Consider the following 922,746-nt stretch of genomic DNA (forward strand, 5'->3'; position numbering starts at 1 on the left):
ATGCCCATGCGGATAAAGCCTTCGAAATCTTTGCTTTCCAAAGGTGCTAAAATCGTGTCATCTATGTCCACCATCTTAACCTTGTTTAACAAATCATCGCCAAAGGTATGAGAAAATCCATTGTTGTAGATAGCAAATACGGATTTTGTGTCCTTGAAAAGAGGCTCGTTTTTGTAAGTAGTCTTCAGATACATCGGAATGAGTGAAGTCATCCAATCATTACAGTGTACGATATCTGGAGCCCAACCTAGTTTTTTGACGGTTTCGATCACGCCTTTACAGAAGAAGATCGCACGCTCGTCGTTATCTTCATAAAATTTCTGCTGCTTATCATGAAAGACACTCTTTCGCTGAAAGTAGTCCTCATTGTCGATGAAATAAACCTGCAACTTCGCCTGAGGGATGGAAGCCACCTTGATGACTAGTGGTTTTTCTTCTTCTCCTACGGCAATGTTGATCCCTGAAAGCCTAACTACTTCATGAAGTCGGTTTTTGCGCTCATTGATAAGCCCAAATCGAGGCACCAAAATACGGATCTCCATACCGCGCTCTTGCATGGCTTGAGGGAGTGTTCGTAAGAATTGGGCTACTTCGGAAGTTTGGAGAAAAGGGTTGATTTCACTAGCAACGTAGAGGATACGTAATTTGGACATATTAAGTGTTTTTTTAGTAAAGTGATAAACAACGACGCAAAGATAATAAAAAAAGGGTGAAAAGCCTTGTTTTTCTGAATATTAATCTAGTTTTGCGGCATCTTCCCCAAGCTATTTCCCAAAGCGTGCAGGTATTCTACACTGGAGCCGAATGGTCAGAAATCCGCCTCCGACTTCTTCAGAAAAACTTTCGAATAGGGCTCGTCCCAACAATGGGCGCATTGCACCAAGGCCATCTCGACCTGGTAAAAAGGTCTAAAGAAAATTGCGATGTGACGGTTGTCTCCATTTTCGTCAATCCCACTCAATTCAACAATCCGGAGGACTTTGCCAAGTACCCACAAAGTCTAAATGATGACTTGGATCTTTTGAAAACTGAGGGTGCGGATTATGTTTTTACTCCTTCTGTAGAAACCATGTATCCTCAAAAATCTCAAATGACGCTGGACTTCGGCCCGCTGGAGCGAGTGCTAGAAGGAGCCTTCCGACCTGGGCATTTCAATGGAGTGGGACTGATTGTTTCCAAGCTTTTTCATCTGATTCAACCTCATGTAGCCTTTTTCGGACAAAAAGACTTGCAGCAAGTGGCGATCATCAAGCGGCTCGTGTTGGACCTTTCTTTTCCTATCGAAATCCAAACAGTTCCTACTCGCCGGGAAAACGATGGCTTAGCGATGTCATCCCGCAACCGCCGGCTTGACGCAGTCTCTAGAGAAAAGTCCCTGCTTTTATTTCAATCCTTATCATGGGCTAAAGAGGAACTTTTAAATGGCACAAGTTGGTTGGAAGTTCAACAAAAAGTCAACCGTAATTTTAAGCAAACTGAAGGTGTAAGTTTGGAATATTTTGAATTGGTAGGGACGGAAAGTTTCGAAATTTTGAAGGCTTTTGACCCCAATCAAAAAAGCTCCCTTTGCGTAGCCGCCGAGGTTGGAAAAGTGAGATTGATCGACAACTTACCAGTAAATGCTTAGATTTGCGGCCTAAAAAAACAAAGCCAATGCAAATTCAAATCATGAAGTCTAAAATCCACCGGGTGAAAATTACCCAGGCGGAGCTTCATTATGTAGGGTCCATTACCATCGATGAAGATTTGATGGATGCGGCCAATCTAATCGAAAATGAAAAAGTCCAAATCGTCAACATCAATAATGGTGAGAGATTGGAAACCTACGTGATCAAAGGTGAGCGCGGAAGCGGAAAAATTTGCCTGAATGGTCCTTCTGCTAGAAGAGTTGCCGTGGGAGATATGATCATTATTTTTTCTTACGGGATCATGGATTTTGAAGAAGCAAAAAAATTCAAACCAACCATCATCTTCCCTGATGATCAAAATCAATTGATTTGATGCTTCACCCTAGAATCAAACAGATCCTACAAGTGCTAATTTCTTTGGGATTAGCCGTGTGGATTTTTTGGTTCTTGTATAAAGATATCGAGGTAGAAATACTCTGGAGCCAGGTAAAAACCAGTAATTGGTTTTGGATTAGCTTTTCCTTGATAATATCCCTTTTCGGGTTTTGGCTCCGTGGTTGGAGATGGACCTTGCTGATGGATATGTCTGAGGGAAAGAAGGTCACCTACGGCGAATCTTACCATGCAGTGATGGTTGGCTATCTAGCAAACCTAGTCGTGCCACGGGCTGGTGAGGTCGCTCGCTGTGGGGTTTTGACACGCACCAATGGAATCTCCCTTGGCCAGCTCCTTGGTACCGTCATTATCGAACGATCCATTGATCTTCTTTTTCTAGTCGGGACTATACTCCTGGCATTTCTAATAGAAAATCAACTTTTTATCAGCCTAGCCAACCAATTGGTCAATTTGGAGCAAATCTTCCAAGGAATTTTGGATAATCTTCCATTGATAATTGGTGCTTTTGGAGTATTGGTTCTCTTTGGATATTTAATCTTCCGCCGATTCCGGCAAAGTGGACTAATTCAAAAAATCCAGGGTTTCCTTCGCGATATTTATGGTGGGGTGAAAGGAATCAGTCGATTAAGCAATCCATGGGGCTTTTGGCTGAGTTCATTGCTGATTTGGATTATTTATTTTTCGACCATGTATGCCGTATCCATGGGGATTGCAAGTACTGCCAATTTGTCTCCCGGCGAGGTGCTTTTAGTCATGGTAATGGGTAGTATTGGCATGGTAGCGCCAGTTCAGGGTGGTATTGGTACCTTTCATGCACTCGTGGCCTTTATTTTGATACAGTTGGGAATAGCGGAGCAGGACGGAAAAATCTTTGCGGCAATAATCCACGGAACACAGCTGATTCTTATTCTCATTGCAGGGCTGATTTCTTGGGTTTATATGTTGCAAAAACCCGCTTGGAAAAAACCTGAATCCGCGTAATTTCGTACTCAACCAAAAACTGAATTAGAACATGATATTGTTGATAGTAATTGTCGTTTTCTTCGCCATCATCGGATCGGTGGTGAGCAATCGACTGAAAAGCAAATTTAAAAAGTACTCTCAGACAGCCCTTCAGGCAAATCTATCGGGTGCAGAAATTGCCAAACTTATGCTTGCGGATAATAATATCCACGACGTGCAAGTGGTATCGGTTGAAGGTCAGTTGACAGACCACTACAATCCAATGAACAAAACTGTAAACTTGAGCCCTGATGTATATTATGGTCGAAATGCCGCTGCAGCTGCCGTAGCAGCTCACGAATGTGGTCACGCCGTACAACATGCTACCAAATATGCCTGGCTTAATTTCCGATCTGCCATGGTTCCGCTGCAGAACATTTCGGGCAAGATTTTGAATATTGTGTTGATTGCTTCGCTCTTTGGTGGCTTTGCTTTGGGGCTTCCTTATGAGTTTGTCGGTTACATCGTAGTCGGCTCTTATGGTGTGATGACCCTATTCACTCTGGTGACGCTTCCTGTAGAATTTGATGCTTCCAATCGAGCTTTGGCTTGGGTCCAAAATCGTAATATTGTCACTTCTTCAGAATACGCCATGTCAAAAGACGCGTTGAAGTGGGCAGCCATGACTTATGTAGTCGCTGCATTGGCCTCTTTAGCGACCTTAGCATACTATATATTTATTTTCTTTGGGAATCGAGATTGATTCAAATCAAAATAAAATTCGGAAAGGGGCAACATTTTGCCCCTTTTCTTTTTTTACTATAAATTTCAACACGTAAAATAAACCCGAATTATATAATGAATTTTGAACTGACTGAAGAGCATATTGCAGTAAGAGATGCAGCGAGGGAATTTACTCAAGCAGAACTGCTACCGGGAGTCATCGACAGAGATACCGAAGCCCGATTTCCTAAGGAGCAAATCCAAAAAATGGGCGAATTAGGATTCATGGGAATGATGGTTGACCCTAAGTATAATGGAGGCGGAATGGATACGCTTTCTTACGTATTGGCTATGGAGGAAATCTCCAAAATCGATGCTTCAGCTTCTGTGTCCATGTCTGTCAACAATTCGCTTGTTTGCTGGGGATTGGAAAAATACGGTACCGAAGAACAAAAAGAGAAATATCTGAAGCCATTGGCTACTGGAGAGATTCTTGGTGCGTTTTGCCTTTCTGAGCCTGAAGCAGGGTCGGATGCTACCTCACAACGAACTGAAGCCAAGCTCGAAGGGGATCATTATATTCTAAACGGGACCAAAAACTGGATTACCAATGGGTCCTCAGCAAGCGTTTATTTAGTGATCGCACAGACAGACGCTAGTAAAGGGCATAAAGGAATCTCAGCATTTATCGTAGAAAAAGGCTGGGAAGGATTTATCATTGGTAAAAAAGAAGATAAATTGGGTATCCGAGGAAGTGATACGCACTCCCTGATGTTTAATGATGTAAAAGTCCCAATCGAAAATAGAATCGGTGACGAGGGTTTTGGCTTTACCTTTGCAATGGAAACCCTCAATGGAGGCCGTATCGGTATTGCTGCACAGGCATTAGGCATAGCTGCTGGAGCTTATGAATTAGCACTGGCCTATTCTAAGGAGCGAAAGGCTTTTGGCAAACCCATCAGTCAGCATCAGGCTATTCAGTTTAAACTAGCGGATATGGCTACTCAAATTGAAGCTGCCCGAATGCTGGTATATAAAGCTGCATGCATCAAGGATCAGGGTGAAGACTACGCACATGCATCAGCTATGGCCAAACTCTATGCTTCGGAAGTTGCGATGAATGTGACAGTGGAAGCTGTACAAGTCCATGGAGGATATGGATATGTCAAGGAGTATCATGTGGAGCGCTTGATGCGTGATGCCAAGATCACTCAGATATATGAAGGAACATCAGAAATTCAAAAAATAGTGATATCGAGAAACCTTCTCAAGTAAGTATTACTAACCAGAATATAGGCGCAATTCAAAAAATTGCGCCTTTTTTTATTATTTTTTTTCCTTTTCAATAAATACTCTAATTTTTACAAAAGAAAAGTGCTATTTTTGTAATCAGTATTTAATGAAATATTTTAATGGAATATTACAATAAGTTAATTGAATCGGTAAATATTCGCTTCCTCCGCGGATTCAATTACCAAGTTCAGAAGCCTTTCTCCGTGGCAGACCATAAGGAATTTGATAATATGCTAATTCTTCTCCACAATGGCACTGTCAAATTTGGTGAGGATCAAGAACTATTGAATGAAGGGGAAGTCTTATTTCTCCCGGGTGAAAAAAAGACCCCACTGACCATAGGAGGAGGAAATAAGCACGTGGATATTTCCATGGATAAGTTTCAGGAAAACAAACGAAAGTACCTCCAAAGTGTCAGCTTCAAAGAAATCAGAAACTCTGAAGAAGACTGCATCTCCGTAGTCAGCTTTGAATCAAAGGTATTCGATGTAGTCAACCTCTTCAATAGCTTAGATATTCCTCCCTTTATCATCCGATTCAATGACCGAATCGCTATTTTGATAGAAGATATTATGAAGGAAGTAGAGCAAACTTCCATCGGAAAAGAGCGTTCACTTCGAGCACTCAGTGAAGCATTGGTGATTGAGATTTTGAGACATATTCTGAAAAACAGACTATTTGTCGAAGAGCTTTCGACCAATGTGACCTACTTCAAAGACCCTAGATTGATAGAACTGTTCAAATTCATCAAGACCAATCTCGGAGGAGATCTTTCTAATAAGGTGCTAGCTCAAGTAGCCAATGTCTCTGAAGATTACGTGGGCCAATATTTTAAAATGCTTACGGGCATAAATCCACAAGACTACATTGAGTATCAGCGAATGGAAGCTGCTGTAGACCTTCTTCGAACTACCAAAAAATCTATTCGAGATATCGGAAAAGAGGTAGGCTACAAGGATACTGCCTATTTCTGCAGAAGATTTAAAATGATGTATGGAGTACCAGCCGGGAAAATGCGTCGCCGCGAATCACTCATCAATGTGTAAAGCAGCATTGTAAAACCGCTTATAATCTAAAGCCTCGATCAAAAAATCGGGGTTTTTTTGTGCCTGATTTCCAATCACAATCAAATCAGCATCTGCATCGAAGCAACGCTGAACCTTTTCTAGGCTATCCAAGCCACCTCCAACTATCAAAGGCCTGTTTACAACACTTTTGACTGCTTTGATCACTTCAGGAGATACTGTCGAATCCGATCCGCTTCCAGCATCAAGATAAAAATGACGCATCCCCAAGTACTTTCCAGCAAGCGCTGTATTGACTATCTGATCAATATTTTGATTTAACAAAGGAAAGGTTTCGGATTTTCGATGGACACTGCAGATATCTCCATCATTGACTAGTAAATAGGCCATAGACAATATCTCTAACTGACTTGATCTAAGCTTCTCTACTGCTTTGACTTGTTGCCCGATGAGATATTCGGGGTTTCTACCAGACAACAAGCTCAAAAACAAAAGCGCATCTGCCTGATCACTAATTTGCAGTTCGGAACCTGGGAAAATCACCTTCGGGATTGATGGAAGCTTTTGTTGAAGGGCAGAAATCAACTCATCTACACCTGTCGTAAGTCCCTGACTACCTCCTATAAAAATCAAATCCAACTCAGCTTGAGAAGCCTGCCAAAAAAATTCTTCTTCAAGCTTTCCAAAATCAAACTCATCTGGATCGATCAACCATGCGACCCCTCTTTTACTGGAAAGGCTAAGATCATTCAGTATCTCACTGACCTTTTTCGAACGTCTCTGTTTGATCTGCATTGAATAAATCCTTGAGATATTTCTCTTTTGCCAATGCAAGGCCTGCTATCAGCAATCGCTGACCGATTCCAGGCCAAAACGTAGCTTTTTCGGACTTGGTAATCTTCTTCTCAAGATCCTTGTCCAGCAACCCTTCTCGCTGCAATACCTCTAGTACTTTATCAGTTTTCCGGGAAGACTTTTTCTTTTTAAGCTGAACTACTGCCATAACCAGCAGGGCCCCAGCCAAAACTGCTCCACCGACTTTGGCCCAGTCCTCAGATTCCTTTTTTAGTAACTCAAGCTGCTTTTGAAGCGTTTGCTCTAGCTCTTCAGTTTGACGTTCCAGTTCACTCTTCATCGGACTTAAAATTTTTAGCTGCAGTTCCAATAAAATTCTTCAACCCATTTTGGATATTTTGCTTGAAAGATTTCGAGTCTCGCACCTTGTAAAGAATCAATATCATCAGCAAAAACAGTAGTCCTACGATCAAGAAGCCGCTAAATGGACTTTCGAGATAACTGCTCAGAAAAAAGGCCAAAGCCAAACTCAAAAATAACAAGACCAAAAGCATCAATCCTCCAATCACCACCAGCAAAAAGATTCTGGAAGTCAGTGTCAGGATTTCCTCCTGAATGTCTTGTTTGATCAGATTGATTCGAGTCTCGACCAATTTTTTGATGGTCTGAGTGATTTCAGAAATATTGAGCATACCAAAAATCTAACAATTGTTCGTTGGACGAATATAACTTAATTGAGAAGAGCAAAAAAATCAATAATCCTCAAGCGTCTCAGATTCCTCATAAAACTTATAGCGCAGGACCAGTTCAATCGCTATGCGAATGGCCTGATTGATGGGATAAGTTTCAGTCAGAAAAGCATCAATATCAGCAAGCTTGGAATAGTAAGTGGATGCCATCGGAACCTGCAGCTCATGCTTAATGGCAGCACTTGCTTTCGCAAAAGCTTCCGGCTTTGCTTCTTTGAGAACCTTACATAGGATCAATTCTTTTTCACCCTGCTTATTGCGACGTGCAGAACTTGAAAAAAGCCTACAAATCAGGCCCCTGTGAGTATGTTGGCTACAAAAACCTTTGCTACCATCTTCAGAGGTGGGACGATAAAGCAGACAAAACCCTTCCGATCCCAGAGAATCAAGCATGCGTAAATTTGACTCGATAGCTCCATTTTCATAAAGCTCCAAGGCAAATGGCAAAAACTCCAAAGGACTGGCTGGTACCTTTGGATTAGCACAGCATTTCCCACACCCTACCACACAAGACAAACCTGCTTGCTGGACAAAGTCCCTACTCTCGACTTCAAGCTCCCGGAATACCTCCAGAACTGCTTGAGACTTTTCGCTTAGCTTCAAGAATTCAATGAATAATCCACAAAATTACTACGCAATCTACCGAATTGATTCTCCCTACTGTAAATTTTTTCTAACTTCAATTCAGGAATTGAAATGGCAAATGCCCAAATTTTTAAATAAAAGACAGACTATTTAGGTCCTGAATCGTTTTAGCAGAAAAAGAATTTAGATATGAGCGAAAAAGAACTGATCAAGCAAGATGAAAAAATCAGAAAGGCATTTAAGGAGCGAGACTGGAGTGAGATAAAAAGCGCAGACTCTTGGGCGATTTTTAAAGTGATGTCCGAATTTGTAGAGGGATTCGAAAAACTCGCTAAAATCGGTCCTTGTGTGTCAATTTTTGGATCAGCACGAACACCACGGGACCACAAGCACTATCAAATGGCTGAAGAAATCGCCGCCAAACTCGTCCGCCATGGCTATGGGGTGATTACTGGTGGCGGACCGGGCATTATGGAGGCGGGTAATAAAGGAGCCCATTCGGAGGGAGGTAAATCCGTAGGCCTGAACATAGTCCTACCTTTCGAGCAATTCAATAACATCTACATCGATCGCGATAAGCTTTTGACCTTTGATTACTTTTTCGTCAGAAAAGTAATGTTTGTCAAATACTCCCAAGGCTTTGTGGTTCTTCCGGGAGGATTCGGGACGATGGATGAGTTTTTTGAAGCGCTTACCCTAATCCAAACCAACAAAATCGGCCGTTTCCCTATCGTCTTGGTTGGTAAAAACTACTGGGAAGGCTTAGTGGACTGGATAAAAAGCACCCTTTTAGAAAATAAATACATTAGCCCGGAAGACTTGGACTTATTTTCAGTTGTAGAAAATGCCACAGAAGCGGTGCAAGTAATTGATGACTTCTACAACAAATACCTACTCAGCCCGAATTTCTAATGCCTCGATACCACCTGTTTTTCATTTACGGCATGTTGGCCCTATGTCTAGCTGGCATTGGGGCCATCCTGCTTCAAAAACCCACAAGAGATACCACTGGGCCACAATTTATGGACCGGCAGCAGGGAATGTCACCCATTCCTTTGGACTCAATCCGGATTTTTCCGATTCCCGATACCCTGAGTTTTGCGGGAGAAAGAGTACCGCTGGATAGACAAGATATCTTTGAGCGTCTGGAGCGGGAGATTTATTCCATAGCCTATTGGCAGTCCAATACCGTACTCCTGATGAAGCGCTCCGCAAAATATCTTCCTGAAATCTCCAAAACACTTCAGGAACAAGGAGTACCGGATGATTTCAAATACTTAGCCATGGCCGAATCAGGTTTGGCGAATGTCACCTCACCTGCCGGAGCTAGAGGCTTTTGGCAGTTTATGCAAGGCACAGCCAAAGATTTTGGCCTGGAGGTCAATCGCAATGTCGATGAACGATACCATTGGCAAAAGGCTACCAAAGCAGCAACAGCCTACTTAAATCAAGCCCACAAAAAGTTTGGAAATTGGACAGCAGTAGCGGCTAGTTATAATATGGGTCAGGCTGGTTTCTCCAGAAGGCAATCTGAGCAGCTGGAGGAAGATTATTATCAGCTATTGCTGAATGACGAGACGAGCAGATACATTTTTAGGATTTTGGCTTATAAAGTGATCTTTGAAAATCCTCAAGATTATGGCTTCAATCTACGTCCAAAAGACTACTATCACGATCCAGAGATGGAAATAGTAACCGTAGATAAAGACATCTCCAACTTAGCCGAATGGGCAAAAGGCCAAGGTTATAGCTACAAGGAACTCAAGCTTTATAATCCCTGGATGCGAGAGCGAAATCTAAATGTACGAAGAGGAAGAACTTACCAAATCCTCCTGCCAAAAAAATCATAAAACTTAAATTCCAAGAGCATGAATTCAGCAGAAAATGTTTTTTTGACCGTCAATTCAATCGCCTTTTTCTGCTGGATTTTTTTATTTGTCTTTTACGAAAAGACATGGATTTATAAGGCGCTCTTTTCCTTTGTCATGGTTGGACTTGCCTTGACTTATGCATTTTTCATTACGCAGGCACTGACAGGGGAGAGTCAAGGTGGTTTCGATACATTAGGCAATCTAAAGTTACTTTTCGAGGATGATTTAGCCGTTTTGGCTGGCTGGATCCACTATTTGGTATTTGATTTATTTGTTGGGATGTGGATATGTAGGGATTCCACTAAGCGAAATATTGGAAGATGGTGGATTTTATCTTGCCTTATCTTCACCTTTATGATGGGACCTGTTGGTTTACTACTCTACTTCATCATTCGGGCCAGCAAATCAGGAAAATACCTGCAGGATCCGTTTTCTGCAGGCTGAAAATCCTAAGTAACTTCCATCTGAAGATTTATTTTTCTAATAGGTATTTCCGCATGAGAAATTGTTTGTACCTTTGACGGGCAAATAGGGTTACCTCAAACCAATATTTGCTATGAATCGAAATTCCGATAAATTCCTCTTCGAAGCCCTCACCTATGATGATGTGCTTCTAGTACCAGGATACTCCGAAGTTCTCCCCCGAGAAACCGACACTTCTACCTGGCTCACCAAAAAAATCCGACTGAACATTCCTCTTGTATCCGCAGCGATGGATACCGTAACTGAGGCCGAACTTGCCATTGCTATCGCTTTGGAAGGAGGTTTGGGGTTCATTCACAAAAACATGTCCATCGAGAAGCAAGCAGCTCAAGTCCGAAAGGTAAAACGCTCGCAAGCGGGGATGATTTTGGACCCAATCACTTTGAATATTGATGCTAAGGTCCGTGATGCAGAATCTATCATGCGCGAATACCACATTGGTGGTATTCCGGTCGTTGATCAAAATCGAGTTCTGAAAGGAATCATCACCAACCGTGATCTTCGCTTTATCAAGGACCCAAATCTCCCGATCAAGCAAATCATGACGATCGAGAATCTAATCACCGCCAAATCTGGTGTATCCCTAGAGCAGGCTGAGGAGATTCTCCAGGAGTACAAAATCGAAAAACTACCGATCGTCGATGAAGATAATAAATTGACAGGTTTGATCACCTACAAGGATATTCTGAAGCGAAAGGATAAGCCTCATGCCTGTAAGGATGAATATGGCAGACTACGTGTAGGTGCGGCTGTGGGTGTGACCGCAGACATCGTAAGTAGGGTAGAGGCTTTGGTGCAAGCAGGTGTAGACGTGGTGTCTATCGATACTGCTCATGGACACTCCAAGGGCGTAATCGAAACTTGTAAAAAAATCAAAACAGCATTTCCTGACTTAGAGGTCATCGTTGGAAATATTGCTACTCCCGAAGCGGCAATAGCTTTGGCGGATGCTGGAGCTGATGCAGTAAAGGTCGGAGTAGGTCCAGGTTCGATTTGTACCACACGAATCATTGCCGGAGTTGGAGTGCCTCAGCTTTCAGCAGTATTCGAATGCTCACAAGCTTTAAAGGAAAGAGGAGTACCCGTAATTGCGGATGGGGGTATTCGATATTCAGGCGACTTGGTAAAAGCTGTCGCAGCTGGAGGTAGTTCTATCATGATCGGCTCCCTACTTGCTGGTACCGAAGAAGCACCTGGTGAAATGATCATTTTCGAAGGAAGAAAATTCAAGTCCTATCGTGGAATGGGTTCATTGGAAGCCATGGAGTCTGGCTCCAAAGATCGTTACTTCCAGGATGCAGAAGACAATATCAAAAAGCTAGTGCCTGAGGGCATCGTAGGCCGTGTACCATACAAAGGCTTGGTAGCAGAGGTCCTTTACCAACTCGTAGGTGGACTACAAGCAGGTATGGGATACTGTGGTACCAAAACAATCGAAGACTTACAGAAAAATGGCAAGTTTGTGAAAATCACCGCTGCAGGTGTGAAAGAGTCGCATCCTCACGATGTGAGTGTGACTAGAGAAGCTCCAAACTACAGCTTAAAATCATAATTTTAACAATCCATTATCCTTTTCAAATTTTTGGAAAGGGCATAAAAAAACCCGGCTTAGTGGCCGGGTTTTTTGCATTTATTGGTTATGCTAATTAAGCTACTTTTTTCGCTTCTTTTTCTTTATCCAACTCTTTCTTCATCAAGTCTACTACAATCGGAGTAGCGATGTATACAGAGGAATAAGTACCTACTAGAATACCGATGAACAAGGCGAAAGAGAATCCTCTCAAAACTTCTCCACCGAAGATCAATAGAACTATTACCACGATCAAAGTTGTGAATGAAGTGATCAAAGTTCTACCCAAGGTAAGGTTGATCGCTTCATTGAAGATATTCACCAGTTTACCGGTTCCTCTTAGCTCGATATTTTCACGAATACGGTCAAAAACGATCACCGTATCGTTGATCGAGTAACCGATCACCGTCAATATCGCAGCGATAAATACTTGATCGATCTCAAAGGTCGCTCCCAAGGCAGTAGCAATTGCAAATGCTGCAATCACAAATAGGGTATCGTGAACCAAAGCAGCAATAGATGCCAAGGAGAATTGCCACTTTCGGAATCGTACCAAAATGTAAAGGAAGATAGCAATCAAGGCTACGATCATAGCTTCAGCAGAGGAAGTCTTAATATCGTCTGCTACAGTCGCCCCCACTTTCGAGGATCCAGTAATTGCGAATTGGCCAGTTCCTAGGTTTTCAGCATTATCTGTGAAAGAGAAGCCTGTGACTGTGGCAATTCCTTCTTTTACCTTTTCTTCTACCTGACGGTTGGACTCGTCATCATCCTCGTTGATCAGATAGGAAGTGGTAACTTTCAAGACATTATTTGCACCATACGTTTTAACCTCTACGGAGCCATCAAATTCGCCATCCAGTCCTACTTTCAATTCAGAAGGAACTACCGGCTCTTCAAAAGCAACGATATAAGATCGACCACCGGTAAAGTCAACACCAAACTTCAACCCGTTCACAGCGGCGATAGCCAAACCAACAATGATGATTCCAGATGAAATCAAATATGCGGTCTTTCGCTTGCTTAAGAAATCGAAGTTCAAGCCAGTCAATGCATTTTTGGCAAATGGCGTTGCGAAGCTGATTGAGCTCTTTTCTCCTTTTTTGCTCATCCAGTGAACAATCACTCGAGTGATAAATACCGCCGAGAAGAAGGACGAAGCAATACCGATCATCAATACGATGGCAAAGCCTTTTACTGGACCTTGTCCCAAAGCGTAAAGAATGGCACCAGTCAAGAATGTCGTCACATTGGAGTCCAAGATGGCAGAGAAAGCTTTGTTATAACCTGCGTTGATTGAAGCAAGTAGACCTGCTCCATTTCGAAGTTCCTCCTTGATTCGCTCAAAGATGAGTACGTTCGCATCAATGGACATACCGATAGTCAATACGATACCGGCGATACCAGGCAAGGTCAAAGCTGCTCCCAACTGAGCAAGGATTCCTAGAATGAAGAAGATGTTGAATACCAATGCCGCGATAGCAACCAATCCACCTTTGGAATAGTAGGCCACCATGAAAAGGACAACTAAGACAAGACCTGCCACCATGGAAATGATACCTTGGCCTTGAGCTTCTTTACCCAATGTTGGACCAATGATGCTTTCTTCCACAATTTGAGTTGGCGCAGGAAGTGAACCTGACTTCAGAATATTTGCCAAATCCTGTGCTTCCTGCAGGGTGAAAGATCCTGAAATTTCAGACTGACCTGTAGGAATTTCGCCATTTACTACCGGTGCTGTGTACACATAGTCATCCAAAACTACTGCAATACGACGACCTATATTTGCACCGGTAAGTGATCTCCACTTTCTGGCACCTTCTGCATTCATTTGCATGGACACAGCAGGACGGGAAGTCTGATCAAGCACCTGACGAGCGTCGGTTACCACATCACCTTCTAGAGGCGCTTGGTCTGCTCCTCGAGGAGCTCTGATGGCATAAAGCTCAAGAATCTCCAAATCTGTACCTTCTGGTACAAATGGCTTCACACCCCAAAGCAATTTAATGTCTCTTGGAAGTAGTGATTTGTAATCTGGGTTTTTAAGGATTCGATTGATGATAATAGTATCACGAACCTGATAAGCAAGACCATAATTCGGCTGAATTAGGCTGTAGATCGGAGAAACGTCATTGGAAGGATTCATTGGATCGATCTCCGCCAACTGCTTTTCAAGCGCATTTCGAAGAGAATCTTCCTCTGTCATATTCTCTGTAGATACCGTGTCTTCGTCGCTAGTATCTGCATTTTGATTATCAGCTACCCAAGCAGCGTTGATCGCGTCAAGGGAACCGCCTAGTTCGTTTACTTCAGCTACTTCCCAAAACTGCAATTTCGCTACTCCTTGAAGTAGGTTTCTTACACGCTCCTGGTTATCTACACCTGGAAGCTCTACTTGAATACGACCAGTTCCTTGAATTCGCTGAATGTTTGGCTGAGAAGTACCAAATCGGTCAATTCGCGTACGAAGAATGTTGAAAGATCTTTCGATTGCGTTTTCAACTTCTGTGTCGATGATCTCTAGAATTTCTGCATCAGATGACTCAAGGGAAATACGGCCACGATTGGCAGCAGTCGCAAAAATGCTGCTTAGCTGACGTCCTGGGTTGTTACTTTGCCATGCGGAATAGAATAGATCCACATACTTTTCAGTAGAGGTTTTAGCAACTTCGCGAGCTTCATCAACAGCCTGATTGAATCCAGGATCTTTGGGATTTCCTGCAAGACCCTTTACAATTTCCACTGGGGAAACTTCCAAGGTTACGTGCATTCCTCCTTGAAGGTCTAGACCTAGACCCAATTCAGTTTCTTTGATTTCTTGATAGGTAAAATCTGCCCCTAAGAAGTTGTACACCGGCTCTCTCCAGATAGAGTCTAGGTAGGATCTTCTTTTGGCAAAATCTACGTTGCCATCTGCTTCGACGGCATATTCAGTGGCTTGTTTTTGAATACCACTTGATACAAATGTGAATGACAGATAATACAGACACAAGCCTGTGATCACCACTGTCAAAAACACAATGACTCCTTTGTTTTGCATTGGATTATAGAATTAATTATTGATTTCTTAAATAGAATAAGGATGCATAGACCAATAAGTCATGCATGGAAATTGGCAAGAAAAAGAAGGAAAACTAGGGCCCGAGCGTGGAAATAATCCGCTCAAAAAGTATCTCAACCAGCTGATTGGATGGAGCAAAGGAAGCCAATTCAATCGTAAATGACCTTGGCTCGAAGCTGATAATGTCATAAATAAAGTATAAGGCCGTCTGGGTCAATTGCACCGCAAAAGGGACCACAGCATCTACTGCCATGGAGATGACAGCCTGCTCACTTCCATCCTCTGTGGATTGATGCTCAATCTTATTGATTTCGGGATGAGTGACGTATTCTAATGAGGAGACAAAAAAGCACAGCAATAGTGCCAAGGCCAATGTGAACCTTCGCTGCCATAGAATGTTATTTTGTGCTTTTTGCTTCATGCTGCGCAAATATAGAGAATATTTACAATGTAAAAGCCCTTTCCTGAGAGTTTTAGCTTGATTTCGCTTTGAGGTAAGCCCGAATGACCTCCAAACCCTTATCAAAGTTCAAATTGTTCGGAATGATCAAATCAGCGTCATTTTTGAAAGGCTTGATGTACTTTTCATAGGTTGGCATCACGTGCATTTCATACCGATAAAGGACATCGTCCAGATCATATCCTCGCTCTACTTTGTCACGGATGATTCTGCGCTTGAGCTTGATGTGATCCTTGGCATCGATAAATATTTTCAGATCGAGCAAGTCCGAAAGCTCAGGATAGTACAATACGAATATTCCCTCTACCACGATGACCGGTGCAGGATGAAAGGTGAGCATCGCCGGTTTTTTAGCGGCATTATTAAAAGTGTACTCTTCTCTATGAATTGTCTCTCCTGCTTGAATCCTGCGAATATCAGCCGCATAGGCTTCGAAGTCTATGCTTTGGGGGGTATCAAAATTATGTATCCCTTGGGCATCGATTGGCTGCAAATGCCTTGGTTTATAGTAGTTGTCCTGCGAGATCAAACAAACCTCTCCTGGATCAAAACTTCCTAAAAGTCTTTCCAAAAAAAGTGTCTTACCTGAGGCAGAACCTCCTGTGATTCCTACTATAAATGGCCGTCCCATGTGCTGAATTTTGCCACAAGTTTAAAAATTTTTACTCGTTAAAAATTGAACTAATGCATGAACCTCCTTTCCACGGTGAGAAATGCGGTTTTTTTCTTCCATATCAAGCTCTGCAAAGGTCCGATTCATTCCTTCCGGCACAAAAATAGGATCATACCCGAATCCCTTTTCGCCTCTTCGTTCTTCGATAATCTTCCCCTTAGCTACCCCTTCAAAAGCATATTCATCCTCACCCAAAATCAAAGCGATCACAGTTCGAAACTGAGCTTCTCTATTGCTTATTCCACTAAGATTTTTCAACAAAAGGTCCACATTCCTTTCATCCGATCGAGGCTCACCTGCATAGCGACCGGAGTAGACTCCTGGTTCACCTTGAAGAGCTGCCACTTCCAAACCTGTGTCATCCGCAAAGCAATCTACGCCATACTTCTCCTTGACATATCGAGCTTTTTGGAACGCATTGTGATCAAGCGTATTTCCAGTCTCTGGAAGCTCTTCCTCACAACCAATTTCTTTGAGCGAAACTATCTCTATGGACTTGGGAAGAGCTGCCCTGACCTCTTCTATTTTCTTCGAGTTGTTGGTGGCAAAGCAAATTTTCATGTGTTTATAATTTGTTTTTCAGCGGCCATAACCTGTCCCGAACTGTAGTTCGGGATGGAATGCCCTACCCTGATATATCGGGGTATTCCCCTGTGTTAGGAGCCATTCATATGGGCATTTCATATCCAAAAGTACAGAATATTCCTAAGACGAATTATCGGTTTTTAAGCGGTTTTTTTATTGTCATTACTTTTCGAAGAACTAACTTCGGACAGTTTTTTAAATCTCCTACTTATGAAAAAAATCACGGTCTATTGCGGCTCAAAAAAAGGCAATTCCTCTGTTTTCGAATCAGCTGCAAGAGCACTTGCTCAAGAGATGATCAATCGAGACCTATCCTTGGTCTATGGAGCTGGTCGGGTAGGGCTCATGGGGGTGATTGCAGATGAAATGCTGGCAGGAGGCAAAGAGGTGTTGGGCATTATCCCACAAAAACTGGTAGACCGGGAAGTAGCACACTCAGGATGTACAGAGCTAGTCATCGTCGAGACCATGCGCGACCGAAAATGGCTAATGGCGGAGCGAGGTGATGCTTTTATTGCCATGCCGGGTGGAATCGGGACTTTAGAGGAACTGTTTGAAATTATGACATTGAATCAATTGCACTATATTCAGAAACCCCTCGCACTTTATAATGTCAACGGCTATTATGACATGCTCATCGAATTTCTAAATCATGCAATGAAAGAGGGCTTTTTATACCCCGAGCAGGAAGAACTTTTGATCATTTCTGATGACCCTGTGGAGCTTTTGGATCAAATGCAAGCCTACCAAGCCAGAAGACCGGCTGACTGGTAAAAGACAGTTTTTCAAAAAGAATTATTTTTTGATTTGAAATAATATTTGGATAATTCTCGTTCTGCATCAAAAGAATTTTATCCAGAATTGGATTTTTTCTATTTTTGCCAGAGTTCGAACTGAAAATGATTCAAAAACTTTTCCCATTAGACAAAAATTATATCCTTAGACAAGCGCAATTTGCGCTAGAAGAGGAACTTTTGGATCAAATGGTATACGAACTAAAGCGGTCTTACACTTACCTCTACAATCCACTCAAACTCATGGACAGCACCTATGCCGTGATTTTAGACGGGTTTGAGTTTCCTACCGATCGCATTCGAATGATCTATCGGCAGCTTTGTGGCGTTTATCGCTATCAACAACAAGACAATCAGCTAGAGCTGCTATTTGACGGCAAATCGCATTTTGACAAGTTTAAGGAAGAGTGGGAGGCTGCGTTTATCTCGATGATTCGTCAATTGGGTCAACATGAGCAATACGTCAAAACTATGCTTCGGATGACCCTATTGTTTGATACAGAATCTCGTGCCGAATGGGCCGAAAACCACTGCAAAGCCTTTATCAATCAACACTTTGGAATTCGCGTGGTGAAGAGACATGGCGAATTGGTCCTAAAAGTTAGCTAGGCTGTAAGTCCTTTACTTTTTACTGAAAGCAAACTTTACCAGCACATCCAAGGGTACAAAATCCAAGCTTCGCTCATGGGTTGCCTCCAACACCACTTCCGGAGCTACTCCTGCTTCATAGGCTTCCTTCCAGCGGAGCACACACAAGCACCAGCGATCTCTAGGTTTTAGACCGGGAAAAAGATATTCAGGCCTTGGTGTAATCAGGTCGTTTCCCTGCTTCCTGGAAAAATCTAAAAATTCCTCAGTTACAATCGCGCAGACTGTATGAGTCCCATGATCAGTCTGTCCCGTACTGCAGCAACCATCTCTGAAAAATCCCGTCAAAGGGTCCATGCTGCAGGGGATCAATTTTTCCCCAAAGACATTTTTATCCGCTTCTTTCTGAAAGTTTTCCTGCATGATTTCAATTGTGAATATTAGAATATAACTGCGTTTGAAACAATCAGTTTACTGCTTTTCGCTACTCAATTGATTTTCTGGAATCAATATTAGGAAAAGGCCTGATTTTTATCAGCTAAAACGGAGCTATTCTTTCCTATTTTTAAGTATCAATAACGAGCAAATAGGATGGCAGATTTGATAGTATCATTTCGGGAGATCGGAATGGAAGACGTGGCAACAGTGGGAGGAAAAAATGCCTCTCTCGGTGAGATGTTTCAAAAGTTGATTCCTCTGAAAATCAATATACCAGATGGTTTTGCAGTGACAGCAGATGCCTACCGGCTTTTTGTGCAGCACAATCAAATCGGCGAAGCTATCCAAGACCATCTAAAGCAGTTGGATCTGAAGGACTTTTCCAACCTCAATTCAGTTTCTAGCTCTATCAAAAAGCTTTTTCTCAAAAGCACTTTTCCCTATGAATTGATCGAGGAAATCGAAGGAGCTTACCGGAAGCTTTGCGAAGCAAATGGGCGCGAAGTAGATGTAGCGGTCCGGAGTAGTGCTACAGCGGAGGATCTTCCGGGAGCGAGTTTTGCCGGATTACATGAATCTTTCTTGAATATTCAGGGAGAAAAAAAGCTCTTAGAAACCGTCCGATCCTGTTTTGCTTCGCTCTACAATGCCCGCGCGATCAAGTATCGCCATGACAGGGGCTTTGACAAACACGAAATTGCGCTCTCGGTAGGTGTGCAATTGATGGTGAGGGCTGACTTGGCTTGTAGTGGGGTTACTTTTTCCATTGACCCTGAATCGGGATTTTCTAATGCTGTTTTGATTACAGGCTGCTGGGGTTTGGGAGAAAATATCGTGCAAGGAGCGGTGATTCCCGATGAGTATTTGGTGTTCAAACCTTCTTTGGAAAAGGGTAAAAAGTCTATTATTTCCAAAAGATTGGGTCCCAAGACCAAAACCATGATCTATGAAAAAAAGGGAGGAGTAGTCAATCTGGACACACCCAAGGAAAAGCAGGAAGCTTTTGTACTTGATGAAAAAGAAATCGAAACACTAGGGAAATGGGCGGTGCAGATCGAAAAGCATTACCAAATGCCCATGGATATCGAATGGGCTAAGGATGGAAATTCCGATGAGCTTTTTATCGTGCAAGCGCGACCGGAAACTGTACATGCTGACAAGGACCCATACGTACTGAAAGAGTATTCGTTGACGCAAAAAGGAGAGCTTCTAAGTTCCGGCTATGCCATCGGTAACGGAATCACAGCCGGCAAAGTCAAAATCCTTCACTCTCCCACTGAGGCGGATCTGCTGGAAAAAGGGGATATTCTTCTCACCGAAATCACCAATCCTGATTGGGATCCGGTAATGAAAAAGGCCGGAGCCATTATTACAACCAAGGGCGGTAGAACCAGCCATGCAGCCATTGTGGCGCGGGAAGTGGGGGCGCTGGCAATCGTGGGTGCAGAAGGAGCTCTGGAAAAGCTCAAAAATGGAGACTTGGTCACAGTAGACAATTCCTCCGGAAAAATCGGAAAAGTCTATGCCGGCAAACTGAAGTGGAAAACTCAGGAGCACAATTTCAAAGGCCTTAAACTTCCCAAAACCCAGCCCATGTTTATCCTTGCCGACCCTGAAAAGGCTTTCAACCTCTCCTTTTTCCCAAATCAAGGAGTAGGATTGATGCGAATGGAATTTGTCGTCAACGGAAGCATCAAGGTGCATCCCATGGCTTTGGTGCATTTTGATGAGTTGGAAGATCCAGAAGAAAAAGCCCAAATCGAAACGCTCTGCAAGGGCTATTCTGACAAGCAAGAATATTTTGTGGATAATCTGTCTCAGGCTGTAGGGACGATAGCCGCCGCCTTCTATCCCAAGGATGTGATTTTGCGTATGAGTGATTTCAAAACCAACGAGTATGCCCATCTTTTGGGAGGTGGTCAATTTGAAACTGGGGAAGAAAACCCCATGCTAGGCTTCCGTGGAGCCTCCCGGTACGATCACGAGCGATATAGGGAAGGTTTCGCTTTGGAATGTCAAGCCGTCAAGCGGGTCAGAGAGGACATGGGATTAGAAAATCTCAAAGTGATGATTCCCTTCTGCCGCACACCGGAGGAGGGCAAGAAAGTGATTACTCTAATGAAAAAGCTAGGCTTGGAGCAGGGGAAAAATGGACTCGAGATCTACGTGATGGCCGAAATTCCCTCCAATGTGATCCTGGCTGAAGAGTTTGCCCAAATCTTCGATGGCTTTTCCATCGGTTCCAATGACCTGACCCAACTTACATTAGGCGTGGATCGGGATTCGGAGGTCTTGAGCGATCTGTTTGATGAAAACAACCCTGCCGTAAAATGGATGATTGCAGAGGTGATTCGTAAGGCCAAAGCTGCTGGCAAGAAAATCGGGCTCTGCGGTCAGGCACCGAGCGACAATCCTGCTTTTGCTCAATTCCTGATCGAAGAAGGAATAGATAGTATTTCCTTTAATTCGGATGCATTACTGAAAGGAATTGAGAATATGATTGAGGCGGAAGGAAGAGGGAAATAGGGAAGCTGGAAGACAGCAGCAAGTAAGTCGGGGAGTTAGAAAGTTAATCCAAAACCTTTGAAGCATTAGTCCATGTGATCCAACAATATCCCATCCTTTTCAATGGCACATAAATGAATGGATAGGAAGTCTTTCTTCAAAAAAACTTTAATTTCACAAGTATGAAAACGAGCCTGCCTAAACAGACAGGGTTTCCATCCCGAACTACGGTTCGGGACAGGTTACGACCATTGAAAAACAAAAAATAAACACATGAAATCGAGTATGATGTAGCCAACACTTACATATATGACTATAAAGCATGCGAGATTCAATGTGGCCGTTAAAGAAAAAAATTATAAACACATGAAATCGACACGATTAAAATCATCATTAAACACACAGGGAAATGATGATTTTAATCGTCAAAGATTCCATCTGAACAATAAAAATCAAAAAATAAACAGATGAAACAAACCTTATCTACTTTCCTTCTTTTCTTCCTGCTAGTCACAGGGAGTTTGTTTGCGCAAGTGGCTGACTCCACCTATATCAAAGAAAACTATGATAAAATGGAGGTTCAGATTCCGATGCGTGATGGCGTTAAACTGTTTACTTCCATTTATATCCCAAAGGATAAATCAAAGACCTATCCCTTTTTGATGCAACGTACATGCTACAGCGTGGCTCCTTACGGAGAAAGCAATTACAAGACTAGCCTAGGCCCAAGTAGCTACCTGATGCGAGATGGGTATATTTTTGTTTACCAGGATGTGCGGGGCCGATGGATGTCTGAAGGGGAATTTACTAACATGACTCCCAACATTCCGGGAAATGATGTCAATAACAAGATGGCGGTGGATGAATCATCCGACACTTTTGATACGATAGAATGGCTATTGGAGAATATCGCTGGGCATAATGGAAGAGTCGGTCAATGGGGGATTTCTTATCCAGGATTTTACACGGCAGCAGGGCTACCAGATGCCCACCCGGCCTTAAAAGCTTCTTCACCTCAAGCTCCGATTGCAGACTTTTTCTTTGATGACTTCCATCACAATGGCGCTTTTCTTCAAAGCTACACCGCTGCCATGCCGGTTTTTGGTTACCAGCATGATGGTCCTACGAGCTCTCCATGGTATATGGACAAACTTGCTCGGTTTATGAGTCAGCCGATCAGTGATGGCTATGATTTCAATCTCCGTTTGGGACCTTTGAAAAATATCACCGAGAAATACCAATACGATAATTTCTTTTGGCAGGAAATCACCGAGCATCCCAACTATGATGAATTTTGGCAAAAAAGAGCCATTCTACCACATTTGAATGATATCGACCATGCTGTCATGACTGTGGGTGGATGGTTTGATGCGGAAGATCTTTATGGGCCTTTGAATATTTATAAAACCATCGAAAGAACGAGCCCTTCGGCTGAAAACATGCTTGTCATGGGTCCCTGGGCTCACGGACAATGGTCTCGCCCTGAAACTGGTCAGACCACGCACGGCCATATTTACTTCGGCGATAGCATCAATACTTTCTACCAAAGAGAAGTGGAGCGCAGGTTTTTTAACCACCACTTAAAAGGAGGCGACAATCCGAAACTCCCTGAAGCTCTTATGTACGATACCGGCAAAAAGGAATGGAGAGAATTTGACGCTTGGCCACCAAAAGAAATCGAACCAGCTAAACTTTATTTTGGAGAACGAGGGCAATTATCCGTCAACAAACCCCTAGATGAAGAAGCGGTGTTTGAATATATCAGTGACCCTGCAAAGCCCGTACAATACACTTCCAACACAGAGAGTCTCGTTTTTACACCAAGGCTTTTTATGAGTGATGACCAGCGGGAAGCAGGACGCAGACCCGATGTGCTTACTTTTGAGACAGACGTATTGACCGAAGATGTCACCCTAGCAGGTGAAATCATGGCCCGATTGAAAGTATCCATGACTGGAACTGATGCTGACTTCATCGTAAAACTTATCGATGTCTATCCTCAGGATCATCCAAATTATGATCATAATCCCAAGAATGTAATCATGGGAGGATATCAGCAGCTCGTACGATCAGAAGTGATGCGGGGTCGATTCCGAAATAGTTTCGAGAATCCCGAGCCATTCGAACCAAACAAGCCAACCGATGTGGATTTCCGACTTCAGGATCTGCTTCACACCTTCAAAAAAGGCCACCGAATCATGATCCAAATCCACAGCACTTGGTTCCCTTATATCGATCGCAACCCACAGAAATATGTGGACAATATTTATGAGGCATCGGAAGAAGACTTTATCAAGTCAACCATCCGGGTGTATGGCTCATCGGTAATTGAGATAGGTGGTAATCAAACCTTGGGAACCCAGTTGGAACCCAAAAAGTAAAAAGCTACGAATCGCTTCAGTGATTTTTAAAAAAATGGGGGGAGGATTAATTCTTCCCCCATTCTGTATGGAAAATACCTTCTCGATCGGTGCGTTCGTAGGTATGCGAACCAAAGTGATCGCGTTGCGCCTGAATCAAATTTAGTGGCAACCTACCCGTAGTCAAGGCATCAAAATAACTGATGGAAGTCAACAAGCCAGGCATGGCTATTCCCCTTTCCAGAGCTTGACTTGCCACCCTTCTAACTGCAGGAAGTGCTCCATTCACCTTATCCACAAAACTTGGAGAAAGCAAAAGATTTTCAAGTTTTGGATTTTGGCCGAAGGCTTCTGCAATATCTGCAAGCATCCCTGCACGAATGATGCAGCCGGCACGCCAGATTTTAGCAATTTGAGAAAGATCCAGCTCGTAGCCATATTCCTTGGAGGCCTCTGCAAGCTGATGCAAACCTTGAGCATAAGAAATGACGAAGGAGAAATATAATGCCTTTTCTGCCTGCTCAATTAATTCTTCTTTTGGCAAAGTAGGAAGCTTAGGACGATCGTAAAGTGAATCGGCATCGACTCGCAAGGATTTCAAAGCCGATATCTCCCGCATACTGACAGCCATATCGATCGTAGGAACTGGAATTCCTAGATCCATGGCGTTCTGGGAGGTCCATTTGCCGGTCCCTTTCTGTTTTGCTTTATCCAAAATCATATCCACCAAGCGACCTGAACCCAAATCATCCTCCTGAAGGAAAATCTCAGCAGTAATTTCTACCAAAAAGGACTGTAAACGACCTTTATTCCAGCTATCAAATACTTGATGGAGCTCGTCATTGTTCAAACCAGCAGCTCGATGTAGCAGGTCATAAACCTCAGAAGTCAATTGCATCATGGCGTATTCGATGCCGTTGTGAACCATTTTGACATAGTTACCAGCTGACTTGGGCCCCAAATATGCCACGCAAGGTTCACCCTGATACTTGGCTGCTACCGCTTCAAAGATCGGGCGCACATGTTCGTAGGCTTCCTTATTTCCACCCGGCATGATACTAGGTCCCTTTCTGGCCCCTTTGGCACCACCTGAAACTCCCGAACCAAAGAAATGAATGCCCTTTTGGCTCAAATATGCATCCCGCCGATCTGTATCCGAAAAGAAAGAATTCCCTCCGTCAATGATAATATCACCCTTATCGAGGTGCGGAAGTAAGTCTTCAATGACTTGATCCACAATTTTCCCAGCTGGTACAAGCAGCATGATTTTGCGAGGACTTGTAAGTGATTGGCAAAAAGTAGGAAGATCCTGAGTTGCATCAACACGAGATCGATCACCTCCTTCTTCCCGGAGAGCCTCCACTTTTTCAGCATCAAGATCATAGCCGAAAGCTGAAAAGCCATTGTCTTTTACATTCAAAATAAAATTCCGCCCCATCACCCCGAGGCCGATCAATCCAAAATCATATTGCGTTTCTTGCATGTTTTGCGCTGTTCTAAAATTCAATTAATCCTATCAATCTGCACTCAAGCTCGCTCTTTCTCACCAATTCACTTATTTTTGTGTCAGATTTCAAAATTAACCGATCTGATCAGCTTATTTGGGATTTTGAGAAAAAAACTGAATCACGACTTCTGATATTTCCCCTTTTGCAACAAAGCTCCCCCCTATGAAAAAAACACCCAACCAGATGCTAATCATTTTTGGTGCTTCTGGGGATCTCACTTCAAGGAAGCTCATTCCAGCCATATACAACCTTTTTAAAGGCGGTCATTTATCCAAAAATTTCTGTGTCCTAGGAGTAAGCAGAAGCAATATGACCGACGAGGAGTTTCGGACCAAAGCCATTTTGGAAAGCCCTTTTCTTCAAAAAGAAAATAGCAAAGAAGACCCTCAAACCATGCAGGCCTTTGCTGAACAATTCCACTACCAAGACTTGGGTAGTGACTATGACCACAGCTATGACTTACTGGCCAATCGGATCGCGTCTCTGAATGAACAGCACGGTACTTCGGGTAATTATATTTTTTATCTCTCCACTCCACCGAGTCTCTATGAGGTAATTGCCAAAAACCTATCCGAAGCAGGACTTAGCAAAGAAAAAGATGGTTTTAGACGCTTGATCGTGGAAAAACCTTTCGGCTATGATCTCGAGTCAGCCAAAACTCTAAACGATGCGTTGCATCACTATTTCGATGAAAAGCAGGTTTATCGAATCGATCATTATTTGGGAAAAGAGACAGTTCAAAACCTACTCGTGACCCGATTTTCCAATTCCATATTCGAGCCGCTCTGGAATCGACGCTACATTCATCATGTCGAAATCACCAACGCAGAAACCGTCGGAGTAGAAAAAAGAGGAGGTTATTATGATAAGTCTGGGGCACTTCGGGATATGTTTCAGAGTCATTTGCTGCAAATTGTCTCTCTCCTGGTGATGGAGCCACCGATTTCCTCAGATGCTGAAGAGATTCGAGATGAAAAGGTAAAAGCACTGAAATCCCTTCGAATCATGAAATCGGAGGAAGAAATCGTCAAGAATACGTTGCGAGGTCAGTATGTCAAAACTGAAATTGATGGAAAAACGGTCAAGGGTTACCGGGAAGAAGAAGGGGTAAATCCGGAATCAACCACCGAAACCTATGCCGCCATCAAGTTTTTTGTAGACAACTGGCGATGGAAAGGAGTCCCTTTCTATGTCCGCACCGGCAAGGCTATGCCAACCAAGGTCACTGAAGCCGTCATTCACTTCAAGACTCCTCACCACGAAGTCTTCATGAGCCAAGACGCTTACCGCAAGGACAATAAGCTGATCATTCGAATCCAACCCGATGAGGGAATTTTAATCAAATTCGGAGTGAAAGTTCCGGGCCTAGGCTTTCATGTGGAGCAAGCAAATATGGAATTTTATTATTCCGATCTAGAGTCCGCACAGGTCATGGATGCCTATGAGCGTCTGCTGCTCGATGCCATGCAAGGCGATACCACACTCTACGCCCGTGCCGATGAGGTGGAGGCTGCTTGGAGATTTGTAGATCCCATATTGAAATGCTGGGAAAACAATCCCGCTGTCAATACCTACGGCTATTCGGTAGGTACTTGGGGACCTCGCAATTCGGACGAACTGATCGAAGATAGCTTCGGCTGGCGCAATCCCGGAGATTTGCTGACCGATGAAACAGGATTTTGTATTCTTTGCTAAACGCAATACCCATGGAAACACGAATTTTTGAAAATAAGGAAACTGTGGCCAAAAGCTTTTCTGCGTATTTGTCCGATCTGATAAGCAGCAAGCCGGAGATGCATATTGCACTTTCCGGTGGCAGCACGCCAAAAATCGTTTTTGATGAATTGGCGGCTGAATATGGGGATAAAATCGACTGGAAAAAGGTGCATTTCTATTGGGGAGATGAGCGCTGTGTAGCGCCGAGTGATTCGGAGAGTAATTTTAAAATGACTCAGGATCATCTCCTATCAAAAATTCAGATCCCTGCAGAGAATGTACATCGGATTCAAGGTGAAAATGATCCAGTGCAGGAAGCCAAACGCTATTCCCAAGTATTGGAGATGCAATTGCCATCCCAAAATGGAATGCCTCGCTTTGACTTAGTGATCTTGGGAATGGGAGACGATGGACACACGGCATCGATTTTCCCGGATTCCATTGATCAGTGGGAAGCCAAAGATCTATGTGTGACAGTAGCCCATCCGGTATCAAGACAGATTAGGGTCTCACTGAGTGGCGGAATCATTAACCATGCTGAGACCGTGGCCTTTTTGGTGACTGGAAAAAGCAAAGCAGAAAAGGTGCGGGAAGTGATCCAAAAAGAAGGGAATTTTGATTCCTACCCGGCCAGTTTGGTGAAGCCTGAAAGCGGAAACCTGATCTGGTTTTTGGACGAGGATGCGGCAGCAGATTTAAGATAGCAACTAGTAGCCATGAGAATCAAACTCATGGCTTTTTTGATACCAGCAAGCCTAAACTTTCTAAGAAATGGCCTGCTTTTAGAACATAAACTTTAACCAAAATCAATCTTTTTATGAAAACTGTAAAAGCTTTTGCAGCCGAAAAGGCAGATCAACCTTTAGGCCCTTTTGACCTCCAACGCCGGACCCCAGGGCCTTCCGACGTGGAAATTGAAATTTTATACTGCGGCGTATGTCACTCTGATATCCATACTGCACGAAATGAATGGGGTGGAACAATCTACCCGGTTGTACCAGGTCACGAGATCGTTGGCAAGGTAACAGCTATCGGCTCTGATGTAAAAAACCACAAAGTGGGAGATACAGTGGGTGTAGGATGCATGGTTGATTCCTGTGGTACCTGTGGAAATTGTGAAGAAGATCTGGAGCAATTCTGCGAAAAAGGAATGTCGGGAACCTATAGCTCTTATTTACAGGATAAAAAAACAGTCACTTATGGAGGTTACTCGACTTCAATCGTGGTGACTGAAAAATTTGTACTGAAAGTATCCGACAAACTACCTCTCGAAGGTGTGGCTCCATTGCTTTGTGCGGGCATCACGACCTATTCCCCGCTTCGCCATTGGAAAGTGAAAAAAGGGGACAAGGTTGCCGTAGTAGGACTAGGTGGATTGGGTCACATGGCTGTCAAGTTAGCTTCCGCTATGGGAGCTGAAGTGACAATGCTAAGCCGGTCTCCGGAGAAAGCAAAAGATGCTGATAAACTTGGCGCCCATCACTTCGAACTAACTACTGATCCGGAGAACATGAAACGGCTGAAAGGAACTTACGATCTGATTATTGATACTGTATCGGCATCTCACGACTACTCAGCCTACTTAAATCTTCTTCGCACCGATGGTGTGATGGTTCTTTTAGGTGTTCCTCCAACTCCTGAGCAGATTCATGCTACTTCTTTGATTTTTGGAAGAAAAAGCTTGGCGGGATCTCTTATAGGAGGAATCAAAGAAACCCAAGAAATGCTGGATTTCTGTGCGGAGAATGGCATCGTATCTGATGTGGAGATCATTCCAATGGACAAAATTAACGAAGCTTATGAACGTACGATCGCAGGAGACGTGCACTATCGATTTGTTATTGATATGGCTTCGCTGGAAGGTTAAAAAAATAGGCCTCAGGAAATTCCTGAGGCAGTTTTTAGATATCGAAAAGTCCTCCCATCCCTTGGGTGGGCTTTATTTTTAGATGCTTGTAGGCCAACTCGGTAGCCATTCTTCCCCGAGCTGTACGCTTCATATAGCCTTCCTGAATCAGAAACGGCTCATATACTTCCTCAATGGTCTCGGCTTCCTCTCCACAGGCCGTGGCGATGGTGCCCAGCCCTACGGGACCACCTTTGAACTTCTCAATGATGGTCAGCAAGATACGATTATCCATCTCATCCAGTCCATGCTCATCCACATCCAAGGCATCCAAGGCCATTTTAGCAATATCCAAGGTAATGGTCCCATCCCCCTTCACCTCTGCAAAATCCCGTGTTCGGCGCAAAAGCATATTCGCTATACGTGGCGTACCACGACTTCTTCGGGCGATTTCAAAGGCAGCTATTTCATCGATAGGGGTATCCAAAATTCCCGCAGACCGGGACACGATGTCGGTCAGAAGCTTGGCATCGTAATACTCCAAGCGGGAGTTGATTCCAAATCTTGCCCGAAGTGGTGAGGTCAATAGACCCGAACGGGTAGTCGCTCCGATCAGGGTAAAAGGACTGAGGGAAATCTGCACCGAGCGGGCATTTGGGCCAGAGTCTAGCATGATATCAATCCGAAAGTCCTCCATAGCGGAGTAGAGGTACTCCTCCACGATAGGGTTGAGGCGATGGATCTCATCAATGAAAAGTACATCTCCCTCCTCCAGATTGGTCAGCAAACCCGCCAAATCCGAGGGCTTGTCCAACACAGGTCCTGAAGTGATTTTAATCCCCGCCTGAAGCTCATTGGCGATGATGTGACTAAGGGTAGTTTTTCCCAACCCGGGAGGTCCATGCAAGAGAACGTGATCCAGCGGTTCGCTTCGTTTTTTTGCTGCCAAAACAAAGACCTTGAGATTCTCCACGATCTTGGCCTGACCGGTAAAATCCTCAAAACTCAAGGGTCGTAAAGCCCGCTCAAATTCTTGATCCTTGGGGCTTAAGCTTTCTTCGTCTCCGCTCAGGTAGTCTTCTCTCATGGTTTTGCTTTGACACAAATATAGAAAAATCCCATTCTGACTATTTACAATTTGTCTTTGCCTTGGTTATGAAGCTGAAAATTGAGCTAAATTTGAATCTATTAAGAAAATGGATAGATTTTACAATTAGGAGGAAAATTGGTTAAAAATCCGGATGGAAATTCAGGTTAAGCAAACAACGGACATCGGTCATCCATCATCAGACTTTAAAGACTGATTTGTAATGCACGCCAATTGAAATTACCCCACAATCACATCAATAAATTATGCGATCCAATCAACAAAAAAATATTATTTACTCCCTGGTACTACTCCTGATGGTCTTGGCGGTATATCTCTGGAGAAACCGTGGACAAGAAGAATCCGAGGCAGTAAAAGAAACCATATATGAAGGTCGGATTTCCATTACCGGTCAGACCATGGGAACCAGTTATCAAATCAGCTATTTGGATGCCAAAGGGAGGAACTTGAAGTCTTCCGTGGACTCCCTACTTCTTGTTTTCAACCAAAGTTTGTCCACCTATATCCAAGACTCAGAGATCAGCCGCTTCAATCAGCAAGACAGCCTGGTTTTTGAATTACCCTATTTCCCGGAGGTCCTGACTGCCTCCAAAGCCATCTATGAGCAGACCAATGGAGCCTTTGACCCTACGGTTGGACCTTTAGTGAATGTGTGGGGTTTTGGTCCGGATGGTCCTAGTCTCAAAGACTCTGTAGAGATCCGTGATCTCTTAAACTTAGTTGGCTTTGACAAAGTCATCTTTGATGAAAAACAAGTCAGAAAGACAGTGAATGGCTTGTATCTGGATTTTTCGGCCATTGCCAAAGGTCAGGGAGTGGATGTAGTAGCTGATTTTTTGGTAGAAAAAGGCATCAATGATTTTTTGGTAGAAATCGGAGGAGAATTGGTGGCAAAAGGTGTGAACGACCGAGGTGAAATCTGGAAAGTAGGCATCAATAGACCCGAGGAATCAGCAACGGCATCAGATCTTTATTCTATCATTGCTTTGGATGACCAAGCGATGGCCACCTCAGGCAACTACCGAAACTTCTATGTACAGGACTCGGTGAAAATTTCCCACACCATTGACCCAAAGACAGGCTACCCCGTCCGGCATAACTTGCTTTCAGCTACGGTAATTGCCTCAGACTGTATGATCGCAGATGCCTATGCTACTGCTATGATGGTGATGGGACTGGACAAAGCTATCGCCTTGGATGAAGAGACTGAGGAGATCAAAGTATTTTTGATTTATAGTGACTCAAATGGTGAATATCAATTTCATGTAAGTGAAGGACTTAAGCCATACTTATCCTTTCCTACCAACTGATTAGAGGAAATAAATGCAACATTATTGAATTTTCTTACCTTTGCCATGGTTTTCAAACATGGCCGGATAAAACTGGCCTTGTCCTGACATGGTATTAAACATTATCCTTCTTTTTTTCACAGTACTTTTCGCAGGCTCTTTAGTGTTTTTTGCGCCTAGTTGGAAGGATAAGTATTTCAAACTTTTCCTGGTATTTGCAGGGTCCTATCTTTTTTCGATTACGATTTTGCATATCATTCCAGAGCTGTTTGATAGTGGCTTTGATAGTGCCAAAATGGGCCTCTACATCCTTATTGGCTTTCTTTTGCAGCAGATTTTGGAGTTTCTATCCAGTGGAATCGAGCATGGCCATATCCATTTGCCGCATGGCCCAAAATCCAAAGGGGTCTTGACTGTCATGCTGGGATTATTTATCCATGCCTTCCTGGAAGGCACACTTCTTTCGCATGGTACTTTGATGGGAGATACAACTGCCCACATTGGGCATTCACATAGCGAAAATACGCTTTTATTGGGCATCATTCTTCATAAAGGGCCCGCAGCATTTGCTTTGACAGCTGTACTTTCCCAGGTCTTGTCAAAAAGATGGACTTTGATTTTGTTGGTAATTTTTGCCTTAGCTTCACCACTGGGAATGATTTCGAGCTCGCTTATTTTCCAGTCAGGAATTTTGGAAAAAGAGTGGATTGGAGTACTCTATGGCTTGGTCTCAGGAGGGTTTTTACATATCTCCACTACCATTTTTTTCGAAAGCAGCCCACATCACAAGTTACAACTCAACAAACTTCTGGTCAGCTTTCTAGCTGCGGGATTAGCGATTGTTTCTGAGTTTTTGATTTGAGATTGATAAAAAAATGAATGTCTGCTTTCTTACCAGTAACCAAGTTATTTTAAGTCACCTTGACTTCGCTCGGTGAACGTAACTATGTAAAGTTGGAGAGGTGAGGAAAATGCGGCTGCGCCCCATTTTCCTCACCTCTTAAAATTAACCGCGAATCCGGAGGCCAGTCCCGATATATCGGGATGAGGCCATTTTGAACACCTTTCAGGAGAGCGAATAATCATTTTTTAGAAAGATTCGACTAGATATAAGTCTCAATTACCAAATTTCTTTCTGTTTTGGATTGATTTTTCTATTTGAAATGAATATTTGCTAAATAAATATAGTTTCGCTAATTTTCTATAGTTCATTATGAAAATGAAATATGGAAAAGCCTTTTTGTCCCAAATGCAATCATCCTAAAGTAGTAAAAAGTGGAATTGTAGGCGGTAGACAACGATTCAAATGCAAAAAATGCAATTATCACTTTTCGGTGAATAAAATCGGGAAAGGCATTGATTCCTATTATGTAGTCAAGGCGCTACAGCTATATGTAGAAGGAATCTCTTTTCGGGAAATCGAAAGAATATTAGGTGTAAGCCATGTATCTGTGATGAACTGGGTCAAGCAATACAAGATCAAAGCTCCTGAGCAATATGACTATCGACCCACTTATAAAGTCCTCAGTCATGCTGAATTGGTCAAATTCATGACTAGCAAAGAAAATCTCCAAGGATCAGGAATGCTGCTCACTGAGTTGGGCGATAAGTTTATGATGATCAAATGGGAACGGTTTAAAAACAGCTAACAAAATTTTATTCGTTTAGCTATATTTTTTTAGCAAATATATATGCCTGTTTTTTGATTTGAAATCCAACTCCACATCTTGGGTCACCTCTTTTCTACAGGCCTGGAAAAGAGGCACCTACAACCCAGATAACCATGAAGAACAATCTCACCATGCTTTTGAGCATGTGTGTAGCCCTTTTAATAGGGATACCCACCTATGCCCAAAAACGAACCCAAGAAACCGAAAGGCCTAAGAAAGCAAATCAAGATTTTGTAGACCATACCTACAAACCCCTCACGCTGAAGCTCAATGATGACGGATCAAAATATATCCGCTTCCTACTCTGGAATCAAATGTGGGCGCGAGTTATCCAAAACAATCCCGGAACTCTTGATGTAGCCGGAAACTCACAATCCACTACAGCGGATATCGGAATCCGAAGAGCAAGAGTTCTTGCTTATGCAGAAATTTCTCCTCGATTTCTGATCCTAAGTCATTTCGGAATCAATAATCAGACTTTTACCAATGGGGGAATCCCCGGAGGAGGACTGACAGGTAATCCCGGCAGCAATCCTGTGACAGTGGATCCTGAAACGGGTCTTGGCACTGCCTCAGGCATGTCTGCCAAAAAGCCCCAACTCTTTTTCCATGACGTATGGACAGAATTTAAGGTCACTAATGAGCTCTATCTCGGGATGGGCCTCCACTACTGGAATGGAATCTCCAGAATGACCAGTCATAGTACGCTTAACTTTATGGCTGTCGATGCGCCGATTTTCAATTGGCCCCTAATTGAGCTCACTGATCAATTTGCGAGACAGTTTGGCTTCTATGCGAAAGGAATGCTCGGTAAGCTCAACTACCGAATGGCTCTCAACAAACCATTTTCGGTGGGAGGAGGAGGAAGGTATGATGAGGCCACCGCTAGACCAATCGCTGTCAATGTAATTAATGATCATTGGGCGACACAGGGTTACTTTGATTATCAGTTTTGGGATAAAGAAAATAACAAGCTCCCCTATTTTGTTGGCACTTACTTGGGGACCAAAAGAATCTTCAATTTAGGATTTGGCTGGCACCATCATCGCGATGCGACTAGCTCAAAAAACGCTGCCGGAGATACTCAAAACCACGCTATTTCACTATTTGGGCTGGACGCTTTTTTAGACATGCCTCTCAATAAGGCAACAGGAACTGCGCTCACCCTTTACTCAGTCTATTATCATTATGATTTCGGTCCCAATTATATCCGAAATGTAGGAATCATGAATGTGGGCTATGGACGTGAAAGTAGCCAAAATGGCCCTGGAAATGCTCAACCAATGATTGGAACGGGGCAAATATTCTATACACAGGGAGGCTTCCTTTTACCTGAAAATATCTTAGGTGACAAAGGAAAATTACAGCCTTTCGGAGCGATCACCCACAAGAATTTTGAATACTTTGAGGAAGGGAATTGGCAATATGACCTCGGCATGAATTACTATATCAATGCACATCAAGCCAAAATCACCTTCCAGTACAGCCAGCGCCCTATTTTCGACAATTTCAGAAGATCAGGTTCTGCCGGTGAATTCATTTTGCAGACACAAATATTTCTCTAAACCCAATAACCATGACAGAAAACAAATTCAGTAAAGAAGCCTACTGGAAGAAAAACCTCAAACTTCTGGGGATTCTCCTCCTCATCTGGTTTACCGTTTCATTCGGATTCGGAATCCTACTTGTCGATCAGCTAAACGCCATCAAAATCGGAGGATTCAAACTCGGTTTTTGGTTTGCCCAGCAGGGGTCTATTTATGCCTTTGTGCTTTTGATTTTTGTATATGTGTACAAGATGAATAAGCTCGACAAGGAATTTGATGTAAACGAAGAATAAGCCCCTAAACCCAGAAAACATGGATATTTTAACTTGGACCTATATTCTAGTGGGCTTATCATTTGCCCTCTATATCGGAATCGCCATCTACACGAGAGCAGGTTCCACCAAAGAATTTTATACGGCGGGAGGCGGAGTCTCACCCCTAGCAAACGGTATGGCTACAGCAGCTGATTGGATGTCTGCTGCTTCATTTATTTCGATGGCTGGATTGATTGCATTTTCTGGCTATGATGGATCCGTTTACCTGATGGGTTGGACGGGAGGCTATGTGCTTTTGGCACTATTACTTGCTCCATACCTGAGAAAATTCGGAAAGTTTACCGTGCCTGACTTTGTCGGAGACAGATACTATTCCAACAAAGCGCGAGTAGTCGCAGTCATCTGTGCCCTTTTCATCTCCTTTACCTATGTGGCAGGGCAGATGCGTGGAGTGGGTATTGTTTTCTCCAGATACTTGGAAGTTCCTATCGAATGGGGAGTAGTGATCGGGATGTGTATCGTCTTTTTCTATGCAGTGCTTGGAGGGATGAAAGGAATCACCTACACACAGGTAGCGCAATATTGCGTGTTAATTTTTGCCTTTATGGTTCCTGCCATCTTCGTTTCCATGCAGCTGACAAGCAACCCTATTCCACAATTGGGCCTGGGCAGTACAGTCGCAGACGGTACTTACCTATTGGATAAATTAGACGGGGTCTTGGGTGATTTGGGCTTTGCCGAATACACTTCTGGTAGAAAAAGTACGATAGATATCTTCGCCATCACTTTGGCCCTGATGGTGGGAACGGCTGGCCTTCCTCACGTGATCGTAAGATTCTTCACCGTCCCAAGAGTAAAAGACGCGAGACTCTCAGCAGGCTATGCCTTGGTTTTCATTGCGATTCTATACACCACAGCACCTGCAGTAGCGGCTTTTGGAATATATAATGCTTTGGATTCGGTGGCTGAAAAACCCGTGGACAATCTTCCCGAATGGGTCGGTAATTGGCAAAAAACCAATTTGATTGCGATCGATGATAAAAACCAAGACGGCATCGTCCAATATGCATCTGACCCGGCCAAAAACGAACTCTCCATCGACAAAGACATCATGGTGCTTGCCAGTCCTGAGATTGCTGAGCTACCCAATTGGGTAATCGGACTCGTGGCAGCCGGTGGAATGGCAGCTGCACTGTCGACTGCAGCCGGGCTTCTCCTAGTTATATCTACTTCTGTATCCCGAGATCTTTTCCGCACCTTCAAGCCAGATATGACCGAAAAGCGTGAGCTTTTGATTGCACGTATTTCTGCAGCAGGAGCAGTTGTATTGGCCGGCTATTTTGGAGTGAACCCTCCCGGATTTGTCGCCGAAGTTGTAGCTTTTGCTTTTGGACTTGCGGCCTCATCTTTCTTCCCGGTAATCATCATGGGAATCTTCTCCACCAAAATTAACAAGGAAGGAGCTATTGCAGGTATGGTCTCAGGCTTACTTTTCACCCTGATCTACATCGTTTATTTCAAGTTTGGAGTGACTTTACTTGGACTTAGTCCCGAAGCCGTTTCTGCGGATAATTATCTATTTGGTATTTCTCCTGAAGGAATTGGTACGGTAGGTATGGTTCTCAACTTCCTGATCTGCTATGGTGTATCCAAATTCACACCAGCTCCGCCTCAGGATGTACAGGACATGATTCAGGAAATCCGTATTCCTCGAGGTGCGGGTGAGGCACATGACCATTAATCCTAAAAAAGAGAAAGCCGGAGGAATACCCGTGCTTTCTCTTCTTTTAACCTCCCAAAAGGATTATCTTAAGTGTTTGATTTGACCGAAAAACCATGAAGGAAGAACGGAAAAAGCAGTTTCTCTGGGCTATTTTTATTTTTGGCCTTTTCCTACTGAACTATCCGGTGCTGGCGATTTATGACATCCCCGAGCGCTGGCTGGGCATACCTTTATTGTTTTTGATGGTCTTCGGAATTTGGCTTTTTCTAATCATAGCCATGGTAATCTTCCTTCGAAAGTCGAATTCAAAAACGGATGTTTAGTAATCTGCTGATCATATCGTTCACCTTCGGATACTTGGCACTGTTATTTGCCATTGCATGGTTTTCGGAGAAAAAAGCCAAAACCGGCCGCAAGCTCTCCAATCATCCAGCAATCTATGCCTTGAGTCTGGCCGTATATTGTACAGCATGGACCTACTATGGATCGGTAGGAAGAGCAGCTACTCACGGACTGGATTTTTTGACCATTTACATAGGGCCAAGCCTGGCAGCACCACTTTGGTGGATCGTCTTGAGGAAGATTATCCGCATCTCGAAAGTCCAAAATATTTCTTCCATCGCTGACTTCATCGCCAGTCGCTATGGCAAAAATGTCACTCTTGGCGGAATGGTCACTATTTTGAGTTTGGTGGGGATTTTACCTTATATCGCCATTCAGATCAAGGCGGTTTCCTCTTCCTTTCAGATGCTACAGGATTCACAGAGTTTCGATTTGGCGATGGGAATTCCTTTTTACCAAGACACAGCCTTCTATTTATCCTTGGTCTTGGCGGCCTTTACCATTCTGTTTGGCACTCGGGCAATTGAGGCTACCGCCAAACATGAAGGAATGGTCATGGCAGTAGCTTTTGAGTCTGTCTTTAAACTCATCGCATTCTTGGCAGTAGGGGTTTTTGTTAGCTTTTTCGTTTTTGAAGGTTTTGGGGATCTCTTCAATCAAAGTGCTCAGCAAGGTCTTGATAGCCTTTTCACTCTTCAAGGTGAAAATGGTGCCATGGAGTGGTTTCTGATGGGCCTTCTATCCATGATGGCAGTTCTATTTTTACCGAGACAATTTCAAATGGGGGTCATCGAAAACAGGAGTGAAAAGCATATGGATACTGCAATGTGGCTTTTCCCACTCTACCTCCTTTTAATCAATCTATTTGTACTCCCCATCGCATTCGGTGGCATGGTGTATTTTCCGGAGGGCTTGTTTCAGTCGGATACTTTTGTCCTGGCTTTTCCACTAGCCTTGGGCGAAAAATGGCTAGCCATCCTAGTTTATCTGGGTGGATTCTCAGCTGCAACCGGAATGATTATAGTATCTACCATCGCCCTGAGTACTATGATCAGTAATTACCTGGTGATGCCGATCTTACTTTCTTTTCCTGGATTTCAGAAAAGGAATCAACACCGCTTGGGACAAATCTTACTTTTTTCCAGAAGACTATCCATCCTTCTAGTCATACTTGCCGCCTATTCATATTATCATCAAATCGCAGCACAATTCACTTTGGTCTCCATTGGCCTTATTTCTTTTGTAGCCATAGCCCAATTCGCTCCTGCCCTTATCGGTGGAATCTACTGGAAGCAGGCTAGCAGAAGAGGGGCTCAAGCAGGAATTTTGGTTGGTTTTGCTATTTGGTTTTACACCTTGGTCTTACCAACTATGGTGAATGTGGGATACTTTTCGGAAAGCCTTCTACAGCATGGCCCATTTGGCTTGAGTTTTTTAAGGCCTGAGGCGCTTTTGGGACTTTCGGATCTGAGTTACATTTCTCATGGACTGTTTTTCAGCTTGGCACTGAATATTTTCTGCTTCGTTGGAGTCAGCCTTTTTAATGTTCAGAGCTCAAAAGAGCATAATCAAGCTGTTGTTTTTGTGGATATTTTCCGGCTCAGCAAGTCGATGGATTCATCGGTAGTCTGGAAAGGACAAGCTTATTTACTGGATTTGAAAACCCTCTTGACCAATTTTCTCGGGGAAAAGAAAACCGCCAAAGCCTTGAAGGACTTCACTGCTAACACAGGAAAACAGTTGGATGAAAAGGCCTTGGCCGACCCTGAATTTGTCAATTATTCAGAGCGTCTTCTGAGTGGCGTCATCGGTGCCGCTTCTGCTCGAATCTTGGTAGCCTCTGTGGTCAAAGAGGAGGAAATCCGAATGGAAGAGGTCTTGGATATTCTCAAGGAATCCAGCGAAATCAAGGCTCTCAACAAAGAGCTAGAAGCAAAAAGCCGAGAACTCAAAAAGGCCTCTAAAAAGCTTCAGGAATTGATCCAAAAACTTCAAATCAATGATCTCCTGAAGGACGAATTTATCTCTACCGTGACCCATGAGATGAAAACACCCATCACATCCATCCGGGCATTTTCGGAGATAATAAAAGAAGATGAACTACCTGAAAAAGAGCGTAATCGATTTTTGGAAATCATCATTCAGGAAACTGAGCGAATGAGCCGATTAATCGATCAAGTGCTGGATTTGGAGCGCTTCGACTCAGGAAAGCAGAGGATGAACCTACGGGAAGTTGATCTACTTGAGCTTATTAGAGAATCTGCAGAATCAATTCGGCAGGTAATGGTTGAAAAAGGATTGAAGTTTGAGCTTCAGCTAGCTGAAAATATAAAAAAGCAAAACTTGGACCCAGACCGAATCAAGCAAGTTTTGCTGAATTTACTTTCCAATGCATCAAAATTTGCCCGCTCTGAGGTAAAAATCAAAGCTCAATTTGAAGGCAATTCCTGGACGATTTCGGTTTGGGATGATGGCCCAGGAATTCCCGCAGAGGAGACCCCTTACATCTTTGATAAGTTTTTTCAAGCCAGAAATCAAAACAGTAAGAAGCCGGTGGGAAGTGGGTTGGGGCTGGCTATTTCCAAAAAAATCATTGAATCCCATCAGGGAAAACTAAGTGTTGATCGGAAAAATGAATGGACCTACTTTGAGATCAAGCTGCCGATTTTGATTACTAAACCACAAGAAAAACTGACCCAAACACTATGAGTAAGATACTAATCGTCGATGACGAACCGAATATTCTCCTGTCACTGGAATACCTCTTGAAAAAAGATGGACATCGCGTTTTTATCGCTCGTGATGGAGAAGAGGCCATTGGCATAGTGGACAAGGATTCCCCAAGTCTGGTTATTTTGGATATTATGATGCCCAAAGTAGACGGCTACGAGGTCTGTAAATACATCAAAAATCAGGACCCATCTGTCAAGGTGATCTTTCTTTCTGCAAAAAGTAAGGAACAAGATATTCAGAAGGGACTGGCTATCGGGGCGGATTTATATTTGACCAAACCCTTTGTCAATAAAGACTTGGTAGCAAAAGTAAAAGCAATATTGAACTAATTAAATAAACCTAAAAATAAAAACCCATGAGCGATCGATTGCATACCCTGAGCGGGTACCTCTACGAATATCAAAAAAGTGTGAGCCAGCCTGAGGAATTTTGGGCAAGAATTGCCGATTCATTTTTCTGGAGAAAACGCTGGAACAAAACGCTGGAATGGAACTTTGAAAAGCCAGACGTGAAGTGGTTTGCAGGAGGAAAGTTGAACATCACTGAGAATATTTTCGAGAGACAACTTTTTACCCATGCAGATCAGGCTGCCATCATTTGGGAGCCAAATGATCCCAATGAAGAAACACGGACCCTAACTTATCGGGAATTATATGAAGAAGTGAATCGATTTTCCAATGCTCTCAAGTCCAAGGGTATCCAAAAGGGAGATCGGGTCATTATCTACATGCCCATGGTGCCCGAGGCAGCGGTGGCTATGCTGGCCTGCGCCCGAATTGGTGCCATTCATTCCGTTGTTTTTGCAGGTTTTAGTGCTTCAGCGCTAGCCGATAGAATCATCGATTGTAAAGCAAAGGCTGTTTTGACATCTGATGGAAATTTCCGAGGAGCGAAGAAAATTCCTGTCAAAGCCGTCGTTGACGAAGCCTTGGAAAAAGCCTCCGTCGAAAGTGTCATTGTCTATCAGCGTACCAATCAAGAGGTGACCATGAAAGAAGGTCGAGACTTTTGGTGGCATGAAGTGGTAGCAAACGAATCTACTGAAAACAAAGCCGAAGAGATGGATTCTGAGGACATGCTATTTATCCTTTACACTTCCGGATCGACAGGTAAGCCCAAAGGCGTGGTCCATACGACAGGTGGATACATGGTTTATACCAAATATTCATTTGAAAACGTATTCCAATACTCCCCCGGTGATGTTTATTGGTGTACCGCTGATATTGGTTGGATCACAGGTCACTCTTACATCGTCTACGGTCCATTATTGGCGGGGGCTACTACCTTGATGTTTGAAGGTGTACCGACATTTCCGGATGCGGGACGCTTCTGGCAAGTGGTAGAGAAGCATCAAGTGAATCAGTTTTACACTGCCCCGACTGCAATTCGTGCTTTACAGGCCTACGGAACTGAGCCCATTGAAGGCAATGATCTTAGCTCGCTAAAGGTCCTTGGGTCGGTCGGAGAGCCAATCAATGAAGAAGCTTGGCACTGGTATCACACCCATGTCGGAAAAGGAAAGTGCCCGATCGTAGACACTTGGTGGCAAACAGAGACGGGAGGAATCATGGTGTCTCCACTAGCTGGAATTACCCCAACAAAACCCGCCTATGCCACGCTTCCACTACCAGGAATACAACTCACCATCGTGGATGCCGATGGGAAAGAACTCACCGGAAATGGAGTAGAGGGAAATCTTTGCATCAAATTCCCTTGGCCATCGATGATTCGTACGACCTACGGAGACCATGAGCGATGCAAGCAAACTTACTTCTCTACCTACAAGGGGATGTACTTCACCGGAGACGGCGTAAAACGAGATCATGATGGATATTACCGAATTTTGGGCCGTGTGGATGATGTAATCAATGTCTCCGGACATCGAATGGGTACAGCCGAAGTGGAAAACGCCATCAATGAGCACCCACTTGTCATAGAATCAGCAGTGGTCGGGTATCCGCACGAGGTCAAAGGTCAAGGAATCTATGCCTATGTGATCTGCGATATGAAAAACCGAACCGAAGAAAATTTGGTAGCTGAAATCAAGGATACAGTCTCCAAAATAATCGGACCGATAGCTAAACCGGATAAAATCCAAATCGTCCCTGGCCTTCCAAAAACCCGATCTGGTAAAATTATGCGTAGAATTCTTCGAAAAGTAGCAGAAGGTGTCACCGAAAATATGGGAGATACCAGTACTTTGCTTGACCCGGAAGTAGTCGAGAAAATCATAGAAGGAAGGAAATAAGTCCTCGATCTTGTTTCTTGTGTCTAACTTCTAGCCTCTAGCATGAATGTTATTATCAATCGGGTAGCCGAATTTCTCAGAAAGCATCCTCCTTTTTCATTTTTGGAAGAGGGGGACTTGCTATCTATAGCCCAATCGGTGGAGATTAGCTACCTGTCTAAAGATGAGTGGTTATTTCATCAGGGAGAGCCTGCCAGGCCCCATTTTTTCATCCTCAAAGAAGGCCAAATCATGCTTCAAGAAGCTGGTGAAATCCGGGAATACTGTGATGTGGGCGATGTGTTTGGAATATTGGCTTTGTTGGGAAAAAGACCCTACGTGCTTGACGCCCTTGCAGGAGAGAATTGCCTTATCTATTCGATACCGGTAGCTATTTTTGAAAAGCTTTTGGAGAAAAACCCGAAGGTTTCGCTCTATTTTGCTGCTGGCTTTGCTGCGGGACAGGTGGTATTCAAAGCGGATTTGGAAAAGGGGCAGGAGGCCCGAATGGAATTTAGCCGCAAATCTGAGGACCATTCATTGTTGATTTTTTCAGGGCAGAGTGCCTTCCGAATTTCCAAAAATGTACTGACTTGCCAGCCAGAAAACACCATCCGAGAAGCAGCTCAGCTCATGGATGAGCGTCAAGTCAGTAGTATTATTATCTGCAACGAGCAAGGATATCCGCTTGGAATCATCACTGATAAGGATTTACGAAGTAAAGTGCTTTCAAAAGGTATTTCTCCTGATAAACCCTGTTCGGAGATCATGTCTAGCCCGGTGATTACTAGAAAACCGGATACGGCTTTTGCTGATCTATACCTCAGCATGATCAAAAACCGCCTTCACCACCTCATACTCACTGAAGATGGCACAGCAGAAAGTCCCGTGTCTGGAATTCTTTCCGATCATGATATTTTACTTTCCATGGGCAACTCTCCTGCAGTGCTGATTCATGCCCTCAACAATGCCAGCACCATTGAAGAAATGGCCCAAATCCGAGATCGTGCAGAAACTATGCTCCGCTACTATCTAGAAAATGAGGTGGCCATGGATTTCGTAGCGGGCGTGATGACGGAAATAAATGATGTCATCATTCAGCAAGCCATTGCTTTTGGCAAAAAACACCTAAGCAAAGACTATTCGGAAATGGAAGAGGTGCCATTTGCTTTTCTCTCATTAGGCTCAGAAGGAAGGGAAGAACAGTTGCTTCGCACCGATCAGGATAATGCCATACTTTATGGGAATGTAGAAGCTGACCTTAAAGAAAAAGCACAAGAATACTTTCAGCATTTGGGCAGCTATGTGGTAGAGGCCATGCTTACTTGCGGATTTAGCGCCTGCCCGGCAAATATCATGGCTTCCAATGCAGATTTAGTTTTACCCCTTTCGAAATGGAAAGCCAAATTTTCCGAATGGGTTCTTCATCCGAGCCCGGAAGCCTTACTGAGATCATCCATCTTCTTTGATTTTAGAGTGATTTCTGGCAGTTTGGCTCTCGGTGATGAGTTGAGTTTTCATGTCTTTGAGGAAATTAAAAAGAAGCCAGTCTTTTTAAATTTCTTAGCAAAAAATGCGCTCCAAAACCCTCCACCGTTGGGTTTCTTTCGAAACTTTCTGGTCGAAAAATCAGGTGAGCATCGGGATCAATTTGACATCAAAGCCCGGGCAATGATGCCGCTTACCGATTTGGCCAGGCTTCTTGTGTTGTATCATGGCGTATCGGGTATTAACAATACCTTCAAACGATTCGAAAAACTTGCTGAGATAGAACCCAACTACCAGGAGCTTTTTACCCAAGCAGCCAAAGCCTATGAAATTCTGATGCGCATGCGAGCCATTGAAGGTCTTCAAAATGGCAATAGTGGACGCTATATTGCTCCCGAAAAATTGGGGAAAATACAACGCCAGCTTCTCAAAAATACCTTTGGCCCTATCGGAGAGCTTCAGGATATTATCCAGGTCAGATTCCAACTTGACTTCTTCCGCTCATGAGCTGGTGGCCATTTAGACCGGAGGAAAAAAAAGAGTCATTTGTGGAAGAATATTTGGCTCTTTTTAAATCGTCTATTCCTCCAATCCGAAAAATCAATCAACTGGAGTTCATTGTCTTAGATACTGAGACCACAGGCTTGGATGTCAAAAAAGATCATATCATTTCCTTTGGTGCGGTAAAAATCAAACAGGGAAAAATCCGGGTAGATTCAGCAATTGAACTTTATCCGGAGTCTTCAAAAAGCCTCGCAAATACCGCGAAAATTCATGGCTTGATCAACCGGGAAAACCTGCTCAGTCCAAAGACTTTCAGCCAAAAACTATTGAGCTATCTGGGCTCAGGAATAATCGTTGGGCATCATGTGAATTTTGATCTGGAAATGCTTCAAAAAATATCCTCACCTTTTGGCTTGAAGAGTTTTCCCAATCCACATTTGGATACATTGGACCTTGCTGTCCGACTGGAGTACGGACCACATATCAACTGGAATGAAATACCGATGCGGGAATTCGGGCTAGACCAACTTTGTGAGCGATATCAAATTCAAACTGAAGACCGACACACCGCTGCTGGTGATGCTTTTTTGACAGCCCAGCTTTTAATCAAAATGCTCAAGTCCGCCGAGACAAAAGGAATAGACAGCTTTGGAAAGCTTTTTCGCTAATTACTTCCAGACTATATCAACTTTCCCTTCGATCAGCATGTGAATAAGCAATTCATCGACTAAAGGATAAAATCCTCCGGGTGCTAGACTCAAATCCTCCAAGCGAAGATCTGCAATGGGAGTTTCTAGTTTTAGTTGTCCCTGAAAAGAGTCTAAAGTGCTCTGCAATAATTCATCGATCGGAAACCTTGCCTGTCTTTCTATCCTTCGGATAATCTTTCCCTTTTTGAAAGCTACCGCCCACTTTACTTTGGTACTTTCTGTGACCACTTTGAAGTTAATATCTTGTAGCTCTAACTGCTGCTCCACTTGATCAAAAGAGGGTTTACCTACCACGTAGATCTCTCCATCCAACTGTTCCCCATCTGATCGGATAGCCAAAAAGTCTGCTCGAACCATAAGCAACTCACCAAAAGGACCGGTCTGCAGATTGGATAGCTGCATGGTGGTTTTTTTATCCACTCGGATAGGCGAACTGCCTAAGAAATTACCCAGTTCCTGATCGAGAAATTCATATCCTATGCCGATAGGAACTCGGGCTGAAACAAGGTTTTTTTCCTCTCTTCGCTGAGTCAAATTCGGAAGTGGAAAAGCTCTCGAAGGCTTTGCCTCCACTGGGTGGCTTTGAATTTTTCCCTTCAAACCTAAGAACAAATCCAGCGCATTATTCCCAGAAAACTGCTCATCAAAACCTACTTCTTGAGGCTGAATCGAGAATGCTAGGTTTTGGTTTTCCCAACTCACCTCAAAAGGCTTTCCTACCTGCTGCCAAAGAATATCAATCCAGGGTTTCAATTGAACCAATTCCCGCTCAGGGCCTAGATTCATCGCTGCCCAACGCCGGATTTGACGCTCAAGCGTGCCAGTCAAGTCCAGTTCTATGCCCAAAACTTCCAGAGTCAAATCTCCACCGAGCTCAACCAGTTCAAAATCGTGGACCGATAGAGACCAATTAGGGTTGACCTCAGGATTGATTCGAATCAAAGGCGCAAAATTCTCGTCCAAAGGAACCCTTCTCCTGAAAAGGCTCCCAAGTCCTCCTTGGTTCAAGCCGACTTCCCCCTGTATTTGCAAGGGAATTCTCAATTCTAAATGCTCCTTGCTTAAGGTCTTCCAGGTTACCTTTCCAGCCCGTCTAATCTGCAGATTGCCCTCCAAACCATTTCCCAAGTCTAAATCATCTTCTTCTACCAGGATTTGAGGAAGCTGTGAATTGATCAAGCGGTCGAAAGACGCCCCCGGCATTTGTGCAGGTAGGGATACTTCCGATAGGGCCTCCGGTACAGTCGGAGAAGCTCCTGGACTTGATATATCTAAACTTTTACAGGAAAAGAAGAAAAATAAGGAACTTATTAGAAGCAGACTGTATTTTTGCAAATATGTTGCGTTTTTAATTCGCATGAAGGAGTAGTAAATTTTCAATTGAGATTCAGGTCAAAATTAGGAGAATAACGTATGAATTGGCAAAAACTTACCGATCCCGGACAAATTGATGTAATCAAGCAGCAGAGTAAAGACATGCCAGTCTTGATTTTCAAGCATAGTACGCGATGCTCCATCAGCAGTATGTCACTCGACAGACTAGCACGTAATTGGAAGAAAGAGGATGAGCAGCGTCTGATACCCTATTTTTTAGATCTGATTGCTTTCCGATCTCTTTCCGATCAAGTTGCCATGGACTTTGGAGTTCCACATCAATCTCCTCAGGCCATTCTCATTAAAGATGGGAAGGTCGTATTTGAGGATAGCCATTTTGGGATTTCATACAATAGTATCATGGCTAAAATTTAAGGAAAACCATACCCGTATTTTGCCTTTTATCCCCAAGATTTTCCATTCTTATTTTTTATTCAGATTAGTTTAAACCCTAGGCTTTTTCATTGAGTCAAAGTAGTTGAACTTTGCTCATTATGAAAAAAATTATACCTCTCATTTTATTGGTTGTCAGCTTTTTATCTAGCAACTCTATTTTTGCCCAGCGAAGCCAAACTCAGCCTGAGCGAAAACTGACCGGAATCGTCATTGACGGTACGATCAATCAGCCCATGGTTGGGGCTAATGTCCAAATAAAAACACTGGCCGACTCCCTGCTTCGGGGAGCAGTAACAGACGGACAGGGAAAATTTGAAATTGTACGGCCTGATATCCCTCAGGTGAAAATCGAAATCACCTTCATAGGCTATGAAAAGATATCCAAAGTCCACAATCTGCGAGATGCAAGCGATTTAGGAAGGCTTGTATTGATGGAGGACACCAAAGAATTGGGAGAAGTATTGATCGAAGGACAGGTTCCAGTTGGGGAGCAAAGAGGTGATACGACTTCTTTCAATGCGAATGCATTCAAAACCATGGAGAATGCCCAAGCAGAAGATTTGATTCGCAAAATGCCCGGGATCACGATGCAGGGAGGTCAACTCCAAGCGCAGGGAGAAGCAGTCCAAAAGGTGCTTGTCGATGGCCGGGAGTTTTTTGGTTCGGATCCAAGTATTGCCTTACGAAACCTACCGGCAGATGCTATTGAGCGAGTCGAAGTACTTGATCAGCGATCAGACCAGAGCCGTTTGACAGGTTTTGATGATGGCAACTACTCCAAGACTATCAACATCATTTTGAGAGAGGATCGAAAAAATGGTCAGTTTGGCCGTGTCTATGCGGGATATGGAACCGATGACCGCTACTCAGGAGGAGGAAGCTTAAATTTCTTCAATGGTGATCGGCGCTTCTCCATATTAGGTTTGGCCAATAACATAAATCAGCAGAATTTCTCCTCACAGGATCTGGCCGGCTTGAGCGCTAACTCCGGTGGCGGCGGACGTGGTGGACGCGGAGGAGGCCGATGGGGCGGCGGCGGAAATAATAACTTCTTCGTCGGGAATGACATCGGTATCATTGCTACCAATGCATTAGGTTTAAATTACAGCGATAAATGGGGTAAAAAGGTAAACTTCACCGGTTCTTACTTCTTCAACAACACGAACAATACGCTCCGTCAAATCACAAATGAAGAACGGATTATCAACGAAAGCACGAGTCAGTTTTATCAAGAAAGCCTAATCAACAACGTCGAAAACTTCAATCACCGGGCAAATGCCAGAATTGAAGCTGACCTGAATGATAAAAACAGCATCATCATCACGCCAAGCTTTTCGATTCAAAACAACCGTACTTTCAGTGACCGCGATGCCTTGACACTGGGAAATGAGGGAGATTCTCTTTCCGCACTTCGCTCAGTTTCGGAAGCAGAGACTAAAGCTTTCAACATTTCAAATAATATTACCTATCGGTATAAATTTGATAAACCCAGAAGAACACTTTCTACCGATATCTCTACTACCTGGAGCAATCGTGATCAGTTTTCTGACTTGGAGGCTGCAAGCAGAGATTTTAGGCGAAACCAATTAGACACGACCATTCAAGAAACAGACGCTTTGAATGATGGCTTCAACTACCGGGTAAATCTCACTTTTACCGAGCCTTTAGGCAAAAAAGCTATGGGAACCTTTGGCTACCAAGTTTCCAACAACAAAACCCTTGCTGATCAAAAAACACGAGTTTTCAACGAAGAAAACCTCCCCGTTTTGGATACGGCATTGAGTAATGAGTTTGATAATAAATTTATCACGCAACGCCTGAGAAGTGGCTATGCCTACAACAATAACGGCTACAGCATCAACCTAAACTTGGATTATCAGTTCGCCAGGTTGGATAATGAGGCATTTTTCCCTGAGGTAGGAGTTTTTAGAAGAGACTTTAATAATCTACTGCCCAGTGCAAACATAAACTACAGAAATCGGGAATCAGGTTTTAGCTGGAGAATTCGGTATCGAACAGATACCGACGAGCCAAGCGTGAATCAATTGCAAAACGTGATCAACAACCAAAACCCGCTTAACCTCAGTGTGGGAAATCCAAATCTTGGGCAGAGCTATAATCACAATATTTTCGCGAACATAGCGAAGGTGAATCTGGAAAAATCTCAGACATTCTTCACCTTTATCAACTACTCTGCTACCAGCAATTTTATCGGAAATAGCACCTTTGTAGCAGCGCAGGATACGCTGATCAATGGAGAAGTTTTGCTAAGACCAGGTGGTCAGATTTCTCAGCCGGTCAATTTGGATGGCAATTGGAGATTGCGAGCCTTTGCCACTTATGGAATGCCCATTCCTAAACTGAAACTCCAATTCAATACCAATACACGAATCGGTTTCAACCGAACTCCGGGTATGATCAACGGGGAGAAAAACCTGAATGATAATATCGACCTAAGTCAAGGAATCACGATCAGTTCCAATATCAGTAAGAATGTCGACTTCTCGGTCAGCACTACTGGTACCTACACAATTGTAAACTCTAGCTTGCAGGCCAATCTGGATCAGAACTTCTACGTGCAAGAGTCCAATATTCGCTTGTATTACTCTCCAAACAACGGAAAGCTATTTGTAGGAAATACAGTAAATAACATGCTCTACAGTGGACTTTCGGAAGGTTTTGATCAGTCAGTGTGGCTTTGGAATATCGAGGGAGGCTTCCGCTTTGCCAAGAATAATAAAGCAGAATTGAAGGTGGTGATATTTGATCTGTTAAATCAGAACAACAGCATCAGCCGAACCGTGTCAGATGTAGCCATTACAGACGTATTTACCAATGTATTGACCCGATACGGAATGCTGACCTTCACCTATATCATCGGCAACTTCAAGGAGCCTGAGCCGGATGATAGCCCTTGGAGAAGAGCCCGGCCAAGCGGAGGTAGAACTTGGTAAACACATTACAAAAAAATCCCGACTCTCATCAGAAAGTCGGGATTTTTTATGAATTGGTAAATTGATTATGGCTGAACAGCTCCTTTGATTCTCAAATTATTTGCATCCAAAAACATAATCTTTTGTGTCGTTTCGATGGAATAGTGATCGATCTTTTGGGTTCGTTGATTCATATAAATCTCCCCAAGAATGGTGGAAGTGTAGAAAATATTTTCCTTAGAAATCTTAAAAGTCAACCAAATAGGTCGATCATCAATTATTCGAACTTTTATTTCCTTGACAGGGCTTTTTTCTCCAGGCAAAAGCCTATGGACCAATATATCTCCATCTACCTCTGTAGTAAATGCAGAAACCATAGAAGGCTTGTTGATATCAGCCCTGAAAAAAGCATCTAGCTCTTCCTTCCATTCTTCTTGGCTTAGGGTCACTTCCGTGGATTGCTCCTTACCGTTGATTCGAGTGGTCTTCCGGACGGTCTCATTTCCCAATTTGGAAATTTCACCCTCCACAAAACCGGCTACATCATAGTAGGGTAAAACATCCAATTCTCCTGGCTTAGCAATTCCAGGAGCATTTTCACAGGAATTCAAAAGGGTCAGAACAAACCCAAAAACAACAAATAGGCTAATTCTCATTAGTTGATCAGGATATTTCCGGTCATTTCCTCAGGGACTGCCACACCCATCAATTTCAAGATGCTAGGTGCCAAATCCCCCAATTTTCCATCGGCAAGTTCAAATCGATCATGCTTATCGACTACAATGAAAGGCACCAAATTAGTCGTATGGGCTGTATTTGGTGTGCCATCTTCATTGATCATCATATCCGAGTTTCCATGATCTGCAATCACTATGATCGTGTAGTCATTTTCCAAGGCAGTTTCGATCACGCTTTTTGCGCACTCATCTACTGCTTCACAAGCTTTCACAGCAGCATCAAAATCTCCAGTGTGTCCCACCATATCTGCATTGGCAAAATTGAGGCAGATGAAATTGGCTGATTTTCGCTTCAATTCCGGATTGATTTTCGAAGCAATCTCATAGGCACTCATTTCTGGCTTGAGATCATAAGTGGCCACCTTGGGTGAAGGGCAGAGAATTCGGCTTTCACCTTCAAATTCCTTTTCTCTTCCTCCGGAAAAGAAGAATGTGACGTGAGGATATTTCTCAGTCTCTGCGATTCTTATCTGTTTTTTGCCTGCTCGCTCCAGGACTTCTCCTAAAGTGTTGCTAAGATTGTCTTTTTCAAAAAGCACTTTGATACCCTGAAAAGTATCATCGTAATTGGTGAAAGTGATATAATCTAAATCCAACTTTTTCATATTGAAATCCTCAAAGTCTCGCTGCGTGAGTACCTGAGTGATTTCTCTTCCTCGATCAGTACGGAAATTGAAACAAACCACCACATCGCCATCTGCCATGATGCCAAGCGGTTTGTTATCTGCACCAACATGGATGATGGGTCGAATGAATTCATCCGTCACTCCATTATCGTAGGACTTTTGGATGGCTGCTAGAATATTCTTGGACTTCTCTCCCTCACCATTTACCAGAGCATCATAGGCTAGCTTGACACGCTCCCAGCGATTGTCCCGATCCATCGCATAGTATCTCCCTACCACAGATGCGATTTTCCCGGTTGATTTTTGAAGGTGATTTTCCAAGTTCTGAAGGTATTTGACTCCACCTTTTGGATCTGTATCCCGTCCATCGGTAAAAGCGTGAATAAATACATCTTCCAGCTCATGATGCTTAGCTGCATCACAGAGTCCTTTTAAGTGATCAATATGGGCATGGACTCCTCCATCGGATACCAGTCCCATAAAGTGTACCTTTTTCTTATTCTTTTTGGCACTTTCAAATGCTTCCGTCAAAATCGGATGATCTTTCAATTCTCCATTTTTGACTGCCTGGTTGATTTTTACCAAGTCTTGATAGACCACTCGACCGGCACCAATATTCATATGTCCCACCTCGGAATTACCCATTTGTCCTTCGGGCAATCCCACCGCCAATCCAGAAGCATCCAGTTTGGCATGAGGATAATTTTGATATAGACTATCTACAAAAGGAGTTTTCGCTTTGTCTATGGCAGATACAGCCGGATTACTTGCTATACCCCATCCATCCAGAATCATTAAAAGTACATTCTTTTCCATAGGGGCAAATATATTATTTTTCTCACCATTGTGAGGAGCAGTTCCCAATGCGATTCAAATTCATCTTTTCAAAAAGCAGGAAAGCTTCTTCCTAATACTTTTTTGGCTTAGTATTTGTCTAATTGATTCCCAAATGAATGCCCTCCCGTTTATATTAAGTTTATTCTTGATTTTCATGCCCTTCATGGACAAGGAAGATCTCAATGAATCTATCGATCCAGTGATTTTGGCTATTGATTCTGGGAGCAGCAGTGAACTAGCTCGCTATTTCGAAAATAGTATTTCTCTGAATATCAATGGGCAACAAGGGGATTTCTCCAAAAACCAAGCAGAACAGGTCATCAGAGATTTTTTCAAAAAAAACCCTCCCTTGAGGTTTCAGCTAGTTTACAGAAGTGAAACTAATCCCAAATTGAGTTCCTACATCGGTGAATATCAAAGCGGTCAGGCAAGCTATCGGGTCTTTATAAAAATCAACCAACTCGATACAGATTTGAAAATTTACAGCCTTGGCTTTGTAAAAGCTTAAGGTAATTTTTCCAAAAACAGCGACTAAACCTTTCAATATGCCTATTTTTGTGGCATGAAGCCTGCCTATCTTTCTGATTCAGCCCTAGATCAATTTATACAATCTGCCTTTGCCGAGGACATTGGTCCAGGAGACTATTCTTCACTTTCTGCCTTTCCATCGGATAGACAAGGCAGAGCAAGATTGCTCATCAAAGGCGATGGAATCTTAGCTGGAGTTGAGTTGGCTGAGCGAATTTTCAAAGCTTTTGATCCTCGATTGGAGGTAAAAGTCTTCAAAAAAGACGGAGAGACTGTTTCTTTCGGTGAAATTGGCTTAGAAGTCTCAGGGCCGGCGGCTTCCATTCTTTCTTCTGAAAGGCTAGTCCTCAACTGCATGCAACGAATGAGTGGGATTGCCACCAAGACTCACCGTCTTACCCAAAAAATCCTTCATACCAAAGCTAGGCTGATGGATACCCGGAAGACAACTCCCAATTTCCGATTGATGGAAAAGTGGGCTGTTCACATCGGAGGAGGGGTGAATCACCGCTTTGCCCTTTACGATATGGTTATGCTGAAGGATAATCATGTGGACTTCGCCGGAGGAATCCGACAAGCCATCACTAATACCAAAAACTACCTCAAAGCGAATTCGCTCAATCTAAAAATCGAGGTAGAAACCAGAAACCTGCAAGAGGTAGCTGAGGTCCTGGAAGTAGGAGGCGTAGACTATATCATGTTGGATAATATGGACTACGATACCATGCGAGAGGCAGTTGATTTAGTAGATGGAAAAATGAGTATTGAAGCTTCCGGAGGAATTACGGAAGAAACCCTGGCAGCTGTGGCTGAATGCGGAGTTGATTTTATTTCCATGGGTGCTTTGACTCACTCGGTGAACAGCATGGATATCAGCTTAAAAGCTTTTTAAAAAAGGTTAAAAATCACCATCTCAATTTTTTTGGCCTTTAATCTGCTTTAATCATTAAAAAGACAGATATGAAAGGTCTCACTTATACAATTGCATTTATTTGGTTGATCGCTTGCAGCCCCAAATCCTTCCCGGATAGTAATTGGGAAGGAAAAAAGTGGGTACTTATCGAGCTTAACGGAAACCCTGTACAGGTATCAGGAACAGACAAAGATGCCCACATTCAATTTGATGCCGAGTCAAAGCAAATCAGCGGGAATGGTGGATGTAATCGGATTTTTGGGCCTTACGAAATTGAAAAAAATGAGCAGCTGCAATTTGGCAATTTGGGTTCGACCATGATGGCCTGTCCGGATAGCAGATTTGAAAATGCCTTTTTGGAAGCGATTCGGGCGGTTCGTAGTTACGCTTATGAAGAGGGTCAGCTCATTTTGAAAAATGGAGCTGGTACAGAAATAATCCGGCTGCAATAATCAGAGCCATCGCTTGATTCGAAAGGCTATGAGCATTCCAACCGCGGCAATACCCATTCCTCCTAAAACGTAAAAATATCCATTTCGGGAGCTCAGTTCGGGCATGTATTCGAAATTCATTCCATAGACGCCTGCGACAAAACTAAGAGGAATGAAAATCGTCGAAATGATCGTTAAGACCTTCATTACATTATTCATTCGGTTCGAAAGACTATTCATATACAGGTCCAACACACCGGATGACATATCCCGAAATACTTCCATTGTCTCAATGACTTGAATGGTATTTTCATATAAATCCCGGATGAAAGGCCGGACTTCTGGAGAAATTTTATGCTCGGCATATTTGTCAAAAGCACCAATCACCTCCCGAAGTGGATAGACTGTACGCCGCAAATCCATCATTTCCCTTCGCTGAAGATAGAGGGCATTCAGGGTTTCCTTTCCAGGCTCAAGCATGGCTTGAGATTCCAGATTTTCGATTCGCTCACCGATATTTTCCATCACAGAAAAATAATTGTCAATCACTGCATCAAGCAAAGCATAAAGTAAGTAATCTGTACCTCTATGGCGTATAGGCCTTTTTTGGTCTAGAAGCCGGTCTCTGACAAACTGGAACACATCTCCTGCTTTTTCCTGAAAGGTGATCAGAATATTTTTCTCCATCAAAAAACTGACTTGCTCTTCCGAGATGGGAGACTCAGGCGAATTGCACTGAATCATCTTCAGCGTAGCAAAAATGTACTCGTCAAAAACCTCCATTTTGGGACGTTGCTCTACGCTAAGTATGTCCTCCAATGTCAATTTATGGATTCCAAAGAGCTTTCCGATTTGCTCTAGCAAAGCGATATCATGCAAGCCAACCACATCAATCCAGATTACTTTATTTTGCAAATTGAGGTGATCTTGAAGCTGCGAAAATTCGATTCGTTCTTCTAAAAATTCTGACTCATCATAGGTGATCAGATTGATAAAAACCTCTTCCTGTTTTTTTTCTCCTCCATATACCAAGGATGCAGGAGGAAGCCCCACTTTATGAGAGCGCTTTTTTCTCTTTTTGGTTTTAAAAAGATTTTGAAATTGCTTCAAGGTGGACTGAGGACGAGGCATAGGCTATGAGTTCTTTTCACCTAGAAATTCGATATTTCTTTTGAGTCCTACAAATTTGGTACGCTTCACAGCAGACTTTTTAAAAACTTTCCGGAAAGTTTCTTCTGTCAATTCTATCCAGTCCTTTTTTGTGAAATCTTTTAAATCCGGATGAAGATCAAAGGCGGGCTCTTGATGTGGACGCGAAAAGCGATTCCATGGGCATACGTCTTGGCAGATATCACAGCCAAAAGCCCAGTTTTCCATTTTATCTCTAAACTCATTTGGGATGGAATCCTTCAGTTCAATCGTCAGGTAGGAAATACAACGCGAACCATCCACCACTCCGGGCTGTACAATCGCATCAGTAGGACAGGCATCGATGCAGGCTGTGCAAGTGCCGCAATAATCTTTGGCTATTGGATAATCAGGTTCTACTTCAAGATCGATGATCAATTCTGCCAAAAAGAAAAAACTTCCCATCTCCCGATTGAGAAGCAGGCTGTTTTTTCCAATCCAACCCAAACCTGCCTTTTGTGCCCATTGCCGTTCCATGACAGGGGCTGAATCGACAAAAACTCGCCCCTCGATTTCCCCAATTTCCTCGCGAAGGATTTCCAGAAAAGTTTTCAGCTTATCCTTAATCACAAAATGATAGTCTTGGCCATAGGCATATTTTGCGAGCTTGATATCCTCGGCTTTTTCAGGAAGTTTTTTCTCGGGAAAGTAATTGTAAATTAAAGAGACGACAGTTTTTGCCCCTGGAACGAGTTTGCGGGGATCCAATCGTTTGTCGAAGTGATTGGCTAAGTAAGCCATTTGGCCCTGATAGTTTCGATTGAGCCAATCCTCCAATCGAGGCGCTTCTTCTTCTAAAAATTCTGCCTTCGCAATTCCGCAAAAGTCGAAGCCCAATCGCTTCGCGGTCGATTTGATGGTTTGGGCTTTTTTTTCTAATGAGGTCATGCAGACCCCAATTTATGACTTTATTCCTCTCTCCTCAAATCCGGTCTATCCTGATACCATTGCTCTTCAAAAGTCTCTTCGATCTGAACCGGAGCTACCAATACAGACCATACCATCCAGATGACCAAAAATGGTCCTGCCATAAATAGCAACCATACCAATGGTAGGGCGACATTCAATTGAATCAGCGTCACGAAGATGATCAAAGCTCCCGTCACAAAACCTACCGCAAATTCATAATTCTTCATCTTTTTCGTGTTTTTAGTGGATAATGAAAACTCCATTCCCTTTCAGATTGTTATCCAGACGTGTAACTTATGATTTGATTCGCTTGATTTTTAGCAAGCCCTGTCTTGCTTCTTGAGTCTAGTATCTAAAAATCTGACTATGAAAGGCTTTCGCTTTACTCAATATATCCCACCCCAAGATCCAGAGAAAAATACCTTTGAGAATCTGCTTAATATTTTCCTACAACTCGTAACGATGACCGGAGGAGATGTGGCAGAGGCACTCAACTGGCTTTCTAATCTGGACAAACGATACAATCTCACCAATCCCAATTATGGGATAGGGGACTTCATCGAAGACCTCAAAACCAAAGGGTACCTCACCGAAGAAAATCAAAAAGGGGAGTTCAAAATCACTGGAAAAGCCGAGCAAACGATCCGGAAATCAGCTTTAGAGGAAATTTTTGGCAAACTAAAACGAGGAAAATCAGGACAGCATAAAACCACCCACTCTGGTCCCGGCGATGAGCGGGGTACAGACCGTAGGGCTTATGAATTTGGTGATAATCTAGATCAAATCGCACTGACTGATTCGCTTCGGAATGCACAAGCAAATCACGGATTTTCGGGAGATTACTTGCTGACCGAAGATGATTTGGAGGTAGTCGAACAGGAATACCGCTCCCAAACTTCCACAGTGCTCATGATTGATATTTCCCACTCCATGATTCTATATGGGGAGGATCGCATCACCCCTGCAAAGAAAGTGGCAATGGCCTTGGCTGAATTGATCAAAACTCGCTATCCAAAGGATACCTTGGATGTGATTGTCTTTGGAAATGATGCTTGGCAGATCGAAATCAAAGATTTACCCTATCTACAAGTAGGTCCTTATCACACCAACACGGTGGCAGGACTGGAATTGGCGATGGATTTACTTCGAAGAAGAAAAAATCCGAATAAGCAGATTTTCATGATTACCGACGGAAAACCTACCTGCCTCAAAGTCGGAATTAAGTATTACAAAAATGCCTTCGGAATTGACAGCAAAATATTAAATGAGACCCTCAAACTCGCTGCTCAATGTCGAAAGCTGAAGATACCGGTGACGACCTTTATGATCGCCTCGGATCCCTATCTGAAAGAATTTGTGAAAGAATTTACACAAGTCAATAATGGAAACGCCTATTACAGTTCGCTGAAAGGACTGGGCGATTTGATTTTTGAAGACTATAGAAGAAACCGAACCAAACGCTTTTAAACAAACGCATGGACTACCAAAAACTTACCGGAAAAGAACTCACCCAAATCCGAACTTTAGGCCAATTGAAGGCTGCCGGATATCAACCCAAATCTATTAAAGAAGAACTTCGAGACAATCTAATCGCTAAAATCAAGCAAAAGGAAAATGTCTTTGAAGGAATCTGGGGATATGAGGATACAGTTATTCCTGATATCGAACGGGCTATTTTGTCGCGGCACAACATCAACCTTCTTGGTCTTCGTGGTCAGGCAAAAACCCGAATCGCCCGAATGATGACCCTCCTTCTAGACGAATACGTACCGATTGTGTACGGTTCCGAATTAAACGATGATCCTTTGGCACCATTGACTTCATACGCTAGAAATCTGATCGAAGAGCGGGGAGATGATACACCGATCACTTGGTGGCATAGAAATGATCGTTACACAGAAAAATTAGCGACTCCCGATGTGTCTGTAGCCGATTTGATTGGGGATGTGGACCCTATCAAAGCCGCTACGATGAAACTCAGCTACAATGATGAGCGGGTCATTCACTACGGCCTAGTTCCAAGATCACATCGCTCCATCTTCGTGATCAATGAATTGCCGGATTTGCAGGCAAGAATTCAAGTGGCTCTGTTCAATATTTTACAGGAAGGAGATATTCAGATTCGAGGCTTCAAATTGAGATTGCCGCTAGATATTCAGTTTGTATTCACAGCGAATCCTGAAGATTACACCAACCGCGGAAGTATCGTGACTCCTCTTAAAGACCGGATCGAAAGTCAGATCATCACTCACTATCCGAAGTCCATCGAAATAGGTAAAAAGATCACTGCTCAAGAGGCCAACCTGAAAGGTAAGCCTGTGGATAACATTTACATTCCGGAGCTGATGAAAGACTTGATCGAACAGATTGCAGTCGAAGCAAGAGGTTCAGAGTATGTAGATGAAAAATCAGGAGTTTCTGCCCGATTGACGATTTCTGCTTACGAAAACTTGATTTCAGCAGCAGAAAGGAGGCTTTACCTGAATGGGGAAGAAAATACAACCGTACGAATTGCGGACTTGATTGGTGTGATTCCAGCTATTACGGGGAAGGTAGAATTAGTCTACGAGGGAGAACAAGAAGGCGCAGGTTTGGTTGCATACAATTTGATTGGGAAAGCGATACGTTCTCAGTTTATCAACTATTTCCCATCTCCTGAGTCGAAAAAGAAATCAAAAGAAGGAGACCCTTATGTGATTCCTTTGGCTTGGTTTGGAGAGGGAAATGAATTGGACATTCTTGCTTCCCAATCAGATAAAGAATACAAGCAAGCACTCCATGAGGTTCCGGGGCTTGAAGAAGTAGTGACCGGATTAGTCAAGAATTTACCGGAGAAAGAGAAGGAATTCTTCATGGAATTTGCCCTTCACGGTCTTGCCGAATACTCTCAGCTTAGTAAAAATTTACTAGACACCGGCTTACAGTTCAAGGATCTCTTCAGCTCCATGTTTAATATGGGGCCCGGTGATGATGATGATTTTGACGAGGATGATTTATAAGAAAGGGGCGAAAGCCTCTTTTTTTTGGACCTAAAAATTATTAGAAAACATTTCTTTAATATTTTATGTACATATTTGTGTACAAATTTAATCGCCATGCTCACTACTACATTATCAGATTTTAGAAAAGACATCAAGCGTTATTTTGATCAGATTTCCCAAAACTTTGAGACACTAATTATAAACAGAGGCAAGGATAGCGGAATTGTGATCATGTCATTAGCCGAATACAATTCCCTGAAAGCCACGCATCATGAACTTTCCTCTAAAGCAAATGAAGAGCGTCTCGATTCTGCTATTCAAAAGTTAAAATCCGGAAAATCATTCGAGAAACAACTGCTTGAAGAATGAAATTCGTATTCGTTGAAGAATCTTGGGAGGACTATCTCTATTGGCAAAAAACCGACAAAAAGAAGTTGAAAAGAATCAACGAGCTCTTAAAAGATATTTCTAGGCACCCTTTTGAAGGAATTGGAAAACCAGAACCATTAAAATTCAAATACTCAGGATTTTGGTCAAGAAGAATAGACCAAGAACATCGATTAATCTATCAGGTAAAAGATGATGAAATTCTAATTGCCAAGTGTAGATTTCATTACGATTGATTCTAAAAAAAGGCTAGTAAAGACTTAAATCACTTTTTTTGCTTTCAAACTTTTACTCCATACCTTTGCATCAGATCATAAGGGGTGCCCTAAAATTACGGGCTGAGATCATACCCATATTACCTGATCCGGGTAGTGCCGGCGAAGGGAAATGAGCAAGCAAAGTATACACACTGAAGACAGAACTGGTACCAACTGGCTTTTTTGTCGTCCACTTTTGCAAAACGGGTAAACAAATACGGATGACTTCCCCTAAGTCCTCCCATGTTTCACTCAATCACCCGAAAGGGAAAAAGTATCATGAAAAATTTATGGCTAAGTCTGGTATTTTACCTGACTATATCCGCCGCATTTGCACAGCAGCAAATCAAGGGAAAAGTAGTAGATCAATCCTCCAACGCGCCACTAATTGGAGCAGCCATTTGGGCTGAAGGAACGGGTAGAGGAGCAGTGACAGACTCCGATGGGAATTTTATACTAAGCAAACTCCCTGATGGAAAAGTAACCATCCGCGTATCCTACCTAGGCTATGCATCCCTCACAGAGGAAATTACTTTGCCTTATTCCGAGACGCTTGTTTTTAAGCTTGAAAGCAAAGATTTCCTTTCAGAGGAATTCATTGTATCAGCCACTCGAGCATCAGAAACGACTCCAACGACCTTCAAAACAATCGACAAGGCCGAATTGGCCAAGCGAAACCTAGGTCAGGATATCCCGATTCTACTGAATTTCACTCCTTCTGTGGTCTCTCACTCGGATGCTGGGGCCGGAGTAGGTTATACCGGGATTCGTATTCGGGGTTCGGATCAAACACGAATTAATGCTACCATTAATGGAATTCCCCTGAATGACGCAGAATCACACGGTGTCTTCTGGGTCAATATGCCAGATTTTGCTTCTTCCGTAGAAAATGTGCAGATACAGCGTGGTGTAGGAACCTCCACCAACGGTGCAGCAACCTTTGGTGCCAGCCTCAACTTCCAGACAGATACAAGAAAGGATGATGCCTATGCCGAAATCGACAATGGATTTGGCTCATTTAATACTTGGAGACATACTGTCAAAGCAGGGACAGGACTACTCAACAATCGATTCGCAGTAGATGCAAGACTCTCTCAAATTACCTCCGATGGTTTTGTGGACAGGGCATTTTCTGACCTTAGAAGCTGGTTTGTATCAGGCGGCTACTATGGTGAGAAAAGTGTGATCAAGCTTATTGCTTTCTCTGGAAAAGAACAAACTTATCAATCTTGGTGGGGGCTTCCAGAAGACAAATTGGAGAATGATCGGACGTGGAACTACTACACCTACGACAATGAAACGGACAATTATCAGCAGGATCATTACCAATTAATCTACACCGGACAAGTCGGAAGCAACTGGAAAACAAATTTCGCGCTTCACTACACCTATGGAAGAGGGTACTACGAGCAATTCAGAGAGGATGATGATTTTGCCAGCTACAATCTACCCAACGTAGAGATCGGTGAAGAAATAATCAGCAGCACCGATTTCATCAGAAGAAGATGGCTGGACAATGATTTCTATGGATTTATCGGTTCTGCTAATTATATATCTGACAATGGGAAACTCGACTTTATCATAGGAGGTGGAGCCAATCGCTACGATGGAGGACATTTTGGTGAGATTATTTGGGCAAGAATTGCAGGGAATACCAATATCAGAGATCGATACTACGACAATAATGCAATCAAAGACGATCGGAATATCTATGCTAAAGCCACCTACGAAATCAAGCCGGGATTGAATATTTTCGGAGACCTTCAAGTACGGGGAATTGACTATTCTTTCCAAGGGATCAATGATGATTTACGAATAGTAGATGGTCAGGAGTCTTACACCTTTTTCAATCCTAAATTTGGCTTTTCTTATGAAAAAGGAGAACGAACCTACTATGCAAGTTTTGCAGTGGCAAATCGTGAACCGACCCGGTCTGACTTTACCGACAACCCCATCACAGAAGTGCCTCGACCTGAGCGTCTAAACAACATCGAGGCTGGTGTCAGATCCCGAAGTGGAAATTTCACCTACAATGCCAACTTCTACTACATGGGTTATCAGGATCAACTCATCCTGACTGGACAGATCAATGATGTCGGTGCATACATTCGCGAAAATGTAGCGTCTTCCTATCGTGCTGGAATTGAGTTAGATGGTGCCTATCAGCTTTCGAAGCAGTGGACTTTGGGAGGAAATATTGCCTTTAGTCAAAATAAAATCGCTGAGTTCACAGAATACATCGATGACTATTCCGTAGAGGAGTTTCAGCAAGAGACTTTTACCTACACGGACACCGATATTGCTTTCTCGCCGAATGTGGTCGGGTCGGCTATCATTGAATTTCAGCCAACCAAAAACCTATCAGTCAATTGGTTTAGCAAATATGTTGGCCGACAATTCCTCGACAACACCTCGAATGTGGACCGCTCACTGGACGCCTTCTTTACCAACGACCTTCGAATTAGCTATTCGACTCAACCGCGATATTTCAAAGGGTTGGAGATCAACTTACTCATCAATAATATCTTCAATGAACTCTACGAGCCAAACGGCTACACCTTTAGCTATTTTGTACCAGGAGGAAATGGACGTGAATTGATCACAGAGAACTTCTACTATCCTCAAGCAGGAACCAATTTCTTGCTTGGGTTGAAATTGAAATTCTAAACCTTGTAAAATCAAAGGGTCCTGCAAAATAAAATGCAGGACCCTTTTTCAATAGTTATTGATTCTTCAATAAGATTTTATGCATTCTCTTTTCCTTCGAAAGAAATTACTTCATCACTCAGATAGTGTGGATAAATCTTTAAATGTTGCTTTTTGACTTCTTCTGTCAGGCGTTCTCGGAATAAATCCACGTTTTGTCCAGAACCAGCAGCCATAAATACCGGCTCGATACCGGTTTTCTTCTTATACGCCTCAGCCAAAGCCCCAAAATCCTTAAAGTCTGCATCCTGAAGATCCATCTCGGACATTTCCATGATTTTCTCTTCAGAAGGCATGGTTTCAACAAGATCTATTTTATTGAAAACCAATAGAATGAGTTTATCACCGGCATTTATTTCCCGAAGTGTTTGATTCACCACTGCAATATGATCTTCGTAGTTGGGATGAGAAATATCCACCACATGTACCAAAAGATCAGCCTCACGAATCTCATCCAAGGTAGACTTAAATGACTCGATCAAGTGGGTCGGCAGCTTTCGAATAAAACCAACTGTATCTGAGAGAAGAAATGGAATTTGCTCTAACACTACCTTCCGAACAGTAGAATCTACCGTAGCAAAAAGCTTGTTCTCAGCCAAAATATCCGTTTTGGTGATCAGGTTCATCAGCGTACTTTTCCCCACATTGGTATAACCAACCAAGGCCACCCTGACAATCCCTTTTCTTCCTTTTCGCTGAGTCTCACCCTGCTTTTCTATTTGTCTTAGCTTTTGCTTCAGCAACGTGATCTTATTTCGAATATCCCGCTTATCCGTCTCGATCTCCTTTTCACCGGCACCACCACGGGTCGATGTACCTCCTCGCTGACGCTCCAAGTGTGTCCACATTCGGGTCAGACGAGGAAGCAGATATTGATAGCGAGCTAGCTCAACCTGGGTTTTGGCTTGGGCGGTTTGGGCGCGCTGAAGAAAAATATCCAAAATCAATAAAGAGCGGTCATAGACTTTCACCTTGAGTTCGTTTTCAAGGTTTTTCATCTGTGAAGGACTCAAGTCATCATCAAAAATGACCATATCCACTTCAAAATGCGTGATGTAGGCTAAAATTTCTTCCAGCTTTCCCTTGCCTATAAATGTGCGTATATCGGGTTTTTCCATCCGTTGGGTAAAGCGATAAACCGCTTTTACGCCTAAAGTCTCTGCCAAAAACGACAGCTCTTCCAGATGTTCTTCTACTTCAAAGTCCGACTGCTGCTGACGAATCAGCGAAACCAACACAGCAGTTTCCTGCCTAGGCGCGGTATCAAACAGTTTTTGAAGTTTTCTTGAATATTTACTCATAGTATCTTTTCTTCTTGAATAATGTAGACTTTGCGTCAATAGTTCAGCTTTTCCAAAGTCTTAATCGACAGCAAGTCAAGTTTTAACAACAAATGTCGGGATAATTCCACGATATTGATTAGGATACTCGTCTACGGAATACTTATTTTAAAGCGTCAAACTCTACCCCCATGCTAAATATTATTACCACCAAACTCGACGGCTTGGTCGAGATAAGACCAAAAATCTTTGAGGACCCAAGAGGATACTTCTTTGAATCTTTCCGAAAAGACTGGTTTGATGAAGTGGGAATATCCGTCGATTGGAAACAAGATAATCAATCCTTTTCTCAAAAGGGAACCGTTCGAGGACTTCACTTTCAGAGAGCCCCATACGCACAAGCAAAATTGGTACGAGTTGTACAAGGAAAAGTGTTGGATGTCGCCGTAGATTTAAGAAAGGGCTCTCCAACTTTTGGACAGTCACACACGGTACTGCTGGATGCACAGCTTCACAACTTACTTTACGTTCCCGTTGGCTTTGCTCATGGGTTTTCTGTTTTGGAGGACGCGATTTTTCTGTACAAATGTTCTGAATATTATCACTTTCCAAGTGAAGGAGGAATTCGATGGAATGACCCGGCTTTGGGAATCGATTGGAAAGTGAGTGACCCAATTATTTCCGAAAAAGATCAAAAATGGCCAAGTTTGCAGGAATTCAAAGAACAATCTGGAGGAGGATTATAAGAAGTGGGAATACTTGATTTTCTAAAGCGTAAACCGGTAGAGGTAGAGGAACTTGATTTGAGTTGGTTGAGAGCAGATATGCACTCCCATTTGATCCCGGGCATCGATGATGGCTCAAAGACCATGGAGGAATCCCTGACTCTTATCCGTGAGTTGTCAGATCTAGGACTCAGCAAGCTGATCACGACTCCTCACGTAATGTCCGAATATTATCGAAACACCCCAGAAACTATTCAGATGGGTTTGGAAGATCTGCGAAGAGCCGTGAAAAAAGAGGGTTTGGATATTGAGATCGAAGCTGCCGCGGAGTATTACATGGACGAGATCTTTTTGGAGAAAGTAAAATCCGGAGAAAAATTACTCTCTTTTGGAGACAACTATGTCCTTGTCGAGACAGGCTTTATCAATAAGCCCCAAATGCTTCTCGAATCCTTTTTTCAAATGGAAATGGCCGGTTATAAGCCTGTATTTGCGCACCCTGAGAGATATCAATACCTGATCGCTGATAAAAAACTCCAAGAGGAAATCTTAGAACGCAATATTCTTCTTCAAGTAAACATGCTTTCTTTGACGGGTTTTTATTCTAAGCATGTCAAAGACTTTGCAGAAAGCCTCATCGATACCGGGAATGTTCGGTTTTTAGGCTCAGACTGTCACAATCAGCGATACGTGGATATGCTCAAAACCCTTTCGGCAACCCGGTACTATTCCAAGATCAAAGAATCTTCCTGGCTCAACACCCAACTCTAACTCTTCGATGAATATCCTCATTACAGGAATCACGGGGCTTTTCGGTAGTTTTTTAGCAGCTGAGTTTTCTTCTCTTGGAAAAATTCACGGCATCAAAAGACCCAATTCTTCGACCAGACTGGTGGATGAACTCGATCTATCCATTCAATGGAAAGAAGCGGACTTAAATGATCTTCAGTCTCTAGAGGAAGCATTGGAAGGGATGGACCTAGTCATCCATGCTGCCGGATTGGTGTCTTTTAATCCAAAAGACTCTGATGCTCTGTATCAGACGAATGTCAAAGGAACCCGGAACCTGGTGAATGCCATGATCCAAGTTGGGATTCCTAAGCTGATCCATGTATCCTCCGTGGCAGCAATCGGAAGAAGTCCAGAGATCCCTCGCGTAGATGAAAAATTCAAATGGACCGATTCTCCTCTGAATACCGAATATGCCTGCTCAAAGTATGAGGCAGAACTGGAAGTTTGGCGGGGAGAGCAGGAAGGACTTCAGGTATTAATTGTAAATCCCTCAATCATCCTAGGCAAGACCTCCCATCAGCGAAGTAGCACTGCGATCTATGACTATGTTTTGGAGCAGAAAAGCTACTATCCCAAGGGAAGCGTCAACTATATCGATGTGCGGGATGCGGCTAAGCTCTCCCGGATTCTTTATGAAAAACAGAAATGGGGTCAGCGCTATATTCTCAGTGCAGGATCTATTTCCTACCAATCCTTTTTTGAAGAAATGGCCCATGCCTTTGGGAAAAAAGCTCCCAGCAAAGCCCTGCCAGATAATTTGCTCAGACTGGCCGTTTGGTATGCAGGCTTCAGTCGATTTTTGGGAATTTCCAAGATTCCACTCAATAAAAAAACAGCAATGCTCTCCCGATTAGAAATCCACTATGACAATAAGAAAGTCAAAGCTGAAACGGGCTATTCTTTCAAAAGCCTTGCTGAATCATTTCAATGGGCCAAGTAAACTTATTCTTGATTCTGTTCGTTGCAAAGTCTGCCAGAATCGGATCAGTTTTTTTTCACAAAAATTACCAATCCGAGGTATTGCTGCATCAATTTATTTGGTAACTTATAAAAACCTTAACCTACTCGAATGACAGGAGATCACGATCACGATTGGGAAAGCGACAAAAAGCTTGTTGAGCGATTTGAAAATTCCCTAAAAGCCAATTTGGATCTGTTTTTTGACGAGGAAGAACTCGAAGACATTATCCGATTTTATTTTGATCAGCAGCGATTTATGAAAGCCATGAAAGCAGCCGATCATGCTCTGGAAAAGTTTCCTTTTTCGATAGAAATCAAGCTGCTCAAAGCTCAAAGCCTGATCTTTATGGATGAGGTTGATGAAGGGCTTTCCCTGCTGGAAAATATCAATAATATCTCTCCGAATAACGAGGAAATCATCCTCGCTTTGGCAAATGCCCATATCATTTCTGGAAATCCCCAAGAAGGAATTGAGCTACTGGAGCGGTTTTTACCACTTGCAGAGGATAAAGCGGAGGTTTTTTATTCTTTGGGAAACCTTTTTCGTGCCAAAGGAGACAATAAGCAAGCAAGCCATTATTTCAAAGAGGCGGTGAAGTTGCGAATCAACCACGAGGATGCACTTTTCCAGCTTGCCATGATTACCGAAGAGGAAGGCTCATTTGATGAAATCCTTCATTTTTATCAGGAATTTATCGATCAAGATCCCTATTCTGCTGGAGCTTGGTACAATCTCGGGGTAGTTTATAATCGTCTGGGAAGATTCGAGGAAGCCATCAAGGCTTACGACTATGCCTTGCTAATCGATGAGTCATTTGCTTCTGCGTATTTCAATTTGGGAAATGCCCTGATGAATACCGAGCAATTCGAGCAGGCACGCGAAGCTTATCAAAATACGATCAATTGTGAAGGAGCCAACGCCGAAAACTGCTGCTATCTAGGCGCCGCCTATGAAAAGCTGGGTCAAATCGACGAGGCTTTCAAGTATTTCAAAAAATCGGCTAAGCTAGACGAGGAATATGACGATGCTTGGTTTGGGCTAGGGATGTGCATGCTGAAAAAAGAGAAGTTTTTCGAGGCCATTCATTATTTCAAAAAAGCCCTCAACCTGAGCAAAGAAAATCCGAATTATTGGGTTGGGCTGGCAGATGCGGAATTTAATTTGGGGAATCTTCAGGCAAGCTCCGAGGCCTATGAAGAGGCGATCAATCTTGAGCCGGGTATCATGGAGACCTACGTGAACCTCTCTGTAATTTATTTTGACCAAAACCGCTTCGAAGAAGCCATCGACGTCATCAATGAAGGAATTGAGGAACTTCCGGAGGCTGCAGAGCTCTATTATCGAATGGTCGTCTACCAAATAAAAATGGGTAAATACAAGGAAGCGTTTTCATATTTGGAAAATGCCTTAACTTTGGACTTCGATAGGCATACGATATTGTATGATTTGATGCCCGAACTCCAGAAGCAGAAGGCGATCTACAAGCTCATTGCCCAGTACAAAGAAGAAAACCCCTAGCTTGTTATTTTAAAAATTTCACCTCCATGAATTATGTGCTGAAGAATATCCCGGTACGAACTGAAAAGCCACGTACCTCGGGATTCACCATGGCTATGGACAAAGGCCTTAGCATCAGAGAAGTAGAAGACTTTATGAGTATCTGCTCTGACTATGTTGACATTGTCAAACTCGGATGGGCCACCTCCTATGTAACCAAAAATCTCAAAGAGAAGATTGAAATCTACCGAGAAGCTGGTGTTCCAGTTTATCTGGGTGGTACTTTGTTTGAAGCTTTCATCGTCCGTGGTCAGTTTGATGACTACCGAAAAGTCCTAGACAAGTATAATTTAGAATATTGCGAGGTCTCTGACGGTTCGATTTCCCTCAATCACGATAAAAAGTGTGAATTTATTTCCACCCTTTCAAAGCAGGTTACCGTTCTTTCCGAGGTGGGCTCTAAGGATGCCGCCAAAATCATTCCTCCCTACAAATGGATCGAGCAAATGCAGACAGAGCTTGACGCAGGTGCTTGGAAAGTGATCGGTGAGGCTAGAGAAGGTGGAAATGTCGGGCTTTTCCGTGATTCTGGAGAGGTAAGACAGGGTCTTGTCGAAGAAATTCTCACCAAAATTCCAGAGGAAAAAATCATCTGGGAAGCTCCTATCAAGTCTCAGCAAGTTTGGTTTATCAAACTCCTTGGAGCCAATGTAAACCTTGGAAATATCAGCCCTTCAGAAGTGATTCCCTTGGAAACAATCCGCTTGGGATTGAGAGGCGATACATTCGACCATTTCCTAGGCGATATCAAGCTGTAAAATCTTTATTATTTCCGGGCTGATCGAATCCATCGGTCAGCCTTTATTTTTCTATGAGATCGATCAAAAAGTACCTCATTAACTACCTGAAAGGAATGGCCATGGGTGCCGCAGATATCGTTCCCGGTGTCTCCGGCGGATCCATTGCGCTGATTACAGGTATCTACCAGCAACTGCTCGACAGCATCAATTCCTTCAACAAAGAAAATCTCTCCCTTCTGCTGAAGTTTGAGCTCAAAGACTTTTTCAAGTCGGTAAACGGGAAGTTTTTACTGAGCCTAGTATTGGGGATTTTGACAAGTGCTTTTACACTCTCGAGGCTGATTACCTACTTGATGGATGAGCACCCCATCCCGCTGTGGTCTTTTTTCTGTGGCTTGATCTTAGTCAGCGCCTTTTGGATTCTAAAGGAAATCAAACGCTGGCATCTTGGAGTGGTCCTTGCTGTAATTTTGGGAACAGCTCTAGCTTGGTGGGTGACCGAACTTCCGCCTACGAGCTCCCCTGACGCAACCTGGTTTACCTTTGTTGCCGGGGCGATCGCCATCTGTGCCATGATCTTACCGGGAATCAGCGGAAGTTTCATTTTGCTTATTTTAGGTAAATATGAAAACATTATGACTGCTATTTCCGAGAGAGATCTTTTTACCTTGGGGGTATTTGCAGCTGGCTGCGTAGTTGGAATTTTGTCCTTCAGCCGAGTGATTTCATGGCTGTTGAAAAAATTCTATTCTACCACGATCGGCTTACTTTCCGGATTTATGCTTGGCTCAATCAACAAACTCTGGCCCTGGAAAGTAGTCACCCAATACAGGACTTCATCTTCAGGTGAGCAAAAGCCCTTTTTGACTGAAAACCTCTGGCCTTCTGAATATCTCGAGCAAGTAGGCCTTGAGCCAAATTTGGGATTGGCAATTGCTGGGTTTGTCGGAGGAATTATCCTGGTTTTGGGAATTGATCTAGTTGCTGACTATCTGAAAAAATAATGCGAAAATTTGGCTTAATTGGTTTTCCACTGGGACACTCCTTCTCAAAGAAATATTTTACAGAAAAATTTCAAAAAGAAGGGCTGGACGATTGTCAATTTGAGCTTTTTGAAATCGAAACAGCTGATCAACTCAAGAAAATTATTTCCGAAAACCCTTCTCTAGAAGGTATCTCAGTGACCATTCCCCACAAGCAAGCGGTCATTCCACTTTTGAATGATTTGGATCCGGCATGCGACGCCATCGGTGCAGTGAATTGCATCCAAATCAAAGAGGGAAAACTCACTGGATACAATACCGATTACATCGGGTTCAAGGATTCACTCGAAGCTTGGCTTGAAGGTAAAAACGTCTCTGCCCTCGTTTTGGGGACTGGCGGTGCGTCCAAAGCTGTCTGCAAAGCACTGGAGGATCTTGGGATCGAATACTTGTCTGTATCACGCAAAACCACTGATTCGAGTATCAGCTACGAGGAATTGGCTGGAAAGCCCAAGCTTTTTGAAAAGTACCGGTTGATCATCAACTGCACGCCATTAGGTACTTTTCCAAACACAGATGCAATGCCATCTATCCCAAAAGAGGCTTTTTCCGAAAATACCCTCGTCTACGACCTGGTCTATAATCCGGCAGTTACGAAGCTCATGCAAACTTGTCTGGACAAGGGTGGAAAAGCCAAAAACGGACTGAAGATGCTGGAAGGTCAGGCTGAAGCCGCTTGGAAAATCTGGAATTCCTAATTTGAATTTTTGTATATCCGCATTCTTACCAATAACGAAATTGTACGGGGAAAATTCTGCGAAAATGGTCGATTTTTGAAGCTCCCGTCATCGGACATCGGACATCCGGCTAGATCAGCAAAGAAAATTAGGTTACTGGCATCATTGCGGATAATCATATTTGAATTAATCAATAATTCTGCGTGGAATATCCCGAGGCAATCGGGTGAGCAATTCGTAGTTTACCTGCTGCGTAGACTCCGAAAAGGAAGCTACGGTAATCTCTTTCCCTTTTTGCTTTCCAATCATCACTACCTCATCTGCAATCTGCACATCCTTGAGGTGGGAGACATCAACAGCTATGGCATTCATGGTGACAGTCCCCACTACCTGACAGTGCTTTCCTCCAATCAAAACCAGGCCCGAGTTGGAGAGCAAGCGGCTGTAGCCATGTCCATATCCTACAGGCACGATGGCTAAAAGCATATTTTTCAAGGCCATAAAGCTATTTCCATAGCCAACAAATTCCCCCATTTCAACCTTTTTGACGCTCATCACCTGACTTTTCCAGGTGATCAGTCGCTTTAAAGGGTTCTTATTGGCTTTTGGAAGATCCTTGAGCTTCGCAAAGAAGGTTTCCTTTGTGGGCCAAAAGCCATAGCCCGCTATTCCGATACGCACCATATCCATGATCGTTTCTGGAAAAATCAAAGTTGCTGCTGAGCAAGCAGTGTGGTAGCGGTTGAAAAAGAGATTATTTTCCGAGAGAAAATTCTTGAAATCATAGTAGACAGCAATTTGGTTTTTGACTCGTACATAATTGCTGACACTTTCAGCTCCGGCATAATGTGTACACAAGCCCTCCAAAATGACATGATCCTTTGCCTCTTGAAGAAGCGAAGCGAGCTGAGCTCGATCTTCCCAATCAAAACCCGTACGGTGAAAGCCTGTCTCTAATTCCACGTGGATTTTAGCCGCAATTCCCAAGTCACGGGATACATCGATGGCCTTCTGAAGCCGATCAAAATCAAAAACATAAAACCCTATCCCAGCTTGAATCAGGTCTGGAAGCTCTGAATCATAAAGCATCCCCAAAATCATGATCTCGGACTTTCGCGTGGAATGCCTACGAACGAGCCAAGCCTCATCTGAGCTAAAAGTGCTGAAGTGTCGAATTCCCGCCCGCTCAGCTATCTCGACCATTTGGGCAATACCATGACCATAGGCATTTCCCTTGACCACAGCGGAGATGGTGGGTTTGGGTCCAATTTCAGAGCGGATGTATCGGATATTTTGACGATATGCCTTTGCGCTAATTTCTAAGCGAGAGGTCGGTATGCCATCGGGTAATTCTTGCATGGCTAAAAATTAAGCCTCATTACCTCCAAATCCCAAAGCTTTCCTACTTTTATTCAAAACAAAGGAAATGGAAGAGCAAAAAAATAGAACCCGATGTCCTTGGTGCTTGGGCTTTCCACAATACATAGAATATCATGATAAGGAATGGGGCGTCCCTGTCTATGACGATAAAACCCATTTTGAGTTTTTGATTTTGGAATCTGCACAAGCGGGATTGAGCTGGGCTACCATTTTGAAAAAGCGAGAAGGCTATCGCAAAGCTTTTGCTGATTTCGATTATCAAATAGTTGCCGAATTTCCAGATAGCTATGTGGAAGAATTGCTGCAGGATCCGGGAATCATCCGGAATAAACTTAAGATCAAAGCGGCCATCAACAATGCCCAGCGCTTTATGGAAATACAAAAGGAGTTTGGTTCTTTTAGCGAATATATCTGGTCTTTCGTAGGAGGAAAACCCATCCAAAATCAACTGAAAAGCATGAGAGAAGCTCCGGCTACCTCGCCCAAATCAGACCGTCTAGCCAAAGACCTTAAGAAAAGAGGCTTTAAATTTTTAGGATCTACGACCATCTATGCCCACATGCAAGCGACAGGCTTGGTGAATGATCATTTGGTGGACTGTTTTCGATATAAGGAAGTTTTGGAATTAAACGAAAGCGAAGAAAATTAACCAAACGATAAAGAGAAGCGGAAGCAAAATCGGTAAGGAGAAGCGGATAATATAGCCAAAGAAGGATGGCATTTTGATTCCGCTCTGCTCAGCGATTGATTTTACCATAAAGTTTGGACCATTACCGATATAGGTCATCGCACCAAAGAATACTGAGGCAATGGCAATAGCCATGAGTTCAAAAGCAGAATCATGATAGCCATCGGCAGCAAATTGCCTTACTTCTTCAATATTATTGATGGAGGCTCCTTTGGATGCCATCGCCGCTGCCAGGAAGTTCAGATAAGTTGGGGCATTATCCAAGAACCCGGACAAAACGCCCGTTCCCCAGTATAGGGTATTATGAGTGATCAATGCTGAACCTTCAGGAGACTTTGCGAAGTTGCCTACCAACTCCAAGGCAGGCATCATCGTACCGAAAATCCCAATAAAGATGAATGCCACTTCACGGATGGGTTCGAAGTTAAATTCATTCCCTTTGATCGCCCGCTGATCAGCAAAGCGATAGGATAGAAATGCTACGGATAGCATGATGATTTCCCGCAGGAAGGAGAATTTTTGTCCGTCATACACGATTGCCGGCACCCACTCGATCACATTAGGATCTAAGAAAACCGAACAAATTACGATGAAAAGCCATCCGAAGTTCTTCACTCCGATCAAGGTAAACTTATTGGTGTAGGTAGTTTCTTCCAGTTCACTATCATCTCCGGCACGTCCCAGTTTGCGATCGATAAAATAGAATGCTACAGCAAGCACAGCCAAAGCGAAAATCCAGGCAGGCCAGTTATGCTCGAGGGTCCAGAAGAATGGAATTCCTTTCAAGAAACCCAAGAAAAGTGGTGGGTCACCGATCGGAGTCAAAGAACCACCGACATTGCTGACCATGAAAATAAAGAAGATGATGTGGTAAGCTTGAATATTTCCTTTATTCAATCGGATGAAAGGTCTTATCAAAAGCATGGATGCTCCGGTAGTACCAATCAAATTGGAAATTAAAGCACCGATTAATAGCAAACTGACATTTGCCAGCGGGGTAGCTTTCTTGTCAATTTCTATCAGAATCCCTCCTGAGGCAATGTAAAGTGATGCCAATAAGGCTATAAATTGCACATACTCAGCCAAGGCATGGACAGGACCATGGACATTCTGAAGGATGAATAGGTAATAGGAAACGACCAACAAGGCTAAGGCCACAGCAATCTTTGGATAGTTGTGATGCCAAAAATGCTCATAAAAAAGAGGGCCAGTGGCAATCATTAGCAGCAAGGCAACAAAAGGAATCACCAACCAACCTGGAGGTGCATGATGTGCTTCCTCTCCATGGTCTCCTCCATGATCTTCAGCACTTTGTCCATGCTCAGTATTCGAGGATTCCGTAGACTGATGATCTTGGTCAGCAAGGATTTCTAAGGAAACCGCTTCCTTCGCAAAACTTTTCTGTACTGAGAAAGCCTGAAAAAATAATATTCCGAAAAGTAGGGTAACTACTGGTATAAAATTCCTCATTTTTCTGATAATAGGTGTGCTGCGTTTTATCTGGGGGTAATTTAAGCAAAATTTTAATTGCCCAAATGTGGCTGAGTAGCTTTGCTAAGCTACTGATTTTGCCGGAAATCGCCCAACTCATAAATGGGAAAGCCCAGCAGAATTAATCAAAAATTAATGCTTTCTGGGCTTTCTTAAAGAATAGTTTTACACGAGTTGAGCCAAAGCTATTTTAAAGGAGCTTTCTGCCAGTTTGGTTTTTGTTGGGTTTTCTGCGAAAGTATTCTTCAAAGCTGTTTCGATCGTCTGACTGACATCGGCAAAGATTGCCTCATCCGTAACTTCGACCTCCTGACTCATTAGATAAGCAAATACCCTCGCCATTCCACAATTGGCTATGAAATCAGGAATCACCGAAACCTGCTGATCAGTCCAAGTTCCTATCGGCCCAAAGAAAATCTCAGGGTCTGCAAATGGAACATTGGCTCCACAAGAGATTACTTCCAAGCCCGCTTTGATCATTCGATCGGATTGTTCTTTGGTAATTAATCTCGATGCCGCTGCCGGGATGAAGATTTCACTTTCGAGATCCCAGATTTTTTCATCAATCTCTTCAAATGGTATTAAATCATCTGAAACAAGCGTATTTCCAATTCGATTGAGGAATAGTTCTCTGACCTCATCCAAAGAATAGCCTTCTGTATTGATCAGACCTCCATTCTTATCGATGATTCCTACAATCTTAACACCCTCGACCGCTAGAAAGCATGCAGCCGCAGAGCCTACATTACCCCATCCTTGGATGACTGCTCGCTTTCCTTTTAGGTTACCTCCCCATATTTGGTAGTAATGCCGAACAGCTTCTGCTACCCCAAAACCCGTGATCATATCTGCCACGGTGTACTTTTTTGCACCATTTGGAGTGTATTTAGGGTCTTCCAAGACTTTGGAGACTCCTTGTCTAAGTTGACCGATTTTCCGGATTTTTTCCGGTTCGGTGGCATGAAAATGCCCGTTGACGATTCCTTCTTGAGGATGCCAGATGCCATAGGATTCTGTGATAGGAATGACTTCATGGATTTCGTCCACATTCATATCTCCTCCTGTCCCGTAGTAATTCTTTAAAAGGGGAGTTACGGCCTTGTACCAGCGCTTCAGAACATCCTCCTTGCGTGGGTCTTTTGGATCGAAATTAATACCCGACTTGGCCCCGCCAATCGCCGGACCCGATACCGTAAATTTTACCTCCATGGTTTTAGCCAAGGATTCTACCTCGCGCTTGTCCAGACCTTTTCGCATACGGGTACCGCCGCCAGCCGCTCCTCCACGGAGTGAATTAATCACGACCCAGCCTTCTGCCTCGGATTCGGAATCTGACCATTCAAAAATGATTTCAGGTTTCTTATTTTCAAACCTTTTGAGTAATTCTTGCATCGTTTATTGGGTTTATATCTGCTCTGCAAAAATAGAAAATATTCGAGCCTGACCCAGAAAAAATACATAAGGGGAATCTTTGGCTCCCACGGACTTATCTAGCCATAAATTGTCCCGGAACAGGAATCCCTTGATGCTCCTGTCACATCCGAAAGGACATTGTCGATCCCTAAAATTCTTAAGTAGCCTAAAAAGGCGAAAACAAGCGCCTCCTTGAATTCAATTAATTGATTGGATGCCGCTACCTGTTCCCAGTTTGAATCCAATTTTGAATCCAGCCTTTTTATGAAATATTCATGATAGGCACCGCCGCCGGTAATCAGCACTTTGGGTTTTGGGCTAGAAGCGTTTTTTCGAATGACTGAAGCAATTTGAATGGCATAATGCTCAACCAGTGTAGCGAGAATATCCTTTGGAGAAAGCGCTACTTGGTCGATCAAGGGAAAAAAGTCTCGATCCATGTCTTCTCTTCCAAGTGACTTGGCTCCTGTTTTTTGATAAAAAGAAACTTGATTTAAGCGATTCAATAGCTCATGATCCACCTTTCCTTGAGCGGCCCAGGCACCCTTATCATCGTAAGGTGCGCCAAGTTGCTCGGCGAGGGGATTTAGCAGTAGATTGAAAGGACAGGTGTCAAAGGCCAGTCTCTTTCCAGCATGCTCCATGGAAATATTAGCTATCCCTCCCAAATTGAGGCAAAAGTCCATTTCTGAAAAAAGCATTCGATCACCCACAGGAACCAAGGGTGCGCCCTGACCCCCCAATTGCACATCCAGCATCCGGAAGTCATTTACTACTTTCAATCCGCTGTATTGATGCAGGGACCAACCATTGCCGATTTGAAGGGATAGGCCCTTATCGGGTTGATGAAAGACGGTATGCCCATGGGAGCAAATGGCTAAAGGCTGTAACCCTTTACTCTGACAAAAATCCCGCACCTGCAATCCCATCCAAGCCCCAAAATCCACATCCAACATGGCCAAATGCTCACCTGAAAGCTGATGAGATTTGCTCAACAAACTCGCCAAATCCTCTGGAAAGGGTACCGTCTCCGCATGAAGAATTTCAAAACTCCAATTCCCCTCCTTTTTAAATCGACAATAAGCTATGTCTAGCCCATCACCGGAAGTCCCGGACATCAAGCCAATTAAATCTGCAGCGTACTCCATGGGGTTAATGTTTGTTAAGTGAAAGGAGGAATAAAGATAATTTTAGATTTGAGAAAATGCCCTCTTTTTTGAATTGGCTAATTTGCGAAGCTTATTCCAAATGAAATCGACACGATTAAAATTATCATTTCTATGTGTGTATAATGATGATTTTAATAGTCGAAGATTCCATCTGACCGATAAAAGTCAAAAATAACCAGATGAAAAATCTCATCATCGACATTGGTAATTCCCGAATTAAGTCCGCTCTCTTTTCAGGTGAGGATTTACAATGGGAAAAAAGCTTTCAGGAATTAGCTGAAGCAAAGCAATTTTGGGGATCCCAGTCCTTTGACCATTGCCTGATTTCCTCAGTCAGGTGGAGCAAAGAAGAATTGGAATCGGAATTGGATTTCCCATTCATTTTCCTGACCCATGCTACCCCCATACCAATCAAAAACGGTTATGAAACGCCTCAAACGCTGGGATTGGATCGAATAGCCGCAGCAGTAGGGGCATGGAAGCTATCCGGAGAGAAGCCTTGTCTTAGCGTGGACTTGGGCAGTTGCATGACCTTTGAGCTCGTGGACGAACACAATGTCTACCAAGGAGGAGCTATCAGTCCCGGCCTGCAAATGCGGGCAAAAGCCATGCATGAATTTACCGCTAGGCTCCCTTTGGTTCAGGTAAATGAGAAAATCACTAATCCTTTGGGAAAAAAGACTGTCGATGGAATGAGATCAGGAATTTGGTATGGTATGGCCTATGAGATTGATGGACAAATCAGACATTACCTCCGAGAATATCCCGATTTACAGGTATTTATTTGTGGAGGGGATGCCCAAATTTTTGATTCATTGGCAAAAGCACACATATTTGTAGTCCCAAATTTGGTCCTGCGCGGATTGAATTGCATTCTAAACCACCATGTTGAGCAAAATTAAATGGCAGTTGTTGGGTGTTTGCTGCACCCTTTTATTATTTACTGAGGTAAAGGCACAGTCGAGTGCATCGACTTACTCGGCCCTAGGAATCGGTGAATTCAATTATTCAGGACTCACTCACAATCAAGGAAACGGTGGACTTGGAATAAGCTTCGGTACAGGCTGGAATCCCAACTATGTCAACCCGGCCCTTCAGACCCGAAATACGATTTTCAACTTTCAGGCGGCACTGAATTACAAGCGAATCAATGCTAATAATGGCTCTGAGACAGCAGATGTAGATGGAGGAGGACTTTCTTACATCGCCATGTCGCTTCCATTCAAGCCTACTAAGTTTACCATGGGCATGGGTCTCAATCAACTCACCTCGGTAAACTATGACCTGGAGATTACTAGTCAGGTGGCAGGCACAGATCTCAGCAGCTTCAATACTATTACCGGAGATGGTGGAATCTCGGAAGCTTACCTAAGTGGTGGCTTTTTGGTTGCTAAAAACCTGAGCCTTGGATTCCATGCGTCCTACTTTTTTGGATCTACGATCCGAACCAATCAGCTGTCTATTTTCGACACCTTAGGAACCCAAGTAGGGAACACTTCCGAATTTTATGAAAGATTAACAATTAGTGATGTGGGCTTCAAATTTGGGGCACACTACTTTTTCCCTGTAAGTGAAAATGGAAATCTTCACCTGGGTGCCATTTATCAGAGAATAGGCGATCTCCGTGGAAAAGCTTTTGCCAAACTAGCAGCATTTGGCCAAGCTAGCGACCCCGAAACGCCGGGGGACCTGCTTGCAGACGATTTGAGGGGAAGTATTTCAATACCAAATCGTTACGGATTTGGAGTGAGTTATGAGCGAGCCAATAAATTCATAGTAGGGCTAGAGGGTCAGTATCAAGACTTTGCAGATTTCAGAAGCTTTCTAGGTGATCCGCTGCAACTTCAGCAGGCGATCAAAGTAGGACTGGGATTTGAATATGTTCCCGATTATCTGTCTGTAGACAACCTTGCTAAGCGTTCTACTTACCGGGCAGGATTCGAATTTCAGCAGACTCCTTATGTACTGAACAACACGCAAATAAATGACATTGGCATTAACTTTGGAACTTCATTTCGTGTTAATCAACTGTCCGTAGTGAACTTGGCCATGAAGATTGGTCAAAGAGGAACAGTGGACTCAGGTCTTGTCCGAGAAACCTACGTAAACTTCTCCCTAGGATTCTCTTTGAATGATAACACCTGGTTCTACAAGCGGGTATTTGAATAAGAAAAAAACTATTAAACCGAATAAAAACCAAATAGAAACCATGAAAATTAAATCAACCTTACTGGGGCTTTCAGCCTTACTCCTGGCAGGCATGGTGCAGGCCCAGGACGGATGGAACTGGCCAGCTGATTCTGCAGAAGAAGCCAAGGCTAGAGAATTAAACGCAGCCTACACCGATTACATGAAAGCCGAGCAATTTATAGAGGCGACCGGACCACTCAATTGGCTATTGGTGAATGTACCTGAGCTCAATGAGTCTATCTATATCAACGGTGTGACTATCTATAAAGGTGCTGCTGATGCGACTGCTGATGAGGCACAAAAACGCGTGTACCAAGATTCTGTAATGGCTATCTACGACAAGCGTGAGCAAATCTATGACAATGCACCTAAGTGGATTGAGAATAAAGCCTATTTCGGTTATGGCTTTTACAAAGGCACAAAAGAAAAGCTAGGAGATGTTGTAGCCGACTTTGAGCGTGCTATGGAATTGAATGGAGAACTGTCTTTGGTCGATCTATACTCTGCTTATTTCGATGCAGTCTATCGTCACAATGCCTACAACAAAGCTTACGAGCCAGAAGAGGTATTAGCAATCTATGATAAGATTCAGGTAGATCTTGATAAGATGGCTGCTGAAGGAAAAGATGTTTCTCGTCCAAAAAGCACTACAGAAACAATTCTTGTGGCCATGAAGCTGATTGATTGTGACTTTATCGAAAATACAATGGGTCCTAAGCTAGCTGCTGATCCTACCAATGAGGCACTTGCAAATCAGATCTTCAAGTACTCCGTTCAGTATAAGTGTTTCTCTTCAGATGCTTTCTTGACAGCTTTGGAATTGATTGATTCCAAGAATCCAACTTACTCTACTTCTCAAGTGAGAGCAATGCGATACATGCAGGCTCAAGATTATGAAAAAGCACTTCCTGTAGTGGAAAAAGCTTTGGAGCTGGCAGAAAATGACACACAACGTGGTGAGATGCAGATGGAATTGGCTAAAATCTATGGAAACATGGGAAGAAAGTCTGACGCTAGAAATGCTGCCAAAACTGCCGCTTCTCTAAACGAAGAATTGGTAAAGGATGCTTACACCTTGGTTGCGCAACTGTACATGAACTCGTTCAACGATTGTAGAGGTGGTCAGTCACGTGCTAAAGATTACTCTATCTACATCGCAGCTTACAATGCCTATCAGCGAGCAGGAGACTCTCAAGGTATGGCTAGTGCTCGATCTAGATTCCCTTCCAAGGAAGAGCTCTTCACAGAAGGTCTTCAGGCAGGATCCACCATCAATACAGGATGCTGGATTGGAGAGACCGTCACCTTGGCAACAAGAGACTAATCCAACACAAAACATATTTGAAAGGCAGTCCTTGGGCTGCCTTTTTTTATTGAACCCCATCAAAAAATGTCTCGTATCTTTGCGTGATGAAGCAGTTGTTCGCAGCAATTCTACTATTCTTTAGCATTTCCATCATTTCCTGCCGGGAGGATGTGGATGCATCCGCGCTACAAGTGTATGATGGCCCGATCAATGTCGCCACGAATATTCATATCATAGAATCTGACTCTGCGCTACTGCGATCCGAAATTCGGGCTCCCAAGCAAATGGAATTCTTGGAAGGAGACATGGAATTCCCGGAAGGAATCGAAATACAGTTTTTTGAAAAAGACGGGACACCAAGCACGAAAATTCGGGCAGACAAGGCCTTCTTTGATAAAAAAGAAAATCTTTACCGTGGACAGGGAAATGTCCAAGTAGACAATGAAATTGAAGATCAGCATCTTCAGGCTGAAGAGCTTTTTTGGGATCCGAATAAAAAAATCATTTACACAGAGACCTTTGTGACCGTTCGAGACAAGCAAACGCTATTCAACGGTACAGGTATGGTCGCTGATGAGAGTTTTACCAATTACACCCTGAAGAATGTCCGTGATAGTCGGACCGTACTTCCCGGAGAAAATTTATGAAGTTAGCAGATGTCCTAATCCTTTCCCTCGCTTTGGCTCTGATTATCATTGGAGTACATCAGACCATGACAGTAGGAATCGGTTTTTCATACACGATTTTTATGTTTGCTGTGGCCTTGCTATTTTGGTTTCAGTATCGAAAAACCAAACGTGCTGAAGAACAACAAAATGAGCCCCCTCAGGGAAAAAAGAAAAATAAGCGATAAGCATTCATGGAAACCAGCTATTTGATTTACGTCATCATCACCCTACTTTTTTCGGCTTTCTTTTCGGGGATAGAAATCGCTTACATCTCAGCCAACAAACTTCAGATCGAGCTTCAGAGTAAGCAGGGCGCCTTTGCAGGTAAAGTGCTGAGTGGTTTTGTTCAGCAGCCAGGTCAGTTTATTGGGACCACTTTGATGGGAAATACCATTTCACTTGTCCTTTATGGTATTTTCATGGCTTTTCTTCTGGAGCCTCCTTTGGCGGCATGGCTACCGGAAGGCTTCAATCAGCAGGCAGTCATTTTGATTTTGCAAACAGTGATTTCTACCATCATTGTTTTGGTGACAGCTGAGTTCTTGCCAAAAAGCCTTTTCATGCTCAATCCAAACAGCATGCTAAACGTTTTTGCGTTGCCTTTTTTGATCATTTATTACCTGATGTATCCGGTAGTTTGGGCAGTAGTGGGACTTTCCCGATTTTTTATCACAAAAATCCTAAGGCTCGAATACAGCGAGGACAAGCCGGTTTTTACCGTTACGGACCTTAATAGCTTTATCCAAAACCACTTGCAGCAGGACAAATCTGAAGGTAACCCCGAAATCGACACCAAGATTTTTGACAATGCGGTGGAGTTTAAAACCATCCGAGTCCGGGAGTGTATGATCCCACGCACAGACATCGTAGCAGTGGAAGTAGAAGACGACATTGAAGAACTCAAAGAAGTCTTTGCAGAAAGTGGACACTCGAAAATCATCGTGTATCGGGAAACTATCGACGATGTAATCGGCTACTGTCATCAACTAGAGCTTTTCAAAAAGCCCAAAACAATCGAGGAAATCCTGACGCCAATTATCATCGTACCAGAATCTGCACTAGCCAATGAGCTGCTGATCCAATTTATCCAAGAGCGAAAAAGTCTCGCTTTGGTAGTAGATGAGTTTGGCGGTACGAGTGGGATCGTCTCGATGGAAGATATTATTGAAGAGATTTTTGGAGAGATAGAAGATGAGTATGACAGCGATGATCTGATCGAGCAGAAAATTTCCGAGCACGAATTTCTCCTGAGCGCGCGACATGAAATTGATTATCTAAATGATAAATATGGATGGGAATTGCCTCTTGGAGACTATGAGACCCTATCCGGCTTGATTCTTTCCTACACAGAAAACCTTCCTAAAAAAGGTGAATCCATCATCATCGGGCCCTACACATTCTCTGTTGTATCTAAGCAAGAGCACCGAATCGATTCACTTCGCCTGAAAATCAACCATTCAGCAATTTTATAGATAAGGCTTTGATTCAGAATATATTTTGAAAATCGTTCGCAATGCCGTTATTTTGCGTCTCTTCTAAAAAAGTGTACTAAAACTAATGGCATTAATTAAAGAAATAAGACAGCGGACAGGTCTCGCTATCGGCGTAATCGCAGGCGGGTTGATTCTATTCCTTTTGGGCGGGGATTTACTAAGCCCAAACTCCAGCCTTCTCGGAAACAATAATCCTGTGGTCGGTGAGATCGCCGGCGAAGATGTCACCTACCAAGAGTATGTGGATAAGGTGGAGGAATTTCGAGTAGCTTATCAGCAACGGACAGGAAGAGCCCCTTCTGAGGTAGAAATGTTCTCTGTGCGTGAGCAAGCTTGGCAATCCATGATTGTAGACAAGGTTTTCAAAGAAGAATATGAAAAACTTGGTCTTACCATTTCTCCAGAAGAATTGGTCGATATGGTACAAGGAAAAAACATCGTCCCTGAGCTTCGTCAGCAATTGGTCAATCCACAGACTGGTCAATTTGACAAAACACAGCTAATCAGCTTTCTTCAGTCTCTAGAAACAGCAGATCCTGCTCAGCAAGCTTTCTGGGCACAGCAAGAGCAACTTTTCGCAGACTCTCGTCTTCGTATCAAATACGATAATCTTCTTGGGACTTCAGAATATGCAACTTCAGCAGAAGGCAAAATGGAATACAAAGCAGCAAATACCATTGCTGAGACTTCCATTCTTTTTGTCCCTTACTATGCTGTCCCTGATTCAGCGGTAAGCGTAAGCGAAGCTGAAATGCAAACTTACCTCCGTGAGAACAAGGAGAAGTTTCAGACTGGAAATACAGCCAATATCGAATATGTGAATTTCTCCATCCTTCCAAGTGCTGCTGATTCAGCGGAGGTAATTGAAGAAATCACTCAGTTGACTGAGGAACTTCGCAACAGTGATCAGGATTCTGTTTTTGTAAATAGAAACTCAGATATCCGTCCGGCATTCTACACTTTCCGTCCGGGAGATGAGTTTCCTCAGGATTTCACCAGAAATACAGATGAGTTTGTAGAAGGTGTGACTTATGGTCCTTTTGTAACAGCTAATTCTACTTACATCAGCTTCAAGGTGACCAAGAAGTACGAAGGCACTCCAAGAATGAGAGCTTCTCACATCCTTTTCAGTACAGAAGGAATGGATGATGTGGCCAAAGCTGGTATCAAATCACAAGCGGAAGAAGTTCTTCAGGACTTGAAAGAAGGTGGTGATTTTGCGGCAGCAGCAAGAACATATGGTCAGGATGGTACGGCTCAGCAGGGCGGAGACCTAGGATGGTTTGCCAAAGAGGAGTTTGTGGAAGAATTTGCTAACGCAACCTATGCTAGAAGATCTACCGGCTTATTGCCAAATCTAGTTGAGACAGAATATGGTTTCCACATCATCGAGGTGACTGAATTGCCACAATCTGAATACACATCTATCGCAGTGCTTCAAAAGGAATTGATCGCCTCAGATGCTACCCGCAATGAAGCTTTCAGAAATGCAGATGCCTTTGCAGCAGAGTCTGGAAATAGAAATGAATTTTCTGAAAACGCAATTGATCAGAACTACCGAGTACTTCAGGCAAATAATGTAGATGCTGGTGCAAGAAACCTAAACAACCTACAGAATGCACGCGAGATCATCCGATGGGCTTTCGCAGAAGCTTCAGAAGGTGAAGTATCTCCTGTCTTCGAACTAGACAATGCCTACATCGTAGCTTCCCTAGTAAGCAAGAAAGAGGAAGGCGACGCAGAACTTGCTGATGTGAGAGATCAAGTAGAAGGTCAGGTAAGAAATGACAAAAAAGCAGCTTTGATCAAAGAAGCACTTGCAGGAAAGTCTACTTTAGAAGAAATGAAGGCTGTCTATGGAGATGATGCTTCATTGAATGAAATTCCTGATCTGAAGCTTAGCTCTTCCGTGATTCCGGGAATTGGCTTTGCTCCAAAGGCAGTAGGAGCGATCTTCGGGCTTTCCGAAGGACAGCTTACCCAGCCAATCCAAGAGGATATCGGAGTCTTGGTAGGAAAGCTTAATGCCCTTACCCCGGCTGCCGAAATCGCTGACTACACAGCATATCAATCACAGCTAGCACAAAGCGGAGCACAACGAGTCAGCTATCAAGTGATGATGGCTCTCGAAGAGCTCGCCGATGTGAAAGACTATCGATATAAATTCTTCTAAGAATCAAAACGGGAACCCATGTCGATCGACATGGGTTTCTTTTTGAGTAAAGGTTTAGAAAGGAATACAATGCAAAAGCCATTTAACAAGACCAACTTCAAAGAGAAACTAGAAGCGCATGGGGATTTTCCTATGTTGTATATGTTTAAATTCATCGTGCCCAATGGGCAGGAATCAGAAGTAGCTGCTATTTTTCCAAAAAATGAACTAACAATCAAGCCTAGTTCAGGAGGAAAATACATCAGTACCACCATTCAGATGATGGTTCAAAGCGCTGATGAAGTCATCAGCTACTATGAAAAAGCCTCGAATATAGAGGGAGTAATTTCACTTTAATCCGGATTATGCATTAGAATCTGTAGTAGCCTGTCCCGATGAATATCGGGAAGAGTTCAAACTGCAATAAAATCAAACATTTAGCGAATGAGGCATAGCACCGCTACGGTGATTGAGCTAAATGCAGCAACGCGGTTGATTTTGAAGTGGTTTGGGCTCGTAATAAGAAATCTAATGTATATTTCGGATTTAACCCAAAATCAGATGTGGAAAGAAGAAAATAACCGACTCAAGCGAACATTCAAATTCAATGATTTTCAAGAGGCATTTGCCTTCATGACCCGAGTGGCATTTTTGGCGGAAGCACAACAGCACCATCCCAACTGGAGCAATGTGTACAATACCGTAGAAATCGAGCTGACTACGCATGATGAAGGAAATACGATCACAGAGAAAGATCGAAAATTGGCTAAGGCAATTGATGCTATCCTAGGATGAACGAGTCGAAGACGGTCAGTCTTTATTTAGTACCTACACCTATTGGCAACTTGAAGGATATCACCCTTCGAGCTCTTGAGATTCTCAAGTCCGTAGATGTGATTCTAGCAGAAGACACGCGTACTACCGGGCAGCTTCTCAAGCATTTGGAAATCTCCAACAATCTTCAGTCCTACCACATATTCAACGAGCATAAGGCAGTCGAAAAATTGGTGGAACGGATGAAGAAAGGGGAAATCTTTGCCTTAGTTTCCGATGCAGGTACTCCGGGGATTTCTGATCCGGGCTTTCTATTGGCCCGGGAGGTCATAGCAGCAGGCCTAGAGCTACAAAGCTTACCGGGTGCGACCGCCTTTGTACCTGCCTTGGTCAATTCAGGACTACCCAATGACCGCTTTGTATTTGAAGGATTTCTTCCTCATAAAAAAGGCCGGAAAACCCGAATTGATGCCTTGATGGAAGAAAATCGCACCATGATTTTTTATGAGTCTCCCCATCGATTGATCAAAACTTTGGAGCAGCTTGCAGAAGCTTTTGGTGGGGATCGTCAAGCTTGTGTATCCCGCGAGCTGACCAAAATCCATGAGGAAAATGTCAGAGGTAGCCTCGATGAACTCATCGAATATTATCAGACAAATATCCTCAAAGGGGAAATCGTCCTGACCGTAGCAGGAAAACCCGAGCAGAAGGAAAGCCGCGAAGAAAAGCGAATGGCTAAATACGGAAAAAGTAAAAACAGCAATTAGATATTTTAAGCTTTAGAAAGCCATCAGAGTATGAAAGATTCGGAATTAAAGAGACTCTTGGAACAAACCCAAGAGGTGGCCAAGTCAGTCGGTGCATTTATTCGCAAAGAGCGGCAGCATTTTGATGTCAAAAATGTAGAGCACAAAGGCTTCAATGATTTGGTATCCTATGTCGATAAAGAGGCGGAGCGACAAATCGTGGATCACTTGTCGACAATTTTCCCAGAAGCTGGATTTATTACCGAAGAAGGTACCAACACCACGCGTTCGGAAGTTTTCAATTGGGTGATCGACCCTTTGGATGGCACCACGAATTTCATCCACGGTATTCCGGTATTTTCTGTCAGTATTGCTTTGATGGAGCGGGATGAAGTGATTTTGGGAGTAGTTTATGAGATTAATCTACACGAATGCTTCTATGCCATCAAAGGAGGAGGAGCATTCTGCAATGAAACACCGATTCAGGTGAGTTCGGCTCCAAATTTGGCTGCTTCCCTGATTGCTACAGGCTTTCCCTATTACAACTTTGAGCAAATCGATAAGTACCTGGCTGCACTTAAATCATTGATGCAATCCACCCATGGGCTTCGAAGGTTTGGCTCTGCAGCTGTTGACTTAGCTTATGTCGCATCGGGAAGATTGGAGGGCTTTTTTGAATATAACCTGAATTCCTACGATGTAGCAGCGGGAGCTTTGATCGTCCAGGAAGCTGGAGGAAAAGTGACGGATTTTCTAGGAGGTGGAGATTATATCTTTGGTCGGCAGATAGTTGCGACCAATTCTAAAATTCACGATGAGTTTTTGATTGAATTGAATCGAATCTGGTCAGCCTAAAAACCAATACCAAATCCCAAGGGTAAAAACGGAGATTACCATTCCCAAGCCGGAAAGTAAAGCAGCCAATCTAGGTGCCAGATTATAATTAATGGCAACAATGGAGCCGGTAATCATGGGTGCCATGGCTGATTCCAATACAGTGACCTTGAATGTCATTTCCTGCGGGTCTAGAAAATTCCGATAAATCAGAAAGACAATCACAGGAGCCAAAATCAGTCGATAACTCAATCCTAACCAGAAATAGGGGGATTTCAGGTCTCCTTTAACTATCCGAAATCGGAGACCAATTGCCAACAAAGCAATCGGAGCCATGGTCTTTCCAATCCAGGTCAAAATCGGAATAAGAGCTTCCGGAGTTTTCCATCCCAGCAAACTCATCACAAGTGTACCGATCAAAAAGCCAAAGGGAGGAAATTTGATAATTTTCAAGGGAATAGCACTTAGGTTTCCCTTTTGATGGCTATAAAGTGAGGCGATGACAATAGCCATAGAGGAAACTAGCAAGAAGGATCCACCTTGATCCATTAGCAAAGCCACCGGCAAGCCTGCTTTTCCATACAAGGCCTCAATCACCGGGAATCCCAAAAATGAAGTATTTGCCAAACCAGCAACAATGGCAAGGCAAGCGGTGACTTCCGGCGTCCAACCCAATACTTTTCCCAGTGTACCAAATAGCGCCCAGGAGAGAAAAAAGGTCAACCAAGCTGCCGAAATAGGAATTAGCAAATCCCAACCCGGATCAATTTGCGGAATGTAAAGCAAGGCTAGGGCAGGAAGTACTAGGTTAAATAGATAGCTATTGACCCAAAAAATCGCCCGCTCAACTGGAAAACCCGGCTTTCGCTGGAGATATAAACCTAAAAAGAGACAAGCTAAAGCGATGAAAGGGGCGATCATTAAGGCAATTTATAAATCTCAACTTTTATTAACATAAAAATAATTTGGCATCATTGTAGTAGCTTGATAATCAGACTAGTTTTGTATCAAGATAAAAAACCATGACCAAACTTATACCGATTTTTATCAACGGAACTAACTGGATTCAGCTTTCCCAACTTCAGGGAGATCAAGCCAGAAAACTGAAGTCTTGGATTCCACAAAATTGCCTTAAAAATGTTCGCTATCAAGGATTGCTTTTGAAGGACTGCCTGGATTTTGAGACCTATGATCTTTGGTTTCGAACACAACAGGTTTCAGAGCCTAAGCCTGGCCTTTTGGACTTTTAACCTAGAAAAGCAGAGCCCTTTCTTCATTTTTCGCTTGAATCAAAAGCATAACTGAGTCATTCTAGTCCAAAACTTTTTCGCTTTTCAGCAAAATAAGTTTTCAAATCGGGATAAAAGTCACTACTAGCCTCAGGTATCCCACCCAACACCAATTCCATTTTCCCATCCAGTTCATCCTGATTGACCTGCATCCCCTCGATCAGATAAATCAAATCTTCTAAATTCATCGGCTCTTCCACCTTCGAAGGATATAATAGATACTCATTTCCATAAAAATCAACGACCTCAAGCTGTATCATTCGATCGAGTGCATGGGCGTAAATACTGATCTGCTCTCCCCATTGACTCTCCGGATAGTGAAGCTTCACCAGCAGCACTGAATTGCTGCCTTCTGAGAAATAGGTTTCTGGTCGGAATTTGAAATCAAGCATATAGCGAAATTAGCAAAAATGTGATGGAGACATCCTTCCAAAGCTTTGAGAAAGACCTTCTTTTGGATAAAAAAATCCATCTTCATTTCCCTTGCTTGCTACATTGGATTATCGGGAGTTTCGGGCTATTTTTGAACCTTGTAAGTGTAAAGCCCTCAGGAGCAAATTTCCAGTAGGCAATCAATCCCACAAATTATGCAAAGAGATAAGGTAGTATTTGATCTCATCGACAGAGAAGAAGACAGACAAAAGCGCGGAATCGAATTGATCGCCTCCGAAAACTTCACTTCAAAGCAGGTGATGGAGGCAGCAGGTAGTGTATTGACAAATAAATACGCGGAGGGCCTGCCCAAAAAGCGCTATTATGGAGGATGTGAGGTAGTAGATGAAATTGAGCAAATTGCTATCGATCGTGCCAAAGAGCTTTTCGGAGCCACTTGGGCTAACGTGCAGCCTCACTCAGGGGCTCAGGCCAATGCAGCAGTAATGCTTGCATGCCTAAAGGCTGGCGACGCTATTTTGGGATTTGACCTGGCTCACGGTGGACACCTGACTCACGGTTCTCCTGTCAACTTCTCGGGAAAATTATATGAACCTCACTTTTACGGTGTGGAAGAGGAGACGGGAGTCATCAATTATGACAAAGTAGAAGAGACTGCGCTTGAAGTAAAGCCCAAAATGTTGATTTGCGGGGCTTCTGCCTATTCGAGAGATTGGGATTATGAGCGACTTCGTGACATTGCAGACCAAGTAGGAGCCATCCTATTGGCAGATATTTCCCATCCATCAGGACTGATTGCTAGAGGCCTTTTGAACGATCCATTGGAGTTTTGCCACATTGTAACGACCACCACTCACAAAACTTTGCGTGGTCCTCGAGGTGGTTTGATCTTGATGAGAGATGACTTTGAGAATCCTTGGGGCATCAAAACTCCCAAAGGTGAAATCCGAAAAATGTCTTCCCTTCTAGACATGGGCGTATTCCCAGGTACTCAGGGTGGACCTTTGGAGCACATCATTGCTGCCAAAGCAGTAGCTTTCCAAGAAGCCCTTTCTGACGAATACATGGAATACATTCTTCAGGTGAAGAAAAATGCTGCTGTAATGGCAGAAGAATTTGTGAAATTAGGTTATAAGCTAATTTCTGGAGGCACTGATAACCACCTGATGCTTATTGACCTTCGAAATAAAGACTTGACTGGAAAAATTGCTGAAGAGACACTCGGAAAAGTAGATATCACGATCAATAAAAACATGGTCCCATTCGATACCAAGTCGCCTTTTGTGACATCCGGAATGCGTGTAGGTACTGCTGCCGTGACGACCCGTGGTCTGAAAGAAAAGGACATGACTAAAATCGTCCAATTGATCGACAAAGCGCTCATGAACCATAGTGATGAGGCTATCCTTAATCAAATCCGATCAGAAGTAAACGAATGGATGGTTCAGTTTCCATTGTATTAATTACCCAAATTTAAATCGTGGCATTAGACCAACTACAGGAAGAGGAAGAAGGAATGTCCTTCTTGGATCATTTGGAAGCACTACGATGGCACTTATTGCGATCGGTAGCTGCGATTTTGATCTTCACAGTCATAGCCTTTCTTTCCAAAAGCATCGTATTTGGAATAATCATTTTGGGCCCATCCAAAATTGATTTTCTGACTTACCGAGTCTTGTGTGACATCGCAATGTCACTCAATATCCCGGCGCTTTGTATTGATGAACTTCCCTTCACCATCCAAAGTAGGCAGATGACTGGGCAGTTCTCCATGCACATGACTTCCAGTTTTGTGGTTGGTTTCATAGTGGCCTTTCCCTATGTATTTTGGGAGGTTTGGCGATTTATCAGTCCAGGGCTTTACGATCAAGAAAAAAATGCTGCAAGAGGAGCTGTCTTCTTTGTGAGTTTGCTGTTCTTCCTTGGTGCTGCTTTTGGATATTATATCCTATCTCCACTTTCGATCAATTTCCTTTCCAACTATAGATTGGACCCTTCCATTCTGAATGAATTTGATATCACTTCTTATGTGACGACTTTGACTATGTTGGTGCTTGCATCAGCTATCATGTTTCAGCTTCCGGTAGTGATCTATTTTCTGTCTATGAGTGGTTTGGTGACTTCAGGAATGCTAAGAACTTATCGTCGACATGCCATTGTTGTGATATTGGTATTGGCAGCGGTAATTACCCCTCCTGATGTGATTTCTCAGTTGCTGATTGCGATGCCGATTTTGGTGCTGTATGAGGCAGGGATTACCATTGCGAAGCGTCTGGAAAAGAAACGTGCACTCAAAGAAGCTGAGTACGAAAGACAATTTGACGACGAGTAATTGAATACATATTTTGTATTCTATAGCTAAAACCACCTAATTGATAAATAAAATCTTATCCACTATGTCCAGAAAAATAGCAATTGGCGGCGACCATGCCGGGTTTGAATATAAAACTCAACTAATCCAGAAGCTTGAAAAGTCTGGCTATGAGGTCAAAGATTTTGGCCCATTCTCTGATGCTTCAGTCGATTATCCTGACTATGTACATCCGCTTTGCAGCGCTGTGGAAAGTGGAGAATTTGAAAAAGGCATCGTCATCTGTGGAAGTGGAAATGGGGTAGCCATTACTGCCAATAAACATCAGGGAATTCGAGCTGCTCTCTGCTGGAATGAAGCCATTGCATCACTTGCACGACGTCACAACGACGCAAATGTGATCGCCATTCCCGCCCGTTTTATCCCCTATGAGCAAGCAGAAAACCAAGTGGATATTTTTCTGACGACTGAGTTTGAAGGAGGTCGGCATAGCAAGCGAGTAAACAAAATTGCCTGCAGCTGATCTGAGAAAGAGTTATTCAAAGCCTTTTTGAAAAATATATTCTTCGATGACCCGTTGGAAAGTCTTTGATCTCTCCAATGGGCTGATAGCCATTTTTTAGGTAAAATTCTTCCGCCTGAAAATCAAAAGTATCCAACATCGCTATTTCAGCTCCCTTTTCTCTAGCAACTTCCTCGATGTAGGCTAAAATCTTGCTTCCGTAGCCTTGTCCCCTAAATTGTTCATGAACCCAAAGGGCACGAATCTCCAAACCATTCCAATACCCAATTCCACCAAGTACGCCTCCTATATTCTCTCCTTCCTTTGTTTTTGCCACAAAATCAAGCGGAGTCCAAATAGGCGCTAGCGCTGACACTTTGTTAAGGTTATATTCATTCAATCCGTCAAGAATCGATTTAATGTCCTCTTTGGCGCATGGCTCTATGGATATTCGGGATATCACCATTTCTTTTGAAATAAATTTCCAGAGTTTGATGATTTAATCATTGGCCGCCTTATAGATCGCATCTAGTAATGACCCTTCTTCTTTGGTATCATTTCCCAATTCCCAGAACATGATGCCTCCCAGACCCTTTTCCATGGTATATCGGGTCTTGAGTGCGACTGAAACGGTATCATCATAAGACACAAACAAACTGGCTTGCTGATTGTACATGTATGGAGCTTGCGCTTTTTCATCCCAAAATCGCTCGAAACTAGCATCAGCCTCATATTCATCTCGAATCCGGTGATAGGCCATCCAACCAATATGCAAGCCTCCACTTAGCTGGTACAAACCATTATTGGCTGGAGGAACACCCTTCCAAACTCGGCCATAAAATGCTCCGCCTATGACAATTTGCTCAGGGTTTACACCTTCCTCAATCAGGAAGTCAACAATTTTCTGCGCAGAACGAGGGTGGGGATCCATATTCTGTCCATTCTGATAAAGACTATCCAAGTGAGCCCCAAAAGGTGTTTCCTTCACCTCTTCGCTTGTCATATCACCCAAGGGGGTATGATGCCCTGTATAAATCGATACACCCGATACTTGATCGTAGGTCATCACATTGGTGAAATCGGCGTATTTCATCACCTCTTCCATCTCCACAAAGTCAAAATATCGCTTCCAGCCAGCTGATGCAAAGGTCAATACTTTGGGTGATTCGAAGCTGTCCAGCATCTCCCGAAGTCCTTTCATCAGTGCAGTAAAGTTCTGCTTGTCCTCATCCCGAGCTTTGGTACCGGCTCCTGATATCCCGGGATATTCCCAGTCCATATCCATTCCGTCTAGTTGGTATTCCGCAATGAAATCCCGGGCACTTTGAATGAATTTGGCCCGGCTTTCCTCAGTCAATGCCATATCTGAGAATCCATCAGCACCCCAGCCTCCACAGGCAATCATGACTTTAAGATCTGGGTTTCGATCTTTTTGCTTGACCAAAGCCTCCAATTTTGGACCTGAATTTTCAGGGTTTCTGAATTGCATTTCACCATCTATGACCTGAGTAAAAGAGAAAATAATGTGCGTTAGCTTTTCTACAGGAATCTCCTCAGGCTGAAAATTCCGCTCCGGCACATAGTAGGCCATGATCACCGGGTTAGGGTTGAGTAGCTCGGTATCATTGCCTGCTCCAGAGTCAATTGGGTTTTGAGAATTACAGGCAATAGCCAAAAGGAGAAAAACTAAAAAGAATCTACCTTGGAACATGAAGATTAGAATTTAGACTTAATGTAAATTTTTTATGAAGTTAAAAATACATTTGTCAAAATTTTAACTCCTTGGCGAGAATGATCATTTTTTCATCTGATTATACGCTTTTCTGCCAGTTTGAAAGAAATACGATCCAAAATATGCCTCGAAGTGAAAGTTGCTGATGCTTCGATCTTCATTCTTCGGACTTCCAGCCAGATTAGCATAGAAAATGAGGCTATCGGCATAATTCCGTAATTCTACATTTTTTTATATCAATGGTTCCCCTCTTCAAGGTTTTCAAAAGAATAAATTACATCAAAAAAATAGCCTTCTGAGAGCATAGAAGGCTAATAATTTTGGTTTAGGTTTCTAATGATTTGTTTTATGATTCAACTTCAGCTCTTCGCATCACGGTCAAAATAAAACTAGCTGTAAAGCCACAGATAAGTACCAAAAGGCCAAACAAGGGGGATAACAAGGTGATTTTTAAGCCTCCAGCCAACAAACTTGGTGAAATATCCCCTGCAGCTTCAATGGCATCAAAAGCCCCAATCAATCCCATCAGGGAGTTCATCAAGGAAATCACCAGACCAAGGATTGCGGCATGATTGATTAACTTTTTATTCTTTTGAAATACGGCCTCTGATCCCTTTAATGAGTTGAAAGCCTTGATTGCAAAGAAAATGACAATCAAAAAGCAAATCAAAACCAAGGTCATTCCAGTGGTGCCGCCTTCCTGAAATCGGTCAATGATATTAAAACCGAAAACCACCCCTAGGTCAGTTGATAAGATATTCATGCGAGTTGTTGTTTTGTTGATGGGGCAAGTATAGCCCTTCCCAAGTAGCTAAAAAGACTTTTGCGACCAATGACCTTTTTACCCTCAGTTTTAACCAAAGTAAACTGAAAAACGAGATATCACTTTCTATAAAGTCATCAATCTCGCTAATCTCGTCATCCATCGCAAATTTTTTGGATTCAGGATTTTTTCATTGACCTTGTCCTTTTCAATGAAGAAGTATCTGTCGGTTTGGAAGATAGTAGCAGAGCAACTCGCTATTCAAATAAGCATTGCCTTAGGGGCTCTCTTATTCTTTGCATTCTATTTTGGCATTACTTTATCCAATCTCGGGCCGGCATTTACCTTTGGCCTGTTTCTCCTTCCTGTGACTATGGGCATGGTCAATGTTTTCAGTTTTTATCTGATTCCACAATATCTTTTTAGTCAGCGATACCTTGAGTTTTCTTTGTACACATTTTATACCCTAGTCATTTCTATCTTCCTGATTACGCTTTCCTCCTTTTATGGCTACTTATTCATAAATACCATCGAAACCATTGACAGAGAGTTCATTTTTACAAAAAATCTATACCTGATTATTGTGGCTGTATATATTGTGGTATTGCTTACTTCACTTTTTTCAACGTACAGAGAAAACATCAAAATCCAGCTAAGAAACAAAGAGCTACAGTTTGCTTTGGTAAATGGAAAGTTACAGCTCAAACAAGAGGAGCTTTCCTACTTGAAAATGCAAATCCATCCACACTTTTTGTTCAATACTCTCAATACCATCTATGGGTCCGCTATTGCTCAAAGCAAACAAACTCCTGAATTGATTCTCAAGCTTTCAAACCTACTTGACTACATTCTTTACCAAACCAAAAAACAACTCGTTCCCCTTGACGAGGAAATTGCGCATCTGAAGGACTATTTGGCTCTAGAAAAAATGCGACATGGCTCCAGGGTAAAGGTTATTTGTCATTTCCCGGATCAAACAAATGGAGTCATGATAGCTCCCATGCTTTTACTCCCCTTGGTCGAAAATTGCTTTAAGCATGGAAAATTTGATAAAGGAGACCCAAGCTCGGAATTAAAAATTGAGATCAACAATCAAGGACTTCTATTTACCTCAAAAAACCCTTACCATGAAAATGCTCCATCGGGGAAATTAGATTCCTCTGGCATTGGCCTTCAGAATATCAGAAAACGGCTGGACTTGCTTTACCCCAACTCTTATCTATTCGAGACAAATCAATCCTCAGGTATTTTCGCCGTCAAACTAGAACTCCATTCTTTAACTCCCAAGCTAACTACAACATGAATTGCCTGATCGTAGATGATGAACCTATCGCGCAGGATATTTTGAAAGAATATATATCCAGAGTGGATTTTCTACAGCTTGTAGCCTGCTGCAATGATGCACAGGAAGCCTTTTCCGCTATTGATCAAAATGAACTAGACCTTGTCTTTCTTGACATCAACATGCCGGGAATTGATGGAATCACCTTGGCCAAAATTATTCCTAAGGATGTACAAATAATTTTTACTACTGCCTACCGAGAATATGCAGTGGAAGGGTTTAATCTCGAAGCAACTGATTACCTACTAAAGCCTATTCCGTTTGATCGGTTTCTCAAAGCTGTAAACAGAGTGCGAGAAGCAAAACCCAAAACAGCGCTTAAACAGGATCAGACTGAAATACCTGGCTTCATTTTCGTCCGTCAGGACAGGAAAATGGAAAAAATCGAAATCCAGAAAATTAAATATGTGGAGAGCTATGCAGACTATATCAAAATCCACCTAGAAGACCGAATCTCAATCGTAAGGGAAAGTATCAGCAACTTTGAAAAAAAGCTTCCCAGTTCTCGATTTATCCGCTTCCATCGCGGGTATATTGGAAATATTGCAGCGATTGATTCCTATACCAATGAATACATCGAAATTGATGGGAAAGCACTAACAATAAGCAGGTCCTACAAAAAAGACGTATTGGAGAGGCTTTCTTCTTTTGAATAGAAAATGGCTGTGAATTAGTTCTACATCACTAATTCACAGCCATTTTTAAATTTTCGTGCTTCTTAAAATTTGACTAAAGCCTCTACTCTTTTACCATCCCGCTCGTAAGCCACCTGCGTTTCTTGTCCGGGTTGGAAAGCTCCCAAAGCCCGCATATAACTCATCATATCGACGATGGTAGAATCTCCCAACTGAACAACAATATCACCTTTTTGCAAACCTGCTTTTTGGGCTGGTTTATCTTCGGATACCCCATCAATTCGCATTCCTTGACCATCATATAAATAATCAGGAACTACTCCAAGTGTAACTGTAAATCTTGGAGAATCACCGGAACTGTCTTTCGTTTTAGTAAAAGCTAATTTTGGCTCTGTGTCAAGCTGCGCAATCAATCGATCAATGTATCGAACCACCTGAAGTAAGCCCTCAAAGTTGATCTTCTCGGAGTCATCCGAGGGACGGTGATAGTCTTCATGCTGACCGGTGAAAAAGTGTAAAACCGGCAAATCCTGTAGATAGAAAGACGTATGGTCTGAGGGACCAACCCCAGACTCTGAAGTAACCAACTTGAGACTGTCGCTATTGACCAGATCCAATGCCGGAACAAAGCTAGGACTGGTACCAACTCCATTGATCGCCAAAGTTTTTTCCTCATTAAGACGACCAACCATGTCCATATTGATCATGTAATTGACAGTTTGTAGGTCGATGGTAGGATTTTTTACAAAATAATTGGAACCCCAAAGGCCATTTTCCTCTCCAGAAAAAGCGATAAACAGAAAATTAGACTGGTGCTTTTCATCCACCAATAGCTCAGCCAAAGCTGCTAAGGCAGCCGTGCCGGAAGCATTATCATCCGCACCATTGTGAATAGCAGAATCTCCTCTATGCAGAGAGCCAGATCCTCCATACCCGAGGTGATCAAAATGAGCTCCAATCACGATAGTCTGAGCAGCTTGGTTGTCGATAAAACCTATCACATTTCGGCCTGTGACACCTTCTCCATCTGTTCCAATGACTGCCTCCTCATGAGGATTACTTGGCTTGGAAACGGTAAATTCCTGAAAAAAACCGTCTGTGCCTTTGGGCGAAATCCCAATCTCACTGAAGCGCTCAGCCATATATTCAGCGGCTTTCACTTCACCATCTGTACCAATAGCCCGACCCTCTAATTGGTCAGCAGCTAAGTAGGTCACATCCTTTTTAAGATCATTGATTAAATCTGTATCGCTCGGGGCGGATTGACAGGCAAAAGCCAAAGCTCCAATAAGTCCGATTACTTCGTAATGCTTCATGATTCTATTTTGATTTAGCCCAAAGATAATAATTGGTATCTTCGCGCTGCAATAAATACAAACTGAAGATTTCTATGCGTTTCTATTTCCCGCTTTTATTGATTTTAATCATCGCCTGTGGGCCAAAAAATTCCGAGCAAACTGCAGAAAGCACTCCAACACATACGGCTTTGGATTCTGCGCTTCTTTCGGAAAATGAAATGAAATACCTTCGAAATATCAAGCAGTTGACTTTCGGAGGGAATAATGCTGAGGCTTACTGGTCATTTGATGATGAAATGCTCGTTTTCCAGTCCGATTATTCTGATTGGGGAGCTGAGTGCGATCAAATTTTCTACACCAACTGGAAAACAGACGACCTCAAAAACAATATGCCTCAACGCCTTTCTACCGGACTTGGGCGAACCACCTGCTCTTATTTTCTTCCGGGAAACCAAAGTATCGTCTATGCCTCTACCCATTTGGGAGGAGATGACTGCCCACCTGTACCTGAGCGAAGAGCTGATGGCAAGTACGTTTGGCCGATCTATGATAGCTATGATATTTTCACGGCAGATATGGAGGGCAATATTCTAGAGCAACTCACCAATGATCCTGGCTATGACGGAGAGGCCACGCTATCTCCCCAAGGTGACAAAATCGTCTTCACTTCCATGCGAACCGGTGATTTGGAGCTTTTCACTATGAATATTGATGGATCGGATGTCAAGCAAATCACCTCTGATCTAGGATATGATGGAGGAGCTTTTTTCTCGCCTGACGGCAGCAAGCTTGTATGGCGAGCTTCACGCCCGCAAACAGATGAAGAAAAAGCCGAATATCTTGAGCTTTTGGCTGAAGGCCTGGTAAAGCCTACCGAAATGGAACTCTACGTATCCAATGTCGATGGAAGTGATATTCGGAAAATTACCGATCTAGGCCAGGCTAACTGGGCGCCTTTTTTCCATCCTTCGGGAGAAAAAATCATTTTTGCATCCAATCATCACACAGAGCGGGGCTTCCCCTTTAATCTATACATGATTAATTTAGACGGAACAGGACTAGTGAGAATTACCGAAAATGACACTTTCGATGCCTTCCCTGTATTCTCTAATGATGGAAAACACCTAGTCTTCTCATCCAACCGAAACAACGGCGGTACGCGCGATACCAACTTATTTGTAGCAGAATGGATTGGTGATTAATTGATCCATAAAAATTCCCAAGAGCCCTTCTTGCCTAAAGCAAGGAGGGCTTTTTTTTGATTAGACCTGATCCTTCCTTATTTTACTAATTCGCTCAACCTATTTTTACATGAAAAATTACCGACGACTAATTATTCCCTTTTTGGTCACGCTGGTATTGGTACTGGCAAAAATCTACTTCCGCGAAGAATCTGCAACATGGACCGGCTTATTTTCAGTCTTGCCCCATATCAATACCATCTTGATTATTCTAGGTTTTACCTGGTGTCTCTTGGTCTTGACGGGTATTTTGAAACGAATATTCTTGAAGCAATTTGATATCAGTCAAGAGAATAATCTCCGAGCCAGAAAAGTCTACACCCAGCTTAACATCCTTCAAAAGATTGTCAATTTTATCATTATCATTCTTGGAATTGGATTGATTTTGGTCTCTTTTGAACCCATCCGTAAAATCGGTGTCGGGCTTTTTGCCTCAGCAGGAGTGGCCGGTATCATCATTGGTTTTTCGGCTCAGAAAGCTATTGGTACATTGGTCGCGGGAATTCAGATTGCATTCGCTCAGCCTTTTCGGCTGGATGATGCTGTGGTCGTAGAAGGTGAATGGGGCTGGATCGAAGAGGTCAATCTGACCTATGTCGTGGTGAGGATTTGGGATCAGCGTAGACTGGTGCTGCCGACTACCTATTTTTTGGAAAAACCCTTTCAAAACTGGACTAGAACCTCAGCAGACATCATTGGGTCGGTTTTTATTTATACAGATTATTCGGTGCCTTTTGACGCACTTCGTGAAGAACTGGATCGGATTCTTGAAAACACCCCGCTTTGGGACAAGAAAGTAAAGGTTTTACAAGTGACAGATGCTAAGGAGCGCACCGTAGAGAGTCGAATCTTAGTTTCTGCCAAAAACTCTCCAACTGCCTGGGATTTGCGCGTGCACGTGCGGGAGAAAATGATCGAATTTCTTCAAAAGAACTATCCTGCAGCCCTTCCAAGAACACGCGTGGTTTTAGAAGAAAATAAAAGCTCATGAAGCCATTTTTATCTTTTTGCCTTTTACTTTTTTTCCATTCGACCTTTGCTCAGGAAACTTCAAAAAGCAGCCTTAAATGGAACCTATCCGGATTTTTGGATGTCTACTACGGCTATGATTTTGTGGATCAAATGGGTCAGGAAAACAGGCTTCCATTTTTATACAATCATACCAACCAAAACCGGCTTGGAATCAACCTAGCCTTGGTTACAATCAGTGCACAAACGGATTTCTTTCGGGCTAATTTGGGAATTCAGCAGGGAACCTATGCCCGGGATAATTATGCGAATGAACCCGAACTTTTTCAGTGGATTCACCAGGCAAATATCGGTGTGGCTCTGGACAAGGATAGAAAGTTTTGGATAGATGCGGGAGTACTTCCTTCTCACATTGGCTTTGAAAATGCTGTATCGACAGAAAACCTGTCTTTATCTCGATCGATCATTGCAGAAAACAGTCCCTACTTTGAAACAGGCGTACAGCTAAGCTGGCAAAAAGATGAGCGCTGGTACTTTGCTTTTTTATATCTGAATGGCTGGCAGCGGATCCGAGCCATTCCAGGGAGAAATAGACCTTCTTTTGGCACTCAAGCCACTTATACTCCCACCGAAAACATCAAATTGAATTGGAGCACATTCATAGGAACTGATCAACCCTTGGAAGCTGAAACGATGTTGTACTTCACTAATTTCTATGGGGATTTTAAGCTTGGCGGAGGCTGGCGACTAATCGCCGGTCTGGATGGTGGCAGGAGAACCCTGGCTTTTGATTTTGATCGAAACTGGTGGGGGATGTCTGCGATTCTGCAGCGACGCTTTTCCGAAAAATTTGCCTCTGCTTTTCGGTTCGAATATTACAATGATCCTTTCCAGGCAATCGCGACCAGTCTAATTGATCAAGGTATCCAAACGAGTGGAATTTCTTTGAATGGAGATTGGAGGCTGGGAAAAGTGGCTACTTTCCGGTTGGAAGGTCGCTGGTTGACCGGGCCGGTATTGGGTATTGACAGCGGTAATTCCGATAATTACTTTCTTCTTGGGTCTTTCGCTTTTTCTTTCAATTAACTTAAGCCAATGGTCTATGATATTTTAATGTACCTGCACTTAGCCACCGTAGTTCCATGTGTATTTATGGGTGCTTATTTATTATTCGCCAGGAAAGGTGGACTTTTTCATCGAAAGTTGGGTGCCATTTACATGGTCTTGATGGTTATCACTGCGATTCTGGCTTTGTTTATGGAGGCACGTGTTGGACCCGTTTTTCTAGGACATTTTGGTTGGATTCACCTTTTCTGCTTTCTGGTGCTATGGACTGTACCGACAGCTTTCTTAGCCATTCGAAAAGGAAAAGTAAAAAGCCATCAGCGTAAAATGGTGTTGCTGTACATCGGTGCAATTTTGATCGCTGGAGGGTTTACCTTTTCGCCTGGAAGATTCCTTCACGAGCTCTTTTTCTAAAGCTCATTAATATTGGAAAGATAGCTCTCCGCCTGATCGAGTATTTCCTGCTTGTTTTTGAGTTTATCAAGTGTCCGGTAGGCCATTCCGATTCGAGGATTCTTCTCTAATTTCTCTCGATTTCTTTCATAAAAATGCCAATACAGGCTATTGAATGGACAGGATTTGTCCCCCACTTTTTCTTTGGGACTGTAGGCACAATGATCACAGTAATTGCCTTGTTTTTTAATGTAATTGGCAGAGGAAACATACGGCTTGGTGCCAACGATTCCACCATCTGCAAATTGACTCATGCCCCGAGTATTGGTGATCTCCACCCACTCAATCGCATCGATGTAAATACCCAAATACCACTGATCAATCTCATCGGGATGGATTCCGGCAAGCAGTGCAAAGTTACCAGTAACCATCAAGCGCTGAATATGATGTGCATAGGCCAAATCAAGCGATTGACCGATGGCCTCCGAAAGACACTTCATTTTGGTCTTTCCGGTCCAAAACCAGTCTGGAAGCTTACGATCATGCCCGAAGAAATTCATCTCTGCATAATCGGGCATTTTGGCCCAATAAACCCCACGCATATACTCCCGCCAACCGATGATTTGGCGGATAAAACCCTCTACTTGGGAAATGGAAATCTTATCTCGATGACCCTCCCAATATTCTTCCACTGTTTGCACGACCTCAAGGGGAGAAAGCATTTTGCTGTTCATCGCAAAACTTAACCTGGAATGGAATAAAAAGGCATCCCAGGTTGACAAAGCATCCTGATAATCGCCGAAATGAATCAGTAGTTTTTTGCAGAAATAGTCCAAAACCTCTAGGCATTCCTTTCTGCTCGTGGGCCATGGGAAATTTTCAGCATCTACCTTCCCGATGGTTTTCACACCGGATTTTTCAATCACTTCCAATAGTCCCGAAAGATCCTTTGAATGCGTTTTGGGTTTTTTCAAAAGCTTAGAATCCTTGAGAGCAGAGCGATTTTCGTGGTCAAAGTTCCATTTTCCCTCCACAGGTTCCTTACCATCCATAAGGATGTCATATTTTTTTCGCATCTCCCGATAGAATGACTCCATCAGGTAGGTTTTCTTTCCTTTGAAAAACTCTTCCAAAAATGTCCTTTTGGTGAGAAAATGCTCTGAATCGACCGAATCGGTAGAAATTTTCAGGTTTTCGCAAATTGAGCGCAATTGCTCGTCGAGGCGGTATTCATCAGGCAGTTGGTATTCAAACTTTTCGATCCCTTCATCATCCACAAGCTGTTGAATCAATTTTTCTAGATCCTGAGGATTTTTCGGATCATCTAATTTGAAATAGCGCATTTGATGGCCCTGACTTTCGATTTCGGAAGCAAAATTCCGCATCGAGTCAAAAAAGGCCAAGACTTTTTGAACGTGGTGATTTACATAATCCGTCTCCTGTCGCATCTCGGCCATGAGGTAAATGTGATCATCACTTTTCTTCTCAAACCAAGAATGCGATTGATTCAATTGATCTCCAAGAATTAAGCGTAGCGTTTTTGGCATAAAAAAAGGGCTTTATGATAATTAAAGCCCTTTTAACCAACCATTGTTTATGAGAAACTTAATATTTGAAGCAAGGCATGGAGGACTTTCGACCTGCACCTTTGGCATTACCTGCAAGGAAACTATATCGAATAGAAATTTCGTGAGCACCACCGGTATTTGCATTGCCCAATGATGAAAGTGTAAAGTCATGACTATAACCCACATCCAATCCTCCACCTAGCGAAATACCTACCAATGCGATGACTGCTTCATTATTTGGAAGAGCGCTTTGTCCAACAGGGATTCCTCGATACCAAACTCCAAGAACTAATGGCTGGATATTTACTTGTGTTCCTAGATCAAGCTGCGTGAAGGGTCCTTGATTCTTGTAATTGAAAGCAAAAGTCAACTCTCTCGTTCCTGTTCGCTGATTGAAAAACTGTCGAGAATTTCCTCCTGAAAGATCAAATTTGACTCCACCGTGAGCAGAAAGTTTGAGCGGCAACTCGCTGATTTCTCCCTCGATGAATGAAATGTTTGGCTGGGTTACATGGTGTGCAGAAGCTCCAAACCAAATATTTTCATTGTGGAAAAGCATTCCGAAGCTATAGTCCACAAACTGATGACGCATATCTTCTCCTAGGTTTTCACCCGAAAAATCACCAATTGCACCTGTTTGATCATCTATCTGACTACCAAAAATCATATCGCCGAAATAGGCATCTCGATCTTGGTAGCTTACCTGACCACCTACACGAAGAAAGGAACGGAAGCCTAAGCGAGCACGGTAAGAATAAGCAGCACCAATTTCCGTAATGCTTAAATTGGCCATGCTTTGATCAGACTGGTTGAATATCAAACCCACTCCACTATTTGCTCCAAAAATATAATGATCAATATAGGCAGAATACGAATTGAAGGACTGATCCAATCCTGGCCACTGGTTTCGATAATTGACACCAATCTGAGTCATCTCAGTAGATCCGGCCATAGCTGGATTGAGGTAGAGTGGATTAGCATAGAACTGAGAATACTGCACATCCTGGGCATGAAGGCTCAGGCTGACAATACATAAGGCGATCAACAAATAAAGCCTTCGTAATAATCTTTGCTGATTATGATGAGGCTTGAGGTTTTCTACTTGAAGAGATTCAAATGCAAACTCAGCCAAGCCATCAGATTTGATTACCCCATCCTGAAAAGGAGCGGAAATCGATAATTGATATGGTAGCCGTGTGTTTTTCACTTTTGAAGAATTTCAGGATGGTGTTTTTGATTTATGAATCGAATATTTTGTATTTCATTTTTTAGAATATTATTTTATGTAAATCATATACAGCAAAATGATATTCTATTAATTGCCTTGTTCGATTTAAATATATGTACATTATTCTTTAAAACAAGCATTTTCAATTGGCTCGAAAAAATGAAATGCAGCTAAAAATTGTCTTATTTTTCTTCAAATTATACCATTATCAAAAAAGGTCATAAATGAAACTTTTTTCTGGATATGAAATGAAATTGTCTTGAAAATCAGGCTTAAAAAAAATTTGAATTTTTTTAAAAAAAATAATTTGGAAACAGCCTAACAGTCAGAAAATCATTTGATTTACTGTATATTATAAAATTTTTCGGCCCGTCTGGAATCTTACTTTATAGAAGAAATCACCTCAAAAAATTGTAAGAGCCCCGAATAAATGAGAATCAGTTTTTAATCAGCTGTATCATTTACTTAAATGCTTTCTTCAAAAAAATATCGAAAGCATAAATTGTGTAGGAAAGAGCTAGTAAGTATTTAGGCTTTGACCATCTTGAATGAATAGAACAAGCGCGAAAAAATATTAACCTATTTATCCAGGATGGGAGCCAATAGCTTTGCAATAGCTGGAGGGGATAAAGTTCAAAAGCTATCTAGAGCCTGAGAAATACTCCAACTGAAAATTATCAAAGCAAGAGAAAAGGAAACTCTTCTCTTACTCTGATTTATCGGATTAGGGTGACTCCTCCTGTTTTCTCCTTTTGGTTGGAGTCTTGGTCGGTATAGGTGATTCGATAGAGGTAGTTCCCAGCAGGTAGGAGTTGACCTTTATAGGTACCGTCCCATCCTTTGCTTTCCGGGGAATTGGTGAAGAACATTTTCTCTCCCCAAGTATTGAAAATCTCCAGAGTGAAGGAATTGATATTCTTAATTTTAGGGATGAAGGTATCGTTTAGCCCATCTCCGTTTGGAGTAAAGGCGTTTGGAATCACTACCTGCGCTTCAGCGGTAATTACCTGAACACTGCTCACCTCATTGGTGGAGCAACCAAAGATATCATAACCGGTAAGTTTCACTTCGTATGTCCCTGGGTCTTGGTAAACGTGGATTGGATCTTTTTCTGTGGAAGAAACACCGTCTCCAAAGCTCCATTCCCACGCGATTATCTCTGGACTTATTTGACTCTCAAAAAGGATTTCTTCATCAATAAATACCTCAGGCTCTGTGGTAATTTGAAGCTTTCTGTACTGAAAGTCTAATCTTCCACTTTGATTGATTTGAGAAGGAAAATCAAGAACTGCAGAAACATTTGAACTACAACCCGTGGCGTCAGTTACGGTCACTTCCACGACACCAGCTTGGAAATAGTTGATTTCTCGAGTGTTCTTTTCCCCTGAACTCCAAGAAATCGTGAAAGGCTCCTTGCCTCCTGTGATGGAAACCCAGGCATGACCGGTGACACTTCCTTGCTCACAGTTCACATCTAGTGCAGATTCTATTCGAGCAGTGACAGCTTCAGATTGAGATACACTATAACTTCCGCTAATAGCACATCCCGACTCATCAGTTATGCTTACTTCATAAGTACCGGCAGCTAAACCTGTTCGGTTCAATTCACCAGATACTCCATCTGCCCATGTCACGGTGACTTGGCCCTTGCCTCCTTTATGAGCGATTTTTATTGCTCCGTCTGCTTCGCCGGTACAGCTTTGATTTGTAATCTCAATTAGATCCAGGCTCAAAGCAGATTCAGCTTTCAATTCTACTTGCTGATCTATAAAACAACCAGAAGCATCGACAATTCTAGCAGAATAAATTCCCGCGGGAAGGTTTTTCAATTCCGCTCCACTGGCCCCATTATTCCAAGTAATCGTATAAGGCGCAGTACCACCAATTACATTTAGATCGATTGTACCATTGGAATCAGAAGAGCAACTTGGATTGATTACTTCTGCTTCTACTTCCATGGACTTGGGCTCTTCCACTTTGTAAGAAGCCTGCATGGTACATCCTCCTTGATCCTGAATAAGTACTTCGTATACTCCAGCAGATACATTTGAAAGATCCTTTGACTTTACCCCATTACTCCATGTATAAGTGTATGGTGCTTGTCCGCCAGAAACATTCAAGGTAATAGACCCATCATTTTTACCTGCACAGCTTGCATCAACAACCGATTCAGTAACCTGCATCCCAGCCTCCTTTGAGTTGATTTGAAAACTCATAGACACATCACAATTGTATCTATCGGCTACTGTCACTATATAAGTTCCTGGCTTCAAGTCATTAGCCTCCCAAGAATCCTGAAGACCATGGCTCCAAGTCACTTTATATGGCTCACCACGACCGATTTTGACGGAAATCTTCGCTGAGCCATCAGCAGAAGAACCGCAAGATGCGTCAGTTTTTTCGACTGGATTGAGGATGAAAGGAAATGGAGGCTGTACCACTATATTTTCAATGTGCTTCAATCCTTGAGAATCTGTAATCTCAACTGTGTATGTTCCGGCAAAGAGGTTACCTCTGTTTTGAGTTGTTTCTTTAGTGTTCCATAGGAAAGTATAAGGAGGTACTCCTCCAGTCACGTCCAATATGATAGAACCTTTTTCACTGTGTGAACATAGAGCAAGCTTTCCACTTACATCGACTTGGATTCCGTTAAAACTCAAGATCCGGTCATTCTCGGATTTTGGAATTTCAAAGGCATATTGTCCAAGGGCGGTGGAAACCACGACTAAGCTCAAGAGGAGAGCTAGTGTTAGGAAATGATATGTGGTTTTAAAGCTTTTCAATTAATGTAGATTTCAACAGGTCTATTTTGCCTTATGAATTGATATTTCTGTATTTCAAATTTTAGAATATTATTTTTTGTATATCGAATACAGCAAAATGATATTCTAAATATTCTTCTATTCGATGGAAATTTATATCATTTATTCTTTTGAACAAGTGATTTTTATCATGGCCAGTAAATCAAATCCAGCTAAAAATTGTCTTATTTTTCTTCAAATTGTACCATTATCAAAAAAGGTCATAAATGAAGCTTTTTTCTAGTGATAAAATGTAAAAGCGCTGAAAATCAAGGGTGAAAAAAATTTTAAAATTTTTTCAATTTTTTTTGAAAAATGACACTACTGACTGATAAACAAGGCCTTTCAAAGGAGATTCATAGAAATACATCCCATATCAGAAAAAGTAAAAACCACAAAAAAACCTCTTCCATATGGAAGAGGTTCTTGATAATTTGAAATGCTACATTAAAGTAGGGGTCTGAATTGCCTCAGGAACCTTACATCGTTTTCAGTGAAAAGCCGAAGATCCTTGATTTGATACTTCAACATGGCAATCCGCTCGATTCCCATACCAAAGGCAAAGCCGGTATATTTTTTCGAATCGATTCCGCAGTTTTCCAAAACGTTAGGATCAACCATGCCGGAGCCGCCGATTTCGACCCAACCAGTACCCTTGCAGACATTGCAACCTTTGCCTCCACAAAGCAGACAAGAAATATCAATTTCTGCACTAGGTTCTGTGAAAGGGAAATAGGATGGTCTGAACCGAACTTTTGTCCCTTTTCCAAACATCTCCTTGGCAAAGTGATAAAGCGTGTTTTTCAGATCAGAGAAACCTACATTCTCATCTACGTACAAACCCTCGACTTGATGGAAAATACAATGTGCTCGAGCAGAGATGGCTTCATTGCGATACACTCTCCCCGGAGAAAGCGTACGAATCGGTGGCTTTTGATTTTCCATCACCCGCACCTGCACGGAGGAAGTATGAGTTCGCAGCGCGATATCCGGGTTTTTTTCGATGAAAAAGGTATCCTGCATTTCCCTTGCCGGATGGTTCTCCGGGAAATTCAGCGCGGTGAAGTTATGCCAATCGTCTTCGATTTCAGGACCTTCCGAAAGGTTGAAACCGATACGTTCGAAAATCTCAATTATTCGTTGTCTTGTAGCCGTAAGTGGATGAATTCCCCCTACGGATTGATTAGAGGGCGGCAAGGTAAGATCCAAATCAGCAGACTTAGACTTTTTTGAGGACTCATTGACCCGATCTATAAGCTCCTGAAATTTTGCTTCAGCCGCCTGCTTGACCCCGTTGATCAGCTGCCCATATTCGCGCTTCTTTTCATTAGGGATTTTGCCCATTTCAGCAAAAAGTTCGCCCACGACGCTTTTCTTGGAAATGAATTTCATCCGAAAAGCTTCCAGTTCTTCTTTATTCTTGGCTCTAGCCTGAGCTATCGCTTCTTTGATGGCTACTATTTTGTCCTGATTCATGGAAATTTATTCTAAAGGCACAAAGCTACAATTTTTAGCTTTTTGAGCAGAATTCAAGGTAATTCATTTTTAACATCTTCCGAATTGCGGGAATATTCTTTCGCTTATTTCAAAAAAATCTCCTCCTCATCGATCCAAAAGATTTACGGGCCTCGTAATTCCTTCCAAATCAAAAAAAACATCATCAATTATGAAAAATTTCTTAAAAACAGCGCTTTTAGCATTTGTATTCCTCAGTGCAAACTTGGCTTTTGCTCAAATGGAAAAAACCGTCGAAGTAGGCGGAGCCCCTATGTACCCTTCTAAAAATATCGTGGAAAATGCAGTGAACTCTGCTGATCACACCACGCTTGTGGCAGCCGTAAAAGCTGCCGGACTGGTAGAAACATTACAGGGAAAAGGACCATTCACCGTATTTGCTCCTGAAAATTCAGCTTTTGAAAAGCTACCTTCTGGAACGGTAGAAACCTTACTAAAGCCAGAAAACAAGGGCCAATTGACAGCTGTCTTGACCTATCATGTAGTAGCTGGAAAGATGGGATCAAAAGATATCGCTGCGGCAATCAAAAAAGGAAATGGAAAAGCGGTATTGACTACCGTGCAAGGAGGTACCCTGACTGCTTGGATGAAAGGTAAAGATCTGTACATCACCGATGAAAATGGTGGGCAGTCCAAAGTAACGATCGCAGACGTGTGGCAGTCAAATGGAGTAATCCATTCTGTAGACAGCGTTGTCCTACCAAAAATGTAATAGGTTGTAGTTGATTTGGTTGTAAAGTCCGATTGGGATGTTCTCAGTCGGACTTTTTTATTTGATTGAATCATAAGTTCTTTTTGGGCACTTGCCGGGAAGCGAAGATTTGAACTAACTTTGTCCTGTGCGAAATCTACTGCGTTCGATTATCGGCATTCTAGCCATCTCCTTTTCTTATTCCTGCTCTGACCTTTCCGATGAGCCAAGAGCATTGCTCAATTTGGTCTTGGTAGATGCGCCTCCTGCCTATGATTCTGTTTTTATAGAAATTTTGGGGGTGGATGTCCGCATGAATGTAGAAGGAAGGGATACCGAGGAGCAATCATTTTTTATTCCCTATGAATTGGGAGATAAGCGGGTTCGTGTGTCAGACCTAGTGGGCGGCGAAGTTTTATTGCTTGGACGAGGAACCTTACCTCCCGGTAGAATTATCGAGCTCGAAATGAGATTAGGGACAGATCATTCGCTATGGGAAAATGAAAACGTGTATCCAATTGCACTTCCTACAGACGAAGAGGCACTTGTCAATATTCCTGTCACATTGGATCTGGATGGAGGGCTCTCTTATGATGTGATTTTGGATTTTGATCTTGAAAAATCGATACAGACGACTCGTACGGAGCCTTTTGCCTTTGCACTTACACCCGCTGTGACTGCCATTTTGCCTGGGACATTTGGGGAAATTCAAGGAAGCCTTTCTCCGACTACCCTTCGACCAGCCATCACCGCCATCCAAGCCGGTGATAGCATTAGCACACATGCTAATTCCGCTGGGACATTCCTCTTTAGGTTGGAGCCGGGAATATATGATCTATACCTGGATCCAAAAGATGAAGCCTTTCTGGCAGATACAATCCGCGGTGTTGAAGTAAGACTGCGTCAAACACTGACTTTGGATAGGATAAACTTTCGATCGAATCTCTGATGGAAAATCCGGCCAACTACATGAGAAGGGCCTTGGAGCTCGCCGAATTAGGACTTGGCACAGTCAGTCCCAACCCACTCGTGGGATGTGTGATCGTGCATCATGACCGGATCATCGGAGAAGGCTACCATCAAAAATATGGAGACCCTCACGCAGAGGTCAATGCCATACAATCTGTCAAAAATCAAGACTTACTTTCCGAAGCAACCGTCTATGTCACCTTGGAGCCTTGTGCCCATTACGGTAAAACGCCTCCCTGTGCCAATCTGCTGGTAGAGAAACGAGTAAAAAAAGTCGTGATTGCCGCCATGGATTCTAATCCATTGGTCGGTGGCAAAGGGATAGAAATTCTCAAAAGTGCAGGAATCGAGGTAGAAACCGGACTTTTGGAAGCAGAGGCCCGATGGCAAAATCGACGGTTTTTTACCCAGATCGAAAAAAATCGTCCCTACGTAATCTTGAAATGGGCACAAACTTCTGACGGTTTTGTCGCCAGAAAGGATTTCTCCTCCAAATGGATCTCCAATCCTATCAGCCGGCAATTTGTCCACAGATGGCGGGCTGAAGAAGATGCTATTTTGGTAGGAAAAAATACAGCCTACTATGACAACCCCAGCTTAAATGTTCGTGACTGGAGCGGAAAAGATCCTATCCGGCTTGTCATTGACCCCCAACTCCGCCTAGACCCTCACTTGAAAATTTTTGACCAAAGTATCCCGACCATCTGCTATAACCTGCTTAAAAATGAGCAGGACCAAAACCTCGAGTTTGTAAAGCTTACACCAAATTTTCACCCCAAAGAAATTTTGGCTGACCTACAAAAAAGAAAAATCCAGAGTGTGATCGTAGAAGGTGGAGCTTTTGTATTAAAAAATTTCCTGGATGCCGAACTTTGGGACGAGGCTCGGGTGTTTACAGGATCATCAAGATTTGGGGAAGGAATAGAGGCACCAAAAATGCACCAAAATCCCGACCGGCAAATTTCGATTCAGGAAGACCTTTTGTCCTATTATTTCCATGTCTGAAAATCTATTTATCCCTACCGAAGCCAGCAAGGCCGAAAAATACGAAGCCATTCTTCCACAGATCGAAGCGCTGATTTCGGGAGAGCCTGATCTCTATGCCAACTTGGCCAATATCTCTGCAGTACTCAAGCAGGGCTTCGACTTCTTTTGGGTAGGTTTCTATCTCGTGAAAGAGGAACAGCTTGTATTGGGACCATTCCAAGGACCTATCGCATGTACAAGAATTGCTTTTGGAAAAGGAGTCTGCGGAACTGCCTGGAAAGAAGGAAAAACGCAATTAGTTCCTGATGTGGATGCTTTTCCAGGACATATTGCCTGTAGCTCAGCTAGTCGTTCGGAGATCGTGGTTCCTGTTCTGAAAAGCGGAGAAGTTAAAATGGTCTTAGACGTAGATAGCGATCAGCTGAATGATTTTGATGAAGTGGATCAAGCATATTTGGAACAGCTATGTCAGAAGCTTTCCGACACTCTTTAATTGATCAGACTTCTTCTCCAATCCAAATTAAAGTTGCAGCTGAGAATTCAGTAAATCCCTCAGGCAATTCTATTTGAGTGACAAATTCCAAGGGCAAAATCATATCCATTTCAGAGTTTCTGATTTGAACAGGAAGGCCATTGGGACCAAAGATCTCCACCGTCGTCGCTGGAAACCACTTTTTGAAACTTCCTCCCTGTACGGGATAATATTTCCTTCCCTCATCAAATAGAGTCAAATCCATTATGTCCAGAAATTCATCCAACTGCTTGGAATCCTGTCTGGAAAAACCGATCAAATGAGCCGCTTTGTGATCCGAGGCAAGCAAATAGTGCAATGCTTCCTTCATATGTTCACCTGATTGACTTACCAAAAACCGAAGCGGGTACTGCTCCTCCAATAGCTGAGTATTTTCATTTCGAAAGCGCTCTGAACTGATAATGACATCGATTTTGATGCCCCAGGACAGCACTTGGTCAACCGCCTCCTCAGCTACCAAGACGGTAGGCACCCACTCAAGAAGTCCGGAAAGCCGTTCCCAAGAAAAGTCCTGAAGGTCCAAAATCACCAAGGCGGGTTCCTGTTGCTCTTTGACGAAATGATGTGAAGACATTAGCTGAAGAGGTTTTGATAGAAGTGAAGAACATTTTTGTAGGCGAGTTTTTCCAATTGCTCGGCAGAGAGATTTTCAGCCAAGGCCTCCAAAATTTCAGGATACTTAGAGGCATTTTCGGCAAGGGGAAAGTAGAAAGGATGTCGACTTTTATCCGGAAAATCCTGAGTATAAAAGTAGTCTGCTCCAAAACTCTGCGCATTTTCTCCTCCGATCTGAAAGCCGTGCAAAATGTGCTCAAAAAGCCGCTCTGGAACGTCATTATCTAAGAATGCCCGTAGAAAATTAACCCCAATGATCCCTTTTCGACGAATAATTTCCTGTGCAAATTCATCACTCAGATTCCGTACATGATCCCAAATGGCTCGATAGTTTGAATGGCTAGCAATGATAGGGGACTGTGGCTGATGCTGATCGATATGATTCAAAATCCCCTCTGCCAGGAGGTCAGAACTATGAGAAAGATCGATGGGGATATTTCTCTCGATCAAAAGGTCGAGCAATCTCCGCCCGTCATCTTTTAGGCCGATTCCCTCGGTGTAATTTCCTCCACCAAATCGATTTTCGGTATGGTGAGTCAAACTCACATATGCCAAACGTCCAACTTTGGATAGAATCTCCTCGAGTTGTCGCTCTATGGCTTCCCATGATGAATTTTCCTCCCCCAAGCCAGCTGCATTCTCAATGGAGGCAAGGGCTGCAATTGGACCGGAAGATTTCCAACTTTGCGCTTGAAATGCGGAAAAAGCTTCTTCATCAATTAGCGATTGGAATATTTCTGCTTGCTTTAGCGCCAAATCCATGGAACCCGGTCGCACATCGGTGTAAATTGCTAAAACCTGAAGGTGAACATTGCCTTTGCGCAGCCAAGGTAAAGCACAGGCAATATCACTTTCATTGGAGGGGCTTGCTCCGGGAATCTTCGCCAAGTAGGATAGCAAATCACAATGAAGGTCAAAAATCGGTAGATGCATGGGATTTGGGTTTGAAGCAAAGTAAATCAAAAAAATGCGTGTTTTTTAATACTTTTAGCCCCTTGATGAGTTAGAGTTTCAATGACCTTAAAACAAAACTATGGCACTCTCTTCCCCCTTTAATTTCAAAAAATGGATTGACGACAACCGACACTTGCTTAAGCCGCCCGTGGGAAATCAGCAAGTTTACAAGGGAAATGATGACTTTATCGTTATGGTAGTCGGTGGTCCCAATGCCAGAAAAGACTATCACTATGAGGAAGGGGAGGAATTCTTCTACCAATTGGAAGGTGACATTGTGCTGAAAGTCATCGAAGATGGCAAACCCAAGGATATTTCTATCAAGGAGGGGGACATCTTTCTTTTGCCTCCACGGATTCCTCATTCTCCACAACGACCTGCCAATACGGTCGGTCTTGTCATGGAGCGATATCGCAGACCGGGTGAGAAGGACGGATTCCTATGGTTTTGCGAAAAGTGCAATCACAAACTTCACGAAGAATATGTCGAGCTTACCGACATTGTCAATCAACTACCTCCGATTATGGAGCGCTTTTGGAGTAATGATGAATTAAGGACTTGCAAAAAATGCGGTACTTACATGGAGAAGTAAACCTTTTCCTTTCAAAAACTCTCTAATCCTATCTTCTTTTTCCCATGAAATCGACACGATTAAAATCATCATTAAACAAACAGAGAAATGATGATATTAATCGTCAAAGATTCCATCTGACCAATAAAAATTAAAAATTAACAGATGAAAACACTTTCCTATTCATATACTGAAGCTTTCGCTCAAGAAATGGATCAAAATGATCCACTTCGAAAATTCAGAGAGCACTTTTTCTTTCCGAAAGTCAATGGTCAGGAGGCACTTTATTTCTGTGGTAATTCGTTAGGGCTTCAGCCAAAATCTGTGAAAGATTACCTGAATAAGGAATTGAATAACTGGGCTGAAATGGCAGTAGACGGTCATTTTCACGGAGAAGATGCCTGGTATCACATTCGCAAAAAGTCCAAACCAGCATTGGCAGAAATACTTGGAGCGCAGGAGCATGAGGTAGTGGCGATGAATAATCTCACGGTCAACCTCCACTTATTAATGGTGACTTTTTATCAGCCCACAAAAGAGCGATACAAGATTCTGATTGAGGCTGGAGCATTTCCCTCCGATCAGTACATGCTGGAAAGTCAAGTCAAGTGGCATGGATTAGACCCGGAAACTACCATCATCGAAATTAAACCCAGAGAAGGGGAGCATACGCTGAGAACGGAAGATATTGTGGCGGAGATCAAGCGACACGGAAAAGAACTTGCCTTGGTCAACATGGCGGGACTTCAATACTACTCCGGACAGCTTTTTGACATGAAGGCCATCACCAAAGCAGCTCACGAGGTAGGGGCACTGGCAGGTTTTGACCTGGCGCATGCTGCTGGAAATGCTCCGCTATCCCTTCATGATTGGGAGGTGGATTTCGCTACTTGGTGCAGTTACAAATACCTCAATTCCGGTCCTGGTAATGTCTCAGGCATCTATATTCATGAAAAATATGCCGAGCGGCCTGACCTCCCTCGATTTGCAGGATGGTGGGGCCATGATGAGGCACAACGGTTTTTAATGGAGAAAGGCTTCATTCCCATGTTTGGGGCAGATGGCTGGCAATTGGCCAATTCCAATGTGTTGGCCTTGGCTGCTCATCAGGCTTCCTTGGATATTTTCCATGAAGCAGGAATCAAAAACCTGAGAAAAAAGAGTGAGCTTTTGACTGGATACTTGGAATTTTTGATCCGTGAAATCAGCGGAGAATCAGGGATTTTGGAAATTATAACCCCAGAAAACCCAAGTGAACGCGGCTGTCAGTTATCTTTGCTGATTCATCAAGGCGGGAAAGCCGTCTTCGATGAGTGGTATCAGCATGGTGTAGTGGGAGACTGGCGCAACCCCAATGTCATTCGTCTTGCTCCTACTCCACTGTATAACAGCTTCATGGATGTGTTTCGATTCGCAAAGATTTTGGAACAATCCCTCAATAAATTCGCTTAAAAGAGCGAAGGAAATCTTTCCAAAATGAAAAAAGAAGAAATAACCATCCTGGGTGCCGGACTGATCGGAACCCTGATGAGTATATACCTCCGAAAGCAAGGCCTTCCTGTCAAAATCTATGACAAGAGACCTGATATGCGGAAAAGCAAGCGATACGAAGGTGGTCGCTCCATCAATATGGCGCTAAGCCATCGAGGATGGAAAAGCCTCGAAGAGGTAGGTCTCAAGGATCGGGTAATACCCCTTGCAATTCCCATGTATGGGCGAAGAATTCACGATGAACATGGTGGAACCTCTTTGATCCCTTACGGAAAAGAAGGCCAAGCCATCTACTCTATATCTCGAGGCAAATTCAATCAACTTTTGGTGGAGGAGGCAGAAAATCTGGGAGTTGAGATGCTCTTTGACCATAAGTGTGAGGAAGTGGATTTCAGAGATCAGACTATTCATTTTTCTGGACCTGAAGGAAATTTCAAAAAAGAAGCTCCTGTGATTATTGGGGCTGATGGGGCCTATTCCTCCCTGCGGATGTCAATGCAAAAGCAGATTCGATTCAATTATAGACAAGAATACATTAGCCATGGCTACAAGGAACTGACTATACCTGCTACTGCGGATGGAGAATTTGCCATGGATCCCAACGCGCTTCACATTTGGCCTCGGGGAAAATTCATGCTTATCGCGCTCCCAAATCCGGATAAATCCTTCACTTGCACGCTGTTTTTACCTTTTGAAGGCACTAAGGTTTGCTTTGACAAAATAAACGATGCAGGAGATCTAAAATCCGTTTTTAAAGCTTTCTTCCCTGACGCATACGAATTGATGCCAGACTTGACGGAAGAATATTTTAAAAACCCCACTTCTGCGCTGATCAATGTCGAATGCTATCCATGGGTACAGGGCCATAGCCTTTTGATTGGGGATGCCTCTCACGCCATGGTACCATTTTACGGACAGGGGATGAATTGTGGCTTTGAAGATTGTCGTGTGTTAAATGGCTTGATCAATAAATACGGTCACAACTCTTGGGATTTGGTTTTTGAGAAATTCCAGAAAACCAGAAAGCCTGATACCGACGCCATCTGCCAATTGGCAATGGAAAACTTCGTTGAAATGCGGGACACTGTTGCAGACCCCAAATTTCTGATTCGGAAAAAGATCGAAACAAAGCTGAACGAGCTATATCCGAAGGATTGGGTGCCACTTTATTCCATGGTGACTTTCTCCGATATGAGCTACTCTGAGGCCTATGCTCAGGGTCAATTACAAGATTCAATCATGCGCCAAGTGATGGCAGATCCATTAATTACTGAAAATTGGAACCGATTGGACTACGAGGAGATTATCAACAAAATGGAAACCGCTAAAGCAGTCTAACAAATGGAAAAACCAAATTTCAACGTAGAAGAAGTTAATAAAATCATTCGTGGACGTAGATCCATGTTTGTGGCACAGTTTAAGGAAAATGATCCTGTCGATGATGCCATCATCGAAGAAATGCTCGAAAATGCCAATTGGGCACCTACGCATAAGTTGACCCAGCCTTGGAGATTTATTGTTTACACTGGAGCCGGGCTGAAAAAATTCGCGGATTACCAGGCAGAGCTTTACAAAAAGCGCGCTGAGAAAAATGGTACTCCGTTCATTGAAGCGACTTATAATAAGTTTAAAGAAAATCCAACCAAAGCATCCCACGTTATCGCCATCTTGATGAAGCGAACTGAGAGTTCTGGACTACCACTGATGGAAGAGATTGCTGCTACCGCGATGGCTGTTCAAAACATGTATCTAACTGCCTCAGCGCATGGACTAGCTGCCTATTGGGGTACAGGAGGTCCTACTTTCTGGGAGGAAGCCCGGGAAGATTTTGGATTAGAAGGTGAAGATATGCTGATGGGCTTTTTCTACGTGGCTAAGCCTGCTAGCGATCGCTGGCCCACTGGCAAAAGAGAACCCATTGCCGACAAGGTCGGATGGATTAGAGAATAAAAAATAACCGCTGAAAAACTCAGCGGTTATTTTTTTTAAAATCCTACAAATGCCGGTGGTTGCGCGCCATTTGCCCGAAGATAGGCTATCGCAGAGCCCCTGTGATGGGTGCTGTGATCCATCAGGAGAGCCATCACCTGTCTTCTGCTTACATTATTTCCAAAGACTTCGATGACTTCCCCTGCTTTATCCGCAGGAAGAGCCTGAATCGTAGATGCGCCATAATCATAGCATTTAGCAATGTAATCTGCCAAATCTGCTTTGCTGGCAGTTGCCAAATCAATTGAAAACCCGGGATCCTTTCCCATCAGAAATCCTTGTGAGATTCCAACGATCGCTGTTCCGATGTGATGAATTTGTTCCTTAAAGCTCATCGCCTCAGGGTCGGTTTTGTAATCCATCCCATCGTCTGGCATCGCATTGAGCACATCAATGGTAAACTGCTTACTATTATTCCACTTGGACATGAATTCCTCCATGGTCGTTTGTGCCTGAAGAGAGGAGGAAAATCCTAAAATCAAAAAGGCGGCAAGGGATAAAAACGGAAACTTAAAATGATTTTTCATTTTCGTACTGGCTTGGTTAGATGTTAAAGTTCCATGATTCACCGTGGAAATCAAACACAAAGGGCTAATTTTACCAGATGAGGAAACTGCTGTTCACCCTTATTTTCCCGATTTTCCTGACGGGCTGTGAAAACACCTTCCTGCCGAAACCCAAAGGGTACAACCGGATCGATCTTCCTGAACATCTTTATCAGAAATTGAACGGTGATTATGCTTACACCTTTGATTATTCGGTTCACAGTAAAGTGGAGCCGGATTCTTTCAATCTTCAGGAAAAAAATTGGATCAATCTCAACTATACGGATTTTGATGCCAAGGTACATTTGACCTACAAAAACATCGACGGAAAGGCTGATTTTCGATCCCTTTCGGAAGATGCTTTCAAGCTTACTGCCAAGCACCAAATCAAAGCCTACGGAATAGAAGAGTCTATCCTTCGAACACCAAATGGCTATACTGGCGTCGTCGCTGAACTCAAGGGCGAGGTTCCAACCCAATTCCAGTTTTTTGTCACTGACTCCACTGAGCATTTCCTCAGAGGTGCCTTGTATTTCCAAACAGCGATGAAAAACGACTCACTTTCGCCTTTAATCGAGTACATTAAAATCGATTTAGCGAATTTGATGAATACGGTAAAGTTTGAAGATTAACGCAGGTTTTTCCAAGACAAGAGCACAATACCACCACTTATCACTGAAATTAGGGTTGCGATCATGGCATTTACGGATTCGCCATAAAGCCAAAACCCGGTAGCAAATAGGGCAGAATAAATCATAATCGATCCTATCAGCATCAAACCTATTTCCTTTGGAAGCTGACCCATATCCTGCTTTTCTTCCGGATAGCGATCAAGCACTTTTTTCCAGCCAAAAGCTGCTGGATGCACTTTTCTGTAGAATTTCAGAAGAATCTCATCCTTTTCCGGTTGGGTCAAAAAGGTCACCAACAACCACCCCACAGTCGTGATAGATACGGAGTATACCAACTTCAAATAAGCCTGATTATCTGGAATGTCAATCAAACCTAGATTTGGATTGATCACCTCAAAGAAAATGGCAACCACAAAGGAAATAGCCATAGCTGAAATCTCTGTGTAAGCATTGATTCTCCACCAAAACCACCGAAGAATAAAGATAAGGCCTGTTCCAGCACCTATCTGCAGGAGAATATTAAATGCTCCCAATGCAGAAGAAAGTGCTAGAGCTAGGAAAGCTGATAAAACCATCAAGCTGACGGTAGAAATCCTACCCACGGCTACCAACTCTTTGTCCGAGGCCTCAGGCTTGACAAATCGCAGGTAAAAGTCATTTACGATATAGGAGGAACCCCAATTCAAATGCGTAGACAAAGTGGACATCACCGCCGCAATTAGCGATGCGAGCACAATCCCAATTAAGCCCGTCGGCAGATAGGTCAGCATAGCCGGATAACCTAAGTCATCTCCAAGCTTGTCCACAGCTACATCCGGGAAAGCAGCCTGCATATCGGAGATATTTGGGAAGACGATCAATGAAGAAAGTGCAATAATAATCCAAGGCCAAGGACGAAGTGCGTAATGTGCAATATTGAAAAACAAGGTAGCACCAACTGCATTTTTTTCATCCTTCGCAGAGAGCATTCGCTGAGCGATATATCCCCCTCCACCTGGCTCCGCTCCAGGATACCAAGTCGCCCACCATTGGATGGCAATAGGAAGGATGAAAAGCGGGATATAGACATTGGGATCATCAAAATCAGGCACAAAGTCCAATTTGTCCGAGACATTCGGGTGGCTGAGTAAATTCTGTAGGCCTCCAACCTCAGGAAGGTCCAGGATGAAATAAGCCGCCCCAAAGGAGCCGATAATTGCTATGAAAAACTGGAAAAAGTCTGTCAACAAGACCCCTTTCAACCCACCTAAAGAGCTATAGATTACTGTCACCACAGATGCCATCAAAAGCGTCTGCACAGGAGAAAGACCCAGCATGACTCCCCCGATTTTAATTGCTGCCAGGGAAACCGTAGCCATGATGACCACATTGAAGAAGACTCCTAGGTAAATCGCCCGAAAAGCACGTAGAAAGGCCGCTCCCTTACCTGAATACCGCAATTCGTAAAACTCCAGATCAGTCGTGACCTCAGAACGTCTCCAAAGCTTGGCATAGACGAAAACTGTCAACATACCTGTAAGCAAAAATGCCCACCAGGCCCAGTTACCACTAACACCATTTTTACGAACTATATCCGTGACCAAATTGGGCGTGTCTGCAGAGAAAGTCGTCGCCACCATACTCACCCCCAAAAGCCACCAAGGCATATTTCTACCCGAAAGGAAGAATTCCTTGGCAGAAGAGCCTGCTTTCTTTGAAGTGAAAATTCCGATCAGAAGCGAGATTATGAAAAAGGCTGCGATGATGGCCCAATCAATAGCGGTGATATTCATAGGTTTCTGGGAAAATTTTTTCCAATAAACAAATTTTTACCCAAACAGCTTTAGACTTTTTTAATAAATTTTAAAAACTATTAATTAATCAGGGTTTACTCTTACAGAAATTTCAGATTATAGGAGAATGGACCTTTAAGCAATCATTAACTTTTCATGATATTAAATTTAAAAAAACGAGTAATATTAATTTTTTATTAACCTGAAAATCAGGACTTAACATATTTCCTTGTAGTATTTTTCAAAATGATATTTAAACCATAAACTTTTATTAATCATGAAAAAACTACTTGTACTTGCTGTTGTAATTAGCACAATGGCTTCTTGTTTTGATCGAGGTGGACGAGGTGTTCCTACCCGAATAAATTTTGCTGAAGTATCTCAAATTGATATCGGTGGAGAAGCTGCGGCAGAGATTTCTACTTTTGATCCTTCAACCAATCAGCTTTTTGTGGTAAACAACAGTGGTTCCACAAAAGTAGATATCGTTGACTTCTCCGATCCTTCAAGCCTCTTATTGATTGGATCAATCGATATGTCAATTTATGGAGGGGGCGTTAATTCAGTTGCATCCAAAAATGGCCTTTTGGCTGTAGCTATGGAAGCTTTCACCAAAACAGACAATGGTTCGGTGGTTATTTTTGAAACATCCAACCTTTCAAATCCTATCCAAATTATTCCTGTTGGAGCATTGCCGGATATGGTGACCTTCAGCCCGAATGGACGCTACATTGTAACTGCCAACGAAGGGGAGCCAAATGATGATTATACAGTGGATCCTGAAGGGTCAATATCCATCATTGATGTGGATATGGGGTATTCTGTGCAAACGGCTGGATTTTCAGCTTTTGAAGGACAAAAGGCTTCTTTAATGGCAAAAGGCTATCGTGTATTTGGTCCAAATGCAACTTTGGCACAGGATACTGAGCCGGAATATGTAGCCATCGACTCAAAGTCCCAATTTGCTTATGTAACCTTACAAGAAAACAATGGAGTCGCAAAAGTGGATCTAAACTCCAAAACCATCGTAGATATTTTTCCACTTGGTGTGAAAGATCATTCGAGAAGAGGAAATGAAGTTGACTTAAGTGATAGAGATGGAGGAATCAACCTCCAAAACTGGCCTATGTCAGCCTATTATCATCCGGATGCAATCGTCTCCTACACTGTCGGAAATGCAGAGTTTTTTATCACCGCAAATGAGGGTGATGCGCGGGATTATGATGGTTTTTCTGAAGAAGAAAGATTGAAGGATGTTACTCTTGACCCAACTGCTTTTCCTAATGCGGCTTTCCTCCAGGAAGATGAAAATATGGGTCGATACACCATCACCACCATAGCGGGAGACAAGGATGGAGATGGAGACCTTGATGAAATCTTTGGATTTGGCGGTCGTTCTTTCACCATTTGGAATACTAGCAGAGGAGTTCGTTTGAATGATTACAACAAGCTAGAAAAAGATGTTATTGCCACCAACCCTGCGTTCTATGATGATGGTCGAAGTGACAATAAAGGAGTAGAACCGGAATCCGTAGAGATCGGCGTCGATAGAGGAAGAACTTATCTTTTTGTAGGCCTAGAGCGTGCAGATGCTGTAGCGGTTTACGAACTCCGAGGAATAGGCGGCGTCAATTTGGTGCAAATCCTAGAAACTGGAGATGCTCCAGAGGGTGTATTGTTTATCTCCGCCGGAGATAGTCCAAATGGCAAAGCAACCTTGGTTGTCAGCTCTGAAGGAGATGGTGTTGTAAGAGTATATCAGAATTAACCGGAATTTATCATAGCTTCTTTCTAAGGCTGCTTTAATAGCGATTGACATTTTTCCTATTCATCGCTTTTAAGGCAGTCTTTTTCATTTTCCTCGAAGAAAAAAATCTGCCTACTTTTGGCTATGAACTTAGAGAAACTAAGCCCGGTCTTGAGGCAATATGAATTTTTTGAAGATCTAGATGCATGTCAAATCATGCCTCTGGGGGCAGGGCTTATTCATGAAACATTTTTGATAGAAAGTCCAAATGGCAAATACGTCCTGCAAGGCTTCAATCAGGAAGTTTTCCAATATCCAGACCGGATTGCCTTTAACCTAGAGCAACTTTTTACAAAACAAATTGCAGATAAACTGCCCTATGAATTGCCTCTTCCACTCCTGAATGAAAGCGGAAAACAACTAAGTTCAGTCGATGGGAAAAATTGGCGAGTATTTCCTTTTGTAAAAGGCCAGACATTGGAGCAAATTTCCTCTAAGGATCAAGCACGAATTGCTGCAAGCGCTTTTGCTGAGTTTTCTAAAGCAGGTACAGAATTGAAGGTTGACATATTGAAAGAAACCATCCCGGATTTTCATCGGCTTGACCTTCGCTTTGAGTGCTTTTGTGCGGTTGCTTCCGGAATGGAGCGAAAACTTGATTCCGAGGAGGAAAGCATACTGAGGTTTTACCTAAACCAAAAACCACTTATTGAAAACTATAAGGAAACAACCCAAAAACTACCGCTTCGGCTCACCCACAATGATACCAAAATCAATAATCTAATCTTTTCAGAAAGTCTAGATCGAGTGAAAGCACTTATCGATTTAGATACTGTCATGCCGGGTTACTTACTTTATGATTTTGGAGATCTTGTGCGTACCGTTGCCTGTACTCAAACAGAAATTAGCACGGATTGGGAAAATTTGCGTCTGGACGAATCGGTTTTTGAAGCATTGATGGAGGGCTACTTGTCGGGATTGGGAAATTTGGTTGAGAAAGAGGAAAGGGAATCGCTACTTCTGGGAGGAGAGGTGATGACTTGCATGATGGGGCTTCGCTTTTTCACCGATCACCTTCAAGGAAATATCTACTATCGGGTCAACTATCCCGAGCAAAACCTTCATCGGGCAAAAAATCAATCCATTTTATTACGAGATCTTCAATCCAAGCGAGAGCTTTTAAGAAACCTATGGATTAAGGCTTCGAATCATTCCTCTCTGTAAGACAAATACTGACAAAACTTGCAATTAATTTCCATGCGGGGCTAAATTGCCTAGCCGCAAAAAATATTCATCATTGTCCCGTTTTTTTGATACCAAAATAGAGTTTCTCAAAGGAGTAGGCCCACAAAAGGCCGCTCTGCTCAATCAAGAGTTGGGGATATTCACCTATGGGGATTTGGTGCAGCACTATCCTTTCCGCTACGAGGACAGAAGCAAGTTTTTTAAAATCCGGGACCTGCATCAGGACTTAGAAAATGTCCAGATTATCGCCAAAGTCATGCGAATGGAACTCGTGGGAACAGGGAAAAGGCGGCTTGTGGCGCATGTAGCAGACGAAACCGGCGAGATGGAAATGACCTGGTTTAAGGGAATCCAATGGATTCAGAAAAAACTTCCACCCGGTGCTGTCTATATTTTCTTTGGAAAGCCTGCCCAGTTTGGTCGAAAATGGAGTATAGCCCATCCGGAAATGGAGCCTTTGAGCCAATCAGCCGAGAAGCGAAACAGTTTTCAGCCTGTCTATTCCACTACCGAGAAGTTGCGCGCTCGGTTCTTGGATTCCCGTGGCATCTCAAAAATCATGGAGCAGTTGATCCAAGTATGCTTGCCGCACATTCAGGAGACACTGCCTCAAGATCTTCTCCAGCAATACCAATTGATTGGTAAACAGGATGCGGTCCGGGAAATTCACTTTCCCACAGACCCTGCCCGACTGCAGCGCGCAAGAAAAAGACTGAAATTTGAGGAGTTCTTTTTTCTTCAGCTCCGCCTACTCAAGATGAAAGTGACCCGAACGGAAAAGTATCGTGGTCAGCTTTTGGAAAACACCGAATTACTGAAGGATTTCTACGAAAATCATATCCCTTTTGAACTTACCGGTGCACAGAAAAGAGTAATTCGCGAAGCCTATCAGGACATGAAGTCTGGGAAGCAAATGAATCGCTTGATTCAAGGCGATGTAGGGAGTGGTAAAACAATGGTAGCCTTTATCTGCATGCTGATTGCGATTAGTTCGGGGGCACAAGCATGCTTGATGGCTCCTACGGAGATTTTGGCCAATCAGCACTTCGAGGGCCTGAAAGAGTATGCGGATATGATGGGAATTTCGATTGCCCTACTTACTGGTTCAGTAAAAAAATCCGCTCGAAAAGGAATTCACGAAGGCTTGGAATCTGGTGAGCTCAAAATCCTGATTGGTACACATGCCCTATTGGAAGATGTGGTTCAGTTTCAAAATTTGGGTTTGGCCATAGTCGATGAACAGCATCGTTTTGGAGTAGCGCAGCGTGCCAAACTTTGGGCAAAGAATGAAAATTTCTATCCTCATGTCCTAGTCATGACGGCCACACCTATCCCCAGAACTTTAGCTATGACGCTTTACGGAGACTTGGACGTATCTGTCATCGATGAATTGCCTGCAGGAAGAAAACCAATTCAGACGGTTCATCGCTATGACAAAGACCGGTTAAAAGTCTTTGGTTTTATCAATCAAGAAGTTCAAAAAGGACGGCAAGTTTACATCGTCTATCCGCTGATCGAGGAGTCTGAAAAGCTCAATCTCAAAAACCTGATGGATGGATATGAAAGTATTGCCCGAGCATTCCCCAATTATCCTTTGAGCATTGTGCACGGAGCGATGAAAGCCGATGCAAAGGACTATGAAATGCAGCGTTTTGTCAAAGGGGAAACCAAAATCATGATAGCTACCACAGTCATCGAAGTTGGAGTAAATGTTCCCAATGCATCCGTCATGGTCATTGAAAATGCGGAACGATTTGGCCTATCACAACTTCATCAGCTGCGAGGTCGGGTAGGAAGGGGTGCAGAGCAAAGCTATTGCATTCTGATGAGCAAATATGAACTGAGCAAGGACTCCAGGGTACGGTTGGAGACGATGGTGAGAACCAATGATGGTTTCGAAATCGCGGATGTTGACTTGAAACTACGCGGTCCCGGAGATCTGATGGGCACTCAGCAAAGCGGGATCACAGATTTGTTGATTGCTGACTTGAGTAAGGATGCGCCCATTTTGACTTTGGCCAGAGATGCAGCCCAACAAATTCTGGCAAATGATCCCAATCTTTCTCAACCCGAAAATGCTCCTATCCTAAGACAGGTACGACAACAGAAAAAATCTGCGGTCAATTGGAGCAGAATATCCTGAGAATTGAAAAATTTCAAAATAGGAAGATTGCTTCAATTGGCCTTTCTAGCTAGAAGTGTTGATGCTTTGGCTTAGAGCAATTACTAATTCTTTTCTATGTGGCTATGTGGTCCCTCTTTTTTTAAACCACATAGAAGCATAGTACATATAGCAGAAGACCAATAATTCAAAGGATCTCCCGCATATTTCCACAGATTAGCTGCGCAGATGTTCGCTGATTTTTTGACCAAAAAAATGGCTCTAGAATCTGAATCCACGAAAATCAGCTAATTTTTCTGCGATGATCAGCGGGATAGAAAAGACAAAAAATAGCCTTTTCTATGTGGCTATGTGGTTCCTCTTTTTTTAAACCACATAGAAACATAGTACGCATAGCAGAAGACCAATAATTCAAAGGGTCTCCCGCAGATTTCCACAGATTAGCTGCGCAGATGTTCGCTGATTTTTTGACCAAAAAATTGGCTCCAGAATCTGAATCCACGAAAATCAGCGGGTTTTTCCGCGATGATCAGTGGGATAGAAAAGAGGAAAAATAGCCTATTCTTTCTCCCTGCCCTCTGTGTTAAAAGAAAACCAACAAAGAGCACGAAGTTCACAAAGTTTTTTTCACCCCTCCTTCGTGCCCTTAGCGTCCTTGGTGGTTCAATAACTCCTCTGTGTCTGAGGTAAAATTTTATTTCTTGGCCAGGCCACGAAACACCTCCAAATACTGCTCTGTCACGTAATCCCAATTGTACTTTTGAGTCAATCCCAACCTAGCTGTTTTTCGAAGTATCTCCATTTCTTGCGGTTCTGATTCTGCTTTTTCCACGGTTTCTTTCACCGATTCAGCCCTTTTCTCAAAATACCACCCATGCTTGCCATTCTGTAGCATTTCCTGATTGAAAGGTGTATCCAAAGCCAAAATCGCACAGCCATAACCCAAAGCCTTTAGCATCGCCGGGTTGGTGCCCCCATATTCGTGCCCATGGAAATACACATAGCAGTGTGAGTATAGCGCTGCCAACTCATTTGGATCGGTCACATAGCCTGTAAAAAGTAAGCGAGGGTCCTGTATGTTTTTCAGACGATTTGCCCAAGCATCCGCAAAAGGAACATCACCCACAATGACGAGTGTCCGCTTAGAATTGGACTTCAAAAAACCTTCGACAATCAAGTCCGCATTGTTATCCGGTACTAATCTCCCAACGATCAAAAAATAGCCTTGGCTTTCTAGATTCCACTTTTCCAATGGCTCAGAACCTACGCTTTCCCTAGGGTTTGCACCATAAGCGATGACTTTAGAATCCTTTTGAAAAAGCTCCAAATAAACTCTCCGCATTTCATCAGAGTCATTGATGATTTGATCGTAAAATTTGGTCGCCATCTTGGAGGCCCAATAAAAATACTTTGAACCCAAACCTTTCCACTTGGGTCTTAGCCATTCCAAACCATCTACATTAATAGCGGTAGGCTTGCGGAAAACTCTTGAGATAATTCCAAAAGGACCATTCCCCGAATTCACCACAAAAATCACATCCACATCCGAAAAGCAGGCGTGTATCATGGAAAAGAAGGTATGCGTCAACTGCGTCAAACTTTTGGACTCGATCGCAGGCGTATAAATACATTCGATCCCATTGACGAAGCGAGGTCTTTCCTTAAAAAGTGCCCGGTGATTATAGACGCGTACATGCACTCCTTTCGCTACCAATCGCTCTCCGAGTTCCTTGATCATCGTATCATAGCCCCCATAGACGTAGGGATAGCCCTTGGCTCCCATGATGGCAACCTTCAGATTTTTTTCAGATGCTGCCATAGGTGATTTTTGATTTTTTCTTCGAAAGCTTCCAAGCTAAACTCACTCAACACACGAGCTCTTCCCGCTTGCCCCATCTCTATTCTGAGTTTCTTATTTCTAATCAATTGGTCCAAAGCTGTTGCACCACTTTCCACCTCGCCAATCGGGATAAGAAAACCCGTTTCACCCTCTACGATCATTTCTGAAGCACCACCTGATCGAGTGGCAAGTACCGGCTTTGAAGCAGCCATCGCCTCCAAAATAACCGTGGGAAATGAATCTGGCAAAACCGAAGGAAGCACAAAAATATCCAGGGAATCCATCAGCTCAGGAATATCCTTCCGAAAACCCAAGTAACTCACTCTTGTCTCTAAGCTCTTGTTTCTAATCTCTTCTTTGATTTCTTCCAAAATAGGTTCGTAACCGGGAAAAGGGTCACCTACCAAGACGAAATGAAGATTGGAGTGGGTTTTCAGCAGGTTTTGGGCAATTTCCAGAAAAAACAGCTGTCCTTTTCCGGGATTGATTCTTCCGACCATTCCAATTAGCAGCGTTTCCTGACTCAATCCCAATTCCTCTTTCAACTTTCCTTTCGCTTCCAAAAACTCACCGTAAGGAATTCCATTCGGAATGACTTCAATTTCCGACTTCTTCAACATACTTCCCCAATGATTTCCGACCGCCTGAGATACTGCAATCGGAGCAGGAGTGGTCTGATCCAGTAGATTACTCAGCCATTTGACCAATGGTGCTGGCCCGGGTAAAATTTCATGAATATGCCAGCAATGAGGAAGCTGATTTCGCTTGGCCCAATACGCTCCTACCACCACAGCTAGGGTGTTGGAGTAGACCAATTCAAATTGATACTGCCGATGAAGCTTATTGAGGAATTGGTAGGCCTTTAGGTTTTTAGAAATTCGGTTGGCTAAGCCAATGGGGTTGACATATTTCCTTCTCAAGATGCCCAAATTCTGAATGTGATAGGGAATTTGATCCCTCTTCAAATCCTCCTCAACAGGTCCAGGACCAGTTAAAACAACTACGGGTTGGAAGCCCTCATTTTGGTATACTCGGAGAACCTGCAAGATGATTTTTCCCGAGCCATAGTGCTCCGAAGAACTCTGAAGAAAAAGTACATTTCGGGTCTTAGTCATTCTTTTCGAAGTAAACTCCCACAATTCCGGACTTTCTGAAAGGAATCGAAAATACCTCCAAAATCCATGCAAAAGGCAAAACCAAACCCACAATCAGCATCAATCCAATAGTCTTTTTTCGCTTGAGTCGCAAAATCAGATTTTCTCTAAAACCCAAACGGGATAAAATGGCCTGCAACATCCCCAAAACTCCCAAGTGAATAGAAAAGGAACGTGTAGCAACTTTACGAAAGCCCAATTTTTCCAGATTATCTACCAAAACTGGCTCCGTCCAATGCGTCAAATGCTTAGGAATATCCCAGTGCATCCAATTGGCTCCGGCGATTTGGGACTGCCAGGAATCAGCCCTTGGCACCTCAAGGTAAAGTAGCTTTTGGGCATTCTGATCCAATAGCTCTTTCAGCAATCCAAGCGGGTCTGGCAAGTGTTCCAAAACATGATTTAAACATATCAAATCAAATGAGCCATTCTCGATTTTTCCCCCTTGATAAAATTCAGAAATAACCGAGACGCCATATTTCTCAGCAGCAAATCTAGCTCGTTCTTGGGCTGTTTCGATTCCCAAACCCTTCCACCCTAAATCTTGAGCAACTTTCAGAAACTGCCCTTTTCCAGATCCAAAATCCAAAAGACTTTTTGCCTGCGGGTAAATTCTTCGTGCTTTGCGTAGCACTTTTTTGGCCTCTCTGAAAATGATTTTTTCAAAAATCGACCGCCGATTGTCCACCACCGCATAAACCTCATCTTCATATAGCTTTTCCGCTTCAATATCTTCTGGTAAATAAGTCCAGCGAATCTCACACGAAGCACAGGTATGAATGGAAAGCGGAAGGAGATTGGCAGGAGGGGGAGTTTGACAAAGAGGACAGTGAGTTTGCCGCATGGATTAAGATCCGGATTTCAGAATAATCTGATGAAAAGCTTCTACAAATTTTTGTGGGGAAAAGTCGGCAGAGCGGATTTTCCCTTTTTCGCTAAGACTCTGGCGAAGGGCAGAATCCTGCTCCAAAAGTATCATTTTTTCCAGTAAATCTTGCTGATTTCCGGTTTGGAAAGGAAGTCCAGCACCTCCTGCCACTTCCATCAGTGCCTTTTGATCCGAGTGGATGACCGGAAGTCCAAAGCCCATTGCCTCAGGAATCGGAATCCCAAAACCCTCATTTTCGGAAGGAAACACATAGGCAAAAGCTCCCTCGTACAGGGATTTGATCTCTCCGTCGCTTAAATACCCGGGAAGTAAAACCTGCTCCTCCAAACCTAATTCCTGAATCAGAGCCTCCACCTTAGGAAAGTCATTCATCTGATCACTTTGCCCGGGGCCACCTACCAGAAGCAATTTCTTATGCGAGCCAGTTTGATTGACAAATTCTGCGAAAGCCTTGGTCAACAGCAGCAGCTGTTTGCGCTTATCAAAAGTGCCGATGTGTAGAAAATAACCTTGCTTCTCTAAGTTTAGCTTCGAAAAAACCCCCAGTTCGGAAGGAGATTTGAGGCTTTTTGGGCATTGATAAATGACAGAAATCGGAAAATCATCTCCCAGATTTTCTAATAACGATTTCTTGGAATATTCTGTCGTGGTAATGATTTCTGTTTGCTCTTTCAGGCCTTTTTTAATCAGGCTTAGAAAATACTTTCGCCACCATCGGGGATAGTTTTGAGGCATTTGCCAAAAGAAGGCATCGTGAATGACCGTCAAGCGACGACAGGGCAATGAAGCCGCCGGAGAGACAAAATCCGGACAAATGAGCACATCCGGCTTGTATTTTTTCACCAAATCCGGAAGTTGAAATTCCTTCCAGCGGAAATAGTCCAAGTGGTAGTTCAGTCGCTGAATTTTGCTTTGTGGACCTTTAAAACTCTCGTCTTTTAGTTGCTCATCAGGTTCGTGTGTAAAAATAAACTCAATCTCAGGATGAGGATACTTTCGAAAACCCTTCGCCAATTCCACCATATAGGTTTTGATGCCCGTGCTGGCGACATTAAGGTATTGAAGATCGAAGAGTACTTTCAAAAGAGTGGCTGTTTTAGGGATATGAAGCTATTCTAAAAACACTGGCAATAATGGTTAAAGTTAGGAATAAAAAAACCATCATGGCAATTTTCCATTTTTGATAAGAAGTAGATCACTATGGCAAATTTTTATCGAGCTGAGTTATATTTTTTCATTTATAGCTCACTTTTTGCTAAATTTATGAGTTATAAAAATAAATTTATAACTCATGCCTTGGAATTGGGAATCGAAAAGCTGGCCAAATTTCACCTATAGTTTAGAATCAATTGAGTCCAGATTGAATGACTTTTATTTTCATTCTGGAAAACTATTGGGTATCAACCAATTAATTACCAAGGATACTAGCCAAAACTTAAGGCTCGAAATAATTACCGATGAGGCTTTGAAAACCTCGGAAATTGAAGGAGAATATTTTAATCGAGAAAGCGTTCAATCCTCTATTCAAAAACAATTTGGACTGAAAGCGACTTCCCGAAGGCCTAGTGCTGCCGAATATGGAATTGCCGAGATGATGGTAGACTTATACCAATCTTCACAAGAACCACTAAACCATGAAAAGTTATTCAGCTGGCATCGAATGCTGACCAATGGAAGAAGGGATTTGGAAGATATAGGGCGATACAGAACAAGTCCCGAATCCATGCAGGTTGTGTCAGGTCCTATGGGAAAAGAACGAGTTCACTTTGAAGGGCTTCCTTCGGATCGAGTTTTTTTTGAAATGGAGCGGTTTTTAGAATGGTACAATACGGAGTCTAGAAAGCTTCATCCGGTAGTTCAAGCAGGGATAGCCCATCTATATTTTGTTTGCATTCATCCTTTTGAGGATGGGAACGGACGAATAGGTCGCGCCATTGCCGAGAAAATACTTTCTGAGAGACTTGGGCAGCCCAGTTTGATCGCACTCTCTCATACCATAGAGAAGTATAAAAAACAATACTACGAGGCTTTGGAAAGGAACAATAAATCGATGGAAATCTCGGATTGGTTGGAATATTTCTCAGAAACCATCCTGCTTGCAATCCAGCGGAGCCTAAATCTTGCCAGCTTTATCCTTGCCAAAACCAGGTTTTATGACAGGTTTCGGCAGGAAATGAATGAACGGCAGATGAAAGTTTGTGAGCGAATTTTTCAAGAGGGACCTGATGGGTTTCAGGGTGGTCTTAGCTTAAGTAACTATTTGAGCATTACGAAAACCAGTAGAGCAACGGCGACAAGAGATTTAATGGCTTTGGTAGATTTGGAAGCATTTCGAAAAACGGGGGAGTTGAAAGGAACCCGTTATTTTTTGAATTGGGAAGGGTTGATTGCAGAGAATTAAATGAATTAGAATTTATCTCCTCCCATACTCCCTCACCGAAAAGCCAATCATCCACCAACTTACCCAAGCGACGTAAGTGTACATTTCCGCATTGGCAGTGAAAAGCGGCAAAAGCAAACCCACCTTCGTGGCAGGACCGCCAAAGGCGATCCTGGCCTTTGGCGGTCAAAAGTCAAATTTTATTTTTCAAAATATTAATTTATTTCCTTTTTCTGCAAATAATCCACTGATTCACTTGAAAGGCATTTTGAATAAGCCGACTGGCTTTTCTGGCTAGAGAAATTTTATACCCTATCAGATTACTGAGCTTTTCCCCATAGCTATGAGTATAATGCTGAATAATCTCCAAATCTTGTTCTTCGCATAATTTAGCCAATAAGTCTTTTGGAAAAATAAAAGTATGCTCTAAGCCATCAATTATATCAGGAACATTCAAACTCAAAAGCTTGGCCCATCTATGAAATCTATACAAATTACTGGACATATTAGGCGTTCCGATAGCTATGTAGCCACCTGGCTTCACTATCCTTTTCATTTCAAGAATATATTCCTTTGGGTTAAGCACATGTTCAATTACATGTGAGATATGTATAAAATCAAAATAAGAGTCTGGATACTTTGCATCCCAAACATCTCCTTGAAATGTCTCAACAGGAAAATAAGATTGAACAAAGTCTAAGGCACCTTTATCAAATTCCGTAGCAAACAATTCACAATTCAATTGGTGAGCGTAGGCTATTCCTAGACCAAGACCACAACCAACATCTAAGAACTTAGTCCCCCCCCTAACTGTTTAAGGAATTTAGCCTCTTGCTTTATCTCGTTTTCTCCAAGATTGGAAATTCTATTAAAGTGATTCTGTATAATTTTTTTGTATCCAACCGCTTCGTATAGTTCCTTATCGTAATATTCGTTGTAGTAAATTTTAAGCTCCTCAGCATCAGCCATCGGGTTGGCAAATACCAACTTGCACTTTTTGCATTTTACACGGGATATGTGAGGTCCTTTTCTATAGACATCAATCGCATGCCCTTTCAATTGATCTGATCCACAAATTGGACAAGTTCTATGTAAGATCATTTTTTATTCTTTTTATTTCAGAGTATTCTTTTCCGGCAAATCCTATCATCCACCATGTAATCCAGGATACATAGGTATAGATTTCTACATTCGCAGTAAATAAAGGGAGAAGTAAACCTACCTTAACTGTCCCTCCAACAAATGCAATTCTAGCTAAATTTATTTTTTCAGAATGATAGAATGTAAAGATTGAGTTTTTAATACCTGTGAAAAGTGTTCCAATATATAATAGCATCCCAATCCATCCCAATTGCACCCCGTAGATCAGAAACTGGTTTTCACCGCCAACTCTCAATTCATCCGTGACACTTCCGGCATTTCCGCTCATCGCCAGACCAATTCCAAGCGGATTGGCAATCATGGAATCCAAAGCCAAGAGCCATTCAACTACGTGTCCGATGCTGGAACTGTTTTCAAAAGTAAGCGTGTCCAGCACGAAAAAATAGAAATCCTCCGAAGCAAAAAAGACCACATAAACCCCAAATAGCAACAAGGCTAAAAAGCCCGCTCCGATCAGTTTGTATAGGCGAAACACCAAGGCAATAAAGAAAATCATGACGAAGAAAGCTCCAAATGCAGCTCTTGAGGCCGAGAATACCAAACTTCCCAGCGAACAGGCCATCACCAAAAGGTAAAGCCAATTGTATTCTTTTTTACTGGTCAAAAACCAAATCAATCCTGCTGCAAAACCCATCAAGACCGAACTCGCCATCTCCAAAGGATCAGAAAAAAAGCTGGCCAATCGCTTGGTCACGGCTTGAGTTTCGAAAGTCCAGGTCAATCCGAAGTTTCCGCTAGGTTCTATATCATTGATCGCAAAATTGTAAAGTGCATAACCCGTGAATTGCTGCAGATGGGCATTGAGAATAAAGTTTTCGACCAGATTGACCAGAAACGCTCCGATTGCTACGAAGAAAATAATCCTGAAAACTCGATGAATTTCCAAATCCGAAAAGGAGGTATTTCTACCCAAAAAATAAACAAATCCCGGAATCAACATGCTCTTAAAATAGAGGGCCTTATTCAGGAAAGATGCTTGCCCAAGCGGAAGCAAGAGGTAAAAAAAGGCCAAACTCAAAAAACTCAAGAAAAACCAATCTGTGGAATGCAGGCGAAAAGGGTATTCTGCGATTTTTCGATGGTAGAGTATAAAAACCAGCAGCGCGATCAATACAACCACCTCTTTTAGCACTTGAAAAACTCCTACCACAGCAGCGGACTGCGTAGCCAAATATACCACGCTGAGACTGGTGATGTAGAAAGGAAGAAAGCCCGCCAAAAAGAAAATTGCATAAGTCCATTTTCCCTGAAAAATCATCTTTTCCAGCGTCCAGAGAAAGGCTACTCCCACAGCCAAGGAGACTATAATGAAAAATATCAAAGCCATCTCGCAATGGGTTTAAGGGGAGTAAATAGCCCGTCTTTGATTCCTGTGGCGACAGCTTTTAGCTTTTGAAAGCGACCTCTCAGGAGGAAATAGAAGATCCAAAGCTTAAACCTGCCCAAATGATAGATGAAACCTAAGCGAGTTTTTTGACTTCTAAGCAAGAAAAACTGATTCCGCACATGATAATAAAATACGCTTGCACTTAAGGTTCCTTCAGAGTGAGACTTTTTGGAAGAGGCTCCGGCTTCATGGTAGATTTTTGCATCGGGCACCAACCCAATTTCAAATCCATATTTTCGGATTCTTAAGGACCAATCCACATCTTCGAAATAGGCGAAATACTGCTCGTTGAGCAATCCGGCTTTTAGAATCGCCTCTCGGGATAGCAGCATGCAGCAGCCTGTCGCCCAATCTAATTGGTTCGACTTGGGCTGATAGGATTCGAGTACTTTTCGATCTCCTAGCGTTTTGGCTCGACCTAACCAAGAAACCCATTTGCCTCCTGCCGACCAGATTATCTCGCGCTTGTCCAAAAAGCAAATCATCGGTTGTAGAATTCCCAATTTTGGATTCTTTGAAAAATCAAGCATCATTTCTCCCAAAAAATAAGGCTCCACTTCTGTATCATTATTTAGCAACATGATGTGAGAAAAACCCATTTCCAGGGCTTTTCGGATACCTACATTATTTCCTCCGGCAAAGCCCAGATTTTGCTCATTTTCCAAAAGTAAAATTTGGGGAAAAGCCTCTTTCAAAATCTTCCCTTCCGGATTTTGGGAAGCATTATCCACAAGGAAAACCTGAAAATCGGGATAATCGACTTTTTCCAAAGATGCTAAACAGGCCCGAGTAAACTCCAGCCCATTCCAATTGACCAAAATGATCGCAACCGATGAATCAGGTGTAAAAGCCACGGACCAAGTCTTTTTTGTGCCGATATAGCAAGGTGAGACAAATCAAAAACACAATAATCTCGGTGGAGATTATCCCGATACAAAGTCCAAGTCCTCCCAAATAGCTGGTTAAAATGGCCGAAACCACTATCATGTACAAGCACATCATCCAACTGGCCTTAAAGAGCAATTCCTTCAGATCAGCTACCAAAAGCAAAGTCACATTTCCTACATTCAGGCATGCCAAAAAGGGAACCGCAGCCAGGATTTTCAAATAAAGCACAGACTCCGCCAAATCGGAGCGGGAAAGAACCCGGATAATCCAAGGTGCCGTGAAATGTGCCCCTGCGGAAATCAGCATGCCGGCCAAAAGAACTCTCAAGTAGACATTTTTCAAAAAGCGAAAAAAAGCAGGTCTATCTTCTTTGAGCAGCTTGGAAGCATTGGGGAAAATGGCCTGAATAATCAAAGCAGGAAAGAGTCGTAGCACCATCACCACTCGCTCCGCCAAGCTATACATCCCTAGTGTCTCTGCCGCTGAAAAAAAACTCAGAATAATTAAACCCCCATTGATGGAAATGTGGCTAGCTAGATTAGAGAAGAAAAGGAGAATGTTTTCTTTGAGACTTCGATAGATGGCCGAAAACTCAGGACGATAAAACTTGATTCCCATGAATGCATGGATGTAAAAAAGCAGCATCAGATTGATGGAAAGCCCAAAAAAGCCCAACATAAAATTCACCCATTGACTTTGCTCAGGGCTGTGAATAAAAAGCACAATTCCCATCAAAAAGAGCAACTTCGAGAAAATATTAGCGATTGAAACCAGCTTCATTTTCTCCATTCCCTGAAAAAACCAAAGCGGTAATGTCGCTTCTGAGAATAGCAGCAGCGAGGAAAAAACCAAAATCAACTGATATTCCTGAAAGAGATTAAGGCCAAAAACTCCAATCAAAATCAAAAGTGTGGCAATCGCCGCCAACATGGCCTTTCCAGAAAAGACATTGGATACCAGATGCGAAAGGGCCTCTTTATTCTGCTGGTTGACGGCCACTTGCCGGGGTGCACTGAGATTGTACCCAAAGCCGACCAGAATATTCAGCAAAATGATGACCGATAGTGCCAGATTCACCAAACCAAACTGATCCACCCCAATGCTTTGAATCAACAGAGGCATGGAAATAATGGAAATCAGCACATTGGATGATTGGATGATCGCCAGAAAAAGAAAATTCTGGATCGATTTATTTCGGATAAAATTGCTGAGAGGAAGTAAGGTGAGCTTTTCAAACATGGCAGCTGGGGTTTAGCTTTCCTGCACATGTTTTTGATACAGCCTGCGAAAGTATAAGGCAAATAGTGTCAGCAAACCCACAATGATCGCTCCCAAAACGATACCTTTCACCAAGCGGATTTCTGTTCTTTTCAATGGAAACCTCGGAGAATCAATGATTTGAATCAGGGGAGAATTGTTGCGGTGATTGACCTTGGCAATTTCCAGGTTCTTGACGATTTCCTGATAGACAGCTGCCGTCGCCTGCACGTCGATTTGTCGCTTACGGCTTTCGACCTGAGCGGAATTTAGCAATGGGTTCACATTGGGTACCCGATCCGTTGCAGTCGCATATTCGGCGATGCTTTCATCCAATATGGATCGCACCGAATCAGCCTGCGTTTGAAGAATTCGAAGGTTTTCCCCTGTTTTCTTTGTTTTAGTCTCTAGGTAAAAGGTATTGACCTTATCCACCAAAGTCTCATTGAAGATCTTGGCAAAAGGCTCATCTTTAGAAGAAATACTCACTTGGATGATACTCAATTTCCGGTCGGGTTTGACCACGGATAGCTGCCTCTCGCGAATGAGTTTGGATACTTGCTGAATCACCGAATCCTGCGCTACAGTAAACTGGTCCCGTTCCAAAGAAAAGTCCATCCCGGAAATGTCAACTTTAGAAGCCCATTTTTTATCCAACTCTTCAAATTCCACGAATCGATCAATCAATAGCTTTTCCTGATCAAAAGGACTCAGCAATGTCTCTCCGAGCATTCGGTCAGACTTGTAAAGCTCCATAATATTGTCTCCCTGAAAAAGCCCACTCGTGCTTCCCAGAGAACCCAGATTCACACCTACCAAGGAAGCAAGTCCGGACATCTGACTGATTCCTCCAGTATCTCCCTCTTCCAAAACAAAGGAGGTCTCAGCATGAAAAACCGGTTTTTTGAAAATGGAAACCAAGGCTCCCAAAACCATTCCAATCAGGCCTGCGGCGATCAAAACTTTCCACTGAGAAATAAAAAAGAGCAACCAATCCCGAAGATTTTGAATGACTTCTTTGAGGGTAAACTGGCTATCCGAAAAGTGCTTATTCTCTGTCATGGTTGATTCCAATTGATTTGCGAAAGCACCAAAGCCAATGTTGCCAATCCGGTAGTGATTCCTACCACATCACCTAGGCGAAGCGGAATTTTCGGCCCTTTAGTCGGTACGATCACTTCTGCTCCCGGCTCTACCGGTGGGTAGTTTCGAATTCCCAAAAAGCCCTTAGTGCGCTTCACAGCTCCGTTGGCATAGACCACATAGGTCTGCTTTCGGTTAGCTCTACGCTCAAAGCCACCGGCTCCATTGATGTAATGCTTCAACCCCCGGCCTTTTTCATGTCGAAGCGTAGTAGGGTAGACCACATCACCTCGCATTCGGACGGTCTGAAGAAGCTTGGGAACGGATAGAATATCTCCTTCCTCGAGCAAGAGATCACTTTCAGAACCTGGACTAGCCAAAATTGCTTCCAAGTCAATCGCTACCGCTTCGGTTTCCTTTATTTTGACGGCAAAACCTGGCGTTTCCGCAGCGATTTGATCCAGTGATTCTTTCTTGGAATTAGCAATCAAAGTGTCCACTGGGTTTTCTTCTACATTCAAATTCTCGAAAAGCCGCTGCAAAAGTTCTTCCTGCGCTTCTGAGTTATTCGGATCCTGAAGCAATTGCAATCGGAGGGATTCTAAGTTTCGTTGACGGCGGATTTGCTCCGATTCGGTATTGAAGAATTCTGTTCTTCTGATCAAAGTTGCTCCTTTAGCATAAGCAAATTGATTCAAGCCTCCTGCTCTATTTACCAAATCTGAAATTCGCTCAATCGAGCTTTCAATAGCAAAGATTCCAGGGGAGTTGACTTGACCTTCTACAGCCACCAATTTTTGCATGGTAAAGGCCGCTTTTCTCCGGACTATCACTTGATCGAATGGTTGTAGGATCTCAGGATTTGCGCTTTGCGAAAGATCTGCATTTACCTGAATCGGAATAATGTCAGACAAGGTGCCTAAATCTGAATCTTCTAGGCGGCGAGCAATTTCAATATCGTTAGGATTAGCAGACTCCTGAAAACCTCCTGCCTGAATCAACAAGTCCTCCACGGTCATGGACTCGGAATAGGGATAAACTCCGGGACGCATCACTTCCCCAAGCACCTGTACATAGCGCTCATTTTGAATATCGTAAATACTGGAAATCCGCACGACATCTTCTCGCTGTAAAGGCAGGTCAGAAGCCGTTCCGTTTAGGATTTGCTCCAGGTTCACTTGGATCATTTGAGTGCTGAGGTCGCTCTTTGTCCTCAAAATGCTGGCTTGCTTCAGGTAGGCATCTCCACGGAGACCCTCGGAGTTTTCAATCAACTTCGAAAGGGTCAATCCTTCACTCAAGGCAAATGTGCCTTCACGATAAACCGCACCTTTGATTTGCACCCGATTGCTGTAGCGATCCAAAACCTTTCCTACAGTGAGTTCATCTCCACCTTTGAGGATAAACATCCCAAATTGATTCTCATATACGTCTGAGACCGAGCGTTGATTGTCAGAAATACGCGAAATAGCTAGACGATCACGGAAAGCCAAATCCGTAAAGCCTCCAGCATAATTCAGCAATTCCTCCACTGTATCTCCTTCTTTGATTTCGAAAATCATCGGACGCTTGACCTCTCCATCTATTTCTACTCTTGCTAGGTAAGGGGAAACCAAAACCACATCCTGATCCTGCAACTGCAAATCGAGATTGGCTGTACCATTAATCAGTAAATCATAAATATCGATTTCAGCAACGGGTTTGGAATCACGCATCACTTTGATTTGACGCATACTTCCGTTTTCATTTGGGCCACCTGCTGCGTACAAGGCATTGAATACGGTGGAAAAAGCACTGAGTGTAAAGGTCCCCGGAAGTCGAACTTCTCCCAAAATATGCACTTTTATGGTGCGTACATTCCCTAGAGTCACCTGCAAAAAGGTATTCGGGTTGGCCCCCAACATGCCGGGATAAAAGCGCGCCACTCGGTTTTTGATAATTCCTGTGGCTTCTCGAATACTTTTACCTGAGACTGAAACTGGACCGATATTATCCAAAAGAACAAATCCATCGGGATTGACAGTGGCTTCGTAATACTGTTCGGATTGTCCATAGATATCCACATAAAGCATATCACCTGGTCCCAAAATATAGCTGGAGGGAGTAGCCTGATTCAGACTCGGCTCAAAACTGAGTCGACGGTTTTTCTGATAAAAAAGAGAACTGCCAAAGATTCTAGAATCTTCAAAGTCATTCAAATCGGATTGGGGTTGGTAAAGACCCTTGGTGATTTCACTCAAATCTACCTGTTGCCGCGGATTTCGACGAGAGACATTGGCCTGTCTGCTCGAAGCGCTTCCCATCATATCAAGATCCTGAAGGCGCTTTCTGAGTTTCTCAACTTCCAATGCCGGCATGCCTCGCATTTCAGCCATTTGAAGAAACTCCATGGTCCCGAGACCAGCCTCGTTCGCCCTGCGGAGTAATTCCTGTAATTGATCGTCGGATAGCTCATCCACCTTAATGCTTGTGATATCAGTACTCTGCTGCGCCTGAATCTGCGCAGGAACTGCAATCAGCAGGGAAATCAACAGAAGGAAAAAATGAGTGATTCGTAAAGTTATCTTCATGTGAAAATGCCAACACGGGTGAAATTCAAGCAAATATGCAATATAACCCGCAATATGCATTAGTTTTCCTATTACGAGCCCAAAATGCTTCGAAATCAAACGATTCGCTGCATTTAACTCAATCACCAGAGCGGTGCTATGCCTCAATCGTTAAATGCTTGATTTCATTGCTTTTTGAACTCTTCCCGTATCCCGATCAATCGGGACGGGACAAGCTACTACAGATTCTAATGCATAATCCGGGTTTAAAAATCCGTCAATTTATACTTTAAACCAAAAATAGTTCCAAAAAGCTGCTACTTCAGCGGCTTCTATCCTTCATTCCGTGCAGTTTTTACAGATTTCTATTTGAGTTCGGTCCTGAAGAAGTTGGCTTCTAAAGGATTGGTAAGGGGCTGAATGCCAGATTTCATCCAGTTTTTTTTCCTGAAAACTCCCCATCACATGCTCCGCATCCTTGTCAAAACAACAGGGTACAACCTTTCCGTCCCAAGTTACCACGGCTCCCTGCCACATCCGCCAACATTTATTTTCGATCTTTTTCTTGAGCTTCCACTTTCCGTTCCCATCCGGGATATATCTGGAATAGCCCAAATCCGAAGGAATCAGCTCGGACCCATTTTCGAAATCATAGATTTGGGTGGTCTTGAGCTGAAGCTCATCGACACCAATTTCCTTTGCCCAGCTTTTCAATTCCGGTATCTGATGCTCATTCTGACCAGTCACCAAAAACTGTAGAATCACTCGCGGAAATTTTTTCTTGGCTTTTTTTCGCTTTTCCAAGAGTAATCGAAGCCCCTGATCGACTTTGGAAAGCTTTCCACCAACTCGATACTTTTCATAAACATCCTGAGTCATTCCATCCATTGACACGATCAGCTGTCTCAAGCCAGAATTAATCACTGCATCCACACGGGCTTCGTCTAAGTAATGAGCATTGGTAGAAGTGGAAGTAAAAACACCCTGCCCGTGCGCATAGGAGACCATTTCAAGAAAACGGGGGTTGAGAAAGGGCTCTCCTTGAAAATAAATATGGAGCCAAGAAAGGTGATTTCTCGATTGGCTGATTACTTTTTCAAAAAGCTCAGGCTGAAGCATCCCCGTGGGCCGGGTAAAGGAACGTAAACCTGAAGGACATTCTGGGCAGCGGAGATTGCAACTTGTCGTGGGTTCGATGCTTAGGGATGTGGGCATGCCCCAAATGATAGGTTTTTGTAGAAAACGGCTGATTTGAAAGGAGCATCCAAGCAGAAAAATATTCCAAACCTTTCGCAAGGAGAGGAGTCTCAGGTAGGCCAGACCAGTTTCGAATGTATTTTCCACAAGCTGAAATTACAGCAAAGCCTCCATATCCACTAAAGTCCACAAGGAAAAGTCGAACTTTGCGTTCTAATCTAACGGTTTGAATTCTGTAATTTTGATCCAAAACCCTACAAAATGAAAAACATAGGAGCCCTAGCGGTCATCTTAGCAATTATTTTTTTTCAGTCCTGCGGACAAAAAGAAGATTCCTGCTCCCTGAATTCAGAGATTTTGGACCAAGATCTTGATGTAGAAATTCTACGATTGGAAAAGGAATTTTTCGAGGCTAAAAATGCAGAGGACTTTGAATTCCTGCTGGAAAAGTATCCTGAATTCACCAAAAACTACCTTCAGGCTGATCTTTATCAATCCATGGATTCATTGGTAGCTGACTTGGTTCAGATCCATCAGGATTCTTCCATGCGAGTGCTAAATGATTCAGTTCAAGTCGAATTTGCGGATTTTTCTAAGGTTGAAGAGGAACTAGAAAATGCCCTGAAAGCCATTAAATATTATTTTCCGCAATTTGAGGTTCCAAAAGTGTACACTTTTGTATCTGGGTTCAATTCAGATTTGGTCGTCACTGAAGACCTTATCGTAATTGGCTTGGATTATTTTCTACCGGCTAGCCATAGTTTTCAGCCTGACTTGCCACGCTACATGGCGGATCGGTATGAGAAAGAATACATCGTGCCGATGATTGTGACAGCGATTTCCTCGCGATTTAATCAGACCGACCCAAAAGACAATACCCTTTTGGCAGAAATGATCTACTACGGAAAGGCTTATCACTTCACTAAAGCTATTCTTCCCTGTACTTCGGATCAGTTTATTATCGGATATACTCCAGAACAGATTTCTGAATCCTTTGCCAATGAAGAATTCATCTGGGCTCATTTTGTGGAAAATGAATTACTCTATGAGACCAACCCCTTCGAAATTCGAAAATATATGGGTGAGGCTCCATTTACAGATGCAATCAGTACGGTAGCACCAGGACGATTGGGGAGATGGCTGGGTTGGAATATCGTGGATGATTATGTCTTCAATCAGGAGGTTTCACTCCCTATGCTGATGGCCAATCCGGATGCTGAGCAGATATTTAGGCAGTCAGGATATAGACCTCGTCCTCCTGCATAGGCGGATTTTTATCGGGATCGATGACCGATAAGAGTTTTTTGATGGCTCTTTCTTTCGTAAAGTAGCGCTCAGCCAATTGTCGGCTGTTCGCTTGCATCTTTTGTAAGCGAATGGGCTGGTTTTCCAGCTTTTCGAGCTCCTCAAAGCACTTGCTCATTTTACCGGGCAGACAACTCAGGCCAAGATTATGCTGCTTGACTAATTGATAAACCCAACCTTTGTGATTGACAATGATGCCTTTCCCTGCTGCAAGCGCATCAAAAAACTTATTGGGACTGTTGGTTTTCAGCACAGGAAGATGAGCAAAAGAGATCCAGGCAAAATCTGCTAAAGACAACAGTTCGTTTACTTTTTCCTTGGGTCCAAATGGAATGAAGTGAACATTCTCCAGCTTTTTGGCTTGAGCAGATTCAATCAGGTGCTGTCGATGACTTCCTGCGCCCATAATTAAAAATTGCCATTTTTTATCTTGCTGCCGGGCCATTTCCGCCAAGTCCAGCATTTCCTCCACGCCGTTTACCTGACCCAAGGCTCCTGTGTAAGCAATGGTCAATTCAGACTTCAAATTCCAACGTTCAAGCCTCTTCTCTGATTTTTTTTGAGGGAAAAATCGCTCCAAATCTGAAAAGTTGGGAATGATTTGAATTTTGTTTTTTGAGCTTACATTTCTCAGGTGCTCCGCTATTCCGGGTGAAAGCGCGACCAGTGAAAGCGCCTGCTCGTAGATGTTTTTTTCCAAGCTTTTCAAAGCTCGAATTAACCAGGGGTTTTTGATAGCCCCAACCTGAATGGGTGCCTCCGGCCAAATGTCACGCACCTCAAAAATGTAGGGAATGGCTAATTTCTTTTTTGCCCAAAGCCCAATCAAACCTGTCGTCAATGGGGTAGATGTCACATACAAAAGATCCGCTCTACCCAGTTTTGGAATCAAGTTTTTGGCCTTTCGGACAAAATCTAAAAAGGCCCAAACCCGCTTCACAAAGCCAAACTTTTGGTCGTAGCTGACGGGTAGATAATGAACTTTGACCCCATCTATCCAGCGCTGATCGTAACTCTTGACATTTCCTCCGGTGATCACTTCTACTTGAATCCCTGCATCCGCAAGCCCTTTGGCTAAGTGGTAGGAGCGAACAGCCCCGCCTTCTTCCGGCGTTCTGAAGTATTGATGGATGTAGAAGATTCTCATGGCTTTTGCAATTTCAGCCATTCTGCCAAAAGAAAGAAATTGTAAATCGAAAGAAAATGAGATTTCACATGGTTTTCCGGCTGCTGACAAAAGGCCAAGGTAGCTGGCGGTAGCTCCTTTTGGTAGGTTTTGGAGAAATCTTTCACCGTCGAAAATACCCAATTTGAGAAATCATCTTTTCGACTAAACCATTCCAGCAATGGAAGACCAAAGCCAAGCTTTTTTCGATCCGCGACCCAACCCAATTCACGCTCGCGCAAACTCTGCCGAATCCATTTTTTGCCAAGCAGGTACTCTTCTTTTTGTACTTGCTTCCAAAACTGAAGCATGTTGGAATCCAAATAAGGAGAGCGCCCTTCAACCCCATGTGCCATCAAGGCATTGTCCTGAATCTTCAAAACATCCTGAACCAAATAGACTTGCCGATCAAAATCCAGCGCTTGCTTCAGGGTAGAAAGATTAGATCTGAAGATTCGCTCATAGTCCAAAAACAGGTCCTGAGGAGGGTTTTCTAGCGCAGAAAAATTCCAAAAGGTTCGCTGTGGATCTTGTTGGATGCCTTCAAAAGTTTTCTTCCAGCTTCTCCCAAAAGGCAGTTTGGCTAAAAGCGGGGCTATCGCTAGCGCTAAATCTTTGTTGTTTAGATAGCTTTGAAATGCCTGATGCCGACGATAGCCTCCCCAAAGCTCATCTGCTCCAGCTCCAGAGACTAGCACTTTTACTGATTTTTTGGCCTCTTTTCCGATGAGCCAAGTCAAAAAGCTTGCAGAGTCACCTACGGGATAGTCAAGATTTTTCAAGTATTCCTGCCAATTTTCTTTAAAAATTTGCTGGTTGACCGGTACAAAATTCGCCTCGAATGGCAGCTTTTTCCCGAGCTTTTCTACAGCCCTGGCATCGCTATATTTTCTTTGATATTGTGCATCGTGCTGAATGGTAAATGCCGGCAGGGTAACGCCTGTCTCCTCATACCACAGCGAATAAAGCAGCGTGCTGTCTGCACCCCCACTGAGAAGCATTCCGATTGGGACATCGGCATGAAACTGATTCAAAACGGAGTCCTTTAATCGCTCCAAAAACCCAGATTGGCTTGGCTCTTTATCTTTTGAAACCTTGGTAGAAATATCATCCCAACGAAAAGCTGATTGATCACGAATCAAACTGAATCTGCCAGCTTTCCATTCTTTGACTCCTTTGAAAAAAGTCTTTCCGGGTTGGGGTGTACGAAAATAATGGAAGTACTCGACCTCCTTAAAATCAAAGTCTGACTGGATTAATTTGGCAATTCCCCGGGATTCGGAAGACAAAATCAAGCTCTCGGGAGTCTGATGATAATAAAGTGGCTTTTCCCCATTGGGATCTCTGGCGACTAACACATTTTGGGATGTTAGGTCTACAAAAAATAATGAAAACATTCCCTCCAGCTTCTCCAGGCCAGCACTTCCAAATGTCTTCAACCAGTGCATCAGGACTTCTGTATCGGATTGGGTAAAAAGATCTATACCCATTTTGAGCAAAAGATTTCTTAAATCCTGGAAATTATAGATTTCTCCATTCCAGACTAGCAAGTGATTTCCCTCTGTAGACCAAAAAGGCTGATCTGCTTCAGGACCGGGATGTAAGATTTTGAGCCGATTGACACCAATCCATATTCCCGGCCATGGGCTTACCCGAGCATCCTGATCAGGTCCCCTGTGTTGGGCATCCTTCATCAAAGTGCTTAATGATTCTTCATTGGCACCTTTACCCCAGATTAGATGAATTCCACACATTTATTTTTTGGGTTTTTTGCCGGGAACCAGCCCTTGATTTTTTTCAAAATATCTACAAAAATGAGTGATTTGGCATTCTTCGCATTTCGGCCTTCTGGCCAAACAAGTATAGCGCCCGTGCAGAATCAGCCAATGATGAGCTTGGTGTACAAATTCTTTGGGAATATGACGAATCAGATGTTTTTCGACTTCTAGTGGGGTTTTGGCGGTCATCGGCACTAGACCAAGTCGACGAGAGACCCGAAAAACATGCGTGTCTACCGCCATGTTTGGTTGCTGCCAAACCACTGAGGTAATCACATTGGCGGTCTTCCTACCCACTCCAGGAAGCTTGGTCAATTCAGCTACTGTCTCGGGAACCTCGCTGTTGAATTCTTCTACGAGCATTTTTCCCAAGCCGAGAAGGTGTTTGGTTTTATTGTTTGGGTAGGATACTGTTTTAATGTATGGAAATAACTCATCAAAATTAGAGCTTGCCAAATGCTCAGGGGTGGGAAAATCACGAAAAAGAGCTGGCGTCACCATGTTGATTCGCTTATCGGTACACTGAGCTGAAAGCAAAACCGCAATCAGGAGTTGAAAAGGACTTTCATACTGGAGTTCCGTCTCAGCAATCGGCATATTTTGAGAAAAATAATCTATAAAAGCTTGATAGCGCTCTTTTTTAAGCATTGTTTATTTAATGTTGGATGAAGGGTTTAAGATAGGTAATATTGAAAGAACTTGTCCGTTTTGACGGATTGAAAAATTCAACGTCCATATCTCTTTAGCTATGAAGATTCATTCCTTGCGTTTGCTCAGTCTGATTTTCTTTGTGTCACTCGTTTCTGAATCCTACGGTCAGAGTCGTCCTCGAGATTTGGGGATTCCGTTTGGTGTGCTTCCAAGTGGAAAGCTTAATGCCATCACCGATGTGGAAGGGTTGAAAGTTGGGCATTTGACAAAAATCGAAGGAGAATCCATTCGGACAGGAGTGACTGCGATTTTACCTCACGGCGGAAATATTTTTCAGGAAAAATTACCCGCAGCAATTTATGTAGGCAATGGCTTTGGGAAATTGGCTGGAGTCACTCAGGTGCAGGAGCTGGGATTGATCGAAAGTCCGATTATTCTGACGAATACACTTTCTGTAGCTGCTGGGATTGAAGGGACTGTTCGCTATGTGCTTTCTCAAGATGGAAATGAATCCGTACAATCCGTCAATGCTGTGGTAGGAGAGACCAATGATGGCTTTTTGAATGATATACGTGGGATGCATATTCGGCCGGAAGATGTGATTCAAGCCATTCAATCAGCTGAGCCTGGAGAAATTGAAGAAGGAAATGTTGGTGCTGGAACAGGGACGGTTTGTTTTGGCTGGAAAGGCGGAATCGGTACATCTTCCAGAGTCTTGCCCCATTCGCTAGGCGGATATACTGTAGGGGTATTGGTTCAAAGTAATTTTGGTGGAAACCTTCAAATCGCTGGCATACCGGTAGGAGAGAAGCTGGAAAAATATCCTTTCAGAAGTGCAATCGAAAAAGCAGATGGAAGCTGCATGATTGTAGTGGCCACTGATGCTCCACTTGAATCCAGAAATCTCGAAAGACTTGCAAAAAGAGCCATGATGGGTTTGGCAAAAACCGGTGGGATCGCCTCCAATGGCTCGGGGGATTATGTGATAGCCTTTTCTACTGCAGAAGAAATCAGGTCAAAATACAATGCAGAAAGCGGATCCCTCGAAAATCTTCAAACGATCAGAAATGATGATATGAGTTCCCTTTTCATGGCGGTGATCGAGGCTACTGAAGAAGCCATCATCAATTCACTCTTCGCTGCTGAGAGTATGAGCGGGAAAGAAGGAAGGACTGTAGAAGCACTTCCAAAGGAAAAAATCCTAGAATGGATCAATAGCAACCATCCAAACTAAGTTTGAGGTCAAAATCTAATTTATAATTTGTAAAACGATAATTTTTTTAGATACTTAAGTAAGTGATTGATTTTGAGTATCATTTTGTAGCTCTTTCATTTTTAATAACGGATCAAGCCTTTCAATGGAAAATTTTAATGCGCATTACCATGCCCTTTTTAATCGTCTTTTTGATGGAATCGATGAAACCCTTCTTGACGAAATATTCAAAATTGGTACAAAGAAAACTTTGGAAACAGGAAATTATCTGTTTCATCAAGGGGACAAGGAAAATGTACTTTACATTGTACTTACCGGTAGATTAAGAGCGATCAAAGAAGAACCTAGCGGGACAAGAATTCTAGGAGATATAGGACAGGGTGAGCCGGTAGGAGAATTTGCCTTGTTTACCCGCGAGCCTAGGATGGCGTCAGTACTGGCAATTCGCAAGTCAACTGTTTTGGAATTTACACTGGAAGAATATCAGACGCTTGTATCCAGAAACCCAGCTTTGGCAAGTTCACTGACCAATTTTGTGATTCAGCGACTTCGAAGAAATACCTTTCAGCAAAATAAAACTGCCGCGCCGAAAAACATCGCACTTGTCAACCTGCAGGATAATTTAGACCTGAACCCATGGACGGATGATCTCAAGGCATACTTTGAGGAGCTGAAAGTACCTGTGCAAGTTTATGATTATGAGTCTCAGACAGAGATCCACGATGATGAATTTTTTGACTCTCTAGAGCAACATGAAGGGCTCAATATTCTTGTTTGCAGTGGAGAGCAACCAATTTGGTCTCATCAATGCCTGGTCTATGCCGATTTGGTCATTCTTGCTGCACCTTTTGAGGCAGAAGCGAGAATTCGACCAATCGAAAAAGAATTGAAACTCTATGACCAAAGTATTCTCAATAAAAAGATCTACCTTCTACTCTTGCATGAGGAAAACCCTTCCTTGACGAGGGGAACTGGTAGATGGTTGATGAAGCGACCTATACACATGCATATCCATCTCCGAAAAGGGAATAAAAAAGACAGTGCACGAATCTGTAGAATTCTAACCAATCAAGCTGTAGGACTTGTTTTGGGTGGGGGTGGTGCCAAAGGCTATGCACACATCGGAGTGATGCGAGCTCTGAAAGAAAAAGGCATTGATATCGACTTTCTGGGAGGAACCAGTGCAGGCGCGATCTACGGAATTTGTATGAGTTTCTTTGATTTTGAATTTGAACAAATCGAAGAAACTGTCTCCAAATCAGTAAAAAGCAAACTAACCTCCAATGACTTAACCATTCCTATGGTTTCATTTCTCTCAGGGAAAAAGGTGATTCGGTTTATCCAGGAAACTTTCGGAGAGTATGCGATGGAAGACATTTGGGTAAACTCCTATTGCGTCTCTACCAATTTTTCGAAAGCAACCATGAAAATTCATGATCAAGGTTTGCTTTGGAAGCAACTCGCTGCAAGTATGGCTATTCCGGGAGTTTTTCCTCCGGTAGTCATAGATCATTACTTGCATGTGGATGGAGCCGTCATGGACAACTTGCCGATCGAACCAATGTATCGCTATCCTGTCTCCAAAATCATTGCTATTTCTCTTTCGGGGCTTCCTGAGCGAAAGGTGAATTATCAAGACGCTCCTTCCGGATGGGCAGTTCTATGGGATAAGTTGCGCGGAAAGAAGCATTATAAAATTCCTTCTGTGGGTTCAATTATCATCAATTCGCTTACACTTAATAGTCTGCAAAAGCAGGAAATCACAAAAGATAAAGTGTCGCATTATTTTGAGCTAAACCTCAAAGGAGTAGGCTTTATGGATGATAAAAAGTGGAAACAGATCATGAAAAAGGGCTATGATCAAACGAATGAGTACTTAGAAAACTTAGCAGAATCTGAGCGCTTTTGGGAGAAATATCCTAAGCTTTAAAAAACTGAAACAAAAAGGAGGCTGATTCCTTTGAATCAGCCTCTCTCAATTATTCTAAATATAAATTAGAAAGGGTATTTCCCCTGCTCAATCATATAGTCTGCGATTTGTCTTCTGAGCTCCTTGGTGTTGATCAAGTCGATTTTTGTAAATCGCTTCAATCCCATCAACATTACTTTTTGCTCGTCTCCTTTTGCAAAAGAAGCGATTCCCTCCTTAGCAGCAGCATTGATTTTATCCACAGCTTCAGATAGGTAGACCTGAGACATGGCAATTTGATTTTTGCAAGCCTCTTCACCTTGGATTCCCACAAGTTTTTCTGTTCGCAGAATAGCTGATTCGACAGCATAGATTTCAATCATTACGTCTGCCAAATTCATCATTACTTCCTGCTCATCTTCGATTTTGTCCTGAAGAGCCATTGCTGCTTTACCGCCTACCATCAAGAAGACTTTTTTGAGCTTTTTGAGTACTTCTTTTTCTGCTGCGAAAAGCTCTGAAGTATCTACTGTTTCAAAAGATGGAACAGCCGTCAACTCATTTGCAACTGCCATTGCTGGTTCGAAAAGATTGATTTCGCCTTTCATCGCCCGCTTCAACAGCATTCCAACCATGAGCATACGGTTGATCTCATTCGTTCCCTCATAGATTCGAGCGATACGAGCATCACGATATGCACGCTCCATTGGCGCATCTGCAGAATATCCCATTCCTCCATAGACCTGAACTCCTTGATCCACTACAAAATCAAGTACTTCCGATCCATGTACTTTGGCAATAGCCGCCTCAATAGCAAACTGCTCCAATGCCTTCAACTTTGCATCCGCATCGGACAAACCCTCTGCCTCGAGAGCATCCATTCTATCTTCGATATCCTGACCGGCACGGTAGCAGAGTGATTCAGAAACGTAGGTGCGAACAGCCATTTCTGCCAGCATTCGTTTTACAGCTCCGAATGAGTTGATGCTAGTCCCAAATTGCTTTCGCTCGGTGGAATATTTAACAGCCAAACTGGTAACTGTACGAACTCCGCCCAAAACACCGGCTCCGAGTTTCACACGACCAATGTTGAGAATATTTACTGCAATCTTGAATCCATTTTGACGATCAGAAAGCATATTCTCAACTGGAACAGGACAATCATTGAAGAATACCTGACGAGTAGAAGAACCTTTGATTCCCATCTTCTTTTCTTCCTCGTTCATGGTAATACCTCCAAAGGTCTTCTCCACGATGAAAGCTGTCAGGTTTTTATCATCCTCGATTTTGGCAAAAACGATAAAAATATCTGCAAATCCGGCATTGGAAATCCACATCTTCTGCCCATTGATGAGGTAGTGCTTCCCATCTTCGGAAAGTGTAGCTTTTGTCTTTCCACTATTGGCATCAGAACCTGCATCCGGCTCAGTCAGGCAATAGCATGCAGCCCATTCTCCTGTAGCCAACTTAGGAAGGTATTTCTGTTTTTGCTCCTCATTTCCGTAGTAAAGAATCGGCAGTGTTCCGATCCCAGTATGGGCTCCATAGGTAGTGGAGAAAGACCCTGCTGCACCGATAATATCTGCGATCAACATGGAAGTATTGAAACTCATTCCCAAACCGCCATATTGCTCTGGAACAGATACACCCAAAAGACCCAATTCACCAGCTTTCTTGAAAATAGATGGAACGAGATCTGGGTTTTTCATACTGTCAATCTCCTCGATATTTGGTGTGATTTCCGTATCGATAAAATCCTGACAGGCCTGAGCCATCATTTTTTGCTCTTCGCTAAACTGCTCGGGAATAAAGACATCCTGTGCCTCTGTCTCCCGGATGAGGAACTCTCCTCCTTGAATTGATTTTGAAATAGTAGTCATGTTTTAAAGTTTTAGAGATTAGAAATCAGACAATGAGAAGAATAGCTTAAAGCTTAATTATTGAGTCAAAAGATCTCATCCCTAGTGTCTTGTTTCTTGGTTCTATAAATGTTATTTAAGCAGTTCAAATATCCCAGCTACTCCCTGTCCTCCTCCGACACAGGCTGTAACCATGCCGTGCTTTTTATTTCTTCTTCGGAGTTCGTTGAAAAGCTGTACCGAAAGCTTCGCTCCTGTGCAACCTAGTGGGTGACCCAGTGCTACTGCTCCTCCATTTACGTTCATAATATCCTCGTTCAAATCGAGTGCTTTCACCACTGCCAAAGCCTGGGCAGCAAAGGCTTCATTCAATTCGATCAAGTCAATGTCATTTAGAGAAAGTCCGGCTTGCTTCAATGCTTTCGGAACAGCCTCCTTCGGACCGATACCCATTATTCGCGGATCTACACCTGCCACAGAATAGGACATCATTCGGGCCATCGGATCCAGATTAAGCGATTTCATCAATCGCTCAGACATGACAACCACAAAAGCCGCCCCATCTGAAGTTTGGGATGAGTTTCCTGCAGTTACCTGACCTCCATTTTTAAAGGCAGGCTTCAAATTGGAAAGTACTTCCATGCTTGTTCCAGCACGTGGACCTTCGTCTGTATCTACTACATATTTTCTGGTTTTGCGCTTACCTTTTTCATCCAGGTAAGTCTCTTCCACTTCGACAGGAACAATTTCATCTTTGAATCTGCCTTCTTGAATAGCTGCTAAAGCACGCTCATGGGATCTTACCGAAAAAGCATCAGCGGCTTCTCGTGTGATATCATAGTCTTTAGCCAATTCTTCTGCTGTCAATCCCATACTTAGGTAATAGGAAGGTGTCTCAGAAGCAATTTTCCAGTTGAGCGCTGTTTTGTATCCCATCATAGGAACCAAAGACATAGACTCTGTACCTCCTGCGATGATACAATCGGCCATTCCAGCTTTGATTTTTCCTACAGCCAATGCGATAGCTTCTAGGCCTGATCCGCAGTATCGATTCATGACAAAACCTGGATTATCTATTCCCAAGGCCAAAAGGGAGATCATTCTACCCATTTGCATTCCTTGTTCAGCTTCCGGTATCGCATTTCCAACGATAAGATCATCGACCATTTTGGCTTCCAGACCCGGTGTATTTGCTACCAGGTGTTTGATGACGTCAGCAGCCAAATCATCTGGACGGTAAAAACGAAAACCACCTTTTTTGGCCTTCCCTACCGCCGATCTATATCCATTAATTATATATGCATCCATCGTGTAATTTTATTTTTTGGTTTATTGATATTGAAGAGTCAAGAAGTTAGAAACTAGAATCAAGATTTAGACTCCAATGAATTTTTAAGCATAATGATCATTCTTTGAACCTCTGAAAGATCAGCTTCCAATACTTTTGAAGTTGTGCATAATAAGTGTCATTTATGTCTTGATACTTGATACTATTATCTTGCTACTCAATTTTAATTTCTAAGTGGTTTTCCCTTAAATAGAATACTGTGTATCCTTTCCAGCGTCTTCGGTTCGGCTGTTAGACTCAAGAATGCCTCACGCTCCAAATCCAATAAGTATTGCTCAGAAACTTCCGTTGGAGAGGACAAATCTCCACCAGACATGACCCAAGCTAGCTTTCTGGCGATTTTTGCATCGTGCTCAGAAATATATTTTCCGTAAATCATTCCTGTGATTCCCGCTTCAAATAGCGCTAGGGAAGTTTTTCCCAAGACCTTGATGTTCGTCTGCTCGAGCGGTTGGGTATATCCTGCCCCAGAAAGCGCCAAAACCTTCTCTTTTGCTTCAGCTAACTGTCGCTTTCGATTTAAGGTGATTCCATCTTGAGGACGCAAATATCCTAGGCCTCTTGCCTCTTCGGCAGAAGTCGAAACTTTAGCCATCGCGATATTCATGAAATATTCCTGTAGCTGATTAAGCTCTACATCTCCAGCTACCACACCATTGGCAAATCGACGGGTCATTTCCTTGGTACCGCCGCCGGCTGGGATAAGTCCAACACCAACTTCCACAAGACCCATATACAACTCTGCATGTGCTTGAATATGATCTGCGTGTAAGGATAGTTCACAACCGCCTCCCAGTGCCATATTATGCGGAGCTACGACTACCGGAACTGATGAATATCTTGCTCGCATCATCGTTTTCTGGAACTGTGCGATCATCAAGTTAATCTCATCGTAATCTTGATCTCCGGCGAACATAAATAGCATAGCCAAATTTGCTCCTGCTGAGAAGTTTGCTCCTTCATTTCCTATGACTAGGCCTTTATAGGACTTTTCTGCCATAGAGATAGCAGTATTGATGCCTTCTATGACTTCTGCGCCCATGGAGTTCATCTTGGTATGGAATTCCAAACCAATGACATCATCTCCCATATCGTAAATAGAAGCTCCTGCATTGCCCCAGACTTTCTTGTCTGCTGCTTTGAGTGTATCTAGAATGATGAAATCATCCATTCCCGGTATTTCTACATAGGACTTAGATGGGATATCGTAGTATTTCTTTTTACCTCCCTCTACTTTGTAGAATGACTCATGACCTGCTTCGAGCATTTCATGAACCCAAGCTGCAGCTTTTTCACCTGCCGCTTCCATTTTTTCTACTGTCTCTTTTACTCCTAAAATATCCCAGGTCTCAAATGGTCCCAGCTCCCAACCGAAACCTGCGCAAACGGCCTGATCGATGCGATACAATTCATCGGCGATTTCCGGAATACGGTGTGATACATATTTGAATAGGTCATAAAAAGAAACCCGATAGAATTCTCCGGCCTTGTCATCAAAGTTGACCAAGAACTTGATTCGCTTCTTGAGATCATCTATCTCTTTGGATGCTTCAAGTGCTTTGAATTTTGGCTTTTCTACATCTTTGTATTCAAAAGTGTTGAAATCAAGTTCTTTGAGCTCTTTTCTACCGTCTTTGTGACGGATCATTTTGAAATAGCCTTGACCGGTTTTATCACCAAACCATTTGTTTTCATAAAGAACCTCAACAATTTTTGGCAGTTTGAATTTCTCACGAGATTCATCATGAGGTAAAGCCTTATAAAGATTGTTGGCAACATTGACTGTGGTATCCAGACCAACCACATCCATGGTTCGGAAAGTGGCAGATTTTGCTCTTCCTATGACGGTGCCGGTCAGTTTATCAACTTCAGATACCCCCAATCCCATTTTTTCGATAGCATGCATGCCTGAAATGATTGCGTATACACCGACACGATTGGCAATAAATGCTGGAGTATCCTTACAAAGGACCGTTTCTTTACCCAAGAAGCGATCTCCATAATCCATCAGAAAATCAATGATCTCGGGTTTTGTCTTAGGACCAGGAATGATCTCAAGAAGCTTCAGGTATCGAGGTGGGTTAAAAAAGTGTGTACCTGCAAAGTTTACTTGGAAATCTTCTGATCTTCCTTCACACATCATATGCATAGGAATCCCTGAAGTATTGGACGTAATCAAGGTACCTGGCTTTCGATACTTTTCGACCTTTTCAAACAATTGCTGCTTGATATCCAATCGCTCTACCACTACTTCGATTATCCAATCTACATCTTTGATTTTAGGAAGATCATCATCAAAGTTTCCTGTAGAAATCCTGCTTACCAAGCTCTTTTCATAAATAGGCGAAGGCTTGGATTTCATAGTACTTTGAAGAGCTGTATTCACAATTCGGTTACGAACTGCCGGATGCTCTTTCGTTAGCCCTTTTTTCTGTTCCTCTTCTGTGAGTTCAAATGGTACGATATCCAACAAAAGCACTTCAACGCCAATATTGGCGAAATGGCATGCTATCCTGGAACCCATCACTCCGGAACCTAAAACGGCAACTTTTTTAATGGTTTTGTTCATTTTTTTGGGTTTTTGGTAGTCTGAGGTTTATAATTCAAATATGGGTTTGTTGACAGCCGATCCACTGAATTGATCAATGACAAGTTGGAGCTTTTCAAAAACCTGAAAGAAGTTTTGCAAATCTTCCTCGGGAATTACCTCCCGCACTTGTTCATTAAATTCTTTGATCGTCTGTACCGAAATTTCCTTTTTTCTTCTTCCTTCTTCAGTAAGAAAAATCCGAACGGAACGCTTATCAGAAGGGTCCTGCTTCTTAAAAATCAATCCCTTCTCTTCCATGGTTTTAAGCATTCGGGTGAGACTTCTGGTCTCCAATCCTATCATGGGAGCTATCTTGGTAGCAGGAGTTCCTTCCTTGGAATTAATATTGATCAGCACAAATCCTATAGCCGTGGTGAATCCCTCGGCAGCTGCCTGCTGATTGTACATCCTTGATATTGCGTGCCAAGCACTCTTGATGTGATAGTCTACTGTTTCTTCTCGCTTCATTTACAAGTTTTCGCCTGAATTTAGAGAAGCTCAATTTAGAAATATTTTGTATGCATGCATACTATTTTGATAAAAAAGTTATGCATGCATCACAAATTTTTAATTGATAAATGGGTTATTAATAAAATATTATTAATTAAAAATTCATTATTAAAGTATTAAACAAAATATTCTATAAAAAAGGCTTCAATTTCAGAATTTAATTCTGAGATGAAGCCTAAGGTTAAATTTTGATGAAGAATCGAATTTTTGATTCAAATCAAATGCTTTTACTAAGCATATATTTCTGCGATCTCCTTTTGGAATTTTTCATGGATGACTTTCCGCTTCAATTTCATGGTTGGCGTTAGTTCCCCACTATCCACGCCCCAAGGCTGTGAAAGCAGTTTGAATTTTTTGATTTGCTCCCATTTACCATAATATTTATTGAAACTATCGACCTCACGCTGATACTTTTCGATTATATCCTGTCGGGCAATCATTTCTTCATCAGTCGTGTACGGGATTTCTTTATGCTTGCAGTATTCCCGGAGTCCATCATAACTAGGGACGATCAAAGCTGCAGGGAATTTTTGGCCATCACCGACTACAATCAATTGCTCGATTAGAGTAGACTCTTTAAATTTATTTTCCATCGGTTGAGGAGCAATATATTTTCCACCTGATGTTTTGAACATCTCCTTCTTGCGATCGGTAATCCGTAGGAAATCTCCGTCAAGTTCACCGATGTCTCCGGTATGAAACCAACCGTCTTTTAACACATCTGCGGTCATTTCAGGCTCGCGGTAGTAACCTTGCATGACATTCGGTCCCTTCACCAAGATTTCTCCATCCTGAGCGATTTTTACTTCCACATCTTTCACAATTTTCCCAACCCAACCTATTCGTACCTTTTCAGCTTCTGTCAGAGTGGCCGTAACGACCGGTGAAGTCTCTGTCAAACCATATCCTTCACAAACTTTTATTCCCGCAGCCCAGAATACTCGAGCTAATCTGGGTTGGAGAGCAGATGCTCCGGAATTGATTTGCATAATATTCCCACCAAGCGCTTCTCTCCATTTCGAGAATATCAGCTTATTGGCGATTTTTAATTGGGTATTATACCAGCCACCCATGTCTTTTGCCGGATCATATTTAAGCCCAAGATTAAGTGCCCAGAAAAACAGCTGCTTTTTTATTCCTGTCAGCTCATAGCCCTTGGCCACGATTTTATCATAGACTTTTTCCAATAATCTTGGAACTGTATTGAATAAATGTGGCTGTACCTCTTTTAGGTTATCACCAATTTTTTCGAGATTCTCAGCATAATAAATTGAGAATCCCATATACATAAAACAAAAAGAAGCTGTTCTCTCAAAAATATGACAGAGAGGTAGAAAACTGAGAACTTTTCCCTCTCCTGGAACGGGACTCATGATGTTTGAGACCGAAAGCAGATTTGAAAGTACATTGTGATGGGTAAGCATGACTCCTTTTGGTCTGCCTGTTGTACCTGAGGTATAGATAATGGTGAATAGATCCTCTGATTTTATTTTATCCTTTTCTGTCTCCAGTTGCGCCAAATCACCATCCTCACCCAGTTTCATCACTTCCTCCCAGTGAGAAGCTCCATCTAGTTTGTCGAAGGTAAAAATCTCTTGCCCTTTTGCTGCTTCTTTGGCCTTTTCGAAAATGGTCTGGTCCCCAGCAAAAATCATTTTCACTGATGCATGCCCGAAAATATAAGCGTAATCTTCGCTAGAAATAGTCGGATACATGGGGACTGAGATTGCACCAATTTGCTGTAGCGCCAAATCAATAAAATTCCACTCGGGTCTATTATCTGAAATGATGGCAACCTTATCCTCAGACTTGATTCCCTTGGCAAGAAATCCCAAACTCAGGCTATCTACTATGGATTTTAAATCTCTGGAGGAATAAGTAATCCATTGACCATCCTGTTTTCGGGAAAGAGCTACCTCTTTATTGTATTTGGAAATCTGATAAGGAATGAGATCGAATAAGCGTTTTAGGTCCATTGGGTTATTGTTTTGTCTGAACCAATATAGGCAAAAAAATATTCCATCAGAAGAGGTTTATCCACCGCTTCTTATACTAATTGTAAAAAAGAAAAAGATTTAAAAAATTTCTTATTAAGGTTATTAAGGGTGTTAATAAGTGGATAATTACTGATTACTGATTTTTCCACTTGTTTTCCTATTTCTTCTGTATTTATAAATAGCTTTTCCCCATTTTGTTAACATATAAATATCTAAAAATCAGTTATTTGTTATTTATTGTTTTTACTTGTTGATACTTGGATGTTGAAAGCATGTTATTAATCCTGCTGTTGATAAGATGATTTCTTAAAGTGGAAAGATGATCAGTTTTGCACCGATTTTGGGATCCAATCTTTTTTCATGAATGCTTGTATGGATAAGTAGTTTTTTTCCAGTTAATGGAAGCTTGTTTTCCACTTCCATTTTGCCACTTATCCACAGCATTATCTCGCTCTAGTATCCGGTTGGTTTGCTAGCTTTTATAATTATTCCCTCATTAGTCCATCCGCTTTTGAGAATCACTTCTCCTATTTTTCCTGTATCATCCTTGAAATAGAAGACTCTTTCGGCTAATCTATTTTCATAAAAATTAGCAGGATCCCATCGTTTATTTCCATTGCTATCCTCGATTACTCTTAATTGATAGTTTCCTGGTTGTAGATTTTGAAGAGTGAATTCATTTCCGTCTTCAATTATTTTCTCACGTACTTTTTCTCCCTTGGAATCTAGCAATTGGAGTATAAATGGGCCATTACTCCCTTCAATATTACCTGACAATACATCCGCTAAAGTCTCAGGTTTGATCTGCCTGTAATTAGCTCTTAATGCCTCTCCATTGTAGGTGCCTGTGATATCTAGAAAGGTGGAGTCCATTGCAGTGAGGGTGAATATCTGAATAGGTAAGCTATCCAATACTGGTATGTTAATGGCTAACTCGGTTCTTTTTAAACTATCTGTGAAGAAGAACATCTGTCTTTCTATCTGTATTTGATTCGTGGAATCGATTGGTATAAATAAAGAGTCAGTCTTAATCTCTTTGATAGGTTTGTTGAATTTTAGGATGGCCTTTAGTGTATCTGTGAAATTTAATCCTGAATTGGCTGATACTGTTAAGTCATCTGGTCTTCTCTCATTCTTGGGAAATTTGGCCCAAATAGCTGTATCAATTTTATTTCCTACAGAGTCTTTTAATAAGAGATTAACCTGAATACTGTCTGCTATTTCTTCTGTTGAGAAAAGTTTTAAGGTGCTTTCTTCCTTCGAATAGAATATGGATTCCCCTAGTCCTTCTACTCCAATGTTATCCTCTACCGTCGATTTATTGAGAATTATATCATAGCTGCCATTGGTGAAGCTTGATCTTGAAAATCTTAATTCACTTAAGTCAGCTTGTGACAAATTAAATTGAAGACCTTCAAGATTTGATTCTACTGTTATTGTGTCCTGTAAAAAATCATATGCCTCTGATTTAGATTCTGCCTTAGTGGAGTTGTTTGCGTCATGCCAAGCGTAAGCTCTGTACCTATTAGCTCTAATATTTTCAATGACAAAATTCCCTAGACTATCCGCTCTTGTCAAGTAGTATGGAGCGGCCGTAAATAAATCTGTTGTATCATTTTCTAAATATAGACCGATGATTACATCCCGGTAATCAAACTGTCTCTTTGGCCAATAATGGTTTACAGAACCGGAAACAGTTAGGCTGTCAATAAATGGGCCTGTAGAAAACACAATCTTTAGATTTTCAGCGGGGTTACCTTCTGATAAATCTTGGATTGAATTTTGGAAATTGAATACGTAAGTAGTGCTATCTTCTAATTCTTGATTTAACTCGATTACTACTCGATCCTTGAGAGCTGTAGTTACGATTTCATCCTTTTGGAGTCTTGGAGTTATGATGATGTTTTTGGAAGGATTGTCCAGCTTGATATATTCATCAAATTGCAGTACAATTTCCTCTGGTTTTGTGTTTAGTTCTTGGGTTTCAGGATTAGACTGAAGTAGTTTGGGTGGTTCTTCATCTCTTGGTCCTCCTTGTGGAGAAGACTGTTTCGCACATCTGCTAAAACTGATGGCAGCTAAAAAAAGTATGATAATTCTTAATTTTTTCACTTCTTCTTAAGTATGTAGAGAATGCTAGAATAATTTCCTGATTCCTTTGCTTTCAAATTTGAATTCAGTCCTGAAATAAAAGACTTTGCTAAAGAGGTTAAGTTTTGATTCTCAGGATTTAAATATTTTTCAGATAACAAGGAGACATAATAGCTGTCGAAAGTCATCGGATATCTCTCGACTATTTGGAGATTAAACTTGTTCGCCAAATTATCAAAGCTTTTGGTATCAAAATGATAAAGGTGTCTTGGTACATCCCAACCTGCCCAATATTCTTTGTATTTCGATGCATCTGCAGACTGGTGATTAGGTAGCGCTATTAATATATAACCATCTGATTTTAAGAGGGTTATAATATTTTTTACTGCTTTTCTTAATCCGTGAACATGTTCTAAGACATGAAATAATGTGATGATATCAAATTTTTCCGATGACGGTATATTTTCTAGCTTTTCGTCTATCTGAATCTTTAATTTCTCTTCAGCTAGCTTTCTAGCAGTTTTACTTGGTTCTATTCCTGATACCTTCCAATTTTTACTCTGAAAAAACTTAAGGAGTTCCCCGGTACCACATCCTATGTCGAGTATACTTTTATCTGTACCAAGAGAGCTGATTAGCTTATATTTTTTCTTGATATTTATTTGGCGTACTTGATTGTAAATTTTTGAGATTAAAGAGTTTGAATCATCTGAATGGGAATAGTACTCATCGAACTCGTAGTATTTAGCTATTGACTTTTTCCCTGGTCTTGGATTCGTAAATATAAGGTTGCATTCCTGGCAGTGACAGAGGATAAAATCTTCCTGACTTACCGCAAAATCTTTGATGGTTTGGTAATTAAGAAAATGCCCACTTTTGCAGAGTGGGCATTTATTTTGTCTCTTTAGCATTTTATCTTCCTAAGTATACAGTAAGAATAGAAAGGTCTGCGGGTGATACTCCGCTTATTCTTGAAGCTTGTCCTAAGGTAATTGGCCTAATTTTATTGAGCTTTTGTCTACCTTCTGCGGATAAAGCAGGAACCTGAAGATAATCGAATTTTTGAGGTATTTTGAAATCTTCCATATTCGACAGCTTCTCAACCATTTGCCGTTCTTTTTCGATGTAGCTATCGTACTTGATCTGGATCTCTGCTTGCTCCAATACATCCTGGGCGAAACCTGAAAGATAGCTTTCTAAGTCCTTATCCAGCATTTTCAATTCATTTACACCGATCTGCGGCCTTTTCAATAGCTTTTCTATTGAAATCTTCTCCCGAATTGTAGCCGTTCCTATTTCTTCAAGAATTTCATTGGAAATAGCAGGTTCCAGCTTTTTCTGTTTTAGATCGTTTATCAACCGAGCAGTTTCTTCTTTTTTGCTCTGTACTTTATCGAAGCGTGATTGTTCTGCCAGTCCAATCTGATATCCTCTCTCCGTAAGTCTAATGTCTGCATTATCTTGTCTTAGAAGTAATCGGAACTCAGCTCTGGAAGTAAACATTCGGTAAGGTTCCTCTGTACCTTTATTGATCAAATCATCGATTAGTACTCCGATGTATGCTTCTGATCTTTGAAGGACAAAAGGGTCTTTCTCTTTAACTTTCAAGCTAGCATTAATTCCAGCTATTAATCCTTGTGATCCAGCTTCTTCATATCCCGTGGTGCCGTTTATCTGACCGGCAAAGAATAGATTCTCTACTAGCTTTGTCTCAAGGGTTAGACTCAATTGTGTTGGAGGGAAAAAGTCATATTCAATGGCATATCCTGGACGGAACATTTTCGCATTTTCAAACCCAGGTATCTGCCGCATGGCTTTATATTGAACGTCCTCAGGTAATGAGGTTGAAAAGCCATTTACATAGATTTCAACAGTATTCCAACCTTCTGGTTCTACGAAAATTTGATGTCTTTCGCGTTCTGCAAATCTATTGATTTTGTCCTCAATGGATGGGCAATACCTAGGTCCCAGGCCTTGAATTCGTCCATTAAACATGGGTGAACGATCAAAACCGGTCTCTAACGTCTCATGAACATCTTTATTGGTATATGTAATCCAACAAGTTCTTTGTTCTTTTAAAGGGCTTGTTTCATCAGAATAGCTGAATTTTTCAGGGTTTTCATCTCCATATTGGATCTCCATTTTAGAGTAGTCTAGACTTCGACCATCCACTCTAGGTGGTGTTCCTGTCTTCATTCTTCCAGATTCAAATCCCAATTCAACCAATTGCTCGGTGATTCCTTTTGATGCTGATTCGCCTGTTCTTCCTCCTCCAAATTGCTTTTCGCCTATATGTATGATTCCATTTAGGAACGTTCCATTTGTAAGAACGACAGATTTACCAGCTATTTCTATGCCCATACCAGTTCGTACGCCAACTACTCGTCCGCCTTTCACCACAATACCGGTTACCATTTCCTGCCAGAAATCTACATTTGGGTTTCTTTCTAAGGCTAATCTCCACTCTTCTGCAAAGCGCATTCGGTCATTTTGGGATCTTGGAGACCACATTGCAGGCCCTTTAGATCGGTTGAGCATTCGAAACTGAATCATGGATTTGTCTGAAATTATACCAGACATACCTCCTAGTGCATCAATTTCCCGGACTATCTGTCCTTTTGCTACTCCACCCATTGCAGGATTACAAGACATCTGAGCAATGGTGTTCATATTCATGGTGCATAAAAGCACCTTGGAACCCATCTTTGCTGCAGCATGTGCTGCTTCACAGCCCGCATGGCCTGCCCCTACTACAATGACATCGTATTGATCGAACATGTGTATTTTCTTTACTGTTTCACGTGGAACATGGAAGGGTTATTTTCCTGTTTCACGTGGAACACTTAATTCTTCGAATAATTTAATTCCTTCTGATTCCTTTCTTCTCATGGCTTTTACATCCCCTTCTTCTTTGTCCTTATAACCCATGAGGTGGAATAATCCGTGACCTATGACTCGGCTAAGTTCTTGTTGCAACTCTGATTTATGAGTCTTGGCATTTTCTTTAACTCTTTCTATGCTAATAAAGATGTCTCCTTCTATAACATTCTCCTCTTCCGAATTATCAAATGTGATGATATCAGTTAAGGTGTCATGATCTAGATATTCTAAATTGATTTTATGAAGGTATTCATCTGAGCAGAAGATGTAATTGAGTTCTACGATTTGAAAACCCTCTGAGGCGGCAAGTGAATTAAGCCAACCTTTGCGAACTCTTTTTTGAGCTAAATTGAAGCTTGTGTCTTCAGTAAAGAAATGAATCGCCATTTCAATCCATGTAAAAAGAAAGAATGGTTTTCTTTCCTTGGTTTTCAAATTTTACTTCATCGCTTAGATGCTTGATCAAGAAGATTCCTCTACCCCCTGGTTTCTCAATATTTTCGGGTGCAGTTGGATCCGGAAGATTATCAATTTCAAACCCATTTCCTTCATCTTCGATGACAAAACTTAATTTGTCATCCTCTGCCATTAATTCTAAATGAACCAGTTTTTCCTTATCACTTTGATTTCCGTGTAGAATGGCGTTGCTGATACATTCTGTTACAGAAATCATGATGTTGCCATAGATGTCATCATTAATATCAAACTTTTCCCTTGCATTATCGATGAAGCTTTCAATTATCTTGATATTATCGATTAATGAGGGTATTGAAATTTTTATGGAGTTCATGATAAAATTTTGACTATAGCAACAAATAATTTTATAATTCCTTTATTTCCAAAGAGATAGGACAATGATCTGAGTGGATCACATCTTGGAGAATATTAGCACTTTTCAAACGACTTTCCATGGCTTGAGTTGCCATATGATAATCTATTCGCCATCCTAAGTTTTTGTTTCTGGCATTTGCTCGATAGCTCCACCACGAATATTGATGTGGATCCTGATTGAAGTGACGGAATGTATCGATAAATCCTGATTCAGTGAATTTATCCATCCAAGCTCTTTCTTCTGGAAGGAATCCACTTGAGTTTTTATTAGAAACAGGGTTGTGAATATCTATAGGCTTATGGCAGATGTTATAATCACCACTCAAGATCAAATTTGGATTCTCTTCTCTTAGGTCTTGCATGTAGCCGAAGATATCGTCTAGGAATTCGTATTTGAAGTCCTGTCGAATATCACCGGTGGTACCAGATGGGAAGTAGGCAGACAGAAATGAGAAGTCCTCAAAATCTGCCTGTATTATTCTGCCTTCTTGATCGTACTTTTCCAGACCCATTCCATACTTCACATTTTTTGGAGTGGATTTGGAAAATATAGCCACACCAGAATAGCCTTTTTTCTCAGCTGGAAACCAATACAAATTATAGCCTAAGTCTTTGAAAACCTGGGTTTCTACTTGGTTTTCATGGGCCTTAAGTTCCTGTATACCAATGATATCCGGATTTTCTTTTGCAAGCCAATCAGCAAAGCCTTTGTTCATGGCTGCTCGGATTCCATTGACATTATAGGAGAGAATTTTCATCTTAATCTATTTGCAGTTCGTATTCTTTTTCAAAGTATTCTAATACTTGGATTTTCAACAACTTCTCCTGCTCCAACAAGTCGAAGTGTGGTAACTCTTGTTTTAAATTCCAATGAGGCCAACCATCCTGGTCTACATATTCAAGTTCGTAATAACCGGCATAGCTGAGAACTTTACAAATGGCAATGTGCATCAAGTCCTGCTTTTCTTCTTTAGAGAAATGCTTTGATCCCTTACCAAGTTCCTGTACCCCAATTAAAAACAAGACTCCATTGAGATCCTTGGGTTTCTTACCGATAGTTTCTTCCAATTCTAGAAGCAACTTTCCCCACTTTCTTTCTAAATCAAGATCTCTTTTAAACATTATAAACTATTGATTTTCAAGTGTTTCCCAATACTCTACGGCTCTTCTTAAATGCGGAATGACGATAGATCCACCGATCAAAACAGCAATAGAAAAGACCTCAAATACTTCTTTTCTCGTGACTCCGGACTCAAAGCAAGAGCCCAAATGGTACTTGACGCAGTCGTCGCATCGCATCACCATGGAACAAGCCAAACCAATCATTTCTTTGCTTTTGATATCTAAAGCTCCAGCAGCATAAGCATTGGTGTCGAGGTTGAAGAACCTTTTGATCACCTTGTTGTCCTCAGCGAGAATCCGCTCGTTCATTTTAGCGCGGTAATCGTTGAATTCTTCCAATAAACCCATTAAATTAATGCATTAGTGTTGAATAATCTGCAAATATACAGATATCTGTATGACCCATGAACAACAGCCTTTTAATCCAAAGCGTTTATTCTTCTTCAAAGATTTTTTGGATCTGATTTTTCCGCAAAATTGTGTGTCTTGCGGAAGGAACCTGTTTGATTGGGAATTGAGTCTTTGTGGTATTTGTAAAAACAAACTACCTGTTTCAAGTTACCACCTTCGACCGACAGATAATGACTTAACACAAAAGCTTCAAGGTCTTTGTCCCGTCTCGCGTTGTATCTCTTTTCTGAAGTTTTCCCGAAAGGGTATGAGCCAAAAGCTACTTCATACGCTCAAATACCGAAATAAGCCAGAATTAGGAAGGGTTTTGGGAAATCTTTTTGGTAAAATTTTGATCGAAACCGACTTCGCCGGCACTTGGGATGCTATCGTGCCTGTTCCCTTGCACCCTCAAAAACTCAAACGAAGAGGATATAATCAAAGTGAAGAGTTTGCGAAAGGAATCGCGGAAGTTTTGGCTATTACTGTCGAAAATTGTCTGGAAAGACGCAAATGGACAGAAACGCAAACCAATAAGTCGAGAATAGAACGAATCGAGAACGTTTCTGGAGTATTTGAGATAAAAAATACCGCTCAGATACTAGGCAAAAACCTCCTTTTGGTGGATGATGTGATTACCACGGGCGCTACACTTGCCGCTTCTGCAACTATTTTGTGGGAGAATGGAGCAAAAACAGTAGATTTGGCTACCATCGCTGCAGGCGGAGGGTACTGAAAAATGATAGACATCGAATCACTCAAATATCCCATTGGCAGGTTTTCTATGCCTGAAAAGCCGGATTTGGAAACGGTTATTTCAGAAATCACCCAATTCCCAGAATTGATTGAAGCTGCGACTGCCAAACTTTCAAAGGCTCAGTTGGATAGTCCTTACCGACCGGGCGGATGGTCCGTGAGGCAAGTGGTGCACCATTTGGCTGACAGCCATATGAATGCTTTTATCCGCTTTAAACTCACTTTGACAGAGGACACACCTACCATCAAACCATATTTGGAAGCCTCATGGGCAAATTTGGCAGATAGCTATCTTGACATTGAATCATCCATTATTTTGCTCAAGCAAATCCATTTTAAATGGGCTGTTTTGCTTGAAAGCATGAGTGCTGAGGATTTTGATCGCTGCTATTTCCATCCCGAATCCCAAAAAAAGGTTCCTCTATCGGAAGCTACTCATCTTTATGCTTGGCATGGATTGCATCATTTAGCTCATATTCAGCATTTGGCCCTTCGAGAAAACTGGTAAAATTTAAAAATCATGTACGTTTCCCTTGAAAATCAAAGAATCCTTGTCACCGGAGCTTCACGCGGTATAGGTCGTGCTATCGCAAAACAACTTTCCGACTCAGGAGCAGAAGTGATTATTCATTTTAATTCCAACAGAAAAGAAGCGGAAAGTTTACAGGCTGAATTGAAAAACCCTTCTCATTTGGAGCCTTGTGATTTAGCAGATAGCAATCAGGTAATGGGTTTTATTCCCAAATTGGTAGAGAAATATGGGCCTATTTCCGCTTTGGTCAATAATGCTGGGATATCCCCTTCAGCACCCGATTCTTTGGAGACGGATGAATGGCTGAAAGTTTGGGAAAAAACCATGGCAGTCAATGCCACTGCAGTTGGCATTTTGTGTAAGGAGTTTATCGATCAGGCAAAACCACGGCAAAATGGGCGAATTGTGATGATTTCTTCTCGAGCAGCCTTTCGGGGCGATACGACGGACTATTTGGCCTATGCCGCATCCAAAGGGGCTTTGGTCAGCTTGACCCGATCGATTGCTAGACATTATGGCAAAGAAGGCATCAAGGCATTTTTGATAGCTCCTGGATTCACCAAAACAGACATGGCCAATGAGATTTTGTCAGTGTATGGTGAAGACTTTGCTTTAAAAGATATTGCTCTTAAAGAACTTGCCAGGCCGGAAGATATGGCGCCGATGGTGACTTTGCTTTGCTCCGGTCTTGCAGATCATGCAACAGGCACGTCAATAGACATCAATTCGGGCTCCTATGTGAGATAGATTGAAAATGGATAAACAAGAATTTAGAAAATATGCCCACCAGCTGGTGGATTGGATGGCGGACTACCTGGAAGAAAAGGAAAAATATCCGGTAACTCCTTCGGTCAAGCCTAGAGAAATTTATGATCAATTGCCTTCCACAGCCCCTGATCAGGGAGAGGACTTTGAAAAGATCTTTCAGGATTTTCAGGAAATCATTGTGCCAGGAATGACTCATTGGCAGCATCCGGCTTTTTTTGGATATTTCCCCGCAAATAATTCTGAGCCCTCCATTTTGGCAGAAATGCTTATGTCCACTTTGGGAGCACAATGCATGTCTTGGCTCACTTCTCCTGCCGCTACAGAGCTCGAGGAGTGCGTCTGTGACTGGCTTCGGGATGCAAAAGGAATTGATTCAACATGGAAGGGAGTCATTCACGATACCGCAAGTACGGCCACTTTGAGCGCGATTTTGACTGCTCGAGAGCGAAAGTCTAATTGGGGAATCAATGAGAAGGGTTTTTCAGGTAAAGAACATTACCGAATCTATTCCTCCTCCCACGTGCATTCATCTATTGACAAGGCGATTCGAATCGCAGGTCTGGGTGTGGACAATCTCGTCAGAATTGAAGTAGATGAGGAATTTGCGATGATTCCTGAGGCTTTGGAAGCAGCCATCCAAAAGGATATTGATGCTGGAAAAACGCCTCTTTGTGTAGTCTCTGCTCTGGGCACTACCTCCAGTACAGCAGTAGACCCGATCGGTAAAATCTCGGAAATCACTCAAAAATTTGGCATTTGGCATCACATCGACGCTGCTTTTGCAGGCACTGCTCTGCTTTTACCCGAGTTTCAAAGTCTCATCAAAGGGCATGAAGCTGCGGATTCCTATGTTTTCAACCCACATAAGTGGATGTTCACTAATTTCGATTGCACTGTTTTATTCTTGAAGGATCCCAAGGACCTTGTCCAAACATTTTCACTTACTCCTGAATACCTAAAGACTGATTTGGACAAAGAAGTCAACAATTACCGCGATTGGGGAATTCAATTGGGTCGGAGGTTTCGCGCTTTGAAGCTATGGTTTGTGATCCGGAGCTATGGCCTTAATGGAATTCGAGAAAAGCTGCGTCATCACCTGATGCTTACCCAAAAAGTAGTGCAGTGGATCAACCAAACCGATGATTTGGAAATCTTAGCTCCTGTAAAGTTCAATACCATTTGCTTCCGGCAAAAATTGAGTTCAGGAGATCAAAATGCTGAAAATCAGTTTAATGAAAAGTGGATGGCAGCTGTAAATGAAACCGGCAAAGCTTTTTTTTCCCACACTAAATTGAATGGGAAATATGTAATTCGATGGGTCATCGGGCAAACCGACGTCACGGAGAAACATATCGAATCAGCCTGGGTTTTATTACTTGAAACACGCCAAAAGCTACTTCAAGAAATCTAAAGCATGCCTTCCAAAGATCCCATCCTTACTCCGGAGCTTCTAAAAATCATTAAAATCTTCGGTGCGGCTTCTATCCTTTTGGTGGTGGTTTTTTCTTTTTTTGACTCTTATCGTGCTAATAACTCTGGAGAGGACAGAACTTTCCGGATGACTTCAGCTTCTCGTCTATATTTTCTCAATCTAAAAGCTATCAATTATGTGCGCGAGAATCGAAGCGATGCGGGAATGGTCCTTTATCGCCATAACGGCTTCGGTTTAGAAAGCGAAGAGGAAACCTTGATATTGGTCCTCATTTTAAACAGTCAGAAAGATGAAAGTTATCTTTATTTAGAGCCAAAGAACATAGATTGGCCCATTCGATTGTCTTTTGAGGAAAACGGTCAAACAAGACTGTTGAATTTTGAAAATGGAAATAAGTTTGATCACCTTGAGCAGGTCACTGAGCTCCAAAAACTCCTAGAAGAGGAGGTAAAACTGTTTTTACTAGACGAAGATCAAAAAATTCCACTTTGGAGCTCTGAATCTGAAAAAGACGCTGTCAAATTTACTTTTGAAGACTATTTTCGGATTATCGAAAACTAAATCAAATTATGACCTCACCACAACTTGAGTTTTTTAAATCCCAAATTGGTAAAACCCTCGACCAAACTCCCTCTGCAGCTGGTAATTGGTTGTCGGGCACATTATTGGAAATCGAGCCGGGTTTCGTCAAAGTATCTTATACTATCCGGCCTGACATGTGCAATCCAGCAAAAATCCTTCATGGCGGGATCGCTTCCTTGATGATGGATGATGTCATCGGGATGGCAAACTTTGTCTCCGAATCCGAAGTCCTGATGACAAGCATCAATTTGAATGTGGATTTTTTGTCTTCAGCCAAACTTGGAGAAAAAGTTGAGGTTTCTGCAAAATTAGTTCGCTCCGGATCAAACCTAAATCATTGGGAATCCGTAATTCGAAAGGAGTCCGGTAAGGTGGTAGCTAAAGCGAGCTCCAACATGATCAAAACTCATATCAAAATAAAAGAAATCCTAAACCAATAATTTACACAATTTAATTTTACACAATGAAAAAAACTTTTCTAATTCTCGTTTTTGGCCTTTTTTCTAGTCTAGCCTTTTCCCAAGTTACAGTTTCTTATCATCACGGATCTTTGCCTTTTATTGGGATCAATAATCAATTTGGGGAGCGATTTGTACCCGAATTTCGATTAGGTACCAATGATTTTCTGACTGATTTTGATGTAGAATTAGTAGCAAACTTTTTACTTATGAAAAAGGAGAGTGTGGAAATTTATGGTGGGTTTGGAGGTAGAGTAGGTGACATTGATGGCCTAGTGATACCTATTGGACTGAACGCCTTTCCATTTGCTCGAAAGGATTTCGGTTTTCATTTTGAATTGGCTCCTCTGGTTGGTGATTTTGATTATTTGAGAGGAACCTTCGGAATCCGCTACCGATTCATTGATTGAATTGCCTGAGTTTGACCATCAAATCCCAAAGTGCTATTCCAAGTGTGACCGAAATATTCAAAGAGTGCTTGGTGCCAAGTTGGGGTATTTCAAGTACTTGATCACATTCTTTTAGTACATCGTCTTCTACTCCAAAGACTTCATTTCCAAAAATCAAGGCAAATTTTCTTTCCGGATCAGGTATAAACTCATTTAAATAAGTTGACTGATCTACCTGCTCAAAGGCACAGATTAGATAGCCTTCAGCTTTGAGTTTATGAATAGCTTGGAGCGTATTGAGGCAATATTCCCATTCCACGGATTCAGTAGCTCCGAGCGCAGTTTTTTGAATGTCCCGGTGAGGTGGCTTTCCGGTAATTCCGCATAGGTAGATTTTCTCGACTCGAAAAGCATCCCCGGTTCGGAATGCAGAACCCACATTATTGAGGCTTCGAATATTATCCAAAACCAGACAGATTGGTGATTTCTTGGTCTCTTTGTATTCCTCAACCGACAGCCGATCGAGTTCTTCCATACTTAATTTCTTCATCTTTTTTGATCTACCTTGCTTATGGATTATTTTCAGCTTTATTTCAATCCCCAAATTTAACAGAATTCACCAGCAGGTATGAGTAAGTCCAAAGATGGTAAGGAAACACCCTTGATGAAGCAGTATAATGCGATCAAAGCAAAGCATCCCGGAGCATTGCTGCTTTTTCGGGTGGGGGACTTTTATGAAACCTTTGGTGAAGATGCGGTTACAGCTAGCAAGGTGCTGGATATAGTCCTGACCAAGCGTGCCAATGGGGCGGCTTCACATATTGAGCTTGCTGGTTTTCCTCATCATTCTTTGGATAATTATCTCCCAAAGCTGGTGCGGGCAGGAAATCGCGTCGCCATTTGTGATCAGCTTGAAGACCCCAAGTCAGTCAAGGGTATTGTGAAAAGAGGGGTGACCGAACTGGTAACTCCAGGGCTTTCCTATAATGATCAAGTTCTTGACACGCGGAAGAACAATTATTTGGCCTCTATTCATTTTGGAAAGGAAAAGCATGGGCTGGCTTTCTTGGATGTTTCTACCGGTGAATTTATGTGCGCAGAAGGAAGTAGCTCCTATGTGGAAAAACTGCTCCAAAGCTTTGCCCCCTCGGAGATTATTTTTTCTAAAACGGCAAGAAATCAAGCTTCTGATCTTTTCAAAAACGATTTTATAACCTTTCACTGCGAGGACTGGGTTTTCCAATATGACTTTGCTTATGAAAAGCTGAAAAATCATTTTGGTACTGCAAACCTGAAAGGCTTTGGTATCGAGGAGCTTGAAATGGGAACAGTGGCCGCAGGAGCTGTTTTACATTATCTGGAGGAAACCGAGCATAAGGAAATACAACACATCTCTGCTATTTCAAGAATTGCGGAGGAAAAATATGTCTGGTTGGATAAGTTTACCATCCGTAACCTTGAATTGGTTTTTCCACAGCATGAGGGAGGAGTACCACTGATTCAGGTTTTGGATCAGACAGTCACTCCGATGGGTTCACGCATGATGAAAAAGTGGATGGTTTTGCCTTTGAAAGAAAAGGCTCCCATTGAAGAACGTCAGAATGTAGTCGATTTTTTTGTCCAAAACCCACATTTGATTGAAGAAATCATGGGTCAACTCAAAATGATCGGTGACTTGGAGCGATTGATTTCCAAGGTGGTTGTTGGTAGAGCGAACCCAAGGGAAATGAATCAAATCAAACGGGCACTCAAAGCAACTTTACCCGTAAAGGAGCTTTTGAAATCCCAAAAAAATGCGACGCTCAAGCGTTTGTCAGATCAGATTTACCCTTGCGATTACCTTTTGGAAAAAATCGACAAGGAACTTCAGGAAGACGCTCCCATGCTCATTCATCAAGGAGGAGTCATCAAGGACGGAGTAGATAATGAATTGGATGAATATCGAAGTCTAGCCACCAAGGGAAAGGATTTTCTGGTCCAAATCCAGCAGCGTGAAATTCAGAATACCGGGATTACATCCCTTAAAATTGCTTTCAATAAGGTTTTTGGATATTATCTTGAAGTTACTCATGCTCACAAGGATAAAGTACCTCAGGAGTGGATCCGAAAGCAGACCCTGGTAAATGCGGAGCGTTATATCACTCCCGAACTTAAAGAGTACGAAGAAAAAATCCTTAATGCTGAAGAGCGGATGATTGCTTTGGAGCAGAAGTACTTCACTTTGCTCGTGGAAGAGGCCGCTCAGTTTGTCACGCAAATACAGCAGAATGCAAGAGTAATCGGGACGCTGGATGCCTTGCTGTCATTTGCTCAGGTGGCACTGACCAATAATTATGTCAAGCCAAAAATCGCTGATACGGATACGCTGGAAATCAAGGATGGTAGGCACCCTGTGATCGAGCGACAACTTCCTCCTGGAGAGGATTATATCCCCAACGATATTTATCTAGATCACGATAGCCAGCAGATTTTGATCATTACCGGTCCAAATATGGCGGGTAAGTCTGCCCTGCTCCGTCAGGTAGCATTGGTGGTACTGATGGCTCAGATGGGAAGTTTTGTGCCGGCTTCTTTTGCGCGAATAGGAATCATAGACAAGGTATTTACCCGAGTCGGTGCCTCTGATAATCTATCCAAGGGAGAATCTACCTTTATGGTGGAAATGACCGAAACTGCGAGTATTTTGAATAATCTTTCGGGACGCAGTCTGGTCTTGATGGATGAAATTGGAAGGGGAACTTCCACATACGATGGGATTTCCATAGCCTGGTCTATTGTCGAGTATTTGCATAATCATCCGACCTTTAAGGCCAAGACGCTGTTTGCAACACATTATCATGAGCTCAATCAGCTAACTGAAGACTTTCCAAGAATAAAAAACTTCAACGTGTCGGTGAAAGAGGTAGGAAATAAAGTGATCTTTATGCGTAAATTGAAGCCAGGAGGAAGCGAGCATAGTTTTGGTATCCATGTGGCTCAAATGGCTGGAATGCCAAACCCCATTGTCCTTAGAGCTTCTGAGATTATGGGTCATTTGGAAAAGGACAAAGCGCTTCAGAAAGGCAAGGAAAATCTTAAATCAGTACCGAAAAACAACTATCAACTCAATCTTTTTGAAATGGACCCTAAGTTCAAGGAAGCAAAGGAACTCTTGGACCAAGTGGATATTAATTCCATTTCCCCAATAGAAGCTTTACTCAAACTCCATGAGGTCAAGAAAAAACTCGATTGATTTTTAATAGTTATAATTACATTAATTAAGCCGATTCATATGAAAAGTATGGATAAAGTATTTCTAAAAGACCTTAAGAAACAGGACCAGTATACCAAATTTTTTCAGAACTGGGCTGAGCAGGAGTTTAAAGCCCATCCGAATGAAAAAAGGTTGATGGAAGAGCTTGAAGCCCTCAGTAAAAATATTGGGATTCGAGAAGGTTTGGTTATTGCCTGTTTTGATTATCGAAATTTAAACCTTGCTTTTTTCACGGGTGAAGTAGAAAGAATTACAGGCTATCCTGAATCGATTTTTCGAAAGAAAGGAATGGAAGTATCCTTCACGATGCTTCACCCCGAAGACAGGGAAGAGATGTTTAAATTCCAGAAGATCGTATTTGACCAATTCCATCAATTGTCTTTGGCAGAAAGGCACACCTTTGAGTTTTCTTATACCACCAGATGGGTACATCGTACCACTAGGGAGATAAAGTGGATGATGGCGAAGGTTCGGCCGTACTTTATAGATAAGGCTGGTAACTTTGCGATGGATCTTCATATCATCTTTGAGCTTCATACCCCGCCCAAGGTGAATAGTTATGATTGGACCTATTCTTATACACAGGATGATGGCACCCGGGTATTGGTGACAAAAAGTGCTCCCGAGAAAAAGAAAATTAAGCTTAGCAATAAGGAAAAGGAGGTTGTGCAATTTATTTTGGATGGGCTTTCTTCTAAGCTAATCGCCGATAAATTGAATATTTCAGTCAATACTGTAGCGACCCATCGGAAGAATATCCTTAGAAAGCTAGGGGCAAAAAACGTCGGTGAAATGCTCAAAATCATTGGGTCCTACGAGTTTTAAGGAATCGGAGATTGAATTTTTCGATTTTTCAAAAAAATTTCCACTCTTGAATATTGCAAAAATCGTAAGTAGGCGTACCTTTGCATCCACAATCAGCTAATCGAACGGATTAGCATTCAAAAAGCGAGAGTAGCTCAGTTGGTAGAGCACGACCTTGCCAAGGTCGGGGTCGCGAGTTCGAATCTCGTCTCTCGCTCAAAAGCCCTTGATTCAAGGGCTTTCTTGTTTCAAGACCATGACAATTCTCTATTGCAAGATAGAGCAAGCCGGGATGGTGGAATAGGTAGACACGCAAGACTTAAAATCTTGTGGCCTTTAGGCCGTGCGGGTTCGATTCCCGCTCCTGGTACAATCCCCCGAGAAATCGGGCCATCTGTGATGTATGCGGTGATTTTTGTTTCACACAAAATTTCACCAGCATGCCAAAATCAACTATTAGCGGGGTTTCAAAACCCCGCTTTTCTCCAATTTTTCACACAAAACTTGCCCCGGTCATGAGAGCTTCTGTCTCATGCCGAATCCGTTTTGATCGGGCAAATAAGTCAGGGGAAGCCTCTGTTTATCTTCAGGTAATTATCGAATCCAAGCGTACTACTGTGCCTTTGAAGGTCTCTTGGCCGGTTGGATTTTTTGATAATGCCAGGGGAAAGTTCCTGCCTAGGTTTCGTGGGGATCAGCTCGCCAACGATCTCAACATGGAGGCCGATAAAGAAATGGCCAAGATCAATGAGATATTCATGTTCTATCGACACTCGGATATGAATCTGACCATTGAGCAGTTTCAAAAAGAATATCGCCGCTATGGGGCTAAAAAAGATTTCCTCGTTTGGGCCGAACAGGACGTGAAGGATCGGTATGCTGCCTTCAAAATCGCAAATCAGACCTATAGAAATGATCTCAGTTCGCTTAACAAGATCCGAAAATTCAAGTCTGAAATTCCCTTCAGCTTGATCAACAAAGATTTTCTCGAAAGCCTGCAGGCCTGGCTCACTACCAAAGGGGGAATCAGGATATCATCAGCCTGGAGGGTAATCAAAACGCTGACCACCTATGCAAGGAGGGCTGATCAGGCAGGGATCTCGGTCAACCTGGAGAGTATCTCCAAGTACACCATGCCCAAATATGAAAACCGAAAGACCTATTTGGCACCGGAAGAGCTGCAGGCATTGAAAAAGTACTATTGGAAATCCAGTACACCTGATCATCATGTTAGGATATTAGGCCATTTCCTGTTTTCCTGCATCACAGGACTCCGGTTCTCTGATGTGCAGCGGGTCTCCTGGAAGAATATCCATGGTGACATGCTGGTATTTGTGCCTTTCAAAACCAGAAGAAGGGAAAAGCAGGTCAAGATCCCTTTGCTTGAGGAGCATTTTCGGCTAATCCACAACGATAAAGGAAAGCTTTTCAATACAGTCACAGAGCAAGTAACCAACCGGACCCTGAAGGATATCGCTGAGATCTGTGACATCCGGAAAAACCTAACTACCCATGTCGCCCGACATACATTTGCGACAGAATCGCTGCGAAAAGGAATTGGGGTCGAGGTGGTAAAAGAGCTGATGGGGCATGAGAAGATCCAGACGACTCTGGAATATACCCACGTGGATGAAGCCAGGCTAAGAGATGAGATGAAAAAGTTAAAATAAAAGACCTGATCCGATAAATTAGAAGGATCAGGCTCTTCGATCCCTAGGAAGGTATTTCCTTGCAATCGTCTATAAATTGGACTAACGTGTCCATAAGATGGTAAGTGATCTGGAGATCTTCATGTGGGTGGCATTTACATGCGATCTGAGGAATCATATCTCGAATGCATGAAAGCTCCAGCATCATTGCTTCGGGACATAGATGTGAGTTAAGTTCAAAGAAGTTTTTAACTGCCTTCACCAGTTGCTCATCATTTTTCATAGGGGATGAAATGGTTTAGTTTAACAAAAAAGAACCCCCAAATTTCGACTAAAAAAGACTGTAAAAAATCCCATAAACAGGGTAGTTTTCAGTTAGTTAATAGATTTTTGCTATTCACATTAAAAGAATTGTTTATTATGTATCCATGACTTTGCCAAGGAGATTGACAATCGAAGAAGAGCAGCTAAGGGCAGAGCTAGTGAAGCTTGAAGAGCGGATCCGGATGAAGATTCGAAGGATAGGACTGACCAATCAGAAGCTGCCGTATGAGCGTCTGGCCAAAGGCCGTCAACTAAAAGAACTATGTCTGGCAGCAATTTCGTATCTTGACCAAGGAAATGAAATCAAGGTGCAAGAATGCCTGAGGGCGTTAAGGGAAAGTGGAATAAAAATTTAAAAAATGGATGTTTATTTAACAATTGACGAATATATGGATACATTTTTTGCTTTTTTAACTTTTATGTCAGGAGTATTTAGTTTATGTATCCTTTATAAAGGTTACAGATTAGGGAAAAAGTATTTGCTACAGCATGCACAAAAATTGAAGATTGAAGAATTCTATGAAGTAAGGTCAAAATTGTATTGGGAAATTGATCGGCTTCAAAACCTGGTGCTCAATGTAGTTCGTACCGAGGTCCGGATTCATGAGCTAAGAGGTATTTCAAAATCTCAAGAAGTCCCTTTTTTATCAGATGAGGAGCGCGTTTTATTTATGAACGGATTATTATTCGCTCAACAAGTTCAGGTTACTCATGATAGGATTATTCAGAATAAAAACTCAATAATTAAGTGTGTGGGTGGTATTTTAGAGATTTTATTATTTCTTGATTTAGATTTCTTAAAACAATCTTTTGAAAATATTCGAATTAAATGCGAATATTTAACTCAATTGGTTGATCCTTTCGGGACAGGTCAGCCAAGTTCTATTGAAATTGTCACTTTACAAGGAGGCAGTCAATATGAAGTTCGACATGAAGATGTTAATCCAGAAGAATCAGGGACTGGGTCACCAAACTATTATGATGCTATGTTGATTCTTCATCATCTTCATGGTCCAGGTTTTCGTGAGGATTATGGAGTGGATTTTATTAACAGCCTATTTGAAGATTATAAAAAATTAATTATAAAAACCCCTGAACGAATCGTCTTCGATTATGGAAAAAATCTTAATTAATTATAAGATAAAAAGCGGCCCGAGAGCCGCTTTTTGATTATTTACATGGCCAAACTGACCTGCCCGGAGGCTTTTTCTAGTCTAGCTTTTATTCCTGAATCTGCATCGAACTGTAAAGTAGGATTAGTTTCGGTGAAAGATCCATCAACTACCCAATTACCTGTCACAGTGTAATCATCGTTTCCGAGATAATCACCTGGGAAATGAACCAGATCATCCTGCAGATCTCCTCCGGCAAAAGTTTCATAGGATCTGAATCTTGTCAGAGCCTTGATCTGTAGATCTGCTCCGGGCTTGCTGATAAACAAAGTTACAGTGCCTTCGAAGTAAAGGAATGAGTCTGTTCCAGGGATATTTCCGGATGGAAGTTTTACCTCGATATTGCCCAATTTCAGCCTTACCAAAGGCTGCGTTCCGTTTGGCTTGACATAGTAGTTCAGACTTATTTCCAAGACCATTTGTGCTCCAAAATTAACAGCACCAACAAATTCCTCTCGGATAAATCCAACTTGGGAAATTGTTTCATATCCAGTGCCTGTATGTGTGATTTCTGACTGAACTCCAATAGGAGTTCCTAAAGAAATGGGATTCTGTGTGAATGGAGCTATTAGTTCCATCACTTGCGCCTCGGTGACAAATTGACTTAGATCGACCACCTCCTTGTAAGGAGTATGCAACATATAAATTTCCACCGTTTCATCGGCTTGCAACGTATGAAGGTCGTCTCCGTTAGAGTTTCCGATGTAAGCAACATCGAATTCAACATAATCGCCTTGATCTGAGCCTGAATCGCCTAACCAAAGCATAAAAGATTCTGTGTTTTCATCTGGGAAATCCAAAATCAAAACTCTATCTGGACTAGCAGTTGATCCATAAACATCAGATTCTCCAAGGATCCAATCAAGAATAGCCTGTCCTTCATTTGAAGCTTTGGAAATACAAATCCTTGTTACTTCTTGGAGATTTAGTGAGTCAAAGGCAATATATCCATTTCCTGGATCTGTAGTTGCACCATTTCCCTGAACTGGTTGGAGAGTTCCGCTTACTTGTAGTTCTGCTTTGGACTCCTGTTCAAAAACGGCTAATGAATTGGATTTGGCAGCATTTCCAATAATGAAGGTATCTAAATCATGCACTCCATTGAGGATATCCTCAATATCAAGTAGCGGTAATCCAGGAGCCTGCATTACAGAGCCTTCATTTGAGCTGATGGTTACAGAGTAATTCTTGACTCCTAGACCGCCGGTTGAACCTCCTAATCGAATGATAGCTGCTTTGCTCAAGTCGTTCAAAGCAATAAAAAGATGATCCGATTTAGAATATCTTCCAATCGACTGCTCAAGATCAGTGTCGGAAGAGAAATAGATTTTGATATCTCCTGATTCATCCTGGATACGGACCTGACCTGTAGGTAAGGATACAGATGTACTTACCGAAGATGCCAAGGTGTACTCAGGCATATTGGAAGTATCATCAATTAACCAAGATACTGCTCTAAATTGGCCTTCTGCCGATGCAATGCCAATTAAAACTGTTTCAGTATCTGGCTCAGATAGTCCATCATTTACCATTCTCAGTAGTGCTCCTCCTGCATTTTGTTGCTCGCTGGAGAAATCTCTGATTAGGAATAATTGTCCGTCATTGAAGTTTCCAAATTCCGGATCATCCCAAAGATCACTAGCTGTGTCATAGATAGCGATATTGGTGGAATCACTCGGTTCTCCAGGGTTCAGGATATTTGATAGCTCGCTCCAAGCTGTTTCGCCATCCCCAATTTTTAATTCCCCGGTATCGGTGGACCAAGCTAGTTCGCCTTGTGCTAGTACCGGATCTGCTTGCGCCCAAAAGGCCGCTTTGTCTCTGCGAAGTTGTATTCTGTGACTCATGGTGTGAATGATTGTGCGTTGCCGCCGTCAATGATTTGTGTTGTTAAGTAGATCGAATTTGCAGATCCTCCATCGATATCGAAAGGACAAATGAAGAGGCTAAAAAAATACTGGTCTCCAGGAGGAAGGCTTGGAATAATTGCCTCTCTCCTATAGAATAAATATCTATCAGCTGGACCTAGAGCAAACGGTCTGTAAATAAGGATGGCCTTTGAATCGAGATGCTGATAAAACAGATCGTATTCTGTGGCAGAGACTTTCACTAAAGTAAAAACTGCCGGATCAAGAGATCCAGAAACTTCCAGTACACTACTGACATACTCTCCTGTTCCATCATTGATCAGGGCACAGTAGAGCTCTCCTCGCTGCGTGACATCTCCATCTAGTGTAGCCAGGATATCGAGCTTGAATTGATAATCACGAATCGCAGGACCTCCGGATACCACGGTATTGATCCTAGCCAGCCTGGAGAATCCTACTGCCAAATTTCTAGTAGCAAAGGATCCTATTCGATCCGCTCTTACAATTACTATTTTACCATTGGTATTGACTTGGATCAGATTGGAAGGACTGCCCGGATCTGACAAGCTGGCCAAGGTGATGGATGATAGGATGGTCTGATTGCCTGGAGCTGATTTGGATACAAAGTCAGTCAGATCCTCCGGAGTGACTTCTGGAGTATTGTCACCTGCAGGAGTCCGAATAACCCTAGCAAGCAAGATGGTCCCTACAGGGATGGAAGGATCTATCAGCTGGTCCGGATCCTCTGGTCCAGAGATCCATAAGATGTCCCCATTATTGTCTCCCACTGCATAATCTACTCGATTGAAATTAGAGGGAGTGCCAGTGGTCCCAGTGATATTTTGATCTCCTCCTATGTATTCAAATCCATCGATAATCCATGCCCACCCATTGAGATCTACATCAGTAGGACTATTGAAATTCAATATACCAGTCTGAGATACTCCATCTACTGCAGCTGGATCTTGAAGATCCTTCACCTTCTGCAGCTCCTCAGCGGTTAGGTGAAAGTATTCTCCTTCTGGAGAATCTCCTCCCTGGAGGCCGGCCAACTCGTTGTGATTCCCGGAAGGGATATTCTCCAAAATATCCGCCAGAATGTTTTCCCAGGTTATGAAAAACCAGCCCGGAGTACCGGGCTTTTGCACTGGGAAAAGCAATCCAGAAGGATCGCTTTGCTGGGGGAATTCGCCAATATTCGGAGGCAGGTAAAAATCATCATCCCCCGGCCCGATGATCACTGGATCAATGAGGGGACTTTTTTTTTTAAAAAGACTGAGATAAATCGTCTGTCGGGTATAGCTGAATTTGAAATCCAGACTTGTCAGTGTATTCTCCGGAGCGTTGAACTCAGGATTGAGCAGCCGGATCTCTGTAAAGGCTTCCTCTAAGAGGAAGTACTTTTCTTTAGCTTGGAAGAAATCCATCGTCCAAAGAAGCTCCGCCCGACTGCGAAAAAAGCCTGTGTTTTTCTCAAAGGCTAATCGGGGATTGACCTGGTAGTCCCGCTCATATTCATCATCGAACAGTGCTGCGTCGACTTCGATGGGATTGGTAGACTCACGCTCACCCGTGAGACGGATGGTATCCAAACCGCCGACCGAGTTTTTGAATAGGAAGAAATCATCCCATTCAAAAAACTCATCCGTAAGCACATAGCGCTGCACATAAGTCGAAAAGGCCTCTCCTCCGTCATTTTCCACCCACACGTCGATGTAGATGGGTTGATCCACAAACTCATTCCGAAGATCGGAATAGGTCATGTTGATCGTATAATGCTTACCTGTAGCTAGGTTGTGCAGTGTTTTGGTCTCAGAGGTCCCTCCAGGGAAATACCCCTTGATCTTAACCAAAGCTGCCTGCTGGGTAAAGAAGCTCAGCCATTCGACTTGCACATCTTTGACCTTCTTAATTTGGGGCTGCCAGGTGAGCCAGGATTCCTTCAAGAAGGATGCACAGTCCAAATTCAGCGTAGAGGAACCGCCCTTGATGGCCGTAAAGGTAATTTCCTCGGTGAATTCTCCGGAGATGATCTCCACGGTAAAAGTGTCAAATGAGCGGGTCTGCTCATAGAGATCCACTTCACCAGGAAGATCCAAGTGAAGGTATTCGTCCAAGAATTCACGCAGCAGTACGCGGCTACGCCCCAAATCATCTGCCGTGTAATATTCGGCAAGGATAAGGGTCGCGCCTTTGCTGATATTTACAGTCATCCCGAGCCCGTCCGTCTGGACAATTAGCTCGGGGATATTACCGACAAAGGTCAGCGACTGCGGCTGCTGAAGAATCGTCAAGGCCATCTAATCCGATCAGTTGCTGGTGTAGAGTGGTTTGAATTTGAGTGTCTTCGATCCGTCTGGATAGTATAGCGGATATTTGATAATGACTTTCTCCCCCTTCTTAGACTCGGAGATCTCTTCTGGTCCTAGCGAAGTGGCCACTTTCCCTTCCGGGATGGCCGAATAGTCTTCTAAGACCTTAAATTTGACCCCTTTCACATACTCAAAGTAAATGATGGAGATAGCCTGAGGTCCTGCCTGGTAGGCTGCATCACTACGCTGACCGGTATCTTCGATATCGATCATCACGGATGCCCCATTGACCTCCAGCGGAGCTGTCAAAAGCGGGTAAGCAGGCTGCACGGTCTTGGTGACCGAGACGAGACTGGATGACTTGCATCCGGTCAGGATGGGTAACACTGCCAAAGCTATCAGCAGGGTCAAAGCGATTTTGGTAATCAGGTTTTTCATGGTGTATGAAGTTTAGGTAAGAAATTTTCGAATAGTCAGAAATGCTATCAGGAGCAATGCTCCGATGATCAGCTGCTTAAAGTCATGCCAGAGCTGTTGGATCCAGGTTTTAGAGACCTCTACCGTCACCCGCTCATATTCAGACTGCAGGCGTGTGATTTCGCGCTGAAGCGTCTCAATGATCCGCTCCTGCTGCTCACACAATGCGGTCAGGTTGCCCATCTCATCGATGAGTATCCCGACCTTCAGTTTGGTTTCGGGATCTTCCCGGATAAGCGTTCGCTCGATCACTTTGGGATCTACTCCGCTCCCAAGTAAGGTGACCAGCGAATCGATATTGATCGTAGGTGACTGGATCGTAGATCCCGGTACATCAATCGGCACGAGCTTCTCCACGATGATAGTCGTGTCCCGATACACACGCTCCACGCCTGTGATAGTCTGCTTTGCTCCGCAGGCCCAAAAGAACAGGGGAATGCAGAGCAGGAATAGATTTCTCGCCCTGATCACCATCGTGCTCTGACCCCCCTGATGTCATAATGAACCCATGATCTGTAAGCCTTGAGCCCACCTTGAGGAATCTTTCCCTCAGAAATCAATCGCTCAATAATCGCGGCTACCGCTCTAGGGTTTTTTCCATAGACTTTAAAATCGGCTGCTTTGCCTTGTATGTGCATGGAGTTTTGGGCTCCTCCGATTCTAGAATTATGCTCTGGAGATCGGTATCCTGATGTGATGGTAATTGGAGCCTTCAACTCATTCCTAATGATCTGAAGTGCCATCGCCAATGAATGAAGGTGGTTCAATACCTGGTCAGGCATGGGAGCGCCTGATCTGCACTGGAATTCGGATAAATTGAAATTAGTAGTCAGCTGCATGATCTTGGTCATTAGGTCTTCGGGGATCGTCTTTTCTCCGGTATTCCGGATCGATGTGCTCTGAAAAATCATCTCCATGGGGAGATTGAAAGTCGGTATTCTTGGGCGTAGGCTTGCCGGTCAGCTCATTGAAATCTCCGGATTCGTTGAATCCTTCAAATCGCTTCAGGATAAATTTGGGTACAAGTTTTTTGTTGATTTTTCCGAGGTTTCGCATGATACTGATAGCCTCGACAATAATGACTCCGGCATAGATGACCATTTTGAAGTAATAACCTCCTGGCATAGCTTCATCCGAAACTTTAAAGTTTTCCAGGACATGCCCGAGTATCATCAGTGATCCATAGACGACAAACTTGATAAAAATACCTGCAAGCTTTCCTGGAGATACTTGTCTTCTGGAGACGGCAAAACCAAAACCTAGAAGTGTGTCCAAAACGATGAGAACCAAAAGCCAAATCAGGAACGGCCAGTCTGAAAAAATATAGCGCTCAATGAAAATAAGAATCGGAGCAAAGAAAATTCCCCATCGGGATTTGTCGGCCACCTCATGGGCTAGCTCTGCGGATTTTTGTAGGATAGAATGAAGCACGAAATCTCTGATCATGTATGAAAACTTGATTCCAAAGTACTTCAGGTGGGTAATTGCAGAAAGGACAGAAATCATAGCATGCAATCACCATCATCCGAGCAGGACCCTCCTACCGAAATGGAGACTCCATTGACGGACTCGACACCTTCTCCTCCCTGGATCAGTACCGGTGTGATTTCGGAGCAGACCACAATGAGCGTGTCATCTCCATCCTGGAACTGGTCATAGAGCAGGTAATTTTGCGTGAGTAGACTCCCGGCAGGTCGCCTGATCTGTATATCAAAGTCGTCTGTGATCGGATCAAAAGTCAGCGTATCAATCGAAATCGTGTAGCAGGTACCAGTCGGCGGTACAGGTACACTGGATCCCGGCTCCCATACCGATCCATCACTGTAGCTAGGCTCACCTTCACCTGGTATCGGAGCCTCAATGAATTCGCATCGCGCGAGAAAGACCTCGTCCTTGCCGATTGGAATCGTCAGCTTTTCGATCCACCACAGCTTACCCCTGAGCAGTACTTTCTTTCGAGCGTCGATCCGCTTGATCTGACTGGCTGTAAAGATCAGATTACCAAAAGCCCGGAGCCGGTCCCTCTCCACCCATTCCTTGAACTGCTTGTGAAAGTTGAAAATCAAACCGTCAGCCCCTTCCCATGCCAGGGAAAGCTCTCCCATCCGGATACCGGTGGGAGCATAGTTGTGATAGGATAGATAGGGATAATCCACGAGTTCGTTGCCAAAGCTGCCGTTAGGCGTCAGGCCTTGATAGAGCATGATCGAAGGCTTGTAGCTAGGATCTTTGGAGCCCGAGAAAAGGGGCTGATAGAGTGGATAGAGATCCACTGGTGAATCTGAATTCCGAAAGTCCTGCAGATTGTCCGAAGGCACCATCTGCAATGGGCCCAGAGAAACGGAAATATCAAACCCGTCCTTGGCCACCGAGCCAAAAAGGCCGTGATTCTTCACCTCATAGCTGTACTTGTTGAGCTGGGGATCCGCATCCCAATAGAGGCTTTGCTTCTTGAGGATCAGCTGCCGGGTGGTCTGAATGTAATACACCTGCTCTAGCGTGTCAGGATCCACCGGCGCATCGAGGAGCTCCTGTATCGTACCGAGTACAAACTCCGGATCGATCTCGGGTCGCTTCTCTGAGAATTCCTGATAGCCATAGACATAGTTTTGTGCCGGTTCTCGCGAAAGCACCAACCTAGAGGCCAATTGGGAATTCCAATCCTGAAAGCTTTCATCATTTATCAGATCCCGGTTGTATTTGATCTGAAAGCGGGTAGTCGGTCCGTCTTGGATGCGGAACAGCGTCATGCAAAACATATTCATGGCCGAGTGCAGTACATCTGCCGCGGTGACAGTCGATTGAAAGGTCCCGAGATTGAAATACAACTCCTCAACCGGAGAGGAAGGGTTGGGATAATCATTATCCACCAAAATCCCCTTCCACTTGATCACAATATCATCCCGGAAATTGGGATGATAGTGCGCTGTCAAGACCAGCTTGGACAGCTCTTCATCAAGGAAAGGATTCTCCTCATCGGGCAGATCCAGCACGATCTTGAAGAGCTCCGAAAGCCGGATCTGCGGATACATCACCGTATGGGTGGGAATCGCCAGCTCACCGGGAACGATATTCTCCTTGAGTCGGGTATCATTTCCCCCGATAAATGCCCAGGCATTGAAGAAATTATTTTGTCCGAAAAGTATGTTGACAAAGAGCTCTGTGCCGTCAAAGGAGCGGGTTTCTCTACTACCGCTCTGCCGGATCGGAGCGGCAGTAAAGACATGCTGATTCTGATGTGCTTCAAAGAATAGCAAGCCGTAATTGTACCGAGGCTGTCCGACTCCGGGAAAGTCCTCCGTCCGATGCTCAAAGTCCGCTTCACCGAATTCGTATCGGCCAAGATCCAGCTCATTCATCGGCTGACGGGCTTTAGCCAGATTGTCTACCGCCTGAAAATTGGCTTTGAGTTTTCCACCAATTTCTTGAATGATCAGCGAGCCATAGTATAGTACCAAGGCACTCATTCCCATCACTGATCCGGAATATTCCCAGGATCGATTGGCCAGGTTGACCCGGTCCGGGTGCTCAAAGACTTTGCGGTTATTCTCAGTCAGCGGGAAATCAAAGCTGGTGGTATAGGGAAAAGGTGTCCTGTTTTGAATAAGAATCGGGTTCTCTATGACCAGCTCCACATTGAAGTCCAGCGGAAGATCCAGCTTTCGTCCGTTTACTTTGATATATACACTCATAGTGAGGCGTTTTTACGAATAACCTCCAATTCCTTCTGCCGCTCCTCGAGTCCTCGCTTGCCGGTGATGCTCACATCCGCGGCGATCGGTCTTCGAAGCCGCTCATTGAGCTGATTGATCGCCTTCGTGTTCGACTTGATCAGGGCCATCATCTCCGGATATAGTCCCATGCCGAGACCCGATCCCGAAGGAGAGGCCTCCGGAATATCAGAAGAGAGCCGACCGCCTTTCTGCCTTCCGGGTATGGATCTGCGGAGCTCCCGGTTTTCTTCCAGGACACGGAAGAGATTCAGCGAGGAGATCTGTCCCAGGCGCTGAGCCGTATCAATCGCATCGAGTACCGGTGCCACGGTGGGATTATTCACTGCCTCATTGGATGCGACAAATTCCCGTCCCGACTCGCCGGTGATGACGGTCGGACTGTCCACAAAGCCCCGGTGATTGGGCTTCTTTCTCGCCCGATAGCGTCTCCCATCCTGCGAGCGGACCACATCGAGAAACCCTCCATCTTCCGCTCCCGGAATCTCGGGCAATGGTGTCCGCATGATCGTACCGATCTGCATGGCACCCATAGCACCTACTATGATCGACAAGGCAACATTGGGAAGGGCAGCAGCAATCGCCGAAGCCGTATTGACGATGGCGGACATTAAGGCAACGTTGCGCTCACGCTTTGCAGCGTTGCGGTCATGCTCCGCCTTCTTTCTTTCCAGGTCCGCATCGAGTGCGGCCACCTGCTGGGTATATTGGTTTTGTGAGATATAGCCCTGATCAAGTCGGGACTTCAGGGCCTGTTTTTTCTTCTCATTGGACTTTTCGAACTCCGCCAATTCGCGCCGCTCACCGGCATTGACAAAGGATACGTATTGGGCATAGGCGGAGATCATGGCTTGCGCTCCCATGACCAGCTCATTGATACCCGTCTTTCCTGATTCCAGGCGTTCAAAGAAGATTTCCCAATCCTCTGCAGCAAAGCCGAGAATATCAACATTCCGGGCTCTCAATCCGCGGTCTTCTGCGATTTCGGTACCGGATCCCAATCCGATTTCAGAAAGCAGCAGCTTTACTTGGGACAGCTTTTCCTCCAGTACCTGAACTTCTTCATCGGAAAGCACCTGATCAGCTAGATCAATTCCCTGAAAGGCGCCTGTTGCTATTGATTGCTCTAGCTCGGCCTGAAGACCTTCCAAGTGCTGACGCATCAGCTCTTCTTCCTCTCTCTGGAACTTCTTATCGATTTCCCGCTGGGCATCACGCATATTACGCAGACCTGCCAAAGCATCTGCAGAAAGCTCGTCTTCCAGGATGGCTCTAGCCTGAGCCATGGTTTTAATTTCCTTGAATTGCTCATTGTGGGAAATACGCAGTGCTTCCAGCTCTCGCTCGAAAGCATATTGCTTCTTATCCAAAGCCTTTTGCATGGCTTGGGCGTCAATATGACTGAGATTATCGTAATACTGCAGCTGAAGGGCTTTCAAAACCTCGAGTTCCTGAGCAGTCATTTCTTCTCGGTTCTTACTAGCCAAACCTGCCTGCTCGAGGCGTCGCTGATGGGCTATGTTTTCCTGATCGATAAAGGAAAGCTGCGATTCCAAAACCTGCTGCTGGTATTCTTGCTGCTTCTGAAATAATGCCTCTGCCTCTTTTTCCTCCTTGGAAATTTGATCTGCTTTAGTTTTGGAAACTTTCGATGTAGTCTGAATCTGATACTTGGCCAATTCATCCTGGATGCGCTTTTGCTCTTCCGCATTTTTGCGGAGTGATTCAGTGTCAGCTACATTGATTTTTTCGCGTGCTTCCTGGAGCTTCTTAAGCTGCTCATTCAGACTTTGTATGGTGGTGATTTGCTCGGCTGATTCTCCGCTACTGCTCGAATTAGTATTCAGGTTTAAATCAGGGCGATCGGTGTTTTCTTTGATGAAGGCAGTCAAAAGCTTTTCTTGCTCTCGGATTTCTTTTGCACCTTCAGCTAATTTGGAGGATATCACGTTTGATTTACCAACAACAAAGGCCTGAAGGTTTTCCCAAAAGCTCAAATCAGTAGAGTCTTTGGCAAGGTCCAGTTTCTTTTTTTCAAGCTCTACAAGCTTTTCCTCAGCTGCCTGTACCCTGGCTTTTCTAATTAATGATTCGATATATTCATCGGTAGCTTTCTTGGCAGCTTCAGTACCGACAGTCTCCAGATCAAGATTTGAAAAGTACTTCGGTGAAATATCATTGAGTTTTTGAAGTGCAATAAGCCTTTCCTCATCAGAGCGAGTTTTATCCTGAGCAATAGCAATGAGTTTTTCAATCTCAAGACGTTCTCTGATGACTGATTTTTCAGCATCTCTCGAAATATCATTTACCGCTCGCTGGGCTTTCTCAGCTGCAGTAAGAGATTTGGACCAGTTATATACAGCTACTCCAAGAGCAATCACCAAAGCAGCAACTGCTGCATAAGGATTCGCTGCGGCTACACTATTGACAATTCGCATGGCTTGGGCAGCCCCTTTGAGGTTACCAGTTAAAAGCATCTGAGCAGCTGCCAGCAGTTGAGTAGCGATCAGCTGAGCATTGTCCCAAAAAATCTTAGCCTTTGCCAGTAGAATACTGGCCTGAGTTTGCTTATTCTGAATGAACACCACTGCATTGTAGGCTACGACCGCAGACACCAGGCTAAGAATTGCCGTCTTGTTTTGCATAAAAAAGTCTAATGCGCTGGTTAGAATTCGGACGAAATAAGAGAATCCTGAGGTGGACATGGTCATCACCGGCATGAGCTTTTCTCCCAGCTCCACAACCATGGCCTGAAGCCCTTTTCTAGCTTTCTCCAGCTTGGCAGCTGCAGTTTCATTCTTGACGTTGAATTCATCGGTCAACGAGGTCCCCTCTGCAAACGAAACATTTGCTAAATCCTGTTGCTGTCTGAGAGTCTCGGTATTGTTTGCCAAAACAGCTATTACCGAGGTTGCTCTGGCGCCATCGATCTCCAGATCACCCATATTGTTGATCATCTCTGACAAGCCTGAATTATTTCCCCGAACTCCTTCCAGGAACCGGATAAATGCCTCATTGGCATCTTCATTCAATAACCTGGTGAAGTCTTCAATCGTCATACCGGCGAGCTTTGCAAAAGCTTCGGTATTGGTAAACATCTTGGGAATAAGGTTATTGAATGTCGTAGATGAGACTTCAGAAGTTTGTCCCAATTGATCCAAGGTAGCAGCTAATCCCAAGATCTCGGTAATGCTGATTCTTGCAGATGGAGCCATACCTGCAGTGCGCTTGGTAAACTCAACCAGGAAACCCTCATTAGCAGTCGATGCAGCTCCTAATTCGTTGATTGCAGAACCAACTTTGAGCAGTGCAGACTCCAAAGGAACCTCTTCATCGATTTTGAAAATATCAACTAGCTTACCGACAGCATTGATAGAGTCCTCGACATCTCCACCCAGATCTTCTTTCAGAGCGACCACAATTTTATCTGCAGATCGGATAAAGCCTTCCACATTTTCCCGGCCTTCTATACCAAGCTTACCAGCTACTCTACCAAGACCAAGAAGGTCCTCTTGTGCAGTACGGGTATCGAGAGATTTCAGGCTTTCATTCATTTCGAGGACTTCACCTTTAAGCATACCGGTGGTTTTCATGACATCAGCCACCTTGTCATCAAATTCTGCATAAGCAGTAATGGCAGCTCTTACTCCTGAGATAGCTCCATAAAAAGTTGCAAGGCCTGCAGTGATCACGCCGATGTAGTGGTTGAATTTTCCAGCTAGATTCTGAATACTCATACCGGTCCGCTGTGCTCTTCCTGTAAGCTCATTGTACCGAGTAGAAACTTGAGTAAGTCTTTCATCATGCTTTTTCCAGTCTTCGGTCAGAGGAGGGGCAATATCCCGAAGTCTTCGGATCCTATTCATCTCTCGCCTCAAATCTGCAGCTGACATCGTATTGATATCCATTTCAGAGCGGAGCTGCTTTAACCTGGATTCGGCAAGGGAAATAGCATTGTTTTTCTGCTTGATCGCTGCAGTGACGGCCTTATATTCCTTTGTGTCTTTTTTATTTTGTTGAGCAAGAGCTTTTTGCTGGCGCTCAAGGGCACGGAGTTCAGAATTTGTGTCTTTGATCGATCGTTCGAGTTCGCCGATTTCCTTTTTCCCTTGATCACCATTGACAATGATGTTCAGTACCAGATCTTCATCTCTGAGTTTTTTGCCCATGGTTAAGGAAGTTTAAGGTCACGTTTGATCCCTTCAGCTACCTCATTAGTAAAGTCCACCATTAGTCGGTTGGCTATGGAGTAGAAGTGACCAAAAACAAATCGATTGTGGATCGGGTATCGAGTAGTCCTAATTCGTCTTGACTTTCTGCTCCGCTTTTTTCTTTTGATGTCCAGAAATCGCTGACGAGCCAAGTGCTTCATGGTCAGTTTGCCGTCGAAATTATCAGCTGTCTCTACTTTAAAAATCCTAGATGATTCAGTCTGGCCAGTGTGAAAAGTTAAAATTTTACGCATGGCCAAGCCCTGGTTTTTCTCAAACCTGCTTGCCTCGTCTTCCAAAATTCTTCTGACAAACTCTTTTTTAACAATCGTATCCACCTATTGCCTATTAGTTAGGCTAAAGTATTTCGGTGGATCATTTCCAGAAAGGACAGAAAAAAGCCCTACCAAATGGCAGGGCTAGGTTTAAGGTTGAACCGGGTTGTTTTCCGAATCCAAGATCTTATCGGGTTTTAGTCCGGTAATTGATTTGATCTCTTGGATCAATCTCTTTAGGCTGGAGAGATCCATGTTTGCCAGTTTGTACTGGATGGTGAACGTTTTTGATGTTTTAGCCATAATGATATGTGGTGGACCGGAGCTGCTAGGCACACCAAACAACGTTGATATAAGCCCCAGGCCCTTACGGGTACCCGACTCCGATCCATATTTTTAAGGTTCATACTATTAGTGTTTGATGTTTTAGCGTTTGAAAGATACAAGGATCTGGTCTTTTTTTAAATAATAATAAATGAATGTTTAGGGGGTTGCCATTCGGCCAGGCTATTCGGGGCTTCGGTCCTTGCTTCGCATCAGACATACCCCTGCTATCCTTAACCCTAACAAATGCCTACGGCCCTGCGAGACGTCGCACCAGTGCTCGTCTGTGTAATAAGGGTGGGGCAACTGTAGGTTGCTATTCCCACGGCGCTGCGCGAGCTAAAAATAGGTGATGCCCAGGCATCTTTTTAAAAGGCGGGCGGCTGAATGCCGCTTGTTCCGCCAGAGCCACCAGTGGCTTGAACTGAGGCTGACGCCAATTAAAACCTGCGGTCCTGCGGGACATCGCACCAGTGCTCGTCTGTGCTATTCATAGGAGTTCGCCCAGGCTCACTAGAATATGGTGGGATTTTTTTGTTTCTCATATTTCGTCAGGGGGTCAAAGGGCTTGCAATTGCAATTCAAGGAGAGGGCGGAGTCGGGGTCAATCTTCAGCGAAACGGGCAGGTTTTCCAAAATTTGTTTGGAAAAGCCTGATTTTCAGCTGATTAATTTAAAAATATTCTAAATAAGAGGCTGATTTTCAGCCGTTTCTAGACACTTTTCAGCCTTTTTTGACTCAAAAAGCCTAAAAAATATCTCGATTAAATAGGGCTTTCGGGAGCACTTTTTTAAAGGCAAAATTTACTTGGGGTTAATCATAAGTAACTGATAAGCAGGAATTTATATTTGCATTTATATATACATATATGTATATTTATATATGTCAAATCAATAACACTTAAACAAAAAACACCATGGAAAAACAGTCCAAAACCCCCGCAAATCAGCCTAACAAATCAAAGGTAGTTGCAATTGATAGCCCCGAGATCAAAGCGATGAAAAAAGAGCTTGAAGAATTACGGGCGAAAGTCAAAGCCGAACCGCTAAGCCTTGAGGAAAAAATCAACTACTTCCAGGAGAAGCAGCGCAAAATTTCACAGCTGGCGAAGCTTGACGGATTCGCCGAGGCTTTAGTGACAATCGGCCAAGATGCCCAAGAGGCAAGCGAGCAAGACGAATTCTTTTCTGAAAAATTCGCCGTGAGAGTAAGCAAGAGATCAAACAGCTACAGAGAGGATTATGACGACGTTTTGAAGATTCAAAACCCCGTGCTAGTCGTGGAAGTCTTGGGCTATGCTTTAGAGCGAATCAACGCTAAGCGAAACAAACTAAAAACCGAAATCGAAGCCTAAGCCATGACAAAGACCGAGAACACACCCAAGAGAGAGCGAAAGCCCAACCCCAACAGGGAAAAGCTTTTGCAAATGTCAGCAGATGCAAGGAGCCTGAAAGATCGAATGATCCAAGAAGCCGAAACCGCAGAAGAGGCCTTTTGGTGGACCGCTCAAACGCTTAATTCTATCCTTTTGAAATACTTCTATAGGGTCCCCGAAGGCATGGAATTAGGCACTTTCCACCAGTGGAAGGCTAAAGGATGCATAATCAAAAAAGGTGAAAAGGCCTTGATCATTTGGGGGCAGCCCCTAAGCGCACAGCGAGCCGAAAAAGCCCAAGCCAAAGGAGAAGAAGCCCCAGAGGAGGACGGAAACGGAGAATATTTCCCTATGTGCTTTCTTTTCCGTGCTGATCAAGTCCTGACCCCTGAGCAGGTGGAAGCCGAAAAAACCAAGCGACAGGAGGCCAAGGAGAAGCGGGAGCAAATTTCCCAAGCTATCCAAGACCTCCAGACGGTCGATTTAGATTCTATTTTGTGATGGAGAAGCTAAAAGCCTTTTTAATTCTCCATGAAAAAAACCGGGTTTTCGGGTTTATCGCATGGCAAGCCCTTCATTGGATAGAAAAGGGCATGACCACCGAGGAAATGAAAAAAGAGATAGAAATCACGATTGAGATCTATTCTACTTTATCCTTTGATAAACCCGTATTTCGGGAGATTAACTTTCTCAAAGACATGAGAAAGCAACTAGAGTAAAAAATGCGCAGGGCTTAGTTTTCGTTTGCACTTCCTTTGAGAAATAGCCTTTGGACTTCGAGCCATAAATCTGAAAGCGAATCCGCAGACCCGAGCGAAACGGGTAGCTCTCGGGAGCTTATAGCCCGAAGCGGTGAACCACTCTTTTTTGAGGGGTTCCCGTGCGCTCCAAGCGGCGTGCCTCTCATCCACGGCGGCGCTGCGCGCCGATCACGTTGTTTTTCAATACGATGTATTGCCGTGGATGAGAGGCACCAGGTTGTTTATCTACTTTTTCCGTCTCTTCTCTGCTCTACCCCTAACAATCGCCGGAAAATGTTACCGCCCCGAATGTATTATGAGGTGGCCAAAATGATCCCTCCTAATACAGCCACTGCTAAAAAGATCCCTAGGATCACCAAAATGTTAGCAGAATTCTTTCGAATGGCACTTAAAAGCTTGATTTGCGTCTCTGCCAGCTCTCTTTCGCTGAGCTCAGATAATGGTTTTGGTCGATTGCTCATTGTGAAAAATTTTAGTGAGCTTGCAAACTAGCCTATCAATCGAAAAAAGTAAATACCATAAACAGGGTATTTTTCATTAAAAAATAGCTCTTTTTCCATCATATTGACCAATCACCACCCCGCTTTCAATGTCCTTGAAAAAGAGTACGGCTCCAGGTGCCATACCCTTTTTCATCCGGCAGTAGAGATACGCATTCTTCATCCAGGATTCCATTTCCTTAGGCTCAGTCCCGATCAGCTCCCGGTAAAGGCTCAAGCTGGGCAGATCGATTTCCACCGCTTTTTTATCCACCAGGAAATTAAATCCCAATACCACACGCTCTATGCGCTCTACTTTTTTGCCGGCTTGGACAATGTTCTTTTGCAGCTGCTTCCCAGATTTTTTCTCGGATCTTCTATTGGCTCTGTTCATGGGGATTGATTTTTTCTTTGGTAAACTTCCAGCCTTTGTATTCGAAGGGAAATTTCTGAAGCCTGGCATAACTGTGAGAGAATTCTGGATGAGCTTCACAGACTTTTGGCATACTGCTGTAAAGCTCTCGGATCCCGTCTTTCTCTATGATGATGACATGTATTAAGCTCATGGATAAATATACAGATTTATATATAAAGTCAGTCTAAAAAGTGACGGTCATAAAATAACCGTTCCATCCGCCGAAGGCGTTGTACTCGGGCTCGATGACGATGCTGCCGATCTCCAGCCGCCAGAAAAGACTGCAGCCGTCTTCCTGGCTTTCGATGATCAGGTCTTTTAGCTGATGGATGGCTTCCTCACATCGGCGGTATTGAGCCAGCTCTTTGGCTTCGGACTGACTGGGATCTCCCTTTTCGATCACCCAGAAGAGCGTGGTCCAGCTGTCGGTCTTCCGTCCGGATATACCCTCGGCGCTGTAGCTGGGCAGGACGGCCACGAGCTGTATGCCTCGCTTGTCATTCAGCTTACCGGTAGCCTGATTGTCATCCACGGCCCGGACATAGCCTTTGATGGCGGGGATCTCTTCCAGGAGCTCCTGCAGTTTGGTATCGAAGGTCAGGACGTTCATCGTTTTTTCTGTTTGGCTTTTGCTTTTTGATTCTCCAGGTGCTTCTCATACATGTAGACCAGGATGTCAAAGAACCCGGTCTTGTCGGCCTTGTCCACTTCGCCGAATACCTTCTGCTCTGCCAGCTGGAAGAGTACCCCTGTCCAGCCAGCCCCTCGCTGATCGGGGCGGATCGGCTCGGAATCTTCCCGGATAGCTTGCGGAAAGAGCGGAGAAAGATTGATCTCCCGTCCGCTGATCATCAGATCCTCGGTCTGGATGTAATGGAGGGCGTGACTAAACCACAGCAGGATCCCCGTGCGCTCCACCTGCCCGAGCCGTGCGGTGATCAGGGACAGCTCATCGAGTCTGGCCCGATTGAAGGGCTCCCGTCTGCGTCCGTCAAAGTCTTCTGCCCGCTGCCAGGATTCCCAGTCTTTCCGCTCCGGGCGGTACAGACAGGCAATCATCCGGCTGAGCTGATCTTCCTCCCTGCTGTCAAAGTAGGCCTGCATTTCTTCCACTGCCGCGCGCAACTCCCCGAAGGTGAGATCCGCTAGCAAGTGGCTCGGTCCGTACAAAACCACTTTTCCGGCTTTGACCTGGGGAAAGTGATTCAGTACGGGAGTGTAGTTGATTTCTAGCTGGCCTTTACTGTTGACCGCAAAGAGGAATGTGATCAGCTCTTCACACAGGATCGCGATCCTAGAATACTTTTCCTCCCGCTGCCGGTCGGTGAGTAGCCGTTCTTTTCGCACGGACTCGGCATCCCGCTCGATGTCCAGGAGATAGTAGAGACAGCGCACCTTGGCTTCATCAGGATCTATGATTCCGGAGGCAGCCAAGACAGCTTGTCTCAGACAATATTTTGCCTGGACAGAACTCATCTCATCCCAATGCGCCGGGATCTCCAGCTGCAGGTTTCGCTCGGGGATCTCGATCTGGTTCATGTACGGAAAAATTTGTTTTCTTCCTTATTCTCGGGCAGCACCGTAAACACGCCCGCATCCGGATCAGCTGATCGAATAAATACTTTGATATCATCGAGCAGCTCCCGGGCGTCATCGTTGAGGTTTTTGATGTGTATGTCGAGGATATCTTTGAGGGGAATCTGGGAGGCATTACGGGACTGCACCATGGAGCGGAAGTGCTGGACCACGCCCTCTGGCATGACCTGCACGCTCAGGCGCTTGACTGCGATGACCATTGCCAGCAAGGGCTGGACGGTCTGCACGTAGCGGAGCAGGCTGTCGTAAAACTCCTCCTGCTCCTCATCCAGGGATGGGATACCCCCTCCTGCTGATCCGCTGCCGCTTTCGGTCTCTCCGCTGGTCCAGCGCTGCAGCAAGGGGGTATAATGGGTTCCCAGGGCTTTCTTCAGCACATGGTTTTGAATCTCCCGGAGGAATGGCACCACGGTATAGAAGAAACTCTGACTGTGATCGACCATGGGATAGGCCTGCTGGAAGATGGCGATGGAGTTGACAAATAGCTCAAGGCTGGCTTTCCGATTTTCGGAGCCCATCCACTCAGCTATTTTGTTGGACTCCAGCCAGTCGATCAGCATGTCTGTGGTCTCATGAGCCATGCGGCGCTGGGCATCATCGTCTTTGTCGATCATCCACTCCCAAGCCATGGATTCATTGTCCCGGTCAATCTTCACTTTGCGCCCGCTGGTCTCGTGGCTGACGGTGTTCAGCTGATAGTATCGCAGGGTAGTCCGATAGGCAATCGGGATCTGCAGGAGCTGGACGAGCTTGTCATTCTTTGCCTCTTCAGCAGATGCATTCTCTTTCTGAAAGTCCGCACTGTTGTAGTGATTCAGAGCACGGGCCATCAGGTCACCTCCAACAAGCTTGGTCATCTGGTTTTCTTCCAGGATCCAGAGCGTGCGCGCCCGGTCAAAGTCATTGTTGGCATAGAAGGAGCTGGTGAGCTGCTGCAGTTCTTCGGCTCCGTTTCCGGATTTGTTGATCAGCATCATAGCTATTCAGTTACTGTGTTGACTACTCGTTTTTCGGGAGCCACATTCTCCTCACGCATCACCGTGTGATGGTAGAAGCCCATGCGGATGCCTTTTTTATTGGGGAAATTTGCCTGAATGTCCTGATTGATTGCTTCGAATACGACCTCCTCTGGGATAGTCGTGTCGCTGGCCATGTAGAGCTTCAGAGCGTAAAGCATCTCTGAACCGGAGCTCATCTTACCATTCACGATGATATTGGAAAGTGAAGGATGCAGTCCCATCCCGGAGGTGATGGCCGAGTCGGCCTTTTCACTGATCTTCAGCTGCGCCTCGATGAAGGTCTTCACGTTCTGATCGATCGCATTAATTTTCCACTCGCAGAGATTGCCATCCTCGTCATAGAAGTCCGTGGTCTCGATGAATTTGCCTGCGTTTTTTTTGCCGGTCAGTACAGAGGCCATCTTGTTGAAAAGCTCAGTTTTTGCCTCCTCCAGCATGGCGTCGATCTTGGCATCATCGAGCGTAGGATTGTTTTTCTCGAGCTTCTCCCGCTTATCAGTCCAATACTTTTCCGGCACATGGATGTGAAAGGCTGAAGTGATCCCGTTTTCGCTCAGGTAGGCCAGGACCTCGGGGATATCCGAAGACCGCATCATCCAACTGAGCGAACCAAAATAGCTCGGTGTGCTGTAGAAGTTGCGGCCAAAAGAATACTTATTGTGATAGCTGATCGAAACCCGATGGCGGAAGGGATCCGCGGGATTATATACCGGATAGGGAGTCATCCCTGAGTGCAGGCAGTGATTTTCGAAGTCGCCGGTATAGATCCTCCTCACGTTTTCGAGCCGCTTGGGTAGGGGATTTTCTGGCCACTCAAGCCGGGCATCCGTGCCGGGGATCACCTGCAGGCGGCGGATCATGCCCTGACCGCCTATACGTGGACCTCGATTGCGGATATGTTTCACAAATACCCCTTTCAGATATTTGAACTCCACCATGGCCATGTCAATGAATCGCCGATAGTCCCAGCTGTCGAGCCAGTCCTGGATCTCCGCATCTTCCAGGTACTCGCGCATCATATAGCCATCCTGATAGACTAGCCGGTAGAGTGCCGGACCCTGCCCGTAAAGCAGACCAATCTCCCGCTCGATGATGCCGGGCGCAAGATTGTTTTTGTCCATGATCTTGCGGATCTGGACGGGCAGGTCATTGTTTGCCCCGTAGGGTACGAGCCGAGCTCCATTCAGCAGATAAGGATCCGACTCCCAGTCTGTCCCCTTCGAGAGGGCCATGAGCTGGTCAAATGTCCCCTCGGGTGTCGTCCCAAAGGCGAAAGCCCCGGCGCTGGTATGCACTACACGGGTCTCCCCGATTTTCTTCACTTCTTGCGTCATGTCAGGATGAGTCTTTGTCCGTTGAAAGTCATGAGCGCAGGGATGTAGAATCGGCGATGCTCCAGCGTGTCCAGGTCGATGTATTCGATCAGTGCATCGGCATTCAGGTATTGCTCCCGCTTGTCAGTCAGCTTTAGCCTGGCACGTCGAACGGAGCAGACCCCTTGCGTGGACTGCTTGGTCTCCGAGTAGGACATAAAAGAGAAGCTAAAGGGCTGGTCCTTTTTGGACAGCTCCTGCATCTCACTCAGCGCCTGATATACGGTCTTCTGGCTCATACTCCGAATATCGGAGGAGCATAGGGGAGTGGAAAGGACATAAAAAAAGCCTCACTGGGAGGCTTTGGTCATTTAATCGATACTTAGATTCTTAAGATGTTTTTTCACTTCTGAAATTTCATTTTTCTCTTCATAGATTTTTTTAAGAACAAAATCTAGAACATATCTCAAACTCAATGCTTTTTCAAGACACTCAGAATCTGATAATTTATGTACACCAACAGATGCTGATCCATAAAGTAATTTAAACGGATTAGTACCCAACCCCTTCAAGGATTCCGGTAAAAACCCATATACTTCTTCAAGTAAATCAGGTGTTTTATGCGTTAATCTATGCTCCTCTAACAACTGTTTTACTTTAATGCTTTTTGGATCATCCAATTCTGAAACTTGCTCTAAAAGCTTTATCAATTCTGATTCAACAACTCTTCTAAAATATACAAAAGCACCAATACCATAATTTCCGGAGAGATTCATCAATGCTTTTCTATAAAAATCCAAATTCTCCTTACTAAGGATCTTTGAAACGTATCCTTCGGCTTTTACTGAGTATGGAGGTGTTTGCCCGATTTTCTTTCCGTACAAATAGTATTCACCAACTTCATTTTTTTCAGTAAAAAACTCAATCAAAAACATAGGGTTGTCTTTCTTGCAATTTTGGCATTGACCAATCACTTTTTCAATAAACCTTTGACCAATTTCATCAAGTAACCGGTACTCTCCGTATTTTTTTGATCTATCACCAGGTCCAAAACCATATGTCAAATGGTCCGTCATTTCTTTAATTGTATAGTCTTCAAGTTTTAAAAGGTGAGTTTGAGGGTCTTCGGCACAATTACAAGAAAATGGAAAACCAAAATCATAAAGAGTTCTTGGATCTATTGCAATTTCTGGATTTAGTAAAATTTTCCTGTACAAAGGAGAATCAGATAACAACTCTCTTAGCCCATCACATTTAATTGGTTTAACCTTCATTAGTCAAGATTTTTTGGCAGAATTTAATTTAGTTTTTCAAAAACCTGGAATTCAACCAATTTTCAAATACAGAAAAATAAGCCTCCTTTTCTTCGATGAAAATCCAGTTTTTTGGAACATCATGAGCTTCTATAAATAATTCCAATTGACCCAAAGCGAATTCAAGGTTCAGTCCTAATCCAGAAATTAAATTCAAAAATTTTCCAATTAAATCTGGCCCAAAAGATGTATAAGCCTTCTTTAAATCGATTCGATCATGAGGAGTAGTTTGGAAAAAATGTTCAATTATCTCGTTTTCTAATTGTTTGCTCATTTCCAAATATATTAAAATCACCTCACACTCGCATCACCTACATTGACCTTCCTGGCTCCGCCTACTTTTCTTCTCAGATCCCGCTTCATCATGAGGTATTTGAAGCTATCGGAGGGATTGGTACTCTCCAAGGGAAGGCGATGGATAGGCAGCTTCTCGGTACTCTTGTCCTTCACCACGACAAAGTTTCCTTTGGCATTGGCTTTTTTCTTCATCCTGGCATCTTCCAGGCTGCAGCGTAGGGGCTTGCAGTGATAGAAGTCGATACGCACTTTGGGCAGTCTCGGATTCTGCTCGGCCAGGCATTCCATCATGAAGTTGTATTCTTCATTCTGATAGATATTGCCCTGTCCTTCGCTCATCAGAATCACTTTCCAGCCGGTCTTATTTCCCTCTCCATCCACTTCGATCGCGCGCTTCATCTGCGTAGCCAGATCCTGCTTGGCTTTGGCGTAGTTATTGGCTGCCCGGTCATACCACATATTCAGGGTTTTCTCCCGATGGGGCTTGTAGTAGGCTAGAAACTTATCTGCCAGCTCTCTTATCCACTCCGGAGAGAGGGTAAAGAGAAACTTGGTACAGCGATAGTATTTGCCATCATCCTGAGCCATCGTCATGCTGATCATATTGCCAAAGTCCAGCCCACAATCAATGGCTTTCTTTCGGTTGTGATACTTCAGGATGCGGCAGTCTTCCTCATCATTCAGCCCAAAGCGAGCCGCCCAATCCGGATCTGTTCCGTCCATGTAGAAGTGCCGGTCCTGCAGGTTGGCATAGAAAAGCTCGCCTTTCTCAGGCTTGGGCTTCATGGATAGGACCGTAGTCTTGGAGTCCAGGAAGTCATCTGAGAAAGCATCGTCAAACCATTCGGGCGTCAGGATATCGACATTGACATAGGAACTGGCGACATAGAACATCGTGTGAGTGTCCTTGTGCATCCGTGCCGCTGTCCATCGCTCCTCCCATCGCTTCCAGACACGTTTCTTCTTCAGGATCTCCTCCCGGTCTTTGCTCTCTACAGCTGCGGCATATTCGCCCAAGGCTTCATTGAGCACGAAGGCCACTTTCAGCACCAGCATGAGCGCTTGGGTCTTCATCCGCTTGCCGCGCTCCAGGATCCAGTCATACTGCCCGATCTTGTCGGTGTCCGGCATATCTGTCGTGAAGGTATGCCCCCGATAGAAGGGACTGTGACCGTACTTCACACGCATGCCCCGGATGGCTTTCTGCATATTGGAAATGCGGTCCTTGCGGAAGTACTTCACCTCATCTCCGAATAGGTGGACGTAGTTACCCCCGGCAAGGGAGGCGGGACGGTCGAGCGAACCGAAAGTTACATTCAGCCCGGTAAAGAAGATCATGGTATTGTTATAGGTCCCGATCTGATTGTAGGGCTTCCAGAAGTGCTCCTTGATATTGGGAGGAAGGTCGGGCACTTCTACAGGGCTGAATTCGGGCGGACGCTTACCGATCACGTAGTGGGTACCCTCATAGATCCCTTTCAGCTGCAGACCTTCTTTGACTGTCCGGAGGACGTTCTTCTGAAGGTTGGCATAGGTATCAGCTACCCAGGCTACCGGCGCCCCAGGCATGTCATAGATCATCTCTACCAATCGCTCCACTTGGATGTCTGTGGTCTTCGAAGAGCCCCGGCCGGCGATCATGTACAGGAATCGCGGCAATATCATCAGGCAGAGTTGCGAGAGCCAGTTGGCAAAGGCCACGGCAACATTAGGACTCTTCGGGTTGACTGTCTTCCTCCAGCTCATGCAGGCGTTCTTCTAAGTTGATATGCTCGATTCGTGCGTCCTGTCGGGCGCGGATTTTATCCCGCTCGGGGATCTCCAGGGATTCGATCTGACGGGCCACTTCCTGTCGGTCGATGCTGTGTAGTCCCACATCTCCTGGATTGAGGGAGTAGAAGCGGATGGGCTTGGCAAACTGCTCTGCAGGTGGCTTCTCCGGATCATCCTTGTCAAGCCCCAGCATGCGTGAGGCCTGGGTGATCAGGTTGCCATAGACCTCCCAGTCTTTGGAGCTGGCGGCATTGTCCCGGACGATCAGGGCGGCTTCCTGAAGCTGCTCGGCAAATTTGTGCCGTAGAGCTTTCCGCTCGATCTGCCGGTCGGCATAGAAGAGATTGATCGCCTCATCGTACATCTCCGAGGCACGGGCGTATTTGAGCCCGAAAGGCGGCTTGGTAAAGAAAGCCACGGTATTCCTGCGGCCTATCTTTCGGCCCATCCCGGCAAAGATCAGCAGGGCATCCAGATAGATAGCCTCTTCATTCTTGAGATCATTCAGAGATCCCGATTCGATGTAGTCCCGCAGATTTGCCAGCAGTCTCTTTTCGTCAAATCCCCCGAAGATATCCAGCTTGGAGATTTCCCAGGATTTGTTTCTCCGGATCTTGGCCAGATGCTCGGAGGCGGTGACGTTGCCTCCTTCGGTCGCCTGCAGGAGAGCCAGCTGTTCTTTGGCAGCAGCCATGAGCTTACCACGGCGGATGTAGTAGCTAACCTTGCTCTCTGGATCTTCGGCAGCCTGGACAAAGAAGACTTTGTCCACATCGAAATACATGGCCATCTGCTCCAGAGAATAGCCCAGTGCAGCAAGGTTTTCGAGTTCTTTGGCAACTTCTTCGGTGAGTGAAAGACCTAGGTTCATAGCTTGAAATTAATCTTCAGAATACTGCTCAGAAGGACAGATGCAGGATTTGCGGAATTGATAGACCTCTGGATCATTCATCCAGATGTATTGCTCGTGCAGGGCATTCTCGGAGAAATTGCCCGATCCCTCGACGACAAAGTGATGTCCGCCAGCCTCCATCAGGGTGATCTTGCTGTGATTCCAGCAATAGTTGACCGTGAAGTCTCGGCTCTGCCGCTGCAGCTCGATCAGGTCATAGACCTTGGGCATGCGGTGCCGGATACTGTCTGAGATACTCAGCCGGATCCTCTTGATCTGGCCTTTGTCATACCACTTGATCATGCTGGTCAGGATGCGCTCATTGAGTGAGTAGGTAGATAGGCAAAGCTCCTGGATCTCGCCCACATGCTTGATCACATAGACGATGAAGGTGAAGGCATTGAAGCTTTTGAGCGTGAAGAGAAAGACCGCCTCACCTGGCTCAGGTGTTTTGCCTGTGAACTGCTTGAGGGATTCGATCTTCGCTTCATGCCTCCGGATGAATTTTGCCCGTAGTACTTCCGAACGGTCTCCTGCCTGGACAGGCTCGGGAGGGTTCAATTCCGAGAGACTGAATAGCTTCATTGGTATTTCATCAGGAGTTTGGTGACTTCCTCCAGTTGCAAGCGCTTCCATCTCAGGCGCTCGGTGCGCTCAGCCTCCAGATGGGGCTTGGTGCCAGAGCTCAGCTCCTTCTCGATACGCCAGATGTTATGTTCGAGCTTGCCTTTCAGCTGGACCAGCTCCACAGGATTCAGCGCGCGCAGGCTTTGCAGCTCCCGCAGCTGCTTGAATATGGGATGCTTTCCCAGGACATGGCCATGCTCTTTGTAGTGGACAAATTCGGCGATGATGGCCCTGTTTTCCAGGTAGCTACGCACCAGGACTTTGACCGTGGACAGCTGCTCTTCAGGAGTTACACAATCAAAGAGCAGGGCATGGGCTCGGGTGTAGCGGTGATAGGCGGAGATCTTGTCTGCAGCGAGGATCTTCAGCTCGGGCGGACAGTTGAGCTCGTTGAGAAAGGGCCAATTGTCCCTGAACTTCTCCCCCCGGGTGATCTGCCTGGGGTCCAGCCCAAACCGACGGCATAGCTCATGGATTAAGATAGGATAGTTTGCCTGGCTGTCTGCCTGGATAAGCTTTAGAAAAGGATGGTCTTTGCCGGCCAGCAAAGCAAAAAGCCGGACACCCTCATGAAGAGGTGCGCCCGACTTTACCCAGCCTATTACTTCGAGCCTCATTTCTCCCACCGCGATTTCTCAGGAAATAGCTTCTTGAGATACGGGAGCACGTGAGGCCATCCTTTGTCGTTGTGATTGATGAATTTGCGCTCTTCAAATACCCGCTGCAGGATCGCAGGATTCGGACTGGAAGACCAGACCGATGCCACGATGGAGCCTTTATCATCATTACGGGTGATGATGGGACGCTCATCCGGAAAGTGGGTATTGAAGTAGAGCGAACTGATCAGATGCCCTTCTTTCTGACATTTGAAAGTCGCCAGGGTCTCTGCGAGCTTGGTCTTTTCGAATACTACCGGCACATGGGCCGCATAGTCGAAAGCTTTGGCCAGCTTGAGCTTTGCCAGGGCTTTCAGGGTACGGACCGAATTGTCCCGGTACACACCGCCTGCAGATCCTTTCTCCTTCAAGGGGCCCATGGCTTTTCTCACCAGGAGATCCTCGGGGTGGACCTGAGCTACCGGATAGATATCATCATTGGACCAGACAAAGATCTCGTCGACCAGATCGGAGGCGATCACTGTGGCCAGCTTGTCGGCTACATCGATCTGCGGATTGGTATTGGTCCGGGCATGGGGAATGTGGATGATATCCTTTCCAAACCATGGAGCTGCATCTCCCACAATTATGATGCGTCCAAGTTCCTTAAAGTTTTGCTGCCAAGCACGGACGGCATATAGCAGCTCATCTCCTTTGGCTAATTTAGCCACATAGGGGATCACCACATGGATACCCAGATCCTGAGGCATTCCCGATACCACATCGTTATCAGATATTGCTTCTGGAGACGGATCTTCCACCGATTCGGCAGGCTTTACTGCTTCTGTAGGTTCTTCCGCTACCTCAAGCTCCTCTTTCTTCGGAGCTTGTGCTTTCTTTGCGGCCGTTCTTTTGGCCGGAGCTTTGCGAGTAGAAGCCCCGGACTTAGCCGGGGCTGTTTTTTTTACTGTCATAAGCGATCAGGATTTAGATACCTCCTCCTCCGGAGCTGCCTGCAGTAGGCTCATCCGCTACCGGCGGATCCTCTCCAGTCCAGTGAAGGGTCTTATTGCGCGTGCGCTGTCCCTGTGTCCAGGTAAGCGTGGTCATTTTCCCCTCATTGTTGTCCTGTCCTTCGGCGGCGAAGTACAATGGATTACATGGGGTACCGTGCAGGCGCTTTCCTTCATTGTCACCGCATTCCTCAGTGATGAGGATATGGCCCTCGTTGAGGTCCTCCTGCATCCAGCCTGCGGCATGCTTGTCATCTCCGGGACGCTGTCCGCTCACAGTCGCGATCCATCCGGCCATTTCGTCCTGCGGATCTCCGTCCGTACTATCCGCACGGTTGATCGATCTGGGGACTAGGTAGATGGCAATGCCTTTGGCGCCTTCCTTCAGGGCAAAGTTGCCTGTCGCTTCCACGCCGCTTCGCTCAGGGAAGGAGAGCACATCAGATGCCCGGTACACCTTCACGTTCGGCTTCTTAGGGACGGGAGCTCCCGCCCCCGTCTTGATCTTTGGTAAGGATACTTTTACGTAAGTCATGGTCTGCTATCGTTTAGATTCCTCCTCCTCCTGAGCTGCCAAAGTCCGTGATGGACTTGTTAGGATCAGTTCCCTTGTTCTGCTGATAGGTTGTATGAGCACCATAGACAGAAGTGATCAGAGCCTTAGGATTGTATCCAGAAGGCACGTAGGCAAAGACTGCCTCACCATAAGCAAATCCGGCACCCAGCCAGTATTCACCGAAGAGCTTCGCCTGGTAATCTTGCTTCTGTACATCGTTGATGACATTCGGCAAATCATTCTTGTGGCGGATTTTCTTCAAATTGATACCAGGAGTGGCAAAGAGGATCGGAGATCCATACATCCCTTCCATAGGCACCAATACCTGATTGGAGAAGTCGATTCGGTCGCCTCCGAAGTTCGGGTCAGTCGTACCGCTGCCGGCACCCCAAACATTCTTATAGGCGATCTTGTAGCGTCTCCAAAACTCATAGGAGCAGGCAATGCTCATATTCAATGAGCGGAAGATAGGCGCAAGCCAGCCTGTATATTCCTGCATGAAGGTCAGCATCTCCTGATCCGTACAATTGGTGTAGTCAAAGCCATCACCGTCGAAGTATTTAAACCTCTTTGGATTACCGTTTTCCAAAGAATCCACAAGCTGGGTTTCCAATCCGTCCATGGAGTTTTCCGGAGCAGTTCCGGCTTGTCCTTCTGATACTACACCGGCATCGACAAACTTACCCTTGAAGATCATCCGCAGCTCGATGTCCTGCATCAGTTGCGGAAATACCAATTGACCCCAGATGTACTTCGTGATCGGCATCTGATCCACAGACAGCCCTTCATCATACATGTGCAGCATGTAAGATTCCAATACCTCAGAAGGAATCACCGGCATGTTGATCTTGTGACGATAGTTCTTGATCGTCAAAGGCTCAAACTTGGTCTGTCCTGAGGGTGTCCACTTGTTAGTGAACTGCTGAGACACCGAGGTGATCAGTGCCTGAGTCGCTCTCCACTCGGTGATAGCCATGCCTGAAGTGAAGTATTGAGCCGAGCTAAATCCTGAGAACAGTGCTTTCACCTCTTCCAGATTGTTCTGGTTTTGGCTCAGGTAAGTACCGAACTCCTCCTTCAGATTGTCCACATCGATCGTTTTGGCTGCTGCTTCCACGTCTCTCATGCGACCGGTCTTGATGAAGTGATTCACTTCGGCATAGTGTGCGGCTGTCACCTTGATGCCCTTGATACGAGGCACGTTTGCTTTGCCTTTGGGCAAGTCCTCAGCCGATACTTCCGGCTTCAGATCCTCTTCCTCCTCAGCACTGAGCGTACTGACGAGCTTCTGTAGCTTCGCCTTTTCGGCATTGGCCGTTGCCAGCTTTGCCTGAATGTCTGCTACCTCCTGCTTGTGCTTGTCTGCCAAGCCCAAGACTACATCGGCACCGATGTCGGTGCTCTCCGACGCCTTGCCCCCGGATTGGATGTAGGCCTCAAATGATTTGGCCTTTTCCTCCCCCAGTAGCGTGGCGATTTCTGCGCGCTGGTCCTCAGTGAGGCCAGGCTTTTCATCGACTTTGAATTCTTTGATCCCAAAGTACTTCAGCATCGATGCCAAGAGTTTTTCCATCTGCTTGTGGTTAAATGGTTATATGATAGATTTTGCGTGAGTCAATGTCTGTGCGACCTGCACGGCAGTCATGCTGTCGCCGATCTTGTCAATCAGTCCGTATTCTTTCGCCTGATCGGCAAAGAAGGTGCGCCCGGTCAGGATCCCTTCCACATCGGTTTTCAGCTTTCCGTCCCGGTTGCGCTTCACCGCATCCTGGAATGATTTGGCCATCGGATCGAGGAAGTTTTGCTGGATGATGGCATAGTCTCCATCCAGCGCCTCTTGATAGCCTTCGTTTTTGTGCTCGCTGTAGGTCGAGTAGATGATGTGGGTTTTGACACCTGCTTTGGACTGCAGCTCCCGATAGTCTGTCAGCTGGAGCATGACTCCGATACTGCCGACCATGGAGGAGATGCTGTTGTCCGCGACGATGTAATCACTCTCGGATGCCGTCCAGTATCCTGCGGAGCAGGCCAGATCCAAAGAGGCCACAACAGGTTTCTTCTTGGATTTGGCATAGCGGATGGACTCGGTCATGGGAGCGACTGCGTCGACTGCTCCCCCACCAGTGTCGATGTCCAAGACTATGGAGCCGATGTTTTTGTGATTGGCAGCCTCCATGATCATCCCGGCGATCTCCTTGGTGCCGTAGCTACACCATGTGCCGTACTTGAGCATGGTGCCTTTTACGGGAATGATAGCCGTGGATCCGGGAGCGGCATTCCCCCAGGGGTCGAGCTCCTCTTCTTCTTCGTACTCTTCCTCATCGTCCCACTCACGGAGCAGGACAGAAGAGCGGCGCTGATCCTCAGATATTGCGACCAGATGCATGGAACGGCGAGGCCTCATGCTGCTGAGCTTGACGGATTTCTGGCTGATGATCTCCCGTGCCTGATCGATCAGGCCCGAAAGCTCCTCCGGACGGACAAAGAAATGTCCCCTGGCGATCTGGGAAATCAGTAAGAATGGCCAATTGGCGGCAAGTCTGTGCATTGTTCTGTGGTCTGACTAGTATTCTGGAATACAAGAATACCCAGGCACAGATGCCATAGAAAGGACGGGGAAAGGGGCTTTTTCTCAATTAATTATCAGCCTAAGTCAACTGCTCTGACAAGAATCTCCTTATTAGAATCAATTTCAAATGAGTGATTGAATGTGCCCGTGCCAGGTATGCTTACAGGCTGCGAATCAATCAATACTGAATCAATCAGCAGCTGAAGGAAAGGAGATTCTGGTGAACCCTCTGCTATATCCAAATAGGAATATTGAATTCGAATCGTGTCACCCTGAAATACATTGACAGTACCGGTACCATTGCCAAACTGCTCCAGCTTTAGTACTTCATTGGCATATATCCTCACATTTGCATCAATAAAGTCAGGCTCAGATTCCCACTCTGACAGTTCATAAGATATGGTAAGTGGAACAGGATCAGGTTCGGGTTCCGGCTCTGGCTCTGGATCAGGCTCAGATTCAACTTCTTCAGGCTCTCCTGCAAAGATCCATGGGAAATGCCAGGACTGATGGCTGAAGGAAATGGGCTTCTGCCGGATGCTGACTGTCTCATCCAGTCGCACGGGCAGGTCAGGGTCTCCTATTATATACTGTGTCTCATCCTTGTCCAGTGTGATTCGGATAATGACGATCTGATGAAGGTCCAGTTTGCTCCGGAGCATGGCTGAGAAGCTGGACTCGTAGAGCCTCCCTGCTTTGGTGTGTGACTTTCGCACGCTGAGGGTGGCACCGGGGATGATGGGAATCTCCGTCCAGGAGGCATCGATGAGAAGGTGACCTTCCGATGCTTCGATAAAGGTATTGATCGCGGAGACGGGAGCGTATTCCAGGCGGCAGATGTTGCTGATGCGTTCGGTCATTTTTACGAGTGTTTTTCGTGATATCGGCGAAAGAAATCCGGGTTATTTTTGAAGGTATTTTTCGGGCTCGCACTCGATCCGCTGATTGCGGGACCAGGCTTTTTGAAAGAGCTGATTCACCTGCTCCTCAAAGGCCCGGAGCTCCTCCCGGTACTGGCGCTTTTTGATGGTCTCATTGTCTGAAAACAAGCTGGTCAATTTCCGCGACACGATATAGGACTCAATGATGTCTTTCTGCTGATAGCCTTTACGCAGTCCCTTCAGGTAGTATCGGTCCATATCCAGATTGTAGATGACCTCCAGAAGATCATTGAGCCGGTGGATGTCCTCGGCGGTATAGTGCAGAAAGTGACCGGGTGCCGTATCCAGTCCCTTGCAGCGGGGCAGGCGAAGCATGATCGTACCCTCGGTCGGCTCCTCCCGGATGGGTCGGTCGGCATAGCGCACAAAGCAGGTAAGCAACTTGCCCGCTTCGGTCTCGCGGGTGACTCTCAGACTGCCGTCGGGCAGCTCTTCAAACAGGTAATGGAGAAACAGCCGGATGTGCTGCTTTTTGACCGTGAACGCTATCTTCATGCAGGCTTTTTTCTTAAAAATAACCGTGTTGCATGAGTATTGCAACTATTGCGCCAACGCAACAGCAAAACTTTTCAGTCTGAGTTTTACCCCAAAAAGTTGTGTTTTTGTAACTCCCTAATTCGGGATAGTTAACTAATTGAATTTCAATATTTTGATCTGTTAAGAAACTGAAAAACGCTTTCTTAACCGTAACGCCTTGAAGTTGTAACCGGAAACTTTTGGTTTTGCGGTTACAAACTTTTTGTAACCAGCCCTTTTTTGACACAGAAAAATAACTCAGTTCTTAACGCTGTATCTTTTTGATTTTCAGGGGTATTATTATAGAATTTATTCTTTTGTTAAGAAGTTACATTTTTTTTGAGTAAAATTAAGTTTGAAGGATACAAAGGAAAAGAGCCGTAGAAGATCCGGGTAAAGTAGAGGGCCATCAGCGTCCCTGGAGCAGAGCTCCGCGACAGGTATCTGTAACCCCGTGTGCCACGGGCTGAATACGATGGGGAAGGAGAGAGCCGGCCACTGAAGGTCTTTAGAATCGCGTATATGAAAAAAGCCTGTACGTGAGGACATACAGTCGAAAATAGAAGCTTAAAAAGATGACAGAATTTTTTAGAGATTTTTTCCAATCAGTGAGTGACCGATTGAGAAACAGGGTTTTTGGCCCTTTTTTACTTGCCTTTTTATTTTGGAACTGGAGACCTATTTTACTTATTCTAGCCTCCAACAAGCCCATAGAACAGGTAATTCGACATATTGAGGTTGTGGGATACTTTAATATTTGGAATATTCTTGTATACCCCCTTAGTATTTCAATCTTATATTCTATTTCACAACCTTTTATCAATCATTTTTTAGGAAAATTAATTAGATGGCCTTTAAAAAAAGGAATTGAGAGCACTTACGAATTGAAAAAAGAGCGAAAAAAAGGAGAATTAAAATTAGCTGATTTAGAATTTGAAATTCAGGAAGCGAAGGCTGGCACAGTAAAATATGAAGAGCTCAATAATAAAATTAAATCCTTAGAAGAGCAAAATGAATTGATTTCTACTGACAATAAAAAACTAAGGGATTCTGAAATTAAATTAAAATCACAGACTATCAATTACCAAAATAGATTAACGGACTATTCAAGCAGCTATTCAAAATATATCCTTGATTTAATGCAATCAAGGTATCCGGACAATGAAAAATGGGAATTAGTAAAAGCTCTAGAACTTTTAGACCGAGGCGATGTAGACTTAGATGTTATTAGCAATGAAGTAAAAAATGATTTGAATTACTTTAAAATTGTGGAAACCCAAAGAGAAATAGGCACGGATAAACGTGCTTACTTTCTTACAGATTTTGGCAAACTTTTTATTTCCGATTTAAACCTAAAGCTTAATGACAACCGCTGATTACATCCAATCCATCAATTCCCGATTCCGTACTGGACACGCCACAGAGCACACGTTTAGAGGAGATTTGCAGCATTTGATCGAATCTCTCGTGCCAGATATAGCTGCTACCAACGAACCCAAGCGGCAAGCCTGCGGAGCTCCGGATTACATCTTGACCAATAAAAAAGGAATACCAGTTGGCTATATCGAGGCCAAAGACATCGGGGATAATGATCTGACCGGATCCAAAAAGAACGGGAACAAGGAGCAGTTTGACCGCTACAAAGGTTCTTTGGATAATCTGATCTTCACGGACTATTTGGATTTCTACTATTACCGGGGAGGAGAGCTGGCCACCTCCGTTCGGATCGGTGTCATCGATCAAGGTAAAATCCTTCCGCTACCTCATAATTTCCCGGCTTTCGAGCTTCTCATCAAGGAATTCACCACGCATATTGGCCAGTCTATTAAAAGCCCTAAAAAGCTGGCAGAAATGATGGCAGGGAAAGCCCGCCTTTTGGCGAATGTGATTTTCAATGCCCTGGAAAGTGATGATGAACACGAGGACAATTCCACCCTTCGTGAGCAAATGGCTGCCTTCAAGGAGATCCTGATTCATGATATTACCAACAAACAGTTTTCAGACGTTTATGCCCAGACCATCGCCTATGGGATGTTTGCCGCGCGACTTTATGATGATAGCCTGGATACCTTTAGCCGACAGGAAGCGGCCGAACTGATCCCCAAGTCCAACCCTTTCCTGCGAAAGCTCTTCCAATACATCGCAGGCTACGACCTCGATGATCGGATTACCTGGATCGTGGATGCCCTAGCAGATATTTTTCGGGCAGCGGATGTCAAATCCATCCTAAAAAACTTCGGAAAGGCTACCAAGATGGAGGATCCCATCATCCACTTTTACGAGGACTTCCTGACCCAGTACGATCCCAAGCTTCGTAAGCAGCGTGGGGTCTGGTACACGCCCCATCCCGTGGTGAACTTTATTATCCGGGGAGTAGATGAAATTTTGATCACTGAATTCGGCTTACCCATGGGCTTGGCCGATACCTCCAAGACAAAGATCAAAGTTCCCATTCCTACGCATGATAAGCGATTCTCCGGAGGCATGCGGGAAGTCGAGCAGGAAGTACATCGGGTGCAGTTCCTCGATCCTGCTACTGGCACGGGGACCTTTGTGGCGGAGGCGATCCAACAGATCTATGATAAAATGAAAGGGCAACAAGGGCTCTGGAATAGCTATGTGGAAAATCACCTGCTTCCCAGGGTCAACGGCTTCGAACTCTTGATGGCTTCCTATGCTATGGCGCACTTGAAGCTGGATTTGCTACTGAAGCAAACCGGCTATACCGGAACTAAAAATCAACGATTCCGCATCTACCTGACCAATTCCCTGGAGGAATACCACAAAGACACCGGAACCCTTTTCGCCAACTGGCTATCTACAGAAGCTTCCGAAGCCAATCAAATCAAACGGGATGCGCCTGTGATGATCGTGGCAGGAAATCCGCCTTATTCGGTGAGTAGTACAAATAAGGGAGGGTGGATTGAAAGCTTGGTGTCGGATTATAAAAAGGATCTAAATGAGCGAAATATCCAACCACTTTCGGATGATTATATCAAATTCATTCGCTATGGGCAGCACTTTATAGAAAAGAACGGCTCAGGTATTTTAGCCTTCATTACCAACAATAGCTTCTTGGACGGCTTGATACATCGGCAAATGCGAAGGAATCTTTTAGAGACTTTTGATAAAATCTATATTATTGATTTGCATGGGAATTCTAAGAAGAAAGAGGTGGCTTTAGATGGATCAAAGGATGAAAACGTGTTTGATATTCAACAAGGTGTAAGTATCAATTTTCTTATTAAATCTAAACCAAAACCTGATAAAGGTTTAGCAGAAATTTACAATTGGAATATTTATGGGAAAAGAGAATTGAAGTACAATCTTCTTAATTCTAATAGTCTCCGTGGAATAGAATGGGAGAAATTAACACCAAACTTTCCAAATTTCTTTTTCGTGCCAAAAGACTTCCTTGGTCAAAGTGATTATGAAAATGGCTTTAAAATGAATGAGATTTTTAAGGTAAGCGCTAACGGGATAAAAACTCAGAATGATAGCGCAAGTATAGCTTTTAATTTGGATGAAGCCGATAGACTTTTTCTTGACTTCAAAAATCTATCTGATAAAGAAATAAAAGAAAAATATGGATTTAAAGATGTTAGAGATTGGCAAGTTTCACTCGCAAAAGAGGATATAAATAAAAATTCACTTCTAACTAGAGACTTGCTTTATCGACCTTTTGATTTCAGAAAAATGAATTTCACTGGCAAAACAAAAGGAATAATGGGGTATCCTAGAATAAATTTAATGCGAAATTTCATTTCAGGAGAAAATGTAGGGCTAATCTTCGTTACTCAATCGCAAGCTGCAAACTTGGAATTTTTTGATTGTGCTTATATAACAAAACATGTTGCTGATACAAATATGTTTAGAAGAGGCGGGCCCTCAGTTTTCCCTTTATACCTCTATCCCGAATCTTCCGCTCAGTTAAGTTTGGATTCGGCCGAGACCCGTACGCCCAATCTGAATCTGGAAATCCTGGATCAGATTGCGAAGGGCTTGGGATTGAGTTTTGTACCGGAGAAAGTACCCTTCGAACTTCCCAACTCTAGTTGGTCAGGTGCTCAGGGTGACAGTTTTGCACCGATTGATTTGTTGGATTACATCTATGCCGTGCTGCATAGCCCAAGCTATCGGGAGACCTACAAGGAGTTTTTGAAGATCGACTTCCCGAGAGTGCCCTATCCCACGGATGTGGAAAAATTCTGGAAGCTTGTAGCCCTAGGCGGCGAACTCCGACAACTTCACCTGATGGAAAGCCCGGCACTCTCTCAGTTCATTACACAGTATCCCGTAGGTGGAGAGAATGAGGTAGAGAAGCCAAAGTTTGTGCCGTCATCGCGAGCGGAGCGAAGCGATCTCCCCCTTACTGGCCGAATCTACATCAATTCGGAACAGTATTTTGATGGAGTTCCTGAAGTCGCCTGGAACTTCTATATCGGTGGCTACCAACCCGCTCAGAAATGGCTTAAAGACCGAAAAGGCAGAGTTCTAGATTTCGAGGATATCATGTACTATCAAAGGATTATCAAGGCCTTGGTGGAGACTGACCGGGTGATGAAGGAAATTGATGAAATTGAAATTGTAAACTCTAAAAATTAATATATATGCTCTCCAATTTCTTTAGAATAAATATGCCTTATGGAATTGCTCAAAACGAAAAGGGCGAATGGATGGCTTTTAATCGTGAATACATGCCTTTAGGATACAACAGCACTAAATACAAACAAACCCCAGGAATCAATTATTTAGAACAACCCATTTACACTAGTTATAAAAGGATCACTGAAAAATTTTTAGCTGAATTAGTTGATGAGCCAGGTCAAATTCAAAGGTATTCTGATGGAAGAATCAGGTTTGTCTTTTTATACAACGACGGAACTAACCCTACCAATCAATCGAAGGATAATCCTATGATGTGGGAGCGCTATTTTGATAAATTAAAAAAGCTTTCCAAGCTACAAAAAGACGAGAGATACTGAATAAATTATTCTTCATCCTTTGGCACTTCGCCTAATCGGTATCTTTTTCTAAGATCCGCATGCCTGGCCTTTCTTAAGTATCCCTCCAAAAGCAAGTCAAGCTCCTGGAGTTCCAGATAGGAGCAGCTCCGAAGAAATTGCTCCACGGTGATCTCCAAATAAAATTGCTTTTGGATCTTAGGCATGGTATACCTCCTTTCCGAAAGTGCTTTCATTATTCACTAAACCATATTTTCGCTGAATTTTTTTGATCCTTCGCATTCGTCTTCGTTGTCTCTTTTTAAGTGAGGGGCCATTACTGCCCCCCGCTATTAATTCCGACTCATTCCAGTCTACCATCCCTATCTCAGTGATCACTTCCGGAGTGGGCTCTGCTTTACTGTGCCGCTGGATCAGCATAAAGACCACGGCCACGTAGGACCCCCAGGCCAGCCACATGATGGAGACGGCCAAATAGATGATGCTTTTGCCTGATCCCTTCAGCCGGTACACGTACCAGAAGACCATCAGTCCGAGGATCAGCACTGCTGCAGTGCCGATCCCCATCGCCCAACGGAGCTCAGTCATGACTCACCTCCTTTTCTATTTTATAGAACTTGGCAATTGCTACTCCCCAGTGACCACACCAAACGTTATGATATTGCGTGCCTTCCATACCGGGACCATACTCTTCGTCAACTACCTCAAATGTCATTTCCTTACACCTACTGTGAAGATTATGGGCTGTTCTTGATATTTCTTTAAGTCGACGGATTGATTTTTCTAAATCTTCTGTCACAGTCTTGTTCAGCTTTAGAAATTGTTTTCTGATCGCTTCTGTGAGTTGGTTTTTAGCTACATAATCAGTTTGCTCGATTAAGATGAAATATCTATCCATGACTCACCTCCTTTCTGTCCAGGTTATCTTTCATCTGGCGGATGGCCTCCTCCGGAGTCATGGCACCATAGATCTGAGTCATGTAGTGACTAGTTTGAGCCTTGAGCTTGTGCTCGAGCTCCTTGCATTCTCGAAGGATGTCCTTCGCTTCCTGAAATAAGGCTCCAGCCTTGCTTCGCTTAGCCTCTGCCGACTTGGCAAAGTAACGCTGCTGCAGATTGAGCAGCTCATCCACGGCCTTGATATAGGCCTGGGGTACGGTAATCATGTCGTTGTTCATGTTGTTTCAGCAGTTATGATTTTGACAGGTAAATAGATTTTGCGCTCTGTAATGCCTCTTTTCAGGATATCCTTGTCCGTTGCCTCGCTGAGCGAGCGGGCAATCAGGCCACCATCAGAAAGGCGCTGGTAGTACACCAGTCCTATTCTGCGCTTGCCGGTCATGGGGTCCACCATCTCCCGGATGGAGTTCGCCACTTTGACTTCAGTTTCGATTTTGATTGTGTCCATTGTATGAGTGGTTAGAATGATGCTTCGATATCTGAGTCTGAGAGCTCGTCGAGGATGCTCTTTGGCCCCTCGGAGGCACGTACTTCCGGAGGACTTCCCGGAGCCTGTACCGGATCATTTCCTGGCTGGATCCAGATGTATTCCAGCGTCTTGTGCTGACCGTTGTAGTCTCCTTTTTGGATGATCCTTCCTTCGGCATTTTTGAGCCCCAGGTGATCGGGATTGAGCCGGTAGCCCATGTACCGGACCCAAGCCTGCAGGGCCTTGGTAAAGCGCTGCATCTTCATGAGTGTCTTGGTGTGTGATTTGAATTCGTCGAAGGCTTCCTGTTTGATCTCTAGGTTATTGAGCCTGCCTGACTCGGGTGAGAAATAGATGTCTGCCCACTCCTTGAATTCATCACCCATTACACCCAGGAGATTGCGCTTCTCGACATTGGACATCGGCGGCTCGATCTTGTCATGCTGCAGGTAGAAGTGGCAGCACTGGATCATGAAGTTGTAGAAGTCATTCCACTCCTCCCGGGTGTAGTCATCATCGAGGAGCTTTTTACCAAAGTCGTCCTCTGGCGTCCTGTGCTCCCGATAATAGCCCTCTTTGGAGTGATGATAATAGTCTGAGAATACCGTGTAGAGAATCCGCCGGAGGGCTGATCCGTCCAGGTTGCGCACGGCGAAATTGGACGTAAAGGCAAACTTGGGCACGTCCGGAAAGTCCAGGACATACTGCCGGGTATTCTTCGGATTCACGGCCATCTTACCCGTGATCACATCGAAGAAGAAGTGGAAATTCAGATACTGGTGCGCATCATCTACGAGGACAAAGAAGGTGTGCTTGGTGATGCCCTCGTAGATATGCGGCTTATCAGTGAGCTTCGGATCCCGTCCGGATAGGTAGTGCGATTTCATAAATCGGCTGACGGAATTGAAGCAGATGGATTTGCCCGAACCACCGTTGGACTCACCTTCATCGCCCACACGGTTGTCCATAGCAAATACCGCCCAGGGACGCGATGCATCCTTATACCGATGCAGAAGGTAGCCGAGGGCATAGATCTTATTGATCAGGTGTTTCATTTGCTCGCGCTTCTCCTCGAGATTGAGGTTAGGCCCGGCGATATCGAATTTGTGCTTCTCCCGATAGGCAGCGGCCTCTTCTGCAGGCAAGCCATCGAGTGAGTCTTCGAGTTCTTTTCGCCAGTGGATGCGCGAGGTGTTGATTAAGTAGTTAAGAAATTTATTATCCTTTTTGAGGATCTCGATTTCATAGCCATGCTCGGGATTATCCGTCACTTTAAAGTGCTCTGTCTGAATCTTCAGGTGATGATCGATCACCTCATCCCGCCAGACGTATTGCTGGATCTGTCCCAGCTTGAATTCCTGGATCTCCTTGGAAGTGACTTTGATGATTTTATTAGAAAAGAAGAAGAGCTGATGATCGGGACCGTAGCTTTTAAGGTCCAGCTCCACCACCGGCAGGTTGGAAAGGGACTGATCCGAAAGCAGGGGAGTGCGATAGAAGATATTCCGGAGCTCCTTAGGGTAGTAGTGATCCTGGAGAAACTTATGGATCCAGTTTTTGACCCGACCCGGCCGGGTTTCCTCGACGATATTATCCTGGATATGCACATACATCGTCCCGGTCTTTTCTCCTTCCGCCTCAAACTGGCAGAAGCCATTCGCCTGCAGGAAGTTGTAGAGCTGTACCGGATCGGCTGCATAGCCCATGCCTTTGAATTCACCCTTTCGGTCAAATTTCGCCTCCATCTCCCAGAAGCGATAGGGAAGGGCTGTCTTGACAAGCTTGTCAAAGTGGTAGTTGTTGAAGTGATTCAGGTAGTCACGCACATCCTTGCAGGGATTGCCGCGCCGGTCTTTGAATCCCTTCAGCTCCTCGGGCAGCTTGATCGTGAAGAGATCCATGTATTCCATGGCCAGGCGATGGCCTTCGCGGATCCCGGTAGTGTCCAGGTCAGGGCACTGCATGACCTTCTCTGCCTTGTCCGATAGGCTGCGCCACTGGCTCCAGGTGAGCTTTGCCGTCTCCGAATTACCCCAGCATACCTGATGTCCGAGGAAAGCCAAGTTCATCGCATCCGATCCACCGGTGCAGTAGATAACATGCGGCAGCTTTTTAGGCTTCTTTTTATCGATTGGATTGCCATCCTCATCTAGCTCATCAGCATCATAAGACTCCTCGATCTTGGCATATTCCCGGGCTACCTGGGTGAGCCCAAATAGGTAATCCTTCTCCAGCTTGCCATAATACATGAAGCGCCGGCCCTTGTCTTTGGAAAGCGGCTGATAGATCTTTTTCATTTTCGGACCTTCATCCCACATAAATATGGGATAGTCCTCAGTCGATTGGATGATGGTCACCTTCCGGTTTTTAACCACCTTGTAATTGATCAGCGCATAGAAATTGTACTTGCGAAAAGTCTCCTGAACTTTCTCTAGATTGATGGTCTTTTTGCCATCCTCTGTTTTTTTCCAGGGCATGACATTCTTGCTCAGCACGGTCTTCGCCTCAAACTCCGTAAAGCCTTCCCGCACTTCGAAATACCACTCCCCGTCATTCTCATTGGCTTCGGCATCCCTGCTTTCAATAAGCGCCTCCGGAGCTTGGTATTTTTCGCTGGTAGCACTCAGGCCGTATTTCTCAGCGAGGAATTGGATCGCTTCTCCATAACTCAGGCCTTCCTGCTCCATACAGATCATCAGGCCGTTCTTAGGCTTGGAGTCATCCCCAAAGTCGGTCAGAACCCAGTTGCCGTCCGATAGCTGCTTGAGCGTGCAGCTGGGAGTCTTTTCCGGGCGGATAGAAAACTTGGTGCCCTTCCGCTCCACTGCTTTTCGAGCGTCTGGAAAGTAATCGCAGATGATATTTAAACCGCCATCAGTGGCGTCAAAGATGTCTTGTAACTCAATGTACATGAATGATCAATCAAAGAATCAGGAGAAAAGAGAAAGCTGCTTGGTGTATCCGAGGCGGATCAGCTGCAGCACATAATAGCGGGGACCTACCGGGATCTCAGCCAGGGAAGAAAAGTGAAATAGGAAAGTCCTGTTCCTGTGATCTACCCGGTAGCCATGTTCTTCCAGTCTTTTGGCATTATAGTAGCGTTTAGACGCTTTCTTGTTTTTGGGAAGCATCAGAATCTCCCGCTGTAGATTGGTGAGTGTACTGGCCGGGGAATAGCCCCCATTCTTCCTGATTTTCGTCTTGGACACGGACATAGTGTTCGGGGTTTTGGTAAATGACTTTCAAAGGCTTGCCTTTGATAAATTGCTCGAAATAGGTAGGATCGCATCCGAAAGTGTCATTATTGACCTTCCGGTGAACCTGGACATAATCAGCTGGCATTTTTCAGTTTGTTTTTGAGGATGGATATCCAGCCCTGATAGCGATCGACTCCCTGCTCAAGCTTTTCGATATCGCTTTCGATCAGGTCTATGACCTCCCGCGGCTGATTTTCTTTTTTGGCTTTGGCCAGCTTGGCCCTGTCAGCGATCAGCTCACTCTGCACAAAGGCGAGAATGGACTGGTACTCGGCCAGTTTTTCGTGGATGTCTGACTCAGGCTGATTCATAGAGATCTCGGTAAAGTTTTTTGTCTGGAATCAGCTCGTCAATGCGGTTGACCAGCTGGCCATAAAAGTTTTTGACCATGTTGGTATGGGAGTGAATCGCCCAATCCATCCGAGGAGCGACTAGCAGATCTCCCAATTTCTTTCTTTCGTTCTGCCAGTACTCCAGTCCCTGCAGGGCACTGTCAAACTGTCTTACTAAAAGGTGGATTTCCATAGGTTTTTGATTTGTGTGAGTGGGTTGACTGCCATGCTCCCTGCCGGCACAGAAGCGAAGCAGCCTCCCAAAACCATCTGTGATTATGCGGTAGAACTTGCCCGGCAATATTTTCATAGGAGATTCTTTTGAAAGGCAAAGCGTACGAGCTCCGCCTTATTTTTAGCTCCTGTTTTCTCTCTCAGATTCTTCATATACACCCCGACAGTAAGGGAAGAAATGCCCAGCTGATCCGCGATCTCCTTATCCAACAGCCCTTCTGGAATCAGCCGGAGCACTTCTATTTCCCTGTGGGTGAGCGTCCCGAAGGGCGCCTTAAGCAACTCGCACAACCGTCCTTCATAAGGACAGCTTCCTCTCAAGTTGCAGTCTGTGAATTCTGGCCGCTGAAGCTGGCCATCGATCACATCTGCTTCATTGTCCAGGGCCGAATACCGGCACTTGACATATTGCCCGATCATCTCCATGCGTCCGACGATGTCCGCTTCCACCAATGCCTCGACGGCTTTTGGGTGCTTTTCCATGTCGCGCTCTATTGCATCAATGAGCCATTGCGGCCAATCGCCTAAAGGCAACAGCTGCGATTGCATCAATGCGAAAACTTCCTCACCTTGAGCTAGAAACTCTACGTTTTTATCAGTGATTCCAGCGGGTAATTTCCCGCTGACGCAATGCTTCATTGCATTGATGAATGACTTATTTGGCATGGAGCAGTGATTTTTGACGTGCAAGTATTTCAGCTTTTTCGGCTTCAAACTCCTCGATTATATCCAGTACAACCTGGTGGATCTCAGCATTATAAATCTTGCCCTCAAAGAAGTTAGACACACTTCTTTGGCTCAGCTGACTCTTTTCAGATACTTTTTTGAAGTATCCTCTCGGTAGTCGTTTTTTCAGGTTTTTTATATCGGTTTTGCTCAGCATACTAGAATAATGGTATTGCGCGTGTTGCATTAATGCGCTAACTATGCGGTAAATATGCGCCATCTATTGCAATTATGCAACATTAATCATTGCGTCAACGCAATTTTTTTGCAACAAAATTTGCAACATGCTGAAACACAGGGGAGAGATATTGGAAAAAACAGTTCGGAACTGGTGCGCTAAAAACGGATTTACGATTCTAGCCCTTTCAAAAAAGATGGATCAGGCTCCATCGACGACCTACCGGCAGTTTGAAAAAGAAGATCTACCCTATCACATTATCCGAAAGTTTGGGAAAGCGATGGGGCATGACTTTCGGGTAGAATTTCCGGAAATGGATGAGGAAGAGAACTACATCAGGCCGGATTCTATGGCTCAGGACCCAACCAACTTTGAACCGGTTAGCTTGATGCAAGCCATCCAGCAGCGCGATAATTGGAAAGAGAAGTATTATGACCTCCTAGAGAAGCATAACGAACTCCTCAGGCAAAAGCTTCAAGACAGAGAAAAATGACAATTTTTCACACATAAAACTTAACACACTAAAAATCAATGGGAACGAAAAGGAATAATACTCCCGCTCCTGGTACAGAAGCCTCGCAGAAATGCGGGGCTTTTTGTATTTTTAATCATGTACGTTTATGCTATCAAAAGTAAAATCAAAAACTACATCTATATAGGAATTACCCAAGATTTGAAGGAACGACTTCATAGGCATAATTCAGGTTATGAAAAGACCACTAAGCCATATGCTCCATTTGAACTTATTTATTGTGTTGAAAAACCGACACGCGAAGAAGCAAGAGTAGAGGAAAAAAGGCTAAAAACAACCTCAGGCAAAAGGTTTTTGAGATCTTTGCTGAATTAAAAATCTTGTGGCCTTTAGGCCGTGCGGGCCTGCCTGCTGCAGGCAGGTTCGATTTTACCTACCTTTGGTAGGTTCCGCTCCTGGTACAGAAGCCTCGCCCCGATAGCTTTCGGGGCGGGCTTTTTTGTTTTCAAGGAAAACTCTTTCTGTTCTTCCAGAAGAATACCGCTTATTTGCGATGACTTTTTTTTAACTTATTCGATGAGTTTATAAAATGACCTTCCATCTTATCGAATGAGTAGACTCTTGTTTCTGTTTTTTTTCTTCCTTTCTCTCTCACTTTTAGCTCAAGACCTTTCTACTAAAGCTGAATTGGAAAGCATGCTTGAGAATGGACAGGAGAAACAAACCTTAATTCAAATTGAGGATTTCACCCAAAGTCTGATTGAGCAGGGGAAATACGACAGCCTTCCTCAATATTTAGACCTTTACGGCCGAATCCTACAAAAGAACTTTGACAGTTATGAGTCTGAAAAAAGGCTTCTTGCAATCCATCAGACCTGGGAAAAAATTTCACAAAACCCTACCTACCAACGCAAGTTGGCAAAAAGCCTGGCCAACTGGTTTGAGTTTATCGGAAACAATACTGCAGCATACCAGGAGACGCTGTTTGCCTTGGAATGGGCAGCTAAGGAGCCCAACCCAAAGCAAGAAGTTTTAGCAAGTCTTTACCTCAATTTAGGGGGACTTGCCGTCAAAAAAATGGACTTGCCCGCAGCGAAAAGGCATTTAGCACAGGTCTTGCGTTTAGAGCTTTCCGAATCTGATCCGGAAAATGTCTATTTCGCCAATAGTTATTTGGGAAATATCGCCTATTTCTCTGCCAACTTGGATTCTGCTGCCTACTACTATCAAGAGACGCTGGAAGCTATCGACCAGTTGGACCCTACTCCAAGGAATCAATTCTATCGAAAAAGTATCATTTTAAACAACTTAGCGGGTGTTCAAATGGCCCAAAGTGACTTTGAGGCCGCCGAACAATCCATGAGTTTGGCCATTTCTTTTGGAGAACAATACATGGCTTCTGACTTAGAGGCGCTGGAGTACCAAAAAACCCTTCAAGGTTACCTTCGGTCTTTAGATAATCTGGCAGGCCTTTACAAACAAATGGGCTTCTATTCCCGGGCAAAACAGCTATTAGAGTTTTCTTTCCGCAGAAAATCAGAAGAATTAGGAGAAGATGATCTCAATACGACCAAGTCCAGAATTCTTTTGGGTCAGGTATATTTTGATACCCAGGATCTTGATTTGGCTAGAAAGTACCTTGAGGATGGATTAGAAAGACTCCGGCAGAGCGACCAGGAAAATGCTTATTGGTTGGGGGATGGCCTTCATACCTTGGCCCGTATGGAGGACTTTTTACAAAATGAGGAAGTAGCCGACTCTCTTTATCGATTGGCAAATGGAATTTTCGAGGAAGAATTTCAGGGTGAGTATGATGTGATTTATTTAGATTTTTTGAAAAATTTCAGTCTCTTCCTTGCAGAAAATCAGAGAATCAATGAGGCAGTATCCCTTTCTCGGACTGCAAGAAACTACCTTGCTGAGATCAGTTCAGACAATCTCTATCTGGACTACAATCAGGCTGTCAATCAGGCAGCTATCTATGAGCTCGGAAATCAATACACCCAGGCTTTGCAAACGTCCTCCGAGGCTCTTGAGCTTTGGGACCAATTGGTTGATCAGCGAACTAGCCTCAATGATTCCCTTCAAGCAGTCTTTCAAAAGCCACAATTAATTCTGATTCGAAATCGAAGTAGGTATCACCTAGAAAACCGGGATGTTGAGCTTTTGAAATCCATCGAAAAAGAGCTTCTAGAAGGACTTCAGATCATTGATTCTCAGTCGGATTTTCTTTTTGAACCTTCGGATATCGGTATTCAGCTTGACCTAAACCGTGAGTATTTTGAGTTTTTGGAACAAATCGAACTCGAGCTCTACCAAATCAGTGGAAATGAAAGCCACTTGGACAAGCTTCTAGCCTATCATGAGCATGCCCGCTATCGTCAAATCCGCTCAAGGCTTCAAAAAAATCAATTGGTTCGTTTTGGCGGAACTTCCCCTGATGTACAGGAAAGGGAACAAAAGCTGAAAGAAAAACTGAAAGAGTCCCTTCAAACCGGGAACAAAAATTTATCCCGCTATTCACAGGCGAAGGAAGAATGGGCTGATTTCTTGGACAGTCTGAGAATACAATACCCCAGTTACTTTCAGTTGCATTTTGAGACTAGCGAAAATGTACTGAAAAGAGTCTATGCTCAACTCAACCCGGATATAACATATTTGCGATACCTTCATTTGGGAAAAGATTGGTGGGTTTTGGCTATTCATGGAGCGGAGAAAAATCTCATTCCACTCGATGCTCAAGGACTTTCCAAAGCGCTGGATAAGCTTGCCGATCAATCATCCAAAAATAGCTTTCAACCGGCTCTTTTTCATGAGCTGTATCAACTGATTTGGAAACCCGCAGCCCACCACGTCCAAACAAAAAGAGTTGCGGTGATTCCAGAAGGATTGTTGTTTAACCTAAGCTTTGAGGCACTCAGCACTGAGGGAAAAGACAATTGGTCAGAGCTGGTAAAATATTCCTTACTTCAAGACCATAGCTTTTCTTACCAATACGGCCTCCTTCTAATGGATGACCAGGCTAACCAAGCCTATGATGATCAGTTGGTGGCCTTTGCTCCAGGTTTTTTTGATCAAATGAAGCAACGGTATCAAGCAGCGTTTTTGGACCGTCAGTTTTTAGATAAAAGCTACATGCAACTCATTCCGCAGCCATTTACACGAAGGTTGGTAGAGGAAATTGCCTCCCGGTTTGATGCTAGAACTTTTTTGGAGAGCGGGTCTACGGTGAGCAATTTTAAAAATGAGGCAGGAAAATCACGAATCATCCACTTGGGTACACATGCCTTTTCCAGCAATGTCAATCCCAACGATACTCATTTGGTCTTTGCCAAATCTTCTGAAAACCCTCTCGAACCACATGAGCTTTTCGCAAGTGAAATCTATGAGCTGGACTTGACATCAGAATTGGCGGTACTCTTGGCCTGTGAGTCGGGCAAACCAGCCTATGCACCCGGAGAGGGCATGATTTCATTGGCTCATGCCTTCAATTACGCTGGGACCAAGTCCCTTTTGATCGGATTGGGAAAAATCGATGAAAAGGCTAGTGTGAGTATTGCAGAAGATTTTTATGATTTTTTGGAGGATGGCTTGAGTAAGGATGAGGCTTTACGAAATGCTAAGCTCAACTATCTGTCTCAGGCCAAAGGAAGAGAATTGGACCCCTCTTTTTGGGCCAGTTTGATCATTTTGGGAGATGCTCGGCCAGTGGAGCTGAAAACCAAATCTTATTTAGGGCTTATTTTCACAGGTATTTTGTTGGTGTTTTTAGTGCTCTTTTGGGTTTTCCGAAAAAAATCACCTAGTCTTTGATGACTTTTTACTGATGTATCCGATGATAGGGAAAGGATCAAATAAATACTCTCTGTCATGAAAAATTTCAAACTTCAAGTATTCAGACTTTTATTAATTTCTATGGCCATTTGGATTGTGGCCTGCTCAGAGGATACAGACCCTACGCCAAGCCCTCAGGCACCTACTCAGCAGGAGGATATAGCTGCAGTGGATAGTCAGATTGAAAGCTTCATTTCTCAATACAACGTACCGGGAGCCAGTTTAGCAATTTCCAAAAACGGTAAACTGGTCTATCAAAAAGCCTACGGAGTGGCAGATCAAGCTCAAAACAAGGCTATGGAGTTGAATACTCAAATGAGAGTGGCCAGTGTATCAAAAACCTTCACAGGAATGGCCATTATGCTTTTGGTTCAGGATGGAGAAATCAGCCTTGAAGACAAAGTTTTTGGAGAAGGAGGAATTTTGGGAACCACTTACGGTACTAAAGCGTATTCGGACCGAGTAAAACAGGTTACTGTGAAAAATCTCTTGCAGATGACGACAGGAGGCTGGGTAGTGAATGGAAATAGAGATGCCATTGATTATGAACAGGGAAGAACCAATGCGGGATTCTTTGATTGGATGATGGATAATGCAACCTTGAATTTCAACCCAGGAACTCAATATTGGTATATCAACACCAATTATTTTGTGGCAGCAAGAATTGTGGAGAAGGTTTCTGGAAAAAGCTTTTCTCAATTTGTCAAGGAGCGAATCACTGACCCTTTGAAAATGAATGGCACTGCCTACGGAAAAAACGGAACCCAAGGTAGGCTGCCGAATGAAGCGATCTATTACGGCCAAGGTGGCACCCAAGGTTTTGAGTACAATTTTAACCTGGAAAGACGCGATGGAGATGCAGGAATTGTGACTACAGCACCCGACCTTCTTCGGTTTGTCACAGCTATTGACGGGAATCCTTCCAGACCGGACCTTTTGGAATCTGCCATTTATAACCAATTTGTCCAAGGCTCCTCTGTAAACCCCGGGTTTGCAAATGGTATCGCCCAAGCGAATCAAGTTAAATACTTCTATGGTGCACTACCCGGAACTAGGTCAGGTTATATGTTTCATTCCAATGGAATGGCTGCAGCGCTGATCTTCAACGGCAACGGAGATTATACCCAGTCCGATTACAACAGCACCTTTGCAAGAGCGCATGATGAGCTGATGGTTAATCTGATTACCAAGAATTTAAACGTTTATCAGGACATTGATCAGTTCTAGTACAGTTTACTTCTAGCTACTCCTTGGGATAAAATAGATTTACTAGTATCTTTTTGGCAACTAGCTGAGTATGCCAAAAGATTCGATCAATCAGTTGTCACAAGAGGAGCTTATCCGAGGGATCAAGGAGAATGAAAGAACTGTGATGAGCTCACTTTATATCGAAGTCTTTCCCAAGGTGAAAAGCTACATTATCCAAAATAATGGAGATGAGGATCAGGCAAAAGATATCTTTCAGGAGGCCTTTCTAGTGGCTTGGCAAAAAGTAAAAGCAGGGGAATTTCTCCCTCAAAACAGCACTGCGATGCAGGGATTTCTCTTTCAAGTTTCCAAAAATAAGTGGTTGGATTGGCTTCGGTCTAGCAGATTCAAAAAGGAAAGCTCACTGGGTGCCATTTCGATCGAAGTGGCGGATGCTGAAGAAGAATTTCTGCTGGACGAAAGGCTGAATATGCTTGATCGGGCTTTTCAGCAGTTGGGAGAGAGTTGCCAGGAACTGTTGAAACTCTTCTATTTCAAAAAAATGTCTTTAGACAAATTAGCTCAAAGCTTTGGGTGGACCCCAAAGACCGCCAAAAACAATAAGTATCGCTGTATGGAGTCGCTCCGAAAAATCATAAATTCCTGATGTCAAAGGATCTACATATCACCCCACTTGAATATGAGTTGATCGAAGCTTGGTTGGATGATTCCCTTTCTTCTGAGCAAGAGAAGGCATTTCAGGATATGGAAAAAGAAGATTCCGATTGGGCGCTGAAAGTGAAGGAAGTCAAGACACTCCGCGAAGATTTGGAATCCCTCCTAGTCAAGAATGAACTGGAAAAAATCCATGAAGAAGCCTTTGAAGGAAGTAACCCAAGGACGGCATCATTTCCAAGATGGATTTGGGCAGTGGCAGCTAGTCTAGCTTTGATCCTTGTGGCTTGGTGGGGATTTCAGGGTGGATTCCAGGATCCGAATCAAAAGCTCTTTGAGGCTTATTACGAGACAGATCCTGGTTTGATTACAGCGATGTCCGGTACAGATTCCTATGAATTTGATCGGGGTATGGTTGATTTCAAAGAAGGGAAATATCAGGAGGCGCTAGCTCTTTGGGATCCATTGTTGGAAGAAAATCCAAGCGGAGATACGCTGCTATATTTTGTAGGCATGGCAAACTTAGAGCTTCAAAACTTCCAAGAAAGCAAAGAGGACCTTCAGAAAATTTTATCAGAATCTTCCTCCGAATTTGAGGAGGATGCAAAGTGGTATTTGGCGCTGATTTATCTGAAGCAAGGCGAACTTGATCAAGCTAAACTGCTGCTTTCTGACCTAGATAAACCTGAAGCTCAAAAACTTTTGGAAGAAATTCAGAAGGAGTCATAATTTTTTGATGACTTTTTAAGTGTCCATACGATGAGTTATTAAAAACCACTCTTCGTATGAAAAAGCTATTATTTTTATTCCTAACCCTGAGCTTAAGTCTTCCAGTAATTTCACAAACTGTTTATTACTACCCACCGGGATATTTTGGGCTCTTCAACAATCAATCTACCAGTGCTCGGGCACAGGGAATGGGCTTCACCACACTCACCAAGCCGGGTATTGAAAACTCCTTCTACAATCCCGCTGCAATCGGAAGCTCCAAAGCGCCCATTCAGGCCTATGCTAATTACGCAAATGGCCACTCCTATCGACCAGACTCTAGATATTATTTTGTAGGAGGAGCTTTCAAAATCAAGGAGAAATTCTCCGTAGGCCTTACTTATTTCAGTTATCAAAATCCTGATCCGGTATGGACTACCATCATTGGCGGAAACACATTTGATACAGATTTCTTCTCCCAGCGAGCGATTTCCATCTTAGCTGCCTATCAAATCATGGAGGGCCTTCAGGTTGGTTTGAGTGCCAATATGATGCAGGAAAATGCAATCAATGGAGAAAAGACAAACGCTGACTTTATGCCAAGTTTGGGGCTACAGTACGAAAGGGGCATCAATCTCTTCAAGTCAGAAAAGCTGAGTAATCAACGAGTTTTTGGAGCCCTGTCTCTCTATAATTTTCTCTTCAATGGAGAAACAAATCAGGAATACGAAGGATGGATTTCAGTTAATTATTTACCGATCATACTTCGTCTGGGTGGAGGTTATGCCTTTCAGCTACCCCTGACTTCTGGTCTCACAGCTGGAAAGGGATATTTTGAAGGCGCTGCTCAGGCAGTAGATCTTCGATTGGATCTTCAATTTCAAGACTACCTTCCCGGAGGTCCTGAAAATTCAACGGATGATGAGTTAAATACTGCTTTCGGGGTGGGTGCCGAGGCTTGGTTTTTTGAGCGATTGGCTTTGAGGATTGGCTATTTTACTGAAAAGGGCCCCTCCGGTACTCAATCAGATGGAGATCTTTGGGTCACAGGTAATCGGAAAGGTTTTTCATGGGGCTACGGCACGCTGATTCCTACGTACCAGCTTACGGATGGAAAAATGCCTTTCGACATCGAAGTCAATCTCGTCACCGGAAAGCAGATTACTTCCCTGAACGAAAAGATCTACACTCATCCGGGCATTTTCGCCGATGATACCTTCCAGTTTGCCTTTGGGCTTAATCTGCTTTGGAGATAAATAAACACATCATTTCAAATTCAATTGACCATGAAAAATAAAGTAATATTCAGTCTATTCTTTGGTCTTTTTCTTTGCCTTTCCTGTGGAACCGAGGAAGACCCAAACCCTCAAAATCCAGCCAACAATGACCCCCTAGCTGGGATCAATACATTCACTGTTTCTGTTGATTTTCCTGAAGGAAATCAGCCTGATCTAACTGATGCGACGATCTGGTCTTGGGATAGATCAAGCACCCTTGATGACCAAAACCAAGGTGAGGTGGTAATTTTTCCCTCGGAGCCTGCCTTCTCCTATTTGTTTGATGGGCAAGATCGTCTGCTCTTGATCGGACTGATAGACAATGATCAGCAGAAAATAGATTTGAATTCTACCGCAAAGACTCTTCTATACTGGGGCTTATCCGGTCCTTTCTTTGAACCCGAACTTGCCACTAGGTTTTTTGAAGAGGTAGAATCTTTTCCCATTTGGGATGACTGGAGAAATGAAGTAGAGCAGGCCTTTTTGCAGGACCCATATTTTCTAGCTGACCCCCAAGTAGGTGAACGGTTAGGGAAACTTATTGAAGGAATAGAGCCAAATTTTCCCAATGCCAGAATCAATGAGGATACGAAAGCTTCCGATTTGTTGGTGGATGGAGATATAAAAAGTGGGCTGCAGGTGTATCAGACCGGTTTAAGTCAATTTGAAGTAGCCAATACTTTTCGCAGAAGGGTAACCGGATTTCTTTACAAGACCAAGGTGATCGATGAGTCTGGCGAATCCAAAGTCCTCAATGAGTTTCCGGGGTTGAATAATCAAAAAGAGGCAGAATTGAAGATAGAAATCCCAGTGGTCACTGGAATTACCAGCTTTTCAGGCACGGTCTACGAGTACCTGCTCGGAAATACCGAAAAGTCTTTTCGCGTTCAAACTGACCCCATCGATATCCCTCTAAACTTGGATGAGAAGCAGGCTATTTGGCAGCTTCGCACGATCGGTATGGGCAAGGGAGGTTCAAATATGAATCAGGCTGAAATCTCGGAGAGAACCAAATTGGTGATGTTGACTTTCACCTTGGACTTCGTGGTGCCCTTGATTGCAGATGGTCTCACAGCAAAGGCAACAGCCGCTAAAAATACCGGGGCACCCAAGACACAGCAGGATTTCTGGGAAGCCTTGATCATCGCAGTGACAGGGTACGTGGATCAGATGCCAAGCGTCAGTCAAAAAGTACAAGATGGGGAGCTCTCCGAAGCTGTCAAAGATTTTTTCAACATTGGCTACAACCAATTCGGCTCAATCTTCTTAGAAGATCTTGCGAGGGTGGCAGCAGAGATCATTTATGAAAATGCGCCTGCAAATCTTCCCAAGCCTAGTTTGGAAGACTTTAGTAAAAGTGCAGTCCGAAAGGCTAAGATCCTGACCACTATTGACTTGATGCTGAAGGGTTCTGATTATGCCAGAAAAGTACATGACATAAAGAGCTCCAAAAGTCTGGAGGTTTTCGAAATCACTGCAAGGGAGATAGAAATCAACCTAGAGCCTAGAGAATCAAAAGTTTCTCCGGAAAACAGCATTGAGCTGACAGCCTTTATCAAGTCTTCTGTGGCTGATGGTCAGGTCATCGAATACGAATGGTCTACCACTGGTGTGTATGGGTACCTATTCGATGATATTCATGAGGGCAAGAACTTTTCTAGTTCCAAAAGGGAGGTGAATTACTTTGCTTCGGTAAAAGCGGGAGATGTTCCGGACAATGCCGTAGATACGGTTCGAGTGAGCACCTATATCAAGCAGGGCCCCAATCGAACCAAAATCGGTGAAGATATAGCTATTGTCCAGATTGAGGATAAAATCCAGTTTATCACAGGTTGGGAAATATTTGTGCCAGTGAGTGAAAGAGAGACGAGCCTTTCTCCTACAGGTGTAGAATATACTGTATCGACAGGAGGTTTTGAAGCAACCTTTACTACTGAAGTCGAGCCTGCGGGATTCCAATTCCAAGTCATTCGTGCAGATGGAACACGTGCTGGGATTTCCACTCGATCTGTTGACCAGCTGGAGCGAGACGGAGAAAACTATATACACAGGGTATATGTAGGAAGTATTAGGGTATTCAAAACTTTTAATAAGGCTCAAAAGGATGAGTGGGTTAAAATGTTTACCGAGGAGTATGAGGAATTAAGAAGTGTTTACCACCAAGTTGAGGTTACAGTAATTCCCAAAAACTAATTTCAATTAAGGGCTGATTCAAATTCAGCCCTTATTTTTTGTATTTTTCCTTTATGGAAAATATTCTGAATTGGAATTGGCAGGAGTTAAGCGAATTGCTCCAAACTTTAGGCATCTCCCTTGCCATTCTTCTGGGCTTTTACTTTTTAGCTGCTTTTCTTCAAAAACACCTTCGCAGGCGATTGGTAGCCAGGATGGACGATGACTTGCTGGCAAATTTTCTTTCCATGATTTTTAGACTACTAGTCATCTTGGCTGGTTTTATGGTTGTCTTTCGCTTTGTCGGCCTCACTGGAGTAGTTTCAGGGCTTTTGGCAGGTGCAGGGATTACCGCTTTCGTGATAGGTTTTGCATTGAAGGATATTGGTGAGAACTTTCTCGCAGGGATTCTTTTGGCATTCAAAAGACCCTTCAAAGTAGGAGATATCATCGAAATAAATGGAATTAGAGGATCGGTGGTCTCTCTCAACCTTCGGGATACTCAGATTAAGACAGGGGATGGCAAAGATGTCTATATCCCCAATGCCAAAATCATCACGAATGCCCTGATCAATTTTACAATTGATGGTTTTCTCCGCTATGATTTTATAGTTGGGTTGGATTATGGCTCAGATTACCGTAAAGCCATGGCAATTATTTTGGAGACTGCCTATAAAGTCCCTGGAGTCCTCAAAAATAGAAGGAAACCAAATGTATGGATTTCAGACTTGGCCGCAAGTACCTTAAATCTTCAGGTGACTTTTTGGGTGGATACTTTAGATGATGGTCCTGGAGATATGGAGATCAAAACCAACTTGATCATCGAAGTCTTAAATGCCTTGGATCAAGCTGGTTTCAATTTGCCCGGGAATATCATGGAGTTGAAGAATTATCAAAATAATCCGCTCAAAACCAGTTAAGTTATTTTTCCAAGATCCTTTTCAGATCAGCTGGAGAATAATTCACCGACTTCAGCGTCTTTCGGTCTCCTTCTCGGAATACTAAGAATAGATCTCCTTCTTTTTCATAAAAGCAATCTGTGCCCTTCAGTTTGTAATGGGCAACAGTAGCCTTGGCTTCTTCTTCCGTTTCGCAGGCTTTACTCATATTGGAGCGCTGCACTTCGTCAAAGAGCTCTTTGAACTTCTCTCCTAGTCCGAATTCCAATATCGCTCCGGAAAGTACGTATTGAAGGTCGCAAAGGGCATCTGCAATTTCTACCAAATCCTTATCAGCGATCGCTTGCTCGAGTTCTTTCAACTCCTCTGCTAAAAGCGCCACCCGAAGCTTGCATCGTATTTCGTCAGGAATCTGAGGGCTATCCAAGACAGGGTGTTTGAAGGTTTGGTGAAATTTGGCGACAGAAGTGAGGGATTTTGGATCTTGCATATTGAAATAGTTTAAAGCTCGAAATAAAAGAAAAAGACCGGAATTTCCGGCCTTTTCTTGATCGCTTTCTAATTTGATTTACATGGATGCTGCAGCAAATCGCTCTGCCACAGTCTTCCAATTGACAATATTCCAAAAAGCAGAAACATAATCCGCTCTTCTATTCTGGTAATTCAGGTAGTAGGCATGCTCCCACACATCCAGTCCCAAAAGCGGAGTACCCTTGAAGTCAGAAATATCCATCAGAGGATTATCTTGATTTGGTGTAGAGCCTATCGCCAACTTTTTATCTGCTCCTACCACTAGCCAAGCCCAGCCTGAGCCAAAGCGGGTTTTTGCAGCAGTTTCAAATTGAGAAGCAAATTCTTCAAAGCTTCCAAAAGAGCTATTGATTGCCTCAGCGAGGTCGCCTTCAGGTCGCTCTGCCGCATCAGGAGTCATGACTTTCCAAAACAGCTCATGATTATAATGCCCCCCACCATTGTTTCTCATTTTGGTGGAAAACTTGGAGATATTTCCCAAGATATCTTCCAATGAGCGACTGGAGTCAACTTGCTCTTCACCCATGGCATCGTTTAGGTTTTTGGCGTAGCCTGCAGCATGCTTGGTAAAGTGAATCTCCATGGTCATCGCGTCGATGTGTGGTTCGAGAGCGGAAAAATCAAATGCTAGCGGAGTCTGGGTCATGCTAGTGGCCAACACAGATTGTGCATCTCCTTTCACGTCTCCGGAGCAGGCGCTGAGAATCGCTGTGCCTCCCAATGAAAGGGCTAGCCCCGTTTTACTTGTATTTGCTAAAAAAGCTCTTCTAGAGAGATTAAAGTTCATCTTATCCATGGTTATATTTTTGATTAAGAGTTGCTAATGAATAACTAAAATTACGGATTATCTGCCGAAATTGGAACCTTAATCGGACATATAGTCTGAAACAGTGACAAGATGTTAAAGTTTTTAAGCTGAACAGGCTATGGAGAAGTTTTTGAATCAGGAATTTACTTTAGAATTTCTATGAATATTTCTTTCTATAAATATCAAGGGACAGGCAACGACTTTGTCATGATCGATGATCGGGATGAAGTACTAGATCTGAGTGACATTTCCTGGGTGAAACGCCTGTGCGATCGCAAATTTGGAATCGGTGCAGATGGATTGATTGCCATCCGAAACCACAAGGACTATGACTTTGAAATGGTTTATTTCAATTCAGATGGTAGTCAAAGTATGTGTGGCAATGGAGCGCGCTGTGCAGTAGCATTTGCCGGACAGTTGGGGATAGTATCTGAAAAAACCAACTTCTTGGCTATTGATGGGCCACACGAAGCGCTACTTTCGGATTCCATTGTCGAGCTAAAAATGGGAGATGTCTCATCCATTGATGTTTTGGAAGGAGATTTTTTTGTGAATACAGGTTCACCTCATCACATTCGGATGGTCGAGGAGATTGATTCTTATCCTGTTTTAGAGCAAGGGAAAGAAGTTCGATACTCGGAGCAATACCAGCCTGCCGGCACGAATGTAAACTTTATCCAGAAACAGTCCGAGGAACGAATTTTCGTACGTACTTATGAACGTGGGGTAGAGAATGAAACCCTCTCTTGTGGTACAGGAGTGACCGCAGCCGCCTTGGCTTTTGCTGCAGATCGAGAGGCGGCTACCATTCAGATCCAAACCCTAGGAGGGGAATTGGCCGTACGATTTGACAAAGCCCCCGGAGGTGGGTACCAAAACATTTGGTTAATCGGTCCTGCAGAGCGGGTTTTTAGTGGAGAAATTAAACTATAGATCATTTAAACCCCTGATCAACCCTTCCCAAAGTCAATTATCAATTCTAATAAAAAGGGCTTAATTTTAGGCCGCATTTAGCACAAGACAGATAGAGATGTTAGATATTATAGCAAAAGGTATAGCAAAAGTATTCGGCACCAAGTCCGATCGAGATATTAAAGAGTTACTTCCAAGAGTCAAAGAGATCAATCAGGCATTCGCAGCATTGAGTGGATTGAGTGATCAGGAACTCCGGGCAAGGACTAGTGAAATCAGATCCAAAGTGGATGCCCACTTGAAGGATTTTGACGATAGAATCGAAAAGCTCCGATCAGAGATCGAAGGTCTTCCTGCTGATGCTATTCATCAAAAAGACCAACTTTTTACCCAAATCGAGGAAATTGAAAAAAACCGCGATAAGGCCCTGGAGGAAATTCTCGATCAGGTGATGCCTGAGGCTTTTGCCGTGGTGAAGGAAACTGCGCGAAGATTTAAAGAAAATGGAAAGTTGGTGGTCGAAGCGACTATTCGCGATAAGGAGCTTGCCGCTTCCAAACCCAATGTGGAGATCGATGGAGATACAGCCATTTGGCATAATAAATGGCTGGCCGCGGGTAATGAGGTCGTGTGGGATATGGTTCACTACGATGTACAGCTCATAGGTGGTATGGTTTTGCATCAGGGAAAAATTGCCGAGATGGCGACTGGTGAAGGTAAAACCCTCGTTTCTACTCTTCCCGCATACCTAAATGCACTAGCTGGACGAGGTGTCCACATCGTCACAGTCAATGATTACCTAGCCAAGCGTGACTCAGAATGGAACGCACCACTTTTTGAATTCCATGGTCTTTCTGTGGATTGTATTGATAAGTACCAACCCAATTCTTTTGGAAGGAAAAATGCCTATCAGTGCGATATTGTTTACGGTACTAATAATGAGTTTGGCTTTGATTACTTGCGGGACAATATGGCTCGGGAAGCAGGTGATTTGGTGCAGGGCAAGCATCACTTTGCCATGGTCGATGAGGTTGACTCCGTATTGATTGATGATGCGAGAACACCGCTGATTATCTCAGGTCCAGTTCCAAGAGGAGATGTGCATGAATTTGATCAGATGAAACCTCGGGTTTCTACTTTGGTGGATGAGCAGCGTAAGTTGGTTCAGGGCTTCTTGACCACTGCCAAAAAGCAAATTGCCGAAGGAAATGAAAAAGAAGGTGGTTTGGCGCTTTTTAGAGCCTATCGAGGAATGCCTAAATACAAACCTTTGATCAAATACCTCTCTGAGCCGGGAATTCGTGTGATTTTGCAGAAAACCGAAAACTTTTATCTGCAGGACAACAAGAGAAATATGCCTGAGGCGGATGAGCCACTACTTTTCACCATTGATGAAAAAAGCAATGTAGTCGATCTGACTGACCGTGGTATCGAAACGATGACTACGAAAAATGAAGACGCCGACTTCTTCATTATGCCGGATATCGGGGTGGTCATTGCAGAGCTGGAGAAAGACGAAAGTCTGGATGAGAAAGAGAAACTAGTTCGAAAAGAAGAGGTCATTAAAGACTATGGTGTGAAAGCACAGCGAATTCATACAGTCAATCAGCTTTTGAAGGCTTACTGTATGTTTGAGCGTGATACCGAATACATTATCGTCGACGGAAAGGTGAAAATCGTCGATGAGCAAACCGGTCGTGTGATGGAGGGCCGACGCTATTCAGACGGTCTTCACCAAGCGATTGAGGCGAAGGAAAATGTCAAAGTAGAGGACGCAACGCAGACTTACGCGACCATTACGCTTCAAAACTACTTCCGAATGTACCACAAGCTTGCTGGTATGACCGGTACAGCTGAGACAGAGGCTGGTGAATTTTGGGAGATTTATAAACTCGACGTAGTAGTTATACCGACCAATAAGCCCATTCAGCGGGATGACCGTCAGGATAAAGTCTACAAAACGGTGCGAGAGAAGTTTAATGCAGTAGGTGAGGAGATCAATGAATTGGTCAAGCAAGGCCGCCCAGTATTGGTGGGTACGACTTCGGTAGAAATATCCGAGGTGCTCAGCCGAATGCTGACTTTGAAAAAAATCCCACACCAGGTCCTTAATGCGAAGCAACATGCTAAGGAAGCAGATGTCGTCGCTGAGGCGGGTAAGCCTGGCACTGTGACCATCGCAACCAACATGGCGGGTCGAGGAACAGATATCAAGCTGACTCCAGAATCACGTCAAGCAGGCGGTTTGGCCATTATTGGTACCGAGCGCCACGAGTCTAGACGTGTTGACCGTCAGTTGAGAGGTCGTTCAGGACGTCAGGGAGATGTGGGTTCTTCTCAGTTCTTTGTCTCTTTGGAAGATTCACTGATGCGACTATTTGGATCAGACCGAATCGCCAAACTCATGGACCGAATGGGCCTAGAAGAGGGAGAAGTGATTCAGCACAGCATGATTACCAAGTCTATCGAACGTGCTCAGCGAAAGGTAGAGGAGAATAACTTCGGTACACGAAAGCGACTTTTGGAGTATGATGATGTGATGAACTCACAGCGTGAGGTGGTGTATAAGCGCCGTCGAAATGCTCTTAAAGGTGAGCGTCTAGAGTTGGATATTCTGAATATCATGTATGATGTGGCCGAAAGCATCATTGATGTGGCAAAATCCACGGACGATGCCGAAAACCTCCGTATGAATATTTTCACCTCCCTAGGTTTGGATTATCAAATCTCTGAGAGTGATCTGAAGTCGAAAGATGCTGCCATACTGACACAAGAACTCTATGAAGCGGCATTCAAGAATTATCAAGAGAAGAATCAGCGCATCATTCAAGCGGCGCTTCCTGTACTTCGTCGAGTGTATGAAGAACGAGGAGCTACTGTCAAAGATATCATGGTTCCGATCTCGGATGGCATCAAGCAAATTGGCGTAGTAGCGAATTTGGAGAAAATGCTTGCTTCAGAAGGACAGGACCTTATTCGTTCACTGGAGAAAAATGTGACTTTGGCGATTATCGATCAAAACTGGAAGGAGCACCTTCGGGACATGGATGACTTGAAGCAATCCGTTCAGAATGCCGTTTACGAGCAAAAAGATCCCCTTTTGATCTATAAGTTTGAGGCTTTTGAGATGTTTAAGCGTTTCATTGGCAAGTTGAATGAGGATATGATTTCCTTCTTGACCCGTGCGGAGCTTCCGAAGCAAGACCCAGCCCAAGTACAGCAGGCGCAAGCACAACGAGCCGCTGAACCAGCTGTTCACGCATCGAAAGAGGAAGCAGGAAGTACTCTGAACCCGGGAGCTAATCGTGCAGCTGCTGCAGCCGCCACGGCAGGAAGACCCGCCCCACAGGTAGTTGCTCCTAGAAAGTCAGAGAAAACTTACGGAAGAAACGACCGGATCACGGTTCAATACAACGACGGTTCTACCAAGAAAGACGTGAAGTTCAAGAGTGTGGAGCAGGATATCCAAGAAGGTAAGTGTGTAATCATAGATAATTAAGCCATGCGGAAACTCTGGGTAATTGTATTGATAGTAGTGGCAGGTGCCTGTAAGTCCGGTTCGAGTCTGACGACTTCACCGAGCGATTTCGAAAACTACAGCGAAGACTTAAGTGGTACACTGCCCCAATATCCAGATTACAAATCCGAAATGGCTCAACTTCCGGCACTTCCTGCTCCGGAGTCACCTCAGGCTATTGACGAGCAGCTTAAAGAGCTTGCACGTCAGAAATATGAGAGAAATACCTCTGAGCCATATTTTAATGGATACAGGATTTTGATTTACTCTGGTCTTGATCGGGATCTTGCTTTCAAAACCCAGGAAGAATTGACCGAAGCGATGCCAGATATCAATCCCGAGATTCAATATGAGCAACCCCGATATTTGGTGAAAGTGGGCCGATATGGTCATAAGATCGAAGCGCTCAAGCTTTTGTATGATATTAAATCTGTATTTCCGACAGCTCGTATAGTTAGAGACCGTATTCAACGAAAAGATTTTACCCTACCAAGTCAAACCAATAATGCTGAAGGAGAAAATTAAAAGCCTAGCTCAGGAATTAAAAGAAGAAGTGATTTCTAACAGGAGACACCTTCATGCTAATCCTGAACTGAGTTACCAAGAGTTTGAGACAGCTAATTTTGTAAAGCAAAAACTTGAAGAAATTGGCATTCATAAAATCGAATCGAAAGCAACTACCGGTTGGACCGCTTTGATCGAAGGGAAAAACCCTACAAAAAAGGTTATTGCGCTACGAGCCGATATGGATGCTCTGCCAATCGTGGAAGCTAATGAGGTTTCTTATAAGTCTCAAAAAGAGGGAGTTATGCATGCTTGTGGTCATGATGCACATACTGCATCTTTGCTGGGAGCAGCCAAAATTTTGCATCAGGTTCGAGATCACTTTGAAGGAACAATAAAATTACTTTTTCAGCCAGGGGAAGAAGTTGCTCCAGGTGGTGCCTCTTTTATGATAAAAGATGGGGCTTTAGAAAACCCCAAGCCAGCTGGAATCATCGGACAGCATGTGATGCCATTTATTCCTGCGGGAAAAGTGGGTTTTCGCCAGGGCATTTATATGGCAAGTGCAGATGAACTTTACCTGACCGTGAAAGGTAAGGGAGGGCATGGAGCCATGCCAGAGACCTTAATTGATCCTGTCCTGATTGCTTCTCATTTGATTGTGGCCATGCAGCAGGTGATCAGTAGGGCTTCAAGTCCTAAAGTACCTTCTGTGCTGTCTTTTGGAAGAGTAGAAGCCCTTGGGGCTACCAATGTGATTCCGAATGAAGTGAAAATTCAAGGTACTTTCCGAACTCTCAATGAAGAATGGAGAGCAGCAGCTCACAAAAAGATGCTTCAATTGGCACATGGCTTAGTAGAAAGCATGGGTGGAAAGCTAGACTTTGAAATCCGAAAAGGCTATCCCTTTCTACAAAATGATCCTGAGCTCACCGCGCGAGCCACTGATGCTGCAAAAGAGTATTTGGGTGAGGAAAATGTCGTGGACTTGGATATTTGGATGGCGGCGGAGGATTTTGCTTACTATTCGCAGGAGATCGATGGCTGCTTTTACCGCCTAGGCACTAGGAATGAGGCTAAAGGAATTGTTTCTGGAGTTCATACCCCGACTTTTGATATCGAAGAGGATGCCTTGGAAATTGGTGCCGGGCTAATGGCTTGGCTAGCCGTATCAGAACTCGAAAAAGCTTAATCCTAGCTTAATTAATTATTCTATTCTCTACCGTAATTTCGAGCTTTAATTTAAAGACATGAAGGTTTACAAAACTCTGTTTCTAGCAGGCCTTATGATGCTAGCGACTTCTCAGGCATTTGCTTGGGGGCAATTAGGACACTATTTGATCGGCTACATGGCTGAGCGACAGATGAAAAAGTCCACCCTTAAAAAGGTTGAAAAGGTGCTCTACCCCATGTCTTTGGGGCGAAGTGGTACCTGGATGGATGAAATTCGCTCGGATAGAAACTATGATTATGCTACGACTTGGCACTACCTGACAAGTAAGGAAGGTGAATATAATCCAGAGATTCAAGAAAGTACCGGAGATGCTTTCGAGGCAATTCAGCGCTTGAAGGCCGAATTGATTGCTGGGGGATTGAGCCCAAAAGAAGAATCAGAAAAGCTTAAAATGTTGATCCACATGGTGGAAGATATTCATCAGCCACTACATGTAGGCACAGGGGAAGACCGTGGAGGAAATGATGTGAAGATCGAGTTTTTCGGAAGGCCAACCAATCTACATGCGCTTTGGGACAGTGGAATGATTGAACGTCAGGGGATGAGTTACTCTGAAATTGGGGATGAACTTTTTAGAAGAATTACCCCTGAACTGCAGGATAGTTATCGTGAGGCGACTATGGAGGATTGGCTCAAGGAAGCAGTCAGTCTTCGGCCGGCTGTATACGATTTGCCCGAAGATCGCAGACTTAGCTATTTATACATGTATCAAAATTATCATATCGCCGAGGAGCGAATGATTGCAGCAAGTGTCAGGCTCGCTCAGATTTTAGATGAGATTTACGGCTAGTCGCCAAAAATAATTTTAAGTCCATGACCTTGAGTGATTTGTCGCTCAAGGTCATTTTTTTATATTTAGAATTAGTGTTGAGTAAACTCGTTTATCAAAGAGTTTTTTACCAAGAGAGGCCTTGCTTAGTTTGGAAAAGAAATAGGAGAATCGTTTAGAACAAATTTTTGATTATCCACATTACGCAAGACACTCAAGAATTTTGCTGTAACTCTTAGATTAAAAAAGAGGAACGCACCTAACTGGGGTATTAAAAAACGAAGAGATGAAAATCAAATTGGCCATCGCTGAGGACAATTCATTTTTGCTAAAAGCAATTTTGGAGAAGCTTGCATTTTTCCCGGATCTTGAGGTGAAGTTCCATGCCGCGAACGGATTGGATCTTTTAGAAAAGCTGGAGGAAGACTCCAATGTGGAATTAATCCTTATGGACATTGAAATGCCTAAAATGGATGGCATCAAGGCAGTGGAGGAAGTGAGCAAGCGATATCCACAGATCAAAACCATCATGCTCACTGTTTTTGATAATGACGAGCATATTTTCCGAGCGATTCAGGCCGGTGCACATGGATATTTTTTGAAAGAGGTTAGTCCTCCCGATCTGCATCAAGGTATTTTGGATACTTTGGAGGGTGGAGCTGCGATAACACCGAATATAGCTTTAAAAACGCTTAAGCTTCTAAGAAATCCACCGAATTTTGATAAGCCAAAAGAAGATATATCGCTTACCAAACGGGAAATAGAAATTTTAGAACAAACAGCTAAAGGCCTTAGCTACAACCAAATAGGTGAAAATCTATTTATTTCTCCCAAGACAGTTCGAAAACATATTGAAAATATTTACAATAAACTCCAAGTCCATAATAAAATGGAAGCCGTACAGAAAGCGGTGAAGAATCGGCTTATTTAAATTATTGGATGTCCACTAAAAAAAATCTTAGAACCGAATCAATTTTGGAAAAATGTCGTTAAATTAAGGACAAATTTCTCAAAGATGAGCAATTCAGATCAACAAAAGTTAGGGATAGTAGCTGAGGAGATGGCTACGTATATGACTAGTGTTCCTGGATATTCCCGCTATCCTTCGATGCGTGGTATCCCTTTGAGTGGCTTTTTTTCGGACAGAATGCTTGTAGTTGATATGATTCGAATGGGGATTCCGACCTCGCTTTTCCTGTCCATCAAGGACTTAGCGCCATTCTCTGATCAAGAGTGGTCAGATTTTCTAGATATCTCCCTAAAGTCGCTTCAGCGTTATAAAAAGGAATCGGATTACGTTTTTCGATCTATTCACTCCGAAAAAATAATAGAGCTTCTTGAGGTTGTTTATTTAGGTTTGGAGGTTTTTGATTCTGCTGCTGATTTTGAGTCTTGGCTCTACACCACCAGCCACTCTCTCGGTAATCGAAAGCCCTTAGAGCTCCTCAAAAATTCCTACGGGAAAGAGTTAGTATTACATGAGCTTCACAGAATAGACCAAGGCATTTTTGTCTGATGCGGGTTTTTCGGCTTATGCGGAAGAAGTTTGGTATAGAGCTGTCCGGCAAAGGTGCAGCACTTACTGGAAACCGCTGGAACTCTAAGGGAACTGAACTAATCTACTGTGCGGATAGTCGAGCCTTGGCCATGGCGGAAGTGGCTGTTCATCTTTCCCTATCGATTTTACCCAAGGACTATGTGATGGTGGAAATTGACATCCCTGGTGAAGTAAGTATTAAGTCTATTTATTTGGAAGATTTACCTGATCGCTGGAACAGTTTCCCTCATATTGATAGCACACAATTTATTGGTGATCAATTTGTTCAAAACAGGAGAAGCTGTGTGCTTAAAGTGCCTTCTGCAGTGGTTCCGGGAGATTATAATTATTTAATTAATCCTGCACATCTGGATTTTTCATTGATCAAAATAGTTGACCATTATGATTTTCCTTTTGACCTTAGACTTTTTGGAAAAAATATTTGAGAACTACCTCAAAGATTGCGAATCCGCCAGTCTTTCGGATAGTAATTATTGATTCGGTTTCCAAGGTTTTTTATCCAACCGATTGGAAGCTGTTGATAAGTCAGCAAAATCCACCCTTCTGATTCATATTCTAGCTCCAGGTCTTTTTTTCTGAAGAAATTCAAAGCTTGCTCTTTTGTAAGCTCCAATTGTGGATAACTCGGTTTTGGTAAAATCGAAACGGCCCAATCATGAGATGGAATCCAGTTTTTACCTTGCTTCTTCCCTATTTCTGTTCCAAAGTATCGGATGTTCAGATTTTGGGAAATGTAATCGAAATGAGTTTTCCACATTTCTGGAAAGCAGAAGAAAGTGTCATTTAGCTGATAAAAGGTCTTGTTCTCAAAGCCAAGTTCTTCCGCTAGCTGATTAGATTCCCGTTCAGCAATTTCCTTCAAAAAAGGATGTTTGAAATCTTTTGGTTTTTTCGGTTCATTGGAATATGCATCCTCAGGTCTTTTCAAAACAGAGACAAAAAAGCCTTCTCCCTGAACCCGATGTGGATAAAATCTATAGCCATAAAAATCACCTTCTTCAGTTGATAAAGTAGACTCTTCAATATTCCAACTCGAGTCTAATGAAATCCGAACTGGCTCATAGGCGAACTCAGAAGTCAAAAAACGAATCATTTCTTCGTTTTCCTCCTTATTGAAGGTACAGGTGCTATAAAGCAAATATCCTCCTCCTTTGACCAAAGCCCCAGCCTGATCCAAGATTCTTTGTTGTCGTGATGAGCAAAGCTTCACATGGTCTGGACTCCATTCTTTTCTGGCAGTTGGATCCTTTCGAAACATTCCCTCTCCTGAGCATGGGGCGTCAATTAGAACTAAATCGAACAGCCCTTCCAAACTCTTAAAATGAGCAGGGTCATTATTCGTAACGATGCTGTTACCCAACCCCCATTTGATAAGATTTTCCTTGAGAATCTGAGTTCGGCTTTGGATTACTTCATTGGCAACGAGCACACCTTCATTTCCTAAGTAGCTGCTCAGAAGTGTGGATTTACCTCCTGGAGCTGCCGCTAGATCCAAATAAAGACCCTTTGGTATGGATAAGCTTTCCAAAATATGTTGGATAAACATAGAGGAAGCCTCTTGCACATAGTATCCTCCTGCATGAAAAAGTGGGTCCAAGGTAAATTGAGGTCTTTTTTCTAACCAAAAACCCTCTTGGCTCCAGGAAATGGACTTGGAAGCAAATGGGGAGAATAATAATTTTTCTCTATTTAATCGTATACTACTAATTGACTCCTGCTCCAATGACTCTTCGAACAGTTGATAGTCAACAGTACCTAATTCTTCAAGCATTTGGGACTTAAAGGCAGGATGTAGTTTGGATAAGCTCATTTTGATTTGAAAGCTTAAAGTTGGGGCATTTTTTTTAATGGAATTCCAAGATGGTTCAGAATTCCCTAAATTCCATCATGGAAGTTGTTTTAAAAGTACTTGTCATTTTGGTTGCCATGCAGCACTTGTTTTTCTTTTGGATGGAAACTTTTGCTTGGACCTCCTTTGGAAGAAAGACATTTGGTGGCAAGCGAGAGTATTTTGAGCAGACCAAGTCATTGGCAGCTAATCAAGGAGTCTACAATGCTTTTCTGTCAGCGGGCCTTATCTGGTCTCTTTTTGTGGGTAAATTAGAGTTTGAAGCCATGCTTCAAGTTTTCTTTTTTGCTTGTGTGGTGATAGCAGGAATCGTTGGAGCAATTACCGTCAGTAAAAAGATATTTTGGATTCAGAGTCTTCCTGCCCTTCTTGGATTATTATTCTTAGTTATCTAATCAAACCTATTATTCATGAAATCGAGCACTAAGCAAGCTACACATACTGGGATACCTCGATTAATCGGGGAAAATGTGCGACCTGCCTACCGCAGGCAGGGATTCCATTTGACCTCTCAAAGACAAATTATAAACAGATGAAATCGACACGATTAAAATCATCATTAAACACACAGGGAAATGATTATTTTAATCGTCAAAGATTCCATGTGGCCTTTCAAAATCAAATTATAAACACATGAAACTATATAAACTACAACAAGGAACGCTTCTCGAAATTGATAAGCAGTTTTTCCTTGGACCACAGTTCGATTGGGATGCTTTATTGGCGCAAGACAATTTGAAAGACTATTTGTCAGAATCACGGAAATCTTGGGAAAATCTTAACCCATCAGATGCAGACGAACTGATTAGGGATCAACTTGAGGCTCCAATGGGCAATCAAGAAGTCTGGGCTGCTGGTGTAACCTACTATCGAAGCAGAACAGCTAGAATGGAAGAGTCGCAGGATTCAGGAGGAGCGGATTTTTATGACAAAGTTTATGTGGCAGACAGACCCGAATTGTTTTTCAAAGCTACTGCATCCCGTGTTTCAACGCCTGGGGGCCAAGTCATGATTCGAAAGGATTCTACCTGGGATGTTCCAGAACCGGAGCTAACACTTTTGCTGTCTTCAACTGGGAAAATTCAGGGTTTTACCATCGGCAATGATATGAGCAGCCGAAGTATAGAAGGCGAAAACCCACTCTATTTGCCCCAGGCAAAAGTATACCAAGGATGCGCCTCTATCGGTCCTTGTATCCTAATCCAAGATGAAATCGATGTCAACTCAGAGATTAAATTGGAGATTTTTAGGGAAGATAAATTGGTATTTGAAGGAAATACTGATTTGACACAATTAAAACGCAAACCAAAGGAATTGGCGGATTGGTTATTTAAGGCTAATACTTTTCCAAATGGATGCTTTCTGATGACGGGAACGGGGATAGTCCCGGATGATTTTTCTCTAAAAGCAGGTGATCTGGTGAAAATCAGTATTCAAGGAATCGGAACCTTGGAGAATATCATCGGAAGCATATAAAAATTTCTGTAGCGAAATTATTTGGTACTGCGTATTGAAAAGGTAAGATTAAAACACTTGAAGGAATCAAGCTAGGTCCCGAAGTTTTCTCGGATCCAAGTAAGTATTCTTTCTGGGGCTCAAAAACAGATTGTTTGAAAATGAAAAAAGCACATCTATTACTCTTTGTTTTGTTCATCTCCTTTTCTTGTCAGGATGACGCAGACCCAGTTCATCCTATTTTTGATTGGAATTGGGTTTTCTCAGGCTATCAGAGCAGTTGGTCAGCCGATCAAACTTTTAATCCGATTTCTGACTCTTTATACATTTATCAATTTCAAGAGAATGGTAGTTTTTCAAAAACCATAGGATCAAATAAGCTGACAGGGACTTTTCAGATAAAAGAGGATCAGAGCAACCAACGAGAGTTTTTGTCTCTAGATTTTGATGATGCTTCCATTGAATTGCACGAGAATTCGGATGGCTTTCCATTAATTCACTCATGTACAGGAGTGTCTGAAACCTTGGTATTTGAAGAGGAAGGGACACTTTTCGGTTCTTGGTCAGCCTGTGATGGCCCTACTTTGTTTTTTACCAGAGAATAGGAAATCTTGAAATACCTATCTTCTATAAGCTTGTGGATAAGTGATGAAAATTATATTTTTTTGTTGATATGAATCAGTATTTCCAAAAGGCTATTTCCTTACCTAGTTATCCACAAGGCTATCATTTGATCACAGAAAAAGTGCTGAGTGCCATTCCAGAAATCAGAGAGATTCAAATCGGCTTTTTACAGATTTTCATTCAACATACTTCTGCGGCGCTGACAATCAATGAAAATGCTGATCCTACTGTGCGAAAGGACTTTCAAACCTTTGTAAATGAATTGATTCCGGAATCTTATCCACGCTTTATCCACACTTATGAAGGGCCGGATGATATGCCTGCGCACATCAAAGCCAGTTTTTTTGATTCTAGTCTGCAAATACCAATCACCGGTGGAAAACTTAATCTTGGAATTTGGCAAGGAATATATCTCTGTGAATTTAGGAGGAACGCTAGTTCTAGGAACCTGATTCTAACAGCCTTTGGTACTCCCCGGTCAGATAAATAGACCATTCATAAAATTGTATAATTCCAAGCGAGGAGTAGGCTTAGTTTTGTAAAATCAACTAGGCTATGAGAGTTTCCATCACCACCTTGCTCCTCGCAAAGCTGCTTTTCCTGTGTACCCAATTGGAAAGCTTTGCGCAATCTGTAAATGCTTTTGCTTTTAAGCTAAAAGAACCTATTGTGCTAGATGGCATTCTGGATGAGGAGATTTGGGGAGAGGAAGGATGGAATGATAACTTCACTCAATATTTTCCCTACGACACTTCAGCAGCTGTCGCGCAAAGTCGGGTAAAAATCGCATTTGATGATGACAACTTATACCTAGCGGCTGTCATGGAGAATACCGGTCCGCGAGAGTATGTATCTACTTCTCTCCGCCGGGATTATCGAGGGGAACAGAATGACGGGATCAGTTTCGTTTTTGATACCTTCAACGATAAGACCAATGCCTTTCAGTTTGGTATCAACCCCTATGGCGTACAACGGGAGGCACTTTTAGCTAATGGAGGTTCCCGGTCTGAGGATCTAAATTTGGCTTGGGATAATAAATGGTATGCCCGGGCAACTATTCATGAAAATCATTGGCAAGTAGAGGCCGTCATTCCTCTTTCTACGCTGCGATACAAGGATGGTGCTCAAAATTGGAATGTCAATTTCTATCGAATCGATAGTCATAATGGGGAGCGAAGCACTTGGGCACCTATTCCCCGAAATTTCTCCATCATTTCGACAGCATTCAGCAGGACCTTGATTTTTGAAGAGCCGCTGCGCAAAAATTCAGCGAATATTTCTGTGATTCCGTATATCGCAGGCCGAACGTCCCAAAATTTCCTGGAAGGAACTTCCGAGTCCTTTACTCCTGCATTTGGAGGGGATGCCAAAGTCGGAATTGGACCTGCCTTGAATTTGGACTTAACATTCAATCCGGATTTCTCTCAGGTGGAGGTAGATCAGCAAGTTACCAATTTGGATCGTTTTGAGATCTTTTTTCCCGAGCGAAGACAGTTCTTTCTTGAAAACGGTGATCTCTTTGCAAGTTTTGGTCATCCACTGGCAAGACCCTTTTTCTCTCGTCGAATCGGGGTAGACCGTGATAGCGCAACGGGTCAAAATGTGCAGAATAAAATCATCTACGGTGCCAGACTTTCTGGAAAAGTCACAGATGACTGGCGTGTGGGACTGATGAATATGCAAACCGCTACCGATGAGGATCGAGGTATAGCAGGAAAGAATTTTAGTGTTTTGGCAGTTCAAAAGAAGGTATTCTCTAGATCCAATGTTGGTTTTATTTTCGTTGATCGGGAGTCTTTAGCCTTGGATGAATATCAAAGTATTTTCAACCCGAATGAATACAATCGCATGCTTGGGGTGGAGTATAATTTGGCTTCAGAGGATAATCGCTGGACGGGAAAGGCCTTATACCATCGAACTTTTGAAAGCACCGAGAAAGAAGCTCCCCGAACGCTCAATGCTTATGTATTGTACAGCGATTTGCACTGGCGCTGGAGTATTAGCTACTTGGATATTGGAGCTGGCTATAACCCTGAAGTTGGTTTTGTCCCTCGGGTGGATTACAAGCGCTTTAACCCTGACTTGGGCTATCGGTTTTTCCCCAAATCCAATTTCATCAACAGTCATGGACCTCAACTGGAGTATGAGCTACGATGGAATGAAACTTTAGGAACCACAGACCGGGATATTGGTCTACAATACGAAGTTCGCTTTCAGTCTTTGGCGCAATTTACCTTGGGGTATACCAACAGTTATATTTATTTATTCGACGATTTTGATCCTACCCGAACAGGTGGAGAGCCTTTACTTGCGGGAACAGATTATACGGTCGATCGCTATGGCTTTGAGTTTCGATCCAATCCTCGACAGGCATTTAACTTTAGATTAGAAGGGGAAGCGGGAGAGTATTTTACCGGAGATATAGCCACTTTGCGAAGTGAACTTGCCTGGAGAATTGGCTATACGGCTAATATCGGGATGAACTTCAGTTATAATCGGATACGACTCCCTGAGCCACAAAATGACGCAGATTTGCTACTTGTGGGACCGCGGATTGATTTGACCTTTACCAAGTCCCTCTTCTGGACGACTTTTATCCAGTACAATAACCAAATCCAAAATATCAATATCAATACCCGTTTGCAGTGGCGATTTGCTCCGGTTTCTGACTTCTTCTTGGTTTACACTGACAATTATTTCCCGGATACATTTGCCTCCAAGCAGCGAAGTTTGGTGCTGAAGCTGAATTATTGGTTGAATATTTGATTTGGAGATTACTTCAATAAATAGAGGTTAAATAGTACTGTTGATTAGTAAATTCCTCACCCCACTCTAATCCCCCATTTCCCAAGCAACCCCGGTAATCCTTCTAAATCAAATCTTGCTCCTTTGACCTTGTTGATTTCCGGATCTAGCCGGTAGTTGAGAGCTTCACGAAAGTCGGCCTTTTCCAGATTGCTCCGGTCAAAGACAGTTCCGCTCATGTCCGAACCCATAAAACTTGCTCCGCTTAGATCAGCTTGAGAAAAGTCCACTTCTAACATTCGGCAGTGGAGGAATTGAGACTTTTTGAGTTGAAGATTGAAAAAGTTGCAGTAGTCGAGCTGGCAATTCTCAAACCGAAACTCAAGCAAAAAAGGATTGGAAGTATTAAAGTGTACACCAAGAATTTTGCAGCGCTCAAAGCGGACATTCTGGAATGAAACCTTAAACACCTTGGTATTGCTTAGATCACAATCCTGGAAGGTGCAATTTTCAAAGCTTGATCCCTGAAAGTCTAGACCGGAAAAGTCGCAACCATTGAAATCACAGGTATCATACTCACCTATTTGAAAATCTGAAGAAGATAGGTTTTGAAATGTTTGGTCGGAGAGATAGGGCATATAAAATCCATTGATAATTGAAGTTACGGTTTAAGTTAAATAGCTAATGGACAATAAAAGCAGTCTTGGAAATTAATATTCACTTATCAAAAAAATTACTCGCTAAAACCTTTCAGCTCTTTCTCTAATTTTCTTTTCAACTTGCCTTTGCTGTAGCCATTCCAAATACTCTGAACTTCGCCGGAAGGGTTAATTAGAACAAAAGAAGGGAATATTTCTATTTCAAAAAGCCTTGTAGCTAAACTGGTTCGGTCCCAAAGGTTTGTCCAAGTCATTAGCGCTTTATGGTCTTTCCATTTTTCTTCCCAGATATTTCGGCTTTTGTCATTCCATATCGTAACGAACTCTACATCTTTCCCATGTTTCTGATATACCTCTATCAATTCGGGAAGGGCTTTAATACAACCTCCGCATCCAGTAAATGAAAAGTCTAAAAGGACATATTTTCCTTTTTGTTCCTTCAAGCTAAAGTCAGTACCATTTTTACTTTCCAAAACAAAATCCGGTGCCATTTGCCCAACTTTAGCTCTAGCCATGGCATTGAGGCTCAAATAGGTCTTGATTTCATCTACTTCCCAAGTATCGACTAAAGGACCCGGAACTTGATCAAGCAAATCCATCAATTCTTCATCCTTAAAAATCGACTTGTGTGAGTTTAGCATTCGAAGACCTACAAGTTTGTCGAGATGGCTGGTGATTAGCAACTTTTTATTTGCTTCATCAGCCAGCTCGATATCAGTTTGGATTTGTGTAAAGGGATGAATTGGACTCAGCTGCCAGCTTTCTGGTTGATTGACATTTCCAGTAAGTGTATATTCTCCTGAATCCATCCAAAAGGTTTTAGAAGCCCGAATTTTTCCTGATGTCAAAATATAACTGATAGAAAGAGTTTTTGGTCCAGGCATCGAGTCCGTTTCGGTGAACTCGTATTTTTCGCCGTACAATTTGACCAGGTTTTCTCCATGCTGAATTCCGATTAGTTGGTTCCCTGAAAAGTTTCCTTCTAGCTTGCTGATTAGCTTAGTTTGAGCATTTGCTTCAAAACTTATAAATAAGATAAAAATCAGTATGTGTAACTTCATGAGTTAGTTAATTTCTTTTTTCTTCTAGTTTTACTTAAAAAAAACAAAATAGTTACAAAGAGTTGATCAGATTAATCTTCAGAATTAAATATCAATCAGTATGCTTTTCTTGCCCCTTCCATCCCTTTCCACCAAATTAGCGATCAAACTTGGAGACATTGAAAGAGATAAGGCTTCATATCACAAATAGTACAAACGACTGGAAAGATTGGGATCATTTTCTTGCTAAATCCAAACGTGGCATTTACCTCCAACTCAGTGATTGGTTAAAAAGCTATCGCGCCTATGGTTTTGAAGAGCATTTGATCCTTTCTAAAGATCCTTCTGGCCAGATTCAGGGAGGGATGGGACTGGTTTTGGCTAAAGCTGGCCCGCTAAAGATTTTGGTGGCACCCTACGGACCGATATTGGGTCAGGGAAAGGAAGATTTGTTTCCTGCATTTGTCATTGAGTTTTATGCTTTTGCCAGAAAATGTGGGGCCTTTCTAGCGCAGCTATCTGCACCTATTACCACGACTTCTGACTTTCAGGATCATTTTATGACTTCCCAGCTGGCCTATCCAATTGCACCGACTGGAAAAGGTCTGCTTTTTAAATATGTCACTGGTCTGTCTGCCTTCCGTGCGGTGAAGCTTTTTGCTGGAGAAGAAGATGCCTATGAGAAAGTGCGGTCAAATTACAAAGCCAATACTCGACGGGATGTCAATAAATCCAATCGTATGGGAAATGAATTGGTGTTTGCAGAAGGTGCGGAGGAAATCCAAAAAGCCTACGATCTGATAGAGCTTAATGCTGAAAATCAAGGCTATGCGGTGCGATCTTGGGATGACTTCGGACCTACTTTGATATCCTTGGTGAATTCTGGTCACTGCATAATCCCTTGCTGTCAAAATGAGGGTTCCTTGAAAGGGGCTTTGATCATTTTTGAAGCTGGACAAAAGCTGCACTACATCATGGGAGCGACGCTTCGAGAAAAGAAAGACCTTTTGGTGGGTCACTTTCTCCAGGATCAGGTGATTCAGTTTGCCATATCAAAGGGCTATGATTTTTACGATATTTCTATGGGTGGAAGCCCAGGAGTTGTCCGTTTTAAGGAAGGTTTTGGAGGGGAAGTTTTGCCCTTGCCTGAACCTCAGTATTGGGTCCTAAAGCCTGCACAGTTTTTTGCCTATCAAAAACTCCTTCCGTGGGTTCAAAAAAACAAAACCTTGGTCTCCAAGATTGTAAAGAAATTCAAGTAAGAGCCTTTCTATATTCCTTTAAGCCATTTGCTTCATGAAAAACGAAACTGATCAAAGCCTAGATCCACAGGATTGGGAATCTATGCGTCAATTGGGCCATCAGATGATCGATGACCTCATAGATTATTGGAAAGGCATCCGCGATGAAAAGATCTGGAAACCCATACCTCAAGAGGTCAAGAAAGCGCTCGAGACCTCTATTCCCGAAAAGGGCGAAGACCCAAAAAAGGTCTATGAGGATTTTAAGCAGAATGTTTTCCCCTACAACAAAGGGAACGTACATCCTCGATTTTTTGCCTGGATTCAGGGAACCGGTACACCTCTAGGTACTTTTGCCGACCTGTTGGCTTCCGGGATGAATCCCAATACAACCATCGGAGAACACTCAGCCATGTATGTGGACCGGCAGGTAGTCAACTGGTGCAAGGAACTGATGGGTTTTCCTTCCGATGCGTCCGGGATTTTGGTAAGTGGAGGCTCGATGGCCAATATCACTGCCTTGGCTGTAGCTCGCAATTCCCATGGTGAGGGAAATATCCGTGAAAAAGGACTTGTTGGGAATGGAGAAAATCTCGTTTTGTACTGCTCCACCGAGACTCATTCCTGTATTCAAAAAGCAGCTGAGATTCTAGGTTTGGGAACTGATTCGGTTCGTATGATTCCTGTGAATGCCAATTTTGAAATGAAGGTGGATCTTCTGGAAGAACAGATTCAAGCCGATTTGGCTGCAGGACTGAGCCCTTTTGCCATTGTAGGTACTGCTGGGACTGTTAACACCGGAGCGATTGATCCCTTGGATGAGTTGCTGGAAAAAGCCAAGAAGTACAAGTTGTGGTTTCATGTGGATGGAGCTTACGGTGCTTTGGCCAGGTTAGACCCGATTTACGCAAGTCGGCTTGTGGCTTTGGATGAGGCAGATTCGGTAGCTTTCGATTTGCATAAGTGGCTTTATGTCCCCTATGAAGTGGGATGCACTTTAATTCGGGATGCCAAGAAGCATAGAGATGCATTTGCTTTCACGCCAAATTACCTACTACAGGAGAAGCGGGGGCTTTCAGGTGGTCCCGATCCGATCAGTCATTATGGTTTTGAGCTTTCCCGAGGTTTTAAGGCGCTCAAGATATGGATGTCTTTGAAAGAGCATGGCTGGAAAAAATATGCCCAAATGATTGCTCAGAATAATCGGCAGGCTGAATACTTGGGCCGATTGGTTGATTCACATGTACAGCTGGAATTAATGGCACCAGTCTCCATGAGTATCACCTGCTTTCGAATGGTTCAAGAAGGAATGAGCGAGGAAGAAATTCGAGACTTAAATAGGGAGATTCTTGTCCGGATTCAGGAGGAAGGGATTGCCTCTCCGAGTTCTACTATTTTGAATGGAAAATATACGCTTCGAGTTGCCAATGTCAATCAACGGACACGATTTGAAGACATGGATTTACTGGTGGATGAGGTCCTTCGAATCGGAAATGAAATTCTATCAAAAAAGTAAAAAGATCAAAATTGGTCTGATTTTCGATGTGAATTAAGTAACTTTTATCTAAACCTAAATTTTCAGCATATGAATTTTAAAAAACTCATGCTCGCAATGTTCTTTATAGGAACCTTTGCAATAGTAGAATCTCACGGTCAGGAATTGGGTCTCCGATTCGGAAACGTCAATGGAAATAATGTCGCCTTAGATGCAGTATTTTCTTTAGGAGACTTTAGCCGACTTCACGGTGACCTTAGCTTCGGTGGAGGCGGAGTTGGCATTGACGTGCTCTGGAATCCGATCTATCGTCCGATAGCAGATTCAGAGTTTAATTATTATTTAGGCTTTGGTCCTTCCTTATTTCTCGGCGATCCCTTTAGACTGGGAGCAGCAGGTGAGATCGGTGCGGAGTATCAGTTTGCAGATATTCCTTTGATTATCGGACTCGATTGGCGACCCTATTTTATTTTAGTCGAAAACACCAATTTTGACGCTGGAGGATTTGGATTAAATGTTCGCTGGCGATTAAACTAAAATAGAATAGCCGGGTCAGATTCATTTTGACCCGGCTATTTTTTTTAAAACTCTATGATCAAGCCAATGGTAGGAAGTATATTTCCTGCTGTATTTTCAATCAACTTCAATTGATAGCGACTTGGATCATTTGGATTGACCACCAAGTCTCCCGCATCATCTCGCTCCGGAACTAGCAGTGGAGCTTGTTGTGCCTGAAAGTTGTAGGCATTTTGAATATCAAAATACCAGTTCAGATTCCAGTTTTTGAAATAATACTTTTTGTCTACCCTCAGGTCGAGCTGATGGAAAGCCGGAAGACGCTCGCCGTTGATTTGAGTAAAGTCCAAAATCCCTTGATTCCGTAGATCCCAATTACTGATCAGTGCAGACTCTTCTACATCAAATGGTGTATAAGGCGTACCTCCCAAATACCTCCATCTCGCACCGATTTCCCAGTTTTTCTTAAATCGTTTTCCAGCGGTAAGACTTAGAATGATCCGATTGTCCCAAGAGGAAGGAATGAAACCCTCGGTATTTGGATTGGTAAATTCGCTTCTCACCAAAGTCAAAGCCGCAATTCCATAAAAGTCATTGAAAAGACGCTGCTGAGCCAAAAACTCAATTCCGTAAGCACGTCCATCTGAGTTGGATATCACTGCTTCATTACCAATTACACCAAAGTCAGCCCCCAGGTTGGCGAGGGAAATTCCATTGAGTACAGAGGAAGGATAATTCGAATAGCGTTTGTAAAATGCCTCGGCAGTGAATCTTCGGTTTTTCTCAGGCTGTAGTAATTCGATTCCTGCGATCAGTTGATTGTTGCGAATAAAACGAACATCATTTTGCTGATTGATCAATTCCCCTTCATTATTTCGGAATCCTAGGACCGTATAAGGTGGACGTTGGTAATAGATTCCTGCATTCGCAGTTGCAAATAAATTTGGTTTGAGCTGATAGGAAACAGAGATTCTTGGGCTTATTTGATTCAGTGGATTTTGGGCAGTCCGACCAAAATCGGAGCCATCCATCCGAATTCCTCCTGTCAACAGCAGGCGCTCTCCATCAAAAGTCTTGCTTCCTGAAATAAAGGCACCGTAGGAATTGAAATTACTAATAGAACTGATGTCGATGACCTGACCCGTGCTGGAAAGTGTAGCTCGATCAAAGTTTTCGATTAGGTATCTGGAGTACTCATAATTTACACCGTATTTCAGCGTGTATCCAGTTCCAAAAATGGAGTTTTCCGCTCTGAATTTATTCTCGGATTCTTGAGAGAGGTAGTCAAAAATCAAATTGTCCTCTGAGCTTTCATCATTGTTGGCATATTTGAAAGAGCGGTTGTTCAGCATATTTCTGCTAAGTACAAAAGTCCAAAAACCATTCTCTCGAAAGCGCTTAAGCTTTAGACCAGTTGCGTAATTCCACTGCTCTTGAATAGGCAATACTCCAAGGAGATACAATCGGTTTTCCCGTTCTTCTTCAGTTTCATCATCTGGGATATCCTGATTGAGCACAAAATTGTCGATGGCTCCTACACCCAAAAATGTCAGCTCCGTCTTGTCATTCAGTTTGGTTGTAGTTTTTACCTGAAAATCATTGAATGTCGGTAGAAAAGGCAGACCCAAAAGCCGAAATAACCCCTGTAAATAGGACCTTCTGGCAGAGAAAAGGTAGGTGGTTTTATCCCCTATGGGCCCTTCGTTGGAAAGAGTAAGCTCGGATGCTCCCACAGTCAATTGGGTAAACATCTCGTCCCTTCTTCCTTCCTTTAACTCAAACTCGAAGAAGGAGCTCAAAGAGTTCATTCGATTGGCCGGAAAACCTCCCGTGATCACGTCCACGTTTTTGATCAGGTTGACATTCAAAATACCAACAGGCCCACCAGAGGAACCTTGGGTAGCAAAGTGGTTGATAACAGGAACCTCTATTTCATCGATGAAAAACTTATTCTCATTTGGCGCTCCGCCCCGTATCAAAATATCATTTCGAAAACTCGCTGTGCTGGCTACCCCCGGCAAAGATTGAATAACTCGAGAGATATCCCGGTTTCCTCCCGGATAGCGCTCAATCTCATTGGTATTGAGTCTTCTGACGGAAAGCGGAGTTTCTTCTGATCGGGTAAATTCTGAACTTACCACCACTTCACTCAACTCGGAAGCATCTTCCTGCAATTCAAAGTCCAGCTGAATAGCCTTTGCCTGACTGACTTGAATCTCGTATTTGGTGACGGTTTTATATCCGACAAAACTCGCCCGGATATTATATAGGCCGGGAGGTACATTTTGGATTTCATAGTTTCCATCTTCATCTGAAATGGCTCCCAATTCCGTTTCCAAGATGAGAACATTGGCAAAAGCTACTGGCTCATTGTTGACAGGATTGAAAATTCTTCCTTTGACCACGCCTTGGGCTAGGATAGTGCCGGATAGAAAAATAAAAAGCAGTGAAAGTAGTTTTGTTTTCATAGTTGGTTTTATGACTACTATGAAAATCAATTTTATCAAAGATGGTTTCAGAAATCATTCAGATTTTGACAAAAATCATCGAAAATCAGCCGTTTGTTTTTCTTTTACCTCCCAAAGTCTCCACCAAGGGGTCCCGGGTGAGTCATGATGCTCGTAGTGATATCCGAAAAAGTAGCAGCTCAAAAAAGCCCATAAATGATTTTTAGGCTGGGAGTGTGAGTGATGCTCATTGTCACTTTCACCCCGATGCGGTAAATAAGTTCCAAAGTAAAAAAGCTGTAAGGTGGAAAGAATTGCAGGTAACATCCAGAAGACAATTAGATTTTCTGTTGGGAGAAAAAGCTTCAGAATATTGAAAGTAACAGCCATCAAGAGAATCTGCCAAATAGTAACGTATTGGCGGATGAAGGATAAGTACCAAAGGAAGAAGTTGCCGGAAGCATGGTAGTCAGGGTCCTTGTCAGTGGCTACGTAGCGATGATGCTCGTGATGCTTTGGGAATAACTTCCAATAGAAGTTGTATGAAAACAAAAGGGCAGAAATCCAACCGGTAAAGTGGTTCCAGCGCTTGTCTGAAGAGACGATCCCGTGCATGGCATCATGGGCTGTGATAAATAGTCCTGTATAGAGATGTGTCTGTATCAGGATTCCGAGGTAGGTCCACGGGCTTTTCCAGCTTAACTCAAAATTCATCCAAAAAACCAGGCTAATCGCCCAAAGAATAATGATGGACCAAGCGATGATCAGTCCAAGAGGGTCTATTTTTCTGGAAATTGATTGAGTACTAGCCATGAATAAGGCTTGATTAGCGAGTGAATTGGTCGTGTGAATCTACGCTAAAACGATCAATAGGTAAGAATTCGTTCCCGAACTTGCTCCATTAGCCACATGGGCGTGGAGGTAGCGCCGCAAATACCGACCGTATCATTGGTGTCAAACCAAGAAGGTTCGATTTGGTCTGGATTGGAGACAAAATACGTGTTTGGGTTTTTTTCCTTGCAGACATTGTACAAGACCTTGCCATTGGAAGACTTGGTTCCGCTTACAAAAACAATTTTGTTGTATTTGTCTGCAAACTCCCGGAGCTCTTTGTCTCTATTCGATACCTGACGACAAATAGTATCATTGGTGTTGACAGTGATACCGTTTTCTCGAAGGATTTGATTGATTTCGTAAAATTTATCGGTACTCTTGGTCGTCTGACTGTAGAGTGTCATATTTTTTGGAAGGGTGGCGATATCAAGCTCAGAAATATCCTGAAATACCACCGCTTTGTTATTGGTCTGACCTAGTAGTCCAATTACCTCTGCATGCCCATGCTTTCCGTAGATATAAATGGTCTCATCCTTGTCAAAGGAATTTTTGATACGGTTTTGCAACTTCAAAACTACTGGACAGGAAGCATCAATCAGAGTGAGGTTGTTTTGTATGGATAGTTCGTAAGTGGATGGCGGTTCTCCGTGTGCCCGAATCAGAACTTTTTCGTTGCGAAGGTTTTTGAGCTCTTCATGATCAATGATTTTGAGGCCTTTTCTGGTCAGTCGATTGACCTCCTCATCATTGTGGACAATATCTCCCAGGCAGTATAGATAGCCCTGTTCGTCCAAAATCTCCTCTGCCATTTCAATAGCATAGACCACTCCGAAACAGAAGCCTGAGTGTTGGTCGATTTCTACATGGAGATTTTTCATATGCAATTAACTTGAGATCGGTTGAATTGTTTTTTGACTACGAATGCCTTCAAAGAAGCTGATATTCATCAGCAGCAAGGTCATCGAATAAATACTGTCCTCAATGGGCACAGTCCAGATGCGAATTCCCAAGTTTTCTGCATTGTTGTAGATCACTACAGGCTCTTCAGTTACTCCCCCAGTCAAAATACCATTGCAAAGAAAAAAGGGAATTAAATGAACGAAGTAAGCAAATATAAATTTGCCTAAATACTTATCATTAAATATCAGAAAATGAATCAATAAGGCAAGGCCTCCTACCAGAAAGTTTACAGAGGTGTACCACTTGTCCAAATGCAGAAGACCAAAACCAATCAGGAATGGCACCATAATGTAGACAAACGGCTTACCCAAATCCTGCAAGGGATCGGAAGGGAAAAAGTAAATAAGAACCTCATAAATGAAGATACAGGCAAAGGGAATTACCAGGAAGAATAGCCACTCTTCTACGGGTAAATTTATCAAATAGAGCCCAGAGATGTAGGTGGGATTAAATTCCCACACGCCCATATTGGTAAACCAGACATCCCAAATCAAGAAGAAGGCGGCCGTAATGAGCATCCCGGGTAGAATCATTCCCCATTTACTCGCATAGCGGATCCTGTGCTCAAAAGACTGAGCTAAAGGGTAGGAAATTGCAAATAGCAAAACACCGAAATACAGATACTTTTCCATCAACTTATTCCAAGTTTGGTTCCGAAATAGGTTCCGACCAAAAGGGAAAGCTTTTGAGAATTTGGAATCCGAATACGTCGCTGGGTAATTACCTCAGGGGACAGGCCCTTTATTTTATCAAAAAGCTTTTGATAGTACAAATAGGCGACTTTTACCCCAAGCTTTGCACCATCCGGTAAGGCTTCAATCCCTACCAGTGCTTCATCAAAATCCTGCTGAATATCCTTTTCAATTTCTGTTTTCACCAATTGATCGAAAAGCTGAAAATCTACACCCGGAAAATAGACACGTCCTCGCTCTTCATAGTCACTTTTCAGATCTCGCAAGAAGTTTACTTTTTGAAATGCTGCTCCCAATTTGCAAGCAGGTTCTTTGAGCCGCTCATAGTAAGCTGTATCCTCCCCGCAAAAGACTTTCAGACACATCAGTCCAACTACTTCGGCCGAACCGTAGATATATTCTTTGTATTTGGAATCATTGTATTTCTTGAAATCCAGATCCATCTCCATACTGTGGAGAAAAGCCTCGATCAGATCCAGATCAATCTTATACTGATTGACGATGAGTTGAAATGCGTGTAGAACTGGATTAAGCGAGATTTTCTTTTCGATAGCCTCATAGGTGTCAGCTTTGAAGCGTTCTAGAAGACTTGCTTTATCCTGATCGTGAAAGGTATCTACGATTTCATCCGCATAGCGTACAAAACCATAAATAGCATAGATGGGCAAGTGAAATTTCTTGTCCAGTGTTTTGATCCCTAAAGTAAAGCTAGTACTGTATCGCTGAGTAATCAGTCTACTGCACTCAAGGGTAGTTTGGTCAAAAAGTTCTTTAGCATCCATCGCTATAATATACCCATTTATTTACAGATTGTTTTCTTTCATCACCTCATTTGCTACCACTCCTCCCGAAATGAGTGAAGGTGGTACCCCTGGTCCAGGGACGGTGAGTTGACCTGTGTAATACAAATTTCGGACATTTTTGTTTTTCAAGGCTGGCTTCAAAATCGCCGTTTGGGTCAAGGTATTTGCAAGCCCATAAGCATTTCCCTTGAAGGCATGGTAGTCAGCTTTGAAGTCTGAGTGTGCATAGGAGCGCTTGTAAATCACATGAGATCGAACTTCCTGACCAGTGATGGTTTCCAGCCTGTCCATGATGATATTGTAGTATTTCTCTCGCATCTCCTCACTATCCTCCAAATCTGGAGCCAAAGGAATCAATAGAAACATGTTTTCTTTTCCTTCGGGAGCCACTGTCGGGTCGGTAATGGAAGGAACCGAAGCATAGAAAAGCGGTCGCTCGGGCCATCTTGGATTTTTGTAAATAGCATCTGCATGTGGTCCAAGCGGCTCATCAAAGAATAAATTATGATGGCGCAGATTGTCCAGCTTTTTGTCAATTCCCAAATAAAAGAGCAAACTCGACGGAGCCATCACACGCTTATCCCAATATTCTTCGGAGTAGTTGCTATATTTTGGATTGACAAGATGCTTGTCTACGTGATGATAGTCAGCACCTGCTACCACGACATCAGCCTCGATTTTTTCACCGTTGACCAGGCGTATTCTTTTGGCTACCCCGTTTTCAATTTCGATTTCTTCTACTTCCGCATCGTATTGGATGCTTACACCTTTTTCTTCGGCGAGACTCACCATTCCTTTGATGATTTCATGCATCCCTTTTTTGGGATACCAGGTACCCAAAGCAATGTCTGCATAGTTCATGAGGGAATAAAGTGCAGGAATGTTTTCAGCAGTTTCACCCAAAAACAATACAGGGAACTCCATCAGTCGGATGATTTCTTCAGACTTGAAGAATTTTCGTACGTGCTTAGCCATGGATTGGAAAATATCCATCCGCACCATATCTACGAGAAGCCCCGGAGAAGCAAATTCAAGGAGTGATCGGCTAGGTCTTTTGACCAAGTCATGAATGCCGACCTCATATTTGTATTTGGCTTGTGCTAAAAACTCATCGAGCTGCTTGCCTGCGCCAGGCTCGATTCCATCAAGCATTTTTTTGAATTCATCCAAGTTGGCCGGGATATCCAAAACCTTATCCTTACCATAAATCACGGCATAGGAAGGATCAAGCCTTAATAAATCGTAGTAATCAGACGGTTTTTTCCCAAACTTGGCAAAATAATCCTCGAACACATCGGGCATCCAATACCAACTTGGCCCCATATCAAAAACAAACCCCTGATGTTCGAACTTACGGGCTCGCCCACCGGGGGTACTGTTCTTTTCTAAAAGGGTGACTCTACAACTTTTATTGACTGCTAAGTGGGTAGCTGCTGACAGTCCGGCAAATCCCGAACCGATAACCACCACATGCTTTTGGTTCATTTGATCAATTTTTGTGTCTATATACTACCAAATCCTCTTTTAGTAGCTTTCTGGCAATATGGATCCGATTTTTGACAGTTCCAATCGGAATTTGAAGCTTGTCTGCGATTTCATGGTATTTAAAACCTCGGAAGTGCATCATGAATGGAGTCTTATACACATCGTCCAATTTTTGGATTGCATATTGGATATCGTCCATTGCAAAATTTCCGTAGGCACCATTCTCGATTTGAGAATCGCTAGAGTTGATATAATGTAGGTTGTCAGTGGTATCGACGAATGTTCCTCTTCTCACCATTCGCTGATAGTTGGTGATAAAGGTGTTTTTCATAATGGTATATAACCAAGCCTTCAGGTTGGTTCCTTCCGTGAATTTATCCCGGTTGGTAAAAGCTTTGACCATTGTATCTTGCAGTAGATCATTAGCATCATCCATGTCCCGAGTCAACTTGAGCGCAAAAGGCTTCAAGGTACTGGACAATTTGTTTAGCGAGTAACTGAATTCTAGAGTCGTCATGGTTGTCGGTTTGTGTTTTTGTTTAATCAAATGTAATAAGGATTAAACAGAATCCAAATGTTTTGTCTAATTTTTTTAAAAATATATTAAACAAAATAAAATTCTGAAGACTAATCTTGGGCTGTATGGCCAATAATGGGGATAAGAGGCAAAAAAAGGGCAGCCTGTGAAGATTGCCCTTGTTTAAGCTTTTTCAGAAAATGTTATACTTAATTATTTTTCCTGTGGAACCCGCTCTATTTCCTCAAGTCTTTCCTTGATATCCCGGATGTAATTAAGTTGCTCTACATTAGAAGGAAGTCTCAAATCTTGTCCGATGACCTGATACCCAGATACCAAAATCTTGGCTTCGCTGAACCTTTCGGATAGGTTGTCTAGGTACTCCTGAATCTGCTCTGCACTTGGAGAAGTCGTGACCACTGTCATCAAGTAGTCCGGCTGATGCATGGCATAGACGGAGTTTAAGTCTTCGTTCGGAGTATTTTGACCAAGGTAGATGACCTTATGGCCTTTGCTTTTGATCAGGTAGCAGGCAAATAGTAGCGAAATCTCATGAAGTTCGCCTGCCGGTAGATAAAGCAGAAACTTCTTTCCACCTCCATTAGTCACTTGACCGTCTATTGCCACGATGAGCTTTTGACGAACAAGGTTGGAGATAAAGTGCTCTTGGGCGGGATTGATTGCTCCCGTCTGCCATAGCACTCCAATCTTGGACATAAATGGATAGATAATATTGAGCATGGTCTGCTCAAAGCCCAATTTCAGGATGTTGGAAGAAAGAATCTTGTCGAATCGCTCTTCATCCATTTCGATCATACTGATCGTCAGGGCATGTATCTGATCATCGTGTGTCAGTGATCGCTCAGTCAGCTTCATCACCTCATCTCGGAGCTCTTGATGCTCCATAGATGCTATTTTACTGATTTTGAAACCATTGTCATTTAGCAAGGCCACATTAAGAATCAGCTTCAAATCCGCATCATCATAGTAGCGGATATTTGTATCCGTACGCTTGGGGCTCAGCAAATTGTATCGCTGCTCCCAAATACGAAGCGTATGGGCTTTTATACCGGATAGTTGTTCGAGATCTTTGATTGAATATGTGCTCACTTTTCTTCTTTTTTAAAGAACTCCTTGGGTACTATAAATAAACCAAATGATATGGCATCATCTTTTTTGTTGGTGCGATGATGGGCTTGATGTGCTCGAAAAATTCCCAGCAAAAAAGAATTTTTCGGACGTTCAAACCATTTCAATCGCCGATGAACCAATACATCGTGAAGGACAAAATAGAGAACGCCGTAGAGACTAATTCCCATTCCTATCCAAAATCGGTAATCAAGATTTTCCAATCCAAGCAAAATCAAAACCACCGCGATACTTCCGAACAGCAAGGAAAATAGATCATTGAGTTCGAAAAACGAGTTAGAAGGCTGATGATGGGTCTTGTGAATCATCCAAAGTGGGCCATGCATCAAATACTTGTGGATAAACCACCCAGACAGCTCCATGAGGAGGAAACCCAGTATAGTAAAACCTATTGCTTCTATCATAATGCTTTCAACTGACAGGTTTTTGCTTATAGTATAAGCTGATTTGAGACCAATGTGTTTTGAGAATCAGTGTTTTAATTTTATGATTTAAATCAGAATTCAGACCACAGTAAAATTCAAAACTGTGAAAAATACGATTAATGTCAATAATAAAAGGAGTGCAATTGGGTTGAATTTTTCAAATTTAGCCTTCCGGAATATCAAATGAACCACAAAAGACACCCCAAACCAGCCTAAATAATTTTCTACCGGAATCACATCAAACTTCCAATACCAGAAATCCAAAGCAACGGCCACCGGCTCAATGATGTAATCCAGCGCGGTCATTGCCAAGGCGCCAAGAAAGGCCGCGTAATAGTCATTGGGAACCTTACGGAATACTGATCCCGTCAAGTAGGCGAGAATAAACCAATTGACCCCAATGATAATCGGGACATCCCAAAGCTTGGGCCCTAAAGTAGGTCCATAAACATAGTCTCCAAATAAATAGCCGGTATGAATCCCGATCAGCTCAGCGCCAAATCCAATCCAGAAGGCTGCTGCCGCAAAAATGGGAAAGGAATCATTCCACCCTCGGTGAAAAAGTAAAATAATCAATAAGCTACTCAATAGCTGTACCGGCGTGAGAGCCAAAAACCAATCTTGGTATTCCGGAAGTGATAATCCCAGGATTCCCACACCATGAAGCACCAAAATGACGATTCGGGCAATAGTCAATCGAAGGGTATAGCCGGAGCCTCGCTCAGGTACTACTTGATGCATAGCTAGCTGGGGAAAGGTTTTTTACTTGGGATTCGTAACTTTGAGTCTTCAAATTTGTTGGCAAAAAAACAAAAATTAAATCAAAAACAGGATGATATTATATAATGTGACCATTAATGTGTCCCCGGACATCGAAGAAGACTTCCTTCAGTGGATGCGTGAAACCCATATTCCGGAGGTGATGGCCACAGGAATATTTACCGAACACAAGTTCTGCCGACTGATCCATCAGTCAGATGACGGCAGTACCAATTATGCCATTCAATACTTCACAGAGAGCATGGCCAAAATGCAGGAATACGAATCTAAGCATGCAAATGCACTCCGTGCTAAAACTCAAGAGCGCTATAAAGATAAGGCCTTAGCCTTTCGCACTTTACTTGAGATCCTGTAAGCATGCCCAATTGGCTCAAACTAATCATCAGCCTAATCCTACCCCAAGTAGCCGGGGGTACAGGTGCTTATTTCACCATCACCTCCATCGAAAGCTGGTATCAGACGATCAATAAACCCAGCTTCAATCCTCCGGGTTGGCTTTTCGGCCCGGTTTGGACCACACTCTATCTTTTGATGGGAATCGCGTGCTACTTGATATGGAAGAGTGATCATCCGCAGAAAAAGCCGCTACTCATTCTTTACTTCACACAGCTCGGCCTCAATGCCCTTTGGTCGCCGGCTTTCTTTGGGATGGAGTCGCCGATTTTGGGTTTGGTGGTGATTATTCCACTTTGGATCTTGATTTTTCTTTCCGTGAAAAAATTCAAACTCATCAATGCTTGGGCTTCCTGGCTGATGATTCCCTATTTGGCTTGGGTAAGTTTTGCGACTGTCTTGAATTTTTCGATCTGGTGGTTGAATTGAGATGAGAATAAATTTAAGTCATAATTTTCAAAGCACGAATAGACAGTTTGTCTTCAACTACTTGGCCAGACACTTCCACTTCGCTCAGCGCAAGTATAGGAAGTGAGCAGATTCTGGATTCTGAGCTTTTAGATTTATTTTAGGCAAGACAGTTGTTCATTTTGCAGAAAAGTGGATTTACAAATGCAGTTCTCTAAAATAGAGAGCATTAACATTTTTTCACTAGAATTTTAGCTTATTTATTTTAGTTTTAAACTTTAATATAAAAAGCTGTTTTATGAAAATAATTTTTCGGGGCTTGACCCTTTTGCTTTTCTTTTCCTGCACTGAAAAAGCATCAGAGCAAATTGCCGAAGGAGCCATCCAAACTCAAACCTACACTGAAAACCAACTCGAAAACCTCCAAATCACCTTGGATACCCTCAAAGTCGATGTGGGAGAGGAGATCATTAATGCCACTGCCTATTTTGGCTATGGACTCGGTGAAGACAAGGAGACGATTTTCTTTGCTGATGGGATGAATACGGAGGTTCATGCCTATAATATACCAGATTTAAAGCTGGAGCGTCGAATTGTTTTTGAAAAAGATGGACCGAATCGAGCTCCGGATTTTATCAACTTTTTTCAGGTTCTTCCCAAAGAGGAATTCATGCTAGCAAACTATGCTATTCAAGCAGTTTTTAACAATCAGGCAGAAAAAATCCTCGATATCAAAGCCCGACCTGAAGAATACGAAGGTTTGGATGAGTCCTTGAGCAGTTTGTATGGCTTTTTGCATGTCAGTCCGGACAAAAAGCTTGCGATCTCCAGACCATTGGAATATGGGGATGCTTCTGTCAGCCTCGTAATGATGGATTTAGAAAACAAAACAGGCAAAATGCTTCCGCTTCCCGGCTTGGAAATTACTAACAAGTTTAGGGCCTCCTTTTCAGAAGGTGGCGGAACCACTACCATGGGGGATAATCTGGTCATTCAGGAAGTTCGCGATCAACTTGTAATATATTCCGCTAGTACAGCCGACATCTATGTATACGACTGGAATAGTAAGGAATTGAAGTTGATCGAATATGATCATCAATTGGTGCCTGATCAAAAAAGCGGCGATTTTCCAACCGAGGCAGGCTCACGGGAGGAATTGATGGAAATTGCACAGCAAATCCGAAATCAGGTCTCTTTCATGGGTTTTCTTTGGGATAATAGCCGTCAGCAATATTTTCGTTTTGCCAACAAACAAAATGGCTTTTTGGAAACCGGTGAGCCGCGAAAACTTGATTGGTATCTTTTTTCATACGATGAAAACTTCAACTTACTTGGCGAAACCGAACTTAAAAATCTCTCCAATTTCTTTTATCAAAGCTTTTTCTACCAGGGTAAAATTTTTAGTTATTTTCCCGTAGATGAAGATCCTGGATTTGTAATAATGACTTTAAACTTTTAATGTCTAGTCATGAAAAAACTGTTGAATATAATCCTCTTTACTTTTTTGGTTTTCTCTTGCACAGAAAAAGCATCAGAGCAAATTGCCGAAAGAGCCATCCAAACTCAAACCTACACTGAAAATCAACTCGAAAACCTCCAAATCACTTTAGATACCCTCAAAGTCGATGTGGGAGAGGAATTGGTGATTTCTAGCGCCTACTATGGTTTTGGACTGAGTGAGGATGGCAAGTCTATTTTTTTCTCGGAAAGCCAAAGCTCCGAGATCCATGAGATTGATCTGGCAGATTTGAAACTGCTTCGGCGTATTCCATTTGAAAAAGACGGACCCAACCGAGCACCGGATTTCGTGGAAAGCTTTGATGTACTGCCGGGAGATGAATTTATGCTAGCTAATTATGCCATTCAGGCTATCTACAATGATCAGGCAGAGAAAATCCAAGACCTCAAGCTACAAGCTGAAGAGTACGACGGGATCGATGAATCATTGGGAGGCTTGCATTCTTCCCTTGCGGTGAGCCCGGATAAGAAAAAAGCCTTTTCTCTTCCAGCGCCTTTTGGAGAGTTCACCGCGGGATTGGCTGTCTTGGACTTAGAATCCAAAACAGGGGAACTGCTCAAGCTTCCGGCCTTGGACCTGACCCAAAATTTCCGGGTTACTTTTTCCCAAAATGGGGGAATGACCACTTCGGGTGATATGATTCGCATGGAAAAAATAAAGGAGCAGCTTGTCATATATTCCGGAAGTACGGCCGACATCTATCTATACGATATGCCGAGTGATTCCTTGATGTTGCTGAAGTTTGACCATCAACTGGTAGAAAACCAAAAGAAAGGAACCTTCAAAACGCAAGCAGGCTCTCAGGAAGAGCGAGTGGAGATTTCCGGAGAGATTCGAAAGCAAATCAACTTTTATGAGTTCATATGGGATGAAAGCAGGCAGCAGTATTTCCGATTTGGGGCCAAGGAAAACGGCCTGAATGAAAGCGGAGAAAGACTACCAGTCGATGTGTACCTTTTTAGCTATGATACAGATTTCAACCTATTGGGGGAGAAAAAAGTGGAAGAGCTTCCGAATCTCTTTTTCAACAGCTTCTTCTTTGACGGAAAAATATACAATTACAGACCGGTGGATGAAGACCCCGGCTTTGTGATCATGACTTTAAAATTTTGAAAAACCCTTTTATGAAAAAATTCCTTTTCCCAACCCTAATAGCTGCCTTGGCTTTCTCCTGTGGAGGAGAAAATGAGTCAGTTGAAGCCAATTCTGGAAATATCTTAGAAAACTTTTCCTACTCCATCGATACAGTTGTGGTCGATCCGGGAGATGAAATCATCAATCTATCACGAGGCGTCCGTGGAAGTTCACTTGACGAGACAAAGACCTACTTCTATCTTTTTGATGAGGCGACCACCCAGATCAATAAAATCAATTTGGACGAATTGGTTTTGGAGGAGCAAATACCCTTCGAAAAAGAAGGACCCAACGGAATCGGTGCCAACTTTATCGCCACTTCCCGATATCTCCCGGGTGAAGAATTCCTATTCTCCAGTTTCCAATCCACAGGAATTTTCAACAAGCAGGGCCAAAAAGTACTTGATTTGACCCTCAAGCCGGAGGAATTCGTTGTGGAAGGTTTGGGCGAAGATGCCCAATTCAATATCACCAATTCCATCCGCCTTTCTCCAGACAGAAAAATAGCCTATTCCCTTCCAAATGACTTTATGGAGGGTACTACCCAACTGGCAAAAATTGATTTGGAAGCCAAAAGCGGGAAAGTACTTCCTATTCCGGCTTTGGATATAGTAGGAGAATATCGAATTCTACTTCAATCGGATCAAAGCATGTCCATCTACTTCGAGGAGATTTCATTTCAGGAAATAGGTGGTAAGTTTTATATCTCCGGAGCTACGACCAACAGCATTTATCGATTTGAACCCGGTCAGGATTCACTTCAGCTGTTTGAATTTGACTTTAGTCTGGTCCCTAATCAAAAGGAAATCCCTATTCAACGAAAAGTATCCTCAATGGAAGAGTTTGAGGCAGAAATGGAAAAGGCAAGAACCCAGATCGGCTTCGAAAAACTCCTCTACGATGAGCAAACCAAACGTTTTTATCGATTTGGGAGGATCTATGAGCCCAAAGGTGATGATCCTGAAGCTCCCTCCAAGGCAGAAGTATTTTTGTTTGCCTTTGATAATAACTTGAATCTTATCGGAGAGACAGCACTTCCCGAATTAGACAAAACACCTAGCAGCCCTTTTTTCAAAGACGGCAAGCTTTGGTCCTATGTCAATGTGGAGGATGAGTTGGGCTTTGCGGTGATGGATTTAAAGTTTTAAAAGGATGAAAAAACTGGCTGTACTACTTTTGTTTCCTTTGATTTTTTCTTGTGGAGGAAATTCTTCTGAAAAAACCGAATCGGAAAATATCTTAGAGAATTTGGCTTTTGCGGTGGATACTTTGGTCATGGATCCCGGTGACCAAGTAATCAATTTGCAATTCGGACCTTCGCTTTATGGTCTGACTTCAGACGAGGAGCGATACTATTTTATGAACCGGAACTCAGGAGAATTATTTGTCTTTGATTTAGATGAAAAGAAACTTGTCAAAAAGATTCAGTTTGAAAAAGAGGGTCCCAATGCCATCCCTAATTTTGTTTACAGTTTTCAGCTTATTGATGAAAACCGCTTTTTAATCATTGATTCCAGAAATTTCGCTATCTATGACTCTTCTGCAGTGAAAATCGATGTGGTTCCCTTTGGAAAGGATAAGTTTCCGAATTTGACAGAGGAGGAAGGGTTCAACTTGGTGGCAGGCATAAAAGCTGATGCTCAAAAGCAATGGTATGTTTCCCTTCCCAACGATCAAGAAAATCAGCGTGTTAGTTTGGCTTTTTGGGATAATTCTGATTCAAAATCCCGTTTAGTTGATCTTCCGGAGTTTGGGTTTTTGACCAAGTTTACCTTGGTTTTTCGAGAAGGGAATTCCTACAATGCGGTAGGTTTTGCCAGTTCAAATTTGAAAATTCAAGAAAATCGAGTATTCGCCTATTCTTCGGGAACAAGCAGCATCTACATATATGATATTTTAAAAGATTCCTTGAAGTTTAAGGCTTACAACCCAAAGCTGGTTCCAGCACAGGCTGCGGCGCCTGAAATCAGTGAGTTCTCTAGCCAGGCAGCTTTTGATGAAGCGATAAAAAAGGCACAATCCCAGATTTTCTTTGGTGATTTATTATGGGACAAGGAGCGTGAATTTTACATACGATTTGCCTCCATCACCAAGCCAAATCTGAACTCTGAGTTTCCAGCCAAAACAGAGGTTTTTTTGTTTGCCTTTGACAAAGATCTCAATTTGATCGGAGAATCGAAGATTGAACAACTGCCTTCTCAGCCTTCTTGGCCTTTCTTCAAAGACGGCAAGCTTTGGTCCTACGTTAATATTGAGGATGAGTTGGGCTTTGCGGTGATGAATTTTAAGCTGTGATCAGATATTTAAAACTCCTTATTCTCTTTTTTATACTGGCATCTTGTCAAAATAATGGGTCTGAAAAATCAGCAAGCCTAGCTGAGATTACCTATACAATTGATACAGTCATGATCGACTCCAAAGGCTATTTCCTTTATTTATCGGAAGGCCTGGGCAGATCCGATTTGGCGGATGATGGAAAAACAGTGTATAACCTGAATCAAAAACTCCCTCAGCTGGAAGTTATTGATCTGAGTTTGCTGGAACTCGTGGATACGATTCCCATGGAGCGCGAAGGTCCCGCAGGTATTGGTACTAGTAGTATTTATGATGGTATTCAGGTTTTGGAGAATGGAGAGGTTTTCATTTTTGCCTGGACAGAAATTGTAAGGCTTTCAACTGATAGAAAGTCGGTTGAAAAATATCGGTTTACCTCCCAAAACTTAAAAGGAGATCCCTTAAACGCCGATGAAGAAGTCCGATATGAAGGGCTTATCTCTGAGGATGGAACTCAGTTTTTTACCTTCTACGGAAAGTCCAATCAGCCCTCATCCAGATTGGGATTAGCTATAATTGATCTGGAGGAAATGACCCTGAAAAAAGTGGAATTGCCGCTTTATGAAGAATTGAAACCCTTTGAAATCAAAACCGAGAAAGAGCCATATGCTAAATATCCCTATGTTTATGTTGAGCAGATTCATTTGACAGAATTCGAAAATCATCTTCTTGTTTCCGCTTCGCCTTTCAATGAGCTCTACAAACTTGATCTTGACTCTTACACTTACCAAAAGCTAATGTTTAGCTCTTCTTTGACGGAAGACCGGGCAGAAGTTACCTATCCCACGGAAGCGAGTTCTAGTGCTGCGGGCACCCAATCGATATGGGATCGATGGAAACAAATTTCATTTCACAAAATGAACTGGGACGAAAAAACAGAACGCTTCTGGAGAATCTCATACAAAGTCTTCATGTCTTACGATAACGACTATTCAAATGAGACGTACATGACCTTTTTTGATAAGGAATTCAAGCAAATGGGTGAGATTCGCTTGCCAGATGAGTGGAAGATTATAGGGGGTAAATTTATTTCCCAAGGAATGTATTGGCAGTTTATAAATGTCAATGATGAAGCAGCTTTTGTTCGATTAAAACCTAACTTTTAGAATCTATGAGGAAATTGTTTTCACTTTTAATGATCACTTTGCTTTTTTCCTGCGGAGGAAAGCCCAATTCGACAACTGTTTCCAGGGAGAGTTTCGAATTCAGCTACGAAATCGATACTGTCAGAGTGAACTCTGGAGACCTATTTCTCGCGGTGGACCGAGGGCTATCCCGAATGGCGCTTTCTCCGGATAAAAACTCCCTTTATTTCTACAATTCCACCGAAAAACGTCTGGATGAGATCGACTTGGAGAACTATGAAATTGTTCGATCAATTCAATTCACCCAAGAGGGCCCCAAAGGTATCGGTTCGCTGAGTGTTTATGAGTTTCATATCACGGAAAAGGGAGAGATTTTCACTAGCTCCTTTGACGCTATCCGCAAAATGGACTCAAGCGGAGAATTGATGACCCGACTCAATTGGGACGAGATGGACTTTGTAGCCGAGCAGATTCCCCCTATGACCATTGCCAGCTTTGCCGGTGATTTTAATGATGAAGGAAACCTGTTTTTTGGTACCTATGGAAAATCCAGGGGCGGAAATTCATCGGGTGAAGGGCTGATTGTCATTAACTGGGAAAAAGAAAAAGCCACGCTAAAGGAGGTTCCGCTTTTGGCCGCGCTTGAGGAATACGAAATTGTCCTAGAAGGAGAGATTCAAACGGTCAGTTCCGATCGTTTTTATTTACAGGAATTCAATAATCAAGTCCTAATCAGCACCAATGGCGTAAATGGGATTTCCATTTATGACTATAAATCGGATTCATTGATAGAAAAGACTTATTCATCCGACATGCTTCCTGAGCGAAGAGCTGGAAACTTTCCCAGAAAAGTAAACTCGATGGAAGCACTGCAGGATGCTGTGAAAGCCAAAGCACTAGAGCATCAGTTTGGGCCTTTTGTCTACGATGAAAAATCCAAGCGATTTTATCGAATCAGCTATTATCGGTCAGTATCCCCTCTTGATGGTGAAAAGTGGAATTTTATACTCAGCATTTTTGACCAAAATCTTAATCTCCTGTATGAGATCGCTGATTTTCCAAGTTTTACAGGGAATGTTTTCTTTCGAGATGGAAGACTACACAAGGGGATTAATTTGGATGATGAATTATACTTTATAAGAATTAAAATAAAACCAACAAAATGATGAAAAAACTACCTATTTACCTTTTGATCCTTACCCTTTTTTCTTGTGGTGGAGATCCTGAAACTTCTAAGGCTACCCGAGACCTAGAGATCACCTATGAAATCGATACGGTGATGGTGGATCCCGGAGATCATTTCTTTTTTCTTAACTGGGGCTTGGGGATCGCTGATGTTTCGGCAGATAAAAAAATGCTCTTTAACCTCAACCCTCAAACTTTTCTGCTTGAGATAGTTGATTTGGATGCCCTGGCACTGAAGGAGACTGTCCAACTTGAAAAAGAAGGTCCAAATGGAGTTGGTGGAGGCTTTATCAGCAAGCTTCAGGTGTTGGATAATGGCAATTTGCTTCTATTCGACTTTCAAAAAATATTTGAAATCACCCCAAAGGGAGAATTAGTCCGGAGCTATGAGTTTGACAAAAGCAAACTGAGCGGATATGATTTTGGTGAGACGGATGAAGTGGAGACCATGGGGATTTTTTCTCCAGATGGGAAGCGGTTTATAGGTCAATTGACCGATGAGGACTTCAAAAAACCAGCAAAAGGATTGGCCTTTGTCGATACCGAGACCATGGAAATACAAGTGGAGGAGACTGATGCGATTTCCAAACTGGATGAATATCGAATCATGTTTGAGATGGGGGGAAATTCTATGATGTCCACCGGAGAGCAGGTATTCATGGATGTGATCGCTGGTGATTTTGTGTTTTCCAATACGGGATTCAATGAAATCTATGTGTATGATTTTGATGCTGACTCCCTGATTCACCACCAATACCAGGCTCAATTAAGTTCCAATGAGCGAATATTGGATTACCCGCAGCGAGTGGAAAGTAGGGAGGCCTTGATGGAGGTGATGAAGGAAAAAAATGAGCAAGTTCGTTTTGGTCCACTTATTCCCCAGCCTGATAAAAACCTGATTTGGAGACTGACCAAGGATAAGGATCGGATGATTGCTGATTCTGTGATTTACAAGAACGTGGTCACTGTTTTTGACTCAGATTATCAAATGCTTCATGAAGAGGTCGTTGAAAAATTTCCGGGTTCAAATATGTCTTTCTTTAAGGACGGGATGTTGTATGCTTATATCAATCTAGACGACGAAATGGCTTTTGTGCGGGTGAAACCGAGTATTTCTGAATAAAAGCTCCCGCTAAGTCGCAAGGAAGAAAAAGAGTTTTCCTGCTGATCTGCGCCGCTAATCTGCGTAAATCTGCAGGAGAACTTTTGAATTTCCTCCGCCAGCTAGTTATCCACTATGTTTCTATGTGGTTTTAAAAAAGAAAAGAACCACATAGTCACATAGAAATGGCAAATGATTCTGTTTTTACCATTTGTGAGAAATCAAAACGTTGTGGTATTTTCGGATATTTTGAGGATGCTCACTCCACCGTGGCGGATCGCAGTGACGGAACCAAAGCTTTGCAACTTGGCTACTTTGCGAGAGCAATTTGATTTGGTTTTTTCCTTTAATCGCCAATGGCCGCTATGTGCGCTATGTTTCTATGTGGTTTTAAAAAAGAAGAGTAGAACCACATAAGAATATAGAAAAGATTATTTTTTGTTTTTCTATCCCGCTGATCATCGCAGAAAAATCCGCTGATTTTCGCGGATTCAGGTTCCAGGGTCATTCTTTTGGTCAAAAAAACAGCGAGCATCTGCGCCGCTAATCTGCGTAAATCTGCGGGAGATTTTTTGAATTTCTTCTGCCAGCTAGTTATCCACTATGTTTCTATCTGGTTTTAAAAAAAGAAAAGAACCACATAGACACATAGAAAAGACTTTCTTTCTTTAGAATGAAGTCAAAAAGCTATATCCAAAAATAGTTTGAGACTGCTTGTCCTCCGGTAGGCTGGATGCGCTCCGCAAGCTTCGCTCGCAGTGACGATTCAATCTAACCTCGGCAAGCTTAATTTATACTTCATCGCTATCAGGCGAATGGAAATGACCGTAGACATAGAAATCAGCAAGTTCCACTCTCTTGCCAGCCCGAAATAATTCAACACCAAATACAAAATTGCTCCCGCCAGACAGGCAGAGGCATAGATTTCCTTACGAAACAGAATTGGGATTTCATTCGTCAGCGTATCCCGAATCACTCCTCCCATCACAGCAGAAAACATCCCCATGATAGCTGCGATCTCCGGCCTGACGCCCAGGCTGAGGGCTTTTTCCACACCCAAAACCGTAAAAAAGCCAATTCCCAGGGTATCAAAAAGGAAAAAAGTCCTTCTCAAGCGGCTTAGAAAATTGGGGAAAATGAATGCCGCTAAAATACCAACCAAAATGGCATACAAAAAATAAATATCACCAATCCACACAAGGGGGTGAGCATCCAATAAGATATCCCGGAGAGTACCACCTCCAATAGCGGTAATAAAACCCGTAAAGCCCGCGCCAAACAAATCATGCTCCCGCTCCCGAACGGCTAAAGCGCCCGAAATGGCAAAGACGAAAGTTCCGATTAATTCAAGTGCGTATTGTAAGGTCATGGTTTATGTTGAAGTAATTTTCTCTGCGGAATGAAATGCTTCTTTCGGCTTTTTGAGAAGCTATAGCTTTGGTAAAGTTAGGACAAATCGATGAGCAAGCTCTTTTTAGGGTTAGGGAAAGCAAACCTTATCCCTTGCATTTAGGGAATAAAGTACCCTAAATTTTCATTTCCGAAGGGTAAATTGTAACTTAAAAATTCAGGGTAAAACATCACCTTCTCTTTGGAAATGTAAAACATCACAAATGAGACGTCTGTCTTTATACCTTTTTTTTAATACTATTTTATTCGCTATTCCGATTTTGACCTATGGATCCCACATGGATTCACTCAATCGAGGCTCCCCCCTACAGCAGTTATTCGAAAAGGACTACGGCACTTCCAAGGCAACTTTGGAGTTTGTCAATTTTGCTGCTCAAGAAACCAAAAAGGATACTTCTTGGCTGAAAATAGGTGGAGCCATCCGCCTCAATACCATCTACACACACTTTGAAGGTCAAACTTTCCCACTCGGCACCGAGCTTCGCAATGACTGGACTTGGGATACTTGGCGGATCAATGTGGACTCTTACAGTGATGGCCTGCAGCTTTCTTTTGAATACCGATTTTATCCCACTTTCAATACCCATTTTATCAAGTATGGCTGGATCGGTTACCGATTCAACCCCAGCACCAATTTACAATTCGGAATTACCCAAGTTCCCTTTGGCCTGTTGACCTATGCTTCACACAGTTGGTGGTTTACCACACCGTATTATGTGGGATTGGAAGATGATCATCAGATTGGATTCAATTTCACAAAGGAACTGGAAAACTGGCGACTCAACCTTGCTTATTTTCTGCTTTCAGAACCTAGGGGTACAAATGAACTGAGCTTTGGCGTGCCGGCATCTGCCCGATATTCCTATGATGTGGTCCCCGTTCCGGGAAATACCAACATAGAACGCAGGCAACTGAATATACGGGCAGCACGTCTCCTCGCAAATGGTGAGCTCGGGCTTTCCTTTCAAACCCATGAAGTCTACAATCAAGAGACCACTCACACAGGAAGGCAATTTGCCGGGGCTATCCACTACGAAAACAACTGGGGAAAATGGAATCTGAAGTCCCAAATCATTTACTACAACTTCCAGGACGTACGGGATGATAATGACGAGGTACTCAGTTTCGTGCAAATGGGGGCTTATGGATTTGGCACCTACGATGTGGCTGCTGAGGCTGCCATGTACACCATCGGGCTTTCTCGTGATATCCCTGTGAGTTGGGGGCCGATTCGGAATATTCAGCTTTACACGGATTACACCTACATGCAAAAATTCAATGAAATCGAGCTGAATGGTGCCACTCAAGGCTTTGCTCCTACCCATATGCTGGTGCCAGGGGCTTTGGTCAGTGCCGGCAAAATCTTCTGCTACTTCGATATTGCTCAAGGCATGAATCAGCCTTGGATCAGTGACATTTTTGGTGGAAATGCACTCGGAACGGGAAGAGGAGTGGACTACCAGGAACCCATTAGCCCCACGAATCCCATTTCTAACAAACCTGCCTGGAATACTAGATTGAATATCAATCTGGGGTATTATTTCTAAAAATTTTAGACTATGAAAAATAAATACGTAGATATCCATCCGCCCGTCTTTTGGCCGGCCACGATCTTAATTGTGCTTTTTATCGGTGTCACCCTTTGGGTAGGAGAACCCATGGAAGAGATTTTTGGAAATATGAAAACCTTTATCACGGATCAGACCGGTTGGTTATTTATTTTGGTCGTCAATATTTTCATCATATTCTGTATTTACGTCGGTTTCAGTAAGTATGGGAGGATCAAACTCGGTGGAAAGGATGCCGAAACGGAGTTTTCCACATCTGCTTGGTTTGCCATGCTTTTCAGTGCAGGAATGGGGATCGGACTGTTGTTTTGGGGTGTGGCGGAGCCGGTAAGTCATTATGCCAACTCACCAATTTCGGAAGATTACAGTCCTGAGGCCGCTCAAAATGCCATGAACTTGACTTTTTTGCATTGGGGGTTTCATGCTTGGGCCATTTATGCCGTTGTCGCCCTTGCCCTGGCATTTTTTGCATACAACCGAAAGCTTCCCCTTACGATTCGATCAGTTTTCTATCCCCTTTTGGGTGAGCGGGTGAATGGCTGGATCGGTGATATTATCGACGTATTTGCTGTTTTGGCTACTTTGTTTGGTTTGGCAACCTCGCTGGGTTTGGGAGTACAGCAAGTCAGTGGAGGACTATTTTACCTTTTCGAAATTCCCAATACGGTTTTGACCCAAGTCTTGCTGATTGCGGGGATTACGCTGATTGCTACCATTTCTGTGGTATCAGGGATTGACAAAGGGGTCAAATTTCTCAGTGAATGGAACGTGCGAATTGCAGCCGCCTTGTTGATTTTTGTCCTGATTTTCGGGCCTACTTTATTTATCATGCGAGGTTTTATCCAAAATGTGGGTAACTACATGAGCAATTTCATTGAAGTCTCTACCTGGACGGAAGCTATTCGTGATAAGGGTTGGCAGGGGGACTGGACGGTATTCTATTGGGCATGGTGGATTTCCTGGTCGCCATTTGTGGGGATGTTCATTGCCCGAGTGTCGAAAGGGAGAACCATCCGCGAATTTATCTTGGGAGTACTGCTGATTCCTGCATTGTTGACATTTCTTTGGATGACGGCAATGGGCGGTTCGGCGATTTACCTGGATATGCAGGCTGGCAACCATGATCTTGCGAATAACATCGTCGCAGATGCATCGACAGCTCTTTTTGTGTTCATTCAGGAGTTTCCGCTCAGCATGCTTGGGTCGATTATTGGCCTTTTCTTAGTCACTTCCTTTTTCGTGACCTCATCTGATTCAGGATCCTTGGTTATCGATAATATTACCTCGGGAGGAAAACTTGACTCTCCTGTTCCTCAGCGTGTATTTTGGGCCACTGCAGAAGGTGCAGTAGCAGCTGTACTTCTCATTGGAGGTGGATTGGGTGCTTTGCAGACGGCCTCTATTACCACCGGTTTGCCTTTCCTGTTCATTTTGGTTTTGATGATGTATTCTTTGAATAAGGGCCTGAAATCAGAGTACCTGAAAATGACTCAATTGGAAAAAGAGCCGGACACCAAGCGTTATGAGAAGAAATTGGAGCGAACACTTTCCAAAAAGAAAGCTCCTCAAAAAGACTGAAGACATTTCTACCACCGAAAAAGACGTTTAAAATGAAAGAATTTCGAAAAATAGCCCTCTTTGCGGATCTCACTGAGATGGATGAATTGCTTTTGAAATTTATCAAAGGCTATGATAAACTCTTTGATTTCGAAGAGCTTTACTTGGTTCATCAGATAGAAGTAGAAGCCCTTTCACCTGAACTGAAGGAGATGCTGGATGAGAAAAATCAGACCTTGGAAGGTTTGATCGAGGAGGATATTCAATCCAAAATCGATGAGGTTTTTGGTCCCGGAAAGTCCACGATCAAATCCTACATACACCCTAGACCGGACTTTAGCGAATTGGTTCAGTGGCTGAATAAGCAAAAGTTTGATCTGGTTTTCTTGGGTAAAAAGAAAGGGCTTGAGGGTAGCGGTATTTTCAGCAGTAAGCTGGTTCGCCTGCTTCGCACCAATCTGATTTTGGTCCCTGAAACGGCCACGGCTACGATCACAGATGTGGTCGTTCCGATTGATTTTTCGGATTATTCTCCGAAAGTTCTTCAATCAGCTGAGTTTATTGCTCAAAAAACGGATGCTAAGCTCACGCCGCTTCATGTGTTGAAAATTGGGATTCATTATTTCCCATTTGTAGCGGGGGAAAGTCAGATTCAAAAGAGTTTGGAAAAGGAAGCCCGATCCAAATTTGAGAAATTGAAGAAAAAAGCGAAGACCGACCGCGAGCTGCTTACTATTCGATCGTTTGGAAAGCCGATCGGGAATGTGATTTACAACAAGGCAAGGGAGCTAAATTCCGACCTGATTATCATATCGAAGAAGGGGAAATCTGACGATGAAGATTTGCTAATCGGAAGTGTAGCAGAGAACCTTATCGCCAATGATAAGGATATCAGCGTAATGATTTTGCAATAGTTTTACTGCTTCTGAAGTAAAAAGACCCCCATTTCTCGCTGTTCCAAGACTAAAACGGTTTTGGGAGCTTCCAGAAATTGAAAGCCCATTTTCTGCAACTTATCCACATGGCTTTGGGTCAGCACAAAACGTTCTGATTCGTCCGGCAAGCGGTATTTTCCGCCTTCCAGTTTTTCTGACTTCTCTAAGATATCGCTAAAGCCGGTGCACATCCGAAACCAAAAAATTCCTCCTGGCTTTAGTACCCGATGAATTTCTTTGATCATCTGCCAAAAGTTATCCACATTTTCTGCAAAATGCAGCACTGCTGAGCAAATAAGGGCATCGAAGGCCTGATTGTGGAATGGAATTTCTTCCAATCTTCCTAGCTGAAACCGATGCGCATCATAGTTTGGGTCAAGACTCTTTGCCTGATAGCGACAGTACTGAATAGCCAATTCGTTTGGGTCGATTCCAAAGATCGAATAGCCTTGATTGATGAAGTAAACCGTGTTTCTTCCTTCCCCACAACCCGCGTCAAGGATTTTCATCTCCTTGGTAAACCGACCCTTAAGGATCTGATCCAAGAGGTAGTTATCCACATTGCCCAAAAGCCGATTTAACTCGTTAATCTCCATTTTCTAGTTTGTCCAAGGCCTTTCGGGCTTTAATCCGACCAATTTCTATCATTTCCGCTGCTCGATAAAACTCCAATGTTCCTGCCTGCTTTCGAGCCACTTTTACCTGTACATCTACCGCATGCTTTTCCAAAAGCATTTCACAAAAGCGATCTTGCAAAAGATCGAATGAGCGCTTCACCAAGTTCAAGGTGGAATAACTGCTATCTTTCTCCGTGGGTTTTTCCTCCGGAAAGTACTGGGTCATTTTATTTTTATAATCAATCATCCAAGCAGGAAGGCTATTGATAAATCGATTTCCTTTCGAATCTTTCTTGGGAGGGGCGATGTATTCTTGATCCAGCCCATTGACATCTACGACGACCAAAAGGGTATCATTTTGGGGTGTAAGAAGGGAAATGGGAATCGGATTCAACACCCCACCATCTATCAAGGGCTGATTTCCCTGTTTAGCTGGAATAAAGACGGAAGGAATACTGCCGGATGCTCGAATGGCTGCAAATAGGCTTCCCTTATCAAAAATGACCTCTTTTCCGCTTTCTACATTTACTGCATTGCAGGAAAAAGGCAAGGCTAAATCCTCTATCTGACAGTCTGGAACTACCTTTTTTAAAGCCGAAAAGACTTTTTCTCCTTTGATAAAACCCTTACTTGAAAAAGTAAAATCCATCAAGGAAAATACATCGATCCGATCCAAATTGCAGATCCAGTTCTTAAACTCTTCCATTTTGCCACTGGCGTACATTCCGCCTACCAAAGCACCTGCTGAGCAGCCCGCGATTTCGGCTATTTCGTAACCCCGCTCCTCCAATTCCTCAATCACTCCGACATGTGCCAATCCTCGAGCCCCACCGCTACTCAAAACCAATGAAACTTTCTGCTTTTTTGCCATATCTTTAGGATGAAAAATCAATAAACGAAAGTAATAAATATGAGCGAATTCAAACCCTTTCACCTTGCTTTCCCTATTCGTGATATCGAAGAGACCCGTGCTTTCTATGGAGAATTGCTTGGATGTGATATCGGTAGAAGTACTGATAAATGGATCGATTTCAACTTTTTTGGGCATCAATTGTCTGCACACATAAAGCCTGAGGAACTAGCCAAAGCAAATACCAATGCAGTGGATGGAAAAAATGTGCCGGTTCGACATTTTGGGGTGATCCTCCCTTGGGACGAATGGCATGCTCTGGCTGATAAATTGAAAGCGCATGGGATAGAGTTTGTCATCGAGCCATACATCCGTTTCAAAGGTGAAGTAGGCGAGCAAGCGACGATGTTTTTCTTGGATCCTGGCGGAAATGCGCTGGAATTCAAGTCATTCCAAGATGAATCTCAGATTTTTGCGAAGTAATATCTTTTGAAGAAACACAAGCTAAATACCGGCATCGGTCGAATGATCGAGATCGAAGGAAAGGACTACCTATACTTCAGCGGGACCTCCTATTTGGGGATTCCGCAGGATATAGATTTTTTGGATATTCTGGCTAATAATGTGTTCGAGTATGGTTCTAATTTCGGACAAAGTAGAAAGAATAACATACAGCTAGAAGTCTTTGATGAGTTTGAAACCTTTTTTGCTGAAGAGGCTGGCGCTGATGCAGGAGCACTTTTCAGTTCGGGTTATCTCGCCGGAATCGCTGCTTGGAAGAGTGTCATTAATCAGGTAGATGAGGTCTGGATCGCCCCAGATGCCCATCCGGCAGTCATTCCAGACGGACATCTAGCAAGCGATCAATTAAATTTTAAACAATGGAAAATTGATTGTCTGGAAAAAGCTGAATCTCTTTCTTCTCGAAGCATATTGATAGTCGGTAATGCCGTGGATGCCTTAAATGTGCAAATCCATGATTATTCTTGGGTGGAGGAAATTGGTAAAAAACATAAAGTTTGGCTTCTGGTTGACGACTCACATGCTTTTGGGGTTTTGGGAAATGGAATATTTGGCACTTACTCCAAGCTGCAATGTGATTCCGTTTCAGTAATTGTGAGCGGTTCTTTGGGTAAGGGTTTGGGCCTGCCAGCAGGAATCGTTCTCTGTCCGGATTATCATATAGACCATATTAAAAATTTGCCACTTTTTGCTGGGGCTTCTCCTGGATCTCCTGCCCATATCCGGACTTTTTTGGAAATGCAGCATACTTATGAAGCGGCACACGAACACCTGAAGGAACTGTGTCAATACTTCTATGAGTTGATTGCCTTTATGCCACAGATCATAGGAAACCCTGACTACCCGGTTTTTCGATATACCGAAGACTCTTGGGTGGAGCAATTGGAGAAATCAGGAATCATCACCTCCAGTTTTCCTTATCCACATGCGGATAGTCCCAAAGTTAACCGGATTGTTCTTTCAGCTTTCCACGAAAAAGAAGATATTGAATACCTAGCTGATATTTTAGAAAATCTAGCCCTTTAACAATGCAAAAGCTAACGATTCTATTTCTGATTATTTTATTTTCATTCGCTTGTTCTCAAAAAGAGCCGGTACTTTTTGAAGATGGTTTGGAGGATTTTCCGACTCTTCAGCGAGTCTTGGATAGTGTGGATAAGTATCAAGTTCAGATTCTTTTTACGCAAATAGATCGAAATGAGCACATGAATCCCATGATGGAAACCTTTTCTTTCAATTTGGATGATGAGCGTTATTTCTACCCGGCTTCCACTGTCAAGTTACCCGTCGCCATTCTAGCCTTGGAGTGGCTTGAAGAGCAAAATGTGGATAACTTAACCTTGGACACACCCATGCTGACAGATTCGGTGAGGCCTTCACAGCTTCCAGCCTATGTGGATAAGTCCTCTATGGACTCCCTCCCAAGCATTGGGCATTACATCAAAAAAATCCTTTTGGTTTCAGACAATGACGCTTACAATCGCTTGTATGAGTTGCTTGGTCAAGACTACATTAATCAAAAGCTTGCCGAAAAGGGCTTGAATCATACGGTGATTAATCATCGCCTGAGCTATCCCGCAAATGAAGTTGAAAATCGCTTCTTCAATCCCATTCGGTTTGTGGATAAGTCTGGAAATATTCTTTTGGAATTGCCCGAGAGAACTACCGAAAAGGTTTATTCCAATCCTGAGCGGCCCATGATTGGAAGAGCCTACTATGCCGGTGATTCGCTGATTGAGACAGGCATGGAGTTTACCTTCAAAAATAAATTTGCCCTATCTGACCTGCATGGAGTCGTCCAGCGAATTGTATTTCCTCGCTCATTTATGGAAGCTGATCGTTTTAATTTGAATGAGGAGCATCGTGAGTTTATCCTGAAATACATGAGTATGCTACCCGGCGAGTCTGATTTTCCCAAGTACGAAGGACCCGACTATTACGACAGCTATTCGAAGTTTTTCAAGTTTGGAACAGATAAAAACCCCATTCCGGAACGCTTTCGGATTTTCAATAAGACAGGTTGGGCTTATGGTCACCTGATTGATGGAAGCTATTTTGTGGATTATGAGAATGGTGTTGAATTTTTTGTGTCGGCGGTGATTTATACCAACCAAAATGAAACCTTGAATGATAATACTTACGAGACGGAGGGAATTGGATTACCGTTCTTTGCCGAGTTGGGTGAGTATCTTTATCAGCGGGAACTGAATCGTAAGAAAATATTGAAGCCGGATTTTGAGGGGTTGAAATTTGAGTACTAAGCGGTGAAACTGTTTGTCAAATATTTTAAGAAGAATTGGGCTTGGGGATTATTATTTGCAGTTCCTCTAGTCTTTTGGCAAAAAGGCTATGTCTATCCCGAGTTGCGTTTCGAGTATGATTTTCTTCGGGAAAAATCTACTTACTATGAAATGCTATTTTACTGGGCCTTTTGGACTGCCACTCAATTCTTCGTCTGGCGCCCTGGATATTTATGGAAGCAGGAAAATCAGCAATCCAAAAATTCAAATGACTGTCAAACATAACTCGTCTAATAGCAAACTTACAGAGTTGAAACTCTTTCTAAGGGTTTTTGCTTGGTTTATTGTTTTGACCAGTTTGGCTGGTATGCTAGTAAATGGCTATGTCGGAATCAATCGTGGATTCGATTGGTCGTATTTGAAGGATTATCGCACCTACATAAATTTAATTTTCAATATGATCCTTTGGTCTGTGGTGATGTATTTTACTTTTTGGAAGTATAATCCGAACTACAGGAAAAAAATGCAGGAAAAGTATGGAGCTAAAAAATAATTATCCACATTCTCCACTATCAAAAAACCCCTTCCAGATCAACCATCGACTGTGGATAAGTATTGCCCATTTGAATTCCGATCTTTTTTAGTTGCGCTGTGGATAACTCCCAAGGTTGATGAATATCAAAGCCTTTGATATCTGCTAATTCAGGAACCCACAATCGTACATAGTCTCCGTTTTTGTCATAATTTTTTCCTTGCCTCAGGATATTGAAGTAGCGGTTTTCTCGAGGATCATTTCCTACGCCACCCACATACATCCAATTACCCCAATTGGAACAAACATCATAATCGATCAGTTGGCTTTCGAAATAACTAGCCCCCCAAGTCCAATCAATTCCCAGATCATTGACGAGAAAACTCGCCACATTTTGACGGCCACGATTTGACATGAAGCCGGAGAATTTGAGTTCTCGCATATTGGCATCTACAAAGGGGACTCCTGTCTGCCCCTCACACCAGCGCTGAAAATCAGCACTATCTCTGCGCCAGGAGTCCCTTGTATTTTTAATCCCTTCTATCTTGAAGACTTTATTCCCGTGTTTTTTGGTGATAAATCGAAAATAATCTCTCCAAATCAGCTCAAAAATCAACCAATAAGTGCTTTGGTTTTTCTTTCGCTCCTTTTCATATCGCTTCACTTCCTCGTAGATGGTACGAGGCGACAAACATCCTAAAGCTAGCCAAGCGGAAAACTTTGAACTGTAGTCTTCACCCATAAGTCCATTTCGGGTTTCTTTATAAACTTTCAGGTGATCACCTTCCCAAAAATAGGATTGGATTCGCCCGAGGCCAGCGCTTTCTCCACCATCAAACTCCATCACCGAACGGCGCTCAGGCTCAGGGTCCTCCAATCCGTAACTTTTCAAACCAGGCAATTCACCACTTAGTGGAATCACTGATTCATTGGGAAAGTTTATTTTATTGGGTTGTGGATAAGTGGGCCTTACGGAAGCCATTTTCTCCACTGATTTTCTGAATTGGGTAAAAACTTCAGGAACTTGCGTCACAGGAAATGGTAAATCCTCAATGTGATAAAGGGTTGATTGCCAAAACCTTTCCGTAGCTATCCCCTTTGACCAAGCAGCTTTCTCTAAAGACTTATCCACATGCTGTTCTTCTGCAGTCACCTCCTCCGAGAAAAATATAGCATCAGCTTTTACCCGCTCAGCTAAGGTGATTATTTCGACCTCCGGATTTCCTCTTAGGATTACTAAGTCTCCGTCAATCTTGCGTAGATTTCTTCTCAAATCCGCCACAGATTCCAATAGGAATTTGCCTCTGAAACTTCCGGTTTTTGGATAACCAATTTCCGTCGTCTCAAAATGTCGAGGATCAAAGCAGTAAACAGGAATCACTTCGGCTCCGCTAGAGCAAGCCTTGTGTAATGCTTCCTGATCTTTTACGCGAAGATCATTTCGAAACCAAACGATAATCCTATTGAAGTTCATATTGTGCAAACAGGCTGTCTAGGCGAAGTGTTTGGGAGAAAAATAAAAATTGAGTTGTAGCGATTTTGTTTAATTTCAGCTTTGATTCGATTGATTATGAAAAAAATTCCGTTGCTCCTCGTTTTACTGAGTCTTGTCCCTTTTTCCGCTTTTTGCCAAAGTCTCCAAGAAAAATTGGGTTATCCCAAAGATTCCAAACTTTTGATCATTCATGGAGATGATGTGGGAGTTTCTCATTCTCAGAATAAAGCTACGTTTGAGGCGATCAAAAACGGCTTGGTCACCTCTACCAGTATGATGGTACCGGCGGCTTGGTCTTCAGAAGTTGCAGAGCTGGCAAAGGAAATTAGAGATCCCGATATCGGGATTCATATTACGCTTACTAATGAGTGGCTTCATTACAATTGGGGTCCCGAAGTAGGAAAGTCTACTGCTCCAGGTTTGGCAAATCCATTGGGACACATGTATCCTACTTGCGTGGAGGTCAGTGAGCATGCTAGCCCGGAGGAAGTGGAAATGGAGGTTCGTGCCCAGATTGAATCCGCAAAATCCTTGGGAATTGATATCACACATCTTGATTCCCACATGGGCTGTATGTTTTTTGGCAGGCCGGAATATTTGAAAATCTATGTCAAGCTAGCATTGGAATATGAAATTCCTGCCATGCTCAATCAGCAAATTTTACAAAGTTTGATTCTTCCCAATAAGCCCCTTTTTGAAGGCTTAAATGTGGATAAGTTGCCGGTGATAGATCAAATAATTATGGCGGATGAGGCAGCTTATGAAAGTGGAATGGAAGAATTTTACACACAAGCCTTGAAAAATCTGCCTGCAGGAGTCCATGTTTTGTTGATTCACCTCGCTTTTGATGATGAGGAAATGAACGCTGTGACGGCAGGGCATGACAGTTTCCATGCGCCTTGGCGACAGGCCGATTATGATTTTTTCACGGGTGAAAAAGCCAAGAATTTAATCGAAAAGGAAGGGATCAAACTGATTACTTGGCGGGAAATAGGAAAGCTGATGAGGGACTTATAACCGATAAATGCACTGTGATAGTGCAAAAAATATTTAAAAACGCACTCAAGGAGTGCAAAATCGCTTAGTAGAATGTTAAATAAAATTCTCCGAATTACTAAAAGCCTGCTTGTTCTTCTTCTCCTAGCATGGTGCTGGAGTTGCCAAAATCAAGCTGATTCATTTAACCAAATTTTCCAAGACCTAGAAAATCAAGAAGGAATCGAAGGTAAAGCGGAATACCTCAACTCCCCATTTTCAGCTGCAGGAGATCGATTGTACTTAGTCGGACATCAAAATGGCTCATTTCCGGATTTGGGTTGGCATGTGGAAGGAGAAATGGGAGGAATCTGGTTGCATCCAATTAAGTTGCTTGATGGTTTTGTAGCACAGCTTGGAGATGATTCTCAAAGCATTTGCCTGACGGAAGGAAAGACTTTTACCAATTATCCATTTGCCAATACGATTGATTATGGAAGCGTATTGGCAGATTTGGAAGTAGAACGTATGCACTTTGTACCGGATGCGAGGGAGGGAATGATCGTTTTGTATCGTTTTCGAAATACTGGTTCTGTGGATAAATCTTTTGATTTTTCATGGACTTCCAAGGTAGACCTGAGGCCAGTTTGGCTTGGAGAGCGAAGCGGGATGATTGATCAAGCGGATGAGATAGCTTTCAATGAGTTGACCGGAACATTCACTGCAAAGGATCAAGGGAATGATTGGTATGCCGTATGGGGAACGGATGCGGGAATTCCACTGACACCTGTCAATCCAATCTGCAATTTTGAGTCGAGAGGCATGGGTACTTCGGCTGCCTTCGGGGTCCAACTGAATATTCCATCAGGGTCTGAATTGATTTTTCCCATTTATATCGCTGGCTCTACTGAAAGCGAATTAAGGGCTTTGGAAACCATTGCTGATTTGAGAGAAAATCTGGAGGCTGACTGGTTTTCCAAAAAGCGACGTTATGAGGAAATTTCCGAGAAATCCGCCATTAACATCCCAGATAAGCAGCTGCAAAAGGCATTTGAGTGGACTAAGTTCAATACGGATTGGTTGGTACGCGATGTGCCGGATTTAGGCAGGGGTTTCGGTGCAGGCTTGCCGGATTACCCCTGGTTTTTTGGTGTGGATAGTGAATATACCATTCAGGGACTTTTGGCCACCGGTAGAAAAGAACTGGTGTATAGTACTGTGGAATTGATTCATGAGCTATCTGAAAAAACCAACGGAAATGGTCGAATTATCCACGAAGCATCCACCAATGGGGTAGTTTTCAACCCCGGTAACATCAATGAAACGCCGCAATGGGCTTCCATGATTTGGGAGGTTTACCGCTGGACTGGAGATCAAGAGTTTTTAGAGAAGTATTTTCCATCTGTGGAAAAAGGGCTCATTTGGCTCCTTGAAGAAAATGATCAGGATAGGAATTTATTGGCAGATGGCTATGGGATGATGGAAATCCACGGATTAGAATCGGAGATGATTGATGTGGCTGCCTACAGCTACAAGGCTTTTGCGGATGCGGCGAAAATGGCCGAAATACTCGGAAAAACCGAACTTTCTGAAAGTTATCAACAGACTGCAGATGCTTTGGCAGAAAAAATCAATAGCGATTTCTGGGTGCCTGAATTTGGGAGTTATGCAGATTTTATAGGTACAGCGGAAGAAGCCTTGCACCTGATTGATGGAGCGATTATCCGTGCAGATACCTTGAATAAGCCTTGGGCTGTGGAGGAGTTGAAGGCCACCAAAAGGTATTTATCCACAATCCCAGCAGATCAAAAACAGGGCTTTGTATTATATCACAATTGGGTGGTCAATACACCGATGGAAGTAGGAGTAGCAGATCCCGAGAAAGCTCAAATCGCATTGGAGACAGCACGGAATTATACCAATCCCTTTGGCACCTTTGTGACGGGAATTGACCGTGACGAAAGCGCAGAGTCCGAAGATGGTTCTTTTTCCGGGAGTAAGGTTTTTTCTTACACAGGAGCTGTGATGACTTTGCCGACAGGTGTCTCCGCTATTGGAGAAAACAGGTATGGAAACCCGGACGCAGCCTTGGATTACCTTCAGCGAATGACCCGCAGTTTCAGCTTTGCATTGCCAGGCTCGATCTACGAAGTTTCTCCTGATTATGGCATGTTTACCCAAGCTTGGAATTTGTATAGCTATGCGATTCCCATCGTCACACAGTTCTTTGGGATTCAGCCGGATGCAGGAAATCGGGTGATTTATATTCGGCCTCAAATGCCCTCGGATTGGGAAAGTGCCAGTATTGAAAAGGTGCAAATAGGAGACAATGAAATTTCCCTTAGCTATGAAAAGATTGATGGGGAGTTGACAATTGAAGTGTCCCAAACACAGAAAAAATGGGGTTTGTCAATTGAAATTCCAGAAAGCTATGAGCAGGTGAAAATCCTAGGCAAAGAGGTGAGTTCGGATACGCAGAATGGCTATCGCAGGATTTTGATGACAGGAGCCAAGGTACGGGTGGAGGCTAGGTAAGATAGTGCTGTTGAAAAAAGATTGAACGCATTCTCAAACTTTTTGACTTCCGAATAGTCCTTAAGGAATGGAAAAAAATTATCCCATTTGGATGGCGACTTGCCTGAAATTGGCAGCAGTTTATAATATTCTCTGGGGAGCCTGGGTGGTTATTTGGCCCAACAGTTTTTTCGAATGGACGGGCATGGCTCCTTTGCAGCACCCTACTATTTGGCAAGGGACTGGAATGATCGTCGGGGTTTATGGGTTGGGTTATTGGTGGGCAAGCTACAATCCGCTCAAGCACTGGCCCATTGTGGCAGTTGGCTTTCTAGGAAAAATATTCGGGCCTCTCGGCTTCCTTTTCAATTACCTCGTTTTAGGGGAAATCCCTTTTCAGTTTAGCTATACCCTCTATACCAACGATCTGATTTGGTGGATTCCTTTTTTTCTGATTCTAAAAAAGGTACACACCGAAACGCAATGGCAACTCCGATGAACCAAAATGAAAAATGATGGAATGGATTCGGCTTTCGGTAGACTCAGGACTTTTCGTTTTGATCTGGTTGGTGCAAGTGATTATTTATCCATCCTTTCTGCATGTGGACAGAGAAAAACTGAATTACTGGCATCAAGTCTATACCCGCAAGATTCTCTATTTCGTGGCACCTTTGATGTTTATTCAGACGGGGGTAATTGCACTCCAACTACTCTTTGATCCGCTTATTTTTCTTTTGGATGGATTGCTTTTGGCGATGGTTTGGGTTAATACCTTTTTCATTGCAATCCCTATTCACAATGCGATCGATCGGGAGGAAAGTATTGATGCGAATATCTTGAAACTCCTCCAAGTAAACCGATGGAGAGCTTGGCTTTGGACGGCCTTATTTCTACTCACAGTGGGTCGAATTCTTATAGACTTATTGGGTTAACTTCTATTCCGAACATAAAAGCTTTGGGCGATTTTCCCCAAAAAGACTTTGGAGGACAGACAATCAAAAAGGAGCGGTTTGGGTAAGTCCGAAAACAAAGGAATACCGGAACCTAAAAGCAAGGGGATGGTGGTAATGGTCATTTCATCGATCAAGTCAGCTTTCAGGAAACTCTGAATTGTCTTTCCACCGTCGATGTACAACCGTCGATATCCCTGTTGATTAATGCCCTCAATTACTAGGGGAAGTGGGTCGCTGACGATCTTCACCTTTTCTTCGAGAGTCTTCGGAACTTCTTTCAGGGAATTGCTCAGTACAAAAACCGGCTTCTCATAAGGCCAAGGAATGTCAAAACCGCATACCGTTTCATAGGTGTTTCTTCCCATCACTAAAGCATCTACCTCCTGCATAAAGTCCGCATAACCCATATCATTTTGCTCAGGATTGGGGATGGAGTGCAACCAAGCTATGCCTCCATCTTTATCGGCAATAAAACCGTCTAGACTGCATGCGATAAAGATTTTGTTCTTTTTTTCCATGATGCTTGAGGGAAAAATTTGCAACGCCTAGGCTAGCCATCATACCGGGCCTTGAAAGCGTTTTCTTTTCAAGTTACAATTTTCGTGCTTGGAGCAACGAGTGATCGCGCTGGTTTTTCTGCCCGGTTGGGGCTAGGTGATGTTGGCGGCTGGTTCTACTTGGTTAGTTTTTCAATTATGCCTTTTGAATAATTTCGTAATCTTTTCTTATTTGCTATTAGAGAGTTATAGGTTAATGCAAATGCTCCTACCCATCCGACCCCCAAAATAATCCAGGAGTTGGAGTTCATCTTTGTTGAAATGAGTAAGCCGACTAAAGTCCAAATGGTCATTAAAATAAGCCCAAGGATGATAATGTAAGAGAAAGAGTTGCTAAATGGATAAATGTCACATTTAATAATTGTCTTATCTAAATTCTGAGATATGGTCAATTTAATCTTTCCTACTCCCCTGAAAGGAGCAAGTGTAGAAGGACGGCTCTGAATGTTTATTTGATTGTTTGTGATTACTACAAACTTTGATTTGTTATACCGATCATAGTCACTAATCAGCTTATTAGCAGAGTCTAAAATTTCATCCCTTCTCTTTGAGGTTAGGATTTCAAAGCTTTCGTTCACATACCTATCAATTTTTGTAAACATATCAATTTAACTTGCCGCCAACGTTTTGCATATGGCTTGTGGCGGTTTCGAAGCTCTTTCCTGTCCACCGAAACCAAAGCTGACTATGGTACGAAAACCTTGCTGGTAGCCGTTCACCCGCCATAAGCTATAAGCTGTGTTGTAGCATGTTATTTATATTTATACTTATTTCGCCAAAATTCTTCTCCTTTTAGAAAATCCAATAGAATTTCAGTCATTTGGTCGGCTGTCTTTATCTCTTTTACTAAAAGGATGTGGTCGTCATCTGTTACAAGTCCCGAAGCAAAACCATCTTTGAAACTTCCACTTACATGCAAAGCCTTGAACCCTTTACTGTTTAAGTCTTCTAATTGAACTATGTGAAAGTTATTCCAATTAGTCGACTGCATTGTCTCTACAATTACTTCGGAGTTTGCGTTTTCCGAGATAGTTTCTTCATCTCCACCAAACCCCTTAGTAACGGTCAGTTTTAAAGTCCGTTGTTCCTGTCGAACTTCACTACGAGTTTCTTCAATCTTGGACCTTTCGATATCCCTTGTTAGAGATTTTCTTTTTGTATAAAAACTGCTCAATGTTATTATTCCAAGTAATGCAAGAGTTCCTATTATCAGGAAGGTATTCATCTTTCTCACTGTGTTTATTTTTTTTAATGTGCTACAACTAGTAAATATCCTCAATAAGCTGTAATTTTTTGGAATGCCAAGACCTGAATTTGCCCCATCGCTTGGTGGTTCACTTCCACTTATTTTTAAGAGGAGTAAACTAATTTCTAAATATAAGAATAAACTCTAACTCTATGATATCGGGAAAATAAGGTGAAGGAGCCAATGATATTAGCGCTTACTGGATCTTCCTACTCTTGATTTTGGAACGGATAAGAAAAAAAGCATCGATTATTCCCAAAATCAATAAGCCATAGCCAAGGTAATTTTTAAATCTACCTATGTCCTCTGGTTTAATTAGAACAGTATTCATTAATCCTACGACCAAAAAGAGAATGGTCCGAATAATTTTCCAGCTGGTTTTTTGATTGGTTCCCATTGTCTTTGGCGAATTAGGTGAATAATAAATACATCAATAAAACTATTCCAACGATTCCAAGGATAGCGAATATCCAAATCCACCTTTTCCGATTGGAATGATAGTTTTGAATGTGCTCTTCTTTGAGGGAGCCTTCATCTGCCTCTTTCATCAACTTTTCCAATTGACCGATATTGAATCGGAATTGATGATTTTGTGCAAAAAAACTTATTCCAAAGCTAAGTAAGCTACCGATTCCAAAAACTGTATAATCATCCCATTCCAAGTCAGGAACCTGGCCGTATTTCATTATAAAATAGAAATAGCAGCCAGTGAGAAATATCATAGTAGCTGTTGAGGCATTTATCAAAATAGATTTTCGATATTCTATATGATAAAACCCAATATATTCCTGCAGATTCTTAATGATAGAGCCCCCAAATTTGACAAGAGAAAGCTTCTTCAGCGTACCAAACTGAAGGAGAGCCCCGGATATCAAAATGATTAAAAATGTAAGCAGCGTAAAGGATAGCCCCGAACCTTTTGCGAAAAGCAGGAGATAAATCACTGCTAGGGAAAGGATGGACTTCAGCACGATATCCAAAATTAAAGCTGACTTGAATTGCGACTGAATGCTTTTTGATGAAGACCGGATAAACTGAGTTATTTCTTTCTCCGTTAGCTTTTTTTCTTCAAATATGGGCTCTTTTTTCCAAGCCTCTTTATACTTATCCAAGTCGATTGATTCCATAATTATTGTAGCTTTTGGATTAGTTGGGCCAGTTTTGTTTTGATTCGCACCAGTTTGACACTTACATTTTTTACACTTATTCCGATCGTTTCAGCGATTTCATCATAGGACTTCTCATCAAGCCATAGTAGGATGATGGCTTTCTCGATTTTGTTGAGATGGGAGATCGCTTGATATAGAACTTTGATATCTTCTGAGGCTTCCATCTTGCTGACCCTATCATCAATCTCCGGAGAAACTTCAGTCTTTAGCAAGAGTAGCTTTGGCTTTTTGTTTTGAGTGATGGCAGTATTCAATGCCACTCTATACATCCAAGTAGAAAAGGAAGAATTCCCCTTGAAACTGGGGTAGGATTTCCATAATTGGAGGATTATTTCCTGATATAAATCCTTTCGGTCCGATTCGTTTTTTGCATAGACGAAGCAGATTTTGTGGATAATGCCTTGATGCTTTTCTATCCTTGAAATAAATTCCTTTTCTATTTCTTTGGCTGCGGACATGTGGGGATCAGCTATTTAAGCTTGACTTATAGGAATAAGATGGCAAAAAAGACGATGATCCCCAAGAGCAAGAGCCCTGCAAATAGCTTGGTTTTTTGTTTGAGCTGTTGGCTTTCCTCATTTTGAAACTTCTGCTCGATTAGGATTCCCATGACTGTGCCAACAGGTAAGGATGAAGAAAGGGCAATCACGAAGTTTTCGGTTAGAAAAAATAACCCTATCCCTAGAACTATGGTGATCAATGAACCCAGAAGGTAGCCCGCACCTTCAAATATTCTTGAGCTGTGATTATTAGTAGTTTTCATGTGTTTATAATTTGTCTTAAAGAGGTCACATGGAATCTCGCAATTATAATCATCCCTCTGTGTGTCGCTTGCGTCATGCTCGATTTCATCTGCTTTCTTTTTTGGTAAACTCATTTACTACGTTAGTCTACCAAAGCATCAAAAAACTACAGATGAAGGGAAAAAAATTCTCAGTGGGTAAAAAGCTCCATTTTGTACTAAAGGATTGAATGGAGAAACTATCAAAAAATCAACTGATACATTTCCTCCAATTTGCTGACTTGGATGACCTTGATTTTGAATTTCGAAAGGTCCAAGCCCTTGACGGCGTATTTGGATACCATGATCTTTTTGAAACCCAGCTTTTCTGCTTCGGAAATTCGGTTTTCTATCCGGGAAACGGCACGAACCTCTCCGCCCAAACCCACTTCTCCCGCAAAACAAATCTGTTCGGACACCGGAGTGTCCTCATAGCTCGAAATCAAACTCGCACAAACGGCCAAATCCAATCCCGGGTCGTCCACACGCATGCCGCCTGCGACATTCAGAAAGACATCCTGATTCCCAAGCCTCATTCCGCCTCGCTTTTCCAATACAGCCAATAGCATATTCAGTCGCTTGGCATCGTGCCCGGTACTGGTACGCTGGGGCGTGCCATAGGTGGCAGGGCTTACCAGTGATTGGATCTCGATCAGAAGTGGGCGGTTGCCTTCTAGCATGGCGCCAATAGCTACCCCATTCAAGACTTCCTCTCGCTGAGTCAGTAAAATTTCCGATGGATTGGCAACAGAGCGAAGCCCATCTATCCGCATTTCATAAATCCCCAATTCATGCGTGGATCCAAAACGGTTTTTGGAGGTCCGCAAAATTCGATAGGTCAGGTGTCGGTCCCCTTCAAATTGTAAAACGGTGTCCACCATGTGTTCCAAGACCTTGGGTCCGGCAATGGATCCTTCCTTAGTCACATGACCGATTAGAAAAACTGGCGTACCCGTTTCTTTGGCAAATTTCATCAGCTCTGCCGTGCATTCCCTCACTTGCGAGACCGAACCGGCAGCGGATTCGACATATTGGCTATTCAAAGTTTGAATGGAGTCAATGACCAAAAAATCAGGCTTGAGCAGTTCGACCTGCTGAAATATCTGTTGGGTGTTTGTTTCTGAGAGCACATAGCAATCCGGATTGGAGACTGCCATTCGGTCTGCACGCATTTTGATTTGGGCTTCCGATTCTTCACCGGAGACATAGAGAATGGTTTTCCCGGTAAGCGTCAATGCGATTTGAAGCATCAAAGTGGACTTCCCGATCCCCGGTTCCCCTCCAATCAGCACCAAAGACCCAGGGACGATTCCTCCTCCCAGCACCCGATCCAATTCCGGATCCCCAGTCACCCATCGAGCCTGTTCCTCGTAGTTGACCTCCTTGATTTTTTTGGGGGTATTGGTTTTTTTTGTCCCGCTACCACTTGGTTTCCAACTCCCCTTTCCGCTTTCTTCCTTTTGGATTATTTCTTCCACATAGGTATTCCATTGCCCGCAAGACGGACATTTTCCCAGCCATTTTGGGCTTTGAGCTCCACAGTTTTGACAGAAGAAAGAGGTTTTTATTTTAGCCATTAGAGGAGTAGCAAGTAGTTAGTATTAAGAAGCTAGAATCAAGACAAAAGAATTTTTCAATTTTCAAATTTTCCAATCTTTCAATTCTAATGCGCTTCCAACCAATCATTCCCCAATCCCACTTCCACTTCGATCGGCACAGGAAGGTCAATCGCCTCAGACATAAGCTTGGGAACTTCTTTTTTCAAAAGTTCCACCTCATCTCGATGGGCATCAAAAACCAATTCATCATGCACTTGCAAGATCATCTTGGATTTAAGCTTTTCCTTTTTCATCCAATCATGAACTCGAATCATGGCAACTTTAATCAGGTCTGCTGCTGAACCCTGGATTGGCGCATTGATGGCATTTCGCTCAGCAAATCCACGCATCGTTTGATTCCGGCTATTGATATCCCGAAGGTAGCGGCGGCGACCCAAAATCGTCTCCACAAATTCATCGGTTCGGGCTTTTTCAATCACTCCATCCATATAGGCTTTGACCGCAGGAAATTCCTTGAAATAGGCATCGATGATTTCCTTGGCCTCTCCTCTTGGGATGGAAAGCCGCTGGGAAAGCCCAAAGGCCGAAATACCGTAAATGATCCCAAAATTGGCTGTTTTGGCTTTTCTACGCATATCCGAGGTCACTTCCTCAAGGGGTGCTTGGAAAATCTTGGCAGCTGTCGTAGCATGAATGTCCCGGCCGTTTTTGAAGGCTTCGATCATGGATTCATCCTTGGAGAAAGCCGCCATAATTCGAAGTTCAATCTGAGAATAATCCGCTGCCAGAAGGACATGGTTTTCATCTCTTGGCACGAATGCCTTTCTGATTTCCCGTCCCCGATCGGTACGGATAGGAATATTCTGCAAGTTTGGATTGATCGAAGAAAGTCGACCGGTAGCTGCCACAAATTGATTGTAGGTGGTATGAATCCGACCGGTTTTTTCATTGATCATGGTGGGTAAGGCATCCACGTAGGTGGATTTGAGTTTCACCATTTGACGATAGTCCAAAATAGCTCGAGCGATTTCATGCTCTCCGGCCAGCTTGCTCAAGATCTCTTCCCCGGTGGCATATTGGCCCGTTTTGGTCTTTTTTGCTTTCGGATCCAGTTTTAGCTTTTCAAATAATACATCGCCCAACTGCTTGGGAGAGGCCAGGTTGAATTTCACTCCAGCCAATTCATAGACCCGCTTTTCAATTTCCTGACTTTCGGTTTCGAGTGATTTGCTCAATTCAGCCAAGCTGTCTGTATCGATTCGAACCCCTTCAAATTCCATATCGGTTAGGACTGGAATCAATGGATTCTCCACCTCGTAAAACAACTTTTCAAGCTCATTTTCCTTGAGCGTCGGGTCGAATTTTTCTTTGAGTCGAAGGGTAATATCCGCATCCTCAGCGGCATAGGCAGTGACGGTGTCTTCGTCCACATCCCGCATATTTCCCTGATTTTTGCCTTTTTTGCCTATTAGCTCCGTAATGGATACTGGCTTGTAATTGAGGTATTGCTCCGCCAAGACGTCCATCCCATGCTTGCCTTCCGGCTCGATGAGGTAATGGGCTAGCATGGTATCATAAAGTGCTCCTTTTACTTCGATACCGTAATTTTTGAGCACTAAGAGATCATACTTAATATTTTGGCCGATTTTGAGGATGGATTCATTTTCAAAAAACGGCTTCAACTCCTCCAGAATCGCTTCGGTTTCCTTCTGATCTTCCGGGCAAGGGATGTAATAGGCCTCGCCGCTCAGGTATGCGAAGGAAAGCCCGACCAACTCAGCTTCCATGGCATTGAGCGAGGTGGTTTCCGTATCAAAGCAAACTTCTTTTTGCAGCAGCAGATACCCTAATAGTTCTTTGACCGCTTCTTTACCTTTGATTTTGTGATAATTATGGAAATTGCTGTCGATGGTCTCCAAGACGATCGGGGCGCTGGTATTGACAGTATCTTCTTCAAATTCTACTTCCGAATTCGCTGATGTGCTGCTGCTACTTGAATCTCCGAAAAGACCCAATTGCTCATTTTGCTGAATGACGGCTTTCTTACCCTCTTCTTTGAATACCCGCTTTGAAAGCGTTCGGAATTCCAATTCGGTGAAAATGGCCCGAAGCTTTTCCTCGTCAAAGCCGTCGTAGCGTAGTTCCTCTTCCACAAAATCTACCGGCACATCGATTTTGATGGTGGCCAATTCTTTGGAAAGGAGCCCTTGATCCGCAAAGTTTTCTACATTTTCCTTTTGCTTCCCTTTGAGCTGATCCGTGTTTTTGACCAATTCTTCCACCGTTCCAAACTCTTTGAGCAGTTTGGTGGCTGTTTTGGCACCGATACCCGGGATACCCGGAATATTATCCACCGAGTCACCCATCAGCCCCAAAATATCCCGAACCTGATCCACATGCTCAATATCCCACTTGGCACATACCTCTTTTGGGCCCATGATATCCACACCATTTCCCATAAAGGCTGGCTTGTAGAGAAAAATATGATCATCCACCAGCTGTCCGTAGTCTTTGTCCGGGGTCATCATGTAGACGGTAAAGGATTCCCGCTCGGCTTTTTTGGCAATCGTGCCAATGATGTCATCCGCTTCAAAGCCATCCATTTCCAAAAGAGGAATATTAAAGGCTTTGACGATTTCTTTCACCCAAGGAATAGAAACCGTGATATCTTCCGGCTGTTCCTGTCTATTGGCCTTATACTCTACAAATTGCTCGTGTCGAAAAGTAGGTGCTGAGGTATCAAAAGCAACCGCGATATGAGTGGGCTTTTCTTTATTTAATACCTCCAGGAGTGTATTGGTAAATCCCAACATCACCCCGGTATTGAGGCCTTTCGAATTGATTCGGGGGTTTTTGCTGAATGCAAAATGGGCCCGGTAAATCAGGGCCATCGCATCGAGAAGGAAAAGTTTATGGGCTTGTTTTTGAGTCATTTTATCTTGGGTCCAAATGAGCAGTTGAAGTTACAAAAAATCCCCTGCCTGAGGCCCCAATCCGGGCTACTAAAGCTTTTTAAATTAAAATATTCCTGCTTGGGTTTAGGTACTAGCCTCCTCTTTCCTTAAATATTCCCGGACTTGCAAAGCCCGGAGGAAGATGAGGATTAGCGGAATCAGCCAAAGTAGTTCATTGAAAATCAAGTGAAAACCTGTCCGCTTATTCCAATCAAGATCTGGTAAGAATCCGAGTGAAAACCAGATGGCCAGAATGATTTTTCCGGTCAAACCCGCCAGAATCAAATATACCCAACTCACCGGGTAGAAGGCCGACACAAATATGATCAGCCCAACTACTAGCCCTAAGTTGCCATACCACATAGCCGGAACATCAAAAACTTGTCCAGGCTGAATGGCTAGCCAAGCGATTAATTCCTCCCCAAACCACTTGAAAAATGCGGACCAAGCGATCGTGTACATGCCTGCTAGTAAGAGCAGGCCTCTGAAATGCATAGGAAAAATGGGGAAATCAGGCTTTTGATCCATGAACGGTTTGAATTATTTAAGCTAAATAAACACCTTCGGTGCATGCTTGTTTTTGCATAATACAAAACTATCTCATGGAAAGAAAAAATAGACCACATTCTGGCTTTTTTGTAGCCCTTGGAATCGGAGCTGCTTTAGGACTTGGATTTACTGCTGGAAAAATGATGGGAGAAATCACTCCTCAAACCATCGATCATGCTGCGGACTTGATCGGGCTTTCGTTCACTCCTGCGGAAAAGGACAGTATGATTTCCCGACTGGAAAATCAACGCTCCAATCTCCAATCTTCCAGAGAATACAAACTGGAGAATGCCATCGCCCCATCTTTGGTTTTTAATCCACTTCCTATTGGATTTCAGCCAGAAACCCGGCAAATGCCGGTGAATTTTGGCTTGGATGAGGATGTAGCCCTACCTGCATCGGATAAGGATATTGCTTACACTCCTGTGCATCAATTAGCTGGTTTGATCAAAACAGGTAAGCTTTCCAGCGAGCGATTGACAAAAATCTACATAGATCGAATCAAAAATTATTCGGATACATTGCAATGTCTGATTACGCTGATGGAGGAGGATGCGCTTCGCAAAGCTAGATTAATGGATGCAGAGCTTGCTTCCGGACGCTATCGAGGCCCACTTCACGGAATCCCCTACGGGATCAAAGATTTGTTAGCTGTAAAAGGAACGAAAACCACTTGGGGTGCTGCGCCTTACCAAGATCAGGAAATCGACGAAACTGCACAGATCGTCACGCAGTTGGATGATGCAGGAGCGGTTCTAGTGGGTAAATTCACTTTAGGTGCCCTTGCCATGGGAGATGTTTGGTACGGTGGAGTGACCAAAAACCCTTGGAATCTGGAGCAGGGATCAAGCGGTTCTTCCGCAGGTTCGGCTTCAGCTGTATCCGCAGGTTTGGTTCCCTTTGCCATTGGCACAGAAACACTTGGGTCTATCGTCTCTCCCAGTACTCGGAATGGGGTAACTGGCCTGCGACCTACTTATGGGCGAGTGAGCAAGCATGGGGCCATGGCCCTTAGCTGGTCTATGGATAAAATTGGTCCAATCTCCCGCTCAGCTTTGGATAATGCCATCGTACTTTCGGTTTTGAATGGGAAGGATTTCAAGGATCCGAGTACCATTGAAGCCGCTTTCAATTTTGATGGAGATAAAAACCCCAAAGACTTAAAAATCGGCTATTTCAAGTCCTTTTTCGAAGGAAATCGAAGTTCGGAGAATGATCGTAAAGTGTTAGAATTTCTAGAAACTGAGGGATTTGAACTGCATCCCGTAGAATTGGAGACTTCAGTTTCTGCAGGTCCTCTGACCATGATGCTGATGGTGGAAGGCGCTGCAGCTTTTGATGAATTGACTCGATTGGGTTGGGATGATGAGCTAGTGGCTCAAGGCAGAAGTGCATGGCCAAACCTATTTCGGGCAGCTCGATTGATTCCAGCGGTTGAATACGTTAATTTGGCTCGACAACGCAGTGTGTTGATCCAAGAGATGCATGACTTGATGAAGGATTATGATGTGATCGTGACCCCGAGCTATGGCGGTCAGCAACTCCAAATCACTAATTTGACCGGACATCCGGCTCTTTGTATGCCAAATGGTTTTAATCAGAGCGGAAGTCCTACATCGATTACTTTACTTGGGAATCTTTTCGAAGAGGATAAATTGGTGCTTTTGGGAGAATATATTCAGCGCAAAACGGACTGGCAAGCCAAGCGTCCTCCTTTGTTTGATAAGTAAATTTCTTAAGCCACAATCAGAGAGAAGTTTTTGAACCACTAAGTACACGAAGAGCACTAAGGAAAAATAAGCCTTGTGATCTTTGTGTGCTTTGTGGTTTTATCTTTTCCATTGAGGGCACAGAATTTTGTAAAAAGTTTACTTGCTAACATACGTGCTTGCCTAAGGGACAAGTAGGTCCTCGCGAACTTTTTCCTTTGTCGACGTGCGTATCTCACGCAGGTTTTCAATGAATTTAAATATTATGCATTGCAAGGATGACTATTGAAGGGAAACACTTCTTTTGCAAAAAAATAGTTTTGAAGAAATACACTGTTGAGAGTAGCGTGCTTCGCTAATGGTGACCTTGCAGCTTAGATCGTATGCTTAAATTAATACCTAAAACAAGGAATTGTTCGTGCTCGCTGGTTTCGGCTTTTTGGATCGCCCCAAAGGAATCGGTAAGTCACAGAGACTTCATGAGCTCCACCGGAATTGCGAAGGCCTAACTTTGAAACGGTGTAGTCGAAAGAGTAGCCGATATCTAATCCACTTGGTAGGGAAACTCCAATCAGAGCTATCAGTGCTTCATTGTTGGGAAGGGCATTTTTGGTAGGTAAACCACGATACCACAATCCTAGGACGAGCGGATCGAGATAGAGTTGAGTCCCGATATCCAATTGATTGAATGGGTCTTGTTGCTTGTAATTGAAGGCAAAGGAAATCGCTCTTTCCTGATAGGCATGGGTAAAATAGTCCCTTCGGCCTCCCGTTAGATCAAATTTGATTCCTCCCTGAAGCGATAGTTTCATGGGTAGTTCCGAAATCTGATCTTCGACAAAGCTGATATTGGGTTCTCCCAAGTGGTGTGCAGAAGCGCCTAGCCAGATATTTTTGGTATAAAACATACCGCCTACAGCAAAATCGAAAAAGCTATAGCGGCTGTCGATGGGTACGCCATCTAATTCATCCGTAATTCCGCCTACTGTTCCGTTGATGATATCTATTTGCGTCCCAAAGACCAAATCTGAGAAAAAGGCATCACGCTGCATGTAACTCGCCTGTCCTCCTAGACGGAAGTATGTGTCCTCACCGAGTTGGAGCTTGTATGCATAGGAAAGGCCTATTTCATTGGTGGAGAGGTTAGCCATACTCTCTTGATTTCCATTGAATATCAAGCCGATTCCAGAATTGTAATCAAAGACGTAATGGTCGATATAAAAGGAGTAAGAATTGAAGCTTTGATCCAGACCGGGCCATTGATTCCGATAATTGACGCCGATTCTTGTGAGTTCAGAGCCACCGGTAAGCGCAGGGTTTAGGTAGAGCGGAGCAGCGTAGAATTGGGAATACTGTACGTCTTGGGCTTTTGCCAAGCCAGCATAAACCCAAAAAATCAGAATAAGTACGCTATATAATATCCCTCTCCTCATTTATCTGATCAACACAAAAACTCCTGACCTTTCTTCTTTTTCCCCAGATCGTGTGGTGAAGACTGCCCGGTAAACATAATTTCCATTAGGGACTTTCTTTCCGTTCAGTGTTCCATCCCATCCCATCGTCTCTAATGAGTTGGCTTCAAATATCAATTCTCCCCAGGTATTGAAGATATAAAACTCCATGGAGGCTATTCCTCTATATTGAGGTTTGAAATATTGATTCTTGGTGCCATCAGGAGTGAAAGCATTTGGTACCATGATTATATAGTCGTCAAATACCTGAATGACTCGCTGATACTCTGCCACACATCCAAATTCGTCTATGGTAGTCAAAGTAACGGTGTAGCTTCCCTTCTTTTGATATTCATGACTTGGGTTTTGTTCTGAACTGGTGGAGCCATCACCAAAGTCCCAATTCCAAATGATGACTTTACCTAGGGACACATCTTGGAATTGTACAGGTTCCTGAATTTGCACTTCCGCATTCGTGAGAATATTTCCACCTCCTAGATCAACTTCATAATTGAATTCAGGTATCAATTCAGTATCAGAAATAATCACTTGGATTCGCTGTTCTGCTGACCAGCAATCTGCACCTCTCAGGCTAGTGCTGACTTGATAAGAACCACTCAAGTTTACAGCATCAATTTCATCCATTCTCATTGATCCTCCAGTCGGGTCAATGATGTTGTAGTCGTAGATATTCGGATTAAACCCTTCGATAAACTGTGTCAGGTCAACTGTGCCTTGGGGATCGCAGACGATCGATGGGTTAGATACCCTTAAATTAGGTATTGGATAGACAAATACTTCTACCGGCACGAGTTCTGGTTCACAAACGCCATTTCCGGAAATACCCACATAGTACACATAAGGATCGCTTTGACCACTTAATCCGCTAATGGAAAGTTCTCCTGTTGATCTATTTACTTGATAGCTGACAGACCCTAAGGTTCCGGTATTTATTTCGCCTGTTCCGTTGGCATTTTGATACCAGGTAAATACAGGACTGATACCCGTTTGGGTGGTGCTTGCTTGAATACTTGCTGTCTCTCCTTCGCAGATTTCGACCCCGGATGCAGAAAGAGGAGTTGGAAGATCCTCCAATTCAATCTGAGCAGGAATACTCAGTTGACAATTTATTCCATCTGGATTTTCATCCAAGATCAAGAAAGAATAGCTCCCTGATTCCAAATCTTGAAGATCTACCTGACCTGAAGGAGAAGCAAAGGTCCCAAAGCTAGCTCCGTCTTTGGTCACCTCAACAGAATAGTTTCCATAGCCTCCACTGATTGTAAAGGAGATGCTTCCATCAGCTGTGTTACAAGTAGGATCTACGAGTGCGGGTTCGGAATAGCTCAGTGGAGCAGAAGGGCCTTGTACTTCAATATTTGGGCTTGACACGATACATCCTGCCCCACTTCGTACATATCCTGTATAGATTCCCGGGGCAACATCAAAAGTCCCTGAGCTCTGCCAGTCATTGCCGTTTAGAGAATATTCAAATGTGCCATCGCCGGCGCTTCCTTGTAGATTGATTGTTCCATTATCCCCAAAACAAATCTCGTTATTCACTGTATAGCTAAGTGAAGGGATTCTATTGATCACAACTTGCGCCGAGCCGATAAAACCTGGACAAACATCAGTGCCAGAAACAGTTGCATAGTAAGTCTGAGGAGAATCTGAGGCATCCAATCCTGAAATGGTTAATGTACCATTTGCTGATATTTGGAAAATGTGCCCGTTTGCATCTGGATTTGGATCAGATACAATTGGAATAGTTGCTGCAGCATCTTTAAACCATGAGTAAGTGGGATTGGGTGCTGAAGGATTGATCGAAGGAATCAGCACGGCATCTTCTCCTTCACAAATGCCGACATCGTCGATAATGATCTGAGTAGGACCATATACCAAAGTAACGGTGTTAGAAGTTTCTACGCATCCCTCGGCATCGGTGACTGTCAAATAATAATCTCCTGGGGCTAAATCATCAAATTCAACTTCCGGTCCTTGGAAGGTGGAGGTTTCAATGGCCGAGCCATCTCTGAAAAGCGTCACCTCATATGGGGCCCATCCTCCACTAACTTCTGTAGAGATTACACCAATATCTGCTCCACATCCTGGATCAATCTGCGTTAAAGGATCTACTTCCAAAGGTGCATCAGGGCCTTCTACCACAACGGTGAAGTCTTGGAGACAAAATCCTTCATTGCTTACTGAAATTATATAAGTCCCCGGAGCATACTCAGCGGCTTCAAGTTCAGCCTGCGTCAAATTGTTTCCAGAAATGGAGTATTCGTAGAGTGGGTCAGCTCCGGCTATTATTCTGATTTTACCATCTTCTGCTCCAAAACACTGCTCTGGATCTGTTTCGAAATCAAGAGATGGAACAGTACGGACCAAGGCTTCTACAGAGACATTTTCGTCATTACATACTACATGTAAATAATAAATGTATGGATCTCTATCCCCTTCTAACCCTGTGATAGTCAAGACGCCATCAGCATCAATGGAATAGCTTACAGATGGATCAATCGCATCCGGACCATTGCTGATTTCTTGGGTTCTGGAAGCATCCTTATACCATACCAATTCAGACCCTGATGATCCGGAAACAGTATTAACTGGAGTCAAAATGACTTCTTCGCCTGCACAGATTTCTACAGGAGCGATCACAAAGTTTGGCCGAGGCTGCTCTTCAAGTACAAAGCTCTCCACAAAAGGACAGCCTTCCGCATCAGTGATAAGCAAGAAATACGTGTCTGGTGCTAGATCTATTGCTTGAGTAGGGTCTGTGGAGACTACCGGACCTGTTTCACTTCCTTGTCTCCATTCTACAGAGTAATTTCCCCAACCACCGGAGATCTGAAGATTTTCGATGCTTCCATTTGCTAGACCGCAACTGCTGCGAAGAATATCAGGAGCATTGATCGCGATTGGTGTTGTTCCTAAGACCTCTCCACTTACACTGAAAACACAATCATTCCCTCCAGTGCTTCTTATGTCAATGGTATACGTTCCAGGACTTAGATTGGTGAAAAGCGTTGTACTCTGCCAGTCAGCGCCACCATTGATACTATACTCAAAATTTCCGTCTGATCCACTTGCTGAAACTTCGATGCTTCCATCTCCAGCACCAAAACAAGCTTCATTTTCTATGGCTAATGAAGCTGTGATAGGTTCTAGTACCGTTATGTTTGCCTCAAATGGAGGATTGGGACAATACCCTGGTCCTTCGGCTACCAAATAATAAGTGTAAGTGCCCGGTTGCAATCCAGTAACCTCAAGCTGCATGGTGGAGGCATCCACGACAAATGTCAATCCATCAGAATCAGGAGTGGCATTGGTGGTGATAGGGTTCTGCTGATTGGGGCTTTTGTACCAAGTCAGTTCTGGATTTCCGGCTGTAGTGATTACCGGTAAAATGGTGGCCACATCTCCTGCACAGATTTCATCACTCATCGGATCTACAGAAATCTGTATCCCCACGTCATTGATCAGTTGCTGATTGAGTGTATGAGGGCATCCATTATCATCAGTCAAGCGAATTTCATAATCACCCGGAGCAAGATCTCTAAACTCCAATGGGGAAGATGCGTTACTTTCAGTTCGTATCGAGGAACCATTTTGGAAAAGCTCTACCTCATAGGGTCCTACTCCTCCGCTGAAATTCACTCGGATCAACCCATTTGCTTCACCACAAGCGGGCTGAATGACTTCATCAAAATCAAATAAAACTTCAGCTGGTTCGGTTAGGGTGACATCGGGCAGAGTAGTAGTACAGCCGGTAATGGTATTTCGTACTTCTGGACTGTACGTACCTGCAGGCAAATTATTAAAAACAGCACCTTGCCAAGTGGTCCCATTGTCAAGGCTATATTCATAATCTCCTCCGGCAGTAGCATCTTCTGGGATAAAGGTGATACTTCCGGTCGCTTCTCCAAAACACAAGATATTGACAGGCTGGGCTTCTAAGATTTTAGGAACTGGATTTACCGTAACAGTTGCAGGTATCGGATCCGAATTACAAAGATTATCTCCGGATACAATTACTTGAAATTCGTAAGGATCTACATTTTCACTCAGACCGGTAATTTGAAGCTCACCGCTTGTCGAATTAGCCAAATAACTGATTCCATTTCCATCACTAAGTGGATTTCCATTTCCATCTCTCCAAGAGTAGCTCAGGTTTGTAGCATTGCTTAGCTCAATGGCTTGAACAGTGAGAATAGCCGTTTCGCCTGGACATATTACGGCGTCTGTTGCATCAAAAGTAGGAATTGGAATAGGGTCAAATGCTGGAGTAGTGAAAGTGGCGTTACAGTTATTACTGTCAATTACCTCGATGATATGCGTTGGAGCATCGTAGAGCCCATCAATAGTGTAAGTATTACCACTGAGTTGTGGGGTAATTGGACTGCCATTTAGCGTAAATGTGTACCCTGGAGTACCACCCGCCACTTCAAAAGTCACGATCCCATTCTCTAGACCACAAGAAGGGTTGGTTTGATCAAGTTGGGTGATGGATAGAGTTTCTGCTGGTCCTGCGATCGTTTCGGTGATAGTTCCTATGCAATTACTTCCAGCGCTGACATCTATTGTATAAGTGCCGGGCAAAAGACCAGAGAAGGTGTTGGATGATTGAAAAGCGCCACCATTCAAACTGTATTCATATGTGCCAAAACCTCCAGAAGCATTTACGACTATCTGTCCAGCTCCTAATCGACATAAATCGTCTGATACAGTAGCACCCAAGGAAAGAGGAGGGAGTACCAAAACCTGAACTCGTTTTAGGCTTCCTGCAGGAGTGGCACAGAGATTTTGGCTTGGATCAGCAGCCACCTCTACAAAATATTCATAGGGTGTTGCGCTTTGGGGAAGTCCGGTTATCGTTAATTGTCCTGGAGAAACAATGGAATATGTAACGCCTCCTTCTACCAGTCCATCGGTTATTGGCTGTGTTTTATTATTATCCTTCCACCAAAGGAAGGTAGGATTATTCGCATCCGTGGGATCTTCTAGTTCAGGGATAAATTCTACAGGTGAACCCTCACAAATTTCCTGATCGTCTAGGACAACTTCAACGGGTGTGCCTCGTTCGTCAGTGACTTCAAATTCGAATCGGTCTTCACAAATATTATTAGTGGCTGGATTTGATACGACTAAAAAATATCTTCCAAGGTTAACGCCCGTTACACCTACCTCAGCCTGAAGATAGTTTCCATTTGTAGTTTCCGTGATTGTATAATTGGAAGAGGGTAAAACATTTCCAAATTCGTCTTCCCATCTCCATACATAGCCTGGTACCAAATCTTGTAAAATAGCATTGGAGATCGAACCGTCATTCTGCCCATTACAAGTAGGCCCAATGATAGCCGCTGATCCATCTACTCTTGGAAAGGGATGTACGGTGACAGTAACTGTTCTAGGGAAGGAAGTCAATCCATAATTGTCAATTACTGTATAAAATATGGTGTGAGTACCAAAGAATCCAGGCTCAGGTGTAAATTGAATGGAAGCTTCATTTCTTTCGTCATCAAAATTCCCCGTGTTTAATTCTTCTAAAATCGCCTCGAAAGTTCCTACACCGGGAATAGTGATCTGACGATTTTCTGGTCTACATTTTTCAATACAAACATTGGATAGTCCACAGTTTCCAATTGCTGGGTCCCCCGCTGGATTTGGTGAATTATCCGGATCTCCGGGATTATTTTCGTAAAGCTGTAAACAGCGAATAAATTGGTTTTGAGCTGGTAGGGATACTTCAAAATCAAAGGTTAGATTCTCATCAAAACAAACCGACTCATCTAAGTTTGGCGGGTTTGGAGCCAAAACCGGATCAATGCTAGATACTTCTACCGTAACATTTCTGATTTCGTGAACACTTCTTAAGGAAGCTCCAGTAGAAGCGGCAAAGCCAACTTTCAAGTTTTGTGGCGCACCATATGGGTAAGGGACGTCATTAAAAATATTGATAACATCTTGAACACCCCCGCGATTGACCAACACATCCATGGTAATAGTGTAGGACCCTGAACCATCAGGCCTTAAATCAATGAACACTTTTCGATAGCCATCATCTGAACAGTCTGTAACCCTTGTAAGGGCCCCGACTTCAAACCGATCGCCTGGAGGAAGAAAAAAACCTGCAGCTAAAACATCATACGGGGCTCCATCACTTGGATCATTAAACAAAATTTTTCCATCGATAAAAGGATAACTGAGATAGGTAGGAGGATCAGGAAAACTGGCAGGAAAACCTGTCCCTAGACCAGTCATTCCATTGTCCCTTACTGTATCATTAGGATCTACAGGGCCTCTTATGGCAATTGAATTAGGGTATCTTGGGAAGAATGCTGGTGAAAGCCCTGATCCATACGAAAATGGAGCTTCAAATCCTCCCAATCTACCTTCATATTGATTTCCCCAGTTTCCCCGCTCATCTAAACCTATACCCATATAGGCTCCTTTTAGACCATAGCCTCCAGCAAAACTACCTCCACTATATCTTAAAGGAGAATATCCAAGAGAACCGCCTAAACCGCCAATTTCAAAATCTGCAGGACCAATGGAACCATCAAAAAGGAAAAAGCTGAACCCATCACCAGGGTTTCCAGGTATGGCAGCATCATATGCGAAATACTCAAAGCTTGTTTTTATACCATAAACTGAAGAAAAAGCTAAGTCTACGAAAACGTAACCAGTCTGGTCTGAGTCGTTTGTGGTGAGTCTTAGTACACCATCATCAACTGCATCACCATTTCCGGAAGTAAGGACTGCACCTTGGGCAGGTGGAGGGGGACCAAAGATGGTATTTGCACGTGTTGAACTTCCAGTAAAGGGTTCGCAGTACGGAAAACCGTCCCTTGGAATAACAACTACTTGCCCAAAAGCAGACAGCATCCCCAACCCCATCCAAAAAATGGAAAAAACAACTAGTAGACTGACCGATCTCTTCGTTCGCATGTACCTTACGCCACCAATATTACCAAGTTAAAGGTAGGCATTTTACCTTGGGCCTCAGTAAATTGAATTATGAAATTTAGGTTGTGAAACTACTAGGGCTTACGATTGGGGTGATCAATCAAATGGGTTTCCAGACCTTATTCTTAATAGTCTCTCTCCATTCTCAATAACTATACCAAAGCAAAAAGCTTTCCCCTTTTTTCTAGTCTACAATTCGATTTGCACTTGATGCCTGACCAAATCTTCAAATTCTTCCCGTTTTCTGATCAAATGTGCTTGCCCTTTCCAAATCAACACTTCTGCAGGGCGAAGTCTTGAATTATAGTTGGATGCCATGCTAAATCCATATGCGCCGGCATTTTTCAAAACCAACACATCACCTACTCTTACCTCTGAAAGTTTCCGATCTGCAGCCAAGGTATCAGTCTCACAGATATACCCTACAACATGATACGTTTTCTCTGGCCCATTTGGATTGCTCAGGTTGTACACATCATGGTAGGCATCATACATCATCGGACGAATCAAATGATTCAACCCAGAATCTACACCCACAAAAGTCACTGTGGGCGTTTCCTTCACCAAATTCGTTTTGGCTAAGAAATACCCACTTTCACTGACCAAAAACTTACCCGGTTCCAGCCATAATTCTAGCGGTCGGCCATAGTCTTCACAAAACTCCAAAAAGGCCTTGGATACGATGCGACCTACTTCCCTGATATCCGTAAAGGGGTCTCCCGCTTTATAAGCTACCTTAAATCCACCACCACAATCAATGAATTTCAATTCTTTGAAATGCTTTGCTGCGTCAAAGAGAACTTTGGCTCCACGAAGGAATACCTCCGCATCCAAAATATCCGAACCAGTGTGCACATGCAGTCCGGCGATGCTGAGCTGATACTTTTCGACAGTTTGCACTATCTGATCAAGCTGCTCAATAGAAATTCCAAACTTGCTGTGTTTGTGTCCTACAGAAATCTTGGAGTTTCCTCCAGCCATGATATGCGGATTGATCCGAATACAGGCAGGCACTTGATTTCCATATTTTTCACCAAATTCACGAATAAGTGGAATGCTATCTAGATTGACCATCACGCCCAGGTCCACAGCTTCCTCGATCTCCTTCCAGGATACTCCACTGGGTGTATACATGATCTCGGAGGCTTCATAGCCCGCAAGCATCCCTAGTCTCACTTCTTCAATCGAAACTGCATCGATCCCAGCTCCTGCATTTCGGACTAGTTTCAATACCGAAATATTGGGAAGGGCCTTGGTGGCATATTTGATTTTGAGGGGAACTGATGCAAAAGCCTCCTGCATCGCATGGATCTGATTGACGATTTTTTCACCGTCATACACATAGAGCGGCAGCTCATATTGATCAGCTAGCGAAAGTAGACTTACTCCTTGAATATCTTGTGGATGTTGGTTTGAATTCATGGTCTGAAATTTGCCATCAAAGATAGGCATCAAGCCGGCAAGCACCGAAGAATTCGGCCAGTTTTGGCTCGAAAAGCTGCTTATTACAGCGAATCAGATCAAATAGCCTTGATCTCAATCGGTTAAAACTTGTTAAGCATTGACCCCTAGTAGTCAAAGGCCGTAAATTTGTCATATGTCCAAGCGCAAAATTAACCTGATCATCATCCTGATGTCCGTCGCCAGTTTTGGTTTGATGGCCTTTCAGTACTATTGGGTGAATAATGCTATCCGCATCAATCAGCAGCGCTTTGATCAGGAAGTCTATCAAGCCCTTGAAAGCACAGTAGATGCTTTGGAAAAAGGAGAAGCGAGTGATGTACTCCTGAGTCAGCTTATTCGAGATCCAAAACTCCAGGAGTCACTTTTTCAAAAAATTGAGCCGATTGATTTGGATGAAATCCGTCCCAGGCTACAGTTGCGTCCCCAAACTTCCATTGTCGATACCTTAGACATAGGAAAAATGCCGGAGGTCAGCGTCACCTTCAAGCGGATGTTGGAAGTACGTGGAATCAATCTTTCCTTATTGGATGAGTTGGAGCAATTTTTTGCTTACATGACTCCTGAAGTAGCTTCAACCATTTTCACACCGGATGAAATGGCGATTCTTTTAGAAGAGAAGGAAAGACAACTTCAGTACTTAAGTCAAATTGAAACCTTCTCGGCGAAAAACCCTAGTCCTAAGGTGGTGGAAGAGGCTTTTGTGGAATACGAGACGAATATTTCACCGCAGGCTTTGGATAAGATCCGAAGAGCTAACCTGAAGATAGATCTGATGAATCGCGCATGGGAAGAGTTTTCTCAGGGTCAAAAAGCCATCATGGATCGATTGGATACTTCCCAAGTACGAAAAATCGTCAAAAGCTTTCTGCTAGAGCGGGGTATCATGGAGGATTTTGAGTTGGGAATCTTGAAAGATGATGGACTCTTGATGGGAATTGGTCCGGTGGATCAGCCTTTTAGATTGGTGCAGTATGGAATTCAAGCCAAGCTATTTCCACGTGATATTGTCGGTAAGGAAAACTATTTGTATATCTTTTTCCCAGAAAAAAATAAACACGTCCTACGACAACTTTGGATTCCGCTAGCTTCTTCGATTTTATTTATCGGAGTCATTATTTGGTGTTTTATCTATGCAATACGGGTCATTTTCAAACAAAAGGCCTTATCAGATATCAAAAATGATTTCATCAATAATATGACCCATGAGTTTAAGACTCCGCTAGCAACAGTGAGTCTTGCTGTGGAGGCACTTCAAGATCCCGAGCTCTCATCCCAGGATAGGTTCCGGGATAGATACCTGGGCATTATTAAAGATGAAAATAAACGACTCGTCTCTCAGGTCGAAAATGTCCTTCAGGCTGCAGCGCAAGAAAAGCAAGATTTCAAGCTTAAACTGGAGGAGGTCAATATTTCCGAACTCCTCGGTGATGCAGTAGACCATTTTTCTCTACAGATCGAAAAGCGATCGGGAGAATTGACTTTCGAAAATGAATTAGAGCACCCAATCCTTCTAGCCGATAAATTTCATATTGCCCATATTTTCAATAATCTGTTGGACAATGCCAATAAATATTCTCCTGAAAAACCTGAAATCAGTGTGATGGCTTGGGAGGATAAGGATCAGATATTTGTCAGTATTCAAGACCAGGGGATTGGTATGAGCAAGGATGCACAGCGAAAGATTTTTGACAAATTCTATCGGGTTCCTACTGGAAACGTCCACGATGTAAAGGGCTTCGGACTGGGGCTCTCCTACGTCAAAACTATGCTGGAAGCCCACAAGGGCGGAATCAATGTCCAAAGTGAAATCGGAAAAGGAAGTACCTTTATCATAAACTTACCCAAAACAACATGAGCAAGGCCAGACTATTAGTAGTAGAAGATGACCCTAATCTGGGTGATATTCTCAAGGAATATTTAGAAATGAAAGGCTATGAACCCACTCTCTGCAGGGATGGGGAAGAAGGCTGGAGTAAGTTCAAAAAAGACAAATACGATCTTTGTCTGCTAGACATCATGATGCCCAAAAAAGATGGGTTTACGCTTGCCCGTGAGATCAAGAAAGTTCAGGAAGACCTGCCGATTCTTTTTCTGACTGCCAAGAACCAAAAAGACGATGTCATCGAAGGGCTAAAAATCGGTGCAGATGATTACATCACCAAGCCTTTTAGCATGGAGGAGCTGTTGCTTCGAGTGACGGCTATTCTTCGACGAACTCAAAAAAGCGAGGAAATCACCCCGCTAAAAGTATATGAGTTTGGAGGTTTTCAGCTTCATTACGACAAGCAATTATTGGAAGGTCCCAAAGGCCCTCATAAGCTTACTTCCAAGGAAAATGAGTTATTGCGTTTGCTAGCCGCTGAAATGAATAAGTTGGTCAACCGGAGTCATGCACTAAAGCAGATTTGGGGAGATGATAGCTATTTCAATGCCCGAAGCATGGATGTTTATCTCAGCAAAATCCGCAAAATCCTTAAAGACGACCCGAAAGTACAGATTATCACGGTACATGGGGAGGGCTTTAAGCTGATTGTGGGAGATAGCTGATGAGTTAAGGAAAAATCCCAAAGGGATAATTTAGGCCCAAAATTCACTCCATGCCACCGTGAGTGGCATACTCATGCTGCTTCTAGATACGAGAAGCAGCATTCTTTTTTCCTTCCTGTGCTTCTATTTCAAAATAGCCCCGATACCTGCTCGATCCGGAAAAGTTACGCCATCAGTTTTGACTTCTACTCCCTCAGCAGGATCATGAGCCAGAAGAAGTGCTCCATCCATATCCACGTAGTCAAGCAGCGGTGCCAAGTGAGCGATTGCTGAGATTCCAACCGAAGACTCTGTCATGCAGCCGACCATCGTTTTCATCCCAAGATTTTTGGCTTCTTGGATCATTCGAAGACCCGGAGTGATTCCCCCCGCTTTGACTAGTTTGACATTGATGGCATGAAAAAGGCCATGACATTTGGCGACATCTATCTCGACCATGCAGCTCTCGTCCGCCATGACAGGCAGTTTGGAATGCTGAAATACTTCCTTCATTTCCTCCCAACTCTCCCTTGGAAGAGGTTGCTCCATGAATTCAACGCCTAGCCTCGCAAGTTCCTCGGAGTTTCGAATGGCTTGTTCAGCAGTCCAAGCGCAGTTGGCATCGATCCGGAATTTAGCGTCGGTTTCCTTGCGAAGCGCCCTGACGATCTCGAGGTCATGATCTGTTCCTAATTTGATTTTATAAATGGGCCAATCCACCTCTTTCATTTTGGCAACCATTTTTTCTACGCTGTCAATCCCTATCGTAAAATTGCTGATGGGGATATCTTTCGGATTCAGACCGAGTACCTCATAGAGTTTTTGGCCACGTTGTTTGGCATAGAGATCCCAAGCAGCCATGTCAAGCGCACATTGGGCAAAAGCATCTTGGGCAAAATGCTGTCTTCCCAGTTCCCAGAGCTCCGAAGGATGATCCCATTTGCCGTTTTCTACAACATCCCGAAAACTATCCAAACTATCTGTCATTCGCTGTACAGTGACTCCATAGTAAGGATTGCTAGTGGCTTCGCCTAAACCGAAAAAACCGGCATCCTCGAGCTTTACAATCAGGCTGTCTTGAACGTCTCTGCTTTGATGAGCGATGGTAAATGTATGTTTTAAAGGGAGGTCGACGACTTGATAAGAAAGTTTCATTACAATTTCGATGGGTTTATTGGTAGTAAAAACCTGTGTTTCCAAACAATCTTGATTAGATTTACTTGATCACACCAGCTTACTATTTGAAAAGATGAAAATAATCAAAACTTCTACGATTTGCATGTTTCTGCTGTTTTTGTTTTTTGCCTTTGGGTGTAAAACGGCATCAGAAAATGAAAAACATGCCATTGAGCTTGAAACGCTTGAGACTGCATTTGAGCAGTATCGTGAACCAGCCATTACACACAGAAGATTTAAACATGCTGATATTCAGCCCTTAATTCAAAAGCATTCTTCCGCTTTTGAAATTGAAGAATTGGGCGAATCCGTGGAGGGGAAGAGCATTAGTTCGCTGACTTGGGGCGAAGGACAAACAAAGGTTTTGCTTTGGTCACAGATGCATGGAAATGAAAGTACAGCAACCATGTCATTGTTTGACCTCTTTAACTTTTTGGAAGCCTCTGGCGATGCGTACGATGAACTTCGACAAGTGTTGAAGAGTAATCTTCAGATCAAATTTATCCCTATGCTGAATCCCGATGGGGCTGATGCTTTCAAGCGAAGAAATGCCTTGGACATAGATTTGAATCGAGATGCAATTTCACAGATTTCTCCGGAAGCGGTCATCTTAAAAAGTATTCGAGATGCCTTTGAGCCTGAGTTTGGTTTCAATCTCCACGATCAACAAATCTATTACAATGTAGATAAGACCCCGAAGCAGGCGACGATTTCGGTTTTGGCGCCGGGATATAATTATGATAGGGATGTCAATGAAGTCCGTGCCCGGGCCATGAAGGCAATCGTCGGAATGAATGAGGTTTTGCAGCAGGTCATTCCGGGCGGAGTAGGTAAATATGATGATGGTTTTGAGCCAAGAGCTTTTGGGGACAACATCCAAAAGTGGGGAACGAGTACCATTTTGATTGAGTCAGGAGGCTATGTGGGTGATCCAGAGAAGCAATTTATCCGGAAACTCAATTTTATGATCATCCTGAATGCCCTGAATCAGATTGCCTTGAAGGGCTATGAAGCTTATTCTGTTGACCAATATTTTGAAATTCCTGACAATGGCTTTCAACTCATGGATTTGATTCTTCAGGAGGTACAAGTGCCGGTGGAGGGAGAATGGTACCCAATCGATATTGCCATCCGCCGTAGAGAATCCAATGCCGATTCTACCTACTATGTCACAGGAAGTGTGGATGATTTGGGAGATATGCAAGTGTATTTTGGACTGGAGGAGCTCGAGGCAAATGGTCTGCGGTACGAGGAGGGCAAAACCTACGATCAGGCATTTGAATCCGTAAATGAAATAACAGGTGAAAAAGCTTTGGAACTCTTGAGATCAGGCTATTCTGCGGTCAAAGTCCAAAATGGTGACCCAGGAGATTTGCATAATTTACCCCTGATCGTATTGAAAAGCAGAGATGAATTCACGGGTGGTTGGCAGACAGGTTCCAATCCTACCTTCTTTCTAAAGCAAGACGATTCGCTCAAGTATGCTTTAATTAATGGTTATTTGATCGACTTACAAAATCCCCAAGATCAGCTACTCAAGCAGAGGATTTATTGATGAGGATAATGCTAATTATTGCTAAATCCTGAATTTTGGAGGCTTTTTTGTACGCTGAAAATCAATAACTTTAGATACAAAATTCCAGTATTTATGAAATCAAACGCCTTGCTTTTTGCAGTAGCTATTGTACTATCTTCGATCATATTTGGCTATGCAGTCATTAACCGAAACCGTCCTCAGGGAACAGTAAATGTGACAGGACTGGGAGAGAAAAACTTCACCTCTGATCTGATTGTCTGGGAAGGAAATTTCAGCCGAAGCAATTCCAATATACAGTCCGCATACGCGAATTTGGAAAAAGACAGAGAGGCGGTAACGCAATATTTGATCTCAAAGGGAATTCCCGAAGAGCAATTGGTATTCAATGCGGTAACCACCAATCCGCAATACGAGCAGAATTACTCCAGTGATGGACGCTACATGGGTCAGACCTTTACCGGGTATCAGCTCAATCAGTCTTTGGTCATCGAGTCTAAGGAGGTGGAAAAAGTGGAAAAAATCAGTCGGGAAATTACCGAGCTGCTCAATCAGGGAATTGCTTTTTATTCCCAACAGCCGCGCTACTACTACACAGACTTAGAATCTCTCAAACTGGAAATGATTGCCAAGGCAACAGAAGATGCCCGTGTACGTGCGGAGCGAATAGCAGAAAATTCCGGAGCAGGTTTGGGTAATCTAATCTCTGCCAATATGGGGGTTTTCCAGATTACCGGTCAAAACTCCGGCGAGGACTACTCTTGGGGAGGAGCCTTCAATACCAGCTCAAAAAATAAAACCGCTTCCATTACGATGAAGCTGGTTTTTGAGGTAGACTAAAAGACAATAGCAAAGGATAGAAATATAAGGCCAGCGTAGGCAAGAAAGCCGATGCCATATCCCACATATTTCATCCAGCCTGCGGACTGTCGAAGTCCAGCTGTATTTTTAAAGATAATCCCAGCTAAGCCGGTAGCGATCGGAGTGAAAGTAAAGCAGATTGAGAGTTCACGTAGGTTTTCAGCGGAAAGCTTTCCTTCCAGGCTGAAAATGACAATCAATGCCAAGACCGTGAAGATGGCATTTTTGGCAAAGACCATGCGGTTTGAATCATGGGCAAGTTGCCGGTCAGATACTGTATTCATTCGGTGGTAATCGAGTTGGTTTAGTGCGTGTAGCATTGTGTTAACGCGCTTTCTTTCAATTAAGTTTGTACAAAAAAAGATCCCGAAGGATCTTTTTTCAATGTTAAATTTTCTAACTCTCAATTGAGAGTATATTCTACCGAAATTTCCATGTCAAGTGCTTTGGAAATCGGGCAGTTTTCTTCGGCATCTTTCACTAATTCAGCAAACTTTTCCTCGGTGATTCCTTCAACTTTTGCCTGAAGGACCAAGTGTGATTTTTTCAGAGTTCCATCTTCGAAAGTGATATGGCTGGTGACATTTAGCTCCTGAGGAGGGAAGTTTTCACCGCTTAAGTTGAAGCTAAGCTTCATAGCGAAGCAACCTGCATGCGCAGCGGCCACTAGCTCTTCAGGATTGGTTCCTACGCCATCTTCAAATCGGCTACTGAATGAATATTGAGTTTTATCTAAGACAGTACTTGGAGTAGAAAGATGTCCTTTTCCTTCTTTTCCACTTCCTTGCCATACGGCAGTTGCTTTTCTAATCATGGTTTAATGGATTTTTGGGTTAAAAATTCGGTTTCTATTACAAGGGTTTTTGTAAGGAATTGGTTCTTGGAATTAGGATTTTTTCTTGGAAAAAGCATTGCCAATTCTTCTGAAAATCTGCTTTTCTTTTTCCCAAAAAAACTGAAACTGCCCGAAGATAAACCCATAAACCAAAAGGAAAATCTGATAAAGTGGCAATACCAAAAGAAGGTATAAAACGGTATTAACAAAGCCTCCCTTCTCTACACCGAAGAAGTCAAGAATGGGGTTTTTAATAAATAAAATGGTAAATCCAGTACAAGCAAAAACGACTAACACCATGACCACCTGAAAGAGGCTGTCCAGCTTCCATTTGGTTTGGAGTCGTTTGAGGAATCCGGGATTACTTTTTTCTGAGGTCAAGTAATAAAGGTTTTTGATTGAATTTGATTTATTCTCCTGCAAGGTATAAAAAGCGAGCTTCCATTTTTTTTGAGACTCGAAAATTAGTCTTTCTGATAGCCTCCAAAATTGGAATTACAGAGGTGATTTTTCCTTTTCTTTTGGCTTCGAGGATCAGCCCGAGAGTACCGGTGTATTTTAAAGTTAACTGTTTTGCATATTTTCTTGCCTTGTCATCATCAAGGATTAGTAGTGCGTTCTTCTTTTCTAAGGCTAAGGCAATAGCACTTATCTCCCCCGGATCAAGTAGGCTTTGAGTAATTTTGGGAAGGATTTTTTGAGGGTCTTCCACTTTAATCCAAGGCGGAATCGGATTTTTAAACTCTTGCCGGATTATTGAGGTGATGAAAATTTCTTTTGAAAGGACTTGCAAAAGCTCTAAGTGCTCAATTTTTTCAAGCAGGATTAAGCAACTTGTATCAGCTATTATAGTTTTTGATGGCTTCAAAATCAGAATCTAATTCGTCATGGGAGTAGTTGAAAACTGATACATTGAATTTATTCAATATTTCCATGAATTCTCTTTTTGATAGACCTGCCAAGTCGGCGCTTTGCCCCAAAGAAAGTTTTCCAGCACTATATAAATGTGCCGCTATCGCATTAAGCGCATCCTTGCTATCAAGATCGATAGAGTCAGGTATGGAAAGAGTAATTGTCTTCATGATTCTAATATACCCAAAATAAAAAAACCGGACGCAAAGTTCCGGTTTTAGAAAAGTTGTTTAAAATGAAGATGTTCAATCAACCCCAATTAAAAACCCCATCATTCAAATGTTGCAACGCATCTTTTTTGAACTTGCTGTCTATCAAAAGCGAGACGTTGTGTCTGCTTCCGCCATAGGAAACCATTCGAATAGGGAAATCCACCAAGCTATCCATCACGGATTTGACCGCTCCTCTTGTTTCGGACACCATATTTCCCACGATGCAAATGATGGATTGATTTTGATCTACTTCTACAGAGCCAAGGATTTCAAGTTCTTGGATGATTTGATTCAAATGTGAAACATCATCAATAGTCACGGATACAGCAACCTCAGAGGTAGTGATCATATCGATCGGAGTCTTGTATTTTTCGAAAATCTCAAAAACCCTTCTCAGGAAACCATAAGCCAAAAGCATTCGGCTGGATTTGATTTTGATCGCCGTGATTCCGTCTTTGGCGGCAATGGCCTTTACACCTTTGGTCTCTACATTCGCCTTGATGAGGGTGCCGTGGGCACTAGGGTCCATGGTGTTCAGTAGTCGTACAGGGACATTGTACTGCTGGGCTGGCCAAATGGAAGCCGGGTGAAGAATCTTCGCTCCGAAATAGGCCAACTCGGCAGCTTCATCAAAGGACAATTCTGCGATTGGACGGGTTCTGTCGACGATTCTTGGATCATTATTGTGCATTCCATCGATGTCTGTCCAGATTTCACAGGCTGATGCATTGATGGCAGCAGCAATCAAAGAGGCTGTGTAATCAGAGCCACCTCGTTTTAGGTTGTCTACCTCATTTCGGTGATTCTTACAGATGTAGCCTTGAGTCACGAATAGCTTTTGCTCGGGATGCTGAGCCAAAATAGCCTTCAATTTCTCAGAGATTCGAGTCAATTCTGGTTCTGAGTTTTCATCGATGCTCATAAAGTCCAAGGCGACCAAGAAGACCGATGGGATTTCCATTTCCTCCAGAAGCGTGTAAAACAATTTGGTAGAAAGTAATTCACCCTGAGCTAAAATATCCCGGTTGATTGCCTCATTGAAGGATATTTTCAAAATGATATTCAAAAACTCAAAATGCTCCTTGATGATTTCTTCTGCTTTGGACCTAGCCTTTTCTGTTTTTAAAAGTTGAGGATAGAAGTCCAGATAGTGAGCATGAAGTTCATCAATTCGCTCTTTGGCCAGTACTCGATTGGCATCCGCCAAGGCTTCTCCGATCCCCACCAATGCATTGGTGGTGCCGGAAAGAGCAGATAGGACGACAATCGTTGGTTCATCAGATGCTGTGACGAGGTCTTTGACCTGATGCATGCGCTCGGGTTTACCCACAGAGGTCCCCCCGAATTTCATTACCTTCATAGTATTTCGGAAAATAGGTTTGGTTTTTTTCTATTGCTTCTTGGATCTAGCTTCTAAATTCTAATTTAAAATCCCAGCATTTTCACGGCAGTGATGGCTGCTTCATCACCTTTGTTTCCGTGTTTTCCGCCTGCACGATCCATAGCCTGCTGCTGATTGTTTGGGGTTAAAACTCCAAAAATCACCGGCTTGTTAAACTTGAGCCCAACTTCCGTGATGCCATGAGCTACTGCATCGCAGATAAAGTCAAAGTGACGGGTCTCGCCCTGAATCACACAGCCCAAACAGATGACCGCATCGATGGATTCGTCCTGAGCACACCATTGGGCGCCAAGTGTGAGCTCAAAAGAGCCAGGGACGTTTTTTCGGATGATGTTTTCCTTCTTTGCGCCATGTTGTAGCAGGGTCTGATAGGCTCCGGAGTAGAGGGATTCGGTCACATCCTCATTCCATTCTGAGACGACGATAGCGAATTTTTTAGCACTGATGTCTGCAATATTTTTTGAGCTGTATTCGCTCAGGCTTTTGTTGGAAGTAGCCATAAAGAATTGTTCATGTGTTTATAATTTGATTTTCAAAGGCCACATGGAATCTTTGACGATTAAAATAATCATTTCCCTGTTTGTTTAATGATGATTTTAATCGTGTCGATTTCATTTGGGTAAAAACAAAAAAGAGTAAGACCCGCAGGACCTTACTCTTCTAAAATGCTATGTACTAAAGCATTACTTAGCGGCAAGGCCTTCTAAGCGTGCTTTGTGTTTTCGAGCAAAAGAATACTCATAAGACTCGTAGTACTTAGTTTCGATTTCATCATAGGAAGCGATCGCATCTTCGATACGTCCCGCCTCTTCGTATGCGATAGCAAGTTTGTAGAGGTATTTCGGCGTGAAATAATCGTTTTCCTTGTAGGAAGCCGCTTTTTCATAGTTTGAAATAGCCTGATCCAAATTGTCACTTTCCAAATGAGCATCACCTAGAAGGGAATAAGCTTTGGCCTGTACCAAGTAGTCATCAGAAGAAAACTTCTCTAAATATTCGATTGCTTCTCCAAAGTTTTTCTCAGAAAGGTAAATCGAACCGATGTAGAAGTTAGCCAAATTAGCGGCATCCGTACGTGGATACTCATCGACGATTTCTAGGAAACCTGCATTGATTCCATCACCATTCAGTGCAAAATCAATACTGTCTTGCTCGTAGAAATAGACAGCCTGAAACATCTCTGCCTGTGCTTCCTTATTTTTATTTTCATTGTTGATCTGGAAAAATAAAATTCCTCCGATCAAAATGATGGCAGCGATCAAAACGCCACCCAATACTTTGCTATTCTGCTTCAGAAAAGCTTCACCACGACCAAGTCGCTCTGCCAATACTTCTGGATTCTCCAGCAAGTCGTTTGGATCCTGTTGTGCTGCTTTTCCGGATTTAGTTTTTGCCATGTTACTCAATTTTCGAGTCGCAAATATACGGTTTTTATGATTTAGACAAAGCCAAATAAAAAAGCCATGATTTTATTAATAATCACGGCTTTCAATGACTTGATGATTCGATTATTCCATTACAAAAGGATAGTCTTCCTGCACATAGACATCCTGGAAGGCTACTTCCCCTTCAGGCCATGGAGACTCCTCTGCAAACTTGACGGCGTCAGTTACTTTCTTTTTAACCCGAGCATTGATTTCGGATATTTCATCCTCGGTCATGATTTTGTTGTCCTGAATCGTCTTTAAAACCTGCTCGATCGGGTCTTTCATTTTATATTCTTCCACTTCCTCTTTGGTGCGATACTTCTGAGGATCAGACATGGAGTGACCTTTGAATCGATAAGTTCTGAATTCCAAAAGCGTAGGACCATCACCTTTTCTAGCTCGCTCAGCTGCTTCAGCCACTGCTTCGTGAATGGCTTCTACATTCATCCCATCGACTGGGAAAGAAGGGATGTCATAGGCCTCACCAAGTTGATAAAGCTCAGTGACATTGGAAGTACGGGCTACTGAAGTACCCATCGCATAGCCATTGTTTTCAATGACAAAAATGACTGGGCTCTTATAGATCATGGCAAGGTTGAGCGCTTCGTGAAAAGCCCCCTGTCTTACTGCACCATCACCCATTTTACAAATACAGACGTTTTGAGTGCCTTTATATTTTTCAGCAAAGCCAATTCCCAAGCCCATCGGAACTTGTGCGCCTACAATCCCATGGCCTCCCATGAAGTTTCGCTCCTTGTCAAAGATGTGCATGGACCCACCTTTTCCTTTAGTGGTTCCGGTGATTTTTCCAAAAAGCTCAGCCATCACTGCACCCGGATCGGTACCGAGTCCTAGTGGATGGGCATGACAGCGATAGGCGGTGATCCATTTGTCATCCTTAGTCAAGGCAGTGATAGCACCTGATGCACAGGCTTCCTGACCGATGTATAGGTGACAGAATCCACGGATTTTCTGCTGACCATAGAGCTGACCTGCTTTTTCCTCAAACCTTCGCATCAAAAGCATGCTTTCATACCAGTAGGCATAGGTTTCCTTGGAATATTTCACTTTTGACTTACTTGCTGTCGTTCTCTTTGCCATATCGTACTATTAAAATATGCTAATTTAGGCCCCAAATATAACCAACCTCTCCTAAAATTAAGGCTGTCGCCAAAATAATTCCCTAGACCCATGTACCTAAAGTCCCTGGAACTCTTACAATTCAAAAACCATGAGAAAACCCGGCTGGACTTTTCCCCTCAGATTAATTGCTTTACTGGCCTCAACGGAAGCGGCAAGACCAATGTTTTGGATGGGATTCATTACCTCTCCCTTACCAAAAGTGCGGTCCAATCGAGCGATTCGCTGAATGTTCGGCATGATCAGGGCTTTTTTGCGATCAAAGGGCAATTTGAAATTCAAGAAAAGCCACTGGAGGTCAGATGCACCTTTGAACTCGGAAAAAAGAAGCAAATCTGGCAAAATGGGAAAACGCTTGACAAAACCTCTGAGCATGTAGGGCTAATTCCCTTGGTGTTGATTGCCCCTGATGATACCGAATTGATCAAAGGAGGGAGTGAAGGTCGTCGGAAGTTTTTTGATGGATTACTTTCCCAACTCGATCGGCAGTACCTGAATAAACTCATTCGCTATCATCATTTTCTGAAGCAGCGAAATGCTCTTTTGAAGCAATTTGCCGAGACGGGAAGAAGAGATATGACCTTATTGGGAAGCTATGACGAGGAAATGATCCGTTTGAGCCAGGAGCTGGCGCAAAGAAGGTCCCAACTCATGGAGGAAGTGGCGCCCATGCTTCAGGCGCATTATGAAGAAATCTCTCAGGGTCAGGAGAAAGTAACCATTCAGTATCAGACCGAGGCACTTCGGGAGGATTTTGGAGATTATTTTATGAGTCTTCGCAAGAAGGATCAGATCACTAAAAACTCCAATGCTGGCGTCCATAAAGATGACTACAATTTCCTGATTGGAGATCACCCCATCCGGAAGATTGGCAGTCAGGGACAGCAGAAGTCCTTCATTATCGCTTTGAAACTGGCCCAATTTCAGATTTTCGAAAAAGACCGGGGGGAGAAGCCTTTATTATTGTTGGATGATATTTTTGACAAGCTGGATGATACCCGTATCGCCCAATTGATGCAGCTGATCTCACGCCACACCTTTGGGCAAATCTTTCTGACCGATGCCCGACCCGAGCGATCGCATGCCATCCTCACGCAATTGGATTCCGAGGTCTTTTTCTTTGGGGTGGAAATGGGGAAGGTGGAAAGGGAATAAAAAAAGAGGCTTCAGCCTCTTTTCATTATTTCCACAAATCTCCAGGGTATTCCCCGGTTTCGTGTAGCTTTTTCAATGCCTCGATGACCACCGGCTTGTCTTCGGTGTAGGTCACACCAAACCAGGTTTTGCCACCGGGAAGAATCTCGAACGCCGCTTTTCCAGATTGAATCAGGTTATTGGCTACCGTTGGGATATAAAATTCCGATTTGAGGTTTTCGAGATTGGCGGGGAGAAATTCCTTCCACATTTGCTCGATATCCCCAAACACATCCGGATGAAAACCCCAAAAATTCATAGAGACAGGCGTGTTTTCTGCAATTTCGATCACTTCGCCCTCTCCCCGACTGAGAATTTGCCCTCCTTCTCTTGCGATGGAGGTTCGCTCAGTCATTCCGATCAGTTGCCCCTTTTCATTGGTTTTGCAGACTCCACGGCTGACGGTTCCGTTTTCGGAAAGCACATTTTGTATGGCATAGCCAACCATGGCATGTAGATCCGGACGAACCTCCGTGGAGAGGAATTTGCCTAAGACCTCAAATGCTTCTTTTCCGTAAAAATCATCCGCATTGATCACCGCAAAAGGCTCCTTCACGGCATCTTTGGCACAAAGAACGGCGTGGGCGGTACCGAAGGGTTTTACTCGGTCTGCTTGCTTCAATTCTGCAGGCACAAAGCTATCCAAGGATTGAATCACCCAATCCACTTCTATTTTGCCCTCCAATTTTGGAAGGAATTTTTCTTTGGCCACCTCCAAGATTTCCTCTCGAACGATGAAAACTACTTTTCCAAAGCCTGCCCGAATCGCATCAAAAATGGAATATTCTAAAATAGTTTCTCCACTGGGACCAAAGCCGTCAATCTGCTTATTGCCACCATATCGGCTGCCCATTCCTGCTGCTAGTACTACTAAAGTTGGTTTCTGAGTCATATCCTTTTTTCACTGATAAAAAACGCTGCAAAATTAAGCGAATTGCCGGGGAGCACAAGGTAAGAAGGAATTGATTTGTTGTGATCGAGCTTTATTTTTAACCTTATGTCTTTAGAAATACTGATTAATTTTTATTGAAAGGATAAAATTGAAACCAGAATTGGCTTTTTAAATAAAAAATTTTTGAATAGGGGATAAAAAATAAACCGATTTTTGATTTTTATTTAATTTTTGAATTACTTTCATGCCAAATTCCTAAAGAACCTCAAAACCTATTGTGAAAATGAAAAAAATAGAAGCGATCATCCGGACTTCCCGCTTCGAAGAGATTCATAATTGTCTCTCGGGCTTAGGAGTCAAATTCCTTTCTTTTTACGAAATCAAAGGGATGGGCTTTGAGCACGCACGCCAAGAAATGTATCGCGGTGTGGCTTACGAACCTGCTTACATTCCGAGAACAAAGCTAGAACTCATCGTACCGGATGAACTCAAGGATGGGGTCATTCAATGTATTCTCCGGGAAGGAAAAACCGGGGAAATCGGGGATGGAAAAATCTTTGTCTTCGATGTATTGGAGGCCTATCGAATCCGAAATAATGACACAGGCGAAAGCGCCCTTTAAGCATCTCAAACCTATCTGAATCTTCTCAAACCTATGCAAGAATTATTTACCGTCAACAATCTATGGATGATGATGGCCACGATTCTGGTTTTCATCATGCACTTGGGTTTCGCCAGCTTGGAAGCCGGACTGACCCGAGCAAAGAATACTGTCAACATCCTCTTTAAAAACACCATCATTCCTGCCATCGGCCTACTTACTTATGCCTTGGTGGGTTTTAATCTGATGTATCCCGGAGCCGGTTTTGAAGGCTCAGTCTTTGGCTTTGCAGGCTTTGGCCTCAGTCTGCCAGAAGGCTGGGACTCTTCAAACTATAATATCGGCTACACCTATTACACCGACTTCATTTTCCAAGCTATGTTTGCTGCTACAGCAGCGACGATTGTATCCGGAGCTGTAGCTGAGCGAATCAAATTAGGACCTTTTATCTTCTTTTCCATTTTGTATGTAGCAATCTGCTATCCTATTGTAGGAATGTGGAAATGGGGTGGAGGTTTTTTAAATACTTTGGACACTCCTTTTTATGACTTAGCCGGATCCACCATTGTCCATTCTGTGGGAGGTTGGGGAGCTTTGATTGGAGCTTCATTGCTTGGTCCAAGGGTTGGAAAATATACAGAAAAAGGCATGAGCGCCATGCCGGGCCATAATTTACCATTAGCCACCTTTGGGGTGTTTTTGCTTTGGTTTGGCTGGTTTGGTTTCAATGGCGGTTCGGTGCTGAGTGCAGACCCAGGTGCTGTTTCTAAAGTATTTGTGACGACTTCTATTGCAGCAGCTTCCGGAGCTTTTGGGGCTTTGTTGATTTCCTACCTTTTGTTCAAGTCATACGATATCACCATGGTTCTCAATGGGATTTTGGGTGGCCTGGTGGGAATCACTGCCGGTGCTGATCAAATGGGTGTAGGTGAATCATCCATCATTGGTTTTATAGCAGGTGGCTTGATTGTACTTGCTGTTGTTTTCTTTGATAAAGTGAAGGTGGATGACCCCGTTGGGGCGATTTCCGTTCACTTGGTTGGAGGTATTTGGGGAACCCTAGCAGTTGGAATATTTGGCGATCTGGCAGGCTGGGATCAATTCCTTTCTCAACTTACTGGTGTTGGAGCAGTCGGATTATTCTGCGTGCTGTTTTCAGGGTTGATTTTGTACACGCTGAAGCGAACAGTGGGAATTCGAGTAGATCAACGAGAGGAAGTTGAAGGCCTTGATATCAATGAACACGGAATGCGTGCCTACCCTGATTTTGCCAGCAAGGATTAATCTATCCCTGATTCGTCATCGGAAACTGACAAATAGGACGCAAGAGCCCATTTGTCAGTTTTTTTATTCAAAGCATATTTTCTCTATCTAATTTATTTAGCGAGTAATTAGAATTTTTTAAATAGAGTCCCAAATCTTCTACCCAATTATTTCCGTACATTTATTTAATGGACGCAGTTGATAAAAAAATACTGAATAACATATTTAGTTTGCTTGACAGGCTCAACTTACAAATGAAGTTAAGTCTTATTGATTTACTTTCAGAATCTGTGAAAACCCGTAGCTCTTCAAAGTCCAAAATGAAAACGGCATTTGGTGCATGGGAATCTGATGAATCAGCAGAAGATTTGATTGAAACAATTCGTACAAGCAGAAATACCAACCGGCAGATTGAACAGTTTTGAAATTTTTGATAGATACCAACATATGTATTTATTACATGAAGGGTCGATTTGGATTGGATGAGAAATTTGAATCGTTACCGCCTGGTTCTCTTTTTATCTCTGAAATAACGCTTGCAGAACTTAAATATGGTGTTGCAAATAGTTCTTCTCCAGAACGAAATAGTAAAACTCTTTCCAATTTTCTGACAGGAATACAAATTCTTCCAATATTCGATGCTTTAGACACATTTGCCAATGAAAAGGCTCGGCTTAAAAGAGCTGGTCAGCCGATTGATGATTTTGATTTGTTAATAGGCTCTTCTGCTATTGCGAACGGATTGGTTTTGGTTACTAATAATGAAAAACACTTCGATCGTCTTATTGGAATTAAATTGGAAAACTAGGCAAAATAGTTAGTCCTTGAACAGTAGTTTCTTTGAAGACCTAGATACTATAAGCCATACCTCCAAAATTGATTTCCTAAATCAAAAAATCTACATAATTATTCTTGAAACCGTCTAGATATTTTTCGAGGCGGTTTTTTGTTGCAATCACTCACGATTATCCCAGAAAACCCGTGGATTCTTTCCAAGGCTTCTTAATTTTGGGCATGATGAAATGGGAACGCCTCCTGAGCCGGGGCAGATTTGGAGAAAAACCGGGGTTTATCCCCACACAAGCTGCAAGAAGTGAATTTGAGGTGGATTATGACCGAATTATTTTTTCGGCGCCATTCCGCAACCTGCAGGACAAAACACAGGTCTTTCCCTTGCCAGAGCAAGCATTTGTTCATACCCGACTGACGCACAGCCTGGAAGTCTCATCTGTCGGCCGATCATTGGGAAAAGCCGCTGGAGAGTTTCTTTTGGAGAAATATCCTTCTCTTTCTCAATCAGGAATTTCGGCTTCCGAAATCGGCGGTGTCGTAGCGGCCGCGGCACTAACACATGATATCGGAAATCCTCCTTTTGGTCATGCTGGTGAAGAAGCCATCTCGGATTTTTTCAAATTTCATCCCGCCGGATTATCCTGGCAGAAACATCTCCGTCCCGAGCAATGGATAGACCTTTGTCAGTTTGAAGGAAATGCACAAGGCTTCCGTATGCTGGTATCCAAGCAATACGGTTTGAAACTGACCTATGCGACTTTGGCTGCTTTTACGAAGTATCCACGGCCAAGTCAGATTGCTCATCGGGACATTGCTCGAAGAAGTCAGAAGAAATTTGGCTTTTTCATCAATCAGTTGGCAGACTTTGAGCAGATGACTGATTTTCTGGGAATAGAAAAGTCCAGCGATGAATGTTGGCTTCGCCATCCTTTGGCTTTTTTGGTAGAGGCAGCGGATGATATTTGCTACTCCATTATTGACTTGGAAGATGGCTGCACCATGGGCTTGGTGAGTTTTGAGGAGACTGTTAAGCTTCTTCAGCCCATTTTAGGGGAAAAATTTGATGCCAAAAAACTGGAGAACCGCACCCAATCTCAAAATCTAGGCGCTTTGCGTGCTTTGGCAATTGGTGCTTTGATTCAGCAGACGGTAGAGGCTTTTGCCCAATATGAGGAAAGCATGTGCAAAGGGAATTTTGACAAGGCCCTGACCGATGTGATTCCTGCAGCCAAAGCGCTTCAAGCCATTACAGATTTGTCCGTTCAGAAGATCTATCGCTCCAAATTAGTTTTGGAAAAAGAAGCGGCAGGCTTTCAGGTACTCGAAGGACTTTTGGAGGTTTTTGGACAGGCCTTGTACCACAAATTTTACGCACCAACCCGATTCTCCGGTCAGGATAAGAGTATTTTAAGATTGCTCCCAGAGGACTTCCCGCTGAAAGGTTGGGGAGAAGAGGTGAATCCTTATCCATTACTTAGAGCACTTATCGATTACATCTCTGGGATGACGGACAAGTATGCGCTCAATCTGTACCGACGTGTAAAAGGGATCTCCTTTCCTGGAGTGTAAGGAGTTTCGGCCTTAGCCCCTATCTTTGAGCCATGTGGAAAGAAATCTCCGTTCTCATTCGCAAAGAAATCACCTTAGAGTGGCGTCAAAAGTACGCGCTCAACGGGATTTTACTTTACGTGGTATCGGCAGTTTTTATCACCTACCTTTCTGTGGGAGCCAAAATGGGAAACCTTTCCATTCCTACCTGGAATGCACTCTACTGGATCATCATGCTTTTTTCGGCGGTGAATGCTGTTGCCAAAAGCTTTGTGCAAGAGCATCAGGGGCGACAACTTTACTACTACATGATCGCTTCACCGGAGGCCGTCATTCTTTCGAAAATTATCTATAATACCGGTTTGACGCTGATTTTGGCGCTTTTAGGCTATGGGGTTTTTTCGGTGATCTTGGGCAACCCAGTTCAGGATCATGGACTCTTTCTGCTGAATTTGGTACTGGGCGCCATGGGTTTTTCGGCGAGCTTGACCATGGTCTCAGGAATTGCCTCCAAGGCGGGCAATAATGCGACTTTGATGGCTATTTTGAGTTTTCCCGTCATTATCCCGATTTTACTGATGGCTATCCGCATTTCCAAAAATGCCTTGGACGGGCTGGATTGGTCTGTTTCGGTGGATAAGTTGATAGCCTTGGCAGCGATCAATGCCATCGTAGCGGCAGCGGGTTATATTCTGTTTCCGTATTTGTGGAGAAGCTAGGGTTTTGGTCTTGGGATCATAGAATTTTTTAATGCAAAAAAGCCCACATTCTAAATGTGAGCTTTTCTAAAAGAATTTTATTGCTCCTTTATCGGTTCAATTATTTCGTTGTTCTCAGTTCCTCCATTTCTTGCAGGGCTTCATCGAGTTTTCCCATAATTTTTCCATACATCAGCTCGACATCCTCCCGGTGTATTCGCTTTGCAAAAAAGCCCATAGCTATAGCGCCTCCGATAACGAGCAGCGTGGTGGGCACATGCATTCCAAAAATCAAATTGCTTGAGTTTTCTGCTACTTTCTCACGGATGGGTTCCAGTAGATCTGAAAACCAAAGACCAAAATAGAAAGTCAAAATAAAAACTGGATAGACGATGCGGTAAAGGCTACCGTATTTCTCGATGGACTGCTGTATCCATTCTCTGAATGAACTCAAATATTCAAAGCTACTTTGTCCCTTGTCCAGCTGCTTCAATCCATCCGAATCTAACTTGGCGGAATAAGCCACAGCCAATAGTGTGATAAATATAATCAAGCCAGCTAGCCCTGCCCCTGCTCCGAAGGATGCGATTAGAATCAAGCTTGCACCGATGATTATACCCCAAATGTTGATTTTAAACATGCGCTGAAACTTCTCCACCAAGTGGATAGATTTTCGGTTGTAGAGGTCGTTGACCTTTGGTGCTATCAAGGCCTCCTGCTTTAGGAAGCCATCTTTCCAGATTTGTTCAATTGACTTTTCCATCTAATTTCTTTTTTAGTCGTTCTTTAATTCGTTTGATTCTTACCCCGATATTATTGGGGTTTGTTCCCATGATTTGGGCGATTTCCTGATAAGACTTTTCTTCCAAATAGAGGAGGATCACAGCGCGATCAATTTCTGAGAGTTCCCGGATGGCAGCGTAAAGCTGATTTAGCGATTCATCTGAGATTGACGGTGCATTCTCCTCCTTTTGATCCCCCGGGCTGAGCTCACTGCTTTCATACTTTTTCTGCTTTTTGCTTTTCCGCATGAGAGTTAAGCATACATTCAAAGTCAGCCGATAAACCCAAGTGGACCATTCAGACTGATCTTGAAAGCGATCCTTACTTTTCCAGATTTGCAGGCAGACTTCCTGGTAGTAATCCTCAAAATCCTCTTCGGTGTCTGTGTAGGCTCGACAGATTTTGATGATGATCCCAGCGTAAGGCAAAATGGACGATTTGTAGAAGTCTCTGCTCAAGTGGTCTTTTATTAGGTTAGTGGTGGTTTTTGGAGATTATTACACTCAAGGTTGATTTTTTTTCGGAAGTCGAGAAATTTCACGGGATGGTTACTTAAGCCTACAATCCATCCCTCCCGGTTTATCTTTTCCCAAATGGCTTAAACTTGGATTTGATCCCGTCTTTCTTTCCTGGCCATTCCACTAGAGCTGTATTTTAGCTATATTGACCAAGTCGCTATGTGGTTAGTCCAGCTGTTTAAACAACCCTATCCTATCAATTCATTCAGGAAGATGACCTGGCTGGCTGCCATTGTGTCCGTTTTTGTGTTTTTGTTTTTATCTTTTTTTCAGCCCTTTGGATTAGTCTCGGATACCTGGGTAGCTCTTTTGAAAGTAACCTCGATGTATGGATTGATAACCTTTTTCACCATGGTTTTGACCACATTGGGTATCCGGTCTCTTTTTCCGAATTATTTCCTGGAGAAAAATTGGGTTTTTGGTCGCGAACTCCTCATCACCTTGCTTTACTTTTTTCTTATTGGGGGAGTTAATACACTTTATTCCAACTATCAATTTGCTATCGGACTCAACTTAAAGGGGTTTTTATGGTTTCAGTTTTATACTCTGGGAGTAGGTATTTTTCCGATCCTTTTTTTTATGATGTTCAAGTACAACCGATTATTGAGCAAAAACAGCAAAACCGCCAATGATCTTTCTGGAAGTCTTTCCAAATCCATAAAATCGGGAAATTCGAATCTGCACACCAAAATCCAAATCCACTCCGAGCTTAAGAAAGACGATCTTGAAATCTTTGCCGAGGATTTGATTTATGCAGAAACAGCAGACAATTACATAGCCATACATCATCTTCATAATGGAGAGCTCCAAAAATCCATGGTCAGAAGTACTTTAGGGAGACTCGAAACTGATGTGGCGGACTATCCGCATTTGGTAAGATGTCACCGTGCTTTTCTGGTGAATCTGGATTTTTTAGAAAGTTTTAAGGGAAATGCACAAGGCCTGCAACTCAAGCTTAAATCTATTTCAAATGAAATTCCAGTTTCCCGAAATCGGGTGGGAAAAATCAAAGAATTGCTTGATTAGACCTTGTCATTTGGCACCAAATGCTTGGTCATTTAGCCCAAGGATTGCTATTTGTCCCAAATTCCTGCCCTCTGCCCCTGTTATTTTTTCGTGATCGGAACCCGTCATAAGTTTATCAAAAAACAACGGGACTTATGCTTTACCAATCCATTCTTATCCTTCATGTCGTCACGGGCTTTTTTGCCCTTCTATTCGGAGCTTTGGCTATTGCTTCTCGAAAGGGACAAAAAAATCACCTGAAAACTGGCAAAGCATACGTGCTTTTGATGTATTCGGTGGGTTTCTCCGCCATAGCCATGACCCTTCTGAAAACTAATCCCTTTCTCTTTACCGTCGGGGTCTTTACCTTGTACCTGACCTATACGGGACAGCGATCAATCTTTTATTTTCGGTTGAAAGAAGACTACCGCAACAGTTGGAAAGACCTAGTACCCATACTTTTTGCCTTGGTCATAGCTGCTGGTATGATCCTTCAACCAATCTTCCGGATGCTGGAATCCCAGTCCTTATTTGTTTCTGTAATGGGAGTATTCGGTGTTTTTTTGATAGGTTTTGCGATAGGTGATTTGCGGCTGGTGATCAAGAATCCTACTTTCAAACCCAATAAGAAGTCCTGGCTTATTCAGCATATCGGAAGAATAGGAGGGGCCTATATTGCTACCTTGACCGCTTTTTTGGTCACCAATCTGCATTTCAATCTGGGTTGGATCATTTGGCTTGCACCTACCCTCATTGGGTCATTTCTTTTGGCAAAAGTCTCCAGAGATTGGAAGAAAAAGTTGAAAATTCAACCCTAAAGCCCCCTGACTACCTCTACAGGGTATAAAGTCTGCGTTTGCCAAAATCATCCTTCATTCATCCAAAAAATCAACTCATTATGAAGTGTTTCTTTCTAACCTATTCCATTTGCCTACTTTCACTTTTCGTCCATGGGGAAATCGTGCTAGTCGGTAAGGTAACTAACGAACTGGACGAGCCTATTTCTTTTGCGAGTGTTGGTTTTGTGGATACTTCTATCGGTACGGTGTCCAATGTGGAAGGAGAATTCATCCTTTTCCTCCAGGAAATCCCTCCCTCAAATTCGATATTGCGTATTTCTTCCATGGGATTTGAACCAATGGAAAAAGGCCTGACTGAGGTGGACTTGGGTGTGCCTCTACATTTTCAGCTTAAGGAAAACACCTTTTCACTCGATGAGGTGATCGTGAAATCCGGAGCTCTGGAGACTATTGAACACGGGAATTCAGACGAAAAAACGGCCATAAAAACCAATCTGGCTATCAGTGATCAACCCAATATGAATCTCGGGGCTGAAATCGGTCGGAAATTCAGACTGAGTGATAAGCCTAATTATCTTTCCAAACTTAAATTTCATCTGGCCTACAATAATTTCGACACGCTGTTGATTCGGGTAAATTTTTATCAGTTGGAATCTGGAAAGCTTACCCAAATCCAGCAAGCCAAACCCATCATCAGAAAGATTGTAAACCAAAAAAGCGGATGGGTGATCTTGGATTTAGAAGAAGAAAATCAGGTCTTGAGGGGTACTGTTGTCGCTAGCATAGAGTGGATAGGAGCTAGTAAGGTCGGCAATACCTTTGCATTGAATGTATCCATGCCTGCACTTTTTCAAACGCACTATTACAAATATGGCGCACAAAATAGGTGGAAAGTGTACCCTAACATGTCTTCCTCTATGATTCTGTCGGTACAAGTCGAGAACTAGATGTTATGGCTTTAAAACCTGAAATTTTGAACCAGTAAGCTGTCTGATTTTCCTAAATGAAACCTCCATTTGCCTTGTTTTTTTAAATAGGGGTGAGAGATTTAATAATTCTACGCGTTGGCAAAAAAGCCTTACTTTTCAGGGTTGTTTATCCATTGGAAAGCCAGCTCAAAGGCCTCCAAATATCCTTTGGCTGCCCATTCAGATTTGATGGAATCTCCGCTCCCTTCTCGATATTATTCGGGTTTGTTCCCATGATTTGGGCGATTTCCTGATAGGACTTTTCTTCCAAATACAGCAGGATCACAGCGCGATCAATTTCTGAGAGTTCCCGGATGGCAGTGTAAAGCTGATTTAGGGATTCATCTGAGATTGACGCTGCATTCTCCTCCTTTTGATCCCCCGGGCTGAGCTCATTGCTTTCATACTTTTTTTGCTTTTCCGCATGAGAGTTAAGCAAACATTCAAAGTCAGCCGATAAACCCAGGTAGACCATTCAGACTGATCTTGAAAGCGATCCTTACTTTTCCAGATTTGCAGGCAGACTTCCTGGTAGTAATCCTCAAAATCCTCTTCGGTGTCTGTGTAGGCTCGACAGATTTTAATGATGATCCCAGCGTAAGGCAAAATAGACTATTTGTAGAAGGCTCTGCTCAAGTGGTCTTTTATTAGGTTAGTGGTGGTTTTTGGAGATTATTACACTCAAGGTTAATTTTTTTTCAGAAGTCGAGAAATTTCACGGGATGGTTTAGACTGTAAATGCATTTCCTGAAAAGGCAAATGGATGAAAATTAAAGTAAGATTATCCTCAATAATGCCCATCGCTGAATTTTTCTATTTATCTGGTTGGGAGCATGAAGTGGGAAGTTTGAAGCATCTGGATTCTGGACCTGTCGCTTCATTTTTGGCCATAATTTTCTTGATTGATGAAAAGCGGATTTACTTTTTATGGAGCCTAGGAAATACTTTTTATCCGCTTATATAGATTTCATTTTCTCGCAAGAGTACTTTTTCTCATATTCCCAATCTAAAATCACCAATTCATGTTACCATTCAGATTCCTTACACCTATTTTGTTTGTTGGTTTGATCGGCATTAGCCATGCGCAAGATGCGCCTCCGCAGATCGATACCCGGATCTATGAGATTATTGAAAATACCTCTTCTGAGCGGATCGAAAAAGATATCCGAACCTTAGCGGGCTTTGGTACGAGAAATACCTTCTCCGATACGCTGTCGGACACACGGGGAATCGGAGCAGCACGAAGATGGATTAAAGCGGAGTTTGACAAGATTTCTGCGGAATGTGGAGGTTGCTTGGAAGTATTCTATCAAAAGGATTTTGTCACAAAAGAAGGAAATCGACGGGTACCAAAAGACGCCTATGTGGTGAATGTGGTAGCGATTTTAAGAGGAACGGATTACCCGAATTCACATGTGATTATGTCGGGAGATATTGATTCTCGAGCTTCTGATACTATGAATTTTGAAATTGATGCGCCAGGAGCCAATGATAATGCTTCCGGTATGGCCGGGACTATCGAGGCTGCACGAGTTCTTTCGAAATATAAATTTAAGCACAGTATAGTTTTTGTCGGGCTTTCTGGCGAAGAACAAGGCCTGTTTGGAGGTCAGGGATTGGCTCAATATTCCCGTCAAAAGGATTGGGAGATTATAGGAATATTGAATAATGATATGATTGGGAATATCGAAGGGGTCGATGGAGTCATTGATAATAGGACTTTCCGGATTTTTTCTGAACCAACCCCAGCCAACGAGTCGGAACAAGAGCGAAGAGCCCGAAGATTCACAGGAGGGGAAGTGGATGGAATTTCCCGTCAATTAGCTCGATATATCCACAAGCAGGTGAAAACTTATATGCCAGAAATGAACCCGATGATGATTTACCGTTTGGATCGCTTTGGTCGGGGTGGACACCACCGACCGTTCAATGATTTGGGTTTTGCTGGAGTGAGAATCATGGAAGCGCATGAGAATTACAATCGGCAGCATCAGGATATCCGAGTAGAGGATGGGATAGCCTATGGAGATGTGATTGAAGGGGTAAATTTTGATTATGCAGAGAAGCTTACCTCCGTCAATGCTATTTCTCTTGCTGGTTTGGCTTGGGCACCTCCAGCACCAAAGGATGTGCGAATAGGTGGAGCTGTTCGCCCTTCCACGACCTTGGCTTGGGAAGAAAGCAATGATCCCAATATTGCTGGGTACAAGATTTACTTCCGACTGACTACTTCCCCTACATGGGATAATTTTGTCTACGTCTCAGGCGTGAATGAGCATACTTTGGAAGGAATCGTGATCGATAACTACTACTTCGGAGTTGCGGCTGTCGGAAAAGATGGCAATGAGTCTCCGGTGGTATTTCCTCTTCGGCAGATTCGTAGGTAAAAAGATTCAAATCTTTGCTTTGTGATAGATCCGTGAGTGGGAATCTGACTGTCCGTCAGGCAGGCATTCACGGTGGTAAAGATTCTTCGTTCTCCCAGCTTCCTGCTTCTCACCAGATAGTTAACCCGAAATATGCATTAGACTTCCTATTACGAGTCCAAACCGCTTCAAAATCAATCGCTTTGCTGCATTTAGCTCGATCACCGTAGCGGTGCTATGCCTCATTCGCTAAATGCTTGATTTTATTGCGGTTTGAACTCTCACTACAGATTCTAATGCATAATCCGGGTTAAAGAAAAAAGCCAACTGGTATTACCAAGGATCATCGTCTGTTTTATAAACTTTCTTGAAGTATGGCACAAAATTCGTCGATTTTATGACGATTGATGTGCTGCATGACTACCACGTGGGCCTTGTCCTCCTGCGTCGCCAATTGATATTTTTTGACGATGGCGTCTTGTGGTTTTTTGAAGGTGACGATGATCTGATTAGGATTATAGGCTACATCTGGATAATTGAAAGACTTCAATTTCTCATATAGATAGTTAGCATTCTCTATGCAGGTTTCAGCTTCTCTCTTGAAGCCTTCGATTCCCTTTTTTTGAATAATATACCAGAAGTTGATGGCTAGAAATCCATTTCTCGAACCGCTGATAGTGGTATCATGCACCTCCAGGTAAGGAACCCAGCTTGACTTTTTGAAGGTTTTGTCCTGCAGTTCTTTGGAGGAAAGGAAAATGCCGCATGGATGGATCGTTCCCGGAAACTTGTGCCCAGAGATCGCGATGCTGCTCAGGCCATTTTGAAAGAGGTCTTCCTTGCTTTCTAAGAAAGGATAAATAAAACCCATCAATGCTGCATCGGCATGGAGGAAGACGTTTTCTTGCTCTATTCCCAGTTCTCTCAGGACTTTTTGCACCTCACTTAATTGATCCATCCCCCCTGTCATGGTCGTACCGATGTTCAGGTTGATGACCAGTCCATAATTGGAATTTGTAGCATGAATTTCTGCAATTACCTCTCTGAGGTGCTCATAGCTCATCTCGCCCGACTCCTGGCTTTGTATCTTTCGTTGCTTTATATCCAGTAAGTGAGCGTTTTTTGGAATGGAATAATGACTCGATTCTGAGAATAAAAAATAGGGTTCTTTGTCTTGAAGTTTGAAATAATCTCTTCCCATGTAGGCCCCATAAAGGTTTCCCTCGGTACCACCGCTAGTGATATATCCCCAGTGATTTTCTAGCTCGTACAAATCTGCTACAAAGGCCAGTACTTCTTTTTCAAATTCCTTGGTGTGCATCTTCGAATTCCCATGAATGGAGGGGTCGCCGGCATTGTTAAGGTGCAATTTTGCGAGGCCGCTTACGCCTAGAATCGCGAGGTCATTGTTTTGGGGGATTTCAGGGTAACCAAAATAGGTCACAGAATTTCTGATTTGTTCAGCAAGAAATTCAGCCAGGCGAATCTCTGCGGCAGTTTGGGCTTCATATTGTGCTTGGGTCTCTATTCTCATAGTTCACAAAGGTCTGAGTATTTGATAGAATTAGCAAAATGCCCAGCAAACCATCTTGTTTTCTGAGTTGCCTCTTTTGTGAAGTTTAAATAGGAATAATTGACAAGGGGCTTTTGCGTCTCGATTGATAGCAGTATTTTGTTTAGAACTTAAGTTCTCAAAAATGACCGATTTCCACCATAGAGGTAAATTTTTACAGATTGTTAGTCTATTACTGGTTTCTTATTTCATGCTGCTTTTTCAAAGTATTGCTCAGGAAAGGGACCGTCCCAATGTGCTTTTTATTGCGGTGGATGATCTGAGACCGGAGTTGGGGGCATATGGAAAAGCCTATGCGATCACACCGCACATGGATCGCTTGGCTAGCCAAAGTTCCCTCTTCACCAATCATTATGTCACCGTTCCGACTTGTGGAGCGTCGCGTTATAGCTTGTTGGTAGGAAAGCTTCCCCAATCCCGTCAGGACCTGAGCAATATGGCGGCGGTGAATCAATTGGCGAGAAAACCAGAGTCTGAGCGAAGAAAAACCTTTATTCAGGATTTCCGGCAAAAGGGCTATTACACCGTAGGAATTGGAAAAATATCCCATCATCCCGATGGCTATGTCTATGAATATGACGAGCGAAAGAGTGATTTAATCGAGCTGCCCGGGAGTTGGGATGAAATGCTTTTTAATCCTGGAAAGTGGGAGACAGGTCACAATGCCTTTTTTGGCTATGCCGATGGAAGTAATCGGACAGATCGAAATAAACAAGTCAAGCCTTATGAAATGGCAGAAGTATCTGATGAGGGCTATGTGGACGGACTTTCTGCCGAACTCGCCATTGCTAAGCTTCAAGAGCTTAAAGCTAAAGATCAGCCTTTTTTTCTCGGTTTGGGCTTTTTCAAACCCCACCTTCCCTTTACTGCGCCTAAGAAATATTGGGATCTTTATGATCCAGAAGAAATACCGCTTGCACCATTTCCTGCTATTCCCCAAGGCTCTTCTAGGGCTAGTCTTATACAAAGCGGTGAATTCAATCAATATGCCCTTGGTGAAGAAAAAGCTGGATTGGATCAGGCTGTTTCAGATCCTTATGCCCACAAACTCCGACATGCTTATTTGGCAGCAGTGAGCTATGTGGATGCTCAGATTGGGAAAGTTTTGGACGAGTTGGAGCGATTGGGTTTGGATGAAAATACGGTGATTGTACTATGGGGAGACCATGGCTGGCACTTAGGCGATCAGCTGGTTTGGGGTAAGCATACCCTTTTTGAATCTGCCTTGCATTCTGTACTGATGATCAAGGCACCAGGAATCCCATCCACCAGGATTAAGCAAGTTGTCAGTACCTTGGATATTTATCCCACACTTTTGGACTTGACCGGAAATGCTGATGATTCTGATTTGGATGGAAAAAGCCTGGTCGGTCTTATGAAAAATTCTCAATCAGAAAATTGGCGAAATACGGCATATAGTTACTTTAATCAGGGGATTTCTTTGCGCACGCCGACTCATAGGTTGACGCAATATTTCCGATCTGAATCGTCGGAATTCGAACTTTACGATTTGATCCAAGACCCCAATGAAACCCAAAATATTGCTTCTTATTCCCCGCAAGTATTTGGGGTTTTGAAAGCGTTATTGGATGCAGGAAATACTGGACTTTTTGATAAACAATAAGCTTAAGATTTTTCAGACACTGTGATTCTGTGGTGAGAGAATTTAGCACCTAGGAAGTCGAAGTAATGCATAAGATTAAGCCTTATTGGCGATTGTGATAATTACCATTGCAGCAAACAAAAGTATAGCACCGAAAATTGCATAAAGCAAATAAGTCAAGAGTGTTCTAAAGACTCGGCCTGGGGGTTTGGCTTGGTTAAATAAGAACCAAAATACCCAAATCGTATAGCCAATAGAGAATATGATGGAGATGTTCTCAAAAAATTGATTTTGGAAAATAGCCTCGCCTAGAATGCATAGGGAATAAAAAAATGCCTGCTGACCGGTAATATAGCTATTGATGACGATGTGCTCTAGGTAATTGTAGCCAAACTTTCGGAATGAAAGAAAGGAAGCAAAAGAGTAAATCGGGAGTAAGAAAAGGGTGGATAAACGATAATTTTTTACAAACCAAGCAAGAACTATCTCGGCATTACTCTCTTGTTCAAAGTCCGATGCTCCAGACATCCAACCCGAATAAAAATCATCCAGCCAAGTACTTTGATCAGTTAGTTCGGCCAAAAGAAAGTAAACTGTCGATAGGGTCAACAGGTATGCAAAGGGCTTGAAATAGGGCTTTCGCTTTCCCTCAAGAAAATTTCTCAAGGAGACCCCAGGTCTTATTACCATCTCCCAAATGGTGAAAAATAAACCTCGGTCTATCTGAAAGACCGTTGTGGACAGCTCTTGAAGAAAATTCGAAAAATTGATTCTGCCTACCTGCCGGCTTTGACCACAATGTGCACAAAAGTTGCCTTCTACCGGATTTCCGCAATTCTTACAGTTCATTGAGAAACTTATTTCGACTTAATCTACCGATTTTTTTGAAAAATAGGGCTTGGTTTTCAGCTGGGGCTTTTGATATTTTCTTTTTTATCGGAAAATGGCTTAATCTTTCTATCCGAATGCTTGATGATCGGTATTGAGCGGAACCCATACTTTAGTATATAATTTACTAGCAAGTAAAAGCTCCAAATAATTTTTCATTTGTACGTTTAAAATAATTATTTTTGTACGTACAATCGATTTTGAAATGGATACAAAACTCACCTTAAAGCTAGACAAAGAAGTAATCGATAAGGCAAAAACCTATGCCAGTCAGCATCAAATCAGCTTATCAAAATTGATCGAGGCCTACCTTAAATCGATTACATCAAAAGAGGAAAAAGCTAAGCAAATTCCGATTTCTGCCTTTGTAAAGAGCCTAAGTTCTCCTTCAGGGATTCCAGCTGATTATGACTACAAAAAGGATTATCAGGAGTATTTGGAGGAAAAATATCGATGAAAAAGGTTTTTTTGGATACTAATGTCATCATTGACTTGCTTGCAGAGCGAAGCCCTTTTTATGAGGCTATAGCTCAAGTCGCATCCCTTGCCGACAGAAAAATTATCTCAATTTATACATCTCCGATTTCTTATACGACATCGGAATATGTTTTGTCAAAGTTCGAACCTAAATCTTCCGTCATTCAAAAGCTTCGCCGGTTTTCGATTATTTGTAAAGTGACAGATGCAAATCAAGAAACAGTCGACAAAAGCCTGTTTTCTGACTTTCCGGACTTTGAAGATGCTGTTCAATATTTCTGCGCTCTACAAGCTAATTGCGATATAATTCTTTCCAGAAATAAACAGGATTTTAAAAAGTCAGAGTTGCCCATTATGACCGCAGAGGAGTATCTATTGGCATTTCAATCGAAAAGCTCCAAAAAAAGCTAGATTGTTAAAATGGGCAAAATTTGTAATCACATTCCAGTGCAATCCAACTTACAACTGCTCCAGCGTGATGCGATTTTCGGATTCATCACTAATCTCCCGAAAGGTAACTCGCCCGAAGCCCAAAACGATCTGATACCATTCTCCATTCAGGGATTCAAAAAGTGGATTGTCTGAAAATGAAAGCTCAAACTCTGCTCGTCCATTCTCTCGACGAGTAGACCAACTTCCTTCATCGAGTAATTGGGTCCCGCGATAGGCTTCTACCTGACCATTTGGGATAAAATTGAAATTAATCCCCTCGAAATTATTGGCTTGGTCTTGTCCATTCACCTCGAAAAAGGTCACCTGCCACTGACCTTCCGTCAGGGTTTCAAAAAGGTTTTCATCTGAGCGAGGGGATTGCCCATCTTCCGTGCAGGATATCAAAATCAAGCAAAGGAATAGGGTAAACAATCGATTCATAAAAGGTGCTTTTTGCAAATAAACGAAGATTTATTTTTGAAGTTTGGTTTCTTGGCATCTACCAGCCTGTTTTATTACCTAGTAAATATTTTCTGCTTTTATTTATTTAAAAACCTGAATCAAGCTGAGGGAATCTAGTGCTAGAAATAAGCTTTTCACCATCCATAAGTTTTCCTTGAGGATCAATTTTAAGGGTTTTTGTAATCAAATTCCTCAATTCGCTGAATGCTTAAGTATAGTGATGAGCGAGCTTGATGTGAAAGAAAGCTTCGCCGTCTGAATTAGATATTTTCCGCAGGGTTTGAAGAGCTTAGTCTTTTGCCGGCCTCCAAAGAGGGCCTACTGCTACCAACAAAATGATTATATTAAAAAGAGCGTTGATGGAATTGCCGGAAGTAATGGAACCCAAGCTGTCCAAAAAAAACCAGGCTAATATCCCATAGAGAATGACTTTCCGGGTTTCCTCCGGGGCTTTGTCATACACCCACTTTCTCAAAAACCAAATACAAACTCCCCAGCCAAAAAGGAATCCTCCAGTCAATGCAGACAAAAAGCGGGTCGTGGGTGATTTGAAATTTTCAACTCCATCCAGAGGCCAGCTAAGAAGGTCCATAGTCCATTCGGCTGGACTGGCGGTGGAAATCATCGTTCCTAGAAAAAAGACCGGGGCAAAGCTTGCTACCACAATGGCGGTAATGCCTATCCAAAATTTTTGAAACTTCTGTGTCATCAATATGCGGTTTTGTTGACACCAATGTAAAATGGAGAGCCTAGAAAAATTAGTCGCTACCGTCTAATGGAGCTTTGAATTTACTCGAAATGCGTTTCAAGTTTTCAAAATAAGCTTCCAGCCACTTTTCAGTGAAATTTTCAGGGTTCAGTTGTAAGAAAAAATTCTCAAGAGCCAAATCAAAAATGCCCTCTGCTTGTCGAAGAGTCAGTGGAAGCTTGGTGTCTTTCAACCAAAGAAGAATAAAATCCTTTCCGATTAGTTGATTGGAGATCAAAAGGGTATGGTTGTAATTGGGATGATGAGCATTGATTCGGAGCTGTCTATTGAATAGGATGTCGTTCTGGTGCTCCAGGAGGATTTGAATCAGCTCGGGATTGATACTTTGTGCCATTTTTTCCTTCTCAGCGATGACTCGTGACTGTTGAAGGTGAAGCTGCAGTAGTTTCTCCAGAAAATTCTCTAAATCCCCAAAGTGATGATAAAAAGAAGATTTACTGATACCAACCTCTTTCGCTAACTGCTCAATATTCAGACCTTTTTCGCCCTGAATCGCAAACATCTCATAGCCAGTTTTTATCCAAATTTCTTCTCGATTATTCATTGGCCCCTAAAACTTGAACTCCTTATCCAGCAGCTCATTACTAAACAAGTTCCCTGTTGGAATTTGGGATTGCTCCAAACCTTTTTCCCGAAGCCAAGACAAAAACTTATTCACACGATCAGGATCCATATAGCCCCAAGTTTCTCCCTTACTGAAGTGTGGAGCTGTTAAAGTCAATGCTTCCGATAAATCAATATTTTGCTCATGCTCCGGTACCAAAGGCTGGAGGGTTTTCACAGCCTCTTTTGGGTTCTCTTTTGCGTATTGAAATCCCGCTGCTGTTGCTTTGAGAAAGGCTCGGTAGGCATCTGCTTTTTCTTCGATTTGCGCCCCGTTGCAAGCCAATACAGGAGAGTAAGAATAAGGAATGTGATAGTCTGCCAAGCGAAAACTGCGAAGCGCTGCACCTAGGCTTTTCACTTGCACACCCTCCCAATTCATAAATACCCAAGTCGAATCATACTCCCCCGAAAGTACTGTATTCCAAATGCCCAATTTCTCAGGATAAATTACCTGGATGTCACCCTTTCCTCCGTCATTTTTGATCATTTGCTGGACGATGCCATCCTCGTAGCGAGCCTCGTAGGATGCATAGGTCTTGCCGTCCAAGTCTTTTGGAGAGTGGATGTTGCTTTCCTTTCGCACTACGATAGCGCTCAAGTCCTCCTGTAGAATGGCTGCAATGGCCTTCAGCGGAAAAGCCTCCTCTTTGGTCTGATAGCTGATCAGACTTTCAGTCGGGCAGAGCGCAAAATCAGCCTTTCCCAATTCTACTTTTTTGGCAGGAGTGAGTTGATAATTATCGGTGGAGGGGTCAGAAATTCGCAAGCTGATTCCTTGCTTTTCATAAAATCCTTTGGCCTGAGCCACAAAAAAACCGATGTGATTGATATTTGGAGTCCAGTCTAGCGCGAGATGGAGGCTGTTCATGCGTAAATCCTTTTTGGGTTATAAACGATTAGCTGGGAAAAGGTTTTAACCCAAACACCCTACCGATACTCGATGTCTTTAATCTCTACCGTTAAGGCTTTGTTTTCCACAATAATAGAGGCGACGATAAAGAGTTCTTCAAGATTGGTAGGGGCGAAGCTCGTCAGGGGGATATCGTAATTTTTCCATTCCTTGCTTAAAGTAAGCGGAACTTTCGTTTCGCTGCCATCGGTAGGGTTGGACTTGTCCTTCAGGGCGATTTGAATCTCTTCCCCTCCAGATATTCCTCTCATTCTAAGGCGCAACGTATCGAAACTGGAAAAGTCTCTTACACGATTCGGGTCAATGACGCCGTCACCCACATAGGAGTAATAGACTCCCCAGGCCTGCGGATAGAATTGGACGGCCGTCAGACTATCTAAAAACTGAATATTGACTCCTGTATTACCTTGGGCACTCGCTACTCCATAGGAATTGCCACTGGTGGTCATCCCGTTTCTTATAATTTTTGGATAGGGTCGATCTCCGTACTCATCGTACACATCTTCCAGACTTTTCCTGATTTCCGGGGTAAAGCTCTTACTTCTGCTCACGATCATTTGATGCAAGGCCATTCCGCTTTGTAGGAGATTTTCATACTTGATGATGAGATCATAATCCCAAGAAAAAACGGGAATCAAGGTTGGGTGCTGTATGATTTCATCCATCAATCCCGGAAACCTTTCTCCGAAATTACTTCTCCAATCCTGAATTCCCGGGCTAAAAAAAGCAAAGGTGCCTTCCAGTCCGGCATTTACAAAATCCTCAAATGAGCCTTTAAGTCTATCATTATAGTTGTTTTCCAAAATGATCAGTTCGTCTACCTGATTGTAATAGTCAAAAAGTAATGTTTCCAAATCTGTCCCTTGCAATTGACTAAGAAACCCTGAGCTTTTCAAGGATTCAAACCCACTGAGGTTGGGATTCAGATAGAGTAAGGACCAAGTATCATTGATCGCGCTGGCCATGAAATCAATATTTTCCACACTGTATCGGTCTTTATAGGAAATATCCAATCCATAGACCTCAGAGGCAATTTGGTAGTAATCCGGAGCCATCCGACGATTGACAAATAATGCTCTTGGAAAAAGCTCTAATCGAGTCTGATTGATCCGTTCCGCTCGTCTCAGATCGCTTTCCAGGTTTTGGGCTATGCTGTTGAGGTAGCCTTCCAGCGCTTCCTGATTTAGGCGCTTTTGATTGGAATTGTTGATTTGGATTGCAATCAGGATTCCGATGACCACTAGGATAATTTCTCCAAAAGCATACTTGAGGTACTTGCCGATTTTATTGCTTTCCAGCAGTTCGTAGCGAATTTTCCGAAAGAGTTTGATCATGATAAAAAAGTGCTTCGTCTATCCTTTTGCAAGCCACACTCTTCGTCAATATAGGATGGCAGGGGATGGATTACAATAAATTGAGTAAAATATTGATTTTCAGAGCTTAAAAAGGGTAAAAAATCTTGAAGAATAAAGCCAGATACCTTAGATCATGAAAAGTTAAAAAAGCTCCTTAAGGTTATGAGACTTTTCCAAAAGAATAATTCCTATACCGATAACCCAATCTCTCGAGATCATGAGGAATTGTAAATTCTAAAAAAATAAAAAAGCGAAGTTTTCGGCTTCGCTTTTATTTAGTTTTAAGTAGAAAATAAGCTTCAGAGCACAAGCCCTTGCATTGGATTGAATCTATCTTTTGGCCAAGGACATTTTTCCCGATATATCGATCAATTCGGCAATTTTAGTAATCACCAAGGATGGTATTTCGATCTGATATTCCTCAGGCTTAACCTGAAACTTAAAGTCTAACTTCAGTTCGGTGCCGTTCGAAACTACTTGACCTTTTACAGTCACAGGTTTGCTTACTCCATGAATGGTCAAGCTTCCTTCTGCGGTGACAGGATAGGTTCCAGGAGTCTCTAGGTCCACTTGTTCTTTGATTTTTCCTTTGAAAGTGGCCGTAGGGTACCTTTCACTCTCCATGTAATTTTCATTGAAGTGCTCCTGCATCAATTTGTTGGGAAAAACGAAGTCCGTGATTTTCATTTGAACCACAAGCTCCCGATTGCTGGAGTTGAGGATTGCTCCACTTTTTTTGTTTACAGCTTGAATTGTCTCTATGGGAGTATCCGAATACAAAGAAACCTCCCCAAGTGTGGTTCCATATAGCGTCTGTGCATAAACCTCTCCTACATGTAGGAAAAAGATCAGCATAAATAGATTGATAATCGATTTCATTTGTCTTTGTGTTTTGCGCCTTTATCAAAACTGAATGTCCTAGCGATATTAAATCCGTAGAAAATATCTCCTTTTTCCCAAGCCCCTACCGTCTGACCAATAAACTGGTTTTCGATCATACCACGGGAATTGGTGAAGTGAAGCTGAAATACGTGGCCTCCCGTTTCGATATCCACCCCGATGGAAATAGCATCATGGTATGGATATGATTTGCCGGTTGTAGCCTCATAAGTTCCGGGATCGGTGAAGGAATGATAATACTCTCCAGATAGCGTGAATCGTTTAGTCAATTTGTACCTTCCACCTACTCCCAAGGCCCAAAGGTCGTTAGCAAGGGAAGGGTCTTCCACCTTGTTGTAATGCAGGAATGTTGGCATTACCTGAATAGAAAGCTTTTCGTTTACTTTCCGAGCGATTAAGGTTTGGCCCCAATAGGAGTAGCGCTCAAGGTTGTTGTTGAAGCGCATTTCCGACCCGGATTGCATCGCAAAGCCAGTCTCCATTGTATTGATCGCCCATCCTGCCAATCCGGTGACAGTTACGGGAAATTTATTGGACTGTCGGAAAAGTTTGTACTTGGTATAGACATCGTAAGTCTTGTCCAGTGAACTTCTCCCTGCACCGATCAGCCATTGATCGGTCAGTCCATACTCGAGTCCAAGCCTGATTTTGGCCTCGTCCAAGCCAAAGAAATTAGCTACAAACCCACTGTTTACAGCACCAAATCGGTGCGAAATCCAGAAGTTGAGGTGGTTTTTGGAAATGGTCTCGATGCTTTGCCCATTGATCAGTCTTGATGCTTTGAAAGTAGCCATGGTGTATACCGGCTCCTTTGATTGCTCCTCATTCAAGATACTGAGCAAGTCATCCTGGGCTTTTGCTTTTGTCAAGCCAAATACTCCCAAAAAACCCAAAATCAAGATAGCTTGGAGGGTTTTTCTGAAGGATGCTATGGTCCTCATAAGAAAACTTTTAGAGTAGTGCCGGTCAATTCCGTTGCGTAGTTTTTGATTCCTTTTGAACCCTTGGAATTCAATCCTTTGCCTGAGGTATCAAATCTCGCCCCATGCTCAGGGCAGTAAAATTCTCCGTTTTTGAAATAAACTTTCTTTCTTCCTTCGTGCGAACAAACCTGGGTCACAGCTGCAAAGTCTGTCTGAGATACCCTAGCAATCACGATACTATTCACGATGACATAGTTGCCTACCGTATTCAATTTGGAATAGGCGGAGGTGCTCAGATCTAAATTCAATTCATTGGCATTCCCTCCCGTACCAGGTGGTAGTGTAGGTTCCATGCTCTCATTGACACAGCTACTCAGTCCTGAGGCTGCGCAATAGACGGCGAATAAGGAAGCTCCTTTTAATCCCAAAGATTTTAGAAACTCCATGCGACTCATTTTTTCTTCCATGGTAATAGAGTTTTGAGGTGATGTGTAAAGGTCAAGCTAAGTCTCTTTAGACTTCCTTAGCTAATTCTTAAAATTCGCTTAAAACGTCTCAGACGAATTAGTTTTCCCCTTTTCTATTAGTCTCCACGGGAGCTTGATTTGTAATCAAACGGTATTTTTTTTAAATAAATGTTTGATTTTCGGGTATAAGTTGATCGATTGGAAGTCATATCACAGGAGGACTCCTTTCAAAAAAAATGAGAATAAGGAACTCTCCCAGCCGCCTAGTTTTCTTTGCTTGTCGAGATGGAAGTTAGAGGTCAGAAATGCAAAGACGATTGATCGTACGGGCCATGAAATCAATGTTTTCCACACTGTATCGATCTTCATTGGAAATACCCAATCCAAAGCTCCGAACCAATTTGGTAGTAGTCAGGGCCCTGCGACGGTTTACAAAAAATACTGTTGATATACGTTTTATTCGAGATTGATCCCTTTCGCTAGTCTCAGATCGCTTTCCAGGCTTTGTGCAATGCGCTAGAGGTAGTAGCCTTCCTCACCACCCAACTTTACACGGTACCGTTCACCGAGCGAAGTCGAGGCGAACCTGATATGATTTGGATGCTGGTAAGAAAGCGGACATTCCTAAATTAAAATATCCTGTAGGTTAAGCCCACATAAATCACACTGTTTTTCAAGTCACGACCTTCTGCAATATTCTTAAGCCCTTGGCTATACCTCAGACCAATGGCCCAGTCCTCTGCTAACTTGTAACCGAGACCCACATTTACGGAAAAATCAAAGGTCTCAAAGTTTTCAAGTTGAAGCTCCTCAGGGACAGATTTAGCGGTGTTGACAGTAAGCAAACCCAACTGTGGACCTATTTCAGAGTAGAATTTCCCTTCCATCCATTTAAGCATGACAGGAATATTGATGTAAGAAATTTTATACCTGCCACTTTCTTTGGAATCTTCCCCTTGAAGTGACCAAATAATTTCCGGCTGTAGCTTAAGCTCCTTGGAGAGTTTATAGGAGGCATAAACACCCAGTGAATAGCCAACTTTTCGATCACTCTCCGGAAGGGCATCCCTGCCCCAAAGTTCAGCAAAGTTGATCCCTGCCTTTATTCCATATTGAGCTTTATCTTCATCTGCAGTACCCATTTCCTGCGCATAAGCCTGAATGGAAAGCAGGATGAAAGAAAGGACTAGAAATGGCTTAAATGTTTCAGTCAAAAATCGATTCATAGGAAGAGTCCGGCAGACTTAAAATGTTTTGACCAAAATACGAATTTGATCCAAAAGGGAGGAATAAGCCTTATTTGGCAGCCAAAAACTTATTCACATCTAGCCAATGGATAAATGCATCAAACCAACGATTGCTGGTACGGTTGGGATTCCCCAGACCGAAACCGTGCCCGCCGTTTTGGTAGAGGTGAAACTCTACCGGAATGCCTGCCTTGTACCAAGAATCGATCACGCCAAACTGACCTCTGAAAAGAAAGTCATCAGAGGCAATCACACAAAACATAGGCGGAGCATCAGCCGGAACATCCACCGGGCCCATGCCACCATAGATGGGACCGATAAAAGCCAACTTCATGCTTTCAGAATTTAGAGTTGAGTGCATGGTCAGGCCAGCACCAGCCGAAAAACCAATCATGCCTATTCTGTCTGTATCCACTCCCCATTCTTCTGCTCGATCGAGAATCATGGCATAGGCAGCCTCAGCATCTTCCAGCTGATTGGATAGGTCTAGTTGCGGAGGTCTTGGAGGCGTAGCTTCGTTAGTCGCATCCGAGGAACTAGGTGGGGCTAGAGTGCGAGGACGGTTCATCCAGGCACTGAAATCTTCCAAAGACTCCGGAGTTGGGTGAAGGCGATACTTCAATACGAAAGCAGCAATCCCCTGATCGGCGAGTGCCTGAGCCACTTCCCAGCCTTCATTTCCCATGGAAAGCCATCTGAAACCTCCTCCGGGGGCTACAATCACTGCAGCTCCATTGGCTTTTCCAGGTTCGGGTAAAAAAGGAGTAAGTGTGGCCGTGGTGATATTTCGGGCCATGGGATCGCCCCATTGGCGAAACCAAGATTCTGAGGCAGGCTGATCATCTACGCCGCCTGTTCCGAGGAGAATGGCGTTTGGCTCTTCAGGGGCATCGAGAGGGTAGATGGTTCCGTCCTGAGCTAAAGTGATGTTAGCGAATAGGACTGATAAAGCTACAAGGGAGCTTTTGGCTAGGTTTTTAAGGGTTAAGGTCATGGTATAGGTTTGTGTAAAGCGATTCTAATAAATCGATTTCCTAGGAATTATCCTAATGCTACAGATGCGTATCAGTCAGCTGATATATCAACACATTTTGGCTAAAAAGTATCAAGAGTAAAAAGTGATGAGGTATGCCTCATCAATGACTTAGAATCCAGCTTAAACCCTCTGAGGATCATTCTTTTTTGAATAAAATATGGCTCCTAACCCTAGCAGAATATAAATACTGATGATATAAAGAAACTGCTCCTTATTCTCTGTGTATTCAAAATATACAATCAGTAAGCCGGCTAAAAGCAACCCAAAGAATGCGACACTAGTCAATAGTAGCGATGAATGGGTTTCTTGCCTTTTCCTAAAGTTAGTATAAGCCATCAACAGCGATACAATAATGAAGGTGATGCTGCCGAATTCCAAAATAACCTGTAAGCCCCCTGTTGCCAATAATACAAAGGCAAAAATACTCATGGTGATAATCGCATTGTGAGGGATGTAGGTCTTGATCTTTTTCCCCAAGGGTCTCGGAAAATATCCGTCATTTGCGACCACAGCCATCAATCGAGAGGCACCAAAGAGAGTTCCGCTGATGGCACTTGAGGTAGCGAGCAGGGCCCCGAATATGACGATGAATTGTCCAAAATTCCCCAAATAGGTTTTTGCTCCCGCTGCCAAAGCGTACTCCTTATCTGCAATGATAATTTCTTTGGGTATGGTAGCAAGGGCTGCAATGGATAAAATCAAATAAAGAAAGGTGGCGATACCAATGGAGGAATAGATGGCTTTTGGGATATTTTTTTGGGGATTGGCCATCTCATTATAGGCATGAATGACTAGCTGGAATCCCTCATATGCCACAAAAGTGATCGAGGAGACAATCAGAATTTGGGTTAGGCTGCTTTGACTTTCGAAGACGGGAAGGAGATTTTGAATGTCTCCTTTTCCTGCAAGCAATCCTGAGATAAAGAGCAAAATGACAATCTTGGAATAGACCATCAAGTCTTCCAGTTTGCCCATTCCCTTCACACTTACCAAATTGATCACTGCAAAAATGGTAATAATCAGTCCGGAGATTAATTTTTGCCAGATCGGATGATTGAGGGCTTCAATTTGACTGCAGAAATAAGAAGCGAAGGTAAAAGCATATAAGGCCAGGGTGCTGATGTATCCAAATACAATCAACCAGCCGATGATGGATGAGGTAGTCTTGCTTTGGGGAAAGGCTTTTTTGAAAAATGAATAGGTGGCTCCTTCGTCTTGGTAAAGCAGGGCCAATTTCACATAGGAATAGGCTGCAAAAAGAGCCAAGACACCTCCAATGAGTATTGCTACCGGTGTAGCATTTCCAATATTTTCGGTAGCGATCCCCAAAATGGAAAATATTCCTCCCCCTACCATTCCTCCCAAAGCGATCGCGATCAGTTCTCCCAAGCCGAGGGCCTTCTTTCTTTTTCGAGTGAGTTTTACCATCTTTTGATCTATATGCCTGCTAAAGTTTATTTATTCCTTTAAATCATGGATAGAAAGTTATTCAAAATAATATGCCCATCATTTCCATCCTGAAGCTCTTCCGGGTGAAACTGAGAGGCGTATATCAATCGATCTTTATGTTTCATCACTTCAATCCCGTCTTCCGAAACAGCGAGTGATTTCAACTCCTCCCCCAGGTGCTCAATCGCGATATGATGATATTCAAAAACACGCAATTCCAGGTTTTTTATTCCTCGAAAAATCGGATCATCCAACAAAATTCGAACGCTTTTTACGCCCTGTCGATAAAATTCAAAAACTTGAAATACCGAATCGAAGGCTTTTCCAATAACCTGAAATCCTTCACATATACCAAAAATTGGCACTTTTGATTCGCGTACGATTTTTATTTCATTTTGGTAGAGCGCTGCATTGTCCGCTACTTCCCCAAGTGTTCCTCCCCCAGACAAAATTACAGAATCAAAGCCTTCAATATCGCCGAGTTCCACGGTCTGAAAATCTTTAATTTCCACTTGATATTGGCTTAAGCTTTTCATTAGATCATCAATAAAATGAGTCCCATTATTAATGATCAGAATTCTTTTTTGCATGCTGCTAATGCTTGGGTCTTTTGGTATTCTATGCAAGATTTATTTTTGGATCTTGCAAATTGCTTAACACTCAATTTACCAATTTTTCTAAGTGAACAGGAATTACAAATACCATAAAATAAAGAAGCGATTTTCTCCCGATGGTTATCGAGGAATCCGTATAGTCTAAAAAATTGCTCATACCGAAGAGGATTGGGTTTGGGGGGACTAACCAGGTGGATTACAGGTTCGACTCTTTATACCCGGCACCTATAGGAATTCTTACAAATAGATACAGGTTTGAATTCTTCGAAGTGTAATTGTATGGCCCCTCTATAGTTGTTTTCATGATATTCATGAGGCCCTGATAGAAAGTTACTCCAAGATTCACACCGCCCTTTCGAAGCTTATATCCTATACCCCCCGAGAGCCCCGCATCGATTCCTTTGATATGATCTCTGATATCCAGTTCAAAACTCGCATCCTCCGAATTTATAAAGCTGCTTAAGAAATAGTCTTGGGCCCGATTCCGTAATCCGATTTGGCCTCCTGCTTGGAAAAAGAACTGTTTTTCAGCACCAAAATGATATTTGAGGTGGATGGGAACATAGAAGTACCCGATCTTTCTTTTGATGGTCCCTCTGGAAAAGATAGCATCGAGTTCGGGATCATTCAGGGAATAGAAATCGATATTTTGAGCGCCCGCATGCGATTTAATTCGAACGCCCGTATTCAACCACAAATCGTTCTTGAGCCGGATATCAAAATAAAAGCCCAAATGAAAATGGCCATAGCCTTTTGCCTCTGAGATTCCACTGAGATTAGAGCGATTGAAGCCCCCTTCCAATCCAAATTCCAGATTGGGAGAATTGAGCTTTTCTCCGAAAAGCAAGGAAATCAGGACTTGTCCCTTTGCCGTCTGAAAAGAGCCCAAAAAGAAAAATAGCAATATGTAGAGGATTTTATAAAAGGGATGTCTCATGATTTGAAAATTGAAGATTATTTAGAAAACCAGTTTTTCCCTTTTATCCCAAAGCGATAATTCAAGGAAAATAGACCGGCAGTTCGGTCCCCAAGAATCTGTGCCTCAGTTCGGATTTGCCAGCGGTAATTTATCTGCCATTGAGCACCTATCAGCATGTTCCAGGGATTTTCGATGCTCTTGTTGAAGGAATATTGGATATAGCTATCCTCGATGCTTTCGCCCAAATTGTCCAATCCTTCTCCCAGGCGATTATAGATGAGTGCATATTTGAGTTTATCCGCAGGGCTTAATCCATCAAACCAGGTATCCAGATTGCCTTTCAGTTCATCGATTTTTGCCGGGGCATTGGGAGCTAGTTCCAGCGTCGGGATGTTTCCACTTGTCTCCCCATTAAATGAGGAATACATGGCTCCACCCCAAATGGTGACGTTCATCTCCGGCTTTTTGGGGAAGCGAAATACCGGTCCAGTCCGCAATCCGAAAATGGTGATTTTGGCAGGATCATCCAGTCTGGGGTTGTAATTGTAGGATTGGTTCATGTCCAGCGACACAAATAATCGTCCGATAGCTCCGGCAGTCATCAAACCATATCCCACATAAGTTCCGCTGACCTGAGTGCTCACGTCCAAGGGAATAGGCTCTATCAGATTTACATTGATATCTGCTTTTTTGGTTTGGCCCACAATGCCATAGACATTCAGGAAGGGTAATATCCAGGCATCCAAGCGAAGATTGTGTGTGCTGGTCTGCGCATTGATATCCTCAAATCTCACTACCTCACTGAGGTCGATCATATTCGGTGGGCTGGGATCTGAAAATCTTCCAAAACCCAAAGCCATTTCAGAGAGAGAAAGGGCCTGCGTACCGACCAAGTTGTTGATCATAATACCCATCGGAAAAGGGAGCTTCACCTTTGCACCATGGGCTTTTTGACCCATGATGGGTAAAATGTAAGGATAAGGCTGGCTGAAAAAGAGGGAGTCCTTTTCGCTGAGCGGGCCTTGGACTTGTTGACCGAGACTGTAGTAGGCCTGTCCAAAAACAATTGCAAAAAGAAATAGGATTTTGAGGGGAACTTTGAGGCAATGGGCGGGATGAAAATGCAAGGCTTTCATAGTGGGGATGGGTTTCCTTACTCGATATATTCGAGTACACTTGAATCCCATTGAGCCAAAATGCAGGAAGGAAGGATCAATATCCCAAAACTGCTTTTATCGAAAGGTCCTGGATTCGCTTTTCATTCCTCTGAATTTTTCAGTTTTGACTCGCTGGGTTACTAACCCCAAGTTAAGAATAGGGCTTAAAACCCTTTGAACAACCCTGTCTAGTCGTGGAAGGCGTAGCTTTAAACTGTAAAACGGTTTGATTAGTCGATTGAATTTTATAGCTGCATTTAATGATCCTGAAATGTACCAAAACCAAGAAGTCTCAGGCTGGACTAATTTTGTACTTGTGGGCCAAATTCAAGAAAAACCAACTTCTGGTCTGTCTCCAAAGATTCTGTTTTTGTTGACTCTGACCCTTGTTTTGCTTCCTTGTCGGTCTTGGATTTTTCGGAATAGGTAAGGGGTGTTTTTTTCTTGATCAATACTTCTATTTTTCTCAATGAAATCATCCCTTTTGCGATGATTGAAGGGGTTTTTGAAATGCTTCTAATCGCGGGAGCCATAGCACCTATTACAAGCATGAAAGCTAGCAATTGGCCGGGACTTTCTTTGGTATCTGGTGCAAAGGAAATGGCAGCGAGTAATGAGAAAGTAAGCAAAGGACCTAAAATGGCTACCCAAGCCAACCTGGAATTCTCCCAGAATTGATACTGAAGGTTTACTCTTAGTGATTGCTGGCTTTTTTCTTGAAAAGCAGTGCTTATCTTGATTCTGTCGGATTTAGTAAAATCTCCCTTTTGATTGGAAAAAGTCTCCGTAACGTACTTTAAAACCAGGCTTTTTTTATTCCTTTTTGATATGGTCCAGGGAATCTGTTTTGAATCAAGGAAGAAGGCTACTGGACTCACAATTAGTAAAGTGGCCACAATAGTCAAGGTCCAGTATGGGTTTAAATAAACCAATAAACCCAAACCCGTCAATAGGAAAAAGGCATCTCTTAGTCCTCTATGAAAGCCATTGCAAAGCATATTTCGAACGGATAGTTGATCCCCTGAATATCTCAGAAGGTATTTACCAAAACCATTCTTATTGTAGTAATCTGAGGTCCATTGAAGCTGTCTTCGAAAGAGCCTTTGCATCAGATCAAAATTGAACTTTTCAGCCTTGGTTCGTATCAGCTGCCTCTCCCAGAAATGTAGAAAGAACTTAAGCAGGATGACCAAACCCAGAATCCCAAAGAATTGCTGCAGCGAGCCAACCCGTAGCCCGAAGTCGGCAAGTAATTCTGATTTGCTGATTGAATTTTGATACATAAGGTCAAAAAACCACCCAGTCATTAGACTCAGAAAAAAGGTACTGACTGCTCCGATCCAACCGATCAATAGAATTACCGAAAGACGACCCCAGTGGGAAAACCAGTGGCGTTTGAGGGTTTTATTTGTAATCCAATCCATAGTGTTCTAGGCGGATAGAAGCTGCATGGTTCTGAGATAATCGGGAAATTCACCCATACTCAGCTGCTCCAGATTCAAAATCGGCAAATAGCTATGATCATTGTTCTCATCCAGGCATTCTCTTACTTCCTGAACCAAAAGTGGGCTAGCTGTAAATAAACCTGCCAAAGCTGTTGCTTGGATACCCCATGAATTCAACGTGTGAACTCCATTAACTGCAGATAGACTATCTCCTGCTGAGAAAACAACTTGATGTACCGAACTCATAAATTTGGGATTTTTCAAAAGCATCTTAGTCTCGCGCTGCAGGATGCCATCTGCTATTTCAATTATCACGTAGTCCGGTCTCTTTTTCAATACATCCCGAAGGAGAGTTTCATAAAGACTTAATAGTTTTTCCTCAGAAACCAGATAGGTGGACGGGTAACCATATCGGGAAAAATCTATTGCTTCACAGGCTCCAAGATCGAAAGCTAAATTGGCATCCTTTGGATATGCGGTTCCAGTCAGCTTGATGTAAGCCGCTGTATGCCCCTTTTTTGTAAGTCCATTGATTAGAAATGCCGCTGTGGTTGTTTTTCCGCTGTCCATAGCTGAACCTAGCGACAGCACCACTTTTGTTCTTTTTGCCAGATCTCCTGTAAAAGGAATCAGCTTCTGCTCCTTTTGTGAAATGGTATTTGCTATCTGTCCTCGTTCATCCGTGTAAAGGCCAACAAGTTCCACTTTGGTAGGTCCTATCTCGTCAAGTCTCTGATGCATAGATTTTACTTCTCCGATCACTCCAGCACCTCCGAGCATATGGAATTCACCTTTTAGATCATCGGGGATATACCCTTCGAATTGATTGGTAGCATATCTATTTCCAAAAGCCCCCATGATCAAATCGCCCGGGATAAGCGTTGCGCTTCTGGATACTGTCTGGATCATTTTATTTTTACCAATTTCGGTCACCATGAAAAGGCCCACATCACCTGCTTTTAAAGTGAAGTTTGGCTCTAATTCATCGATTGAGATTAACTCCATGGGTCTGATTCCATGACAGACCATTCCTATTTTGATTCGAGATTTCATCATTTTTTGTGTTTAGTTAAAAGTTTATTGGTAGAAAATTTTCATTGTGCTTGCCCTTTAGCTGGTAGCTTACCGACATTCCTATCACATGGTAATTGTTAAAAGGGCGCTGAATTCGTCCTGTATTTGGGTTTAGGACATTGATTTTATTGGTTGCTGAGAATCCAAGGTTGAACTCATGCTGATGCATGTAATAGAGCGATAATCGGATCGGGTCACTGATTTTGAAATTGAAGTTTGCCAGGATCCTGCCCCGATGAAATCCATTGGCAGGCTTCCTTGCGATTTCTTCTCCTTCATCGTTGAAATACCGAATATTCCCTCCACCTATATTGTAAAATAGGCTATAGCTTAAAGAAGGAGCCACTCTGAGAAAATTTAGCCTTTTGCGGAGACCCAGGCGATTACTTAGGATTACGCGATGGTCAAATCGGCGCTCCTCTTTGCTATGGGTTTCAAATTGAACTCCACTACGAAGTACAAGTCTTTTGTTTAGCTTTTTTCGGTAGATAGCGTTGATGAAAAGCCTGTTGGTCGTGCGATTGGATGAAGGAATACTCAGCCAGGCAGTTCCTACTCGTGCACTCCAGGTAGAATTGATTCTGTAGCCCAGCCGAAATTGGTACCAATTGAAATTATTCCTAATCCCATCGGTAATATCTGTTGAATGAAGATATGCCACTCTGGCATCTAGGTTATCCGTTAGTGGCATTCCCAGGCTGAAGGTGTTCCAAACCCTTGTCTTTTCTTGAGCATGTAATGGATTTGCCAAAAAAAGTGCGACTACTAAAAGGCTGATTTTTACTGATGAGCTGAGCATATTCTTACTTTTTATGCCTCTTTGTCGCAGCGGGAAATCAGATTGTAACCAGCCTCCCGAAAAAAGTATGTTTTATTTACCTCTTTGCATTGGTAAAGCATTAAAAATCTATTGCTTACATGCTATCAACCTAATTCTGTCATGGTAATTGAAGCATAAAAAAATCCGGTAAGTTTCCCTACCGGATTATTTCACAGGTGCTTATTTCTTGATCCAATCCCAGATCTATATCGTCAATTACCCTGAGGAGCAATTCTCAAAGGAAGTCATCAAAGGCTGAAAAAGACCTATGAAGCAGCGGTGTAGACACTAAAAACTTCCTCTTCAAGTTCTGAAGGGAGCATGTCAAAAATCATGTGAATACGATCCTGATCTCCATCATTGCGGGCTTCATGCATCTCATTGTTATCAAACCACCAAAGTTCACCCTCCTGCATTCGTACCTCTTCATCCCCTGTTTTCATCCATGACCCGAGGCTTGATTTTAGGACCAAATGATAGCGGTTTCGAACTCGATAGTATTCCCCTCGATCGATATGTGGGTAAACCTGTTTACCAGCGGGCAAGCAAACAATCTTTGCCCTTCCCAGAATTTCATTTCTTTCCTTCGCAAATTCCTTTAGAAACTCCACAAATAAAGGATATTGTTTGCTAGCGGATGTCCATCGACTTTCGTGTACGTCTCGACGCTTTCTATTCCCGATAGCAGATTTCCGAAGACCTCTCAATGGAATAGCCAATGCCTCACGTTGTACCATAATCTTGTCTTGTCGACCAGTGGATCCGGCCCAGGCATTTTCTATGGAGTCTATCTGATCCAAAAATGGCTGGGTGGAGATATGCTGTTTGATAAGTTTGAAGTTTTTCATGGTAATCAATCGGTTAAGTTAAAATTACATTTTGTGACTCTTTGTCGCATAGGAGCTTCCGATCGTAACCGCCCATCTGAAAAAAAATGAAATTTTTTAATGGGCATATCCGCTTTTCTTCCACTAAGAATTCTGTAGGGCCTAGCTTGAATCAAAAGGTTCGGAATCTGGAAGCTTCGATCTTCTTCAGCCCACGGTTTAAACCGTGGGCTAAGGGATATTGGATAGCTCAGGAATGGTTTCAACCATTTGAATTTGCCCCAAATGGATTTTATTCGTTTTGTGTTTTCGAATAGCTAATAGTTTATTTTACATCATTTAGTCCATATAATTTCAGGAATTCCTCATGCTCTTGTGCAAAGGTTTTTTTCTGATGATGCTGTTTTTGGCTGTTGATGTATTGATAAACCTTATCTACCACCGATTCAGAAACTGAATAGGCCGCATAACCTGTTTGCCAGGCAAATTTCTCAGAGATTAAGTTATTTTGATTAATGTAATGTGAACTACTGCCTTTGATTTGTTTGACCACCTCAGCAATCGATTTTTGGGGACTCAATAAGAACAAACAATGCACATGATCAGGCATTCCGTTTATAATTCGCACCGGGCAGCCTAATTCACGAAATTGTGCTAAAATGAAATTGTAAACCTTCTTCTCTATGGCAGTAGAAATGAGGGGCGTTCTTTCTTTGGTGGCCCATATTGCGTGTATCCAGATTTTATTGAATGAATGTGGCAGAGTTTCTTGTTTTAAAACCGTTAAAACGGTTTGGGTGTACCATCGCATTTGATAGCCCAGGGTTTAAACCCTGGGCTATGGGGGAATTGGATAAAATAGAAATGGTTTTAACCATTTTCAATGATTTGAAATTGCTTTTAATTTCCGCTTGAGTCGAATAGCAATAACTGTCGGGATCAGGGCGATTACCAATCCAATCAAAAGGCCCTGAAGCGTAAACCTCAAAGTCTGCGGCGTGTCAATATCATGTCGATGGTTCCATATTTCCACAATTTTCCCTTCCTCGTTGATTCTAAAAACATTGATGATGGGAATAGTCCCCGAGCCAATCATCAGCTTCCCCATCATCGTGGAGGGGGTAAATGTGGCTTCCCAACGGGTGGCAACAAGGTCTCCCCCCTCGGCGATCTGATAATTGATTTTAGAGTCCCAACTCCCATTATCCCAAAAGAGGTCAGCGGTTAGTTTCTGCTCGATGGCAGGCTCTGTGACCCCTTTTCGGTCGCCAATATCATGGACCACATATTCCTCTGCGACATAGTCCACATATCGGTCCGTATTATCCGTAAACCAAAGATCCTGGTAGAAATTCCGGGCAATTTCCTTGTTTCGCTCCTGTCTGCTTTTCGAGGGGAGGCTGTCATTTTTGGAAAAAGAATCAAGACAAATTCCCAGTGTCGCGATGAATAAAAATACCTTCTTCATATTGCGTGATTTTATGTTGGTAAATGCTGGTTTTATTTACTCCTTAACTCTTCTAAAAATACCTTCGCAATTCCCCCAAACTGCCCCGATGATCTATGGGCAAGCGAAAGGGCTGAAGCCTTTTACAAAATGGGAATACAGAAGAACCTTAATATGGAATTTCAAGAAGCCTTATTCCCTGAATTTACAGATTTTTCTGGGTAAAAAGTTATAATCAGTCTTCTAACTATCTGATTGTTAGGGTTTGGGTTTTGAGAAAAATGGAAAAGCAAATGGTAGAGATATGGTAGAAGCCTAGTCCAAATCTGGGCTAATAACAACATTTAAGTAATGCTGAACTTGCTTTAATTTCTCAATCTTAAGTTCTTGATTATTAAAATGTGCTTTTACTACTCTAAGTACCTTCCCTTTTTGAGAAAATGTTTCAGTAATGATGACATTCTTATCATTTACTAGCTGAAGTTTACATTCATAAGGATTTTCACAATAATAGTCTTTATCCAAAACTTTAAGATTCAGTCTTTCTAAACCCGAAAATCCTTTTTCTTTCAATTCAAATTGAATTTCTACGGATTTAGACATCCGATATTTTTTCTCCAACTCCTCTCGCAATGACTGTTTGTCTTTTTCAATCATTTCGTTGATTCTTCTCTTTTGTTCCTCAGCGGAAAATAATTGGATGGAGATGGTGCAACTTGAAGGTGACAAATCAATAATTGTAGCATCGTAGTTGTTTGTCAATGGACCAGAAAACCTAAAATCTTCTTTCCTAAGAATATGGGCTTTGATCGATTTAAAAAATTTAGGAGGGACTATGCCAAGCTTTCCGGCACCTCCAATAGTTCCTGGGGCATAAATAAAAACTTGATCCATTTCGGGTTTTGTCCACAAGTTTACGTAATCACCTTTCTTGCATCCAGCCAATACTGTCTTATCTGGTTTATTCAAACGAAAAGAGATTTCCTTTATAGTTGAATTATTAGCCTTTTTAAAGCCAAAGAAGTCAAATAGTCCCATAAAAATTATTGTTAACGTTTTTGGGCTTGGCGTTCGTGCGGGATTTCAGGGCACAAAACTGTCAACCCAGCACTAAAGTTGATTTGAAAAACTGCACTTGAATTTAAGCACGTCACCCCGCATGACGCCAAACCCATGTTACCTGCTGTGCTTCTCATTTTCTCAAATATTTTATGAATGCTGCTGTAAAACTTGTAGCCAAAACTAAATTTATTATTCTTTGTGTAAGTTCAAGTGTCTGTGTAGTTGAAAGTGATATGTCAGTGTGTAAATAGAAATTTGAACTTACTTGAAAAGGTAGAATGTTCTTAAAGCTATAAATTATCGAATACTGTAAGTCATTAAGCGTTTTTAAAATGTTTGAGGGTTGAAATGCAAATTCGTATTTTACTAAAGCGTCCCCTACATAAAATCCTGTGAATAGAAAAGCAAATGCAAAACAAACAGTTGAACATAAAGCAAAAAATAACGGTTTCTTAAAATTTTCACCATAACTGCTAATTGTCTTGTGGAATCCCATTAACCAAAACTCAATCAGGTCACCTTTCTTTCTATGAATTTTTCGTTTAACTTCTTGTTCTGATATGTAGAACTTCCCACGATTAATGAAGTCTGAACTTTTTTCAGCACTAATTTTAAGTTTTGAATAAATGTCTTTTACTTTTAGTAAATCTTCAATTTCATTTACATTTTCATTGTCATCAATAACTATGTTTCTGTCCACAAAAAATTTCCTTTCTGAAATCCAACTACAATCTCTGAACTCAACATTTGTAATGTCAAACTCTTTAAAAGAAAAATATCTGAAGTCAATATCTTGAAATACTAAATTTTGAAGGTTTGAATACTGAAAGTCTGTTTTGCAATTTTCGTCAATGGCATTGTGGTAAAAAAATGACGGATATTTATTAAAAACCAATCCTCTAAAAAAGGCTTCTTCTTTAAGCCATATACTACTCATATTGAATATGTTATCAAATGAGCAATTTTCAATTAGGAGTTTATTTATTGTTTTAATTTGATTAGAGCGTCCAAAATAAATTGAATTACCGAACTTACAATTAGAAAGAAGCAAGTTCCCAATATGCCAGTAATTCAAAAACACTTCACCCAGGTTTGAATCGAATATTTTTAAGTGTTCTGCATTGTCAAAAACTATTACTGTTTTTGAATTTATTGATGATTCTGTAATTTTAATTTCCTCTACTTCTTTGTTTCCATCAGGTATCCTTATATAAATCTCGTTATTATGGTCGTTAAGTTTATTGGTTTTGTTTAGGATAATTTTGTGAATGTGAATTTTTTTGAATAATGCCTCCCATATTTTTATGTTCTTCAAGCCTTCTGTTCTGAAAATATTTATTGTATCAACTTCCGTCTTACCATTTTCTTTCGGATAATCATTTCTGTCAATACTAATTTCACAAACATTTGAGGACTCAACTGTAATTGTCTTGCATTTGGAGTTTAAAAAAGTAAAACTCCTGTCTATTAAAGTGTCATTAATTGAGAGTGATTCAATTTCTGTATTTTTTCGAACAATTATACCATTGTATAACTTGCAATAATAAAACCACAAGTATTTTAGCTTTGAATTGTCAACAAACACTTTAAAGAGTGAAAAATTTTCTTCAATCGGTTCATTTACTTCAACAGTGTTAAAAATAACTTCATCAATAGTAGAATCTTCTATTGAAATTACTGTGAATTTACAGTCGTTTACTTCAAGTCTTGTTTTGGGCAAGTTGACCTTTGAGACATAAAGAAGAAGTTGATTATCCTTTACATCTTTAACAATAAGTTTTGAACAATTTTGTAAGGAGTTGTTTTTTAAAAACTCATCATCAATAACTAAAAATTTGTCCTTGCGAACGAATTGTTTGTAGTTGTCTTTATTTATTGTAAACTCCATCGTATTGTGTCGGTTTCATAGCATTGCAGGTAACGTGATTCAGCTTGGAGACGGCGGGCTATCCAAAACGTATGTTTTAAGTTACATGGTTCCGCCCGCTGTATCCAAGGTGATGTTACCATCTGGCCTTTTTTGGTTACTTATTTCGGTTTTTCATATATTCTACAAAATTCCAGTTAGCCATAGTTCGCCTTTCCTGAATGGAAATTTGTGGATTATTCTCTATGTATTCTTTATAGTAAAATCCTTCACATTCTACAGTCTTTTGATAGCTAAGTAAAATATCCCTTAACATTTCTTCCGAAAACAATTCGTTATTAGGAATTACAGATGGTATTTTCCCCTTAAGTAATGTGGAACAAAATAAATAGTTTTGTAAATTAAAATTCCCTTCCCCAATATCATTTGAATTAAATATATAATTACTTTTTTGGCCCAAACTGTTTAACAAAGTCACTGTGATAGTCTCTCCTCCAGTGGCTATGATTTTTGTCATCTTAAAATTCTGACAGTATTGAAAAGAGTCTACACTAACAGTGAAATCAGTCGGAATTCCAAAACTTAATTGAGTTCTCTCTAATCCAGACGTCAAGGTGGTATGGTCTATTTCCAATTCTGTTAGCGTGAAATCTTTTTTATCAATCGCTTTCCAATGAGTTATTCCTTCAACTCGTTTTTTGTCAATTACTATTTTGTCGCTTAGTTTCTTTCTTTTTTTATCTTCTTTATAATATGAAGTCACTAAATCACCATTTACTTCTCTAATAAATTCAAGGGTATATTTTGGCATACCTTGTTTAGTAGGGGGTTCGTCCGCTTGCTGTGAGGTAAAAATAATTTTTTCAATATTCTGACCTATTCCAGGTGAAATCAACAAAAAAGTCAATAATATCAGTTGTATGTGTTTCATTTTAGGCTTGATGGTAACTTCTTTTAGGCGCCATAAATACTCCATTATCCTTCAAAATAATGGGGATAAGCGCCAAAACTATTCTTTTTTTTCCCTCTTAATAAATTCATCGAAAGAGGCTTAAGGATTACCCTGTCTACCTTAGCTCATGGATTTAATTCTCGGTTGTCCCACTATCCTTTCCCCTTTGACTTCTAATTTATCCAAAAATCTCCTCCTCTCTTTCCCAAAGAAAAGCATTTCAAACTAAGAATCTATACCATAAACTGGGTAATTTTTGATTTTTCGAATAAAAATTAAGAGGATTTTGATAGGGAGATGGGAGTTAAGGATCTGGGGTCAGGGAATTTAGTCCAGCGTCAGGAGACGCAGGACAGCAGTCACCCGAGCCACAGGAAAGTAGAAAAATAGTCTAGCGTCAGGAGACGCAGGACAGCAATAAAACATAGGATCCAGCGTCAGGAGACGCAGGATAGCGGAGGTTTAGCCAGGAGCTTTATTTCTGATTCAGAAACTGATTGATCTGATCGCCTATTTCCTGAATAGTCAATAAAACCGCTTCATTTTTGACCCGATTGGCAGCCTCATTATCATTCAATTCTCCATCCATTCTTTTGGACTGAAACTCCCTGGTCACAATCGTCGAGAAGGGAATCAAGCCGGTTCGTACATCCATCAGGATCAGTTGCGTGGTGGCAAAGGCCTTGATATCGGTCTTGGCGAAGACCTTGTAGTTGGAGTATAAGTCGCTATTGATGGAGTAAATTACCACCAGGTCGGATTGGGTTCGCACCGCCACCTCCCTAATCGTGGTAAAGCTGGGGTTGCTGGAAATCAGCAAATCGGGAATCTGCGACACTTGCTGTACTCGTTCCGATCGCTTAAAACTTTGCGTAAATCGATCCAAGTACTCCTGTTGGGATTTCAGATACTCCTCATTGTTCCAGTAGTAGCTGCGTTGGTTTTGCGTGCTTTCTAGTTTGACAAGCGAAATTCGCAAGTTCTCCGGCAGGGAATAAGTGTCTTCGAGGATCTTTCGGATATTTTCTTCCGAAATGGTGGAGGACTGATCGGCAAATAGTGATTGGGTGATGGGCGGTTCGCTTTGGTAGTAAGTCTGGGCAGAACTTCCGGTTCCCGTGGGCTTGACTGTCGTGCATGCATAGAATGCGAATAGCAGGAGGAGGAAAGGTGCGTATTTCATAGTGTGGGTTTTCATGCTCTATACGGAAATCCTCATCCTCGGGCATGCGTTTTGGAAAATATTTTTGGAGGCAGGCTCTTGGGCCCACCCCAGCGCAAGTCTCCTGACTCCGCTATTCGAGACCACTCTAGCGCAAGTCTCAGGACTTGTGCTTTAACTAATGCAGTCTCCTGACTGCTACGGTGAATTCGGATATTCGAGATTTGCAATCTCGAATCCGATATCGCAGGATTTTCAATCCGGGATATCTGTTATGCTGCTTTTCCGAAAGCAGCATTTGAAATCAGCTTATCTTAGGACAAGTCTCGGGCCCCATCCTAGCACACCTTAGCGCAAGTCTCAGGACTTGTGCTTTAATTAATGCAGTCTCCTGACTGCTTGGCTATTCGAGATTTGCAATCTCGAATCCACTATCGTAGGATTTTCAATCCGAAAACTTTGAGTGTTTTCGGGAAATATATTTCCAAGTATTTCAGCTCGCTTGCGAGCCATATTTCCACCGTATTTCTCGACTTTTGTCGGTTTCAGTACTGGCTAACATATTTCTTTTCACAATTACACTCGACTTTGCTTTTTTCAGGAAAAATATTTCAGCTCGCTTGCGAGCTATATTTCCACTGTATTTCCATTATTTATTCACTGGCGATTTTTTCACCCATTCTAACAGCCGTCTCGAATTGATTTTGGGTGTTTTCAACCAGGTCGCTGTCCAGTTCAAAGCTATTGGCATTAAAAAGTAGCACAATCGTCGAGCCTCCAAAAGCGAAATAACCCATTTCCTCGCCCTTCTCGATAGGTGACTCTGGCGTAAAAGTGGAGTTCAAACTCCCAACCATGGTTGCTCCCACCGGGATGATTAGCATGTCGCCTTTTCCGGCTGTTTTCAATCGGCAGATTTCCCGTTTATTCTTGGTGAATACCTTGGTAAATTTTTTCTCCAAACTGATCGGAGAGACGGAGTAATAATCCTTTCCGATTTCATGGCAAGCAGAAGGGATGCCTTGGTAAGGAAAATGATAGCGATGGTAATCATTCGGCGCCAACCTCAAAATGACCATAGCCGCATTTTGGTATTCCTCTGCCAACTTTTCATCCTCCAAAAACTCCTCAAGGGTAAACCTTTCACCCTTGACGAAAAAGGAATTGACTTCGGAGACATTTTTGAAGGCCAGAATTTTTCCATCTCCGGGAGAAACCAGCCCTTCTTCTATTTTGCGTGCACCGGGTTTGAGTTTGCGGTAGAAAAAATCATTGAAGGAGGTAAATTCATCGATTTGCTTTTCGGACTCGCCCATGTCGATATTCAGCGAGCGAACAAAAGGTTCGATCCGGCTTACGGAGCTGGGGCTGTCCATTTTTTTACCGTACCAGTCCGAGATAAACTTCTGTTTGGCAATAGGCAGGACAAGCGCTTCACCAACCGGATTCCCATAGAGAAATCGCAGGATATCCTCCCCGGGCGGCCTTTCGGTTACCAATTCCTTGGTGGCTCGATTGATGAATTTGATGTCCATTTTACAGGTTAATAGATGATCTTCAGCAAACTAAGCGAATCACTCGCCTACTTTCCTCGCTTCTTCATCCAATGCTCAGCACAAAATAAAGGTTCAAAGATGAATATTTGGTCTGAATTGATAGAAAAATACTTTATGCTACCATCAAGCCGCTATTCGAGATTTAGATTGGCGCCGCTATTCGAGATTTGCAATCTCGAATCCAATATCGTAGGATTTTCAATCCGGGATATCTGTTATGCTGCTTTTCCGAAAGCAGCATTGGATATCAGCCCATCCAAGCGCAGGTCTCGGGACACACCCATAGCGCAAGTCTCAGGACTTGTGCTTCAATCAATGCAGTCTCCTGACTGCTACGATTAATTCATCTCCGTCTTGCTGGCATAAAGTTTCTATTCCCAATCTAAGACCAAGGGCCAGCGCTGGTTTATGTTATCTTTTTGCCCAGCATTTCGCTCATCGTACCTCTTCGCTCATACTGGGCTGATACATTTCGCACTTTCAGCGCTTAGATTAGCGCAAGTCTCAGGATTTACCTGCCTTTGGTAGGCTCATACTAGCGCAAGTTTCCTGACTTGTGCTTAAACCAATGCAGTTTCCTGACTGCTACTATTTCAGCTACTCGAGATTGCAAATCTCGAATTTCTTATCGTAGGATTTTCAATCCGGGAATTTCGGTTATGCTGCTTTTCCGAAAGCAGCATTGGATATCGGCCTATCCAAGCGCAAGTCTAAGGATTTACCTGTCCGATAGAAGGCAGGTCTTGAGACTTAAGCCAAGCTTTGTGTCCTTTCAAGAAAAATATTTCAATCTATTTCAGCTCGCTTGCGAGCTATATTTCCGCTGTATTTCTCGGATTTAGTCATTTTCCCTACTGGCTAGGATATTTCTTTCGATAAGTAGACTCGACTTTGCGTGTTTACGGGAAATATATTTCCACCTATTTCAGCTCGCATGCGAGCTATATTTCAATTGTATTTCCATTACCCTAGGATTTTAAATCTGCCCACCTTACAATTTGACCATCGGGCTTAATAAATCGCAGATTTTCAAGTATATTGATTTTCTAATTTATAGCTGGTAACAAAAAACAAAGACTTATGACAAGAATAACTGTAGCCAAGGGCGATGGTATTGGACCTGAGATCATGGATGCCACGCTGATGATTATCAAAGCAGCTGGTGCCAAACTTGAAATTGATGAAATTGAGGTAGGGGAAAAGGTTTACCTAGCCGGAAACACCGCAGGTATCTCGGATGAGGCCTGGGAAACTATTCGTAGAAATAAGATTTTTCTGAAAGCGCCAATCACCACCCCTCAGGGAGGCGGTTATAAGAGTTTGAATGTTACTACCCGAAAGACGCTTGGACTTTTTGCAAATGTGAGACCTTGTAAGAGTTTACACCCATTTATCTCCACCAAGCACCCGAATATGGACTTGGTTATCATTCGGGAAAATGAGGAGGATCTTTATGCGGGAATTGAGCATCAGCAGACCGATGAAGTGGTGCAGTGTCTGAAGCTGATCAGCCGTCCTGGTTGTGAAAAAATTGTCACTTATGCCTTTGAATATGCCCGAAAATACGGCAGAAAGAAGGTCACCTGCTTTACCAAGGATAATATCATGAAGCAGACCGATGGTTTGTTTCACAAAGTATTTGACGAGATCGCAGCCAAATACCCTGAGATAGAAAACGAACACTGGATCATCGATATCGGTGCGGCTAAAATGGCCGACACGCCGGAGGCTTTTGATGTGATCGTGATGCCAAATCTCTATGGTGATGTACTTTCCGATGTGGCTGCTCAGATTACCGGTTCTGTAGGCTTGGCAGGTTCTTCGAATATCGGTCATGACCATGCGATGTTTGAAGCGATCCACGGTTCAGCCCCTCGTAGAGCCGGTCAAAACCTAGCCAATCCATCCGGTCTTTTGCAGGGAGCTATTTTGATGCTGCAGCATATCGGTCAGTCTGAGATTGCCGAGAAGGTGCAAAATGCCTGGTTGAAGACCATGGAAGATGGGATTCATACCTATGATATCTTCAAGGAGGGTGTCAGCACTCAAAAGGTGGGTACCAAGGAGTTTGCTGAGGCGGTCATTGCCAATTTAGGCCAAGAGCCCAAAACGCTGAAGAAAGTCGAATTGAAGAATAGCGGTTTGATCAATATTCCTCGTCATGTCAGAGCGCCACGAGCCAAAAAGGAACTGGTTGGGGTGGATGTTTTTGTGCATTGGGAAGGTACTGACCCAAAGAAGATCGCTGAGGAGCTGCAGAAGATGAACAATGATAATTTGAAGCTATCCATGATCACCAACCGAGGTGTAAAGGTATGGCCTCAGGGATTTGAGGAAACTTTCTGTACCGATCACTGGCGATGCCGATACAGTGCCGTAGAAGGTGCTACTCCAAGCAAAAAGGATATTTTGGAGGTACTTGCCAAAGCTGAAGAGGTAGGTGTAGATACCATCAAAACAGAAAATCTCTACCTATTTGATGGCGTCAGAGGCTATTCATTGGGACAAGGACAATAAACCTAGTGTAGATAATAAGTTAAAGAGCCTTTCCAAAACGGAAAGGCTCTTTTTTTAGAGTTTTCAGGGAAGAGAATTCACTCTAGTGGATTTGCGAAATGCGAAGTACAGGGCAATTTTAAGGGAGACCCTGAATTTTGGACGCACTTTTCAACTTTTACACCTTCCAACCTAATCACCACTTACCATTCACTTCCTTCTTGTGTAAGATTAAGATCTAGAAAGTGGGAAATACTCAAAATATCGAATGATGAATGTTGAATCTCGAATAATGAAGTATTCAGGACTACTCACCACTTACAATTTACACTTCACCACTCCCTACTTCAAACTACCGATCATATCCTCAGGCTTCACCCACTCGTCAAATTGCTCGGAAGTTAATAGTCCCAAAGCAATGGCAGCTTCTCGAAGGCTTGTACCTTCTTTGTGCGCTTTTTTAGCGATGGCCGCTGCATTTTCATAGCCGATATGTGGATTCAAAGCGGTTACGAGCATCAAGGAATTTTCCAAGTGACGCTGAATCATTGGGGTGTTTGGCTCGATGCCGATGGCACAATTATCATTGAAGGAAACGCAGGCATCTCCGATCAATCGTGCTGACTGAAGGAAATTAGCTGCGATCATTGGCTTGAATACATTGAGTTCGAAATGACCATTGGATCCACCGATGGAAATGGCTACGTCATTTCCCATTACTTGGGCAGCTACCATAGTCAGTGCTTCTACCTGCGTTGGGTTGACTTTTCCTGGCATGATAGAAGATCCAGGCTCATTTTCCGGAATCAAAATTTCACCGATTCCTGATCTAGGACCGGAGGAAAGCATACGAATGTCATTGGCGATTTTCATCAGGGATACCGCCAATTGCTTAAGGGCTCCATGTGCTTCGACCATGCCGTCATGGGCTGCCAAAGCCTCAAATTTATTTGGAGCAGTTACAAAAGGCTGACCTGAGAATTCAGCGATTTTCTTCGCAACTAGTTCTGCATAGCCTTTTGGCGTATTCAGCCCTGTTCCTACCGCTGTACCTCCCAATGCCAATTCAGAAAGATGGCTTAGCGTATTTTTCAGAGCTCGCAATCCATGATCCAATTGGGCTACATAGCCGCTGAACTCCTGTCCCAATGTAAGTGGAGTAGCATCCATGAAGTGGGTACGACCGATTTTTACCACATCCTTAAATGCTTTGGCTTTTGCTTCGAGGGTATCGCGAAGCTTTTGTACCCCTGGAATGGTGGTTTCCACGACCATCTTGTATGCAGCGATGTGCATGGCCGTTGGATAGGTGTCATTGGATGACTGGGACTTGTTTACATCATCGTTTGGATGGATTTTTTTCTTTTCATCCTCCAGCGAACCGCCGAGCAGTACATGTGCCCGGTAGGCAATCACCTCATTTGAGTTCATGTTGGATTGGGTGCCCGATCCGGTTTGCCAAACGACAAGCGGGAATTGATCGTCGAGTTTTCCTTCCAAAATTTCATCACATACCTGAGAAATAGCATCAGCTCGATCCTGTGCCAATACCCCTAGTTCGGCATTGGTTTGGGCTGCAGCCTTTTTTAGGATGGCAAAAGCACGGATAATTTCAATTGGCATGCGGTTTTTCTCCCCGCCGATTTTGAAGTTATTGATGGACCGTTGGGTCTGCGCTCCCCAGTACTTATCTGCAGGAACCTCTACCGGGCCCATGGTATCTTTCTCGATTCGGATGCTCATGATCTATGGTTTATTGTGTTGTGAATTTTACGCTGCTAAATTAATCGCTAATGGGCTTTTTCCCTACCGCTTGTGGATTTAATCCTTTATTTGCAGGTTGATTAATTCGTGAAAATCTTCACGCGAGTTTCTTACCTGCCGGTGAAAGAAAAATAAAGCCAAAGCATAATTCAAACCCGCCAGTCCCAAGCAAATGCTTCCATTCAGGACGTTGGTCTGCAGTCCAAAATAATAGGCCGAAAAACCAAGCAGAATAAAGCTCCAAAACAGGACAAAAAAGAGGGCTCCGGGGAATAGCTTGTAGCGAAGAAAGAGGATGGATCCACGAGGTGTGTCTTCGACCTCTCCAAGAATCAGCGGAAGGAAAGTATTGCTTCGTTGAATCACCTTGGAGATACGGAAAGTGTTTTTTCCCACTATCCCGTTGAAAGCGATGTGTTTTGGTTTTAGGTAATTGCTTTTGTCCAAAAAATTGACCTCCAAAGTCTTTTTCGAAATATGCTCCATCACCTCATCCTTGGAGTAGGAACTGACAAGCGTTTCGCTGAAAAAGGGAATGAGGTTCATACTTTCTTAACTATCAGATAGAACTTAGGTTATAAAATTAAGGGTTCTCTTCAAAATTCCGTCAAAATGGACAGTGGTAATAAAATACGAGAAGTGATGCGCTTTCCGTTTCAAGGCTCTCGGGAAGCGGTTCAAGCCAAACTTTGGCGGATCGGAGGGGAATCCGGCTGGTATTTTTTGACTGGGCTTTGGAAGTTTCGTGGGCTGATCGATGGGATGTTTGGAGGAGTGGGCTTTCGTAAAGGCAGGCCTCACCCAAATAGACTGAAAGTTGGAGATCCCTTGGACTTTTGGCGGGTACGGGAAGTCGACGAGAAAAGTGGAAGATTGCTGCTCGAGGCAGAGATGAAATTGCCGGGAAAAGTCTTGCTAGAATGGAGTCTAGATGCCGATCAACTGCGGCAAACGATTACTTTTTTGCCAAAAAATAAATGGGGAAAGGCTTATTGGTACCTCGTTCTTCCCATCCACAAATTGATTTTTTGGGGAATGGGAAGAGCAATTGCCAAGGGTTAACAAATTCAGTGCTTCACTGCAATACAGGAAATTTCTACGTTAACATTTTTCGGCAGTTTGCTGACTTCTACCGTTTCCCGCGCAGGTGGATTGGTTTTGAAGTATTGTCCGTAGGCATCATTGATGGTAGCGAAATCATCCATGGATTTGATAAAAATGCTACATTTCACCACATCAGAAAAGCCAAAACCAGCAGCCCGAAGCACGGCCTCGAGATTTTTCATGACGGCGTGAGTTTCCTCGGTAATATTTTCATTGATCAGTTCGCCGCTTTCAGCATCCAAGGGGATTTGGCCAGAGACGTAAAGTGTATTCCCTGCCAAAACTGCCTGTGAATAAGGACCAATGGGAGCGGGCGCCTCAGCCGTGAAGATGATTCGATTTGCCATAAAGATTTTAGATTTATCTATCTATGAAATGTGATTTGAAATTACGAAATACGAAGTACGAAATACGAGTAATCAGCTTGAGTTAAAGTGAGATTCATTCTTTTACCCAACCTTTCAACCTTGCCACTTTCCAACTCAATTTACGAAGTGACAGTCTTTGCGATCCCGACCAGGTCGAGAGAAGCAATCTCAATAATTGCGATACTTTATCCCCTTACAACTTTCCAACATTAGCACCTTCTAACCTAACCACCATTTACGACACACTTCCTGCTTCCTACTTCCCGCTCAACTCACCAACTTCCACCTGCACCGCCGCCGCCAAAGCTACCTCCTCCAAATCCACCGAAGCCTCCGCCTCCGCCACCACCGAAGCCGCCAAATCCTCCTCCTCCTTTAGAGAAGTCGCCAAATTTTCCGCCTCCGCTGCCTTTTAGCAGATTGGCCAGCATGATGGTAGTCCAGAGGTCTACGCCTCCACCACGTCCGCCCATGTGATTGTCATTATCGCGACGGTTTCGGATCAATGGGATGATTACAAAAATGATGATAAAGAAAAGCAGGACGAATATTCCTCCTCCTTCATTGCCGTCTTCCATGACCTGCTCAGCTTCGTATTCTCCGGAAGCCAATTTGAAGATCATATCCGTGGCCTGATCCAGACCGGCATAGTAGTTCTCCATCTTGAAGTTGGGGATAATCAAGTTGCTGACTATCCGCTTTGCCAAGGCATCAGGAACTGCCCCTTCAAGCCCATATCCGGTAGCGATAAAGACTTTCCGGTCATCCATCGCCGCCAAAATCAACAGTCCGTTGTCATTTTCAGCTCCTCCGATTCCCCATTGATCGCCTAGTTGAAAGGCATAATCGGAAATATCGTAAGGACCCACAGAGCGAATCATGACAATGGCAATCTGAGATGAGGTGCTGTCGTTGTAAGCGACCAGTTTACGTTCCAACTGCGCTACCTCAGCGCTACTGAGAGTTTGTGTAAAATCATTGACCAAACGAGGAGGATTGGGAGTAGGAGGGAAATCCTGCCCGATCAAAAAGCCTGGAATGAGAAGAAATAGAATAAATATGGGGAGGCTCTTAGGAGCCAAAAGAAATTTCATCCGGTAGTTCGTTTTCGTCATCATCCCCTTGATGGGGGAAGTGTGCAGCCAGTTCTTTTCCGGCCATCAATATGCCGTCGATAAGTCCTTGGGTAAATTTTTGCTCTCGAAAGAGTGCAGCCATGTGGTCTTTGATCTTTTCCCAAAAGTCATCTGGGACAACCGCATTGATTCCACCATCACCAAGAATGGCAAATTTATGATCCAGTACAGCCAAGTAGAAAAGCACCCCATTCCGCTCTTTGGTTTGGTGCATTTTCAAAGTCTCAAATACCTCCGCTGCCCGATCTAGGACATCTATTCGGCAATGGTTTTCAATATGGACCTGTATTTCACCGGAGGTGTTGTTTTCTGCCTCTTGGATGGCCGCTATGATAGTTTTGCGATCTTCTGCTGAAAAGAGTTTTTCTGGCATTCCTTAATCTTAAAATTGGACGCTAGGTGCATTTTCAGCTCCTTCGGAAGCCTGGAAAGTCCCTTTAGTCTCAAATCCGTACCAGCCCGCAAAGATATTGTTGGGGAAAACCCGCAAGTTTTGGTTGTAGGCCACCACCTCTTGGTTGAAGTTTCTTCGGGCTACGGCAATCCGGTTTTCAGTTCCTTCCAATTGCGCCTGTAGCTCTAGGAAGTTTTGATTTGCTTTCAAATCTGGATAGCGCTCTACCGTCACCAATAATCGGCTAAGTGCTCCGGATAGTTGATCTTGAGCTTGTTGAAATTGCTGAAGATTTTCAGGACTTAGATTATTTGCATCCACATTGATGGAAGTTGCTTTGGCTCTTGCCTCAATGACACCCGTTAGGGTTTCTTGCTCAAAGTCTGCATAACCTTTAACCGTATTGACCAAGTTTGGAATCAGGTCAGCACGTCGCTGGTATTGGGTTTCTACTTCAGCCCATTGTCCGTTGACTTGTTCTTCGGTAGTCACGAAACTGTTATACGTTCCGACAGCTTTGGTATAGATAAAAATTCCCAAAACACCCAGAATTGCAATCGGGATTAATAGTTTTTTCATGTGTTTATAATTTGTTTTTCAGTTGCCACATGGAATCTCGCGTGCCTTACAATCATTTAAGCAGGTGTCGCTTTCGACATGCTTGTCTGCTTCAGGCAGGCTCGATTTCATAGTATCATTAAGTTTTGAAATTGCTAGGTTTTATTTCCAAAAGTAACCAAAATTTTCACCTTCGAAAATCACTTAAATTTGTTTTCTAAGCTCAATGCGATACGTGAAATCTTCATATTTGGTTAGCGTATCATCAAAATATCTCCTCACTTCGAATTCAACCACCTTTCCTTCTTCCTCACGGAGCAGCTTCACAACTTCAGCCAGCTCCCAGATGAGAACTGGGATTTTATTGATGCTGAGCACTTCATCAAAAGGTAAAATTCCTGCCTCCTCAGCCGGAGAGCCTTTTCTCACTGATCCGATGTAGAAGCGCTTCTTGTCCGTAGGGACTTTTTTGACAGTCAGGCCACTCATGTCGTATTCGTAGGGAACATAAAATGTGTCTCCTTTTTTGAATAAAGCTCGCTCTCGAGGATAATCCAAAATGATTCGCATTCTCCCAAGAATTTCTGAGCCCAGACTTCCCAATCTTCCGGATTCCTGAATGATGTAGCTGAAGGCCGTTTCTTCAGGATAGGAAGTCATGACATCACGCTGAGTAAGATGGTTGATCTTCACCCAATCTACTCGGGCAATATTTCCATAAAGTGTACCTCCCAGGCTTTGTCCCAGTTCCGTTTCTAGATTGAGATCTGGAATCTCGATTTTCTCCGATGTCTCCTGATTGAGTAAAAGGCCATGGTTTGCACCCGTATCAATGAGCAGTTTGGCCTGTAGTACTTCTCCATTTCTTTGTTTGACCTTGGCACTGATGTATGGTTTATTGGATTGGATGCTCAGCTCTTTTTTGGTGTAAAAAAGTGGGCGCCATTTCAAGGCTCCTTCCCGGAAAAATTCAATTCGCTCATCGTCATAGTTTATTTTGACGGGGTTGAATTTGAAAAATTCATAGCCAATGATCCCATAAATCGGTACCCCCACCACAGACTCCAATTCCAAAAAATCCTCTTCCAATACCAGGAGACTTTGTGCTATTCCTTCGATGGGCCCCAAATCTAAATAATTGACAGGGGAGACCTGGGCCATGATTTGCTCGGATCCATCCGCACCCATCAGATTCAGTCGCCGCGTGTACTTCAGTCCCATGGCATCTCCAAGGTCCTTGCTGAATAAAATATTGGACCGTACCCCTGTGTCAATGAGGAAATTCACGGGATATGCTCCATTGATGGAGACGGGTACGATGATGAGGCTATTGGAAGCGTAAAAAGGCAAAATCACCCGTCTTTTGTCCTCTTTCATGAAAAAGCCAGGAATCTGCGACTGCGCTTCCCAGGCAATGGAATAAATCAAAATGAACAGAAAGAGAAATCTTTTCATTTATTTTGGTTCGGGTGGTTTTTTAAGTTAGTACTTTAATTTCAATCGGTTTCAACCTAGTAACGAATAATCCCCCGTGCTTTGTTCGGCTTTTCAATCCTTAATTAGATTGAAACCAAATTATACTAAAGCACAAGTAGACATTTGTCAAAAAAAACCTAAACCCGCATCTTTAATTTTTAGATCCTACCAAAAGATGGCAGATACAGCGCTGATAGAAAAAGCAAAGAAGATATTTGAAAATTTCTTGAGTAAGCAGGGAAGCAGAAAGACTCCGGAGCGGTTTTCTGTAATTGATGAGCTATACCTCCTTCCCGAGGATGAGCATATCGATGTGGAGGGGCTTTTCCTCAAAATGCGTAATAAAGGCTATACCATTAGCCGGGCCACTATTTACAATACCTTGGATCTTCTTGTCGAAAGCGGCTTAGCTGTTAAGCATCAGTTCAAAGATAAGGTGGCTCTTTACGAACAGGCTCTTACCTACAAGCATCATGATCATCATGTCTGCAATCAATGTCGTAAAATCCGGGAGTTTTCAGACCCCAAGATCAACGAAATTAAGGAGATCATCGGCAAGGAATTTCAATCAGGAATCACTTCGCACTCTTTGGTGCTTTATGGCGATTGTCAGATTGAAAATTGTCAAAACCTGAATGCCATCGAACTCTAGGCAAAGATTTTTTTATAGATCGGTTTTCGATACATAAACTGTCCCCAAAGTGCCGGATAGAGTATCCAAGTCATAATTTTAAACGGAGCTTCGTATTCGATCTCATCCCGGATGATGCTTTGATCCCCTTTTTTGATGATTCGGTGTTTATGCGTCCATTTTTTTAGGAAAAAAGGTAATTCTGTACCCTCATCCACGAAAAAGAATTCCTTTTCATTCGTTTGATCTTCTGTAATCAAACTGGTCCACTTCTGCTTGAAGAGTAAAAAATTCAGTTCTAATGAAACTACATCCCCTTTTTGGGAACCGTCAAATTTGATCAATTTGACTGGTGGAAATGGTGGACTCAGGCGGGTGAATAGCTTTTCGTCAAAACCTTCTTTGACTTTTAGATAGTCTTGCTTGACGGGAGTTTCGATAGTTAGATTCATAGGCTGACAGCGAATAAGAGAAATAAAATCAGCCAAATCCCATCCATAAATTGCCAATAAACGGTGAATAGGCGAAGCCGCATTTTTTCGAAAGGATTGGTGAAAAGAATGAGACGCTTCACCTCATCATTTTTCCTGTTTCGGAGTTGAGCCCAAAGAATCACTGCAAAAATCATGGCTCCCAAAAGGTGAAAAATGTGAATACCTGACAGTACATACAAGAAGCTACCACTGGGAATCCCTTGGAAATCTATGCCCATGCTTTGTAACTCTTTCCAACCGGTAATTTGCAGGCCGGTGAAAAGCAGTCCTAGAAGCAAGGTAACTCCCAAGGCTCGGATTACTTTTTCGGCATTCTCCTCTTGAAAATATATTCGAATTCTTGTGGCTGTGTAGCCGCTACTGACCAGCAAAAAGGTTGAAATCAGAAATGAGACGGGAATTTTTTTATTCATTCCTCCCAATTGATCCAATCCGGAAAAAAGAAAGGCAACAGTCAAGAAGAGGAAAATAAGTCCGCTACCAAACATTCCCAAATACAAGAGTGTCTCGTAGGGATGCATGTCTTCAATGCGCTGGAACCAGGTTTTATTGTCAGAAGTAACACTCATCGCTTGCAAAACAATTTAAACGGGCTTAGGTTCATGAAATATCGTTTTTGAGAGCCGAAAAAAATGAAATCGGCTAACTTGCGTCCCCAAACCAATATCCCCCTACACCTTGGATAGAGACTCCTTCCTTTCGATTTATCACGGAGATCCATTTTTGAGACAGTTTAGTGAAAAGCTGGCCCATGCTGAGCAGGCCAATTTTCAACTCAGAGGCCTGTCTGGCAGTCTGGACATGGTGGTCTTTACTACCATCTTTCAGCGATTGGGTGGCTTTCACCTGATCATCGCCCAAGACAAGGAGGAGGCCGCCTACCTGAATACAGATCTTCAGAATCTTTTGGGAAGAGAAGATTTTCCCATTTTCCCTTCCAGCTTCAAAAAACCCTATCAGTACGAGGAGGTGGATAACGCAAATGTCCTTTTGCGATCAGAGATTTTGAGTCGCGTTTTGGAGGGGCAGGAAAAGGATGAAATCATCATCACTTATCCAGAGGCGCTTTATGAAAAAGTGATTAACAAACGCTCCCTCAAAGAGAACACATTTCAGGCAAAAGTAGGAGAGCAAGTGGATATGGAATTTGTGGCAGAATTGCTCCATAGCTACGATTTTGAGCGGACTGACTTTGTGTATGAGCCTGGGCAATTTGCTATTCGTGGAGGGATTTTGGATGTCTTTTCCTTCTCTAATGAGCATCCCTATCGCTTGGAGCTTTTTGGGAAAGAAATCGAAAGCATCCGAACCTTTGATCCGGAATCTCAACTCTCGATCGCCTCAGTGGATCAATTATCCCTGATTCCCAATACGCAGACTAAGCTACTTCAAGAAGTACGGCAGTCATTTTTGGGCTTCTTACCTGAGAAGGCAAACCTGTGGATCAAAGATTATCAACTGACCGCGGATGTGATGACTGAGTGTTTTCATCGGGCAGAAGTGGCTTTTGATCAGATTTTGGCCAAAACCAATCAGACTAAGACAGTACTCAAGCCGGAGGATCTTTTTGAAAAGGGAGAGGATCTTATCAAGCAGGTCAAAGCCTTTAAAGTGATTGAGTTTGGGAAACAGTTTTATCTGAAAAACTCTGAGAAACTGGCCTGGGATTCCAAGCCGCAGCCCTCATTTAATAAGAATTTTGACCTTTTGGTAGAGACGCTGGCGGAAAATGAAAAGCAGGGCTTGACCAATCTTATCACCGGAGAAAACTCCAAGCAAATCGACCGACTCATGGGGATTTTTGCTGAGTTGGACCCAACTCTTCAGGTACAAACCTTGATTTTGGGCCTTCGGGAAGGATTTGAAGACCGTCAAAACAAACTGATTTGCTACACCGATCATCAGCTTTTTGAGCGATTTCACCGATACCGCTCACGCAAAAAAGCCAGTAAGTCGAAGGCACTTACATTAAAAGAATTGAAAGCGCTTCACCCCGGGGATTATGTGGTCCACGTGGATTATGGGGTAGGGCGATTTGCAGGCCTAGAAAAAGTAGAAGTAGGAGGCAAAATGCAGGAGGCAGTTCGACTGGTTTTCCGGGACGATGACTTGCTCTATGTGAATATTCATTCACTGCATAAAATTTCGAAATATTCAGGTCAGGAGGGTCAAGCACCTTCCATGTCCAAGCTAGGTTCCCCCGAATGGGAAAACAAGAAGAAACGAGCCAAAAAGCAGGTCAAGGATATTGCCAAGGACTTAATTGCCCTGTATGCAAAAAGACGATCAGCGCCTGGTTTTGCCTTTTCGAGAGATGCCGTGATGCAGGTGGAATTGGAGAGTAGCTTTATCTACGAAGATACCCCAGATCAGGCTTTGGCTACGGCGGATGTCAAGACCGACATGGAAAAAAGCTATCCGATGGACCGCTTAGTCTGCGGAGATGTAGGATTTGGTAAAACTGAGGTGGCGATTCGTGCTGCATTTAAAGCAGTGAATGATGGGAAGCAGGTCGCTGTGCTGGTTCCTACTACGATTTTGGCCATGCAGCATTTTCATACCTTCAAAGAGCGGCTTTCAGGCTTCCCTGTTACGGTCGATTATATCAATAGATTCCGTACGGCCAAGGAGACCAAAGTAATCATGGAGGAAGTCAAGGCCGGCAAAATCGATATTCTCATCGGTACCCATAAAATCGTAAATAAGAGTTTGATATTCAAGGATTTGGGACTGCTGATTATTGATGAGGAGCAAAAGTTTGGGGTGCGGGTCAAAGATCAGCTCAAAAATTTGAGAGTCAATGTAGACGTCCTGACTCTAACGGCCACTCCGATCCCAAGGACCTTGCATTTTTCTCTGATGGGAGCACGGGACTTATCGGTGATTTCTACGCCGCCGCCAAACAGGCAGCCGGTGACGACAGAGGTTCATTCATTTCAGGAGGAAATCATCCGAGATGCGGTGGCTTATGAGTTGCGAAGAGGAGGTCAGGTCTTTTTTGTGCATAATCGGGTTGGGGAGATCGACTCCATCGCCAATTTGATCAAAAAGCTGGTTCCTGATGCGAGAGTGGTAGGAGCTCATGGTCAGATGGATGGTAAAAAACTGGAGAAAATCATGGTTGACTTTATCGATCATGAGTACGATGTGCTGATCTCGACCAATATCATTGAGTCCGGTCTGGATATCCCAAATGCCAATACCATCATCATTAATCGGGCGCACATGTTTGGACTGAGTGACCTGCATCAAATGCGCGGAAGGGTAGGAAGAAGCAATAAAAAGGCCTTTTGCTACTTGCTGACAACACCCATGTCAGGTTTGACTCCGGAATCCAGAAAGCGGCTTCAGACATTGGAAGAGTTTTCAGATTTAGGGGATGGCTTCAAGGTGGCGATGCGTGACTTGGATATTCGCGGGGCCGGAAACCTGCTCGGTGCCGAGCAAAGTGGATTTATCACAGATTTGGGCTTTGAGATGTATCACAAAATCCTGGATGAGGCTGTGCAGGAGTTGAAGGAAAATGAGTTTGCTGCCCTATTTGAAGTGGATTTGAAAGAAAAGGTAAAAGTGCTGGTTCAGGACTGTACGGTTGAGACAGATTTGGAGCTCCTTATACCTGAAGAATATGTGGCCAATATCAGCGAGCGATTGAGTCTTTATTCCAAGCTGGACTCGATCAAAAATGAGGAAGAGCTGGCTCAGTTTGCCCAAATGTTACACGATCGCTTTGGGCCTGTTCCGGATGTGGTGAATGATTTGATGGAAACCGTCCGATTACGATGGAAGGCGGAAAAGTTGGGAATAGAGAAGCTCGTGATGAAAAATGGGCAGATGAAATGCCATTTGCTTCCATCTGATAGAGGGGATTTCTACTCTTCACCTACCTTCTTGAAAATCATGCAATTTGCTCAGTCTAATTCGAAATACTTTAAAATAAAAGAGTACAAGAATCGTTTGATTCTTACCATTTCGGATGTTTCGAGCATTTCAAAGGGTCAAAAGTGGCTAAATGACATGCTAGAAAGCTAATTTTACAAAAATTTAACTGGCATAAATATTGCACTTTCGCACCCAAAATTTGTCGTTTCAGCTCCGATTAGACGCAAAGGCCTTAATTCGAAGACTTTGTACGGATTTGAAAGATTGGAAGTCCTTGGAAAGGGGACTATATTAGCACCCTAAAATTGATTTAAATTTCTATTTATATGCATTTGACTAAAAAACCTTGGGGATTGTGGGCTGCAGCCTTCTTAATTGTAGGAGGATCAGTCTTATCTTCTTGCAACAAAACTCCTGGCTATGGTCGCCGTACGGCAAATAAGCCTGGTAAAAAAAGTGCTACCACGGGCGCTGAGTTCTCATTTGAGGAAAATGATACTACTCAGTTCTTCGTAGCAAAAAATGCTGAGCAAATCCCTGGGCCAAACTTGAAATTCATTCAAGGAGGTCGGGCAGTATTGGGCTCTCAAGAAGAAGATGTCATGGCTTTCCGTGACAACTTGGAGCGCACGGTGACTGTCGCGAATTTTTATTTGGATGAAACAGAAATCACGAATAACGATTACCGTGAGTTTCTTTTTGATATGAAGAGCAAAGTCAGTGCAGACTCATTGCAGAAATTGGAGCCCCGTGAAGATGTATGGGGTGGCGCTCTTTCCTTCAATGACATGTATCAGTCCTACTACTTCCGATTCCCTGGATTTAATTTTTATCCGGTAGCCGGTGTGTCTTGGACACAAGCAAATGTATACTCAAAATGGAGAACAGATTACGTCCAGGAGTTGATCAGAAAAGAAAGAGAAATCGATTCTACCTTTACCAAATCTCAATTGATCGAGCGTGGAGTAGCCATGGCTGACTTCCGTCTTCCTTCAGAAGCTGAGTGGGAGTATGCTGCAAAAGCGATGATCGGAACTCAGTACCTTGATGAGAATCAGGAGTACGGAAGAATCTATCCTTGGGATGGTCGTGGCGTTCGTAATCCTTACAACGTGAAGCGTAAAGGAAAGCAAGGTGATTTCCTGGCTAACTTCAAAAGAGGACGTGGTGACTACGGTGGTATATCAGGTAATCAAAGAAATGACGGCGAAATCCTTCCTACCAACGTGTATGACATGGCTCCAAATGATTTCGGATTGTACCACATGGCTGGTAATATGAATGAGTGGGTATATGATGTCTACCGTCCATTGACTTACCAAGATGCTGATGACCTTAACCCACTTCGAAAAGATGGGTATGGCGATGAAGAAGAAAACTACGAGGTATCTATGCTTACTGACGAAATGAGAGTCTACAAAGGCGGAAGCTGGAGAGATGTTACTTATTGGTTAGCACCAGGTACTAGAAGATTTATGCATGAAGATTCTGCTACCAATCATATTGGCTTCAGATGTGCAATGATCTCTATCGGAGAAAGAGGCAAATAAGAAAGAATAGATATAAAATCGTAAAGCCCGCTGAAATTCAATTTCAGCGGGCTTTTTGTATGAATGAATCCTGTGAATTTATTCTACAGCTTTCACATTCACTTCAATATTTCCTCGTGTTGCCTTGGAATAAGGACAAACTTGATGGGCTGCTTCAACTAGCTTTTGAGCCTCTTCAAGTGATGAAGCATGAGGAATTTTAACCTCAATATCCACCGCTAAACCGAAGCTTTCGGGGCCATAGTTTCCTAGGTGTACTTTGGCTTTGATTTCAGAATCCCGGAGACTTGTGTTTCCAGCTACTGCTCCAAGAGCCCCACCAAAGCAAGAAGCATAAGCTGCCGCAAAAAACTGCTCAGGGTTTGTTTTTTCTCCATCTCCACCGATTTCCTTTGGCATGGATACGTCAAAATCTAATTTTCCATCATCGGTTCGGACGTGACCCTTTCTTCCTCCGGTATTGATGGCTACTGCCGTGTAATCAATGTTTAGTTTTTCCATATGTGATTAATCAAGTGATTTTAATTTTGATAACATTCCGGATAATGAACTGTTCAATTTTTCCAATTGAGGATCACTGATCAATTCAATTTCTTCAGAAAAGACTTTCAACAGTTCTTCTACTTTTCCTTGTAAAGTTTTTCCGGGGTAGGTTAACTCTACTTTTACTTTTCGCTCGTCCTCTTCACTTCGAATTCGTCTAAGGTAGTTTTGAGCTTCCAGTTTTTTCAAAAGTGGAGTCAAAGTACCTGAATCCAATTCTAATTTTTTGCCGATTTGATTTACATATTGCCCGTCTTGTTCCCAAAGTACGGCCAAGGTTAGGTATTGGGTGTAGGTAAGCCCAACTTCATCCAGGCTCACTTGGATTTTTTGGATCAACAGCCTTGAATTGCTGTAAAGCAGGTAAGCTAAATCAGATATTGAGTTCATGTATTTTCAATTTGACTCAATTTAATTGAAAAAACTTATTTATTCTTTTTTGGGCTCTGATATTTTGGGAGGCTTTCTATGCTTTGTACCCTGTTCGTAGGCATAGGTCAGTCTGATCAGTGTAGGCTCGGAATACATTCTTCCCAAAAACTGAAGCCCTGCCGGAAGATCATTGTTGGTAAAACCCATGGGAACAGTAAACGCTGGCTGACCGGTATGGGGGGAGATGATTTGACTATTATCTCCGCGGTATTCCTCCTGAAAGCGTTCGATTCTTGCCGCCGGGTAATTCCAAGAAGGGTAAACAATAGCGTCCAACTGAAGAGAATCCATGACCGCTTCGATAGCTTCCCGAAAAGCGATTCTTCGTGGGTCTTCATAGGCATTTCCACAATCCTCTGCTTCCAGTCCCCATCTTCCGGAATTCCCTGCCATCATTTCTAATCGGTCCATGGCAAACTGTGAATTGGAACCAACACGAATGATGTCTTCCAAAGTCTGAACACTGTCATTTTTCACATATTCAGATAAAAAAGCCTCAAGATCTTCTTGAAAAGTAGCACACCACTGATTCTGCCGTAGTTCAGAGAAGTTAGGAATGACTACGGGGTCAATTACTTCGGCGCCCAGACTTTCTAGATCAAGTATGGCTTTTTCAAATAATCCGGAGATTTCTGAATCCATGTCTTCAGTTAGCTCTCGTAGCACTCCGATTCGGGCATTTTCAAGTCCACTCTTCACCAAAAACTGTTGATAATCTACCTCAGTTTTTCCCTTGGAATACTCAGTCAGGGGATCTTTTGGATCGATCCCTACCATGACTTCCATGACTCGGGTCGCGTCTTCTACGGTGCGGCACATGGGCCCAACTACGTCATTTCGAAGATAAAGGGGTACGATTCCAGTTCTTGAAATTAAGCCCAATGTGGTGCGGAAACCTACCAAAGCATTATGTGAGGAAGGACCTCTGATAGAGTTTCCGGTATCAGTTCCAAGACCAACAGTTCCAAAATTAGCCGCTACAGCTGCTCCCGTTCCACCACTTGATCCTGCGGGGACATGGTCCAGATTGTAGGGGTTTCGGGTTGTGCCAAAGGTGGAGCTTTCTGAATGCATGGGCGAGAATGCCCATTCGGCCATATTGGATTTTGCCAAAATGATGGCTCCGGCATCTACCAGTTTCGCAATGATAGGAGCATCTTCATCGGGGATGAAGTCTTTCAAGGCCAGTGAACCCGCGGTGGTCGGAAGCCCTCTCGTATTGATATTGTCCTTGACGATAAGCGGAATCCCGTGGAGTGGACGAAGCTTCCCGGTATTTTTCAGCTCTTGATCCAAGGCCTTTGCTTGATTCAATGCTTCCCCATTAATCACAGAGATGGAATTGATGCGCTCATCCAAGCTCTCTATTCTCTCCAAATAGGCTCTGGTTAATTGCTCAGCAGTATAGTCTCCCGAAAGATAGGCTTCATGAATTTCCGAAATGCTCAGCTCTGAGAGTTGGATCGCTTTTTCTTCTTGAGAAGTTTGGCAGCCAAATCCAATTAGAATACCAATTAAGGCGAGAAATAGATTCTTATTCATTCAAATTGATTTAAAAAGCCTCATTAGCTCAGAGAAATACCGTTTTGGTAGGTGTAGTGAAGCTTGGTGTTGGCTTCAAAATCATCCCCAAAGTTTTGAGTGATGGGATCCCAAGAAAGAGGCCTATTCAATTCTTTGGCGATATTTCCAATGGTGCAAGATGTACAGGTACTATGTCCAATCTCTACCGGAACAATCGGGTCCTTACGCCGCTGAATGGATTCGATGAAATCAATGTAGTGCTGAGTGTAATTGAAATTTTCATCCTTTTTCTCTAGGCTGATTTCTGAAAGTGAGCTCTCAAAATTTCCTCTTGAAACCTTAATCCAGCCTTTTTCTCCAATGAATTTGACACCCTGTCTTCCTTCGTCAAAAGAAGTGATTTTCATAGGAGTTCCATTTTCAAATCTATAAGTAAGTGGATTTTCACCCATCGGTGGAATCACCTCAACTGGCCCATTTCGGTCTTGGTTGAGACCCCATTGTGCCACATCAATCATATGTGCACCCCAGTCAGTCATCAATCCTCCGCCCGTTTCCTTAAACCAGCGCCAAGCGGCCCAAAGTTTTTCGTTTTCTACGGGATCAAGGGAAATAGGTGGGTTGAGATTTGGGTGATAAGGTAATTCGGGTAAGGGCCCTAGCCAAGCTTGCCAATCCAAACCTGCTGGGACGGCCTCTGGATTGAGATCGAATGGCTTGGGAAAGGGATTTTCACCCACATGGACCAGTACTTCTTTGATTTGACCGAGGCTTCCTTTTTGCACATGTGCTGCGGCGGTTTGGAAATTGACTGCCGATCGCTGCATGCTACCCACTGCCAATACCGTCCCATTTTGCCTCACTGCTTTGACCAATTGCTGGCCTTCATAAACGGTAAAAGTCAATGGTTTTTCCAGATAAATATCCTTTTTGGCTCGACAGGCATCAATAGCCATCTTGGCATGCCAGTGGTCGGGAGAGGCAATCACCACAGCATCCACTTCATTACTAGCCAAAAGATCCCGGTAGTCTTCATATACTTTTAAGCTCAAAGGCTGAGTTTCGCGGGCAGCGTAAGCAGCTTTTACGCGCTCTTCAAATCGTGTCCTTTTCACTTCATATACATCAGCACCTGCCGTAACTTCTACTTCCGGTAACTGCATAAATCGATTAAGGAGCCCCATGGCTTGACGACCAACTCCAATGAATCCCAAGCGTACAGTCTTTTGGAAGTTGGACCGCTTGGAATGAGCGAAAGAAAAGCCCGGTGCTAAACTGAGACCTGCTCCAGCCAAGGCACTGGTCAGGAAGAATTTTCTTCTGGAAATAGCCATAATTTTAGGTTTAAAGGGTTATTGATTTGGAATTTAATCAATCCCATTATAAAATCCTGTTCTTTTTGACAAAAGGCGATCCATGAACAAGGATTTCAAATCCTAGTTTTGATTGAACTCTTTGGACTTTTTCTAACTTAGAATATCATATTTTAACCTTATGACTATACAGCAACTCGAGTATTTGATAGCGGTGGATAAACACCGACACTTTGGGCAGGCCGCTGAGTCCTGTTTTGTGACTCAACCTACGCTAAGCGCCCAATTGAGCAAATTGGAGCGAGAGCTTGAAGTGATTCTTTTTGACCGGAGCAAAATGCCGGTAATTCCGACTGAGATCGGGGTACAGATTATCGCTCAAGCCAAACGAGTGGTATCAGAAAGTAAGGGCATTTATGAATTGGTCGCTCAGCTAAAAGGCGATATTTCAGGAACTATCAAGCTGGGTATCATTCCTACGCTTGCGCCTTATTTGCTTCATTTGTTTGTGAGAGGTTTTTTGGAAAAATACCCCAACGTGAAGCTCGAGGTACAGGAGATGGTCACTGAGGAGGTCGTGCGCCAACTGAAAAACGATGAACTGGATCTGGGAATCATCGTGACACCTCTGGATGAGAATGGCATTGTGGAAAAGCCGATGTTTTACGAGAAATTTTATGCCTACCTGTCCAAGGATCATCCTTTGTTGGATAAAAAAGAAATTACCGCTTCTGAGATTAAATCAAATGATCTTTGGGTGCTGCAGCAGGGGCATTGTTTTCGGGATCAGGTAATCAATTTTTGTGATCAGACGGCCAGCGGACCAGAAAACTTTCACTATGAAAGTGGTTCGCTAGAAGGTCTGCGAAATATGGTCAACCGATACAAAGGAGTTACCCTTCTTCCTGAATTGGCGACACATGATCTTTCACCGGAGGAAAAAAGTAGATTGAGACCATTCAAAGGTCAGTCCCCAACTCGAGAGGTCAGTATTATCCTGAATAGAAGCTTCCTGAAGCAAAAATTGGTGGAGCTCCTTTACCGGGAAATAACAGAGGCCATCCCACATGAGATGACCTCCAAAGCTCACGGAAAAATCGTCCGGTTCAAATAGGCTACTGCTTGGTCAGAATGTATTTGTCTGCCAGATCTCCTTCGATCTGCTTTCCTTCCATGTCCAGGTGCCAAATGCGGTTTTCTCCCACTTTGTACTTTCCGGGAGCCCCATCTAGCCCCGCAAGGGTAATGACAGAGCCATTTTCATCCCACTGAAAAGTACCTGTGACTTCTTCGGCTTCTGATTCCTTACCCAAATAGGTCGTTTTGTAGCTATAAGTACCATCATAATTGATAGTCAATTCTGTTTCTATTCCTTCGCAATCTGCACAGGGAAGTGTCCCTACATAAGTGCCTTCCCAATCCAGTGCATTCATGGAGTTATCACCCGGGCTTGGATTCATAGGGACTTCGATGGTTTCCGGAAAATCATCATTCACGGTCTCGGTGTTTTTCTCACTCTGGCAAGAGAAGAAAATGAATAATGAGATTAGGGTTAAAAGATTGATCTTTCTCATGTTATCTGGCTTGAATTTATTCGCCAATTAAAGATTTTTTGTGGCTGCTTTCATAACCTACCACAACAATATTGGTCAGTTCTTTATTTCTAAGAAGTTTAGCTTTTTCTAGATCCAATTCAGCTAGTAGGCTTTGACCTGTATTCTGAAAATATTCAGCTCTTTGCTCATAGAAATTGGCGAAATAGGGGTTTTCTTGGATCTGGGCATTTAATTTTTCAAGAATTTTACTTTCAGTATCGTAGCGCTCCGGAATGTAAAATCCGGTATTTTGATTTTTTACCATTTTAAACTGAACCGTCAACAAATATTCCTTTCCAAATGCTTCTTCTGGTATTAAGCTAGCCGTTCCTTTGGCTTCCATCAGATCCAAAGTTCGAAATACCTCTTGAGCAAGGGTTTCGCTTCCTCCCACCAATATTGGCTCTTTATTGAAATCTCCGTTTTCATCGAGGGAAAGCAAAAGCGTGACAGGCCCTTGCACTTTTTCGGCACGGAATTCCTGAGCATATCGCAGGTTTTTGGCTAGAAACTTATTGAATTCTGAATAGGGATTAGATTCTTGGGCAAAGCCTGCTATAGAAAAAGCTACAACTAGGATTGTGGATAAAATTTGACGTCTCATGATATTGTGGATTAGTTTAGAACAAAATAAGAATTAAAAAATTAAAAATAAAGTGATTTATCTAATTCACAATTACTTATGGTAAAATTCCTCAAATTTCTGCTTGGAAAATCAATCAGTTTATAGTTCCTGAAATACTGCGCCTTTGCACAACACTGAAAGACTTTATTTCAATTTTTGCAAGGGTATTTTGCTGAAGTTTCTGATAGGCAAGTAGATCTGCTGTTGCCTCTTCCTCATGTTTGAGTTGGCGGTGAATCTGAGATCGTAATTCAAGGTAAGTAGGTTCAAAAGGCTTTTCCTCTACCAATCTGTCAGCCATTTTCAGTGCTTTTTCTGGTTTTCCTTTGTAAATCTGCCTAGTTACTGCTTCAATTTCTCCATTAGGGTTCTCAGGGTCTATCATCTCAAAACTAAAATAGATTTGGTATTTTTCATTTCTGCTTTCAGCGGGTATCATATCCGTTTGCCAAAGCGGTATAGCTTTTTCCAAGGCGGTTTCAACGGACTCTTTCATAGATTTTGATTTAGATTCTGCAATCTCGTAAGACTTGATTTTTCCATGCGGATCAATTTCCAAATCCACTGCTACAAATCCTGTTTTCCTAGCTCTTAAGTCTTCTAATGGATAGCGAACATGGGAGCTAAGAACCTGTTTCCATACTTTCAAGGCTGCGTTTGAAGCATCCATATCTTGAGCTTGAGTAAAAATAGGTAGCACTAGAAGCAGAGCTGGAAAAATAGATAAGCAAAGCCTGAGGTTTCTTTTTTTCATAAATCTTAACTGCATTTAGTTCACAATAGACTAAAGTATTTATTAGTCAGCAAGCTTTTCACTAAAAACTTAAACTCCAAACTGAGTCAAATGATGATCCAGGTTTTTATAAAAAAGATTATTCCACTCCTGAGCGGTTATTGCTCCAAAAGAGGGAGATTCCTTTCCTTCGAAATAATCAGAACCGAGTTCTTGGGTTTTCTTTAAGTAGCTGATCAAATTGCTTTTTCTGTTTTTACTTTGTAGAACTACCGAGTTACTGCTTCAATTTCTCCATTGGGATTCTCAGGGTGAAGATGGTGGTCTAGGCATGCCAAAAGCCGTCACTTCAGCATTAACCAAAATCTTCTTTTTTAATTGACGTGCTGTCATATAGTCTCTTTGAGATTCTTCGTTATTTCCCATTTGGCGGTGAATCTCGGACCGAGTCAAATAATCATCAGAGTAAAATGGGTTTTCTTCAATTTTTTGATCAATCAATGCCATTGCTTTTTCATATTTCTCTTTTTTTATCAGACGTTCCAGTTGAGCATACTTATCAGAAAAACCAGAGTTCCCCATTTGTGCAGAGAAACTAAATACCAACAAGTATTCTTCCCCAGCGGCGCGATCATCTAAAAAAGAAGGCCTCCAATTTTGAATTATTAATTCCATTACTCTCATGCACTCCGTATTGAAAGTTTCAGTGGAGGCTTGCGAAACGAAAACGCTATCAGGAAGGCCTTCATTATTAATTTTTAAAGATAGAATCATTCTCCCTTTATTTCCATCAGATAATTCTCCTTTGGGAAATTGGAGGTTCTCAATAACAAATTGATTTAGATCGTCAAGAGGAGCTTGTTCTTGAGCTGCTGCTGGAAAAAGCACGAAGAACAAAAGACAAATAGAAATGAAAGACCGCATTTTCTTTTTGAATACTATTTTATTCATCAAAGAAGAAAAATTTACTGTAATTCCCAATTATTTCTCTCAAAAACTAAACCCCAAATTGATTTAGGTGATGATCCAGGTGTTTATAAAAAAGATTATTCCACTCCTGAGCGGTCATTGCTCCAAAAGAAGGAGATTCCTTTCCTTCGAAATGCTCAGAACCGAGTTCTTGGGTTTTCTTTAAGTAGCTGATCAATTTGCTTTTTTCTTTTTCAAAATCCCGCCTGTCTGAAATAATAAAGACTGGAGCCGTTCGGGCATTTTTAGGATAAGGCTTTTCATTGACTACTCCCGATTTGACAAAAGTTTTGAGTAAAAAGCGCATCAAAGCGTTGGGTTTGGGATGCTTGTCGGTGTAGGCCATTTCATAAGCTACCGAGCAATGGGCAAGCATTTGATCTACACTCATTTTACCCCATAAAGGCTGAGAATCGGGGTTCAGAGCCTCTATTCTTGCGGTCAGTTCATCTGTAACGGCTTGGTCAAAAATATTCTTCATAGTCTTTTTGGCTGGATTTAAGTCTAAGTTAAAATTTTTATGAGAAAATTTTTGAAAATAAATTGGTTTATATTGTAAACCTATTTATGTTTGTAGCGTTAGGTAATTAAAAACAATTATGGAAAAACAATTCAACAGTTCTGAGTCCTTGGCATTGATCACGGAAATGATCCAAAAGGCCAAAAAAGAAGCAGCCGGTGACGGGAGTTTCCAGTTTTTGCTTTGGGGCTGGGTGATTGCGATATGCAATTTTGGCCACTATGGATTGGCAAAGTCCGGTTTCGAAATGCCCTATGTGGTCTGGTTGGCGATTATTCCTGCAAGTATCTGGAGCTTTACGCATGCCTATCGGGAAAGAAGAAAGGCCCGATTAAAATCTCACTTGGATGATATGCTTGGGCAATTGTGGATAACTGTCTTCTCTGCCATGATTATCGTTTTGGCTTTTATGGGAACTTTGGGATTCAATCATAGTCCCGTCATTCTCGTACTGGCAGGAATTGGAGTTTTCTGCTCCGGAGCATTGATCAAAGACAAATCCGTAAAATTGGGAGGACTGGTTTTGTTCCTTGGCGCGATTGTCGGATTTTTGATGCCCATTGATGAGCAGTACCTTGTTGCAGGAGTATCTATTGTGTTGGGATATCTCTTTCCTGGCTATTTGTTAAAAAGCAAATTCAAAAATCGTGTTTAAGCCCTTAGATCCACTTCTTCATTCTCAATTGCGTCTGGCAGTGATGTCTTTGCTGATCAGTGTGGAAGAGGCAGAATTTACCTTTCTCAAAGAAAAAACCGAATCCACCGCTGGAAATCTTAGTGTGCAACTGGATAAACTCGAAAAGGCTGGGTATCTCGAGATCGAAAAATCCTTTCGTGGAAAGCGCCCGCTCACGACCTGCAAGATCACCAAAAAGGGAATCCAAGCTTTTGAGGCCTATGTGGATAACCTTAAAAATTATATACAGTAAAAAATTTTCTCAATTTAGTTTATAACATAAACCAATTTACATCATGAAAACGAACTCTAAAATTTTCGCAACCATCCTAATGATCACTTTAATGGCTATGGGCTATCCTCAAGAGCTCAGAAAGATGAACTATCGGGCCTATTTGGAGACCAACAAGGAGCAATGGAAACAAAATGTAGCTATGGCCATGCTTGAGGCGCAAAAGAATCCATCTCCTGAGGCAGAGTGGCAACTGGCACTCACAGAATATGGCCTGCTGAATGCATCGATGGCTGATGAGGATGAGGACCTCTTCGATGCCTATTCAGAAAGCTTGGAGGAGCGTCTGGATGAACTCAAGAAGTCAGGTCCCCATCAGGCAGAAGCGAAGGCTTTGCTATCCGGCCTATATGGATTTCAGATTGCCTTCAGCCCTTTCAAAGGCATGACGCTGGGTGGCAAAAGCTCCAAACTCCTAGAACAAGCCATGGAAGAGGCTCCTGAGAGTCCCATCGTCCTGAAGTTGTATGCAAGCAATAAATATTTCACCCCAAGTATGTGGGGAGGAGATGTGGAAGAAGCTCGGCGGGCTTTTGAAAAGTCTAATGCAAACTTCGAAAAGCAAGGGATAGAAGACAATTGGATGTACTTGGATAATCTTGCCTGGCTGGGACTTATTCATCAAGAAAATGGGCAAAAAGAAGCTGCCAAGGCAGTTTGGGAGAAAGCTCTTGCACAAGAACCCAACTTCTATTGGGTCAAGGAAGGATTGCTTCCTGGATTAGATTGATTTAGAGGTCTTTACACTGAAAAAACAGCGGTCATTGGCCGCTGTTTTTTTTTAGTTATGCTGCTTCTCCAGAAGCTGCATCTTCACTTTTATAAATATCCAGAGTCAAAAGGATTGCGGAATTCTGTGAGTGCAGACAATCACAGAGGCGGAGGATTGAGAAATTCTGTGAGTGGAGACACTCACAGAGGCAGTAGTTTCTCGAGGAACAAGTTTTTTTCTAATCAAGAATCACCTTCTCCCGCTTCGGATATTTGACCTCGTAGCGGAGATTGAGCACTTCCTGCTGTCCGGGCGGGATTTGAAGTTCCCAACTCACAATACCTGTCTGCGGATCGAGTTTTCCTTTGCTGAGTTCGGTCGCATCCACAGAAATATCCGAATTGACCGAAACTGGAATCTGATCTTGCACTAAAATGGAAATAGGCTGAGATTTATTATTTCGGATGGTGATGGCATAGCCCCGGCTCTCGGTAATATTTGATCCAATGGTTCGCTTTTGTGAGAATTCCGAGATTTTCTCTCGATTGATCAGGATACTTCGATCCCGACCCATAGAAATGGACAAGGTATCCTCAAGGGCTCCGGTATTCAAAATCGATCTGCCGACAAAACCTTGCTCAAAATAGAGATTACTCTCTCCCTCCAACAGACTGTACTGACTCCAATCGCTTAGTTGGGCGATCAAGAAGGCATCATTTTCCAGCTTTGGAATGGCTTTGTACTGATATTGCGCTGGGATCTCATAGTTCTTCAACTCCACCCGACTTTTCTCCCCATTACTGGCAATGCTGTAAGGTTCGGCTACCTCAATTTCCACTGTCGTCTGGTTTTCGATAAAGGAGGTTATGATCGGTGCAGCATCACGTCTGGGTTCTGTTGCATTTCCCGTTGTGGAACGTTTTGCTTGCGAAGCATATCCCGTAACCACCATTTCTTGGAGTACCTGAGTATCCGGAGCCAGGGCCAAACTAAGCGTAGAGCGACCATTGATCCCTACTTCTTCTGTTGCATAGCCTACGAATGAAAAGACCAATCGCTCGGCGTTTTGAGGGAGAGTCAGGGAGTACCTTCCATCCAAATCAGTAGATGTTCCGATTGTGCTTCCTTTTACCAAAACTGTTACGCCAGGAAAACCTTCTCCGTTTTCATCCAAAACTACTCCTGATATGGTCCCGGGAAGGCGGGGCAAGGACATATCCATTCGCCGCGTCAGTCGGGCATAGTTCAGTTCCCACTTGGGAAGGTCTGGTGCTACACCGCTTTGATTGGGGTTTCCATTAGAAAACCGCAGTTTGACATTTTTCCAATCCACACCGGTGTTTTGGGAAACTTCCGCCTTGTAGTCGATTTGGATGGGCTCGCCTACACTATTTACCCGAATGTCATACTTTGGGTACCAGCTGGCATTGTCCACCAGATAATTGAATTCAAAGGTGGCCGTACCGGCATTGGGAGCCTTCACTCGGATACGGATCTCAGCACGGGCCTCTTCCTCAGGTTCTTGGAAAGTTTGAATTTGATTGCGCAGTTTTCTGATTTCAGCGTCCTGCTTTTTGATTTTGGCCTCTATGCTGATTTCTTCCTTTTTGATTCCCGTGAGCTCCCGCTCAAAAAGAGCAATAGCCTGCTGTAGTTCTGTGATGCTAGGGCCTGCATCCCTTCCTCCGAGGTTTTTATTCGCTTGGAGCAAGTTGGACTTTTCGTTTAGCACTTCGAGTCGGGCTTTATCTTGCTCCTGCTGTGCCTCAATGGCGTCAATCTGCTTCTTAAGTGCTTCAACTTCCTTGCTATAGTCCTTTTCCTGCAAAAAATCCATTCGTTTGTTCACCGCTTGAATCGTGAAATTGCCCAAACCCTTGACCTGTAAGCTCTGCTCATTGAGATAAGGAGAAAGGCCTTTGATCACCACCACTGACTCTCCTGCTGGGATCGAACCACTAGCCTTTTCAAATATTTGAGCTCCTTGAAGGAATACCGTGACCTCCTGAATGGAGGAGTTCAGGGCTTTTTCAGGACTGTTTTGTGCATAGCCGATACTGAGGCAGCTTAAAAATGCAATCAGGAATAAGAATTTGTTCATGGTACTGAATTTTTAGAAATCAAATAAAAAAATCGTTGATAAGCAATCTCTTCCTGATAAAAAAAGCTAGGCAGTCGGGCAGGTATTTGTATTTTTGCCCGCAAATCAAGATTTCTTATGACGCTTTTTCAATCAATCATCATTGCCATCATTGAGGGACTAACAGAATTTTTGCCTATTTCCTCCACGGGGCATATGATTTTGGCTTCGGCTGCCATGGGTATTCACGATGATGAGTTTGTGAAAACATTTGAGGTGTTTATTCAGCTCGGTGCAATTTTGGCCATAGCGCTGATGTATATCAAGCGATTTTTTCGAGGCTTGAAAATTTATTACAAGCTATTGGCAGCATTTATTCCTACCGCCATCGTGGGGCTTTTGGCTTATGATTTCATCAAGGGCTATCTGTTCAATCCAGTAGTAGTATCCGTTTCCTTGATTTTGGGAGGAGTGATTTTGATTTTGATTGATAAAAAAGTGGTCAATCAAACCTCCGACCTGGCCGAGGTGGAGGATATTTCTTATCGAAGTGCCTTTTTCATTGGGCTTTTTCAGTGCCTTTCTATGGTTCCCGGTACCTCTCGTGCAGCGGCGACCATCATCGGCGGGGTTTTCAATGGCCTGGACAAAAAGCAAGCAACCGAATTTTCTTTTTTACTTGCAGTGCCGACCATGATGGCTGCCGGTGGATATGACCTGTTGAAGTCAGAGTTGACCTTTACCCAAGAGCAGATTATTTTATTGGCTTTGGGCTCTGGGATCGCATTTATTTCAGCCTGGTTTGCCGTGAAATTATTCCTAAAATTCGTCTCGAATCACGGTTTTACTGCTTTTGGCTGGTACCGAATCGTGCTCGGAATTCTCTTTCTGATCTTTATGTGGGGAACTGATTTGGGTTAATTGTAAAATACGATTAACAAAAAATAGGTATAAATGTAAAATCAATTTGACAAAATAAAACCCTCCCCAGCACGAGCTGAGGAGGGTTTCCACTTTTTATCTTCTTCCTCCTTTATTTTGAAGGCTCAATCTGATTCTTGTTTTTCACATATTTTTCTAACCAGGTATCCATTTCATACAGGGTATGTAGAATGGACTCCTTGGCCGCATATCCATGGCTTTCATGAGGTAAAAACACCAACCTAGCAGTGGCTCCATGTCCTTTCAAAGCATTGTAGTAGCGCTCTGACTGAATAGGGAACGTACCGGAGTTGTTGTCCGCTTGCCCGTGGATCAGGAGTATTGGCGTTTTAACCTTGTGCGCAAAAGAGAAGGGGGACATATTGAAATATACCTCAGGCGCCTCCCAATAGGTACGCTGCTCATACTGGAATCCAAAAGGAGTCAAAGTACGGTTGTAAGCACCACTTCGTGCAATTCCTGCAGCGAAAAGATCCGTGTGCGAAAGCAAATTGGCCGTCATAAATGCACCATAAGAGTGTCCGCCGACACCGATTCGATTTCGGTCTCCGATTCCCAATTCCACGATATGATCGATTGCTGCTTCTGCATTGGCTACTAATTGCTCACGGAAGTAGTCATTGGGTTCTTTATCACCTTCACCCACAATCGGCATTTCAGTTTGATCCATGATCGCATAGCCTTGGGTCACCCAATAGATAGGAGAGCCCCAGCTCAATCTGGTAAATCGGTATTTGGAACCACGAACCTGCGCTGCGATTGCTGCAGACTTATATTCTCTTGGATAGGCCCACATCAATACCGGCAGTGGTGCATCTTCTCCAGGAGTAAATCCTTCCGGCGTGTAGATCACAGCGGATAGATCCAAACCGTCTTTACGCTTGTATTTGACCAATTGCTTGTTGATGCCTTTCAGCCCCTCGTAAGGATGTGCAAAATCGGTGATTTGCATTGGAGCGATTCGCTTTTTGGTATTGACCATCCAGTAGTTTGGCTGGATATCAGTGCTCTCTTTCAAGGTGATAAATTCAGTGGCATCCTCATCCACCACTTTGACTACTCGCTCGTAGTAAGGGGCCTGTGATCTCCAAAGAATCTTTTGCTCTTTGGTTTTCACATTGAAAGTTGAAAGAAAAGGCATGCTGCCTTCAGGGCTACCGCCTTCGGAGGTCATGAATAGCAAGTCTCCTTTTCTTTTCAAGACGCTTTTACCAAAATCATTGGTCTCGTAGATCGGATCTCCCGGATCGTTGTAGATGTCATCATAAGAACGGTCGATGATCACTTGCTTGCCTTGGGAAGGGTTGGAAGGGTTGATCACAGAGCGGATTTCCCGACGTGCACCAAACCATCTTTCGTTGAGTATCGCAAAATCATCCGTAGACCAGGCGATTCCTCCAAAGCGAAGGGAAGTAGTGGCCAGTTTTTGATTGGAGCCATTGAATGGAGCGGCAAGTGTATAGACGATTTCTCGCTCTTCCATATCGATTTTGCCATCACCTCCATCTTGTGCCTCTACCCAGTAAAGTACAGCGCCTTTGTCAGCACGCCAGTTGATGCTTCGAGGACCGGTGACAGTGGCGTCGAAACCTGTAGGCCGCACTTCATCCAAAGGAATCTGCGCAAAAGTCTTCACTTTCTGACCGGTACTAGTCCAGATCTCCACATCGTAAGGGAATCGGCTGGCCGGAACTAGGTAAGAGAAAGGCTTTTTGATGATATCTACCAGGATGTATTTCCCATCTGGTGAAAGGTCAAAGGATTTGATCATGGCAGTTGGCCCAACAGCTTTTTTGCTACCATCTAGGTTGACTAGCATCAACTGCGAATCCATGAAGTAGGCAAATAGCTTTTCATCATAAGGATCCTTGAGCAAATCCTGATAGGTTCGACTAGGTGCTGCATCGCCGGAAGTCTCCTGAGCGATGGGGCCTGCAGGCGCTGATGGTGCCTGTGGGATGCCACCGCGAGCAGGATTGACTGCTTTGATCAGGATTTGATTGTCCGGAGTCCAAGTCATCACATTTCCATAGACATCATTGAGGATGGCATCGGTCAATTTTTTAGCTTCAAAAGTGCCTAGGTCCACTACCCAAAGGCTGATTCCATTGGATTCGGTATTGGTGAAAGCCAAATACTTTTCATCATTGGAAAGCCCGATACCTCCAATAGAGGCATTCGTTGGCAGGTTTTTAATTTGAATTTCCTCCCCGGATTGAGTCATTCGAACTTTCATGTTTTCGATACCTCGGCTACGGCTAGGGCCGGATGTGGCAGGATTGATTCGCATTCCGGCGATTCGGAGTTCCGGCTGGGAGAGGGTTTCGATGGATGGATTGTCTGCACGCTCAAGCATGAGCATCCAATCGGCATTTTCTGAAAAGACCACCGAGGGGGTGCTCGGGGCATTGACCAAGTCGGTGATGGCCTTTGGTGGGGTTTGATAGGTGATTTGGGCGAAAAGTGGTGTTCCCCAAACCATCAGCAGCATTACTACCCCTGTGGTAAATTTTCTAAAGTGGTTCATATTCTTGGATTAATCTTGATCTCTGAAATTACGAAAGTCCACCCGTTTACTACCAAGCTTTCGATTAAAGGTCAATACTTTATTTGAACATGAGATTTCGGGGACAAAAAATCCGTATTCAAAGCGAGTTAACTTATGTGTTTCAAGTTTATCCGCATCATCCAATCCAGCTGCTCATCCTCGCCAAGTTTGAAGAGGTGTTGATCAAAGATTTCAAATCCATTTTTCTGATAAAAATCCATGGCCTTGGTATTCTTTTCCCAGACGCCTAGCCAGAGCCATTGCAAACCAAGTTCCTTTCCAAATTCTATGGCCTGATTCAAAAGAAGACTGCCAATTTTCCTTCCCTGAAATGACTTATCCACATAAATTCTGGCAATTTCTATGGAAGAATCCAGCTTTTCACTTTGTGCTTTGCCCCAATTGACCTGAAGGTATCCGATGATTTGGCCGGCCTTTAATGCAAAAAAGAATTGAATGTTGGGGTCCTCGAGAAGCTTCAGGATTCTTGCTTCAGAGAATTCCTCTTTCAAATAAAGGCTCATATTCTCCGGCGTGTTTTGACTGGCATAGGTATCCACAAAACAGGCTTTGGCAAACTGATGCAAATCCTTTAAGTCAGCCACCTTAACTTGTCGAATCTCGAATGAGGTCATTTGATCTTGAAAAATTTAAGCTTTGATTATGACTACTCCCTTACCTAGCATTTTTCGCTCTAAGATCGCATTCAAAGCTTGAGGCGCTTCCTCCAAGGAATACCTTCCGCCGATATGCTGAGAGATTTTTCCTTGTTGTATCCATTGCATCAATTGGGCGATGTTTTGAAAGCTTTTTTCAGGCTCGAGTTTTGAAAATTGCCCCCAAAAAACCCCCACAATGGAACAGCCCTTTAGCAAAGGCAGGTTCATCGGGATTTTGGGAATTTCCCCATTGGCAAAACCTACGATGAGATAACGTCCTTTCCAAGCCACTCCTCGAAGGGCTGCTTCGGTATAGTCTCCACCCACAGGATCATAGACTACATCCACTCCTTTGCCTTGAGTCAGCTTTTTGATGCGAGCCTTCAGATCTTCTTTTTGATAATTGATGGTGAGTTCGGCGCCTTTTTCCTTACAAAGGGCCAGTTTTTCCTCCGAAGAAGCTGCTGCAATGACTTTTGCTCCCATTGTTTTTCCCAGTTCTACTGCTGCGAGGCCTACTCCCCCCGCTGCTCCTAAGACCAGCAAGTTTTCCCCGGGCTGTAGATTTGCGCGGTCCTTCAAAGCATGATAGGAGGTGCCATAGGTGTAAAGAGTCGTGGCCGCAATCTCGGAAGGAAGACCAGATGGAAGTTTGAAAACTCTGTCGGAATCCACAGCTACTTTTTCAGCAAAGCCTCCCCAGCCACAAAGCGCCAAAACGCTATCTCCAACTTGGACGTTTTTTACTTCGCTACCAATTTCAATAACTTTTCCAGCGACTTCTCCACCTGGCGAAAAGGGTAATTCAGGTTTGAATTGATACTTATTTTGGATGATGAGGACATCCGGAAAATTGACTCCACAGGCATCGACTTGGATCAGTACTTGGCTAGGACTGGGACTTGGATCAGGTAGCTCTCCGTATTTAAGGGTTTCAGGAAGTCCAAATTTTTCGCAAATAACTGCTTTCATCGCTCTCTGTATTTTTTGTCACTAAGAAAAGGTCGGTGGAAAATAGGCATTTCCTCCCGAATCCGATAATTTTGGGGACATTCACTAAAAGCATGCTCATGTCAGTCAATAAAATAATCCAAGAAAATAAAGATCGATTTTTAAACGAACTCCTCGACCTTTTGAGGATTCCTTCTGTCAGTGCCGATCCTAAATTCAAAGATGAAGTTTTCAAAGCAGCCGAATTTGTAAAAAATAGCCTTGAAAAGGCTGGAGCGGATGTAGTTGAAATCTGCGAAACCCCGGGCTATCCGATTGTTTATGGGGAAAAAATCATTGACCCTAAACTTCCTACAGTTCTTGTTTACGGGCATTATGATGTGCAGCCGGCAGACCCTTATGAGCTTTGGGACTCCCCGCCTTTTGAGCCGGTGATCAAAAAGACTGCAAATCATCCGGAAGGAGCGATTTTCGCCCGTGGATCTGCTGATGACAAGGGGCAGTTTTACATGCATGTGAAGGCGTTTGAATCCATGATGGCTGCCGGAGACCTGCCTTGCAATGTCAAATTTATGATTGAAGGGGAAGAGGAAGTAGGTTCTGACAATTTAGAAGGCTTTGTCCTGGCAAATAAGGAGAAATTAAAATCTGACGTCATTCTGATTTCTGATACGCATATGATCTCCATGCAAGATCCGTCCATTACAGTAGGACTTCGTGGTCTAACTTATATGGAGGTAGAAGTGACAGGACCTAACCGGGATCTACACTCCGGTACCTATGGAGGAGCAGTGGCAAATCCAATCAATGTTTTGGCTAAAATGATCGCTTCGCTAAAGGATGAGAATGAGCATATTACCATTCCGGGCTTTTATGACAAGGTGCAGGAACTGACAGCCGAGCAGCGCAGTAGATTGAATGAAGCACCTTTTGACTTAGAGGAATACAAGGCCAAGTTGGAAGTGGATGAGGTTCACGGAGAAAAGGGATATACGACCATCGAGCGTGTGGGAATCCGACCAACCTTGGATGTCAATGGCATTTGGGGAGGTTATATCGGTGAGGGAGCCAAAACGGTCCTTCCTTCCAAAGCTTACGCAAAGATCTCTATGCGATTGGTCCCTGATCAAGACTGGAAAGAGATTGCCAAACTATTTGAAGATTATTTCCGCTCCTTGGCACCAAAATCAGTGAAGGTAAAAGTGAGAAGTCATCATGGCGGATCGCCTGCGGTAGTTTCTGACACATCCGTTGGCTATAAAGCTGCTGAAGCAGCGATGGAAGAGACTTTTGGAAAGCGACCAATCCCTACTCGTGAGGGTGGCTCCATTCCGATTGTAGCACTTTTCCAGAAGGAACTCGGGTCTGACCCCATTCTTTTCGGTTTTGGTTTGGATACGGATGCACTTCATTCACCCAATGAGCATTATGGGGTTCAAAACTATTTCATAGGAATTGAGACAATTGCAGCCTTTTTCCGACACTTCCGTCAGATGAGGCAATCCTAATTGCGAACTATCTTTCCTTCATTTTCCTTTTCTATGCTAACCTGATAGCTTGGTATGAATCAATTTTCCAATTGGCTGAAAAGCATTTTCCTAGTTGGGCTCTTTTCGGTCAGCTTCCTTGCCAAAGCCCAGATAATCTCTCCACCGGAATGGTCGGTGAGCGTTTCTCCTGCGGAGGTGCAAGCTGGTGAGGAAGCGGTTGTACTATTTGAGGCAAAAATTCCGATTGGTTGGTATATCTATGGGACTGGATTCGATCCGGATTTAGGTCCTTTGGTGACGACCTTGATTTTGGAAGATTCCGAGAGTTTTGACCGAATTGGCAGTTTGCAGGAAGTAGATGCCAAGGAGAAATATGATGAAATCTGGGAAGGAGATATTACCTATTTCATGGGTTCTGGACTTTTTGAGCAAAAAATCTTAGCCAAAAAGTCAGGAATTATCCAAGGTGTATTGGAATATCAGATGTGCTCTGACCTTACAGGGCAATGCATCAATTATGAAAAGGATGTCTCTATTTCACTGACAGTGACAGGAAGCCAAATCTCTGCTACCGAAAATGCATCGGAAACTACTTCCGTCCAAGAAGAGGATTCAGAAGCTACTGACTCTTCCCAGAATGCTTCGGACCTATTCAATTCGGTAGATTCAGGTGAATCTAGCGACACAGAAGATTCAGAAGTCCAGGTAAGTTTTGAACCGGAAGGAGCCGTAGAGGAAAGTCTTTGGGGCTTTATGATTTTGGCTTTTTTGGCTGGTCTTGCTGCGCTGGTGACGCCTTGCGTCTTTCCGATGATTCCCATGACGGTGAGTTTTTTCACCGGAAGAGCTAAAACCAAAGCTGCCGGGATTCGAAATGGATTTATTTACGGCCTCTCAATCATAGGAATTTATACCATAGCCGGTACTGCAGTGGCGGCCATTCAGGGGCCTGAGTTTGCCAATTGGCTGGCTACTCACTGGCTTCCCAACTTATTCTTCTTCGGGATTTTCATCTTTTTTGCCTTGGCATTTTTGGGATTGTTTGAGATCTCCTTGCCTTCTGGTTTGGTAAATAAAGTAGATGCAAAAGCTGAAAAAGGTGGCTTGATTGGTATTTTCTTTATGGCCTTTACGCTGGTTTTGGTGTCCTTCTCCTGCACAGGGCCGATCGTTGGATCAATTTTGATTTCCTCGGCTGGAGGAGAGTTGATCAAACCTGTTCTGGGAATGTTCTCTTTCTCTTTAGCATTTGCGATACCATTTACTCTCTTTGCGGTCTTCCCAGGATGGATGAGTAGCCTTCCCAAGTCAGGAGGTTGGCTCAATTCGGTGAAGGTTGTTCTAGGCTTTCTTGAATTGGCTTTGGCCTTCAAATTTCTATCCATCGCTGATCAGGTTTATCATTGGGGGATTTTGGATCGGGATGTATTCTTGGTGATTCACATTGTGATTTTCTTTGCACTAGGATTGTATTTGCTAGGCAAAATCAGGCTTCCTCACGATTCTCCGTTGGAATATCTTGGTGTGCCTAGGCTTTTAATGGCCTTGTTCAGCTGGATGATTGCTTTGTATATGATCCCCGGACTATGGGGAGCTCCTTTGAAATACCTAAGCGGATACTTGCCGCCACTGACTTCACAGCAGTTCAAAGTTGGGGGTTCGAATACTATGTCCGATGATGCAGGTTATGCTTTGGATGAGTCTGTCAAATACGCGGATCTACTGGAGATTCCCCATGGGATCAAAGGATACTTTGATTATGATCAAGCACTCAGAGCTGCCAAAACTGCTAATAAACCCTTGTTGATTGATTTTACGGGGCATGGCTGTGTGAATTGCCGGAAGATGGAGGAGAATGTATGGGTAGACCCGGAAGTCTTGAGACGATTAAAGGAGGATTTTGTGATGGTGGCACTTTACATCGATGAGCGATTGGAGCTTCCTGAGAGTGAGTGGTACACCTCCGAATATGACGGGAAGGTCAAAAAAACGCTTGGCAAGCAGAACGCCGATTTTCAGATCACCCGTTTTCAAAACAACGCTCAGCCTTATTATGTGATTTTGGATCATGATGAGGAACTTGTCGCAAAACCCCGAGCATACGATACGGATATTCAGGCCTTTGTAGAATTTTTGGATGGGGCTAAAAAAGAATTTGAGCGGAGGAAGTGATTGACTTTGAACTGAGCTTGTGAAAATCTAGGAGTCTTGAAAAAAAATCCCGCACTAGGCGGGAATGTTTGCTCTCTAAAGGGCCGGTAAGAAGTACCGATTGAGAATGGGCTCATGTGTTTTTCCAAACATCCGATAGCACCAATCTCGAAACTCCATCAACTCAGCGGGTAAAATAAGTCTTAGGCCCTTGCGTAGTTCCTTCTCGAAAAGATATCTCGAGAAACTCACTTTCTGCAAAATGGTCTTTACATATTCTATCATAGCTAAAAGAGTTTAAGGTTAATTAAGAGATTTATTTACCATACGGAGGCTTTTCCTCCGTTGTTGCGTAAAATAAGCTACCCTGATTGGGATTAATCCTTAATTTCGCAACCATGACTAAAACGCTACTAACTTCTGTTTTGGTATTCGTCCTTTCCTTTTTTGCTGGGAAAGTTGTAGCTCAAGAGGTTACTGTTGAGCTAGGGTCTGATCAAATTGGGCTGAATGAAACATTCACCATTAAAATAAGTGTAGCCAACGAAAAAATCAAATCCTACGATCAATTTCCTGACATACCGGGATTCCAAAAACAAGGGGTCTCGCAGTCATCCTCTATGAATGTGATCAATGGACAAGTAACTAGCTCCAACAGTATCATTCAGTATTACAAGCCTACCAAAAAAGGTGAGTTTCAATTACCCTCCTTTTCGATCAATATCAATGGGCAAAACTTTGATTTCCAAGGAAAAAAAATCACAGTAACTGATGCCGTTTCCAATCAAAACAGCGGACGGAGTGGAGGCTTGTTTGATCCTTTTTCTGATTTTTTTGGAAGAGCCGAGGAGGAACCGGAATACATTGAGCTGGATGACGAAGCTTTCTTCTCTGTAACAGTAGATAAGGAAGAAATCTACGCCAGAGAAGGTTTTACCGTAGCTTTGGCTTTCTACATGTCAGAGACCAATCAAGCTCCTTTCAACTTCTACAAGCCAGGAGAGCAGTTGGATAAGGTCTTGAAACAGATCAAGCCTTCTAATGCTTGGGAAGAAAATTATAACATTACCAACATTGAACCAGAGCAAGTCACGATCAATGGCAAGCGATGGGTACGATACAAGGTCTACGAGGCTACATTCTTTCCTTTTTCAGAAGGCACAATAGAGATCCCAAGTATCCCTTGGGAAATGATCAAATACCGGGTTGCCCGCAATCCATCTTTCTTTGGGGCAAGCAGACAGGAAGATTTCAAGACCTTTTACTCGTCTCCAAAGACAGTCACGGTGAAGCCCTTGCCTCCGCATCCGCTACGTAATGAAGTGGCCGTAGGACAATTTCAACTGCGTGAAAATATCACAGACTTGGAGGTCGAAACTGGACAAGGCTTTAATTATAATTTTGGGGTGACCGGTGTAGGAAATATCAACTCACTGCCTGCTCCGAAACTCATTTCTGGTGCAAATCTCAATACCTACGACCCGAATGTCCGTCAGCAAATCAACCGCGGTTACGGAAGAGTTTCGGGGATCAAGGAATTTTCTTATTACCTGACTATCAATGAGCCCGGAGATGTCAACCTAGCCAATCACTTCGAATGGATTTATTTTGATCCTGAGCAGGCTGCCTATGATACACTCAAGCCATCCGCGCAAATTCGAGTCGTGGGAGAGAGTAAAACCAATCAGGCGATTTCAAATCAGCGACTGGGAGGCGTCTATGACCGGATAGGCACGGAGGATAATGAGTTTTCAAACGAGCGATATAAATACTATTTTGGCACCGCCATTAATGTACTCCTGCTAGCAGTGCTGATACTTTTGGCAATCATTATACTTCGTAAAAACAATGGGTAATTCATTTGGAAAGCTTTTTAAGATCACCACTTTCGGGGAGTCTCATGGCAAAGCTTTGGGCGTGACTATAGAAGGTTGCCCGGCGGGACTTGCTATCGATGAGGACTTTATCCAGCAGGAGATGCAACGTCGAAAGCCAGGGCAATCCAAAATCACTACTCAGCGACGAGAAGAGGATGAGATCGAGATTCTCTCTGGGGTTTTTGAGGGAAAAAGTACCGGCACCCCGATCGGAATAGTGATCCGAAATGCCGATCAGAAGAGTAAAGACTACTCGCATATTTCGGATAAATTTCGCCCTTCTCATGCAGATTACACCTATTTTGAGAAATATGGAATTCGCGATTATCGCGGTGGAGGCCGGAGCTCAGCAAGGGAAACAGCTGCACGGGTAGCTGCAGGAGCTATCGCCAAAATGCTTTTGAAGGCTAAAGGGATTTCCGTTCAGGCTTATGTTTCCCAAGTAGGGGACTTGACTTTAGAAAAAAACTATCAGGAGCTAGACCTTAATCAGACAGAGAACAATATCGTGCGTTGTCCAGATCCTAAAATTGCTGAGGAAATGATCACGCTGATTGATTCTGTCCGAAAGGATCGAGATACCATTGGGGGAGTGATTTCTTGTGTAATTCAAAATGCCCCTCCTGGCCTTGGTGAACCGGTTTTTGATCGTTTACATGCAGAGTTGGGCAAGGCAATGCTCAGTATCAATGCAGTCAAGGGATTTGAATATGGGAGTGGCTTTGAAGGAGTAAAAATGCGTGGTTCCCAACACAATGACAGTTTTGTCAAAGAAGGAGATCGTGTGCGTACCACTACCAATCATTCCGGAGGTATTCAGGGTGGAATCAGTAATGGAGAAGACATCTATTTCCGCGTGGCCTTCAAGCCGGTGGCAACTATCATGCAGGATCAGGAATCTGTTAATGAGTCAGGAGAAAATGTGACTGTTTCGGGTAAGGGGAGACACGATCCATGTGTTGTGCCAAGAGCTGTTCCCATTGTAGAAGCTATGGCTGCATTGGTCATAGCGGATTACTTATTATTAGCAAAAAGCGATAAAATTCAAGATATATAAACCCAAGCTGGATGAAGAAGAAAATACCCTTGCACACCAAAATCATCATAGGATTGGTCCTAGGATTGGTTTTTGGATTGGTGGTGATCAAAACCGATATCCCAAATTCTTTTACCCTCGATTACATTAAGCCGGTTGGGACTATCTTCATCAATGCTCTAAAAATGATCGCCGTACCGCTGGTATTGGCATCTTTGATCGTAGGAGTTTCCAATTTGGGTGATATTTCCAAATTAAGCCGAATAGGAGGTAAAACAATTGCCACCTATTTGATTACCACGGTGGTTGCAATCTCAACCGGATTGATCTTGGTCAATGTTTTTAAACCTGGTAAAAGTTTGCCGATCGAGACTCGTGAGAACCTCATGAACATGTATGAAGGTGATGCTGGAGCTCGGGTCGGTCAGGCTGCGCAGCTTCAGGAGCAGAGTCCTCTGCAACCGCTGGTAGACATTGTACCCCAAAATTTCTTTCAGGCAACCACGGATAATGGAGCGATGCTTCAGGTTGTTTTCTTCGCTATCATTGTGGGAATTGCGCTTCTTCAGATCCCAAAAGAAAAGGGGGATCCAGTCATTGCTTTCTTCGATGGCTTCAATGATGTGATCATTCAGATTGTCAATTATATCATGATGATTGCTCCTTACGGGGTTTTTGCCTTGATGGCATCACTGATCGTAGAGATAGCAGGAGACAATCCCGATTCGGCCGTGGAGTTGCTTTTGGCCTTGTTGAAATACAGCCTAGTCGTGACAGGTGGCTTACTATTGATGGTTATGGTTGTTTATCCGATGATCTTGATCTCTTTTACGAAGGTGAAGTATTTGGATTTTTTCAAAGCGATTCGACCTGCACAGCTTTTGGCATTTTCCACGAGTTCCAGCTCGGCGACACTACCAGTCACCATGAAGCAGGTCGAGGAAGAGATTGGTGTATCGGAAGAGGTTTCCAGCTTTGTGTTGCCCCTTGGAGCCACGGTGAATATGGACGGAACCAGTCTTTACCAAGGAGTGGCGGCAGTTTTTATTGCTCAGGCCTTGGGAATGGATCTAACTCTTACTCAGCAGTTGATGATCGTTCTGACAGCTACCTTAGCCTCGATAGGCTCGGCCGGTGTACCTGGTGCGGGTTTGATCATGTTAATTATCGTGTTGGAATCTATTGGAGTACCTGCTGCAGGTATTGCCTTGATTATTGCCCCGGACCGAATATTGGATATGTTTAGGACGGTGGTCAATGTCACAGGGGATGCTACCGTTTGTACCATCGTGGCCAGTACAGAGGGAGAATTACCGGATGGATTGATCCGAAAAGGTAATCCGCTCACACCAAACGAATAAGATATAGAAAGTTTCAATCGAAAGGTCATGCTAAAACTAGTCTGACCTTTTGTCTTTTGTGACAAAAGACAACGAATTCAGAAACTTATGCCTTATTTTTGCGCTTGAAAAAGCCAAATTACCCTATGCGCCAATCCTGGTGGAAAATTCTGGCCGTTGCGCTCTTACTGTACACGATCACTGCAGGCCTACTGATGGATGTACCCCGATTACCCATTTTGAATGAGACGATTCGGGCATTGCATTTCCATGTGACCATGTGGTTTGGGATGATCCTGATGTTGATGGTTTCGGTTTACTACAGTGTGCGATATCTCAGAAGCAATGATCTTCGCTTCGATGATCTAGCCATTGAGTTTACCAATGCGGCGATTCTATTTGGAGTTCTGGGAATCACCACTGGAATGCTCTGGGCCAAATTTACTTGGGGAGACTACTGGAGTGGCGACCCAAAGCAAAATGCTTCTGCTATCGGATTGCTGATGTATTTTGCCTATTTAATTCTTCGCAATTCCCTGACCGATATGCAGCAAAGGGCTAGAATAGGTGCTATTTACAACATCTTTGCTTTTGCAGCATTTATCCCGCTGATATTTGTTCTACCCCGCCTGACGGATAGTCTGCATCCCGGAAATGGTGGAAATCCCGGCTTCAATGCCTACGATCTTGATTCCAAATTGAGAATGGTGTTTTATCCCGCAATAATCGGATGGACACTTTTTGGAGCTTGGATCGCAACTGTCCGCGTCAGAATGCGTAGGGTGCAAAGGGTACTTGAAGATCAACTGATCAATTCTTGAAAATGAAAAAATACCTCGTTTTATTCCTCCTTTTTGTCAGTTTGCACGTAGTAGCACAAGAGAAGATTCCTGTGACCGAATCTGACTATTCCAACAACAGCGTAGATATGGCTGATAAGATGCGTGAAGATGGAAAAATCTACGTCTTAGTGGGAATAATTGGAATCATCTTCGCCGGAATTGCGGTTTACCTTGTAAGCACTGAGCGGAAGATTACAAAAATCGAAAAATCTATTACTCAAAAATAAGATGAAGAAAGGACACTTGGTAGGTATAGGCATCATCGCTGTCGCAATTGTGATCATCATGACCTCTATTGGCGATGCGAGTAGCTATGAGACCTTCAATACAGCTCTAGAAATGAAAAAAGATGGCGATGAAAAAGCCATTCATGTGGTAGGGCAACTTAAAAAAGATGCACAAGGAGAAGTTCAGGGCCTTCAAGTCCGAGAGGATAAAACCTCATTCACCTTTGTATTGGTAGACAATGATGGTACGGAGCAAGAGGTCTTTTATAATGAACCTGTCCCGGCCGACTTTACCAGATCCGAATCCGTAGTGGTAATCGGATCCTACAAAAATGAAGAGATATTTATTGCAGATAAAATCCTGATGAAGTGCCCTTCTAAATATCAGGAGACTGACGTGCAGGCGGCAGGAATGTGAAGTAGTAGCAACTCAACGAATCAATGATCAATACCTTTATCGGGAATTTGGGCCACATGATGACCATTGTGGCCTTTGTGAGTGCATTGGTAGCAGCTTTTGCTTATTACCAATATTTCAAAGCCAATGAGCTTGAAAAAAAGAGCTGGCAGCGCTTTAGTCGCATCGCTTTTTACATCCATGGTGTGTCCAGTGTGTTGATCGCTTTTTCACTTTTTGAGATCATCTACAATCACCGCTTTGAATATTTCTATGCCTATTCTCATTCGAGTAAGGCACTTCCGGTGCATTATATGATATCAAGTTTCTGGGAAGGTCAGGAAGGTGCATTTATCCTCTGGATTTTCTGGAATGTGATATTGGGAGTGATCCTGATTCATACCAATAAACTTTGGGAGGCTCCTGTAATGATCGTTTTTGCGCTCGTGCAGGCCTTTTTGGTTTCGATGATTATGGGTGTTGTGATTGGTGATTTGAAAATCGGTAGCTCACCATTCATTCTACTTCGCGACGCAACTCCTGCACCGATTTTCGAAATCAATCCAGATTTCGTTCCTGAAGATGGGACAGGACTCAATCCACTACTACAAAATATTTGGATGGTCATCCATCCACCTACCTTGTTCCTAGGCTATGCTTCTACTTTAGTACCATTCGCTTTTTTGATAGGTGGACTTGCCTTGAAACGATATTCAGAGTGGATCAGACCTGCTTTGCCTTGGGCGATTTTCTCCGCTATGATTTTGGGAATGGGGATTTTGATGGGAGCCTATTGGGCCTATGTGACCCTTAATTTTGGAGGATATTGGAACTGGGACCCAGTGGAAAATGCAGTCTATGTGCCTTGGCTGATTTTGGTGGCAGCAGTGCATACCATGATCACTTTCAAGAAAAGTAGCACAGCGCTGAAGACGTCCATCGTCTTGGTGATCCTTTCATTCATTCTTGTATTGTATGCTACCTTCTTGGTGCGATCTGGGGTACTTGGAGATGCATCTGTGCACTCATTTACCGATCTAGGTCTCTCAGGGCAATTGTTGATATACATGTTGTTTTTCACAGCAGTTGCCTTATTCTTCACGATTCGAGCTTGGAAGCACATTCCTACTTCCGAGCGGGAAGCATCAGTTTACTCCAGAGAGTTTTGGATTTTCATCGGTGCGACTACGTTGGGCTTGATGGGATTTCAGGTAATTCTCCCTACCTCCATACCGGCATTTAATGCATTGATTGAAAGCTTTGGAGGTATCTCCAATATGGCTCCACCGGCAGATCAAATAGAGTTTTACACAAAATTCCAATTGTGGTTTGGGATTGCCTTGGCGCTGCTGACAGCAGTTGGACAGTTTTTCTGGTGGCAGAAAATGGACAAAAAAGCACTGAAAGATGCGCTCTTGACTCCATACATTGTTTCTGTAGTTGTTTCGGCTTTGATTATTGTAGCTGCAAAAGTATACGATTGGAAATATATGATCATCGTCGTGGCTGGTACATTTACCGTAGTAGCCAATGCTGTGATTTTAAGTCGACTTTTGAAGAAATCTACCTTCAAGCTAGCTGGAGGCTCTTTGGCGCATATCGGTTTGGGGATGATGCTGATTGGAATCATGTTCAGCTCCGGTTATTCCGAGACGATCTCGATCAATATGTCAGGATTGACTTATAGCAATAGCTGGGAGGACGAGCTCAATAAGGAGCATGTATTGCTTTGGATCAACAAGCCGACCCAAATGAAAGACTACACGGTCATCTATCGAGGAAGGCAAAAGAAAGTGGTGGGCGTACCTGAATATGTCCCTGCCAAAATCTTAGAATCCACAGGAAATGTGAATGAAGCCATTGCTTTAGAGGATTATAAAGACTTTTTCAAGAAAGGCGATGTGGTTGATATTGTATTGGAGGAGAATGATTATTTCAAAATTGATTACTTCCAAAATGAGGTCTTGAAATTCTCCTTGGCACCTATGTCTCAATTCAATCAGGGAATGGGAGGTTTGATTTCTTCACCTGATTCCAAAATTTACCTCAACAAGGATCTTTACACCTACGTAGCAGCGATGAATGACTACGAAGATCCTGATTGGAAAGAAGATGAGTTCTATGAAGCAAGCCCGGGTGAGCAATTCCATATCGCTGATTTTGTCACTTATTTTGATGGAGCAGAAGTACTTCAGGAGGTAGAGGGGTATGTGTTGCAAGAGGGAGATGTGGCTGTCCGTGCCAATCTTCGGGTGCTTGATTATGATGTTGAGAAAACGCTCACTCCTACATTCATTATTCGAAATAACCAAGTCGGTAAATTACCTGTAGTGGACAATGAGCTCGGGATCAAAGTCACTTTGGATAACATCGTGCCTGAAGAAAATAAGTTTGTTTTTAAAGTCAACCGCTATCAAAAGGACTATGTGGTGATGAAAGCTATCGTCAAGCCATACATCAATTTGTTGTGGTTAGGGTCTATCATCACTTTGATGGGATTCACTGTGGCGATCTATCGAAGATTTGATGAGTTTAAGAAAATGAGAGATAAAGGGATGGAATAAATTTCCCCAACTTTTTTCAAAAGGAGGTTAGCGCCTCCTTTTTCTTTTTTCACTCCGCTTCAAAAAGCCTATATTCAGGTCCATTTTAAACCAGTTTTACCTAATTTTTAACTAACAAAAAGATTATGAAGATCAGTAAGAAGGATTTCGATCAGATGCAGAAAAAGTATGATAAAGAAATCCAAAAGGGGAAACCCGCTCGAGGACCAAAGGAGGATGTAGAAAATCAGACCAAGTGGGTGTTTTTTGATCGAGAGACTCTTGAGGAAGTGCTAAGCAAAGCGGATAAGGATCCCAAGAAAGGTGGAATCAAGTTTTACCTAACTGAATACACGGAAGAGGTAGCAAAGAAGCTTTACCCGGAGAACTCGGAAGAATACATCGGAAGGCTTGCCATCGTCATGTCTCCTGTAAATGAAGCCAAAAAGGGGTTGGTAGAAGAGGAAGAAGATTATTACAATAGAGGGAACACTTGTCCTCCTAAATGTGAATAAATTTTATATTCATGGTGAAGGACTTTCTTGCCAGAATTGGAGATAATTATTACATCTATGCTGTCATAATTTGTGGAGTATTGGCTATTGTTTTTTACGGATTTCTCAATCCTGAAAAGAAGCGTAGCCCGTACTTCCTTCTTCCATTTCTGATAGTTTTCCTAGTTCTTTTTTATGAAGTTTTGGCTACTTTGATGCTTACATACAAGAGTATCAACCAAAAAATCCACTATCTCCTGACGGATGATACTTTTCAGGGGTGGAATATCTGGGTTTTTAATATTTTCAACTATCAGGTATCCAAGCTTCTACTGTTAGGTTTGATCGGGATCAATTTAAGAAAAGGCCTTAGTCAAAAAATCATCGTGTCCCTTGGAGTGATTTTTCTTGCCTATTGTATTTATACCTACTTTTCCGAAGCCACTCCGATTTATGATTTTCAGCCGGTGCTATACTTTTTCGGCAATACCATTTTGATTGTGGCCAGTGGTTTATTCTTCGTGGATTTGGTGTCTGAGGATTATTACATCAATATCAATCCTCTTAGGTACTGGCCTTTTTGGTACATCACCTTGATTTTGTTTCAATCAGTCACTTTATTTTTGGCAGATGTAGCCTTTGAGTACTTGGTATTTGAAAATGAAAATGTGTACTTCTTATTCAATTATGTTTCAATGATACTTTACATCATTTTATTGGTAGTTTTTAACGTGCTACTTTACACAGGAAGCAATACAATTTCAAAATTGGCTAAAGCATAATGGGCGGAGAAGATAATCAGATCATTTTTATACTTTTTGCAGGGGCATTTCTGGCAGCCATTATGGCCACATTTGTGGTCTCTATGGTTATTTTGCACAGGCAGCGTCAGGTCCAAAACAAACAAAAGATGGATCAGATAAAAGCAGAATATGAAAAGACGCTTTTGAATATCGAGAATGAAATTCAGCAGGATACCCTGAGGCATATCGGTCGGGAACTTCATGATAATGTGGGCCAGTTGCTTTCCCTCGCAAAACTCTACCTCGGCTCAAGCAAACCTGAAAAGCAGACTGAAGGACGCCTCCTGATTAATCAAATAATTAACGAGGTTAGGGGCCTTTCCAAGACCCTGAACCTTGACTGGGTAGAGTCCATTTCATTGGAAGAATTTATAAAACAGCAGTTGGATAAGATCCAGGCAACTGACTTCTGCGAAACGCTCCTTGTGGAGAGTAATGAGGCCTGGAAATTAAATAAAGACACAAAACTTGTGCTTATTCGCGTCATTCAAGAATGCCTAAACAACGCCATCAAGCACGCCAGCCCATCAAATATAAAAGTCCAGATGAAAGAATCAGATGGAAGGTATCTGGTTCGGATAGAAGATGACGGAAAGGGGTTTGACACTTCTCAGCAATCAAAGGGTAGTGGTATGACCAATCTTCGAAAGCGAATGGAGACCATTGGAGGTGCATTTGAAATCATATCATCACCCGGAAACGGCACTCAAATAAATCTTTCTTTGCCTGTATCAGTTTTAGTCCTAAATTAGACTTCACCCTTAAGTAACATGATACGGATCGCTATTGCAGACGACCACACCCTTTTTGCAAAGGGCATAGAAGGATTATTGGATGAGCAGGAGGATTTCTTTATCCGTGGGCTTTTCAAAAATGGATCTGAGCTACTGGATTTTCTAGCCGAAAACCCAGTAGACATCGTTTTGACAGACCTCAATATGCCTGAAATGGACGGGTTTGAGGTATTGGCTGCTGTGAAGCAGCTTGACTTTCCAATCAAAGTCATCGTGCTTTCAATGTATGATGAGGAAAAAATCTTCAAAGAATGCGTTGAAAAAGGGGCTGATGGATTTATTCTAAAAGATGCTGATCCGGATGAATTGGTTTTTACCATTCGAGAAGTTCATGAAGGAAGGCATTTGATCAATTTTGATAGAATCATTGAGCAGGCACGTCCCAATGCTTTTTTCGATTCCTTTCGGGATAAATATCGTCTTTCCCGGAGGGAGGTTCAGATTATTAAGCTTATTAAAGAAGGTTTGACGAGTAAAGAAATTGCCAAGCAGCTTGTATTGAGTAAGGGTACCATCGAAAGCCACCGAAAAAATATTTTTCAAAAACTCAGCATCAATTCACGGGTAGAACTAGTGAATAAAGCTCACGAAATGAATATCTGATGAATTCAACCAAACCAATCAAAACTGCCATCGTCGGATTCGGATCCGTAGCGGAAAAAATGCATGCTCCTCTGATAGATGTCTGCCCGGATTTGGATTTGGTAGAGGTAGTAGAAAGACACTCCAATCTATGTGAGCAACAATATCCGGGTGTAAAAACCTTTCGGTCATTTGAGGAGCTTTTGAGTCAGGGGAGCTCTGAGCTCATTGTCATCACTACGCCAAATGAGTTTCATTTTTCCATGGCCAAATTGGCCTTGGAAGCAGGGAAGCATGTGGTGGTAGATAAACCAATCACTATTCATTCATGGCAGGCCGAAGAACTGCTAAAACTTGCTTCTGAAAAAGGGTTGATTTGTACTGCTTTTCAAAACCGCCGTTTCGATGGGGATTTCCGAACTGTTCAGGAGATTTTGCAAAATGGATCGCTAGGGGAAGTTCATTACATTGAAAGCCATTTTGATCGTTTTAGACCTCATCCAAGGGATAATTGGCGAGAGAAAGAGGTGCCTGGAAATGGGATAACTTACGATTTAGGTACTCACTTAATTGATCAAATTTGTGTGCTTTGGGGAGCTCCTGAATCCATCACAGCTACTATTCGCAAGCAACGCCCACAAGTAGTAGCTGATGACTACTTTGATATTCATCTAGACTATGGGAATCGCTTGGCCCGGGTCACCGCAGGAGTCCTTGTCAATGCACCTACTCCAAAATTCCTAGTATTAGGCGAGAAAGGAACTTATCAAAAATTCGGGTTAGATGTACAGGAAGCTGCCTTTAAGGAAGGGCGAAAGCCTGAAGGAGAGAATTGGGGATTGGAGGAAGCTGATAAGTGGGGGAAGGTTTATTTAGAGGAGAAGACAGACTCTTATCCCACCTTAAGAGGCGATTATCGTTTTTTCTACAACAATATTGCTAAAGCTATCCTTCTTGGAGAGCCATTACTAGTTCGGCTAGAAGAGGCTATTATGGTTTTGAAATTGATCGAATCCGCTTTTTTGAGCTCCGAGCAAAAGAAAACCATCACCAAGTCGGAAGGAGGCTGGTGAAACGGTTTAGAATGGGAGCTTCCCTAGGTCCACATTTCCACCTGATAATATTATCCCGACTTTTTTGCCTTTAAAAAGCGCTTTATTTGCCAACAAAGCTGCCAGAGGAACAGCGCAAGAAGGCTCGATTACGATTTTCATCCGCTCATAAATAAGCCGCATCGCATCGATGGTTTGAGTATCTGTCGCCAAGAGTATGTCTTTGACGTAGCGGCGGATGATTTCAAAATTCAAGACGCCCAAAGATGTAAGTAAGCCATCTGCAATGGTATTTGGCTTGGTTTGAGGAATGATTTTTCCTGCTTTGAAGGATCGATAGGCATCGTCTGCTCCTGAAGGTTCTGCCCCGTATACTTCAATGTCTTCATCCCACTCATGACTAAGCAAGGCTGTCCCACCGAGAAGCCCTCCTCCACCTACTGGAGCCAAGATTACTTCCAGGTCTGGTTCATCCTCCAAAAACTCCAAGGCACAGGTGGCTTGTCCTTCAATGACATCCATAAAATCATAGGGAGGAATGAAGGTGGCTCCGGTTTCTTTGACCACCTTTTCAAGGGTAGTCTCCCTTGCCTGAAGGTTAGGTTCGCATTCGATTATTTCTCCTCCGTAGCCTTTGACTGCTTTCTTTTTGATCTCTGGAGCACTAGATGGCATGACAATGTATGCCGGAATGCCTGCAATCTGTGCTGCCCGAGCCAAAGCCGCTGCATGATTTCCACTGCTGTGAGTAGCTACTCCTTTGGCTTTATCTTCATCCGATAATTTCATGACCGCATTTGCCGCACCACGAGCCTTGAAGGCCCCTACTTTCTGAAAGTTTTCGCACTTGAAATAAATCTCACAACCGGCTATTTCATTGATTGCTGAGGAAGTCAGGATGGGCGTTCGGTGTATGAAAGATTTGATCCGAACGCGAGCGTGTCGGATATCATTAAGGGAAGGGAATTGCGGCTTTTGCATGTAATAAAATTATAAAACTACTTCCAAAGCTAACTTCACAAACTGTTATTTTTTCATTTTTCTACCTGAAAGAAAAGTCTTTTCTTCGGACATGAATTGGAATGAATTGGATTGCTTTCCCGTAATGGGAGAGGCTTTAAACTCGGAGAATACGCTGAGGCTGGACTTTAGTGCCAAAAATCAAGCCTTGGAAGAGGTAGACCTTAGCAATACGGAGGCTTTTGATCAATTTGTTTTTTCACAGCTTGAGCGATCCGGCAAACGCTTTGGAATAGGGGGTTATCTGGAAAATCGAGCCATTTACCGTCGATCCAATGTATTTGCTACGGATGCAGAGGATTTTCGAAATATTCACTTAGGTGTGGATGTTTGGTGTGAGGCAGGAGCTCCGATTTTTTCTCCATTGGAAGGAAGAATCCACAGTTTCCAAGATAATGCTGGTTTTGGTGACTATGGTCCTACGTTGATTTTGGAGCATTCCAGCCAAGACAAGGTTTTCTACTCATTGTATGGGCACCTTACCCGTACAGATTTGAAGAGTTGGGAGCTGGGAAAAATCGTTAAAAAAGGAGCGATCATTGCACATGTAGGTCCTTTTCCAGAAAATGGCGATTGGCCACCCCATCTACATTTTCAGTTGATGTGGGACATGGAGGGTAAATCAGGAGACTATCCAGGCGTCTGCTCTCAGCGGGAAGTCGTACATTATTCCGCCAACTGTCCTGATCCCAATTTAATTTTGGGTTTTCAGGACTGATTGGATTTTTGGTTTGCCTGGGTAATCCATCGAATCCCATTTAAGGTCAGATAGCGATCGATCTCTTCAAAGTCCTTTTCCAAGGTGGTCAAAATGGCTGAAAGTCCTCCAGTCGCAATGACTTTAAAATGGAGCTCTTTTTCAGACCGAATGGTTTCTAGCATTCCCCGAATCAAACCTGTGTATCCGTAGAGAATCCCTGCCTGAATCGCATGGATTGTATCTTTCCCAATTGCTGATTTGGGCACTTTCAGGGGCACCTCGGGTAGTTTGGATGTGCTTGTAAAAAGGGATCGGATGGCTGTTTGAAGACCAGGAACAATATTTACACCCAAAACTTTTCCCCCATCATCTACGACGGTGAAGGTGAGCGCCGTTCCAAAGTCCACGATGATCAGGGCTTGCTGATACTTTTGCCAAGCAGCCATTACATTACACATCAAGTCAGTCCCTATTTCTTTGGGACGAATCGTGCTGATGGGTAGTGATTTATAGCTTTTAGGGCCGATTTGATAAGCAGCTTTGCCAAAAAACTTTTCGCAAAATTCCTGAATGGGTCCTTGTACTTCAGGCACCACCGTACTAAAACCTATCTCGCTAATGTCAGATGGGGAAATGGCATGCTCCAAAAAATAGAGGGGCACCTTCTTGGTGAGCTGAGAAATGAGGAGTTCGGTTTTGGTTTCTAGACGAAATTGATTGGTCCACTTTTCGGTTTTGGGATCAAATAATGCGAATACCACATTGGAATTGCCTGCATCGATGGCTAGGAACATATTTTTGGAGCTTTTGACTAATTTAGGCTTTCATTCTTGAAAATTAAATCAAATATCCCATGTATACCGTCCGAAAAGGAAAAATCGAAGACTTACCCCGAGTTCTTGAATTGATCAAAGAACTAGCCATCTATGAAAAAGCACCTGAGCAGGTGACCAATACAGTGGAAATGATGGAGAAAGATGGTTTTGGACCCCATCCTGTTTTCGGACTTTTTATCTGTGAAAAGAACGAAACCTCAGAGATCATTGGGATAGCGATCTATTACTATCGATACAGTACCTGGAAAGGAAAGCGCATGTATTTGGAAGATATTGTGGTGACAGAATCTGAACGTGGCAATGGTGCTGGAAAATTACTCTTTGACCGAGTCATGGCTCAGTCTCTTGATGACGAATGTACCGGTATGATGTGGCAGGTATTAGACTGGAACGAACCCGCCATAAATTTCTACAAAAAATATGGAGCATACCTGGAGGCAGGTTGGCTCAATGCGCATTTGCAGTCGGAAGAGATTAGGGGTTTGTTGGATTGATTGCATTTGCAATAATTGATTATTGTAAATAAAATAAAAAATCGTATCTTTAAGAAAAAGAAGATATGTTTCAGCTATGGAATATTCGTTTTCCGGATGGAAGTCATCAGGCTCTTTCTACAGGAAAAAGTCGCCATTACTTTTTCCAAAGGATGATAGACTCAGTGAGTGAGCCGGCGGCTATTTATGAGACAGCATTCAAGTATGAGGACACCAAGGATTTTTTTGATTTTTTGGGGTTCACGCAGCAGGATATTTCAGAAGTAATGGAAGTGGACCCGAGTACGCTATTTCGATGGCGCAAAGAAAATCGACAATTGACCAAAGCAATTACCAAGAATATTCTAGAAATGGATCAAGTAGTGGCAAAGGGAGTTCGGATTTTTGGCTCAGAGCTGCTTTTTTCAGAATGGCTGAGCACCACCAATGTCTCTCTTGGTGATCGTAGACCCATAGATTTGCTTAAGACTCCGTATGGAGTGGATCAGGTCAATAGTGCATTAGAAGGGATGTCTTGGGGAGCTTTTCAGTAGTTTGATGCGCTGTTTTCGACTTATCGAGGCGATGCCGGGTAGATCTCCTTTAGGGTATGGCATTGGTCCCGGGCGATGGAATGACTTCGGTGTTCCTATGATTTATGCCTGCAGTGTCAGTTCGCTTAATTTTCTTGAACTTCTAAGTATCAAAGGCCCGATCGTCACTCAAAGTGCATGGCAGTTGATTGTGTTGGAAATAGCTGCAGAAATACCGGAGTTGGAAATAGCTGAGCTACCTAGAGATTGGCGGAATCGTCCCTATCCCAGAAGTACGCAGGAGTTTGGTAGTACTTGGTGCAAGCAGTTTTTGTCTCCTGTTTTGAAAATACCCTCTTGTCGGATTCCTTTGGCAAACTACCAGCAGGAATTTAATCTATTGATCAATCCGATTCATCCAGATTTTAATAGAATTGTCAGCGTGGAGGATGTATTGGATGTGAGCTTTGAGGTTAATAGTTAGTTTTTTATTTGAGAAATTAACTCCCCGAACTTCCAAGACTGACTCTGCTGTTTGAGGCTAATTCACTTGCTTTAGATTCAATTTCAGTTTCAGGGTATTCTGCCGACCTTAGAAAAGTTGCATATTGACCGAATCTTTGTCCGCGACTAGTACGACTTTGAATCATTTTATTCACTTGGGCTGAGGTAAGTCCAGTTACCTCCCTGATTTTTGAAACATCTGTTTCTTCATTTAAATAAACCTTGGTTTGTACCCCACCGTCTGAAAGAAAATAACTTGTGAGACTTCTTTCAACAGGATTATCTACTTTCTTTTTTACAATTTTCCGATCCCTCTCAAAATTGTTATTTCTGGTTTTTTTCATGGTATAAGCCTCCGTGTCTAGAGACTTTGGAACATTCGACTCTGCTTCTACTATTTGTTTTTTGGTCGTCTTAGTTGGACCATCATCATTGCTAGAGTCAATAGCTGAAATTAGGCTAGACTTTCCTGAGTTATATTTTTGAGAACTGGGAACTACCTTATATTCAATTACAGCACCAGCATCAAAAGCAGCTTTCACCTGATTTTCTACACTAGACTCATGACTGCTATTGCCTGTTCGAGAAAGAGGAACCATATTATCCCAAGAGCCTGGTCCTCCAATATTATGGTTTAGTAAATGTCCTCTTATGTAGTAAGAAGCCCCGCTTGAAGTTCTTCTTGCATTCAACTTATCATATTCAGTATGAGCAGCTTGAGTAGGAGTAGATCCATCGGAGGGTTTGTTGGACAAATGCAACTTCTTAATGTGCATTGAAATACCATAGCCCGCCGAATCTGTATTAGGAAGTATTCTTTCTGGCGGACCATCAGGAGTATCGGTACCAAAAAATACTTGAACAATGTCTCTAAGCTCTCCTAATAACCTTTCAATTGTAGTTTTCTTTGAGTTTTCAGCCTCAGCTTGTTGTTCATCAGATAGATTCCTGTCAATTCGCCTCCTTTTTTCTGAATCGATTTCAATTGCTTTTGCAAGTGCTTGTTGTTTGGCTGTTTCTTTTTGCGGATTATTTCGAGTATCTAGATTTTGAATGAAGGTTTCAAATTGCTGAGGATTACTAGCGATCATAAGAGAAGCGTTTTCTGCCTCTCCTTCTAAATACAAAGCGTGTTGATGACCGTCAGCTGCTTGGAATGATACTCTTGCATTCCACCAATTCGTAACAGCAGAGACCGCATTCCTTCCTGCTTGCAAAATTGCCCCACCCACGCTAAGTGCTTTATCAATTAGCCAGTCAATAGCTCCATTGATCTTTTCTCTCAGGCTTGCAATCATTTCCCCAATTCGGGTGCCTAGTCCCCTCAATCCCACCTGATTGGCCAAAAATCCAATGGCAACAGGTATAGCTCTTGCCAGTGCATTTTCGAGATAGTTTGCAGCATCCGCGATGCTACCTCGGGCAATATTGGCAACTCCGGCTACGAAACTATTGACAATCTCCAACATTTCGCGCAGCTTCTCAATGAAGGATTGTACCGCACGATAGAATGCGATGAAGCTATTCACAACAGCCATAATACCAGTCGGGTCAAGCATACCGAGCAACTTCACTGTGACTTGCTCAATAATGCGAGTCATGATCCAGTTTTGGATTTGACTTAAAACAATACTCCAGAGATCACTGATTTTCTCTTGGATATATTCCCAAATGGCGACCGGCCCTCTTTCCCACACATCTTTGATGAATGTCCAGATACCTGTCAAGGTATCGATCGCACCCCGGATTTGAGCTACTCGTTCTTCTCCAATTTTCAAGGCAAGTCGTTGCCAGATATTTTCCATCGTAAGCCCGAGGACTTCTAGGACAAAGCCTAGAATGGACTGGAAACTCAAATCGGCCGGTGGAGTGATGCCTGCTGAGGCTAGTTCTCCAAACAACCAGTCTCTCAGTCCACCTAGCAAGTGGGTGACAATATTTTCAAAAAACTGTACAAAGCCCTGTTTGACTGCGCGAAGTAGATTTTTCAGGAATCCTATTGGGTCCCGTTTGATATCTTCGAAAGCCGACATGGCATTGGCGATAATCTGCTGTACCGTCTCAATCGGGAAGTTCATCACCACCAGCAATACCTCAACCAGAATCTTCACGATGGTCACCACAAAGGCAAAGAGGCGTTGGATAGGACTTGCCAGCGTTTGTACGATGCGCACAAAAGCCTGGATCGGTGCAAAGACATCTTGGATAGTAAAGCTGTTCCAAAGCGTGATAAATAAGCCGGTGATATACTCCCAGGTGAAATTCAGCGTGGCTACGGCAGCTTCAATTCTGGCTACAGTCTGTTCGATCGCCCCAGTTTCTTTCATTTGCTGAAACTGCTCCTCACCTCCCGGCATCAATCCCATAAATCCCCGAATGATATTTTCGGTAGTCCTGGGGACTTCCTCTTGGGTAAATGGATCTTTGCCCAGAATGACTGTGATCAAGTGAAAACCCTGTTGCTCTCTGGCATAGGCAGAAAGCTGAGCGAGAAGGGCGTTTTTGATGAATTCAAGAACCTTCACAGCGACATTTGCAGCAAAGGTGAATACCCGAGTGAGGAAGGGTGTAAAAATCCCAACGGTTCGCTGAAAAGCACCTACTGGATCCCGAAGATCATCGAGAGAGAAGGCGTTCCAAGCAGTTTCAAAAAGTAAGCGAACCTCCTCAAAGCTGAAATTCAATGCGGCTAATTCTGCATCAATCCAGTCTGCAGTCTCCTGAATAGTTCCTTCTGCACGCATTCGTTCGAGCTCCTGTTCCTTCCCAATCAGGGTAAGGAATGCTTCGATCTTTTCTGCAGTGGTACTGATGACCTCCTCTCCGGTGAGCGGATCTTTTCCGAGTAGTTTTGTCAAAAGCGGATATCCTGGGGTGGACTCTGCCAAGGCTTTCAAGCCGGTCATCAAAGCCTCCTTGATCAGCTCAAATATTTTGTCTTTTACTCTCCCTGCAAAGGATACGATATCGCGGTATAATTGTCCAAAAGTCCGGTCAAGCACTGCCATATTCTCATCCCAGCTATTTCGGATAGAGACTTGGTCCCAGGCGCTTTCCAGAGTTCTTTCTAGACGATTAGAGCTCAGATCTAAAGCAGCCATTTCGCTCTGCACCCAAGCAAATGCTGAATCGATGATTCCCAGTTCAGAGAGTTTGGTGAAAAGTAAGGTGCCAAAAACAGGAATTAGACCCAGCAGCCCTCCAAGCAAGTTGGTAGCATTTCGGGCAACAGTTCTTCCAGCCAATGGATCATAGCCAATAATTACTGTTAACAGTGAGTATCCTGGAATATAGCTGGCAAACCTTGATAGTCCTTCCCGAACTGCCCATGGAAGCCGCTGAACCTGCGGTTCGGCTTCAGAAACACTCATTTCTGGCGAACGCCTTATTGCTGCCCCTTGCTGCACGGTGTGGGTCAACTCGTGAGCAAGCAAGTGTTTCCCCTCTGAGGTGCCTGGCTGGAAATTGCCTTCATTGAAATAGATGTCATTTCCGTGTGTGAAGGCTTTGGCTCCTAGTTGCGAGCTCATTTGAGCTGCATCTGGTCCCGTGTGGATTTTAACAGTAGAAAAATCGGCTCCAATCTTTTGTCCCATTTCTGCCTGAATGGGACTCGGGAGGTTTTGACCAGAGCCTTTGCTTTGGATGATTTGGGAGGAAACATCACTTGAGACAGTACCACCTCCTTCTCCAAAAAGTTGGATTTGTTCTTCTTCTTCCTCACTAGAAAGCTGTACTTCCTCTTCCTCTTCCGTTGAAAGCTGCACTTCTTCCTCTTCCTCCTGTCTGCTGACCATTGATATGGTGGAGGAAATCGGCATCATTTGCAGCTCTTCTTCTTCCTCCTCCACTTGCATTTGTATCCCGTCGCTAAGTGGAGTCATCATTGCAGGTTGAGAATTCGCAGGCATCATCATTACCTGATTAGCCACCGACTCGGCTTCTTGCTCAAATTTATCTCCCGGTTTTCCTACTTTGAGGGCAGGCTGTACGATTCCCATATGCCGAGCTATCGGCGGAGTAGATACTCTAGGGATTCGTTCTGCCTGTGCTGCCATGATTAGCTATTCAGTGGATTCATGGGGCTTTCAGACTCTTTGGGTGTCATCTGAATTCTTTCCTGCTCAACAGGGCTCATTTTTTCCGCTTCTTTTTCTTTTTCAAGAACGGGAGCGTGTTCTTCTACCTCCTCTTCGGGTTCAGGTTTTCTCCTTACTTTTCGCTTCATGGAATTAGGGATTAAATGGTACGACCTACTTTCTGAAATTCTCGCCGGATACCTTCCTGAATATCTTCTCGATGAACCCTTCGCTCTGGACGGTCCAAGGCCATCAGCAAGCTATGCTGAACCACATTGATAATCGCTCCTCCGCTGAGTTCATAGCTGTTTGCGAGCTCCTTCAAATCAATTTTCTCTTCGAGTTTTGCTTGGATGGGGAATCCGTTTTTCCAAAGTTGATAGCGCTCCTCAGGATTAGGCACGGGGAAAAATATCGTGGACTGAAACCTTCGCATAAAGGCATCATCCAAGTTGCTTTTAAGGTTGGTGGCCAAAATGACCAAGCCGTCATATTCCTCGATGCGCTGCAGAAGATAGGATACTTCCTGATTGGCATAGCGATCATGTGCATCATTGACAGCGGTACGCTTACCGAATAGGGCGTCAGCCTCATCAAAGAAAAGAATCCAGCCTTGGTGCTCGGCTTTATCGAAGACTTTTGAGAGATTTTTCTCGGTCTCGCCGATGTATTTGGATATCATCCTCGAAAGGTCAATTCGGTATACATCCAGGTCCATCTTTTTACCCAAAAGTGCTGCTGTTAAAGTTTTCCCTGTTCCCGGAGGCCCGTAAAAAAGGGCTTTGTATCCGGGCTTGAGAATGCGTTTCATTCCCCAGTTTTCCATCAAAAAATCTTTGTTTCGTAGCCAGGACTCCAACTCCCTCAATTGCTGCATTGTGTCATGTGGAAGGATGAGATCCTCCCAGTCCAGATTGGTGCGAAGCGGGTGGGCTGGAAAATCATTGCCAAATCTGGGATTTCGCTTTCTGCCGGTGGTCATGATATCCAGGACTTCTGGCTGGATCAAGAGTGTGCCGGATAGAAATGACTCTTCAGGGTCTACCTCTCCCATTGAAAGTATTTTCTCGCGAAAGAGGATGCTTTCCTCCTCAAAAAGTGACTGATACTTAAATCGTTTTGCAAGGTCTCCACCCGCTAGGATAAACATCACCGTTTCGCCGGTAGGCAAAATGCCACTTGCTCGCTTCCCCTTTTTCACTCCAAACTCCGTGTAGATTTGCTGAGTCTGTTGATTTCGACTCATAAACATATCCAAGAGTTGGGGACGGATATGCGGAACTGCTGCCATGATCAAAAGAAAGCGATGCTCAGGACCTAAGTCGTATTTTTTGACCAACTCAACAAAAGGTGCGTCAATTCCTTCCAGATCCGGGGCGGGGATTTCTAAAAGGTCACTCGGTCCTGTGCCTGGTTTAGCATTTTGGATGGAACGGGCCTTGAGAATTTGCTGTAGCCATTCGAGCTCCAATTGAATGCAGTGGGCGTTATCATTGTGTAAATTCACCATTCTGTGATTAGGGTTTGATCCATCCAACGCAGCTTGATAATTGAAATCGCCCAAGGAAGACGATCAATCAAAATGTCAAAGGAAAGGCGGTTGACTTGAAGTTTGAATCCGGAATCAATTATCCGAATGGACCCTTCACGAGGGAAAAATCCCTTAGCCATAGCGGGACCAGAGGTGGTTTTCAAAGCCTCCCAATGATGAGCCACGGACTCAAGTAGTGCCATGGATTCTTCTTTCTCAGAGTCAGAAAAGCTTGCCTTTATTGGGATAGCTTGGTGAATGGGAATTCCACAGAGAATCTTGTTTAAAAGAAGGTCTTCCTCTGCATATTCAGCATTAGGGTCTACAAGATTTTGTAGCAAAAGTGCTGCTCTTTCCTGACTTGATTGATCCTTGAAATTTTTGTCTTCCAAGTATCCAAGATTTGAGAAAAAGTGCTTCAGAAAAGGCCCTAGAATTACTAGTCCGGCATTGGAAACGATGAAAACCTCATCATCTTGGGGCTTTGGAGTATCTAGCCTTTTTGGTTTTTCCTTAACTTTTTGCTTTGAATATTGGAGGTAAGCCTCAGTAAATTTTTTTAATAGACTTTCTCTCCTTTCTCCAGTGGAAGACCAACTTCTATAAAAACCATAGGTCCGACTTTTGGTAAGTAATTCTTTTCCTACTTCCCTGATTTTTGGAGCGGTCATTTCAGGAGTTTTTTTAGAAAGGAGCCAGGCCATCAAGTGGATAAAGAAATCACTGTTTGTTTCTAAATCGGGCTTAAATATGGCAGCAGAAAATTTCCTGATTTCTTCTTCTGATTTCTCCGAAAAGGGCTTCAAGTCCATCATAAAGAATTCTATCAGGAGCTCTTCCAATTGATCCTTTGTAAGCCAATTGTTCACCAGAAGCTTCCTGCAAGCCGAGTAAAGTCTTCGGGCATTAATGGAAAAGTGAGGGCTATGAAGGGAGAGTAAGTCGTATGTTTTTTGAAAGTCAAGTACCTGAATGAGCCTATTCCACTCCTGAGAAGAAAATTTTTTCTGCTCAAGAAATTCTATCAGTTTTGGACTTTCTCCCTCAATTAAATCTTGTAGTACTGTTTTTAAAGATGGCTTTTTTGTAGTGGAGGACCACCAAGGCCTGCTTCCATACCGGAGAAGGTGAATAAACAATTCCCAGGTCGAATAGCTTTCTTCATCACTGGGAGTGCTTGTATCATTTGAATCCTGACTCCTTTTTTCAGAGTCTTTTCCTTTCTGTTTTTTATCCAGTGAAACAGCTAATTGATCCTCCAATTGATTTTTAAGCCGTGACTTTAAAATGTCTAGATCCAGGCTTGGCGGGATGCTGCCTAGGTTTAGATCAAGACGATCAAGCCGAAGATGAAATCCATTTTGCTCATACCTGTCGAAAATTTCTTCCATGACTGGCAAAAGTTCTTTTTCGTAGATTTCCCCCCAGCGATTTTGATCCGCTCTGGCAAGCTCTTCCTTAGCATAATTTAGCTCCAGTCTCTGTGTATGGATAATATGCCTAGCCATTAGAAGCGCTTGAATTTGTTGATCAATTCACTTTTATTCTCGCTTGCCCTTACTTCAATATTCTTTTCCTCCAGCACCTTTTTGAGGGTGTCTTTTTTGAGCACTTTAAGTTCTTCTTCCTTGAGAACTGATTCAGGGTTTTCTCGGAGGAAAGTAGCAATCAGCGTTTCTTTATCAGCTTCTTTTTCAAAAGTGATATTTCGATTGGCGAGTATGGTTTCAACTTCCTTCCTGTCTAAATTTTCCATAGTCACCACATACCCTTCTGTGGGCACCACCCTCTGGAAAGGCATAAGTTGGAAATCAGCCGTTGTCTCTGAGCAGATGAACCGTTCTTGCGAAATATATCCATCTTGGGAGACCACGATGGTTTGGCCTGGACTAGGAAAACCTAGTTCGTAAGCCCCTTCTCGACTGGTTTGTGTTTGAATATCAGTGTTTTTTATTCGGATAATTGCCGCCCGAATGGGCTTTCCATTTGCATCTGTGACAGTTCCTTGGATTGCCTGACTGGTACAGTCATTTTCAGATCCGCCACAGTTAGCTTGCTGATAGTCAAGAATCAAGCGGTTCAACTTCGTGCCTGTCTCTCCCGTGAAGGAAATACCCAAACAAGTAAGAAGAGCCTTTTTACTTTCATCGGATTCTAGCGGTCCTTGAGTCATTTCGAGGGAAGTGAATCCTTTGGTTTCTTGGAGGCTTTCTAGGAGTAAATTGATAGTTTGTTCTGGTGTGGCCAGATCGGGAATATTGATATCCCTGAAATTCAATGTGTCTACGACGTTTTTGAGACCCCAGCATTTCAAAATTTCTGCAGAGTAACATGACTTGGCATTTTCATGGACTAGAATGGTTACTTTTCCCGTATCAGATTTTCCAGTCTCTTTATCCACGAGTTTGTATTCGAAGCGATCGATACCTACAAAGTCCTTCTTGGGAGTATATAAAAACTTATTTTTGCTTTCATCTTGATTGACCTCACCTCCTTCATCACTTTGAGAGGAGACCAAGATTACCTCGTAAGTTCTAGGAATAGCCAGGCGGTCATTAAGGCTTGGCTCTACCAAAATGGGGACATTTGCAAGTGTGACTGCGTAATCGGGTCGAGCAAATGGAGGAAGTAGCCCCCAGTCCATATTTTCGCATGCATCAAAGCAATCCTCACAGGAGCAAATTTCTCCCGGCAAGGAGAAGTCTCCGATGATCCGCTCAGATTTTTGATGATAAAGCAATATAAGTGTCCCTCCTCTGTAAGCTCCCGATTGGTGCTCGAGGCCTGGGTTTCTTTTAAGGAAATCGGCAAAAAGGTTGTTTCTACTTAGCTGTTGAATTCTATTGAGATAGGAAAGGTATAGTCGTTGAATTTTGCTGAAGAAAACCAAGTCCAAAAGACGATAGAGCAAAGGAGACATTCTGGAGATGATGCCATTGTACATCTGAAGCACAATATTTGGAATTTGAGGGGTAACCCGAAGGCGATTGATCAGGCGAAGGCGGAGTAATAAAAAGTCAAGAATAAGCTCCAAGAGTTCTTTGTAAGCCTCCTGAAATTTCTCCCAATCCAATTGATCTAAGCATTCTGGTAAGGACTCGCTGACTCGTTTTAGGAATATTTCACCGCTGTCCTCTTTGATCGTCTCTTTGGCGGTTCGCAGATTTTCCGAGTTGAATTCTGCACGGATGCTTTTCACATACTCAATGACCTCACGAATGTCTCTCGCCGTACCGATCAGAAGTAATCGCTGATGGGCATATTCCTCCTGTAGATCATGCCAGCCACAACGATCACGCATTTCTTCCTCACCTTCATCCAAGTGTAGTGCATGTACATGAATGGGAAGGTTTAATTGTTTGATCAACTTTTCAATACTTTTTTGAGCTTCTTCCAGGCTTTGACTCAGATGACCTTCTACTCTGAAAAACGGATAGAGATCCAAATCATAGTTGAGAGGGCTTTCAAGAAATCCATCTTTTTCTGTAGGAGAATCAGGTTGGTTGTCATAGGAAAGTACCCCTTGCCGCTGTGGGGACCAGGTGTTTTTCCGCTGTGGATCTGGCCAGGATTTTTCTAAGGAATACCAAGAACCCGTTTTGCCTTTGCTTTTGATATCATAGTAGTAGGGAATGCTCCGCTCTCCCAAGATCCCATATTTTTCTTTGGAAGGAGTGATCTTCACCGGGTATTCCTTTCCCCCCTCCTGAATGATGGACAGTTCCAATGTCTCGATCATCAAGATCAATCGGCGGTATTGTTGGGCAAGTCGCTCTTTCTCCTCCCGCTGATCATTGTAAATAGGGGGCTGTACAAAACCGTGTCGGTATTGGTAAAATTCTGCGGCTGTTTCCGCCTGAGCCCTGGCTCTTCCCAACATCAAATGAAGAGGGAAAAGGGAAGGGTCCGTGGGGCAGCTATACCATAAATTTCGACCAGTTTCTAAAAACTCGGTCCAAGCAAGGACAAGCTCCTTAAAGAAATCATACAGGTATTGGATGCCTACGACTTCTTTGGCATCCGCGGAAATGAGCTCTTCGAGATTTTTGATTTTTTCCCGAAGACTGTCTGATTCAAATGGATTATTGAAATCAAAGGTCTTCTCCAAAATGGGCGAGAAAACCCCAAAACCTTTGGCTATATTTTCCCAGAAGTTATTGGAAAGAAGCTCCTTTATGGGGTTCTGATATTTTTTGACAAAAGCCTTCCATTCGCTGGATTCAGGTCCTTTTGGAGAGAATAGGGGACGCTTGAGATGGAAATCGGCCAATTCGAGTGCCTGCCCAAAGTCTCCAGATACATTCCCAGTACGTTCGGGGAGGATCCGGTCAAGGTCTTCTTTGGAGATCAACAATCTTCGCAGCGTTAGCAATCGGTTTTGACCTCGATCGTCACAGGAATTCCCCAGGCATGACTTGAGGTCTTGATCGAATATTTCCAGGAAAAGAAGGACAAATTTGTCGTTTAAAAAATTGGAGGGATTGGTTAATTTCTTGACTGTTTCATCATCATCTGGTTCCTCGCTGAGAATTTCATGAAGCGTGACATCCTGTTCCTCTTGGCCGAAAGGCTTATAAGTAACTCCTTCCGGAAGCGTGTAGGGTCGGTAGTATTTGCCTTCGAAATCTCTTCCGATTTGAATCAAAAAGCCTTCCGAAGTGATTCCCAATCCTTTGCTAATCAGAAGCCCTCCGGAGAGTGGTTTGATCTTGAGACCGCAGACAATACCAATTCCAATTAGCTTGGAACGGGTCAGTCGATTTTGTTGATCGAGATAGGCGCTGAGCTGATTGAGCTGGGCACTGGTGAGGACTTGGCTTCCTTCAAAAATCGGATAATTGGAAATAAGCTGGCTCATAGTATTCGGATTAGAATTCTCCCAGAGATGAGAAATTGAGAATAATGGAATTGTCCAGGTTGTCATCCTCGTCGCAGTCATGTAAAGTACCAGCGGGATAGACGTTTCGGACTTTTTCAAGCGCTTCAATCAGCCTTTGGAGGGCTTGGGAAAGGTGAAGCGGATGGGGTACGGATTTCTGAGCTTCGAGATGCCAAAGTTTCCAGGCGAGTTCAAGCTCCTCCATATGCGCAGGACTGATCCAACACACGGTAAGAAAGACATGTGCCGGGGTCTCTAGTTTGATCTTTTTTTCTATGAAGTTTCGGAAGTCCCGATTGGTAAATCGGCCTACCCAAAAAGGCAGAATGAGGTGACCCATGCAGGTGTATGGGTCATCTAGGGTACAGTCACACTCCTCTTGGAAGTGAGGGTCAAGAAGGCGGTCTTCAATTGTTGAGGTCACTGGGTTTCCTAATTCATCAGGATACGTATAGGAGCCCTTGTATTTGGGTCTCAAAAGTATGTGCTCGAATAGATGACTCCCTTCCAGATCGAAAAACTCCATTTGGAAGAATTGCTGCATAGCTTCGATGGCTTTTTCTTCCTCTCCACCATGCACTTGTACCTTATTGCCAAGTACCCTTAGCACTTCAAAGGTTTTACTGATGATGACTTCCCCTCCCTCCAAGTCAGGTCTTGGGGATTTTTTTGTTACTAAAGTGGTGTCACCTCCTGATACTCGACTTTCAAGTATTTCATAAGATACCGAAGACAATTCACCTTGTAGGGAGAAACTAATTTTGACCTGATCTCCTTGGCTCCAAAGGGTATGGTGGTCGCCTTCAATGGTGATTTCGTGTAAGTCCGAATCAACACTAAGAATGGGAAAGCCTTTTCTAAATTCGATCAAATCCTTTTTCTGAGGAACCTGATCAAACTTCAAAAGAAGTTGGCTCCCTTGAGCCACAGCTTGTTCAAGACTTATTTCAATTTCCGGGAAGCCTGTTTGCTGTAGATAAGGAGCACCAAATACCCCAGCTAGCAAATCGGAAGCGAGGGGGGTATTGAAATCGGCTTCGTTGGACTTGGCTAGGGTATTTCCAAATACAGGGTCTACCAAGTAAAAGTGATAAGGAGAAGCATCGTCAGGGTCTAGTTGATATCCTGAAGACCGAGAAGCCGAAGCGACCAATTGCCAAATATGAGTTTTGATTCTTTCCTCAGCTAAATCTTCCAGTTCCTCCTCAGTAGTGGCACCTGGGACTTCCTCGGTGATTTTTCCAGTGAGGATTTGATTTCCTTGCCCAAATGGAGCATCAAAGAATTCGAATTCGATTTCATAGCGTGGAGGTTCGGGGGCAAGGCTTACCTTAATGCTGTAATCATACCAGTTTTCGAGATTTAGGCTAAGATTTTTTCGGTTAGCACGAGCATTGAAGAGGAACTCTTCTCTGAAAATGGCATTTACTTTCTCAATAAAAATTGCTGCTTCTCCACCGCTGTCCGAATTGGGAAAATCTTTTTTAATGCTTTCCCCGATTATTTCTTCTTCATAAATGAGCTCGACCAGATAATTTCCGCTTGATCCTGTGATACTGAAATTTTCAGAATTTGAGCCCAAACTGATGGTCTTTTCCAAAGCCAAAGCAGCTTCCTCATGAGTTTCAAATAGCTTGGCCAGGGTGAATATTTCTTGATCCAATTCGTCTTTTACCCACACAGTCCAGCCAGTCAAGTCTTCACGGATTTCAAAGGATGGGCTAAATCGCAACCAAGACCAATCTTTTTTCTTGAATCCATAGAGAGCCCCGATTCTATCCTCCAATCCTGATTGATTTTCAATATGGAAAAATGAATCATGTCGCGAGTAATCATAGCCCTGACCTCTTCTCGATGAGATTTGTGGATAATGATTGAGAAGGCGGAGCTTGTCGTCGATCAGTTGGCGTTTGGCAGTGGTAGTTCCGATTCGCACACTCAGGCTTGCATAGTCCACCACCTGCTCTGCAAATCTTCCCAAAAGGTGATTCAGGAACTCATTCCGCCGCGTCAAGTAAGTTTCCTCTGATTCTGCAAGGTTTTTCACCAGGTCTTCTAATCCGACCAGATCTTTCCATAGGTCGGCTGAATCGGGAACTAGGTTCTCTAGACTTTTGGTGAAATAAGTCCGGTCAATAAGTGGGTTGCCAAAAGAATCCAGCTCTGCCGACATAGAAAAGAGATCCCTGATATGGGATAATTGCTGCAGATAATTGACCAGAAACTGCTCAAAAACCATCAAGAAGGCCTTTAATTGCTTCACTTCATGTTTTTTCGGTCTACCGAGGGCAGGAGGGAGCATTCCATCTTCACCGATTCCATATACTTGGGGAAAGTCATTTTGGATAGAGAAATAGTCTCCGGGATTCATGAATGTGCCACGTGGTAATTCAAAATCTACCTGCGCATTGCGAATTTTTTGAGTTCGCTCAGTTTCTTTTTGTGAGGAAAGTATATCCTCCACCTCTTCCCGGTTGGCAACAAAAGGAAGCTCCTCTTTGTAATACACCAATTTACTTTCAGGGATATTTAGGCGTGGGACGTAGTTTTTATCAACTGCCAGCTCCAGGCACCACTTGACGCTTTTACTAGGAATTTCTCCACTCTCATTATCCTGAGGTTTGTTGGCAATTTGAATGCTTTTCACGGCCTTGACCCCAGGAATATCCATGATGATGTGGATAAGGTCGGATACATGGATTTTCGATTTTCTACTGGCTTTTTCCAGCTCCTCTTCATCAATGAATCCATGTTTGAGAAGTGGACCTTCAAAAATCTTTTCAGTTGGGGTGCACTGCTCAGCAGACCAGTCTCCGATGAAGACTCGATCCTCATCTTGCAAAATAGGGCTTGGAAAAGCGGGGCTAACCTGTATTTGAGCAAGATTTGGAGATTTCTTGTCAGGGATAATTGAGGTGACCGAATAGCTGCCCACATTATTTCCCGATCCAACGATGCTAATCAGCGAGCCTATTTTTGGATACTCTTCTTCGGCAAGATTAAGCCATATTTTCCCCGGTTTTTGCTCAAATCGCTTTATTTCGAGATTTCCTGATTTGCAGCGATGAAGCATCTCATCCAACTCATAAAAATTAACCTGAGGGGAAAGAAATTTGGAGATTTGAGTGAAAATAGCAGCCTCGGTAGCTTCCACATCGGCTTCTGCATGCAGCTCGATATCTGCACAAACAAGAATTTCCTCCACACGAAGTGCGTGGAAATTGACAAAATCCTCACAAAGGTTACGGTTGGCATACAGTGTTTTTTTGGCCTCAGCCAGAATCTCTTTTACCTTTTTGATTTTTAGAAGGTAAAAACTCAAAATCCCATCCTCGTTTTTGAAGACAAAGTTGTTTACTTGGGTGTTGATGGCAGTAAGCCCCTCAATGGCTTTTGGTCCCGATGGGGTAAGTTCACTCCCCTCAATTTTTATCGTGTTGGAAGAGGTAGTGCGATAGGTTAATTCAAAATTATCAGGGACATTCTGGTATTGGACGACAATATCGATAATCGATTTTTTGATTTCATTGGGATCATTCCAATCGATTTCAGCATCCCATCGTGGGAATTCAACTTGGATATCGATGACCATTCCAGCCAAGTCGGGATGTTCATCCAACTGGATTTCCATCGAGATTTTATTCTCATTTAGATCTCCTAGGAGCTCGTTTTCATCAAATTCCAGCAAGACATCGTACAGAATGCCCATTTGAAGTGCTTTTTCTGATTTGGGGAAGGGCTGGTAGGCGAGCTTTTTCTCTTTTCGATCTGGGAAAACAGGAATCTCGTTGGTTGGTCGGATTTCAATCCAGGCATTTTTTATTCCCGCATTAAGTTTTTCTCCATCAAGATCTTCTACCACCTCGACATCCATCAGAAGTTTCCGATAGTCGTTGATCGTCAGTGCTTTGGAGGGGAGAATCTCTGAAGCCTTAAAAAATTGATCTTTCAGACTTCCTGTTGAGTCAGCCAGTAAATCTGAAATAGGGAGATTGCTCCGGTACCCCAAATCGGTGATTGCGTAGCAAAGAACCTCCAGAATAGTCATTCCTGGATCATGCGCATTGTAATCAGTCCAAATTTTTCCAGATAGGCGCTGAATGTATGCTATCGCCTCTTTTCGCAAGAGTTCATAATCCATCACTGGATTACTCGGCTTTTCCTTCGATATGGTTGTCGGTGTGAGCATAGCTTAGGTTTCGTAGGCTTCGTCCATGTCTGAGTCCTCAGATGAGGCGATCGTTACAGCGGCTTTTATTTCATTATCAGGACATTCGCAGTCCTCGCTTTCTAATATTTCCAACAGATGATCCCCATAGTTGCCAATGACACCGGCTGATCCCAAGATTGAAATCCCGGTACTACCCTTTGCTTCTTCGACCCTTTTCTTGGAAATCAGACTCCCATCGACGGGATTTCGGATAATCTGATACAATTCAAAACAGGTCAAATAGTCGATATAAGACCGTTTTTCGATGAAGTGGAGAACTATTGAACTGTGTACTTCACCTGCAAAATCAAATCCTTCGGGCAGCTGATAGGCCCATGGTGATAAAAAGGTTTTGATTTCATCTTCTAGTTTTTTGGTGAAAAAGCTTGCATCGATTCCAGGGCGGTATTTGATTTTAGTCTTGACCTGCAGCTCCTCGTAAATAGGATTTACCACATGAAGGAATACCCCCGGAGGATTGATTTTTTGAAGAAATTCCCGTACCGATGCGATCAGCGCGACGCTAGCTTTCGGCCTCAGTGGGTCGATCGCATTTTGATTTAGTACATTGGCTATAATGACAACGGTCACATGGCGAGGTGCCAATGCCCGGTATTTCTCCAGGTTTCCATCGTAGAAGGTGTGATTGAGAACCTTCACCTGATAGATCTCAGGAAACTGCTCTAGCACCAAATGCTCGTAATCCCAGCGTGTAATGGCTCGTTGCTTATGTCTTAACCTTTCTGAGATTCGCTGATAAAAATCTTCAGGTTGCTCAGGGACTTTTCCCCCAAAGGATGCAAAAGGCTGAGATATTTTACTGATTTGACTTTGTCCGGATACTAGCTTGGAGATGGAATTGGCAGGAAGTGCTTCAGCCAACCTGTCCGGATCGTTGTCTTGGTCTTCAAAAGTCACCCGAATCGCCTGAGCTAAAATCTGAGTGAAAAGAGGAATGGCGTCACTATTATTCTCTACTGAAGCTCGGATCCAGGTATGTCCATCCGAGTGGATTGTATGGGAAGCATTCGCTCCTTTGGGAGGCGTGAAGCCAATTATCCCAGTTTGGATTAGCCCTTTGGTTTCGTCCACGGTGATGTCCAACTTGTCAAAAGAAATCCAGGTATTGTCACTCAAGTAGCTCCAATTGACGGTGGGCACAGGCTTTTCAGGGTTGCCGCTTCCATCCAAGACATGAATCAATAATTGGAATGACTGAGCTGGGAGATGATTTTTTAAACCGATAAAAAGTATGCCCTCTGCTTCATAGTCGGGAAGTAGTTTCAAGCCTTTGGGATTGGAATCTAGCTTTGCCTCTCCAAACGCACCAATATGGAAAAAATCAGACTCAGAATCCCGATCCAATGAAAAACTATCTGTAGCCACATAATCCAGTTTAATGGATTTGATTTCGGGGGAATAAGGTTCTTTTGGGAGTGGAGTATTTCCTGTTTCATCCTTATTTAAGGCAATGATAGCTTTGGCCAAATCACTTGGATATTCCTTATGTCCAAAATCTATTCCTGCCAAACTCAGTCGAAGGAACCCCCTCCGAATACTTGGTCCCCATTCCGTAAATGAGGGCATGTCGGGCTCAGCCTGTAATTTTTCCAAAAAAGTACTTTCGAATGAAAGGGCCTGATTGGTTTGAAGGTTTTGATTATTGGTTTGTTCAAAGAGATTCAGTTGAGGGCCTTCTACCCAAGTTTTATCATCGAGTAGGGCAGTTTGGACCAAAAAGCTGTCGTTGCTACGACCTGAATTCGTGTAATCAGTATAATGATCACCAAAATTTGATGGGAGACCAAACCATTCAAAATGAAGGGTTAAGGACTCTAGCTTTTTAGCGAAGGCCTCTTTGCTACCAATGTAGAATGAAGAGCCTATCTGGGGCCGAAATCCAAAAGGAAAAATATTCTTGCCCACAGGAAGAATGGATTGATCATTTTGAAGAATGAGGCTTTCCACACCCTTGACCTCGGTTCGGATATCGACAGCAGTCACTTCGACTTCTTTCAGGACGCTGTAAGGGTAGCTTTGGATTGTGTCGGCCAATTCGACTTTAAGGACAGGTTGCTTCGTCTTGAATTTTTGTAAAAGCACCTCCTCGGAATATGCGACTACTGCGGCCTGATCGGGATTGAGATGAATACTCAAAACCAGTACAAGCTGCTCTTCCTTTTGCTGAATCCAATGGGCTTTGGTTCTAAAGCTGTATTCCAAATCTTCCAACTTGTCCATTCCCATTCCTCTGACATCCTTCAATTGCTCTAGCTCCTCAAATCGGCCTCCCAATGCAGTTCTCCTGGCAAGGATGTTTTTGGCGGTGACTTCTCCGATGTCATACCCTCGGAAAGGACGGTGTTTCCCAAATTCAGGGTTGTCAAATATTCTCCCCATCTGTGGTTCAATCCCGGCAATATCCGACCATTTGGAAGCCTTATTGATAAAATCTAAAGCCTCCTGTTTTGCTTCCAATTCAGACTCCGGCAGGTACGGGCTTGCTTCGATCCATTCTTCTTCACCGCTCAACCAAAAGCGAAAAGAGGAATCTAGGTGTAGCGAAAGAAGTTTGTCAAAGAGGCCTTCTTTCTTTTTGATGTGAAGGGAAAGTTTGATTTTCCGATGACCTTCTTGTAAGTGTAGCGTAGGGGAAGCAATGGCAAATCCCAAAATGGCCATTTCTCTTTCAGAATCCGGGAAAAGCGCATTAGGTCGCCCAAAAGACTCCCATCTTCCGTCAGGTTCAGCTATTTCTCCGCCTTTTCCGTCTAATGAATTTGCGATGCTGGATTTGTAAAATCTTGAATTCTCATCCCGATACAAGGCTTGAATAGCTGCTACCTCTGTTTTATTTAAGACTTGGTCTGTTGGATTTTTGAAGGTGACTTCTTTCCCCAAATCATCCTTTCCAGCCTTGAAACCAGTGTTTTTTGGCAAAAGGTATTCGTGAACATGCTTGGCCAGCTGCAAAATCAAATAGGCTTGGTCTGCCTCAGCTGGTTTTTCGCGAAGCTTTAAAACATCTCTGTAGAAAAAGTCCAGATGCTTTTTGCTCAAGCTGTTCAGCTCTTTTTGAGCGAGGGAGAAGGCTTGAAGAAATGCCAGGAAAAGCGCAAAGTGAGGGGAGTTTCTTTCGTCTTCGCTGATCTTTTTTTCGAAAAACGGTTTCCAATCCCCATTGAATTCCACTATTTCCTTATCACCAACTTTCTTGGATTCAGCAAATCGGAGTTGCTCGGCTATGCCAATTGCGAAAGCCTTGAGCTCGTCCAACTTCCTGGCATCTACAGCCACATAGCTAGGCAAGAGGCTTTCCAGCAGCCGGTTTCCCCGGTTGGTTCCGCTTCCTGGAGCGACTAGGCTATGGCAATTGTCCTGACTCATAGTTCGGTGTCTGTAGCTTCAATACTTAGGTATGGATAGACTAGATTTTTTCGGTTGTTGGTGGCAATGATTCGATAGTTGATGAGCACTTCCACCTTGCCTTCCTCATAATTTGGACGCATATCGATCTCCTCCGCTTTTACTCTTGGTTCATGAAATAAAATGGCTCGCTTGATTCTGTTGATGATGATGGTAGCCGTGGTGACATTGAGAGCTTCGAAAAGCAAGTCTTCCATGTTGGCCCCATAATCCGGTCGCATGACTCTTTCCCCAACTGTGGTATTCAGTAGGATGATGAGACTTTGCCGAATGTCCTCTTCCTTTTCAGCCAAGACTACTTCAGCTGAGCCTTTGTCAAAGGATACCGGGAATCCCCAGCCTCTTCCCAAAAATGAATTATTGTCTTCCATATCATCCAATGATTACAGTGGGTTCGCCAATGACTGCTGATGCGCCACATCCACAGGTATCTCCAACTCGCAAGGCTGGTACGCCTCCGATCATTACTGTGGCACTTCCTATTGTAAATGGGCTAGAGGTCGGCTGATGTCCGGAGGGTGGTAAGGCGCACACATGCATATCGCCCATTACTGCAGCCGGCATACCTCCAATAAGTACGGTTGCTTGTCCGGGCCCAACGATGGTTCCTCCGTGATTTGTAAGATCGGTGACTCTTGCTGCTGCTGGCATAGCTTAGTTGATTTGTACAATAGACCCTTGAATTTCTGTACTCCCTGAGGAAGTAAATGCTGCTGAAGCACCACCTTCAGCATTCAATCCTGCCGAGGCTTTCAATTCTATATTGGTGCCTTCCATAATGATGTCCCCAGACGCCTTCATCTTGATATTGCTATTACTTTCTAGCTCTATTCCTTCACTGCTCATCTGAAAGCGGTTTTTATTTTCATCTTCAATAATTATCGCTTCTTCATCTTCACTGAGTAGGATTTTATTTCCATTGGGAGTTTTTATGATGAGAGAAACCAAATCATCATTGAATACTATTTGCATTCCGGATCGTGTGAAGATTCCCTTTTCGTGGTTGTCATCTGACGGTTCCAGAGGTGCTGCTTTGGCACTGCTGTAGAGTTTGCCAAGGACTACTGCATCCCGTGGGTCTTCGTTGATAAATCCGACGATCACTTCATCTTCGATTTCTGGATAGAAAAAGCTTCCCCTACCATCTCCGGCATCAATTTGGGCTAATCGTGCCCAAACTCCTTCCTCCTCAGCTTTGATCATAGGGATGACGACTTTTACTCTGTATTCTCCATCCGGATCGTCTTGTAGCATCGTCACTTTACCAACCTGCAGTCCTTTGATGGCGGGTAAAAGTCCTGCTGCAGGAGCATCCTGAATATCATCGTAAGTGTAGGCAATGAGCTTTGGGTCCAGACCAATTCCTAAGTGAGTAAACCATTTCTGATTAGGGGAAATCTCGTGATACACCGAAGAGACAAATGCTTTTCCATTAAATCGATCTCCAAATCCTTGTAGTGATACCAAATCACCCGGACGGATACTGTTATTTCCTAAGGTCTTTAGCCTTCCTTGGATTTTGGATAGTCTGCTTCGGAAAAGATTGGTGTCGGCCCAAGATTGAAGTTCCTCGTCTTTTTTGGGTCCGCCGTGCTGTAGCTTGTTTTCGCTGAGCCCAATGACTGCGGCAAGGTCATCCGGACTGATGTTCCCATGGATATCCAAATTGGGGTTGGCAGATTCTTTTTCTTTCAGTTCTTGGAGGGATGCATCCCAACTCACAGCCTTGCTGGAAGAGTATTGTCTTCGGGCATCCATTTCAGCTTCAAAGCTGATCACATTCATTCCAAACTCCAGTTCAAGTACCGATTCGCTGCCAGTGTCAGGTTTGAAGACTTCTACCTCTCCTGCAGCTACGCGGACTATTTTCCCGGAAGATTCTGCTCTGGTAAGCATAAAATCCCAATCTGAGCAATAATACTGCACCATTTCAGCATGATTTGGCTGGGTGCTTTCCACATTTGCACTTAGGTCAGGATAGCTGCCAATTAAAGTTTCAATGATTTCTGAATCGGAAGAATCAAAAAAGTAATTGTTCTTCCTTCCCACGGTCATCCGAATGACAGGATCTCGAAGCTCCAAAACCAGTTTGGAAGAATCCTTGCTGATATCCAGACCATGTTTGATGATGATTCCTTCGAAGATTTGTTCCTCATCATTATTGTAGCCTGCCTTGATTTCGATTTTTCTCCCAGGCACAAATAAGTCCCCGTCGCTTAATTCGAATTCACCCGTCGCCACATCTCCATCAAAGAGCACCAATTTGGCAGCGGGAACCTTGTTGATAGCATAAGTCACAGCAAGCATGGCAACTCCCACAGAAGCAGGGAGCTCCTGACCTTCCGAAAGGATAGTATAGGTAGCCAAATCTGGATTGGTACGAGCGCTTACGGGAATGATGGGCATAGTTTAATTCTTTTGAACTGGCGGAAAGGAAAGCTCCTGTCCTATTTCTAGTTTTCGAAAGTTTTTCAATTGATTGATTCTAGCTATTTCCAAATAGTAATCAGGGTTACCATAAATCCTCTGGCACATGATGGGAAGTGTATCTCCTGCTTTTACCACTCGGACATGGGTAAGATCAGGCGAGTTGCGGGCTGTCTCTGCGGCCTGTTCTTCTCTGGAAATGGATTGCTTGAATTTGGCTGAAATCGTTGCCCGAATAGGAAGCCCTGCCGAATTGAAGAGTTTGTAATTAATCGTAGCGCTTTCCAGCACTCCCCGAAACTGAAAAGCACCCCAGTTGATTTGTAGAAAGTTGGGTTTGTGCGTGTCAGATTGGATCTTTTGAGTGATGTCTAGGAATCGCTGAATGGCCCGGTCCACATGTTTATCCTCTTGGATAAGTTGGATCGCAGATACCTTGTCATTACTGATCAAATCTGTATTTGGCTTGCTGTCTCCCAAATAATCCAGGTTGATGTCTCCGGGCGAATCATTTCCCGGCGGTGAGGCAGCTGTCGCATCAAATAAAAACTCGAAGGTGACCGATTCAGATTGGTTGGAACGAAATTGATTCTGGGCTCCATCAGCGAGTCCCTCTTCTGGCACCCATTTATTTTGAACCTCCTGACTGTAAGCAGTCGGATTGTACATGACGACATAAGTCTGCCTGGAGGAAGTGAAAAAGTCATCCGAAAAAGCGGTGATTTTCAGTTTTTCCAGACCTCCTAGCGGTGAAAATATGTCTTTAAGTGCCATGAGATTAGCGTTCGTTTTTATTTTTGATCAGATGGACGATTTCTTCCATTCCTTTTTCTAAAGCTTCCACTCGAGGAATCGGCCGTTTTGTACCGGTTGGCTTTTCATCTGCCGTATCCACGGTAGTACGAATGATTAATTCTTTGACTTCAATGGGCATATCAAATCGGTAATAGGTCTGTTGGGTCAATTCTTCGGTAGTATTGATAAGCAAATTCAATTGACTCGATCATCAGGGTGTTTTCCATCGCATTGAGTCCTTCAATGTTCCATTTGACCGGCCAGGCATTGATGAAATTCCAAGCCTGAAGTGGCAGGTGTTGCTCATTGAGTAGGATTACTGTAATGTCCTGTGCCTCGAATTGAAAAGCTTCCACCGAATCCTTAAACCACTTCATCAGTTGGGACCCGACTAGCATTCCTCTTTTCATGGTAAGATTTGGGTAGGAAACTGGATTTGGCATTCGATGCTTGAAGCGGTTTTCTCCTCCTTCAGCATATTCCTCTACTCCTATTTCCACGCTTAGGCCGCCTACTTCCTGAAATCCTACATCCGGTATTCCCGGATATTTGAGTAGTAGACCCTCAAATCGAACCAGAAAATGAAATCCGGTGGGTGGATAGAAAAGCGCCATAGATTAGGGAGTTTCGATGGAAAGTCCTTCGTGGCAAAGCTCGATCGTCTCGATGGCCACCTCATTCCCAGTGGAGTTGAGCGAAGGTCCTTCTACCTTGCAGGGCCAAGCTTCTTTGACCTTCCATACCATCACTGGTTCGTGTTCTTCATTGAGAAGGCTGATGGTGAGATCCCGACGTTCGATATTATTTTTCCTGACTGTGTTCAGCCATTGGAAAAACTCATTATCCGCTCGAAATACACCTCTTTTGAGTGTGATATTGCTGTATTGAGGAATGCCGGGCATTTTACTGACGTGGTATTCCAGAGAGCTTCCTTCTCGATAATCTATAGACTGAAGCTCTACGGTCAGGCCGGACACTTCGGTGAAACCTATTCGGGTACCGCCCCACTCTACCTGAAAGTGAAAGACGGAAACTGGATATGCTACTGCCATGGTATTGAGATTTTAATGGTTTATGATTCTTGAAGTTTGTGAGAGAATTTCAGGATGATGAATTCTGCAGGTCGTACTGCTGCCAATCCGATTTCTACATTCATCCTTCCCTCGAGAATATCTTGAGCTGTCATGGTGCTTCCGAGTCCTACTCGTACAAAAAAGGCATCCTCCGGTTTGGCTCCAGCCAGTGCACCATCTCTCCAAAGCTTGGAAAGGAAGTTTTCGATCATGGTTTTCACCCGAAGCCAGGTGTTGGCATCATTGGGCTCGAAGACCACAAATTCGGTTGCTTTTTTAACTGATTCTTCAATGAAAATGAAGAGTCGTCTTACGGGTACGTAGCGCCATTCATTATCATTTCCTGCTAAGGTTCGGGCTCCCCAGACTAAAGTTCCTTTTCCGGTGAAGCTGCGAATGACATTGATAGACTTTCCTGAAGCAGCATCTACGTTAAGAGATCCTTGTTGCTCGTTAGTCACTTTGATGGAAGGTCCGATGATAGATCGTACGCTGACATTGGCAGGGGCTTTCCACACGCCCCGTTGACTGTCCACTCTGGCATAAATACCAGCTATCGCTCCGCTTGGGGGAAGAGTCACATAGAGTTTTGCTATTTCGGCTAGAATAGCTCGGTGCAGGCTCGGATCATTCGTGGCGATCCAGTCGAGCGTCTGCCCATTTGCATCTGTTGGGGTAGCCGGAGCAGGAGTTTCGGTTCCTTCATAGCTACTGCTTTGTGCGACTGTAATTGAGCTATTATCAAAACCATAATTCAAGGCTGATTTGAGCTTGGGGTAATATGCCGCTCCATATTTCAGATCTGAGATGCCGAATGAACCTCTGAAATTGTCCGCATCCGTAATGGGGCCTGCTCCTTCCTCTTTTAAATCCATGATGACAAAGCGATCCTGAAGCTTTTCGCATTGAGCAAGAGCTTGCTCATATACCTGTCCTGCACTTGCCAGTGAGAGATCATCCGGAAAAAGAATGAGTGTTGGTTCATCTACTTTTTCCAAAGCTGCTAATCCTCCCAGGAGACTGGTGCTGTCTGTCGGGTCTCCTACACTCGGCCCTGCAGTGAAGTCATTGACTGATATGATGTAACAGGGCCCACCTCCATTGTCAAAAAACATTCGAAGGCTATAGTACATCTTATAGACAGAGGCCGATGAAGTCAAAGCTGCTGAAATAGTTCGCTCAGTAAGTTTGGTAGGAGGGCCTCCATAAGTATCCGTGATCGTGATGGTAATTGCCTCCGGGTTGGCCTTGCCAAAGATGGACTCATATTCAAGCATAGAGGTGATTCGAATAGGAACACCCCGTACATCTTCTCCGTTTTTTGTAGCCTTATCGGTATGACCAATGAAGGCAGGTATGGCTGTCTCTACTGCTGCTACTGATGCAGGAAGTGTAGAGATCTCCTCTATATAGACGCCTGGTGTGAAGTAATTTGCCATGGTTTTATTTTTTAATGGTTAGATCAACTTTCTTGAAGTTTGTGAGAGAATTTCAGGATGATGAATTCTGCAGGTCTCACGGCTGCCATGCCGATTTCCACATTCATTCGGCCTTCCAGAATATCCAATGAGGTCATGGTCTGACCCAATCCTACCCGGACAAAAAATGCCTGTTCAGGTTTTGCCCCAGCCAGTGCTCCTTCCCGCCATAGGCCGGATAGGAAGTTTTCGATCATGGCTTTTACCCTCATCCAAGTATTTGCATCGTTGGGCTCAAAAACCACAAACTCAGTAGCTTTTTTGACTGACTCTTCTACAAAAATGTAGAGCCTTCTGACTGGAATGTATCGCCATTCATTATCATTTCCGGCCAGTGTTCTAGCTCCCCAGACCAAGTTGCCTTTGCCTGGGAAAAGCCGAATGGCATTGATTGATTTTCCAGAGGTAGCATCCACATTGAGTGGCTCCTGATCTGGCGATGAGAGAAGCACAGATGGCTGAGATACGCCGCGCAGGCTCACATTTGCCGGTGCTTTCCATACGCCTCGTTGACCATCAACTCGAGCATATACTCCCGCCATTGCTGCAGAAGGATAAAGAGTCATAACCTTGGATTCAAGCTTCGCCTTGATGGCATTGTAGAGTGATTTTTCAGCCTGAGGGATTCGAAGAGTGCCTCCAGGGCTAATAGTAGCCCCTCCGTCTCCATTGTCTGTATAAGTCAAAGTCAGGCTTTCACCAGCACTTCCTTCGGCAGTAGCTTCAATGATGATCGTAGCTCCTGACCTTCGGGCGGTGTAGTTGGGATTTGCAGCTGCTTGGATGGCTACCAGTAAGTTTTCTGCTGACCCTGCATTGGCTGAAGGGCCAGGCTCTTTGGTAAATTCTGTTCCTTCGTTAAAGGTATCTGTGTCAATAGTGAAGGAGTCCAGATCAAGGTTAGCGTTGTTGGTGATTTGGATAATGCCTACTGCCCGGTTGCTACCCGTTCCAAGCATTTCTAGAGGCATTTGGTGAAAAGGACCTTGTGCTGTACCACCCCGATTGTCTGTCAAAATGAGCGTTTTCTCATTGAAGTTTCTGAATAAAAATGTTTTCAAACCCGGATAGTAAGCTGCTCCATATTTCAAGTCGGATGTGCCTACCTGATTTCTGAATGCCGTGGCATCCTCAAGGGGTGTATCGTTGTTATTGTGTAGGACATCCATTATCGCAAAGCGATCCTGAAGCTTTGCACATTGTGCCAAAAGCTGGTCATGTAGTGTGGTACGGTTGACATCCGAAAGAACTGCCGCTTCGGGGACTACAAGAAGTGTTGGTTCGTCCTCTTCCTCTAGAGCTGCTAAACCTGCCAGTAAGGCTGCAGGATCAATTTCATTTCCACTGGGATTGGAAATGTGAGTGCCCACAGATACGATGTAGCATGGTCCTCCTCCATTTAGGAAGTAGAGATAGACATGGTAGGGTAATAAATAATTGGAAAAATGGCTAGGGTCGGTAATCGTATAGCCCGGTTCGGTGCTCGTCAAGCTGACCTCATACCTTTCATAAAAAGAGTCCCCAAATATTTCCTTAAACTCCAGATATGAAGTTATCCGGGTTGGTTTATTGTTTGCGATTGTTTCTCCGTTTTTCTCCCGTTTGGCGGTGTAGCCGATAAAGGCAGGGATAGCAGTGGCTACCGGTACGACGGAGGCTGGAAGAGTAGAGATTTCCTGGATATAAACTCCCGGAGTTTTAAAGTCTGCCATGGTCTGTGATGCTAGATGTATACATAGATTTCGGATATAGGGTCTCCTCCGTCAGTCTTGACAGGGCTGTGCCGGAGAGGATTGGGTAAATGAGAAAATAAAACCCGATTGCCTGGATTTCTTCGGAGCTCAAGGTTGAGCTTGGGCCTTTCGAAATATGGAATGGGTACCTGCGATCTGAAAATGACCGTTTCGTGATCATTGATCCGGATATCTGGATGGGGAGTACTTCCCAACTGATCAAATTGATATTGTGAATAGGGTGAGCTTGGGGGATTTTCCCTGTCCTCGATGATCAGGGTAGATGAGCTCAAGTCTATTCGCTTATTTTGGTTGACGATGTAGTACGTCCACTTTGAGGTCTTTCTGTTTAGTTGTAAGCGATAAAACTCCTGCAATCCATACAAATGATCCGGTGAGTTGCTGTATCGAATCTGTACTACACCAAGGCTATTTGATAAATTTGGATCTGCGGATAAAAAAAAGTCACGCGTCCATAGCGTCGTGGTATCTAAGTCATTTCGGAGTCGAATTGTGTAGACTCCTTCCTTTTTTCCATTTAGATTGATTTCAAATCGAACCTTTCCATCAGGCTCAGCTTGAATATTTCGGTCTACTGGAAATGCTTGGCCATTGAAATCCTGACCTGAGCTGATTTTGTTCCCATCCGAATCCAGGACTTGAAGAATGACTGTTCCGGGATTTGGGTTTAGTACTAATTCTGAGCTGAATCTCATGGGACGTCTTCCGTCCAAGATCTCATGTTCTAGGGACTCTGGATTCGAGGAATCGGTGGAAGCTTGGGCAGGGAGATTTTGAAAATGTAAAAAGTCACCAGAAGAAAATTTTCTGGGTAGTTTGTCAAAATCGCTGACAGTTTGGATAAAAGCCTGATCATTACTCTGAAGCAAAAAAGTGAATGTTTTCGGCCGAGGAAGATCTATTTCAGGGCTTACTAAATCATTTTTTGCCCGATATAAAACTAAGGTGCCATTGGGAGTATCTCTAAAAAGCATTCGCCCACTTTTGAAAAGGTTCTGCGTTTCTTTGGTGGGAATTAGGTTTAGGTTTCTTCCTTTCCCATTTGCGAAAAACTCGTGTCGTATCGAAAGCTCGAAAAGTCTCTTGTAGATGATATTCATGACTTGTGCTGGCTTTGTGTGAATATCTGCTCGATCGGCTCACCCTGCTCGAGGACTGCATTTTCCTGAATGCTGATGGTCTTGATTTTATACAGCACACTGGGCAGGTATTTTGCACCTACCACAGACCAGAAATTGTAAAGCTGCTCAAAGGAATAGCTGTACAATTCCACTACTATCTTTTGAAGATTGGGATCGAAACTCCCCAAGCCGGGGCTGTTTTCAGGCGTAAAGACGTTTTTGGATTGGAAAAAGGAAATCGCATAGCTTAGCTGCTTTAGCCCTTCCACATAATCATCCGAGGAGTTGTTAGGATTCTTATTTTGAAAATTAGCCGTGATTAGGACGTAGAGGTTGAGTCGTATTTCGGGGTTTCGCTTCTCGACTTTTCCCACTGCATTGACGAATCGGTTTTGCTGATCTTTATTGACCCGCTCTTCCTCGATATTGATCAGGGAAATACCCAAAGATTGATCAGGAATGGCTATTCCAGCTTCATTGGTTACTCCTGAGAGATAAATCCGAGTTGTCGTAGGATCGCCTACCTTTAGTTTGATAAAGGTGTTTAACTCATCCGTAAGAAATTCTAAAACAGAATGGATCATCGACTAAAAGTGAAAGAATGAAAGAATATAAAGACCCTCTTAAGGTATTGAAGTGGCTTGGGCTTTGATAGGAAAAAATCAGATTGAAATAACTTGAAAAATTCTCAAGAAAATATTTTAATTAATTGATTATCAATTGATTGTAAATCAAAAAGATTTTAAAAATAATCTCTATCTTTTTAATATCTAAATTGCTTTTTATTTGATTAAAGAATTAAAAAAATTTAAATATTGAATTTTATTTAGAAATTATTTAACAATATTTTTATAAAACCACTGATCGTAAGGAAGTAATTCAAATCCATCTGGGCGCCACTTGTATTCTCCTATTCTTTGGTTGAGTTTTTCCCAAAGTGAAGATTCCAGAAGCCTTTCTACCTCGGTGTGTTGATGTAGATCTGAGAGCAAATGAAAGGCAGAATTCAATCGAATGCTAGCCTTATGGCTCCATCGAGAAAGGAGTTTTCGAAAGTTTTCCATTTTGTACTCAAGCCAGTCCATATCTTTCTGCTCAAACAAAATCATTAACTCCAGCATTTTTGATCCCAAATAATAATCCGGAACCGATTTGAGGCGAGATTGGCAATCATGAATTAACTTCAACGCAGGTTTATACTTTTCTAAAGAGAAAAATGTCAAAGCTTTCCAATATTCCCAGTGTGGATTTTTCTGAAGTTCGGGTCCATTAAGTTTTTGATGAATTACCTGTAATGCCTCGTCCCATTTTTTTTGATGAAATAGTGAAAGGAAATAATATTGAAAAAATGTCGATGGAACTTCCTGATTTTTGAGTTTTGATTGTAGGTATTCTTCGCAAAGGGATTGGGCTGGGAGAAAGTCCATTTTTTCGAAGAGCAATTGCAGCTTGGCATGAAGAAATTCACACAAGGCAGAGTAGTCATCCGGTTCGGAAAACTCCTCTCTTTCTACTTGCTCCATCAATAGGCTCGCCTCCTCATAATCTCTTTTTTGGATCGAATTTTTGAGGCTGCTTACCAGTCCCCATTGTTTCCGATTTGCATTCAGTTTTTGAATCATCTGTCTCAACCATCGATTGGAGCTATGCAATTTTCCATCAGCCTGTATTTCAGACTGGCTTACCAATACCTGCAAATGGCACTTGATGGCAAGCTCGAGCTCCGGAAGGTCTTTGGTGCTGAGTACGTGGCCAGACCCATATTCTTGTCCTATGGAGAATACAGTCAGTGCCAAATCGTGAAAGCCACCTTCAATGGCCAATTCCAGGCTCTTTTGAAGGAGTTTTGACCCTTCGTCTCGAAGATTTCGGGCAAGCAGCAGTTGAGATTGTAAGATCAATTCAGAACACCTGATCCGCTGATGGGCTTTGGTATTGACTGCAGATGGCTTGATCAAAACAGAGATTTCCTTGATCTCTTCCTTTAGCCGCTTTTTCAGCTGGGGAAAAGCATTGCTTTGATGATTAGGATAAAGTCTTTTTGCAAAAAAGTCATCCTCTTCATGTGGATTTCTAATCAGTAATCTAAGTAGGTCTAGCTTTTTTGACCTGGCTGTATTTCTTGCAGATGCTAAATGAAGTAATTGTTCCTTTTCCTGTGTAGAAAAAGCATTCAAAATATCGTTGAGACGATCCATTTGTGAACTGGGTTAAAAAGTAAGAACCAGTCTCAAATAACACTTTAAATCGCTGAAATACAAATGTTTGAACCCTTATTTCAAGATAAATACATTCGTTTTTTCCATTTTATATTTTCGTTCAAGCTCCTTGAACTGACTCAGCAATTGCCCAAAGTCACCATGTGGATCATAAACCACTTCAGGCATTTGCTTATTGATCATTCTAAAAAGCTGCACTTTTCTAGCGAAGGTTCGTTCCTTCTCCAAAAGCTCCTGGGATAAGTAGTAATTTAGAAAAGGGCCTTTCATGGAATGGTCTTGGTATAAAGAAAGATCACTGTCAAGCACTAGGACACTTTTTCCCGGCCATTGTGGATTTGCAGATTCTTTTAAGAAATATTCCGATTGTAGCGATCTGTTTTCTGCCCAAAACCACCAAGAACCCAAAGGCAGAAGAATGACCAAGCCCAAAAAGCCTATCTGTAGAGGTAATTTTTTCTTCACCCCCAAGAAAAAAGCGGTAATCAAATAACTTATTAATGGGAGAAAAACCATCATTTCCAAAGCTGCGTGATGCCTGGAAATGAAAATGGCTAGGCCAGCGAAGATTGCCCAGAAAAATAAAATTTGCCGCTGTTTTTGCTGATTGATGGAAGCTCCTTTAGATAGTACTCCAAAAAAGTATCCTAAAAATCCCAAAACAAGTGGAAATGCAAAGAGAATTCCTAAGGTGGCGAAGGTATGAAACTGGTATGTTTCGGATGTGAAACTCAAAGGCCAAATTCTCAGAAAATCTTCCAGTCCATTCGACCAGAAATAATAAACCACGATAAGTAACAAAGGCGTGAAGTAGCCAATCAGCGATAGGATCAACTGCCTAAAGCTAAAACCACTAATAGTCACTCCTACGATAATCAAAAAGGGAAGAAAAACGATATAAATGGGATGAAAACCCGTAGCCAACCCACCATAGATTCCAATCAATAAGGTAGCCTCACTACTTTCTTTTTGGAGGATGGTCTGGGAGAATAGCTGTGATAGCGCAAATATCACAAAGGTACTACCCAATAGTGCCGGACTTAGGCTCAGCATATCAAAGCTAATATGGAATAGGCTCAGCAAAACAATAGCCGGGATAAATGTATTTTCATCAAAGACGCGGTATCTGATGAGAGCGCTGTTCCAGTAGATCACTTGTATGAAAATCAAAATCCTGCCGATGATTTGATAGGCTAGAGAGCTGCCTCCAAATATCCAATCTATCAGAAAGAAAAAGCCAGCCGACAAGGGACCTGTGTCATCTACTAAATCGCGATAGAAGAGCAATCCATCTCCCAATCGCTCACCGAGCAGCATCCAACTCATTTGAAGCTGAGTGAGCGGAAGGTCCGCAAACACCAAATAAAGAATAGTCCAGAGGAGTAGAAAAAAGACTACACCGATTATTCGGAATGGATCGTTTAATTTGAAAAATTGAAACAAGGCTGTAGAATTGGGGTTAGCTGGGTCGAAATTAAAGCTTGCCCAAGTATTTCGCTAAATTTGTACCATAAATACTTCAAATGGAAAGCAAAAGACAACAAAAACACGCAAAACTTCTGCAGAAGGAGTTGGGAGAAATATTTCAAAAAGAGGCTAAACACCTGGTAGGAAAGGCAATGGTGACGATTACGAGGGTTTTTGTCAGTCCTGACTTAAGTGTTGCAAAAGTTTACCTTAGTTTTTTGCTTGCAGACACGCAGTCTACTTACGAGCTCATTCAGGAGCACAAAAAAGAAATTAGACATCATTTGGGAAGGAGAATCGGCAAGTCTGTTCGAATTATTCCTGAGTTGGCATTTTTTCCGGATGAGTCAGCGGCTTATGCCCAGCATATGGATCAGGTGATCTCCGGATTGGAGATTCCGCCAGCACCAGATGAGGAGGAAGATGAGTCAGATGAAGATTAATTCCTTGGATACTTGAACCTCAGCTATTTTATAGCGGCCCGGTATTTTCGCAGTAAAAAGAAGCGAAACTTTATCACGGTGCTTTCGACTATCTCCATGATCGGAGTGGCAGTTGGTACAATGGCATTGGTGATAGTCATGTCCGTTTTCAATGGACTGGAAGATCTGATCCGGGGACTTTTTGCCAGCTTCGATGCGGAGTTGAAAGTAGAGGCTGTGCTCGGCAAAAGTTTCGAAGTGGATTCTTTATGGCTAGATGGGATCCAAAACGTAGAGGGAGTAGCTGTACTTACCGAAGTGATCGAAGATAATGCGCTTTTGGACTACAATGGCAATCAATTAGTAGCTACCATCAAAGGAGTTTCGGATAATTTTTTGGAGCAGGATCGTTTTTCCAGAGGGTATTTTTGGGGTGACACCACGCTGGGAAACGACCTCAGACCCGGCGCCATTATGGGTCGTGGAGTTGGTTTTTTCTTGTCTGTAAATCTCAAGGATGTCAATGTCCCCTTAAAGGTCTTTTACCCAAAAGCCCCTCGAAGCGCGGCCACTCTCAATCCCAATCAACTCTATTCCTCCGCTTCGCTTGAGCCGGTTGCATTTTTCTCAGTCGAGCGTCAATTCGATGATGAGTATGTAATTGCCCCTTTGAAGTTCACCCGAGAGCTATTGAACTATGGAAACAAACGGACTTCTCTGGAAATCAAGATTTCGGATGGATATTCCATTGATGAGGTACAAGAAAATTTGAAGGCTCACCTTGGACCTGATTTTTCAGTAAAAAATACCGATGAACAACATGCCGGCTTGCTCCGCACTGTCAAGCTTGAAAAGCTATTTGTTTTTTTGACCCTGAGCTTTATTCTGGCCATTGCCTCCTTCAATATCTTCTTTTCCCTCAGTATGCTCGCAATTGAAAAGAAGAAAGACATTGCTATGCTAAAGGCTTTGGGCGCAAAGGATAAGCTAATTCGGGAGATATTTTTGAAGCAAGGCGCAATGATAGCCGTGGTAGGTGCCGCAATAGGATTAGTCTTGGGATTTGCTATTGTTTGGCTACAGGAGAGTTTTGGATTGGTGTCTCTAGGCATTGCCTCTGCAGTCGTGGATGCTTATCCGGTTCGAATGGTTTGGACTGACTTTGCTTGGATCACCGTGGTGGTCATTTTGATCACATTGGTAGCTTCCTGGAGACCAGCCTGGATCGCCTCAAGGGTGAAGACTACCGACGAACTCTAGTCCTGACAGGCTTTTTTAATGACTTCTTGGGCGGCTTCCATTCCCCAATTGGCTGCAAGCTGTAGGTTTTCGCAGGCTTCTTGATTTCTTTTCATCCGTAGGAGCGTGATTCCTCGGTGATAGTAGGCCGTAGGAAGCGTGGGATCTATGCCTATCAATTGAATAAAGTCTGCCAGCGCCTCTTCCAATTTACTCTGTTGATAGCGAGCTTGCCCTCTGGCAAGGATGATTTGCGTATTGGTTTCATCCAGAAAAAGCCCTTCGCTGTAGTACTTTTCGGCTTGAGCCCATTCTTGCTGCCTGGACGCAATCGTTCCTAGGTATAGATATAATTCAGCGTCTTGATTGTCCAAAGCAAGGGCCTCCCTAAGGTCTCTTTCTGCCAATTTCCAATTTCCTCTTTCTAAAAAATAATAGGCCCGTTTTTTCCATACTTGGGGTTCATTGGGTTTGTTTTTTACGGCAATATTTAGTGGCTCGATCAATTCTTCTGGATTTTTCCCCCGAATCAAAGCAAGACGTTCTTGAGCAAGAAAATGATCTGGGTCTATTTCCAAAGCTGTGATTAAAGCAGATTCCGCCTCATTGCTCCGATCGAGAGAAAGCAAAGCTTGGCTTTTCTCAGTGAGATAGTCTGGTTCGGGTCGGATCTCAATCGCTTGGTCAAAATACTCATTGGCCTTTTCATAGTTTTCCATCCCCATCTGACAAAGCCCAAGGTGGTAAAAGACTTTTGCTGATAGATTTCCCTGAAGGGTGAAAATTCCAGATACGCCAGCTTGCGTGGAATTTTTTTCGAAAAAGATTTGATTGGTTTCTCCTTTGGGAAGATTTTGAAAGGTCAAAAAATCCTTTTCTGCAGCTTCAAACCTTTCCATTTGAAGAAATATTCTCCCACGACTGAAGTAGGCGGAGGCTAGTTGTGGATTCAAATTGATGGCTTGATTGTAGTATTCGAGTGCGAATGGAGTGTTTTCTCCAGGAAAGGACTCATAGACCTGACCCATATACCAGTGAGCAAGCGCATCTTGGGGGTAGCTTTTCAGCCAGTTTTCCAGATGAAAAAAAGCTGCTTCCTGATCCTCACGATCCATGGCTTCCAAGGCAGCCTCAAAGTCATTTTTTGGGCTGTTTTGTCTGGCAAGGCCAAAACCGCTGAGGGAAATGAATAAAAGGACAAGAAAGATTCGGGTCATTCAGGAATTACTTTTCCCAAATTTAAAATTTAAAAGCCCACGGTTCAAAAGTGCATAGACACTTCCTAGCAATCCGAGTGAACCGGTTAGGTACGCATAGGCCTCGGAGAAGAAATTCTGGTCGAAAATACCGATCAAGGCAAGACAGATCAATGCAAAACTGACCAGTGAAACCTGAATGCTCTGGGCATTACCTTGTTTTTTCTCAAAAACCCGGAAGGCTTCAAGTTCTGATTCTGAGGTTTGGTCCAAAATATATTTTCTAAAAACCGGACTGTAGAGTTGCCATTCCAGCCAGGGATTTTCTAGCCAAACCGGTTTTTTGACTTTTGTATCCTTTGGTTTTAGGACTCCTTTTTGTGCCAGCCCAATCATGACATCCTTTCGGGCGGGGCTAAAGAATCCCTCTTGAGCAAATGAATAACAGACTAAGCGCTCTAAAAATGAAAGTTCTGCCCACATATTGGTAAAAAATGCCTTTCTGCTTCGCATTTCTCTAAGTAGAATTTCTGGTTTTTCGAAGCCGGGTTCTGTCTCAAGGGTTTCATGGGGAATGGCTAAGAATTTAAATCGGAAATCTGAAAAAGCCTCCGAGAAACGCATGGACTGATCATTGTCCTTGATTTTTGATAGCAACTCAGGCCAGGTTTTTCCAGAGCATATCCAAATGGTCTTGCCTGGACCGTCTAGATTTTCGATGATTTCAATGGCTTTTGTAGGGTCAGCTAGACAGTGGAAATTTTGAAAAATATACATGTCGTAGCTTTTGTCTACTTTAAACTGCCAATTGATCTCTTGCGTCAGGAAGTCAATCTTAGCCACAGTTTTAGTGCTATTGGAAAGCAATTGATCCATAATCTCGTCAAAATGCCCAGAGTCAATGCTGCATACAAAAAGTTTTGGCTGGCTGAGATCGAAATTATCCTCATGTACAGGTTCAAATGTGAAGAAAATGGTACGCTGCAAATAATAGATCAAAAAGCCAAAAAGGAATAGGAGTCCGATCACTCCAATCCAGCCAGTTCCAAAGCTCAAGTTTTTGGAGGTACCTTGCATGGCTGCCCGAAAGACTGTCTGATTTGGTGTGATAAAGTCGAGAATTTTTTGATCAAAAGGATCGGTTACCGTCATCATGATCGATCTTCGAGATTTTTCCAGACTCTCAAGTTGAAGGTTTTGCTCCTCTTTTTCAGAGCTTTTGACGCTATTCCAGATTTTTGATTCGAAAATCTGTGTCTTGGACTGAATAAGATAGCCGGGAATAAATCCCACCATTAGAAACCAGGTCACGAGATAAACAGGGAGTACTTTGGAGGCAGGAATGATTTTGATTCTTCCCGGGATTTTTTTGACGAATCCATGCCACAAATAAGTCAGGACAAGAGCCGATAAACTCAAAATGAGAATAGGAATCCAGCTAATTAAGCCAGACAAAGCCGATACTAAAATGATCATAAGGTTGATTCCTAAAGGTGCATAGGCTGTCTCATTGAGGTGGTATTTTTTCGAAGAGCTGCCTTTCGAGCTATTGGAATCTGTTGCTAGGTTGATAAATGAAATCCAGAGGGAGGAAATGATCAATAGGAGTAGTAGGCGGATCGGATCAAGTGGTAAATAATAATAGATCGTAAGGACGATCCCCCCATAAATCAGAAAAGCGAAAGTCAGATATTTGAGCTTTCGAAGATTTTGCTGGGTCGGCTTAAGCCATTCAAACAGGAAGGTGTTAAATCCGAAATCAGTCAATAATTGTCGAGATAGCCCCTGTGCGGCCATAGAAAGGAGAAGAATCAGAAAATACGCTGATAAAATCAAAACGGCTTCCAAGGATGAAAGCGAGGAAAATACATGGGTAAGGTTGTGATTGACTAGGAAGACCATCCAAACCGGTTGGTCAAATCCCGTATCCCTTATCCGTGAAAATACTCCAGTGTAATGATGACCGTTTAGATAGAAGGGTACCTCGAGAGTTTGATTTTCACCCAAGTCTCTATTGTTTTCTAGAATAGATTCGATTTCCTGCCATTTGACCAGACTGACTCCTTCCTTAAGGTTGGAAATAGGGGAGATTATCTTTTGGCTTTTATATAATATTCCTCCATCTTCTTTGATGAGGAGGAATCGGAAATTTTTACTGATATCCGCATCTGGTTGAAGCTTGAATGTTACAGCATGGATGTTTCCTTCATTAGTTTTCCTGCTGATTACTGACTCTAGTTGACCACTTCCCCTACTGTAATGAGAGTTGATGAAAACGGAACTGTCGCCTTCTTTGAAATACGTGAAATAAGCCCGGTCACTCAAGTCAATGGGTGAATTTGAGCCATCTCCAAAATTCAAATCCAGGCCCGGACCTTGAAAATACATTTGTTTGGCAAGGCCATCATCGGAGAATTCTATCAGTTCATTTACCTGTCCAAAAGTGTTTTTTTCACCTTGATCCTGAAAATCCCTCAAAATCGTATTAAAGCGACAAAGACTATCAGTGAACTGTTGGTCTAGGGTCAGGCGTATATTTTTAGTCTCTTGAAGTGGGTCAGGTATATTTTTGAAAAAAGAAAAGGCAAATCCCAAAATCAAGGTCAAGCCCAAAAGAGATAGACCCACCTGAAGAATTTTGGACCTTGTCAGTGAATCTCCAAGCCCCAAATTTAAAATGGCCAAAATGGGCACGGAAGAAATGAGTATAACCAAGAAGAAAAGCAAAATGCTCAGCAAGGAAAAATTGATCCGAAGGCCTACTTTCATGAATTGGGCCTCGGGAACTGTTCCTACTGCGAAAAGCTGAAGGTTTTCCAGTGTCACCGGAGCGATATAGGCTCTGTTTTTGAATCCGGAAAAATTGATTACTTCATGATAAACCCCAGATCTTACCACGCCTAGGCTATCTCGTGTAAGGGGGAAAGGCTCAAGTAGCTGAAGGCCTAATTGCTCCTCGGGATAGACTACTTCTCCCTGACTATTTAATATAAAAAATTGCTGAAATACTTTGTTGTTTTCCTGCTTTCTAAGAAGCTCCTCGATAGGAAAGGTGACATCAATAATAACGGCATCTTTGATGGATTCTGAGCTGGCTTCAAATTTTCCTGTAAATCCATAACTCGTGAAATAATTCATTTTATCTGAGGGGATTTTCACCCTCAAATTCTTTCGCGAGAGTTCGTTTTGATCTAATGAAAGAGATGGGAGCGGAACTTGACTTTTACCTACCAAGCGGACCCTTTCGATGTCAGGTTGAAAGACATTGGCAAGCAGGTCGACGAATTTTTGGGACTCCTTACTAATCGAATCTTCCGAATAAACAGCGTAGGCCTCTCTGAAAATATAACCTTCCACTCGCTGATAATAATCAGGCAGAGCAGCTTGCATATCATTTTTGACTGCCTGTATACTTCTCAGGTTTTGCTCTTCCAGTTCGGTGATATTATTCGATGACTGGATATACAAGACAGTCCCGATGATGCCAATTACAGGCAAAAGAAAAAGCCAAACCTTTAGAATTTTTATACGCATGGTAAAAAAAAATGGAAAAGGAATTTAATTATAATTATCTGAAAATCAACAAAAAAGGATTTTGACAAAGGGTTTTTACTGGAAGGTTTTCAAAAAAAACAGGCTAAATTTGCCGGAAGGCACATTTATTGAATCACCCCTTGAACTCAAAAAATACGATAATGAACAAGCATCTAGTATTTCTGGCGCTAACTGTGACACTACTTTCCGGTCAGCTTTTGGCCCAAGAAACCAATGAAAATGCACTTCAATCCGGCACAATCGATGAACAGTTTGACTATATCTACGGAGCTTCAAATAATTATCAAGAGTATAAAGTCGTCAGAAGGTCATTTTTGGATCGATTAAAATCAAATATGCTTGACTCCATCCAAACCATGCGAGGAGAGGTTTTGGAACTCAAAAAAGACGTACAAACCCGACAGGACTCTATTCGATCTATTCAAAATCTTCTTGCACAGACTGAGTCCGAAAAGCAGGAAGCAATAGCTGCCAAGGATAATTTCAGCTTCCTTGGACTTGGAATTCAAAAAGGGGTCTACTCTACGTTTATGTGGGTTTTGGTAGGAGCCTTAGCGGCAGCTTTAGCCCTTTTCTCTTTTAAATATTTCCGAAGTTTTTCAAAGATCAAAAAGGCCGAAAAAGATCTCGCCGATCTACAGGAGGAATTTGAACAGCACCGCAAAAATACCTTGGAGCGGGAGCGCAAACTCAAGCGAGAACTAATTGATGCCCAAATGGGTAAATCCTGACTTGAAAAGTCTCCATGAAGGATTATGACTATGTGGTAATCGGACTCGGGGCTGTAGGATCTGCCGCCCTTTATTTTCTCTCGAAGAGCGGAAAGAGGATTCTTGGAATCGACCGCTTTGACCCACCGCATGGCATGGGCTCCTCACATGGAGAAACCCGAATCACCCGACTGGCTGTGGGTGAAGGAAGAGAGTATGTCAAGTTTGCTCGTCGATCTCAAGAGATCTGGAAAGAAATCGAAAAAGAGGCAGGAATTGAGCTTTTCAAGCAAGCAGGGGGACTTTTGATCGAGTCCGGTCAAGAAGCTTGGGTTAAGTATGGGGGCTCGAGCTTTTTTGATCAAACCAAACAAATCGCTGATTCAGAATCTATCCCACACTCGATTTTTGATCAGGAGAGATTGAATGAAGAATTTCCTCAGTTCAATTTTCCGGAAAAGGTAAGAGGGTACTTTGAGCCCAGTGCAGGATTTGTCTTTCCTGAGAAAACCATACAAGTCCAATTGGATCTTTCCGTAAAGAATGGTGCTAAGGTCCGAGTTCATCAGCCAGTGTTGGGAATTCAGCAAAAAGCGGGATTCGTTGAAATCCAACTTCGAGAGGAAACCCTTCGTGCCAAAAAAGTAATCCTATCTGCCGGCGGTTGGGTAAAGGACTTTGTCGATCCAAGCTTTCAGACGAAGTTTAAAATCTGTAGACAAGTGCTTCACTGGGTGAAGATGAAGGAAGATAGCCCTTTGAAATCCTTGAACTCTGTATTTATGTGGGGATATGGTCCAAAGCCCACAGATTTCTTGTATGGTTTTCCAAGCCAAGATCAGGAAACGGTGAAGATAGCCTCTGAGCAATTTTTGGAAACTGAGCATCCTGAGCAGATCGATCGCTCTGTGAGCAAGCTGGAACAAGAAAGGTTTTGGAAGGAAAAATTGGAAGGGAAATTTGTGGGACTTTTACCTGAAATCGTGCGGAGTGAGGTTTGTTTCTACACCGTTACCGAAGACGCAAGATTTGTTTTGCAGCCACACCCACAGATGGATCGCGTTTCCTTAGTTTCTGCTTGCTCAGGTCACGGGTTCAAACATGCAAGTGCTCTTGGAGAAATGCTAGCTGCCCAAGTTTTGGCCGAATAACCCTTTCCTCAAATTTCCATGTTTTGGAAGCTTCTTTTCAATCAAAAGGCTATTTTTGCATCAATATTAATTCAGAATGGCTAAAAAAAGGGGAGCGGCGTTAGAAGATCACGAGAAGCGTAAGTTAAGCAAGCAAAATTTTCAAAAACTAGGCGGAATATTCCGTTTCATGGTTCCATACAAAGGAAGGTTTATCCTTGGTTTGGTGTTTTTGCTTTTGTCTTCGCTTACCCTGCTGACCTTCCCGTTTGTTGCAGGCAAACTGATTGATACAGCTCAGGGCAGTGACTGGATCATTCAGGACATTGATTCCATTGCTTTTTTACTGTTGGGCATTCTGGCAATCCAAAGCGTCTTTTCCTTTTTCCGAGTTTGGTTGTTTGCCCAAGTATCTGAGCGCTCCATGCGGGATATACGTCTGGCACTTTATAGCCGAATGTTGAGATTACCGATGACTTTTTTCGACAAGCGAAGAACGGGGGAGTTAATTTCAAGAATCACTTCGGATGTCAGTTTGCTTCAAGACACCTTTTCAGTAACCTTAGCGGAGCTTTTTAGACAGGTAGTTACTCTTCTGGCAGGTATAGCCTTTCTTTTCTTTACCACACCGAAGCTTACCTTCTTCATGCTGGGATCCTTTCCGGTCTTGGTTTTGCTGGCAATGGTATTTGGTAGATTTATCCGCTCTTTGAGTAAGAAAACACAGGATGAACTCGCCTCAGCCAATGTCATCGTGGAGGAGACTTTACAGTCTATTTCAACCGTAAAGTCTTTTGTGGGTGAAGCCTATGAGTCTTTACGCTACTCCAATAAGTTGGGAGATGTGGTTCAAGTGGCTTTGCGGACAGCCAAGTTCAGAGGAGCTTTTATTTCTTTTATCATTTTTGCGCTTTTCGGAGGTATCGTGGCAGTAATGTGGTACGGAGCAAGCTTGGTGGCAAGTGGGGAGATGAGTGTGGGTGAATTGGTTTCATTTGTTCTCTATACCACTTTTATCGGGGGGTCGATTGCCGGCTTGGGAGATATTTATAGTCAGGTCCAAAAAGCAATCGGGAGTTCTGAAAGAGTCTTGGAAATACTGGAAGAGTCTGAAGAGAAAAGCGGAACAAGCAGTGCTCAGGAAGAAATTCGGGAAATCGAGCTATCCAACGTCGAGTTTCGATATCCAACCCGCCCTGAAATGGCTGTTTTGAAGTCACTTTCCATGCGAATTCATACAGGAGACAAGGTGGCATTAGTCGGTCATTCCGGAGCAGGGAAATCGACCATCATCCAACTTTTACTGAGGTTTTATGAAGTAGAGAAGGGATCCATTGCCATCAATGGAAAGTCTATCAATGACTGGAATTTGGACGAGCTCAGAAGGCATATCGGGATGGTTCCCCAGGAGGTTTTGCTTTTTGGAGGAAGTATCCGCGAAAATATCGCTTATGCACGTCCAGAGGCTACAGAGGAAGAAATCATTGATGCTGCCAAAAAAGCCAATGCATGGCAGTTTATCTCTCAGTTCCCTGAAGGACTGGATACATTGGTTGGAGAGCGGGGAGTAAAGCTTTCCGGTGGTCAGCGTCAGCGTGTAGCCATTGCGAGAGCTATTTTGAAAGATCCTAGCCTCTTGATTCTCGATGAGGCAACTTCTTCATTGGATGCCGAATCAGAAGCCCTTGTTCAGGAAGCCCTAGACGAACTGATGAAAGGAAGGACAACGATCATCATCGCCCACAGATTAGCAACGATTCGAAAGGTCGACCGAATCTACGTCCTTAGTGAAGGAAGAATTGTAGAGGAAGGAAGCCATCTGGAACTCGCTGATCGAGAGGATGGATTTTATTCCAACTTGGTTCGCTTACAGTTTGCAGAAAATTAATTATCTCAGATTGTTTTTTTCTATCAAATGAATCGAACAATCCCACAGTCCTTCTGTGTTTTCCCATTAAAATTTATTCATGAACAATCACCTGGATCAATTGATCTCGTCGGTAAGCGATGACCGACAAGAATTACTACATCACCCAATTTATCAAAACTTAAATACCCTAGAAGATTTCCGTGTTTTCATGGAGTACCATGTCTTTGCGGTTTGGGATTTTATGAGTCTGCTAAAAGCTCTTCAGCATAGACTGACAGGGATGAGTCTTCCTTGGATACCGGCAGGAGATCCTCTCGTGGTCAGATTGATCAATGACATTGTACTTGCAGAGGAAAGTGATGAGGATGGAAAAGGAGGCTTTTGTAGCCACTTTGAACTTTACTTAAGAGCCATGCAAGAAGCTGGTGCTTCTACCAAGTCTATCAATAGTCTTGTAAAGTCCGTTTCCTCGGGAATGAATCTTGACGATGCGATGAATGTCGCTCAATTACCAGAATTCGTTCAGAAATTCCTTCGGGTAAATTATCAAACAGCCTTATTTGGTTCTGCCCACGAAATTGCCTCAAGTTTTACCTTGGGAAGAGAGGATCTGATCCCTGATTTGTTTAGAAAATTGGTGGACGAGCTTGTCAAAGATCAACCTGAGGAATTAAAAACGCTTGGTTTCTATTTCGACAGACACATTCATCTGGACGAAGAAGAACACGGCCCTTTGGCTTGGAGAATGGTTTCTCTTCTTCTTGAGACAGACGTGCATCTTGAAGGCGCCAAAATTTCTGCCAAAGAAGCTTTGTCTGCCAGAAAAATTCTTTGGGACGGAATCAATCAAGAAATTTTGACTCGAAAAGCGACCTTGGTTCACTAAAGTAAATTGTGTGCAGTGATTGACTTGGTCAATCCTGCCACTTTTTCTTTTAGAATTTCCGAACTAGGGAAAAGTCTCTGCAACTCTTTCTCATCGAGTAGCCTGATCTCGGCGATATAATCGGAAGCTTCCTTGCTTGACCATTTTCTGAAACGGCTGAGTGGTGTCTTCGTGAGCGTGTGAAAAAGTAGCTTTTTGGGCCAATATTGGGCATAAGGCAAGGCGTAATGCGCTTCGATAGGAAAGTATCGGTTTGGCGTCTGCACGAAATGCTTTTTCCCCACTCGCTTAATTTCTGCCGCCATTTTCTGCTGGTTTTCCCAAGTAAACAGATGCTCGATTACGGAATTTGAAAAGATGAGATCAAATTCATTTTCCTGATATTCTTGAAGATTAGTCGCATCACCTGTGGTACTCTTGATAGCAGGATGAGAACTCTCTTCGAGATGGAGGTTGAGCAATGTAATTTCGACCTTTGGATGATCGAGTAATGAGCTGCCTTTCCAAAAATAATCTGTACCTCCGACGTCAAGAATTTTAACGCGCTGATTTACATCGAATTGATTGAAAAAAAGCTGTTCAAATTGCTGCAAACGTTTTTTTCGAAAATACGCCCCAAGAGAATTGGGATCGTCGGAAGAAGCGAACAGCTTAGAAATTGAAAACATTTAGACTAAAAATCGTTTTGCATTTGAAATTACTCGCAAAAGTAAGCATGCTTGACGATTCTTTTCTTAATTTTGGTTTTGAAATCGTGTTTCGGCCAAAAAATGTAGTCTAGCGCGGTTTTTGCAAAAGTGTAATTGTTTGATCAGATTTTTATGAAGCGCAGATTTGACCGGTATTTTCCTTGGCTTTTCACAGCCTCTGATTTTATTGCTTCCCTTGTTTCGCTTTTACTGACCAATTTCTTTCTTCAGAAATTTGGAATTTTCGCCAAGGTTGAACTCGACGCCTTTTTGCCGCTATCAGTGCTTTGGTTGTTGATTTCCCTTCTTAGAAAAGACTATAAAATCGGTCGTACTGATGAGTATGGAGACACGCTGAAGCATCTCCTAGGCACGGTCTTTTGGTTTGTCGGTGCTACGGCTATTCTTTGGATTCCATTCAATACGCCTGAGTTGCAGGTTTTGCCAGTCCTTACTTTGGGAGTAGGCATGCTGGTATTGATGGGAAGTTATCGGGTGTCTATTCATATGATGCTCCGGTCCTACAGATCTAAGGGTAAGAATTATCGAAACGCTGTCATAGTCGGAAAAGGAGGAACAAGTCCCCGGCTAGCTGATGTATTTCGGATTCGAAAGGATTTCGGAATCAATTTCCTAGGTTATTATGATAATCTCTCCGATTGTGCACAGACCCGTGGAGGGATTCAGCAGTTTTTCGAACACGCTCCAGAATTAGACCTTGATCTGATCTATATCCACGAGCAATTAGAGCCAGGATTGGTCCGAAAAATCATTGACTTCGCAGATGAAAATTACATCAAAGTCAAGATGATTCCCGGAGGATCCCTTCAATTGGAGAAGAATCTATCATTTTCAAGGTATGGCGATTTCTTTGTCATCAATGTCAATGAAATTCCTTTGGACAATGCCTTCAATAGCTTTGCAAAAAGAGCTTTTGATATTGTATTTGCCAGTTTGGTGATTGTATTTATCCTTTCTTGGTTGATCCCTCTGGTCGGGTTTTTAATCAAATTGGAATCAAGAGGTCCCATATTTTTTATCCAAAAACGAAATGGAGTCAACAATCAAGTGTTCAGCTGCCTGAAGTTTCGGTCTATGACTCCTAACGATTATGCAGATACTGTGCAGGCAAAAAAAGGAGATCCTCGGGTCACAAGAATTGGGTCCTTTTTGCGCACGACCTCTTTGGATGAAATGCCACAGTTTATCAATGTGCTGCTAGGGGATATGTCCATTGTAGGTCCTCGACCTCATACGATTCCTATGAATCAGACATTTCAAAAGCAAATTGAGCGGTACAATTCCCGACATAAGATCAAGCCGGGAATCACAGGTTTGGCTCAAGTGAGAGGTTTTAGAGGGGAAATTGAAAACCCCCATCAGATTCGCTCACGGGTACGATTAGACTCTTTTTATATTAATAATTGGTCATTTTTGCTGGATATGGGTATCATGGTGAAGACAGTTCACGAGCTGCTTTTCAACCGGGAGAATGCCTATTGATCGATGAATCGCTGTCATTTTTGTAATAGCGAATCGCTTCGGGATTTTCAGGCAGAAGAGAAAATGCTCGGGCTGGGAGAGCAGTTTACTTACCAAGAGTGTCAGGATTGTCAATCCCTTCAAATCAAATCTGTTCCGTCAAATCTTTCTGCTTTTTATAAGTCAGATACCTATTATTCCTTTTCTTCTTTAGTCACTTCAAGCTCGCTTAAAAATTTCCTGAAAAAGGTAAGAATGTGGCTCTTTTTGAAAACAGGCGCCTCGGTATTCAGCCCTTCCTATGGATATTGGCTTAGGGAGTTAAATCCTGCCTATTCGGATCGAATAGTTGATATCGGCTGTGGTAGTGGACAGCTTCTCTATGAGTTATGGGCATCTGGCTTTGAAAATCTGACTGGAGTGGACCCTTTTTTAGATAGTTCAAAGGATTTGAAACCAGGGCTGTCATTGATCAAGGGTGGGCTGGAGGATCTTCCCGGAGAATTTGACATTATGCTCATGCATCATGCTTTTGAGCACATGGCAGAGCCAAAGAAAACTTTGGAGACTTGTCGCCAAAAGCTTAAAAAAGATGGAAGACTGCTAATTCGCACTCCTTTGGCAGGAAGTAGTGCTTGGGAAGAATTTGGAGATAATTGGGTTCAGCTTGATGCTCCAAGGCACTTGAATATTCCTAGTTTGGAGGGGTTCAAAAAGCTAGCAAATGACCAGGGTTTTAATCTCGAAAAGATTCTTTTTGACTCTACAGCCTTCCAATTTTGGGGGTCCATTTTGTATCAGCGAGGAATAAAGCTTGCAGGGACGGACTGCGAAGCCCATTTTTCGTCAAATGAATTAAGAGTATTTCAAAAAAAAGCCCTCCGGTACAATCAGGAGGGCAAAGGGGATCAGGTTTGTTTTTATCTGCGCCGAGCAGATTAAATTCGGAAGAGGGCATCGAAAAAGCCCATCGTTTCACCTTTCTTTTTGAAAATTATCATTGGAAGCGAGTTATTGACTTCGATGAGTTTCTCGGCTGTGCTTCCCAATAGAATTGCTGCGGATTTGGTCCGTCCGCGAGAGCCCAGGATAATCATATCCACGTCCATTTTATGGGCTTCTTCCAGCAATTGTCTACCGGAGCTTTCGCCGCTATCTAAGATAAATTCACATTTCAATTCCGGATGATCGTGTTTGGATACGAATTTTTTGAAGTCTTTTTCCGCATTAAGCCGCATGATTTCAGAGAATTCCTCGAAAGATTTACCAGTCTTGGAGTAGCCTGCCGGGACATGGAAAATATGAACTGGAATCAATTCAGCTTTTAATTCATCAGCTATTCGCTCTCCAAATTCATAAATCATGTGATTGTGCTTGGAAAAATCCGTGGGTACCATAATGCGCTTAGGAATACCAGGAGGGCGCTTTTCCTGAAGCAACATGATGGAGCAGGGCGCTTTTTTTGCCACTCCGTTAGCAAGGGCACCACTTCCTACTAGGCTTTCTTTCCTTCCCATCACAATGAGGTCCACATCTTTGATTTTGGCCCATCGGAGGAAGGTCTCTAAAGGATGGCTACCTTCCTCGGCAAAAATTTCGATCTCGATATTTTCAGGAAAATTATGCCGCTTGATTTTCTCCTCCATGATTGCCTCAATGGACTCATCTCCTGGGGCCAAGAGATCTGGATATTGGCTGAGAATGTCATCTGGGATGGCCAAGTTTTTTGCCACATGCACGAAATAGCATTTTTCAACTCCTAAAAACTTCAAGAATATGTTGGTCTTTTGGATCAGGATTTCATCCATTTCGGTCAAGTCCAAACCGATCATGATTTTTGGAAAAATCTTCATGTGTCTGCGTTTTGATTAAAGGCTTTTGCCCTAATTCGATCTTTCACTCTTACGGAGAGCTTCTCATCAGGGTATCTGATAGCGCTTGTTGGTTTCAAAGGCTTAATTTAAGAGATTGATTGAGTTAATTAAACTGTTTTTGTGAAATTGAGCTTTTCAAAGGTTGATCGGGTAATTTAATGGCTGACTTACAAAAATATTTTTTAGCGATACTTCCTCCTAAAGAATTTAGGGAGCAAATTCACGATTTGAAACTTTCGCTCAAGGAAGAGTTTGGGGTAAAATATGCCTTGAAGTCTCCGGCCCACATCACCTTGAAAATGCCCTTTCTGTACAATGCCAACAAGGAGGATCGTTTGGTGGAAGCACTAAAAAATTTCAACCAAGGGTTTTCTCCTTTCCCCCTGAGCATTCGAGGTGTGGATCAATTTCGGAGGCGTGTTTTGTTTTTGAGTGTGGCGAAACAACCCAAGCTGTTTGAACTGCAGGATGGACTGAGAATTTTTGGTAAAAGAGATTTAAAATTGAATCTAGAATTGAGCGATACCAATTACCATCCACACCTTACGGTTGCCTTTCAGGATATCAAGAAGGAGCAGTTTGACTCTATTAGGTTAAGAGTAGAAAAAGCAGGTTTAGAAGTAGATTTTAAAGTAGGAAGTTACTATTTGTTAAAGCGAAAAAATGGACTTTGGGAACCCCAAACGGAGATATTTTTAGCAGAAACTTGACCTTTTGCCCATTTTTTAATCCATTCGAATAAATTTTTAACAAAAATTTAATTTTGACAGGTGCTTAAAAAGGTTTTTAAAATTCCGAGAATATGATTTTCAAAAACGAACATCATCAGAATAATATTTTAAAAATATGAGTATGGATTAAATATACAGAATAATATATCTATCAAATCAATTTTTGCAGAATAAAAAATTAATTGAATTATTCCAAGTTTAAAAATAAACTAGATTGTTTTTTATCGTTTTCAGAATTTATTATCGAGAACTTGAAAATAATATTAAAAATTCGTGGTTTTTGAAATCCGGACAGTGTTCGGACACCTGTAAATCCAAATATTATTTCTAAAATTTGGTATTTTCAGTATGATAGTATGATTTTTACCTTTTTTTTGAGCATCTGCCAAATTTGCTCTTTCACAAATTAGTATCGTCTTTTATCTCCACGAAAATTAAATCATTTTATTAAAACTAAACCTATGAAGAAAATTTTACTGGGTTTTGTTTTTGTATTGCTGGCATCCGTGTCGGTAATGGCGCAAAACAAAACCATCACAGGTAGAGTGACATCACCAGGCGAACCTGAGGGTTTGATCGGGGTGAATGTCCTAGTGAAGGGTACGACCATTGGAGTCGTAACGGATTTGGATGGAAGGTATACCCTTTTGGCTCCAGAAAGTGCCACTACATTGGTCTTTAGCTACATCGGCTATCGCAGTGTGGAAGAGCAAATTGGCAATCGTTCTGAGATCAATGTAGTGATGGAAGAAGATTCCCAGAATCTTGATGAAGTAATCATTACTGCATATGGCACTGCTGATAAGGGAAACTTTACCGGTTCTGCTATAGCATTGAAAGGAGATCAAATCGCAAACAGACCGATCAACAACGTAGTAAATGCGATTGAAGGTCAGGCTCCTGGTGTAATTACTACTTCTGCTTCCGGTCAGCCAGGGTCTACTCCAGCTGTTCGTATTCGTGGTATTGGTTCGGTAAACTCTTCTTCTTCTCCACTTTACGTGGTGGATGGGGTTCCATATGATGGAGCACTTTCCAACTTGAACCCAGAAGATATCGAAGACATGACCATTTTGAAGGATGCTTCTTCAGCAGCTCTTTACGGTTCTCGTGCCGCTAACGGTGTGATCATGATTACCACTAAGACTGGTAAGAAAAACAAGCCTATTTTCAATTTGAGATTGCAGCAAGGTATCTCAAGTCGTGCACTTCCTGAGTATGATCGCGTAAACGCTGATCAGTACTACCCGCTAATTTGGGAATCTCTCAGAAACTCACAGCTTGGAAACGGTGCCAGCGGTGCTGATGCAGCTGCTTTTGCATCTAACAACCTGATTGACATTCTTGGTTACAACATCTACAATGTACCAAATGATCAAATCGTAGGTCTTGACGGTACTTTGAATCCCAATGCAAGAAACAACTTCCAGGGACTTAACTGGTTCGACGAGTTGGAGCGAATGGGTGACCGTAAGGAATACAACATGACTTATTCCGGTGGTTCTGAGAAGACTGATTTCTACACCTCTTTCAACTATTTGAATGAGAAAGGATTTATCATCCAGTCTGATATCGAGCGATTCACCGGTCGATTGAATGTAAATACTCAGGCTACTGACTGGTTGAAGACAGGTATCAACCTTTCTGCAACGCTAAGTGAAGGAAACAATGCAAGAGATGGTGGTAGCAACAGCTTTGTGAACCCATTCTTTACCGCAAGATCCATGGGTCCTATTTATCCGGTATTTGCTCAGAATATGCAAACTGGTGGATTCATTCTAGATGAATTCGGAAACAGAATCTATGACCTAGGTGACTTAGAGGAGCTAGGCCTACCATCTAGAGGTGCGGGTGCATATCCTGGTCGTCACGTGGTTCAAGAGACTTTACTTAATGTGGACAGATTTGACAGAGATGTAATCTCTTCACGTGCATATGTTGAGGCTAAGTTTTTGAAGAACTTCACTTTCAGAACGAATATTGCAACTGATATTACTTCGCTTCTTGACATCGGATATGATAACACTATCGTAGGTGATGGAGCTCCAGCAGGACGTACTCGTAGAGAAAATATCCGCATCAACTCTTTGACTTTCAACCAGCTCTTGACTTATACCAATACGTTCAAAGAGAAGCACTTCGTAGAAGTATTGGCAGGTCATGAGAACTATGATTATCAAGTAAATCGTCAATTTATCTCCAAGCAAGATCAAATCTTGGCTGGTAACATTGAGCCAGACAACTTTGTAACGATCAACTCTGCTACAGGCCGTCTAGACCGTGACAGAATTGAGTCTTATCTCTCTAGAGTTAACTATGTATACGATGATAAGTACTCCTTCTCCGCATCTTTGAGAACAGATGCTTCTTCCCGATTCTTTGAGGACGTGAGATGGGGAACATTCTTCTCCGTGGGTGCTGCTTGGTCTATCGATCAGGAAGACTTCTTTGATTCTAATTTCTTTCAGATGTTAAAGTTGAGAGCTTCTTACGGTGAAGTAGGTAACAATAGCATCCTTAATTCCGGAGGAGGACAAAATTATTACCCATGGCAGGCACTTTATGACTTAGGGTTTAATAACGCATCTGAGCCTGGTATTTTGCAAGCTTCTCTTTCAGCCCTTGATTTGGAGTGGGAGTCTAACAATACCTATGATTTGGGTATTGATTTTGCATTCGCTAACCGATTCACTGGTGCTTTGGAATATTTTAACAGAGAGTCCCAAAACTTGATTTTTGACGTTCCATTATCATTGACCACTGGTTTGGAAAGTAGGTTCCTAAATATCGGTACGATGTCTAACACCGGTATAGAATTCAATGTAGGTGGAGAAATTATTAGATCTGGCGATTTCAAGTGGAATGCGAATGTGAACGTCTCAACTTTCAATAATGAATTCAAAGAATTGCCATTTGACGAGCAAATCGAAGGAACCAAAAAATATGTAGTTGGAAGATCTATCTATGACTTCTGGTTGAGAGACTGGTATGGAGTAGATGCTGAGACCGGTGAAGGTCTTTACAGAGCTGAAGAGTATGCAGAAGATGATCCTCGTGATCGTATTGTGAATGGTGATACACTTACTACCAATTTCCAGAATGCACGTTTCCACTTCGCTGGTAATGCAACCCCTGACTTCTTTGGTGGTTTGACCAACACTTTCACGTACAAAGGATTCTCTTTGAACATCTTGATGAGCTTTGCAGTGGGTGGTGATATCTATGATGGTATCTATGCAGGATTGATGTCTGCCGATCCTGATGGTGGTGCCCTTCACGTGGACATCCTTAACAGGTGGACGCAGCCAGGAGATGTAACCGACGTTCCGAAAATGGACGTGACCGGTGCTGCTCAAACTAACGTGGCTTCTGACAGATGGTTGACGGATGCTTCCTATCTGAACCTTCGATCTGTAAACTTGTCCTATACTTTCCCACGTACTCTATTGGAGCGTTGGAAAATGAGAGGTGCTACTGTTTATGTAGCAGGTGAAAACTTGGGATGGCTTTCTGGACGTTCCGGTATGTATGTATCCGGTACATTCAGCGGTACGACTTCCAATACCTTTACCCCAGCCAGAACATTCACGCTTGGTGTTAACTTACAACTGTAATTTACCAAAACAATGAAGAAATTATTAAGTAAAATATTCTTGCTCGGAGCAATCCTAAGTTTTGGTTGCTCGGAGGACTACTTGGATACCCTTCCTACGGATGCGGTTTCTGAAAATTTGGTCTTTACGACTACAAAAAATGCTTTCACAGCTCTTAATGGGATCCACCGATCCATGTTTATTCGTTACGATTCTCAGGGTCAGCCTGGTGAAGGTGGCGTGATGATCATGCGAGAAGCGCTTGCTGAAGATTATGTATTGACTGGAATTGCAAATGGTTGGTTTATCTCTATGTCTAGATGGCTAAACCACGTCAATGAGAACAGTGGTGATGTCCGTTTTGTCTGGAGATTCTACTACAAAATCATTGGTAATGCGAATATGATTATCGCCAATATTGATGATGCTGAAGGTCCTCAGGCTGAAAAAGATGAGATCAAAGGTCAAGCTTTGGCTTACAGAGCTTGGGCTCACTTCAACTTGGTTCAGCTATTTGCTGAGCGCTATCAAGCAGGTGGTGGTAATAGCCAATTGGGTGTACCAATCGTATTGGAGCCTATCACCGAAGGTGGTGCTCGTAATACAGTAGAGGAAGTTTATACTCAGGTTAACGCTGACATCGATGCTGCTATCGCTCTTTTGGACGAAGGTAGAAACGCAAAGTCGCACATCAACATCAACGTGGCTCGTGGTATCAAAGCTCGTATTGCTTTGACGCAAGGTAACTATGCTGTAGCTGCTCAATTGGCTAGCCAAGCTCGCGAAGGATATGAATTGATGTCTGAGTCTCAACTTTACGAAGGATTCAACAATGTTGATAATCCTGAGTGGATTTGGGGAAGCCGTCAGATTGACGATCAGCAGACCTTCTTTGCTTCTTACTTCGCTTACGTTTCTTTGAACTTCAGTTCGACGAATATTCGGGGTAATCCGAAGGCGATCAACAGTAAGCTTTATGCTGAAATCTCAGATACAGACTACAGAAAAGGCCTTTGGGATGCGAATGCTTCTGATCCTGCCTTGAGAGATCCATTCATCGATGAGGTTACTTTGAGCTCCTTTGCAAAGCGTGACTACATGAACCGTAAGTTTATCGCTCAAGCAAATGCAAGTTCTGTAGGTGATGTGCCTTACATGAGAGCTTCAGAAATGTTCTTGATCGAAGCGGAAGCTTTGGCAAGAGCTGGAAATGACAGCCAAGCTGCTCAGGTTTTGTTCAGCTTTGCTTCTCAGCGTGATCCGGAGTATACCTTGACTACCAACACTGGTGCAGCTTTGATCGAAGAGATCATGATTCAGCGTCGTATCGAGCTATGGGGTGAAGGCTTCAGATTCTACGACTTGAAGCGTCTGAACCTTCCATTGGATCGTACTGGTGCAAACCACGTAGAGACTGTGATCAACTCTAAGTTTGAAGAGCCTGCTGGTACTTCAAACTGGCAGTTCAAGATTCCTATCTCTGAATTGAACGCTAACGAAAACATGGTTCAGAATCCTTCTTAAGGATTTCTAAATCCATAAAAGTAAAAGTCCGGGCTTAGGCTCGGACTTTTTTGTTTTACCTCTTTCAGGGAATATTAAATAGTTATCCTGTTTTTCTGCCAGTAATCAAAGAGTAAGGCTGAAAAGGACCTTCGATTCTCATACTTCCGATTCTAAGCCGAGAAAGTATAGAAATTAGGCTACTGGAAATGATTCAGCTTATTCAGAATCACTTTTTCAAGCTATTTCAATTCCAGTTCGTCCGTTTCCTGTCCTTTGCCCAGCAGTAAACTTCTAGGGCTTCGGCTATTTCCTTTGTAAACATGCACGATATTTTGCTGTGTGGAGAAGTCCTCAATTAGCACTGAATTTTTTACCCGAATGCTATTCTCCAGCTTGACCGGGTCAGATTCGATATAAAACCAAGCTGCATCTTCTTCTACCTCAAAGCCAAGAAGAACCCAATTGACTTCCTTTTCAGCGATCCAGATCTGAAAATTCTCCTTCAAATAGGCTTCTACTTGCTGCTGTAGAATTTCCGGATCTTTCGGATTCAGGAAGTCTATGGTCTCCTCATGAAAACTACCTAATCCTACTTCCAAATCATCCCAAAATATCTTGGTAGCAATTTCAAGTCGTTGGGAATTCGGGTTTTGACGGATTTCTGTCAAAGAAATGTAAAATGGGTGGGATAAAACCATCCATCCCAAGGAAATCATGGAGATGTAAAACTGTTGCATTTGGAAGAATTTGGGGACTATATTATGGGAATAAACCTGTATTATTGCCGCAATTTACTTCAATTGGAATATTTATTCCCTTATGGATTCATTCGAACTCTATTTCCGCATTGGAATTCAACATATACTCGATATTCAAGGGTATGATCATATCCTATTCGTATTGGCTCTATGCGCAGTGTATATTCCACGGGATTGGCGCAAGATCGTGATATTGGTTACAGCCTTTACTATTGGTCATTCACTAACTTTAGCCTTGGCGACATTCAAAATTGTGCAGGTAAGATCCGACGTGATCGAATTTCTGATACCGGTCACTATAGCGATTACTGCTTTTTTGACTATTCTGAAGCCAAGACCTTCTTCGGGTAAGAATATTCAGTTAAATTATCTATTCGCTTTGGTTTTTGGATTGATTCATGGTTTGGGTTTCTCCAATTATCTTCGAGAATTGCTTGGCAAGGAAGCGATGATTTGGAAGCCTCTTTTGGCGTTCAATGTGGGATTGGAAGTGGGTCAGTTGGTTATTGTGGGAATATTCTTGACAGTGACTGGAATTCTAGTAGGAATAGCTGGAGTCAATCGTAGAGATTGGACTTTGGTCATTGCTTCTTGTGTCTTTGGGATTGCCCTTTCATTAATGTTAGAAACGAAATTTTGGTAAAATATATAGTATCATGATTAGAAAATTAGGACTTGCATTAGCAGTTTTTGCGCTGGTATCGACCGAATCTTGGTCACAAGCGCGTCGATCTGAGCAAAATCATGCCGAGCGATTTGAGCAGCTTGGAACCATGCTTCGCTCACCCAATGTCTATCGTACGGCTTCTGGTGCTCCGGGTCATATGTATTGGCAGCAGCAGGCAAACTATGTGATCGATGTGGAGCTGAATGATGACAATCAATCCATCACTGGAAAGGAAACGGTCACCTATATCAACAATTCGCCTGATGTCTTGACTTATCTCTGGGTGCAGTTGGAGGAAAATCAGCGAGGTCCGGAATCGGATGCCCCTAAGGTGGCTGAGAGCTCTATCAATTCCCGCATGACCATGCGTACCCTAGAAGGGATTCTTTGGGAAAATGAAGAGTTTGGCTACAAGGTTTTGAATGTCAAAGACTCCGAGGGAAATGCCCTTCCTGTTGCTGTCAATAAAACCATGATGCGAATTGATCTCCCTGAGCCTTTGAAATCAGGAGAAAGCTTCAGCTTTTCCGTAGACTGGTCTTTCAATATCACCGACCGAATGTCCTACATTTCAGGTCGTCCAGGCTACGAGTTTTTCCCGGAGGATGGAAATTACCTCTACACCATGGCAGAATGGTTCCCTAGAATGGCCGTTTACTCCGACTTCGAAGGCTGGCAAAACAAGCAATTCTTCGGAAGAGGAGAATTTGCGCTAGTTTTTGGAGACTATGAAGTTCGAATCACCGTACCGGCAGACCACATGGTAGGTGCTACAGGAGTTCTTCAAAATCCAGAAGAAGTGCTTTCTGCTACCGAATTGGAGCGATGGAACAAGGCCAAGCAGACTTATGATAATCCAGTGATCATTCGTACGCAGGCAGAAGCAGAGAAACTGGAGAAAGGCAAATCGAGTGAAAAGAAAACATGGATTTTCAAAGCTGAAAATGTTCGAGATTTCGCCTGGACTTCTTCCAGAAAATTCATCTGGGATGCAATGGCTGTACAACAAGGCGGGAAAGATGTAATGGCCATGTCTTACTACGCCAAAGAAGGTAATCCGCTTTGGGAGCAATATTCTACGCGTGTGGTAGCTCACACTATCAAATCGTATTCAGCCAAGACTTTTGACTATCCTTACCCTACTGCGATCTCTGTGGAAGGTAGCAATGGAATGGAATATCCGATGATTTGCTTCAATTATGGTCGTCCTGATAAAGACGGAACTTACTCTGAAGCTGTCAAATACGGAATGATATCGGTAATTATTCACGAAGTGGGTCACAACTTCTTCCCGATGATCGTCAACTCGGATGAGCGTCAGTGGACCTGGATGGATGAAGGCTTGAATACCTTCATGCAGTTTATGGCTGAGCAGGAATGGGATAGAAATTATCCTTCCCGTCGTGGTCCGGCTCATAAGATTGTGCCTTACATGAGAAGCGAAAAGCAATACTTGGAGCCTATCATGACAAATTCTGAAAATATTATTCAATTCGGTCCGAATGCATACGCCAAGCCGGCAACTGCCTTGAATATCCTGCGAGAGACGGTGATGGGCAGAGAGTTGTTTGACTTTGCTTTTAAGGAGTATGCGAGAAGATGGATGTTTAAGCACCCAACTCCTGAGGATCTTTTCAGAACCTTAGAAGATGCTTCCGCGGTGGATTTGGATTGGTTTTGGAGAGGCTGGTTTTACGGGACTGAGCCGGTTGATATCGCTATTCAGGATGTGAAATGGTTTAAGCTAGACAACCGCACCCCTGCTGAGAAAAAGGCTGCTGAAAAGGCTGAATTCGAGCGGGAAGAAAGCTACATCACGAAGGAGTTTAATAAGGCTGACTTACCTCAGACGGTATTGGAAGCGGATCCGGCCACGCGTGATTTCTACAACAGCTACGATCGATTTGCCATTACTCCGGAAGATGAGGACGAGTACAAGCGATTTATGGCGAGCCTTTCACAAAAGGAGAAAGAATTGATAAACTCGAATCTAAATTTCTACGAACTCACTTTTGAAAATGTAGGTGGTTTAGTGATGCCTTTGATTATAGAGTTTCAGTATGCAGATGGCACTTCGGAAATCGAGCGGATTCCAGCTGAAATCTGGAAATTGAATGAAACTGAAGTGACCAAGGTATTTGCTAAGGAAAAAGAAGTGGTTCAGTTTGTACTCGATCCGATGCGCGAAACTGCCGATATCGATGAGTCGAGCAACTACTGGCCAAGACAGTATCAGCCTAGCCGCTTTGAGCTTTTCAAGGGTCGTGGAGGAGCAAGAGGTGCTTCTACCGGAGATAATCCCATGAAGCGGGCTCAGAAGAAAAAGTAATTTTTAAATAGACCTGTCAGGTCTACGAAAAATATCCGCCCTCCAAGTGTCTCGATATCTGTCGGTATTCTTGGAGGGTTTTTATTTTTTATTCACCATTTCCTTGCTATCTCGCTATCCTGCGTCTACAGACGCTGGACATTCTACTCGGTATTAATCTGACAAAGTGAAAAATGGATCGGAAAACCCTATGTGCACTATGTTTCTATGTGGTTTTAAAAATGGGGAACCACATAGCCACATAGCTTTCAGATGGCTAGTTGCAAAAGGATTTGAGAAACTGGATGGGTTGAGGGACTCGATTTGGAAGATTACAAATCTTTCGATCTTGCTTCGAGTTTACATCCGCGATACTTATCTGGACTCGAAGAGCAGAAAAACTATGTTTTCTATGTTTCTATGTGGTTTTAAAAAAGGGGTAACCACAAATCAGATGGAGCTAGAAAAAGCTTTGGCGGTCTCTTTGCAGCTATATGCTTAGCGAATCAAAATTTTCGAACTTAAAATCCCAAAAGAAAATGGACAAGCTTCAACTTAGATTTTTGTTTTTGATTTTATTTCTCACGCTTCCTCATCTGGTCAAATCCCAATTTCGCCTCAATTTGGAGTCTGGAGCGGCTTTTTCGCAGTATAATGACGTTCGGGTGCCAAATGCAGAAGCCAATGCGGGTACACTTTTTTCCCTTCATGATGACTTTAGCCCTCAACCGACTGCTTTCTTCAGAGTAGAAATGAGCTATCTGATCAAGGGTAGACATACAGTCGAATTGACTGCCGCTCCTTTACAGATTGTGTATCAGGATGCACAACTTGGGGAAATTGATTTCGCCGAAACCACATTTTCAGGAGAAGAGATCGACGGGACTTATCAATTCAATACGTATAGGGCAAGCTATCGCTATCGCGTGGTGGACAATGACAAATGGAAGATTGACTTGGGCGCGACGGTTTTGGCTCGGGATGCTCGAATTGCGCTGACGCAGGGTAATTTAGAGGCTGAGGATACCGATTTGGGCTTTGTGCCTTTGCTTAGCTTTAATCTGAACTACAGTCCGAAAGAAAAACTCTCATTGGTTTTGAAAGGTGACGCCTTGGTGGGTCCTGTGGGCAGAGCAGAAGATATTTTTGCAGGGATTTACTATCCTGTTTGGAAAGAAGGCTTGCAGTTGAAGGCAGGATATCGCCTGATCGAGGGAGGTGCAGACGTGGATCAGGTGTATAATTTTGCCTACATCCATTTCGCCAGCCTAGGTTTGGTTTACGACTTTCCTTCTGATTGATTCCTGATAATTCTATCAAATATCCCCACTCCCGTCTCCATCAATTCATCCGGGAAGTCATAAGTCGGTTCATGGAGTTGGGGAGAATTCTCTCCTGCCCCCAGTCCAAATAAATAAGCGGGACAGCTTTGGCTGAAAAGCCCAAAATCCTCTGACCAACGGAAGGGATCGGCTTTTTCTAAAACTTCCAAATCTAAGCTTTCAAAGGCTTGTTCAGCTAATTTTGCTGCTGCAGGATCATTCTTCGATACTGCAAAGCTTTCCTGGAATTGGATGTTAATGTCCAGGTTTTCAGCTTTTGCCAGCTGTTTTGCTTTTTTCTCTACCTCTTCGATGAGCTGTTCCAGGTTTTCTTGATCAAAAGCCCGAAGTGTTAAGCTTAGACTTCCGATACCTGCACTAGTGCCAAAGGCCAAGCTGCCGATCTGAACATGGATGACTGTAGCCAAACAATATCCCGGTATACTTTTCCGTATTTCAGGAAGTGCTAAGATCATTTGAGAGATTGCCGCAGCAGGATTCCGTCCGTCCTCCGGATGGGCTGCATGAGAGGTTTTTCCTATAAATTGGAGGGTCATCCCCGTACTTCCTGCTGCAAAGGTTCCTTTACGGGTAATGACCTGATGCATAGGAAAGCCTGGTAGATTATGCAGGGCAAAAGCAAAATCAGGTCGAATTTTATCAAATTTGGGATCTTCCAAAACGCGTTTTGCTCCCTGCCCGGTCTCTTCAGCAGGCTGAAATAACAGTACTACCTCACCTGAATCGGGCCGCTGCTGAGACAGTTTTTCACCCAATCCGCAAAGAATAGCCATATGCCCATCATGTCCACAGAGATGCGCCTTGCCGGAAATCGTACTTCGGTAGCTGGGATCACCTTTTTCCTCTATGGGTAGGGCGTCCAGTTCACTACGAAAGAGCAAACGCTTTCCAGGATTTTCCCCTTTGAAAATGAAAGCTAAGCCTGTTCCACCCAAGTTTTTTATCACCTCATCCGCTTGTAATGGCTTAAAGAATTCCAGAATCTGCTGCGCCGTCTCGGTTTCTTCTCCGGCAATTTCTGGATGTTGATGAAGGCTATGTCGAAGATGGATGAGTGGGTTCATGCTGTTAATGTGGGGTTTCCTGAATTACTTTGCAAATCATTTGATATAATAACTAGAGCTACCGAAGATTTGAAGAGATTGATCGCATTTTAGCCTTTAGTTTTTTCTTTTTTTCGCCAAATAGGGAAGGGGTTTATGAACACTTATTCCAAATTAGCCCACAGTGATTCATCACCGCTAATTTTCAGGATTTGTTGGCCACCATCAACCCATTCAAAATACTCTTTTCAGTCCCGTGGGGACATAGTATATTATTGCTTGTGGTTTTAATCTCTAGAATACTTTGCTTCTTCTAAACTTTGCGGGAGAGAAATTGCCAAGCCCCGCTTTCTTTTGAAAAACTTTGAGACTGCCGCGCTCCGTAAACTACGCTCGCAGTGATGCTTAGACTTTACCGCTTCTGAGCTTTGCGGGAGAAATAATCAAAGCATCAAATTTTTTCTGCCTGATTTTCAATTGGAATCATTTTTGCGCCAGCTTTTTTACTAGCAATTGGGAACTTACATTCCTTTCTTGTTATTTTCATCCAATCAATCAACCTTTAACCACAACTTTTATGAGCGAATTACAACTGAAAGAACTCGAAGCGCAGATTGCCGAATTGAAAGGCAAGCTTACCGGAGACATGTTTCAAGACATGGATGTACGTGATCAGATCCACAATCTCGAGATGAAACTCAAAGGCGTCAAGCCAATGGATTCCAGTATCGATTGTGTGGGTTGCGGAAGCTGATCAGTTTTGAATCGATACTTTATCATTTACAAGCCCTTTGGGGTTTTGAACCAATTTAGCGGAGAGGGGCAGACACTTGCCTCTCTTTTTCATTTCCCCAAAACAGTCTATCCAGTCGGTCGTCTCGATAAGGACAGCGAGGGTTTGCTCATCATCACGGATGATAAGCAGCTCAATCATCAATTGCTGAACCCCCGGTTTGCCCATCAGCGAACATACCTGGCGCAGGTGGAGGGGATTCCCGATCAAGAGGCCATGCGTCAGCTGGAAAAAGGCGTAACGATCAATGTGGACGGAAAGCAGTATGCAACCAAGCCTGCCATCGCTAAAATTCCCGAAGAAATCCCATCCCTACCAGATCGGAATCCTCCGATCCGCTATCGCAAAAACGTGCCCGATACTTGGATAGCCTTGACCTTGATCGAAGGAAAAAATCGGCAGGTGCGAAAGATGACAGCCGCAGTGGGTTTTCCTACCTTGAGACTAGTTCGCTGGTCCGTGGAGAAGTTGACGATTGAGGGTTTTCAGGTGGGTGAAGTCCGGGAAATGGGCAAAGAAGAAATTTACAAAGCCTTGGGATTGACTGGTTTTCGGAGGAAGTAAAGGTCTGAGTAAAGCTTGTTAGGACGCAGATGCGTTAGAGGTTTTTTTAGCTCAAAGCGGGGGGTTAGGGAGGAGTGATCCTTAATTCCTTTTTGTCCTGTTGTTCTGCTTCCGGAGAAGTAGAATAAAAAAAACACCCTGTATTCGGAAAAGCGGGGCAACCATCAAATAAAAATCCTTTGCGCCTTATCGAGATCTAATCCCTCTTAAAAATTCCTAAAAATCCCTTTGCTCCGCTGAGATTACCGCTTCAAAGAATTAAGATTGCGCTTGGGACAAATTATTCTATTTTTACACTTCTCACAGAAAAATTAAGCAGATGTATCAGGACAAAATCCAAGCTGTCACAGAGGAAGTTCGAAAGGTCGTCGTTGGTCAGGACAAAATGGTCAACCGATTGTTGATTGGGCTTTTTACCAATGGTCATATTTTGCTCGAAGGGGTGCCGGGATTGGCGAAAACTTTGACCGTCAACACCCTGGCCAAAGTACTTCATTTGGACTTCAATCGGATTCAGTTTACGCCTGACCTTTTGCCTGCCGACCTGATCGGTACCATGATTTATAATCAGCAGAATGGGGATTTTGAAGTGAAAAAAGGACCGATTTTCTCTAACCTGATCTTGGCCGATGAAGTCAACCGATCCCCGGCTAAGGTGCAGTCAGCTCTCTTGGAGGCTATGCAGGAAAAGCAGGTGACTATCGGAGAAACTACCTTTCAGCTAGATCGTCCTTTCTTGGTTTTGGCTACGCAAAACCCGGTGGACCAAGAGGGGACCTACCCCTTGCCTGAAGCGCAGGTCGATCGATTTATGATGAAAGTCCATATCGACTATCCTTCCAAGGCAGATGAGATGGAAGTCATGCGTCGCATGGCGAATATGTCCTTTAGCTCCGAAGTCAATGCGGTCCTTTCCAAAGAGGATATCTTCGGTATTCGGGATGAAATCAATGGAATCAAAATCGCGGAACCCCTTGAGCAATACATCATCGAATTGGTATTTGCAACCCGGTTCCCAGATCAGTACGGTCTGAAAAATGAAGCTAAGTACATTCAATTTGGTGTATCTCCACGTGCGAGTATCAATCTAAACCTGGCCTCCAAGGCTGTTGCCTACATGGATGGGCGGGATTATGTGCTTCCGGAGGACATCAAGGAAATCGCCGAGGATGTGCTGAATCACCGAATTATTCTCAATTATGAGGCAGAAGCGGATGGAATAGACACCCGTGACTTAGTGAAAATTCTACTAGAAAAGGTGCCGATTAATAAGTCGGTAACATTGAAATAACATGAAAACTTGATTTAAGTGGCTTTCTGAAAGGAAAGCCTTTTTTTATGCTAAATCTGTTAATCCAATATTAAATTCTGAATTCATTTTTAAAAAAAGCATAATTCAAATAATTCTATTGTGGTAGAAAATTGAATCAGTTTTGTACCGTCGAACAAACAAAAAATAAACGACGGTAACCATGAAAAAAACAACCTTGCTTGTAAATCTATTACTCGGGTCACTTTTAATTTTTTCTTCTTGTATCGAAGGGAATGAAAGGCCGACGATCGATCCAGGAAATCCTGGGTCTGATAATGTTTTGGTAGTTGAGTCCAACATTACGACAAATACTACATGGGAGACAGGAAAAACTTATGTGCTTTCCGGTAGAATATCTGTTACTGTTGGTAACACATTGACTATTCAGGAAGGTGTAATAGTAAAAGGTGAAGTAGGAACAGGACCAAACGCCTCAGCCTTAATCGTCGCTAGAGGAGCAACGATTAATGCAGTTGGCACAGCAACTAATCCAATCATCTTCACCACGATTGCAGATGAAATTGCGCCCGGTCAAATAGCTTCGCCAAATTTGGATCCAGATCTAACAGGTTTGTGGGGAGGGCTTCTTATTCTTGGTAACGCAAGAGGATCATTTGCTGGAGATATTACCGAGGTTCAGATTGAAGGAATTCCACCATCAGATACCAATGGATTGTATGGGGGAAATGATGATACCGATAATTCAGGAGTTTTAAAATATGTCTCTATCCGTCACGGAGGTGCAAATATTGGTGAAGGTAACGAAATCAACGGCCTCACACTTGGTGGAGTTGGTTCTGAAACCGTCATCGAGAATGTGGAAGTTATCGGAAACCAAGATGATGGCATTGAGTGGTTTGGAGGAACAGTTTCAGTCAAAAATGCAATTGTTTGGAATGCTGGAGACGATGCCTTAGACACCGACCAAGCTTGGGCAGGTACCTTAGATAATTTTGTAGTAATTACCGGTGGAGAAACAGATCATGCATTAGAAATAGATGGCCCAGAGGGTTCTTACAATGCAGGACATACTTTTATTAATGGAACTGTCAAAGGAAATGACGTAGCCGAATTTGGTGACTTCCGGGATGGTGCAAGAGGTACATTCGAAAACATTTATTTCTATAATTTCTCAAATCCTGAGGATACTAACGGTAGAGGCGACTTGTCTTTATCAGGAGATAAAACCATTGCAAATTTTTCTGAAGGTCAATTAACCTTTTCAAATCTACAGGCTACGCTAGTTGAAGGAGTCACTTTAAGCCAAGTATTCAAAGGAGGAACTGATGCCTTTGCGACTGAGGTGGAACTAGGAGCTAATACGGTAGGTGCAGACCTTAGTGTGTTTAGCAATTGGTCTTGGGCAAATGAGGCAGGAGTTTTAACCATTCAATAAGATTAAAAAAAGCGTGGCAGGGCTTGCAAGGTCTCTGCCGCGCTTCTCTATAATAATTGCTGTATGAAAAAGAAAAATTTCAAATTGCTTGCTAAAAGCATCATTACACTAATCATCATTATCCTTACTCAGTTCTTAGTAGGGTATGTTTTTGCTCAATCAGGTACCATCCGCGGTACTATCTATGAAGAGTCTACAGGAGAACCGCTATTTGGGGTTTCAGTTTTAGTTAAAGAAACATCAACCGGAGCCGTTACGGATTTTGATGGAAAATTCGAAATTCAAGTTGCTCCCGGTACTTACAATCTTCAGATCTCATACATTTCTTATTCCACCATAGAATTGACTACTGTGGAAGTCAAGGCAGGTGAGGTTACGGTTTTAGACGATATCTTGATGGCAGAAGAAGCCTCTGAATTGGAGACTGTGACCATCGCAGCTTCTGCGATTCGTACGACAGAATCAGCCTTGATGTCTGTAAAGAGAAATGCTGCCAATCTGATGGATGGGATTTCCGCCAGTTCATTCCGTAAAATTGGAGATGGAGATGCAGCTTCCGCAGTGAAGCGGGTTACAGGTGTATCAATCGAAGGCGGAAAATATGTTTACGTCCGTGGATTGGGTGACCGATATACAAAAACCGTTTTGAATGGCGTAGATGTACCAGGTCTGGATCCAGATCGAAATACCATTCAGATGGATATTTTCCCAACCAATGTGATTGACAATATCATTGTTTCCAAGTCTTTCACAGCTGACCTTCCAGCTGATTTTACTGGTGGAGTGGTAGATATCGAAACCAAAGACTTTCCTGAAGAAAAGGTTGCTAGAATCGGAATTTCTGGAGGCTACAATCCTTCCATGCATTTCAATAGTAACTATCTCAAGTATGAAGGTGGTAAAAGAGATTGGTTGGGATTCGATGACGGAACCCGTGCCATCCCTACAGGAGGTCGTACTGACATTCCTCAATATGGAGATGTGGTAGGTAATCCTAATTCCCCATTGGGTCAGGAGTATCAAAGCATTCTTGGAAACTTCAATAGTACCTTAGGCAGTTTCCGAACCAACAGTATGATGGACTTTGGTTTAAGCTTTTCTTTAGGGAATCAATTGGTCCGTCCTAGGGTAACATGGGGCTATAACTTGGCCTTGACTTACAAAAATGACACGGAGTTTTACCAAGATGCAGAGTTTAACTTATATGGCAAACCTCGTGATTCTTCTGAGCTGGAATTAGAAGCACTCGAAAAACAGCGTGGGGATTATGGTGTCAATAACGTACTAGTTGGTGGTTTGGCTGGAATTGCCTTGAAGACTGAAAAGTCGAAGTACAAATTGAACTTTATGCATCTTCAGAATGGTGAGTCCAAAGCGGGAGAGTTTGATTTCTTGAATACCAACTTGGGAGCCAATTTTGAAGCAAAACAGTACAATTTGGAGTACTCTGAAAGAAGTATGACAAGTGTCCTGCTGAATGGTTCACATTACCTAAATGGAAGAGAATGGGAGGTTAATTGGAAAATAGCACCTACTGTGTCTACGATTGAAGATCCAGATATTCGCTTTACTAGATTCAGATTGCCAAATAATACGGTATCTACAGAGGTAGGCCTTCCTACCCGAATTTGGAGATCACTAGAAGAGTACAATCTTAATGGTAAATTAGATTTAACTCGTCAATTGAATCTCTTCCAGCGTGATTCTAAATTGAAGTTTGGAGGAAACTATGTAATCAAATACAGAGATTTCAACATCCAAAGTTTCCAGTTTGCTACAGGGAATACCATATTCACAGGAGATCCTAATGAAATTCTTAATACTGAAAACCTATTTTCAGCTTCCAATAGAAATGGAGTTAGATACAATGCCGACTTTATCCCAATCAATCCAAACGAGTATCAATCAATCTTAACTAATATCGGAGGATATGCATCCTTGGAGGCTAGCCCAACTGAAAGATTGAAGGCAATCGCGGGACTTCGTGTTGAGAAATACAATCAATACTACACAGGTACAAACCAAACCGGAACAATTGTTTTTGACTTGGTTGAAATGCTTGATGACTTCGATTTCTTCCCTACGGTGAATTTGATCTATAACCTGAAGGATAATCAAAATTTAAGATTTTCAGCATCTCGTACCATTGCTCGTCCTTCATTTAAAGAGTTGTCTTATGCAGAAATCTTGGATCCGATTACAGGTAGAACCTTTGTTGGAGGATTGTATCCAGAGACTACCAATGGTGGTGCCGATATCTTATGGGATGGAAATCTTACCCCAACCAGAATCAACAACTTTGACCTTCGATGGGAAGCATTCCAGGAAAGAGGTCAAATGCTATCGGTAAGTGCATTCTATAAGAGTTTTGACAAACCGATCGAGATGGTTCAGTTCCTTTCTGATCCCGGAGCTTTCCAGCCTCGAAATGTAGGAAGAGGAACTGTGGCAGGTTTGGAACTAGAGTTTAGAAAAGAGCTTGGGTTTTTGGCTCCTGCATTTGAAAAATTCAGCTGGAATACCAATGTGACAATCACAGAATCTCAAATCAGGATGTCTGAATCTGAGTTCCTTTCCAGATCCTTGACTGCCCGTGAAGGAGAAGAGGTGAAAGATACTCGTGATATGGCAGGTCAAGCTCCTTACATTATCAATACAGGAATCAGCTACCAGGATTATAATTCTGGTTGGGAAGCAGGGATCTTCTACAACGTACAAGGCCCGACCTTGAACTTGGTAGGTTTTGGAAACCGTACAGATACCTATACTGTGCCATTCCATGCTTTGAATTTGAACGTGAATAAGTCTTTTGGTGCTGATGAGCGTATCCAGACTAGCTTTGGAGTATCCAATATTTTGAATGACAAGAGACAACTCGTCTTCCGTTCTTTCCAAGCTCAGGATCAGTTCTTCACAAACTTGGCACCTGGTACGGAGATTAGCTTTAGCTTCTCCTACTCATTCTAAGATATATTTTGAATTTTGGGAGCCGGTTTGCATTTAGCAGACCGGCTTTTTTATTGCCTTTCCAAAAATGAAATAAGCAATGGGGAGTTTCTCTCAATTGCTTAACTTCGGATCAAAGCGCTAGTTATTTATGTCTCACCACCACCATCATCATTCGGCATCCAAGAATCTGGGATTGGCATTTTTTCTCAATTTGGCATTTACCATTCTTGAGTTGGTCGGAGGTTATTGGGTCAATAGTGTGGCTATTATTTCAGATGCCATTCATGATTTGGGAGATAGTATTTCCTTAGGGTTTTCGTGGTTGATGGAGCGAAAAGCTAAGTCTGCTCCGAGCAAGCGCTTCTCTTTTGGTTACCGTCGTTTTTCTCTTTTGGGAGCTTTGATCAACAGTATCATTTTGATTCTGGGGTCTGTTTTTGTAATCAGTGAGGCCATAGATCGATTGATCTCACCCGAAATGCCTGATGCTAAAGGAATGCTAATATTTGCTGTATTTGGAGTAGCCGTCAATGGCTATGCAGCTTGGAAGCTCAGTGGAGGCAAGACGCTAAATGAAAAAGTTATTACCTGGCATTTGCTGGAAGATGTCCTTGGCTGGGTGGCAGTTTTGATTGCCTCTATTGCTATCTATTTTTGGGAAATTCCTCTTTTGGACCCCATTTTATCTTTGGCCATCACAGCCTTTATCCTATGGAATGTCATCAAGCGATTAAAGGAGACAATCCTTATTTTTCTACAAAGCCAACCTGCTGAAATTGATCGTAAAGAAGTTGAGAAGGAGCTATTGGAAATAGTGGGAATCTGCTCCGTGCATCATACACATATTTGGTCTTTGGATGGAGAGCGACACGTGTTCAGTACCCATTTGAAATTAAAAAAGGAAACAGTACTCGAAGAGATCGCCACTATTAAACAGGAGGTAAAAAAGCGGCTTGAGAAGTTTCACTTTGAGCACATTACCCTAGAGACAGAATTAGAGGGAGATCCCTGTGAATTTGAATGAATCAAAATGGAAAATGACCGACTAATTGAACTTTGGAAGGAAGGGCGAACGCGATTCACCAAGCTCTTGGATAAGGCTTCAGAAGCAGATTTAACCAAAAAACTTGGTGATAGCCCTAATTCAGCTGGTTTTTTGATCCGGCATATCGCAGAGGTTGAACTGCTTTTTGCAAAAAATGTATTTGGGAAGAAAGATGTAAAAATCACCGCCAAAACGCTGATTGCGGGAAAAGATACGGGCGAGTGGACCAATTTGACTGAATTAAAGGACTTTGCTATTTATGCAGGCGAGCATTTAGAGGCCGCAATTCGAGAGCAAAAAGATTGGTCCGAAACGATTGAGACCAAGGAGTTTGGTAAAAAGATCAAATCAGAAGCTTTAGGAAGGATTCTTACGCATACAGCCTATCATGCTGGACAGTTGGCTTTGGTCCTGAAGTACGGGAATTGATATCAAGTCAATTTCCTGATGATTTCTTCCGCATCGGGATATTGATTTAGCAAGAATTCTATATCCATCAACTCAAAATCTTGAAAATCAAAACCAGGTGCCACTACACAGGAAACTAAAGCGTAGCTGTCAGGGTGGTCCACTGTACTTCCAAAAATCGCATTTGCAGGCACTAGTTGCTGTGGTGAGCAGCCAGATTCTCCCACTGGTCCAAGGGATAAAATTTGATGGCCCTTTTCTCCTAAAATATGAACCGATAAGGGGCTCCCTTCATGCCAAAACCAATGCTCATCACTTTTGATCCTGTGGAAGTTGGAGTGATTTTCGGAGGTAAGAAGAAAGTAGATGACAGTAGCCAAGTTTCGCTTTCCGGACTCTGTTTCTAGTATCTCCATACTTCGGTAGGTTTCTGCAAAAAAACCTCCTTCGGGATGAGGCTGAAGTTTGAGCTCCTCGACTAGTTGGGCGATGCGTTTCTGGCTATCCATTAGGAGTAGTGCTGGACTAAGATATCAACGATTCGCTCAGCAGTTTTTCCATCCCACTTAGGGATGCCTTGGTATTGCTTCCATTCCCCTGCCATGACCTTTTCCAGATAGGGCTTTAGCTTCGCTGGGTCTGTTCCCACCAGCTCATTTGTTCCTAAGTGGATGGTTTCGGCTCTTTCGGTATTGTCACGGAGCGTAATGCAAGGGACATTCATGACGGAAGCTTCTTCGGTGATGCCACCTGAGTCAGTGATTACCCCTTTGGCATTTTTGACGAGGTAATTGAACTGCAAATAGCCAAGCGGTTCGCAGAGGTGGAGATTAGGTGAGGATATTCCCAAAGCTTGGAGGTTTTTGGCTGTACGGGGATGCACCGGGAAGATAATCGGCAGACCCTGCGTTCCTTCCAAAATAGCGTCGATCATGGCTTTAAGCTTTTGTTCCTGATCCACATTGGCAGGTCTGTGCATGGTCATGACAAAGTACTCCTTCGGCTCCAGTTGCTCGAAAAGTTCTCCTTCAGGTTTCTCAAATCGAGGCATTTGAGCCATGAGTGTATCGATCATGGTATTGCCTACGTAGTGGATTTTTTCTTCGGAAAAACCGCTTTTTCGCAAGTTTTCATTGGCGATTTCGGAGGTAGTGAAAAAGTGATCCGTGATGGAATCGGTGACCATTCGATTGATCTCCTCCGGCATGGTTAAGTCACCGGAGCGAATTCCTCCTTCCACGTGGGCTACATCGATGCAGAGTTTTTTGGCAGCAATGGAGCAGGCAAGGGTACTGGTGACATCACCCACTACAAGTACCAGATCGGTAGGGTTTTCCAACAACTCCTTTTCAAATGCTACCATGATAGCGGCAGTTTGCTCGGCTTGGGTACCGCCTCCTCCACCCAGATTGGCATCAGGCTCGGGAATATTGAGTTGCTCAAAAAAGTCTCCCGACATCTTTTTATCATAGTGCTGACCTGTGTGAATCAGACGGAATTTGATTGCTGGGTTTTTAGCTTTTTGCTTTTGTAATTGGTGGATGATGGGGGCGATTTTCATGAAGTTGGGTCTCGCTCCCGCCACGATCGTAAAAGTGGGCATGAGAATTTTTTAAAATTTTATCCAAAAGTAAAAAATTAGGAGCAAGCGACCTGATAATTTGCGAGGATTATCTGCTTCAATTCTGGCTCCTTTTTTGTTTCTTTGTCAATCAAAGATTTTAGGTAATATTCATGAATTCAGCTTTTTGGAGAAGAGTAGTAGGGGCGTTTACAATCTTGATTCTTGCTTTCTTGAGTTCATGCACAGATACTTTGGAGCGTTCTGAGGTGGTGTATGACAATGATTTTTCAAATCTTGATTTAGCAGGCTTTGAAAATGGAAAGCTTTTTATATTTCAGAATGACACGATTGCCGGCTTTTATCACAATGAGGAGGTTTCTGTGCAACTGGAAAATTTGCCCTCTCATAATATGCTGAAGGTCACTACCGAAATCCTCATTCATGATAGCTGGGACGGGAATCCTGAAGACGGAGTTTCCGGTCCGGATTATTGGTTTTTTGGTTTAGATAATACTGAGATCTTCCGAACTACCTTTTCTAATTCACCATGTGAGTCGACTTTTTGCCTTTATCAATCTTACCCCAATAGTTATTTCCGACAAAATCGACCCAAAGATGGAGCGATTCAAACCAATCTGCCTGGACTTTGTCTGTTTGGGGCTTTTAGTAATTATACCACACGCTATCGAATCGAAGAGATTATTCCTCATTCCAATAATTCTGTGAAGATTTTCTGGAATAGCGAATTGCGACAAGAAGAAAACCCTAACCCTGCTTGCGATGAGTCTTGGTCTTTGGCTAGAGTGACTGTGGAGGCATTTGTAGTAAATTGAGATGATGGGCAAAAAAGGACATATCGTATTGATTTTTTGGATTTTCCTGATCGGAAATGTTTCTGCTCAGACCATTCCTTTGGGCATGCCGGTGTTGGATGATTACCTCCGGAGAGCCCAATTATTGGGTCGGGTAGATTCTGCTTCCAGCTGGATGATTAGACCTCTCTATCCTACGGAAGCCTTTGGCGTCAAGGATGGCTTTGATCTCGACAGCTCTGTAGTGGACTTTGATCAAAGTAGATTTCATCGGTTCGTGGATGTGGATTCCGCCCGACAGTTGAAGTTATTGATGCTGCCGGCCAGTTACCGCCTGCAGTACAATTCGACTTATGCTTTTGGAGTCAATGATGGGGCCATGATTCCCAACAGGGGATTTCAGCAGGTTTTATCCTTTGGAGCCTATGCTGAGTTTGGCAAGTGGTCATTACAGTTTCAGCCGGAGATCTTGATGGCTCAAAACAGAGACTACATCGGATTCCCCATTGAGCATCAGGCTACGGTACTGTTTTATTATGAGTACATGAATCGGATAGACATGCCGGAGCGCTTTGGCAATAAGAGTTTTAATCGCTTCTATCTGGGGCAGTCTAGCTTACGATATAATGTCAAGGAGTTTTCGATCGGAATGTCCACTGAGAATCTTTGGTGGGGACCGGGAAGGAGAAACTCACTTCTTTTAGGTAATAATGCGCCGGGTTTCTTTCATTTCACAGTGAATACCCGGAAACCTGTCTCTAGCCCAGTGGGATCATTTGAGGGGCAGTTGATCAGTGGCTTTTTGAATTCCACAGATTTTCTTCCGCCACATCCGGGCTATTCCATTCAGCAAAATCCAGTTTACATTCCCAAACGGGAAAATGGCAACCGCTACCTTTCTGGAATCGTCCTGACCTATCAGCCCAAGTGGGTTCCAGGTTTATTCCTCGGCTATGGTGCCACGAATCATCTCTATCGGGATGAGGTGCAGGTGATGGGAGACATTCTACCCATTTTCAACGGTCGCAAAGGGCCGGAAAATGTCTATGACCCGGTTCGAGATAGAAGACAACAGTTTTCTTCAGGCTTTTTCCGTTGGTTGAGTCCTGAAGGACATTTCGAATTTTATGGTGAGTACGGGACCCGAGGGAATAGTCGTAGGGTAAGCGATTTTATGATTACTCCTGAAAAGGGGAGAGCATTTACTTTTGGGTTTTCGCACTTGATGGCATTGGGTAAACCGGGCAGCTACTTTCAAATCAGCTCAGAAATGACCCAAACAGGTCAGACTATTCGTGAGGAGATCAGACAGCTAAGGACTTGGTACATTCACGATCATGTTCGCCATGGCTACACCCATCAAGGTCAGGTGCTTGGAGTAGGAAATGGTCCGGCAAGCAATCAGATTTTTGTAGAGTTTGCTTGGGTAAAGGATATGAATCGTCTGGGTTTTCAGATGGAGCGAATTGTTTACAACAATGATTTCTACTATTACCGCTATGAGGCTTCGAAGGATTTCCGAAATAAGTATGTGGACTTAGTGCCTTCCTTAGTGGCAGATTGGCGGTTTGGAAATGTACTTGTTAGCGGAAGATTCCAGTATGTGAATACTTTGAACTATAAGTGGTTTCTAGAAAATCAACCCGATCAGTATTTTGTACCGGGCTATGACCGAAAGAATTTCGTAGCCAATTTGGGCGTAGCTTATTTATTTAGATAAGATGATTGCAGAAAAAAATAAAGTCATTACCATCTCCTATCGCTTGCTTGCGGATGATGGAGATTCCGGAATGGAATTTTACGAGGAAGTTACTTCCGAACAGCCTTTCGCCTTTCTTTTTGGCCAACAGTACATCCTTCCCAAACTAGAAGAGGCTATTGCAGGCAAAGAGGCAGGTGAGACTTTCTCGGTTTTTATTGATTTTGAAAATGGATACGGTGATTATCTCGAAGAGCGGAAGGTAATTATTCCTAAAGCCAACTTCAAAGAAGAAGGGAAAAAGAATAAGGATGTCCTCCGTGTGGGGAATGTCATCCCCATGAAAGATGATCAGGGAAACCAAATGCGTGGAGAAATCATCAAAGTGGATTACATGGGGGTTCATATGGATTTCAATCCTCCGCTGGCTGGCTATGATTTGCAGTTTGATGGAAAGATTGAATCAATCCGGGAAGCTACTCCTGAAGAGATTGAGCACGGACATGCGCACGGTCCGGGTGGTCATCAGCACTAGTTTATAGGGCATTTGACTTATTGATTGGAGAGCCTAGAATTGATTCTTTTGTGCATAAGTCATTGATTCATGCAAAAAGTATTAACCATCATCAGATTATTAGCTCTGATTGTATTTATTCTGATTTTTCTACTGTAGAGAAATAATGGAGTCGCGAAATTTCGGGTGAAATTATTTTTTCCCTAAGTCGGTTCCTGAGCTCTTGTAAGCCTGATCAATTGTCAACTCATAGAGTCCTTCAATTCGCTCAGAGGGATAGAGCTCCAAGGCTTTCTTAAGCTGAACCTCCGAGATTCGGTATGCCTGTTGGTTGAAGTGAAAAATTGCATCGTTGTAATACTGCAATCCGGCTAATTCGCGAAGATTGATCGATCGAAAAATGGTCTTATCACTGTAGTCTATTTCGGGGGAACCAATTCGCTGATTTAGCGAAAGGTAATAGGAGTCCTCTTCCGGCTTGTAGGCATCAATATACTTTTTGACTTCCGATGATCTCGTGATCATTCCGCCGATTTTCAATGTGCTTTCCAAAACAATCGGTAGCTCATCAATCGATAGCATTGTGAAGACATGGTAATCGGTTTCGATGATTTCGAAATCAAATCCGTATCTGTCAAGAATCATTCCTAGTACAGCCGTTCCACTGACACAGTCAAACTTTCCAGACTCCATCATTTCATTGAAAGTGGCGTGCTGCTGGTATTTTTTAAAAAGCTCTTTATGGGATAATTGAAAGGCATATCGAATGAAACCCATCGATTCTCCTTTCTTTTGGAATTTGTGGTCTAGTTTGGCTAAAAAGCTTTTCCATTTCTGCTCGGGAAAATCTGAAATGGGATGAACTGCACGAAATAATGCTAGCTCTTGATCTGAAGATAGGCCTTCCTGCCAAAGTTCTTTTTCTACAGTCGAATCAAAAAGTGTTTCTGGGCTTTGGGCAAAGGTCAGCTGAGCTGCTGATTTTATAATCAACAGACAGGTAAGTCCGATGATAAGCCCAAGATTCTTCATTTCTCTGTAATCCCAATGTTAACTTATTTTCTTAAAGTTAACAATTTGGTAACATTAGAAACAAGAGAATGAGATAAAAGTTTTAAAAAAGGCTGTTTTGGACCTCTAGGAATAGTATTGACCTAGCTTGGTATTCGGGGAGTAGGGAGTGAAGTAAGTGGTAAATGGGGTTGGAAGGTTTGAAAGAGGGAAGGTTTGCTGAAAATTTTGAATCTCGGTTCAAATCTGTTCTGGGGCTCGTATTTCGTACTTCGTAATTGGAATTTAAGATAAGCCTGGGAGAAACCCTCCACCTTAACTTGTTTATCTATATTTTACAGAAAAAGCCCCCTACAATCTATTCATGATGATAGGGTTCGCCACGAAGAATCGTGAAGGCACGGTAAATCTGCTCGGCTAAAAATATCCGGATCATCTGATGAGAAAAGGTCATTTTCGAAAGGGAAATCTTCCCGTTTGCCCGCTGGTAAATAGCATCCGAGAATCCATAAGGCCCACCGATCACAAGAACCAACTGCTTGATACCGGCATTCATTTTTCCTTGAAGAAAGGCAGAAAACTCCATCGAAGTCATGCTTTTCCCTTTTTCATCCAAGAGGATTACCCAGTCAGTAGGGTTGATTTTTTTAAGGATTGCTTCTCCTTCCTTCGATTTTTGCTGGCTTTCCTGGAGGGATTTGGTGTTTTTCAGATCAGGGATGATTTCCCAATCCAATCGAATGTAATGTTGTAGTCTTTTTGAGTAAAGCTCTTGCAATTCAAGGATGGCAGAATGATCTGTTTTGCCGATAGCGATAATTTTAAGCTGCATTTGAAATGGCCCTAGGTGATAAAGAGGGCTTTTAGGTTTAAATCAATTTTTTACCGTTTAAAAATCTTCAATCGAATTTAACAAACATATTAATAATCAAACTGTTCTACTCTCACAAACCAAAATCAACTATCATGAAAAAAGTAGTAAGTATGATTGCGATGGCAATGTTTTTCGTTGCCTCCTCATTTGCCCCAAAAACAGATTCAGTTCACGAAGTAGAAGCTGATATCGTAGATTTGGCAGTAAGTACCGATTTCTTGTCAACTTTAGTTGCGGCCGTGAAGGCTGGTGACTTGGTAGACGTTTTGAAAGGCGATGGTCCTTTTACAGTTTTTGCACCAACCAATGATGCTTTCGCAGCACTTCCAGCTGGTACACTCGAAAGCCTTTTGAAGCCAGAAAACAAAGAAAAGCTTGTAGCGATTTTGACTTACCATGTCGTACCTGGAAAGGTGATGTCAACTGACCTTAAGAATGGTCAGAAAGCTAAAACCGTACAAGGTGGAGAAGTAACTGTTACTTTGAAGGATGGAAAAGCGATGATCAATGATGCTACTGTGACTGCTGCTGATATCGAAGCAGACAACGGAGTAGTACACGTGATTGACAAAGTGATTCTTCCAAAGATGTAATTCACTTCTATAAAACTTTAAAAGCCTGTTCGGATTTGATTCCAAACAGGCTTTTTTTATTTTATCAGCTCTTTTCGCTTTAGAATTGTCTCTAAAAATTTCCGCTCATTTTCAGAGTTGAAGATTTTGTAGGGTAAATGAATAAACTGAGCTTTCGATAGATAAAGTACAAAGGCGTCTTTAGGCATTTCAGCTTTTTTGATCATATTCCACTGAATTGGCATGCCTTGTTTGGTATTGACTTTCATCATGATTTGACGAGAATCTATTTCATAAGCTAGTTTCTCAAAAATCACCTTGTTTTGTTCCATTTGGGTTACACCGGCGAATTGAATTACCCAAAACAGGACGTAGAGACCATATCCAAGCAATCCGCCGATAATCCACCAAATCGATGGAATCCAAAAGTAGCCGCAGCAAATAGCCAAAGCGATAAGGATAACCCACCATTGCTCTTTGAGTACATTCACAAGGCCCATCTTGATGTAGGTACCAGTTGGAAGTTGGTATTTTTTTGTTTTTATAATCATTTTATGGTCTTTTTCAGGGCGCAAATATCCATGTATCCGTGGGATTAACCAAATCACTTGCTAAGGTTCTGAAAGTCTAATCCAAACAAAATGGCTTTCGGATTGCTTCGAATAGTGTATTCGATTAACTTAAGAGAAAATATTTGGGTATGAGTAGCTTGATGATCAATCTTTTCTTGGCGGGCTTTGCATATGTTATCATCATATATTTTGTCGCGATGATGACCAAAAACAGCCTGCGAAATGGAAAGAATGGAAGTGATGATGGAGATGGGGGAATCGAGAACTTCAAGCCTCCCAAAATCGATTTACCTCCCGGAGTCATCTGGCCTAAAGACTCCCCAAAGAAAACCAAACCTGATCCGGTAGAACTCTAGCTACATTTGGGACAAATACCCGTCACCAATAAGCTCATTTCTCGCTTTTTATATCCTTTGGGTAATTTCACTCCGGGTAAGGAAATATCCTCTAAGCAGCTAGTATCTCCGCAAACCTCACATTTGAAATGTACATGCTCATGATCGTGATCATGTTCATCCTCATGCGAGCAGAGAGCATATTTTGTGGCCCCGCTATCATCCAAAACTTTATGAATAATATCTTGCTCTAAAAAAGTATTGAGCGTTCGATAGATCGTCACCCGGTCAAAGTTACTCTTGAGTTTTTCTTCCAAATCACTGTGTGCCAAGGCTACCTGCCGATCCAAAAACTCCTGAATGATGTCTAATCGACAATCTGTGATCCGAAGCTTATGACTTTTTAATATTGTATGTGGGTTGACCATATCGTAGCATTCCAAATTACTAATATAAATAAAACGAAAAAAGGGCTTCCTTTCGGAGGCCCTTTTCAAGTATTTTAAAAGGATCTTACTTAGGCTCGAAAATCATATCGATGCGGGCATCCAAATCCTCTAAGTGTAACTTCGACATGCGGTCGGAAGTTCTCGGAATGGCTCCTTTTATTTGTCTTTGGAGGGTTTTCAGCTCTCCTCTTACCATTGGTCTGATGTCAGACTGAGATGCATTGATCTGAGGTCCAAGGAATCTACGGAACTGGGCAGGTACTTCTACCTCACCAGTCATAAGAAGCTCCAATCGCTCAATGTGTGCACGCTGCAGTGCTCTTCTGTGCACATCGATGCTAGAGCCTCTGCTTAATTCTGTCCAAATCCCTTTGCGGAGATCATCGAATAGCTCAGTCATTCTGTAAGCCTCGCTTCCGTTAAGTGCTTCATTTTCGATCACTCTACCCAAGCGTCCCCACTCAAGGATTCCATTGAGTGTATTTACTTGTAGGCTACGGATTCGCTCTAGAGCACCGAAATCTCCTGTACGGGCAATGATTTCTTCTTCCATCAACCAACTTGGAGTCTGGAAGAGGTTTTCATTCAAGAAAGCTACAGCTGATTGCTGCATTTCTTTAGAATTGTGTGTGTAGACTGGCTCTTCCTGACCTGAAGCGCGATAGACTTCCATCACACCACCTACGTGAGTTCGGACATGTCCCATGTATCGGTTGAATTGACCCAAAACCTGGCCATACATTTCCTCTAGATCGCTAAAGTCCTTGTAAGGCTTTTCTTCCTCACGTGTCCACTCCATCAGGTTTGGCATGATACGCTTTAGGTTTTCGATACCATACTCAGATGCAAGCATGGAGTTGTCACCCAAATCTTCGCTCTGAGTGGTAGGATCGTAGCTATTACCTTGACGACCATATCGGTAAACAGGATCTCCCTGCTTTTCCATGATCCACTTGTCGAGTGTTGCTTGCTCTTCTTCTGGAGTGCTAGCCTCAGGAATTGGCTTGTAGCCCCACATGATCGCATATTTATCGTAAGGTCCCACATCCGGCATCAAAGAAACACCCTCGTCTTCCGGCTGTGCTACATAGTTGAATCGTGCATAATCCATGATAGATGGAGCTGTACCCATTGTTTTGGTGAATTCCGGATCACGAAGTTTCTCGACCGGATAAGCATTGGAGGATGCGAAGTTGTGTGGAAGACCTAGTGTATGTCCCACTTCGTGAGCAGATACAAATCGAATCAATCGTCCCATCACTTCATCCTTAAACTTCACGCTACGAGCTTCAGGATTTACAGCTGCTGTTTGAATGAAGAACCAGTTTCTCAATAGGTTCATCACATTGTGATACCAGCCGATATCAGATTCGATGATTTCACCTGATCTTGGGTCGGATACGTGTGGCCCATATGCATTTTGAATATCAGAAGCGAAATAACGGATCACAGAATAACGTGCATCTTCCGGACTCCAGCTTGGATCTTCTTCCGGGCTAGGAGCTTCTTTGGCGATGATAGCATTTTTGAAACCTGCAGCTTCAAAAGCCTTCTGCCAGTCCTCAACACCTTGCTTTAAATAAGGCACCCACTTTTTAGGAGTAGCTGGATCGATGTAATAGACGATCGGTTTAACTGGCTCAACCAATTCACCTCTCTTGAACTTCTCCATATCTTCCGGCTTGACTTCCAGTCTCCAGCGATCCAGGAATCTTCTGGATTCAGCTTTTTGTGCGTCAGCACCATAGTCTACATAGGATCGGCTAAACCAGCCAACTCGTCTGTCCGACAATCGCTGCATCATTGGCTCCTTTGGAAGAAGGACCATAGAAGAGTTCATCTCCAAAGTAATCAATCCCGTAGAGCTGTTTGATGGAGGATTTTGCGCTGTGTAAGTCATTACATAGCGGGCCTCAATATTGATTGGGTAGGTGTGAATGTGCTTAATGTATGATCGATCACTATCCAATCGCTGTACTCTGTACTGTGTACGTCTGTTGCGCGGTAAGCCTAGAGCCTGTACATCCTTTGCAAAAAGATCCGTTGCTTCGATGACGATTCCGGTAGAATCAGTTGCGTTGGACTTGACGTCAAATTTTTGAAGGATGGGCTCTAAATTGGAGTTTTTCACCGCCTGAGCGATTGGAAGAGAATCAGCTGCAAAATTGTCAACCGAAACTACTTTCAGGAGAATCATATCTCCTTCTTTCTCCCATCGTAGCATCATGGTATTGGTACGCTCGCCACCATAACCTAGTCCGTCTGCGGTTTTAGCGATGGTAGTGACCATGAGCATGTCTCTGCCAAGCAAAGAGTCTTGAAGCTCATAGAAGTATTTATCATCTATTTGATGGACTTTGAAAAGCCCTTCCATAGTTTTTGCCTCCTTGGTGATGACATCCTTGTAGGGTTTAGGTCCCTTTTTGTTGCCATTGCCGTTGGAAGGCTTAGCTGCGGGGGCTGCGGGAGTATTTTTGGCATCTTTTTTCTTTTTCCGCTGCGCAAAGCTGTCCTCGGAATAGAACATAACACCAAGAATTCCCACTAGAAACATTAATCTCCTGAGAAATTTGGGTAGTGTGTTTTTCATAAACCTTATTTTTATTTTCATTTAAAGTAACTTTCAAAATTAAGCTTGTGCACCCATCCGAACTTATTATTTGATGGGCGGTTAATAATTAAAATTAAAGGCAGAACCTTGGGAATTAGGAAAAATATTGGAATTGTAGGGGGAGGGCTTGCCGGCTTGGTTTCTGCATATCTACTGGCCAAAAACGGACATTCGGTCCAGCTTTTTGAGAAAAAAAACTATCCGTTTCATCGTGTTTGCGGTGAATACCTATCCAATGAAGTGGTCGATTTCCTCAAGCGTGAAAGTCTATTTCCAGAATCCTTGCATATTCCACAAATCGATACTTTTGAGTTTTCGGATACTTATGGGCAGAATGTCTTGGCTGATTTGGATCTAGGAGGAATTGGTATCAGTCGCTTTGTCCTAGATGATTTTTTATTTCAAAAAGCAAAGGCCGCCGGGGCAACTATTCATACGGGTATTCAGGTTCAAGAAGTGACTTTTATTGATGAAGGAAGCTTATTTGAAGTTACTTTGGCTGATGGGAAGACTTTTTCTTTTGATTATGTCATTGGTGCTTTTGGAAAGCGGTCTCGGATTGATTCAGAAATGGGGCGGGCTTTTACGCAAAAGCGTTCTCCCTTTATTGGTGTCAAATACCATATCCGGATCGATCGGCCAAGAAATGTGGTGGCTTTGCACAATTTCAAGCGGGGCTATTGCGGTATCAATGCAGTAGAAGGTGATCGCTTTAATCTTTGCTACTTGGGTAGAAGAGAGGATTTACGGAAATATGGTTCTATCCCTGATATGGAGCGGGAAATTTTATGGAAAAACCCCCATTTGAATCGGATTTTTCAGGAAGCTGAGTTTCTTTTTGACAAACCTGAAGTCATCAACGAGATTTCTTTCGAGAAGAAATCGCCAGTGGAGCAGCATATCCTGATGACAGGAGATTCTGCTGGCCTCATCACCCCGCTCAATGGAAATGGAATGGCGATGGCTATTCATGCTGCTTATTTGGTGGCTGAGACTCTAGACCAATTTGACAACCGGGAAGAAATCGAATCAAATTACCGAAAATTATGGAAGGAGCATTTTGAAAATCGCCTCACTCTAGGAAGGTGGCTTCAGCGACTTTTTGGATCGAATATGACTTCATCTTTCGCCCGAAAGCTTTTGGCTGACTATCCCTATTTCTCCAGAAAAATAATTCAAAATACTCACGGAGAGCCTTTTTAATACCCAAACACCTGCATCACTTGGGTGTATTCCAAGAAGAAATAGATGAAGAAAGCATTCAAAACGATCGCCGAAATCCAATTCATTCCCATCGCCCAGGAGTAAGTAGCATAGCGATCAGGCTGTTTGCGGACAAAGGCAAACCAAATCAAGAAATACAGTACGATGGGTGCCATGGCTCCCAAGAATACCCAAAGTATAGGCTCTAGACCCTTATCTAGAAAATACCAGCCAAATCCTGCTCCGGTAAGTGTGAAGAATAATGCTGAAAAGGAAAAGGTCCCGATTATTCCCAGTTTTCTACTTAAAGTCATATCCCCACGTCTTGCATCCTCGGAGTGCTGATAGACTTGTGTGAGGGGGTAATTCCCCCAAAGCATCAAAGAGGTAAGAAATCCCGGGATCACTACATGGGACTTAACTATCACATCCCATCCAAAATCACTCAGTCCCGCATAGGCCATGGCAAAGGTAAAATAGCCCTGAAAAAGGCCGGCGATTAGCCAACTTAGCCAAGGGTATTTCTTTAGCCGGATGGAAGGATGTGAATAGGCCATGCTGACAAGTCCATAGACGAGAATCATACTTGCAAATTCCCAGTTGATCAGCCATCCTAAACCAATGGCCATCAGGAAAAAAACCATGGATAAGGCCCATAGGTCTTTGGTGACAGTGGGTGGTTTTTTCAAACCTCCAATGCTCTCAGTATCCTTGTCATAGTAGCTGTTGTATCCATTGGAAGAAGGGTAGAGAAAAAGATGTAAGGCTAAGAAAACATACAATAACCTACTTTCATTGAGATTTGGTGTAAGTCCCAAAGCAAACAGAAATACCGGCATCAAAAAGAGTGAAAAAGGGATGCGGAGGTGAAGAATACTGGATCGGGTAATCATAGAATGAATAACCTTTGCGTTAAATTTAGGTTTCCTAAGAAGTGCTTCTAATGTAAAGATTATCCGCTAACTTACCTGCATGCCTTTTATCAATCGTATCGGTCGGGCCAATCCCGGCAGTCCTGTTGCCCAAGAATCCATCGCCAAATTCATGAAAATTGCTCATGGATTGGATGCTTTGGAAGGGAGGAAACTTGATTTTTTATATCGAAAGTCAGGTATTCAAAGTCGCTACAGTGTGCTGGAAGATTTTGAGCAGGACTCGGTGGAGGATTTCTCTTTTTTTCCAAAAAATGAAACCCTAGAACCCTTTCCAGGTACAAAAGCCCGGATGGATGTTTTCGCCAAAGAGGCACCGAAGATTTCGCTGGAAGCTGTCCAAAACTGTCTAAAAGATTCTGAGGTTCAGCCTAGTGAAATCACGCATATGATCTTGGTGTCTTGCACAGGCATGCTTGCTCCCGGGGTCGAGATGCAATTGATGGAAGCGCTGGGGATGAATCCGGCCACAGAACGCTATTGCATTCATTTTATGGGTTGCTATGCAGCCTTTTCAGGAATCAAATTAGCCGATAAAATCCTTCGCGCCGAGCCGGATGCCAAGGTGCTTTTAGTAGCAGTAGAACTTTGTACTCTGCATTTTCAGAAAGCGTACACAGAAGATAATTTATTGGCTAATTCTCTGTTTGGAGATGGAGCGGCTGCGGCCTTGCTTTCCAATCAGGCGGAAGGCTTTGAAATCAAAGACTATTCTTGCGCCATCCTTTCACAGGGAGCCAAGGATATGGCTTGGAGTATCGGCGATTTTGGATTTGAAATGTCACTCAGCAAATATGTCCCCGGGATTTTGAATGAAGGAGTGGAGCAATTGAAGGCTGAATTTGAAAACCGGTTCAAGCTTTCAAAGATTCGAAATTTTGCCGTACATCCTGGTGGAAAGCAAATTTTGGAAAAGGTCCAAGAGGCCTTTGGCTTTGATCCTAAGTGTAACCAACATGCCATGGGCATTCTTCGGCAGTTTGGCAATATGTCTTCCGTTACTATTTTATTTGTGCTGCATGCTATGCTTTCGGATCAGTCACTTTCAGGAGACATACTGAGTATGGGTTTTGGTCCGGGACTGACACTAGAGACACTTTTGCTTGCTAAATCATGATTGATTTCTCCCAAAGAAGTACGCAGAAAGAGTGGATGGATGATCTGGAATGTGAAGGTGAGGTTTTGGAGCAAACTTTAAAGGAACTCAAGACAATCAATCGCTGGCTAGGAGGGAATCATGTCACTACCGATGGAATTCAAAAATTAATCAATGCGGCACCGCCAAAGGGCCGGTGGAAGGTAGTGGATATAGGCTGTGGAGGTGGAGATATGTTGCGTGTCATGGATGATTGGGCAGTCAAAAACAGTCAAAACATAGATTTTGAGGGAGTTGACGCCAATCCAAACATCATTGATCTCGCCAAAACTAGATTATCTGACAAACCTTCTATAAATTTGTCGGTACAAAATGTCTTTGAAGAGGCATTTGTGGAAGAAAAGGCGGACATCATTACTTGCACCCTTTTCACCCATCATTTTACGGATAGCGAATTAGTGGCCTTGCTTAGTACTTTGCTTCAAAAGGCCAATCTTGGGATCGTCATCAATGACCTGCACAGACATCCCCTAGCTTATCATAGCATTCGACTTTTGACCAAGGGATTCAGTAAATCCCCGATGGTTGTGAACGATGCGCCCCTTTCGGTGCTGAGAAGTTTTAGTCGCCAAGATTGGAATAATATTTTGGGTCAAGCGGGAATATCCGATTTTTCGCTCCGTTGGTTTTGGGCGTTTCGATGGCAAGTGGTGATTTCTGTTTGAAATAGAATTTACTTTAACTTAAAATCAAATAGTATGGAAATTACACCAGAAATGGTCGATTCACTTATTGCACAAGGGATAGATCTTGTGTGGCTTATTATTCCCAAATTGATCTATGCGGCCTTATTTTACCTGGTAGGTCGATTTATAATTGGTAAGATTCTCAAGGGTTTCAATAGAGTGCTGGAAAAGCGTGACAAGAATCCCTCATTGAATAACTTCTTAAGTGGCGTGGTAAAAGCTGCGCTGTATGTTTCCCTTTTTATTGGAATTGCTACCGTCTTGGGAGTTCCCTTGACCTCTTTTGTGGCGATTTTAGGTGCTGCAGGTTTGGCCATCGGTCTGTCGCTGCAGGGATCCCTTTCCAATTTTGCTGGCGGAGTCTTGATCTTGGTATTTAAACCATTCAAGTCTGGAGATGTGATCGTCGCCCAAGGACATACAGGGGTAGTCAAGCAAATCGGGATTATTTATACCCGAATGACCACTTTTGACAACAAAGAAATCATCATCCCCAATGGTGGGCTGGCAAATTCGGATGTAGTCAATATGAGCACGCAGGAAACCCGAAGAGCTGATTTGACAGTGGGAGTGGCTTATGGTACCAATATCAAGGTAGCAAGAGAGACTATCCTGGATATTTTCAAAAATGATAAGCGGGTACATCAGGATCCAGAGCCGGTAGTTTTCTTGAATAATTTTGGCGATAGTAGCCTAGACTTGGTGGTCAGAGCATGGACCGATGCCGGAGATCTTTGGCCAGTGTATTTCGATACCATGGAGGCTATCAATACTGCCTTTGAGGAGAAAGGAATTGAAATCCCTTTCCCACAACGAGTGGTGCATCAGGGTAAAGACTGATGGCATTGGCATTTTCAAAAAAAAGGAGGCTTTCGGGTCTCCTTTTTTTGGTTTAGTCTGAATTTGATTTGGAAAATGTCAGATTGAAAAGATGATGGCTGGTAAGCTCTGGGAAAGCTGGAGTAAAGTCATAGGCTTTCAGGTTCGTGGAGACACGAACCGGGGCAAAAAAATGCAAGCAAGTCGTAAAGCTTGTACCCCATCTGAGCTTAGAATAATCGTTTTACTGGGCGGAGTCCCAGAACCTCTATGGGAGTAATTACGCCCAAATATCCCATGGAATTTGTAATTCCATTTCCTAGAGTTCAACCTCCCGAAATCGCTATGCTCATCGGGACAGCCACTTTAAGGTTGCTTAAACCAAAATGAATTCTATATTATTTTCCTAGGTTTCACCTAGGGCTCCGCCACGATGGACAAGTTATTGAGAAGTTCAATCCTTACAGGATCTTTTTCCAATCACTCAAAAGATCACCAGTGCTGACCCCAAAGGGGTCCAACCTTTAAATAACCACGGGTGAAACCCGTGGATTTGGTAATCATCATCTATTCAAAATCACCCGACCCTTACGGGGTCGAACTTCTTTATTTGTTGCCTTTTTTCAATTCATTTCCGAAATTCAACTATTCTTTTTTCATTCAAAACTAATACGTTATGGCCACACATACTCAACTTTTATATCACTTTGTTTTTTCTACCAAGCACCGGGAACCCACTATAGTTCTTGACCATAAAAAGCGGCTTTTTGCCTATATCCACCAACTATTAACCAATAAAAACTGCCATTTGTACCGGATCAATGGTATCGAGGATCACCTTCATATTTTGACACATGTTCACCCTACCATTTCAATTTCTTCTTTAATCAAAGACATCAAACTGGCAGCAGATGATTTTATCAAAAGGGAAGATATTTTTCCAAAATTCAAAGGCTGGCAAGATGGTTATGGAGCATTTTCAGAGTCCTATCTGGCCAAAGATCGATTAATCAATTATATCAAAAATCAGGAAGAGCACCATCAGAAAGTTTCATTTTTGGATGAATATAAGTCACTTTTGAAGGAACATGAAATAGAATTTGATGAAAAATACCTGCTTTGAGTTCAACCCTTTCAGGGTTGCCAAAACCTAATTGCTACCATTCACTTTCCCTAGGTTTCACCTAGGGCTATTCAAATGTTCGACGGCTTCACCGTCTTTTTGCCATCGCGATTTATGATGAAAAATTCGACCCTGAGAGGGGCCTGCCTATCGGCAAAGGCAGGTCAAACCTCTTAATACCTGTGTGCCTCAGGCGTAGCCATGGGTGAAATCCATTAATTCAAAGTGAAAAATAAGCGTATGCGTATCGACCCTGACAGGGTCGAAGTTTTACCTACCGAAACCCACTTCCTAAGTACCCCCCCTCCCATTTCAACAATCTCCATCAAGCCAAATCATCCACCAAAACCTTGTAGGTAGGATCTTCGATGATATTGACATCGATGATTTGGTCTGCCTTGGAAAGGAGCTTTCTACAGTCCGGACTCAAATGACGCAGATGGACTTTTTTACCCACCTTTTGGTAACGCTCGGTGATTTTATTCAGTGCTTCGATTGCTGACATATCCACCACCCGGCTTTCTTCAAAGTCGATAATCACCTCTTCTGGGTCATTCAATACATCAAACTTTTCGCCGAAGGCAGTCACCGAACCGAAAAATAAAGGCCCAAACATTTCATAGTGTTTCACGCCCTTTTCATCCACATACTTTCTAGCACGGATTCGCTTGGCATTATCCCAAGCAAAAAACAAGGCAGCCAAAATCACCCCGATCAATACCGCGAGAGCTAAATTATGGAGAACAGCAGTAATCAAAGTGACTAAAAACATTAAGAAAATATCCTTTTTAGGCATTTTGGTGATGGTGCGGAAACTTGCCCATTCAAAAGTCCCAATCGAGACCATTATCATCAATCCAGTCAAGGCAGCCATTGGTACTTGTTCGATTAGGCTAGAACCAAACACGATAAAGACCAAAAGCATCACTGCAGCGACAATTCCCGAAAGTCTTGCTCGGGCTCCAGAAGATACATTGATCAAGCTTTGGCCGATCATCGCGCAGCCACCCATTCCGGAGAAGAATCCGGAAGCAACATTGGCAGCTCCCTGTGCTATGGCTTCTTTATTACTTCGACCTCTTGTCTCGGTGATTTCATCGACAATATTGAGGGTCAAAAGCGACTCGATCAAACCAACCCCCGCCATAATCGCTGCGTAGGGGAAGATGATTTGTAAAGTCTCTAAGTTGAAAGGGATAGCCGGAATGTGAAAAGGAGGAAAACCACCTTTGATACTTGCCATGTCTCCCACTGTTTTGGTATCTATTCCAAAGGCTACCACAATTCCAAAAACGATTAAAATAGCCGCCAAGGATGCTGGCACAGCCTTGGTGAGTTTGGGAAGTCCCCAAATGATCAACATGGTCAAGAGTACCAATGCAAGCAGAATATACAAGGTCTCTCCAGTAAGCCAATTGCCATCTGCACCCTTAAACTGATCCAATTGAGACATGAAAATGATAATGGCAAGCCCGTTGACGAAGCCAAAAATGACCGGATGAGGAACCAAGCGGATGAACTTTCCCAGCTTGAGGCTACCTGCCAGAATCTGTATCAAACCGGATAGAACCACTGCTCCAAACACGTATTCCACGCCATGCGTAGCCGCTAAGGTGACGATTACTACTGCAATGGCTCCTGTTGCACCGGAGATCATACCGGGACGTCCTCCAAAAATGGAAGTGACCAAGCCCATCACAAATGCCGCATACAAGCCGGTCAGCGGAGAAAGTCCCGCAATAAATGCGAAAGCAACTGCTTCCGGTATCAAAGCAAGGGCAACGGTCAATCCTGACAGAACTTCAGTTTTGTAATCTACTTTTTGGCTAAAATCAAATAGGTTGAAATACTTCTTCATAAGGCTGTTCAAATCAATGAAAGAGGAATGTTTTGGTGCGTTGAGGTCCCGGGTCCAGACTGGCAGTCCAGCGCTACTTAGACAAATAGCAAAAATTAATGTGGCTTTTTTCGGGGCTTAAAGAATATCATTGCGTTGCAAAGGTAATGGAATTGTTTTTGCCAAAGAAAATTTTGAAACAGAGAAGGTGGATCTGACTGGCCTAAAGCCCTTTAAATCAGGCTTATCTCTGTTTGCAATCGATTTAGAGTCTGGAAGAAATCTTTGAAAGATATTCGTCTAATCCAAGTGGCCTCTGGCGAAGGTGACATTTTTTCGCACGAATGAATGGAAATGTGGCTTTTAGCCTCAGAGAGGTGTTTTAATAGTAGGGTCAGCTATTTGATAGAATAAACAGAGCTTCGGAGAGGCGATTTGATTAGTGTTATCCTTATTTTGGTTCGTGGAGACACGAACCGGGGCGGAGTTTTTAGGGTCAGGAAAACCGAATCATCGGATTTTATCCAATTCTGCACCGCAGTGTCGGCAGTATAGATCGTGAATTCCAAGTCCTTCTTCTCCGCAGGAATGGCAGGCTTTCGTATGAATGATCTCTTCTGGCTTTCGTCTTTTGGCCATTTCAGAACTCACAATCCCAGTTGGTACAGCAATGATTGCATAACCCAAAAGCATAATCAGGGATGCGATAAACTGTCCAAGGGGTGTCTCCGGAGTGATATCTCCAAAACCCACAGTAGTCAAGGTGACAATTGCCCAATACATCCCTCTCGGAATAGAGGTGAAGCCAGCTGCCGGACCTTCGACGAGATACATCAGGGTTCCCATGATTAATACCACTGTCAATACAGTGAACAAAAATATCTGAATTTTGGCCATACTAGCCTTCAGCGATTCCTTGATAAAATCTGCCTCAGAAAGGTATCGTCCAAGCTTCAATATTCGGATTACACGCAAAAGGCGAAGTGCTCTGACCACGGTAAGCAACTGGATATTGACCACAAAAAAACTGAGGTAAACCGGGAGGATAGCCAGAAGGTCCACAATCCCAAAAAAGCTGGTAACATAGCGAAAGGTCTTGCTTGTCAGCCAAATACGAAGGATGTATTCGATTGTAAACAAAAAAGTGAAAAGGAGCTCCAAAATATAAAAAGTGTCTCCGTACACATCATGCAGCTCGCCAACTGAATCCAAGACGGCAACAAGTACGGAGCCAAATATGAGGGCTAAAAGGACTAGATCAAATGTGCGGGAAGCTTTGTCATTATGATCAAAGACAATCTGCGCAAGTCGCTTTTTGGTTAATTCCATGAGGGAAGATAAAAAAAATGAATTTCTGTTTTTACTGATCAGTCCAAAAAGTACACGCGCTTGACCCGGGTACTGATGTGGGTTAGTAGCTCATATGGAATCGTTCCGATGGCCTCAGCGAGGGGTGCCAGAGGAATCTCTGCTCCATAAATCAACACCTCATCTCCCACTTCAGCGTCGATATCGGTCACATCGATCATGACCATATCCATACAGACGTTTCCGATTACAGGTGCTTTCTTTCCTCTAATCAAAACATATCCCTTACCGTTGCTGAAGCGTCTGTCGTAGCCATCTGCATAGCCAATGGGCAAGGTTGCTATTTTACCGCCATTGGGAAGTCTTCCTTTTCGAGAGTATCCAACAGTTGCCCCTGCCGGTAAATCTTTGATTTGAGAAATAGTCGTCTTCAATTGACTGATGGATTGGAGTTCGGATGAGTAGTTTCCGGTGACTTCCACGCCGTAGAGACCTATGCCCAGACGAACCATATCAAATTGATAATCAGGAAAGGCTACGATTCCAGCCGAGTTGAGTGCGTGAAACAGTGGTTTTTCGGGTAGGAAAGCAGATATTTCTGCACTCATTTCCTCAAAATCTTTCAACTGACTAATCGAATACTCTTTTTCATGGGACTCATCAGCAGCAGCCAAATGGGTATAGATGGACGCGATGCTAAGCTGGGGATATTCTTGAATGAGCTTTTTGAGGTCCTCCATATGAGCTTTTTCAAAACCCAATCGATGCATCCCTGTATCCAAATCCAGATGAATCTTCATGGCCTGACCTCCATGCTTGGACCATTCTCCTACAAGCTGAAAAAATTCCAAACTAAACACTACCGGTTCCAATTGATATTCCTGACAAAGACTCAGGGACTCTTCAGCGGGATTGAGAACCATGATTGGTAAGTGTATACCCTGCTGCCGCAAAGCCACTCCTTCGTCCGTAAAGGCAACTGCCAAATAATCTGCTCCCAAAATCTGAAGGTGATTGGCGATCTCTGGAGCCCCGCCTCCATAGGCAAAAGCTTTGACCATGACCATGACCTTGGTTTGGAGTTTGAGGAGCTTTTTATAAAAATTGAAATTATGGGTCAGTGAATTCAGATTGATTTCCAGCGTTGTTCCATGGATTCGCTGCTGCAGCTGATTGACAATTTTTTCAAACTCAAAAATCCGCGCCCCGGTAATCAGAAGCAGATCATTTTCGAAATTGAATGAGTTGAGTTCTGCTTGCAAACTTTGGGTAGTTGGAAACCAAGAGAATGAACTGATTTGGTGATTTTCTAAGGTTCGAATCTCTTTGCCCACCCCTATGATCAAGTCCAATTGGTGATTCTTCAAAATTTCTGAAGCCTCTTGGTAGATTTGGGCTGCTTCCCCCTGCTGCAAAAAATCGGATAGAATTAAAATTTTCCTGCGCTTCGGTCGCTGCTGCTTCATAAAATCCAGAGCAACTCTCAGCCCTCCCAAGTCATGATTGTAAGTATCATCGATCAGTAAGCAATCCCGTATGCCCGCCTTTAGAGTCAGGCGCATGTCCACCGGTTTGAGATGACTTAGACCTTCTTGAATCTTTTGAGCTGGTAGACCCAAAGTCATTGCTGCAACGACGCAATGGGTGATATTTTCTAGGGAAGCTGTATCACGAAGCTGTGTTCGGAAAGTATGCGTGGACAGATCTTTTTTGATGAAAATAAGTCGGGTTTCGGTCGCCTCTTTTTTTACAATTCGGGTGAAATCAGCTCCTTCCTTATCCGACCAGGCTATTAATCGACCTTCAGGGAATTTTTTTTCAATTTCCTCCCTGACGATTTCCTGATCACTGCAATAGATCAAAAGCTTAGAATCTTTAAAAAGCTGGAGCTTTTCCTGAATCTTGGATCTTCTGTCCGGAAAGCCTGAGTCATGTGCCGTTCCGATATTGGTGAATATGCCCAAGTCGGGCCTGATCATTTCTCCAAGAGCTTGCATTTCGCCTACCTTTGAAATCCCTGCCTCCAGGATTGCAACCTGATGATAGGCTTGGATTTCCAAAATTGATAAGGGTACGCCTACCTGTGAGTTGTAGCTTTTGGGACTTTTGACCACAGAAAATCCTTGTTGTAGGAGTTGGCCAAGCCATTCTTTGACGATGGTCTTTCCATTGGATCCGGTGATTCCTACGACCGGCTTTTCAAAGTGATCCCGAAGCGAAGCACTAATTGCTTGCAATGCTTTGTGAGGATTTGCTACCCGAATAAAGTTTGCATCTAGACCCTGTGGATCAAATGAATCAGGGATGATAAAGGATCTTACGCCCTTTTCAATCAGTTCAGGGATAAAATCCACTCCATTTGCCTTTGCCCCTTTTAAGGCTACAAAGAGACTTTTGGATGGCTGAAATACTTGACGAGAATCTATGAAAATGCGATTAATTTCGAAATCCTGCTGATTGGATGACAGGCTTCCCTCACAGATTTTTGCAATTTCCGATAGCTTTAAAGGCTTAATCATCGCTTTGATTTGGTGTCTTTTTCTTTTTGAAAAAAACCTGCCGAATCCATCTAGGAAGGAAAATGGCTCCTAAAATCAAATAGGGATAATAGGAAAGCAAACGCCACAGAATGCTGGTCACAAAGGTGTAACCATCAAGGAACTGGGTGAAAAACTGCCCGAAGAAAAACTCGGCAGTTCCCGAACTTCCCGGAGTCGGAGAGATCATCATTACGATCCACATGATCACCTGTCTGGCAAAAACAATCACGTGATTATCGAGGCTGAGCGGGACATAGGCTGAAATCAGCGCGTTTAGCATCAAGTATCTAGAGCTCCAGATAAATATCGTAGCCAGTATAATCGGAATCCAATAGCTCCACTTTTTTCCACTAAGTTCCTTGGATGCTTCGATGATCTGATTGCCGTATTCTTGCGCATCATGCTTCCACTTTCGCAGCCATTTTATAGAAAATATCTTGATCAGTACCCATTTGAATACGCGTGGTCTGTAGAATAAGGCTGCCGCCATGATCAAGCTATAAGTGGCATAGAGGCCATAGCTGATCCAAAATATTGCCTGTAGACTGTTTTCAAGCTGATTTTCGAGGATTTTGCTGTCTGGGAAGATGTTTCCTTTGGCAAAGAATAAGATAATGGGGGCTCCGATGACAAAGAATAAATTGTCCAAGATGGCAGTCACCATGACAAAGGAAATGGCTCTTCCTAGCTTGATTCCTTCCTTATTTAGGATGAAAATCGCGACAGCAGTACCTCCTACCACGGAAGGAGTCACCGCGGAGGCAAACTCCCAAAGGATGATGACATAAATCGCTCTTGTCCAAGTTAGCTCTCGCTGGGTGATTTCACGAATTCGGTAGACGTAGCCTGCATCCCTGAAAATGATTACCAGGATCGCCAAAAAGATGTAGGGTAATGAAGCGTCAAAGACTCCTTTCAAAGTCTTGGTATTGACATTGGGATCGAAATAAAACATTGCGAACACAATGCCCAGACCGATTAGGATCGGAACCCAAACCTTGTTAGGGTTTAGCGTTTTGAAAATCTTCTTGTTGTCAAGCTTCATACTTAGGCTGCAGCGATTGGCTCAGTCTTTTCTACCCAAAAATTATTATATCCTTCACCAATGACAATGGTAACCTCTGAGAGCTGTAAGAGTTCCAAAATGGCGAGAAAGGTGTAAATGACAAAAATCTTATCAGGCTTGTATTCAATAAAATCTGAAAAGGGAACTTGTTTCTTGAAGCTTATTTTTTCCAATACGAAGTCTTTTTGTTGCTCGATAGTGTATGGATACTGAATGACCGTATGTTTTGTTTCCTCGCTGCGAGCGGCCATTTTGGCCATGCACTTTTGGAATACCTTCAGCAGTTTGTAGAGATCCACATGCTGCATTTCTGCATCCACATCATCGATCTTATGAAGTGATTTAAGTTCGGCTGCAATATTTCCCCGCTTTTCTTTAGCCTGACGGTCGGATTCCAGACTAGCTAAATCCTGAATGACAGACTTGTATTTTTTGTACTCCAGAAGATTTCGAATGAGTTCTTCTCTCGGATCAATTTCCTCTCCTTCTTCGTTGAGTTCGGGTCGGGGCAGGAGCATCCGTGACTTGATTTTCATCAGCGTGGCTGCAAATAAGATAAATTCGCTTGCCACCTCGATCTCCATCCGCTCGAGATGATGGAGATAATCAAGGAAATCATTGGTAATCTTGGAGATGGGAATATCGTAAATATCCAATTCGTCACGCTCGATGAAAAAGAGCATGAGGTCGAAAGGCCCTTCGAAAAGTGGTATTTTGATTTCGAAACTCAAAGGATATTTAGATTATTGGTTAATTTTGCGAACTTATAGCCAAAGATATTCAATTAAAGTAAATTAATTGAAAAGGGGAGATGGAGTAGCGGCTCGATTTTAGTTGCTATGCTAACTAAAAAACAATACCAAATAACGCTGGTTTATCTTTCCAATACATAAAAAAAGCAAAGAATTCATGTTGATCCAACCTGGAGAACTACTCGCCCAAATCGACAGCCCTGCCGATCTTAAAAAACTTCCAAAAGACAAGCTTGTCCAAATTTGCGACGAACTCCGCGACTTTATTGTAGACAATGTTTCTGTCTATGGCGGGCACTTTGGAGCTAGCTTGGGAGTAGTCGAACTCACAGTGGCACTTCATTATGTACTTAATACACCTGAGGATCAGTTGGTTTGGGATGTGGGGCATCAGGCATATGGACATAAAATTCTGACAGGGCGAAAAGATAAATTCCATACGAACCGAATTTATGGAGGGATTTCAGGTTTTCCCAAGCGGTCAGAAAGTGAATTTGACACCTTTGGAGTAGGGCATTCAAGCACCTCTATTTCGGCAGCCCTAGGAATGGCGATGGCCTCTAAGTATAAGGGCAAAAACAAGCAGCAACATGTAGCAGTCATCGGTGATGGTGCCTTGACAGGTGGTATGGCTTTCGAAGCTATGAATCATGCAGGTGTCAGCGACAGCAATATTTTGATCATCCTGAATGACAATTGTATGTCTATTGACCCGAATGTTGGGGCTCTAAAGGATTATCTTACTGATATTACTACCTCTCATACCTATAACAAGGTCAAAGACGAAGTTTGGAAAATGCTCGGTAAACTGAGCAAGTTTGGCTCATCTGCCCAAGAAGTTATCTCCAAAGTGGAGGGAGCGATCAAGTCCGCAGTCCTAAAGCAAAGCAACTTATTCGAGTCTCTCAACCTTAGATATTTTGGACCGGTAGATGGACATGATGTCAATCACCTGGTTGAAATCATGCGGGATTTACAGGATATTCCAGGTCCGAAGATTCTGCACTGTGTGACCGTAAAGGGCAAGGGGTATGCTCCGGCTGAAAATGGAAATCAAACCACTTGGCATGCTCCCGGTACTTTTGACAAAGTGACTGGTGAGATATTCAAAAAAGTGCCTTCCACTCCACAGCCACCGAAGTATCAAGAGGTTTTTGGACATACCATTGTAGAACTGGCAGAGCAGGATGAGCGAATCATGGGGGTGACCCCGGCTATGCCTTCAGGTTCTTCGATGAATATTATGATGAAAGCCATGCCTCACCGGGCTTTTGATGTGGGTATTGCGGAGCAGCATGCCGTGACCGTTTCGGCCGGTATGGCAACTCAAGGCCTGAAGCCTTTTTGTAATATTTACTCCAGCTTTATGCAGCGGGCCTATGATCAGGTGATCCATGATGTCTGCCTCCAAAATCTTCCTGTAGTATTTTGCTTGGATCGAGCAGGATTTGCAGGAGCAGATGGACCGACTCACCATGGTGCATATGATTTGGCGTACTTCCGATGCATCCCAAATTTGGTTGTTTCAGCTCCTATGAATGAGGAAGAACTTCGAAATATGATGTATTCTTCGCTTAGTCATGAAGGCCCTTATTCCATCCGATACCCAAGAGGTAAAGGCGTGATGCCTGAGTGGAGAACGCCTTTCCAGCAGATTCCTCTCGGACAGGGACGAATCGTGAAAGAAGGTGAGGATGTGGCCATTTTGAGCATTGGACATATTGGAAATTATGCTGTCAAAGCTTCAGAAGAATTGGCGAAAGAAGGGCTGAATCCAGCTCATTATGACATGCGATTTGTCAAGCCATTGGATGAGGAGCTACTGCATGAGATTTTTGGAAAATTCTCTAAAGTCGTGACCGTGGAGGATGGTTGTTTGATGGGTGGTTTCGGATCCGCTGTATTGGAGTGGATGATGGACCATGGTTATCAAGCCCAAATCAAGCGATTGGGTATCCCTGATGCGATTATCGAGCACGGAGAGCAGGAACAACTTCACCAGCTTTGTGGCTTTGATGCAGCGGGTATTGCTGATGCAGTTCGTAGTCTAGCTGAGGTAGCAAAGGCGAAGTAAAATCATGTCTTCAGTTTATTTTTTTGAAAAAGGCTCCGGTCAGCCTGTGGTTTTGATCCATGGATTTTGTGAGATCGGAGCCATGTGGGAAGATTTTACCCAAGAATTATCACAAAATTTTCGAGTGGTATGCCCGGATTTGCCGGGTTTTGGCAATAGCCCTATTTCCCAATCACATATCAGTTTGGAAGAGGTAGCGGTTTTATTGGAAGATTTCTTGGAAGAAAACGGAATACAAAACCCTATTCTGATTGGACACTCCTTGGGAGGTTATGTTGCCTTGGCGATGCTGGAATTGATGGGGAATAAACTAAAGGGAATTGGGCTTTTTCACTCTACAGCCTTTGCCGATGATGCTGAGAAAAAGCAAATGCGCAATCGTACGATTCAGTTTTTAAAGAAGTTTGGCGCAGAGAAATTCGTGAGTTCTTTTGTGCCTCCCCTTTTTTCTGAAAAACATCGAGCCGAATTTGCCTCCGAAATCGAACAAGCTACTGAGCAAGCTAAGCAATCAAGCTTGGAGGGTTTGATCGCCTTTACCGAAGCCATGCGGGATCGAAAGGATAGATATGAGATTTTAAAGAGTTTTCAGGGCCCCAAATTAATGATTGCGGGTACTGAAGACGGAGCGGTCAAAATCGCGGCTAGCCGTAAACAAAAAGAAGCATTCACGCACTATTACGAGCTAGATGGAACGGGCCACATGGGGATGATTGAGGAAAAGGAAAGGACTTTAGCTTTGGTCAGAAATTTTTTAATTGAATCTGTTTAGTACTCATTCTAAGTGCTTCTTGATATCCATCGCCGAATGAAGAACTCTAACGATTTCTACAGGCTCATTTTCTTTTTTGCGATAAAAAATTAGGTGGGATTTAACTTTACTTACTCTATAGTCCTTTCGCAATGTTTTGAGGGATTTTCCTGAAAATGGATCTTTAGCCAGATACTCAATCTCTTGAATTATAAGCTTGTAGTAGCGATCTGCCTGCTCTTTTGACCAATTTTGGAAGGTGTAGACCCAAATACTCTCAAGATCTTCAATCGCTTTTTGGCTAATGCGATAGGAAGAATTATTCATGGGCTTTTTTCTGGATTTTTTTCAAATATTCATTTGGTTCGAAATCTTCCACGAAGCCACTGTCTTCGCCCTCTTGCAATGCTCTTATTAAGTGTCGTTCCTTCTTTTCTTCACTTTCCAATAATCGCAATGCCGCTCGAATTACTTCACTTGCTGAATTGTATCGTCCAGAATCCACCTCTTCTCTTATAAATTGCTCAAAATGATTGCCCAGTGAAATAGATGTGTTTTTACTCATTTCAATATAATTTCTTAAATATACCAAATCTTGGTATTAAGGTCAATCTAGTATTTGCTTCTTTTCAAATTCTTCCTCTTACCATCCGGTCCTTCCCATTCAAATCCTCGATGATTTCTACTTCTGTATAATTCAAATTAGAAAGAAGCTTTTGGACGGCTTTTCCATATTCCTCATGGATTTCAAAGTATATTTTTCCTTTTGGCTTCAAGGCCTTTTTTCCTAATTCGGCAATTCTCCGATAGAAAAGAAGCGGGTCCTCATCCGGTACAAAAAGGGCTAATCCAGGCTCAAAATCCAAGACATTTTGATGCATACCCTTCTTTCCTTTTTCAGGAATATAGGGAGGGTTGGATACTAAAATATCCAAGCTATCAACTGGAATGCTTTCATTTAAAATATCGGCTTGAAAAAACTCAACTTCAGCTTTTAGCTCTCGAGCGTTTGCTGTTGCAATTCTTAAAGCAGGTTCAGAGATATCCAAAGCGAATACTCGAGGCTGATTCATTTCCAGAAATAGGGAGATAGGAATACAACCCGTTCCCGTACCAATATCTAGAATTCTAAGCCTTGGCTCTGGGTTTTCTTTGATGATTAAATGAACGAGCTCTTCGGTTTCATTTCGTGGAATCAATGTGTCTCTACTTACCTGAAATTCCCTTCCGTAGAAAGGAGCTTTGCCAATAATCTGCTGAATTGGCTCTCCCTTTTTTAGTCTTTCAAAGTCATCTAGGAGAGCCTTAGGCAAATCCTTTTCTTCCAAAAAATTCATCATGTCTACCCGCCGAAGTCCTAAATGATGCTCGAAAAGCCATTCTACCAAGTTTTGAGCTTCGGGTATCTCATAGAGTTCAAGTTCACTTGCCCACTTTTTGACGAGACTGTTATAGTTGATCATTGGTAGCGAATTAGGTCTTTGCTCCGTAAAGGTAATCACTAATCAAGCTATCGATGAAAAAACTGCTTCTACTCTTCGTTTTTGGGCTCAATCCACTTCTCTCTTTGTCTCAGGAAAGCAATAGAGGTCCCTTTATTGAAATTGATGGGAGTTATTGGGAAAGGGCTATAAAGCATCCTCAATTCTTTGCTCCTGAGAAAAATCGCTTTGGAAGTGTACGTGTATTTTTTGGGCTTCCGATCGGTCAAAATTGGGCTATTGGTTTACTGGGTTCACATCAATCTTCCTATGAGGAGCAGGCACCAGGCTATCAAAATCGGGAGATTTATGGTCCAGATCCAAATGAAAGCGGTAATTCCATCTTGCTGGGATATACCCAAGACGAATTGAATGTAGGGCTGCAAAATGAACTGGTGGGATGGGGGGTATTTTTGCAGCGAAAAGTCAAGCTTGGCACTCGGACTTCACTGAATTTCAATCTGTATGTCATGAGAGAAAGTGGGAAAAATGGCCAATTAGAAATCTTCCCAGATTATACCTATTTAGCTTGGTGGCCCTGTCCAAATTGTTTGTCGATTGTTTCTGGTCCGATCACCCGACCAGTGGAGGAACGCAATTGGAAATCCGGGATTGATTTGGCTTTTGCTTGGGCACTTTCCAAGAAACTTGACTTGGGAATCAGAGCCAATTTTTTAGAATTTAGAAAGCGAACGATCTCTACGAATTCGGACGAAATCAATACCTTGGTTTTTGACCCGCTGCAGGCTCTTGCTGATGGCTATGCCGGAGATCGCTATGACTTTGGATCGGCAGTAGGAAGGGAAGGTGTCCGAATTTCTTTGACCTTTAGGCCCTTTTAGCATTCTTTTCCCTAAGTCTGCAAAAGAAAAACTACCTTTGTGCAGAATATATTTCTGATGAAGTTACATAACAATACCATACGAGGCGTGCATGATGCCTTAGAAGCCATTTTTGAACGAGGACAATTTGCCGATAAGGTCATCGAGCGAACCCTTAAGTCTAATCCAAAATGGGGAGCAAGAGACAGAGCTTTTATTGCCGAAACTACCTATGAGATGGTGCGTTGGTGGCGCCTGATCAATTACCTCAGTCCTTCTTCCAATTATTGGGATCTTTTTGGGACTTATTGGTTGATGCAAGGCCATGAGCTTCCTTCTTGGGAGGAATTTTCTAAGCTAAATCCAGCCAAAATCAAGGAAAAGTATGAGCAACTGGAGGATCCGGGAATTTTGGAATCTGTACCAGAATGGCTCTATGAATTAGGAAAAAAGGAACTGGGCGATACTTGGGATACCGAGTTGCACAGTCTCAACCAAGAAGCAGAAGTAGTTATCCGTGTGAATACCCTAAAGACTACTCGGGAGCGGCTGAAGAATCAATTGCTGGAAGAAGGAATCCGAACCTACCATGTGAAAGGTTATCCGGATGCTTTGATTTTGGAAGAAAGACAAAATATTTTTCGTTCTGCACCATTCAAAGCTGGGCTATTTGAAGTGCAAGATGCATCCTCCCAATTGGTAGCTGCATCCCTTGCGGTGGAGCCTGGTATGCGGGTGATTGATGCTTGCGCAGGTGCAGGCGGAAAGACCTTGCATTTGGCAGCTTTGATGGAAAATAAGGGGAAAATTATTTCCATGGACCTGGAGGAATGGAAGCTTCAGCAGACCAAACTCAGAGCGAGACGAAATGGAATTGACATCATCGAGCGAAAGGTGATCGAAGGATCGAAGACTATCAAAAGACTGAAAGACTCTGCGGATCGATTGCTTTTGGATGTCCCCTGCTCGGGTCTTGGTGTACTTCGGCGTAATCCGGATACCAAGTGGAAACTCAGTCCTGAGTCCATAGCAAAAGTGCAAGAGGCACAGCAAGAAATCTTACAATCCTATCCTAGCATGCTGAAAAAGGGTGGACAGCTAGTCTATGCTACCTGCAGTATTCTCCCTTCAGAAAATGAACAGCAAGTCAAGAAGTTTCTGGCATCAGAGGCTGGAAAAGATTTTGAATTACTGGAAGAGCAGAAGGTCTTTTCCCATCAGAGTGGATTCGATGGGTTTTACATTGCAAGGATGATCAGAAAATAACTAAATATGGATTTTTTACCGATTTTTGGTAATTTTAAGGAAAGGTTTTCCTATGAGTAAAAATACATCTATATCGTTAGGAGATTATTTTGATCGCTTTGTAAGTAGTCAATTGGAGTCAGGACGGTATAAAAATGCAAGTGAAGTCATACGGGCAGGGCTTCGTCTATTAGAAAATGAAGAGACTCAGGCTCTGGCTTTAAAAAATGCAATTGAGAAGGGCTTAAATAGCCCAAGAGTAAATGAGTTTGATTTTGATCAGCATCTAATCAAGCTCAAGTCCCAAAAGAAGGAAAATGGATAATCTTGTTTTTCGGCAAGAAGCCATAGATGATCTTTCGGAAATATGGGAATATACTTTTTACAATTGGTCCGAAACGCAAGCGGATAAATACTATGATATGCTAAAATTAGCCTGTCAAGAAATCGCTTCAAATAGTCAGCTAGGGAAAGATTATAGTGATATTTTACAAGGGTTAAAGGGTTATCGAATTGGGAAGCATATTATTTTTTATCACAAGTCAAATCCGTTTGAAATTGAAATTATCAGAATTTTGCATCAGCAGATGGATCTAAAAACAAGGTTGAAGGAATAATTCTTTGAAATTAAGTGGAGTTTAGAAATTCCTTGCCTAATTAGAAATTTTCACTCCGCACAGATAGAAAGCATGGGAAAATTATGAACCCGTACTAGATTTTCGGTTAGACTTGGATTGAAAAACTTGCTGAAGCCTGACTTGTCGGTCTTAGCTAATGCTAAAATATCCGGTTGATTTCGCTCCGCATAGTATAAGATTCCATTCTCAGGATTTTCTGCATTGATGAGAATTTGTAGAATGGATGTGTCTCCATCGCATAGCTCTTGAAAGAGTTCATCGGATCGCTCCTGCTCATAGAAATCATACGGCGTATTGACAAAGATGACATCCAGTTCTGCTCCAAGCATATTGGCCAAGCTTTTTAGTTGCTGAAATACAGGTCTTTGACTGGGCTCCAGTGTGGAGAGAAAAGCAATCCGTTTGATTTCCATTCGGGCAGGTTCTTCTTTCACGATTAGCGTAGGGATTTTGATGTTTCGAAGAATCTTCTGAGCGGTAGAACCTAAGAAAAATGGTTTTTTGGATCCTCTGCCCTCCGAACCCATGATCACAAAGTCTGGAGAGGCTTGGTTGACATGTTCGAAAACCGTCTCTGAGCCATAGCTATAGATCAGAGTAGAAAAAGCCTCTAAGCCTTCTTGCTCAAACTCATGGACCAAACTTGATAGGTTGTTTTTGGCCGATGCGATTTCTTGCAAAGTTTGAGGATAAAACTTTTCCTTGTCTTTATCCAATCTCACCCAGTCTACGGGAGTGCTGAGAATATGCATGACTTCAATCGAGGCATTAAGCTTGAATGCAAACTGCTTAGCGTAGTATGCGGCGTAGCCTGCCACTTGGGAAAAGTCAGTCATCAACAAAACTTTAGATCCTGTCTTCATGGTCGTGATCATTTTGGTGTAATACCAAATTACAAAAACTTACTCCAATTTGGATTGAAAAATAGTGTCTCAAGAACTGATATTTATCAGCTAGTCAAGGGTTTAATGAAATGCCTGTGCCAATAAAAATGGCCAGCTCGATAAGAACTGGCCATTTGTGATTTGAATACGTAAGTGAATTACTTTGCTAGCAAACCATCCTTGATCAATTGATTGATGATGGTTGTCGAGAAAGACCTTGAAAAGGTCTCGATAGAGCTTGGGTTGGTGGTTTCAGACTGAGAAGACCAAACCAGCTCTTCAGTGGCAGCATCATATAAATTGGCCTCTAGGTAGTAGTTTTTGTCAGTGGTGTAATAGCCCGGGTCATACATGACTGGATTATAATAGTTGTAATAGCCCCAGAATCTTCCATAATTCCCATACCCCATAGGCGAGTACATGGTCGAACCTGGCACATAACGTGTTTCATTGGTTTGGTCCAAAACTGCCACGGTAAGAATTGCATCGCTACCTAGTTCACGGATTTTTCTGAGAACCTCTTCTTTATCCACTCCGCTTGATTTAAATCCCGGAGGAAGGATGTCAAAACTGCTTTCAGCATTTACACCTTCCTCTAGCAATAGATTGTCCAAATCTGTTTCGACTGTCTGTCTGGCAAGAATATTATCTGTCAATGCAGTGACAAAGATGTTGCTATAGCCTTCAGGGGGTGTGCTTGGACCAGTCCAAGAGCCTAGGATTTTTACACTGGGGGAGCAAGAAAGCATCACGGCCAACAGTGAAAGGCTTAGAATTGAAAGATTTTTTTTCATTTTGATTTTTTATCTGATTTGAATTTGAAACAACTGTTTGATTGGCTGAAAGCATTTCGAATTGACTTATGATGTCATCCAAAACAATAGCCAGGATTACTTATCAATTTTAAGAAACAAAAGATCTACAGCGCTTTGAATCGTGCTAGGCACATTCTTTTGTTTTTTAGGTAGTGCGCGATCTATGGTGCCTACCCAAACGGCCTCATTGTCCGATACATCTACCAAATGCATGGTCAGTGATCCTTCTGTATAGGTATTTACGGGTACTTCTGTCCTTGTCCAAGTATAGCTTCGTTGCCCTGTATACATGAAAGGGTCCGTGGCCAAACTTGTCTCCCGCGTTTGAACTTGTTCTTGCACGCTGATACCCAAATTCACTTTTAGGCTTGGGTTATTCGTGTCCCGTTTTACGCCTCTTTCTTCCATCTTTTTGGTGATAGCATCCTGAAGAAATTCGATATTTTCCTCATAATAAGCACCTCTCTCCTCTGGACCTTTGAGCTCATAGAAGTCAAAAGATTCATACTCTTGCAGATTGAAGTCATCATAAATTCCTTTAGGAACATTTACATATTTTTTACCTGAGCAAGAAGCAAGTATTCCTGCGATAGCAATCAGTAAGACAAATGAATTTTTCATAGCTGTTGAGGTTGATAAGTTAATATTAATTCAAAAAGCTACTTTTCATTGAGGCTAGCTTAGTTATTAGATTTTACTTGTCTTAGCGAAGAAAGACAATTCCAAAGTTGATCCCAATGTTAGATTGTCCGGCTAGATTATTACTCTCAAATGAATTGTAATATTTCGCACCTAGCTTGAAACCTATTTGAGAAGTAGGCTCGATGATCAATCCGACTTCAGGCCGAATAGCAAATTGCCAATGGGTATCTTGTGAGGTGAAAATTCCCATGTCAATTCGTCTGTCATGAGCGATAGTACCTATTGCCAATCCTGCATAAGGCTTGACTTTCCCTTCTACCACAGGGAAATAAGAACCTGTCACTAAGATAGGATATGCATATTGGTAGCGGTATTGAACACCAGAAAGGGAAGCGGTCCCTTCGGTATATACCTTATTCTCTTCTCTTTTATAAAGTGTCAGGTGGCCTACTTCACCACCCACGGCTATTTCTCTAGTGACAAATCGTTGGTATTCGATATTGATGCCTCTAAGTGCTGATTGATCAATAAAGTCTGAGGTATTGCCCAAGGGAATGGTCACAGGTACTTCAATAGTGAATGCAGATGTCTGGGCCTTAGCAACACCTAAACCCAAGAAAAGAAATAGAAAACTGCTGTAAATGATCTTTTTCATGGTTATTTGGCTAGGTAAGGTGATTGATTGAAAGCTTGATTGATGCCATTGGTGATTCTAGTGGCAATCTGATCTCTACTTCCTTCTAAAAGACCATTCATAATTCCAGACCAAACCACGGGGATTTTATCCGATGCACTGATTCCGCTTGGCTGAGTCATCTGTAGAAAAACAGTACCAGTGCGTACTCTAGAAACTTGTGGAGGGAAGTAGCCAGGATAGTACCATCCCCAGCCAAAGCCCCATCCTGGATAGTACCAGTTCCAATACCACCAATCATAGTAAAAAAATACCTGATCGGTTTGAAGAGCTGATGGTAATATTATCAAGTCAGGGTTTGCACTCTTATCGACTTCCCTGTAGCCCAAAGCATTCATATTGGATCGGATGGAAGCAATGATAGTTGCCGAATAAACCGGATCAATAAATTCTGGCTCGAAACCTTCTTCTCCATCAATCTCATCACCGGTTATTTTGATGACTCTGTCAGGTACTGAATAGGTGTTCTGGGAAGTAAAATTAAAATCCTCAGAGTAATTGGTGTAAACGATGTCTAGCTCATCAACATACTCTGCTCCCTCTGGAATACAGGCAGTATAAATGACCGCTAGAAGTAATCCTAGAAGGATTCCTTTGTAACTTTTTCTCATATTAATCTATTAGGTATATTTAGTTTTCGTCAATAAATGGCAACTCTTGTTGCATGGCATTCCGGATGGTATTGTGGATATACACATCCACCTGCAAAAACTTTGCGGCATCTTTTGCAGAAGTAGCTTTTTTGAACTTTTTGAAATAGGATTTGTGCAGTTTGCTCAATGCGAGGTCATTATTCAAGGTACGCATAGCGAGCGAGTTTGCTTGCTCCTCACCGATAGTGTCAAGGTTTTCGAGATAGTCATTAATTATGATTATCCGCTCTCTTGCTAGCTCTTGCCGAGCTGCTTCGTATTCTTGATATACCGCCCAAAATCCATTTGAGACAGACTCGGGTAAATCCATATAAGCTTCGACGAGCTGCTTTTTACCCATACCGAATTCAGCCTGGATCAAGGTGATTTCGTCATCGATTGATTGGGCTAAAAGCAAAACTGGACTAGTGAGGATAAAACAGGAGAGTAAAAGAAATTTTTTCATAGTAGTAGTTTAAAACATGTATTCAAAAATAGAAAAAAGGCCCTTGGGATTCTTTTTAATCAATTCTGTTTATGTAAACATTTAATAAAAATATACTTTAAGTGTGAGAATTCTTGATTTTTTTGGATTAAAATGATTCGTTGATGTTTAGATAGAAGCCCGAATTTCCCTTTCTTCCAAATGCGTAATCCGCGGTGATTGTGGTGCGATTTTCCTTATTGATCATCACTCTGAGACCTACCCCGTATCCAAAATTTACACTTTCCAATAGTTTTTCTTGATTGAATTCATTTCCGAAGGAATTGGCATTTAGGAATACGGTTCCTCCAAAAGTTTCATTTCCTTTTTGTAGTGGAAAGCGGTACTCCGCTTCAGAGTAAAGTATGGATTCTCCTCGGAATCTCCCTTGTGGATAACCTCTTCCGGACCGGCTAAACATATCCCAACCCAAGGAAGGGAGGTTCATGTACGGAAGCTCACCATTCACTAAGAAGTTGCCATAGCCCCAAAGCGCCAAAATATGCCTTTTGCGGGTTTGACTTAAGTTGAAATAATGTCGGTAATCAAGAAGGAGCGTGGAAGAACCCTGGTCTGAACCCAGAAATGTGGGATTGATTTTGTAGGAGATCAATGCAAAGTTTCGCTCATAAGGAGAAACTGGGATATCCCGATTTTCATAGACTGCGTTGAGCGTAAAACCTGAAAGTGCATACCGCTCAGTATCAAAACCATTGGAGATATTATAAGCGTCATGGGTAAAAACACCTTCCGGTGCTTGAGACTCTTCGTTCAAGAAGCTTTCGATTCTGGAATGAATATCTAAATGATAACCTAGGCCTAAGTACCAATTGCTTGTGCTGATTCTTTTTAGGATAGTTTCATAAAAACGAAGTAAGCGGAAATTCATCTGCTGCTCTCCCCACAAAACGCCCGGTGGTTCACGGAAATATGGATCCTGAGTAGGATCATTCGGCGTGCTACTTCCGAGTCCAAAGGTAGGCTGGGAAGTGATAAGATAGCGCCAGTCTCCCACCAGGATCAAATCATTTTCACTTAAGAAAATATTACTTCTGACGCTGAATATCCACTGCTTCTTGGTCGTGTAAAGGACATTTCCAACTAGGTTTGAAAGCTTTGTGTTTTCAGGATTACCCATATACCAAGTAGCAGATGGGGCTAAACCAAACATCCAACCATTGGCAGGATTGGATCCAATGGCTGGAAGTGGTACAAATTTGAATTGGTTGATTTTATTGGGAGTATACTGGACTGGTTCTTGTCCAAATCCCGATCTGCAAAAAGAGAGAAGACAAAACCAAGCGAGGAGTGTGTATTTCATAGGGAAAGATAAAGTTTTTGAAGAAAACTCTCGCTTCGTAGAATGATCTTTGAGCGATAGCACACACATAAAAATAGGCCTTTACTCAAAAGCAAAGGCCTTTTATCTTAGGATAAGCAATTATTTTTGAGGAATTCGAAAGACTAGACCCCCGTCAAAACCAAACTGATACATGCTGGAATAGGTATTCAATCCTCCTCCAACTCCCCCTGTTCCAAAATAAAGTCCACCACCTATCGCTTGGGTAGCCGAAAAAAGGGAGGCCTGAATTCTGAAAGCTATATTTTCCGCAAGCCAAAAATTAGATCCGCCTCTGATTTGCCATGAAAATTTGGTAGAGCTATTCGAGTTGCCATTGTCTGGGTTGTCCACTCCAAAAATCCCAAGGCCGATACCTGCTCCTGCAAACGGTTCTACAGTTTCGCTTATTGGAAAATAGCGTGTGCCATTGACCATCACCCAATTAATGGCTAAATCAAAATTGGTAGACTGAAGCTCTCCATTTAAAAAGCCTCCATCCTGATAAATGGTAGGGGCATTGGTGTCTTGCCGCAGGTATTGAAGTTCGATCGCTCCCTTCTGGGGGATGTGGTATTCCAATCCCAGTCCCCACCTGAATGAGTCTTGGATAGTCCCGTCAAAAAAGGAGGAATTGGAAAAATAGGAGTCAACCCGGTCCTTGAAGGCATAACCTGCATAAGTATTCACTCGAATTTCTTGGGCAGATACCCAGTTTACGGTGAATAGTAGGAGAGCGAGAATTGTAATTTTTTTCATAGTTGAGTTTTCTGTTTTTTCACTTTTCAATCTTTTCTTTCCAAAGTAATTTGTTAAACGCAATGCCAAAGGTCCAGGCATTGTAAATATCTTGTTTATTTTCATAAGCTAAGTTTAGTGCAATCTCAAACTGCTCGGTGATTTCAAAGGAGTATTCAGTGCCAATTCTGAAAAAGCTGAGGTTTTCCGATTTCTCAAACTCGTATCCGGGTCCAGCATAGAAAGACCAATGCTTTTTGGCATGATAATGAAGTACAAAAGCCCCTGAAAAAGGATAGCTTCTCTCCAAGAAAGCTCCTTCTCTTTCTACCTCGAAGGATTGGACCTTCATATCCGCCTGGAAGGCTACGGACCATTTCGGATGAAAATAATAATCCACATCTAATCCCCATGCTGGAATAACTGCTACTCGCTTTTCGCCTTCAAATGCATTGGGTACATGGGAGTTGGCCATCATAATGGCAGCCCGAATTTTTGGAACATGGGATCCTTCTTCCTCTGATTCATTTTCCTGAGCAAAGCCAACCAAGCCAAAAAGGCTTAGTCCAAAGATCAGGAAGGTAGCTTTCCAGGACATATCATTCTGGATAAATTGTTTTCCAGTCTTTGGCCATATCCACTACTAGCCAACCAAGTCTGGCTGCATCATCCAGTCCTTTATCAAGTCGCCCTACATGTGACTCTCTGTCATAGGCATATTCCCGAATGGAGTCGGTATGGTGGATATAGATTCCAAGGCTCGGGCCAGATCCTTGAGTAGTGTATTCTATCATCTGGTAATCTCCGTCAGAGTTGCCTCCAGCGATAATAGGCTTCATTCCGAGATGCTGGTGGATACCTACGGGCTTTCCTTCCTTGTCATCAATGAAATTCAGTTCGGGGATTTTAATAATCTCCATCTTCCCATTTTGCTCTTCGTATTTGGCCTTCAAAGATGAGCCAACCACCTGATAGGGAGGTATGCCGTAGGCTTCCTCTGCCCACACACGCAAAAAATCAATTCCACCGCCAGATACGATAAAGGTTTTATAACCATTGGCTCTGAGTAGCTCCAAGAGCTCTACCATGGGCTGGTAAATCATCTGATTATAAGGTTTACCTGTCTGAGGATGACGTGATTCTTGAAGCCAAGTTCTGACACTTTGAGCAAATTCTTCGGCAGTCATATCTGAGTGAGAGACCATGACCAATTCTAAAATAGCTTGAGTCCCTCCGTCTAATGCGGCCTTTAGGTCATCTTGGAGAATTGCTTGAATCGATTCAATTTCCGACCATTCAGGGTGATCCGAAGCATTCTTTTTGATAAAGTCTATTGCATAGAAAAGTTGGAAGTACATGGGCTGCTCTGCCCAAAGGGTACCGTCATTGTCAAAAACCGCAATTCTGTCTTTTTCTGGAATGAAGTCTGGGCTGTTGGGATCAGTTGTGTTTTTGATAAAGTCTTCAATGGCCTTTTTCGAAACGCCCTCATTCCAAGACTCCAAAAATGGTTCAGCTTTGGTTAATGAGGATTGGTTGTTTTGAGGAGTCTGACTGCATGCAAAAGCCAAAAAAGAAATAAGGAAGACTAATAGGTACTTTTTCATAATTAAAACAGAAAAAAAGCCATGCAACCTAAATTGCATGGCTTCGAGAGATTATTGAACATTGCCCTTGACCATGCCTTCAATTTGTTTTTCAACCTTTGAAAGGCTCCAGTCTCCGGCAGTTTGGCTAGGAGGGTAGTCCTTGAAAGTTGATAAGAAGTTAAATGCATAACCTTGAATAGCCATCAGAATATAAGCTCTATCTATATACCAATCATAATAGGTATTGGAGCCATGAAGAGCCTTTTCAAATGGGTCTCTTCTTAGATTGGTCAAATAAGGTGCTCTCAATTCAACAAATGGTTCTAGCCATATTTGAAGTTTGTCTGCTCTGTTTTCCAAAAACATTGCTTTCCAATCTGTATATCGAAGTGCTGCAATAGATCCCGCATCATCTACATATACAAATCCTTTTCTAGGTGACTCATCGACTTTTCCAGTTAAGTAATCCAATTGATTAACCCCATCAATGTAATTTTTGTAGGTTCTTCCTCCCATGGAAACGCCTTTCATGATTTTACTTTTTACATCAGGATCACCGGCGATTGCTGCGAAAGTTGGCAGCCAATCTTCATGCGCTACGATACCGTTTAGTGTAGTACCAGCAGGGAATTTTCCAGGCCATTTTATGAAAGTCGGAACACGGTAAGCACCTTCCCAGCTACTATTTTTCTCGCCATGGAATGGAGTAGTTGCTGCATCTGGCCAAGTGTTGTAGTGAGGACCGTTGTCAGTAGAATACATTACAACTGTATTATCTGCAATGCCTAACTCTTCCAATAATGCAAGAAGCTCACCTACGTGCATATCATGCTCTACCATTCCGTCACCATACTCATCCTGACCACTGATACCACGATGCTCTTCTTTTACATGAGTTCTAAAGTGCATTCGCGTAGCATTCCACCAAGTGAAAAATGGTTTCCCATCTGCAACTTGCTTTTTGATAAATTCTTTCGCTGCTGCAATAGTCTCATCATCGATGGTTTCCATTCGCTTTTTGGTCAAAGCGCCTGTATCTTCAATTTTTTGGCCACCTTTTCCATCAGCCCAGCTATGGATTACACCTCTTGGACCATAAACTTCTTTGAATGTTTTACCATTTGCTAAGACCAAATCCGCAGGATAATCAAAGTTTTCTGGCTCTTCCTCTGCATTTAGGTGATAAAGGTTTCCAAAGAATTCATCAAAACCATGCATGGTAGGAAGATGCTCATCACGGTCTCCTTGGTGGTTTTTACCAAATTGTCCAGTGGCATAGCCTAGGTTTTTCATGACAGTAGCCATGGTAATATCCGTCTTTTGCCATCCTTCTTTGGCTCCTGGCATACCTACTTTGGTCATACCAGTTCGCACCGGAACATTTCCACCAATGAATGCTGCGCGTCCAGCGGTACAGGACTGCTGCGCATAATAATCAGTAAAAGCCAAGCCTTCTTTTGCGATTCGATCAATGTTAGGAGTTTTGTAACCCATCATTCCCCGGTTATTGTGGCTGATATTCCAGGTGCCAATGTCATCACCCCAGATGACAAGAATGTTTGGTTTTTCTTGTGCAATACTGACAGCTGACAGTAAAAATGCGCAAACCAAAAAGCTGATTTTTTTCATAACATGCTGATTTTAAAATTATTTAATCCTTTAAAACTGCAGGAATGAATCGAATATTCAACTTGATAGGCGTGGATCGCTGTCAATAATGAGTAAAATTTGACAAAATTGAACGTTAAAGATCCCTAGTATGGATACGCTTACATTTCAACAAACCGGACCTCCACTTTTCTATCTCCATCTACGGAACCTTTGCTAATGCCTCAAACGATCATTCTGCCCACATCTGATCCGATCTTCGGAAATTTTAATCTCCTTAAAATAGGCTTTGAAAGCCTCAACTCGTTGTTCGGAAATTTTCAGATTGTAACTTACAGAACCTGTATTATCGGCAAATTCTATCTAGATTTTGGTTAGTATCTAAGACCTCTTTCAATTTTATTAGTTTGGTTTTTTCCGGCTCTGTCAATGCAGTTTCATATATGCGGTAGATAGAAGCTTGGTAGCACTGATATGGGACAAGGTTTTATACCGATTTACAAACTTTCTTACCTGCTTTTTGAAAGAAACCTATCTCAAAATGATATGCTTCATTTGCTATTAAAGGGTTATTTAGGAGAATATGATTATCTGTAATGAAGCCAATAGCCTAATTTTATTTGCTAAACTAGCCGGATGTTCGAGGTCAGTATAAATCGGTTATTTTCACAGAATTTTGGCTATTCAATTTCTTGCAGATATACATGACAGTGAAATTGATTCCTTTAAGTTGGTGAAATAGTCTTCAGATATTGGCTTGGTGTATCCCCCTTCATTTTTTTGAAGGAACTGATAAAGGTGGTTCTATTGGAAAATCCACACTTGGAAGCAATGCCATCCAAAGTGAGGCGCTCGTGCTCTCCCTGCTGAATCAGACGATCAAATTCCTCAATTCTAAATTGATTGATCCACTGATTGAAATTGGTGTCAAAACAAAAATTAATAGCAGGTGAAATTTTGTATACGGGCACATTTGAAATTCTACTCAGCTCATTGATCGAGAAACCTTGTGTCAAGTATAATTTTTCCTCCTTCATTAGCTCACTTAAGCTTTTACAGATTTCCCGATACCCTTCTATATCAACAGGCTCTACCGTTTGTATTTGAGATTTAACCTGTACTTCTTGGGGAATAGATACTGGGGAACTTTCCCAATAAAATCCATATAGTAGCCGAGGATTAAAAAGCAAAAATAAGGCTGATCCTGTAAGGGTAATTGCTAATGTAAACGCCTGCGTTCCTAAATCATAAAAATCGAATCCGCCTAAAAACCGGAAAAAAGGAGGAAAAATGGCAATACTTAAACTCAATGTGAAAAACCACAAAAAAACATAGATGTAGCGGTTGAGTTTGATTTTATGAATATTGAGTAAATCCCTATTGATCCAAAGCAAGCGGACAATTAAAATTATAAATCCTAGCAACCATAATTGTCTGAAATAAAAGTGAAACTGTTCTGGGAAAAGCAGACTCTCCGAAAAAAGGAAGTTAGCTTCACCTAATTGTTGTGCTTCGATTATTGCAGCCTTTTCTGAAGCAGATTTGAGATAATAAGGGAGATAATCAAAAAAGTAAACTAATGGAGGCAGGAATATCAACCAAGTAAACCCCTTCAATACAGGAAGTTGGTAGAGTGTTTTTTTCACAAAGAGGTACAAAAGGGGCGCACATAAATATGCACTGATATTTCCAGTTCTAGAAAGGTGGGGGAAGTCTACCATCCTTCCAGATAAATATAAATCGGAAACCAACAAGCAATGGAAAACGGACAATACAGAAAGCCCTAAAGTGAGATTTCCATTTTGTCGGGCCTTAGGAAATAATACTAGAATCATTCCCACCAAAACCCCTAAAACCATTCCTGTCCAAAGGAAAAAAACCATGCTTTAAAATGCCTTTATAGCAAGCAAATTAAACATTAAAGGGTAAAAATAAAATATTCAAAGTTGTCTGATTTTAATATTTTTTTTGAAATAATCAGTTATATGGTTTATTAATAGAACTTTACTTGGGGAATAGGAAGACTACCACTGCTCTCCAGCCCCAATCTGCTTTGCCTCCATTGGGCGCGGCAAGGTTGAGTCTTGGACCTACTGCAAATTGGACTTTTTGTGAGCCTAAGGAAGTTACGCCACTGAGGGTCGGATTTAGCCAGACCGTTGTTTGATTCGTTTTCCAGTTTTGAGTCCATTCCAGATTTCCCCCCAAACCAGCTCCAGATGCCCAGTTGTATACCAAAAATGGTTGGACAAACATCTGACTAACATCCGGCCGGTCTGCATTTCCCGCAACTGACCACAATTGATTTGCCAATGCACCGACTGTCCATCCATTAAATTGCTTCAAGGCCACTGCGGTAGGTCCCATTCCAAATTTCTTGGTAGTCAGGAAGTCATTGGTACCCACAGGAAGTAGCAAGGCTGGCCCAACTCCCCAAGTGAGTTTTTCAGAGTTTTTGGGAGAGAAAAAAGCGGACATGACAGCGTCTCCTAGTCCAGACTGTTTTTGTCCTTCCCCCGTGACATTGTATTGAGTAATGACAGGTAGAACGACTCTCGTGATCATATTGAGGTTTTTCCCGACTGAAATTGGCACTACAGGTTGGATGTTGAGCGTATTTCGGGACCCATTAAAAGCTCCTATCCCGTAATCAGTATTATTTTGTAGAGGGGCTGAAATCAGTGAAGCGATTGGATTTGCCAGTTTTTTGGCTAGTTCTGCAGCATCATCTTGGGCATGCAAAGTGAGAGCTGAAAAAAAGGAAGTAATGACCAAAAAACAGAGTTTCTTAAAATTGAGTACCATCTTATTAAAGGTTAAAGAATTATCATATACCTATTCAAGTTGCAATTTTTATATGAAATAGCAATAATTCATGCTCAAGGGATATTTTAAAATGACATCTAGGAATAATATTTCAGAAATCCGGAATCAAATATTGGTCAGTAATTCCTGACCAAAAACCTCTATAGACCTTGTCATTCTATTTCTGCAAACGGCTATTTTTTAATTGGCTTTTTTAAAATCGATCTTTAATCCAGTATTAGGCCTTTTCTCTTTTATAGAGCAATGGACAAAAGCCATGCGGAAATAATGAATTCCTAGGAGGATGATTGTTTAGTTTAGCTGTATTTTTTGCTAAGATTCCGTAAATCAAAACAGCATTCCTTTAAAATGACTAAATCTGAATATCAGAAGATTGGTAAGTTTAGCACTTGCACTTCCGATAGCGAATGTGCCTCAGGAATGTAGTTGTTGGTTGTCGACCTTAGACAGTCTGAAGATTCTTAGTTGTCCAAACTAAATAGTCTCAAATGGCCTGGCTATAAATTAAAGTAAATATGAAAAAAACGATCTTTTTATTGTTGGCTATTATTGGTAGCACGCTAAGCTCCAAAGCTCAGGATGTCTATCATGATTCCACAGCCTTGTTAATTCTCGACAAGGTGGGTGAATATTTCGGAGAGCTCAATTCCCTAAAATTCACTACCAAAACATCTGAGGATGTTGGCTTTCGCAATGATTTCTTCATCAAGGAATTTCGAACGGGTGAATTTATTCTTCAAGGATCCAACAAGCTTGCTGCTAAGGTGATTGCTCGGGGGAAACCCCAATTTTACTATTATAATGGAAGTCAGGTTGTTTATTATTCCCTAGAGGATAATTACTACGCTGCTTCCGAAGCACCATCGACCACACTAGATTTATTTGAAAGCCTTTATACTGATTTTGGTGTTCAATTGGTGGCGACTGATTTCCTTTATCCTGATTTTACAGCACATCTGACCGAGACCATGGATTACATTGAGTACCTCGGGGAGGCAGAAATAGAAGGACATAAAAGCTTTCATATAGGAGCGGCAAATAGTGAGATGACTTTTCAGATTTGGATCTCTCAAGAAATAGAATCAAGACCATTTAAAATACTGGCCACATTTCTAGCTGAGCCTTATGCACATCAGGTAGAGGTTACTTTTGATAATTGGGAAATCAATATGAACTATCCTGAATCTATTTTCGAGTTTCTTCCTCCTCCCAATTCAAAGCAAATTACTTGGACTAAAAAAGACTAGGCTATGAACAATTTTAAGACAATCATCAAGTATTCCTTCTTTCTTTCGCTAATGATTTTATTCTCCTTGCCAGAATTAAGTTATGCCCAGCGATTTGCGGGAAGAGGTGGAGGAGGAGCAAGACCGGCAGTTTCCAGACCTGCTTCTCGTCCTACAGCCAAACCTGCTTCACGTCCTGCCTCAAGACCAGCCGCTAGTCCTGTTAATCGAAGCAGTACCCGACCAGCCAATACCGATCGCAGTCGTCCCGCCAATCGCAGCAATTCTGATCGGGCTGGGGCAATCAATGGAGGGTCCAATCGAGTCACTAAATCCCCAAAAGTGGAGAATAAGGTCAGCTCCATCAACAATAATAAAAACAGCGGAAACCGAATCAATAATGTCAATACGGGCGATAGAGGCTCGAACAATCGGGTGAACGTTGACAAAAGCAGGGGTGACGTCAATATCAATATTGACAATAGCCGAAATACCATTGTAAGAAATAATCGAAATGTAGCTTATCGGCCACCCTATCGCCCCTATGTCCGTCCACCCTATGTTTGGGGAGGCTTTGGCTTTTCCTGGTATCGACCCTATTACTACCATCCATTCACGCCGTTTTACTGGGGACCGGCATGGCATCCATGGGGCTTTTTTGTAGCCACGCTTGCTGTGACTGCAATTGTGGTTAGTGTGGATAATCAAGATTATCACTACGACGAGGGTGTATTTTATGTAGAGGCTGACGATGGATATGTAGTCGTGGCGGCTCCTCAGGGAGCTACTGTCAAAGTAATCCCAAAGGAATCTGAGCAGGTAGAAGTCAGTCCAACTGTGAATAATTATTACTACGGAGGAACATTCTATGAACAAAAAGACGGGACCTATACGGTAGTTCCACCTCCTGCGGGTTCAGTAGTTTCCAATCTCCCGGAAGGTGCAGAGGAAGTGAAGGTAGGGGAGCAAACCTTTGTGAAGTTTGGAGATACTTACTACATGCCTGTGGAAGTAGATGGCAAAAACATGTATGAGATCGTGCAGGTAGAAGAAGAGTCCTGATATTTATTGAAAAATTTTGGGTTGAAGTGTGATTGAGTCTATGGTTTCGTTTTTGAAGATTTAGGCAAATACAATTTTGCTTCCTTTCCTAAGATCAATCGATCTAAGTGCCCCATTTTTTGTCGGTTCTCAGTGATCAGGTGGATATGCATAAAACTGTCATGATGGGTAAAAATAGTCTGATGCTCTGTGGAGAAAAAACCAATCAGTTCTGCATTTTGATTCGAAAGTTCATAATTGACCTGTCCTTGATGAGCCTCTTCAGGAGAACTTACTACGGTGCCTTCTGGTAAATTGACAATATGAATCGTTGCCTCATTTACCATTCCAATTACTTTGAAAAAGAAGGGCCTTTGGGATTCTTGGGTAATTTGATTCAAATAGTTTTCCAGTTGCCCAATGGACTGAATGCTGTCAGGGATTATTTGCTCATCCCAGTTGCTCACCTGGGAATAGCCAAAAAATGGCGAACCTATGTCAAAGGTCTCTTCCACTCGCATGGTAGAATCTGTCGCTACGGTTGACTTATAAGCTTTTCCATCGATGATCAAAACCTCTCCTCGTAAGTATTCTACAGGACCCAATCCATATAGATGCGATTTGTCTGATAAGGAGTCCAATCGGATTTTGGCCCCAAGTTCTCCCTTCCACATGACATTTTTCATCTGGCTTACAATGGTGATCTGATTTTCTTCCTTACTTGATTCAGGAGCCGAACACATGACCATCGAGATCAAAATGGAAAAAGAAAGAATTATACCTCTTAAACCTTTCATAAATCAAATATGGATCAATGATATTTCTTTTTGAGCCAAAAGGAAAGCTTCTTCATTTACTTTTGATTTTTATATTAGAAAAGACAAAAAGCATCTCCGAAGCGATTTGTAAGGAGCGCTCTTCATACTTTTCACTTTCCGAAGGCGTATCATCGAAGGCTTTGGGATCTTCATAGCGCACAGGAATCCGCTCCTCAGCATGGGGGATATAGGGGCAGTTTTCATCTGCATGTGCACAAGTCATCACCGCTGCGAAGGAATTGTCTGGGGAAACAGCTTCACTAAAAGTTTTTGAAAAGGCCTCTATAGCGTCCCGCTGATCTGAATAGGTAATGGAATAAAATGGATTGCTGCCATTTTCTTTTGAAGAAATCTTAAAACCCTGACGGGAAAGCGCGTCCACCGCACGTGGGTTGAATGCAGTAACTTCCGTACCGCCCGAAACGCAGTTTGCTGGTATTCCAGCAAGCTCTGAAGCAACTTTTGCCCAGATTTGGGAAAACTGACTGCGTCTTGAATTGTGAGTGCAGATAAAGTTGAGATGAAACGGTTCTCCCAGATATCGTTTCACTTTTATGTATCGAATCAATAGCTGAAGGACAGCTTTTCTTTCTTCGGATATGGGCAATTTTAAAGCTTTCCGTACTGTATTTGCCAGTTCTGGATAGAGTTCAATCTTCTGTAATTCCATAACCTAAGGATTAGCAGCAGCCCGAACCAGGGGCACAACCGGAGCTTTGGAGCTGAGAAAGTCGAATTTTTGGTTTTTCAGCAGGAATCCCGCAATTGTCTTTTGCTAAACAATCGGTCATTTTGGTAGTCAAAAGAAAATTATTGCCATCATAATCCAAGCCGTATTTTCCGATGGTTTCTCCTTGATACTCGACTTCGATTTCCAAGTCGGGAATGCCTAGCACCCGCTCTGAGAGCTCGATAATGCTCACCAGTTTCTCAGGATGGAGTTGGTGATCGTGGTCATCTGCATTCCAGAGCTGGAAGTTTACTTTTTGTTCTTTTCTGACAGTCCCTCCGCAGTCGATAAAATGCTTGTCTACCAGCCCAATTTCGGTTACGTGGAAGTGACTTGGAACTAAAGTACCATTCGGAAGTTGAAAGGCGATCGATGATGATGTTGAAAGGATGGATTTCGCTTCGGATAGTAGCATATTGGGTACTTTGATTAAAGTGAATCGAATTTTTAACAAGTGGGCTCGCAGCAGTCGGAGTAGCTTTCGAAGAAATCTTGGAAAAGGGATTTCAAGGCGGACCATTTCTCTGGATGAATGCAGTAATTGACTCGAGTACCTTCAATGCTTCCCTGAATTAGCCCCGCTTCTTTGAGCTCTCTCAAATGCTGAGAGATTGTTGCTTGGGCCAATCCGATTTCCAAAACCAAGTCCCCATTGATGCAGGATTTGCTTTTGATCAGATGCTGAAGGATGGCAATTCTCGCCGGATGGGCGATTGCCTTGGCCAGATGAGCAATTTGATTCTGCTCTTCAGTAAAGAGATGTGTCTGTGTAACTCCCATTTGAATATTTATTCATTGCAATATTACGATAAATAAGGATAATCCTAATAGGATGGCTTGAAGATTTTTTTCTATCCGTGCCAGCACGGATACAAATTCAGGGTCTATTGGGATGTTGAGGAGGATCAAAAAAGTCCAACTTTAGAAATCCTAAACAATAAAAAATTATTAATCATGAAAAGCTTACTACTCATTTTTCTCCTGCTCTTTGTGGAGACAGTTCCCGGCACCATTCTCGATGAAAAAGACCTGAAAGTCACCAGTTATAATAAAAAGAAGCAGCACCAGAAATCGCCCAAAAAAGTATTTATAAGGAGCTACAAAGCACTTTTTGAGGTTTTTGAAGAGGCTTCGGCAAAGACTTCTGGCTCTAAAAAGGAACGTGCAAACCGGACCACTTTTACCTCTGGAACTTCTACCCGTATGGGAGTTCAGATATCCGGAGTGGATGTAGCAGATTTTCAAAAGATCATTGATCAATCGTATCAGGATTTTGTCAATCAACTGACTAGTCAGGGATTTGAGATCATGACAGCAGATGAGGCCAGCCAAAGTGAGTATTTCGAAGGTTGGACCCTTATGAAAGGTGGGGCTTCTTCGGATGATCAGGCAGCAGGATTTGTAATGGTTACCCCTACTGGATTTGACTATCTAGTTAAAGGTGTCGCTAAAAGCGGGCGTGAAAAAGGTACTTTCTTGGACATGGGACCAAAAATTTCAAAAGAGCTTGGCGATGTCTATGTGGCTGATGTCAATTTTATCTTTCCTTTTGTCACCTTGGATGCGGATGCCTCTATGTGGACGAATACTTCCTCCGTCAAGGCGAAAATCGGGTATCGAATCGAGCCGATTATGAACACTTCACAGGAAAATCAGCAGACTTCATTGACTGGTTTTGCCAAAGGCTTTGGGTCTATGGGATCTTCTGAAGTAATCAGTTCCCAAGTACGCTTTCTCTCTGGAAATGATATTGGTAATAACCCATTCTTCGACGCTAAAGTGGAGTTGAAAAAGGCTGTTTATTTCGAGGATGTTTTTGAAGACAAAAAAATCAAGGAAGTGACTCAGGCACAATCTGATATGTTTTCTAAAACGGGATATAGTCAGCTAGTGATGGTATCGGGTGATCAAAGTACAGTTGCTTCCCATTTTGCAGAATGTGACACTGAGCGCTACGTGAGTTCTGCTTCAGGCGCGATGAAAGATATGATTGATGCGGGGATTTCGAATTTTGTGGAAATGACAAAAGATTAAGCCATTCCTCCCACCAAATTATTTTCCAAGGCAAATTTCAAAAGACCAACCAGCGTGTTGGTCTTTGTTTTTTGGTAGATATTTTTTCGGTGGGTTTCCACCGTTCGCTCAGATATGAAAAGTTTTTCGCCGATTTCCTTATTGGAAAACTCATCAAAAATCAATGTTAAGACCTCCTTTTCCCGATCTGTAAGAATCCGCTCGTCTTCCGGAAACCGCATTCGCTTAATAAGAATTTTCTGAATCTCAGCACTGAAAAACATTCCGCCATCGGCTACTTCCCTCAAGGCTTTTAATAGTTCTTCATGCGCCGCTTTTTTCAGGACATAGCCTTCTGCCCCTGTAGCTAATGCTTCCTTGACTCGATAGGGCTCTTCATGCATACTGAGAAAAATCAATTTGGTGCCTGGGGATTTTGATTTCACTTTTTTGGCCAAGGCAATCCCACCAATTTCAGGGATAGAAATATCGGATATTATCAGGTCAGGGATCTCGTTATTGATCCGTTCCAAAGCTTCCTCTACGGTAAAGGCAGTATCAACTTGACTTATTTCCGGCTGACTTTCGATCAAAAACTTCAAACCGTCCAGTAAAATTCGATGATCATCAACGAGGAGAATTTTCATTCAAGAATAGGGTTTAATTGGCACGGTGAACATACGGAAAGGTAACCAAAAGCTCCGTTCCTTGCTGCCCTTCTTGCGTGAAAAGCTCTAATTTTCCATTGAGCAACTCAGCACGGGTGGTGATATTTTTCCAGCCATTTCGCTTGCTGTTCTGAAAAACATTTGGATCAAAGCCCTTTCCATCATCCAGAATCTGGAGCTTGGCGATTCCTTGATTTTGTGACAGAATAAGCAAAATATGACTAGCCTTGGCGTATTTGAGTACATTGTTGATCCACTCCTGACAGATTCGGAAAAGGTTGATCTCGACCAATTCATCCATGCGGTCCGGTAGGTCTTGGGACTCGATTTCCAGTTTTACTTTTTCTCCGGCATTGATGCGGTGAGCGAGGTCCTTCAGGGCCGAAATTAACCCAAATCGGATCAAGGTAGCAGGCATCAGATCATAGACCACATTACTGATTTCCTTGGACATTTCATCCAAAACAGAATCTGTACGGCTGACAAGTTCGGTTTTTAGCTCCTCTTTGGCTTGATTGTTTTTGAGCTGGGATACATACATCCTAAGTGCTGAAATGTACTGCCCAAATCCATCATGAAGGTCTTGAGCCATGCGTCTTCGCTCCTGCTCTTGGGATTCTAGAGAAGCTTGGATAAAGGCTTCCTTGACTTTCAGCTCCCGATCTTTCACAAGCAGCTCTTGCTTTCGCCTATTTCGATTTTGATAAAAAATAAATATTGCGATTAGAAGTACCAACAATAGTCCTAAGGCTGCAAATGCAAAGTAGTTTCGCTGTAGCGTCGCATTTTTTTCCTGAAGTTCTGCATTTTGTAAAGCGATTTGGCTTTCCTTTTTTTCCAAATCATACTGTACCTGTAAGTCTGTCAGTAATTGTGCATTTTCTTCGTTAAAAACTTGACGATTAAGCTCCTGATATTCTTCTAAGTAAGCATTTCCTTTCTCAAAGTCTCCTTTTCTAAAATAGATCTTTGCTAAGGCATTTTTCAGGGTCAAGGAATAATTAACCAGCTCCGGGTTTTCATCCAATACCTTAAGGCCTCGGTTGGCAAATTTCAGTGCCTTATCTGTTTGTCCCAAATCAATATGCCCTGCGGCTGCATTGCTTACGATGCTGAGTTCCATTTTGGGGTCGGGAGTAAAGCCGTCCGAGTCATCCAAGGCGATATTTAGCATCAGTAGTCCCTTTTCATAGTTTTTTTGACCTATGTAAAGAGCTCCCAGATTGTCATGCACTCGGTGAAATAGGACCTTGTTACCAGCGGTTTTGGCATTTTCGATGGCTTGTCGATAGTATTTTTCGGCCCGCTGCTCTTCTCCCATAAGCCTGTAGCAAATACCTAGATTTGCAGATGAAATTGCAATTCCGTTGGGATCCTTCAATCGCTCCCGGATTTCTAAAGCTTCTAAATGATACTTGATAGCTTGGTCGTAAAGTTCTAGCTCCTGATTGGCAAGCCCAAGATTTGAAATACTGCTGACAAAATTAGCTTCAAGGGCATTGGGATCACTACGGCCGATTTCCAGTGATTTGGAAAAGTAATCAATGGCTGCTTTGTAGTCCGAAGAGTTGAGTCGATTCATTCCCAGATTATTGAATGACCGCTGTTCCAAAGCTTTCCAGCCTTGTTTTTGGCTTTCTTCGAGTATTTGGGAAAAAATAATCAACGAACTGTCTGTTTGCTGATGAACATCGTAGTAGATACCGAGATTTTGAAGGATTTCAAAGTAAATGCGGGATTTGCCGACTTCCTTTTCGGCAGTTTTCAGGACTTCTTGAATCTTGGATTTGGCTTCTTCTCCATCACTGAAAATCATGGAAAAGGTACGCTGCTGAATGGCTCGATAGCGAATAGAATCAGGGAGATTCTGATTTTGAAAAACTTGTTCTAAGCTGTCAGCACTTGATTGCTGCTTGCCTAAAGCCAGAGATGTGACTACCAAAAAAATGAAGATGAAAGAAATGCTGTGGAGTTTTTTCAAGGCAGGTAATTTAAGCTCACAAAGTAACTCCACTGATTATTTAATCAAATTTTTTTATCGAAATGGTTCATTTTTTTCTACAAATAATCATGTCGTAGAATCTCATAGAAATTAGTGTAGAACCTTCGTTTCTGTGAATTGTAAGACGAAAGCTTTCCCCTCCAAATCATAAAAATACCCACTGGTACGGATATCAAATACCCAGATTCTAGGATTTACTACTCCTTACTTTAAATCCAACTTGCAAATAAAAATCCACTATGAAACTAAGATCTTTACTACTTGGCCTATTGGCCTTCATTTTTTTTGCATGTCCGGATAAGGATGATGAGATTCCTCAGGGTTCTCTGAATGTAGAAGCTACCATCGATGGGGAAGCTTGGAGAGGTGCCGGTAATAGTCGAATCACCAACGTGGCAGGATTCACTGTTTTGGCTATCGGAGCCGGGGCGACTGATCGCTCTAATTTGGCTTTTACACTAGATGCGGAGCGAACGGGAAATTTTGATTTGACAGGAACAGCACTTTGGACTACAGCTAATCAAGTTGTACATAGTGCGACCTCGGGCACCCTGACGATCACAAGTATCGATGGAGACAAAGTATCGGGGACTTTTTCTTTCAAGGCGAGTCCGATGACAGGAAGTGGCCCAGAGGTCAATATTACCAACGGGAAGTTTACGGATATAAATATTATGCGCTGATCAATTTTTTTAGCGAAGGTGAAATTCACAAAATCCAGACCCAATTGAGTTTACTGGACGACTTTTTAGCTTTTGTTTGGGACTTTTTTGATAAAGGGGAGGCAAGGGTGTGCCTCCCTTTTTTTAGATCAGGTTCTCTTTTTCTAGTTTCAGTTTGATCTGTTCATGTTGCTCCCAGAACCTAGTCTCAATTTTCTGCATTGCACTCTGGAATCTCGGTTGATTTTTTATCGGTTCAAATACCGGTTCATCTTTCAGATACAAAAACCAAAATTGATTATTCTCCTCGTTGGCAAAGGCTTCCACATAGTCCAATGCTTTTTCCCAATCCTCTTCTATCGCATACTTGGTGGCCAAAGCTATATTGCGGTAGATGGATTGATCTGATTCAGCAAATTTTTTGTACTCTTCAAAAAGTCGATCGGCCTCCTTCACTTTTCCATTCTGTTCGTAGACTAGTGAGATTTTTGAATTTTCTAATTCATAAATAGAAAGACCATTGGTCTCTCGAGCTTCCACAAAAATGGTGTAATAGAAATCCGCACTGTCGTACTTCCTGTCTAGGTAGAAAAATTTTCCAATATCCTGAAGAATATCCAGTCGGCTTGGATCTCTTTCCCATAACTTAATCAAACGCTGACGCATCTTTTCATTGTCCTTTTCTTTGGCAAAGAGGATGTATGACCTCAGGTGCGGGGCATAATAATTTGTCGAATCATAAGCTAAAGATCGATCGATAAATTCCTTGGCTTTATCTACAAAACCTGCCGTAACCAGGGCATTCGCCAACTGAAGGTAGCTGTAACTTTGAGAAGTGGAGTCTCCACTTTCTACCTGAATCTGTACTGCCTTTAAGGCATATTCCAGATATTTTTCTGTGTCCGGCTCCAGCCTAAAATAGAAATCTGCCAGCATTTGTATAGCTAAAGCCGAATTTGGGTTGTATTCGAGTGCCTTTTCCAAATAAGGTCTTGCAAGGGCAAATTCTTCGCTTTGAATATAATAAAAGGCCTTGGCCGTCAGGCTTTCGGCCGATTTTGAATCGAATAAGAGTGCCTTGTCGGCGTAAGAATTGATTTTCTCGGTAAACTGCTTTTCGGAGCGAAACATCTCCAACAAGTAGTAGGAGATAGCAATATGTGCATAGGCCAAAGAAAACTCCGGGTCTTGCTCTATCGCCTTTTCGAAAAGTGTTATTCCTTTGTTCAGACCTTCGTCAGTCCGGGAATGGTAAGGCTCCAGAGCTTGAAGGTAATAGTCGTAAGCGAGAAGGTTATCCGTCGGTCGCTTTTCGATTTGTTCAAGTTCAGTCGGAGTGACGAATACCTTGATCGCATCTGTGATTTGGGTAGCAATTTCATTTTGAATAGAAAAAATGTCTGCCAATTGACGATTGTACTGCTCCGCCCAAACTTGCCGCTCTGTCTCTGCATCAATCAACTGGATGCTGAGTAAGACTTGCTCCTCGACCTTTTGCCCGCTGCCTGAAACAAAATAGCTTACCCCGAGCTCTGAGGCCATTTCAGGAATGCCTTTATTGGTGTTTCGATACTTTTCTACAGACGAGCGACTGATTACCCGGAGGTTTTTGATTTTCTGAAGATTGTTCAGGGTAGACTCCATCAGACCATTCACAAAGTAGAGATTGCTGGAGTCGGCACTTTCATTTTTAAACGGGAGTACCGCAATGGATTTCTCTTCCAGCGAAAACTGAGGCTCCGTTTTGGGCCAAAAGAAATAGCCGACTGCTATAACAAGTAGAACTGCCAAAAGTCCAAAAATCCAAGTTTTCGAAAGCCTATCTTGGTTCGGTTGTGCGATAGGATTATCTTCTTTTTGAGGTAGTTCTATTTTTTGTTTTCCCACTTCGCCGGGAGGAAAGCCATATTGTTCGCGAAAACACTTGATAAAATAAGACGCGCTGCCAAAACCTACCTGATACGACACTTCCGAAACAGTCATGTTTCCTTCTTTGATGAGATCCATGGCAATTTCCAAGCGAATTTTTCGGATAAAGAGGCTTGCCGAAAGGCCGGTCCCTGCCTGTATTTTTCTCAATAGGTTGGATCGGCTCATGTTCATCGCCTCTGCGAGTTCGGATACACCAAATTGCTCATCGGAAGCTTTTTCCACCACGATGGCAGTGGCCTGAGAAAGGAAATCTTCGCTATGTTTTTGATCTTCTGCCATGCTAAAAATTCATTTTCAAGGTAGAGAAATTTACTCAAAGTGACAGCTACTTTTTCCGAAGATTCTCCTGCGAATTCAATGCTTTTGCGTCATAGTTTATAGCCTTGCGTCATAAATTTTATCCTTGAGCGATACTTTATGCTTTTGGCATCCTGCCTTTTACACCCACCTCTGAGGCTTGCCCCAACTTTGTAGCAAACAAAATTCAAAAAGTATTCAATTAAAAAAACAACACTATGAAAACTTTAAAAAACAACTCGCTCAAATTCATTGCTAGCCTTTTACTAGCGGTAATCCTTTTGCCCGCATGTAGCAATGCGCAAGACAAGGCTGAAAAAACTCAGCAAATTGAAGCACCTCAGCTTGACATCCATACGGCAGTGATGACCAATAATCTAGAGGTAGTTAAACAACACATTGCTGCAGGTTCGGATATTAATGCTAAGGAATCTTTTAGCGGATCCACGCCACTCATTACAGCAATCACCTTTGACAAGCGGGAAATCGCTCAAAATCTCATAGACGCCGGAGCGGACTTGACCATCGCCAACAATGACGGAACGACCCCACTGCATGCTGCGGCCTTTTTTGGTCGGGTAGAAATCGTGGAGATGCTGCTTGATGCCGACGCGGACAAGTCACTCCAAAATAATTTTGGATTTACTCCTCGTCAGACGGTCATGGGACCATTTGCCGAAGTCAAGCCGATCTATGAAATGATGAAGCAGCAACTCGGGCCACTTGGTCTTGAATTGGACATGGAGCGACTAGAAAAGACTCGCCCCGTCATCGCGATGATGCTTCAGTAATTCCCAATATCAACTCATCAGATCATGACAACTCAAAGAAGATACGATATTGATTGGCTGCGGGTGATTGCCATCTTCCTGCTGCTGATCTACCATATCGCAATTGTATTCCAGCCTTGGGCTATGTTTCTCGGTTTTATCAAAAGCGAGGAGCTCATGACAGGGCTTTGGAAGCCAATGACTTTATTGAATGTTTGGCGGATTCCTTTTCTATTCTTCGTATCAGGAATGGGGGTTTACTTTGCCATTCGCAAGCGAAATTGGAAGGAACTCATAATGGAGCGGAGCAGGCGAATTCTGCTTCCCTTCCTATTTGGAGTGGTGGCGATTGTGCCTCTTCATTTTTTGATTTTCCAGGCTTATTATAATCTCCCGCTGGGTTACTCAGCACATCCTGCCCATCTGTGGTTTCTCGGAAATATTTTCGCCTATGTGCTGCTTTTAGCTCCGATCTTCTTTTATCTGAAAAAATCAGAAAATGGAGCTTTTAAGAAAAAGCTAGCAGTCTGGATGAGTAATCCCCTTGGCCCTTTGTCTCTTTCATTGCTTTTTGTTTTGGAGGTGATTTTGGTCAAGCCACAGGTCTTTGAAATGTATGCCTTGACTTGGCATGGATTCTTTATCGGGATTTTAGCTTTTTTCTGTGGTTTTCTGCTGGTCTACAGCGGAGAAGCTTTTTGGAAAACGGCCTTGAGATGGCGATGGGTATACCTTGGGCTCGCTCTGGGAATGTATTTGACGCGATGGTTTGCATTTGACTTGGTGGCGCCCGGCTATTTGATGGCTGTAGAGTCAGTTTCTTGGATCTTAGCAATTTTTGGTTTTGGGTACAGGTACCTCAATAGGCCGAGTGCTGTTTTGAGCTACCTGAGTCAGGCGGCGTATCCGGTTTATATCTTGCACATGGTGGCCTTGCATACAGCCGCCTGGGTGATTTTGCCCTTGAATTGGCCGATTTTCCTTAAATTTCTCGCCATTATAGGATTTACAGGTTTATTCTGTTTTGTCATTTTCGAATTCCTGATCCGACGGATACCTTTCATGAGACCGCTTTTCGGACTTTCTTGGGATTTCAAAACCTCCAAAATCAAGGCTGTTTCGGTTCTATCTCTCGATTGAAAAACTCTGGGAAACCGGACCTATTTCTACTGCACTATGAATTTATCAAAAAGAAAATATGCCATTCTCGCTGGACTCGCGCTGATTCTTATGGCCGTTTTGGCTGGCTATGCTTATGGATTTGTTTATGGTTCTTTGGTTTTTCCGCAGGAAGGTCAAAAAACCCTTGAAGCCATCCAAAAATCAATTGGAACGTTCAAGTCTGGTATTGCAGCTTGGGTGGGGATTTTGATCTTGGACCTCCTAGTCGCATGGGCTTTGCATTTGTTTTTCAAAGAGGTTCAGCCTCGGCTTTCCCTAGCTACTGCTCTTTTTCGAATTTTATATTCAGGAGTACTTGGACTGGCGATTTATCATCAGGTGGCAGTACTTTCAATATTGGATGGTGGAGGAACGGCTAGTCAAGTGATGCAAGAGCTGAAAGCCTTCGAAAGTATCTGGTCTAATGGCTTGATTATTTTTGGACTCCATTTGGTTGGTTTAGGGTTTCTAGGCTGGAAGGCTGAATTCGTACCCAAATTTTGGGGAGTACTCTTGATTTTTGCAGGAATATGCTACTCAGCAATTCATCTGGCAAAAGCTCTTTTTCCTGAGCAGATCGATCAGATCATTTCGATCGAACAGGTTCTTTCACTTCCCATGGCATTTGCAGAGATTGGATTGGCAATTTGGCTGATTTGGAAGGGCGGAAGGATTCCTAGTCACATTAAAAATTTGTCTCAATGAAACTCAAAAAAGCACTTCGAATCCTTTTTATACTCGTGTCAATTTCCGCTACCATTTATTTCGTCCCTTGGTTGATCCTGCGGGCTTGGCTGGCACCGATCCCTGATACTATTCAGGAGCAAGTGGATATGGCAATGAATTACCAGCTCGATGGGATTATTGTCTATGTGGACCAGGGTGGAAAAGAACCTCAATTCTATTCGGCTGGCTGGAAAGATCGGGATCAAAAGATACCTGCCGACCCCAATTCACTATTCAAAATCGCCAGCATCAGCAAGCTGTATATCGCTGCTGCAGCCAGCAAAATCGTGGCGAGTGGAGCCCTTTCGCTGGATGATACCTTGGAAGAGTTGCTTCCTGAGGTTGCCAAGCACATTGAAAATGCAGATCAAATAACCCTTCGTCTTTTGATCCAGCATCGTTCTGGGATTCCCAACTATTCTGACCAGCCAAATTATCCATGGGATAAGCCATTTACGGAAAATCGTCCGGCCTTGGAATTGATTTATGATTTGCCAGCTGACTTTGTTCCCAATGAGAAATACGCCTATTCCAACACGAATTATTTGCTGATCGGTGAAATTTTGGACAAAACTTTGGGCTATTCTCATCATGAATATATCCGCAAGGAGATTTTGGAGCCTCTGGGTTTGAAGCGAACCTACAGTTTGCTATCGGAAGTCGATCAGGAGGAATTGATGAGTGGGTACTTTATTGGATATCCTTTGGACATCAAGGGAAATGATTTTATCCACCCGGGAGGTTCGATGATTTCCACTGCAGAGGAAGTCGGGATTTTCCTTCGAGCCTTAAATGATGGGACCTTGCTGACGGAAAAGGAGCAGGAAATTTATTCCTCCGTTTACGTGTATGAGCATACGGGTTTGGTTCCTGGCTATCAAAGCATTGCCAAATACCATCCGGATATCGATGCCGTGGTGGTACAGTTTGTCAATACCAACGGGGGCTATGCCTGGAACCTTCATGAGATCGTGTACAATCGGGTGGTGAAGATTTTGAGAAAGCATACCTCATCTCACAGTGAGTAATCTAACTTTTGAATGGTAATGGTTTGACTTTTTTATTTAGAAGAGGAATTTGCTTTTTCTTTCCCTCAAAAGCCCATTTCTGCTATCTTTGTGCCTTATTTTGAGCGGGATGCCCCGCGTGAGGGATAGAAGCGGTATCCGCCTGATCCGATGGCAATCGGATCAGACGGATAAGAGCGGATAGCCCGACCCCGACCTTTTCGTCGGGGGCACGCCCAAAAAAGGCCCGTCATTCATTCATCCGACAAAATTCGATAGTGAAAACGTATCAGGAATTCAAACAGGTAGATTACCCGCATATCGGGGAGTCAATCCTTCAGTATTGGAAAGAAAATCAAATCTTCGAAAAGTCCATTGCTAACCGGGAAGGTGCGGAAACCTTCACGTTTTTTGAAGGGCCGCCTTCGGCAAATGGTACTCCGGGAATCCACCACGTGATGGCTCGGACGTTGAAGGATATTTTCTGCCGTTACAAGACACTGAAAGGTTTTCAGGTCAAGCGAAAAGGAGGTTGGGATACGCATGGACTTCCTGTGGAGCTTCAAGTCGAGAAGGAACTCGGCATCACCAAAGAAGATATCGGCAAGAAAATCTCGGTGGAGGAATACAATAAGCGCTGCAAGGAAACAGTCATGCGATTCAAAGATGAATGGGATGATTTGACCGAGAAAATCGGCTATTGGGTGGACTTGGATGATCCGTATATCACCTTCGATAGCAAATATATTGAGACGCTTTGGAGCTTGCTGAGAAGGCTTTATGATAAAGGCTTGCTCTACAAGGGCTACACCATTCAGCCTTATTCACCGGCTGCCGGTACGGGACTATCTTCCCATGAGTTGAATCAGCCTGGGACCTACAAAGACGTCAAAGACACTTCCATCACGGCTCAGTTTAAGTTGAAAGGAGAAGAGAACACCTACATTCTCGCCTGGACCACTACGCCTTGGACCTTGCCTTCCAATTCGGCTTTAGCGATAGGTGAAAACTTGGATTATGTGAAAGTGAAGACTTTCAACCCTTATACCCACGAACCGGTCACGGTCATCTTGGCAAAGTCAAGAATGGGAGCTTATCTCAACCCAAAGGTTGCGGAGCTGAAGTTGGAAGATTATAAGCCCGGGGATAAGTTGATTCCTTACGAAGTGGTGGATGAGTTCAAAGGCAAAAGCATGCTGGGATGGGAATACGAGCAATTGTTCCCAATTGGTGCTTTGGAATTGCCGAATCCGGCATTTACGGTGGTAGCGGGTGACTATGTGACCACTGAAGATGGTACGGGAATTGTTCACTTGGCGAAGGCATTTGGTGCGGATGACTTTCGAACTTTGGTACAGAATAATGTGCCCGGCGTGTTTGTCAAGGATGACTTGGGTAATGATATTCCAGTCGTGGACAAGCAGGGGAAATTCCTTCCGGTAGTGGGAGAATACCTAGCTGCGAAAATGAAGGAGCATGGAATCATGGCCCACAAAGAGTATGGGGCGAATGATTTTTATGTCAAAAATTACACCGAGGATGATGAGAGTGCTGCGGATTTCAAAAACACAGATATCATCATCTCTATCATTCTAAAGAATGAAAATAAGGCCTTTAAGGTCGAGAAGTATGAACACACCTACCCGCACTGCTGGAGAACAGACAAGCCGGTCTTGTACTATCCGCTGGAGAGCTGGTTTATCAAAACCACAGCATACAAAGACCAGCTGGTAGCCCTTAACAAGACCATCAACTGGAAGCCAGAGGCAACCGGTACGGGGCGATTTGGCAACTGGCTGGAAAATCTGGTAGACTGGAACCTCAGCCGTTCCCGATTCTGGGGTACTCCGCTTCCAATCTGGAGGACTAGTGACGGAACTGAGGAAAAATGCATCGGTTCTATTGCTGAACTCAATGCCGAAATCGAAAAGTCCATTGCTGCTGGCTTTATGGAGAAATCTCCCTATGAAGGAAAAGAGCTTGATCTTCATAGACCCTATGTGGATGATGTGATTTTGGTTTCGGAGAAAGGTGAAAAAATGTTCCGAGAGCCAGACTTGATCGATGTTTGGTTTGACTCAGGAGCTATGCCTTATGCACAGTGGCATTATCCTTTCGAAAATGAGGAAATCTTCAAAGCCAACTATCCGGCAGATTACATCGCCGAAGGAGTGGATCAGACTCGAGGATGGTTCTTTACCCTTCATGCCATTGCCGTGATGCTTTTTGATAGCGTGGCCTTTAAAAATGTGATCGCCAATGGCTTGGTCTTGGATAAAAATGGAAACAAAATGTCCAAGCGATTGGGCAATGCTGTGGATCCGTTCAAGACCTTAAAAGAATACGGCCCGGATGCTTTGCGCTGGTATATGCTGAGCAATGCCAACCCTTGGGACAACCTAAAATTCAATCTGGACGGTGTAACCGAAGTGCAGAGACGCTTCTTCGGTACGCTTCAGAATAGCTATAATTTCTTTGCGCTATACGCTAATTTGGATTCATTTGTCTACGACAAGGCACAATCCGTACCGGTAAGTGAGCGTGCGGAGCTCGATCAGTGGATCGTTTCTAAGTTGCAATCTTTAATTGCCGAGGTAGAGGAAGCCATGGATAATTACGATGCAACAAGGGCAACTCGAGCGATCATGAATTTCACGGTGGATCAGCTTTCCAATTGGTATGTGCGTTTGGCACGGAAGCGATTCTGGAGAGGCGATATGAATAGAGATAAGCAGGCTGCCTACGAGACGCTTTATGAGTGTCTGCTTTCTATCTCCCAACTCATGTCTTCCTTTGCTCCGTTCTATGCAGATTGGCTCTACAAAAATCTGACAGAGGCAGGTGAAAGCGGCCAAGAATCTGTGCATTTGACGGATTGGGTTTCCGCAGACCGAGCCTTGATCAATACAGATTTGGAAGAAAGCATGGATTTGGCGCAGACCATTTCCTCCTTAGTGCATTCGCTTCGCAAAAAGGAAAAGTTGAAAGTTCGTCAACCGCTGCAGCGAATCTTGATCCCTGTTTTGAGTAAGAAAACGCAGTCTCAAATCGAGCATGTCGAAGAGTTGATCAAAACTGAGGTCAATATCAAGGCGGTTGAATACATCGATGATGCTTCTGGGATTCTAGTCAAAGAAGTGAAGCCAAATCTTCCGGTACTGGGTAAAAAATATGGCCCTAAGATGCGATTTGTCGTTGCTGCGATCAAATCATGGGGACAAGACGAAATCAATCAGGTAGAGCGAAACGGTTCGATCGCTATTGATGTGGATGGAGAAAAGGTAGATCTACTTTTGGAAGAGGTGCTCATTTCTTCTCAGGATATTCCAGGATGGTCTGTAGCCTCAGATGGGGGAGTGACAGTTGCCTTGGATGTAACCTTGACAGATGAGTTGAAGCAGGAGGGTGTGGCCCGTGACTTGGTCAACCGAATTCAAAATCTGCGAAAGGATATGGGACTGGAAGTACAAGACAAGATTCATATTTTGGTGGCTGATGGCAATGCATTGGTAGACGAGTCGATCAAAAATTTTGGTTCCTACATCCAATCTGAAACCCAAGCGCTGAGTTTGCGTGTGAGTGAGGAGGCAAAATCAGGAACTTTACTCGATATGGATGATTTCGAAATCGAAGTGAAGCTCACCAAAGCCTAATCCTAAATCATGAATAAATACATCAAATATTTCGGAATTGCGCTTTTGGTAATCCTCATTGATCAGGCAGTGAAAATGCTAGTTCATTTTGAGATGGATTTTGGTACACCTGGTCAAATTAAGATTTTTGGCGACTGGTTTAAGCTTCACTACACCACCAATCCAGGAATGGCCTTTGGGATGGAGCTGGGAACCGAATATGGTAAACTTCTCCTAACTAGCTTCCGATTAGTAGCGATGTTTGGGATAGGTTATTATTTATATTACATCATACAAAAGAAGAATCATCCGCTTTATATTATTTGTATATCCATGATTTTGGGAGGTGCAATTGGTAATTTGATTGATTCTATATTTTATGGTGTTTGGTTAAATAATGCTCCTTATGATGCACCTACTCCATGGTTTCATGGGCAGGTAGTGGATATGTTCTATTTTGATATATGGGAAGGATACATCCCTGATTGGGTTCCGCTTTGGGGTGGAAGTTATACAGCATTATGGCCTATATTCAATATTGCAGATGCAGCAATTTTTGTTGGAGTGGCCATTATTCTGATTTTCCAAGGGCGTTTTTTCCCGGAAACGCCGAAAAAAGAATCACCTGAACCCGAAATAGAGGTGAATGAACAGTGATTTTTGATGAATCAAAAAGAAAACCCTTTCTGGAATGCTCCCGAAAGGGTTTTTTTGTTAATTTTCACATTCCTATTCAATAATAAATAGCCGCCTCTTTATCGAATTATCAAAATTCATTGGTAATAATTATACAATAATTAAATGATTGTAGATTCCTCGCAACCTTTTCAAATAGTCTATTCAATTTTCAATCATGAGTTTCTAGGCTTACTCTTTGAGTCTTTTGTAGTGCAAATTGATGATAAAGGAAGACTCTCTTTAGCCTACCAAAATATCAGTTCCGCCAATGCCTCGGAGTTCGATTCTGGACTCGATAGTAAGGACTATGAGTTGATCAAGTTGATGGATGCGATGCAGCCGGAGGAGGTAATCAAACCATTGATCCCTGCCAAAAAGAAAGTCCGTCCAAAGGACTATGTACAGCAGGTATTTGATCCAAAAACTGAAAATAAAGCAGTCCAGGAATTACTACAAAAGCGTCTAGAGCGACAGCGCGCTGAGATATTGCCCAAGCTGATTGGTCGAAGACTTTTCGAGATGGGATCGGATGGAAGCCCAACTTGGAAGGAAATTGAAGTTCTGCCAGAGCCTACATCCATTATATTTCATTTTCATAAAAATCCAGACAATACGCATTATTACCCTACTCTTAAATACAAGGGTGAGCAGGTCGTGATTCATGGAAAAGGTGGATACCTTTTATGTAAAGATCCGGCGTGGTTTACGGTGGACCAAAAGCTTTACCACTTCCCCAATCATGTAGATGGGATGAAGCTTTTACCTTTTTTGAGAAAGAAGTTTATTCTGATTGAGAAAAAGATGGAACCGGTGTATTTCCGAAAATTCATGGTTCCGATGATGACGCAATACAATGTAGACCCCAAAGGTTTTGAGGTGACTACGGATCGTGGAAAGCCAGAGACCATTCTACAATTTTATCCTTTGAGTGGAAGCCAAGGCGATATTTGGGGAGGCTTTTCGGACGAAAGTGAAGAACAAAAGATCGTTTTCGAAATTCGATTCAAATACGGGGATGAGCTTTATCCTCCCGGTGCAAAAGAGGATGGATCCAGTCAGCCTGTTACATTGATTGAGAAGGACGGTGAGTTCATGTTTAAGCAAACCATCCGGGCCGTTCAAAAGGAAAAATCCATGATCTCTTTCATCAAGAAGCTTGGGATGGATTTTACCAAGGAGCGTCCTGTCAATCTTGCCAAAACCTTGGCATTTGAGTGGCTAAGCGAAAATGAGGAGTTTCTTGAAGAGAAGAATATTAAGGTTATTCAGAAGCCAAGCTTCGAAGGAAAAGTCTATCATATTGGAAAGGCTCAGATGACGATCGAAGTCAATGAAAATATTGACTGGTTTGATGTCAAAGCCATGATTAAGTTTGGGATATACTTGGTATCCTTCCAGAAAATCCGAAAAATGATCTTGCAAGGCAAGACCGAATTTGAATTACCCAATGGAGAAATGGCGGTTATTCCCGCTTCTTGGTTTGTCAATTACTCTGAGCTGTTTTCTTTCATGGAGGATGGCACCGTGGATGGTCAGGTGATCATGCGGAAGCATCATTTGGCTTTGGCCAAGCAGCTTGAAGAAGGTAATCTTGTTCAGTTGACGCTCAGTAGAAAACTTGAGCAGCTGCGAGACTTTGAAAGTATCGAGGATTACGATTTGCCAGAATATTTTGAAGGGGACCTAAGACCCTATCAAAAGGCCGGCTACAACTGGCTTCGTTTCCTTAATGAATTTAGATTTGGAGGCTGTTTGGCAGATGATATGGGTTTGGGTAAGACTGTGCAAACACTGGCTCTTTTGGCCTACGAAAAGCAGGAAAACCCGGGTTTTTGTTCATTGCTGGTAATGCCCACTTCCCTGATTTATAACTGGGAGCTAGAGGCTAGGAAGTTTTGCCCCGAATTGAAAATTTTGGTCTATTCCGGTACGCAGCGAATCAAAGATCCTTTCAAGTTTAGAGAGTACGATCTGGTGCTGACATCCTATGGGATTACTAGACTGGATATCCATGTGCTGAAAGATTTTTATTTCAATTATGTGATTTTGGATGAATCCCAGGCAATTAAAAATCCAAGCAGTAACATCGCAAATGCAGTCAATAAGCTAAAAAGTAAGCAAAAGCTGATCTTGACAGGTACTCCTGTGGAGAATGGAACCATGGACCTTTGGTCGCAGATGAACTTTGTAAACCCAGGACTATTGGGTACACAGGCAGGATTCAAAAAGCAGTTTCTTCAGCCCATCGAAAAGCAAAATGACAAGGAGAAGGCGATTAAGCTGCATTCGATGATCAAGCCATTTATTCTTCGAAGACTCAAATCACAAGTAGCGACCGATCTTCCGGAGAAAATCACCAATGTGAAGTACTCAGCGATGACTGAGGAGCAGGAAAAGGTGTACGAAGAGGTAAAAAGTTATTATCGGGAGAAAATCATTGGAGAAAATCCATTGGCATCTCTTGGTCGCCAACAATTCACCTTGCTTCGTGGTCTTACCCAACTGCGACAGATCGCCAATCACCCCAAATTGGTTCGAGATAATTATGAGGGGAATTCCGGTAAGCTGGAAGACGTGACCTACATGTTGCAATCAACGGTTTCGGAGGGGAATAAGGTTTTGGTGTTTAGTCAGTTTGTAAGGCATCTCGCTATAGTTCGAGAGTATTTGGATTCGGAGGGAATATCCTATTGCTACCTAGACGGCTCGACCAAGGACCGACAAGGGCAGGTGGAGCGTTTTCAGCAGGATGATAGCGTAAAAGTATTTTTGATTTCCCTCAAAGCGGGTGGGGTAGGATTGAACTTGACCAAGGCAGAGTATGTCTTCTTGCTTGATCCATGGTGGAATCCAGCAGTCGAGGCCCAGGCCATTGACCGTGCGCATCGAATTGGGCAGGAGAACAAGGTGATTATCTATAAATTTATCAGTAGAGGATCAGTGGAGGAGAAAATCATGGCCTTACAGGACCGAAAGCTTGCACTCGCCGGGGAATTGATCGGAACAGAAGATAGCTTTATGAAAAGCCTCGATAGTGAGGATATTCGGGCTTTGTTGGATTAATGGTAAGGGGTTGAAGGGTTGGAAAGTGTTAAGGTTACTTTTGTAAACAGAAACTTTCCAACTTTTTTACTTTCAACTTATCAACCTTATAAAATTGAAAGTCAGTCTACTACACGGTCATTGATAAGATTTAACCATAATTTATTCTTATCGAGTGATATTCTCAGAGATATTTTTCTAAATTATTACAATCAATTACCATTTATTCTTTCCTGCACATGCCTAGAGCCAAATCCGATAAAGATCGGAAAATCTTTGTGCTGGACACGTCAGTGATCCTATACGCACACAATTCCATTATGAATTTTGCCGAGCACGATGTAGTCATCCCGATTACGGTGTTGGAAGAACTCGATCAGTTCAAAAAGGGCAATGATACCAAAAACTTTGAGGCCCGGGAGTTTATCCGACTATTGGACAAGCTGTCGAGGGATCAAATGATCCATGAGTGGACTCCGCTCAATGGAAAGACCAAGGGGAACTTCAAGGTCTTGATGAACCCAGATAATAAGATCAATGCCAATGTGATCTTTGGAGAGGAGAAGAATGATCATAAAATCCTCAATGCGGCCCTTTACCTCAAAGAGAATGAGAAAAACAGAAAGGTCATTTTGGTCTCAAAAGACATCAATCTCAGGCTAAAGGCAAAATCGCTGGAGATTCTTGCTGAGGACTATGAGACTGGTAAGATCAAGAATATCACCGAACTCGAAAATACCGGCAAGTATGTGCTCGAAGATGTAGATCCAGATCACATCAATACCCTTTATGAGGTAGGATTTATCGAAGCTAAGTCTGTTTTGGGTACTCGCAAGCGAAAGGCTAATGCTTATTACATCCTCAAAAGCAATAAAAACTCGGTCTTGACTTATTACAATTCCGATGAGAATGTACTAGAGAGAGTAGATAAAAAACTAGCTTACAATATCAAGCCCAAAAATGCAGAGCAGACTTTTGCACTGCACGCTATCACTAATCCAAATATTCGACTGGTGTCCATTCAAGGGGTAGCGGGTACCGGAAAGACACTTTTGGCTTTGGCAGGAGCGCTGGAGCAGCGAAGAGATTATAAGCAAATCTACTTAGCACGGCCAATCGTACCACTTTCCAACAAGGATATCGGGTATTTGCCTGGAGACATTAAGTCCAAGTTGAATCCTTACATGGAGCCGCTTTGGGATAATCTGAAATTTATCCAAAATCAATACAAGGAGACAGATAAGGAATATCAAAAGATCACTGAGATGGTCAATCAGGAGAAACTCGTTATTCAGCCACTCGCTTACATCCGAGGTCGTTCTTTATCCAATATTTTCTTCATCGTGGATGAGGCTCAAAACTTGACTCCTCACGAGATCAAGACCATTATTTCCAGAGCAGGTGAAAACACCAAAATCGTTTTCACCGGAGATGTACATCAAATTGATACGCCATATTTGGATTCACAGTCCAACGGGATGTCTTACCTGATTGACCGGGTCAAAGATCATCCCCTCTATGCCCATATCAAGCTGGAGAAAGGGGAGCGTTCTGAGTTGGCAAACTTGGCGAATGAATTGTTGTAAATAGTCTTTCAGTAATTTTACTCAACTAGGCGGTCTTATAAATTCTTATAGGACCGCTTTTTTTGTGGAATGGAATAAAACATGTAAAATTTTGTAACCCTGATAACCCCAAATTTTCTTTGGTAATTTGTCCGTAAGTGATAGAAAAGCGTACGCTTTTGAACACTCATTTTTTGAAAAAGCTTAAAATCAGGCTTCTAGGGCAATATTTTCGTTTTGGGTCAGTTTTGGCATAAAGGATTGGTATGAAAGCAAACCAACTTATAAAGCCATGACTACTTCAATCTTCACACAAAAAAATATCTGTGCAGCTTTAGGATTGGCGATGGCTGTAACCATTGTCATCAAAGCGAAAGTCGAATCAAGACAAACAGAAAATACTGCCCGATTTGAAATCACTGAACCAACTACACAAATGGGCTTAGAAAGTGCCGAGGGTCCTGAAATCCTTCAGGTAAATATTTACAAAGACGAAACCTCTTCTTCTCAGGAGGTATCTTAAAGACAAACTCGTAAGGGTTAATTTGGTTGATTGTTTGGTTAAATAAAGAGACGGACATTGTCCGTCTTTTTTTTTGTGGCCTGATGAAAAAATCCCTATAGCAAAACCACTCGAAGGCTTTTTGCGCCATGAGCACCGATTACCAAAGATTGTTCGATATCTGCTGTCTTGGATGGCCCTGCGATGAAAAGCCCAAAACCCGAATGATCACTGCCTATACGATCATAGGCCTGATGCATATTGCTGACCAAGTTTTCTTCAGAAAGAATCAAGACTAAATGCTCCGTGATGAAAGGAAGTGCTCGATGGGGTAATTGTGAATCATCCAACCACATCGCTCCGTTCTCAGCCACTCCAAACTGAACTTCCAGTATCGCTAATTCAAGATGATCTAATTGATGTGCATCATCAGGTAGCTCTTGAGTAGCGTAGGTATGAAAAGCTTCCGAACAGGAAATGATGTGTTGAAAATTGGTACTTGCTATCCAGTTTTCAAATTCCTTCTTGCCCAAGATTTCTCCTTTATTGGCCTGAATGGCACTTTTAAAAAGTGCTACCAAATCACCTTCTAGCTGAAAGTTTGGGATATCGGGTAAGGCTTTGTTTTCTTTTTGAATACCCCGTATCGAATTCAAGATTTCTTCCCGACTACTCATGGCGATTTCGTTTATACCAGTCCTGAAATGATTCCTTTGGAGCTTTGGGAAGGTCTCGGCTTTTTCCCCAGATATTCAGCGGATTGTAAATTACGCTCTTAGGCAAGCTTTTGATTACTTTTCGCATCAAAGATCCAGAAAACTGATAGGCTAAAGGACTTTTGAATATTCCACTGGCTAATTTCATGGAAAGGCCTTTTCCCACTGCTCCGTGATGTTTGGTGATTTCCTGTCGCCACTCATAGAGCTGTTCGTGAATATTGATTTTGACTGGACAGACATCAGAGCAGCTTCCGCATAGGGTGGAGGCAAATGGCAAGGTGCTGTATTTTTTCATATCTAATCCCGGCGAAAGAATAGAGCCAATTGGGCCGGGGACGGTGCTGCCATAGCTAAATCCTCCGCTTCTACGATAAATAGGGCAAGTATTCATGCAGGCTCCACAGCGAATACATTTCAAAGAGTTTTTAAATTTCTCCCTTGCCAATTGACGGGTTCTTCCATTGTCTACGAGTACTAGGTGGATTTCTTTCCCTTTTGCAGGGCTCCTGAAATGGGAGCTGTAATTGGTGATGGGTTGGCCGGTAGCCGACCTAGCCAAAATACGTAAAAAGACCCCCAAGTCTTTCCTCCGGGGAATGATCTTCTCAATGCCCATGCATGCGATATGGGTATCAGCCAAATGCACGCCCATGTCCGCATTTCCTTCATTGGTACAAACGAGGAATTCACCTGTCTCGGCAATGCCAAAATTCACCCCGGTGATGGCTACTTTTGCCCCCAAGAACTTCTCCCGCAAATGGAGTCTTGCCGCATTGGTCAGATAAGTCGGGTCCTCATTTCCTTTCTCAGTCTGTAGTTTTTCGTGGAAAAGGGCTGAAATATCCCGCTTCTTCAAGTGAATAGCAGGCATGACAATGTGGCTAGGGGGTTGATGGAGGAATTGAACGATTCGCTCGCCTAGATCCGTATCAACGACCTCAATACCCTGTTTTTCCAGATAGGGGTTAAGATGGCATTCTTCGGTCAAAATTGACTTGCTTTTGACAATAGCCTCGCAATTTTTTTCTTGAAGAATGGTCAGTACAATTTCATTGTGCTCTTTCGCATCCTTGGCCCAATGAACTTTGATTCCGTTTTTAAGAGCCTGAGCTTCAAACTGCTCCAGATACTTGTCGAGATTAGAAAGCACATTGTCCTTGATCTCAGAAGCAAGATTTCTGAGTTCTTCCCATTCCGGGATGGACTTGCTGCTTGCGTCCCGTTTGTCTCGAATCATCCAAAGCGTTTCATCATGCCATTGGGAATTGGCTTGATCCTTTAGAAACTCAGTGGCTGCTTTGGGATGGCTCATCGAATAGCTTGATTTAGGATTTCTGCGATGTGCATAAATTCAACTTTTTGCCCCTCTCGCTTGGCTATGCCTTCCAAATGCATTAGGCAGGACAAATCCCCGCCAGTCAAAACGTCTACCTCATGGGATAAATGGTCCGCCAAGCGATCTTTTCCCATCTGCACGGATAGTGCCTCTTCCGTAATGGCAAATGTTCCTCCAAAACCGCAGCATTCATCACTGCGGCTCAGTTCAACCCACTCCAGTCCATCCAGATTAGTCAAAAGTTGTTTGGCTTTGTTGAAATGAGGGATGTTCAACTCAGAACTCGAAGCAAGGCGCAGTCCTCGTAATCCATGACAGGAGGAATGATAACCCACTTTTTTTGGGAAAGCGCCTTTCAAATTTTCAACTTTGAGCACATCGGTCAAGAACTCTGTCAGTTCAAAAATCTTTTTCTGAATGCCTATGGCAGACTTTTCTTTCCCAGGAAGATTGGGGAAATGCTCTTTGACGTGGAGAACGCAACTACCGGAAGGGGCTACGATGTAGTCAAACTCTTCAAAAAGTTGGATAAAGTGAAGACTTGAACCTTCTGTATCCCGCTCATATCCTGCATTAGCCAATGGCTGTCCACAGCATGTTTGCCCCAATGGATAGCTGACCTTACAGCCTAGCTTTTCCAAAAGCTCCAAAGTAGCAATAGCCACTTGAGGATAAAACTGGTCCACATAGCAGGGAATGAAAAGGCCAATATGAGGTTCTTTTTTCATCGATTTTGTAAAGGCTTGAATTTAGAATTTTTCATTCAAGTCAATCCAAGAAAGTGATTTTTCATCAAAACTCATTGGCTATAGGGGTCTGAATTTATATTTCTGGTTTTCCAAAAGATTTTTTAACCCTAACTTCGAAGCCAAAGAATCCAAAAAATGAAAAAATCACTCCTTCTTATTTTATTCCTAGCCTTTGGGCTTGGAGCAGCTTTCGCTCAAATCCAAACCCCTGAGCAGTTTCTCGGCTACAAGCCTAGGGACCGATTCACTCCGCATCATCGGATGGTAGATTATTTCGAGCATGTAGCAGCGAATAATCCCAATATCCAATTGGTTCAATACGGGGAAACCAATGAAAAAAGGCCGCTTTTTATCGCGATTCTTTCTAGTCCTGAGAATATGGCCAATTTGGAACAAATCCGGGAGGACAATCTCAAGCGAACAGGAATGCTGGAAGGTACTCCAAGCACGGCTGTTCCGATCAACTGGATGTCTTTCAATGTTCACGGAAATGAATCCGTGGGGATGGAAGCGGCGATTTCTACCTTTCACACCTTGGCCGACCCAACTAATGCAAAGTCACAAGAATGGCTCAAAAACCAGGTGGTGATCATTGATCCCTGTATCAATCCTGATGGACGAGATCGCTATGCCATGTGGTACAATCAAAAGATGAATACCATCTTACAGCCGGATCTTCAGTCGATGGAGCATAACGAACCTTGGCCTGGTGGACGAGCCAATCATTACCTTTTTGACTTGAATCGAGATTGGGCATGGCAGGTACAGGTAGAATCTCAGCAACGCCTCAAAATCTATCACCAATGGATGCCTCAACTTCACTTGGATTTTCATGAGCAGGGAATCAATAATCCCTTTTACATGGCTCCGGCAGCTGAGCCTGTGCATGAGCAGTTGACTGATTGGCAGCACGAGTTTCAGGATATTTTCGGAAAAAATACCGCAAAGTACCTAGACGAATTGGGCCGATTTTATTTTACCAAAGAGCGTTTTGATCTGCTATACCCATCCTATGGAGATACCTACCCCATGTACAATGGTGCTATTGGAATGACGATCGAGCAGGGTGGTGGAGGACGCGCTGGAATTGGCGGATTTAATGCCTTAGGTGATACAGTCACTTTGAGCTATCGTATCGAAGGCCACTACACCGCGGCCATGTCTGCCGTAGAAGTGACTAGTCAAAATGGGGAAAAATTACTAGAGGAATTTTCGAAGTATTTCCAAGAAAACTCCTCCAATCCAAAAGGGAAGTATAAGAGCTTTGTGATCAAAGGAGAAAGTAACCCTGCCCAAAAGGCAAAGCTTTTGGCACTTCTGGATAAAAATGGAATTCAATATGGTAAAGCAGTAAGTAAGTCAGGTCTTCGAGGATTTGAATACACTAGCGGGAAAAATGTAAGCTTTTCAACCAGCGAAGAAGATATTGTTATTTCTGCTTTTCAGCCAAAATCAGTATTGACTCAGGTCTTGTTTGAGCCTAATCCGCAGTTGAATGACAGTATTACCTATGACATCACTTCCTGGGCACTTCCATACGCTTACAATCTAGAAGCCTATGCTTTAGAAAGCCGCTTAGATCCTGTAGGGGAATATGAGGAGGCAGAATTTGAACGCAAAACAGTCAGTCAAACTCCAGTGGCTTACATCGCGGCTTGGGAAGGAACCCGAGATGCGGCATTTTTGGCCTCACTTCTAAGACAAGGGATTCGTGTCAAATATCCTGAATACGCCTTCAAAACTGAAGGCAAGAGCTTCCCTGCAGGCACCCTATTAATTACCAAAGGAGGGAATGAGTATGTAGATGATTTTGACAAGAAGGTTGTTGATGCTGCAAATCGATTTGGAGTGACGCTTGAGACTACCATGACTGGATATATGGAAGAAGGGAAAGACTTTGGGTCGCCTAGTATTCGAGTTATTGAGGCTCCAAAAGTTGCCTTGGTCGGAGGAGATGGTACTTCCTCACTCAATTACGGTGAAATCTGGCATTTCTTCGAGCAGGAACTCGACTATCCGCTTGTAAATCTAGAAATGGGGGATCTTGGCCGATATGATTTGAGTGATTATGACGTCTTGATTATGCCTTCTACCTGGGGTGGAGGACTGAGCAAAAGTGCTGAAGAGCGAGTAATGGAGTGGGTTCGTGCAGGTGGTAAGTTGATTGCTATTGACGGAGCTGTCAATCTTTTTGCAAATAAGGAAGGATTTGCCCTTAAAACCTTTGATACTGATGAGGAGGAAAAAGCTGCCAAAAAAGCTGCTGATACCTTGGCCAAGGTGGAGCGATTGGAACCTTATTTGGAAGGAGAGCGCCTGGCAATTTCCGGCGGAGCAGCTGGAGCGATTTATCAGGTCGATATGGATGAGACGCATCCTTTGGGCTATGGTACAGGAGGAAAGTATTACACGCTGAAGAATAACTCCAGCATTTTTGCATTCATGGACCGAGGTGTCAATGCGGGTAAAATCACTTCCAATGATTCTTACCGCACAGGATACATTGGCTACAAAATAAAATCAAGCATGGGTGAATCGCTTGCTATCGGAAGCGAAAGAAAAGGCCGTGGAGAGATCGTCTATTTTGTAGACAACCCGATTTTCAGAGGATTCTGGGAATCTGGCAAATTGGTCTTGAGTAATGCAATATTTATGGTAGGACAATAAATCAAAAGCAAGAAGTTAGATTCAAGACACAAGACACAAGAGACCGGCTCCGATTATTGGGGTCGGTTTTTTTTATTCAGAGGCAAGGAGTAAGAGGCTTGAAGCAAGAATAGGCAAAAAGTCAGACTTCTATCCAAGAGGAATTTTTCCTGTGTATTTCCGCTTTCCTGCTTTGAAAATGGGTGTATGATTCAAAATAAGCCTTAAGGTTCAGAATTAGGAGGCTTCATTCTTCCAACTTCGAACTTCCAGCCAGATGAGTATAGAATAAATTTCAACTATAATCATTGGGTACAATCACCATATTTTGTGCAGGATTCTCAATTTCTTTTCCTATTTTTTCATACTGAAACAATAAACCTTTAAACCCTTTTGCCATGAAATCAAACAGAAGAGAATTCTTCAAAAAAGTGGGTGTTGGTACAATAGCCGCATCCGTTCCCTTTTCTTCACAAGCTTTTGCAAAGGAAAGTGCTCCAAATTCTGATGAGCAATTCCTCCAAATCGGAGACAATATTGCGATCGCAAATACCAGTTACGGTAAAGTTCGCGGCTATATTCTCAACAGTACTTACACTTTTTTAGGCGTTCCGTATGGAGCAGATACATCTGGGAAAAACCGTTTTATGGCACCTAAAAAGCCAGAACCTTGGACCGATGTAAAACCTACCATTTGGTGGGGAAATACCGCTCCGCAGATTATGGATAATCGCTATGCCAATGTGCATTATTCTTTCGCTGATCATTGGAATTACGATGATGTCAGCGAAGACTGTCTCAAACTCAATGTCTGGACCCCCAGTCTCGATGGCAAGCGTAGACCGGTGATGGTTTGGCTACATGGGGGTGGCTTCACCAACGGAAATGGCATCGAGCAAGATGGGTATCATGGAGAAAACTTTGCCAAGCAAGGGGATGTAGTCTTTGTTTCCATCAATCATCGATTGGGCCCGATAGGTTTTACGGATCTTTCGGGCGTGGGAGGAGAGAAATATCGGGACTCCGGAAATGTCGGAATGTTGGATATTATAGCAGCTCTGGAATGGGTTCGAGATAATATTTCCAACTTCGGAGGAGACCCAAATAATGTCACCATTATGGGACAATCTGGTGGCGGGGCAAAAGTCACCTGTGCGATGGCTATGCCAGCCTCAAAAGGGATCGTTCACAAGGGCGTTGCGCTCAGTGGAAGCATGCTCACCGCGAATGACAAGGAGTACGCTCAAAACCTCGGAAAGTATGTGATGGAAGCGGCTGAATTGACTCCTCAAACCATCGATAAACTGCAGGATTTGAGTTGGAGGGAATATCTGGATGTAGCCTATGTAGCACTTGAGCGAATGCGGAAAAAATATCCCCAACCGGGATTTAGGGGTGGATTTGGGCCTGTAGCTGACGATATTCATATTCCAAAGGGAGAGTTTTTCAGCGAAACTTCCCCTCATGCATCCGATATGCCTTTGATGGTGTGTACGACTTTCCATGAATGGAATCCAACCCGAACCAATGCCGAATTGGAAAAAATCGATTGGGCTGGGGTGACTGAGCAATTGAAGGGACGATTTGGGGATAAGTCTGAAGCTATATTGGCGGGTTACCGAAAAGATTTCCCAGAAGCATCTCCGGCAGATATCTGGGCCATGGTCCTTTCCAATCGCCAAGGGGCTATCAACACCTCTTCAGCAAAATCCAAACAAAGTGCACCGGTTTACCTAGCTTGGTTTGGCTGGGAGCCCAATTTGTATGATGGCAGAATGAAAGCTTTCCACTGTATTGACATTTGTTTTTGGTTTAAAAATACAGACCGCATGTACACGCACACTGGTGGAGGAGCGAGACCTCGTGCTCTTGCGGATAAAATGAGTGCCTCGCTTTTGGCTTTTATGCGCACAGGAAACCCGAATGTTCCTAGCCTTCCAAATTGGCCAAAGTTTTCGGCAACAAATGCAGAAACGCTAATACTCAATGATTCCTGTCAGGTCAAAAACAAACCTGATGGAAATGGTTTAGCGGCATTGATGGCCTAATTCCTTAAAATGGGGCTGTCTCAAATTGATATTACGTCATTGCGAGGGCAAAAAACTGAAAACCCTAAAGCTGTCCTGTTTCCTTTGATGCCCGAAGCAATCTCATTTGTAAAGCCCTTCCTTTCTTTGAGACTGCTTCGTTTCACTCGTAGTGACGGTCTATACGGCATCGCGATCCCCGACAGAGTCGGGCGAAGCGATCTCAATGTTGATTCCGACATAGTGTAGCGCAGGTCTTTTGAGACAACCTCATTTTAATTTCAAACGGTTTCCAATATTTTTCCTTCAATTTTTATCCAATGAAGCCTTATTTCCCATTGCTTTTCCTATAAATTAGGCGCTCTCAAATCAATGATTATGACTGACTTTAAAAATTATAGCGTTCCTTATCAGATCGCTTCTGAATACACTCAAAAAGTAGCTTACTTCTCCATGGAGTTTGCTATTCATCAACCGCTAAAGATCTATTCCGGTGGTTTAGGATTCCTTTCCGGCTCCCATTTACGAAGTGCATACGAATTGGGGCAAAACCTAATCTGAATAGGGATTCTTTGGAAATATGGCTACTACGATCAAACTCGGAACCAAGATCAAACCCTCAAGCCTGAGTGGTATGAGAAGACTTATAGCTTTTTGGAGGATACTGGGATCAAGTTTAGAGTGACGGTGCACGATGTACCTGTTTGGGTAAAGGCTTGGTACCTTGCGCCTGAGACCTTTAATTCGGCTCCTCTATTCCTGCTCAGTACAGATCTGCCTGAAAATGACTACCTCAGTCAGACCATTACTCACAAGTTGTATGATTCGGACACTGCTGCCAAAGTAGCTCAATGTCTTCTGCTTGGTATTGGCGGGGCAAAATTATTGGAAGAACTCAATTTCAATCCTGATGTCTATCATTTGAATGAAGCTCATGGCGTAAGCTCAGTTTTTCATTTGATGCGCAAGTTTGGTAGCAAAGAGGAAGTCCAAAAGCGTTTGGTTTTTACTACGCACACCCCTGAAGAGGCTGGAAACGAAAAACATGATATTCATCTATTGAATAAAATGAGCTTTTTCAATGGATACTCTCCTGACGAAGTACGAGAGATGGTTGGCTTTACCGGTGATACTTTCAATCATAGTCTGGCTGCACTTCGCTTTGCAAGAAAGGCAAACGGTGTGTCCAAATTACATGGAGAAGTAAGCCGAGAGATGTGGAGAAACTATCCAAATATTCCTGAAATCACTCATGTCACCAATTCTCAAAACTTCAAATACTGGTCCGATAAGCAATTGTACAGATTTATGGATCAGGAGGATCAGGAAGGCTTTGATGATAGAAAGTGGTACTTGAAAAAGCGGGCTTTTGAAATCGTGGCCGATCAAACAGGGAAGTTGCTTGACCCCAAAGTACTCACTATTGTTTGGGCAAGAAGGTTTGCTAGCTACAAGCGAGCTGAGCTTATCACACGGGATATCAGAAGATTCGACGCATTAATGCGAAACTCAAAATACCCTATTCAAATTATCTGGGCTGGTAAGCCGTATCCACTTGACTATAATGCAATTTCGGTATTTAACCAATTGGTACACCTGAGTAAGCAGTACCCGAATATGGCAGTTTGCACTGCCTATGAATTGACGCTTAGTAAGCGATTGAAACAAGCCTCAGACATCTGGCTGAATAACCCTCGAGTACCTCGCGAGGCATCTGGCACCTCAGGCATGACAGCATCCATGAATGGTGGGGTAAATTTTTCCACCTTCGACGGTTGGATTTGTGAGTTTGCTGAGCATGGGAAAAATAGCTTCATCGTTCCTCCGGCTAATTATGAAGCCATGCATGTGGAGGATCAGGATGAATACGATTTGGAAAAGCTATACGAGGTACTCGAAAAGGAGATTTTGCCTACCTACTATGATCAGCCAGATCAGTGGAGAGAAATCGTCCAAAATGGGATGAAAGATGTCATCGGCTTTTTTGAAAGCAATCGAATGGCTAAAGAATACTATGAGGTTCTTTACAAGAGTTGATTTAAGAAAGTATTTTGACCAATCTATCAAGCTCAAATCGGATATTCCGGTTTGAGCTTTTATTTTGCCTCTCAAAGCTGAACGTTTTATGAAAAAGATCCTGCTCCTAGTATTTCTATTTCCCATAGTTTCCATAGCTCAGGAGGTAATGCCTCCGTTGATTCCTTGGAACGGAAAATCTGAAACTCTTCTTGTCGAAAAATCCAACCCATGGATCACTCCTGGTGAACTCAGTAATCTGACGGAGTCACCAACGTATGAAGAAACCTATCAGTGGATCAAAAAACTGGCCGATTCCAGTCCCTTACTTCAATTGAAAAGTCTGGGAAAAAGTGAGCAAGGGCGAGATATATGGATGCTTCTTGCCTCGGCATCTCAAACTTTTGATGCAGCTAGTCTCAAGGCTAGCGAAAAGCCTTTGATATTTTTTCATGGAGGTATTCATGCCGGGGAAATCGATGGAAAAGATGCAGGTATGATGCTGCTGCGGGATATCATTCATGGAAATAAGGTAGACTTACTCGAAATGGCGGATATTCTTTTCATCCCAATCTTGAATGTCGATGGTCATGAGCGCCGTAGTCCCTATGGCCGTGTCAATCAACGAGGGCCTGCAGAGATGGGATGGCGGACCAATGCTCAAAACTTGAATTTGAACCGGGATTTTTCAAAAATCGAAACAGCAGGAGTTCGGGCAGTCGTAGAAGTCATCAATGAGTATCAGCCTGATCTGTATGTAGATGTGCACGTGACAGACGGGGCCGATTACCAATACGATATTACCTACGGCTATGTCAAAACCGGTGGCTACTCTCCGGCAGTCAGTGAGTTTTTGTCAGATACCTTTCAGCCCGAAGTCGATCAAGCACTTGAAGATTGGGGACATATTCCTGGTCCTTTGCTTTTTGCAGCAAACGGGAGAGATTTCTCAGCAGGAAACGTTGCTTTTTCCTTTAGTCCACGCTTTTCCCATACCTATGGGGATGCCAGACATTTGCCATCCATTTTGATAGAAAACCATTCGCTCAAGCCCTTCCGGCAGCGTGTCTTAGGTACTTATGTATTTATGGAACAAGCCATCAAAACAATGGCTTCACATTTCGAGGCAGTTCAGCAGGCAATCGAAAAAGATCAAAATCAGGCCAAAGAGTCCTTGGCGGTTAAATTCAAATTCCGAGATGCCCCGGCAGATACCATGGATTTCAAAGGAGTAGCTTCAAGAAAAGAGAAGTCAGAAATCACGGGCGGGGAATATGTCGTTTGGGAAGGAAAGGCCATCAGTCAGCAGGTGCCCTCGCTTTTGATGGATGTACCGGTACAAACTGTACCTATTCCGAAGGCTTATTGGATTTCTTCCGAATGGGGAGAAGTAATCGAAAAGCTACAGATTCACGGTATTGAAATGGAAATCCTGACCGAGTCAAAAGAGCTGAAATTGGAATACTCCAAGGTGACAGATTTCAAAATGGTTGCTCAGCCCTATGAAGGCTTGATGCGAGTGCAGGATTTTGATTCTGAAAAAATCTATCGAACCCAAACTCTCCTTCCAGGCTCGGTTCGAGTGAAAACGGATCAGGATTTAGGTGAGTTGATCGTAATTCTTTTAGAGCCTGAGTCCGTGGACAGCTTTTTCCAGTGGGGATACTTCAATTCGATTTTTTCACAAACCGAATATATGGAAACTTACATCATGGAGCCAATGATCGCTCAAATGCTTGAAGAGGATCCTGATTTGAAAAAAGAGTTTGAGGCTAAAAAGGAATCAGAACCTGAGTTTGCTCAGAACCCAAGAAGGGTGTATCGTTGGTTTTATGAAAAGACACCCTATTTCGATCAAAACTGGAAGGTCATTCCGGTGGGTAGAGAATGGTAATTGAGCTCAGAATATGAAAATCGAACACTTGGCTATTTGGGTGAAAGATCTGGAGGCTATGAAGCGTTTTTATTGCCAGCAGTTTGACTTCAAAGCAGGTGAACGCTATCATAACTCCAAACGAGGTTTTTCATCCTATTTCCTTTCAGGTGAAGGAGGAGCAAGACTGGAGCTTATGCAGCAGGATGATATTCAAGCAGGTAATCTTTTAAGAGGAAAGCGACTGGGACTTGCTCATTTTGCGATTTCTCTAGGATCAGAGAATGCGGTAGATCAACTGACGAAAAGGCTACGATCCACCGGGGTCAAGATCATAGGTGAACCTCGGTGGACCGGTGATGGCTATTACGAAAGCGTCATTGAAGACCCTGAAGGTAATTGGGTGGAGCTCACCGCTTGATTACCAGCCTCCTCCCAGTGCCGCATATAAATTTGAATAGGCGGTAAGCAATTGCTGCTTTGTTCCAGCCCAATTCAACTGTGCGTCAAATGCCTGTCGCTGTGACTCCAAGTACTCCAAATAGGATGTTACACCCTGATTATATCGCTCTTGGGAAAGAAACTGAGCTTTTACAGCTGCATCCACATGAGCTTGTCGAGCGATCAGTTCTTTTTTGAGGGATTCTATGGAATACAGAATATTTTCAACCTCTTCATAGGCGCTGAGGACGGTTCGCTCATAGTTTAGAATTGCCTGCCTTGTCCGACTTTCTTCTATGTCTACTTGCCTTTGTAAAGCTCCCCAATTGAATAATGGCCCGAGAATACTAGCGCCCATATTCCAAGAAGCTCCACTACTTCCCAAAGAAGAAAACTGAGAACCTGCTACTCCTAGCAGCCCTGATAGAGAAATATTTGGTAGTCGGTTAGCTTTGGCAGCTCCAATCAGTGCATTGGATGCAATTAAGTCTTGCTCCGCAATCAATATGTCAGGCCTTCGGACAAGTAGCTCACCAGGGAGAACTTCCGGAAAAGGGATATCCTCAGGTTGATCCAAAAGCTCAATACCGATGGTCTTGGATTCAGGAAGCTCACCAACTAATCGGCTGAGAAGGTTTTCAGAAGAAACGATCAATCGCTCCCAAATCGGAATACTTCCTGCTGCAATGGCCTCCTGAATTTGTGCTTGGTTTAAATCTATTTCTGCGATGATTCCTTTGTCAAATCGCTCCTCGATGATGTTGAGCATGCTATCGCGCAGGTTCAGCGTCTGCTCGGATATTTCAAGTCGCAATTTGTACTCTAAGAGTTGGAAATAGGTCGTTGCTACGGTATTGATCAGGCTTAGCTTGACAGCCCGATAACCTTCCTCGGATGCCAAAATGTTGGCTTTGGCTGCTTCATTTAACCGGCGATATTTTCCCCAGAAATCTATTTCCCAGTTTACCGAACCAAATCCGCTGAAAACATTTTGAGTTGAACCTAGAGCAAATCCTGCGAAATTTCCTCTTTGCGCAGCACCAGAATAGCCGATGGATGGTAGCATTTGGGATCGCTGAATCACGAGAGATGCCTGGGCTTGCTGAATGTTTTCAGCCGCAATTTCCAAATCCTGATTATTGTCCAGAGCTTTCTGGATCAAATCCTGTAAAACCTCATCCGGAAAAACCTCAAACCATTGCAAGTTTACCGCGGAATCTATTTGAAGTGTATCCACATTTACTTGCATCGAATCTAAATTCCGGTCTAGCTCATCCGTTCGATATGTTTCATAGGTCAATACTTCGACTCCTTGGTAGTTCTGTCCTGATTTACAAGACCAGAAAATGCCAACTATTACTATCAATCCTAAAATCCGATTCATTTCTCAGTTGATTTTAGTGCCAAATCACGTTTTTCTTCATAGCGGGCTAATTTTCCTACCAAGACAAAAAGCATTGGATATAAAAATAAGCCCAAGAAGGTAGCAACTCCGATACCTCCTAATAAGGCCATTCCCATCACTTTTCTGGCAACAGCTCCAGATCCACTAGCCAGGATCAATGGCAAGACTCCAAGAATAAATGAAAATACGGTCATCAAAATTGGTCTGAATCGAAGTCGAGCCGCTTCAACTGCTGCCTCGAATAGGCTTAGACCCTCATCGAATTTGATTTTGGCAAATTCTACTATCAGAATGGCATTTTTCGCAGCCATGGCGATCAACATGACTAGGGATATTTGTGCGAAAATATTATTCAAATAAAGCTCATCGAATAGTCTCGCCAGATAGAGAAATAGGAATGCTCCAAATAATGCAAAAGGCGTCCCCAGCAAAATCGCAAATGGCATAGACCAAGACTCGTATTGAGCTGCCAAAATCAAAAAAACAAAGAAAAGCGAGAAAGCAAAGACAATTCCTGCTTGTCCCGAGGCTGCGCGCTCTTGGTAGCTCATGGCATTCCAACTGTAAGTCATATCATCAGGCAAAACTTCTTCGGCCACTTCCTCCAAAGCATCAAGTGCTTGTGTGGAGGAAAACCCGGGGGCAGGCCCGCCCGTGACCTCTGCAGAACGATACAAATTAAATCGATTGGTGTAATCAGGTCCTGAAATAGGTTTAACTGTCACAAAGCTTGAAATCGGGACCGATTGACCCTTGGCGTTTTTGATGTAGAAGAATTCAAGACCTTCTTCCCCTTGGCGATATTCTGGTTCCGCCTGAATGTATGCCTTGTAAAGTCTTCCGAAGCGATTGAAATCATTGACATAAGCTCCTCCTAGATAAGCGGCGAAAGTATTGTACACGTCCGCGAGCTGAAGTCCTGCTTTGAGAACTTTTTCTTCATCAATTTCTATAAATCGCTGTGGAACTGTTGCTTGATAGGTAGTGAAGGCTGATGCGATTTCGGGCCGTTTTTGGGCAGCCTCGATAAATGCATAGGTGTGCTGGGCCAAATAAGCCGGATCTTTTCCTTCCTTGTCTTGAATCATGATACTAAAACCAGATCCATTACCCAGTCCAGGAATTGCCGGAGGTCCGAAGCAAACAACTTGTCCGGATTTGATCTCAGTAGCAAAAATTCTGTTCAGGCGGGCCATCATATCAGCGGCAGTAGCTTCACGATCATCCCAGTTTTTCAAGGTCACAAACATAAATCCCGTATTTGGGATATAGCTACCAGCTAGTAGGCTAAAACCCGAAAGACCTGTAGCAAACTCTGTTTCTTCTTGGGCCATGACGATTTCTTCCACCTTCCGCATGACCTCATCTGTTCGCTGCATGGAGGATGCATTAGGGAGCTGCACGTTTACGAATAAATATCCCTGGTCTTCCTCAGGTAGGAAACCTCCGGGAACCATCTTGGCAAAAATACCTGCAGCTACCAAGGTAATGATGACATATACCGCACCTCGTTTGAGTTTTCCTGCAAAAAACTTCGCCACTCCAGTGTACCGATCAGTGTTGGTATCAAACCAGCGATTGAATTTCCCGAAAAACCCTTTCTTGGGTCCAGGAGAATTTTTCAGTAAAAGGGCACAGAGCGCTGGGCTCAGACTCAAGGCATTGATGGATGAGAAAATAACCGAAATGGCAATGGTAATGGCGAATTGTTGGTAAAGTTTACCTGTAATACCTGCCATGGCTGCCACCGGTACGAATACAGCTACCATCACCAATGTGGTCGCTATTACCGGAGCACTTACCTCCTTCATAGCAGCAGTGGTAGCATCTTTTGGATTCATTCCTTTCTGCATATTTACCTGCACTGCTTCCACGACCACAATCGCATCATCGACGACTATACCAATCGCTAATACTAATCCTAGGAGAGAAAGCGTATTGATGGAAAAACCCAATAGCGGAAAAACCATAAAGGCTGCAACCAAAGAAACTGGAATCGCTAATGTCGGAATCAGCGTTGCTCTCCAATCTTGGATGAAAAGGAAAACCACCAGAATAACCAAAACAAGCGCAATGACTAAAGTTTCGATGATTTCTGCGATACCGGCGGTGATCGGTGCAGTGGAATCAAGGGAAATTTGATAGTCAATTCCTTCTGGAAAGTTGAGTTTCAACTCATCCATAGTGCCGATAATTTGTTCGGCAAGTTCTACTGCATTGGAACCAGGAGACTGATAAACTGCTACGATTGCACTCTCTTTTCCATTCAATCGGGTGAAGGCATTGTAGGACTCCACTCCCAATTCTACTCGTGCAATATCTTTGATTTTGACTTGGCTTCCGTCATCTTCGGATCGAATGACGACATTCCCAAACTGCTCCTCCGAAACCAATCGATCAGGTAATCTGACGGTATAGGTAAACTCTGTTCCCTCCGGTGCTGGTTCTGCTCCAAATTTTCCTCCCGGGGCTACAACACTTTGCTGCCGTATTGCATTCATGATCTCCGGAACGGTGATTCCTAATCTTGCAAGCCGATCCGGTTTGACCCAGATTCGCATTGAATAGTCACTAGAGCCCAAGACCTGAACCCGTCCTACTCCTCGTATACGGGCTAGCTTATCTTGAACATTGATCAAACCATAATTTCCTAAAAATGCCTGGTCATAAGTTCCGTCTGGAGAAGTCAATGCAATCAACATCAAAATGTTTGGCATTGACTTTTGGGTTTTGACCCCGATACGTTTGACTTCTTCCGGGAGTTTGGGTGTAGCGGCTGCTGCTCTGGTCTGGGTGAAGACCGTGTTCATATCTGGATCAGTTCCCAAATCGAAAGTCACATCCAAAGCAAGAGACCCATCATTTGCATTGGTGGATTTCATGTAGAGCATGTTTTCCACCCCATTCATCTCTTGTTCTAAAGGAGAGGCTACCGATTGCTCCACACTGATTGCGTTTGCGCCTGTGAAGGCTGTACTCACTCTGACTACAGGAGGGGTAATGGCTGGGTACTGCTCAATAGCTAGCCCCAAAATCGAAATCCCTCCTATGATGACCATAAATAGGGCAATGACTATGGCGACAATGGGTCTTCGGACGAAAAAGATGTGATTTTGCTCTTCTATCTTACTCATGGAATCAGTCATTGAATTGAGAGATGAATTCCACTTCCTCGGGAACGATCGTCATACCGTTTCTTACTTGCTGTAATCCTTCAAGTACAATTCTATCTCCATCCTGCACCCCCGATTCGATCAAAAAATAATCTCTGTATTTTCCCGTAATGACCACCTCATCACGTGAGACTACATTTTCATTATCTACTTTGAAAACAAAAAATCTTCCTTGAAACTCGCTAACTGTGCGCTGAGGAACGATTACTCCGTTTTCAACTTCTTCGATGATAGCCCTGACCCTAGCGAATTGGCCAGGTCTAATCAATCGGTCTGGATTGGGGAAAGAGGCTTGAATCAGGATAGTGCCCGTAGAGGTATCGATTTCCCGGTTGATGAAGTCAACATAGCCGACCTGATCAAATATAATCCCATCCGAAAGCACCAATTGCAAAGGGAGCTGCACTCTTGGTTGATTTCTGGCTTCCTGATATTCTCGGAAAAGTGCTAAGTAGTCGTTTTCGGCAAGGAAAAATTCTACTCGAATAGAGTCGATCAAGGATACTGTGTTTAAGATGACTGGGTTGGGACTTCTTCCTACAAATTCCCCCACCTTGGCGTTGGTTTTGCCTATCAGTCCATCGATGGGAGACTTGATTTTGGAATATCCCAATTGGATGTTTTGGAAATTTAGATTGGCCTTAGCAGCATTCACCGCAGCTTCTGCAGCATCTCTTTTTGCTATGGCAGCATCCAGATCTTTTTGAGAAATGGCATTGATCTCGGCGAGCGGTTCATATCGTGCCAAATCATTCTCTGCTTGGGTAAGGGCCACTTGAGCTTCTGCCAATTGGCTATTTGCGGCATTCACCGCTTCCTGAAGTTGGTCAGGATCTATGGTGTAGAGAAGTTCGCCTTTTTTGACGAGTTTACCTTCACTGAAATGAATCCCCTCTAGATACCCCTCTGTGCGAGTTCGGATGGGAACATCCTGTTTGCCATAGACCTGTGCTACAAAATCCTTCTCGATTTGGACTTTTTGAGAGTTGATTTTGACAACCTTTATTTCGGGGCTGGGTGCAGCAGTCGGTATTTCAGATTTTTCTCCACAGGATGTGAAAAGCGCAAATCCAAAAATTAACTTGAGAAAATACTTCATTCTACTAGGTTATTTTAAAGAATTAAAAATTAGTAAAAAAAACCTGACAAAATTAAAAAAGAAATTTTTTTTTCGGATTTATTAAAAATGAGGGGCCTTCTCTGTGTATTTGATGAAAAATGATTTCAATTGAAAATTCAGCCTTTCCCCTTGTAAATGAGTTTCTAATTGGAAGACCGTATGGATGGATGAAAAGATATCGCTCAGATTTTTTCCAACACCAATCCAAACTTCACGTTGATTGAGTTTTCAACTTTGACTGTACCGAGGAATTTGATTGGTGGGTCAAGCTGAAAGTCAGAGAAAGTGACTTCCTGAGCTCCCAGAAGGAAAGTTTTGCCATTTTCTTTGGTGGAAAGCTGACAGGATATAGGGAATCTACGACAGGTTCCGGCAAGTGTGATTTCTACATTCCCGCTTAGTTTTTCTTTCCCTGTGTTCAGATTTTCTCTTTTCAAGTCCAAAAACCTAACTTGGATTTCAGGGTGTTTTTCTGCCTTGACGGTTTTGTGAAAGTCCTTGGTCATCATTCGATTGAAACAGTCAAAGTTTTGGGACTTAAGTGTGAGTTCACCTGACCATATTGCAGTCTGTTCTCCGGGAATTATTTCTTCTTCAAGAATATCATTTCCATGATAATTCATTGATTGGCACTCGAATGAATTGATATTGGTCTTTCCTTCAATGCTGACTGTACTTTGAGAAGAGACAAGCCATTGATTGACTTTTTTTTCTTTCGGAATGCTTGATATTGAAAATAAAAAGCTCACTAAAATCAGTAGTAGCGTTTTCATTTCTTTGGAGGTTTGAAAGGCTGACACTCCGAGAAGTGCCAGCCTTTAAATTTTGAAAATCTAGTCTTGAGATAATTAGAAGCTAATAGCTGCTTCTAAATTTATCCCTTTGAATTCTCCACCGTTAAACTTGTTGTCAGCAGCAAAACCAGACTTGTATTGTTGATTGACGTACTCTAGTTTCACGAGGACATTGTTAGTCATAAACCAGCCTCCGCCGATATTGGTACGAGTGATTTTGGTGTCGACTGCGCCTTCGGTAGCATTGCCATTTACGGAGTTCAATCGAGCGCCAATGTAGAATTGTTCAGTAGTTCCAAAGCGATAAAGTGCTTCACCTGCAAGCTGGGTAAACTGTCCGTTGCCTTGCTCTTCTGAATTGCTCACGATCTCATAGATACCGAAGAACTCAAATCCTTTGACTTTTAAGAATGGGTTGAACTGTATCGCTGACATTTGCTTGAAACGTGGATTAAATCTTCCTTCAAAATCATTTGGATTGCCTTCTATGGTTTGCATGATATTGTAGTAACGAGAACCCGCGCGATCGCCTCCATATAGCCACGTTCCGGTGGTGGTTCCATTATTGAGGTACCAAGAACCTGTCAATCGAAATCTTACGTCATCATTGAACTGCTTGTCAAATCCGACTTTTCCGTAAAATGATATTTTATTGTCTGAATTATCATTTAGGACTACACTCTGATTCAATTTTCCATTGGAAACACCAATTACACCGATAAAGCCATTTTTCTGTAGAGTTACCTCTCCAAAGGCCTCTGTTGAGAAGGCATCCATGATATAATTACCGATGAATGGGTTGAAAATTACCCGGGCATTATCAGATCTTCTAAAATGGGCATCGCCGTAGTTGAATTCATCCAAACCGACTGTAATGGTGGCTACACTCATAAGCCCTTCGAGGAAGCCAGGCTTGATAAAGTCTAATTTATCAATTTGCATATGGCCACCCTTCACCCATGCTTCATTATGGTGCTTGGAAGACAGGTAAGTACGAAGGTGCAAACGCACACCATCAGCAAGTTGCGTATTGATGTTAAGGTTTGCTGTAGGGAGGTTGACATTAGAGCCTAGGTCCACTAGGTTATTTAAGGAGTTGGAATGGTTGATAGACTGGAATTGTAGTGCAAAATCACCGCCTACAAAAACTTTGACTTTTTCAAAGGTACCGCCAGCTTCCTTGGGGGTTTCAAATACATTCAATCCGCGCTTATCATTTTGCCGGAAATATTGCAGCTCTGTTTCATTTTTTTGAGCCAAAGCTTCGGTAGAGACGAGGGTAGCGATGGGAAATATCCCGGCGCAAAGCCAATAGGATAGCTTTTTCATAGTTTAAAGATTTAAAGGGTTAATTTTTTGTTGAATAAATAGCTTGGAAACTCAAGGTGAGTTCGTTACCTGTTTTTATTGTCCCGAAAACCGCCGTAGGAGGCTCAAGAGAAAATTGTTCAAATGTGATGTCTTGCTTTCCGGAGAAGAGAATACTACTACCCTGCACTGAATAATTGACAGTCATAGTTAGGTCTCTGCTGTTTCCAGCGATATTGAGTTTCCCCTTCGCCTTGATCGTTGATGGAGTCATCTCTTCCACTTTTGTAAGTTCAAAAGTGATTCTTGGGAAGTCATCCGCCTTTATAGCTTCATATGCATTTTTGTCCATAGAGGACTTTCCGCTTTTTAGGGCCTTTGAGTTCAAACTCAAGGAAAGGGATTGGATGCTTTCGATTTTTTTATCAGCCAAATTGATAATTGCTTGGCCTTCTACTCCTGTTTCTGCGACCATGTCCCAATCGTGTAGGGTCGAAGTACCTGAGACTTTCATCTCCTTGACATCGCTGATACTGAAGGTTTGCTGAGCGTGAACTACTGAGGCAAGCGAGCTTGCTAGCAGGGTCAGCATTAAAGCGATTTTTGTGTTGATCTTCTTCATAAGATTAAAGGGTTTGTTTCCGTATTGGATGATTCAAAAGTAGTGGGGCAACCATTCCCAACTCGTGACAAGAGTTTCCTATAAAAGTGACTTTTGTCACAAAGCGACCGGGTGATTGGTCATGTTCTTTTTCGTAATTATGTTTTGAAAAATAGATAGTACTCAGCTGATATAAGTATTTTATTCTAATATATTTGATTATACAGAAATAAAAATTGAAAATCAGTTATTGTGTAAAAATCAATTTTGGACTCTACTATATTTCTTAGTCTTAATTCTGAGCTTAAAAGAACTGACCAGGCTCATTAAAAAAATCTAAACCAATCCATATTTCACCTTGTTCTCATTAAGTTAAGGTCAATCCCCATTGGCATAATTATTTATTACCTTCGCGCTTTAATCGCCAATTCATATTTATGAGCCAAACCACTGCCTCTCAAGAGGAATTTATAGAGATTTTTGGTGCTCGAGAGCACAATTTGAAAAATCTGGATATAAAAATCCCGCGGAATAAACTGGTCGTAGTCACAGGTCTGAGTGGTAGTGGAAAGAGTTCGCTTGCTTTTGATACCATTTATTCTGAGGGGCAAAGAAGGTATCTGGAAAGTTTCTCTGCCTATGCCCGATCATTTTTGGGCGGAATGGAGCGGCCTGACGTGGATAAGATCAATGGGCTTTCACCAGTGATTGCCATTGAGCAAAAGACAACCTCTAAGAATCCTCGCTCGACGGTTGGAACTACGACAGAGATCTATGATTTCATGCGATTGCTTTTCGCGCGTGCCGGAGAGGCCTTCTCCTATCTGACTGGGAATAAAATGGTCCGGCAGACGGAGGATCAGATCATTGAGCAGTTGTTTTCAAATTTTTCAGGAAAAAAACTGTACCTCCTTGCACCGGTAGTGAAAGGTAGGAAAGGGCATTACCGGGAGCTTTTTGAACAAATCCGGAAAATGGGCTTTTCGAAAATACGAGTCGATGGAGTCGTGATGGAAGTGGTGCCCAAAATGCAGGTGGATCGTTATAAGATTCACGACATTGAGATAGTCATTGACCGGATAGTAGCAGAGGAATCGGACCGATTTCGTATTACCCAGTCAATTAAATCGGCCCTTCAGCACGGAAAGGGAGTGATGATGCTGCGGGATGAAGAAGGAAATATCCACCATTTTTCTAAATATCTGATGGATCCTGAGACTGGGCTTTCCTATGACGAACCAGCTCCCAATCTTTTCTCATTCAATAGTCCCTATGGTGCTTGCCCCACTTGTAATGGTCTGGGAATTACAGAGGAGATTACCCGCGAAAGCATTATTCCCGACCCAAATCTGAGTATTACCAGAGGAGGGATTGCTCCGCTTGGAGAGTACCGGGATATCTGGATTTTCAAAAAGATCGATGCTATCCTGAAGCATTATAAATGCAGTATCAGTACACCTATTGCCAAGCTTCCTGAGAAAGTCATTGAGGTACTGCTCTACGGCAGTCAGATAGAAGTGGCAGTGGACTCAGTAAAGTATCCGGGTACAAAATGGCATACTAGCTTCGAGGGAATTGTAAATTTTCTTCAGAAACATCAGGAAGGCAGTTCAGAGAAAATCCAAGATTGGGTTTCTGAATTTACGGTGACAAGAACTTGTCCAGATTGTGAGGGCTACAGACTCAAAAAGGAGTCGCTGCACTTCAAAATTGATAATACTCATATCGGACAGTTAGCAATGCTGAATATTCGCGATTTGGGGGAATGGTTTTCGGATGTAGAAAGCCGAATGACTGAAAAGCAACAGGTCATTGGTACCGAGGTGCTCAAAGAAATTAGAAAGCGAATAGGTTTCCTGCTAGATGTAGGTCTAGATTATCTTACCCTGAATCGGCCATTGAAGACCCTCTCAGGAGGAGAAGCGCAACGAATTCGATTGGCGACGCAGATTGGGACACAGTTGGTTGGAGTATTGTATATTCTTGACGAACCGAGTATTGGTCTTCATCAGCGGGATAATGTCAAGCTCATTCAGGCCCTTCAAAGTCTACGTGACTTGGGAAATTCAGTGCTTGTAGTAGAGCATGATAAAGATATGATGCTTGCATCAGATTTCGTATTGGACATGGGTCCAGGTGCGGGAAGACATGGAGGGCATGTGGTGGCAGCTGGAAATCCGGATGAAATCCTAAATCAAGGGGGAGTGACTGCTGACTATCTCAAAGGAAAGCTGGGCCTGCCCATTCCAGAGCAAAGGAGAAAAGGAAAAGGCGAATCCCTAAAATTGACCGGTGCCTCGGGAAACAACCTCAAAAATATTGATTTGAATATTCCATTGGGGACTTTGACCTTGATTACTGGAGTGTCTGGAAGTGGGAAAAGTACATTGATCCACGAGACACTGTACCCAATTCTCCGGCAGGAATTTTACAGTTCCAAAAAAGAGCCGATGCCGTATAAGAAAATTTCGGGACTAGAGCATTTGGATAAAGTAATCGAGGTGGATCAATCGCCGATCGGACGTACTCCTCGGTCAAATCCGGCCACATATACGGGAGTTTTCTCAGACATCAGAACGCTTTTTACAGAGCTTCCTGAGGCGAAAATCAGAGGCTACAAACCCGGTCGTTTTTCTTTCAATGTCAAAGGGGGGCGATGTGAAGACTGCGAAGGAGCAGGAATGAAATTGATCGAGATGGACTTCTTGCCGGACGTGCATATCCCATGTGAGACCTGCAAAGGAAAACGCTACAACCGAGAGACTTTGGAAGTACGCTTCAAAGGCAAATCTATTGCCGATGTTTTGGACATGACGGTAGAGCAGGCGGTGGAGTTTTTTGAGAATCAACCAAAAATCCTCAGGAAAATCAGAACCCTAAAAGATGTAGGCTTGGGTTACATTACTTTAGGACAACATGCGACTACTTTGTCCGGCGGAGAGGCACAGCGAGTAAAATTAGCCACGGAGCTTTCCAAAAAAGATACTGGGAAGACCTTTTACATCCTGGACGAACCCACAACGGGCTTGCACTTTCAGGACATAGAAATGTTGATGGAGGTTCTTCAAAAGTTGGTAGAGAAGGGCAACACCGTGCTCATTATTGAGCACAATCTGGATGTGATCAAGGTTGCGGACTACATCGTGGATTTAGGACCTGAAGGTGGAGATCAGGGAGGTCGTATTTTAGTAGAAGGAACCCCCGAAAAAGTAGCTGCTCATCCTGAAAGCTACACAGGGAAATTCTTGAAGGAGGAGTTAAATCTCTCATAAGGGAGACAATCAGTTGATTCTTCCTTTTATCAAAATATGAAAAGACCCTTCAAGCGCTTCATTTATATTTGAAGTTGGATGAATCGCACCGTATTATATTGGTTGTTGCAAATACTCGGCTGGGGTAGTATTGCCTTAGTTCAGATAGCCTTGGGATCACTGTCCGCCACAGGGATTGGACCGGTGCAAATCTTGGGTCTTCTGGTTTTGGCAGCGTTCAATTTGCTTGCCACACACTTCCTTCGATTCATCATTAAGCGCTACAATTGGTTTCAGCTGAAATTTCCTCGGTTGATTCTTCAGTCAGTTCTGGCGATGTTGGCCTTGAGCTTTGTAAATATCATTGCTCAAATTCTGATCAATCTGGTATTTGGTACTCTCAATCCGGAAGAGGATTTTGAAGTCCTGGTGATTTTGGCCGGGCTATTCATTGCATTTCTCTTCTATGCTCTTTGGTTTTTGCTTTACTTTTTGTTCCACTTTTTGGACAATTATAACACCAGTCTGAAGTATGAGGCTCGAATCAACCAAATCCGCCTCAATCATCTTAAAAGTCAGCTGAATCCACATTTTATCTTCAATGCCCTCAATTCGGTTCGGGCTCTGGTAGATGAGGATCCGGATAAAGCTAAAAATGCCATCACCCGCATTTCAAATATCTTGCGCTTTTCCCTAATGATGGACAAAAAGCAAACTATCGACTTTGAAGATGAGCTTAATACAGTTAGGGATTACCTGATGCTTGAATCCATCCGCTTTGAAGAGCGGCTGCAAGTAGTGTATAAGATTGAGGATGAGGCTTATTCTTATAAATTACCCCCCATGATGCTTCAGACTATCGTGGAAAATGCGATCAAGCATGGAATTTCTAATCTGGTCAAAGGTGGACTGATCGAGATTAAGTGCCGGGAAGGTCTCGAAGATGATTTGTATATTCAGGTTAAAAATAGCGGCCATCTACACACTCCTCCCAGCCTAAAACCAAAGGCAGGCGGTGGCCATGGTCTGAGCAATACTGTTGAGCGATTGAAGTTGATCTATGGAGACCGGGCCAGTTTTCGAATATTCAATTCGGAAAATGAATTCGTGATTACTGAAATTAAAATACCCAAACAAAGAGTTACCTTCGAAACATAAACACATACATTATGAGAGCCATTGTAATAGATGATGAAAGATTGGCACGAAAGGAGCTGATCAACCTACTCAACCAACTCGAATCCGTCGAAGTGGTAGGGGAGGCGGTCAACGTGGATGATGCCAAGGAGAAAATAGAATCCCTTCAGCCGGATGTGATTTTTCTAGATATACAGATGCCGGAAAAAACCGGATTTGATTTGCTGGAAGAACTGGATGCTGTGCCACATGTGATATTCACCACTGCATACGATGAGTATGCGCTGAAGGCTTTTCAAGTCAATGCATTGGATTATTTGCTCAAGCCCATTGAGCCAAAGCGCTTGGAAGAAGCGATTTCGAAGTTGAGTAGTAAAATCGAAGGAGCTACTAGCAATACTGAGCCTCATCCATACCAATCAAAGAAACTCACCCTGGAAGATCAGGTTTTTGTAAAGGATGGAGATCGCTGTTGGTTTGTCAGATTGTCCAATGTTCGACTATTCGAATCTGACGGAAACTACATTAAAGTATACTTTGACAATTTCAAGCCGATGATTCATAAGTCCCTGAATGCCTTGGATGAGCGCTTGGATGAGAAGTCGTTTTTTAGAGCCAGCCGAAAGCACATCATCAATCTGGGATGGGTTGAAGGGATAGAGCCTTGGTTTAATGGGGGCTTGGTTGTGACCTTAAGAGGAGGAGACCGGATTGAGGTGAGCAGACGTCAAGCTGCTCGATTCAAAGAGATGATGAGTCTTTAAAATATTTCATAGGCAAAAAAAAGCATTTGATTTACAAAATTAAATGTTGTAATTAGTGGAAAATTAAACTTTGTTTTAATCTAATTACCCTTTTGTCCATTAAAGCTTGATTATCAATTATGAAAGAAGAGCGGATACTCATAGTCGAGGATGATCCCAGTATTGCGGAAAATATACAGGAAATTCTCGAACTATTAGGCTACGTCAACATAGACATCGCCAACTCAGCCAATCAGTGTATCAAGGTCATCAAGAAGTACAGACCTGATCTGATATTTATGGATATCAAGCTCAAAGGTGATAAGGATGGCATCGAGCTCGGAGAGATTGTCAAGCAAATGGTCGATGCTCCTTTAGTGTTTGTGACTTCCTACAGTGACCCTACTATCATCGAGCGTGCCAAGCGAATTTCTCCGGCAGGATTTATAGTGAAGCCTTTCAATACCAATGATATTCATGCCATTGTCGAAATTGTGCTTTACAACAAGCGCACGAAGCCTGCTCCAGAAGTAGCTGCAGTCAAAACAGGAACAGAAAGTCCTTTTTTGGTCACTGATGCGGTATTTATTAAAGCGGACAATGCCTTCGAGCGAGTTCCTTACGAAGAGGTCTATTATGTGGAGGCTAATGGTAACATGGTTACGATCTTCACCAAAAATCGAGACTACCATATCCGCAAGTCCATGAAAGAGATCGAGGAGATACTTCCTTCTCATCTTTTTCTTCGAGTGCAGAAGTCCTTCATCGTACAGCTAGGACAGATCGAAAGCTTCAATACCAAAGATATCAATCTAAAATCAGGAGCTGTGGTGCAAGTGGGTAGACAATACTACAACAGCTTCCTAGCCAAATTGAATACTATTACAGAAAGTTAAGCTTATTATCCACTAACCTTAACCTAGATCCCGCTTCTGAAGAGGCGGGATTTTTTATTGACCAATTGAGATTGGTAGTAGGTCAGATTGAGGTTTTGAAAAATATTTTACCATGAAAATCGTAAAGTATACTTTCGATTTTCATGGTAAAATGCTTCCATACAGAAATAAAAAAAGCACAAAACCTGTTCGATTTTGTGCCTAGCAAGTGGGATCTAAGGGTCCCGATAGCTATCGAGGACGAACCCATGATCTGAAAATTAGTGGGATCTAAGGGATTCGAACCCATGACCTCTGCCCTGTCAAGGCAGCGCTCTAAACCAACTGAGCTAAGATCCCTAATTGTTTTGCGAAGATAGTCATCCGGTTTAGGCTTCACAATAATTGAGAATTATTGCAAGCATTTTTTTTGGTTTATGCATTATTAAGCTCCTTTTTGATTCTTATTTTCTTTTTTCGATCGAAAATGGGTATGCCTACCCGGTCAATATGCTTGATTAATTCTGGCTCTTGGATTTGATGGTAATTGACTAGGTCAAACCTGTAAGGCATGTTGGTCTCTTCATTGAGGAGATAACTGATGTGACTGACTTTTTCAAAGTTTAGATTTTCTCCCTTCAAGGCCAAATCCACATCACTTCCCTCACGGTAATTTCCCTTAGCCCTGCTTCCAAAAAGAATCACTTTGTCAACCACTTCTTGACTATCCATGATTTTTAGTATAGAAGCCATATCCGATTCCAAAAGTCCAAATTTATTCTTCATCGACTTTGAGTTTGAAATTGTGATGTAGCTGATTTAATATTGGGAAATATTTCTCCTGAATGAGTTTTTCCATTTCTGTGGCCTTTTGCTCATCATAAGTGTGAGCGGTTAGGTTTCTGTCCTGCAACAAATCCATCCAATCATGTCCATTTTCTATAAGATTGACCTCAAATGCTTTTTTTAAGGCTCCTCTTGGTGATCGGATATCCACAAAACCTTGCTCTTCCAAATAATCCTTGACCATGTTCCAGGCAAGCTCAAAAGACATTTCAAAAAACTGAATAATACCCGCTTTTTGAACCAAATCCGGATTAGGAATTTGTAAGGCCTTATCCAAATGACCTATGACTTTGCTAAAGTTAGAAAAGCGTTGTTTCCAACGAATATCTTCATTTTTCATGCTTGAATTCCTGAATTTCTATGCACAAAATACAGGTTTAATCTCGTATTTCCTTTTTTGGCATTTAAGGTCTAGGAATCTTCGAGGTTTTGAAAACCTCAAAGGATTAAACGAAGCTTTCCCTCAAAGACTTCTCGGTGTAATTCCCCTCCTCCTTAGCTAAATCTTCAGGAGTGCCAGCAAAAGTTAAGTGCCCTCCTTTATTTACAACTGTTGGGTAAAGGATCGATTAGGGAAGTTTAATTTTAGTTGCCGGACAGCCTTTGGCTTATCGATTCTAATTGAGGAATAAGCTTTGAAAGATAATCTTTGTAATAATCTAAATCTTTCTCTATAGGAATTAATCTTTTTCCAGAGTTTGCTTGAAACTGATCGTTAAGGCCGATTTTTGAGCCAAGATCCCTTCTGATTTGATTAAAATAATCAGGACTTGTTAAAGCATTGGAACTCCAATAATTGGGATCATAAGCAACCATAGTTTCCAATCCCACAAATCCAAATCCTTTTTCAAGTGACGCTAGATCTTTTTTGGATTGGACAAACTGAAAGTCCTCGAAAAGAATTTTCTCCACAATCGTGACTTCGCTTCCTTTCTGGTAAGGTCTTGGATTTCCGATATTTACTGGACCGAAGAGTTTAGATTTTAATCCTATCTCGCGAACAAAGACTTTGTCTCTATAATTTTCAAAATTAACTAAAAGACTACCGCCCATTTGTCTTTCTCGCCCATTTCGATTTTTTGGAAATGCGACGTAATTGTATTTGGAGAAGTTGATGGTAATACTCTCGATGTTTTCTCCTGACTCACCCAAAACGATTTTTCCTTCTCCTATGAGAAATAAGTCTGAATTTGCCTTTACGCGTTCCTCGCCTTTTGATTTAAACAGGATGATTTCTTTTCCATCTTCTAAGTCATACTGGAAATCGTAGAACTTGAGATTTGTTGAGGATAATGGCCAAGAATATTCAAAAGCATGCAATAATTCTCTTGCGTAAAAAGGTTTTATAGAATATTGATCAGGTCGATCCGTGCTAGGTGAGGTTTTCCTTGCAGGAATCGTATCTCCAAGAGTCCAGTCCCAATGATGACTTCTCCTCAGTTCTAGGGGCACTAGAAATTGATAAGCACTGCCGCCGCCCCATGCTTGGACAAAATTATAGGGCTTCCATTTTTGACTCTCGGAGTGGAGAGAAATACCACTCGCTTCGAAAAAATCTACATACTTTTCACGCTGTTGCACAGCATAATAGCCTCTGAAATTAGACAGAAAAGCTTCTTTGTCAAAAGCAGATTCAAAGCTTTTATTCAGGTGCTTGAGGTGATCAACCGGGTTTTGAAAGGTTCGAATTTCGACTTCTTCTAATGCGATTTCGGCTCTTTCCAGGAGAATTAATTTTTCTGCATTTGGCTCGACAATGAATTCCCTGTCTTGGTAAAAGAAACTTCGGATGAAAAATGTAATTCCTTCCTCCAAGGTGATATTTCCAATGCTATCGGTGATTCCGTAAACTGTCCCTTCCTCAGAAAATATGGGTAAAAACGGGATCGGGTTTCTTTTTTCATTTTCATCCTTCTCTAGGATGGAATACTGATGCTTCTTTTGTTCAGCTTCTTGAGCATATGAGGATTGTGAACCCAAGACTAAGCCTGTAAAAGTTATGAAAGCATGTAAAAAGAGGATTGACTTTTTCATTCTGATAATTTCAATCTATAGACGACTATCTTTTCTTCTTGTTCAAACTGCTTTTTGTAAGACCCGTAGAGATATGGCTCCTTGTATCCGAAGTAGCTAAATCCCTTCGGAACAGCTTGGTCCAAAATCAAGGTGTCATTTCTGTAAAGCTGAATTCCGTCTGCTATTGGGCTGTTTTTAGTATAACCTCGTACTAAAAGATCTCGCTCCTCAATAAAATCTAAAGTAGTAAAGTAGTTGACTTTTGGGCGAAGTTCTTCTCTGCCCAGATCAAACTCAGTCACATCCAAAGCGTTCAGGTCAGGGTAGTCAATTATCATGTCTTTGCCAGAATGACCAAATGCATACTGAATCATGCCATCAGCTGAAAACTTGTACAGCAGGCTGTCTGCCTCAAAACCCTGAACAAAAAAACGGTTTTCAATCGGAGCTATCCCAGTTCCCATTAAATATGGAATAAAGTTATCTCCTGAATAAATAGACGGATAGCCACCCGAGATTTGTATTTTTCCACTGCTTAAGTCCAAAATTCCTAGGTTTTTGGCTTCTTCAAAGTAATTTTTATTTAGAATGTAATTGTACTCAGGATGCGTGGAGGATATCTGAATCAATACTTTTTCCTCTCCAAACCAGGAAGGTTTTTGAAATTCATAATGGAGTTCGTAAATGCCTGCGTATTCCGGTTTTGGATTCTTCAACAATTCATCATAAGGCGTATTTTCATGGTAAAAGTCCAAGTTGCCTTTTTGGGAAATAATCCAGTTCTTTTCAACGACATAATAGTCGTAACTCCCACCCAAAAGGAAAAGTCCTTGATCTCCGGAAGCCATGGCAACAAGCCCTCCCTTGATCTGATTTGGACCTTCACCAATACCTATTTGTGTCTGTTTTAGGCTCAGATCGTCTGAAAAAACATAGATTATCCCGGTTCTTTTATCCGCGAGAATAATCTGATCATTGAAAATCTTCCAAATTCCGCTGCCGGAGAATATGACCTCTTTGTTCTCAAGGGAATCAATTTCCAAGGAAATATTGCCGATATCAGCGCTTCGATGATAGTCGATCTCTTCCCCGTTAAACTTTACTTTTTCGGGAGAAGTGCACGAAAAGAAAAAAGCGACCATCAAGGCCCCGATCAAAGCTAGTTTTTCGATATTTGGGAAAATAAACAATAGTAATTAGGGCTTCTCAATTTTTCTGAGATTTAAGTAAATGACTGTTCAAGTCAAACATACTTTTATCTGTAACTACATGTAAAAAAACCTAGTTATCAAAAAAAATCAAAAAAATCTGATTAATTTTTTAAAAGTCAAGATTTCAAAATGCTGCGAATTAGCGAAATTTAAGCAAACCCTTCTTTCAAATACTTCGCTGTGTAATTCCCTTCCTCCTTAGCCAAATCCTCAGGAGTACCTGCAAAAGTCAAATGTCCGCCTTTATTTCCCCCTTCTGGACCTAGATCGATCACCCAATCAGCGGATCGGATCACTTCAGTATTGTGCTCAATAATGATGACCGAATGACCCTGGTCAATCAAGGCATTGATGCTGTGAAGGAGCTTGCGGATATCATGGAAGTGCAAACCCGTCGTCGGTTCATCAAAAATAAAGAGTACATGATCTCCTGATTTTGTACCTCCTTTTCCCAAGAATGAAGCCAGTTTGACACGCTGAGCCTCTCCGCCCGAAAGGGTATTCGAACTTTGTCCCATGCCGATATAGCCCAAGCCGACTTCTTGCAAAGGCTGAAGCCGATTGATGATCTGAGTTTTGCCTTTGAAGAACTCCATGGCCTCGTCGATGGTCATATCCAAAACTTCGGAAATGTCCTTGTCTTTGTATTTGACATCGAGAATTTCATTCTTGAATCGCTTTCCTTTGCAGGACTCACAGGTCAGATGGATGTCAGCCATAAACTGCATCTCTACAGTGGTCGTTCCTTCACCGGAGCAAGCTTCGCATCGCCCACCATCCACATTGAAAGAAAAGAAAGCCGGTTTGTATCCTCGCTGTTTGGAGACCGCTTGATCGGCAAAAAGCGTCCGGATGGCATCGTAGGCCTTCACATAAGTCACCGGGTTGGAGCGGGAGGATTTTCCGATCGGATTTTGATCGACAAACTCTACCTGAGTGATCCGCTTATAATCGCCTTCGATCTTATCGTACTTTCCTGATTCATCGATGACAGTTCCGAGCATTTTTCCCAAAGCCGGATATAGTACTTTTTTAATTAAAGTGGATTTTCCAGAACCGGATACTCCCGTCACTACAGTCAGCGTATTGAGCGGAAATTGTACCGTCAAGTTCTTCAGATTATTTTCCCGAGCGCCTTTGACGATGATGGAATCCTTCCATTTTCGGTTGCCTTCTTTTCTGAAAATCTGCTCTTCTCCGCGTAAGTATCGAGCGGTATGGGTTTGAGCTGAAGCGATCAGCTCTTTGATGGGCCCTTGGAAGAGTAGTTCTCCACCGTGAATTCCCGCATCTGGCCCTATGTCGATGATTTGGTCAGCTGCCTTCATCACCTTGTCTTCGTGCTCGACCACGATGACGGTATTTCCCATGTCTCGGAGAGACTTTAAGACTCCAACTAATCGATCGGTATCCCGGGGGTGCAAACCGATGCTCGGTTCGTCCAAAATATACATGGACCCGACCAGCGCCGAACCCAAGGAAGTGGCCAACTTGATGCGTTGGTATTCTCCGCCTGAGAGGGTTGAGGTCAAACGATTCAAAGTCAAATAACCCAAGCCTACCTGATCCATAAATTCTAGGCGGCTGACTATTTCCTTGAATAGTCGGTTGGCTACCTTGGCCTCATGGGGCTCTAGCTCCAGCTGATTGAAAAAGACCAAGGCTTCATCGATCGGCATCAGCACGATATCTGTGATGGATTTGTCCTTGATTTTGACATAACTCGCATCTTTTCGAAGTCTTGTCCCCCGACACTCAGGGCAGGTCGTTCTGCCACGGAACCGGGAAAGCATGACCCGATATTGGATTTTGTGGGTTTTGGTTTCTAGGTCTTTGAAGAAAGCATTTAAACCCTTGAAATATTTATTTCCGGTCCAAAGAAGCTCCTGCTGTTTTTCGGTCAAATCTTCGTAAGCGCGATGGATTGGAAAGTCGAATTCGATTCCTTTTTTCAAAAGTGGCTCCAACCAAGACCGGGAAGATTCCCCCCGCCACGGAGCGATGGCTCCCTCGTATACAGACATAGTTTTGTCAGGGATGACCAAATCCGGATCGATGCCCAAGACGTTTCCGAAACCTTCGCAGCGCTTGCAGGCACCATAAGGGTTGTTGAAAGAGAAAAAGTTGACTGAAGGCAATTCAAAGCTCATTCCGTCGAGTTCGAATCGATCGGAAAACTCCTTGGTTTCCTTTTCAGGAATGGTGATTTTGCAGTCTCCGTGTCCTTCGAAAAGGGCTGTTTGAACGGAGTCAGCGATGCGAAACTGATTATCTTCGTCATCTTTTCGGACAGCCGCTCGATCGATCAGAATTTCGTAATTCCCTTTTTGGATTTTCTTTTCCTGAAGCAAATCTTCCACAAAATAAGCCTCTCCATCGATCAGAATCCTTGTGTAGCCTTTTTGCAATAGCAGTTCTAACTCTTGCTCGATTTTCCTCCCTTTTGCCACCTGAAGCGGGCAGGAGATCATGACTTTATCTCCTTCTTCAAAAGAAAGGATGTAATCTACAATATCCGTAACGGTGTGATGCTTCACCTCATTTCCGGAGATAGGCGAATAGGTTCTTCCCACCCTAGCAAAAAGTAATTTTAGATAGTCATAAATCTCAGTGGTAGTTCCTACCGTCGAGCGGGGATTTTTGGTAGTCACTTTTTGCTGAATAGCAATCGCTGGAGCCACGCCTTTGATGTATTCGACCTCGGGTTTTTCCATTCGCCCGAGAAACTGACGTGCGTAGGAGCTCAGGCTTTCCACATACATGCGTTGGCCTTCGGCAAAAAGTGTATCAAAAGCGAGGGAAGATTTGCCGGATCCCGAGAGTCCTGTAATGACCACAAATTTATTTCTGGGAATGGCTACACTCAGGTTTTTTAGGTTATTGACCCGGGCGTTTTTGATGATGATATATTCTTTGGGATCGAGTGAATCGATATCTTTTTTTGCTTTCAGGGTGCTCAAAGTCATAGCTGGCAAAGTTAATCATCTTAACCTTAGAAGGGGAAAAAAGTTGGTTATATGAATTTATAGAATCTACTGCCACCTTGAAATAAACGCAGAAAAATCCCTAGGATGGAGGATATTCAACTGAGGGAAACTTAAATCCTTGAAAACCTGAAAATGCTGGTCAAAAGTGATTAGGGCATCTGCTGACACTGATATTGCCAAATCAGAAAACTTGTTGTCATCGAGATCCTCATGAATAATACCCCATCGGAAAAAAGGCTCTGCAAAACTTACATTGGTCGCAGTGCAAAGTATGTCAAAAACTAGATTGGATGTGGTTTTGGAATAAAAATCTGACAATTTTTCGTCATACTCTGCTAAAATCTCCGTACTTACCACCCACTCAAAAAGTTTATTTTCAAAGGATTTATAAATTTCAAATTCTGGGTTTTTTCGGTTGATTGTCGTGATCAGGACATTCGTATCAATCACAACTTTGGGTATTTTCTGATCCCCGACCATATTCATTTTTCTCGCAAGGCATCAAAATCCGCCTTATCAATCTTTTTTTCTTTAATAAGGTCATCCACTTCAGATTTTAATTTTTCTGAATAATGTTTTGTCAAAAGATCCCTGATCTCTTCTGATTCCTCTTGAGTCATTTCTCGGTTAAACATCCGTAAGAGACTCTTTTGAACATCATTCAGGCCCGTGTTATCCTTATCTTTAATTGACATGATTTATTGACTTTTTTTAAATTTAACTATAATCCAACTATTTCAAAATCACCAGTAGAGGGATAAATTGACTAATCTGATTAACGCTCTTGAACCTTGAAAAGTTAGCTTGCTTCTCTTGACCCATTGATCTTGATGAAATAATAAAGTAGATGCTTTTAGATAATGGGAGTGTCTAAGAGTAGGAAGGATTAAAACTCCCATCGGGAGAAAAGTCCAAAGTTTTGAGCTGTCTGTTTTTCTGGACCGTAGGCATCCCAATTTGCTCCGATACCAAAACCAAAAGGGCCTTTTTTAAGACCAGCTCGTAGGTAAAGAAAACTTCTGTTGTGCATGGGTTCAGAAAGCCCTTGAATGTACATAAACTGGATTCGGGAGTAGATGGACCAGGTATCGTTCAAAGCTGGTTTGTACTCATAGATCCCAAAAACCTGACCATCTGCTCCTTGATTAGAAAGAAGATTCACAAAGGTGAGGGCTAGTATTTCCCGACTGGCGAAAACATGCTGTACTCCTACCAAGGGCATGAATCCCGCTTTTGAATTTGCCTCAGCTCCTGCAGTGAGGTGAAAGCCACTTTTCCCTAGTTTGTAAGTAACCTGAACAGGTGCTACAATAGAATTTCCCAAGGTTTGCTCACGGTCATAATTTTGGGCAAAAATACTAATGGCTACCAGGCTAAATTTGCTTGTAGGGCTAAAATCTCGCTTGACGATAAGTTGGAAGTCTAGGCGCTCGTGTCCAAACATCACTTCGGCAGGAATAGGGGTAGGAGGTGCTTGAGCCTCAGCTGAACCATGAAAGGCAAAAAGGAATGATGAAATTATAAGAGTGATTTGGATTGCTTGGGGTTTCATTTTGGATTCTCCGAATGGTGAATTCAAAATTACCCTAGGTTGAATTCCTAAACCTTGCTCTATGTCAAGACTTTAGCTACAGTTCTGCTTTGATTCTGCTTAAAGTATATGGCGTTATGCCTAAGTAGGATGCAACTAATCGACTTGGAATTCTGGTTAAAATACCTGGGTATTCTTCAAGAAGCCATCTTAATCGATCCACTGCATTTAGCCCTTGAAACTGATAAATTCTTTTTTGAGAGGTGATATAAGCGTTTTCTAGCATATTTCTATAAACTCGGTTGATGGCAGGAAGACTTTCTACAAGATCTAAAAAAATGGCTTTGGGAATATACAGCAGTTCGGTTTTTTCATTGGCTTGGATAAACTCCTCAGAAGGTGATCCCGTGATAAAACTTGTGAGATTGCTGACAAATTTATTCTCCAAGGCAAAGTAGCGGATCAGTTCCTCGCCTTTTGGATCAATTTTGTATAGACGGAGGGAGCCTTTCACAATAAAGTAATTGAATTTGCATATCTCTCCTTCCTGAAGCAGGAATTCATTCTTGGCAACTTTTTTAAAGGAGAAGGAATCCATAATCTTTTCCTTGACCTTTTCTTCTAGAGGGTGAAGTTTTTCAATGTAGGTATATAGGGGATCAAATTCGTTCATTTTTAAGATAGGGTCACGATGAAAAGCAGTTTCTTTACCTTTAGACAAGATATTCATTTATTCAACTTTAGGGGATTCCCCCAAATTAATCTTGGGGAATATTTTACCCTTCTTTACAACCTTTACACTACTTACTTTCCAACTTTATTTCCTTTTCTTCGCATCATGGATTTTCAATTTCTTCTAGATGGATTGAACGAAGGGCTTCAAGCTATGACCTGGCTCGAAGCGGTGGCAGTCTTTTTTGGGATTGCTTCGGTATTTTACTCCATGCGGGAGCATATTTGGGTATATCCTACAGGGATTATATCCACCCTGATTTATGTCTGGATTTGCCTTCAGTATAAGCTCTACGCTGATATGGGCATCAATGCCTATTATTTCAGCATGTCCATCTATGGCTGGTATGTCTGGACGCATCCGAAAGAAAATCAGGCAGTACTCCCTGTCACCTGGCTCAAACCCAAAGGATGGTTGATTGCCCTGCTCATTTTCATAGCCTCTTATGGAGTCCTGTCATTTGTGCTGAGCAACTTTACTGACTCAGATGTACCCTATTGGGATTCCTTTACTACTTCTTCGGCCTTTGTGGGGATGTGGCTCATGGCCAAAAAGAAAGTGGAAAACTGGATCATGTGGATTATTACGGACTTGGTATCCGTGCCGCTTTATTTTTACAAAGGCTTGATTTTAACCTCTTTTCAGTTTTTGTTCTTTACTGTTTTGGCATTTTTGGGCTTATTTGCTTGGGTTAAATCCGCTAGAAACTATGCAAATACCTAGGAAAATCCTCATTCTTGGCCCCGAGTCTACAGGGAAGAGCACCCTAGCCTCTGATCTAGCGGTCCATTTTGACGAGCCTTGGGTGCCGGAGTTTGCACGAGAGTATCTGAGCCTTTTGGATAGGGAATACGAATACCATGATTTGCTGCAAATCGCCAAAGGTCAGGTCGCATTGGAGGATGAATTGGCCCAAAAAGCACAAAAATTTTTATTCTGCGATACAGACCTTCGAGTGATTCAAGTCTGGTCGGAGCATAAGTATGGGGAAGTTCATGAATGGGTAAAAACAGAATTAGATCAGCGTGTTTATGATATGATTTTGCTGACAGACATAGATTTGCCCTGGGAACCTGATCCCCTTCGCGAGCACCCAGATCCGGAGATGCGCCAGCATTTTTTGAATTTATACTTTGAAATGGCAGCCCAAAGTGGAATTCCTTGGGAAAAAATCAGTGGAAACCGTTCCGCTCGCTTAGAAAAATCAATAGATTTAATCGAAAGCCACTTTAGCCAATAATCAAATGATCTCACGTATTCTTGCTGCCATTGCCCTCTTTGCAGCTTTCTCATGTCAGCCAGCCGAGCAGAAACCTCAAAAACCAAATATTGTCCTAATCCTCGCAGACGACTTGGGATATGGGGAAGTTGGATTTAATGGGCAAAAACTCATCAAAACTCCTCACATGGATGCCTTAGCAGCAAGTGGTAAAATTTTTACCAATCATTATACGGCTGCTCCGGTCTGTGCTCCGGCAAGAGGGATGATTTTGACTGGTTTGCATAGTGGTCATGCCTACATCCGAGGAAATGATGAGTGGAGGGAGCGTGGTGAAGTTTGGGATTATGCGAAAGCTGCTGCAGATCCAAATCTAGAAGGACAGCGACCTCTGCCGGCAGAAACCCAAACAATTGCCAAGATCCTACAGCAAAATGGATACAAAACTGCCCTTGTCGGGAAATGGGGTTTAGGAGGCCCTTTATCCGAAGGGATTCCTACGAATTTGGGCTTTGATTATTTCTTCGGCTACAATTGCCAGCGGCAGGCTCACAGCCTTTACCCACCCCATTTGTGGGAAAATGAGACGAAAGTTACCCTGAATAATGAGTTGATTGTTCCGGGTACAAAGTTGGATTCTTTATCGGATCCGATGAATTTGGATTCTTACGCAAAGTATTTTCAGCCCGACTATGCTCCGGATGTGATGCATCAAAAGGCGCTTAGTTTTCTGGAGGAGAATTCGGAGCAGCCATTTTTCCTTTATTATGCCTCTCCGTTACCGCATTTGCCCCTACAGGCTCCAAAGGAGCTAATTATGGAGTATGTAGAAATATTTGGAGAGGAGGACCCTTATGATGGCTCCAAGGGCTATTTCCCAGCTCGCTACCCCAGAGCTACTTATGCGGCGATGATTTCGCTTTTGGATCAGCAAATTGGAGAGCTTCGCAAAAAAGTAGAAGAAATGGGTCAGTTGGAAAACACCATTTTCATTTTGACTAGTGATAATGGACCTTCCTATACGGGTGGGGTAGATTTTGAATTTTTTGAAAGTTCCGCGCCATTTAGTAATGGCTATGGTCGGACTAAGGGCTTTGTCTATGAAGGAGGAATTCGAGTGCCTATGGTGGTGAATTGGCCAGGGAAAGTAGATGCGGGAACACAATCAGATCACGCTTCAGTTTTCTATGATCTGATGCCGACTTTTTGCGAATTAATCGGAGTAGCGGTTCCTGATGAAACGGATGGGAAAAGCTTCCTGCCAGCAATTTTGGGACAAGAGCAAGAGCCCCATGACTATTTGTACTGGGAGTTTCCAGAGTATGGTGGTCAACAGGCCGTTCGAATGGGGCAGTGGAAAGCTGTCAGGCAGAAACTCAAGGAGGGCGTGATCCAAACTGAACTCTATGACCTTTCTTCGGATCCTCAGGAGCAGAATGATGTATCGGATCAGTATCCAGAAATCCTAAGTCAACTAGAAGAAATCATGAAAAATGAGCATCAGACTTCCAGTATTGAGCGATTTCAGATTCCTGTTTTGGATATGTAAACTTTTTTTTGGAAAATTTGTATCCAAATGAATACATCTAATCATGTATTTTGTTGAAAAAACTAGTGAATTTGACTCTTGGATAAGGAAGCTTAAAGATCGAGTAGCTAAGGCCAAAATTCTTCTTAGGCTACAACGAATAGAGGAACACGGAAATTTTGGTGATTCCCAATCTGTAGGCAATGGTATTTTAGAGTTGAGAATTCATTATGGAAAAGGCTACAGAGTGTATTTCAAGCAAAAAGGGAATCATTTGATATTGCTATTAGTGGGAGGAGATAAGTCAACTCAGGCAAAGGACATCGAGAAGGCTTTGGCCCTCTGGAAGATTTAAAAAAAAGAAGGTAAATGATATGAGTGTTTCAAAATTTGATATTGCAGATTATTTGGAAGATGATGAAATGATTCAAGTTTACTTGAATCAAGTTTTAGAAGAAGGCGATGCAAATGACTTTGTCGTAGCACTTGGCCATATTGCTAAAGCATACGGAATGTCCAGAATTGCCGAAAAGACAGGGATGAGTCGTCCCAGCCTATACAAAGCATTTTCAGAGAACTCTAAACCACAATTCGAGACTGTTTTGAAGGTCCTTAGAGCATTGGGTGGGAATCTTCAGTTTCAAGCTTCTTGAGTTTTTTCAATGGTTAATACTTCTTTTTAATCACCATTTCCCCAAAGCCAAGGTCGCAGCTTCCACCAGTCTCATCTGGTCAGGATGGTAATTGTTATTGAGTAGAATAATCGTTTTGTTTTCTTCGATAAACCGCACAATGATTGTTTTGTAGCCAGGGTTATCTCCTGTGTGCATTACCATTTTGCCATAAGGACTATTGGGGTCCAAGTCCCAACCAAATCCATAAGTGCTTTTTGCCCCATCATTTAGCTCGAAGGGAGAAAATGCCTGTTCAAGTGTCTCATTACTGACCAATTTTTCGGTGTAAAGCGCCTGATCCCATTTCAATAAATCTTCTGCGGTGCTACTGACTCTTCCGGGCCCTTTTCGCTTGCCTAGCCAAAGGGTATAATCGGAAGATCGAAAGCGATTGGCATTTACATAATTCCCATTTTCATCCTTCAGATGACCTACAGCAAAGTTTGGGACCTGAGCTTTTTCCTCTAAACTTCTGATGGCTGTATTTTTCATCCCGACAGGATCAAAAATCCATTCTTTGGAAAGCTCAACGAAGTCCCGGTTTGTCACTTCTTCCACGATACTGGCTAAAATCACATAGCCGGTATTGCTGTATTCATAGTTGTCACCGGGCTCAAAAAGCTTCGGGGGAGCATAGCGACGGAGATATTCTAATATCTCTGGGTTGCCGGCTGCTTTGCTCTTATCCCAATGCTCATCCATGATAGCCTGATAGTCTGGCAGTCCGGAGGTGTGCGTCAAAAGGTGGCGGATAGTGATATTAGGGTAGGGTACTCGGATATATTTTTCAATGGGATCGTCGAAATCCAGCAAGCCTTTTTCCTTACACATCATGATCATCATCGCAGTAAACTGCTTGGAAACCGAAGCCATTTCAAATACATCATCAGGTTGAAGTGGGATGCCTTCTTCAAAATTTCGCATACCCATGGCTTTTTCAAAAAGCACTTTTCCATTTTCAGCCAAGAGGATTACTCCGGAAAAGCCTTCCGTTTCGGCTCTATCCAGAGCATTTTGGAGATGTCGCTTTTGGCCAAAGGCCGAAAAAACAAATAAGAAAACTAGCGGGAAAACGAGTAGACGGTTCATGGCTTTTGGATTTGTTTCATGATAAAATCAATGCTTGCTTCGTAGGCTTTCACCCAATTGCTGTGCAGGATAAATGAATGAACTTCATCTGGAAAAACCAACTGCTCGACTTCCACGCCCTGTTTTCGGAGGACTTCTGCCAATTCTACAGATTCAGAAAAGAGTACATTTCGATCGTCATCACCATGTATTAAAAGAACGGGGTCTTCCCAGTTCTCCACATAGGCCATAGGAGATGATTTGAAAGCCAACTCAGCCATTTCGGGGAATTTCTCAGGTTCATACCAAGAATCGAATACCGGGATATCATTATTCCAATTGTGCACACCGTGGATATCCACACCTGCGAGGAATTTTTCGGGAGCTTGTGCCAAACCATGTGCAGTCAAAAATCCTCCGTAGCTTCCACCCCAAGGGATGATTTTGGAAGCATCTACGTCTGGTCTTGCTGCAAGATAATCCGCTGCTGCCATCAGGTCCAAAACCTCGCTGGCTCCTCCGGCACCGTAGTTTTCAGCTTCCCGAAAGTCCATCCCATAGCCGATTCCTGATCGGTAGTTCAGTGTCAAGGCGATAAATCCATTTGCCGCAAAATATTGCTGCAAAGCATAGGCATTGCTGTAATATTGGGAGTAATTGAAGCCTAAAAGCATCTGCCTACGGCTTCCTCCGTGAAGGAAAATGACAGCTGGATATTTCTTGGTAGCATCATGGTTTGGTGGAAGGAAAAGCTGGGCTCGTGTTTTGAAACCATCTTCCGCTTGAAGGTCTAAGCCAAGGGGTTTGACTAGTGTTTTTGGGAAGTCCTGAGGGAAGAATTCTTCTGCAAGTGACTCAGAACTGTCATTTTGTCGAATATATGGCCACGCTGGTCGGGTAGCCGTGGCAGAAAGATAGGCAAGACCCTTTTCCAAGCGGACAGGGGACCAATTGATATTTCCTTTTTCGGAAAGATCTTTTAATTCAAAGGAATTCAAATCCAAACTGTAGATTTTTCTACGCTCAATATCCCCAATATTGCTTGTCAGTAAGAGTTCATCTTTTTTATAGCTCGTTTTCACTTTTTCGACAATGCCTTGCCCCTTGGTCAGATGCTTGACTTCCCCGCTTGCTGGATTCACTGCGTACAACTGCATCCAACCGTTTTTCTCCCAGGGGAATACCAATTGACCAGAAGGTGTCCACCACAATCTATCCGCTTCTGCCGGAAGATCCCAAACCACAACAGAACCGGGCCCTGTTCCGGAATTCCAAATTTCTTCTGCCTTCATCGTCTCCATATCCAAAACCCGGATGCTCCATGGATTACTCTCTTTAATGGCAGTGAAAGAAAGTAAGTTGTTGATATTCGGTATCCGCAGATAGGCCAATTGTTTGCCATCGGGGCTCCAGGCTGGATAGCTGTCTTTATCCAGGCTCGTCTCCGGATAGGTCAATTTCTTTTGCTCAAAATCCCAAATCCCAATAAAAGAGTGGTCGCCTCGGGTTGAGACGAAGGCGAGCTTTTCTCCATCAGGGGAGAAGGATAGCTGGTTAGATCCTCCCCTAGATACAAATAGCCTTTCCTGTTGGGATGAACTGTCACTGAGTGACTTCCAATAGACATTGGGTCCAATTTTGTAGACTAAGGCTTGCCCATCTGGTGAAAAAGTGATCGTCGAACCCGGACTGAAATACCGGGTTTCTAAGGTGGTCAAATCAATTAAGTGGATTTTAAAATCAGTATTTTCCTGAAGTTGAGCCGGATTGGCTGCTTCTCCAGATGAGTTTCTGGAGTTTCCACGCACAAAGGCCAGAATTTTTCCATCCGGGGAAAAGCTCAACTCTCCTAGTCCAATTCCTTCATCTCCTTCAAAATTTGTGATTTTTTTTGCTTCGAAATTCGGACTTTCCGCCAAAAAGATATTCCGCTCTCCTTCCGAATTAAAGATCCAAGCGATGCTTTTGCCATCTGGACTTGCAGTCAAATCGGTGGGAAAAGGAGCTGAGAGATATTGTGCGATGGATTGGGCATCTGTTTGATAAGCAAAAAGGAGGAAGAGAACGAGATAGGTTAGAATTTTTCGCATTGCCTAGTTGATTTTAGACAATTTAGCGATCAGAAAATGGCTTTCAAAGTTCCTGTTAAGCTTTGCTACCTGAGATGAATTCTTTTGATTTACTAATTGATCAATAAAAGCTGAATCCACCGAACTATTTTCGCCATGCTGAGACAAGCCATGTTATCATTTTTTCTGTTTTTAAGCATTGACCTCATTGGTTTTGCTCAGCAAAAAAAAGTGGTCTTTATCATTTTAGACGGGATTCCTGCACCGGAACTAGAAAGAATTCATACTCCCAATTTGGATCAAATATCAAAAGTTGGAGGCTATGCGAGGGCTTTTACCGGAGGTGAAAAAGGAGGAGAATCCGAAACGCCGACTATCTCAGCTGTAGGGTATAATTCATTTCTTACCGGTACTTGGGCCAATAAACACAATGTCTGGGGTAATGATATCGAATCACCCAATTATGATTATTGGTCCGTTTTTCGCCTGATGCGGGAAGCGGAACCTGAATCGAAATTGGCCATTTTTTCCACATGGGAAGACAATCGAACAAAGTTGATTGGAGAGCGGAAAGCTGAGACAGGCTATTTGAAGCTAGATATCGCATTTGATGGATTTGAAAAGGACACGGTTCGTTTTCCCCATGATACAGAAAAGACTTACCTCCGAAAAATTGACAATTTGGTGTCTTTTGAATCAGCTCATTCTCTCAAAACCCAAGCTCCGGATCTTTCTTGGGTCTATTTGGAGTTTACCGATGCGGTAGGACATCGCTATGGGAAAAGTCCCCAACTTACTTCAGCCATCGAGATGGCAGATCGGCAGGTAGGAAGAATCTGGGAGGCTGTTCGTTTTCGAGAAGAAAATTATGGTGAGGAATGGTTGATTTGGATCACCACCGATCATGGTCGTAAGGCTCCGGAGTTCAAGGATCATGGTGGTCAAAGTAATTCCGAAAGGGAGATTTGGATGATCAGCAATGCAAAAAACTTGAACGAGCTATTCTTTTCAGGAAAGGCTTCCATGGTGGATATCTTGCCTACGATTATTGAGTTTTTAGGAATTCCTGTCCCAGTTGTACAGCGGGAAAATTGGGATGGGGCCAGCCTGATTTTGAAAAAATAAAGAGGCTGTCTCATAAAACGTTTTTTTGTCAGCCTGAGCGGAGTCGAAGGCCATTTCCAGTATTCTGGAAAACATTTCGACTTCGCTCAATGTGACAAACTTTACTTTTGAGACAGCCTCTTTCAATTAATTATCTATCATTCCTTTTCTGTTAGGAGATCGCGGAACTGGCCAAAATGCCGGCTGACCGCTTCTTTGATTGATAGGAACTCTCCGTCTTCTAGAAACTAATTCTGGTTCTTCGCATGCCATGTAAACAAGAATTGCGGTCATGATAGCGTTATTTTTCACTTCCTCAAACACAATCTTATCATAGGTGTCAAGATTTGTATGCCAGGTATAATTAAAATAGGACCAACTAAGCGAACTGAGTGAGAAAGCAGGAACACCCGCTGCCACGAAAGAGGCATAATCTGAACCGCCTCCGCCTGGATTTCCAGGGAAGTTAGTTTCTATCTCTCGAGTGATGGGTCTAGGCACTTCTGCCATCCATCTGCCCAGGTATTCATAGCTATCCACAAAGCCCTGCCCAGACAGTCGGGCGATTCGTCCGGTTCCATTGTCTTGATTGAAAAGTACCTGAATTTTATCCAGCGTTTCCGGATGATCTTCCACAAAAGCCCTTGACCCGTTTAAGCCTTGCTCTTCTGAACCCCAAAGACCTACCAATATGGTTCGTTTCGGATTAGGATAAACCTTCTTTAGAATTCGCATTACTTCCATCATGGTGATGACACCTGTACCATTATCCGTGGCACCCGTTGCTCCATCCCATGAGTCGAAGTGAGCGGATAACATGACATACTCTTCGGGTTTTTCGGTTCCTCTTATTTCACCAAAAGTATTGAAGGTAGGTTGTACGCCTGTTTCTTTGGATTGAGCATTCAGGTGGATTTTGGGCTTCTTGCCGCTTTCGGCTAGCCTGAATAAAAGACCATAATCTTCAAGGGATAGGTCTATGGTAGGCACTTTCTTAGTGTATGCTGAGAATATTTTATTAGCACCAAAACCTTTGGACCAGTAAGAAGTGATTACACCTAAAGCACCTGCCTCTTCTAATATAGCAGGAAGCTCTCTCCGGCCATGACCGGTCTGACTGATTCGAATTTCCCAATCGGCTTGCATTTCACCTCTTTCTTCTTTCATCTTGGAAAAAGATTCCTCCGTAGCCCATTCTTCCCAATTGTAGTCAGGTCGCCCGGTCACTTCTGGAGTAGAAATCATCACATATTTTCCTTTTACATTGGGCAACCAGTCCTCAAAGGACTGTCCTTCCTCTAGCCTTGGAATGGCAATTACCTCACCCATTGCACCACCTTCAGGACTTGGAGGGCTCCAGGCAAGTTGAGTTCCTGAGAGAGATCGCACCCACGGTTCCACCATGTCGATGTGGGTGATCCCGCGTTCCCAGCCGCGCCATTCTCCCCATTGCTCGTTTCTCCCCTCTATGCCCCACTCTTCAAATTGTGCTACCGCCCAATCGTGCGCCTTCTGCATTTGTGGAGAACCGACTAATCGTGGACCGATCCCATCCAATAATTCATGACCGAGATATCTCAGCTGAGAGTTTTCTTCAGCTTCTTTGATGATGTTTTCAATGACAGGATCTTGGGCTTTTATCTGTGTGCTAATAAGGAACATTAGCCCAATCCCTATGAGGTGGCGTTTTCTCATAATAGAATTTGTTTAGAAAATAAAAATATAGGAAAGACTTAGAAAAGGCGGAACCGTTGGTGGATTTAATTGGGAATTGAGAAAGTAAAATTCAACAGGTTAAAAAATCAATTCAAATTTCAAAATTGCTTGCATCAGTCTAAAATGCTTATCCTTCGAATAGAGGGTCAAATTTTCTTCGATTACCTGATTGACAATAATTAGATCAGGAATTCCTACTTTATTGATCCCGTTCTTCAAATTTAATTTTTGAAGATGTCGAATCACCTCCCAATCTATATCCAATTTGACCTTCTCAAGAGCCTCTAAACCCTCTATTATTTCTGTTCTTTTTTCGTGATGAAGTTTCGGAATTAATTCGGTTAGAATGATGTCATTAGTGACAACAATATCTTCTTGGAGATATGCTTCCAAAGGACTAGTCCTTGAATATTTGAAAAAGTCAATCCAAACGGAAGAGTCAACTAATATTTTTGGGCTAGGCATTATTTTCGATCTCTGCTTATATCTAAATCAAGGTCCAGGTCTATGGTGCCTTTCATAGAAATCAGTCTTTTGCGCTTATTTTGAGCGATTTTTTCTTCCAAGACTAACTTCACAGCTTGACTTTTGGTACTTGCCCCGGTGATTTTCATCACCTCCTTCAATAATTCCTCAGGGATATCAATGGTAGTTCGCATGAATAATGGTGTGCTAATGCATAATTTTTTATGTAAGATATTGAAAATTTTAAAGTCACGAAAATTTAAAATTCCTGACTTTGCTCAAGTATTGGGTTTTTCTTTTCCACTCTTCCCAAATTGGGTGCAAATTAATTTTTGATTGAGTTTATTTACCTTGTCAAAAGCCCAAAATGATCATGAAGCAAAATCAGGAATACTCATTATTCCTTCTTGGACTACTTGAGAGCAGCGCTGAACAGAAATCTCTGGATTGGCTGAAGCAAAAAGTTTCAAAAATTAAGGATGCCTCCAGTCCTACCGGCTTTTTTCTGGCTTTTTCACAGGCATCAAGGTTTTTTTCAAAAGATCCGCTCAAACTGAGCGATGCGGAAAAAAACAAGGCTGAGCAACTAGTAGAAGGATTTGACCCTAGTCATTGGAATTCCTTACAAACAGCAAGGACCTACTTGTTATTCCATCTTAATTTGGAAAAGGAAGATTGGTTGAAGGCAGTTAATCAGCTTTTTGAGACAGGGGATTTGTATGAGCAAGCGGCTCTTTATGCAGCGCTTCCATTATTGCCTTTTCAAAACGAACTTTTGCCAAGAGCAATAGATGGCTGCCGAACCAATATGACTTTGGTCTTCGATGCGATTGCTTTGAATAATCCATTCCCGAGAAAGAGTTTCCCTGAGCTTAATTGGAATCAAATGGTTTTGAAGGCCATTTTTATGCAGCGACCTCTTTACCAAATTCAAGGACTAGAAGAGCGAAGAAACGCAGCACTTGCTGAGATTGCTTCTGATTTTGCTCATGAGCGCTGGGCAGCAGGTCGAAATGTAATGCCGGAACTTTGGCGGCTGGTAGTTCCATTTACCAATGAACGATACCTTGCTGATCTTGAGAGAACACTGAATTCTGATGATCAACTAGAGCAAATTGCTGGAGCCCTAGCCTTGACGGAGAGTAATTCGGAAGAGTCTAGAACTCTTCTTCAAGCATACCCTGTTCTTATGGAAAAAGTTGCTTCCGGAAAGTATGACTGGGAGGCAATCGGGAAAGAATTTCAGGAGAAAAGTGCTTGATTTCAGATCCTATTTATAAATCACTTAGATACAAAAACCTTTTCAACCATGTACATAGATCCGCATATCCACTTAGTTTCACGTACCACAGATGACTACGAAGCCATGCAAAAGGCAGGAATTGTAGCCACCATTGAACCGGCTTTTTGGCTGGGTCAGCCTAGAACGGAGGTCGGAAGTTTCAAAGATTATTTCAGTACCCTCGTGGGATGGGAGCGTTTCCGAGCCAGTCAATTTGGGATTGTGCATTATTGTACGATGGGCTTAAATTCAAAAGAGGCCAATAATATTCCCTTGGCAGAGCAAGTGATGGAGCTTTTGCCACTTTATGTGGGGAAGGAAGGAGTAGTCGCAATCGGAGAAATCGGCTATGACGATCAGACAGAAGCTGAGGATAGGTTTTATCGGGAGCAACTCGAATTAGCCAAAGAAGTGGATTTGCCTGTTTTGATACACACTCCTCACCGAGATAAGAAAAAGGGAACCTACCGCTCCATGGATGTGGCGGAGGAGCATGGCATGGATCCGGGATGGATTATCGTCGACCATAACAATGAAGAGACTGTCAAGGAAGTCTTGGATCGTGGATATTGGGCGGGATTTACCATTTACCCGCACACCAAGATGGGTTCGGAGCGAATGGTGGAAATCGTCAAGCAGTATGGACCTGAACGAATCATCGTCAATTCTGCTGCAGATTGGGGGATTTCCGATCCTTTGGCAGTGCCCAAAACTGCCGATCTGATGCGAAAAATGGGAATTCCTGAGGAGCATGTGCAGATGGTTACATATAGAAATGCGCTTGCTGCATTTTCACTTTCAGGGCAAATGCACGAAGATGATTGGTTGAAGGCTCCACCTATCGATCAGACCAAGAAAATGGGCGGTAATTCTGTACTTCGGGGAGGACAGGTTCCAAGAGTGGAGGGGCCTTCTGATCGGGTAGAAAACTAATTCATGGCAAGCAAGCTATTCGCCTATCTCCAACTCACCCGTCCAGCCAATGTGGTGACAGCAATTGCGGATATTTGGGCAGGTTTTGCCATTGCCGGGGGTTGGTCCTACTTGATTTCAAATTGGGAACAAGGGTCGGGAGACTTTTGGCAAAATTTGCTTTGGCTTTCTTTGAGTACCATCGGGCTTTATGCAGGTGGCGTAGCTTTCAATGATATTGCTGATGCTGACTTGGATGCCATAGAGCGACCCGAAAGACCAATTCCGAGTGGAAGAGCATCAAAAAACGGAGCGATTCTGATGTCCTCATTGCTACTTTTAGGAGGAGTCTTAGCCGCCTTTCAGGTAAACCATTTAGCAGGAATTTTAGCAATTTCTGTGGCTTTTTGCGCCTTGCTTTACGACTATTGGGGTAAGCATCAAACAATCTTTGGACCAATCAATATGGGGCTTTGTCGGGCCGGGAACTTGCTGCTTGGAGTGGCGGTAGCGCCTGAAGTTTTGAGTAAAATATGGCCGATTGGTCTCTTGCCACTGATCTATGTTGCAGCCATTACCATGGTGAGTAGAGGAGAAGTGCACGGCAAAAACCTGAAGGCTCTTTTTGGTGGATTTGGGATGTATACCTTTATCATTTTGGTAATCTTTTTTACATCAAAAATTCAAACAAGTGATTTTTGGCAGGTGATTCCATTTTTGGCACTGCTATCCTACATGATTTTTCCACCGCTTATCAGAGCTATTCGGACCCAATCACCTCAATTTATCGGAAAATCCGTCAAAGCTGCCGTTATTTCATTGATTATCGTGAATGCTTCCCTTGCTGTGGCTTTTGAAGGTTGGATGATCGGGCTCGTGATTCTAGCACTTTTGCCCTTATCTTTGGGCTTGGCCAAAGCCTTCGCTGTCACCTAGATTATGCCTTTGCGAAACTTTCGCTTGCTCAGACCTATTATCCCTGTATGAATACCATTTTGCAGCAGTCCTTCTCGGTTTCGTTTCAGTATCCAGTGTGCTTTACTGAAGACCTCTTTTCGTTTGCAAATACCCAATTTGTCGATGTTCTCGAAAAAGGGAAGCTTGTCAAAACCTATTTCGTCATAGATAGTGGGGTAGCGGAAACTTTTCCGGATTTGATTTCAAAGATTAAATCTTATGCCACACACTTTAAAGACCGCTTTTTCCTTTGTGCAGACCCCTTGATTGTCCCAGGAGGAGAAGTCTGTAAGAACGATCCCAAAGTCTACCATCAGGTAGTGGAGGCAACTCATGAGTTTGGGATTGATCGTCATTCATATATCGTTGCTATTGGTGGTGGGGCTGTTTTGGACATGGTAGGCTTTGCAGCTGCTATTTCACATCGTGGGATCCGATTGGTTCGTGTCCCGACGACTGTACTTTCTCAAAATGACTCTGGGGTGGGAGTTAAGAACAGCATCAACTACTTCGGAAAGAAGAATTACCTCGGTACTTTCACCACTCCTGTGGCCGTCTTAAATGACTTTAATTTCTTGAAGTCGCTCGATGATCGAGATTGGCGAGCGGGTATAGCTGAGGCGCTAAAAGTCGCTTTGATTAAAGATTTGAGTTTTTTCGAATGGCTGGAAAAGGAAGCAATAGCCCTTTCCAAAAGAGAAATGGAACCGATGAAAGCTCAAATCATTAGGTGTGCGCAAATGCATATGGACCATATTGCAGGAGAGGATCCTTTTGAATTCGGTTCTTCCCGTCCTTTGGATTTTGGACACTGGGCGGCCCATAAGCTCGAGCATCTCAGCCAATATCGTGTTCGGCATGGAGAGGCTGTCGCCATTGGCATTGCCTTGGATTCTTGTTATTCCCACCTTTTGGGATGGATCAGCAAGGAGGATTTGGATCGGGTTTTTGGGGTGATTCGAACTTTAGGCTTCTCGCTTTATGAGCCTGAACTTTCTGGCGAAAATCTCATTAAGGGACTTCGGGAGTTTCAGGAGCATTTGGGAGGTCAGTTAACGATTATGCTTTTGGAGAAGCTTGGTAAAGGAGTCGAGGTGCACGAAATGGATGAAAATCTTATTCAATCTGCAATCCAACTACTGGAAGAGGAAAACCGAACAGTCAAAAATCATTGATTTATGCATATTGGGGACTTTCATCTGAGCTACTGTAGCAATATCCATCCCGGAGAAAGCTGGAAAGAGACTTTCGAAAATCTAAAAAAGTATATCCCTCAAGTACGCCAAAACCTTGGTTGGGAAGGAGCTTTTGGAATTGGTTTGCGCCTATCTCATGAGGCTAGCTTGGAACTGCAAAATCCGGAAAACCTGAAGGCTTTTCAGCAATGGCTTGAGGCGGCAAATGCCTATGTTTTCACGCTCAATTGTTTTCCTTACGGAAGTTTTCATCATACACGAGTCAAAGATCAGGTTCATCAACCCGACTGGACCACTAAGGAACGGAAAGAATATACCATTCGGAGTTTTAGGCTCCTAGCTGAATTACTTCCTAGCGGTCAAGAAGGGGGAATTTCCACCTCGCCCGTTTCTTACAGGTATTGGTTTCCGGATAAAAAATCGACCGAAAAAGCATTAGAAACTGCTGTTCAAAATTTTGCAGAAGTGGTCGCTGAGTTGGAAAAGATCGAACGAGAGACTGGTAAATATTTGCATTTGGATATCGAGCCTGAACCGGACGGAATTTTGGAAAATTCGGATGAGATGATCTGGTTTTTCCAAGATTGGATGTTGACAAATGGAGCAGCTTTTTTGGTGTCTCTGTATGGTTTTAGCCTTGAAAAGGCAAAGGAACTTATTCACCGTTATATTCAGGTTTGTTACGATGTCTGCCATTTTGCGATCGTTTATGAAAAGCCGGAAGTAACCTTTGAGAAGTTTGCGAAAGCAGGGATTAAAGTCGGGAAAATACAAGTATCAGCGGCTTTGCAAGTCAAGCTGGAGCAGGACCGAAATGCCATTCGAAATCAATTGGAAGCATTTGCTGAATCCACCTACCTGCACCAAGTGGTGGGAAGAAAAATGGATGGTGACTTGGTTTCCTATTCAGATTTGCCAGAGGCATTGGAGCAACTTGATGGTGCAGTAGAAAATGAATGGAGAATCCACTTCCACGTGCCGCTCTTTGTTGAAAAATATGGGCAATTCTTTTCCACTCAATCCCAAATTGTCGAAGTTTTGGAATACTTAAAGCAAAATCCAGCCTTATGTCAGCATTTAGAGGTGGAGACCTATACTTGGGAAGTTTTGCCTGCCGATATGCAAGTTAGACTAGATGAATCAATCAGTCGTGAGTTGAGTTGGGTATTGGAAAGATTGATTTGAAAATGAAAAAAACCGTCGTCCTAAATATCGTAGCACTTTCATCCCGTGTAATTGGCGAGCATACGCCTTTTCTCAAAAGTTGGATAGAAAGTAAGCGAAAGGCCATCATCGAGCCCGTTTTACCAGCTGTGACCTGTTCCGCTCAATCGGTATATTTGACAGGAAAAATGCCTGCTGAGAATGGAATCGTCGGGAATGGATGGTATTTTAAGGATGAATGCGAAATTAAATTTTGGAGACAGTCAAACCGTTTAGTTCAGGGACCTAAAATTTGGGACAAGCTCAAAGCAGAAAACCCGGATTTTGTCTGTGCGAATATGTTTTGGTGGTACAATATGTACTCTTCAGTCGATATCGCTGTGACTCCACGCCCGCTTTATCCTGCTGATGGGCGAAAACTCCCTGATTGTCATTCCCAACCGATGAAGCTTCGGGATAGACTCCAAAAGGAGCTCGGTCAGTTTCCCTTATTTTCTTTTTGGGGACCCAATGCCAATATTTCCTCTACAGATTGGATAGCAGAAGCTGCTAAAAAAGTAGATCATTGGTATAAGCCTACGCTCAATTTAGTTTACCTTCCGCATCTTGACTATGGACTGCAGAAGTATGGCTTGGATTTCGATAAAATCGGTAAGCTCTTACAGGAGATTGATTTGGTAGCCAAAGACCTGATTACCTATTTCGAAAATCAAGGCACAGAAGTTATTCTTCTCTCAGAATACGGCATTACCAATGTTTCCCAACCCATCCACATTAATAGACTTTTGAGATCTGCAGGCTGGATTCAGGTGAAGGATGAATTGGGTCTCGAAACCTTGGATGCTGGCACTTCGCAGGCATTTGCCATTGCTGATCACCAAATCGCTCACGTGCATATTCAAGACGAAACAGTCTACGATCAGGTCAAAAGCCTCTTGGAAAATACGCCTGGAATTGAAAAAGTTTTGGACAAGGAGGCTCAAAAGGAATATGGGTTAAATCATGATCGCTCAGGTGATTTGGTAGTGGTCGCTGATTCTGACTCCTGGTTCACATATTATTTTTGGTTGGATGATGAAAAAGCACCTGATTATGCACGATGCGTGGATATTCATCGAAAGCCCGGATATGATCCTGTGGAATTGTTTTTAGATCCGAAAATTAAAATGCCGCTATTGAAAGTGGGCTCAAAGGTGCTCAAGAAAAAACTGGGATTCCGGTATCTGATGGATGTGATTCCTTTGGAAGCGGAACTGGTGAAAGGTTCGCATGGTCGAATTCCTGAAGAGGACGAGGACAAGCCGATATTTGTGGGGCCGGAAGGGTTGGTGAAGTCCAAAAAAATCAAGCCTACCGAGGTTTTTGATCTGATTTATCAAGCTGTAAAGGCTTAAACCAAGCCGAGGGTCTTTTTGACAGATCGCAGGTTTTCTTGTTTTTTAGGGGTTCGATGTTTTTTGCAATACTCCGTATGGTAGTGATGCTTTTCCAAAAATGTCAGTTGCAATTCATTCCAAGCCTGCTCTGAAAAACTATGATTGAAGTGCTTGAGCTCTTCAAAAAGTGCACTTCCTTGGCGCTCGAAATCATCCGTTCCCAAATATTCCAAATCCGCATCTGCAATAATTTTCTCTAATTGATTGGTGGGGCTTTGGGGGATTTTGGTTGCCATAATCATCCCATGGATTTTCTTTAAATCTTCCTCAGAAACGATTTCTCCAAGGTAGTGAGTGGCAATCCCACATCCGATTTCCTCATGGTTTTTTGGATTTTCTATAAAGCCAGTATCATGGAACAGGGCAGCTAGACGAAGCAATTCTTTGTCTTTCTGGTTTACATTTTCCACATCAGCCAGAAAAAGTGACTTCTCGATGACATATTCCGTATGGGCAGGATTATGATAGGTCAAGTATTCGGGAAGCTGATCCAGAATATCCTGATAGATCTGTTTCTTTATTTTTTCAAAATCGATCATACGTGCTTTTTTCCCACTTGTTTGACGACTCCACCTTTTACCTCTTTGATAGTTTGGACATAAAAGAAGGCTTTTGGGTCAATTTCTTGAATAGCAAGCTTCATTCGATGAACCTCTAGCCGTGTCACCACTGTCATGATAATATCACAGGGATGATGGATATGAAAGGTATCAGGAAGGTAACCTCGCTCGCCTTTATAAACGGAGATAGCCTTTTTAAAATCCTTTACTATCAATTCTTTTACCAATTCGTGTTCTTTCGAAATAATTGTTAACGCGGTGTATTCCTCAAAGCCCTCAACAACGTAGTCAGTTGTCTTGATTGCTGTGAAATAAGTCAGTATGGAGTACATGGCAGGCTCAATACCAAATACAAATGCAGCGGACAGCATGATCAAGGAATTCAAGAAGACAGTAATCTCGCTTGCAGTAAGGGCGGAGTTTTTATGAAAATACTCTGTAACCACCTCAAAACCGTCAATTAATCCACCTCCTCGAATGATTAGCCCGATTCCTAATCCCATTAAAAATCCTCCGAAAACAGCTATTAGGACTTTGTCTTCGGTTACGGTTGGTACCTCCAAAAAGTGAAGGACAATCGTGAGGAGAAATATCGAAAATCCACTTTGGATAGCGAATGTCTTACCGATCATTTTCCAAGCCATAAAAAGGAATGGAAGATTCAACACGACCAAAAGTAGGTTAAGATTTATCCCAAAACCTAGATTTGCCAAGATGGCAATACCAGTCACCCCACCATCCAAAAATTTATTGGGAAGCATAAATGCTTCTAAGGCTATCGCCGCAAGAGCAACGCCGCAGATGGTGTAAACCAAAGATTGTGGTGAGAGGATGGAAGCCCAATCTATTTTTTGCTTTGATGACTGCTTCATCCTTTAGATTTAATTAAAAATACCTTCACTATTTAAGGCAATAATTGCAGATAAGTCTTCAATATCAAAATTTTTGATCTTTTAAGAAAATAATTATTTAGTAGTTTAACAAGTAAGATCTTATTTATTTTTGGTCTCACGAGCTTGATTATAAGAAAGTGCCGACCCTAAATGGATTTTAGGATCGGCTTCTATCTTTTAATGTTGAAGCGAAGTAGTCACTTTTGGGGCTTCTTTAGTCCAGGAACTGATATCCAACTTTCTAGGGTTGGGATAGATTTCATCTAAGGAATTGCCATCGTAAATACGCCCATTTTTGACTACATGGCTGATGGTGTTGGTGTTTCGGATGTTCTCCAAAGGGTTTTCTGAAAGAATCACTAAGTCCGCTAGCTTTCCTTTCTCGATACTACCCAACTCCTGATCCAATCCAAGGGCCTCCGCACCTAGAATTGTAGCAGTCCGTAATGCATCCAAATTACTCATACCACCGCTTGCCACAGTCCATAGCTCCCAATGATATCCAAGCCCCTGCAACTGACCGTGAGACCCTACCCCCGCAAGTCCTCCCTGCTTGACGATATCATTGATTCCTCTGCCATGATCTTCGAATACATGGTCTTCAGGAGCAAACCAGCCACCGAGACTACCCACTCTACGTCTAGCTTTAGAATTCATCTCTGTGTAAGGAGTAAAGCGATTGAGCTTCGGATCGTGAAGAGGACTTTCGGTCGTGTAGAAGTAGTTTTCTGCCCAAGGTCCACCATAGGCCACTAGCAAGGTTGGGGTGACTGCCATTTTGCTTTCTGCAATGGTTCGAGTCACATCCGAGTATAGAGGGTAGATTGGGATCGCATGCTCATGGCCAGGATACCCATCGAATAGCTGGGTCATGTTGAGTTTGTAGTCCAACCCCCCTTCAGTGGTAGGCATAAGTTTCTGCTCTTTAGCAGCCATGATGACCCACTGTCGGTGTTGACGGTTGCCGACCAGATACATTTTGATGTATTGCGTATTGTAGTACTTCGAGTATTGCTTGAGGACGTTTTTAGTCTGTTCTAGGGATTTTAGGTTGTACATCCAGAAGCCTACACCGGGTCCTGTAGAATATACTCTTGGCCCCGGAATCATTCCTGCATCGACCATGTCAGCATAGGTAAGTACATCGGTAGTCGCAGTCTGGGGGTCTCTGGTTGTTGTCACTCCATAAGCTAGGTTGGCAGCATAGATCCAAACAGTGTTTTTGTGAAGATTCCAAGTTGGCCACATGTGAGCATGCGTGTCCACAAATCCTGGAGTGACAGTTTTACCGGTGATATCGATTACCTCGGCTCCAGAAGAATCAAGAGTGCCTGTTTTCCCTACTGCCAAAATTCGGTTGTCTTCAATGAGTATATCCCCATTTTCAATGACTTCTGCACCTTTCATGGTTACGATGCGAGCATTTTTCAGAAGGATTTTTCCTTTAGGAATGTCTCTATCGAAGTAGACCTTTACCTGGAATTCCTCAGGTTTGTAGCTCTCTTTTTCCTTTTGCTCAGCTTTATAAATGCTATCCGCTTTTGCAAGCGCCTTATCTGCTTTGAATAGGGAGTCAATTCGTTTTTTCTCTGCTTTTGCCAGCGAATCCGCCAATTTCACAGCTTCTTCACCTTTAGCTTTGAGTGTAGACACACTGTCTGCATCTGCCAGCATTTTGAATTTTTTGGCGGCTGCTACAGAATCCTCAATTGCCTCTGCTCGTGTCAAATCATAGACCCAATGACCATTGCCAAGGGACCAGTGGATTTTTTCTCCATTAGCCTCCCAAGCAGGCCACTCCCCGCCGATTTCGGTCAGTTGTCTGGAAGGAAAACTGCTTGATTTTGGATCGGCTACATTGATGGTTGGTGTTTTCCCCACCTGAGGGATCGTGACGACGTAGACATTATTGTTGATCTGTGCGATGGCTTTGTTTCCTTTTGGTGCCATAAAGATGGAGCTGGCGCTGGATGGACGCATCTGAGGTTCTTGTGCTGATGCTCCCTCTGGCAACATGCAGTAGTTTAGGGCTGCTGCATTGGAAAAAGGCTTACCCATTACATAGCGGAAGTCATTTAGACTTTCATGATCGTGATTTTCATGTGGGTCCAATACCGAACCGAAAGGTGTGATTCCTGTGATTTTGGCATGGGTTTTTTCATCAGTACCGTCCCATTTGATACTCATCAGTGAACCGCCGGGACCGTTTAGGTAGATTCTGCTCGTATCTTGGGTAAAGTGGGCATTGCCGATATTTCTGGCTTCTTTGATCGTCCGTAGTGAGCCTCCTGCTGCTGGTATCCAGCCCAAAACTGACTCTGCACCGCTGATCCCAGGGCCTTCTGATTCTTCCATGAGGCGTTTATCCCCTTTGAAGACCACTATTTTTCCATTTGGACCCCAGACAGGTCCCATGTACAAGGCACTTTCAGCCGTTAGTTTGCTGACATTTCCATTACGGCCAAAGGAAGCTTTATACAAATGTCCTCCTTCCTTTTCGTCCCATGTGGTAAAAACCAATTGATTGCCATCAGGGCTCCAAGAAGGCATGGCTTCGGTGAAATTATGCTCACTCACCCGAGTAGGTTTTCCATCCGGAAAATCCATCACATACAATCTGTTCAAAACGGTGAATGCTAGCTTTTTTCCGTCAGGAGATGGAACTGCATCCCGGATTTGGGTGGCTAGTTTGGCTGAATCTTTTACCTCATAATTGAAATAAAGCCGCGGTCCCATTGCTAGCTTCACCTCTGCTTCGAATGGGATTTCCATGGCTGCTGAGCCATCTACAGGAATCTTCCAGAGCTTTCCTCCATAGGAGGCAATGACATGTTTGCTATCTGGAGTGAAAGCCATGGCAGGAAGTACCCCCTGTGGCGCAATGGATTCCTGCTCGTCTCGCTGTACAGGATAGGCTAGCCACTTTTCGTCACCAGACTGAAGGTCTCGGATGACCAGTCCTGTCTTATCATCCCAGCGGGAGCCATAGACCATCCACTTTCCATCGTCAGATAGGGTGGGGGTGAAAGCTGAACCATAGCGGGAAGTGATGCTGGTAATGTGCCCTTCCTCTAGGTCATAAGTACCGATTTGATACTGAGGGAGTAGGGCATTGTAATTCCAAGAACCCGTCCGATGAGAAAAGTAAATTTTCTTGCCGTCAGAGCTGACAAAGGGATCGATCGTCTTCATAGAAGATGGCTCAGGATTGAGCTGAATACCTCCTCCACCATCTTTATGATACATCCAGAGCTTGGTGATTCTACGGCCCTTGGCTACGACAATGTACTCTCCGTCCGGAGTCCAGTCCGCGCCTGGTACGTCTCCGGTTTTATCCTTCGTGACTTGAACAGTATCCTTTTTCTCTGTGTCGATGTACCAGAGATTATCGTTTCCGGCTCGGTCGGAGGTAAAGAGAATTTTCTTTCCATCAGGTGAAAATCGAGGGTGAGTCTCGTAGGCTATTCCTGTAGTGATGGGGGTAGCTTTGCCACCTTCCATAGGAATCGTGTAGATATCTCCCATCAGATCAAAGGCAATAGTCTTTCCATCTGGGCTAACATCGACACTCATCCAGGTGCCTTCGGCTGTAGTGAATTTTACTTCCCGCTCCGGCTTCAGCGGTAGCTCTTTGAATTTGGGGTAATCAAGAGAGTCCTTGGAGGTGCTGTCAGATTGGACTAAGATGTTTGTTTTAAAGTTTTCTAAAGCCACGTTTGGCTTTGTAACAAAGGAGCTCAAGCTCAAAATTGAACTTGAGAATAGCATGAGTGCTAAGGTTTGAGATTTTCTCATACGGGTCAAAGTTAAGAAGCATTAATCTACTGTTATTCTTTGGCTTTGCCCAATAATTCTTAGTCTTACAAAGAAATGATTTATGCCAGGGATGGGTTAAAAGGTCAGGTCTCTGGATTGGAAGAAAATTTCATCCTCATTTCCCGCTTCTAAATTGTACTTCTGGATATCTTTATTCCAATAAAATTTTTTGTCAAAAAAGAATGAATAATCAAAAGTTGGCCCTCTTTCATTTATTTGTCCTACCTGTTCAAATTCTTTATTAAATATCAAGATTTGCGTATCAGTCACAAAGTCTCGATTATTAAGCTGTTCAAGAGTGATTCCTTTTCTTACTGTTCTTAGATATAGTTCATTTTCTTCATCAAAAATTAATCCTTCATAACTATCATTCATCCAATAATAAGAGTTTTGGATTCTGGACGGTTCTATTTCTGAGTTTCTTCGATCTATCGGAATCACCTCCCCAACTAATTCACTGGATGCAGGATAGCGCTCGACCCCTGATTCAAAATCTGTCACATATAAATCATCAGATAGGGGGTAATTAATGATGAACTTATCAATCTTCTTATTATAGATGATGCTCATCATTTTCAGTTGTTGTGGGATATTTTTGTCAGAATAGACTGCAGGATAATCTATTTCAAACTCTTTAACCGAACCATCAGAAAGGTCTATTTTAGCGATTTTGTTATACTTTGGGTTAAAGTTTTCTGGAATATCTATAGGTATAATTGGTAAAACTTGCATGTAAACACTTCCTTTTCGATAAGCTATAGAAGTATTTAATGCTATAGAACCAAAGCCAGAAGGGTAATCGCTTAAATCAATCTTCTTGTAAACTTCACCTGAAATATCGGTAAGAAAAATCTGTCTAAGCGGTCCACTATATAAAACAACTGTATCTTCATTGATAAATTTAATGGAAGAGTTTAAACCCATTCCTGGGACTGCATTAGGTCCATTTATATCAATTTTAACTTTTCTTTCCAATGTTTGGGATTGGATGTCAAAATAGTCGATTGAGTATCTATTTGGATTAAACCAAATTAGTTTTGGCTTGCCGTCTATTTCCGCATGCTGGCTATAGTAATTCCAAAGAGGAGTTTCTGCATCTAATGGTAGTGAATAGTTTTCTTCAATGGGAGTCTTTTGTTCTTTCGAGTTATCTGGTTGTATAGATTTATCTGCTTTTCCTTTTGTGCAGCTAAATGTTAAAATCAAAAGGCTAAATAATAAAGTGTTTTTCATTTTTAACAAATTATATTATTCATTCTTTGATTATAAAACTAATTGACTCGAATGTTTATTACAAGTTTGTGACAACATCCAAAACTTTCACTGGGTGGGTTTTATTTTTCATTTTGATCTCCCCAATCTCACGGAAACTAAACTCGGTCATGTGGGGAGCCGCATTTTTTTCCAATACTAATATTTCACCGGGCTTGGCTGCAGTTTGCAATCGGGCAGCCACATTCACAGCATCTCCGATGACGGTATAATCCAATCTTTTGAGTGATTTTGATCCAATATTTCCTGACACCATTTCGCCAGAGTTGATCCCGATGGATACCTGGGGTTTAAAATTGTTTTCTTCCGAAAAAACCGGCATTTCATTGATTTTTGATCGAATCGCCAGACTGGCTCGTAAGGCTCTGGAAAAGTGATTTTCACCCTGAAAAACGGCCATCACGGCATCTCCGATAAACTTATCCACGCTGCCTTGTTCTTCGATGATTTCTTTGACCATGAGATCGAAGTAGTCGTTCAAAAGGCCCACTACTATATTTGGTTCTTCATTTTCGGAGATCTTGGTGAAAGCCACCAAGTCAATAAATGCCACCGATGCTTCGATCACTTCATTTTCCATCAAGCTAGATTCCAGCTCTTTATTTCCCATGAAGTTTAGGACCGTTTCGTCCACATACATCTTCAAAATATTATTTTCCCGCAGTGCCTTTAAAGTGGATTTGATCTGGTTTCGGTATTGAATGGTCTTTTCGAGGGTGATCTCCAGATCTCTGAAGTCTACCGGCTTGGTGATAAAATCAAAAGCACCAAGATTCATGGCTGTGCGGATATTTTCCATGTCCCCGTAGGCAGAGATGATGACAGTTTTCAGTAAGGAGTGTTTTTCCTTCACCTTTGAGAGGAGCGTAAGTCCATCCATTTCGGGCATATTGATATCGCTGAGAATCAAATCTATATCGGGATTTTCTTCCAGCATCTCTAATGCAATCCGACCATTCAGGGCAAATGAAAACTCCATCTCCCCTTCACGGATGCGTTTTCGAAATTTCTGTTTGATCAGAATTTCAAGATCCGCTTCATCATCAACTACGAGTATTTTGACCATTTTATTATTAATTGTGTCTTTCGATCAATTTGTTCACTTCTGCTTTCAGAGTCGTGAAATCTATAGGCTTGGTAAAAAACTCTTTAGCCCCTGATTCCATCGCTTTTTCATAATTCTGCAAATCTCCATAGGCTGAGATCATGCTTACCTGAATATGAGGAAATTGCTGCTTGATATTATCCAAAAGCTCCAGTCCATTCATTCCCGGCATATTGATGTCCGAAAAAACATAGACTACTTTTGGAGGGTGTTCAGACCCGAGAACTTGTAAGGCTTCTTCTCCTGAAAATGCGAATGCCAATTCGAGCATACCGCTTTTCACTTCTTTTCTGAATTTTTGGCGAAAAAGCATTTCTACATCCTTTTCATCATCTACTATAAGGATTTTCATCATGATTCATTTTTTGGGATAAATATTTCAAATTCAGTAAACTCACCGGGTTTACTTTTTACTTCAAGTCTTCCGTTGTGGCCTTTGGTAATGATATCATAGCTCATGGATAGGCCCAGGCCTGTCCCCTTCCCGGTAGGCTTGGTAGTAAAGAAAGGCTGGAAGATTTTATTTTGAATGGAAGTAGGAATTCCTTTTCCATTGTCTCGTACTGTGATTTTTACTCCTGAATTGGTCGCATGAGTTTTTACAATGACAGAGGGAAGAAAGTCATTTACTCCTTTCTGATTGAGCTCACGTTTCTTTTCATCTGCTGCATAAAATCCGTTGTTGATCAAGTTGAGAAGTACTCGACCCACATCTCCTGGGACTACGCTTATTTTCTCCAGATTATCGTCGGTTTCTATTTTAAAATCCGCATTGAAGGATTTGTCTTTGGCTCTAAGTCCGTGGTAAGAAAGCCGCAAATATTCGTCAGCTAATTCATTGATATCGGTTGGCTCTTTCTGTCCCGTACTGCTTCGGCTATGGAGCAGCATCCCTTTGACGATGGAGTCTGCCCGCTTCCCGTGGAGCATGATTTTCTCCAGATTGGTTTTAAGATCGCTCAGGATTTCAACTGCCTCCTCCTGATTGCCGGAAGCCAATTCTTCTTTGGCTTCTTCGATCAATTCGGTGCTGACATCGGAGAAATTGTTGACGAAGTTGAGTGGGTTCTGGATTTCGTGGGCAATACCTGCAGTGAGTTCCCCAAGCGAGGCCATTTTCTCAGAGTGAATCAACTGCTCCTGAGCTGCTTTGAGTTCGTCGAGTGCTTTGACCAGTTCATTCTTCTGCTTGGTGAGTTCGGTCGTCCGTTCGGCTACTTGTTTTTCGAGTTGGGTTTTGAGTGCCTCGGTGATTTTGTATTCTTTCTCTTTTTCAAGGGCTTTTTGCTTTTCTTTTTCAAGGGCTTTGCGCTGCTTGGTATTATTGATCCACATCACAACGGCCCAAATGATCGCGAAAAACTTAGCACTTCCTATGTACCCATCCAGGCTTTCCAGGAAGCTTTCACTGATCATTTCAGCCAAGCTTTCAATAGAAAAGATTGCCATAATCGGCAACCATGCGTAGACCATTCCTTTTCTATGCTGCAGCTCGGGATTTCTGATGGTAAGGTATACGATTAATGCCCCTAGTCCTATATTTAGCAGAATCGCAATTTGAGAAATAATGGGTAGTCCTGAGTTGGCCAAAATCCAAAAAATTGCTGCAGCAATCATCCCCCCTTTGATGATACGCTTCCATTCCTGAGACACCTCAATGGGTCCCATGGGACGTTGCAGATAGTACAACAAAATCAAAAGAATGAATCCGAGATTCATAGGCTAGGTGGTTTTTTTGGGTTTTACTGGAAGAAATATAGTAAAAGTCGTGTTAGAATTCTCACCCGTCTGACTTTCAACACTTATTTCACCCTGATAAGACTTAATGGTATCATAGCTCAGAGACAGCCCCAAACCTGTTCCGAGTCCAGTTGGCTTGGTGGTAAAAAAGGGTTGAAATATTTTACCAATGATGTCTTGAGGAATGCCCGTTCCGTTATCAGAAATTTTAATTTCAATACCCTTTTTGACTTTATGCGTACTGATTTTCACTTTCGGGATAAAGTCAGGATCCTCGCTCTGCTTGGCTTTTTCTTGGGCCGCATAGAAGGAATTGTTACACATATTGATCAGAATTCGGGAGATTTCCTGCCTGATCACTTCTGGCTGGGGCAGCTTTTCGGAAAGCTCCTTATAGTATTCACCCTTGAAATCTTTTTCTTTTGCTCGGATTCCATGGTAGCTGAGTCGAATGGATTCATCTGCAACCATATTGATATCAACAGGCTCTTTGGTGCCCATACTTGCCTTGGAGTGTTGGAGCATGGCTTTGACGATGGCGTCCGCTCGCATGCTATGAGTAGCGATGCGATCCATATTTTCCTTTACGTCCTTGGCAATATTTCTAGCCTCTTCAAAATCCCCGGATTCGATTTCCTCATACATCTCCTCCACCAGTTCATGACTTACTTCAGAGAAGTTTTTGACAAAATTCAAGGGGTTCTGAATCTCATGAGCTATTCCAGCGGTGAGTTCCCCGAGTGAGGCCATTTTTTCGGCCTGAATCAGTTGGGATTGTGTTGACTTGAGGTTTTCGTGTGCAGACTCGAGGTCCTTGTAAGCTTTTTCGATTTCCCGAGCATGGGCAAGTTCTCGTTCTTTGGCTTTTTCTCTTTCTGCTTTCAGTACCCGGTTCCTTTGGTACAAATGAAGGGGATAAATCAAAGACAAGAATAAAATGGTATAAATCGTATAGGCCCACCAGCTGCGGTACCAAGGAGGAAGAACAGTGAAAGAAAAGCTGATAGGTTCAGTCCATTCTCCTGATTGATCTTCGATTGGGCCTTTGATTCTTGCCCTTACTTCAAATTTGTAGCTACCTTCTTGAATATTTCCGAAAGTAGCAGATGTACGTCTGAGGACAGGTCCCCATTCGGATTCGTAGCCATTGAGCCGGTATTGATATTCGATTAAGTCCGGTTTGGACAATTCATCAGTCCCGTATTCGATATTGATTTGATTGTGGCGATAAGGCAAAACCAGCTTTTGGGGAATGGGGAAGAATCCATCCACATTTTCAAAACTCACCCCTTTGAATCTGCGGCTTAGATTACTCTCTTCACTGGGATTGAGTCTTCTTTTGATAGTGATGAGTTGGTCTGTGGCTAGAAGCTCGGGAGAAACCTTTTCTGCGTTCTGTAGAGACTGCCAAGGTATTATTTCCTCATTTAGGCGGATTTGTTTCAGTAAAAGTTTGGGTTGACTTTGATTGCTCTCATTTTGGGAAATGTCAAAGCGTACCAAGCCATTTTTAACGCTTCCGGTACCGGCCCAGAGAATCCCATCACGATCAAGGAGAAGCGCATTTTCCCCATCAGTTAAATCCTTGACAGGATAGCCCGTTTCCGAATTAAAAATATTCAGGTTTTGAAGGGGGTTATCGGCCTTAGGGTCAAAATCAAAAATCGCCAAACCTTGGTTGGTACCTAAGCTGATTGTTGGCCCTGGTAGGTCTGTGATTTGAAGAATGACATTATCAGGAAGTCCTTGCTCGGTATCAATTGATAAGAAGTTGGGAAGATGGTCAGGACTTTCACTTAAGGTTTTGATGTCCTCAACAAACAAAACGCTTACGCCATGTCCGGTACCTATCCAAATATTGCCGAGCTCATCTTCGGTTAATCGCAAAACGGCATTGTCGATCAAGCCTTGATCCATAGAGAAATTGATGAATTTTTCCCCATCAAAGCGAGTAATGCCTCCATCAACTGCTCCAAACCAAATCGCTCCGGTTTGGTCCTCAATGATATCTAGAACCTCATTTCCGATGATTCCCTGGTCAGTTGTATAATGAGTTAAGGCTTCGTCTTTCCATCGAACCACCCCATCATAGGTCCCCATCCAGATGGCACCGTTTCGGTCTTGGGTAAGGCACAGAATCTCATCACTAGGAAGTCCAGATTGACTGTCAAAGATGGTCACCACATCTCCTTCAATAATTGACACACCATCGCCGCCTGTTCCAAGCCAAATCCGGTCTGTTTCATCTTCCAAAATCGCATGGATCACATCTCCAGATATTCCTTGGTCGGAAGAAAGGGTGGTAAATGACTGGCCGTCATACTTGCTGACACCCCATCCAGCTGTGCCAAACCAGTGATTCCCTTCTCTGTCCTGAAGGCCGGAAAGCACGAGGTTTCCGGCCAGGCCTTGTTGATTGGTAAAGCTTGTAAAAGCCAATCCATCCAATCGGCTGACACCTCCTCCATCTGTGCAAAACCAAAGATTTCCTTGACTATCCTTTGCCAGATCGAGGACACTGTTGCCAGCAAGACCTTGTTCGGTTGTGTAGCTGATAAAACGCTTTCCATCAAACCGGCTTACACCTGTCTCGGTGGCAATCCAGATTTGTCCATTTTTATCCGAAATGATACTTCTGACAACGTTTCCAGCCAAACCATCGGCTTTGTTGAAGTTTTGAAAAGCTTTTCCGTCGTATTTACTGATCCCTCCTCCCAAAGTTCCTATCCAAAGAAATCCATCCGCATCAGAATAGATTGCTCTTATTCGATCGCTTGGTAAGCCATCCTCAGTGGTGAAAGTTTTAAAAGAATTTCCATCAAACCGGCTCAATCCATCACCATTCGTCCCGAACCAAAGATTCCCCTCTGAGTCTTTGGCCATGCTGATGACCACGTCTCCGGCCAGTCCATCGGACTGATCCAAAGTGGTGAAGCTCTCTCCATCATATCGAATTACACCGATTCCACTAGACCCAAACCAGATATTGCCATCCCTGTCTTCCACCATCGAATAGATGACATCTTCGCCTATTTTGTCATAGCCGAAGTTTTCGAAAGTCTTTCCGTCGAATTTGCTGATTCCTCTGCCGACGGTTCCAAACCAAATATTTCCCTTGGAATCCTCCAGCATGCTCCGGACTATATTACTGGCGAGGCCTTGATTTTCGGTGTATGTATAAAAGTCCAATCCATCAAATCGAGTCGCTCCTCCTCCATTGGTTCCAAACCAAATATGTCCTCTGGAGTCCACTAAGGCACTATTCACCCCATCCAAAGCGAGCCCATCGTCCGAAGTGTATTTTTTGAACTGTGAAACTCCTCCTTCTCCTAAAAAAAACGGGTTGGAATCTTGGTCCAGAATCGGGTTCCCTTGCTCATCTCTAAGCATGGGAAGCATAGACCTTTTTTCATTGTTGGGCTTGTTGAAATTTCGGATTCTTGACTTTGGAAGGCTGCTAAAAGAGACTTTTATTTCCTTTGGCTGATTCCCTTCTTCCAAATCCGAAAGTCTTTGAATAGGAGCTTTTACTAGATCATCGGTTTTGGTAACAGTTTTTTTTGACTCTGATTGGCAACCAAGCACCAGAAAAAAGAGTCCGCCAAACACCAGGGCTTTTCCGTACTGGTTGAATTCTAAAAGTGGAATTTTTTCCAATTTTTCACTGAAAAAATTTTTGAATCTCATGGATTGATTTTAGTCCTTGCCCTACTCTGACTTCTAGTAAAAAGAGAAAATAAGTCTTCTGTAAATTCTACAAAAAATCGCATACAAATTGCTGATTATGAGATTTAAAAACGTTTAATAATTGGGAAAATACAAAAACATTAACAGAAAAAATAGCTCCTTAAGCCTTTTCTTCTGCAATGGAGAAGATATATTCTCCGAAATTCATTTCCAGAGGTATTTCATGTAAATCAATAGATGAAAATAGAAATTTTAAGCTACCTTTTTTCCAGAAATCAATTCAAAATGAGTCAGCTATGAATTATAAAATTTCAGTTCTTACTTTATTGCTCTTTTCGCTTTTTATAAGGCCTACATCTGCTTTGCAGGAATCCACTCCAGGCTATTTCATGCATCCCGATGTACATGAAAATACGGTTGTTTTTGTAGCCGAAGGGGATATTTGGATGGCTCCACTTTCCGGGGGAATGGCCACTCGACTCACGACGCATCCCGGTGATGAGTCGGACCCCAAAATCTCTCCCGATGGTCAATGGGTCGCTTATGCGGCAAGCTACGAAGGCCCGACAGAGGTCTATGTGATGCCGATCTCCGGCGGCCTTCCCAAAAGACTGACTTACGAACCTGCTGCTTCCATTCCCACAGCCTGGAAATCCGCGACGGAAGTGGCCTACACCACCAATCAGTATTCCACTTTGCCACGATTGCGCACCGTGGTGGTGGATATGAATTCCAGAGAAAAAGAAATGCTTCCTCTGGAAATGGCAGCTGAGGGGAGCTTTGATCGAGACTCCGATACTTACTTTTTTGTGCGGCCTACTTACCACAACAATGTAACCAAGCGATACAAGGGAGGGACAGCTCGCCAACTCTGGAAATATAGCGATGGAGCTCCTGAAGCCGTCAAGCTCACACAGAATTACGATGGGGAAGATCATCATCCGGTATATCATGATGGAAGAGTTTACTTCATTTCTTCTCGCGATGGCATTCAGAATGTCTGGTCGATGAAGACCGATGGCTCGGATATTCAGCAGCACACCAAGGAAGAATCTTATGATGTCCGAGAGTATTCTCTTTCAGGAAATAAGTTGGTCTATCGCTCAGGCGCCGATTTGTACCAGATGAGTTTGGGACAGGGATCATCCGAAAAAATTGCCATTCGATTGGTTTCAGATTTTGATCAGCTACGGGAAAAATGGGTGGATAACCCAGCTTCCTACATCACTAATATTTCGGTTTCTAACGACGGGGAAAAGGTTGCTTTGACTGCTCGGGGCCGGGTTTTTGTCTTTCCAGCAAAAGAAGGGCGAATGCTTCGCCTGAGCCGAAAAGATGGAGTTCGCTATCGTGATGCTGTTTTCACTACAGATTCCAAGGATATTTTGACCTTTTCGGATGAAAGTGGAGAATTTGAAATCCATCAATATTCCGGTTTGGGTTTGGACCAAGGCAAGCAATTGACGGATAACGGCACCACACTGCGATTCAACATAACTCCATCGCCGGATGGAAAGTGGCTGGCTTGGACCGATCTGAATAATGACCTTTGGATTCGTAATCTTTCCACGGGAAAAGCCGTCAAAGCCAATCTCACAGATGAGGACTTGCATGGTAGCATGGCTTGGTCTCCCGATAGTCAATGGCTAGCCTTTGGGCAGGCTGCTTCCAATACTTTTACTCAGCTATTTGTATTTAATCCATCTTCTGGGAAGCGGGTGACGCTAACTTCTGATCGGACCAACAGCCTCAACCCACAATGGAGTGCAGATGGGAACTGGATTTATTTCCTCTCTGACAGGAACTTCGAAACCAAGGTGGGTAGTCCTTGGGGGCAGCGACAGCCAGAGCCTTTCTGGGAAAAGCAGATGAAGATTTACCACATTCCTTTGCAGAAGGGCTTGATTTCTCCTTTCACTCCCAAAAACGAACTGAAAGCGGAAGAGAAGAAATCTGAAGGTCCAGTGACAGTAACCATTGATGAAGAGGGACTGATGGAGCGAGTGCAGGAGGTTCCTGTGCCAGCTGGAAATTATAAAAATCTGATCGTGACGGATAAGGCTTTGTATTACCATCGAGTAGGTCCGGGCCCAGGTATTTATTATGGCGGCGGGGCATCCAATGATGATGAGCCTGCCTTGATGATGACTCCGATTTCGGATAAAGCTGAGCAGAAAGTTTTCGCAGACAAAATCAACAGCTATGCGGTCTCAGCCAACAACAAATACGCTTTGCTAAGACAAGGTTCCAATCATTTTTTGGTGGAATTGGGGACTTCACCCGTTTCTGATTTATCAAAAAATAGATTGGATCTGAGTGGCTGGAAATTCAGCATAGACCCTCGGGAAGATTGGAGGCAAATCTATACCGACGCCTGGCGCATGGAGCGGGATTATTTCTACGATGCAGGGATGCATGGGGTAGATTGGGATAAAATGCATGAAAAATACATGCCTTTGGTGGATCGGGTGACAACCCGAAATGAGCTTTCGGATGTGATTGGTGAGTTGATCGGCGAACTCTCTGTTCTGCACACCTCCGTACGAGGAGGAGATACCCGAGATGGAGATGATAATATTCAGTTTGGAATGCTGGGAGGGCTTTTCTCCAAAACCAATAATGGCTATCAAATCGACTATATTTTCCAAAGCGATCCAGACTATCCGGATGAGAAATCACCTTTGAGCCATCCCGCTTATGGAATTCAGGAAGGTGATGTGATCACGCATATTGATGGGACGTCTGTTTTAGAAGTGGAGGATATGCAGGTATTGTTTCGTGACAAAGCTGGCAAGCAAGTTCGGATAGCAGTAGCTGGAAAAGGAGATCACATCATTTATCCCATGAGTTCTCGGCAGGAGAGTAACCTCCGCTACAACGATTGGGAATATACCCGGAGACTGGAAACCGAAGCTAAATCCGACGGGGATATAGGATACGTCCACTTGCGAGCCATGACTTCTGGTGACATTGGACAGTGGTATCGGGATTTCTATCCGCAGTTTAAGAAGAAAGGCTTGGTCATCGATGTGCGCCACAATCGAGGAGGAAATATTGATTCTTTTATCTTGGAAAAACTTATTCGCGAGGCTTTCTTTTACTGGAAGAGCCGAACAGGAGAGCCCTACTGGAATATGAATTATGCATTCCGAGGACATTTGGTCTTGCTGGTGGATGAGTTTACTGCTTCCGATGGGGAGGCATTTGCCGAAGGCTTCAGAAGGTTAGGTTTGGGCAAAGCAATCGGAGCTAGGACCTGGGGAGGTGAAGTTTGGCTTTCCGGAGTGAATACCCTTTCGGATAATGGTATTGCGAGGGCTCCGATGAATGGGGTGTATGGAGTCGTTGGTGGAGACACCAACGACGGCGAGAATGTCGAATGGCTGATCGAAGGGGTTGGTTTTATTCCGGATATCGAAGTGATCAATCTGCCTAAGGCGACTTTCGAAGGAAAAGATGCTCAGTTGGATGCTGCGATTGAGCATCTGAAAGAGTTGATCCAAAAGGATCCTAGGGATGTTCCAGCGCCTCCGGCTTATCCGGATTTGAGTTTTAAGAATGGTCGGAATTAAACGGTGCCACTAGCTTTTAATCCAAAAGTTTAGAAATAAAAAAAGACCAGCTAATCTCTTCAATTCTGAAGGATTGCTGGTCTTCTTGATTTTAAATCAGGCTAAATTTTTTTCTTTTAATCCAACATCCCCCGAAGAACTTTCCTTGCTTCCTCAAATCGATTCATCATACGATTCATCTCGATTTCACCGTATGCTTGTCTGGCGATTTTTTCCGATGCATCAATAGCTCGAATGAGGTCCGCCGCCGCAGTTTTTTTGGAAGCAGGGTCAGTACTGCCAATGGATTCTATCCAGATTGGCGAACTGTGTGCAAAAGGTCTGGCATGCATACTTGGCCAAGAATCTTCTCTGATTTCGCTGGCATAGGCACGGATTGCTACCCAGCCTCCTTCGGGAAGAGTTACTTTCCCTTGATATTCTCGGGTTTCACCGGCTTTGACTCCCTCCAATTTTTCCACGATCTCTCCATTTACGATTAACTCAACTACATCAATATCATTGGTGCTAGCTAAAGTAGCGGACCAGTCTTGTTTTCCGCTCGAAACTACATCGCCGGGTTTGGCATTTTCACCCATTTGGAAAAGTAGGGCAGGGCCGGTGGTCACAAATCCTTTTCCGGCCATTGCTGCATCCAAAACGGCTTCGGTACTCATTTCAGTTCCTTCCAAGCGAACATAATTTCGGCCAGTACCCACCGCCATCGTACGATGAAAATCCACCCACATATCCGTGCCTGACATAGCCGCTACAGGACGGCCGATGTTCAGAAGGCGATACCACACATGGCTATTTCCCAATGGGCTAGTCCAGGCGCAGACCATTTCCAAACCAATTCGATCGGCTAATACCGCATCAGAAATAAGCTCGATAGGAATGGGGCCACTTTCGAGTTGCTCAAAAGGATCGGAGTCAATCTCTATGGGATGCACATAAGTAGTGAAAGCATCATGTTGATCTGCAAAATCGATGACCTCCCCATTGCTTCGATTGGGATCTCCGAGTTTGGGGTTGTTAGGTCCCCAAAACCAAGGTGCATATGCTTTATCTGTTCCCATTAAGCTGACATGACCGTGAAAGTGAGAACGCACTTCTTGCCCTTGAGCGACAATTCGACCATTCTTTTCGGTTTCCTTTCCAATTATCGATGCATCAATTCTTCTTTCCCAGCGATTCCAAGACATAGGTGCTAGGAGGTCCAGATTTTCTCCCTCCAAAGCTTGAAGCGCGTCCTGGTGAGTTGCCCGATGATGCCCGTCTCCATTCAGGTGGACATGGTGATCTGCCGATACATATCCTGCAGCTTTAGCATCCCAAATCGCACTGATGCTAAGGGTAACTTCGCTTGATTGCCCATCTTGAATCTGTACCATGGATTTTACAGATGGCGTCATGGGGCCTTGAACACCTGTTATTTGATAATTTCCGACTGGAATTGGAAAGCTTGATTCTCCTTCCAGATAAAAATAATGACGGCCCGTTTGAGGGTCTACATAAGTGGCATTTTCATGTGAAGCTACAGGATAACCGTCCTCTCTTATGATGGAAATTCTTGCTGTGATAGGCTGGCCAGAGTCATCGACCACTTTGACATTCAAGGTTCCTGTTGTTTCTCCCAAGTCCCAATTCTGAATTTTCACCTCTTCGGCCACTCCTCCATAAGTAGGGATTTGCATCAGTCGAAATTGTCGTTTTTCATCCAGTTCGACGAAATAAATCATCTCCCCATCAGCGCTAAATGCTGGAGTCAAGGCAAAAGGGTTTCCATCGGTTAGTCTGTGCTTCACTCGAGGATCATCCAAGTCCATGGTCCAGAGGTGGTAGTCATTGTCTATGGGAGCGCTGTAGACAATGAGACGCTGAGCTGGATGGGAATCCGCAGTCAAATGATAGGTCAATGTCTGTGCAAGGGCGATGGTGTCTGTATTACTTTCAAAGTTTCTAATTCTGAGTACCCGGTGGGCACCACTACCATGCAGGTACATCAAGCTATTGCCATCCGGTAGACTTCTTGAGTTTCGCTCCACTTGACGAAGCTCGGTCAATGGCTCATCCATGGCAGAAGAAAGGTGATATCTGCGGAGATTGAGCGAACCGGTTTTTCCAGAGGTGTAATAGATCCATTCTCCATCCGCAGAAAATTCAGGATCCAGTTCAATGGTTTCAGTATCAATTCTTTTTTCCTCGCCGCTAGCTAAGTCTCGGATGATGATAGCTGTATTTTTCCCCTCATCTCTCACAAAAGTCAACTTATTGCCATCTGGGGACCATCTCGGCCGGGAGTCTATCCCTGGACCTTTTGTAAGTCGGGCAGCCGTTCCAGTCCCCAAATTGAGATTCCAGATCCAGCCTCTGGCAGCGAAAGCTAGATGTTTGCCATCGGGGGCAGGAGCCGGATCTGTGGGACCGTGTGCAAGAATCGGAAGTTCATGCTCTTCTAAATAGACATGATGTCCAAAGTCATCGAGTTTCGCATAATGATTATACCATTGTGCGGAAGCAATACCGAGGGTTAATAGTTGTATTATTACAGCTAGTGCAAGGGATGCAAGAATTGAGTTTAGGTAGCGCATTATTTCTATGAATGGGACTTTTGTGAAGGACTGGTCGAAAGCCAATGCCTATCAATAAGTAAAATGAGGCCCTATTGAGAGCTTAATGATGTTCTTTACCTATTGCTCTTCCAATTTCAAAAATCTAGCTGCATTTCCATAAAATATTCCTTCTTTATCTTCCTCCGTCAAGAAGTCCAAGCTTTCCAGAAACTCTATGGATTTTTCGATGGCGTAGGGCCAGATCATTTGGTCGGAGCCAAACATGACTCGGTCCAGGTAACCGGCATGCTTGATATTTCGGAGAAAATCCGTCACGTATCTCTGGGTATTTGGCTCCACCCAGAGCAATACTGCGATATCTGTATAAAGTTGTGGATAGTAGGCCATCAATCGAATGGCATGCTCCGGCCAGTCTTCCCCTCCGGCATGCATCAGATAGACTCGGAGTTTGGGATACTTGACCAATACATCTTCGATCAGGTAAGGATCTCCTAAGGCCAGTCTTGCTTTTGGAGACCAAGAGTAAGTACCTCCCGGGTCTCCACCGCCGGTATGTACCGCCACCGGGATATCATATTTTTCGCAAATTTCAAGGTAAGGCTGCCAAATAGAGTCGCTCAAGGTAGTACCGCTGTAGTAAGGGCCAAGTTCTCCGAAAATCTCAATTTCACCGGCTTGGACCATTTCCTCAAATTTGACAATGTCAATTCCGTAATCGTCCGGTAAAAAACTCAGAATACCTCGAATTACCCGATTGTCTTTATCGCGTTTTTTCCAGTTTTTCACACTTTCAGGGTTCCCACTGACTGCAGCTTTGACAATATTGAAACGCTCCATAGCTGCAAAGGTCTCAAGAAGATGCTCTTCGGCATTCGCTGAACCCTTTACCCCATAATGATCTGTAGCAGAAGGTTCCCGCACACCAAAATCACTTTCGGTGTAGGAGTGAATGTGCATATCGATGATTTTTCTTTGTGAAAAAGCTTCCTGAAAGGATATTCCTACTAAGAAAATTAATATAAATGTTCTTTTCATGGGTGTGTGATTCATGGATTGATTCTCCCGTATTTCTTTAAAAGTTCAATGACCTCGTCTTCCGGTAACTCATAGACTGTGGTGTTATTTTTTCCTACCATTGTTTCTGCAGCCACCAAGGCATTCAAAATCGACTCTTCTGTAGCCTGTGCCACTGCTTCGAAAAGTGAAGAAATCTTATCATTAGGGATCATGGTCAGTTGCTGCGTATCCAAACGGTTTGCAGCTCCAGAGTTGGCAGTAGAAAAAGCGATGAATATGTCTCCTGAGCCATTTCCTCCATAGCCGCCCACTCTACTTATCCCTATCGGAACTCGGCGTGCCAATCGCTTTAATTGATGGGGAAGAAGGGGTGCGTCTGTAGCGACGATCACAATGATGGAACCCCGCTCTTCTTGGCGTTTTAATGGATCCAAAAGAATCTGACGGTCCGAAATCTCCTTTCCAACTGGCACTCCTGCTATGGTCAAGCTCTCTCGTGTACCGTAATTTGCCTGCACCAAAACACCCAGGGTGTAGGTGGTATTATTGATGATGACTTCACGGGAAGAGGTTCCGATTCCTCCTTTAAATTGATGACAAATCATCCCTGTTCCTCCTCCGACATTTCCCTCCTCAACAGGCCCTGACTTGGCATTATCCAAGGCTGAAAAAACATGTTCTTTTTTGACGTGAAAGCCGTTGATGTCGTTCAAGTCTCCATCGTAGGTTTCAGCAACTACCGGCAAAGCCCAAAATACATCAGGTTCATCGGGTAGCGGGTCAAAATGATTGTTTTCAAACTCCCATTCCACCACGGCATCCCTCACTATCCCTACGCTATGGGTATTGGTAATGGCTATCGGCCCTTCCAAAAAACCCGATTCTTCCACCCAAGTAGTTCCTGTCATTTCTCCATTGCCGTTGAGGCTGTACCAACCTGCGAAAACAGGATCGTATTGCTTTCCTCTTGGGAAAATTGCTGTCACGCCTGTTCTTACAGGACCTTCTCCCACTATCAATTCACCTTCTCCCGAAATCAAGGTCGTGTGCCCCACTTCAACCCCTTTGACATCAGTGATGGCATTGAGTTTCCCAGGATTACCATCCAGAGGAATTCCCAAATCTCTGGCTCGGGGCTTTTGGGCATAGCTAAAGGAAAAAGCAAATGAGAATAAGAGGACTACAAAAATTCTTTTCATTATTGATTCATTTTTTATTCCACTGCAAAACGATCTCTGTGATAAAAAGCGGAACGGCCCAAGAAAGCCAAATGGCGGTAGGGCCCGTTTCCACAAATGGCCCCAAATCATCATAAAAAGGCTGTCTCGTCAACCATCGAAAAAGTACGAAGGCAAAGGTTACCACGTAGCTTCGGATCATCCATTCTTTGTGGAGGTTGATTCGGCGCAGAAGGATAAATCGAAAGGCCATCCCTGTGGTGCCAAACCATGCAAAAGCCAAACCGATCAGAGATAAGCTCCAAGTCCAATGGAAATCAAGGGCGATGGTGAGTGAAAGTGCAATCGAGCTAATGACCGCGATCAAAATTCCACAGATATAGGCCATTCCCATCATGCGGTGGATTTTGAGGTATCGGTTTCTAAAAGTTTTCCAAAATTGAAAGGGGCCTAAAGTGAGAGCGATGAGTCCCCCTGAAATATGGCCGATTAAAGGCCATTTCATTGCCCAATATTCTCCAAAAAAGGATTCCTCAAAGCCAAAGTACGGTAAGGCGTCATGGAGAATGAATTTGCCCGCGAATAGTATCAGGAAGCCCCAAACAAAAAGTAGAAGCCAGGCTTTGGGATTGCTTGGGACAAGTGTGAGTTTAGTTTCCATTGGGATTTCTCAGTTAGTAGTTTGAGGAGAAAGCCTTTCCTAAGCTATTGAAGCCTCGTGTAGTTTCTTGGTATCCACGTATTGTTGAAATCCTGTGATTTTTCCATTTTTCACAGTCCAAAAATGTGCAACCTGCGCGTTGTATGCTTTTCCGCTTTTATACTTGGCATCATATCGCAAAGTGGCTAGTACCTTTCCATGAAGCATTTCATGGATTTCGATGTCCTTTAGATTGAAGTATTCATGGTCTTGCAAAATGGGACCAAAAACTCCATTCAGAATTGCATCTGGACCTACATAGGGATTTCCTTTTGCGTATTCATTTCCTTCGGCTTCGTTCCAAACGATTTGAGAATCCATAGTCCCGAGAACTCCCGGTACATCTCCTTTGCTGAAAGCCTGGTAGAGACTATCGACAACTGCTTTATTTTCTGCGGATTCCTTGATTAAATTTTCCATGGTTTTATAAGATTACTATTAGTGTGATTTATGGGCTTCCAGTTCGATTTCAATCAAAAATTCGGGCATGACCAAGCCTTTGACTTCAATCCACGAACCGGTAGGAAATTGCTTTTGGTAGATTGAGCCTCTATATGCTGCGTGCTCTAAAAAGGCAGGCATATCCGTGGTGAATACATTTTCTACCAGTACATCATCGAAGCTGCAGCCATAATGTGCCAAGACTTTTTCCAGGTCAGCATAGCAGTTTTTCATTTGCTGAAGAAAGTCGCCAACAGCCAAGGGGTTACCTTCATCATCCATGCTTACTGCTCCTGAAATCTTGATGCTATCTCCGATTTTCACTGCGTGGGTATAGCCATAGGCTTTTTCGAGTTCGGGTCTAAGAGAGAAAAATTCTGGGGTTTGACTACTCATCTCATTTTTTTTAAGTTAAAAGATGGAATAATCTCCACTTTCATTTGATCCTTCCCAAAAGGCTTAGGATGAAGGCCTATAAAATGTTTCCCCAATGAGTATTTTCCTTCCCCGGAAAATTCACAATTAAGCAATTGATATTCAATTGCATTTTATTGTATATTAATCGCATGAAGCGATTTTTTATCCTTGTTTTTGTATTGTTTCAGATTCAGCTAGAAGCTCAGGTAGTTTCAAAAGACGGTAAAGTCGAATATTCAAAGGTTTTTGAGGAGACAGATGATTTTGGTGCGGATTACCTTGAAAAAATAGAGCAATCACTTCCTTCAGTGAAAGAGACCGAATTGAGGCTGCAAATGCTCTGGGATCTGGGCTATTATTACCATACCAGAAATCTACGCAAATCCCTTTCCGTCATCAATCAAGGCCTGGAAGAGGCTCGAATGGCAGAAAGTGAGCTTTGGGAGGGTAGAATGCAGGTGGCTCAAGGGGCTATTTTGCTGAGAATGGAACAACTCGATCAGGCAGAAGAGATGCTTCAAAGTGCTTTGGAAAAACTTCCCGAATCCGAAACCTGGCTTTTGCTAACCAATCTGGGCTATGTCCAGGAGCGAAGGGGAGACTTGGGAAAGGCTTTTGAATTGGCAACCCAAACACTTCAACTCGGGGAGAAATACGGTGACAGGAAAGCCATGGCCATGGCCTATTCGGATATCAGCAACTTATTTTGGAAGCAAGGCAAACCCGAGCAAGGCTTGGAATATGGACTGAAGTCTCTCGCCCTTTTTGAGGAGCGGGGAATCCAGGATTTAGATTTTGATTTTACCCTGCATGTGACTGGAAATAACCTGATTGCACTCGGGCGAAATGAGGAAGCACTTCCTTATTTCCAGCAATCTATTCGTATGGGAAAGCAATATGGCTTCTACAATAATCTCAGTGACACGTATATCGCCTTGACGGATCTTTATGTGGCATTGGGGGATTTTGAAAATGCAGAGACCTCCGGAAAGGAGGCACTCAAGTATGCCGAACTCCTTCAAAATGAGTTTATGGTCGTGCGCTCCTTGCTTTCTTTGGGCAAAGTGAAAAAAGAGCGGGGATTCTATCAGGATGCGATTACCTACCTTGGACGAAGTATCCGCACGGCTACCGAGGACTTTGGAGATCGTTATTTTTTGAGTTTGATCTATCGGGAATTGGCGGAAGCCTACGAGGGAGCCGGTGAAATTTCCAATTCCTATCAGGCATTTAAGCGCTATCATGAGCTCGATCAATCTGTCTTCAATGCAGAGGCGGATCAGCGGATTGCCCAATTGCAAACTGAAATGGATGTAACCCAAAAGGAAGGAATTATTTCCCTTCAAGAGGAGGCGCTGAAGCGACAGAATATCATTCAGATTTTTACACTTCTATTCACCGCATTGATGGTGTTTTTTCTCTTCTTCCTTTATCGGGTTTTTGTGAAGCGAAAAAAGTACAGCCAACTTTTGGAAAAGCAGAATCGAGAAAAAGAATTTTTGCTGAAAGAGATCCATCATCGGGTCAAAAACAATTTGGAGACTATTTCCAGCCTCTTGGCTTTGCAGACAGCTCAAATCGAAAATGAGGAGCTTCAAGACATCATGATCGAAAGCCAAAACCGGGTTCAAAGCATGGGGATGATCCATCAAAATCTCTATCAAGGAGAAAATTTGGCTGCAATTGAGATGAAAAATTATTTCAAAAATTTGGGCTCTTTTATTATTGATTCCTTCAATGCTTCAGCACGAATAAGCTTGGAAGTAGAGATGGAACCCTTGGAGTTGGATGTGGATCGTGCGATTCCGATAGGCTTGATTGTCAATGAGTTGATTACCAATTCGCTGAAGTATGCATTTCCAGATGGAAGAGATGGTGAGATTCTGATCAGTTTGAAAAAAGATCAAGATCATCTGTGCCTGAAAGTAGCAGATGATGGCGCTGGAATGAAGAAAAATAATCCCACTTTGGGAACGGGCTTTGGTACTCAGCTCGTGGCACTTTTGACTAAGCAGCTCGACGGAAAAATGACACTGAGCACCCAAAAAGGAACAGAATTATATTTTGAGTTTAAGACCAATAAAGCAGCATGAGTGAGAAGACCAGAATTTTGATTGTGGAGGATGATATGATTATCGCTGCGAATATTTCACTGCAGCTCTCTAAGCTTGGCTATGAAGTCACGGGAATTGAGTCCCGGGGAGAGGATGCCGTCAATCACGCCATCGAAAATCATCCGGATATTATTTTGATGGATATCCAGCTGAAAGGGGGAATGAATGGGATAGATGCAGCAAAGAAAATCCAGGAAAAGACTGCAATTCCTTTGATTTACCTGACTGCCAACGCTGACGAAGCTTCTTTTCAAAAGGCCAAAGAAACTAAACCCTATGCCTTTATTTCCAAGCCTTTTAACAAGTTAAATCTAGAGCGGACCATTGAATTGGTAGCGGAAAAAATCAAAGAGGAAAAAATTGAAACGGAAGATTCAGATTCGTTGATCGAGAGCCTGGATGACCGGATTTTTATTCGAAACAATGGGAAACTGATCAAGCTGATGCTGGACGAAATTCTCTATATCGAAGCTGATAGAAACTACTGTAATATTTTTACCAACAGTCAGAATTATCTCATTGTCAGCCCATTGAATGCTTTTTGTCAAAAGATTGAAAGTAGGGATTTTCTGCGGGTGCATCGCTCCTATGTGGTCAATCTTAAGAAGCTAGATGCGGTAGCTGATTCACATTTGGAGATTATGCGTAAGGTCATCCCAATCAGTAAAATGTATAAGGAGGATTTGATGCGGAGTATCAGGAAGGTATAATTTACCCTTTGGCCAAAATCCCACCGTCAATGGTGTAAACAGACCCCGTAATCCAAGAGGCATCATCCGAGGCTAGGAACAAAGCTAATTTGGCAATGTCTTCAGGTTCCCCTAAACGCTGGACCAAAGTATTTCTGCCCGCATTTTCCACCGCTTTTGCAGGATCGGGAAAGGCAACAGCTGATGCATGAATAAAGGGTGTGTCGACAGGTCCGGGGCAAATGCAATTGATTCGGATATGGGGAGCGTAATCAACCGCTGCCTGTTTGGCTAAAGCTACCAATCCTGCTTTGGATGCGCAGTAAGCTGGATGATTGGGAAAGGATTTGAAAGCGGCAATTGATGAGTTGATTACCACCGAGGCATTGGGGCTTTTTTGTAGGTGTGGAAGGGATGCTTTTAGCAGCTGAAAAACGGAGGTCAAATTGACATTAAAGGTTTGAGTCCATGTTTCCAAAGGTAAATCCGTAATTGATCCAAGACCCAGCATCCCCGCATTTGTGAGCAAGCCATCCAATTGCCCGAATTTTTCCAAAGCCAATTCAACGAGTCTTTGATTATAGCCCGGATCACTGACATCGCCCGCCAAGAAATAAGCTTCGGTTTGCAAAAGACTTAATAATTCCTCTGCAGCCTCCTCATTACGTCCGCTAAGAATAAGTTTTGCTCCTTCCCTAGAAAACTCTAAGGCCATAGCACGCCCCATGCCACTGGTAGCGCCACTTATGATAAATGTCCTATTTTGAAGTTTCATATGGGGTTTAGCTATCCGACTTTTCCATCTCCATTGATATCTTTTCCACTTTCCTCCTCAAGTACTTTCAGCGTTTTGATCAGTAGTTCTTGCGTCTTGCGCAATTCACTTTCCAGGTAGGCCACTCTAGCTTCCAAAGTGGAGGCTCTTGAGCTGTGACTGGAGATTTGACTTTGTTGGATAAGGTTCCAGAATAGTCCCATGGTTTATTTTATTTTTAGTTCCGATGAGTTTGATTTAAAATTTTTCGGGTAGTAGCACGCTTATTTGATCAAAATTTTTAGGGAAGTCCTTAATGTTTCTTGTAACAAAATAAGCGCACTGGTTCGAAATAGCAGTTTGATAAAGGATTGCATCCTCCAAATCCTTAAAGTCCGATTGAATAGCTCGCTCGATATCCTCTGAATTTGTTTGGGTTAAATGGACCAATAGATTGATTTTAGCTATCGTTTCTCTAATCACTTTGGGAGAGATATTTGATTTTTGAAGGACGTAGATAATAGTCTGAATACAAGAAACGGAGGTAAATAGTTTGACTTGTCGGTTGGCACTGGATTCTAAAAATTTTTGAACTCTACTTCCGAAATCGCCTCGATCTAAAACCAAATCAAGAAAAATATTAGTATCGATGAAAGCTCTATTTTTCATACTTTTCTCCTGCCGATTCTCGGATTACTTTTTTCCAATCTGTCTTCTCAGGAGCCCTTCCAGCAATTCCTCGTAGCTCCCCAATTAAAGCAAGTTGCTTTTCTTTGTCTTTTTCGATTTCCTTATTCAGGAGTTCTTCAATCAAAAATGAAAGACTTTGCTGCTTGTTTTGAGCTATTTTTCGACTTTTTTCTATGGTTTCCTTATCGATACTAAGTGTAAGTTTTGTTTTCATGATACGTATAAAAATTTTCCTACGTATAAATATAAATAAACTTTTTGATACAAATGACTCGTGATATTTCTGCCTGAATGAAAAGGTCCCATAGCTGGTCATTTTGGGGAAAATCCTATTTCATTTCCCTTTTTTTTAATTGGTACTTACGGGTAGTACAATTCTAAAGGTAGAGCCTTCCCCTTCTTTACTTTCTAATAAAAGCTGTCCACCATGTGCTTGAATAATTTCATAGGCTAGAGATAAACCCAAACCTGTCCCGGAGCCAGTAGGCTTTGTGGTGAAAAATGGTTGGAAGATTTTCTCCTTAATGGACTCGGGTATTCCAATGCCATTGTCAATAACAGAAATAACGGCCTGAGGTCCTGAAACTGAATCCTTTGCCAAGGATGTGGTGATTTTGACAAGTGGTTTAAACTCCGCATTGCTTTCTTTGGTTGATCTGTCCAAAACGGCGTAAAACCCATTATTCAAGAGATTAAAAATCACTTTTCCTATTTCCTGTGGGATTACATTGACCTTGGGTAGATTCATATCAGTGGAGATGTCCATCTCAATCTCCACGTCTTTGGAGATTATGTTTTTATACTTTGCCAAAAAGCTATGATATGATATCCTCAAAGATCCATTTGCTAATGCATTTAAATCTGTAGTTTCATTTTTACCCTGACCTTGCTTGCTGTGCTCAAGCATATTTTTTACGATGGCATCAGCTTGCAGACCATGCTTTCTGATTCTCTCAAAATTGGATTTTACATCAGAAAGTAACTCTTGGATAATTTTCTCATCCCGGTCTTCAAGGCTTTTTCCGTACTCAGCAAGAATCTCATCAATCAACTCATCGCTGACCTCCGTGAAATTGTTCACAAAATTCAATGGGTTTTGTATCTCATGCGCAATTCCTGAAGCTAGTTCCCCCATGGAGGCCATTTTTTCAGAATTGACAAGTTGTCTCTGAGTCTTTCTAAGATCTTTTAAGGTCTGCTCTAAGTCCTCCTTTTGTAGCTGTAGTTCGGCAGTTCGCTGATGTACTTTCCTTTCCAAATTATCATACAGCTGGGCATTGGATATAGAGATGGCGATTTGAGTGGAGAGGGTCTGAAGTAATTCTTTATGAGAAACTGTAAAAGCTCCAATCGAAAGAGAGTTTTCTAAATATAAAATCGCCAAAAGCATCCCTTGATGAATGACTGGAAGGCACAAAATGGATTTTACCTTGGCTGAGTCTAAGTAGGGTGTTACCCCAAATTCAGGATGGTTTTGTGCATCTTCGAGCAACAATGATTTATGGCTATTCAGCACATAATTGATTATCTCCTCTGGCAATTTTATGGCATTTGAGGGATACGGAACGCCTTGTAATAGTTTGTATGACCTTGGATTGACGATGCCTTCAGCTTCAATTTTCCAGGAATCATCCGAATGCATAATGAAATAGCCTCTTTCGGCACCTGCATTTTCAAGCACCACTTCCATCATTTTGCTAAGTACACCTTTCAGAGTCACCTCTTGGGAGATAGCTGAAGAAGCCTTGATAAGTGTCTGGGAATCGAACATTTCAAGGGATTGAATAGTCCGTGTTGTTTCACTTATCGTCAAACTCTTTTGTTTTTGGCCTTTTTGAAAGAGTGTAGGGTAGATTTCTTGCAATTGGTTCACCTTATTGATGGCTCCATATTCGAGGTAAGTCAAATAGGCGTCCTTCAGGTAAACTTCGCCAATTCTGCTTTTCCCATGATTTAGCATCATGATTCCGGCTTTCTCAAGGGCTATCGCCTTTAGAGGCAGCATTTCCTGCTTTGTGGCTTGGTCAATAGCTGCATCATAAAGTTCCAAAGCTTCTAATACATGACCTTCTTTATCCTTTTTGATTGCTTTGATGAGATCAATTCGAAACTGAAAATTTTCAGGAATTGAAGAGTTCCATTTTTCTAAAATGGTGATCGATTCTTCAATAGAGTTTTGTAGATCTTCCTCAGGATTGGAGAGGTCAATCAACTCTAAAGCAATAAGTGGAAGGTAGATGTAATAATCTGCCAAAACCACCGAACCGGGGACGGCAGAAAGGTAATTTTTTGCATTTGCCAAATGTTCGTATGCTCCTTTGGCATCTCCCAATAGATAGGATGAAAATCCTTTGTAGAGGGAGAAATAGAACCTTCCAAAATAGTTTTGCTCTTTTTCTAAAAGTGCGTAAATATTCTCTTCAGATTCAAATTCTTTGAGTGAAGAAGGACCTCCCAAGTCGTGTATCAATTGATAAAAAACAAGAATGGTGCTTTTTACAAACTGATTTTTGGTTTTTTCTGCAATCTGTAATCCCTCATACATCCGCTCATCCAAGACAGACAAGGAGCTCCCTGAAGTAGTAGTCACCTGCCCAAGACCTGAAATATTATATCCTGCAAATTGAAGCTCACCCGATTGAAGTCCCGAGGATATACCTTCTTTTAGGTAATTATAACCATTCTTTGCAGGCCTCGCATAAATATTCAAAAAAGCCCCAAGTACAAAACAGGTATTGCTTCGCTGTCTGAGGCTTTTCAGATCGATGGAAAGCTGATAAGATAAATCTCCAAAATCAAATCCCTGTTGATAGTCATTGAAAGCCAACCCACATAGAATACCATAGGAGCTAAAGGCAGTACAACTCTCGGCTACGTTTCCACTTTCTATGGAATTTGCCGTACTAGCCAAGACTAGGTAGGTCCACAGATTGCTTTGCCCACCCAGAAAGGCAGGAGCAAGCATGTTGACGATCAGCTTTATTTTTATACTGGAAATTTCATCTGAAGAGAGTGTCCGGTTTTTGAGAAGGTCAAGCGGCTTTTTACCTTCCATCAAGGAAATAATTGTTCCAAAACCCTGTCCGATTGCAGGTTCAAGTTCGGCGTCTTGGGGAATAGTTAATCCGATTAATTCCAGACCTTTTCTTCCAAAATCCAATGCTTCTTGGAATTGGATCTTCATGGTGTAGAAAATGATCAGCTGATTATAAATCAAAGCTTTCTCAAAATTGGAATTAGCGTAGCCCAAAACTTCATTTGCCAGATTAAGGGCTTTATTTTGATCTCCTGCGATAAACTCTACCTCAATTTGAGCAAAGGAAATATTCCATATTAAATCATATTCATTAACCCAGGGATTTTTGTCCCGGAGTAAGGCACTTGCCAGGTTCAAAAGCTTCAAAGATTCATCAAAGGCCACGGCGTCCCGAGCTTTGATTCCTGCCTCATAGTTAAACTTTGCAAGCTCTATTTCTCTTTCAGGATCGGCGATTAAAGATTTGGCACGGTTCAATTGATTTGTGATACGAAAGACCCAATCTTCCTTTCCTCTGTCCAAGTGTTCTTTAAAGAACTCTCCGATCTCTAAGTGTACTTGTTCCTTATTTTTAAGAAATAAGTAGGCTGCTTGTTGAATTCGATCATGTACAAAAAAATAGTTGGTCCCGTCAAAGAATAGAAAAGAGTCATTCAATGCAGGCGAAAGTTCTTCTCTTAAGGTTGATTCTTTAAGACCATTTAAACCTGCTAATTCTGAAGCAGAAAAATGATTACCGATAGCTGCACCGGTACCTAGGTAGTGCCTCACATTTTCCGGCAGTTTTTCCATTTGCTTCATCAGGAAATCCACCACATTTTCAGTTGCACTTTCTATGGCAATTTCAGCTTCATTCCATTCCCATCTCCCCTTTTTAGGATCAGAATAAATCAATCCCTTTTCATGCAAACTTTCAATAAAGCGATGTACATAAAATGGGTTTCCACTGGTCTTTTCATGGATTTGTTTCGCAAACTCTAGGACTTCGGCGTTATTCCTCATCAGGCAGTAAGCCAAAATATTGTTGATCTCATCGATCGGCAAGAGCCCCAGTTCCATTTGGTTAATAGTAATTCCAGATTTTTTCAAATCATCAAGCATTCGACTTAAAGGATGATCATTGCTTACCTCGGTATCTCTAAAAGCCCCTACAATAAAGAAGGCTTGATTTTGATTATTCTTGAGAAGCTGCGAAAGTAGATTCAGACTGGCGAGGTCTATCCATTGTAAATCATCCAAAAACAAGGTGATGGGATAGGGCTGGGAGGTAAAAACCTTGATAAACTCCGCAAATACATATTCAAATCGATTTTGAGATTCTAATGGGCTGAGGGATTCAATTTCGACTTGAGGACCAATTATTTTCTCTAAGGTTGGGAATACATCGGTCAGAAGTTTTCCATTCTGCCCCAAGGCATTGATTAGGCGGTCTTTCCAAAAAGACAATGCCTTTTTATGCTCGCTCAATAATTGAGAAAGGAGGCTTTCAAAGGCCTGAATTAATCCACTGTATGGAATGGGCTGATTTAAGAGCTCAAATTTACCATGAAGGAAAAAGCCATTTTGCTCCAGTACAGGTTTTTTCAGTTCCTGAATTAAAGCTGATTTTCCGATTCCTGGACTCCCGTTTACCAATAGTAACTGAGTTTCCTTCTTGTTTAAAGAATTCTCCCAATAGTCCATTAATTCTTTCAGTTCCTTCTCTCTTCCAAATAGCTGCCTAGGCATCCTGAAAATGGTAGAGAAGTCGTATTCAGCTAGTTTGAATTCGGGTATTTCGCCTAATTCATCATAAAGCTCTGCACATTTCAGTAAATCCTTTTCAAGCCCTTTTGCTGACTGATATCGATCATCGGCAGATTTCGATAAGAGCTTAAATATGATTTTCTCCAATACCGAAGGAATATTGGATAGATAGTTTTTGAATGGGGAAGGAGGAGATGCAATATGTTTATGGATAATCTGATAAGAATCCTCACCGTCAAATGGGAAAAACCCAGAAAGTAAGCGATAGAATAATACCCCTAAAGAATAGAAATCAGTTCGGTAATCTGTTAATCTATTAATTCGACCAGTTTGCTCCGGAGATAGGTAATGAATTTTACCACCGGCAATTTTTTCTGAACTTATTTTTAAGAACGTAGCGGATACTCCAAAATCGATGAGTCGAATACTGGAGAAATCCTTTGCTACCAGAATATTATCAGAGCTTATGTCTCGATGAACGATTTTTTGCCGATGCATTTCCCCAACAGCATGGGTGATTTTTGGAGCGATTTTTAAGAATTCTTCTATTGATAAGCGGCTATTATTTTTTAAAAAATTATCCAGTGAAGATCCATCAAAATACTCCTGAACGATAGCAAAGCCATTTCCGATTCGAATGAGCTCCAGATATTTGGCCAAACCATCACCAGAAATATTCTCACCGATCTTAAATTCATCTTTTACTCGCTCTATTTTATGAGGAGATGGAAAGTCATCCGAATGAACCTTTATGATGACTTTAACTCCTGTTTTGTGGTGCACGGCTTCATAAACAGAAGTTTCAATGTCCTCATAAAGCTTATTTTTTAATAAGTATTCACCTATGTTCATCTCCTATTTATCGATACAAGTAGTTGTTATACAATGCTTTAGATTCAAAAGAAACTAATTTGGAAATTAATATTTTTCCTAGACTTCCTCCCCTTAATCGAAATGCGGGTAAATTTCTTTCTCGAAGAAATCTTGGATTTTATGTTTGTCCAACCAGATTTTATCAATCATATATTGGTAATCTTCTTTCACCGGAACGGTGTAGGGATCTTCATCATTTGATTCTAGCGAATCTGTCCAAACCGAGTGCAAGGTGAATGCATAATTCAGGTCAGGGTGTGAGAGTACCGCTTTCGGCCCCTGTTTAAGATTTGCAGCATCGAAAATCCATACTTCTCTGAAGAAGTTTTTTACACCATCTAATTCGTCCTCATTGATCATCAGGACAGTAATGTATCCGTCAATCCCCGGTCTAGGGTTTACATTTCCTTTTCTATGGGTAAACTGAAGGGATCTAATTTCATATCCCTTAGGGAATTGAAAATAGTCCTCCAATTCAAAGCTTTGGGCATTCAGCCGCACTACTTGATGTGGGATTCCCTCTTCAGAAAGTTGCTTGACCTTTTCTGCGGGTATTTTTCTATTGGGATAGTCTTTGTAAAGCTCGTAGATGAATTCGGTTAATCTTCTGGGTTCCAGTCCGTAGCATTGGAAGAAGATATCCGTGATTTCATTACTGGGAATACTCCCGGAAATTATATCTCTAAATGTATAGATACCTACACCCCAAGTGTGGGCACCCAGGTCTTCAGGCTTGTCTAGATTTCCGGTTGCATCTAAGATGCTTTCGGATAAAAGATTCCCCTTTTCACCATCAATTTCATATTTGCTGATCCTTCCTATATCCATGACTCCCGCAGAGATGATCCCGGCTGTGCCTGGTTCTATATCAGATCCATCCACTAATTTGTCGAAAGGTCTTACCCATTCTGCCAGACATGCGGCGCTATTGCTTGCTCCGTACAGGGTTAATTTCCCATTCGGATTTTTATAATTTAGATAGCAATGTATGAATTCGGGTTCAAGCTTAATTTGCTTGGCTAATACAGTTTTTGAAGCCGGATTTAAGTCCTTTCTGGCTACGATATATAGGTAGGTATACGGCTCTTGGGGTACAGATGTGACCTTTCTGATGAAGTTGTCAATTTCCTGATTATGAGTAAAAGGATTATTGAACATTACGTCCAATGATAACTTAAAAGCAGCATCAATAAATACAAAGTAGCCCTCTGAAAGGGTTGTTTGATGGCAGCATTGTGTGATTTTTAAATTTTCTCCTTTTTCATCGACCATCCTCCAAGACTTTAAAGATGGGGATCCATCAAAGCAATGAAGATATACTTCATCCTTGACAGAAAATTCATTTTCGGGGACTCCGAAAAAGGAAAGAATATCTCCCAATACTTTGGTAAATGTGTGTTTTAATTTTCGAAAGAACCTTTGAAACTTACTTTCATGAGTCGGTCGGTTTTGGTGGACATTCTGAAAATATTCATTCAGCTTTTCACGAGCCTCATTTTTGTCAGTAATCGTCTTCCAGCTTTTTACTTTTTCCTCTAATTCCTTTTCTATTTTATCATGATGCAAGTGGAGGGTTGGCCACAAATTGGATTCTTTGAGTTGTAAAGATGTGGACTTGGTGTAGTTCACAGAAAAAAGTTCCTTGGTCACAGGGTCAAAGGCAGGATGCGCAGTAGTCTGCAAAACTGGAAATGGCCATGGAACAATCCCGGGGACGCCATTGATATATTCCTTCAGATAACCGATAGGGGTTTTGATCTTCAGTGTTTTGGGATCAAACTCATAAGGCCTCCCCACATCAGTTGTCGCAACTAATCTGTCTTTTTTATCATTTCCGTATCGGATGGGAGTAATCGCAGTGGATAACAAATCACTGCAGCCGAGCCAAAATGATAGTCGGGTAATTCCAAGATTCTTAAAACCACTGACGCTTTGTTTCCATTTAGGATAATGAGGATGGCTTCCTTCTTTTGTCGCTTCATCGGCATAATAAGCGGGTGGTTTTAGAAGCCTTGCTTTTAGGAATACTTTTCCTGCTTGGTCAAAATCATATCTCATTACAAACCCTCCGCCAAGCAGAATTGGAGAGCCATATTCTTTATTTCTGCTACCATCTGGATTTTTTTCAGGGTAGGGATAGGGCGAGTTTACCGAGCCACTTGAAGAGTTGATAAAAACGTGACCTGTGATGTCGTCAGGTAGCTCGCCATAGATGACTTTCAGTTCTAAATCCAACGAATCACGGGTGGATGAAATTAGCGGTCGCACTGGAAGATTGAGGGCCGCTCTTCCTTGTTGAAGGATTTTATGTTGGAACATGAGAAAAATTAAAAATTGTTGGTGTTTTTCAAGATAAATAAAACTTTTCTTATTTCAGATATTATTTATTTACTTTTATAAAGACTAAAATATCAGTGATTTTGCTTTTCAAACACAGCTGATTAACTAAATAATAGTATAATTCAGTTTCCTCTATAGAGTTCAAAAAAATCCTTTATCGGAATAATAAAAAGTATGTAGAATTCTCCTAATTCGCACTTGAAAAAAGGTTTTTATAATTGGGGTTATTACAAACAAAAAGGGAGGATCGATTTTGCTAAAAATAGGCCTTCAAAAAGATGAAATTCTCAGAGCCTTCTTTTTTTGTTTTCAAAAGTTGATGTCCCATTTCAAAAATTCACTAGGTCGGTATTTGTATCCTGAATGTTGTACCCTTTCCGCTTTCGGACTCTACCTTTACCTCCCCGCCATGCGCCTTCACGATATCATAAGATAGTGATAAGCCAAGGCCGGTTCCTGATCCTGAGGGCTTGGTTGTGAAAAAGGGCTGAAAGATTTTGTCTTTGATGGACTCGGGAATTCCCGGGCCATTGTCTGAAACTGAGATTTCTATTCCATTTTTTGTTTTAACCGTACTTAGTGTCAATTGTGGTTTGTATCCCTCCAAGTTACCTTTTGCTTTTTCACTCACCGCATAGAAGGCATTATTTGCCAGATTGAGTAAAACTCGACCAATTTCAGAAGGCAGAATTTTGACTTTTGGAAGATTCGGAGCAAGATTCAATTTGAGATCTGCATTGAAAGACTTGTCCTTGGCTCGTAGCCCATGATAAGAGAGCTTGACATATTCATCAGCCAAAACATTGATATCTGTAAGTACTTTTTCACCGGTACTTATTCTACTATGTTCCAGCATATTTTTCACAATAGAGCCTGCGCGATGACCATGTTTGTTGATTTTTTGGAGGTTTTGCTTAAGGTCAGCGATGATTTCAAAAATGAGTTCATTATCACGTTCTGCTGCGGTTTTTTTCTGTTCTTCTTCGATTTCTTCAATTAGCTCATTGCTGATTTCGGAAAAGTTATTGACAAAGTTCAAGGGGTTTTGGATTTCATGGGCGATTCCAGCTGTGAGTTCTCCGAGCGAGGCCATTTTTTCAGCTTGGATTAACTGTGATTGTGTATTGATTAGTGCCTCATTTTTATTCTGAATATTTGCTAAGGCTTTCGATTTGCCAGTTTCATAAACTAATAAAATAATAAATATCGTAAGATTAGTCCCTAGGATGGAGGAGAAATAAAAGAGATTGCTTTTTGCAGGGTCGAATGTGGGGACTGGCGTTCCGAATTGACTCTCAAACCAGAATAATCCCAAACTGAGGAATGCTGATAGAATCATCCAGAATGTCGCAGCACGTTTTCCCTGGATCAACATTGCCACTGCCGGAAGTAAGAAGAATGCAGCTGCTGCAGGAGATGATAAACCTCCCTGAAGCCATGCCTGTATTGGAAAGCTGATGGCAAATTGTGATAAGACTAATGTGGTAGCGATGGATTTTTTTAACCCATATCGATAAGCTAAAAGAATAAGCAGGTTAATCACCCCATTGATTAGGAGCAGGTAGCCGTTAAGCTCCGCTTTGATCTCAATAGCCAAATTGATTCCTAGAAAATTAGAAACTGCCGAGATAAGTAAGACTGCGACAAATATTCGTTCTGATCGTAATTCATCTCCGCTCTGTAGCTTTTGGGGAGGGATGAAAAACTCTGTGATTTTTTTAAACATAATTATGCTTTACTAAGTGCTCCAAATAGCTTACCGTGTCTTTTCCAAAGAATGTAGATGAAGGTATTGTCTAGGATGAAGCATGATATTCCTAGGAACTGTACGAAGTGATTTTCAGGGTAGAAGAAGAACATGGAAACAGAAATTAATCCTGTGCCCAACATTCGAGCCCAGGCCAAAATCATTGAGAATTGTCCGGTATCTTTGGTTTGCATCAGCAAAAACACACATTGTAATGAGAGAATTACATTGATGATATATCCCGAGTTTGCCCCGATGAGTGTGTCAAAGCCTTCATTTTTAAAGAGGTAGGAAAATACGATCCAGAAGCCAAAATTGATCACACAGAATAATGCAAAATGCTTTTTGGTTTCAGGATTCATTGGCTGTTTGGTACCATATTGAAGGACCGAGTAGAAAATAAAACAGTCTAATAAAAATGCAGCCTGATAGCTCAGGGCGAATAAAAGACCAGTATTAGGATGATATATCCAGCTCCATACGAATTCCCAACCGATATTCGCACCTGCAACGTAGGCCGGCATTTCCACAAATTTCTTTTTGCGGATTTCCCTCACCAGAATCACGTATGCGACGACCCAAAAAAGGCAACCGACACCATTGAAAATAAGCCCGGCAAGTGAATAATCTTCAAAATTGATTAAAGGCTGATTCATAGCATTTAAGATTTTGTGCCCCAATCTTGAGTGAGGGATTTGGGAATGTAGAAATTGATGATTGAGCGGGTGGTCATTCGTTTAAGCATCAGCATAAGGCCAAGCTTTGTAAATCCCTGAAGGAAAAAAGAAAAGATCAGGCTTTTATCCAGAAACTCCCCTACCGCTGTGATTCTTCTGAGTTTCTTTTCCATTCTATCAATCTGTGATTGATCAATGGGCTCCACGCCAAGCAAATCCGAAATGTCTTTGCCCATCATTAATCGCATCAAGGCGATATTGGATTGGCTTCCCAGAATGGGTTTTGATTTCGTGTCTTGGAATTCCCGAAGGGCTTTGACCAGTTCTTTGGCATGATCACTTGGGGCAATCTCTTTATCAAGAATACTATGGCCAAGCTTTAATGCGTCCTTGGCATTTTTTGGAATCATATCCTCATCTAGCCCAGCGATGTGGCCGATCACCCTCCAGCAATGGATGTAAGCTTCCATTTCTACTGGCTCAAATTCTACCCCAATCGTCTCGAGCCCTTCCAAAATCAAAGCGGAAAATGACATCAAAGTCCCCGCTAAATCCTCCTGATTGATAGGCTCACCGTAGGTGTCGGCATCCCAGTTATGTTGTTTCAGAAAGTATCGAATAGTGGCATGGATGAGACGGACTTTTTGTGTAGCTCTTAGTCCCTTACCTTTCTTATCCAGTCCATTGGGAGACATGGCAAAAACGACGAAAAGGGCCGTTTCTGCAATTCTTCTTGAGTAGGCGTCCAAGGAACCCTTCTTTTCATTGAGTCGGGCAGTTTTGTGAAGGACTTCCGCACCTCGGGCACAGGCATAGCATTCGGGCAGTGATTTATAGCTAAGTAAAAGCCCTATCCAAATTCCATGTCTAAGGTAGATTTGTTGGCCTAAGGCAATCAGATCAGGATCAGCCCATTCAGGGAGTTTGGCACTTTCTTCAAAATAATCATGAAGCTCTTTGGGTGCTGTGGGGGGTAGTTGTTCGCTGTCTTTGACGATAGATTGAAAAAGATGATTGATCTCAGCCGATTCTTGTTTTGCCATGATAATTGCTACTGTCTGATCAGCTAAGGGGTCCATGTGAGAGCGCTTGGAATCCAACTTTTCAGGGGACCAATCCGAAAGTTCTTGAGGATCCATTTCTTTGAATTTCTGAAGTGCTCTTCTTTTGATTTTTATGTTTTTGATGACAAAGGCGATCGATAGGACCACAAAAATGAGTAATAAGACCAAAAGTAATTTTGAGAGCATATGGGTGATAGTTAGTGTATATGGTCGAGTTTAGATAGGCGGATTTTGAAATGCCGGATTTCAGTATTCAACTTAATTTTTAGAGTTTTAATGCAATAAATGCTTTCTAAAGTACAAATTGAAAAATTAAAAAAGTGCTTTTTTTATTTTTTATTTGGTCTCTTATAATTCTTCAAACTTGACTTTTAAAGCATCGCCTTCAGGGTAAAGCATCCAGTAGCTCATTCGGGCAATTATTGAGGTAGTGAAATCACAAACTTGCTTCCATCCTGATTGCTTTCGACTTCTAAGCTTCCCCCATGCGCCTTTATAATGTCATTAGTGATACTGAGCCCTAAACCGGTACCCTCTGTTCCTTTTTTGGTGGTAAAGAAGGGCTGGAGGATCTTATCTTTAATTTCATCTGGAATGCCAGGGCCATTGTCTTCTACCTCAATAAAGACTTGATTTTTTTCAGATTTGGTCCGCACAGTGAGTTTGGGTTGGTAGGAGTCAGGAACTTCTACCCTCTTCTGCCTCATGGCATCAAAGGCATTGTTGCAGAGATTTACAATGACCCGAGAGAAGTCCTCCGAAATCAGGTTGACCTTACCAATTCCATCCTCAAGCTGAAGATCGATATCGACATTGATGGGGTTTTTACCGGCACGCATACCATGAAAACTTAAATTCACGTATTCCTTCAGCAAAGCATTGAGGTCAGTGGGTTCTATTTTTCCGTCTCCCCCTCGGGAATGCTGAAGCATGGAAGTCACGATTCCGTTAGCTCGCTTTCCATGTTCCTGTACCTTGGAAAGATTTCCTTTCACATCTTCCAGAATGGCGATGATCTCTTCCTTCTCCTCCGAATCCACTAACTTTTCCAACTCTTCAAAAGCTTCATCAATCAGTTCGTTGCTGACTTCGGAGAAATTATTCACAAAATTGAGAGGATTCTTGATCTCATGAGCGATGCCGGCGGTGAGTTGTCCCAGTGAGGCGAGTTTTTCCTGTTGGACGAGTTGGGTTTGGGTAGCTTTAAGTTCAGACATTGCCGACTCGATCTCCGCCTTGGCTTTCTCTAGTTTGACAAAGTCTTCATATCTGGAATAGGCAATCGCAAAGGCTTCGGATAGTGATCTGATCAAGTCAATTTCATCTTCAGAAAGTGGTTCTGTAGAACCTACATATAGCATCCCCTGGGTAAATGGTACAAAGTGAAGATTTAGGGATTTTGGAGGAGCGGCCGTGCCCTGATAGGTTTTTTCATCTTGGATCAGATCCTTTTCCATGATTTGTTGAATCCAGTTGAGAAAGTCTTCCTTATCCCAATGCTGTCTATAAACCTCTCCTTTTCGCCAGGCTTCCACCGTTTGGAAGGTGAGCTCGCTCGCATCAAAGGGAAGGTGCAAAACTCCCAAAGATTTCCCCTCAGGCGAAGAGAGGTATGCCTCTACGATTTTTGCTTTTTCATTGATGATGAATACTCCGCAGCGGATAAATGGAATGTCTAAAGTGGTGAGCTCTTTGAATAAAAGTGGCGTGATTTTATCCAGATCTGCAGCTGTCCTCATAGAGGAAATATCCGCGCGAACTCGATCCAATGAGGCTTGTCTCCGAGCTTCTTTGGCGCTAGCCTGGGCTCTCTGCAAATCCAAGAAACGGGTGAAAGCGAATGAAAAAACCGCTGTGGCTCTTCGCATCAAATCCCAACTCTCTGCTGAGATGGGGCCTGAAGATGCCGCGCCTAAGAATCCATCTGAAAACTTATAAAGGTGATAGGTCCGTTCGGGGATAGTTTCTCCATAGAATTTACTTTTTCCAAGTAGCTCAGATTTGCTTTCACAGTATCGGATCCATTCTACTCGCTGTTCGCCCTTCATTAGAATGGAGGTTTTTTTCTCTTTAGATCGATAGAACCTCAACATTTGATTTCCTACCCAAGTATCCTGCAGATCAAGGACCATTTGATCGGAAACGCTTCGTGCGGGGATATGACTATTTTTTATTGTGAACCAACATTGAGTCAAGCCATTCGATTCTTCATGGATGTAAATGGAGCTGGTTTCTAATTCTTCTACTCCGAGAATACCCATTTCTTCGCGAAGCAACTGTGCTACTTCGGTCAATTCCTCCGGATCTTGCATAGCTAAGGAGCGGGAGCGGACTTTTTCCAATGCAGCTTCAATTTGAGCTTCCCGAGCCTGATTTTCTGCTTTTTTAAGATCCAAAAATCGGGTATAGGTCAGGTCAAAAACCTGGGCAAAGCGCTTAAAGATATCTTCCTCCCCGCAAGGAACCTCCGTGATGATAACTAGGTAGCCTGTCTTGAAATATGCGGCATGCAATCGCTGCCAGGTAGGACGGGGAATACCGGACCCCTCCATTTCCTCAAAAATTTGAGCAGCGATCGGGATTTGTAACAACCAATCGTAATGCTCCTGGAGTTGTGGTCCTTCTAATGTGACGGTTCGATAGCTTTCTCCTTTTTTCCAACCTTCATAGAGGCTCTCGTGTGCATAGTCTCCGATGTTTGGAAGGAAAAAGGGGTCGATCAATCCATTATCCGCGCTCAGCCACCACTCGTCTTCTTGACGATCTTTTTCACAAAGGACAAAGCCGCAGGTCCATAAATTATCAACCAGCGTATTCAGCTCATTAAATAAAAGAGTCGCTACATCTCCAAGTTCCTCGGCCTTTTGCATGCCCATGGTTCTTGATCGGACCTTCTCAAGAGCCACTTCAATTTTTGCTTCTCGGGCCTGTGCTTCGGCTTTTTTGATATCTAGGTAGCGGGTATAGGTCTGCTTAAATTCTTTTGCAAAGCGCTCAAAAATTGAGAGATCCTCCTCTGTAAAGGGTTCTAAATCCCAACGAACAATTGAAACAGTTACGTTTTCCAAAAATGCATCGACAATGGTCGAACCGGGATTTGCATATACCAAGTCCTTGACCTTTTCCGGAACTCCAGGTGCATATTTCCAATAGTGATCTAGAAACTCGTCTTTCTCTTCTTTTGTAAAAAATTTTGTTTGTATGGACTTACCCGTCTTTTCATAATCCTCAACAGATTCAGCCGTTTTGGTGAAGTAGGAAATGTCCAAGTAGGGAATATTGACTTTGTGAGTGAAGTTGTTGGTACCTGGAATATAGCTCCACAATTCCCAATCTCTATTTTTTGTGATCGGACCTTCAATAAAAGTCACATCTGTAAACCTCACATTTACCTCACTAAGTTGTTGGCCGAACACTTCAATGATACCAAGTAAGTCTGACTGAGATTTCATTGCCATAGTTTTAGCCCTAACTCTTTCTAATGCCAGTTGTATTTGCGCTTCTCTAGCTTGGGCTTCGGCTTTTTGAAGGTCGAGGAAGCGGGTGTAGGTTTGCTCGAATACCTTTGAAAACCTCTGAAAAACATCATGGGCCTCCGGTACCGGTTGGTAGGTAATGAAAAGAAGGAAGCCATGCTTGAAAAATGCAATATGGTCATATTGTGACTCGGGTAAAGAACCTCCTGATGCCACTACTTCCCGTAAGGCATCACCCATCACCGGAATGGTCATGATGTACTCATAATGATCCTTGCAGGCTTCTCCCAGAAATTCCTCTACATGAAAAGTTTCTCCTGCTTTTCCCTTTTCATAAAACTTAAGAAAGAAATTCTCTCTTGGAGTTTTATAAAATGGAAGGGTTCCAGCTTTGCTGCTAAACCATTCATAGTCCCCTTCTGGATCATCGGCATAGATATGGAATGCACAGCCCCAAGTATCTATTCCCAAGGCTCTGACTTGCTGATCCAATACTTCAGAAGCTTCAGTCAATTCATCGGAATGCTGCATGGCCATGGTCCTGGCTCTTACTCTTTCAAGGGCCAGTTGTATATCTGACTCCCTTGCCTGTGCTTCGGCTTTCTTGAGATCCAGGAATCGGGTGTAAGTTTGTTGAAATACTTTTCCAAAGCGCATCAGGATTTCGTTTTCCTCTGTTTTGAATGGCTTTTCGGAGTAATGCTCTATGTACAATCCCACATTGTCCAACAATACTGTGGAGATGGCAAGGGCTGGTTTACTGAGAATGACTTTCTGGGCTTCTTTGGTCATTTCAGGAATGTACTGGAAGAGATCCTGATAGAATTTGTTTTTGACTTCAAAGGGTAGCAGGTTGGCAAAAAAATGGTCGCCTTTTGCTTTAGCCTCTAGGAAGCTATTCCAATGAGGGGAATCAAAATAAGGAATGGTGATTTCAGATGGTACGCCTTGCTGATGATCTGCCAGCCAGATATGCATATCCTCTCGGTCTTTGTAGTCTATAATAAATCCAGCATGGTCTACATCGAGATTTAATTCCAATAATTGATCATACACTACCTGAATGACTTCATTCAGCTCAATGCTGTTGTGCATGGCCAGTGAACGAGAGCGCACTTTTTCCAAAGCCGCCTCAATCTTAGCTTCCCTTGCCTGTGCTTCGGCTGTTACCAGATCCAGATACCTTCGGTAGGTCTGTTCAAAAAGGGTAGAGAAACGTTTGGTGATTTGGATGAGCTCAGAATCAAATTCATGGGGGGTAAAGGCATAAAAAAATCCATGCTCGAAGATGAAGCAGTGTTGGATCTCTTTTTGGGGTAATTTCTCAATCGGTATCTGAATCTTATAGTCAGGTGCAGTATTGAGCATCCGGTAGTAGGCTAGTAAATCATCTCCTTCCAAGACATACTTATGAAAAGAGATTTGCGCTTTCCATGCTTCCCGGGCACTTTTAAGTAATGGGTGAGAAGCCATATCGATATTACCGATATGCATTTTGACTTCATCTCCATGTTTTCGAGCGGTCCAGAGCTGATTTTTTTCGTTTTCATGGTTGAGAATACCGATACCGAAGCGAGTGCCTTCATCCACGCCCAAGGCAGTTAGTTCGGCAAACATCTTCACCACACTTTTCCCAACATCCTCGCTACTGTGCATAGCCATGGTCTGCGCTCTTACCCGTTCCAGAGCAAGATCGATTTCAACTTCCCTAGCTCGGGCTTCGGCTTTTTGGATATCCCTGAATCGCTGATAGGCCAAGGAAAAGACCTGATGGAATCGCTTGAATAAGACAAGGGTTTGCTTATCTAAGGATTGATAAATTGTCAGTCCGAGCCCACCTTCACCAATAGAAAGAAAACAGTAGCTGATTTCGTCAGATCCGTCCAAAAGTGGGTCTGAGAAATGATCCTCAGCTTTACGATGCTCCCTAAATTCATCCAATTCCTTTCCTGCAAGCGTTCCGGTAAAATGCCCATCCTTTGATGCCAGCATCTGCCTGACCATACCATGCTCCACAGGACTTTTGAGATACTCTGTTCGTTCTACTGCCTCCTGGTCATAAGGTGTAAAATATTGGTAGCAGAGATAGATTCCTTTCTCCTCATCAATAATCGCTGTTTGGATATTACGGATTTGTGTGACTCCAAAATTCTGCAACTGTTCAGAAATAATGCGGCAAATGGAAAGCATATCTTCGGGCTTTTTCATCCCCATTGCGACAGCTCTTACCCTTTCTAATGCAGCTTCGATCTCCAATTCTCGGTTTTTTTCGACCAAGTCAGCGGTTTTTTCTGAGACAATCTGCTCAAGCTCTTCTGTCTTTTTCTTCCAAATGTCTATTCCCCAGGTGTCCTCTTCGCTTTTGACCTCTTCTGGTTTAGACCCATGCCAATGGACCACTATCCATTTTTTTTCTTGGTACTCCAAGATCATGGAAAAGCGCATTTTCATTTCGAATTGACCTGAATCAGTTGTGATTCTCATAATCAAGTCATCGACATAGATTGCGGAATTTTCACCGCTCAGGACTCTTCGATGTATGGGCTTTACTTCATGTTCTAATTTTATTCCAACTGCCTGCTCCTCTTGTCTTTTGATCAGGTCAATAAATTCCTGACGGGAAAAAATTCGCTCGTCCTCTGTTGTACCAAAACCCATGATTTTTGGATCAATCAAGTGCTTCAACTCATCAATAATCGGTCGAATATTCAATCCGATTTCGATAAATTCTTGATAGGCTTGGTTAAGCGATTGCTCTTTTTCTTTCCTCATTTTGAACCCGACTTAAAATCTGAATCAATCGGTAAATAAATGATCATTTCGGTCCCTTCACCTTCTATACTTTTCACTCGAAGGTCACCACCATGTGCCTTGATGATATCATAGCTTAAGCTTAAGCCCAATCCAGTTCCACTACCTGTAGGCTTGGTTGTAAAGAAGGGCTGGAAGATTTTATCAATGATGGATTTAGGAATTCCTCCACCATTGTCTTTGACACAAATCTCCACTCCACCGATACCGCCTAAATCTACCAAGCGGGATTGCACGGATACCTTAGGCTTGTAAGAGTCGGCATTTTGTTCATCGCCGGGAATCACAGATTTTTTTCGCTCAGCACAGGCATAGAAGGCATTATTTATCAGATTGAGAAATACTCTTCCTATGTCTTGAGAAACTGCCTTTACCCGAGGGATATTTGAATCCAAGTCTGTTTCAAAGTCAGCTGAAAAACTTTTATCCTTTGCTCTCAGTCCATGATAGCTTAGGCGAAGAAATTCATCCGCGAGTGCATTGAGGTTGGTAGGTTTTTTATCTGATGAGCTACCTCGGCTATGTTCGAGCATTCCCTTGACTATCGAGTCAGCCCGCTTGCCGTGATGCTTGATTTTGGTGAGATTTTCCTTTAAATCTTTACTGATTTCCTTGGCATCTTCTATGTTTCCATTATCCAACTCTTCATGCATTTCATCAATCAACTCTTCACTGACCTCTGAGAAATTATTGACGAAGTTTAGCGGGTTTTGAATTTCATGCGCAATGCCCGCAGTGAGCTCACCGAGAGAAGCCATTTTTTCGGCTTGAATAAGTTGAGACTGTGTTGCTTTTAGTTCTGTATAGGCTTTTTCGATCTCTTTTGCCTGGGCTACCTCCCGCTCAAGACTTTGGGCCCTTTCTTTCATTCGAATTCTTCGTTTCAAGCCGGAATAGGAAACAAAACCTATCATTACCAAAAGAAGGGCATAGAATGAATAGGCCCACCAAGTCTTCCACCATGGAGGAAGAATGGTCACAATTATGGATTTCGGGACTTCATTCCACACCCCATAAGCATTGGAAGCGATTACTTTGAAGGTATAAGTCCCAGGCTCAAGATTGGTATAGGCTGCAAAGTTCCGGTTGTCATAAATCCAGTCTTGATCCAAGCCTTCCATCATATGGGCATATTGGTTTTTAGAAGGATTGGCATAGTGTAATGCTGCAAATTCAAAGCTCAAGTCATTTTGATCATGTTTAAGCTTAACCTCCTTGGTTGCCAATAAATCGACTTCCAAAGGAGAGTTTTCTTTCATATCATAGACAGATTGATTGGAGATCAAGAGATTTGAAAAAATGACCGAAGGAGGGACTTTATTTGAAGTAATCGTAGAAAAGGTGGTCAGGCCATGATCTCCTCCAAAATAGAAATTCCCATCAGGAGTTTTATCTGCCGCCAGAGAGAGAAAGGATTCTCCACCTATGCCATCATCTTCGTTGTAATTGATAAAAGTAACCTTGTCCAATGCTTCATTTTGCATCATTTGAATTAAACCATTTTGCGTGGAAAACCACATTTCACCATTTTCTCCTGGTAAAACAGTCTCGATGAAATTGGTTGGCAGCCCATCTTGTTCCGTGAAATAGCTTAATTCATCAGCTTCGATATCTAAGATATTGATGCCTCCATAGGTCGCCATCCATAGTTGTCCATCTTTTTCTAATACATCAAAGACTTGCTTATCACTCAAAGTGGAGGGATCTGAGGGGTCACTGGTGTAGTATTTTGTGGAATTGGTGGCTGGATCTATCCGAGTCACTCCGGCATTGATACTTGCAACCCAAATGTATTTTTCACCCATCTCGATGTCAGAGATATTGGAATCTTGAATGATTATTTCGGCATTTTGTTCATTTACATTGACCACTGTGGATTCGCTTCGGATATCTGCCTCTTGCTTGAAGATGGCGATGCCATATAGGGGAAGTAGGTCCGGTTCAGCTGCATTAAAATCGTTATAGTGGTGACTGTCGTCTGAGGAGTAGCGTAGGGAGTAAGTGCCGGGGTTTAATTCGATTTGTGTGATTTGCAGTCGGTTTTTGGGGCTCCCTCCAGCCCAGAAAGTATCATCAATAGATTCTATTCCCACGACGGTTTCACCGGTGGAGTTTTGAAGCCAACCATAATCAGCCATACTTGCAGGATCACCCTCACCAACTGTCACCAAAAAGTAGGTTCCCCTTTCGGCGATTTCGAAACCTTGGGTTAACTCTTCGCTTTGTCCCACTCGTTCAATACTCGCAATTTCTTTGTCCTCCACAAGCCAGGTTTTTATTTGGGAAATAATTTCATCTGAGTAGGTTTGTGCGTATTGACTCACTATTTCGTCAAATGATTCTGTCTTGGGGTCGAAGACGGTTAGTCCTCCATTAGTCCCCACCCATATTTTCCCGGTTTTGTCTTCCCGAATTACCCTAACCTGATCGTTGGGTAAACCCTTTTCCTGGCTCAAGGCATCTCGCTTATACCGTTTGATTTCATTATAGTTTTGGTCCATTTTGATGAGACCATCTCCCCAGGTACCTATCCAAAGTGTGCCATCCGCCTGCTCATAAATAGCTCTTGCTGAGCCTCCAAACATGTCATTGGCAGAATTAAAGGCAACCTTTTGAATAGAGCCGTCCGATTCATTAAGTACATTGATCCCATTTCCTCGAGTACCCATAAAAACCTTACCTGGGTTGATTTTGGAAGCATACAAACCAAATGCGCCGCCAGAACTTATAGTCTTGTTGTTTTGTGGGTCATGTGTGTAAAATTTAAACGGTTGGCTTAATGGGTCGTATTTAAATAGCCCGTCGGTTAGAGATCCAAACCAGAAGATCCCACTCCGATCCATTATCAATTGGGTGAACCTTATGGTCCAGCCTCCTGAATTTACCCTCCTATTTCCAGGGATGATTACTTCTTCATATTGATCAGTATTCCCTTTAAATTTATAGACACCTCTCATGTTATTCATGATCCAGATATTTCCCTCATAATCCTCCTTGATGGAGTTGAAAAATGTGCTTACATCTCCGTTTAGGTAGTCATATTCAACGATAGTTTTGAGATCATTGGTGGCTGGGTTGTATTTGTATATTCCTTTTCTGCTGGTAAACCAAAGGATACCATCTTGGTCAGAATAAAATGCGGTTATTAAATTTTCAAGGGAGTTGAACTCATTTCCTTCAGGAAATTTTATTGGGACGAACAATTCTGATCCTTTTGCCAAATGTAATAGACCGTGCTCAGTAGAAGCACCCCAAATTCCACCGATTCTGTCCTCATAGACGAGTCTTGCAAATTCACTATGTACTGCTTCTCTACCGTTAATCTGGGTATAAGGAGCCATTACCCATGTGTCTTTTTCTGGGTCAAACCGTAATATGCCAAAACCTAAAGTTCCTGCCCAGACCCTTCCATCTGAATCTACCAGCACACTAGGTGTTCGGCCAAGACCAGCTGTTTGAAATATTGAGTCAAAATTGTAATTCTTGAAAATGTTCTTTGCACGATCGTAGTATGTCGCACCTAATTCATTTCCTATCCAAAGGTTTTGAAGAGAATCCTTAGCAATATCGGTTACAGTATTCTGTTGTAAGCTAGTAGTATCTCCAATTATATTTCGGTAGGTCTTCCAGGTAAAACCATCATAACTTTGAATACCATTTGCGGTGCCCAACCAAATAAGCCCATAATCATCTTGAATAAGTGCTCTCACATTTGGAGAAGCCAGACCATTAGATATAGAAATCGTTTCTAAGCTGATTTCTTGAGCCCGTATTTCTGCGGAGTTTACCCAAAGGAAAGTGAGAAGTAGCAGAAAAATTAGGATCGATTTAGAAAAGAAAAGTTTCATAGTGTTTGGTAAACTTGGATGGTGATTACTGTCGTTTTTTTGATTTTTGAAGTATTGAATAGTGTAATAGCACTATTCTTCAATAGGTAAATAAATGATCATTTCGGTCCCTTCACCTTCTATACTTTTCACCCGAAGGTCACCACCATGTGCCTTGATGATATCATAGCTTAAGCTTAAGCCCAATCCAGTTCCACTACCTGTAGGCTTGGTTGTAAAGAAGGGCTGGAAGATTTTATCAATGATGGATTTAGGAATTCCTCCACCATTGTCTTTGACACAAATCTCCACTCCACCGATACCGCCTAAATCTACCAATCGGGATTGCACGGATACTTTAGGCTTGTAAGAGTCGGCATTTTGTTCATCTCCGGGAATCACAGATTTTTTTCGCTCAGCACTGGTGCTTCGACTCCGCTCAGCACAGGCATAGAAGGCATTATTAATCAGATTGAGAAATACTCTCCCTATGTCTTGAGAAACTACCTTTACCCGAGGGATATTTGAATCCAAGTCTGTTTCAAAGTCAGCTGAAAAACTCTTATCCTTCGCTCTCAGTCCATGATAGCTTAGGCGAATAAATTCATCCGCGAGTGCATTGAGGTTGGTAGGCTTTTTCTCTGATGAGCTACCCCGACTATGTTCGAGCATTCCCTTGACTATCGAGTCAGCCCGCTTGCCGTGATGCTTGATTTTGGTGAGATTTTCCTTTAAATCTTTACTGATTTCCTTGGCATCTTCTATGTTTCCATTATCCAACTCTTCATGCATTTCATCAATCAACTCTTCGCTGACCTCTGAGAAATTATTGACGAAGTTTAGCGGGTTTTGAATTTCATGGGCAATGCCCGCAGTGAGCTCACCGAGAGAAGCCATTTTCTCAGAGTGAACAAGTTGGGTTTGGGTTGCTTTTAATTCCTCGTAAGCCTTTTCTATTTCTCGTGCATGGGCAAGTTCTTTTTCCCTATTTTTCTCTTTTTCCCGGGCTAAAACCCGATTAGTCTGTATTTTGACCAATCCGTAAACCAACAAGGCAAATCCTAGAAAGTAGATGATAAAGGCCCACCAAGTGGCATACCATGGAGGAAGGATAGTGAAAGAGTATGCTATCTCCTCGGATTCCGTGTTAAATGTGTTTTTTGCCCGGACTCGGAAGGTATAGTCCCCGTAGGGAAGGTTTGAAAACTCACGAGTCACTTTATCATTCCACTCTTCCCAATCTTCATCATAGCCTTCTAGATAGGATTGAAACTGAATTTTGTTTTCTCTCACAAAGAAAGGCGCGGCATAATCAAAAGAAATCTGATTGCCTTGGAAAGGGATTTCGGGTGACTTACCATCTAAAAATTCTGAAATAGGTAGAGCCTCCTCTGCCCCGTAAATGGCAGTGAAAAACAGAGGTACCGGGTAGTCAGTCTTGTATTGTTTATTGGGATCTATCCTGATCAAACCCTCATCAGTTCCTATCCATATGACCCCATTGGGTTCGGTATATCCCGAGGCCACTCCACTCGCTGTTATTAGATTCACCGGATAAGTTTCCAGAATAAATCCTCCTTCAGGCTGTTTTATGGCGTATCTTTTTTCTCCCTTGAAGTCCAAATAAACATTCCCCGTCTCTCCAACCCCTAGGCCATAGGTGTCCAAATTGATATCTGCTACTTCATCGGAAAAGCTAAATAAAGGGTCCCGCTCAAAGCTTTGAGTAGATGTATTGAAAAAGTAAAAACCATCGATGCCTGAAGTGTATACTTTTCCTTCGATGGGTCCTTCTGCCAGGCCGGATAGCCCTCTTATTCCATCATTTTCGCTAAACTCCTGTACCCGAGAATTAGGAATATCCAATTTTCCGGAGGCTGTTTTTGGTAAACTAATCCGGTACAAAATTCCTGCTTGGGTTCCACCCCACAGCTCTCCTTCCTCGTTTTCTGCCAAGGAATAAACCGCTCGAGAAACGCCTATAATTGGACCAATGTCTTCGTATTGATATTTTCCGTTGCTCCCCAATTCCCTTCGAAAAACCTGAATGCCAAAATTTCCACTGATGAAAACATAGCCCGGATGCATCTTAGATACCAATAATTTCAAGGTTTGAAAGCTTTCAGTTTGGGGAATGATTTTGGCTTGATCACCTCTTATTTCATATACACCCACACCTGTACTCAAAATCCCATTCGTATCAGCATACAGATCAAAAACCTGAGTATTGGGTGTCCCATCTACTTCTTTGACAATACCGTCGGACTTGTCAATGTATAATACACTGGTAGAAGTGCCGATGTAAAGGGTATTGTCGAAAGCAGAGAGTGAAAGGGCATTGCCTATTTCATAGGTATCGGAATCAAATCGGGTAAGGGGAGAGAATATTTCGATTTTGGAAAGCCCGCTATTGGTCCCTACCCATAGATTGTTGGTATTATCTAGATGGAAGGCATAGACGCTTTGATCTGGAATAGAATTTTTAGTATTAAAGTGGGCTTTGATAGCGCCTTTTCGATCGATTATGAAAAATCCATAACCCAAGGCACTGATTGCATAGGTGCTGTCAGGAAGTGGTAGTGCTTTATACAAAGTCCCATCTTTTAGGTAGGGATCAATTTCAGTAGAGAAGGGGCTGAATGTATCCCCATCGTATCGAAAAAGACCACCTGAAAATGCGCCTACAATAAATTCCCCTTCTTCATAAGGTAAAAGAACTTGAACTCGGTCTTTTCCAAGAAACTCACTACCCCGGATCAATTCCAAAACGCCAGCCTTTTCTTTGAAAAGACCTAGGTTCATTTGATGTGCATAGTACTCCCCATTGAGGCTAAAACCATACATGAACTCGGTATCTGGCTTCCATATTTTGAGGTTTCCTGATTGATCCGCTGTTGCCGGTGTATAGATGAATATGGCTTCTCTCGCTTGGAAGTAGATTTTTCCTTTACTTTCTCTGATAGACCAGATATCATTGAAGATGAAATCTGAGGGAAAGCCATCCAACAGGGATTTTTCAATCGTTTTGCCTGTGGAATCTGACGTAACAATCCCAAAATCTCCTAAGGAACCGTAGTAAAAAGTGTTATCAGAGGCGAGTAAAGTGGATCGTACATTGGTGTTGAATTCTGTGCTTGGAGAAGCTAGAAGATTCCAATTTTTCCCATCAAATTTTTGCAATCCTGAGCTAGTGCCCACAAAAAGAAAGTCATCCTTGTTTTGATTTACATTCCAAACCTGCTGACCAGCCAAAGAGTTGCCCCCAATCACATAGTTGGTGTAGCTAGGAACTCCTTGAGAAGCATTGATCTGAGCTTGTAATTGAAAGCTGGCCAGGCTGAAAAGTAGTACAACAATAGAAAAGCTAATAGACCTAAAGAAAAAAAAGGATTTGTCTGGATGTTTCATGATGCTCAAGATTTTAGTAAGATGGAAAAGGCTCAGATAGACTCGCGCAGAACCTGTTTCCTGGAACTGATACTTATGTCATGTGAAGCTGATTTGCTGATAGATTGATAGGTAGCGATATAATGAATTTGGTACCTTTTCCTTCAAGGGTCTCGATATCAAGTTGTCCCCGGTGGGCCTTTATAATGTCATGTGAAATACTTAGGCCCAAACCAGTTCCTTCTGTACCTTTTTTCGTGGTAAAAAAGGGCTGGAGTATCTTGTCTAAGATTTCTTCCGGTATTCCAGGACCGTTGTCTTCTATTTCTAGGTAAACGGCTTTATCCTCGGAACGCGTCCTGATGGTTAAGCTAGGCTTATAGTCAGAAATCTGCTTCTGTGCCTTAACTCTTAAGGCATCAAAGGCATTGGTGCAGAGATTAATTATGACCCGGGAGAAGTCTTCTTTGATAAGCGATACCATAGGTAGATTTGGTGCCAAATCAAGGTTCAAGTCAAGATTAATGGGGTCTTTTCCAGCTCGCATCCCGTGGTAGGCTAGGTTTGAAAATTCAGCTAGCAATTCATTCAAATCAACTTCTTTGGTTTCGCCAGATCCACCTCTCGAGTGCTGAAGCATCGAAGTCACAATATCATTGGCTCTAGTGCCATGCTCATGGATTTTTTTCAGGTTGATTTCGATGGTATGAAGGAGATCAGTCATTTCCTCAAACCGCTCTTTCAATTGAGGACTGCTGCTGTAAACTTTCGCTTCACTGACCTCTTCCAAAACCTCAGTGACCATTTCGATGCTGAGATCAGAAAAATTATTGACAAAATTCAGGGGGTTTTTGATCTCATGAGCTATGCCAGCAGTGAGCTGACCAAGAGAAGCAAGTTTTTCTTGTTGGACCAATTGATCTTGGGTAGTGCGAAGGTCCTTCAGTGCGATTTCTACATTTTTCTTGGCAATCTCCAGCTTTGTGAAATCCTCGTAGCGATCATATGCTACCGAAAAATTGCCTGCCAGCGTTTGGCATAGTTCTTCATTTTCAGTGGTAAGAGGCTCCGAATTTCCGATGTAAAGCATCCCCTGCTTGAATGGGAAAAACTGTAAAATAAGTTGCTCGGGAATGGATCCGCCTACATATTCTTCTTGGGAAGAAATAAACCCTTTCTTGCTTAAGCTCTCGACCCAATTTCGGAAATCATTTTCGCTCCACTTTTCCAGATGCCGATTTTGCTTTTTCCAATAGAAATGAACAGTCTGCGTGAGTTTTGTCGCTTCAAAAGGAATATGTAATGCAGCAATGGATTGTTGATTTTGGGTGTTTAGAAAGACATGCATTAAGTCATTTTCTTCTTCCACTATGAAGATTCCGCACCGAATATAGGGGACTTGAAGTTTGGACAATTCTTGCCAGATAAGGGGTGAGATTTCTTCCAAATCTTCTGCCTTGCGCATTGATGCAATCTCAGCCCTGATTCGCTCTAGAGATGCCTGCCTGGAAGAGATCAAGGCAAGCTCTTCTACAGCTTGCCTTTTTTTATCCAGTTCTTCGATAGTTTCCTCTAAAAGTATAGAGGTAGTCCTTCGCATCTTTTCTGAGCGATCAAGCTTAAACTCTACAATGCTCAAATCCCTTTCGATGCCCTTGGCCGAACGGCTCAATTGCTCCTTTTCTTCTTCGGTGAGCTTTTCTGACTTGGAGATCAAGTCCAGAATTGTCTGAATATTTTTATTCATAAAATGATACTAGAGAAAAAAGAGGCAGTCCTGGAAGGGAGTAACCTCTTTTTCCCTCTGGGTAAAGTTATTTTTCTGATAATGCGACAAGCGAACAGGTATTGTTATGAAATTCGTGTTTGCCCTTGGTTGACTTACCCATCTCCCCGTAGCTGAAAAATCCCGCTAATGGAGCGTCCCAGACATTTTTTACTTGGTCAATTTCGTCGCTGACCATTGGGCCAAGAGAAAGGTGTCTAGCCTTGCACGAAAACATAATCAAGGCATCAGCCTTCGGAAGTTCATTTTTTTTCACAGTCTCGCATTCTTCCACTACTTTCTCGATGACATTAAAATCAGGAGCGAGAGAAAAGCGGATTTTGGAGCCTTGTGGGACACTTCCTGCGCATACTAATGAGCGATCATTTTTATTCGCAAATAGCGGGGCTCTAATTACAGGCTCTGTTCCTTCTCGTTGGATTTGCATCGGGAATTCTGAACCTACATTGACGATGACCTCTTTCCATTCATCGATGTTTTTATTGACTCCCATGTACTTGATGACTACATCGAGTGCAGGTTCATCATCGATGGTGTAAACCGTATTTCCTTCACTTTTGGTAATCGTTCGTACGGTCCCTACAGGTTGCCATCCGCTGGTCGCCAAACCTGCAATGGATATTTTATCCTCATCGAGAATCAGCGCTACGATTCCGGTGATGTTGTAATGGCCATTAGTAAATGCATAGGTCCCAGTCATGGTGAAATCATCTCCGGCCATTCCACCAAAGATGGTGACCTCTGGACCGACAGCTTCTTCAATACCTTTGATGATCATTTCCCCATCTGTGCTGATCCCTCCTGAAGCAATGATGAAAGCCGGATTTTTAAAGGTGTTCAAACCCAATTCTCCGGTTTTTCTGGCTACATCTAGAATATTTTCATCTCCTGTCTCGAAGTGGACACATTGAAAATATTCTTTCTTGATATCCAAAAGCATGATCACGATGGACTCCTCACCAATTTCTCCGTCTATAAATTCTCCTGCGGTGGTCGCGCCGAAAATGCTGATGTCGTTTTGCTCCAGTAATTTGCAAATGGCTTCCCTGTCCTGTTTAATTGACAGGAATACGATAGCTAGGGTGGGCTTAAACCCATCTGAAAGCGAGGATTCAAGTACCTTGCTGATTTCGGCCGTTGAATTTCCTTTGATTGTTTTTGCTTGCATGGTAAAGAAGAGTTTATGATTTGACTGAAGTGGCGAAAGAATCCTTTGCAAAAGGTTTCAGTCCGAAAGCTTCCTGTTGAAGGACGTAATCACTCATAATTAGTGCACCTTCTACCCAGCCTTGCTCAGGTGACCAGGATTCATTACATACAAATAAGTTTTCAGCAGGAGAGGTAATATTAGGGTAGACGTCTTTGAGATCATCGACATTGAGCTTGTACTGATGATAGCCAAAGCCATAAGGTGCCTGACCCCAAACCCGATAGGTGGTCAATACCGGCATAGGTACAGAGGCGTCCTCATCCAGACCGAATAGTAATTTGATTTGCCGCATGATTTCATTGACCAAGGTAGTGGAGCAGGCAGTCGTTCCGGGAGGGTTCTGATGGAATTCCTTAGACTGATAGCTTTCACCTACATTTTGCATTTCCTTCCAAAAGTTTCCTCGGATGTAATCTGTGTATTGAGTCAAAGCAGCAGGACCATTGTAATTCTTATCCGCAATCGGGTCTGCAGGAAACTGAGAAAAGCTATAAATAGAGCCTAGCGGAAGGTCTGTAAAATTTGGCCCATTCGTAAGGTTGATTTTCTGGGCCTGATGCCACCATCGCTCCTTGAAATACAGCCCTACCTTGGTCAGTTCCATGTTCTGAACGCTATTGACTGCATTCATAAAACTTTCATTGGAAGATAGAACTGGTGAGGACTTTGCCAATTCCTTCATTGGTTTTTTTGGAATGGCAAGGATAACCTTTGGTGCGGTGTAAGTTTGATCAGCCTCAATGGTATAGCCTGTTTCAGTTTTGGTGATTGATTTGACAGTTTCGTTCAAATGAATGCTTCCACCTGCCTTCTTGATAGAGGCAGCTAAGGCATTGGGAAGGGATTGAAATCCTTTTTCTAGCGTTTGAAAATGGGCATTTTTAGGATTGGGAAAATCGAATAATATCTGAAGTCCTTCCCCCGCATTGATATAATCCTGAAATGGTCCCATAAATCCAACTACATGACTCAGCATTTCAATACATTCCTCAGTGAGTCCGTAGTTGCGAAGAATACTCCAAAAGCCCCATTTATTGATTGGAATAGCCTTTCCTTCAAAATTTTTATAGATACAGTTATTTCTGAAGTGAGCCCATTCAGCAGGTGAGGAAGGAAGCTTGATGCAGTTTTGGCTTAGAATATCATTCATCACCTCTTCCAGGATATCTGAGGGGTCTTTGCCTTGCTCGTTTGGAGCCAAATTGAATAAGGTTGCCCAAATGGCCTGATTACCTTTTTTGGCTTCAGCTTGAGAGAATGACTTCCCCCGAACATAGTACCGGTTGTTGTCATCTCCCATTACAAAGTCTACCGTATTTAGTTGTCCATCAGGATTACCCTTGTTTTCTTCATTGATTGCATCGATGAGTCCCCATAAATGTTCCATCCCTTTTCCTCTTGGGACAAAGCGCATTCCACCTTCTTCATCGTGGACCTGATATGTTTTTCCATCGTGACCTTGGATGTCTACAAAAGTGGTTTCAAGTCGACCGCCTACCTGCCCCATTTTCTCAAGGATTATTACTTTGGATTTCGGTTTTTGCTTGAGCAATCGCCAAGCTGCGAAAAGTCCGCTCATACCAGCTCCGACAATTAGGACATCAGTGGAGTGACTTGTTTTTTTTGTTTTAGTACTCATGATAAAAAGAAATTAGAGTTTGAGATTTATTTATTGACAAAAAGCTTCCAAGCTAAAGGATAGTCCCGTTCATCTAGATTGATACTTACAAGATAGGTGGAGGCTGTATCGCAGCTGATATCTTCTAAAGTGGATTGCAAGTCACCCACCGTATTGACTACAGCACTTTTGGCATTGCCGGCATTGTTTGAGAAACCCTTCATCAGACTCACATAATCCCATTCTTGGAGAATATTTGCCTCTTCGAAGGGAGCCGAGGATCTTGTTTTATAAGGGGCAGGGTCTAGCAGCATTTGCTCTACACCATATACCTTGTTATTCAGCACAAAAACTACCGCGTTTCGACCTTCTTGTACCATGGTTGAAACCGCTTGGCAAGTCAACTTAAAAGCTCCATCTCCTACGATCACGAAAGTCCTGACATCTTCTCGAAAGGAAGCTCCCAGACCTGCCGGTACACTCCAGCCGATGGATGCCCAGATGTTTTGGGCAAGAAATCCATCTTGACGATTGATTTTCAAGGAGGAGGATCCTCCGAATGATGAAAGACCGATATCCGCTACGATCAGGTGATTATTATTGACATGCTGATCGAGTACTGCAAAAAAGGAATCGTATGTAATTGAGGTTTGGGGAGCAGGAATGGTTGGTATTGTCGGAGGGCTTGGCTGCTGCCAAGAAGATTTATATCCGTTTTTCTCAATTAGCGCCATGACGGCATCTATCACATGCTCTAGAGAGACCTGTACGAAGAGGTTTTCTCCGTCTTTTACCATATCCCGGGAAGCAAAGACAGGGGTAATATTTCCGGTCTCAGTACTTTTGGAGCCAAATGTATTCAGGTCTGTATTCCATACTCCCAATCCAATGATTGCTGTGGATTGCTTCAAATAGGAATTGGTGTAATCATTGGTGAATACAGCGTCATGCATTCCCAGAAACCAAGGGTTGTCTTCTGAAACCACTGCTTTACCCAAAAAAGAAGTGACATAAGGCGCCCCAATAGCCTGTTGCAAAGCAGCAAATTTGGATTGTAATTTTCTGGTGGCGATTTCCTTTCCTATCCAAAGAATAGGCTTTTCTGTTGATATCTTCGCATAGACAGCCTCGGCTGCTTTTTCGATGGCCTGCACGATTTGGGCTGCGTACTTATTTGGGGTGGATTGCGCAGCCATACCTTGAAGCACAGGTAATGACTCATAGTTGGGAACAGGGCTTAGCGTTCCCTCGGGATTTGCACAAGGCATGTAGTAGCAATCCTCCATGATTTCGATAGCCACCGGCTTGCTTTTGCTGATACATGCGATGATGGCAGCATCTATTTGCGAAGGTGCCGTCAGTGGGTTTGATATCCGCTCAAATGCTACTGTGACAGGAGAGTAGACTGTGCGATTGGTGTCTTCGGTGCTGACATTGTGATGATAGAGTTCGCCGGCATTGATCTCGTCCATGAGTTTGGTGTTGCTCAGCGTACCAATAATCGCTACGACAGGGACACTTTCGACAAAGGAACCTCCGATTGCATTGAGTAAAGAAAATGAACCTACACCCGTGGTCACGGCAACTGCCCCGAGACCATTAGCCCGGGAGTAGCCATCCGCTGCATAGCCGGCATTGAGTTCATTGCAATTACCGATACGATGAAGGTACCGATCACCCTTTGGGGTTTTGTAGGTATCAATGATTTCTAAAAGATCACTGGTATAATCTCCGGGAACTGAAAATAATTGATCAACACCTAGCTGATGGAGTCTATAGGCAAGGTATTTCCCAACGTTCATTGCATTGGGATCGAAAGTGTTTTTTGGGGTAGACATAAAATAAATATTAAAAGGTTAATAGATTGAAAATTTTGAAAGCAGAAATCACAGGGGGAATAAATCCCTGGTTTTTCTGTTCTCTGAAAGCTCTGATGATAGAAAAAGTGAATTTGGTAAGTGCTTTTCACCCTATCCATTCATGAGGTCTGATCCTGTATCCATTCAATGCGAAGCAAAATCCCCTTGTGAGAAATGCTGTAGAAAATAGCTCTGGAATGGGTTTGATAAGTTGATTCTTACCTTGCCAAAAATTTTACTGCTGGGAAAAGTAAATTGGTTTTTATTTTCTCTTTCTAAAATACAAATCATCCTTGTAAATGCAATAAGAAATAATTGAAATTAGTAAGATTAAACCCTAGAATTATTACTTTTTTAATGAAGCTTAATCAATCCCTACCCCTCAGTTATTTTTGGCTCCATGATTCTGACTATTATTCTTTTATGATTTATCAGATTCAATCTTGATAATTTATCTCTCCCGAGGTATAGAAGGGAATGATTTGGGACGAAAGGATTAATAAAACTCCCTAACGAGCCTATAAATTTCCCGAAGCAAAAAATGAAATACTTTAGATTGATTTGGATAAAATGGTGATAAAATATCCCCAAGATTAGGGATTGATTTTGGAAAGGTAATCGAGCACTTTTGGGTTAGTCAAATCCACCAGAAGAATTTAAAACTAAGTTGATTTTTCAAAAAGAAAATCTAGTTTTCTAAGCTTCAGACTTTGCTTGTTAAAAAAGTAAAACAAATGAAACTAATGACATCGAAAACTTCACAAACTGAGATGCCCTGATCCATAGTGGAAAACTTACGGCCTTCCTATCCTAGGGAGAGATTACTTGAGAAGACAGCTTAAAGATAAATTATAAACACATGACAAAATCCATAAGACACTTCTATCGAAAAGAATTCATTTTTTATCTGAAATTCCAAAGTAAATTTTTTGTGTTAGTAAGTGGTTTTTTGTAGTTCGAACCCTATAGATTTTTTCTGATGATCATTTCACTAATTAAACCACTTTATCTCTGATGAGTAGTTTTTGGCGGATTTTGCGTAAGCATGAGATAATAGAATCAATGTCTTTATTTTGTCCCTTTAGGGACTTTATATGGGTAGTAGAAAATTTTGTGTAGTTGATCATCTGTGCCGTTAGGTACAGAATATAATCATTCGAGGGGTTTGAAAATGTAACGCTGATCATATTCTACCTCATGTATCTTCAGAAGCTCTAAATATTCTTCGATAAAAGATTTTTTTGAATGATGCTTTTCCTGGTTTTGGATATATTTAGTTACCCGAGGTATCTGATCTTTTGAGTAGGAAAAAGCTCCGTATCCGGATTGCCATGAGAATTTTCCCTTAGCAAGACGCCTCGAATTAATCCATTTGGAAGAATCTTCTTTTACCATTTTCATCAAAATAGATAAGGCTTGAGTAGGCCTAAATCCTATCAGTATATGGATATGGTCAGGCATTCCATTGATTTGTAAAACCTTGTGTTCATGATTTTGAATTATCCCAGTAATGTATTTGTAAAGCTCTTCTTTCCAATGTGCTTGAATAAGAGAAATCCGGTTCTGTACGGCAAAGACTACTTGAATATGAATTTGTGTGTAGGTATTGGCCATGGTTGAAAATTTATATAACGTACCTAAAGGCACGGATAATCCTTAATATTTTTGGGTACTACCAATATTAGGTCCCTAAAGGGACTATTCAATTCAATCATTATCAATTTTACTCTACCTTTATCAGCGTATAGATTCCAGATTACCTGATTTCTACTTTGTGGAAGGCAGGTTTCTAAAGAATGAAATCTATCAGTAAGCTGTGGCAATTAGAATTTCTTCAATTATTCCGACAGTTTCCTCATATTGTTGCAGAAGCAAAATACTAGTCACGTATTTATCATCCACTACATTCTCGAACCTAATATTTTTTAGTAATTCGGAATTACTGAAGTTAAATTTTGACTTCGAATATTTTTTACCCTTTTGAGTTAGGTAGGGTGCATCAGCATTTCGAAGGGAGCCGCTTTGCTTGATAAAATTTAAAAAGTCCGAACTGCTTCTTAGGTCATCTTCGGTAAACTCATTTACATTCTCGTAATGCCTTTCCCATCCAAACAATAAGGATTGTAGGTGAGAGTCGGTGAGTTTTGAGATCTGGCCGGAGTTTTTGAGATCATTCAAGACATAGGAACTAGGATTCCAAGTCATATTAATAAATGAATTGCTAATCATGCTGTCCAAGATTTCATCTGTAGGGAGATTTTCAGACCCCATAAGGCTCAGGAGAACCTCTTGAGTCTCGATCATAACTTTGATACGGTCAATCTCAAAATTCAGTGAGGTCAGATTTTCTACAAATTCATTGTGTAGTGCCATGACTACTTGTTTTTCTCTATTGTCTGCAAGCCGGTTTTCATTGAAGTTATTTACCCCTAAGGCAATAAGAATTCCAATCACTACTAATAAAATTTCTCCCGCAGCATACAAAAGGTACCGGGTTACCCGATTTTGAGATAGGAGTTTTTGGCGGATTTTGCGAAAAAGAGAGATCATTTTATTTTTTTCTATTCAATTCATCCTCAATCATTTTGAGCGTGAGGTTGATAAAATCTTTGATATTCAATTCGTTGACTGTTACGTAATCATTGTTATGCTTGTGATGCCAGATTTGATTTTCAAATTCCAAATAATCGGCTTCAGTCAGCTGGTTCTTGAAAGGGGATTTCTCTGTGTAGGTTTGAAGATAATCTTTCTTGTCATATGGAAGTTTTTTAGTGAGCTCACCATTAGCCAAAGGAAACCGCTTCATGAGAAATGGTATTAAATTCATGGTATAGTTGTCTGATCTAAAAAGAATATCCTCCTCTTGATCAACTAAGAGCGTCAGCCAGTTTACTATTTGAGTGCGTAAGGCGTCATTTTTCAGGAGATTTAGTTTCCCGGAATTAACGATTTCGCTTGCGACCCCCGTTTGCGCATCAAAGGAATTGAATGTGCCTATACTCACCAATAGATCATCTATAAGCTCACCATTGTTTTCGATAGACTTAGATCGAATTATCTCCGTGAGTTTCAAGCAGTCCTCAGTTACTTTTTTGTTAATGTTGATACCGAAGTTTATTTCCTCCAGATTATTTTCAAATTCTTCTTTTAGCCCAGAAAGTATTTCCAATTCCTCCTCATTTTCGATCCGTTGCTGGTTCCAAGTATTGATTTGCAGGGCAATCAAAATTCCGATTACGACCAACAGGATTTCTCCCAGGGCATAGGCTAGGTATCTCGTGATTCGATTTTGAGAAAGTAGTTTTTGGCGGATTTTTCTGAACAGGGAAATCATTTTTTCTGCTTCTTGATAAGGGGTTTTAAGGAGGATATTTCTTGAAGGGCCGTTTCCAATCGCCGAATTGATCCCTCTTTCCTGTTGTCTTTATACAGTTTAAATAGGATGATATGATTAGGGTTTTCAAAAAAAACCTTTTGATTTTTCGGTTCCATACGAACCCTGTAATCAAAATCTTTAAATTCTTTTTTTATCACGGGAATCCAATCATTGTTGAAAAAATTCTCTACATCCAAAAGGGCCTGATATAGTTTAAATAATGTCTCGTCATAATAGGTGATAAGATCTACCTGGAGTTTCTTATCAGAGATTGCATCTATTCCCTTAGATTTAAGTACCTCAAATCCACTTGACTGGGATTTGAAGCGCTCAAAAGTGACCACCTTCCCCATCCATATATTTAGATTTTCATTGAATATCCCGTCATCAACCTGATTTAGAATTGAATCTATCATTTGATTGGCTAGAATTGCATTTTGAAGTTCTATAGCAATTAAAACCGAATCCCGGCTGAGGTTTTGGTCGATAAGCGTTAGAATTTCTTGCTCAAATACCCGGGTTTTTAAGTTTTCGTTCGAGTTGTTTACCTGCAAAGCGATCAGAATCCCAATAACCACCAAAAAAATTTCTCCCACGGCATAGACTAGATACCGGGTTACACGGTTTTCTTGAAGGAGTTTTTGGCGGATTTTTCGAAATAGGGAGATCATGTTTCTTTAGGTCGTCTGCTGAATAGAAACCCGCAAATCGGTTTTTGAAATCGGCAATTGACGGATCCGAACTCCCGTGGCATTGAAAATCGCATTCGTCACTGCAGGAGCAATCACCGGTGTGCTCGGTTCGCCCGCTCCTCCCGGAGGGTTTCCGGAATTGATGATGTAGGTTTCGATTCTGGGAGCATCACTCATACGGGTGACCTGATAATCATGGAAATTGCTCTGGGCTACAGCGCCATTTTCAATCGTGATTTCACCACTCATTGCTGCGGCCAATCCATAGATAATTCCACTTTCCATCTGCGCTTTGAATCCATCCGGATGAATGGCAAAGCCGGCATCTGCCACACAAACTACTCGGTGAACTTTGACCTTTCCTTCCACATTCACCTCCACTTCGGCTACTTCTGCTACAATAGAGCCAAAGGATTGGGCAATGGCGATCCCTCTTCCCCAATTGGCAGGCAAAGGCGAGTCCCAATCAGATTTTTCTTGAATCAGGTCAAGTACTTTCTGAAACCTTGGTTTGTCCTGAGTAAGGCTTTTTCTGAAAGCTAAAGGGTCTTTCTTCGCTGCAAATGCGAGTTCATCTATAAAGGATTCGGTCAAAAATCCATGTACAGAATGGTCCACACTTCGCCAATTGCCCCAAGGAACAAAAGAGCTGGGACTCGTAAACTGAATTAATTGATTTGGAACTGTGTAGGGGATATCTGCCGCTTCAGGTGGATGATGCTTAAATAAAAACTGGTGAGAATAGGCCACCGGATTTCCAGACTGGTCCAAGCCGGCTTTCATACGGCTGATTGTTGCCTCGCGGTATACATCGTGTTGGGTGTCTTCTTCCCGTGACCAGATCAATTTAACCGGATAATCAACCTCCTTGGCGATAGCTACGGCTTGCTTGATCACATCTGTCTCAGACCTTCTTCCAAAACCTCCTCCCAAAAGCTGATTATGTACGGTGACCTGCTCTGGTGAAATGTCCAAGAATTCAGCCATGGCAGCTTTTGCACCTAAGGGGTTTTGGCTTCCGCACCAGATTTCACATTTCCCATCATGAACCCATGCAGTACAGTTCATCGGCTCCATGGTGGCATGGGCCAAAAAGGGGAGTTGGTATTCCGCCTCGACGATTGTCTCCGCTTCTGAAAGGGCAATAAGTGCATCTCCAGATCGAAAATGCTCTTCAATGCTTTCCTCTTCCAGTGCTTTGTCCATGGCCATTTGATACCCTTTGAAAATATCATCCTGGCTTTTTCCATCATTTTCTGTGGATTCAAATTCCATGTTTAGACGGTCCAAGGCACTTTTTGCCTGCCAATAACCTTCAGCAACAACAGCCACAGCATTTTCTAGATTCAGAACTTTCAACACTCCTTCACTGTCTGAAGGGATAGAAGTATCTACGGTTTTCACCTTCGCTCCAAATACTGGGGCAGCCTTGATCGTGGCATATTTCATATTGGGAAGGATCACGTCCATTCCAAACTTAGCTGCGCCAGTGACTTTGGCTGGTATATCCAATCTGGGCTGAGAAGTTCCCATTAGGGTAAATTCCTCAGGAGTTTTCAATCGAGGTTGCTTGGGAGCTTTAACTTTGGCGGCTGCTTGAGCTAATTCGGCAAAGGTTGCGCTTTGATTGCTTGCAGGATGCGAAATGATACTTTTCTCTGCTTTGAGTTCTTCGACTGGCACTTTCCAAGTATCCGCGGCAGCCTGAAGTAGCATAGCTTTGGCAGCAGCTCCGGCGATTCGCATTCCTTGTTGACCGGTAAATCTCACGGATGCACTACCGCCCGTGATTTGAAAATTCATGGTTTTGACAGCTGTGAGAAAAACCCCATCAATGGTTCCTTCCAAAAACTTGGGAAAAGTCTTATTTCCGGCGATAAATCCTTTGGCTACCACATAATTGGCATATTCCTTATCGGCAGGAGCCTCCATAAATTTCACCTTAGACCAGTCTGCATCCATTTCGTCGGCCAGCATCATGGCTAAGGTGGTGTGTACGCCCTGCCCCATTTCTGCATGAGGAATGATGGCTGTGACGGTATTATCAGGGGATATTTTCAGCCAAATGTTCATCACGGTTTCTCCCTCTTCGGCGATTAAACCAGCCACTTTGGAGGATCGGTTGCCCGGGCGGATTGCCACACCAATTACAAGTGCACCACTTGCTAAAATTCCTGTGCCGATAAAGGCTCTTCTAGTCCACTTTTTCATTGCAACTGTGGATTAGAGGTTGAGGCTTGGAGTGCTGCTGAGGCGCGCTTGATTGCCGATTTGATCCGTCCATACATACCGCAGCGGCAGATATTTCCGGACATGGCCTGCTCGATTTCCTCATCCGAAGGAGTTGGATTTTCATTCAAAAGGGCTACTGCAGACATGATTTGCCCTGATTGACAATAGCCACATTGGGGAGTTTGCTCTTCGATCCAAGCTTGCTGAACAATGTGTAAGGTATTTTCATCAGGAGCAATGCCCTCGATAGTCGTAATGTTTTTCCCTTCCACAGAAGATGCAGGAGTGATACAAGACCGGATTGGCTGTCCGTCAACATGGACCGTGCAGGCTCCGCATTGAGCTATTCCGCAACCGAACTTGGTTCCCGTTAATTCACATTGCTCACGGATTACCCAAAGGAGTGGCATTCCTGCAGGGGCTTCCACGGGATATTCTTTTCCGTTTATAGTCAGGTTAATCATGATCAGTTTTTATGGTAAGAGGTTCAATATCAGTAATTTCCTACATTTATTTCCCTAAAATACAAAAAGGTCATCGAGGTAGGGTGACAAACAATTGAGATTGTATCAGCCAAGTCCCAGATTTTTTAGTCCATTGAGCGGAATATTTTCCACCCACTTCGGCTTCTTCCGATCCTTCTACAAATCCTTTCCAGGTACCCGTTTCCCAGGCGAGCTGCGTTTTCGGATTGACGATGATTTCATCTGGAGTCCGGACCCAGTACATTTGGGGACCAGAGGCTTCTTGGATATACTCTAATAATTCCTTTTTTCCCGAGATCAAAGTTCCTGCACCCGTCGTGATCAGGACATCATCTGTCAGAAAGGTAGCATTCAGAGCTTCATCAAAAGCTCTGAGTGCGGTATTGGACTTTTCTCGTTGGGCAAGAATCATAGAATTATCAGACTCTTGGGCTAAACCGAATAATGGTAAGATCCAGAAGAAGAGTAAGAATCTCATTTTGAGTCTCGATAATGATTGAACCAACTCAAAATAGCAGCACTTTTACTCATCAGCATACTGGGTCGATTCACCAATCCATGAGAGGCATTGGGAATGCGAACCATAGCCGATTCCACACCTTGTAATTTCAGCGCTGCATAGTACTGCTCGGATTCGGAGATAGGGGTTCGGTAGTCATTTTCCCCGGTCAATAGCATGGTGGGTGTAGTTACATTTCCCACCAAGGAAAGGGGTGATCTTCGCCAGTAATTTTCAATATCCTCCCACGGCTTCGCGCCAAACCAATATTTAGAAAAGAATACCGGATTGTCAGCGTGAAGCACGAAACTTGTCCAATTAATCACCGGCTTAGCCACCACGGCTGCTTTAAAGCGGTCGGTTTTCCCCACAATCCAAGCAGTCAAAACTCCTCCCCCGGAGCCACCGGTGACAAATAGATTATCCGTATCGATATAGCCTTTTTCGATCACAGCATCTACTCCAGACATCAAATCCTCATAGTCATGATTGGGATAGTCATGATGGATGGAGTTGCCAAATTCCTGACCATAGCCGGTACTTCCTCTTGGGTTGGTGTAAAGTACCACATAGCCTGCAGCGGCATAAGATTGGATTTCATAGGCGAAGGAAGGCCCGTACATGGCAAAAGGCCCTCCATGAATTTCTAAAATGAAGGGGTATTTTTTGTTGGGGTCAAAGTCAGGAGGAGTAACGATCCATCCCTGAATTCTTTTCCCATCAAAACTCGACTCCCACCAGAGTTCTTCGGTCTTTCCAATTTTCCGATAAGAGAAAATATCATCATTCAAGGCAGTGAGCCTAGTGGTGGTGCCACCGTTCCAAATGGCGAGGTCGGCTGGGTGTTCTGGACCTCCCAAAGTATAGGCGATTCGATTGTTGCTAGAAAGGGAATAGGTTCCTGAATTATAAGGTCTTCCCAAATCCAATCCACCCAAGCCTTCGACGACGGTTCGGATTTTTCCAGTCAGGGCGACATAGCCAACTTTGGTATCGCCAAATTCATCATATTGAAAATAGATTCCCTGCCCATTGGCATCCCATTGGGGATTTCCTGCATCCCGATCCAAATCAGCTGTCAGATTTTTGACATCGGATCCGTCTACATTCATGACATAAAGATTGGTGACCTGATAGCCTTGAAATGAATCATCACTTCCGGTGAAGGCGATTTTCTTTCCATCGGGAGAAAGCACCGGACCAGAATCAGGACCAAAGCGATCAGTCAGCGCTTTGATATTTCCGTCAGCTATTGACAATTGGTATACTTCTGAGTTTCTGGGTTCGGATTCTGCATTTTCATGAAGGTTGGCTGAGAAAAACAGGGCATTACCATCCTTTGACCAAATTGGGCTTCCATAATTGTTGTCATCAAAAGTCCATTGCCTCGCTGTACCTCCACTTAATCCAATTGTGAAAATTTGTCTGTAGCCTGGCTTCACAAAGCCCGCTCCATCTCTACGGTAGACCATTTCATCAATGAAAATAGGAGGGGAATTCCACTCAGCACCTTGTGGCTTGGATGGAATCTTCAAAAGCGACTGTGGGGTGGCAGGTACGAATTGGGTGAAAGCCAAGGTCTGATTGTCATAGGACCAGGCAACTGCCCCAGGGGGATTGGCTGAATTCGTGAGCGCTACTGAGCTATTTGTATCGAAATAATGTACAAACAGCTTCACCTTATCATCTTGTTGGTTGGAAAGAAAAGCAAGCTTACTTCCATCATGTGACCAAACGGGTGCGTAATCCCGTTGATTCCCTTGTGTCAGTGGGCGGTTTTGACTGCCGTCAGCATTGACAATCCAGAGATTGGAATAATCCCTATCGGTCATGATATCTTTGAAGTTTCTGACATATACCACTTTGCTCCCGTCTGGAGAAATACTAGGATCTGACACGTATTCCATGTCAAAGAGATCAGTCAGTTCTAGGTTGCTCTTTTCTTGGGCAGATACTGATAAAACCCAAAAGAAAAGGAGAGAAAGGATTATTGATTTTTTCATATTGAAATGGATTTAGTAATTGTCTTTAGGTTTTGAAATAAATGGCTTTTGAAAAGTCCTACATATACTGAGTTTGCTACTTTAATTTCAAAGTGTCTTTAATGGTGGTGATGATTGATTTTTTCTCTTTTTGAGAAAATCTAATAACAGGAAAAGGGCGGCTAAAACGAAAATAGACCCTCCTATTGCCAGAAGTTCAGTTTTACTGAGTTGGAAGAAAACCCAAGCCAAAAGAATGAGTGTGAATACACCAAGCAGATTTCCAGCAGGGACGAAAAACTGACCTGGTATTTGGCTTTTGGAGTTCCATCGGAGTTTGAGAAATGATAAAACCGCTCCAAAATAAATGACCAAAGAAGCCCCGGTGACCAAGACCAATAAGTATCTAAAACTCCCGGTGGCTGCAAAGGCAAAATTTAAGATTGCCAAAAAAAGAATGGCGATATAAGGCGTGCCGTATTTGGGGTGGATTTTTGCCAAAACGGGTGGAATCAATCGGTCTTTTGCACCGGCAAAAATGATTCGTGGTTGAAGGGTGAGGATGGAACTAAGCGTGCTCCAAACAGCGATAAAAGAAAGAATCAAAACTAGGATAAAGCCAGCTTCTCCAAAAAGGGCTTTTGCCAATTCGGCTAATGGGGCCTCCGGGTTTTCCAACATGGATTCTCCCAAAACTCCCTGGGCTGCCAAATGAATAGTGCTAAACCCCAAAACGACAAGTATTACTCCAATCAGAAAGCCTAAAGGTGCATTTCTTGAGGCGTTTTTTGTTTCGCCGCTAGAGGCCAGGGCAAGCTCCCCTCCCAAAAAAGCAAATATCAGCAGGAGTGTAGCTTCTCCTACAGAAGCAAAGGGTGGGAATCCCTGCCAACTGATATTTCCAATCTCTATTCGAGTAAGGGCTATACTTACCAAAATCATCAGGGCAATTACTTTGGTCCAAGTAAGAATCTTGATCAAGACCATGCTATCTCGAATGCCTTTAATATTTAAAAAGGCTGTAAGCGCTACAATTCCCGCAAAAAAGAGAATGCGAGTGGCAGTTTCCTCAAAAATAGGGAAGTATCCGGCCGCAATATCTGCAAGGGCATTCATCAATGCGCCACATGCGAGCACTCCCACTCCAAACCAATAAAGAATATTTGAAATGAATCCCGCCATAGGTCCAAATGCTCGCTCTATGTAAACATACATTCCTCCCGTATCGGGAATTCGGCTACTCAGCTCACCAAAACATAGCCCCAGGGAAAGAAAAATTATCCCACAAAAGATATAAGCCAAAATACTCCCATGACCAAGAATCGCATAAACCAGTGCAGGTAGAAGGAATATTCCACTTCCAATGGATATACTTAAGACATTGGTGATAACTGCCCCAAGACCTAATTCTTGCTTTAATTCATTTGTTTTTCCTGTCATAAATTAGTCTTCAATACCTTCTCTACTTTTTGGAGAGGGTAGGACAACACCTACTTCTTCGACAAATTTTTCCCATTCTTGCAGCATTTCCTGATATTTTTCCGGATAGACTTCTTTCAAATCTTTTTGCTCGGCCAAGTCTTCGGAAAGGTTATATAGCTCAAAATTTTTCAGTTCGAATGGGCTTTTGACATTGACAATTTTCCATTCTCCTTTTCGAATCATGGCGTCTCCGGCATGCTCTAATCCAAAAACGTAATTTTCATCATGAATTTTTTCCTTTTCTCCACCCAAAATTGGGAGCAAGGAAGCACCTCGTAATGGTTTCACTGCTTTCCCATTCCATATTTCAGGATAAGTGGTCTTTGCTAATTCATAAAAAGTGGGAGCGAGGTCCAGAAGCGTCAAGAAGGAGTGATTGATTATACCACTTTTTGCTACTCCAGGGCCAGCAATGATGAGTGGAACATTCATGCCTCCTTCTGTGGCAAAACCCTTGAAATAGCGGAAGGGAGAACTCCCAGCTTCAGCCCATTGCGGCCCGTATGAAATGAATGAATTTTCCTTACCCATTTCCTCGTAAGCGTCTGTGTGATATTCCTGAATTAGCTCTTTAAAACCATCCCGATAATAAAAATCCTCCGCTGCGGCTCCATTATCAGCCATGAATACAATCATAGTGTTTTCATATTCGCCGATTTCTTTCAGGGAATTGATCAGCCTACCGATATTCTCATCCAAGTTGTCCACCATCCCGGCGTAGAGTTCCATTTTCCGGGCTTCCTTTTTTTGTTCTTCTGGGGAAAGAGAATCCCAGGCTTTCACTCGTGGATGGGAAGTGGGTAAAATGGCATCCTCCGGAATCATTCCCGCTTTCTTCAAACTTTCAATGCGCTCTGCTTTTAGCTTTTCATAGCCTTCATCATATCGGCCCTCGTATTTTCTCCAATATTTTTCATCCACCTGAAGGGGCCAGTGAGGGGAAGTGTAAGCTGCGAAAGCAAAAAATGGCTTGCCGTCCCCTTGATTACTTTGAATGTATTCGATAAGCTTATCCGTGTAGAAGTCTGTGGAATAGGCTCCTTCTGGCCAACTTACTTCCTTCCCGTGTTCAAAATACTTAGAAATTGGTGCTTGAGGTAAAACACCCATATTGTTATAATGATTGGCTCCTCCTTCGGGAGTGATAAAGGATTTTTCGAAGCCTTTTTCCCGTGGATTGTTTTCGGGTTTGGAGCCCAAATGCCACTTTCCAGCCATATAGGTGTGATATCCGGCAGATCGTAGCAAGTCTGGCACAGGAACGATTCGGTCTGTGAGATGACCTTCATAGCCTTGCACGCTAGTCACTCTTCCTTGGATTCCCATTCCGGCAATATGATTGTCATTTCCAGATAAAAACATGGCCCGACTGACTGCGCAATATGGAGCTGCATGAAATCTACTAAAGCGAATTCCTTCTTTGGCCAGTTGATCCAGATTTGGCGTTTCGATGTCTCCACCAAATGAACCAAGGTCTGCATAGCCTAGGTCGTCAGCTACGATCAGAAGGATGTTTGGGGCTTTTTCTGGTGGATTTGGTTTGGAGCAGGAAAAAATTAAAAGGCTAAGCAATGCCAAAGAATTGGTGGTTGAACAAAAGAGTGAGAGACATTGCCTTTTCATGCTGCTGAATGATTTTTCTCGAAGACAAACCACATTTTTAATTTTCCCTTCCCTTTGACCTCCAATTCACCTCTATACTCGAACTCGAGTCCTTTTTCATTCTGGATTTCAGCATAGGTGTTTTCGGAGATATTGATTTTATTTAACTCACAAGCTCCTTCCATTCTTTGAGCTGTATTGACCGTGTCTCCCCAGATATCAAACTGAAATTTTTTGATTCCCACGATTCCTGCCACCACTGGACCTGTGTTGATTCCTACCCGCATATCAAACTTTGCATTACTAGGCGTGGAAGGGTTGTTATTTCGCTGTACGATAAAGTCTCTCATCTCCAGAGCAGCCCTCACTACCGCCTGTACTTCTGATTTTTTATTTAGCCCTCCAGCTGCCATGTAGGCATCACCGATCGTTTTGATTTTTTCCAATCCATGGGAAGCGATGATTTCATCAAATTTTTTGAAACAGGTATTTAACTCATTGACCAACTCCTTGGCACTCAAATGCTGAGCTTTTTGGGTGAAATCAGCAAAGTCTGTAAAAATCACGGTTACCTCTTCAAAATCCCTTGCTTCTGAAAATCCCTTTTCTTTCAATTCCTCTGCAACTTCTGCCGGCAAAATATTTAAAAGAAGCTTATCCGATCGGTCTTTTTCTGCCTCGATGACTTCATTGGATTTTTTGATAAATACATACCTTCTCCACCAAAGGATGACAAGAATCAGCAAGAATAGTCCGGAGATCAGGAAAATAAGCTGACGATTCCGTTCGACTTTGAGCTTTTCCTCAAAAAGAAGACTTTGTTCGCGCATTAGCTGCGCATTTTGAATGCTATCCAAGAGTTGTTTTTTTTCAAAATCATAATTCAGCATCAGCTGAGTGATTTCTTTGGTGTTGGAATCGTTTCGAATGCTATCTCGAAGTTCTACAGCTTTCTTGAAGTAAGTGAGCTCTTCTTCTGTATTCCCTGATTTCTCAGCTACCTCCATCAGTCTTTCATAGGCCATTCGGATTACCTTTACTTCGGAAGCCTGTTGCGCATTTTCCAGAGATTTTTCTCCATGATACTTGGACTTTGCCAATTGATTTTTCTTCAAATACAAAGCAGCCAATCTATTATGCGTGTAGGCTAAGCCTCGGGTAAGTCCCAGTGAATCCCGGATTTTCAATGCCTCCAATAACGTCTCTTCAGCCAAATCTAGGTCTCCTTTGTTGGCATAGTTATTTCCTAAGTTGCTAAGCGAAAGACCGATGGAATAAGGACTTTTCTCCTGATAGGCAATGTCAAGAGCCTTCTTATGATAGAAAATAGCAGAATCGATGGGGCCGGTATGTTCGAAAATTATGGCAAGATTATTATAAGAGGTGTGAATTCGATCGAGATCGCCTACTCCCTGCTCCAAGGCAAGGGATTTTCTGGCATAGGAAAAAGCCTCCTCATAATCGTACTGATCATAGTAAATCAAGCTGAGGGAATTATAAACACTCGCTATACCAGTCAAGACCTCATGCTCCTCATAGATAGCTAATGCTGATAGATGGTTGGAAATAGCTTTTTCCAAATCCCCGAAATAGGCGTAAGTATAGGCCGAAAAAGAATAGGCTCTTGCCCTTTCTATCCAGAGTCCCTGAGCTTGTAGCTTTGGAATTAATTTTTCTATTGATTTCGGATCATAGGTCGAAGGTGTAAATTCCTGCTTCGCCATCAAAAGGTAAAGCTGAGACTTCAATATTTGGGCACTGTCTTCTTTTGCTTCACTTTTTTCCAGTGCATCCTCCGCTATTTGAATAGCCTCCTCATATTGGCGATCGGTATACAAATTATAGGCATGATCGATCAGGCTATCAAGTTCTGCTTTAGATTGCTCTAAGAGTTGGGTTACAGTTAAAAAAAAGACAATATAAAAAGTGACAAATTTCATTTTCTCTTACTTTGCAAATACTCGTAATGACTGACATCTTGCTGGCTTCTTACTACCAAACTAGGCGGCAAAGGCCCTAATTGCTCTACAGCTAAATCCATAGCTCGCATCATCTGGGCAAGCTTTTCAGGGTTTTCTTTGGCGAGGTTTGTTGTCTCCCCGGGGTCAGTTTTTAGGTTGAAAAGCAAGGTGTCATGCGCTTCTACCGCCTTCATCCCCCAGCTGCCCGCATATCCCTCAAAGGGTCTTTTGATTTTCCAACCTCCCTGTCGGAAGGCGCGTTGGTCGGAGAGCATGTAGTAGATGAATTCATCTCCTTCCCGCATTCCGTTTTCGAATAGTACAGCGCTTAGATCTTTTCCATCTATTGCCCTATCCTGAGGAATTTCAGCTCCCACTAACTTGCAAAAAGTCGGAAACCAATCCATTTGTGTGGCCATTTCCTCATAAACCTGACCGGGATCGATTTTTCCTTTCCACATCGCTACAGTTGGAACCCGAACCCCACCTTCGAAGGTATACTGCTTTCCTTCCCGCAATGATCCTGCTGATCCTCCATGATCTTCCATGACCAGCCATGGTCCATTGTCGGAGGAGAATACAATCATGGTATTTTCCATCAGACCTTTTTCTTCCAGTTTTTTCAGAATTTCTCCCACACTCCAGTCTATTTCCTGGATCACATCCCCATAAAGCCCCCGATCGGAACTTCCTTCAAACTCCGGGGAAGCATAGATCGGCACGTGCGGCATATTGTGAGCCAGATACAGCAGAAATGGTTTTCCAGCTGCCTGATCAATGAATTCCAGGGATTTCTCAGTATAGGTTTTCGTGGTAAATCGCTGATTAACGGAAATCGAATCGATCTCATTGTCTTTAAAGTAAACCACCGAAGCCATGTCATTGCTATAAGGAATTCCATAGTAGGAATCGAAGCCTTGATTGAGAGGCAGGTATTTTTCTCGATGGCCCAAATGCCATTTTCCTACTGCCGCTGTTTGATAGCCTTTGTCTTTCAGGATTTCTGCGAAGGTGATTTCCTCAGGAGCCATTCCCGTAAGGCTTTCTGGAAAAAAGACCGCATTGATTCCCATCCGCTGGGGCATACGTCCCGTCAAAAGACCTGCTCTGGAAGGGCTACAAACTGGAGATGCCGAAAGAAAGGAGGTGAACTTGATACCTTCACTTGCGATCTGGTCAATATTCGGTGTTTGGATATCGGTAGCTCCAAAGCAACCCAAATCTCCATAGCCGAGATCATCGGTGAAGATGAAAACTATATTGGGATATGATTCAGAGTCGGGTGGGGGAGTACCTTCCCTTTGATTGCAGGAAAGGAAAAACACCAAAATGATCAAATACAATCCGAATACTCTCATGGCTTTTTCATTTTTGGGAAGGGATACGCTTCATGCTCAGAATATACACATTTTCTATAGGCCTGTCCCGCTCGTCAGTTTCCACCCCTGCAATGGCATCTATGACTTCGAAGCCTGAAATCGTCTGGCCAAAAACGGTGTAGTTCTGATCTAGGTGTGGGGTTCCGCCGATGGATTTGTAAATTTTTACATGCTCCTCAGGAATCTCGTATTTTTCAAAATCCTCAAATCCGGCTACCACCTGATCCAACTTTTTGCTCAGAGAAAGAAAACTGGCGGTATCCTTAGCTTCTCTTGCTTGCCCCAAGGAAGCAATGAGACTTTTGTTGTCAGGGTGGTTTCTGGCAAAATGGCGTTGCAGCATGCTGTTGATTCTACCTTGATTGTGCTGAATTAGGCTATCATTTTGGATTTTTCCCTGCACCAAATAAAACTGAGTACTGCTCGATGCCCGTTGCAGATTACCGGTTCGGGCGGCAGCTAGCGCTCCTTTTTGATGAAAAAGTTCAGGGTGGATTTCCGCAGGAACTTGATATGGTAAATCATTGCTCCCCAATTGCTCTCCGGTTTTCGCAGTTTTGCTTTTAGTGTCACCTCCCTGTATCATAAAATCCTGAATGACTCGGTGGAAAAGCAAACTGTCGTATACTCCATCGTTTACCAGTTTTAAAAAATTGTCCCGGTGCTGTGGAGTCTCGTTAAAGAGTTCGACGATGATGGTGCCTTTACTAGTCTGAATCTCTACCTGTGGACGATCCTGAGCCAAGCAGGTTTGATAACTCTCAAAAATCAATGCCAAAATGATCAAAAGCTTCTTCATGTTCTTAATTGAGCTTATGAATAATTAAAACTAATGTTGATGTGCCAGTCGATGTTTCCTAAGAATATCTTCGCCGAAGTCATTTCCTTTTTCCCTGAAAATGGAGTGGATGTGATTGGCATTATCCAAAAAGCCAACATTGTCATATTCAATCAAAAAGTCCGGGCTGTGGATGATATAATAGTGAGGTTTCATGGGTTCGTAACTTCCGATCCATGCAAAATAGACCTCATCCATTCCACGAGCATGCAATTTGGCCAAGTATTCTTCAGCTTTCAGATGGTCCAGATTAGCAGCATATTCTTCGATCAAATAATGAAGGATCTGTTGTTGGTTTTCAGATAGCTCAGACCCCTTGATTCCTTGATATTCTTCTAGCCATTGGGGCCTTCCTGGACTGGTGATGATGTCTCCGGGAACATCCCCAGAAAGTGTCGCTTTTTTCTTTTGCTCCTCATCCAGTGAGTTGACAAACCAAAACCCATAGTCTTCTTCTTTGCTCAAAGGTCTCAATCCAGCATATTGGGTATCTTCAACCACGGCGGGATCAGAACCTAGAAACAGCGGAGTCATGCTAAATTCGTCACCCGAAACGGTCAAATTCAGCGAGATATGATGCCCCTCGAATTTCAATCCCCATTTTTTATCCGTCTGAGGATTGCCTGAGATAGCTAAAAAGTAATTCCCATAATCCCAGTTTAAACCTCGGATCATTTTTATCGCATTTTCATTGACCTCTCCACGCTCATATTTGATCTCGAAGAGTTCATGGAGAATATCATCCACCTGCATGATCGCGAAGGTTTTCAAATATCCTTGGGAGCTGAGAATAGAGCTTAAAACCTGATGAAAGGCAATTTTGCTTTTTGCAGAAAGTAGACCGTATTGAAGTCCGGCCCTAGGAGCTAGTCCAAGAGGTAAATTGGTCCATTCAGTTCGGACAGAGTCTGCAAATTCAATCATTAATTCATTCTCTTGCCCGTCTTCCAGAGTTTCAATAAAGCTTAGGGTTTTTTCATGAATAGTTGTGACGCTTTGTGCAAAAAGAAGAATAGGGAAAAATAAAGCTACTAGAGAGGAGATTAGTTTTAATTGCATGGACGATAAAAGATAAAGGCATTTTAATTTGCCTGAATGGAAAAAGAATCTTGTAAAAGATAGAATAAAAAATTCTATAATTCTAAAAAAAGTCCAAAAAAGTGGGAGCGCTACTTACCTTTTTAAAATCACTTTGTGATACTCTCGGTTTTCTCCCCAAATTATTTCTAAAGTATACAAGCCTGATGGCTGATTGGATAACCAATCCCCAACTTGTGATCCCATAGATCGAAGATCATCCACTTGAATAAATTTGTAGAGACCAGTAGGGGAAATAACCCGAATGGAGATTGGTTCATCCCGATAAGAAGAAGGGTCAATCATGCCAATTTGAAATGAATACCCATTGGTTGGATTTGGATAGGCTCTCCAGGTCTTATTACCTTTTTGTCCCTCTATCTGAATAGCGGTAGTACGGCTGTAAGTGTATGTTCCGTCAAAGTCAACTTGCTTCAGTCGATAGAAGATGTTTCCGCCCTGAATAGGAAGATTTATGTCTTCGAATGAATAGGAGGTAGGAGAATCAGCAAACCCTTGGCCCTGAATTTCTCCTATTTTGGTCCATGAATCGACCGAATTAATTGCCCGCTCGATTTCAAAGTGGGAGTTTTCCCATTCTTTTGCAGTAGACCATTCAAGAAGACCTGTTCTTTTGGCTAGTTGATAGGTTGATTGGAATGATAGGAATTCGACAGGAAGGATTCTTGCAATTTCGTATCTGACAATAACCACACCTTTAGAGCCTCTTCCGCCCCTTCGATCATCACCGCCACCACCTCCGCCAGAGCCAGGAGTTTGGCCGTCTTCACCCTCATCATCATCTTCAGCTCCATTACCTCCACGTAAATTTGCACCGCCGAAGCCTCTGTCATCTTCGCCAGCACCACCACCACCGGCAGCGTAGACTCTGTTGTCAAATTCACTTACTATCAGGCCAGCTCCACCGTTACCACCTTCTTCATCACGAGCATTTTGTCCATCTTGGCTTACTCCGCCGCCACCACCAGCGGCGTCATCATTTCCTCGGCCACCATTTTTTCCATTATTTCCACCCTGACCTCTGTGGTTATTGTTTCCTTCATTTCCTGCTCCACCACCTGAGCCCCCGAAAATTCTATTGGAGACTACTGAATATCCCCTAGTAGCATTTTTGTAGGAGGAATTTGAACCGTTTTTACCTCTGCGGCTGTCAGCGGAACCACCTCCGCCCCCGCCAGCAGCCCTTACTTCATAAATACCTCCAAGATCAAAAGTTGACTCTGATCCATCTTGGCCTTCTTCGTCTTCATCATCAGAACCTTCACCTCCCGATCCTACTTTGATTTCAAATGTTGTATTGGCAGGGAGTCCATTGACTTCGATTTCAGTGACTTCTGCACGAGTATGCACCAGTCCTCCGGCACCTCCACCACCTCCGATGTTTGAGCCGCCACCTCCACCACCGCCTACTACAAGGACTTCAAATTCAGCTAGATTCGCAGGTGCCTCCCAGATACAATCCTCAAAAAATTCGATAATTACTGTTCCCGATTCACTTCCGTCATCAATATATTGCCAGCATCCTCCGCTAGGTGGTCCATTTGTGTCAGAGCAATCAAGACTGGGGTCTACGATTGCACCTCCCGTCAGATTTCCATCATCAGGTGTTTTGTTTACTATTAAAGGTGCTTTGAAAGTACCAGTAAGATTGTTTCCTGTTATTCTTCCATCATCAGTATCAATATCACCACCAACTGATATGGTGTTACACTGATTTGTATTTAAAGGGCGAATGATTGCATCGTTATCATCATTGTCAAGGTCATCCTCAACGGTTAATGATCCTGCTAAAGTGACTAGATTATTATTTATAAAATCCCCTCCTACAGAGGTATTACCTAGATTTAGGATACCTTCATCATTCTCTAAATCTCGCTCAACGGTTAAGGTGCCGCTACTTGAATTGATTAAGCCTTCATTTGTTACATTTCTAAAAAAGACTGAGCCAAAATTATTTAGGACCTGACTTTCTCTAATTCGAAGGTCTCTATTGGTGCCAGGGTCTCCAAACTGCCCATAGTTGTTTATTGTAATATCGTCCCCATTAAAATTGGCAAAATCATTTGAATAGATTACACCGTTTGCAATACAAATCGTCAGATCGTCTCTATTTCTAAGATTGATTCTGCTGGATCTATTTCCTAAAATACATACTACATCACCATCTTGAATATTACGGTTTGGTGTAGGATTTCCATTCCCAGAAAATGTAATCGTACAGCTTCCACACTGAGCAAGGGACCCTTGGGTACCAACTGCTAGGTAGAATAAGATAAAAACGATCAATTGAAATGTTTTCATTTCTATTGAGATTGAAATTTTGAAAGGGTGATTTTAATCTTTTTGATAAGTCTCGAAAGGGTGAGTTCAAAACTTATCAATTGATTGAAACGCACTAAATGCGATTTGAAATACAAAAATATGTATTTTAAATTAATCCTGAAAAGTTTAAAAGAAATATTTTATCTGATTATCAGAAGCTAACAGTAGTTTTCAAGGAAATTGGAAATATCTCTTTTTATTTCTTTAAAAAATTAATTTTATCCCTAGATAAATCCATTAAAAAATATTCACGAATCAGCGTAATTGGGGATTGATGCTAAAAAATCAGCATAAAAAAGAAGGGGGTAATAATACTATCTTCTCAAAATCACTTTGTGATACTCTCGGTTTTCTCCCCAAATTATTTCTAAAGTATACAAGCCTGATGGCTGATTGGATAACCAATCCCCAACTTGCGATCCCATTGATCGAAGATCATCCACTTGAATAAATTTGTAGAGACCGGTTGGTGAAATAATTCGCATGGAGATAGGTTCATCCCGATAGGATGAAGGTTCAAGCAGGCCAATTTGGAAAGGATAGCCTGACGTTGGATTTGGATAAACTCTCCATGACTTATTGCCTTTAAGGCCTTCTACCTGTATAGCTGTAGTTTTGCTGTAAGTGTATGTTCCGTCAAAGTCAACTTGCTTCAGTCGATAGAAGATGTTTCCGCCAGCAACTGGCAATTCGCTATCTCGGAAGTAATATTCAACAGGTGCATCAGAATAACCAGCTCCGTTAACATGCCCGATTTTCTTCCAATCTGTCACATTATTTATGGATCGTTCGATTTCAAATCGGTCATTTTCCCATTCTTTAGCGGTAGCCCAAGAAAGCTCACCAGATCGAAGTGGAGCATTATACTCGGCATTGATGTAAAGGTATTCGACTGGAAGGATTCGGGTATTTAAATACTTGATCAGTACTTTTCCTGAACCGCCATTTCCTCCTCGAACATTTCCTGCGCCACCACCCGAACCTGTATTGGCAACACCATTTCCTCCTGATCCATTGTTATTGCCATTTCCACCTATTCCAGAGCCGCCTGACCCAGGATTATCTGTAGCGTTTCCGCCTCCACCTCCGCCATAAACTCCTGGAAAACCAGAAACTGTAATCCCATCACCACCATTGCCTCCATCTGAATCACCGGGGAAAGTAAAAAATATAAAAAATAAAACTTCCACATTTCCATTGCTACCGCCTGAACCGGCACCGCCGCCACCTCCTCCTGCACCTTCACCTCCAAACTCATCACCTTCACCTCCATTATTGCCACTTCCATCAAATGCGACTCCAATATTTCCATCTTGTCTGGCTCCTCCTCCTGATGCTCTGGGCCCAATACCATCTCTCCCATCGTCTGAAGTAGTTGAGCCAGAACCACCACCTCCTCCACCTCCTGCGATAATTTCAAAATTAGGATCGCCTACTGCAAAAATGCTGTTTTCTCCATCCTCTCCTTGAGCAGCAAAATCTGTTGAACCAGCTCCTCCATCTCCTATTCTTATATCAAATGAAGTTCCTGCAGGAAGTCCTGGATTAGGTCCGAGATTAATATCAATAAAGCTTTGAGGAATTACACCTCCTGCACCACCGCCTCCGCCATAAAGACTCCTTCCACCGCCGCCACCGCCGCCGATTACCAATACTTCAAACTCAACTAACCCTTCTGGAGGAGTCCAGGTCCCATCGGTATTAAATTCAATCACTGTTTCACCACTAATGGCTCCATCATCTATGATAGTACCTCCATTGGTAGAGCAGGTATAACTAATGACCACTTGGCCATCCCCTCCAGCACCACCAAAACCGGGGGCACCGTTTCCCCTTCGTTCGCCACCACCACCCCCACCACCAGGTTGTTGGCCGGGAAGCCCCGGAGAAGTGCTGCCTATATCAGGTCCACCATTTCCTCCATTTCCACCTCCTGAAGGTGCAGTTGCTCCCGAAGGCCTTGCTGTCGTTGCGTTATTTCCGTTAGCTGCGGTACCTGCAGAGGATCCGCCGCCACCGTTTTCGCCTCCTCCTCTAGAGATTCCATCTCCTCCACTAAACCTAACATCACCGATACCTAAAGCAGCACTGCCTCCTGCACCGGGATCGTTGCCACCTGAATCATCTAAGCCTGATTGCCCTCCTACGGCTAAAACAATTGCGTCTGATTCAAATTCCGTCCTAGCTACCCAAGACGATTCTCCTGGCTGTTCAGTAGTACTCCCGGCACCTACAAATACTGTCAGTTGTTCCCCTGGACTAACTGCAATCGTACTTCTAGAATAAGCGCCTCCACCACCACCACTTCCGCGGCCTGTTTGACTTATTCGAGTGGAACCTCGTCCACCTGCACCCCATGTCTCTATAGTTATAGAAGTGACCCCAGCTGGAACAAAAAAAGTCTGAAGGCCAGTATTTGTATAGGTGACAGGGCTTGAGCACTGGGCATAAGTTTGACTGGCAAGCAAATAGCTGCTGAAAATCAGAATGATACTTAATAAACTAAGGCGAAACCTCATCTATACTAAGTGCAAATTTTTATATATAAAATGATTTATAAGGATTTTAAGATTTTCTTATTGGGTGTAAATCCTTATTTCATGATTTGAATTAACAATTATAGATATTTATATTTAAAATATGATTTTTTCCGAATAAAATTTTTTTATAGATAATGAAAAAATATAAAATATTGTTTAGATTTTTTAATAAGGATGGGTTTCGTTCATTCAGAGAAATAGGTTTGGACTTTGTTTTATTATAAAAATTCAATAATCATAGAAAAAATGTCATTCTTCTTGAAAAAATAGGAAAGGGCTTTTTTGACTAAAAAAAGAGTAGTTAATAAAGAGGATTGGGTTTGATTTCCACTTTAAAAGGTTTTGTGAATTATTTCATAGATAGAGTGTGATGATTTTCTCCTTCATCTTGGCATTGAAACCCAGTGGATCGCTCCATACCCATCTAGGTATTCTTAGGCTATGTACTTTTCAATAGCTAGCAATTCTTAAATTGATGTAGGGGGTTCGGAGTGTCCTAAAAATGATTAGGGATAATAGTTCATTTTCAAGCTTGACATTCATCACTCTGTTCAACAATTTTGAAAGCAGCTGCTTACCTATCTTAATGGCGATTTTGGATAGCAAAAATTTGAATGGCTTTGCCTATTTTCAGGCTATAGTGACCCAAATTGTTTTTGCGCTAAAAGTCATAGGGTCTGAAATTTCAACCCTATTTAAAAATGATACTTCTATCAAAAGTTGTTTTTTGAAAGGCTGATCGAAATCAGTGTCTGATTGCAGCCGATTGTAAACTCTGACTCAAAGTAAAAGAAGTTACTTCAGGACTAACGTATTTAATCTTTATTGGAATCTGTTTTACCTTCTCAAAATCAATTTATGATACTCTCGGTTTTCGCCCCAGCTAATCTCTAGGGTGTAGACTCCGGCAGCCTTATCTCTCAGAATCAAGGATAGTTGTTGACTGAGTAGCTTAGCAGATTTACCTGAAATACTATCGAATACACCTGTCGCTGCGATGACTCGAATAGAGATCTCCTCATCATTGTAAACACCCGTATCGATCATCTCTAAGTTGATTGGATCTCCGGAAGTCGGATTCGGGAATACTCTCCAATAAGTCACTCCAGACATTGGGTCGACTTGGATGGCTCTGATATCACTATAGGTAGAGTCTCCATCAAAATCAAATTGCTTCAACCGATAGAAAATATCTCCTCCCGCTAGAGGCAGTTTGCTGTCTTGATAGAAATATTCTACCGGTCCATCGGAATAACCAGCTCCTGTCACCTCTCCGATTTTCTCCCAATCGGTGACATTATTGATAGAGCGCTCAATTTCAAAGCGATCATTTTCCCATTCTTTGGCAGTTGCCCAACTTAAATCCCCAGAGCGAAGAGCATTATTGTATTCAGCCTTAAAGTAGAGGTATTCAACTGGAAGAATTCGGAAGTTAGGATAGCGGATATAGACTACACCTTGGAAGCCATCGCTTCCACCGGTTCTTCCGGCACCGCCGCCTGAACCGAAAGTGGTAGCAGGTAGGCCTATTCCAGTATTATTGCCTCTTCCTCCTGCATAGAATGTAGCACCGCCTGAGCCAGAATATTGACTACCTCCCATACCAGGTTCATTTACAGTAGCCCCAGAAGAGGTTCCTCCTCCTCCTGCGCCATAGTGAACATCTTCACCAGAGATGTCCTGCATAATTCCATTTCCTCCTGATCCAGCTCTTAGAAGTGATGCATCTCCGTTTCCACTTCCCCCTCCTGCAGCGGCACCACCGCCACCTGCACCAGAGCGACCAAAGCTTTGCCCATAGGCTGTTCCGCCATCATTTCCTCCGGTATAGGTTGCCAGGCCTCCAGTTGAGCTATCAGATCCATGAGCTGCTCCCCCGCCTCCGGAGGCACCATCTCTACCGGTACGGATACTAAGTTGATCACTTGAAGATCCACCTCCACCTCCACCGGCAGCATTAAGATCGGCGAAAGTATTACTTCCAGCATAATTAAAAGTTGAGCCGGTAAAGCTCGATCCAGTTCCATCGCCACCTTGCTGACCTGAACTTATGGCTCCTAGACCTTGACCGCCTGGTGTAACTTCGAATGTAGCACCTTGTAATCCAGGGAGACCATTCATAGTGATTCCGGTGTATTGCTGATAAATCACAGCGCCACCACCACCGCCTCCGGCAGCATCTCCGTAGCCACCGCCACCGCCACCGCCGACAACCAATACTTCAAATTCATCCAGTCCATCAGGAGCATTCCAAGTCCATGAGCTACAATCACCTGTGATACGGATTACCGTGAAGCCTTCTGAATCGGTGTATTGGAAGACTTCTCCGGAACCAGTACATGGAGGTGGAGTCGTACAGTCATAAGTAATGACGATCCTTCCATTTGGTCCAGTCGTACTAACAATGGCTTGTGTCAGTCTATCAGCCAATGGTTCGGATGGTCCTAGAGGAGTAACAAAAACATCTGCTCCGTCAAATACTATATACAGTGTACTTCCTGGGACTACAGGGATGGTCGCAGGCGCTGGATTTCCTCCATCTCCAAATGCTTGGATGGTTACTTCACTTATTCCGGCACCAACCGAATAGGTAGCATTTCCGTCCGCTTGTAAATATTCAGTACTGCAATTGATTCCAAATGGAGCTGTATTGTTTGTAGGTACCGAATATGGGCATTGATCCGCAACTCCTTCGATGGAATTTATTGTAAGGATAGTAGTTCCTTCATTAGAATAAGGGAGAGATGCGAAAGTAAATTGACCGGCAGTGATGACTGTTACGGTAATCGTTTGATCTGCAATCTCATTTGCTCCGCTTGTACTGTAATTTATTATGTAGTCTCCCGGTGCTAGCTCAGGGCCGTAAACGGTAAATGTAGAAACATAAGGAGGAGATGATCCAACGGGTGGGTTGTTTACCTCAATATTGGAAATAGGGTATGTCGGATTATCAACTGTGATGGTACCTGTCGCATTTACTGACCCACAACCTCCAGTCAAAGGGATACTATAATTAAATATTCCTACCTCAGATGGTGTACCTGATATTGTAATGTCTCCTGAGCCAGGATCAAAAGAGGCACTTATTCCTAGCGGCAATCCGTTTGCTCCCGCTACACCTTCATTAGCTATTCCTGTGGCTCCTGTAGTACGATGGATAAGTGTAATTGGAACGGCTGTATCTAGACAAAGAACTGGGTCAGGGTTGACTGGGGTGACTGTGTTTTCTGGAGTAACAGTAACCGTGACAATATTGGAAGGTGGTGACGGGCATTCTGTACCATTCAAATTGGAAACAACGATTCTCTGGAACTCCGTGGTTTCTGATAATGCCGGTGAATCATAGGTAGCGCCTGTTGCACCTGAAATAGGTGTCCAAATAGGATTAGAAGAATTTCTAAACTGCCAGATATAGCTAAGGTCTCCATCACCCGAACCTGCATCAGTACTTGTAAATGCGACAGGGTCGTCTCCAATACAAATGGTTTGATCAGCTGCTATTGCTCCAGGAAGAGGCTCGCTTTGCAGCGTTATGGTCACCGGATCAGAAGGTGGTCCTTCACAGAAATTGCCACCCACAGTTGAAATAGTATACCTTCTATATTGAGTAGTTTCTGTAAGGACAGGAGGAGCGAAATCAGCCCCTGATGGATTACTTGGAACGTCTACCCAGTTTGGAGTAGAAAGATCAGTGTTCATTTCCCATCTATAGGAAATCACAGCCCCAGGGTCTTGAGGGGCGTAAACATCCCCAATAATAGGGTCAGGTGTATCTCCCTCACATATGGTTTGGTCGCTTGCTATAGTGCTTACATCAGGGACGTCTCTTACTACAATCAAACCTTCTACTCGTACTTGCTGGCAGGATCCTGTGGTAAAGACCTCATAAGTATATTCGCCAGGAGTTGTTGGAGAACCGCTAATTCTCAAATTAACTCCATTCCAAATGGCTGAAAGACCTGCAGGTAGTCCTGTAACTATTGGACCGTCCAATCCCCCACCAACTGCATATTCGATATCTATAATTGGAGAATCCTCGCAGACAACTTGACTATCATCAGTTCCTGGGTCTGAGGTTAATCTAATGAAAGGGGAAAGTGTTCCGAAGGAAATATCATCCAATGCAAAGTCATTACCACCTAGTGCAGTATTTAGGTTGACAATTTCAATGATTGCAGTTGTGGCAGTTCCCGAACTCCAGCTTGGATTGGATCTAAACTCCCGCCAGTTGTCTAAGCTTACCTGAGCATTACTAGTTGGTTCAGGAGCAGTTGATAGATCTAGCACAGTACCCACTAATTGACCATTGATTTTGAATTGTAGTCTAGCATTCGACGCCGGATTCAAATTCATGGCCCAAGCGGAGAAATAGTATTCTGTAAACTGCTCAACTGTGACCTCTTGTCTCCAAATAACGGGCTGTCTAAGAGGAGAGCCAATAAGCGCACCTCCATTGACCATCATAAAGTTCCTTGGTCCGGTTGCATTATTGGTGTGGTCTCTTCCATAAAAATTAGTGTGATAACCAGGAGGAGTTGTGGTCGTACTACCATTGGCATTTACATTTACTGCATAATATCCTTCTGGCCATAAGCCTGTCGCAGGATTGCCATTAACATAGTAAGCTTGATTCTGAGTGTATTCAGTAAAGAAGCTTGGATTTGCAGGATCAAAATTGGTAAAGGACCCATCAATAATTAATTCCTCTGCAATACTGATGGAAGAAGTGCTTGTACAACCATCTGGAGAGGTGGCTGTCACAGAATAGGATCCAGCAATATCAACTAAAATGGAGGAAGTCGTTTCTCCAGTACTCCATTCCCAGGTAGTGCCTGTTACATTAGAACTGGCTACTAAAAGTACACTTCCATCTACCGCACAATAATCTGCTTGTAGGGTAATTACTGGGGTTGGGTCAACAGTAATAGTGAAGGATTCTGAAGGACCTGGGCAACCATTCACCGTAGGTGTTACTGTAATGGTGGCTGTAATCGGACCTGAACTAGGGTTCTCCGCAATAAATGCAGGAATGTTTCCAGTGCCTGACGCAGCTAGACCAATCGATGGTTCACTATTCGTCCAATTATAAACTACTCCTGCGACTCCATTACCCGTAAAATTCACTGCTGTAGTAGACTGACCTGAACAACCAATATCTTGATCCGAGATAGGATTTACAGTTGGCATTGGTCGAACCAAAACATCTACCTCAAAAGAATTTCCAACACACCCATCCGGAGTGGTAGGAGTAACTGTATAGGTGACAGTCTGATCGACTAAAGAGGTATTAGTCAGCGTTTGGGAAATACTGCTTTGGCCAGTAGCCACATCAGACTGACCTGTTAAATTTCCATTAGAAGATACCGTCCAGGTATAAGTCGTTCCAGCAGGAACCAAGCCATTAGATCCATCTAGTGGGATCACTTCAAAATTTTCTCCACTACAAATAGTGGTTCCCGAAATGTCTGAAATAATAGGTGTTACATTGACTTCTGTAGAATTAGTCACCCCAGATGGGGCCGTACATCCTCCTGCATTACTATAATTCACACTTACATTTTTGGTGCCTGCAGTTAGCCATGTTAGGGTTACCGTATGGTTGGAAGTGCCAATTCCTCCTGAAGAAATATTGTAATCCGTTCCCTGTATTCCAGATACAGTCCATATGTAATTGGATTGTCCAATTTGTGTTGTATACGTTACAGGTTCTCCAATACAAAGGTCTGCCGTAGGAGCTTCGGTAAATGTTGGAACAGGTAGAGGATTGACATCAATAGTATTGGTGACAGCTGATGCGCCTTCACAATTATTCGAATTACTATAATTTACAGAGACATTTTTGGATCCAGCAGATAACCAAGTTAAGGTGACTGTATTGTCAAAAGGTCCAATACCTCCAGATGTGATCGTATAGTCTGTTCCAGCAGTTCCTGGGATTGACCAGGTATAATTATCCTGACCTGATTGGGTAGTATACGTTACCGAGCTACCCACACAGACATCAGTAGAAGGTTGTGCTGTAAATGTTGGTACAGGTAGGGCATTTACAAAAGAGGTGTTTACAACTGCTGAAGCTGCTGAGCAATTATTTGAATTGGTATAATTAATCGATACATCTTTAGTGCCGGCAGTCAACCAGATTAGGGTTACAGAGTTGTCATTTGTACCCCCTCCTGTCGTGATGCTATAATCAGTTCCTTCAGTTCCTAATATAGTCCAGATATAATTAGATTGTCCTGGCTCAGTAGAATAGGTGACTGATTCGCCCACACAAATCTCGATAGGGGGTGCAGCGGTGAAAGTTGGTTCAGGAAGTGCATTTACAATGGTGGAATTAATTACCGCGCTTGCTGCTGAACAATTATTGGCATTGTTATAATTGATTGATACATCCTTCGTGCCATCCGTCAACCAAGTCAGGGTTACCGTATTGCTGGATGCTCCAATTCCGCCTGCTATAATGTTGTAATCAGTTCCTGCAGTTCCCGGTACATTCCAAACATAATTGGATTGACCTCCCTCGGTAGTGTAGGTTACTGGATCACCTACGCAAACCTCAGCTGGAGGAGCGCTTGTAAAAGTTGGTTCAGGCAATGCATTTACTACGGTAGAATTTACTGTTGCAACAGCAGCTGTACAATTATTAGTGTTTGTATAACTAACAGAAACATCTTTAGTCCCATCAGATAACCAAGTAAGCGTTACACTGTTGTTAGATGCTCCAATTCCACCCGCCGTGATGTTATAATCAGTTCCTGATGTTCCTGGTACTGTCCAAACATAGTTGGATTGACCTGCCTCGGTAGCATAGGTTACAGAAGTGCCTACACAAACTTCCGAAGGCGGAGCAATCGTGAAGGTTGGTTCGGGGAGCGCATTGACATTCGTAGAAAGTACTGTTGCAGTTGCGGCAAAACAACCATTGGAATTGCTGTAATTGATTGTCACATCTTTTGTGCCCTCCGTCAACCAAGTGATTGTTATCGAGTCGTCATTTGTACCACCTCCTGCTGAAATAGAATAATCAGTGCCATCAACTCCAGGTATTGTCCAATTATAGTTGGATTGTCCTGACTCGGTGGTGTAGGTTACCGAAGTGCCTTCACAAACTTCACCTGAAGGAGCAGGGTTTAAAGTTGGAACTGGTAGTGCATTTACCACAAATGCTCCTGAAACACTTGAGGTTTGATCAGGGCCACAACCTCCGGAACTTGAAACCACTACATAATAGTATCTTGGTATTCCATCGGCATTGTCAGATGGAGGAGTAAATGTGTCAGAATCTGTACCGACTTGGGAATCCACCCCTGTATTAATTACCCCTGTTGTGTTGGTGTACCATTGATAAGACAAGGTGCCAGTTCCAGAGGCGCTTACGGAAATTGGACTAAATGGACCCTGCCCATCGCAGATCGTATCCCCTCCTAAGTCTTCAGAATCGATATTGGTTAAAGGATTAACGATGAACGCCCCAGAAATCGAGGAAGTAACGGTTCCACAACTCGGGCTTGTAGCGGTAGCATAGTAGTATCTAGGCAATCCATCTGCTACGCTTGCATCGGAAGGAGGGGTGAAAGTTGGGCTCGTTTCTCCGGTAAGCAAAACTCCTCCTGTATTATTAGGAGTAGTATTTTGATACCACTGATAGCTTGCTGGTATTCCGCCGTCACCTGTAGCTGCAATTTCAAGTTGAGAGAAAGTTCCAGATCCTAAGCAGAACACCTCATCTGGAGCTGAAGGATCTAGATCTAAATTGATAGAAGTTCCTGAAGGAGAAACTATATATGCACCAGTAAGGTCTGAGGTTTCAGGGCCTCCACAAGTCCCTGTGACTACCACATAATAGTACGAAATACCCTCAGGAGAAGAAGGAGGCGTAAATGTAGCCGAGGTGGCTCCAGATACTGCTGTGCCAGGATTAGTAGCAATATCTGAGTTGTCAGGCTTACGATACCATTGGAAGGACAATCCAGATCCCGTAGCCGTAATGGTTATAGGATCAAAACCATCTCCAAAACATTCAGTATCACCAAGCTGACCTGGATCAATTACAGGGTCAATAGAAACTGGTGTGCTAATGTCAATAGTGTTCGACGCAGGACTTGGTATTGAACACCCGTTTGGATCAGTATAATTAACTGTAACCGTTTTACTTCCTGAGGTCAACCATTCGATGGTAACAGTATTGCTATTGTTTCCTATTCCACCTCCTGTAATATTATAATCTATCCCTTGAGTACCAGGGATATCCCAATCATAATCAAATTGACCAACTTGGGTAGTATAAGTTACCTCATCATTCAGACAAACGGGATTAGATGGTTCTACAGTAAAGCTTGGAGTAGGAAGTGGCGCTAGATTAATGGTGTTTGAAGCGGGAGCTATACCAGTACATCCATTTGCATCGGTATAGTTAACCGTAACCGTTTTTGCTCCATCAGTTAACCATTGAATGGTTACAGTATTACTACCAGTGCCAGTGCTTCCGTCAGTAATAGTGTAATCGCTTCCTTCCGTACCCGTAATTGTCCAAACATAATTGGATTGCCCAGATTCAGTGGTATAGATTAATTCTTGCCCAATACATACCGGGTCTACTGGCTCTATGGTAAATGTCGGTACAGGTAGAGGGTCTAGGGTAATGGTATTTGAAGCTGAGGTAGCACTAATACAACCATCGGGATTGGTGTAACCAACTGTCACAGTTTTATCTCCTGGGGTTAACCACTCAATAGTGACCGTGTTGCTTCCGGTACCGATACTGCCTCCGGTGATGTTGTAATCAGTTGACTCAACTCCCGAAACTGTCCAGATATAGTTGGATTGGCCCGACTGGGTGGTATAAGTTACCTCGTCGCCAATACATGTTGGATTGGAAGGCTCAGCGGTGAAGGTCGGAACAGGTAGAGGATCCAAGTCAATAGTGCTTGTTGCCGGTGAGGAGCCAGCACAACCACTGGAGTTTTCATAGTTGACTGTTACAGTTTTTTGCCCAGCAGTCAACCAAATAATTGTTAATGTATTGTCGGTTCCAGCAGTTACGGTAAAGTCTATTCCTTCATCACCGGAAATAGTCCAATCATAATCTGAAATTTCTGGCCCTGACTGTGTTGTATAAGTGACTTCCTCACCTATACATACTATTCCGGAAGGAGCAGTGGTGAAGGTAGGAACCGGGATCGGATTTACAGTGATTGTATTAGAGACAGGGCTTGCTCCTTGACAGCCATTGGAGTTTTCATAATTAACAGTGACAGTTTTAGTTCCATCTGTCAGCCATTCTATTGAAATTGTATTAGTAGATAATCCACCTGCAACAATATTATAATCCGTTCCTTGGACTCCAGTTATACTCCAATTGTAATTTGCTTGTCCAGGCCTTGTGGTATAAAAGGCCACATCGCCTATACAAAAATCATCCGATGGCTCAATAAGGAAAACAGGGGTTGGAAGAGGACTGACCGATATAGGGCTGCTGACGTATGTTGCGGCTGAACATCCACTTGAATTTGAATAACTCAGGAATACTTGTTTAGAGCCTTGTGTTAACCAGGTTAGTGTTAGAGAACTGCTAGAATCAGTTCCACCAGAAGTTATACTATAATCGACTCCCTCTGTACCAGATATCTGCCAGTCGTAATTGAATTGTCCGGTTTGAGTTGAATAAGTTACCTCTTCCCCAATACATACAACTCCAGTGGGTTGGGTAATAAATGTGGGTGTTGGTAGTGGATTAATAGTTAGGTTTCGGGTAGCAGTGTCATCTGAACAACTTCCTGAGCCTGCTACTGTGTAGCTAATAGTAGTTGTACCACTAGAAAGAGCAGTGACTTCTCCCGTCGATGCATTTATCGAGGCTACTGCTGTATTACTTGAGGACCAAGTGCCTCCTATCGAAGTTGAGCTGAATAGGGTAGTTTCACCTACACAAAGTTCATCCGCCCCACTTAAGGTTCCTGCATCAGGCGCTTGGGTTACTGTAATGGACCGGGTTTCAAAGTCATCTGCACAGCCTCCTGAGCCTGAAACGGTGTAGGTAATAATTGCGGAACCTGCAGCTATTCCAGTCACAACCCCAGTTGAAGGATCTACTGTGGCAACTGCTGGATTTCCAGATGACCAAATACCACCGGAAATTGTCGAAGAGAAAGTTCTTGTTCCCCCTTCGCAGACTTCCTGAGTTCCACTGAGCACGCCAGCGTCAGGTGGTGCAGTGACAGTGATAATTATACTAGTCTCAGGTGCAGGACAGCCTCCACTGGCAGGAAGGGTATAGAATATTTCCGCTGTACCAGCAGAAACTCCAGTTACTAAGCCTGTGCTGGAAACTGTGGCAATAGCTGGATTTGCTGAAGACCAGGTTCCGAAGGCTGTGGAAGATAAAAGCTGAGTATCTCCTCCTATACAGATATCCTGATTCCCACTGATAGTTCCTGGGCTAATAGGTTGGTTAACAAATACCGTTCTAGAGGAGGTCGCTACAGTACAACCTGTAATGGTATATCGGATAGTTGCTGCACCTGCGCTTACTCCGGTGATCACACCGGTGGAGGGGTTGACTGTTGCAATAGAAGGATCTGCTGATGACCAGATTCCTCCAGCCATGGTAGAAGTAAATGTAGTCGTCCCTCCCACACAAATAGACTGTGGGCCATTTACTATACCCGCTGTCAAAGTATAGGAAATTTTTATTCGACCGGCTCCGCCGTCACCTCCAGTATAATAAGTACTTCCATTTCTTCCGGAGCCACCGCTACCTCCGCCACCAGGGATTTGCCCATCTTGTCCTTCAGTATTGGAAGTATTAACTCCTGGGCCACCATCTCCTCCTTCGCTTCCAGCTGGTATTGTACCGGGAGTAAGAGCACCACCATCGTCACCATTTGAATTTGCATATCCAGAGGATCCTCCACCTCCACTTCTGGAACCATTTGCATCACCGCCATTACCGCCTCTATAGGTTGCATCATTTCCGGTTCCGATAGGTGCTCCATTACCTCCTTGCCAATCATTCTCTACACCTGAACCACCACGAGCTAATAGGCCTGAACCAAAAGTGGTATTACCTCCATTTATGCTACCAGTAGTGCCTCCTTGACCTACAGAATAACCAAAGGTATCTCCAGGGTTAACTGAAAGAATTGATCGGGAATATCCACCACCACCTCCGCCTCCAGCGGCCCAGCTTCCAGAGGTTCTTCTACCACCTCTTCCTCCGCCACCCCAGGCTTCAACAATAATTTCTGTAACACCATCAGGTACTATCCATGTACCCGAAGGATCGGTGTCAAAATCTAATGTTTCTACACAACCGCAATCTTCAACAACGATAGTTCCGGTTGCAAAGGCTACTCCGCAGGTTCCCAGTAATTCTATGCTGTAGTTGAAGGTTCCCAGCTCTGTTGCGTTGCCAGTTATGCTTATTTCTCCGGTAGAAGAATTAAATGTGGCACTTACGCCCGTAGGAAGTCCATTAGCGCCATCTATTCCATCTCCAGATATTCCGGTAGCCCCAGTGGTACTATGGGTAAGATTAATGTCTCCTGTGAAAAAACAGAATGTGTTTGTAGAACCTGAACTTACTGTTTTGCCAGGATTTATTTGTATAGTTTTTGTAACTACTGCAGGACTACAGGAACCCCCGCTAGCAGTAAGTTGCAAAGTGATTAGGCCTAATGCGCTATCGTTTGGACCTGCTGTATAGGTTGCATTGGCAGGATCATTGGCGTTGGTCCAGGTACCATTTCCATTCAAATTAGTCCAAATGCCACTTGTAGCGGCACCACCTATGCTTCCTCCCATTGGAGCAGAAGTCTCTCCATCACAAATTTCAGCCAAGGCTCCTCCTGCATTAGCTGTTGGGCTAGTGGTAATTGTTAGCGTTTTGGTTGCTGTAGTTACTCCACAATCACCCCCAACTGTCGTTAAGGTTAGGGTAATTGTTCCTGACTCGGAGGCTCCAGCAGTATAGGTCGCATTAGCTGGATCAGTAGGATTAGTCCAAGTACCGGACCCTCCACTCCAAACTCCTCCCGCAACAGATCCCGACACGGATCCACCCATTGCCGAAGTAGTTTCCCCTTGGCAAATACCTGCTAAAGCGGGACCTGGGTTTGCTTGTGGAAGTGCATTGACTAGAATGGTTTTTGAAACTGAAGTGGTACCACATGCTCCACCCGTAGTAGTGAGGGTCAGTGTGATTAACCCAGATTCTCCTGCAGATGCAGTGTAGGTAGCAGTTGCTGGGTTGCTTGGATTGTTCCAAGTGCCCGATCCTCCCGACCAGGTTCCAGCTGTGGCTACACCTCCTATGCTTCCTCCCATTTGAGCCGAGGTTTCTCCTTGACATATGGCTGCCAATGCACCTCCGGCATCTGCTGTTGCACCGGGGTTTACTGTAATGGTTTTTGAATCGCTAACCGAACCACAGGAACCTCCTGATGTGGTCAGGGTTAAAGTGGCAGTGCCATTATAAGATGCGGGTGGTGTCCAAGTTGCGTTTAGAGCAGTTGCACTTGGGCTGAAAGTTCCTCCAATTCCGCCGTCAGACCAAGTTCCACCTGTAGCTCCGCCGCCTACACTACCTCCTAATGGAACAGAGCTATCTCCTTGGCAAATGGCAGCAAGAGACGAGCCTGCATCAACAGTCGGGTTTGGGTTTACTAAGATTGTTTTGGAATCGAAAGTATCACATCCCCCACCTGTAGTAGTTAAGGTAAGTGTAGCAGTTCCAATATAATTAGCAGGTGGAGTCCAGGTCGCATTTAAGTTTGTAGCACTTGGGCTGAAAGTACCTCCAATTCCTCCATCAGACCATATTCCACCTGTAGCGGAACCACCAACACTCCCACCGAGACCAGCGGATGTTCCTCCTTGACAAATAGGGGACATTGTTGGACCAGGATTAGCTGAGGATGAACAAGCAGGCTTTAAAGCAAGTAAAATTGAAGCAAAGGGATCATTCTCATTATCTTCCAGCTCAGCATCTCCGTCTCCAGTATTTCCAGTATTTGGATTAGGAACCCATGCAGCCCCTACAGATAAATCAGCGCTTCGAGTTGATGTCTCTTCGAAGATTTCGTTAAGCGCTAGTGTTCCGGGACCAGGCGTGTTTGTATTCCAACCGGAATATGTTCTATTGTCAGCAACTACACCAAGCATAACGAGGGCATTGCCGACAGTAGGAGGAGAAATTGCATCAGCAGTCAAATCATCTGCATCACCCACTACAGGGGTTCCTATTGCATCAAAAGGGTCTGTGGGGTCAACCCCAGAAAAAACAGCAATACCCCCAACTATACTTTCGGCTTGATTATCAGCATCGAAATCGAAATTTCTATTTGCCACATCTCCTGCGTCTGCTATTTTATAAAGCCAAGCGACAGCCCATCTATTGTTTCCTTCAGAAGCAAATACTCCAGATGCAATTCTGGTCCAGTCTGGTAAATATCCTCCTTGTCCTAATTGATCTCTATCATTATCACTTTCTGCAATATTTACGATCATCAAGTCTCCAACTTGTAAATTTGCTGGAGCCGTAAGAACTATTGAACCACCATTGCTCGTATTGGTTGCTGAACCCCTTAAAGCTATCTGCCCCAATACCTCTCCACTTCCAAGGCTTAATAACAATCCAAAAATTAATAGAAATTGTCCTATGCTTTGTCTGAATTGCTTTGGAATTGAATAAAAAAGTGCCTCTTTCCTTTTTATATAAAGGAAATTGTCCAAAAGTCCGATCAGAAAACATCCCAGTTGGGAGCTCTGAATTATGTTCCTAAAAATTGTAATCAAATTTCGTTAACACTTTAATGCCATAAACATACAAAAAAATACTTTTTGTATATGATGACAAATGTCATAAACCGTTGAAAAATAGTAGCCTTACAGAATAATTTTAATTTTTGATCAAATTTTCAGAATTCTACACTTTTATCAACTCAAATATGCAAATATTTTCCTGATCTCTTTTTCTGCTAGGTAGGTCCTTTGATTTTTTTTGAATTCAAAAGTTTATTCCGAACTCAAAAGTCTATTTCTAAGAATCTAGCTGGCTTCCTTTTACAATACAATTACTTTTAATCATGCAAAAGGAGTGAAAATTATTCAGTAAATCACTATTAACCAAACACTTAATAAACAAAGCAAATTGGGTGGTTTCAAATCCATTTTCTTATAGATAATCTGTGAAAAATAATAACCTATAAAAACAGCTTTAAGAATCTGCGCATAAAAAAAACCGACTCTTACGAGCCGGTTTCGTTTTTTATAACAGTAGATTTGTGCTGAGCGAAGCCGAGGCATCGGTCATCCGACATCTAACATCAGGCATTTTTACCCATTCATACTGATCAAAAACTCTGCATTGTCGCGAGTTCCCTTCATTCGGTTGAGTAGGAATTCCATAGACTCTTGCGAGTTCATGTCGCTCATCAGCTTGCGGAGAATCCAAACGCGCTGCATTTCTTCCTTGTCCATCAACAAGTCCTCGCGACGGGTACCGGAACTCAAGACATCGATCGATGGGTAAATTCTTCGGTTGGCTAGCTTTCTGTCCAAAGCCAATTCCATATTACCGGTTCCTTTGAATTCTTCAAAGATCACCTCATCCATTTTGGATCCTGTTTCCACAAGAGCTGTGGCGATGATAGTTAATGAACCTCCATTTTCCACATTTCTCGCTGCACCAAAGAATCGCTTCGGTTTGTGCAAGGCATTGGCATCCACACCACCGGAAAGGATCTTTCCAGAGCTAGGCACTACGGTATTGTGTGCACGGGCAAGTCGGGTGATGGAGTCCAAAAGGATGACTACATCATGTCCTACTTCTACCATTCGCTTAGCTTTTTCCAAAACGATGTTGGCAACTTTCACATGACGCTCGGCTTGCTCATCAAAAGTGGAGGAAATCACCTCGCCTCGTACGGATCGGGCCATATCAGTCACTTCTTCAGGTCGCTCATCGATCAGCAAGATCATCAGGTGTACTTCCGGATGGTTTTTAGCAATAGCATTAGCGATTTGCTGCAATAGTACCGTCTTACCAGTTTTTGGCTGGGCTACGATCATACCTCGCTGACCTTTTCCGATAGGAGCAAAAAGGTCCAGGATTCTGGTAGAATAGCCATCTGGCTTTGCAGAAAGGTTTAATCTTTCTTCAGGGAAAAGTGGAGTCAGGTATTCGAAAGGAACCCGATCACGAATTTCGTCTGTCGTCTTTCCGTTGACGGTGCCGATTTTCAAAAGGGCAAAGTATTTTTCACCCTCTTTAGGTGGTCGGATCGAGCCTTTGATATGGTCTCCCGTTTTCAGGCCGAATAGTTTGACCTGACTCGGTGATACATAAATATCATCTGGAGAAGCGAGATAGTTATAATCCAGTGAGCGAAGGAAACCATAGCCTTCTGGCATCATTTCCAATACACCTTCATTTTCGATGACACCGTCAAATTCTTTCGGGCTGACGTAGGTCTTCTTCTTATTGCTTGGAACTGTTTCTGCTGCAGGGGTATGAATTTCATCTTGCGACTTGAAGTTTTTGCGCTTTGGAAGCTCTACTTCAGGTTCAGCTGCTGCCTCTGGTTTCGCCTTTTCATCTTTGGATTCGTTGGCTACGTTGACCTCTTCAAAAACTTTGCGCCTTGGTCTAAAAGTTTTGGGATTTTCATCTCCGCTTTCCTGTCTTTTTTCAGGTCTGCTCTTGGGAGCTTCAGCCTTTTCAGGTTCTGCCGCTTTTTTCTCCGGCTTGCCTTGCTCTTTAGGAAGTTCGGTTACGTTTTGTCTTCGGAATTTTGGTTTGAATTCCGGCTCTTCTTCCTTAGGTGCTGGTTTTTCTTTCTTTTCCGGCTTTGCTGCCTTTGCAGGTTCTGCGGCCTTGGGAGGCTCTTGAGTTGACTCTGCTGCTGAAGGTTTTTTCTTAGGGAGGGCTTGCTCTGGGGTGATAGCTTGCTGGTCGAGGATGGCGTAGACGAGTTCGTCTTTTTTGAGGGATTTGAAGTTTTTGACGCCCAGTTCCTCGGCGATTTCCTTCAGTTCAGACAATAATCTGATTCTGAGTTCTTCTATGTTGTACATAAAGAGAGTATGAGTGAATGATAATAATAGTGTGCTTAACGCGGTTTTGATCGCAAATGAAGATCGTAGCAAAAAAGAACTGCTTGAATTGTTCAGGACAAAGTGGGATGCCTGTTCACCTGCGGTATGTCTGCAATATTACAGCTATATCTTAGATTTAACAAATATTTGTTTTTTTCTCTGATTTTTATTGAGCCATCACATTTCGGATGATCGCGATGGATTTCCAAACTTGATTGCTATCGAGTTGCTCTCCATAGAAAACCAGCAAAAAGTCCAATAATTTGCTCCGAAGCTCCTTTTTTACTTTCAATTGGCAGGAATAAGAATACCTCATCAGACATTCCAGGTATTCGATAGCCTGCGGAAGTTCCTGCGCACCAAATGGCAAGGAGCGACTTTCGTCCAATAATTCGTGCGGAGTTTCAGGGCCAAAACCGATAAATCTGGCCATCTCCAGAAGAAATACTAGCGGAAAGTGCTTGATTTCCTGTGTATTCCGGTCCAAACACAGAAGCGAATTTTTGAGCCAGTCGAATAATTGTTCGTTGTGATAATTTTCATAAATGGACTTGGCAACCGCTTCTGCCAGAAAAAGTGCAATACTTGTGCGGGGAAATTCATAAGGAATCAGTGCATAGGGATGAGCTAGTTTGGACTCGGAGATTCGCTGCAGTCCCGAATTTTCCTTTTCATAGACTACCAAATCCAAAATGGTCATCGGTTGATAAAGAGCTGCTTTTGATTTGGTACCAGCTTTTCTCACTCCATTGATGATGTAGGATTTTAGTCCGAGTTCGCGGGTAAAGATTTTGACAATCAGGCTTGTATCCCTGTACCGCATTGAGTTGATGACTATTCCCTCAGTCTTTTTGAGCATCAGCGTTTGTCTTCAAAGAAGCATTTTCGGCATCGCGCCTCATAGATACTATGCTCTCCCAGCATTACTTTCTGTTTGGAATCGGAAAGTCGGAGGGAAAAAGCAGCCAAATCCCCGCATTTCATGCAAATCGCGTGGACTTTGGACACATACTCTGCTACTGCCATCAACTTGGGCATGGGCTCGAAAGGCTGCCCTTCAAAGTCCATGTCAAGACCCGCCATGATTACCCGCTTGCCCTGATTGGCGAGTTGGGTGACCACGGATACGATTCTATCATCAAAAAATTGCACCTCATCTATCCCTACCACATCACAGTTTCCGCTGAGTAGCAAAATATCTTCTGCAAAATCAACAGGAGTGGAGCGGATCGAATTTTCATTATGGGATACTACTTCCTCTTCGTGATAGCGAGTGTCGATTTTGGGTTTGAAAATCTCAACTTTCAATCGGGCGATTTTGGCACGATTTAATCTGCGAATCAGTTCTTCGGTTTTTCCAGAAAACATAGATCCACAAATCACCTCAAGTTGACCTTTTCGGTCATGAGCTCCGCTTCTACGCACAGATGGTTCTATAAACATGCCTTACTCGCTGTAGTCTAGATGGGGAAATTTGTTGATTTCTGCCACTCGGATTCGAAGATCGCCTTCAGGAATTTCCGTTTGGCAGCAAAGTCTTTCATCTTCTTTCAATCTTCCTTGTTTTTTGTAGAAAAGCTCCCGTTCATTGGGTGCATCGAGATTTTCCATCCCAGAAACGACGATCATTTTGCAACTGGTGCAACGACCTTTTTTACCGCAGGCATGCATCCAATCGATGCCGTTTTCATGAATTAATTCAATAACTTTACCCGAGCGATTGCCCGAGTCCAGGGTACGATTATATAGGTTCTCTATCACTATTCGGGACATTTCTTCGTTGACTTTAGTAAATCACCAAGTGAATGACAACTCAAATTAACAGCAAATATTTAGAAAATTACGCCAAAGCGTACTCCGAGACCGTCTGCGAACGGTTTTTTACTGATCGGCAATTTATCTCAGGACAGGATATCGTTGGCTTGACCAGCTCTGTCCAAGTTAATTTCTTTGTGATCAAGCATCTCTTCGAGCTGTGGCAGAAGGAATTACAGAAACTGAAAAGCAATCCCTATTTCGACTATCGGGATATTTCAGTTCATGAAGCCTTAACCCAGTTTATGAATGTGCTCTCCCGAAGAATCCGAGTGGAGAAAGGACATTTTCAGCCCTTGCTAGAAGAGGCGGTGAAAAGAGCGATAGAACTGGCCACCGATCCTGTAAGCTATTATCAATCTGAAATCGATCAGGCTCCGGCAAAGCAGATCAATGAATACCTGCGTGAGAATAAAAAGTATTATAAATGGCATGCTCAATTGATTAATTTTTTGATCGATAAGGCTGGGTTTGGTCAGGAGGCTTCGGATTACAAAAAAGCTATCGCAGCCAATTACCAAGCAGTAAAGGATCAATTGGAGTCTGTCAACTTGCTTCTTGCCACCTTAGGCGATGTCAAAGCTTTTGATCTCGATGCCTATCTACAAAATGACAGTCAAGCTGAAGCGGAAGCAGTTGCTCTAAGCCCAAAGACGGAGGAGGAGTCTGCTTCTTTCTTTGAGAATCTCGAAGAAGAGGAAGTAAAAGAAGCTCCTCAAGCGAAAGTGGAAACTACACCTGAGCCGGTTGCCTCTACCCCAAAGAGTCCAAGTCCAAGTACATCAGGCTCGATTCAAGTGAGGCAAGTTCGCGCTAGATTCTCTGCTGAGAGTTACAAAGGCATGAAAGGGATTATTGGTGAATTGTCGGAAAGCTTGGCCATCAATCAGCGCTTCATGTTTCGAAAGGAGCTTTTCGAAGGTAATGATGACTTATTGACTCATGCTTTGAAATCCCTTGATGCCTGTGATTCACTTGAAGACGCCATCGAATTAATTAATAATCGATACCTGCCCGAGTTAGGATGGGAGCCTAATTCAGAACCAGTGGACGAATTTCTTTCTTTGGTGTATAGGCGCTTTTTGGATTAACCTAATCGGCCCAATTGCTGAGAACGGGATGCATCCATTTTGATAAAGATGAATAGCAAAATGGTAAATGACCAAAGAGAGGATCCTCCATAACTGAAAAATGGAAGAGGAATTCCCACTACCGGGAAAAGCCCTATCGTCATCGAAATATTGATCATAAAGTGAAAAAGAATGATAGAAAGCACGGAGTAGCCATAGACTCTGGCAAATCGTGTTTTCTGTCGCTCTGCCATGACGACCAGCCGGTAAAGCAAAGTCATAAACAATCCGATTACTACCAAGCTGCCCAGCCAGCCAAATTCTTCCCCTAGCGTACAGAAGATAAAATCCGTGTGTTGTTCCGGTACGAAATCAAACTTGGTTTGGGTGCCTTGCAAATAACCCTTTCCTAAGAATCCACCTGAACCAATGGCGATTTTGGACTGGGTTACATTCCAACCAACACCAAGCGGATCCAAGTCAGGGTTGAACAAAACCATGATTCTGTTTTGCTGATGAGGAGGAAGCTTGGATACGACAAAATCGATACTATAGCTATATCCTATCATCACCAGAGCAATCGCCCCAAATACCAGCGTCCTTTTCCAAGATCGCTTTCCGATGGATACTAATAATAAAAAGATTAGACCTATTCCGATTGCTAGGTATAAATTGTTTTCAATGCCAAGAGCGAGTAGAGACAGGGCAATAAAACCAAGGCCCAAAATGTAATAGCGCTGGGGAAAGCCTTCTCGATAAAACATGATGAAAAGCGCAAAGTAAACCATTGCCGTACCCGTGTCAGGCTGCAGCAAAATCAGGATTACTGGTGCCATCATCACTCCCAAGGCAATAAGTTGGTTTTTGGTTTGGGAGAGATCGAAATTCGGCCTTTCCATCACCTTTGCTAGCGCGAGTGCTGTTGCGAATTTGGCAAACTCCCCAGGCTGAATTCTAAAGGAACCAACCCCGATAGACAGGACCTGCCCGTTTACTTCTTTGCCGAGAAAGGGCGTCAATAGAAGTAAAACAAGGAAAAAGAGGTAAACCGGAAGTGCAAGATTTTCAAAAAGCCGATGATCAGCGGCCATGATTACAAGGATAATCGCCACCGAAGCACCGATCCAAACAAGCTGCTTACCCGAGTTGATAGAAAAGTCAAAAATGCTTTTGGCAGCCTGCCCGTCAAAAACCGCCGCATAGATATTAAACCAGCCTATGATGACTAAAGCAAAATAGACTAGTACGGTAGGCCAATCGACGCGACTGATGGGTAGATCGTTGCTTCGCATTAATAAATGAAGTTATTGGCCAATACATATTCTTCTAACTGAGGTCTGGTGATTTGTCCTCGAAGGTACTTTTCAATCATCAAACTCGCTGTACTTGCTGCAGCTCTACCACCCCAACCCGCATTTTCTACATAGACAGCAATCGCAATCTTCGGATCATCTTTTGGTGCGAAAGCAACAAATACTGAGTGATCTTCTCCATGTGGGTTTTGGGCTGTTCCTGTTTTACCGGCAATCACTAAATCCTGAATAATCGCCCGATTTGCTGTTCCATAAAGTGCTTCCGCCATCGCATCCTGAATCAAATCAAAGTGCTTTGGATCGACGCCTACATCATTTTTGATTCGGAATTTAGCGGGTATTCTCGTAGGATCACCATCCACAGCCTTAATCAAATGAGGCGTGTAATAATATCCTTTGTTGGCAAAAATAGCCGCCAGATTCGCCATTTGTAATGGAGTAACTTGCAACTCACCCTGTCCAATGGAAAGTGAATAAATCGTAGAATATTTCCAGCGACCTTCTCCATACACTCGATCGTATAGTTTGCTGGATGGAACATCGCCGCCGTATTCGCCGACCATATCCACTCCAAGTTTTCCGCCAAGTCCGAATTTCATCACTTTTTCCCGCCAGGCATCCAGACCGATCTGTGTATCCTTAAAGGTATTGCTGGAGATCTCCTGATTGATGATCCTTCGGAAAGCCTGATGGTAATATGGGTTACAGGAATTTCGGATAGCTCCGAAAAGATTGACCGGAGAAGGATGATTGTGGCAAGCTACCAAAGATCTGTTACAAGCAAAGGTCGTCTCTGGGAATAGAATGCCCTCTTGCAAACCAATCAAGCTCTGCACAATTTTGAAAATGGAGCCAGGTGGGTAGCGGGCCATGACCGGACGATTCAGGAAAGGCTTGCTATCCATCGAATTGAGGATAGAGTAGTTTTTTCCAAAATCAGCTCCAGTCAGTTCATTTGGGTCATAAAAAGGAGCAGAAATCATGGCTAAGATTTCCCCTGTCTTTGGTTCAATGGCTACCACTGACCCGGTTTTACCTTCCATCAGATGCTCACCGTATAGCTGAAGTTCTCGATCCAGTGTTGACGTTAGGTTGATTCCTGCAACGGACGCGGTATCGTAAGCCCCATCTTTGAATGGTCCCTTATCTACGCCTCGGACGTTGACCATTTTGTATTTGACCCCTTTTTGACCTCTCAGTTCATCTTCGTAAAATCGCTCCATTCCACTTAGGCCTACATAATCACCCTGTTCGTAGTAGTCTGAGCTATCTCTTTCGAGTTGGCGGGCATTAATCTCCCCGATATAGCCAAGGGCATGAGCTGCAATAGGAGTAGGGTAGGAGCGTACAGATCTTGTGGTAATAAATAGCCCTGGATAATCGATCAGAAAATCTTGGATTTTGGCAAAATCCGTTGAAGAAATTTGCTTGATCAGCGGAGATGGCTTGACGGATGAATACTTTTTAGCAGCATTGTAAGCTGTGACCAGGTCTTCTTTTTCAATCCCAAAAATCGAAAGGAATTTAGCAGTGTCCTTTACAGAGAATTCCTTGGGTACGACCATCAGGTCAAAAATAGGATTATTGTAAACGAGGAGTTCGCCGTTTCGATCATAAATCAATCCACGATAAGGATGATCCACCACTCGCTGAATGGCATTTCGCTCTGCCCTACGGGTAAAGCTGTCGTCCATTACCTGTATCATAAAAAGCTTGGTCAGCAAAACTAAGCCAACTAAGGAAATGACGATAATGATGACAAACGGCCTCTTGTCGTTCATAGAATACTCCTCCTTCTTTTATAGAACAACGCTTGTACAAGTATAGCCAAAAGCACCGTTAAAATGGAGGAAAAAAAGCTTTTGTTTAGGATATTGAAAACACCCATGGTTCCCCATTGATCTACTGTGAAAAACAAAAGAGAAAACAAGAATGTCATAGGAACAATATAGGTCAAATACCAACCTGTACCCATTTCTTGAAGGGTAGGGGAAGTTCCTTCGTCGTATCCACCTGTTGGACTGATAATTCGTAACCAGATAGGTCGAAAAAATCCAATAAATGTAGTGCCGACTGCATGAATTCCTCCCGTATCATAAAACATATCCACTGTCAGTCCGACTAAGAAACTGATCACCAAAAGCGAAATGGTCGATATGTTGACAGGTAGGTGTAAAATGAGCAATAGATAAATGAAACAAAGAGCAACGCCAAAGAGTGCCAGGTTTTTCAAAAAGAATATCTGAATAACCAGCAGCAACAATCCCCAGATGATTGTCGAAAAAAGATTTCTAATATTCATCGCTTATCTCGGCTTGTTGATAGAGAGAATCCCGCTCCTCAATGGATGTATTTCTGACTAGATACACATAATTAAGCTTGCTGAAGTCAGCACTCAGTTGCACACTGATATCTAGGTAATTTTGGTTTTCAGATGGATTGACGCTTTTGATCGTGCCAATCAAAATCCCTTCCGGAAACACAGCGTTGTAGCCGGAAGTGATTACGGTGTCTCCAGGGGAAGGGGTCACGTGTCTAGGTACATAGAGCATTTTGGCCACCTGAGTATCTTTTCCATCCCAGTTGATAGATCCGAAGACATCGCTTGATTTGATTTTGGAAGAGACCAATAGCCCAGTATTTAGGAGGGAAATACCCACGGAGAAGTTTTTGGAGACCTCCTTAATTCTTCCCACGGCACCATTTTGGGTGAAAATCCCCATTCCCTCTGTGACTCCATCGTCCGCACCTCGATTGATCGTGATGTGATTCTGGGCTAGACGCAGGGTTTGGCCTACTATTTTACCACCGATGATTTCAAAGGAAGCCTTAAAACTGGAATCCAAAGGAGCGTAAGAAACACTATCCATGGAATTTTGACCAATCAACTCCTTCAACAAGCGGGCATTTTGAGCGCTTAGCTTATCATTTTCTTCAGAAAGACTGAAAAATCCTGTAATGTCAGATTGAGTTTTCAATAATGACCCGGATATGGCCATCGAGCTATTGAAAAATGCTGCTCCTTGGGGAGAGTTATTTCTGACCACCATCCAGATGGCGATGATTTCTAATAAGACAAATAGTAAAAAGGCCCTTAGTTTATAAAGGAATTCGAAAATGCGTAGCATTCGGGCTTTAAGTCATCAATACGGTTCGGAAATTATGCAAGTTTTTCAGCGCTGTGCCTGTTCCTCGTACTACTGCACGAAGTGGATCTTCAGCGATGTGAATGGGCAATTTGGTTTTTTGATGTAATCGCTTGTCCAAGCCTTTAAGAAGTGCTCCTCCTCCGGTGAGGTGGATACCATTATCATAAATATCTGCTGAAAGTTCAGGTGGAGCAATCTCCAATGCTTTCAAAACCGCCTCTTCTATTTTTGAGACTGATTTATCCAGAGCAAAGGCAATTTCGGAATAAGACACCTTGATTACTTTCGGGATACCGGTCATCAAATCCCTACCTCTGATTTCGTAATCTTCTGGGGCGTCATCGAGTTCCGTAAGTGCAGATCCAATGGCAATTTTTACCTTCTCGGCAGATCGCTCACCGATGAGTAAATTGTGCTGTCTCCGCATGTAGTCCAATATATCTTTGGTGAAGGTATCACCTGCCACTCGGATGGACTGATCAGCTACAATGCCTGAAAGCGCGATCAAGGCGATCTCAGTAGTACCTCCTCCGATATCTACGATCATAGACCCCATTGGCTTTTCGATATCTATTCCGATACCGATTGCCGCAGCGATTGGTTCAAACACCATGTATACCTCCTTCGCACCTGCATGCTCAGCAGAGTCACGTACCGCTCGTTTTTCTACTTCAGTGATCCCAGATGGGATACAGATGACCATCCGATGCGATTGCGGGAACATTCCTTTTTTCTGTCCGGGGATCATTTTGATGAGACCTCGGATCATTTGCTCAGCGGCGTAGAAGTCGGCGATTACTCCATCTTTCAGTGGGCGGATTGTTTTGATGTTTTCATGCGTTTTCTCATGCATGTTCATAGCTTCTCTTCCGACCGCAAGCACACGGTTATTGGTCTTGTCAATCGCAATAATAGAGGGCTCGTCCACCACGATTTTATCTTTGTGGATAATCAGCGTGTTGGCAGTACCAAGGTCTATGGCAATGTCACTTGAGAAAAAATCAAATAATCCCATTTTTATTTTGGTGTTTTTGAAGGTAAATGAAGTAGGGTCTAACAGCTCTCAACAAGATACGCATATTAAACGGAGGTCGGCAAAATTATTATGTTCTGACCACAAAAAGGAATCTCGGGGCATATTTTTTGGATCAAATTTCAAGTCGTATATCTCAGGCTCTTAAAATGTTTCATTTCTTTTAAAATTTTATTTGAATGGATGGTGGTTTCTTTAAATTTCCTCTTGGGGGGAGAATTGGTTTTCGATTAAATTTATTTTACCTTTGTGCCGTATTCGATAGTTTCTAGAGGGGACCACATGTCCCCTCTTTCATTATGCTTACTGTATGAATGATTTGAAAGATAGACTTGAGGCTTTGGTTACTGATTGTTTGCCGGACGAAAGTCATTTTCTGGTGGATTTACAGCTGACTTCCAAGTCTAATCAGCTGCTATTGAATATTTTGATCGATGCGGATGCAGGACTGACGATCGACAGTTGTGCAAAAGTGAGTCGAGCAGTGTCCGGAGAGATTGAAGCATTAGAATTGATCGATTCGGCTTATCGAATTGAAGTTTCTTCTCCGGGAGTGGATTTTCCACTTTCTACTGAAAGACAGTATAGAAAAAACGTCGGGAGGGAGTTGAAAGTATTTCTTCAGGACGGGAAGGAATTGAAAGGAAAACTAATATCGGTCTCCGAATCAGGAATAGTTTTGGAGGTAAAAATGAAAGAAAAAGGAAAAAAAGCGGTGTTACAGGAAGTAAATGTTGCTTTTGAGGATATCAAAAAATCAGTTGTACAAGTATCTTTTAAATAAATCAAATGGATGCCAAAGTCTTAATAGATTCCTTCGCTGAATTTGCGAGATCTAAAAATGTGGATCGACCTACCATGATCCGTATTCTTGAGGATGTATTCAGAGCCATGATCCGTAAAAAATTTGAAACGGACGAAAACTTTGACGTGACAATCAATGCTGATAAAGGAGACTTAGAGATCTTCCGTATCCGTGAGATTGTGGATGACAATTCTGAAGATATTTGGGATTTTGATAAAATCAGCCTGACCGATGCCCGCAAAATCGAACCGGATTTTGAGATCGGTGAGGAGGTTTATGAAAAAATCGAACTGGAAGAGTTTGGGCGAAGAGCTGTGCAGATGGCACGTCAGACTTTGATCCAGCGAATCAAGGACTTGGAGAAGGACATTCTTTTCAATAAATATGAAGAATTGGTCGGAGAGGTAGTCTCTGCTGAGGTTTACCAGATTCTCGGCCGTGAGATTCTTATGATTGATGGAGAGGGGAATGAGCTGATTTTGCCTAAAGGAGAGCAAATCCCTAAGGATCGATTTAGAAAAGGCGATACCGTGAAGGCCATCGTCCACAAGGTTGACATGATGAATGGCAACCCAAAAATCATTTTGTCAAGAACATCTCCTGTTTTCTTGGAGAGACTCTTCGAAAATGAAGTGCCTGAAGTTTATGATGGCTTGATTACCATTGTAAAGATCGTTCGAGAGCCAGGAGAGCGAGCCAAGGTGGCTGTAGAATCTTATGATGATCGAATTGATCCAGTAGGTGCATGTGTCGGAATGAAAGGGTCAAGAATTCATGCGATTGTGCGTGAATTGCAAAACGAGAACATCGACGTGATTAATTTCACAGAGAATTTGGACCTTTATGTAGCCCGGGCATTAAGTCCTGCTAAGGTATCTTCATTGAGTGTCAATGAGGAAACTCGTCGGATTTCTGTATTTCTAAAGCCCGATCAGGTATCTTTGGCAATCGGAAAAGGCGGATACAATATCAAATTGGCAAGCCGATTGGTAGGATATGAGATCGACGTGTTCAGAGAGCTGAATGAAAATGAGGAAGAAGACGTCGATTTGATCGAATTTGAAGATGAAATTGATGCTTGGATCATCGATGAGTTGAAGAAAACTGGTTTGGACACGGCTCGTTCCGTATTGGCTTTGACCAAAGAAGATTTGGTAAGAAGAACCGAACTGGAAGAAGAGACCATCGAGGAGATCTTCAAGATATTAAAACAAGAGTTTGAATAAGTCAGGGTGTTTAGCCCGTAGAATTACCCAATAGTAAAAAAGATTTCGAAAGCGGTTTTTAGCGTATGTCAGAAGAAAAAATGATGAGATTAGGCGCTTTGGCAAGAAAGCTCAACGTAGGGACGGCAACCCTCGTGGAGACTCTTGGCAAAAAAGGCCATGAGGTTCAGGACAATCCCAATTCAAAAATCAGCATGGAGCAAGTAGAGCTGCTGAATCGGGAATTTAGATCCTCTGCTCAGGAAAAAGAAGAAGCATCGCATCTCTCCATAGGGAAGCGACATGAGACAGTTACGCTTGAGCCAGAGCCCAAGCCAGAGCCAGAGCCTGCTCCAGCGCCTGCGCCAACTCCAGCTCCCGCACCCAAAGAGGAAGTGCCTGCTCCTACACCTCCGAAAAAAGAAGAACCGAAAACTGCTCCAGCAGAGCCTAAGGCACCTGAAGCTGAAAAAGAGGAAAAAGCTGATATCGAAGCCCCTAAATTGGAAGGGATTAAGGTATTGGGTAAAATTGATCTTCCTCAAAAGACAGATCATAAAAAAGGTGGAAGACATGAGAAGCAGTCAAGACCTGCTCCAGCTAAGCCCGCTCCAGCTCCTCAAAAACCAAAAGAGGAGAAAAAGGCTCCAACTGTAGCTAAGCCACAACCAAAAGAAGAAGTAAAACCAGTCGCTCCAAAACCTGCTCAGCCTGAGCAACCAAAGAAGGAGGAGCTTATTTCCGCAAAAGCTGACAATCTGAAAGGATTAACCGTCCTAGGTAAGATTGAATTACCTGCTGAAAAGAAAAAGAAAGGTGGTCCAGTAGCTTCTTCCGATGAACGAGCCAGAGATAAAAAGCGACCTAGGAAGCGTATCGATAAAGGCGGTAATCGAAATAGAAATCAAGGCGATAGAAATCAAAAAGGAGCTCCTAAAGGACAGCAAGGTAGAAACCAGAAAGCTGAACCTACTCAAAAGGAAATCCAAGATCAAATCAAGCAGACTTTGGCAAGACTACAGGGCGGAAAGTCAGGTAGTAAGAAAAGCCGACGTGATAAGAAAGCAGAACGCGAAAGAGATACTACAGATGTAGTACAGGAAGGATCAAAAATCCTAAAAGTTACCGAGTTTATCTCTGCGAATGACTTGGCGGCACTCTTGGACGTATCCGTAAATGAGATTATCTCCACTTGTATGTCTTTGGGAATGTTTGTTTCCATCAACCAACGATTGGATGCGGAAGCAATCACCATTATTGCTGATGAATTTGGCTATGAGGTTGAATTTACCAAGGATATCGAAGATGAAATCGTAGAGGAGGAAGTCGATAAGGAAGAGGATTTGATTGAGCGTGCACCGATCGTCACGATCATGGGTCACGTCGATCATGGTAAAACCTCCCTACTGGATTATATCCGTATGTCAAAAGTAACTGCTGATGAGGCAGGGGGTATCACCCAGCACATCGGTGCTTACGATGTAAGAACCAAAGACGGACATAAAATTGCATTCTTGGATACTCCGGGTCACGAAGCCTTTACGGCGATGCGAGCTCGTGGTGCTAAAATCACTGACGTGGCCATTATCGTGATCGCTGCGGATGATAGCATCATGCCACAGACCAAAGAAGCAATCAACCATGCTCAGGTAGCTGGCGTACCGATGATTTTTGCGATCAACAAGGTGGATAAGCCTAACGCAAATCCAAATAAAATCAAGGAAGAACTTGCCAACATGAATTTGCTGGTAGAGGAATGGGGCGGTAAATACCAGTCTCAGGATATCTCTGCAAAAACAGGTCAAGGTGTTGATGATCTTTTGGAGAAAGTACTCCTAGAGTCAGAAATTCTTGAGTTGAAAGCCAATCCAGGTAAAAATGCGGTAGGTACTGTCATTGAAGCATCCTTGGATAAGGGTCGTGGATATGTGGCTACTTTGATGATTCAAGCTGGTACACTTCGAGTAGGTGATGTGATGGTGGCTGGTTCGCACTATGGACGTGTGAAGGCCATGTTTGACCATACTGGTAAAAAACTCAAGGAAGCCGGACCATCTACACCGGTTCAGGTACTTGGCTTGAGTGGTGCTCCGCAAGCTGGTGATATTATCAAGGTTTACGACAATGAGCGTGAAGCCAGAGAAATTGCCAACTCCAGAGAGCAAATCCAGCGTGAGCAAAGTCTCCGTACCAAGAAGCACATTACTTTGGATGAAATCGGTCGTCGATTGGCTATCGGTAGCTTCAAAGAACTTAATATCATTATCAAAGGTGACGTGGATGGATCAGTGGAAGCACTCTCTGATTCCTTGTTGAAGCTTTCTACCGATGAGGTGAAAGTAAGTATCATCCACAAAGCTGTGGGTCAGATTTCTGAATCCGATGTGCTTTTGGCTTCAGCATCCGATGCGATTATTCTTGGATTCCAGGTTCGTCCTTCTGCCAACGCGAAGCGACTTGCCGAGCAGGAAGAAATCGAAATTCGTCACTACTCAATCATCTACGATGCGATCAATCAAATCAAAGATGCGATCGAGGGTATGCTTGAGCCAGAGTTTGAAGAAGTCATCACCGGTAATATCCAGGTTCGTGAGGTATTCAAGATTTCTAAAGTCGGAACAGTTGCAGGTTCATACGTAACTGACGGATACATCACCAGAAAGAACAAGATTCGAGTGATTCGAGACGGAATCGTTATTCACGATGGAGAAATCGATCAGTTGAAGCGATTCAAGGATGACGTAGCCGAGGTAAAAGCAGGCTATGAGTGTGGTATCTCAATTAAAAACTTCAACAATATCCAAGTAGATGACACCATCGAAGGATATGAGATGCGAGAGATCAAGCGAAAGCTTTAAGCTTTTGATCAAATCAATAAATGGAAGGAGCGGTGAAAACTGCTCCTTTTTTATTTTCATACTACTAGGTTCAAAAATTAGCTTGAATATTAATTTTATCAGGCCATCCTCGTTTTTTGACCCGAAGAATCGCAATTAAGGGGTAAAGTTGTAAGGATGATTCTATTGCTACTTAGAATCTTTATGCTGCATCGCTTTTTCTATTATTAGGCTTTAATGGGCTCTTTGATCTCTTTTTTGATGCTTCGTGTAGCCAAAATCATCAAAGAAATAGCTAGTACAAAAAGTAAGGCTGCGATCAGCGAAAGTACGTAGACCTGGTCTTGGAAATTTTTCCAAGCAAATAAGCCTAATGAGGCCAAGGTGACGGTGAACATGAAGAACATTGGGAAAGTCACGAACAAGGCGTTTTTCTTTTTTCGAATCATCCAGACTGCAATGGTCAATAGAGCTAAAGCGGCTAAGAGCTGGTTTGCCGAACCGAAGATGGGCCAAAGCGTTGCAAACTCACCTGAAGCTAGTAACAGCGCAGAAAATAAAACCACCAAACCGGTAGAAACGAAGCGGTTTTCAGATAGAGTTTTGCCCATGGGAGTTTTCACATCTTCGAAATATTCCTGAAGTGTAAACCGGGCGAGTCTGGTACAGGTATCCAAGGTGGTCAAAGCAAATGCTGATACCGTCAAAGCAACAAAACTGATTGCAAATTCAACTGGGATTCCCAAAGAACCGATCATTCCCCCGAGTCCACTGGAAAATAAAGAGACCGGACCTTCAGTCCCAAGTCTAGATAAATATTCTCCTTTGCTCAAAACTACTACTGCACCGACGGATAGTATGGCCAAAAAGGATTCGATGAGCATTCCTCCAAAGCCAACCACTTTGGCATCGCTTACTTTATCCAGCTGCTTAGAAGTCGTACCTGATGCAACCAAAGAGTGAAAACCGCTGATTGCCCCACAGGCTATAGTCACGAATAATACCGGGAAAATATATCCCAAATTTTGATCAGTAAGGGTGATCTCGCTACTCATTTGGATGGTAGGATTCGAAAAAATTACCCCTAAAATGGCTGCTAGCATCATTCCGTAAAGAAGAAAGCTGTTGAGGTAATCTCTTGGCTGGAGTAAAAGGCTTACTGGAGTAACGGATGCAATAAATGCATAAGCGAGAAGTAAGAAGATCCATGCTCGGTAATCCAGCGCAAAAGGAATCAACATTCCGAGATACACGGAAAAATACATGAGGGCTACACCCACGATAGAGATGAGTAGGAAGGCTTTTTTTCGATCACCAATCAATCGATTGACGATCCCAAAGCCTACGGCAAGAAGTATAAATAGGAAAGAAGCAGAAGCAACAGCAGGATTGGCGATAAATGTCTTTGCAATGATGTCAGCGAAAACTCCGATCACCAAAATCAAGGTAGAAAAGCTGAAAATCACGAATAGTTGCTTTCCGCGCAGACCAATCTGGTTGCGGATAATGACCCCAATGGATTTTCCTTCGGTTCGGAGGGAAGCCGCCATGCTCCCCAGATCATGTACCGCCCCAAAGAAAATCCCACCCACCAAAATCCATATGATTGCTGGAATCCATCCAAAAGTAACGGCTATCACGGGTCCCACGATTGGTCCCGCCCCGGCAATGGAAGCGAAATGGTGACCTAAGACCACGATTGGCTTACTAGGTTCGTAGTCCACCCCATCCCGATGAGTATGAGCAGGGGAAGGCTTTTTATCATTTAGTCCGAATTTCCTGTAGACGAAATTGCCGTAAAATCGATAGGCTAGTATCAAAATGATAGCAGAAAAGACTAGAATGACGGTATAGCTCATAGCTGACGGTTAATTGGGTTTGCGCTTACAAGGCGAAATGGAAATTTAGTAAATATTTGTCAGTTGTACTTTTCGAAGACCTTAGATTTATTCTTGTTTGCGGATTTGCTATTCGAAATGTCCTCTACTCATTTTTAGTCTGTTTTTGGTCGCGTTTTTATTGTCCATTTAGATTCTCACATTGTTTCCCCAGGAGATCGTGGCACTACACCATGTGGCGAATTTCAACATGCTCGATTTCATTTCATGGATTTAAGGTTTAACTTTGTTTCTTTGACTTTTCAAAAAAATCGAATAATCCAATTATGGCTTGGTTTAAAAGAACAGATAAAGGGATCAAGACTTCCACCGCGGAAAAGAAAGACGCGCCGGATGGTCTGTGGTTCAAAACTCCCAAAGGAAATATCATTCATACGCGAGAGCTTAAGAACAACTCTTATGTTTGCCCCGATGATGATTTCCATGTCAAAATTGGATCTGCTGAGTATTTCGAGATTCTCTTTGATGACAATAAGTTTAAGGAGCTCGATGAAAATATGACTTCTGGAGATCCATTGACCTTTTCGGATACCAAGCCTTATCCTGTCAGAATCAAAAGTAGTATCGAAAAAACCAATCTTAAGGATGCGGTCAGGACAGCTCACGGAAAGATCAATGGTCTGAATATCGTGATTGCCTGTATGGACTTCAGCTTCATTGGTGGATCGATGGGATCGGTAGTCGGTGAAAAAATTGCGCGAGCAATTGATTACTCCTTGAAGCATAAGGTTCCGTTTTTGATGATTTCCAAATCTGGCGGTGCACGGATGATGGAGGCAGGTTTTTCTTTGATGCAAATGGCTAAAACATCTGCAAAACTGGCTTTACTCGATCAGGCTGGAATTCCATATATCTCTTTACTCACTGATCCGACTACAGGTGGTGTCACTGCATCCTACGCGATGTTAGGTGATTTTAACATCGCCGAACCGGGGGCTTTGATTGGTTTTGCAGGACCGCGGGTCATTCGAGAGACGATCGGTAAAGATTTACCAAAAGGATTCCAAAGTTCAGAGTTCGTACTCGAACACGGATTTTTGGACTTCATCATCGATAGGAGACAGTTGAAATCAAGGATTTCAACTTTACTAAACCTCCTGAACAATTAATCAGTTATATACTTATAAAAATGTGATCTCATCTTTCAATTTTGTGGAAGTGAGTAGTCGCATTTGATGATTAATAAATATATTTGTACGCCTCAAATGAGGCATTAAATCCATCCGAAAAGTAAAACCAAAATTTCATGGGTTCAGTAATTATCACGTCAATCGTAGCATTTACCCTGATTATCCTTTTACTGGTTTTCATCCTTCTGTTTGCTCAGTCCAAACTGGTCAATTCCGGAGATGTGAAAATCGTTATTAATGGGGACGATAGCAGTCCACTGGTCACTTCGGCCGGTACGACCTTGCTTTCTACTCTTGGTAATCAAAAGATTTTCCTTCCTTCTGCATGTGGAGGCGGGGGTACTTGCGCCATGTGCAAGTGTGTAGTAGAAGAAGGTGGCGGAGAAGTCTTACCTACAGAGGTTGGACATCTTAGCCGGGCTGAGCAGCAAGGAAATGTACGCTTGGCTTGTCAGGTGAAAGTAAAGCAGGATATGAAAATCCGCGTTCCAGAAGAAATCTTCGGTATTAAGAAGTGGGAGTGCGAGGTTGTATCAAATTACAACGTTTCTACTTTCATCAAAGAATTTAAAGTAAAACTTCCTGAGGGTGAAAACCTTGACTTCGAATCAGGTGGTTACATTCAGATCGATGTACCAGCGATTACCGTCAACTTCAAGGATATGGACATCACCCCGCATCCTGAATTGGGTCACCCTAAAGATGTATATCAAAGTGATTGGGATAAGTTTGGCTTGTGGGATCTTGTCATGAAAAATGACGAAGAGCTATTCCGAGCTTACTCTATGGCCAACCACCCAGCAGAGGGTAACATCATCATGTTGACCATCCGTATCGCGACTCCGCCATGGGATCGTGCTAACAATAAGTGGATGGATGTCAACCCAGGTGTTTGTTCTTCTTATGTATTCTCCAGAAAGCCTGGTGACAAGGTGACGATCTCAGGTCCTTATGGTGAATTCCATATCAACCCTACTCAGCGCGAGATGATCTACATTGGTGGTGGAGCAGGTATGGCGCCATTGAGATCTCATATTTTCCACCTATTCCACACTGAGAAAACGGATCGAAAAGTATCCTACTGGTATGGAGGTAGATCTAAGAAGGAATTGTTCTATGTTCCTCATTTCCGTGAAATCGAAAAAGACTTCCCGAACTTCAAGTTCTACATCGGTCTTTCTGAGCCACTTCCTGAGGACAATTGGAAGATTAAGGAAACTTTGGATGATGAAGGTGACGGTTATGTTGGTTTCATTCACCAAGTTCTATTCGATAATTATCTGAAAAATCATCCAGAGCCAGATGAGGTTGAATATTACCTCTGTGGTCCTCCATTGATGAATGCAGCGGTACTCAAGTTGCTAGACGACATGGGTATTCCAGAAGAAAATATCCGATTCGATGATTTCGGAGGCTAAATAAAAAAATCCCGCATTTGCGGGATTTTTTATTTGCTCATACTTTTTTGATTATTTTTAAAATCTAACCTCCAACTATGAGTATTCAGTCTTTTTTTGAACCCGTAGCCGATTTTCTTTGGCAGAAAAAATATCCCGAAAACTCCTTCTTCAAACAGATTCACTGGTATGGAGAGGAATTTCCCGATCTCAAAGGTATCCAAATAGCACTAATCGGGCTAAAGGAAACCCGTGGAGAAAAGGAAAGTAGAAGTATGGATCGGGCTGCAATCGAAATTCGTGAGAAGCTTTATTCACTCAAGCGAGGAATTGGTTCCTATCGAGTGGCGGACTTGGGCGATTTGATCCCGGGAGAAAAGCTGGAAGATTCCTACGAGCGTATCCAAAAAGTAGGAGATTTCCTGATGAAAAAGCAGATTCTTCCTATCTACTTTGGGGGAAGTCATGACCTGGATTACGGTCAGTATCTCTCCTATGAAAAGATGAAGAAATTGGTTTCGCTTTTGACTGTAGACGCAAAATTTGACATGGAAGAAGAAGGTCCTTTATCCCAAAAGCACACCCAAGAGATTATTCTTCATCAGCCAAACTTTCTTTTTTCCTATGCGCATATTGCCTATCAAAGCTATTTGGTCGATCCATCCTTGGTAAATGTGATCGAGAAGCTGTACTTCGACCACCTGAGGCTGGGACTGGTTCGGAAGGAGTTTAAAGAAATTGAGCCAATTATTCGGAATGCTGACCTGCTGAGCTTTGACCTTGCGGCCATTCAATCTTCCGATGCACCTGGAGTTCCGGAGGCAAATCCTTTTGGCCTGACAGCAGAAGAGGCCTGTCAGATTTGTTGGTTTGCAGGAATGAATGAAAAACTGAGCTCTTTTGGGGTTTATGGATACGAGCCTTATTTCGACGATAGTCAAAACAAAACGGCCATGGTTGCCGCTGTGATGCTTTGGTACTTTATCGAAGGGTTTTATTCAAGGAAAGACAGCCTTTCTTTCAAAAGCAGCGACTATATTAAATATACGGTATCTTTGGACGCAGAGCCAAACTCTTTGGTTTTCTACAAGAGTAAGCGCAGTGGCAAGTGGTGGATGGAAATTCCCCAAAATGATCCTGATAGATTTGACCGGGGTACTATGACCATTCCCTGTAGCTACGGAGATTATCAGACCGCCCAAAAAGGAGAGATTCCCGAGCGCTGGATCAATGCTCAGATTAAATTACTCTGATGCAAACCTATACGCGGCAGCAATTAGCGCTTCGAAATGGTCAGGATAAGCCGGAGATTTGGATTGCCTACCAGGGCATTATCTATGATGTGACTGCATCTAGATTGTGGAAAAATGGAAAACATTACGAACATTGGGCTGGACAAGACCTCACAGAGGAGCTAGTAGATGCTCCACATACTGAGAAGGTATTTAGAAGATTTTCAGCCATTGGAAAATTAGTATGATATTAATTGCAGATAGCGGTTCCAGCAAGACAGATTGGAGAGTAATTCATCAAGACGGTAGCATTTCACAATTCAGAGGAGTTGGGTTCAACCCTTACTACCAGACTTCAGAGGAGATGGAAAAGGAAATGCGGCAGGAGTTTCTCTTGAGTATTTCTGCCGTGACTAAGGAAATCTATTTTTATGGAGCTGGATGCTCGGCTGCTGAGCGTAAGGCTGAAGTTTCGCGTGCTTTAGCTACGATTTTCCCACATGCTACCATTACAATCGACCATGATTTGGCTGCGGCTGCTCATGCTACCTGTGGCCATGAGCCTGGAATTGCTTGTATTTTGGGTACGGGTTCTAATAGCTGTGATTTTGATGGGGAGAAAATAGTGGCTACCAGGCCAGCTCCCGGCTATATTTTAGGTGATGAAGGGGGAGGAGCGTATGTTGGTAGAAAATTACTCCGAGACTTTATCTACGATGATATGCCCAAGGATATTCGAGAGGCTTTTGTCAAAGAGTTTGGTCTGACCCAGGAGATCATTCAGGATCATGTTTATCGTAAGCCTTATCCAAATCGATACATGGCTAGTTTTTGCAAGTTTATCACCGAACACAGCAATCACCCCTACTGCTATTCATTGTATTATGAATCGTTTCTAGAGTTTTTTGAAAAGCATATTTCCCGCTATCAGGACTTCCGAAGTAAGCCGGTGAATTTTGTTGGATCGATAGCCTTTTACAACAGTACAATTCTCCGAAAAGCCGCTTACGATCAAGGATTGAATATTCAGAAAATCATCGAAAACCCCATTGCAGGGTTGACACTTTATCATCAAAATAAGCTATGAAGGTAACCGAAAGCAGTTCGCTCTATGATAATTTGGAAAAAATGTCCGTCTTGGACTTGCTCCAAAATATCAATCGTGAAGATCAAAAAGTGCCTTTGGCAGTAGAAAAGATTATACCAGAAATCTCAGCTTTGGTGAGTCAAATTGTCCCTCGGATGGAAGAGGGCGGAAGGCTTTTTTACATCGGAGCGGGGACTTCAGGAAGACTTGGGATTTTGGATGCTTCTGAGTGTCCGCCTACCTATGGTGTGCCGGATGATTGGGTGATTGGTTTGATCGCAGGAGGAGATTTAGCTATCAGAAAAGCTGTTGAAAATGCAGAGGATGATGCAAATCAAGCATGGAAAGATATTCAAGCCTATGGGTTTAATGAGCATGATACGGTAATTGGAATAGCTGCCTCTGGCACAACGCCCTATGTGATCGGTGGTGTGAAAGAGGCTAGGCAAAAAGGATTGCTTACTGCCTGTATTACTTGCAACCCAAATTCTCCATTAAGCCAAGAGGTGGAACATCCGCTGGAGGCAGTGGTAGGTCCTGAATTCGTTACCGGAAGTACCCGAATGAAAGCAGGTACGGCACAGAAACTAGTCCTAAATATGATTTCTACTACAGTCATGATCAAACTCGGTCGTGTCAAAGGAAATAAGATGGTCGATATGCAGCTAAGCAATGCCAAACTAGTGGAGCGTGGCACCCGGATGATCATGGAGGCGACAGGCTTGAGTGAAACTGAGGCACGAGACCTACTGATCAAGGAAGGATCTGTCCGAAATGCGACTAAAGCGTTTTATTTGGATAAAGGTCACACTGAATAGTTTATAGATCGGAAATCATCTATCTTTGCAGCCCAATTCAAATAATTGGAATTCAGTAAATTATCAAAACAACAAAATCCAGCAGTGATGCTGCATACTTATGAAAAACAATCCACGCAAGCCATTCTTTGGCAAGGATAAATCAGAGAAAAGAGATGAGTCCCAGGACCGTCCAAAAAAATTTAAATCCGGGAAGTCAGATTTTCAATCTTCTGATAAGCGATTTGATAAAAAAGGATCAAAACCGCGCTTTAAGAAAGATTTTAATGAGGGAGAGTCCAATGAGACAAGAAAATCACCTTCTAAGCGATTTTTTAATAAAGAGGAAGAATCACCTAAGCGCGAAAGAAAAGAGCGTGATTCCAATCCTACTACGAAGCGAACTTATGTAGGAAGAGGAAAAGATCAAAAGCCCATGTATGGAGAGAAAGCTCCTGAAAAGGGCAATAGATCTTCTGCGAAGAGAGGCTTTGGTAAAAACCGTCCGAATCGAATTCAGAATCAGGAAACCACCCGTCCTGAATATGATTTTCAGGATATCCCTCAGGCAAAGAATAAGAAATCTAGCGCCGAACTCATTCGCTTAAACAAATACATCGCAAATTCAGGGATTTGTAGCAGGAGAGAGGCAGACCAACTCATTCAGAATGGCCAAATCACCGTCAACGGTGAAGTCATCAAGGAGATGGGATATAAGGTGAAGCGAGACGATCGCGTAGTTTATAATGGCAAGCGAATTAATCCTGAGAAGCCGGTCTATATTCTTTTGAATAAGCCCAAGGATTTTATCACGACAACAGAAGATCCGCTGGAACGAAAAACTGTCATGAATCTGGTGGAAAATGCTTGTGAGGAGCGGATATTCCCTATTGGAAGGTTGGATAGAAATACCACAGGACTTCTGTTATTTACCAATGACGGAGAACTCGCCGCCAAGCTTTCACACCCTTCTAATAAAATTAAAAAAATCTATCAGGTTACCCTTGATAAGCCTTTGACAAAAAATGATGAAGAGGCAATCCGGGAAGGGTTGACGCTGGAAGACGGTTTAGCTGAGGTGGATGATTTGCAGGTGCTTTCAGTGGATCGAAGAATCTTAGGTTTGGAGATTCATATTGGTAAAAACCGCATTGTGAGGAGAATCTTTGCCCATCTAGGTTATGATGTCACAGCGCTTGATCGAGTGTTGTACGCAGGCTTAGACAAGAAAGACCTGAAGCGGGGTAATTATCGCTTCCTGTCTGAAAAAGAGGTAGTCAGACTCAAGTTTTTCCTTTAAAACACTTAGCCCAAGAGCATCCTGTTCTTGGGCTTTGTTTTTTTATGTTTATCCACTTTTCCCTCATTGAGAAAAGTGTCCGGACTAAAATGAGCCAAGGTGTTCAGAATCTAAGCTTTTCTTTGCTAAGTCGATCCAGTTCCTCAAGTAAGGCGATCATTTTAATTCGATTCTCTTTTTTAGAGACATCAAATCCTAGTCCTGCAAATTGCTGTTGAATAAATTTCAAAGCATTGTAAGGCGTTACGGTTGTTTTGTTGAATGCAGCTTCCTCAGGGGTGAGGATATTGTTGTACATATCCATCAAGACAATACCTCGATCCGATTTTTGAAGTATTTCGATGGAACTGTCAATCGCTTTGGACCAATCCATAAAGTGTAAGGGTTTTTTTAACCCGGATTATGCATTAGAATCTGTAGTGAAAGTTCAAACCGCAAGAAAATCAAGTATTTAGCGAATGAGACATAGCATCGCTACGTTGATTGAGCTAAATGCAGCAAAGCGATTGATTCTGAAGCGGTTTGGGCTTGTAATAAGAGGTCTAATGCATATTTCGGGTTTAATCAGAGGAATAAGCTTTACAAACCAAATCAAAAAAAGCAGATAATCTAGCTTTTGATAGAAAATTTTATGATTGGGATTGTAGGCTTTTCTTGATCAACAAAAAGCCTTAAGACTTTGGTGAAGGTCTTTCTTGGTCATGATTCCTCCTTTTCGCCAGAGGATTTTTCCTCTTTTGAATAATGCATAATGAGGAATAGACCGAACGGCAAACTGCTGTGCCAGTTGAGGATGCTTATCTACGTTTATTTTTAAAAGTTTGATTTTCCCACCAAGCTCGTCCAGTACCTCTGCGATAATAGGGTCCATTGTCTGACAGGGTCCACACCAATCAGCATAAAAATCTACCAAAACAGCGTCTTGGCTTTTCTGAATCAATTCTTTTGGGTTCTTTTTTGCCATAAGCAAAAATGCCGACCCCTGAGAGTCAAGAGTCGGCATTTGATTTTATTTGATAGGATTACTGATTTGCACCTACAGGAGCAGTTGGCATCTCTAATCCAAGTTTTGCCAATACCAATTCAGTGAATTTGTCTTGCTCTTTGGTGTAAAGAAGGATAGGAGCTTGACCGGCGGTCTCAGCAAAGATATGCGTGTAGTTATTTTCAGCTGCCACTGCATTGATCGCGTTGATCACCTTAGTCTGTACAGGCTCCAGAAGCTCCTGTAGCTTTCGCTGATAGCTAACTTGAGCATCTTGCTCGTATTTTTGAAGATCCTGCTGAAGCTTAGTCAATTCTGCCTCTTTTGCCGCGCGTGCATCATCGGTCATAGTCTGAGCAGCCTGCTGATAAGTCTGCACTTGACGCTGAAAATCGTTCGCTTTAGTCTGAATGTTGGTTTGAAGCTGAGTTTGATAGTCTTGCAAATCAGCGCCAATCTGCTCCATCTCTGGCATCAGGTCCATGATAAACTCCACATTGGTATAGCCAATTTTCAACTCTTGTGCTTGTGCTGCAAATCCTGCGCAGATCAGAGCGACTGCAGAAAGGATAACTTTTACTTTCATACGTTTTGAATTTAATTTTAATTGTTGTCTTCTATTCCTAATTCTTCCAAGACAAATTCCGAATAATCATGTCTTGGGTCTGTGTAAATAATGCCCGAAGGTACGGAAGCTTTGTCAAATAACATCGCCAAGTTGTTTTTACGGGAAACCCGCTCGATGGCATCGTATATTTTTGACTGTAGCGGTTGCAAGAGTTCGGCTTGCTTTTGGAAGTACTGACCGTTGATTCCAAATATTCGACTGTTGAACTCCTGAGAAGTTTTTTCCTTCTTTTGGATCTCCTGCATTCGTTTTTGGTACATTTCTTCGGTCAAGAGGACTTCTTCCGCCTTGAGCTGTATATACATTTCTTTGATCTCAGCATCCAAATCCTGTGCCTCTTTCTTCCAGGCATTACTCAGCTTTTCCAGCTCTTGCTGTACCACTTTGTAATCCGGGTGCTTGTTGAGCACATATTCTGAGTCAATGTATCCAAACTTTTGAGCCAATAACTGATTGCTAATCAAGGTAATGGATAGCAAAAGTATGATTTTGATGGCTTTGTTCATGTCTAATGATATCATTTTGTCCTAGGAGCTAAAACGCTCGAACCAAACATTAAATTTGACATAAATTAACCAATTCTGCATCAATTTGTCTTATCTAAACTGCTGACCAATGGTGAAGTGGAATTGTGGACCACTTCTACGACTAATTGGAACACCATTTTGGAATGTAGTGATGTCATCAAATCCATAACCCCAGTCTACACCGAGCAGTCCAAAGGCTGGCATAAAGATCCGTGCACCTACACCGGCAGACTTCTTCAAGTCATACGGATTGAATTCCTCATAGGATCCCCAGTTATTACCAGCTTCAGCAAATCCTAAGACAAATATGGTGGCAGAAGGATTCGGAGAAACCAAGAAACGCATTTCCATCACGTATTTGTTATACACAACACCCCCAAATGGTTCAGGGTCCGGTTGCCCTCTTGTTCGGCTTCCAGGTGTAATTGATTGGTTTTCATAACCTCTAAGACCGATGATTTCTTGACCTAGGGCAAAGTTGTTGAAGGTCATACCGTCACCACCCATTACGAATCTCTCCAATGGAATAATGCCGATTCGATTACCATAAGATCCCAAGAATCCCATGTGCGCTCGAGCACTTGCCACGAGTTTGTTGGACCCAAACAGTGGTGTATAAATACTTGCATCAAACATCCACTTGTGATATTCCAGCCACTTGTACTTTTCCTCATCAGGAGACTCTGCGTTCAGATTGTTATTCATGGAGGAATAGGGTGGCGTCATAGCTACATTCAGCATGACATTCGATCCAAATCTTGGATAGATCGGATTATCGATGTTATTCCTGGCTATCGTTGTGTTGAGGGTAAGGCTATTGGATCGTCCTGTTGGATAGCTCAAACCGAATGAAGTACCAAACTGATCAAATTCGTAAACTTGGAATTGCAGTGAATTGGAAATGCTGAAGTAATCATCCGGCCAGGTAACTCTTCTAGCTAGGCCCAGCGTAGCTCCAGTGATTTTGAAGAAACCAAGTTCCTGACCAAAATTACCTGGATTAAAGAAGTCTACTTGACGCTGCACAGAGTGATTAAAGCTAAAACTCAATGCATTCGGCTTCTTGCCTCCAAACCAAGGCTCGGTCAATGAGATCGAATAGTTTTGGAAAGACCGACCATTAGCCTGTACTCGAAGTGAAAGCTTCTGTCCATCTCCCACAGGAAGGGGATCCCACTTGTCGAAGTTTCCGATGTTTTTGATCGAGAAATTGTTGAAAGTCAAACCAACTGTACCAACGAATCCGAAGAATCCACCCCAACCACCGGAAAGCTCGATTTGATCATTTGGACGCTCTTCGAGCTCAAAGGTGATGTCCACGGTAGCAGCATCAAAATTTGGCCGGAGATCAGGATTGATCTTTTCCGGGTCAAAATAACCCAATTGGGAAAGTTCTCGAATGGTTCGTACCAAAAGTGCTCTATTGAACTTCTGTCCAGGGAGAATTCGGATTTCCCGCATCACTACGTGGTCTGAAGTTCGCTCGTTTCCTTTGATATTGACAGAGTTCACGGTCACCTGAGGCCCTTCAAAAATCCGCATTTCCATATCAATGGAATCACCGATTACATTGACCTCTACAGGTTGGATATTGAAAAACAAGTATCCATCGTCTTGATAGAGAGAGCTGACATCATCCCCTTTTTGAGGGTCATAATTCAGTCTTTTCTCCAGTTTCTCTCGATCGTAAACGTCACCTTTTTGAATTCCCAATTTGGCTCTTAGGACTTCATCAGGGTGGATGAAGTTTCCGTTGAATTCAATATTTCGATAGTAATATTTTTGACCTTCTTCGATTTCTAGGTCAATATTGATTTCATCTTGACCAAAGGAATAAATTGAGTCAGTGACAATTTTGGCATCTCTAAAACCTTTCGTTTGGTAGAAATTGACCACATTGTCCTTATCGTTTCGATATTCTTTTGGGATATATTTCGATCCAGCAAAAAAGTTGAGTTTGAAGTTTTTATTGATGTATGACTTGACATCCTCCTTGGAGGCGGAGTCAGTGTACAAAATTGCATTCGCTACGTCTGAAGGCCCAGCCGCGGTCATTCTGGAATAGACATCCTTAAAAACACTTACCCGAGCATGCTCTTTGGTTTTCTTAAGTTTGGATTTGATTTTGGCATCTGTGATTTCCTCATTTCCAAATACCCGGATTTCGTTGATCTTAACTTTTCCTTTGGTATCTACATCAAATCTCAGCTTCACGCTATTGGGTAAAGTCGTATCTCGGACTTGGGCTACCTTTACTTCTGTGTTCAAAAAGCCTTTGTCGACAAAGTATTTTTGAATATTTCTTTGGGAAGTGTTGAGTACATCCTCACGCACTACCCGACCACGGATATTTATTTTATCCCGTAGTTCGCTTTCTTGGGTTTTGTTGATTCCGGTAAATTCAACTCTGGAGAACCGTGGGCGCTCCGTGAGGTCAAGCAATAATGAAATGTCTTCACCCTCTACCTTCGTGACCAAGATTTTTACATCTCCGATGATTCCCTGATTCCAGAGTTTTTTCAGAGCATTGGAAATAGCATCTCCGGGCACCTCGATCTGATCATCCACCTTTAGCCCTGAGAGGGAGATGATCGCGTTTTCATCTAGCGTCGAAAGCCCTACAGCTTTTATCTCGGCGATTCGATAAGTCTGTGGCTTGGAGTAGTTCAACTCCATGATGTCTATAGGCTTGCTCGAGGAATATCTCGATTGCCCAAGCCGTATCTGCGACATCGCTGTGTTTGCCCATACTAGACAAAATAGAATCAGTAAACTTCTTTTCATCAATTACTTAAGATTTAACCTGCTCCCCTGTTTTGCCAAACCTACGCTCTCTCTTCTGATAGTCGATAATAGCAGCCAAGAGGTGCTCTCTTCTGAAATCAGGCCATAGAACCGGAGTAAAATGTAACTCCGTGTAGGCTAGTTGCCAAAGCAGAAAATTGCTAATACGATACTCCCCACTTGTCCGAATCATCAGTTCCGGATTGGGGATGCCCGCGGTCTCGAGGTGGTCTTCAATCAACTGCTGGTTGATTTCTTCCACCTTCAATTTTCCTTCAGAGATTTTTTGAGCAATGCGCTTGGTTGCTTGGGTGATTTCCCACTGACCACTGTAGCTAAGTGCTAAGATGACAGTCAATCCATCATTTCCTTCTGTTGTCCTTTTGGCTTCCATTAGCTTGTCAAAAGCATTTGGAGGAAGGCTGTCCAGATCACCGATACTTTCCAGGCGGATGTTGTTTTTCATCATCATCGGCACCTCATCAGTGATGGTTTTTACGAGGAGTTCCATCAATCCATTGACTTCTTCCTGTGGACGGGACCAGTTTTCGGTCGAAAACGAAAATAGAGTCAGGTACTTTACACCAAGATTCTCTGCCCCCTCAATGGCATCCTTCACAGCCTGAATGGCGTGACGATGACCAAATATCCGCATGGCGCCTTTCTTTTTGGCCCAGCGGCCATTGCCATCCATGATGATTGCTATGTGATTGGGGATTCGCTCTCGGTCTAAAACTTCCTTCATTACTTCCGATCCGGGTACCTACATTTTTGGAGGTACAAAAATGCTATTTCTTTTCCAAATATTAAGCCTAAGACTCAATTAATTAATAGGCGTAGCACTTTGTACTCTGTATGGTATAGCTGATCGTGAGACTCAGAAAGTAGTACCAGTCCTTGTCGTAGGGATTTCCAAAATTAATCCCATATGGTTGATCGGGGTTATTTGGGTCTTGGAATCTTGGTATGGGAGGGGAGCTACTATCAATTCTATCGATAAAATCCGTGAAAGTAGCCCGTATTCCTGCTTCCATAGCCAGGGTCCAGCGATCATTGAGCCGATATTTCACTCCCCCACCAAAGGGAATGACTACCGTGCCCAGATTGTATCGCTCAGATTGGTTGAAAGCGTAAGTATTTCCTTTCATAAAGAAATGCGTGTACCCGATTCCGAAGAATGCATAGGGAGACCAGAAGAACTCAGAATCATTCCGAAGGAAATCCAAAAAATTGAATTCCATTACCGCTGACCCCTCGATCATTCCACCTCTAAACCGCGCATCTCTACGCTGAGCAGCTAGGTCTAAGGGTCTTACGCTATCGGTCGCCCGAATCGTCCCTGCTGTAATGCCTACCCGAAGCGTCCAGACATTGTCAAAATTTCTCTTGCCAAACAACGTGCCGTGAAGACCTAAATGGTCCAGGTCAATATTTCTGAGTATATCTCCGGTGTAAGCAGTGGTGCCTAGACCTCCTCCGATTTCGTATTTCTGAGCTTTGGCATCAGGGACTGTAATCCCCGCAAATAGCAGAAAACAATAAAAGAAGCTGAGTATCTGAAAATTGACCTTTTTCAAGACGATGCAAGTTATGAAGTACCTAACGTTTAAAAAACGCTCTTTAGTATCTCCTGGGTTAATCTTTGTTAAGCTAAAACGATCATTTGGAGCATTAATTTCTCATATCTAGACCCCAATGTAATTTCTGTCTCAAGGTATCAAAAAAATCATAATTGGGAAGCTTTACAAGTTTGGCTGAAAATGTCTCTTTTTTGATTTTAAATCTTAGCTCCGGTGAAACAGAGGTGGATCTCGAGTCCAGCGATACCAAGTATTTGTCAGCTCTACCCTCGATTTCTATACATATTTCACTGTCATCAGAAACCACAATCGGCCTCACATTGAGGTTGTGGGGGCTGACCGGGGTAATCACCAGATTTTTTGCTTTGGGAGAAAGTAATGGGCCTCCACAACTTAGCGAATAACCTGTGGAACCGGTAGGCGTCGCCACAATGAGTCCATCTGCCCAATAGCTGTTTAGATATTTTCCATCAACGTAGGTGTGTACGGTGATCATGGAAGAGGTATCTCGCTTGTGAATGGTGAATTCATTCAGCCCGAAGTTCAAGCCATTGAAAAGTTTTCGATCACAGTCTAGGGACACGAGGCTTCTTTCTTCTATTTGAAAATTTCCAGAGGATAGATGATTGACCGCCTCCTCAATAGTGTCTGTGGTAACTGTAGCCAAAAACCCCAATCTCCCGGTATTCAGTCCCAAAATCGGGGTTTCCAAAGCTCCTACTTGGCATACTGAGTCCAGAAGGGTCCCGTCCCCACCAATGGAAATCAGAAAATCCATCGAAGCCATTTTATTGTTGGAATCGATGAGCTGGTAGGTAAGACCAGTATTTCCCTGCATTCGAAGGAGTCTGTCGAAGGGCTGAGTAACGTGAATTTCAAAGTTTTTTTCCTCCAAAGCACGAAAGAGCGCTTTGATGTCTTGAAGAAATTCTTGCTTTAAGCTGAGTCCGTGAAGCGCAATTTTCATCCGCTAAATATCTAAAAATCTCAGCAAGTTGCCGATTCGGTCTTCTTCGCTGCTTATACCTGCTTCTTCCTGATAGTGATCGAGGATTTTGTACCCAAAGCGCTCTAAAGTAGCCTTGATATAGCGAAGTTCGGGCTGATCTAGCTTCAGTGTTAGCTTTATCTTAGAATCATCGAGAGGATCATTGCTGATAAATGAGCTTAGGATTTTGGTATTTTCTGTCTCTGTGAGTCGGGCAATCTCAGCTAGGCTATAATCCGACATATTCATGGAAAGGACCAAGACAGAACCTTGAGACTGAATGGAAAGGCTATCCGCAAAAGCTGAAATTGCGTCTTCCATGGTCACAACTCCCAGGTAGGTCATTTCTCTGTCCAGAACAGCCACCATATTGGAATGGTGTTCAGCACTTATTTTCAAAATATCATATACGTGCTGATCAGTGTAGACCCAACAATTGTAGTTGTTCAAAGGAATTTTTTCAAGAAACTTCTCTGGGTCATTTAAATCAAAAATGATCTCATCACTCAAAAACCCAAGAAACTTACCCTTATCTACTACTGGCAAAAGATCGGTACGAATTTCCTCCATCCACGCCAAAGCCATCTTGGCCTGATCGGTCAATTTGAGTGGTGGAATAAGGTTATTGATAAATTCGTACGCCTGCATAAATGAAAGTTAGGAAATGATTTATAAAAGCAAAACGCCTAACTAGGTTTTCTTGTTCCTTGAATCGAATCCCTGATTAGAAGATCAGGTTGTTTAGGATGCCTAAAACAATCCCGCCTAAGATAATCCAAGGCGATGAAATCTTGGTGAATTGGAGGAGGCTGTAGGCAGTTAAAATCATGAAAATATTCAGCAAATTAGCCTCCAGAGGTTCGAAAAGCAGATATGCAGCAGCAATGAGCATACCGCAGGAAACTGCATTGATGCCTTCGAGTGCAGCACGAACTGGGCGGTATTTTTTGAGTTGATCCCAAAATCGGATGACGAAAAATATTAAAAAAATACCTGGAAGAAATATTCCTGCGGCAGCTATCAAGCCACCAGTAAGGAAGCCTAGCAATCCATATTCCCGCATAGAAAGCGCTCCGACGAAAGAAGATATACTGAAGGTAGGTCCGGGAATTCCCTGGGAAATTGCGTATCCGGTAAGAAACTCTTCCGAAGAAAGGAAGTGCTTAAAATCTACAAACTCGGTGTAGAGATAGGGGACTAAAACTTGCCCTCCTCCGAAAATCAAACTGCCGTTTCGATAGAAATTTTCAAATAATAAGACGGACTGAAATTTAGTCAAAGCACCGAGCAAAGCGGCACCTGCAAGCACTCCCGCCCAGAGGTAGAAATTAGCCCATTGGATCTTTAGAGGGGCGTCTTGTTCCAGTTTAGGTTGTTTTTTGTATTTGATGGAGGTGCTTAATCCTCCGATCAGCAGCAGGATGGGAAATACGAAGGGCGAACTGTAGAAAAAGGCCACAAAAGTGGAAATAAGAACCAAAACCATTGCCTCAGTGGTCTGCACCATTTTGCTGATGGTTTTCTGAGCCGCAAAAATGATAAATCCAATAGCCATGGGCTGAATGAATTTGGCAAAATTCAGTGCTCCGGGTGTTTTTTCCTGAAGAAAGTAAATTAAAACAGCGGCTCCCGTCATGATCAAACTGGCTGGAATAATCCAAACCAGGAGTGCCAGATAAGCAAGATTGGGTCCTCCAACCCGAAAACCGATGGCTGAAACCAACTGTGTAGAGGATGGACCCGGGAGCATATTGCATAGCGCATTTAGCTCCCAAAGCTCATCTTCGGTAATGTAGCCGCGTTGATTGACCATTCGCTCCAAAAGCATAGCCAGAAAAGCTTGCGGTCCTCCAAACGCAGTCAGCGAAAGGGCCAGAATGTCCTTAAGAAACAAGTAGTATCTGACCCTTTTGATCGACATGGTTTATTTTTTCAAGCCTAGTTCCCGGAGGCGCTCATCCAAAAATTCGCCAGCCGTTGCATCTTCAAATTGTTTTGGATTTTCTTCACTGATGCAGCTTTCCAGGCATGTCAAGTCCATTTCAGAGCGTGGGTGCATGAAGAAAGGAATGGAGTATCGGCTCGTATTCATCAATTCACGAGGTGGATTCACTACCCGGTGGATGGTTGATTTCAACTTTTTATTGGTCAGTCGCTCGAGCATATCGCCTACATTCACCACCAACTGGTCAGGAAGGGCCGTGATAGGAATCCATTTGCCATCCTTTCTCAATACCTGTAACCCATCTGCACTGGCGCCCATCAAAAGAGTGATGAGATTGATATCCCCATGCTCTGCAGCGCGAACGGCATCATCAGGCACTTCTTCGGGATTTTCGATAGGGAAATAGTGAATCTGTCTCAGGATTGAATTTCCATATGCTACTTTATCCTCAAAGTAATCCTCTTCCAATTCCAAGCTGATTGCAATCGCTCTAAGCATCGCCTTCCCTGCTTTTTCGAGGGTTTGGAAAGCTTCAGTCGCCGCATCTTTGAATTCAGGGATTTCTTCCGGCCATACATTGGATGGGTATTCTTCCTTCACAGAATCGCCCTCGGGAATTTCAGAAAGTTCTTGTCCCACATGGAAAAACTCCTTCAAGTCGCCCGTATTTCTACCTTTCGCATGTTCTTTTCCTTTGCCGGTATAACCTCGCTGGAAACCTATCTCTGGATGCTCATACTTCGTTTTTACTTCATCCGGAAGGCTGAAAAAGTCCTTGATCGACTTATAAAGACGATCTTGAAGGTCTTGGTTGAGACCGTGGTTTTTGATCGCTACAAAACCTATATTTTCGTATGCTTCGCTTAGTTTTTTGACAAAGGCTGCTTTTTGTTCGGCCGACCCGGAAGTAAAATCGGCAAGATCCAAGCTGGGGATTTCATCAAAGAGGATTGACATAGTGGGTATGTTAAATGTATGGCAAGTAAAATTTGGCTAAAAATAATACCTTTAGAGTCAAAACCCATGCTGATGAAAAAGAACCTGATATTTCTTGGCTTTGCTGTGGTATTTCTGATGGCTTGCTCTGAGGAAAGAAAAAAAATTAACGAGCAGGTAGTGCCGCATCCTACGGAGGACTCTACGCAAGTAGAGGAAGCGCGAGAAGAGGTTGCTTTTTTTCAATATGAAGAATTACCTGATTTTCCAGATGCCATTTTGGAGCTTTATACCCCTTTAGGGAATCAGGTATTCAGGCCTGGTAAAGTTCCTTTCGAATTCAATATCAAGAATTACCCCTTTGAAGAGGAAGCCTCTAATCGATTTAGGCTTTTCCTAATCCTAAATGGAAGTGATCCAGTCGGGCACCGAAGTCCGATTTTTCAACAGGAGCTTCAGGAAGGTACCTATCGGATAGTGGCTTTTTTGGTGGATGAAGCAGGTTTTGCTTTGAAAAACTTTGGAAACTACGTTGACCGGGACTTCCAAGTAGGAGATTCCAGACCCTTTCCTTATTCGGCAGAGCCGTATTTAGCCCTGAATTTTCCCCGGGCAAATCAAGAGTATGGAGCTGAAGATGAATTTGTTGTGGACTTTTTAGTACTTGGAGGTGATATGAAGTTGGATGGGCTGAAAGTGAAAATCGAAATTGGAGACTACGAGTACGAAATAGACCATATGGCTCCAATCAGGATTGAAAATCTCCCTGCCGGCGAATATCAGGTGAAAGTTTCTCTCCTCAGAAATAACAATACTGAGCTCGAGGGACCATTCTCTTCCGTCACCAAGACGGTGATTGTGCGATAAGTAGCTATCTTTGCGATTTCACACAATTTTGATTTAATACATGCTACTTGTCAATCAAATCCGAGAAAACTTTGATGCTGTTTTAGCCGGTTTACAAAAAAGAAATTTCCCTGATGCTACTGCTGTTTTGGAGCAGGTGATCGCCTTAGACGATCAGCGTAAATCATCCCAAACCCAGCGAGATCAACTTCAAGCCGAATCAAACAGTATTTCCAAGCAAATCGGGGTCTTGATGAAGAACGGTCAACGAGAGGAGGCTGAAAAAGTCAAATCTCGAACTGCTGAGTTGAAAACCGAGATCAAAGCTTTAGAAGATTCAACAACTCAGGCAGAGGAGGATCTAAAGGCTTTACTTTATACTATTCCGAATATCCCTCATCTTTCCGTTCCTGCCGGGAAATCGGCTGATGATAATGAGGTGGTTTTGGAAAATGGTGTCATTCCTACCTTGCATGAGGATAAGTTGCCGCATTGGGAACTGATCAAAAAATACGATATCATCGATTTTGACTTAGGTGTGAAAATTACCGGTGCAGGTTTTCCTGTTTACAAAGGAAAAGGAGCGAGGCTTCAGCGTGCATTGATTAATTTTTTCTTGGACGAAGCTCTGAAAGAAGGCTTTGTAGAAGTGCAACCACCCATCTTGGTCAATGAGGATTCCGGCTATGGTACTGGTCAACTTCCTGATAAAGAGGGACAGATGTACCATGCCACTGCGGATAACCTTTATTTAATCCCAACGGCTGAAGTTCCAATCACTAACTTGTATCGAGATGTGATTTTATCCGAGGAGGAGCTGCCGGTAAAGAATGTTGGTTATACGCCTTGTTTTCGAAGAGAAGCTGGAAGTTGGGGAGCTCATGTACGGGGATTAAATCGCTTGCATCAATTCGACAAAGTAGAGATTGTTCAAATTACACACCCGGATAAATCCTACGAGGCTTTGGAGGAAATGAGTTCCTATGTGCAGGGGCTTTTGCAGAAGCTTGAGCTTCCTTATCGAGTTCTCCGTCTTTGTGGCGGTGATATGGGCTTTACTTCCGCCTTGACTTATGATATGGAGGTTTATTCTGCAGCTCAAGAGAGGTGGCTTGAGGTGAGCTCCGTCTCTAACTTTGAAACCTACCAGAGTAATAGATTAAAGCTACGCTTTAGAGGAGAGGATAGGAAAACGCAATTGGCACATTCCTTAAATGGATCAGCTTTAGCACTTCCTCGAATTGTGGCGGCAATTCTTGAGAATAACCAAGATGCCGATGGAATCCGCATGCCAGAAGTATTGCATAGTTATCTAGGTTTCGATAGAATATAAATAAGCTAAACCGTCCGATAGTCGGACGGTTTTTTCATTTTAAATCCAATCTACAATGAAAAAGATCTTTGTTTTATTCGCTTTTCTGGTTTTGGCAAATTTCTCCTATGGTCAAGAGGGGTCTGATAGAGAGCTGATTATTCAAACTGTTCAACTTTACTTTGATGGGATGATGGAGCGAGACCGGTCGAAGTTGGGTCAGGCGTTTTTACCGGAGGCAAGGTTAATTGGCTATCGAGGAGAAAATCTGACCATCACGGATTTTGAAACTTGGGCTAGTGGTACGGCAAAGGGGACTCCAAGAGATACCAATGAGTATAAAAATGATATCGTTTCCATTCGAGTACAAGGGAATACCGCTTCAGTGGAAACGGAGCTCTATTGGCCTGGAATCTATTACTATGATTTTTTGACCTTGATAAAGGTGGATGGGACCTGGAAAATTGTCCACAAAAGCTGGTGGGAGAAAAAACTATGAGGATAGCTGTTGGTGAATAGCTAATACCTGAGGTATCAGTAATGTGTTTTCCTTGTTTTTAATGACATAGTCAGCCTTTTCATTTTTCTCCTCGTCAGGTAGCTGTTGATCAATAATGTGATTGACCTGATCTGCAGTTCGGTGTGGGTCACGCATCAGAACTCTCGCGATTCTAATTTTCAGCGGTGAGCTTACATTGATGACCGCGTCAAGCTTCTTTTCTTGGCCCGTCTCGAAAATTAAGGCAGCTTCTTTAAGAACATAGCTGCCATTTTGGGCAGAAGCCCATGCTTCAAAATCCCTTCCTACTGACGGGTGCACAAGGCTATTGATGATTTTTACTTTCTCAGGATCGCTGAAAACCTTTTCAGCTAAATATGGCCGATTGAGTTGATCGTTTTTATCATAGCTTTCCTCACCAAAAGCAGTCTTTATTTGCTTTTTTAACTCCTGGTCTTCATTCATGAGCTTCTTGGCTCGGTCATCGGCATAATAAACCGAAACCCCCAGGATTTCAAAAATTTTTGCAACGGTGGATTTTCCAGAAGCAATTCCTCCGGTCAAACCCACGATTTTGGGCTTAGTTGCCATAGATCAATTTAAAACTACTGGGTTCTACTCTTACCTGATCCAAAAATTCCGGCAATGGGCTGACTTGAATAGAGATCGTGGAATCTTCCTTGTTTCTTCTTGAATAATTTAAGACTGCCTCAAATTCCAAATCTTTTAGCTGATCAGTTTTCCGCTCATCCACCAAGTAATACATCATTACGATAGGCTCTTCCTCTTCCAAATTTACCGATCTAGGGAAATTCACCTTTTTCAATTTTAGGCGTTTGTTTCCCTCTAAAAATGCAACCACTTCAAGTTCTACCTTTATTTCTTCGGTTTCTAAGGTCACAAACTCTGCCAGTTCCTTGGAGATTTTTAAAGGTATATTTTTAGAAATATTCTGATCAATTCTGTTTTCGTCTAGGGAAATGGGGAATTTCCCTTCGTAAAGGTCCAAAATACTTGAGGGGCCTTTCAAGGTAATTGCATTGGGCTCAAAAGTCGGATTAGAAAGCAGGCGGATGTTTTTCCCTAGAGAGTAGCTAGTAGAGTCTAGGGTAGGTGTGAGTTTGATAGTACGAATCGGATCGATTTGGAACTTTAGACTATCAGTCCCAAGATTTAAAAGTTGGGTGGGGGAAATAAACTCACTTAAACTCCTTCTCACATCAGCAGTCAGAAGGTAGTCGTTGGCTGCAGGTCGATCAAGCTCAACGACGAAAGGCTGTACATTGACCTGAAAATATTTTTGAAGCAGATCCCATCCATTTCCGTTGATCTCGATTTCTATACTGGATGGTAATGGTTTCACAGCCATAAACTGCTCCTGATCGAATTCGAATTCGATTGGATAATCCACAATGGTAGTGTAGTCCTCTTTATTGAGGGCATTTAAAATCCAAAAAGTGGTAGCCGCTGCGACGCAGAGAACTACCACTTTGATATTGGAGACTTGTTTGGGGCTTATTCCCCTTTTGGACTCTTTAGCTTCCGGCAAAATTCAACTTATTTTGAAGTTTTTTTGGTGAAATCTAGACTAATCGCTGACTTTTCAACGGTTACTTTAAATCCGCGATCGAGTTCCATCGTCACTGTGTCGCCATCGATCGAAGAGACTTTTCCGTGAAGTCCACCAATCGTGACGATTGGGTCGCCTTTTTTGATTTCCTCAATGAATTTCTTTGTCTCTTTTTGTTTTTTCTGCTGGGGACGGATCATGAAGAAATACATGATCAGAATGATGGATCCAAATAGGAAAACCTGTCCCATGATGCCTGCACCTCCAGCGGAGGCTTGAGCCAAAATACTTGTTATCATTTGCTATTTATCGCTTTACTGGTCCAACGGGAGCAGGGCCTCCAGCTTTCGGTGTAACATTACCACGCAGTCTCAATCGAGTCACTGTTGGGTTGGTATTAGCTTGGATGGTTACTGTCGGAGCTTGTGCACCAGACTTAGCAGTTGAGTTGAAAACCACCTTCACAAAACCAGTTTCTCCTGGGTTAACCGGAGTTTTGGTCCAGTCAGGACTTGTACAACCACAAGATGCCGTAATGTTTGAAATTACTAGTGGAGCTTGTCCGTTGTTAGTGAAGTTGAATACTCGCTCTATAACCTGTCCTTCATTGATGGTACCGAAGTTGTATTCCATTTCTTCAAACTGGAATGCTCCCAAAGTAGCCGGATCGGCAGCTTGAGTAGTTTGAGCGTTCACAGGAGTGATGGATGATCCTTTCGCTTCCAATTGAGCAATTTTATCCTCTAGCGCTTTGATTTTCTCATCCTGCTGGGTCTTTTGACTGCAAGCTCCTAAAGAAAGGGCTGCGACTGCTGCTGCGATGCTTAGAATTCTAAGTTTCATAATCAGTTGTCTTTATTGATTTGGTCGATTAATTTATTTACGTCGTTAAGTAGATTTTCTGCCTTGGTTTTAGCGTCGTTGATCACTCGCTTACCCTCTGTTTTTGCTTCGTTGAGGTGTAGTTCTTTTCCTTCCACGAGTTCATCGATGAGTTCTTCCAACTCGTTTTTGTATTTTGATAGTCTGTAGGAAAGTCTATCGCGGGTATTGCTTCCTGTATCAGGCGCAAACAAAATACCCAATGCAGTACCAACGCCTGCTCCAAGTACAAATGCTATTAATGAATTGCTGCTCTTGCTCATAGTTTCTGTTATTTATTGTCCAAAAGTCCTCTTCCGCTCTTACGGATTTTTCCCTTTTCAGTTAACTCTTTTGACATCACATCCAAAAGGCCGTTTACAAACTGCTTACTTTTCGGTGTGCTGTAAGTCTTCGAGATATCTATGTATTCGTTGATGCTGACTTTTACCGGAATGCTTGGGAATTGCTGCATTTCTGTAATCGCCATAGAGATGATCACCTTATCGGTGAAAGCCAGTCGATCAATGTCCCAATTTTTGGTTTTTTGAGCGATCAGCTCCCTGTTTTCTGCACCTCTCTCGATGGTGAAGTTAAAGATATTTTGAAAAAACTCCTTATCCTCCTCCCAGTTCATCGCAATTTCAGGTAGATCCGAAACCTCACTGTTCAGCACATTTTTGAAAACTTTTGCTGCCAAACTTCTCACGACAGCTTTGTTCTCTGTCCAATTAAGGTCCTTTTCAGAAAAGTAGTTCAGAATTACCTCATTTTTGAAAATAATTTTCTTCAAAATGGCCTCTACTATCTCTTCATCCTGCTCAGCAGTCGGTTGGTCGATGCCAATATAAGCTTGATATTCCTCGGAAGGCTTGACATAGTCCCGAAACCACTCCTTGATCTCCAGTTCAATGTCGTCCAAGTTGACGTTGTTTTTAGCTAAAGCGGCTTGATATGCTGGAGAGTTTCGAAGTTTTTCGAGAATTTGATTCCGGTGTAGGTTCAATTCGGAAGAAAACTCCACTGCTTGGCTCCCTGACAGTTTGCGCTTTCTTTCATATTCCTTCCCTACATGGTCTGCAAATGCCTGGATCAATTCGATCGCCGTGAGATAGAGTTGGGGAATTCGCTCGGCTGATGTGACCATATTTTTAAGCAAAAATTCCCGGTCTCTCAGGTTAGCGTTTCGATATTGAACAATAGCTTCTTTGACTGCTTTTTTGATTTTTGGGCTGGCATCAGATCCCTCAATGGCATCTGTGTTGTTTAGGTTTTTTTCAAAAATCTCTAAAGCCAACTGGGCCTCTCTGTTCAAGGCGGCTTTGTCCTGAACTTCCATGCTATTTAGATCAGGAAGGAAGGATTCTTTGATGAAATCACGAGCGAGATTATGATTGGATGCCTTGCACTGTTCGTAGGCATAGAGGTTCTGAAAAGCTTTGACCCTGAGGATTCTTCGATTTAGCATAATTAGTCAAACGAGCTGCAAATATAGTCATTTTGATTGGGCTTATTCGCCCGGATCGCTCATAAAAAAGCCACCGAAGCAATACGGTGGCTTTTAGATTTAAGCGAGTTTATTCTTTTTAAAAGGGTAACTTAACTCTACCGATAGCAGCTATTCGCTCTTTTGCAACTTGAATAGCTGCCTGCTGGGCAGGGATTTGCTCTTTTTCGGATTTATCCAATATACCTAGGCAAGTATCATATATTTTTTCAGTCTGTTTGAAGACTGTTTCTTGCTGATAATCTCCGAGGTATTCAGCACCCACATTGATTACTCCTCCTGCATTGATAAGGAAGTCAGGAGCATAGACGATTCCTTTTTCCAAAAGAATTCGACCGTGCTTTTCTTCATCCTTCAATTGGTTGTTGGCACCTCCGGCAATCACAGCACACTTCAACCGGTCGATGGTGTCATCATTGACTGTAGCACCCAATGCACAAGGCGCATAGATATCCATATCCAAGTCGTAAATCAACTCTGGGTCGACGGCAAGCGTGCCGGTTTCACGAGCTACCTTTTTGAGCTTGTCTTCAAAGATATCCGTTACCAATACTTCCGCGTTTTCCTTTACCAAGTATTCAATCAGATATTTTCCGACTTGGCCCACACCTTGCACGACAATTCGCTTTCTAGCCAAATTATCAGATCCAAAGGCTTTTTTAGCAGCAGCTTTCATCCCTACATACACGCCATAAGCTGTGACTGGAGATGGATCGCCTGCGCCACCTTTGATTTGAGGAAGGCCAGTGACATGTCGGGTTTCCATGGAAATATGTTCCATGTCTGCGGTGTTCATATTGACATCTTCCGCAGTCACATAGCGTCCTCCCAAACTTTCTACAAATCGGCCAAATCTTCTCAAAAAGGCCTCGCTTTTCAAACTTGGATCTCCGATAATGACTGCCTTTCCTCCGCCAAGATTGAGACCGGCTAGGGAGTTTTTAAAGGTCATCCCTCTCGAAAGTCTCAAGACGTCCGTGATAGCTTCAGCCTCCGAAGCATAGGGCCACATACGTGTGCCTCCTAATGCCGGGCCTAAAGTAGTATTATGAATGCCGATGAGGGCTTTTAGTCCAGTGGCTGCGTCATGGCAGATCACGAGTTGCTCGTGATCCATATTTGTGATTTGTCCAAAAATGGATCCTTCTTGCACTGTTTCGGAAGCTTTGGTTTGTAACATGTGAACTTCGCTGGTTAGATTGTGTTATATTTGGGTTCTTGCTTGAATTCCTCAAACCCGATTGATACAAAATTAAATACTTTTATCAGCGAGCAAAGGAATAATTCGCCCAAGTTTCATGAATAGATTTCTAATTTCAAAAGCTTTTATTTGGTGAGACCACTTTGGAGACTTAATAAGTATTTATACAAATACAAGGGCCTATTGCTTTTGGGGATTTTTTTTACGGTGATCTCAAACATCTTCGTAATTATTCCTGCGCAGTTGGTTCGTTTGGCCATAGATTATGTGGTGGAAAGTTTTTCTATTTTTAAGCCAATTCAGCTTGGAGGAATGGGGGAAGAAGCACAGGAAATTTTCCTCAAGTTTGTCTTCATATTCGGACTATTGATTTTGGTAATGGCGCTTTTGAGAGGTTTTTTTCTCTTTCTTATCCGTCAGACCATTATTATAATGTCTAGGAGAGTAGAGTATGATCTGAAGAATGAGATTTTCGAAAAGTACCAAAGTCTTCCCTTAAGTTTTTATAGAAAAAACAGCACAGGGGACTTGATGGCCCGAATCACTGAGGACGTGAGTCGCGTTCGGATGTATTTAGGACCTGCCATCATGTACGGGATGAATCTACTGATCCTTTTTCCTTTGGTTATCAGCTACATGATTTCTGTCAATCCCGAATTGACCTTGTATTCCCTTCTTCCGCTTCCGGTACTTTCTGTTTCCATCTATTTTGTCAATAATTTGATCAATGAGCGATCAGAGAAAATTCAACGCAGTCTTTCGGGATTGAGTACTTTTGTGCAGGAAGCTTTCTCAGGGATCCGAGTGCTAAAGGCTTTTGTGCGGGAAAATGACAGCGTTCGCGATTTTGCTACTGCGAGTGAGGATTATAAAGAAAAGTCTATCCGACTTACTAAAGTCAATGCCCTTTTTTTCCCTTTGATCATGGCCTTGGTGGGGATTTCGACCATCATCACGGTCTATATCGGAGGTCTACAGGTGATCAATGGAGAGATTGGTTACGGGGTTATTGCTGAGTTTATTTTGTATGTAAATATGCTGACCTGGCCGGTGACTTCCCTAGGTTGGGTGACAAGTATCGTGCAGCGAGCGGCTGCGTCTCAGACTCGTATCAATGAGTTTTTGGATGAGAAAAATGATATCCGCAGCACCGAAAATCTTGAGATACCTGTCAAAGGAAAAATTACCGTGAAAGACTTGAGCTTCGACTATCCGGATACAGGAGTAAAAGCTCTGAAGAATGTAAGTTTCGAGATCGGTGCTGGAAAAACTCTTGGAATCATCGGAACTACAGGTTCTGGGAAGTCTACCATTGCAAATCTTCTGATGCGCATGTATGATCCTTCATCGGGAGAAATCCTTATTGACGATCGGCCGATTCAATCTTTCGATATTTCGCATCTACGGAAAAATATAGGCTTTGTACCTCAGGACGTCTTCTTATTTTCTGATACAATCGGGAATAATATCGCCTTTGGAATAGATCATCCTGATAAAGCGATCATCGAGCAAGCTGCCAAAGATGCGGACGTGTACAATAATATTGTTGACTTCACCAAGGGCTTTGATACCATGCTAGGCGAGCGAGGTATTACCCTTTCAGGTGGGCAAAAGCAACGAGTTTCGATCGCTCGGGCTATTGCAAAAGAACCTCAAATCCTGATATTGGACGATTGTCTTTCTGCAGTAGATACCAAAACAGAAAACGCTATTCTCAATGCCCTTAAAAAGATCATGAAGGATCGCACTTCTGTGATTATTTCGCATCGAGTTTCCTCTGCAAAGCTAGCCGATCACATCATCGTATTGGATGACGGAGAACTTATCGAGCAAGGAACACACGAAACGCTGATGGAGAAAAGAGGTGCCTATGCGGAGCTTTATGAAAAGCAGACTCAAGCAGGAGAGTCCATTGAGTCTGATATTTAATTTTTAGAAGATCCGCAATGATGTCAGTAGCCTTATTTTCGCTGCTTACCTAGCTGAAAATAGCAATAGAAGCTTCTTAAAGCTTAACTGATATGTTTGTCTTTTGGTCATTATACTATTCTAAAAGGTAGAAAAGTGGGTAATCTATTCGCTATCTGCTTTTCGAAGTTGTATTCACTAGCCTGATTCTATGGGGCTTACTGTTTGACTCGAGCGAATATTAGGTTTGATTAAACACAAGAGATGCAAAGAATTTTTTAACTTACTCTATCCATCTAAACCCCTAGCATCATGGAAGATCAAAGAAGTGGTATCAGTGATATCGAGAAAACCCTACAAGAGGTAGGAAAGAAAATAGAGGAGCTAATTGCCAAAGGCACAGAAGCAGGAGGAGAGGTCAAGGAAGAAATCGAAAAGAAGATATCTGAGTTGCGAGAGAATAAAACTACGCTCGAAGAAGAACTCAAAAAAGGCAAGGAAATGCTGGAGCGAGAATTCAAAGAAAAGAAAGAAGAATACGAGCCAAGACTGAAGGAGTCCAAAGGCTTTTTCCTCGAAGGTTTCCGACAATTGGGATTGGCATTCAAATCCCTTTTTTCTAAAAAATAAAAAAAGGCCGGAAGTCCGGCCTTTTCAAATTCTACCTACCTGCAAGGGCATTGCAGCGGTCGTAGGCCGGATCAATATCGATGAAGACATCTTCTTTGGCCGTTATGAACCACACACTCAAAAGATCATCTTCTTTCTTTCGGAGCGCGGCAGCTTTCATTTTTTCGTAGTCATCATTCAGATTAGCGCGGTGAGCAGGATATCTGTTTTGATAATATAAAATTCGAAGCTTGGTGCCTTCTCTTGGATCTTCGAATTGGATGGGTTTGGTAATAGTACCTACCTCCATGCTATCAATTGTGAAGTATAAGACAGGGTCTTCAAGTGTTCGGAGCGTCAATCTGTTTGAGCTAGTACCTGGATCGGTAAAATAACCTCCGTTGTCAGAAGTAGCTCTATCGTCAGAGTTTTCCTTGGCTGCTTTCGCAAACTCAATATTGCCTTCCATGATCTCCGTCCGCAGACTATCTAGGAATCTTTCAGTTCTTTGGATGTCTTCTTGGGTAGCTTTAGGCACCATCAGGATGTGTCGGGTATTGTAAGTGGCACCTCTTACCTCAAGAAGCTGAATCATGTGAAAACCAAACTGTGTTTCTACTGGATCACTGATTTCTCCCTGTCTGAGGGCCAATGCAGTTGCTTCATATTCAGGAGCTAGTTGACCTCTTCCAAAAAATCCTAAATCACCTCCCTGAGCAGCAGATCCAGGATCCTCCGAATATCTTCTTGCCAAGTCTGCAAAGTCTGCTCTTCCAGCCAAAATATCCTCCTTAAAGCCTAGCAATTGATCGTAGATCTTTTGTTTAGTCTGTTCATTGACCTCAGGCTTTTTGACAATCTGACCTACCGTCACTTCGGCAGAAAAGAAAGGTAGCGAATCAGTTGGGATACTTTCGAAGAAGGCACGAACCTCTGCTGGAGAAACCGTCACACCCTCTGTGATTTTATCCCGCATACGCTGCACAACCATCTGTTCTTCGATCAGATCGTACATCTCTGATTTCAGTTGATCTGCTGTTTTGCCGTACATCTGAAGGATCATATTTTCATCTCCTCCAATCTGCTGCAAAACCATGCTGAATCTATTTTCAGTCTGCAATTCCACTTCTGCAGGAGCTACGATTACTGAATCGATCTCGGCTTTCGCCACCATTAATTTATTCACCAGTAGGGTTTCGAATACCTCACATCGGGTAGGAGGAGTGATTCCCTGCTGAGATTGTGCGATGGCTTCGATGAAAGTTCGCTGCACATCAGACTCCAGGATAATGTTGTTGTCTACCTTGGCTACAATCTTATCCAATACCTGCCCTGAGGTAGGGTCGTCCTGTGCAAAGGAAGCATTGAGGGATAGAATAAAACTGAAGGCTAGTAGGGTGTATTTAAGTTTACTCATTGTAGATGTAAAACGAATGCTTTTGAATTATTGGTTAAGTGCTACGAAAGCTTCTTCTTTGATGGTTTCGTTGATCTCCACAGGATATTTAGTGCGGAGTTTTTTGATGAGTTGCTCATCCAAGTACTCTTGATAGTCCCGAATGACAATTCCACGGGTTTCTTCGAATTCTTTAGAACCTGCGGGGAATATTTCACCAGTCAGGACTAGATGCAAATGCCCGTCGATCTCGATTTCTTGATAGGAAAGATTTTTATCCATGCGGGAAAGGACGGCTTGATCAGGAATCTCCATCAGTCCGGATTCTATTTGGTAGGCTAGGGGATACTGATCTGCAATTTCGGTTTGGAAGTTATTGACCAATTCTTTTGAATAAGTCTTCCCGTTCAAAAAGGTCCTTGCCTCATTGACCCGATTCAAGTCCAATACTTTTACAATCAAAGCCTCGGCACGTTCTTTCCACTGATAGTTTTCACGATTTTCCTTGAAGTACTGTCTTTGTCCTACCGAATCCTGAATGCCTTTTTGCCATACCTCCTCATTCATTAAAGAAAAGAGCAAAATACCATCCCGATATTCTTTGTAGAGCATTTGGTACTCTGTGTTGTTTTCGGCGAGATCTTTTTCCTCGAGTTGGGATAGGATTTTAGAGGAATACCGGTCAAACCAAACATCAAATGCTTGGGCATTTGGAGGAAGTCTTCTTTCCTCTGCAGCAATAAATGCCAGAAAATCATTAATCATGAACTCCTGTCCACCAGCTGTAAAAAGGACGCTGCTCTGTTCTCCTAATTCGTCGATTTTGGATTGAAATTCTGAAGGACTGACTGAATTTAAATTGCTTTCCAGTAGTGAAACCAAAGGTTCATTTTCCTGAAAACCATAGCGGGCTTTCTGAATAGCAAGCTCCTGCGTATGAATCATGCTTGAACGAGAGTCACGCAGAATCCGAGAGCGAATCATGGGTTCCAATTGCTCAAAACTATCCAAGTTCTTTCTGTCCTCCAGTCTCAAAATATGATAGCCATACCGGGTTTTGATTGGCGGGGACACTTCACCTATCTCACTTAGTGAAAACGCCGCCAATTCAAATTCGGGAATCATATTCCCAACAGAAAACCATGGTAATTCGCCACCTTTTTGACTTGTAGCAGGGTCTTCAGAATAGTTTTTCACGATATCACTCCATAGCGTGCTTGGCTTTTGGATTTCGGCATAGACGTCAGATATTTTTCTGCGGGCCCGATCTTCCGATGTAGGATCTTCTTCATCCACTCGAACAAGGATATGAGAAACTTTGACCTGTCCAGGATTAGGTCTGCGGTCAGTGACTTGGATGATATGATATCCAAAATTGGTCAAAACCGGATCAGATACCTCTCCCGGCTGAAGCATAAATGCTGCATCTTCGAAAGGCTGTACCATTTGAAGGGAGGAGAAGTAACCGAGATCTCCTTCATTGCTTTGTGCAGAAGGATCTTCTGAATATTCTTTAGCAAGTTCATTGATGCTGACGCCTTGCTCAATTTCTTCCTTTAGCTTGAGAGCCATCTTCAGCACTGCAATGGAGTCATCGGCATTGGCATTGGGAGGAAAGCGAAGCAAAATATGACTTGCTCGAATGACTTCCTGCATTCGGGAGTAAGCTTTGCGAAGCTCACCTTCTTCCAGGGAGTTTTTTATCAGGAATGGAGCTTTCAAGTTTTCTTTGAAAGACTCAAACTCTCGCTCAAACTCTTCGGTCTGATGTAGTCCCTGTGCTTCTGCTTCGACTACTTTCAGTTTGTAATTGATAAATAGGGCTAGGTTTTCTTCGAATTCTTCCCGGGTTAGGCCCATGGAATTGCCTTCAGAAGTGGCTCCTTTCCCTACCAAGTAGATAAACTCGTTCAAAGGGACTTCCTGATCTCCGACTTTTAGCAAGGTAGCATCCTGTCCGGCTACAGGATGGGTAGCGGTCAGTGATATTGTACAAAAAGCCAAAAATATAAATATGGACTCCGAAAGGGACCGATTAGTCATGAATGAGATTGCTTTCAATTTTGCTGCAATGATACAAAAATAGGATGATTTTGAGTGAATTGCCTGTTCACTCTTGCTTTTAACATGAATTAGGATTGAAAAAATTTGATCAGCCTGCAGGTATTGGTACCCTGATGACTTTCAAATTGGATTTCATCCATAATCTTTTTTACCAAAATAATGCCAAGACCGCCTTTTCGCTTCTCGGATATGACTCGCTGAATATCCGGAGCCTCGTATTGTAGTAAATTAAAAGCCTCCCCTTGATCTTCTATTTCAAAAACTATCCGATCGGGTAAATCATTCATACTTAAAAAAATATGATCCCGGCCATTACACTTATGGGAATGAATAATCAAATTAGCACATACCTCTTCCACTGCCAAGGTGACTTGGTGCCGGTCTCTTTCTGAAAGGCTTGTCGGCTCGAGCTGCTGCTCGAGAAAGCGCCTTAATTCAGCGAGGGCCGAAGTTTGACAGGAAAGCTGAATCTTCTGCTTCATAAAGTAATTACTGGGCTAAGGCTGATTCCTTATCCGGGAATATTGATATCAATTGATCTAATCCAAGTATCTGGAAGACTTCATAGACACGGGGTTTTAGTCCAAAGATTTTCAGCGACACACCTTTCTCCTGAAAATCCTCCAAATAGGACATGAAAACTCCTAAGCCTGCGGAGGAAATGTAATCTATCTGAGTACCGTCTACGAGAATGGATTTGGCTCCACTTTCTGAAAGATGACGGATCGATTCATCCAGTTGGACAGAATTACTTGCATCGATTTCCCCAGAAGGAGTCAGAATATGATGTGTATTTTCAATTTGTGTATCTATGGTCAGCATATTTTCATAATTAGGTGAATTTCACTACCATCATCGAGTAATCGTCATCGATAAGCCCATTTCCACCGACAAAATTGTGGAGCGTATCGATTAAAATAGCTTGAATTTCTTTTGGAGTTAGAGAATGATTGATTTCCAACAGGCTTCTGGCTCTTTCGAAGCCAAATTGCATGGCTTTTTGATTTTTAGCTTCAATGATTCCGTCTGTGAAAAGCACCATTACGTCTCCTTCGTGATAGGTAAATTCTTTTTGATCAACGTGCTTTTCATATTGCATGTTTCTTAAAATTCCCAATCCTAGCCCCCCGGATTCCAAATAGGTGGCTTTTTGACTCTTGGCATTGAAGTATAAGGTGGGCACGTGCCCAGCTCGAGCATAGCGAATGAGTTTTTGAGAGGTGTTGATTTCAAAGACTGATGCCGTGATGAAGTGATTTCTCTCCAGACATTTGCTGAGTGCAGCATTGGATCTGATCATAAACTCGCCTGGGCTGAGGTTGAGCTGAATCAAACTCTGAAAGACTCCTTTCATCTGAGCCATGTGGAAAGCGGCAGAGGTTCCTTTTCCTGATACATCACCAATAATCAGGACATATCGGTCCTCAGCTTGCTGAAAAGTGTCATAGTAATCACCTCCAACTTCATCAGCAGCATTGGAATAAGCACAGATTTCAAATGAACTGTGATGATCCAGCCGATCAGGAAGCAATGCCTTTTGTACGCGCTGTGCAATTTTTAGTTCCTCTTGGTAGCGTTCGTTTTCGATGGCTTGGTTGAGGAGGCGGTGGTTTTCTACAGCAATACTTGCCTGTCGGGCAAATGTGCTGATGATATTGATCATTTCTTTGTTGAAACCATCCTTGATCTCTTTGCAGAGCACCATTCGGCCGATCACGGACTTGTTGATCACCAGAGGGACCAAGAGAAGCGATTGGTATTTTCCTTTTTTGACTTTCAGGGAAAATGGTTCCAGAGTATCCGCTTTTTGACTGCTAGCCCATTCTTGAGCAGCTTGACTTGACTCTAAAGTGTCGGATAGTTCTTGAAGTTCTTCTTTTTCAATCCATCGAACCTGTGTAATCGACTCGTTTTTTTCAGACTGATACATCTCCAGCCAGGCTCCATCTGCAAATGATGCGCTCATCGAAGAATCCAAAAGGATATCGAGCACATTTTCTTCGTTTTCTTCGGGCTGAATCGACTGACTGAGCCGTTGAAAATTGATGGCTTCCGTGAGCTTTTGCTCAAATACCGAAGAAGTCGGGAGGTTGAACAGTGTCACCAAAAAGCTGAAAAGAGAATAAATAAATACGAAGACGTAAAGCGCAATAAGGAAAAGATTATCAAGTAGGTTAATCGGATAGATTTGCCGCTCGCCTGACAAAGCATTTGCCTGTAGGAAAAGATAAATAGAGGTCAAAAGAATTACCGAAAGGAAAAGAAGAGATTTCCATTTTTCCTTGTATGTCAGGTAAGGAATCCATTTTAGATTCACAGATAAAAACCCGCCTAAAATTGTCAGGATGACAAAGGCAAAAATAAAACTGTAGCCAAAGGTGTCTTGGGTGAAATAAACAAAAAACATCGCGATGAGCAGACCGATCTCGAAGGTTTGCCATTGCTGCACGACCTTTTTTGTCTTTTGGTACAGGATGAGTTTTTTCCAGAGTAAAGTCGTGGAAATCAAAAAGACCGTGATCAGGGCAAAATGGACGTGATAAAAGAAGTTTTTGAGAAAAGGCTCCTCAGCAAGATTCGAATCACCCAAGAAAAGGTAAAAGAGCTGAATGATCAGAAAGGCTGCTGAAGCAAAAATACCCGTGGAGGCGGATCGCCAAATGAGATTCAAAAACTCATTGTTGGCATTTTGCTGAAAATTGCGAGTGTAAAAGCTATAAACCGATAGAAAGAATAGAATCTCCAGGGTCCAGGTCACTGCAGGAGCAATTCCGGAGTTGAGATTATTGATCTCTCCGAAAAGCCGGACTAAATCCACAAATAGCAGAGACAGCCATATCAAAATGGATAGTAGCAGGCTAAGCCTTCCGATATGTACTGAGGGCAGCTTGATCATGGAATTGCTATCCCAATATTACTCAAAGGGATTGGAAAAATAGTGCTAAGGCGCTTTTTGGTAACTCTCGTTTTGTTAAAAAATTATAAGAGGCTTCTAAAATTTTTACAGGCAAACCAGGTCTTCAATCACATCTGCGCCATATCTCTCCTCGATTAGGCGGAGAATTTTACTCTTATTCATTTGGATTTCTCTTTTTACCGGGCCTGAGGTGATTTTCACAAAGAGTTTTTTATCCCGGATGAAAACAGACTGCGTACGATCTCCGATGGTTTTCCCTACCAAGCTACTCCAATCGTGAATCAATGATTTTTCGCGGAACTTACCCTCAAGTCTGTAGGCTTTCAGAAGTTCCTGAAAGGCTTCCTCCAACGGAGCGGCATCTTTTTTTCTTCCTGTGAAATTATTCATCGATCAGTAAAATAATGATTGGGCAATGCTATCGGCTAATAGCTTCCCGGATTTGCTCAAAGATAGGCGATTTCCATTCCAAACCAGCCAGCCTTCCGATTCTAATTTTTCCAGATGGGAGCGTTTTTCCACCTTCAAATCTTTTCCATAGGTTGATTTGATCAAATCAAAATCAGCTCCCCAAGAAGTACGAAGAGCTGTAAGCAAGTATTCATTGAGCCGGTCGATTTCGTCCATAGGATCTTCCGTGTAGATAATCCTTTCATTTTGGATGCTCTTAAGATAAAGGGCATTATTCGAAGGGTTGAAACCTCGGTTTTTCCCATCAAAGGAATGTGCTCCAGGTCCTAGTCCCAGGTAGGGCTCACCTTTCCAGTAACTGGAATTGTGGATAGATTCCTGACCGGGAAGGGCGAAATTGGAAATTTCATACTGAAGGTATCCTGCTCGCTCAGTTTTGATTTGTAGCATCTCAAATTGCTCTGCGACAAAGTCTTCCTCAGCTGGCTGGAATTTTCCTTTTTCGGTCCAATTGCCCAAGGCCGTCTTGGGTTCTACGGTCAAGGCATAGCAGGAGAGATGCCCGGGATTTTGGGCAATAGCAAGGCTTAGATCTTTTTCCCAAATCGAATGATCGGCATGAGGAAAACCATAAATCAAATCCATGCTAAACTTTTTGAATCCTGCATTTCGAGCTCTCTGAATAGCTTGAATGGATTCTTCTGCAGAATGGGCACGATTGTAAAATGTCAATACCTCATCCTGAAAGCTCTGAATCCCCAAGCTGAGACGGTCTATTCCCAACTTTTGCCACTGATCCAGCTTAGCTTCTGTCAGGTCGTCTGGATTAGCTTCCAGTGTCACTTCCTGAAGATCTAGGGTGAAATTATCTTTGATTTTATCAAAAATCTCCTTCAACCAATTAGGCTCGGCTAGGGAAGGAGTTCCTCCTCCCAGATAAATAGTCTGGATCGTTTCGCCTTGCAAAAATTCTTTTCTCAACTCAACCTCATGAGCTATCTGCCGGAGCATCTCCTCAAAGCGGCTTGTGTTGGTGCTAAAGTGAAAGTCACAATAGTGACAGGCCTGCTTGCAAAAGGGGATATGAATGTAAATTCCAGCCAAATTGATTAGGTTTAATTCTGCAAATATAAGTGTTTCAATTCCCGCTGTGTTTATTCGTCAGTTTCTGATTCTGCTACTTTCCTTTTGGCTGCTTGGCCCCATCCAGGCCCAAACCAACTTTTGGTTGGGTTGGCAGGGAGCTAATGAAAAAACTGACGTAAGATGGCAAGCCTTCGGGGACTCACTCGGTAGAAAAGTAGCCATTGATTCTGCCTTAAGTAACCTTCGATCGAATGGGTATTTGGGAGCCTCTATTGATCGGCTTGAAGAATCTGGGGATTCGCTTTGGGTTGAGATTTATGAAGGTCCAAAGATTGATCGAGTAGCACTTTCATCCAAAAGCCTTCCACCACAGTGGCGAGAAGATTTGGAGAAAAAGGGGGCTCTTTCCTTTCAGGAGGTCAATAGTTTTTTTGGGGAAGTGCTTGATTGGGCAGACGAGACAGGTTATCCATTTGCCTCCCTTCAATTAGACAGCCTCAATCGCGATGGAGACCAAGTTTTTGGACAGGTCGATTTCCAAAGTGGGCCTTTGATTCTTTGGGATAGCGTTCAGATTGAAGGCAATTCGGTGACCAAGAAGACTTATTTACAGCGTTTGACGGGAATTCATCCCGGCGATCCATTTTCACAGAAGGATATTGAACGCTCTCTTACTACTATTCGTCGCAGTCCGTATTTTCGACTTCAGGGACAGCCTCGGGTTGATTTTAGACTTCAAAAAGCCAGTCCTGCCTTCCGGCTTGAAGACCGTAAAGCTAATGTCCTGGATGGTATTTTGGGAGTTTTGCCCAATGAAAACGAGCCTGGCAAAGTGCTTGTCACTGGGCAGCTTGATTTGGCGCTGTATCATCTAGGTGGAAAGGGACGAGATGTGGAACTACACTGGCAGCGATTCAATGAATTGACCCAAAGTTTGAGCCTCAGAGCAAAAGAGTCATTTATTTTTGGCTCTCGCCTGGATGTGTCGGGAGAGTTTAGTCTGCTCAAGCAGGACACAAGCTTTGTCAATAGGAAGTTGGGATTACGCTTTGGCTACCGGAGTACAAATTGGTTGTATTTTGATTTTTTCGTGAGAAGGCAAGCCGGTGATTTGATCAGTACGGTGGCCTTTTCAGAGGTGGAGGTATTGCCTGAATTGGCAGACTTCCGATGGACAGAATATGGTATTAATGCACGAATGGACTGGCTGGACGATGCGATTTCCCCACGGAAAGGAGGCATGATTCAGTTGACTTTTTCGGCAGGAAACAAGGAGATTTTACAAAACACGGGAATTCCACCGGTGGCATACGAGGGGATAGACCTGAGAACCCCACAGTATGCTTTATCAGGTTTTGGGGAAAAGCATGTATTTATCACGAAAAACTGGGGCTTGTATTTCAGGGGTGCTGCTGGTTTGATTCGTAATGAAAACCTTTTTCAAAATGATCTTTATCGACTCGGAGGATTGCAAAGTATTCGGGGGTTTAATGAAAATTTCTTTTTTGCCAGAGATTATTTTTACCTGAATGCTGAGCCACGACTCTTTTTTGGTGCAAATAGTTTCCTTTTTCTCTTTTCCGATTTTGGCTTCATCGAAAACCCGTATTTTGCAGCACCAAATATTCAGCCGTTTTCACTTGGTGCTGGCCTGAATCTTGAGACGGGAAATGGGATCTTTAGATTTGTCTACGCGGTGGGCAAAACCCAAGAACAACCACTTTCTTTACAATTTTCAAAAATTCACTTCGGATATATCGTTCAGTTTTGAAACATGCTTAAAAAAGGTCTTTTACTTTTTCTCTTCAGTTTATGTTTTTTGATTACCTCTCATGGGCAGGTTTTAGAAGAGTACAGTAATGATTGGGAGGAAAACTTGGTGAAAAACTGGTTTTCTTCAAGCGATCAATTAAGTCAATGGATCGATATCAGGCAGTTTCCGGAGGCCTACCTGGTGATGCAGATTCCGGGGGAGACCATGGTTTTTGCGGGAGAGAGGCTTTGGTTTTATGCAGAGCAGGATACTTTACTTAGTAGAAAGGTAAAAGATTATCAACTGGAATTTGGTGTAGATTCCCTACAAATTCGACTTTTGGGAGACCAACTGGTGAAGGCTCAGGCTCTTTTGGAGAAGCGCTTAAACCCAACTTTTACAGTAGAGCAAGAGAAAGAGACAGCTGGTCCTAGTTTGGTTGAGAGAGATTTTGAGAGGCAGTCGGTCCGTGATTTTTTTATTATTGCTTTGTTGATTTGTTTATTCCTATTAGCCGGCTACAGACAAGCATATCCCTACGTGTTTTTCTCAGTTTTGAGCCCCAAGGGATTGGTTACGGCTGAGGATTTTTCTGAAGGAAGCAGTCTTCAAAAGTTCTTCTCCTTTGATGTCCTACTGTTTGTTTTGATTGTCAATATTCTTGCAGCACTATCGGGTGTTTTTGGGTTGATTTTTTTTAGACAAGATCTAATCTATGCCTGGAGCGACGGGACTGCTTTGGATTTGCTGTTGATTTGGATGGTAGGGGCTATGTTTATATTTGGTCTGACGGTCTTGAAGTTTGTGGGTATTCGAATCACGGCTTTCGTGTTTGATTTGGGGAGAATGGAGTTTTCTCATTTTTTCTATTTGCTGAGGCTCATTGTTTGGGTAAATCTGGTTTTTCTACTAGTGATATTCTTTTATTTGATGAATACATTTTCACAGGTGGAGACTTTTCTGATGACGTTCTATGAAGTGTTTTTCTGGATGTATTTGGTTGGAATTGCTTTTTTGTTTCTATCCATGATGAATAAACTGTCCTTTAAGAAATACCATTTATTTACTTACCTTTGCATCGCAGAACTGGTTCCGTTCCTGATTCTTGTAAAGTGGATCATGGATTTCGGTCAATATTAAACCAAAACATAAAGGAAAAGAAGCATGAGTGCAGCTACGAAGGACCGGCTAAGACCCGTGAAAAGTATTCTTGTCTCCCAACCAAAACCTACCAACGATAATTCTCCCTATTTTCAGCTTGCTGAGAAGTACAATCTCAAGATAGACTTTAGGCAATTTATTGAGGTACAGCCTGTGTCCTCCAAGGATTTCAGAAAGCAAAAAATCGACATTTTGAAGCATACAGCGGTGATTTTCACTAGTCGCAATGCCATCGATCATTTCTTTGCGATTTGTAAAGATTTCAAAATTGAGATGCCGGCTGATATGAAATATTTTTGTATCTCCGATCAAACTGCCCATTATCTGCAGAAGTACATTGTGATTCGGAAGCGAAAGCTTTTTGTAGGGACCAAAACAGCTCAAGATCTTTTTGATTACTTCAAAAAACATAAAAACGAGAAATATTTATTCCCTTGTTCTGATATCAGGAAGGATGATATTCCCGATTATTTGGCTAAAAATAATATTGACTTCACTGAAGCGATTATTTATCATACGGTAGCTGCTGACCTTTCGGACCTGGCTGATGTGAAGTATGATATTTTGGCTTTTTTCAGTCCTTCAGGAATCAAATCTCTTAAGGTAAACTTCCCTGAATTCGAACAGGGTCCTACTCGAATCGCTGCATTTGGACCTACAACAGCCGAAGCAGTAAGAGAATTGGACTTGATTTTGGACATTGAAGCACCACTCCCAAATGCACCTAGCATGACCGGAGCCTTGGAGCTTTATATTAAAAAAGCGAATAATTTGTAATAATCGGAATCAAAATCAGTGGTTTTTCAGTTAAAATCCTTACAATAGTCCTTTGATCTGTAAAAACCACATATTGATGACTTTAGGGTTTAGACGGAAATCCATTTTTACTACCATATTCTTGCTTTCGTTTCTCTTTTGGGGGAATGCATTTTCGCAGCAGGATGCGCAGTTTACACAATACATGTTTAATGGCATGTATTATAACCCGGCGTTTGCCGGTAAAGAAGGAGGATATAGGTTCTCTGCCCTGCATCGTTCACAATGGGCTAATTACACCACTTCCAGTGGAACAGGAGGTGCTCCTGTGACCCAACTATTGACGGCACAAGGCCGTCTTGATTCCAAAAATATCGGCTACGGACTTACCGTGGTGAATGATCAAATAGGTGCTACCGGTAACTTAGAGATTAACCTTCAGGGTAGCTATCACAAGCAAATCAATCGAACTACACTCAGTTTTGGGGCTTATGTTGGAATGTTTTCCAGCGCGATTGATTATGGCGAGCTAATTGTCGTCAATCCTGAGCCTAACTTGCCTAGTTCAGGTAAGGAAAATTCAATCAATCTCAATTTTGGAGCAGGCCTCTTATTGGATAGAGGGAATTATTATCTTGGATTGAGCAGTAGACATATTAATCGTCCAAGTTTTGATTTCGGAGATGGAGGTTTTGCAAATCCATTAGAAAATCATTCCTATTTATTGGCTGGATATCGATTTAGGCCTATTGGGCAATTTAGAATTGAGCCAAGTTTCTTGTTGAAATCTGTATCTTTCAATAATTTTTCTTATGATGTGAGCGTTATTGCTACCCATCAAAATAAGATTACAGGAGGGTTAGCGTTTAGAGGGGAGGAATCAGTTTCTGTAATTCTAGGATATTCCCTTCTGCCTGATAATTCCCTGACCTTGGGATATTCCTTTGATTTGGTGATTAGTGGATTGGAAGCTAAGTCACCTACTAGCCATGAGTTGATGTTACGGTACAGATTGACCACAGTGACAAGGGAGGTAGAACGAGTGATTCAGAGGACGCCGAGATTCCGATTTTGATCAAAGGTCGGGTCGAATTAAAAGATAATTTGGCCAAAAAATAATGCTCTGAAAATTGGCAGGTTATTTGCATAAATGTGGAAAATTCAGCTAAATTTCGCCGATTGAGTAGTTTTTAAAATGGAAAATCATTTGATGATATAAAAAATGTCATTTATGTATAAAAAAATTAATCTACGATTAGCAAGTGTAACATTAGGACTTGCTATAGCCACCATCCTACCGGGTTGTGGGCTCTTTAACAAAAAAGGTACAGCGAGTGAAAAACTCAACCGGCGAGGTGAAGTGACGGGGGTACCTAAAAGAGCCAATTGGCAACAAAACCTTCCCTACGATATGGTTCCTGTTAAGGCAGGTACTTTTTGGATGGGGCAATCTGACGAGGATATTGCTTTTTCGCAGTCTTCAATGAACAAGCAGATTACGATTTCTGAATTTTTTATGGATAAATACGAAGTGTCCAATAATAAGTATCGGCAGTTTTTAGAATCAGTAAAAAATGGAGAACTCACTTTTGGCACTCCAACAACTTTAAAAGAAGAACCACAATTTAATTATGAAGAGTTGAAACCTGATACGACCGTATGGTCTACAAGTTTTACTTTTCACTATGGTGATCCTTTGATGGAATTTTACTTTGATCATCCTGCATTTGACAACTATCCTGTGGTAGGTGTAACATGGGATCAAGCTAAAAAGTACTGCGAGTGGAGAACTTACTACATGAATGCCAACGATGAGTACGACTTTGATATGCCTAGCTTCCGCCTACCAACTGAGGCAGAGTGGGAGTATGCAGCAAAAGGAGGAAAAGATGTTGCGAAGTATCCATGGGGTGGTCCTTATCTTAAAAACAAGCGTGGATGTCTGATGGCTAATTTCAAGCCTGGAAGAGGTAACTATATCGATGATGGATTTGCCTATACAGCTCCTGTTGATGTGTTTGCTCCAAATGGTTTTGGATTGCACAACATGTCAGGAAATGTAGCAGAGTGGGTTCTTGATGCTTACTCTCCGACTTCCCGTACAGTGACATGGGACTTAGACCCTGTATATGATATTGAAACAGAGCCAAGAAAAGTAACTCGTGGCGGTAGCTGGAAAGATATCAATCACTATCTAGAAACTTCAACTCGTACTTACGAATATCAGGATGTGGCTCAGGCACACATTGGATTCCGTACGGCGATGACATTCATCGGAAGATCTGGATCAATGGACGTAAAAACCAACCAAAGAAGAAGAAGATAATTCCTATTCTAAACCTTAAAAAACCATAACCTTAATTCTAACAAACAACAATGGCTAGCAACAGCAACTTCTTTTATTCTAACATCATGCCTAAGATCTATGGTATTGGTGCAGCAGTCGTAATTCTAGGTGCGATGTTTAAAATTCTTGATTGGCAGTTTGCCAATATCATGATTGGAGTAGGTCTTTCTACAGAAGCATTGATTTTCTTTTTATCTGCTTTTGAACCAAGACCTCAAGAAGTGGATTGGTCTAAAGTCTATCCGGAATTAGCAGAAGAGGGTGTAAGTCCTTCAAAAATGGGAGCAAAATCAAAAGCAGTTGCTGGAGATGGTGTTTCACAAAAACTTGACGAAATGTTGGCTAATGCGAAAGTTGGCCCAGAATTGATCGATAGCCTAGGTAAGGGTATGAAAAACTTAGCTACTTCAGCTGAGAAGATGGGTAATCTTGCCGATGCTGCAGTGGCTACAAACGAATATGCTACTAACGTAAAAGCAGCTGCCAAGACATTGGTAGATATGAACTCTTCGTATGGCAAAACTGCTGCTGCTTTGACTGAGATGTCAGCAGCTTCTCAAGATGCCAAAGCGTATCATACGCAAGTAGTAACCGTCACAAAAAATCTTTCTGCATTGAATGCAGTATATGAGATGGAACTACAGGATGCCAACAATCACGTGAAGACACTTAATAAGTTCTACTCTAACATGACTACGGCCATGGAGGGTATCACAGCTGCTGGCAAAGAAACTGAAGCTTTCAAAACTGAGCTTTCTAAATTAAACGCTAACGTTAGCTCATTAAATAAAATCTACGGTGGCATGCTATCAGCCATGAAAGGTTAATCATTTCTACCATCTAAACTGATAAACCAAAAAATGGCAGGAGTAAAAGAGACACCTAGACAACGGATGATCGGGATGATGTACCTGGTACTGACAGCGCTTTTGGCGCTTCAGGTCAGCAATCAGATCCTCCAGAAATTTGTCCTCATCAATGATGGACTAGAGCGTACTTCCAAAAATTACATTCTCGATAATCAAACCTCAGTTGAATCCATTCAATATACAGTGGAGCAGCAAGGTAATAATGAGAAGGATTTGCCGAAGGTTGCGGCTGCTCAAGAGGTCCGAGCAGCTTCCAAAGAAGCATATGATTATTTAGCAACTTTGAAAAAGGAACTGATAGAAGTTTCCAATGCTAAAACAGAAGAAGGTACGTATGTGAATTCAGCTTTGAAAAATACTGAAATCGCAGGTAACCTTTTTATTAACAACGGGCGTGGAGAAGAGCTAAAAAATAGATTGAATGCTTATCCTGAAAGAATCGAAGAGATTTTATCAGGCGTTGGTCTTGATATCAATTTTGACAAGATTGCTTTGGATGCTTCAGAAATTCCTCTTTTTGAGAATGATAGAGAAGCAAAAGGGAAGTCTTTTGAGGCTTTGAACTTTGTGAAGTCACCTGTAGGTGCTGTCATGACATTGCTTTCTCAATATCAAAATGAGGTTTTGAATATTGAAAGTGAGGCATTGACCAGCATTGCCAACACCATTGGTTCCTTCTATTTCAAAGCAGATATCACAGAGGCAAAAATCTCTGCAGTTTCTAATATTGTGGCGGCAGGTACAAAATTTGAAGGTACCATGTTTATAGCCTCTTCTTCTTCGTCAGCAGCGCCTTCCATGTCCTTGGACGGAAGATCAGTTGAAGTAGATGAAAAAGGGTTTGGACGTATTGAATTTACTGCTACTCCAGCTTCTGAATATGATGACAGAGGTCTTGCAAGACGAGTACTCAAAGGTGAAATCGTAACAAATATCGGAGGAGAAGATCAAGTGCTTCCGGTGGAGTATGAGTACTTCGTAGCTCAGCCGGTGGTGAAGGTTTCTTCTGAAGTGGTTCAGCAGCTATATGCAGACTGTGCTAATGAGTTGTTGATCGAGGTTCCTGCATTGGGAAATACTTACGCACCAGAATTTACAGTTAGCAATGGTCAGTCGATCAAAGGTAGCTCTCCAGGACAGGTAACAATTATCCCGGGAGCTTCTGGATCAGTTACTATTGGTGTAAGCTCAGGAGGAAATAAAATTGATGACGTTTCGTTTGATATTAAACCAGTACCTGCACCGACAATTGTTCCGACACTTTCTAACGGTTCACCTCTTGACCAAACTCAATCACAGGCTATCGGTTCATTGACTGGATTGAAAGTAATCGCAGAACCTGAGCCTACCTTCGGAAGAACAATGGCAAAAGATGCAAATTTCGAAGTAACGGGCGGTGAAGTTCGATTGTTGAGAAATGACGTACCAAGACAAACGATTCAAATATCAAATGGAAGTAGTTTGGCAATGCGTCAGCTTCTAGAAAGTGCGAGAGCTGGTGATGATATTGTCATCGTCGTCAATCAAGTAACGCGTACAAACTTCCGAGGAAATAAAATACCTTCCTCTTTGAATCAAGTGATTCGTATAGGTGTGAAATAATTTTCCCGCCTGACTATAGAACAGATGATTATGAAAAAGTTTCTTCAATATTCCTTTTTTGCCGTTTTGATGGCAGCCACCTTATGGTCTTTTGAGGGGCATGCTCAAGTGGCTACAAGTGTCAATCCATCAGGCTATGGCGACCGTCAGTTTAAGATGGATACCATTTTCTCTGCGAAGCGAATTCGGGAGGATGATAAAATGTACCAAATTGGAGTTTGGAGAAGAATAGACCTTCGCGAGAAGTACAATCTTTCCTTGTATGGCTCTGGGGATACTAAATCTAATGGCATCATCAATCAGATTTATAAGGCAGTAGTAGATGAGAATGCGCTAGAAGTCTTTGGTGACGAGGATTTTACCCAGCCTCTTTCTATTGCTGAGTTTCAGGAAAATTTCTGGTTGAACGCGATTGGGGATAGCATCTTCGTCAAGCAATTGTATTTCTTGGATTTCAGAGAAGACTTTGTTTTTGATAAGCATCATTCGGATATGGTTTTTGATGTGAAATATATCCATTTGGTGATGCCGTCAGCTACTAATGCCGATGCAGGTCAAAAGACCATTGGATTCATTCGCTATAAGGATTTCTACAACTATTTCAAGGATCATCCCGAGGCGCGTTGGATCAACTTCCAAAACCTTTCAAAAAGCCTAACTTACGATCAAGCTTTCGATACTCGTCTGTTCCGATCGGTAGTTAGAAGGTTTACAAATCCTGATGAGGCTTTGGTCGCAGATATGGTAAACCCTGAACATCCGAATCCAGATATGCAGGCTTATCTCGATGCATTAGCCTTTGAATACAGATTATTAGAATTTGAAAATTCCCTTTGGGAATGGTAAAATAAAAAGGGAGCTTAATCGCTCCCTTTATTTTTTTCTCTCCATTCTACCAGTTCTCTTGCCCTGCTGGTACCAATCACCTTGGCAATTTCCTCTTCCTTTGCATCCTTTAGCTTTTTTACACTTTTAAAGTGCTTCAGTAATTTATCTGCTGTGGATTGCCCAATACCTGGTATGGCAGTAAGTTGGGTCCCAAAAGCATTTTTACTTCTGACTTTTCGGTGAAATGTGATTGCAAAACGGTGAGCTTCATCGCGGACTCGTTGAAGTAATCGAAGACTTTCTGACTTTTTATCAATGTGAATAGGGAAAGAGTCTCCCGGAAAGTAAATTTCCTCCAAGCGTTTGGCGATTCCGATGATGGGCATTTTCCCATAGATACCCAATTCCTGAAGTGCCTCTACGGCCGATGAAAGTTGGCCTTTTCCACCATCAATTACGATTAATTTGGGAAGGGGCTTATCCTCTTCCATCAGTCGCTTATACCTTCTGCCTACTACCTCCTTCATACTCGCAAAGTCATTGGGTCCTTCCACTGTTTTGATGTGGTAGTGTCTATATTCTTTGACAGCAGGCTTTCCGTTGAGAAAACAAACCATGCTAGCCACGGGACTACTGCCTTGGATATTGGAGTTGTCAAAGCATTCGATATGGTCAGGAATATCCGGTAAGCTCAGGTCTTCCTGAAGTTGGCGAATGACTCGGTCTTTTTTGTCTTTGTTGAGACCCTGAAGAAGCGCCTTTTCCTGTTTGTAGAATTTTGCATTTTTGAGCGATAGCTCGATTAGTCTTTTTTTATCACCAATCTTGGGCATGACGAGATTCAAACCTTCGATCGGGTTTTGTATCTCAAAAGGCACCAAAACCTCCTCCGCATCACTGTTAAATTGATCTTGCAAGCGAATCAGGGCGGTCAAGAGTAATTCCTCATCCGATTCATCCAACTTCTTTTTGAGTTCTACATTTTTGGATACGATTAAGGATCCATTTTTCACACGCATGTAATTGACATAAGCATACTTTTCATCAACTACGAGTGTACAAACGTCGTGATTGTGAATGCTTGGATTTGCTACCAAAGATTTGGCTTGATACTTTTCAAGCAAATCCAACTTTTCCTTTGCCCGCTGTGCTTTTTCAAATTCCAGATTCTGTGCAAACTCCTGCATTTCCAATTTGAAATGGGCTTTGGGCAGCCCAAGATTTCCTTTAAGAATATGTCTTGCTTGCTCTAAGTCTTTGAGGTAGTCCTTTTCTGTTTGCTTTCCGACACAGGGTCCCTGACAATTTCCGATGTGGTATTCTAGGCAAACTTTATATTTTCCCTCCTGAATTTTATACGGGGATAGGTCAAGCTTACAAGTCCGAATGGTGAAAAGTGAGCGAATAAGGTCCAAAACATTATTCATGGCCTTGACGCTTGCGAATGGACCGAAATAGGTGCCACGTTTGGGAATCATCCGCCTTGTCTGAAAAATCCTTGGGAATGGCTCATCAGTGATCAATAAGTACGGATAGGTCTTATCATCCCGCAATAAGATATTGTACTTGGGTTGGGACTTCTTGATCAGATTATTCTCAAGTAGCAAGGCGTCAAACTCTGAATTCACGAGCGTGATCTCAATCTTGTCAATCTCTTTAACCATCCGGCGTGTTTTGAGATTGACCCCGGTATTCTTATTGAAATAGCTGCTAACTCGTTTTTTGAGGCTTTTGGCTTTGCCTACATAAATCAAATCCCCTGTCTCATTGAAATATTTGTACACTCCCGGATGGTCAGGGAGCATGAGATGGTCTTTGGGTTTGAATGAAGAGGATTCCATGGGACTAAAATGAACTCGAAATATGTATTAGACTTCCTATTACGAGCTCAAACCGCTTCAAAATCAATCGCGTTGCTGCATTTAGCTCAATCACCGTCCCGAGCACTCGGGATGCCTCATTCGCTAAATGCTTGATTTTCTTGCGTTTTGAACTCTCACTACTGATTCTAAACCATAGTCCGAGTTAAAAAAACAGCTTTGAATGAAAGCTGTTTTTGAATTTTGGGTTTTTCTTAATTGATTTTAGAAATCATTTTTCTTGGCATCGTAGTCAAAATCTACGAAACGCTGACTTTCTTGCTCATAGGCATCACAGTCAATTTCAATGCTGAGTGGTCGCTCGGGTCTTGGGAAAGGACCTTTGGTGTATCCTAAGGATTCGTCGGCGTAGACTTTTTCCATGTATTTGACCCAAATAGGTCTGGCTGTTCTACCACCTTGTCCCGAAATCCAGCTTCTAAAGTGGATGGCCCGATCATCGCCGCCAACCCATACTCCTGATACCAGATCCTTACTCATTCCAATGTACCAACCGTCTGAGGCATTTTGAGTCGTTCCTGTCTTTCCTCCAAGTTCATTTCCTTCCCGTAGGCTGTACGGCACTCCTTGGCTAGTTCCGCCTGCTTCATCGAATCCTCCCCGAAGCATGTATGTCATTAAGTAGGCATGTTCCTCACTCATAGCAGGGCGCTTCTTAGGGGTAAACTGCTGGATGACATTCCCATTTTTATCTTCAATTCGATCAATGTAGAATGGGGTAGTGTATTCACCTTTATTAGCGAAGGTGCCGAAAGCTCCTACCATTTCGAATACCGATACATCATTAACACCTAAAGCCAAAGCAGGGACTTCTTCCAAGTCACTTGTCACACCCAATCGCTTGGCCGTTTCAACCACGATTTTTGGGCTTAATTTTTTCATCATGTAAGCCGTCACGGAATTGACGGATTGTGCCATTGCCTGGCGAATCGTCATTTTTTCATAGGTGAATTCACCATTCGCATTGGCAGGGCTCCAAGCAGGCTGTCCAGGGATATAGACTTCCACAGGTTGATCTACTACGGAGTAGCAGGGAGAGTATCCATTTTCGATAGCAGCCGCATAGACAAAAGGCTTGAAAGTCGATCCAGGCTGTCGTTTCCCTTGCTTCACATGGTCAAATTTGAAGTATTTATGATCGATACCGCCTACCCAAGCTTTGATGTGGCCGGTATGTGGATCCATACTCATAAAGCCTGTTTGAAGGAATTTCTTGTAGTATCGGAGGGAATCCATCGTACTCATCAAAGTGTCAACTTCTCCTTCCCAAGAGAATACCTTCATTGGTTTTTTCTCGTTGAGTTTAATGTTGATTGAGTCTTCATCGTTTTTATAGCGAATCTTGAGTAGTCGATAGGCTTCGGTTCGCTTCACAGCATTCTCGATGAAGTTCGGGATGACCCTGTTTTCGCTATCCACCCAAGGTTCGCGACCTCGCATTTCATCATAAAACTTTTGCTGAAGGGCTTCCATATGCTCAGCTACTGCCTCCTCAGCATAGCGCTGCATGCGACTGTCGATAGTGGTGTATATTTTGAGCCCATCCCCAAAGAGATCATAGGAGCTTCCATCTGATTTCAGATTTTCTTTGGTCCATCGGATCAAATCAGCTTTCAAAACCTCCCGGAAGTAAGTCGCCAAACCCTTATTGTGATTGGCCACATTGTAGTCAAGTTCAATTGGAAGCGCAGAAAGGGAATCATATTCTGATTCGCTCAATACATCGTTCTTCACCATTTGACCGAGAACTGTATTTCTTCTTCTTAATGAGTTTTCAGGGTTGAAAACAGGGGAGTAGTAGGTAGGTGCTTTGAAAAGCCCTACAAGAACAGCCGATTCCTGAATATTCAACTCTGAAGGTTTTTTATTGAAGAAAGTTTCTGCAGCTGTTTTGATACCATAAGCGTTGGATCCAAACTCAGAGGTATTTAGGTAAAGCGTCAAAATCTCCTTCTTGGTGTAGGCTCGCTCCAATTGAGTAGCGACTATCCATTCTTTGGTCTTGATGATGAGCATGCGAAGCCCGGGTACCGAACTCAAAAGCCCCTGATTTGCATCTGTACGGGTATTGAAAAGGTTTTTGGCGGTCTGTTGGCTCAATGTCGATCCACCCCCGGCGTCTTGTCTCAGAATGATTGATTTGACAAAAACCCGAATCATAGCTTTCAGATCAATTCCTGAATGCTCCTCAAATCGCTCGTCCTCGGTGGCGATCAATGCATTGACCAAGTTTGGAGAAAGCTCATCATAAGTCACAGGGCTTCGATTTTGTCTGTAGTATGTTCCCAATAGTACCCCATCAGAGGAGAATAACTGAGAGGCTACTTCTGTGTCTGGATTTTCGAGCGCCTTGAAATCCGGTAAAGGCCCAAATAGTCCCAAAAAATTGACGCTGACCATCCAGATAAATACGATAAAACCTACCACACCCGCGGCGAAGGCAAGCCAGAGGAATTTGATCGTCTTATTAACCCAATTGGGCGTTGATGCTTGTTTTGATTTACTCATGTTTTACTGATAGGTGGCCTTGAAAAAAGCCCGGTATTCTTCGATGTTTTTGGACCGGTTGAGGGTCTGGAAATTTTCTATGGAAATAAAGAAACTGTTCTCCTTGATTTGCTCGGTCAAATTGTCCGATTCAAATTTTTCCATAAAGATATCATAGTACTCTTTTGCTTTGTCAGCATTGTTGAACGGGCTAATGATAAAGATGGCATTCTCCTGATTCATATTCATATTTCCCGTTCGCAACCTGGAATTTGAGAAGGTTTTTGCATGGAAGTTTTCTAGGTCACCGATTAGACTTTGAGACTCCTCTGCAAGCTCCGGACTCATGACCAAGACCATGATATGCGTTTGGGAATCATTGACTTTAAATGGCGAGTCCGTCAAGTCAGGTTTTACTACTGTCGAATCTTCCATAGCCATGGCTTGTGCCGCAGAATCCAAGGCCGTCGAGTCAACCGGATTCAGCGCCGCCAATTCCTCGGCTGTCAGTAGGGGTTTTAGCATATTCCTTGCCAAATGCACCAAGCTCTCATCCTGAGAATTTTCAATGTACGATTCCAAGCGGGACCGAAAGCGATCCTTGCTTTCGATTTTTCCCGTCACCATGATATCCAAAAGCAGCAATCGCTCTGTATTCCGTGTAAGCGGGTATTCCTCTAAAGTCTGTTGAATGATAGTTCGTGCCTGTCTCCAATTTCCTGCATAATATAAATTATAAGCCTGCTCATAATTTTCAGAAGATGCGAGATAGGCCAAATTCCCTGAGGCTGCATCTGGATTATTGACAGAGAAAGTGTATTGCGATTCAGGATATTCCCGGTTGAGACGACTGACATATTGCTGGAAATTCCCGTTTAGGTCTTTTTGGGCAAGGTAGAGTAGGTAATAGGCTTCAGGCTTTCGACTACTTGAGGGGTATTCGCGGACGACGGTTTCTAGATTGTCCACACTTGCCTCTATTTCTTCCAAATCGAAATATTGAAGCTTGCCAAGTTCGAAATAAGACTCCTCCAGTTCATCGTTGAGTTGGGCGATATCTTCTTCAGTTTTTGGAATCTGTGCCAAGAGACTTTCTAGGTCGGGCAATTGAGCTAATGGGTTATTTTCTTCAGAGATAGCGGTGGAATCTACCTTCTCCTCTATTTCCGTTTCAGGAGTGCTTTGAAAAGTGGCAGCGCTTCGACGCCAATTATCCTGTAGGGGACGAGTGCCCCATACTCTTCGGAATTCTATGGCTCCCTGCTGCATCGCCACTGCATTGTCAAAGTAAAATGATGATCCTGTTCCGCGATCTGCAAAGGCGAGGAGGTTGTCAAAAATCCCACTGTTTTTAGGTTCTTCTTTTGCCCTTGCTTCTGCAAGTAGCCGTTCCTCTTCTCTCTGAATGAATTGCTCCGCGATGAGGCGCTGCTCCTCTTCACTCATTCCACTAAGACGGACCAAACTATCATTACTCTGAATTCGCTCCACATGAAATACGAATTGATCCAGTACTTCTTTTTGGCTGGCAATGGAAGAAGCTGCGGGATCTGTAGGCTTGATAAAAGTCAGGGCAGAATCCAGGTAGTATTTAGTAGCACGGTAATCGACATACTCTTCAAGGTGGATTTCCGCAAGTTTTTGATAGATGTATCCTTTTAGTCGAGGATTGCTGCCGGGCTCTTTGGCAGCCTGATGAAGTAAATCTACAGTCAGTGGAAGATCTCCCTGTTTCTCTTCAAAAAGTGCCCGCTCATATACGACTACATCTTTGAGTTCCTTATTTTTCGGATCATCGTAAAGTGACTCGTAGTAGTTTCTGACTTTGCGAAGGTCTTTCGATGCATTTAATTCAGCTACTTGTTGGGCAAAAAGTTGGGAATAAAATGCCCGCTCGTAGGGTGGATTGCCCTCAAGTGCTTTTCTGTAAAAGTCATAGGCCAAATTATCCAAGCCCTCCCGCTGATAGCGCTGGGCTAAGATGAAGTAGATTCTGGAAGCTTCCTTGTTGTTTTTCGCATACTCGATTGCCCGGTCTAGGGAGCCAATGACACCATTTTGATCGTTTCGCTTTTCATAATAGTAAGCTAGGGTGCGGTAGAGATCGTAGCGATTTTCATCAGAGATTTTTTCTTCCTTGGAAAGGTAGTCTATGGTAAAATTCGCATTTTCGATTTCGCCTAAATCGACATAGAGGCGCAGTAAGGCGATTAGGACTTGGTGACGAAGATCGGCGTCCTTGCTTTCTACATTGACATACTTGAGTGCGTTTTTAGCATCGTCAAAGTTAGCCTGCATGTAGTCGATTTTTCCCAAAAGAAAATAACTATCATCCACCCACTTGGAGATACGGTGCCATTCGATGGCCTTGGAAGCCAACTCGCGGGCAGACTCGAGTTTTTCTTTGGAGGATTGAATCACTCCCGAATCCAAAGGGATAAAGACCGGTAATATTTGGGTGTAGTCTTCCTTGTAATTCTGTTGATTTTCATCCAACACCTCCTGAATTTTCACATCTGCGAGGTAATAAGCATTGTAGTGGGAGGTGAGATTATGAAATGCCCGATTGGTAAAGGTGTCCCGTTCGGATGAGCAGGCCACCAAAAGAAAAAGGGATATAGAAAACAGGCGTTTTGAAAAGCGCATGAAGGCAATTGCAATTGAGCTAGCAAAATAGTCTTTATTGTACAAAGGAAGAACGATTTGGCTTTTCTATTTATTTCAAAAGACAGGCCACTGCTTCGAATGGCCAAAAATATTTACCTATTTTTAAGAAAATGAATTCAGATCAAAAGGACTCTAAAGGCAACAAAGGTAAGTACCCGGGGAATTATCCCACTTTTGTCAAATATATCGGTTTGTCTTTTCAGCTGTTTGCTATCATCGGAGGAGGAACTTGGCTGGGCTGGTGGATTCAGCAGCGATCTGACATGAAATTCCCGGTTTGGATTCTGTTTTTCAGCTTTCTTTCGGTTTTTATTGCCTTCTATCAATTGTGGCTTTCAATCAAACGGGATGGTTAATTTGCAGATTTGAGGTACCTTTGCCCAAAATTTAATGCCCTGTGAAGCTCCTTCAAAACTTACATTTCCGCTTCTTCCTACTTTCAGCAATCATTGCTCTTTTGATTTTGGGACTGCAAGTGCTTTTCCCGGTAATTATTCACGAACGGATCTGGCACATTTATTTTTTCTTGCTAATCCTGTCATTTTTGATCGCTTTATTGAATTCAGCCTTATTAAAAGCATTTGCTGAAAATTTCTTTCATATTTCCGTTTTGGCTATGATTCTGAGGTTAGTTGCCTCATTAGTTTTTGTTGGAGTGGAAGTTTGGCCCGGGATGGAGAATATTATTTTGTTTATAGCTGATTTCTTTGTGATTTTTTTGTTCTACTTAATATTTGATATCTACGCCTTTCTATCTAACTTGCGCCCGATTTCGAAGTAGCCCTCAAAAAATAGAGTTGATGACGCGCAAAATCCTGGTTCTAAGTATTTTATTTTCAGCTTTTTTGCTGTTCAATACAAATTCATCTTTCGCCGCAGGTTCTGAAGAAGACAAAACAAGCTTCATCATGCACCACGTGAAAGATTCCCATGAGTGGCACTTTGCGACTTTTGGACATACTCATGTGACACTTCCACTACCGGTTATTGTCTATTCTTCTGACAGAGGTTTGGAATTTTTCTCTTCTACAGATTTCCAAAATCATGATACACATGCTTTCGGAAAAGAATATGCACATGAAGGTTACTACATCGATGAGCATGATCATTTGGGTCGTGTAGATGGCGCAAGTTTTATCGAGCTTTCCATAACCAAAAATGTCGTGATGATGTTTATCGTCATGTTCGTTTTGGCCTACGTGGCACTATCAGCTGCTAATCACTACAAGAAAAACGGGGCAGTTGCACCAAAAGGCGCTGCAGCACTTATTGAGCCGATTGTGATCTTCGTGCGGGATGAAATCGCGGAGAAGTCCATCGGGCCAAAATACAAGAAGTTTGTACCGTATTTGATCACGCTATTCTTGTTTATTTGGTTTGGTAACCTACTTGGACTACTTCCAGGTGCGGCCAACTTGACTGGGAATATTGCAGTGACGATGACCTTGGCGGTTTTGACTTTCATCATTACCAATGTCAATGGAAATAAGGATTACTGGAAGCACGTGTTTGCTACACCGGGAGTTCCGATTCCAATGCTTTTGATCATTGTGCCGGTAGAAATCATCGGTTTGTTCACTAAGCCATTTGCCTTGATGGTCCGACTCTTTGTCGCGATCACAGCCGGTCACATTGTGATCCTAGGTTTCATTGCCTTGGCATTCATCTTCGAATCTTACGCTATTGGGGTAGTTTCTACCGTGATGGTAACATTTATTAATATTATCGAATTATTGGTGGCCACTATTCAGGCCTATGTATTTACGCTTTTCACAGCGATGTACATCGGTGGGGCAGTAGCCGAACATGCTCATGATGAGCATCATTAATTAGAATTTCTTTGTTCAATTTATAAATATAACTACTATGTTAATGTCTATCTTGTTGACTGCTGGTTACGCTCTAATGGGAGCTGGTATCGGTGCGGGTATTGTTGCGATTGGCGCAGGACTTGGTATCGGTCGTATCGGTGGTCAGGCAATGGAATCTATTGCTCGTCAGCCTGAAGCTGCTGGTAAGATCCAAGGTGCTATGTTGATCATCGCAGCCTTGATCGAGGTGGTTTCCCTGTTCGCAGCGGTAATCTGTCTGTTGATCGCTCTAAACATCGCAGAGATCAGCTAAAAATTGATTGGGGAATGGCGTTAGGCCTTTCCCCTTTCTTACTTATCTATTGGACAAACAGAAAAATCACACATCATGGATTTGATTACTCCCGGTTCCGGTCTTATTTTCTGGCAGCTAATTGGCTTCCTGGGATTGCTTTTCATCTTGATCAAATTTGCCTGGAAACCTATGCTGGCAGCTTTGGAAGAGCGCGAAAGCACTATTGAAAATGCTCTTAAGCAGGCTGAGATCGCCCGAAATGAAATGGCTAATCTAAAGGCCGAAAATGAAAAGCTATTGGCAGAAGCTCGTCTTGAAAGAGACAATATCTTGAAGAAAGCTCAAGAAGCTTCCAATAAAATGATCGAAGAGGCTAAGACCGAAGCGCAAAAGCAAGGTGCTCAGCTGATCGAAAATGCTAAAGCTGTAATTGAAACAGAAAAGAAAGCTGCCTTGACAGAAGTGAAGAATCAAGTAGCTGCTTTGACCCTAGAAGTAACAGAGAAATTATTGAAGAAAAACCTGTCTGACGATGCTTCACAGAAAGCATTGGTTGACGAGTTTGTTAAAGACCTGAAGCTAAACTAATCCAATCTCCATGTCAAATCATCGAGTAGCCTCCCGTTATGCCAAGTCAATCTTGGAGTTGGCCCTTGAAAAAGGAGTATTGGAGGAAGTGCATGCAGACTTTCAAAAACTTAGCGCTATTGCGAAAAGCAACAGTGATTTAGGTTTTGCCTTGAAAAATCCGGTTTTGTCTTCCGATAAAAAACTCAAAGTCTTGAAAGCTTTGTTTGCGGAAGGTGCTCAACCTATGACTTTGACTTTTTTCGAGATCGTTTCTCGAAAAAACCGTGAAGCGATTCTTTTGGATGTAGCCAAAGAATTTGAAGCGCAATACAATCTACATAAGTCTATTCAGGTAGCCTATTTGACCACTACTTTCCAAATTGACGATGCGATGCGTTCGGAATTTGAGAGAATTGTGAAGGAAATTTCCGGCTTAAAGACCGTACAGTTGGTTGAAAAAGTCGATCCTAATCTGATTGGAGGATTTATCCTGAAGGTCAATGACCGTCAGTTGGATGAATCTCTAAGCAGCAAATTGAGAATTCTTAAAATGGAATTCCAAGAAAACCATTACGAAAGTAAAATCTAATCAAAAAAGCATTAATCAATCGATATCATGGCAGAAGTAAGACCAGATGAAGTTTCGGCAATCCTAAGAGAGCAACTTGCAGGAGCCCGAACAGAAGCCGAACTCGAAGAAGTGGGTACAGTCCTCCAAGTAGGGGATGGGGTAGCCCGTATCTATGGACTTTCTAAGGCGCAGGCCGGTGAATTGCTTGAATTCGACAATGGTCTGAAAGCAATGGTTCTTAACCTGGAAGAGGACAATGTCGGTGCCGTACTTTTCGGTGACTCTAAGGTCATCAAAGAAGGCGATACAGTAAAGCGTACCAAAAAGATTGCCTCCATCCAAGTGGGTGAAGGAATGCTTGGCCGTGTAGTAGATACACTTGGTCAGCCTATCGATGGTAAAGGTCCTATCGCCGGTGACTTGTACGAAATGCCATTGGAGCGTAAAGCCCCTGGTGTAATCTACCGTCAGCCGGTAACTGAGCCTCTTCAGACTGGTATCAAATCTATCGATGCGATGATTCCAATCGGTAGAGGACAGCGGGAATTGGTAATTGGTGACCGTCAGACTGGTAAGACTGCGGTAGTTATCGATACCATCCTTAACCAAAAGGAATTTTACGATAAAGGAGAGCCGGTATTCTGTATCTACGTAGCCGTAGGTCAGAAAGCATCTACCGTAGCAGGTGTAGTTGCTGCCTTGGAAAAAGGGGGAGCTCTTCCATACACAGTTGTTGTATCTGCAGCAGCCTCTGATCCTGCTCCAATGCAGTTCTTTGCACCATTTACCGGTGCGGCGATTGGTGAATTCTTCCGTGATACCGGACGTCCTGCTTTGGTGGTTTATGATGACCTTTCCAAGCAAGCCGTTGCTTACCGTGAAGTTTCTCTTCTTTTGAGAAGACCTCCGGGACGTGAAGCTTACCCTGGTGATGTATTCTACTTGCACTCCAGATTGCTAGAAAGAGCTGCGAAAATCAACAAGTCTGACACGATTGCGCAGCAGATGAACGACCTTCCTGAGTCTATCAAGCCTTTGGTGAAAGGTGGAGGTTCTTTGACCGCCCTTCCTATCATCGAAACGCAAGCAGGTGACGTTTCCGCTTATATCCCAACGAACGTGATTTCCATTACTGACGGACAGATCTTCTTGGAGACTAACCTCTTCAACTCCGGTATCCGTCCTGCGATCAACGTAGGTATCTCTGTATCCCGTGTAGGTGGTAACGCGCAGATCAAGTCCATGAAAAAAGTAGCCGGTACTTTGAAGTTGGATCAGGCACAGTTCCGTGAATTGGAAGCATTTGCCAAGTTCGGTTCTGACCTAGATGCCACTACCAAGCGTACCATCGAAAGAGGTCGTCGTAACCAGGAAATCTTGAAGCAGCCTCAGTACTCTCCGGTATCTGTAGCGCATCAGGTAGCTATCATCTATGCTTCTACCCGAGGTTTGATGGATACAGTTCCTGTGGAGAAAGCTAGAGCTTTTGAAAAAGACTTCTACACCCTATTGGATACTTCTTACCCTGAAGCTTTGGATTTGATCCTAGGTGGTAAGATTGACGATGCAGGGGAAGTATTGAAGAAAGCTGCCGCAGAATTGGCACCTAAATTCGCAAAATAAATCAGAATCCATCCGGAGGTGAAAGCCTCCGGTATTTATACTAGAAGAAACACGCACGAATGGCTAACCTGAAGGAAGTAAAGCAGCGGATTACCTCGGTAGTGTCCACACAGCAGATCACCAAAGCCATGAAAATGGTTTCGGCTGCCAAGCTGAGAAGGGCACAAGACCGGATCGTTCAGATGCGTCCTTATTCGCAGAAGCTGACCGCTATCCTCAACAATGTCTCTGCCTCTTCTGAGGGAGCTGCAGATATCGTTTATGCTCAAAAGCGGGAAGTGAAGAAGGTCCTGATTATTCCGATCACTTCGGATAAGGGACTTTGTGGTGCCTTCAATTCTAATATTATCAAGGCAACCAACGCCGCTATTCGGCAGCAATTTGAAGGTAAAGAGATTACTATCCTTCCTTTGGGAAAGAAAGCTTTTGAAGCCTTCAAAAAGACAGATTATACCCTCGTTGATCAATTCTACGGAGTATTCTTAGACTTGTCTTTCGACGTAGTGCGAGAGGCAGCTGAATTCGCCATGGATGGTTTTGCAGCAGGTGATTACGATCAGGTGACATTGGTGTACAACGAATTCAAAAACGTAGCTACTCAAATCGTCCAAACGGAGCAGTTTTTGCCAATGGCAAAAGAGGAGACCGAAGAGGAAGCAACGACTGCTGAGACAGACTATATCCTTGAGCCTTCTCGAGCTTATATTATCGAAGAATTGGTACCAACATCCTTGAAGATTCAGGTCTACAAGGCCGTCCTGGAAAGCAATGCTTCCGAGCATGGTGCCCGAATGACAGCGATGGATAAAGCAACTGAGAACGCGGGTGAGCTATTGAAGGAGCTTCGTTTGATGTACAACCGTACACGTCAAGCGGCAATTACCAACGAAATCTTGGAGATTGTGGCCGGTGCCAACGCACTCGAAGGCAGTTAATCCCAATCCCAAAAATAGATTCAAACCACAACTTGAAAAGGTTGTGGTTTTTTTGTGGGATTTTAATAAATTGAACTAAAGTTTTTAAATAGGCGATGTTTAATTTACCTACAGAAAGTAGTCTTCCTGTCTCACTTTTATCTTCTACTTTTGGAAAGACCTCAGCAACTTATAAATTCTACTGGTTTCTCTCCATAGTTCAGCTACTTGAAGAAGAAGGTGCCATACTTGAAAAAAAGAAAATCTTTGCAAGAATGCTTGCAAATGCATGGTACCCTGTTAATTATTTCAGGATTTCGTTTGGTAAACAAGATAAAGTTCATCAAGCTGTTTCTTTTTTTAAGGAGGAAAGAAAAATTCCAATTGATTTTGCTAGGGTAAAAGTTTGGGAGAAAATACTGTCATTCAATGATTCTCAATCTATCTCAATTCTTTCACATTTTGATAATCAAGTGCCTCACTGGTTTCTTTCGCCTTGGTTTCCAAGAATGAGTAAACGACAGATTTATTCTAGTTCTAAAGATTTAAAAAAGTGGAGTCCATATTTTTTAGACGCAGATTTTATTGAAATTAATCCATTGTGGAAACCTTACTTGTTGAAAAATGCTGGAATTCTAAAGGATTTTTGCTTCTGGAATTTGAGCCTTTTTTTGCAAAAGCATAATCCAAACGTCCCTGATATTCCCAATAAACTCATTAAGCCAATTAGCAGGGCATCACTTATTAAACAAAAGAAAAGTTTTTGGAATTTTTATTTTGATGAAGTCAAAGAGCAGAAGTGCATCTATTCTGGAGAAATTCTAACCTCAAATAATTATGTTTTGGATCATTTCGTACCATATAACTTTGTTTCTCATGACTTGAATTGGAATTTGGTACCAGCTCATGCTTCAACGAATGGGTCAAAAAGTGACAAGCTTCCACCTCTAAATCGATATTTTGACTCTTTTTTTGAAATCCAAAAAAAAGCTTTTCAAGTAGTCTTTAAGAAAAATCCAGACTCAAAGTTTATTGAGGACTATTTATCAATTTTTCCCTCTCTTGAGAGTTCTCAGTATTCTGGTTTGTCAAAGATAAGATTTAAAGAAACGATTGAGCCTTTAATTACTATTGCTCACAATAATGGCTTTGAATTCTATGATCCTAAAGCAAAATAATTTTTCTCACCTAACCGCCAAGGAGCGTGAATTCCTTTCTTTTCCAGCAAAAAGGGTAAAAGAAATGGGACTGCTGTCTGGAGATATTTTAGATTTTGGTTGTGGCTTTGGTAAGGATGTTGAATTGCTCAGTCAGCAAGGCCTTTCTGTAGAGGGATATGATAAGCATTACCAACCTAAATATCCAGAAAAGCAATATGATACCATCATTTGTTTTTATGTTTTGAATGTCTTGCTACCTGAAGAACAATCCAAGGTTTTAATGGAAATATCAGCTTTGCTAAAAGCTAACGGGAAAGCCTATTTTGCTGTTCGCAGGGATTTGGTTTATGAAGGCTATCGAACGCATAAGGTTCACAAAAAAGCCACCTACCAAACAAATGTGATTTTACCTTTTAAGTCAATTTTCAGAAATGATTTTTGTGAAATCTACGAGTATCAGCATTTCAATCAATTAAAAAAGGAAAACTCAGATTGCCCTTTTTGCAATCCTAGCTCAAAAACAGAATTGATATTAGAATCGGCACAAGCCTATTCATTATTTGATAAATATCCTGTTAATAAGGGGCATGCTTTAATTATTCCCAAAAGACATGTTTCGGGTTTTTTCGAATTGAGTTTTAAAGAGCAATCTTCTTGTTTATTCATGCTCAATGAGGTCAAAAAAGAAATCCAAAAAAGATTTAATCCAGATGGATTTAATATTGGAATTAATGTAGGAGAAAAAGCTGGCCAAACAGTATTTCATGTCCACATTCATCTTATTCCGAGATATTCAGGTGATGTGGATGATCCAAGGGGAGGGGTTCGAGGGGTGATTCCGGAGAAAAGGGATTATTGATTGATTCCATCCTATTGATGTTTATTAAATCAAGTCAATTTACCAAAGGTAACTTACCAAAAGTAAGTTAGATTTTTCGCACCCTTATTAACCCGGATCATATGCAGTAGAATTCGTAATAGATTGGCTCAGGCGTATTTCGGGTTTCAATTACAGGCTTCCCTTATTTTGAAATTCTTCCTTTAAAAAGTTAGCTTGATATTTCAAACCCATGATTATGAATAGAATTCTGTGCCTGATCAGCTTCCTGCTAGTCCTGATGATTGTTAGTTCTTGCCAAGAAGAACCTACCGCCAAGAAACAACCCAATGTGATCATCATCTTGGCAGATGACTTGGGATACGGGGATATTGGCGCTTTCAATCCAGAAAGTAAGATTCCCACACCACATATCGATCAATTAGCTCAAGAAGGCATGCGCTTTACGGATGCTCATACTCCCTCGGCAGTTTGTACTCCTACTCGCTATGGATTGCTGACAGGGCGATATAATTGGCGAAGTAGACTCAAATCAGGAGTCCTGACCGGAAAGTCCAAGGCCCTAATAGAAAAGGAGCGCACAACTATCGCCGATGTCCTGAAGAAGGGAGGCTATCACACAGCCTTTATCGGCAAATGGCACTTGGGCTGGAATTGGGGACTGAAAGAGGAAGATAGCCTCCGTGGGGAAGGTTGGGATGCCCGCGATTTTGATCAATTGGACTTTACAAAAGATGTCACTCATACGCCCAATGACTTGGGCTTTGACTATGCTTATGGACACTCCGGCTCGCTCGATATGGCACCTTATGTCTATGTCGAAAATGGGAAGGTCACGGCTATCCCCGATACAGTCACAGTCAATACGGGGAAGTATTCCTGGTGGAGAGAGGGACCTACTTCTCCGGATTTTGATCATGAGCAGGTGACTCCCAATTTCTTTGAGCGTTCGATTCAGTACATCAAAGATCAATCACAAACAGCTAATCCTTTCTTTCTATACTTAGCATTGCCTTCACCCCACACCCCAATTTTGCCTCCGGCAGACTGGCAGGGAAAAAGTGGCTTGGTTCCTTATGGGGACTTTATGATGATGATTGATGACTATGTGGGTCAAGTGAATGAAGCCATCAAAAAGGCAGGGATAGAAGACAATACCTTGGTGATTTTCACAAGTGATAATGGCGGTTCTCCTGCTGCAGGTTTGGATGTGATGCAGAAATCGGGGCATTTTTCAAGCCATATCTACCGAGGCCATAAAGCTGATATTTATGAAGGTGGACACCGAGTCCCTTTTATTGCGAAATGGCCTGCTGAAATTCAAGCAGGAAGTACTAGGACGCAGACCATTTGCCTAACGGATTTGATGGCTACCGCGGCTGATATTATTGATTATGAGTTAGGAGAAAATGAAGGAGAGGATAGCTATAGTTTGATGAGTTTATTTGATGTTCAAAATGAAGTACAAACCTTTCGGGAAGCTACAGTCCATCATTCTATCGATGGGAGTTTTGCGATCCGTCAGGGAGATTGGAAGCTAATTATGGCTAAAGGGTCAGGTGGATGGAGCTTTCCCAAGCCAGGAGATCCCTTCGAGGAAGGATTGCCGGAGGTACAGCTTTACAACCTCGCTTCAGACCCTGGAGAAAGTGAAAACCTTCAAGACCAATACCCTGAAAAAGTATCCGATTTGAAGAAACTCTTGATCAAATACATTCAGGAGGGAAGAAGCACACCTGGACTGCCTCAGTCCAATGACGAATATTCAGCGCCTTGGCCTCAGATTAGTTTTATAGAAGAGTAAATGATGTAAAGCTTAGAGTGCCGGACCCTTGTAGATATTTTTTTTCTTACCAAATAGTCCATCGATGGAGATATTTCCTCCTCCCTGAATCAAGAGTGCCAAAAAGCAGGTGCAGAAAAGTAAGGGGAGTTCTTTTCTGCCAAAAGGATCATCCCAATGGGCGTAGAATGCCGCAGTGAGCATGGTTATGATCAGGGGGATGGCGGCTAATCTTACCTTAAACCCAATGATGACTAAGATGGCACAGCCGACCTCAGCGAAGGTAGCAAGGGCCAAGGATATCGTCGGTCCCAAACCAAAGGGATCGGCAAACTTGACTTCATCAGCCATTAGGCGGTTGATTTTTGGGATACCGTGTGTGAGGATCATTCCTCCGGCACCCAATCGAATGATCAATAGTGCTAAGTTCTTTTCTAGGGTTTCTCGCATTGGATTAAGGGGTTTTTAAAAAAGATCGATAATCCGAAAATACTACGATTGGGGAAAGTTGGAAGTTAAATGTTTTTGATAAGGGGTAAAATGGGATGGTTGGTTGAATCTTTAATCCTTTGATAGGAATTGAATGGCATCATCCGTCGGAGATTAGATATCCAAATCAAATCGGCAACATGCTTCCAACTCCCATCTTCCTACTTCCAACCCATAAAGATTGGAAACTATTTTTGGCCCAATATTTTTACTAATCAGCCACTTAATTAAACCTTCCAACATCAAATCCGCCTAATTCCATTGTAGGTTCTTTTTGCTGATGGAGTTCGGCAAGAAGCCTTCCCGTAGCGGGTGCCATGGAGATTCCCATCATGGAATGCCCACTGCCTACCAAGACATTGGAATAGCCCGGCGCATGGCCGATGTAGGGTAAGCCATCCGGGGAGCAGGGCCGAAGTCCCTTCCAGATGTCGGTTTCATTGGGGAATTGCGCTTGAAAGTCCGGATAGTAACGGTTGATCGACTCAAAAATTCCCTCTACTCGTTTCATGTCGATTTTTTGATTGGTGCCTGCAATCTCCATCGTACCTCCAAATCGAATCTTGTTTCCATATGGACTCACTGCGACCTTCATTTCGGTTAGGATGCTAGCTTGCTTGATTTCAGGCTGGTTTTTTTGGATAAAAGAGTACCCTTTTCCACCCATCATGGGAAGGGAAAATCCTAGTTTTTTCGCTAACTCACCAGACCAAGAGCCCCCGCAAAGCAGGACCTTCTCAGCTTCTATTTTCCCTTTGTCAGTTAAGACGGCTTCTACTTTTTCACCAGACTTTTCAAATCCTAATACTTGGGTTTCAGTTAGAAATTCGACTCCTTTTTCTTCCAGATACGTTTTCAGAAAACTGTACAAAGCACCCGGGTCGAGGTGGGCATCACCGGGAAAAAGTACTGCCCCTCGAGCTTTTACTTCCAAGTTGGGTTCGATCCTTTGGATATCGGCAGGGCTGAGGATTTCCGCGGCTAAACCGTGCTTTCTGGCAACATGAGCAAATTCTATTTCTTCTTTTTCGACAGCCTCTGTCTGATAGACCATCATCAAACCTTTTTCCTGAAAAGCCAAGGCTGCCTCCGGGTGATTTTCCCGAAAAGACAAATAGAGGGACTTCGAAAGCAGGGAGATATTCTTGAGATAAGGAATGGCTTTTTCGACCTGTTTTTGGTTGGCAGATTTGAAAAAGAGTAAACTCCACTGCAAAAGCTTGTAATCGAAGCGGGGATGGATGTAAAAAGGGCTTTTGGAGGAAAACATCCAAGAAATCCCCTTGGCAATCATACCGGGCGCGGCAAGTGGGATGATGTGACTGGGTACGATCATGCCCGCATTTCCTGTGGAGCAATTGTCCTTCAGGTCTGTGCGGTCGATGACTTTCACTTCTATGCCTTCCTGCTGCAAGAAATAAGCGGTGAAGAGTCCTACTATTCCTCCGCCGATGATGATGGTTGGTTTCATAACATCTGTACCAAGTACGAGGTAAAAAGTACCAAGAAGCGATGAAATACTTCGTACTTGGTACTTTCTACATTGTACAATTAAATTACTTGAAATCCATGCACATAAGGATCGTCTTCATCTAGAATAATGGTATTGTATCCGTAAACCTTCGCCCAACCTTCTATGCTTGGAACGATAGCTGCTTTCCCTCCGATCTCGGTCACTTCTTCTATCCTTCCGATGAACTTCGAACCGATAAAGCTTTCATGGATGAATTCATCTCCGGGCTTCAGCTTCCCTTTGGCAAACCACTGAGCCATACGTGCCGAGGTGCCGGTCCCACAAGGAGATCGGTCTATGGCCTTATCCCCATAAAATACGGCATTGCGAGCAGTACTGCCCTTGTCCAAGGTTTCACCCGTCCACATGACATGGGAAAGGCCTCGGATTTTTTCATGATCCGGATGGACAAAGTCATAGTGCTCATTCATTTTGGAACGAAGGTTTCTGGCCATGCTGATTAGTTGTTCGGCTTTGAAATGCTCCAAACCGGGAAAGTTTTCCTGCGGATCGACAATGCAATAGAAGTTTCCTCCGTAAGCCACATCCACTTTCAGTTTGCCAAGTTCTTCGATCTCGATTTCCAGATTTTCCGCTGCCAAATAACTTTTGACATTGGTCAGTTTAACTGATTTGACCTTTTTGCCTTCCTGTTTGTATTCCACCAAGACTAAGCCTGCGGGAGCTTCCATTCGCAAGAAACCGGGAGTTTTTGGATAGATCAATCCCTCTTCGATAGCGATCGTAATTGTGCCGATGGTGCCATGCCCACACATGGGAAGGCAACCGGAAGTCTCTATAAAAAGGATGGCAAAATCATTATCCGGATCATGCGGAGGGAATAGCATGGAGCCCGACATCATATCATGACCCCGTGGCTCAAACATCAGCCCGGTTCGGATCCAATCGTAATTTTCAAGAAAATATTGGCGCTTTTCCAACATAGTTTTCCCTTTTAGAAAAGGAACACCACCGGAAACTACCCTTACGGGATTACCGCAGGTATGCGCATCGATGCAACTAAAAGTGTGACGGGATGACATTTTAGAGGATTAGAAGGTTTTTTTGAATAAGATAGAATCGAAAATCATTTTTTTTTGCCTAAGCTAATAAGATAGCTACGCAGATAAGTAAGATATGTCCGCTAATGCGGACAAGATAACAGAGATTCGACTGTATCTTGGCCGATTTTTCGGCCATATCTTGCGAAGCGTATCTTTCAAATTTTCTTACTTTTCATATCCTCCATCCACCATTCTCCAAATCCCCAATGGATTTCCATCCTTCAAAGCTTCCGGGAGTAATTCCTGTGGCATATCCTGAAAGGCGATCGGTCGGGCAAAGCGCTTAATCGCATAGGCGCCGACGGAAGTGCTTCGTGCATCCGTTGTAGATGGGTAAGGTCCTCCGTGCTGCATGGCATGACCAACTTCCACTCCGGTTGGCACTCCCTTGAAAAGAAGTCGACCACACTTCTCTTCCAGTAGGTTGATCAGAAAAAGCTGATTCTTGAGTTCCTCAGATTCTGCCCACACCGTGATGGTCAACTGACCATGTAAATGCTTTGCGATTTCCTGTAGTTCAGCCTCACTTTCATAAATTACCATCATCGCGAAAGCTCCAAAGACTTCCTGTTGGAAAACAGAATCTTTCAACCAGTCACTTGCTTTGATCTCCGCCAAAGCCGTGCTACCGTTGATCAGGTGCTGTGCATCAGCTACTTTGACCCATCGAAGTTCCTCTCTCGATTGGAGAAACTGCAGAGAATTGTAATAAGCCTCCGCTATTCCCGGGTGCAGCATGGGGGCAGAAGCGATGTCATTCATCTCTTCGGCAATGGCTTTTTCAAATGCTCCAGCTTGGTCTTTGGGGACGAAAATCAAACCTGGATTCGTGCAAAATTGCCCTACACCCAAGGTCAAGGAACCCACGAAAGCTTTTGCAAGTGCATCATTATCATTTTTCAGTTTTTGAGGAAAGCAGAAAATCGGATTAACCGAACCCATCTCTGCAAAAACCGGAATGGGTTCTTCTCGCTGATTGGCTAGGTCGAATAAGGCTTTCCCTCCGGTATGTGAACCGGTAAAGGCGACGGCTTTTGCCAATGGATGCTTGACTAAAGCTTGTCCTTCCGCAATTCCACCTTCTACATGCGTAAAGAGCGCTTGCGGAAGATTGCTCTTTGAGATGGCTTGATGGATGCAGTCAGCTACTTTTTTGGAAGTTTCGGGATGGGCAGGGTGCGCTTTGTAAATCACAGGACAACCTGCTGCTAGAGCAGAAATGGTATCTCCACCTGCGGTGGAAAATGCCAAAGGAAAATTGCTCGCACCAAATACGACCACCGGTCCCAAAGGTGTTAACATCCGACGGATATCTGCTCGGGGCAGGGGTGTGCGCTCCGGCATGGCAGGATCAACGGTGGCTTCTACCCAACTTCCTTCCTTAACCAGATTGGCGAAAAGTCGGATTTGCCCCACTGTTCTGCCTAGTTCACCATTGATTCTTCCATCCGGTAGATTGGATTCTACCACGGCAAGGGATACGATTTCGGATCTATTTGCTTCTAGGATCTCTGCTAGGTTCGTCAAAAAATCTGATTTCTCCCGTCCAGAGATATTTTTATAGAAAAGAAATGCTTCTTGTGCTGCGTTGAAAAGATTGTCTAGGTTCATGATTTTTTGATTTTTTAGAAATACTATTGAAATACTTTGAAATAAATCCCGCAAGCGGTGCGGCATATTTCGAGATTGGCTAAAAAGAATTGTGTTCCGTCATCGCGATTCCGACAAGGTCGGGAGAAGCTATCTCCATATTGATTAAAATTTAATCAGAATAGATTACTTCACTTCGTTCGCAATGACGAAAACCTTTTGAGCCAATCTCATATCTCAATTGTATTTCCACTGTATAATTTATAATAACGGGCGATTTTTGATCCCATCCAAAATGATTTTCTCAATTCTTTCCCGCTCTTCACCGATCAGTGTCAATCGAGGGGCACGGACATGCTCAGAACCGATGCCACAGTGTTGTTCGGCTAGTTTGATATATTGAACCAATTTTGGATGAATGTCGAGTTCAAGCAATGGTAAAAACCATCGGTAGATTTCCCGAGCTTCTTCGATTTTTCCCTCTTGAACTAGATTAAAAATAGTCACAGTTTCCTTGGGAAAGGCACAAACCAATCCAGCGACCCATCCTACGGCACCCATCAGTAATTCCTCCATGGCTAAGGTATCTACGCCGCAGAGAATTTGATAGCGATCTCCAAAGCGATTGATCATTCGGGTGACATTTGAGATATCCCGTGTAGATTCTTTGATGGCTTGGATGTTTTCGCATTCCGCGAGCTCGGCAAACATATCGATGGTCACCAAGGTCTTGTAGTCCACGGGATTGTTGTAAATCATCATGGGTAATTGGGTGGATTTGGAGACCGTTTTGAAATAGGTGACGACTTCGCGTGCGTCCGCTGCGTAGCGCATAGGCGGAAGGATCATCAATCCGGAAGCTCCTAGTTCCTCTGCTTTTTTTGCCCAAAACAGCGCATCCTGCGTCGCTCCTTCGGCGATGTTGAGGATTACAGGGACTTTTCCCTGAAGATGATTAACAGTTTCCCGGGTAAGCGTAATTTTCTCCTCCTGAGATAGTACAGAGCTTTCACCCAAAGTTCCACCCAATATGATTCCGTGTACTCCCGACTCCAATTGGTAGTCCAGGTTTTTGAAAAAGAGATCCATGTCCAGACTTCCGTCTGCATGGAATTTCGTAGTGACAGCTGGGAATACGCCTTTCCAGTTCATAGTTTTTTAATTTTTTACCACTTGGGGCACTGAGATTTTTATTCAAAAGTATAAGATGTGTGGAGGAAAATCTTTCACAGGGTTACTTCATTCTAATACTATATTGATCATAATTGGGCTGAATCGAATTTTTTTAGTGAATTTCATATTAATTTGAGATATGGCAAAGGTAATTTCCTTTCAAGTTCCCAAATCCCAAAAAGAGTTTGTCCGCTATCAGGAGGACAGTGGAAAGACTTTTTATGACAGGCTCCATCAGCACCCTCTCCTACAATTGACCTACATTTTGGATGGAAAAGGACAATTCTTGAGTGGGGACTATGTAGGGAGATTTTCAGCTGGAGATTTATTTTTTTTGGGTGAAAATGTTCCGCATGTTTTTCGAAGTGATCCGGAGTATTTCGAGGAAGGGTTAGATTTGCACTCTGAGGGGAGGACTGTTTTTTTTGACTTCGATGCATTGGGTCGAGCGATTGGAGATCTAGAAGAGCTTTCGCCTCTTCAAAGATTTCGGGAATACGCGGGTTTGTGTTTTCAGGTGAAAGGTGAAACACAGGAAAAAATCATTGGCTTACTAGAAGTTTTCGGAAATACAGTTGGATTGAAACGCTTTCAACTAGCCGTTCAACTGCTGAGTCTTTTGGATGAGGCCAAGGGTGATCTCCAAAGATTAAATCAGGATGGTCTTTTGCAGGGGCTTTCGGAGAAAGATGGGAGTCGAATGAATCGGGTGATGCAGTATTTGCTTGATCGTCGTTTTCATAAGATTAGTTTGGATGAGACGGCTGCCGTTGCCAACCTCTCGAAGGAGGCATTTTGTCGCTATTTTAAGCTACGAACTCGAAAGACCTTTACTCAGTATTTGCTCCAACTTCGAATCAATGAAGCACAGAAGCTCCTTCAGGAGACAGATTTGGGGATTTCTGAGATTGCCTATCAGGTGGGCTTTGAGAATCTGTCTTATTTCAATAGGAGTTTTAAAAATCTGACAGGGATGCCGCCCAAAGTTTTCCGAAAATCATTGTAGAAATTGGGTGACTTTCTTTTGAATAAATTTTTTGATTGAATTCCAGGATTGGCCTTGTAAACTGACCGGATCCTCATCTTCAGCCGCATCTTCGAAGTAAAGCATGGCTTGGGGTACTGAAATCAAAAGGTTTTGGGTGCGATATTTTTCTTGGTGGTTTTTGATAAAATCAGCTACTTCATAATGCTTAAGAAGTTCCGCGATATCCCAAAAGTCTTTCTTTTTCCCTCGGCCAAGAATGGCTTGGATTTTCATTGCCATGATGTCTTGATCGGAGAAAAACCGAATGCCTTCAATCGTTTCTATTGGACCAATTAGAGGGTGAGGATGTTTTACAAGGTCCACTTTGATTTGGTCTATAAAGCAAAAAATTCCTATTAGAGGCGGGCTGGTTCTAATTTCTAGCCTTGGTCCAAAATGATTTTTCAAATATTCAATTAGTGACTCGTTCTCAAATTTTTTGTGCGAAAATAAATCAAGATCAATTGAAATTCTGTGCCCAAATTTTAACGACAAAGCAGTACCTCCAACTAATCCAAAATCCCCTAAGAATGAAAGAGAAGAGAGTTCTTTTAATAAGGATGAAGTTCTGGGTTCGACTGTCTGAGTTTGTAACATCTGAAATCTTCTATAGGTCTGTCAACCACCGCAGCAGCTAAATAAAGTGTCGTTTTCGATAAAAACTTAGCATTCAATAGCACTTCTCGAATAAGATCATCTCCGTAGTACCTTCGACAATTGCGGATATCAGGGACATCACCTCGCTCAAAAACCCGTTCGATGACAAACTTGTACTTTTTGTCATAATCCAGGTTTTCGAAGTTGACATCCCAAAAGATGCGCTTATCAAAAATCGGTTTCTTCCTTTCCTCCATACCTTGAAAGTAATCAAAATTAATCAGGCTTATTGCATTGCCTTAATCAATTGGTAACTAAACTCAATAATTTCCTTATAATTTTCCTTTCCGATTTTTTCGTCGATTCCATGAAATCTTGTAAGGCTTGTGGAGTCCATTCGAAGCGGATAAAAGCGATAGACCTCATCCGAAATCTCATAGAAATAGCGGGCATCCGTACCTCCTCCAATCATGCTGGGAATGACAATTGTCTCCGGAAACATTCCTCGGATGGTTCTTTCCAGCGTTTTGTATTCCTCTGAGTCAATACCCGATACTGGCGAGGGATTGGTAGCAAATCCTTCAAGCTCCACTTTGACCAGATCTGATACGGTGTTTTCGATGTGGGCTTTGACGGATTCGATATTTTCACTAGGCAGGATTCGGAAGTTCACCCTTGCCTCAGCTACGGTAGGGATGACATTGTCTTTGATTCCACCGGAAATAATAGTCGGAGCTGTAGTCGTATGAGCATTTAGACCCTCAAGGATAGGTCCCTTCAGTAGCCAGGAATTGGCAAAGGCCATTCGCAGGAAAAATGGTAATTCAGGTCCCAAATATTCAACCTGATAATCAAGTGGAGTGACCATTTTATAAGGCAATTGATTGTTTTCCAAGTCGACAATGGCTTGGGCTAATATACCGATGGTGTTTTCTCGTGGAGGTGCTGAACTATGTCCACCCTTTGTTTCAACCGTTAATTTGAAAGTAGCATATCCTTTTTCTGAGAGGTTGATGACAGCTACTGGTTTCTCAATGCCTGGAATCAAGCCTTCCGTAATAAATCCTCCTTCGTCTATGGTCATCGCTGCTTGGACTCCTTTCGATTTCAGGTATTCAGCCACCTTCGCAGCTCCGTTTGCTCCCCCTATTTCCTCATCATGTCCTGATGCAATATAAAGGGTTCTGGTAGGTTGAAAAGATTCCCCGAGTAGCATTTCCACCGCTTCCAATACTCCAATTAGGGTTCCCTTATCATCCATAGTTCCTCGTCCAATTATATGGGATTCGGTGATTTGGCCGGAAAAAGGTGGCGCTTCCCAGTCCATCAATGTGGGCTCATCCACTGGAACTACATCCTGATGTGACATAAGAATCAAGGGCTTCTTCTCCGGGTCACTTCCTTCCCACTTGTAAAGCAAGGTGTAATCACTGATTTTCTCCAAGCTCAAATTGGCATGAGTCAAAGGGAAGGTCTCTTCCAAAAAGGCATGAAACCCGTGAAACTCGGCTGAGTCGGGCGGTGTATTTTCGTTAAATGAGATGGTCTTGAATTGAATAGCTTTTGAGAGGTTTTCGTAAACCTTATCCGAAATAGCTACCTCAGGTAGTGGGTCTACAACTACCTGCTTGGAGTTCATTGTCAGGGTATTAAATAAAATAACGGCTACCAAAAGGACTAATGCACCCAATAGGCCAAATAGGATTTTTTTCATAGGAGTAGGATTTACCGGGAAAATCAAGAAAGTGAAAATAGTCAAAAAAGAGTTGGCAAAGGGATTTGGTCCTTCGATTTTAATTGGACATTTCGCTCGAATTCATTTTAGGGTAGTGAAAAATCAAAGAAAGGAGATTGTATCAGGTCATAAAGTATGCTTGAATTAAATTCAGAAGCTTTTTAACGAACGGTTATATGAAAGCAGTTTTGCTTTCTTTCCTTGATTACGTAGATCTTGTTTTGCTTTTGAAAATGGCTCAGTACCTTTTCTAATTGCTTTAGCTTTTTCCAATCCCAGGACTTCTCTCCATTAAATCGGATATAGGAAATATCAAAAGAAAGGCCATAGGAATGAGAGCTATTTCCTTTTGTAGCGTTCCGGTTTCTACGGCCCAATTTCTTTTGCTGCTCGATAGTTCGTGTACCTGAAGTGACGGTAATAAAACTGTCGCCACCGGCTAGGGCTTGATAGGTTTCACCGATTTGATCTAATACTTTTTTTGCCTCAGGAGTGAGGTAAGGATGACTATGAGTGAGCTTTTCCACTTCATAGCCTTTTCCAGAATTTACTTCTACTAAAGCTCCTTCTTCCACCAACTGAAAAAGCCCCTTTTCATCCATGATAAGACCTGAACCGTTTTCCTCCGCAGCAGATAGGTGATTGGAATAATGGTCCTTACGCAGTCTCGCTCTGTAGTCCTTTAAATCCGGGACAATAAAGATTTCCTCCGGAATAGCTATTGGTTCAATAATCACAATTTCCTCAGGGTCATTGCTTTCTCCCGCAAAGTTCAAAAGACTGACATACGTTTCAGAAAGTTGTTTTTTGAGAGTCGGTCGGTAACTGACCATGGCAAGGGTGCCAAGTGAAAAGAGCGATAGAAATGAAAATACGAAGAACAGGGTGGTTTTCTTCATGCGAATAGTTTTGCGCTTATTTAGGGTGAGGTCGGAAGATAAGGAATGAAAAAAACTCAGCCAAACCTTTATCTATCAACGGTTCAGCGGATTGAATTATTGCTAGGTCTTTTTATTCAATCCTCGATTGAAAAGTCTAAAACCTTCGAAATGAATAGCCTCGATTATTCAGTTCCTGAATCAGGTCGGCCAAATGATGGTAGAGTTTGTCTTTTCTCAGGGGGCTTGTGCCCGGGTGAATTAGTAGGTGAAAGCCCTGAAGTCCTGATTGATCTTCTCGATCATAAATACTTTTCAAAATAGTATCAGAGTCTAGATAATTGGGCATATCAGGAGTAGTATAATCCGCATTCGAGCGGGTGCCAGGGCTGAAGTTTACTGTGATTTGACCCAATTCTCTGGCTATTTCCACCACCTGTTTGTTATACCATTCGTAAGGCGGCATAAAGTAATCGGGGTATATTTTCAGTGCATTTAATTCACTTAAATTATCCAGAATATCCTGCTTTATTTCTGCTTCAGATTGCAGAAGACTGTCTCGACGATTCCAGTCGCAGTAGAGTAAATGTTTGTCTGAATGTGCCCCGACGAAATGACCTTGGCGATCTATTTTTTGGGTTAGGCTTTGGTGATTTCTGATAAAGTCCCCTGTGAGAAAAAAAGAAGCTTGTACCTCATTTTGCGCTAGCACACCCAATACTTCCTCAAATCCTTCAAAGTAATCATGACCGGTGAAGCATAGGTAAATCTCCTTTTTCAAGGTGTCGGATCTGATCAAAGCCCCTTCTTGATCATAAAGGCTTTGAGCAAAGCTGAGTTGGTGAAATGCCAAAACCAGAATAAGGAGCACGATCTTACTCATTGCTGAGAAATTTGAGAATCAAAAGTAGCTCTGCTGATCCATCCAAAGTGGGTTCATTGGTGCTATAATCAGCCCAATCATCCAAATATTTGATATGCTGAGGCTGCAAATGTGCATACTCATCCGGACTCGAAGGGCTGATTCCTAGCATCTGCTGATGAATAGTGGACCATAAGGGTCCATCGACCAAACTTCCCTTGACTGATTTATTCAAAATTTTCCAAAAGGGCATGTGTACATCCACTGGGGTGTCGGCATTTTCAGGAATTTCGGTAATCATACTACTCGACCAAGGATTTAATCCCAATAGCCAATTGACATGGTTTTGTAGAAGAGGACGATATTTTTTCGACCCGGTCATTTCTTCATAGAGCATTGCTTGCGTCGCCACAGCTGCTGCCAAATTATTGGAGCACCAGATGAATAAATGACCCACTCCATAAGGGTTTTGTTCTGCTCGACTTTGAATTTTCTGCAAATTTTGCTCGTAGTAATTCACCATTTTTTCCTTGTCTTCTTCATCTCCTACTTGCCATAGCGCATAGTGCCCCATATTGACATAGGGGTACATTTCGTAGTGACTGGCACTGTCCCTTTCCATCCAAGACCAAGCAGCAATGAGATCACCATACCTTCGTGCATCCTCCAAGAATTCAGGTTTTTTGGTCACCTTATACAATTTGGCAGCAGCCCATTCCATATCATCGGCCCAGGTATTTTCTTCATAGCGATAGGGTGCACCAAAACTATTTCCCTGCTGATATCCTTCCTGCTTTTTTCCCATTTCATACAGCGAATGAGCGGATTCGAGACAGGATTGGGCAAAGACTTCATAGCCTTCGATTTGGTTAAAAACTTCATATCCCAAAACCAATGTAGCAGCCGATCTTCCGGCAAGGTTGGCGATTCCTGTGGCTTGGCTTTGGTACTTGGAAAGGCCTTGCGGTGCGCCTGTAGCGAAATAGGCAGGACGGAAGCTGTTTGGTCCCCATCCATAATCCGCATTTTCTTCATGAGGGAGCTTGAATCCCCGGTGATCTCGGTCATCGGCTACTTGATGGTAGAGCTCATTGGGACTAGGATGCAGCTTTAAGATCCACTCCAGACCCCATTTTGCCTCATCAAGGATGTCGGGAAGTTGGTTTGGTCCCGGTAATCCCATTGCATTGACTTGATCCATATACCCATCAGGATCCATTTGATAAGCCATCAGTAGCCTGGCTGTGGTATTACTACTTGTGATCAGGTATTTCAATTGATCCCCGGCGTCATGCCAGCCTCCGGTAGCATCGATTCGAGTGGAGTCCTCACGTAGTCCAAAAAAGCTCAATCCGTCTAGTTGATGGCAAAATTCTCCTGTAAATGGATTAAATCCGCATCGTTGGGTACGAATAAAGCTGACCACATCCTCCTGCCAGTCAGGGTAGGCTCCTATTTGAAATGCTTGACTTTTAATTTTACCATTTTTTGTTTCAAAGTAGTAGCTACCTTTTTGGGAGACTTCAGAAAAGTCAAAGGCGTAATAATGGGAAAATGGATGCCAGGAGGATTTACTTTGAGTTCCTTCAAAAGCTTTGACTAATTCTCCGGAAGAAGTTTTTAAAAGTAAAACAGGTTTCTTTATAGCTTGATTGCTTAGCAGCAAAGCTTGTTTGGGCATGTCTGACGGATAGCCTCCCAGGTTGATTCGAATGGTGGGGCTTTCCTGTGCAATGCTGCGGGACAAACATAGAAAAGTGAAGATCCAAAGGATGATGATTCGTTTCATGGTGAGGGTTTTTGCTTCTTAATGATACATAATTTTAACCTTTGAAAATGATAGTTCCTGTTCATTTGGTTGGCTCTATCCATGAGTGGGGTTTGTTTCCTAGAAAATGCGCTTAAGCTTTTCCGAAAAAAATACCCCCGAGAAGTCTCAAACTTTTCGGGGGCAAGTGTTCAAGGTTTTAGGATTTTTCTATTCAATTTCTACCGTGACAGTATTGTCATCAGGAATTCGATCGATCAATTTATTGTAAGGATCAATTCCAGCTTTGGCTGGTTCTCCTTTCACCCGTACAGTGATGGTGCTTTGCCCAGGTTTGATCTTATGCTTTTGAATGTATAGCGGGTTGACTCGGGTTCGTCCATTTTCATCGGTATCATCTTCGGCAAAGATTCCGATATCGATGTAATCTGCCTCGTATTCAGCATCTGATTCTCTTCCTGTCTCATCAGCATAAAGCTTCTGAGAGCGTATGTTTAAAGTGATGTCATATTCACCCTCAGCCACCTTAGTAGCGGTCACTTCCTCAGCTCGATTATCATAAAGTGTGATTTTATTCCAAGTATCGTCCAGATAATACATTAGGCTATCTGGAGTGGCTTCCGCCAAATAATTATATAAATCTGAGCTTCCGGGGAAGGGAGGTTCTTGTCTCAATCCAAAATCTTGATTGAATTTATATAAGGCAGAGTCCATAGCTTCAGGACCTATCAAATCTCTCAATCCGTAAAGAATCAATGATCCCTTGTAATACCACTGGTAGGCTCGATTGCAATTGATGAAGACATTTTCCTTTTTGCTTTCATTGGATCTTCCTCGGAGGTAATTATCCAATTCACTTTTTAGGAACCGCTTCATATTATCCTTTCCATATCTTCTTTCTGTCAAGATCAAAGCTGAAAATTCTGCCAAAGCTTCGGATATCAAATTGGATCCCCGAGTATAGTTTGGAGTAATCTGATGTCCCCACCACTGATGCGCCAATTCGTGCGCAGTAACGTAGTAGACGTAATCAAAATCATTAGGATCTGAGAAGTAAGCTACCCATCCAAAATCCTCCGAAAATGGAACCGTATTTGGAAAGGACTGAGCAAATCCTGCATAGCGCGGAAACTCTAAAAGCCGCATTTGACGGAATTGGAAGTTGCCATAGGTTTCTGAGAAGTAAGTCAAGCCATCTTTATAGGATTGCAGAAAGCGATCTAGGTTATATGCGTGTTGCTTGTCATAGAAGATCTCTATATCGACTTTTTGTCCATCGGGTAATTCTGCCTCATCTCGAAGTACCTCGTATTCGGCTGATACAAATGTGAAAAAGGCCTGAATAGGAGTGTCTTGAATATAATGAAAGTAACGTCGTCCATTTTCTTCCCATTCTCGCTGTAAGTAACCCGGTGCTACTGCGATTTGAGAAGGGACTGTACTGACTACAGCTTCAAATTGGATAAAGTCGGCATCGTCTGCAAATAGCAGAGTAGACCTACCAACAGGGTCATCATGCGGAGGTAAATCTTCTGGTTTTTCTGGCAGATCGTATTTTCTTCTATCCTCATCTGAGGAGATCTCTGCCTGTGCATTGTATCCGATCTCAGGCACTCCACCGGAGAAGAATGTGCCATTGTAGATGATTTCACGTTGATATCCAGAATTCGGGAAGCCACTATATCCAGCCTCACTGACAATGGTGAATTGTAAGGTGTCTCCAGGCATCATTGGCTCGGGTAGTGCAGTAATTTTATACCATTCCCGCTCCGCCTTTTTTCCAAAAATTTGAAACTTGTTTGGTTCGTACTCTAAAGGAAAACGATGATCAAGCGTGTCACCACCTAGAATAACCTTGAAATCACTTAAGGAGGTGGAATTGAAGTGGATTGAATCAATCGGGCTGTCTGTTTTATTAACCAGCTCTACTTCGGCCAGGAAATCTGCTTTGCGTTCCATCGGAAACAGATCAGCCTGAATATTGATTTTCGTGAATTTAGGTTGAGGTATTCCCTCGTACTTTTTCAATTGCTTTTCATAGGCTACAGATCGGATTGTGTTTTCATCTGAGGTTCTATAATTGTTTTTGTAGACGACATTGTTGAAAATATATCCGCCAGAAGCTAAGGCAATGAGTAAGAATACAAAGGATAACCTAGGGGCTGGTTTGGAAAGTCTTGATTTGGCGATTTGCCAACGGCTTTTCCAAGTGTTTTCTGTGCCTCTACTGAAGAAAATGCTGAAGAATAACACTAGGAAGATTCCCCATGCTGTCCAATACAGGTTAAACCAAAACAAGGATGTACCGAAATGGCCCAGTCCATTCATGTCACTCCAAGTGTAGCCCGGTTTGTAGCTGTAGAAAAAGAGATTGAAGTTATAATCTGCAAAATTCCTTAAGATGAGCATCACCAACCAAATACCGATAGCGGCTGCATGTCCTGCAAATTTATTGTTCACTACTACATGAACTGCAAAAACCAGTAGGACCATTTGCAGGTAGTCGGGTAGTGAGATCAGGTAGCTGTCGATCAGATATACCTTTAGATCATAATTGAAATAGCCCTTGAGTGTCTGAATTAGAATCCCAACAAAGATTGGCACAGTAGTCAGAATCAGACAAATAAATGCCATTCCGAGGAATTTGGAGGAGATTATCACACTGTCTCGCACCGGAAAGGTATCATTGATGATGGAGTAACCCGTAGATCGGTCTCGATGCAGGGCTTCCCCTGTAAAAAACACAATGATGATGAATACAAAGAGATTATAATCAAAGGTTTTAAACTCCATCAGAAAGGAAGTGGAGGGGTAATTTGGTACACTATACAGAGTGATCCCAATCCAAAAATCCAGAACCAGGAAAATCAATCCGCCCAACAAAATAGATCGGAAGTAGACATCTTTGGTGATGTTTTGGACTTCAATTTTTGTCAAGGTTTTTAGGCTGTTCCATTGATACTTTTTCGAAAAGTCAGTGATGACATCAAGTTTTTTAAGGAAGTAATTAGATTCCTCCTCTTGCTTTTCCTTGGTTTTCTTTTGGGAAGTTTGAAAGAAGTAATTAAAGCTAAACCGGGCATAAGCTGCAATAAACAAGGCCAATCCTATGCTCACCCAAAGAAGTCGATTGAGTAAAAGATTACCCTCCAAGGGAAGGAAAAAGCTGTTTTGCTCGTAAGGGGTTAGGTAGCGAGTTTGAAGATTAAAGGTATTCACTCCAAAGGGATCGATGAGCTGTACAAGATCCTTGTTTTCGATATCCTGAGATAGAAAGTTTGCCAGTAGGTAAATGATGAAAACTACGATACCTCCTGAATAGATCGAGCGGATATTTCGAGTAAATACGATCAGTGCGAAAAATAAAGATCCCGCAAGCCAGAGGTTTGGCAAAAGAAGTGTGAGCCAAGGATGGAGGTAATTGATCAGGGAGTTTGGACCGTATCGCTCAGCTTCTGTTCCAAAAAGAGGACCTAAAATACTGCCCAAATAAACCCCGATGAGTGCGCCGGAAGAAATGAACATTAGGGTCACAAAGGAACCCCAAAATCTACCCATAAAATATCCGGACTTGGTGATCGGATAGCTAAACAGAAAGGTTCCGGTTTTGTGTTCTAAATCTCGGTATAGCGGAACACCCATAACGGCAGAAGCAATCAGGATTCCGAAAATTGATATCAGAAGAAGCAGGTTGGCGATAACAATTGGTGCATTGTGAAAGACTTTTTCGGAAGCAGGAGTATTACCCGAACCAATAAGCAAAGCAGCGACGACCAGCAAGAGGAAGAAGTAAATCCAAGTTGCCGGTCTTCCAAAACGATATTTGAGTTCGAAAAGAAAGATATCCTTAAACATGGCGATAGATTAAATAGTGATCGGATCTACTTTCTTGGAAATGAAGCTAAAATAAACGTCCTCAAGGTCGGCGGGAGTACTTTCAAAGCCATTGCCCGGGTCTGTGTCACTTTCCACTCTTAAGCTCAATTTCCCTGCAATTAGCTTGGTGGAGATTACTTGATATTCTTCACGGTAGTGTTCCAATTCCGACTTATCGATCGATTTTTGGTAGATTTTTCCATTCACCTGAGCAAGTCCTTCTTTAGGCGTGCCTTGCATGAGTACCTCTCCGGTACAGATGATGGCCATATTGGAACAAAGTGTATTGACATCTTCTACGATGTGAGTTGAAAGAATTACAATTGTATTTTCACCTAATTCTGAAAGTAAATTGTAGAATCGATTTCGCTCGGAAGGATCAAGACCTGCTGTTGGTTCATCGACAATAATAAGACTTGGATTTCCTACTAGTGCTTGGGCAATCCCAAATCGTTGCCTCATTCCACCGGAATAGGTGCCGAGACCTTTCTTTCGATGCTTGTACAAGTTGACTCGGTTTAGTAGTGAAGCAACGAGTTCCTTTCGCTCTGCCTTATTTCCTACACCCTTCATTTGAGCGATGTGGTCAAGCATCGTCTCTGCATTGATTCTTGGGTATAAACCAAAATCTTGTGGTAGGTAGCCAAGACGCTCTCTTACGGATTGTTTGTCCTTCAGGACGTCAATTCCATCAAGTGTGACTGTGCCTGAATCGGCTTCCTGTAGGGTTGCAAGTGTACGCATCAAGGTGGATTTTCCTGCACCGTTTGGACCAAGGAGACCAAACATTCCTTGTGGTATGGTGAGGGATACATTGTTCAGAGCCTGAACCCCATTGGGGTAAGTTTTAGAGAGATTCTTGATCGATAGTTCCATGGATTATTCTGTTAAGTTAAAAGTTATGATGGCATGAAGATTTGTTTTAATGTCTTTTCAATATAAAGAATTGATTTTTAAGTATTTTTAAAAATACTATTTTGTGGCCTTTGGGTTTTAGATGCGGATTTTAGGAGAATGGATGCATTGGTTTTCAGATTATTTTTTAACTAGAAGGACTGAAAAGAAAAAAACCATGATTAATTACAAATTCAGGCCACTTTTCTACTTTCTGATTCTAGGTCTAATCCTTTTTTCCTGTCAAAGCAGGTCATTTGAAAAGGAAGCTGGTCAGGTCGAATCATTTGCAGAAATGGTTGCTGCGGGTGTAAAGCCCATTGCTCTTAGTCCACCTATGAATTCGGCGGAAATGGACCTTTTTATCCCTGTGATGGAGCGGCTGGCTGAAAAATACCAAGTGCAGTATTATCGGGAATCAGCGCTTATTCAAACGGACCTTTTCCCTGTAGCAGCAAGCGAAGGGAAAGAGGTACTGATCATCTATCAGAACCCAATTTTCTTCCAATCCTACCAAAATCTGAAAAGTGATTTGGAATCAAACTCTGTGGAAGACAAGGAGGATTTGAGTAGACGTTTCGGAAGATTGCTCGGATACCCTGTCTGGAAAATCAATGAACTTTTGGAAGCAAATTCCACCTTTCGGGATTTGGAGGATTTCGGTATTCAAGGGCAGGAATTAAGTTTTTACTATCGGGATTTAGACCGGGCAAAGTCATTTTATCAAAATAAACTGGGATTGAATTTGATTGATGAGAATGAGGACTCGGCCACTTTTCAGATAGCAGGAGATTCAAGGCTAGTGTTGAAAAGCGTGTCTGGTTCGGCTTACTCTGGTCAGGAAAATAAATCCGTAGCTTTGGCACTTTTGACTGATAATTTGGAAGCCTGGTATGCACATGTGCAGGAAGAAAAAATACCTATCAAATATACACTCAAGCAAAATCCGGAAGGTGCGCATGATGGATTTGTTGCCATAGACCCGGAAGGCTATTTATTGGAGTTTGAAATGTTTCGGCAGCATCCCGAGAATGAAGTATTGATGCCGGAATTACAGCGCTTGGAACCGAAAGCTACTAGCCTGGGGGAAGAATTGAATTTTTATGCAACCGTTACTTGGCTGTATTATGAAGATATGCTTCCTATGGAGAACTTTATGATGGAAAATCTGGGCTTGAAATTATATGCAGATCAAGGATGGGCGAAGATTTATCGGGTTTCGGAAAATAGCTATTTGGGATTGGTGGATGAAAAGCGAGGGATGAATTCCTTTTCCGAGGAGAAGTTGGTGGAGGTAAAATTCGACTTGCAGGATCCGCAGGGTTGGGAAGAATACTTGAAAAACACCTTGGCCGACTCAGTTAGAGCGGACCGGACATTCCGGGATTTGGGCTCTTATATCTTTCGTTTTTAATTAGGCAACAATATGATAAAAATCATTTTCACAGTTCTATTTAGTTTATGTTTGAGCCTTGCACAGGCTACCGAGCTAGCCCAAATGATCCAAACGTACCAAGCTGATCGAGGAGCTTTGGCGCGGTTTTATGCCAATCCCTTATCGGAAGAGTATTTTGATCGAATGCAAGAACTCAATCAGGAGTATTTGAGTGAATTGCAAGGCTTAGATTATGAATCTTTTTCAGAGGATGGGAAAATTGATTACGTCCTTTTTCGAAATTATCTCGAGAAAGAATTGGCAGAACTGAAGCTTGATCGAAGAGCCTATGATGAAGTCAAATCCGTAGTTGATTTTGGAGCTTCCCTTCACCAATTTGTAACTGATCGACGTAGAGCTAAGCAGCCGAATCCCAAGGCTTTGGCTGCAAACTGGAATCAGGTTGCCAATGAGGTAGATGCCCAATTGAAACTTTTGGCCAGTACCCCCAAATACAATTCTTGGCAAAAAGCAGATCTAGCCGCTTCTGCGGTTGAGCGTCTGGCTCGTTCCGTGGGAGAGGCTTATGAATTTTATTTTGACTTTGATCCCGAATTCACCTGGTGGATGCCTGAGCCTTGGGGAAAATTAGACAAGAGCCTGAAAACTTATGCATCTGCTTTGCGAGAGCATTTTACCAACTCTGTCAAAGATGATGGAAGTGGCATCATCGGCAAACCTATCGGAAGGGAGGCCTTGCTCAATCAATTAGCTTTCGAAATGATTGCCTACTCCCCGGAAGAGCTGATCGCCGAAGCAGAGAAGCAATTTGCATGGTGTGAAAAGGAGATGCTCAAAGCCTCCAATGAACTAGGTTTTGGGGATGATTGGAAGGCAGCCTTGGAGATGGTCAAAGAAACTTATTTGCCTGCAGGAGCATGGCCGGAGGAAGTTGTGAGATTGGCAGAGGAGGCTACTTCAATCATGGAAGAAAATGACTGGATCACGGTGCCCGAACTGGCGAAGGAAACTTGGCGAACCAGCATGATTTCGGCAGAGCGACAGCGTGTGAGTCCTTTCTTTTTGGGTGGAGAGGTGATTCAGATCGCCTATCCAACTTCAGAAATGAGCCATGAAGAGAAGATGATGTCCATGCGAGGGAATAACCCTCATTTTTCTCGAGCCACTGTACAGCACGAATTGATTCCCGGTCATCACTTGCAGCAATTTATGAATCAGCGCTACATGACCCACAGACGCTTATTCCGTACGCCATTTTGGACCGAGGGCTGGGCTTTATATTGGGAGTTTGTGCTTTGGGATAGGGACTTTCCGAGAGATGCTAAGGATAAAGTGGGTATGCTGTTTTGGAGAATGCATCGCTGTGCACGGATCATTTTTTCTCTAAATTATCACTTAGGGAAAATGACGCCGCAAGAGTGTATTGATCTCCTGGTGGATCGGGTTGGGCATGAGTATGCCAATGCTGAGGCAGAAGTACGAAGGTCTTTTGAGGGACGATATGGTCCGCTTTATCAGATAGCTTATATGATTGGAGCTTTGGAGTTTTATTCCTTGCGGGAAGAAATGGTTGATTCTGGTAAAATGGAGGAGAAGGCCTTTCATGATCTGATTATGCAGCAAAACACCATGCCGGTGGAGATCTTGAGGGCAAAAGTTACTGGTCAAAGTTTGGATAAAAATCACCGTGCAAGCTGGCGCTTCTTGGATTAATCCTGATATTGAAAAAAATTAGAAAGATGAAAAAATTACTAATTCTCCTATGCTTTGTGGGAAGCATAGCCTACGGGCAGTCTCCTCTGCGAAGCCAAATCGATCAAAAAGCAACAGAAATCGAATCGAAGGTCATTGAGTGGCGTCGCGATTTTCATAAATATCCAGAGCTTGGAAATCAAGAATTCCGAACCGCTAAAATTGTAGCCGAGCATCTTCGGTCTTTGGGAATGGAAGTGACTGAAGAAGTCGCGGTGACAGGAGTGGTTGGTGTCTTAAGAGGTGGAAAGCCGGGACCTATGGTTGCGCTACGAGCAGATATGGATGCGCTTCCGGTGACTGAGCGAAATGATCTGCCCTTTAAATCTGTAAATACGGCAGTCTACAATGGACAGGAAACCGGTGTAATGCATGCTTGTGGCCACGACTCGCATGTTGCGATTTTGATGGGCGTAGCTGAGATTATGGCTAGCATGAAGGATCAGTTGAAAGGTTCGGTGAAGTTTATTTTCCAACCTGCCGAAGAGGGTGTATATGACGTGGACATTGCGGGTGCGGAATTGATGGTGAAAGAAGGAGTCATGGAAGATGTGGATGCCATATTTGGATTGCATATCTGGGCACAGATCGAAGCAGGTAAAATCGGCTATCGATCTGGGCCTTTTATGGCCGCTGTAGATAATCTGGAAGTGACTATTACAGGTACTCAGGCGCATGGAGCCGCTCCTTGGTCCAGTGTGGATCCGATTGTTACCTCGGCGCAGGCCATCATGGGTTTGCAGACCATCCTTTCCCGAAATGTCAATATTACTGAAAACCCGGCTGTTGTTACAGTAGGGGCGATTCACGGCGGTATTCGGCATAATATCATTCCCGAAAAAGTGGAAATGATCGGAACCATCCGAACTTTTGGCGATGAGCAACAGGCTTTGGTTCATAAGCGTATCACCGAGATCATCACCAATATTGCGGAAAGCGCAGGAGCAAAAGCAGATGTCAACATCGGGAAACTCTATCCATCAACCGTCAATCCACCTGAGCTAACCGCCCAAATGCTACCTACTATGGATGCGGTGGCTGGAACGGGAAATGTCATCGCCATGCCACCTGTCACCGGAGCTGAGGATTTTAGTTTCTTTCAAAGGGAAAAGCCTGGTTTCTTTATTTTCTTGGGCGGAATGAAAAAAGGAGGCGATCCATTGACGACCCCTTCGCATCATACACCGGATTTCTTCATCGAAGAAAGTGGATTCAAGCTGGGGGTTAGGGCCTTGAGCTACTTTGCCGTGGATTATATGGAAAAGAATTAATTGGTCTGAAAAGCTCCTTCCAATCAATTCGATTTAGAGAGAAAATTGGGGGCTGTTTTTGAATGACTGGGGAAATATTTCCACAAAAAGTTGGGTAGAATTCGCTACACACATCATAGATATTCAGTCCTAGGGGATTTGTCTTGCAAAGGCATAGAATTGGCTTTCCAATACTTGAATTTTAAGAAAGATATCGAGGATGAATGTGCTGATAGTAGATGATGAAGTTGACTTGTGTAAATTACTTTCTTTACAACTCAAATCTTTGGGGCTAGACAGTGAATACGTCAATAGTATTTCAGAGGCGAAAGAAAAATATAGACCAGGGAAATTTGATCTGATTTTCTTGGACCTGAACTTGAAAGATGGAAGTGGTTTTGAGATGTTAAATTACTTAAAACAATTCAAATCCACGCCTAGAGTAATTGTGATCAGTGCCTATGATGCTGAGCGAAGTCAGGTATTGAAGGAAGGGGCAGATTATTTTTTGCCCAAACCGTTTAGCAAGAAAAATATAGCAGAGATCATTGACTCTTTTTAAATTAAACTACTGTTTATAATCCGATGAACCAAAATATCCTTGTAATCGACGATGATCAGGATTTGTGTAAAGTCCTTTTTAATTTTTTGAAGAAATCAAACTACGGGGTTTCTGTGGCTTATGATGCTGAGTCAGGCCTTGACATTCTTCGCAAAGAAAAATTTGACTTGGTGCTTTGTGATTACAGGCTCCCCGATATGACTGGTGTGGAGGCGCTTCAGCGGATAAAGGTATTGAGCCCTGAATCTGCGGTTATCATTATCACCGGTTACAGCGATGTGCAAACAGCAGTTAAGACATTTCGATACGGAGCGAATGACTACGTCACCAAGCCCTTGTATCCGGATGAACTGCTGGTCACTGTCAAGGAAACCATTTCCAAAAACCAAGACAAGCTTCAGGTCAGATCAGGAAAATCGGTCCCTGAGAAGACATCTGAAGGTTCCAAAAACTCAGCATTTATCCAAGGCACGAGCAAGGCCTCCCAAACTGTCCAGGAACATGTTAATCTCATTGGTCCGACCGATATGTCCGTATTGATAATCGGTGAAACTGGTACAGGAAAAGAATTTATTGCAAACTCCATTCATCAAAAAAGTGAACGTGCGGATAAACCCTTCATAGCAATCGACTGCGGTGCATTACCCAAGGAGTTGGCGGGCTCTGAATTGTTTGGTCACATGAAAGGGTCTTTTACAGGAGCCATTGCTGATAAGCCGGGGAGCTTTGAGATGGCTAAAGGGGGCACCATATTTTTGGATGAAATAGGAAACCTTAGCTACGAAAATCAAGTCAAGCTGCTTCGAGTCATTCAAGAGCGAAAAATCAAAAGAATTGGAGGACAAAAGGATATTCCAATTGATGTAAGAATCATCGCGGCAACCAATGAAAACCTGACGGAAGCTATCCAAAATGGAGATTTTAGAGAAGATTTATATCATAGAATAAATGAATTTAAAATTACTCTTCTCCCTTTGAGAGACAGGAAAAATGATATCATGACTTTTGCTGAACACTTTCTAAACTTAGCAAATCAGTCACTGAAAAAATCAGTCAAAGGCTTTTCTGAAGAAGTAGTCAGACACTTTTTGGACTATCAGTGGCATGGAAACCTAAGAGAATTGAATAATGTGGTCAAACGCTCTGTATTGTTGACTCAGGGAGATCAAGTTGAAGCGAAGTCTCTCCCGGATGAGATCACAAAACCCAAATTGGTGAACAAAACAAATTCTAATGACGACGGGCTTTCTTTAAAAGCTGCATCCGAAGAAGCAGAAAAAGAAGCCATTATTAATGCCTTGGAAGCGAGCAGATATAATAAATCCAAAGCCGCTGAGCTCTTGGAAATAGATCGAAAAACACTCTACAATAAATTGAAGCAATACAATATCAAAGACTATTGATTTGTTTCTTCATCCCCTTTTCTAATGAATCTAAACAGTCTCAGGATTCTTTTTTCTTTGATTATTGGTCTTTTGATCATCTTATGCATTTGGACCTATTGGAACCTCAACAACTACATCAGTTCAGTAGATAAGGTAAGAGAGGCCAATCATACCCTACAATTGACTACTCAAATATTATCATTGATCAAAGATGCAGAGACTGGACACCGTGGCTATCAGCTTAGCAATGATGAACAATATTTGGAGCCTTATTATGAAGCCAAAAAAGAGCTCCCTCTCAAGCTTGATCAATTGGATAGCCTATCGGTCGGCCATGCAGATTTATTGACCAAAGTCGATGAATTTCGAAAGGCGATTGATTCCCAACTCGCTATCATTGAACAAATCCTCCAAGAGGTTCAGGAAAAAGGCTCTCGACTCAGTTCAGAGGAGCTTACCTTGCTTAGTCAAGGCAAGGCTAATATGGATTTAGTCAGAAGTATCGCAGAGGACATAAACATCCTGAGTCGAAATGAGGCTCAAGAAGAAGAGCAGGAAGAAGGGGCTTTTAAAAAAGTAACTCCGATCAACTTACTGGTTGTTGCCTTGATCGCCTTTGGAGGAGTTTTGCTCTTATTCACACGGGCAGTATTGCTATTGGAGCAGCGGGATAAAAAGTCTAAAAATCTTACCGAGGCTCTTGAGGATTTGAAAAAAGCAACTGAGCAGACCAAACAGGTCAGTGATTTGCTCCGAAATGTCTTGGATAGCTCCCGTGATGGGATCATGGCCTATCGCTCTATTCGAAATACAGCTGGAGAAATCGAAGATTTTCAACTTGTTTTAGCAAATAGAGCTGCATTCCTTATCACCAATCGAAGTGAATCGGAGATACTCGGTCAGCGGTTATTGGATCTTTTTCCTGGAAATAAGGGCTTTTTGTATGAAGAGTACAGTAAGGTAGTCGAGTCGGGGGAAGACTTCAAAACAGAAATAGAATACCTGCTGGATGGAAAATATGTCTGGTTTAAAATCCTAGCAACCAAATTTGAAGACGGGTTTGTCGTTACCTTTTCAGATATCACAGAAGATAAAGCTACCGGAATCAAATTGGCCAATTACACACAGGAGCTCAAAAGATCCAACGAAGATTTGGAGCAGTTTGCTTACGTAGCCTCACACGATTTGCAGGAGCCTCTTCGTAAGATTCGTTCGTTCGGTGATAGACTAATCACCAAGTATCGGGATCAATTGGATGAAACGGGGCAAAATTACATTGATCGGATGCAGGTTGCGGCGAAGCGAATGCAAAATCTGATCGAGGATTTACTTGCCTTTTCCAGGATTACCCGCAGCAGTGAGCTGCCTGGAATGGTAAACATGAAAGAGGTTTTTGAGGAAATCCAAGAAGACCTTTTTGATCAGATTGCGAGGACAAAGGCCAAATTAGAGATCGAAGGACTTCCGGATGTCTTGGGTGTCAAAAGTCAGGTCCAACGTTTGTTCCAAAACTTAGTGAGCAATGGCCTCAAGTTTAGCAAAAAAGACCTTCCACCTCTGATAAGAGTAAGTGGTAAGATAATCAGTGCAGTGGAGGCTTCTAAAGATTTTAAAACTAGCCCTCGCTACGACAACTATGTCCAAATCACAGTGTCAGATAATGGGATAGGGTTCAATGAACGCTACAAGGATCAAATTTTCAATGTTTTTCAGCGACTGCATGGGAAAAATGAATTTGAAGGCACAGGAATAGGCTTGGCAATTTGTAAAAAAATCATCCTGCATCACGGAGGAGCCATTCGTGTAGAAAGCGAAGAAGGAATTGGGTCGGATTTTATAGTTATATTTCCATTGAATAAACAAGCGGGAAACCCGGAGCACCATGAATAAAATTGATAGCAAAGTCAGCATTCTGATGGCAGATGATGATCACGATGATCAGGTTCTCCTACAAGAAGCTCTTCGAGAAAATAACATTTCCAATGCCGTTTGTTTTGTTGAAAATGGAGAGGAGCTAATCGAGTTTTTAACAAAAAAAGGAAAATTCGAAGGTAAGGATTGTGTCACTCCCGGCTTAATCCTTTTGGATTTGAATATGCCCAAAATGGACGGGAGAGAGGCCTTAAAACTCGTAAAGGCCGATCCCGTGTTGAAAAAAATACCCATTGTAGTGCTCACTACCTCTAGGGCAGACTCTGATGTAATTGAATGTTATGATTTGGGGGTGAACTCTTTTATTTCCAAGCCGGTAAATTTTCATGACTTGGTCGAAGTCACCCGAGAAATTAGTAATTATTGGCTAGGTACGGTCTCTCTTCCAAAAAACAATGTCTAATGGCCTTACAGCAAGTATCCATATTGCTGATTGAAGATGATGAGGATGATGCCTTTTTGATTAAAGACTATCTGTCTGATATCCATAATTTTGAAATCAAGCTTGATTGGGAGCCTGACTACAACAAAGGCAAGGAAAAAATCCTGAACGGTTCTTTTGATTTGTTTTTGATTGATTTCTATCTCGGAAAAGAGACTGGTCTGAATCTGATCGATTTTATCCAAAAGCAAGGCGTATTTACACCAGCTATCCTTTTGACAGGCAGAAATGACTCCCAAATCGACATAGATGCGAGTACCGCAGGCGCGTTTGATTATTTGGTGAAGGGAGACCTGACACCAGATATTTTGGAGCGTTCGATTCGCTATTCTATCCGTCAGGGAGAAACTATTCGAGAATTGGATGAAAAGGAGAAGCGCTATCGTTCACTTTTTGAGCGATCCTTCGATAGTATTTTCCTTGCCAATATCCGGTTGGAGTTTCTGGAGCAGAATGAGTCATTTTTAAATTTATTCGGCTTTCAGGAGGGAGATTTAAATCGATTTGAGCTCCAAAAACTCTTTGCAGACTCTGATGATTATGATTTTTGCATCAGTCAACTCAAAGAGCATGGAGTGATCAAGGATTTTGAGGCGAGGCTCGTGACCAAGCCAGGAGAAGAAAAAATATGTCTTTTCAACTGTATTTTCATTCCTGATCAGGATGATGAAAACTGCTGCTACCAGGGGATTATTCGGGATTTGACATTGTCTAAAAAGGCCGAGGCTGACATGATGATGGCAGAGAAACTATCGATGACCGGAAAACTTGCCCGAACTATTGCTCACGAAATCAGGAACCCACTGACAAATCTGAATCTAGCTTTAGACAGTTTGCAAGACGAGGTGAATCAATCTGATGAGACCCTTTCCACCTACACCCAAATTATCCAAAGAAGCTCCAACCGAATCGAATCATTGATTGGAGACTTGCTCAGTTCTTCCAAGCCCAAAGAGCTGCAGCTAGAGCTTGTTTCACTTGATGTGATTGTGGAGGAAGTAATGACTTTGGTACAGGATAGAGCCAAACTTAAAGATATCCGCATTGAGCAAAGTCTGGAGAAAGGTCTTCCTCGACTCTATGTAGACACTGAAAAGCTTTCTATCGCTCTGGTGAATATTTTTATCAATGGGATCGAAGCAATCGAACATTCCGATGGATTGCTTCAGGTTTCGGTCAGCTCTCGACAAAATTCAATTTTTCTCCGAATTGCAGATAATGGAGGAGGGATAGCCAAAGAGGATTTGAAAAAAATATTTGATCCTTTTTTCACTCAAAAATCAAACGGTACAGGACTGGGACTTACTTCCACACTCAATATTCTTTCAAGTCATAATGCCTTGATTGAGGTAAAAAGTACTGTAGGAGAGGGCACGGTCTTCGAGATAGAGTTTCCTTTGCCTGAAATGTAAAAAAGGCTACCTCAGGTAACCTTTAATTCAAAAAACCATTAAAAGGGATTTAATCACAATCTATTTTTTCAGCCTGCTATTTGCCAAAGACCCGATTTCCGAATATCAATGTGAGTACAAACATCACAATGAAAATGAAAAATAAGATTTTGGCGATGGAAGCAGCTCCCGCAGCGATTCCGCCAAACCCAAAAATTGCAGCGATAATCGCCACAATAAAGAATCCTAGTGCCCAACGTAACATAAGTTTTTGTTTTAAGTGAATGAAGTTTCCATATCTAATGGAAAAAAGGTGCCATCCGTTAAAACAATCGAAATGAGCCTAGAAACGGCACTTGGATAATAATTGTGTGGAAAATATCCTACAAAAATGGAACAGATTCCCCAATTCCCCATCGCTTGAATCCTTGAATTGCCTATTTGCAGGCTGATTTTGGCCTTGGTACAGTCATTGGACTAATAGAGGCAAATCAATTTGAACCAAAAAATATAAATTATGAAGACTGACACACAATTTAGAATAGAAGGATCTTGGAAAGAAATAAAAGGAAAGCTAAAACAGAAATATGCTTCCTTGACTGAAGACGACTTGGCTTATGAAGAAGGTCAAGAGGATGAGTTGTTGGGTAGATTACAGAGAAAGCTCGGTAAGACTATCGATGACATAAAGGAAGAAATCAATAGCCTCTAATTACCAACAACCAAATTATTTAACACCAAAACCGCAAAACTATGAGAGCTAAACTAACATTTATTGGAGCTATCGTTTTAGCCTTGTTCATCTCTTCTTGTTCAGAATCAAAGAATGAAGAACAAAGAGACCAGATGCTGGAAGTTCAGACAAACTGGGAAGATGAAAGAGATGAGCTTCAGGCTGATCTAAGAGAGCTTGAGACGGAAATCGATAAAAAAATGATTGACCTGAAGGCAGAAAAAGAGAAAGCAGATGCAGATCTGAAAGCTGAAATTGAAAAAATGGAAGCTGAACTGCAGGATGAGAAATCTGAGGTTCAAAAAGCATTATCTGATCTGGAAAATGCCTCGAAAAACACTTGGACAGATGTGAAAGCAGCTGTAGATAAAACCACAAAGGACATTGAGTCTGAGTGGAAGAATTTCAAGACAAATATAGATGGCTTATTGAGCGGAAACTCAAACTAAACCACCTTACCTAGATTGAGCAGGGTTGATTGATTCTTTCAACCCTGCTTTTTTTTGTTCGAGAAAGCGGCAGATGCACTAGCCGACTTTGGCAGCATACTTAATTTAAACATACAATATCAATGGAACTGGAAATAGAAAAACCCCTCAATGTTGTTTTTGAGAAAGTAGAAAGCTGGATCGATGGATTCATTGCTATGATTCCGAATATGATTGTAGCAGTGTTGACCTTTATCATTTTCCTGCTTCTTGCTAAATATGGGAGTAAGATTGCGATCAAGATTTTTTCGAAGACATCCAATAATACTGCTTTGAAGAATCTATTATCCACGGTAGTGCACTGGTCCATTTTGGGATTAGGTGTATTTATCATATTGGGTATTTTAGGACTTGAAAAAGCCGTGACTTCACTACTGGCGGGTGTCGGGGTGGTAGGTCTGGCCTTAGGTTTTGCCTTTCAGGATATTGCAGCCAATTTCGTTTCGGGTATCATTTTAGCCTTTCGAAAGCCCTATAGAATAGGCGATGTGATCGAAATCAACGATGTGATGGGAAAGGTCTTGCGGACCAATCTGCGTGTCACCGTGATGGAGACTTTTCAGGGGCAAGAGGTTTTTATCCCAAATAAAGAACTTCTCCAAGGCAATATTGTCAACTATTCCTCTCTTACGCATAGGCAGATCATTATCGCCTGTGGGATTTCTTACGCTGAGGATTTAGAGGAAGTAGAAAGTGTGGTACGCAAAGCTATTTTAAAGCTTGAAGGATTGATTCGCAAGGATGATTTGATTTTTGACTACGAGGAATTTGGAGGTAGTTCCATCAATTTTTACGTCCGGTTTTGGATTGAATACCCCGGAGAACCTGGCTATCTCGGGATGAAAAGTAAGGCAATCAAAGCGATCAAAAAATCCTTTGACCAGAATAATATTACCATTCCTTTCCCTATTCGAACATTGGATTTTGGGATCAAAGGAGGAAAAACGCTATCTGAAATGGAAATTCATCAGGCAGCGGAAGACGGTGGACAAAATTGATCTAAAGTCTTTTTCGAATTTGAAGAGGCGCTTCCACAGGCTGTGGAAATTGTGCCACATCCCACAAAATCCTTCAAAAAGTAAAATAGAATATCCTTCGGTCTCAGTTGGCTCTGCATAAGAATATTCTAACTCTGACAGGATAGATAAAATCATCCACTTCTTGGGCTTTTTGGAAAGGGATTTGGACTTATTGGAGTAAAAATTAAAACTATTATGTCAACTACTAATATGAATACTGAAAGAGCAACATTGTCAAACCACTTAAATTTGGATGAAAAGCAAATGCGAAATCTGAATGATCAGATGAACGATCTACTATCAGACTATCATGTGTTTTACCAAAATGTAAGAGGTTTTCATTGGAATGTAAAAGGTGCAGATTTCTTTATTCTGCATGAGAAATTCGAAGAGCTATACACTCAATTGTATCAGAATATTGATGATCTAGCTGAGAGAATTATTACCATTGGGTATAAGCCCTTGCATTCCTATTCCAAATATTTATCACAAAGTATCCACAAAGAGGTCACAGATGTGAGTGGTGAAGAAGAAACCGTAGAGCAGGTAATCAAAGGTCTCGGTGTCTTGTCCACTTCCCACAGAAAAGTGGCTCAACTAGCAGGTGAAATTGGAGACATAGTCACAGAAGATATGCTAACCAATTTTGTAGCAGATCTAGAAAAAAGAATGTGGATGTTTACCATGTACAAGAAATAAACAATCCTAAAAAGAAAAATGGCCATCAGATTTGATGGCCATTTTTTTTAATATCCTACTAAATAGAAAAGTCCTGCGGCGAGAGCTGCTCCCGCGATGGGGCCTAAAATCGGAACCCAGGCATAACTCCAGTCTGAGGATCCTTTTCCTTTAATTGGTAAAATTTGATGAATTATTCGAGGTCCTAAATCACGGGCAGGGTTGATGGCATAGCCTGTAGTGCCGCCAAGGGACATACCAATTACCCATACAAGAAAAGCGACTGGTAGCGCTCCCACCGAACCCAAGCCAATCGGAGTTTCGGATGCGTCCTCAATTTTGGCTCCGGTAATGTAAAGAATTACAAACACCAGCACGAATGTCCCGATGACCTCAGAAATAAAATTATTTGGCAGATTCCGAATAGCTGGGCTTGTTCCAAATGGAGCAGCAATCTCTCCAGGGTCTTGGGTGGCCTTAAAGTGGTCGATATGGATCAACCACGAGAGAAATGCCCCTATACCAGCTCCCAAAACCTGAGCTCCGATATAGCCGGGAGCCATAGCCCAGTCAAATTTTCCTGCCAACGCTAGGCCCACTGTTACAGCTGGATTTAGATGAGCCCCACTATACGGGCCAGCAACGACTACTCCTGTGAAAACTGATAAAGCCCAAGCGGTAGTGATGACCAACCAACCGGCATTATTTCCTTTAGTTTGAGGTAGAACAACATTGGCAACTACCCCTGAGCCTAGCAGTAAAAGCAGGCCTGTTCCGATTATTTCTGCTACGTATGGATTCATTTATTCTACCCAGTTTTTAGATCGTTCGACTGCTTTGTGCCAAAAGTGAATAAGCTTATCTCGCTTTTCTGAATCCATTTCCGGCTCGAAACTTTTGTCAGCTTCCCATAGACCTTGGATTTCTGATTGATCCTTCCAAAAACCAACTGCCAAGCCAGCCAGAAAAGCTGCCCCAATCGCCGTAGTTTCGATGATTTGAGGGCGTTTAATCTCACAATCTAGCAAATCAGACTGAAACTGCATCAAAAAATTATTGGCTGTAGCACCGCCATCTACCCGAAGTTCTTTGGTTTTTTCTCCAGCGTCTTTTTCCATTGCTTTCAGTACATCGTAGACTTGATAGGCAATGGCTTCCAGAGCAGCCCGTGTAAAATGCGCAATGGTTGTTCCTCTGGTAATTCCAAAAAATGCTCCCCGGGCATCCTGGTCCCAATGTGGAGCCCCTAAACCTGCCAAAGCAGGAACGAAGTAAACGCCTTCATTATCCGGCAAACTCATCGCTAGATCCTCGGATTCTTTAGCATGACCAAATAATTCGATCCCATCCCGAAGCCACTGAATAGCGGCTCCACCAATAAAGACAGACCCTTCCAAAGCATAATTGATCTCATCTCCGATTTTCCAGGCGACGGTTGTCAAAAGTTGATTTTTAGATCTGACAGCCTCTTTACCTGTATTCATGACCAAAAAGCAACCAGTGCCATAGGTGGTTTTAGCCATTCCGGGCTCAGTACAAAGTTGTCCAAACAAAGCTGCTTGCTGATCTCCGGCGATACCTGCAATGGGAATTTTGCTCCGCAACACATCTCCAGCCGTCTCGCAGTACACTTCAGAGCAAGTTTTCACTTCGGGAAGCATGGACTGCGGAATTCCAAATAGGTCCAAAAGCTCCTGATCCCATTCCTGTGTGTGAATATTGAATAGCATGGTCCGACTGGCATTCGTAATGTCGGTCAGGTGTTTTTCGCCTTTGGTGAGATTCCAGACCAACCAGGAGTCTACCGTTCCAAATGCCAATTCCCCTGCTTCGGCTTTCTTTCTGGCACCCTCAATATTTTCCAATATCCAGCGGATTTTGGTGGCTGAGAAATAGGCATCGATAATCAAACCTGTTTTAGAAGCGATCATTTCGGAGTGACCCTTTTCCTTTAAGCCATCACAAAAAGCAGCCGTACGCCTATCCTGCCAGACTATGGCGTTGAAGATGGGCTTGCCGCTTTTTCGGTCCCAAACGATAGTGGTCTCCCGCTGATTGGTGATGCCGATAGCGGCTACTTGATCGACTGAGATTCCTTTATTGACCAAGGACTCAATCATTACCGAAGACTGCGAAGTCCAGATTTCCTCAGGGTTATGTTCGACCCAGCCTTGTTTGGGAAAATGTTGTTTAAACTCTTTTTGGGCGACCGAGACGATTTGCCCTTGCTTGTCAAAAATGATGGCTCTCGAACTCGTCGTACCTTGGTCCAAGGCCATGATGTATGGTTTTGTTTGGGTCATTTTTTGGGTTAATTGATGATTACGCCTTTCTCCACTTTTCCACCTAGCAATACTCAGGCTTTAATTAAATACTTTTCAGCCACTTTTCTAAAATCTGATAATTCCTGCTTGATCCATTTTGAATCTTTTCCTAGTTCTTGAGCCATTATTTCAGCTACTTTCAATGAGGAATCCAGAGCTGCCTGCGCATCGAGAATGAGCATTCGGATTCTTCTGGAGAGCACATCTTCTACTTTGACGGCCATTTCTTCCCGAGCAGCCCAAACTACCTCAGCCAGAATATTTGGGAAATCTGGGTGAATCTTTTGGGCTAATTCCTCATCCTTTTCGGCTAATTTCTGAATTGCTTCGGCATCGGAACCATAAACTGACCAATGTCCTTCGGGGACTTGGGTAGTATGTCCGTGGAGCTTCATCTCGAAGGACTCACTTGGAGCCAATAGTTCCTGGGTGATTTCCTGATAGTGATCGACCGTATCTTCTCCCATTTTTCGGAAGGTGGTCCATTTTCCCCCCGTCAGGGTTACCAAATTACTTTCGGATACGATGACTTTATGGGAGCGAGAAATTTCCTTGGTTTTTGCTCCTTCTTCTTTTGGTCGAGCCAAGGGGCGTAATCCTGCAAAAACCGCTTTTACATCTGCTCTTGTCGGTGCTTTAGTCAGATATCCTGCGGCTGTTTCCAATACAAAATCTATTTCCTTTTGCAGGGCCTCGGGCTCCAGTTTTGCTTTTTCCCGAAGGGTGTCAGTAGTGCCTACGACCAGTTTTCCATGCCAAGGCACTGCAAAAAGCACTCGTCCATCATTCGTTTTTGGAATCATGAGTGCGTCTTTTCCTCCTAAAAACTCTAAATCCATGACCAAATGAATCCCTTGACTGGGCTGAATCATTCTAGCGGCATCTGGATTGTCCATTTGGAGGATTTTATCTGCAAAAACACCCGTGGCATTGACGACCATTTTTGCTTTTAACGTGTATTTCTCCTGATTGAGCTCATCTCGTACTTTTAGTCCGGTGATTTTCCCGTCTTCATCTTTCAGCAATCCTCGTACAGAGACATAATTCAATAGACATGCACCTGCCTCATCTGCAGTCTGGGCTATGGCAAGAGCCAAGCGAGCATCGTCAAACTGTCCGTCATGATAGACGACTCCTCCTTTTAGTCCCTCTTGTTTCACCGCAGGGAGTCGTCTGACAGTTTCAGATTTGGAGATAAATCGGCTTTTGCCCAATCTCAGTTTTCCAGCCATCCAATCGTAGATTTTCAAACCTACACTGTATTGTGCTCGGTCAAACCAAGAGTAAATCGGAATGATGAAAGGTTGATTTTGGGTAAGGTGAGGAGCATTTTGTAAAAGTTTTCCCCGCTCCTTGAGTGCTTCCAGGACCAGTCCTACATCACCTTGAGCCAAATATCGAACGCCTCCATGGACTAGCTTGGTGCTTCGGCTGGAAGTGCCTTTGGCAAAATCCGCCTTTTCTAAAAGAATTACTGAAAGACCCCTCGAAATTGCGTCGAGGGCTACGCCTAGACCTGAAGATCCTCCGCCTATCACGGCAATATCCCAGGTTTTGGAGCTGTCAGCTAGTTGGTTTAAGTTTTCTTCTCTTTTCATTTGGATCAAAAATAGAAATAAAAGAAAGTAAAAAGAAACAAAAAGAAAGTTAATTTCTGTCTCTTGCTTTCTTTTTCCTTTGTTTTCTTAATTTAGTGAAAAAAATATCCGCATGACACTGGCAGAAAGGCATCGCTACATTTTAGATCAATTGGAAAAAAAAGGACTCCTTACCGTTTCGGATCTGGCTAAGGAACTGAATGTGACCATGGTAACTGTAAGGAAGGATTTGAAGATTCTGGAGGAGAAGGGCTTGCTCTTTCGATCACATGGAAGTGCCACTTCGGTCTCACCCTATGTTTCGGATCGCTCGGTGCAGGTGAAGAAGCTTGAGCAAGTGGAGGAAAAGGGGCGTATAGCTCAAAAAGCTTTGGATTATTTGGAGCCGAATGAGGCCATTATCATAGGTTCGGGTACGACGGTTGGTGCCTTTGCGCAGGCAATACCGAGGAACTATCCGCTTACAGTCTTGACCGCTGCGATGAATGTAGCCTTAGCGCTAATCGATACGACAGAGCTTGAGCTCGTGCAACTCGGGGGTGTGGTTCGGAAGAGTAGTAGTTCGGCAGTGGGCCATTTTGCCGAAGATATGCTCAAGAGTTTTGCTTGCAATAAATTATTTCTCAGTGTTGATGGAATCAGTCTCGAGCATGGCTTGACTACCTCCAACATGATGGAGGCGCATTTGAATGCGGAGATGATTCGCTCTGTGCAGAAGACCATTGTACTGGCCGATAGTCGAAAATTTGGGAGAAAGGGCTTTGGAAAAATCTGTGATCTCGAAGATATTGATGTGATTATTACCGATTCGGGTATTCCAGAAATCTATCGGGAGAGATTGGAGGAGAAGGGGATAGAACTGGTGGTGGTTTAATACTCTTTATATAATTTTCTCACCACCGAACTCCCAGTTTTTTCTAAGCTGACCTCGTAAATAAAGTCATATTCGATATCCTGTAGGTCTTCGAATTTTTCTCCTTCACCTACAAAGTAATTGGCCAAGCGACTGACCGTATTGCTGTGTCCGACCACTAGGATATTGCCATCAAGGCCACGCAAATGCTCCACTAATGCATCGTGATTGCTGGGGTCGTAAGATTGAATAGGGATTCCTGCCTGATCGGCTGTTGGTTGCGCCGTCAGTCGTGTTCGCTTGTAATCTGTACTGAATACATGCTTGATATCCTGATTTTGAAGAATCTGGGCCAGTTTTTTTGCTCTTACATAGCCTACCTGTGCCAGTTCAGGATCCGGGTCATCTACCAATTGTTTTTCAGCATGCCGGACGATGTAAATGGTCTTTGGGGAACTTTGGGAAGTGCAGGAAACGATTAGTAGGACTAGAGTGAAAAGGAGGAGTAGATTTTTCATGGTGTTAAAAGAAATGCTTTGCAAGATAAGCCTTCGGCAAGATACAGCCTCGTTCCTCGGCTAAGATAAGCCTTCGGCGAGATATGTTCGTTTCGCTTCACGAAATATGCCTCACCTTGTTCGGCGAAATATACTCCGCTATGCTTTGTGAAATACTTTCTGTAAGATAGTTCGGCTTCGCCTCAAAAGATAAAGTCTCGTCTCTCGGCTAAGATATGGCTTCGCTGAAATAATCATTTAGGAATCGTCACTGCGACGACGAAGGAGGAAGCAGTCTCAATAGGATGAAAACGCAATAGTCAAAATATTTCGCCCGACGAAGGAGGGCTTATTTCTATCGTATTTCTACCGTATTTCTGTTTTTCTCCTTTGGAGACTTTATTTTATGAGGTGGATAAGATGGTATAAAACTCCTTAGGCGAAAGGATTTTTGTGTTTCTAAATTGGGAAATATTGAAGTCATTGAAGTTTCCTGTGATTAAATAGTCGGCTTTGCATTCGAGACTTAGTTCCAGGAATTTATTATCACTTTGGTCTTTTAATAATTCCAAACTCCTTTTAGGATTATAAAAAGTACCCTCCCTTTTGATATACTGCAAAACGAAACTAGCTGAGCTGTGAAATTCTTTGAATCTAGCAAATTTTGGTCTTTTCAGGACTTCGGAATATTCATTAAAAACTGCGTCCGAAAGGCACAGAATTATTTCTTGATTTGAAAAAATAGCCTCTAGAACTTTTGAAGGATAGCTTTTAGCAATTAATGCAGAGATTAAAACGTTCGTGTCAAGAATCACCTTCATTTCTGAACCCTTCAATTTCTGCGTTTAATTCATCATCGGTCATTTTAGATAGACCGGAGGACTTTGCTGCTTTTTGAGCATTTTTCAAAGCTTCCAAAGCGAGCTCTCTACTGATTTTTTTGACTAGCTCATTGAAATTTACAGATTCAGCATTCTCTAGGCCATATTTAGAAATATCGCTTGATTTGATTTTAAGAGCTATCGTTTTCATCTGTTTATTTTTTGATTTTTATTGGTCAGATGGAATCTTTGACGATTAACCCCGACAAATCGGGGCATTTCCCTGTGTGTTTAATGATGATTTTAATCGTGTCGATTTCATATGATTCATTTACTTTAATTTAGTAAAAAAGGTTTGGTATGAAAAAATGTGTAACCTTAAAATGTTTGAATTTAGTTACGCGAAATACAACACTAGTACCTTTTGATACAGGTTTTCGTTGAAATATTTCGCCCGACGAAGGAGGGCTTATTTCTATCGTATTTCTACCGTATTTCTATTTTCCTAATTGGCTGAAGATTCTTAACCTGAGAAAGTATTGTCAATGTGCTGATCCTTTGCCTTGATTTCCTCAAATTCTAAGTATTGTTCCCAAAATTCGCTTTCAGGAAGAGCAGCTCGGAGATAGAGTTTTTCCTTTTTGATAGGATGAACAAACACCAATTTGAAAGCATGTAAGTTGATGCTGGCATCAGGATTGGGTTTTGGGAACCCGTACTTCAAGTCCCCGCGAATTGGGCAACCCATTGAAGCCAGTTGAACTCGGATCTGATGTGGTCTACCAGAGACTGGGCGGACTTCTATCAGCCAGTGGTCATTCAATTTGCCAAGGGTCTTATAATTAAGCTCGGCTTTTTGTGAACCCGGCACTTCTTTCTCATTAGCAGTGACCACATTTTTTTGCTCGTCTTTGGTCAGCCAATGGGTGAGTTTGCCCATTTCCTCTCTTGGCCTTTTTTTGACGATAGCCCAATAAACCTTGTGAATATCCCGCTTGCGGAAAAGCTCCATCATACGCTCCAAACCTTTGCTGGTTCGGGCAAAAACCACCAAGCCGCTGACTGGCCTGTCTAAACGATGTACGGGATGTAAAAAAACAGCTCCGGGCTTGTTGTATTTTTTGGCAATGTAATCCTTGCAGTAATCGGTCAGGGTTTTGTCACCGGTTTTGTCTCCTTGGACGAGAACACCGGCTGCTTTATTGACTACAAGTAAATGATTGTCTTCGTAAACGACGTTGAAGGGCTGCTTTTTCATAGATGGCACAAAGGTAGGCAATTTGTCATTAGTTCGAGATATTCTTCCTTCTTCGTCTTGTTTTTTAGTTGAAACAATGTATACTAGTATTTTAATAGATAGAATTATGAAACTACTCCAATTTGCTGGTATACTTTTTTTGATCCTTTCCTGTTCTCCTTCGGAAAAAGCCGAGGTTAACAAAGGTGATGACACCAAAAGGATTTCGCTAATAGCCGAAGACTCAACGGTTGTCAGAGACATTATTGCATCTACTTTTATATTTCAGGATGGAGACGCGGAGCATTTGATTTTCCGTGATGCTCCGGCATCTACTATTTATGTGTTTGACCGGGTATCAGGGGGTTTGGTAAATAAATGGACGAAAACTGGGGATGTGCCTGGTTCATTTTCCATGGCGACGAAAAATCTTGAAGTTTCGCAATCAGGCGAAATTATATTAATCGATATAAGTGAGGGGTTGCGGGTTTTTGAAAAGGACGGGGAATTGATCAGTCGTGCCAACCCAGTAGCCAATCAATGGAGTTTAGGTGGGGCTTTCAATCTTTTTAGACAAACAGCTTTGGTGTCGCTTAATGGGGATGAGCATGTTCTTTATTCATTGGATATCTTGGAACCTGACCTAGTTGAGTATGGACCAAAGTTTCTTCAAAATCGAAAGAACCTAGTGCTGACAAACTTGGAAACGGGGGAGCATCGATTGATTTTGCCTTTTCCCGAAGGCTCAAAATTCCTAAATGGCAAAGTTTATCCATTCGAGGATTTTAGACCTCTTTTTGTTATAGATGAATTTGCTAATAAGCTGTATTTGATTTTTCAAAATGAGCCTATTCTGTATACTTATTCTTGGAATGATGCAGCACCTGAATTGCTTTCCAGGGTTAGGATCGATTTGCCAGGGTTTGAGGAAAATGTAGGTTGGGAGCCTGGATCCATTCATATGGCACAAATTACTGATAATGAAAACGAACCATTTCCAGCTCGAATTCAGGGTTTTGAAGCTGTTGAGGGTGGATTTTTGTTGAGTTACAGCACAAAACCTACGGATTTGGATAACTACAACCGCTACAAAAGCAAGGACCGAACGAGGGAAAGCCTAAATCAAATCTACGAGGAAACTCGTCGGAAGACGGTTTTTCTTGACCTGGATGGAAAAGTGCTTCCTGTTGATTTTCCAGAAATGCACTATCAAAGTTTTCAGATCATTGATGGGAAAATCCATTGGATGAAAACCCCCACTCGGGGGGAAGAAGCAGAAGAATTTACGCTTTATTGGGGCAATCTAAAAATTGAATAGTTCAATCCAGTTTTTTAGCAATATCCGCCATAATCGACTCGGCGTGGACAATGGAATTTTCAATAAAAAACTCTCGGGTATTCAGTCCGCCGCAAACAACTCCGGCCAGATAAACGCCCGGCACATTGGATTCCTGATTGGCTTGATCGTAGCAGGGTTGCCTTTTTTCATCAAGAGACAACTCTACACCCAGCTGATCCAAAAGCGCAAAATTGGGCTTGTAGCCTGTCATCGCCAGGACGAAGTCATTATCTATGGTTACATCACCAGTAGGAGTCGCAATCACCACCTCCTGATCCCGAATTTCCTTGACTTTTGATCGGGGGAAGGCTTTGATAGAACCTTCCTTGATCCGGTTCATGATGTCAGGACGCACCCAATATTTGACATTTTCATCAACCTCGTCTCCCAGTAAAACCATGCTGACCTCAGCTCCTTTTCTCCAGCATTCCAAAGCTGCATCTACTGCTGAATTTGCACCGCCGACTACCAGAAGTTTTTGTCCGATATAAGGCCAAGGCTCTTTGTAATAATGCATCACTTTTGGGAGTTCTTCTCCGGGGACATTCATCAAGTTTGGTAAATCGTAGAAGCCGGTGGCGAGCACGATTTTCTGCGTTTGATAGCTTCCTTTTGAAGTTGTGATCAAAAAGTTGTCGCCGTTTTTCTCCAGTGTTTTGACTCCTTCGTAGAGATTAACCTTGAGTTTAAAATGAAAATAAATACGTCGATAATATTCTAAGGCCTCGGTGCGGGTAGGTTTGTTTTCTACTGACATGAAGGGAATGCCAGCCATCTCCAAGCGATCCGAGGTAGAGAAAAAGCGCATATTTATCGGATAGTTGTATATGGAATTAGTCAAAGCGCCCTTTTCCAGGATCAGGTAATTCAAGCCTTGTTTTTGAGCTTCTACTCCACAGGCTAGTCCGATTGGACCGCCTCCCACGATGATGACGTCAAAAATCTGATTACTCATTATTCTTCTAATTTAAATTTGGCTACTTGATCGCTAAAACTTTTTTCGTTCCAATCAAAGGTCCTCTCTTGAATACTTATTTCCCCCTTTTTGTTCCATATCACAGCACTTGCTGATCGGGTTCCGTAATTTCCATTGGCACGGATCAATTGGGCCGAGAGTGCAATTTCCAAATCTTTGGGAGCGCCGGTGTCCGGCAAACTTTCTAAGGGATAGGTGTTCTTGGATTTTAAAATTTCAAGAAGCTTTTGTCTGGAAATCTCTTGATCTAAGGTTTCTTCCAATTGCTTTTTTGCCAAATTGGTTTTTGGCCAAGGTTCATTCAATAAACCGTTACTCAGACCGTGGATTCCGGGTTTGATTTCCTGGATTCCCTTTCCAAAATTACTGAAATAGCAAAGTTGATCCCCATCAGAGACCAGTAGATTGAATCCCTCGTAGCGATCCTTTTCCTTCTCGATTTCTTTCAAATAATCCTCCGGAGGAATGGAGTCTTCTAGGAAATCTTGAACTAATTTTCCCCGAGAAATTTCCCCATGACCCATTTTCCTGAAATCCCGATAATTGGTCAAAAAAGACCAGCGTCCACTGGGGTGAAAACCCATCCAAGTTCCCCCGCTTTTGAGATCTTTTCCTCCGAAAAATCCGGATTCCCATTGATGCATCTTGGCTGTAGGCCGCTCAAAAAACTCATCCCGATTGGCAGAGATGATAAGCGGAAATTCTGACTGGGTTTTCCAAGAGAAAGCTACGAGACACATAGATTTAAAAGAATACAAAGAGGCTGCCCAAAAGGACCCGCCATTGCGAACGAAGTGAAGCAATCTATTCTGATTTTATTTAATTATCAATTAGATCGCTTCGTTTCACTCGCGATGACGGAACTTTATGCTTTTGGGACAGTCCTTTGGGGTGAATTAATCAACTTTTGCCTCCTCGAGGCTTGGGTAATCAGTGTATCCTTTCTCGCCCGGAGTGTAAAAGGTATCCGTATCCCATTCTGCCAAAGATGCATCTTGTGCGAAACGCTCAGGAAGATCCGGATTTGAAATAAATGGCTTGCCAAAAGCTACTGCATCAGCTAGGCCTTCAGCGATGACTTGATTTCCTTTTTCTTGATCGAAAGCAGCATTGATGACCAAAGTGCCCTTGTACATCGGGCGATATCTTTTTGCGATATGCGGTTCCAGATATGGAATCTCACTTACGTCATTGAAAGGCTCCGAAAGATGCAGATAAGCCAAATCGTACTGATTGAGTTTTTCGATAATGTAGTCAAATGTAGGAATAGTCTCCTCATCTGCTTCCATTCCGAAAATACCGTGAAGGGAAGGGTTTAAGCGAAGACCGATTCGATTTTCTGGCATGACTTCCTTTATCGCATCAATCACATCAAATAGGATTCTAGCCCTATTTTCGATCGAACCACCATATTCATCCATTCTGACATTGCTGGTTCGACTGAAAAACTGATGCAGCAGATAACCATTGGAGGAGTGAATCTCTACTCCATCAAAACCCGCATCCATCGCATTTTTCGCAGCATTTTTAAAGTCAAGAATAGTCTGTTTGATATCTTCAATAGTCATTTCCTTAGGAGTGACTGTGTCTTTAAAACCTTTTGGAGTGAAAGACTTTGCATGGGGGTTGATAGCTGAAGGGGCATGCGGTAAGTCTCCATTATGGAAATCCGGATGGGAAATTCTGCCCACATGCCACAATTGGATAAAAATATGTCCGCCTTCTTTGTGAACAGCCTCGGTTACTTTTTTCCAGCCTTCCACTTGAGCTTCGGTGTGAATGCCTGGAGTATTGATATAGCCAACTGCTTTTTCGGAAATTTGAGATCCTTCTGTGATTATCAGGCCTGAAGAGGCTCTTTGTGTGTAGTATTTTACATGAATGTCAAATGGAGCTTTTGCCTCATTATTCGCCCGACTCCGGGTCATTGGGGCCATCCAAACCCGGTTATTCAAAGTTAAATCTCCAACCTGAATAGGTTGTAAAAGCGCTTGTTTGCGATCCATAAAATAAAATTGGTTTAGTTTTCAAAATTCTGTGTATATACAACTAATCGCTGTCCTTGATAGTTCATGAGAATCCACATAAAAAAAGCCATCGAGTAAAACCCGATGGCTGTTGGTATTTCAAAAGGTGCTTTTAGAAGTTGACAGTTACCTCATTTGAACAAGTAGAAGTTCCTGCTTCACATACTTGATAGGTCAGGCTACCTCCACCTCTATTGCTGGTTTGGTCGGTAAAACTGCTTCCTGAAACTCTTCTTACATAGGCCCCGTCTCGATAGATATCTACACTTCCAGTATTTCCAGACCATGAAAGGCTTGTTGCCCAGCGGCCTCTGTTTTTGAATCCATTGGCGGTAAGTTCAATTCCTGCCGGATCTTGAGGGTCTCCGTTTCCAGGATCAGTTCCCCCTCCATCTCCTGGGTCTGTTCCTCCTCCGTCGCCAGGGTCAGTACCTCCTCCACCTGAAGAACCAAGCGAGTAGAGCATGTGATTGTTAGTTGTTCTTGAATTGGTCACCACACTTTTTGTGGAGGTTTCTGTAATAAAATCATAGACAGCTTGTGCGCTGGCACTTGGATTTGATTCTAAATAAAGTGCAGCAACCCCTGCAACATGAGGAGATGCCATAGAAGTACCGCTAAGAACTGCAGCTGCAGTGCTACTTGTGAACCAAGCGGCGGTAATGGAAGATCCTGGGGCAAAGATATCTACGCAATTTCCATAATTAGAGAAAGAGGACCTGCTATCAGAACTCGTGGTAGATCCCACAGTGTATGCATTGGTAGCACTAGCTGGGGAGGCGTTGCAAGCATTCGCATTGCTATTACCTGCGGCCACCACGGTGGGAACCCCCGCATTGTACATTCTGTCGACAGCATCATTTACAGCGGAGCTTGCGCCTCCACCCAATGACATATTTGCAACTGAAGGTCCCGAAGCATTAGCCGCTACCCAATCCATACCCGCGATTACTCCACTGAATGTTCCTGAACCATTGCAATCCAAAACTCTTACCGCTACCAAGCTTACATTTTTGGCAACTCCGTAGACAGTACCTCCAACAGTTCCTGCTACGTGGGTGCCATGTCCGTCACAATCTTCTGAGTTTCCTCCGAAAGCATCAAATCCTCGCTGAGCTCTTCCTCCAAATTCTACGTGGTCGGTGCGAATCCCTGTATCAATAATGTAGGCTGTCACTCCCTGTCCTGAGGTATTATAAGTATAGGAACCATCTAGCGGGAGATTGGTCTGGTCGATTCGATCTATTCCCCAAGTTGCGTTGGCTTGGGTTGTAGACTTATATACATAGCCGTCAGGCTCAATGTATTTTACCGAAGGATCACTTTCCAGAGCAGATAGCTGTTTCGGACTAAGCTCTGCTGAAAAACCGGGAAGTAGATTGCCATAAACCATATCGATAGATTCTTCCTGGACATTGTACCTTGCTGCCAGACTATTTGCAACTACACGCATACCTGCCTGTACAGACTCATAGTCATCCGTTCTTCTAAATCTTACCGAATTGTCATTCAGGACTACGATGTACTTACCGGGGATGTACTCAGCTTCTCCCATTGTTGCTACATCATCAAGCTCGGAGAGATTGACTTGCTGCTCTGTCTCAGAGCAGGCTGCTGCAAAAACAGCTAGGCCTAAAATCAGTCCTGAGGCAGGTCTGAAAAAGGTTTTAATTTTTGAAAACATAACTTGATTGATTGATGGTTAATGTTTGAATAAAGCAAATATTATTTGAAATATTACTTTAATGGCAGAATAAATTTTTACTTTATTTCATATAGATTCTATTAAATTTTTTAAAGCTTGAATTATGTATTTTGACTTTAAAAATTTGCACTTTGTAGAAAATCAAAAAACTGAGAAATGATTCTAATCACGGGGGCTGCTAGCGGAATAGGTAAAGCTTTGGCTGAGAGGCTTATAAATAACGGTAATCAAATACTGCTGATAGATTTAGATGGGATGAAGCTCCGGTCTATTTTTAAGGAATCAGATGTGGTTAGTTTACTCTCCGGAGATGTTTCGAAAAAGGAGTTTTGGAAGAGTATAATGGAGTATTTAGAGCTAAGATCTATACAAGCTTCCTGTTTGATAAATTCAGCGGGAGTGATTCGTCCTGGCTTCTTGCTTGACTATGACTTAGATGATATTGACTACCATCTAGACATCAATGCCAAAGGAAGTATTCTTGGGACAACCATCTTAGGTAGAATGATGGCAAATCAGGGCTTTGGACATATCATTAATATTTCCTCTTTGGCAGGATTGGCGCCTGTTTCTGGTTTGAGTTTGTACGCTGCCTCAAAATTTGCTATCCGAGGGTTTTCTTTGGCTATCGCTCCCGAACTCAAGAAATCAGGAGTAGATATTTCGGTGGTCTGTCCCGATTTGGTAAAAACCCCCATGCTGGACCTTCAATTGGATTATCCTGAGGAGGCAGTACTTACTTTTAGTGGTCCTGAGAAGATACTTAGCCCTGATGATATTGTCCAGGTGATTTTGAATTTGATGCAGAAGCCCAAGCGATTAGTTTGTATACCGGAATCCCGAGGCTTACTCGCCAAAATCGCTGGAACCTGGCCGAGTTTAGCAGAAATCTTTCGCGCTAGCCTTGAGAAAAAAGGTAAAAAGACAATCCAAAGGCTTCGTTAACCATCAATTCTTCAATCATTTAACACTTTTTAATACGACAATTATCGTACTTTTTTGGTAATTACGATTCGCTTCGTATAACTTTGTACGAAAGCTATCGTATAATCGCTATGCAAAAACCGACAGAAGCAGAGTTAGAAGTTCTTGCCATCCTTTGGGAATTGAAGGAAGCAAGTGTTCGCCAAGTCCATGAGCGACTGGCTCAGACCAAGGAGACAGGTTACACCACCACGCTGAAAATCATGCAGATCATGCATGCAAAAGGGATGGTCAGCAGAGATGAAAAAAGCCGCACTCACCTTTATCGCGCCACTGTCAAGCAGGGCGACACTCAAAAGTCCCTTTTGAAAAATTTGATGTCATCTGCTTTTGGGGGTTCTTCGAAAGCACTTGTCATGCAGGCATTGGGTCAGGATAATCCTTCCAAGGAAGAATTAGATGAAATCAGAGCATTTTTAGATCAACTAGAAAACAAGAAGTCATGAATTTTCTCAACGATTGGATACCCGAACACTTGCTCCAAATTCTTGGCTGGACTTTGGTGCATAGCCTGTGGCAATGGATGGCGGTCTCCATTTTATTATGGTTAGGGTTGCGAATTTTTCATAATAAGACGCCCCAATTCAAGTATTTATTGGCTTTAGGGACTTTGGCAAGTGGCTTAGCTCTTAGCCTAATCACGCTTTTCTATCAGGTTTCCATTCATTCTCCGAGCCTGTCCCCTTCTGAAGTCCAATCAGTCGGTTGGGTACTTCTGTCAGAACCTACTCAGTCCATAACTTTTCTCCAAAGCACCTTGATTTGGGTTGAATCCCAATTGCCTTTCTTGGTGAATATCTGGTTTTTCGGAGCTGTCTTATTCTTATTCCGTCTTTTTGCGAATCTATCAGCTGTGAGAAATTTGCGGCAAGGCAGTATGCCAAACGCAAACTTGGAGTTAACCAACAAATTGAATCGGGTGGCCGCTCGATTGGGAATCAATAATAAGGTTGAACTGAAAATTACTACTGATGGACTTTCCCCTATGGCTGTGGGGGTTATGAAGCCAATGGTTCTATTTCCAGCGGGGTTGCTCTTTCAGATGTCTCCTGAGCAACTCGAAGCGATTTTAGCGCATGAATTGGCTCATATTAAGCGCCATGACTACCTGTTCAATCTGATGCAGTCGGCTTTAGAGATTTTGTTTTTCTATCATCCCTGCTTTTGGTGGACTAATCAAACCGTCAAGGAATTGAGAGAAAATGCAACTGATGACCTAGCGATCAAAGCAGGTGTAGAGCCGAAAGTATTGGCCCAGGCACTCGCCGAGGTTTTGAATTTCGCACAAGAAAACTCACCCGAATTGGCCTTGGCAGCCTCCAAAAAAAGAAATCCAACCCTTCATCGAATTAAAAGAATGCTGGGTTTGCCAGCACAGAACTATCCACAAAACCCTATAATTTCTATACCCATGTTACTATCACTTGTCCTGGCTGTTGGGATATTTGCCCACGCCGAGTCTTCAAACTCGAATGAATTTGAAAATCAAACCCCTCTGGTTTCACTGGAAAATCCAGAATTGGATTTTATCACACTTGCTTCCAAAAATCCTTCAATAGTAAGGATAGATACAACTGTCAAAAAGGAGCGTAAAGTCATCATCAGAGATGGCGATTCCACTCAAGAGTGGACAGATGATCAAGGAAATCATGTGGTAATCAGGCAAAGAGGGAATGGCAATACTTTTAGGTACGAATTAAAAGGTGATACTTTGATTGTAGATGGAGACACAATCGTCAAAGGCAAAAAATCCATGGTTTTTTTGGATGGAGTGCCGCATCCTGACTTTGATTTTGATGCTATGCCAGAGTTTGATTCATTGATGATGGGAGTGCCTACTCCTCCAGTCCCGCCGTTTCCAGCGGATTTTCCTTTTGAGTTCTTTGGAGATGCAGAAGTTTTTATGCTAGAGCCAGGCGATCCTATGATTTTTGAATTTGATGGCGAAGTCCCAGGGTTGTTTTTCTTCGGTGACACCACTGAAATGAGCCCCAAGGAAAGAGAAAATTGGATAAAGGAAAAAGAAGAAAGAATGCAAGTTTGGGCTGAGCGGATGGAAGAAAGAGCTCAGCGGTTTCAAGAGCGATGGGAAGAAAATGCCGAAGAGCGCGAGGCGAGAATGAAGGCCTGGGAAAAGGAAATAGAGCCAAAGCTTAAGGAATTTGAGAAGAAGATGAAAGCTTGGCAGGAAGCTCAGGAGCCTAAAATGCAGGAGTTCCGCATGAAAATGAAGGAATGGGAAAAAACGCAAGAGCCAAAAATCGAAGAATTCCAACGAAAGTTTGAGGCTTGGCAGCGTGAAAACGAACAAAAAATGCAGGAATTTCAGCGAGATCTTGAATTAGAAATGGAGAAGCTTCGCCAAAAGCAAAAGACTAAAAATTAATTTGTGTGTTGATACTTTCAAAAAAGCAGTGGCCTATGGTCGCTGCTTTTTTTTTGGGAAATTCTCCCACTTTTCAATCTGATCTCAGGAGTTTCGATCAAACAGAATTTTTTTCCTAGAAAAATCTATCAAAAAAGCCTCTTTTTCGGGCATTTTTGGCCTTTTTCTTTTCCTGTCTAATTCCTTGATACCCAATAAAATTTCCATGATTTTTTTGAAAAATTATTGGGAGGAATCAATCTTTTGGCTACTTTTAGTACAAAGTGGGAAAAAGTGGAGTAAAGTGGTAGAATGTGAAAATCATTTTATTACTTTTGTTTTTACGAATTCTCGCAAAAAAAGCGCAACGGAATAATGTTCAACAGCCACTATGATTGTAAGCTTGATCCAAAGGGTCGCCTGGCTTTGCCTTCCAAGATAAAGGGAGCAATACCGGAGGCGAATGGGTCTACTTTGATGCTTCGCATGGCAGAAGATCGTTGTCTTGCGCTTTATCCGCTTGTAGAGTATCGCAAGCTTGAGAATCAGATTAAGTCTTTGAACATCAATAACCCAGAGCAGCGAGCGCTGCAAAGGGCTTTTTTCAATTCGGTCGTGGATGTGGAGTTGGATAGTGCTGGCCGAATCTTGATCCCAAAGCAGTTTCAGGCTTATGCCAGTTTGGAAAAGGAAGTAGTCGTAGCGGGAAATGGAACCCGGATCGAAATCTGGAATCCTGAGAACCATGCGGAGCACGTCATTCCTGATCCAGCGGATCTGTCAGCATTAATGGAAAAATATCTCTCCTAAATCATGACGGCTTCTGTATACCATATTCCAGTGATGCTCGCCCAATGCACTGAAGGCTTGGCTATTGACCCTAATGGGGTTTATGTCGATGTGACTTTTGGCGGAGGTGGGCATTCCCGAGAAATCCTGAAGCATTTGGATACGGGGCATCTTTATGGTTTTGATCAGGATCCGGATGCCGAAGCAAATATTCCAGAAGATTCTCGCTTCACTTTTGTAGCGGCAAATTTTAGAGATATCAAGAAGTACTTGAGGCTATATGGAGTCCGACAAGTTGATGGAATCCTTGCTGACTTGGGGATTTCTTCCCATCAGATTGATGAACCGGCTCGTGGTTTTTCCACACGGTTTGAAGGGGAGCTGGACATGCGCATGAATCCCTCTCAGGGAAAAAGTGCCAAGGATGTACTCAACTCCTATTCGGAGCAGGATCTCCACAAGATCTTGGGAATGTATGGTGAGGTAAAAAATGCAAAAACTTTAGCGCAAGCTATCGTATCACATCGATCTGAAAATCCCTTTGAAACTACAGAGGGATTGACTGCATTCTTGAAAAAATATGCTCCGAGGGGCAAAGAGTTTAAATATTTCGCTCAGGTATTTCAGGCACTTCGGATCGAGGTAAATGATGAAATGGCGGCCTTGGAAGAAATGCTATTGGGTGCGATTGAGCTTTTGAAGCCGGAAGGAAGATTGGTAGTGATGAGCTATCACAGCTTGGAAGATCGTTTGGTGAAAAACCTGATTCAAAAAGGGAAATTCCAAGGGGAGTTAGAAAAGGATTTTTATGGAAATCCTATTCGTCCTTTAGAACCTGTCAGTAGAGGCGCAATTACCGCTTCGGCGGAGGAAATAGCGGAAAACCCGCGAGCCAGAAGTGCAAAATTGAGAGTGGCAAAAAAACTAGTGAAATGAGCCAGAATACTTTTCGGAAAAAACTGAAATCAACCAATAAGTCCCGGACAACTGGGACTGGGAGATCGATTTTTTCTTGGATTGAGGAAAAGCTCGATGTGACCAGAGTTTTGGGGGAAGGGGTTCCTGTCCAATTGGTGCCTCCTATAGGTTTCGTGGCGCTATTGGCACTTATATATATATGGGGAAATCACCGGGCTGAAAATATGGTCCGAAAAATTGAAAAGGTGCAGCAAGAGGTGGAGGATATCCGTGCGGATGTCACTACGCTCGAGGCAGAGTATATGCTTAGTAGTATGCAGTCCGAGCTCGCCAAAAAAGTAGCGACCAGAGGTATCGTTGAATTAGATAAGCCACCGGTAAAAATAGAAGTAGAAGAGTGAACATTAAGCGATCCATAGTGCTCCGAGTTAGGGTGGTTTTCATCCTGATTGCGCTTGCGACAGCAGCGATACCGCTTCGTATTGCCAAAATCCAAGTAGAGGAAGGCGATAAGTGGCGTGAAAAAGCACAAACGATCAATTTTCAGTACCGTGAAGTTCCTGCGACAAGAGGAAATATTTATGCTGGAGACGGGAGTCTTCTTGCGACTAGTTTGCCTTTTTATCGGGTTGCGCTTGATCCGACTATGGCCAAAAAATCACTTTTTGATTCTGGTATAGACTCTTTGGCCAATCATTTATCTGCCTATTATCGAGATAAGTCTGCCAAGGCTTACAAGCGAATGATTACGGATGCCCGATTGGAAAAGAAGCGATACATCGTACTTAATCGCCGTCAGGTAGGCTATCAGGATATGCAAAAGATGGCTGAGTGGCCAATTTTCAGAGAAGGAAGACTGGGAGGCGGAGTTCTTTTTGAAAAGGTAGAAAAGCGCTATCGTCCATTTAATTCCCTGGCCAGTCGAACAGTCGGATTCGTCAATGAGGATGAATACGGTGCTGGTATCGAATATAGCTTTAATGAATACCTAAAAGGTCGTGATGGCAAAGCTCTTTTTCAGCGTATTGCCGGAGGAAGTTGGAAACCTGTTTTTGATGCTGAGGATATCAAGCCGGAAGATGGTTTTGATGTAATTACCACCCTGGATGTCAATATTCAAGATGTCGCAGAGACTGCGCTGCTTCGGCAGTTGGAAGATCGGGATGCAGCTTTTGGTTCGGTCATCGTCATGGAGGTGAAAACTGGAAAGATCAAAGCCATTGCCAATCTTCAGAAAAATAAGAACGGTCAAGGCTATGGCGAAAACTACAATTTTGCCATTGGCGATCAAGGAAATACAGAGCCTGGATCCACTTTTAAGCTATTCTCCATGCTGGCGCTTTTGGAGGAGAATAAAGTCTCTTTGGAGGAGAAAATCGAAACTGGAAACGGAGCGCATCGATTCTACAATCAAGTAATGCGTGATGCCAAAAACGGTGGCTATGGTACGATTACCATTCGGGAAGCATTTGAGAAGTCTTCCAATGTGGCTATTTCCAAATTGGTTGACATGCATTTTGGTTCTAGCCCCTCGAAGTTTTTGGGCTATTTGGATCAGGTGGGGCTTCGTGAGCCATTTGACTTTCAGCTAGCAGGAGAGGGGAAGCCATTTTTCAAAAAGCCGGGCGAAAAAGACTGGTACGGGACTTCTTTGCCTTGGATTTCTATTGGCTATGAAAGCAAGCTGAATCCCATTCATACTTTGGCCTTGTACAATGCTGTCGCCAACGAAGGCAAAATGGTCAAGCCATACTTGATCCAAGCAATTGTAAGAGGTAATAAAATTGAAAGGCAGTGGGATACGGAAGTGATTCGAAAGAAAATCGCCTCTGAAAAGACTGTAAAACAACTTCAGGAATTGCTTGAAGGAGTTGTAGTGAGAGGTACGGCTAAGAATATTGCCAATGCTGAATATGCGATTGCTGGTAAGACAGGCACAGCCCAAAAGTTGGAGAATGGACGCTATACCAAGCGATACTACACGAGCTTTGCGGGATATTTTCCTGCAGACCGACCGAAGTATTCCATGATTGTGGTGATCGATAGCCCGACGGGTTTTGCAGCATATGGAGGGGATGTTTCAGCTCCGGTATTCAAGGAGATTGCCGATAAAATTTACGCAGTGGACCTTGAGCTCAACCCTTCTTCGCAAGATCTTATTGCCTCTGAGGAAAAGTCGAGCAACACTCCTTTTGTCAAAGCAGGAAAGGCAGATGAAATCCATCAAATTTTGGAAAAACTAGGTGTACCAAGTGCTCCCGTTCAGCCTGAAGAATGGGTGAAAGTGGTTGCCAACCAAAATCAAATCAACTGGAAAACCAATAATACGGATGCCGCTACAGTACCAGATGTATCTGGATTGTCGCTTAGAGATGCGCTATTCATTTTAGAGAATAAGGGGATTCGGGTCAATTACAGTGGAAGGGGAATTGTCAAAAGTCAATCCCTAAATCCCGGTACACCACTCCAGTCAAATACGATCATCAAACTTGAATTAGGATAAATTGAAAGTATTAAAAGACATATTATATAAAGTATCCTTGCTCAGCACCATTGGTGATATGGAAGTGCGGGTGAGGGATATTGTCTTTGATAGCCGAAAGGTGTCCAAGGGTTCAGTTTTCGTAGCCATCGCGGGTACGCAAGTTGACGGACATGAGTTTATCGATAAAGCCATCGAACTAGGTGCTAAGGCTGTGGTCTGTGAAAGACTTCCTGAGTCACCTTCAACCTCCATCACCTGGGTACAGGTCAAAAATACCGCTCAGTCCCTAGGGATCTTAGCTTCCAATTATTTTGACAATCCATCAAGTGAAATCAAGGTAGTGGCTGTCACCGGGACAAATGGAAAAACTACCTCTGTGACTCTACTTCATCAGCTTTTCATGGCGATGGGTTACAGTACAGGCTTACTTTCCACAGTGGAAAATAAGATCAACGAGGAGATTGTTCCTGCCACCCATACCACACCTGATGCGGTCAGCATTCAAGCCTTGCTTCGTCAAATGGTCGAGGCAGGTTGTACCCACTGCTTTATGGAGGCGAGTTCTCATGCGATCGTACAAGAGCGAATCGCAGGTTTGAAATTGATCGGAGCGATCTTTACCAATATCTCTCACGATCATCTGGACTACCACAAGACCTTCGATGAATACATCAAGGCTAAGAAAAAACTCTTTGATGACCTTCCCAAAGATGCATTTGCGCTCGTCAATGGAGACGATAAGCGAGGCATGGTGATGGTACAGAATTGCCGGGGTACTCATCAAACTTTTGCGCTCAAATCCGCAGCAGACTTCAAAGCGAAAATAATATCCAATACCATCGAAGGCTTGGAACTGGATATCAATGGCAGGCAGGTGTGGTTTAGGCTAATCGGGGCTTTTAATGCTTACAACCTTTTAGGTGCTTTTGGAACTGCCGTACTTCTAGGAGAAGACGAGGAAGAGGTTTTGCAACACCTCTCTGCTATCCCTGGTGCGAAAGGAAGATTTGACCGAATCACCGGAGCCGGTATTACTGCAATCGTTGACTATGCGCATACCCCTGATGCACTTGAGAATGTATTGAAAACCATCAATGGTGTACGAACTGGTGGGGAGCAAGTGATTACCGTAGTCGGTTGCGGTGGGAATCGGGACACGACCAAGCGTCCCATCATGGCCAAAATAGCCGTGAGGGAAAGTGATAAGGTGATTTTGACTTCTGATAATCCTCGATTCGAGGAGCCGGAGCAAATCATTAAAGACATGCAAGCTGGTGTAGGACCAACGGAAATGCGAAAAGTCCTGAGTATTGTCGATCGTCGCGAAGCGATTAGGACTGCCTGTATGCTTTGCAAAAAGGGAGATATCATCCTAATCGCTGGAAAAGGTCACGAAGACTATCAAGAAATACAAGGTGTAAAACACCACTTTGACGATGCCGAGGTAGTGGGAGAAATTTTGAATCAACTCAGCCAAAACTGAAATGTTATACCCGATTTTTGAATATTTGGATCAAGTATGGGACCTGCCTGGAGCTGGGGTGTTTCGCTACATCTCTTTCCGAGCAGGTATGGCTGCCATCTTATCCTTGATCATTACCATTACTTTTGGGCATCGCATCATCAATTGGATCCGTAATCGCCAAATTGGAGAAACTGTCCGGGACCTCGGATTAGAAGGTCAATCTCAAAAGAAGGGTACGCCTACTATGGGTGGATTGATGATCATTGCCGCTATTGTCATCCCTACTTTGCTTTTTGGAGACCTAGACAATATTTACATCATTCTATTGCTCATCACTACGCTTTGGCTAGGGGGAATCGGATTTTTGGATGATTACATCAAGGTATTCAAAAAGAATAAGGAAGGACTCAAAGGGCGATTCAAAATCGTCGGTCAGATCGGCATTGGAATTATTGTAGGTGCGACACTTTATTTTCACGATGATGTGGTTATTCGTGAGTTCTCCACCCCAGTATCGGTCGAAAGTGGTGTAGTGGAAACTCCTGCCTTTCAAGATGTAAAAGCGCTGAAGACGACGATTCCTTTTGTCAAGAATAATGAGCTAAACTATGAGCGGCTCTTAGGTTTCATGGGAGAAGCGGTCACTCCATTTTTATACATTTTGGTGGTGATATTTATCATCACGGCCGTTTCAAATGGCGCAAACATTACAGATGGGATTGATGGCTTGGCGGCGGGTACATCAGCCATTATTGGCTTGACCATTGCAATTTTCGCATACCTCAGCGGTAATGCCATTTTCTCACAATACCTGAATATCATGTACATCCCCAACTCAGGTGAGTTGGTGATTTTTGCTTCGGCATTTATCGGAGCTTGTATCGGATTCCTTTGGTACAATGCCTATCCAGCCCAGGTTTTCATGGGGGACACCGGTTCCCTGATGTTGGGAGGAGCTATTGCAGTCATGGCCTTAGCACTTCGAAAAGAGCTACTTATTCCGGTGATGTGTGGAATTTTCGTCATCGAGAATCTGAGCGTAGTCATGCAAGTAGGCTATTTCAAATACACCAAGAAGAAATATGGAGAGGGTAGAAGGATTTTCCTCATGTCCCCACTTCACCATCATTATCAAAAGCGAAATATTCCTGAAGCTAAAATTGTCACGCGCTTTTGGATCGTGGGAATTTTACTCGCAGTTGTCACACTTGCCACTTTGAAATTGAGATAATTTGAAAAACGTAGCCATCATAGGAGCCGGAGAAAGTGGATTGGGAGCAGCATTGCTTGCCAAGCAGATGGGCTATGGTGTTTTCGTCACGGATTTGGGTCAAATCCAGGAGGAAAGAAAGGCTGAGTTGATCAAGGCAGAAATCGAATTTGAAGAAGGAAGACATTCGGAAGAGAGAGTACTGGATGCAGACTTGATTGTGAAAAGCCCTGGTATTCCTTATTCAACTCCCTTGATTCGAAAAGCTGTCGATAAAGGCCTTGCAGTGATTGATGAGTTGGAACTGGCACATCATGTTTCCAATGGAAAAATCATTGCTATCACAGGCACAAATGGAAAGACTACTACTACACTTTTGATCTACCATCTGCTAAAGAGTGCTGGGCTCAATGTGGGCTTGGCGGGTAATGTCGGTCACAGCTGGTCAGGACAATTGCTGCAAGGTGATAAAGACTGGTGGGTGATCGAGACGAGCAGCTTTCAGATTGACGGCATGCAGACTTTTCATCCTCATATTGCCATTTTGACTAATGTCACTCCTGATCATCTGGATCGCTATGAAGGTCAGGTGGAAAAATATATGAAGTCAAAATTCCGGCTTTTTATCAATCAAAAAGCAAATGATTTTGCACTCTTCTACAAAGAAGATATGATTTCAAAAAGCGGAATAGAGGAGGCGAAAATCCGGGCAAAAAAGCATTTCATCTCTTTGAATGCCGAGAATAACCCTTCTGCTTTCCTGCAGGGTGATGAACTCGTCGCAAAGGTAAACCAAGAAGAAATCAGGATTCCTACAAAAGCACTTCCTATTGCCGGCAAGCACAATGTAATTAATGCTCTTTTTGCTATAACCGCAGCAAGGATTGCAGGTCTCAGTCAGGCTCAAATAGAAGCTGGCCTTCAAAGCTTTAAGAATGCTCCTCATCGCTTGGAAAAGGTAGCTGAAATAGAAGGTGTCAGCTATATCAATGATAGTAAAGGCACCAATGTGGAGGCAACTGCTTATGCTTTGGAAAGCTACAACCAAGGAGTCATTTGGATAGCTGGAGGGGTAGATAAGGGAAATGATTATACGCCTCTTGTACCATTGGTTAGTGCTCGTGTCAAAGCTCTAATCTGCCTTGGAAAAGACAATGTAAAGCTTCAAAAAGCCTTTGCTGGAGTAATCGATGAGATAAGAGAAACTCAAAATATAAAAGAAGCAATCACTTGGAGTCGTCAAATGGCACAGAAAGGTGATGTGGTCTTGCTTTCGCCTGCGTGTGCAAGCTTTGATCTTTTCAAGAATTATGAGGACCGGGGCGATCAGTTCCGAGCCGGAGTTTTGGATTTAAAAATGAAAATCAGCGCATGAGCCAGTTTAAAGCATGGATAGATGAGCATTTCAAGGGAGATCCCATAATCTGGGGTATCGTGATACTGCTGTCTCTATTCAGTATCCTGGTGGTGTATTCTGCGACAGGATCTTTGGCTTATAAATATGCCGGGGGAAATACCGAATTGTACCTGGTAAGGCATTCAGCATTGGTGTTCGTTTCTCTGGGAGTCATGTGGCTGGCCCATAAGGTTCCTTATCGAAACTATGCCCTCTACGCCAGATTGGCCATGTACCTTTCCATGCCTCTGCTTTTGATTACCTACTTATTTGGCTCCAATATCAACGAGGCCAATCGATGGTTGACTATCCCGGTAATCAATCAGGCGTTTCAACCTTCCGATTTGGCAAAACTAGCCCTCATCGCAGCATTGGCTGCTATGCTAGCCAGAAGACAAAATAACATAAAGGATTTCAAGAGTACATTCTTACCCATCATCATCGCAATTGGTGTGATTTGCGCTTTGATAGGATTGGCAAATATGTCTACGGCCATCTTGCTTCTAAGCACCTGTCTTTTGATCATGTTTATCGGAAGAGTTCCTGTGAAATACCTTCTAGTAGTCGTGATGGTGGGTGTTTTGGGATTGACCGCGGCGATATTTTTGGGACAAAGAGGAGAGACTTTCCAGTCTAGAATCACAGACTTCGTAGAGTCCTCTTCAGACGATAGCAAAATTCCTTTCCAAGCAGAGCAGTCCTACATCGCTATCGCAACGGGTGGAATTACAGGCAAGGGTCCTGGAAATTCTGAGCAAAGAAACTCATTGCCACACCCTTATTCTGACTTTATCTATGCCATCATCATTGAAGAGTATGGAATGATTGGCGGAGTGGCAGTCCTTTTCCTATATCTGGCTTTGCTATATCGAGGAATGCGAATTGTCGCCAATTCCAATAAAGCATTTGGAGGCTTGCTATCTGCAGGTCTCAGCTTCGCACTCGTCATTCAAGCATTGGTAAATATGGCAGTAGCCGTAGGTCTTGGACCTATCACCGGGCTTCCACTTCCTCTACTCAGTATGGGAGGGACATCCTTGGTATTTACAGGAATTTCCTTGGGGATTATCCTTTCTGTCAGTAGAGGTGATCATCAGGATGAATTACAAACCGGGACTGCGATGAACAGACCCAAACTAAAAGCAGCAATCTAATCGAAAAGTCAGCAACATATCGCCTTTTGATCAGCGGTGGAGGTACCGGAGGACATATCTATCCTGCTATTGCCATCGCCAATGCCTGGGTAGAAGAGCATCCTGATAGCGAGGTGCTTTTTGTGGGTGCCTTGGGTAAAATGGAGATGCAGAAGGTTCCTGAGGCTGGCTACAAAATCATTGGATTGCCAGTGGCGGGATTACAGCGATCCCTGACTTGGAAAAATCTAGCCATCCCCTTTAAGCTGATCAAAAGCTTGGCAAAAGCAGGGGAGATTGTCAAAGATTTCAAGCCTCAGGTAGTGATCGGAGTTGGGGGCTATGCAAGTGGTCCGGTGCTCTATGCTGCACAAGGCAAAAAAATCCCAACACTCATTCAAGAGCAAAATTCCTACGCAGGAATCACAAATAAAATTTTATCCAAGCGGGCAAAAACCATCTGTGTCGCCTATCCAAACATGCAGTCTTTTTTCCCTGCTGACCGATTGGTCTTGACCGGTAACCCGGTAAGAAAAGATATCCTCTATCTCTATGGCAAGCGGGAAAAAGCAATGGCTCACTTTGACTTGGATCCAACTAGAAAGACGCTTTTGGTTTTGGGGGGATCCTTGGGGGCACGGACGCTTAACCAAGCTACGCTAAAGGATATGCAAGCATTTGAAAAGGATGGATACCAGGTGCTTTGGCAGTCTGGCAAATACTATTTCAAAGACATGTCAAAAGCAGTGGAAGATTCTGGATTGGAGCACATCCATCTTCGGGAATTCATTCGCGAAATGGATCTAGCCTATTCTGCTGCAGATGTAATCGTGTCGCGTGCAGGGGCGCTTTCTGTTTCGGAGCTTTCGCTGGTAGGCAAGCCGGTGATTTTTATTCCGTCTCCCAATGTGGCGGAAGATCATCAAACCAAAAATGCCATGGCCTATGTACTGCAAGAAGCAGCACTCATTTTAAAGGATGCCGAGGCAGTAGGTCAAATGAAGGAAGAGGTGGATAGCATCATGAATGAGCCCGATCTGGTAAAAAGATTGAGTCAAAATATTCGCGCTTTGGCAAAGCCAAATGCAGCTGAAGAGATAGTAAATGAAATCGAAAAGTTAATCGCTTGAATATAAAGGAAATACATAGCGTCTTTTTTCTCGGAATCGGAGGGATAGGAATGAGTGCTTTAGCCCGTTGGTTTAAGCATAAAGGCTATGCCGTTTCCGGATACGATCGTACAGCCTCACCGCTTACTGACGAACTCCAAAATGAGGGTATTCTGGTGATGTTTGAGGATGATTCATGCAAGCTTCCAAGCAGTCTTTTTGATAATAAAGAGGCCTTGTTGGTGGTATGGACTCCTGCCGTACCTAGAGATTCGAAATTGTATCAATTCTTTGAGCGAGAAAAAATCCAAATCAAAAAGCGCTCAGAGGTTCTTGGGGTTCTTTCATCAGAAAACTACACGGTAGCTGTGGCAGGTACCCATGGAAAGACCACCACTTCATCGATGATCGCTCATCTCTTAAAGTCAGCAAATAAGCCGGTAACAGCTTTCCTTGGTGGAATTACCCAAAATTATCAAAGCAATCTCCTGATCAATAGTTCGAAGGATAAAACTATCATGGTGGTAGAAGCTGATGAGTTTGATCGGTCTTTCCTTCGCTTAAATCCTGAAATGGAGATCATTACCAGTGTGGATCCTGACCATCTGGATATTTATGGTGATGAAAGTAGCATCGTCGATGGCTTCCGGGAGTTTGTAGGACTTCTCAAGAAAAAGGGAAAGCTATTTATTCAGGACAAAGCTTTACAGCGATTGGGTGAACCGGTGGCTGATAAGAAAGGCATTTCCACCTATGGACTGAGAGCTTCTACTGGTATTCATGCGGATAATGTTAAAGCCAAGCCAGGATCATTTGTCTTTGACTATCTGGATGGCAAGATGCAAATCAAGGGTTTGGAACTCTTTATTCCTGGTTTTCACAATGTGGAGAATGCACTTGCAGCGATAGCAGTCGCCCTGCATTTTGAATTGACTGAAGAGCAAATCAAAACGGGTCTGGCTAGCTTCCGAGGGGTCAAGCGCCGATTTGAAATCCATCTCAACGAACCTCGCAAGGTATATGTGGACGACTATGCACATCATCCGGAGGAGATCCGTGCATGTCTGAGCTCGATTCGAGCTATGTATCCGGGACTGAAGCTGACGGTGATTTTTCAGCCACATCTTTTTACCAGGACTAGGGATTTTGCTACAGGTTTTTCTGAGAGTCTTTCCCTCGCAGATCAGGTATTGCTTTTGGATATCTATCCGGCGAGAGAGCTTCCGATTCCAGGAGTGAATTCGGAAATGCTTTTGGAAAGCATTCAGGCAGATACAAAAATGACTGTGGCCAAAGAGAAGCTTTTCGAGGTTTTGGAAAGCCTACAGCCAGAAGTGCTGGTGACCATGGGGGCAGGCGATATTGATCGACTCGTGCCAAAAGTGAAATTGTGGATTTCGGAAATGTCTAATTCAACTGAACAAGGAGTATGAAAAGACTGAAGAAATATGGAGTTTTTGTGATTTTGACCCTGATCTTGGGTGGCTTTATTGCTTTTGTAGAAAAGCAAAGTATCTACAAAACATACCAAGGAACAGAAGTCGAAATCGAGGGAGTAAGCGGATTGTATTTCGTGGATAAGCAGGAGATAGAAACCCTGCTGGCGGAAGCCTTTCCGAATTTGAAAGTAGGCCTCCTTCTCGAAGAGGTGCCATTGAATGCGATTGAGGATCGCCTAGAGGGGCATCCATTTATCAAAATGGCTGATGCGAGTATAGGGCAGAAAGGAATCCTTCAACTCTACCTCGAGCAGCATCAACCTATTGCGAGGATTGTGCGCCCGCTTGCTGCTGATGGATACATCACCACCGAGGGTAAAATCATTCCCATTTCACCGAGCTATACGAGTCGTGTGCTGATACTTAGCGGTGATATGGCAGAAAAGCTACTGAATGAGGGTGGAGTGATGAATCAAATGCCAGAATTGATGGATTTGATTCGCTTTATCTCAGAAGATGAATTTTGGAATGCACAAATCACGGAGGTGGAGATCAGGGAGCGTGATGACATTCGACTCTATCAGCAGGTGGGAGAGCAAGTGATTGAATTGGGAGATGCTGCAGATCTAGAGGATAAGTTTGATCGAATTCAGATTTTCTACAGTGAAATTCTTCCCCGTAAAGGCTGGGATGCCTATGATCGGGTCAGTGTAAAATTTAAGGAACAAATAGTCTGTGAATAAAAGCTTGGGTATGGAAAATGAAAAATTAATCGTCGGATTAGACATAGGCACCACAAAAATCTGTGCCATTGTCGGTCGCAAAAATGAATACGGAAAACTCGAAGTTCTGGGAATGGGCAAGGCCGTCTCAGATGGAGTGGACCGAGGTGTCGTTACCAACATCGACAAGACCGTGCACGCTATCCAAAAAGCCGTAGAAGAAGCTTCTGATATGGCTGATGTAGAAATAGGCGAGGTGATTGTCGGTATTGCCGGGCAGCACATTCAGAGCAAAATGCAAAGTGGAAGCATTATGCGTCAGCCATCTGAAGATGAAATCACGGTAGAAGATGTACGCCGTCTTTCTTCTGAGATGGAAAATATTTTGGTACCTCCCGGAAACAGAATCATTCACGTGATGCCACAAGACTACACCGTGGATTACGAAGGAGGAATCAAAGATCCCGTGGGTATGTCCGGTACGCGCTTGGAGGCTGATTTCCATATCATCACAGCACAGACCACCGCGATCAACAACATCAACCGATGCGTGAGAAGAGCAGACCTTACATCCAAGCAATTGATACTGGAGCCTCTTGCAAGTTCCTTGGCGGTTCTTAGCGATGAAGAGAAAGAGGCAGGTGTTTGCTTGGTAGATATCGGAGGTGGTACGACGGACGTAGCGATTTTTTATGAAAATATCATCCGTCATACAGCGGTGATTCCACTCGGAGGAAACATTATTACCAAAGATATCAAAGAAGGGTGTATGGTCATGCAGAAGCAGGCCGAACTCCTCAAAACGCGTTTTGGTAAAGCAATTGCCAACGAGGCCAATCCAAATGAGATCGTATCCATACCTGGTCTCAGAAACAGGCCTCCGAAGGAGATTTCCATTCGAAACCTTGCCAGCATTATTCAAGCCCGTATGGAGGAAATCATTGATATCGTCCAAAATGAGATTTGGCAAAGTGGCTATTACAAGAAGCTTACCGGAGGAATTGTCATCACAGGCGGCGGTTCACAGCTTCAGTGTATTTCCCAGCTTTTCGAATTCCAAACTGGCTTAGATACCCGCATCGGCTACCCAAATGAGCATCTAGGAAAGACCGCTCTCGAGGACGTCAAGAGCCCGATGTACGCTACCTCGGTAGGATTGGTTTTGGCAGGGTTCAAATCCCTGGATGACCGGGAAGAAAGCTACAATAAGCGCATTGCTAACGGCGGGGTGCAGAAAATCGCTCCCAAGCGGGAGTTCAATGCAAAAGATATTTTCCGAAACATCAGCGATAGGCTCAAGAGCATTATCCATGATGAAATCGGAGACGATAGTAATTACTAGGGCTTATGATTGGGGAGATAATGGACGATGTCTTTTATTTCCCTCCATTTCAAACCTTAAACAAAAAACAGAAACTAGTTCACCAAATAAATAAATATGTCAGATAACATGAAAGATTACAGATTTGATCTTCCAAAAAATCAAAAGTCAATTATCAAGGTAATTGGCGTCGGAGGTGGTGGCTCTAATGCAGTCAACCACATGTACAATCAAGGAATCAAGGACGTGGAGTTTGTCGTGGTCAATACCGACGCACAAGCTTTGAAGTCCAGTCCAGTTCCTTTGAGGCTTCAGTTAGGTGCTAACCTAACAGAGGGACTTGGTGCAGGTGCCAATCCTGAGCAAGGAAAAAATGCCGCACTTGAGTCTCAGGAGGAAATCCGAGAGCTACTCGCAGACAACACCAAAATGGTATTTATCACTGCCGGAATGGGTGGCGGAACCGGTACAGGAGCTGCGCCAGTATTGGCTAAGATTGCCAAGGAGTTGAATATCCTGACTGTCGGTATTGTGACTGCGCCATTTATGTTTGAGGGTCGCAAGAAGATGGCAGTCGCTCAGGCAGGTATCGAGGCTTTGAGAGAAAACTGTGATACAGTTCTTGTCATTCTAAATGACAAGCTAAGAGAGATTTATGGCAATTTGGCTATCCGAACTGCATTTGGAAAAGCCGATGATATCTTGACTACAGCTGCAAAATCCATTGCTGAGATCATTACGATCCATCAGGATGTCAATGTGGACTTTGAAGATGTGAAGACTGTCATGAAAGATGCGGGTGCAGCTGTCATGGGATCTTCTACAGAAGAAGGCGAAGGCCGTGCTATCCGTGCCGCCGGCGCTGCAATTTCCTCTCCGCTTCTGAACAATGTCGATATCAAAGGAGCAGAGAAAATCCTACTTTCTATTATGTCCGGTGAGGATGAAGAACTTTCCATGGATGAGTTGAGTGAGATCACTGAGTACATCCAAGAGAAGGCCGGTGATAATGCCGAAGTGATCTTCGGTCAGGGCATCGATCCAGAACTTGGCAAAGCTATCCGGGTAACGGTGATTGCCACGGGTTTTGAAATGGATAAACTAGATGGAACTCCAGCTGCTAAGCCAAAAGCTCAGATCGAACCAACTCCTGCACCAGTGGTAAAGGACATAAAGCCAGCTGAAGAAGAGGAAGAGATCAAAACCGTGATCAATCTGGAAAGCGGCAAAAGTGAAAAAGTGAAAGAAGAGCCGATTGCAGGAAGCACTTTCGTTTTCTCTAAACCCAATAAGCCAGTAGAGGAGCCAAAAGAGGAGGAAAAAGAAGAGCCTCGTCAGGAGACTTTCCGGTTTGATCTTCCAAAAGCTACTCCGGAGCAACCAAAAGAAGAATCTACTCCAGCTTCAGAACGAATTGTTCATGATCTGTATGAAGAAGAAGATGAGCCGAAGAATGAAGTGAAGGCAGAGGAAGAAAATGCTGATCCGGCTAAGCCTGTTTATGCAAACGACTTCTATGAGCAAATGAAGCAAAAAGCTATTCAGCGTGCTCATGAGCGTTTTGAAAAGCTAAAAGGAAACCGGTCATTCAACCCGAGTCCTGAAGAACTCAAGGAAAAACTTGAAGTACCGGCTTACCTTCGAAAGAATGTTACATTGAGCGAGCCTGAGCATAGTTCTGAGAACAATATCAGCAAGTTCAATGTAAGTGATGAAAATGAGATTTTGGGGAATAATCGCTTTCTCCACGATAATGTGGATTAAGGATTAAAACTCCATTAACATCTCTGCTTGGGTTTGCAGCAGTTCTATATAAAGCTTGTTGGTGAGCAAGTTATCTGACATATTCTGCTCTATTTTGGCTAGTTTTGGCTTGAGAGCAAGGACATGCATTCCCAAGTAATGGAAAATATCAGTGAGGTGGCTCAGTGCGATGCCACCTCCTCCTATTCCTGAAGAAAGGCCGACTAGTGCGGCCTTTTTGTTTCTAAACGTATTGGGATAAGTCATCCCATCAATGAAAGTCTTCAGAATTCCCGGAAAAGAACCATTGTATTCAGGGACGATGAAGATGAATTTTTGGCCTTCGGCTACCTTTTGGTGAAAGCGATTGTAGGATTCATTTTTTCCGTTGTTTTCATAGAGTGCTGTTTCTATAAAATCATTTGGAAGTTCTTCTAGCTCTAAAATTTCGGAGGCTTGTCCTTTCTCACTTAAGATTTGTTGATATTGAAGTGCAATCAGTTTGGATACTGAGTTTTTTCTATTGGTACCAAGTATAATTTTAATCATAGCTTCTTTTGAATAACAAAGAATACAAGCTTTGGGCATCAAAAGTTCGAGGGATGGCTTAGATTCCTATCTTTAGGAGAAATTTTAAAACCGATGAACTACCTTACTCAAATTCATGAAGCGGCTAGATTCCTGAAAAATCTTTGCCCAGATCCTGTAGAAAATTTGATCATTTTGGGTACTGGATTGGGAAAGCTGGGAGATCAGATTGATATCAGTCTGGAGATTGATTACAGCGATATTCCTCATTTTCCCATTTCGACAGTCGAGACTCACTCCGGGAAGCTACTGATTGGTACTTTGGCTGGAAAGCCAGTGATTGCTATGCGAGGCCGTTTTCATTACTATGAGGGATATTCGATGCAGCAGCTCACTTTTCCGGTGAGGGTGATGAAGCACTTAGGAGTGAAAAGACTGTTTGTTTCCAATGCTTCAGGTGGCCTCAATCCGGATCAAGCTGTAGGTGATGTCATGATTTTGACAGACCATATTAACCTACTCCCTGATAACCCCCTACGAGGTGAAAACCCTCCTGAGTTTGGTCCGAGATTTCCAGATATGAGTGACGCTTATTCCAGTCGCTTGGTGGAAATGGCGCTGGAAATCGCAAAGGAAAATCGTTTTAAAATTCATACAGGAGTCTATGCAGCTGTTTCAGGGCCAAATTTGGAAACCCCAGCTGAATACCGTTTCATTCGCATCATTGGAGCAGATGCTGTGGGAATGAGCACGGTACCAGAAGTAATCGTCGCACGCCAATCCAACATGGAAGTCTTCGGGATTTCGGCCATTACCGACCTTGGCGTACCTGGGAAGATTCACAAAATCACCCTAGATGATGTAGTGGCGGCAGCAGCCAAAGCAGAGCCTATTTTAAGTAAAATTTTACTTGAATTGATCAAAAGGGTTTAATCCTGCGGGAGCTGATCAATCGCCTGTAGAACTGATTCCATGTAAGGTTTGATCTCTTCAGGCCAGGTGCCCGGATCCGTATCTACTTGCCAATACAAGGCTCCAGTCTCATTTTCGAAGGCAAAATAAATAGCACCCTGATCATCGCAGTCAGGGCATCCTATCACTGCGAAAGGATCATTTCTTAGGTACTGAGGAAAATTATTTTCCAGATTCTGAGCGATAGAAACCCATTGTGCATCAAGTGGATCTGCTTGATAAGTAATCAAGGCTGCTTCCCGGAAGCTATTCAGATTGTCTGCGTATAGCTTTCCATTCTCTAGTTTGTAGATTTTGATGCAATTTCCAGTGCAAAAGGCTGACCACCAACCGAAAATAAAGGCATCTTTTTGAGGAACTTCATCTTCCTGACTACAACCTAGGAATAGGGAAAGAATAAGTAGTGAAGAAATATAAATCCGTCTCATTTGATCATTTTTGTGGATATTACGTGAGAAATTTTAAGTTTGTTCTAATTCTTAAAATGGATTATTTGTCCATTTTTGAATATAAAATTATGCGATTTACTCTTTTCTGCTTTTTATTTCTTTTTACCATCTCAGGACTCCGCTCTCAAGTTATTCCGGATTCTTTGAAATACGCTTTTGGAAAAGCAGAAGGGACCTTGCAGGAAAGCTACATTTTGACTGGGAAAGTAATAGATAAAGAAACCGGAGAGCCTGTGGAAGGTGTTGGACTGCATTTGGATGGCTTTTATACTGGTATCAATTCTGATCGTTTTGGCACTTATTACATCACGCTTTCTCCAGGTTTTCATAGACTGACGTTTAGGCACCTATCCAAAGTTCCCGTATTCACCGAGTTGACAATCTATTCAAATGCTGTCATGAATACTTTTATGACTGAGAAAAGCTACGAGCTGGAAGGAGTAGTGGTGCAGTCTGATGAGCCGGATCGAAATGTCAGAAACCCTATCACGGGTGTTACAAAACTGACAACTCGTGAATTACGGGCGATTCCAGCCTTTCTGGGCGAGGCAGATATTTTTAAAGGTCTCCAGCTCCTTCCGGGAGTCAGTTCGGTAGGAGAGGGTACCTCAGGAATCAATGTGCGAGGGGCCAAAACAGATCAAAATCTCCTGCTGATGGACGAGGCGATCGTTTTAAGCTCCAATCATGCCCTAGGCTTTTTATCTGCTTTCAATGCCGATGTCACAGAGACTTTTACTCTTTATAAGGGAAACCTTCCGGCAACTTTTGGAGGTCGGGCAGGTTCGGCCTTGAATATTGAAATGAAGCCCGGTTCTACAGAAAGTTGGCAAGGTCAAATCGGAGTAGGAACGTCCAATGGAAAGGTTCTTCTGGAAGGACCGATCAAAAAAGATAAAGTAGGATTGATATTCGGAGGTAGGATTTCCAATGCCAATTGGCTGCTACGAAGAGCAAGGGACTTTGATATTCAAAATTCCCAACTTGACTTTTATGACGGCTATCTAGGACTTAATTGGAAAATAGCTCAAGGACACAATTTGGAGGCGAAAACCCTATTAACGGGTGATTATTTTAAGTTTTCAGACGAGTTTGGCTATGATTGGTCCAACCGAGTAAGCAGTTTGAATTATCGTGGGGTTTTAGGAGAAAATTGGTCGATTAAGGCATTGTTTGCAGATGGTGATTTTTCCAATTCCTTTTTCGATCCGGAGGGTCTCGATGCGGCATCGGTAGAAAATGGCATGCGCTATCAGCAGGCAAAAGCAACACTGACTTGGGCCAATGAAAAGCTTGCGATAAATTCAGGAGTGGAGGCGGTTTACTATCAAGGCAAGGATGAGCGAAGAAGTCCTTTTTCAGCTGAATCCAATGTGCTCGAAGAAAAAATTGGGAAAGAGCGTGGCTTGGAAGTCGGCCTTTTCTCGAGTTTGGAATGGGATATCTCAGAGAAGACGGGTTTGGTAGGAGGGCTTCGCTTTGTGCAGTACAATCAACTCGGTCCAGATACGGTCTATCAATACAACGAAATAGGGCCGATTGCTACTGAGCAAATTGTAGGACAGGAGGTTTTTGAGGGTGGTTCTATCCAAACTTATTCCGGTCTGGAGCCAAGAATCTCCATTCGTCATAACTTAGATCAAAATGCCTCTCTGAAAGGCAGCTATGCGCGGCTGTATCAGTATATCCAATCTATCAGCAATACCTTCGGGCCTACTCCGATTGATCTTTGGCAACTTAGCACCCGATACATCCCTCCACAGCGATCGGATAATTTTTCCTTGGGATTTTTTAGAAATAGCAAGGATAACAAATGGGAGTTTTCGCTCGACGGATTCTATAGAATCACTCAAAATCAAATCGAATACCGGGATTTTGCTCAGGTCTTTCTCAATCCTCACATGGAGACCGAAGTCGTAATAGGTGAAGGAAGGGCTTACGGAGCGGAGTTTTTGATCAAAAAAAATCTGGGAGTTGTCACTGGCTGGCTTGCCTACACTTATTCTCGGTCTTTCTTCAGAAGTCAGGGCCAGTTTGAGGAAACCCAAATCAATGGTGGGGATTGGTTTCCTAGCAACTATGATAAACCACATGAGGTCAATTTCATTCTCAGTCGAAAAATGTACCCAAGAGGTCTTTTTAACTTGAGTATCAACTATGCCACCGGAAGGCCAGTCAGTGCGGTGAATGCCAGCTATGTCGTCAATTCATTGATTATCCCAGAGTATAGCGAGCGAAATCAATATCGTATCCCTGATTACTTTCGGGTGGATGTTTCCTACACGGTGGAGAAGGTGTTTTCTAAAAAAGGAGACAGTTTGAATTTCAGTATTTACAATCTTTTTGGAAGGAGAAATGCCTATTCGGTTTTTTGGCAAAAGGATGGGGATAGTAGGCAGTTGAGGCCATACCGTTTGGCGGTATTAGGGTCTATTTTCCCTTCGATTACGTATAGTATTCAATTTGGAGGAGGTGAAAATGAGTAGGTTGAAATTATATATTGGAGTTTTTGTTACCCTGGTTCTCTTTAATTCCTGTGTGGATCAGATTGATTTTCCGCTTAATCGGGGAGTAGAGAAGTTGATTGTCTTCGGGCAGTTGAATAATCTAGATGAGGATAAATTTGTAATGCTCTCGGAGACCACTTCTGCAGATCGCGAACCACTCTTTTCAGGTCAATATTTAGTCCTTAATGATTTGCCAAGACCTGTGACAACTGCCAATGTTTTTGTGGTCAATACCCAAAATGAACGCTTTTCGCTCAATCAGGTGGAGCCTGGGAAATACATGCTTCCAAGATCAGTTCAGATTCGGGAAGATGTAGGCTACTTTGTCGAGATTCAGATAGAAGGAAAAACATACCGATCCGAACCTGAGCAAATGCCTGCTGCTGTTGGTACTGATGAGGTAAGCTATGAGTTCAGCCGGGGTGTTTTCGATAATGACCCGGATCGGGCGTTTATTTCGATCATCTCAGACGTGACTTTGCCTGATTCTGATAATCCCTATTACTTAAGATGGGATGTCGATGAAGCTTATTACTGGAACCTAACTTTCTTCCCAAATCCTTTCAACAGAGCCCCGCCGGACTGTTACGTTTTTGGCTTTCCGGATCCGGAGCGGCTACCGCTGTTTAGTGGCGAAAGTGTAAGAGCGGGAGTAAATTCCTCTTCGCAATTGCTCGCCCAGCGAATCGTCGATGAATCTTTCCTCAGCAGGCATTATTTCAATGTCAGACAGGTTAGTATTTCGAGGGATGCATTTCGGTATTGGAGTCGAGTAAAAGATCTGGTCAACAATACCGGGTCAGTATTTGATATTCCGCCTGCTCCAGTGCGAGGCAATGTTCGGAATAGTGCCAATCCAGACGAGGTGGTTTTGGGCTATTTTGAGGTGGCCAGGATTTCGCAAGAGCGAATCTACACCACCCGGGCAGATGTTCCTTTCTTCATTTCAGAAGTCTGTACTTATTCCCCAGAAAGACCCATCACGGATTATCCTGTGACTTGTCTTCGCTGCAGTGAATTTCCCAATAGCACCAATGATACACCGCATTGGTGGTTTGATCAGTGAGTTATCCTGCCGATCGAGTAATTATTGAGACTTTGATCGGAGGAATTTGTATTTTCAGGGAAAATCAAACCCATATACCTATGCAAAAGAAACTTTCAGGCTTGTTGTTACTCTTTTTCCTTTTCGGAGCTTTCACAGTTCAAGCCCAGCAATTTCGTGCCCTTGTTTTTAGCAAGACAGCAGGATTTCGTCATCAATCCATTCCCAATGGAGTAGTTGCCTTGAAAAAAATGGCTGAAGACCAGGTTTTTTCAATTCATACCACGGAAGACGCTAATTATTTTACCGATAAAAATTTGGAGCGATTTGATGTAATTATATTGCTCAGCACCACTGGTACTATTTTCAATGAGGAGCAGAAAGCAGCCTTTCAGCGATTTGTGAGAAGTGGAAAAGGAGTAGTGGGAATCCATGCTGCTACCGATACTGAGTATGAGTGGCCTTGGTACAATCAATTGATAGGCGCGTATTTCTTAGCTCATCCCAAGCAGCAAACATTACGACTGGAAGTGGTGGATTCGGATCATCCGGCTACTTGGCATCTTCCCAAAAACTGGCTTTGGACGGATGAACTCTATGAATTCCGTGATATCAATCCAAATATTAAGGTTTTGCTCAATGCTGACGAATCAACATACCAACCTGCGAAGGCTATGGGCGAAAATCACCCAATGGCTTGGTATCATGAGTTTGATGGAGGCAGAGTGTTTTATACCGCTTTAGGTCATGTGGATGCGGCCTTTGAGGATGCTGATTTTCTCAAGCACCTCTATGGAGGAATTTGGTATGCTGCTACGGGACAGCCTTTCAAATAAGGAAATTGTTGTTTTTGGAACTTATCAGCAGCAAATCGGTTTAACCCAAATAAAACCAGAAATACCATGCTAAAAGCTCAAGCTAAGCCTGTCCACCTCTATATGGAGGCTAATCCCAACCCTAATTCTTTAAAGTTTGTGGCCAACTTTATGTTGGTGGATGATGGGGTGAGTTTTGACTATCCTAGCCAAGAAAGTGCAGAAAATAGCCCTTTGGCCCAGGAGTTATTTAATTTTGCTTCAGTCGAGCGGGTATTTGTAGCTTCCAATTTTGTGACAGTCACCAAGTCGGAATCGGTAGAATGGGCAGAAATCCAGACTATCATTCGAGACCATATCAAATCCTATTTAGAAGCCGGCAAAAAGGTGGTGAATGCCAAATTCGACAAGGATCCCTTATTCGATGAAAATGATTCTGAGATCGTCAAAAAAATCAAAGGAATCCTGGATGAATATATCCGTCCTGCCGTAGAGCAAGATGGGGGAGCAATCGTCTTTCATTCATTCCAAGATGGTGTGGTGAAAGTTTTGCTTCAGGGCTCCTGCTCTGGCTGCCCATCAAGTACCGTGACGCTTAAGGCAGGAATCCAAAACCTTTTGACCCGAATGCTACCCGAAGTCAAGGAGGTAGAAGCAGAAGGCATCTGATCGAAAATGGATGAAACTTCGCCAGTGGATTTGGTTTTTATTGGGAGTCTTGGCTCTGCTGATCAGAGGTCTAGCTAGTAATTTTCCAGTTCAAACCGACCAGATTTATTCAAGAGGTTTATTTCCGTTTATTCGGATTACATTTGATTACACGCTGGGAAAACTTCCATTTCCCAGCATTTTTTTATTTATAGGGCTTATTCTTTTGCTGATCTTCCTGTTTTTTCGAGGGTTTTACCGAAAGAAGGGTTTAAAGCAAAGACTTTCATTTTCCATCCGGTCTATTCTCAATTTTGCTGGAGGGCTGGTCTTTTTCTTCATGGTATTATGGGGCTTCAATTATCAGCGGACTCCTGTGTCCCAGCAGCTAGGCCTTTCGGCAAAGCCTTTGGAACTGCATGAAATGAAAGCAGAAATTGAGGAGAATTATCGCGAGCTGCTCCTGCTTCGGCAGCAGTTGAAATCTGATACCTTGCCGATTGTGCCAGAGCTAGCTTATCAAGAATTGGAATCCGAAGTCCGTGACATTCTGGAGGATCAATTGCCATCCTTGGGCTTATCGTTTTTGGGAAAGCCGCGCACTAAGCTTTTTCCACCTCCGGGGCTGATGCGAAGACTCGGGATTTTGGGGATCTATTTTCCCTTTGTGGGAGAAAGCTACATCGATCCGACACTACATCCGCTTGAAAAGCCATTTACCATCGCTCATGAGATGGCACATAGCTTTGGAGTTACGGATGAAGGGGAAGCCAATTTTGTCGCTTGGGTGGTAGGTAGCCAGTCCAAAAATCCTCTGCTGGGATACTCAGCTTCTTTGCGATTATTTCTCTACCAGGTGCGAGATTATTATCGAATGGCTCCTGAGGAATATATGTCATGGATACAAGACTTGGATAGGGGAGTACTGAACGATATCCAGTCAATTCAGGAACGAGCCGCACAGTATCCACCTTTTTCCTTGGAGATCAGCCGAAAAACCAATGACCTTTTTCTTAAATCGCAGGGTGTAAAAAGTGGTGTGTTGAGTTATCAAGAGCTACCCATGCTGGTGAAGGCCTGGAAGGAGAAAGGATTTAACAAATAACTTTTTAATTAATGTTCTTTTATTTTTAGTTTGATTTTCTTTCTTTTGGCCTAAATCTATTAGTTATGAAGTATATTTTAGCTCTTTCCTGTTTTGTTTTGTCTTTAGAATTATGTGCTCAGATTCGAGTCGAGTCCGAACGAGACCGGGAAGGAAATGTAGTCTTGACAGCCATCAATTCAAGTATGTCCCAGTATACCATTCAGGTAGAATTCCCAGTACTGCAAAATTTACGGGTAATGGGGGGAACTAATCTAGTGGCTGTCTCCAACCCTGGACAAACGCGGATAGGGACACTCAAGCCCATAAATGAAAATCAAAGCAGTAATTATTCCTACAGCTTCACCTATGTGAAAGGAAGCATCTATGGAAAGTCTAAAGTAGATCCAATTTATCTGATTCCTGTGGCTGAGGGTACTGAGGTGCTGGGTATGATGATGACTCACTTGGAGAACACGATTCGTCCAGATGCAAAAAACGATATGTATGTCGGCGTTTCATTTCGATTTGATAATGAAACAGAAATAGTAGCTCCGCGAAAAGGCATCGTCGTAGAGATGGAAATGGACCGAGAAGAAGGAAAAGAAAATTTGGCGTTTGATCGAGGAGAGAATTACATCGAAATCCTTCATCCTGATGGTACGATTTCAAAAATCATGGTTCTAAAGGGGAATTCTCAAAAGGTAGAATTGGGAGAAGAGGTGGTTCCAGGGCAGGTTTTAGCTATTTCGGGCGGAGAAAATTATGAAAACGGAAGACATGTTCGGATGACTGTGACCAAAGTAGAAAAGGACTCCAAGGGAAAACTTACTAATACCATCATTCCAGTAGATTATTTCACGGGTGCAGAGAATAAAAAAATAAGTAAAGCACAAAAAATTGTGGTTTCACACCCGAGTGAAATCGTAGCGCTAGAATTGAGTAAGAAGGAACAAAAGGCCTTGGGACTTAACTAATTTTCCTGATCCTTTTTTTTCGATTCCCAATCCATACCCCCAAAATCACAGCAGCTATTCCTACATAATGCCCCCATAGCAAAACCTCTCCATCCCATACTCCCCAAAGAATAGCGACGATCGGAATGAGGTAAGTGACTGAGCTGGCAAAGACTGGGCTTGCTGTTTTGACTAGCATATTGAAAAGGATAAGTGCTAGCGCTGTCCCGAGGATTCCTAAGAGTGCCACATAGCCTAAGGCCTGCCAAGCTCCCGGTACGGAGACGAGCTTGTATGAAAATTGGGTGCCTGCCATCAGATAAATCAAGGCTACAGGCAGGACCATTAGAAGTGAAATTGCTGTGATTTCGATCGGTTTAAGCTCTACGAACCGGAATTTGATAATGTTCAGGTTGAAACCATAGCAGGTGCAGGCCAGAATGACGAAGAAAGCGTAGGCATTAATGTCCGAAAGTGCTCCAAAACCACCGCCCTCTCTTACCGTCACCAAAATCAACACGCCCAAAAAGGCGATTAAAAGGCCAAGAGCATTTCTTCGGGTGATTTTTGAACTGAAAAATAATGCTCCCACCAAAACGACAAATAAAGGCGTAAGTGCATTCAGCACCCCGGTAAGTGAACTGCTGAGTTGGGTTTGGGCTTTTGCAAAAAGAAAGGCAGGGATAAAACTTCCCACTAAGCCAACGATGATGAGGTTTTGAACCTGGACACTTTTCAGAAAGCGGACCCGAGGAAGGGAAAGCGGAAGTAGAAAAGTGGCCGCAGCGACAATTCGAAAGGCTCCGAGTTCTCCCGGTGAGAAGATTTCCAATCCCCGCTTGATCAAAATAAAGGAACTTCCCCAGACTAATGCCAGAATGATCAGGTAAATCCAGTTTCTTACCGAGCTCTCAGTGGGCTGATTGGACATAGGTGTTAGATTACGGGTTGGTGCCGCAAATGAAGCAATTCTGAACTAAAAATGTTTGGGAAAATTTTCAAATGGGAATTAAAGACTAGCAACCAGCTTTAGAAAACGTAATCTGCATAGACTTCTTCCACTTGCTCTAGGATAGCAGTTACTTCTTCGTAGGTATCTGCGGTGACCATATCCGTTCGATAAGGTTTGAAGTTTGGCATACCGCGGAAGTAGTTGGTGTAGTGTCTTCTCATTTCTAGGATTCCAAGCTTTTCACCTTTCCATTTGATAGAAAAATCCAGATGCTCTTTGGCTATCCTCAGTCGCTCTGCCAAGTCTGGTGCGGGAAGCTTTTCACCGGTAGCTAAGTAATGTTTGATCTCATTGAAAATCCATGGGTAGCCTATCGAAGCTCTTCCGATCATCATTCCATCGACATTATACTTAGATTTATATTCAGCAGCTTTTTCCGGGGAATCGATATCTCCATTGCCAAAGACAGGAATATGTAATCTCGGATTTTCTTTCACCTTATTCAGGTAAGACCAGTCGGCTTCACCTTTATACATTTGTTGCCTAGTACGGGCATGAATACTGATAGCCTGAATGCCTACATCTTGGAGTCTTTCCGCAACTTCGACGATTCGGATTGTGTCATGGCTCCAGCCTAGGCGTGTTTTCACAGTGACGGGAATATTTACCGCTTTGACAATCTCCTCAGTCATGGAGACCATCTTATCAATATCCAATAGAATTCCTGCACCGGCACCTTTACAAGCCACTTTGTGCACAGGGCATCCATAGTTGATATCCAAAATATCCGGACCGGCAGCCTCAGCAATAGCAGCAGCTTCACGCATGGATTCGATTTCATTTCCGAAAATCTGAATGCCAATAGGTCGCTCATATTCGAAAATATCCAGCTTTTGGACACTTTTTGCTGCATCACGGATCAGTCCTTCCGAGCTAATAAACTCCGTATACATGAGGTCTGCGCCGTTTTTTTTGCAAACAGCCCGAAATGGCGGATCACTCACATCCTCCATGGGTGCCAACAAAAGCGGGAATTCTCCGAGTTCTAAGTTTCCTATCTTTACCACTGCTTATTCTAAATTTGGCGTAAATTTACGTCCAATATGGAGATTTACGAAACCACACGAGAAATAGCGCAACGAAAAAACTGGCTTTTGTCTCTGGTAGTCATAGTTTTAATCACTTTCGGGGTACTTATTGTTTTGCAGGGCATCGCACTTTTTGTTGCCTTGTTTCTATTTGGGATCGATCTGGATTCAGTGGTAAAGTTGATGTCGGGTGACACAAATATCCCAAATGGCCGAATGGCTTTATATTTTATTCAAGGTGTAGGATCAGGAATCGGTTTTCTGGTTGCAGCATTTATCGTGGCCAAAGGCATAGATCATGCTGACTTAGGCTGGAAGCGACAGCTACAGCGCTTAAGTTCTTCCAAGCTCTTCCTCACTTTGCTCATCACCTTGGGGGGAATGTTTTTCAATGCCCTGCTTGTTTACCTGAATGCCCAACTGGAACTCCCGGGTTTTCTTTCTGAGCTAGAAGCTTGGATGAAAGAGATGGAAGATCAGCTGATGGAAATGACCATGTTTCTGACTGATTTTCAGTCTGTGTCGGAGCTGTTGGTTGGCCTTCTGGTGATTGGAGTTTTGGCAGGCTTGGGAGAGGAAGTGTTCTTTAGAGGGGTCGTTCAGCCAAAGATGCACCTCTACACAGGGTCCTACCATTGGGGTATTTGGATTACAGCCTTTATTTTCTCAGCTATCCACATGCAGTTTTATGGGTTTTTGCCAAGGATGTTTTTAGGAGCGCTCTTTGGCTACCTGTATGTCTATTCTGGGAGTTTGATTTATCCGATCGTTGCTCACATTTTGAATAACTCCATCACAGTTTTACTGATTTACTTTGCAAAGCAAGGAATGGTCGATTTTGACATCGAATCCACCGAAACCGTGTCTTATCCTTTAGCTTTGCTGGGATTATTGGTAGTTTCGGCAGGAATCTATTACTTTAATAAAACTAAGCTGCTACCACATGAAGGATTGGATCAAAATCTTTGAAAGTCCACAGCAAATCCGGGCCGAAATAGTCAAAGGCATTTTGGAGGAGAATGAAATCCCTGCCGTGGTGCTTAGTAAAAAAGAAACAGCGTATCAGGTTCTGGGCTACTATGAAGTTTTGGTCAAAACTCAAGATGCGCTGAAAGCCACTAATCTCGTGAATAATGAGATCTCGTTTTAATATAAATAATTACAGTAATCTCGGTCAGCGTGCCATTACGGCACTACTGGGAGCAATCATTGTGATTACAGGGATTATTTTTTCTGACTGGACTTATTTTCTGGTTTTTGCTTGCATTCTGGGCTTTGCACAGATGGAGTTTTACAAGCTTTGCGGATTGGATGGGATGTTGCCTTTGAAAAGCTTTGGTACTTTTTTGGGACTGCTGATTTACACGCTCACTTTTATGATCGAAAAAGAGCAGCTGCCCAATGAATATCTATACCTGATTTTCCCGATCATTTCATTGACCTTCTTTATCAAGCTATATAAAAAGACTGATAAGAAGCCATTTACCGGGGTGGCCTTTACCTACCTAGGAATTTTCTATGTAGCGGTCCCATTTTCCCTTCTGAATTTGGCTGTCTTTTCGATTGAGAAAGTTTATAATTTCGAAATCATTTTAGGTTGTCTTCTGATTCTCTGGGCAAGTGATACAGGAGCGTATTTTGCTGGCACCAAATTTGGCAAAACGAAGCTTTTTGAGCGAGTTTCGCCCAAAAAATCCTGGGAAGGTTTCCTGGGAGGGGCGTTTTCTGCCATTGCTATTGCCTTCTTATTGGCTCGATATTTTCAGACTATTCAAGATTGGAAATGGCTGGTGATTGCGGGAATAATTATCATTGCCGGGACCTATGGAGATTTGATCGAATCGCTCTTCAAGCGATCAATTGAGATCAAGGATTCTGGCCGTGTGCTACCGGGTCATGGTGGATTTATGGACCGTTTTGATGGCTTATTACTTTCCGCGCCATTTATCACAGCTTTTTTGAAAATCTTCTAATGTATTCGAAGACCTAATCTGAAAAACTACTTAATATTGTATCGCATTTCACCATAACAAAAACCCAATATGGCTTACATAGAACCGGCTCCGATTAAGGACAAAGAAAATCCTTTGGAGTCAATGATGGAGAGATTTAACATCGCTGCCGAAAAACTCGGACTTTCTGATGAAGTTTACAATGTTTTAAAGAACCCTGCCAAGCAGGTCATTGTCTCCATACCAATTACAATGGACAATGGAAAAATCGAAGTATTTGAAGGGATTCGAGTGATTCATTCGAATATCCTAGGCCCTGCAAAAGGGGGGATTCGATTTGCTCCGGATGTGCACCTGGACGAAGTTCGGGCACTAGCGGCATGGATGACTTGGAAGTGTGCAGTGGTAGATATTCCTTATGGTGGAGGTAAAGGTGGCGTACGCTGCAATCCACGTGAGATGTCCAAAGGAGAAATCGAACGATTGATGCGAGGCTACACCTTGGCTATGCTTGATGTATTCGGACCCGACAAAGATATCCCAGCTCCCGACATGGGTACAGGGCCACGTGAAATGGCCTGGCTGATGGACGAGTACTCCAAAGCTCACGGTACTACTGTCAACGCTGTAGTAACAGGAAAGCCACTTGTTCTTGGTGGTTCTCTCGGAAGAACTGAGGCCACTGGTCGTGGTGTCATGGTTTCGGCTTTAGCGGCCATGCAAAAGCTAAAAATCAATCCTTTTCAAGCTACTTGTGCTGTGCAGGGATTTGGAAATGTGGGTTCTTGGGCAGCTCGTTTGCTCGAGGAGCGCGGATTGAAAATTGTAGCAATTTCCGATCATACCGGTGCTTTTTATGATGAAAACGGGATTGATATCGTAAAGGCGATCGAGTTTCGTGATAATAATGGTGGTCATCTGGAAGGCTTCAAAGATGCCGATAGAATGGATGACCCGATGGATCTACTTACGCTTGATGTAGATGTACTGGTTCCTGCTGCGGTAGAGGATGTGATTACGGCTAAGAATGTAGATAAAATCAAAGCCAAGTTAATCGTAGAGGGGGCTAATGGTCCTACTTCCGCCAAGGCTGATGCTATTATCAATGAGAAAGGTATCATGGCTGTGCCCGATATCTTGGCAAATGCGGGTGGCGTGACCGTTTCTTACTTCGAGTGGGTTCAAAACCGTCTTGGATATAAGTGGACAGCAGACCGTGTCAATAGACGTTCCGATCGGATTATGAAAGATGCTTTCGAGCATGTCTACCAAGCTTCTAAAAAATATGATGTGCCTATGCGGATCGCTGCTTACATCGTAGCGATAGACAAGGTGGCACAGACTTACACCTATCGAGGTGGATTCTAAGTATCTATTTATTTTAGCTAGATAGGAAATGGGGTGGGTCTTGACTTACCCCATTTTCTTTTTACAAAATACTATTTAAAATCGCCCGTTTGGATTAAAAAGATCAAGGAATTGGTAAAGGAATCCTTATTCTCCACCTTGCCTTTTCGAGGTCAATCCCTAATTTTGCTCAAGTCCAAAAATGAGTGTTTTATAACTGTTTTATCCTAAAACTCTATTTTGGCTTTTAATCGCCTATGTCCTTATCCGTTTCTCGATTAAGTAAAAGTTTTGGCAGTCAAAAAGTCCTCGATGAGGTTTCTTTTGAGGCAAAAGCTGGACGGATTTTGGGTTTTTTGGGACCAAATGGCGCGGGTAAATCCACTACCATGAAAATCATCACGGGCTATCTTTCAGCTGAAGGAGGTTCAGTAGAGGTGATGGGAACAGATGCACTTGCATTTCCGAAAAAAGTCAGTTCCTTGATAGGCTATTTGCCGGAAAAGAATCCCTTGTATTCGGACATGTTTGTCAAGGAGTTTTTAACTTTCGCCGGAGGCTTGTATGGGCTATCTGGAAAAGACTTGCAGTCGAGGAGAAATGAAATGCTGGAGAAAACCGGGCTTTTGCCTGAGCAGCACAAGAAAATCGGACAGCTATCCAAAGGCTATCAACAGCGTGTCGGATTAGCGAAAGCATTGATCCATGACCCTAAAGTTCTAATCCTAGACGAGCCTACCACCGGTCTTGATCCTAATCAACTGGCAGATATCCGTCAGCTTATTCGAGAGATAGGGAAGGAAAAAACCCTGATACTTTCCACGCATATTATGCAGGAAGTAGAGGCTATTTGCGATGATGTAGTCATTATTGCCAAAGGAAAAATCAAAGCGGCAGATTCGCTCCAAAACTTTCAGCAAGCAGGCAGCGGTCAACAACTCATCGTTGAAACAGAAGAAAGTTTGGATTTGGGATGGTTTGAGGGCTTTCAGGGGGTGGCCTTTGGTCCTAAAGGAAATAAGCAGGTTGTCATCGGTACAGCGGATGCTGCCGGAGCCAGAAAGGCTGTCCTCGGCATCATTCAAGAAAAGAAGCTGAATCTTTTGGCACTCAATCAAGGCAAGCGGAGTTTGGAAGAGCTTTTTAGACAATACACCCAATGAAGAGCTTGATCATCAAAGAAATCAATTCATTTCTAGGCAGTCTATTGGGCTACCTTATTTTGGCTTTGTTTCTGGTGGCGATTGGCCTGATTGTTTGGGTATTTCCCCAAAGTAGTGTGCTGGACTATGGCTATGCTGATCTCGAGCCCTTATTCACATACACGCCCTACGTGTTTACCTTTTTAATCCCTGCCCTATCTATGCGTGCCATAGCTGAGGAAAGAAAAAATCATACTTGGGAGCTCCTTCGGACTTCTCCTTTGTCCGTCTTTCAGATCGTATTGGCGAAGTATTTGGCCATTTTGGTATTAGTGGCGATTGCCCTTTTGCCAACCTTACTCTACTTTTTCAGTATTCTTCAGCTCGGTGATCCTCCTGGTAATTTAGATCAGGCTAGCTTTTTTGGGAGTTGGATTGGATTGCTGCTGATCGGAGCAGTATTTGGCGCTGTGGGTGTGTTTTCCTCTTCTTTGACATCACAGCAGGTTGTGGCTTTTGTTTTAGGAGTGTTTTTCTGCTTCCTTTTGTATTTTGGATTATCTGCAGCAGCAGATCTTCAGTTTGGTGCCTGGGCTTATTGGGTGGAAGAGTTAAGCTTGAGTTTTCACTATATCAATCTAAGCAGAGGTGTCATCGATTCGAATGATATTTTCTTTTTCCTCGGAATGATCTGGTTCTTTTTGGGGGCATCTGTTTTGACTTTAAGAAACAAATGAAATCGAGCATGACGCAAGTGACACACAGAGGGATGATTATAATTGCGAGATTCCATGTGACCTCTTTAAGACAAATTATAAACACATGAAATCAGCAAGTCAAAATACCGCGATCTATTGGCTCGGTTTGATACTGGGTTTGGTCATTCTTCTTGGCTTGGGACAGCTGATTCGATTCCGAGTTGATTTGACTGAAGATCAGCGCTACTCTTTGCACGAAGCCACGGAAGCAGTTTTAGACAGTTTGAGTGAGGATATCCATGTAGAGATTCTACTTAGTGGGGAGGATCTTCCTGCTGGAATTCGTCGCCTACAGCGATCGATCGAGGAGCAAGTGCGAACCTTTGATGCCTACAGCGATCGGAAAATCAGCTTTTCCTACTTCGATCCCTTGAGTTTGGCAGAGGAAGAGCAGGAAGAATTTATCCTTCAACTAGCTGATTACGGAATCAACCCCACGACTCTATTTGTCAATCAAGCTGCTGGACAACAGACCAAATTGATCTTCCCGGGGATTCTGATTTACAGTGAAGAATTCGAAACAGGAGCCCTTGTTTTGAAGGGTGAGAAAGGAATGGGAGAGGAGCAAATCCTAAATCAATCCATCGAAAATTTAGAGTTTGAGCTAAGTAATGCCATTCGGAAACTCACCCGCTCAGATATGGGAGCATTAGCCATGATTATCGGGCACGAGGAGATGAAAGAGGATGATGGCTATGGTCTGGTGGAAGCTTTGGATGGAGATTTCGAAATATTCAAAGTGCCTCTTGATCAAGCCCGAACTGTGCAAGACTTGGTCAATTTTAAGATTATTTTCATTCAAGGGCCACAGCAAGCTTTCAGCGAAAGGGAAATTTACCTTTTGGATCAGTTTGTGATGCAAGGCGGAAATCTGGTCGTTTTGTCAGATGGAGTGAAAGTTGATGTGCGTGAAGCAGGCGGTGAGGGAACTTTGGCTATGCCTTATGAAAATGGATTGGAAAACCTCCTTTTCAAATATGGGGTTCGAATCAATAAGGACCTGATTCAGGATTTGAATTTTGGATATTTCCCCGTGATGGGTGGGAATTTCGGAGATCAGGAGCAATTGGTTCCTTTGCCTTGGCCTTTTTATATCCAATCTACCCGAATGTACCCCCATCCAATTACGAAGGGCTTGGATTTAATTTATCTCCGCTTTGCAAGTAGCTTGGATACGGTTTTGGCACCGGGAGTAAAAAAAACGCCTTTGTTTTTCACATCTGATTTGTCTCGAGTTCTAACAGCTCCGGTTCGGGTAGCTTTCAGCGATATGCAGCGTGAACCGGATATTGAGCAATTTCCCATGCAAAACCTTCCCTTAGCCTACCTGCTGGAAGGGGAGTTTACTTCTTTGTATAAAAATCGTTTTCTTCCGGAGGGGTTTGATCAATCAGAATTTAAGGAAAGCGGAGAGGGAAAGGTGGTCGTGATCGGGGATGGCGAGCTCTTTCAGAGTCAAAGTGATTTTCAGACAGGAAGGCCGCTTAATTTGGGAGAGGATCCTTTTAATCAGAATATTTTCGCTAATCGACTTTTGCTACGCAATCTTGCTCAATACTTGGATAACCCGGAAGGCATCATCGCTTCCCGTACCCGAAGTTTCCAGATTCGCCCATTGAACAGAGTGAAAATTTCACAGGAAAAAACTAAATGGCAGTTGATCAATGTCGGAATGCCGGTAGTTTTCCTGCTTCTCTTTGGAGGAGCAGTGGCAGCCATCCGCAGGAAAAAGTATTCGAGGTAAGCTTAGGGTTTAGCTAGATGAAAGTTGAAATAATTTCAACTGTGGCCATATTCATTCCCTGTCAAATCGATTTTATTTATAAATTTACCCCCATTCAAAATTGTAATCTTTAAATAAGCCCTATATGAAATTTATTGTTTCTTCTTCTGCACTCTTAAAGCAGCTTTCGGCGATCAACGGTGTGGTTACGACCAACCCGGTAGTACCTATTCTGGAGAATTTTCTTTTCGAAATCAAAGACTCCATGCTGACAATCACAGCTTCGGATCTTCAGACCTCCATGATCACGGAAATTCATGTGGAGGCTAAAGAAGATGGCAATATTGCTGTTCCAGCTCGTATTCTGATCGATACGCTCAAGAACTTACCGGAGCAACCGGTAACCTTCAGCATCGACCATGATACCTACGCGGTGGAAATCAGCTCTGACAACGGTCGCTACCGCTTGGCTGGTGAGAATGCGACTGATTTCCCAAAAATCCCTACCGTCAGCAATCCGACCACCGTGGATATGTCCACTGAAGTCTTGGCTAGTGCTATTTCCAATACCATTTTTGCAACCTCCTCGGATGAGCTTCGCCCTGCGATGACCGGGGTTTTCATCAACCTGAGCGATACCAATACCACCTTTGTGGCTACAGATGGACACCGTCTAGTTCGCTATAGAAGAGTTGATATTGCTTCCGGTAGCCCTGCGAGTTTGATCATCCCAAGAAAGGCATTGAACCTTCTCAAGTCTACGCTACCTTCTGAGAATATCTCCGTGAGTGTGGAGTTTAATCAGTCCAATGCTTACTTCAAGTTTGGACAGATTAAAATGATCTGCCGTCTGATTGACGAGCGATTCCCGGATTATGAAAATGTAATTCCTGCGGACAATCCTAACATCATGACCATCGATCGTCAGGATTTGTTGAGCTCACTTCGTCGTATCGCTATCTATGCGAATAAGACCACGCATCAGGTAAGATTGAAATTGACTGGATCTGAATTGATGATCTCTGCAGAAGACCTGGACTTCTCCAATGAGGCAAATGAAAGGCTTTCTTGTGATCATGACGGAGAGGATATCGAGATCGGATTCAACGCCAAGTTCTTGGTAGAAATGTTGAACAACCTTTCCTGTAAAGAAGTCAGCTTGAAGTTTTCTGCACCCAATCGAGCAGGATTGATCTTGCCAGCTGAGCAGGAAGAAAATGAAGATATCCTGATGCTAGTGATGCCGGTGATGTTGAATAATTACGTATAATTTTAACCACTTATATCCCTGAAAGCCTGAGTCATCGATTCAGGCTTTTTTGTTGGTTAAGGTTTTGAAAACCCCAAAGATCTTATTTCTAAACCACTAAGAACACAAAGTTCACGAAGGGAGATATCAAGTAAATACTCTTTGCAATAAAAATCCCTTGCGGGATTTGTTAAGAACTTCGCTGTCATTCCTACTTTTACTCCGTTAGACATCAAGGCTTAACTCCTAAGTAGATAAAATCTGCTTCCAGAAAATCAGAATAGCAAAAGCTAGAATTTTATCGGCTACTTATGGAGTTTAATTAGGCTTTATTAGTAAAGAAAACCGAAAAGCCAAAGTGGAATCTTTTTACCCCAGCCAGTTTCTATATCGTCACTAGCAATCAAATATTCATCTTCATCGATGACTTGTTGAGAAGATTTGTTTTTCCCGCCCACTTCTATCGTTATTTCATTAACCCAGAAGTCCCCCTTTTTTGGTTCAAATACTTCGTATCCAGCATTTAGCAATTGATTCAGGAGGAAAGTTTCCCTCAGGTTTCCTTTTTCAGGAGAGGAGTTGATCGCGAAGGCTAGATTTGTGTTTTCAAGATATAGTTTATCTGGTTTTTGTAATCTTGAGACTCCTTTACCCCTTGAGAGTAAAACGTTTAGAATTCTTGCGTCTTTCAACTGATAGATGTGTTCCAAAATTCGATCTCTTGAAATATTTAGTTTAGTTGAAATCGCCGAAACATTGGGTTTGAAGGGAGCAGATTCCGCTATCACTCCGAGTAATTTTTTGACCTTAGCGGCTGTGCCGGCATTATAGGATGAAATATAAGCTAAGTCTGTATCCACCACAGTATTGATTATTTGTTCGAGCTTTGATCCATACTCATTTTCACCTTCCACAAAAATCGGGAGGTAACCTTTGCTGAGGTATTTTTCGAAATAAAGTAATGGTCGTATTGTTGAAATTACTTCATGGCTGATTTCACGGTGCCTGTGTTTTATCTCTTCAAGAGTAAATGAAGGAAAGTCCGATGTTTCAGAAAGCTTAAGATACTCACGAAAGGATAGGCCGGGTAAAGTGTAACTAATCACCCGCCTACTGAGGTCTGATTCTCCTCTATAGATATCCAATGCGGAAGAGGCCGAAAAAATTACCTGAAGCTGGGGCAGCCCATCATAAATATTCTTGAGTTCCCTTGACCAATTGGGGTATTTATGAACCTCATCGATCAATAAAACTTGGCCTCCCTGTTTAAACCAAGTCATGGCAGTATCCAATAAATTGTTTTGATAAAACCAAGGATGATCAGCCGTGACATATAAGCCATTTACTTGATTTTTGGATAAGGTGAATTTGAGATGCTGAAGCATGAGTGTGGTTTTTCCGGCACCTCTTGGTCCTTTAATACCAATCATTCGCTGATTCCAATTGATATTTTTGTTCAAAAATCTTTGGAAGTTCTCTTTGATTCCTTGTAGCAAAGAATCCTGAAAATCGATCAATACTTGCATATTGTTGTTTTAAAACTTCATAAATATATAAAAAATGCTGTTTTAAAACAACAAAAAATACCTGAAGTCATTTTCCTTTGGTCGAGCTAATTTTTTAGATCGATTTCTATGTTCTGCTTCTCCAGATTGAGGTAGCTTTTAAAAATCAAAAAAAATGTTTTCGGAAAACAGGGTAAGTGGGAGTTAAACCTTTAGAGGTCTTTAAAACCTCAAAGATTCTTTTTGGTGTCCCGCAACATCTTCAGATACAAGCCTTCCACCCGCTCTCTGGCCCAGGGGGTCTTTCGGAGAAATTTTAAGCTGGACTTGATCGATGGATCATGGGTAAAGCAGCGAATGGTGATGCGCTCACCCAGTTCCTCCCATCCATAATGCGCGACCAATTGCTCCAGAATGGTGTCGAGTCGAAGTCCGTGAAGGGGATTGTTGGGTTGATGTTCCAAGGCAATAGTGAATTGAGAATTTAAAGTTAAGAATTATTGTAAACCCTGTTTTTCTAGATTTCCAATAACATAGCAAATCGGAAAAATATTATTAAAAATTTAATTTTTACTTTCTTCCTCAAGCTGAAAATATCCAAATGTCCCGCTTTGGCATTCCATTAATACGGCTTTTCCTGAAGGCCCTTTCAGTGCTTTCTTCAACTCAGAGAGTGAGTGGACCTCCCGTTCATTGACCTTGAGTATTAATTCTCCAAGAGGCCATTCCATTTGATCGGCCTGAGTACCTTGATGGATGTGAGTGACTACCAATACGGGTTTCTCCTGATCTAAAATTTTCAGCATCTCAATTTGGGCGTAAGGGTCCACTTCTTGAATGGCTTGTATGATTTCAAAGCTTAAAGGCTGAATGACCATTCCGAATACCTCTAAATACTCTCGTTCATTTAAGATGGGGCTGGAAATGATTCCTTTCTCTGGATTTGGCATTGCCCGAGCCTTGGACTGATGGACTTTTCCATTTCTCAGATAGTTGATCGTTACTTCCTCGCCTATCGGTACCAGTTTCATTACATCAAAAATATTCTTATGTCGATACAGACCTTCTTTCCCGATGACGATTCCATGGCGATCAAATTCAGCCTGATTGATCGAGAGAATCACATCTTTGGCTTGAATATTCGCCGCCTCTAAAAAACCATTGGCGAGGACCTTGGAGACGATGACACCCTTAGCTTGGCTTTGATTTAAAAAGGGATTAAAGTTTTCGGCATTTTTCTGCAATTTCCCTCCTATTCCTGCAAACTGAGGTTCACTCAATAAAATAAGATTGTCGATAATTATTTTTATAAAGCTGGCAGGCGTGATAAAGCCAATATTTTCGGCATCTACAATCACAGCGGTGTTGAGCCCAATTACTTTCCCGTCTTCAGTAATACTTGGACCTCCTGAATTCCCGGGATTGATGGCTGCATTGGTGACAAACCGCTCCGAACTAAACTCAGAACCGGATATGAAATTTGTGATCTCGCCACCTGTAATATTGGGTTCTACCATCCCTAAGGGATACCCAATCGCTTTGATCATTTCTCCTCGGGATGGGTTAGTACCTTCCCGTAATTCAAGATATTCGATTGGTTGTATTGCCAGTTTTTTAAATCGCTGCAGTTCTTTTTCGCTAAGCTTGATCAGTGCAACATCAGGTTCCAGTTGCTTGACCAAACCGACCAGTTCCGCTTCAAATCGTTCCTCACTGGTCAGCATGGAGCTGATTTCGATTTTGACTGCATTCCGAACCACATGTGCATTGGTGACGATGTAGCCTTCAAGATCTTGGTACTTCACAAAAAATCCCGACCCGGACCAAATTCCTGGAATTTTGACGGATGGATTCAGAACGGATTGAATATCCTCCTCGATATAGCCCTCAACAAGAATCTGAACCACGCCGCTCATCATCTGCCGGGCAATATCGTTGAGTTTAGCCTTTGACTTGGACATAGCTTTGATTCAAAATGGAAACTAATGAGAGGAGAAGATAAAAAGATTTGGGCTTAATTTGATTTATTTGGCTCGATTAGATCCCATAAGTTTCCATACAAATCCTTGAAAACGGATACGATACCATAACTTTCCTCAGCAGGTTTGCGGATAAATTCCACTCCTCGGGAACTGTATTTTTCATAATCCCGATAAAAATCATCGGTATAAAGAAACAGGAAAACCCGACCGCCTGCCTGAATTCCGATTTGTTTTTCCTGAGCTTCATTCGCTGCCTTGGCTAATAACAAATGGCAAGTCGATCCGGGAGGGGAAACTCTTACCCATCTTTTACTTTCACTCATTCTTGTATCTTCCAAAAGCTCAAAATCTAGGACTTGCGTGTAGTATTGGATGGCCTCGTCATAGTCTCTGACGAGAAGGGAGAGTTGTCCGAGTTGTTGGGGCATACTAATTGAGAATAAATGATATGGTTTTACAAGCGCTAAAATAGATTCTAATTCGCAGTTTCAGCTGTTCATACTTTGAGTTTTCTAGTGCCTCCCAGAATTGGTTATTTCGGGCTGTGGAGACACAGCCAAAGGCGAAATTGTTCTTATTCGAAAGCAATCTTCGAGGTCTGAGAAGACCTCAAAGGTCGGGGAGTGGTTAGTAGAAATTTTATAGAAAATTTATGAAATGGAAAGAAAACCCCCAAAAAATACCCATTTATGGGTATTTTTTGGGGGTTTTCTTTCGTTTAATTTTAAGCATTCAAACAATCAATTTTATGAAAAACAAAACGAACATTTTGAGCAAGCCCTTCCTTTTGATTTTTATCTGTGGAGGCATTAGTTGTACCACTAATTTAGAAGCCGAATCTCCTGTAAATTTACCAAAATTAGGGGCGGGGGTATTTGAAGGTACGCTACAGGTGGAATCCTTCGATCGGTATGAAAATCTGATTACGGGGAAGGACAATCTGGGTGAGTTAGCCTTTGTCAGTTTTTAGGAAAACTTCCTAGAGATGAAAAATTCTGGAGAAAAGCTTCGAGTCAGTCAGGAAGGATATAATGAAATTAGTTCTTGGGCTGATAGTCCCCTTTTAGAGTTATTAGATCAGGATGGATTTATAATTATAGAAGATTATTTGATCTACTTAAATTTCAATAATAGAACTGCGGTAGTTTCAACTAACCTCGAATTAAAAGATCAGATATTGGAAGGAGATGTTTCAAGTGAAGACATCAGATTATTTTCTTTTGATGATGATGTCATTGGATTATTGGAAGCTAATAGCCCCTCCACCTTATTAAAATCCGAATACAATGCCAGGATTATGACAACTTATGATCCCTTAGTTTATACCGTTTCAAGTGGATGTAACTGGGATAAATGTGATAATTCAAATGACGTCAATAATATTGAAATAGTCGGGACCTCATATTCAGGTGGAATCTTTAGATATAGATTGGAGGCAAAGCATGTTTATCAAGCTGCTGGTATTTATTTCAGGTTACTTTCTCAATCAAAACACATGAGAAAACCCGATGGTGGTTCTGTAACTTGGACGGCAGAAGCTACTTCACTTTATCTCTGGTATGATTATGAGTATAAAAGCAAAAAACGAAATAGTAGCTTAATCAAAAGATCTGGACAGAATAACGTATTCAATAATGTTTTGGAACCAACATACTATAGTTCGAGCAGAGGATTGGAGCGCTTTTATTTAAAAACCCAATTTTATGGTGAGCCAGGTGGAAATCATGGCTACTCTCCCTCGGGACAGTTTTGGCAATTTAATTTAACTCAAATTGATAAAGGATACTAAAATGAAAAAGAATAAGCCAGCATTACTATTCGTATTTGCATTACTTTTATTTCACACATCTTTTTGTCAGGAGGTAATTTCTGTAGAGGCTAGGATCGGTACTGGGAACACTCAGTTTAACTATCTAGGGGATTTTCCAGAATTGGCAGTTACTTCTGGAAGCAACCTTTTTCTAAATGTCGGAGTATTCATATCAGGAAAGGGGATATTTACTTATGGAATGGAGCTTGAGTACTATAAGTTCGGGGTTAATTTTACTTATTTGCCATTAGATCCTATTCGGAAGACAGGAGGTGCTCTAAATGATTTTTGGGCTTTAGGACCGAAAATTCAAAAGGATTTCAAGTTATTCCCTAATGCAGGGATAAGTTTGGCAAATGCATTTCACGTTTCGTATAATACTCAAGAGACTTACCAATTTCAGGGGGGGGAATTACAAATTGTTAGATCATCAAATGGTGACCCGCGAATTCCGGTCAAAATATATGGGAATAGGGATATTCAGGAGTTTTCATTTTTTCTTAAACCAGAGCTGAGCTTGTTTTACGACCTAAATGAAAATTCAAGAATTATGGTCTCAGGTAAATTAGGGCTTGACCTCCGAGAACCCTCTATAGTTATCGATCTGGATCGGATAGAGTTTGAAGGTCAGACTTATCAAAATAAGTATTTCTACAGCGGTAATTATTTCTCTGCTCTCCTAGGCTATCGCTATACTTTTTAGTCGGAGTAGTGTATCTATGTATGGAAATGGCCGGAAATAAAAAACTGGCCATTTCTTTTTTCAGGAGTTGCTTATTCCGAAAATGTACCAATACATGCATTCAATTTGAAAACTGATTCATTCCTGAATCTTCGAGGTCAAAAAAAGACCTCAAAGGTTTGGGGTATCCTTTGAGTTTTCTAAATCCTCGAAGGATTCTGATTGATTTGACTTCCTTTTTTTGGAGTGATATTTCTTTACAAAACAAAAACCTTCGAGATCAAAAAAAGACCTCAAAGGTTTGATTTACTTCTTCCTTTCCCCTCTAAACGTCCCATTCGGCTGAACAAAGCTCACTGCGATGATTTGCCCATCTTCTTCCTCAAACTTCACTTTAAATCCTTCCAGCACCTTCAGGTTAAATTCATGCTCGCCGATATTGACTAGTTCGTATTCAGGTTGACCGGGCACAAAGGCATAGAGTTTTTCCTCTTTGATGTAAATTTTCACTTCCTGCACGCCCATCAGTAGGTAGGCTCCCTCGTACTTTTTCAAGTCATCTACCGAAAGCTCATTTTCCTTAGGCGTGCGCTTAAATTCGATCGGTTCGAGGGCAGGTTCGAAAGGTGCTTTTAATCCGGATATATCGCCTGTCATATTGCTGACAAACTGAAACGGAAAGGCATTGTCCTTATTAGGTTCACCCTGATAGATCAGATACATATTGAAGGTGTCATAATCTTTGTGTTCCAAAAAGCCTCCCAAAAGGCCGGTCTGCACAAAAAGCGTATCATTTTTCAGGTCAATTTCCATTTTACCATATCCGGGATGCTCGTAGGTACCCGTGTAGTCCATCAGGATATGGGAAGGCTTGGTAAGTCTGGCTTTGGCCGTGGAGTCTGCAGCTGCTTTTGCTTTGGCCTGAGCTTCCTTGGCTTCTTCTAATTTCTTTACCGTCTCTCCTAGCCAATCGGAAGGTTCCAGATTCAGCATGCGATCGGATACTATATTTCGAACGACTCCCGGGAGTGGTGATCCATTTTGGTTCGTGAGAATCATAATGCCCAAACTGTCGGTAGGGAAAAAGGAAGCCGAGGCAGAAAAGCCATCGATATTTCCTCCATGCTCCACTCGGTAGTGACCTCGGTAAGAGGCCAAAAACCAGCCATAGCCATAATTCGAGAACTGCACATCCGGATGCTCCTTGGAAGGAGTGCCTGCAGCCACGACCATTTGGGCACTCATTGCCTCTTTCACGTAGTCTTCAGGGATGATTTGTTCGCCCTTAAATTTTCCTCCGTTGATCCAGGTGATGAGCCAATTGGACATCTCTGAGACACTGGAATTGATCGCTCCCGCAGGTCCCATGGCGGCAATGTTGTAATAATCCATGCGCTTGGTTTTACCATCCAAGTCCACCGAGTAGCCAAAGGATTTGTCTGCATCCATTTCCATGTCAGGAATGCGGAAATTACTTCGGGTCATGTCCAATTTGTCAAAAAAGAGTTCTTTTACATTCTGCTCCCAGCTTTTGCCAGTAAGTCGGGCACCGATTTCTCCTTGGAGGAAAAACATCCAGTTGTTGTAATACCACTGCTGCCGCAGTCCGGTGAAAGGCTCTTGAAATTCGATGCGCTTGATCAGTTCGGATTTAGATTCGGAGGGAAACATAAACCAAGAAAAGTCATGTCTCGGTAAACCGGTCCGATGCGCCATCAGGTCTTTGACAATGATCTGCTCATTCATCCAGGGTTCGGCAAATCGAAGTTCGGGGATATATTTTCCAGGTCGCTCATCAAAGTCGATTTTCTCCTCTTTGCGCAGCACTCCCAAGACGGCCGAGGTAAAGGCCTTGGAAGAAGATCCAATGGCAAAAAGTGTGTTTTCAGTCACCGGAACCTGATTTTCCACATCCTTGAAGCCAAATCCCTTTGCATAGACAATTTTGTCCTTTTGGACAATAGCTATGGCAAAACCGGGAGTTTTTAGGGCCACTCTCGCTTTTTCGAGTTCGGCATCCAGAGTTTTGAATACATCCGATTTTTTCTGAGAAAAGGAAGGGCTTACAAAAAAGCTGAGAAGTAGGAGGGAGAGGAGAAGTCGGGGCATAATAAAATGGTTTAGGATAAACAATAATAAAAAAATGCCCCAAACAGACTGACTTATTTGGGACATTTTAAATAGTAAAGTGATTTCTTAGAATTTAACCCGCATTTTCCAAAGTCCTTCTGACCTGGTCCAGATTGACCCGAACCTCCTCGATGGTTTCCCATTCACGGCCTCGCTCCCCATGCTCAATGCCTACATAGCCATGATAATCATGGGCAAGGACGATTTTCATCATTCGGGTATAATCCAATCCAAATTCGCGTCCATTGTCATCCCAAACCCTAGGTTTGAGACTGACTCCTTTGGCACGAGGCATCAATTGATCTACTCCTCGATAGGAATCGTAGCTAAGAATTTGATCTCCATCCCGCTTCATGACAAAGTTGCCAAAGTCAGGCAAAGTGCCAGCCCGAGGGTGTTCCGTTTGTCTGATGAGTTCGGCGAGCCAAGTGCCATTGGAGGAAAAGCCTCCGTGATTCTCTATGATCACATTGATATCAAAATCATTGGCAAATTCACATATTCTTCGAAGCGTGGAGCTGCAAACGTTGATGGCTTCCTGCTCTTGCTTAGGGTCCTGACTGAACGGCACGGCCGTGTAAGCATTCACTCTGATGGAGTGGCACCCGAGAAACTTGGCAGCTTCTACCCATTTCTTATGGTTTTCTACGGTTTGCTTTCGCTCTTCGGAGGTTGCGGCACCCAGCTGACCTTCCCGGTCCACCATAATTAATACGTTGGTGACGCCTTCTCCATCGGAGCGGTTTTTCATTTCTTGGAGATAGGCTTTATCCTGAGCCTTATCCATGAAAAACTGGTTGACATACTCCACCGCATCAAAGCCATGTTTTTTAGCTTCAACAGCAAAGTCCAGGTTATCCATTTTCCCACCAAACAATAGCGGATTGACGGACCATTGTGCCAAAGAGATTTTAAAAATCGGGTCGGCTTTAGATTTGGCTAGCGCAAATTCAGGGACTCCCAGCCCTAAGGCAGCTGCTGCCAGACTGGTGTTTTTGAGGAAGGTTCTTCGGTTTTGCATAGGGAATATTGTTTGGTTTTGAAAAATTTAAAAGAATAAGATACGGTTTTATTTCTAATTATCAGGGATTTAGATTTCCCATCCGCTTCGATACTCCCTTGTCAGCATCTGATTTGCTTCTTCATCATTGGTGATTTTGACGAGGTTGGAATCGAAATCTACTTTTTTGCCAGCTCTCAGGGCAATAGCTCCAAGATTGATCGTATCGGTAATGCATTGAGCACGGGTAAAACTACCTGGTGTTTGTCGCTTTTCCAGCATGGCATCAACCCAAGAGTCAGTTTTGCGGTCCACTTCACGGGAATTGATCCGCTCGGAATCACGACCTGTCATCATTTTTGATTCTGGTAAAAGAACGGGATTTTCTCCACGGAAACCTCCGAGTATTTTTCCCTTGGTACCCACGATCATCAAACCTTCATCTGGCGTGTCCTTACCATCCATTTCCAGTTCTTCCGGAGCAAAAGGCTTCATTCCGCCATCATACCAAAACAGGTCAAAAGCAGGAAGGGAAGCTTGGGCCGGAAAATTCCATTTGATCGTACAGCTAGCTGGGAACGCCACGTCATTTTTCACCCATTGGTAAACCTGATTGACTTCTTCCCGAGTAGTCGTGCCAAAAGCCCGAGCGGAAACAGGACTTCGATCGATGCCCAAAGTTTCAAAAAGCGGAAACAAGCTGTAATGACCCATATCAGCAACCGATCCACCCCCGAATTCATACCAGCCCCGAAAGACATTATGCGTGTAGTTTTTGTGATAGGGCATATCAGGTACCGGTCCCAGCCAAAGATCCCAATTCAATCCTTCGGGGATAGGTTGACTTTCAGCAGGCCTCTTGGTCCACTGCTGCCAAACGGGCCGATAAGACCAATTGTGGATTTCCTGCAATTCCCCGATCAGCCCGGCATCCATCCATTCCTTGATCTGCCGGTACTCGGGCCGGTCGGACCAAGCTAATAGGTGCGTCACCAATCCTGAATCTTTGGCTTTTTGAATGACCTTTCTTCCTTCCAAAAGCCGATTGGCGATCGGTTTGTGTGTCACCACGTGCATATTTTGATTCATGGCTGCCAAGGCAATCGGCGCATGGGTATGGTCGGGCGTCATGATTTTGACTGCGTCGATTCCCTTCTCTTTTGCAAAAAGCTCCCGATAGTCCTCATAGCTCGCACAGCCTTTGTATTGGCCGGAAGCTTGGTTTTGAGCGTAGTATTTTTCCACATATTCCTGTCCAATATCCCGCCCACCCGGGATTCCGGGCTTTCCTTCCCACCAGGTATCGTCTCCGATGGTTCTTCGGATGTCATTTCGGATTCCATAAGGAGACCAATCAATGTAATCCGTGGAGAATTTATTCACATCACATACCGCAACCACCCGCACTTTGGGATTTTGCAAAAGGCTTCCCATTTCCCGTAGTCCCTGCGTTCCGCAACCGATATTGGCCACAGTCAGCTGGTCTGAGGGAGGGATTTTGCCCAGTCCGGCGATTACTGAAGAAGGAACGATGGTAAATGATGCGGCAAAAGTAGCCGCTGAAGCCAGAAAATCCCGGCGGTTGAGGTGGTCTGATTTAGACATGATCAAGGTTTTTTGGGTTGGAAATGGAATTTAGGGAATTGCGGTGAAAAAGGGGAATCAAATTGTTTCAACTCTCTTTAAGTAAGCTCCAAAACTCTTCCCGCATCTTATCCGCATCGATCTCGGTATAGACCTGTACCACTCTCGGGGTGTTTTCCGGAGGAGTCATGACAGAAGAAACCGTCGCCCACTCAGGATGAATGTAAGCCATCACCAATGCTAAATCCCACATCACCCGGGTTTTGTCCTGTGGGTTGTGTACTCGCCAGCGATCTGCTAAAATCTTCTCGATTGCCACGTTTTCATCCAGTCTCGCATAGGTCTCATCCCGATCAAACTTCAAAGCAAAGGAAGTCGTCGTGGTCATGATGGTGAAGTCCAGTCCTTCAAGATTAAGCAAGTAATCAAAGGCATTTAGGTCACAGCGGATATTGAATTCACTTTTGTTCCAAGCCCGAGATTCAGGAGTATACCAGGAACCCAAGGAAAAAAGTCGGATTTTATCTTTGATATCGGGTGCCAAAATCAAAGCTGTTGCCACATTGGTCATGGCACCAAGTGTCAGGACATGGAGCTTTTCTTCTCCTTTCATCTTCCGGGCTTCGGCGATAATGGCCTGAGCTGCCGGAGAATCTCTTGGGTCCTGCTGTCCCCATGCCCTTCCGATCTGCCGATCCGCACCCAAGGGATGCGGGATGTCCATTCGACCCATGGCAGCAAGAATCTCCTCATTGAGGCGCTGACTTTCTTCGACTGGCTTGAGCGTCGCGGTTTCGTAGGCATTCCACTTTTCGAAGACATTCAGGTCAGCATTATTGAAGTGAGCCGAACTCAGCCCGATCAGGTCGATTCCCGGCACTTTTACCAAATAGGCAATGGCATAGAGGTCGTCCATTTCATTACCTGTGTCGGAATCCAACCATACTTTCTGCTGGGCGAATGAAATGCTTTGAAATAGACAAAAACAGTAAATAAGTAGGAAAAAGGGTCTGTTCATAAGTTTCTTTAGGTTTAGCTTCCAAGATAAAAAGATTGTCTGAAAAAGGGTAGGCTAGCTAATTTCCAGAAAAGCTTATCTTAAGCGCATAAATCATTCCGCCATGCAAAAGCTTGCTCTATTCCATCTCCTTGGCTTTTTTCTTTTCTCCTGCCAGGAAAAAACTCCCCAATCCGAACAAATCACCTATCCTGAGCGACCCAATATCGTCTGGATCGTCGTGGAGGATATGTCTCCTGTGCATTTGGAAACTTACGGGGGCACAGGTGGTAAAACTCCGAACTTGAATGCCTTGGCAGCCGAATCCCTGCAATACCAAAATGCCTTTTCAACTGCGGGCGTTTGTGCTCCAAGTCGGGCGGCTTTGATCACGGGAGCCTATCAGACTTCCATCGGAGCCCATCACATGCGTACCACGGGCATGTCAGCAAATGCCTTGGATGCTTATCCCCCTGGTTTTAAAAGTTACAATGTGGTCTTGCCAGAGGGGATGATTCCATACCCCATTCATTTGAGAATGGCGGGCTACTATGTGAGTAATAATGTAAAGGAAGACTACCAGTTTGAGAGTCCGGTTTTTATGTGGGATGAAAGCAGTAGAAATGCCCATTGGAGAAATAGAAATGATCCCGACCAACCTTTCTTTTCGATTTTCAATTTTACTACCACCCATGAATCCCAGGTTTGGGCTCGGGAAGGGAAAGACAGCCTCTGGGTAGACCCCAAAGACGTGACTGTGCCTCCAGTTTATCCGGATGATTCACTTACCCGAAGGACTATTGCCCGATTTATCACCAATGTGATGAGGATGGATGCCCAGGTCGGGGAGGTGATTGCCCAACTGAAAGAGGACGGGCTATATGACAATACCATCATTTTCTTTTACTCCGACCATGGGGATGGGATGCCTTATTTCAAGCGGGAATTGTATGATCGAGGTTTGAAAGTGCCTTTGTTGGTCAAAGCTCCTTGGCTGGAAGGGGGGACAAAGACGGATGAACTGGTCAGTTTTGTGGATTTCGGGCCAACGCTACTTTCACTTGCTGGAATTCCAATTCCGGAAAGTATGCAGGGACAGGCTTTTCTCGGAGAGCAAAAGTCGGAGCCTAGAAACTATGTCTATGCCGCCCGGGATCGAATGGACTCAGAATACGATCGGGTGAGGGCGGTTTCAGATGGGCGTTTTAAATACATCAGAAACTACATGCCCGAAAAGCCGAATTACCAAAATATCCAATACAGGCTTCAAAATCCCTTGATGGGTCACCTTTTGGACTTGAACGAAAAAGGACAATTGAATGAAAATCAAGCCCGTTGGTTTGCTCAAAGCAAGCCTGAGGAGGAACTCTACGACACCCAAAATGATCCTTGGGAGTTTAACAACCTTGTAGGGAATCCGGAGTATGCCGATAAATTAGAAGAGCTGCGCAAAGCCCATAAGGACTGGGTCGCTGAGTACGGAGACAAAGGTGCCCTGAATGAAATGGAAATGGTGAAAGCCATGTGGAATGGAGGCGAAAATCCTCCCGTAACTTCTCCAGCTGAGGTGAGTTTTTCCGAGGGCAAAGCCACTTTAAGTTGCCCAACTTCTTCTACTTTAATCGGCTGGAGAAAGTCCAGCAGCGATTCATGGAAGATCTACACCGGACCTTTTGAAGCAGTGGCAGGAGATTCATTATATGTGAATAGCCATCGAATAGGCTTTGAGGCTGTGGAGGTTTCCATGAAATTGGGTAATAGGGATTGAAAAAAAATAGACAAAACATGAACTACTGAAAAGTAATTAGTTCTTTTTTCAGTGAAACATCTTCATAAGGACTATTTGTCATGCCCTATCAAAGGATATAATAAGAAAAGTCCAAAATTCAAGGTTCGGACCTTAATTGTATCCTCGTACGTTACAGATTGACTACCTCCTGGACTTGTACGGGGAAATATAGAGTAGTCAAAATCTGCCCGTTGATAACTGACTTCCAAGCCTAATTGAAATTTTCCAATAGCCCTGGATACTTGCAGATTTCCTCCCGCGGTAATAGAGGATAAACTGGGTTTAGAGCCGGCATGTGCCCATGTTAGAGTTTCATTACCCACTACCCTAACCATCTCGTAATAAGGGTAGTTGATCTGTCCGTAGCCTAGAAATATTCCCGTTCGATATTCCCAACTTCCTTGTTTCAAGAAATATCCTAACCCAGGAGTGATTGATAGCATGTTGTTATTTTCATGAAAAAAGCGAAAATCCAATCCGTAAAGATCATTGACGAAATCTTCCATTTCGATAACAGAGATCGGATTGTTTGTTACACCTGATCTAAGAAATACATAAAAGTTACCGGCTAAATGATAATTAAGGGTTCCGTGAATAGAGTAGCCAACTTTTGCAAATCCATTGCTAGCCTTGGAAATACTCGCAAGATTGGGTACACTAGAATCTGGAAAATAAACGGCAGCATTTTCCATATTTTTTCCTCCGAATACACCCACTGGAAAGGATGGACCTGCACTAATAGATAATGAGAATCTCCGGGGTGGATTTACTTGAGAAAAGGAAGATTGAAGCGTAAAGCCAAAGAATAAAACCAGCAGTATTAAATTTTTCATGAGGAGCTATTTTGATAGGATTAATCGTTCTTGATGAATCATTTTCCATTTGTATTTAGCACCCATATGGCAATCAGAAAGTCTTTTAGACCCATACAATGATTCGTTTATTTTCCAGAAACTGTTACTTTGATCGGAAAAGCATACTGCTTGAGAAAAACCAAAATTCCAATTAAGGAATATGGATAGGATCAATACAAGTTTTTTCATTTCAAAAGCACTTAGTTAAAAATATTAAAAGCAAATGCCACAAACAATAGGAAAGCTAAATTAGTCGCCACAATAATTTAGGTCATTTGTTTCTTAAAAAGTGATTTTAAATTACGGGAAAGCTTTCTTCAAGAAAATCACAAAAGAGTATAAATTCTATTTCACTCCCAACTTAGTAAACACCCCATCTCCTTCACCTCACCAAAAGGAGGCCGAATTCGGTATTCTTCGATTTGTTTTTGCCAGTCAATATCCTTCATCTGATAGTCGGGAGTGTAGCGCAGTTCATCCCAATAGGTGGATTTGGGGTTTTCAAATCTAGGGTCGCCCGTTTTCTCCATCCAATCCAAGAGTTCCTTTCTCATTTCTTCCTTGACGCTTGCAAAACTCGGATCGATTGCCAGGTTATTCAGTTGATAGGGGTCTTTTACTATATCGTAGAGTTCCTCCTCCGGCCTAGGGCCAAAGGCCAATTGGAAGTAATCCGGCTGTCCTGCTTGAGCTTTCCCCTCCAAGGCCATCATCAAAAACTTGGTAATGGAATGATCCACATCCCCGTATTGCCCGACGGACTGATGGACTGTCGGGTCACCGGCAGGATTTCGCTCCGGCATGGGATTCCAGATGTAGAGGTATTGATGAGTTCGAACTGCCCGCATGGGATAGCTCAGATCGCCCTTTCTGACATTGGCATGACGCTCCCGCTCTAGAAATACCTGATCCCGATCTTGTTTTTCTCCATCTAAAAATGCCCAAAGGGATTGTCCGCTCATATTTTCAGGATTTTTTCCGGCTGCCTCTAAAAAACTCGGAGCGAAGTCTACAAAATTTACAAATTCATGAACCACCGTTCCTGACTTGACTTTTTTGGGCCAGCGAATCGCCAAAGGCATCCGAGTGCCGTAGTCATAGAGATTGGCTTTGGCGCGGGGAAAAGGCATCCCATTATCACTCGTCATCACGATGATGGTATTGTCCAGTTCTCCGATTTCCTCCAGCATTGCGATCAGCTGCCCGCATTCCCGGTCAAAGCGCTCGATCTCGAAGTAATAATCCAGGATATCATTTCGCACGCAGTCATTATCCGGGAAAAAGCCGGGAACTACCACATCTTCTAGTTTCATCCCAGCCTGAATTCCCGTGTTTGCCACGTACTCCCGATGCGGGTCCGAACTCCCAAACCAAAAGGCAAAAGGAGCTCCATTCGGTCGGTTTTTCAAAAATTCAGTAAAATCCGAGTAGCTTTTCCCGGCAGGATTGTGTTCCAAACCTGAAACTTTGAAATCTCCCGGTCCCCAGCCTTTGCGCGTAGAACCAGTGAAGTAGCCCATTTCCTCCAACAAACTCACATAGGTAGGATATTGTGCCGGCCATTCCGACCAAAGGTTTCCACCGCTTTCGTTTTCATGAGGATAGCGCCCGGTGAGGATACTTGCCCGGGAAGGGGAGCAGGAAGGTGAAGCCGTGTAGGCATTGGTGAAAAGTGCTCCTTCAGCTGCCAATCGATCAAAAGTGGGCGTTCTGACTACTTTGTCTCCATAAACTCGCGCGTGCGGAAAAGACCAATCATCGGCGATCAGAAAGAGGATATTGGGCTTTTTATCTTGCCCAAAAACGGAAATCGAAGAAAGGAATAAAAGGAGTGAGATAAATATTGCCTTCATCTTATAGCGATTTGATCTTGAGTAAGATACTCAGCCATTTTCTGTGGACCAAATGAAGTTAAATCTCAAATGGTTTAAGGCATTCTTAACTTATATAGCTGAAATCTTCCTCCTCGTAGGATGTTGAGATCAATATATTCCCCAATTCCTTCCAGACTGCCTTTTTCAGAAAATTGCCAGATGACCCAGTTTCCGGTTTTTGGTTCATCAATTGAATTGTAATTGGCCACCCAAATTGGATATTCATCGAAGCCTTGATTATGAAGCACTTCCCAGAAAAACCGATCTCCGGTGTAAATCATCGGCTTGACCCCAAAATGTGCCTCTACCAAATTGAGCCAGTTTTTGATCCCTTGCCTCAAGCGATGCCTACTTTGAATGGTGCTGTGCTTTTCAATATCCAATACAGGGATTAAATCTCCCGATTGAAGCTGAACTGTTTGGATGAAGTTTTTAGCCTGTTTGGTGCTGTTTTCATTTGGGCGATAATAATGGTAAGCCCCTTTAAGAATAGAATGGTTTTTTGCTGCTTCCCAATTTTGCTTGTATCTCTTATCCAACCCATCCGATCCCATAGTTGCTCGGATTATCAAAAATTCAATCGGGCGATTTTGAAGTTGAATTTGAAGTTTTGAAAAATTGATTTTCCCCTGATATTCTGAAATATCAATGCCGAGAATCCCGTCCGGAAAGTTTTCAAAGACATTAGCGAATTTGAAAGATTCGCTCCATTTTGGACTTGGGCCGGTATAGTCTGACAATTCTCTTTTGATCCATTTGGAATACCGAATTGTAAAATAAACTCCACCAATCAGAGTCAGGGAGATGAAAATTATAACCCAAGTCCATGAGCTGGAATTCTGTTTTCGGGGCATTGATCAAATGAAGTCTTAAAGGATTTCAAAAGCAGCCGACTCCCAAGGGCCAAAGTCCAGATCAATCTCGGCACCTTCATCAGTGACCCGAAGCATAGTCTTTTTCTTCCCAAACATCAGCTCTTTAATCTCACGCTCTCCTTTTTCCAGCTTCCATGCATTTAATAGTTCCGGAGAAAGTTTCAAGGTGGTCTTTACCGATTGGAATTCATCAAAGTTGGTTACTACGATCAGCTTCTGACTTTCATCCCAGCGGGCAAATGCAAAAGCCTTGTCGGTGTAAGCAGGGTTTTGGGACCGGTTGAAGGAGTGCAATTCCATATACTTTCCCATCAGCGCCGAACTGTTTCGGGTAAAGTTCAGGACTTCGGAATAGTAGTTTCGAAGGGCTTTTTCATTTTCCGAAAGTTGCCCTCCGTCGAATTTTCCTCCATTCATCCACTTCTGATGCTTAGGCACTCCGATGTAATCAAAAATGGAAGTCCGGCTAGGTTGCCCAAACCCTGCCTTTTCGGCCCCGGGTTCTCCAACCTCCTGCCCAAAATAAATCATCGTCGGAGAAGTGGAAACCGTCGCAGAAACCACCATGGCAGGCATGGCCTTCCAGGGATTCCCGGCAAACTCCGGACTGGCAATTCGCTGCTCGTCGTGGTTTTCCAAAAAGTGCAGCATGTGGTGCTCTATATTCCGCTGGGATTCAAAAATTGCCGGCAAATGATCGGTCGAGCCGTGACCGTACATGATATTTTTTAGCGTATCGTAAAGCTCTACCTTGTCGTAGAGGTAGTCCATTTTGCCTTTCCAAAGGTAATCCCGATACAAAGTAGGTTGATAGACCTCCGCCATCAAAAAAGCATCTGGGTTGGTATGTTTGATGTGAGAATTCAAATAAGACCAAAACTCCACCGGTACCATTTCGGCCATATCGAAGCGGAAACCATCCACGCCTTTGCCCAACCAAAACTGAGTGATGTCCTTGAATTTCTTCCAGGAATCCGGCACTTCCTTCCCCTGCCAAAACTCATAATGCGCTTTCCAATCCAAGGAATCGGCTCCTGCAGGGAGTTCGTCAAAATCCTTTTTCCCATCCGGACTTACTCCATAATTGATTTTAACTGTCTCGTACCAATCATAGAAATCAGGCTGAGCCAATCGGGAACCGTTTCCGGTCCATTTGGCAGGGTTTTCATCAAACTTTCCATCCGCTAAGGGATGCTTTTCTCCACCCAGCGGCTGGTAGCCATTTTTGGGTTCAGGTACCTGAAAAGCTTCTCCCGGGATATAGTAAAAGTTGTTATCCTTGGCGTATTCGACCGTTTTATCATCATCGGCTCCAAAATCACGAACTCCGGCCGGGTTGTTTTTTCCTTCATAAAATCGGGAAACATGATTGGGTACGATATCGATGATCACCTTCATGTCATGCTTGTGCGTACGGGCGATCAAGGCTTCGAATTCTTCCATCCGCTTAGTCACATCCACCGCCAAGTCGGGATTGACCTGATAGTAATCTCGTACCGCATAGGGCGAACCTGCCCTTCCTTTGATCACATCCGGATCATCCGAACTCACGCCGATCTCCGGAAAATCTCCAATCACGCCATGATGAGGCACTCCGGTGTACCAGATATGGGATACGCCCAGTTTTTTGATTTCTTCCAAAGCAGTATCCGTGAATTCATTAAACTTCCCAACACCGTTTTCTTCCTTGGTGCCCCAAGGTTTGTTGGTGGTGTTCGTATTGCCAAAAAGGCGGGTAAAGACCTGATAAACGACTATTTTCTGGGGTTTCATAGGTTCGGATTCTTGGGATTTTGGAGCTTGGCAGGAAAGGGCTCCCGCTACCAAAACTGCCGGGATTAAAAATTTCTTCATGTGGTTAAATTTTTTTTTAAAGGTCACATGGAATCTTTGACGATTAAAATAATCATTGTCCAGTGTATGCAATAATTATTTTAATCGTGTCGATTTCATCAGCTTATCGGGTCAATCGATACAGTAAAATTGTATTTCTTTTGATCAAATCAGGGAATTGCTTCATATTGATCGTCTCGCCGGGAGCATGGGCCCCACGTCCGGAAGCACCCAAACCGTCCAAGCCGGGTAGGATATCCGCTACATAGGCAATATCTGCCGCACCCCGACTTCCTGGATCGCCAGGCTGCACTTCGCCTAGCCCCATATCCAAACTCACCTGATTTAGGATTGCTGCCAATTCGTAGTTTTCTTCCCGAGGACTCATGGATGGAATCCCGTCCCGAAAGGTGATTTCTGCATCCGTTTGATTAAGATTTCGATCCACGATTTCTTGCATTTTAGCACGGGTTCGTTCTTTTTGTTCTTCTCCCAAAAAGCGCAAATCTCCAGTCACGTATGCTTCTCTTGCCACAATATTGGTTTTTCCCAAGGCTTCTCCTTTTCCGGTGATCTCGTCATAGGAAATATCCGAACCGCCAATAATTTGTCCCGGGTTGAAGGTGAGGTACTGCTCACCGGCTAGCTCTTCTCGAAACTCTGTCAAAATTCGGGCAGCTTCATAGATGGCGCCATAGCCCACACTTTCACGAAATACCCCGCTGGAATGACTCTGCCGACCGGAGGTTTTTAAAGTCCAGCCACTGGAACCTCTTCGTGCAACCGTCACTGTATTGAATCCCTGTGCCGTCTCATAGCCTAGAGCGATATCGTGTGATTTGGATCGCTCGATAAAGTACCGTCGGGAAAGCTCATTGTCCCCCGAACTCTCCTCGTCACCCATAAAGTAAACTGTGACAGTTCGGTCATCCAGCATTCCCAGTTCATGTAGGGCTTTCAGGCTGGCAAAAACCAACACATCACCGCCTTTCATGTCATTGGCGCCTTGTCCCGTGGCGGTGCTGTCGTTAAGCCAAGTGAAAGGGGTAAAGGGCATGTCCTTTTCAAAAACCGTATCGATATGTCCGATTAGAAAGAGTTTTTTGCCTTTGTTTCCATTTCGGGTAGCCACAAAATGCCCGGCACGATTCACCTCAGCGGGTACTTCCACCCATTCTGTTTGGAAGCCGATCTTTTCAAATTCCCGGGCGAAAACCCGACCTACTTCCCGCACTCCTTCCTTATTCAGCGAACCCGAATTGATGTTGATGACTTCTTCAAGGAGAGTGACGGTCTCTTGGTAGTTTTTGTCGATCAGTTCGATCAGTTTTTGCTCGTCTTTATTGAGTTTTTGCTGCGCAAAGGAGAATAGTGGTCCAAAGGCCAGAATGAGGATCAGGGTGATTTTTTTCATCTATTTAGGATTTAAATTTTCGTGATTTCAACCAATCAGGAATAAGGAATATTGCGGGGATTCCCAAAAGCAAAAATAAAGTGATTGACTTGAAGCCTGCAGGGATTTTAGTTTGATTTCCCAAACCGATTTCAATTGTATTGAAGGTTAAAAAAAGGAAGGTGAAAATGACAGCTACATTCAGTATACGAATCATTCTTCCATATTTCTTTTTCTGAGATTCGCTTTCACTTGGATTAACTTTGAATGGCAGATTGATTAATTCGGGAAGAGTACTGATAAATCTCATAATTAAGTAGAAAAAGAAGCCGAAGACTGGAAAAACCCAAATCACAGCCTTTCCTGAATAGGCATCAGGGAGACCATCCGATCCAAAATGTCTTGGTAGACTGTCTGGAAGCCTTTCATAAAAAATAGCAGGAATAGCAAAGAGGGCTAGGATTGCAAATATACCTAGAATATCAAGTGTCAGATCAAAAGGATGAAACCTGCTTTTTTTCATAGGCGAAAAATAGGCGAAAATTTGGGTGGTGGCAAGGGGGATTTATAAACAGGGCAGTTGAAGTGAAGTTAAATACAGGGCGTGCCTGCCTGACCATCGGACAGGCTGTCGGCACTTTTCTGTAATCCGGTTGAATTACCAATAGCACCAAAGGTGCGTTCCGTAATAGCCCCAAATTCAATTTGGGGTATCAAATTGAGAGTTTATTCCCTAGAGCCCTGAAGGGGCGATCTGTATTGATTTAATCCCAAACATACCTCTCATCATATTCAATCTGATATTCATCTAGAAACCTTCGATACTCTGTTTGGAAATCAATATTTCGATGATGATCCTTCTGATTTTGGATATAATTTTTGACGGTTTCCAGTTTGGATTGAGAAACCGAAAACACTCCATACCCCTTTTGCCATTCGAAATCTCGACGGATTAATTCCTTGAATTTGATCGAGCTGGAGATTTTTACATTTTTCACTAAATCTGCTATTGTGATTGTCCTGGGTAGGGTGCAAAGCCAGTGAATGTGATCCGGCATTATAAAAATCTCTTCTGTGTAGCTTCCGAGATTAGATCCAAGCTTAACAAAATAGGCTTGGGCGTTGGGCCGGATTTCTTCTGTGATCATCGGGATTCGATTTTTGGTGGAAAAAATAATGTGGAGGTAAATTTTGGCTAAGGACTGTGGCATGGTATCAAAAATATTATGTTGGGAAAAATGGGTTACAGATCGTGCCTTTGGCACTCTTAAAATAAACAATTAACCCTAATACCCAGAATTGAATTCTGGGCTTTTACAGGGCGTGCGTATGGCACTTTTCCTATATTCCGGTTTAAACACCAATAGCGCTGAAGGCGCATTTTGTGTAAGCCCCAAATTCAATTTGGGGTAACAATAGGAATTCTAGGGATTGGAGCCCTGAAGGGCCGACCTGTAATAAATCAATCCCAGCCATACCTCTCATTTTATTCAATCTGGAATATCTCTAAAAGACCTCCTGTATTCGGTTTGAAAGAACTAAAACAGGGCGTGCGTATGGCACTTTTCCTATATTCCGGTTTAAACACCAATAGCGCTGAAGGCGCATTTTGTGTAAGCCCCAAATTCAATTTGGGGTATCAATAGGAATTTTAGGGATTGGAGCCCTGAAGGGGCAACCTGTAATAAATCAATCCCAGACATACTTCTCATTTTATTCAATCTGGAATATCTCTAAAAAAACCTCCTGTATTCGGTTTGAAAGAACTAAAACAGGGCGTGCGTATGGCACTTTTCTTTTCCTATATTCCGGTTTAAACACCAATAGCGCTGAAGGCGCATTTTGTGTAAGCCCCAAATTCAATTTGGGGTAACAATAGGAATTCTAGGGATTGGAGCCCTGAAGGGGCGACCTGTCTTGCCTTAGGCCTATTCAGCAGACCTCATCAAGATTTGACATGAATCAAAAGTCAATTCCTTTCTAATTTCAAATTTAAATTTTAGCTATTTTCGACGCAAACCAAGTTAATAGGACTTCGTTATTCAACATAATCACCAAATTCAATCTATATGAAAACCCTTTCCGCGAGCTTCGCTTTTTTTCTATTTACCGTCCTGACAGTTCAGGCTCAAGAAGCTGATGCTATTTTGGGAGTTTGGAACAATACCGAGAAAGACGGACGGATTGAAATTTACAAAGAAGGAGGGGAGTACTTCGGGAAAATCATTTGGCTAAAAGAGCCAACTGATAACGGCAAGCCTAAAACCGATGAAAACAACCCGGATGAATCGCTACAGGATAAACCCATTTTGGGCTTAGAGATTTTGGAGGGATTTACTTTTGAAGATGGTTCTTGGGAAAATGGAACCATTTACGATCCTAAAAATGGGAAAACCTATTCCTGCGTGATGACCTTGAAGGACAAGGATATTTTGGAGGTTCGAGGGTATATCGGCGTTTCTTTATTTGGGCGTACGGTGGAATGGACCAGGGAAAAGTAGAAGCTATTCTTTCCTTTGGTCAGAAATTGACTGAGTATTCCATTGAAAAATTGGCTAATATTAGGCCTTCAACAGACCTATTAATATGGCCAATTTTAATATCGATGCCGACAAAAACCTAACCTACGACGCCATTGTCATCGGTTCGGGAATTAGTGGAGGCTGGGCAGCAAAAGAACTTTGCGAAGCCTGACTCAAAACATTAGTCCTTGAGCGGGGACGTATTGTAGAGCATGTGGTGGATTATCCCACCATGACTTTGGACCCTTGGGATCACGAACTCCGTGGAGGACTCACTCCTGAGCAGAAAGCTAAGCACCCCAAAGGCGGGCGTTCTGGTTTTATCGGAGCATTTAATGAACATTTCCATGCCAATGATCTAGAAAATCCCTACACGGAAGTCAAGCCATTTATGTGGGTGAGAGCTCACCAAATAGGAGGTCGATCCCTGCTTTGGGGAAAGCAAACCTATCGTTGGTCAGACCTCGATTTTGAAGCGAATGCTAAAGATGGTCATGGGGTCGATTGGCCGATTCGTTACAAGGATATTGAGCCATGGTACACTTACGTGGAGAAATTCGCTGGAATCAGTGGGGAAGCTATAGGTTTACCCCAGTTGCCGGATTCTCATTTTTTGCCTCCGATGGAACTGAATTGTGTGGAAAAACACGTCAAGGAGCGTATTGAGAAAGATTTCAAAGGCCGAAATATGATCATCGGAAGGGTAGCTCATCTGACCGAGCCTTTGAATGGGAGAGGCAAGTGCCAGTTCCGAAACCGATGCGATCGAGGTTGTCCCTATGGAGCATATTTCAGTTCCAATGCGGTGACGCTACCCGCTGCCCATGCCACCGGCAATTTGACCATCCGTCCTTTTTCTATCGTGCAGTCTGTGGTCTATGACGAGCAAAAAGGGAAAGCCTCCGGGGTACGAATTATCGATGCCGAAACTAGCGAGGAGATCGTTTATAAAGCCAAAATCATTTTTGTAAACGCATCTACGCTGAGTACCACCCAGATTTTAATGAATTCTACTTCCAGCCGATTCCCTAATGGATTGGGAAATGACTCAGGAGAACTAGGTCACAATTTGATGGACCATACTTATAGAGTCGGTGCTATGGGTACCGTGGAAGGTTTTGAAGATCAATATTACAAAGGCCGCAGACCGAACGGAATCTATATTCCGCGCTATGTCAATCTGAAAGATGGACCGCAGTCGGACAAGTTTGTTCGTGGCTTTGGTTTCCAGGGTGGAGGAGGCAGAGCCGGTTGGGGTGCAGGCAGTAATCAGGAAGCTTTTGGAGGAGATTTCAAAGATGGTCTGATGAAGCCGGGACCTTGGGAGTTTTTCATCACAGGTTTTTCGGAATGCCTTCCTTACCATGAAAATCAGGTGTATCTCAATAAAGATGTCTTGGATAAATGGGGTCAACCCACCCTTTCCATCGATGCGGAATGGAAAGCCAATGAATTGGCGCTAAATGATCAGGCCCGTCAGGATGCAAAGGAAATGCTCGAGCGAGCCGGGCTGAAAGATGTCATGGAATTTGACAATAAACATGAGATGGGTTTTGGAATCCATGAAATGGGAACTGCCAGAATGGGTAGAGATCCAAAAACTTCTGTTCTGAATGGCAACAATCAAGTGCATGGATGTGAAAATGTCTTTGTCACAGATGGGGCATGCATGACATCTTCCTCTTGTGTCAATCCTTCCTTGACTTACATGGCACTCACTGCAAGAGCTGCCAATCATGCCGTATCCGAACTCAAAAAAATGAACCTCTAAGCCATGAACAGACGCGACGCACTCAAAAAATCCGCACTGGCACTGGGAGCAGCTGCCGGAGCTCCTACTTTACTGAGCTTGTTACAGTCCTGTGCGCAGCAGGACCGATTGACCTGGACTCCTCAGTTTCTATCAGAAGACCATTCGAGATTTTTGTCCTCTTTTGTGGATTTCCTTTTGCCAAAAACCGAAACACCGGGTGGATTAGATGTCAAAGCTGATATTTTTATTGATCTGATGTATGCCAAAACCTATGATGAGGCGAGTCAGAAGCAGGTAGTTGCTGATATCGAAAAATTCAATTCAGATTGCAAGGCGAAATATGGAAAAGTCTTCGCCGATTTGTCTGAAGGGGATAAGAAAGCGGTTTTCGAAGAGCATGAAGCCAATTCGCCTAAATTTCCCAAAACCGTCTGGGGTGGATCTGTTGGTCCTCGTGAACCAGTCGGTTTCTATCGAAGCTTAAAGTCCACGGTGCTTTGGGCCTATTTCAGTTCGGAAGAAATCGGAAAAAATGTTCTCAGTTATGATCCAATTCCAGGTGAGTATCGGGGCTGTATGCCGCTTTCAGAGGTAGGAAATACTTGGAGTTTATAAAAATCAAAGCCGGGCAAAACTCGGCTTTGGTTTTCTAGTTATTCTGTGCCTGATTTTTCCATCAGTTTTTGGAATACCTGCATTCCGTATCGCTGACCAATTTGCATGGTCTCTCCGGATAGTTGAGGGGTGATCTCCAAAGTTTTCTTTCCGATAGGAGAGGAGTAAAACTCAATCAACTGAAGCATTTCTTCCTCTGTGTAGTATTTTTTGTAAACTTCTGCGACTTCGGCAATCAGTTCGTCGGAAGTTATTTCCGCTTTGAATTCATCCCAAAAATCTGCCGGTACAGATGAAGAGAATGCTGGATTTTGCTTCATCATGTCCACCATTCCACTCATGGACTCAGATATTTGCATGACTTCCATCAATTGGTTGACGGTTTCATTGGATTGAGCCTTTGAGATGTTTGGTAGTATTAAACAAAATAAGGCAAGGGAAAAGACTAGTTTTTTCATAAATAGGATGTTAAAAGATAGGTATAGTTAGATCGGCTAATTACCGAAAAACTTTTAAATTCTAAAGAATAAGTTTGAAAATTTTTCTAGGCCTTTATTCGCCTGCTACTCCTGGCTGAATCTTTTGGTTGGACGCTAAAGTCTTTTCCGATTCACCTTCCACGGATATCGCTGCCAAAACTTGAATAGCATCTCTTTTCACCAGCTCAAAAGCATCCTTGTTTTCTGCTAGAATAGGTTCGGATGGTGGGATTTTTTCGCGAAGCCAATCTACTTGCTTTCCATGCTTCCAAAAACGGAAACAAAGATGCGGGCCTGTTGCCAAACCTGTGCTTCCCACATATCCTATCACTTGGCCTTGACGAACTCTACTCCCTTTTTTGATGCCTTTACCAATTTTGGACATGTGGAGGTACTGCGTAGAGTAGGTGCCATTATGTTTGATTTTGACATAATTGCCGTTTCCTCGGCTATAGCCCGCTTCGACTACTGTGCCATCGCCTACAGTTCGGATTTCTGTGCCTCGAGGCGCTGCATAGTCTGTACCAAGGTGTGGTTTGTAGCGTTTTTGTACCGGATGGAATCGTCGAAGATTGTATCGTGAGCTTATTCGGGAATACTTCAAAGGATCGCGAAGAAAGGCCTTTTTCAAGCTGTTGCCTTCCTGATCAAAGAAGTTCATTTCTCCATTTTGCTCGAAAGGAATTGCATGATAAGGTTCGCCCATGTGCTCGAAATAGGCTGTTTGAATGCCTACTACCCCGACGGATTGATCTTCTACAAATTTTTCATCAAAAACGACCTTGAATTTATCACCTTTCTGCAAACGCTGAAAATCGACAGACCATCCGTATAAATCTGCGAATAAGTCGATCAGATCTGGGCCGACACCTTTTTCGATCATGTCTACATAAAGCGAAGTTTGGATCACCCCGCCAATCTCACGGGTACGGATTTCCGCCGGCTTTTCCTTTTTGTAGATTTCCAAACTGTCCAGGTCAAAGACTACATATTCGGCAGCATTGGGTTCGTAGATAAAATAACGTGGCTTTACTGAAGTGGAATCTTCGGCCGTGATCAGCTTAAAATTCTTATTGAAAGCGATGTTTCTTACATCAAAAATTTCTTTGGATTTTTTGGCTAGCTCATCGATAATTTGATAGGGAACTTCAAATGGCGAAAGAATGCTACCAAGTGTCTGATTTCTGGCTACTGTTCCCTCTATAATATTGAGTCCAGTAACATCTATTCCGTAGAGAAATTTAGCATTTGGATCGACGGCTAGACTGTCGATTTCTGTGATTTGATCATCGAGATTTGTATCGATATCTGTATTGGATCGGTCTGAAAAGTAATAGAATGCTGCTAAAATTATTGCAAGTCCGAGAAGTCCGAGCCATTTATTGTTCATGAGGGGAAATTTGGGGTGAATAGAATGCTATCCGAAGGAAATCAAATGATGTATTTTCTCCAAGTCTTTTAACAAAAACTATTCCTTCTAAGGATAGTTTTGCCAAATTTTTCAAATCCTTCAGCTATTTAACGCAAATCTCTCGAAATCTTTCAGTCTTGGCCCTGATTCTCATCAAATAGATGATAGGCGAAAGCACAATTTTTTATCTTTGGCGTCCAAAACCAAATTTTGCTATGTATAGAAGTCACAACTGCGGCGAACTTCGCCTAGACCATGTCAATACTCAAGTCACTCTTGCTGGATGGGTTCAGCGAGTAAGAAATAAGGGAGGTTTGATTTGGGTGGACCTTCGGGACCGCTACGGATTGACGCAGTTGATTTTTGAGGAAGGTTCTACTGCCAAAGAACTGCTTGATAAAGCCGGATCCCTAGGCCGCGAATTTGTGATTCAGGCAAAAGGTACCGTGATCGAGCGGACATCTAAAAATGATAAAATCCCAACAGGAAGCATTGAGGTGAAGGTAGTGGAACTCGAGGTCTTGAATCCGGCTAAACTTCCACCATTTTTGATCGAGGATGAAACTGATGGAGGTGACGATCTTCGGATGAAATATCGATACCTGGACTTGCGCCGGAATGTAATCAGGCAAAAGCTTCAATTGCGCCACCGCATGATGCAGGAGACTCGGAAATACATGGATGCAGCGCAGTTTATCGAAGTGGAAACACCCGTTTTGATCAAATCGACCCCAGAGGGCGCCCGAGACTTTGTTGTGCCAAGCCGAGTAAACCCAGGTGAATTCTATGCTTTGCCACAATCTCCTCAGACTTTCAAGCAGCTTTTGATGGTCTCGGGTTTTGACCGTTATTTCCAAATCGTCAAGTGTTTCCGCGACGAGGATCTTCGGGCAGATCGACAGCCTGAGTTTACTCAAATCGACTGCGAGATGTCTTTCGTGACACAGGAGGATGTGCTTTCCATGTTCGAAGGGCTTACCAGACACTTATTCAAAGAGGTAAAGGGAGTAGAATTGGAGGAAGTCGGAAGAATGACCTTTACCGATGCGATGCGATTTTACGGAAATGATAAGCCCGACCTTCGCTTCGATATGCGATTTGTGGAATTGAATGACCTTGCAAAGGGCAAAGGCTTTGGGATATTCGATCAGGCTGAGTTGGTAGTAGGTATCTGTGCCAAGGGAGCTGCAGAATACACCCGCAAGCAATTGGATGCCTTGACCGAATGGGTGAAAAGACCTCAGATCGGAGCCAAAGGCATGGTCTATGTCAAGTATAATACAGATGGGTCTTTGAAGTCCACAGTGGATAAGTTCTACGGTCAGGAAGATTTGACTGCTTGGGCAGCAGCTTTTGGTGCGGAGCCCGGCGACTTGATGCTCATTCTAAGCGGAGATACGAAAGTGGTGAGAAAGCAGCTTTCTGAGCTTAGATTAAAAATGGGAGAAGAATTGGGTCTTCGTGACAGAACGGTCTTCAAGCCTCTTTGGGTCGTAGATTTTCCTCTACTAGAATGGGATGAGGAGACGGAGCGATATCATGCCATGCACCATCCATTCACCTCTCCCAAGCAAGAGGATATCCCGCTTTTGGATTCCAATCCAGGAGAAGTTCGGGCCAATGCATATGATTTGGTAATCAATGGAGTGGAAATAGGCGGAGGCTCTATTCGAATTCATGACCGAGCCACTCAGCAATTGATGTTCAAGCATTTGGGCTTTAGCGATGAGGAAGCTCAAAAGCAGTTTGGATTTTTGATGGAGGCTTTCGAGTATGGAGCTCCTCCTCATGGCGGCATCGCCTTCGGTTTTGACCGTCTTTGCGCCATCTTCGGAGGCTCTGATTCCATCCGAGACTACATTGCCTTCCCGAAAAACAATTCAGGAAGAGATGTGATGATTGACTCGCCAAGTACCATTGCCGATGAGCAGCTGCAAGAACTTTCTATTCAGCTCGCTTTGAAGAAATAGACTTTCATTCAGGTCTGAGGATGTAGGATCGGATTCCCATGACGATGAGTAATTGAGCAATCACATAAGTACCCATGATCATGATTCCAGCTTCAGGAAATTCAAAATAAAATTTGTTGATAGCGATCATGCCATCCGAGACAAAGAAAAAACAAGCCCCGACAAATACCTGCCAAAAGGAGTCGGGGTTTACTCTTTTAAATCGTTCTCGAGCGGTAGTCACCATACTCACGATGATGATAATGTAGATGACAACGGGGATTTTTAGCGGACCAAGATTATTGTGAATCAGGAAATAGACAAAAGCTGCAGCAATGTAAATGGGCAGGTTGAAAAAGAACGTTCGGATGAAATTCACATTAAAAATCCGGTTTGGGTTTCGCTGTGAGATCTTAAAAGCGATGATGTAACAAACCTGAGCCAGGAGGAAGGCCCCTAATCCGTAAATGAACAAATTTTCCCATAGTAGCAGGACATCTCCAATGAGTGAAAATATCAGTGCTCCCATCATGGCTTTAGAAAGTAATGTCCAAGAAATTGGTTTTGTGATTAGGTAAAAATAGATAATCAAACTTGTGACTATCAATGGTTTGGAATAAATTCGTGCCTCATCAAGGCCTTTGATAATCAGTGCAAAGTCTGCCATCGATGCGAACAAAAAGAGGTAAAGCCAGAGTATGTTTTTGTTTTTCAAGCTAGGTGAGGATTTAATGTCAGGATTTGAAGAGGTGAAAATAGAAAATAAGTCTTACATCAGTTAAGGCGATCACAGAGAAATAATATTTGACTAATTTCCATCAGATAAATATAAAATTTTAAAAAATGGCATAAATCAGAATAAAAAATTAAAAACTGATAGAATTTGATGTTTTATCGAATATTTATTCTGACCCAATGTTAAGGAAATGTTAATAAATGCTAAATTTGCGCAGTAAAAATTAACACAGAGTACCCCGCAAAGAAGTATGTCAAAATTACCTTTGCGCTGTAATTGATAAAACCAACTTTTACTAAACCAAAAAAACATGAGGCAAAATTTACTCAAAAACTTAGTGACTGTTCTTTTGCTGGTATTCAGCAGCACATGGGCAATGTCACAAGGTGTGACGACAGGTAACATCCAAGGGGTGGTGACTGAAGTATCAGGCGAACCACTTCCAGGTGCCAACATTGTCGCGACACACGAGCCATCCGGTACCCGTTACGGGGCAGTGAGTAACTTGGAAGGTCGATTTGTACTTCCAAACATGCGTGTAGGTGGACCTTACACAGTACGAATCACCTTTGTGGGATTCGAAGATCGTCTATTCGAAGGAATCGTTTTGGGTCTAGGTCAGACTTATACCCTGAATGCATCTCTTTCTGATGGATTGGAATTGGAAGCAATCGAAGTAATCGCCTCCCAAGATGCGATCATGAATGCTGATAAAACCGGTGCGGCTTTGAACTTGACAGGAGATAAAATCAACTCTCTTCCAACAATCAACCGTAACATCAATGACTTTACCCGTTTGACTCCTCAGTCTAACGGAACTTCATTTGCCGGTACTTCTAGCCGATTCAATAACTACACCATTGACGGTAACATTTACAACAACAACTTCGGACTTGGATCAGGTCAGTTTGCCGGATCTAACCCAATCTCCCTAGATGCGATCGAAGAAGTTCAAGTCAACTTGGCTCCTTACGATGTGCGTTTGGCAGGATTTACCGGAGCATCTGTAAATGCTATTACTAAGTCAGGTACTAACGAATTTTCTGGATCTGCTTACTACTACTTGAGAAACGATCAAATGATCGGTGATAAAGTAGGTGAGACAAGATTGCCAGTGGATGACTCTAAAAACGAAATCGTAGGTTTCCGTTTAGGTGGTCCAATCATTAAGAACAAATTGTTCTTCTTCGTTTCTTACGAAACAGAAACTGAAGCTGTACCAAGTTACACGAAAGTAGCTGCCCGTCCAGGTTTAGAGCCTGATGGTTTGACAGTTTCCAGAGTTCCTGCTTCTGATCTTGATTTCATCAGCAATCAGTTGCGTTCTCTTTATGACTACGAAACTGGTCCTTACGAAAACTATCCTTTTGCTTCTGAGCAGGAGCGTTTCAACGCAAGATTGGACTTTAACATCAATGACAATCACAAATTGTCAGTGAGATACAACAACTACACGGCTTTCACAGACGTGCGTACCAACGGAAACTCTATCCGTTTCATCTCTACCCGATTCAGAAATACTTCTAGAACAGGTATTGAAGCGATGAACTTCCGTAACACCAACTACACCAACGACAGAAATGTACAGTCTTGGGTAGCTGAATTGAACTCCAGAATCGGAGCTAACATGTCAAACCAATTCAACATTGGTTTCACATCCATCACAGATCCTAAGCGTGGTATCCCAGGTGGACAGGCTTTCCCATTCATCGAGATTTTGGAGCCAGATGCTTCAGGTAACTTGCTTTACTACACCTCTGTAGGTAATGAATTGTTTACTGTAGGTAACTTGTTGGAAAACAATATCTTCAACGTAACCAACAACTTCTCCCTATACAAAGGAAAGCATACCTATACATTCGGAGCTAACTTCGAATACATGACCTTTGACAACGCGTTCAACCCTGTATTCAACGGTTTCTACCGATTCAACAGCTATGATTCATTCGTTGAATCAGTTATCAACAGAACTCCTGGAGCATATCCAGATGCTTTCGCAAAAAGCTTTGCCCTAGACGGATCTACCACGCCTCCAACCGATCAGACTCGATTTGGACAGTTTGGTATCTATGTACAGGATGAATACCAAGTAACATCTAAATTGAAAGTGACTGGTGGTCTTCGTGTAGACTTCCCATTCTATCCAATCGATATTCCAAGAAACCAGTTGTTGGATAACTTGAACAAGACGTTTGAAACTCCTGACGGTACAATCACTCCAGACGTAAGTACATTCCCTAAAGTGAATCCTCTTTGGTCTCCACGTGTTGGTTTCAACTGGGATGCTAAAGGTGACAGAACTACTCAAGTACGTGGTGGTACAGGTATCTTCTCAGGTCGTATTCCATTCGTATGGCTTTCTAACCAAGTAAACGGTTCAGGTGTAGTTCGAGGTGGACTTGGATATGAAGGTGATGAAGTAGCTGAGGCTTTCGGACCTAACTACGTATTCAATCCAGATGTAACTTTCGGAAATCCTGAGAATCCTGGACAGTCTCTTTCTAACGAATTGAACTTGACAGACCGTGACTTCAAGCTTCCTCAGGTTTGGAGAACCAACTTGGCAATCGATCAAGTGCTTCCTTTCGGAATCATCGGTACTGCTGAATTTATCTACTCTAGAGATGTAACTACTCCGATTGCTTACAACCCAGTAGTTCGTACTCCTGACGGTACACTTAACGGACCAGATCAGCGTCCTTTCTGGAATAATACTAACTATTCCAATGATCCTGATTTCCGAAATGTATTCTATCTGACCAATGCTAGAAGAAATGCTAACTACTACTCTATCACTGCTCAATTGCAGAAGGAGTTTGAAAATGGTTTCTCTGCTATGGTTGCTTACACTAGATCTAGATCTCAAGATTTGGATGCAGCGGGTGGATCTCAAGCGATCTCTTTGTGGCCAGCTACTGTTCAGTCTGACAGAAACAACCCTGAGTTGAGCTTTGCTGGATTCGATGTTCCAAACCGTGTGATCGGTACGATTTCTTACCAAACAGAAACTTCTACTATCACCTTGTTCTATGAAGGTGCTGATGCAGGCCGATTCTCTTATACTTACTCTGGAAACTTTGGAGATGCATCTGACCGATTGATGTATATTCCTAACTCTGCAAACGAGTTGAACTTCCAAGAATTCACGCTAGGAGGTAGAACAGTGACTGCAGCTGAGCAAGCTACATTGCTTGATGCATACATTGACCAAGATGAGTATCTAAGTGCAAACAGAGGTTCTGTTGCTCAAAGAAACGGAGCATTGAGACCATTTGTTAACAGATTCGATCTTCGATTCACTCAGGATTTGATCTTTACTAATGACAAGAAAAATAGATTGCAATTATCTATTGATATCTTGAACATCGGTAACATGTTCAACTCTGAGTGGGGTATCCAGAAGTTTGCCTTCCAAGATAACCTATTAAACTACAGAGGCACAAATGATGCTGGTGAGCCAGTTTACAGATTGAATACAGTTCCTGGAACTTCTGACTTCCCAACTGAGACTTTCCGTACTACCACTTCATTGGGTGATACTTGGAGAATGCAAGTGGGTATTCGATACATATTCAATTAATTCTGACAGATTCCTATAATAAAAAGCACCTTGAAAAAGGTGCTTTTTTTATTTTGCATCATTATAGAATCAAAACTTTCAAAAGATGAGGCATTTACTTTTGTTGATTTTTTTACTTTCAGTAGCAATTAATTGGGCGAATGCTCAAACGGATTCGCTGGTTTTTAAGAATAAAAATCTCATCATCGGAGAAATAAAAAGTATGGATCGAGGAGTAATCATCATAGAGACGGATTACTCTGACAGTGATTTTAAGGCTGAATGGGAGGAAATTGTAAAAATCCAATCTAGGACAAACTTTTTGATAACCTTAGTGGATGGAAGGAGATTTAATGGAAAAATAAGGAGTGTGTCAGAAAGTGAAGTAAAGATCACTTTTTATGATCCGGAATCCCTGATTAGGCTAAAGAAGAAACAGATTTCAAAAGATTCTGAGGGCTCAGAATCAATCATTGTCCCCATTTATGACATTGTTTATTTGAATGCCTTGGATGAAGGCTTTTGGAGTAGGTTATCGGCAAATATTGATTTTGGGTGGAGCCTGACCAGAGCCAATAATCTACGGACTGTCAATCTCCGAAGCGGTTTGGGTTATTTGGCTGATCGATGGAAATTTGGATCATCATTTAATGGCCTCCGCTCCACTCAAGATGAAACTGAGCCAGTAAGAAGGGCTGATGGGAATATCTCCTATGTGTACTTTCTTCAAAAGGACTATTTTTTAATTTATGATTTGACTTACCTGTCGAATACAGAACAGTTGATAGCTTCTCGAGTCGGAAATAAGATCGGTATTGGTAAATATGTGGTCAGGACGAATAAGTCTTATTTTGGTTTTCAGGCTGGGGTCAACTTAAACAATGAACAATTTTTGGACGATAGTCCTGGAAAGAGGTCCGGCGAGTCCTTTTTAGGGGCGGAAGTAAGTCTTTATGATATTGGTGATCTGAAATTGCTAAGTAATCTGACCACTTACCCTAGCTTAACTGAAAAAGGTCGATTCAGGGCGGATTTTAAGTTGGATATCAAATATGAATTCTTGTCTGATTTTTATATCAACCTTGGAACTACTGTCAACTTTGATAATCAGCCCGTAGAATCAGCAACCACCCTCGATTATATTATACAGACTACAGTAGGTTGGAGTTTGTGATTTAATGAATCAATCGACCTTTTCTGTGTTATTGTTTCAATTCGAATCAATAAACATCCTTGATTTTTTCCTTTGGTCGAAGCCATCTGCCTTCAGTATGTTTTTCGCAATTTATTCTAGTTGATTGTGGATACTTTTGTGTAATTGAACCAAGCTAGGTCTATCCGAGTTTAGCCTTCATGTTACACTACAAAAGATATCCGAATCCCAAATCTGACGAATGGGTGGTCTTTATCCATGGGGCCGGAGGCTCTTCGGTGGTTTGGTATAAGCAGATCAAGGATTTTCGGGAAGAGTTTAATCTATTGCTCATTGACCTGAGAGGACATGGGAAGTCTACCAACTTGCCGCAGGCCATATATCAGAAGGAGTACACCTTTGAAGATGTTACGCAGGATGTTATTGAAGTCTTGGATCATTTGAAAATGCCTCCTGCACATTTCATGGGGGTGTCACTAGGTACCATTCTGGCAAGACAGTTGGCAGAGATGGAGCCCGAAAGAGTGAAATCATTGGTTTTGGCAGGTGCCGTCACTAGGCTCAATGCGAAATCAAGAGTTTTGGTATTCTTGGGAAATACATTCAAAAAGGTAATTCCATACATGTGGCTTTATAGTTTGTTTGCATACGTCATTCTTCCTAGGAAGCAGCACACTGAATCCCGGAATTTATTTATCCGGGAAGCAAAGAAGCTTTGTCAAAAGGAATTTATCCGATGGTTTAAATTGACCGCAGATATCAATCCGCTACTTCGATATTTCAAAGAAGTAGAAATAAAAATCCCAACTTTATATGTGATGGGAGATCAGGATATCATGTTTTTGGAACCTGTGAAAAAAATCGTCAAAGAACATAAAAATGCCAGTCTTAAGATTCTCCAAACTTGCGGGCATGTCGTAAATGTGGAGCGCCCTGCAGAATTTAATCAGCATTCAATGGCTTTCCTTAAGAGTATAAACTAATAATCAAATCCAGTACTTTTCTGTATGAACAAGCAGACAAAAATCATCCTTTTTGTAGTCATTCTTCTCGTAGTGGCCGCAGCAATTTTGTACCCAAGACTTGACCTCAGAAAGTCAAACGACACTTCTGTAGCGTCTGCGGGAGCAGGTCCTGGACAGCCTTCTGCCCTACCTGTGAAGGTGGTTAAGCTTCAAAGAGAGACCCTCACCAGTCAGCTTCAGGTGACAGGTAGCATTCTAGCTAATGAGTCGGTAAGCATTCGTCCTGAAGTGTCCGGCTTGGTCACTAGAATAGCCTTCAAAGAAGGACAATATGTAAAAAAGGGTACGCCACTTCTTTACTTGGATGATGATGAGTTGCAGGCTCAATATCAACGCCTTCAATACACTCAAAAGCTTTACGAAACTCAAGAGAATCGTCAAAAGCAACTTCTAGAAAGAGAAGCAATCAGTCAGGAAGAATATGATATCGCTTTGAATCAGTTTAATACAACTATTTCTGATATCAAACTGGTCGAAGCCCAACTCGCAAAGCGAATCATTCGAGCGCCTTTTGATGGAATTCTTGGCCTGAGGGAAGTATCTGAAGGAAGCGTGATCGGAACAGCTGATATCATCACAAATATTGTGAATATTGATCCGATAAAGATTGATTTCTCCATCCCTGAGCGATACAGCAATCAGGTTGAAGTAGGGGCTCCGATTTACTTTACCAATGAATCTTCCGAAAAAGAATTTGAAGGAACTGTTTACGCATTCGAGCCTCAGATTGATGCGGCTACCCGAACGATGAAACTAAGGGCTCAAAGCCCTAATAAGGATAATTTATTTCTTCCAGGAATGTATGTGCGAATTCGCTTTATTCTAGGAGAGACAGAAGATGCATTGATGGTACCTGCAGAATCCGTGATTCCGGAGTTGCAAGGTTATAAAGTATATGTGGTGGATGCTGAAAATAAAGCTCAAGAGCGAGTAGTCGAAATAGGCACCCGGACAGATACTCAAGTACAAATAGTCAGTGGTCTGGAAGAGGGAGATCTCGTCCTTGCCACGGGAGTCCTTCAGGCGCGACAAGGAATGCCTGTAGAATACACACAAATCAACTAAGATGGCTAGCTTATCCAATTTAAGTATTAATAGGCCGGTTTTGGCCATCGTGATGTCCCTGATCATCCTACTTTTTGGTTCTATTGGGATTTCACTTTTAGGTATTCGGGAGTTTCCCAGTGTAGATCCGCCTGTAATTAGTGTGCGGACAAATTATGTGGGTGCCAATGCCGATGTGATTGAAGCACAAATCACTGAACCGCTAGAAGAGGCCATTAATGGTATTCAGGGGATCAAATCCCTGACTTCGACCAGTAATGATGGATCCAGTAGCATCACAGTTGAGTTTGATGTGGGAGCGGATTTGGAAGCTGCTGCCAATGACGTGCGAGATAAAGTGGCGGGTGCCCAGCGAAACCTACCTCCTGATGCCGAACCTCCCGTCGTATCCAAGGCTGATGCGGACTCTCAACCCATTGTATTTTTGAATGTCAAAAGTGACGAGCGGACCCTTTTGGAGCTTTCGGATATTGCTGATAATATTTTCAAAGAAAGACTTCAAACCATTCCAGGAGTCAGCAGAGTTCAAATCTGGGGTGAAAAAGAGTATGCCATCAGGCTCCGTATGGATCCTTTGAAAATGGCTTCTTATGGAATCACTCCACTGGATGTTTTGCAGAAAGTACAGTCTGAAAACGTAGAATTGCCATCAGGACGAATAGAAGGAGAAACCATTGAACTGTCTGTCCGAACAAAAAGTAGACTTTCCACGCCACAGGAATTCAATCAACTGATCATCAAAGAAGATCAGAATAATATTGTTCGTTTTCAGGATGTAGGAAAGGCGGAATTGGCAGCTCTCAATGAGCGAACTGTCCTCAAGCGTGACGGAGTTCCGATGGTCGGCGTAGTTTTGGTTCCATTGCCAGGATCTAACAATATTGAAATCGTCGATGAGTTTTACAGAAGATTAGAATTTATCAAAAAAGACTTGCCGGCAGATGTAGGTTTGCAGATTGGTTTTGATTCTACGCAGTACATCAGAGATTCGATTTCTGAGGTACAGGAAACCATCATCACTGCCTTCATCCTGGTAGTTGCAATCATCTTCCTGTTCTTAAGAGACTGGAGAACTACCTTTATCCCCGTACTGACTATTCCGATCTCGCTGATTGGGGTATTCTTTATCATGTATTTGCTGGATTTCTCCATCAATGTTTTGACTTTGTTGGGGATTGTACTGTCAATTGGATTGGTAGTAGATGATGCGATTGTAGTGCTGGAGAATATCTACGCCCGAATAGAGAAGGGCGAAAAACCGCAAGATGCAGCAGCCAAGGGCGCTGAAGAAATCTTCTTTGCGGTAATTGCGACTACGGTTGCACTAGCAGCAGTATTCTTGCCAGTGATTTTCCTAACCGGAACGACCGGAAGGCTATTTAGAGAGTTCGGAATTGTAGTAGCAGGAGCCGTAATCATTTCATCTTTTGTGGCCTTGACTATGACCCCGATGTTGAGCTCAAAATTGCTAAAGCGTCGAGAAAAGCATAATTGGTTTTACAATAAGACAGAACCAATTTTCGTATGGCTCAACGATGGATACGATGCCTTATTGAGTCAATTTTTCAAGGTGAGATGGATTGCTTTTCTCTTGATTGGAGTAATGGGATTTGGGATTTATTGGATGTTCAATGAAATCCCTTCAGAACTGACGCCAACAGAAGATAGAGGTGAAATCCGAATTAATATGTCGGGTCCAGAAGGTGCTACCTTCGGCTACATGGATCGAGTAATTGATGAAATGGTAGCTGATTTTAAGGCCACTATTCCAGAAGAAGAGTTAGATGGAATCATCTCTGTAACTTCACCTGGCTTTGGAACAGCCAGTACCAATTCGGGTTTTGGGCGATTGATTCTGAGTGATGCCGAAAATAGAACCCGTTCCCAGCAAGAGATCTTTACTGCTGTCAACCAAAAGCTTGCTGGATATACGGCTGTCCGAGCATTTGCTTCGCAGCCTCAAGCAATTGGTAACCGTCGAGGAGGCTTGCCTATTCAATATGTCCTTCAGGCACCAACTCTTGAAAAGTTGAAAGAGGTCATCCCTCCCTTCATGGAAAAAGTTGGTCAAAGTCCTGCCTTTATCTTCTCTGATATCAATTTGAAGTTTACCAAGCCTGAGCTTGAGATCGAAATCGATCGTGAAAAAGCTAGAAATATTGGTGTCTCTGTTCAAGAGATAGCCAGGACCTTGCAATTATCTTACTCAGGCCAGCGCTTTGCCTATTTCATTATGAATGGAAAGCAATATCAGGTAGTCGGTGAGATGCAGCTCGAGGATCGAAATGAGCCTTTGAATCTAAGAATGCTCTATGTCCGAGCTGAAAATGGGGAGTTGGTTCAGTTGGATAATTTGGTGAGGGTTGTTGAGACAAGTACTCCACCTCAACTTTACCGTTTCAATCGATTTGTATCAGCCACCGTCTCTGCAAACTTAGCCGATGGCTACACCATTGGTGATGGTTTGGAGGAAATGGATCGTGTAGCAGATGAAGTGCTGGATGATAGCTTTTCGACCGATGTTTCTGGACCTTCAAAGGAATTCCGGGAGAGTTCTAATAGCTTGATATTCGCGTTCCTGTTTGCATTGGTCTTGATCTATTTGGTGCTTTCTGCTCAGTTTGAAAGCTTCAAAGATCCGCTGATTATCATGTTTACAGTGCCTTTGGCATTATTTGGAGCGCTCTTGACCTTATGGTCTTTTGGCTTTACACTGAATATTTTCTCTCAGATCGGAATTATCATGCTTATTGGTTTGGTGACCAAAAACGGAATTCTGATTGTGGAATTTGCCAATCAGCGGAAAGCACAGGGCTTGTCCGTGAATGAGGCTATTTATGGAGCAGCAGTCGCCCGTTTCCGGCCGATCTTGATGACCTCACTTTCGACTATTTTGGGTATTCTCCCCATTGCTCTTGGACTGGGAGCCGGTGCGGAAAGTAGGGTGCCAATGGGCGCAGCCGTAATCGGAGGACTTACTTTCGCTACTATTTTGACATTGTTCGTCATTCCAGCTATTTATACATATCTGACTTCTAAAGAAGCAAGACTCGCAAGAACCTGATGAAGAAAATTTTGATAGGCCTGATTTTAGGCCTGATGACACAGCCTTTACTAGCACAAGACCAAGAACCGCTGGATTTGGAAAAAGCCATTCAGCAAGGATTGGAGAATAATTTTCAGGTCAAAATTGCCGTGGAGACGATCAGTCTTCGACAGGGTGAAATTGGTCTGGGTTGGTCTGCTTTCTTTCCGGTGGTGGATGCGATTTATACACGCAACTTTGCCAATGAGGATGTGACCCAGACATTCGTTAGTGATCCCGAAACGCCTAGAGAGATTCTCGGAGCGAAATCCCGCTCTGAAAATTTCACCGTAGCTGCTATCTATGGTTTTAGACCAGAAGCAGTGGTGGCTATTAAGCGGCTTGGCCAACTCGCTGAGATTTCTGAATTGGATGCAAAAGTTGCGGTTGAAAATACCGTAGCAGCGATTTCTACAGCCTATTATCGATTGGTTTTGGAGCTTCAGCGTTATGAAGTTTTGGAGCGCACGCTCGAACTCAGTCAGGCAAGATTGGATATTGCGCAAGCCCAATATGAATTGGGTGGTGCAGGAAAAAGGGATTTTCTGACTGCAGAAGTCGATTATAACACGGATTTGAGTCTACTGAAAAGTCAATCCCAGGTAATCGAAGCTGCCCGGATTAATCTCAATGAACTGATGGCTCTTGAGCCTGGTGTTAAATTTTTCGTCAATGACACGATTACGGTTGGTGATGAATTGAGATTGCTGGATTTGGAAGAAAATGCTTTGCTTCAAAATAAGCAGTGGCTTATCACCCAGCGACAGGAAAACGTAGCCTTCTTACAGCTCCGAGAGCTTCAAGTCGCAAGACTTCCAGCGATCAACCTAAATGCTAACTATGCAAATAACACCTTCAATTCAGATGCGGGATTTTTGATTCAAAACCAACGATCCGGTTTTAATTACGGGGGCAATATTTCCTTCAATCTCTTTTCTGGATTTGCACTCAACCGTCGAATTCAAAATGCCAAGGTGCAGCAACGTATTCAGAATTACACGGTGGATCAATTCGAAATTCAGCTGAAATCAGACCTCTACCGGGCATTTAATACCTATATGAACAATCGGGAGCTTCTGGAAATCGAGCAGAGAAACTATGCCGTGGCCAAGGAAAGTAGTGAGATAGCATTGGAGCGGTTTCGATTGGGTATAGCCTCGTATTTGGAGTTTCGGGATGCGCAGGTCAATTTGTTGACAGCAGAAAACAGACTGATCACTTCCATTTACAATATCAAAGAGCAGGAAATAGAACTCATGCGTCTATCAGGGAAAATTTATTTTGAAAATAGCTCTGATCAATTGCCTCTGAACTAATTTTTAAACTTCATCGGTATCCGCGTACAGATGGCCAAATTGTATTTTGGCATACCATTTGACTATCAGGCTTTTCGAACCAACTGAGAGTTGATCTCTCTTGTATGTACAAAGCCTTTCGAATCATTAGTACCTTTCTAATTCTTAGCTTATTTGGGGTTCAGTGCACCTTTTTAGAAAAGTATTTCCCTTCCCCTGAAGATGAGCCATCTTATTTTCTAGATCTCAAGGGGATCAAAAATCGAGGAACTTTACGGGTTGCTGTTGATAATAATTCGACGGGATACTACATCTACCGAGGTAGAATGATGGGGTACGAGTATGAGATGCTCCGTGATCTTAGCGAAGAATTGGAGCTGGGTCTTGAAATCAAAGTCCTCACTGAAATTGATGAAGCCTTTGATCAATTGAATTCCGGAGGAGTGGATTTGATCGCCATGAATCTTGAGTTTGATTCTTTGAGGTTTCAGAAAGGAAATTTTTCTAAGCCATTAGGAACCATCAACACCGTCTTGGTTGGGTCAACCAATTCGCCTCGTATTCAGAGTTGGGAAGACTTGGAGGGTGATACCATCTATGTCAGAAAAGGAACTATCTACAAGTCTCAACTTTGTAATATCAAGGACTCCTTGAATGTGAATTTTACCATTGAAGAATCTAAGCTTCACGAGGAAACACTGATCGAGAAAGTTGTTTCGGAGGAAATTCGTTGGACGGTAGCTGATCAAAATATTGCGAGAGCAAATGCCACCTATTTCGATGGACTGAATATCTCTTGGAAGATATCTGAGGCCAAAGAAGTGGGCTGGCTTGTTCGGAAAAACTCTCCTCAGCTTCTTGGAGCTGTGAATACATGGATCGAGGAAAATGAAAAAAAGTTGATTCCTATTCTCTATTCCAAGTATTTCCTGAATTCCAAGAATAGTTATTACCGATCTACAAGTCCTTTTTCATCTTTGGCGGGCAATCGTATTTCGGTCTTTGATGAATTGATCAAAGAAGGCGCCCGGGAATTGGGTTGGGACTGGAGACTTTTGGCTTCTTTGGTATACCGAGAGTCTCGCTTTGATACGGCAGCCACTTCTTACGCTGGAGCCCAAGGCTTACTTCAGTTGATGCCTGTGACCTTAGAGCGATTTGGGGTCGAAAATCCAAATGATCCGATCGAATCTCTTAGAGGAGGAGTTCGATACCTGAGGTATTTGGATAAGTTTTGGTTGGAGCGAGTCCCTGAGGTAAATGAGCGAATCAAGTTTATTTTAGCCAGCTATAATATTGGTCACGGACACGTCGAAGATGCGTGGAGATTAGCCCTGAAATACGGAGCCAACACCCAGACTTGGGAAGAGGTCGCAGAATATTTAGCCCTCAAAAGCGATCCGGAATATTACTTGGATCCCCTGGTCCGAAGTGGATTTGCCAAGGGGCATCTGGCTGTAAACTATGTACGGGATATCCTAAGCGTATTTGAATCCTACAAGGCTTTGGTTGAGCCTTAACTTATTCTTTTAGCTCAAACAGCGCCTCAATTTCTACAGGGATATTATCGGGCAATGATCCCATTCCCACTGCAGAACGAACACCGATTCCATTATCTTCTCCCCATATTTCTGCGAAAAGCTCACTACATCCATTGATGATATAAGGGTGCTTTTCAAAGTGGGGTACGCAGTTGACCATACCCAAGACTTTGATCACGCGCTTTACCCGGTCCAGACTTCCCAAGTTAGCTTTGATCGTGGCAAGCATAGCTAGACCAACTTGTCTTGCTGCTAGTTTTCCCTGCTCGGTATCCAAGTCTTCACCCACTCTGCCGATAATTAAAGTGCCGTCTGATTTGACTGTCCCATGACCGGAAAGATGAAGGTATTTCCCATCGATCAGGAATGGCTTATACACTCCAAGAGGTTTGGGTGCAGGAGGGAGTTCAAGCCCTAGTTTTTTTAGATTTGCTTCTGCCGAATTCATATGATTAGTTTTTGATTTTCTAAGTCCAAGTTGAATTTAGTATAGATGATTCAGATATTCTAACTATTTGGGAGTTGCTCAAGAGATATTCTAATCTTAAATCAGAAAGTCTAGTATTAATACCCCAATTAGCCCGATGATGGCAACCAATGTTTCCATCAAGGACCAGGTTTTGATCGTGTCTTTGATACTTAGGTTGAAAAATTCCTTATACATCCAGAATCCCGCATCATTGAAATGAGAAAACATCAAGCTTCCAGCTCCGATGGAAAGGACCAATAAGTTTGGATCTACGTTCATGGTATGGATAATGGGAGCGATAATTCCTGCGGTGGTCAGACCAGCTACGGTAGCAGAACCCACGCAAACGCGAATGATTGCAGTGATAGTCCAGGCAAGAATCAGCGGGTGGATGGGCCAGTCTTTGAGGCCATCCGCTATTTCCTGGCTCACTCCTGAGTCGGTAAATATCTGCTTCAATGCTCCTGCTCCAGCAACAATCAGCAAAATCATGGCAATATCTTTGGTGGCCTGAGTGTAGCTATCCATGAGTTTTTTCATGGAGGTTTTTCTTCGAATGCCTAGCGAGTAAGTAGCATAAAGCACTGATACAAGCATCACCACTCCGGGGTCACCCAAAAAGCCAAAAAGAGGTCTTAACGGGCTGCTTTCTGGAAGTCCCAAGCTAATGACAGTAGTTGCAATCAATAGAAAAACAGGCAAAAGTGCGGTAATGAGACTATTGGCTATTCCAGGTAATTCGCTTTCCTCCCTGACCTCCGCTTGGAAAGTTTCCAAGGGCTTGGCTTGGATATTTTTCAGGCTCTTGGCAAAAACAGGCCCTGCCAATGCTACTGTAGGAATGGTGATCAACAAGCCGTAGAGCAAGGTTAAACCCATATTGGCATCAAACTGGGCTACCAGGGCTGCAGGAGATGGATGAGGAGGTAGAAATCCATGGGTCACCGATAAGGCTGCTAATAGCGGAATACCCACATACACGGCGGATAAGCGATATTGATATGCAACCGTGAAGGCCAGAGGCACTAAAAGGACAAAGCCTACATTGTAGAAAAGTGGAATTCCGACAATGAGGCCTGTGAGTGACATGGCCCAAGTGATGCGGTTTTTGCCAAATAATTTCATCAAAAAGCCCGCGATCCGCTGTGCAGCGCCGCTTTCGGCCACTAATTTCCCCAACATGGCGCCCATCACGATGACCACGACCAAATCCCCAAGCAGACCTCCCATTCCTTTTTGTACCGAACCTGCGATCTGATCGGCCGGAAGGCCCAATAAAAAGCCTGCTACAATGGATGAGATCAAAAAGGCTAAAAATGGATTGAGCTTGGCCCAAACGATCAAAATCACCAATAAGGCTATGCTGATCAGGACTAGAAGGATGGTCATAGGTTTATGCTAGGTTGGAATTTCAAGATAGGAAATATCTATTTTTTGAAAATACCGATCAAAAAATACATGCCTTGAACTTCCATCAAACATTATTTTCTAATCCATCTGAAATTCAGTTGAAGTTCGCTTGAGCTGATTTGGATGAAATACAGCCCTGGCCTAAGCCGTTTCAAATCTGAGATTAGTTGCTGAGAGTCTAAGGATTCTTGAATTATGGATGTTCCATTTTTATGGAAGACCTTGATCTCTGCAGTCTGAGAGTCAATTTCGGGAGGAAGTTTCAGGTGTAATGGACCTGTTGTATAAGGGTTAGGATAAATAATACCATTCTCCGGGATCGAATTTATTGGCTTTAACCTGACTGTGGTAGACCAAGAGATCAGATCAGTCGTCTCTTCCACATGCTTGATGCGGTAAAAATAGGTCTTGAATTTTTTTGCCGTGACATCCTGCCAATTGTATCGGCCTTGCTTCTCAGGATCCGATTCAACCACACCAAAGAGATTCCATGTTTCTTTTGGATTTTCACTTCTGTAAACTTCAAACTGCCCAGCTTTTTCATCTCTGACCTTCCACCTAATTTCCGGAGCGGATTCTTTCCAACTTGCTTCGAAATCAAAGAATTCAATTGGAAGAATACTCAAGGTTCGGAAACTGCCAATTGTGAAATTGATTCCAGAAAAGTCATTTATAGGCACCTCTCTTATTGCCCAAAGTCTTACAGGGTCCTGGCCCGGAATATTATTTCCCGGTGCCGCATAGCCGGTTCCAACAATCCGAAGGTCATCTACATCATCTACGATCAATTGATCTGCTGAAATTCGAAGCTCCAATAGGTTTGGACTAGGGTTAAATCCCGAAAATTGGAAATAGGAAAATAAGCGGTAGAGAATGTCGGTCCCATCTGTATCCTGAAATCCTGCATTGAAATCGGCTCCTTCAAATTCGGTGAAGGTAATTTCTAAATCGCCTCCGGCCGTTGTACCCAAAAGCTGCACTAGCCTTTCTCCTCCGTTGGCCACATCTTCAAATGGGAAGGAGCCATTTGTAGCAGTAAGTGCAGTGGGTAGATTGGAGTAAATAAATGAATTGGCATTTTTCCATGTTCCGCCAGAATAGTTGATACCACCGATTCCGGAAGAGTTTACTGTTAGGGTGTTTCCATTAAGATCTAGACTTCCATTTTGTAAAAAAAGCGTTTCGGTCACATTCAAGTCACTTTCCACTATCAAATCGCCAGCGAGTTTATTGAGTGACATGTCTTGAGTGGTCAGTGAAAAGTTTTCGATTTGCTGATCTCCATTTCCTACAAAGTATAAGTGTGAGTTCGCAGCTATGATTTCTCCCGTTCCGCTTTGTCGAAGACCTCCAAGGACGAAAAGATCGGAAGGCAAGATTAAATCTTCAGATCCTTGTAATTCCAGGTTTCGAATAGCATTTGGGATAGCTGCATCGGGATAGGTAGAAGTTAGAAATGTTTTGGTGCCGCTTCCTCCACGATGGATTATGGTGCCGTTCAGTTGAAAGTTTGCTGCTTCGATTTCTGGATTTTCACCTTCCAAAATAAGCTCAGCGCCATTTTGAAGGATAAACTGCAAGGCGCTGATGGAGCCTGAACGGAAAAGAATCCCGTCATTGCATTCGGAAATCAACTGTGCTCCAGGTTCGATAATCAGCTCGCCAAATGGGCCAACTGCCACGGTTGGGTTTGTATTAAATGATATTGAAGAACATCTGTTAGGATTTACACCTGTGTTTAAGCTTTGAAATAGTGTGCCTGATCTGATGGTGAAGTTCATTGCTTTTATTGCCGTTTCAATAGTTAACGTCTGACCAGGCCCAGGGTCAAAAATCACACTATAGCGACTGTTTGTAGATTGCGCACTCCATGCTCCTTCGAGGGTAATTGTTCTACTAGTTCCACGAAAGGTTATGGTTGAGGTATTTGAATTGCCTATCCAGTTATTTGAAGCGTTTGTACCATTCGGGATTCCAGGAGCTGCTCCTGAAAAGGCCTGAAGTGTCCCATAAACATCTAAATTAAATCCATTTAGGTTTAACTTTTCGCCAGCTAAGGCTTGCGAGTTGATAAATAAACTTTTGACAGCTTCGTTTTGAGTAAGCGTTAGGGTGTGGGATTGGTCGATGTAGATATCGTGATTTTGATTGGGTAGAAAGCTGGCTGCCGCCCAAGTGCTGCCGTCAAAGATTTCCCAAATAGTGAGATTATTAAAATTGCCTGTCGAAACCGTACGGAACGCTCCTATTTCTTGGGCAAAGAGGGACACCCAAGTCAGGCACATGACTCCAAAAGCCGACATAAACCTGTATATTCGGCATCGGAAAAATATCCGTAGGCACATCGTTTTGTCCCTCATATCCAAATAAAAAGTGTTGAAAAAGGAGAATTAAGTTAATACAATGATTTTAAAAAAGAAAGTTATCGGTCTGATTATTTTTCTCTTAGTTAGTCAGACCTATGTCTCTCAAGCTCAGTTATATCGAATCAGTTTGCTGACTTGTGATCCAGGGGATGAGCTCTACATGGCTTTTGGTCATAGCGCCATTCGTGTGCTGGATAATATCAAGGGTACAGACTATGTCTTCAACTACGGCACCTTCAATTTCAATACCCCCAATTTCTACGGGAAATTTGCAGGAGGTAGGCTAGATTACATGCTTAGCGTAAGTACCTATGCGGATTTTGTGGCGACCTATACCCGAGAGCAAAGATCCATTCGAGAGCAAGTGTTGGATTTAAGTCTGGAGCAGGAACAGTATATGGTGGAGTTTCTTCAGGTCAATTACCTTCCTGAGCGGCGCTACTATCGCTATGACTTCTTTTTTGACAATTGTGCCACGCGAATTCGGGATGCGATGGATATGGTATTAGGTGACAAATTGGTCTGGAATGATGAGGGTGCTGATAAATCCGAAAAGACCTTCCGAAACCTGATTGATGAATATGTTTTGAATATGCCTTGGGCGGACTTGGGGATAGATTTGGCTCTGGGGGCAGTGATTGACCGGGATGCTACGGCGCAGGAGGAGCAATTTTTACCCGACTATATGGAAAAAGCCTTTGCGAGAGCCACTATCGTTGGGGATGGTCCGACTAGACCACTTGTGAAGGAGAATCATGTCATTTTGGATTTCCCTAAGCAAAATGCCGCAATGCCAAGCCTGAATCCCTACTGGCTTTTTTGGCTGGTGGCAGTTGTGTTTACAGTGATTACCTATGTCGGTTTCAAGCGAAAGCGCTTGTTTATCGGCTTTGATGTAGCCCTATTTTCGATCCTGGGAATCTTGGGGATAGTCATCTTTTTGCTGTGGTTTGCCACAGAGCATTCAGCTACTCAGTGGAACTGGAATATCCTTTGGGCTTTTCCTGGGCATGTGATACTAGCTTTTGCCTTGCTTCGCAAAAAGCTAAAACCTTGGGTGCGTCATTACCTGCTTGCAGCTTTGATTTTGGCTGATGCGGCTGTGGTTTTCTGGATTTTGGGATTTCAATCCTTTCACCCAAGCCTTATTCCAATTTTACTTGTAGTGATTCTTCGCACGAATTATCTGTACTACAATGTCGATAAGTATAAAGCTATTTCTGCTTAATTAAGATTTGCCCAAACTATTGTAGCCCCAAAAGGTGTTTGTAGAAAAGTATGGAATTTAAAATCACATCAGACTATCAACCTACTGGAGACCAGCCAAAGGCAATCAAAGAATTGACGAATGGGGTCAATCAGGGTGATGAAGCACAGGTGCTCTTGGGAGTGACAGGTTCGGGAAAGACTTTCACGATAGCCAATGTCATTCAGGAGGTTCAAAAACCCACCCTGATTTTGAGTCATAACAAGACCCTTGCAGCTCAACTTTATGGGGAATTCAAGCAGTTTTTTCCAGAAAATGCAGTCGAATATTTCATTTCATACTATGACTACTATCAGCCTGAGGCCTTTATTCCCAGCTCAGGTACTTACATAGAAAAGGATCTTTCGATCAATGAAGAGATCGAAAAATTGCGACTTAGTGCAACCTCTTCTTTGCTGACCGGGCGTAGAGATGTGATTGTGGTGGCTTCAGTTTCCTGTATCTATGGTATCGGAAATCCGGAGGAATTTGGGAAAAGTGTGATACGGCTCCAAGAAGGAGATCGAATTCCAAGAAATCAGCTTTTATTCAAGTTGGTGGACATTTTGTATTCCCGAACTCAGCATGAATTGACACATGGTACTTTCCGAGTCAAAGGTGATACGGTTGATATTTTTGTTGCTTATGCGGATTGGGGCTATCGGATTTTCTTTTGGGGGGATGAGATTGAGGCAATTCAGCGGATCGACCCGGCTAGCGGTAAGAAGCTGAACGATGAAAAGATCATTTCCATTTTCCCGGCAAATCTTTTCGTAACAGGACGTGATACAATTGACAAAGCCATTCATGAAATACAGGATGATATGGTCGCTCAGGTTAATTTCTTCGAAAAGGAGGGGAAATTTATTGAAGCTAAGCGTTTGCAGGAGCGGACTGAGTTCGATTTGGAAATGATCCGTGAATTGGGCTATTGCTCAGGTGTGGAGAACTATTCCCGCTACTTTGATCGCAGGCAGCCCGGAATGAGACCTTTCTGTCTTTTAGATTATTTTCCGGATGATTACCTGCTCGTGATTGATGAATCGCATGTCACGGTGCCGCAGGTTCGGGCCATGTGGGGAGGAGACCGGTCTCGTAAAGTCAATTTGGTGGATTTTGGTTTTCGCTTGCCTTCAGCTTTGGACAACCGTCCTCTGAAATTCGATGAATTCGAAAACCTAACCAATCAGGTCATTTATGTTTCAGCTACCCCAGCGGATTATGAACTTGCGAAAACCGAAGGGGTGGTCGTGGAGCAGATTATCCGTCCAACAGGTCTGCTAGATCCTACCATTGAAGTTCGCCCCAGCCAAAATCAAATCGATGATCTGCTTGAGGAAATTGATCAGACGATCAAGCAAGATGCGAGGGTATTGGTCACTACCTTGACCAAACGGATGGCCGAGGAACTGCAAAAGTACCTAGAACGTGCCGGGGTGAAATCCCGCTACATACACTCCGAGGTGAAAACCCTTGATCGGGTGGAGATACTTCGGGAATTACGTTTGGGAATCTTTGATGTTCTCGTCGGAGTGAATTTGCTTCGGGAAGGACTTGACTTGCCTGAAGTGGCGCTTGTTGCCATTTTGGATGCAGACAAGGAGGGTTTCCTTCGAAATGAGCGAAGTTTGGTACAGACGATAGGCCGGGCGGCACGTAACTCAGAAGGCCGGGTGATCATGTATGCAGATCATATCACGGATTCCATGCAGATGGCCATTGATGAGACCAAAAGGAGAAGATCACTGCAGATGGCCTACAATGAAGAGCATGGCATTACGCCAAAAACTGTCATCAAGTCCAGAGATAAGATCATGGGTCAAACCAAGGTGGCTGACTCGAAGAAAAATGCCAAAGTTTACGCCGAACCTATGCCAGGTGAGACTGCTATCGCAGCTGATCCGGTAGTACAATATCTCGGAAAAGAGAAACTGGAAAAACTAATTGCTCAGACACAAAAGCAGATGGAAAAAGCAGCCAAGGAATTGAACTTTATGGAAGCTGCCCGTCTCCGTGATGAGTGGATGGCACTCAAAAATAGACTTGCTCAGCTGGAGCAAGGACCCAATAAATAAAAATACATCATGACACTTCAAGAGGTCAAAAGACTTGCTGCTCAGGGCGAGGGGCTTCGACTGGAATTTAAAAAGAAGGTCGCTTTTCCGGAAAAAATTGTCCGGGAGCTTATTGCCCTTGCCAATACCGAAGGCGGTAAATTGCTTTTGGGTGTCGATGATGATGGGACAGTAAGTGGACAGCGTTTTATCGAAGAGGAAGTGTTTGTGTTAAAGCGGGCTATTCAAGATTATATTCTCCCCAGCATTGATTATGAAGTGGATATGATCAAAATCAACGAAAAGAAGGGGGTGGCTATTTTTGATATACCAAAAAGTAATGGTACTGCTCACTACTTAATGGATGGAAACCGGAAGAAAGCCTACATCCGGGTGGAAGATAGAAGCGTGCAGGCTAGTCGGGAAGTCTGGGAAATCCTCAAACGTCGACATCATCAGCGAGATATCATTTTTACTTACGGCCCAAAGGAAGAAAAGCTGATGCGAATTTTGGGAGAAAATGGAAAAGTAACCCTTCGCGAGTACATCAGAGAGGCGAAGCTTCCTAAATTTCTAGCCAGTAAAACCTTGGTGAGATTGGTTTTGGCAAATGTCTTGGAAATCCACCCGGAAGAGTCTGAGGACTATTTTACTTTGAAAGAGTAGGGAGCTTGATTCCTGTCTGAAAAGTAAAACCTTCATTTCCCTGCAAGCCACCCGAGTGGATGGCTAAAATTTTTGATCCTCTCGGGAAATAATCCTTTTCAATTAAGTCCCAAATACCTGAAAGCATCTTTCCGGTGTAAATTGGATCAAGGATAATCCCGAATGTCTCGTAAAACCACCAAATAAAATCGATTAGGGATTGTCTGTATTTGGCATAGCCGCCAAAATGGTAGTCCGTGAATATTTGATTTTGATTGCTAAGGTCAACATCAAACATCTTACTCAAATCAGCCACTTCTTTGTGAATGAATTCGCCCTTCAAAGCGGAAAAACCCAAAATGGTTTGTTCAAGGCTAGCTGATTGAATCAAACCCAAGAATGTGCCTGCAGTACCAATAGAAGTACCGATATGAGTAAAGCTTTCATCCTCTGCCGAAAGTATCTCACGGGTGCCTCGTATAGCTTCTGCATTGGTTCCACCTTCTGGAATTAGATAGAATTCCCCAAATTTTTCCTTCAGTTGCTGGATGAAATCTGCATCCTTTTTTTTACGAAAATCTTCTCGGTTCACGTAGTGAAGCTGCATCCCTTTTTCTGTAGCGGCTTTCAGGGTAGGGTTTAGCGGCAAAGTTTCTTCACCTCGAATGATACCAATAGATTTCATGCCTAAAGCAAATGCCGCTTGGGATACTGCATGAATATGATTGGAATAAGCACCGCCAAAGGTCAAGAGTGTATGATGGTCTTCGGCTTGAGCTTTTAATAGGTTGTATTTTAACTTGAAAAATTTATTTCCCGGTACCAATTCATGGATCAAGTCCAAGCGTTTAATGGATAATTCGAGCCCTTTTTCTTCCAAAAGAGGATGGTCTAGAGGCTGATTAACAATGGGGTTGGGGCTAAGCATGCTTGAATTTTGGGAAAGTTAAGGGAGTTCCGTGTATTTTTACAGGATGAATCAGCAACCCGAAGAGGAATTTGAGGACGAGGAAGTAGCAGCCCTTTACGAACATTACCATATCAAGGTAGACAAAGGACAGTCTCCGATCCGTATTGACAAATTCCTCACCGAGAAAGTGGCTTTTGCAACGCGTAATAAAGTGCAGCAGGCCATAGACAATAGCTTCGTGCTTGTCAATGGCCAATCTACCAAAGCAAATTACAAGATTAAGCCACTTGATGAGATCCGAGTCATGTTTCCACAAGAACCACGGGATACCGAGGTAATTCCTGAAAACATTCCCTTGGATATCGTCTACGAAGATAAGGATTTGCTGGTAGTCAATAAACCTGCCGGAATGGTAGTTCATCCAGCACATGGCAACTGGACGGGTACATTGGTGAATGGGCTGGTTTATCATTTTCAGCAACTTCCCGAGATGAAGGGGAATGTGGGCCGACCCGGATTGGTACATCGAATCGATAAGGATACCTCTGGCCTTCTGGTGATCGCCAAGAAAGAAGAGGCGATGACGCATCTTGCGGCGCAGTTTTATCACCATACAATTGAGCGAAAATACATAGCCTTGGTCTGGGGCGAGATGGAGGAGAAGTCCGGGACCATCACCGGCCATGTAGGGCGAAGTGCCAAAGACCGGAAAATAATGGATGTCTTTCCTGATGGAAGCCAAGGAAAGCATGCAGTAACCCATTGGGAAGTGATCAATAATCTACGCTATGTCAGCTTGATTTCCTGTCAGCTAGAGACTGGTAGAACTCACCAAATACGTGCTCATATGAAATTTCTGGGACACCCCTTATTCAGCGATGCAATGTATGGTGGGGATAAAATCCGGAAAGGGACGCAGTTTTCAAAGTATAAGTCTTTTGTAGAGAATTGCTTTCAAATCATGCCAAGACAAGCCCTTCATGCCAAGTCCTTAGGCTTCAAGCATCCCCGTACTGGAGAAAACATGTATTTCGAAGCGCCACTTCCGGAAGATTTTTCGGATGTATTAGCTAAGTGGGAGCATTATGTACAATATGAATAGGCTATTGATTTTTTAAAAATCTGATTTTTCTTAGTAATCCCTCTTATTAAAACCTCCTGTATCTGGATGATAATTAGGGAGTTGATAATTCAAATTCGGAAGATATGAGCGGATACCCTACTTCCGTAAAAAAATATTCATTGAAAATAAGTCAAAAATAAGACTGGAATCAGTTTCAATTTTAACGAATCGATATATTTAAAACGATTTCATTAAATAAAATGTAAATTTTTGATAAAATTTTTAGATTATTTTCAAAAAAGAATCCTTTTGCTGTATATTTGAAACAGTCAAACGGCTAAAAGTTCTAGTATCATACTGTAGGATGTTGAAATTGGCAGACAAGCCCTCCTGTCTCGGGGGTGGAGATGAAAGGATAAAGCATTTATCGAGCTCGTGAATGCCTAACTTCTCCGTGGAGGTTCGAATCCTTCTCCTACAGCAGGTTATTTTGGGTTTATTGTTAATTGATTAAAACCATGAAATTGTTTTTCATGGTTTTTTTTTGCCCCTAGGTTTCAGTTTTCTTAGTTGAATTGAAGATTTGTTAATGAAGCTTTGATTTTTAGATATTCTATTTTTGAAACAATATCAAAAACAGCTATAAATTAAAAATAATGTAAAAAATTAGAAAATTTTTTGCAAAAAGGGTAATAAAAGGATCATTTTATTAATTTTGAATCATCAAGAGTTAGAAATTGAAATATCGCAAAACGATGCGATCTATACTTGAAAAGCGGCGCGTAAGCAATGGAGACAGACGACTTTTTCGACTGTAAGTTATTCGCCGCTTCTTTTCTGAATTAAATTACCAAAGGTCACCAAGATATAATCCTGTAGGATGTTGAAATTGGCAGACAAGCCCTCCTGTCTCGGGGGTGGAGATAAGGGAAAAAGCATGGCTCAAACCGGACTATCGCCTAACTGCTCCGTGGAGGTTCGAATCCTTCTCCTACAGCAAAAAGCAGCAAGAAATTGCTGCTTTTTTATTTTTTAGAGCGGATTTAGTTATTTTTCACAAAATACCTCAGCATGATCAAAGGAATACGAGACAAACTCAGCCATCATCCTCGGCGTAAGCGGGTTTTGCGGTTTTTGATCTATTTGCTGCTCAGTCTTCTCTTTTTGGAGTTCTTTTTTTATTTCGGTTCCAATCTACTTTTTCTTAATTGGGCGCGGACAAAAGTTAATGAAGCAACAGGGGGAGTCTATCAGGTAGAGTTTAATCGTTTGAATTTTTCACTGTTTCGACGTGGAGTATTCCTAAATGGGATCGTCCTTCGTCCAGATCCAAACGCAGCTGCCAATGAAAATCAGGTTTTGTTTGATTTTCAATTGGATGAATTGGGAATTCGTAATCTCTGGTTTGATTGGGATGAAAAAATCCTGGAAGTAGGAAATATCCGTCTTGAGAATCCGAATCTTTCACTACAACTTCCTCCTGAGTTGGAAGAAAGCGATTCTCTGGACCAAGAAGAAGTGTCAGCAGTACGCCGACTTGAAAATGAAATCAAAAAGAGTATCGATAAGTTGATCTTTGGTGGGGTGATTATCGATGAAATCTTGATCGCCGATGCAGACTTGTTCTTTTTTAACTTTCTCAGTAAAAAATCCATCAATGCCAAGAATACCAGTCTCCATGTATTTGATGTGGATTGGAGCGAATCTGGGGAATGGGTTACCCCGTTCAATGCCAAAGGTTTTGAGTTTGAACTGGAGCAAGTGGAGTTTTCACTGCCGGATAAGGTTCATACCATTTTTGCCGAAAAAGCCTTTGTTACCTCATTGGATAGCCGTATTTCGGTTGAGGAATTTTCCCTAAAACCTGATAAAACTATAGATGCGCCTGTCTATTATGAGCTTTTCCTCGATGAATTGCGGATAGGAAATGTGGATTTAAACCGTGCTTTCAGACAATCTGAGCTGGAAATTGATGAGGTTATTTTAAATAAGCCCTCCGTCCAAGTGACCCGAAATGAAAACCTTAGAAAAAGTGTCCAAAGGAGTGGCGACCTGAATGAGTTGATCGAAGGATTACTTAAGTCTATTTATATCAAAGAACTATCTGTTCGCGAGGGTGATTTTTTGACTGGAGGACTTTTGGATAGTCTTCATAATCGGATAGAGGCTGGAAAAGTGGAATTCAAAATGATTCAATTCTACTTGGGTGAGGATCAGGATAGAAGACAGAATCAATTTTTTTATGGGAAAGATGCCGCCATGGAGTTGGGGGAATTTGTCCTGTACCTATCGGATGATTATCACCTAATTCGAGGCGAAAAAGTAATGGCTAGTTCCTTTTTGGACCGAATCGAGGTGTCAGGATTTGAGCTAGTCGAAAGGCCGGAAATAAACCCTGACATAGTTCCCAATCAGCGGTTTGATATCAAGCTTGAGACTGTAGAGATGGAGGCGGCTGAATTGAAAAAGCTCTACAACGAGGGGATATTGGATGTAGAGCGAATTGCCTTACAAGCACCTGAAGTGGAAATCACAGATCTGCGAAAGGCTAGCTCAGATGAAGTCAAAAAAGTGAGGAGGAATATCTGGGAAGGGTATTTATCAGAGGCAAATATTGGGTATTTTGACTTGATTGATGGTCGTGTCCAATTCAAGAATGCAACAGGCTTACGATCGGATGATGTAGCCTTTGAACGTATCAGTTTGAGCCTTGAGGATGTCAAAGTGTCACTGGATTCTGTGCTTGAAATTCAAGATGCCCTGCTAGCTGAAGAAGTGGTTTTAAGTTTGGATAAGTATCGACTCAAGCTTCGGGATAATCTTCACGTTTTTGAAGCTGGTGAGGTGCTTATCGATTCAAAGCGCGATTTGATTGAGTTGAGAGATTTTACTTTAAGACCTGAAAATCCTGAGAATATCTCGGATGTTTTGGATACCTACGGTAAAAGTGTGGCATTGAATTTCAAGGTTCCCAGCTTTCAGGTTAGAGGAGTCGATATCAGGGCAGCCCTGCTGGAAGAGAGATTGGATATTAGAGAGATTTTTGTCCTTGGCCCCGAGTTTGACTATAGAAAATATCGAAAAACATCTGAATCTTCCCGAGGGGACGGACCAAGTTCCGTGGATGATTTTCAGGGACTTCTTTCTTCTTATTTTCGTTCAGTTTCTATTGATTCGGTCCGATTTGAAGAAGGAAAGCTTGACTTTTTTGATTTCTCTGGAAGAAGGGAAATCAGCTTTGCAGAGGAGGATCTTTCCCTTTATTTAAAGAATTTTTACTTCGAAGAGGGAATGGTAAACGATACCTCCAAAACCTTCTTTTCGGATGAAATTATTCTTGATTTGGCAGATTATTCTTTCAGTCTAGCCCAAGGTGATTATGATGTGACGACTAATCACCTTCAGTTTGATACCAAGAAAAAGCGTCTTTCAATCGATACCCTGACACTCATTCCAGGTGAAAATCTTTCCAGTAAAATCGCCTTGTCCTTGCAGCTGCCGATGGTGGAGTTGGATGGGGTAGACCTAGAGGATTTTTTATTCAATGATCGACTTGAGCTCAATCGTCTTCGGGTGAATGGAAGCTCGATTAATTTGGAGGTTAATCCGGATTATATTCGCAATGCGGGCGAACAGGCAAGAAGAAACCAAGCGAGAAGCGAAAGAAGGGTGCTCAAGGAGGTAAGCATTGAGGAGGTAATTGCCACTAATTCTAATTTTAACCTGCTCTATCGCTACGGGCAAAGGGGGGAGCAATCCATCAATACTGATTTTGATCTGTCTATTCAGGATTTGAATTTAGGTGAAGAGGTGGACCTGAGGCGTGATGCTTCTCAGCTCTTCGGACAGTTGGCCATTTCTCTCAATGAGTTTCAATTCAATCTCCCGGATAGTATTCATCAACTGGTATTTTCCAATCTTTCTTTTGATAGTGAAAAAGATGAGACTGTTCTTTCTGGTATCACGATAGCTCCGATCGATCGCTTGAATAAAACGCCCTTTTTTCTGGAAGGTAGTATAGCCGAAATTGGGATTTCAAATAATGATTTGAGTCTGATTCAGGAAACCGGTGTATTTGATATTGAAAAGCTTCGTATCTCTCAACCTAAGCTAAGTGTCATTCGGGACAAAGAGGCTCCAAAGATCAAGAAAGAATCCAGGTCAAATGAAGCTGATTCAGCAGGTTTGATTCAGTCCATTCTCCTTCAGTCCATAGAAATACAAGAAGGACAAATAAAAATTGAAGACCTAAACACGGGAGCGATCAATGGACTAGGCTTCAATGAGGTCAATGCAGAAATCAATGCATTGAATTGGAATCTGACCCAAATGGGGGATGTAAAGATCCTTGAATCACTTTTAGACAGTAAATCTTTTCTTTCATTCGGGGATTATGAGATTTTCACCAAAGACAGTATGGAGTCTATTCGTGTGGGAAAAGTAGTTTTTGATGGGGAGAATTTTGAAATGGAGGAGGTTCGCTATGCGCCGACGATGGGGCGCTATGCCTATTTGAGAGAAAAAGGCTTCCAAACGGATGCGGTAGATTTAAATATTGACCGGCTTAGAATAGAAGGGATTGACTATTCTGCCTACTTTGTGGATGGGCAGATTAAAGCTAGGAAATTCAGAGGTGATGATTTTCGACTGGATATTTTCCGAGATAAGCGTCTCCCATTGCCAGAAAATGTCTACAAGCCCATGCCCCAGGTTTTGCTAAGTCAGGCACCTGTCTCGGTTCTTTTGGATACAGTGATTTTGGAGAACGGTCGGATCCGATACCAGGAATTTACGGAGGGTTCTCAACTTCCCGGTCAGATAGTCTTTGAAGATGTGGCTGCAGGAATCGCACCGGCAGCAACGAGTACTGAGGAGTCATCATACCCCTTGAAGGAACTGGATTTGATTGCAACTGCTAAGCTGATGGGGGAGGGGGAAATCAATCTCCAAAGCCGTCTGTTTTTCGAAGATCCCTATCCCATGGATGTAACGCTGCAGCTTGGGGCTATGCCCTTGGAAAAATTGAATGGGATATTGGCAAAAGCGGCATTTCTAAATACTCGGGAAGATGCCCGGGTGGTGATGGGAGATTGGAGTTTTCGGCTAGATGATGAGGAAGCTATCGGTAAAATGCGCTTTCATTATGAGGATTTGAAAATTGATTTTCTGGACTCACTGACTTTGGAAAAAGGAAAAGGCAAGCTGGCCTTAATGAGTTTTCTAGGGAATACCTTGATCAAAAATAACAACCCGCGGAAACTTTTTGGGAATACGGTTCTATCTGATATTTACTTCAAAAGAGACACGACAAAGTTTGTGTTCAGCACCTGGTGGAAAGCTACCCTAAGTGGCCTCAAGGGTTCGGTTGGACTAGGACAGCCGGCTATTCCTATCCGGAAAGAAGAGGAAGAGTAATGTCCTTTTGGAGGATCAAAATTCTTTGATAAAAAAAATCCCGTTTTGAACAGAATTGAATTCCTGCCCAAAACGGGATTTTGCAGATTAAAAGAAATGCTTTAGTCCAGCTTTCCTTCAGTGTCTTTGAAATCTCCGATAATTCTTGCACCGCTGTTGATTTGAACATCACCGTAGATAGTGATGACATTATCTTCACCGACAAACTCTAAGGTAGCTCCGCTATTTAGTCTTAAATCGCCGTAGATTACCGTGCTTCCTGTCAATCGAAGTGTTGAATTACTATTAACATTGATGCTGGTGTTTTTGCGATACTGGCCAAAGGCAAAGGATCCTACTACATGCATCAGTCCATTGCTGTTGACATTCAGGTTGTTCTCAATGGCCAAGGATCCACAGAATAGAAACTCCCCGCCAATGTTTACATTTTTCAATTGAGCGGAACCGCTGTAAGCTGCTTTTTCATTTCCGTTTACATTGAGATTGGAGTTTCCCCGATAAGGATCCAAACCTTCGCAGCTGACTCCTGAGCCTTCATCATCTTCATCGTCATCATCATCATCGTACTTTTTAATTTTTAGGATTTGAATACCTCCATTTCCTGTGGCCACGAAGATAAACTCATCCTCAAAACGGACGAAATTTGACGAACCGTCAAGATCCAAAACTCCATAAAGTTCTACGTCATCCTCATCATCTACATCGGCGATAGAGATTCCTGCAGCCCCGTTTGCCATGAATAGCAACTCATCGTCCACAGAAACAGCATTTGTCACAACATCACCCGGCTCTACATTCTCTGGGTTGATGGGAATAGCTACTAGGCTTTCTTCCTGACCATTTGACATTCGATAGATGCCGGCTCCATTTCTTCCTTTTGCGATGTATAGATACCCGTCTTCAATATCGATAGTTCGCTTAGCTTGGGCCTCATCAGACTCTGTGTTGATGCTACTTACTTCGCTCAGTGAGTTGGCATTAAGAACTACAGCTCCCGACGTCCCGTCCAAGATAGCAATGCGATTGTCTTCATGGGCTACACTTCTCAGGTCACCACTAGCACGCTCTTCAAGTTTGTCAAAGCTTCGGTCAAAAAGCGTCAAGGCTCCATCGCTACCACTGACAATAGCGGTGAACTGGCTACTGGCAGTGACATCAGTGGCCACAAATCCAGGAACTGAATAATATCTGAAATCAGAGGTGAATTGTCCATCAGATACACTTACTACTCCAAGATTGGCAGGGCCATCAACATCCATCTGATCGATATCCATTCCCATGGCTAGGAACAATAACCCATCTCGATATTCTACTGCGCTGACATCAGCATGTCTAAAAATCACCTGAGAGACAATCTTTGGTTTGTAGGCATCAGAAATATCGATGATTTCTACTGCGCCTAGAAATGTCGGACCGGCAGTATTGTAAGCCACGTATGCGTAATCATCATCAATATCTACATGAGTAGCCTGTAGTGTGTTGCCTTCATATTCTGGAGAGGAAGCCTGAGACACAAGTACCAGTGATATTTTTTCAGCATCATCATCATCCAGAACTCTCCCTGAAGGATTAGATGGAGAAGTGATTCCAATTACGCCTCCGCCCTCAAGGCTCAGTCGTTGACTCAACTCATCGGAATTGTTATTGATCAAAACAGTCGGATCTGCCGGGTTTTCAATCGAATCATTGCAGGCAAAAAACGTAGCTGTCATAAACGCTGTGAGTAGCAAAGCATTTATTTTACTGTTATGTTTTAATTTCATGTCTTGTAAAATGTTTTTTGTAATTATATAAATGAAATATAAAATTCAACTTTTTTATTATTGGTTATTAATTGTTTAAAATCGCTCGAATATAAATTATGTTTATTATATAATCCAAAAATTATTTTATATAAAGTTTCAAATATTTCGCTATCTATATATTTCATATCTACTATTTTGTTGTTTGTTGATAAATCAATGTTAATAAACTGCTTATATGGATAAATCAACATTTTTTTCGGGGTCCAGAATCTTAAATCTCTGCCTTCTGTATTAACACAGACGATTCTGCCCTAGATTTTCGGTCGGCCTAGAAATAAACTGAGGCGGGGATAAATTTCCATTGTATTTCACCGAGCGAAGTGAGGTATATCTCGCAAAGCGTATTTTTACAAAGTTCTGCTCGCTGACTACTGAGACTGCCTACTTATTCACCTGCCATCTTGTCACTTTTTTCCGATTGGAACGGGCATTGATAATCCCATTCTGTCAATATTGTATTCACTAAAACGATTTATACCATGCAGGAAAAAGGTACCATCTCGATTCATACCGAGAATATTTTCCCCATTATCAAAAAATTCCTCTATTCAGATCATGAGATTTTTCTTCGCGAATTGGTTTCCAATGCGGTAGATGCTACCCAAAAAATCAAACGCCTCGCGACATTAGGTCAGTACACTGGCGAATTGGGTGATATCACCGTGGAGGTTTCCTTCGACGAGAAAAAGAAAACCATCACCATCTCTGACAAAGGTCTGGGGATGACTGCCGAGGAGATCAAAAAGTACATCAATCAGATTGCCTTTTCTGGCGCTACTGAATTTGTGGAGAAGTTCAAGGACGCCAAAGATGCCAATGAGATCATCGGTAAGTTTGGTTTGGGCTTCTACTCGGCCTTTATGGTTGCTAAAAATGTAGAGATTCACACACTTTCTTTTCAGGAGGGGGCAGAGCCGGCCATTTGGACTTGTGACGGTACGACCGAATTTGAGATCAAAAAAGGTAATCGCAAGACCCGCGGTACGGACATCATTCTTCACATCAATGAAGATTCTGAGGAGTTCCTAGACAAGTGGAAGCTGCAGGGTATATTGGATAAATACTGCAAATTCCTGCCTGTACCGATCAAGTTTGGCACCAAAAGCGAATCCGTAGAGGATGGCGTAGATGACAAGGGCGAGAAAAAATATAAGTCTGTCGAAGTGGACAATATCATCAATACCACTTCCCCTATTTGGACCAAGTCGCCCAGTGATTTGAAAGATGAGGATTACCTGAATTTCTACAAGGAGCTCTATCCAATGTCTGAGGATCCGCTTTTCTGGATTCACCTGAATGTAGACTATCCATTCAATCTGACTGGTGTATTGTATTTCCCGAAGGTCAAGAATGAGTTTGAATTGCAACGAAACAAGATCAAACTTTTCAGCCGTCAGGTATTTATTACCGACGAGGTAAAGGACATTGTGCCCGAGTTTCTGATGTTGCTTCACGGGGTAATTGATTCTCCGGATATTCCATTGAACGTATCACGAAGCTTTTTGCAGGCGGATGGAAATGTGAAAAAGATCAATAACTACATCACGAAAAAGGTAGCGGACAAGCTTTCTGAATTGTACAAAAAAGACCGCAAAGCCTACGAGGCCAAGTGGAATGACATCGGCCTTTTTGTGAAGTACGGCATGATCTCTGAAGATAAATTCTACGAAAAAGGGAAAGAGTTTACGCTCCTAAAAAATACTAAGGACGAATACTTCACCTTAGATGAATACACAGAGAAAGTAAAAGCTATTCAGACGAACAAAGACGATCAGACCATTTTCTTGTATGCCACGGATGTAGATAAGCAGGATGGCTTTATCGCTTCGGCCAATAAGAAGGATTACGATGTGTTAGTCTTGGATTCGCCGATCGATAGTCACTTTATCCAGCATATCGAAACCAAGCTTGACAAAACCCAACTGAAGCGTGTGGATGCCGATGTGGTAGAGAAGCTGATCCAAAAAGAAGATTCCTATGCCAACTTGCTCACCGAAGATCAAAGCAAGCAGGTGAAGGAACTCTTCGAAAAAGCGATCGATAACAAGTCCTATTCGGTAGAGATCGAAGGCTTGAGTCCCGAGGAAATGCCCGTGACCATCACCATGGAGGAGTGGATGCGCCGTATGAAAGACATGGCGCAGACCGGTGGCGGACCGATGAGTTTCTACGGAAGCCTGCCTGACAGCTACAAAGTCGCCATCAACGGCAACCATCCTGTGGTAGACAAAATCCTCAAATCAGACGACGAAGAAGCCCAACTTAAGCTTGCCAAGCAGGCCTTTGACTTGGCGATGCTGTCTCAGGGCTTGCTGACCGGCAAGGATCTGACTGCCTTTGTGAAGCGAAGTGTGGAGATGATTTAGTTAGAGATCTTTGAGGTCTCAAAGACCTCGAAGTTATTTTATGATTTTCCCTATATTAAAAGCATCGGGGGTTTCAAACCCCCAAAGGTTAATCCCAATCCCCGTCGATACGCCGGGGATTTTTGCTTTAATGCTGTTCGTCTCTAATTTTTCCAGTTTAATACCTAAAAACAATCCACTTATCAACCAATTGATTTTCAAAAGTTGAAAATTGAAATATTCCGTGAACTAAAATTATTGTATTTGATTCTCAACTAGTTATGGATTCTTGAAAAAAATTTATTCGTTTCTTCTTGACAAAAAGATGGGGGGACACTATATTTAGTTCAAGTTAATCGCGCGGCGAACTTTTTAAAAGAAATTTTCAAATCAAAAAAAGACTATGAAAAACTTATTTTACGCATGTGGGTTCATTTTAATTCTTTGCACCTATGCAGTTAATCCTTCCTCTGCCCAGTATATTGACGACAAAGGTGAATGGAAATTTAAAGAAGCGGTTGTATTAAACGGTGCAATATATGCCGTGGAGAAGTGCGAAAAAACACTATTTGGAACTTGTACCATAGGTACGTACCAATCCGTCCCTGCACCTATAATAGCTCCATAATTAGAAATTAATTTTAAACAAATATCACCTGTCCTTAAGGGCAGGTGTTTTTATATGAAGACATTATTTCTATTCCTGCTTTGTCTTTTAGCTGGATGCCAAGGCAAAAAGACAACCAATTATAAAATAGTATTGAAAAACCAGTTTACTACTTCAATTCCTGTTGAATTTTCCACCCAATTTTCTACCACCTTTAAGTGGGGAAATATGGCCTTTATTACAAATGTTTCCAATAAAATATTAGTATTAGATGAATTAAACTTCTCAAGTGATTCTATCATTGAATTTCCAGACTATGAGGCCAATGATATAGGGACAATTTCATTAAATCAATTTAAAAATTCGATTATAGGGCATTCTGAGAAAAGGAATGGATTTATTGAATTTGCAGATGGAAAGGCAACATACTATCCACTTAACCTTTCAGATTATTTTATAGTTGATAATCGGAAATCAAGCGGTCATTTTATTTCCCCTTCTAAAATGATTATTTCTCTAACAAAAGGAGACCTCTCCTATTTTCCAAAGGAAATGATAGATGAAAAGTTAACCACTTTTGGAGTTTATGATTATAGTCAAATGAAAGTCACTGATTTTTTCGGGTCCTATCCCAAAGAAATCCTGGAAGCCAAGGGAAATTATCCGAAGGAGTTTCAAATTCCGTTTAACCTGATTTATGGGGATAAATTAATTGTTGGATATCCATTGAGTGATGATTTGATTTCATATAGCCTCGATGATTTTAATGATTTTGAATCAAAAAAAGTCGAAAGTAATATTTTTAAATTGCCTGCGCCTTTTTCTGATCGTGAAGATCGTTATGAGGTTTTTAAATTGTTTTATTATTCCAACAAATATGGGCCAATTTCATATCACGAGGATTTAGATATTTTTTCTAGAATAGTAATCCATGAATTATCGGTTAACTCGAAGGATGCTTGCGATAGGAAATATTCTGTAATTTTATTTGATAAAAACCTTGAAAAGATTGAAGAAATTGAAGTAAGTGATATTTACAATTCGGATTGGTCGTTTGCACTCCCAACACCTACTGGATTTTTGTTGTCCGGAATATGTGAAAATTACCTTGGAGAAGATTATTTTATTTATAATGCTTATGTTGATTTAATTAAAATATGAGTTTTAAACTAATATTCCTCTTAACCATTCTTTTTTTTGAACGATTTTTTCTCCAATCAATTCAAGAGGATACCGAAAATTTTAAATTTGACATTAATGGTAACCTTGAATTAGTTTCTGTTATTACCACATCACATTCCAATCCCGCAAGAGTTCCTCTTGAAATTGCCATTCGACTAAAATCCAATGGATTAGTAATTGATGAAATGATTTTTGATTATTCTATTTCATCTATTTGGAGAATTAATCAATCAGAGTTTTTTATTTTATTAGGACCTGAAAATCTTGTCAAAGTAAAAGTTGTTAATAAAAAAATTTTCAAACTGACTGAAAACTTAATCTCTCCATTTGATAAGCCTTCCTTTGGTACAAATATTCATAAAAACCTCGTTTTCAAAATAGACGATTTAATGCTTTTCTACGAATCTTATGATCGACAATCTTATAAGCTTACTCTGAGAGGCACTAATAAGAGCAAAGAGATTTTAGTCGGGATGAAATATCCAGGATTCGTGGATCCTCAACATTTTATTTATCCTCCTCATAGAACGATTTTATTAAGAAATGGAAATATCTACATTTTGGATGAAGTAAAATTGATTGTCCATATTGTAGGAATGAATTTAGTTAGCTTTAAAGAAGTAAAACTTCCAGAGGGACATGAATACCAATGGGATATATTTAGTTTTAATTTATCTCTTCTAAGACGCGATTTAAATGGTAGTATTAAAAAAATAGCTTTAAGTAATTTCTTACAATAATTAATATTTCAAAAATTTTTAACTGTTTAGATTTGCCGTCTTATCACCACCACCATACTAGTCTATTTCAAGAATTGGTTTATTTTTGTTTATGCTTTCCAAAAAGACCAAGTACGCCCTTCATGCTCTCACCTATCTCGGCAAGCATCGGGATGAAAAAACAGTATTGATTCATGATATTGCCGAGGAGCATGGGATTTCTCATAAGTTTCTCGAAAATATCCTGCTCGAACTCCGAAAAGCAGGCTACCTCGGCAGCAAAAAGGGCAAAGGCGGAGGCTACTACCTGATCAAAGAACCCAAAGACATCCCGCTTTCTCGCGTGATTCGGCTCCTCGATGGCCCTATCGCCTTGCTTCCCTGTGTCAGCCTCAACTACTACGAACCTTGCTCCGAATGCAAGGATGAGGCCACTTGCGGCATCAATAAGGTCATGATTCAGGTTCGTGACGAGACACTTAAAATTCTGGAAAACAAGACCTTAGAAGATATTTTAAAAACTTAACAAAAATTTTTCCCTATAAAGTCTATAAAAAAGATAGGGTTTATATACTTTTGCTTTCATAATTCGTGAAAGACGCATGATTCTAGACCAACCACTCAAAAAGGTATTCGAGACTAAGCCCGGAAAAGACAGCAATCTGAAGAGCTTGCTAAAGTCCGTTTCCTGGCGAATCGTCGGAACTTTGGACACCATCATCATTTCATTCATCATTACCGGTCAGTTGACTATGGCTCTATCCATCGGATCGGTAGAGGTGATCTCGAAGATTTTACTTTACTATCTCCATGAGCGGGTATGGGAGACAGCCACCAAAACCAAAACAGCAGATGCAGAAAAAGAATATGCAAGATCTTGAACGCCGCTTGAACCAATTAAGCGCTGGAGAAGGCTTGGCGCTGATCGCGGATCTCTTTCCGGAGAAGGTGGTTTTCTCCACTTCACTCGGCCAAGAGGATCAGGTGATCACGCAATTGATCGCTTCACAAAATCTCCCTATTCAGATCTTTTCCCTGGATACGGGTAGGTTGTTTCCGGAGACTTTGGAGCTTTTGGCTCGAACCGAAAGTAAGTATAAGACACGCATCAAGGTCTTTTATCCAGAAACTACCTCTGTGGAAAGGCTTGTCTCTGATATGGGAATCAACGGATTTTATGAATCGGTCGAAAATCGCAAATCCTGCTGCTATGTGCGAAAAGTGGAGCCTTTGAAAAGAGCTTTGGCAGGAAATGAAGTTTGGGTAACTGGCCTTCGGGCCGAGCAAAGTCCCAATCGCCATGCTATGAAACGTATTGAATGGGACGAAGTCAATCAGATCTTAAAGTATAATCCTTTATTGGATTGGTCTTTTGACGAGATGATAGCCTATATCGACAAATACAAGATCCCTTATAATCCACTTCATAATAAAGGATTTATCAGTATAGGTTGCGCTCCTTGTACTCGAGCGATTCTTCCTGGAGAAGATGCCCGCGCCGGAAGATGGTGGTGGGAGGACTCGAAGAAGGAGTGTGGACTTCATGTGAAATAAGACACAAGACCTCGTGTTGACGTCACTGCGAGGAGGCACGACGAAGCAGTCTCTTAGATTAAAAAGTGAAAATTGAGATTGCTTCTCCCGATTCTCGGGATCGCAATGACGGATGACCGATGAGCTTTCGACATTCGGTGTTCATCATT

At 42.9% G+C, this 922,746-nt stretch carries 801 protein-coding genes, 3 tRNA genes, 3 pseudogenes and 1 riboswitch (1 of these 808 only partly in view); of the genes and pseudogenes, 379 read left to right on the forward strand and 428 right to left on the reverse strand.

All coding sequences use genetic code 11. The features are described from left to right. Positions 1 to 653: the 5' portion of a glycogen/starch synthase gene (locus CDH51_RS10555; RefSeq protein ID WP_026946331.1), read on the reverse strand. Its footprint begins 160 nt before the window's first position; only the first 653 of its 813 coding nucleotides appear in the window; the start codon lies at positions 651 to 653; the stop codon falls past the left edge of the window. A 56-nt stretch (positions 654 to 709) separates the two neighbouring features. Between CDH51_RS10555 and panC the strand changes: the two genes are divergently transcribed. From panC to CDH51_RS10585, 6 genes are all read left to right on the forward strand, one after another. After that, positions 710 to 1,627, forward strand: a complete 918-nt coding sequence (panC, locus tag CDH51_RS10560; RefSeq protein WP_232724795.1) for a pantoate--beta-alanine ligase — start codon at positions 710 to 712, stop codon at positions 1,625 to 1,627. A 26-nt stretch (positions 1,628 to 1,653) separates the two neighbouring features. After that, a complete protein-coding gene (gene panD, locus CDH51_RS10565) occupies positions 1,654 to 2,001 on the forward strand; it encodes an aspartate 1-decarboxylase (protein WP_026946329.1) in 348 nt (115 codons plus the stop codon). Next, positions 2,001 to 3,005: a lysylphosphatidylglycerol synthase transmembrane domain-containing protein gene (locus tag CDH51_RS10570; protein WP_100628546.1), complete on the forward strand. Its 1,005-nt coding sequence runs from the start codon at positions 2,001 to 2,003 to the stop codon at positions 3,003 to 3,005. The genes panD and CDH51_RS10570 overlap by 1 nt, the downstream gene beginning before the upstream one ends. A gap of 31 nt (positions 3,006 to 3,036) precedes the next feature. Further along, complete coding sequence (locus CDH51_RS10575; protein ID WP_394335570.1) at positions 3,037 to 3,729, forward strand: zinc metallopeptidase; 693 nt, start codon at positions 3,037 to 3,039, stop codon at positions 3,727 to 3,729. A gap of 95 nt (positions 3,730 to 3,824) precedes the next feature. Beyond that, a complete protein-coding gene (locus CDH51_RS10580) occupies positions 3,825 to 4,964 on the forward strand; it encodes an acyl-CoA dehydrogenase (protein ID WP_100628547.1) in 1,140 nt (379 codons plus the stop codon). 137 nt (positions 4,965 to 5,101) lie between these two features. Continuing rightward, positions 5,102 to 6,028: an AraC family transcriptional regulator gene (locus tag CDH51_RS10585; RefSeq protein WP_100628548.1), complete on the forward strand. Its 927-nt coding sequence runs from the start codon at positions 5,102 to 5,104 to the stop codon at positions 6,026 to 6,028. Here CDH51_RS10585 and CDH51_RS10590 read toward each other — a convergent pair. From CDH51_RS10590 to CDH51_RS10605, 4 genes are read right to left on the reverse strand one after another with little or no spacing between them, the layout of a single operon-like run. Beyond that, positions 6,011 to 6,802, reverse strand: a complete 792-nt coding sequence (locus CDH51_RS10590; RefSeq protein WP_100628549.1) for a geranylgeranylglyceryl/heptaprenylglyceryl phosphate synthase — start codon at positions 6,800 to 6,802, stop codon at positions 6,011 to 6,013. The two genes, CDH51_RS10585 and CDH51_RS10590, sit on opposite strands and share 18 nt — an antisense overlap. Continuing rightward, positions 6,765 to 7,142 (reverse strand): hypothetical protein, encoded by a 378-nt coding sequence (locus CDH51_RS10595; RefSeq protein WP_100628550.1) that lies wholly within the window; start codon positions 7,140 to 7,142, stop codon positions 6,765 to 6,767. Before CDH51_RS10595 ends, CDH51_RS10590 begins: the two co-directional genes overlap by 38 nt. Next, on the reverse strand, positions 7,132 to 7,494 hold the full coding sequence (locus tag CDH51_RS10600; RefSeq protein WP_081701412.1) for a phage holin family protein: 363 nt from the start codon (positions 7,492 to 7,494) through the stop codon (positions 7,132 to 7,134). Before CDH51_RS10600 ends, CDH51_RS10595 begins: the two co-directional genes overlap by 11 nt. A 60-nt stretch (positions 7,495 to 7,554) precedes the next feature. Then, positions 7,555 to 8,154 (reverse strand): YkgJ family cysteine cluster protein, encoded by a 600-nt coding sequence (locus tag CDH51_RS10605; RefSeq protein WP_100628551.1) that lies wholly within the window; start codon positions 8,152 to 8,154, stop codon positions 7,555 to 7,557. A gap of 171 nt (positions 8,155 to 8,325) precedes the next feature. Here CDH51_RS10605 and CDH51_RS10610 point away from each other — a divergent pair, with 171 nt between their 5' ends. The 4 genes from CDH51_RS10610 (at position 8,326) to guaB (ending at position 12,042) form a co-directional block, all read left to right on the forward strand. Beyond that, complete coding sequence (locus tag CDH51_RS10610; RefSeq protein WP_026946321.1) at positions 8,326 to 9,048, forward strand: LOG family protein; 723 nt, start codon at positions 8,326 to 8,328, stop codon at positions 9,046 to 9,048. Further along, positions 9,048 to 9,986: a lytic transglycosylase domain-containing protein gene (locus CDH51_RS10615; RefSeq protein ID WP_100628552.1), complete on the forward strand. Its 939-nt coding sequence runs from the start codon at positions 9,048 to 9,050 to the stop codon at positions 9,984 to 9,986. The genes CDH51_RS10610 and CDH51_RS10615 overlap by 1 nt, the downstream gene beginning before the upstream one ends. 18 nt (positions 9,987 to 10,004) lie before the next feature. Further along, positions 10,005 to 10,451 carry an ABA4-like family protein gene (locus tag CDH51_RS10620; protein ID WP_100628553.1) on the forward strand — a complete coding sequence of 149 codons (447 nt, stop codon included), beginning with the start codon at positions 10,005 to 10,007 and terminating at the stop codon, positions 10,449 to 10,451. Positions 10,452 to 10,563: 112 nt separating this feature from the next. After that, the gene (gene guaB / locus CDH51_RS10625; protein WP_100628554.1) at positions 10,564 to 12,042 is read left to right on the forward strand and encodes an IMP dehydrogenase; all 1,479 of its coding nucleotides are present in this window, start codon (positions 10,564 to 10,566) and stop codon (positions 12,040 to 12,042) included. Between the two features lie 94 nt (positions 12,043 to 12,136). Here the strand turns inward: guaB and secDF are convergent, their stop codons facing one another. The 4 genes from secDF to CDH51_RS10645 all read right to left on the reverse strand — a co-directional run bounded on the left by secDF (position 12,137) and on the right by CDH51_RS10645 (position 16,815). Further along, complete coding sequence (gene secDF / locus CDH51_RS10630) at positions 12,137 to 15,100, reverse strand: protein translocase subunit SecDF (RefSeq protein ID WP_100628555.1); 2,964 nt, start codon at positions 15,098 to 15,100, stop codon at positions 12,137 to 12,139. 94 nt (positions 15,101 to 15,194) lie between these two features. Continuing rightward, positions 15,195 to 15,542: a hypothetical protein gene (locus CDH51_RS10635; RefSeq protein ID WP_100628556.1), complete on the reverse strand. Its 348-nt coding sequence runs from the start codon at positions 15,540 to 15,542 to the stop codon at positions 15,195 to 15,197. A 52-nt stretch (positions 15,543 to 15,594) separates the two neighbouring features. After that, positions 15,595 to 16,212, reverse strand: coding sequence for a uridine kinase family protein (locus tag CDH51_RS10640; RefSeq protein WP_100628557.1), 618 nt, complete (start codon positions 16,210 to 16,212; stop codon positions 15,595 to 15,597). Between the two features lie 21 nt (positions 16,213 to 16,233). Then, the gene (locus CDH51_RS10645) at positions 16,234 to 16,815 is read right to left on the reverse strand and encodes a non-canonical purine NTP diphosphatase (protein ID WP_100628558.1); all 582 of its coding nucleotides are present in this window, start codon (positions 16,813 to 16,815) and stop codon (positions 16,234 to 16,236) included. A 234-nt stretch (positions 16,816 to 17,049) separates the two neighbouring features. Here CDH51_RS10645 and CDH51_RS10650 point away from each other — a divergent pair, with 234 nt between their 5' ends. Together CDH51_RS10650 and CDH51_RS10655 are read left to right on the forward strand one after the other, a co-directional pair. Next, positions 17,050 to 17,613: an LOG family protein gene (locus CDH51_RS10650; RefSeq protein ID WP_100628559.1), complete on the forward strand. Its 564-nt coding sequence runs from the start codon at positions 17,050 to 17,052 to the stop codon at positions 17,611 to 17,613. 125 nt (positions 17,614 to 17,738) lie between these two features. Further along, on the forward strand, positions 17,739 to 18,242 hold the full coding sequence (locus CDH51_RS10655; RefSeq protein ID WP_100629416.1) for a hypothetical protein: 504 nt from the start codon (positions 17,739 to 17,741) through the stop codon (positions 18,240 to 18,242). 12 nt (positions 18,243 to 18,254) lie between these two features. On the opposite strand, the gene CDH51_RS10660 is transcribed toward CDH51_RS10655, so the two are convergent. Beyond that, entirely contained in the window at positions 18,255 to 18,644 is a 390-nt protein-coding gene (locus CDH51_RS10660; protein WP_100628560.1) for a DUF2237 family protein, read from the reverse strand. A 168-nt stretch (positions 18,645 to 18,812) separates the two neighbouring features. Here CDH51_RS10660 and ppsA point away from each other — a divergent pair, with 168 nt between their 5' ends. Together ppsA and CDH51_RS10670 are read left to right on the forward strand one after the other, a co-directional pair. Then, the gene (ppsA, locus tag CDH51_RS10665) at positions 18,813 to 21,185 is read left to right on the forward strand and encodes a phosphoenolpyruvate synthase (protein ID WP_100628561.1); all 2,373 of its coding nucleotides are present in this window, start codon (positions 18,813 to 18,815) and stop codon (positions 21,183 to 21,185) included. 446 nt (positions 21,186 to 21,631) lie between these two features. Beyond that, positions 21,632 to 23,545 (forward strand): CocE/NonD family hydrolase, encoded by a 1,914-nt coding sequence (locus tag CDH51_RS10670; protein WP_100628562.1) that lies wholly within the window; start codon positions 21,632 to 21,634, stop codon positions 23,543 to 23,545. A gap of 46 nt (positions 23,546 to 23,591) precedes the next feature. Here the strand turns inward: CDH51_RS10670 and gndA are convergent, their stop codons facing one another. Beyond that, complete coding sequence (gene gndA, locus CDH51_RS10675; protein ID WP_100628563.1) at positions 23,592 to 25,007, reverse strand: NADP-dependent phosphogluconate dehydrogenase; 1,416 nt, start codon at positions 25,005 to 25,007, stop codon at positions 23,592 to 23,594. A 187-nt stretch (positions 25,008 to 25,194) separates the two neighbouring features. On the opposite strand from gndA, the gene zwf reads away from it, so the two are divergent. The 3 genes from zwf to CDH51_RS10690 all read left to right on the forward strand — a co-directional run bounded on the left by zwf (position 25,195) and on the right by CDH51_RS10690 (position 28,615). Next, entirely contained in the window at positions 25,195 to 26,727 is a 1,533-nt protein-coding gene (gene zwf / locus CDH51_RS10680) for a glucose-6-phosphate dehydrogenase (RefSeq protein WP_100628564.1), read from the forward strand. A gap of 11 nt (positions 26,728 to 26,738) precedes the next feature. Next, positions 26,739 to 27,452 (forward strand): 6-phosphogluconolactonase, encoded by a 714-nt coding sequence (gene pgl, locus CDH51_RS10685; RefSeq protein WP_100628565.1) that lies wholly within the window; start codon positions 26,739 to 26,741, stop codon positions 27,450 to 27,452. Positions 27,453 to 27,565: 113 nt separating this feature from the next. After that, complete coding sequence (locus CDH51_RS10690) at positions 27,566 to 28,615, forward strand: NAD(P)-dependent alcohol dehydrogenase (RefSeq protein WP_100628566.1); 1,050 nt, start codon at positions 27,566 to 27,568, stop codon at positions 28,613 to 28,615. A 34-nt stretch (positions 28,616 to 28,649) separates the two neighbouring features. Here the strand turns inward: CDH51_RS10690 and ruvB are convergent, their stop codons facing one another. Then, a complete protein-coding gene (gene ruvB / locus CDH51_RS10695) occupies positions 28,650 to 29,681 on the reverse strand; it encodes a Holliday junction branch migration DNA helicase RuvB (protein ID WP_100628567.1) in 1,032 nt (343 codons plus the stop codon). A 266-nt stretch (positions 29,682 to 29,947) separates the two neighbouring features. Here ruvB and CDH51_RS10700 point away from each other — a divergent pair, with 266 nt between their 5' ends. From CDH51_RS10700 to CDH51_RS10755, 12 genes are all read left to right on the forward strand, one after another. Next, complete coding sequence (locus tag CDH51_RS10700) at positions 29,948 to 31,012, forward strand: FAD:protein FMN transferase (protein ID WP_100628568.1); 1,065 nt, start codon at positions 29,948 to 29,950, stop codon at positions 31,010 to 31,012. Between the two features lie 88 nt (positions 31,013 to 31,100). After that, positions 31,101 to 31,853 (forward strand): ZIP family metal transporter, encoded by a 753-nt coding sequence (locus tag CDH51_RS10705; protein ID WP_100628569.1) that lies wholly within the window; start codon positions 31,101 to 31,103, stop codon positions 31,851 to 31,853. A 364-nt stretch (positions 31,854 to 32,217) separates the two neighbouring features. Next, positions 32,218 to 32,640, forward strand: coding sequence for an IS1/IS1595 family N-terminal zinc-binding domain-containing protein (locus CDH51_RS10710; RefSeq protein ID WP_100628570.1), 423 nt, complete (start codon positions 32,218 to 32,220; stop codon positions 32,638 to 32,640). Between the two features lie 134 nt (positions 32,641 to 32,774). Further along, positions 32,775 to 34,226: a porin gene (locus CDH51_RS10715; RefSeq protein WP_100628571.1), complete on the forward strand. Its 1,452-nt coding sequence runs from the start codon at positions 32,775 to 32,777 to the stop codon at positions 34,224 to 34,226. A gap of 11 nt (positions 34,227 to 34,237) precedes the next feature. Continuing rightward, positions 34,238 to 34,501 (forward strand): DUF4212 domain-containing protein, encoded by a 264-nt coding sequence (locus tag CDH51_RS10720; RefSeq protein WP_024284321.1) that lies wholly within the window; start codon positions 34,238 to 34,240, stop codon positions 34,499 to 34,501. Positions 34,502 to 34,520: 19 nt separating this feature from the next. Beyond that, positions 34,521 to 36,224: a sodium:solute symporter family protein gene (locus tag CDH51_RS10725; RefSeq protein WP_100628572.1), complete on the forward strand. Its 1,704-nt coding sequence runs from the start codon at positions 34,521 to 34,523 to the stop codon at positions 36,222 to 36,224. A 95-nt stretch (positions 36,225 to 36,319) separates the two neighbouring features. Beyond that, positions 36,320 to 36,529, forward strand: a complete 210-nt coding sequence (locus CDH51_RS10730) for a hypothetical protein (protein WP_100628573.1) — start codon at positions 36,320 to 36,322, stop codon at positions 36,527 to 36,529. Then, on the forward strand, positions 36,522 to 39,257 hold the full coding sequence (locus CDH51_RS10735) for a sensor histidine kinase (protein WP_100628574.1): 2,736 nt from the start codon (positions 36,522 to 36,524) through the stop codon (positions 39,255 to 39,257). The genes CDH51_RS10730 and CDH51_RS10735 overlap by 8 nt, the downstream gene beginning before the upstream one ends. Then, positions 39,254 to 39,610 carry a response regulator transcription factor gene (locus CDH51_RS10740; protein ID WP_026946294.1) on the forward strand — a complete coding sequence of 119 codons (357 nt, stop codon included), beginning with the start codon at positions 39,254 to 39,256 and terminating at the stop codon, positions 39,608 to 39,610. Before CDH51_RS10735 ends, CDH51_RS10740 begins: the two co-directional genes overlap by 4 nt. 26 nt (positions 39,611 to 39,636) lie before the next feature. After that, the gene (acs, locus tag CDH51_RS10745; protein ID WP_100628575.1) at positions 39,637 to 41,529 is read left to right on the forward strand and encodes an acetate--CoA ligase; all 1,893 of its coding nucleotides are present in this window, start codon (positions 39,637 to 39,639) and stop codon (positions 41,527 to 41,529) included. 42 nt (positions 41,530 to 41,571) lie between these two features. Continuing rightward, positions 41,572 to 43,503: a DUF294 nucleotidyltransferase-like domain-containing protein gene (locus CDH51_RS10750; protein WP_100628576.1), complete on the forward strand. Its 1,932-nt coding sequence runs from the start codon at positions 41,572 to 41,574 to the stop codon at positions 43,501 to 43,503. Then, on the forward strand, positions 43,500 to 44,168 hold the full coding sequence (locus tag CDH51_RS10755) for a 3'-5' exonuclease (protein WP_100628577.1): 669 nt from the start codon (positions 43,500 to 43,502) through the stop codon (positions 44,166 to 44,168). Before CDH51_RS10750 ends, CDH51_RS10755 begins: the two co-directional genes overlap by 4 nt. Here the strand turns inward: CDH51_RS10755 and CDH51_RS10760 are convergent, their stop codons facing one another. Beyond that, complete coding sequence (locus tag CDH51_RS10760; protein WP_100628578.1) at positions 44,169 to 45,569, reverse strand: DUF4403 family protein; 1,401 nt, start codon at positions 45,567 to 45,569, stop codon at positions 44,169 to 44,171. A gap of 54 nt (positions 45,570 to 45,623) precedes the next feature. Here CDH51_RS10760 and ytxJ point away from each other — a divergent pair, with 54 nt between their 5' ends. Next, positions 45,624 to 45,959: a bacillithiol system redox-active protein YtxJ gene (gene ytxJ / locus CDH51_RS10765; RefSeq protein WP_100628579.1), complete on the forward strand. Its 336-nt coding sequence runs from the start codon at positions 45,624 to 45,626 to the stop codon at positions 45,957 to 45,959. A 119-nt stretch (positions 45,960 to 46,078) separates the two neighbouring features. Continuing rightward, positions 46,079 to 48,934, forward strand: a complete 2,856-nt coding sequence (locus CDH51_RS10770; protein WP_100628580.1) for an outer membrane beta-barrel protein — start codon at positions 46,079 to 46,081, stop codon at positions 48,932 to 48,934. Positions 48,935 to 48,999: 65 nt separating this feature from the next. Here CDH51_RS10770 and CDH51_RS10775 read toward each other — a convergent pair whose 3' ends face one another. Further along, on the reverse strand, positions 49,000 to 49,569 hold the full coding sequence (locus CDH51_RS10775; protein ID WP_157807087.1) for a hypothetical protein: 570 nt from the start codon (positions 49,567 to 49,569) through the stop codon (positions 49,000 to 49,002). Further along, entirely contained in the window at positions 49,569 to 51,092 is a 1,524-nt protein-coding gene (gene gpmI / locus CDH51_RS10780) for a 2,3-bisphosphoglycerate-independent phosphoglycerate mutase (RefSeq protein WP_100629417.1), read from the reverse strand. Before gpmI ends, CDH51_RS10775 begins: the two co-directional genes overlap by 1 nt. A 133-nt stretch (positions 51,093 to 51,225) precedes the next feature. On the opposite strand from gpmI, the gene CDH51_RS10785 reads away from it, so the two are divergent. The 3 genes from CDH51_RS10785 (at position 51,226) to CDH51_RS10795 (ending at position 53,006) form a co-directional block, all read left to right on the forward strand. After that, positions 51,226 to 51,621 (forward strand): DUF4783 domain-containing protein, encoded by a 396-nt coding sequence (locus CDH51_RS10785; RefSeq protein WP_100628582.1) that lies wholly within the window; start codon positions 51,226 to 51,228, stop codon positions 51,619 to 51,621. A 54-nt stretch (positions 51,622 to 51,675) separates the two neighbouring features. Next, complete coding sequence (gene nadC / locus CDH51_RS10790) at positions 51,676 to 52,533, forward strand: carboxylating nicotinate-nucleotide diphosphorylase (RefSeq protein WP_100628583.1); 858 nt, start codon at positions 51,676 to 51,678, stop codon at positions 52,531 to 52,533. 68 nt (positions 52,534 to 52,601) lie between these two features. Further along, positions 52,602 to 53,006 carry an META domain-containing protein gene (locus CDH51_RS10795; protein WP_100628584.1) on the forward strand — a complete coding sequence of 135 codons (405 nt, stop codon included), beginning with the start codon at positions 52,602 to 52,604 and terminating at the stop codon, positions 53,004 to 53,006. Here CDH51_RS10795 and corA read toward each other — a convergent pair whose 3' ends face one another. The 3 genes from corA to CDH51_RS10810 are packed head-to-tail and all read right to left on the reverse strand — an operon-like array spanning position 53,007 to position 55,309. Continuing rightward, the gene (corA, locus tag CDH51_RS10800; protein WP_100628585.1) at positions 53,007 to 54,116 is read right to left on the reverse strand and encodes a magnesium/cobalt transporter CorA; all 1,110 of its coding nucleotides are present in this window, start codon (positions 54,114 to 54,116) and stop codon (positions 53,007 to 53,009) included. 3 nt (positions 54,117 to 54,119) lie between these two features. After that, positions 54,120 to 55,061: a tRNA epoxyqueuosine(34) reductase QueG gene (gene queG, locus CDH51_RS10805; RefSeq protein WP_100628586.1), complete on the reverse strand. Its 942-nt coding sequence runs from the start codon at positions 55,059 to 55,061 to the stop codon at positions 54,120 to 54,122. A gap of 20 nt (positions 55,062 to 55,081) precedes the next feature. Beyond that, positions 55,082 to 55,309 (reverse strand): hypothetical protein, encoded by a 228-nt coding sequence (locus CDH51_RS10810; protein ID WP_100628587.1) that lies wholly within the window; start codon positions 55,307 to 55,309, stop codon positions 55,082 to 55,084. Positions 55,310 to 55,448: 139 nt separating this feature from the next. On the opposite strand from CDH51_RS10810, the gene CDH51_RS10815 reads away from it, so the two are divergent. The 5 genes from CDH51_RS10815 to CDH51_RS10835 all read left to right on the forward strand — a co-directional run bounded on the left by CDH51_RS10815 (position 55,449) and on the right by CDH51_RS10835 (position 61,374). Continuing rightward, a complete protein-coding gene (locus CDH51_RS10815) occupies positions 55,449 to 56,549 on the forward strand; it encodes a vWA domain-containing protein (RefSeq protein ID WP_100628588.1) in 1,101 nt (366 codons plus the stop codon). An 8-nt stretch (positions 56,550 to 56,557) separates the two neighbouring features. Next, complete coding sequence (locus tag CDH51_RS10820; RefSeq protein ID WP_100628589.1) at positions 56,558 to 58,081, forward strand: P-loop NTPase family protein; 1,524 nt, start codon at positions 56,558 to 56,560, stop codon at positions 58,079 to 58,081. A gap of 96 nt (positions 58,082 to 58,177) precedes the next feature. Beyond that, positions 58,178 to 58,432 carry a type II toxin-antitoxin system Phd/YefM family antitoxin gene (locus CDH51_RS10825; RefSeq protein WP_100628590.1) on the forward strand — a complete coding sequence of 85 codons (255 nt, stop codon included), beginning with the start codon at positions 58,178 to 58,180 and terminating at the stop codon, positions 58,430 to 58,432. After that, positions 58,429 to 58,686 carry a Txe/YoeB family addiction module toxin gene (locus CDH51_RS10830; protein ID WP_092789186.1) on the forward strand — a complete coding sequence of 86 codons (258 nt, stop codon included), beginning with the start codon at positions 58,429 to 58,431 and terminating at the stop codon, positions 58,684 to 58,686. Before CDH51_RS10825 ends, CDH51_RS10830 begins: the two co-directional genes overlap by 4 nt. Positions 58,687 to 58,756: 70 nt before the next feature. Continuing rightward, positions 58,757 to 58,853: riboswitch (TPP riboswitch) on the forward strand. A gap of 133 nt (positions 58,854 to 58,986) precedes the next feature. Then, the gene (locus CDH51_RS10835) at positions 58,987 to 61,374 is read left to right on the forward strand and encodes a TonB-dependent receptor (RefSeq protein WP_100629418.1); all 2,388 of its coding nucleotides are present in this window, start codon (positions 58,987 to 58,989) and stop codon (positions 61,372 to 61,374) included. A 77-nt stretch (positions 61,375 to 61,451) separates the two neighbouring features. Here the strand turns inward: CDH51_RS10835 and hflX are convergent, their stop codons facing one another. Continuing rightward, entirely contained in the window at positions 61,452 to 62,714 is a 1,263-nt protein-coding gene (hflX, locus tag CDH51_RS10840) for a GTPase HflX (RefSeq protein ID WP_100628591.1), read from the reverse strand. 170 nt (positions 62,715 to 62,884) lie between these two features. Between hflX and rfbC the strand changes: the two genes are divergently transcribed. The 7 genes from rfbC (at position 62,885) to CDH51_RS10875 (ending at position 69,209) form a co-directional block, all read left to right on the forward strand. Next, entirely contained in the window at positions 62,885 to 63,439 is a 555-nt protein-coding gene (gene rfbC, locus CDH51_RS10845) for a dTDP-4-dehydrorhamnose 3,5-epimerase (protein WP_100628592.1), read from the forward strand. A gap of 3 nt (positions 63,440 to 63,442) precedes the next feature. Next, positions 63,443 to 64,189 carry a tyrosine-protein phosphatase gene (locus CDH51_RS10850; protein ID WP_024284293.1) on the forward strand — a complete coding sequence of 249 codons (747 nt, stop codon included), beginning with the start codon at positions 63,443 to 63,445 and terminating at the stop codon, positions 64,187 to 64,189. A gap of 7 nt (positions 64,190 to 64,196) precedes the next feature. Continuing rightward, positions 64,197 to 65,150 carry an NAD-dependent epimerase/dehydratase family protein gene (locus CDH51_RS10855; RefSeq protein ID WP_100628593.1) on the forward strand — a complete coding sequence of 318 codons (954 nt, stop codon included), beginning with the start codon at positions 64,197 to 64,199 and terminating at the stop codon, positions 65,148 to 65,150. A 129-nt stretch (positions 65,151 to 65,279) separates the two neighbouring features. Continuing rightward, complete coding sequence (locus CDH51_RS10860) at positions 65,280 to 66,689, forward strand: tetratricopeptide repeat protein (RefSeq protein WP_100628594.1); 1,410 nt, start codon at positions 65,280 to 65,282, stop codon at positions 66,687 to 66,689. 26 nt (positions 66,690 to 66,715) lie between these two features. Further along, on the forward strand, positions 66,716 to 67,486 hold the full coding sequence (locus CDH51_RS10865; protein WP_026946269.1) for a phosphosulfolactate synthase: 771 nt from the start codon (positions 66,716 to 66,718) through the stop codon (positions 67,484 to 67,486). 53 nt (positions 67,487 to 67,539) lie between these two features. Further along, positions 67,540 to 68,472, forward strand: a complete 933-nt coding sequence (locus CDH51_RS10870) for a DUF368 domain-containing protein (RefSeq protein ID WP_100628595.1) — start codon at positions 67,540 to 67,542, stop codon at positions 68,470 to 68,472. Further along, complete coding sequence (locus tag CDH51_RS10875) at positions 68,472 to 69,209, forward strand: shikimate dehydrogenase family protein (protein WP_100628596.1); 738 nt, start codon at positions 68,472 to 68,474, stop codon at positions 69,207 to 69,209. The genes CDH51_RS10870 and CDH51_RS10875 overlap by 1 nt, the downstream gene beginning before the upstream one ends. A gap of 165 nt (positions 69,210 to 69,374) precedes the next feature. Here CDH51_RS10875 and alr read toward each other — a convergent pair whose 3' ends face one another. Next, positions 69,375 to 70,547, reverse strand: a complete 1,173-nt coding sequence (gene alr, locus CDH51_RS10880) for an alanine racemase (RefSeq protein WP_100628597.1) — start codon at positions 70,545 to 70,547, stop codon at positions 69,375 to 69,377. Positions 70,548 to 70,614: 67 nt separating this feature from the next. Here alr and CDH51_RS10885 point away from each other — a divergent pair, with 67 nt between their 5' ends. Continuing rightward, entirely contained in the window at positions 70,615 to 71,217 is a 603-nt protein-coding gene (locus CDH51_RS10885) for a DNA-3-methyladenine glycosylase I (RefSeq protein WP_100628598.1), read from the forward strand. Here CDH51_RS10885 and CDH51_RS10890 read toward each other — a convergent pair. From CDH51_RS10890 to CDH51_RS10900, 3 genes are all read right to left on the reverse strand, one after another. After that, positions 71,194 to 72,726, reverse strand: coding sequence for a sodium:proton antiporter (locus CDH51_RS10890; protein ID WP_100628599.1), 1,533 nt, complete (start codon positions 72,724 to 72,726; stop codon positions 71,194 to 71,196). The two genes, CDH51_RS10885 and CDH51_RS10890, sit on opposite strands and share 24 nt — an antisense overlap. A 186-nt stretch (positions 72,727 to 72,912) precedes the next feature. Continuing rightward, a complete protein-coding gene (locus CDH51_RS10895) occupies positions 72,913 to 74,139 on the reverse strand; it encodes a Glu/Leu/Phe/Val dehydrogenase dimerization domain-containing protein (RefSeq protein WP_100628600.1) in 1,227 nt (408 codons plus the stop codon). A 98-nt stretch (positions 74,140 to 74,237) separates the two neighbouring features. Then, on the reverse strand, positions 74,238 to 75,308 hold the full coding sequence (locus tag CDH51_RS10900; protein WP_100628601.1) for an anhydro-N-acetylmuramic acid kinase: 1,071 nt from the start codon (positions 75,306 to 75,308) through the stop codon (positions 74,238 to 74,240). Between the two features lie 200 nt (positions 75,309 to 75,508). Between CDH51_RS10900 and CDH51_RS10905 the strand changes: the two genes are divergently transcribed. The 11 genes from CDH51_RS10905 (at position 75,509) to CDH51_RS10955 (ending at position 85,513) form a co-directional block, all read left to right on the forward strand. Next, the gene (locus CDH51_RS10905) at positions 75,509 to 76,231 is read left to right on the forward strand and encodes a type III pantothenate kinase (RefSeq protein ID WP_100628602.1); all 723 of its coding nucleotides are present in this window, start codon (positions 75,509 to 75,511) and stop codon (positions 76,229 to 76,231) included. Further along, positions 76,215 to 77,498: a hypothetical protein gene (locus CDH51_RS10910; RefSeq protein WP_100628603.1), complete on the forward strand. Its 1,284-nt coding sequence runs from the start codon at positions 76,215 to 76,217 to the stop codon at positions 77,496 to 77,498. The genes CDH51_RS10905 and CDH51_RS10910 overlap by 17 nt, the downstream gene beginning before the upstream one ends. A gap of 40 nt (positions 77,499 to 77,538) precedes the next feature. Beyond that, a complete protein-coding gene (locus CDH51_RS10915; RefSeq protein WP_100629419.1) occupies positions 77,539 to 78,843 on the forward strand; it encodes a tetratricopeptide repeat protein in 1,305 nt (434 codons plus the stop codon). 86 nt (positions 78,844 to 78,929) lie between these two features. Continuing rightward, positions 78,930 to 79,472, forward strand: a complete 543-nt coding sequence (lptC, locus tag CDH51_RS10920) for an LPS export ABC transporter periplasmic protein LptC (RefSeq protein WP_100628604.1) — start codon at positions 78,930 to 78,932, stop codon at positions 79,470 to 79,472. Continuing rightward, on the forward strand, positions 79,469 to 79,678 hold the full coding sequence (locus tag CDH51_RS10925) for a hypothetical protein (RefSeq protein ID WP_026946257.1): 210 nt from the start codon (positions 79,469 to 79,471) through the stop codon (positions 79,676 to 79,678). The genes lptC and CDH51_RS10925 overlap by 4 nt, the downstream gene beginning before the upstream one ends. Positions 79,679 to 79,684: 6 nt before the next feature. Next, positions 79,685 to 80,965 carry a hemolysin family protein gene (locus tag CDH51_RS10930; RefSeq protein ID WP_026946256.1) on the forward strand — a complete coding sequence of 427 codons (1,281 nt, stop codon included), beginning with the start codon at positions 79,685 to 79,687 and terminating at the stop codon, positions 80,963 to 80,965. 85 nt (positions 80,966 to 81,050) lie between these two features. Continuing rightward, a complete protein-coding gene (locus tag CDH51_RS10935; protein ID WP_100628605.1) occupies positions 81,051 to 83,159 on the forward strand; it encodes a peptidylprolyl isomerase in 2,109 nt (702 codons plus the stop codon). 18 nt (positions 83,160 to 83,177) lie between these two features. Continuing rightward, positions 83,178 to 83,495 carry a DUF493 domain-containing protein gene (locus tag CDH51_RS10940; protein ID WP_232724796.1) on the forward strand — a complete coding sequence of 106 codons (318 nt, stop codon included), beginning with the start codon at positions 83,178 to 83,180 and terminating at the stop codon, positions 83,493 to 83,495. A gap of 174 nt (positions 83,496 to 83,669) precedes the next feature. Beyond that, the gene (locus CDH51_RS10945) at positions 83,670 to 83,933 is read left to right on the forward strand and encodes a 4a-hydroxytetrahydrobiopterin dehydratase (RefSeq protein WP_262494519.1); all 264 of its coding nucleotides are present in this window, start codon (positions 83,670 to 83,672) and stop codon (positions 83,931 to 83,933) included. Further along, entirely contained in the window at positions 83,930 to 84,679 is a 750-nt protein-coding gene (rsmI, locus tag CDH51_RS10950) for a 16S rRNA (cytidine(1402)-2'-O)-methyltransferase (protein WP_100628606.1), read from the forward strand. The genes CDH51_RS10945 and rsmI overlap by 4 nt, the downstream gene beginning before the upstream one ends. A gap of 30 nt (positions 84,680 to 84,709) precedes the next feature. Beyond that, positions 84,710 to 85,513, forward strand: a complete 804-nt coding sequence (locus CDH51_RS10955; RefSeq protein WP_100628607.1) for an inositol monophosphatase family protein — start codon at positions 84,710 to 84,712, stop codon at positions 85,511 to 85,513. Here the strand turns inward: CDH51_RS10955 and CDH51_RS10960 are convergent. Further along, positions 85,505 to 86,413: an AEC family transporter gene (locus CDH51_RS10960; protein WP_100628608.1), complete on the reverse strand. Its 909-nt coding sequence runs from the start codon at positions 86,411 to 86,413 to the stop codon at positions 85,505 to 85,507. The genes CDH51_RS10955 and CDH51_RS10960 overlap by 9 nt on opposite strands. A gap of 101 nt (positions 86,414 to 86,514) precedes the next feature. Here CDH51_RS10960 and CDH51_RS10965 point away from each other — a divergent pair, with 101 nt between their 5' ends. Further along, positions 86,515 to 86,742: a hypothetical protein gene (locus CDH51_RS10965; protein WP_100628609.1), complete on the forward strand. Its 228-nt coding sequence runs from the start codon at positions 86,515 to 86,517 to the stop codon at positions 86,740 to 86,742. A 56-nt stretch (positions 86,743 to 86,798) separates the two neighbouring features. Here the strand turns inward: CDH51_RS10965 and CDH51_RS10970 are convergent, their stop codons facing one another. Next, a complete protein-coding gene (locus CDH51_RS10970) occupies positions 86,799 to 87,173 on the reverse strand; it encodes a UDP-glucuronosyltransferase (protein ID WP_100628610.1) in 375 nt (124 codons plus the stop codon). Positions 87,174 to 87,368: 195 nt separating this feature from the next. On the opposite strand from CDH51_RS10970, the gene glyA reads away from it, so the two are divergent. The 3 genes from glyA (at position 87,369) to rpiB (ending at position 90,008) form a co-directional block, all read left to right on the forward strand. Then, positions 87,369 to 88,637, forward strand: a complete 1,269-nt coding sequence (gene glyA / locus CDH51_RS10975; RefSeq protein WP_100628611.1) for a serine hydroxymethyltransferase — start codon at positions 87,369 to 87,371, stop codon at positions 88,635 to 88,637. A 17-nt stretch (positions 88,638 to 88,654) separates the two neighbouring features. Continuing rightward, on the forward strand, positions 88,655 to 89,506 hold the full coding sequence (tatC, locus tag CDH51_RS10980; protein ID WP_100628612.1) for a twin-arginine translocase subunit TatC: 852 nt from the start codon (positions 88,655 to 88,657) through the stop codon (positions 89,504 to 89,506). Between the two features lie 64 nt (positions 89,507 to 89,570). Then, complete coding sequence (rpiB, locus tag CDH51_RS10985; RefSeq protein WP_100628613.1) at positions 89,571 to 90,008, forward strand: ribose 5-phosphate isomerase B; 438 nt, start codon at positions 89,571 to 89,573, stop codon at positions 90,006 to 90,008. A 16-nt stretch (positions 90,009 to 90,024) separates the two neighbouring features. Here rpiB and CDH51_RS10990 read toward each other — a convergent pair whose 3' ends face one another. The 3 genes from CDH51_RS10990 to CDH51_RS20380 form a co-directional block, all read right to left on the reverse strand. Beyond that, positions 90,025 to 90,363 (reverse strand): GNAT family N-acetyltransferase, encoded by a 339-nt coding sequence (locus CDH51_RS10990; protein ID WP_232724797.1) that lies wholly within the window; start codon positions 90,361 to 90,363, stop codon positions 90,025 to 90,027. A 123-nt stretch (positions 90,364 to 90,486) separates the two neighbouring features. Beyond that, positions 90,487 to 91,698, reverse strand: a complete 1,212-nt coding sequence (locus CDH51_RS10995; RefSeq protein WP_100628614.1) for a glycoside hydrolase family 18 protein — start codon at positions 91,696 to 91,698, stop codon at positions 90,487 to 90,489. Between the two features lie 367 nt (positions 91,699 to 92,065). Beyond that, positions 92,066 to 92,482: a hypothetical protein gene (locus tag CDH51_RS20380; protein ID WP_100628615.1), complete on the reverse strand. Its 417-nt coding sequence runs from the start codon at positions 92,480 to 92,482 to the stop codon at positions 92,066 to 92,068. Between the two features lie 211 nt (positions 92,483 to 92,693). On the opposite strand from CDH51_RS20380, the gene CDH51_RS11010 reads away from it, so the two are divergent. Both CDH51_RS11010 and CDH51_RS11015 read left to right on the forward strand, forming a co-directional pair. Then, positions 92,694 to 93,785 (forward strand): sensor histidine kinase, encoded by a 1,092-nt coding sequence (locus tag CDH51_RS11010; RefSeq protein WP_100628617.1) that lies wholly within the window; start codon positions 92,694 to 92,696, stop codon positions 93,783 to 93,785. Beyond that, positions 93,782 to 94,480 (forward strand): LytR/AlgR family response regulator transcription factor, encoded by a 699-nt coding sequence (locus CDH51_RS11015; RefSeq protein WP_100628618.1) that lies wholly within the window; start codon positions 93,782 to 93,784, stop codon positions 94,478 to 94,480. The genes CDH51_RS11010 and CDH51_RS11015 overlap by 4 nt, the downstream gene beginning before the upstream one ends. A gap of 62 nt (positions 94,481 to 94,542) precedes the next feature. Here CDH51_RS11015 and CDH51_RS11020 read toward each other — a convergent pair whose 3' ends face one another. Then, positions 94,543 to 95,775: a M28 family peptidase gene (locus CDH51_RS11020; protein WP_100628619.1), complete on the reverse strand. Its 1,233-nt coding sequence runs from the start codon at positions 95,773 to 95,775 to the stop codon at positions 94,543 to 94,545. Between the two features lie 74 nt (positions 95,776 to 95,849). Between CDH51_RS11020 and CDH51_RS11025 the strand changes: the two genes are divergently transcribed. The 4 genes from CDH51_RS11025 to CDH51_RS11040 all read left to right on the forward strand — a co-directional run bounded on the left by CDH51_RS11025 (position 95,850) and on the right by CDH51_RS11040 (position 99,446). Beyond that, positions 95,850 to 96,959, forward strand: a complete 1,110-nt coding sequence (locus tag CDH51_RS11025) for a TolB family protein (protein WP_100628620.1) — start codon at positions 95,850 to 95,852, stop codon at positions 96,957 to 96,959. A gap of 109 nt (positions 96,960 to 97,068) precedes the next feature. Beyond that, a complete protein-coding gene (locus tag CDH51_RS11030; protein ID WP_100628621.1) occupies positions 97,069 to 97,989 on the forward strand; it encodes a mechanosensitive ion channel family protein in 921 nt (306 codons plus the stop codon). Further along, positions 97,986 to 99,053 (forward strand): porin, encoded by a 1,068-nt coding sequence (locus CDH51_RS11035; protein ID WP_100628622.1) that lies wholly within the window; start codon positions 97,986 to 97,988, stop codon positions 99,051 to 99,053. Before CDH51_RS11030 ends, CDH51_RS11035 begins: the two co-directional genes overlap by 4 nt. 9 nt (positions 99,054 to 99,062) lie before the next feature. Beyond that, complete coding sequence (locus CDH51_RS11040; protein WP_100628623.1) at positions 99,063 to 99,446, forward strand: DUF2306 domain-containing protein; 384 nt, start codon at positions 99,063 to 99,065, stop codon at positions 99,444 to 99,446. On the opposite strand, the gene CDH51_RS11045 is transcribed toward CDH51_RS11040, so the two are convergent. The 4 genes from CDH51_RS11045 to CDH51_RS11060 all read right to left on the reverse strand — a co-directional run bounded on the left by CDH51_RS11045 (position 99,443) and on the right by CDH51_RS11060 (position 106,498). Continuing rightward, positions 99,443 to 100,972: a cryptochrome/photolyase family protein gene (locus tag CDH51_RS11045; RefSeq protein ID WP_100628624.1), complete on the reverse strand. Its 1,530-nt coding sequence runs from the start codon at positions 100,970 to 100,972 to the stop codon at positions 99,443 to 99,445. The two genes, CDH51_RS11040 and CDH51_RS11045, sit on opposite strands and share 4 nt — an antisense overlap. Positions 100,973 to 101,030: 58 nt before the next feature. Beyond that, positions 101,031 to 102,041: a PorP/SprF family type IX secretion system membrane protein gene (locus tag CDH51_RS11050; protein ID WP_029661174.1), complete on the reverse strand. Its 1,011-nt coding sequence runs from the start codon at positions 102,039 to 102,041 to the stop codon at positions 101,031 to 101,033. An 896-nt stretch (positions 102,042 to 102,937) separates the two neighbouring features. Further along, complete coding sequence (locus CDH51_RS11055) at positions 102,938 to 105,004, reverse strand: T9SS type B sorting domain-containing protein (protein WP_100628625.1); 2,067 nt, start codon at positions 105,002 to 105,004, stop codon at positions 102,938 to 102,940. 465 nt (positions 105,005 to 105,469) lie between these two features. Continuing rightward, on the reverse strand, positions 105,470 to 106,498 hold the full coding sequence (locus CDH51_RS11060; RefSeq protein WP_100628626.1) for a phenylalanine--tRNA ligase subunit alpha: 1,029 nt from the start codon (positions 106,496 to 106,498) through the stop codon (positions 105,470 to 105,472). Positions 106,499 to 106,688: 190 nt separating this feature from the next. On the opposite strand from CDH51_RS11060, the gene CDH51_RS11065 reads away from it, so the two are divergent. The 4 genes from CDH51_RS11065 to CDH51_RS11080 all read left to right on the forward strand — a co-directional run bounded on the left by CDH51_RS11065 (position 106,689) and on the right by CDH51_RS11080 (position 109,677). Next, entirely contained in the window at positions 106,689 to 107,249 is a 561-nt protein-coding gene (locus CDH51_RS11065) for a fasciclin domain-containing protein (protein WP_100628627.1), read from the forward strand. A gap of 127 nt (positions 107,250 to 107,376) precedes the next feature. Then, complete coding sequence (locus CDH51_RS11070; RefSeq protein WP_100628628.1) at positions 107,377 to 108,177, forward strand: DUF4382 domain-containing protein; 801 nt, start codon at positions 107,377 to 107,379, stop codon at positions 108,175 to 108,177. Beyond that, positions 108,177 to 109,202 carry a bifunctional diaminohydroxyphosphoribosylaminopyrimidine deaminase/5-amino-6-(5-phosphoribosylamino)uracil reductase RibD gene (gene ribD / locus CDH51_RS11075; RefSeq protein ID WP_100628629.1) on the forward strand — a complete coding sequence of 342 codons (1,026 nt, stop codon included), beginning with the start codon at positions 108,177 to 108,179 and terminating at the stop codon, positions 109,200 to 109,202. The genes CDH51_RS11070 and ribD overlap by 1 nt, the downstream gene beginning before the upstream one ends. After that, on the forward strand, positions 109,195 to 109,677 hold the full coding sequence (locus CDH51_RS11080) for a GAF domain-containing protein (RefSeq protein WP_100628630.1): 483 nt from the start codon (positions 109,195 to 109,197) through the stop codon (positions 109,675 to 109,677). The genes ribD and CDH51_RS11080 overlap by 8 nt, the downstream gene beginning before the upstream one ends. 4 nt (positions 109,678 to 109,681) lie before the next feature. Here the strand turns inward: CDH51_RS11080 and CDH51_RS11085 are convergent, their stop codons facing one another. Together CDH51_RS11085 and CDH51_RS11090 are read right to left on the reverse strand one after the other, a co-directional pair. After that, complete coding sequence (locus CDH51_RS11085) at positions 109,682 to 110,290, reverse strand: thiamine pyrophosphokinase (RefSeq protein WP_100628631.1); 609 nt, start codon at positions 110,288 to 110,290, stop codon at positions 109,682 to 109,684. Further along, positions 110,290 to 111,264, reverse strand: coding sequence for a dipeptidase (locus CDH51_RS11090; protein ID WP_100628632.1), 975 nt, complete (start codon positions 111,262 to 111,264; stop codon positions 110,290 to 110,292). The genes CDH51_RS11085 and CDH51_RS11090 overlap by 1 nt, the downstream gene beginning before the upstream one ends. Positions 111,265 to 111,364: 100 nt before the next feature. Between CDH51_RS11090 and CDH51_RS11095 the strand changes: the two genes are divergently transcribed. From CDH51_RS11095 to CDH51_RS11110, 4 genes are all read left to right on the forward strand, one after another. Beyond that, complete coding sequence (locus tag CDH51_RS11095) at positions 111,365 to 111,877, forward strand: 3-hydroxyanthranilate 3,4-dioxygenase (RefSeq protein WP_100628633.1); 513 nt, start codon at positions 111,365 to 111,367, stop codon at positions 111,875 to 111,877. A gap of 144 nt (positions 111,878 to 112,021) precedes the next feature. Then, positions 112,022 to 113,308 (forward strand): kynureninase, encoded by a 1,287-nt coding sequence (gene kynU / locus CDH51_RS11100; RefSeq protein WP_100628634.1) that lies wholly within the window; start codon positions 112,022 to 112,024, stop codon positions 113,306 to 113,308. 24 nt (positions 113,309 to 113,332) lie between these two features. Then, entirely contained in the window at positions 113,333 to 114,685 is a 1,353-nt protein-coding gene (locus CDH51_RS11105; RefSeq protein WP_100628635.1) for an FAD-dependent oxidoreductase, read from the forward strand. A 3-nt stretch (positions 114,686 to 114,688) separates the two neighbouring features. Beyond that, on the forward strand, positions 114,689 to 115,297 hold the full coding sequence (locus tag CDH51_RS11110) for a nitroreductase family protein (RefSeq protein WP_100628636.1): 609 nt from the start codon (positions 114,689 to 114,691) through the stop codon (positions 115,295 to 115,297). A gap of 35 nt (positions 115,298 to 115,332) precedes the next feature. Here CDH51_RS11110 and CDH51_RS11115 read toward each other — a convergent pair whose 3' ends face one another. Beyond that, on the reverse strand, positions 115,333 to 115,863 hold the full coding sequence (locus CDH51_RS11115) for a DinB family protein (protein ID WP_100628637.1): 531 nt from the start codon (positions 115,861 to 115,863) through the stop codon (positions 115,333 to 115,335). A 77-nt stretch (positions 115,864 to 115,940) separates the two neighbouring features. On the opposite strand from CDH51_RS11115, the gene gldD reads away from it, so the two are divergent. Beyond that, the gene (gene gldD / locus CDH51_RS11120; protein WP_100628638.1) at positions 115,941 to 116,513 is read left to right on the forward strand and encodes a gliding motility lipoprotein GldD; all 573 of its coding nucleotides are present in this window, start codon (positions 115,941 to 115,943) and stop codon (positions 116,511 to 116,513) included. Here the strand turns inward: gldD and CDH51_RS11125 are convergent. Next, positions 116,510 to 118,285, reverse strand: coding sequence for a sodium:solute symporter family protein (locus tag CDH51_RS11125; RefSeq protein WP_100628639.1), 1,776 nt, complete (start codon positions 118,283 to 118,285; stop codon positions 116,510 to 116,512). The genes gldD and CDH51_RS11125 overlap by 4 nt on opposite strands. A gap of 277 nt (positions 118,286 to 118,562) precedes the next feature. On the opposite strand from CDH51_RS11125, the gene CDH51_RS11130 reads away from it, so the two are divergent. The 3 genes from CDH51_RS11130 (at position 118,563) to recG (ending at position 123,420) form a co-directional block, all read left to right on the forward strand. Continuing rightward, complete coding sequence (locus CDH51_RS11130; RefSeq protein WP_100628640.1) at positions 118,563 to 120,053, forward strand: choice-of-anchor I family protein; 1,491 nt, start codon at positions 118,563 to 118,565, stop codon at positions 120,051 to 120,053. A gap of 123 nt (positions 120,054 to 120,176) precedes the next feature. Next, the gene (locus CDH51_RS11135; protein WP_100628641.1) at positions 120,177 to 121,256 is read left to right on the forward strand and encodes a phosphotransferase enzyme family protein; all 1,080 of its coding nucleotides are present in this window, start codon (positions 120,177 to 120,179) and stop codon (positions 121,254 to 121,256) included. 73 nt (positions 121,257 to 121,329) lie between these two features. Continuing rightward, on the forward strand, positions 121,330 to 123,420 hold the full coding sequence (gene recG, locus CDH51_RS11140) for an ATP-dependent DNA helicase RecG (protein ID WP_100629423.1): 2,091 nt from the start codon (positions 121,330 to 121,332) through the stop codon (positions 123,418 to 123,420). A 673-nt stretch (positions 123,421 to 124,093) separates the two neighbouring features. Here the strand turns inward: recG and CDH51_RS11145 are convergent. Genes CDH51_RS11145 through CDH51_RS11160 form a run of 4 tightly spaced genes read right to left on the reverse strand, consistent with a single transcriptional unit; the run spans position 124,094 to position 128,365 of the window. Further along, positions 124,094 to 125,218: a glycosyltransferase gene (locus CDH51_RS11145; RefSeq protein WP_100628642.1), complete on the reverse strand. Its 1,125-nt coding sequence runs from the start codon at positions 125,216 to 125,218 to the stop codon at positions 124,094 to 124,096. Beyond that, positions 125,194 to 126,354: a glycosyltransferase family 4 protein gene (locus CDH51_RS11150; RefSeq protein WP_100628643.1), complete on the reverse strand. Its 1,161-nt coding sequence runs from the start codon at positions 126,352 to 126,354 to the stop codon at positions 125,194 to 125,196. The genes CDH51_RS11145 and CDH51_RS11150 overlap by 25 nt, the downstream gene beginning before the upstream one ends. Beyond that, positions 126,347 to 127,237 (reverse strand): class I SAM-dependent methyltransferase, encoded by an 891-nt coding sequence (locus CDH51_RS11155; protein ID WP_100628644.1) that lies wholly within the window; start codon positions 127,235 to 127,237, stop codon positions 126,347 to 126,349. Before CDH51_RS11155 ends, CDH51_RS11150 begins: the two co-directional genes overlap by 8 nt. A 3-nt stretch (positions 127,238 to 127,240) precedes the next feature. Then, positions 127,241 to 128,365 carry a glycosyltransferase family 4 protein gene (locus tag CDH51_RS11160; RefSeq protein ID WP_100628645.1) on the reverse strand — a complete coding sequence of 375 codons (1,125 nt, stop codon included), beginning with the start codon at positions 128,363 to 128,365 and terminating at the stop codon, positions 127,241 to 127,243. 208 nt (positions 128,366 to 128,573) lie between these two features. Here CDH51_RS11160 and CDH51_RS11165 point away from each other — a divergent pair, with 208 nt between their 5' ends. Next, positions 128,574 to 129,683, forward strand: a complete 1,110-nt coding sequence (locus CDH51_RS11165) for a Fic family protein (RefSeq protein WP_100628646.1) — start codon at positions 128,574 to 128,576, stop codon at positions 129,681 to 129,683. A gap of 199 nt (positions 129,684 to 129,882) precedes the next feature. Here CDH51_RS11165 and CDH51_RS20295 read toward each other — a convergent pair whose 3' ends face one another. The 7 genes from CDH51_RS20295 to CDH51_RS11200 form a co-directional block, all read right to left on the reverse strand. Further along, positions 129,883 to 130,422: a class I SAM-dependent methyltransferase gene (locus CDH51_RS20295; RefSeq protein WP_394335575.1), complete on the reverse strand. Its 540-nt coding sequence runs from the start codon at positions 130,420 to 130,422 to the stop codon at positions 129,883 to 129,885. Positions 130,423 to 130,749: 327 nt separating this feature from the next. Beyond that, positions 130,750 to 132,150: an O-antigen ligase family protein gene (locus CDH51_RS11175; RefSeq protein WP_100628647.1), complete on the reverse strand. Its 1,401-nt coding sequence runs from the start codon at positions 132,148 to 132,150 to the stop codon at positions 130,750 to 130,752. Next, complete coding sequence (locus CDH51_RS11180; RefSeq protein ID WP_100628648.1) at positions 132,141 to 133,064, reverse strand: glycosyltransferase family 2 protein; 924 nt, start codon at positions 133,062 to 133,064, stop codon at positions 132,141 to 132,143. Before CDH51_RS11180 ends, CDH51_RS11175 begins: the two co-directional genes overlap by 10 nt. Beyond that, positions 133,048 to 134,337, reverse strand: a complete 1,290-nt coding sequence (locus CDH51_RS11185; protein ID WP_100628649.1) for an oligosaccharide flippase family protein — start codon at positions 134,335 to 134,337, stop codon at positions 133,048 to 133,050. The genes CDH51_RS11180 and CDH51_RS11185 overlap by 17 nt, the downstream gene beginning before the upstream one ends. 12 nt (positions 134,338 to 134,349) lie before the next feature. Next, positions 134,350 to 135,417: a GumC domain-containing protein gene (locus tag CDH51_RS11190; RefSeq protein WP_100628650.1), complete on the reverse strand. Its 1,068-nt coding sequence runs from the start codon at positions 135,415 to 135,417 to the stop codon at positions 134,350 to 134,352. Then, positions 135,414 to 138,008 carry an SLBB domain-containing protein gene (locus tag CDH51_RS11195; protein WP_100628651.1) on the reverse strand — a complete coding sequence of 865 codons (2,595 nt, stop codon included), beginning with the start codon at positions 138,006 to 138,008 and terminating at the stop codon, positions 135,414 to 135,416. The genes CDH51_RS11190 and CDH51_RS11195 overlap by 4 nt, the downstream gene beginning before the upstream one ends. A gap of 318 nt (positions 138,009 to 138,326) precedes the next feature. Next, on the reverse strand, positions 138,327 to 139,283 hold the full coding sequence (locus CDH51_RS11200) for a radical SAM/SPASM domain-containing protein (protein ID WP_100629424.1): 957 nt from the start codon (positions 139,281 to 139,283) through the stop codon (positions 138,327 to 138,329). 162 nt (positions 139,284 to 139,445) lie between these two features. Between CDH51_RS11200 and gldB the strand changes: the two genes are divergently transcribed. Then, positions 139,446 to 140,450, forward strand: a complete 1,005-nt coding sequence (gene gldB, locus CDH51_RS11205; RefSeq protein ID WP_100628652.1) for a gliding motility lipoprotein GldB — start codon at positions 139,446 to 139,448, stop codon at positions 140,448 to 140,450. On the opposite strand, the gene CDH51_RS11210 is transcribed toward gldB, so the two are convergent. From CDH51_RS11210 to nth, 3 genes are read right to left on the reverse strand one after another with little or no spacing between them, the layout of a single operon-like run. Then, complete coding sequence (locus tag CDH51_RS11210; RefSeq protein WP_100629425.1) at positions 140,413 to 141,636, reverse strand: glycosyltransferase family 4 protein; 1,224 nt, start codon at positions 141,634 to 141,636, stop codon at positions 140,413 to 140,415. The genes gldB and CDH51_RS11210 overlap by 38 nt on opposite strands. Beyond that, on the reverse strand, positions 141,633 to 143,408 hold the full coding sequence (gene asnB, locus CDH51_RS11215) for an asparagine synthase (glutamine-hydrolyzing) (protein WP_100628653.1): 1,776 nt from the start codon (positions 143,406 to 143,408) through the stop codon (positions 141,633 to 141,635). Before asnB ends, CDH51_RS11210 begins: the two co-directional genes overlap by 4 nt. Continuing rightward, complete coding sequence (gene nth / locus CDH51_RS11220; protein WP_100628654.1) at positions 143,409 to 144,080, reverse strand: endonuclease III; 672 nt, start codon at positions 144,078 to 144,080, stop codon at positions 143,409 to 143,411. Positions 144,081 to 144,180: 100 nt separating this feature from the next. Between nth and CDH51_RS11225 the strand changes: the two genes are divergently transcribed. Both CDH51_RS11225 and CDH51_RS11230 read left to right on the forward strand, forming a co-directional pair. Beyond that, positions 144,181 to 145,317, forward strand: a complete 1,137-nt coding sequence (locus tag CDH51_RS11225; RefSeq protein ID WP_100628655.1) for a DmpA family aminopeptidase — start codon at positions 144,181 to 144,183, stop codon at positions 145,315 to 145,317. A 124-nt stretch (positions 145,318 to 145,441) separates the two neighbouring features. Continuing rightward, a complete protein-coding gene (locus tag CDH51_RS11230) occupies positions 145,442 to 147,226 on the forward strand; it encodes a patatin-like phospholipase family protein (RefSeq protein WP_100628656.1) in 1,785 nt (594 codons plus the stop codon). Positions 147,227 to 147,291: 65 nt separating this feature from the next. Here the strand turns inward: CDH51_RS11230 and CDH51_RS11235 are convergent, their stop codons facing one another. From CDH51_RS11235 to CDH51_RS11295, 13 genes are all read right to left on the reverse strand, one after another. Then, the gene (locus CDH51_RS11235; protein ID WP_100628657.1) at positions 147,292 to 149,085 is read right to left on the reverse strand and encodes an acyl-CoA dehydrogenase family protein; all 1,794 of its coding nucleotides are present in this window, start codon (positions 149,083 to 149,085) and stop codon (positions 147,292 to 147,294) included. A gap of 111 nt (positions 149,086 to 149,196) precedes the next feature. Further along, entirely contained in the window at positions 149,197 to 150,372 is a 1,176-nt protein-coding gene (locus CDH51_RS11240) for a thiolase family protein (protein ID WP_100628658.1), read from the reverse strand. A gap of 203 nt (positions 150,373 to 150,575) precedes the next feature. Next, positions 150,576 to 152,981 (reverse strand): 3-hydroxyacyl-CoA dehydrogenase/enoyl-CoA hydratase family protein, encoded by a 2,406-nt coding sequence (locus CDH51_RS11245; protein ID WP_100628659.1) that lies wholly within the window; start codon positions 152,979 to 152,981, stop codon positions 150,576 to 150,578. Between the two features lie 27 nt (positions 152,982 to 153,008). Continuing rightward, positions 153,009 to 153,470 (reverse strand): MarR family winged helix-turn-helix transcriptional regulator, encoded by a 462-nt coding sequence (locus tag CDH51_RS11250; protein WP_024284217.1) that lies wholly within the window; start codon positions 153,468 to 153,470, stop codon positions 153,009 to 153,011. A 272-nt stretch (positions 153,471 to 153,742) separates the two neighbouring features. Then, the gene (locus CDH51_RS11255; RefSeq protein WP_100628660.1) at positions 153,743 to 155,488 is read right to left on the reverse strand and encodes an AMP-dependent synthetase/ligase; all 1,746 of its coding nucleotides are present in this window, start codon (positions 155,486 to 155,488) and stop codon (positions 153,743 to 153,745) included. A gap of 474 nt (positions 155,489 to 155,962) precedes the next feature. After that, positions 155,963 to 157,621 carry an Ig-like domain-containing protein gene (locus CDH51_RS11260; RefSeq protein ID WP_100628661.1) on the reverse strand — a complete coding sequence of 553 codons (1,659 nt, stop codon included), beginning with the start codon at positions 157,619 to 157,621 and terminating at the stop codon, positions 155,963 to 155,965. Then, positions 157,618 to 158,511 (reverse strand): class I SAM-dependent methyltransferase, encoded by an 894-nt coding sequence (locus tag CDH51_RS11265; protein ID WP_100628662.1) that lies wholly within the window; start codon positions 158,509 to 158,511, stop codon positions 157,618 to 157,620. The genes CDH51_RS11260 and CDH51_RS11265 overlap by 4 nt, the downstream gene beginning before the upstream one ends. A 1-nt stretch (position 158,512) precedes the next feature. Then, complete coding sequence (mnmG, locus tag CDH51_RS11270; protein ID WP_100628663.1) at positions 158,513 to 160,378, reverse strand: tRNA uridine-5-carboxymethylaminomethyl(34) synthesis enzyme MnmG; 1,866 nt, start codon at positions 160,376 to 160,378, stop codon at positions 158,513 to 158,515. Between the two features lie 39 nt (positions 160,379 to 160,417). Next, entirely contained in the window at positions 160,418 to 160,915 is a 498-nt protein-coding gene (ybeY, locus tag CDH51_RS11275; RefSeq protein WP_317045939.1) for an rRNA maturation RNase YbeY, read from the reverse strand. Further along, complete coding sequence (locus tag CDH51_RS11280) at positions 160,869 to 161,270, reverse strand: ATP-binding protein (protein ID WP_024284210.1); 402 nt, start codon at positions 161,268 to 161,270, stop codon at positions 160,869 to 160,871. The genes ybeY and CDH51_RS11280 overlap by 47 nt, the downstream gene beginning before the upstream one ends. Positions 161,271 to 161,301: 31 nt before the next feature. Then, a complete protein-coding gene (locus CDH51_RS11285; protein ID WP_100628665.1) occupies positions 161,302 to 162,069 on the reverse strand; it encodes an exodeoxyribonuclease III in 768 nt (255 codons plus the stop codon). Between the two features lies 1 nt (position 162,070). After that, positions 162,071 to 162,433 (reverse strand): hypothetical protein, encoded by a 363-nt coding sequence (locus CDH51_RS11290; RefSeq protein WP_024284208.1) that lies wholly within the window; start codon positions 162,431 to 162,433, stop codon positions 162,071 to 162,073. 6 nt (positions 162,434 to 162,439) lie between these two features. Next, the gene (locus tag CDH51_RS11295; RefSeq protein ID WP_024284207.1) at positions 162,440 to 162,781 is read right to left on the reverse strand and encodes a carboxymuconolactone decarboxylase family protein; all 342 of its coding nucleotides are present in this window, start codon (positions 162,779 to 162,781) and stop codon (positions 162,440 to 162,442) included. A 310-nt stretch (positions 162,782 to 163,091) separates the two neighbouring features. Here CDH51_RS11295 and CDH51_RS20385 point away from each other — a divergent pair, with 310 nt between their 5' ends. Genes CDH51_RS20385 through CDH51_RS11330 form a run of 7 tightly spaced genes read left to right on the forward strand, consistent with a single transcriptional unit; the run spans position 163,092 to position 167,761 of the window. After that, a complete protein-coding gene (locus tag CDH51_RS20385) occupies positions 163,092 to 163,559 on the forward strand; it encodes a ComF family protein (RefSeq protein ID WP_317045940.1) in 468 nt (155 codons plus the stop codon). A gap of 3 nt (positions 163,560 to 163,562) precedes the next feature. Next, positions 163,563 to 164,087, forward strand: a complete 525-nt coding sequence (locus CDH51_RS11305) for a YfiT family bacillithiol transferase (protein WP_100628667.1) — start codon at positions 163,563 to 163,565, stop codon at positions 164,085 to 164,087. Positions 164,088 to 164,099: 12 nt separating this feature from the next. Continuing rightward, entirely contained in the window at positions 164,100 to 164,858 is a 759-nt protein-coding gene (locus CDH51_RS11310) for an SDR family NAD(P)-dependent oxidoreductase (RefSeq protein WP_100628668.1), read from the forward strand. Positions 164,859 to 164,865: 7 nt separating this feature from the next. Further along, positions 164,866 to 166,290, forward strand: a complete 1,425-nt coding sequence (locus CDH51_RS11315; RefSeq protein ID WP_100628669.1) for a pyridoxal phosphate-dependent decarboxylase family protein — start codon at positions 164,866 to 164,868, stop codon at positions 166,288 to 166,290. Positions 166,291 to 166,293: 3 nt separating this feature from the next. Further along, on the forward strand, positions 166,294 to 166,872 hold the full coding sequence (locus tag CDH51_RS11320; protein ID WP_100628670.1) for a hypothetical protein: 579 nt from the start codon (positions 166,294 to 166,296) through the stop codon (positions 166,870 to 166,872). Positions 166,873 to 166,880: 8 nt separating this feature from the next. Beyond that, positions 166,881 to 167,333 carry a PaaI family thioesterase gene (locus tag CDH51_RS11325; protein ID WP_100628671.1) on the forward strand — a complete coding sequence of 151 codons (453 nt, stop codon included), beginning with the start codon at positions 166,881 to 166,883 and terminating at the stop codon, positions 167,331 to 167,333. Positions 167,334 to 167,356: 23 nt separating this feature from the next. Continuing rightward, on the forward strand, positions 167,357 to 167,761 hold the full coding sequence (locus CDH51_RS11330) for a hypothetical protein (RefSeq protein WP_100628672.1): 405 nt from the start codon (positions 167,357 to 167,359) through the stop codon (positions 167,759 to 167,761). On the opposite strand, the gene CDH51_RS11335 is transcribed toward CDH51_RS11330, so the two are convergent. After that, a complete protein-coding gene (locus tag CDH51_RS11335; protein WP_100629426.1) occupies positions 167,751 to 168,290 on the reverse strand; it encodes an RNA methyltransferase in 540 nt (179 codons plus the stop codon). The two genes, CDH51_RS11330 and CDH51_RS11335, sit on opposite strands and share 11 nt — an antisense overlap. Before the next feature lie 78 nt (positions 168,291 to 168,368). Between CDH51_RS11335 and mutS the strand changes: the two genes are divergently transcribed. The 7 genes from mutS (at position 168,369) to CDH51_RS11375 (ending at position 174,903) form a co-directional block, all read left to right on the forward strand. Next, on the forward strand, positions 168,369 to 170,972 hold the full coding sequence (mutS, locus tag CDH51_RS11340) for a DNA mismatch repair protein MutS (protein ID WP_100628673.1): 2,604 nt from the start codon (positions 168,369 to 168,371) through the stop codon (positions 170,970 to 170,972). A 48-nt stretch (positions 170,973 to 171,020) separates the two neighbouring features. Next, positions 171,021 to 171,818 carry a LuxR C-terminal-related transcriptional regulator gene (locus CDH51_RS11345; RefSeq protein ID WP_026946194.1) on the forward strand — a complete coding sequence of 266 codons (798 nt, stop codon included), beginning with the start codon at positions 171,021 to 171,023 and terminating at the stop codon, positions 171,816 to 171,818. 123 nt (positions 171,819 to 171,941) lie between these two features. Then, a tRNA-Gly gene (locus tag CDH51_RS11350) sits at positions 171,942 to 172,014 on the forward strand. Between the two features lie 69 nt (positions 172,015 to 172,083). Beyond that, positions 172,084 to 172,167 (forward strand) — tRNA-Leu (locus CDH51_RS11355). 145 nt (positions 172,168 to 172,312) lie between these two features. Next, positions 172,313 to 173,467 (forward strand): site-specific integrase, encoded by a 1,155-nt coding sequence (locus CDH51_RS11360; RefSeq protein ID WP_198514298.1) that lies wholly within the window; start codon positions 172,313 to 172,315, stop codon positions 173,465 to 173,467. A 407-nt stretch (positions 173,468 to 173,874) separates the two neighbouring features. Next, entirely contained in the window at positions 173,875 to 174,126 is a 252-nt protein-coding gene (locus tag CDH51_RS11370) for a hypothetical protein (protein WP_157807089.1), read from the forward strand. Between the two features lie 3 nt (positions 174,127 to 174,129). Further along, entirely contained in the window at positions 174,130 to 174,903 is a 774-nt protein-coding gene (locus CDH51_RS11375) for a hypothetical protein (protein WP_157807090.1), read from the forward strand. A 41-nt stretch (positions 174,904 to 174,944) separates the two neighbouring features. Here the strand turns inward: CDH51_RS11375 and CDH51_RS11380 are convergent, their stop codons facing one another. Genes CDH51_RS11380 through CDH51_RS11420 form a run of 9 tightly spaced genes read right to left on the reverse strand, consistent with a single transcriptional unit; the run spans position 174,945 to position 187,879 of the window. Continuing rightward, positions 174,945 to 176,789 (reverse strand): hyaluronate lyase N-terminal domain-containing protein, encoded by a 1,845-nt coding sequence (locus CDH51_RS11380; protein ID WP_100628678.1) that lies wholly within the window; start codon positions 176,787 to 176,789, stop codon positions 174,945 to 174,947. Further along, positions 176,786 to 179,110, reverse strand: a complete 2,325-nt coding sequence (locus CDH51_RS11385) for a hypothetical protein (protein WP_100628679.1) — start codon at positions 179,108 to 179,110, stop codon at positions 176,786 to 176,788. The genes CDH51_RS11380 and CDH51_RS11385 overlap by 4 nt, the downstream gene beginning before the upstream one ends. 9 nt (positions 179,111 to 179,119) lie before the next feature. After that, positions 179,120 to 179,560 (reverse strand): hypothetical protein, encoded by a 441-nt coding sequence (locus tag CDH51_RS11390; RefSeq protein WP_100628680.1) that lies wholly within the window; start codon positions 179,558 to 179,560, stop codon positions 179,120 to 179,122. A gap of 12 nt (positions 179,561 to 179,572) precedes the next feature. Next, positions 179,573 to 180,073, reverse strand: coding sequence for a hypothetical protein (locus CDH51_RS11395; RefSeq protein WP_100628681.1), 501 nt, complete (start codon positions 180,071 to 180,073; stop codon positions 179,573 to 179,575). Beyond that, entirely contained in the window at positions 180,067 to 180,438 is a 372-nt protein-coding gene (locus CDH51_RS11400; RefSeq protein ID WP_100628682.1) for a D-Ala-D-Ala carboxypeptidase family metallohydrolase, read from the reverse strand. The genes CDH51_RS11395 and CDH51_RS11400 overlap by 7 nt, the downstream gene beginning before the upstream one ends. Beyond that, positions 180,422 to 181,045, reverse strand: coding sequence for a phage holin family protein (locus CDH51_RS11405; RefSeq protein WP_157807091.1), 624 nt, complete (start codon positions 181,043 to 181,045; stop codon positions 180,422 to 180,424). The genes CDH51_RS11400 and CDH51_RS11405 overlap by 17 nt, the downstream gene beginning before the upstream one ends. A 56-nt stretch (positions 181,046 to 181,101) precedes the next feature. Further along, positions 181,102 to 183,291, reverse strand: coding sequence for a hypothetical protein (locus CDH51_RS11410; RefSeq protein WP_100628684.1), 2,190 nt, complete (start codon positions 183,289 to 183,291; stop codon positions 181,102 to 181,104). Then, the gene (locus CDH51_RS11415; protein WP_100628685.1) at positions 183,288 to 187,499 is read right to left on the reverse strand and encodes a phage tail tape measure protein; all 4,212 of its coding nucleotides are present in this window, start codon (positions 187,497 to 187,499) and stop codon (positions 183,288 to 183,290) included. Before CDH51_RS11415 ends, CDH51_RS11410 begins: the two co-directional genes overlap by 4 nt. 2 nt (positions 187,500 to 187,501) lie before the next feature. Then, positions 187,502 to 187,879, reverse strand: a complete 378-nt coding sequence (locus CDH51_RS11420) for a hypothetical protein (RefSeq protein ID WP_100628686.1) — start codon at positions 187,877 to 187,879, stop codon at positions 187,502 to 187,504. A gap of 1,178 nt (positions 187,880 to 189,057) precedes the next feature. Between CDH51_RS11420 and CDH51_RS11425 the strand changes: the two genes are divergently transcribed. The 3 genes from CDH51_RS11425 to CDH51_RS11435 are packed head-to-tail and all read left to right on the forward strand — an operon-like array spanning position 189,058 to position 190,235. Further along, entirely contained in the window at positions 189,058 to 189,495 is a 438-nt protein-coding gene (locus CDH51_RS11425; RefSeq protein ID WP_100628687.1) for a hypothetical protein, read from the forward strand. 3 nt (positions 189,496 to 189,498) lie between these two features. Continuing rightward, positions 189,499 to 190,017 carry a zincin-like metallopeptidase domain-containing protein gene (locus CDH51_RS11430; RefSeq protein WP_157807092.1) on the forward strand — a complete coding sequence of 173 codons (519 nt, stop codon included), beginning with the start codon at positions 189,499 to 189,501 and terminating at the stop codon, positions 190,015 to 190,017. Next, positions 190,017 to 190,235, forward strand: coding sequence for a hypothetical protein (locus CDH51_RS11435; protein ID WP_026946177.1), 219 nt, complete (start codon positions 190,017 to 190,019; stop codon positions 190,233 to 190,235). Before CDH51_RS11430 ends, CDH51_RS11435 begins: the two co-directional genes overlap by 1 nt. A gap of 335 nt (positions 190,236 to 190,570) precedes the next feature. On the opposite strand, the gene CDH51_RS20055 is transcribed toward CDH51_RS11435, so the two are convergent. The 20 genes from CDH51_RS20055 to CDH51_RS11525 all read right to left on the reverse strand — a co-directional run bounded on the left by CDH51_RS20055 (position 190,571) and on the right by CDH51_RS11525 (position 206,171). Next, positions 190,571 to 190,738, reverse strand: coding sequence for a hypothetical protein (locus tag CDH51_RS20055; protein ID WP_155847122.1), 168 nt, complete (start codon positions 190,736 to 190,738; stop codon positions 190,571 to 190,573). A gap of 76 nt (positions 190,739 to 190,814) precedes the next feature. After that, positions 190,815 to 191,150: a hypothetical protein gene (locus CDH51_RS11440; protein WP_100628689.1), complete on the reverse strand. Its 336-nt coding sequence runs from the start codon at positions 191,148 to 191,150 to the stop codon at positions 190,815 to 190,817. Continuing rightward, on the reverse strand, positions 191,134 to 191,322 hold the full coding sequence (locus CDH51_RS20060) for a hypothetical protein (RefSeq protein ID WP_155847121.1): 189 nt from the start codon (positions 191,320 to 191,322) through the stop codon (positions 191,134 to 191,136). The genes CDH51_RS11440 and CDH51_RS20060 overlap by 17 nt, the downstream gene beginning before the upstream one ends. A gap of 33 nt (positions 191,323 to 191,355) precedes the next feature. Next, positions 191,356 to 191,781 (reverse strand): hypothetical protein, encoded by a 426-nt coding sequence (locus CDH51_RS11445; protein WP_026946175.1) that lies wholly within the window; start codon positions 191,779 to 191,781, stop codon positions 191,356 to 191,358. Then, positions 191,778 to 192,710: a hypothetical protein gene (locus tag CDH51_RS11450; RefSeq protein ID WP_100628690.1), complete on the reverse strand. Its 933-nt coding sequence runs from the start codon at positions 192,708 to 192,710 to the stop codon at positions 191,778 to 191,780. Before CDH51_RS11450 ends, CDH51_RS11445 begins: the two co-directional genes overlap by 4 nt. Then, complete coding sequence (locus CDH51_RS11455; RefSeq protein ID WP_100628691.1) at positions 192,707 to 193,744, reverse strand: DUF6712 family protein; 1,038 nt, start codon at positions 193,742 to 193,744, stop codon at positions 192,707 to 192,709. The genes CDH51_RS11450 and CDH51_RS11455 overlap by 4 nt, the downstream gene beginning before the upstream one ends. A 2-nt stretch (positions 193,745 to 193,746) precedes the next feature. Continuing rightward, a complete protein-coding gene (locus CDH51_RS11460) occupies positions 193,747 to 195,120 on the reverse strand; it encodes a hypothetical protein (RefSeq protein ID WP_100628692.1) in 1,374 nt (457 codons plus the stop codon). After that, the gene (locus CDH51_RS11465; RefSeq protein WP_232724799.1) at positions 195,117 to 195,317 is read right to left on the reverse strand and encodes a hypothetical protein; all 201 of its coding nucleotides are present in this window, start codon (positions 195,315 to 195,317) and stop codon (positions 195,117 to 195,119) included. The genes CDH51_RS11460 and CDH51_RS11465 overlap by 4 nt, the downstream gene beginning before the upstream one ends. A 153-nt stretch (positions 195,318 to 195,470) precedes the next feature. Beyond that, positions 195,471 to 196,373: a hypothetical protein gene (locus tag CDH51_RS11470; RefSeq protein ID WP_100628694.1), complete on the reverse strand. Its 903-nt coding sequence runs from the start codon at positions 196,371 to 196,373 to the stop codon at positions 195,471 to 195,473. A 28-nt stretch (positions 196,374 to 196,401) separates the two neighbouring features. Beyond that, on the reverse strand, positions 196,402 to 196,686 hold the full coding sequence (locus tag CDH51_RS11475) for a hypothetical protein (RefSeq protein ID WP_100628695.1): 285 nt from the start codon (positions 196,684 to 196,686) through the stop codon (positions 196,402 to 196,404). Between the two features lie 17 nt (positions 196,687 to 196,703). Beyond that, positions 196,704 to 197,840, reverse strand: a complete 1,137-nt coding sequence (locus tag CDH51_RS20300) for a hypothetical protein (RefSeq protein WP_232724800.1) — start codon at positions 197,838 to 197,840, stop codon at positions 196,704 to 196,706. Positions 197,841 to 198,417: 577 nt separating this feature from the next. After that, complete coding sequence (locus CDH51_RS11485) at positions 198,418 to 199,353, reverse strand: hypothetical protein (protein WP_100628697.1); 936 nt, start codon at positions 199,351 to 199,353, stop codon at positions 198,418 to 198,420. A gap of 9 nt (positions 199,354 to 199,362) precedes the next feature. Continuing rightward, positions 199,363 to 200,010, reverse strand: coding sequence for a phospholipase D-like domain-containing protein (locus CDH51_RS11490; protein ID WP_157807093.1), 648 nt, complete (start codon positions 200,008 to 200,010; stop codon positions 199,363 to 199,365). Then, complete coding sequence (locus CDH51_RS11495; protein ID WP_100628699.1) at positions 199,956 to 200,618, reverse strand: hypothetical protein; 663 nt, start codon at positions 200,616 to 200,618, stop codon at positions 199,956 to 199,958. Before CDH51_RS11495 ends, CDH51_RS11490 begins: the two co-directional genes overlap by 55 nt. Further along, the gene (locus tag CDH51_RS11500) at positions 200,615 to 201,571 is read right to left on the reverse strand and encodes a hypothetical protein (protein WP_100628700.1); all 957 of its coding nucleotides are present in this window, start codon (positions 201,569 to 201,571) and stop codon (positions 200,615 to 200,617) included. The genes CDH51_RS11495 and CDH51_RS11500 overlap by 4 nt, the downstream gene beginning before the upstream one ends. Positions 201,572 to 201,584: 13 nt before the next feature. After that, positions 201,585 to 202,073: a hypothetical protein gene (locus CDH51_RS11505; RefSeq protein WP_157807094.1), complete on the reverse strand. Its 489-nt coding sequence runs from the start codon at positions 202,071 to 202,073 to the stop codon at positions 201,585 to 201,587. A gap of 85 nt (positions 202,074 to 202,158) precedes the next feature. Next, entirely contained in the window at positions 202,159 to 203,739 is a 1,581-nt protein-coding gene (locus CDH51_RS11510; protein WP_100628702.1) for a hypothetical protein, read from the reverse strand. Positions 203,740 to 203,757: 18 nt separating this feature from the next. Continuing rightward, positions 203,758 to 204,714, reverse strand: a complete 957-nt coding sequence (locus CDH51_RS11515) for a S49 family peptidase (RefSeq protein ID WP_100628703.1) — start codon at positions 204,712 to 204,714, stop codon at positions 203,758 to 203,760. A 95-nt stretch (positions 204,715 to 204,809) separates the two neighbouring features. Continuing rightward, the gene (locus CDH51_RS20065) at positions 204,810 to 205,595 is read right to left on the reverse strand and encodes a hypothetical protein (protein WP_157807095.1); all 786 of its coding nucleotides are present in this window, start codon (positions 205,593 to 205,595) and stop codon (positions 204,810 to 204,812) included. Between the two features lie 42 nt (positions 205,596 to 205,637). Then, a complete protein-coding gene (locus CDH51_RS11525; protein ID WP_026946162.1) occupies positions 205,638 to 206,171 on the reverse strand; it encodes a hypothetical protein in 534 nt (177 codons plus the stop codon). Positions 206,172 to 206,767: 596 nt separating this feature from the next. On the opposite strand from CDH51_RS11525, the gene CDH51_RS11535 reads away from it, so the two are divergent. From CDH51_RS11535 to CDH51_RS11545, 3 genes are read left to right on the forward strand one after another with little or no spacing between them, the layout of a single operon-like run. Then, complete coding sequence (locus tag CDH51_RS11535) at positions 206,768 to 207,568, forward strand: hypothetical protein (protein WP_100628706.1); 801 nt, start codon at positions 206,768 to 206,770, stop codon at positions 207,566 to 207,568. Next, positions 207,555 to 210,797 carry a type ISP restriction/modification enzyme gene (locus CDH51_RS11540; protein ID WP_100628707.1) on the forward strand — a complete coding sequence of 1,081 codons (3,243 nt, stop codon included), beginning with the start codon at positions 207,555 to 207,557 and terminating at the stop codon, positions 210,795 to 210,797. The genes CDH51_RS11535 and CDH51_RS11540 overlap by 14 nt, the downstream gene beginning before the upstream one ends. Before the next feature lie 5 nt (positions 210,798 to 210,802). Further along, positions 210,803 to 211,177: a hypothetical protein gene (locus CDH51_RS11545; protein WP_157807096.1), complete on the forward strand. Its 375-nt coding sequence runs from the start codon at positions 210,803 to 210,805 to the stop codon at positions 211,175 to 211,177. Positions 211,178 to 211,182: 5 nt separating this feature from the next. Here CDH51_RS11545 and CDH51_RS11550 read toward each other — a convergent pair whose 3' ends face one another. The 11 genes from CDH51_RS11550 to CDH51_RS11600 all read right to left on the reverse strand — a co-directional run bounded on the left by CDH51_RS11550 (position 211,183) and on the right by CDH51_RS11600 (position 217,354). After that, positions 211,183 to 211,362 carry a hypothetical protein gene (locus CDH51_RS11550; protein WP_100628709.1) on the reverse strand — a complete coding sequence of 60 codons (180 nt, stop codon included), beginning with the start codon at positions 211,360 to 211,362 and terminating at the stop codon, positions 211,183 to 211,185. Continuing rightward, entirely contained in the window at positions 211,355 to 211,744 is a 390-nt protein-coding gene (locus CDH51_RS11555; RefSeq protein WP_100628710.1) for a hypothetical protein, read from the reverse strand. Before CDH51_RS11555 ends, CDH51_RS11550 begins: the two co-directional genes overlap by 8 nt. Further along, positions 211,737 to 212,054 (reverse strand): hypothetical protein, encoded by a 318-nt coding sequence (locus CDH51_RS11560; RefSeq protein WP_100628711.1) that lies wholly within the window; start codon positions 212,052 to 212,054, stop codon positions 211,737 to 211,739. The genes CDH51_RS11555 and CDH51_RS11560 overlap by 8 nt, the downstream gene beginning before the upstream one ends. Further along, complete coding sequence (locus CDH51_RS11565) at positions 212,047 to 212,334, reverse strand: hypothetical protein (RefSeq protein WP_100628712.1); 288 nt, start codon at positions 212,332 to 212,334, stop codon at positions 212,047 to 212,049. The genes CDH51_RS11560 and CDH51_RS11565 overlap by 8 nt, the downstream gene beginning before the upstream one ends. Then, positions 212,331 to 212,564 (reverse strand): hypothetical protein, encoded by a 234-nt coding sequence (locus CDH51_RS11570; RefSeq protein WP_026946154.1) that lies wholly within the window; start codon positions 212,562 to 212,564, stop codon positions 212,331 to 212,333. The genes CDH51_RS11565 and CDH51_RS11570 overlap by 4 nt, the downstream gene beginning before the upstream one ends. Positions 212,565 to 212,575: 11 nt before the next feature. Continuing rightward, entirely contained in the window at positions 212,576 to 215,497 is a 2,922-nt protein-coding gene (locus CDH51_RS11575; RefSeq protein WP_100628713.1) for a hypothetical protein, read from the reverse strand. Between the two features lie 18 nt (positions 215,498 to 215,515). Next, positions 215,516 to 215,800, reverse strand: a complete 285-nt coding sequence (locus CDH51_RS11580; RefSeq protein ID WP_100628714.1) for a hypothetical protein — start codon at positions 215,798 to 215,800, stop codon at positions 215,516 to 215,518. Between the two features lie 116 nt (positions 215,801 to 215,916). Then, on the reverse strand, positions 215,917 to 216,153 hold the full coding sequence (locus tag CDH51_RS11585) for a hypothetical protein (RefSeq protein WP_100628715.1): 237 nt from the start codon (positions 216,151 to 216,153) through the stop codon (positions 215,917 to 215,919). Then, a complete protein-coding gene (locus CDH51_RS11590) occupies positions 216,140 to 216,484 on the reverse strand; it encodes a hypothetical protein (protein ID WP_100628716.1) in 345 nt (114 codons plus the stop codon). The genes CDH51_RS11585 and CDH51_RS11590 overlap by 14 nt, the downstream gene beginning before the upstream one ends. Then, positions 216,481 to 217,074, reverse strand: coding sequence for a helix-turn-helix transcriptional regulator (locus CDH51_RS11595; RefSeq protein WP_100628717.1), 594 nt, complete (start codon positions 217,072 to 217,074; stop codon positions 216,481 to 216,483). The genes CDH51_RS11590 and CDH51_RS11595 overlap by 4 nt, the downstream gene beginning before the upstream one ends. Continuing rightward, positions 217,064 to 217,354, reverse strand: coding sequence for a hypothetical protein (locus tag CDH51_RS11600; protein ID WP_157807097.1), 291 nt, complete (start codon positions 217,352 to 217,354; stop codon positions 217,064 to 217,066). The genes CDH51_RS11595 and CDH51_RS11600 overlap by 11 nt, the downstream gene beginning before the upstream one ends. Before the next feature lie 64 nt (positions 217,355 to 217,418). Here CDH51_RS11600 and CDH51_RS11605 point away from each other — a divergent pair, with 64 nt between their 5' ends. The 9 genes from CDH51_RS11605 to CDH51_RS11645 all read left to right on the forward strand — a co-directional run bounded on the left by CDH51_RS11605 (position 217,419) and on the right by CDH51_RS11645 (position 228,558). Then, the gene (locus CDH51_RS11605; RefSeq protein ID WP_026946148.1) at positions 217,419 to 217,805 is read left to right on the forward strand and encodes a hypothetical protein; all 387 of its coding nucleotides are present in this window, start codon (positions 217,419 to 217,421) and stop codon (positions 217,803 to 217,805) included. A gap of 117 nt (positions 217,806 to 217,922) precedes the next feature. After that, positions 217,923 to 218,159 (forward strand): GIY-YIG nuclease family protein, encoded by a 237-nt coding sequence (locus tag CDH51_RS11610; protein ID WP_100628719.1) that lies wholly within the window; start codon positions 217,923 to 217,925, stop codon positions 218,157 to 218,159. A gap of 234 nt (positions 218,160 to 218,393) precedes the next feature. Continuing rightward, positions 218,394 to 221,597, forward strand: coding sequence for a CHAT domain-containing protein (locus CDH51_RS11615; protein WP_100628720.1), 3,204 nt, complete (start codon positions 218,394 to 218,396; stop codon positions 221,595 to 221,597). A 57-nt stretch (positions 221,598 to 221,654) separates the two neighbouring features. Continuing rightward, on the forward strand, positions 221,655 to 222,845 hold the full coding sequence (locus CDH51_RS11620; RefSeq protein WP_232724801.1) for a serine hydrolase domain-containing protein: 1,191 nt from the start codon (positions 221,655 to 221,657) through the stop codon (positions 222,843 to 222,845). A gap of 70 nt (positions 222,846 to 222,915) precedes the next feature. Next, on the forward strand, positions 222,916 to 223,473 hold the full coding sequence (locus CDH51_RS11625) for an RNA polymerase sigma factor (protein ID WP_100628722.1): 558 nt from the start codon (positions 222,916 to 222,918) through the stop codon (positions 223,471 to 223,473). Next, a complete protein-coding gene (locus CDH51_RS11630; protein ID WP_100628723.1) occupies positions 223,473 to 224,210 on the forward strand; it encodes a tetratricopeptide repeat protein in 738 nt (245 codons plus the stop codon). Before CDH51_RS11625 ends, CDH51_RS11630 begins: the two co-directional genes overlap by 1 nt. A 56-nt stretch (positions 224,211 to 224,266) precedes the next feature. Continuing rightward, positions 224,267 to 225,445, forward strand: coding sequence for a PorV/PorQ family protein (locus tag CDH51_RS11635; protein ID WP_100628724.1), 1,179 nt, complete (start codon positions 224,267 to 224,269; stop codon positions 225,443 to 225,445). A 30-nt stretch (positions 225,446 to 225,475) separates the two neighbouring features. Continuing rightward, the gene (locus CDH51_RS11640; protein ID WP_100628725.1) at positions 225,476 to 227,659 is read left to right on the forward strand and encodes a hypothetical protein; all 2,184 of its coding nucleotides are present in this window, start codon (positions 225,476 to 225,478) and stop codon (positions 227,657 to 227,659) included. A gap of 53 nt (positions 227,660 to 227,712) precedes the next feature. Beyond that, entirely contained in the window at positions 227,713 to 228,558 is an 846-nt protein-coding gene (locus CDH51_RS11645; protein ID WP_232724802.1) for a mechanosensitive ion channel family protein, read from the forward strand. Position 228,559: 1 nt separating this feature from the next. Here CDH51_RS11645 and CDH51_RS11650 read toward each other — a convergent pair whose 3' ends face one another. Both CDH51_RS11650 and CDH51_RS11655 read right to left on the reverse strand, forming a co-directional pair. After that, entirely contained in the window at positions 228,560 to 229,027 is a 468-nt protein-coding gene (locus tag CDH51_RS11650) for a pyrophosphohydrolase domain-containing protein (protein ID WP_100628727.1), read from the reverse strand. Between the two features lie 78 nt (positions 229,028 to 229,105). Continuing rightward, positions 229,106 to 229,864 (reverse strand): superoxide dismutase, encoded by a 759-nt coding sequence (locus CDH51_RS11655; RefSeq protein WP_100628728.1) that lies wholly within the window; start codon positions 229,862 to 229,864, stop codon positions 229,106 to 229,108. 171 nt (positions 229,865 to 230,035) lie between these two features. Between CDH51_RS11655 and dapF the strand changes: the two genes are divergently transcribed. The 8 genes from dapF to CDH51_RS11695 all read left to right on the forward strand — a co-directional run bounded on the left by dapF (position 230,036) and on the right by CDH51_RS11695 (position 238,795). Further along, the gene (dapF, locus tag CDH51_RS11660) at positions 230,036 to 230,809 is read left to right on the forward strand and encodes a diaminopimelate epimerase (RefSeq protein WP_100628729.1); all 774 of its coding nucleotides are present in this window, start codon (positions 230,036 to 230,038) and stop codon (positions 230,807 to 230,809) included. A 97-nt stretch (positions 230,810 to 230,906) separates the two neighbouring features. Continuing rightward, the gene (secA, locus tag CDH51_RS11665) at positions 230,907 to 234,287 is read left to right on the forward strand and encodes a preprotein translocase subunit SecA (protein ID WP_100628730.1); all 3,381 of its coding nucleotides are present in this window, start codon (positions 230,907 to 230,909) and stop codon (positions 234,285 to 234,287) included. A gap of 3 nt (positions 234,288 to 234,290) precedes the next feature. Next, a complete protein-coding gene (locus CDH51_RS11670; protein WP_100628731.1) occupies positions 234,291 to 234,830 on the forward strand; it encodes a hypothetical protein in 540 nt (179 codons plus the stop codon). Then, complete coding sequence (locus CDH51_RS11675; RefSeq protein ID WP_100628732.1) at positions 234,811 to 236,001, forward strand: M20 metallopeptidase family protein; 1,191 nt, start codon at positions 234,811 to 234,813, stop codon at positions 235,999 to 236,001. Before CDH51_RS11670 ends, CDH51_RS11675 begins: the two co-directional genes overlap by 20 nt. Before the next feature lie 58 nt (positions 236,002 to 236,059). Further along, positions 236,060 to 236,833 carry a S1/P1 nuclease gene (locus CDH51_RS11680; RefSeq protein ID WP_100628733.1) on the forward strand — a complete coding sequence of 258 codons (774 nt, stop codon included), beginning with the start codon at positions 236,060 to 236,062 and terminating at the stop codon, positions 236,831 to 236,833. A gap of 265 nt (positions 236,834 to 237,098) precedes the next feature. Then, positions 237,099 to 237,743 carry a response regulator transcription factor gene (locus CDH51_RS11685; protein ID WP_100628734.1) on the forward strand — a complete coding sequence of 215 codons (645 nt, stop codon included), beginning with the start codon at positions 237,099 to 237,101 and terminating at the stop codon, positions 237,741 to 237,743. Positions 237,744 to 237,827: 84 nt separating this feature from the next. Then, entirely contained in the window at positions 237,828 to 238,328 is a 501-nt protein-coding gene (gene parS, locus CDH51_RS11690; protein ID WP_100628735.1) for a type II RES/Xre toxin-antitoxin system antitoxin, read from the forward strand. A 17-nt stretch (positions 238,329 to 238,345) separates the two neighbouring features. Next, positions 238,346 to 238,795 carry an RES family NAD+ phosphorylase gene (locus tag CDH51_RS11695; protein ID WP_232724803.1) on the forward strand — a complete coding sequence of 150 codons (450 nt, stop codon included), beginning with the start codon at positions 238,346 to 238,348 and terminating at the stop codon, positions 238,793 to 238,795. A gap of 8 nt (positions 238,796 to 238,803) precedes the next feature. Here the strand turns inward: CDH51_RS11695 and CDH51_RS11700 are convergent, their stop codons facing one another. After that, positions 238,804 to 240,180 (reverse strand): methyltransferase RsmF C-terminal domain-like protein, encoded by a 1,377-nt coding sequence (locus CDH51_RS11700; RefSeq protein ID WP_100628737.1) that lies wholly within the window; start codon positions 240,178 to 240,180, stop codon positions 238,804 to 238,806. A gap of 77 nt (positions 240,181 to 240,257) precedes the next feature. Here CDH51_RS11700 and CDH51_RS11705 point away from each other — a divergent pair, with 77 nt between their 5' ends. From CDH51_RS11705 to CDH51_RS11725, 5 genes are all read left to right on the forward strand, one after another. Further along, complete coding sequence (locus tag CDH51_RS11705) at positions 240,258 to 240,614, forward strand: DUF1304 domain-containing protein (RefSeq protein ID WP_198514299.1); 357 nt, start codon at positions 240,258 to 240,260, stop codon at positions 240,612 to 240,614. 238 nt (positions 240,615 to 240,852) lie between these two features. Then, on the forward strand, positions 240,853 to 241,695 hold the full coding sequence (locus CDH51_RS11710; protein ID WP_100628738.1) for a fumarylacetoacetate hydrolase family protein: 843 nt from the start codon (positions 240,853 to 240,855) through the stop codon (positions 241,693 to 241,695). 140 nt (positions 241,696 to 241,835) lie between these two features. After that, the gene (locus tag CDH51_RS11715; protein WP_100628739.1) at positions 241,836 to 242,279 is read left to right on the forward strand and encodes a hypothetical protein; all 444 of its coding nucleotides are present in this window, start codon (positions 241,836 to 241,838) and stop codon (positions 242,277 to 242,279) included. A gap of 68 nt (positions 242,280 to 242,347) precedes the next feature. Beyond that, positions 242,348 to 242,788, forward strand: a complete 441-nt coding sequence (locus tag CDH51_RS11720; RefSeq protein ID WP_100628740.1) for a secondary thiamine-phosphate synthase enzyme YjbQ — start codon at positions 242,348 to 242,350, stop codon at positions 242,786 to 242,788. 65 nt (positions 242,789 to 242,853) lie between these two features. Next, positions 242,854 to 245,064 (forward strand): DUF5916 domain-containing protein, encoded by a 2,211-nt coding sequence (locus CDH51_RS11725; RefSeq protein ID WP_100628741.1) that lies wholly within the window; start codon positions 242,854 to 242,856, stop codon positions 245,062 to 245,064. A 56-nt stretch (positions 245,065 to 245,120) separates the two neighbouring features. Here CDH51_RS11725 and CDH51_RS11730 read toward each other — a convergent pair whose 3' ends face one another. Beyond that, positions 245,121 to 245,681, reverse strand: coding sequence for a pentapeptide repeat-containing protein (locus tag CDH51_RS11730; RefSeq protein ID WP_100628742.1), 561 nt, complete (start codon positions 245,679 to 245,681; stop codon positions 245,121 to 245,123). Positions 245,682 to 245,776: 95 nt separating this feature from the next. Further along, complete coding sequence (locus CDH51_RS11735) at positions 245,777 to 246,763, reverse strand: TlpA family protein disulfide reductase (protein WP_100628743.1); 987 nt, start codon at positions 246,761 to 246,763, stop codon at positions 245,777 to 245,779. A 158-nt stretch (positions 246,764 to 246,921) separates the two neighbouring features. Here CDH51_RS11735 and CDH51_RS11740 point away from each other — a divergent pair, with 158 nt between their 5' ends. The 3 genes from CDH51_RS11740 (at position 246,922) to CDH51_RS11750 (ending at position 250,015) form a co-directional block, all read left to right on the forward strand. Beyond that, positions 246,922 to 248,004 carry a lipid II:glycine glycyltransferase FemX gene (locus CDH51_RS11740; RefSeq protein WP_157807098.1) on the forward strand — a complete coding sequence of 361 codons (1,083 nt, stop codon included), beginning with the start codon at positions 246,922 to 246,924 and terminating at the stop codon, positions 248,002 to 248,004. A gap of 34 nt (positions 248,005 to 248,038) precedes the next feature. Next, positions 248,039 to 249,499 carry a pyridoxal phosphate-dependent decarboxylase family protein gene (locus CDH51_RS11745; protein WP_100628745.1) on the forward strand — a complete coding sequence of 487 codons (1,461 nt, stop codon included), beginning with the start codon at positions 248,039 to 248,041 and terminating at the stop codon, positions 249,497 to 249,499. A 69-nt stretch (positions 249,500 to 249,568) separates the two neighbouring features. Next, entirely contained in the window at positions 249,569 to 250,015 is a 447-nt protein-coding gene (locus tag CDH51_RS11750) for an outer membrane insertion C- signal (protein WP_100628746.1), read from the forward strand. Positions 250,016 to 250,059: 44 nt separating this feature from the next. On the opposite strand, the gene CDH51_RS11755 is transcribed toward CDH51_RS11750, so the two are convergent. The 10 genes from CDH51_RS11755 to CDH51_RS11800 all read right to left on the reverse strand — a co-directional run bounded on the left by CDH51_RS11755 (position 250,060) and on the right by CDH51_RS11800 (position 260,047). Further along, entirely contained in the window at positions 250,060 to 252,462 is a 2,403-nt protein-coding gene (locus tag CDH51_RS11755) for a TonB-dependent receptor (RefSeq protein WP_100628747.1), read from the reverse strand. Between the two features lie 75 nt (positions 252,463 to 252,537). Continuing rightward, complete coding sequence (locus CDH51_RS11760; RefSeq protein WP_100628748.1) at positions 252,538 to 253,254, reverse strand: fatty acid desaturase; 717 nt, start codon at positions 253,252 to 253,254, stop codon at positions 252,538 to 252,540. A 53-nt stretch (positions 253,255 to 253,307) separates the two neighbouring features. Continuing rightward, entirely contained in the window at positions 253,308 to 254,153 is an 846-nt protein-coding gene (locus CDH51_RS11765; RefSeq protein WP_026946120.1) for a 4-hydroxy-3-methylbut-2-enyl diphosphate reductase, read from the reverse strand. Between the two features lie 6 nt (positions 254,154 to 254,159). Then, entirely contained in the window at positions 254,160 to 254,867 is a 708-nt protein-coding gene (locus CDH51_RS11770) for a lycopene cyclase domain-containing protein (protein WP_026946119.1), read from the reverse strand. Continuing rightward, positions 254,867 to 255,709: a phytoene/squalene synthase family protein gene (locus CDH51_RS11775; RefSeq protein ID WP_024284167.1), complete on the reverse strand. Its 843-nt coding sequence runs from the start codon at positions 255,707 to 255,709 to the stop codon at positions 254,867 to 254,869. The genes CDH51_RS11770 and CDH51_RS11775 overlap by 1 nt, the downstream gene beginning before the upstream one ends. Before the next feature lie 21 nt (positions 255,710 to 255,730). Next, the gene (locus tag CDH51_RS11780) at positions 255,731 to 257,215 is read right to left on the reverse strand and encodes a phytoene desaturase family protein (protein WP_100628749.1); all 1,485 of its coding nucleotides are present in this window, start codon (positions 257,213 to 257,215) and stop codon (positions 255,731 to 255,733) included. A gap of 4 nt (positions 257,216 to 257,219) precedes the next feature. Beyond that, a complete protein-coding gene (locus CDH51_RS11785; RefSeq protein WP_024284165.1) occupies positions 257,220 to 257,732 on the reverse strand; it encodes an RNA polymerase sigma factor in 513 nt (170 codons plus the stop codon). A 213-nt stretch (positions 257,733 to 257,945) separates the two neighbouring features. Then, positions 257,946 to 258,842 carry a MerR family transcriptional regulator gene (locus CDH51_RS11790; protein WP_100628750.1) on the reverse strand — a complete coding sequence of 299 codons (897 nt, stop codon included), beginning with the start codon at positions 258,840 to 258,842 and terminating at the stop codon, positions 257,946 to 257,948. Then, positions 258,839 to 259,285, reverse strand: a complete 447-nt coding sequence (locus CDH51_RS11795) for a sterol desaturase family protein (RefSeq protein ID WP_026946115.1) — start codon at positions 259,283 to 259,285, stop codon at positions 258,839 to 258,841. The genes CDH51_RS11790 and CDH51_RS11795 overlap by 4 nt, the downstream gene beginning before the upstream one ends. Positions 259,286 to 259,384: 99 nt before the next feature. Then, the gene (locus tag CDH51_RS11800) at positions 259,385 to 260,047 is read right to left on the reverse strand and encodes a carotenoid biosynthesis protein (RefSeq protein WP_024284162.1); all 663 of its coding nucleotides are present in this window, start codon (positions 260,045 to 260,047) and stop codon (positions 259,385 to 259,387) included. Positions 260,048 to 260,138: 91 nt separating this feature from the next. Between CDH51_RS11800 and CDH51_RS11805 the strand changes: the two genes are divergently transcribed. From CDH51_RS11805 to CDH51_RS11845, 9 genes are all read left to right on the forward strand, one after another. Beyond that, positions 260,139 to 260,441 carry a DUF4286 family protein gene (locus tag CDH51_RS11805; protein WP_024284161.1) on the forward strand — a complete coding sequence of 101 codons (303 nt, stop codon included), beginning with the start codon at positions 260,139 to 260,141 and terminating at the stop codon, positions 260,439 to 260,441. Positions 260,442 to 260,443: 2 nt separating this feature from the next. Continuing rightward, positions 260,444 to 260,908, forward strand: a complete 465-nt coding sequence (locus CDH51_RS11810) for a TspO/MBR family protein (RefSeq protein ID WP_100628751.1) — start codon at positions 260,444 to 260,446, stop codon at positions 260,906 to 260,908. A 277-nt stretch (positions 260,909 to 261,185) separates the two neighbouring features. Beyond that, positions 261,186 to 262,346, forward strand: a complete 1,161-nt coding sequence (locus CDH51_RS11815) for a DUF4221 family protein (protein ID WP_100628752.1) — start codon at positions 261,186 to 261,188, stop codon at positions 262,344 to 262,346. 9 nt (positions 262,347 to 262,355) lie between these two features. Beyond that, positions 262,356 to 263,519, forward strand: coding sequence for a DUF4221 family protein (locus CDH51_RS11820; RefSeq protein ID WP_100628753.1), 1,164 nt, complete (start codon positions 262,356 to 262,358; stop codon positions 263,517 to 263,519). Positions 263,520 to 263,530: 11 nt separating this feature from the next. After that, entirely contained in the window at positions 263,531 to 264,688 is a 1,158-nt protein-coding gene (locus CDH51_RS11825; RefSeq protein WP_100628754.1) for a DUF4221 family protein, read from the forward strand. Positions 264,689 to 264,692: 4 nt separating this feature from the next. Then, entirely contained in the window at positions 264,693 to 265,835 is a 1,143-nt protein-coding gene (locus CDH51_RS11830) for a DUF4221 family protein (RefSeq protein WP_100628755.1), read from the forward strand. Further along, positions 265,832 to 266,980, forward strand: a complete 1,149-nt coding sequence (locus tag CDH51_RS11835) for a DUF4221 family protein (protein ID WP_100628756.1) — start codon at positions 265,832 to 265,834, stop codon at positions 266,978 to 266,980. The genes CDH51_RS11830 and CDH51_RS11835 overlap by 4 nt, the downstream gene beginning before the upstream one ends. A 5-nt stretch (positions 266,981 to 266,985) precedes the next feature. After that, a complete protein-coding gene (locus tag CDH51_RS11840; RefSeq protein ID WP_100628757.1) occupies positions 266,986 to 268,125 on the forward strand; it encodes a DUF4221 family protein in 1,140 nt (379 codons plus the stop codon). Next, positions 268,122 to 269,267, forward strand: a complete 1,146-nt coding sequence (locus CDH51_RS11845; RefSeq protein WP_100628758.1) for a DUF4221 family protein — start codon at positions 268,122 to 268,124, stop codon at positions 269,265 to 269,267. Before CDH51_RS11840 ends, CDH51_RS11845 begins: the two co-directional genes overlap by 4 nt. A 745-nt stretch (positions 269,268 to 270,012) precedes the next feature. Here CDH51_RS11845 and CDH51_RS11855 read toward each other — a convergent pair. Then, entirely contained in the window at positions 270,013 to 270,615 is a 603-nt protein-coding gene (locus tag CDH51_RS11855; RefSeq protein ID WP_100628760.1) for a trimeric intracellular cation channel family protein, read from the reverse strand. A gap of 244 nt (positions 270,616 to 270,859) precedes the next feature. Here CDH51_RS11855 and CDH51_RS11860 point away from each other — a divergent pair, with 244 nt between their 5' ends. From CDH51_RS11860 to CDH51_RS11870, 3 genes are read left to right on the forward strand one after another with little or no spacing between them, the layout of a single operon-like run. Further along, entirely contained in the window at positions 270,860 to 272,203 is a 1,344-nt protein-coding gene (locus tag CDH51_RS11860; RefSeq protein WP_100628761.1) for a hypothetical protein, read from the forward strand. Between the two features lie 12 nt (positions 272,204 to 272,215). After that, a complete protein-coding gene (locus CDH51_RS11865; protein WP_100628762.1) occupies positions 272,216 to 273,802 on the forward strand; it encodes a BCCT family transporter in 1,587 nt (528 codons plus the stop codon). A gap of 32 nt (positions 273,803 to 273,834) precedes the next feature. Next, entirely contained in the window at positions 273,835 to 274,695 is an 861-nt protein-coding gene (locus CDH51_RS11870) for a universal stress protein (RefSeq protein ID WP_100628763.1), read from the forward strand. 2 nt (positions 274,696 to 274,697) lie between these two features. On the opposite strand, the gene CDH51_RS11875 is transcribed toward CDH51_RS11870, so the two are convergent. After that, a complete protein-coding gene (locus tag CDH51_RS11875; protein WP_100628764.1) occupies positions 274,698 to 275,312 on the reverse strand; it encodes a class I SAM-dependent methyltransferase in 615 nt (204 codons plus the stop codon). Continuing rightward, positions 275,302 to 276,204 (reverse strand): patatin-like phospholipase family protein, encoded by a 903-nt coding sequence (locus CDH51_RS11880; RefSeq protein WP_100628765.1) that lies wholly within the window; start codon positions 276,202 to 276,204, stop codon positions 275,302 to 275,304. The genes CDH51_RS11875 and CDH51_RS11880 overlap by 11 nt, the downstream gene beginning before the upstream one ends. Before the next feature lie 39 nt (positions 276,205 to 276,243). Between CDH51_RS11880 and CDH51_RS11885 the strand changes: the two genes are divergently transcribed. From CDH51_RS11885 to CDH51_RS11905, 4 genes are all read left to right on the forward strand, one after another. Next, positions 276,244 to 276,666: a VOC family protein gene (locus CDH51_RS11885; protein WP_100628766.1), complete on the forward strand. Its 423-nt coding sequence runs from the start codon at positions 276,244 to 276,246 to the stop codon at positions 276,664 to 276,666. Between the two features lie 6 nt (positions 276,667 to 276,672). Further along, positions 276,673 to 277,731: an aminotransferase class I/II-fold pyridoxal phosphate-dependent enzyme gene (locus CDH51_RS11890; protein ID WP_133389565.1), complete on the forward strand. Its 1,059-nt coding sequence runs from the start codon at positions 276,673 to 276,675 to the stop codon at positions 277,729 to 277,731. Between the two features lie 2 nt (positions 277,732 to 277,733). After that, a complete protein-coding gene (locus CDH51_RS11895) occupies positions 277,734 to 278,966 on the forward strand; it encodes a serine hydrolase (RefSeq protein WP_100628768.1) in 1,233 nt (410 codons plus the stop codon). 145 nt (positions 278,967 to 279,111) lie between these two features. After that, entirely contained in the window at positions 279,112 to 279,498 is a 387-nt protein-coding gene (locus tag CDH51_RS11905; protein WP_133389563.1) for a hypothetical protein, read from the forward strand. A gap of 19 nt (positions 279,499 to 279,517) precedes the next feature. Here CDH51_RS11905 and CDH51_RS11910 read toward each other — a convergent pair whose 3' ends face one another. Then, entirely contained in the window at positions 279,518 to 280,951 is a 1,434-nt protein-coding gene (locus CDH51_RS11910; protein ID WP_100628771.1) for a DASH family cryptochrome, read from the reverse strand. A 96-nt stretch (positions 280,952 to 281,047) separates the two neighbouring features. On the opposite strand from CDH51_RS11910, the gene CDH51_RS11915 reads away from it, so the two are divergent. The 4 genes from CDH51_RS11915 to CDH51_RS11930 all read left to right on the forward strand — a co-directional run bounded on the left by CDH51_RS11915 (position 281,048) and on the right by CDH51_RS11930 (position 285,393). Then, positions 281,048 to 281,989: a polysaccharide deacetylase family protein gene (locus CDH51_RS11915; RefSeq protein ID WP_100628772.1), complete on the forward strand. Its 942-nt coding sequence runs from the start codon at positions 281,048 to 281,050 to the stop codon at positions 281,987 to 281,989. 72 nt (positions 281,990 to 282,061) lie between these two features. Next, a complete protein-coding gene (locus tag CDH51_RS11920; RefSeq protein WP_100628773.1) occupies positions 282,062 to 284,482 on the forward strand; it encodes an alpha-L-rhamnosidase-related protein in 2,421 nt (806 codons plus the stop codon). A gap of 67 nt (positions 284,483 to 284,549) precedes the next feature. Beyond that, positions 284,550 to 284,960 carry an alkyl hydroperoxide reductase gene (locus tag CDH51_RS11925; protein WP_198514300.1) on the forward strand — a complete coding sequence of 137 codons (411 nt, stop codon included), beginning with the start codon at positions 284,550 to 284,552 and terminating at the stop codon, positions 284,958 to 284,960. 13 nt (positions 284,961 to 284,973) lie between these two features. Then, the gene (locus CDH51_RS11930; protein WP_232724805.1) at positions 284,974 to 285,393 is read left to right on the forward strand and encodes a hypothetical protein; all 420 of its coding nucleotides are present in this window, start codon (positions 284,974 to 284,976) and stop codon (positions 285,391 to 285,393) included. Here CDH51_RS11930 and CDH51_RS11935 read toward each other — a convergent pair. The 9 genes from CDH51_RS11935 to CDH51_RS11980 form a co-directional block, all read right to left on the reverse strand. After that, positions 285,390 to 285,932: a dihydrofolate reductase family protein gene (locus CDH51_RS11935; protein ID WP_100628774.1), complete on the reverse strand. Its 543-nt coding sequence runs from the start codon at positions 285,930 to 285,932 to the stop codon at positions 285,390 to 285,392. The genes CDH51_RS11930 and CDH51_RS11935 overlap by 4 nt on opposite strands. A 155-nt stretch (positions 285,933 to 286,087) precedes the next feature. Then, entirely contained in the window at positions 286,088 to 286,573 is a 486-nt protein-coding gene (locus CDH51_RS11940) for a hypothetical protein (RefSeq protein ID WP_100628775.1), read from the reverse strand. A 149-nt stretch (positions 286,574 to 286,722) separates the two neighbouring features. Then, complete coding sequence (locus CDH51_RS11945) at positions 286,723 to 287,196, reverse strand: hypothetical protein (protein ID WP_133389562.1); 474 nt, start codon at positions 287,194 to 287,196, stop codon at positions 286,723 to 286,725. Positions 287,197 to 287,627: 431 nt separating this feature from the next. Then, a complete protein-coding gene (locus tag CDH51_RS11955; protein ID WP_100628778.1) occupies positions 287,628 to 288,344 on the reverse strand; it encodes a hypothetical protein in 717 nt (238 codons plus the stop codon). A gap of 2 nt (positions 288,345 to 288,346) precedes the next feature. Further along, positions 288,347 to 288,844: an RNA polymerase sigma factor gene (locus CDH51_RS11960; RefSeq protein ID WP_100628779.1), complete on the reverse strand. Its 498-nt coding sequence runs from the start codon at positions 288,842 to 288,844 to the stop codon at positions 288,347 to 288,349. Between the two features lie 26 nt (positions 288,845 to 288,870). Beyond that, the gene (locus CDH51_RS11965) at positions 288,871 to 289,149 is read right to left on the reverse strand and encodes a hypothetical protein (protein ID WP_157807099.1); all 279 of its coding nucleotides are present in this window, start codon (positions 289,147 to 289,149) and stop codon (positions 288,871 to 288,873) included. Between the two features lie 221 nt (positions 289,150 to 289,370). Next, positions 289,371 to 290,744: a DNA repair protein RadA gene (gene radA / locus CDH51_RS11970; RefSeq protein WP_100628781.1), complete on the reverse strand. Its 1,374-nt coding sequence runs from the start codon at positions 290,742 to 290,744 to the stop codon at positions 289,371 to 289,373. A gap of 86 nt (positions 290,745 to 290,830) precedes the next feature. After that, positions 290,831 to 293,659, reverse strand: a complete 2,829-nt coding sequence (gene polA, locus CDH51_RS11975; RefSeq protein ID WP_100628782.1) for a DNA polymerase I — start codon at positions 293,657 to 293,659, stop codon at positions 290,831 to 290,833. Between the two features lie 105 nt (positions 293,660 to 293,764). Then, positions 293,765 to 294,208, reverse strand: coding sequence for a hypothetical protein (locus tag CDH51_RS11980; RefSeq protein WP_100628783.1), 444 nt, complete (start codon positions 294,206 to 294,208; stop codon positions 293,765 to 293,767). Positions 294,209 to 294,282: 74 nt separating this feature from the next. Between CDH51_RS11980 and CDH51_RS11985 the strand changes: the two genes are divergently transcribed. Beyond that, complete coding sequence (locus CDH51_RS11985; RefSeq protein WP_100628784.1) at positions 294,283 to 295,959, forward strand: amidase; 1,677 nt, start codon at positions 294,283 to 294,285, stop codon at positions 295,957 to 295,959. Positions 295,960 to 296,330: 371 nt separating this feature from the next. Here CDH51_RS11985 and CDH51_RS11990 read toward each other — a convergent pair whose 3' ends face one another. From CDH51_RS11990 to lysA, 3 genes are all read right to left on the reverse strand, one after another. Next, on the reverse strand, positions 296,331 to 297,371 hold the full coding sequence (locus tag CDH51_RS11990; protein ID WP_100628785.1) for a PorP/SprF family type IX secretion system membrane protein: 1,041 nt from the start codon (positions 297,369 to 297,371) through the stop codon (positions 296,331 to 296,333). Then, a complete protein-coding gene (locus CDH51_RS11995; RefSeq protein ID WP_100628786.1) occupies positions 297,372 to 304,343 on the reverse strand; it encodes a PKD domain-containing protein in 6,972 nt (2,323 codons plus the stop codon). Positions 304,344 to 304,550: 207 nt separating this feature from the next. After that, positions 304,551 to 305,783, reverse strand: coding sequence for a diaminopimelate decarboxylase (gene lysA / locus CDH51_RS12000; protein WP_100629429.1), 1,233 nt, complete (start codon positions 305,781 to 305,783; stop codon positions 304,551 to 304,553). Positions 305,784 to 305,958: 175 nt separating this feature from the next. Between lysA and CDH51_RS12005 the strand changes: the two genes are divergently transcribed. Then, positions 305,959 to 307,680 (forward strand): sensor histidine kinase, encoded by a 1,722-nt coding sequence (locus CDH51_RS12005; RefSeq protein WP_100628787.1) that lies wholly within the window; start codon positions 305,959 to 305,961, stop codon positions 307,678 to 307,680. Continuing rightward, positions 307,677 to 308,372 carry a response regulator transcription factor gene (locus tag CDH51_RS12010; protein WP_024284128.1) on the forward strand — a complete coding sequence of 232 codons (696 nt, stop codon included), beginning with the start codon at positions 307,677 to 307,679 and terminating at the stop codon, positions 308,370 to 308,372. The genes CDH51_RS12005 and CDH51_RS12010 overlap by 4 nt, the downstream gene beginning before the upstream one ends. Before the next feature lie 123 nt (positions 308,373 to 308,495). On the opposite strand, the gene CDH51_RS12015 is transcribed toward CDH51_RS12010, so the two are convergent. After that, the gene (locus CDH51_RS12015) at positions 308,496 to 309,506 is read right to left on the reverse strand and encodes a dipeptide epimerase (RefSeq protein ID WP_100628788.1); all 1,011 of its coding nucleotides are present in this window, start codon (positions 309,504 to 309,506) and stop codon (positions 308,496 to 308,498) included. Between the two features lie 124 nt (positions 309,507 to 309,630). Between CDH51_RS12015 and CDH51_RS12020 the strand changes: the two genes are divergently transcribed. Then, on the forward strand, positions 309,631 to 311,082 hold the full coding sequence (locus tag CDH51_RS12020) for a M14 family zinc carboxypeptidase (RefSeq protein ID WP_232724806.1): 1,452 nt from the start codon (positions 309,631 to 309,633) through the stop codon (positions 311,080 to 311,082). A 93-nt stretch (positions 311,083 to 311,175) separates the two neighbouring features. Next, entirely contained in the window at positions 311,176 to 311,901 is a 726-nt protein-coding gene (locus CDH51_RS12025; protein ID WP_026946070.1) for an SIMPL domain-containing protein, read from the forward strand. Here the strand turns inward: CDH51_RS12025 and CDH51_RS12030 are convergent. The 9 genes from CDH51_RS12030 to pdhA form a co-directional block, all read right to left on the reverse strand. Then, positions 311,898 to 312,242 (reverse strand): hypothetical protein, encoded by a 345-nt coding sequence (locus CDH51_RS12030; protein ID WP_100628790.1) that lies wholly within the window; start codon positions 312,240 to 312,242, stop codon positions 311,898 to 311,900. The two genes, CDH51_RS12025 and CDH51_RS12030, sit on opposite strands and share 4 nt — an antisense overlap. 83 nt (positions 312,243 to 312,325) lie before the next feature. Further along, the gene (locus CDH51_RS12035; protein WP_100628791.1) at positions 312,326 to 312,736 is read right to left on the reverse strand and encodes an OsmC family protein; all 411 of its coding nucleotides are present in this window, start codon (positions 312,734 to 312,736) and stop codon (positions 312,326 to 312,328) included. 72 nt (positions 312,737 to 312,808) lie between these two features. Continuing rightward, positions 312,809 to 313,138, reverse strand: coding sequence for a DUF6787 family protein (locus CDH51_RS12040; RefSeq protein ID WP_100629430.1), 330 nt, complete (start codon positions 313,136 to 313,138; stop codon positions 312,809 to 312,811). Positions 313,139 to 313,166: 28 nt separating this feature from the next. Then, positions 313,167 to 313,469 carry a DUF3368 domain-containing protein gene (locus CDH51_RS12045; protein WP_198514301.1) on the reverse strand — a complete coding sequence of 101 codons (303 nt, stop codon included), beginning with the start codon at positions 313,467 to 313,469 and terminating at the stop codon, positions 313,167 to 313,169. Positions 313,470 to 313,596: 127 nt separating this feature from the next. Further along, positions 313,597 to 313,839 carry a UPF0175 family protein gene (locus tag CDH51_RS12050; RefSeq protein ID WP_100628793.1) on the reverse strand — a complete coding sequence of 81 codons (243 nt, stop codon included), beginning with the start codon at positions 313,837 to 313,839 and terminating at the stop codon, positions 313,597 to 313,599. Between the two features lie 79 nt (positions 313,840 to 313,918). Beyond that, positions 313,919 to 315,241 (reverse strand): aspartate kinase, encoded by a 1,323-nt coding sequence (locus CDH51_RS12055; RefSeq protein ID WP_100628794.1) that lies wholly within the window; start codon positions 315,239 to 315,241, stop codon positions 313,919 to 313,921. Between the two features lie 65 nt (positions 315,242 to 315,306). Next, the gene (gene ribH, locus CDH51_RS12060) at positions 315,307 to 315,783 is read right to left on the reverse strand and encodes a 6,7-dimethyl-8-ribityllumazine synthase (protein ID WP_024284120.1); all 477 of its coding nucleotides are present in this window, start codon (positions 315,781 to 315,783) and stop codon (positions 315,307 to 315,309) included. A 183-nt stretch (positions 315,784 to 315,966) separates the two neighbouring features. Continuing rightward, entirely contained in the window at positions 315,967 to 316,680 is a 714-nt protein-coding gene (locus CDH51_RS12065; RefSeq protein ID WP_100628795.1) for a tetratricopeptide repeat protein, read from the reverse strand. Between the two features lie 111 nt (positions 316,681 to 316,791). Further along, complete coding sequence (gene pdhA, locus CDH51_RS12070) at positions 316,792 to 317,811, reverse strand: pyruvate dehydrogenase (acetyl-transferring) E1 component subunit alpha (RefSeq protein ID WP_024284118.1); 1,020 nt, start codon at positions 317,809 to 317,811, stop codon at positions 316,792 to 316,794. A gap of 90 nt (positions 317,812 to 317,901) precedes the next feature. On the opposite strand from pdhA, the gene recF reads away from it, so the two are divergent. Further along, positions 317,902 to 319,005 carry a DNA replication/repair protein RecF gene (gene recF, locus CDH51_RS12075; RefSeq protein WP_100628796.1) on the forward strand — a complete coding sequence of 368 codons (1,104 nt, stop codon included), beginning with the start codon at positions 317,902 to 317,904 and terminating at the stop codon, positions 319,003 to 319,005. Between the two features lie 25 nt (positions 319,006 to 319,030). On the opposite strand, the gene CDH51_RS12080 is transcribed toward recF, so the two are convergent. After that, positions 319,031 to 319,936 (reverse strand): nucleotidyltransferase family protein, encoded by a 906-nt coding sequence (locus tag CDH51_RS12080; RefSeq protein ID WP_100628797.1) that lies wholly within the window; start codon positions 319,934 to 319,936, stop codon positions 319,031 to 319,033. Between the two features lie 283 nt (positions 319,937 to 320,219). Between CDH51_RS12080 and CDH51_RS12085 the strand changes: the two genes are divergently transcribed. The 6 genes from CDH51_RS12085 to CDH51_RS12105 all read left to right on the forward strand — a co-directional run bounded on the left by CDH51_RS12085 (position 320,220) and on the right by CDH51_RS12105 (position 324,859). Next, positions 320,220 to 320,558, forward strand: coding sequence for a P-II family nitrogen regulator (locus tag CDH51_RS12085; protein WP_024284113.1), 339 nt, complete (start codon positions 320,220 to 320,222; stop codon positions 320,556 to 320,558). 33 nt (positions 320,559 to 320,591) lie between these two features. Further along, a complete protein-coding gene (locus CDH51_RS12090) occupies positions 320,592 to 321,821 on the forward strand; it encodes an ammonium transporter (RefSeq protein ID WP_100628798.1) in 1,230 nt (409 codons plus the stop codon). Positions 321,822 to 322,054: 233 nt separating this feature from the next. After that, positions 322,055 to 322,225: a hypothetical protein gene (locus CDH51_RS20070; protein ID WP_157807100.1), complete on the forward strand. Its 171-nt coding sequence runs from the start codon at positions 322,055 to 322,057 to the stop codon at positions 322,223 to 322,225. Positions 322,226 to 322,230: 5 nt separating this feature from the next. Then, positions 322,231 to 322,608 carry a type II toxin-antitoxin system VapC family toxin gene (locus CDH51_RS12095; protein ID WP_262494518.1) on the forward strand — a complete coding sequence of 126 codons (378 nt, stop codon included), beginning with the start codon at positions 322,231 to 322,233 and terminating at the stop codon, positions 322,606 to 322,608. A 209-nt stretch (positions 322,609 to 322,817) separates the two neighbouring features. Next, positions 322,818 to 324,161, forward strand: coding sequence for a dGTP triphosphohydrolase (gene dgt / locus CDH51_RS12100; protein WP_100629431.1), 1,344 nt, complete (start codon positions 322,818 to 322,820; stop codon positions 324,159 to 324,161). A 32-nt stretch (positions 324,162 to 324,193) separates the two neighbouring features. Continuing rightward, complete coding sequence (locus CDH51_RS12105) at positions 324,194 to 324,859, forward strand: heme exporter protein CcmB (RefSeq protein WP_026948114.1); 666 nt, start codon at positions 324,194 to 324,196, stop codon at positions 324,857 to 324,859. A 100-nt stretch (positions 324,860 to 324,959) separates the two neighbouring features. On the opposite strand, the gene CDH51_RS12110 is transcribed toward CDH51_RS12105, so the two are convergent. Further along, the gene (locus CDH51_RS12110) at positions 324,960 to 325,601 is read right to left on the reverse strand and encodes a hypothetical protein (protein ID WP_100628800.1); all 642 of its coding nucleotides are present in this window, start codon (positions 325,599 to 325,601) and stop codon (positions 324,960 to 324,962) included. Beyond that, positions 325,585 to 326,079 carry an RNA polymerase sigma factor gene (locus tag CDH51_RS12115; protein ID WP_100628801.1) on the reverse strand — a complete coding sequence of 165 codons (495 nt, stop codon included), beginning with the start codon at positions 326,077 to 326,079 and terminating at the stop codon, positions 325,585 to 325,587. Before CDH51_RS12115 ends, CDH51_RS12110 begins: the two co-directional genes overlap by 17 nt. Before the next feature lie 273 nt (positions 326,080 to 326,352). On the opposite strand from CDH51_RS12115, the gene CDH51_RS12120 reads away from it, so the two are divergent. From CDH51_RS12120 to CDH51_RS12130, 3 genes are all read left to right on the forward strand, one after another. Beyond that, complete coding sequence (locus CDH51_RS12120; RefSeq protein WP_157807101.1) at positions 326,353 to 327,165, forward strand: LytR/AlgR family response regulator transcription factor; 813 nt, start codon at positions 326,353 to 326,355, stop codon at positions 327,163 to 327,165. Positions 327,166 to 327,299: 134 nt separating this feature from the next. Continuing rightward, on the forward strand, positions 327,300 to 327,962 hold the full coding sequence (locus CDH51_RS12125; protein ID WP_100628803.1) for a DUF2306 domain-containing protein: 663 nt from the start codon (positions 327,300 to 327,302) through the stop codon (positions 327,960 to 327,962). 80 nt (positions 327,963 to 328,042) lie between these two features. Further along, positions 328,043 to 328,891 carry a carboxypeptidase-like regulatory domain-containing protein gene (locus CDH51_RS12130; RefSeq protein ID WP_100628804.1) on the forward strand — a complete coding sequence of 283 codons (849 nt, stop codon included), beginning with the start codon at positions 328,043 to 328,045 and terminating at the stop codon, positions 328,889 to 328,891. Positions 328,892 to 329,039: 148 nt separating this feature from the next. On the opposite strand, the gene CDH51_RS12135 is transcribed toward CDH51_RS12130, so the two are convergent. Together CDH51_RS12135 and CDH51_RS20315 are read right to left on the reverse strand one after the other, a co-directional pair. Continuing rightward, positions 329,040 to 329,378, reverse strand: a complete 339-nt coding sequence (locus tag CDH51_RS12135) for an RNA polymerase sigma factor (RefSeq protein WP_232724833.1) — start codon at positions 329,376 to 329,378, stop codon at positions 329,040 to 329,042. Between the two features lie 5 nt (positions 329,379 to 329,383). After that, a pseudogene (locus CDH51_RS20315) lies at positions 329,384 to 329,518 on the reverse strand (sigma factor); the annotation flags it as partial. A 416-nt stretch (positions 329,519 to 329,934) separates the two neighbouring features. Between CDH51_RS20315 and CDH51_RS12145 the strand changes: the two are divergent. Then, positions 329,935 to 331,299, forward strand: a complete 1,365-nt coding sequence (locus tag CDH51_RS12145) for a M28 family peptidase (RefSeq protein ID WP_100628806.1) — start codon at positions 329,935 to 329,937, stop codon at positions 331,297 to 331,299. 334 nt (positions 331,300 to 331,633) lie between these two features. On the opposite strand, the gene CDH51_RS12150 is transcribed toward CDH51_RS12145, so the two are convergent. After that, complete coding sequence (locus CDH51_RS12150; protein ID WP_100628807.1) at positions 331,634 to 332,812, reverse strand: histidine decarboxylase; 1,179 nt, start codon at positions 332,810 to 332,812, stop codon at positions 331,634 to 331,636. Between the two features lie 163 nt (positions 332,813 to 332,975). Between CDH51_RS12150 and CDH51_RS12155 the strand changes: the two genes are divergently transcribed. Continuing rightward, entirely contained in the window at positions 332,976 to 334,475 is a 1,500-nt protein-coding gene (locus CDH51_RS12155; RefSeq protein WP_232724808.1) for a sulfatase, read from the forward strand. Positions 334,476 to 334,550: 75 nt separating this feature from the next. On the opposite strand, the gene CDH51_RS12160 is transcribed toward CDH51_RS12155, so the two are convergent. Further along, positions 334,551 to 335,303 (reverse strand): DUF3667 domain-containing protein, encoded by a 753-nt coding sequence (locus CDH51_RS12160; protein WP_100628809.1) that lies wholly within the window; start codon positions 335,301 to 335,303, stop codon positions 334,551 to 334,553. 244 nt (positions 335,304 to 335,547) lie between these two features. Between CDH51_RS12160 and CDH51_RS12165 the strand changes: the two genes are divergently transcribed. After that, positions 335,548 to 335,799 (forward strand): DUF6364 family protein, encoded by a 252-nt coding sequence (locus tag CDH51_RS12165; protein ID WP_024284094.1) that lies wholly within the window; start codon positions 335,548 to 335,550, stop codon positions 335,797 to 335,799. After that, a complete protein-coding gene (locus CDH51_RS12170) occupies positions 335,796 to 336,230 on the forward strand; it encodes a PIN domain-containing protein (protein ID WP_100628810.1) in 435 nt (144 codons plus the stop codon). The genes CDH51_RS12165 and CDH51_RS12170 overlap by 4 nt, the downstream gene beginning before the upstream one ends. 48 nt (positions 336,231 to 336,278) lie before the next feature. Here the strand turns inward: CDH51_RS12170 and CDH51_RS12175 are convergent, their stop codons facing one another. From CDH51_RS12175 to asd, 25 genes are all read right to left on the reverse strand, one after another. After that, a complete protein-coding gene (locus CDH51_RS12175) occupies positions 336,279 to 336,692 on the reverse strand; it encodes a hypothetical protein (RefSeq protein WP_100628811.1) in 414 nt (137 codons plus the stop codon). A 310-nt stretch (positions 336,693 to 337,002) separates the two neighbouring features. Next, positions 337,003 to 337,422, reverse strand: coding sequence for a hypothetical protein (locus tag CDH51_RS12180; RefSeq protein ID WP_100628812.1), 420 nt, complete (start codon positions 337,420 to 337,422; stop codon positions 337,003 to 337,005). Between the two features lie 49 nt (positions 337,423 to 337,471). Beyond that, a complete protein-coding gene (locus CDH51_RS12185) occupies positions 337,472 to 338,026 on the reverse strand; it encodes a TetR/AcrR family transcriptional regulator (protein ID WP_100628813.1) in 555 nt (184 codons plus the stop codon). Between the two features lie 6 nt (positions 338,027 to 338,032). After that, positions 338,033 to 338,956, reverse strand: a complete 924-nt coding sequence (locus CDH51_RS12190; protein ID WP_100628814.1) for an ABC transporter substrate-binding protein — start codon at positions 338,954 to 338,956, stop codon at positions 338,033 to 338,035. Positions 338,957 to 339,015: 59 nt separating this feature from the next. Next, positions 339,016 to 340,332: a CIA30 family protein gene (locus tag CDH51_RS12195; protein ID WP_100628815.1), complete on the reverse strand. Its 1,317-nt coding sequence runs from the start codon at positions 340,330 to 340,332 to the stop codon at positions 339,016 to 339,018. 351 nt (positions 340,333 to 340,683) lie between these two features. Next, entirely contained in the window at positions 340,684 to 341,232 is a 549-nt protein-coding gene (locus tag CDH51_RS12200) for a YceI family protein (RefSeq protein WP_100628816.1), read from the reverse strand. Further along, positions 341,229 to 342,194: a DUF5777 family beta-barrel protein gene (locus tag CDH51_RS12205; RefSeq protein WP_232724809.1), complete on the reverse strand. Its 966-nt coding sequence runs from the start codon at positions 342,192 to 342,194 to the stop codon at positions 341,229 to 341,231. Before CDH51_RS12205 ends, CDH51_RS12200 begins: the two co-directional genes overlap by 4 nt. Beyond that, the gene (locus CDH51_RS12210) at positions 342,191 to 342,643 is read right to left on the reverse strand and encodes a Rieske (2Fe-2S) protein (RefSeq protein WP_232724810.1); all 453 of its coding nucleotides are present in this window, start codon (positions 342,641 to 342,643) and stop codon (positions 342,191 to 342,193) included. Before CDH51_RS12210 ends, CDH51_RS12205 begins: the two co-directional genes overlap by 4 nt. A gap of 629 nt (positions 342,644 to 343,272) precedes the next feature. Next, a complete protein-coding gene (locus CDH51_RS12220) occupies positions 343,273 to 343,869 on the reverse strand; it encodes a porin family protein (protein WP_100628818.1) in 597 nt (198 codons plus the stop codon). A 70-nt stretch (positions 343,870 to 343,939) separates the two neighbouring features. Then, positions 343,940 to 344,884 (reverse strand): alpha/beta hydrolase, encoded by a 945-nt coding sequence (locus tag CDH51_RS12225; RefSeq protein WP_100628819.1) that lies wholly within the window; start codon positions 344,882 to 344,884, stop codon positions 343,940 to 343,942. A 162-nt stretch (positions 344,885 to 345,046) separates the two neighbouring features. Further along, positions 345,047 to 346,354: an APC family permease gene (locus CDH51_RS12230; protein WP_100628820.1), complete on the reverse strand. Its 1,308-nt coding sequence runs from the start codon at positions 346,352 to 346,354 to the stop codon at positions 345,047 to 345,049. A gap of 38 nt (positions 346,355 to 346,392) precedes the next feature. After that, entirely contained in the window at positions 346,393 to 346,965 is a 573-nt protein-coding gene (locus tag CDH51_RS12235; RefSeq protein ID WP_100628821.1) for a glutamine amidotransferase-related protein, read from the reverse strand. A 220-nt stretch (positions 346,966 to 347,185) separates the two neighbouring features. After that, entirely contained in the window at positions 347,186 to 347,926 is a 741-nt protein-coding gene (locus tag CDH51_RS12240; RefSeq protein ID WP_100628822.1) for a porin family protein, read from the reverse strand. Positions 347,927 to 347,943: 17 nt separating this feature from the next. Next, on the reverse strand, positions 347,944 to 349,044 hold the full coding sequence (locus CDH51_RS12245; RefSeq protein WP_157807102.1) for a hypothetical protein: 1,101 nt from the start codon (positions 349,042 to 349,044) through the stop codon (positions 347,944 to 347,946). Positions 349,045 to 349,367: 323 nt separating this feature from the next. Beyond that, positions 349,368 to 350,489 (reverse strand): ABC transporter transmembrane domain-containing protein, encoded by a 1,122-nt coding sequence (locus CDH51_RS12250; RefSeq protein WP_100628824.1) that lies wholly within the window; start codon positions 350,487 to 350,489, stop codon positions 349,368 to 349,370. 6 nt (positions 350,490 to 350,495) lie between these two features. After that, positions 350,496 to 351,566: a P-loop NTPase family protein gene (locus CDH51_RS12255; RefSeq protein ID WP_100628825.1), complete on the reverse strand. Its 1,071-nt coding sequence runs from the start codon at positions 351,564 to 351,566 to the stop codon at positions 350,496 to 350,498. Between the two features lie 13 nt (positions 351,567 to 351,579). Continuing rightward, positions 351,580 to 352,383, reverse strand: a complete 804-nt coding sequence (locus CDH51_RS12260) for a DUF2490 domain-containing protein (protein WP_100628826.1) — start codon at positions 352,381 to 352,383, stop codon at positions 351,580 to 351,582. Positions 352,384 to 352,670: 287 nt separating this feature from the next. Next, a complete protein-coding gene (locus CDH51_RS12265) occupies positions 352,671 to 353,252 on the reverse strand; it encodes an aspartyl/asparaginyl beta-hydroxylase domain-containing protein (RefSeq protein ID WP_100628827.1) in 582 nt (193 codons plus the stop codon). 304 nt (positions 353,253 to 353,556) lie between these two features. Next, a complete protein-coding gene (gene tnpA / locus CDH51_RS12275) occupies positions 353,557 to 353,994 on the reverse strand; it encodes an IS200/IS605 family transposase (RefSeq protein WP_100629434.1) in 438 nt (145 codons plus the stop codon). Positions 353,995 to 354,111: 117 nt separating this feature from the next. After that, complete coding sequence (locus tag CDH51_RS12280) at positions 354,112 to 354,699, reverse strand: nuclear transport factor 2 family protein (protein ID WP_100628829.1); 588 nt, start codon at positions 354,697 to 354,699, stop codon at positions 354,112 to 354,114. A gap of 294 nt (positions 354,700 to 354,993) precedes the next feature. After that, positions 354,994 to 355,716 carry a hypothetical protein gene (locus tag CDH51_RS12290; RefSeq protein ID WP_100628831.1) on the reverse strand — a complete coding sequence of 241 codons (723 nt, stop codon included), beginning with the start codon at positions 355,714 to 355,716 and terminating at the stop codon, positions 354,994 to 354,996. Positions 355,717 to 355,870: 154 nt separating this feature from the next. After that, positions 355,871 to 357,628, reverse strand: a complete 1,758-nt coding sequence (locus CDH51_RS12295; protein ID WP_100628832.1) for a hypothetical protein — start codon at positions 357,626 to 357,628, stop codon at positions 355,871 to 355,873. 136 nt (positions 357,629 to 357,764) lie between these two features. Next, positions 357,765 to 358,538, reverse strand: coding sequence for a hypothetical protein (locus CDH51_RS12300; protein WP_157807103.1), 774 nt, complete (start codon positions 358,536 to 358,538; stop codon positions 357,765 to 357,767). Positions 358,539 to 359,034: 496 nt separating this feature from the next. Next, positions 359,035 to 359,742 (reverse strand): hypothetical protein, encoded by a 708-nt coding sequence (locus CDH51_RS12305; protein WP_157807104.1) that lies wholly within the window; start codon positions 359,740 to 359,742, stop codon positions 359,035 to 359,037. A 632-nt stretch (positions 359,743 to 360,374) separates the two neighbouring features. Then, positions 360,375 to 361,256 (reverse strand): archaetidylserine decarboxylase, encoded by an 882-nt coding sequence (gene asd / locus CDH51_RS12310; protein ID WP_100628835.1) that lies wholly within the window; start codon positions 361,254 to 361,256, stop codon positions 360,375 to 360,377. Between the two features lie 99 nt (positions 361,257 to 361,355). Between asd and CDH51_RS12315 the strand changes: the two genes are divergently transcribed. Both CDH51_RS12315 and CDH51_RS12320 read left to right on the forward strand, forming a co-directional pair. Continuing rightward, a complete protein-coding gene (locus CDH51_RS12315; RefSeq protein ID WP_157807105.1) occupies positions 361,356 to 361,619 on the forward strand; it encodes a hypothetical protein in 264 nt (87 codons plus the stop codon). 738 nt (positions 361,620 to 362,357) lie between these two features. After that, a complete protein-coding gene (locus tag CDH51_RS12320; protein ID WP_024284059.1) occupies positions 362,358 to 363,794 on the forward strand; it encodes an NADP-dependent isocitrate dehydrogenase in 1,437 nt (478 codons plus the stop codon). Between the two features lie 321 nt (positions 363,795 to 364,115). Here the strand turns inward: CDH51_RS12320 and fumC are convergent, their stop codons facing one another. Both fumC and CDH51_RS12330 read right to left on the reverse strand, forming a co-directional pair. Beyond that, complete coding sequence (gene fumC, locus CDH51_RS12325) at positions 364,116 to 365,516, reverse strand: class II fumarate hydratase (protein ID WP_100628837.1); 1,401 nt, start codon at positions 365,514 to 365,516, stop codon at positions 364,116 to 364,118. A gap of 78 nt (positions 365,517 to 365,594) precedes the next feature. After that, positions 365,595 to 366,083, reverse strand: coding sequence for a hypothetical protein (locus CDH51_RS12330; protein ID WP_100628838.1), 489 nt, complete (start codon positions 366,081 to 366,083; stop codon positions 365,595 to 365,597). A gap of 66 nt (positions 366,084 to 366,149) precedes the next feature. Between CDH51_RS12330 and CDH51_RS12335 the strand changes: the two genes are divergently transcribed. Beyond that, positions 366,150 to 366,599 carry a DUF2867 domain-containing protein gene (locus CDH51_RS12335; protein WP_100628839.1) on the forward strand — a complete coding sequence of 150 codons (450 nt, stop codon included), beginning with the start codon at positions 366,150 to 366,152 and terminating at the stop codon, positions 366,597 to 366,599. Positions 366,600 to 366,604: 5 nt separating this feature from the next. Here the strand turns inward: CDH51_RS12335 and CDH51_RS12340 are convergent, their stop codons facing one another. From CDH51_RS12340 to CDH51_RS12360, 5 genes are all read right to left on the reverse strand, one after another. Next, positions 366,605 to 366,988: a RidA family protein gene (locus tag CDH51_RS12340; protein WP_024284055.1), complete on the reverse strand. Its 384-nt coding sequence runs from the start codon at positions 366,986 to 366,988 to the stop codon at positions 366,605 to 366,607. A 293-nt stretch (positions 366,989 to 367,281) separates the two neighbouring features. Next, positions 367,282 to 368,103, reverse strand: coding sequence for a TPM domain-containing protein (locus CDH51_RS12345; RefSeq protein WP_100628840.1), 822 nt, complete (start codon positions 368,101 to 368,103; stop codon positions 367,282 to 367,284). Beyond that, positions 368,081 to 368,518, reverse strand: coding sequence for a TPM domain-containing protein (locus CDH51_RS12350; RefSeq protein ID WP_026948076.1), 438 nt, complete (start codon positions 368,516 to 368,518; stop codon positions 368,081 to 368,083). Before CDH51_RS12350 ends, CDH51_RS12345 begins: the two co-directional genes overlap by 23 nt. 9 nt (positions 368,519 to 368,527) lie before the next feature. Further along, positions 368,528 to 369,118 (reverse strand): LemA family protein, encoded by a 591-nt coding sequence (locus CDH51_RS12355; RefSeq protein WP_024284051.1) that lies wholly within the window; start codon positions 369,116 to 369,118, stop codon positions 368,528 to 368,530. Between the two features lie 183 nt (positions 369,119 to 369,301). Next, complete coding sequence (locus CDH51_RS12360) at positions 369,302 to 370,552, reverse strand: aspartyl protease family protein (protein ID WP_100628841.1); 1,251 nt, start codon at positions 370,550 to 370,552, stop codon at positions 369,302 to 369,304. 196 nt (positions 370,553 to 370,748) lie between these two features. Here CDH51_RS12360 and CDH51_RS12365 point away from each other — a divergent pair, with 196 nt between their 5' ends. Continuing rightward, positions 370,749 to 371,225, forward strand: a complete 477-nt coding sequence (locus CDH51_RS12365) for a Fur family transcriptional regulator (RefSeq protein WP_026948074.1) — start codon at positions 370,749 to 370,751, stop codon at positions 371,223 to 371,225. Here the strand turns inward: CDH51_RS12365 and CDH51_RS12370 are convergent. Both CDH51_RS12370 and CDH51_RS12375 read right to left on the reverse strand, forming a co-directional pair. Then, positions 371,222 to 371,656 carry an SRPBCC family protein gene (locus CDH51_RS12370; RefSeq protein ID WP_100628842.1) on the reverse strand — a complete coding sequence of 145 codons (435 nt, stop codon included), beginning with the start codon at positions 371,654 to 371,656 and terminating at the stop codon, positions 371,222 to 371,224. The two genes, CDH51_RS12365 and CDH51_RS12370, sit on opposite strands and share 4 nt — an antisense overlap. After that, positions 371,653 to 372,267, reverse strand: coding sequence for a cytochrome c oxidase subunit 3 (locus tag CDH51_RS12375; protein WP_100628843.1), 615 nt, complete (start codon positions 372,265 to 372,267; stop codon positions 371,653 to 371,655). Before CDH51_RS12375 ends, CDH51_RS12370 begins: the two co-directional genes overlap by 4 nt. 109 nt (positions 372,268 to 372,376) lie before the next feature. On the opposite strand from CDH51_RS12375, the gene mfd reads away from it, so the two are divergent. Further along, entirely contained in the window at positions 372,377 to 375,730 is a 3,354-nt protein-coding gene (gene mfd / locus CDH51_RS12380) for a transcription-repair coupling factor (RefSeq protein ID WP_100628844.1), read from the forward strand. Between the two features lie 176 nt (positions 375,731 to 375,906). Further along, positions 375,907 to 377,130, forward strand: coding sequence for a gliding motility lipoprotein GldJ (gldJ, locus tag CDH51_RS12385; RefSeq protein WP_100628845.1), 1,224 nt, complete (start codon positions 375,907 to 375,909; stop codon positions 377,128 to 377,130). Positions 377,131 to 377,208: 78 nt separating this feature from the next. Here the strand turns inward: gldJ and CDH51_RS12390 are convergent, their stop codons facing one another. From CDH51_RS12390 to CDH51_RS12405, 4 genes are read right to left on the reverse strand one after another with little or no spacing between them, the layout of a single operon-like run. Beyond that, positions 377,209 to 377,631, reverse strand: coding sequence for an organic hydroperoxide resistance protein (locus CDH51_RS12390; protein ID WP_100628846.1), 423 nt, complete (start codon positions 377,629 to 377,631; stop codon positions 377,209 to 377,211). A 6-nt stretch (positions 377,632 to 377,637) separates the two neighbouring features. Beyond that, positions 377,638 to 378,063: a MarR family winged helix-turn-helix transcriptional regulator gene (locus CDH51_RS12395; protein ID WP_100628847.1), complete on the reverse strand. Its 426-nt coding sequence runs from the start codon at positions 378,061 to 378,063 to the stop codon at positions 377,638 to 377,640. Positions 378,064 to 378,102: 39 nt separating this feature from the next. After that, complete coding sequence (locus tag CDH51_RS12400; protein ID WP_100628848.1) at positions 378,103 to 379,647, reverse strand: amidase; 1,545 nt, start codon at positions 379,645 to 379,647, stop codon at positions 378,103 to 378,105. Positions 379,648 to 379,670: 23 nt separating this feature from the next. Further along, a complete protein-coding gene (locus tag CDH51_RS12405; RefSeq protein WP_100628849.1) occupies positions 379,671 to 380,963 on the reverse strand; it encodes a Gfo/Idh/MocA family protein in 1,293 nt (430 codons plus the stop codon). A 160-nt stretch (positions 380,964 to 381,123) separates the two neighbouring features. On the opposite strand from CDH51_RS12405, the gene CDH51_RS12410 reads away from it, so the two are divergent. Then, positions 381,124 to 382,056 carry a hydrogen peroxide-inducible genes activator gene (locus CDH51_RS12410; protein ID WP_100628850.1) on the forward strand — a complete coding sequence of 311 codons (933 nt, stop codon included), beginning with the start codon at positions 381,124 to 381,126 and terminating at the stop codon, positions 382,054 to 382,056. 1 nt (position 382,057) lies between these two features. On the opposite strand, the gene CDH51_RS12415 is transcribed toward CDH51_RS12410, so the two are convergent. From CDH51_RS12415 to CDH51_RS12435, 6 genes are all read right to left on the reverse strand, one after another. Continuing rightward, positions 382,058 to 382,516 carry a copper resistance protein NlpE gene (locus tag CDH51_RS12415; RefSeq protein ID WP_100628851.1) on the reverse strand — a complete coding sequence of 153 codons (459 nt, stop codon included), beginning with the start codon at positions 382,514 to 382,516 and terminating at the stop codon, positions 382,058 to 382,060. A gap of 16 nt (positions 382,517 to 382,532) precedes the next feature. Further along, a complete protein-coding gene (locus CDH51_RS12420) occupies positions 382,533 to 383,141 on the reverse strand; it encodes a hypothetical protein (protein ID WP_100628852.1) in 609 nt (202 codons plus the stop codon). Positions 383,142 to 383,256: 115 nt separating this feature from the next. After that, positions 383,257 to 383,916 carry an energy transducer TonB gene (locus CDH51_RS12425; RefSeq protein WP_157807106.1) on the reverse strand — a complete coding sequence of 220 codons (660 nt, stop codon included), beginning with the start codon at positions 383,914 to 383,916 and terminating at the stop codon, positions 383,257 to 383,259. Positions 383,917 to 383,985: 69 nt separating this feature from the next. Continuing rightward, entirely contained in the window at positions 383,986 to 384,135 is a 150-nt protein-coding gene (locus CDH51_RS20200) for a hypothetical protein (RefSeq protein ID WP_198514302.1), read from the reverse strand. 66 nt (positions 384,136 to 384,201) lie between these two features. Beyond that, the gene (locus CDH51_RS12430; protein WP_157807107.1) at positions 384,202 to 384,846 is read right to left on the reverse strand and encodes a tetratricopeptide repeat protein; all 645 of its coding nucleotides are present in this window, start codon (positions 384,844 to 384,846) and stop codon (positions 384,202 to 384,204) included. 46 nt (positions 384,847 to 384,892) lie between these two features. Next, complete coding sequence (locus CDH51_RS12435) at positions 384,893 to 385,345, reverse strand: DUF1569 domain-containing protein (protein WP_100628855.1); 453 nt, start codon at positions 385,343 to 385,345, stop codon at positions 384,893 to 384,895. Between the two features lie 118 nt (positions 385,346 to 385,463). Between CDH51_RS12435 and CDH51_RS12440 the strand changes: the two genes are divergently transcribed. The 3 genes from CDH51_RS12440 to CDH51_RS12450 are packed head-to-tail and all read left to right on the forward strand — an operon-like array spanning position 385,464 to position 387,082. Next, a complete protein-coding gene (locus CDH51_RS12440) occupies positions 385,464 to 386,039 on the forward strand; it encodes a hypothetical protein (RefSeq protein WP_100628856.1) in 576 nt (191 codons plus the stop codon). Beyond that, positions 386,032 to 386,313 carry a winged helix-turn-helix domain-containing protein gene (locus tag CDH51_RS12445; RefSeq protein WP_100628857.1) on the forward strand — a complete coding sequence of 94 codons (282 nt, stop codon included), beginning with the start codon at positions 386,032 to 386,034 and terminating at the stop codon, positions 386,311 to 386,313. The genes CDH51_RS12440 and CDH51_RS12445 overlap by 8 nt, the downstream gene beginning before the upstream one ends. A gap of 43 nt (positions 386,314 to 386,356) precedes the next feature. Then, positions 386,357 to 387,082, forward strand: a complete 726-nt coding sequence (locus CDH51_RS12450; protein ID WP_100628858.1) for a tetratricopeptide repeat protein — start codon at positions 386,357 to 386,359, stop codon at positions 387,080 to 387,082. A gap of 220 nt (positions 387,083 to 387,302) precedes the next feature. Here the strand turns inward: CDH51_RS12450 and CDH51_RS12455 are convergent, their stop codons facing one another. Next, the gene (locus CDH51_RS12455) at positions 387,303 to 389,165 is read right to left on the reverse strand and encodes a DUF4139 domain-containing protein (RefSeq protein ID WP_100628859.1); all 1,863 of its coding nucleotides are present in this window, start codon (positions 389,163 to 389,165) and stop codon (positions 387,303 to 387,305) included. Positions 389,166 to 389,282: 117 nt separating this feature from the next. Between CDH51_RS12455 and CDH51_RS12460 the strand changes: the two genes are divergently transcribed. Then, positions 389,283 to 390,065, forward strand: a complete 783-nt coding sequence (locus CDH51_RS12460) for an undecaprenyl-diphosphate phosphatase (RefSeq protein WP_100628860.1) — start codon at positions 389,283 to 389,285, stop codon at positions 390,063 to 390,065. A gap of 112 nt (positions 390,066 to 390,177) precedes the next feature. On the opposite strand, the gene CDH51_RS12465 is transcribed toward CDH51_RS12460, so the two are convergent. The 3 genes from CDH51_RS12465 to CDH51_RS12475 form a co-directional block, all read right to left on the reverse strand. Beyond that, the gene (locus CDH51_RS12465; RefSeq protein ID WP_232724834.1) at positions 390,178 to 392,577 is read right to left on the reverse strand and encodes a S9 family peptidase; all 2,400 of its coding nucleotides are present in this window, start codon (positions 392,575 to 392,577) and stop codon (positions 390,178 to 390,180) included. Between the two features lie 164 nt (positions 392,578 to 392,741). Next, the gene (locus CDH51_RS12470) at positions 392,742 to 393,269 is read right to left on the reverse strand and encodes a GNAT family N-acetyltransferase (RefSeq protein WP_100628862.1); all 528 of its coding nucleotides are present in this window, start codon (positions 393,267 to 393,269) and stop codon (positions 392,742 to 392,744) included. Positions 393,270 to 393,284: 15 nt separating this feature from the next. Next, positions 393,285 to 394,265 carry an NADPH:quinone oxidoreductase family protein gene (locus CDH51_RS12475; RefSeq protein WP_100628863.1) on the reverse strand — a complete coding sequence of 327 codons (981 nt, stop codon included), beginning with the start codon at positions 394,263 to 394,265 and terminating at the stop codon, positions 393,285 to 393,287. A gap of 98 nt (positions 394,266 to 394,363) precedes the next feature. On the opposite strand from CDH51_RS12475, the gene CDH51_RS12480 reads away from it, so the two are divergent. Next, on the forward strand, positions 394,364 to 395,752 hold the full coding sequence (locus CDH51_RS12480) for a dipeptidase (protein ID WP_100628864.1): 1,389 nt from the start codon (positions 394,364 to 394,366) through the stop codon (positions 395,750 to 395,752). 54 nt (positions 395,753 to 395,806) lie between these two features. After that, positions 395,807 to 397,906: a protein-disulfide reductase DsbD family protein gene (locus CDH51_RS12485; RefSeq protein ID WP_100628865.1), complete on the forward strand. Its 2,100-nt coding sequence runs from the start codon at positions 395,807 to 395,809 to the stop codon at positions 397,904 to 397,906. A gap of 75 nt (positions 397,907 to 397,981) precedes the next feature. Here the strand turns inward: CDH51_RS12485 and CDH51_RS12490 are convergent, their stop codons facing one another. Next, positions 397,982 to 398,170: a hypothetical protein gene (locus CDH51_RS12490; RefSeq protein ID WP_026946687.1), complete on the reverse strand. Its 189-nt coding sequence runs from the start codon at positions 398,168 to 398,170 to the stop codon at positions 397,982 to 397,984. A gap of 113 nt (positions 398,171 to 398,283) precedes the next feature. Here CDH51_RS12490 and CDH51_RS12495 point away from each other — a divergent pair, with 113 nt between their 5' ends. From CDH51_RS12495 to CDH51_RS12550, 12 genes are all read left to right on the forward strand, one after another. Continuing rightward, positions 398,284 to 399,741: a BatD family protein gene (locus tag CDH51_RS12495; RefSeq protein WP_100628866.1), complete on the forward strand. Its 1,458-nt coding sequence runs from the start codon at positions 398,284 to 398,286 to the stop codon at positions 399,739 to 399,741. Continuing rightward, positions 399,734 to 400,819 (forward strand): chorismate synthase, encoded by a 1,086-nt coding sequence (gene aroC / locus CDH51_RS12500; RefSeq protein WP_100628867.1) that lies wholly within the window; start codon positions 399,734 to 399,736, stop codon positions 400,817 to 400,819. Before CDH51_RS12495 ends, aroC begins: the two co-directional genes overlap by 8 nt. An 11-nt stretch (positions 400,820 to 400,830) precedes the next feature. After that, positions 400,831 to 402,159: a dicarboxylate/amino acid:cation symporter gene (locus CDH51_RS12505; protein WP_100628868.1), complete on the forward strand. Its 1,329-nt coding sequence runs from the start codon at positions 400,831 to 400,833 to the stop codon at positions 402,157 to 402,159. A gap of 125 nt (positions 402,160 to 402,284) precedes the next feature. Further along, positions 402,285 to 402,959 carry a cytochrome c biogenesis protein CcsA gene (gene ccsA / locus CDH51_RS12510; protein WP_024284010.1) on the forward strand — a complete coding sequence of 225 codons (675 nt, stop codon included), beginning with the start codon at positions 402,285 to 402,287 and terminating at the stop codon, positions 402,957 to 402,959. A 2-nt stretch (positions 402,960 to 402,961) separates the two neighbouring features. Continuing rightward, on the forward strand, positions 402,962 to 403,207 hold the full coding sequence (locus CDH51_RS12515; RefSeq protein WP_100628869.1) for a CcmD family protein: 246 nt from the start codon (positions 402,962 to 402,964) through the stop codon (positions 403,205 to 403,207). Position 403,208: 1 nt separating this feature from the next. Beyond that, positions 403,209 to 403,625 (forward strand): cytochrome c maturation protein CcmE domain-containing protein, encoded by a 417-nt coding sequence (locus CDH51_RS12520; protein ID WP_100628870.1) that lies wholly within the window; start codon positions 403,209 to 403,211, stop codon positions 403,623 to 403,625. A 23-nt stretch (positions 403,626 to 403,648) separates the two neighbouring features. Continuing rightward, complete coding sequence (ccsA, locus tag CDH51_RS12525) at positions 403,649 to 406,168, forward strand: cytochrome c biogenesis protein CcsA (RefSeq protein ID WP_100628871.1); 2,520 nt, start codon at positions 403,649 to 403,651, stop codon at positions 406,166 to 406,168. A 125-nt stretch (positions 406,169 to 406,293) separates the two neighbouring features. After that, positions 406,294 to 406,662 carry a molecular chaperone DnaK gene (locus tag CDH51_RS12530; protein ID WP_100628872.1) on the forward strand — a complete coding sequence of 123 codons (369 nt, stop codon included), beginning with the start codon at positions 406,294 to 406,296 and terminating at the stop codon, positions 406,660 to 406,662. A gap of 11 nt (positions 406,663 to 406,673) precedes the next feature. Then, complete coding sequence (locus CDH51_RS12535) at positions 406,674 to 407,423, forward strand: hypothetical protein (protein WP_100628873.1); 750 nt, start codon at positions 406,674 to 406,676, stop codon at positions 407,421 to 407,423. After that, entirely contained in the window at positions 407,423 to 408,196 is a 774-nt protein-coding gene (locus CDH51_RS12540) for a sensor histidine kinase (protein ID WP_100628874.1), read from the forward strand. Before CDH51_RS12535 ends, CDH51_RS12540 begins: the two co-directional genes overlap by 1 nt. Before the next feature lie 18 nt (positions 408,197 to 408,214). Continuing rightward, positions 408,215 to 408,841, forward strand: a complete 627-nt coding sequence (locus CDH51_RS12545) for a response regulator (RefSeq protein WP_100628875.1) — start codon at positions 408,215 to 408,217, stop codon at positions 408,839 to 408,841. Beyond that, positions 408,841 to 409,893, forward strand: a complete 1,053-nt coding sequence (locus CDH51_RS12550) for a Gfo/Idh/MocA family oxidoreductase (protein WP_100628876.1) — start codon at positions 408,841 to 408,843, stop codon at positions 409,891 to 409,893. Before CDH51_RS12545 ends, CDH51_RS12550 begins: the two co-directional genes overlap by 1 nt. Before the next feature lie 6 nt (positions 409,894 to 409,899). Here the strand turns inward: CDH51_RS12550 and CDH51_RS12555 are convergent, their stop codons facing one another. Next, positions 409,900 to 410,853 (reverse strand): pyridoxal-phosphate dependent enzyme, encoded by a 954-nt coding sequence (locus tag CDH51_RS12555; RefSeq protein ID WP_100628877.1) that lies wholly within the window; start codon positions 410,851 to 410,853, stop codon positions 409,900 to 409,902. A gap of 91 nt (positions 410,854 to 410,944) precedes the next feature. Here CDH51_RS12555 and CDH51_RS12560 point away from each other — a divergent pair, with 91 nt between their 5' ends. Further along, complete coding sequence (locus CDH51_RS12560) at positions 410,945 to 411,610, forward strand: peptidoglycan DD-metalloendopeptidase family protein (RefSeq protein ID WP_100628878.1); 666 nt, start codon at positions 410,945 to 410,947, stop codon at positions 411,608 to 411,610. Here the strand turns inward: CDH51_RS12560 and CDH51_RS12565 are convergent. Next, a complete protein-coding gene (locus CDH51_RS12565) occupies positions 411,601 to 412,386 on the reverse strand; it encodes a type III pantothenate kinase (RefSeq protein WP_100628879.1) in 786 nt (261 codons plus the stop codon). The genes CDH51_RS12560 and CDH51_RS12565 overlap by 10 nt on opposite strands. Positions 412,387 to 412,445: 59 nt before the next feature. Between CDH51_RS12565 and CDH51_RS12570 the strand changes: the two genes are divergently transcribed. The 3 genes from CDH51_RS12570 (at position 412,446) to CDH51_RS12580 (ending at position 413,918) form a co-directional block, all read left to right on the forward strand. Next, complete coding sequence (locus CDH51_RS12570; RefSeq protein ID WP_100628880.1) at positions 412,446 to 412,922, forward strand: GNAT family N-acetyltransferase; 477 nt, start codon at positions 412,446 to 412,448, stop codon at positions 412,920 to 412,922. Positions 412,923 to 412,987: 65 nt separating this feature from the next. Next, a complete protein-coding gene (locus CDH51_RS12575) occupies positions 412,988 to 413,455 on the forward strand; it encodes an antitoxin Xre/MbcA/ParS toxin-binding domain-containing protein (RefSeq protein ID WP_100628881.1) in 468 nt (155 codons plus the stop codon). A 4-nt stretch (positions 413,456 to 413,459) separates the two neighbouring features. Next, complete coding sequence (locus tag CDH51_RS12580) at positions 413,460 to 413,918, forward strand: RES family NAD+ phosphorylase (protein ID WP_100628882.1); 459 nt, start codon at positions 413,460 to 413,462, stop codon at positions 413,916 to 413,918. 16 nt (positions 413,919 to 413,934) lie between these two features. On the opposite strand, the gene CDH51_RS12585 is transcribed toward CDH51_RS12580, so the two are convergent. The 20 genes from CDH51_RS12585 to CDH51_RS12670 form a co-directional block, all read right to left on the reverse strand. After that, positions 413,935 to 417,996: an eCIS core domain-containing protein gene (locus CDH51_RS12585; protein WP_100628883.1), complete on the reverse strand. Its 4,062-nt coding sequence runs from the start codon at positions 417,994 to 417,996 to the stop codon at positions 413,935 to 413,937. Between the two features lie 2 nt (positions 417,997 to 417,998). After that, positions 417,999 to 418,166, reverse strand: a complete 168-nt coding sequence (locus CDH51_RS20075; RefSeq protein ID WP_157807108.1) for a hypothetical protein — start codon at positions 418,164 to 418,166, stop codon at positions 417,999 to 418,001. An 11-nt stretch (positions 418,167 to 418,177) separates the two neighbouring features. Next, positions 418,178 to 419,527 (reverse strand): ATP-binding protein, encoded by a 1,350-nt coding sequence (locus tag CDH51_RS12590; RefSeq protein ID WP_100629435.1) that lies wholly within the window; start codon positions 419,525 to 419,527, stop codon positions 418,178 to 418,180. Next, a complete protein-coding gene (locus CDH51_RS12595; RefSeq protein ID WP_100628884.1) occupies positions 419,521 to 421,056 on the reverse strand; it encodes a contractile injection system tape measure protein in 1,536 nt (511 codons plus the stop codon). Before CDH51_RS12595 ends, CDH51_RS12590 begins: the two co-directional genes overlap by 7 nt. After that, on the reverse strand, positions 421,056 to 424,406 hold the full coding sequence (locus CDH51_RS12600) for a carboxypeptidase regulatory-like domain-containing protein (protein WP_157807109.1): 3,351 nt from the start codon (positions 424,404 to 424,406) through the stop codon (positions 421,056 to 421,058). The genes CDH51_RS12595 and CDH51_RS12600 overlap by 1 nt, the downstream gene beginning before the upstream one ends. A 10-nt stretch (positions 424,407 to 424,416) precedes the next feature. Then, positions 424,417 to 428,616 carry a hypothetical protein gene (locus tag CDH51_RS12605; RefSeq protein WP_157807110.1) on the reverse strand — a complete coding sequence of 1,400 codons (4,200 nt, stop codon included), beginning with the start codon at positions 428,614 to 428,616 and terminating at the stop codon, positions 424,417 to 424,419. Positions 428,617 to 428,619: 3 nt separating this feature from the next. After that, positions 428,620 to 432,024 carry a baseplate J/gp47 family protein gene (locus CDH51_RS12610; RefSeq protein WP_100628887.1) on the reverse strand — a complete coding sequence of 1,135 codons (3,405 nt, stop codon included), beginning with the start codon at positions 432,022 to 432,024 and terminating at the stop codon, positions 428,620 to 428,622. After that, the gene (locus CDH51_RS12615) at positions 432,021 to 432,434 is read right to left on the reverse strand and encodes a GPW/gp25 family protein (protein WP_100628888.1); all 414 of its coding nucleotides are present in this window, start codon (positions 432,432 to 432,434) and stop codon (positions 432,021 to 432,023) included. The genes CDH51_RS12610 and CDH51_RS12615 overlap by 4 nt, the downstream gene beginning before the upstream one ends. Position 432,435: 1 nt before the next feature. Beyond that, positions 432,436 to 432,714 carry a PAAR domain-containing protein gene (locus CDH51_RS12620; RefSeq protein WP_024283988.1) on the reverse strand — a complete coding sequence of 93 codons (279 nt, stop codon included), beginning with the start codon at positions 432,712 to 432,714 and terminating at the stop codon, positions 432,436 to 432,438. A 3-nt stretch (positions 432,715 to 432,717) separates the two neighbouring features. After that, entirely contained in the window at positions 432,718 to 434,469 is a 1,752-nt protein-coding gene (gene vgrG, locus CDH51_RS12625; RefSeq protein ID WP_100628889.1) for a type VI secretion system tip protein VgrG, read from the reverse strand. 3 nt (positions 434,470 to 434,472) lie between these two features. Next, positions 434,473 to 435,264, reverse strand: a complete 792-nt coding sequence (locus CDH51_RS12630; protein ID WP_100628890.1) for a CIS tube protein — start codon at positions 435,262 to 435,264, stop codon at positions 434,473 to 434,475. 4 nt (positions 435,265 to 435,268) lie between these two features. Beyond that, positions 435,269 to 435,424, reverse strand: a complete 156-nt coding sequence (locus tag CDH51_RS20080) for a DUF5908 family protein (RefSeq protein ID WP_165967576.1) — start codon at positions 435,422 to 435,424, stop codon at positions 435,269 to 435,271. A 1-nt stretch (position 435,425) separates the two neighbouring features. Beyond that, positions 435,426 to 435,899 carry a phage tail protein gene (locus tag CDH51_RS12635; RefSeq protein ID WP_100628891.1) on the reverse strand — a complete coding sequence of 158 codons (474 nt, stop codon included), beginning with the start codon at positions 435,897 to 435,899 and terminating at the stop codon, positions 435,426 to 435,428. 3 nt (positions 435,900 to 435,902) lie between these two features. Continuing rightward, positions 435,903 to 436,337, reverse strand: coding sequence for a phage tail protein (locus CDH51_RS12640; protein ID WP_024283984.1), 435 nt, complete (start codon positions 436,335 to 436,337; stop codon positions 435,903 to 435,905). Positions 436,338 to 436,357: 20 nt separating this feature from the next. Further along, a complete protein-coding gene (locus CDH51_RS12645; RefSeq protein WP_100628892.1) occupies positions 436,358 to 437,797 on the reverse strand; it encodes a phage tail sheath family protein in 1,440 nt (479 codons plus the stop codon). Positions 437,798 to 437,820: 23 nt separating this feature from the next. Next, complete coding sequence (locus CDH51_RS12650) at positions 437,821 to 439,548, reverse strand: phage tail sheath family protein (protein WP_100628893.1); 1,728 nt, start codon at positions 439,546 to 439,548, stop codon at positions 437,821 to 437,823. An 11-nt stretch (positions 439,549 to 439,559) separates the two neighbouring features. Beyond that, positions 439,560 to 440,690 (reverse strand): hypothetical protein, encoded by a 1,131-nt coding sequence (locus tag CDH51_RS12655; RefSeq protein WP_100628894.1) that lies wholly within the window; start codon positions 440,688 to 440,690, stop codon positions 439,560 to 439,562. Beyond that, positions 440,687 to 441,295 (reverse strand): DUF4255 domain-containing protein, encoded by a 609-nt coding sequence (locus tag CDH51_RS12660; RefSeq protein WP_024283980.1) that lies wholly within the window; start codon positions 441,293 to 441,295, stop codon positions 440,687 to 440,689. Before CDH51_RS12660 ends, CDH51_RS12655 begins: the two co-directional genes overlap by 4 nt. A gap of 249 nt (positions 441,296 to 441,544) precedes the next feature. Next, a complete protein-coding gene (locus tag CDH51_RS12665) occupies positions 441,545 to 442,909 on the reverse strand; it encodes a hypothetical protein (protein WP_100628895.1) in 1,365 nt (454 codons plus the stop codon). A 75-nt stretch (positions 442,910 to 442,984) separates the two neighbouring features. After that, positions 442,985 to 444,373, reverse strand: coding sequence for a hypothetical protein (locus tag CDH51_RS12670; protein ID WP_100628896.1), 1,389 nt, complete (start codon positions 444,371 to 444,373; stop codon positions 442,985 to 442,987). Between the two features lie 80 nt (positions 444,374 to 444,453). On the opposite strand from CDH51_RS12670, the gene rbfA reads away from it, so the two are divergent. Both rbfA and CDH51_RS12680 read left to right on the forward strand, forming a co-directional pair. Further along, positions 444,454 to 444,840, forward strand: coding sequence for a 30S ribosome-binding factor RbfA (gene rbfA, locus CDH51_RS12675; protein WP_026946719.1), 387 nt, complete (start codon positions 444,454 to 444,456; stop codon positions 444,838 to 444,840). A gap of 12 nt (positions 444,841 to 444,852) precedes the next feature. Further along, positions 444,853 to 446,079: an FtsX-like permease family protein gene (locus CDH51_RS12680; RefSeq protein WP_198514303.1), complete on the forward strand. Its 1,227-nt coding sequence runs from the start codon at positions 444,853 to 444,855 to the stop codon at positions 446,077 to 446,079. On the opposite strand, the gene CDH51_RS12685 is transcribed toward CDH51_RS12680, so the two are convergent. Continuing rightward, positions 446,076 to 447,275 carry a tetratricopeptide repeat protein gene (locus CDH51_RS12685; RefSeq protein ID WP_100628898.1) on the reverse strand — a complete coding sequence of 400 codons (1,200 nt, stop codon included), beginning with the start codon at positions 447,273 to 447,275 and terminating at the stop codon, positions 446,076 to 446,078. The two genes, CDH51_RS12680 and CDH51_RS12685, sit on opposite strands and share 4 nt — an antisense overlap. Then, positions 447,276 to 450,788, reverse strand: a complete 3,513-nt coding sequence (locus CDH51_RS12690; protein ID WP_100628899.1) for a PDC sensor domain-containing protein — start codon at positions 450,786 to 450,788, stop codon at positions 447,276 to 447,278. 161 nt (positions 450,789 to 450,949) lie between these two features. Between CDH51_RS12690 and CDH51_RS12695 the strand changes: the two genes are divergently transcribed. The 4 genes from CDH51_RS12695 to CDH51_RS12710 all read left to right on the forward strand — a co-directional run bounded on the left by CDH51_RS12695 (position 450,950) and on the right by CDH51_RS12710 (position 455,405). Beyond that, a complete protein-coding gene (locus CDH51_RS12695) occupies positions 450,950 to 451,540 on the forward strand; it encodes a hypothetical protein (RefSeq protein WP_100628900.1) in 591 nt (196 codons plus the stop codon). Positions 451,541 to 451,554: 14 nt separating this feature from the next. Continuing rightward, positions 451,555 to 452,670: an N-methyl-L-tryptophan oxidase gene (gene solA / locus CDH51_RS12700; protein ID WP_100628901.1), complete on the forward strand. Its 1,116-nt coding sequence runs from the start codon at positions 451,555 to 451,557 to the stop codon at positions 452,668 to 452,670. 76 nt (positions 452,671 to 452,746) lie between these two features. Further along, entirely contained in the window at positions 452,747 to 454,537 is a 1,791-nt protein-coding gene (locus tag CDH51_RS12705) for an ABC transporter ATP-binding protein (RefSeq protein ID WP_100628902.1), read from the forward strand. Positions 454,538 to 454,616: 79 nt separating this feature from the next. Further along, complete coding sequence (locus CDH51_RS12710; RefSeq protein WP_100628903.1) at positions 454,617 to 455,405, forward strand: DUF3050 domain-containing protein; 789 nt, start codon at positions 454,617 to 454,619, stop codon at positions 455,403 to 455,405. On the opposite strand, the gene CDH51_RS12715 is transcribed toward CDH51_RS12710, so the two are convergent. After that, positions 455,402 to 456,073: a class I SAM-dependent methyltransferase gene (locus tag CDH51_RS12715; protein ID WP_100628904.1), complete on the reverse strand. Its 672-nt coding sequence runs from the start codon at positions 456,071 to 456,073 to the stop codon at positions 455,402 to 455,404. The genes CDH51_RS12710 and CDH51_RS12715 overlap by 4 nt on opposite strands. A gap of 153 nt (positions 456,074 to 456,226) precedes the next feature. Here CDH51_RS12715 and CDH51_RS12720 point away from each other — a divergent pair, with 153 nt between their 5' ends. Both CDH51_RS12720 and CDH51_RS12725 read left to right on the forward strand, forming a co-directional pair. Next, positions 456,227 to 457,597: an exopolysaccharide biosynthesis polyprenyl glycosylphosphotransferase gene (locus tag CDH51_RS12720; RefSeq protein ID WP_100628905.1), complete on the forward strand. Its 1,371-nt coding sequence runs from the start codon at positions 456,227 to 456,229 to the stop codon at positions 457,595 to 457,597. A 3-nt stretch (positions 457,598 to 457,600) separates the two neighbouring features. Further along, complete coding sequence (locus tag CDH51_RS12725) at positions 457,601 to 458,518, forward strand: class I SAM-dependent methyltransferase (RefSeq protein ID WP_100628906.1); 918 nt, start codon at positions 457,601 to 457,603, stop codon at positions 458,516 to 458,518. On the opposite strand, the gene CDH51_RS12730 is transcribed toward CDH51_RS12725, so the two are convergent. Continuing rightward, positions 458,515 to 459,429 carry a universal stress protein gene (locus tag CDH51_RS12730; protein ID WP_100628907.1) on the reverse strand — a complete coding sequence of 305 codons (915 nt, stop codon included), beginning with the start codon at positions 459,427 to 459,429 and terminating at the stop codon, positions 458,515 to 458,517. The genes CDH51_RS12725 and CDH51_RS12730 overlap by 4 nt on opposite strands. A 179-nt stretch (positions 459,430 to 459,608) precedes the next feature. Here CDH51_RS12730 and CDH51_RS12735 point away from each other — a divergent pair, with 179 nt between their 5' ends. From CDH51_RS12735 to CDH51_RS12745, 3 genes are all read left to right on the forward strand, one after another. After that, a complete protein-coding gene (locus CDH51_RS12735) occupies positions 459,609 to 460,160 on the forward strand; it encodes a 2'-5' RNA ligase family protein (protein ID WP_100628908.1) in 552 nt (183 codons plus the stop codon). A 482-nt stretch (positions 460,161 to 460,642) separates the two neighbouring features. Next, positions 460,643 to 463,795 (forward strand): SusC/RagA family TonB-linked outer membrane protein, encoded by a 3,153-nt coding sequence (locus CDH51_RS12740; RefSeq protein WP_100628909.1) that lies wholly within the window; start codon positions 460,643 to 460,645, stop codon positions 463,793 to 463,795. Between the two features lie 12 nt (positions 463,796 to 463,807). Then, positions 463,808 to 465,298, forward strand: coding sequence for a RagB/SusD family nutrient uptake outer membrane protein (locus tag CDH51_RS12745; RefSeq protein WP_100628910.1), 1,491 nt, complete (start codon positions 463,808 to 463,810; stop codon positions 465,296 to 465,298). A gap of 221 nt (positions 465,299 to 465,519) precedes the next feature. Here CDH51_RS12745 and CDH51_RS12750 read toward each other — a convergent pair whose 3' ends face one another. Then, positions 465,520 to 466,017 (reverse strand): DUF6702 family protein, encoded by a 498-nt coding sequence (locus CDH51_RS12750; protein ID WP_100628911.1) that lies wholly within the window; start codon positions 466,015 to 466,017, stop codon positions 465,520 to 465,522. An 82-nt stretch (positions 466,018 to 466,099) separates the two neighbouring features. On the opposite strand from CDH51_RS12750, the gene CDH51_RS12755 reads away from it, so the two are divergent. The 3 genes from CDH51_RS12755 to CDH51_RS12770 all read left to right on the forward strand — a co-directional run bounded on the left by CDH51_RS12755 (position 466,100) and on the right by CDH51_RS12770 (position 470,314). Next, positions 466,100 to 466,681: a HupE/UreJ family protein gene (locus CDH51_RS12755; protein WP_100628912.1), complete on the forward strand. Its 582-nt coding sequence runs from the start codon at positions 466,100 to 466,102 to the stop codon at positions 466,679 to 466,681. 13 nt (positions 466,682 to 466,694) lie between these two features. Then, positions 466,695 to 469,034: a M1 family metallopeptidase gene (locus CDH51_RS12760; RefSeq protein ID WP_100628913.1), complete on the forward strand. Its 2,340-nt coding sequence runs from the start codon at positions 466,695 to 466,697 to the stop codon at positions 469,032 to 469,034. A 518-nt stretch (positions 469,035 to 469,552) separates the two neighbouring features. Beyond that, entirely contained in the window at positions 469,553 to 470,314 is a 762-nt protein-coding gene (locus tag CDH51_RS12770) for a hypothetical protein (RefSeq protein WP_157807112.1), read from the forward strand. Here the strand turns inward: CDH51_RS12770 and CDH51_RS12775 are convergent. After that, a complete protein-coding gene (locus tag CDH51_RS12775; protein WP_100628916.1) occupies positions 470,293 to 471,420 on the reverse strand; it encodes an amidohydrolase in 1,128 nt (375 codons plus the stop codon). The two genes, CDH51_RS12770 and CDH51_RS12775, sit on opposite strands and share 22 nt — an antisense overlap. Before the next feature lie 556 nt (positions 471,421 to 471,976). Here CDH51_RS12775 and CDH51_RS20205 point away from each other — a divergent pair. The 7 genes from CDH51_RS20205 to CDH51_RS12805 all read left to right on the forward strand — a co-directional run bounded on the left by CDH51_RS20205 (position 471,977) and on the right by CDH51_RS12805 (position 479,887). Continuing rightward, positions 471,977 to 472,153, forward strand: a complete 177-nt coding sequence (locus CDH51_RS20205; RefSeq protein WP_165967573.1) for a hypothetical protein — start codon at positions 471,977 to 471,979, stop codon at positions 472,151 to 472,153. A gap of 6 nt (positions 472,154 to 472,159) precedes the next feature. Further along, positions 472,160 to 472,756: a pseudouridine synthase gene (locus tag CDH51_RS12780; protein WP_100628917.1), complete on the forward strand. Its 597-nt coding sequence runs from the start codon at positions 472,160 to 472,162 to the stop codon at positions 472,754 to 472,756. Between the two features lie 319 nt (positions 472,757 to 473,075). Beyond that, positions 473,076 to 474,047: an AAA family ATPase gene (locus CDH51_RS12785; protein WP_100628918.1), complete on the forward strand. Its 972-nt coding sequence runs from the start codon at positions 473,076 to 473,078 to the stop codon at positions 474,045 to 474,047. A 181-nt stretch (positions 474,048 to 474,228) separates the two neighbouring features. Further along, positions 474,229 to 475,464, forward strand: coding sequence for a hypothetical protein (locus tag CDH51_RS12790; RefSeq protein ID WP_100628919.1), 1,236 nt, complete (start codon positions 474,229 to 474,231; stop codon positions 475,462 to 475,464). Positions 475,465 to 475,527: 63 nt separating this feature from the next. Then, positions 475,528 to 478,431, forward strand: a complete 2,904-nt coding sequence (locus CDH51_RS12795) for a TonB-dependent receptor (protein WP_100628920.1) — start codon at positions 475,528 to 475,530, stop codon at positions 478,429 to 478,431. Between the two features lie 130 nt (positions 478,432 to 478,561). After that, positions 478,562 to 479,437 carry a cation diffusion facilitator family transporter gene (locus CDH51_RS12800; protein ID WP_100628921.1) on the forward strand — a complete coding sequence of 292 codons (876 nt, stop codon included), beginning with the start codon at positions 478,562 to 478,564 and terminating at the stop codon, positions 479,435 to 479,437. A gap of 6 nt (positions 479,438 to 479,443) precedes the next feature. Further along, a complete protein-coding gene (locus tag CDH51_RS12805) occupies positions 479,444 to 479,887 on the forward strand; it encodes a DinB family protein (RefSeq protein ID WP_100628922.1) in 444 nt (147 codons plus the stop codon). Positions 479,888 to 479,889: 2 nt separating this feature from the next. Here CDH51_RS12805 and CDH51_RS12810 read toward each other — a convergent pair whose 3' ends face one another. Beyond that, on the reverse strand, positions 479,890 to 480,375 hold the full coding sequence (locus CDH51_RS12810) for a cupin domain-containing protein (protein ID WP_100628923.1): 486 nt from the start codon (positions 480,373 to 480,375) through the stop codon (positions 479,890 to 479,892). Further along, positions 480,375 to 481,469, reverse strand: a complete 1,095-nt coding sequence (gene wecB / locus CDH51_RS12815) for a non-hydrolyzing UDP-N-acetylglucosamine 2-epimerase (protein ID WP_100628924.1) — start codon at positions 481,467 to 481,469, stop codon at positions 480,375 to 480,377. The genes CDH51_RS12810 and wecB overlap by 1 nt, the downstream gene beginning before the upstream one ends. Before the next feature lie 131 nt (positions 481,470 to 481,600). Here wecB and CDH51_RS12820 point away from each other — a divergent pair, with 131 nt between their 5' ends. From CDH51_RS12820 to CDH51_RS12830, 3 genes are read left to right on the forward strand one after another with little or no spacing between them, the layout of a single operon-like run. After that, positions 481,601 to 482,263, forward strand: a complete 663-nt coding sequence (locus CDH51_RS12820; protein ID WP_100628925.1) for a hypothetical protein — start codon at positions 481,601 to 481,603, stop codon at positions 482,261 to 482,263. A 1-nt stretch (position 482,264) separates the two neighbouring features. Beyond that, complete coding sequence (locus CDH51_RS12825) at positions 482,265 to 483,962, forward strand: capsule assembly Wzi family protein (protein WP_100628926.1); 1,698 nt, start codon at positions 482,265 to 482,267, stop codon at positions 483,960 to 483,962. A gap of 1 nt (position 483,963) precedes the next feature. Next, complete coding sequence (locus CDH51_RS12830) at positions 483,964 to 484,476, forward strand: FKBP-type peptidyl-prolyl cis-trans isomerase (protein ID WP_100628927.1); 513 nt, start codon at positions 483,964 to 483,966, stop codon at positions 484,474 to 484,476. Between the two features lie 171 nt (positions 484,477 to 484,647). Here the strand turns inward: CDH51_RS12830 and CDH51_RS12835 are convergent, their stop codons facing one another. After that, positions 484,648 to 485,487: a hypothetical protein gene (locus CDH51_RS12835; protein ID WP_100628928.1), complete on the reverse strand. Its 840-nt coding sequence runs from the start codon at positions 485,485 to 485,487 to the stop codon at positions 484,648 to 484,650. Between the two features lie 337 nt (positions 485,488 to 485,824). Next, a complete protein-coding gene (gene rlmH / locus CDH51_RS12840; protein WP_100628929.1) occupies positions 485,825 to 486,298 on the reverse strand; it encodes a 23S rRNA (pseudouridine(1915)-N(3))-methyltransferase RlmH in 474 nt (157 codons plus the stop codon). A gap of 134 nt (positions 486,299 to 486,432) precedes the next feature. On the opposite strand from rlmH, the gene CDH51_RS12845 reads away from it, so the two are divergent. Next, on the forward strand, positions 486,433 to 486,933 hold the full coding sequence (locus CDH51_RS12845) for a fasciclin domain-containing protein (protein ID WP_026946758.1): 501 nt from the start codon (positions 486,433 to 486,435) through the stop codon (positions 486,931 to 486,933). A 56-nt stretch (positions 486,934 to 486,989) separates the two neighbouring features. Here the strand turns inward: CDH51_RS12845 and CDH51_RS12850 are convergent, their stop codons facing one another. Then, complete coding sequence (locus CDH51_RS12850) at positions 486,990 to 487,463, reverse strand: YcxB family protein (RefSeq protein WP_026946759.1); 474 nt, start codon at positions 487,461 to 487,463, stop codon at positions 486,990 to 486,992. 149 nt (positions 487,464 to 487,612) lie between these two features. Here CDH51_RS12850 and CDH51_RS12855 point away from each other — a divergent pair, with 149 nt between their 5' ends. After that, complete coding sequence (locus tag CDH51_RS12855) at positions 487,613 to 487,840, forward strand: hypothetical protein (protein ID WP_026946760.1); 228 nt, start codon at positions 487,613 to 487,615, stop codon at positions 487,838 to 487,840. Here CDH51_RS12855 and CDH51_RS12860 read toward each other — a convergent pair. Continuing rightward, positions 487,837 to 488,247, reverse strand: coding sequence for a Fur family transcriptional regulator (locus CDH51_RS12860; protein WP_026946761.1), 411 nt, complete (start codon positions 488,245 to 488,247; stop codon positions 487,837 to 487,839). The genes CDH51_RS12855 and CDH51_RS12860 overlap by 4 nt on opposite strands. 85 nt (positions 488,248 to 488,332) lie before the next feature. Continuing rightward, positions 488,333 to 490,858 carry a zinc-dependent metalloprotease gene (locus CDH51_RS12865; RefSeq protein WP_198514304.1) on the reverse strand — a complete coding sequence of 842 codons (2,526 nt, stop codon included), beginning with the start codon at positions 490,856 to 490,858 and terminating at the stop codon, positions 488,333 to 488,335. 108 nt (positions 490,859 to 490,966) lie between these two features. Here CDH51_RS12865 and CDH51_RS12870 point away from each other — a divergent pair, with 108 nt between their 5' ends. Next, positions 490,967 to 492,082 carry an NAD(P)/FAD-dependent oxidoreductase gene (locus CDH51_RS12870; RefSeq protein ID WP_100629436.1) on the forward strand — a complete coding sequence of 372 codons (1,116 nt, stop codon included), beginning with the start codon at positions 490,967 to 490,969 and terminating at the stop codon, positions 492,080 to 492,082. On the opposite strand, the gene CDH51_RS12875 is transcribed toward CDH51_RS12870, so the two are convergent. Next, positions 492,079 to 492,975, reverse strand: coding sequence for a UbiA family prenyltransferase (locus CDH51_RS12875; protein ID WP_100628931.1), 897 nt, complete (start codon positions 492,973 to 492,975; stop codon positions 492,079 to 492,081). The genes CDH51_RS12870 and CDH51_RS12875 overlap by 4 nt on opposite strands. A gap of 79 nt (positions 492,976 to 493,054) precedes the next feature. On the opposite strand from CDH51_RS12875, the gene CDH51_RS12880 reads away from it, so the two are divergent. From CDH51_RS12880 to tnpA (CDH51_RS12895), 4 genes are all read left to right on the forward strand, one after another. Continuing rightward, positions 493,055 to 494,131: a type III polyketide synthase gene (locus CDH51_RS12880; RefSeq protein WP_100628932.1), complete on the forward strand. Its 1,077-nt coding sequence runs from the start codon at positions 493,055 to 493,057 to the stop codon at positions 494,129 to 494,131. Continuing rightward, on the forward strand, positions 494,128 to 494,835 hold the full coding sequence (locus CDH51_RS12885; RefSeq protein WP_100628933.1) for a methyltransferase domain-containing protein: 708 nt from the start codon (positions 494,128 to 494,130) through the stop codon (positions 494,833 to 494,835). The genes CDH51_RS12880 and CDH51_RS12885 overlap by 4 nt, the downstream gene beginning before the upstream one ends. A 33-nt stretch (positions 494,836 to 494,868) precedes the next feature. Then, the gene (locus CDH51_RS12890) at positions 494,869 to 495,696 is read left to right on the forward strand and encodes a mechanosensitive ion channel family protein (protein ID WP_100628934.1); all 828 of its coding nucleotides are present in this window, start codon (positions 494,869 to 494,871) and stop codon (positions 495,694 to 495,696) included. Between the two features lie 655 nt (positions 495,697 to 496,351). Further along, positions 496,352 to 496,798 carry an IS200/IS605 family transposase gene (tnpA, locus tag CDH51_RS12895; RefSeq protein ID WP_100628935.1) on the forward strand — a complete coding sequence of 149 codons (447 nt, stop codon included), beginning with the start codon at positions 496,352 to 496,354 and terminating at the stop codon, positions 496,796 to 496,798. Between the two features lie 325 nt (positions 496,799 to 497,123). On the opposite strand, the gene CDH51_RS12900 is transcribed toward tnpA (CDH51_RS12895), so the two are convergent. The 5 genes from CDH51_RS12900 to CDH51_RS12920 form a co-directional block, all read right to left on the reverse strand. Further along, positions 497,124 to 498,656 (reverse strand): SulP family inorganic anion transporter, encoded by a 1,533-nt coding sequence (locus CDH51_RS12900; protein ID WP_100628936.1) that lies wholly within the window; start codon positions 498,654 to 498,656, stop codon positions 497,124 to 497,126. Between the two features lie 489 nt (positions 498,657 to 499,145). Further along, complete coding sequence (locus CDH51_RS12905) at positions 499,146 to 499,964, reverse strand: ion transporter (RefSeq protein ID WP_100628937.1); 819 nt, start codon at positions 499,962 to 499,964, stop codon at positions 499,146 to 499,148. A 38-nt stretch (positions 499,965 to 500,002) separates the two neighbouring features. Continuing rightward, on the reverse strand, positions 500,003 to 502,462 hold the full coding sequence (locus tag CDH51_RS12910; protein ID WP_100628938.1) for a bifunctional UDP-N-acetylmuramoyl-tripeptide:D-alanyl-D-alanine ligase/alanine racemase: 2,460 nt from the start codon (positions 502,460 to 502,462) through the stop codon (positions 500,003 to 500,005). Beyond that, positions 502,455 to 503,528 carry a lysylphosphatidylglycerol synthase transmembrane domain-containing protein gene (locus CDH51_RS12915; RefSeq protein WP_100628939.1) on the reverse strand — a complete coding sequence of 358 codons (1,074 nt, stop codon included), beginning with the start codon at positions 503,526 to 503,528 and terminating at the stop codon, positions 502,455 to 502,457. The genes CDH51_RS12910 and CDH51_RS12915 overlap by 8 nt, the downstream gene beginning before the upstream one ends. 2 nt (positions 503,529 to 503,530) lie before the next feature. Continuing rightward, complete coding sequence (locus CDH51_RS12920) at positions 503,531 to 504,280, reverse strand: segregation and condensation protein A (RefSeq protein ID WP_100628940.1); 750 nt, start codon at positions 504,278 to 504,280, stop codon at positions 503,531 to 503,533. Between the two features lie 178 nt (positions 504,281 to 504,458). Here CDH51_RS12920 and dxs point away from each other — a divergent pair, with 178 nt between their 5' ends. Continuing rightward, on the forward strand, positions 504,459 to 506,375 hold the full coding sequence (gene dxs, locus CDH51_RS12925; RefSeq protein WP_100628941.1) for a 1-deoxy-D-xylulose-5-phosphate synthase: 1,917 nt from the start codon (positions 504,459 to 504,461) through the stop codon (positions 506,373 to 506,375). 4 nt (positions 506,376 to 506,379) lie between these two features. Beyond that, positions 506,380 to 507,147, forward strand: coding sequence for an alpha/beta fold hydrolase (locus tag CDH51_RS12930; RefSeq protein ID WP_100628942.1), 768 nt, complete (start codon positions 506,380 to 506,382; stop codon positions 507,145 to 507,147). Between the two features lie 3 nt (positions 507,148 to 507,150). On the opposite strand, the gene CDH51_RS12935 is transcribed toward CDH51_RS12930, so the two are convergent. From CDH51_RS12935 to prmC, 3 genes are all read right to left on the reverse strand, one after another. Continuing rightward, positions 507,151 to 507,453: a type II toxin-antitoxin system RelE/ParE family toxin gene (locus CDH51_RS12935; protein ID WP_100628943.1), complete on the reverse strand. Its 303-nt coding sequence runs from the start codon at positions 507,451 to 507,453 to the stop codon at positions 507,151 to 507,153. Then, positions 507,446 to 507,691: a type II toxin-antitoxin system ParD family antitoxin gene (locus CDH51_RS12940; protein WP_100628944.1), complete on the reverse strand. Its 246-nt coding sequence runs from the start codon at positions 507,689 to 507,691 to the stop codon at positions 507,446 to 507,448. Before CDH51_RS12940 ends, CDH51_RS12935 begins: the two co-directional genes overlap by 8 nt. A 64-nt stretch (positions 507,692 to 507,755) precedes the next feature. Then, positions 507,756 to 508,589: a peptide chain release factor N(5)-glutamine methyltransferase gene (prmC, locus tag CDH51_RS12945; RefSeq protein ID WP_100628945.1), complete on the reverse strand. Its 834-nt coding sequence runs from the start codon at positions 508,587 to 508,589 to the stop codon at positions 507,756 to 507,758. A gap of 53 nt (positions 508,590 to 508,642) precedes the next feature. On the opposite strand from prmC, the gene CDH51_RS12950 reads away from it, so the two are divergent. Genes CDH51_RS12950 through CDH51_RS12965 form a run of 4 tightly spaced genes read left to right on the forward strand, consistent with a single transcriptional unit; the run spans position 508,643 to position 511,290 of the window. Then, positions 508,643 to 509,449, forward strand: a complete 807-nt coding sequence (locus CDH51_RS12950; RefSeq protein ID WP_100628946.1) for a hypothetical protein — start codon at positions 508,643 to 508,645, stop codon at positions 509,447 to 509,449. Between the two features lie 57 nt (positions 509,450 to 509,506). Beyond that, positions 509,507 to 510,694: an RsmB/NOP family class I SAM-dependent RNA methyltransferase gene (locus CDH51_RS12955; protein ID WP_100628948.1), complete on the forward strand. Its 1,188-nt coding sequence runs from the start codon at positions 509,507 to 509,509 to the stop codon at positions 510,692 to 510,694. A gap of 52 nt (positions 510,695 to 510,746) precedes the next feature. Then, positions 510,747 to 510,998 (forward strand): type II toxin-antitoxin system ParD family antitoxin, encoded by a 252-nt coding sequence (locus CDH51_RS12960; protein ID WP_100628949.1) that lies wholly within the window; start codon positions 510,747 to 510,749, stop codon positions 510,996 to 510,998. Beyond that, on the forward strand, positions 510,991 to 511,290 hold the full coding sequence (locus CDH51_RS12965) for a type II toxin-antitoxin system RelE/ParE family toxin (RefSeq protein ID WP_100628950.1): 300 nt from the start codon (positions 510,991 to 510,993) through the stop codon (positions 511,288 to 511,290). The genes CDH51_RS12960 and CDH51_RS12965 overlap by 8 nt, the downstream gene beginning before the upstream one ends. A gap of 50 nt (positions 511,291 to 511,340) precedes the next feature. Here CDH51_RS12965 and CDH51_RS12970 read toward each other — a convergent pair whose 3' ends face one another. From CDH51_RS12970 to CDH51_RS13030, 13 genes are all read right to left on the reverse strand, one after another. Then, positions 511,341 to 512,174, reverse strand: a complete 834-nt coding sequence (locus CDH51_RS12970) for a universal stress protein (RefSeq protein WP_157807113.1) — start codon at positions 512,172 to 512,174, stop codon at positions 511,341 to 511,343. 179 nt (positions 512,175 to 512,353) lie between these two features. Next, complete coding sequence (locus CDH51_RS12975) at positions 512,354 to 512,989, reverse strand: hypothetical protein (protein WP_100628953.1); 636 nt, start codon at positions 512,987 to 512,989, stop codon at positions 512,354 to 512,356. 96 nt (positions 512,990 to 513,085) lie between these two features. Then, entirely contained in the window at positions 513,086 to 513,631 is a 546-nt protein-coding gene (locus CDH51_RS12980; protein WP_100628954.1) for a DUF4136 domain-containing protein, read from the reverse strand. Between the two features lie 82 nt (positions 513,632 to 513,713). After that, entirely contained in the window at positions 513,714 to 514,307 is a 594-nt protein-coding gene (locus CDH51_RS12985; RefSeq protein WP_100628956.1) for an outer membrane beta-barrel protein, read from the reverse strand. A 2-nt stretch (positions 514,308 to 514,309) separates the two neighbouring features. After that, on the reverse strand, positions 514,310 to 514,957 hold the full coding sequence (locus tag CDH51_RS12990) for a DUF4136 domain-containing protein (RefSeq protein WP_100628957.1): 648 nt from the start codon (positions 514,955 to 514,957) through the stop codon (positions 514,310 to 514,312). Between the two features lie 19 nt (positions 514,958 to 514,976). Then, a complete protein-coding gene (locus CDH51_RS12995) occupies positions 514,977 to 515,444 on the reverse strand; it encodes a hypothetical protein (protein WP_100628958.1) in 468 nt (155 codons plus the stop codon). Between the two features lie 127 nt (positions 515,445 to 515,571). Beyond that, positions 515,572 to 516,783 carry a BamA/TamA family outer membrane protein gene (locus tag CDH51_RS13000; RefSeq protein ID WP_100629437.1) on the reverse strand — a complete coding sequence of 404 codons (1,212 nt, stop codon included), beginning with the start codon at positions 516,781 to 516,783 and terminating at the stop codon, positions 515,572 to 515,574. A 120-nt stretch (positions 516,784 to 516,903) separates the two neighbouring features. Further along, on the reverse strand, positions 516,904 to 517,560 hold the full coding sequence (locus tag CDH51_RS13005; RefSeq protein ID WP_100629438.1) for an outer membrane beta-barrel protein: 657 nt from the start codon (positions 517,558 to 517,560) through the stop codon (positions 516,904 to 516,906). Positions 517,561 to 517,579: 19 nt separating this feature from the next. After that, a complete protein-coding gene (locus CDH51_RS13010; protein ID WP_100628960.1) occupies positions 517,580 to 518,137 on the reverse strand; it encodes a hypothetical protein in 558 nt (185 codons plus the stop codon). 1 nt (position 518,138) lies between these two features. Beyond that, positions 518,139 to 519,146 (reverse strand): HAD family hydrolase, encoded by a 1,008-nt coding sequence (locus CDH51_RS13015; RefSeq protein ID WP_100628961.1) that lies wholly within the window; start codon positions 519,144 to 519,146, stop codon positions 518,139 to 518,141. 51 nt (positions 519,147 to 519,197) lie between these two features. Further along, positions 519,198 to 520,757: an arylsulfatase gene (locus tag CDH51_RS13020; protein ID WP_100628962.1), complete on the reverse strand. Its 1,560-nt coding sequence runs from the start codon at positions 520,755 to 520,757 to the stop codon at positions 519,198 to 519,200. A gap of 704 nt (positions 520,758 to 521,461) precedes the next feature. Beyond that, positions 521,462 to 522,619: a helix-turn-helix domain-containing protein gene (locus CDH51_RS13025; protein WP_100628964.1), complete on the reverse strand. Its 1,158-nt coding sequence runs from the start codon at positions 522,617 to 522,619 to the stop codon at positions 521,462 to 521,464. Positions 522,620 to 522,740: 121 nt separating this feature from the next. Continuing rightward, positions 522,741 to 523,541, reverse strand: a complete 801-nt coding sequence (locus CDH51_RS13030) for a hypothetical protein (protein WP_100628966.1) — start codon at positions 523,539 to 523,541, stop codon at positions 522,741 to 522,743. Positions 523,542 to 524,077: 536 nt separating this feature from the next. On the opposite strand from CDH51_RS13030, the gene CDH51_RS13035 reads away from it, so the two are divergent. Then, positions 524,078 to 524,809 carry a DUF2092 domain-containing protein gene (locus CDH51_RS13035; protein WP_100628967.1) on the forward strand — a complete coding sequence of 244 codons (732 nt, stop codon included), beginning with the start codon at positions 524,078 to 524,080 and terminating at the stop codon, positions 524,807 to 524,809. A gap of 3 nt (positions 524,810 to 524,812) precedes the next feature. Further along, positions 524,813 to 525,850, forward strand: coding sequence for a DUF6515 family protein (locus CDH51_RS13040; protein WP_100628968.1), 1,038 nt, complete (start codon positions 524,813 to 524,815; stop codon positions 525,848 to 525,850). Positions 525,851 to 525,888: 38 nt separating this feature from the next. Here the strand turns inward: CDH51_RS13040 and CDH51_RS13045 are convergent, their stop codons facing one another. The 4 genes from CDH51_RS13045 to CDH51_RS13060 are packed head-to-tail and all read right to left on the reverse strand — an operon-like array spanning position 525,889 to position 528,157. Continuing rightward, on the reverse strand, positions 525,889 to 526,626 hold the full coding sequence (locus CDH51_RS13045; RefSeq protein ID WP_198514306.1) for an acetolactate decarboxylase: 738 nt from the start codon (positions 526,624 to 526,626) through the stop codon (positions 525,889 to 525,891). Positions 526,627 to 526,678: 52 nt separating this feature from the next. Further along, positions 526,679 to 527,317, reverse strand: a complete 639-nt coding sequence (locus tag CDH51_RS13050; protein ID WP_232724812.1) for a protein-tyrosine-phosphatase — start codon at positions 527,315 to 527,317, stop codon at positions 526,679 to 526,681. Between the two features lie 10 nt (positions 527,318 to 527,327). Further along, positions 527,328 to 527,792: a DUF6428 family protein gene (locus CDH51_RS13055; RefSeq protein WP_100629441.1), complete on the reverse strand. Its 465-nt coding sequence runs from the start codon at positions 527,790 to 527,792 to the stop codon at positions 527,328 to 527,330. A 32-nt stretch (positions 527,793 to 527,824) separates the two neighbouring features. After that, the gene (locus tag CDH51_RS13060) at positions 527,825 to 528,157 is read right to left on the reverse strand and encodes an ArsR/SmtB family transcription factor (RefSeq protein WP_100628969.1); all 333 of its coding nucleotides are present in this window, start codon (positions 528,155 to 528,157) and stop codon (positions 527,825 to 527,827) included. Between the two features lie 174 nt (positions 528,158 to 528,331). On the opposite strand from CDH51_RS13060, the gene CDH51_RS13065 reads away from it, so the two are divergent. Next, positions 528,332 to 529,411, forward strand: coding sequence for a hypothetical protein (locus CDH51_RS13065; protein WP_100628970.1), 1,080 nt, complete (start codon positions 528,332 to 528,334; stop codon positions 529,409 to 529,411). Here the strand turns inward: CDH51_RS13065 and CDH51_RS13070 are convergent. After that, complete coding sequence (locus CDH51_RS13070; protein WP_232724813.1) at positions 529,408 to 530,037, reverse strand: response regulator; 630 nt, start codon at positions 530,035 to 530,037, stop codon at positions 529,408 to 529,410. The two genes, CDH51_RS13065 and CDH51_RS13070, sit on opposite strands and share 4 nt — an antisense overlap. A 13-nt stretch (positions 530,038 to 530,050) precedes the next feature. Further along, positions 530,051 to 532,039, reverse strand: coding sequence for a tetratricopeptide repeat-containing sensor histidine kinase (locus CDH51_RS13075; protein ID WP_157807114.1), 1,989 nt, complete (start codon positions 532,037 to 532,039; stop codon positions 530,051 to 530,053). A gap of 260 nt (positions 532,040 to 532,299) precedes the next feature. Here CDH51_RS13075 and CDH51_RS13080 point away from each other — a divergent pair, with 260 nt between their 5' ends. Then, positions 532,300 to 532,743 (forward strand): DUF6252 family protein, encoded by a 444-nt coding sequence (locus tag CDH51_RS13080; protein ID WP_100628972.1) that lies wholly within the window; start codon positions 532,300 to 532,302, stop codon positions 532,741 to 532,743. Between the two features lie 123 nt (positions 532,744 to 532,866). Here the strand turns inward: CDH51_RS13080 and CDH51_RS13085 are convergent, their stop codons facing one another. Further along, entirely contained in the window at positions 532,867 to 534,933 is a 2,067-nt protein-coding gene (locus CDH51_RS13085; RefSeq protein WP_100628973.1) for a helix-turn-helix domain-containing protein, read from the reverse strand. Positions 534,934 to 535,169: 236 nt separating this feature from the next. On the opposite strand from CDH51_RS13085, the gene CDH51_RS13090 reads away from it, so the two are divergent. From CDH51_RS13090 to CDH51_RS13130, 9 genes are all read left to right on the forward strand, one after another. Then, the gene (locus CDH51_RS13090) at positions 535,170 to 535,742 is read left to right on the forward strand and encodes an ankyrin repeat domain-containing protein (RefSeq protein ID WP_100628974.1); all 573 of its coding nucleotides are present in this window, start codon (positions 535,170 to 535,172) and stop codon (positions 535,740 to 535,742) included. 24 nt (positions 535,743 to 535,766) lie between these two features. Then, positions 535,767 to 536,861, forward strand: coding sequence for an acyltransferase family protein (locus CDH51_RS13095; RefSeq protein WP_100628975.1), 1,095 nt, complete (start codon positions 535,767 to 535,769; stop codon positions 536,859 to 536,861). A gap of 36 nt (positions 536,862 to 536,897) precedes the next feature. Beyond that, the gene (locus tag CDH51_RS13100) at positions 536,898 to 537,587 is read left to right on the forward strand and encodes a DUF4386 domain-containing protein (RefSeq protein ID WP_100628976.1); all 690 of its coding nucleotides are present in this window, start codon (positions 536,898 to 536,900) and stop codon (positions 537,585 to 537,587) included. Beyond that, positions 537,584 to 538,636 carry a serine hydrolase domain-containing protein gene (locus CDH51_RS13105; protein WP_100628977.1) on the forward strand — a complete coding sequence of 351 codons (1,053 nt, stop codon included), beginning with the start codon at positions 537,584 to 537,586 and terminating at the stop codon, positions 538,634 to 538,636. Before CDH51_RS13100 ends, CDH51_RS13105 begins: the two co-directional genes overlap by 4 nt. A 257-nt stretch (positions 538,637 to 538,893) precedes the next feature. Next, the gene (gene ileS, locus CDH51_RS13110) at positions 538,894 to 542,268 is read left to right on the forward strand and encodes an isoleucine--tRNA ligase (RefSeq protein ID WP_100628978.1); all 3,375 of its coding nucleotides are present in this window, start codon (positions 538,894 to 538,896) and stop codon (positions 542,266 to 542,268) included. A 9-nt stretch (positions 542,269 to 542,277) separates the two neighbouring features. After that, positions 542,278 to 542,904: a lipoprotein signal peptidase gene (locus CDH51_RS13115; RefSeq protein ID WP_100628979.1), complete on the forward strand. Its 627-nt coding sequence runs from the start codon at positions 542,278 to 542,280 to the stop codon at positions 542,902 to 542,904. Positions 542,905 to 543,048: 144 nt separating this feature from the next. Further along, the gene (locus tag CDH51_RS13120; protein ID WP_100628980.1) at positions 543,049 to 545,988 is read left to right on the forward strand and encodes a DEAD/DEAH box helicase; all 2,940 of its coding nucleotides are present in this window, start codon (positions 543,049 to 543,051) and stop codon (positions 545,986 to 545,988) included. A gap of 218 nt (positions 545,989 to 546,206) precedes the next feature. Further along, positions 546,207 to 547,553, forward strand: a complete 1,347-nt coding sequence (locus CDH51_RS13125) for a PhoH family protein (RefSeq protein ID WP_100628981.1) — start codon at positions 546,207 to 546,209, stop codon at positions 547,551 to 547,553. Between the two features lie 271 nt (positions 547,554 to 547,824). After that, on the forward strand, positions 547,825 to 548,055 hold the full coding sequence (locus tag CDH51_RS13130) for a hypothetical protein (protein ID WP_100628982.1): 231 nt from the start codon (positions 547,825 to 547,827) through the stop codon (positions 548,053 to 548,055). A 95-nt stretch (positions 548,056 to 548,150) separates the two neighbouring features. Here the strand turns inward: CDH51_RS13130 and CDH51_RS13135 are convergent, their stop codons facing one another. The 3 genes from CDH51_RS13135 to CDH51_RS13145 are packed head-to-tail and all read right to left on the reverse strand — an operon-like array spanning position 548,151 to position 550,817. Next, positions 548,151 to 548,711, reverse strand: a complete 561-nt coding sequence (locus tag CDH51_RS13135) for a LutC/YkgG family protein (RefSeq protein ID WP_100628983.1) — start codon at positions 548,709 to 548,711, stop codon at positions 548,151 to 548,153. Continuing rightward, positions 548,704 to 550,065 carry a lactate utilization protein B gene (locus CDH51_RS13140; RefSeq protein WP_100628984.1) on the reverse strand — a complete coding sequence of 454 codons (1,362 nt, stop codon included), beginning with the start codon at positions 550,063 to 550,065 and terminating at the stop codon, positions 548,704 to 548,706. The genes CDH51_RS13135 and CDH51_RS13140 overlap by 8 nt, the downstream gene beginning before the upstream one ends. Beyond that, positions 550,062 to 550,817, reverse strand: coding sequence for a (Fe-S)-binding protein (locus tag CDH51_RS13145; RefSeq protein WP_100628985.1), 756 nt, complete (start codon positions 550,815 to 550,817; stop codon positions 550,062 to 550,064). The genes CDH51_RS13140 and CDH51_RS13145 overlap by 4 nt, the downstream gene beginning before the upstream one ends. Before the next feature lie 156 nt (positions 550,818 to 550,973). Here CDH51_RS13145 and CDH51_RS13150 point away from each other — a divergent pair, with 156 nt between their 5' ends. From CDH51_RS13150 to CDH51_RS13170, 6 genes are all read left to right on the forward strand, one after another. After that, the gene (locus CDH51_RS13150; protein WP_100628986.1) at positions 550,974 to 553,505 is read left to right on the forward strand and encodes a M14 family metallopeptidase; all 2,532 of its coding nucleotides are present in this window, start codon (positions 550,974 to 550,976) and stop codon (positions 553,503 to 553,505) included. A 377-nt stretch (positions 553,506 to 553,882) separates the two neighbouring features. Beyond that, on the forward strand, positions 553,883 to 555,532 hold the full coding sequence (locus tag CDH51_RS13155; protein WP_100628987.1) for a carboxylesterase/lipase family protein: 1,650 nt from the start codon (positions 553,883 to 553,885) through the stop codon (positions 555,530 to 555,532). A gap of 357 nt (positions 555,533 to 555,889) precedes the next feature. After that, positions 555,890 to 556,072: a hypothetical protein gene (locus CDH51_RS20390; protein ID WP_317045947.1), complete on the forward strand. Its 183-nt coding sequence runs from the start codon at positions 555,890 to 555,892 to the stop codon at positions 556,070 to 556,072. Between the two features lie 93 nt (positions 556,073 to 556,165). Continuing rightward, complete coding sequence (gene glgP, locus CDH51_RS13160; protein WP_317045948.1) at positions 556,166 to 557,548, forward strand: alpha-glucan family phosphorylase; 1,383 nt, start codon at positions 556,166 to 556,168, stop codon at positions 557,546 to 557,548. Between the two features lie 88 nt (positions 557,549 to 557,636). Beyond that, entirely contained in the window at positions 557,637 to 559,421 is a 1,785-nt protein-coding gene (locus CDH51_RS13165; RefSeq protein WP_100628988.1) for a M14 family metallopeptidase, read from the forward strand. A 13-nt stretch (positions 559,422 to 559,434) separates the two neighbouring features. Continuing rightward, complete coding sequence (locus tag CDH51_RS13170) at positions 559,435 to 559,821, forward strand: VOC family protein (protein ID WP_100628989.1); 387 nt, start codon at positions 559,435 to 559,437, stop codon at positions 559,819 to 559,821. Here the strand turns inward: CDH51_RS13170 and CDH51_RS13175 are convergent, their stop codons facing one another. The 6 genes from CDH51_RS13175 to CDH51_RS13200 all read right to left on the reverse strand — a co-directional run bounded on the left by CDH51_RS13175 (position 559,822) and on the right by CDH51_RS13200 (position 568,263). Next, the gene (locus CDH51_RS13175; RefSeq protein ID WP_100628990.1) at positions 559,822 to 561,225 is read right to left on the reverse strand and encodes an efflux transporter outer membrane subunit; all 1,404 of its coding nucleotides are present in this window, start codon (positions 561,223 to 561,225) and stop codon (positions 559,822 to 559,824) included. Next, a complete protein-coding gene (locus CDH51_RS13180) occupies positions 561,222 to 564,380 on the reverse strand; it encodes an efflux RND transporter permease subunit (protein ID WP_100629442.1) in 3,159 nt (1,052 codons plus the stop codon). The genes CDH51_RS13175 and CDH51_RS13180 overlap by 4 nt, the downstream gene beginning before the upstream one ends. A 4-nt stretch (positions 564,381 to 564,384) precedes the next feature. Next, positions 564,385 to 565,518 (reverse strand): efflux RND transporter periplasmic adaptor subunit, encoded by a 1,134-nt coding sequence (locus CDH51_RS13185; RefSeq protein WP_100628991.1) that lies wholly within the window; start codon positions 565,516 to 565,518, stop codon positions 564,385 to 564,387. 203 nt (positions 565,519 to 565,721) lie between these two features. After that, positions 565,722 to 566,312: a hypothetical protein gene (locus CDH51_RS13190; RefSeq protein ID WP_157807115.1), complete on the reverse strand. Its 591-nt coding sequence runs from the start codon at positions 566,310 to 566,312 to the stop codon at positions 565,722 to 565,724. A gap of 75 nt (positions 566,313 to 566,387) precedes the next feature. After that, on the reverse strand, positions 566,388 to 567,662 hold the full coding sequence (locus tag CDH51_RS13195) for a hypothetical protein (protein ID WP_100628993.1): 1,275 nt from the start codon (positions 567,660 to 567,662) through the stop codon (positions 566,388 to 566,390). 19 nt (positions 567,663 to 567,681) lie between these two features. Then, positions 567,682 to 568,263: a YceI family protein gene (locus tag CDH51_RS13200; RefSeq protein ID WP_100628994.1), complete on the reverse strand. Its 582-nt coding sequence runs from the start codon at positions 568,261 to 568,263 to the stop codon at positions 567,682 to 567,684. 416 nt (positions 568,264 to 568,679) lie between these two features. Between CDH51_RS13200 and uvrA (CDH51_RS13205) the strand changes: the two genes are divergently transcribed. From uvrA (CDH51_RS13205) to CDH51_RS13220, 4 genes are all read left to right on the forward strand, one after another. Then, positions 568,680 to 571,514, forward strand: a complete 2,835-nt coding sequence (gene uvrA / locus CDH51_RS13205) for an excinuclease ABC subunit UvrA (RefSeq protein ID WP_100628995.1) — start codon at positions 568,680 to 568,682, stop codon at positions 571,512 to 571,514. Positions 571,515 to 571,592: 78 nt separating this feature from the next. After that, entirely contained in the window at positions 571,593 to 572,651 is a 1,059-nt protein-coding gene (locus CDH51_RS13210; RefSeq protein WP_100628996.1) for a sensor histidine kinase, read from the forward strand. 11 nt (positions 572,652 to 572,662) lie between these two features. After that, a complete protein-coding gene (locus CDH51_RS13215) occupies positions 572,663 to 573,394 on the forward strand; it encodes a LytR/AlgR family response regulator transcription factor (protein WP_100628997.1) in 732 nt (243 codons plus the stop codon). 119 nt (positions 573,395 to 573,513) lie between these two features. Beyond that, positions 573,514 to 574,269, forward strand: a complete 756-nt coding sequence (locus tag CDH51_RS13220) for a LytR/AlgR family response regulator transcription factor (RefSeq protein ID WP_024283861.1) — start codon at positions 573,514 to 573,516, stop codon at positions 574,267 to 574,269. A 264-nt stretch (positions 574,270 to 574,533) separates the two neighbouring features. Here CDH51_RS13220 and CDH51_RS13225 read toward each other — a convergent pair. From CDH51_RS13225 to CDH51_RS13270, 10 genes are all read right to left on the reverse strand, one after another. After that, a tRNA-Val gene (locus CDH51_RS13225) sits at positions 574,534 to 574,608 on the reverse strand. A gap of 75 nt (positions 574,609 to 574,683) precedes the next feature. Beyond that, the gene (locus CDH51_RS13230; RefSeq protein ID WP_198514307.1) at positions 574,684 to 575,034 is read right to left on the reverse strand and encodes a nucleotidyltransferase family protein; all 351 of its coding nucleotides are present in this window, start codon (positions 575,032 to 575,034) and stop codon (positions 574,684 to 574,686) included. Beyond that, on the reverse strand, positions 575,024 to 575,434 hold the full coding sequence (locus CDH51_RS13235; RefSeq protein ID WP_100628998.1) for a nucleotidyltransferase substrate binding protein: 411 nt from the start codon (positions 575,432 to 575,434) through the stop codon (positions 575,024 to 575,026). Before CDH51_RS13235 ends, CDH51_RS13230 begins: the two co-directional genes overlap by 11 nt. Positions 575,435 to 575,679: 245 nt before the next feature. Continuing rightward, positions 575,680 to 577,128, reverse strand: a complete 1,449-nt coding sequence (locus CDH51_RS13240; protein WP_100628999.1) for a hypothetical protein — start codon at positions 577,126 to 577,128, stop codon at positions 575,680 to 575,682. After that, complete coding sequence (locus CDH51_RS13245; RefSeq protein ID WP_100629000.1) at positions 577,125 to 578,300, reverse strand: hypothetical protein; 1,176 nt, start codon at positions 578,298 to 578,300, stop codon at positions 577,125 to 577,127. Before CDH51_RS13245 ends, CDH51_RS13240 begins: the two co-directional genes overlap by 4 nt. A gap of 170 nt (positions 578,301 to 578,470) precedes the next feature. Then, positions 578,471 to 581,287 (reverse strand): excinuclease ABC subunit UvrA, encoded by a 2,817-nt coding sequence (gene uvrA, locus CDH51_RS13250; RefSeq protein WP_100629001.1) that lies wholly within the window; start codon positions 581,285 to 581,287, stop codon positions 578,471 to 578,473. A 66-nt stretch (positions 581,288 to 581,353) separates the two neighbouring features. Further along, complete coding sequence (locus CDH51_RS13255; protein WP_100629002.1) at positions 581,354 to 581,794, reverse strand: putative toxin-antitoxin system toxin component, PIN family; 441 nt, start codon at positions 581,792 to 581,794, stop codon at positions 581,354 to 581,356. Next, positions 581,791 to 582,003, reverse strand: a complete 213-nt coding sequence (locus CDH51_RS13260; protein ID WP_100629003.1) for a hypothetical protein — start codon at positions 582,001 to 582,003, stop codon at positions 581,791 to 581,793. Before CDH51_RS13260 ends, CDH51_RS13255 begins: the two co-directional genes overlap by 4 nt. Before the next feature lie 191 nt (positions 582,004 to 582,194). Next, positions 582,195 to 582,860 carry a hypothetical protein gene (locus tag CDH51_RS13265; protein WP_100629004.1) on the reverse strand — a complete coding sequence of 222 codons (666 nt, stop codon included), beginning with the start codon at positions 582,858 to 582,860 and terminating at the stop codon, positions 582,195 to 582,197. A gap of 76 nt (positions 582,861 to 582,936) precedes the next feature. Then, the gene (locus CDH51_RS13270) at positions 582,937 to 583,569 is read right to left on the reverse strand and encodes a Crp/Fnr family transcriptional regulator (RefSeq protein ID WP_100629005.1); all 633 of its coding nucleotides are present in this window, start codon (positions 583,567 to 583,569) and stop codon (positions 582,937 to 582,939) included. Between the two features lie 108 nt (positions 583,570 to 583,677). Here CDH51_RS13270 and pnuC point away from each other — a divergent pair, with 108 nt between their 5' ends. From pnuC to CDH51_RS13295, 5 genes are read left to right on the forward strand one after another with little or no spacing between them, the layout of a single operon-like run. Next, on the forward strand, positions 583,678 to 584,295 hold the full coding sequence (gene pnuC, locus CDH51_RS13275) for a nicotinamide riboside transporter PnuC (protein ID WP_100629444.1): 618 nt from the start codon (positions 583,678 to 583,680) through the stop codon (positions 584,293 to 584,295). Further along, a complete protein-coding gene (locus tag CDH51_RS13280; protein ID WP_100629006.1) occupies positions 584,282 to 584,812 on the forward strand; it encodes an AAA family ATPase in 531 nt (176 codons plus the stop codon). Before pnuC ends, CDH51_RS13280 begins: the two co-directional genes overlap by 14 nt. 4 nt (positions 584,813 to 584,816) lie before the next feature. After that, entirely contained in the window at positions 584,817 to 586,340 is a 1,524-nt protein-coding gene (locus CDH51_RS13285) for an arylsulfatase (RefSeq protein WP_100629007.1), read from the forward strand. A 43-nt stretch (positions 586,341 to 586,383) separates the two neighbouring features. Further along, complete coding sequence (locus tag CDH51_RS13290) at positions 586,384 to 586,674, forward strand: type II toxin-antitoxin system RelE/ParE family toxin (protein WP_100629008.1); 291 nt, start codon at positions 586,384 to 586,386, stop codon at positions 586,672 to 586,674. A gap of 19 nt (positions 586,675 to 586,693) precedes the next feature. Then, complete coding sequence (locus CDH51_RS13295) at positions 586,694 to 586,972, forward strand: addiction module antidote protein (RefSeq protein ID WP_100629009.1); 279 nt, start codon at positions 586,694 to 586,696, stop codon at positions 586,970 to 586,972. 30 nt (positions 586,973 to 587,002) lie between these two features. Here the strand turns inward: CDH51_RS13295 and CDH51_RS13300 are convergent, their stop codons facing one another. Together CDH51_RS13300 and CDH51_RS13305 are read right to left on the reverse strand one after the other, a co-directional pair. Beyond that, positions 587,003 to 588,082, reverse strand: a complete 1,080-nt coding sequence (locus CDH51_RS13300; protein WP_100629010.1) for a serine hydrolase domain-containing protein — start codon at positions 588,080 to 588,082, stop codon at positions 587,003 to 587,005. After that, on the reverse strand, positions 588,079 to 590,151 hold the full coding sequence (locus CDH51_RS13305) for a S9 family peptidase (RefSeq protein WP_100629011.1): 2,073 nt from the start codon (positions 590,149 to 590,151) through the stop codon (positions 588,079 to 588,081). Before CDH51_RS13305 ends, CDH51_RS13300 begins: the two co-directional genes overlap by 4 nt. Positions 590,152 to 590,301: 150 nt before the next feature. Between CDH51_RS13305 and CDH51_RS13310 the strand changes: the two genes are divergently transcribed. After that, the gene (locus tag CDH51_RS13310; RefSeq protein ID WP_157807116.1) at positions 590,302 to 591,255 is read left to right on the forward strand and encodes an alkaline phosphatase family protein; all 954 of its coding nucleotides are present in this window, start codon (positions 590,302 to 590,304) and stop codon (positions 591,253 to 591,255) included. A 126-nt stretch (positions 591,256 to 591,381) separates the two neighbouring features. On the opposite strand, the gene CDH51_RS13315 is transcribed toward CDH51_RS13310, so the two are convergent. The 3 genes from CDH51_RS13315 to CDH51_RS13325 all read right to left on the reverse strand — a co-directional run bounded on the left by CDH51_RS13315 (position 591,382) and on the right by CDH51_RS13325 (position 593,609). Continuing rightward, positions 591,382 to 592,929, reverse strand: coding sequence for a M20/M25/M40 family metallo-hydrolase (locus CDH51_RS13315; RefSeq protein WP_100629013.1), 1,548 nt, complete (start codon positions 592,927 to 592,929; stop codon positions 591,382 to 591,384). 99 nt (positions 592,930 to 593,028) lie between these two features. Then, positions 593,029 to 593,415, reverse strand: coding sequence for a PIN domain-containing protein (locus CDH51_RS13320; protein WP_100629014.1), 387 nt, complete (start codon positions 593,413 to 593,415; stop codon positions 593,029 to 593,031). After that, positions 593,415 to 593,609 (reverse strand): type II toxin-antitoxin system VapB family antitoxin, encoded by a 195-nt coding sequence (locus tag CDH51_RS13325; protein WP_024283841.1) that lies wholly within the window; start codon positions 593,607 to 593,609, stop codon positions 593,415 to 593,417. The genes CDH51_RS13320 and CDH51_RS13325 overlap by 1 nt, the downstream gene beginning before the upstream one ends. Positions 593,610 to 593,788: 179 nt before the next feature. Between CDH51_RS13325 and CDH51_RS13330 the strand changes: the two genes are divergently transcribed. From CDH51_RS13330 to CDH51_RS13355, 6 genes are read left to right on the forward strand one after another with little or no spacing between them, the layout of a single operon-like run. Then, complete coding sequence (locus CDH51_RS13330; RefSeq protein ID WP_232724814.1) at positions 593,789 to 594,676, forward strand: EboA domain-containing protein; 888 nt, start codon at positions 593,789 to 593,791, stop codon at positions 594,674 to 594,676. A 48-nt stretch (positions 594,677 to 594,724) separates the two neighbouring features. Continuing rightward, the gene (locus CDH51_RS13335; RefSeq protein ID WP_100629016.1) at positions 594,725 to 595,630 is read left to right on the forward strand and encodes a TatD family hydrolase; all 906 of its coding nucleotides are present in this window, start codon (positions 594,725 to 594,727) and stop codon (positions 595,628 to 595,630) included. A 3-nt stretch (positions 595,631 to 595,633) separates the two neighbouring features. Next, positions 595,634 to 596,545 carry a UbiA-like protein EboC gene (eboC, locus tag CDH51_RS13340; protein ID WP_100629017.1) on the forward strand — a complete coding sequence of 304 codons (912 nt, stop codon included), beginning with the start codon at positions 595,634 to 595,636 and terminating at the stop codon, positions 596,543 to 596,545. Positions 596,546 to 596,592: 47 nt separating this feature from the next. Continuing rightward, on the forward strand, positions 596,593 to 597,741 hold the full coding sequence (locus CDH51_RS13345; RefSeq protein ID WP_100629018.1) for a 3-dehydroquinate synthase: 1,149 nt from the start codon (positions 596,593 to 596,595) through the stop codon (positions 597,739 to 597,741). 3 nt (positions 597,742 to 597,744) lie between these two features. Continuing rightward, complete coding sequence (gene eboE, locus CDH51_RS13350) at positions 597,745 to 598,947, forward strand: metabolite traffic protein EboE (protein WP_100629019.1); 1,203 nt, start codon at positions 597,745 to 597,747, stop codon at positions 598,945 to 598,947. Between the two features lie 2 nt (positions 598,948 to 598,949). After that, positions 598,950 to 600,320 carry an alkaline phosphatase family protein gene (locus tag CDH51_RS13355; RefSeq protein WP_100629020.1) on the forward strand — a complete coding sequence of 457 codons (1,371 nt, stop codon included), beginning with the start codon at positions 598,950 to 598,952 and terminating at the stop codon, positions 600,318 to 600,320. Here the strand turns inward: CDH51_RS13355 and CDH51_RS13360 are convergent. The 8 genes from CDH51_RS13360 to CDH51_RS13395 all read right to left on the reverse strand — a co-directional run bounded on the left by CDH51_RS13360 (position 600,317) and on the right by CDH51_RS13395 (position 613,435). Then, complete coding sequence (locus CDH51_RS13360; RefSeq protein WP_100629021.1) at positions 600,317 to 600,901, reverse strand: HD domain-containing protein; 585 nt, start codon at positions 600,899 to 600,901, stop codon at positions 600,317 to 600,319. The genes CDH51_RS13355 and CDH51_RS13360 overlap by 4 nt on opposite strands. Then, positions 600,898 to 601,794 carry a YitT family protein gene (locus CDH51_RS13365; protein WP_035483821.1) on the reverse strand — a complete coding sequence of 299 codons (897 nt, stop codon included), beginning with the start codon at positions 601,792 to 601,794 and terminating at the stop codon, positions 600,898 to 600,900. The genes CDH51_RS13360 and CDH51_RS13365 overlap by 4 nt, the downstream gene beginning before the upstream one ends. Before the next feature lie 198 nt (positions 601,795 to 601,992). Continuing rightward, complete coding sequence (locus CDH51_RS13370; RefSeq protein WP_100629022.1) at positions 601,993 to 605,610, reverse strand: amidohydrolase family protein; 3,618 nt, start codon at positions 605,608 to 605,610, stop codon at positions 601,993 to 601,995. A gap of 96 nt (positions 605,611 to 605,706) precedes the next feature. After that, the gene (locus CDH51_RS13375) at positions 605,707 to 606,864 is read right to left on the reverse strand and encodes a DUF4221 family protein (protein WP_100629023.1); all 1,158 of its coding nucleotides are present in this window, start codon (positions 606,862 to 606,864) and stop codon (positions 605,707 to 605,709) included. Between the two features lie 58 nt (positions 606,865 to 606,922). After that, positions 606,923 to 607,969, reverse strand: a complete 1,047-nt coding sequence (locus CDH51_RS13380) for an adenylate/guanylate cyclase domain-containing protein (RefSeq protein WP_100629024.1) — start codon at positions 607,967 to 607,969, stop codon at positions 606,923 to 606,925. Positions 607,970 to 607,976: 7 nt separating this feature from the next. Next, complete coding sequence (locus tag CDH51_RS13385; protein WP_100629445.1) at positions 607,977 to 608,360, reverse strand: response regulator; 384 nt, start codon at positions 608,358 to 608,360, stop codon at positions 607,977 to 607,979. Beyond that, positions 608,360 to 609,727: an ATP-binding protein gene (locus tag CDH51_RS13390; protein ID WP_100629025.1), complete on the reverse strand. Its 1,368-nt coding sequence runs from the start codon at positions 609,725 to 609,727 to the stop codon at positions 608,360 to 608,362. The genes CDH51_RS13385 and CDH51_RS13390 overlap by 1 nt, the downstream gene beginning before the upstream one ends. Before the next feature lie 3 nt (positions 609,728 to 609,730). Further along, entirely contained in the window at positions 609,731 to 613,435 is a 3,705-nt protein-coding gene (locus CDH51_RS13395) for a two-component regulator propeller domain-containing protein (RefSeq protein ID WP_100629026.1), read from the reverse strand. Positions 613,436 to 613,731: 296 nt separating this feature from the next. Between CDH51_RS13395 and CDH51_RS13400 the strand changes: the two genes are divergently transcribed. Continuing rightward, positions 613,732 to 617,007, forward strand: coding sequence for a S41 family peptidase (locus tag CDH51_RS13400; protein WP_100629446.1), 3,276 nt, complete (start codon positions 613,732 to 613,734; stop codon positions 617,005 to 617,007). Between the two features lie 116 nt (positions 617,008 to 617,123). On the opposite strand, the gene CDH51_RS13405 is transcribed toward CDH51_RS13400, so the two are convergent. The 6 genes from CDH51_RS13405 to CDH51_RS13430 all read right to left on the reverse strand — a co-directional run bounded on the left by CDH51_RS13405 (position 617,124) and on the right by CDH51_RS13430 (position 623,294). Beyond that, on the reverse strand, positions 617,124 to 619,580 hold the full coding sequence (locus tag CDH51_RS13405; protein ID WP_100629447.1) for a CehA/McbA family metallohydrolase: 2,457 nt from the start codon (positions 619,578 to 619,580) through the stop codon (positions 617,124 to 617,126). Positions 619,581 to 619,679: 99 nt separating this feature from the next. Then, positions 619,680 to 620,597 carry an amidohydrolase family protein gene (locus CDH51_RS13410; RefSeq protein WP_157807117.1) on the reverse strand — a complete coding sequence of 306 codons (918 nt, stop codon included), beginning with the start codon at positions 620,595 to 620,597 and terminating at the stop codon, positions 619,680 to 619,682. Positions 620,598 to 620,608: 11 nt separating this feature from the next. Next, a complete protein-coding gene (locus CDH51_RS13415) occupies positions 620,609 to 621,778 on the reverse strand; it encodes a DmpA family aminopeptidase (RefSeq protein ID WP_198514308.1) in 1,170 nt (389 codons plus the stop codon). Positions 621,779 to 621,785: 7 nt separating this feature from the next. After that, a complete protein-coding gene (locus CDH51_RS13420) occupies positions 621,786 to 622,418 on the reverse strand; it encodes a DUF2306 domain-containing protein (protein WP_100629028.1) in 633 nt (210 codons plus the stop codon). A 39-nt stretch (positions 622,419 to 622,457) separates the two neighbouring features. Beyond that, the gene (locus CDH51_RS13425; protein WP_100629029.1) at positions 622,458 to 622,877 is read right to left on the reverse strand and encodes a nuclear transport factor 2 family protein; all 420 of its coding nucleotides are present in this window, start codon (positions 622,875 to 622,877) and stop codon (positions 622,458 to 622,460) included. 18 nt (positions 622,878 to 622,895) lie between these two features. Beyond that, positions 622,896 to 623,294, reverse strand: coding sequence for a RidA family protein (locus tag CDH51_RS13430; protein WP_100629030.1), 399 nt, complete (start codon positions 623,292 to 623,294; stop codon positions 622,896 to 622,898). Between the two features lie 170 nt (positions 623,295 to 623,464). Between CDH51_RS13430 and CDH51_RS13435 the strand changes: the two genes are divergently transcribed. Next, positions 623,465 to 625,408, forward strand: a complete 1,944-nt coding sequence (locus CDH51_RS13435) for a tetratricopeptide repeat-containing sensor histidine kinase (RefSeq protein ID WP_100629031.1) — start codon at positions 623,465 to 623,467, stop codon at positions 625,406 to 625,408. After that, entirely contained in the window at positions 625,405 to 626,139 is a 735-nt protein-coding gene (locus tag CDH51_RS13440; protein ID WP_100629032.1) for a response regulator, read from the forward strand. Before CDH51_RS13435 ends, CDH51_RS13440 begins: the two co-directional genes overlap by 4 nt. Before the next feature lies 1 nt (position 626,140). Here the strand turns inward: CDH51_RS13440 and CDH51_RS13445 are convergent, their stop codons facing one another. The 37 genes from CDH51_RS13445 to CDH51_RS13625 form a co-directional block, all read right to left on the reverse strand. Then, entirely contained in the window at positions 626,141 to 626,893 is a 753-nt protein-coding gene (locus CDH51_RS13445) for an SDR family NAD(P)-dependent oxidoreductase (RefSeq protein WP_100629033.1), read from the reverse strand. Positions 626,894 to 626,904: 11 nt separating this feature from the next. Further along, positions 626,905 to 627,096 carry a hypothetical protein gene (locus tag CDH51_RS13450; protein WP_100629034.1) on the reverse strand — a complete coding sequence of 64 codons (192 nt, stop codon included), beginning with the start codon at positions 627,094 to 627,096 and terminating at the stop codon, positions 626,905 to 626,907. 34 nt (positions 627,097 to 627,130) lie between these two features. Continuing rightward, positions 627,131 to 627,541, reverse strand: a complete 411-nt coding sequence (locus CDH51_RS13455; RefSeq protein ID WP_100629035.1) for a type II toxin-antitoxin system VapC family toxin — start codon at positions 627,539 to 627,541, stop codon at positions 627,131 to 627,133. Next, positions 627,531 to 627,776 carry a DUF6364 family protein gene (locus CDH51_RS13460; protein WP_100629036.1) on the reverse strand — a complete coding sequence of 82 codons (246 nt, stop codon included), beginning with the start codon at positions 627,774 to 627,776 and terminating at the stop codon, positions 627,531 to 627,533. Before CDH51_RS13460 ends, CDH51_RS13455 begins: the two co-directional genes overlap by 11 nt. 135 nt (positions 627,777 to 627,911) lie before the next feature. Then, positions 627,912 to 633,197: an ATP-binding sensor histidine kinase gene (locus CDH51_RS13465; RefSeq protein WP_100629037.1), complete on the reverse strand. Its 5,286-nt coding sequence runs from the start codon at positions 633,195 to 633,197 to the stop codon at positions 627,912 to 627,914. A gap of 93 nt (positions 633,198 to 633,290) precedes the next feature. Further along, on the reverse strand, positions 633,291 to 635,537 hold the full coding sequence (locus CDH51_RS13470) for a carotenoid oxygenase family protein (protein WP_100629038.1): 2,247 nt from the start codon (positions 635,535 to 635,537) through the stop codon (positions 633,291 to 633,293). Positions 635,538 to 635,898: 361 nt separating this feature from the next. Next, positions 635,899 to 637,284 (reverse strand): sensor histidine kinase, encoded by a 1,386-nt coding sequence (locus CDH51_RS13475; protein WP_100629039.1) that lies wholly within the window; start codon positions 637,282 to 637,284, stop codon positions 635,899 to 635,901. 2 nt (positions 637,285 to 637,286) lie between these two features. Then, positions 637,287 to 637,961: a transmembrane-type terpene cyclase gene (locus tag CDH51_RS13480; RefSeq protein ID WP_157807118.1), complete on the reverse strand. Its 675-nt coding sequence runs from the start codon at positions 637,959 to 637,961 to the stop codon at positions 637,287 to 637,289. A 5-nt stretch (positions 637,962 to 637,966) separates the two neighbouring features. Next, positions 637,967 to 639,232 (reverse strand): oxygenase MpaB family protein, encoded by a 1,266-nt coding sequence (locus CDH51_RS13485; RefSeq protein ID WP_100629041.1) that lies wholly within the window; start codon positions 639,230 to 639,232, stop codon positions 637,967 to 637,969. A gap of 233 nt (positions 639,233 to 639,465) precedes the next feature. Then, positions 639,466 to 645,294 carry an ATP-binding protein gene (locus CDH51_RS13490; RefSeq protein ID WP_100629042.1) on the reverse strand — a complete coding sequence of 1,943 codons (5,829 nt, stop codon included), beginning with the start codon at positions 645,292 to 645,294 and terminating at the stop codon, positions 639,466 to 639,468. Next, complete coding sequence (locus CDH51_RS13495) at positions 645,291 to 649,181, reverse strand: sensor histidine kinase (protein ID WP_100629043.1); 3,891 nt, start codon at positions 649,179 to 649,181, stop codon at positions 645,291 to 645,293. Before CDH51_RS13495 ends, CDH51_RS13490 begins: the two co-directional genes overlap by 4 nt. Positions 649,182 to 649,253: 72 nt before the next feature. Further along, positions 649,254 to 652,568, reverse strand: coding sequence for a sensor histidine kinase (locus CDH51_RS13500; protein ID WP_100629044.1), 3,315 nt, complete (start codon positions 652,566 to 652,568; stop codon positions 649,254 to 649,256). A 73-nt stretch (positions 652,569 to 652,641) separates the two neighbouring features. Beyond that, positions 652,642 to 654,294 (reverse strand): sensor histidine kinase, encoded by a 1,653-nt coding sequence (locus tag CDH51_RS13505; RefSeq protein WP_100629045.1) that lies wholly within the window; start codon positions 654,292 to 654,294, stop codon positions 652,642 to 652,644. A 67-nt stretch (positions 654,295 to 654,361) separates the two neighbouring features. After that, on the reverse strand, positions 654,362 to 655,501 hold the full coding sequence (locus CDH51_RS13510) for an FIST signal transduction protein (RefSeq protein ID WP_100629046.1): 1,140 nt from the start codon (positions 655,499 to 655,501) through the stop codon (positions 654,362 to 654,364). Between the two features lie 13 nt (positions 655,502 to 655,514). After that, the gene (locus CDH51_RS13515) at positions 655,515 to 657,182 is read right to left on the reverse strand and encodes a flavin monoamine oxidase family protein (protein ID WP_100629047.1); all 1,668 of its coding nucleotides are present in this window, start codon (positions 657,180 to 657,182) and stop codon (positions 655,515 to 655,517) included. 26 nt (positions 657,183 to 657,208) lie between these two features. Then, positions 657,209 to 658,999 carry a thiamine pyrophosphate-binding protein gene (locus CDH51_RS13520; protein ID WP_100629048.1) on the reverse strand — a complete coding sequence of 597 codons (1,791 nt, stop codon included), beginning with the start codon at positions 658,997 to 658,999 and terminating at the stop codon, positions 657,209 to 657,211. A gap of 1,173 nt (positions 659,000 to 660,172) precedes the next feature. Beyond that, a complete protein-coding gene (gene tnpA / locus CDH51_RS13525) occupies positions 660,173 to 660,634 on the reverse strand; it encodes an IS200/IS605 family transposase (protein WP_100629049.1) in 462 nt (153 codons plus the stop codon). A 192-nt stretch (positions 660,635 to 660,826) separates the two neighbouring features. Next, complete coding sequence (locus tag CDH51_RS13530; protein ID WP_100629050.1) at positions 660,827 to 661,570, reverse strand: DUF6090 family protein; 744 nt, start codon at positions 661,568 to 661,570, stop codon at positions 660,827 to 660,829. A gap of 1 nt (position 661,571) precedes the next feature. After that, a complete protein-coding gene (locus CDH51_RS13535; RefSeq protein ID WP_100629051.1) occupies positions 661,572 to 662,354 on the reverse strand; it encodes a DUF6090 family protein in 783 nt (260 codons plus the stop codon). Then, the gene (locus tag CDH51_RS13540; RefSeq protein ID WP_100629052.1) at positions 662,351 to 663,067 is read right to left on the reverse strand and encodes a hypothetical protein; all 717 of its coding nucleotides are present in this window, start codon (positions 663,065 to 663,067) and stop codon (positions 662,351 to 662,353) included. Before CDH51_RS13540 ends, CDH51_RS13535 begins: the two co-directional genes overlap by 4 nt. Positions 663,068 to 663,073: 6 nt before the next feature. Then, entirely contained in the window at positions 663,074 to 665,299 is a 2,226-nt protein-coding gene (locus CDH51_RS13545) for a xanthine dehydrogenase family protein molybdopterin-binding subunit (protein ID WP_100629053.1), read from the reverse strand. Further along, the gene (locus CDH51_RS13550) at positions 665,296 to 665,790 is read right to left on the reverse strand and encodes a 2Fe-2S iron-sulfur cluster-binding protein (RefSeq protein ID WP_317045957.1); all 495 of its coding nucleotides are present in this window, start codon (positions 665,788 to 665,790) and stop codon (positions 665,296 to 665,298) included. The genes CDH51_RS13545 and CDH51_RS13550 overlap by 4 nt, the downstream gene beginning before the upstream one ends. Before the next feature lie 64 nt (positions 665,791 to 665,854). Continuing rightward, the gene (locus CDH51_RS13555) at positions 665,855 to 666,283 is read right to left on the reverse strand and encodes a YybH family protein (protein WP_232724815.1); all 429 of its coding nucleotides are present in this window, start codon (positions 666,281 to 666,283) and stop codon (positions 665,855 to 665,857) included. Further along, the gene (locus CDH51_RS13560) at positions 666,280 to 668,307 is read right to left on the reverse strand and encodes a S9 family peptidase (protein WP_100629055.1); all 2,028 of its coding nucleotides are present in this window, start codon (positions 668,305 to 668,307) and stop codon (positions 666,280 to 666,282) included. Before CDH51_RS13560 ends, CDH51_RS13555 begins: the two co-directional genes overlap by 4 nt. An 87-nt stretch (positions 668,308 to 668,394) precedes the next feature. Beyond that, complete coding sequence (locus CDH51_RS13565) at positions 668,395 to 669,726, reverse strand: APC family permease (RefSeq protein WP_100629056.1); 1,332 nt, start codon at positions 669,724 to 669,726, stop codon at positions 668,395 to 668,397. A 3-nt stretch (positions 669,727 to 669,729) separates the two neighbouring features. Continuing rightward, positions 669,730 to 671,391, reverse strand: a complete 1,662-nt coding sequence (locus CDH51_RS13570; RefSeq protein WP_100629057.1) for an arylsulfatase — start codon at positions 671,389 to 671,391, stop codon at positions 669,730 to 669,732. Next, positions 671,388 to 673,310 carry an adenylate/guanylate cyclase domain-containing protein gene (locus tag CDH51_RS13575; RefSeq protein ID WP_100629058.1) on the reverse strand — a complete coding sequence of 641 codons (1,923 nt, stop codon included), beginning with the start codon at positions 673,308 to 673,310 and terminating at the stop codon, positions 671,388 to 671,390. The genes CDH51_RS13570 and CDH51_RS13575 overlap by 4 nt, the downstream gene beginning before the upstream one ends. Then, positions 673,307 to 674,689, reverse strand: a complete 1,383-nt coding sequence (locus tag CDH51_RS13580; RefSeq protein WP_100629059.1) for a sulfatase family protein — start codon at positions 674,687 to 674,689, stop codon at positions 673,307 to 673,309. Before CDH51_RS13580 ends, CDH51_RS13575 begins: the two co-directional genes overlap by 4 nt. A gap of 7 nt (positions 674,690 to 674,696) precedes the next feature. Beyond that, positions 674,697 to 675,509, reverse strand: coding sequence for a peptidylprolyl isomerase (locus tag CDH51_RS13585; protein WP_100629060.1), 813 nt, complete (start codon positions 675,507 to 675,509; stop codon positions 674,697 to 674,699). A gap of 30 nt (positions 675,510 to 675,539) precedes the next feature. Beyond that, entirely contained in the window at positions 675,540 to 676,607 is a 1,068-nt protein-coding gene (locus CDH51_RS13590; protein ID WP_100629061.1) for a DUF3500 domain-containing protein, read from the reverse strand. 114 nt (positions 676,608 to 676,721) lie between these two features. Further along, positions 676,722 to 678,947, reverse strand: a complete 2,226-nt coding sequence (locus CDH51_RS13595) for a T9SS type A sorting domain-containing protein (RefSeq protein WP_100629062.1) — start codon at positions 678,945 to 678,947, stop codon at positions 676,722 to 676,724. Positions 678,948 to 679,282: 335 nt separating this feature from the next. Beyond that, the gene (locus CDH51_RS13600; protein ID WP_100629063.1) at positions 679,283 to 681,487 is read right to left on the reverse strand and encodes a glycine-rich domain-containing protein; all 2,205 of its coding nucleotides are present in this window, start codon (positions 681,485 to 681,487) and stop codon (positions 679,283 to 679,285) included. 858 nt (positions 681,488 to 682,345) lie between these two features. Continuing rightward, positions 682,346 to 695,140, reverse strand: a complete 12,795-nt coding sequence (locus CDH51_RS13605) for a beta strand repeat-containing protein (protein ID WP_157807119.1) — start codon at positions 695,138 to 695,140, stop codon at positions 682,346 to 682,348. A gap of 702 nt (positions 695,141 to 695,842) precedes the next feature. Further along, the gene (rho, locus tag CDH51_RS13610) at positions 695,843 to 697,582 is read right to left on the reverse strand and encodes a transcription termination factor Rho (RefSeq protein WP_100629065.1); all 1,740 of its coding nucleotides are present in this window, start codon (positions 697,580 to 697,582) and stop codon (positions 695,843 to 695,845) included. Between the two features lie 187 nt (positions 697,583 to 697,769). Continuing rightward, positions 697,770 to 698,462 (reverse strand): DNA repair protein RecO, encoded by a 693-nt coding sequence (gene recO / locus CDH51_RS13615; RefSeq protein ID WP_100629066.1) that lies wholly within the window; start codon positions 698,460 to 698,462, stop codon positions 697,770 to 697,772. Continuing rightward, entirely contained in the window at positions 698,462 to 699,046 is a 585-nt protein-coding gene (locus CDH51_RS13620; RefSeq protein ID WP_024283788.1) for a thymidine kinase, read from the reverse strand. Before CDH51_RS13620 ends, recO begins: the two co-directional genes overlap by 1 nt. 3 nt (positions 699,047 to 699,049) lie before the next feature. Further along, complete coding sequence (locus CDH51_RS13625) at positions 699,050 to 699,376, reverse strand: 2Fe-2S iron-sulfur cluster-binding protein (protein ID WP_100629067.1); 327 nt, start codon at positions 699,374 to 699,376, stop codon at positions 699,050 to 699,052. 32 nt (positions 699,377 to 699,408) lie between these two features. Here CDH51_RS13625 and CDH51_RS13630 point away from each other — a divergent pair, with 32 nt between their 5' ends. Next, a complete protein-coding gene (locus tag CDH51_RS13630) occupies positions 699,409 to 700,509 on the forward strand; it encodes a hypothetical protein (RefSeq protein WP_100629068.1) in 1,101 nt (366 codons plus the stop codon). Here CDH51_RS13630 and rodA read toward each other — a convergent pair. The 5 genes from rodA to CDH51_RS13655 are packed head-to-tail and all read right to left on the reverse strand — an operon-like array spanning position 700,506 to position 705,965. Then, complete coding sequence (rodA, locus tag CDH51_RS13635; RefSeq protein ID WP_026947576.1) at positions 700,506 to 701,780, reverse strand: rod shape-determining protein RodA; 1,275 nt, start codon at positions 701,778 to 701,780, stop codon at positions 700,506 to 700,508. The genes CDH51_RS13630 and rodA overlap by 4 nt on opposite strands. Beyond that, entirely contained in the window at positions 701,780 to 703,582 is a 1,803-nt protein-coding gene (mrdA, locus tag CDH51_RS13640; protein WP_100629069.1) for a penicillin-binding protein 2, read from the reverse strand. Before mrdA ends, rodA begins: the two co-directional genes overlap by 1 nt. Beyond that, the gene (locus tag CDH51_RS13645) at positions 703,579 to 704,103 is read right to left on the reverse strand and encodes a rod shape-determining protein MreD (protein WP_100629070.1); all 525 of its coding nucleotides are present in this window, start codon (positions 704,101 to 704,103) and stop codon (positions 703,579 to 703,581) included. Before CDH51_RS13645 ends, mrdA begins: the two co-directional genes overlap by 4 nt. Then, on the reverse strand, positions 704,093 to 704,929 hold the full coding sequence (gene mreC / locus CDH51_RS13650) for a rod shape-determining protein MreC (protein ID WP_100629071.1): 837 nt from the start codon (positions 704,927 to 704,929) through the stop codon (positions 704,093 to 704,095). The genes CDH51_RS13645 and mreC overlap by 11 nt, the downstream gene beginning before the upstream one ends. A 7-nt stretch (positions 704,930 to 704,936) precedes the next feature. Further along, positions 704,937 to 705,965, reverse strand: coding sequence for a rod shape-determining protein (locus tag CDH51_RS13655; RefSeq protein ID WP_024283781.1), 1,029 nt, complete (start codon positions 705,963 to 705,965; stop codon positions 704,937 to 704,939). A 328-nt stretch (positions 705,966 to 706,293) separates the two neighbouring features. On the opposite strand from CDH51_RS13655, the gene CDH51_RS13660 reads away from it, so the two are divergent. The 3 genes from CDH51_RS13660 to infB all read left to right on the forward strand — a co-directional run bounded on the left by CDH51_RS13660 (position 706,294) and on the right by infB (position 710,851). Then, positions 706,294 to 706,767: a ribosome maturation factor RimP gene (locus CDH51_RS13660; RefSeq protein WP_100629072.1), complete on the forward strand. Its 474-nt coding sequence runs from the start codon at positions 706,294 to 706,296 to the stop codon at positions 706,765 to 706,767. 5 nt (positions 706,768 to 706,772) lie between these two features. After that, positions 706,773 to 708,014 (forward strand): transcription termination factor NusA, encoded by a 1,242-nt coding sequence (gene nusA / locus CDH51_RS13665; RefSeq protein WP_026947581.1) that lies wholly within the window; start codon positions 706,773 to 706,775, stop codon positions 708,012 to 708,014. Positions 708,015 to 708,079: 65 nt separating this feature from the next. Then, positions 708,080 to 710,851: a translation initiation factor IF-2 gene (gene infB / locus CDH51_RS13670; protein ID WP_100629073.1), complete on the forward strand. Its 2,772-nt coding sequence runs from the start codon at positions 708,080 to 708,082 to the stop codon at positions 710,849 to 710,851. 206 nt (positions 710,852 to 711,057) lie between these two features. Here infB and CDH51_RS13675 read toward each other — a convergent pair whose 3' ends face one another. After that, the gene (locus CDH51_RS13675; protein WP_100629074.1) at positions 711,058 to 712,689 is read right to left on the reverse strand and encodes a carbon starvation CstA family protein; all 1,632 of its coding nucleotides are present in this window, start codon (positions 712,687 to 712,689) and stop codon (positions 711,058 to 711,060) included. Between the two features lie 305 nt (positions 712,690 to 712,994). Between CDH51_RS13675 and accD the strand changes: the two genes are divergently transcribed. The 7 genes from accD (at position 712,995) to CDH51_RS13710 (ending at position 719,671) form a co-directional block, all read left to right on the forward strand. Beyond that, positions 712,995 to 713,837, forward strand: coding sequence for an acetyl-CoA carboxylase, carboxyltransferase subunit beta (accD, locus tag CDH51_RS13680; RefSeq protein ID WP_024283773.1), 843 nt, complete (start codon positions 712,995 to 712,997; stop codon positions 713,835 to 713,837). A 137-nt stretch (positions 713,838 to 713,974) separates the two neighbouring features. Continuing rightward, a complete protein-coding gene (gene nqrF, locus CDH51_RS13685; RefSeq protein WP_100629075.1) occupies positions 713,975 to 715,276 on the forward strand; it encodes an NADH:ubiquinone reductase (Na(+)-transporting) subunit F in 1,302 nt (433 codons plus the stop codon). 77 nt (positions 715,277 to 715,353) lie between these two features. Beyond that, entirely contained in the window at positions 715,354 to 716,508 is a 1,155-nt protein-coding gene (locus CDH51_RS13690) for a formimidoylglutamase (RefSeq protein ID WP_024283771.1), read from the forward strand. Continuing rightward, entirely contained in the window at positions 716,508 to 716,735 is a 228-nt protein-coding gene (locus tag CDH51_RS13695) for a cytochrome b5 domain-containing protein (RefSeq protein WP_100629076.1), read from the forward strand. Before CDH51_RS13690 ends, CDH51_RS13695 begins: the two co-directional genes overlap by 1 nt. Continuing rightward, complete coding sequence (locus tag CDH51_RS13700; RefSeq protein ID WP_100629077.1) at positions 716,732 to 717,574, forward strand: N-acetylglucosamine kinase; 843 nt, start codon at positions 716,732 to 716,734, stop codon at positions 717,572 to 717,574. Before CDH51_RS13695 ends, CDH51_RS13700 begins: the two co-directional genes overlap by 4 nt. Continuing rightward, positions 717,571 to 718,392, forward strand: coding sequence for an N-acetylmuramic acid 6-phosphate etherase (murQ, locus tag CDH51_RS13705; RefSeq protein ID WP_100629078.1), 822 nt, complete (start codon positions 717,571 to 717,573; stop codon positions 718,390 to 718,392). The genes CDH51_RS13700 and murQ overlap by 4 nt, the downstream gene beginning before the upstream one ends. A 100-nt stretch (positions 718,393 to 718,492) precedes the next feature. After that, positions 718,493 to 719,671, forward strand: coding sequence for a pseudouridine synthase (locus CDH51_RS13710; protein WP_024283767.1), 1,179 nt, complete (start codon positions 718,493 to 718,495; stop codon positions 719,669 to 719,671). A gap of 103 nt (positions 719,672 to 719,774) precedes the next feature. Here CDH51_RS13710 and CDH51_RS13715 read toward each other — a convergent pair whose 3' ends face one another. The 11 genes from CDH51_RS13715 to CDH51_RS13765 form a co-directional block, all read right to left on the reverse strand. Further along, positions 719,775 to 720,044: a hypothetical protein gene (locus tag CDH51_RS13715; protein WP_100629079.1), complete on the reverse strand. Its 270-nt coding sequence runs from the start codon at positions 720,042 to 720,044 to the stop codon at positions 719,775 to 719,777. 285 nt (positions 720,045 to 720,329) lie between these two features. After that, the gene (gene trxA / locus CDH51_RS13720; protein WP_024283764.1) at positions 720,330 to 720,635 is read right to left on the reverse strand and encodes a thioredoxin; all 306 of its coding nucleotides are present in this window, start codon (positions 720,633 to 720,635) and stop codon (positions 720,330 to 720,332) included. A gap of 58 nt (positions 720,636 to 720,693) precedes the next feature. Next, a complete protein-coding gene (locus CDH51_RS13725) occupies positions 720,694 to 721,242 on the reverse strand; it encodes an OmpH family outer membrane protein (RefSeq protein ID WP_100629080.1) in 549 nt (182 codons plus the stop codon). A gap of 17 nt (positions 721,243 to 721,259) precedes the next feature. Beyond that, a complete protein-coding gene (locus CDH51_RS13730; RefSeq protein ID WP_026947597.1) occupies positions 721,260 to 721,790 on the reverse strand; it encodes an OmpH family outer membrane protein in 531 nt (176 codons plus the stop codon). A 90-nt stretch (positions 721,791 to 721,880) separates the two neighbouring features. Continuing rightward, positions 721,881 to 724,595 carry a BamA/OMP85 family outer membrane protein gene (locus tag CDH51_RS13735; protein ID WP_100629081.1) on the reverse strand — a complete coding sequence of 905 codons (2,715 nt, stop codon included), beginning with the start codon at positions 724,593 to 724,595 and terminating at the stop codon, positions 721,881 to 721,883. A 7-nt stretch (positions 724,596 to 724,602) separates the two neighbouring features. Continuing rightward, complete coding sequence (locus tag CDH51_RS13740) at positions 724,603 to 725,340, reverse strand: isoprenyl transferase (protein WP_100629082.1); 738 nt, start codon at positions 725,338 to 725,340, stop codon at positions 724,603 to 724,605. Positions 725,341 to 725,422: 82 nt separating this feature from the next. Further along, entirely contained in the window at positions 725,423 to 726,172 is a 750-nt protein-coding gene (gene porG, locus CDH51_RS13745) for a type IX secretion system protein PorG (protein WP_100629083.1), read from the reverse strand. A 94-nt stretch (positions 726,173 to 726,266) separates the two neighbouring features. Then, positions 726,267 to 727,142 (reverse strand): NAD kinase, encoded by an 876-nt coding sequence (locus CDH51_RS13750; protein ID WP_024283758.1) that lies wholly within the window; start codon positions 727,140 to 727,142, stop codon positions 726,267 to 726,269. 3 nt (positions 727,143 to 727,145) lie between these two features. After that, a complete protein-coding gene (locus tag CDH51_RS13755; RefSeq protein WP_100629084.1) occupies positions 727,146 to 727,811 on the reverse strand; it encodes a CBS domain-containing protein in 666 nt (221 codons plus the stop codon). Between the two features lie 76 nt (positions 727,812 to 727,887). Further along, positions 727,888 to 729,084, reverse strand: coding sequence for a chromate efflux transporter (gene chrA / locus CDH51_RS13760; protein WP_100629085.1), 1,197 nt, complete (start codon positions 729,082 to 729,084; stop codon positions 727,888 to 727,890). A gap of 3 nt (positions 729,085 to 729,087) precedes the next feature. Beyond that, on the reverse strand, positions 729,088 to 730,065 hold the full coding sequence (locus CDH51_RS13765) for an isopenicillin N synthase family dioxygenase (RefSeq protein WP_100629086.1): 978 nt from the start codon (positions 730,063 to 730,065) through the stop codon (positions 729,088 to 729,090). 72 nt (positions 730,066 to 730,137) lie between these two features. On the opposite strand from CDH51_RS13765, the gene CDH51_RS13770 reads away from it, so the two are divergent. The 3 genes from CDH51_RS13770 to CDH51_RS13780 are packed head-to-tail and all read left to right on the forward strand — an operon-like array spanning position 730,138 to position 732,701. After that, positions 730,138 to 730,911: a hypothetical protein gene (locus tag CDH51_RS13770; RefSeq protein WP_100629450.1), complete on the forward strand. Its 774-nt coding sequence runs from the start codon at positions 730,138 to 730,140 to the stop codon at positions 730,909 to 730,911. Between the two features lie 40 nt (positions 730,912 to 730,951). Continuing rightward, positions 730,952 to 732,223 carry a serine--tRNA ligase gene (gene serS / locus CDH51_RS13775; RefSeq protein WP_100629087.1) on the forward strand — a complete coding sequence of 424 codons (1,272 nt, stop codon included), beginning with the start codon at positions 730,952 to 730,954 and terminating at the stop codon, positions 732,221 to 732,223. Positions 732,224 to 732,278: 55 nt separating this feature from the next. After that, positions 732,279 to 732,701, forward strand: a complete 423-nt coding sequence (locus tag CDH51_RS13780) for a nuclear transport factor 2 family protein (RefSeq protein WP_100629088.1) — start codon at positions 732,279 to 732,281, stop codon at positions 732,699 to 732,701. Here the strand turns inward: CDH51_RS13780 and coaE are convergent. From coaE to CDH51_RS13815, 7 genes are all read right to left on the reverse strand, one after another. Then, entirely contained in the window at positions 732,696 to 733,292 is a 597-nt protein-coding gene (coaE, locus tag CDH51_RS13785) for a dephospho-CoA kinase (RefSeq protein ID WP_100629089.1), read from the reverse strand. The two genes, CDH51_RS13780 and coaE, sit on opposite strands and share 6 nt — an antisense overlap. Continuing rightward, entirely contained in the window at positions 733,282 to 734,250 is a 969-nt protein-coding gene (locus tag CDH51_RS13790; protein ID WP_100629090.1) for a YbbR-like domain-containing protein, read from the reverse strand. The genes coaE and CDH51_RS13790 overlap by 11 nt, the downstream gene beginning before the upstream one ends. 8 nt (positions 734,251 to 734,258) lie before the next feature. Beyond that, a complete protein-coding gene (gene yajC / locus CDH51_RS13795) occupies positions 734,259 to 734,570 on the reverse strand; it encodes a preprotein translocase subunit YajC (RefSeq protein ID WP_026947610.1) in 312 nt (103 codons plus the stop codon). 7 nt (positions 734,571 to 734,577) lie between these two features. Beyond that, on the reverse strand, positions 734,578 to 735,114 hold the full coding sequence (locus tag CDH51_RS13800; RefSeq protein ID WP_100629091.1) for a DUF1573 domain-containing protein: 537 nt from the start codon (positions 735,112 to 735,114) through the stop codon (positions 734,578 to 734,580). Positions 735,115 to 735,116: 2 nt separating this feature from the next. Then, a complete protein-coding gene (locus CDH51_RS13805) occupies positions 735,117 to 735,416 on the reverse strand; it encodes a YtxH domain-containing protein (RefSeq protein WP_100629092.1) in 300 nt (99 codons plus the stop codon). An 8-nt stretch (positions 735,417 to 735,424) separates the two neighbouring features. Next, a complete protein-coding gene (gene nusB / locus CDH51_RS13810) occupies positions 735,425 to 736,600 on the reverse strand; it encodes a transcription antitermination factor NusB (RefSeq protein WP_100629093.1) in 1,176 nt (391 codons plus the stop codon). Positions 736,601 to 736,718: 118 nt separating this feature from the next. Continuing rightward, positions 736,719 to 737,819: a Glu/Leu/Phe/Val dehydrogenase dimerization domain-containing protein gene (locus CDH51_RS13815; RefSeq protein ID WP_026947614.1), complete on the reverse strand. Its 1,101-nt coding sequence runs from the start codon at positions 737,817 to 737,819 to the stop codon at positions 736,719 to 736,721. A gap of 153 nt (positions 737,820 to 737,972) precedes the next feature. Here CDH51_RS13815 and CDH51_RS13820 point away from each other — a divergent pair, with 153 nt between their 5' ends. Both CDH51_RS13820 and CDH51_RS13825 read left to right on the forward strand, forming a co-directional pair. Continuing rightward, entirely contained in the window at positions 737,973 to 739,769 is a 1,797-nt protein-coding gene (locus CDH51_RS13820) for an ABC transporter ATP-binding protein (protein WP_100629451.1), read from the forward strand. A 291-nt stretch (positions 739,770 to 740,060) separates the two neighbouring features. Continuing rightward, positions 740,061 to 740,378 (forward strand): hypothetical protein, encoded by a 318-nt coding sequence (locus CDH51_RS13825; RefSeq protein WP_024283744.1) that lies wholly within the window; start codon positions 740,061 to 740,063, stop codon positions 740,376 to 740,378. Between the two features lie 31 nt (positions 740,379 to 740,409). Here CDH51_RS13825 and CDH51_RS13830 read toward each other — a convergent pair whose 3' ends face one another. The 7 genes from CDH51_RS13830 to hemW all read right to left on the reverse strand — a co-directional run bounded on the left by CDH51_RS13830 (position 740,410) and on the right by hemW (position 748,249). Next, positions 740,410 to 741,774, reverse strand: a complete 1,365-nt coding sequence (locus tag CDH51_RS13830; protein WP_100629094.1) for a peptidylprolyl isomerase — start codon at positions 741,772 to 741,774, stop codon at positions 740,410 to 740,412. A gap of 27 nt (positions 741,775 to 741,801) precedes the next feature. Further along, the gene (locus CDH51_RS13835) at positions 741,802 to 743,796 is read right to left on the reverse strand and encodes a peptidylprolyl isomerase (protein WP_100629095.1); all 1,995 of its coding nucleotides are present in this window, start codon (positions 743,794 to 743,796) and stop codon (positions 741,802 to 741,804) included. Positions 743,797 to 743,885: 89 nt separating this feature from the next. After that, positions 743,886 to 744,299 (reverse strand): ATP-binding protein, encoded by a 414-nt coding sequence (locus tag CDH51_RS13840; RefSeq protein WP_100629096.1) that lies wholly within the window; start codon positions 744,297 to 744,299, stop codon positions 743,886 to 743,888. 7 nt (positions 744,300 to 744,306) lie between these two features. Beyond that, the gene (locus CDH51_RS13845) at positions 744,307 to 744,639 is read right to left on the reverse strand and encodes an STAS domain-containing protein (RefSeq protein WP_100629097.1); all 333 of its coding nucleotides are present in this window, start codon (positions 744,637 to 744,639) and stop codon (positions 744,307 to 744,309) included. Between the two features lie 10 nt (positions 744,640 to 744,649). After that, a complete protein-coding gene (locus CDH51_RS13850) occupies positions 744,650 to 746,713 on the reverse strand; it encodes a GAF domain-containing SpoIIE family protein phosphatase (protein ID WP_100629098.1) in 2,064 nt (687 codons plus the stop codon). A gap of 105 nt (positions 746,714 to 746,818) precedes the next feature. Beyond that, entirely contained in the window at positions 746,819 to 747,124 is a 306-nt protein-coding gene (locus tag CDH51_RS13855) for a DUF721 domain-containing protein (RefSeq protein WP_100629099.1), read from the reverse strand. A 3-nt stretch (positions 747,125 to 747,127) separates the two neighbouring features. After that, a complete protein-coding gene (hemW, locus tag CDH51_RS13860; RefSeq protein WP_100629100.1) occupies positions 747,128 to 748,249 on the reverse strand; it encodes a radical SAM family heme chaperone HemW in 1,122 nt (373 codons plus the stop codon). A 46-nt stretch (positions 748,250 to 748,295) separates the two neighbouring features. Between hemW and CDH51_RS13865 the strand changes: the two genes are divergently transcribed. From CDH51_RS13865 to porN, 8 genes are all read left to right on the forward strand, one after another. Continuing rightward, positions 748,296 to 750,002: a POTRA domain-containing protein gene (locus tag CDH51_RS13865; protein WP_157807120.1), complete on the forward strand. Its 1,707-nt coding sequence runs from the start codon at positions 748,296 to 748,298 to the stop codon at positions 750,000 to 750,002. A gap of 3 nt (positions 750,003 to 750,005) precedes the next feature. Beyond that, complete coding sequence (locus tag CDH51_RS13870) at positions 750,006 to 751,124, forward strand: DUF4271 domain-containing protein (protein ID WP_100629102.1); 1,119 nt, start codon at positions 750,006 to 750,008, stop codon at positions 751,122 to 751,124. Positions 751,125 to 751,148: 24 nt separating this feature from the next. Continuing rightward, on the forward strand, positions 751,149 to 751,922 hold the full coding sequence (locus CDH51_RS13875; RefSeq protein ID WP_024283734.1) for a uroporphyrinogen-III synthase: 774 nt from the start codon (positions 751,149 to 751,151) through the stop codon (positions 751,920 to 751,922). 76 nt (positions 751,923 to 751,998) lie between these two features. Further along, positions 751,999 to 752,976: a PorP/SprF family type IX secretion system membrane protein gene (locus tag CDH51_RS13880; RefSeq protein WP_100629103.1), complete on the forward strand. Its 978-nt coding sequence runs from the start codon at positions 751,999 to 752,001 to the stop codon at positions 752,974 to 752,976. A gap of 156 nt (positions 752,977 to 753,132) precedes the next feature. Further along, on the forward strand, positions 753,133 to 754,227 hold the full coding sequence (gene porK / locus CDH51_RS13885; protein ID WP_026947626.1) for a T9SS ring complex lipoprotein PorK/GldK: 1,095 nt from the start codon (positions 753,133 to 753,135) through the stop codon (positions 754,225 to 754,227). Between the two features lie 50 nt (positions 754,228 to 754,277). Then, complete coding sequence (gene porL, locus CDH51_RS13890) at positions 754,278 to 755,075, forward strand: type IX secretion system motor protein PorL/GldL (RefSeq protein ID WP_100629104.1); 798 nt, start codon at positions 754,278 to 754,280, stop codon at positions 755,073 to 755,075. Positions 755,076 to 755,108: 33 nt separating this feature from the next. After that, entirely contained in the window at positions 755,109 to 756,719 is a 1,611-nt protein-coding gene (gene porM / locus CDH51_RS13895) for a type IX secretion system motor protein PorM/GldM (RefSeq protein WP_100629105.1), read from the forward strand. Positions 756,720 to 756,788: 69 nt separating this feature from the next. Beyond that, positions 756,789 to 757,565, forward strand: a complete 777-nt coding sequence (gene porN / locus CDH51_RS13900; RefSeq protein ID WP_232724836.1) for a type IX secretion system ring subunit PorN/GldN — start codon at positions 756,789 to 756,791, stop codon at positions 757,563 to 757,565. Positions 757,566 to 757,579: 14 nt separating this feature from the next. Here the strand turns inward: porN and uvrC are convergent, their stop codons facing one another. From uvrC to porW, 3 genes are all read right to left on the reverse strand, one after another. Further along, a complete protein-coding gene (gene uvrC, locus CDH51_RS13905) occupies positions 757,580 to 759,388 on the reverse strand; it encodes an excinuclease ABC subunit UvrC (protein WP_100629107.1) in 1,809 nt (602 codons plus the stop codon). A 243-nt stretch (positions 759,389 to 759,631) separates the two neighbouring features. Then, a complete protein-coding gene (locus CDH51_RS13910; RefSeq protein ID WP_100629108.1) occupies positions 759,632 to 761,935 on the reverse strand; it encodes a penicillin-binding protein 1A in 2,304 nt (767 codons plus the stop codon). A gap of 3 nt (positions 761,936 to 761,938) precedes the next feature. Then, positions 761,939 to 764,560: a type IX secretion system periplasmic lipoprotein PorW/SprE gene (porW, locus tag CDH51_RS13915; protein ID WP_100629452.1), complete on the reverse strand. Its 2,622-nt coding sequence runs from the start codon at positions 764,558 to 764,560 to the stop codon at positions 761,939 to 761,941. Between the two features lie 131 nt (positions 764,561 to 764,691). Between porW and CDH51_RS13920 the strand changes: the two genes are divergently transcribed. The 10 genes from CDH51_RS13920 to CDH51_RS13970 all read left to right on the forward strand — a co-directional run bounded on the left by CDH51_RS13920 (position 764,692) and on the right by CDH51_RS13970 (position 774,167). Continuing rightward, on the forward strand, positions 764,692 to 764,937 hold the full coding sequence (locus CDH51_RS13920; protein ID WP_100629109.1) for an AtpZ/AtpI family protein: 246 nt from the start codon (positions 764,692 to 764,694) through the stop codon (positions 764,935 to 764,937). A gap of 444 nt (positions 764,938 to 765,381) precedes the next feature. After that, a complete protein-coding gene (gene atpB, locus CDH51_RS13930) occupies positions 765,382 to 766,410 on the forward strand; it encodes a F0F1 ATP synthase subunit A (RefSeq protein ID WP_100629111.1) in 1,029 nt (342 codons plus the stop codon). 37 nt (positions 766,411 to 766,447) lie between these two features. Further along, positions 766,448 to 766,705 (forward strand): ATP synthase F0 subunit C, encoded by a 258-nt coding sequence (atpE, locus tag CDH51_RS13935; protein ID WP_024283723.1) that lies wholly within the window; start codon positions 766,448 to 766,450, stop codon positions 766,703 to 766,705. Between the two features lie 75 nt (positions 766,706 to 766,780). After that, positions 766,781 to 767,275 carry a F0F1 ATP synthase subunit B gene (locus tag CDH51_RS13940; RefSeq protein WP_100629112.1) on the forward strand — a complete coding sequence of 165 codons (495 nt, stop codon included), beginning with the start codon at positions 766,781 to 766,783 and terminating at the stop codon, positions 767,273 to 767,275. A gap of 10 nt (positions 767,276 to 767,285) precedes the next feature. Continuing rightward, on the forward strand, positions 767,286 to 767,846 hold the full coding sequence (gene atpH / locus CDH51_RS13945; protein ID WP_100629113.1) for an ATP synthase F1 subunit delta: 561 nt from the start codon (positions 767,286 to 767,288) through the stop codon (positions 767,844 to 767,846). A 27-nt stretch (positions 767,847 to 767,873) separates the two neighbouring features. Next, a complete protein-coding gene (gene atpA, locus CDH51_RS13950) occupies positions 767,874 to 769,451 on the forward strand; it encodes a F0F1 ATP synthase subunit alpha (protein ID WP_100629114.1) in 1,578 nt (525 codons plus the stop codon). 59 nt (positions 769,452 to 769,510) lie between these two features. Beyond that, complete coding sequence (atpG, locus tag CDH51_RS13955) at positions 769,511 to 770,386, forward strand: ATP synthase F1 subunit gamma (RefSeq protein WP_100629115.1); 876 nt, start codon at positions 769,511 to 769,513, stop codon at positions 770,384 to 770,386. A gap of 95 nt (positions 770,387 to 770,481) precedes the next feature. Beyond that, a complete protein-coding gene (locus CDH51_RS13960; RefSeq protein ID WP_100629116.1) occupies positions 770,482 to 771,543 on the forward strand; it encodes an HNH endonuclease domain-containing protein in 1,062 nt (353 codons plus the stop codon). Further along, a complete protein-coding gene (locus CDH51_RS13965) occupies positions 771,524 to 772,384 on the forward strand; it encodes an HIT family protein (protein WP_100629453.1) in 861 nt (286 codons plus the stop codon). The genes CDH51_RS13960 and CDH51_RS13965 overlap by 20 nt, the downstream gene beginning before the upstream one ends. A gap of 217 nt (positions 772,385 to 772,601) precedes the next feature. Beyond that, the gene (locus CDH51_RS13970; RefSeq protein WP_232724816.1) at positions 772,602 to 774,167 is read left to right on the forward strand and encodes a sulfatase family protein; all 1,566 of its coding nucleotides are present in this window, start codon (positions 772,602 to 772,604) and stop codon (positions 774,165 to 774,167) included. 12 nt (positions 774,168 to 774,179) lie between these two features. Here CDH51_RS13970 and CDH51_RS13975 read toward each other — a convergent pair whose 3' ends face one another. The 5 genes from CDH51_RS13975 to CDH51_RS13995 form a co-directional block, all read right to left on the reverse strand. Then, positions 774,180 to 774,596 carry a DoxX family protein gene (locus CDH51_RS13975; RefSeq protein ID WP_100629118.1) on the reverse strand — a complete coding sequence of 139 codons (417 nt, stop codon included), beginning with the start codon at positions 774,594 to 774,596 and terminating at the stop codon, positions 774,180 to 774,182. Positions 774,597 to 774,858: 262 nt separating this feature from the next. Beyond that, positions 774,859 to 776,106, reverse strand: a complete 1,248-nt coding sequence (locus CDH51_RS13980) for an NAD(P)/FAD-dependent oxidoreductase (protein ID WP_100629119.1) — start codon at positions 776,104 to 776,106, stop codon at positions 774,859 to 774,861. Between the two features lie 80 nt (positions 776,107 to 776,186). Then, positions 776,187 to 777,191: a 4-hydroxyproline epimerase gene (locus tag CDH51_RS13985; RefSeq protein WP_100629120.1), complete on the reverse strand. Its 1,005-nt coding sequence runs from the start codon at positions 777,189 to 777,191 to the stop codon at positions 776,187 to 776,189. Between the two features lie 186 nt (positions 777,192 to 777,377). Further along, positions 777,378 to 778,823: an aldehyde dehydrogenase (NADP(+)) gene (locus tag CDH51_RS13990; protein WP_100629454.1), complete on the reverse strand. Its 1,446-nt coding sequence runs from the start codon at positions 778,821 to 778,823 to the stop codon at positions 777,378 to 777,380. A gap of 240 nt (positions 778,824 to 779,063) precedes the next feature. Continuing rightward, the gene (locus tag CDH51_RS13995; protein ID WP_100629121.1) at positions 779,064 to 779,954 is read right to left on the reverse strand and encodes a dihydrodipicolinate synthase family protein; all 891 of its coding nucleotides are present in this window, start codon (positions 779,952 to 779,954) and stop codon (positions 779,064 to 779,066) included. Positions 779,955 to 780,114: 160 nt separating this feature from the next. Between CDH51_RS13995 and CDH51_RS14000 the strand changes: the two genes are divergently transcribed. Beyond that, complete coding sequence (locus CDH51_RS14000) at positions 780,115 to 780,981, forward strand: AraC family transcriptional regulator (protein WP_100629122.1); 867 nt, start codon at positions 780,115 to 780,117, stop codon at positions 780,979 to 780,981. Here the strand turns inward: CDH51_RS14000 and CDH51_RS20320 are convergent. From CDH51_RS20320 to CDH51_RS14040, 9 genes and pseudogenes are all read right to left on the reverse strand, one after another. Beyond that, positions 780,973 to 781,326: a nucleotidyl transferase AbiEii/AbiGii toxin family protein gene (locus CDH51_RS20320; protein WP_232724817.1), complete on the reverse strand. Its 354-nt coding sequence runs from the start codon at positions 781,324 to 781,326 to the stop codon at positions 780,973 to 780,975. The two genes, CDH51_RS14000 and CDH51_RS20320, sit on opposite strands and share 9 nt — an antisense overlap. Before the next feature lie 135 nt (positions 781,327 to 781,461). Further along, positions 781,462 to 781,599 (reverse strand): annotated as a pseudogene (locus tag CDH51_RS20425) (nucleotidyl transferase AbiEii/AbiGii toxin family protein); the annotation flags it as partial. Further along, positions 781,554 to 781,856, reverse strand: coding sequence for a DUF6922 domain-containing protein (locus tag CDH51_RS14010; RefSeq protein WP_100629124.1), 303 nt, complete (start codon positions 781,854 to 781,856; stop codon positions 781,554 to 781,556). The pseudogene CDH51_RS20425 and the gene CDH51_RS14010, both read right to left, overlap by 46 nt. Positions 781,857 to 781,885: 29 nt before the next feature. Further along, the gene (locus CDH51_RS14015) at positions 781,886 to 783,313 is read right to left on the reverse strand and encodes a M20 family peptidase (protein WP_100629455.1); all 1,428 of its coding nucleotides are present in this window, start codon (positions 783,311 to 783,313) and stop codon (positions 781,886 to 781,888) included. Positions 783,314 to 783,495: 182 nt separating this feature from the next. Beyond that, a complete protein-coding gene (locus tag CDH51_RS14020) occupies positions 783,496 to 784,233 on the reverse strand; it encodes a DUF5715 family protein (RefSeq protein ID WP_157807121.1) in 738 nt (245 codons plus the stop codon). A gap of 136 nt (positions 784,234 to 784,369) precedes the next feature. Further along, positions 784,370 to 785,095 (reverse strand): polysaccharide deacetylase family protein, encoded by a 726-nt coding sequence (locus CDH51_RS14025; protein WP_100629126.1) that lies wholly within the window; start codon positions 785,093 to 785,095, stop codon positions 784,370 to 784,372. Then, a complete protein-coding gene (locus CDH51_RS14030) occupies positions 785,088 to 786,863 on the reverse strand; it encodes a glycoside hydrolase family 9 protein (RefSeq protein ID WP_100629127.1) in 1,776 nt (591 codons plus the stop codon). The genes CDH51_RS14025 and CDH51_RS14030 overlap by 8 nt, the downstream gene beginning before the upstream one ends. A 189-nt stretch (positions 786,864 to 787,052) precedes the next feature. Next, complete coding sequence (locus CDH51_RS14035; RefSeq protein WP_100629128.1) at positions 787,053 to 790,697, reverse strand: ABC transporter permease/M1 family aminopeptidase; 3,645 nt, start codon at positions 790,695 to 790,697, stop codon at positions 787,053 to 787,055. 9 nt (positions 790,698 to 790,706) lie between these two features. Further along, positions 790,707 to 791,594 carry an ABC transporter ATP-binding protein gene (locus tag CDH51_RS14040; RefSeq protein WP_100629129.1) on the reverse strand — a complete coding sequence of 296 codons (888 nt, stop codon included), beginning with the start codon at positions 791,592 to 791,594 and terminating at the stop codon, positions 790,707 to 790,709. Between the two features lie 196 nt (positions 791,595 to 791,790). Between CDH51_RS14040 and CDH51_RS14045 the strand changes: the two genes are divergently transcribed. The 8 genes from CDH51_RS14045 (at position 791,791) to CDH51_RS14080 (ending at position 801,743) form a co-directional block, all read left to right on the forward strand. Further along, a complete protein-coding gene (locus CDH51_RS14045) occupies positions 791,791 to 793,026 on the forward strand; it encodes a VOC family protein (RefSeq protein ID WP_157807122.1) in 1,236 nt (411 codons plus the stop codon). A 12-nt stretch (positions 793,027 to 793,038) separates the two neighbouring features. Continuing rightward, the gene (locus CDH51_RS14050) at positions 793,039 to 794,721 is read left to right on the forward strand and encodes a DUF885 family protein (protein WP_100629131.1); all 1,683 of its coding nucleotides are present in this window, start codon (positions 793,039 to 793,041) and stop codon (positions 794,719 to 794,721) included. 26 nt (positions 794,722 to 794,747) lie between these two features. Continuing rightward, positions 794,748 to 796,031 carry an amidohydrolase gene (locus CDH51_RS14055; protein WP_100629132.1) on the forward strand — a complete coding sequence of 428 codons (1,284 nt, stop codon included), beginning with the start codon at positions 794,748 to 794,750 and terminating at the stop codon, positions 796,029 to 796,031. Between the two features lie 199 nt (positions 796,032 to 796,230). Beyond that, the gene (locus CDH51_RS14060) at positions 796,231 to 796,572 is read left to right on the forward strand and encodes a response regulator (protein WP_100629133.1); all 342 of its coding nucleotides are present in this window, start codon (positions 796,231 to 796,233) and stop codon (positions 796,570 to 796,572) included. A gap of 23 nt (positions 796,573 to 796,595) precedes the next feature. Further along, positions 796,596 to 797,975, forward strand: a complete 1,380-nt coding sequence (locus CDH51_RS14065; RefSeq protein WP_100629134.1) for a sigma-54-dependent transcriptional regulator — start codon at positions 796,596 to 796,598, stop codon at positions 797,973 to 797,975. A 24-nt stretch (positions 797,976 to 797,999) separates the two neighbouring features. Continuing rightward, a complete protein-coding gene (locus CDH51_RS14070; RefSeq protein ID WP_100629135.1) occupies positions 798,000 to 799,847 on the forward strand; it encodes a sensor histidine kinase in 1,848 nt (615 codons plus the stop codon). After that, entirely contained in the window at positions 799,840 to 800,292 is a 453-nt protein-coding gene (locus CDH51_RS14075; RefSeq protein WP_100629136.1) for a response regulator, read from the forward strand. Before CDH51_RS14070 ends, CDH51_RS14075 begins: the two co-directional genes overlap by 8 nt. Further along, positions 800,292 to 801,743: an ATP-binding response regulator gene (locus CDH51_RS14080; protein WP_100629137.1), complete on the forward strand. Its 1,452-nt coding sequence runs from the start codon at positions 800,292 to 800,294 to the stop codon at positions 801,741 to 801,743. Before CDH51_RS14075 ends, CDH51_RS14080 begins: the two co-directional genes overlap by 1 nt. Before the next feature lie 76 nt (positions 801,744 to 801,819). Here CDH51_RS14080 and CDH51_RS14085 read toward each other — a convergent pair whose 3' ends face one another. Continuing rightward, positions 801,820 to 801,987 carry a DUF1328 family protein gene (locus CDH51_RS14085; RefSeq protein ID WP_100629138.1) on the reverse strand — a complete coding sequence of 56 codons (168 nt, stop codon included), beginning with the start codon at positions 801,985 to 801,987 and terminating at the stop codon, positions 801,820 to 801,822. A 252-nt stretch (positions 801,988 to 802,239) separates the two neighbouring features. Between CDH51_RS14085 and CDH51_RS14090 the strand changes: the two genes are divergently transcribed. The 4 genes from CDH51_RS14090 (at position 802,240) to CDH51_RS14105 (ending at position 804,661) form a co-directional block, all read left to right on the forward strand. Continuing rightward, entirely contained in the window at positions 802,240 to 802,434 is a 195-nt protein-coding gene (locus tag CDH51_RS14090) for a CsbD family protein (protein ID WP_100629139.1), read from the forward strand. A 41-nt stretch (positions 802,435 to 802,475) separates the two neighbouring features. Next, on the forward strand, positions 802,476 to 802,904 hold the full coding sequence (locus tag CDH51_RS14095; RefSeq protein ID WP_100629140.1) for a sll1863 family stress response protein: 429 nt from the start codon (positions 802,476 to 802,478) through the stop codon (positions 802,902 to 802,904). A gap of 122 nt (positions 802,905 to 803,026) precedes the next feature. After that, complete coding sequence (locus tag CDH51_RS14100) at positions 803,027 to 803,941, forward strand: mechanosensitive ion channel family protein (RefSeq protein WP_100629141.1); 915 nt, start codon at positions 803,027 to 803,029, stop codon at positions 803,939 to 803,941. Between the two features lie 216 nt (positions 803,942 to 804,157). Then, on the forward strand, positions 804,158 to 804,661 hold the full coding sequence (locus CDH51_RS14105; RefSeq protein WP_232724818.1) for a Dps family protein: 504 nt from the start codon (positions 804,158 to 804,160) through the stop codon (positions 804,659 to 804,661). Positions 804,662 to 804,708: 47 nt separating this feature from the next. Here CDH51_RS14105 and CDH51_RS14110 read toward each other — a convergent pair whose 3' ends face one another. The 3 genes from CDH51_RS14110 to CDH51_RS14120 are packed head-to-tail and all read right to left on the reverse strand — an operon-like array spanning position 804,709 to position 808,562. After that, complete coding sequence (locus tag CDH51_RS14110; RefSeq protein WP_100629142.1) at positions 804,709 to 805,443, reverse strand: MIP/aquaporin family protein; 735 nt, start codon at positions 805,441 to 805,443, stop codon at positions 804,709 to 804,711. Further along, the gene (gene glpK, locus CDH51_RS14115) at positions 805,444 to 806,943 is read right to left on the reverse strand and encodes a glycerol kinase GlpK (protein ID WP_100629143.1); all 1,500 of its coding nucleotides are present in this window, start codon (positions 806,941 to 806,943) and stop codon (positions 805,444 to 805,446) included. 53 nt (positions 806,944 to 806,996) lie between these two features. Next, on the reverse strand, positions 806,997 to 808,562 hold the full coding sequence (locus tag CDH51_RS14120; protein WP_100629144.1) for a glycerol-3-phosphate dehydrogenase/oxidase: 1,566 nt from the start codon (positions 808,560 to 808,562) through the stop codon (positions 806,997 to 806,999). A gap of 112 nt (positions 808,563 to 808,674) precedes the next feature. Between CDH51_RS14120 and CDH51_RS14125 the strand changes: the two genes are divergently transcribed. Beyond that, positions 808,675 to 809,436 (forward strand): DeoR/GlpR family DNA-binding transcription regulator, encoded by a 762-nt coding sequence (locus tag CDH51_RS14125; RefSeq protein ID WP_100629145.1) that lies wholly within the window; start codon positions 808,675 to 808,677, stop codon positions 809,434 to 809,436. Here CDH51_RS14125 and CDH51_RS14130 read toward each other — a convergent pair. The 4 genes from CDH51_RS14130 to CDH51_RS14145 form a co-directional block, all read right to left on the reverse strand. After that, entirely contained in the window at positions 809,433 to 809,933 is a 501-nt protein-coding gene (locus CDH51_RS14130; RefSeq protein ID WP_100629146.1) for a SixA phosphatase family protein, read from the reverse strand. The genes CDH51_RS14125 and CDH51_RS14130 overlap by 4 nt on opposite strands. Before the next feature lie 383 nt (positions 809,934 to 810,316). Then, the gene (locus CDH51_RS20430) at positions 810,317 to 810,733 is read right to left on the reverse strand and encodes a putative toxin-antitoxin system toxin component, PIN family (RefSeq protein WP_100629147.1); all 417 of its coding nucleotides are present in this window, start codon (positions 810,731 to 810,733) and stop codon (positions 810,317 to 810,319) included. Then, the gene (locus CDH51_RS14140) at positions 810,717 to 810,944 is read right to left on the reverse strand and encodes a hypothetical protein (RefSeq protein ID WP_100629148.1); all 228 of its coding nucleotides are present in this window, start codon (positions 810,942 to 810,944) and stop codon (positions 810,717 to 810,719) included. Before CDH51_RS14140 ends, CDH51_RS20430 begins: the two co-directional genes overlap by 17 nt. Positions 810,945 to 811,256: 312 nt before the next feature. Continuing rightward, a complete protein-coding gene (locus CDH51_RS14145) occupies positions 811,257 to 811,991 on the reverse strand; it encodes an RluA family pseudouridine synthase (RefSeq protein ID WP_100629149.1) in 735 nt (244 codons plus the stop codon). A gap of 106 nt (positions 811,992 to 812,097) precedes the next feature. Between CDH51_RS14145 and CDH51_RS14150 the strand changes: the two genes are divergently transcribed. Then, a complete protein-coding gene (locus tag CDH51_RS14150; protein ID WP_100629150.1) occupies positions 812,098 to 813,288 on the forward strand; it encodes a hypothetical protein in 1,191 nt (396 codons plus the stop codon). Position 813,289: 1 nt separating this feature from the next. On the opposite strand, the gene CDH51_RS14155 is transcribed toward CDH51_RS14150, so the two are convergent. The 4 genes from CDH51_RS14155 to CDH51_RS14170 all read right to left on the reverse strand — a co-directional run bounded on the left by CDH51_RS14155 (position 813,290) and on the right by CDH51_RS14170 (position 817,996). Continuing rightward, a complete protein-coding gene (locus CDH51_RS14155; RefSeq protein WP_100629151.1) occupies positions 813,290 to 814,264 on the reverse strand; it encodes a YpdA family putative bacillithiol disulfide reductase in 975 nt (324 codons plus the stop codon). Further along, positions 814,264 to 815,025: an NRDE family protein gene (locus tag CDH51_RS14160; RefSeq protein ID WP_100629152.1), complete on the reverse strand. Its 762-nt coding sequence runs from the start codon at positions 815,023 to 815,025 to the stop codon at positions 814,264 to 814,266. Before CDH51_RS14160 ends, CDH51_RS14155 begins: the two co-directional genes overlap by 1 nt. A gap of 156 nt (positions 815,026 to 815,181) precedes the next feature. Next, entirely contained in the window at positions 815,182 to 816,291 is a 1,110-nt protein-coding gene (locus tag CDH51_RS14165; RefSeq protein WP_100629153.1) for an alkene reductase, read from the reverse strand. Positions 816,292 to 816,424: 133 nt separating this feature from the next. Further along, entirely contained in the window at positions 816,425 to 817,996 is a 1,572-nt protein-coding gene (locus CDH51_RS14170; protein WP_100629154.1) for a S8 family peptidase, read from the reverse strand. A gap of 177 nt (positions 817,997 to 818,173) precedes the next feature. Between CDH51_RS14170 and CDH51_RS14175 the strand changes: the two genes are divergently transcribed. The 16 genes from CDH51_RS14175 (at position 818,174) to ftsZ (ending at position 837,117) form a co-directional block, all read left to right on the forward strand. Continuing rightward, positions 818,174 to 818,962: an SDR family NAD(P)-dependent oxidoreductase gene (locus CDH51_RS14175; protein WP_100629155.1), complete on the forward strand. Its 789-nt coding sequence runs from the start codon at positions 818,174 to 818,176 to the stop codon at positions 818,960 to 818,962. Between the two features lie 110 nt (positions 818,963 to 819,072). Beyond that, a complete protein-coding gene (locus tag CDH51_RS14180) occupies positions 819,073 to 819,447 on the forward strand; it encodes a BlaI/MecI/CopY family transcriptional regulator (RefSeq protein ID WP_026947674.1) in 375 nt (124 codons plus the stop codon). Then, entirely contained in the window at positions 819,444 to 821,387 is a 1,944-nt protein-coding gene (locus tag CDH51_RS14185) for a M56 family metallopeptidase (RefSeq protein WP_100629156.1), read from the forward strand. The genes CDH51_RS14180 and CDH51_RS14185 overlap by 4 nt, the downstream gene beginning before the upstream one ends. Positions 821,388 to 821,741: 354 nt before the next feature. Continuing rightward, a complete protein-coding gene (gene mraZ, locus CDH51_RS14190; RefSeq protein ID WP_100629157.1) occupies positions 821,742 to 822,176 on the forward strand; it encodes a division/cell wall cluster transcriptional repressor MraZ in 435 nt (144 codons plus the stop codon). A 3-nt stretch (positions 822,177 to 822,179) separates the two neighbouring features. Beyond that, positions 822,180 to 823,091, forward strand: coding sequence for a 16S rRNA (cytosine(1402)-N(4))-methyltransferase RsmH (gene rsmH, locus CDH51_RS14195; protein WP_100629158.1), 912 nt, complete (start codon positions 822,180 to 822,182; stop codon positions 823,089 to 823,091). After that, the gene (locus CDH51_RS14200) at positions 823,088 to 823,474 is read left to right on the forward strand and encodes an FtsL-like putative cell division protein (protein WP_100629159.1); all 387 of its coding nucleotides are present in this window, start codon (positions 823,088 to 823,090) and stop codon (positions 823,472 to 823,474) included. Before rsmH ends, CDH51_RS14200 begins: the two co-directional genes overlap by 4 nt. Then, positions 823,471 to 825,576, forward strand: a complete 2,106-nt coding sequence (locus CDH51_RS14205) for a penicillin-binding protein (protein ID WP_100629160.1) — start codon at positions 823,471 to 823,473, stop codon at positions 825,574 to 825,576. The genes CDH51_RS14200 and CDH51_RS14205 overlap by 4 nt, the downstream gene beginning before the upstream one ends. Before the next feature lies 1 nt (position 825,577). After that, positions 825,578 to 827,041, forward strand: coding sequence for a UDP-N-acetylmuramoyl-L-alanyl-D-glutamate--2,6-diaminopimelate ligase (locus tag CDH51_RS14210; RefSeq protein WP_100629161.1), 1,464 nt, complete (start codon positions 825,578 to 825,580; stop codon positions 827,039 to 827,041). A 1-nt stretch (position 827,042) separates the two neighbouring features. After that, a complete protein-coding gene (gene mraY, locus CDH51_RS14215; protein WP_100629162.1) occupies positions 827,043 to 828,254 on the forward strand; it encodes a phospho-N-acetylmuramoyl-pentapeptide-transferase in 1,212 nt (403 codons plus the stop codon). A gap of 1 nt (position 828,255) precedes the next feature. Beyond that, entirely contained in the window at positions 828,256 to 829,608 is a 1,353-nt protein-coding gene (gene murD / locus CDH51_RS14220) for a UDP-N-acetylmuramoyl-L-alanine--D-glutamate ligase (RefSeq protein WP_100629163.1), read from the forward strand. Continuing rightward, positions 829,605 to 830,783 carry an FtsW/RodA/SpoVE family cell cycle protein gene (locus tag CDH51_RS14225; protein WP_100629164.1) on the forward strand — a complete coding sequence of 393 codons (1,179 nt, stop codon included), beginning with the start codon at positions 829,605 to 829,607 and terminating at the stop codon, positions 830,781 to 830,783. Before murD ends, CDH51_RS14225 begins: the two co-directional genes overlap by 4 nt. A 26-nt stretch (positions 830,784 to 830,809) precedes the next feature. After that, positions 830,810 to 831,892, forward strand: a complete 1,083-nt coding sequence (gene murG / locus CDH51_RS14230) for an undecaprenyldiphospho-muramoylpentapeptide beta-N-acetylglucosaminyltransferase (RefSeq protein ID WP_100629165.1) — start codon at positions 830,810 to 830,812, stop codon at positions 831,890 to 831,892. Further along, complete coding sequence (murC, locus tag CDH51_RS14235; protein WP_100629166.1) at positions 831,889 to 833,304, forward strand: UDP-N-acetylmuramate--L-alanine ligase; 1,416 nt, start codon at positions 831,889 to 831,891, stop codon at positions 833,302 to 833,304. The genes murG and murC overlap by 4 nt, the downstream gene beginning before the upstream one ends. Further along, positions 833,301 to 834,053 (forward strand): cell division protein FtsQ/DivIB, encoded by a 753-nt coding sequence (locus tag CDH51_RS14240; RefSeq protein WP_100629167.1) that lies wholly within the window; start codon positions 833,301 to 833,303, stop codon positions 834,051 to 834,053. Before murC ends, CDH51_RS14240 begins: the two co-directional genes overlap by 4 nt. A 10-nt stretch (positions 834,054 to 834,063) precedes the next feature. Continuing rightward, complete coding sequence (gene ftsA, locus CDH51_RS14245) at positions 834,064 to 835,374, forward strand: cell division protein FtsA (RefSeq protein ID WP_024283672.1); 1,311 nt, start codon at positions 834,064 to 834,066, stop codon at positions 835,372 to 835,374. A 108-nt stretch (positions 835,375 to 835,482) separates the two neighbouring features. Continuing rightward, a complete protein-coding gene (gene ftsZ / locus CDH51_RS14250; RefSeq protein ID WP_100629168.1) occupies positions 835,483 to 837,117 on the forward strand; it encodes a cell division protein FtsZ in 1,635 nt (544 codons plus the stop codon). A 3-nt stretch (positions 837,118 to 837,120) separates the two neighbouring features. On the opposite strand, the gene CDH51_RS14255 is transcribed toward ftsZ, so the two are convergent. After that, positions 837,121 to 837,645, reverse strand: a complete 525-nt coding sequence (locus CDH51_RS14255; protein ID WP_100629457.1) for an NADPH-dependent FMN reductase — start codon at positions 837,643 to 837,645, stop codon at positions 837,121 to 837,123. A 93-nt stretch (positions 837,646 to 837,738) separates the two neighbouring features. Between CDH51_RS14255 and CDH51_RS14260 the strand changes: the two genes are divergently transcribed. Continuing rightward, the gene (locus CDH51_RS14260) at positions 837,739 to 838,557 is read left to right on the forward strand and encodes a purine-nucleoside phosphorylase (protein ID WP_100629169.1); all 819 of its coding nucleotides are present in this window, start codon (positions 837,739 to 837,741) and stop codon (positions 838,555 to 838,557) included. Here CDH51_RS14260 and CDH51_RS14265 read toward each other — a convergent pair. Then, positions 838,554 to 839,024 (reverse strand): hypothetical protein, encoded by a 471-nt coding sequence (locus CDH51_RS14265; RefSeq protein ID WP_100629170.1) that lies wholly within the window; start codon positions 839,022 to 839,024, stop codon positions 838,554 to 838,556. The two genes, CDH51_RS14260 and CDH51_RS14265, sit on opposite strands and share 4 nt — an antisense overlap. Positions 839,025 to 839,113: 89 nt before the next feature. Between CDH51_RS14265 and CDH51_RS14270 the strand changes: the two genes are divergently transcribed. The 6 genes from CDH51_RS14270 to CDH51_RS14295 all read left to right on the forward strand — a co-directional run bounded on the left by CDH51_RS14270 (position 839,114) and on the right by CDH51_RS14295 (position 846,121). Next, a complete protein-coding gene (locus CDH51_RS14270; RefSeq protein WP_198514309.1) occupies positions 839,114 to 841,531 on the forward strand; it encodes a TonB-dependent receptor in 2,418 nt (805 codons plus the stop codon). Then, complete coding sequence (locus CDH51_RS14275; protein WP_100629172.1) at positions 841,524 to 842,618, forward strand: DUF4249 domain-containing protein; 1,095 nt, start codon at positions 841,524 to 841,526, stop codon at positions 842,616 to 842,618. The genes CDH51_RS14270 and CDH51_RS14275 overlap by 8 nt, the downstream gene beginning before the upstream one ends. Positions 842,619 to 842,698: 80 nt before the next feature. Beyond that, on the forward strand, positions 842,699 to 843,433 hold the full coding sequence (locus CDH51_RS14280; RefSeq protein WP_100629458.1) for a ThuA domain-containing protein: 735 nt from the start codon (positions 842,699 to 842,701) through the stop codon (positions 843,431 to 843,433). 66 nt (positions 843,434 to 843,499) lie between these two features. Beyond that, positions 843,500 to 844,081 (forward strand): NifU family protein, encoded by a 582-nt coding sequence (locus CDH51_RS14285; protein WP_024283664.1) that lies wholly within the window; start codon positions 843,500 to 843,502, stop codon positions 844,079 to 844,081. Between the two features lie 10 nt (positions 844,082 to 844,091). Next, a complete protein-coding gene (locus CDH51_RS14290) occupies positions 844,092 to 845,165 on the forward strand; it encodes a DUF3810 domain-containing protein (RefSeq protein ID WP_100629173.1) in 1,074 nt (357 codons plus the stop codon). A gap of 65 nt (positions 845,166 to 845,230) precedes the next feature. Continuing rightward, the gene (locus CDH51_RS14295; protein ID WP_100629174.1) at positions 845,231 to 846,121 is read left to right on the forward strand and encodes a M23 family metallopeptidase; all 891 of its coding nucleotides are present in this window, start codon (positions 845,231 to 845,233) and stop codon (positions 846,119 to 846,121) included. On the opposite strand, the gene CDH51_RS14300 is transcribed toward CDH51_RS14295, so the two are convergent. Both CDH51_RS14300 and dusB read right to left on the reverse strand, forming a co-directional pair. After that, positions 846,114 to 847,031 carry a DMT family transporter gene (locus tag CDH51_RS14300; RefSeq protein WP_100629175.1) on the reverse strand — a complete coding sequence of 306 codons (918 nt, stop codon included), beginning with the start codon at positions 847,029 to 847,031 and terminating at the stop codon, positions 846,114 to 846,116. The genes CDH51_RS14295 and CDH51_RS14300 overlap by 8 nt on opposite strands. A gap of 98 nt (positions 847,032 to 847,129) precedes the next feature. Further along, complete coding sequence (gene dusB, locus CDH51_RS14305; protein WP_100629176.1) at positions 847,130 to 848,119, reverse strand: tRNA dihydrouridine synthase DusB; 990 nt, start codon at positions 848,117 to 848,119, stop codon at positions 847,130 to 847,132. A gap of 36 nt (positions 848,120 to 848,155) precedes the next feature. On the opposite strand from dusB, the gene CDH51_RS14310 reads away from it, so the two are divergent. From CDH51_RS14310 to dnaN, 8 genes are all read left to right on the forward strand, one after another. Then, positions 848,156 to 849,109, forward strand: coding sequence for a CPBP family intramembrane glutamic endopeptidase (locus CDH51_RS14310; protein ID WP_100629177.1), 954 nt, complete (start codon positions 848,156 to 848,158; stop codon positions 849,107 to 849,109). After that, entirely contained in the window at positions 849,084 to 849,290 is a 207-nt protein-coding gene (locus CDH51_RS14315; RefSeq protein ID WP_026947698.1) for a putative signal transducing protein, read from the forward strand. The genes CDH51_RS14310 and CDH51_RS14315 overlap by 26 nt, the downstream gene beginning before the upstream one ends. Continuing rightward, positions 849,274 to 850,113 (forward strand): phosphatidate cytidylyltransferase, encoded by an 840-nt coding sequence (locus CDH51_RS14320; protein ID WP_100629178.1) that lies wholly within the window; start codon positions 849,274 to 849,276, stop codon positions 850,111 to 850,113. Before CDH51_RS14315 ends, CDH51_RS14320 begins: the two co-directional genes overlap by 17 nt. Before the next feature lie 69 nt (positions 850,114 to 850,182). After that, complete coding sequence (locus CDH51_RS14325; protein WP_100629179.1) at positions 850,183 to 851,460, forward strand: Glu/Leu/Phe/Val family dehydrogenase; 1,278 nt, start codon at positions 850,183 to 850,185, stop codon at positions 851,458 to 851,460. A gap of 236 nt (positions 851,461 to 851,696) precedes the next feature. Continuing rightward, positions 851,697 to 852,602, forward strand: a complete 906-nt coding sequence (gene gldA, locus CDH51_RS14330; protein WP_100629180.1) for a gliding motility-associated ABC transporter ATP-binding subunit GldA — start codon at positions 851,697 to 851,699, stop codon at positions 852,600 to 852,602. Further along, positions 852,599 to 853,318 carry a gliding motility-associated ABC transporter permease subunit GldF gene (gldF, locus tag CDH51_RS14335; protein ID WP_100629181.1) on the forward strand — a complete coding sequence of 240 codons (720 nt, stop codon included), beginning with the start codon at positions 852,599 to 852,601 and terminating at the stop codon, positions 853,316 to 853,318. Before gldA ends, gldF begins: the two co-directional genes overlap by 4 nt. Positions 853,319 to 853,403: 85 nt before the next feature. Further along, entirely contained in the window at positions 853,404 to 855,083 is a 1,680-nt protein-coding gene (gene gldG / locus CDH51_RS14340) for a gliding motility-associated ABC transporter substrate-binding protein GldG (RefSeq protein WP_100629182.1), read from the forward strand. A gap of 124 nt (positions 855,084 to 855,207) precedes the next feature. After that, positions 855,208 to 856,332, forward strand: coding sequence for a DNA polymerase III subunit beta (gene dnaN, locus CDH51_RS14345; RefSeq protein WP_024283652.1), 1,125 nt, complete (start codon positions 855,208 to 855,210; stop codon positions 856,330 to 856,332). 311 nt (positions 856,333 to 856,643) lie between these two features. Here the strand turns inward: dnaN and CDH51_RS14350 are convergent, their stop codons facing one another. The 4 genes from CDH51_RS14350 to CDH51_RS14365 form a co-directional block, all read right to left on the reverse strand. Beyond that, a complete protein-coding gene (locus CDH51_RS14350; protein WP_100629183.1) occupies positions 856,644 to 857,837 on the reverse strand; it encodes an ATP-binding protein in 1,194 nt (397 codons plus the stop codon). A 209-nt stretch (positions 857,838 to 858,046) separates the two neighbouring features. After that, on the reverse strand, positions 858,047 to 858,280 hold the full coding sequence (locus CDH51_RS14355) for a VF530 family protein (RefSeq protein ID WP_024283650.1): 234 nt from the start codon (positions 858,278 to 858,280) through the stop codon (positions 858,047 to 858,049). 99 nt (positions 858,281 to 858,379) lie between these two features. Further along, positions 858,380 to 859,777 carry a trypsin-like peptidase domain-containing protein gene (locus tag CDH51_RS14360; RefSeq protein WP_100629184.1) on the reverse strand — a complete coding sequence of 466 codons (1,398 nt, stop codon included), beginning with the start codon at positions 859,775 to 859,777 and terminating at the stop codon, positions 858,380 to 858,382. A 53-nt stretch (positions 859,778 to 859,830) separates the two neighbouring features. After that, positions 859,831 to 860,226 (reverse strand): VOC family protein, encoded by a 396-nt coding sequence (locus CDH51_RS14365; RefSeq protein ID WP_100629185.1) that lies wholly within the window; start codon positions 860,224 to 860,226, stop codon positions 859,831 to 859,833. A 320-nt stretch (positions 860,227 to 860,546) separates the two neighbouring features. On the opposite strand from CDH51_RS14365, the gene CDH51_RS14370 reads away from it, so the two are divergent. The 3 genes from CDH51_RS14370 to CDH51_RS14380 are packed head-to-tail and all read left to right on the forward strand — an operon-like array spanning position 860,547 to position 862,311. Then, a complete protein-coding gene (locus tag CDH51_RS14370; RefSeq protein WP_157807123.1) occupies positions 860,547 to 860,768 on the forward strand; it encodes a hypothetical protein in 222 nt (73 codons plus the stop codon). A 15-nt stretch (positions 860,769 to 860,783) separates the two neighbouring features. Next, positions 860,784 to 861,587, forward strand: a complete 804-nt coding sequence (locus CDH51_RS14375) for a hypothetical protein (RefSeq protein ID WP_100629187.1) — start codon at positions 860,784 to 860,786, stop codon at positions 861,585 to 861,587. A 1-nt stretch (position 861,588) separates the two neighbouring features. After that, positions 861,589 to 862,311 carry a hypothetical protein gene (locus CDH51_RS14380; RefSeq protein WP_100629188.1) on the forward strand — a complete coding sequence of 241 codons (723 nt, stop codon included), beginning with the start codon at positions 861,589 to 861,591 and terminating at the stop codon, positions 862,309 to 862,311. Between the two features lie 285 nt (positions 862,312 to 862,596). On the opposite strand, the gene CDH51_RS14385 is transcribed toward CDH51_RS14380, so the two are convergent. From CDH51_RS14385 to CDH51_RS14400, 4 genes are all read right to left on the reverse strand, one after another. Then, a complete protein-coding gene (locus CDH51_RS14385) occupies positions 862,597 to 864,399 on the reverse strand; it encodes a serine hydrolase (RefSeq protein WP_100629189.1) in 1,803 nt (600 codons plus the stop codon). Between the two features lie 94 nt (positions 864,400 to 864,493). Then, positions 864,494 to 865,441, reverse strand: coding sequence for a sugar phosphate isomerase/epimerase family protein (locus CDH51_RS14390; protein WP_100629190.1), 948 nt, complete (start codon positions 865,439 to 865,441; stop codon positions 864,494 to 864,496). A gap of 69 nt (positions 865,442 to 865,510) precedes the next feature. Further along, a complete protein-coding gene (locus CDH51_RS14395; RefSeq protein WP_100629191.1) occupies positions 865,511 to 867,025 on the reverse strand; it encodes a Gfo/Idh/MocA family protein in 1,515 nt (504 codons plus the stop codon). A 67-nt stretch (positions 867,026 to 867,092) separates the two neighbouring features. Continuing rightward, positions 867,093 to 868,022 carry a nucleoside hydrolase gene (locus CDH51_RS14400; RefSeq protein ID WP_100629192.1) on the reverse strand — a complete coding sequence of 310 codons (930 nt, stop codon included), beginning with the start codon at positions 868,020 to 868,022 and terminating at the stop codon, positions 867,093 to 867,095. 103 nt (positions 868,023 to 868,125) lie between these two features. Between CDH51_RS14400 and CDH51_RS14405 the strand changes: the two genes are divergently transcribed. Further along, positions 868,126 to 869,769: a sulfatase family protein gene (locus CDH51_RS14405; protein WP_100629193.1), complete on the forward strand. Its 1,644-nt coding sequence runs from the start codon at positions 868,126 to 868,128 to the stop codon at positions 869,767 to 869,769. 71 nt (positions 869,770 to 869,840) lie between these two features. Here CDH51_RS14405 and CDH51_RS14410 read toward each other — a convergent pair whose 3' ends face one another. From CDH51_RS14410 to tnpA (CDH51_RS14445), 7 genes are all read right to left on the reverse strand, one after another. After that, on the reverse strand, positions 869,841 to 870,623 hold the full coding sequence (locus tag CDH51_RS14410) for a hypothetical protein (RefSeq protein ID WP_100629194.1): 783 nt from the start codon (positions 870,621 to 870,623) through the stop codon (positions 869,841 to 869,843). 371 nt (positions 870,624 to 870,994) lie between these two features. Next, on the reverse strand, positions 870,995 to 872,497 hold the full coding sequence (locus CDH51_RS14420; protein WP_100629196.1) for a sulfatase family protein: 1,503 nt from the start codon (positions 872,495 to 872,497) through the stop codon (positions 870,995 to 870,997). A gap of 74 nt (positions 872,498 to 872,571) precedes the next feature. Next, entirely contained in the window at positions 872,572 to 873,372 is an 801-nt protein-coding gene (locus CDH51_RS14425; protein ID WP_100629197.1) for a glycoside hydrolase family 25 protein, read from the reverse strand. A gap of 15 nt (positions 873,373 to 873,387) precedes the next feature. After that, complete coding sequence (locus CDH51_RS14430; RefSeq protein WP_100629198.1) at positions 873,388 to 875,247, reverse strand: alpha-amylase family protein; 1,860 nt, start codon at positions 875,245 to 875,247, stop codon at positions 873,388 to 873,390. Positions 875,248 to 875,350: 103 nt separating this feature from the next. Continuing rightward, positions 875,351 to 876,640 (reverse strand): M20/M25/M40 family metallo-hydrolase, encoded by a 1,290-nt coding sequence (locus tag CDH51_RS14435; protein WP_100629199.1) that lies wholly within the window; start codon positions 876,638 to 876,640, stop codon positions 875,351 to 875,353. A gap of 4 nt (positions 876,641 to 876,644) precedes the next feature. After that, entirely contained in the window at positions 876,645 to 877,142 is a 498-nt protein-coding gene (locus CDH51_RS14440; protein ID WP_100629200.1) for a DUF1648 domain-containing protein, read from the reverse strand. 241 nt (positions 877,143 to 877,383) lie between these two features. Then, a complete protein-coding gene (tnpA, locus tag CDH51_RS14445; RefSeq protein WP_100629201.1) occupies positions 877,384 to 877,830 on the reverse strand; it encodes an IS200/IS605 family transposase in 447 nt (148 codons plus the stop codon). Positions 877,831 to 878,688: 858 nt separating this feature from the next. Between tnpA (CDH51_RS14445) and CDH51_RS14450 the strand changes: the two genes are divergently transcribed. The 3 genes and pseudogenes from CDH51_RS14450 to CDH51_RS14460 all read left to right on the forward strand — a co-directional run bounded on the left by CDH51_RS14450 (position 878,689) and on the right by CDH51_RS14460 (position 881,509). Then, positions 878,689 to 879,120 (forward strand): DUF2147 domain-containing protein, encoded by a 432-nt coding sequence (locus tag CDH51_RS14450; RefSeq protein WP_100629202.1) that lies wholly within the window; start codon positions 878,689 to 878,691, stop codon positions 879,118 to 879,120. An 85-nt stretch (positions 879,121 to 879,205) separates the two neighbouring features. Then, a pseudogene (locus CDH51_RS14455) lies at positions 879,206 to 880,912 on the forward strand (GMC oxidoreductase). Between the two features lie 3 nt (positions 880,913 to 880,915). Next, entirely contained in the window at positions 880,916 to 881,509 is a 594-nt protein-coding gene (locus tag CDH51_RS14460; protein ID WP_100629203.1) for a gluconate 2-dehydrogenase subunit 3 family protein, read from the forward strand. A gap of 38 nt (positions 881,510 to 881,547) precedes the next feature. Here the strand turns inward: CDH51_RS14460 and CDH51_RS14465 are convergent, their stop codons facing one another. Both CDH51_RS14465 and CDH51_RS14470 read right to left on the reverse strand, forming a co-directional pair. Then, positions 881,548 to 881,967 (reverse strand): DUF2059 domain-containing protein, encoded by a 420-nt coding sequence (locus tag CDH51_RS14465; protein WP_100629204.1) that lies wholly within the window; start codon positions 881,965 to 881,967, stop codon positions 881,548 to 881,550. 94 nt (positions 881,968 to 882,061) lie between these two features. After that, on the reverse strand, positions 882,062 to 883,378 hold the full coding sequence (locus tag CDH51_RS14470; protein WP_100629205.1) for a peptidoglycan DD-metalloendopeptidase family protein: 1,317 nt from the start codon (positions 883,376 to 883,378) through the stop codon (positions 882,062 to 882,064). A gap of 236 nt (positions 883,379 to 883,614) precedes the next feature. Here CDH51_RS14470 and aspS point away from each other — a divergent pair, with 236 nt between their 5' ends. Continuing rightward, positions 883,615 to 885,369 (forward strand): aspartate--tRNA ligase, encoded by a 1,755-nt coding sequence (gene aspS, locus CDH51_RS14475; RefSeq protein WP_100629459.1) that lies wholly within the window; start codon positions 883,615 to 883,617, stop codon positions 885,367 to 885,369. 4 nt (positions 885,370 to 885,373) lie between these two features. Here the strand turns inward: aspS and CDH51_RS14480 are convergent, their stop codons facing one another. Beyond that, the gene (locus CDH51_RS14480) at positions 885,374 to 886,063 is read right to left on the reverse strand and encodes a lysoplasmalogenase (RefSeq protein WP_100629206.1); all 690 of its coding nucleotides are present in this window, start codon (positions 886,061 to 886,063) and stop codon (positions 885,374 to 885,376) included. Between the two features lie 331 nt (positions 886,064 to 886,394). Between CDH51_RS14480 and CDH51_RS14485 the strand changes: the two genes are divergently transcribed. The 7 genes from CDH51_RS14485 to CDH51_RS14515 all read left to right on the forward strand — a co-directional run bounded on the left by CDH51_RS14485 (position 886,395) and on the right by CDH51_RS14515 (position 898,786). Further along, positions 886,395 to 889,664 (forward strand): TonB-dependent receptor, encoded by a 3,270-nt coding sequence (locus CDH51_RS14485; protein ID WP_100629207.1) that lies wholly within the window; start codon positions 886,395 to 886,397, stop codon positions 889,662 to 889,664. An 85-nt stretch (positions 889,665 to 889,749) separates the two neighbouring features. Then, positions 889,750 to 890,817: a DUF481 domain-containing protein gene (locus CDH51_RS14490; protein ID WP_100629208.1), complete on the forward strand. Its 1,068-nt coding sequence runs from the start codon at positions 889,750 to 889,752 to the stop codon at positions 890,815 to 890,817. 179 nt (positions 890,818 to 890,996) lie between these two features. Beyond that, positions 890,997 to 891,779 (forward strand): alpha/beta fold hydrolase, encoded by a 783-nt coding sequence (locus CDH51_RS14495; RefSeq protein WP_026947734.1) that lies wholly within the window; start codon positions 890,997 to 890,999, stop codon positions 891,777 to 891,779. Between the two features lie 24 nt (positions 891,780 to 891,803). After that, entirely contained in the window at positions 891,804 to 892,886 is a 1,083-nt protein-coding gene (locus CDH51_RS14500; protein WP_026947735.1) for an efflux RND transporter periplasmic adaptor subunit, read from the forward strand. A 1-nt stretch (position 892,887) separates the two neighbouring features. Next, positions 892,888 to 895,950, forward strand: coding sequence for an efflux RND transporter permease subunit (locus CDH51_RS14505; protein WP_100629209.1), 3,063 nt, complete (start codon positions 892,888 to 892,890; stop codon positions 895,948 to 895,950). Further along, positions 895,950 to 897,287, forward strand: coding sequence for a TolC family protein (locus CDH51_RS14510; RefSeq protein ID WP_100629210.1), 1,338 nt, complete (start codon positions 895,950 to 895,952; stop codon positions 897,285 to 897,287). Before CDH51_RS14505 ends, CDH51_RS14510 begins: the two co-directional genes overlap by 1 nt. A 104-nt stretch (positions 897,288 to 897,391) precedes the next feature. Beyond that, on the forward strand, positions 897,392 to 898,786 hold the full coding sequence (locus CDH51_RS14515) for an MltF family protein (RefSeq protein WP_100629211.1): 1,395 nt from the start codon (positions 897,392 to 897,394) through the stop codon (positions 898,784 to 898,786). A 1-nt stretch (position 898,787) separates the two neighbouring features. On the opposite strand, the gene CDH51_RS14520 is transcribed toward CDH51_RS14515, so the two are convergent. The 3 genes from CDH51_RS14520 to CDH51_RS14530 all read right to left on the reverse strand — a co-directional run bounded on the left by CDH51_RS14520 (position 898,788) and on the right by CDH51_RS14530 (position 902,989). After that, positions 898,788 to 899,255, reverse strand: coding sequence for a RidA family protein (locus CDH51_RS14520; protein WP_100629212.1), 468 nt, complete (start codon positions 899,253 to 899,255; stop codon positions 898,788 to 898,790). Between the two features lie 96 nt (positions 899,256 to 899,351). Then, positions 899,352 to 900,665: a gluconate:H+ symporter gene (locus CDH51_RS14525; RefSeq protein ID WP_100629213.1), complete on the reverse strand. Its 1,314-nt coding sequence runs from the start codon at positions 900,663 to 900,665 to the stop codon at positions 899,352 to 899,354. 92 nt (positions 900,666 to 900,757) lie between these two features. After that, positions 900,758 to 902,989, reverse strand: a complete 2,232-nt coding sequence (locus CDH51_RS14530) for a T9SS type A sorting domain-containing protein (RefSeq protein ID WP_157807124.1) — start codon at positions 902,987 to 902,989, stop codon at positions 900,758 to 900,760. A 100-nt stretch (positions 902,990 to 903,089) separates the two neighbouring features. On the opposite strand from CDH51_RS14530, the gene CDH51_RS14535 reads away from it, so the two are divergent. Genes CDH51_RS14535 through CDH51_RS14545 form a run of 3 tightly spaced genes read left to right on the forward strand, consistent with a single transcriptional unit; the run spans position 903,090 to position 907,018 of the window. Further along, complete coding sequence (locus CDH51_RS14535; protein WP_100629215.1) at positions 903,090 to 904,280, forward strand: lipoprotein N-acyltransferase Lnb domain-containing protein; 1,191 nt, start codon at positions 903,090 to 903,092, stop codon at positions 904,278 to 904,280. Between the two features lie 50 nt (positions 904,281 to 904,330). After that, positions 904,331 to 906,373: an excinuclease ABC subunit UvrB gene (gene uvrB, locus CDH51_RS14540; RefSeq protein ID WP_100629216.1), complete on the forward strand. Its 2,043-nt coding sequence runs from the start codon at positions 904,331 to 904,333 to the stop codon at positions 906,371 to 906,373. A gap of 9 nt (positions 906,374 to 906,382) precedes the next feature. Beyond that, positions 906,383 to 907,018 (forward strand): AlbA family DNA-binding domain-containing protein, encoded by a 636-nt coding sequence (locus tag CDH51_RS14545; RefSeq protein WP_100629217.1) that lies wholly within the window; start codon positions 906,383 to 906,385, stop codon positions 907,016 to 907,018. Here the strand turns inward: CDH51_RS14545 and CDH51_RS14550 are convergent. Continuing rightward, a complete protein-coding gene (locus CDH51_RS14550) occupies positions 907,002 to 907,925 on the reverse strand; it encodes a 1-aminocyclopropane-1-carboxylate deaminase/D-cysteine desulfhydrase (protein ID WP_100629218.1) in 924 nt (307 codons plus the stop codon). The genes CDH51_RS14545 and CDH51_RS14550 overlap by 17 nt on opposite strands. A gap of 46 nt (positions 907,926 to 907,971) precedes the next feature. On the opposite strand from CDH51_RS14550, the gene CDH51_RS14555 reads away from it, so the two are divergent. Next, positions 907,972 to 909,009, forward strand: coding sequence for an RluA family pseudouridine synthase (locus CDH51_RS14555; protein WP_100629219.1), 1,038 nt, complete (start codon positions 907,972 to 907,974; stop codon positions 909,007 to 909,009). 1,032 nt (positions 909,010 to 910,041) lie between these two features. Then, the gene (locus tag CDH51_RS14560; protein WP_100629220.1) at positions 910,042 to 914,385 is read left to right on the forward strand and encodes an AsmA family protein; all 4,344 of its coding nucleotides are present in this window, start codon (positions 910,042 to 910,044) and stop codon (positions 914,383 to 914,385) included. Positions 914,386 to 914,486: 101 nt separating this feature from the next. Here the strand turns inward: CDH51_RS14560 and CDH51_RS14565 are convergent, their stop codons facing one another. Next, entirely contained in the window at positions 914,487 to 916,148 is a 1,662-nt protein-coding gene (locus tag CDH51_RS14565) for a hypothetical protein (protein ID WP_232724820.1), read from the reverse strand. 521 nt (positions 916,149 to 916,669) lie between these two features. Between CDH51_RS14565 and htpG the strand changes: the two genes are divergently transcribed. The 7 genes from htpG to CDH51_RS14605 all read left to right on the forward strand — a co-directional run bounded on the left by htpG (position 916,670) and on the right by CDH51_RS14605 (position 922,597). Beyond that, on the forward strand, positions 916,670 to 918,556 hold the full coding sequence (gene htpG / locus CDH51_RS14575) for a molecular chaperone HtpG (RefSeq protein ID WP_100629223.1): 1,887 nt from the start codon (positions 916,670 to 916,672) through the stop codon (positions 918,554 to 918,556). A 382-nt stretch (positions 918,557 to 918,938) separates the two neighbouring features. Then, on the forward strand, positions 918,939 to 919,163 hold the full coding sequence (locus tag CDH51_RS14580) for a hypothetical protein (protein ID WP_100629224.1): 225 nt from the start codon (positions 918,939 to 918,941) through the stop codon (positions 919,161 to 919,163). Positions 919,164 to 919,217: 54 nt separating this feature from the next. After that, positions 919,218 to 920,303, forward strand: a complete 1,086-nt coding sequence (locus tag CDH51_RS14585; protein ID WP_100629225.1) for a hypothetical protein — start codon at positions 919,218 to 919,220, stop codon at positions 920,301 to 920,303. Then, complete coding sequence (locus tag CDH51_RS14590) at positions 920,300 to 921,064, forward strand: hypothetical protein (protein ID WP_100629226.1); 765 nt, start codon at positions 920,300 to 920,302, stop codon at positions 921,062 to 921,064. Before CDH51_RS14585 ends, CDH51_RS14590 begins: the two co-directional genes overlap by 4 nt. A gap of 91 nt (positions 921,065 to 921,155) precedes the next feature. Then, entirely contained in the window at positions 921,156 to 921,569 is a 414-nt protein-coding gene (locus tag CDH51_RS14595; protein ID WP_100629227.1) for an RrF2 family transcriptional regulator, read from the forward strand. A gap of 76 nt (positions 921,570 to 921,645) precedes the next feature. Then, positions 921,646 to 921,924, forward strand: a complete 279-nt coding sequence (locus CDH51_RS14600; RefSeq protein WP_024283596.1) for a DUF2061 domain-containing protein — start codon at positions 921,646 to 921,648, stop codon at positions 921,922 to 921,924. Then, positions 921,896 to 922,597 (forward strand): phosphoadenylyl-sulfate reductase, encoded by a 702-nt coding sequence (locus CDH51_RS14605; protein WP_100629228.1) that lies wholly within the window; start codon positions 921,896 to 921,898, stop codon positions 922,595 to 922,597. Before CDH51_RS14600 ends, CDH51_RS14605 begins: the two co-directional genes overlap by 29 nt. Positions 922,598 to 922,746 lie beyond the last annotated feature (149 nt).

It is taken from the genome of Algoriphagus formosus, from assembly GCF_002807035.1.
Lineage (GTDB): Bacteria > Bacteroidota > Bacteroidia > Cytophagales > Cyclobacteriaceae > Algoriphagus > Algoriphagus formosus.

What these genes read in the sequence shown, in the direction of transcription:
- vgrG (WP_100628889.1), bottom strand. Translation starts at nt 434,469, where the DNA reads ATGCCCATCATTCCCGTAAGCGCTCGTACCAATCCAGATTTGGCTACC.
- CDH51_RS10905 (WP_100628602.1), top strand. Translation starts at nt 75,509, where the DNA reads ATGAAAAATCTCATCATCGACATTGGTAATTCCCGAATTAAGTCCGCT.
- CDH51_RS11485 (WP_100628697.1), bottom strand. Translation starts at nt 199,353, where the DNA reads ATGAACCTAGGTCTTTCACTCACCGAAGAAGTTGCCAAAGAACTCGAA.
- CDH51_RS14510 (WP_100629210.1), top strand. Translation starts at nt 895,950, where the DNA reads ATGAAGAAAATTTTGATAGGCCTGATTTTAGGCCTGATGACACAGCCT.
- CDH51_RS13545 (WP_100629053.1), bottom strand. Translation starts at nt 665,299, where the DNA reads ATGAAAAAGTGGACTAGAAGAGCCTTTATCGGCACAGGAATTTTAGCA.
- CDH51_RS10610 (WP_026946321.1), top strand. Translation starts at nt 8,326, where the DNA reads ATGAGCGAAAAAGAACTGATCAAGCAAGATGAAAAAATCAGAAAGGCA.
- CDH51_RS12965 (WP_100628950.1), top strand. Translation starts at nt 510,991, where the DNA reads ATGGATAATCTTGTTTTTCGGCAAGAAGCCATAGATGATCTTTCGGAA.
- CDH51_RS14565 (WP_232724820.1), bottom strand. Translation starts at nt 916,148, where the DNA reads ATGAAATTAAAACATAACAGTAAAATAAATGCTTTGCTACTCACAGCG.
- CDH51_RS11085 (WP_100628631.1), bottom strand. Translation starts at nt 110,290, where the DNA reads ATGTCTTCACATCATTTCGTCAAAGAGCAACAGGAACCCGCCTTGGTG.
- CDH51_RS10890 (WP_100628599.1), bottom strand. Translation starts at nt 72,726, where the DNA reads ATGAGGAATTTTATACCAGTAGTTACCCTACTTTTCGGAATATTATTT.
- CDH51_RS11020 (WP_100628619.1), bottom strand. Translation starts at nt 95,775, where the DNA reads ATGAAGCATTACGAAGTAATCGGACTTATTGGAGCTTTGGCTTTTGCC.
- CDH51_RS11875 (WP_100628764.1), bottom strand. Translation starts at nt 275,312, where the DNA reads ATGGAGATTAACGAGTTAAATCGGCTTTTGGGCAATGTGGATAACTAC.
- CDH51_RS11510 (WP_100628702.1), bottom strand. Translation starts at nt 203,739, where the DNA reads ATGGAAAAACTCTTGGCATCGATGCTGAAGTACTTTGGGATCAAAGAA.
- CDH51_RS14270 (WP_198514309.1), top strand. Translation starts at nt 839,114, where the DNA reads ATGCGATTTACTCTTTTCTGCTTTTTATTTCTTTTTACCATCTCAGGA.
- CDH51_RS13115 (WP_100628979.1), top strand. Translation starts at nt 542,278, where the DNA reads ATGAATAAATACATCAAATATTTCGGAATTGCGCTTTTGGTAATCCTC.
- CDH51_RS13345 (WP_100629018.1), top strand. Translation starts at nt 596,593, where the DNA reads ATGAATACCATTTTGCAGCAGTCCTTCTCGGTTTCGTTTCAGTATCCA.
- CDH51_RS10760 (WP_100628578.1), bottom strand. Translation starts at nt 45,569, where the DNA reads ATGCGAATTAAAAACGCAACATATTTGCAAAAATACAGTCTGCTTCTA.
- CDH51_RS14075 (WP_100629136.1), top strand. Translation starts at nt 799,840, where the DNA reads ATGAATAAAATTGATAGCAAAGTCAGCATTCTGATGGCAGATGATGAT.
- CDH51_RS12830 (WP_100628927.1), top strand. Translation starts at nt 483,964, where the DNA reads ATGATTGCAGAAAAAAATAAAGTCATTACCATCTCCTATCGCTTGCTT.
- CDH51_RS11125 (WP_100628639.1), bottom strand. Translation starts at nt 118,285, where the DNA reads ATGAATATCACCGCTATTGATTGGGCCATCATCGCAGCCTTTTTCATA.
- CDH51_RS11245 (WP_100628659.1), bottom strand. Translation starts at nt 152,981, where the DNA reads ATGAACAAAACCATTAAAAAAGTTGCCGTTTTAGGTTCCGGAGTGATG.
- CDH51_RS12875 (WP_100628931.1), bottom strand. Translation starts at nt 492,975, where the DNA reads ATGATTACCCGATCCAGTATTCTTCACCTCCGCATCCCTTTTTCACTC.
- CDH51_RS11130 (WP_100628640.1), top strand. Translation starts at nt 118,563, where the DNA reads ATGAAAAAACTACTTGTACTTGCTGTTGTAATTAGCACAATGGCTTCT.
- CDH51_RS13940 (WP_100629112.1), top strand. Translation starts at nt 766,781, where the DNA reads ATGGATTTGATTACTCCCGGTTCCGGTCTTATTTTCTGGCAGCTAATT.
- CDH51_RS13005 (WP_100629438.1), bottom strand. Translation starts at nt 517,560, where the DNA reads ATGAAAAAAATTACAATTCTCGCTCTCCTACTATTCACCGTAAACTGG.
- nusA (WP_026947581.1), top strand. Translation starts at nt 706,773, where the DNA reads ATGGATGCCAAAGTCTTAATAGATTCCTTCGCTGAATTTGCGAGATCT.
- CDH51_RS12475 (WP_100628863.1), bottom strand. Translation starts at nt 394,265, where the DNA reads ATGAAAGCAGTTATTTGCGAAAAATTTGGACTTCCTGAAACCCTTAAA.
- CDH51_RS12880 (WP_100628932.1), top strand. Translation starts at nt 493,055, where the DNA reads ATGCCTTTTATCAATCGTATCGGTCGGGCCAATCCCGGCAGTCCTGTT.
- CDH51_RS11960 (WP_100628779.1), bottom strand. Translation starts at nt 288,844, where the DNA reads ATGTCCGCAGCCAAAGAAATAGAAAAGGAATTTATTTCAAGGATAGAA.
- CDH51_RS12665 (WP_100628895.1), bottom strand. Translation starts at nt 442,909, where the DNA reads ATGGATCGTCTCAACGATATTTTGAATGCTTTTTCTACACAGGAAAAG.
- CDH51_RS13415 (WP_198514308.1), bottom strand. Translation starts at nt 621,778, where the DNA reads ATGAAAAGAATTTTTGTAGTCCTCTTATTCTCATTTGCTTTTTCCTTT.
- CDH51_RS11325 (WP_100628671.1), top strand. Translation starts at nt 166,881, where the DNA reads ATGACCTCACCACAACTTGAGTTTTTTAAATCCCAAATTGGTAAAACC.
- CDH51_RS13385 (WP_100629445.1), bottom strand. Translation starts at nt 608,360, where the DNA reads ATGAAAATCCTTATAGTAGATGATGAAAAGGATGTAGAAATGCTTTTT.
- CDH51_RS13995 (WP_100629121.1), bottom strand. Translation starts at nt 779,954, where the DNA reads ATGAACTGGAAAGGCGTATTCCCAGCTGTCACTACGAAATTCCATGCA.
- CDH51_RS13200 (WP_100628994.1), bottom strand. Translation starts at nt 568,263, where the DNA reads ATGAAGAAGATCAACACAAAAATCGCTTTAATGCTGACCCTGCTAGCA.
- CDH51_RS11640 (WP_100628725.1), top strand. Translation starts at nt 225,476, where the DNA reads ATGAAAAATAAAGTAATATTCAGTCTATTCTTTGGTCTTTTTCTTTGC.
- CDH51_RS10595 (WP_100628550.1), bottom strand. Translation starts at nt 7,142, where the DNA reads ATGAAGAGTGAACTGGAACGTCAAACTGAAGAGCTAGAGCAAACGCTT.
- CDH51_RS11935 (WP_100628774.1), bottom strand. Translation starts at nt 285,932, where the DNA reads ATGGAAAAAAAGAACAAAATCTTTATCGCATGCAGTCTAGACGGTTTT.
- CDH51_RS12995 (WP_100628958.1), bottom strand. Translation starts at nt 515,444, where the DNA reads ATGAAAAAATTTCTTTTACTCTCCTGTTTTATCCTCACTAGTCCAGTT.
- CDH51_RS10820 (WP_100628589.1), top strand. Translation starts at nt 56,558, where the DNA reads ATGGACTACCAAAAACTTACCGGAAAAGAACTCACCCAAATCCGAACT.
- CDH51_RS11430 (WP_157807092.1), top strand. Translation starts at nt 189,499, where the DNA reads ATGACAAAGACCGAGAACACACCCAAGAGAGAGCGAAAGCCCAACCCC.
- parS (WP_100628735.1), top strand. Translation starts at nt 237,828, where the DNA reads ATGAGCAATTCAGATCAACAAAAGTTAGGGATAGTAGCTGAGGAGATG.
- CDH51_RS14530 (WP_157807124.1), bottom strand. Translation starts at nt 902,989, where the DNA reads ATGTCGGCTTTTGGAGTCATGTGCCTGACTTGGGTGTCCCTCTTTGCC.
- CDH51_RS11590 (WP_100628716.1), bottom strand. Translation starts at nt 216,484, where the DNA reads ATGAAAATATTGCCGGGCAAGTTCTACCGCATAATCACAGATGGTTTT.
- porW (WP_100629452.1), bottom strand. Translation starts at nt 764,560, where the DNA reads ATGCGCTTTTCAAAACGCCTGTTTTCTATATCCCTTTTTCTTTTGGTG.
- CDH51_RS12435 (WP_100628855.1), bottom strand. Translation starts at nt 385,345, where the DNA reads ATGAAGAATATTTTTGACCAAGCCGTTACAGATGAACTGACCGCAAGA.
- CDH51_RS13080 (WP_100628972.1), top strand. Translation starts at nt 532,300, where the DNA reads ATGAAACTAAGATCTTTACTACTTGGCCTATTGGCCTTCATTTTTTTT.
- CDH51_RS14265 (WP_100629170.1), bottom strand. Translation starts at nt 839,024, where the DNA reads ATGAGACGGATTTATATTTCTTCACTACTTATTCTTTCCCTATTCCTA.
- CDH51_RS14200 (WP_100629159.1), top strand. Translation starts at nt 823,088, where the DNA reads ATGAGCCAGAATACTTTTCGGAAAAAACTGAAATCAACCAATAAGTCC.
- CDH51_RS10705 (WP_100628569.1), top strand. Translation starts at nt 31,101, where the DNA reads ATGGTATTAAACATTATCCTTCTTTTTTTCACAGTACTTTTCGCAGGC.
- CDH51_RS11250 (WP_024284217.1), bottom strand. Translation starts at nt 153,470, where the DNA reads ATGAAGCGAGAAGAAACAGTAGACTATCACATCAAGAGTGCTTGGCAC.
- CDH51_RS14440 (WP_100629200.1), bottom strand. Translation starts at nt 877,142, where the DNA reads ATGAAAAAAAGCAGGTTTCATCCTTTTGATCTGACACTTGATATTCTA.
- ccsA (WP_100628871.1), top strand. Translation starts at nt 403,649, where the DNA reads ATGATCAATACCTTTATCGGGAATTTGGGCCACATGATGACCATTGTG.
- CDH51_RS11550 (WP_100628709.1), bottom strand. Translation starts at nt 211,362, where the DNA reads ATGCCTAAGATCCAAAAGCAATTTTATTTGGAGATCACCGTGGAGCAA.
- CDH51_RS13435 (WP_100629031.1), top strand. Translation starts at nt 623,465, where the DNA reads ATGAAGCGATTTTTTATCCTTGTTTTTGTATTGTTTCAGATTCAGCTA.
- CDH51_RS11860 (WP_100628761.1), top strand. Translation starts at nt 270,860, where the DNA reads ATGAGACGTCTGTCTTTATACCTTTTTTTTAATACTATTTTATTCGCT.
- CDH51_RS10860 (WP_100628594.1), top strand. Translation starts at nt 65,280, where the DNA reads ATGACAGGAGATCACGATCACGATTGGGAAAGCGACAAAAAGCTTGTT.
- CDH51_RS11065 (WP_100628627.1), top strand. Translation starts at nt 106,689, where the DNA reads ATGAAAAATTTCTTAAAAACAGCGCTTTTAGCATTTGTATTCCTCAGT.
- CDH51_RS14095 (WP_100629140.1), top strand. Translation starts at nt 802,476, where the DNA reads ATGAGAGCTAAACTAACATTTATTGGAGCTATCGTTTTAGCCTTGTTC.
- CDH51_RS12050 (WP_100628793.1), bottom strand. Translation starts at nt 313,839, where the DNA reads ATGAAGACAATTACTCTTTCCATACCTGACTCTATCGATCTTGATAGC.
- CDH51_RS12390 (WP_100628846.1), bottom strand. Translation starts at nt 377,631, where the DNA reads ATGGAAAAACTAAACATTGATTACACGGCAGTAGCCATCAATACCGGA.
- CDH51_RS11390 (WP_100628680.1), bottom strand. Translation starts at nt 179,560, where the DNA reads ATGAAAAACCTGATTACCAAAATCGCTTTGACCCTGCTGATAGCTTTG.
- CDH51_RS10715 (WP_100628571.1), top strand. Translation starts at nt 32,775, where the DNA reads ATGAAGAACAATCTCACCATGCTTTTGAGCATGTGTGTAGCCCTTTTA.
- gldG (WP_100629182.1), top strand. Translation starts at nt 853,404, where the DNA reads ATGAAATCAGCAAGTCAAAATACCGCGATCTATTGGCTCGGTTTGATA.
- CDH51_RS13185 (WP_100628991.1), bottom strand. Translation starts at nt 565,518, where the DNA reads ATGAAGTATTTTCTCAAGTTAATTTTTGGATTTGCGCTTTTCACATCC.
- CDH51_RS13815 (WP_026947614.1), bottom strand. Translation starts at nt 737,819, where the DNA reads ATGTTACAAACCAAAGCTTCCGAAACAGTGCAAGAAGGATCCATTTTT.
- CDH51_RS11865 (WP_100628762.1), top strand. Translation starts at nt 272,216, where the DNA reads ATGAAAAATAAATACGTAGATATCCATCCGCCCGTCTTTTGGCCGGCC.
- CDH51_RS11595 (WP_100628717.1), bottom strand. Translation starts at nt 217,074, where the DNA reads ATGCCAAATAAGTCATTCATCAATGCAATGAAGCATTGCGTCAGCGGG.
- tnpA (WP_100628935.1), top strand. Translation starts at nt 496,352, where the DNA reads ATGGCCACACATACTCAACTTTTATATCACTTTGTTTTTTCTACCAAG.
- CDH51_RS12345 (WP_100628840.1), bottom strand. Translation starts at nt 368,103, where the DNA reads ATGAAATTTCTTTTGGCTCCTAAGAGCCTCCCCATATTTATTCTATTT.
- CDH51_RS13220 (WP_024283861.1), top strand. Translation starts at nt 573,514, where the DNA reads ATGAAAGAAGAGCGGATACTCATAGTCGAGGATGATCCCAGTATTGCG.
- CDH51_RS13305 (WP_100629011.1), bottom strand. Translation starts at nt 590,151, where the DNA reads ATGCGAAAAATTCTAACCTATCTCGTTCTCTTCCTCCTTTTTGCTTAT.
- CDH51_RS12365 (WP_026948074.1), top strand. Translation starts at nt 370,749, where the DNA reads ATGGCAGATACAGCGCTGATAGAAAAAGCAAAGAAGATATTTGAAAAT.
- CDH51_RS13215 (WP_100628997.1), top strand. Translation starts at nt 572,663, where the DNA reads ATGAGAGCCATTGTAATAGATGATGAAAGATTGGCACGAAAGGAGCTG.
- CDH51_RS12845 (WP_026946758.1), top strand. Translation starts at nt 486,433, where the DNA reads ATGAAAAAAGTAGTAAGTATGATTGCGATGGCAATGTTTTTCGTTGCC.
- CDH51_RS11805 (WP_024284161.1), top strand. Translation starts at nt 260,139, where the DNA reads ATGATATTATATAATGTGACCATTAATGTGTCCCCGGACATCGAAGAA.
- CDH51_RS13555 (WP_232724815.1), bottom strand. Translation starts at nt 666,283, where the DNA reads ATGAGATTCTTACTCTTCTTCTGGATCTTACCATTATTCGGTTTAGCC.
- CDH51_RS13835 (WP_100629095.1), bottom strand. Translation starts at nt 743,796, where the DNA reads ATGACTAATCGGTCCCTTTCGGAGTCCATATTTATATTTTTGGCTTTT.
- CDH51_RS13355 (WP_100629020.1), top strand. Translation starts at nt 598,950, where the DNA reads ATGAAAAAAACCGTCGTCCTAAATATCGTAGCACTTTCATCCCGTGTA.
- CDH51_RS10620 (WP_100628553.1), top strand. Translation starts at nt 10,005, where the DNA reads ATGAATTCAGCAGAAAATGTTTTTTTGACCGTCAATTCAATCGCCTTT.
- CDH51_RS13410 (WP_157807117.1), bottom strand. Translation starts at nt 620,597, where the DNA reads ATGAAAAGAACATTTATATTAATTTTCTTAGTAGGAATATCCTTTCAG.
- CDH51_RS12795 (WP_100628920.1), top strand. Translation starts at nt 475,528, where the DNA reads ATGAAAAAGAAAAATTTCAAATTGCTTGCTAAAAGCATCATTACACTA.
- accD (WP_024283773.1), top strand. Translation starts at nt 712,995, where the DNA reads ATGGCTTGGTTTAAAAGAACAGATAAAGGGATCAAGACTTCCACCGCG.
- CDH51_RS12315 (WP_157807105.1), top strand. Translation starts at nt 361,356, where the DNA reads ATGAATATTTGGTCTGAATTGATAGAAAAATACTTTATGCTACCATCA.
- CDH51_RS13490 (WP_100629042.1), bottom strand. Translation starts at nt 645,294, where the DNA reads ATGAGGAAAGAAAAAGAGCAATCGCTTAACCAAGCCTATCAAGAATTT.
- CDH51_RS11045 (WP_100628624.1), bottom strand. Translation starts at nt 100,972, where the DNA reads ATGCCAAAAACGCTACGCTTAATTCTTGGAGATCAATTGAATCAATCG.
- CDH51_RS13280 (WP_100629006.1), top strand. Translation starts at nt 584,282, where the DNA reads ATGCAAATACCTAGGAAAATCCTCATTCTTGGCCCCGAGTCTACAGGG.
- CDH51_RS10830 (WP_092789186.1), top strand. Translation starts at nt 58,429, where the DNA reads ATGAAATTCGTATTCGTTGAAGAATCTTGGGAGGACTATCTCTATTGG.
- CDH51_RS11770 (WP_026946119.1), bottom strand. Translation starts at nt 254,867, where the DNA reads ATGGAAAAGTATCTGTATTTCGGTGTTTTGCTATTTGCAATTTCCTAC.
- CDH51_RS11615 (WP_100628720.1), top strand. Translation starts at nt 218,394, where the DNA reads ATGAGTAGACTCTTGTTTCTGTTTTTTTTCTTCCTTTCTCTCTCACTT.
- CDH51_RS11750 (WP_100628746.1), top strand. Translation starts at nt 249,569, where the DNA reads ATGAATTTTAAAAAACTCATGCTCGCAATGTTCTTTATAGGAACCTTT.
- CDH51_RS13190 (WP_157807115.1), bottom strand. Translation starts at nt 566,312, where the DNA reads ATGAAAACGCTACTACTGATTTTAGTGAGCTTTTTATTTTCAATATCA.
- CDH51_RS13725 (WP_100629080.1), bottom strand. Translation starts at nt 721,242, where the DNA reads ATGAAAGTAAAAGTTATCCTTTCTGCAGTCGCTCTGATCTGCGCAGGA.
- pdhA (WP_024284118.1), bottom strand. Translation starts at nt 317,811, where the DNA reads ATGGCAAAGAGAACGACAGCAAGTAAGTCAAAAGTGAAATATTCCAAG.
- CDH51_RS14175 (WP_100629155.1), top strand. Translation starts at nt 818,174, where the DNA reads ATGATTCTAATCACGGGGGCTGCTAGCGGAATAGGTAAAGCTTTGGCT.
- CDH51_RS12010 (WP_024284128.1), top strand. Translation starts at nt 307,677, where the DNA reads ATGAGCAAGGCCAGACTATTAGTAGTAGAAGATGACCCTAATCTGGGT.
- CDH51_RS12735 (WP_100628908.1), top strand. Translation starts at nt 459,609, where the DNA reads ATGGCTGACTTACAAAAATATTTTTTAGCGATACTTCCTCCTAAAGAA.
- CDH51_RS12955 (WP_100628948.1), top strand. Translation starts at nt 509,507, where the DNA reads ATGAAGTTACATAACAATACCATACGAGGCGTGCATGATGCCTTAGAA.
- dgt (WP_100629431.1), top strand. Translation starts at nt 322,818, where the DNA reads ATGAAATGGGAACGCCTCCTGAGCCGGGGCAGATTTGGAGAAAAACCG.
- CDH51_RS13150 (WP_100628986.1), top strand. Translation starts at nt 550,974, where the DNA reads ATGAAAAAATCACTCCTTCTTATTTTATTCCTAGCCTTTGGGCTTGGA.
- glyA (WP_100628611.1), top strand. Translation starts at nt 87,369, where the DNA reads ATGCAAAGAGATAAGGTAGTATTTGATCTCATCGACAGAGAAGAAGAC.
- CDH51_RS14185 (WP_100629156.1), top strand. Translation starts at nt 819,444, where the DNA reads ATGAATTTTCTCAACGATTGGATACCCGAACACTTGCTCCAAATTCTT.
- CDH51_RS13530 (WP_100629050.1), bottom strand. Translation starts at nt 661,570, where the DNA reads ATGATCTCTCTTTTTCGCAAAATCCGCCAAAAACTCCTATCTCAAAAT.
- CDH51_RS11280 (WP_024284210.1), bottom strand. Translation starts at nt 161,270, where the DNA reads ATGAACTCCATAAAAATTTCAATACCCTCATTAATCGATAATATCAAG.
- CDH51_RS20390 (WP_317045947.1), top strand. Translation starts at nt 555,890, where the DNA reads ATGACTGACTTTAAAAATTATAGCGTTCCTTATCAGATCGCTTCTGAA.
- CDH51_RS12290 (WP_100628831.1), bottom strand. Translation starts at nt 355,716, where the DNA reads ATGGGACTATTTGACTTCTTTGGCTTTAAAAAGGCTAATAATTCAACT.
- CDH51_RS12915 (WP_100628939.1), bottom strand. Translation starts at nt 503,528, where the DNA reads ATGAAGCTTGACAACAAGAAGATTTTCAAAACGCTAAACCCTAACAAG.
- rbfA (WP_026946719.1), top strand. Translation starts at nt 444,454, where the DNA reads ATGGAAAGCAAAAGACAACAAAAACACGCAAAACTTCTGCAGAAGGAG.
- CDH51_RS12650 (WP_100628893.1), bottom strand. Translation starts at nt 439,548, where the DNA reads ATGGCAGACTTTAAAACTCCGGGAGTTTATATCCAGGAAATCTCTACT.
- gldJ (WP_100628845.1), top strand. Translation starts at nt 375,907, where the DNA reads ATGCATTTGACTAAAAAACCTTGGGGATTGTGGGCTGCAGCCTTCTTA.
- CDH51_RS10795 (WP_100628584.1), top strand. Translation starts at nt 52,602, where the DNA reads ATGAAAGGTCTCACTTATACAATTGCATTTATTTGGTTGATCGCTTGC.
- CDH51_RS11115 (WP_100628637.1), bottom strand. Translation starts at nt 115,863, where the DNA reads ATGAAAAATCATTTTAAGTTTCCGTTTTTATCCCTTGCCGCCTTTTTG.
- CDH51_RS13920 (WP_100629109.1), top strand. Translation starts at nt 764,692, where the DNA reads ATGAATTCAGATCAAAAGGACTCTAAAGGCAACAAAGGTAAGTACCCG.
- CDH51_RS13690 (WP_024283771.1), top strand. Translation starts at nt 715,354, where the DNA reads ATGAGTATTCAGTCTTTTTTTGAACCCGTAGCCGATTTTCTTTGGCAG.
- CDH51_RS14310 (WP_100629177.1), top strand. Translation starts at nt 848,156, where the DNA reads ATGGAGATTTACGAAACCACACGAGAAATAGCGCAACGAAAAAACTGG.
- CDH51_RS11815 (WP_100628752.1), top strand. Translation starts at nt 261,186, where the DNA reads ATGAAAATAATTTTTCGGGGCTTGACCCTTTTGCTTTTCTTTTCCTGC.
- CDH51_RS12695 (WP_100628900.1), top strand. Translation starts at nt 450,950, where the DNA reads ATGAACAAGCATCTAGTATTTCTGGCGCTAACTGTGACACTACTTTCC.
- CDH51_RS11870 (WP_100628763.1), top strand. Translation starts at nt 273,835, where the DNA reads ATGAAAGAATTTCGAAAAATAGCCCTCTTTGCGGATCTCACTGAGATG.
- CDH51_RS12690 (WP_100628899.1), bottom strand. Translation starts at nt 450,788, where the DNA reads ATGCGTATAAAAATTCTAAAGGTTTGGCTTTTTCTTTTGCCTGTAATT.
- CDH51_RS13030 (WP_100628966.1), bottom strand. Translation starts at nt 523,541, where the DNA reads ATGGTACTCAATTTTAAGAAACTCTGTTTTTTGGTCATTACTTCCTTT.
- CDH51_RS13035 (WP_100628967.1), top strand. Translation starts at nt 524,078, where the DNA reads ATGAAAAAAACGATCTTTTTATTGTTGGCTATTATTGGTAGCACGCTA.
- CDH51_RS13595 (WP_100629062.1), bottom strand. Translation starts at nt 678,947, where the DNA reads ATGAAAACATTTCAATTGATCGTTTTTATCTTATTCTACCTAGCAGTT.
- CDH51_RS10660 (WP_100628560.1), bottom strand. Translation starts at nt 18,644, where the DNA reads ATGCAGGAAAACTTTCAGAAAGAAGCGGATAAAAATGTCTTTGGGGAA.
- CDH51_RS14500 (WP_026947735.1), top strand. Translation starts at nt 891,804, where the DNA reads ATGAACAAGCAGACAAAAATCATCCTTTTTGTAGTCATTCTTCTCGTA.
- CDH51_RS10960 (WP_100628608.1), bottom strand. Translation starts at nt 86,413, where the DNA reads ATGATCGCCCCTTTCATCGCTTTAGCTTGTCTCTTTTTAGGTTTATAT.
- CDH51_RS11360 (WP_198514298.1), top strand. Translation starts at nt 172,313, where the DNA reads ATGAGAGCTTCTGTCTCATGCCGAATCCGTTTTGATCGGGCAAATAAG.
- CDH51_RS13590 (WP_100629061.1), bottom strand. Translation starts at nt 676,607, where the DNA reads ATGCAATTAAAACTAATCTCCTCTCTAGTAGCTTTATTTTTCCCTATT.
- CDH51_RS12755 (WP_100628912.1), top strand. Translation starts at nt 466,100, where the DNA reads ATGGATTCATTCGAACTCTATTTCCGCATTGGAATTCAACATATACTC.
- CDH51_RS12305 (WP_157807104.1), bottom strand. Translation starts at nt 359,742, where the DNA reads ATGAAATACGCACCTTTCCTCCTCCTGCTATTCGCATTCTATGCATGC.
- CDH51_RS12235 (WP_100628821.1), bottom strand. Translation starts at nt 346,965, where the DNA reads ATGCAAAAAAGAATTCTGATCATTAATAATGGGACTCATTTTATTGAT.
- CDH51_RS14535 (WP_100629215.1), top strand. Translation starts at nt 903,090, where the DNA reads ATGATTTTAAAAAAGAAAGTTATCGGTCTGATTATTTTTCTCTTAGTT.
- CDH51_RS14325 (WP_100629179.1), top strand. Translation starts at nt 850,183, where the DNA reads ATGGCTTACATAGAACCGGCTCCGATTAAGGACAAAGAAAATCCTTTG.
- rlmH (WP_100628929.1), bottom strand. Translation starts at nt 486,298, where the DNA reads ATGCAGCTTAAAATTATCGCTATCGGCAAAACAGATCATTCTGCCATC.
- CDH51_RS12145 (WP_100628806.1), top strand. Translation starts at nt 329,935, where the DNA reads ATGTTACCATTCAGATTCCTTACACCTATTTTGTTTGTTGGTTTGATC.
- CDH51_RS14040 (WP_100629129.1), bottom strand. Translation starts at nt 791,594, where the DNA reads ATGGAACTATCGATCAAGAATCTCTCTAAAACTTACCCCAATGGGGTT.
- eboE (WP_100629019.1), top strand. Translation starts at nt 597,745, where the DNA reads ATGCATATTGGGGACTTTCATCTGAGCTACTGTAGCAATATCCATCCC.
- CDH51_RS13505 (WP_100629045.1), bottom strand. Translation starts at nt 654,294, where the DNA reads ATGAATAAAAATATTCAGACAATTCTGGACTTGATCTCCAAGTCAGAA.
- CDH51_RS20080 (WP_165967576.1), bottom strand. Translation starts at nt 435,424, where the DNA reads ATGCCCATTGAAGTCAAAGAATTAATCATTCGTACTACCGTGGATACG.
- CDH51_RS10855 (WP_100628593.1), top strand. Translation starts at nt 64,197, where the DNA reads ATGAATATCCTCATTACAGGAATCACGGGGCTTTTCGGTAGTTTTTTA.
- rfbC (WP_100628592.1), top strand. Translation starts at nt 62,885, where the DNA reads ATGCTAAATATTATTACCACCAAACTCGACGGCTTGGTCGAGATAAGA.
- CDH51_RS14260 (WP_100629169.1), top strand. Translation starts at nt 837,739, where the DNA reads ATGAACTACCTTACTCAAATTCATGAAGCGGCTAGATTCCTGAAAAAT.
- CDH51_RS12785 (WP_100628918.1), top strand. Translation starts at nt 473,076, where the DNA reads ATGTATCAGGACAAAATCCAAGCTGTCACAGAGGAAGTTCGAAAGGTC.
- CDH51_RS11605 (WP_026946148.1), top strand. Translation starts at nt 217,419, where the DNA reads ATGCTGAAACACAGGGGAGAGATATTGGAAAAAACAGTTCGGAACTGG.
- CDH51_RS11035 (WP_100628622.1), top strand. Translation starts at nt 97,986, where the DNA reads ATGAAGCCATTTTTATCTTTTTGCCTTTTACTTTTTTTCCATTCGACC.
- CDH51_RS11455 (WP_100628691.1), bottom strand. Translation starts at nt 193,744, where the DNA reads ATGATGCTGATCAACAAATCCGGAAACGGAGCCGAAGAACTGCAGCAG.
- aspS (WP_100629459.1), top strand. Translation starts at nt 883,615, where the DNA reads ATGTATAGAAGTCACAACTGCGGCGAACTTCGCCTAGACCATGTCAAT.
- CDH51_RS10870 (WP_100628595.1), top strand. Translation starts at nt 67,540, where the DNA reads ATGAGATCGATCAAAAAGTACCTCATTAACTACCTGAAAGGAATGGCC.
- CDH51_RS11620 (WP_232724801.1), top strand. Translation starts at nt 221,655, where the DNA reads ATGAAAAATTTCAAACTTCAAGTATTCAGACTTTTATTAATTTCTATG.
- CDH51_RS14225 (WP_100629164.1), top strand. Translation starts at nt 829,605, where the DNA reads ATGAGCCAGTTTAAAGCATGGATAGATGAGCATTTCAAGGGAGATCCC.
- eboC (WP_100629017.1), top strand. Translation starts at nt 595,634, where the DNA reads ATGGCAAGCAAGCTATTCGCCTATCTCCAACTCACCCGTCCAGCCAAT.
- CDH51_RS12655 (WP_100628894.1), bottom strand. Translation starts at nt 440,690, where the DNA reads ATGAATATCATCTACAAGAGACTTTTCGAGCTTTCGATACGACACGAG.
- CDH51_RS10655 (WP_100629416.1), top strand. Translation starts at nt 17,739, where the DNA reads ATGATTCAAAAACTTTTCCCATTAGACAAAAATTATATCCTTAGACAA.
- CDH51_RS14280 (WP_100629458.1), top strand. Translation starts at nt 842,699, where the DNA reads ATGCAAAAGAAACTTTCAGGCTTGTTGTTACTCTTTTTCCTTTTCGGA.
- zwf (WP_100628564.1), top strand. Translation starts at nt 25,195, where the DNA reads ATGAAAAAAACACCCAACCAGATGCTAATCATTTTTGGTGCTTCTGGG.
- CDH51_RS11545 (WP_157807096.1), top strand. Translation starts at nt 210,803, where the DNA reads ATGCTCTCCAATTTCTTTAGAATAAATATGCCTTATGGAATTGCTCAA.
- ftsZ (WP_100629168.1), top strand. Translation starts at nt 835,483, where the DNA reads ATGAAAGATTACAGATTTGATCTTCCAAAAAATCAAAAGTCAATTATC.
- CDH51_RS12975 (WP_100628953.1), bottom strand. Translation starts at nt 512,989, where the DNA reads ATGAAAAAAAATCTTTCAATTCTAAGCCTTTCACTGTTGGCCGTGATG.
- CDH51_RS13780 (WP_100629088.1), top strand. Translation starts at nt 732,279, where the DNA reads ATGAAAAAGATCTTTGTTTTATTCGCTTTTCTGGTTTTGGCAAATTTC.
- CDH51_RS14180 (WP_026947674.1), top strand. Translation starts at nt 819,073, where the DNA reads ATGCAAAAACCGACAGAAGCAGAGTTAGAAGTTCTTGCCATCCTTTGG.
- CDH51_RS10825 (WP_100628590.1), top strand. Translation starts at nt 58,178, where the DNA reads ATGCTCACTACTACATTATCAGATTTTAGAAAAGACATCAAGCGTTAT.
- CDH51_RS12005 (WP_100628787.1), top strand. Translation starts at nt 305,959, where the DNA reads ATGTCCAAGCGCAAAATTAACCTGATCATCATCCTGATGTCCGTCGCC.
- CDH51_RS12620 (WP_024283988.1), bottom strand. Translation starts at nt 432,714, where the DNA reads ATGCCAGCAGCAGCAAGAGTCACCGATCTTACAAATCACGGAGGAACC.
- CDH51_RS13660 (WP_100629072.1), top strand. Translation starts at nt 706,294, where the DNA reads ATGAATGATTTGAAAGATAGACTTGAGGCTTTGGTTACTGATTGTTTG.
- CDH51_RS12590 (WP_100629435.1), bottom strand. Translation starts at nt 419,527, where the DNA reads ATGGTGAATTTACACAATGATAACGCCCACTGCATTCAATTGGAGCTC.
- CDH51_RS11580 (WP_100628714.1), bottom strand. Translation starts at nt 215,800, where the DNA reads ATGTCCGTGTCCAAGACGAAAATCAGGAAGAATGGGGGCTATTCCCCG.
- CDH51_RS14450 (WP_100629202.1), top strand. Translation starts at nt 878,689, where the DNA reads ATGAAAACCCTTTCCGCGAGCTTCGCTTTTTTTCTATTTACCGTCCTG.
- CDH51_RS12080 (WP_100628797.1), bottom strand. Translation starts at nt 319,936, where the DNA reads ATGACTCAGAAACCAACTTTAGTAGTACTAGCAGCAGGAATGGGCAGC.
- CDH51_RS10730 (WP_100628573.1), top strand. Translation starts at nt 36,320, where the DNA reads ATGAAGGAAGAACGGAAAAAGCAGTTTCTCTGGGCTATTTTTATTTTT.
- CDH51_RS10570 (WP_100628546.1), top strand. Translation starts at nt 2,001, where the DNA reads ATGCTTCACCCTAGAATCAAACAGATCCTACAAGTGCTAATTTCTTTG.
- CDH51_RS11755 (WP_100628747.1), bottom strand. Translation starts at nt 252,462, where the DNA reads ATGAAAACAAAACTACTTTCACTGCTTTTTATTTTTCTATCCGGCACT.
- CDH51_RS12545 (WP_100628875.1), top strand. Translation starts at nt 408,215, where the DNA reads ATGATACGGATCGCTATTGCAGACGACCACACCCTTTTTGCAAAGGGC.
- CDH51_RS13365 (WP_035483821.1), bottom strand. Translation starts at nt 601,794, where the DNA reads ATGAAGCAGTCATCAAAGCAAAAAATAGATTGGGCTTCCATCCTCTCA.
- secA (WP_100628730.1), top strand. Translation starts at nt 230,907, where the DNA reads ATGTTAGATATTATAGCAAAAGGTATAGCAAAAGTATTCGGCACCAAG.
- CDH51_RS11235 (WP_100628657.1), bottom strand. Translation starts at nt 149,085, where the DNA reads ATGACTACTATTTCAAAATCAATTCAAGGAGGAGAGTTCCTCATCCGG.
- aroC (WP_100628867.1), top strand. Translation starts at nt 399,734, where the DNA reads ATGGGTAATTCATTTGGAAAGCTTTTTAAGATCACCACTTTCGGGGAG.
- CDH51_RS14320 (WP_100629178.1), top strand. Translation starts at nt 849,274, where the DNA reads ATGAGATCTCGTTTTAATATAAATAATTACAGTAATCTCGGTCAGCGT.
- CDH51_RS14315 (WP_026947698.1), top strand. Translation starts at nt 849,084, where the DNA reads ATGAAGGATTGGATCAAAATCTTTGAAAGTCCACAGCAAATCCGGGCC.
- CDH51_RS13175 (WP_100628990.1), bottom strand. Translation starts at nt 561,225, where the DNA reads ATGAATCGGATTTTAGGATTGATAGTAATAGTTGGCATTTTCTGGTCT.
- porK (WP_026947626.1), top strand. Translation starts at nt 753,133, where the DNA reads ATGTATAAAAAAATTAATCTACGATTAGCAAGTGTAACATTAGGACTT.
- nqrF (WP_100629075.1), top strand. Translation starts at nt 713,975, where the DNA reads ATGGGTTCAGTAATTATCACGTCAATCGTAGCATTTACCCTGATTATC.
- solA (WP_100628901.1), top strand. Translation starts at nt 451,555, where the DNA reads ATGAAGGATTATGACTATGTGGTAATCGGACTCGGGGCTGTAGGATCT.
- CDH51_RS13515 (WP_100629047.1), bottom strand. Translation starts at nt 657,182, where the DNA reads ATGAGTACTAAAACAAAAAAAACAAGTCACTCCACTGATGTCCTAATT.
- prmC (WP_100628945.1), bottom strand. Translation starts at nt 508,589, where the DNA reads ATGATCAACTATAACAGTCTCGTCAAAAAGTGGGCAAGTGAACTTGAA.
- trxA (WP_024283764.1), bottom strand. Translation starts at nt 720,635, where the DNA reads ATGGCAAAAAAGAACCCAAAAGAATTGATTCAGAAAAGCCAAGACGCT.
- CDH51_RS11565 (WP_100628712.1), bottom strand. Translation starts at nt 212,334, where the DNA reads ATGAACAACGACATGATTACCGTACCCCAGGCCTATATCAAGGCCGTG.
- CDH51_RS11585 (WP_100628715.1), bottom strand. Translation starts at nt 216,153, where the DNA reads ATGAATCAGCCTGAGTCAGACATCCACGAAAAACTGGCCGAGTACCAG.
- CDH51_RS12245 (WP_157807102.1), bottom strand. Translation starts at nt 349,044, where the DNA reads ATGAAAGCCTTGCATTTTCATCCCGCCCATTGCCTCAAAGTTCCCCTC.
- ruvB (WP_100628567.1), bottom strand. Translation starts at nt 29,681, where the DNA reads ATGAGAGAAGACTACCTGAGCGGAGACGAAGAAAGCTTAAGCCCCAAG.
- CDH51_RS14025 (WP_100629126.1), bottom strand. Translation starts at nt 785,095, where the DNA reads ATGAGTAAGATCGTGCTCCTTATTCTGGTTTTGGCATTTCACCAACTC.
- CDH51_RS12775 (WP_100628916.1), bottom strand. Translation starts at nt 471,420, where the DNA reads ATGAACCCACTCATCCATCTTCGACATAGCCTTCATCAACATCCAGAA.
- CDH51_RS12160 (WP_100628809.1), bottom strand. Translation starts at nt 335,303, where the DNA reads ATGAACTGTAAGAATTGCGGAAATCCGGTAGAAGGCAACTTTTGTGCA.
- CDH51_RS13060 (WP_100628969.1), bottom strand. Translation starts at nt 528,157, where the DNA reads ATGGGAGTTACACAGACACATCTCTTTACTGAAGAGCAGAATCAAATT.
- CDH51_RS10585 (WP_100628548.1), top strand. Translation starts at nt 5,102, where the DNA reads ATGGAATATTACAATAAGTTAATTGAATCGGTAAATATTCGCTTCCTC.
- CDH51_RS13395 (WP_100629026.1), bottom strand. Translation starts at nt 613,435, where the DNA reads ATGAGATTCAAAAATTTTTTCAGTGAAAAATTGGAAAAAATTCCACTT.
- CDH51_RS13255 (WP_100629002.1), bottom strand. Translation starts at nt 581,794, where the DNA reads ATGAATATGGTCGGGGATCAGAAAATACCCAAAGTTGTGATTGATACG.
- CDH51_RS14145 (WP_100629149.1), bottom strand. Translation starts at nt 811,991, where the DNA reads ATGAAAAAGCAGCCCTTCAACGTCGTTTACGAAGACAATCATTTACTT.
- CDH51_RS13165 (WP_100628988.1), top strand. Translation starts at nt 557,637, where the DNA reads ATGAAAAAGATCCTGCTCCTAGTATTTCTATTTCCCATAGTTTCCATA.
- gpmI (WP_100629417.1), bottom strand. Translation starts at nt 51,092, where the DNA reads ATGGAAAAGAATGTACTTTTAATGATTCTGGATGGATGGGGTATAGCA.
- CDH51_RS13840 (WP_100629096.1), bottom strand. Translation starts at nt 744,299, where the DNA reads ATGAAGCAGAAGATTCAGCTTTCCTGTCAAACTTCGGCCCTCGCTGAA.
- CDH51_RS14080 (WP_100629137.1), top strand. Translation starts at nt 800,292, where the DNA reads ATGGCCTTACAGCAAGTATCCATATTGCTGATTGAAGATGATGAGGAT.
- ytxJ (WP_100628579.1), top strand. Translation starts at nt 45,624, where the DNA reads ATGAATTGGCAAAAACTTACCGATCCCGGACAAATTGATGTAATCAAG.
- CDH51_RS11610 (WP_100628719.1), top strand. Translation starts at nt 217,923, where the DNA reads ATGTACGTTTATGCTATCAAAAGTAAAATCAAAAACTACATCTATATA.
- CDH51_RS13990 (WP_100629454.1), bottom strand. Translation starts at nt 778,823, where the DNA reads ATGAACCTAGACAATCTTTTCAACGCAGCACAAGAAGCATTTCTTTTC.
- CDH51_RS14360 (WP_100629184.1), bottom strand. Translation starts at nt 859,777, where the DNA reads ATGTCCAAGTCAAAGGCTAAACTCAACGATATTGCCCGGCAGATGATG.
- CDH51_RS12420 (WP_100628852.1), bottom strand. Translation starts at nt 383,141, where the DNA reads ATGAGACGTCAAATTTTATCCACAATCCTAGTTGTAGCTTTTTCTATA.
- CDH51_RS12250 (WP_100628824.1), bottom strand. Translation starts at nt 350,489, where the DNA reads ATGGATTGGATTACAAATAAAACCCTCAAACGCCACTGGTTTTCCCAC.
- CDH51_RS12205 (WP_232724809.1), bottom strand. Translation starts at nt 342,194, where the DNA reads ATGAGGACCATAGCATCCTTCAGAAAAACCCTCCAAGCTATCTTGATT.
- CDH51_RS11465 (WP_232724799.1), bottom strand. Translation starts at nt 195,317, where the DNA reads ATGTCCTACTCGGAGACCAAGCAGTCCACGCAAGGGGTCTGCTCCGTT.
- CDH51_RS12355 (WP_024284051.1), bottom strand. Translation starts at nt 369,118, where the DNA reads ATGAAAAAACTATTAATCCCGATTGCAATTCTGGGTGTTTTGGGAATT.
- CDH51_RS12395 (WP_100628847.1), bottom strand. Translation starts at nt 378,063, where the DNA reads ATGAACTCAATATCTGATTTAGCTTACCTGCTTTACAGCAATTCAAGG.
- CDH51_RS14470 (WP_100629205.1), bottom strand. Translation starts at nt 883,378, where the DNA reads ATGAACAATAAATGGCTCGGACTTCTCGGACTTGCAATAATTTTAGCA.
- atpG (WP_100629115.1), top strand. Translation starts at nt 769,511, where the DNA reads ATGGCTAACCTGAAGGAAGTAAAGCAGCGGATTACCTCGGTAGTGTCC.
- CDH51_RS12990 (WP_100628957.1), bottom strand. Translation starts at nt 514,957, where the DNA reads ATGAGAAAAAGTTACAAAGGAATCCTTCTAGGATTACTTCTAGCGGTC.
- CDH51_RS14545 (WP_100629217.1), top strand. Translation starts at nt 906,383, where the DNA reads ATGACACTTCAAGAGGTCAAAAGACTTGCTGCTCAGGGCGAGGGGCTT.
- CDH51_RS10945 (WP_262494519.1), top strand. Translation starts at nt 83,670, where the DNA reads ATGTATATTTCGGATTTAACCCAAAATCAGATGTGGAAAGAAGAAAAT.
- CDH51_RS11945 (WP_133389562.1), bottom strand. Translation starts at nt 287,196, where the DNA reads ATGAATACCTTCCTGATAATAGGAACTCTTGCATTACTTGGAATAATA.
- CDH51_RS12065 (WP_100628795.1), bottom strand. Translation starts at nt 316,680, where the DNA reads ATGGCAAAAACTAAATCCGGAAAAGCAGCACAACAGGATCCAAACGAC.
- CDH51_RS10915 (WP_100629419.1), top strand. Translation starts at nt 77,539, where the DNA reads ATGAAAATTAAATCAACCTTACTGGGGCTTTCAGCCTTACTCCTGGCA.
- CDH51_RS11380 (WP_100628678.1), bottom strand. Translation starts at nt 176,789, where the DNA reads ATGAGTCACAGAATACAACTTCGCAGAGACAAAGCGGCCTTTTGGGCG.
- gndA (WP_100628563.1), bottom strand. Translation starts at nt 25,007, where the DNA reads ATGCAAGAAACGCAATATGATTTTGGATTGATCGGCCTCGGGGTGATG.
- CDH51_RS14015 (WP_100629455.1), bottom strand. Translation starts at nt 783,313, where the DNA reads ATGAAAAAAATCCTATTTGGCCTATTGGGTGCATTAGTCCTTTTGGTA.
- CDH51_RS12740 (WP_100628909.1), top strand. Translation starts at nt 460,643, where the DNA reads ATGAAGAAAATTTTACTGGGTTTTGTTTTTGTATTGCTGGCATCCGTG.
- CDH51_RS13145 (WP_100628985.1), bottom strand. Translation starts at nt 550,817, where the DNA reads ATGAAAAAAGAACCTCATATTGGCCTTTTCATTCCCTGCTATGTGGAC.
- CDH51_RS20060 (WP_155847121.1), bottom strand. Translation starts at nt 191,322, where the DNA reads ATGAGCTTAATACATGTCATCATCATAGAGAAAGACGGGATCCGAGAG.
- CDH51_RS14430 (WP_100629198.1), bottom strand. Translation starts at nt 875,247, where the DNA reads ATGAAGAAATTTTTAATCCCGGCAGTTTTGGTAGCGGGAGCCCTTTCC.
- CDH51_RS11155 (WP_100628644.1), bottom strand. Translation starts at nt 127,237, where the DNA reads ATGCGGCAAACTCACTGTCCTCTTTGTCAAACTCCCCCTCCTGCCAAT.
- CDH51_RS13210 (WP_100628996.1), top strand. Translation starts at nt 571,593, where the DNA reads ATGAATCGCACCGTATTATATTGGTTGTTGCAAATACTCGGCTGGGGT.
- CDH51_RS11705 (WP_198514299.1), top strand. Translation starts at nt 240,258, where the DNA reads ATGGAAGTTGTTTTAAAAGTACTTGTCATTTTGGTTGCCATGCAGCAC.
- CDH51_RS13155 (WP_100628987.1), top strand. Translation starts at nt 553,883, where the DNA reads ATGAAATCAAACAGAAGAGAATTCTTCAAAAAAGTGGGTGTTGGTACA.
- CDH51_RS13540 (WP_100629052.1), bottom strand. Translation starts at nt 663,067, where the DNA reads ATGATCTCCCTATTTCGAAAAATCCGCCAAAAACTCCTTCAAGAAAAC.
- CDH51_RS11570 (WP_026946154.1), bottom strand. Translation starts at nt 212,564, where the DNA reads ATGGACACAATCAAAATCGAAACTGAAGTCAAAGTGGCGAACTCCATC.
- CDH51_RS13090 (WP_100628974.1), top strand. Translation starts at nt 535,170, where the DNA reads ATGAAAACTTTAAAAAACAACTCGCTCAAATTCATTGCTAGCCTTTTA.
- CDH51_RS12635 (WP_100628891.1), bottom strand. Translation starts at nt 435,899, where the DNA reads ATGGCGCTTTTCTATCCACCCACCGGATTTCATTTTCTGGTTCGATTT.
- CDH51_RS13195 (WP_100628993.1), bottom strand. Translation starts at nt 567,662, where the DNA reads ATGAAAAAGCTATCCTATTGGCTTTGCGCCGGGATATTTCCCATCGCT.
- rodA (WP_026947576.1), bottom strand. Translation starts at nt 701,780, where the DNA reads ATGCGAAGCAACGATCTACCCATCAGTCGCGTCGATTGGCCTACCGTA.
- CDH51_RS13520 (WP_100629048.1), bottom strand. Translation starts at nt 658,999, where the DNA reads ATGTCTACCCCAAAAAACACTTTCGATCCCAATGCAATGAACGTTGGG.
- CDH51_RS12980 (WP_100628954.1), bottom strand. Translation starts at nt 513,631, where the DNA reads ATGAAAAATTCATTTGTCTTACTGATTGCTATCGCAGGAATACTTGCT.
- CDH51_RS12150 (WP_100628807.1), bottom strand. Translation starts at nt 332,812, where the DNA reads ATGAGAATAGAGACCCAAGCACAATATGAAGCCCAAACTGCCGCAGAG.
- CDH51_RS13380 (WP_100629024.1), bottom strand. Translation starts at nt 607,969, where the DNA reads ATGGTCAAAATACTCGTAGTTGATGATGAAGCGGATCTTGAAATTCTG.
- CDH51_RS10670 (WP_100628562.1), top strand. Translation starts at nt 21,632, where the DNA reads ATGAAACAAACCTTATCTACTTTCCTTCTTTTCTTCCTGCTAGTCACA.
- CDH51_RS12885 (WP_100628933.1), top strand. Translation starts at nt 494,128, where the DNA reads ATGATTGATTTCTCCCAAAGAAGTACGCAGAAAGAGTGGATGGATGAT.
- CDH51_RS11150 (WP_100628643.1), bottom strand. Translation starts at nt 126,354, where the DNA reads ATGACTAAGACCCGAAATGTACTTTTTCTTCAGAGTTCTTCGGAGCAC.
- CDH51_RS14085 (WP_100629138.1), bottom strand. Translation starts at nt 801,987, where the DNA reads ATGTTACGTTGGGCACTAGGATTCTTTATTGTGGCGATTATCGCTGCA.
- CDH51_RS12520 (WP_100628870.1), top strand. Translation starts at nt 403,209, where the DNA reads ATGAAGAAAGGACACTTGGTAGGTATAGGCATCATCGCTGTCGCAATT.
- htpG (WP_100629223.1), top strand. Translation starts at nt 916,670, where the DNA reads ATGCAGGAAAAAGGTACCATCTCGATTCATACCGAGAATATTTTCCCC.
- CDH51_RS11880 (WP_100628765.1), bottom strand. Translation starts at nt 276,204, where the DNA reads ATGGCAAAAAAGCAGAAAGTTTCATTGGTTTTGAGTAGCGGTGGGGCT.
- CDH51_RS13000 (WP_100629437.1), bottom strand. Translation starts at nt 516,783, where the DNA reads ATGAAATACACACTCCTCGCTTGGTTTTGTCTTCTCTCTTTTTGCAGA.
- CDH51_RS13430 (WP_100629030.1), bottom strand. Translation starts at nt 623,294, where the DNA reads ATGAGTAGTCAAACCCCAGAATTTTTCTCTCTTAGACCCGAACTCGAA.
- CDH51_RS12225 (WP_100628819.1), bottom strand. Translation starts at nt 344,884, where the DNA reads ATGACCTTAACCCTTAAAAACCTAGCCAAAAGCTCCCTTGTAGCTTTA.
- CDH51_RS11745 (WP_100628745.1), top strand. Translation starts at nt 248,039, where the DNA reads ATGAAAAACGAAACTGATCAAAGCCTAGATCCACAGGATTGGGAATCT.
- CDH51_RS10590 (WP_100628549.1), bottom strand. Translation starts at nt 6,802, where the DNA reads ATGCAGATCAAACAGAGACGTTCGAAAAAGGTCAGTGAGATACTGAAT.
- CDH51_RS12175 (WP_100628811.1), bottom strand. Translation starts at nt 336,692, where the DNA reads ATGAATCGATTGTTTACCCTATTCCTTTGCTTGATTTTGATATCCTGC.
- tnpA (WP_100629049.1), bottom strand. Translation starts at nt 660,634, where the DNA reads ATGGCCAATACCTACACACAAATTCATATTCAAGTAGTCTTTGCCGTA.
- CDH51_RS12165 (WP_024284094.1), top strand. Translation starts at nt 335,548, where the DNA reads ATGGATACAAAACTCACCTTAAAGCTAGACAAAGAAGTAATCGATAAG.
- CDH51_RS14070 (WP_100629135.1), top strand. Translation starts at nt 798,000, where the DNA reads ATGAATCTAAACAGTCTCAGGATTCTTTTTTCTTTGATTATTGGTCTT.
- CDH51_RS11995 (WP_100628786.1), bottom strand. Translation starts at nt 304,343, where the DNA reads ATGCGAACGAAGAGATCGGTCAGTCTACTAGTTGTTTTTTCCATTTTT.
- CDH51_RS12485 (WP_100628865.1), top strand. Translation starts at nt 395,807, where the DNA reads ATGAATCAATTTTCCAATTGGCTGAAAAGCATTTTCCTAGTTGGGCTC.
- CDH51_RS12940 (WP_100628944.1), bottom strand. Translation starts at nt 507,691, where the DNA reads ATGAGTAAAAACACATCTATTTCACTGGGCAATCATTTTGAGCAATTT.
- CDH51_RS11525 (WP_026946162.1), bottom strand. Translation starts at nt 206,171, where the DNA reads ATGAAGATAGCGTTCACGGTCAAAAAGCAGCACATCCGGCTGTTTCTC.
- CDH51_RS13055 (WP_100629441.1), bottom strand. Translation starts at nt 527,792, where the DNA reads ATGCTACTATCCGAAGCGAAATCCATCCTTTCAACATCATCATCGATC.
- CDH51_RS13880 (WP_100629103.1), top strand. Translation starts at nt 751,999, where the DNA reads ATGACTTTAGGGTTTAGACGGAAATCCATTTTTACTACCATATTCTTG.
- nadC (WP_100628583.1), top strand. Translation starts at nt 51,676, where the DNA reads ATGAAGCCTGCCTATCTTTCTGATTCAGCCCTAGATCAATTTATACAA.
- CDH51_RS12120 (WP_157807101.1), top strand. Translation starts at nt 326,353, where the DNA reads ATGACCTGGCTGGCTGCCATTGTGTCCGTTTTTGTGTTTTTGTTTTTA.
- CDH51_RS14425 (WP_100629197.1), bottom strand. Translation starts at nt 873,372, where the DNA reads ATGCCCCGAAAACAGAATTCCAGCTCATGGACTTGGGTTATAATTTTC.
- CDH51_RS20300 (WP_232724800.1), bottom strand. Translation starts at nt 197,840, where the DNA reads ATGCCGGACACCGACAAGATCGGGCAGTATGACTGGATCCTGGAGCGC.
- CDH51_RS13970 (WP_232724816.1), top strand. Translation starts at nt 772,602, where the DNA reads ATGAATAGAATTCTGTGCCTGATCAGCTTCCTGCTAGTCCTGATGATT.
- CDH51_RS14030 (WP_100629127.1), bottom strand. Translation starts at nt 786,863, where the DNA reads ATGAAACGAATCATCATCCTTTGGATCTTCACTTTTCTATGTTTGTCC.
- CDH51_RS13140 (WP_100628984.1), bottom strand. Translation starts at nt 550,065, where the DNA reads ATGAGCCATCCCAAAGCAGCCACTGAGTTTCTAAAGGATCAAGCCAAT.
- CDH51_RS11105 (WP_100628635.1), top strand. Translation starts at nt 113,333, where the DNA reads ATGAAAAAAGAAGAAATAACCATCCTGGGTGCCGGACTGATCGGAACC.
- CDH51_RS10910 (WP_100628603.1), top strand. Translation starts at nt 76,215, where the DNA reads ATGTTGAGCAAAATTAAATGGCAGTTGTTGGGTGTTTGCTGCACCCTT.
- CDH51_RS11330 (WP_100628672.1), top strand. Translation starts at nt 167,357, where the DNA reads ATGAAAAAAACTTTTCTAATTCTCGTTTTTGGCCTTTTTTCTAGTCTA.
- CDH51_RS12905 (WP_100628937.1), bottom strand. Translation starts at nt 499,964, where the DNA reads ATGGAATTAACCAAAAAGCGACTTGCGCAGATTGTCTTTGATCATAAT.
- CDH51_RS13285 (WP_100629007.1), top strand. Translation starts at nt 584,817, where the DNA reads ATGATCTCACGTATTCTTGCTGCCATTGCCCTCTTTGCAGCTTTCTCA.
- CDH51_RS13710 (WP_024283767.1), top strand. Translation starts at nt 718,493, where the DNA reads ATGAAAAACAATCCACGCAAGCCATTCTTTGGCAAGGATAAATCAGAG.
- CDH51_RS10925 (WP_026946257.1), top strand. Translation starts at nt 79,469, where the DNA reads ATGAAGTTAGCAGATGTCCTAATCCTTTCCCTCGCTTTGGCTCTGATT.
- CDH51_RS11030 (WP_100628621.1), top strand. Translation starts at nt 97,069, where the DNA reads ATGAAAAATTACCGACGACTAATTATTCCCTTTTTGGTCACGCTGGTA.
- CDH51_RS12835 (WP_100628928.1), bottom strand. Translation starts at nt 485,487, where the DNA reads ATGAAGAATCTTGGGCTTATCATCGGACTTACCTGTCTGTTGATTATA.
- CDH51_RS20380 (WP_100628615.1), bottom strand. Translation starts at nt 92,482, where the DNA reads ATGAATATCTTATCAACTGACCTAGGGGTGGTTTTCGGTTTTAATATC.
- CDH51_RS11145 (WP_100628642.1), bottom strand. Translation starts at nt 125,218, where the DNA reads ATGGCAGCATCTGAAAAAAATCTGAAGGTTGCCATCATGGGAGCCAAG.
- CDH51_RS13755 (WP_100629084.1), bottom strand. Translation starts at nt 727,811, where the DNA reads ATGCAGGCGTACGAATTTATCAATAACCTTATTCCACCACTCAAATTG.
- CDH51_RS11210 (WP_100629425.1), bottom strand. Translation starts at nt 141,636, where the DNA reads ATGAGAATCTTCTACATCCATCAATACTTCAGAACGCCGGAAGAAGGC.
- kynU (WP_100628634.1), top strand. Translation starts at nt 112,022, where the DNA reads ATGAAAACACTTTCCTATTCATATACTGAAGCTTTCGCTCAAGAAATG.
- CDH51_RS12900 (WP_100628936.1), bottom strand. Translation starts at nt 498,656, where the DNA reads ATGAAGAAGTATTTCAACCTATTTGATTTTAGCCAAAAAGTAGATTAC.
- CDH51_RS11800 (WP_024284162.1), bottom strand. Translation starts at nt 260,047, where the DNA reads ATGCATCAAGTAGTACCTGAGCGAGGCTCCGGCTATACCCTTCGATTG.
- CDH51_RS11885 (WP_100628766.1), top strand. Translation starts at nt 276,244, where the DNA reads ATGAGCGAATTCAAACCCTTTCACCTTGCTTTCCCTATTCGTGATATC.
- CDH51_RS11040 (WP_100628623.1), top strand. Translation starts at nt 99,063, where the DNA reads ATGGTCTATGATATTTTAATGTACCTGCACTTAGCCACCGTAGTTCCA.
- CDH51_RS10895 (WP_100628600.1), bottom strand. Translation starts at nt 74,139, where the DNA reads ATGCAAGAATTACTCAAAAGGTTTGAAAATAAGAAACCTGAAATCATT.
- CDH51_RS12020 (WP_232724806.1), top strand. Translation starts at nt 309,631, where the DNA reads ATGTTTCTGCTGTTTTTGTTTTTTGCCTTTGGGTGTAAAACGGCATCA.
- CDH51_RS12425 (WP_157807106.1), bottom strand. Translation starts at nt 383,916, where the DNA reads ATGAAAAAAAGAAACCTCAGGCTTTGCTTATCTATTTTTCCAGCTCTG.
- pgl (WP_100628565.1), top strand. Translation starts at nt 26,739, where the DNA reads ATGGAAACACGAATTTTTGAAAATAAGGAAACTGTGGCCAAAAGCTTT.
- CDH51_RS13120 (WP_100628980.1), top strand. Translation starts at nt 543,049, where the DNA reads ATGATTGTAGATTCCTCGCAACCTTTTCAAATAGTCTATTCAATTTTC.
- CDH51_RS13300 (WP_100629010.1), bottom strand. Translation starts at nt 588,082, where the DNA reads ATGAACCGTCTACTCGTTTTCCCGCTAGTTTTCTTATTTGTTTTTTCG.
- CDH51_RS12210 (WP_232724810.1), bottom strand. Translation starts at nt 342,643, where the DNA reads ATGGAAGAAAAAATGAGTCGCATGGAGTTTCTAAAATCTTTGGGATTA.
- CDH51_RS14370 (WP_157807123.1), top strand. Translation starts at nt 860,547, where the DNA reads ATGAAAAACAAAACGAACATTTTGAGCAAGCCCTTCCTTTTGATTTTT.
- CDH51_RS11965 (WP_157807099.1), bottom strand. Translation starts at nt 289,149, where the DNA reads ATGAAAACTACTAATAATCACAGCTCAAGAATATTTGAAGGTGCGGGC.
- CDH51_RS14300 (WP_100629175.1), bottom strand. Translation starts at nt 847,031, where the DNA reads ATGTCCAATCAGCCCACTGAGAGCTCGGTAAGAAACTGGATTTACCTG.
- CDH51_RS13310 (WP_157807116.1), top strand. Translation starts at nt 590,302, where the DNA reads ATGTTATCATTTTTTCTGTTTTTAAGCATTGACCTCATTGGTTTTGCT.
- CDH51_RS11310 (WP_100628668.1), top strand. Translation starts at nt 164,100, where the DNA reads ATGTACGTTTCCCTTGAAAATCAAAGAATCCTTGTCACCGGAGCTTCA.
- CDH51_RS11895 (WP_100628768.1), top strand. Translation starts at nt 277,734, where the DNA reads ATGCAAAAGCTAACGATTCTATTTCTGATTATTTTATTTTCATTCGCT.
- CDH51_RS11575 (WP_100628713.1), bottom strand. Translation starts at nt 215,497, where the DNA reads ATGTACATTGAGTTACAAGACATCTTTGACGCCACTGATGGCGGTTTA.
- queG (WP_100628586.1), bottom strand. Translation starts at nt 55,061, where the DNA reads ATGACCTCATTAGAAAAAAAAGCCCAAACCATCAAATCGACCGCGAAG.
- CDH51_RS11515 (WP_100628703.1), bottom strand. Translation starts at nt 204,714, where the DNA reads ATGCACAGACTTGCCGCCAATTGGCCATTCTTACTGATTTCCCAGATC.
- CDH51_RS10875 (WP_100628596.1), top strand. Translation starts at nt 68,472, where the DNA reads ATGCGAAAATTTGGCTTAATTGGTTTTCCACTGGGACACTCCTTCTCA.
- CDH51_RS12810 (WP_100628923.1), bottom strand. Translation starts at nt 480,375, where the DNA reads ATGGATAGCCAGAAACGCATCGCCCAACTAGTCGAGGAGCTCAAACTT.
- dapF (WP_100628729.1), top strand. Translation starts at nt 230,036, where the DNA reads ATGAATATTTCTTTCTATAAATATCAAGGGACAGGCAACGACTTTGTC.
- CDH51_RS10970 (WP_100628610.1), bottom strand. Translation starts at nt 87,173, where the DNA reads ATGCTTGATTTCAAATTCCGACCAGAAACCTATTTCTCAGAAGGCAGC.
- asd (WP_100628835.1), bottom strand. Translation starts at nt 361,256, where the DNA reads ATGGACATCAAATTCATCAATCGAGCCACCAAGGAATTGGTAACCGAA.
- CDH51_RS12570 (WP_100628880.1), top strand. Translation starts at nt 412,446, where the DNA reads ATGTATACCGTCCGAAAAGGAAAAATCGAAGACTTACCCCGAGTTCTT.
- CDH51_RS10815 (WP_100628588.1), top strand. Translation starts at nt 55,449, where the DNA reads ATGAAAGGCTTTCGCTTTACTCAATATATCCCACCCCAAGATCCAGAG.
- CDH51_RS12535 (WP_100628873.1), top strand. Translation starts at nt 406,674, where the DNA reads ATGGTGAAGGACTTTCTTGCCAGAATTGGAGATAATTATTACATCTAT.
- CDH51_RS13070 (WP_232724813.1), bottom strand. Translation starts at nt 530,037, where the DNA reads ATGAAAATTCTCCTCGTTGATGATCATCGAATTTTACTGGACGGTTTG.
- CDH51_RS11285 (WP_100628665.1), bottom strand. Translation starts at nt 162,069, where the DNA reads ATGAAAATTCTCTCCTATAATGTCAATGGAATCCGAGCAGCCATGAAC.
- CDH51_RS14065 (WP_100629134.1), top strand. Translation starts at nt 796,596, where the DNA reads ATGAACCAAAATATCCTTGTAATCGACGATGATCAGGATTTGTGTAAA.
- CDH51_RS11060 (WP_100628626.1), bottom strand. Translation starts at nt 106,498, where the DNA reads ATGAATCAGGACAAAATAGTAGCCATCAAAGAAGCGATAGCTCAGGCT.
- mutS (WP_100628673.1), top strand. Translation starts at nt 168,369, where the DNA reads ATGAGTAAGTCCAAAGATGGTAAGGAAACACCCTTGATGAAGCAGTAT.
- ccsA (WP_024284010.1), top strand. Translation starts at nt 402,285, where the DNA reads ATGCGCCAATCCTGGTGGAAAATTCTGGCCGTTGCGCTCTTACTGTAC.
- CDH51_RS11775 (WP_024284167.1), bottom strand. Translation starts at nt 255,709, where the DNA reads ATGGATGCTAAAGAACTTTTTGACCAAACTACCCTTGAGTGCAGTAGA.
- CDH51_RS11720 (WP_100628740.1), top strand. Translation starts at nt 242,348, where the DNA reads ATGAATCAGTATTTCCAAAAGGCTATTTCCTTACCTAGTTATCCACAA.
- CDH51_RS12320 (WP_024284059.1), top strand. Translation starts at nt 362,358, where the DNA reads ATGACAAGAATAACTGTAGCCAAGGGCGATGGTATTGGACCTGAGATC.
- CDH51_RS13315 (WP_100629013.1), bottom strand. Translation starts at nt 592,929, where the DNA reads ATGAGAAAACGCCACCTCATAGGGATTGGGCTAATGTTCCTTATTAGC.
- CDH51_RS11460 (WP_100628692.1), bottom strand. Translation starts at nt 195,120, where the DNA reads ATGACGCAAGAAGTGAAGAAAATCGGGGAGACCCGTGTAGTGCATACC.
- CDH51_RS20385 (WP_317045940.1), top strand. Translation starts at nt 163,092, where the DNA reads ATGAGCCAAAAGCTACTTCATACGCTCAAATACCGAAATAAGCCAGAA.
- CDH51_RS13085 (WP_100628973.1), bottom strand. Translation starts at nt 534,933, where the DNA reads ATGGCAGAAGATCAAAAACATAGCGAAGATTTCCTTTCTCAGGCCACT.
- CDH51_RS13495 (WP_100629043.1), bottom strand. Translation starts at nt 649,181, where the DNA reads ATGAAACTTTTCTTTTCTAAATCGATCCTAATTTTTCTGCTACTTCTC.
- CDH51_RS10735 (WP_100628574.1), top strand. Translation starts at nt 36,522, where the DNA reads ATGTTTAGTAATCTGCTGATCATATCGTTCACCTTCGGATACTTGGCA.
- CDH51_RS12265 (WP_100628827.1), bottom strand. Translation starts at nt 353,252, where the DNA reads ATGAAAAACTTCAAACTTATCAAACAGCATATCTCCACCCAGCCATTT.
- CDH51_RS12340 (WP_024284055.1), bottom strand. Translation starts at nt 366,988, where the DNA reads ATGGCAAATCGAATCATCTTCACGGCTGAGGCGCCCGCTCCCATTGGT.
- CDH51_RS11910 (WP_100628771.1), bottom strand. Translation starts at nt 280,951, where the DNA reads ATGAACTTCAATAGGATTATCGTTTGGTTTCGAAATGATCTTCGCGTA.
- murQ (WP_100629078.1), top strand. Translation starts at nt 717,571, where the DNA reads ATGAAGGTAACCGAAAGCAGTTCGCTCTATGATAATTTGGAAAAAATG.
- CDH51_RS14045 (WP_157807122.1), top strand. Translation starts at nt 791,791, where the DNA reads ATGATTAATTACAAATTCAGGCCACTTTTCTACTTTCTGATTCTAGGT.
- CDH51_RS11840 (WP_100628757.1), top strand. Translation starts at nt 266,986, where the DNA reads ATGAGGAAATTGTTTTCACTTTTAATGATCACTTTGCTTTTTTCCTGC.
- CDH51_RS11700 (WP_100628737.1), bottom strand. Translation starts at nt 240,180, where the DNA reads ATGAGCTTATCCAAACTACATCCTGCCTTTAAGTCCCAAATGCTTGAA.
- CDH51_RS12550 (WP_100628876.1), top strand. Translation starts at nt 408,841, where the DNA reads ATGAATTCAACCAAACCAATCAAAACTGCCATCGTCGGATTCGGATCC.
- CDH51_RS13475 (WP_100629039.1), bottom strand. Translation starts at nt 637,284, where the DNA reads ATGTTTAAAAAAATCACAGAGTTTTTCATCCCTCCCCAAAAGCTACAG.
- CDH51_RS10750 (WP_100628576.1), top strand. Translation starts at nt 41,572, where the DNA reads ATGAATGTTATTATCAATCGGGTAGCCGAATTTCTCAGAAAGCATCCT.
- CDH51_RS14035 (WP_100629128.1), bottom strand. Translation starts at nt 790,697, where the DNA reads ATGTTTAAGGATATCTTTCTTTTCGAACTCAAATATCGTTTTGGAAGA.
- acs (WP_100628575.1), top strand. Translation starts at nt 39,637, where the DNA reads ATGAGCGATCGATTGCATACCCTGAGCGGGTACCTCTACGAATATCAA.
- CDH51_RS12350 (WP_026948076.1), bottom strand. Translation starts at nt 368,518, where the DNA reads ATGCCAGAAAAACTCTTTTCAGCAGAAGATCGCAAAACTATCATAGCG.
- CDH51_RS12825 (WP_100628926.1), top strand. Translation starts at nt 482,265, where the DNA reads ATGATGGGCAAAAAAGGACATATCGTATTGATTTTTTGGATTTTCCTG.
- CDH51_RS13025 (WP_100628964.1), bottom strand. Translation starts at nt 522,619, where the DNA reads ATGGTTTTTTTCCTTTGGACAGGAATGGTTTTAGGGGTTTTGGTGGGA.
- CDH51_RS13470 (WP_100629038.1), bottom strand. Translation starts at nt 635,537, where the DNA reads ATGTTCCAACATAAAATCCTTCAACAAGGAAGAGCGGCCCTCAATCTT.
- mraZ (WP_100629157.1), top strand. Translation starts at nt 821,742, where the DNA reads ATGTTCAACAGCCACTATGATTGTAAGCTTGATCCAAAGGGTCGCCTG.
- CDH51_RS11025 (WP_100628620.1), top strand. Translation starts at nt 95,850, where the DNA reads ATGCGTTTCTATTTCCCGCTTTTATTGATTTTAATCATCGCCTGTGGG.
- CDH51_RS13980 (WP_100629119.1), bottom strand. Translation starts at nt 776,106, where the DNA reads ATGAAACCAACCATCATCATCGGCGGAGGAATAGTAGGACTCTTCACC.
- CDH51_RS11670 (WP_100628731.1), top strand. Translation starts at nt 234,291, where the DNA reads ATGCGGAAACTCTGGGTAATTGTATTGATAGTAGTGGCAGGTGCCTGT.
- CDH51_RS12410 (WP_100628850.1), top strand. Translation starts at nt 381,124, where the DNA reads ATGACTATACAGCAACTCGAGTATTTGATAGCGGTGGATAAACACCGA.
- CDH51_RS10740 (WP_026946294.1), top strand. Translation starts at nt 39,254, where the DNA reads ATGAGTAAGATACTAATCGTCGATGACGAACCGAATATTCTCCTGTCA.
- CDH51_RS10700 (WP_100628568.1), top strand. Translation starts at nt 29,948, where the DNA reads ATGCGATCCAATCAACAAAAAAATATTATTTACTCCCTGGTACTACTC.
- CDH51_RS14600 (WP_024283596.1), top strand. Translation starts at nt 921,646, where the DNA reads ATGATTCTAGACCAACCACTCAAAAAGGTATTCGAGACTAAGCCCGGA.
- CDH51_RS10900 (WP_100628601.1), bottom strand. Translation starts at nt 75,308, where the DNA reads ATGGAGTACGCTGCAGATTTAATTGGCTTGATGTCCGGGACTTCCGGT.
- CDH51_RS14290 (WP_100629173.1), top strand. Translation starts at nt 844,092, where the DNA reads ATGAAACTTCGCCAGTGGATTTGGTTTTTATTGGGAGTCTTGGCTCTG.
- CDH51_RS11015 (WP_100628618.1), top strand. Translation starts at nt 93,782, where the DNA reads ATGAATTGCCTGATCGTAGATGATGAACCTATCGCGCAGGATATTTTG.
- CDH51_RS12110 (WP_100628800.1), bottom strand. Translation starts at nt 325,601, where the DNA reads ATGGAAAAGTCAATTGAACAAATCTGGAAAGATGGCTTCCTAAAGCAG.
- CDH51_RS12090 (WP_100628798.1), top strand. Translation starts at nt 320,592, where the DNA reads ATGCAAGAATTATTTACCGTCAACAATCTATGGATGATGATGGCCACG.
- CDH51_RS13585 (WP_100629060.1), bottom strand. Translation starts at nt 675,509, where the DNA reads ATGAAGAAGCTTTTGATCATTTTGGCATTGATTTTTGAGAGTTATCAA.
- CDH51_RS13290 (WP_100629008.1), top strand. Translation starts at nt 586,384, where the DNA reads ATGTATTTTGTTGAAAAAACTAGTGAATTTGACTCTTGGATAAGGAAG.
- CDH51_RS14485 (WP_100629207.1), top strand. Translation starts at nt 886,395, where the DNA reads ATGAGGCAAAATTTACTCAAAAACTTAGTGACTGTTCTTTTGCTGGTA.
- CDH51_RS10775 (WP_157807087.1), bottom strand. Translation starts at nt 49,569, where the DNA reads ATGAGAATTAGCCTATTTGTTGTTTTTGGGTTTGTTCTGACCCTTTTG.
- CDH51_RS10810 (WP_100628587.1), bottom strand. Translation starts at nt 55,309, where the DNA reads ATGAAGAATTATGAATTTGCGGTAGGTTTTGTGACGGGAGCTTTGATC.
- CDH51_RS13330 (WP_232724814.1), top strand. Translation starts at nt 593,789, where the DNA reads ATGAAGCAAAATCAGGAATACTCATTATTCCTTCTTGGACTACTTGAG.
- CDH51_RS10650 (WP_100628559.1), top strand. Translation starts at nt 17,050, where the DNA reads ATGAAAAAAATCACGGTCTATTGCGGCTCAAAAAAAGGCAATTCCTCT.
- CDH51_RS11685 (WP_100628734.1), top strand. Translation starts at nt 237,099, where the DNA reads ATGAAAATCAAATTGGCCATCGCTGAGGACAATTCATTTTTGCTAAAA.
- CDH51_RS14560 (WP_100629220.1), top strand. Translation starts at nt 910,042, where the DNA reads ATGATCAAAGGAATACGAGACAAACTCAGCCATCATCCTCGGCGTAAG.
- radA (WP_100628781.1), bottom strand. Translation starts at nt 290,744, where the DNA reads ATGGCTAAAATAAAAACCTCTTTCTTCTGTCAAAACTGTGGAGCTCAA.
- wecB (WP_100628924.1), bottom strand. Translation starts at nt 481,469, where the DNA reads ATGCCCACTTTTACGATCGTGGCGGGAGCGAGACCCAACTTCATGAAA.
- CDH51_RS12240 (WP_100628822.1), bottom strand. Translation starts at nt 347,926, where the DNA reads ATGAGACATCCCTTTTATAAAATCCTCTACATATTGCTATTTTTCTTT.
- CDH51_RS12730 (WP_100628907.1), bottom strand. Translation starts at nt 459,429, where the DNA reads ATGAAGATTTTTCCAAAAATCATGATCGGTTTGGACTTGACCGAAATG.
- CDH51_RS11495 (WP_100628699.1), bottom strand. Translation starts at nt 200,618, where the DNA reads ATGAGGCTCGAAGTAATAGGCTGGGTAAAGTCGGGCGCACCTCTTCAT.
- CDH51_RS12055 (WP_100628794.1), bottom strand. Translation starts at nt 315,241, where the DNA reads ATGAAGGTAATGAAATTCGGGGGGACCTCTGTGGGTAAACCCGAGCGC.
- CDH51_RS11405 (WP_157807091.1), bottom strand. Translation starts at nt 181,045, where the DNA reads ATGATCAGAGATTTCGTGCTTCATTCTATCCTACAAAAATCCGCAGAG.
- CDH51_RS12180 (WP_100628812.1), bottom strand. Translation starts at nt 337,422, where the DNA reads ATGACACAGAAGTTTCAAAAATTTTGGATAGGCATTACCGCCATTGTG.
- CDH51_RS11175 (WP_100628647.1), bottom strand. Translation starts at nt 132,150, where the DNA reads ATGGCTTTGATATTTTTCATTATAGTCTCCTTGGCTGTGGGAGTAGCC.
- CDH51_RS14460 (WP_100629203.1), top strand. Translation starts at nt 880,916, where the DNA reads ATGAACAGACGCGACGCACTCAAAAAATCCGCACTGGCACTGGGAGCA.
- CDH51_RS11780 (WP_100628749.1), bottom strand. Translation starts at nt 257,215, where the DNA reads ATGAACCAAAAGCATGTGGTGGTTATCGGTTCGGGATTTGCCGGACTG.
- CDH51_RS14525 (WP_100629213.1), bottom strand. Translation starts at nt 900,665, where the DNA reads ATGACCATCCTTCTAGTCCTGATCAGCATAGCCTTATTGGTGATTTTG.
- CDH51_RS14515 (WP_100629211.1), top strand. Translation starts at nt 897,392, where the DNA reads ATGTACAAAGCCTTTCGAATCATTAGTACCTTTCTAATTCTTAGCTTA.
- CDH51_RS12585 (WP_100628883.1), bottom strand. Translation starts at nt 417,996, where the DNA reads ATGGCAGCACAGGCAGAACGAATCCCTAGAGTATCTACTCCGCCGATA.
- CDH51_RS20075 (WP_157807108.1), bottom strand. Translation starts at nt 418,166, where the DNA reads ATGAAGCGAAAAGTAAGGAGAAAACCTGAACCCGAAGAGGAGGTAGAA.
- CDH51_RS13985 (WP_100629120.1), bottom strand. Translation starts at nt 777,191, where the DNA reads ATGTCATCCCGTCACACTTTTAGTTGCATCGATGCGCATACCTGCGGT.
- CDH51_RS14050 (WP_100629131.1), top strand. Translation starts at nt 793,039, where the DNA reads ATGATAAAAATCATTTTCACAGTTCTATTTAGTTTATGTTTGAGCCTT.
- CDH51_RS11225 (WP_100628655.1), top strand. Translation starts at nt 144,181, where the DNA reads ATGAAGATTCATTCCTTGCGTTTGCTCAGTCTGATTTTCTTTGTGTCA.
- CDH51_RS10930 (WP_026946256.1), top strand. Translation starts at nt 79,685, where the DNA reads ATGGAAACCAGCTATTTGATTTACGTCATCATCACCCTACTTTTTTCG.
- CDH51_RS13560 (WP_100629055.1), bottom strand. Translation starts at nt 668,307, where the DNA reads ATGAAAAAATCAATAATCCTTTCTCTCCTTTTCTTTTGGGTTTTATCA.
- CDH51_RS12190 (WP_100628814.1), bottom strand. Translation starts at nt 338,956, where the DNA reads ATGAACAGCCTCCATCTCGCGCTAGACTGGACTCCAAATATCAATCAC.
- CDH51_RS11925 (WP_198514300.1), top strand. Translation starts at nt 284,550, where the DNA reads ATGGAAAAAAATTATCCCATTTGGATGGCGACTTGCCTGAAATTGGCA.
- CDH51_RS13020 (WP_100628962.1), bottom strand. Translation starts at nt 520,757, where the DNA reads ATGAAAAAAATCAGCTTTTTGGTTTGCGCATTTTTACTGTCAGCTGTC.
- CDH51_RS13375 (WP_100629023.1), bottom strand. Translation starts at nt 606,864, where the DNA reads ATGAAAAACACTTTATTATTTAGCCTTTTGATTTTAACATTTAGCTGC.
- CDH51_RS14590 (WP_100629226.1), top strand. Translation starts at nt 920,300, where the DNA reads ATGAGTTTTAAACTAATATTCCTCTTAACCATTCTTTTTTTTGAACGA.
- CDH51_RS12805 (WP_100628922.1), top strand. Translation starts at nt 479,444, where the DNA reads ATGGAAAATGACCGACTAATTGAACTTTGGAAGGAAGGGCGAACGCGA.
- CDH51_RS10640 (WP_100628557.1), bottom strand. Translation starts at nt 16,212, where the DNA reads ATGGGACGGCCATTTATAGTAGGAATCACAGGAGGTTCTGCCTCAGGT.
- CDH51_RS13625 (WP_100629067.1), bottom strand. Translation starts at nt 699,376, where the DNA reads ATGTCCCGAATAGTGATAGAGAACCTATATAATCGTACCCTGGACTCG.
- CDH51_RS14110 (WP_100629142.1), bottom strand. Translation starts at nt 805,443, where the DNA reads ATGAATCCATACGTAGCAGAAATAATCGGAACAGGCCTGCTTTTACTG.
- CDH51_RS14405 (WP_100629193.1), top strand. Translation starts at nt 868,126, where the DNA reads ATGCAAAAGCTTGCTCTATTCCATCTCCTTGGCTTTTTTCTTTTCTCC.
- lysA (WP_100629429.1), bottom strand. Translation starts at nt 305,783, where the DNA reads ATGAATTCAAACCAACATCCACAAGATATTCAAGGAGTAAGTCTACTT.
- guaB (WP_100628554.1), top strand. Translation starts at nt 10,564, where the DNA reads ATGAATCGAAATTCCGATAAATTCCTCTTCGAAGCCCTCACCTATGAT.
- CDH51_RS13390 (WP_100629025.1), bottom strand. Translation starts at nt 609,727, where the DNA reads ATGAATCTCGGATTCATTCTTTTGATTTTGTTGTACTATCTGCAACGT.
- CDH51_RS13130 (WP_100628982.1), top strand. Translation starts at nt 547,825, where the DNA reads ATGACTACTTCAATCTTCACACAAAAAAATATCTGTGCAGCTTTAGGA.
- CDH51_RS14240 (WP_100629167.1), top strand. Translation starts at nt 833,301, where the DNA reads ATGAAAAGACTGAAGAAATATGGAGTTTTTGTGATTTTGACCCTGATC.
- CDH51_RS12660 (WP_024283980.1), bottom strand. Translation starts at nt 441,295, where the DNA reads ATGATCCATTCTGTTTTAGAATTTCTTACGGATGAGTTAAACACCTTT.
- porN (WP_232724836.1), top strand. Translation starts at nt 756,789, where the DNA reads ATGGCAGCCACCTTATGGTCTTTTGAGGGGCATGCTCAAGTGGCTACA.
- CDH51_RS12330 (WP_100628838.1), bottom strand. Translation starts at nt 366,083, where the DNA reads ATGAACCTCATTCCCTTTTTCAGCGAAACGCTTGTCAGTTCCTACTCC.
- CDH51_RS11625 (WP_100628722.1), top strand. Translation starts at nt 222,916, where the DNA reads ATGCCAAAAGATTCGATCAATCAGTTGTCACAAGAGGAGCTTATCCGA.
- CDH51_RS14010 (WP_100629124.1), bottom strand. Translation starts at nt 781,856, where the DNA reads ATGGAGGAAAGGAAGAAACCGATTTTTGATAAGCGCATCTTTTGGGAT.
- CDH51_RS12930 (WP_100628942.1), top strand. Translation starts at nt 506,380, where the DNA reads ATGTCTTCAGTTTATTTTTTTGAAAAAGGCTCCGGTCAGCCTGTGGTT.
- rsmI (WP_100628606.1), top strand. Translation starts at nt 83,930, where the DNA reads ATGAACGAGTCGAAGACGGTCAGTCTTTATTTAGTACCTACACCTATT.
- CDH51_RS13730 (WP_026947597.1), bottom strand. Translation starts at nt 721,790, where the DNA reads ATGAACAAAGCCATCAAAATCATACTTTTGCTATCCATTACCTTGATT.
- CDH51_RS13510 (WP_100629046.1), bottom strand. Translation starts at nt 655,501, where the DNA reads ATGCAAGCAAAAACAATCAAAGGAAATTCAACGGCCGAAATCAGCAAG.
- CDH51_RS11400 (WP_100628682.1), bottom strand. Translation starts at nt 180,438, where the DNA reads ATGCAGCTGACTACTAATTTCAATTTATCCGAATTCCAGTGCAGATCA.
- CDH51_RS12750 (WP_100628911.1), bottom strand. Translation starts at nt 466,017, where the DNA reads ATGCAACAGTTTTACATCTCCATGATTTCCTTGGGATGGATGGTTTTA.
- CDH51_RS11630 (WP_100628723.1), top strand. Translation starts at nt 223,473, where the DNA reads ATGTCAAAGGATCTACATATCACCCCACTTGAATATGAGTTGATCGAA.
- CDH51_RS13715 (WP_100629079.1), bottom strand. Translation starts at nt 720,044, where the DNA reads ATGGATTGGTCCAAAGCGATTGACAGTTCCATCGAAATACTTCAAAAA.
- CDH51_RS11715 (WP_100628739.1), top strand. Translation starts at nt 241,836, where the DNA reads ATGAAAAAAGCACATCTATTACTCTTTGTTTTGTTCATCTCCTTTTCT.
- gldF (WP_100629181.1), top strand. Translation starts at nt 852,599, where the DNA reads ATGAAGAGCTTGATCATCAAAGAAATCAATTCATTTCTAGGCAGTCTA.
- CDH51_RS13105 (WP_100628977.1), top strand. Translation starts at nt 537,584, where the DNA reads ATGAAACTCAAAAAAGCACTTCGAATCCTTTTTATACTCGTGTCAATT.
- CDH51_RS11345 (WP_026946194.1), top strand. Translation starts at nt 171,021, where the DNA reads ATGGATAAAGTATTTCTAAAAGACCTTAAGAAACAGGACCAGTATACC.
- secDF (WP_100628555.1), bottom strand. Translation starts at nt 15,100, where the DNA reads ATGCAAAACAAAGGAGTCATTGTGTTTTTGACAGTGGTGATCACAGGC.
- CDH51_RS12195 (WP_100628815.1), bottom strand. Translation starts at nt 340,332, where the DNA reads ATGATCAAACTCTTTCGGAAAATTCGCTACGAACTGCTGGAAAGCAAT.
- CDH51_RS13180 (WP_100629442.1), bottom strand. Translation starts at nt 564,380, where the DNA reads ATGAGTAAGATAGAAGAGCAAAATCACATCTTTTTCGTCCGAAGACCC.
- CDH51_RS10710 (WP_100628570.1), top strand. Translation starts at nt 32,218, where the DNA reads ATGGAAAAGCCTTTTTGTCCCAAATGCAATCATCCTAAAGTAGTAAAA.
- CDH51_RS11905 (WP_133389563.1), top strand. Translation starts at nt 279,112, where the DNA reads ATGAAATGCTATTTTACTGGGCCTTTTGGACTGCCACTCAATTCTTCG.
- CDH51_RS12600 (WP_157807109.1), bottom strand. Translation starts at nt 424,406, where the DNA reads ATGAGCCAGCTTATTTCCAATTATCCGATTTTTGAAGGAAGCCAAGTC.
- CDH51_RS13565 (WP_100629056.1), bottom strand. Translation starts at nt 669,726, where the DNA reads ATGACAGGAAAAACAAATGAATTAAAGCAAGAATTAGGTCTTGGGGCA.
- uvrA (WP_100628995.1), top strand. Translation starts at nt 568,680, where the DNA reads ATGAGCCAAACCACTGCCTCTCAAGAGGAATTTATAGAGATTTTTGGT.
- CDH51_RS13450 (WP_100629034.1), bottom strand. Translation starts at nt 627,096, where the DNA reads ATGGGACTATTCTGGAACCTTATCCAACAAAGTCAAATCTCCAGTCAC.
- CDH51_RS12450 (WP_100628858.1), top strand. Translation starts at nt 386,357, where the DNA reads ATGAAAACGAACTCTAAAATTTTCGCAACCATCCTAATGATCACTTTA.
- uvrA (WP_100629001.1), bottom strand. Translation starts at nt 581,287, where the DNA reads ATGACTTTGAGCACCCTGAAAGCAAAAAAAGATATCGATTCACTCGAT.
- CDH51_RS13480 (WP_157807118.1), bottom strand. Translation starts at nt 637,961, where the DNA reads ATGAATCAGCCTTTAATCAATTTTGAAGATTATTCACTTGCCGGGCTT.
- CDH51_RS13765 (WP_100629086.1), bottom strand. Translation starts at nt 730,065, where the DNA reads ATGTCAATCCTCTTTGATGAAATCCCCAGCTTGGATCTTGCCGATTTT.
- CDH51_RS12800 (WP_100628921.1), top strand. Translation starts at nt 478,562, where the DNA reads ATGTCTCACCACCACCATCATCATTCGGCATCCAAGAATCTGGGATTG.
- CDH51_RS12030 (WP_100628790.1), bottom strand. Translation starts at nt 312,242, where the DNA reads ATGCTACACGCACTAAACCAACTCGATTACCACCGAATGAATACAGTA.
- CDH51_RS20065 (WP_157807095.1), bottom strand. Translation starts at nt 205,595, where the DNA reads ATGACCGAACGCATCAGCAACATCTGCCGCCTGGAATACGCTCCCGTC.
- CDH51_RS12890 (WP_100628934.1), top strand. Translation starts at nt 494,869, where the DNA reads ATGGAAATTACACCAGAAATGGTCGATTCACTTATTGCACAAGGGATA.
- gldB (WP_100628652.1), top strand. Translation starts at nt 139,446, where the DNA reads ATGAAAAACATAGGAGCCCTAGCGGTCATCTTAGCAATTATTTTTTTT.
- CDH51_RS14365 (WP_100629185.1), bottom strand. Translation starts at nt 860,226, where the DNA reads ATGCCCCAACAACTCGGACAACTCTCCCTTCTCGTCAGAGACTATGAC.
- CDH51_RS11985 (WP_100628784.1), top strand. Translation starts at nt 294,283, where the DNA reads ATGGAAAGAAAAAATAGACCACATTCTGGCTTTTTTGTAGCCCTTGGA.
- CDH51_RS12515 (WP_100628869.1), top strand. Translation starts at nt 402,962, where the DNA reads ATGAAAAAATACCTCGTTTTATTCCTCCTTTTTGTCAGTTTGCACGTA.
- CDH51_RS13440 (WP_100629032.1), top strand. Translation starts at nt 625,405, where the DNA reads ATGAGTGAGAAGACCAGAATTTTGATTGTGGAGGATGATATGATTATC.
- CDH51_RS14255 (WP_100629457.1), bottom strand. Translation starts at nt 837,645, where the DNA reads ATGATTAAAATTATACTTGGTACCAATAGAAAAAACTCAGTATCCAAA.
- CDH51_RS11295 (WP_024284207.1), bottom strand. Translation starts at nt 162,781, where the DNA reads ATGGGTTTATTGGAAGAATTCAACGATTACCGCGCTAAAATGAACGAG.
- CDH51_RS10955 (WP_100628607.1), top strand. Translation starts at nt 84,710, where the DNA reads ATGAAAGATTCGGAATTAAAGAGACTCTTGGAACAAACCCAAGAGGTG.
- CDH51_RS13695 (WP_100629076.1), top strand. Translation starts at nt 716,508, where the DNA reads ATGCAAACCTATACGCGGCAGCAATTAGCGCTTCGAAATGGTCAGGAT.
- CDH51_RS11735 (WP_100628743.1), bottom strand. Translation starts at nt 246,763, where the DNA reads ATGAAGTTACACATACTGATTTTTATCTTATTTATAAGTTTTGAAGCA.
- CDH51_RS12560 (WP_100628878.1), top strand. Translation starts at nt 410,945, where the DNA reads ATGAATTGGAATGAATTGGATTGCTTTCCCGTAATGGGAGAGGCTTTA.
- CDH51_RS11560 (WP_100628711.1), bottom strand. Translation starts at nt 212,054, where the DNA reads ATGGATAGATATTTCATCTTAATCGAGCAAACTGATTATGTAGCTAAA.
- CDH51_RS12685 (WP_100628898.1), bottom strand. Translation starts at nt 447,275, where the DNA reads ATGACCCGAATCTTTCTTGTCCTTTTATTCATTTCCCTCAGCGGTTTT.
- CDH51_RS14550 (WP_100629218.1), bottom strand. Translation starts at nt 907,925, where the DNA reads ATGCTTAGCCCCAACCCCATTGTTAATCAGCCTCTAGACCATCCTCTT.
- CDH51_RS13045 (WP_198514306.1), bottom strand. Translation starts at nt 526,626, where the DNA reads ATGAAAGGTTTAAGAGGTATAATTCTTTCTTTTTCCATTTTGATCTCG.
- CDH51_RS13975 (WP_100629118.1), bottom strand. Translation starts at nt 774,596, where the DNA reads ATGCGAGAAACCCTAGAAAAGAACTTAGCACTATTGATCATTCGATTG.
- CDH51_RS12760 (WP_100628913.1), top strand. Translation starts at nt 466,695, where the DNA reads ATGATTAGAAAATTAGGACTTGCATTAGCAGTTTTTGCGCTGGTATCG.
- panD (WP_026946329.1), top strand. Translation starts at nt 1,654, where the DNA reads ATGCAAATTCAAATCATGAAGTCTAAAATCCACCGGGTGAAAATTACC.
- CDH51_RS12715 (WP_100628904.1), bottom strand. Translation starts at nt 456,073, where the DNA reads ATGTTTTCAATTTCTAAGCTGTTCGCTTCTTCCGACGATCCCAATTCT.
- CDH51_RS11555 (WP_100628710.1), bottom strand. Translation starts at nt 211,744, where the DNA reads ATGACTGAGCTCCGTTGGGCGATGGGGATCGGCACTGCAGCAGTGCTG.
- CDH51_RS13400 (WP_100629446.1), top strand. Translation starts at nt 613,732, where the DNA reads ATGAATTATAAAATTTCAGTTCTTACTTTATTGCTCTTTTCGCTTTTT.
- atpA (WP_100629114.1), top strand. Translation starts at nt 767,874, where the DNA reads ATGGCAGAAGTAAGACCAGATGAAGTTTCGGCAATCCTAAGAGAGCAA.
- recO (WP_100629066.1), bottom strand. Translation starts at nt 698,462, where the DNA reads ATGCTCAAAAAGACTGAGGGAATAGTCATCAACTCAATGCGGTACAGG.
- CDH51_RS12260 (WP_100628826.1), bottom strand. Translation starts at nt 352,383, where the DNA reads ATGCTCAGCTCATCAGTAAAAATCAGCCTTTTAGTAGTCGCACTTTTT.
- CDH51_RS11385 (WP_100628679.1), bottom strand. Translation starts at nt 179,110, where the DNA reads ATGGCCTTGACGATTCTTCAGCAGCCGCAGTCGCTGACCTTTGTCGGT.
- CDH51_RS13010 (WP_100628960.1), bottom strand. Translation starts at nt 518,137, where the DNA reads ATGTCCTGGAAAGCTACCTTCCTGATCTTTGGACTAAGCCTTTTTGGC.
- CDH51_RS10935 (WP_100628605.1), top strand. Translation starts at nt 81,051, where the DNA reads ATGGCATTAATTAAAGAAATAAGACAGCGGACAGGTCTCGCTATCGGC.
- CDH51_RS12295 (WP_100628832.1), bottom strand. Translation starts at nt 357,628, where the DNA reads ATGGAGTTTACAATAAATAAAGACAACTACAAACAATTCGTTCGCAAG.
- CDH51_RS13465 (WP_100629037.1), bottom strand. Translation starts at nt 633,197, where the DNA reads ATGAACATAGGTGAATACTTATTAAAAAATAAGCTTTATGAGGACATT.
- mreC (WP_100629071.1), bottom strand. Translation starts at nt 704,929, where the DNA reads ATGCTACGCATTTTCGAATTCCTTTATAAACTAAGGGCCTTTTTACTA.
- CDH51_RS10755 (WP_100628577.1), top strand. Translation starts at nt 43,500, where the DNA reads ATGAGCTGGTGGCCATTTAGACCGGAGGAAAAAAAAGAGTCATTTGTG.
- CDH51_RS11635 (WP_100628724.1), top strand. Translation starts at nt 224,267, where the DNA reads ATGAAAAAGCTATTATTTTTATTCCTAACCCTGAGCTTAAGTCTTCCA.
- CDH51_RS11230 (WP_100628656.1), top strand. Translation starts at nt 145,442, where the DNA reads ATGGAAAATTTTAATGCGCATTACCATGCCCTTTTTAATCGTCTTTTT.
- CDH51_RS10835 (WP_100629418.1), top strand. Translation starts at nt 58,987, where the DNA reads ATGAAAAATTTATGGCTAAGTCTGGTATTTTACCTGACTATATCCGCC.
- CDH51_RS11600 (WP_157807097.1), bottom strand. Translation starts at nt 217,354, where the DNA reads ATGGCGCATATTTACCGCATAGTTAGCGCATTAATGCAACACGCGCAA.
- CDH51_RS11320 (WP_100628670.1), top strand. Translation starts at nt 166,294, where the DNA reads ATGCCTTCCAAAGATCCCATCCTTACTCCGGAGCTTCTAAAAATCATT.
- CDH51_RS12640 (WP_024283984.1), bottom strand. Translation starts at nt 436,337, where the DNA reads ATGGCAGTAGCATATCCAGTTTCCGTCTTTCACTTTCAGGTAGAGTGG.
- CDH51_RS13455 (WP_100629035.1), bottom strand. Translation starts at nt 627,541, where the DNA reads ATGAAAAATAGAGCTTTCATCGATACTAATATTTTTCTTGATTTGGTT.
- CDH51_RS10690 (WP_100628566.1), top strand. Translation starts at nt 27,566, where the DNA reads ATGAAAACTGTAAAAGCTTTTGCAGCCGAAAAGGCAGATCAACCTTTA.
- CDH51_RS10645 (WP_100628558.1), bottom strand. Translation starts at nt 16,815, where the DNA reads ATGAAAATTTGCTTTGCCACCAACAACTCGAAGAAAATAGAAGAGGTC.
- CDH51_RS12470 (WP_100628862.1), bottom strand. Translation starts at nt 393,269, where the DNA reads ATGACCTCATTCGAGATTCGACAAGTTAAGGTGGCTGACTTAAAGGAT.
- CDH51_RS13100 (WP_100628976.1), top strand. Translation starts at nt 536,898, where the DNA reads ATGAATTTATCAAAAAGAAAATATGCCATTCTCGCTGGACTCGCGCTG.
- CDH51_RS14105 (WP_232724818.1), top strand. Translation starts at nt 804,158, where the DNA reads ATGTCAACTACTAATATGAATACTGAAAGAGCAACATTGTCAAACCAC.
- CDH51_RS11425 (WP_100628687.1), top strand. Translation starts at nt 189,058, where the DNA reads ATGGAAAAACAGTCCAAAACCCCCGCAAATCAGCCTAACAAATCAAAG.
- CDH51_RS10770 (WP_100628580.1), top strand. Translation starts at nt 46,079, where the DNA reads ATGAAAAAAATTATACCTCTCATTTTATTGGTTGTCAGCTTTTTATCT.
- CDH51_RS12155 (WP_232724808.1), top strand. Translation starts at nt 332,976, where the DNA reads ATGACCGATTTCCACCATAGAGGTAAATTTTTACAGATTGTTAGTCTA.
- CDH51_RS13235 (WP_100628998.1), bottom strand. Translation starts at nt 575,434, where the DNA reads ATGAAAAATGAAGATATTCGTTGGAAACAACGCTTTTCTAACTTTAGC.
- pnuC (WP_100629444.1), top strand. Translation starts at nt 583,678, where the DNA reads ATGGATTTTCAATTTCTTCTAGATGGATTGAACGAAGGGCTTCAAGCT.
- hflX (WP_100628591.1), bottom strand. Translation starts at nt 62,714, where the DNA reads ATGAGTAAATATTCAAGAAAACTTCAAAAACTGTTTGATACCGCGCCT.
- CDH51_RS14170 (WP_100629154.1), bottom strand. Translation starts at nt 817,996, where the DNA reads ATGTTTTCAAAAATTAAAACCTTTTTCAGACCTGCCTCAGGACTGATT.
- CDH51_RS13065 (WP_100628970.1), top strand. Translation starts at nt 528,332, where the DNA reads ATGAAAAGCTTACTACTCATTTTTCTCCTGCTCTTTGTGGAGACAGTT.
- CDH51_RS12335 (WP_100628839.1), top strand. Translation starts at nt 366,150, where the DNA reads ATGGACAGTGGTAATAAAATACGAGAAGTGATGCGCTTTCCGTTTCAA.
- CDH51_RS11375 (WP_157807090.1), top strand. Translation starts at nt 174,130, where the DNA reads ATGGATGTTTATTTAACAATTGACGAATATATGGATACATTTTTTGCT.
- CDH51_RS12375 (WP_100628843.1), bottom strand. Translation starts at nt 372,267, where the DNA reads ATGAGTGTTACTTCTGACAATAAAACCTGGTTCCAGCGCATTGAAGAC.
- CDH51_RS12105 (WP_026948114.1), top strand. Translation starts at nt 324,194, where the DNA reads ATGTGGAAAGAAATCTCCGTTCTCATTCGCAAAGAAATCACCTTAGAG.
- CDH51_RS14495 (WP_026947734.1), top strand. Translation starts at nt 890,997, where the DNA reads ATGTTACACTACAAAAGATATCCGAATCCCAAATCTGACGAATGGGTG.
- CDH51_RS12455 (WP_100628859.1), bottom strand. Translation starts at nt 389,165, where the DNA reads ATGAACAAATTCTTATTCCTGATTGCATTTTTAAGCTGCCTCAGTATC.
- CDH51_RS12720 (WP_100628905.1), top strand. Translation starts at nt 456,227, where the DNA reads ATGAAGCGCAGATTTGACCGGTATTTTCCTTGGCTTTTCACAGCCTCT.
- mnmG (WP_100628663.1), bottom strand. Translation starts at nt 160,378, where the DNA reads ATGTTCGATCAATACGATGTCATTGTAGTAGGGGCAGGCCATGCGGGC.
- CDH51_RS11765 (WP_026946120.1), bottom strand. Translation starts at nt 254,153, where the DNA reads ATGAAAAATCTCCATGTAGAAATCGACCAACACTCAGGCTTCTGTTTC.
- CDH51_RS12745 (WP_100628910.1), top strand. Translation starts at nt 463,808, where the DNA reads ATGAAGAAATTATTAAGTAAAATATTCTTGCTCGGAGCAATCCTAAGT.
- CDH51_RS11820 (WP_100628753.1), top strand. Translation starts at nt 262,356, where the DNA reads ATGAAAAAACTGTTGAATATAATCCTCTTTACTTTTTTGGTTTTCTCT.
- CDH51_RS12025 (WP_026946070.1), top strand. Translation starts at nt 311,176, where the DNA reads ATGAAATCAAACGCCTTGCTTTTTGCAGTAGCTATTGTACTATCTTCG.
- CDH51_RS13170 (WP_100628989.1), top strand. Translation starts at nt 559,435, where the DNA reads ATGAAAATCGAACACTTGGCTATTTGGGTGAAAGATCTGGAGGCTATG.
- atpE (WP_024283723.1), top strand. Translation starts at nt 766,448, where the DNA reads ATGTTAATGTCTATCTTGTTGACTGCTGGTTACGCTCTAATGGGAGCT.
- CDH51_RS13570 (WP_100629057.1), bottom strand. Translation starts at nt 671,391, where the DNA reads ATGAAAAGGCAATGTCTCTCACTCTTTTGTTCAACCACCAATTCTTTG.
- CDH51_RS13830 (WP_100629094.1), bottom strand. Translation starts at nt 741,774, where the DNA reads ATGAGTAAACTTAAATACACCCTACTAGCCTTCAGTTTTATTCTATCC.
- CDH51_RS11955 (WP_100628778.1), bottom strand. Translation starts at nt 288,344, where the DNA reads ATGGAATCAATCGACTTGGATAAGTATAAAGAGGCTTGGAAAAAAGAG.
- CDH51_RS13855 (WP_100629099.1), bottom strand. Translation starts at nt 747,124, where the DNA reads ATGAATAATTTCACAGGAAGAAAAAAAGATGCCGCTCCGTTGGAGGAA.
- CDH51_RS14555 (WP_100629219.1), top strand. Translation starts at nt 907,972, where the DNA reads ATGAATCAGCAACCCGAAGAGGAATTTGAGGACGAGGAAGTAGCAGCC.
- CDH51_RS10785 (WP_100628582.1), top strand. Translation starts at nt 51,226, where the DNA reads ATGAATGCCCTCCCGTTTATATTAAGTTTATTCTTGATTTTCATGCCC.
- mraY (WP_100629162.1), top strand. Translation starts at nt 827,043, where the DNA reads ATGTTATACCCGATTTTTGAATATTTGGATCAAGTATGGGACCTGCCT.
- CDH51_RS13825 (WP_024283744.1), top strand. Translation starts at nt 740,061, where the DNA reads ATGGAAGATCAAAGAAGTGGTATCAGTGATATCGAGAAAACCCTACAA.
- porM (WP_100629105.1), top strand. Translation starts at nt 755,109, where the DNA reads ATGGCAGGAGTAAAAGAGACACCTAGACAACGGATGATCGGGATGATG.
- CDH51_RS11415 (WP_100628685.1), bottom strand. Translation starts at nt 187,499, where the DNA reads ATGGGCAAAAAACTCAGAGATGAAGATCTGGTACTGAACATCATTGTC.
- rpiB (WP_100628613.1), top strand. Translation starts at nt 89,571, where the DNA reads ATGTCCAGAAAAATAGCAATTGGCGGCGACCATGCCGGGTTTGAATAT.
- CDH51_RS11010 (WP_100628617.1), top strand. Translation starts at nt 92,694, where the DNA reads ATGAAGAAGTATCTGTCGGTTTGGAAGATAGTAGCAGAGCAACTCGCT.
- CDH51_RS13845 (WP_100629097.1), bottom strand. Translation starts at nt 744,639, where the DNA reads ATGCTGACCATAGATACACAAATTGAAAATACACATCATATTCTGACT.
- CDH51_RS12555 (WP_100628877.1), bottom strand. Translation starts at nt 410,853, where the DNA reads ATGCAAAAGCCGCAATTCCCTTCCCTTAATGATATCCGACACGCTCGC.
- CDH51_RS14150 (WP_100629150.1), top strand. Translation starts at nt 812,098, where the DNA reads ATGAAACTACTCCAATTTGCTGGTATACTTTTTTTGATCCTTTCCTGT.
- uvrC (WP_100629107.1), bottom strand. Translation starts at nt 759,388, where the DNA reads ATGGAATCCTCTTCATTCAAACCCAAAGACCATCTCATGCTCCCTGAC.
- CDH51_RS12790 (WP_100628919.1), top strand. Translation starts at nt 474,229, where the DNA reads ATGAAAAAAACAACCTTGCTTGTAAATCTATTACTCGGGTCACTTTTA.
- CDH51_RS11095 (WP_100628633.1), top strand. Translation starts at nt 111,365, where the DNA reads ATGGCACTCTCTTCCCCCTTTAATTTCAAAAAATGGATTGACGACAAC.
- CDH51_RS14055 (WP_100629132.1), top strand. Translation starts at nt 794,748, where the DNA reads ATGAAAAAATTACTAATTCTCCTATGCTTTGTGGGAAGCATAGCCTAC.
- polA (WP_100628782.1), bottom strand. Translation starts at nt 293,659, where the DNA reads ATGACTCAAAAACAAGCCCATAAACTTTTCCTTCTCGATGCGATGGCC.
- CDH51_RS13580 (WP_100629059.1), bottom strand. Translation starts at nt 674,689, where the DNA reads ATGAGAGTATTCGGATTGTATTTGATCATTTTGGTGTTTTTCCTTTCC.
- CDH51_RS14295 (WP_100629174.1), top strand. Translation starts at nt 845,231, where the DNA reads ATGAAGTATATTTTAGCTCTTTCCTGTTTTGTTTTGTCTTTAGAATTA.
- CDH51_RS14000 (WP_100629122.1), top strand. Translation starts at nt 780,115, where the DNA reads ATGGCAAAGGTAATTTCCTTTCAAGTTCCCAAATCCCAAAAAGAGTTT.
- CDH51_RS11395 (WP_100628681.1), bottom strand. Translation starts at nt 180,073, where the DNA reads ATGGTGATCAGGGCGAGAAATCTATTCCTGCTCTGCATTCCCCTGTTC.
- CDH51_RS12865 (WP_198514304.1), bottom strand. Translation starts at nt 490,858, where the DNA reads ATGAAAAACACACTACCCAAATTTCTCAGGAGATTAATGTTTCTAGTG.
- CDH51_RS13645 (WP_100629070.1), bottom strand. Translation starts at nt 704,103, where the DNA reads ATGAATATTAGAAATCTTTTTTCGACAATCATCTGGGGATTGTTGCTG.
- CDH51_RS11090 (WP_100628632.1), bottom strand. Translation starts at nt 111,264, where the DNA reads ATGCATCTACCGATTTTTGACCTTCATTGTGATTTGCTATCCTACTTG.
- CDH51_RS12710 (WP_100628903.1), top strand. Translation starts at nt 454,617, where the DNA reads ATGAACAATCACCTGGATCAATTGATCTCGTCGGTAAGCGATGACCGA.
- CDH51_RS11305 (WP_100628667.1), top strand. Translation starts at nt 163,563, where the DNA reads ATGATAGACATCGAATCACTCAAATATCCCATTGGCAGGTTTTCTATG.
- CDH51_RS12950 (WP_100628946.1), top strand. Translation starts at nt 508,643, where the DNA reads ATGAAAAAACTGCTTCTACTCTTCGTTTTTGGGCTCAATCCACTTCTC.
- CDH51_RS12130 (WP_100628804.1), top strand. Translation starts at nt 328,043, where the DNA reads ATGAAGTGTTTCTTTCTAACCTATTCCATTTGCCTACTTTCACTTTTC.
- gldD (WP_100628638.1), top strand. Translation starts at nt 115,941, where the DNA reads ATGAGGAAACTGCTGTTCACCCTTATTTTCCCGATTTTCCTGACGGGC.
- CDH51_RS13295 (WP_100629009.1), top strand. Translation starts at nt 586,694, where the DNA reads ATGAGTGTTTCAAAATTTGATATTGCAGATTATTTGGAAGATGATGAA.
- tnpA (WP_100629201.1), bottom strand. Translation starts at nt 877,830, where the DNA reads ATGCCACAGTCCTTAGCCAAAATTTACCTCCACATTATTTTTTCCACC.
- CDH51_RS20205 (WP_165967573.1), top strand. Translation starts at nt 471,977, where the DNA reads ATGAGCGAATTACAACTGAAAGAACTCGAAGCGCAGATTGCCGAATTG.
- CDH51_RS11475 (WP_100628695.1), bottom strand. Translation starts at nt 196,686, where the DNA reads ATGAGCAAACAATTAGAAAACGAGATAATTGAACATTTTTTCCAAACT.
- ftsA (WP_024283672.1), top strand. Translation starts at nt 834,064, where the DNA reads ATGGAAAATGAAAAATTAATCGTCGGATTAGACATAGGCACCACAAAA.
- CDH51_RS13425 (WP_100629029.1), bottom strand. Translation starts at nt 622,877, where the DNA reads ATGGAAAATTTAATCAAGGAATCCGCAGAAAATAAAGCAGTTGTCGAT.
- CDH51_RS13420 (WP_100629028.1), bottom strand. Translation starts at nt 622,418, where the DNA reads ATGGAAACTAAACTCACACTTGTCCCAAGCAATCCCAAAGCCTGGCTT.
- CDH51_RS13600 (WP_100629063.1), bottom strand. Translation starts at nt 681,487, where the DNA reads ATGAGGTTTCGCCTTAGTTTATTAAGTATCATTCTGATTTTCAGCAGC.
- CDH51_RS14060 (WP_100629133.1), top strand. Translation starts at nt 796,231, where the DNA reads ATGAATGTGCTGATAGTAGATGATGAAGTTGACTTGTGTAAATTACTT.
- corA (WP_100628585.1), bottom strand. Translation starts at nt 54,116, where the DNA reads ATGCCTCGTCCTCAGTCCACCTTGAAGCAATTTCAAAATCTTTTTAAA.
- dxs (WP_100628941.1), top strand. Translation starts at nt 504,459, where the DNA reads ATGTTGATCCAACCTGGAGAACTACTCGCCCAAATCGACAGCCCTGCC.
- CDH51_RS12530 (WP_100628872.1), top strand. Translation starts at nt 406,294, where the DNA reads ATGAAGATCAGTAAGAAGGATTTCGATCAGATGCAGAAAAAGTATGAT.
- CDH51_RS10965 (WP_100628609.1), top strand. Translation starts at nt 86,515, where the DNA reads ATGACCAAACTTATACCGATTTTTATCAACGGAACTAACTGGATTCAG.
- CDH51_RS10995 (WP_100628614.1), bottom strand. Translation starts at nt 91,698, where the DNA reads ATGTTCCAAGGTAGATTCTTTTTAGTTTTTCTCCTTTTGGCTATTGCC.
- CDH51_RS12960 (WP_100628949.1), top strand. Translation starts at nt 510,747, where the DNA reads ATGAGTAAAAATACATCTATATCGTTAGGAGATTATTTTGATCGCTTT.
- CDH51_RS13040 (WP_100628968.1), top strand. Translation starts at nt 524,813, where the DNA reads ATGAACAATTTTAAGACAATCATCAAGTATTCCTTCTTTCTTTCGCTA.
- CDH51_RS11315 (WP_100628669.1), top strand. Translation starts at nt 164,866, where the DNA reads ATGGATAAACAAGAATTTAGAAAATATGCCCACCAGCTGGTGGATTGG.
- lptC (WP_100628604.1), top strand. Translation starts at nt 78,930, where the DNA reads ATGAAGCAGTTGTTCGCAGCAATTCTACTATTCTTTAGCATTTCCATC.
- CDH51_RS14140 (WP_100629148.1), bottom strand. Translation starts at nt 810,944, where the DNA reads ATGAAAACGATAGCTCTTAAAATCAAATCAAGCGATATTTCTAAATAT.
- CDH51_RS13265 (WP_100629004.1), bottom strand. Translation starts at nt 582,860, where the DNA reads ATGAAACCCCAAGCAATCCAAATCACTCTTATAATTTCATCATTCCTT.
- CDH51_RS13460 (WP_100629036.1), bottom strand. Translation starts at nt 627,776, where the DNA reads ATGAAAACAAAACTTACACTTAGTATCGATAAGGAAACCATAGAAAAA.
- CDH51_RS10720 (WP_024284321.1), top strand. Translation starts at nt 34,238, where the DNA reads ATGACAGAAAACAAATTCAGTAAAGAAGCCTACTGGAAGAAAAACCTC.
- CDH51_RS11535 (WP_100628706.1), top strand. Translation starts at nt 206,768, where the DNA reads ATGACAGAATTTTTTAGAGATTTTTTCCAATCAGTGAGTGACCGATTG.
- CDH51_RS14435 (WP_100629199.1), bottom strand. Translation starts at nt 876,640, where the DNA reads ATGAAAAAAATCACCCTGATCCTCATTCTGGCCTTTGGACCACTATTC.
- CDH51_RS11410 (WP_100628684.1), bottom strand. Translation starts at nt 183,291, where the DNA reads ATGAGTGTATATATCAAAGTAAACGGACGAAAGCTGGATCTTCCGCTG.
- CDH51_RS11195 (WP_100628651.1), bottom strand. Translation starts at nt 138,008, where the DNA reads ATGAAGATAACTTTACGAATCACTCATTTTTTCCTTCTGTTGATTTCC.
- CDH51_RS12985 (WP_100628956.1), bottom strand. Translation starts at nt 514,307, where the DNA reads ATGAAAAAGATCATTTACAGCAGTTTTCTATTTCTTTTCTTGGGTTTA.
- CDH51_RS13675 (WP_100629074.1), bottom strand. Translation starts at nt 712,689, where the DNA reads ATGAGCTATACCGTCATTCTAGTCTTTTCTGCTATCATTTTGATACTA.
- CDH51_RS11255 (WP_100628660.1), bottom strand. Translation starts at nt 155,488, where the DNA reads ATGGACCTAAAACGCTTATTCGATCTCATTCCTTATCAGATTTCCAAA.
- ppsA (WP_100628561.1), top strand. Translation starts at nt 18,813, where the DNA reads ATGGCAGATTTGATAGTATCATTTCGGGAGATCGGAATGGAAGACGTG.
- CDH51_RS13125 (WP_100628981.1), top strand. Translation starts at nt 546,207, where the DNA reads ATGCCTAGAGCCAAATCCGATAAAGATCGGAAAATCTTTGTGCTGGAC.
- CDH51_RS13015 (WP_100628961.1), bottom strand. Translation starts at nt 519,146, where the DNA reads ATGAAAAAGTACCTATTAGTCTTCCTTATTTCTTTTTTGGCTTTTGCA.
- CDH51_RS10575 (WP_394335570.1), top strand. Translation starts at nt 3,037, where the DNA reads ATGATATTGTTGATAGTAATTGTCGTTTTCTTCGCCATCATCGGATCG.
- CDH51_RS11135 (WP_100628641.1), top strand. Translation starts at nt 120,177, where the DNA reads ATGAACTTAGAGAAACTAAGCCCGGTCTTGAGGCAATATGAATTTTTT.
- CDH51_RS11825 (WP_100628754.1), top strand. Translation starts at nt 263,531, where the DNA reads ATGAAAAAATTCCTTTTCCCAACCCTAATAGCTGCCTTGGCTTTCTCC.
- CDH51_RS12360 (WP_100628841.1), bottom strand. Translation starts at nt 370,552, where the DNA reads ATGAAAAGATTTCTCTTTCTGTTCATTTTGATTTATTCCATTGCCTGG.
- gldA (WP_100629180.1), top strand. Translation starts at nt 851,697, where the DNA reads ATGTCCTTATCCGTTTCTCGATTAAGTAAAAGTTTTGGCAGTCAAAAA.
- ribD (WP_100628629.1), top strand. Translation starts at nt 108,177, where the DNA reads ATGGAAAATCCGGCCAACTACATGAGAAGGGCCTTGGAGCTCGCCGAA.
- CDH51_RS11490 (WP_157807093.1), bottom strand. Translation starts at nt 200,010, where the DNA reads ATGGAAGCGCTTGCAACTGGAGGAAGTCACCAAACTCCTGATGAAATA.
- CDH51_RS13445 (WP_100629033.1), bottom strand. Translation starts at nt 626,893, where the DNA reads ATGAAACTTCAAAATAGGACATTTATCATAAGTGGCGCTACCAGTGGC.
- CDH51_RS12705 (WP_100628902.1), top strand. Translation starts at nt 452,747, where the DNA reads ATGGCTAAAAAAAGGGGAGCGGCGTTAGAAGATCACGAGAAGCGTAAG.
- CDH51_RS12200 (WP_100628816.1), bottom strand. Translation starts at nt 341,232, where the DNA reads ATGAAATCGATTATCAATCTATTTATGCTGATCTTTTTCCTACATGTA.
- CDH51_RS12300 (WP_157807103.1), bottom strand. Translation starts at nt 358,538, where the DNA reads ATGAAACACATACAACTGATATTATTGACTTTTTTGTTGATTTCACCT.
- CDH51_RS11110 (WP_100628636.1), top strand. Translation starts at nt 114,689, where the DNA reads ATGGAAAAACCAAATTTCAACGTAGAAGAAGTTAATAAAATCATTCGT.
- alr (WP_100628597.1), bottom strand. Translation starts at nt 70,547, where the DNA reads ATGCAAGAATTACCCGATGGCATACCGACCTCTCGCTTAGAAATTAGC.
- CDH51_RS12370 (WP_100628842.1), bottom strand. Translation starts at nt 371,656, where the DNA reads ATGAATCTAACTATCGAAACTCCCGTCAAGCAAGACTATCTAAAAGTC.
- CDH51_RS12630 (WP_100628890.1), bottom strand. Translation starts at nt 435,264, where the DNA reads ATGGCACTTAAAGACATATTTTCACCGCTAGGAGGTCTGGAAAAACTG.
- CDH51_RS11930 (WP_232724805.1), top strand. Translation starts at nt 284,974, where the DNA reads ATGATGGAATGGATTCGGCTTTCGGTAGACTCAGGACTTTTCGTTTTG.
- CDH51_RS12460 (WP_100628860.1), top strand. Translation starts at nt 389,283, where the DNA reads ATGACGCTTTTTCAATCAATCATCATTGCCATCATTGAGGGACTAACA.
- recF (WP_100628796.1), top strand. Translation starts at nt 317,902, where the DNA reads ATGTACCTAAAGTCCCTGGAACTCTTACAATTCAAAAACCATGAGAAA.
- CDH51_RS13740 (WP_100629082.1), bottom strand. Translation starts at nt 725,340, where the DNA reads ATGAAGGAAGTTTTAGACCGAGAGCGAATCCCCAATCACATAGCAATC.
- CDH51_RS11785 (WP_024284165.1), bottom strand. Translation starts at nt 257,732, where the DNA reads ATGACGACTCTAGAATTCAGTTACTCGCTAAACAAATTGTCCAGTACC.
- uvrB (WP_100629216.1), top strand. Translation starts at nt 904,331, where the DNA reads ATGGAATTTAAAATCACATCAGACTATCAACCTACTGGAGACCAGCCA.
- CDH51_RS13260 (WP_100629003.1), bottom strand. Translation starts at nt 582,003, where the DNA reads ATGTCAATTAAAGATAAGGATAACACGGGCCTGAATGATGTTCAAAAG.
- CDH51_RS13500 (WP_100629044.1), bottom strand. Translation starts at nt 652,568, where the DNA reads ATGAAACATCCAGACAAATCCTTTTTTTTCTTTAGGTCTATTAGCTTT.
- CDH51_RS14395 (WP_100629191.1), bottom strand. Translation starts at nt 867,025, where the DNA reads ATGTCTAAATCAGACCACCTCAACCGCCGGGATTTTCTGGCTTCAGCG.
- CDH51_RS12125 (WP_100628803.1), top strand. Translation starts at nt 327,300, where the DNA reads ATGCTTTACCAATCCATTCTTATCCTTCATGTCGTCACGGGCTTTTTT.
- CDH51_RS12615 (WP_100628888.1), bottom strand. Translation starts at nt 432,434, where the DNA reads ATGGAAGACAATAATTCATTTTTGGGAAGAGGCTGGGGATTCCCGGTA.
- CDH51_RS12015 (WP_100628788.1), bottom strand. Translation starts at nt 309,506, where the DNA reads ATGAAACTTTCTTATCAAGTCGTCGACCTCCCTTTAAAACATACATTT.
- CDH51_RS12540 (WP_100628874.1), top strand. Translation starts at nt 407,423, where the DNA reads ATGGGCGGAGAAGATAATCAGATCATTTTTATACTTTTTGCAGGGGCA.
- CDH51_RS10725 (WP_100628572.1), top strand. Translation starts at nt 34,521, where the DNA reads ATGGATATTTTAACTTGGACCTATATTCTAGTGGGCTTATCATTTGCC.
- CDH51_RS10635 (WP_100628556.1), bottom strand. Translation starts at nt 15,542, where the DNA reads ATGAAGCAAAAAGCACAAAATAACATTCTATGGCAGCGAAGGTTCACA.
- CDH51_RS12170 (WP_100628810.1), top strand. Translation starts at nt 335,796, where the DNA reads ATGAAAAAGGTTTTTTTGGATACTAATGTCATCATTGACTTGCTTGCA.
- CDH51_RS11845 (WP_100628758.1), top strand. Translation starts at nt 268,122, where the DNA reads ATGATGAAAAAACTACCTATTTACCTTTTGATCCTTACCCTTTTTTCT.
- CDH51_RS12645 (WP_100628892.1), bottom strand. Translation starts at nt 437,797, where the DNA reads ATGGCAAATTACTTCACACCAGGCGTCTATATAGAGGAGATCTCTACA.
- CDH51_RS13360 (WP_100629021.1), bottom strand. Translation starts at nt 600,901, where the DNA reads ATGATCGATTTTGAAAAAATAAAGAAACAGATCTATCAGGATATTCTG.
- CDH51_RS11725 (WP_100628741.1), top strand. Translation starts at nt 242,854, where the DNA reads ATGAGAGTTTCCATCACCACCTTGCTCCTCGCAAAGCTGCTTTTCCTG.
- CDH51_RS14380 (WP_100629188.1), top strand. Translation starts at nt 861,589, where the DNA reads ATGAAAAAGAATAAGCCAGCATTACTATTCGTATTTGCATTACTTTTA.
- CDH51_RS12565 (WP_100628879.1), bottom strand. Translation starts at nt 412,386, where the DNA reads ATGTTCCTAGCCATCGATGCAGGCAATTCCAATGTGGTATTCGCATTA.
- CDH51_RS13875 (WP_024283734.1), top strand. Translation starts at nt 751,149, where the DNA reads ATGAGTGCAGCTACGAAGGACCGGCTAAGACCCGTGAAAAGTATTCTT.
- serS (WP_100629087.1), top strand. Translation starts at nt 730,952, where the DNA reads ATGCTACTTGTCAATCAAATCCGAGAAAACTTTGATGCTGTTTTAGCC.
- CDH51_RS13750 (WP_024283758.1), bottom strand. Translation starts at nt 727,142, where the DNA reads ATGAAAATTGCGCTTCACGGACTCAGCTTAAAGCAAGAATTTCTTCAA.
- CDH51_RS12580 (WP_100628882.1), top strand. Translation starts at nt 413,460, where the DNA reads ATGCGCTGTTTTCGACTTATCGAGGCGATGCCGGGTAGATCTCCTTTA.
- CDH51_RS11265 (WP_100628662.1), bottom strand. Translation starts at nt 158,511, where the DNA reads ATGCTAAAGAGACAAAATAAATGCCCACTCTGCAAAAGTGGGCATTTT.
- CDH51_RS11655 (WP_100628728.1), bottom strand. Translation starts at nt 229,864, where the DNA reads ATGGATAAGATGAACTTTAATCTCTCTAGAAGAGCTTTTTTAGCAAAT.
- CDH51_RS12860 (WP_026946761.1), bottom strand. Translation starts at nt 488,247, where the DNA reads ATGGTCAACCCACATACAATATTAAAAAGTCATAAGCTTCGGATCACA.
- CDH51_RS13655 (WP_024283781.1), bottom strand. Translation starts at nt 705,965, where the DNA reads ATGGGATTATTTGATTTTTTCTCAAGTGACATTGCCATAGACCTTGGT.
- CDH51_RS13535 (WP_100629051.1), bottom strand. Translation starts at nt 662,354, where the DNA reads ATGATTTCCCTGTTCAGAAAAATCCGCCAAAAACTACTTTCTCAAAAT.
- CDH51_RS12490 (WP_026946687.1), bottom strand. Translation starts at nt 398,170, where the DNA reads ATGATAGAATATGTAAAGACCATTTTGCAGAAAGTGAGTTTCTCGAGA.
- CDH51_RS11940 (WP_100628775.1), bottom strand. Translation starts at nt 286,573, where the DNA reads ATGTTTACAAAAATTGATAGGTATGTGAACGAAAGCTTTGAAATCCTA.
- CDH51_RS13230 (WP_198514307.1), bottom strand. Translation starts at nt 575,034, where the DNA reads ATGAAGAATAAATTTGGACTTTTGGAATCGGATATGGCTTCTATACTA.
- glpK (WP_100629143.1), bottom strand. Translation starts at nt 806,943, where the DNA reads ATGACCCAAACAAAACCATACATCATGGCCTTGGACCAAGGTACGACG.
- CDH51_RS11080 (WP_100628630.1), top strand. Translation starts at nt 109,195, where the DNA reads ATGTCTGAAAATCTATTTATCCCTACCGAAGCCAGCAAGGCCGAAAAA.
- CDH51_RS14375 (WP_100629187.1), top strand. Translation starts at nt 860,784, where the DNA reads ATGAAAAATTCTGGAGAAAAGCTTCGAGTCAGTCAGGAAGGATATAAT.
- CDH51_RS11290 (WP_024284208.1), bottom strand. Translation starts at nt 162,433, where the DNA reads ATGTTTAAAAGAGATCTTGATTTAGAAAGAAAGTGGGGAAAGTTGCTT.
- nth (WP_100628654.1), bottom strand. Translation starts at nt 144,080, where the DNA reads ATGCTTAAAAAAGAGCGCTATCAAGCTTTTATAGATTATTTTTCTCAA.
- CDH51_RS11695 (WP_232724803.1), top strand. Translation starts at nt 238,346, where the DNA reads ATGCGGAAGAAGTTTGGTATAGAGCTGTCCGGCAAAGGTGCAGCACTT.
- CDH51_RS11185 (WP_100628649.1), bottom strand. Translation starts at nt 134,337, where the DNA reads ATGTTTGAAAAGCTCACCTTACTTCCTCTCAGCAATTTTATCCGAAAT.
- CDH51_RS12400 (WP_100628848.1), bottom strand. Translation starts at nt 379,647, where the DNA reads ATGAATAAGAATCTATTTCTCGCCTTAATTGGTATTCTAATTGGATTT.
- CDH51_RS13240 (WP_100628999.1), bottom strand. Translation starts at nt 577,128, where the DNA reads ATGAAAAAGTCAATCCTCTTTTTACATGCTTTCATAACTTTTACAGGC.
- CDH51_RS12850 (WP_026946759.1), bottom strand. Translation starts at nt 487,463, where the DNA reads ATGATTATAAAAACAAAAAAATACCAACTTCCAACTGGTACCTACATC.
- CDH51_RS11675 (WP_100628732.1), top strand. Translation starts at nt 234,811, where the DNA reads ATGCTGAAGGAGAAAATTAAAAGCCTAGCTCAGGAATTAAAAGAAGAA.
- CDH51_RS13320 (WP_100629014.1), bottom strand. Translation starts at nt 593,415, where the DNA reads ATGCCTAGCCCAAAAATATTAGTTGACTCTTCCGTTTGGATTGACTTT.
- CDH51_RS20055 (WP_155847122.1), bottom strand. Translation starts at nt 190,738, where the DNA reads ATGAGCAATCGACCAAAACCATTATCTGAGCTCAGCGAAAGAGAGCTG.
- CDH51_RS14125 (WP_100629145.1), top strand. Translation starts at nt 808,675, where the DNA reads ATGACACTGGCAGAAAGGCATCGCTACATTTTAGATCAATTGGAAAAA.
- CDH51_RS10885 (WP_100628598.1), top strand. Translation starts at nt 70,615, where the DNA reads ATGGAAGAGCAAAAAAATAGAACCCGATGTCCTTGGTGCTTGGGCTTT.
- CDH51_RS13050 (WP_232724812.1), bottom strand. Translation starts at nt 527,317, where the DNA reads ATGGAATTACAGAAGATTGAACTCTATCCAGAACTGGCAAATACAGTA.
- CDH51_RS11445 (WP_026946175.1), bottom strand. Translation starts at nt 191,781, where the DNA reads ATGAACGTCCTGACCTTCGATACCAAACTGCAGGAGCTCCTGGAAGAG.
- CDH51_RS14155 (WP_100629151.1), bottom strand. Translation starts at nt 814,264, where the DNA reads ATGAGTAATCAGATTTTTGACGTCATCATCGTGGGAGGCGGTCCAATC.
- CDH51_RS12255 (WP_100628825.1), bottom strand. Translation starts at nt 351,566, where the DNA reads ATGATGAAATCTCGAATCAAAATAGGAATGGTCTGTCATGGAATCAGA.
- CDH51_RS13405 (WP_100629447.1), bottom strand. Translation starts at nt 619,580, where the DNA reads ATGCGCTACCTAAACTCAATTCTTGCATCCCTTGCACTAGCTGTAATA.
- CDH51_RS11500 (WP_100628700.1), bottom strand. Translation starts at nt 201,571, where the DNA reads ATGACAGTAAAAAAAACAGCCCCGGCTAAGTCCGGGGCTTCTACTCGC.
- CDH51_RS11540 (WP_100628707.1), top strand. Translation starts at nt 207,555, where the DNA reads ATGACAACCGCTGATTACATCCAATCCATCAATTCCCGATTCCGTACT.
- CDH51_RS14490 (WP_100629208.1), top strand. Translation starts at nt 889,750, where the DNA reads ATGAGGCATTTACTTTTGTTGATTTTTTTACTTTCAGTAGCAATTAAT.
- nusB (WP_100629093.1), bottom strand. Translation starts at nt 736,600, where the DNA reads ATGCTAAATCGAAGAATCCTCAGGGTCAAAGCTTTTCAGAACCTCTAT.
- CDH51_RS13770 (WP_100629450.1), top strand. Translation starts at nt 730,138, where the DNA reads ATGAAAAAGAACCTGATATTTCTTGGCTTTGCTGTGGTATTTCTGATG.
- CDH51_RS14605 (WP_100629228.1), top strand. Translation starts at nt 921,896, where the DNA reads ATGCAGAAAAAGAATATGCAAGATCTTGAACGCCGCTTGAACCAATTA.
- CDH51_RS14160 (WP_100629152.1), bottom strand. Translation starts at nt 815,025, where the DNA reads ATGTGTCTCGTAGCTTTCTCTTGGAAAACCCAGTCAGAATTTCCGCTT.
- rsmH (WP_100629158.1), top strand. Translation starts at nt 822,180, where the DNA reads ATGACGGCTTCTGTATACCATATTCCAGTGATGCTCGCCCAATGCACT.
- CDH51_RS12230 (WP_100628820.1), bottom strand. Translation starts at nt 346,354, where the DNA reads ATGGTAAAACTCACTCGAAAAAGAAAGAAGGCCCTCGGCTTGGGAGAA.
- CDH51_RS12855 (WP_026946760.1), top strand. Translation starts at nt 487,613, where the DNA reads ATGAGTAGCTTGATGATCAATCTTTTCTTGGCGGGCTTTGCATATGTT.
- CDH51_RS12415 (WP_100628851.1), bottom strand. Translation starts at nt 382,516, where the DNA reads ATGAGAAAGATCAATCTTTTAACCCTAATCTCATTATTCATTTTCTTC.
- CDH51_RS11710 (WP_100628738.1), top strand. Translation starts at nt 240,853, where the DNA reads ATGAAACTATATAAACTACAACAAGGAACGCTTCTCGAAATTGATAAG.
- CDH51_RS14465 (WP_100629204.1), bottom strand. Translation starts at nt 881,967, where the DNA reads ATGAAAAAACTAGTCTTTTCCCTTGCCTTATTTTGTTTAATACTACCA.
- CDH51_RS10580 (WP_100628547.1), top strand. Translation starts at nt 3,825, where the DNA reads ATGAATTTTGAACTGACTGAAGAGCATATTGCAGTAAGAGATGCAGCG.
- CDH51_RS11645 (WP_232724802.1), top strand. Translation starts at nt 227,713, where the DNA reads ATGGAAAATATTCTGAATTGGAATTGGCAGGAGTTAAGCGAATTGCTC.
- CDH51_RS12820 (WP_100628925.1), top strand. Translation starts at nt 481,601, where the DNA reads ATGAATTCAGCTTTTTGGAGAAGAGTAGTAGGGGCGTTTACAATCTTG.
- CDH51_RS13620 (WP_024283788.1), bottom strand. Translation starts at nt 699,046, where the DNA reads ATGTTTATAGAACCATCTGTGCGTAGAAGCGGAGCTCATGACCGAAAA.
- yajC (WP_026947610.1), bottom strand. Translation starts at nt 734,570, where the DNA reads ATGATAACAAGTATTTTGGCTCAAGCCTCCGCTGGAGGTGCAGGCATC.
- CDH51_RS14350 (WP_100629183.1), bottom strand. Translation starts at nt 857,837, where the DNA reads ATGCAAGTATTGATCGATTTTCAGGATTCTTTGCTACAAGGAATCAAA.
- CDH51_RS12280 (WP_100628829.1), bottom strand. Translation starts at nt 354,699, where the DNA reads ATGAAGAAGGTATTTTTATTCATCGCGACACTGGGAATTTGTCTTGAT.
- CDH51_RS11450 (WP_100628690.1), bottom strand. Translation starts at nt 192,710, where the DNA reads ATGAACCAGATCGAGATCCCCGAGCGAAACCTGCAGCTGGAGATCCCG.
- CDH51_RS12185 (WP_100628813.1), bottom strand. Translation starts at nt 338,026, where the DNA reads ATGAATAATCGAGAAGAAATTTGGATAAAAACTGGCTATGAGATGTTT.
- CDH51_RS14130 (WP_100629146.1), bottom strand. Translation starts at nt 809,933, where the DNA reads ATGAAAAATCTACTCCTCCTTTTCACTCTAGTCCTACTAATCGTTTCC.
- CDH51_RS11855 (WP_100628760.1), bottom strand. Translation starts at nt 270,615, where the DNA reads ATGACCTTACAATACGCACTTGAATTAATCGGAACTTTCGTCTTTGCC.
- CDH51_RS11335 (WP_100629426.1), bottom strand. Translation starts at nt 168,290, where the DNA reads ATGAAGAAATTAAGTATGGAAGAACTCGATCGGCTGTCGGTTGAGGAA.
- CDH51_RS10600 (WP_081701412.1), bottom strand. Translation starts at nt 7,494, where the DNA reads ATGCTCAATATTTCTGAAATCACTCAGACCATCAAAAAATTGGTCGAG.
- CDH51_RS14400 (WP_100629192.1), bottom strand. Translation starts at nt 868,022, where the DNA reads ATGAACAGACCCTTTTTCCTACTTATTTACTGTTTTTGTCTATTTCAA.
- CDH51_RS14420 (WP_100629196.1), bottom strand. Translation starts at nt 872,497, where the DNA reads ATGAAGGCAATATTTATCTCACTCCTTTTATTCCTTTCTTCGATTTCC.
- CDH51_RS13485 (WP_100629041.1), bottom strand. Translation starts at nt 639,232, where the DNA reads ATGCTCTCAAAATTACTTTTGGTCTTATTACTCATTTTTGTGGTCCTA.
- CDH51_RS14165 (WP_100629153.1), bottom strand. Translation starts at nt 816,291, where the DNA reads ATGGATCGCAAACAAGCGCTTTTACAACCTATTCAGGTTGGAGATTTA.
- CDH51_RS12405 (WP_100628849.1), bottom strand. Translation starts at nt 380,963, where the DNA reads ATGGCTATTTCCAGAAGAAAATTCTTCCTGACCAGTGCCTTGGCTGGA.
- CDH51_RS11730 (WP_100628742.1), bottom strand. Translation starts at nt 245,681, where the DNA reads ATGCCCTATCTCTCCGACCAAACATTTCAAAACCTATCTTCTTCAGAT.
- CDH51_RS14585 (WP_100629225.1), top strand. Translation starts at nt 919,218, where the DNA reads ATGAAGACATTATTTCTATTCCTGCTTTGTCTTTTAGCTGGATGCCAA.
- CDH51_RS11680 (WP_100628733.1), top strand. Translation starts at nt 236,060, where the DNA reads ATGAAGGTTTACAAAACTCTGTTTCTAGCAGGCCTTATGATGCTAGCG.
- CDH51_RS14520 (WP_100629212.1), bottom strand. Translation starts at nt 899,255, where the DNA reads ATGAATTCGGCAGAAGCAAATCTAAAAAAACTAGGGCTTGAACTCCCT.
- CDH51_RS11165 (WP_100628646.1), top strand. Translation starts at nt 128,574, where the DNA reads ATGCCTTGGAATTGGGAATCGAAAAGCTGGCCAAATTTCACCTATAGT.
- ribH (WP_024284120.1), bottom strand. Translation starts at nt 315,783, where the DNA reads ATGGCTACTTCCAACAAAAGCCTGAGCGAATACAGCTCAAAAAATATT.
- asnB (WP_100628653.1), bottom strand. Translation starts at nt 143,408, where the DNA reads ATGTGTGGAATTCATCTAATCTGGGGTAAAGGTGCCAATGAAGAATCA.
- CDH51_RS14100 (WP_100629141.1), top strand. Translation starts at nt 803,027, where the DNA reads ATGGAACTGGAAATAGAAAAACCCCTCAATGTTGTTTTTGAGAAAGTA.
- CDH51_RS11370 (WP_157807089.1), top strand. Translation starts at nt 173,875, where the DNA reads ATGACTTTGCCAAGGAGATTGACAATCGAAGAAGAGCAGCTAAGGGCA.
- chrA (WP_100629085.1), bottom strand. Translation starts at nt 729,084, where the DNA reads ATGTCGATCAAAAGGGTCAGATACTACTTGTTTCTTAAGGACATTCTG.
- CDH51_RS13325 (WP_024283841.1), bottom strand. Translation starts at nt 593,609, where the DNA reads ATGCGAACTACCATTGATATCCCTGAGGAATTATTGAAGGAGGTGATG.
- CDH51_RS12970 (WP_157807113.1), bottom strand. Translation starts at nt 512,174, where the DNA reads ATGAAGACAGGATCTAAAGTTTTGTTGATGACTGACTTTTCCCAAGTG.
- CDH51_RS14020 (WP_157807121.1), bottom strand. Translation starts at nt 784,233, where the DNA reads ATGAAGAAAACCACCCTGTTCTTCGTATTTTCATTTCTATCGCTCTTT.
- CDH51_RS13805 (WP_100629092.1), bottom strand. Translation starts at nt 735,416, where the DNA reads ATGAGCAAGAGCAGCAATTCATTAATAGCATTTGTACTTGGAGCAGGC.
- CDH51_RS12085 (WP_024284113.1), top strand. Translation starts at nt 320,220, where the DNA reads ATGAAAAAAATAGAAGCGATCATCCGGACTTCCCGCTTCGAAGAGATT.
- CDH51_RS11990 (WP_100628785.1), bottom strand. Translation starts at nt 297,371, where the DNA reads ATGAGGAGAGGGATATTATATAGCGTACTTATTCTGATTTTTTGGGTT.
- CDH51_RS14275 (WP_100629172.1), top strand. Translation starts at nt 841,524, where the DNA reads ATGAGTAGGTTGAAATTATATATTGGAGTTTTTGTTACCCTGGTTCTC.
- atpH (WP_100629113.1), top strand. Translation starts at nt 767,286, where the DNA reads ATGTCAAATCATCGAGTAGCCTCCCGTTATGCCAAGTCAATCTTGGAG.
- atpB (WP_100629111.1), top strand. Translation starts at nt 765,382, where the DNA reads ATGACGCGCAAAATCCTGGTTCTAAGTATTTTATTTTCAGCTTTTTTG.
- CDH51_RS12605 (WP_157807110.1), bottom strand. Translation starts at nt 428,616, where the DNA reads ATGCTCACACCGACAACCATATCGAAGGAAAAGCCGAGTAATCCAGTG.
- CDH51_RS11980 (WP_100628783.1), bottom strand. Translation starts at nt 294,208, where the DNA reads ATGGATCAAAAGCCTGATTTCCCCATTTTTCCTATGCATTTCAGAGGC.
- CDH51_RS11795 (WP_026946115.1), bottom strand. Translation starts at nt 259,285, where the DNA reads ATGATAGAAGCAATAGGTTTTACTATACTGGGTTTCCTCCTCATGGAG.
- CDH51_RS11915 (WP_100628772.1), top strand. Translation starts at nt 281,048, where the DNA reads ATGAAAAAAATTCCGTTGCTCCTCGTTTTACTGAGTCTTGTCCCTTTT.
- CDH51_RS13800 (WP_100629091.1), bottom strand. Translation starts at nt 735,114, where the DNA reads ATGAAACTTAGAATTCTAAGCATCGCAGCAGCAGTCGCAGCCCTTTCT.
- CDH51_RS12575 (WP_100628881.1), top strand. Translation starts at nt 412,988, where the DNA reads ATGTTTCAGCTATGGAATATTCGTTTTCCGGATGGAAGTCATCAGGCT.
- CDH51_RS11920 (WP_100628773.1), top strand. Translation starts at nt 282,062, where the DNA reads ATGTTAAATAAAATTCTCCGAATTACTAAAAGCCTGCTTGTTCTTCTT.
- CDH51_RS12495 (WP_100628866.1), top strand. Translation starts at nt 398,284, where the DNA reads ATGACTAAAACGCTACTAACTTCTGTTTTGGTATTCGTCCTTTCCTTT.
- CDH51_RS13960 (WP_100629116.1), top strand. Translation starts at nt 770,482, where the DNA reads ATGTTTAATTTACCTACAGAAAGTAGTCTTCCTGTCTCACTTTTATCT.
- CDH51_RS13575 (WP_100629058.1), bottom strand. Translation starts at nt 673,310, where the DNA reads ATGAAATTTGTCACTTTTTATATTGTCTTTTTTTTAACTGTAACCCAA.
- CDH51_RS14285 (WP_024283664.1), top strand. Translation starts at nt 843,500, where the DNA reads ATGCTAAAAGCTCAAGCTAAGCCTGTCCACCTCTATATGGAGGCTAAT.
- CDH51_RS11760 (WP_100628748.1), bottom strand. Translation starts at nt 253,254, where the DNA reads ATGGCTAGTACTCAATCAATTTCCAGAAAAATAGACCCTCTTGGACTG.
- CDH51_RS13095 (WP_100628975.1), top strand. Translation starts at nt 535,767, where the DNA reads ATGACAACTCAAAGAAGATACGATATTGATTGGCTGCGGGTGATTGCC.
- dnaN (WP_024283652.1), top strand. Translation starts at nt 855,208, where the DNA reads ATGAAATTTATTGTTTCTTCTTCTGCACTCTTAAAGCAGCTTTCGGCG.
- CDH51_RS13965 (WP_100629453.1), top strand. Translation starts at nt 771,524, where the DNA reads ATGATCCTAAAGCAAAATAATTTTTCTCACCTAACCGCCAAGGAGCGT.
- CDH51_RS14410 (WP_100629194.1), bottom strand. Translation starts at nt 870,623, where the DNA reads ATGAAAAATTTAATACTGCTGGTTTTATTCTTTGGCTTTACGCTTCAA.
- CDH51_RS13910 (WP_100629108.1), bottom strand. Translation starts at nt 761,935, where the DNA reads ATGAGTAAATCAAAACAAGCATCAACGCCCAATTGGGTTAATAAGACG.
- fumC (WP_100628837.1), bottom strand. Translation starts at nt 365,516, where the DNA reads ATGAGCATCCGAATCGAGAAAGATACCATGGGCCCGGTAGAGGTTCCT.
- CDH51_RS11650 (WP_100628727.1), bottom strand. Translation starts at nt 229,027, where the DNA reads ATGCAAGATCCAAAATCCCTCACTTCTGTCGCCAAATTTCACCAAACC.
- CDH51_RS20070 (WP_157807100.1), top strand. Translation starts at nt 322,055, where the DNA reads ATGAAGTTAAGTCTTATTGATTTACTTTCAGAATCTGTGAAAACCCGT.
- CDH51_RS11240 (WP_100628658.1), bottom strand. Translation starts at nt 150,372, where the DNA reads ATGGATGCATATATAATTAATGGATATAGATCGGCGGTAGGGAAGGCC.
- CDH51_RS12770 (WP_157807112.1), top strand. Translation starts at nt 469,553, where the DNA reads ATGGACAAGCTTCAACTTAGATTTTTGTTTTTGATTTTATTTCTCACG.
- CDH51_RS14090 (WP_100629139.1), top strand. Translation starts at nt 802,240, where the DNA reads ATGAAGACTGACACACAATTTAGAATAGAAGGATCTTGGAAAGAAATA.
- CDH51_RS12935 (WP_100628943.1), bottom strand. Translation starts at nt 507,453, where the DNA reads ATGAATAATTCTTCCTATCGCATTAGCCAAAAAGCGATTGAAGATCTT.
- CDH51_RS14120 (WP_100629144.1), bottom strand. Translation starts at nt 808,562, where the DNA reads ATGAAAAGAGAAGAAAACTTAAACCAACTAGCTGACAGCTCCAAAACC.
- CDH51_RS12220 (WP_100628818.1), bottom strand. Translation starts at nt 343,869, where the DNA reads ATGAATCGATTTTTGACTGAAACATTTAAGCCATTTCTAGTCCTTTCT.
- CDH51_RS13135 (WP_100628983.1), bottom strand. Translation starts at nt 548,711, where the DNA reads ATGAGTAGTCGGGAAGAAATCTTGAATTCGATACGGGGTATTCAAAAA.
- CDH51_RS12595 (WP_100628884.1), bottom strand. Translation starts at nt 421,056, where the DNA reads ATGGCTAGGCATATTATCCATACACAGAGACTGGAGCTAAATTATGCT.
- CDH51_RS13700 (WP_100629077.1), top strand. Translation starts at nt 716,732, where the DNA reads ATGATATTAATTGCAGATAGCGGTTCCAGCAAGACAGATTGGAGAGTA.
- CDH51_RS12035 (WP_100628791.1), bottom strand. Translation starts at nt 312,736, where the DNA reads ATGATTAGAAAAGCAACTGCCGTATGGCAAGGAAGTGGAAAAGAAGGA.
- CDH51_RS12430 (WP_157807107.1), bottom strand. Translation starts at nt 384,846, where the DNA reads ATGAATAAAATAGTATTCAAAAAGAAAATGCGGTCTTTCATTTCTATT.
- CDH51_RS13335 (WP_100629016.1), top strand. Translation starts at nt 594,725, where the DNA reads ATGTACATAGATCCGCATATCCACTTAGTTTCACGTACCACAGATGAC.
- CDH51_RS12610 (WP_100628887.1), bottom strand. Translation starts at nt 432,024, where the DNA reads ATGAGTCAGGACAATTGCCATAGCCTAGTCGCTCCAGGAAGCGGAACC.
- CDH51_RS13370 (WP_100629022.1), bottom strand. Translation starts at nt 605,610, where the DNA reads ATGAGAAAATCTCAAACCTTAGCACTCATGCTATTCTCAAGTTCAATT.
- CDH51_RS11440 (WP_100628689.1), bottom strand. Translation starts at nt 191,150, where the DNA reads ATGAACAGAGCCAATAGAAGATCCGAGAAAAAATCTGGGAAGCAGCTG.
- CDH51_RS11190 (WP_100628650.1), bottom strand. Translation starts at nt 135,417, where the DNA reads ATGACAGAGAATAAGCACTTTTCGGATAGCCAGTTTACCCTCAAAGAA.
- porL (WP_100629104.1), top strand. Translation starts at nt 754,278, where the DNA reads ATGGCTAGCAACAGCAACTTCTTTTATTCTAACATCATGCCTAAGATC.
- CDH51_RS13850 (WP_100629098.1), bottom strand. Translation starts at nt 746,713, where the DNA reads ATGATCAAGCTGCCCTCAGTACATATCGGAAGGCTTAGCCTGCTACTA.
- CDH51_RS11435 (WP_026946177.1), top strand. Translation starts at nt 190,017, where the DNA reads ATGGAGAAGCTAAAAGCCTTTTTAATTCTCCATGAAAAAAACCGGGTT.
- CDH51_RS14505 (WP_100629209.1), top strand. Translation starts at nt 892,888, where the DNA reads ATGGCTAGCTTATCCAATTTAAGTATTAATAGGCCGGTTTTGGCCATC.
- CDH51_RS13870 (WP_100629102.1), top strand. Translation starts at nt 750,006, where the DNA reads ATGCTTAAAAAAGGTCTTTTACTTTTTCTCTTCAGTTTATGTTTTTTG.
- CDH51_RS10865 (WP_026946269.1), top strand. Translation starts at nt 66,716, where the DNA reads ATGAATTATGTGCTGAAGAATATCCCGGTACGAACTGAAAAGCCACGT.
- CDH51_RS12725 (WP_100628906.1), top strand. Translation starts at nt 457,601, where the DNA reads ATGAATCGCTGTCATTTTTGTAATAGCGAATCGCTTCGGGATTTTCAG.
- CDH51_RS13735 (WP_100629081.1), bottom strand. Translation starts at nt 724,595, where the DNA reads ATGAAAAGAAGTTTACTGATTCTATTTTGTCTAGTATGGGCAAACACA.
- CDH51_RS14390 (WP_100629190.1), bottom strand. Translation starts at nt 865,441, where the DNA reads ATGCAAAACCGAAGAACCTTCCTCAAAAACACCAGTCTGGCAGCAGCT.
- rho (WP_100629065.1), bottom strand. Translation starts at nt 697,582, where the DNA reads ATGTACAACATAGAAGAACTCAGAATCAGATTATTGTCTGAACTGAAG.
- CDH51_RS12480 (WP_100628864.1), top strand. Translation starts at nt 394,364, where the DNA reads ATGTCAGTCAATAAAATAATCCAAGAAAATAAAGATCGATTTTTAAAC.
- CDH51_RS10940 (WP_232724796.1), top strand. Translation starts at nt 83,178, where the DNA reads ATGTCGATCGACATGGGTTTCTTTTTGAGTAAAGGTTTAGAAAGGAAT.
- coaE (WP_100629089.1), bottom strand. Translation starts at nt 733,292, where the DNA reads ATGGCAACTAAGCCCAAAATCGTGGGTTTGACCGGAGGAATTGCTTCT.
- CDH51_RS12505 (WP_100628868.1), top strand. Translation starts at nt 400,831, where the DNA reads ATGAAGAAGAAAATACCCTTGCACACCAAAATCATCATAGGATTGGTC.
- CDH51_RS11830 (WP_100628755.1), top strand. Translation starts at nt 264,693, where the DNA reads ATGAAAAAACTGGCTGTACTACTTTTGTTTCCTTTGATTTTTTCTTGT.
- CDH51_RS14385 (WP_100629189.1), bottom strand. Translation starts at nt 864,399, where the DNA reads ATGCCCCGACTTCTCCTCTCCCTCCTACTTCTCAGCTTTTTTGTAAGC.
- CDH51_RS14580 (WP_100629224.1), top strand. Translation starts at nt 918,939, where the DNA reads ATGAAAAACTTATTTTACGCATGTGGGTTCATTTTAATTCTTTGCACC.
- CDH51_RS12440 (WP_100628856.1), top strand. Translation starts at nt 385,464, where the DNA reads ATGGAAAAACAATTCAACAGTTCTGAGTCCTTGGCATTGATCACGGAA.
- CDH51_RS13630 (WP_100629068.1), top strand. Translation starts at nt 699,409, where the DNA reads ATGACAACTCAAATTAACAGCAAATATTTAGAAAATTACGCCAAAGCG.
- CDH51_RS11810 (WP_100628751.1), top strand. Translation starts at nt 260,444, where the DNA reads ATGCCCAATTGGCTCAAACTAATCATCAGCCTAATCCTACCCCAAGTA.
- infB (WP_100629073.1), top strand. Translation starts at nt 708,080, where the DNA reads ATGTCAGAAGAAAAAATGATGAGATTAGGCGCTTTGGCAAGAAAGCTC.
- CDH51_RS20430 (WP_100629147.1), bottom strand. Translation starts at nt 810,733, where the DNA reads ATGAAGGTGATTCTTGACACGAACGTTTTAATCTCTGCATTAATTGCT.
- CDH51_RS10615 (WP_100628552.1), top strand. Translation starts at nt 9,048, where the DNA reads ATGCCTCGATACCACCTGTTTTTCATTTACGGCATGTTGGCCCTATGT.
- CDH51_RS14595 (WP_100629227.1), top strand. Translation starts at nt 921,156, where the DNA reads ATGCTTTCCAAAAAGACCAAGTACGCCCTTCATGCTCTCACCTATCTC.
- CDH51_RS11470 (WP_100628694.1), bottom strand. Translation starts at nt 196,373, where the DNA reads ATGAAGGTTAAACCAATTAAATGTGATGGGCTAAGAGAGTTGTTATCT.
- mrdA (WP_100629069.1), bottom strand. Translation starts at nt 703,582, where the DNA reads ATGAACGACAAGAGGCCGTTTGTCATCATTATCGTCATTTCCTTAGTT.
- CDH51_RS13270 (WP_100629005.1), bottom strand. Translation starts at nt 583,569, where the DNA reads ATGAATATCTTGTCTAAAGGTAAAGAAACTGCTTTTCATCGTGACCCT.
- CDH51_RS12910 (WP_100628938.1), bottom strand. Translation starts at nt 502,462, where the DNA reads ATGATTAAGCCTTTAAAGCTATCGGAAATTGCAAAAATCTGTGAGGGA.
- CDH51_RS12465 (WP_232724834.1), bottom strand. Translation starts at nt 392,577, where the DNA reads ATGCTGCTGATGGTTTGGGGAACACCACTTTTCGCCCAAATCACCTAT.